General features: G+C 63.6%; 792 protein-coding genes, 16 tRNA genes, 3 pseudogenes and 1 riboswitch (2 of these 812 running past the window's edge). Of the genes and pseudogenes, 522 read left to right on the forward strand and 289 right to left on the reverse strand.

Annotated features, from left to right (window positions below):
- From AAGT95_RS11860 to AAGT95_RS11870, 3 genes are all read right to left on the reverse strand, one after another.
- Positions 1-285, reverse strand: partial view of a putative DNA modification/repair radical SAM protein gene (locus AAGT95_RS11860; protein ID WP_342593898.1) — the 5' end (the start) only. 975 nt of this gene lie to the left of the window's left edge; 285 of the gene's 1,260 nt are visible here — the first part of the coding sequence; its start codon is at positions 283-285; its stop codon lies off the left edge, out of view.
- A gap of 119 nt (positions 286-404) precedes the next feature.
- Entirely contained in the window at positions 405-2,447 is a 2,043-nt protein-coding gene (locus AAGT95_RS11865) for a RecQ family ATP-dependent DNA helicase (RefSeq protein WP_342593899.1), read from the reverse strand.
- Complete coding sequence (locus tag AAGT95_RS11870; protein ID WP_342593900.1) at positions 2,444-4,195, reverse strand: MFS transporter; 1,752 nt, start codon at positions 4,193-4,195, stop codon at positions 2,444-2,446. The genes AAGT95_RS11865 and AAGT95_RS11870 overlap by 4 nt, the downstream gene beginning before the upstream one ends.
- Positions 4,196-4,407: 212 nt before the next feature.
- Here AAGT95_RS11870 and AAGT95_RS11875 point away from each other — a divergent pair, with 212 nt between their 5' ends.
- A complete protein-coding gene (locus AAGT95_RS11875) occupies positions 4,408-5,589 on the forward strand; it encodes an AAA family ATPase (protein ID WP_342593901.1) in 1,182 nt (393 codons plus the stop codon).
- An 86-nt stretch (positions 5,590-5,675) separates the two neighbouring features.
- Here AAGT95_RS11875 and AAGT95_RS11880 read toward each other — a convergent pair whose 3' ends face one another.
- A complete protein-coding gene (locus tag AAGT95_RS11880; protein WP_342593902.1) occupies positions 5,676-6,443 on the reverse strand; it encodes an ATP-binding cassette domain-containing protein in 768 nt (255 codons plus the stop codon).
- 231 nt (positions 6,444-6,674) lie between these two features.
- On the opposite strand from AAGT95_RS11880, the gene AAGT95_RS11885 reads away from it, so the two are divergent.
- Together AAGT95_RS11885 and AAGT95_RS11890 are read left to right on the forward strand one after the other, a co-directional pair.
- Entirely contained in the window at positions 6,675-7,913 is a 1,239-nt protein-coding gene (locus AAGT95_RS11885) for a hypothetical protein (RefSeq protein WP_342593903.1), read from the forward strand.
- Positions 7,910-8,377, forward strand: a complete 468-nt coding sequence (locus AAGT95_RS11890; RefSeq protein ID WP_342593904.1) for a GNAT family N-acetyltransferase — start codon at positions 7,910-7,912, stop codon at positions 8,375-8,377. Before AAGT95_RS11885 ends, AAGT95_RS11890 begins: the two co-directional genes overlap by 4 nt.
- 19 nt (positions 8,378-8,396) lie before the next feature.
- Here AAGT95_RS11890 and AAGT95_RS11895 read toward each other — a convergent pair whose 3' ends face one another.
- From AAGT95_RS11895 to AAGT95_RS11930, 8 genes are all read right to left on the reverse strand, one after another.
- A complete protein-coding gene (locus AAGT95_RS11895; protein ID WP_110603166.1) occupies positions 8,397-8,909 on the reverse strand; it encodes an RNA polymerase sigma factor in 513 nt (170 codons plus the stop codon).
- Positions 8,910-9,037: 128 nt separating this feature from the next.
- Positions 9,038-11,575 (reverse strand): GNAT family N-acetyltransferase, encoded by a 2,538-nt coding sequence (locus AAGT95_RS11900; protein ID WP_342593905.1) that lies wholly within the window; start codon positions 11,573-11,575, stop codon positions 9,038-9,040.
- Between the two features lie 52 nt (positions 11,576-11,627).
- Positions 11,628-12,950, reverse strand: a complete 1,323-nt coding sequence (locus AAGT95_RS11905; protein ID WP_342593906.1) for a lysine N(6)-hydroxylase/L-ornithine N(5)-oxygenase family protein — start codon at positions 12,948-12,950, stop codon at positions 11,628-11,630.
- Positions 12,944-14,512 carry an aspartate aminotransferase family protein gene (locus tag AAGT95_RS11910; RefSeq protein WP_342593907.1) on the reverse strand — a complete coding sequence of 523 codons (1,569 nt, stop codon included), beginning with the start codon at positions 14,510-14,512 and terminating at the stop codon, positions 12,944-12,946. The genes AAGT95_RS11905 and AAGT95_RS11910 overlap by 7 nt, the downstream gene beginning before the upstream one ends.
- Before the next feature lie 266 nt (positions 14,513-14,778).
- Positions 14,779-16,914: a TonB-dependent siderophore receptor gene (locus AAGT95_RS11915; RefSeq protein ID WP_342593908.1), complete on the reverse strand. Its 2,136-nt coding sequence runs from the start codon at positions 16,912-16,914 to the stop codon at positions 14,779-14,781.
- Positions 16,915-17,183: 269 nt separating this feature from the next.
- Positions 17,184-18,080, reverse strand: a complete 897-nt coding sequence (gene lpxO / locus AAGT95_RS11920) for a lipid A hydroxylase LpxO (protein ID WP_342593909.1) — start codon at positions 18,078-18,080, stop codon at positions 17,184-17,186.
- Positions 18,081-18,147: 67 nt separating this feature from the next.
- A complete protein-coding gene (locus tag AAGT95_RS11925) occupies positions 18,148-18,894 on the reverse strand; it encodes a 4'-phosphopantetheinyl transferase family protein (RefSeq protein ID WP_342593910.1) in 747 nt (248 codons plus the stop codon).
- A gap of 3 nt (positions 18,895-18,897) precedes the next feature.
- Positions 18,898-19,506 carry a hypothetical protein gene (locus AAGT95_RS11930; RefSeq protein ID WP_342593911.1) on the reverse strand — a complete coding sequence of 203 codons (609 nt, stop codon included), beginning with the start codon at positions 19,504-19,506 and terminating at the stop codon, positions 18,898-18,900.
- Positions 19,507-19,590: 84 nt separating this feature from the next.
- Here AAGT95_RS11930 and AAGT95_RS11935 point away from each other — a divergent pair.
- A tRNA-Ile gene (locus tag AAGT95_RS11935) sits at positions 19,591-19,667 on the forward strand.
- 529 nt (positions 19,668-20,196) lie between these two features.
- Here AAGT95_RS11935 and AAGT95_RS11940 read toward each other — a convergent pair.
- The 3 genes from AAGT95_RS11940 to AAGT95_RS11950 form a co-directional block, all read right to left on the reverse strand.
- Positions 20,197-20,628 carry a YybH family protein gene (locus AAGT95_RS11940; RefSeq protein WP_110603204.1) on the reverse strand — a complete coding sequence of 144 codons (432 nt, stop codon included), beginning with the start codon at positions 20,626-20,628 and terminating at the stop codon, positions 20,197-20,199.
- Positions 20,629-20,729: 101 nt separating this feature from the next.
- Positions 20,730-21,314 carry an O-methyltransferase gene (locus tag AAGT95_RS11945; RefSeq protein WP_342593912.1) on the reverse strand — a complete coding sequence of 195 codons (585 nt, stop codon included), beginning with the start codon at positions 21,312-21,314 and terminating at the stop codon, positions 20,730-20,732.
- Positions 21,311-22,240, reverse strand: a complete 930-nt coding sequence (locus tag AAGT95_RS11950) for a hypothetical protein (RefSeq protein WP_342593913.1) — start codon at positions 22,238-22,240, stop codon at positions 21,311-21,313. The genes AAGT95_RS11945 and AAGT95_RS11950 overlap by 4 nt, the downstream gene beginning before the upstream one ends.
- Before the next feature lie 103 nt (positions 22,241-22,343).
- On the opposite strand from AAGT95_RS11950, the gene AAGT95_RS11955 reads away from it, so the two are divergent.
- Positions 22,344-23,279: a LysR family transcriptional regulator gene (locus tag AAGT95_RS11955; protein WP_342593914.1), complete on the forward strand. Its 936-nt coding sequence runs from the start codon at positions 22,344-22,346 to the stop codon at positions 23,277-23,279.
- Positions 23,280-23,366: 87 nt separating this feature from the next.
- Here AAGT95_RS11955 and AAGT95_RS11960 read toward each other — a convergent pair whose 3' ends face one another.
- Complete coding sequence (locus AAGT95_RS11960) at positions 23,367-23,912, reverse strand: TetR/AcrR family transcriptional regulator (RefSeq protein ID WP_342593915.1); 546 nt, start codon at positions 23,910-23,912, stop codon at positions 23,367-23,369.
- A 139-nt stretch (positions 23,913-24,051) separates the two neighbouring features.
- Here AAGT95_RS11960 and bdcA point away from each other — a divergent pair, with 139 nt between their 5' ends.
- From bdcA to AAGT95_RS11980, 4 genes are all read left to right on the forward strand, one after another.
- Positions 24,052-24,762 carry an SDR family oxidoreductase gene (bdcA, locus tag AAGT95_RS11965; RefSeq protein WP_342593916.1) on the forward strand — a complete coding sequence of 237 codons (711 nt, stop codon included), beginning with the start codon at positions 24,052-24,054 and terminating at the stop codon, positions 24,760-24,762.
- A 224-nt stretch (positions 24,763-24,986) separates the two neighbouring features.
- Positions 24,987-25,817, forward strand: a complete 831-nt coding sequence (locus tag AAGT95_RS11970) for an oxidoreductase (protein WP_342593917.1) — start codon at positions 24,987-24,989, stop codon at positions 25,815-25,817.
- A gap of 65 nt (positions 25,818-25,882) precedes the next feature.
- Positions 25,883-26,737 (forward strand): NAD(P)-dependent oxidoreductase, encoded by an 855-nt coding sequence (locus AAGT95_RS11975; protein WP_342593918.1) that lies wholly within the window; start codon positions 25,883-25,885, stop codon positions 26,735-26,737.
- A gap of 1,122 nt (positions 26,738-27,859) precedes the next feature.
- Positions 27,860-28,498, forward strand: a complete 639-nt coding sequence (locus tag AAGT95_RS11980) for a hypothetical protein (RefSeq protein ID WP_110603219.1) — start codon at positions 27,860-27,862, stop codon at positions 28,496-28,498.
- A gap of 555 nt (positions 28,499-29,053) precedes the next feature.
- On the opposite strand, the gene AAGT95_RS11985 is transcribed toward AAGT95_RS11980, so the two are convergent.
- Positions 29,054-30,118 (reverse strand): nitronate monooxygenase, encoded by a 1,065-nt coding sequence (locus tag AAGT95_RS11985; RefSeq protein ID WP_342593919.1) that lies wholly within the window; start codon positions 30,116-30,118, stop codon positions 29,054-29,056.
- A gap of 21 nt (positions 30,119-30,139) precedes the next feature.
- Entirely contained in the window at positions 30,140-31,411 is a 1,272-nt protein-coding gene (gene hmpA / locus AAGT95_RS11990; RefSeq protein WP_342593920.1) for an NO-inducible flavohemoprotein, read from the reverse strand.
- Between the two features lie 89 nt (positions 31,412-31,500).
- On the opposite strand from hmpA, the gene AAGT95_RS11995 reads away from it, so the two are divergent.
- Positions 31,501-31,935, forward strand: coding sequence for an Rrf2 family transcriptional regulator (locus tag AAGT95_RS11995; RefSeq protein ID WP_110603225.1), 435 nt, complete (start codon positions 31,501-31,503; stop codon positions 31,933-31,935).
- Positions 31,936-32,036: 101 nt separating this feature from the next.
- Here the strand turns inward: AAGT95_RS11995 and AAGT95_RS12000 are convergent, their stop codons facing one another.
- Together AAGT95_RS12000 and AAGT95_RS12005 are read right to left on the reverse strand one after the other, a co-directional pair.
- Positions 32,037-33,173: an MFS transporter gene (locus AAGT95_RS12000; RefSeq protein WP_342593921.1), complete on the reverse strand. Its 1,137-nt coding sequence runs from the start codon at positions 33,171-33,173 to the stop codon at positions 32,037-32,039.
- Complete coding sequence (locus AAGT95_RS12005; protein ID WP_342593922.1) at positions 33,166-33,918, reverse strand: DeoR/GlpR family DNA-binding transcription regulator; 753 nt, start codon at positions 33,916-33,918, stop codon at positions 33,166-33,168. The genes AAGT95_RS12000 and AAGT95_RS12005 overlap by 8 nt, the downstream gene beginning before the upstream one ends.
- Positions 33,919-34,296: 378 nt before the next feature.
- On the opposite strand from AAGT95_RS12005, the gene AAGT95_RS12010 reads away from it, so the two are divergent.
- Together AAGT95_RS12010 and AAGT95_RS12015 are read left to right on the forward strand one after the other, a co-directional pair.
- Positions 34,297-35,916, forward strand: coding sequence for a methyl-accepting chemotaxis protein (locus tag AAGT95_RS12010; RefSeq protein WP_342593923.1), 1,620 nt, complete (start codon positions 34,297-34,299; stop codon positions 35,914-35,916).
- 121 nt (positions 35,917-36,037) lie between these two features.
- Positions 36,038-37,828 (forward strand): sensor domain-containing diguanylate cyclase, encoded by a 1,791-nt coding sequence (locus AAGT95_RS12015; RefSeq protein ID WP_342593924.1) that lies wholly within the window; start codon positions 36,038-36,040, stop codon positions 37,826-37,828.
- Positions 37,829-38,047: 219 nt separating this feature from the next.
- Here AAGT95_RS12015 and AAGT95_RS12020 read toward each other — a convergent pair whose 3' ends face one another.
- From AAGT95_RS12020 to AAGT95_RS12040, 5 genes and pseudogenes are all read right to left on the reverse strand, one after another.
- A complete protein-coding gene (locus AAGT95_RS12020; protein ID WP_342593925.1) occupies positions 38,048-38,770 on the reverse strand; it encodes a PA1136 family autoinducer-binding transcriptional regulator in 723 nt (240 codons plus the stop codon).
- A complete protein-coding gene (gene hchA / locus AAGT95_RS12025; RefSeq protein WP_342593926.1) occupies positions 38,770-39,618 on the reverse strand; it encodes a glyoxalase III HchA in 849 nt (282 codons plus the stop codon). Before hchA ends, AAGT95_RS12020 begins: the two co-directional genes overlap by 1 nt.
- A gap of 1,163 nt (positions 39,619-40,781) precedes the next feature.
- The gene (locus AAGT95_RS12030) at positions 40,782-41,816 is read right to left on the reverse strand and encodes a hypothetical protein (RefSeq protein ID WP_342593927.1); all 1,035 of its coding nucleotides are present in this window, start codon (positions 41,814-41,816) and stop codon (positions 40,782-40,784) included.
- 585 nt (positions 41,817-42,401) lie between these two features.
- Positions 42,402-42,785: pseudogene (locus tag AAGT95_RS12035) on the reverse strand (DUF6173 family protein).
- 108 nt (positions 42,786-42,893) lie between these two features.
- The gene (locus AAGT95_RS12040; RefSeq protein ID WP_342593928.1) at positions 42,894-43,970 is read right to left on the reverse strand and encodes an RES family NAD+ phosphorylase; all 1,077 of its coding nucleotides are present in this window, start codon (positions 43,968-43,970) and stop codon (positions 42,894-42,896) included.
- Positions 43,971-44,751: 781 nt separating this feature from the next.
- On the opposite strand from AAGT95_RS12040, the gene AAGT95_RS12045 reads away from it, so the two are divergent.
- Together AAGT95_RS12045 and AAGT95_RS12050 are read left to right on the forward strand one after the other, a co-directional pair.
- Entirely contained in the window at positions 44,752-45,387 is a 636-nt protein-coding gene (locus AAGT95_RS12045; RefSeq protein WP_342593929.1) for a LysE family transporter, read from the forward strand.
- Between the two features lie 24 nt (positions 45,388-45,411).
- A complete protein-coding gene (locus tag AAGT95_RS12050) occupies positions 45,412-46,215 on the forward strand; it encodes a glutamate racemase (protein WP_342593930.1) in 804 nt (267 codons plus the stop codon).
- A 92-nt stretch (positions 46,216-46,307) separates the two neighbouring features.
- Here AAGT95_RS12050 and AAGT95_RS12055 read toward each other — a convergent pair.
- Positions 46,308-46,384 (reverse strand) — tRNA-Arg (locus AAGT95_RS12055).
- A 172-nt stretch (positions 46,385-46,556) separates the two neighbouring features.
- On the opposite strand from AAGT95_RS12055, the gene AAGT95_RS12060 reads away from it, so the two are divergent.
- Positions 46,557-47,393, forward strand: a complete 837-nt coding sequence (locus tag AAGT95_RS12060; RefSeq protein ID WP_342593931.1) for a methyltransferase domain-containing protein — start codon at positions 46,557-46,559, stop codon at positions 47,391-47,393.
- Positions 47,393-48,400: a methyltransferase gene (locus tag AAGT95_RS12065; protein ID WP_342593932.1), complete on the forward strand. Its 1,008-nt coding sequence runs from the start codon at positions 47,393-47,395 to the stop codon at positions 48,398-48,400. The genes AAGT95_RS12060 and AAGT95_RS12065 overlap by 1 nt, the downstream gene beginning before the upstream one ends.
- Here AAGT95_RS12065 and AAGT95_RS12070 read toward each other — a convergent pair.
- The 6 genes from AAGT95_RS12070 to AAGT95_RS12095 form a co-directional block, all read right to left on the reverse strand.
- Entirely contained in the window at positions 48,384-49,655 is a 1,272-nt protein-coding gene (locus AAGT95_RS12070; RefSeq protein ID WP_342593933.1) for an EAL and HDOD domain-containing protein, read from the reverse strand. The two genes, AAGT95_RS12065 and AAGT95_RS12070, sit on opposite strands and share 17 nt — an antisense overlap.
- A 95-nt stretch (positions 49,656-49,750) precedes the next feature.
- The gene (gene greB / locus AAGT95_RS12075) at positions 49,751-50,293 is read right to left on the reverse strand and encodes a transcription elongation factor GreB (RefSeq protein ID WP_342593934.1); all 543 of its coding nucleotides are present in this window, start codon (positions 50,291-50,293) and stop codon (positions 49,751-49,753) included.
- A 73-nt stretch (positions 50,294-50,366) separates the two neighbouring features.
- Positions 50,367-51,014 carry a glycosyltransferase gene (locus tag AAGT95_RS12080; protein ID WP_110603251.1) on the reverse strand — a complete coding sequence of 216 codons (648 nt, stop codon included), beginning with the start codon at positions 51,012-51,014 and terminating at the stop codon, positions 50,367-50,369.
- A gap of 46 nt (positions 51,015-51,060) precedes the next feature.
- Positions 51,061-51,666 carry an SAM-dependent methyltransferase gene (locus AAGT95_RS12085; RefSeq protein WP_342593935.1) on the reverse strand — a complete coding sequence of 202 codons (606 nt, stop codon included), beginning with the start codon at positions 51,664-51,666 and terminating at the stop codon, positions 51,061-51,063.
- Positions 51,663-52,454: a PIG-L family deacetylase gene (locus AAGT95_RS12090; protein ID WP_342593936.1), complete on the reverse strand. Its 792-nt coding sequence runs from the start codon at positions 52,452-52,454 to the stop codon at positions 51,663-51,665. Before AAGT95_RS12090 ends, AAGT95_RS12085 begins: the two co-directional genes overlap by 4 nt.
- Entirely contained in the window at positions 52,451-53,575 is a 1,125-nt protein-coding gene (locus tag AAGT95_RS12095; protein ID WP_342593937.1) for an acyl-CoA dehydrogenase family protein, read from the reverse strand. The genes AAGT95_RS12090 and AAGT95_RS12095 overlap by 4 nt, the downstream gene beginning before the upstream one ends.
- Before the next feature lie 174 nt (positions 53,576-53,749).
- Here AAGT95_RS12095 and AAGT95_RS12100 point away from each other — a divergent pair, with 174 nt between their 5' ends.
- Positions 53,750-54,451, forward strand: coding sequence for a hypothetical protein (locus AAGT95_RS12100; protein WP_342593938.1), 702 nt, complete (start codon positions 53,750-53,752; stop codon positions 54,449-54,451).
- A gap of 39 nt (positions 54,452-54,490) precedes the next feature.
- Here AAGT95_RS12100 and AAGT95_RS12105 read toward each other — a convergent pair whose 3' ends face one another.
- From AAGT95_RS12105 to AAGT95_RS12120, 4 genes are all read right to left on the reverse strand, one after another.
- On the reverse strand, positions 54,491-55,678 hold the full coding sequence (locus tag AAGT95_RS12105; RefSeq protein WP_342593939.1) for an HlyD family type I secretion periplasmic adaptor subunit: 1,188 nt from the start codon (positions 55,676-55,678) through the stop codon (positions 54,491-54,493).
- The gene (locus tag AAGT95_RS12110) at positions 55,679-57,838 is read right to left on the reverse strand and encodes a type I secretion system permease/ATPase (RefSeq protein ID WP_342593940.1); all 2,160 of its coding nucleotides are present in this window, start codon (positions 57,836-57,838) and stop codon (positions 55,679-55,681) included.
- The gene (locus AAGT95_RS12115; RefSeq protein WP_342593941.1) at positions 57,835-59,241 is read right to left on the reverse strand and encodes a TolC family protein; all 1,407 of its coding nucleotides are present in this window, start codon (positions 59,239-59,241) and stop codon (positions 57,835-57,837) included. Before AAGT95_RS12115 ends, AAGT95_RS12110 begins: the two co-directional genes overlap by 4 nt.
- A gap of 158 nt (positions 59,242-59,399) precedes the next feature.
- Positions 59,400-76,793, reverse strand: coding sequence for an Ig-like domain-containing protein (locus AAGT95_RS12120; protein ID WP_342593942.1), 17,394 nt, complete (start codon positions 76,791-76,793; stop codon positions 59,400-59,402).
- A 500-nt stretch (positions 76,794-77,293) separates the two neighbouring features.
- On the opposite strand from AAGT95_RS12120, the gene AAGT95_RS12125 reads away from it, so the two are divergent.
- The 6 genes from AAGT95_RS12125 (at position 77,294) to epsC (AAGT95_RS12150) (ending at position 82,898) form a co-directional block, all read left to right on the forward strand.
- Complete coding sequence (locus tag AAGT95_RS12125; protein WP_342593943.1) at positions 77,294-77,920, forward strand: NUDIX domain-containing protein; 627 nt, start codon at positions 77,294-77,296, stop codon at positions 77,918-77,920.
- A gap of 87 nt (positions 77,921-78,007) precedes the next feature.
- Positions 78,008-78,454, forward strand: coding sequence for a DUF1249 domain-containing protein (locus AAGT95_RS12130; RefSeq protein ID WP_110603442.1), 447 nt, complete (start codon positions 78,008-78,010; stop codon positions 78,452-78,454).
- The gene (locus tag AAGT95_RS12135; protein WP_342593944.1) at positions 78,454-79,176 is read left to right on the forward strand and encodes a metallophosphoesterase; all 723 of its coding nucleotides are present in this window, start codon (positions 78,454-78,456) and stop codon (positions 79,174-79,176) included. Before AAGT95_RS12130 ends, AAGT95_RS12135 begins: the two co-directional genes overlap by 1 nt.
- Positions 79,177-79,322: 146 nt before the next feature.
- Positions 79,323-80,246: a sulfate adenylyltransferase subunit CysD gene (cysD, locus tag AAGT95_RS12140; protein WP_280337917.1), complete on the forward strand. Its 924-nt coding sequence runs from the start codon at positions 79,323-79,325 to the stop codon at positions 80,244-80,246.
- A 152-nt stretch (positions 80,247-80,398) separates the two neighbouring features.
- Entirely contained in the window at positions 80,399-81,862 is a 1,464-nt protein-coding gene (gene cysN / locus AAGT95_RS12145) for a sulfate adenylyltransferase subunit CysN (RefSeq protein ID WP_110600568.1), read from the forward strand.
- Between the two features lie 124 nt (positions 81,863-81,986).
- A complete protein-coding gene (gene epsC, locus AAGT95_RS12150) occupies positions 81,987-82,898 on the forward strand; it encodes a serine O-acetyltransferase EpsC (RefSeq protein ID WP_110600570.1) in 912 nt (303 codons plus the stop codon).
- 10 nt (positions 82,899-82,908) lie between these two features.
- Here epsC (AAGT95_RS12150) and cmoB read toward each other — a convergent pair whose 3' ends face one another.
- Both cmoB and cmoA read right to left on the reverse strand, forming a co-directional pair.
- A complete protein-coding gene (gene cmoB / locus AAGT95_RS12155) occupies positions 82,909-83,922 on the reverse strand; it encodes a tRNA 5-methoxyuridine(34)/uridine 5-oxyacetic acid(34) synthase CmoB (protein ID WP_342593945.1) in 1,014 nt (337 codons plus the stop codon).
- Positions 83,915-84,697 carry a carboxy-S-adenosyl-L-methionine synthase CmoA gene (gene cmoA, locus AAGT95_RS12160; RefSeq protein ID WP_110600574.1) on the reverse strand — a complete coding sequence of 261 codons (783 nt, stop codon included), beginning with the start codon at positions 84,695-84,697 and terminating at the stop codon, positions 83,915-83,917. The genes cmoB and cmoA overlap by 8 nt, the downstream gene beginning before the upstream one ends.
- Positions 84,698-84,816: 119 nt before the next feature.
- Here cmoA and pgi point away from each other — a divergent pair, with 119 nt between their 5' ends.
- From pgi to AAGT95_RS12205, 9 genes are all read left to right on the forward strand, one after another.
- Positions 84,817-86,466: a glucose-6-phosphate isomerase gene (gene pgi / locus AAGT95_RS12165; RefSeq protein ID WP_342593946.1), complete on the forward strand. Its 1,650-nt coding sequence runs from the start codon at positions 84,817-84,819 to the stop codon at positions 86,464-86,466.
- A 25-nt stretch (positions 86,467-86,491) separates the two neighbouring features.
- Complete coding sequence (locus tag AAGT95_RS12170) at positions 86,492-87,139, forward strand: YqiA/YcfP family alpha/beta fold hydrolase (protein ID WP_342593947.1); 648 nt, start codon at positions 86,492-86,494, stop codon at positions 87,137-87,139.
- 116 nt (positions 87,140-87,255) lie between these two features.
- Complete coding sequence (parE, locus tag AAGT95_RS12175) at positions 87,256-89,136, forward strand: DNA topoisomerase IV subunit B (protein WP_110710228.1); 1,881 nt, start codon at positions 87,256-87,258, stop codon at positions 89,134-89,136.
- Positions 89,137-89,306: 170 nt separating this feature from the next.
- On the forward strand, positions 89,307-91,559 hold the full coding sequence (gene parC / locus AAGT95_RS12180) for a DNA topoisomerase IV subunit A (RefSeq protein ID WP_342593948.1): 2,253 nt from the start codon (positions 89,307-89,309) through the stop codon (positions 91,557-91,559).
- 113 nt (positions 91,560-91,672) lie between these two features.
- The gene (gene serB / locus AAGT95_RS12185; RefSeq protein ID WP_342593949.1) at positions 91,673-92,893 is read left to right on the forward strand and encodes a phosphoserine phosphatase SerB; all 1,221 of its coding nucleotides are present in this window, start codon (positions 91,673-91,675) and stop codon (positions 92,891-92,893) included.
- Positions 92,894-92,994: 101 nt separating this feature from the next.
- Positions 92,995-94,743, forward strand: a complete 1,749-nt coding sequence (locus tag AAGT95_RS12190; RefSeq protein ID WP_342593950.1) for an HD domain-containing phosphohydrolase — start codon at positions 92,995-92,997, stop codon at positions 94,741-94,743.
- Positions 94,744-94,931: 188 nt separating this feature from the next.
- Positions 94,932-95,984, forward strand: a complete 1,053-nt coding sequence (locus AAGT95_RS12195) for a M4 family metallopeptidase (protein ID WP_240612366.1) — start codon at positions 94,932-94,934, stop codon at positions 95,982-95,984.
- The gene (locus tag AAGT95_RS12200) at positions 95,981-96,334 is read left to right on the forward strand and encodes a protealysin inhibitor emfourin (protein ID WP_342593951.1); all 354 of its coding nucleotides are present in this window, start codon (positions 95,981-95,983) and stop codon (positions 96,332-96,334) included. Before AAGT95_RS12195 ends, AAGT95_RS12200 begins: the two co-directional genes overlap by 4 nt.
- 283 nt (positions 96,335-96,617) lie before the next feature.
- On the forward strand, positions 96,618-97,100 hold the full coding sequence (locus tag AAGT95_RS12205; RefSeq protein WP_342593952.1) for a DUF3465 domain-containing protein: 483 nt from the start codon (positions 96,618-96,620) through the stop codon (positions 97,098-97,100).
- Positions 97,101-97,170: 70 nt separating this feature from the next.
- On the opposite strand, the gene AAGT95_RS12210 is transcribed toward AAGT95_RS12205, so the two are convergent.
- Positions 97,171-97,899, reverse strand: a complete 729-nt coding sequence (locus AAGT95_RS12210; protein WP_342593953.1) for a glycosyltransferase — start codon at positions 97,897-97,899, stop codon at positions 97,171-97,173.
- Between the two features lie 258 nt (positions 97,900-98,157).
- Here AAGT95_RS12210 and AAGT95_RS12215 point away from each other — a divergent pair, with 258 nt between their 5' ends.
- Genes AAGT95_RS12215 through AAGT95_RS12225 form a run of 3 tightly spaced genes read left to right on the forward strand, consistent with a single transcriptional unit; the run spans position 98,158 to position 100,603 of the window.
- Complete coding sequence (locus AAGT95_RS12215) at positions 98,158-98,820, forward strand: response regulator (RefSeq protein WP_110710222.1); 663 nt, start codon at positions 98,158-98,160, stop codon at positions 98,818-98,820.
- On the forward strand, positions 98,817-100,214 hold the full coding sequence (locus tag AAGT95_RS12220; RefSeq protein ID WP_342593954.1) for an ATP-binding protein: 1,398 nt from the start codon (positions 98,817-98,819) through the stop codon (positions 100,212-100,214). The genes AAGT95_RS12215 and AAGT95_RS12220 overlap by 4 nt, the downstream gene beginning before the upstream one ends.
- Before the next feature lie 50 nt (positions 100,215-100,264).
- Positions 100,265-100,603 (forward strand): DUF2834 domain-containing protein, encoded by a 339-nt coding sequence (locus AAGT95_RS12225; RefSeq protein ID WP_342593955.1) that lies wholly within the window; start codon positions 100,265-100,267, stop codon positions 100,601-100,603.
- On the opposite strand, the gene epmB is transcribed toward AAGT95_RS12225, so the two are convergent.
- Positions 100,598-101,623 carry an EF-P beta-lysylation protein EpmB gene (epmB, locus tag AAGT95_RS12230; protein WP_342593956.1) on the reverse strand — a complete coding sequence of 342 codons (1,026 nt, stop codon included), beginning with the start codon at positions 101,621-101,623 and terminating at the stop codon, positions 100,598-100,600. The two genes, AAGT95_RS12225 and epmB, sit on opposite strands and share 6 nt — an antisense overlap.
- Before the next feature lie 89 nt (positions 101,624-101,712).
- On the opposite strand from epmB, the gene efp reads away from it, so the two are divergent.
- From efp to epmA, 3 genes are all read left to right on the forward strand, one after another.
- Positions 101,713-102,279 carry an elongation factor P gene (gene efp, locus AAGT95_RS12235; RefSeq protein ID WP_110674374.1) on the forward strand — a complete coding sequence of 189 codons (567 nt, stop codon included), beginning with the start codon at positions 101,713-101,715 and terminating at the stop codon, positions 102,277-102,279.
- 170 nt (positions 102,280-102,449) lie between these two features.
- The gene (locus tag AAGT95_RS12240; RefSeq protein ID WP_342593957.1) at positions 102,450-103,220 is read left to right on the forward strand and encodes an SDR family oxidoreductase; all 771 of its coding nucleotides are present in this window, start codon (positions 102,450-102,452) and stop codon (positions 103,218-103,220) included.
- A 2-nt stretch (positions 103,221-103,222) separates the two neighbouring features.
- The gene (gene epmA, locus AAGT95_RS12245) at positions 103,223-104,200 is read left to right on the forward strand and encodes an EF-P lysine aminoacylase EpmA (RefSeq protein WP_342593958.1); all 978 of its coding nucleotides are present in this window, start codon (positions 103,223-103,225) and stop codon (positions 104,198-104,200) included.
- 15 nt (positions 104,201-104,215) lie between these two features.
- On the opposite strand, the gene AAGT95_RS12250 is transcribed toward epmA, so the two are convergent.
- Positions 104,216-105,166 carry a LysR family transcriptional regulator gene (locus AAGT95_RS12250; protein WP_162302619.1) on the reverse strand — a complete coding sequence of 317 codons (951 nt, stop codon included), beginning with the start codon at positions 105,164-105,166 and terminating at the stop codon, positions 104,216-104,218.
- A gap of 348 nt (positions 105,167-105,514) precedes the next feature.
- Between AAGT95_RS12250 and AAGT95_RS12255 the strand changes: the two genes are divergently transcribed.
- The 7 genes from AAGT95_RS12255 to AAGT95_RS12285 all read left to right on the forward strand — a co-directional run bounded on the left by AAGT95_RS12255 (position 105,515) and on the right by AAGT95_RS12285 (position 114,753).
- A complete protein-coding gene (locus AAGT95_RS12255; RefSeq protein WP_342593959.1) occupies positions 105,515-107,152 on the forward strand; it encodes an ABC transporter substrate-binding protein in 1,638 nt (545 codons plus the stop codon).
- A 64-nt stretch (positions 107,153-107,216) separates the two neighbouring features.
- The gene (locus AAGT95_RS12260) at positions 107,217-108,164 is read left to right on the forward strand and encodes an ABC transporter permease (RefSeq protein ID WP_342593960.1); all 948 of its coding nucleotides are present in this window, start codon (positions 107,217-107,219) and stop codon (positions 108,162-108,164) included.
- The gene (locus AAGT95_RS12265) at positions 108,161-109,060 is read left to right on the forward strand and encodes an ABC transporter permease (RefSeq protein WP_342593961.1); all 900 of its coding nucleotides are present in this window, start codon (positions 108,161-108,163) and stop codon (positions 109,058-109,060) included. The genes AAGT95_RS12260 and AAGT95_RS12265 overlap by 4 nt, the downstream gene beginning before the upstream one ends.
- Positions 109,057-110,781 (forward strand): ABC transporter ATP-binding protein, encoded by a 1,725-nt coding sequence (locus tag AAGT95_RS12270; RefSeq protein WP_342593962.1) that lies wholly within the window; start codon positions 109,057-109,059, stop codon positions 110,779-110,781. The genes AAGT95_RS12265 and AAGT95_RS12270 overlap by 4 nt, the downstream gene beginning before the upstream one ends.
- Before the next feature lie 64 nt (positions 110,782-110,845).
- Positions 110,846-112,366: a M81 family metallopeptidase gene (locus tag AAGT95_RS12275; protein WP_342593963.1), complete on the forward strand. Its 1,521-nt coding sequence runs from the start codon at positions 110,846-110,848 to the stop codon at positions 112,364-112,366.
- A gap of 57 nt (positions 112,367-112,423) precedes the next feature.
- Entirely contained in the window at positions 112,424-113,620 is a 1,197-nt protein-coding gene (locus tag AAGT95_RS12280; RefSeq protein ID WP_342593964.1) for a M20 aminoacylase family protein, read from the forward strand.
- Positions 113,617-114,753: a M20/M25/M40 family metallo-hydrolase gene (locus AAGT95_RS12285; protein WP_342593965.1), complete on the forward strand. Its 1,137-nt coding sequence runs from the start codon at positions 113,617-113,619 to the stop codon at positions 114,751-114,753. Before AAGT95_RS12280 ends, AAGT95_RS12285 begins: the two co-directional genes overlap by 4 nt.
- Before the next feature lie 25 nt (positions 114,754-114,778).
- Here the strand turns inward: AAGT95_RS12285 and arfB are convergent, their stop codons facing one another.
- The 3 genes from arfB to AAGT95_RS12300 are packed head-to-tail and all read right to left on the reverse strand — an operon-like array spanning position 114,779 to position 116,961.
- Entirely contained in the window at positions 114,779-115,195 is a 417-nt protein-coding gene (arfB, locus tag AAGT95_RS12290) for an alternative ribosome rescue aminoacyl-tRNA hydrolase ArfB (RefSeq protein WP_110600612.1), read from the reverse strand.
- 42 nt (positions 115,196-115,237) lie between these two features.
- A complete protein-coding gene (locus tag AAGT95_RS12295; protein WP_342593966.1) occupies positions 115,238-115,684 on the reverse strand; it encodes a nucleotide triphosphate diphosphatase NUDT15 in 447 nt (148 codons plus the stop codon).
- Entirely contained in the window at positions 115,684-116,961 is a 1,278-nt protein-coding gene (locus AAGT95_RS12300) for an FAD-dependent oxidoreductase (RefSeq protein ID WP_342593967.1), read from the reverse strand. Before AAGT95_RS12300 ends, AAGT95_RS12295 begins: the two co-directional genes overlap by 1 nt.
- 177 nt (positions 116,962-117,138) lie before the next feature.
- On the opposite strand from AAGT95_RS12300, the gene AAGT95_RS12305 reads away from it, so the two are divergent.
- A complete protein-coding gene (locus tag AAGT95_RS12305) occupies positions 117,139-117,741 on the forward strand; it encodes a TetR/AcrR family transcriptional regulator (RefSeq protein ID WP_342593968.1) in 603 nt (200 codons plus the stop codon).
- A gap of 15 nt (positions 117,742-117,756) precedes the next feature.
- On the opposite strand, the gene asd (AAGT95_RS12310) is transcribed toward AAGT95_RS12305, so the two are convergent.
- Both asd (AAGT95_RS12310) and AAGT95_RS12315 read right to left on the reverse strand, forming a co-directional pair.
- Entirely contained in the window at positions 117,757-118,602 is an 846-nt protein-coding gene (gene asd, locus AAGT95_RS12310; RefSeq protein WP_425353334.1) for an archaetidylserine decarboxylase, read from the reverse strand.
- Positions 118,603-118,826: 224 nt separating this feature from the next.
- Complete coding sequence (locus AAGT95_RS12315) at positions 118,827-119,657, reverse strand: sulfurtransferase (protein WP_342593969.1); 831 nt, start codon at positions 119,655-119,657, stop codon at positions 118,827-118,829.
- Between the two features lie 369 nt (positions 119,658-120,026).
- Here AAGT95_RS12315 and AAGT95_RS12320 point away from each other — a divergent pair, with 369 nt between their 5' ends.
- Positions 120,027-121,355 (forward strand): NCS2 family permease, encoded by a 1,329-nt coding sequence (locus AAGT95_RS12320; protein ID WP_342593970.1) that lies wholly within the window; start codon positions 120,027-120,029, stop codon positions 121,353-121,355.
- A gap of 438 nt (positions 121,356-121,793) precedes the next feature.
- On the opposite strand, the gene rsgA is transcribed toward AAGT95_RS12320, so the two are convergent.
- Positions 121,794-122,837 carry a small ribosomal subunit biogenesis GTPase RsgA gene (gene rsgA / locus AAGT95_RS12325; protein WP_342593971.1) on the reverse strand — a complete coding sequence of 348 codons (1,044 nt, stop codon included), beginning with the start codon at positions 122,835-122,837 and terminating at the stop codon, positions 121,794-121,796.
- Positions 122,838-123,005: 168 nt separating this feature from the next.
- On the opposite strand from rsgA, the gene orn reads away from it, so the two are divergent.
- Entirely contained in the window at positions 123,006-123,575 is a 570-nt protein-coding gene (gene orn / locus AAGT95_RS12330; RefSeq protein WP_110600627.1) for an oligoribonuclease, read from the forward strand.
- A 25-nt stretch (positions 123,576-123,600) separates the two neighbouring features.
- Here the strand turns inward: orn and queG are convergent, their stop codons facing one another.
- Positions 123,601-124,692 (reverse strand): tRNA epoxyqueuosine(34) reductase QueG, encoded by a 1,092-nt coding sequence (gene queG, locus AAGT95_RS12335; RefSeq protein ID WP_110600629.1) that lies wholly within the window; start codon positions 124,690-124,692, stop codon positions 123,601-123,603.
- A 167-nt stretch (positions 124,693-124,859) separates the two neighbouring features.
- Here queG and AAGT95_RS12340 point away from each other — a divergent pair, with 167 nt between their 5' ends.
- The 11 genes from AAGT95_RS12340 (at position 124,860) to AAGT95_RS12390 (ending at position 138,412) form a co-directional block, all read left to right on the forward strand.
- Positions 124,860-126,374 carry an NAD(P)H-hydrate dehydratase gene (locus tag AAGT95_RS12340; RefSeq protein ID WP_342593972.1) on the forward strand — a complete coding sequence of 505 codons (1,515 nt, stop codon included), beginning with the start codon at positions 124,860-124,862 and terminating at the stop codon, positions 126,372-126,374.
- The gene (tsaE, locus tag AAGT95_RS12345) at positions 126,358-126,840 is read left to right on the forward strand and encodes a tRNA (adenosine(37)-N6)-threonylcarbamoyltransferase complex ATPase subunit type 1 TsaE (protein ID WP_342593973.1); all 483 of its coding nucleotides are present in this window, start codon (positions 126,358-126,360) and stop codon (positions 126,838-126,840) included. The genes AAGT95_RS12340 and tsaE overlap by 17 nt, the downstream gene beginning before the upstream one ends.
- Positions 126,841-127,109: 269 nt before the next feature.
- On the forward strand, positions 127,110-128,462 hold the full coding sequence (locus AAGT95_RS12350; protein WP_342596531.1) for an N-acetylmuramoyl-L-alanine amidase: 1,353 nt from the start codon (positions 127,110-127,112) through the stop codon (positions 128,460-128,462).
- Positions 128,463-128,499: 37 nt separating this feature from the next.
- The gene (mutL, locus tag AAGT95_RS12355; RefSeq protein WP_342593974.1) at positions 128,500-130,482 is read left to right on the forward strand and encodes a DNA mismatch repair endonuclease MutL; all 1,983 of its coding nucleotides are present in this window, start codon (positions 128,500-128,502) and stop codon (positions 130,480-130,482) included.
- A 4-nt stretch (positions 130,483-130,486) separates the two neighbouring features.
- Complete coding sequence (gene miaA, locus AAGT95_RS12360; protein ID WP_342593975.1) at positions 130,487-131,467, forward strand: tRNA (adenosine(37)-N6)-dimethylallyltransferase MiaA; 981 nt, start codon at positions 130,487-130,489, stop codon at positions 131,465-131,467.
- Between the two features lie 127 nt (positions 131,468-131,594).
- Complete coding sequence (hfq, locus tag AAGT95_RS12365; RefSeq protein WP_110600638.1) at positions 131,595-131,846, forward strand: RNA chaperone Hfq; 252 nt, start codon at positions 131,595-131,597, stop codon at positions 131,844-131,846.
- Between the two features lie 14 nt (positions 131,847-131,860).
- Positions 131,861-133,183, forward strand: coding sequence for a ribosome rescue GTPase HflX (gene hflX, locus AAGT95_RS12370; protein WP_342593976.1), 1,323 nt, complete (start codon positions 131,861-131,863; stop codon positions 133,181-133,183).
- A gap of 193 nt (positions 133,184-133,376) precedes the next feature.
- A complete protein-coding gene (gene hflK, locus AAGT95_RS12375) occupies positions 133,377-134,609 on the forward strand; it encodes an FtsH protease activity modulator HflK (RefSeq protein ID WP_342593977.1) in 1,233 nt (410 codons plus the stop codon).
- On the forward strand, positions 134,609-135,574 hold the full coding sequence (gene hflC, locus AAGT95_RS12380) for a protease modulator HflC (protein ID WP_110600643.1): 966 nt from the start codon (positions 134,609-134,611) through the stop codon (positions 135,572-135,574). Before hflK ends, hflC begins: the two co-directional genes overlap by 1 nt.
- A 275-nt stretch (positions 135,575-135,849) precedes the next feature.
- Positions 135,850-137,031 (forward strand): ATP phosphoribosyltransferase regulatory subunit, encoded by a 1,182-nt coding sequence (locus AAGT95_RS12385; protein WP_110601108.1) that lies wholly within the window; start codon positions 135,850-135,852, stop codon positions 137,029-137,031.
- Between the two features lie 88 nt (positions 137,032-137,119).
- Positions 137,120-138,412, forward strand: a complete 1,293-nt coding sequence (locus AAGT95_RS12390; protein WP_110710196.1) for an adenylosuccinate synthase — start codon at positions 137,120-137,122, stop codon at positions 138,410-138,412.
- A 222-nt stretch (positions 138,413-138,634) separates the two neighbouring features.
- Here the strand turns inward: AAGT95_RS12390 and AAGT95_RS12395 are convergent, their stop codons facing one another.
- The 6 genes from AAGT95_RS12395 to AAGT95_RS12420 all read right to left on the reverse strand — a co-directional run bounded on the left by AAGT95_RS12395 (position 138,635) and on the right by AAGT95_RS12420 (position 148,816).
- Positions 138,635-141,391, reverse strand: a complete 2,757-nt coding sequence (locus AAGT95_RS12395) for a tetratricopeptide repeat protein (protein WP_342593978.1) — start codon at positions 141,389-141,391, stop codon at positions 138,635-138,637.
- Positions 141,392-141,500: 109 nt separating this feature from the next.
- Entirely contained in the window at positions 141,501-142,787 is a 1,287-nt protein-coding gene (locus tag AAGT95_RS12400; protein WP_342593979.1) for an alginate lyase family protein, read from the reverse strand.
- 29 nt (positions 142,788-142,816) lie between these two features.
- Complete coding sequence (locus AAGT95_RS12405; RefSeq protein ID WP_110600648.1) at positions 142,817-143,713, reverse strand: polysaccharide lyase; 897 nt, start codon at positions 143,711-143,713, stop codon at positions 142,817-142,819.
- A 65-nt stretch (positions 143,714-143,778) separates the two neighbouring features.
- Positions 143,779-145,218 (reverse strand): HlyD family efflux transporter periplasmic adaptor subunit, encoded by a 1,440-nt coding sequence (locus AAGT95_RS12410; RefSeq protein ID WP_110600650.1) that lies wholly within the window; start codon positions 145,216-145,218, stop codon positions 143,779-143,781.
- Between the two features lie 28 nt (positions 145,219-145,246).
- On the reverse strand, positions 145,247-147,208 hold the full coding sequence (locus tag AAGT95_RS12415) for a glycosyltransferase (RefSeq protein ID WP_342593980.1): 1,962 nt from the start codon (positions 147,206-147,208) through the stop codon (positions 145,247-145,249).
- A gap of 192 nt (positions 147,209-147,400) precedes the next feature.
- Positions 147,401-148,816, reverse strand: coding sequence for a UDP-glucose/GDP-mannose dehydrogenase family protein (locus tag AAGT95_RS12420; protein ID WP_342593981.1), 1,416 nt, complete (start codon positions 148,814-148,816; stop codon positions 147,401-147,403).
- Positions 148,817-149,520: 704 nt separating this feature from the next.
- Here AAGT95_RS12420 and AAGT95_RS12425 point away from each other — a divergent pair.
- The 7 genes from AAGT95_RS12425 (at position 149,521) to AAGT95_RS12455 (ending at position 156,383) form a co-directional block, all read left to right on the forward strand.
- Positions 149,521-150,000: an SUF system Fe-S cluster assembly regulator gene (locus tag AAGT95_RS12425; RefSeq protein ID WP_110600656.1), complete on the forward strand. Its 480-nt coding sequence runs from the start codon at positions 149,521-149,523 to the stop codon at positions 149,998-150,000.
- Positions 150,001-150,106: 106 nt separating this feature from the next.
- The gene (gene sufB, locus AAGT95_RS12430; protein ID WP_110600658.1) at positions 150,107-151,549 is read left to right on the forward strand and encodes a Fe-S cluster assembly protein SufB; all 1,443 of its coding nucleotides are present in this window, start codon (positions 150,107-150,109) and stop codon (positions 151,547-151,549) included.
- Between the two features lie 72 nt (positions 151,550-151,621).
- Positions 151,622-152,374 carry a Fe-S cluster assembly ATPase SufC gene (sufC, locus tag AAGT95_RS12435; protein ID WP_110600660.1) on the forward strand — a complete coding sequence of 251 codons (753 nt, stop codon included), beginning with the start codon at positions 151,622-151,624 and terminating at the stop codon, positions 152,372-152,374.
- The gene (sufD, locus tag AAGT95_RS12440; protein WP_342593982.1) at positions 152,371-153,708 is read left to right on the forward strand and encodes a Fe-S cluster assembly protein SufD; all 1,338 of its coding nucleotides are present in this window, start codon (positions 152,371-152,373) and stop codon (positions 153,706-153,708) included. The genes sufC and sufD overlap by 4 nt, the downstream gene beginning before the upstream one ends.
- A gap of 1 nt (position 153,709) precedes the next feature.
- Positions 153,710-154,951 carry a cysteine desulfurase gene (locus AAGT95_RS12445; RefSeq protein WP_110710186.1) on the forward strand — a complete coding sequence of 414 codons (1,242 nt, stop codon included), beginning with the start codon at positions 153,710-153,712 and terminating at the stop codon, positions 154,949-154,951.
- Between the two features lie 52 nt (positions 154,952-155,003).
- Positions 155,004-155,567, forward strand: coding sequence for a putative Fe-S cluster assembly protein SufT (gene sufT / locus AAGT95_RS12450; protein WP_342593983.1), 564 nt, complete (start codon positions 155,004-155,006; stop codon positions 155,565-155,567).
- Between the two features lie 123 nt (positions 155,568-155,690).
- The gene (locus tag AAGT95_RS12455) at positions 155,691-156,383 is read left to right on the forward strand and encodes a SanA/YdcF family protein (protein WP_240612369.1); all 693 of its coding nucleotides are present in this window, start codon (positions 155,691-155,693) and stop codon (positions 156,381-156,383) included.
- A gap of 27 nt (positions 156,384-156,410) precedes the next feature.
- On the opposite strand, the gene AAGT95_RS12460 is transcribed toward AAGT95_RS12455, so the two are convergent.
- From AAGT95_RS12460 to AAGT95_RS12475, 4 genes are all read right to left on the reverse strand, one after another.
- On the reverse strand, positions 156,411-156,851 hold the full coding sequence (locus tag AAGT95_RS12460) for a hypothetical protein (protein WP_110600667.1): 441 nt from the start codon (positions 156,849-156,851) through the stop codon (positions 156,411-156,413).
- A 111-nt stretch (positions 156,852-156,962) separates the two neighbouring features.
- Complete coding sequence (rimK, locus tag AAGT95_RS12465; RefSeq protein ID WP_342593984.1) at positions 156,963-157,871, reverse strand: 30S ribosomal protein S6--L-glutamate ligase; 909 nt, start codon at positions 157,869-157,871, stop codon at positions 156,963-156,965.
- A gap of 48 nt (positions 157,872-157,919) precedes the next feature.
- Positions 157,920-158,357 carry an ATP-dependent zinc protease family protein gene (locus AAGT95_RS12470; protein ID WP_342593985.1) on the reverse strand — a complete coding sequence of 146 codons (438 nt, stop codon included), beginning with the start codon at positions 158,355-158,357 and terminating at the stop codon, positions 157,920-157,922.
- A 4-nt stretch (positions 158,358-158,361) separates the two neighbouring features.
- Positions 158,362-159,375 (reverse strand): DUF3549 family protein, encoded by a 1,014-nt coding sequence (locus AAGT95_RS12475; RefSeq protein WP_342593986.1) that lies wholly within the window; start codon positions 159,373-159,375, stop codon positions 158,362-158,364.
- 205 nt (positions 159,376-159,580) lie between these two features.
- On the opposite strand from AAGT95_RS12475, the gene AAGT95_RS12480 reads away from it, so the two are divergent.
- Positions 159,581-159,907, forward strand: a complete 327-nt coding sequence (locus AAGT95_RS12480; RefSeq protein WP_110600673.1) for a YqcC family protein — start codon at positions 159,581-159,583, stop codon at positions 159,905-159,907.
- Between the two features lie 88 nt (positions 159,908-159,995).
- Here the strand turns inward: AAGT95_RS12480 and AAGT95_RS12485 are convergent, their stop codons facing one another.
- The gene (locus AAGT95_RS12485) at positions 159,996-160,550 is read right to left on the reverse strand and encodes an OmpW/AlkL family protein (RefSeq protein WP_110600675.1); all 555 of its coding nucleotides are present in this window, start codon (positions 160,548-160,550) and stop codon (positions 159,996-159,998) included.
- A gap of 253 nt (positions 160,551-160,803) precedes the next feature.
- Here AAGT95_RS12485 and AAGT95_RS12490 point away from each other — a divergent pair, with 253 nt between their 5' ends.
- Complete coding sequence (locus AAGT95_RS12490; RefSeq protein WP_240612370.1) at positions 160,804-161,808, forward strand: glycosyltransferase family 2 protein; 1,005 nt, start codon at positions 160,804-160,806, stop codon at positions 161,806-161,808.
- The gene (locus tag AAGT95_RS12495) at positions 161,805-162,197 is read left to right on the forward strand and encodes a GtrA family protein (RefSeq protein WP_342593987.1); all 393 of its coding nucleotides are present in this window, start codon (positions 161,805-161,807) and stop codon (positions 162,195-162,197) included. The genes AAGT95_RS12490 and AAGT95_RS12495 overlap by 4 nt, the downstream gene beginning before the upstream one ends.
- A gap of 146 nt (positions 162,198-162,343) precedes the next feature.
- Here the strand turns inward: AAGT95_RS12495 and putP are convergent, their stop codons facing one another.
- The 5 genes from putP to AAGT95_RS12520 all read right to left on the reverse strand — a co-directional run bounded on the left by putP (position 162,344) and on the right by AAGT95_RS12520 (position 169,420).
- Entirely contained in the window at positions 162,344-163,834 is a 1,491-nt protein-coding gene (putP, locus tag AAGT95_RS12500; protein ID WP_342593988.1) for a sodium/proline symporter PutP, read from the reverse strand.
- 197 nt (positions 163,835-164,031) lie between these two features.
- Positions 164,032-167,223, reverse strand: coding sequence for a bifunctional proline dehydrogenase/L-glutamate gamma-semialdehyde dehydrogenase PutA (gene putA, locus AAGT95_RS12505; RefSeq protein WP_342593989.1), 3,192 nt, complete (start codon positions 167,221-167,223; stop codon positions 164,032-164,034).
- A 164-nt stretch (positions 167,224-167,387) separates the two neighbouring features.
- Positions 167,388-168,158 (reverse strand): AraC family transcriptional regulator, encoded by a 771-nt coding sequence (locus AAGT95_RS12510; RefSeq protein WP_342593990.1) that lies wholly within the window; start codon positions 168,156-168,158, stop codon positions 167,388-167,390.
- Positions 168,159-168,182: 24 nt separating this feature from the next.
- Positions 168,183-168,554: a hypothetical protein gene (locus tag AAGT95_RS12515; RefSeq protein WP_110600684.1), complete on the reverse strand. Its 372-nt coding sequence runs from the start codon at positions 168,552-168,554 to the stop codon at positions 168,183-168,185.
- Between the two features lie 437 nt (positions 168,555-168,991).
- Positions 168,992-169,420, reverse strand: a complete 429-nt coding sequence (locus AAGT95_RS12520; protein ID WP_110600685.1) for a hypothetical protein — start codon at positions 169,418-169,420, stop codon at positions 168,992-168,994.
- A 568-nt stretch (positions 169,421-169,988) separates the two neighbouring features.
- On the opposite strand from AAGT95_RS12520, the gene AAGT95_RS12525 reads away from it, so the two are divergent.
- Positions 169,989-171,182 (forward strand): MFS transporter, encoded by a 1,194-nt coding sequence (locus AAGT95_RS12525; RefSeq protein ID WP_342593991.1) that lies wholly within the window; start codon positions 169,989-169,991, stop codon positions 171,180-171,182.
- 608 nt (positions 171,183-171,790) lie between these two features.
- Here AAGT95_RS12525 and AAGT95_RS12530 read toward each other — a convergent pair.
- Entirely contained in the window at positions 171,791-172,351 is a 561-nt protein-coding gene (locus tag AAGT95_RS12530; RefSeq protein ID WP_425356020.1) for a helix-turn-helix domain-containing protein, read from the reverse strand.
- Between the two features lie 332 nt (positions 172,352-172,683).
- Here AAGT95_RS12530 and gltX point away from each other — a divergent pair, with 332 nt between their 5' ends.
- The 3 genes from gltX (at position 172,684) to AAGT95_RS12545 (ending at position 174,438) form a co-directional block, all read left to right on the forward strand.
- Entirely contained in the window at positions 172,684-174,162 is a 1,479-nt protein-coding gene (gene gltX, locus AAGT95_RS12535) for a glutamate--tRNA ligase (protein ID WP_342593993.1), read from the forward strand.
- Positions 174,163-174,257: 95 nt separating this feature from the next.
- Positions 174,258-174,333: transfer RNA gene (locus tag AAGT95_RS12540), tRNA-Ala, on the forward strand.
- 29 nt (positions 174,334-174,362) lie between these two features.
- Positions 174,363-174,438: transfer RNA gene (locus AAGT95_RS12545), tRNA-Glu, on the forward strand.
- Positions 174,439-174,821: 383 nt separating this feature from the next.
- Here AAGT95_RS12545 and gltA read toward each other — a convergent pair.
- Positions 174,822-176,108: a citrate synthase gene (gene gltA, locus AAGT95_RS12550; RefSeq protein ID WP_110600691.1), complete on the reverse strand. Its 1,287-nt coding sequence runs from the start codon at positions 176,106-176,108 to the stop codon at positions 174,822-174,824.
- Between the two features lie 497 nt (positions 176,109-176,605).
- On the opposite strand from gltA, the gene sdhC reads away from it, so the two are divergent.
- From sdhC to sucD, 9 genes are all read left to right on the forward strand, one after another.
- Entirely contained in the window at positions 176,606-176,983 is a 378-nt protein-coding gene (sdhC, locus tag AAGT95_RS12555; RefSeq protein ID WP_205909449.1) for a succinate dehydrogenase, cytochrome b556 subunit, read from the forward strand.
- On the forward strand, positions 176,977-177,324 hold the full coding sequence (gene sdhD / locus AAGT95_RS12560; RefSeq protein WP_110600696.1) for a succinate dehydrogenase, hydrophobic membrane anchor protein: 348 nt from the start codon (positions 176,977-176,979) through the stop codon (positions 177,322-177,324). Before sdhC ends, sdhD begins: the two co-directional genes overlap by 7 nt.
- Before the next feature lie 3 nt (positions 177,325-177,327).
- Complete coding sequence (gene sdhA, locus AAGT95_RS12565) at positions 177,328-179,100, forward strand: succinate dehydrogenase flavoprotein subunit (protein ID WP_342593994.1); 1,773 nt, start codon at positions 177,328-177,330, stop codon at positions 179,098-179,100.
- Positions 179,101-179,113: 13 nt separating this feature from the next.
- Positions 179,114-179,824, forward strand: a complete 711-nt coding sequence (locus AAGT95_RS12570; RefSeq protein WP_110600699.1) for a succinate dehydrogenase iron-sulfur subunit — start codon at positions 179,114-179,116, stop codon at positions 179,822-179,824.
- A 257-nt stretch (positions 179,825-180,081) separates the two neighbouring features.
- Positions 180,082-182,913, forward strand: coding sequence for a 2-oxoglutarate dehydrogenase E1 component (locus tag AAGT95_RS12575; protein ID WP_110600701.1), 2,832 nt, complete (start codon positions 180,082-180,084; stop codon positions 182,911-182,913).
- 51 nt (positions 182,914-182,964) lie between these two features.
- Complete coding sequence (gene odhB / locus AAGT95_RS12580; protein ID WP_342593995.1) at positions 182,965-184,542, forward strand: 2-oxoglutarate dehydrogenase complex dihydrolipoyllysine-residue succinyltransferase; 1,578 nt, start codon at positions 182,965-182,967, stop codon at positions 184,540-184,542.
- 102 nt (positions 184,543-184,644) lie between these two features.
- Positions 184,645-186,096 (forward strand): dihydrolipoyl dehydrogenase, encoded by a 1,452-nt coding sequence (lpdA, locus tag AAGT95_RS12585; RefSeq protein WP_110600704.1) that lies wholly within the window; start codon positions 184,645-184,647, stop codon positions 186,094-186,096.
- Between the two features lie 116 nt (positions 186,097-186,212).
- Positions 186,213-187,379: an ADP-forming succinate--CoA ligase subunit beta gene (sucC, locus tag AAGT95_RS12590; RefSeq protein WP_110600705.1), complete on the forward strand. Its 1,167-nt coding sequence runs from the start codon at positions 186,213-186,215 to the stop codon at positions 187,377-187,379.
- Positions 187,379-188,251, forward strand: coding sequence for a succinate--CoA ligase subunit alpha (gene sucD / locus AAGT95_RS12595; RefSeq protein ID WP_110600706.1), 873 nt, complete (start codon positions 187,379-187,381; stop codon positions 188,249-188,251). The genes sucC and sucD overlap by 1 nt, the downstream gene beginning before the upstream one ends.
- Before the next feature lie 149 nt (positions 188,252-188,400).
- Here sucD and siaD read toward each other — a convergent pair whose 3' ends face one another.
- From siaD to AAGT95_RS12635, 8 genes are all read right to left on the reverse strand, one after another.
- The gene (gene siaD, locus AAGT95_RS12600) at positions 188,401-189,189 is read right to left on the reverse strand and encodes a biofilm regulation diguanylate cyclase SiaD (protein WP_342593996.1); all 789 of its coding nucleotides are present in this window, start codon (positions 189,187-189,189) and stop codon (positions 188,401-188,403) included.
- Positions 189,186-189,575, reverse strand: a complete 390-nt coding sequence (siaC, locus tag AAGT95_RS12605) for a biofilm regulation phosphoprotein SiaC (RefSeq protein ID WP_342593997.1) — start codon at positions 189,573-189,575, stop codon at positions 189,186-189,188. Before siaC ends, siaD begins: the two co-directional genes overlap by 4 nt.
- Positions 189,576-189,589: 14 nt before the next feature.
- Positions 189,590-190,123, reverse strand: a complete 534-nt coding sequence (gene siaB, locus AAGT95_RS12610) for a biofilm regulation protein kinase SiaB (protein ID WP_110600710.1) — start codon at positions 190,121-190,123, stop codon at positions 189,590-189,592.
- 58 nt (positions 190,124-190,181) lie between these two features.
- Positions 190,182-192,197: a biofilm regulation protein phosphatase SiaA gene (gene siaA / locus AAGT95_RS12615; protein WP_342593998.1), complete on the reverse strand. Its 2,016-nt coding sequence runs from the start codon at positions 192,195-192,197 to the stop codon at positions 190,182-190,184.
- Between the two features lie 197 nt (positions 192,198-192,394).
- The gene (locus AAGT95_RS12620; protein WP_110600714.1) at positions 192,395-193,402 is read right to left on the reverse strand and encodes a lysylphosphatidylglycerol synthase transmembrane domain-containing protein; all 1,008 of its coding nucleotides are present in this window, start codon (positions 193,400-193,402) and stop codon (positions 192,395-192,397) included.
- Positions 193,399-194,211 (reverse strand): polysaccharide deacetylase family protein, encoded by an 813-nt coding sequence (locus tag AAGT95_RS12625; protein ID WP_342593999.1) that lies wholly within the window; start codon positions 194,209-194,211, stop codon positions 193,399-193,401. The genes AAGT95_RS12620 and AAGT95_RS12625 overlap by 4 nt, the downstream gene beginning before the upstream one ends.
- Positions 194,204-195,337 (reverse strand): glycosyltransferase family 1 protein, encoded by a 1,134-nt coding sequence (locus tag AAGT95_RS12630; RefSeq protein ID WP_342594000.1) that lies wholly within the window; start codon positions 195,335-195,337, stop codon positions 194,204-194,206. Before AAGT95_RS12630 ends, AAGT95_RS12625 begins: the two co-directional genes overlap by 8 nt.
- 156 nt (positions 195,338-195,493) lie before the next feature.
- Positions 195,494-197,434, reverse strand: a complete 1,941-nt coding sequence (locus AAGT95_RS12635; protein WP_342594001.1) for an exoribonuclease II — start codon at positions 197,432-197,434, stop codon at positions 195,494-195,496.
- Between the two features lie 220 nt (positions 197,435-197,654).
- Here AAGT95_RS12635 and AAGT95_RS12640 point away from each other — a divergent pair, with 220 nt between their 5' ends.
- From AAGT95_RS12640 to AAGT95_RS12665, 6 genes are all read left to right on the forward strand, one after another.
- The gene (locus AAGT95_RS12640) at positions 197,655-198,389 is read left to right on the forward strand and encodes a GntR family transcriptional regulator (protein WP_342594002.1); all 735 of its coding nucleotides are present in this window, start codon (positions 197,655-197,657) and stop codon (positions 198,387-198,389) included.
- A gap of 22 nt (positions 198,390-198,411) precedes the next feature.
- Positions 198,412-199,581, forward strand: coding sequence for an N-acetylglucosamine-6-phosphate deacetylase (gene nagA / locus AAGT95_RS12645; protein WP_342594003.1), 1,170 nt, complete (start codon positions 198,412-198,414; stop codon positions 199,579-199,581).
- Entirely contained in the window at positions 199,572-200,591 is a 1,020-nt protein-coding gene (locus AAGT95_RS12650; protein ID WP_342594004.1) for an SIS domain-containing protein, read from the forward strand. Before nagA ends, AAGT95_RS12650 begins: the two co-directional genes overlap by 10 nt.
- A 101-nt stretch (positions 200,592-200,692) precedes the next feature.
- Positions 200,693-203,317 (forward strand): glucose PTS transporter subunit IIA, encoded by a 2,625-nt coding sequence (locus AAGT95_RS12655; RefSeq protein ID WP_342594005.1) that lies wholly within the window; start codon positions 200,693-200,695, stop codon positions 203,315-203,317.
- Between the two features lie 9 nt (positions 203,318-203,326).
- Positions 203,327-205,012 (forward strand): N-acetylglucosamine-specific PTS transporter subunit IIBC, encoded by a 1,686-nt coding sequence (nagE, locus tag AAGT95_RS12660; RefSeq protein ID WP_342594006.1) that lies wholly within the window; start codon positions 203,327-203,329, stop codon positions 205,010-205,012.
- A 185-nt stretch (positions 205,013-205,197) separates the two neighbouring features.
- Positions 205,198-205,998 carry a Cof-type HAD-IIB family hydrolase gene (locus tag AAGT95_RS12665; protein ID WP_342594007.1) on the forward strand — a complete coding sequence of 267 codons (801 nt, stop codon included), beginning with the start codon at positions 205,198-205,200 and terminating at the stop codon, positions 205,996-205,998.
- 17 nt (positions 205,999-206,015) lie between these two features.
- Here AAGT95_RS12665 and AAGT95_RS12670 read toward each other — a convergent pair whose 3' ends face one another.
- The 4 genes from AAGT95_RS12670 to AAGT95_RS12685 form a co-directional block, all read right to left on the reverse strand.
- Entirely contained in the window at positions 206,016-207,056 is a 1,041-nt protein-coding gene (locus AAGT95_RS12670; protein WP_342594008.1) for a TIGR01620 family protein, read from the reverse strand.
- A complete protein-coding gene (locus tag AAGT95_RS12675; RefSeq protein WP_342594009.1) occupies positions 207,053-208,444 on the reverse strand; it encodes a YcjX family protein in 1,392 nt (463 codons plus the stop codon). The genes AAGT95_RS12670 and AAGT95_RS12675 overlap by 4 nt, the downstream gene beginning before the upstream one ends.
- A gap of 159 nt (positions 208,445-208,603) precedes the next feature.
- The gene (locus tag AAGT95_RS12680; protein WP_342594010.1) at positions 208,604-210,199 is read right to left on the reverse strand and encodes a solute:sodium symporter family transporter; all 1,596 of its coding nucleotides are present in this window, start codon (positions 210,197-210,199) and stop codon (positions 208,604-208,606) included.
- A gap of 207 nt (positions 210,200-210,406) precedes the next feature.
- Positions 210,407-211,963, reverse strand: coding sequence for a glucosyltransferase domain-containing protein (locus AAGT95_RS12685; RefSeq protein ID WP_342594011.1), 1,557 nt, complete (start codon positions 211,961-211,963; stop codon positions 210,407-210,409).
- A gap of 298 nt (positions 211,964-212,261) precedes the next feature.
- Between AAGT95_RS12685 and AAGT95_RS12690 the strand changes: the two genes are divergently transcribed.
- The 6 genes from AAGT95_RS12690 (at position 212,262) to AAGT95_RS12715 (ending at position 221,643) form a co-directional block, all read left to right on the forward strand.
- Complete coding sequence (locus tag AAGT95_RS12690; RefSeq protein ID WP_232822338.1) at positions 212,262-213,845, forward strand: glucan biosynthesis protein G; 1,584 nt, start codon at positions 212,262-212,264, stop codon at positions 213,843-213,845.
- A complete protein-coding gene (gene mdoH / locus AAGT95_RS12695; RefSeq protein ID WP_342594012.1) occupies positions 213,838-216,336 on the forward strand; it encodes a glucans biosynthesis glucosyltransferase MdoH in 2,499 nt (832 codons plus the stop codon). Before AAGT95_RS12690 ends, mdoH begins: the two co-directional genes overlap by 8 nt.
- A 158-nt stretch (positions 216,337-216,494) precedes the next feature.
- On the forward strand, positions 216,495-216,737 hold the full coding sequence (locus AAGT95_RS12700) for a GlsB/YeaQ/YmgE family stress response membrane protein (RefSeq protein WP_071233199.1): 243 nt from the start codon (positions 216,495-216,497) through the stop codon (positions 216,735-216,737).
- 164 nt (positions 216,738-216,901) lie between these two features.
- On the forward strand, positions 216,902-218,182 hold the full coding sequence (locus AAGT95_RS12705; RefSeq protein ID WP_342594013.1) for an acyltransferase: 1,281 nt from the start codon (positions 216,902-216,904) through the stop codon (positions 218,180-218,182).
- A 132-nt stretch (positions 218,183-218,314) separates the two neighbouring features.
- Positions 218,315-220,771 (forward strand): YbeU/YbeR family protein, encoded by a 2,457-nt coding sequence (locus tag AAGT95_RS12710; RefSeq protein WP_342594014.1) that lies wholly within the window; start codon positions 218,315-218,317, stop codon positions 220,769-220,771.
- A gap of 323 nt (positions 220,772-221,094) precedes the next feature.
- A complete protein-coding gene (locus AAGT95_RS12715) occupies positions 221,095-221,643 on the forward strand; it encodes a C40 family peptidase (protein WP_342594015.1) in 549 nt (182 codons plus the stop codon).
- A 186-nt stretch (positions 221,644-221,829) separates the two neighbouring features.
- Here AAGT95_RS12715 and slyD read toward each other — a convergent pair whose 3' ends face one another.
- Complete coding sequence (slyD, locus tag AAGT95_RS12720; protein ID WP_110601121.1) at positions 221,830-222,312, reverse strand: peptidylprolyl isomerase; 483 nt, start codon at positions 222,310-222,312, stop codon at positions 221,830-221,832.
- A gap of 199 nt (positions 222,313-222,511) precedes the next feature.
- Here slyD and AAGT95_RS12725 point away from each other — a divergent pair, with 199 nt between their 5' ends.
- Positions 222,512-222,799: a hypothetical protein gene (locus AAGT95_RS12725; protein ID WP_110600748.1), complete on the forward strand. Its 288-nt coding sequence runs from the start codon at positions 222,512-222,514 to the stop codon at positions 222,797-222,799.
- Between the two features lie 86 nt (positions 222,800-222,885).
- Here AAGT95_RS12725 and AAGT95_RS12730 read toward each other — a convergent pair whose 3' ends face one another.
- The 8 genes from AAGT95_RS12730 to AAGT95_RS12765 all read right to left on the reverse strand — a co-directional run bounded on the left by AAGT95_RS12730 (position 222,886) and on the right by AAGT95_RS12765 (position 230,537).
- On the reverse strand, positions 222,886-223,872 hold the full coding sequence (locus tag AAGT95_RS12730) for a lipid A deacylase LpxR family protein (RefSeq protein ID WP_342594016.1): 987 nt from the start codon (positions 223,870-223,872) through the stop codon (positions 222,886-222,888).
- A 152-nt stretch (positions 223,873-224,024) separates the two neighbouring features.
- On the reverse strand, positions 224,025-224,492 hold the full coding sequence (locus AAGT95_RS12735) for a glycine zipper 2TM domain-containing protein (protein WP_110600753.1): 468 nt from the start codon (positions 224,490-224,492) through the stop codon (positions 224,025-224,027).
- A 141-nt stretch (positions 224,493-224,633) separates the two neighbouring features.
- Positions 224,634-225,821: a cupin domain-containing protein gene (locus AAGT95_RS12740; protein ID WP_342594017.1), complete on the reverse strand. Its 1,188-nt coding sequence runs from the start codon at positions 225,819-225,821 to the stop codon at positions 224,634-224,636.
- Positions 225,822-225,855: 34 nt separating this feature from the next.
- Positions 225,856-227,220 (reverse strand): adenylosuccinate lyase, encoded by a 1,365-nt coding sequence (gene purB / locus AAGT95_RS12745; protein WP_342596532.1) that lies wholly within the window; start codon positions 227,218-227,220, stop codon positions 225,856-225,858.
- 80 nt (positions 227,221-227,300) lie between these two features.
- Complete coding sequence (hflD, locus tag AAGT95_RS12750) at positions 227,301-227,945, reverse strand: high frequency lysogenization protein HflD (RefSeq protein WP_342594018.1); 645 nt, start codon at positions 227,943-227,945, stop codon at positions 227,301-227,303.
- The gene (mnmA, locus tag AAGT95_RS12755; protein WP_342594019.1) at positions 227,942-229,141 is read right to left on the reverse strand and encodes a tRNA 2-thiouridine(34) synthase MnmA; all 1,200 of its coding nucleotides are present in this window, start codon (positions 229,139-229,141) and stop codon (positions 227,942-227,944) included. Before mnmA ends, hflD begins: the two co-directional genes overlap by 4 nt.
- Before the next feature lie 208 nt (positions 229,142-229,349).
- Entirely contained in the window at positions 229,350-229,799 is a 450-nt protein-coding gene (locus AAGT95_RS12760; RefSeq protein ID WP_110600760.1) for an NUDIX domain-containing protein, read from the reverse strand.
- Positions 229,800-229,934: 135 nt separating this feature from the next.
- Positions 229,935-230,537, reverse strand: coding sequence for a pseudouridine synthase (locus AAGT95_RS12765; protein ID WP_342594020.1), 603 nt, complete (start codon positions 230,535-230,537; stop codon positions 229,935-229,937).
- Positions 230,538-230,816: 279 nt separating this feature from the next.
- On the opposite strand from AAGT95_RS12765, the gene clpS reads away from it, so the two are divergent.
- Positions 230,817-231,146, forward strand: coding sequence for an ATP-dependent Clp protease adapter ClpS (gene clpS / locus AAGT95_RS12770; protein ID WP_232822337.1), 330 nt, complete (start codon positions 230,817-230,819; stop codon positions 231,144-231,146).
- A 112-nt stretch (positions 231,147-231,258) separates the two neighbouring features.
- Positions 231,259-233,523 carry an ATP-dependent Clp protease ATP-binding subunit ClpA gene (gene clpA, locus AAGT95_RS12775; RefSeq protein WP_110600764.1) on the forward strand — a complete coding sequence of 755 codons (2,265 nt, stop codon included), beginning with the start codon at positions 231,259-231,261 and terminating at the stop codon, positions 233,521-233,523.
- A 162-nt stretch (positions 233,524-233,685) separates the two neighbouring features.
- On the opposite strand, the gene infA is transcribed toward clpA, so the two are convergent.
- The 3 genes from infA to aat all read right to left on the reverse strand — a co-directional run bounded on the left by infA (position 233,686) and on the right by aat (position 235,696).
- Positions 233,686-233,904: a translation initiation factor IF-1 gene (gene infA / locus AAGT95_RS12780; protein WP_013332816.1), complete on the reverse strand. Its 219-nt coding sequence runs from the start codon at positions 233,902-233,904 to the stop codon at positions 233,686-233,688.
- A 347-nt stretch (positions 233,905-234,251) separates the two neighbouring features.
- Positions 234,252-235,007 (reverse strand): arginyltransferase, encoded by a 756-nt coding sequence (locus AAGT95_RS12785; protein WP_110710137.1) that lies wholly within the window; start codon positions 235,005-235,007, stop codon positions 234,252-234,254.
- A complete protein-coding gene (gene aat, locus AAGT95_RS12790) occupies positions 235,004-235,696 on the reverse strand; it encodes a leucyl/phenylalanyl-tRNA--protein transferase (RefSeq protein WP_342594021.1) in 693 nt (230 codons plus the stop codon). The genes AAGT95_RS12785 and aat overlap by 4 nt, the downstream gene beginning before the upstream one ends.
- 142 nt (positions 235,697-235,838) lie before the next feature.
- Here aat and AAGT95_RS12795 point away from each other — a divergent pair, with 142 nt between their 5' ends.
- The 3 genes from AAGT95_RS12795 (at position 235,839) to lolA (ending at position 242,357) form a co-directional block, all read left to right on the forward strand.
- Positions 235,839-237,872, forward strand: a complete 2,034-nt coding sequence (locus AAGT95_RS12795; protein WP_342594022.1) for a methyl-accepting chemotaxis protein — start codon at positions 235,839-235,841, stop codon at positions 237,870-237,872.
- Positions 237,873-238,164: 292 nt separating this feature from the next.
- On the forward strand, positions 238,165-241,593 hold the full coding sequence (locus AAGT95_RS12800) for a DNA translocase FtsK (RefSeq protein ID WP_342596533.1): 3,429 nt from the start codon (positions 238,165-238,167) through the stop codon (positions 241,591-241,593).
- Positions 241,594-241,700: 107 nt separating this feature from the next.
- Positions 241,701-242,357, forward strand: coding sequence for an outer membrane lipoprotein chaperone LolA (lolA, locus tag AAGT95_RS12805; RefSeq protein ID WP_110600771.1), 657 nt, complete (start codon positions 241,701-241,703; stop codon positions 242,355-242,357).
- 78 nt (positions 242,358-242,435) lie between these two features.
- Here the strand turns inward: lolA and AAGT95_RS12810 are convergent, their stop codons facing one another.
- Positions 242,436-243,788 (reverse strand): replication-associated recombination protein A, encoded by a 1,353-nt coding sequence (locus AAGT95_RS12810; protein WP_342594023.1) that lies wholly within the window; start codon positions 243,786-243,788, stop codon positions 242,436-242,438.
- A 382-nt stretch (positions 243,789-244,170) separates the two neighbouring features.
- Here AAGT95_RS12810 and AAGT95_RS12815 point away from each other — a divergent pair, with 382 nt between their 5' ends.
- The 7 genes from AAGT95_RS12815 (at position 244,171) to AAGT95_RS12845 (ending at position 255,211) form a co-directional block, all read left to right on the forward strand.
- A complete protein-coding gene (locus AAGT95_RS12815; protein WP_110601126.1) occupies positions 244,171-244,713 on the forward strand; it encodes a hemerythrin domain-containing protein in 543 nt (180 codons plus the stop codon).
- Positions 244,714-244,820: 107 nt separating this feature from the next.
- On the forward strand, positions 244,821-245,720 hold the full coding sequence (locus AAGT95_RS12820) for a LysR family transcriptional regulator (RefSeq protein ID WP_110600773.1): 900 nt from the start codon (positions 244,821-244,823) through the stop codon (positions 245,718-245,720).
- Positions 245,713-246,531 carry a glutamate racemase gene (gene murI / locus AAGT95_RS12825; protein ID WP_342594024.1) on the forward strand — a complete coding sequence of 273 codons (819 nt, stop codon included), beginning with the start codon at positions 245,713-245,715 and terminating at the stop codon, positions 246,529-246,531. Before AAGT95_RS12820 ends, murI begins: the two co-directional genes overlap by 8 nt.
- A gap of 34 nt (positions 246,532-246,565) precedes the next feature.
- Positions 246,566-247,690: a tRNA (uridine(54)-C5)-methyltransferase TrmA gene (gene trmA / locus AAGT95_RS12830; RefSeq protein WP_342594025.1), complete on the forward strand. Its 1,125-nt coding sequence runs from the start codon at positions 246,566-246,568 to the stop codon at positions 247,688-247,690.
- 205 nt (positions 247,691-247,895) lie between these two features.
- Positions 247,896-252,713: an NAD-glutamate dehydrogenase gene (locus AAGT95_RS12835; protein ID WP_342594026.1), complete on the forward strand. Its 4,818-nt coding sequence runs from the start codon at positions 247,896-247,898 to the stop codon at positions 252,711-252,713.
- A 191-nt stretch (positions 252,714-252,904) separates the two neighbouring features.
- Positions 252,905-254,005, forward strand: coding sequence for a hypothetical protein (locus tag AAGT95_RS12840; protein ID WP_342594027.1), 1,101 nt, complete (start codon positions 252,905-252,907; stop codon positions 254,003-254,005).
- 174 nt (positions 254,006-254,179) lie between these two features.
- Entirely contained in the window at positions 254,180-255,211 is a 1,032-nt protein-coding gene (locus AAGT95_RS12845) for a quinone-dependent dihydroorotate dehydrogenase (protein WP_342594028.1), read from the forward strand.
- 108 nt (positions 255,212-255,319) lie between these two features.
- Here the strand turns inward: AAGT95_RS12845 and rmf are convergent, their stop codons facing one another.
- A complete protein-coding gene (rmf, locus tag AAGT95_RS12850; protein WP_110600781.1) occupies positions 255,320-255,529 on the reverse strand; it encodes a ribosome modulation factor in 210 nt (69 codons plus the stop codon).
- A gap of 253 nt (positions 255,530-255,782) precedes the next feature.
- Here rmf and rlmKL point away from each other — a divergent pair, with 253 nt between their 5' ends.
- The gene (gene rlmKL, locus AAGT95_RS12855) at positions 255,783-257,972 is read left to right on the forward strand and encodes a bifunctional 23S rRNA (guanine(2069)-N(7))-methyltransferase RlmK/23S rRNA (guanine(2445)-N(2))-methyltransferase RlmL (RefSeq protein WP_342594029.1); all 2,190 of its coding nucleotides are present in this window, start codon (positions 255,783-255,785) and stop codon (positions 257,970-257,972) included.
- 16 nt (positions 257,973-257,988) lie between these two features.
- On the opposite strand, the gene AAGT95_RS12860 is transcribed toward rlmKL, so the two are convergent.
- Positions 257,989-258,264 carry a WGR domain-containing protein gene (locus AAGT95_RS12860; protein ID WP_110600785.1) on the reverse strand — a complete coding sequence of 92 codons (276 nt, stop codon included), beginning with the start codon at positions 258,262-258,264 and terminating at the stop codon, positions 257,989-257,991.
- 225 nt (positions 258,265-258,489) lie between these two features.
- On the opposite strand from AAGT95_RS12860, the gene pdxB reads away from it, so the two are divergent.
- Entirely contained in the window at positions 258,490-259,641 is a 1,152-nt protein-coding gene (gene pdxB, locus AAGT95_RS12865) for a 4-phosphoerythronate dehydrogenase PdxB (protein ID WP_110600790.1), read from the forward strand.
- A gap of 58 nt (positions 259,642-259,699) precedes the next feature.
- Here pdxB and AAGT95_RS12870 read toward each other — a convergent pair whose 3' ends face one another.
- The 10 genes from AAGT95_RS12870 to AAGT95_RS12915 form a co-directional block, all read right to left on the reverse strand.
- The gene (locus tag AAGT95_RS12870; RefSeq protein WP_342594030.1) at positions 259,700-260,449 is read right to left on the reverse strand and encodes a siderophore-interacting protein; all 750 of its coding nucleotides are present in this window, start codon (positions 260,447-260,449) and stop codon (positions 259,700-259,702) included.
- 11 nt (positions 260,450-260,460) lie between these two features.
- Positions 260,461-260,883 carry a MarR family winged helix-turn-helix transcriptional regulator gene (locus AAGT95_RS12875; protein ID WP_110600793.1) on the reverse strand — a complete coding sequence of 141 codons (423 nt, stop codon included), beginning with the start codon at positions 260,881-260,883 and terminating at the stop codon, positions 260,461-260,463.
- 138 nt (positions 260,884-261,021) lie between these two features.
- A complete protein-coding gene (locus tag AAGT95_RS12880; RefSeq protein WP_342594031.1) occupies positions 261,022-261,774 on the reverse strand; it encodes an anti-sigma factor in 753 nt (250 codons plus the stop codon).
- A complete protein-coding gene (locus tag AAGT95_RS12885) occupies positions 261,771-262,349 on the reverse strand; it encodes a sigma-70 family RNA polymerase sigma factor (RefSeq protein WP_240612376.1) in 579 nt (192 codons plus the stop codon). Before AAGT95_RS12885 ends, AAGT95_RS12880 begins: the two co-directional genes overlap by 4 nt.
- A 141-nt stretch (positions 262,350-262,490) precedes the next feature.
- Positions 262,491-263,012, reverse strand: a complete 522-nt coding sequence (locus AAGT95_RS12890; protein WP_342594032.1) for a DUF3455 domain-containing protein — start codon at positions 263,010-263,012, stop codon at positions 262,491-262,493.
- Positions 263,013-263,148: 136 nt separating this feature from the next.
- Positions 263,149-264,411, reverse strand: coding sequence for a cytosine permease (gene codB, locus AAGT95_RS12895; protein ID WP_342594033.1), 1,263 nt, complete (start codon positions 264,409-264,411; stop codon positions 263,149-263,151).
- Positions 264,412-264,691: 280 nt separating this feature from the next.
- Positions 264,692-265,594: a protease HtpX gene (htpX, locus tag AAGT95_RS12900; protein WP_110600802.1), complete on the reverse strand. Its 903-nt coding sequence runs from the start codon at positions 265,592-265,594 to the stop codon at positions 264,692-264,694.
- A gap of 205 nt (positions 265,595-265,799) precedes the next feature.
- Positions 265,800-267,026, reverse strand: a complete 1,227-nt coding sequence (locus tag AAGT95_RS12905) for a pyridoxal phosphate-dependent aminotransferase (RefSeq protein ID WP_342594034.1) — start codon at positions 267,024-267,026, stop codon at positions 265,800-265,802.
- A 163-nt stretch (positions 267,027-267,189) separates the two neighbouring features.
- Positions 267,190-268,134, reverse strand: coding sequence for a ribosome biogenesis GTPase YlqF (gene ylqF / locus AAGT95_RS12910; protein ID WP_342594035.1), 945 nt, complete (start codon positions 268,132-268,134; stop codon positions 267,190-267,192).
- A gap of 368 nt (positions 268,135-268,502) precedes the next feature.
- Entirely contained in the window at positions 268,503-268,733 is a 231-nt protein-coding gene (locus AAGT95_RS12915) for a hypothetical protein (protein ID WP_110600807.1), read from the reverse strand.
- Between the two features lie 297 nt (positions 268,734-269,030).
- Here AAGT95_RS12915 and AAGT95_RS12920 point away from each other — a divergent pair, with 297 nt between their 5' ends.
- Positions 269,031-269,432 (forward strand): lysozyme inhibitor LprI family protein, encoded by a 402-nt coding sequence (locus AAGT95_RS12920; protein ID WP_342594036.1) that lies wholly within the window; start codon positions 269,031-269,033, stop codon positions 269,430-269,432.
- Positions 269,433-269,723: 291 nt separating this feature from the next.
- On the opposite strand, the gene msrB is transcribed toward AAGT95_RS12920, so the two are convergent.
- A complete protein-coding gene (gene msrB, locus AAGT95_RS12925) occupies positions 269,724-270,122 on the reverse strand; it encodes a peptide-methionine (R)-S-oxide reductase MsrB (protein WP_110600811.1) in 399 nt (132 codons plus the stop codon).
- Between the two features lie 166 nt (positions 270,123-270,288).
- On the opposite strand from msrB, the gene AAGT95_RS12930 reads away from it, so the two are divergent.
- The 11 genes from AAGT95_RS12930 (at position 270,289) to AAGT95_RS12980 (ending at position 276,342) form a co-directional block, all read left to right on the forward strand.
- Positions 270,289-270,364, forward strand: a tRNA-Glu gene (locus AAGT95_RS12930).
- Between the two features lie 38 nt (positions 270,365-270,402).
- Positions 270,403-270,477 (forward strand) — tRNA-Gly (locus tag AAGT95_RS12935).
- 114 nt (positions 270,478-270,591) lie between these two features.
- Positions 270,592-270,667, forward strand: a tRNA-Glu gene (locus AAGT95_RS12940).
- Between the two features lie 51 nt (positions 270,668-270,718).
- Positions 270,719-270,793 (forward strand) — tRNA-Gly (locus tag AAGT95_RS12945).
- Positions 270,794-270,825: 32 nt separating this feature from the next.
- Entirely contained in the window at positions 270,826-271,374 is a 549-nt protein-coding gene (locus AAGT95_RS12950; RefSeq protein ID WP_342594037.1) for a hypothetical protein, read from the forward strand.
- The gene (locus tag AAGT95_RS12955; RefSeq protein WP_342594038.1) at positions 271,374-272,351 is read left to right on the forward strand and encodes an ABC transporter ATP-binding protein; all 978 of its coding nucleotides are present in this window, start codon (positions 271,374-271,376) and stop codon (positions 272,349-272,351) included. The genes AAGT95_RS12950 and AAGT95_RS12955 overlap by 1 nt, the downstream gene beginning before the upstream one ends.
- Positions 272,348-273,121 (forward strand): ABC transporter permease, encoded by a 774-nt coding sequence (locus AAGT95_RS12960; RefSeq protein WP_110600815.1) that lies wholly within the window; start codon positions 272,348-272,350, stop codon positions 273,119-273,121. The genes AAGT95_RS12955 and AAGT95_RS12960 overlap by 4 nt, the downstream gene beginning before the upstream one ends.
- Positions 273,118-273,957 carry an NADPH-dependent 7-cyano-7-deazaguanine reductase QueF gene (gene queF, locus AAGT95_RS12965; RefSeq protein WP_342594039.1) on the forward strand — a complete coding sequence of 280 codons (840 nt, stop codon included), beginning with the start codon at positions 273,118-273,120 and terminating at the stop codon, positions 273,955-273,957. Before AAGT95_RS12960 ends, queF begins: the two co-directional genes overlap by 4 nt.
- A gap of 64 nt (positions 273,958-274,021) precedes the next feature.
- Positions 274,022-274,582 (forward strand): nitroreductase family protein, encoded by a 561-nt coding sequence (locus tag AAGT95_RS12970; protein WP_110600819.1) that lies wholly within the window; start codon positions 274,022-274,024, stop codon positions 274,580-274,582.
- Positions 274,583-274,720: 138 nt separating this feature from the next.
- Positions 274,721-274,808 (forward strand) — tRNA-Ser (locus tag AAGT95_RS12975).
- A gap of 838 nt (positions 274,809-275,646) precedes the next feature.
- A complete protein-coding gene (locus AAGT95_RS12980; protein WP_110600821.1) occupies positions 275,647-276,342 on the forward strand; it encodes an aspartate/glutamate racemase family protein in 696 nt (231 codons plus the stop codon).
- A 141-nt stretch (positions 276,343-276,483) separates the two neighbouring features.
- Here AAGT95_RS12980 and AAGT95_RS12985 read toward each other — a convergent pair whose 3' ends face one another.
- From AAGT95_RS12985 to AAGT95_RS13020, 8 genes are all read right to left on the reverse strand, one after another.
- Positions 276,484-276,708, reverse strand: coding sequence for a DUF4236 domain-containing protein (locus AAGT95_RS12985; RefSeq protein ID WP_157958410.1), 225 nt, complete (start codon positions 276,706-276,708; stop codon positions 276,484-276,486).
- 22 nt (positions 276,709-276,730) lie between these two features.
- Positions 276,731-277,057, reverse strand: a complete 327-nt coding sequence (locus AAGT95_RS12990) for a hypothetical protein (RefSeq protein ID WP_110600825.1) — start codon at positions 277,055-277,057, stop codon at positions 276,731-276,733.
- Between the two features lie 62 nt (positions 277,058-277,119).
- A complete protein-coding gene (locus tag AAGT95_RS12995; RefSeq protein ID WP_342594040.1) occupies positions 277,120-278,097 on the reverse strand; it encodes a sugar phosphate isomerase/epimerase family protein in 978 nt (325 codons plus the stop codon).
- Positions 278,094-279,530: a flagellar biosynthesis protein FlgA gene (locus tag AAGT95_RS13000; RefSeq protein WP_342594041.1), complete on the reverse strand. Its 1,437-nt coding sequence runs from the start codon at positions 279,528-279,530 to the stop codon at positions 278,094-278,096. The genes AAGT95_RS12995 and AAGT95_RS13000 overlap by 4 nt, the downstream gene beginning before the upstream one ends.
- 15 nt (positions 279,531-279,545) lie before the next feature.
- Positions 279,546-281,099 (reverse strand): tripartite tricarboxylate transporter permease, encoded by a 1,554-nt coding sequence (locus AAGT95_RS13005; RefSeq protein WP_342594042.1) that lies wholly within the window; start codon positions 281,097-281,099, stop codon positions 279,546-279,548.
- Positions 281,100-281,123: 24 nt separating this feature from the next.
- Positions 281,124-281,615 (reverse strand): tripartite tricarboxylate transporter TctB family protein, encoded by a 492-nt coding sequence (locus AAGT95_RS13010; RefSeq protein ID WP_342594043.1) that lies wholly within the window; start codon positions 281,613-281,615, stop codon positions 281,124-281,126.
- Between the two features lie 53 nt (positions 281,616-281,668).
- A complete protein-coding gene (locus tag AAGT95_RS13015) occupies positions 281,669-282,682 on the reverse strand; it encodes a tripartite tricarboxylate transporter substrate binding protein (protein WP_342594044.1) in 1,014 nt (337 codons plus the stop codon).
- Positions 282,683-282,800: 118 nt separating this feature from the next.
- A complete protein-coding gene (locus AAGT95_RS13020) occupies positions 282,801-283,841 on the reverse strand; it encodes a 4-hydroxythreonine-4-phosphate dehydrogenase PdxA (protein WP_342594045.1) in 1,041 nt (346 codons plus the stop codon).
- A gap of 229 nt (positions 283,842-284,070) precedes the next feature.
- Here AAGT95_RS13020 and AAGT95_RS13025 point away from each other — a divergent pair, with 229 nt between their 5' ends.
- From AAGT95_RS13025 to AAGT95_RS13035, 3 genes are all read left to right on the forward strand, one after another.
- Positions 284,071-284,736: a GntR family transcriptional regulator gene (locus AAGT95_RS13025; protein WP_342594046.1), complete on the forward strand. Its 666-nt coding sequence runs from the start codon at positions 284,071-284,073 to the stop codon at positions 284,734-284,736.
- A gap of 381 nt (positions 284,737-285,117) precedes the next feature.
- Positions 285,118-285,282: a hypothetical protein gene (locus tag AAGT95_RS13030; RefSeq protein WP_342594047.1), complete on the forward strand. Its 165-nt coding sequence runs from the start codon at positions 285,118-285,120 to the stop codon at positions 285,280-285,282.
- Positions 285,283-285,357: 75 nt separating this feature from the next.
- Positions 285,358-285,431, forward strand: a tRNA-Gly gene (locus tag AAGT95_RS13035).
- 508 nt (positions 285,432-285,939) lie between these two features.
- Here the strand turns inward: AAGT95_RS13035 and AAGT95_RS13040 are convergent.
- Both AAGT95_RS13040 and AAGT95_RS13045 read right to left on the reverse strand, forming a co-directional pair.
- On the reverse strand, positions 285,940-286,188 hold the full coding sequence (locus AAGT95_RS13040) for a DUF1654 domain-containing protein (protein WP_110600839.1): 249 nt from the start codon (positions 286,186-286,188) through the stop codon (positions 285,940-285,942).
- Between the two features lie 197 nt (positions 286,189-286,385).
- The gene (locus AAGT95_RS13045; protein ID WP_110600841.1) at positions 286,386-287,210 is read right to left on the reverse strand and encodes a manganese catalase family protein; all 825 of its coding nucleotides are present in this window, start codon (positions 287,208-287,210) and stop codon (positions 286,386-286,388) included.
- 276 nt (positions 287,211-287,486) lie between these two features.
- On the opposite strand from AAGT95_RS13045, the gene AAGT95_RS13050 reads away from it, so the two are divergent.
- Positions 287,487-288,257, forward strand: coding sequence for a Crp/Fnr family transcriptional regulator (locus AAGT95_RS13050; protein ID WP_342588723.1), 771 nt, complete (start codon positions 287,487-287,489; stop codon positions 288,255-288,257).
- Between the two features lie 159 nt (positions 288,258-288,416).
- On the opposite strand, the gene AAGT95_RS13055 is transcribed toward AAGT95_RS13050, so the two are convergent.
- Positions 288,417-288,656, reverse strand: a complete 240-nt coding sequence (locus AAGT95_RS13055; protein WP_110600843.1) for a hypothetical protein — start codon at positions 288,654-288,656, stop codon at positions 288,417-288,419.
- Between the two features lie 181 nt (positions 288,657-288,837).
- Here AAGT95_RS13055 and AAGT95_RS13060 point away from each other — a divergent pair, with 181 nt between their 5' ends.
- Positions 288,838-289,053 (forward strand): DUF2945 domain-containing protein, encoded by a 216-nt coding sequence (locus tag AAGT95_RS13060; protein WP_110600845.1) that lies wholly within the window; start codon positions 288,838-288,840, stop codon positions 289,051-289,053.
- Between the two features lie 15 nt (positions 289,054-289,068).
- The gene (locus tag AAGT95_RS13065; RefSeq protein WP_110600847.1) at positions 289,069-289,443 is read left to right on the forward strand and encodes a DUF6482 family protein; all 375 of its coding nucleotides are present in this window, start codon (positions 289,069-289,071) and stop codon (positions 289,441-289,443) included.
- Positions 289,444-290,484: 1,041 nt separating this feature from the next.
- Here AAGT95_RS13065 and AAGT95_RS13070 read toward each other — a convergent pair.
- The 4 genes from AAGT95_RS13070 to AAGT95_RS13085 all read right to left on the reverse strand — a co-directional run bounded on the left by AAGT95_RS13070 (position 290,485) and on the right by AAGT95_RS13085 (position 292,177).
- On the reverse strand, positions 290,485-290,886 hold the full coding sequence (locus AAGT95_RS13070; RefSeq protein ID WP_342594048.1) for a hypothetical protein: 402 nt from the start codon (positions 290,884-290,886) through the stop codon (positions 290,485-290,487).
- A gap of 369 nt (positions 290,887-291,255) precedes the next feature.
- Positions 291,256-291,405, reverse strand: coding sequence for a hypothetical protein (locus tag AAGT95_RS13075; RefSeq protein ID WP_167404622.1), 150 nt, complete (start codon positions 291,403-291,405; stop codon positions 291,256-291,258).
- Positions 291,406-291,482: 77 nt separating this feature from the next.
- Positions 291,483-291,680, reverse strand: a complete 198-nt coding sequence (locus tag AAGT95_RS13080; RefSeq protein WP_110600852.1) for a hypothetical protein — start codon at positions 291,678-291,680, stop codon at positions 291,483-291,485.
- Positions 291,681-291,856: 176 nt separating this feature from the next.
- A complete protein-coding gene (locus AAGT95_RS13085) occupies positions 291,857-292,177 on the reverse strand; it encodes a hypothetical protein (RefSeq protein ID WP_110600854.1) in 321 nt (106 codons plus the stop codon).
- A gap of 218 nt (positions 292,178-292,395) precedes the next feature.
- On the opposite strand from AAGT95_RS13085, the gene AAGT95_RS13090 reads away from it, so the two are divergent.
- Together AAGT95_RS13090 and AAGT95_RS13095 are read left to right on the forward strand one after the other, a co-directional pair.
- Positions 292,396-292,635, forward strand: a complete 240-nt coding sequence (locus AAGT95_RS13090; protein ID WP_342594049.1) for a hypothetical protein — start codon at positions 292,396-292,398, stop codon at positions 292,633-292,635.
- A 173-nt stretch (positions 292,636-292,808) separates the two neighbouring features.
- A complete protein-coding gene (locus AAGT95_RS13095; RefSeq protein WP_110717078.1) occupies positions 292,809-292,967 on the forward strand; it encodes a YqaE/Pmp3 family membrane protein in 159 nt (52 codons plus the stop codon).
- A gap of 52 nt (positions 292,968-293,019) precedes the next feature.
- Here the strand turns inward: AAGT95_RS13095 and AAGT95_RS13100 are convergent, their stop codons facing one another.
- Positions 293,020-293,448: a DUF6314 family protein gene (locus tag AAGT95_RS13100; RefSeq protein ID WP_342594050.1), complete on the reverse strand. Its 429-nt coding sequence runs from the start codon at positions 293,446-293,448 to the stop codon at positions 293,020-293,022.
- A 57-nt stretch (positions 293,449-293,505) separates the two neighbouring features.
- Here AAGT95_RS13100 and AAGT95_RS13105 point away from each other — a divergent pair, with 57 nt between their 5' ends.
- Positions 293,506-294,396 (forward strand): carboxylate/amino acid/amine transporter, encoded by an 891-nt coding sequence (locus AAGT95_RS13105; RefSeq protein ID WP_342594051.1) that lies wholly within the window; start codon positions 293,506-293,508, stop codon positions 294,394-294,396.
- On the opposite strand, the gene AAGT95_RS13110 is transcribed toward AAGT95_RS13105, so the two are convergent.
- The 4 genes from AAGT95_RS13110 to AAGT95_RS13125 are packed head-to-tail and all read right to left on the reverse strand — an operon-like array spanning position 294,332 to position 297,172.
- Entirely contained in the window at positions 294,332-295,369 is a 1,038-nt protein-coding gene (locus AAGT95_RS13110) for a DUF1853 family protein (protein WP_342594052.1), read from the reverse strand. The two genes, AAGT95_RS13105 and AAGT95_RS13110, sit on opposite strands and share 65 nt — an antisense overlap.
- Positions 295,370-295,379: 10 nt before the next feature.
- Complete coding sequence (gene epsC / locus AAGT95_RS13115; protein WP_342594053.1) at positions 295,380-296,180, reverse strand: serine O-acetyltransferase EpsC; 801 nt, start codon at positions 296,178-296,180, stop codon at positions 295,380-295,382.
- A 40-nt stretch (positions 296,181-296,220) separates the two neighbouring features.
- Positions 296,221-296,853, reverse strand: a complete 633-nt coding sequence (locus AAGT95_RS13120) for a cell wall hydrolase (protein WP_342594054.1) — start codon at positions 296,851-296,853, stop codon at positions 296,221-296,223.
- A complete protein-coding gene (locus AAGT95_RS13125; protein ID WP_110600868.1) occupies positions 296,837-297,172 on the reverse strand; it encodes an antibiotic biosynthesis monooxygenase family protein in 336 nt (111 codons plus the stop codon). Before AAGT95_RS13125 ends, AAGT95_RS13120 begins: the two co-directional genes overlap by 17 nt.
- A 206-nt stretch (positions 297,173-297,378) precedes the next feature.
- Between AAGT95_RS13125 and AAGT95_RS13130 the strand changes: the two genes are divergently transcribed.
- Entirely contained in the window at positions 297,379-298,293 is a 915-nt protein-coding gene (locus tag AAGT95_RS13130) for a LysR family transcriptional regulator (RefSeq protein WP_110600869.1), read from the forward strand.
- Positions 298,294-298,342: 49 nt separating this feature from the next.
- On the opposite strand, the gene AAGT95_RS13135 is transcribed toward AAGT95_RS13130, so the two are convergent.
- From AAGT95_RS13135 to AAGT95_RS13170, 8 genes and pseudogenes are all read right to left on the reverse strand, one after another.
- The gene (locus AAGT95_RS13135) at positions 298,343-299,215 is read right to left on the reverse strand and encodes a VOC family protein (protein ID WP_342594055.1); all 873 of its coding nucleotides are present in this window, start codon (positions 299,213-299,215) and stop codon (positions 298,343-298,345) included.
- A gap of 90 nt (positions 299,216-299,305) precedes the next feature.
- Complete coding sequence (locus AAGT95_RS13140) at positions 299,306-300,433, reverse strand: aminotransferase class V-fold PLP-dependent enzyme (protein WP_342594056.1); 1,128 nt, start codon at positions 300,431-300,433, stop codon at positions 299,306-299,308.
- A 93-nt stretch (positions 300,434-300,526) separates the two neighbouring features.
- Complete coding sequence (locus tag AAGT95_RS13145; protein ID WP_342594057.1) at positions 300,527-302,086, reverse strand: aldehyde dehydrogenase family protein; 1,560 nt, start codon at positions 302,084-302,086, stop codon at positions 300,527-300,529.
- Entirely contained in the window at positions 302,083-302,994 is a 912-nt protein-coding gene (locus AAGT95_RS13150; protein WP_342594058.1) for an NAD(P)-dependent oxidoreductase, read from the reverse strand. Before AAGT95_RS13150 ends, AAGT95_RS13145 begins: the two co-directional genes overlap by 4 nt.
- Before the next feature lie 49 nt (positions 302,995-303,043).
- Positions 303,044-304,204, reverse strand: a complete 1,161-nt coding sequence (locus AAGT95_RS13155) for a M20 aminoacylase family protein (protein WP_342594059.1) — start codon at positions 304,202-304,204, stop codon at positions 303,044-303,046.
- A 581-nt stretch (positions 304,205-304,785) separates the two neighbouring features.
- Positions 304,786-305,589 (reverse strand): annotated as a pseudogene (locus tag AAGT95_RS21660) (DUF3100 domain-containing protein); the annotation flags it as partial.
- A gap of 189 nt (positions 305,590-305,778) precedes the next feature.
- Entirely contained in the window at positions 305,779-307,914 is a 2,136-nt protein-coding gene (locus tag AAGT95_RS13165) for a pyrroloquinoline quinone-dependent dehydrogenase (RefSeq protein ID WP_342594061.1), read from the reverse strand.
- A gap of 11 nt (positions 307,915-307,925) precedes the next feature.
- On the reverse strand, positions 307,926-308,291 hold the full coding sequence (locus AAGT95_RS13170) for a hypothetical protein (RefSeq protein WP_342594062.1): 366 nt from the start codon (positions 308,289-308,291) through the stop codon (positions 307,926-307,928).
- Between the two features lie 366 nt (positions 308,292-308,657).
- On the opposite strand from AAGT95_RS13170, the gene AAGT95_RS13175 reads away from it, so the two are divergent.
- The 5 genes from AAGT95_RS13175 to AAGT95_RS13195 all read left to right on the forward strand — a co-directional run bounded on the left by AAGT95_RS13175 (position 308,658) and on the right by AAGT95_RS13195 (position 312,891).
- The gene (locus tag AAGT95_RS13175; protein ID WP_110600883.1) at positions 308,658-309,539 is read left to right on the forward strand and encodes an NAD(+) kinase; all 882 of its coding nucleotides are present in this window, start codon (positions 308,658-308,660) and stop codon (positions 309,537-309,539) included.
- Position 309,540: 1 nt separating this feature from the next.
- Positions 309,541-310,518 (forward strand): metallophosphoesterase, encoded by a 978-nt coding sequence (locus AAGT95_RS13180; RefSeq protein WP_342594063.1) that lies wholly within the window; start codon positions 309,541-309,543, stop codon positions 310,516-310,518.
- Positions 310,519-310,859: 341 nt separating this feature from the next.
- Complete coding sequence (locus AAGT95_RS13185; RefSeq protein WP_110710071.1) at positions 310,860-311,738, forward strand: rhomboid family intramembrane serine protease; 879 nt, start codon at positions 310,860-310,862, stop codon at positions 311,736-311,738.
- Positions 311,738-312,004, forward strand: a complete 267-nt coding sequence (locus AAGT95_RS13190) for a YeaC family protein (protein ID WP_342594064.1) — start codon at positions 311,738-311,740, stop codon at positions 312,002-312,004. The genes AAGT95_RS13185 and AAGT95_RS13190 overlap by 1 nt, the downstream gene beginning before the upstream one ends.
- A complete protein-coding gene (locus AAGT95_RS13195; RefSeq protein ID WP_425356056.1) occupies positions 312,001-312,891 on the forward strand; it encodes a DUF2797 domain-containing protein in 891 nt (296 codons plus the stop codon). The genes AAGT95_RS13190 and AAGT95_RS13195 overlap by 4 nt, the downstream gene beginning before the upstream one ends.
- A gap of 10 nt (positions 312,892-312,901) precedes the next feature.
- Here AAGT95_RS13195 and AAGT95_RS13200 read toward each other — a convergent pair whose 3' ends face one another.
- A complete protein-coding gene (locus tag AAGT95_RS13200) occupies positions 312,902-314,389 on the reverse strand; it encodes a RimK family protein (protein ID WP_342594066.1) in 1,488 nt (495 codons plus the stop codon).
- Between the two features lie 247 nt (positions 314,390-314,636).
- On the opposite strand from AAGT95_RS13200, the gene AAGT95_RS13205 reads away from it, so the two are divergent.
- The 9 genes from AAGT95_RS13205 (at position 314,637) to AAGT95_RS13245 (ending at position 325,115) form a co-directional block, all read left to right on the forward strand.
- Positions 314,637-315,122, forward strand: a complete 486-nt coding sequence (locus tag AAGT95_RS13205) for an N-acetyltransferase (protein ID WP_342594067.1) — start codon at positions 314,637-314,639, stop codon at positions 315,120-315,122.
- Positions 315,123-315,167: 45 nt separating this feature from the next.
- A complete protein-coding gene (locus AAGT95_RS13210) occupies positions 315,168-315,653 on the forward strand; it encodes a YajQ family cyclic di-GMP-binding protein (protein ID WP_342594068.1) in 486 nt (161 codons plus the stop codon).
- A gap of 335 nt (positions 315,654-315,988) precedes the next feature.
- Positions 315,989-318,991 (forward strand): xanthine dehydrogenase family protein molybdopterin-binding subunit, encoded by a 3,003-nt coding sequence (locus tag AAGT95_RS13215; RefSeq protein ID WP_342594069.1) that lies wholly within the window; start codon positions 315,989-315,991, stop codon positions 318,989-318,991.
- Positions 318,988-319,836, forward strand: coding sequence for an FAD binding domain-containing protein (locus tag AAGT95_RS13220; protein ID WP_342594070.1), 849 nt, complete (start codon positions 318,988-318,990; stop codon positions 319,834-319,836). Before AAGT95_RS13215 ends, AAGT95_RS13220 begins: the two co-directional genes overlap by 4 nt.
- Positions 319,817-320,323 carry a (2Fe-2S)-binding protein gene (locus AAGT95_RS13225; protein WP_342594071.1) on the forward strand — a complete coding sequence of 169 codons (507 nt, stop codon included), beginning with the start codon at positions 319,817-319,819 and terminating at the stop codon, positions 320,321-320,323. Before AAGT95_RS13220 ends, AAGT95_RS13225 begins: the two co-directional genes overlap by 20 nt.
- Positions 320,323-321,852, forward strand: a complete 1,530-nt coding sequence (locus AAGT95_RS13230; RefSeq protein WP_342594072.1) for an AMP-binding protein — start codon at positions 320,323-320,325, stop codon at positions 321,850-321,852. Before AAGT95_RS13225 ends, AAGT95_RS13230 begins: the two co-directional genes overlap by 1 nt.
- 75 nt (positions 321,853-321,927) lie before the next feature.
- Positions 321,928-322,731 (forward strand): enoyl-CoA hydratase/isomerase family protein, encoded by an 804-nt coding sequence (locus AAGT95_RS13235; RefSeq protein ID WP_342594073.1) that lies wholly within the window; start codon positions 321,928-321,930, stop codon positions 322,729-322,731.
- 69 nt (positions 322,732-322,800) lie between these two features.
- Entirely contained in the window at positions 322,801-324,084 is a 1,284-nt protein-coding gene (locus AAGT95_RS13240; protein WP_342594074.1) for a benzoate/H(+) symporter BenE family transporter, read from the forward strand.
- 179 nt (positions 324,085-324,263) lie between these two features.
- Positions 324,264-325,115 (forward strand): AraC family transcriptional regulator, encoded by an 852-nt coding sequence (locus AAGT95_RS13245; protein WP_342594075.1) that lies wholly within the window; start codon positions 324,264-324,266, stop codon positions 325,113-325,115.
- Positions 325,116-325,150: 35 nt separating this feature from the next.
- Here the strand turns inward: AAGT95_RS13245 and AAGT95_RS13250 are convergent, their stop codons facing one another.
- Positions 325,151-325,939, reverse strand: coding sequence for a class III extradiol ring-cleavage dioxygenase (locus tag AAGT95_RS13250; protein WP_342594076.1), 789 nt, complete (start codon positions 325,937-325,939; stop codon positions 325,151-325,153).
- Positions 325,940-326,153: 214 nt separating this feature from the next.
- Here AAGT95_RS13250 and AAGT95_RS13255 point away from each other — a divergent pair, with 214 nt between their 5' ends.
- The 3 genes from AAGT95_RS13255 (at position 326,154) to AAGT95_RS13265 (ending at position 330,697) form a co-directional block, all read left to right on the forward strand.
- The gene (locus AAGT95_RS13255) at positions 326,154-326,564 is read left to right on the forward strand and encodes a YbaN family protein (RefSeq protein ID WP_342594077.1); all 411 of its coding nucleotides are present in this window, start codon (positions 326,154-326,156) and stop codon (positions 326,562-326,564) included.
- Positions 326,565-326,757: 193 nt separating this feature from the next.
- Entirely contained in the window at positions 326,758-329,409 is a 2,652-nt protein-coding gene (gene pepN, locus AAGT95_RS13260) for an aminopeptidase N (protein WP_342594078.1), read from the forward strand.
- An 88-nt stretch (positions 329,410-329,497) separates the two neighbouring features.
- On the forward strand, positions 329,498-330,697 hold the full coding sequence (locus AAGT95_RS13265) for an MFS transporter (RefSeq protein ID WP_342594079.1): 1,200 nt from the start codon (positions 329,498-329,500) through the stop codon (positions 330,695-330,697).
- A 135-nt stretch (positions 330,698-330,832) separates the two neighbouring features.
- Here the strand turns inward: AAGT95_RS13265 and aldA are convergent, their stop codons facing one another.
- From aldA to nfo, 3 genes are all read right to left on the reverse strand, one after another.
- Complete coding sequence (gene aldA / locus AAGT95_RS13270; RefSeq protein ID WP_342594080.1) at positions 330,833-332,308, reverse strand: aldehyde dehydrogenase; 1,476 nt, start codon at positions 332,306-332,308, stop codon at positions 330,833-330,835.
- 176 nt (positions 332,309-332,484) lie between these two features.
- Complete coding sequence (locus AAGT95_RS13275) at positions 332,485-332,772, reverse strand: hypothetical protein (RefSeq protein ID WP_110717040.1); 288 nt, start codon at positions 332,770-332,772, stop codon at positions 332,485-332,487.
- 21 nt (positions 332,773-332,793) lie between these two features.
- Positions 332,794-333,642 (reverse strand): deoxyribonuclease IV, encoded by an 849-nt coding sequence (nfo, locus tag AAGT95_RS13280; RefSeq protein WP_342594081.1) that lies wholly within the window; start codon positions 333,640-333,642, stop codon positions 332,794-332,796.
- A gap of 188 nt (positions 333,643-333,830) precedes the next feature.
- Between nfo and AAGT95_RS13285 the strand changes: the two genes are divergently transcribed.
- A complete protein-coding gene (locus AAGT95_RS13285) occupies positions 333,831-335,381 on the forward strand; it encodes a methyl-accepting chemotaxis protein (RefSeq protein WP_342594082.1) in 1,551 nt (516 codons plus the stop codon).
- A 5-nt stretch (positions 335,382-335,386) separates the two neighbouring features.
- Here AAGT95_RS13285 and AAGT95_RS13290 read toward each other — a convergent pair whose 3' ends face one another.
- Positions 335,387-335,995: a hypothetical protein gene (locus tag AAGT95_RS13290; RefSeq protein WP_342594083.1), complete on the reverse strand. Its 609-nt coding sequence runs from the start codon at positions 335,993-335,995 to the stop codon at positions 335,387-335,389.
- A gap of 229 nt (positions 335,996-336,224) precedes the next feature.
- Here AAGT95_RS13290 and AAGT95_RS13295 point away from each other — a divergent pair, with 229 nt between their 5' ends.
- On the forward strand, positions 336,225-336,428 hold the full coding sequence (locus AAGT95_RS13295) for a putative motility protein (protein WP_110600908.1): 204 nt from the start codon (positions 336,225-336,227) through the stop codon (positions 336,426-336,428).
- Between the two features lie 19 nt (positions 336,429-336,447).
- On the opposite strand, the gene AAGT95_RS13300 is transcribed toward AAGT95_RS13295, so the two are convergent.
- Positions 336,448-336,855, reverse strand: coding sequence for a hypothetical protein (locus AAGT95_RS13300; protein ID WP_342594084.1), 408 nt, complete (start codon positions 336,853-336,855; stop codon positions 336,448-336,450).
- Positions 336,856-336,934: 79 nt separating this feature from the next.
- Between AAGT95_RS13300 and AAGT95_RS13305 the strand changes: the two genes are divergently transcribed.
- Positions 336,935-337,261 (forward strand): DUF1127 domain-containing protein, encoded by a 327-nt coding sequence (locus tag AAGT95_RS13305; RefSeq protein ID WP_342594085.1) that lies wholly within the window; start codon positions 336,935-336,937, stop codon positions 337,259-337,261.
- Positions 337,262-337,341: 80 nt separating this feature from the next.
- Here AAGT95_RS13305 and AAGT95_RS13310 read toward each other — a convergent pair whose 3' ends face one another.
- The 4 genes from AAGT95_RS13310 to AAGT95_RS13325 all read right to left on the reverse strand — a co-directional run bounded on the left by AAGT95_RS13310 (position 337,342) and on the right by AAGT95_RS13325 (position 340,796).
- Positions 337,342-338,139 (reverse strand): HpcH/HpaI aldolase/citrate lyase family protein, encoded by a 798-nt coding sequence (locus tag AAGT95_RS13310; RefSeq protein ID WP_342594086.1) that lies wholly within the window; start codon positions 338,137-338,139, stop codon positions 337,342-337,344.
- A 101-nt stretch (positions 338,140-338,240) separates the two neighbouring features.
- Positions 338,241-339,218 carry a tripartite tricarboxylate transporter substrate binding protein gene (locus AAGT95_RS13315; protein ID WP_342594087.1) on the reverse strand — a complete coding sequence of 326 codons (978 nt, stop codon included), beginning with the start codon at positions 339,216-339,218 and terminating at the stop codon, positions 338,241-338,243.
- A 192-nt stretch (positions 339,219-339,410) separates the two neighbouring features.
- Positions 339,411-339,926, reverse strand: a complete 516-nt coding sequence (locus AAGT95_RS13320; RefSeq protein ID WP_342594088.1) for an invasion associated locus B family protein — start codon at positions 339,924-339,926, stop codon at positions 339,411-339,413.
- A gap of 384 nt (positions 339,927-340,310) precedes the next feature.
- Entirely contained in the window at positions 340,311-340,796 is a 486-nt protein-coding gene (locus AAGT95_RS13325) for an Lrp/AsnC family transcriptional regulator (RefSeq protein ID WP_110710053.1), read from the reverse strand.
- Positions 340,797-341,052: 256 nt separating this feature from the next.
- Here AAGT95_RS13325 and AAGT95_RS13330 point away from each other — a divergent pair, with 256 nt between their 5' ends.
- Positions 341,053-342,759: a 2-isopropylmalate synthase gene (locus AAGT95_RS13330; protein ID WP_342594089.1), complete on the forward strand. Its 1,707-nt coding sequence runs from the start codon at positions 341,053-341,055 to the stop codon at positions 342,757-342,759.
- Positions 342,760-342,845: 86 nt separating this feature from the next.
- Here AAGT95_RS13330 and AAGT95_RS13335 read toward each other — a convergent pair whose 3' ends face one another.
- The 3 genes from AAGT95_RS13335 to AAGT95_RS13345 form a co-directional block, all read right to left on the reverse strand.
- A complete protein-coding gene (locus AAGT95_RS13335) occupies positions 342,846-343,394 on the reverse strand; it encodes a FlgO family outer membrane protein (protein WP_342594090.1) in 549 nt (182 codons plus the stop codon).
- A gap of 23 nt (positions 343,395-343,417) precedes the next feature.
- Positions 343,418-344,083 carry a hypothetical protein gene (locus AAGT95_RS13340; protein ID WP_342594091.1) on the reverse strand — a complete coding sequence of 222 codons (666 nt, stop codon included), beginning with the start codon at positions 344,081-344,083 and terminating at the stop codon, positions 343,418-343,420.
- A gap of 318 nt (positions 344,084-344,401) precedes the next feature.
- Positions 344,402-345,250 carry a formate/nitrite transporter family protein gene (locus tag AAGT95_RS13345; RefSeq protein WP_342594092.1) on the reverse strand — a complete coding sequence of 283 codons (849 nt, stop codon included), beginning with the start codon at positions 345,248-345,250 and terminating at the stop codon, positions 344,402-344,404.
- A gap of 152 nt (positions 345,251-345,402) precedes the next feature.
- Between AAGT95_RS13345 and AAGT95_RS13350 the strand changes: the two genes are divergently transcribed.
- The 4 genes from AAGT95_RS13350 to AAGT95_RS13365 all read left to right on the forward strand — a co-directional run bounded on the left by AAGT95_RS13350 (position 345,403) and on the right by AAGT95_RS13365 (position 348,959).
- Positions 345,403-346,077, forward strand: a complete 675-nt coding sequence (locus AAGT95_RS13350) for an MgtC/SapB family protein (RefSeq protein ID WP_342594093.1) — start codon at positions 345,403-345,405, stop codon at positions 346,075-346,077.
- A gap of 69 nt (positions 346,078-346,146) precedes the next feature.
- Positions 346,147-347,334 carry a multidrug effflux MFS transporter gene (locus AAGT95_RS13355; RefSeq protein ID WP_342594094.1) on the forward strand — a complete coding sequence of 396 codons (1,188 nt, stop codon included), beginning with the start codon at positions 346,147-346,149 and terminating at the stop codon, positions 347,332-347,334.
- A 201-nt stretch (positions 347,335-347,535) separates the two neighbouring features.
- Positions 347,536-348,459, forward strand: a complete 924-nt coding sequence (yegS, locus tag AAGT95_RS13360; RefSeq protein ID WP_342594095.1) for a lipid kinase YegS — start codon at positions 347,536-347,538, stop codon at positions 348,457-348,459.
- 59 nt (positions 348,460-348,518) lie between these two features.
- Entirely contained in the window at positions 348,519-348,959 is a 441-nt protein-coding gene (locus tag AAGT95_RS13365; protein WP_342594096.1) for a nucleoside deaminase, read from the forward strand.
- A gap of 124 nt (positions 348,960-349,083) precedes the next feature.
- Here the strand turns inward: AAGT95_RS13365 and AAGT95_RS13370 are convergent, their stop codons facing one another.
- Positions 349,084-349,290 (reverse strand): cold-shock protein, encoded by a 207-nt coding sequence (locus AAGT95_RS13370; protein ID WP_110600936.1) that lies wholly within the window; start codon positions 349,288-349,290, stop codon positions 349,084-349,086.
- 607 nt (positions 349,291-349,897) lie between these two features.
- Here AAGT95_RS13370 and AAGT95_RS13375 point away from each other — a divergent pair.
- Both AAGT95_RS13375 and AAGT95_RS13380 read left to right on the forward strand, forming a co-directional pair.
- Positions 349,898-350,314: an NINE protein gene (locus tag AAGT95_RS13375; protein ID WP_198655816.1), complete on the forward strand. Its 417-nt coding sequence runs from the start codon at positions 349,898-349,900 to the stop codon at positions 350,312-350,314.
- Between the two features lie 60 nt (positions 350,315-350,374).
- The gene (locus AAGT95_RS13380; protein ID WP_342594097.1) at positions 350,375-350,947 is read left to right on the forward strand and encodes an exopolysaccharide biosynthesis protein; all 573 of its coding nucleotides are present in this window, start codon (positions 350,375-350,377) and stop codon (positions 350,945-350,947) included.
- Between the two features lie 105 nt (positions 350,948-351,052).
- On the opposite strand, the gene AAGT95_RS13385 is transcribed toward AAGT95_RS13380, so the two are convergent.
- Positions 351,053-353,029, reverse strand: coding sequence for a transglycosylase SLT domain-containing protein (locus AAGT95_RS13385; RefSeq protein WP_342594098.1), 1,977 nt, complete (start codon positions 353,027-353,029; stop codon positions 351,053-351,055).
- A gap of 278 nt (positions 353,030-353,307) precedes the next feature.
- On the opposite strand from AAGT95_RS13385, the gene AAGT95_RS13390 reads away from it, so the two are divergent.
- The 18 genes from AAGT95_RS13390 (at position 353,308) to AAGT95_RS13475 (ending at position 376,223) form a co-directional block, all read left to right on the forward strand.
- Positions 353,308-353,640 (forward strand): YkvA family protein, encoded by a 333-nt coding sequence (locus tag AAGT95_RS13390; RefSeq protein WP_240612378.1) that lies wholly within the window; start codon positions 353,308-353,310, stop codon positions 353,638-353,640.
- 123 nt (positions 353,641-353,763) lie between these two features.
- The gene (htpG, locus tag AAGT95_RS13395; RefSeq protein WP_342594099.1) at positions 353,764-355,662 is read left to right on the forward strand and encodes a molecular chaperone HtpG; all 1,899 of its coding nucleotides are present in this window, start codon (positions 353,764-353,766) and stop codon (positions 355,660-355,662) included.
- A 388-nt stretch (positions 355,663-356,050) separates the two neighbouring features.
- Positions 356,051-356,722, forward strand: a complete 672-nt coding sequence (locus AAGT95_RS13400) for a glucosaminidase domain-containing protein (RefSeq protein WP_342594100.1) — start codon at positions 356,051-356,053, stop codon at positions 356,720-356,722.
- A 138-nt stretch (positions 356,723-356,860) separates the two neighbouring features.
- Positions 356,861-358,321: a protein adenylyltransferase SelO gene (locus AAGT95_RS13405; protein WP_342594101.1), complete on the forward strand. Its 1,461-nt coding sequence runs from the start codon at positions 356,861-356,863 to the stop codon at positions 358,319-358,321.
- A 383-nt stretch (positions 358,322-358,704) separates the two neighbouring features.
- Positions 358,705-360,276 carry a Re/Si-specific NAD(P)(+) transhydrogenase subunit alpha gene (locus tag AAGT95_RS13410; RefSeq protein ID WP_342594102.1) on the forward strand — a complete coding sequence of 524 codons (1,572 nt, stop codon included), beginning with the start codon at positions 358,705-358,707 and terminating at the stop codon, positions 360,274-360,276.
- 18 nt (positions 360,277-360,294) lie between these two features.
- Positions 360,295-361,737 carry an NAD(P)(+) transhydrogenase (Re/Si-specific) subunit beta gene (locus AAGT95_RS13415; protein ID WP_342594103.1) on the forward strand — a complete coding sequence of 481 codons (1,443 nt, stop codon included), beginning with the start codon at positions 360,295-360,297 and terminating at the stop codon, positions 361,735-361,737.
- A gap of 254 nt (positions 361,738-361,991) precedes the next feature.
- Positions 361,992-363,071 (forward strand): NAD(P)H-dependent glycerol-3-phosphate dehydrogenase, encoded by a 1,080-nt coding sequence (locus AAGT95_RS13420; protein ID WP_240612380.1) that lies wholly within the window; start codon positions 361,992-361,994, stop codon positions 363,069-363,071.
- Positions 363,071-363,541 carry a phosphohistidine phosphatase SixA gene (gene sixA, locus AAGT95_RS13425; RefSeq protein WP_342594104.1) on the forward strand — a complete coding sequence of 157 codons (471 nt, stop codon included), beginning with the start codon at positions 363,071-363,073 and terminating at the stop codon, positions 363,539-363,541. The genes AAGT95_RS13420 and sixA overlap by 1 nt, the downstream gene beginning before the upstream one ends.
- Before the next feature lie 112 nt (positions 363,542-363,653).
- On the forward strand, positions 363,654-364,694 hold the full coding sequence (locus AAGT95_RS13430; protein ID WP_342594105.1) for a LacI family DNA-binding transcriptional regulator: 1,041 nt from the start codon (positions 363,654-363,656) through the stop codon (positions 364,692-364,694).
- A gap of 189 nt (positions 364,695-364,883) precedes the next feature.
- Complete coding sequence (locus tag AAGT95_RS13435) at positions 364,884-366,014, forward strand: L-talarate/galactarate dehydratase (RefSeq protein WP_342594106.1); 1,131 nt, start codon at positions 364,884-364,886, stop codon at positions 366,012-366,014.
- 133 nt (positions 366,015-366,147) lie between these two features.
- Positions 366,148-367,476 (forward strand): enolase C-terminal domain-like protein, encoded by a 1,329-nt coding sequence (locus AAGT95_RS13440; RefSeq protein WP_342594107.1) that lies wholly within the window; start codon positions 366,148-366,150, stop codon positions 367,474-367,476.
- A gap of 208 nt (positions 367,477-367,684) precedes the next feature.
- A complete protein-coding gene (locus AAGT95_RS13445; protein WP_342594108.1) occupies positions 367,685-369,532 on the forward strand; it encodes a GGDEF domain-containing protein in 1,848 nt (615 codons plus the stop codon).
- A 367-nt stretch (positions 369,533-369,899) separates the two neighbouring features.
- Entirely contained in the window at positions 369,900-370,901 is a 1,002-nt protein-coding gene (locus AAGT95_RS13450; protein WP_342594109.1) for a TRAP transporter substrate-binding protein, read from the forward strand.
- A gap of 70 nt (positions 370,902-370,971) precedes the next feature.
- A complete protein-coding gene (locus tag AAGT95_RS13455) occupies positions 370,972-371,493 on the forward strand; it encodes a TRAP transporter small permease (RefSeq protein ID WP_110710033.1) in 522 nt (173 codons plus the stop codon).
- Positions 371,494-371,497: 4 nt separating this feature from the next.
- Entirely contained in the window at positions 371,498-372,778 is a 1,281-nt protein-coding gene (locus AAGT95_RS13460) for a TRAP transporter large permease (protein ID WP_110600967.1), read from the forward strand.
- A 77-nt stretch (positions 372,779-372,855) separates the two neighbouring features.
- A complete protein-coding gene (locus AAGT95_RS13465) occupies positions 372,856-373,665 on the forward strand; it encodes an NAD(P)-dependent oxidoreductase (protein WP_342594110.1) in 810 nt (269 codons plus the stop codon).
- A gap of 75 nt (positions 373,666-373,740) precedes the next feature.
- Positions 373,741-374,520, forward strand: a complete 780-nt coding sequence (locus AAGT95_RS13470) for a FadR/GntR family transcriptional regulator (protein ID WP_342594111.1) — start codon at positions 373,741-373,743, stop codon at positions 374,518-374,520.
- 125 nt (positions 374,521-374,645) lie between these two features.
- Entirely contained in the window at positions 374,646-376,223 is a 1,578-nt protein-coding gene (locus AAGT95_RS13475) for an aldehyde dehydrogenase (NADP(+)) (protein ID WP_342594112.1), read from the forward strand.
- Between the two features lie 91 nt (positions 376,224-376,314).
- On the opposite strand, the gene AAGT95_RS13480 is transcribed toward AAGT95_RS13475, so the two are convergent.
- Positions 376,315-377,262: an AEC family transporter gene (locus tag AAGT95_RS13480; RefSeq protein ID WP_342594113.1), complete on the reverse strand. Its 948-nt coding sequence runs from the start codon at positions 377,260-377,262 to the stop codon at positions 376,315-376,317.
- Positions 377,263-377,490: 228 nt separating this feature from the next.
- Here AAGT95_RS13480 and AAGT95_RS13485 point away from each other — a divergent pair, with 228 nt between their 5' ends.
- The 3 genes from AAGT95_RS13485 to AAGT95_RS13495 are packed head-to-tail and all read left to right on the forward strand — an operon-like array spanning position 377,491 to position 380,248.
- A complete protein-coding gene (locus AAGT95_RS13485; protein ID WP_342594114.1) occupies positions 377,491-378,297 on the forward strand; it encodes an alpha/beta hydrolase in 807 nt (268 codons plus the stop codon).
- Positions 378,294-379,175 carry an alpha/beta hydrolase gene (locus AAGT95_RS13490; protein ID WP_342594115.1) on the forward strand — a complete coding sequence of 294 codons (882 nt, stop codon included), beginning with the start codon at positions 378,294-378,296 and terminating at the stop codon, positions 379,173-379,175. The genes AAGT95_RS13485 and AAGT95_RS13490 overlap by 4 nt, the downstream gene beginning before the upstream one ends.
- Positions 379,172-380,248 carry a patatin-like phospholipase family protein gene (locus AAGT95_RS13495; protein WP_342594116.1) on the forward strand — a complete coding sequence of 359 codons (1,077 nt, stop codon included), beginning with the start codon at positions 379,172-379,174 and terminating at the stop codon, positions 380,246-380,248. The genes AAGT95_RS13490 and AAGT95_RS13495 overlap by 4 nt, the downstream gene beginning before the upstream one ends.
- 119 nt (positions 380,249-380,367) lie before the next feature.
- On the opposite strand, the gene AAGT95_RS13500 is transcribed toward AAGT95_RS13495, so the two are convergent.
- Complete coding sequence (locus AAGT95_RS13500; protein WP_342594117.1) at positions 380,368-380,940, reverse strand: Smr/MutS family protein; 573 nt, start codon at positions 380,938-380,940, stop codon at positions 380,368-380,370.
- Positions 380,941-381,127: 187 nt separating this feature from the next.
- On the opposite strand from AAGT95_RS13500, the gene prmB reads away from it, so the two are divergent.
- Positions 381,128-382,084 (forward strand): 50S ribosomal protein L3 N(5)-glutamine methyltransferase, encoded by a 957-nt coding sequence (prmB, locus tag AAGT95_RS13505; protein ID WP_342594118.1) that lies wholly within the window; start codon positions 381,128-381,130, stop codon positions 382,082-382,084.
- A 33-nt stretch (positions 382,085-382,117) separates the two neighbouring features.
- Positions 382,118-383,209, forward strand: a complete 1,092-nt coding sequence (aroC, locus tag AAGT95_RS13510; protein WP_342594119.1) for a chorismate synthase — start codon at positions 382,118-382,120, stop codon at positions 383,207-383,209.
- Positions 383,210-383,239: 30 nt separating this feature from the next.
- Here the strand turns inward: aroC and AAGT95_RS13515 are convergent, their stop codons facing one another.
- Both AAGT95_RS13515 and AAGT95_RS13520 read right to left on the reverse strand, forming a co-directional pair.
- Positions 383,240-384,628, reverse strand: a complete 1,389-nt coding sequence (locus tag AAGT95_RS13515; RefSeq protein WP_342594120.1) for a hypothetical protein — start codon at positions 384,626-384,628, stop codon at positions 383,240-383,242.
- A 115-nt stretch (positions 384,629-384,743) separates the two neighbouring features.
- Complete coding sequence (locus tag AAGT95_RS13520; RefSeq protein WP_342594121.1) at positions 384,744-385,643, reverse strand: LysR family transcriptional regulator; 900 nt, start codon at positions 385,641-385,643, stop codon at positions 384,744-384,746.
- 195 nt (positions 385,644-385,838) lie between these two features.
- Here AAGT95_RS13520 and leuC point away from each other — a divergent pair, with 195 nt between their 5' ends.
- The 18 genes from leuC to AAGT95_RS13610 all read left to right on the forward strand — a co-directional run bounded on the left by leuC (position 385,839) and on the right by AAGT95_RS13610 (position 406,016).
- Positions 385,839-387,293, forward strand: a complete 1,455-nt coding sequence (gene leuC, locus AAGT95_RS13525) for a 3-isopropylmalate dehydratase large subunit (RefSeq protein WP_342594122.1) — start codon at positions 385,839-385,841, stop codon at positions 387,291-387,293.
- A complete protein-coding gene (gene leuD / locus AAGT95_RS13530) occupies positions 387,290-387,934 on the forward strand; it encodes a 3-isopropylmalate dehydratase small subunit (RefSeq protein WP_342594123.1) in 645 nt (214 codons plus the stop codon). The genes leuC and leuD overlap by 4 nt, the downstream gene beginning before the upstream one ends.
- Positions 387,927-388,712 (forward strand): class I SAM-dependent methyltransferase, encoded by a 786-nt coding sequence (locus AAGT95_RS13535; RefSeq protein ID WP_342594124.1) that lies wholly within the window; start codon positions 387,927-387,929, stop codon positions 388,710-388,712. Before leuD ends, AAGT95_RS13535 begins: the two co-directional genes overlap by 8 nt.
- Positions 388,713-388,721: 9 nt before the next feature.
- On the forward strand, positions 388,722-389,801 hold the full coding sequence (gene leuB, locus AAGT95_RS13540; RefSeq protein WP_342594125.1) for a 3-isopropylmalate dehydrogenase: 1,080 nt from the start codon (positions 388,722-388,724) through the stop codon (positions 389,799-389,801).
- A gap of 163 nt (positions 389,802-389,964) precedes the next feature.
- Positions 389,965-391,080, forward strand: coding sequence for an aspartate-semialdehyde dehydrogenase (gene asd / locus AAGT95_RS13545; RefSeq protein ID WP_342594126.1), 1,116 nt, complete (start codon positions 389,965-389,967; stop codon positions 391,078-391,080).
- 156 nt (positions 391,081-391,236) lie between these two features.
- Positions 391,237-393,639: a hypothetical protein gene (locus AAGT95_RS13550; protein ID WP_342594127.1), complete on the forward strand. Its 2,403-nt coding sequence runs from the start codon at positions 391,237-391,239 to the stop codon at positions 393,637-393,639.
- A 24-nt stretch (positions 393,640-393,663) separates the two neighbouring features.
- Positions 393,664-394,641 (forward strand): tRNA pseudouridine(38-40) synthase TruA, encoded by a 978-nt coding sequence (truA, locus tag AAGT95_RS13555; RefSeq protein WP_342594128.1) that lies wholly within the window; start codon positions 393,664-393,666, stop codon positions 394,639-394,641.
- Positions 394,638-395,327: a phosphoribosylanthranilate isomerase gene (locus AAGT95_RS13560; RefSeq protein ID WP_342594129.1), complete on the forward strand. Its 690-nt coding sequence runs from the start codon at positions 394,638-394,640 to the stop codon at positions 395,325-395,327. Before truA ends, AAGT95_RS13560 begins: the two co-directional genes overlap by 4 nt.
- A 13-nt stretch (positions 395,328-395,340) precedes the next feature.
- Positions 395,341-396,555, forward strand: coding sequence for a tryptophan synthase subunit beta (trpB, locus tag AAGT95_RS13565; protein ID WP_167404621.1), 1,215 nt, complete (start codon positions 395,341-395,343; stop codon positions 396,553-396,555).
- An 11-nt stretch (positions 396,556-396,566) separates the two neighbouring features.
- Complete coding sequence (gene trpA, locus AAGT95_RS13570) at positions 396,567-397,397, forward strand: tryptophan synthase subunit alpha (RefSeq protein ID WP_342594130.1); 831 nt, start codon at positions 396,567-396,569, stop codon at positions 397,395-397,397.
- Between the two features lie 96 nt (positions 397,398-397,493).
- Positions 397,494-398,441 (forward strand): acetyl-CoA carboxylase, carboxyltransferase subunit beta, encoded by a 948-nt coding sequence (accD, locus tag AAGT95_RS13575; protein ID WP_342594131.1) that lies wholly within the window; start codon positions 397,494-397,496, stop codon positions 398,439-398,441.
- Between the two features lie 15 nt (positions 398,442-398,456).
- Positions 398,457-399,740, forward strand: coding sequence for a folylpolyglutamate synthase/dihydrofolate synthase family protein (locus AAGT95_RS13580; RefSeq protein ID WP_342594132.1), 1,284 nt, complete (start codon positions 398,457-398,459; stop codon positions 399,738-399,740).
- Between the two features lie 61 nt (positions 399,741-399,801).
- Complete coding sequence (locus AAGT95_RS13585) at positions 399,802-400,527, forward strand: SPOR domain-containing protein (protein ID WP_342594133.1); 726 nt, start codon at positions 399,802-399,804, stop codon at positions 400,525-400,527.
- The gene (locus AAGT95_RS13590; protein WP_342594134.1) at positions 400,527-401,138 is read left to right on the forward strand and encodes a CvpA family protein; all 612 of its coding nucleotides are present in this window, start codon (positions 400,527-400,529) and stop codon (positions 401,136-401,138) included. The genes AAGT95_RS13585 and AAGT95_RS13590 overlap by 1 nt, the downstream gene beginning before the upstream one ends.
- Before the next feature lie 174 nt (positions 401,139-401,312).
- On the forward strand, positions 401,313-402,824 hold the full coding sequence (gene purF, locus AAGT95_RS13595) for an amidophosphoribosyltransferase (RefSeq protein ID WP_110601013.1): 1,512 nt from the start codon (positions 401,313-401,315) through the stop codon (positions 402,822-402,824).
- Between the two features lie 52 nt (positions 402,825-402,876).
- Positions 402,877-404,079 carry an O-succinylhomoserine sulfhydrylase gene (locus AAGT95_RS13600; protein WP_342594135.1) on the forward strand — a complete coding sequence of 401 codons (1,203 nt, stop codon included), beginning with the start codon at positions 402,877-402,879 and terminating at the stop codon, positions 404,077-404,079.
- Between the two features lie 699 nt (positions 404,080-404,778).
- Positions 404,779-405,333, forward strand: a complete 555-nt coding sequence (locus AAGT95_RS13605; protein WP_110710008.1) for a cytochrome b — start codon at positions 404,779-404,781, stop codon at positions 405,331-405,333.
- Between the two features lie 95 nt (positions 405,334-405,428).
- A complete protein-coding gene (locus AAGT95_RS13610) occupies positions 405,429-406,016 on the forward strand; it encodes a YceI family protein (protein WP_110710007.1) in 588 nt (195 codons plus the stop codon).
- A gap of 123 nt (positions 406,017-406,139) precedes the next feature.
- Here the strand turns inward: AAGT95_RS13610 and AAGT95_RS13615 are convergent, their stop codons facing one another.
- The gene (locus AAGT95_RS13615; protein WP_342594136.1) at positions 406,140-407,282 is read right to left on the reverse strand and encodes an NAD(P)/FAD-dependent oxidoreductase; all 1,143 of its coding nucleotides are present in this window, start codon (positions 407,280-407,282) and stop codon (positions 406,140-406,142) included.
- 137 nt (positions 407,283-407,419) lie between these two features.
- On the opposite strand from AAGT95_RS13615, the gene dkgB reads away from it, so the two are divergent.
- Both dkgB and AAGT95_RS13625 read left to right on the forward strand, forming a co-directional pair.
- On the forward strand, positions 407,420-408,232 hold the full coding sequence (dkgB, locus tag AAGT95_RS13620) for a 2,5-didehydrogluconate reductase DkgB (protein ID WP_342594137.1): 813 nt from the start codon (positions 407,420-407,422) through the stop codon (positions 408,230-408,232).
- Positions 408,233-408,348: 116 nt separating this feature from the next.
- Positions 408,349-408,807, forward strand: coding sequence for a hypothetical protein (locus tag AAGT95_RS13625; RefSeq protein WP_342594138.1), 459 nt, complete (start codon positions 408,349-408,351; stop codon positions 408,805-408,807).
- Between the two features lie 91 nt (positions 408,808-408,898).
- Here the strand turns inward: AAGT95_RS13625 and AAGT95_RS13630 are convergent, their stop codons facing one another.
- The 3 genes from AAGT95_RS13630 to AAGT95_RS13640 all read right to left on the reverse strand — a co-directional run bounded on the left by AAGT95_RS13630 (position 408,899) and on the right by AAGT95_RS13640 (position 411,487).
- Positions 408,899-410,089, reverse strand: coding sequence for an aromatic amino acid transaminase (locus tag AAGT95_RS13630; RefSeq protein ID WP_110601022.1), 1,191 nt, complete (start codon positions 410,087-410,089; stop codon positions 408,899-408,901).
- Positions 410,082-410,429 (reverse strand): 4a-hydroxytetrahydrobiopterin dehydratase, encoded by a 348-nt coding sequence (locus tag AAGT95_RS13635; RefSeq protein ID WP_342594139.1) that lies wholly within the window; start codon positions 410,427-410,429, stop codon positions 410,082-410,084. Before AAGT95_RS13635 ends, AAGT95_RS13630 begins: the two co-directional genes overlap by 8 nt.
- A gap of 71 nt (positions 410,430-410,500) precedes the next feature.
- Positions 410,501-411,487: an aldo/keto reductase gene (locus AAGT95_RS13640; protein ID WP_342594140.1), complete on the reverse strand. Its 987-nt coding sequence runs from the start codon at positions 411,485-411,487 to the stop codon at positions 410,501-410,503.
- Between the two features lie 147 nt (positions 411,488-411,634).
- Between AAGT95_RS13640 and AAGT95_RS13645 the strand changes: the two genes are divergently transcribed.
- Genes AAGT95_RS13645 through AAGT95_RS13655 form a run of 3 tightly spaced genes read left to right on the forward strand, consistent with a single transcriptional unit; the run spans position 411,635 to position 418,941 of the window.
- Positions 411,635-413,083 carry a hypothetical protein gene (locus AAGT95_RS13645; protein ID WP_342594141.1) on the forward strand — a complete coding sequence of 483 codons (1,449 nt, stop codon included), beginning with the start codon at positions 411,635-411,637 and terminating at the stop codon, positions 413,081-413,083.
- 3 nt (positions 413,084-413,086) lie between these two features.
- Complete coding sequence (locus AAGT95_RS13650) at positions 413,087-414,028, forward strand: hypothetical protein (protein WP_342594142.1); 942 nt, start codon at positions 413,087-413,089, stop codon at positions 414,026-414,028.
- The gene (locus AAGT95_RS13655) at positions 414,025-418,941 is read left to right on the forward strand and encodes a hypothetical protein (RefSeq protein ID WP_342594143.1); all 4,917 of its coding nucleotides are present in this window, start codon (positions 414,025-414,027) and stop codon (positions 418,939-418,941) included. The genes AAGT95_RS13650 and AAGT95_RS13655 overlap by 4 nt, the downstream gene beginning before the upstream one ends.
- A 355-nt stretch (positions 418,942-419,296) precedes the next feature.
- On the opposite strand, the gene cfa is transcribed toward AAGT95_RS13655, so the two are convergent.
- Positions 419,297-420,448 (reverse strand): cyclopropane fatty acyl phospholipid synthase, encoded by a 1,152-nt coding sequence (cfa, locus tag AAGT95_RS13660; protein ID WP_342594144.1) that lies wholly within the window; start codon positions 420,446-420,448, stop codon positions 419,297-419,299.
- A gap of 476 nt (positions 420,449-420,924) precedes the next feature.
- Here cfa and AAGT95_RS13665 point away from each other — a divergent pair, with 476 nt between their 5' ends.
- Complete coding sequence (locus AAGT95_RS13665; RefSeq protein ID WP_342594145.1) at positions 420,925-421,224, forward strand: MTH1187 family thiamine-binding protein; 300 nt, start codon at positions 420,925-420,927, stop codon at positions 421,222-421,224.
- Positions 421,225-421,510: 286 nt separating this feature from the next.
- Here AAGT95_RS13665 and AAGT95_RS13670 read toward each other — a convergent pair whose 3' ends face one another.
- On the reverse strand, positions 421,511-421,894 hold the full coding sequence (locus AAGT95_RS13670) for a hypothetical protein (RefSeq protein WP_342594146.1): 384 nt from the start codon (positions 421,892-421,894) through the stop codon (positions 421,511-421,513).
- Between the two features lie 163 nt (positions 421,895-422,057).
- Positions 422,058-422,966, reverse strand: a complete 909-nt coding sequence (locus AAGT95_RS13675; RefSeq protein WP_342594147.1) for a LysR family transcriptional regulator ArgP — start codon at positions 422,964-422,966, stop codon at positions 422,058-422,060.
- Between the two features lie 102 nt (positions 422,967-423,068).
- Here AAGT95_RS13675 and AAGT95_RS13680 point away from each other — a divergent pair, with 102 nt between their 5' ends.
- Entirely contained in the window at positions 423,069-423,683 is a 615-nt protein-coding gene (locus tag AAGT95_RS13680) for a LysE/ArgO family amino acid transporter (protein ID WP_342594148.1), read from the forward strand.
- A 7-nt stretch (positions 423,684-423,690) separates the two neighbouring features.
- On the opposite strand, the gene AAGT95_RS13685 is transcribed toward AAGT95_RS13680, so the two are convergent.
- Together AAGT95_RS13685 and AAGT95_RS13690 are read right to left on the reverse strand one after the other, a co-directional pair.
- Positions 423,691-425,058: a TrkH family potassium uptake protein gene (locus tag AAGT95_RS13685; RefSeq protein ID WP_342594149.1), complete on the reverse strand. Its 1,368-nt coding sequence runs from the start codon at positions 425,056-425,058 to the stop codon at positions 423,691-423,693.
- Between the two features lie 79 nt (positions 425,059-425,137).
- Positions 425,138-425,794 (reverse strand): potassium channel family protein, encoded by a 657-nt coding sequence (locus tag AAGT95_RS13690; protein ID WP_162302622.1) that lies wholly within the window; start codon positions 425,792-425,794, stop codon positions 425,138-425,140.
- Between the two features lie 239 nt (positions 425,795-426,033).
- Between AAGT95_RS13690 and AAGT95_RS13695 the strand changes: the two genes are divergently transcribed.
- Positions 426,034-427,479 (forward strand): sodium-dependent transporter, encoded by a 1,446-nt coding sequence (locus AAGT95_RS13695; RefSeq protein ID WP_342594150.1) that lies wholly within the window; start codon positions 426,034-426,036, stop codon positions 427,477-427,479.
- A 46-nt stretch (positions 427,480-427,525) separates the two neighbouring features.
- Here the strand turns inward: AAGT95_RS13695 and AAGT95_RS13700 are convergent, their stop codons facing one another.
- Positions 427,526-428,344 carry an SIMPL domain-containing protein gene (locus AAGT95_RS13700; protein WP_342594151.1) on the reverse strand — a complete coding sequence of 273 codons (819 nt, stop codon included), beginning with the start codon at positions 428,342-428,344 and terminating at the stop codon, positions 427,526-427,528.
- 123 nt (positions 428,345-428,467) lie between these two features.
- Here AAGT95_RS13700 and AAGT95_RS13705 point away from each other — a divergent pair, with 123 nt between their 5' ends.
- Positions 428,468-429,382: a cobalamin-binding protein gene (locus AAGT95_RS13705; protein WP_342594152.1), complete on the forward strand. Its 915-nt coding sequence runs from the start codon at positions 428,468-428,470 to the stop codon at positions 429,380-429,382.
- Between the two features lie 78 nt (positions 429,383-429,460).
- On the opposite strand, the gene cobO is transcribed toward AAGT95_RS13705, so the two are convergent.
- The 4 genes from cobO to AAGT95_RS13725 form a co-directional block, all read right to left on the reverse strand.
- Positions 429,461-430,060, reverse strand: a complete 600-nt coding sequence (cobO, locus tag AAGT95_RS13710) for a cob(I)yrinic acid a,c-diamide adenosyltransferase (protein WP_342594153.1) — start codon at positions 430,058-430,060, stop codon at positions 429,461-429,463.
- Between the two features lie 47 nt (positions 430,061-430,107).
- The gene (locus tag AAGT95_RS13715; RefSeq protein WP_342594154.1) at positions 430,108-430,416 is read right to left on the reverse strand and encodes a winged helix-turn-helix domain-containing protein; all 309 of its coding nucleotides are present in this window, start codon (positions 430,414-430,416) and stop codon (positions 430,108-430,110) included.
- 88 nt (positions 430,417-430,504) lie between these two features.
- Positions 430,505-431,494, reverse strand: coding sequence for an SDR family NAD(P)-dependent oxidoreductase (locus tag AAGT95_RS13720; protein WP_342594155.1), 990 nt, complete (start codon positions 431,492-431,494; stop codon positions 430,505-430,507).
- A gap of 58 nt (positions 431,495-431,552) precedes the next feature.
- Positions 431,553-433,145: an ArnT family glycosyltransferase gene (locus AAGT95_RS13725; RefSeq protein ID WP_342594156.1), complete on the reverse strand. Its 1,593-nt coding sequence runs from the start codon at positions 433,143-433,145 to the stop codon at positions 431,553-431,555.
- 247 nt (positions 433,146-433,392) lie between these two features.
- Between AAGT95_RS13725 and AAGT95_RS13730 the strand changes: the two genes are divergently transcribed.
- Positions 433,393-434,055 carry a response regulator gene (locus tag AAGT95_RS13730; protein WP_110709984.1) on the forward strand — a complete coding sequence of 221 codons (663 nt, stop codon included), beginning with the start codon at positions 433,393-433,395 and terminating at the stop codon, positions 434,053-434,055.
- Complete coding sequence (locus AAGT95_RS13735; RefSeq protein WP_342594157.1) at positions 434,052-435,452, forward strand: ATP-binding protein; 1,401 nt, start codon at positions 434,052-434,054, stop codon at positions 435,450-435,452. Before AAGT95_RS13730 ends, AAGT95_RS13735 begins: the two co-directional genes overlap by 4 nt.
- Positions 435,453-435,564: 112 nt before the next feature.
- On the opposite strand, the gene AAGT95_RS13740 is transcribed toward AAGT95_RS13735, so the two are convergent.
- The 9 genes from AAGT95_RS13740 to AAGT95_RS13780 all read right to left on the reverse strand — a co-directional run bounded on the left by AAGT95_RS13740 (position 435,565) and on the right by AAGT95_RS13780 (position 445,415).
- Positions 435,565-437,310: a glycosyltransferase family 39 protein gene (locus AAGT95_RS13740; RefSeq protein WP_342594158.1), complete on the reverse strand. Its 1,746-nt coding sequence runs from the start codon at positions 437,308-437,310 to the stop codon at positions 435,565-435,567.
- 14 nt (positions 437,311-437,324) lie between these two features.
- A complete protein-coding gene (locus AAGT95_RS13745; protein ID WP_342594159.1) occupies positions 437,325-437,621 on the reverse strand; it encodes a lipid-A-disaccharide synthase N-terminal domain-containing protein in 297 nt (98 codons plus the stop codon).
- Complete coding sequence (locus tag AAGT95_RS13750) at positions 437,618-438,415, reverse strand: glycosyltransferase family 2 protein (protein ID WP_342594160.1); 798 nt, start codon at positions 438,413-438,415, stop codon at positions 437,618-437,620. The genes AAGT95_RS13745 and AAGT95_RS13750 overlap by 4 nt, the downstream gene beginning before the upstream one ends.
- A gap of 232 nt (positions 438,416-438,647) precedes the next feature.
- Positions 438,648-439,715: a PA0069 family radical SAM protein gene (locus AAGT95_RS13755; protein ID WP_342594161.1), complete on the reverse strand. Its 1,068-nt coding sequence runs from the start codon at positions 439,713-439,715 to the stop codon at positions 438,648-438,650.
- Between the two features lie 166 nt (positions 439,716-439,881).
- Positions 439,882-441,747, reverse strand: a complete 1,866-nt coding sequence (locus AAGT95_RS13760) for a TonB-dependent receptor domain-containing protein (RefSeq protein ID WP_342594162.1) — start codon at positions 441,745-441,747, stop codon at positions 439,882-439,884.
- 172 nt (positions 441,748-441,919) lie between these two features.
- A riboswitch (cobalamin riboswitch) is annotated at positions 441,920-442,183 on the reverse strand.
- Positions 442,184-442,288: 105 nt separating this feature from the next.
- Positions 442,289-443,143 (reverse strand): flagellar motor protein MotB, encoded by an 855-nt coding sequence (locus AAGT95_RS13765; protein WP_342594163.1) that lies wholly within the window; start codon positions 443,141-443,143, stop codon positions 442,289-442,291.
- Positions 443,140-443,958, reverse strand: coding sequence for a motility protein A (locus tag AAGT95_RS13770; RefSeq protein ID WP_110716955.1), 819 nt, complete (start codon positions 443,956-443,958; stop codon positions 443,140-443,142). Before AAGT95_RS13770 ends, AAGT95_RS13765 begins: the two co-directional genes overlap by 4 nt.
- 84 nt (positions 443,959-444,042) lie before the next feature.
- The gene (locus AAGT95_RS13775; RefSeq protein WP_110601074.1) at positions 444,043-444,843 is read right to left on the reverse strand and encodes a glycerophosphodiester phosphodiesterase family protein; all 801 of its coding nucleotides are present in this window, start codon (positions 444,841-444,843) and stop codon (positions 444,043-444,045) included.
- Positions 444,844-445,082: 239 nt separating this feature from the next.
- On the reverse strand, positions 445,083-445,415 hold the full coding sequence (locus AAGT95_RS13780) for a hypothetical protein (protein WP_342594164.1): 333 nt from the start codon (positions 445,413-445,415) through the stop codon (positions 445,083-445,085).
- Between AAGT95_RS13780 and AAGT95_RS13785 the strand changes: the two genes are divergently transcribed.
- From AAGT95_RS13785 to AAGT95_RS13830, 10 genes are all read left to right on the forward strand, one after another.
- The gene (locus AAGT95_RS13785; RefSeq protein WP_342594165.1) at positions 445,405-447,444 is read left to right on the forward strand and encodes a TonB-dependent receptor; all 2,040 of its coding nucleotides are present in this window, start codon (positions 445,405-445,407) and stop codon (positions 447,442-447,444) included. The two genes, AAGT95_RS13780 and AAGT95_RS13785, sit on opposite strands and share 11 nt — an antisense overlap.
- A gap of 78 nt (positions 447,445-447,522) precedes the next feature.
- Positions 447,523-448,410, forward strand: a complete 888-nt coding sequence (locus tag AAGT95_RS13790) for an iron-siderophore ABC transporter substrate-binding protein (RefSeq protein ID WP_342594166.1) — start codon at positions 447,523-447,525, stop codon at positions 448,408-448,410.
- Entirely contained in the window at positions 448,407-449,432 is a 1,026-nt protein-coding gene (locus tag AAGT95_RS13795) for an iron ABC transporter permease (RefSeq protein WP_342594167.1), read from the forward strand. Before AAGT95_RS13790 ends, AAGT95_RS13795 begins: the two co-directional genes overlap by 4 nt.
- Entirely contained in the window at positions 449,425-450,453 is a 1,029-nt protein-coding gene (locus tag AAGT95_RS13800; protein ID WP_342594168.1) for an iron ABC transporter permease, read from the forward strand. Before AAGT95_RS13795 ends, AAGT95_RS13800 begins: the two co-directional genes overlap by 8 nt.
- A 3-nt stretch (positions 450,454-450,456) precedes the next feature.
- Entirely contained in the window at positions 450,457-451,245 is a 789-nt protein-coding gene (locus AAGT95_RS13805) for an ABC transporter ATP-binding protein (RefSeq protein ID WP_342594169.1), read from the forward strand.
- Positions 451,242-452,012: an IucA/IucC family C-terminal-domain containing protein gene (locus AAGT95_RS13810; protein ID WP_342594170.1), complete on the forward strand. Its 771-nt coding sequence runs from the start codon at positions 451,242-451,244 to the stop codon at positions 452,010-452,012. The genes AAGT95_RS13805 and AAGT95_RS13810 overlap by 4 nt, the downstream gene beginning before the upstream one ends.
- A gap of 139 nt (positions 452,013-452,151) precedes the next feature.
- The gene (locus AAGT95_RS13815; RefSeq protein WP_232822326.1) at positions 452,152-452,727 is read left to right on the forward strand and encodes a hypothetical protein; all 576 of its coding nucleotides are present in this window, start codon (positions 452,152-452,154) and stop codon (positions 452,725-452,727) included.
- Between the two features lie 101 nt (positions 452,728-452,828).
- Complete coding sequence (locus AAGT95_RS13820) at positions 452,829-453,806, forward strand: NADPH:quinone reductase (protein WP_342594171.1); 978 nt, start codon at positions 452,829-452,831, stop codon at positions 453,804-453,806.
- A gap of 101 nt (positions 453,807-453,907) precedes the next feature.
- Complete coding sequence (locus AAGT95_RS13825; RefSeq protein WP_342594172.1) at positions 453,908-455,704, forward strand: SLC13 family permease; 1,797 nt, start codon at positions 453,908-453,910, stop codon at positions 455,702-455,704.
- A gap of 66 nt (positions 455,705-455,770) precedes the next feature.
- The gene (locus AAGT95_RS13830; RefSeq protein WP_342594173.1) at positions 455,771-456,346 is read left to right on the forward strand and encodes a septal ring lytic transglycosylase RlpA family protein; all 576 of its coding nucleotides are present in this window, start codon (positions 455,771-455,773) and stop codon (positions 456,344-456,346) included.
- Positions 456,347-456,428: 82 nt separating this feature from the next.
- On the opposite strand, the gene AAGT95_RS13835 is transcribed toward AAGT95_RS13830, so the two are convergent.
- The 7 genes from AAGT95_RS13835 to betI all read right to left on the reverse strand — a co-directional run bounded on the left by AAGT95_RS13835 (position 456,429) and on the right by betI (position 471,122).
- Positions 456,429-458,897, reverse strand: coding sequence for an acyl-CoA dehydrogenase (locus tag AAGT95_RS13835; protein WP_342594174.1), 2,469 nt, complete (start codon positions 458,895-458,897; stop codon positions 456,429-456,431).
- A gap of 255 nt (positions 458,898-459,152) precedes the next feature.
- Positions 459,153-462,257 carry an efflux RND transporter permease subunit gene (locus AAGT95_RS13840; protein WP_342594175.1) on the reverse strand — a complete coding sequence of 1,035 codons (3,105 nt, stop codon included), beginning with the start codon at positions 462,255-462,257 and terminating at the stop codon, positions 459,153-459,155.
- Positions 462,254-465,409 (reverse strand): multidrug efflux RND transporter permease subunit, encoded by a 3,156-nt coding sequence (locus AAGT95_RS13845; RefSeq protein ID WP_342594176.1) that lies wholly within the window; start codon positions 465,407-465,409, stop codon positions 462,254-462,256. The genes AAGT95_RS13840 and AAGT95_RS13845 overlap by 4 nt, the downstream gene beginning before the upstream one ends.
- Positions 465,406-466,662, reverse strand: coding sequence for an efflux RND transporter periplasmic adaptor subunit (locus AAGT95_RS13850; RefSeq protein WP_342594177.1), 1,257 nt, complete (start codon positions 466,660-466,662; stop codon positions 465,406-465,408). The genes AAGT95_RS13845 and AAGT95_RS13850 overlap by 4 nt, the downstream gene beginning before the upstream one ends.
- A gap of 302 nt (positions 466,663-466,964) precedes the next feature.
- Entirely contained in the window at positions 466,965-468,653 is a 1,689-nt protein-coding gene (gene betA / locus AAGT95_RS13855; RefSeq protein WP_342594178.1) for a choline dehydrogenase, read from the reverse strand.
- A 293-nt stretch (positions 468,654-468,946) separates the two neighbouring features.
- A complete protein-coding gene (betB, locus tag AAGT95_RS13860) occupies positions 468,947-470,416 on the reverse strand; it encodes a betaine-aldehyde dehydrogenase (protein WP_342594179.1) in 1,470 nt (489 codons plus the stop codon).
- 100 nt (positions 470,417-470,516) lie between these two features.
- The gene (betI, locus tag AAGT95_RS13865; protein ID WP_425356021.1) at positions 470,517-471,122 is read right to left on the reverse strand and encodes a transcriptional regulator BetI; all 606 of its coding nucleotides are present in this window, start codon (positions 471,120-471,122) and stop codon (positions 470,517-470,519) included.
- Between the two features lie 270 nt (positions 471,123-471,392).
- Between betI and AAGT95_RS13870 the strand changes: the two genes are divergently transcribed.
- From AAGT95_RS13870 to AAGT95_RS13970, 21 genes are all read left to right on the forward strand, one after another.
- Positions 471,393-472,343, forward strand: a complete 951-nt coding sequence (locus AAGT95_RS13870; protein ID WP_110710461.1) for a choline ABC transporter substrate-binding protein — start codon at positions 471,393-471,395, stop codon at positions 472,341-472,343.
- Between the two features lie 141 nt (positions 472,344-472,484).
- Positions 472,485-472,561, forward strand: a tRNA-Met gene (locus AAGT95_RS13875).
- A 215-nt stretch (positions 472,562-472,776) separates the two neighbouring features.
- Positions 472,777-472,852 (forward strand) — tRNA-Asn (locus tag AAGT95_RS13880).
- A gap of 30 nt (positions 472,853-472,882) precedes the next feature.
- Positions 472,883-472,958 (forward strand) — tRNA-Asn (locus AAGT95_RS13885).
- A gap of 34 nt (positions 472,959-472,992) precedes the next feature.
- A tRNA-Asn gene (locus tag AAGT95_RS13890) sits at positions 472,993-473,068 on the forward strand.
- Between the two features lie 80 nt (positions 473,069-473,148).
- On the forward strand, positions 473,149-474,057 hold the full coding sequence (locus AAGT95_RS13895) for a ParA family protein (protein ID WP_087721001.1): 909 nt from the start codon (positions 473,149-473,151) through the stop codon (positions 474,055-474,057).
- A complete protein-coding gene (gene dnaB / locus AAGT95_RS13900) occupies positions 474,053-475,450 on the forward strand; it encodes a replicative DNA helicase (RefSeq protein WP_425356057.1) in 1,398 nt (465 codons plus the stop codon). The genes AAGT95_RS13895 and dnaB overlap by 5 nt, the downstream gene beginning before the upstream one ends.
- Entirely contained in the window at positions 475,447-475,650 is a 204-nt protein-coding gene (locus AAGT95_RS13905; protein WP_071232212.1) for a hypothetical protein, read from the forward strand. The genes dnaB and AAGT95_RS13905 overlap by 4 nt, the downstream gene beginning before the upstream one ends.
- Entirely contained in the window at positions 475,643-475,873 is a 231-nt protein-coding gene (locus AAGT95_RS13910; protein ID WP_071232213.1) for a type II toxin-antitoxin system HicA family toxin, read from the forward strand. The genes AAGT95_RS13905 and AAGT95_RS13910 overlap by 8 nt, the downstream gene beginning before the upstream one ends.
- Positions 475,870-476,559 (forward strand): DUF2786 domain-containing protein, encoded by a 690-nt coding sequence (locus tag AAGT95_RS13915; RefSeq protein ID WP_342594181.1) that lies wholly within the window; start codon positions 475,870-475,872, stop codon positions 476,557-476,559. Before AAGT95_RS13910 ends, AAGT95_RS13915 begins: the two co-directional genes overlap by 4 nt.
- A complete protein-coding gene (locus AAGT95_RS13920; RefSeq protein ID WP_071232215.1) occupies positions 476,552-477,058 on the forward strand; it encodes a hypothetical protein in 507 nt (168 codons plus the stop codon). Before AAGT95_RS13915 ends, AAGT95_RS13920 begins: the two co-directional genes overlap by 8 nt.
- Positions 477,055-479,094, forward strand: coding sequence for a ParB family protein (locus AAGT95_RS13925; RefSeq protein WP_342594182.1), 2,040 nt, complete (start codon positions 477,055-477,057; stop codon positions 479,092-479,094). The genes AAGT95_RS13920 and AAGT95_RS13925 overlap by 4 nt, the downstream gene beginning before the upstream one ends.
- Positions 479,094-479,705: a DUF2857 domain-containing protein gene (locus AAGT95_RS13930; RefSeq protein WP_071232217.1), complete on the forward strand. Its 612-nt coding sequence runs from the start codon at positions 479,094-479,096 to the stop codon at positions 479,703-479,705. The genes AAGT95_RS13925 and AAGT95_RS13930 overlap by 1 nt, the downstream gene beginning before the upstream one ends.
- Positions 479,705-480,949 carry an STY4528 family pathogenicity island replication protein gene (locus AAGT95_RS13935; protein WP_342594183.1) on the forward strand — a complete coding sequence of 415 codons (1,245 nt, stop codon included), beginning with the start codon at positions 479,705-479,707 and terminating at the stop codon, positions 480,947-480,949. Before AAGT95_RS13930 ends, AAGT95_RS13935 begins: the two co-directional genes overlap by 1 nt.
- Positions 480,950-481,047: 98 nt before the next feature.
- A complete protein-coding gene (locus AAGT95_RS13940; RefSeq protein ID WP_071232219.1) occupies positions 481,048-481,815 on the forward strand; it encodes a PFL_4669 family integrating conjugative element protein in 768 nt (255 codons plus the stop codon).
- A 394-nt stretch (positions 481,816-482,209) separates the two neighbouring features.
- A complete protein-coding gene (locus AAGT95_RS13945) occupies positions 482,210-482,656 on the forward strand; it encodes a DUF3158 family protein (RefSeq protein WP_083387383.1) in 447 nt (148 codons plus the stop codon).
- 110 nt (positions 482,657-482,766) lie between these two features.
- Complete coding sequence (locus AAGT95_RS13950) at positions 482,767-483,249, forward strand: single-stranded DNA-binding protein (protein WP_342594184.1); 483 nt, start codon at positions 482,767-482,769, stop codon at positions 483,247-483,249.
- A gap of 55 nt (positions 483,250-483,304) precedes the next feature.
- Positions 483,305-483,877 carry a hypothetical protein gene (locus AAGT95_RS13955; RefSeq protein ID WP_342594185.1) on the forward strand — a complete coding sequence of 191 codons (573 nt, stop codon included), beginning with the start codon at positions 483,305-483,307 and terminating at the stop codon, positions 483,875-483,877.
- Positions 483,878-483,883: 6 nt separating this feature from the next.
- Positions 483,884-484,090, forward strand: a complete 207-nt coding sequence (locus AAGT95_RS13960; protein WP_071232223.1) for a hypothetical protein — start codon at positions 483,884-483,886, stop codon at positions 484,088-484,090.
- Entirely contained in the window at positions 484,077-484,496 is a 420-nt protein-coding gene (locus AAGT95_RS13965; RefSeq protein WP_342594186.1) for a hypothetical protein, read from the forward strand. Before AAGT95_RS13960 ends, AAGT95_RS13965 begins: the two co-directional genes overlap by 14 nt.
- Before the next feature lie 71 nt (positions 484,497-484,567).
- Positions 484,568-486,610 carry a DNA topoisomerase III gene (locus AAGT95_RS13970; protein WP_342594187.1) on the forward strand — a complete coding sequence of 681 codons (2,043 nt, stop codon included), beginning with the start codon at positions 484,568-484,570 and terminating at the stop codon, positions 486,608-486,610.
- A gap of 85 nt (positions 486,611-486,695) precedes the next feature.
- Here AAGT95_RS13970 and AAGT95_RS13975 read toward each other — a convergent pair whose 3' ends face one another.
- Genes AAGT95_RS13975 through AAGT95_RS13985 form a run of 3 tightly spaced genes read right to left on the reverse strand, consistent with a single transcriptional unit; the run spans position 486,696 to position 489,419 of the window.
- Positions 486,696-487,985, reverse strand: a complete 1,290-nt coding sequence (locus tag AAGT95_RS13975) for an ISL3-like element ISPpu12 family transposase (RefSeq protein WP_004574636.1) — start codon at positions 487,983-487,985, stop codon at positions 486,696-486,698.
- Between the two features lie 21 nt (positions 487,986-488,006).
- On the reverse strand, positions 488,007-488,519 hold the full coding sequence (gene lspA / locus AAGT95_RS13980) for a signal peptidase II (RefSeq protein ID WP_004863699.1): 513 nt from the start codon (positions 488,517-488,519) through the stop codon (positions 488,007-488,009).
- A gap of 3 nt (positions 488,520-488,522) precedes the next feature.
- Positions 488,523-489,419, reverse strand: a complete 897-nt coding sequence (locus AAGT95_RS13985) for a cation transporter (protein ID WP_004574643.1) — start codon at positions 489,417-489,419, stop codon at positions 488,523-488,525.
- A 95-nt stretch (positions 489,420-489,514) separates the two neighbouring features.
- On the opposite strand from AAGT95_RS13985, the gene cadR reads away from it, so the two are divergent.
- From cadR to AAGT95_RS14155, 35 genes are all read left to right on the forward strand, one after another.
- Positions 489,515-489,922, forward strand: coding sequence for a Cd(II)/Pb(II)-responsive transcriptional regulator (gene cadR, locus AAGT95_RS13990; RefSeq protein ID WP_004364961.1), 408 nt, complete (start codon positions 489,515-489,517; stop codon positions 489,920-489,922).
- 172 nt (positions 489,923-490,094) lie between these two features.
- The gene (locus AAGT95_RS13995; RefSeq protein ID WP_342594188.1) at positions 490,095-490,466 is read left to right on the forward strand and encodes a histone-like nucleoid-structuring protein, MvaT/MvaU family; all 372 of its coding nucleotides are present in this window, start codon (positions 490,095-490,097) and stop codon (positions 490,464-490,466) included.
- Positions 490,467-491,322: 856 nt separating this feature from the next.
- Positions 491,323-491,859 carry an STY4534 family ICE replication protein gene (locus AAGT95_RS14000; RefSeq protein WP_342594189.1) on the forward strand — a complete coding sequence of 179 codons (537 nt, stop codon included), beginning with the start codon at positions 491,323-491,325 and terminating at the stop codon, positions 491,857-491,859.
- Between the two features lie 122 nt (positions 491,860-491,981).
- Positions 491,982-492,233, forward strand: a complete 252-nt coding sequence (locus AAGT95_RS14005; protein WP_071232228.1) for a hypothetical protein — start codon at positions 491,982-491,984, stop codon at positions 492,231-492,233.
- A gap of 624 nt (positions 492,234-492,857) precedes the next feature.
- Positions 492,858-493,328, forward strand: a complete 471-nt coding sequence (locus AAGT95_RS14010) for a hypothetical protein (protein ID WP_342594190.1) — start codon at positions 492,858-492,860, stop codon at positions 493,326-493,328.
- Positions 493,307-493,621 (forward strand): hypothetical protein, encoded by a 315-nt coding sequence (locus AAGT95_RS14015; protein ID WP_342594191.1) that lies wholly within the window; start codon positions 493,307-493,309, stop codon positions 493,619-493,621. The genes AAGT95_RS14010 and AAGT95_RS14015 overlap by 22 nt, the downstream gene beginning before the upstream one ends.
- A 285-nt stretch (positions 493,622-493,906) precedes the next feature.
- Entirely contained in the window at positions 493,907-494,392 is a 486-nt protein-coding gene (locus AAGT95_RS14020; RefSeq protein ID WP_342594192.1) for a PilL N-terminal domain-containing protein, read from the forward strand.
- On the forward strand, positions 494,382-495,203 hold the full coding sequence (locus AAGT95_RS14025) for a hypothetical protein (RefSeq protein WP_342594193.1): 822 nt from the start codon (positions 494,382-494,384) through the stop codon (positions 495,201-495,203). The genes AAGT95_RS14020 and AAGT95_RS14025 overlap by 11 nt, the downstream gene beginning before the upstream one ends.
- Positions 495,204-495,213: 10 nt before the next feature.
- Positions 495,214-495,930: a TIGR03759 family integrating conjugative element protein gene (locus AAGT95_RS14030; RefSeq protein WP_342594194.1), complete on the forward strand. Its 717-nt coding sequence runs from the start codon at positions 495,214-495,216 to the stop codon at positions 495,928-495,930.
- 30 nt (positions 495,931-495,960) lie between these two features.
- Positions 495,961-496,707: a transglycosylase SLT domain-containing protein gene (locus AAGT95_RS14035; protein WP_342594195.1), complete on the forward strand. Its 747-nt coding sequence runs from the start codon at positions 495,961-495,963 to the stop codon at positions 496,705-496,707.
- Between the two features lie 8 nt (positions 496,708-496,715).
- On the forward strand, positions 496,716-497,288 hold the full coding sequence (locus tag AAGT95_RS14040; RefSeq protein WP_342594196.1) for an integrating conjugative element protein: 573 nt from the start codon (positions 496,716-496,718) through the stop codon (positions 497,286-497,288).
- The gene (traD, locus tag AAGT95_RS14045) at positions 497,285-499,462 is read left to right on the forward strand and encodes a type IV conjugative transfer system coupling protein TraD (protein WP_342594197.1); all 2,178 of its coding nucleotides are present in this window, start codon (positions 497,285-497,287) and stop codon (positions 499,460-499,462) included. Before AAGT95_RS14040 ends, traD begins: the two co-directional genes overlap by 4 nt.
- Positions 499,449-500,153 carry a TIGR03747 family integrating conjugative element membrane protein gene (locus tag AAGT95_RS14050; RefSeq protein WP_342594198.1) on the forward strand — a complete coding sequence of 235 codons (705 nt, stop codon included), beginning with the start codon at positions 499,449-499,451 and terminating at the stop codon, positions 500,151-500,153. The genes traD and AAGT95_RS14050 overlap by 14 nt, the downstream gene beginning before the upstream one ends.
- Before the next feature lie 288 nt (positions 500,154-500,441).
- The gene (locus AAGT95_RS14055; RefSeq protein WP_342594199.1) at positions 500,442-501,824 is read left to right on the forward strand and encodes a glutamate decarboxylase; all 1,383 of its coding nucleotides are present in this window, start codon (positions 500,442-500,444) and stop codon (positions 501,822-501,824) included.
- Complete coding sequence (locus AAGT95_RS14060) at positions 501,817-503,718, forward strand: transporter (RefSeq protein ID WP_342594200.1); 1,902 nt, start codon at positions 501,817-501,819, stop codon at positions 503,716-503,718. Before AAGT95_RS14055 ends, AAGT95_RS14060 begins: the two co-directional genes overlap by 8 nt.
- 260 nt (positions 503,719-503,978) lie before the next feature.
- Positions 503,979-505,007, forward strand: a complete 1,029-nt coding sequence (gene adhP, locus AAGT95_RS14065; RefSeq protein ID WP_342594201.1) for an alcohol dehydrogenase AdhP — start codon at positions 503,979-503,981, stop codon at positions 505,005-505,007.
- Positions 505,008-505,263: 256 nt separating this feature from the next.
- Positions 505,264-505,617, forward strand: a complete 354-nt coding sequence (locus tag AAGT95_RS14070) for an RAQPRD family integrative conjugative element protein (RefSeq protein ID WP_342594202.1) — start codon at positions 505,264-505,266, stop codon at positions 505,615-505,617.
- Between the two features lie 26 nt (positions 505,618-505,643).
- On the forward strand, positions 505,644-505,835 hold the full coding sequence (locus AAGT95_RS14075) for a DUF3262 family protein (RefSeq protein ID WP_168170678.1): 192 nt from the start codon (positions 505,644-505,646) through the stop codon (positions 505,833-505,835).
- A 92-nt stretch (positions 505,836-505,927) separates the two neighbouring features.
- Positions 505,928-506,302, forward strand: coding sequence for a TIGR03745 family integrating conjugative element membrane protein (locus tag AAGT95_RS14080; RefSeq protein ID WP_075563571.1), 375 nt, complete (start codon positions 505,928-505,930; stop codon positions 506,300-506,302).
- Positions 506,303-506,311: 9 nt separating this feature from the next.
- On the forward strand, positions 506,312-506,689 hold the full coding sequence (locus tag AAGT95_RS14085) for a TIGR03750 family conjugal transfer protein (RefSeq protein ID WP_342594203.1): 378 nt from the start codon (positions 506,312-506,314) through the stop codon (positions 506,687-506,689).
- Positions 506,686-507,339 (forward strand): PFL_4703 family integrating conjugative element protein, encoded by a 654-nt coding sequence (locus AAGT95_RS14090; RefSeq protein ID WP_342594204.1) that lies wholly within the window; start codon positions 506,686-506,688, stop codon positions 507,337-507,339. Before AAGT95_RS14085 ends, AAGT95_RS14090 begins: the two co-directional genes overlap by 4 nt.
- Positions 507,336-508,193, forward strand: coding sequence for a TIGR03749 family integrating conjugative element protein (locus tag AAGT95_RS14095; protein ID WP_342594205.1), 858 nt, complete (start codon positions 507,336-507,338; stop codon positions 508,191-508,193). The genes AAGT95_RS14090 and AAGT95_RS14095 overlap by 4 nt, the downstream gene beginning before the upstream one ends.
- Positions 508,190-509,698, forward strand: a complete 1,509-nt coding sequence (locus tag AAGT95_RS14100) for a TIGR03752 family integrating conjugative element protein (protein WP_342594206.1) — start codon at positions 508,190-508,192, stop codon at positions 509,696-509,698. The genes AAGT95_RS14095 and AAGT95_RS14100 overlap by 4 nt, the downstream gene beginning before the upstream one ends.
- Before the next feature lie 10 nt (positions 509,699-509,708).
- Positions 509,709-510,155 (forward strand): TIGR03751 family conjugal transfer lipoprotein, encoded by a 447-nt coding sequence (locus AAGT95_RS14105; protein WP_075563567.1) that lies wholly within the window; start codon positions 509,709-509,711, stop codon positions 510,153-510,155.
- Positions 510,155-513,112 (forward strand): conjugative transfer ATPase, encoded by a 2,958-nt coding sequence (locus AAGT95_RS14110; RefSeq protein WP_342594207.1) that lies wholly within the window; start codon positions 510,155-510,157, stop codon positions 513,110-513,112. Before AAGT95_RS14105 ends, AAGT95_RS14110 begins: the two co-directional genes overlap by 1 nt.
- On the forward strand, positions 513,105-513,659 hold the full coding sequence (locus tag AAGT95_RS14115; RefSeq protein ID WP_342594208.1) for a DUF2726 domain-containing protein: 555 nt from the start codon (positions 513,105-513,107) through the stop codon (positions 513,657-513,659). The genes AAGT95_RS14110 and AAGT95_RS14115 overlap by 8 nt, the downstream gene beginning before the upstream one ends.
- On the forward strand, positions 513,629-514,291 hold the full coding sequence (locus tag AAGT95_RS14120; protein ID WP_342594209.1) for a hypothetical protein: 663 nt from the start codon (positions 513,629-513,631) through the stop codon (positions 514,289-514,291). The genes AAGT95_RS14115 and AAGT95_RS14120 overlap by 31 nt, the downstream gene beginning before the upstream one ends.
- Positions 514,288-515,055, forward strand: coding sequence for a DsbC family protein (locus tag AAGT95_RS14125; protein ID WP_342594210.1), 768 nt, complete (start codon positions 514,288-514,290; stop codon positions 515,053-515,055). Before AAGT95_RS14120 ends, AAGT95_RS14125 begins: the two co-directional genes overlap by 4 nt.
- 50 nt (positions 515,056-515,105) lie before the next feature.
- Positions 515,106-515,516 (forward strand): TIR domain-containing protein, encoded by a 411-nt coding sequence (locus AAGT95_RS21665; protein ID WP_425356022.1) that lies wholly within the window; start codon positions 515,106-515,108, stop codon positions 515,514-515,516.
- Positions 515,468-516,385 carry a DUF4231 domain-containing protein gene (locus AAGT95_RS14130; RefSeq protein ID WP_342594211.1) on the forward strand — a complete coding sequence of 306 codons (918 nt, stop codon included), beginning with the start codon at positions 515,468-515,470 and terminating at the stop codon, positions 516,383-516,385. The genes AAGT95_RS21665 and AAGT95_RS14130 overlap by 49 nt, the downstream gene beginning before the upstream one ends.
- Positions 516,386-516,493: 108 nt before the next feature.
- A complete protein-coding gene (locus AAGT95_RS14135) occupies positions 516,494-516,922 on the forward strand; it encodes a TIGR03757 family integrating conjugative element protein (protein WP_071232249.1) in 429 nt (142 codons plus the stop codon).
- The gene (locus tag AAGT95_RS14140; RefSeq protein WP_425356023.1) at positions 516,919-517,878 is read left to right on the forward strand and encodes a TIGR03756 family integrating conjugative element protein; all 960 of its coding nucleotides are present in this window, start codon (positions 516,919-516,921) and stop codon (positions 517,876-517,878) included. Before AAGT95_RS14135 ends, AAGT95_RS14140 begins: the two co-directional genes overlap by 4 nt.
- A 3-nt stretch (positions 517,879-517,881) precedes the next feature.
- A complete protein-coding gene (locus tag AAGT95_RS14145; protein WP_342594212.1) occupies positions 517,882-519,309 on the forward strand; it encodes a hypothetical protein in 1,428 nt (475 codons plus the stop codon).
- Entirely contained in the window at positions 519,309-519,686 is a 378-nt protein-coding gene (locus tag AAGT95_RS14150; RefSeq protein WP_342594213.1) for a hypothetical protein, read from the forward strand. The genes AAGT95_RS14145 and AAGT95_RS14150 overlap by 1 nt, the downstream gene beginning before the upstream one ends.
- Positions 519,683-521,206 (forward strand): conjugal transfer protein TraG N-terminal domain-containing protein, encoded by a 1,524-nt coding sequence (locus AAGT95_RS14155; protein WP_342594214.1) that lies wholly within the window; start codon positions 519,683-519,685, stop codon positions 521,204-521,206. The genes AAGT95_RS14150 and AAGT95_RS14155 overlap by 4 nt, the downstream gene beginning before the upstream one ends.
- A 26-nt stretch (positions 521,207-521,232) precedes the next feature.
- Here the strand turns inward: AAGT95_RS14155 and AAGT95_RS14160 are convergent, their stop codons facing one another.
- Positions 521,233-521,484, reverse strand: coding sequence for a hypothetical protein (locus tag AAGT95_RS14160; RefSeq protein WP_342594215.1), 252 nt, complete (start codon positions 521,482-521,484; stop codon positions 521,233-521,235).
- Positions 521,485-521,728: 244 nt separating this feature from the next.
- Here AAGT95_RS14160 and AAGT95_RS14165 point away from each other — a divergent pair, with 244 nt between their 5' ends.
- Complete coding sequence (locus AAGT95_RS14165) at positions 521,729-522,130, forward strand: antitoxin Xre-like helix-turn-helix domain-containing protein (protein WP_071232288.1); 402 nt, start codon at positions 521,729-521,731, stop codon at positions 522,128-522,130.
- Positions 522,124-522,816, forward strand: coding sequence for an RES family NAD+ phosphorylase (locus AAGT95_RS14170; protein WP_342594216.1), 693 nt, complete (start codon positions 522,124-522,126; stop codon positions 522,814-522,816). Before AAGT95_RS14165 ends, AAGT95_RS14170 begins: the two co-directional genes overlap by 7 nt.
- A 310-nt stretch (positions 522,817-523,126) precedes the next feature.
- On the opposite strand, the gene AAGT95_RS14175 is transcribed toward AAGT95_RS14170, so the two are convergent.
- From AAGT95_RS14175 to AAGT95_RS14185, 3 genes are all read right to left on the reverse strand, one after another.
- On the reverse strand, positions 523,127-523,711 hold the full coding sequence (locus AAGT95_RS14175; protein WP_342594217.1) for a hypothetical protein: 585 nt from the start codon (positions 523,709-523,711) through the stop codon (positions 523,127-523,129).
- A gap of 103 nt (positions 523,712-523,814) precedes the next feature.
- A complete protein-coding gene (locus AAGT95_RS14180) occupies positions 523,815-524,354 on the reverse strand; it encodes a hypothetical protein (RefSeq protein ID WP_342594218.1) in 540 nt (179 codons plus the stop codon).
- Between the two features lie 270 nt (positions 524,355-524,624).
- On the reverse strand, positions 524,625-527,618 hold the full coding sequence (locus AAGT95_RS14185; RefSeq protein ID WP_342594219.1) for a TrlF family AAA-like ATPase: 2,994 nt from the start codon (positions 527,616-527,618) through the stop codon (positions 524,625-524,627).
- Between the two features lie 614 nt (positions 527,619-528,232).
- Here AAGT95_RS14185 and AAGT95_RS14190 point away from each other — a divergent pair.
- From AAGT95_RS14190 to AAGT95_RS14250, 13 genes are all read left to right on the forward strand, one after another.
- Entirely contained in the window at positions 528,233-528,769 is a 537-nt protein-coding gene (locus AAGT95_RS14190) for a hypothetical protein (RefSeq protein WP_342594220.1), read from the forward strand.
- A gap of 86 nt (positions 528,770-528,855) precedes the next feature.
- Positions 528,856-529,254, forward strand: a complete 399-nt coding sequence (locus AAGT95_RS14195; protein ID WP_342594221.1) for a hypothetical protein — start codon at positions 528,856-528,858, stop codon at positions 529,252-529,254.
- A 112-nt stretch (positions 529,255-529,366) separates the two neighbouring features.
- A complete protein-coding gene (locus tag AAGT95_RS14200; RefSeq protein WP_342594222.1) occupies positions 529,367-530,518 on the forward strand; it encodes a DUF3275 family protein in 1,152 nt (383 codons plus the stop codon).
- Between the two features lie 75 nt (positions 530,519-530,593).
- Positions 530,594-531,190, forward strand: a complete 597-nt coding sequence (locus tag AAGT95_RS14205) for a hypothetical protein (RefSeq protein WP_342594223.1) — start codon at positions 530,594-530,596, stop codon at positions 531,188-531,190.
- Between the two features lie 14 nt (positions 531,191-531,204).
- A complete protein-coding gene (locus AAGT95_RS14210) occupies positions 531,205-532,383 on the forward strand; it encodes a DUF6094 domain-containing protein (RefSeq protein ID WP_425356024.1) in 1,179 nt (392 codons plus the stop codon).
- 90 nt (positions 532,384-532,473) lie between these two features.
- Positions 532,474-534,699 carry an SNF2-related protein gene (locus AAGT95_RS14215; protein WP_425356025.1) on the forward strand — a complete coding sequence of 742 codons (2,226 nt, stop codon included), beginning with the start codon at positions 532,474-532,476 and terminating at the stop codon, positions 534,697-534,699.
- Between the two features lie 238 nt (positions 534,700-534,937).
- A complete protein-coding gene (locus AAGT95_RS14220) occupies positions 534,938-535,852 on the forward strand; it encodes an MBL fold metallo-hydrolase (RefSeq protein ID WP_342594225.1) in 915 nt (304 codons plus the stop codon).
- 58 nt (positions 535,853-535,910) lie between these two features.
- Complete coding sequence (locus tag AAGT95_RS14225; RefSeq protein ID WP_342594226.1) at positions 535,911-537,197, forward strand: FAD/NAD(P)-binding oxidoreductase; 1,287 nt, start codon at positions 535,911-535,913, stop codon at positions 537,195-537,197.
- Between the two features lie 16 nt (positions 537,198-537,213).
- A complete protein-coding gene (locus AAGT95_RS14230; protein ID WP_342594227.1) occupies positions 537,214-539,007 on the forward strand; it encodes a SulP family inorganic anion transporter in 1,794 nt (597 codons plus the stop codon).
- A gap of 41 nt (positions 539,008-539,048) precedes the next feature.
- Positions 539,049-539,489, forward strand: coding sequence for a TIGR01244 family sulfur transferase (locus AAGT95_RS14235; RefSeq protein ID WP_342594228.1), 441 nt, complete (start codon positions 539,049-539,051; stop codon positions 539,487-539,489).
- Positions 539,490-539,588: 99 nt separating this feature from the next.
- Positions 539,589-540,050 (forward strand): YeeE/YedE family protein, encoded by a 462-nt coding sequence (locus AAGT95_RS14240; protein WP_073434298.1) that lies wholly within the window; start codon positions 539,589-539,591, stop codon positions 540,048-540,050.
- A complete protein-coding gene (locus AAGT95_RS14245; RefSeq protein WP_073434299.1) occupies positions 540,047-540,454 on the forward strand; it encodes a DUF6691 family protein in 408 nt (135 codons plus the stop codon). The genes AAGT95_RS14240 and AAGT95_RS14245 overlap by 4 nt, the downstream gene beginning before the upstream one ends.
- Before the next feature lie 733 nt (positions 540,455-541,187).
- Entirely contained in the window at positions 541,188-542,651 is a 1,464-nt protein-coding gene (locus AAGT95_RS14250; RefSeq protein ID WP_342594229.1) for a multicopper oxidase domain-containing protein, read from the forward strand.
- A gap of 45 nt (positions 542,652-542,696) precedes the next feature.
- On the opposite strand, the pseudogene AAGT95_RS14255 reads toward AAGT95_RS14250, so the two are convergent.
- Positions 542,697-543,450, reverse strand: a pseudogene (locus AAGT95_RS14255) (IS5 family transposase).
- On the opposite strand from AAGT95_RS14255, the gene AAGT95_RS14260 reads away from it, so the two are divergent.
- The 19 genes from AAGT95_RS14260 to AAGT95_RS14350 all read left to right on the forward strand — a co-directional run bounded on the left by AAGT95_RS14260 (position 543,450) and on the right by AAGT95_RS14350 (position 560,860).
- Complete coding sequence (locus AAGT95_RS14260) at positions 543,450-543,644, forward strand: DUF6691 family protein (protein WP_342594230.1); 195 nt, start codon at positions 543,450-543,452, stop codon at positions 543,642-543,644. The pseudogene AAGT95_RS14255 and the gene AAGT95_RS14260 sit on opposite strands and share 1 nt — an antisense overlap.
- A gap of 145 nt (positions 543,645-543,789) precedes the next feature.
- Entirely contained in the window at positions 543,790-544,362 is a 573-nt protein-coding gene (locus AAGT95_RS14265; RefSeq protein WP_342594231.1) for a DUF5134 domain-containing protein, read from the forward strand.
- 235 nt (positions 544,363-544,597) lie between these two features.
- Positions 544,598-546,187: a cbb3-type cytochrome c oxidase subunit I gene (locus tag AAGT95_RS14270; protein WP_342594232.1), complete on the forward strand. Its 1,590-nt coding sequence runs from the start codon at positions 544,598-544,600 to the stop codon at positions 546,185-546,187.
- The gene (locus tag AAGT95_RS14275) at positions 546,184-546,804 is read left to right on the forward strand and encodes a cbb3-type cytochrome c oxidase subunit II (RefSeq protein WP_342594233.1); all 621 of its coding nucleotides are present in this window, start codon (positions 546,184-546,186) and stop codon (positions 546,802-546,804) included. The genes AAGT95_RS14270 and AAGT95_RS14275 overlap by 4 nt, the downstream gene beginning before the upstream one ends.
- A complete protein-coding gene (locus AAGT95_RS14280; protein ID WP_342594234.1) occupies positions 546,801-547,502 on the forward strand; it encodes a cytochrome c in 702 nt (233 codons plus the stop codon). Before AAGT95_RS14275 ends, AAGT95_RS14280 begins: the two co-directional genes overlap by 4 nt.
- Positions 547,499-548,308, forward strand: coding sequence for a c-type cytochrome (locus AAGT95_RS14285; protein WP_342594235.1), 810 nt, complete (start codon positions 547,499-547,501; stop codon positions 548,306-548,308). Before AAGT95_RS14280 ends, AAGT95_RS14285 begins: the two co-directional genes overlap by 4 nt.
- On the forward strand, positions 548,301-549,293 hold the full coding sequence (locus AAGT95_RS14290) for a c-type cytochrome (protein ID WP_342594236.1): 993 nt from the start codon (positions 548,301-548,303) through the stop codon (positions 549,291-549,293). Before AAGT95_RS14285 ends, AAGT95_RS14290 begins: the two co-directional genes overlap by 8 nt.
- A 51-nt stretch (positions 549,294-549,344) precedes the next feature.
- Complete coding sequence (locus AAGT95_RS14295) at positions 549,345-551,582, forward strand: cation-translocating P-type ATPase (RefSeq protein WP_342594237.1); 2,238 nt, start codon at positions 549,345-549,347, stop codon at positions 551,580-551,582.
- A 66-nt stretch (positions 551,583-551,648) separates the two neighbouring features.
- Positions 551,649-553,694 carry a heme lyase CcmF/NrfE family subunit gene (locus AAGT95_RS14300; protein WP_425356058.1) on the forward strand — a complete coding sequence of 682 codons (2,046 nt, stop codon included), beginning with the start codon at positions 551,649-551,651 and terminating at the stop codon, positions 553,692-553,694.
- Positions 553,691-554,218, forward strand: coding sequence for a DsbE family thiol:disulfide interchange protein (locus AAGT95_RS14305; protein ID WP_342594239.1), 528 nt, complete (start codon positions 553,691-553,693; stop codon positions 554,216-554,218). The genes AAGT95_RS14300 and AAGT95_RS14305 overlap by 4 nt, the downstream gene beginning before the upstream one ends.
- The gene (locus AAGT95_RS14310; RefSeq protein WP_342594240.1) at positions 554,209-554,697 is read left to right on the forward strand and encodes a cytochrome c-type biogenesis protein; all 489 of its coding nucleotides are present in this window, start codon (positions 554,209-554,211) and stop codon (positions 554,695-554,697) included. The genes AAGT95_RS14305 and AAGT95_RS14310 overlap by 10 nt, the downstream gene beginning before the upstream one ends.
- 53 nt (positions 554,698-554,750) lie before the next feature.
- Positions 554,751-555,332 carry a cytochrome c biogenesis heme-transporting ATPase CcmA gene (gene ccmA / locus AAGT95_RS14315; protein WP_342594241.1) on the forward strand — a complete coding sequence of 194 codons (582 nt, stop codon included), beginning with the start codon at positions 554,751-554,753 and terminating at the stop codon, positions 555,330-555,332.
- On the forward strand, positions 555,319-556,032 hold the full coding sequence (ccmB, locus tag AAGT95_RS14320; RefSeq protein ID WP_425356026.1) for a heme exporter protein CcmB: 714 nt from the start codon (positions 555,319-555,321) through the stop codon (positions 556,030-556,032). The genes ccmA and ccmB overlap by 14 nt, the downstream gene beginning before the upstream one ends.
- Before the next feature lie 44 nt (positions 556,033-556,076).
- Positions 556,077-556,808 carry a heme ABC transporter permease gene (locus tag AAGT95_RS14325; protein WP_342594242.1) on the forward strand — a complete coding sequence of 244 codons (732 nt, stop codon included), beginning with the start codon at positions 556,077-556,079 and terminating at the stop codon, positions 556,806-556,808.
- A 106-nt stretch (positions 556,809-556,914) separates the two neighbouring features.
- Positions 556,915-558,135, forward strand: a complete 1,221-nt coding sequence (gene ccmI / locus AAGT95_RS14330) for a c-type cytochrome biogenesis protein CcmI (RefSeq protein ID WP_342594243.1) — start codon at positions 556,915-556,917, stop codon at positions 558,133-558,135.
- 93 nt (positions 558,136-558,228) lie between these two features.
- On the forward strand, positions 558,229-558,333 hold the full coding sequence (locus tag AAGT95_RS14335) for a hypothetical protein (protein ID WP_342596536.1): 105 nt from the start codon (positions 558,229-558,231) through the stop codon (positions 558,331-558,333).
- Positions 558,330-558,788: a cytochrome c maturation protein CcmE gene (gene ccmE, locus AAGT95_RS14340; RefSeq protein WP_342594244.1), complete on the forward strand. Its 459-nt coding sequence runs from the start codon at positions 558,330-558,332 to the stop codon at positions 558,786-558,788. The genes AAGT95_RS14335 and ccmE overlap by 4 nt, the downstream gene beginning before the upstream one ends.
- Before the next feature lie 75 nt (positions 558,789-558,863).
- Positions 558,864-559,559 (forward strand): response regulator, encoded by a 696-nt coding sequence (locus AAGT95_RS14345; RefSeq protein ID WP_342594245.1) that lies wholly within the window; start codon positions 558,864-558,866, stop codon positions 559,557-559,559.
- Positions 559,556-560,860, forward strand: a complete 1,305-nt coding sequence (locus AAGT95_RS14350) for an ATP-binding protein (RefSeq protein WP_342594246.1) — start codon at positions 559,556-559,558, stop codon at positions 560,858-560,860. The genes AAGT95_RS14345 and AAGT95_RS14350 overlap by 4 nt, the downstream gene beginning before the upstream one ends.
- A gap of 67 nt (positions 560,861-560,927) precedes the next feature.
- On the opposite strand, the gene dsbG is transcribed toward AAGT95_RS14350, so the two are convergent.
- The 3 genes from dsbG to dsbD form a co-directional block, all read right to left on the reverse strand.
- On the reverse strand, positions 560,928-561,710 hold the full coding sequence (gene dsbG / locus AAGT95_RS14355; RefSeq protein WP_342594247.1) for a thiol:disulfide interchange protein DsbG: 783 nt from the start codon (positions 561,708-561,710) through the stop codon (positions 560,928-560,930).
- Positions 561,711-561,785: 75 nt separating this feature from the next.
- On the reverse strand, positions 561,786-562,610 hold the full coding sequence (locus AAGT95_RS14360) for a prolipoprotein diacylglyceryl transferase family protein (RefSeq protein WP_342594248.1): 825 nt from the start codon (positions 562,608-562,610) through the stop codon (positions 561,786-561,788).
- 2 nt (positions 562,611-562,612) lie between these two features.
- A complete protein-coding gene (dsbD, locus tag AAGT95_RS14365; RefSeq protein ID WP_342594249.1) occupies positions 562,613-564,514 on the reverse strand; it encodes a protein-disulfide reductase DsbD in 1,902 nt (633 codons plus the stop codon).
- Positions 564,515-564,855: 341 nt separating this feature from the next.
- Between dsbD and AAGT95_RS14370 the strand changes: the two genes are divergently transcribed.
- Positions 564,856-565,662: an OBAP family protein gene (locus AAGT95_RS14370; protein ID WP_342594250.1), complete on the forward strand. Its 807-nt coding sequence runs from the start codon at positions 564,856-564,858 to the stop codon at positions 565,660-565,662.
- Positions 565,663-565,964: 302 nt separating this feature from the next.
- Positions 565,965-566,501, forward strand: a complete 537-nt coding sequence (locus AAGT95_RS14375; protein WP_342594251.1) for a hypothetical protein — start codon at positions 565,965-565,967, stop codon at positions 566,499-566,501.
- Positions 566,502-566,581: 80 nt separating this feature from the next.
- Here AAGT95_RS14375 and lnt read toward each other — a convergent pair whose 3' ends face one another.
- The gene (gene lnt, locus AAGT95_RS14380; protein WP_342594252.1) at positions 566,582-568,063 is read right to left on the reverse strand and encodes an apolipoprotein N-acyltransferase; all 1,482 of its coding nucleotides are present in this window, start codon (positions 568,061-568,063) and stop codon (positions 566,582-566,584) included.
- A gap of 764 nt (positions 568,064-568,827) precedes the next feature.
- On the opposite strand from lnt, the gene mobH reads away from it, so the two are divergent.
- Positions 568,828-570,567 carry a MobH family relaxase gene (gene mobH / locus AAGT95_RS14385; protein ID WP_342594253.1) on the forward strand — a complete coding sequence of 580 codons (1,740 nt, stop codon included), beginning with the start codon at positions 568,828-568,830 and terminating at the stop codon, positions 570,565-570,567.
- Entirely contained in the window at positions 570,568-571,521 is a 954-nt protein-coding gene (locus tag AAGT95_RS14390) for a site-specific integrase (protein WP_342594254.1), read from the forward strand.
- A gap of 645 nt (positions 571,522-572,166) precedes the next feature.
- On the opposite strand, the gene nikR is transcribed toward AAGT95_RS14390, so the two are convergent.
- Positions 572,167-572,640, reverse strand: a complete 474-nt coding sequence (gene nikR / locus AAGT95_RS14395; RefSeq protein WP_342594255.1) for a nickel-responsive transcriptional regulator NikR — start codon at positions 572,638-572,640, stop codon at positions 572,167-572,169.
- Between the two features lie 207 nt (positions 572,641-572,847).
- Between nikR and nikA the strand changes: the two genes are divergently transcribed.
- From nikA to AAGT95_RS14420, 5 genes are read left to right on the forward strand one after another with little or no spacing between them, the layout of a single operon-like run.
- A complete protein-coding gene (gene nikA, locus AAGT95_RS14400) occupies positions 572,848-574,476 on the forward strand; it encodes a nickel ABC transporter substrate-binding protein (RefSeq protein WP_342594256.1) in 1,629 nt (542 codons plus the stop codon).
- Positions 574,469-575,494, forward strand: coding sequence for a nickel ABC transporter permease subunit NikB (nikB, locus tag AAGT95_RS14405; protein ID WP_342594257.1), 1,026 nt, complete (start codon positions 574,469-574,471; stop codon positions 575,492-575,494). Before nikA ends, nikB begins: the two co-directional genes overlap by 8 nt.
- On the forward strand, positions 575,491-576,375 hold the full coding sequence (nikC, locus tag AAGT95_RS14410; protein ID WP_342594258.1) for a nickel ABC transporter permease subunit NikC: 885 nt from the start codon (positions 575,491-575,493) through the stop codon (positions 576,373-576,375). Before nikB ends, nikC begins: the two co-directional genes overlap by 4 nt.
- On the forward strand, positions 576,372-577,133 hold the full coding sequence (locus AAGT95_RS14415) for an ATP-binding cassette domain-containing protein (RefSeq protein WP_342594259.1): 762 nt from the start codon (positions 576,372-576,374) through the stop codon (positions 577,131-577,133). The genes nikC and AAGT95_RS14415 overlap by 4 nt, the downstream gene beginning before the upstream one ends.
- Positions 577,130-577,861: an ABC transporter ATP-binding protein gene (locus tag AAGT95_RS14420; protein ID WP_342594260.1), complete on the forward strand. Its 732-nt coding sequence runs from the start codon at positions 577,130-577,132 to the stop codon at positions 577,859-577,861. Before AAGT95_RS14415 ends, AAGT95_RS14420 begins: the two co-directional genes overlap by 4 nt.
- Positions 577,862-578,257: 396 nt before the next feature.
- Here the strand turns inward: AAGT95_RS14420 and AAGT95_RS14425 are convergent, their stop codons facing one another.
- The 4 genes from AAGT95_RS14425 to AAGT95_RS14440 form a co-directional block, all read right to left on the reverse strand.
- Positions 578,258-578,941: a DUF1826 domain-containing protein gene (locus AAGT95_RS14425; RefSeq protein WP_342594261.1), complete on the reverse strand. Its 684-nt coding sequence runs from the start codon at positions 578,939-578,941 to the stop codon at positions 578,258-578,260.
- A gap of 34 nt (positions 578,942-578,975) precedes the next feature.
- On the reverse strand, positions 578,976-579,890 hold the full coding sequence (folE2, locus tag AAGT95_RS14430; protein ID WP_342594262.1) for a GTP cyclohydrolase FolE2: 915 nt from the start codon (positions 579,888-579,890) through the stop codon (positions 578,976-578,978).
- 324 nt (positions 579,891-580,214) lie between these two features.
- Positions 580,215-580,640, reverse strand: coding sequence for a DUF4440 domain-containing protein (locus AAGT95_RS14435; protein WP_342594263.1), 426 nt, complete (start codon positions 580,638-580,640; stop codon positions 580,215-580,217).
- Positions 580,641-580,713: 73 nt separating this feature from the next.
- Complete coding sequence (locus AAGT95_RS14440; protein WP_342594264.1) at positions 580,714-580,944, reverse strand: hypothetical protein; 231 nt, start codon at positions 580,942-580,944, stop codon at positions 580,714-580,716.
- A 130-nt stretch (positions 580,945-581,074) separates the two neighbouring features.
- On the opposite strand from AAGT95_RS14440, the gene AAGT95_RS14445 reads away from it, so the two are divergent.
- Positions 581,075-581,350, forward strand: coding sequence for a hypothetical protein (locus AAGT95_RS14445; RefSeq protein ID WP_342594265.1), 276 nt, complete (start codon positions 581,075-581,077; stop codon positions 581,348-581,350).
- Here the strand turns inward: AAGT95_RS14445 and AAGT95_RS14450 are convergent.
- Positions 581,339-582,478 (reverse strand): N-acetylmuramoyl-L-alanine amidase, encoded by a 1,140-nt coding sequence (locus tag AAGT95_RS14450; RefSeq protein WP_342594266.1) that lies wholly within the window; start codon positions 582,476-582,478, stop codon positions 581,339-581,341. The genes AAGT95_RS14445 and AAGT95_RS14450 overlap by 12 nt on opposite strands.
- Before the next feature lie 267 nt (positions 582,479-582,745).
- Here AAGT95_RS14450 and AAGT95_RS14455 point away from each other — a divergent pair, with 267 nt between their 5' ends.
- On the forward strand, positions 582,746-582,898 hold the full coding sequence (locus AAGT95_RS14455; protein ID WP_342594267.1) for a metallothionein: 153 nt from the start codon (positions 582,746-582,748) through the stop codon (positions 582,896-582,898).
- Between the two features lie 569 nt (positions 582,899-583,467).
- Here AAGT95_RS14455 and AAGT95_RS14460 read toward each other — a convergent pair.
- Complete coding sequence (locus AAGT95_RS14460; protein WP_342594268.1) at positions 583,468-584,370, reverse strand: LysR family transcriptional regulator; 903 nt, start codon at positions 584,368-584,370, stop codon at positions 583,468-583,470.
- Between the two features lie 130 nt (positions 584,371-584,500).
- On the opposite strand from AAGT95_RS14460, the gene AAGT95_RS14465 reads away from it, so the two are divergent.
- The 6 genes from AAGT95_RS14465 to AAGT95_RS14490 all read left to right on the forward strand — a co-directional run bounded on the left by AAGT95_RS14465 (position 584,501) and on the right by AAGT95_RS14490 (position 590,466).
- Positions 584,501-585,241, forward strand: coding sequence for an SDR family oxidoreductase (locus AAGT95_RS14465; protein ID WP_342594269.1), 741 nt, complete (start codon positions 584,501-584,503; stop codon positions 585,239-585,241).
- Positions 585,242-585,423: 182 nt separating this feature from the next.
- Positions 585,424-585,642, forward strand: coding sequence for a 4-oxalocrotonate tautomerase family protein (locus AAGT95_RS14470; RefSeq protein ID WP_342594270.1), 219 nt, complete (start codon positions 585,424-585,426; stop codon positions 585,640-585,642).
- A gap of 410 nt (positions 585,643-586,052) precedes the next feature.
- Positions 586,053-586,559 (forward strand): DoxX family protein, encoded by a 507-nt coding sequence (locus tag AAGT95_RS14475; RefSeq protein ID WP_342594271.1) that lies wholly within the window; start codon positions 586,053-586,055, stop codon positions 586,557-586,559.
- 143 nt (positions 586,560-586,702) lie between these two features.
- Positions 586,703-587,278, forward strand: a complete 576-nt coding sequence (locus AAGT95_RS14480) for a (2Fe-2S)-binding protein (RefSeq protein ID WP_342594272.1) — start codon at positions 586,703-586,705, stop codon at positions 587,276-587,278.
- Between the two features lie 3 nt (positions 587,279-587,281).
- On the forward strand, positions 587,282-588,286 hold the full coding sequence (locus tag AAGT95_RS14485; protein ID WP_342594273.1) for a xanthine dehydrogenase family protein subunit M: 1,005 nt from the start codon (positions 587,282-587,284) through the stop codon (positions 588,284-588,286).
- On the forward strand, positions 588,283-590,466 hold the full coding sequence (locus AAGT95_RS14490) for a xanthine dehydrogenase family protein molybdopterin-binding subunit (RefSeq protein ID WP_342594274.1): 2,184 nt from the start codon (positions 588,283-588,285) through the stop codon (positions 590,464-590,466). Before AAGT95_RS14485 ends, AAGT95_RS14490 begins: the two co-directional genes overlap by 4 nt.
- 100 nt (positions 590,467-590,566) lie before the next feature.
- Here the strand turns inward: AAGT95_RS14490 and AAGT95_RS14495 are convergent, their stop codons facing one another.
- From AAGT95_RS14495 to AAGT95_RS14515, 5 genes are all read right to left on the reverse strand, one after another.
- A complete protein-coding gene (locus AAGT95_RS14495; RefSeq protein ID WP_342594275.1) occupies positions 590,567-591,778 on the reverse strand; it encodes a pyridoxal phosphate-dependent aminotransferase in 1,212 nt (403 codons plus the stop codon).
- A gap of 39 nt (positions 591,779-591,817) precedes the next feature.
- Positions 591,818-593,299, reverse strand: coding sequence for a tripartite tricarboxylate transporter permease (locus tag AAGT95_RS14500; RefSeq protein WP_342594276.1), 1,482 nt, complete (start codon positions 593,297-593,299; stop codon positions 591,818-591,820).
- The gene (locus AAGT95_RS14505; RefSeq protein ID WP_342594277.1) at positions 593,292-593,783 is read right to left on the reverse strand and encodes a tripartite tricarboxylate transporter TctB family protein; all 492 of its coding nucleotides are present in this window, start codon (positions 593,781-593,783) and stop codon (positions 593,292-593,294) included. Before AAGT95_RS14505 ends, AAGT95_RS14500 begins: the two co-directional genes overlap by 8 nt.
- Positions 593,784-593,814: 31 nt before the next feature.
- Entirely contained in the window at positions 593,815-594,759 is a 945-nt protein-coding gene (locus AAGT95_RS14510) for a tripartite tricarboxylate transporter substrate binding protein (RefSeq protein WP_342594278.1), read from the reverse strand.
- 91 nt (positions 594,760-594,850) lie between these two features.
- Positions 594,851-595,858, reverse strand: coding sequence for an IclR family transcriptional regulator (locus tag AAGT95_RS14515; protein WP_342594279.1), 1,008 nt, complete (start codon positions 595,856-595,858; stop codon positions 594,851-594,853).
- Positions 595,859-596,204: 346 nt separating this feature from the next.
- Between AAGT95_RS14515 and AAGT95_RS14520 the strand changes: the two genes are divergently transcribed.
- The 9 genes from AAGT95_RS14520 (at position 596,205) to AAGT95_RS14560 (ending at position 606,653) form a co-directional block, all read left to right on the forward strand.
- Positions 596,205-596,543 carry a hypothetical protein gene (locus tag AAGT95_RS14520; protein ID WP_342594280.1) on the forward strand — a complete coding sequence of 113 codons (339 nt, stop codon included), beginning with the start codon at positions 596,205-596,207 and terminating at the stop codon, positions 596,541-596,543.
- Between the two features lie 333 nt (positions 596,544-596,876).
- Positions 596,877-598,316 carry an arylsulfotransferase family protein gene (locus tag AAGT95_RS14525; protein WP_342594281.1) on the forward strand — a complete coding sequence of 480 codons (1,440 nt, stop codon included), beginning with the start codon at positions 596,877-596,879 and terminating at the stop codon, positions 598,314-598,316.
- A 156-nt stretch (positions 598,317-598,472) separates the two neighbouring features.
- Positions 598,473-599,621, forward strand: coding sequence for a biotin synthase BioB (gene bioB, locus AAGT95_RS14530; protein WP_342594282.1), 1,149 nt, complete (start codon positions 598,473-598,475; stop codon positions 599,619-599,621).
- 8 nt (positions 599,622-599,629) lie between these two features.
- Complete coding sequence (gene bioF / locus AAGT95_RS14535) at positions 599,630-600,889, forward strand: 8-amino-7-oxononanoate synthase (protein ID WP_425356027.1); 1,260 nt, start codon at positions 599,630-599,632, stop codon at positions 600,887-600,889.
- Positions 600,886-601,638, forward strand: coding sequence for an alpha/beta fold hydrolase (locus AAGT95_RS14540; RefSeq protein ID WP_342594283.1), 753 nt, complete (start codon positions 600,886-600,888; stop codon positions 601,636-601,638). Before bioF ends, AAGT95_RS14540 begins: the two co-directional genes overlap by 4 nt.
- Entirely contained in the window at positions 601,635-602,477 is an 843-nt protein-coding gene (locus AAGT95_RS14545; RefSeq protein ID WP_342594284.1) for a methyltransferase domain-containing protein, read from the forward strand. The genes AAGT95_RS14540 and AAGT95_RS14545 overlap by 4 nt, the downstream gene beginning before the upstream one ends.
- Before the next feature lie 16 nt (positions 602,478-602,493).
- Complete coding sequence (gene bioD, locus AAGT95_RS14550; RefSeq protein ID WP_342594285.1) at positions 602,494-603,195, forward strand: dethiobiotin synthase; 702 nt, start codon at positions 602,494-602,496, stop codon at positions 603,193-603,195.
- Between the two features lie 62 nt (positions 603,196-603,257).
- Complete coding sequence (locus tag AAGT95_RS14555) at positions 603,258-604,610, forward strand: adenosylmethionine--8-amino-7-oxononanoate transaminase (RefSeq protein WP_342594286.1); 1,353 nt, start codon at positions 603,258-603,260, stop codon at positions 604,608-604,610.
- A 444-nt stretch (positions 604,611-605,054) separates the two neighbouring features.
- Complete coding sequence (locus AAGT95_RS14560; protein ID WP_342594287.1) at positions 605,055-606,653, forward strand: isocitrate lyase; 1,599 nt, start codon at positions 605,055-605,057, stop codon at positions 606,651-606,653.
- A gap of 410 nt (positions 606,654-607,063) precedes the next feature.
- Here the strand turns inward: AAGT95_RS14560 and AAGT95_RS14565 are convergent, their stop codons facing one another.
- Positions 607,064-611,632 (reverse strand): hypothetical protein, encoded by a 4,569-nt coding sequence (locus AAGT95_RS14565; protein ID WP_342594288.1) that lies wholly within the window; start codon positions 611,630-611,632, stop codon positions 607,064-607,066.
- A 593-nt stretch (positions 611,633-612,225) separates the two neighbouring features.
- Here AAGT95_RS14565 and AAGT95_RS14570 point away from each other — a divergent pair.
- The 17 genes from AAGT95_RS14570 (at position 612,226) to AAGT95_RS14650 (ending at position 631,494) form a co-directional block, all read left to right on the forward strand.
- A complete protein-coding gene (locus tag AAGT95_RS14570; RefSeq protein ID WP_342594289.1) occupies positions 612,226-613,437 on the forward strand; it encodes an aminoglycoside phosphotransferase family protein in 1,212 nt (403 codons plus the stop codon).
- 226 nt (positions 613,438-613,663) lie between these two features.
- On the forward strand, positions 613,664-615,427 hold the full coding sequence (locus tag AAGT95_RS14575; RefSeq protein WP_342594290.1) for an SLC13 family permease: 1,764 nt from the start codon (positions 613,664-613,666) through the stop codon (positions 615,425-615,427).
- Between the two features lie 99 nt (positions 615,428-615,526).
- Entirely contained in the window at positions 615,527-616,354 is an 828-nt protein-coding gene (cysQ, locus tag AAGT95_RS14580; protein ID WP_342594291.1) for a 3'(2'),5'-bisphosphate nucleotidase CysQ, read from the forward strand.
- Positions 616,355-616,497: 143 nt separating this feature from the next.
- Positions 616,498-617,406, forward strand: a complete 909-nt coding sequence (gene cysD, locus AAGT95_RS14585; protein ID WP_342596538.1) for a sulfate adenylyltransferase subunit CysD — start codon at positions 616,498-616,500, stop codon at positions 617,404-617,406.
- 148 nt (positions 617,407-617,554) lie between these two features.
- Positions 617,555-617,899, forward strand: a complete 345-nt coding sequence (locus AAGT95_RS14590; protein ID WP_342594292.1) for a four helix bundle protein — start codon at positions 617,555-617,557, stop codon at positions 617,897-617,899.
- A gap of 78 nt (positions 617,900-617,977) precedes the next feature.
- Positions 617,978-619,885, forward strand: coding sequence for a sulfate adenylyltransferase subunit CysN (gene cysN / locus AAGT95_RS14595; RefSeq protein ID WP_342594293.1), 1,908 nt, complete (start codon positions 617,978-617,980; stop codon positions 619,883-619,885).
- Positions 619,886-620,360: 475 nt separating this feature from the next.
- Entirely contained in the window at positions 620,361-620,720 is a 360-nt protein-coding gene (locus AAGT95_RS14600; RefSeq protein WP_162302617.1) for a DVU3141 family protein, read from the forward strand.
- 138 nt (positions 620,721-620,858) lie between these two features.
- Positions 620,859-622,598: a polysaccharide biosynthesis/export family protein gene (locus AAGT95_RS14605; protein WP_342594294.1), complete on the forward strand. Its 1,740-nt coding sequence runs from the start codon at positions 620,859-620,861 to the stop codon at positions 622,596-622,598.
- Between the two features lie 159 nt (positions 622,599-622,757).
- Positions 622,758-623,495: an ABC transporter permease gene (locus tag AAGT95_RS14610; protein WP_342594295.1), complete on the forward strand. Its 738-nt coding sequence runs from the start codon at positions 622,758-622,760 to the stop codon at positions 623,493-623,495.
- 35 nt (positions 623,496-623,530) lie between these two features.
- Positions 623,531-624,460 (forward strand): ABC transporter ATP-binding protein, encoded by a 930-nt coding sequence (locus tag AAGT95_RS14615; protein ID WP_342594296.1) that lies wholly within the window; start codon positions 623,531-623,533, stop codon positions 624,458-624,460.
- A gap of 139 nt (positions 624,461-624,599) precedes the next feature.
- Complete coding sequence (locus tag AAGT95_RS14620) at positions 624,600-625,589, forward strand: chain-length determining protein (RefSeq protein WP_342594297.1); 990 nt, start codon at positions 624,600-624,602, stop codon at positions 625,587-625,589.
- A gap of 15 nt (positions 625,590-625,604) precedes the next feature.
- Positions 625,605-626,909, forward strand: coding sequence for a glycosyltransferase family A protein (locus AAGT95_RS14625; RefSeq protein ID WP_342594298.1), 1,305 nt, complete (start codon positions 625,605-625,607; stop codon positions 626,907-626,909).
- A complete protein-coding gene (locus tag AAGT95_RS14630) occupies positions 626,910-628,121 on the forward strand; it encodes a glycosyltransferase (protein ID WP_342594299.1) in 1,212 nt (403 codons plus the stop codon). It begins immediately after the preceding gene.
- Between the two features lie 5 nt (positions 628,122-628,126).
- Entirely contained in the window at positions 628,127-629,020 is an 894-nt protein-coding gene (locus tag AAGT95_RS14635; RefSeq protein ID WP_342594300.1) for a glycosyltransferase family 2 protein, read from the forward strand.
- Positions 629,017-629,727 carry a hypothetical protein gene (locus AAGT95_RS14640; protein WP_342594301.1) on the forward strand — a complete coding sequence of 237 codons (711 nt, stop codon included), beginning with the start codon at positions 629,017-629,019 and terminating at the stop codon, positions 629,725-629,727. The genes AAGT95_RS14635 and AAGT95_RS14640 overlap by 4 nt, the downstream gene beginning before the upstream one ends.
- 16 nt (positions 629,728-629,743) lie before the next feature.
- Positions 629,744-630,730 (forward strand): hypothetical protein, encoded by a 987-nt coding sequence (locus AAGT95_RS14645; protein ID WP_342594302.1) that lies wholly within the window; start codon positions 629,744-629,746, stop codon positions 630,728-630,730.
- Between the two features lie 26 nt (positions 630,731-630,756).
- Positions 630,757-631,494: a hypothetical protein gene (locus AAGT95_RS14650; RefSeq protein WP_342594303.1), complete on the forward strand. Its 738-nt coding sequence runs from the start codon at positions 630,757-630,759 to the stop codon at positions 631,492-631,494.
- 306 nt (positions 631,495-631,800) lie between these two features.
- Here the strand turns inward: AAGT95_RS14650 and AAGT95_RS21670 are convergent, their stop codons facing one another.
- Positions 631,801-632,067 carry a transposase gene (locus AAGT95_RS21670; protein ID WP_425356028.1) on the reverse strand — a complete coding sequence of 89 codons (267 nt, stop codon included), beginning with the start codon at positions 632,065-632,067 and terminating at the stop codon, positions 631,801-631,803.
- Positions 632,068-632,348: 281 nt separating this feature from the next.
- Here AAGT95_RS21670 and AAGT95_RS14655 point away from each other — a divergent pair, with 281 nt between their 5' ends.
- Together AAGT95_RS14655 and AAGT95_RS14660 are read left to right on the forward strand one after the other, a co-directional pair.
- Complete coding sequence (locus tag AAGT95_RS14655; RefSeq protein ID WP_342594304.1) at positions 632,349-633,515, forward strand: nucleotide sugar dehydrogenase; 1,167 nt, start codon at positions 632,349-632,351, stop codon at positions 633,513-633,515.
- Positions 633,516-633,617: 102 nt separating this feature from the next.
- On the forward strand, positions 633,618-634,370 hold the full coding sequence (locus tag AAGT95_RS14660) for a heparin lyase I family protein (RefSeq protein WP_342594305.1): 753 nt from the start codon (positions 633,618-633,620) through the stop codon (positions 634,368-634,370).
- 81 nt (positions 634,371-634,451) lie between these two features.
- Here AAGT95_RS14660 and AAGT95_RS14665 read toward each other — a convergent pair whose 3' ends face one another.
- The gene (locus tag AAGT95_RS14665) at positions 634,452-635,477 is read right to left on the reverse strand and encodes a hypothetical protein (RefSeq protein ID WP_342594306.1); all 1,026 of its coding nucleotides are present in this window, start codon (positions 635,475-635,477) and stop codon (positions 634,452-634,454) included.
- Positions 635,478-635,924: 447 nt separating this feature from the next.
- On the opposite strand from AAGT95_RS14665, the gene AAGT95_RS14670 reads away from it, so the two are divergent.
- The 3 genes from AAGT95_RS14670 to galE all read left to right on the forward strand — a co-directional run bounded on the left by AAGT95_RS14670 (position 635,925) and on the right by galE (position 639,600).
- Positions 635,925-636,941: a phytanoyl-CoA dioxygenase family protein gene (locus tag AAGT95_RS14670; protein WP_342594307.1), complete on the forward strand. Its 1,017-nt coding sequence runs from the start codon at positions 635,925-635,927 to the stop codon at positions 636,939-636,941.
- 342 nt (positions 636,942-637,283) lie between these two features.
- On the forward strand, positions 637,284-638,435 hold the full coding sequence (locus AAGT95_RS14675) for a glycosyltransferase family 2 protein (protein WP_342594308.1): 1,152 nt from the start codon (positions 637,284-637,286) through the stop codon (positions 638,433-638,435).
- Between the two features lie 184 nt (positions 638,436-638,619).
- Positions 638,620-639,600, forward strand: coding sequence for a UDP-glucose 4-epimerase GalE (galE, locus tag AAGT95_RS14680; protein WP_342594309.1), 981 nt, complete (start codon positions 638,620-638,622; stop codon positions 639,598-639,600).
- An 18-nt stretch (positions 639,601-639,618) separates the two neighbouring features.
- On the opposite strand, the gene AAGT95_RS14685 is transcribed toward galE, so the two are convergent.
- Together AAGT95_RS14685 and AAGT95_RS14690 are read right to left on the reverse strand one after the other, a co-directional pair.
- Positions 639,619-641,142, reverse strand: a complete 1,524-nt coding sequence (locus AAGT95_RS14685; protein ID WP_342594310.1) for an autotransporter outer membrane beta-barrel domain-containing protein — start codon at positions 641,140-641,142, stop codon at positions 639,619-639,621.
- Positions 641,143-641,309: 167 nt separating this feature from the next.
- Positions 641,310-642,326, reverse strand: coding sequence for an L-idonate 5-dehydrogenase (locus AAGT95_RS14690; protein ID WP_342594311.1), 1,017 nt, complete (start codon positions 642,324-642,326; stop codon positions 641,310-641,312).
- A 158-nt stretch (positions 642,327-642,484) separates the two neighbouring features.
- Here AAGT95_RS14690 and AAGT95_RS14695 point away from each other — a divergent pair, with 158 nt between their 5' ends.
- From AAGT95_RS14695 to AAGT95_RS14720, 6 genes are read left to right on the forward strand one after another with little or no spacing between them, the layout of a single operon-like run.
- Positions 642,485-643,537 carry a D-2-hydroxyacid dehydrogenase gene (locus AAGT95_RS14695; RefSeq protein WP_342594312.1) on the forward strand — a complete coding sequence of 351 codons (1,053 nt, stop codon included), beginning with the start codon at positions 642,485-642,487 and terminating at the stop codon, positions 643,535-643,537.
- Complete coding sequence (locus tag AAGT95_RS14700; RefSeq protein ID WP_342594313.1) at positions 643,537-644,328, forward strand: IclR family transcriptional regulator; 792 nt, start codon at positions 643,537-643,539, stop codon at positions 644,326-644,328. The genes AAGT95_RS14695 and AAGT95_RS14700 overlap by 1 nt, the downstream gene beginning before the upstream one ends.
- Before the next feature lie 12 nt (positions 644,329-644,340).
- Positions 644,341-645,303 carry an NAD(P)-dependent oxidoreductase gene (locus AAGT95_RS14705; RefSeq protein ID WP_342594314.1) on the forward strand — a complete coding sequence of 321 codons (963 nt, stop codon included), beginning with the start codon at positions 644,341-644,343 and terminating at the stop codon, positions 645,301-645,303.
- Positions 645,304-645,333: 30 nt separating this feature from the next.
- On the forward strand, positions 645,334-645,903 hold the full coding sequence (locus AAGT95_RS14710) for a TRAP transporter small permease (RefSeq protein ID WP_342594315.1): 570 nt from the start codon (positions 645,334-645,336) through the stop codon (positions 645,901-645,903).
- A complete protein-coding gene (locus AAGT95_RS14715; protein ID WP_342594316.1) occupies positions 645,900-647,180 on the forward strand; it encodes a TRAP transporter large permease subunit in 1,281 nt (426 codons plus the stop codon). Before AAGT95_RS14710 ends, AAGT95_RS14715 begins: the two co-directional genes overlap by 4 nt.
- A gap of 44 nt (positions 647,181-647,224) precedes the next feature.
- Positions 647,225-648,217 (forward strand): DctP family TRAP transporter solute-binding subunit, encoded by a 993-nt coding sequence (locus AAGT95_RS14720; protein WP_110600323.1) that lies wholly within the window; start codon positions 647,225-647,227, stop codon positions 648,215-648,217.
- Positions 648,218-648,319: 102 nt separating this feature from the next.
- Here the strand turns inward: AAGT95_RS14720 and AAGT95_RS14725 are convergent, their stop codons facing one another.
- Genes AAGT95_RS14725 through AAGT95_RS14750 form a run of 6 tightly spaced genes read right to left on the reverse strand, consistent with a single transcriptional unit; the run spans position 648,320 to position 663,018 of the window.
- A complete protein-coding gene (locus AAGT95_RS14725) occupies positions 648,320-649,642 on the reverse strand; it encodes an aminotransferase class I/II-fold pyridoxal phosphate-dependent enzyme (RefSeq protein ID WP_342594317.1) in 1,323 nt (440 codons plus the stop codon).
- Positions 649,639-657,336, reverse strand: coding sequence for an SDR family NAD(P)-dependent oxidoreductase (locus tag AAGT95_RS14730; protein WP_342594318.1), 7,698 nt, complete (start codon positions 657,334-657,336; stop codon positions 649,639-649,641). Before AAGT95_RS14730 ends, AAGT95_RS14725 begins: the two co-directional genes overlap by 4 nt.
- Before the next feature lie 37 nt (positions 657,337-657,373).
- Positions 657,374-658,933, reverse strand: a complete 1,560-nt coding sequence (locus AAGT95_RS14735; protein WP_342594319.1) for an LTA synthase family protein — start codon at positions 658,931-658,933, stop codon at positions 657,374-657,376.
- Positions 658,930-659,712 carry an SDR family NAD(P)-dependent oxidoreductase gene (locus AAGT95_RS14740; RefSeq protein ID WP_342594320.1) on the reverse strand — a complete coding sequence of 261 codons (783 nt, stop codon included), beginning with the start codon at positions 659,710-659,712 and terminating at the stop codon, positions 658,930-658,932. The genes AAGT95_RS14735 and AAGT95_RS14740 overlap by 4 nt, the downstream gene beginning before the upstream one ends.
- Positions 659,709-660,956, reverse strand: coding sequence for a capsular biosynthesis protein (locus tag AAGT95_RS14745; protein ID WP_342594321.1), 1,248 nt, complete (start codon positions 660,954-660,956; stop codon positions 659,709-659,711). The genes AAGT95_RS14740 and AAGT95_RS14745 overlap by 4 nt, the downstream gene beginning before the upstream one ends.
- A gap of 1 nt (position 660,957) precedes the next feature.
- A complete protein-coding gene (locus AAGT95_RS14750) occupies positions 660,958-663,018 on the reverse strand; it encodes a capsular polysaccharide biosynthesis protein (RefSeq protein WP_342594322.1) in 2,061 nt (686 codons plus the stop codon).
- A gap of 702 nt (positions 663,019-663,720) precedes the next feature.
- Between AAGT95_RS14750 and cysD (AAGT95_RS14755) the strand changes: the two genes are divergently transcribed.
- The 19 genes from cysD (AAGT95_RS14755) (at position 663,721) to AAGT95_RS14845 (ending at position 688,891) form a co-directional block, all read left to right on the forward strand.
- Positions 663,721-664,638, forward strand: coding sequence for a sulfate adenylyltransferase subunit CysD (gene cysD, locus AAGT95_RS14755; RefSeq protein WP_342594323.1), 918 nt, complete (start codon positions 663,721-663,723; stop codon positions 664,636-664,638).
- A complete protein-coding gene (cysN, locus tag AAGT95_RS14760; protein WP_342594324.1) occupies positions 664,638-666,533 on the forward strand; it encodes a sulfate adenylyltransferase subunit CysN in 1,896 nt (631 codons plus the stop codon). Before cysD (AAGT95_RS14755) ends, cysN (AAGT95_RS14760) begins: the two co-directional genes overlap by 1 nt.
- Before the next feature lie 110 nt (positions 666,534-666,643).
- Positions 666,644-667,051 (forward strand): DVU3141 family protein, encoded by a 408-nt coding sequence (locus AAGT95_RS14765; RefSeq protein ID WP_110600307.1) that lies wholly within the window; start codon positions 666,644-666,646, stop codon positions 667,049-667,051.
- A 182-nt stretch (positions 667,052-667,233) separates the two neighbouring features.
- Complete coding sequence (locus tag AAGT95_RS14770) at positions 667,234-668,967, forward strand: polysaccharide biosynthesis/export family protein (RefSeq protein ID WP_342594325.1); 1,734 nt, start codon at positions 667,234-667,236, stop codon at positions 668,965-668,967.
- 182 nt (positions 668,968-669,149) lie between these two features.
- Complete coding sequence (locus tag AAGT95_RS14775) at positions 669,150-669,881, forward strand: ABC transporter permease (protein ID WP_232822350.1); 732 nt, start codon at positions 669,150-669,152, stop codon at positions 669,879-669,881.
- A gap of 13 nt (positions 669,882-669,894) precedes the next feature.
- Positions 669,895-670,833, forward strand: a complete 939-nt coding sequence (locus AAGT95_RS14780) for an ABC transporter ATP-binding protein (RefSeq protein ID WP_110600302.1) — start codon at positions 669,895-669,897, stop codon at positions 670,831-670,833.
- The gene (locus tag AAGT95_RS14785; protein ID WP_110710286.1) at positions 670,830-671,945 is read left to right on the forward strand and encodes a chain-length determining protein; all 1,116 of its coding nucleotides are present in this window, start codon (positions 670,830-670,832) and stop codon (positions 671,943-671,945) included. Before AAGT95_RS14780 ends, AAGT95_RS14785 begins: the two co-directional genes overlap by 4 nt.
- Positions 671,946-672,118: 173 nt before the next feature.
- Positions 672,119-673,198, forward strand: coding sequence for a dTDP-glucose 4,6-dehydratase (rfbB, locus tag AAGT95_RS14790; RefSeq protein ID WP_342594326.1), 1,080 nt, complete (start codon positions 672,119-672,121; stop codon positions 673,196-673,198).
- Positions 673,195-674,082: a dTDP-4-dehydrorhamnose reductase gene (gene rfbD / locus AAGT95_RS14795; protein ID WP_342594327.1), complete on the forward strand. Its 888-nt coding sequence runs from the start codon at positions 673,195-673,197 to the stop codon at positions 674,080-674,082. Before rfbB ends, rfbD begins: the two co-directional genes overlap by 4 nt.
- A gap of 114 nt (positions 674,083-674,196) precedes the next feature.
- Entirely contained in the window at positions 674,197-675,126 is a 930-nt protein-coding gene (gene rfbA, locus AAGT95_RS14800) for a glucose-1-phosphate thymidylyltransferase RfbA (protein WP_110600295.1), read from the forward strand.
- Between the two features lie 40 nt (positions 675,127-675,166).
- Positions 675,167-675,712 carry a dTDP-4-dehydrorhamnose 3,5-epimerase gene (rfbC, locus tag AAGT95_RS14805; protein ID WP_342594328.1) on the forward strand — a complete coding sequence of 182 codons (546 nt, stop codon included), beginning with the start codon at positions 675,167-675,169 and terminating at the stop codon, positions 675,710-675,712.
- A gap of 400 nt (positions 675,713-676,112) precedes the next feature.
- The gene (locus AAGT95_RS14810; RefSeq protein WP_342594329.1) at positions 676,113-677,462 is read left to right on the forward strand and encodes a UDP-glucose/GDP-mannose dehydrogenase family protein; all 1,350 of its coding nucleotides are present in this window, start codon (positions 676,113-676,115) and stop codon (positions 677,460-677,462) included.
- 787 nt (positions 677,463-678,249) lie between these two features.
- Positions 678,250-679,140: a hypothetical protein gene (locus AAGT95_RS14815; RefSeq protein ID WP_198655825.1), complete on the forward strand. Its 891-nt coding sequence runs from the start codon at positions 678,250-678,252 to the stop codon at positions 679,138-679,140.
- Between the two features lie 18 nt (positions 679,141-679,158).
- Positions 679,159-681,426, forward strand: coding sequence for a rhamnan synthesis F family protein (locus tag AAGT95_RS14820; protein WP_342594330.1), 2,268 nt, complete (start codon positions 679,159-679,161; stop codon positions 681,424-681,426).
- Positions 681,427-681,596: 170 nt separating this feature from the next.
- Entirely contained in the window at positions 681,597-682,589 is a 993-nt protein-coding gene (locus AAGT95_RS14825) for a hypothetical protein (protein WP_342594331.1), read from the forward strand.
- Between the two features lie 34 nt (positions 682,590-682,623).
- A complete protein-coding gene (locus AAGT95_RS14830; protein WP_342594332.1) occupies positions 682,624-684,468 on the forward strand; it encodes a glycosyltransferase family 2 protein in 1,845 nt (614 codons plus the stop codon).
- 11 nt (positions 684,469-684,479) lie between these two features.
- Entirely contained in the window at positions 684,480-686,795 is a 2,316-nt protein-coding gene (locus tag AAGT95_RS14835; protein ID WP_342594333.1) for a glycosyltransferase family 2 protein, read from the forward strand.
- 43 nt (positions 686,796-686,838) lie between these two features.
- On the forward strand, positions 686,839-687,867 hold the full coding sequence (locus AAGT95_RS14840; RefSeq protein WP_342594334.1) for a glycosyltransferase family protein: 1,029 nt from the start codon (positions 686,839-686,841) through the stop codon (positions 687,865-687,867).
- Positions 687,868-687,940: 73 nt separating this feature from the next.
- Positions 687,941-688,891 (forward strand): glycosyltransferase family 2 protein, encoded by a 951-nt coding sequence (locus tag AAGT95_RS14845; RefSeq protein WP_342594335.1) that lies wholly within the window; start codon positions 687,941-687,943, stop codon positions 688,889-688,891.
- Positions 688,892-689,101: 210 nt separating this feature from the next.
- Here AAGT95_RS14845 and AAGT95_RS14850 read toward each other — a convergent pair whose 3' ends face one another.
- The 3 genes from AAGT95_RS14850 to AAGT95_RS14860 all read right to left on the reverse strand — a co-directional run bounded on the left by AAGT95_RS14850 (position 689,102) and on the right by AAGT95_RS14860 (position 694,657).
- Positions 689,102-690,277: a capsule biosynthesis protein CapA gene (locus AAGT95_RS14850; RefSeq protein ID WP_342594336.1), complete on the reverse strand. Its 1,176-nt coding sequence runs from the start codon at positions 690,275-690,277 to the stop codon at positions 689,102-689,104.
- Positions 690,278-690,596: 319 nt separating this feature from the next.
- The gene (ligB, locus tag AAGT95_RS14855) at positions 690,597-692,366 is read right to left on the reverse strand and encodes an NAD-dependent DNA ligase LigB (protein WP_342594337.1); all 1,770 of its coding nucleotides are present in this window, start codon (positions 692,364-692,366) and stop codon (positions 690,597-690,599) included.
- Positions 692,367-692,575: 209 nt separating this feature from the next.
- Complete coding sequence (locus AAGT95_RS14860; RefSeq protein ID WP_342594338.1) at positions 692,576-694,657, reverse strand: carboxy terminal-processing peptidase; 2,082 nt, start codon at positions 694,655-694,657, stop codon at positions 692,576-692,578.
- A 166-nt stretch (positions 694,658-694,823) separates the two neighbouring features.
- Between AAGT95_RS14860 and AAGT95_RS14865 the strand changes: the two genes are divergently transcribed.
- The 11 genes from AAGT95_RS14865 to AAGT95_RS14915 all read left to right on the forward strand — a co-directional run bounded on the left by AAGT95_RS14865 (position 694,824) and on the right by AAGT95_RS14915 (position 707,249).
- Positions 694,824-696,140 carry a M18 family aminopeptidase gene (locus tag AAGT95_RS14865; RefSeq protein ID WP_342594339.1) on the forward strand — a complete coding sequence of 439 codons (1,317 nt, stop codon included), beginning with the start codon at positions 694,824-694,826 and terminating at the stop codon, positions 696,138-696,140.
- Between the two features lie 104 nt (positions 696,141-696,244).
- Positions 696,245-697,165, forward strand: a complete 921-nt coding sequence (locus AAGT95_RS14870) for a LysR substrate-binding domain-containing protein (RefSeq protein ID WP_110600272.1) — start codon at positions 696,245-696,247, stop codon at positions 697,163-697,165.
- Between the two features lie 97 nt (positions 697,166-697,262).
- On the forward strand, positions 697,263-698,189 hold the full coding sequence (locus AAGT95_RS14875; protein ID WP_110600270.1) for an N-carbamoyl-D-amino-acid hydrolase: 927 nt from the start codon (positions 697,263-697,265) through the stop codon (positions 698,187-698,189).
- A 61-nt stretch (positions 698,190-698,250) separates the two neighbouring features.
- Positions 698,251-699,657, forward strand: a complete 1,407-nt coding sequence (locus tag AAGT95_RS14880) for an amidohydrolase family protein (RefSeq protein ID WP_342594340.1) — start codon at positions 698,251-698,253, stop codon at positions 699,655-699,657.
- 37 nt (positions 699,658-699,694) lie between these two features.
- The gene (locus AAGT95_RS14885; RefSeq protein ID WP_342594341.1) at positions 699,695-701,128 is read left to right on the forward strand and encodes a D-aminoacylase; all 1,434 of its coding nucleotides are present in this window, start codon (positions 699,695-699,697) and stop codon (positions 701,126-701,128) included.
- 138 nt (positions 701,129-701,266) lie between these two features.
- Positions 701,267-702,352, forward strand: coding sequence for a TRAP transporter substrate-binding protein DctP (locus tag AAGT95_RS14890; RefSeq protein ID WP_342594342.1), 1,086 nt, complete (start codon positions 701,267-701,269; stop codon positions 702,350-702,352).
- A 61-nt stretch (positions 702,353-702,413) separates the two neighbouring features.
- Positions 702,414-702,884, forward strand: coding sequence for a TRAP transporter small permease (locus AAGT95_RS14895; protein WP_342594343.1), 471 nt, complete (start codon positions 702,414-702,416; stop codon positions 702,882-702,884).
- A gap of 93 nt (positions 702,885-702,977) precedes the next feature.
- Positions 702,978-704,294 carry a TRAP transporter large permease gene (locus AAGT95_RS14900; protein ID WP_342594344.1) on the forward strand — a complete coding sequence of 439 codons (1,317 nt, stop codon included), beginning with the start codon at positions 702,978-702,980 and terminating at the stop codon, positions 704,292-704,294.
- 73 nt (positions 704,295-704,367) lie between these two features.
- Complete coding sequence (gene dgcN, locus AAGT95_RS14905) at positions 704,368-705,369, forward strand: N-acetyltransferase DgcN (RefSeq protein ID WP_342594345.1); 1,002 nt, start codon at positions 704,368-704,370, stop codon at positions 705,367-705,369.
- Positions 705,363-706,343 carry an N-acetyl-D-Glu racemase DgcA gene (dgcA, locus tag AAGT95_RS14910; RefSeq protein ID WP_342594346.1) on the forward strand — a complete coding sequence of 327 codons (981 nt, stop codon included), beginning with the start codon at positions 705,363-705,365 and terminating at the stop codon, positions 706,341-706,343. The genes dgcN and dgcA overlap by 7 nt, the downstream gene beginning before the upstream one ends.
- A 33-nt stretch (positions 706,344-706,376) precedes the next feature.
- Positions 706,377-707,249, forward strand: coding sequence for a D-amino-acid transaminase (locus tag AAGT95_RS14915; RefSeq protein ID WP_342594347.1), 873 nt, complete (start codon positions 706,377-706,379; stop codon positions 707,247-707,249).
- Positions 707,250-707,347: 98 nt separating this feature from the next.
- Here AAGT95_RS14915 and AAGT95_RS14920 read toward each other — a convergent pair.
- From AAGT95_RS14920 to AAGT95_RS14960, 9 genes are all read right to left on the reverse strand, one after another.
- A tRNA-Met gene (locus AAGT95_RS14920) sits at positions 707,348-707,424 on the reverse strand.
- A gap of 105 nt (positions 707,425-707,529) precedes the next feature.
- Positions 707,530-708,621, reverse strand: a complete 1,092-nt coding sequence (gene ychF / locus AAGT95_RS14925; RefSeq protein WP_342594348.1) for a redox-regulated ATPase YchF — start codon at positions 708,619-708,621, stop codon at positions 707,530-707,532.
- Between the two features lie 157 nt (positions 708,622-708,778).
- Positions 708,779-709,360, reverse strand: a complete 582-nt coding sequence (gene pth, locus AAGT95_RS14930) for an aminoacyl-tRNA hydrolase (protein ID WP_342594349.1) — start codon at positions 709,358-709,360, stop codon at positions 708,779-708,781.
- A gap of 34 nt (positions 709,361-709,394) precedes the next feature.
- The gene (locus AAGT95_RS14935) at positions 709,395-710,042 is read right to left on the reverse strand and encodes a 50S ribosomal protein L25/general stress protein Ctc (protein WP_110600252.1); all 648 of its coding nucleotides are present in this window, start codon (positions 710,040-710,042) and stop codon (positions 709,395-709,397) included.
- A gap of 154 nt (positions 710,043-710,196) precedes the next feature.
- On the reverse strand, positions 710,197-711,138 hold the full coding sequence (locus AAGT95_RS14940) for a ribose-phosphate pyrophosphokinase (protein WP_198655830.1): 942 nt from the start codon (positions 711,136-711,138) through the stop codon (positions 710,197-710,199).
- 258 nt (positions 711,139-711,396) lie between these two features.
- Positions 711,397-711,471: transfer RNA gene (locus AAGT95_RS14945), tRNA-Gln, on the reverse strand.
- Positions 711,472-711,610: 139 nt separating this feature from the next.
- Positions 711,611-712,495 carry a 4-(cytidine 5'-diphospho)-2-C-methyl-D-erythritol kinase gene (gene ispE, locus AAGT95_RS14950; protein ID WP_342594350.1) on the reverse strand — a complete coding sequence of 295 codons (885 nt, stop codon included), beginning with the start codon at positions 712,493-712,495 and terminating at the stop codon, positions 711,611-711,613.
- Entirely contained in the window at positions 712,492-713,190 is a 699-nt protein-coding gene (gene lolB, locus AAGT95_RS14955; RefSeq protein WP_342594351.1) for a lipoprotein insertase outer membrane protein LolB, read from the reverse strand. The genes ispE and lolB overlap by 4 nt, the downstream gene beginning before the upstream one ends.
- Positions 713,191-713,303: 113 nt before the next feature.
- A complete protein-coding gene (locus AAGT95_RS14960; RefSeq protein WP_342594352.1) occupies positions 713,304-715,022 on the reverse strand; it encodes a tetratricopeptide repeat protein in 1,719 nt (572 codons plus the stop codon).
- A 467-nt stretch (positions 715,023-715,489) separates the two neighbouring features.
- Between AAGT95_RS14960 and hemA the strand changes: the two genes are divergently transcribed.
- The 5 genes from hemA (at position 715,490) to AAGT95_RS14985 (ending at position 720,185) form a co-directional block, all read left to right on the forward strand.
- Positions 715,490-716,764, forward strand: coding sequence for a glutamyl-tRNA reductase (hemA, locus tag AAGT95_RS14965; protein WP_342594353.1), 1,275 nt, complete (start codon positions 715,490-715,492; stop codon positions 716,762-716,764).
- Between the two features lie 16 nt (positions 716,765-716,780).
- Positions 716,781-717,866 carry a peptide chain release factor 1 gene (gene prfA / locus AAGT95_RS14970; protein ID WP_342594354.1) on the forward strand — a complete coding sequence of 362 codons (1,086 nt, stop codon included), beginning with the start codon at positions 716,781-716,783 and terminating at the stop codon, positions 717,864-717,866.
- On the forward strand, positions 717,866-718,696 hold the full coding sequence (gene prmC, locus AAGT95_RS14975) for a peptide chain release factor N(5)-glutamine methyltransferase (protein ID WP_342594355.1): 831 nt from the start codon (positions 717,866-717,868) through the stop codon (positions 718,694-718,696). Before prfA ends, prmC begins: the two co-directional genes overlap by 1 nt.
- 190 nt (positions 718,697-718,886) lie before the next feature.
- A complete protein-coding gene (locus tag AAGT95_RS14980; RefSeq protein WP_110600238.1) occupies positions 718,887-719,387 on the forward strand; it encodes an Lrp/AsnC ligand binding domain-containing protein in 501 nt (166 codons plus the stop codon).
- A 51-nt stretch (positions 719,388-719,438) separates the two neighbouring features.
- Complete coding sequence (locus tag AAGT95_RS14985; RefSeq protein WP_342594356.1) at positions 719,439-720,185, forward strand: HesA/MoeB/ThiF family protein; 747 nt, start codon at positions 719,439-719,441, stop codon at positions 720,183-720,185.
- 1,094 nt (positions 720,186-721,279) lie between these two features.
- Here AAGT95_RS14985 and AAGT95_RS14990 read toward each other — a convergent pair.
- Positions 721,280-721,828, reverse strand: coding sequence for a glycine zipper 2TM domain-containing protein (locus AAGT95_RS14990; protein WP_342594357.1), 549 nt, complete (start codon positions 721,826-721,828; stop codon positions 721,280-721,282).
- 390 nt (positions 721,829-722,218) lie between these two features.
- Positions 722,219-723,478, reverse strand: coding sequence for a 6-phosphofructokinase (locus tag AAGT95_RS14995; RefSeq protein ID WP_110600230.1), 1,260 nt, complete (start codon positions 723,476-723,478; stop codon positions 722,219-722,221).
- 421 nt (positions 723,479-723,899) lie between these two features.
- Here AAGT95_RS14995 and mpl point away from each other — a divergent pair, with 421 nt between their 5' ends.
- Together mpl and AAGT95_RS15005 are read left to right on the forward strand one after the other, a co-directional pair.
- The gene (mpl, locus tag AAGT95_RS15000) at positions 723,900-725,273 is read left to right on the forward strand and encodes a UDP-N-acetylmuramate:L-alanyl-gamma-D-glutamyl-meso-diaminopimelate ligase (protein ID WP_342594358.1); all 1,374 of its coding nucleotides are present in this window, start codon (positions 723,900-723,902) and stop codon (positions 725,271-725,273) included.
- Complete coding sequence (locus AAGT95_RS15005; protein ID WP_342594359.1) at positions 725,257-725,895, forward strand: flavin prenyltransferase UbiX; 639 nt, start codon at positions 725,257-725,259, stop codon at positions 725,893-725,895. The genes mpl and AAGT95_RS15005 overlap by 17 nt, the downstream gene beginning before the upstream one ends.
- Positions 725,896-725,911: 16 nt before the next feature.
- Here AAGT95_RS15005 and AAGT95_RS15010 read toward each other — a convergent pair whose 3' ends face one another.
- From AAGT95_RS15010 to AAGT95_RS15020, 3 genes are read right to left on the reverse strand one after another with little or no spacing between them, the layout of a single operon-like run.
- A complete protein-coding gene (locus tag AAGT95_RS15010; RefSeq protein ID WP_342594360.1) occupies positions 725,912-727,318 on the reverse strand; it encodes a bifunctional DedA family/phosphatase PAP2 family protein in 1,407 nt (468 codons plus the stop codon).
- Complete coding sequence (locus tag AAGT95_RS15015; RefSeq protein ID WP_157958396.1) at positions 727,315-728,235, reverse strand: diguanylate cyclase domain-containing protein; 921 nt, start codon at positions 728,233-728,235, stop codon at positions 727,315-727,317. Before AAGT95_RS15015 ends, AAGT95_RS15010 begins: the two co-directional genes overlap by 4 nt.
- Positions 728,226-729,053: a hypothetical protein gene (locus AAGT95_RS15020; RefSeq protein ID WP_342594361.1), complete on the reverse strand. Its 828-nt coding sequence runs from the start codon at positions 729,051-729,053 to the stop codon at positions 728,226-728,228. The genes AAGT95_RS15015 and AAGT95_RS15020 overlap by 10 nt, the downstream gene beginning before the upstream one ends.
- A gap of 209 nt (positions 729,054-729,262) precedes the next feature.
- On the opposite strand from AAGT95_RS15020, the gene AAGT95_RS15025 reads away from it, so the two are divergent.
- From AAGT95_RS15025 to AAGT95_RS15085, 13 genes are all read left to right on the forward strand, one after another.
- On the forward strand, positions 729,263-730,546 hold the full coding sequence (locus tag AAGT95_RS15025; RefSeq protein ID WP_342594362.1) for a glutamate-5-semialdehyde dehydrogenase: 1,284 nt from the start codon (positions 729,263-729,265) through the stop codon (positions 730,544-730,546).
- Complete coding sequence (gene nadD, locus AAGT95_RS15030) at positions 730,533-731,207, forward strand: nicotinate-nucleotide adenylyltransferase (RefSeq protein ID WP_110600216.1); 675 nt, start codon at positions 730,533-730,535, stop codon at positions 731,205-731,207. The genes AAGT95_RS15025 and nadD overlap by 14 nt, the downstream gene beginning before the upstream one ends.
- A gap of 114 nt (positions 731,208-731,321) precedes the next feature.
- A complete protein-coding gene (gene rsfS, locus AAGT95_RS15035; RefSeq protein WP_110600214.1) occupies positions 731,322-731,699 on the forward strand; it encodes a ribosome silencing factor in 378 nt (125 codons plus the stop codon).
- Positions 731,696-732,163, forward strand: a complete 468-nt coding sequence (rlmH, locus tag AAGT95_RS15040) for a 23S rRNA (pseudouridine(1915)-N(3))-methyltransferase RlmH (protein WP_342594363.1) — start codon at positions 731,696-731,698, stop codon at positions 732,161-732,163. The genes rsfS and rlmH overlap by 4 nt, the downstream gene beginning before the upstream one ends.
- Positions 732,164-732,268: 105 nt before the next feature.
- Positions 732,269-734,164, forward strand: coding sequence for a penicillin-binding protein 2 (gene mrdA, locus AAGT95_RS15045; protein WP_110600210.1), 1,896 nt, complete (start codon positions 732,269-732,271; stop codon positions 734,162-734,164).
- Positions 734,154-735,296: a rod shape-determining protein RodA gene (gene rodA / locus AAGT95_RS15050; RefSeq protein ID WP_342594364.1), complete on the forward strand. Its 1,143-nt coding sequence runs from the start codon at positions 734,154-734,156 to the stop codon at positions 735,294-735,296. Before mrdA ends, rodA begins: the two co-directional genes overlap by 11 nt.
- Positions 735,297-735,331: 35 nt before the next feature.
- Entirely contained in the window at positions 735,332-736,363 is a 1,032-nt protein-coding gene (gene mltB / locus AAGT95_RS15055) for a lytic murein transglycosylase B (protein ID WP_342594365.1), read from the forward strand.
- Positions 736,360-737,406: a septal ring lytic transglycosylase RlpA family protein gene (locus tag AAGT95_RS15060; RefSeq protein WP_342594366.1), complete on the forward strand. Its 1,047-nt coding sequence runs from the start codon at positions 736,360-736,362 to the stop codon at positions 737,404-737,406. Before mltB ends, AAGT95_RS15060 begins: the two co-directional genes overlap by 4 nt.
- A gap of 26 nt (positions 737,407-737,432) precedes the next feature.
- Positions 737,433-738,653 carry a D-alanyl-D-alanine carboxypeptidase family protein gene (locus AAGT95_RS15065; RefSeq protein ID WP_110600202.1) on the forward strand — a complete coding sequence of 407 codons (1,221 nt, stop codon included), beginning with the start codon at positions 737,433-737,435 and terminating at the stop codon, positions 738,651-738,653.
- Between the two features lie 135 nt (positions 738,654-738,788).
- Positions 738,789-739,076 (forward strand): HP0495 family protein, encoded by a 288-nt coding sequence (locus AAGT95_RS15070; RefSeq protein WP_110600200.1) that lies wholly within the window; start codon positions 738,789-738,791, stop codon positions 739,074-739,076.
- A gap of 5 nt (positions 739,077-739,081) precedes the next feature.
- Positions 739,082-739,750: a lipoyl(octanoyl) transferase LipB gene (lipB, locus tag AAGT95_RS15075; RefSeq protein ID WP_342594367.1), complete on the forward strand. Its 669-nt coding sequence runs from the start codon at positions 739,082-739,084 to the stop codon at positions 739,748-739,750.
- Between the two features lie 35 nt (positions 739,751-739,785).
- Positions 739,786-740,775, forward strand: a complete 990-nt coding sequence (gene lipA / locus AAGT95_RS15080) for a lipoyl synthase (protein ID WP_342594368.1) — start codon at positions 739,786-739,788, stop codon at positions 740,773-740,775.
- A gap of 298 nt (positions 740,776-741,073) precedes the next feature.
- A complete protein-coding gene (locus AAGT95_RS15085; RefSeq protein ID WP_110600196.1) occupies positions 741,074-741,604 on the forward strand; it encodes a GAF domain-containing protein in 531 nt (176 codons plus the stop codon).
- Positions 741,605-741,610: 6 nt separating this feature from the next.
- Here the strand turns inward: AAGT95_RS15085 and AAGT95_RS15090 are convergent, their stop codons facing one another.
- A complete protein-coding gene (locus AAGT95_RS15090; protein WP_110600194.1) occupies positions 741,611-742,597 on the reverse strand; it encodes a LysR family transcriptional regulator in 987 nt (328 codons plus the stop codon).
- 137 nt (positions 742,598-742,734) lie between these two features.
- Between AAGT95_RS15090 and AAGT95_RS15095 the strand changes: the two genes are divergently transcribed.
- Complete coding sequence (locus AAGT95_RS15095) at positions 742,735-744,150, forward strand: acetyl-CoA carboxylase biotin carboxylase subunit (protein ID WP_110600192.1); 1,416 nt, start codon at positions 742,735-742,737, stop codon at positions 744,148-744,150.
- 55 nt (positions 744,151-744,205) lie between these two features.
- Positions 744,206-746,023, forward strand: coding sequence for a sodium-extruding oxaloacetate decarboxylase subunit alpha (oadA, locus tag AAGT95_RS15100; RefSeq protein ID WP_342594369.1), 1,818 nt, complete (start codon positions 744,206-744,208; stop codon positions 746,021-746,023).
- A 106-nt stretch (positions 746,024-746,129) separates the two neighbouring features.
- Here oadA and pyk read toward each other — a convergent pair whose 3' ends face one another.
- Entirely contained in the window at positions 746,130-747,593 is a 1,464-nt protein-coding gene (gene pyk, locus AAGT95_RS15105; protein ID WP_110600188.1) for a pyruvate kinase, read from the reverse strand.
- 554 nt (positions 747,594-748,147) lie between these two features.
- Here pyk and topA point away from each other — a divergent pair.
- From topA to AAGT95_RS15125, 4 genes are all read left to right on the forward strand, one after another.
- A complete protein-coding gene (gene topA, locus AAGT95_RS15110) occupies positions 748,148-750,769 on the forward strand; it encodes a type I DNA topoisomerase (protein ID WP_342594370.1) in 2,622 nt (873 codons plus the stop codon).
- Positions 750,766-751,224: a DUF6586 family protein gene (locus tag AAGT95_RS15115; RefSeq protein ID WP_110600184.1), complete on the forward strand. Its 459-nt coding sequence runs from the start codon at positions 750,766-750,768 to the stop codon at positions 751,222-751,224. Before topA ends, AAGT95_RS15115 begins: the two co-directional genes overlap by 4 nt.
- 124 nt (positions 751,225-751,348) lie before the next feature.
- Positions 751,349-751,591, forward strand: coding sequence for a hypothetical protein (locus AAGT95_RS15120; protein WP_110600182.1), 243 nt, complete (start codon positions 751,349-751,351; stop codon positions 751,589-751,591).
- Positions 751,592-751,678: 87 nt separating this feature from the next.
- The gene (locus AAGT95_RS15125) at positions 751,679-752,464 is read left to right on the forward strand and encodes an aldolase (protein ID WP_110600180.1); all 786 of its coding nucleotides are present in this window, start codon (positions 751,679-751,681) and stop codon (positions 752,462-752,464) included.
- An 11-nt stretch (positions 752,465-752,475) separates the two neighbouring features.
- Here AAGT95_RS15125 and AAGT95_RS15130 read toward each other — a convergent pair whose 3' ends face one another.
- Positions 752,476-752,637: a hypothetical protein gene (locus tag AAGT95_RS15130; RefSeq protein ID WP_157958395.1), complete on the reverse strand. Its 162-nt coding sequence runs from the start codon at positions 752,635-752,637 to the stop codon at positions 752,476-752,478.
- Positions 752,638-752,770: 133 nt separating this feature from the next.
- Between AAGT95_RS15130 and AAGT95_RS15135 the strand changes: the two genes are divergently transcribed.
- A complete protein-coding gene (locus AAGT95_RS15135) occupies positions 752,771-753,760 on the forward strand; it encodes a cation diffusion facilitator family transporter (protein ID WP_342594371.1) in 990 nt (329 codons plus the stop codon).
- A 25-nt stretch (positions 753,761-753,785) separates the two neighbouring features.
- Here AAGT95_RS15135 and AAGT95_RS15140 read toward each other — a convergent pair whose 3' ends face one another.
- Positions 753,786-755,441, reverse strand: a complete 1,656-nt coding sequence (locus AAGT95_RS15140; RefSeq protein WP_342594372.1) for an FMN-binding glutamate synthase family protein — start codon at positions 755,439-755,441, stop codon at positions 753,786-753,788.
- 223 nt (positions 755,442-755,664) lie between these two features.
- On the opposite strand from AAGT95_RS15140, the gene AAGT95_RS15145 reads away from it, so the two are divergent.
- Positions 755,665-756,798, forward strand: a complete 1,134-nt coding sequence (locus AAGT95_RS15145) for a metallophosphoesterase (RefSeq protein ID WP_342594373.1) — start codon at positions 755,665-755,667, stop codon at positions 756,796-756,798.
- Positions 756,799-756,862: 64 nt separating this feature from the next.
- Positions 756,863-757,054 carry a hypothetical protein gene (locus AAGT95_RS15150; protein ID WP_342594374.1) on the forward strand — a complete coding sequence of 64 codons (192 nt, stop codon included), beginning with the start codon at positions 756,863-756,865 and terminating at the stop codon, positions 757,052-757,054.
- An 18-nt stretch (positions 757,055-757,072) separates the two neighbouring features.
- Here AAGT95_RS15150 and mfd read toward each other — a convergent pair whose 3' ends face one another.
- Positions 757,073-760,522 carry a transcription-repair coupling factor gene (gene mfd / locus AAGT95_RS15155; protein ID WP_342594375.1) on the reverse strand — a complete coding sequence of 1,150 codons (3,450 nt, stop codon included), beginning with the start codon at positions 760,520-760,522 and terminating at the stop codon, positions 757,073-757,075.
- A 313-nt stretch (positions 760,523-760,835) separates the two neighbouring features.
- Between mfd and AAGT95_RS15160 the strand changes: the two genes are divergently transcribed.
- The 10 genes from AAGT95_RS15160 to sthA all read left to right on the forward strand — a co-directional run bounded on the left by AAGT95_RS15160 (position 760,836) and on the right by sthA (position 771,354).
- Positions 760,836-762,287 carry a glyceraldehyde-3-phosphate dehydrogenase gene (locus AAGT95_RS15160; protein ID WP_110600168.1) on the forward strand — a complete coding sequence of 484 codons (1,452 nt, stop codon included), beginning with the start codon at positions 760,836-760,838 and terminating at the stop codon, positions 762,285-762,287.
- A 322-nt stretch (positions 762,288-762,609) separates the two neighbouring features.
- The gene (locus AAGT95_RS15165; RefSeq protein WP_110600166.1) at positions 762,610-763,959 is read left to right on the forward strand and encodes a Na(+)-translocating NADH-quinone reductase subunit A; all 1,350 of its coding nucleotides are present in this window, start codon (positions 762,610-762,612) and stop codon (positions 763,957-763,959) included.
- Positions 763,960-763,961: 2 nt separating this feature from the next.
- The gene (locus AAGT95_RS15170; protein WP_342594376.1) at positions 763,962-765,212 is read left to right on the forward strand and encodes an NADH:ubiquinone reductase (Na(+)-transporting) subunit B; all 1,251 of its coding nucleotides are present in this window, start codon (positions 763,962-763,964) and stop codon (positions 765,210-765,212) included.
- On the forward strand, positions 765,209-765,988 hold the full coding sequence (locus tag AAGT95_RS15175; RefSeq protein ID WP_110600162.1) for a Na(+)-translocating NADH-quinone reductase subunit C: 780 nt from the start codon (positions 765,209-765,211) through the stop codon (positions 765,986-765,988). Before AAGT95_RS15170 ends, AAGT95_RS15175 begins: the two co-directional genes overlap by 4 nt.
- A gap of 2 nt (positions 765,989-765,990) precedes the next feature.
- Positions 765,991-766,671 (forward strand): NADH:ubiquinone reductase (Na(+)-transporting) subunit D, encoded by a 681-nt coding sequence (locus AAGT95_RS15180; RefSeq protein WP_110600160.1) that lies wholly within the window; start codon positions 765,991-765,993, stop codon positions 766,669-766,671.
- Complete coding sequence (gene nqrE / locus AAGT95_RS15185) at positions 766,664-767,284, forward strand: NADH:ubiquinone reductase (Na(+)-transporting) subunit E (protein ID WP_110600158.1); 621 nt, start codon at positions 766,664-766,666, stop codon at positions 767,282-767,284. Before AAGT95_RS15180 ends, nqrE begins: the two co-directional genes overlap by 8 nt.
- 65 nt (positions 767,285-767,349) lie before the next feature.
- Positions 767,350-768,582: an NADH:ubiquinone reductase (Na(+)-transporting) subunit F gene (gene nqrF, locus AAGT95_RS15190; protein WP_110600156.1), complete on the forward strand. Its 1,233-nt coding sequence runs from the start codon at positions 767,350-767,352 to the stop codon at positions 768,580-768,582.
- The gene (locus tag AAGT95_RS15195; RefSeq protein ID WP_342594377.1) at positions 768,579-769,619 is read left to right on the forward strand and encodes an FAD:protein FMN transferase; all 1,041 of its coding nucleotides are present in this window, start codon (positions 768,579-768,581) and stop codon (positions 769,617-769,619) included. Before nqrF ends, AAGT95_RS15195 begins: the two co-directional genes overlap by 4 nt.
- A gap of 11 nt (positions 769,620-769,630) precedes the next feature.
- On the forward strand, positions 769,631-769,888 hold the full coding sequence (gene nqrM, locus AAGT95_RS15200; protein ID WP_110600152.1) for a (Na+)-NQR maturation NqrM: 258 nt from the start codon (positions 769,631-769,633) through the stop codon (positions 769,886-769,888).
- Positions 769,889-769,962: 74 nt separating this feature from the next.
- Positions 769,963-771,354, forward strand: coding sequence for a Si-specific NAD(P)(+) transhydrogenase (gene sthA / locus AAGT95_RS15205; RefSeq protein ID WP_110600150.1), 1,392 nt, complete (start codon positions 769,963-769,965; stop codon positions 771,352-771,354).
- Between the two features lie 61 nt (positions 771,355-771,415).
- Here sthA and AAGT95_RS15210 read toward each other — a convergent pair whose 3' ends face one another.
- The 3 genes from AAGT95_RS15210 to AAGT95_RS15220 all read right to left on the reverse strand — a co-directional run bounded on the left by AAGT95_RS15210 (position 771,416) and on the right by AAGT95_RS15220 (position 774,436).
- Positions 771,416-772,327, reverse strand: a complete 912-nt coding sequence (locus tag AAGT95_RS15210; RefSeq protein WP_342594378.1) for a DNA replication terminus site-binding protein — start codon at positions 772,325-772,327, stop codon at positions 771,416-771,418.
- Positions 772,328-772,474: 147 nt separating this feature from the next.
- Positions 772,475-773,374 carry a carbon-nitrogen hydrolase gene (locus tag AAGT95_RS15215; RefSeq protein WP_342594379.1) on the reverse strand — a complete coding sequence of 300 codons (900 nt, stop codon included), beginning with the start codon at positions 773,372-773,374 and terminating at the stop codon, positions 772,475-772,477.
- Between the two features lie 9 nt (positions 773,375-773,383).
- A complete protein-coding gene (locus AAGT95_RS15220) occupies positions 773,384-774,436 on the reverse strand; it encodes an agmatine deiminase family protein (protein WP_342594380.1) in 1,053 nt (350 codons plus the stop codon).
- Positions 774,437-774,723: 287 nt separating this feature from the next.
- Between AAGT95_RS15220 and AAGT95_RS15225 the strand changes: the two genes are divergently transcribed.
- Together AAGT95_RS15225 and AAGT95_RS15230 are read left to right on the forward strand one after the other, a co-directional pair.
- Complete coding sequence (locus tag AAGT95_RS15225; RefSeq protein ID WP_110600142.1) at positions 774,724-775,965, forward strand: lipoprotein-releasing ABC transporter permease subunit; 1,242 nt, start codon at positions 774,724-774,726, stop codon at positions 775,963-775,965.
- Positions 775,958-776,671, forward strand: a complete 714-nt coding sequence (locus AAGT95_RS15230; protein WP_110600140.1) for an ABC transporter ATP-binding protein — start codon at positions 775,958-775,960, stop codon at positions 776,669-776,671. The genes AAGT95_RS15225 and AAGT95_RS15230 overlap by 8 nt, the downstream gene beginning before the upstream one ends.
- Before the next feature lie 110 nt (positions 776,672-776,781).
- On the opposite strand, the gene AAGT95_RS15235 is transcribed toward AAGT95_RS15230, so the two are convergent.
- Positions 776,782-777,312 carry a DUF2062 domain-containing protein gene (locus AAGT95_RS15235; protein ID WP_110600138.1) on the reverse strand — a complete coding sequence of 177 codons (531 nt, stop codon included), beginning with the start codon at positions 777,310-777,312 and terminating at the stop codon, positions 776,782-776,784.
- 87 nt (positions 777,313-777,399) lie between these two features.
- Between AAGT95_RS15235 and AAGT95_RS15240 the strand changes: the two genes are divergently transcribed.
- From AAGT95_RS15240 to murB, 7 genes are all read left to right on the forward strand, one after another.
- Positions 777,400-779,754, forward strand: a complete 2,355-nt coding sequence (locus AAGT95_RS15240) for a DNA internalization-related competence protein ComEC/Rec2 (RefSeq protein ID WP_342594381.1) — start codon at positions 777,400-777,402, stop codon at positions 779,752-779,754.
- A 123-nt stretch (positions 779,755-779,877) separates the two neighbouring features.
- On the forward strand, positions 779,878-781,617 hold the full coding sequence (msbA, locus tag AAGT95_RS15245) for a lipid A export permease/ATP-binding protein MsbA (RefSeq protein WP_342594382.1): 1,740 nt from the start codon (positions 779,878-779,880) through the stop codon (positions 781,615-781,617).
- A complete protein-coding gene (gene lpxK / locus AAGT95_RS15250) occupies positions 781,614-782,678 on the forward strand; it encodes a tetraacyldisaccharide 4'-kinase (protein WP_342594383.1) in 1,065 nt (354 codons plus the stop codon). Before msbA ends, lpxK begins: the two co-directional genes overlap by 4 nt.
- Before the next feature lie 208 nt (positions 782,679-782,886).
- Positions 782,887-783,087, forward strand: a complete 201-nt coding sequence (locus tag AAGT95_RS15255; protein WP_187775931.1) for a Trm112 family protein — start codon at positions 782,887-782,889, stop codon at positions 783,085-783,087.
- Positions 783,084-783,857 (forward strand): 3-deoxy-manno-octulosonate cytidylyltransferase, encoded by a 774-nt coding sequence (gene kdsB, locus AAGT95_RS15260; protein WP_342594384.1) that lies wholly within the window; start codon positions 783,084-783,086, stop codon positions 783,855-783,857. Before AAGT95_RS15255 ends, kdsB begins: the two co-directional genes overlap by 4 nt.
- On the forward strand, positions 783,854-784,348 hold the full coding sequence (locus AAGT95_RS15265) for a low molecular weight protein-tyrosine-phosphatase (protein WP_342594385.1): 495 nt from the start codon (positions 783,854-783,856) through the stop codon (positions 784,346-784,348). The genes kdsB and AAGT95_RS15265 overlap by 4 nt, the downstream gene beginning before the upstream one ends.
- Positions 784,348-785,382: a UDP-N-acetylmuramate dehydrogenase gene (gene murB, locus AAGT95_RS15270; protein ID WP_342594386.1), complete on the forward strand. Its 1,035-nt coding sequence runs from the start codon at positions 784,348-784,350 to the stop codon at positions 785,380-785,382. Before AAGT95_RS15265 ends, murB begins: the two co-directional genes overlap by 1 nt.
- 382 nt (positions 785,383-785,764) lie before the next feature.
- Here murB and rne read toward each other — a convergent pair whose 3' ends face one another.
- A complete protein-coding gene (gene rne, locus AAGT95_RS15275) occupies positions 785,765-789,178 on the reverse strand; it encodes a ribonuclease E (RefSeq protein ID WP_342594387.1) in 3,414 nt (1,137 codons plus the stop codon).
- 777 nt (positions 789,179-789,955) lie between these two features.
- Here rne and AAGT95_RS15280 point away from each other — a divergent pair.
- Genes AAGT95_RS15280 through sppA form a run of 3 tightly spaced genes read left to right on the forward strand, consistent with a single transcriptional unit; the run spans position 789,956 to position 792,710 of the window.
- Positions 789,956-790,903 carry an RluA family pseudouridine synthase gene (locus AAGT95_RS15280; protein ID WP_110600121.1) on the forward strand — a complete coding sequence of 316 codons (948 nt, stop codon included), beginning with the start codon at positions 789,956-789,958 and terminating at the stop codon, positions 790,901-790,903.
- The gene (locus tag AAGT95_RS15285; RefSeq protein WP_110600119.1) at positions 790,893-791,585 is read left to right on the forward strand and encodes an HAD-IA family hydrolase; all 693 of its coding nucleotides are present in this window, start codon (positions 790,893-790,895) and stop codon (positions 791,583-791,585) included. Before AAGT95_RS15280 ends, AAGT95_RS15285 begins: the two co-directional genes overlap by 11 nt.
- 60 nt (positions 791,586-791,645) lie before the next feature.
- Complete coding sequence (gene sppA / locus AAGT95_RS15290; protein WP_342594388.1) at positions 791,646-792,710, forward strand: signal peptide peptidase SppA; 1,065 nt, start codon at positions 791,646-791,648, stop codon at positions 792,708-792,710.
- On the opposite strand, the gene AAGT95_RS15295 is transcribed toward sppA, so the two are convergent.
- Complete coding sequence (locus AAGT95_RS15295) at positions 792,698-793,306, reverse strand: Maf family protein (RefSeq protein ID WP_342594389.1); 609 nt, start codon at positions 793,304-793,306, stop codon at positions 792,698-792,700. The two genes, sppA and AAGT95_RS15295, sit on opposite strands and share 13 nt — an antisense overlap.
- 144 nt (positions 793,307-793,450) lie before the next feature.
- Here AAGT95_RS15295 and AAGT95_RS15300 point away from each other — a divergent pair, with 144 nt between their 5' ends.
- The 15 genes from AAGT95_RS15300 (at position 793,451) to AAGT95_RS15370 (ending at position 807,081) form a co-directional block, all read left to right on the forward strand.
- Complete coding sequence (locus tag AAGT95_RS15300) at positions 793,451-793,978, forward strand: YceD family protein (protein WP_342594390.1); 528 nt, start codon at positions 793,451-793,453, stop codon at positions 793,976-793,978.
- 30 nt (positions 793,979-794,008) lie between these two features.
- Positions 794,009-794,179 (forward strand): 50S ribosomal protein L32, encoded by a 171-nt coding sequence (gene rpmF / locus AAGT95_RS15305; RefSeq protein WP_087719813.1) that lies wholly within the window; start codon positions 794,009-794,011, stop codon positions 794,177-794,179.
- A 29-nt stretch (positions 794,180-794,208) separates the two neighbouring features.
- On the forward strand, positions 794,209-795,327 hold the full coding sequence (gene plsX / locus AAGT95_RS15310; protein ID WP_342594391.1) for a phosphate acyltransferase PlsX: 1,119 nt from the start codon (positions 794,209-794,211) through the stop codon (positions 795,325-795,327).
- Between the two features lie 5 nt (positions 795,328-795,332).
- On the forward strand, positions 795,333-796,295 hold the full coding sequence (gene fabD / locus AAGT95_RS15315) for an ACP S-malonyltransferase (RefSeq protein WP_342594392.1): 963 nt from the start codon (positions 795,333-795,335) through the stop codon (positions 796,293-796,295).
- 11 nt (positions 796,296-796,306) lie between these two features.
- Positions 796,307-797,047: a 3-oxoacyl-ACP reductase FabG gene (gene fabG, locus AAGT95_RS15320; protein ID WP_342594393.1), complete on the forward strand. Its 741-nt coding sequence runs from the start codon at positions 796,307-796,309 to the stop codon at positions 797,045-797,047.
- Positions 797,048-797,143: 96 nt separating this feature from the next.
- Positions 797,144-797,377: an acyl carrier protein gene (gene acpP / locus AAGT95_RS15325; RefSeq protein WP_110600108.1), complete on the forward strand. Its 234-nt coding sequence runs from the start codon at positions 797,144-797,146 to the stop codon at positions 797,375-797,377.
- A gap of 337 nt (positions 797,378-797,714) precedes the next feature.
- Positions 797,715-798,953 (forward strand): beta-ketoacyl-ACP synthase II, encoded by a 1,239-nt coding sequence (gene fabF / locus AAGT95_RS15330; RefSeq protein WP_110600106.1) that lies wholly within the window; start codon positions 797,715-797,717, stop codon positions 798,951-798,953.
- Between the two features lie 3 nt (positions 798,954-798,956).
- Complete coding sequence (gene pabC / locus AAGT95_RS15335; protein ID WP_342594394.1) at positions 798,957-799,763, forward strand: aminodeoxychorismate lyase; 807 nt, start codon at positions 798,957-798,959, stop codon at positions 799,761-799,763.
- 54 nt (positions 799,764-799,817) lie between these two features.
- Entirely contained in the window at positions 799,818-800,822 is a 1,005-nt protein-coding gene (gene mltG, locus AAGT95_RS15340; protein WP_342594395.1) for an endolytic transglycosylase MltG, read from the forward strand.
- A 34-nt stretch (positions 800,823-800,856) separates the two neighbouring features.
- A complete protein-coding gene (tmk, locus tag AAGT95_RS15345) occupies positions 800,857-801,513 on the forward strand; it encodes a dTMP kinase (protein ID WP_110600100.1) in 657 nt (218 codons plus the stop codon).
- Positions 801,504-802,487, forward strand: a complete 984-nt coding sequence (locus tag AAGT95_RS15350; protein ID WP_342594396.1) for a DNA polymerase III subunit delta' — start codon at positions 801,504-801,506, stop codon at positions 802,485-802,487. Before tmk ends, AAGT95_RS15350 begins: the two co-directional genes overlap by 10 nt.
- A gap of 74 nt (positions 802,488-802,561) precedes the next feature.
- The gene (locus AAGT95_RS15355; RefSeq protein ID WP_342594397.1) at positions 802,562-803,368 is read left to right on the forward strand and encodes a TatD family hydrolase; all 807 of its coding nucleotides are present in this window, start codon (positions 802,562-802,564) and stop codon (positions 803,366-803,368) included.
- A 58-nt stretch (positions 803,369-803,426) separates the two neighbouring features.
- Complete coding sequence (locus AAGT95_RS15360; RefSeq protein ID WP_342594398.1) at positions 803,427-803,960, forward strand: DUF1285 domain-containing protein; 534 nt, start codon at positions 803,427-803,429, stop codon at positions 803,958-803,960.
- Positions 803,957-806,221, forward strand: coding sequence for an ATP-dependent helicase (locus AAGT95_RS15365; protein WP_342594399.1), 2,265 nt, complete (start codon positions 803,957-803,959; stop codon positions 806,219-806,221). Before AAGT95_RS15360 ends, AAGT95_RS15365 begins: the two co-directional genes overlap by 4 nt.
- Positions 806,222-806,265: 44 nt before the next feature.
- Positions 806,266-807,081, forward strand: a complete 816-nt coding sequence (locus AAGT95_RS15370) for a sulfurtransferase (protein ID WP_110710372.1) — start codon at positions 806,266-806,268, stop codon at positions 807,079-807,081.
- Between the two features lie 147 nt (positions 807,082-807,228).
- Here the strand turns inward: AAGT95_RS15370 and AAGT95_RS15375 are convergent, their stop codons facing one another.
- Entirely contained in the window at positions 807,229-808,887 is a 1,659-nt protein-coding gene (locus AAGT95_RS15375; RefSeq protein WP_342594400.1) for an electron transfer flavoprotein-ubiquinone oxidoreductase, read from the reverse strand.
- A gap of 395 nt (positions 808,888-809,282) precedes the next feature.
- On the opposite strand from AAGT95_RS15375, the gene AAGT95_RS15380 reads away from it, so the two are divergent.
- The 8 genes from AAGT95_RS15380 to AAGT95_RS15415 all read left to right on the forward strand — a co-directional run bounded on the left by AAGT95_RS15380 (position 809,283) and on the right by AAGT95_RS15415 (position 816,582).
- Complete coding sequence (locus AAGT95_RS15380; RefSeq protein ID WP_110600090.1) at positions 809,283-810,044, forward strand: electron transfer flavoprotein subunit beta/FixA family protein; 762 nt, start codon at positions 809,283-809,285, stop codon at positions 810,042-810,044.
- Positions 810,045-810,058: 14 nt separating this feature from the next.
- Positions 810,059-810,985 (forward strand): electron transfer flavoprotein subunit alpha/FixB family protein, encoded by a 927-nt coding sequence (locus tag AAGT95_RS15385; protein WP_342594401.1) that lies wholly within the window; start codon positions 810,059-810,061, stop codon positions 810,983-810,985.
- 486 nt (positions 810,986-811,471) lie between these two features.
- A complete protein-coding gene (locus AAGT95_RS15390; protein WP_110600086.1) occupies positions 811,472-812,272 on the forward strand; it encodes a DUF3450 domain-containing protein in 801 nt (266 codons plus the stop codon).
- Positions 812,269-813,687: a MotA/TolQ/ExbB proton channel family protein gene (locus AAGT95_RS15395; protein WP_110600084.1), complete on the forward strand. Its 1,419-nt coding sequence runs from the start codon at positions 812,269-812,271 to the stop codon at positions 813,685-813,687. The genes AAGT95_RS15390 and AAGT95_RS15395 overlap by 4 nt, the downstream gene beginning before the upstream one ends.
- A complete protein-coding gene (locus AAGT95_RS15400) occupies positions 813,671-814,204 on the forward strand; it encodes a MotA/TolQ/ExbB proton channel family protein (RefSeq protein WP_110600083.1) in 534 nt (177 codons plus the stop codon). The genes AAGT95_RS15395 and AAGT95_RS15400 overlap by 17 nt, the downstream gene beginning before the upstream one ends.
- The gene (locus tag AAGT95_RS15405; RefSeq protein ID WP_110600081.1) at positions 814,197-814,604 is read left to right on the forward strand and encodes an ExbD/TolR family protein; all 408 of its coding nucleotides are present in this window, start codon (positions 814,197-814,199) and stop codon (positions 814,602-814,604) included. Before AAGT95_RS15400 ends, AAGT95_RS15405 begins: the two co-directional genes overlap by 8 nt.
- Positions 814,604-815,371, forward strand: coding sequence for a TonB family protein (locus AAGT95_RS15410; protein ID WP_342594402.1), 768 nt, complete (start codon positions 814,604-814,606; stop codon positions 815,369-815,371). The genes AAGT95_RS15405 and AAGT95_RS15410 overlap by 1 nt, the downstream gene beginning before the upstream one ends.
- Positions 815,371-816,582: a hypothetical protein gene (locus AAGT95_RS15415; protein WP_342594403.1), complete on the forward strand. Its 1,212-nt coding sequence runs from the start codon at positions 815,371-815,373 to the stop codon at positions 816,580-816,582. The genes AAGT95_RS15410 and AAGT95_RS15415 overlap by 1 nt, the downstream gene beginning before the upstream one ends.
- Before the next feature lie 113 nt (positions 816,583-816,695).
- Here AAGT95_RS15415 and xthA read toward each other — a convergent pair whose 3' ends face one another.
- Together xthA and AAGT95_RS15425 are read right to left on the reverse strand one after the other, a co-directional pair.
- Positions 816,696-817,514, reverse strand: a complete 819-nt coding sequence (xthA, locus tag AAGT95_RS15420) for an exodeoxyribonuclease III (protein ID WP_342594404.1) — start codon at positions 817,512-817,514, stop codon at positions 816,696-816,698.
- Positions 817,514-817,750 carry a hypothetical protein gene (locus tag AAGT95_RS15425; RefSeq protein ID WP_110600075.1) on the reverse strand — a complete coding sequence of 79 codons (237 nt, stop codon included), beginning with the start codon at positions 817,748-817,750 and terminating at the stop codon, positions 817,514-817,516. The genes xthA and AAGT95_RS15425 overlap by 1 nt, the downstream gene beginning before the upstream one ends.
- A gap of 468 nt (positions 817,751-818,218) precedes the next feature.
- On the opposite strand from AAGT95_RS15425, the gene rhlB reads away from it, so the two are divergent.
- On the forward strand, positions 818,219-819,508 hold the full coding sequence (gene rhlB / locus AAGT95_RS15430) for an ATP-dependent RNA helicase RhlB (protein WP_110600072.1): 1,290 nt from the start codon (positions 818,219-818,221) through the stop codon (positions 819,506-819,508).
- Between the two features lie 123 nt (positions 819,509-819,631).
- The gene (gene dinG / locus AAGT95_RS15435) at positions 819,632-821,785 is read left to right on the forward strand and encodes an ATP-dependent DNA helicase DinG (protein ID WP_342594405.1); all 2,154 of its coding nucleotides are present in this window, start codon (positions 819,632-819,634) and stop codon (positions 821,783-821,785) included.
- Positions 821,786-821,907: 122 nt separating this feature from the next.
- Here dinG and AAGT95_RS15440 read toward each other — a convergent pair whose 3' ends face one another.
- Positions 821,908-822,990, reverse strand: coding sequence for a 3-deoxy-7-phosphoheptulonate synthase (locus AAGT95_RS15440; RefSeq protein ID WP_110600068.1), 1,083 nt, complete (start codon positions 822,988-822,990; stop codon positions 821,908-821,910).
- A 333-nt stretch (positions 822,991-823,323) separates the two neighbouring features.
- Here AAGT95_RS15440 and rpoE point away from each other — a divergent pair, with 333 nt between their 5' ends.
- The 10 genes from rpoE (at position 823,324) to pdxJ (ending at position 833,931) form a co-directional block, all read left to right on the forward strand.
- Positions 823,324-823,929 (forward strand): RNA polymerase sigma factor RpoE, encoded by a 606-nt coding sequence (gene rpoE / locus AAGT95_RS15445; RefSeq protein ID WP_110600066.1) that lies wholly within the window; start codon positions 823,324-823,326, stop codon positions 823,927-823,929.
- A 281-nt stretch (positions 823,930-824,210) separates the two neighbouring features.
- Positions 824,211-824,978 (forward strand): sigma-E factor negative regulatory protein, encoded by a 768-nt coding sequence (locus AAGT95_RS15450; RefSeq protein ID WP_342594406.1) that lies wholly within the window; start codon positions 824,211-824,213, stop codon positions 824,976-824,978.
- Complete coding sequence (locus AAGT95_RS15455) at positions 824,978-826,027, forward strand: MucB/RseB C-terminal domain-containing protein (RefSeq protein WP_110600062.1); 1,050 nt, start codon at positions 824,978-824,980, stop codon at positions 826,025-826,027. Before AAGT95_RS15450 ends, AAGT95_RS15455 begins: the two co-directional genes overlap by 1 nt.
- Positions 826,028-826,260: 233 nt before the next feature.
- A complete protein-coding gene (locus tag AAGT95_RS15460) occupies positions 826,261-827,676 on the forward strand; it encodes a DegQ family serine endoprotease (RefSeq protein ID WP_110600060.1) in 1,416 nt (471 codons plus the stop codon).
- 218 nt (positions 827,677-827,894) lie between these two features.
- Positions 827,895-829,712, forward strand: coding sequence for a translation elongation factor 4 (gene lepA, locus AAGT95_RS15465; protein WP_110600057.1), 1,818 nt, complete (start codon positions 827,895-827,897; stop codon positions 829,710-829,712).
- Positions 829,713-829,724: 12 nt separating this feature from the next.
- The gene (gene lepB, locus AAGT95_RS15470) at positions 829,725-830,513 is read left to right on the forward strand and encodes a signal peptidase I (RefSeq protein WP_110600055.1); all 789 of its coding nucleotides are present in this window, start codon (positions 829,725-829,727) and stop codon (positions 830,511-830,513) included.
- Positions 830,514-830,693: 180 nt separating this feature from the next.
- The gene (gene rnc, locus AAGT95_RS15475) at positions 830,694-831,377 is read left to right on the forward strand and encodes a ribonuclease III (protein WP_281430470.1); all 684 of its coding nucleotides are present in this window, start codon (positions 830,694-830,696) and stop codon (positions 831,375-831,377) included.
- Positions 831,374-832,273: a GTPase Era gene (era, locus tag AAGT95_RS15480; RefSeq protein WP_110600051.1), complete on the forward strand. Its 900-nt coding sequence runs from the start codon at positions 831,374-831,376 to the stop codon at positions 832,271-832,273. Before rnc ends, era begins: the two co-directional genes overlap by 4 nt.
- A 70-nt stretch (positions 832,274-832,343) precedes the next feature.
- Positions 832,344-833,054, forward strand: a complete 711-nt coding sequence (gene recO, locus AAGT95_RS15485; protein ID WP_342594407.1) for a DNA repair protein RecO — start codon at positions 832,344-832,346, stop codon at positions 833,052-833,054.
- Positions 833,055-833,139: 85 nt separating this feature from the next.
- The gene (gene pdxJ, locus AAGT95_RS15490; RefSeq protein ID WP_110600047.1) at positions 833,140-833,931 is read left to right on the forward strand and encodes a pyridoxine 5'-phosphate synthase; all 792 of its coding nucleotides are present in this window, start codon (positions 833,140-833,142) and stop codon (positions 833,929-833,931) included.
- 5 nt (positions 833,932-833,936) lie between these two features.
- On the opposite strand, the gene AAGT95_RS15495 is transcribed toward pdxJ, so the two are convergent.
- Together AAGT95_RS15495 and AAGT95_RS15500 are read right to left on the reverse strand one after the other, a co-directional pair.
- Positions 833,937-836,120: a response regulator gene (locus AAGT95_RS15495; protein WP_342594408.1), complete on the reverse strand. Its 2,184-nt coding sequence runs from the start codon at positions 836,118-836,120 to the stop codon at positions 833,937-833,939.
- Complete coding sequence (locus tag AAGT95_RS15500; RefSeq protein WP_342594409.1) at positions 836,092-836,463, reverse strand: hypothetical protein; 372 nt, start codon at positions 836,461-836,463, stop codon at positions 836,092-836,094. The genes AAGT95_RS15495 and AAGT95_RS15500 overlap by 29 nt, the downstream gene beginning before the upstream one ends.
- A 252-nt stretch (positions 836,464-836,715) precedes the next feature.
- Between AAGT95_RS15500 and cysM the strand changes: the two genes are divergently transcribed.
- The 9 genes from cysM to AAGT95_RS15545 all read left to right on the forward strand — a co-directional run bounded on the left by cysM (position 836,716) and on the right by AAGT95_RS15545 (position 848,792).
- On the forward strand, positions 836,716-837,612 hold the full coding sequence (gene cysM / locus AAGT95_RS15505; RefSeq protein ID WP_110600043.1) for a cysteine synthase CysM: 897 nt from the start codon (positions 836,716-836,718) through the stop codon (positions 837,610-837,612).
- A 2-nt stretch (positions 837,613-837,614) separates the two neighbouring features.
- A complete protein-coding gene (gene rlmD / locus AAGT95_RS15510) occupies positions 837,615-839,054 on the forward strand; it encodes a 23S rRNA (uracil(1939)-C(5))-methyltransferase RlmD (protein ID WP_342594410.1) in 1,440 nt (479 codons plus the stop codon).
- Position 839,055: 1 nt separating this feature from the next.
- The gene (gene relA / locus AAGT95_RS15515; protein WP_110600039.1) at positions 839,056-841,305 is read left to right on the forward strand and encodes a GTP diphosphokinase; all 2,250 of its coding nucleotides are present in this window, start codon (positions 839,056-839,058) and stop codon (positions 841,303-841,305) included.
- Between the two features lie 8 nt (positions 841,306-841,313).
- The gene (gene mazG, locus AAGT95_RS15520) at positions 841,314-842,210 is read left to right on the forward strand and encodes a nucleoside triphosphate pyrophosphohydrolase (RefSeq protein ID WP_110600037.1); all 897 of its coding nucleotides are present in this window, start codon (positions 841,314-841,316) and stop codon (positions 842,208-842,210) included.
- A gap of 148 nt (positions 842,211-842,358) precedes the next feature.
- Positions 842,359-845,022, forward strand: coding sequence for a phosphoenolpyruvate carboxylase (ppc, locus tag AAGT95_RS15525; RefSeq protein ID WP_110600035.1), 2,664 nt, complete (start codon positions 842,359-842,361; stop codon positions 845,020-845,022).
- A gap of 92 nt (positions 845,023-845,114) precedes the next feature.
- On the forward strand, positions 845,115-846,104 hold the full coding sequence (locus AAGT95_RS15530; protein WP_110600033.1) for a DnaJ C-terminal domain-containing protein: 990 nt from the start codon (positions 845,115-845,117) through the stop codon (positions 846,102-846,104).
- Entirely contained in the window at positions 846,101-846,406 is a 306-nt protein-coding gene (locus tag AAGT95_RS15535; protein WP_110600031.1) for a chaperone modulator CbpM, read from the forward strand. Before AAGT95_RS15530 ends, AAGT95_RS15535 begins: the two co-directional genes overlap by 4 nt.
- Positions 846,407-846,608: 202 nt before the next feature.
- On the forward strand, positions 846,609-847,292 hold the full coding sequence (locus tag AAGT95_RS15540; protein ID WP_110600029.1) for a nucleoside/nucleotide kinase family protein: 684 nt from the start codon (positions 846,609-846,611) through the stop codon (positions 847,290-847,292).
- A gap of 69 nt (positions 847,293-847,361) precedes the next feature.
- Positions 847,362-848,792, forward strand: coding sequence for a sugar porter family MFS transporter (locus AAGT95_RS15545; RefSeq protein ID WP_110600027.1), 1,431 nt, complete (start codon positions 847,362-847,364; stop codon positions 848,790-848,792).
- 74 nt (positions 848,793-848,866) lie between these two features.
- Here the strand turns inward: AAGT95_RS15545 and AAGT95_RS15550 are convergent, their stop codons facing one another.
- The 3 genes from AAGT95_RS15550 to AAGT95_RS15560 all read right to left on the reverse strand — a co-directional run bounded on the left by AAGT95_RS15550 (position 848,867) and on the right by AAGT95_RS15560 (position 853,840).
- Positions 848,867-849,790 carry a ketopantoate reductase family protein gene (locus AAGT95_RS15550; protein ID WP_110600025.1) on the reverse strand — a complete coding sequence of 308 codons (924 nt, stop codon included), beginning with the start codon at positions 849,788-849,790 and terminating at the stop codon, positions 848,867-848,869.
- Positions 849,791-849,816: 26 nt separating this feature from the next.
- Positions 849,817-851,829 carry a DNA topoisomerase III gene (locus tag AAGT95_RS15555; RefSeq protein WP_342594411.1) on the reverse strand — a complete coding sequence of 671 codons (2,013 nt, stop codon included), beginning with the start codon at positions 851,827-851,829 and terminating at the stop codon, positions 849,817-849,819.
- Positions 851,830-851,926: 97 nt separating this feature from the next.
- Positions 851,927-853,840, reverse strand: coding sequence for a hypothetical protein (locus AAGT95_RS15560; RefSeq protein WP_110600021.1), 1,914 nt, complete (start codon positions 853,838-853,840; stop codon positions 851,927-851,929).
- A gap of 121 nt (positions 853,841-853,961) precedes the next feature.
- Here AAGT95_RS15560 and AAGT95_RS15565 point away from each other — a divergent pair, with 121 nt between their 5' ends.
- Entirely contained in the window at positions 853,962-855,782 is a 1,821-nt protein-coding gene (locus tag AAGT95_RS15565) for an SEC-C domain-containing protein (RefSeq protein ID WP_110600019.1), read from the forward strand.
- Positions 855,783-855,800: 18 nt separating this feature from the next.
- Here the strand turns inward: AAGT95_RS15565 and AAGT95_RS15570 are convergent, their stop codons facing one another.
- Positions 855,801-857,255: an AmpG family muropeptide MFS transporter gene (locus AAGT95_RS15570; protein WP_110600017.1), complete on the reverse strand. Its 1,455-nt coding sequence runs from the start codon at positions 857,253-857,255 to the stop codon at positions 855,801-855,803.
- Between the two features lie 367 nt (positions 857,256-857,622).
- On the opposite strand from AAGT95_RS15570, the gene rfaH reads away from it, so the two are divergent.
- Both rfaH and AAGT95_RS15580 read left to right on the forward strand, forming a co-directional pair.
- Complete coding sequence (gene rfaH, locus AAGT95_RS15575; protein ID WP_110600015.1) at positions 857,623-858,159, forward strand: transcription/translation regulatory transformer protein RfaH; 537 nt, start codon at positions 857,623-857,625, stop codon at positions 858,157-858,159.
- Positions 858,160-858,338: 179 nt separating this feature from the next.
- Complete coding sequence (locus AAGT95_RS15580; protein ID WP_110600474.1) at positions 858,339-858,854, forward strand: FKBP-type peptidyl-prolyl cis-trans isomerase; 516 nt, start codon at positions 858,339-858,341, stop codon at positions 858,852-858,854.
- Positions 858,855-858,871: 17 nt separating this feature from the next.
- Here the strand turns inward: AAGT95_RS15580 and AAGT95_RS15585 are convergent, their stop codons facing one another.
- Both AAGT95_RS15585 and AAGT95_RS15590 read right to left on the reverse strand, forming a co-directional pair.
- Complete coding sequence (locus tag AAGT95_RS15585; RefSeq protein ID WP_342588717.1) at positions 858,872-859,477, reverse strand: lytic transglycosylase domain-containing protein; 606 nt, start codon at positions 859,475-859,477, stop codon at positions 858,872-858,874.
- Between the two features lie 14 nt (positions 859,478-859,491).
- Positions 859,492-861,201 (reverse strand): proline--tRNA ligase, encoded by a 1,710-nt coding sequence (locus AAGT95_RS15590; protein WP_110600013.1) that lies wholly within the window; start codon positions 861,199-861,201, stop codon positions 859,492-859,494.
- Positions 861,202-861,527: 326 nt separating this feature from the next.
- Here AAGT95_RS15590 and AAGT95_RS15595 point away from each other — a divergent pair, with 326 nt between their 5' ends.
- The 3 genes from AAGT95_RS15595 (at position 861,528) to AAGT95_RS15605 (ending at position 863,849) form a co-directional block, all read left to right on the forward strand.
- A complete protein-coding gene (locus AAGT95_RS15595; protein ID WP_110600011.1) occupies positions 861,528-862,133 on the forward strand; it encodes a Yip1 family protein in 606 nt (201 codons plus the stop codon).
- A gap of 141 nt (positions 862,134-862,274) precedes the next feature.
- Complete coding sequence (locus AAGT95_RS15600) at positions 862,275-862,694, forward strand: hypothetical protein (protein WP_110600009.1); 420 nt, start codon at positions 862,275-862,277, stop codon at positions 862,692-862,694.
- Between the two features lie 87 nt (positions 862,695-862,781).
- Positions 862,782-863,849 (forward strand): zinc-binding metallopeptidase family protein, encoded by a 1,068-nt coding sequence (locus AAGT95_RS15605; RefSeq protein WP_110600006.1) that lies wholly within the window; start codon positions 862,782-862,784, stop codon positions 863,847-863,849.
- Positions 863,850-863,979: 130 nt separating this feature from the next.
- Here the strand turns inward: AAGT95_RS15605 and AAGT95_RS15610 are convergent, their stop codons facing one another.
- Positions 863,980-864,978: an alpha-E domain-containing protein gene (locus tag AAGT95_RS15610; protein WP_110600004.1), complete on the reverse strand. Its 999-nt coding sequence runs from the start codon at positions 864,976-864,978 to the stop codon at positions 863,980-863,982.
- 4 nt (positions 864,979-864,982) lie between these two features.
- The gene (locus AAGT95_RS15615; RefSeq protein ID WP_342594412.1) at positions 864,983-866,437 is read right to left on the reverse strand and encodes a circularly permuted type 2 ATP-grasp protein; all 1,455 of its coding nucleotides are present in this window, start codon (positions 866,435-866,437) and stop codon (positions 864,983-864,985) included.
- 219 nt (positions 866,438-866,656) lie between these two features.
- Here AAGT95_RS15615 and AAGT95_RS15620 point away from each other — a divergent pair, with 219 nt between their 5' ends.
- The 3 genes from AAGT95_RS15620 (at position 866,657) to AAGT95_RS15630 (ending at position 873,667) form a co-directional block, all read left to right on the forward strand.
- Complete coding sequence (locus tag AAGT95_RS15620) at positions 866,657-870,031, forward strand: transglutaminase family protein (RefSeq protein WP_342594413.1); 3,375 nt, start codon at positions 866,657-866,659, stop codon at positions 870,029-870,031.
- A gap of 176 nt (positions 870,032-870,207) precedes the next feature.
- Positions 870,208-872,736, forward strand: a complete 2,529-nt coding sequence (locus AAGT95_RS15625; protein ID WP_342594414.1) for a circularly permuted type 2 ATP-grasp protein — start codon at positions 870,208-870,210, stop codon at positions 872,734-872,736.
- A gap of 28 nt (positions 872,737-872,764) precedes the next feature.
- The gene (locus tag AAGT95_RS15630) at positions 872,765-873,667 is read left to right on the forward strand and encodes a transglutaminase family protein (RefSeq protein WP_110599996.1); all 903 of its coding nucleotides are present in this window, start codon (positions 872,765-872,767) and stop codon (positions 873,665-873,667) included.
- A gap of 2 nt (positions 873,668-873,669) precedes the next feature.
- Here AAGT95_RS15630 and AAGT95_RS15635 read toward each other — a convergent pair whose 3' ends face one another.
- Positions 873,670-874,863: a benzoate/H(+) symporter BenE family transporter gene (locus tag AAGT95_RS15635; RefSeq protein ID WP_342594415.1), complete on the reverse strand. Its 1,194-nt coding sequence runs from the start codon at positions 874,861-874,863 to the stop codon at positions 873,670-873,672.
- Between the two features lie 157 nt (positions 874,864-875,020).
- Between AAGT95_RS15635 and AAGT95_RS15640 the strand changes: the two genes are divergently transcribed.
- Positions 875,021-875,572, forward strand: a complete 552-nt coding sequence (locus AAGT95_RS15640; protein ID WP_110600470.1) for a helix-turn-helix domain-containing protein — start codon at positions 875,021-875,023, stop codon at positions 875,570-875,572.
- Between the two features lies 1 nt (position 875,573).
- Here the strand turns inward: AAGT95_RS15640 and AAGT95_RS15645 are convergent, their stop codons facing one another.
- The 4 genes from AAGT95_RS15645 to AAGT95_RS15660 form a co-directional block, all read right to left on the reverse strand.
- Positions 875,574-876,506, reverse strand: a complete 933-nt coding sequence (locus tag AAGT95_RS15645; protein ID WP_110599992.1) for an N-acetylmuramoyl-L-alanine amidase — start codon at positions 876,504-876,506, stop codon at positions 875,574-875,576.
- Positions 876,503-877,249 (reverse strand): DUF3307 domain-containing protein, encoded by a 747-nt coding sequence (locus tag AAGT95_RS15650; protein WP_110599990.1) that lies wholly within the window; start codon positions 877,247-877,249, stop codon positions 876,503-876,505. The genes AAGT95_RS15645 and AAGT95_RS15650 overlap by 4 nt, the downstream gene beginning before the upstream one ends.
- Positions 877,246-877,878, reverse strand: coding sequence for a hypothetical protein (locus AAGT95_RS15655; RefSeq protein ID WP_110599988.1), 633 nt, complete (start codon positions 877,876-877,878; stop codon positions 877,246-877,248). The genes AAGT95_RS15650 and AAGT95_RS15655 overlap by 4 nt, the downstream gene beginning before the upstream one ends.
- A gap of 171 nt (positions 877,879-878,049) precedes the next feature.
- On the reverse strand, positions 878,050-878,985 hold the full coding sequence (locus AAGT95_RS15660; protein WP_157958394.1) for a GGDEF domain-containing protein: 936 nt from the start codon (positions 878,983-878,985) through the stop codon (positions 878,050-878,052).
- Positions 878,986-879,501: 516 nt separating this feature from the next.
- Here AAGT95_RS15660 and AAGT95_RS15665 point away from each other — a divergent pair.
- Entirely contained in the window at positions 879,502-879,879 is a 378-nt protein-coding gene (locus AAGT95_RS15665) for a histone-like nucleoid-structuring protein, MvaT/MvaU family (protein ID WP_110599986.1), read from the forward strand.
- A gap of 70 nt (positions 879,880-879,949) precedes the next feature.
- Here AAGT95_RS15665 and AAGT95_RS15670 read toward each other — a convergent pair whose 3' ends face one another.
- From AAGT95_RS15670 to flgA, 3 genes are all read right to left on the reverse strand, one after another.
- Positions 879,950-880,402 carry a flagella synthesis protein FlgN gene (locus AAGT95_RS15670; protein ID WP_110599985.1) on the reverse strand — a complete coding sequence of 151 codons (453 nt, stop codon included), beginning with the start codon at positions 880,400-880,402 and terminating at the stop codon, positions 879,950-879,952.
- A gap of 39 nt (positions 880,403-880,441) precedes the next feature.
- The gene (gene flgM, locus AAGT95_RS15675) at positions 880,442-880,717 is read right to left on the reverse strand and encodes a flagellar biosynthesis anti-sigma factor FlgM (RefSeq protein WP_110599983.1); all 276 of its coding nucleotides are present in this window, start codon (positions 880,715-880,717) and stop codon (positions 880,442-880,444) included.
- A 115-nt stretch (positions 880,718-880,832) separates the two neighbouring features.
- Positions 880,833-881,606 carry a flagellar basal body P-ring formation chaperone FlgA gene (flgA, locus tag AAGT95_RS15680; protein WP_110599981.1) on the reverse strand — a complete coding sequence of 258 codons (774 nt, stop codon included), beginning with the start codon at positions 881,604-881,606 and terminating at the stop codon, positions 880,833-880,835.
- 209 nt (positions 881,607-881,815) lie between these two features.
- Here flgA and flgB point away from each other — a divergent pair, with 209 nt between their 5' ends.
- The 11 genes from flgB to flgL all read left to right on the forward strand — a co-directional run bounded on the left by flgB (position 881,816) and on the right by flgL (position 892,432).
- Entirely contained in the window at positions 881,816-882,235 is a 420-nt protein-coding gene (gene flgB / locus AAGT95_RS15685; RefSeq protein ID WP_110599979.1) for a flagellar basal body rod protein FlgB, read from the forward strand.
- Between the two features lie 4 nt (positions 882,236-882,239).
- Positions 882,240-882,650 (forward strand): flagellar basal body rod protein FlgC, encoded by a 411-nt coding sequence (gene flgC, locus AAGT95_RS15690; RefSeq protein ID WP_110599977.1) that lies wholly within the window; start codon positions 882,240-882,242, stop codon positions 882,648-882,650.
- A 29-nt stretch (positions 882,651-882,679) separates the two neighbouring features.
- Positions 882,680-883,381 (forward strand): flagellar hook assembly protein FlgD, encoded by a 702-nt coding sequence (locus AAGT95_RS15695; protein ID WP_110599975.1) that lies wholly within the window; start codon positions 882,680-882,682, stop codon positions 883,379-883,381.
- 64 nt (positions 883,382-883,445) lie between these two features.
- Positions 883,446-884,738, forward strand: coding sequence for a flagellar hook protein FlgE (flgE, locus tag AAGT95_RS15700; protein ID WP_110599973.1), 1,293 nt, complete (start codon positions 883,446-883,448; stop codon positions 884,736-884,738).
- 61 nt (positions 884,739-884,799) lie between these two features.
- A complete protein-coding gene (locus AAGT95_RS15705) occupies positions 884,800-885,567 on the forward strand; it encodes a flagellar basal body rod protein FlgF (protein ID WP_110599971.1) in 768 nt (255 codons plus the stop codon).
- A gap of 61 nt (positions 885,568-885,628) precedes the next feature.
- Positions 885,629-886,411, forward strand: a complete 783-nt coding sequence (flgG, locus tag AAGT95_RS15710) for a flagellar basal-body rod protein FlgG (RefSeq protein ID WP_110599969.1) — start codon at positions 885,629-885,631, stop codon at positions 886,409-886,411.
- Between the two features lie 56 nt (positions 886,412-886,467).
- A complete protein-coding gene (locus AAGT95_RS15715; protein ID WP_110599967.1) occupies positions 886,468-887,124 on the forward strand; it encodes a flagellar basal body L-ring protein FlgH in 657 nt (218 codons plus the stop codon).
- A gap of 74 nt (positions 887,125-887,198) precedes the next feature.
- Entirely contained in the window at positions 887,199-888,269 is a 1,071-nt protein-coding gene (locus tag AAGT95_RS15720; protein WP_280951677.1) for a flagellar basal body P-ring protein FlgI, read from the forward strand.
- Entirely contained in the window at positions 888,269-889,360 is a 1,092-nt protein-coding gene (gene flgJ, locus AAGT95_RS15725) for a flagellar assembly peptidoglycan hydrolase FlgJ (protein WP_110599963.1), read from the forward strand. The genes AAGT95_RS15720 and flgJ overlap by 1 nt, the downstream gene beginning before the upstream one ends.
- 146 nt (positions 889,361-889,506) lie before the next feature.
- Positions 889,507-891,135 carry a flagellar hook-associated protein FlgK gene (gene flgK / locus AAGT95_RS15730; protein WP_110599961.1) on the forward strand — a complete coding sequence of 543 codons (1,629 nt, stop codon included), beginning with the start codon at positions 889,507-889,509 and terminating at the stop codon, positions 891,133-891,135.
- A gap of 85 nt (positions 891,136-891,220) precedes the next feature.
- Positions 891,221-892,432, forward strand: a complete 1,212-nt coding sequence (gene flgL / locus AAGT95_RS15735; protein WP_110599959.1) for a flagellar hook-associated protein FlgL — start codon at positions 891,221-891,223, stop codon at positions 892,430-892,432.
- A gap of 165 nt (positions 892,433-892,597) precedes the next feature.
- Here the strand turns inward: flgL and fliR are convergent, their stop codons facing one another.
- From fliR to fliF, 13 genes are all read right to left on the reverse strand, one after another.
- Positions 892,598-893,389, reverse strand: a complete 792-nt coding sequence (gene fliR, locus AAGT95_RS15740; RefSeq protein ID WP_110599957.1) for a flagellar biosynthetic protein FliR — start codon at positions 893,387-893,389, stop codon at positions 892,598-892,600.
- Positions 893,390-893,405: 16 nt separating this feature from the next.
- Entirely contained in the window at positions 893,406-893,675 is a 270-nt protein-coding gene (fliQ, locus tag AAGT95_RS15745; RefSeq protein ID WP_110599955.1) for a flagellar biosynthesis protein FliQ, read from the reverse strand.
- Between the two features lie 57 nt (positions 893,676-893,732).
- Positions 893,733-894,419, reverse strand: a complete 687-nt coding sequence (gene fliP / locus AAGT95_RS15750; protein WP_110600468.1) for a flagellar type III secretion system pore protein FliP — start codon at positions 894,417-894,419, stop codon at positions 893,733-893,735.
- A gap of 83 nt (positions 894,420-894,502) precedes the next feature.
- The gene (fliO, locus tag AAGT95_RS15755) at positions 894,503-894,931 is read right to left on the reverse strand and encodes a flagellar biosynthetic protein FliO (RefSeq protein ID WP_342594416.1); all 429 of its coding nucleotides are present in this window, start codon (positions 894,929-894,931) and stop codon (positions 894,503-894,505) included.
- Positions 894,928-895,461 carry a flagellar motor switch protein FliN gene (gene fliN, locus AAGT95_RS15760; RefSeq protein WP_110599951.1) on the reverse strand — a complete coding sequence of 178 codons (534 nt, stop codon included), beginning with the start codon at positions 895,459-895,461 and terminating at the stop codon, positions 894,928-894,930. The genes fliO and fliN overlap by 4 nt, the downstream gene beginning before the upstream one ends.
- Positions 895,454-896,461 (reverse strand): flagellar motor switch protein FliM, encoded by a 1,008-nt coding sequence (fliM, locus tag AAGT95_RS15765; RefSeq protein WP_110599949.1) that lies wholly within the window; start codon positions 896,459-896,461, stop codon positions 895,454-895,456. Before fliM ends, fliN begins: the two co-directional genes overlap by 8 nt.
- A gap of 18 nt (positions 896,462-896,479) precedes the next feature.
- The gene (gene fliL / locus AAGT95_RS15770) at positions 896,480-896,917 is read right to left on the reverse strand and encodes a flagellar basal body-associated protein FliL (RefSeq protein WP_240612350.1); all 438 of its coding nucleotides are present in this window, start codon (positions 896,915-896,917) and stop codon (positions 896,480-896,482) included.
- Between the two features lie 249 nt (positions 896,918-897,166).
- Positions 897,167-898,585, reverse strand: coding sequence for a flagellar hook-length control protein FliK (locus AAGT95_RS15775; protein WP_342594417.1), 1,419 nt, complete (start codon positions 898,583-898,585; stop codon positions 897,167-897,169).
- Positions 898,586-898,659: 74 nt separating this feature from the next.
- A complete protein-coding gene (fliJ, locus tag AAGT95_RS15780) occupies positions 898,660-899,115 on the reverse strand; it encodes a flagellar export protein FliJ (RefSeq protein ID WP_342596539.1) in 456 nt (151 codons plus the stop codon).
- 172 nt (positions 899,116-899,287) lie between these two features.
- Positions 899,288-900,727 carry a flagellar protein export ATPase FliI gene (gene fliI, locus AAGT95_RS15785; RefSeq protein WP_342594418.1) on the reverse strand — a complete coding sequence of 480 codons (1,440 nt, stop codon included), beginning with the start codon at positions 900,725-900,727 and terminating at the stop codon, positions 899,288-899,290.
- Positions 900,702-901,490 (reverse strand): flagellar assembly protein FliH, encoded by a 789-nt coding sequence (locus AAGT95_RS15790; RefSeq protein WP_342594419.1) that lies wholly within the window; start codon positions 901,488-901,490, stop codon positions 900,702-900,704. Before AAGT95_RS15790 ends, fliI begins: the two co-directional genes overlap by 26 nt.
- Complete coding sequence (gene fliG, locus AAGT95_RS15795; RefSeq protein ID WP_110599937.1) at positions 901,477-902,475, reverse strand: flagellar motor switch protein FliG; 999 nt, start codon at positions 902,473-902,475, stop codon at positions 901,477-901,479. Before fliG ends, AAGT95_RS15790 begins: the two co-directional genes overlap by 14 nt.
- Positions 902,472-904,316, reverse strand: a complete 1,845-nt coding sequence (gene fliF / locus AAGT95_RS15800) for a flagellar basal-body MS-ring/collar protein FliF (RefSeq protein WP_342594420.1) — start codon at positions 904,314-904,316, stop codon at positions 902,472-902,474. The genes fliG and fliF overlap by 4 nt, the downstream gene beginning before the upstream one ends.
- A gap of 305 nt (positions 904,317-904,621) precedes the next feature.
- Between fliF and fliE the strand changes: the two genes are divergently transcribed.
- Entirely contained in the window at positions 904,622-904,948 is a 327-nt protein-coding gene (fliE, locus tag AAGT95_RS15805) for a flagellar hook-basal body complex protein FliE (protein WP_110599933.1), read from the forward strand.
- Between the two features lie 106 nt (positions 904,949-905,054).
- Here fliE and rarD read toward each other — a convergent pair whose 3' ends face one another.
- Complete coding sequence (rarD, locus tag AAGT95_RS15810; protein WP_342594421.1) at positions 905,055-906,035, reverse strand: EamA family transporter RarD; 981 nt, start codon at positions 906,033-906,035, stop codon at positions 905,055-905,057.
- 103 nt (positions 906,036-906,138) lie between these two features.
- On the opposite strand from rarD, the gene AAGT95_RS15815 reads away from it, so the two are divergent.
- From AAGT95_RS15815 to AAGT95_RS15825, 3 genes are read left to right on the forward strand one after another with little or no spacing between them, the layout of a single operon-like run.
- Positions 906,139-906,960: an amidohydrolase gene (locus AAGT95_RS15815; protein WP_342594422.1), complete on the forward strand. Its 822-nt coding sequence runs from the start codon at positions 906,139-906,141 to the stop codon at positions 906,958-906,960.
- Positions 906,961-906,973: 13 nt separating this feature from the next.
- Positions 906,974-907,921, forward strand: coding sequence for a magnesium/cobalt transporter CorA (gene corA / locus AAGT95_RS15820; protein ID WP_342594423.1), 948 nt, complete (start codon positions 906,974-906,976; stop codon positions 907,919-907,921).
- A 32-nt stretch (positions 907,922-907,953) separates the two neighbouring features.
- Complete coding sequence (locus tag AAGT95_RS15825) at positions 907,954-908,658, forward strand: pseudouridine synthase (RefSeq protein WP_342594424.1); 705 nt, start codon at positions 907,954-907,956, stop codon at positions 908,656-908,658.
- 68 nt (positions 908,659-908,726) lie between these two features.
- Here AAGT95_RS15825 and AAGT95_RS15830 read toward each other — a convergent pair whose 3' ends face one another.
- The 6 genes from AAGT95_RS15830 to gloB all read right to left on the reverse strand — a co-directional run bounded on the left by AAGT95_RS15830 (position 908,727) and on the right by gloB (position 916,451).
- Positions 908,727-910,310: a dipeptide ABC transporter ATP-binding protein gene (locus tag AAGT95_RS15830; protein WP_342594425.1), complete on the reverse strand. Its 1,584-nt coding sequence runs from the start codon at positions 910,308-910,310 to the stop codon at positions 908,727-908,729.
- Positions 910,307-911,410 (reverse strand): ABC transporter permease, encoded by a 1,104-nt coding sequence (locus AAGT95_RS15835; RefSeq protein ID WP_342594426.1) that lies wholly within the window; start codon positions 911,408-911,410, stop codon positions 910,307-910,309. Before AAGT95_RS15835 ends, AAGT95_RS15830 begins: the two co-directional genes overlap by 4 nt.
- Complete coding sequence (locus tag AAGT95_RS15840; RefSeq protein WP_342594427.1) at positions 911,410-912,483, reverse strand: microcin C ABC transporter permease YejB; 1,074 nt, start codon at positions 912,481-912,483, stop codon at positions 911,410-911,412. The genes AAGT95_RS15835 and AAGT95_RS15840 overlap by 1 nt, the downstream gene beginning before the upstream one ends.
- Positions 912,484-912,492: 9 nt before the next feature.
- On the reverse strand, positions 912,493-914,346 hold the full coding sequence (locus tag AAGT95_RS15845; protein WP_342594428.1) for an extracellular solute-binding protein: 1,854 nt from the start codon (positions 914,344-914,346) through the stop codon (positions 912,493-912,495).
- A gap of 92 nt (positions 914,347-914,438) precedes the next feature.
- Positions 914,439-915,605 (reverse strand): transglycosylase SLT domain-containing protein, encoded by a 1,167-nt coding sequence (locus AAGT95_RS15850; protein WP_342594429.1) that lies wholly within the window; start codon positions 915,603-915,605, stop codon positions 914,439-914,441.
- A 78-nt stretch (positions 915,606-915,683) separates the two neighbouring features.
- Positions 915,684-916,451 (reverse strand): hydroxyacylglutathione hydrolase, encoded by a 768-nt coding sequence (gloB, locus tag AAGT95_RS15855; protein WP_342594430.1) that lies wholly within the window; start codon positions 916,449-916,451, stop codon positions 915,684-915,686.
- A 350-nt stretch (positions 916,452-916,801) separates the two neighbouring features.
- Here gloB and AAGT95_RS15860 point away from each other — a divergent pair, with 350 nt between their 5' ends.
- The 4 genes from AAGT95_RS15860 to nudC all read left to right on the forward strand — a co-directional run bounded on the left by AAGT95_RS15860 (position 916,802) and on the right by nudC (position 919,668).
- Entirely contained in the window at positions 916,802-917,539 is a 738-nt protein-coding gene (locus AAGT95_RS15860; RefSeq protein ID WP_342594431.1) for a class I SAM-dependent methyltransferase, read from the forward strand.
- A 100-nt stretch (positions 917,540-917,639) separates the two neighbouring features.
- A complete protein-coding gene (rnhA, locus tag AAGT95_RS15865) occupies positions 917,640-918,095 on the forward strand; it encodes a ribonuclease HI (RefSeq protein WP_342594432.1) in 456 nt (151 codons plus the stop codon).
- A gap of 53 nt (positions 918,096-918,148) precedes the next feature.
- Complete coding sequence (gene dnaQ, locus AAGT95_RS15870; RefSeq protein ID WP_342594433.1) at positions 918,149-918,898, forward strand: DNA polymerase III subunit epsilon; 750 nt, start codon at positions 918,149-918,151, stop codon at positions 918,896-918,898.
- A complete protein-coding gene (nudC, locus tag AAGT95_RS15875) occupies positions 918,898-919,668 on the forward strand; it encodes an NAD(+) diphosphatase (protein WP_110599909.1) in 771 nt (256 codons plus the stop codon). Before dnaQ ends, nudC begins: the two co-directional genes overlap by 1 nt.
- 8 nt (positions 919,669-919,676) lie before the next feature.
- On the opposite strand, the gene AAGT95_RS15880 is transcribed toward nudC, so the two are convergent.
- Complete coding sequence (locus tag AAGT95_RS15880; protein WP_110599907.1) at positions 919,677-919,997, reverse strand: SCP2 sterol-binding domain-containing protein; 321 nt, start codon at positions 919,995-919,997, stop codon at positions 919,677-919,679.
- 128 nt (positions 919,998-920,125) lie between these two features.
- Here AAGT95_RS15880 and sohB point away from each other — a divergent pair, with 128 nt between their 5' ends.
- The gene (gene sohB / locus AAGT95_RS15885; RefSeq protein WP_342594434.1) at positions 920,126-921,166 is read left to right on the forward strand and encodes a protease SohB; all 1,041 of its coding nucleotides are present in this window, start codon (positions 920,126-920,128) and stop codon (positions 921,164-921,166) included.
- 10 nt (positions 921,167-921,176) lie between these two features.
- Here the strand turns inward: sohB and AAGT95_RS15890 are convergent, their stop codons facing one another.
- Positions 921,177-921,479, reverse strand: a complete 303-nt coding sequence (locus AAGT95_RS15890) for an ArsR/SmtB family transcription factor (protein ID WP_110599903.1) — start codon at positions 921,477-921,479, stop codon at positions 921,177-921,179.
- Positions 921,480-921,751: 272 nt separating this feature from the next.
- Here AAGT95_RS15890 and AAGT95_RS15895 point away from each other — a divergent pair, with 272 nt between their 5' ends.
- Both AAGT95_RS15895 and AAGT95_RS15900 read left to right on the forward strand, forming a co-directional pair.
- The gene (locus AAGT95_RS15895; protein WP_342594435.1) at positions 921,752-922,432 is read left to right on the forward strand and encodes a 7-cyano-7-deazaguanine/7-aminomethyl-7-deazaguanine transporter; all 681 of its coding nucleotides are present in this window, start codon (positions 921,752-921,754) and stop codon (positions 922,430-922,432) included.
- A gap of 70 nt (positions 922,433-922,502) precedes the next feature.
- On the forward strand, positions 922,503-922,746 hold the 5' end (the start) of the coding sequence (locus tag AAGT95_RS15900; RefSeq protein WP_342594436.1) for an alpha/beta fold hydrolase. The gene runs 548 nt beyond the window's last position; the window shows 244 of its 792 coding nt (coding positions 1-244); it begins with the start codon at positions 922,503-922,505; the stop codon falls past the right edge of the window.

Raw genomic sequence — 922,746 nt, forward strand, 5'->3', positions numbered from 1 at the left:
CGTCAGGCGGACGACCTCCTCCGGCGTGAATCGCGCTCGCGGCACATTGCTCGAGCGTCGGTTGACGCAGTACTGACAGTCGAACAGGCAGAAGTTGGTCAGCAACACCTTGAGCAGCGAGACACAGCGCCCATCCGGGGTGAAGCTGTGGCAGATCCCCATGCCGTTCGACGAACCGAGCCCCGCCTTGCCGCGCGATGAGCGCTTGGGCGCGCCGCTGCTGGCGCAGGAGGCATCGTACTTGGCGGCATCGGCGAGGATGGAGAGCTTGTCGATCAGTTCCATGCGGCAATCCTGTGACCCATCTCGAATACTGTCTGGATATACAGTATTCGAGATTGTCGAGATCGACAAGGTGGATTGCCGAATCAGAGGCGGGCGTCGACGCTGGAGAGGCTAAGCGCTCAGCCTGGTTGGGCGATCCGTTTCTCGATCCACGCCCTGACATCGGGGTAGGGGCGCTGCTCGTGGACGCCGAAGCCGTTCAACTGCCGCGCCTTGAGTGGCGTGAACACCGGCATCGACAGCCCGCACAGGAAGTGGGCGATGCGCTGCGCGCCGGGCGACGTCCCGAGCTGTTCGCGGTGGCGTTCGATGAATGGCCCGGCCTGGCGGGTGAAGTCGGCATCGGTCAGTGCGGGCAGTGCCGGTGCCCCCGGCAGGCGTGCGACATGGCCGTGGCAGACCGAGCAGTGGCCGCAGCCTTGGGCAGTCTGATCCGGCTGGCCGCAGCCTTGGGTGGCCTGGGGCTGCTCGAACCGGGTGTCGCCGAAGTAGGCGGCGAGTCGCCGGGTCAGGCAGGTCTCCGATTCGAACAGCTCCAGCATGGCCTGGAGGCGGTCGATCTCCGCCTGCTCCCGGGATTGGCTCTCCGCCAGCAGTCGATCGGCGAGCGCGTCGATATCGAGTTCGGGCTGGCGGACCTCGTAGACGTCGGTCATGCGTTTGCCTTCCAGCACCACCCAGCCCTTGTCCTGGAAGTACTCCAGGGCGGCGATGACCCTCGAGCGCGAGGCATCGATTCCCGCGGCGGCACCGGCCTGATGGAGTCGCTCGAAATCCACCGTGCCCCAGGTCCTGGCGACGGCGATGTTGTCGACGAGCAGGCGAACGAAGTCGGCGCGCTCGCCTTCGAAGCGCGCGATCAGGGCGGCGGTGTCGTCGAGATAGCGCAGGCGATACTCGGCCAGGTAGGCGAAGCGGGGCGCGATGACGCCATGCATCTCGAGCCGGACCAGCAGCGTCTTCAACGGCAGCAGCCGGACGTTGCTGTCGCGGGAGAGCGTGTTGAGCAGCACCGGCCACTGGCGCGCCGGCTGCCGGCCGGCGTCGGCGATCTCGCCGAGCACGTGGCGGATACCCTCGCGCTCCGGGGTGTCGCCGTAGACGAAGTTCTCGAGCACCCGCAGGCCGTCCCGACCGGCCAGCATCAGACAGCGCGACGGTTTGCCGTCGCGGCCGGCGCGGCCGATCTCCTGGCTGTAGTTCTCGATCGACTTGGGCAGGTCGTAGTGGATGACGTTGCGGATATCGCCCTTGTCGATTCCCATGCCGAAGGCGATGGTAGCGACGATGCAGGGAATCTCGCCCTCCATGAAGCCCTGCTGGATCCGGTCCCGGGTCTCGCTGTCGAGGCCGGCGTGATAGGCGCGCGCCGTGAAGCCCTGGTTCGCCAGCGCCTTCGCCACCGACTCGGCGGTCTGCTGCAGCGTGACGTAGATGATGGTGGGCGATTGCTGTTGCGGTGCGCGTTGCGGCGCCAGCCATTCGACCAGTGCGGGGAGGCGGCTGTCGGTCTCGACCGGCTGGACCAGCAGCTCCAGGTTGTCGCGATAGAAGCCGGTGGTGACCACATCGTCTTCGGCGATGGCGAACTTGGCGCGCATGTCGTCGATCACCGCGGGGGTGGCGGTGGCGGTCAGCAGTAGCGCCTGGGGGATGCCGAACTCGCGCTGGTAATCCGGCAGCTTCAGATAGTCGGGCCGGAAATTATGGCCCCACTCGGAGATGCAGTGTGCTTCGTCGATGACCAGCAGCGAAATCGCCACCTGACGCAGGAAGTGACGAAAGCGCTCGTTCTTGAGCCGCTCCACCGACACCATCAGGATCTTGAGCTCGCCGCGCCGGGCGCGCTCCATGATCTCGCGGGCGGTGTCGCGATCCTGGGTCGAATCGAGGCTTGCGGCCGCCACGCCATGGCGCTGGAGAAAGGCCAACTGGTCCTGCATCAACGCCAGCAGCGGCGAGACCACCAGGGTGAGATGCGGCAGATGCAGCGCCGGCAACTGATAGCAGAGCGACTTGCCGGCGCCGGTGGCGAAGATCGCCGCGGTGGAGCGACCGGCGATGACGCGCTCGACGACGGCCTCCTGGCCGCCGCGAAACTCCGCGAAGCCGAACACGTCGAACAGGGTTTCGCGGGCGCCCTGGATGTTCGCCTGGATCATGTTCTCTCCTGGGGCCACGGCGCGGTCGCCGCCAGCGATTGGGCGTCGGCCGACTCCTCGGCGGGCGGTTCGGTCTGGTGGGGCGTCAACGACGGCTGGGCGTGTCGCGACGAGCGATAGCTGACGCCGTGGCGCAGGCGCGGCGCCTCCGGACCGCTGTGCAGCGCGGTGACCCGGTCGATGATGGCGCGGTCGGCCAGGGTCAGTCGATCCAGCATGCGCAGGTGCTGCAGCCAGTTGGGCACCAGGAAGACCTCCTGCCACAGGTCGCGATCGACGACATCCCGATAGAGCGACCAGCGCTTGGCGCCGTTGCGCAGCCGTAGCCGGCGCAGCGGACGGACGGCGCGGGCGAATTCCCGCAGATGGTCACCATCGATGCGGTACTCGACGGTCACCATCACCGAGCCCCGTGCCGGGTTGAACTCGAAATCGGGCTGATCGGTGTGGGCCTCCGGTGCCTCGACCAGATCGCCGGCGTCCAGGTTCGGCAGCTTGGAGGGAAGCAGCAGCAGCGCCGAGACGATCAGCAATCCGCCGGCCAGCATCAGCCCCATCTGCACCCCCAGCCCCTCGGCCAGTTGCCCCCATAGCAGCGAACCCAGGGTCAGCCCGGCGTAGAGCGCAGTCTGGTACAGCGCCAGCGCCCGCGCCTTGACCCAGTCCGGGACCAGGATCTGTACCGAGGAGTTGTAGGAGGCCACCGCCGCGATCCAGCAGCTGCCACCGACGATGAGTGCCGGGAACAGCACCCATAACGTGTCGAGCCCGCCCAGCGCCAGCATCACCAGCCCCAGCAACATGGCGGAAAAACTGATCAGCCGGCTGCTGCCAAGACGCTGGCGGGCCCGGTTGACCAGGGTGCTGCCGGCGATGGCGCCGACGCCGAGGCCGCCGAGCATGTAGCCGTAGAGCGAGGCGCTGCCGCTGGGATGCTGATGGGCCAGTAGCGGCAGCAGCGCCCATAGCGCGCTGGCGGAGATGCCGAAGATGAACGAACGCATCATCACCAGCCGGGTGACGCTGGAGTACTGGACGAAATGCAGCGCCGCCTTGACCCCTTCCCACAGCCGCTCCGGCGGCAGCGACTTGGGCAGTACGGCACGCTTCCAGCGCCACAGGGCGGCGATCAGCCCGCAGAAACAGAACACGTTGAGCAGGAATATCCATGACGGTCCCACTGCCGCCAGCAGCAGGCCGCCGATGGCCGGGCCGATGGCGCGGGCGGCATTATAGTTGACGCTGTTGAGCAGCACGGCGCTCGAGACCAGGTTGCGCGGCACCTGCTCGTTGACCGCGGCCTGCCAAGCGGGGGTGGTGATCGCGCCGCCGATCGAGACGCACAGAATCGAGACGATCAGTAAGGTCGGTGACAGCAGATTCAGAAACGCGATCAGGGTAACGAACACGCCGCCCAGGACCTCGATGCCCAGCCCGAACAGCATCACCTTGCGGCGATCGTAGTTGTCGGCGATCACGCCGGTGACGATCGACATCAGTACCAGCGGCAGCGCCGCCGCGACCTGGATCATCGCCACCGCCACCGCGCCGCCGTCGTTCGAGGTCACCACCCAGGCCGCCGCCACCGACTGCGCCCACAAGCCGAGGTTGGCGAACAGGTTGGCGATCCAGATCATCCGGAAGGCGGGGACGCCCAGCGGGGCGAAGGTGCTGACATCCGCCGGGCGTGGCGGCGTCTGCTCGGGTTCGAGGGTCAGGTCGCTCTGGCGGGAAACGGGTTGCAGCATGACAAGCTCGCAGACAGGAGGCGAATCGGAAGGCACGATATGGGTGACTGGGCCCACGCGGCCCGGCGCTGAAGGTTAGCATCCTGTGCATCGTCGCCCGAGTCCAGTGTAGCCTTCGCGCGGATCGATTTGAGGGTGATTTCGCGGGAAGGCCTCGGTATCAGGAGGAGGTGCAGGCCGTTCCCAGGCCGTGTCATGGAGCCATGTCGAGTATGATCAATGCGTTCGCTGTATCTCACTATCGCAGCCTCAAGCACGTTGTCTCGCCGCTTTCCGAGCTCAACGTAGTCACCGGACCCAATGGCAGCGGCAAGTCCAATCTGTACAAGTCGCTGCGGCTTCTGGCCGAGTCCGCCAGCGGCAATCTGGTCGCCTCGCTTGCCCAGGAGGGCGGTCTGGATCACACCTTCTGGGCCGGGCCTGAGACACTGACCCGAGAAATGCGCGAGGGCTCCGCGCCCATTCAGGGCGGTTCTCGGCGACAGCGGCCGCGACTGCGGCTGGGATTCGCGGCGGAGGCGTTCGGCTATGCCATTTCGCTGGGAATGCCATCACCCCAGGGATTCGCGGGCTATCGGGAGCCGTCCATGTTCCAGCTCGACCCCGAAATCAAGCGCGAGTGCATCTGGAGCGGCCACGCCTACCGGCCCAGCAGTTGCCTGGTCGATCGCAAGGGACCGGTGGTCAAGGTTCGCTCGGGGCGGCAGTGGTCGGTATACGACGCCCATCTCGGTAGTCACGAGAGCATCCTGAGCGAGATCAGCGACCCGGTCGCTGTGCCAGAGGTTTACACGGTGCGCCGGGCCATTCGCAGCTGGCGCTTCTACGATCAGTTCAGGACTGACCCGCACGCTCCCGTTCGTACGCCACAGATTGGCACACGAACCGCTGTGCTTGATCACGACGGTCACGACTTGGTGGCCGCCCTACGCACTATCCACGAAATCGGCGACCGACCGGCCCTGCACGCGGCCATCGAGGATGCATTCCCTGGGGCATCGCTCGGATTCGAGGCCGACGCGGGCAATCGATTTCTGTTGCGGTTTCATCAAGAGGGACTGCTGCGCCCGTTGAACCAAGCGGAACTGTCGGACGGTACGCTGCGCTATCTGCTTTTGGTGGCGGCTCTGCTCACGCCCAGGCCTCCCTCCCTGATGGTGCTGAACGAGCCGGAGACCAGCCTGCACCCGGATCTATTGCCCGCCCTGGGGCGGCTGATCGTGCGTGCGTCTCGTGAGACCCAGGTGTGGGTGGTCTCCCATTCTCCGCGCCTGGTCGCGGCGCTGGAGAACGACGCCAGTTGTAACGCCATCGCCCTGGACAAGTCGTTGGGCGAAACCGTGATCATTGGTCAGGGACCGTTAGATGAGCCTTCCTGGCACTGGGCGGAGTGAGTCTTGCGACAACCTGCAGGCGCGGGGGTAAACGACAGTAGTTGGTATCGAGACCGGCCGGTACGGCGGTTGGGCCCGGAAGACGTCTACTGCAGTACCGCGATGGGGCAGGCGTCGGCGGGGTGGTTCATGACCCGCATGGGAATGCCGTAGATGGCTTCCAGGTTGGTATCGTTCATCATGCTGGCGGGCGCGCCTTCGGCAAGCAGCTTGCCGCTGTGCAGCGCGACCAGGTGATCGCAGTAGCGCGCGGCCATGTTGACGTCGTGGAGCACGATGATCACGCCGAGCCCCAGCTCGCGACAGAGCTTGCGCACCAGCGCCAGCACTTCGACCTGATGGGCGATGTCGAGTGCGGCCAGCGGCTCGTCGAGCAGCAGGTAGCGGCTACCCTGGGCCAGCAGCATCGCCAGCCAGACCCGTTGCCGCTCGCCGCCGGAAAGGGTATCGACCAGGCGATCGGCGAACGCTTCGGTGTGGGTCAGGGCGATGGCACGCTCGATCTGCTGATGGTCGTGGCCGTTGAGGCGGCCCAGCAGGCCGTGCCAGGGGTAGCGGCCGAAACCGATCAGTTCGCGGCAGGTGAGGTTCTCCGCGCTGGGCAGATGTTGCGGCAGATAGGCGACGTGGCGTGCGAACTCGCGAGGCTTCCAGTGCGACAGCGGCCGACCATCGAGCCGGATGTTGCCTTGGCTCACCGGCTGTTGTTGCGCGAGCAGCTTCAGCAGCGTCGACTTGCCGGAACCGTTGTGCCCGATCAGGCCATAGACCCGGCCTTCACCGAAGGTGAAATCGATGGGAGAGAGCAGCGTCTTGCCCGCAATCTCGAAGCTCGCCGACTGGACTTCGAACATGGCCGGGGCAACCTCGCGGTGAATGGTGGGTCACGTGACGGAATGCAATCCTAATTCAAATACGAACGGTTATCAAAGGCAGTTGTCGCCGTTTATCGTCTGGCGGCTCCCCCTGGCTGCCGACTAGCCGTCCCCGAGGAGTGTGAATCCACGAAGAGAAGCGTGAATTCATGAAGAGGGGCGTGGACCCATGAAAAGATGCGTGAACCCCCGAATAAGGAGCGTGAGCCCGTGAAACTGTGGCTATCGATCTTGCTGTTTGCGCTCGTCGGCGCGGGCGTGCTGTCCGCCGTCGCCTCCCACGAACCGTTCGAGCCGCGGCTGGTAAAACTGGAAACCCAGCGGGCCCTGCCGTCGCTGGCCAACGGGCTGGCCGGGGAGTCGCCGGAGATCAATGCGCTCTTCCTGAGCTACGCCGACGAGCCGGCACTGTGGACCAGCGCCTGGCTCGCGATCCGGAACCACGGCGATCTGGCGCGATCGGCGCTGCTCGATTACGGGCTCGATCCGGCATTCCAGCGGGTGCTGGTGCGCTACGGGGCGGATGCGGTCCTGCCGGTGGTCTATTACCGCGATCACGATATCGCCACGCTGCGGGCGCAGCACTGGATGGGTACCCGCTACCGCGCGGCGAGCGAACGGTTGGCGCGCTGGTGGGACGATGACGCGCGCGATACCGGCGCGGGCGTCTCTTCCGGCCAGGGCGATAGCGAGAGCCAGGCCGAGGACGCGATCCCAGAGGAGAGCGACAAGGCCGACTCATCGCTGACGCCGGCCCGCCGCGGGCAGGTCGCCATCGCCATTCTCGATGCCAAGGGCCACGATTTTCTGCAGCAGTTCGTGGTCGACTCTGATGGCGAGGTGCAGTGGCTGCAGAGCGAGCGCCTGGTGAGCGACCTCGGTGATCTCTTCACCAGCGGGCTGCGCGACCTGGAGAGCCAGTGGCGACGCGGCGAGGCGATCGGGGTGGCCGATATCGGCTGGGCGGGTGTCGACCTGCTGGTGATGGCCAGCGCGGTCAAGGTGCTGCGGGCCGGACGTGCGGTGCGGGCGGGTGCGGCCGCCGAAGGGCAGGGCGCGCGGGCCGCCGGACGTGGCTTGCTGGCCGGTGGCGGACGCTTCGTCAATCTTTCGCGGGCCACCAAGGTCGCGGCGATCACCGGCACGGCCTACGTGGTCGTGCGGCATCCCAGTCTGGTCAGTGCGCTGGGTGCCAACGTCTCGCGATGGCTGGGCTGGCCGGTATGGCTGGGGCAGTTCCTGCTCTGGGTGGTGGTGCTGTTGCCGCTGCTGATCGTCGTCCGGTTCGTCTATCGCTGGTTGCTGGCGCCGCTGCTGTGGCTACTGGTGCCGTTGCTGAGAGCGACCTCGAGAACGCCGCGATGGCTGATGAAAAGGCAGCGCTCGCCTGGCGATGGCACACTGCAGACTCGACCGGAAAACGATGCGAGAACGGATCCCACGCTATGAAACACGAAGCCTGCGATGACAACGAAGCCTATCGCCTGGTCCTCGAACCGCCCGATATCGAGACCTATATGCGGCTTCGCCGCGAGGCCGGCATGAACCCGCGCAGTGCCGCCGGAGCCGAACGCGGCCTGCCCGGCAGCCTGTTTGCCGTGCAGGTCGTCCATCAGGAGGAAGAGGGGGACGAGACGGTGGGCATGGGGCGCGTCGTCGGCGACGGCGGTTGCTTCTACCAGGTGGTGGATATCGCCGTGCAACCAGCGCACCAGGGGCGTGGCCTGGGCAAGCGGATCATGGCCGAGATCCGCGCCTATATCCTGCGCGAGGCGCCGGAAAACGCCTTCGTCAGCCTGCTGGCAGACGGCGAGGCCCACCGGCTCTACGCCCAGTTCGGTTTCGAGCCAACGCATGCCATCGGCATGGCGTGGTATCCCGACCGAGCCGGCCATCGGTCGGCCGAGGACTGACTGGCCGCTCAGCGGACCGTCAGTGGCGTGGCTCGCCGTCCAGCATCTCCAGCTCGTCCTGACAGCGGGTCGTCGCCTGGGCGATATAGCGTCCCGCCATGCGCTCCGAGACGCCGAGACGCTGGCCGATCTCGCGCTGGGTCAACCCTTCCAGGCGATGCCAGATCAGTGCCTGGCGCAGCCGATCGGGCAGTGCACCCAATGTCCGCGTGAGCTGATGGACACACTGTCGCTGGCAGGCATCTGTCTCCGGGCAGACGCGCGGACAGACCAGTACCGGCTCCAGCGCATCGATGGCGATCAGTTCGGGGTGCTGGCGGCGTCGATGATCGATCAGCAGGTTGCGAGCGATACGGAAGAGGTAGGCGCGCGGATTGTCGAGCACCCGGCGCACCGGCGCGTCGAGCAGACGCAGGTAGGCGTCATGGCAGAGATCGGCGGCCTGGTCCCGAGAACCGAGTTGGCGATCGAGAAAGCCGAGCAGCTCGTGGTGGTGTTGACGGTAGAGGGATTCGAACATTGCTTCGCGCATGAGGGCGGCCCCGCGGGCAGAACGACAAAAGTGTCGCGATCATGGCAAAAATGAGAATCATTAGCAATAAGTCATCACCGGGCGCCTCATGGCCGCCCGGTGGTGACGTGTTTCGCTTAACGGTAGGCTCAGTTCGTCGTCGTCAGCGTCCCGGTCTTTCCCGCCTCCTGATTGTTACTGTCACTCGAGGGCCGGTAGGCGGCGATGGGGTTGGCCAGCGTGCCGGCGAACTGCAGGTTCTTCGACGGATCGGCGAGGTCGATCATCTGGCGGTTGTTGCGCAGCTGCAGACGATTGAGGCACGACAGCGTGAACTCGGGCGCGAACAGGTCGAAGCGCGCGAACTTGTCGGCGAATTGCGGATGACGGCGCTGGTAGTCGATCACGCAAGCCGCCACCAACCGCCAGAAGTCATCCTCCTCGAGCTGGTTCGAGGCCACCAGGATCTCGGCGAGGAAACGGAAGAAGCAGTCGAACAGATCGGTGAAGATCGACAGGATCTTCAGGTGCTCCGGCACCTCCACCGCAATGCGGCGGGCCGCCTCCGGCAGCGACTGGCCGTTGTCGAAGATGCCGGTCTCCTCGCCGATATCCTTGAGGATCGCGCCGACCGGCAGGTGATCCTCGAGCTGCAGGATCAGGTTCTCGCCGTGGGGCATGAACACCAGGTCATGGGCGTAGAAGCAGTGCAGCAGCGGTGTCATGTAGGCCGCCAGATAGCGCTCGATCCAGGCCTGGGCACCGACGCCGGAGGCGTCGATCAGCGCCGGCAGCAGCGCATCGCCATCGGCGTCCCGGTGCAGTAGCGCAGCCATGGTCGTCAGTCGCCGATGGGGCGCGATGCGGGTATAGGGGCTCTCCCGCCACAGGCACGCCAGCATCTTCTGATACGGACTTTGCTTGTCGGTAGCGGCCTCGAAACCGGCGTGGTGATAGCCCAGCGTGGCGACTTCACGCAGTACGCCGAATCCCTGCGCCTGCAGTTCCGGGTCGCTTGCGACCAGATTCTCGACCCAGGCATTGATGGCCGGCGTGCCGCGCATGTAGTGGGGCGACAGCCCGCGCATGAAGCCCATGTTGAGGATCGACAGCGCGAACTTGACGTAGCGGCGCCGGGGCCGCGAGACGTTGAACCAGGTCCGGATCGACTGCTGGGCGCGGTAATCGTCGTCCGCCTCGCCGAGCAGTACCAGGCGCTGCTCGGCCACTTCGCCGGCGAAGGTGATCGCCAGCTTGTGGCGCCATTGCCATGGGTGGACCGGCATCAGCAGGTAGTCATCGGGATCGAGCCCGAGCGCCCGCAGCCGGTCAGCGAAACGCTCGCGGACGTCCGCATCCAGCTCCTCGGCGAACAGGGTCTCGGCATCGAGGCCCTCGATGGCGCTGTACTCCGTGCAGTGGCGCGCGGCGGCCAGCCACAGCGGGCGAATCGCGGCGCCGGCTTCCGGTGCGTAGCGGTGATAGTCCTCGATATCGAAGCCGATCCGGCCGCTGTTGGCGACGAAACAGGGGTGACCTTCGCTCATCGCCGTCTCGAGGGTCTGGAAGTCGGCCAGCGCCAGTTCGCCGGCCGGCGGCACGTCACGGCCTGACTTGTAGGCCATGCCGGCCAGGGTGCTGGCGATCTCCTCCAGATAGGTGGGCAGATTGTCGGGATCGATGCCCAGGCGCGCGCGGCACTCGAGCAGGAACTGCGCCACGTCCAGCGGTTGGGAGGCGCCGTCGCGCGTCTTGGCCAGCGTTCCCTTGTCGATCCACCAGTGATCCAGTGCCATCCGCCGGGCACGGAATCGATAGCGGATATCGTCGCTATCGGTGACGAGGACGTAATCGGCCCAGCCGTTGGCGTCGATCTCGGTTTCCGCGACCGGCTGCAGCAGTCGCTCGTGGGCGAACTCGCTGATCGCCTTGCACAGCAGGTCGCGGTTGGCGCGCCGCCAGCGATCGGGCCGCAGGTGGGCGCTGGCCTCGCCCATGGCAGTGTCGCGGCGCCGCGAGGCGTGCAGCGTCTCGAACCGCTCGCGGGTGCAGAAGCCCAGGCGCGCGGTCTTCTCCGCCAGCCGGATCTCGCCCGCGTAGACGAATCCCGCCCGGCGGTTGAGCGGGTGGATCCTGTCATTGGTGACGTCCGGTTCGACGACGATGCGGCGCGTCCCCGGATCGCTGAACAGGAATGCCACGATGGTATCGATCACGGCCTGACTGAAGCCGTGGATCGGCGCGGCCGCTGGCGCTTTCGGCGCGACCAGGAAGTGCATTCCACGGTCGCCGGGCCGGACGGCGTACTGCTCGCCGACCGGATCCTGGCGGGGATCGTAGCACTCGACCAGAAACGCCGGCTGGCCGTCACGCAGGCCGATGAACGCCTGGGCGCTGTCGCTCTGCTGCATCTCCCGGTAGAAGGCGGCGACCTGATCCCGGCTGTCGCCATTCATGCCCCAGAAGCGGGCGCGCTCGCTGCTGACCCAGTCGTACACGAGCTCGAGATCCTGGCGTAGCGCGAGGGGGCGCAGGGCGAGGGTGCCGATGCCCGGCCAGTCGCGAAAGAAGCGAACGTGGGGCGAATCGAGGCTGCTGGACGACGTGGCGCTCGTCTCGAGATCGGTGGTGATGCCTGTGGCGTCGTTCACCCTGGCGGCGGGCAGCCGGCTCTGCGGTAGATTCATGCGTCTCTCTCCTGACGGCAAGCGGGGATGGCGAATCGGCGCGCGACAGCGGTCATGCCGTGGCTCGCTGGGGCTGGAACACGCGGTCGTCGGGGGCGCCGAAGTCCTGGAAGGTGAAGCCGCGCTCCACGGGATAGACCTCGCGGCCGGCCAGTTCGCGGATGATGCAGGCGTTGCGGTAGCACGCCATGCCTAGATCGGGGGCGACCAGGCCGTGGGTATGCAGCTCGGCGTTCTGGACGAAAATGTCGTCGTCGGTGCTGATGCCGTAGTAACGGCCCACCGCATAGCGACCGGCGCCATCCCGGCGGATCCGGTCCTCGATCGGGGCGAGGAAGGCCGGGGTCTGCGCCGCGTAGCCGGTGGCCAGGATCACGCCCTCCGTCTGGTGTTCGAAGCGGCGATCCTGCTCGGTCTGGGTGAAGGTCAGGTCGAAGCGGCGATGGGCGGCATCGAAGCGGCAGCTCTCGAGCTGGGCGCAGGTCAGCAGGTGGGTGTCCACCTTGCCCTGCAGGCTCTTGGTGTAGAGGCGGTCGTAGATGGTGTTGATGAGATCGAGATTGATGCCCTTGTAGAGCCCCTTCTGCTGGCTCATCAGCGCGTTGCGGGTCGCCTCGGGCAGGGCATGGAAATAGTCGATGTAATCCGGCGAGGTCATCTCGAGCGTCAGCTTGCCGTACTCCAGCGGGAAGAAGCGTGGCGAGCGGGTGACCCAGCTCAGGGTATAGCCATGGGTGTCGATCCCCTCGAGCAGGTCGAGATAGATCTCGGCGGCGCTCTGGCCGCTGCCGACGATGGTGATCGCCGACTTAGCCTGCAGCGCGGCCTTGTGGTCGAGATAGCGGGAGGAGTGCACCACGCGCTCCGCCACCGGCTGGCAGCACGCCGGAATCAGCGGCTCGTTGCCGGTGCCCAGTACCAGCCGGCGGGCGCGGTAGATGCGATTCTCGTTCTTCCGGGTATCGCGGCAACGGATGCGATAGCACTGCTCGGTGTCGTCGTAGGTGATGCTCTGGACATCGCGATGGAAGCGCAGCGACTCGAGCTGCGTGGTGACCCACTGGCAGTACCGGTTGTACTCGCTGCGCAGCAGGAAGAAGTTCTCGCGAATGTAGAAGTTGTAGAGTCGCCCTTGGGATTTCAGATAGTTGAGGAAACTGAAACGGCTGGTCGGGTCGGCCAGCGTGACCAGGTCGGCCATGAAGGGCGTCTGCAGGGTGGCATCCTCGAGCAGCAGCCCGGGGTGCCAGTCGAAGCTCGAACGGCGCTCGAGGAACAGGCCGTCGAGATCGTCGATGGGATCGGTCAGGCAGGCGAGGCCGAGGTTGAACGGCCCCAGGCCGACGGCGATGAAGTCGTAGATGCGGCTCAGCATGATGACTGGCTCCAGACGAGGGATGGACGAGAGGTCGACGCCAGCGATTCGCCGACCCGGGCGATCTCCGCCACCAGCGCCACCAGCTCCTCGAGGCGGGTCATGGGGTTGAGCAGCGTGAACTTGAGATGGAAGCGGCCGTCGACTCGCGTACCGGCGACGACCGCCTCGCCGCGTCGCGACAGCGTCTGGCGGATCTGCTGGTTGAGCGTGTCGAGATCGCTGTCGTCGTCCACGCCGCCGGGACGGTAACGGAAGACCAGCGTGCTCAACGCCGGCGGCAGCAGTACCTCGATGTCGTCTCGCTGGCGCATCGCCCGGTAGGTCTGCCGCGCCAGCTCGATCACTTCGTCGAGATAGTCGCCCAGGCGCTCGGCACCCAGCGTGCGCAGGGTCATCCAGAGCTTCAGGGCATCGAAGCGACGGGTGGTCTGCAGGCTCTTGTTGACCAGGTCCGGGGTGCCTTCCTCGGCCTGGTCGCGGGGGTTGAGGTAGTCGGCGTGATAGGTGATATGGCGCAGCTGGCGGCGGTCGCGAACCAGGCAGGCGCTGCAGCTCACCGGCTGGAAGAAGGTCTTGTGGTAATCGATGCTGACCGAGTCCGCCTGCTCGATCCCGGCGAGCCAGTGACGGTGTCGGCGGGAGAGTAGCAGCCCGCCGCCATAGGCCGCGTCCACATGCAGCCAGATGCCGCGCTGGCGGCAGCGTTCGGCGATGGCGGGGATCGGGTCGATGCTGCCGAAGTCGGTGGTGCCTGCGGTGGCGACGATCGCGAACGGAATCAGCCCCGCCTCGTCGCACTCGTTCAGCGCCGTCTCGAGCGCCCCGATATCCATGCGCTTGTCAGTGTCGCTCGGCACGGTAATCACGGCGTCGTAGCCGAGGCCCAGCAGCGCGGCCGCCTTCTGCACGCTGAAGTGGCTGACCTCGGAAGTGAGGATGCGTAGCTGGCGGTAGTTCGGGGGGAGCCCGTGATGGCGATTGCCGGGGTGTCCGGGCATCGCCTCGCAGGCGCTGTCGCGGGCGATGCTCAAGGCCATCAGGTTGGATTGGGTACCGCCGCTGGTGAACACGCCGTCGGCGTCCTCGCCGAGTCCGACACGCGCCGCCGTCCAGTCGATCAGTTTCTGCTCGATCAGAGTCGCGCCGGCGCTCTGGTCCCAGGTTTCCACCGCCGTGTTGAGCGGCGTGGCGATCGCCTCGGCCAGGATCGATGGCAGCGTGATCGGGCAGTTGAGATGCGCGACGTAGCGCGGGTGGTGGAAGTACACGGCGTGATCGAGATAGAGCCGCTGCAGCTCGTCGAGGCTGGCCTCGAGATCGTCGAGCGGCCGGTCGAGATCGATCGCCTCGAAGGCTGGCTGCAGTTCGCGGGGCTCGATGCCGCTGCAGGGATTCCGGGCACGGGTCAGGGTGTCCCGGACCCGCTCGACGCAGCGCTGCATGCCACTGCGGTAGGCCTCCAGCGCCTGCTCGTTGAACAGGGCCGGCGGTTGGTCCCGGCTATCGGGTCGGGAGCGTCGTAGCACAATGGCGGGAGCAAGCTCCGTGTCGTATCGCATGGCAGATCCTCCTGATTGCCTCACTTCGGCGCCTGGGTCGATGGCCGGAAGCGCCGGGATGACGTTCCTGCGGACAAAGGCGCGGCCTACGCGACGCCGTGGGCGCGCGTTGATGAACCTCGAATACGGTGATGCGTTGATGGCCCGCTGGCGTTGCCGGGCCGGACTGTCGCGTGGCGAGTCGAGACGGGGAGGCGTCCCTGCCTCCCGGTTCGCCAGGCGCCCGCGTGGTCGAATGGTCTAGCTGTGGTCTCCTCCCGGTGGGATCAGAACTGATAGGAAACGGTGGCGGTGACGTTACGCTCCGCGCCGAAGTAGCAGTACTCGAGCGAGTTGCACGACGCCACGTACTCCTTGTCGAGCAGGTTGCCGACGTTGACCCGGGCGCTGACCCCCTGCAGCCCGACCTGACTCAGGTCATAACCCACAGCGGCATCCACCAGGGTGTAGTCGGGAACCGTTTCGGTGTTGGCGCGATCGGCATAGACATCCGCGTAGTAGCGCACGCCCAGGCCGGCATCGAGCCCGTCGAGCGCGCCGCGATCAAAGGCGTAGTGGCCCCACAGGCTGGCCTGGTGGCGCGGCGCATAGATGGCGTAGTTGCCGTCCTCGTCCGGATCGTTGCTCTTGGTGTAGCGAATGTCGGTGTAGCTGTAACCGGCTTGCAGGCGGAAGTTGTCGGTCAGCCAGGTCCTGGCCTGCAGCTCGACGCCCTGGGAGCGGATCTCGCCCACGGAGCGGTAGGGGTCGCTGGGCTGCTCCTTGGTGGCCACGTTCTTCTGATTGATCCGGAACAGCGACAAGGTGTAGAGATCGCGGCTTCCCGGAGGCTGGTACTTGAGCCCGGTCTCCCACTGTTCACCTTCCATGGGTTCCAGCAGATCGCCTTCCGCATCGACGAAACTGGTCGGTGTGAAGGCGGTGTTGTAGCTCAGGTAGGGCGCGAGGCCGTTGTCGAACAGGTAGAGCGCGCCGGCACGACCGCTGAACTGGGTGTCGTCGAGTGTGCTCTCGCTATCGGTGAGATGGTTCTTGTTCTTGATATCGACCCAGTCGTAGCGGCCGCCCAGGGTGATACGCCACTGGTCGATCGCCATCTGATCCTGCAGGTAGATCCCGGTCTGGCTGAGTTCATGGCGCTCTTCCGCGCTCGTGTAGATACCCGGCGCTTCAGGGTCCGCACCGTAGCTGGGGTCGAAGGCATCGAGGCTGGGGAAGGAACCATAGGTCCAGGTGACGTCATTCTTGCGCTTCTGATAATCCACGCCGACCAGCACGGTGTGGTCGATGAAACCGCTCTTGAGCTTCGCCTCCACCTGGTTGTCGACGGTCCAGGCCTGCAGCGACTCGCGTCCGCCGGAGTAGTAGCGGTTCAACTCATTGGAGTCCGGCGACACCCAGCCGAAGCCGTAGACCTGGTTCAGCTCGACGTCCGAGTTCAGGTAGCGCAGCTTCTGCCGCCCGGTGACGTTGTCGCTGAAGCGGTGCTCGAGGTTGTAGCCGAACATGCGCTGGGTGCGCTCGAACTTGTCGTAGTCGGCCTCGCCGTCGAAGAAGTTGTTACTGATATGTCGGCCATTGTGGCGACTGACGGCGCCCTCGTAGGGTACGCCGGAGTGATAGCCGCCTTCCGGATCGTGCTGCAGGTAGGCCATCAGGGTGATGCTGGTGTCGTCGGTGGCGTCCCAGGTGATCGAGGGCGCGATGGCGTAGCGCTCCTCCTCGACATGGTCGAACTGGGTGTCCGACTTGCTGCCGATGCCGACCAGGCGATAGGCGACGCGCCGCTCGTCGTCCAGCGGACCGGAGAAGTCGAACGCGGCGCTGCGCTGGCTGTTGGTGCCAGTGCTGAAGCGGAGCTCGTTGCGACTTTCGAACAGCGGCTTCTTGCTGGTCAGGGCCACGAGACCACCGGGGGACGAGCGCCCGTAGAGCACCGAGGCCGGCCCCTTGACGATCTCGACGTTATCCAGGAACCACGGATCGATCACCATCGAGCTGTAGCTGTTGGCATCGCCCATCACCTTGAGCCCATCGAGATAGGTGTTGCTCAGGCTGCCGTCGGAGAATCCGCGCATGACCAGGTAGTCGTAACGATTGGAGGCGCCGACCTGGTTGGTGTAGACCCCGGGCGTGTACTGCGCCGCTTCGCGCACCGTGCGCACGCCGCGTTCGTCCATCTCGGCGCGGTCGACGTTGGAGACCGTCTGCGGCGTTTCGACGATGGGCGTTTCGGTCTTGGTCGCGGCCGACTGTCCGGTCACCGTGACGGTATCGAGGTTGGCGGTTTCAGCCGACGCCGTGGCGGCCACGGTGTCGTCGCCCGTCTGCTGGGCCCAGACGGGAAACGACAGGCAGGCGCAGGCCAGTGCACTTGCCGGATAGCGCAGAACATGATGCATGAACGACAGGCTCCCCTTGAATGAAAATCGTTCTTATCCATGAATGTTGCCAGTAAGAAGACGTAGGGAGGCCCGGTTTCTGAACCGCAATGACAATTATTTTCAAAAAAAGAGAGGGGCGGTACGGCGAGAACGGCGAATAACAGACGATCTGGGGAAGCGGGAAGCGGGAAGCGGGAAGCGGGAAGCGGGAAGCGGGAAGCGGGAAGCGGGAAGCGGGAAGCGGGAAGCGGGAAGCGGGATGGGCCGGCGTGTGCCGGCCCGGCCGCTCACCAGGCGATGATGGCGATGATCACCAGGGCGAACAGTGCCCACTTGATGGCGTAGTAGAGCGTCTTGTTGCGTTTCTTGAGTGCCTTGCCCTGACGCCGCACCGCGTAGATGTACTTGAAGGCCCGATTCAGCCCGCCGGTGCGATCGCTGTCGTCGTTGGGCGAACTGGCAGCGGCCATCACGGTACGGCCGAAGAAGTGGTTGAGACTGCGGGCCCAGCCATACTTCATCGGACGTTCGATATCGCAGAACAGGATGATGCGGTTTTGCTCGGAGCCGTTCTCGGCACGGTGCAGGTAGGTCTCGTCGAACATCACGGCCTCGCCGTCGCGCCAGCTGTACTTCTCGCCATCCACATCGATGTAGCAGCGATCGTCGTTGGGCGTGATCAGGCCCAGGTGATAGCGCAGGGAGCCGGCATACGGGTCCCGGTGCAGGGTCAGATGACTGCCCGCCGGCAGCTCGGCGAACATCGCGGCCTTGACGTTGGGGATGCCCGCCAACAGCTGCGTGGTCTGCGGGCAGAGCTGTTCGGCAGAGGCGTGGCTCTCGCCGTACCACTTCAGGTAGAAGCGCTTCCAGCCGCGGCGGAAGAAGGAGTTGAAACCGGCATCGTCGTAGCGGGATGAGGCCTTGATGTGGTCCTGCAGCGCCATCGCCTCGTCGCGGATCGTCTCCCAGTTACCGGTCAGGCGCTCGAGCTCCGGGTAGTTCCCCAGATCATGGTAGGGGCGATCCTTGTCGCGCCCGAACAGCGTCATCAGCGCGTTGATCGGCGCCATGAAGGTCGAGTGATCGGAGAGCTGGCGCAAGGGCCTGTGGCGCACGCGCCCGCGGTAGTGCGTGTAGAGCACGCTGGCGACGAAAAGCAGTATCAGTATCCACTTGATCATGGGATCGGTTCCGCTGGCGAGCCGATCGCCACGGGCGATCGTGCTTCAGTGAAATTAGTTTGGTCGCTCACGATTCTCGCGAGATCGCGATCAGCGTCAAGAGATAGTCGCCGATTTTCGCCACCTGCCCGGTCAGCCGAGCACCGGCCCGCCACTCCGGCGACAGTGTCTCGAGCAGCTCGATGGCGACGGTTCCGCCTTCGGCGTCCCAGGCGGTCACCCGGGCATGGGGAAAGTAGAAGCGTCGACGCACCAGCGGGTAGAGCGCCTTGAACAGGCTCTCCTTGAGCGAGAACGCCACGGTGAGGAACTCGCCCTGTTGCGCCCCGGGCAGGCCATCGAACCAGGCACGCTCTGACCCCACCAGGATCTGTGGCGCGAGACGGCGCGCGCGTTCAGCGGTCATCTCGACCTCGGCGTCCAGGCCGATGCCCAGACACGCTGCCCGCTCGGCGACGACCGTTGCCGCCAGCCCCCGACTGTGAGTGATCGAGCCGACGGTACCCACTGGCCAGCGGGGGAGTCGCTCCGCGTCCTGCGTCGGCGTCGTCGGCGAGCCCGTCAGCTCGGCGAGCGCGTGGCGGGCGCTCAGGCGGCCGGCCAGGAATTCGGCCCGACGCTTGGCCGCTGCCGTCGCCAGACGATCCGGCAGCGAAAGGTGCCAGCCATCGAGATCGGCTTCACACAGCAGCCCGGTATCGAAACGTAGGGCACTGAACCTCGCCCAGGGCAATGCTTCACGCCAGGGCCACTCGCTCAGTGGCGAGTGGCACCCCGGCGGCAGTGCAGTGACAGCAGATTCGAATCCGGACATCGCTCAGCGATCGACCAGGACGGCATTCAGCTCGACCGGCACCTCGTCGCCAATCTGCTGGTATCCCATCAGCGAGAGGATCGAACGTACGGTCTGGTTCTTCATCAATTCCCTGCCATCGAGCGATACCGGTTCGGCATTGCGGGCGCGCACGATATCGGTCGCCTCGCGGGTGAAGCGCACCGGCAGCTTTTCCTGGCGCTGCTCGCCGTTGGAATCGGTACGGAGCGTCAGTATCTCGACCGTCGACTGGCCGACGGCCAGCGAGTTGATCCGTTCCGGGGGCAGATGAGTGACGACCGTCACCAGGGTGGTATTGGTGAGCGAGGACATCCACGGCGGCAGATTGCCGAGGCGGTCCAGCACGTCGGTCTGGTTGAGCCGAATGGGCAGCTTCAGCGTGCCATCCGCGCTGATCTGGCCCTCCATGCGGCGCAGGGCGTGATCGTGGGTGATCGACTCGCCCCCGCTGGTGATCTCGGTCACCGTGGCCGTGACGCGGGACTGATTGGGGTCGAGTTGCCACGCCGCCTGGGCCAGGCCGCAGGACAGGGCCAGACCGGCGGCCAGGCCAATACCCATGACGCGACGAATGATCGGTTTCGGTGACATCGTGTCCTCCCTGGACATTCATGGCCTGCAATAGCGGCTGGCCTGTGCCGACCGCTTTGGTTATCATACGGCTCCCGCGTTTCAGGGCCTATAGCTCAGTTGGTTAGAGCAGGGGACTCATAATCCCTTGGTCGTAGGTTCAAGTCCTACTGGGCCCACCATCAAATCAATAGCTTACGTCACTTTTCTACCCGTTCCAGGGTTCCATTTCTCGTCGGTGTCAACCAAGTGTCGACCGGGAATTTTGGGCCCGAATTTCAGACTGTCGGCCAAGTGGTCAGGCGAGAGATGGGCGTAGCGCATGGTCATCTGGATCGTCCGGTGTAACAGGCTCTTTCGAAGGGTCAAAAAAGCTCAGAAATTCGCCACCGTCGATGATGACGTAGTTCGCGCGGGTGCGGCGATGAAAGTGTCGCGACGCAGATGCGTCGAAGCCGGAGGCAGTGGCGCTGACCCTTAGGCCGTTGAGTACCGCTTCAGTTCAATGTGGGCTTGCTCGGCCGCTCAAGGGGGGAGGGCAAAACACTGCTTGGGCGGATTCTGGCGCGATCGAAAAAAGGCCCAGAGGTCGCATGACGTTCTGGGCCAATTCTTTGGCAGATATGTTCACTAGCTGGTCGCACGCTCATCGTGGCAGCTGTTCCGCGCCGTGAATATCTATCTATAGCACGACGACATTGATGGGATTGCTCAGGGGCGGTAGTCGGTCACACCGGCGCCGGTTTTCAGATCGATGGGCACCGACACATGGTCGTGAATCATCAGCCATTGGCCATCGAGCTTGCGCAAACCGATGGTCTCGCGGGTCCACAGGTCGATCTTGTTGCCGGCCACAGAGCCCATGAAACGAGTGAAGCCGGTGGTGAAGGCGACATCGCCGGAACAATGGACCTTCATGTCCTTGAACTCGAATACGGGGTCTTCGTCGAACATCTCGAAGAAGGTGATCCAATTTTGGCGGAAGGACTCCCAGCCCTCGAAGCTGAAGGGCGGCATCACATCGAAGCCGAGATACTCCTCTCCCGGGTAATAGGTAGCCATCGTCCGGTCGAGATCGCGTGACTGGACGGCGTTCTGCCACTCTGCGCGCAGGGCGCGAATCTGTCTTTCATCCTGGGTCATGGGTCGGTTCCTGGGTGGGTTAAGCAAGTGACCATGTTGACGTGTGTCAGTGTCAGGGCATCGTCAGCAGAGGATTGAGACGAATCCCGATGAGATCCGCGTCAAGTCGAGCCGTTGGTCTTGCGTATCAGCGACGTGGCTCCATTTTCGATATGACCATCGATATGCCAGCGTTCGGCGGTCGCGAACTCGGCGTCGAGCAGGCGCTGATTGGCACCGTGTGCAAGACACAGGTTGCCGCAGATGAGCAGTCCATTCGGCTTGAGCCGTTCGTACAGCAGCTCGATGAGTGACAGCGATGGGACGAGCCCATCGAAGAATGCGAGATCGTAGGGGCCGGGCAAATCAGCGAGAACGTCGAAAAAATCGCCGTGGTGCACGCGGACGCGTTCTGCGAGTCCAGCGGCCTCAAGGTTCTCACGAGCTAAAGCCACATGATCGGGATCGCGCTCGATGGTATCCATCTGCGCACGATCTTCTGCACTTGCCAGCAGGCAAGCGGTGTAGCCGATCGCTGTACCAAGCTCGAGAATACGCTCGGGGCGCTCTGCTCGTGCCGCGGCCAGCAGTCCAGCGCCATCCTCGAACACATAGGCATGGCAACCGTGACGCTGACGATGCTCATCGGCTTCAGCCCGCAAGGCTTCGAAGCGGGCAGCATCGGATTCGATATTCGTAGTCTTCATGTCATGTACCGGTTGAGCCAGTCGAGCATCGGCCCCGGGCGGCGCTGGAACTCCAGGTAGCCATCCCAGCGAGCCTGGGTGCCGTGTATCCAGTGCAACGATTTGTCGTCGATCGGAAGCGCGTCGAAGGTGGCCTGGACATCGGCGGGAGTGGTCATCAGGTCGTCGTGCACCTGATAGATGAACGTCGGAGTGTGAACGCTGCGCGCCCAGTCGTTGGGCGACATCTGGTCGAAGGTGCAACTGGCGGCGAGTTGCACCTCGCGTTCGAGCGTGTCGAGGTGATCGATCAGGTTCATCATTTCCAATTCGCGACGCATGACCGAGCCGATCGACAGCGGCTGACAGAGCACCAGGCAGCGCACGTCGTCGAATTCCTGCGGTTCGGTGTGGATCGCGAAGAGCGTCGCGTTGGCGCCGTTGCAGCGCGAAAAAAGCCCCACTGCCACGCCCTCGAGATCTGCTCGCGAGCGCACGTAGCGCAGCGAACCGATGACGTCGCGTGCCTCGAATCGACCGCCGCTGTTGAGGCCGCCGTTGGCTGATCCGCTCAACCCGAAGTTGCGCTCGTCGTAGGTGAGCACGTGATAACCTGCCTCGTGGAGGATGCGGTAGTCGGCCAGATAATCGACCTCGAAGGTGTTACCGCCAGCGGCGCCGAAGGATCGCCACGGCTCCAGGTGGCTGGCCAGGCCGTAGCGGTTGAACGTCAGTGGATGATTGACGATGACGAGTCGCCGAGAGTCTGGGCAGGGGATGTACCATGCTTCGAGCGGCACCCCATCCTGTGACGGAAAGGTCACGTTCTCGAAGGCAAGCCCCTCATCTGTCGGTGTCCTGAGCACGGGCGAGCGCCCGGGCTGACTCCAACCCTTGGCCATGGCCTTCAGGGTCTGAGTGATATCGTCTTCTGGCTGTGGCTGCATGATCTCGATCCTCTGGTGCGTATCGGGGCGATGCCATGTCGTCCGTGATCCTATCTAGCCAGGTGTCTTGCATCCGGGGAATGACGAATTACGATAGGCAGGCATGCAAAAAGTGAATGACCACGCCACAGGCCACCTCAATTTACGCTCGCTGCGTTTTCTGGCGCAGGTGCTGAGTCTGCGCAGTGTGACCCGCGCGGGAGAGGCGATGGGGTTGAGCCAACCCGCCGCGAGTCGGCTGCTGGCGCAGCTACGGCGTGCGTTGGGCGATGACCCGCTGCTGGTGCGCACTCAGGGTGGTGGCTACGTGCGCACCGCGCGCGCTGAGGCCTTGATGCCGCAACTGGCCGAGGCGATCGCCGCTGAGGACCGCTTGTTTCAGCCGCCGAGCTTCGACCCGTGGTGCTCGGAGCGTGTCCTGCGAGTGGCAACGACCGACTACGGCGCGGCAGTCGTGATCAGGGAGTTTGCGCGCGTGGCCGCCTGCGAAGCGCCGGGCGTATCGCTGGATTTGCGCGCCTGGGAGAGTGAGACGTTGACCGAATTGGAGGAGGGCAGGCTCGACTTCGCCCTCTATACCGACGAGGCAGTGCCGCCAGGATTCCATCATGAGAGTCTGTTCACCGAACGCTTCGCCTGCGTCGTGCGGCACGACCATCCGGTTTTGGCGCATCAAGACGCTGACGGCTGCATCGCGCCATCACGACTCGCCGAGTTACCCCGCGTGGTCCTGCTCTATCCCGAAGGTAGTGCCACGGCAATCGACGACCCGTTGGCGTGCCATGGTCGAGCACGAGGACCGGGGGATACTGTGACGCCGTATTTTTTCTCCAGCCCGCTGCTCATCGGTCAGTCCGAACGCGTACTTTGTCTGCCGCGGCGGGCGGCGGAACTCGTCGCGCCGTTGGCGGATCTCGCCGTGATCGATTTCCCGCAGGCGGGGGAGATCCACTACTGCGTGATCTGGCACGAACGGGCAGCAAGGGACCCGGCAATTGCTTGGGCGAGAGTGTGTCTTCGACGAGCGGTGGAGCGTTGAGCGAGATTGATGTTCACCGTTCGATATCCTGCCGAACCTATCGAGCAGCTGGGTATGCCCCCGGCATGAGATAAGGCATACCCACCATCAATCCGTACCTAATTGCGCCTCCAGGCCCGCAACGGCGGTGCGTGCCACATCGAGTAATCGGGACTCATCCATCCCTTCCCGTGCACTGGCTGAAAGCCCGGACATCGTGCTGGCCATGAAGTCGGTCACCGCGGATGCGCGCTCCGGATGGGTACGGGCGACGAATTCGCGAATTCGGTCGCGGCGCTGATTGGCCACCCGGCGTGCATGGATGGCGCTGTCATCCCCGTCAGGGCCTCGCGCGGCCTCGAGTACAAGGCAACCCCTCCGCTGCGGATCTCGCGCATAGGTTCGTGCGGCGCTCTCCAGCAATTCCGCCAGTGCATCCACGGGCGCCCGGTCGGGCAGCAGTATCTCGTCCAGGGCGAGGGCCGCTTGCGCGTAGCGCTCGATGACCTGCTCGAAAAACTCGGACTTGCTACCAAACGCCTTGTAGAAACTGGGCGGTTTCACTCCCAGTGCGTCGGTCAGTGCTGCCAATCCCACCGCCTCGTAGCTACTGGCATGAAATAGCCGCTGGCCCGTATCCAGTGCGGTTTCCATGTCGAAGCCACGGGGTCGGCCTCGGGGCCTCGGCGCTGATTTGGCATTTTCTTTAGTGGTCACTATAAAAATCCTTGCGCAGGCGTCTGGCCTAATTCTATAGTGACCGCTATCCAATTTGCTACCCGAGGTGATCTACATGGATTTCATGGACAAGCGTGTGCTGGTCGTTGGGGGCAGCCGTGGTATTGGCGCCGCCATCGTGGCTCTCTTCGCCGATAGCGGTGCGCGGGTGAGCTTTACCTATTCCGGCTCACGCGAAGCGGCGCAAAACCTGGCGACGAAGACCGGGGCGACAGCGATCCAGACCGATGCGGCCGACCGCGACGCGATGATGGCGACCGTGCGTGAGGCGGGGCCTCTGGACATCATGATATTCAACGCCGGCGTACTGGTAGCGGGTGACCCGCTGACGCTGGATCCGGATGCGGTCGATCACCTGATCGACGTCAATGTGCGCGCGCCGTACCACGCATCAGTGGAGGCTGCACGGGCCATGAAGGAGGGCGGACGCATCATCGTGATCGGGTCGGTCAACGGCGACCGGATGCCGTTTCCGGGACTGGCCGCCTATGCGCTGAGCAAGTCGGCGCTGCAGGGCATGGCTCGCGGGCTGGCCCGGGATCTTGGGCCGCGCGGCATCACCATCAATATCGTGCAGCCGGGGCCAACGGATACCGACATGAATCCCGCCGACGGCGAACTTGCCGAGCAGATGCACAGCGTCATGGCGATCAAGCGTCACGGCACCGCCCAGGACGTGGCCCATCTGACCGCCTACCTGGCCGGGCCGCACGCCAGCGGCATCACCGGTGCCATACACACGATCGATGGCGGCTTCGGCGCCTGAGCCGTGAACGATCGGCGAGAGTCTGCATGACAGCTACGCCAGGAGAGACAGCCGTCACGGTCTATGTCACGTCCGGCGCAGACATTCTCGGCTGCCTGACGAACGCATGAGCTTGGCCGGCCATACCTATCAGTCCGGTCCCATCGCTAGGACCGGACGACCGTAACGCCAGCCGCCATGAACGGACTGCACGGATTTATGCACGAGACATCGAGGAGAGTGCCATGAACAGGACTTGGCTCATCACCGGCTGCTCAAGCGGTCTCGGGAAACATATTGCTGAGGCTGCCGCCGCCCGAGGCGATAACGTGGTCGCCACCGCCCGCAACCCGGACACGCTACGCGATCTCGCCGATCGCTTCCCGGATCATGTGCGGACCGCTCGGCTCGATGTCACCAAGCCGGGCTCGGTGGCTGCCGCCATCGCGCTCTCGGAGCGTGAGTTCGGTGGGTTCGATGTACTGGTCAACAACGCGGGGTATGGCTTCATCGGCGCGGTCGAAGAGGCGGAGCCGGAAGAGTACCGCCCCATGTTCGAGGTGAACGTGTTCGGTTTGATCGAAACGACACGGATGGCGCTGCCGGTCCTGCGTCGGAGAACCGGGGCGCGTGTCGTCAACCTGTCGTCGGGAGCTGGGCTCTCTGGAGGCGCGGGCTCCGGCTACTACAGCGCTACCAAATTCGCGGTGGAGGGGTTTTCGGAAGCGCTGGCCAAGGAAGTCGGACCGCTGGGCGTTCAAGTGATCATCGTCGAGCCAGGTCCGTTTCGTACCGAGTTCCTGGGGCGATCCATCTCGATGGCTGCCAGGGAGATCGATGCCTATGCCGAGACGGCGGGCCGGCGACGTGCCTACCGAGATAGCAATGATGGCAAGCAGGCTGGAGACCCCGAAAAGGCCACGGCGGTGATCCTGCAGGCCGTCGACGCAAGGCATCCGCCACTCCATCTGCCGCTGGGGCCGGTCGCCTACGGGATCGCCGAGCGCAAGTTCGATGCCTTTCGCTCCGACATGGAGGCGTGGCGGGAGATTGCGTTTCATACCGATTTCGACTGAGCGGCATTTTTTCGACATCAATAGAAGGCTGATGGCGAACACCGTCAGTCAATAGGAGTAGAGCAATGGATATTGGCGTTATTGGATTGGGGGCGATGGGACGCGCCATGGCGAGCAACCTCGTTGCGGCCGGGCACACGGTCAAGGCCTGGAACCGTTCCGGTGGCGAGCTCGATGGCGTGACCATGGTGGCTTCGCCACAGGAGGCGTTCCAGAGTGACGCGGTGCTGACCATGCTCCCCGACGATGCGGCGATTCGGGAGGCGCTGCTGGAAGCCGGCGTGCTGGAACATGCCGGAACCGACACGGTACATATCGTGGCCTCGACCATCTCGCTGGCGTTCTCGCACGAGCTGGTTGCCCTGCATGCCAACGCCGGGGTGGATTACGTCGCGGCGCCGGTGCTGGGCAGGCCGGATGTCGCTGCCAAGGGTGAACTCAACATTCTCGCCGGGGGAAGCGTCGCGGCGGTTGATCGGGTGCAACCGGTGTTCGAGGCCATTGGCAAGCAGGTATGGCTCATGGGCGACCGGCCGCCCGCTGCCAACGCGGCCAAGATCGCTTGCAACATGATGATCGCCATGGCGATCGAGGCGATGGCGGAAGCGGTATCGCTGACCGAGGGCAACGGCGTGGAGCGTGAACGCTTCTTCGAGTTGATCCTGGGCACGTTGTTCGGCAGTCGCTCCTATCAGGTCTACTCGGCCAATATCGCGAACGACGACTACGAGCCGGGATTCAAGGCGACGTTGGGCCTCAAGGATCTGCGCCTAGCCAGTGAAGCCGCCGAGGAAACCGGAGGTTCGCTACCGATGCTGGCGGCGGTCTATGAAAGAATGGCCGAAACGGTCGATTCGGGTCTCGGTGAGCGCGACTGGTCGGTGATGGCGGACTACACGATCCGGCGGCCGAAGGGCTAGAGTTAATAAGTAACCCTACCATTGATGAAGCAACCTTCCGAAATGACGTTTGATCCGGGGTTGCTGCCCTTATAGCAGAGTTCGTAGTCCATGGAATCGTCATTGGGCATTGTGGACAGGTAAATACGCGACTGGAGTGGCCGCTTCCCCTGCCGGTTCCGAAGTGGAACGCATCACTGGTGCCAGATAATTGAAGGTTGAGTAGCATGAGCGACTTTTGCCGTTAATGTATCTTGGCTTGATAATAATGTGTGATGCAGGATCCTCGTCGCTTTACTGACCGTGTATCTCGGAATTCGCACCTCTCGGAAAAGTGCTGTTTGCCAGTGATTGTCCGCAGTGGCTGTCCGGCGCGAGAGGGAAGCGGATGGTAAAAATAACCCGGCTATGGGAAAGAGTCAGCGGAGACCGTTTGCCATACCGGGTCGAAGCGGCCGCAGGGATGCTAGCCAGAACAGTAAATTTCGGTGGAGTTACCCTTGCAGTGCTTTTATCGAAAAGCGCTGAGCGTGTAATTTTTTGGAGTCGATCTTTCCTGGCTATTTGTTTCCGATTGTAATGTATTTCCTTGTTTTTAGAAGGATTAATTTAACTTAGGATCTGGGGTCGAAAGAATGTCGAGCGCTGTCTTGTTGGCGGCGAGGTTCCTCTCCTGACCGCAGTGTTATCTGCCAATGAGTGCTTTCGTGGCAGTCGTTGCCCTCCCTACCGGGATTCGATGCATTTCATCTCATCACACGGAAACATTTTGAAACAAAAAGGATGGGGGTTCTTGATGGGGATCAATTTGTCTAATGACTGAAGGGTTCACAGTGTGTAGGGGCAGGGAAGCCTGGTTGTACAGGGATGATGTCGCAGGATGCGCAGGCAGGGACTGCCCTCGGTGGCAGCCATGGATGGCTTCAGGGACGAACAGCACTAGGGGGAGCCGGTTTGCCGGCTCCCCACTTTATTTCATGGAAGATTCTCCCCTTTCATCATCCGGGGCATTGCGGACGCTGGCGCCATGGGGCAGCGTTATCGCTCCGGCGTGATTTCGACCCCGTATCACTCGAGCGCAGGGTCGTTTCTCCGCCGTGGTCGGCAGCGATGCCTTGGAAGGAAGAGGTTGCGAGCATCGGTATGATGGATTGGATTTCCCAGAACAGTTCGGCCATCACGGCATTGACCAGCGTGTGCACGCTCTTCGTCTGGCTATTCTACGCGCAACTGCTGTACCTGAACTTCAGACGCCAACGTCAACCCAAGATCATCATCAATCGCGGGTTCGGCCGCACGCTGCAGGCCCGTTGCGTCATCAGCAACATGAGCCCCGAGCCGATCTTCATCGAGCACATCGTCGCGATCCTCCATTCGGACCGGGAGGCGATCTCCAAGGACCTGATCGATTTCGAGGAATCGCCTGACAAGCAGGGGGAGTCCGGTCGCTTGATCGAAACGACTCGGCAGGGGCCGATGCTCTCGGGTAGCTACAATCACATCGGCACCTTTCATGACATCGTCGGCCGGGTGCTTCGTGCCAACGGGCTCCCCTCCGATGATTTCCAGTCAACCGATGGGCGCACGCTCCAGTCGATAGAGCTGCGGGTCATTGCCGTTTACGGCAGTGAGGACTCTCCCGTGGGAGCCGCCAGAACGTTCTCGCTGACCATGGGAGAGTCCGGCGAGGCGCTGGTGCCGACGCGCCTCGTCACTCGCCGATATGCCTCGCGCCTGAGGCGTCACCGGGTACGTCAATGGATCCGCGAACTGGACGGCTAGACGCTTCTCGCCTCGAGATGCCTCTTTTTTTCAGTAGCGTGCGAGTGGCGTGATTCCGGCCAAGCGCATGATTAATGGGCCATTGTGAATGGCCCGGGTCACCTTGAGAGCGCTCGCTCCAGATATTCGCGTTGGCGTGATCGGGCTTTCTGCACCACAGTGAGCCTTGCGTCAGGGATGATGCGGGGTCCACATACCCAAACATGTCGCCAGGGACGCTAGGCAAGGAAGCCTCGGGAGGCTTGGTGTGGATGCGGCCGGCTGGCGACAGCCGGATTCTCGAGCATCGCATTTTATTTCGCGTTAGATGATCTGGATCAACTTATTCACCGAATAACCCGTCTACTGTGGGGGTCGGTACCAGGGAGGTACCGAATCAACGGAAGGAAACCGCAGGAAGCGGTTCGCACAGGGACGCATGGCAGGATGCCGTGGAGCTGATTGGCAAGGAACAGCAGCGTATCTGAGGCCTGTCACGACAGGGTCTCTTATCCGCTGTGCTGACTGCTCCGACTGGATTACCCATCGATCTTGCCCGCCTATCCGAATCGATGATCAGCCGGCTGAAATCGCCGCTCGCCGCTCTTCTTCCAGCTTTAGAATCAGTTCTCCTGCCGGGAGGCTGTCGCCCCGCGCTTTGCCGATACCGGCCCATTGTGCTCCGAAGCCCGTTTCGCCTCGTTCCTTGGCCGCGACATTCAGCGCCTTGCCGAGATCGTAGGTATTCGGGTAGGCCGGAATATCCTTGCAGTCCGCCTCTTCGGCCCAGGCGGTAAACCGGTTGATCAGGCAGCGGGCCGGACGACCGGAAATCGCACGCGTCATCACGGTGCCCGCGCCGGAGGCCAGGTGAGCCCGGTAAGCGTCGTCGGCCGCACTCTCCGGGCAGCGGATGAACGCCGTTCCCAGTTGCGTCGCTGCCGCTCCCCAGGAGAGGGCGCGCTCGATATCGGCGCCATTCATCAAGCCTCCGGCGGCTATGATCGGCAGGGGGATCTCGTGGACGAGCTGGCGGGTCAGTGCTTGGGTCGATCGCCGCTCGTCCGTGGCATCGGTGTCGAACACGCCGCGATGACCGCCTGCGCCCCAGCCCTGGGCGATGATCGCATCGAGTCCGCGTCCGGCGATCTGCCGGGCCTCGGCAAGGCACGTCGCGGTCGCCATCAGCCGGCAGCCCGCCAGGCGCAGCGCCTCGATCTGGTCGGGTCGGGGAAGGCCGAAATGGAAGCTGACCACGGCAGGGCGGGTTTCGAGCAGGACTTCGAGCATCGCGTCGCTCGCCTGGAAGGGCGCATAGATCTCCCTCAACCGTGCCGGTGGGGTCGCGCCGAACGACTCGAACAGCGGGCGGGCGCGCTCGATCCAGCGCCGCTCGCGGTCGCTGTCAGGGAGCGCCGGCGCGTGGCAGAAGACGTTGACGTTGAACGGCCGAGCGGTCAGCGCACGGGTTTCCTGGATGACCCTGCGCGCGCTCTCCGGCGTCGACGCGCCTACGCCCAGCGCACCTAGCCCCCCGGCATTGGAGACCGCCGCCGCCATGGCCGGTGTCGAGACGCCCGCCATGGGCGCCTGAAAAATCGGTGCTCTCAGGCCAAGATCGGTGATCAATTTGCAGGTCATGGCGCTATCTCCCGGTGGGTGTCAGGCCAGGGTCGGTTCATGGTGCGCCTCCAGCGCTCCCTCATCATCCGCTCGGGCGGCCAGCGGCTGTGCTGGGCCGAAACACTCGTAGCGGCGATCATCGATCGCCACGCCGTGGGTTTCCAGCATTCGGTCGATCCGGCTCATCATCGGTAGCGGCCCGCAGAAATAGTAGGTCGCCTCCCAACCGCCGATCCAGCGTCGTAGATCTGCCGGTTCCAGCTCGCCGCGCTTGACGCTTGGGTCGCCGACGCCGTCCGTTGCTCGAGGCTGGCTGAAGCAGACGTGCAGGCTGAAGCTCGGGTAACGGCCGGCCAGTGTCTCCAGTTCGCGGGTGAAGGGTCGCAGCCCGCCGTGGCGCACGGCCTGGATGAAGATCACCGGCCGCGACGGGGAAGCTTGCAGTGCCGCGTGGGCCATGGAGATCAGCGGTGTGATACCGATTCCTCCGGCGATGAACACCAGTGGCCGGTCGTCGGGCTCCGGCAGCTCGAGCGTGAACGCACCGCACGGTGGGGAGAGCTCCAGTCGGTCCCCCTGGGCCAGGCCGTCGTGGATGCGGTTCGAGACATCGCCGCCCGGCACCTCGCCATCCCCGATCTCACGTTTGACGCTGATCCGATAAGCCGCAGCGCCCGGCGCATTGGAAAGGCTGTAGTTGCGCATGGCAGTGTGGCCATCGGCATCCTGCATGCGAATCGAGACATACTGCCCCGGTAGATGCGCGGGCGGCTCGCTGCCGTCCGCCGGCACCAGATAGAGGGAGACGATGTTGTCGCTCTCACGCTCGCGCTGCACGATCGTGAACGGCGTGAATCCCGCCCAGCCCTGATGCGCGCGCTGTTCGGCGTAGATCGTTCGTTCCCGCTCGATGAAAACTCCCGCCAGTTCGTCGTAGGCGGCGGCCCAGGCGTCGAGCACGTCGGCGGTGGCGGCATCGCCCAGCACCTCCCGGATCGACGCCAGCAAGTGCTCGCCGACGATCGGGTAGTGTTCCGGCTGGATTGTCAGCGAGGCGTGCTTCTGGGCGATCACCTCGATGGCGTCACTCAGCGCCGCCGGATCGTCGATATGCTGGGCGTAGGCGAGAATGGCGCCGGCCAGGGCACGCTGTTGACCGCCAGAGCGCTGATGGGCGGGATTGAAGTGGCGTCGGACGTCGGGTGCGTGCTCGAACAGGCGGGCGTAGAAGTGACGGGTCAGCGTCTCGCCATGTTGTCTCAGCACCGGGATGGTCCGTTTGACAATCTCGATCTGGGCGGTGGTTGGCATGTCGACTCCTTTGGCAGGATTTTAATCGGTATTTTAAATGCCTATTTAAATGCGAGTATCATTTACCAAATTATGACTGTCAAGCGCTGATGAAACTGACGACACATACCGATTACGCCTTGAGACTGCTGATCTACCTGGCGGTGAGAAGCGATGAGATGCCGGCCACGGTGCAGGCGGCTGCGACGCACTACGGCATCTCTGCCCATCATCTGGCCAAGGTGGCCCAGACCCTGGTGCAACTGGGATACGTGGCCAGCCTGCGCGGTCGGGGAGGCGGCCTGCGGCTTCAGCAGCCCGCCGAGGAGATCGGCATCGGCGCGCTGGTGAGGCAAACCGAAAACCTGGAGCTGCTGGAGTGCTTCGGGCCGGAATCGACCTGCCCGATCGAACCGGGCTGCCGCTTGAAGGGCGTGCTAGCCAAGGCCCAGCAGGCTTTTCTGGGCGTGCTCGACGGCTATGTGCTGGCCGATCTGGTCGAGAATCGCCAGGAACTGCGCGTGCTGCTGGGCCATTCGGCCTGAACGGCTCGCGCCCGACCAGGGCGAGCCGCATCGTTCGTCGATTGACATCCTCCCCGGTCGGGGGCGGGCATCGCGGTAACCGCTAGCGGGGCGCGGCCGGATCAGCGCCGGTCGAGCGTCGGCGCGAGAATGACGATAAAGCACGCCAGGATGCCCAGCAGGCAGAAGGCGTAGTGCAGGGTGATGAAGTGGGCGGTAAAACCGATCGCCGGTGGGCCGACCAGCATCGCGCCGTAGCCCAGCGTCGAGACGCTGGCGATTGCCACGCCCGGTGGGGTCTCCGGATCGTTGGCGGCCCGGGTGATCGCCAGCGGCATGATCAGGGCATAGCCCACGCCGAGCAGCACGAAGCCCGCCAGGGCGGTGTAGAGATTGGCAAACAGCACCGCCAGCAGCACGCCGGCCAACGCCGAGGTTCCGGCAAAGCGCGCCGCCTTCGTCGGGCCGAAGGCCGATATCAGGCGATCTCCCATGAGCCGCATGACCACCATGGCCACCGAAAACACGGTGTAGCCGAGCGCCGCCTGCGCTTCGCTGGCCGACGTCACGGCGACCAGAAACAGCGCACTCCAGTCCGCCATGGCGCCTTCGCCGATCGACGCGCACATGGCAATGATACCCACCCATAGCAGGCCGCCCCTGGGCAGCGGAAACAGGCTGCCGCCGGGGGCGCGTGGGCGGGTTTCGGAGTGCCAGCGAAGATAGGCGACCCCGCTCGTGATGGCGTAGAGCGACAAGGCGAAGAGGGTGAAATGGATCACCAGCCCCAGTTCCAGCTTGACCGCCAGGTAGCCGGCGGCGGCACCGAGGCCGGCGCCCAGGCTCCACATCGCATGGAGTGACGACATCACTCGCCTGCCGATATATCGCTCCGCCTCACCGGCCCAACTGTTCATGGCCACGTCCATCGCGCCGTGGGCGCCGCCGAACAGGAACAGCGCGGGTGCCAGCACCCAGAGGCCCGGGGCCAGCGCGATCAGGATCAGCGTCAGCGTGTAGAAGATCGCGATGGCGCGTGTCGTCCGTGCCGCGCCGAAAGCGTCCGACGCCCGGCCGGCGAGCGGGAAGGAGACGATGGCGCCCAGCGCGAGCAGCAACAGCAGCAGCCCCAACTGACCGCCGTCGATCCCGTTGCGCTGCACGACAGTCGGGATCCGCGACGCCCAGGCGCCGAACAGGCCCCCGTTGAGGATGAAAGCGGCGGCAACGGCGAGCCAGATCCGGCGTGCACTAGGCATGAATGATCTCCATCCCATCTTGATTGAAATCCGTGACGGCGCTGGCGTCGGCGTCGGTGATGAGACAGTCCAGATACTCTGGCGCGACCGCGCGATAGCGTGCGCGGCGACCGATCTTCTCGCGGGAGGCCAGGGCGATCGTTCTGGCCGACGCCCGCGTCATCGCGAGCTTGAGCTGCGACTCGTGCAGGTCATCGGCGCTGAGGCCGAAGGCCGGGTCGATTCCGCAGACGCCGAGCACGGCGATATCGACATGGACATCCGTCGTGGCCAGCAGCGCGGCATCGCCGACGTTGATGCCGCCGCTAAGGCTCAATTTTCCTCCCAGCATGAACACCTCGACGCCGTTCTTCTGACAGGCCACGGCAATCCATGGCGACGGGGTCATGACCAATAAGCCCGGCTTGGGCTGCAACCGCTCGGCCACCGCCAGCAGGGTAGTGCCGCCATCCAGCAGCAGCGTGGACGCACCCTCGATTTCGCGCAGCGTGCGGGAGGCGATCGCCGCGATCGCAGGATTCTGGCTCGAGGTTCGATACTGCATCGGCGGTGACGGAGGCGCGGCGGAGACCGCGCCGCCGCGAACCCGTTGCACTTCGCCCCGCTGCTCCAGGGCGATGATGTCGCGGCGGATCGTGTCCAGCGATACCTCGAACTCCACGGCAAGCTCCTGGGCGATCAGTTCATCGCCGTTGGCGAGCCGTGCCAGGAGTTTCTGTTGCCGGGTATGGGGAACATTGAGCATGGCGGCGCTCCTGCAATTTTGTGCTGTAATTTGCGGTAATGTGCATTTTTATGCAACCAGGTCCGGATTTTTCTTGGCTCATCCCGACCCGAGCGAAGAGCTTGGCCCGCACGACCGACACTTCCGGATGCGCTGGCCGTTACGCGATCAACTCTGTTTATGTATCCCGATTGCTAATTATTATTAAGCTTTTGTAACAAGGTGCCGATATGTCAAGCGAGATGGCTGATTCACGGGACGCGCTCCCAGGTCTCCAGCCGCAGTGATGGGTATCGCCCACCGCAGGAAGCGAAGGGCATCATGGAGAGGTGATGGATGTTTTTACTCAATCGAAGTGTCAAATTGCGTCTTGGTGTGAGCCTGGGGCTGTGCGTCTCGATGGCGGTCGTGATCGGACTGTTCGCGCTATGGGCTCTCAGCAGCGGCAATCAAAGAATGCAGGGAACCTACGAAGGTAACGTCGTTACCATGGAGGATCTGAGTCGGGTCGGCAATCTTCTCCTGCGCAACCGGGTGCTGGCACTTCAAGCACAGCGGGATCAGGACGCCGACACCTTGGGCAAGCTCCAACAGACCCTGGCCGAGAACGATGCCGCGATCGATGAAGCCTGGGCCGACTATTTTCCCCAGCGAGTCGATAGCGACGCCGAGAAACAGTTGGCCGTGCAGTTCGAGACCGCGCTGAGTTCACTGCGCGTCGATCTGAAGGCGCAGTATGAGGCGATGATGCAGCAGGACCTCCAGCGTGTTAAGGAGATTTCCAGCACCCGTCTCAACAGCGGATACACCTCGGTCCTGAACATGATCAGTCAACTGGTCGAACTCAATCGCCAGCAGGCCAGTAGCGCCTATGTGAGTTCCACGGGGGATTACAAGTTGACGCGCGCCTTGACGTTTGGCGCTATCGCTCTGGCTATCATCATCGGGGTGGGACTCTCCATCTGGCTGATACGCGGCATCATGATGCCACTGGGCAAGGCGCGCGAACTCGCCGACGCGTTGGCTGAAGGAAAGCTCGGCAACAGCATCGACATCAGCTGCAAGGATGAGTTCGGCGACATGCTCCGCTCCCTCCAGACGATGGAAGAGCGGTTCTCCAGCGTGGTCCTGACCGTGCGAAAAAATGCAGAATCCGTGGATATCGCGGCGAATGAAATCGCCCAAGGCACCGACGACCTGAGTCGTCGCACCCAGGAACAGGCCGCGAGCCTGGAGCAGACCGCCGCGTCCATGGATGAGATCACCTCAACGGTTCGGCAGAACGCCGAGAACGCCCTGGCCGCCGACCGTCTGGTCAATGAGCTCAGTCAACAGGCCAGCTCGGGAGGCGAGGTCGCCCAGAAGGCGGTCGAGGCCATGAGTGGCATCAATGCTTCCAGTCAGGAAATTGCCGGCATCGTCGGGCTGATCGACGAAATCGCCTTCCAGACCAATCTGCTGGCGCTCAATGCCTCGGTGGAAGCCGCCCGGGCGGGCGAACAGGGGCGCGGATTTGCCGTCGTGGCGAGCGAGGTCCGCAACCTCGCCAGCCGAAGCGCTGAAGCCGCCAAGGATATCAAGGGGCTCGTTGGAGAGAGCATCACACAAGTGAACGCCGGCTCTGCTCTGGTCGATCAGGCCGGGAAGGCGCTCGCGGAGATCGTCGAGGGTATCCATCGCGTCACCACCCTGGCTGGAGAGATTGCCGTGGCCAGCCGTGAGCAGTCCCAGGGCATCGATCAGGTGAATACCGCCGTTTCGCAGATGGACAGCGTCACCCAGCAGAATGCCAGTCTGGTGGAGGAGTCCAGCGCGGCGAGCCGGTCGTTGCAGAAGCAAGCGGCCGAGCTGTTGAGAGAAGTCTCTTTTTTCAAGGGGGCCGAAGAGATCGACAGCGCTGCGCCACGGGTGACCAGCGACCGTGCCAATCCGACCGTGAGGCAACAGATGGTGTCGAGTCAGCCCAGGCCGAAGACTTCAGGGCGGGCAAGTGAAAGCGCCGAATGGGAGGCCTTCTGATCGATTCACTCAGCGCCCCGTCGACGGGGCGCTCTGATTTCGTATCGGTTGAATTTGTGCTCGCGACAGCCGATAAGGAAGAAAGATCTGTTCCGATGTGCTCACCATTCGGGAGTAAGGCTTGGGCGTCGATCGAAACCTGACCCGTAGCGAACGCCAGAAGCTCGCGATGCTGGAGGCCCAGCGACTCGCTCAGCTTGGGCCTGACCGCTCGCTGGACAATATCACCCGGCTCGTGACGCAACTCCTCGGCGTGCCGACAAGCCTGGTGACCTTGATCGGTGAGGAGCGCCAGTGGATCAAGGCGAAGCACAATTTTCCAGTGAGCGAGACGCCTGCCAATCTGGCCATCTGCCAGCGCACCATCGAGCGTAATGCGCTGACGGTGATCGAGGACACGACGCTCGACGAAGAGTATCGGAACAACCCTCTCGTTTTTGCCGAACCCCGGATTCGCTTCTATGCAGGGGCGCCGGTGTTTTCCAGTGAGGGGCAGGCCATCGGCTGTGTCTGCGCCATCGACTACCAGCCGCGCTCGCTCAGCGAGCATGAGCGCGGAATACTCGTCACCCTTGCCGAGCTGGCCAAGAGCATCTTCGAGACCAGCAATACCGTTGGGTTCATCGACTCCGTCACGATGTTACCCAATCGGCAGAAACTGATCCGGGATCTGAAAACGCTCAATGATAGAGCGCCCGAACAGGCGGCTCTGCCAGCGACGTTGATATTCGTCGAAACCACCAGGCCGGGCTACTACAACGAGCTGATCCACGGATTTGGCATCGATGCGGTCGAGAGTCAGTCGCGGGATGTCGCCAATCTATTGAGAATCTCATTGCCCTCGAATCAGATTCTCTATGCGGTAACGCTTTCCAGATTCGCCATCCTGGTCACCCAGGCAGATAGACGGGTTGCCTTCACGGCGTTGGAGGCGTTGGCCGTCAGACTGTCGGACGGTGAATACGAGACGAATCTGCCGACCCGATTGAACCTCTGCACTGGCTATTACGACTTCGAACCCCGGGTCACCAGGCCCGTCGATGCGTTTGGCCGGGCGCTGAGCGCGCTGCATGAGGCGTTGAGCAAAAGAAAACCCGTGATGCCCTACTGTATGGAGTTCGACCAGGCGCAGCGCCGCCAGCTCGAACTCACGACAGGCCTGCTGGAGGCGCTTCAGGCATCCGACCAGTTGCATCTGGTCTACCAGCCGAGAGTGAGCCTGCTATCGGGCGAGGTGGTGGGTGTCGAGGCTCTGCTTCGGTGGAATCATCCGCGGTATGGCAATGTGCCGCCCCTGGATTTCATTCCGTTGATCAGTCAGACCACCTTGATCACTCCCCTGACCCAATGGGTTGTCTGCGAGGCGATCTACGCGATCAAGCGATTCGAACTCGAGGGCGTGCCCATGGTCGTCTCGGTCAATGTCACGACCACGAATTTGCTCGAGGAATCCTTTGCGCTTGATATTCTCGACATGCTGGACGAGCAGGGCGTCAGCCCCGAATATCTGGAAGTGGAGTGCCTGGAAATGGAGGAGCTGCTCCAGGACCCCCGCGCGGTCGAAACCATCCAGGTGTTTCGAGATGCCGGGGTCAGGGTGGCGCTGGATGACTTCGGGAGTGGCTACAGCAATCTCAACTATCTCCGGCGAATTCCCGCCGATGTCATCAAGCTGGACAAAAGCCTGGTCAGCGACGTCGCCAGCAACGCCGACAGCAGAGCCATCGTGTTCCGTCTGATCCAGATGCTGCAGCATTTTGGCTTCGAGATCGTGGCGGAGGGGATCGAGGATCAGGCGACTGCCGATCGGCTGCGGGATTTTCGATGTGACGCCGGGCAGGGATACTTTTTCCATCGTCCTCTGAGCCTCGAGGCCGCGCTGGAAGCCACCCGGCAACGCTCGAGCGCTTGATGCCCCCAATGCGACGACGGCGACGACGGCTCATATCGATCATCGCTGGCACCCGGCCGAAACGCTGTCGAGTGAAAGAGGATTGGCGTTCGACGCCGTCCCGCCGCTAGCGGAACATCGCCCGATACCCCGACAAGTGTCGAGTTGGGTCTGGTAGCGTCGTTCATGCGCCGGAATCGCTGACAGCGAGGCAGGGGGCGACAAGCCGATCTTCTCGGTTCAGGCACCGATCTCGCCGCGGCGTATCGCAATGCTGATCGCTTGGGCGGTGGTCGTGACGCCGAGGCGTTGGCGAATTCGTCTCAAGTGATTTTCGACCGTGCGTTCTGACAGGCCGAGTATCGCGGCGATCTCGGTCTGGCGTCGGCCGGCGGCGATCCAGGTCAGGACTTCACGCTCGCGACTGGACAAGCTGCCGGTGGTGCCTTCCATTGGCGACTCCAGCAATTGCCGGGCCCTGAAGAAAGCGGCGTTGGCCACGAGTCCGATGGCCAGCCTTGCCTGAGGTGAAGCGTCTATCCGCTCACCGCCCAGGCTCATCGCGCCCTCTAGCCCCTGCGGGCCGAACACTGGCACCTGGATGCCATGGAGCCCTGGCCCACGGGGTATGCGGATCACGCGATAGCGCTCGCCACCGTCATCGGTCGTCTTGGTCCAGAAGAACGGCTCACGCGCTTCGAAGATATGGCGAGTCACCGGGCAATGGCGCACGTAGGTTTCGGCATCGACGGTTTGGCCGTCACCGAACCAGTCACCTTCGACCCAGTAGATACGCTCGACCAGGCCCTCCTCCGAGGTCGAAGCCGAGAACAGCACGAAGCGGTCATAGCCGAACTGCCGGGCGAAGGTGCGGACTTCTGCCTGGATTGTCGCCAGGGTTTCAGCGCCCTCGATCGCGAGGGCACTGTGGATGCCTGACGCTGCCGACGGGGATGAGACCATCAGCCAGCCAGTTCCTCGAGCATGGCCTGGGCTGCCAGCTTGCCCAAGGCGTTGCCGGCCAGCGGGCTGTCACCGGTGATCAGCTTGCGATCCTGGTGGACGGCACCGGAGATGTCGTCATTGATGATCTCGAAGCCCTGGGCTTTCAACTTCTCGCCAAACTTCCAGGTCAGGTGGCCTGGCATATAGCCGATGTCCGGCGTGGTGGCATCGAGGGCGTCAGGGAACGCGCAGATCTTGTAGCCGCGATAGATACCGCTGTCACCGGCTGCCAGGAAGGCGGCCGGACCGTGACAGAGCGAGATGACGAAGCGATCCTGCTTGGAGGCCCATTCCAAGGTGGCCCGGACATCCCGGCTTTCGGGCAGGCCGATCAGCGCACCATGTCCGCCGGGAATGAAGATCGCCGCATAGCCATCCAACCCATCCGCGACGACATCGGCCAGCTTCAGCGGCTGCTTGAACTGCTCGTGGTAGCTGCCGAAGAAGCGCTTCACCTCCTCGTCCTCGGACGGCATCGCCCAGTACTCGAACTTCACCGGGTTGCCCGAGACCGTGGCCACGTCGAAGGAGAATCCGGCCTTGTCGAGATGGTACATCGGCAGCAGCGTTTCCACCGGGTGGTTGCCGGTCGAGAAGAAGCTGCCGTTGTCGGTCAGCAGGTAGCGCTCGTCTGCCCCGATCATCAGGATCTTCTTGTCGCCCTGATAGGGGGTAGGGTAGTCGGCACCGCCAAGGTCGGACTTCGGCGCGGTGAACTGGCTCAGCGAATAGGGCGAGGGGAAGAACGCATTCTCTTCGGCCGGGTCGCGCTGTGGCTGCTTGTCGGTGGTGTTCTGATCGCTCATCGAAGACTCCTTACGTGTACGGGTATCCCACACAACCTATCTCTCCCAGGACCGCGCAAAAATGCGGGATATCCCCTAACGCGGCGGCACCTGCTCGTGAGTTCGTGGCTCGCGCCGCATGATCAGCGGGGCTGGCTGTCCCCGAAGCTTAGCTTGGTTGCTGCGGTCTTTGGTGGGGACAAGAGCATGCCGGTTTACATGTGACAATCGAGCCAGGGGAGCAGGAGATTGGCCATTGATCCCGCCATGCGTGTACCGCTCTTGAGAGAAGGGGCGCACCGATGGCGATAGAAAGCCGTGATCAACGGGGCTGTGATAGGTCTCTGGGAAATATCGGGGGGAAGGCAGTCTGGTGCCCATCAGGATTCTATAATGAAAGTTAAATATCTGTTTTATCGGCACATTACCTAGGTTCGAAAATTTGGATATACCATACAATATACCTCCCAGCTTCAAAAGCTGGCCGTATGGTTGCGCATCGCTCGACCAAGTAGCCACGATGGCTCCCAGCCGCCAAGTAAGCTGGCCTGAGGTCACGGTGTGCCCCAAACTGATCGCCCACGGGCTTTTTCAATCGTTACCAAGGTATCGACACGTGTCAATTCAAGTGAGGGACGCGAGAGAGACGGACACCGGGGAGATCTTCGCCATTCGCACCGGCGTGGCGGATAATCACCTTCGCTCGAACAGCTCGCCGAAAGGGGCATCACACTGATGGCAATTACCGCCATGCTCGCCCAGTGCCCTTGTCTCTGGGTTGCGGAGATTGATCGAGTACCCGTCGGCTTTTCGATAGTTCGTGACGAGACCGGGTGCGTGTTTGGACTGTTCGTCCGCGCCGACCATGAAGGACTATGTGTGGGCCGGTTACCCCTCGAGATAGCCGAGCGCCATCTATTCGCCAAATTCGATTAGATTTGGCTAAAAACGAGATTGGCAGTCGAGCCTGTGCATTCTACGCGCGTGCCGGTTGGCCTCCCGTCGAGAAACGGGATCGCCGCTAACGAAATTCGTCAAAGTCCGAGCCGTGGCGAGTAACTTTTGAGTGGCGGCATCCGGCCAGAAGCGGATTTTAGGAAAGCTCTCTGTAACACTTTTGTTTAGCGGCACCTCGTCACGGGGTCCGGTTGAGGCCCTAGGCCGGAGCGAACTACAACAACTTGTTAATAACCACCGCTATTAAGAAGTGAAAATATATAAGCTGCAACTATTGAGCTGCTAACCGCAATAACCCAGGATAAAATACTAGGCCATGCTCGCTTGAAGAACCCTGGTTTAACTTGCTTAAGATAAATTTCGGTATTCGGTATAAATTTGTTATGAGAAAATATCAAAAAATTGAGCAACAAAAAAACTGATATTACAAATATAGTCCTTCTTTCCCAGTCTTGCATGTCGGGTATAGCGATCAGCATGGCCATAAATATCGCTCCATTAAGATTAAGGCCATACTTTCTATATGTGGTAACTAAAGAGTTCTGCTTTGGTTTCAGTGTTTGAAATATAGATTCAGATTTGCCAAGAACCCATGATTCGTTGATGCCGGAAACACGTATTTCACTAGCCCCATTCGCCACAAGCTCTACGATAATTACACGATTAATCCCATGCGCCTCCGGCTCTTGGATTACAATCTTGATGTAGTTTAGCCGATCAATTCCATCCAGCTGCTCAAAAAAGTCATCGGCATATTTTGTAAGCTCGCTACCTCTTAGCGAGTAAGTCACGATGACTCTTCCTTTGCTAAAATCCTTTTTTAAGAAATCGATCAACTGAATCAAGTCGTCTTTGAAAAGACGAACCGAACCTAATGGAATGGTTTTGTTGTGGATCTGTTCTGGGTTCCGATTCATTTCTAAAGGATCTGCTGACGTTATATCATGTGGATAGAGTTCAAACGTGCCAGCAGTGCCGATTGTCGACTCCCACTCTCCACGAACGTTGCCTTCTAGCGTCAAATGTCCCCTTACATTCACCTCCCCCAGCTCGACACCTTCAGCGGCCTGGTATGGGGTGCAGTGCAACAAAAGCTCTTCGCCAACCGAGCCGGTGTAATCGTAGACCGAAACACCAAGGATTGAGTCCATTATTCTCAATCTGCCAGACACATTTGTTCCGTCCTGACTCAAATCGAGAAAAATATTTCCTGTGTTAGTCCCGTACAGACGGCCCGCCCACCTATTAGCTAAATATGGCATTTTTTGATGAACTCCTTTCTCTTAACGCAAAACTAAGCGTCGGCCAGTCAGAGACGTCCGGCCGGAAACGAACTGAGCGATTGGTTATTCATTTACGACAACTCCTTCAAGTTCACGGTAGTGCCAAAAGGCGTATAGATTGACATCGATTCTCACACTTCATACTTGCCGACCACGTTACCGTCCACATCTACCTCATCATAGAAGTAGTAATTGGTATTCCTACCCTTGTGCTGCTTTTGTTTAGTGTCTATTTGAACAAGATTGTTCGTGTCTGGAATGCCCATTTTCCCCTTTGTGCTCGTAACTCATGAACAGATCCTTTTTAATTTTTGACGTCTTCGATTCGGCGGGTTAAGAATGTAGCGGAAGTCATTTTAGTTCTTACAGTCGTACCGCAATATGGACAGATTACTGGCTCTCGCTCCTTGTCACCAGGAACACCGCCCCCGACCTTAGAGACGTAGAAGTCCTTCTTGCAGTTTTCGTTTTTACACGTTTCCATCCGTGCCGCCCATATTTTCATAACGCCAAGCTAAGCCGAGGAAGTCCGCGACGCGGCTTGGTGTCAGCTGGAGCGCTGAGTTATGTCTTTTGTGAGTCATATTCTTCCCAACTTGCAAACCCAATTGGGCGTTTAGGGTGACTAAGGTTTTCTCTTTTCAATGCAACGAGAAGGATGCTGATTTGTGACACGTGCTGAATTAATTCCACGGACTCACCATTCTCATTCTTTCCCTGAAAAGAAATAAGGGAGGGGTTCTAGTAACCGATGTCATCAATGTGAAAAGTAACAGATTGACCGAAGCTTACCAAGCGCGCACCCACCTCATGCTCTTCATCTAATGAGCGGTGAAAGTCGTTTATCCATTCAATCAATCGCCTGTAGAATTCATCTGCAAGGTTTTGGTCTTTAGGTGGCATCAAGTGCGCTGGGTTAAATCGGGGCATCAATTCATTAGTGTCCATGGGCTTTTTCTCCTGAGATATAACGCCACCATAAACGGCGTGAGATTGCGGGCATCCGGCGACCCTAGGGAGCAAATTCAATGGTCTTGGTAGGAGTGTTCATGTGCATCAATACTCGACTGGCCCGAAATGACCTTTGTAGCCAACTTGGGTTAATATAAGTCGATTAATACACTCGACACGTGCCACACCTTTTTCCAGCGGGCGTCCAAACAAGGCAAGATTTTGAATTGTGAATGCCTCCGCATACTTGTTTTTTTGTGGGTGAAATCGACGCAAAGAAAGGCCGTAAGCGGTTTCAAAAGGATGGCCGCCTGTACGAACAAGACTGAAGAACGAGGGGTAAATGACACCATCAAGACCACCGCTTCGGGCCGCTATTGCGATAGCACGAGAGATTTCGTATGAATGAGATTTGGCAAGAAACAACATATGTATCGCCATATCCAGGCTTTCAAACTCAGTGCATTCCTCTTCAAGCACATGAGTCAAATCGAGAAGACGCAAATCCTGCTGAGTCCGTATGGTAGCCACATAAAGGTCGTCTTCTGCAGTTGCTCGGCACTCATGGATGCAAACATCGATATCCTGGGAGCCGTACATCACTTGAAGCTCAGTTGAACACAAGCGCCCATTTCCCGAAAATTCAACCGGGGGGCTATCGTACTCCCCAGGATCCGCAGGCCGGATCGGCTCAATACGAAGGCGATAAAACTTAGTGCCTTTAGCAAGTACCCTTGTTGGATATTCTGTTAGCACTCGATCTATAATCTGTGGCCTCGTCGTAGGGTCTTGCAGATCCTTAAGAGGCCCCACTTCACCAACCATCCAAAGCCGGGGACCATAGTGGAAGAACCCGATCTTCGCTGCTTCTTCAATTAGCTTAATGTCGTTCTCGAGCCAATCAGATGGCGAGATATTACTTTTACGATAGTGATGCTCATTGTATTGGATTATGGGCGCTGCACCGTAATCACAGCGGATTGTCGTACCTCTCACGAAAAAACGCCATGCGAGGTCTTCTATGTGTTTTTTTGTGAGCTTGCGACCTTCAGTTTTTCCGCAATTCGGGCATGCATCATGATGTTCGAGGCCATACTTGGCAGCATCAATTCTCAATCCCTCATCCGCAAAGCATTCAGAGCATAGGAGGTTTGCGTTATCCTTGTTAGCTTCGAAAGTCATCTCGATCTCATATATCTAACAGGTATTAAGACTGCATGCTCGTTTATCCACTTGAACTCGCACGCTCACTCAAGAATGTTATTCAGCGTGAACATAGAGCTCCTAAGACACTAAAATATCAATGCGTTAATCATAGTTCGGCCACATAATTCCGATAATCACGCATGCTACATATATCCAATTAACGTTTCTGCTGCCATTGCCTCCATGGCAGCTTGGGGTCGGAACCTGTCAGCCTTCTCAAGCCCTGTTAAGAATACCTTTGGTATCAATCTGACATATTCCGTTTCACTTCTCTATCCAAAGCCCCCCACCTTTCGTCGGGGAGGCTGCAAAATGCATCATTCCGCATCATTTTCCAGGCCCCATAATCGGCTCGCCGCCCCAGTAGTGGTGCGGCTTTGAGCCATCTGCAACACTGCATCACAACCGACCCATTTAGCGCGCAGGCGGGGCGGGGAGTCGACAGCGCGCCGGCGGTGGCGGCGTAAATCGCGCCGAGCCAAGCTTTTGTAGTGGCCACAGCCACTCCACTCGTTACCATGTGGTAACACATTGGCTTACTCTGGCTCTCTCAGGAATGCGCCTTTTGTCTATCTATTGCCTGAGCCAATATCGCTGGTTTGTGGCTATCGCGCCCGAAGTCGAGCCGGGGAAGGGGAGAGCCAGGTGGCGCGATAAGGTCGAGACGAATCAAGGCTCGCTAAGATAAGCTCAAGCTAGTCATCCGGGTTAACGTCCCGCTTTGTTGTTATCACGCCCTATATAAGGACAGGACACGATGGATTTTGCCGTATGGCTGACGTACCTCGGTGTTATCACCGCTCTTATCCTGTTTCCGGGCCCTGTCGCCTTGCTTTGCATGCACCACGGGTTGCGTCACGGCCGGCGACGCGCCTTGGCGACGGTGGTGGGGGGAGCACTGGCATCGCTTGCCTTGATGGCGCTGTCGTCTCTGGGCCTGGGGGCGATTCTCGCGACATCGGAAACCGCCTTCGTCGTGTTGAAAGCGGTAGGTGCGGCCTACCTTGTCTATCTCGGCATCCAGGCGTGGCGTGCGCCCGCCGAGCCAATGGCATCGCCCGAAGCCAATATGGACGTTACGAGCGGCATTCGCTCCAGGCGGCGGCTATTCAGCAAGGGCTTCACCGTAGGGATCAGCAATCCCAAGGATCTGTTGTTCTTCGGCGCGCTCTTTCCCAGCTTCATCGACCTGGGGCAGCCGCAGTGGTCACAGTTCGTGATCCTCGCGCTGACGTGGCTCGCGGTCGATCTGGCGACGATGACCGCCTACGCCTCGGTAGGTTCGACGGTCAGCCGCTGGTTTGGTACGCCACGCCGCGTGCGCCTGTTCAACCGCACCACCGGTGGGCTTTTCATGGCAGCGGGTGGCGCCCTGGCCACTTCACACCGCTAAGCCTTCACGGAGATCAGGAATTTCATGGAATCGACAGCCCTGCACCGGCCCATAGCGGTCTTCGATGCCGGAATCGGCAGCTACGCCATCGTGGCGGAGATACAGCGGCGCTTACCCCGACAGGACGTGATCTACTTCGCGGATCGTGCCAGTTTTCCCTACGGGAGCAAGGCGCCCGACGAGCTGGCCCGGGTCATGGAGCGGACGTTGCGCTTTCTGGAGAGTTTCGATCCCTCGGCCATCGTCATCGCTTCCAACGCGCCATCGATCACCGTACTCGAATCGGTGCGCCCCCTGACGCGCTTGCCGGTCTTCGGTGTATTTCCACCCCTGGAGGCGGCGCTGGCAAGCTCGGTCAATCATGCGGTGGGCATCATGGGCGTCGAGTCGCTGGTCGAAAGCGAGATGCTGGAGAGCTTCGTGGCGTCTCATGACCTCGCTGGTGCCAGTGTCGAGCTGATTAACGCCTCAAGCATGGTGGAGCTGGTCGAAAGCGGGGCGTTTCTGTTCGACCCGCAAGGCACGCAGGCGAGCATCGACGACTTCGTGGATTCCCTCTTTCGGCGGAAGCCCGAGATCGACGTGCTGACACTGTCGAGCACGCACCTGCCATGGCTGAAGGCGTTTTTCGAGCGTGCGCGCCCTCAATGTCGGTTTCTGGACCCCGCCGAGAGTGTGGTGGCGAATCTTGGCTCCGGGACTGTGGGTACGGGGAGGATCAGGACGTTGGTCACGGAAGACGCGCGTTATTCGGTCAGCGATTTCCGGCGCATGCTGGATCGACTGGGCGTCGATCTCACGCTCGAGGTCGTCGAGGCGCCGCGGTGATGGGCTCTCTCATCGGTGACGTCAGATTGCCGGATTCGCTCGCCAGGTAGCTTGCTCGGCCGCAGGGTCGGGCCTGACGGGAGAAATCGATTTGGTGCCCCCATCAGGATTCGAACCTGAGACCTGTCCCTTAGGAGGGGACCGCTCTATCCAGCTGAGCTATGGGGGCGAGATCGGTAGGCAGTGACGGCCGCCGTGGAATGGAAGGTGCGTGCGTCTCTGGCGGCGCATAGTATAAGCGCCGGATTCGCCAAGATAAACCCGCGGTCGCCATTGCGCCGGGACGCTCCGCGTCGGCATTGGTACAATGCCGCCTTCCCGATTCGAGCCATCGCTATATCATGCCTTGTTCTAATGACACCGCCTCGCGCTCGCGGCACGGCAACGATATTCCCGTGGGACAGGACCGGATCTTCGACGGCCTGGCCGACAAGTTCGCCAACAGCCTCTATGCCACGGCGCGGGGCCAGATTCGTCTGGCGGTGCTCGACGACGTGCTGTCCCGCGCCCTGCCGCCGGAGGGTGGGCCGGCACTGGATGTCGGCGGTGGCCTTGGCCAGATGAGCGGCTGGCTGGCCGAGCGGGGCCATCGCGTCACCCTGGCGGAACCCTCGGCGGACATGCTGGCGGGGGCGCGGGCCAGCTTCGGCGGGCTGCCTGTCCAGACGCTGCAGGCGCCGATCCAGGCGTTGCCCGAGCTGGCGCCAGGGCCGTGGCCAGTGATCGTCTGTCATGCCGTGCTGGAGTGGCTGGCGCAGCCGCGCGAGGCGTTCTCCATCCTGAACGCGTTGCTGGCGCCGGGCGGCCGGCTCTCCTTGATGGTGTTCAACCGCGATGCGCTGCGTTTCTCCAACGTGGTCAAGGGCAATCTCGATAAGGCGCTGGAGGATCGATTGTCGGGCACCGGCCGGCGCCAACGCCTGACGCCGATCTCGCCGTTGACGCATGCCGATATCGAGCGCTGGTGTCGGGAGGAGGGGCTAGTGATCGAAAGCGTCGCCGGCATCCGGATTTTCCACGACTACCTGCGCGAGCGCTCACCGAGCGAGGCGCAACTCGAGACGATCATCGAGCTCGAGAAGCGTTACTGCCGGGTCGAGCCGCACTGGCGGCTGGGGCGCTACCTTCACTATCTGATTCGACGTGCCGACGGCACCGACCCCAAGGAGATGTCTTGATGGCGATGCAGTCCCCCGCCTGTCAGTTGCTGGCGCGCCAGGATGCCGATTATCGCGGCTGGCTGTGGGTCGCGCCGCCACGCGACGGCTGGCTGGAGTCAGGTGAAGGGCTGGTCTGGAGCGCGGACCTGGATGTTTGCTCGGCGTGGCAGCGGGCGGGGCGACCGGCCTACGACGCCTTGACGCCGCCACCCACCGAGGTGCCGGGGGCGGTGCTGTTCTGGCCCAAGAGTCACGCGTTGGGGGCATGGTGGTTGACGGCGCTGAATGCGGCGCTGCCAGCCGGCACGCCGCTGCAGATCGTGGGGGAGAACCAGGGAGGCATCAAGCGGGTTCCCAAGGTGCTGGCGGGCCTGGACCAGGCGTGTCGGAAACTGGATACGGCGCGCCGCTGCACGTTGTTCGCCACCCGCACGGCGGAAAACGCCGGCGACACCGAGTCCGTCTGGCGCACCTTGACGGTGGATGGCCTGACCCTGGCGACGCATCCGGGCGTCTTCGGCCATGGCAAGGTGGACGACGGCACCCGGCTGCTGATGGAGGCCTTGACCCGGTCGCCATTGCCGGCCACCGGCAAGTCAGCGATCAGGGCTCTGGACGTGGGGTGTGGCGACGGCATCCTGACGGCCTGGCTGGCCCGCGAGGGGTGCGAGGTCACGGCGGGAGACATCAACGCGTTCGCGGTCGAGGCGACCCGCCGAAGCCTGGCAGCCAACCGGCTGAGCGGCCGCGTCGTCCAGAGCGATGTCTACGACCAGATCGACGCCACCTTCGACGCCATTGTCAGCAACCCGCCGTTCCACCAGGAGCGCGCCATCGACTACGGACCCGCCGAGAGGTTGATCAAGGAGGCGCCGGCGCATCTCGTCGGCGGTGGCAGTCTGACCCTGGTCGCCAACGCCTTCCTGCCGTACCCGGAGTGGCTGCGGGCGGCCTTCGGCGATTTCGAGGTGCTGGCCGACGATCGGCGGTTCCGGGTTTATCGGGCGATCAAAGCCTGGCGCTAGTCTGCAGTTCCTTCATGGATTGCATGGCGCGCTGATTCGCCTCGCCGATGTTCGAGGGCTTGATGCCCAGCGATGTCAGGCGTGCCCAGGGAATCTCGTTCCACTCGCCGCTCTCCAGCCGAGTCGCGGTCTCCAGCAGCGTGCCCACCGGCCCATCGTGATGCAGCAGTGCCTCCGTGATCGAGGCGTGCAGCGGGAGCGATTCGACCAGCTCCTCAAGGGGGCGATTGAAAAAGGCTTCCAGATAGGAGAACAGCCCCGCGATGAAGGCCTTTTCGGCCAGGTCCGGGTTGCCGACCGCCAGTTCACGGCAGAGACAGGCGCGTGACAGTGCCAGTTGCTGCAGCGACTCCGGTTTGTCCTCCATCTCCGACAGCGCCAGCAACGTCGCCAGGCTGCGGATACGGTGGGTGCCGATCAGGGCTACGGCCTGACGCAGCGAGGTGATGTCGACCTGCCGCTGATACTGCGCCGTATTCACCAGCCGCAGCAGTCGCACGCCCAGGGTCGGGTCGCGCTCGATCGCCGTCGAGATTTCGCCCACGCTGACTTTCGGCTTGTTGAGCGTCGCGATGAGCTTGAGGGTGGCGAGGCGGTCGGTGGTGACCGCCGCGCCGTGAACGAGCTGGGGGCGAGCGAGGAAGTAGCCCTGGAACAGGTCGCAGCCGGCCCGCTGGCAGCGTCTGAGATCCTCCTCCGTCTCCAGTTTTTCCGCCAGGATCTTGAGCGTTGGATAGTGCCGGCGTAACTGCTGGACGATGTGATCGAACCCTGCCTCGCTGTAGTGCGGGTATTCGAGTTTGACGATATCCACGAGTGGCAGGCAGGGATGGGTGGCATCGGTCTCGGCATAGTCGTCCAGCGCGAGCGTGAACCCCCGCTGCCGCAGCGCTTCCAACTGGGCGCGGATAGCGTCATCGAACGGGATGTCTTCCAGCAGCTCCACGACCAGTCGGGAAGCGTCGAACGGCAGGTCGTCGCTGAGCGTTTCGGAGGTGAAGTTCACGTACAGCGGTTTGCCCTGGCTGACCGTGTTCAGATCGCCCTGGGTGAAGGCATTCAGCAAGACGGTGCTGGTCGCCCGGTTGCCATCGAATGGCATCGGCATCGGGCCGCCATCGGTGGGGCGGAACAGCAGCTCGAATGCGACGATATCCAGAGAGGCGTCGAAAATCGGCTGCCGCGCGAACAGGACCGCCGGTGCTGGGTGGTCGGAGGCCTCCTGCATGGGCTGTCCTCGGTGGGTATCGTTCATCTCGATTCGTCGACGCCGCTGCTTACGAGTTTGTCTATCGACCGTTACGCCGCTTTCTGAATCTCCGCCGATTCATTCAAAGGTCTTGCAGGCCTTCACTGGCGATCGCCGTCCGTATAGCGAATATCGGTGACGATATAGTGGGTCTCGCCGCCGGGTGCAGCGACCGTGACGTCGTCGTCCAGCGCTTTTCCCAGTAGCGCCCGGGCCAGGGGGGCATCGACGCTGATCCAGTGCTTGCCGGTGTCGGTTTCGTCATGGCCGACCAGGCGCACGCAAAGCGCCTCCCCGTTATCGTCTTCCAGCGTGACATAGGCGCCGAAATAGACCTTTCCCGTATCCGCCGGCAAGCGGTCGACGACCTGCAGCTCGTCCAGGCGCTTGCGGAGATAGCGGATTCGCGCGATGACCCGGTTGAGCTCCTTCTTGTTGTAGGTGTAGTCCGCATTTTCGCTGCGGTCACCCAGCGCGGCGGCTTCACCGACCTTGGTCGATAATTGCGGTCGCTTGACGCGGGAGAGATGATCGTGAATGCCCTGGAGCCGGTCGAAACCCTGTGGCGTGATCAGATTGCTTTTCTTCTCCTGGCGCGGATCCTTCTTGGGATCGCGCCAGCGAGTCATGTTCCGTCCTTGCATCGAGGTGGCGTCTCCAACGGCCTGAGGATGGCGGTAGCCTAACGCGAATGCCACGGCGCCGGCCATTGACGCCCTACTCGAGCGACTCCAGCAACGCCCCCAGCCCGCCCGGCGCCCGGCCTTTCCGGCGGGAACTCGTCTTGACCCGCATCTCCTGCAACCAGTCGACAGTGAATCCCCGTTGTCGGAGCGCCTCCACCAGCGCGACATCCTCGTCGGCGGTCAATGGCGAAAAGCCCCCCACCGCGAGATAGGCAGCGACACTCACACCGAGATTGGCGCCGTGGATATGTCTTCCGGCCGTCACGGATCGACGGTGGGAGAGGTAGCGCCGGCGAAGTTCCGTCGAGAGCGTCGCCCAATCGAGCAGATGGACACTGCCGCACACCACATCGGCGGCACTGGCGATCTGGCGCGCCAGCCAGTCGGCCTCGACGACCGTGTCGGCGTCGGTGAAGGCCAGCCATCTTGCGCCCTGGTCGATCGCCCAGCTCGCCCCGTGATGTCTGGCTCGGCCGACATTGGTAAAGGCGACCTCGAGCCGCGCGACGCCAGCCTGGCGGGCGATCGCCGCTGAGCCATCCCGGCAGGCGTCCAGCACGATCACGATTCGGACGGGTTCGGACTGCAAGGCCGGGTGCGCGGCAGCGACCTGCAGCGAAGCGATACAGGCGCCGAGCGTTTCCTCCTCGTCATGGGCGGGTACCACGATACCGATCAAGGTGCGGGACTCCGCGGCACCGGGTGTCTCCTGGTTGTCGCCAGCGTCATCGCGATTCTCCCGTCGGCACGGCCTCGGATGCCTCTCCGGACCACAGCTCGATTCGAAAGTCCGGCTCGACCAGGCTCGATATCGCGGTCAGCCCCAGTTGCTCGTGCAGACACTCATGCACGGCATCGCCGGAGCGGTAGCCGTCGGCCAGGGGGTGGCGCCAGTGGCAGGCGATGAAATCGCCGGCGGGTGCCAGCGCTCGCTGTAGCGACTGTAGCGTGGCCCCCAATGCTGTCTCGTCCAGGTAGTAACCTATCTCGCTGAAAACGATCAGGTCGAAGGTGGCCAAGGGCAGGGCAGTGGGGAGCTCGCGTCGTTCGAAGCGTACATGGTCGAGATGCCCAAGCCGCTTTCTGGCGCGGGCCACGGCGCTGGCGCTGGCATCCCAGCCGGTGAAGCTGTCGCAGCGCCGGGCCAGCGCCGCGCTCAGCGCGCCTACCGAACAGCCGGGCTCGAAGCCGTGGAGGTAGCGCTCCCGGCGCAGCATGGCGAGGGTCAAGGCGCGCTTGCGGGCTTCGTACCAGCGTGTGTCGCACCCCCACGGGTCGGGAGAGCCGGCATGGAGCCGCTCGAAATGGGCCATCAACGAGGCTTCGCTCATGTCAGCACCACCTCGTGGTCCTGCATGAGACGAGCAAGCGTGGGCGACGACAGAACGGCGGGCCGGCCCGTCGACGGGTCGGGCTCGCACTGGCTGGCATGTTCGGTCATCGCCGCTCGCTTGCGCGCGAGTTGATCGTGATCGACGGTAACGCGCCGGGCCCGGTGCCAGGGGACGCGAATGTCCTCGGGCTTGGCCCAGTGCCACATCCAGATCGGTAGTTCGACCAGCGCCAGCCGGTGGTCGTCGGCGAGCTGAGCGCAGACGCGCCCCGTAGCCTCATGGTCCGGGTGGCCGTCACCTCGCCAGGTGGTGACGAGCACGTCGTCGGGCCGCAGGAGCCGGTGCAGGCGATAGGCCAATTCATGGGCCTCCTCGCCGACCCGGGTGTCGGTGAGATGCAGCCGGATGACGTCCACCCCCTCCAGGCCGAGCCGCGACAACGCCCGCCGGCTCTCCTCCGGGCGTATCCGTCCCAACCGCTCCGGCGGCCAGGCGGAAGAGCCGGGGTGGCTGCCGGTTCCCTCCGTGACCGACACGATCAACAGCTCGCGACCCAGTGCCGACCACTGCTGCAGCAGCGCGCCGCAGCCGAGAATCTCGTCGTCGGGATGAGGGGCAACGACCACGGCGCGGGAGCCGGCGGGCACTAGCGTCCCGGCGTCGACCGCGGGAAGCGCCGAGAGACCTTGCCATTGCCGCCACTCGGCGAGCGGCGTGCCCGCGCCGACGATTCGGCGATCATCGGCGGCCGTGGCCGCTTCGGACTCCGTGGCTTCGTGATTCATGACATCAATCTCCATCCATGGTGAGGGGATTCGTCACTGGGGAGCGGCGCCTTGTCGTCCTGGCGCCGCTGCAGCAAGTCGCGACCTATCGACTCGAGATCCCGCTCCGCGTGGGTCTGGCGCACGAAGACCGGCAGGTCCGCCATCATCCGGGAGAAGGCCGCATCGCGACAGTAGGGGGCGGCGCCCAGTGCACGCCCGGCGTGCTCGATGATCGTGGCGACCATGTCGTCGATCGCGGCCCTGACCGATAGCGCGAGAAACTGGGCGTTCTCTGCCGGGTGAGCATCGATCCAGGCGGCAGCCTCGCGCAGTCTCGCGGCGCCGTTACGCAGGGCGAGATCCACCATGCCGAGATGGGCCAGGCGATGGGGGTCGCCCGGGGTGGCCCCGGCCAGCAGGGTCTCACCGATCCGTTGCGCACCGCCCCACCAGCACGCCGCAACGCCGATACCGCCCTGCCAGAAGCCGGGGCGTCGAAGATAGGCTTCGGGATCGCCGACCAGGGTGGCCTCGACGTTCTCGAACTCGACCTCGACGCTGACAGTCGCGGCCATGCCGACCGCCGCCCAGCCACGCGTCGTCACCTGAACACCGGGCTGGGACAGGTCCACGGCGGCGAGACAGGGGATTTCCTCGAACCAGGCAGTTACCAGCGCATGGGTCACGGCATGCGCCCCGGAACACCACGCCTTGGTCCCGTCGAGAACGACGTCGTCGCCATCGACCAGCGCTCCCGATCGTTCGGAGGCGGGCCTCAGCGTCAGGCGGGCGAAAGGCGGCTCCGCCGCCCAGACGCCCCAGCGTGCCGTGGCGGGATAGCGGCTGGGTTGGGATATCTCGGCGAGAATCGCCAAGGCGTCGGTATGGCCCTCGAACAGCTTGGCCAGGCCGAGATCGAGCGCGGCGATATCCGATAGACGTTGCCATCGGGCAAGCGTTCTTCCCTGCGCGGGGAGATCGATCTGGTCGAGTCGCGATGCCACGAGTTGCCGCAGACGTTGCGCCAGCGATTCGGGGTCGGCGGCGGGATGAGGCCAATCGGCGGCCAGCCGGTGCAGTGACGCGGCAATCTCGGAAGCCGAGAGGCAGGGGGGGAGCGACTCCATGACATCTGTCACGACGATCTACCTCGCCAGGCGGCACGTCGGTGCCTATCACCCCTGAGCGTAGACGTTATTCAGTTTTCGGCAGCCATTTCGAGGTCCAGGCCCAGAGCCTGCGACTAAAACCCTATAGTGGTGAATTCAAACGCTCGTTAGATTGCAACGACGGCTCGTTCAGGAGTGGCACCGATGGCTCTTTCAGGTATTGCGGCAGTGCAACGACAATGGCGGCAGCGTTTTCCCTCTTACCGCTTCTGGCGCCGGCCGGTGCTGCGGATCGGCGTGGTGGTGGGGCTCCTGTTCGCGGCGGCGACCGCCGTGGCGCAGACGCCGGATGCGACCCTGTTCTCCCTCATGCAGCGGTGGGGCAACGTCGAGTACCAGATGCAGGGCGGCGCCCGCATGAAGGCGTTCGCAGACCTGGCCGACGAGGCCGATGCACTGGCCAGGAATCAGCCGGACAACGCCCATGTGCTGACGGCCCAGGGGGTCGTGCTGGCGTCCTACGCCAAGGCGAAGGGCGGCCTGGGGGCGCTGGACCTGGCCAAGCGGGCGCGCACGGCGCTGGAAAAGGCGATCGCCATCGATCCCCAGGGCGAGAACGGCTCGGCCTACGTGACATTGGGTGCGCTCTACCAGCACGCGCCGGGCTGGCCGATCGCGTTCGGCGATTCGGACAAGGCCGGGGAGCTGCTGCGAAAGGCGGTGGATATCCGGCCCGACGGCATCGATACCAACTTCTACTATGCCCAATATCTGGAAGATGAAGGCGAGCATGCCCAGGCCCTCGATTACGCCCAGCGGGCGGTGGCGGGGCAGGCGCGGGCGGATCGCAGCTCCGACGAAGCACTGCGCCAGCAGGCCGAGCGCTGGCTCGCCGAGCATCGGTAAGCCAGTACCGCCAGCGCCGTTGCACGGCGCTGGCAAGCGTCAGTAGAGTTTCGCTTTCAGCAGTGGCTTGAGCAGGTAGTCCAGCACGCTGCGCTCGCCGGTCTGGATATCGACCTGGGCGATCATGCCGGGGATGATCGGCAGCTCCTTGCCATGGTGCGTCAACGAGCCGCCGTCGGTGCGGATGTAGACCTTGTAGTAGGATTCCGTGCCCCGTGGCGTCTCCTCCTCTATGGTATCCGCGCTGATCTGCTCGACCGTGCCTTCGAGATCGCCGTAGATCGTGTAATCGTAGGCGGTGATCTTGACGCTGGCAGGCATGCCGGGCGCCAGGAACGCAACGTCCTGCGGCTTGATCTTGGCCTCGAGCAGCAGCTGGTCCTCCAGCGGAATCACTTCCATGATGGTCTCGCCCGGGGGCACCACGCCGCCCCGGGTGGTGTAGTTGATCGCGTTGACCCGGCCATGCACCGGCGAGTGAAGCTCGGTACGCTGGTACTGATCCTGGCGCTGCACCAGTACCTGCTCCAGCGACGACAGCTCGCCTTTCTTGTCCGTCAGTTCGGTGTAGGCGTCCTGCACGTAGCTGTTCTGGATCTCGGCGCGCTTGCCACGCAGCGAGGCGATGTCCTGCTGCAGCTGCAGCGCCTCCATCTGGCTGACGGCCTTGCGCTCGACCAGCGGCTGGATCAGGTTCAGTCGTCGGCTGGCCATCTGGATCTCGTGGTCCAGCGAGTCGGTGGCCTCGCGCAGCTTTTCCCGGCGGGCGTGGAACAGCTCGCGCTCGGAGCGGGCCAGCGAGCTCTGGGCGTCGACATCCGCCGGGAAGTCGATGCTATCCGCCTCGAGCACCTCGGCCTGCAGCCTGGCGATGGCGGCTTTCAGCGCCTGGACCTGGTTTTCCGTCTCCTGGTAGGCACTGCGGAAGCGCGTGCCGCTGAGCTTGACCAGCAACTGGCCCTTGTCGACGATATCGCCTTCGCGCACCTTGATCTCATCGATGATCCCGCCTTCCAGACTCTGGATCGACTGGATGCGGCTGACCGGAATCACGCGGCCCTGGCCGTGGGTCACCACGGCGATGTGCGCCCAGGCGGACCAGCCGATGAAACTGAGCAGGCAGACGAGGACGGCCCACACCACGGGGCGGGCGAGCGGATGGCGGAGGTTGGCCCGCGGGTCGCCAAGCTGGCGCTGCAGCTCCTGGTCGCTGAGTGTGGTAGCCATCTAGCGTCCCTCCCTCGGGCTTGGGTTGCCGGAAGCGACCCGATTGCCCTGCACGACCTGATCGAGGTTGCCCTGCATCGCCAGCTTGCCCTCGCGCAGGACGATGGCGCGCTCGGTGAGGTCCAGCAGCGGCTTCTTGTGAGTCGAGACGATCAGCGTGCGACCTTCCATCCACCGTTTGAGGAAGGCCACGGCGCGTTTTTCGTTGTTCTGGTCGAAGGCGGCCGTGGGCTCGTCCATCAGTACGATGCGGGGATCCTGCAGCACCAGCCGGGCGAGGCCGATGGCCTGACGCTGCCCGCCGGAGACGCTGCCGCTGGAGGCGATCGGCAACTCCAGCCCTTGGGGATGACTGCGCACGAATCGGCCCAGGCCGACGCCGTCCAGCGCCTGGAAGATCTCCTCGTCCTCGTAGGCCGCGCCATCCAGGGTCAGATTGTCCCGCAGGGTGCCGTAGAACAGCGCGATATCCTGAGGGAGATAGCCGATCGCCTGGCGCCGGTCGGCGGATTCGATCTGGGTGATATTGATGTCGTCGAGCATCACGCGGCCGGCGGTGGGCTCGACGAAACCGGAAAGCAGTCGCAGCAGGGTCGATTTCCCGGCACCGTTGCCGCCCAGCAGCGCGATCCGCGAGCCCGCCTCGATCGTCAGTTCGTCGAGCTGCAGCGCGGCTGGCCCTTCTTCCTGATGGCGGACCACGACCTCTTCCAGGCGATAGTCGCCGTGCAGCCGGGGCTTGCGGACTTTCTGGCCGGTGCCGCTTTCGTTGGGGGCCTGCATCAGTTCGTCCAACCCCTCGACCGCCGCCTTGACGTGCTGCCAGCGGGCGAGCAGGGCGCTGGTCTGGCCCATCGGGGCGATGGCCCGCGAGCCGAGGATGGAGCAGGCGATCAGCGCGCCGATGGTCATGTCGCCGGCGCTGATGCGGTAGACGCCGACGATGACGATGCCGACGTACCCCAGTTGCTGCAACAGGGAGGCCGAATGCGTCAGCATGCTGGTGACGGCTCTCAGCCGGATCGAGGCGTTGGAGAGCTGCGCCGAGAGCGACTCCCACAGCGCCAGGTTTCTGCCCTCGGCCCGCGTCGCCTTGACGGTCTCGAGCTGGTCCAGCGACTCCAGCAGCACGCCGTTCTTGACCGCGCCCTCGCGCAGGTTCTCCCGGGCCAGCCTGGCCAGATAGCGCTGCAGCAGCAGCCCGGGGAGGATCATGCCGGCGATGGCGGCCACCGGCACCCATGCCACCGGGCCGCCGATCCAGGCGATGATCAGCACGAACAGCGCCACGAAGGGCAGGTCGCTGATGGCGCCGGCGGTGGCGGAAGTGAAGAACTCGCGGACCGATTCGAATTCTCGCACCTGGCTGGTGAAGGCACCGGTGGAGGAGGGCTTGGCGTTGAGGCGCAGGCGAACCGCCTGCTCGAAGAGTTTCGACGAGAGTTCGAGATCCAGGCGCTTGCCGATCACCTCCAGCAGGTGTGCCCTTAGCCCCTTGAGCAGGAACTCCAGCAGTACCGCCAGCGCCACGCCGCTGGCCAGCACCCACAGCGTATCGAAGGCGGCGTTGGGAACGACACGGTCGTAGACCTGCATCGCGAACAGGGCAGTGGATATCGCCAGGACATTGGCGGCCAGGGCGGCGACGCCGACTTCGGCATAGGCGGGCCAGCAAGCTCTCAACGGCTCCTTCAACCAGTGCTTGTGGGGCGCCTGGGCGAAGTTGCCGGCGCGGTCGTCGCTGCGGGCGGCCGGCCGCGCGAAGATCGCCGTGCCGCTGTAGAGAGCGTCCAGGGCTTCCGGTGTCATCGTCTCCTCGCCGCCGTCGGCTTCGGGGAGGGCGATGCGGGCTTCCTCGCCGTCCAGCGATTCCAGCAGTGCCGTATCGCCGCTCTTGAGAATCAGCAGCGCCGGCAGCAATCGCGGCGAGATATCCTTCAGCGAGCGTCGGCTCACGCGGGCGCTGACCCCGGCTCGGCGCAGGGCGCGGGAGACTTCCCTCAGCGGCAGCCGTCCCTGCTCCAACGGTAGCCCGTCGCCGAGCTCCGACATGGAAGTGGGGCGGCCCAGGCGGCGGCACAGCAGTACCATGCCCTCCCGCAGCGGGTCGCTGCTCTCGTCGATCGGGTCCGTGAAGCGTTGGGAGGAGGAAAGGCTCATGGGATGTCATCTCCCAGGCGGCCCGTGATCAACGGATTGATCAATCCCAGTTGCGAAGCGGCGCGATACTGGATGCGCTTCTGCTGACTCTCCAGGTCGATCAGCTGGCGGCGAGCCGAGAACGCTTCCTGCCGGATCGTCAGCAGATCGTTGACGTCGCGCAATCCCACGGAGAACTGGTCGTCGTAGAGATCGCCCACGGACCGGGCTTCCTCGACCTGGTCGGTCAGCGCCTGCTGGCGCTGGCGGTAGACTTCGGCATTCTCGATCAAGGTCAGTACGCTGCGGCGGATTTCGCGGCGCTGGCTGTCAACGCGGTAACGGGCGGCCTCGAGTCGTTGCCGGGCGGCGTCCGGACGCTGGAAGTTGGCCAGCCCCTGTAGCGTGTCCATTCGCAGGCGCAGCCCGATCACCGAGTCGTTCTGCAGTTCTCCCCCGATCTGGCGCCGCTCCAGCGAGCCTTCGAGATTGAGCTGCGGTTTGAGTGACGCCTGGGTCTCGTCCAGGTCGGCCTGTGCCTGTTCGGCGGCCGCCACTGCCTGCCGGTAGGCCGGCGCCGCCACGATCCACTCTTCCAGCCTCGCGTCATCCAGGCGGTCGGTGAGGGTCTCCGGATCGGGCGTATCCAGCGCGTCCGGGGAGACCCCGACCAGCACTCGGAACTGCTGACGGGCATCGTTCAGCGACCCGCGTTCCGTGGCCAGATCGCCGCGGGCCTGGGCCAGGTCCAGTGCCACGCGCCCCTGCTCGCTGCTGTCGGTATAGCCGGTGCTGCCGCGATCCCGGGTCAGGCTGCGCAGCGTCTCGAGCTCATCGACATAGCGCTGGGTCACTTCCAGCCGACGCCTGGCGGCCAGGATGTCCAGGTAGGCTTCGGCGATATCGAGCGCGGCCTCCTCCTCGGCTACGCCGAGCGCCCGCCAAGCCTCGCGCTCCGCGGCGCTGGCGCTGGCAACCTGGCTGTCGATGCGGCCCCAGTCGTAGAGCATCTGACGGGCCGAGGCCTCGTAGCCGAACTCGCTGAAGGGGAACTCTTCCGGACCCGCCGAGAGGTCGACGGTGGGGAAGTAGCCCCACTCGGCGATATCCACCTCGGTACCGGCGGCGCTGGCATCGGCGATCGCCGCGCGGACCGTCGGGTTGATTGCCAGCCCCCGACGCACGGCGTCCTCGAGCGACAGCGGCCCGGAGCGCGAGGTGGAGCGAGGCCGACTGTCGGTATCGGTGGGCCTGATCGCCGATGTCGTCGAGGGCGACCAGGGTTCGGTCGGCAGCGTCGCATTGATCCTCGGGACGACCTTGGGCGCCCCATGGCCGGTGGCCTCGTGGTCCACGGCACTCCACCAGTCGGCTTCCTGACCCTTCGCCAGGGTCGGCGCTAGACAGACGACGATTGCCAGCATGCGTATAGACCACCTTTCTGCGTGTTGGGATAAGTCGTCGATGACCGTTTTTCCTTCTGACTGCGATATTCCTCTGCTGGCGACATCACGTCGCCAGCGTTGTTGTCGATGGTGGCCGACGACGCGGCCCACAGGGCACGGCGGCGTCTGGCCATCGCTCAGGTTTCGACCTGGACGGTATCCTGCTCGACCTGGATGGTGGTATCTCCGAAGGTGTACTGGTCATAGGCGGTACCGCCCAGCGTGATGGCGCCGTCGGCTGTCGCCCCTTGGATATTGAGCGTGTCCTGTTCGTCGCCGGTGACCTGCAGCACGTTGTCGTCATCGGTCATGGCGTCGACGACTTCGGCACTCAACGTTGCGGTGCTGGCCTCGTCGCCACTGCCCAGGTCCAGCCGCTCGATATTGGTGATGGGGCCGAGGTCGCCGTTGACCATGTCGAGGTCGATGCCACCGTCGAGTAGCAGGGTGTCGAACCCGTCGCCACCGTCGATCGAGGCGAAGCCGTTACCACTGGTCACGATCAGGTCGTCTCCGGCGCCCGCGTTGAAGGTGTCGGCACCGTTGCCGTCGATCAGCAGGTCGTTACCGGCGCCACCGTTAAGGGTGTCGTCTCCCGCGCCGCCGCGCAGCAGGTCATTGCCATCACCGCCGTTGAGGGTGTCGTTGCCCTCGTAGCCGTAGAGGCGCTGGCTGCCGGCGCCACCATCGAGCGTCTCGTTGGCGCTGGTGCCCTCGACGATGTTGTCGTTGTTGCCCAGCAGCGTGCTCAGGGCGTCCAGGTTGGCCAACTCACCGAGCGAGTCCGTGGCGGTTCGGCCGTCGCTGTCGGTGGCGGTAATGCTGGTCGAATTGAGCAGCGAGAGTTGGAGATCGGCGTTGAGCCCCAGCAAGCCGTCGGTATCGGCGAACGCCACGGTGGCCAGCAGTTCGTTGATCGCCAGATTGTCGATCGTGCCGCCATCCGCGGCGGTGATGGTGACGCTGGCGGAGGGTGCGACCAGACCGAGCAGCCCGGGGTCGTTGTCGAAGGACAGATTCAACCCCAGTTCGTCGGCCATCTGCTGGGAGGCGGTGAACTCGAGAGCGGTCAGGTTGAGGCTGAGCAGCGGCTGGTAGGCCACCGTCACCGACTGCAGGTTGCCATCCGCATCCGCGGCGAAGAGATCCTGGTCACCGAAACTGATCAGGCCCAGCAAGTCCACGCCGGCGATGCCGAGCAGCGAGGAGGAGTTGGCCTGGACGATGGGAGCGACATTATCGGGATCGGGTGTCGGCGGTGTCTGGCCGGTGCTGTCGAACTCGACACTGGTGCCGGCGGTATCGCCATCGCCGTCGGAGATCACTGCGTCGACACCAGTCGAGACGCTGCCCGAGAGGTCGGTATCGGCCGAGGCGTCATCGACGATCAGATTGCCGTTGGCCAGCAGCGTCTCGATGATCGCGAGATCGCTTGCGCCGCTGGCGGTCAAATCGACGCCCTGCAGCGTGATGATCTGATCCGCTGCCGCTTCCTTGGCGGCGGCATCGGTCAATCCCTGGAACGCGCCGGCGCTGCTGACATAGACCAGCGTGGCAGTACCGACCAGCGCGAAGTGCAGGTAGTTGGTCAGGTTGCCGGCATTCCTGCCGACTTTTCCCTCACCTTGGAGCAGGCTGCCAAGATCGAGAATGTCTCCTCCAGAAGAGACGCGGCTGGCGTTGAAATCGGTCACGGTGTCGTTGGCGGGTGCGCCGACGCTGCCCTGATGGCCATCTTCCCAGCGGAAGACATCATTGCCGGTGCCGCCGGTCAGGGTATCGTTGCCGGCTCCCCCGATCAGGATATCGTTGCCACTACCCCCGTTTAGCGTGTCATTGCCGGCACCACCGCGAAGCAGGTCGTTACCCTCGCCGCCGTTGAGCGTATCGTTGCCGCCGTAGCCGTAAAGACGGTCGTTACCGGTGGTGCCGTTCAGGGCATTGGCGTTGGCATTACCCTGGACCAGGTAGGTGGGGACATTGCTTTGCAGCAACCCGAGGCTGAGAAGGTCGCTGTTGGAGGTGCTGGTGGTATTGCCTTGTGCATCCGTTGCGGAGATCGACACCGTCGATCCCAGGCCGATATTAGCCAGGCCGGAACTGAAGTAGACCGATCCCAGAAACTCGTTGAGCGCCTGATTGTCGATGGTGCCGCCGTCGCTGGCGCTCACCGTGATCGAGGCGTCGAAATCCAGTAGCGCGAGATTGTCGACGCTGTAGGTCAGCCCCAACTCGTTGGCCAGTGCCTGGGAGGCCCTGAACCCGGCGCCAACGCTAATGCTGAGGGCCGTCAACGAGACAGTGACCGAGGTGATGTCGTTATTGGCATCGGTGGCGGCGAACGCTTGCTGGTCGCTGAAGTCGGCGAGTCCCAGCGCCTCGACCCCTACCAGCCCCAGCAGACTATCGTCTGCGCCCAGGGCGACCACCGGTGCCGCTTCCGGCTCCGGATCCAGCAGGTTGGCGCCGGACGCGTCGTAGTCGTAGCTGCCGTCCTGCAGATTGACGGTCAAGGTCTCGCCCTTGACGGTCTGGATCGTCAACTCTCCGGAGCCGCTGTCGTAGTCGCCATCCTCGAACGGGACGACCAGCTCGGAACTGCCGGTCGTGGAAACGCTGCCGGTCTCCGGATCGTAGCTGAAGGTGTAGCCGTCGATGGTGAGTTCGGAGACGTAGCCGCCATCGGCACCGTAGCTCTCGACGAAGCTGCCCGTCGCCGTTGTGGAGTCGGTATCGATCTCGAAGAATGCCGGCTGCGCGGCGACGGGGACATCGTCGGTCAGGTTGACGGTTAGTTCGCCGCTGCTCTCGTTACCCAGTTGATCGCTGGCGGTGACATCGAATCCCAGCGCCAGGATGTCGGCGCCAGCCAGCGGATGATCGAGCGCCTGCGACTGGGTGTAGGTGTAGGCTCCGGTCGTGCTGACGGTCAGCGTGGCCACGGTCGTGCCATTCGCCGTCCCGTTCAGGGTGTAGACCCCCTCGCTGAAGCTGCCGCTCCAGTCGACGGTTTCACCTCCGGCGGTGATGCCCGCCGGGCCGCCGACAGTAATGGATTCGACCCCACTGCCGCTGTCGTCGATCGTCATGGTACCGGAGACCGTGACAGTGGCCGCTCCATCCAGGCCTGCTTCGCTGATATTGGCCGCGGCGTCGTCAACGGCTGGCGCGGTCTGATCCAGCGTGACGCTGTCACCGTCGACCGTAGCGGTATTGCCAGCCGTGTCGGTGATCTCCAGCGAGCTGGTGATCTCGCCATCGGCGAGCCCGGAGAGATCGACCGTGAACGTGCCATCGGCAGCGACATCGGCTGTGGCGGTATCGCCATTGACGTCGGTGAAGGTGGCGACCGCCGTGGCGTCGTCATCCAGGCCGCTGACGGTGTAGCTGGCCGTACCGGCTTCGTCGGTGCTGACCAGACCATCGTCATCATTGCTGGTCAGTGTCGCCAGCGGCGCGGCATCGGCGGTGGTATCCAGCGTTGCAGTGTCGGAGACCGTACCATCGTTGCCGGCGGCATCGGTGACCGTGAGAGTCGCGGTCAGTTCTCCGTCTGCCAGACCGGATAGGTCGGCGACGTAGGAGAACGATCCATCGGTGACATCAATGTCGATGCCTTCGACCACCACGGGCTCGCCGCCATTGGCGCTGGTGATGGTCAGCGTACTGATCGATGCACCGTCCTCGACCTGACCGGTGATGGTGACGCCATCGGCATCGGCCGCATTGTAGATGCCGTCATCGTCGACGAAGGTCACGCTGTTGATGCCATCGCCGTCACCTGGCGCGGTGACATCCAGCGTCACGCTATCGCCGGTCACCGTTGCCGTGTTGCCGGCCCCGTCGGTGATCGCCAGCGAACTGGTGATCTCGCCATCGGCCAGGCCGGAGAGGTCGACGGTGTAATCGCCGTTGGCATCGATCGTCGCGGTGACGGTATCGCCGTTGACGTCGGTGAAGGTGGCGACCGCTGTGGCGTCGTCATCCAGTCCGCTGACGGTATAGCTGGTCGTGCCGGCCTCGTCGGCATTGATCAGGCCATCGTCATCATTGCTGGCCAGGCTGGCCAGCGGCGCCGCATCGGCGGTGGTATCCAGCGTCACGCTATCGCCGGTTACCGTTGCCGTGTTGCCGGCCCCGTCGGTGATCGCCAGCGAACTGGTGATCTCGCCATCGGCCAGACCGGAGAGGTCGACAGTATAGTCGCCGTCGGCATCGATCGTCGCGGTGACGGTATCGCCGTTGACGTCGGTGAAGGTCGCCACGGCGGTGGCGTCGTCATCCAGGCCGCTGACCGTGTAGCTGGTCGTGCCGGCCTCGTCGGCATTGATCAGGCCATCGTCATCATTGCTGGCCAGGCTGGCCAGCGGCGCAGCGTCAGCGGTGGTGTCCAGCGTCACGCTATCGCCGGTTACCGTTGCCGTGTTGCCGGCCCCGTCGGTGATCGCCAGCGAACTGGTGATCTCGCCATCGGCCAGGCCGGAGAGGTCGACGGTGTAGTCGCCGTCGGCATCGATCGTTGCGGTGACGGTATCGCCATTAACGTCGGTGAAGGTCGCCACGGCGGTGGCGTCGTCATCCAGGCCGCTAACCGTGTAGCTGGTCGTGCCGGCTTCGTCGGCGTTGATTAGGCCATCGTCATCATTGCTGATCAGTGCCGCGGTCGGCGCGGCGTCGGCGGTGGTATCCAGCGTCACGCTATCGCCGGTTACCGTTGCCGTGTTGCCGGCCCCGTCGGTGATCGCCAGCGAACTGGTGATCTCGCCATCGGCCAGACCGGAGAGGTCGACGGTATAGTCGCCGTCGGCATCGATCGTCGCGGTGACGGTATCGCCGTTGACGTCGGTGAAGGTCGCCACGGCGGTGGCATCGTCATCCAGGCCGCTGACCGTGTAGCTGGTCGTGCCGGCTTCGTCGGCATTGACCAGGCCGTCGTCATCATTGCTGGTCAGTGCCGCGGTCGGCGCGGCGTCGGCGGTGGTATCCAGCGTCACGCTATCGCCGGTCACCGTTGCCGTGTTGCCGGCCCCGTCGGTAATCGCCAGCGAGCTGGTGATCTCCCCATCGGCCAGCCCGGAGAGGTCGACCGTGAACGTGCCATCCGCCGCGACATCGGCGGTGGCGGTATCGCCATTGACGTCGGTGAAGGTGGCGACCGCCGTGGCATCGTCATCCAGGCCGCTGACCGTGTAGCTGGCCGTGCCGGCTTCGTCGGCGTTGACCAGGCCATCGCCATCGTTGCTGGTCAGGGTGGCCAGCGGCGCCACATCGGCGGTGGTGTCGAGAGTGACCGACTCCCCATCGATAGTGGCGGTGTTGCCGGCGTTATCGGAGATCGCCAGCGAACTGGTGATCTCCCCATCGGCCAGCCCGGAGAGGTCGACGGTGTAGTCGCCGTCGGCATCGATCGTCGCGGTGACGGTATTGCCGTTGACGTCGGTGAAGGTCGCCACGGCGGTGGCGTCGGGGTCGAGCCCACTGACGGTGTAGCTGGCCGTGCCGGCCTCGTCGGCATTGATCAGGCCATCGTCATCATTGCTGGTCAGTGCCGCCGTCGGCGCCGCATCGGCGGTGGTATCCAGCGTCACGCTATCGCCGGTCACCGTTGCCGTGTTGCCGGCCCCGTCGGTGATCGCCAGCGAGCTGGTGATCTCGCCATCGGCCAGCCCGGAGAGGTCGACGGTGTAGTCGCCGTCGGCATCGATCGTCGCGGTGACGGTATCGCCGTTGACGTCGGTGAAGGTCGCCACGGCGGTGGCGTCGTCATCTAGGCCGCTGACCGTGTAGCTGGCCGTGCCGGCCTCGTCGGCATTGACCAGGCCGTCCTCATCATTGCTGATCAGAGTGGCCAGCGGCGCGGCATCGGCGGTGGTATCGAGAGTGACCGACTCCCCATCGATAGTGGCGGTGTTGCCGGCCCCGTCGGTAATTGCCAGCGAACTGGTGATCTCGCCATCGGCCAGACCGGAGAGGTCGACGGTGTAGTCGCCGTCGGCATCGATCGTTGCGGTGACGGTATCGCCGTTGACGTCGGTGAAGGTGGCGACCGCTGTAGCGTCGTCATCCAGACCGCTGACCGTGTAGCTGGTCGTGCCGGCTTCGTCGGCATTGACCAGGCCATCGCCATCGTTGCTGGTCAGGGTGGCCAGCGGTGCGGCGTCGGCAGTGGTATCGAGAGTGACCGACTCCCCATCGATAGTAGCGGTGTTGCCGGCCCCGTCGGTGATCGCCAGCGAGCTGGTGATCTCGCCATCGGCCAGACCGGAGAGGTCGACGGTGTAGTCGCCGTTGGCATCGATCGTTGCGGTGACGCTGTCGCCATTGACGTCGGTGAAGGTGGCGACCGCCGTGGCATCGGGATCGATCCCACTGACGGTGTAGCTGGCCATGCCGGCTTCGTCGGCGTTGACCAGGCCATCGCCATCGTTGCTGGTCAGGCTGGCCAGCGGGGCGGCGTCAGCGGTGGTATCGAGAGTGACCGACTCCCCATCGATAGTGGCGGTGTTGCCGGCGTTATCGGTGATCGCTAGCGAGCTGGTGATCTCGCCGTCGGCGAGCCCGGAGAGGTCGACCGTGAACGTGCCATCGGCCGCCACGTCAGCGGTGACCGTGGTGGTGCCGTCGGTGAACGAGGCCACGGCGGTGGCGTCGTCATCCAGTCCGCTGACCGTGTAGCTGGCCGTGCCGGCTTCGTCGGCGTTGACCAGGCCATCGCCATCGTTGCTGGTCAGGGTGGCCAGCGGGGCGGCGTCAGCGGTGGTATCGAGAGTGACCGACTCCCCATCGATAGTGGCGGTGTTGCCAGCCCCGTCGGTGATCGCCAGCGAGCTGGTGATCTCGCCATCGGCCAGACCGGAGAGGTCGACGGTGTAGTCGCCGTCGGCATCGATCGTTGCGGTGACGGTATCGCCGTTGACGTCGGTGAAGGTGGCGACCGCTGTGGCGTCGTCATCCAGGCCGCTGACCGTGTAGCTGGTCGTGCCGGCTTCGTCGGCATTGACCAGGCCATCGCCATCGTTGCTGGTCAGGGTGGCCAGCGGTGCGGCGTCGGCAGTGGTATCGAGAGTGACCGACTCCCCATCGATAGTAGCGGTGTTGCCGGCCCCGTCGGTGATCGCCAGCGAGCTGGTGATCTCGCCATCGGCCAGACCGGAGAGGTCGACGGTGTAGTCGCCGTTGGCATCGATCGTCGCGGTGACGCTATCGCCGTTGATGTCAGTGAAGGTGGCGACCGCTGTGGCGTCGTCATCCAAGCCGCTGACCGTGTAGCTGGCCGTGCCGGCTTCATCGGCGCTGATCAGGCCATCGTCATCGTTGCTGGTCAGGGTGGCCAGCGGCGCCGCATCGGCGGTGGTATCCAGCGTCACACTGTCGCCGGTTACCGTTGCCGTATTGCCGGCCCCGTCGGTGATCGCCAGCGAGCTGGTGATCTCGCCATCGGCCAGGCCGGAGAGGTCGACGGTGTAGTCGCCGTCGGCATCGATCGTTGCGGTGACGGTATCGCCGTTGACGTCGGTGAAGGTGGCGACCGCTGTGGCGTCGTCATCCAGACCGCTGACCGTGTAGCTGGTCGTGCCGGCCTCGTCGGCGTTGACCAGGCCATCGTCATCATTGCTGGTCAGGGTTGCTGTCGGTGCAGCGTCGGCGGTGGTATCCAGCGTCACACTGTCGCCGGTTACCGTTGCCGTGTTGCCAGCGGTATCGGTGATCGCCAGCGAGCTGGTGATCTCGCCATCGGCCAGGCCGGAGAGGTCGACGGTGTAGTCGCCGTCGGCATCGATCGTTGCGGTGACGGTATCGCCGTTGACGTCGGTGAAGGTGGCGACCGCTGTGGCGTCGTCATCCAGACCGCTGACCGTGTAGCTGGTCGTGCCGGCTTCGTCGGCATTGACCAGGCCATCGCCATCGTTGCTGGTCAGGGTGGCCAGCGGCGCCACATCGGCGGTGGTATCGAGAGTGACCGACTCCCCATCGATAGTAACGGTGTTGCCGGCCCCGTCGGTAATTGCCAGCGAGCTGGTGATTTCCCCATCGGCCAGGCCAGAGAGATCGACGCTGATTGTTCCATCCGCTGCGACATTGGCCGTGGCGGTATCGCCGTTGACGTCGGTGAAGGTGGCCACGGCGGTGGCATCGGGGTCGAGGCCACTGACGGTGTAGCTCGTCGTGCCGGCTTCGTCGGCGTTGACCAGGCCATCGCCATCGTTGCTGGTTAGGGTGGCCAGCGGGGCGGCGTCGGCGGTGGTGTCCAGCGTCACGCTATCGCCGGTTACCGTTGCCGTGTTGCCGGCCCCGTCGGTGATCGCCAGCGAGCTGGTGATCTCGCCATCGGCCAGCCCGGAGAGGTCGACCGTGAACGTGCCATCCGCCGTGACATCGGCCGTGACCGTAGTGGTCCCGTCAGTGAATGAGGCCACGGCGGTGGCATCGGGGTCGAGCCCGCTGACGGTGTAGCTGGCCGTGCCGGCTTCGTCGGCATTGACCAGACCATTGCCATCATTACTGGTCAGTGCCGCTGTCGGTGCGGCGTCGGCAGTGGTATCGAGAGTGACCGACTCCCCATCGATAGTGGCGGTGTTGCCGGCCCCGTCGGTAATCGCTAGCGAGCTGGTGATCTCGCCATCGGCCAGGCCGGAGAGGTCGACGGTGTAGTCGCCGTCGGCATCGATCGTCGCGGTGACGCTATCGCCGTTGACATCGGTGAAGGTGGCGACCGCTGTGGCATCGTCATCCAGGCCGCTGACCGTGTAGCTGGTCGTGCCGGCTTCGTCGGCGTTGACTAGGCCATCGTCATCATTGCTGGTCAGTGCCGCTGTCGGCGCCGCATCGGCGGTGGTGTCCAGCGTCACACTGTCGCCGGTTACCGTTGCCGTATTGCCGGCCCCGTCGGTAATCGCCAGCGAGCTGGTGATCTCTCCATCGGCCAGACTGGAAAGATCTACGCTGATCGTTCCATCCTCTGCGACATCGGCGGTTACTGTGGTGATGCCATCGGTGAACGAAGCCACGGCGGTGGCATCCGGGTCGAGCCCACTGACGGTGTAGCTGGCCGTGCCGGCTTCGTCGGCATTGACCAGGCCATCGCCATCGTTGCTGGTCAGGGTGGCCAGCGGGGCGGTGTCAGCGGTGGTATCCAGCGTCACGCTATCGCCGGTCACCGTTGCCGTGTTGCCGGCCCCGTCGGTGATCGCCAGCGAGCTGGTGATCTCGCCATCGGCCAGGCCGGAGAGGTCGACGGTGTAGTCGCCGTCGGCATCGATCGTCGCGGTGACGCTATCGCCGTTGACATCGGTGAAGGTGGCGACCGCTGTAGCATCGTCATCCAGGCCGCTGACCGTGTAGCTGGTCGTGCCGGCCTCGTCGGCATTGACCAGGCCATCGCCATCGTTGCTGGTCAGGGTGGCCAGCGGCGCCGCATCGGCAATGGTGTCGAGGATGGCGGTATCGGTAGCGGTCCCCGCATTACCGTTGTTATCGGTGGTGGCAAGAGTTGCGGTCAGCGTACCGTCTTCGAGACCGGAGAGGTCGACACCGTCGATAGTAAAAGTTCCATTGGTAACCGTAATGGTGGCCCCATCCAGCACCACGTCTTCGCCACCGCCCGAGCTGGTGATAGTGACGGAATCGATCGTAGTACCGTCTTCGATCTGGCCGACCAGGGTCGTGGCTGTGGATTCGTCGGCATCGATAAAGCCGTCGCCGCCTTCGGCGAAAGCGATGGCATTATTGCCGTTACCATCCGTGTCGACGAAGGCGAGTGCGGGGTCGCTCTCGTTACCGGCTGCATCGGTGGCTACCGCATTAATCTCGGAACCATCATCCAGTGCGTCATCGGCGGTGACGCTCCATTCACCATTTTCATCGACGGTCGCGGGCTCCCCGATGATATTGCCCTGGCTGTCGGTAACCGTCACATTGCTGCCGGGATCACCGGTTCCGCTAATGGTGGTGGCATTGCTGAAATTGATCACCGGCGTCGCGGGCGCCAGGGTATCCAGCGTCACGCTATCGCCGGTCACCGTTGCGGTGTTGCCGGCGGTATCGGTGATCGTCAGCGAACTAGTGATCTCGCCGTCGGCCAGGCCAGAGAGGTCGACGCTGATTGTTCCATCCGCTGCGACATTGGCCGTGGCGGTATCGCCATTGATGTCGGTAAAGGTGGCGACCGCCGTGGCATCTTCATCCAGGCCGCTGACCGTGTAGCTGGTCGTGCCGGCTTCGTCGGCATTGACCAGGCCGTCGTCATCATTGCTGATCAGAGTGGCCAGCGGCGCGGCGTCAGCGGTGGTGTCGAGCGTGACCGACTCCCCATCGATAGTGGCGGTGTTGCCAGCCCCGTCGGTGATCGCCAGCGAGCTGGTGATCTCGCCATCGGCCAGACCGGAGAGGTCGACGGTGTAGTCGCCGTCGGCATCGATCGTTGCGGTGACGGTATCGCCGTTGACGTCGGTGAAGGTGGCGACCGCTGTGGCGTCGTCATCCAGGCCGCTGACCGTGTAGCTGGTCGTGCCGGCTTCGTCGGCATTGACCAGGCCATCGCCATCGTTGCTGGTCAGGGTGGCCAGCGGTGCGGCGTCGGCAGTGGTATCGAGAGTGACCGACTCCCCATCGATAGTAGCGGTGTTGCCGGCCCCGTCGGTGATCGCCAGCGAGCTGGTGATCTCGCCATCGGCCAGACCGGAGAGGTCGACGGTGTAGTCGCCGTTGGCATCGATAGTCGCGGTGACGGTATCGCCATTGATGTCGGTAAAGGTCGCCACCGCCGTGGCATCGGGGTCGAGGCCACTGACGGTGTAGCTGGCCGTGCCGGCCTCGTCGGCATTGACCAGACCATCGCCATCGTTGCTGGTCAGAGTGGCCAGCGGCGCCGCATCGGCGGTGGTGTCAAGAGTGATCGACTCTCCATCGATAGTGGCAGTGTTGCCAGCGGTATCGGTGATCGCCAGCGAGCTGGTGATCTCGCCATCGGCCAGACCCGAGAGGTCGACGGTGTAGTCGCCGTCGGCATCGATCGTCGCAGTGACGGTATCGCCGTTGATGTCGGTAAAGGTCGCCACGGCGGTGGCATCGGGGTCGAGGCCGCTGACGGTATAGCTGGCCGTGCCGGCTTCGTCGGCGTTGACCAGGCCATCGCCATCGTTACTGGTCAGGCTGGCCAGAGGTGCGGCGTCGGCGGCGGTATCGAGCGCTGCCTTGTCGGTGACGGTGCCTTCGTTACCGGCGGCATCGGTGACTGTGAGCGTCGCGGTCAGCTCGCCGTCGGGCAGACCAGTCAGGTCGGCGGTATAGCTGAACGTGCCATCGCCATTGAGCGTGATCTCCTCACCGGCAATGGTGAGTGGATCACCACCACCGGCACTGGCGATGGTCAGCGAGTCGATGGTCGCGCCATCTTCGACCGTGCCGGAGAGGGTGGCGCTATCGGCCTCGGCCGCGTTGTAGACGTCATCGCCGAAGATCACGCTGTTGAAAGCGTCATCGCCTTCACCCGGTGCGGTGGTGTCGAGTTCGACCGCGTCGGTCACCGGCTCGGAGGTGTTGCCAGCGGCATCGGTAGCGACAGCGCTGACGCTGTTGTCGCCTTCGTCGAGCGTGACCGTACCCTCGGCCAGCGTCCAGGTGCCGTCGCCGTTGTTGGCGGCGGTGTAGTCACTGCCGTTGACCGTGACGGTCACTGTTGCGTCCGGATCGTCGACGGTGCCGCTGAGTGCGGGGCTGTCATCGTTGATCGGCTCATCGAGCGCATCGATTGCGACCGCTGGTGCGGCGGTGTCGAGAGTGACCGACTCCCCATCGATAGCGGTGGTGTTGCCGGCCTCGTCGGTGATCGCCAGCGAGCTGGTGATCACGCCATCGGCCAGGCCGGAGAGGTCGACGGTGTAGCCGCCGTCGGCGTCGATAGTCGCGGTGACGCTATCGCCGTTGATGTCAGTGAAGGTGGCGACCGCCGTGGCGTCGTCATCCAGGCCACTGACGGTATAGCTGGCCGTGCCGGCTTCGTCGGCGTTGACCAGGCCATCGCCATCGTTACTGGTCAGGCTGGCCAGCGGCGCCGCATCGGCGGTGGTGTCAAGAGTGATCGACTCTCCATCGATAGTGGCAGTGTTGCCAGCGGTATCGGTGATCGCCAGCGAGCTGGTGATCTCGCCATCGGCCAGACCCGAGAGGTCGACGGTGTAGTCGCCGTCGGCATCGATCGTCGCAGTGACGGTATCGCCGTTGATGTCGGTAAAGGTCGCCACGGCGGTGGCATCGGGGTCGAGGCCGCTGACGGTATAGCTGGTCGTGCCGGCTTCATCGGCATTGACCAGACCATCGCCATCGTTGCTGGTCAGTGCCGCTGTCGGTGCGGCGTCGGCGGTGGTATCGAGCGTGGCCGACTCCCCATCGATAGTGGTGGTGTTGCCAGCCCCGTCGGTGATCGCCAGCGAACTGGTGATCTCGCCATCGGCCAGCCCGGAGAGGTCGACCGTGAACGTGCCATCGGCCGCCACGTCGGCGGTGACCGTGGTGGTGCCATCGGTGAAAGAAGCGACGGCGGTGGCATCAGGGTCGAGACCACTAACGGTATAGCTGGACGTGTCGGCCTCGTCGGCATTGATCAGGCCATCGTCATCATTGCTGGCCAGGCTGGCCAGCGGCGCCGCATCGGCGGTGGTGTCGAGCGTGACCGATTCCCCATCGATAGTGGCGGTATTGCCGACCCCGTCGGTGATCGCCAGCGAGCTGGTGATCTCGCCATCGGCCAGGCCAGAGAGGTCGACCGTGAACGTGCCATCGGCCGCCACGTCGGCGGTGACCGTGGTGGTGCCATCGGTGAAAGAAGCGACGGCGGTGGCATCAGGGTCGAGCCCACTGACGGTGTAGCTGGCCGTGCCGGCCTCGTCGGCATTGACCAGACCATCGCCATCGTTGCTGGTCAGTGCCGCTGTCGGTGCAGCGTCGGCGGTGGTGTCGAGCGTGATCGACTCCCCATCGATAGTGGCGGTGTTGCCGGCCTCGTCGGTGATCGTCAGCGAGCTGGTGATCTCGCCATCGGCGAGCTCGGAGAGGTCGACGGTGTAGTCGCCGTCGGCATCGATCGTCGCGGTGACGGTATCGCCGTTGACATCGGTGAAGGTGGCGACCGCCGTGGAATCCGGGTCGAGCCCACTGACGGTGTAGCTGGCCGTGCCGACCTCGTCGGAGTTGACCAGGCCATCGTCATCATTGCTGGTCAGGGTGGCCAGCGGGGTGGCGTCGGCGGTGGTGTCGAGCTCGATCGTCTCGTTGACCGGCTCGGAAGTGTTGCCAGCGGCATCGGTAGCGACGGCGCTGATGCTGTTGTCGCCTTCGTTGAGCGTGACCGTACCCTCGGCCAGCGTCCAGGTGCCGTCGCCGTTATTGGCAGCAGTATAGTCATCGCCGTTGACCGTGACGGTCACGGTTGCATTCGGGTCGCTGACAGCGCCGCTGAGCGCGGGGCTGGGGTCGTTGATCGGCGCATCCAGGTCATCGACGTTGACGACAGGGGCGGTCTGGTCCACGGAAACAGGGCCAAGCGTAACGAGATCGCTAGTATTGCCGGCGGCATCGGTCTGGCGAACCTGCACCACGCCATTTTCGTAATCGCCTTCCGGCAGTTCGAAACTGTTGCCGGTGCCGGTGATCCAGCTATCGCCACCGTCGATGGAGTATTCCCAGGTGGCACCGTCTTCGATCCCACCGACGTTGACGGTGGCGTCACTGGTGATGCCGTCGCCGTCGTTGAGGCCGGTATCGTTGGCGAGTATCGCGGTCGGCGCATCTGGCGCGGTCAGGTCGGGCGCGGTGGCGCTGGTCGGATCGCTCTCGTTGCCTGCGGCATCGGTGGCCGTCGCCGTGACGCCTTCGCCATTGGTCAGGGCGGGGTCGAGTGGCACGCTGTAGCTGCCGTCATCGGGATCGGCAGTGACCGAGCCGATTTCATTGCCGTCGGCATCGGTGACGGTAACGGTCGAGCCGGGTTCGGCGGTACCGGTCACGGAAGCACCGTCCTCGGCGACCGTGACGCTCGGGGCATCCGGCGCAGTCAGATCGGGCGCGGTGGCGCTGGCTGGATCGCTCTCGTTGCCGGCGGCATCGGTGGCCGTCGCCGTGACGCTTTCGCCATTGGTCAGGGCGGGGTCGAGCGGCACGCGGTAGCTGCCGTCATCGGGGTCTGCCGTGATCGAGCCGATTTCATTGCCATCGGCATCGGTGATGGTGACGGTCGAGCCGGGTTCGGCGTTACCGGTGACGGCCGTGCCATCATCGGCCACGGTTGCTGTCGGCTCGTCCGGTGGCGTCGTGTCGACATTGAGCGCGTAGATGTTGCTGGGTTCCGAAACCAATCCTTTGGGGTCGGTGGAGAGCGCGCGGAACGTCGTCGTACCATCCAGCAGCCGGGCATTGATCCTGAAACTCCAGTTGCCGAAGTTATCGGCCTGGGTCTCGCCGAGCATGGTGTTATCCGCCCACACCTGCACCATGTTGGTGGCTTCGGCGGTGCCCTGAAGCGTAGGGTTGGGGTCGTTGGTGGTGCCGCCGTTATCGACGTTTCCTGTTACCGGCTCCGTCGCGTCGATCGAGGTGATGATGACTGGATCGGAGGGTGGCAGGTTATCTTCCAGGTCGGCGTCGACGGTGGCATTTCCCGGTTCGCTGGCATTGCCGGCAGCGTCCCTGGCGACGGCGGTGAAGGTGCTGCCATCTTCCAATGGGGTTTCCGGTGCAAAGGACCAGTTGCCGTTGCGATCCGCTTCGATGGTCGCGATGGTGTCGCCCTGATCATTCGTGAGCGTGACGCTGCTGCCCGGTTCGGCGCTCCCGGTGAGGATCTCTCCATCGGTCGGATTGACCACGGGCGCTGCGGGAGGCTGGGTATCGACGGTCAGCGTGAATGGGTCACTGGCGTCCGACACATTGCCTGCGCTGTCGGTGGCGGTAGCGGTGAAGTCGTAGTCGCCGTCGTCAAGTGCCTCTGGCGTGAACGACCACTCTCCCGCGGCGTTGGCAATGGTCGTGCCGAGTTCGGTCTCGCCGGAATAGATCGTGACGATGCTGCGCGCTTCGGCTTGGCCCGAGAGGGTCGGTGTCGTGTCGTTGGTGCTGTCGCCGCTGTCGAGATCGCCCGTCTGCGGCGCGGTATCGTCATTGCCCATCGTGATGGTAGGCGTGGCGGGGGGCGTAGTGTCGTTCAGGTCGCCGTCGACGGTGAGGGTGCCGGGTTCGCTGACATTGCCCGCGGCGTCGGCCGCGGTGGCGTTGACCTCGGTGCCGTCGGCCAAGGGAGTATCCGGCCGGAACGACCAGTTGCCGTTAGCGTCCGTCGTGGTCTGACCAATGGCGTTACCGTCTCCGTCAGTCAACGTGATCGCGCTGCCGGGTTCGGCGGTGCCGATCAGTATGCCGCCATCGCTGGGATCGAGGGTCGGTGACCCCGGTGCCGAAGTGTCGACTGTCAGCGCATAGCCGTCACTCACGCCGGACACATTGCCGGCGGAGTCCGTGGCGGTGGCGGTGAAAGTGTAATCGCCATCGTCTAGGTCATCGGCGGTGAATGTCCATTCACCTTGCCCGTTGGCCGTGGTGGTCCCGATCGCCTCGCCGTTGGCGTAAAGCGTCAGGGTGCTGCCCGCCTCGGCGCGTCCACTCAGGGTCGGGGTGGTATCGTTGGTACTGGCTTCCCGGTCGACGGATCCGGTCTGGGGGTCGACGTCGTCGTTGACTCCGGCAATCGTCGGTGTGGCCGGGGGCGTGGTGTCGTTCAGGTCGCCGTCGACGATGACGCTACCCGGTTCGCTGACATTACCCGCGGCGTCGGTCGCGGTGGCGTTGACCTCGGTGCCGTCGGCCAAGGGTGCGTCCGGCTGGAACGACCAGTTGCCGTCGTCGCCCGTCGTGGTCTGACCGATGGCGTTACCGTCTCCGTCAGTCAACGTGATCGCGCTGCCGGGCTCGGCGGTGCCGGTCAGCGTGGTGCCATCGGTAGGATCGACTATCGGCGCGTCCGGCGCCAAAGCGTCGATGGTGCCGGTCGCCGGCTCGCTGGTATTGCCGGCAGGGTCCTGGGCGACGACCTCGATGTCCGTACCGTCGGCCAGCGGCTCGTCGGGCGTGAAGGTCCAGTTGCCCTCGTCGTCGGTGGTGGTCTCGCCGATCGGGTTGCCGTCGCCGTCGGTGATGATGATGGTGCTGCCGGGTTCGGCCTCACCGCTGATGGTTTCACCGTTGGAGGGATCGATGGTCGGCGCGTCCGGTGCCGTGGCGTCGATGGTGCCGGTCGCCGGCTCGCTGGTATTGCCGGCGGGATCCTGGGCGACGACCTCTATTTCCGTACCGTCGGCCAGCGGCTGGTCGGGCGTGAAGGTCCAGTTGCCCTCGTCGTCGGTGGTGGTCTCGCCGATCGGGTTGCCGTCGCCGTCGGTGATGATGATGGTGCTGCCGGGTTCGGCCTCACCACCGATGGTTTCACCGTTGGAGGGATCGATGGTCGGCGCGTTCGGTGCCGAGGCGTCGATGGTGCCGGTCGCCGGCTCGCTGGTATTACCGGCGGGATCCTGGGCGACGACCTCGATGTCCGTACCGTCGGCCAGCGGCTGGTCGGGCGTGAAGGTCCAGTTGCCCTCGTCGTCGGTGGTGGTCTCGCCGATCGGATTGCCATCACCGTCGGTGATGATGATGGTGCTGCCGGGCTCGGCCTCACCGCTGATGGTTTCACCGTTGGAGGGATCGATCGTCGGCGCGTCCGGCGCCAAAGCGTCGATGGTGCCGGTCGCCGGCTCGCTGGTATTGCCGGAGGGATCCTGGGCGACGACCTCTATTTCCGTACCGTCGGCCAGCGGCTGGTCGGGCGTGAAGGTCCAGTTGCCCTCGTCGTCGGTGGTGGTCTCGCCGATCGGATTGCCGTCGCCGTCGGTGATGATGATGGTGCTGCCGGGTTCGGCTTCACCGCTGATGGTTTCACCGTTGGAGGGATCGATTGTCGGCGCGTTTGGGGGGATGTCGTCGGTTTCGCCGTTTCCGCCATCGGGAGGGACAGTGCCACCATCGTCATCGCCGCCGCCGCCGCCGCCTGCCGCAATTGCTCCGGCTGCCAGTGCACCACCTCCGATGGCGGCCCAACCCAACGGGGTGATAAAGGCGCCATCGGTACCTTCACCGGCGACAGCTGCGGATTCGAATACGCCGAACTCTCCTTGGGGTAGGTAATCCGCCGCGATGATTCCGTCCCCGGAGGAGGGGGCAAGGTCTGCCCATATCAGTTCCTGGTCGTCACCGGTCAGGTAGAGTTGGCTCGTTGTGGTCGGGTCTGAGCCATAAAAATTTTCGATACGGATGACCTGCCCGTCGGTGGTCCGAACCAGGAGGTCATTGCCGTCACGCTGGAGCTCCTGCACGTCGTCCGGGGAGAGGCTCAGCAACACCTTCCTGGGTTGGTCGAGGGCGATCGTTCCATTGTCTCCAACCGGGGTGGCGGGCGCCGCAGCAACGTCTTCGTTGAGCTGGCTGATTTTCGCTGAAATGGGCATGAGGGCTCTCCCTGCTGAATCACTTGTAAATGCGGAAGCATCAGCTTTTTTAGTCAATATGGACGATTTTTTTGGTTTGTAAGTAGGGATAGGAGAGAAGTTAGTTCATTGCAAAGTGTTAAAAGTGTTGTTTATTGTAATTTTTTGATAATCATTTATTTTGTTTTAAAATCAAGCAGTTGGGATTAATTAGGTTGTTAATGGTCAGGGCTTGCTTGCAAATCCTAAGTATTTTTTATGTTTTTCAGTGAGGTTTAAATAAGCCTTGGTCGCCGTTTGCTCCATGGTTAATTGAGTAAGATATAAATGTTTAGGCGAATGATATTGTGCTCTAACTATCGTTTATTCTTTTCAAAATTTACTTCGGTCATCGTGGGCATCGAAGATGAGCAGGTTTGCCGGAATCTAGAGGGCCTCCTCGCGAGGGGAATCTGTCAACGCCGGTTGGAATCGCTGACGGCTGCCGCAATAATGAGCCTTCAGTTCCAAGGAGCCACCCCATGGGTCACGAGATCGTCCCGCTTAATCGCTTCGGCACCAAGGATGTCGAACGCATAGAGGATCAGCGGCTCTACACGGGTTTTTTCGATCTCGAGAAGCGTCGCTTGCGTCACCGGAAATTCAATGGCGGATGGAGCGAGGTTCTGGATCGAGAGGTTCACGTTCGCCGCGATGCGGTGGGCGTACTACTCTATGACCCGACTCGAGACGAGGTCGTGCTGGTCGAGCAGATTCGTGCCGGGGCCCTGGATGACGAGACGTCGCCGTGGAAGCTGGAACCGGTGGCGGGTCTGGTCGAGCAGGGAGAGTCCCCTGCCGATGTCGCCCGGCGCGAGGCTCGGGAGGAGGCCGGTTGCGACGTCCGCGAGCTGATCGAGCTCCATCGTTATTACCCCAGTCCCGGGGCGTGCACCGAACGGGTCACCCTGTTTTGTGGTTTGATCGACAGCCGGGACATCGGTGGTGTGCATGGCTTGGAAGACGAACACGAGGATATTCTGGTTCATGTCATGTCGTTCCTGGATGCCTGGGATCGACTGATGGCGGGCCAATTGGACAATGCCATGGCGTTGATTGGCTTTCACTGGCTGGCACGCGAGCGTGCCACGTTGAGAGTCATGGCCTAGCGCGAAGGGCAGTGGCGATGAATTCGGGACAGGGAGAGCTGTCCGCGTTCGCGCCCTTCACAGGTCGTCTGGCGCCAGGAGAACTGCATGAGAAAGACTGCTTACGTTACGGATCTCAAGACGCTCCAGGCCGAGTGCAGCAGCAATTATCTGCGGCTCTGCCGTCTGGTCATGGATATGGAGCCCGGTGAAGTCAAGGAAGTACCGCTCTCGGGGGAGCATGCTCGTTTTGGCACGCTGTGGTTCGAAGTGCTCGAACAGGCGCCCTACACCACGGTCGCTCGGGTGTCCCAGACCGGCGTGCTCGACAGTTTCGTCGACTCTCCGCGGATGACGGTGCATCTCTATCACGATGCCGATATGGCGGAAGTGACCGATTTTCAGCGTCAGCGCCATTTCCAGGGGCGCTACCGTTACCCGAATCCCCAGATGCATCAGCCGGACGAGAAGCTGCAGATCAACCGCTTCCTGGGTGAGTGGTTACAGCACGGGCTGGCGCATGGTCACGCCGCTGACGTGCCGGAAACGCCCTGATGCGGCTGGTCCAGATTACCGACTGCCACCTGCTGGCCGATCCTAAGGGAACTTCGCGCAAAGGGTTGCCGCTGCGGCAACTTGAGGCGGTACTCGAGCGCGTCCGGGCTCTGGGGCCCGATGCGCTGTTGGTTACCGGCGACGTGGCCCAGGACGAGACTTCGGCGGCCTATCGTCACGCCTGCCGGGTGTTTTCGTCCCAGGGATGTCCGTGGTTCTGGATCCCTGGCAATCACGATCAGCCGGAGTTGATGGAAGAGTGCCATCCTTTTCACGAGCAACTCGATCTCGGCAAGTGGCAGGTGCTGCTGTTGAACTCGCGGGTCAGCGGCCAACCCGGTGGGGAACTGGGCCAGGAGCAACTGCAGCGTCTCGCGCTGCAGCTCGAGGCCGACGACCGGCCGGCACTGATTGCCCTGCACCATCCGCCGCTGGATATCGGATCGGTATGGATGGATGCGATCGGGCTGAAGGATCGAGATGCCCTGTGGCAGACACTTTCCCCCTACCCTCAGGTCAGGGCCATGATCTGTGGCCACATCCACCAGGCATTCGCGGCCTGGCAGGACGTCGTGGCCGTCTATGGCTGCCCGTCGACCTCGGATCAGTTCCTGCCGAAGAGCCACGAATTCACGATCGATGAGGCCGCGCGCCCCGGCCTTCGTGTGCTCGAGCTTCGTGGCGAGACGCTGTCGACCTGGGTCGAGCGGGTCGAGCTCTGATCGTTTATAACTAAAAACGCTTTTTGGATCATCTTTGATTCTTTGACGTTATTACCGATGTCTCGCTAGGGTTTGCCTCCCAGGAAGCCCCTATTCTTATTCCGTCCTGCCATCTTCGTGTTGATGGCGACCGTGAGACATCGACCATGACAGCTCCTATCGTCAGCGCTCAACGCCAGACCCATCTCAAGCAGCTCGAAGCCGAGTCCATCCATATCATCCGCGAGGTCGCGGCCGAGTTCGGCAACCCGGTGATGCTCTACTCGATCGGCAAGGACTCCTCGGTGATGCTGCACCTGGCGCGCAAGGCGTTCTATCCCGGCCCGCCGCCGTTCCCGCTGATGCACGTCAACACCACCTGGAAGTTCAAGGAGATGATCGAGTTCCGCGACAAGATGGCCGCGGAGGTCGGCATGGAGCTGATCGAGCACATCAACGAGGAGGGGCGGGCCGCCGGCATCAACCCCTTCGACCACGGCAGCGCCAAGTACACCGACATCATGAAGACCCAGTCGCTCAAGATGGCGCTGGACAAGTACGGCTTCGATGCCGCCTTCGGTGGCGCGCGGCGCGACGAGGAAGCCTCCCGCGCCAAGGAGCGGGTCTACTCCTTCCGCGACAAGCACCACCGCTGGGATCCCAAGAACCAGCGCCCGGAGCTCTGGAACCTCTACAACGGCAAGGTCAACAAGGGCGAATCGATCCGCGTCTTCCCGCTCTCCAACTGGACCGAGCTGGATATCTGGCAGTACATCTACCTCGAATCGATCCCCATCGTCCCGCTCTACTACTCCGCGCCGCGCCCGGTGGTGGAGCGCGACGGCATGCTGGTGATGGTCGACGACGACCGGCTGCCGCTGGAACCCGGCGAGGTGCCGGAAGAGAAGTGGGTGCGATTCCGCACGCTCGGCTGCTACCCGCTCACCGGCGCGGTGGAGTCGAAGGCCGCCACGCTGCCGGAGATCATCCAGGAGATGCTGCTGACCCGCACCTCGGAACGCTCCGGCCGCGCCATCGACCGGGACCAGGTGGGCTCGATGGAGAAGAAGAAGCGGGAGGGGTACTTCTGAGCTACGAGCTACGAGCATCGAGCTGGTTATCGAGACTCGTGGCACTCGCCAGAAGCACTAGTCATTGACCATACCCGCCAAACATGAGGAGAGCACGGCCTGCTCGTAGCCCGAAGTTCGTGGCTCGCAGCGCTCGTGTCCAGGAGGAAACCATGTCACATGCTTCACCAAAGATTTCAGAGAACATCGATGCCTATTTGAAGGAGCACGAGCAGAAAGACCTGCTGCGCTTCATCACCTGCGGCAGCGTCGACGACGGCAAGTCGACCCTGATCGGGCGGCTGCTGCACGACTCCAAGATGATCTATGAGGACCAGCTGGCGGCGATCACCCTGGCGTCGAAGACCAGCGGAACGACCGGCGACAAGGTCGATCTGGCACTGCTGGTGGATGGCCTGCAGTCGGAGCGGGAGCAGGGCATCACCATCGACGTCGCCTACCGTTTCTTCTCCACCGACAAGCGCAAGTTCATCATCGCCGACACGCCGGGCCACGAGCAGTACACCCGCAACATGGCCACCGGCGCCTCGACCGCCAGTCTTGCGGTGATTCTGATCGATGCCCGCCACGGCGTGCAGGTGCAGACCCGGCGTCATAGCTTCATTGCCGACCTGCTGGGCATCCAGCATCTGGTGATCGCGGTCAACAAGATGGATCTGGTCGAGTATTCCGAGGCGCGTTTCGACGAGATCGTCGCCGACTATCGCGAGTTCGCCGAAAAGCTGAACGCCACGGACATTCGCTTCGTCCCCATGTCGGCACTCGACGGTGACAATGTCGTCAATCGCAGCGAGAAGATGGACTGGTACCAGGTCGACGGCAGGCCCGGGCCTGCGATGCTCGAGCTGCTGGAGAGCGTCGAGGTCGCCCACGACTCGAATCTCTCCGATCTGCGTCTGCCGGTGCAGTACGTCAACCGCCCGAATCTCGATTTTCGCGGCTACTGCGGCACGCTCGAGGCCGGGATCCTGCGCCCCGGCCAGGCGGTCAAGGTGCTGCCATCGGGCAAGCGCTCCACCGTCGAGCGCATCGTGACCTTCGATGGCGATCTGGAGGAGGCCTATCCCGGCCAGGCGATTACCGTGACGCTGCAGGACGAGATCGACATCTCCCGCGGCGACTGGCTGGTGGCGGCTAACGCCGAGGTGGCACAGTCCAGCGCGCTGACCGCCGATATCGTCTGGATGCATGACACCGCGCTCGAACCGGGTCGTCTCTACGATTTCAAGATCGGTACGCAGGAGATCGCCGGCAAGTTCGCTGCCATCGATTATCAGATCGACGTCAATACGCTTCGCCACCACGCGACCGAAACGCTGCCGCTCAACGCCATCGGCCGCTGCCGGGTCGAGCTGACCGCGAGCGTGCCGCTGGACGACTACCGCAAGAGCCCGGGAACCGGCAGCTTCGTGGTGATCGATCGGCTGACCAATATCACCGTCGGGGCCGGACTGATCCGCGGTGCCGTCGAAGGGGCGGCCGACGAGGTCGCTGGCAGCGTCGACTGGCGGGCGTTCGAGGTTGAATTCAACGCGCTGATCCGCAAGCACTTTCCACACTGGGAGGCGAAGGACATGCGCGCGCTGCTGAAAGATGTCGGACGCGAGGGGCGCTAAGGGCCAGAAACCCATGCCGTATCGCCGCCGACCCGGCCCTCCGGTGGCGTTTGGTCCCGGGGCTGCGGGGTGTATCATGTCGCTCCGGCCCGACGCTTGCGTCCGCGATTGAAAGGAAATCCTCATGCAGCACGTCAACTGGCAGCTCGATGGCATCGTGTCCCAGCTCCGCGCCACGCGCGAGCAGTGGCGCGCCCAGAATGGTCGCGAGAAGGAGAAGGGCTGCCGGGAATTGCCGTCGCGGCATCGCATCCGCGAGACGCTGGAGTTCCTGAGCGGGGCCATCTTCCCCATGCGCCTGGGACCCTCCGACCTGCGCAAGGAGAGCGAGGATTTCTACGTCGGCCATACCCTGGACCGTGCGCTCAACGCGCTGCACGAGGAGGTGCTGCTCGAACTGCGCTACATGGCGCGGCTCGGCGGTGACAAGGCTTCCGAGCATACGGCCACGGCAACGCAGATCATCCAGGGTTTCGCGGATAGCCTGCCGAGCCTGCGTCGTCGCCTCGACGACGATGTCATGGCGGCTTTCTACGGCGATCCGGCGGCGCGCAGCGTCGATGAAGTCCTGCTCTGCTATCCCGGCGTTCATGCGGTGATCTACCATCGCATCGCGCACTACTTCTATCAGGCGGGGGCCGGGCTGGTGGCGCGGATCATCGCCGAGCTGGCCCACTCCGATACCGGTATCGACATTCATCCCGGCGCGCAGATCGGTGAGGGGTTCTTCATCGATCACGGCACCGGCGTGGTGATTGGCGAGACTGCGATCATCGGCAATCGCGTGCGTCTCTACCAGGCGGTCACGCTGGGCGCCAAGCGTTTTCCGGCGGATGAGAAAGGGCATCTGGAGAAGGGCCTGCCGCGCCACCCCATCGTCGAGGATGACGTGGTCATCTATGCCGGTGCGACCATCCTGGGTCGCATCACGGTCGGCAAGGGGTCGGTCATCGGCGGTAACGTCTGGCTGATCTGCAGCGTGCCCCCCAAGAGCAATATCACCCAGGCCAACACCCAGTCGGGGCCCTGTCCCTAGGCAGCGCGACCTAACCCATGGGCTTGCGTGCGATGAGCGTGGCGCGGCGCGGCGCGGGGTGGCCTTCGATCGTCTTCGAGCGGTCGTCCGGGGCCAGAAAATCGGCCAGCGAATGGAAGGTCATCCACTCCGTGGCGCGCTGCTCGTCGAGACTGGTGACGGTCTCGTCGACGCAGCGGATCGCCTCGAAGCCGCAGCGTTGGAGCCAGTGTGCCAGCGCCCGCGACGACGGCAGGAAGTAGACATTGGGCATGCTGGCGTAGCGCTCACCGGGCATGAAAACGGTCTGTTCGTCGCCTTCGACCACCAGGGTCTCCAGCACCAGTTCGCCGCCGGGGGCGAGGGCATCCTTGAGTTGGAGGAGATGCTCCAGCGGCGAGGCGCGGTGATAGAGCACGCCCATCGAGAACACGGTATCGAAGGCGGCGAGCTTTTCCGGCACGTCCTCGATGCCCACCGGCAGGAAATGGGTGCGATAGTCATCCGCGTCGTCGACGAAGTGACGCACCGCCTGGAACTGGTAATAGAAGCGCGGCGAGGGGTCGATCACCAGTACGAAGGCGGCACCGGCGCCGGCCATGCGCCAGGCGTGGTAGCCGTTGCCGCCGCCCACGTCGAGCACCCGGCGGCCGGCAAGCGGAGAGAGGTGCGGAGCCACGCGCTGCCACTTCCAGTCCGAGCGCCACTCGGTGTCGATCTCGACACTGCCGAGCCGGTAGGGGCCCTTGCGCCACGGCATCAGAATACGCAGCAGGTTGTCGCAGCGGCGGCGATCGGCGTCGCTCAGCTCGACGTCCACCGCCACGGTGTCGTCAGTCAGGCCGACATCGCGCATCGCAGGGAGCGCAGGCAGCTTGGCCACCGCCTTCTCCCACGCCGGCAGATCACCGTGGCGCTGGCGGTCGAGCCCGCGGGCGAGCTGCTCGGGCAGGGCGGCCAGCCAGCGAGTCAGACCCTGATCGAGAAAGGCCAGATAGAGACGGCGCTCGGCTTCCGCGAGCGTGCGGGGACTCGGGTCAGGCATTCTGGGTGGCCGCCTTGGTCCCGGTGAGCGCGTCCTTGTCCTTGAAGGCGATGAGAGAGGCGAAGTTGAGATACTGGAACCAGGTCGTCACCCGCGAGAATCCGGCCTGCGTCAGCCGTTCGTGGTGCGTGGCCAGCGTATCCGGCACCAGCACGTTCTCCAGCGCGGTGCGCTTCTGGCTGATCTCCATCTCGCTGTAGCCGTTGGCTCGCTTGAAATCGTGGTAGCGCTCCACCAGCCAGGCGTTCTCCTGTTCGTCCTCCGCAACGATCTTCTCGGAGAGCACCAGGATGCCACCGGGCTCCAGCGCCGCGAACAGCTTGGCAATGACGGCATCGCGATCCGCCGGTGGCAGAAACTGCAGGGTGAAGTTGAGCACGATCATGCCGCTGGCCCGATAGTCCAGCCGGCGGATGTCACCCTCGACGAACTGCATCCGGTGGTCGGGGCTCTCGACGGCGGCGATCTCACGGGCGCGGCCGATCATCGTCGGGGAGAGATCGACGCCGGTCAGTTCGAAGGCATCGGCGGGCAGCCTTCCGGCCAGCGCCAGACCGACCGCCCCCAGCGAGCAACCCAGATCGTAGACGTGAGCGCCGTGACGCAGGTGGCGTTCGGCGATGACGCCGAACATGCCGAGAATCTGGCCATAGCCGGGTATCGAGCGTCGGACCATATCCGGAAAGCAGGCCACGACCCGCTCGTCGAAGGAAAAGCTCGCCACGCGATCGAGGGGTGTCGAAAAGATGGCGTCACGGTAAGATGCGTCAGTCATTGCCGGAAGATATTCTTAATTGGGAGAGCGTGAAGCGAGCGAAGCGACTGTGGCATGCCCGCTGCGGCCATAGTGTACGTTTTGCGTCTCTTCGCTGCACGTGACAAGGAGAGCCATAGATGTCGATTCGCGAAACCCAGGCATGGAAAGCGCTCGAGCAGCAGCTCGAGGGTGGCATGCGGGATATTCATCTGAAGACCCTGTTCCAGCAGTCACCACGTTTCGAAACGTTCTACCTGGAAGCCGCCGGGATCCAGATGGACCTTTCCAAGCAGCGCTGGACGACGGAAGTCCGGGAAGGGTTGCTCTCGTTGGCACGGGATGCCGGCGTGCCTGACGCGATCCAGCGCCTGCTGTCGGGCGAACGGGTCAACCGGACCGAGGACCGACCCGCGCTGCACACGGCGCTGCGTCTGCCACGCGAGGCCCAGCTCGAGGTCGAGGGTGTCGACGTGGTCGGCGAGGTCCATGCCACCCTCGACAAGATGGAGACGCTGGTCAACAAGCTGCTCAACGGGCAGTGGCGTGGTGCCACCGGCAAGCCGATCACCGACGTGGTCAACCTCGGCGTCGGCGGTTCGGACCTGGGGCCGCTGATGGTCACCTCTGCGCTCACCGACTTCGAGCCCGACGACGTGTTCGAGGTATCGACGCACTTCGCCTCCACCATGGACGGCTCCCAGCTGGCGGACTTCCTGAGCTGGCTCAATCCCGAGACGACCCTGTTCATCCTGTCGTCCAAGTCCTTCGGCACCATCGACACGCTTTCCAACGCGTCCACTGCGCTGGACTGGATCTCGACGCGCCTGGGCGGCGACGAAGCGCTGATCAAGCGCTTCCATTTCGTCGGCGTCTCCACCAAGCCCGAGAAGATGACCGAGTGGGGCATCGACCCCGCCAACCAGCTGCTGTTCTGGGACTGGGTCGGTGGTCGCTACTCGCTGTGGAGCGCCATCGGCCTACCGATCGCCATCCGTGTCGGCATGGACAACTTCCGCCAGCTGCTGGCGGGGGCCCATGCCATGGACGAGCATTTCCGCACCGCCGACCTGGCGGAGAACCTGCCGGTACAGCTGGGGCTGATCGGCATCTGGAACGTCAACTTCCTGGATATCCGCTCCCATGCGGTACTGCCCTACGACGGCCGGCTCAAGCACCTGCCGGGCTATTTCCAGCAGTTGGAGATGGAGTCCAACGGCAAGTCGGTGACCAATGGCGACGCCGTGGTCGACTACTCCACCTGCCCGGTGATCTGGGGCGAGATCGGGCCCAACGGCCAGCACGCGTTCTATCAGTTGCTGCACCAGGGGACGCAGCCGGTGGCGTGCGATTTCATCGCGCCGGTCAATCGCTACAACGATGTCGAGGACGAGCGCTTTCGTGACGACTTGATGGCTCAGCATCGGCTGGCATTGGCCAACTGCTTCGCGCAGTCCCGGGTGCTGATGCTGGGCGACGATGCCGTGAAGTCCGAGAGTACGCCGCCCAGCTACATGCGCTACCGTGGCAACCAGCCATCCTCCACGTTGATGTTCGACAGTCTCAATCCGGCCACGCTGGGTGCTCTGATCGCTCTCTATGAGCACAAGGTGTTCGTGCAGGGCGTGATCTGGGACATCGATTCGTTCGACCAGTGGGGCGTCGAGCTGGGCAAGAAGATCGCCACCGAAACCGAGGAGATCATTGCCACGCAGAGCGGTCTGGATAGTCTCGACGACTCCAGTCGTGGCCTGATCGAGGCGATCTGGAGAGGGCAGACGTCGCGGTGACGGCGCGGAAGCTCAGGGGCGGCCGGTGCTAGCCGAGCCGACCCCGGCCGTGCAGCCCGTCAGGGCGCTGCTCTACCTGCACGGCTTCAACAGCAGCAGCGCTTCTCCCAAGGCCCGGCTGGTCAAGGCGGCCTGCGAGGCGTTGGCGCGTCACCATGAGCGTCCTTTCGCCTGCCTGACGCCGGACCTGTCGCACCGCCCGGATCTGGCCCTGGCGCAGGCGGAGTCGGCCCTCGAGGTCCTGGGGCGCGAGAACACGCTGGTGGTCGGCAGTTCCATGGGCGGCTTTCTGGCCACGCTGCTGGCGGAGCGCCATGGCCTGCGCGCCGTGCTGATCAATCCGGCGGTCAGGCCGGCCCGCTTCGTGGCCGATTACCTGGGACAGACGCTGGTCAACGAGGCGTCCGGCGAGCGTTTCACGATCGACAATAGCTATTTCGATCAATTGACCTCACAGCAGTGGGACCGCATCGTGCAGCCGTCGCGCTATCTGCTGCTGCTGGGCAGTAACGACGAGACGCTGGATTGCCGTGACGCGGTACGTGCCTATGCTGGCAGTCGCACGTTGATCCATCCCGGTGGCGATCACGGCTTCGAGGTGCTGCAGGACTATCTGCCGGTACTGTTCGCCCATGGCGGCTGGCAGGTGCCGACCCCGTTCTCGATAGCGTGATCCTGGCCAGCCGACGACGAGTGGCGAAACCGATACTGGATATTTGACCAGTCGTGTATGATCGTCGCGACGCTGACCCTGTGAACATTGATCCAGTCAATACGGCGAGACCCTGCATGACGCAATACAGTGCTAGCTCCATCGAGGTACTCTCCGGCCTCGATCCGGTCCGGAAACGGCCGGGTATGTATACCGACACCTCCCGTCCCAACCACCTGGTGCAGGAAGTCATCGACAACAGCGTCGACGAGGCGCTCGCGGGGCATGCGCGCGAGATCCGCGTCGTGCTGCTGGCGGATGGCGGGATCGAGGTTTCCGACGACGGGCGGGGCATGCCGATCGACGTGCATCCCGAGCACGGCGTGACCGGGGTGGAACTGATCCTGACGCGGCTCCACGCCGGCGGCAAATTCTCCCAGTCGAGCTACCGCTTCTCCGGGGGGCTGCACGGGGTTGGCGTCTCGGTGGTCAATGCGCTGTCGACGCGCCTCGAAGTCGAGGTGTGTCGCGAGGGCAATCGCTACGGCATCGCCTTCGAGAAGGGCGAGAAGGCCGAGGAGCTCTCGGTCATCGGCAGCTGTGCCAAGCGGGCCACGGGTACGGTCGTGCGCTTCTGGCCGGAAGTCGAATACTTCGACAGTCCCAGACTGTCGCTGCCGAAGTTGAAGCACCTGCTGCGCGCCAAGGCCGTGCTCTGTCCGGGTCTCAAGGTGGTGCTCAAGGAGTCCGACGGCGCCGAGAACGTCTGGCAGTACGAAGACGGTCTACGCGACTATCTGGCCCAGGCGGTGGACGGTTTCGAGGTACTGCCGGCGTCGCCGTTCACCGGCCATTTCGAGGACGACGAGCAGGGCGTCGACTGGGCGATCCAGTGGCTGCCGGAGGGCGGCGAGCCGGTGCTGGAGTCCTACGTCAACCTGATCCCCACGCCGCTCGGCGGTACTCACGTCAACGGTTTTCGCAGTGGTCTGCTCGAGGCGGTGCGCGAGTTCTGCGAGTACCGCAGTCTGCTGCCGCGCGGCGTCAAGCTTAGCCCGGAGGATCTGTGGGAGAAGGTGTCGTTCGTCCTCTCGATCAAGATGCTCGACCCGCAGTTCGCCGGTCAGACCAAGGAGCGTCTGTCGTCGCGCACGGTGGCGGGGTTCGTCTCCGGCGTGGTCAAGGATGCCTTCTCGCTGTGGCTCAACCACCATGTCGACCAGGCGGAGCAGCTGGCCGAACTGGTGATCAACGCCGCCCAGCGACGCCAGAAGAGTGCCAAGAAGGTGGCGCGCAAGAAGATCACCTCAGGACCCGCCTTGCCCGGCAAGCTGGCCGACTGCTCCGGTCAGGATCCGGTCTCGAGCGAGCTGTTCCTGGTCGAGGGGGACTCCGCAGGGGGCAGCGCCAAGCAGGCGCGCAACCGGGAGACCCAGGCGATCCTCCCGCTGCGCGGCAAGATCCTCAACACCTGGGAAGTCGAATCCGCCGATATCTACAGCTCGCAGGAAGTTCATGACATCGCCGTGGCGATCGGCCTCGATCCGGGTAGCGACGACCTCTCCAAGCTGCGTTACCACAAGGTCTGCATTCTCGCCGATGCCGACTCCGACGGTCTCCATATCGCCACACTGCTGTGCGCGCTGTTCGTGCGCCACTTCCCGGCGCTGGTCGATGCCGGTCACGTCTTCGTCGCCATGCCGCCGCTCTACCGAATCGATCTGGGCAAGGAGGTCTTCTATGCCCTCGACGAGAGCGAGAAGGCGGCGACGCTCAAGCGTCTGGAGGGCAAGCGGGGCACCCCCAACGTGCAGCGTTTCAAGGGCCTGGGCGAGATGAGTCCGCTACAGCTGCGCGAGACCACCATGGCGGTCGATACCCGGCGGCTGGTCCAACTGACCCGGGAACTCAACGACGGCACGCTGGAGATGATGGACATGCTGCTGGCGCGCAAGCGGGCGGGGGATCGCAAGAGCTGGCTGGAAGATTACGGCAATCTGGCGGAGATCGAAGTCTGAGCATGCCTGCGCGTGGCTCATACGGCGTTGAACGCTGAGCGCCGAATGCTCCCAGTCAACTCCGCTTCGTCGCTCATCTTTCGCCTTGTCTGAGTCACGCTCGGCGATGCCCTCGAGGGATGTCGAGAGGCAACGATCGGGAGATCGAATCGTTGAATAGGAATCGATAAATGACCATGGATATCCAGGTGGCGGAGGGCGACGTCGAGCGCCTCTCGCTCAAGGAGTACACCGAGAAGGCGTATCTCGATTATTCGATGTACGTGATCCTCGACCGGGCGTTGCCGCACATCGGCGACGGCATGAAACCGGTGCAGCGGCGCATCGTCTACGCCATGCGCGAGCTGGCGCTGAATGCCAATGCCAAGTACAAGAAGTCGGCGCGTACCGTCGGCGACGTATTGGGTAAATTCCACCCTCATGGTGACAGCGCCTGCTACGAGGCGATGGTGCTGATGGCGCAGCCGTTCAGCTACCGCTACCCGCTGGTCGACGGCCAGGGCAACTGGGGGAGCCCGGACGATCCCAAGTCCTTCGCCGCCATGCGCTATACCGAAGCGCGGCTGTCGCGCTTTTCCGAGACGCTGCTGACGGAGCTGGGCCAGGGCACCGTCGACTGGACGCCCAATTTCGACGGCACCATGAACGAACCGGCGGTGCTGCCGTCGCGACTTCCCCACGTGCTGCTCAATGGCGGTACCGGCATCGCCGTCGGCATGGCGACCGATATCCCACCCCACAACGTGGTGGAAGTGGTCGAGGCGACCTGCCACCTGCTGCGCCAGCCCCAGGCCAGCGTCGCCGATCTGATGACGCATCTGCCGGCACCGGACTTCCCGACGGATGCCGAGATCATTTCGCCGGCCAGCGATCTACGCAAGCTCTACGAAACCGGTCGCGGCTCGGTCAAGTTGCGTGCCCGTTACGAGCGCGAGGACGGCAATATCGTCATCACCGCGGTACCGTACCAGGTCAGCGGGGCCAAGGTGCTGGAGCAGATCGCCGCCCAGATGCAGGCCAAGAAACTGCCGATGGTGGCGGATCTGCGCGACGAGTCGACCCACGAGACGCCGACCCGGCTGGTGATCGAGCCGCGCTCCAACCGTATCGATGTCGAGGGGCTGATGGCGCACCTGTTCGCCACCACCGATCTCGAGAAGAACATCCGCGTCAATCTCAACGTGATCGCTCTCGACGGCCGGCCGCGGGTGATGCCGCTGAACGAGATGCTCGGCGAATGGCTGATGTTCCGGCGTACTACCGTGCGCCGGCGTCTGGAGCATCGCCTCGGCAAGGTCGAGGATCGCCTGCATATCCTCGAGGGCCTGCTGGTCGCCTACCTCAATATCGACGAAGTGATTCGCATCATTCGCGAGGAGGACGAGCCCAAGCCGGCACTGATGAGCGCCTTCGGCCTCAGCGATCGCCAGGCCGAGGCGATTCTGGAACTGCGCCTGCGTCACCTCGCCAAGCTCGAGGAGATGAAGATCCGTGGCGAGCAGGACGAACTCGAGGCCGAGCGCAAGCGTCTGAAGAAGCTGCTGGGCAGCGAAACGGCAATGACCGACCTGATCGAGAGGGAGCTGCGTGAGGCGGCTGAAACCTACGGCGATGCCCGTCGTTCGCCGCTGGTCGAGCGGGCCGAGGCCAGGGCGCTCTCCGAGGTCGAGCTGGTCGGTGCCGACCCGGTCACCGTGGTGCTCTCCGAGAAAGGCTGGATTCGGGCCGCCCGCGGTCACGATATCGATCCCGCCGGGCTCTCCTACAAGGCGGGCGACAAGTTCCATCTCGCCACCCGCGGCAAGACCAATCAGCCGCTCGTACTGCTCGATGACAGCGGTCGCAGTTACACCCTCTCCGCGCACAACCTGCCTTCGGCGCGGGGGCAGGGGGAGCCGGTGACCGGGCGAATCAATCCGCCGGCCGGATCGTCGATGATCGGGCTGATGCTCGACGTGCCCGACGCACGCTATCTGCTCGCCTCCGATGCCGGCTACGGTTTCGTGGTCAAGCTCGAGGATCTGCTCGGCAAGAACAAGGCGGGCAAGGCGGTGCTGTCGGTGCCCGCCGGCTGCAACGTGATACCGCCGCAGGCGATTCCCGCGGGCGACAACATTCGGGTGGCGGTGGTGTCCAACGAGGGTCGGCTGCTGGTGTTCGACCTTTCCCAGTTGCCGGAGATGGCCAAGGGCAAGGGTAACAAGATGATCTCGATCCCCGGTCAGCGGGCCGCCAATCGCGAGGAGTTCGTGCGCGACCTGGTGCTGCTGCCGGAGGGTGCGGCGCTGATCGTACACGCCGGCCGGCGCAAGCAGACGCTGAAAGCGGGCGATCTCGACTACTATTCCGGCGAGCGTGGCCGTCGAGGCAGCAAGCTGGCGCGTGGCTTCCAGAAAGTGGATCGGCTCGAGGTCGAGTCCTGAGGGGCATCGTTGGGTCTCGTCATCAGCGACGAGCGTCGACAACGCCTCTGCCATGGCTGACGGTCGGTTGAATCTATAAAGAGAGGGCGCCTCGGGCGCCTCGTGGGGAAAAGATGTCACAACGTTTTGTGGTGCGAGCCACCGGCCCGGCGCGACCAGGTCAGACGGCTGCACTGGGTACGGCGCTGGTCAGCGCCAACTGCCGCCTACTGGACTTGAGCCAGCACGTCGCTTTCGGCGAGGTGACACTGGAGGCACTGGTCGAAACCGCCGACGATCTCGGGGCCATGCTGCCGACGGCCGGCGACGTGTTCGGGCTGGACTGCCGGGTCGAGAAGGTATCTGCCGAGAGTGAAGCGCTATGGGCGGACGTGGCCAAGGACGCTCGCTGGGTGCTGACCCTGATGGCCCCCCGGTTGTCCGCCGAGGTCATGGCGGAAGTCGGCGCGTTGACCGCCGAGCACGGCTTGATCATCGAGCGTGTCAAACGGTTGTCCGCCGCGGGCCAGCTCGACATGGACGCCTCGCCGGCCGGCGCCGGCGCTTGCCTGGAGTGGCGGCTCGGCGGCGCGATAGAAGATGCGGTGTCACTGCGCGAAAAGATCCTGGCGTTGAGCGAGCGCTTCGGGGTCGACGTGGCGTTGCAGCGATCGAATGCCTGGCGCCGACATCGTCGGCTGATCTGTTTCGATATGGATTCGACGCTGATCCAGGCCGAGGTCATCGACGAGCTGGCGCGCCGACATGGCGTCTACGAGGAAGTCGCCAGCGTGACCGAGCGCGCCATGCGTGGCGAACTCGACTTCCAGCAGAGCTTCCGTGAACGCATGAGCAAGCTCGAGGGCCTGGATGAGTCGGTGTTGGCGGAGATCGCCGAGTCATTGCCGCTGATGCCGGGGCTGGAGCGATTGATGCGCTATCTCAAGCGTCTGGGTTACCGGACCGCGATCCTCTCCGGTGGGTTCACCTATTTCGCTCGTCACCTGCAGCAGCGCCTCGGTTTCGACGAGATCCACGCCAACGAGCTGGTGATCCGCGACGGCAAGGTGACCGGCGAGGTCGCCGAGCCGATCGTCGATGCCGGGCGCAAGGCGACGATGCTCAGGCAGATCGCCGAGCGCGAGGGGTGGGACCTGGCCCAGACCGTGGCCGTGGGCGATGGCGCCAACGACCTCGAGATGCTGGCGACGGCTGGGCTCGGCGTGGCCTTTCACGCCAAGCCGCTGGTGCGCCGTCAGGCACGGCAGTCGGTCTCTACCCTGGGGCTGGACGGCTTGCTCTACCTGCTCGGCTACTCTGCCGCCGAACTGGAAGAACTATCGCGGGGCGAGTGACGCGCATCGGACGTTAAGTTCAAGGCGCGATGGCCGATAACGATAGCTTACATAGTTTTACATTTATGCTTTTGTGACTGCTTTTCGTTATCGGAGCTTCCATGTCTGACTCTGCCTCGACGGACATCCATCAAGCCAAGGCCAAGTGGGAGTGGCTGGAGCCGCTCTGGCTGCAGGGCGGCGTCAATCTCGCGTTCAACCACGCAGGCAGCGCGTCCTGGCCGGTGCTGCTGGACGATGTCACCGTCGACGAGGCGCTCGTCATCGACGTGTCGGCCGTGCCGGCGCTGGCGGATCCTCTGGAGAAGGGGGATTCATTCCACCTTGTGGGCCATGTCATGGGAGCGCTGGTTCGGACGTCTCCGCTGGCCGTGATGGAGCGGTTGGAGGATACGTCACGCGTCCGGTTTCGTTGCACCTATCCCGACTACCTGAGCACCATCCATCGCCGCGGCACGTTTCGCGCGCCGCTGCGTGCCGAGATGGGCGTCGGTACCCGCCTCACCCTCGCGGAGGATGCGCCCGTCGTGGATGCCGACCTCTGCAACCTGTCGCTCGGCGGGTGCCTGCTATCGATGCGGCTGGCCGATGCGGTGGCGCTGACACCCGACCAGCCCATCTTTTCCCTGGAACTGCATTTTCCCAATCAGCAGCGTCTCGAACTCAAGGGGCACGTCCGACACATCCGCACCAACGATGAATGGACAAGGGCACTGGTCGGCTGCGAGTTCGACGAACTTCCGATCGATAGCGAGCGCATGCTCTGGTTTTGTGTCAAGGAGATCGAGCGTGAAGATGCGAGGCGGGCACAGAGTAGCGAGAAGCCCCTGGAACCCTCGGGGCTGTTCCTGACCCCGAGCGGGCGTCGACTTCCGCAGCCCCCTTCCGGAATCGCCGCGGAGAAGCCTGCGGCTACGGTCGGCAATACGGTCGCGCGACAGTTGCAGCGGGTCGCGGACTATCTCAATGCGCAGAGCCTGCAGCTCCAGAACGGCGGCACGATATCGTCCACGCTGCTGTCGCGTCATGCGGATACGATCATCGCTCTCGGCGGGCCGGGGCGTGAGTCGCTGCTTTATGCCATGGGCTATCTCGATGCGGAGCCCGTGGCCGTGCAACATGCGTTGGTCGTGGCGATCCGGGCCGTCGATCTGGCGCGCCAGCAAGGATTCGACAGCGAAACCTTGAAGGCGGTCGCGGCCAGCGCTCTGGTGCACGACCTGGGCAAGGCGTCGTTGCCGAGCGATCTGCTGGAGAGTCGCGATGGGCTGACCGAGGCGCAGCGGGCACTGCTGCCGGGCCACGTTCATCGGATAAGCGAACGTGTGGCCGATTGCCGCTGGCTGTCGCCAGAGATCGCCGCGCAGGTGATCGGGCAGGTCAACGAGAGGCTCGATGGCAGCGGCTATCCGCTCGGGGTCCATGGTGCCGCCATCGGCGAGCTCGGCCGGATGATCGCGGTGGTGGACGTCATCGATGCCTTGACGCGACCACGTGCCGACCGCGCTGCCTGGTCGCTGGTCGAGGCTTACCGCCATGTGCTGGGCGAGGCGACGGCTTTCGATAACAGATGGGCCCGGCGCTACGTGCGGCTGTTCGGGGTCACGCCGGTGGGATCGCTGGCCCGTTATTCCAGCGGGGCCCTGGCCTGGGTGCAACGTCTGGATGCGCAAGCCCGTCCATCGCAGGTTCACATGGTGCTCAATGCCAACAGTCCGCGGCGCCGGCTGGATCTGGTGCTGGCGCAGCGGGATCTCGACCAGTTGGGGCGTCTGGAAGGCGCTGTTCAGCCCGCAACCTACGGCTTGTCGCTGGCCAATAGCGGCTTGCGCTCGGCCGTTCGCGAGTAGCGCTATCGTCTGCCGCGCTCTCCAGTGGCGCGCCGAGATCGTCGGGGGTGCGACCCTGGCCGGGAGTGGCCAGGGGCTTGGCCATTGGCCGCCGCTCGTTGACAAAAAGGAACATTGGCACAGCGGAGACATGGCGCAGATTGGACCACACTGAAAACCTCGAGCTTCATGGCACAGGAGGTAATCGCATGGTCGAAATGCACGGCTCCAGGGCGCTCGCGGGCTTCATGCCGCCCCACGTTCTCGAACGCATCATGTCTCACGGCAACACGAGGCTTCAGCAATGCGCGCGGATGACGCTGCAGGCCGACGCCCAGTTCCGGCTGCGCAACGCTGCCGCGCCCATGGCGCGCCCGGCGGACAGCGGCCGGCCGGGCCAGGCCGCGCGATATATCTACTCCGCCGGTAACCAGCAGACCCTGCCCGGCAATCTGGTACGGGAGGAGGGGGCACCGGAAAGCGGGGATGTCGCCGTGGACGAGGCGTATCAGTGGTTGGGTGCCACGCATCTGTTCTACTGGCAGGTCTTCGAGCGCGACTCCATCGATGGTGACGGGATGGCGTTGCTGGGCACGGTTCACTATGGCGAGGATTATGACAACGCCTTCTGGAATGGCGCCCAGATGGTGTTCGGCGACGGCGACGGCGAGCTGTTCAACCGCTTCACGGCGGCGCTGGATGTGGTCGCTCACGAGTTGACCCATGGCGTCATCGAGCGCGAGGCCGGTCTCGTCTACGCGGATCAGTCCGGTGCCCTGAATGAATCCCTGGCGGATGTCTTTGGCGTCATGGTCAAGCAGCACCACTTCGAGCAGAACGTCGAGGAGGCGGACTGGCTGATCGGCGAGGGACTCTTGACCGACCGGGTCAATGGTCGGGCGCTGCGCTCGATGGCCAAGCCGGGAACCGCCTATGACGACCCGGTACTGGGCAAGGATCCTCAGCCGGGGCATATGGACGACTTCGTGCGAACGTCATCGGACAATGGTGGGGTACATATCAATTCGGGTATTCCCAACCGGGCATTCTACCTGGCGGCTACCAGCCTGGGCGGGTTTGCCTGGGAGCAGGCGGGGCCGGTCTGGTTCGATGCGCTGACCGATTCACGTCTGCAACGCGATGGCGATTTTGTCCAATTTGCCCGGTTGACGGTCGATTGTGCCGCCAAGCGCTTCGGTAGCGACAGCGCTGCCATGCGGGCCGTCAACCAGGCGTGGGTCGATGTGGGCGTTCTGTCATGACCGGCAACGGATCGAGCGGCAATGACCTTCTCGAACCGACCAGCGTGATCATCGTCACCCGTGAAGGGGGATTCGTCGTGACGCCTGGACTGTCGGCGCCGCGCAAGATCGAGTGCAGGCAACTGAACGAGCATCAACGACGCCGACTCCAGGCGGTGCTCGACGAACTCGATCGGCATTGCGGCGAGTCGGCCTCGGCGGGAGCCGACCGGCGTTCCTTTCGGGTCACGCTGGAGGTGACGGCAGGGTGTCCCCGGCGTGAATGGGAACTGGACGAGAGTGCAGCACCCAGGTCATTGATTGGGCTATGGAAACGCGGCGTCGAGGAGCTGGACGAGAGTGCCGACTAACCGCGGAAGCGAAGGGTATGGGAGTTTTTTTGATTTTTCGAGGAACTCCATCGCGCTACCGCACTCTGATCTAGTAGCCCAGGACGGGCGCACAGCGTAGGCCGGGCCTGAATTGGGTCCGGCTTCTTTTTTGTCTAACGTCGCCCACTTCTTTGGCCTCGGTGTCGATAATACCTATCCTATGGCGAGCCGGCCTGGCTCGTTTTTTTGTGCCTGTCGATCCTGAAACCTCGTTGTCCTGAGCATGGGCGGCGGCAGGTCGGGCAGAGGTGTGGGGGAGCTTATGCGTCAGCGAATTCCGCCGCGGTTATGGCGTTGGGCAGGCGCCTGCCTGCTGGTGGCGCTCCTGACCCTGCTGCTGGCAGCCGGGTTAGGCGGGAAGGGGACGCTTGGGCTCTCGTCGCATTCGCCCGGTGACCAGACATCCGTTACGGCCGAGGCGCGGTTGCAGCACGCCTTCGAGGCGCGAAGAGATGACTTCTGGATCGAGGCCTCGGGGCGGGTCGTGCGGGTGCTGCCGGACGATCTCGACGGGAGTCGCCACCAGCGGATCATCGTCGCGCTCGACACTGGCCAGACCTTGTTGATTGCCCACAATATCGACCTGGCCCCGCGGATCGAATCTCTCGAACCGGGCAGTCATCTAGGTTTTCGGGGCGAATATGTCTGGAATGCCCGGGGCGGCGTCATCCACTGGACCCATCACGATCCCGGTGGCGACAGGTTGGGTGGATGGCTGGAGTATCGGGGCAGGCGCTATCGCTAGGCTCGCCCGCGAGGTGGCGGCGCTCGTTCACTGCCATGACGCCGTCCACGGAGTGGGCTGCTGTCCGATATCAGCGAGCGTAGACCCGCATCCGGCGTTTGGCGGGCCGGTGGCTAGAGTGCCAGCGGCGGGACAGCCACCACATGCCGAGCCAGTCCCGGGCGTGCCCCAACGATCCGGCAGCCAATCGCCAGGGAGAGGCATGGGCCGAGGGCGCCCGGAGGTTGACCCGGTAGCTGCCAGTCTGGCCGCCACGGCGACGAATCAGCAGCGGGAGGAATCGCTGCAGCTTGTCGACGGATGGCAGTGCCACCAGCGCTTCCCGCTTGACCAGGCGCAGACCGCAGCCGTCGCCATCGGCGAGTTCGATGCCGGCGCTTCTGAAGACGCGGAAGAGGGCTCGCTTCCAGCGACAGCGAGGGTCGAGGGGAATCCCCTCGACCAGCGTCAACCCCTGGTGCTCTGCCTCGCAGAGCATGTCGGGGATGTCGTGGGGGTCATCCCGGCCATCGGCGGCCAGCGTCGCGATCCACTCGCCCCGCGCCAGATTGCCGGCTCGCCACGACGCGGCGTCGCTGCCGGTGGGCGTGGAGTGGCGATAGAGCCTGATCCGGTCATCGGTAACGGCCAGGCGTGCCAAGCGGTCGTGGTCGCCCCCGCCCGAGGCGTCGTCGATGATCACGAACTCCAGGGCGGTAGCGTGCCGAAGCGCACTGGATGCCTCCGCGACCACGTGTTCGACGCGGTGAGAAGCGTCGTGGACGATGATGACAAGTGATAGCTTGGGCAGCTCGAGCATGATGAAATCCTGTAGGTTTCCAAAGCGTCGACTTTGCTCGTCGTGTTCGGAACCCGCACTATGGCAGCCTATTCTTAAAATCGGCTTAGTGAATCACCAAGCCCCCATCGGATGCGCTGCTTATTTTCCAACAGGTTCGTGACAGTGGAAGGTCAGGCAGAGGGAAGCGGGAACCAATGGCGTGTTGCCGTGGTATTGATAGAGCCGAATTGACAGAGCCGAGTGTCGCCGCAGGCAGCGGCCGTGAGAGAGAACGCCATGAGGGTAATGCTGGTTGAGGACGATCCGTTGCTTGGGGAGGGGGTCGTCGATGTCCTTCAACGCGAACAAATGGTGCCCGAGTGGCTGACCGAAGGGCGTGGCGTCTGCGAAGCGCTGGAGGGTTCCAACTTCGACGCGCTGATACTGGATCTGGGACTGCCCGACATCGACGGCTTCGAGATCCTCAGGCAGTTGCGGGAGGGGCAGAGCCAGATTCCCGTGCTGGTGCTGACGGCGCGGGACGAGGTGGTCGATCGTATCCGCGGTCTCGACAGCGGCGCGGATGACTATCTCGTCAAGCCTTTCGACAATGGTGAGCTGCTGGCCCGTTTGAGGGCGTTGGTCCGACGCAGCGCGGGACGTGCGTCTCCGGTGGTGACGTGTGGCCGGCTGTCGCTGGATCCGGCTGCTCATGAAATACGCTTCGATCGGGTCGTCGTGGCGCTGGGGCGTCGGGAACATGACCTGCTTGCCCATCTGATGACGCATCCCGGGCAGGTATTTACCCGCGACCAGTTGGTGGAAGTGCTTTACGGCTGGGACGCCGAGGTCGAGAGCAACGTCATCGAGGTCCATGTCCACCATCTGCGGCGCAAGTTCGGGAGCGACGTGGTGGCGACAGTGCGTAACGTCGGCTATCGACTGGGGGCGATGGGTTGATCTCGATTCGCCGCTACCTCAGGCGTGTTCTGCTGTTTTCGGTGACCCTGATCACCGCGATCGCGGCGCTCTGGAGCTATCACGACACGCGGGACCAGATCAACGAACTGTTCGATGCTGAACTGGCGCAGACCACGCGCACCATGGTGGCGCTCTATTTCGAGTATCGCGGTGATCAGGGTCGAACCAGCGATGACCTGATCGCCGATCTACAGATGCAGCCGGTGATGGTCCCCGACAACGCCACCGACGCGCCGACGCCGCTAGGCCATCCGTACGAGAAAAAGTTGGGATTCCAGATCTGGGACGACGACGGCCACGCCCTGTTGGGCATGAGGACGCCGGGCGTGCTGGATACGCTGATCCCCGTGCCGGGTTACGCGCAGACTGCGGGTGATCATCACGACTGGCGCACGTTCACGCTGTATGACGAGGTTCACGGCGTGTGGGCCAGTGCCGCCCAGCGCGACGACGTGCGCGACGAGCTGACCTGGCAGATCGCGCTGCGCAATCTGATGCCGCCGGTGATCGGAGTGCTGTTGATCGCCCTGCTGATCCCTTTCGTCATCGCCCGCGGCTTCTCTCCCCTGTTGCGTATCAGCCGTCAGATCACGGCGCGCCGGCCGAGCTATCTGGAGCCGATCGATGGCAGCGAGGCCCCCGAGGAGATTCGGGGTATGGTCGAGGCGCTGAACGGGCTGTTTGGTCGCCTGGCGGAAACGCTGGAGAAGGAGCGCCGTTTCACCGCCAATGCCGCCCATGAGTTGCGCACCCCGCTGGCCGCGATCAAGGTCCACGCCCAGAACCTTGCCAGCGATACCGCCGAGGAGCGCTCGCAGCGCGGCGCGCGCTCCATCATCAATGGCGTCGACCGCATGACGCGAGTCGTCGAACAGCTGCTGACGCTCTCCCGCCTCGAGAGCGGCGAGGGCATGAACCGGCAGATGGTGGGCCTGAACCGGCTGGGGCGGGAGCTGCAGCGGGACATGCAGCCGCTGGTCGAGCGGCGAGGCATCCACTTCACGCAGGAAATTCCCGATGCACTCCAGATTCGCAGCTACGAGAACGGCCTCTACGTGCTGCTGCGCAATCTGCTCGACAACGCCTTGCGTTACACCCCCGAAGAGGGCGAGGTGAGATTGCGGATGTGGCAGACTGGGGACCGACTGCATATCGAGATCGCCGACAGCGGCCCGGGGATAGCGGTCGCCGAACGTGAGCGTGTCTTCGAGCGATTCGTACGCCTGGCGGGGCAGCAGACCAGTGGATCCGGGCTGGGCCTGTCGATCGTGCAGGAACTGGCCGAGAGGCTCGGCGGGGAGATCCGGCTAGATCAGACGTCGCTGCCGGTCGAGAGTGGGCTGAGTGTTCACGTCACGCTGCCGCTGGCGTGAGGTTGCCGCCGTCTGGTGTTCAATCGTCGACCGTCAACAGGAGTTTGCCGATGCTTCGCTTTCTGATCCCCCTCCTGGCCTTGGTCCTGTTCATGGGTTACACGGTCTTCGCCATCGCCACCAGCGACCAGAGCCTGAGCGCTTTCGCCAGTGAGCTGATGCGCCGGCCGACCACGGCGCTGGTGGTGTTCGACGTCTATCTGGCGCTGCTGATGATCGCCACCTGGATGTTCTTCGATGCCCGGCGCCGGGGGCACGGGCTGGCCTATCTGCTGGTGTTCTACGTCATCACCTTCTGCTTCGGCTCGGCCGGGCCGCTGGCCTATCTCACCCTGCGCGGCTGGCGTGACTGGAGCGCCGCGCCGAGGCGCACGTCCTCGTCCTCATAGCGGGGTCTTGCTCGCCTCGCCGGGGAGCTCGCGCACCAGCCTCGGCATCAGAAAGCCGGGCAGGCGTTGGCGCAGCGATGCCACCAGCGCCCGTGCGCTGTCGTCGTCGACATCGAAGTGGGCCGCGCCGCTGACCGGATCGAGCACGTGCAGGTAGTAGGGCAGCACACCGGCGGCGAACAGCCGTTCCGACAGCTCGGCCAGGGTATCCACCTGATCGTTGACGCCACGCAGCAGTACGCTCTGGTTGAGCAGGGTGACGCCGGCCGCCGCCAGGCGCCGGCAGGCGTCGACCACCGCGGTGTCGATCTCCTGGGCGTGATTGATGTGCAGCACCATCACCTTCTGCAGGCGTGTGCCGCCGAGCCAGTCGAGCAGGGCGGCATCGACCCGGTCGGGAATCACCACCGGCAGACGAGTGTGGATACGCAGGCGCTGGAGGTGGGGGATCGTCTCCAGCCGGGCGACCAGTTCGGCGAGACGTCGGTCCGGTGACGCCAGTGGGTCGCCGCCGGAGAGGATCACCTCGCGGATCGAGGCATCCTCGCGCAGATAGTCGAGGCTGGCGTCCCACTCGCGCATCGAGGGGGCGTGCTCGGCGTAGGGGAAGTGGCGCCGGAAGCAGTAGCGGCAGTTGATCGCACAGGTCGGGCTGGCGATCAGCAGTACCCGCCCGGCGTATTTGTGGATCAGGCCGGGTCGCGGGGTGTGTTCGCGTTCGACCAGCGGGTCGTCGACGAAGCCGCCGACCGCCTCCTGCTCCGCCGCCAGCGGTAATACCTGACGCAGCAGCGGGTCGTCAGGATCGGCGTGGCGGATACGCGCCAGGTAGGCTTCGGGCACCCGCACCGGGAACAGCGCATGGCCCGCGCTGGCGCCGGGCAGCAGCGCCGGGTCGAGGCCGAGGCGCTGGCACAGCACCAGCGGGTCGCGAATCACCTCTTGCAGCTGACGCTGCCACGCAGCAGGCGCGCGCGGTTCGGCTTCACGATGCACGGCGATCGGGGTTCGGGTTATCATGCGGACCACCTGAGTTAGAACGCGCCCTGGCAGCGCTGTTACGGAATTCTCGTCGCGGACGCCCCGCGATCGTTCATTAGTGAGGAAACATGGCGAACTATTCTACCAACGAATTCAAGGGCGGCCTGAAAGTCATGCTGGATGGCGACCCGTGTAACATTCTCGAGAACGAATTCGTCAAACCCGGCAAGGGACAGGCGTTCAACCGCGTCAAGCTGCGCAACCTGATCACCGGTCGGGTCTGGGAGCGGACCTTCAAGTCGGGCGAGTCGCTCGAGGGCGCCGACGTCATGGATCTCGACATGGAGTACCTCTACACCGACGGTGACATGTGGCACTTCATGAAGACCGACGGCTCGTTCGAGCAGTACGCGGTGGACCGCAAGGCGATCGGCGACGTCGAGAAGTGGCTCAAGGAGCAGGCGGTCTACACCGTCACCCTGTGGAACGACAACGCCATCGCCGTCAGCCCGCCCAACTTCCTCGAGCTCGAAGTGGTCGAGACCGATCCGGGCCTCAAGGGTGACACCGCCCAGGGTGGCTCCAAGCCGGCCAAGCTCTCCTCTGGTGCCACGGTGCGAGTGCCGCTGTTCATCAACCAGGGTGAAGTGCTCAAGATCGATACCCGCACCGGCGAGTACGTCTCCCGCGCCTGACGCTGGCGTCGTGCCGGCTTCGAAGTCGCGCGGGTGCAGGTCGGGTCTCAGCCAGGTTGGCCACGCTTCGGCGTGGCCTTTTGCGTTCTCCCGCCGGCCGCGGCCGGCGGGGTCGAATTGCCGGCGTGCTCGCGCCGTCTAGCGCCGCGGCGCCACCGGAGGAGATCGGGATGGGCAGACTGGCAGGGCGAACCGCCCTGATCACCGGCGCGGCCAGCGGTATCGGCCTGGCCACGGCGCGGCGCTTTGCCGCCGAGGGCGCCGACCTGGCGTTGCTCGACCGCGCCCCGTACGCCCTGGCGCAGGCGCGCGAGTGCATCGAGCAGGAGAGCGGCCGCCGGGTGGTGGGCGTCGAGGCCGATGTCGCCGAGGCCGACAGCGTCACCCGCGCTGTGGCCGAGGCCGGGGCGGCGCTGGGGGCGCTGCAGCTGGTGGTCAATGCCGCCGGGGTCAACGTGTTCAGCGATCCGTTGGCGACCGACGAGGCGAGCTGGCGGCGCTGCCTGGCGATCAATCTGGAGGGGGCCTGGCATGTGATCCAGGCGCTGCTCCCGGAGATGCTGGCACGCGGCTATGGCCACGTGGTCAATATCGCCTCGGTGCATGGCCACAAGATCATTCCCGGTGCCTTTCCCTATCCGGTGGCCAAGCATGGCCTGATCGGGCTGACCCGCGCGCTCGGGATCGAATACGCCGCCCGCGGGCTGCGCTTCAACTCGATCTCGCCGGGGCTGATTCGTACCCCATCGGCCCAGAAGTGGCTGGATGGCCTCGACGCGGCCGAGCGTCAGCGCCAGATTGCGCTGCTGCCGTGCCAGCGCATCGGCGAGGCGGAGGAGGTGGCCAACACCGCCCTGTTCCTGGCCAGCGACGAGGCGCGTTTCATCAATGCCACCGATATCCTGATCGACGGTGGCCGCAGCCAGGTCTATCACACGTGACGATGACGCCCAGCCCAGACGACTGGCAGCCCTCGGCAACGCGCGAGACGCTGCGCCAGCGGGCGCGGCTGCTGGCGGCGGTACGCGCTTTCTTCGCTGCCCGCGACGTGCTCGAGGTGGAGACCCCGATTCTCGGACATGCCGGGAGTACCGACCCGCACCTCGACTCGCTGTCGCTGCGCGCGACCACCCCCGCCGGACGCGAGACGCTGTGGCTGCAGACCTCGCCGGAGTTCCATATGAAGCGGCTGCTGGCGGCGGGCAGCGGGCCAATCTTCCAGCTCGCCCGCAGCTTTCGCGATGGCGAAGTAGGGCGGCGTCACAATATCGAGTTCACCATGCTCGAGTGGTATCGCCCCGGCTTCTCGCTGGCGGCGCTGATCGACGAGTGCGAGGCGCTGATCCGCACGCTGATACCGGCGGCCGGCCCGGCACGGCGGCGACGCTATCGCGAGCTGTTTCGCGAGGCGCTGGCGCTCGACCCCTTCACCACGCCCCTGGCCGAGCTGCGGCGGGTGGCGGGCGAACGCGGCGGGCTCGACATGGCCGACAGCGATCGCGATGGCTGTCTCGACCTGCTGATGAGTCTGGCCATCGAGCCGACGCTGGGGCAGGACGGCATCGACGTGGTCGTCGACTATCCAGCCAGCCAGGCGGCGCTGGCGCGCAAGCGGGTCGACGAGGAGGGCACCGAGATCGCGTCTCGCTTCGAGATCTATCTGCAGGGCCTCGAACTCGCCAACGGCTATGACGAGCTGACCGACGCCCAGGAGCAGGCCGCCCGCTTCGAGGATGACAATCGCCAACGCGCGGCGCTTGCCAAGTCGGCTGTCGCCGTCGACCGTCGGCTCGTCGCCGCCCTGGCGCACGGCATGCCCGCGGGCAGCGGGGTGGCGCTGGGGATCGACCGCTTGATCCAGCTGGCGCTGGGCAAGGCGTCGGTTGCCGAGGTCATGGCGTTCCCGACGCCGCGCTGCTGACCGGCCATGGCGCTGCTACCACGCCACCCGCCGTCTTTCACCGAAGGGCCATAGCGTCACGATCTCGCCGAGCAGTTGCTTGGCGGCCGGCGACAGCGGCCGCTGACGGCGCACGATGACATGGGATTCGGCTTCCCGGAACACCGGATGATCGACCTCCAGCGCCACCAGTTGGCCGCGCCGCAGTTCGTGCAGCAGCGCCACACTGCCGATGAAGGTGACGCCGTTGCCGGAGCTGACGTACTGCTTCAGCGTCGCCAGGGAGTTGCTGACCAGGCTGGCATGGAAATGTCGCTTGCTGAGGATTTCCACGGCATCGATCAACTGGCGAATGCCGTAGCCGTGACCCACCAGGCCCAGGGGCCACTCGAGGATGGCGTCCAGCGCGAGCGGCTGGGGCAACCGGGTGAGCGGATGCGCGGGGTGGACGATGGCGCAGAGCGGCTGGCGGACGGCGGCCACCGACTCGACGCCGGGGATCAGCCGAGGCGCATAGGCAACGCCGATATGTGCCTGGCCCTCGTAGACCTGGCGCACCACCTCGTTGACGCTGGCCAGGGTCATCTCGATCGTCAACTGCGGATGGCGGGCGCAGAAGTCGTTCATCACCCCACTCATCAGCCGATCGCTGTACCCCTCGCTGATCGACAGGCTGATATGGCCGCGCTGCAGGCCGTCCAGCTCGGCCAGCTGTCCGAACAGCGTCTGCTCGGCGACATCCCGCTCGCGATAGAAGTCGAGCAGGATGCCGCCGGCCTCGGTGGCCCGAACACCGCGGCCATGGCGCTCGACCAGGGTCAGACCGAGCGCCTGCTCGAGCTGCCGGATCTGCCGGCTGATGACGGAGGGTTCCACATCCAGTCGGTCCGATGCGGTGCGGATCGAGCCGGCCTCGAGCGCCTGCGAGAGGTAGTAGAGCCAGCGGCTGTTCAGATGGGCCGGGAACTTGTCGTTGTCATGCGCCACGGGGAGAGTCCACAGGGTTGGAATCACGAAGCATGCTTCGAGCGTTGCCTTTCAGGCAACACTGACCTGTCGACGAAAGTATTGTCTTCCTCCCGCCGGGATCTACTCTCGGTAGGAGCGACAGGTGCCGGGCGGCCATGAAGGAAGCACTGCGTGAATGCCTGCGCGAGCGAATCGCTGCGTTACGGGGTACTGGGGGGCCAGTCCGATCGACCCGCGCCTGACCCCAGTTCCATGCGTCTTGCGATTCATTCCGCGCGCCGATGGCTTCAGCGCTTCCTGAATCCATCACAACAGCCTCCGTCCCTATCGCCAAAGACCATCATAAGATCGATAACGAGGTCCCTCATGACGACTCCTTTCTCGCGTCGTTTTTCCGCTGTGCGTCGCCGCCTGTTGGGTGGCATGACGATGGTGGCGCTGCTCTCCACGTGCGGTGCGATCTCGTCGCTGGCCGCTGCGCCGGCGGAAGCGAACACGATTCGCGCGGTCATGCACTCCGGTCTGCGCGTGCTCGATCCCATCACCACCACGGCCCATATCACCCGGGATCATGGCTACATGATCTGGGATACGCTGCTGGGCATGGACGACAAGTTCCAGCCACAGCCACAGATGGCCGACTGGGCGGTCTCCGATGACGGCATGACCTACACCTTTACCCTGCGCGACGGGTTGACCTGGCACGACGGCGGCCAGGTGACCGCCAAGGATGTGGTGGCGTCGTTCAAGCGCTGGGCCGCCCGCGATGGTGGTGGCCAGATGTTGATGGATCATGTCGCGAGTGTCGAGGCGACGGATCCCGCAACGGTGACGCTGACGCTGTCGTCGCCGTTCGCTTACGTGCTCGAACTGATGGCGAAGCCCTCGTCGGTGCCGCTGTTCGTGATGCCGGAGCGTATCGCGAGCAAGTCTCCCGACGAGACGCTGACGGTGGAGGATCAGATCGGCTCCGGGCCATTCACGTTCGTTGCCGACGAGTATGACCCCGGCAACCGCGTCGTCTACGAGAAATTCGCGGAGTACGTGCCTCGCGACGAGGCGGCCAGCTGGACTGCCGGCGGCAAGGTCGTCAACGTCGATCGTGTCGAGTGGATCAACATGAGCGACGCCCAGACGGCGCTCAACGCGCTCAATTCGGGGGAGATCGATTTCCTCGAGTCGCCCTCCGTCGATCTGCTGCCGGTGCTCCAGGCCAATCCCGAGCTGACGGTCGAGAAGCTCAACGAGCTGGGCAGCCAGACCATCGGGCGCTTCAATTTTCTCTATCCTCCGTTCGACAACCCCGAGATTCGCCGCGCCGCGCTGACGGCGATGAACCAGACCGACGTGCTGGCATCCCTGATCGGCAATCCCGAGTTCTACACCACCTGTGACTCGATGTACGGCTGCCAGACGCCGCTCGCCACCGACGCCGGTGCGCCGGAGACGCTGGCGAGCGGCGGAGGGACGGAGGCGGCGAAGCAGATGCTGGCAGACGCCGGCTACGATGGCACGCCCGTCGTCATGATGCAGCCCACCGACGCGCCGACGGTCAGCCCGCAGCCGGTGATCGCCGCCCAGCTGTTGCGCCAGGCCGGCTTCACGGTCGATCTGCAGCCGATGGACTGGCAGACACTGGTCACCCGTCGTGCCAGCCAGCAACCTCCTTCGGCCGGCGGCTGGAACATGTTCTTCACCAACTGGTACATCCCGGAAGTGTGGAACCCGCTGGTCAACCCGATGCTCAATGGTCGCGGCAAGGATGGCGGCTGGTTCGGCTGGCCGGACGACCCCGAGCTCGAATCGATGCGCAACCAGTTCGCCCAGGCCGAAAGCGATGCCGACCGCAAGGCGATCGCCGAGCGTATTCAGCGTCACGCCTTCGAACAGGTGACCTATATCCCGCTGGGCGAATACTCGATTCCGGCGGCCTGGAACAAGGCGCTCTCCGGCATTCTGCACTCACCGGTGCCGGTGTTCTGGAACATCACCAAGTCCGAGTAACGGGCGCTGGAGCGCGATCGACATCGCGCTCCGGACCTGCGACGAACTGCAACGGAGTACGTTCATGTTCAGCTACTGTCTGCGTCGAACGCTGGCGGCAGTGCCGGTCATGGTGGTGGTGGCGCTGTTCGTCTTTCTGCTGCTCCGGCTCTCGCCGGGCGACCCCGCGGCGATCATCGCCGGTGACATGGCCACCCCGGCGCAACTGGATCGGATCCGCGAGACCCTGGGGCTGAACCAGCCGATCTATCTGCAATTCTTCCACTGGGCCGGGGAGCTGCTGCGGGGCGATTTCGGCACCTCCCTGATGTCCAACCTGCCGGTGACACAGCTGATGGCCCAGCGCCTGGAACCCACCGTCAGCCTGGCCCTGCTCAGCATCGTGCTTTCGGTGGTGGTGGCGGTGCCGATGGGCGTCATCGCAGCCTGGAAGCACGGCAGCCTGATCGACAACGCGGTGATGTCGGTCTCGGTGCTGGGCTTTTCGGTGCCGGTGTTCGTGATCGGCTACCTCCTGATCAAGATTTTCGCCATCGATCTCGGCTGGCTGCCGGTTCAGGGCTTCAAGCGGATCTCCGAGGCGGGGTTCGGGCCCTTCATCAGACACGCCATTCTGCCGGCACTGATGCTGTCGACGATCTATATCGCGCTGATCGCGCGGATGACCCGGGCCAGCATGCTGGATGTGCTGGGGGAGGATTTCGTGCGGACCGCGCACGCCAAGGGCGCCAGCGAGAGACGGGTGCTGTTCAAGCATGCGTTGCGCAACGCCGGCGTGCCGATTCTCGAAGTGATCGGTACCGGCTTCGCCTTGATGATCACCGGGGTGGTCGTCACCGAGAGCGTGTTCAACATCCCGGGGCTCGGCCGGCTGACGGTGGATGCCATCCTCTCGCGTGACTATCCGGTGATCCAGGGGCTGATTCTGGTGACCAGCGGCGTCTACGTGCTGATCAATCTGGCCATCGATCTCTCCTATGCGCTGCTCGACCCGAGGATACGTTACCAATGAGCCTGTCACCCCCTCACGCCGCCTCCGATGTCGCCGGCGCCCCGGTGCCGCGACGGCTACGCTTCTGGCCGCGCCAGCGCCCCGGTTGGACGGTGATGATCGCCGGCGTCTGCCTGGCCCTGATCGTGATCGTCGCCATCCTGGCGCCATGGCTCGCTCCCCACGATCCGCTCGAGATGTCTCCGGCGAATCGCCTCAAGCCCCCCGGTGCGGAGTACTGGCTGGGCAGCGACGCCTATGGCCGCGATCTGCTGTCGCGTGTGCTCTACGGCGCTCGGGTCTCGCTGATCGTGGGTATCGGTAGTGCGCTGATCAGCGTGGTCATCGGCTTGCCGCTGGGCATCCTCGCCGGTTTCTTCCGCGGGCTGGATTCGCTGATCATGCGCGTCATGGACGGCCTGATGGCGATTCCCAGCGTGCTGCTGGCGATCGCCATCGTCTCGCTTATCAGCGCCAACCTGTGGACCGTGATGGCCGCGATCACCATCCCCGAGATTCCCAGGGTGGTGCGCCTGGTGCGCTCGGTGGTGCTCTCCGCGCGGGAGGAACCCTATGTCGAAGCCGCGGTCTCGCTGGGCAGCAGCCTGACCACGGTGATGTGGCGTCACCTGATGCCCAACACGCTGGCCCCGTTGATCGTGATGAGTACCTACATCTGCGCCTCGGCCATCCTGACCGAGGCCATCCTCTCCTTTCTCGGGGCCGGCATCGGGACCGAGACCCCGACCTGGGGCAACATCATGTCGGAGGGTCGAACCTACTTCCTGATCAAGCCTTCGTTGATCTTCTGGCCGGGCATCATGCTGTCGATCTGCATCCTGTCGATCAACCTGCTCGGCGATGCCGCGCGTGACCGCCTCGATCCCCGGCTGCAGAAACGAGGAGGTGCGCAATGAGCGATGACGCCACTCACGCCGAGCTCGCTTCGGCGCCGGTGCTGGAGATTCGTGGGCTGAAAGTCACGACGCACGCCTCGCCGGCCAAGCCCATCCTCGAGGGCATCGACTTCTCGATCGCGCCGGGCGAGACGCTCTGCCTGGTGGGCGAGTCGGGCTCCGGCAAGTCGGTGACCTCGCTGGCGGTGATGGGGCTGCTGCCCAAGGGAAGCCTCACCGTGACCGGCGGTCGTATCGCGCTGGAGGGGGACGCCCTGCTCGATACCTCCCCAAGGCGACTGCGCGAGCTGCGCGCCAGCCGTATGGCGATGATCTTCCAGGAGCCGATGACCGCCCTCAATCCGTTGATGCGGGTGGGAGAGCAGATCGAGGAGGTGCTGGTCATGCACCGGAAGGGGCTCTCCTCGGCGCAGCGCCGGGAGCGCGTGCTCGAGATGCTCGATCAGGTCCAGCTGCCGGATATCGAGCGGGTCTACGCCAGTTGGCCGCACCAGCTCTCCGGCGGCCAGCGCCAGCGCATCATGATCGCCATGGCGCTGGTCCTGGAGCCCAAGCTGCTGATCGCCGACGAGCCCACGACGGCGCTGGACGTGACCACACAGAAGCAGATTCTCAAACTGATCAAGCAGTTGCAGGAGCGCCACGGCACGTCGGTGCTGTTCATTACCCACGACATGGGGGTGGTGGCGGACATTGCCGATCGGGTGTGCGTCATGCGTCATGGCGCGGTGGTCGAGACCCAGCCGATCGCGGCGCTGCTGCGGCGGCCGCAGACCGACTATACCCGCCAGTTGCTGACGGCGGTGCCGAGCCTGCGGCCTCGGGCGGCGCGGGAGGTGACCGACCGCGAGGTCGTGCTGGAGGCGATCGAGCTCGAAAAGCGCTATGGGCAGACCTCTCGATGGGCCCGGCTCACCGGCAGGGCCTCCGCCCAGACACTGGCGGCGAGCGAGGTCAATTTCGCGCTGACCCGGGGGCGCACCCTGGGCATCGTCGGCGAGAGCGGTTCCGGCAAATCGACCGTGGCGCGCTGCGTGATGCGGATGATCGAGCCGACCGCGGGTGGCGTGCGGGTCATGGGCAAGGATATCGCCAGCCTCGGCAGAGCCGCGCTGAGGCCGCACCGCAAACGGATCCAGATGATCTTCCAGGATCCGTTCCGATCACTGAACCCGCGGCTGACCATCGGTGCCAGCCTGATCGAAGGGCCGGTCAACTATGGCACGCCGCGCGGGGAGGCGCTGGCGCGCGCTGCCGAGCTGCTGGCGCTGGTGGGATTGCCGAAAGACGCGCTGGCGCGCTATCCCCATCAGTTCTCCGGCGGTCAGCGCCAGCGTATCGCCATCGCCCGCGCCTTGGCGATGGAGCCGGACGTGCTGGTCGCCGACGAGGCGGTGTCGGCGCTGGATGTCTCGGTCCAGGCCCAGGTGCTCGCGCTGCTCGACGACATTCAGCGCCGGCTCGGCGTGGCGGTGCTGTTCATCACTCACGATCTGCGCGTCGCTGCCCAGATCTGCGACGAGGTGATGGTGATGCAGCAGGGCGTGGTCGTGGAGTACGGCCCGGCGAGCCGCGTGCTGGGCGCGCCGGAGCACCCCTACACCCGCTCGCTGATGCTGGCCGCACCCGGACGGCACTGGGACTTTTCGCAGTTTCGGCCGCTCGAGCACGTCCTCGAGGAGGCCCCGACCTCCGCGTCGGACGCTGTCGTCCACCCATGAAGGGCCGGGATCACTCGGTCGAACCGCCTCTTTTTCACGCTCTCTCGGACTCAAGGACCGCGTCATGTCACAGCCTCGGATTGCCGTCGGTGGCTTTCTCCACGAAACCAACACCTTTGCCCCCAGCCCGGCGACCTACGAGGATTTCCGGCGGGGGGGCGGAGCCCCGCCGCTGAGCGAGGGCGCTGCACTCTTCGATGCGGTGGCGGCGAGCAACATTGGCCTGTGCGGCTTCCTGGGGGCTCCCGAAGCCCGGGCATGGACCCTGGTACCGACCCTCTGGACCGCGGCGAGCCCATCGGCGCACGTCACCCATGAGGCCTTCGAGCGTATCACCGAGCGCCTCCTGGGCGTTATCCGCGCTGCGGCACCGCTCGACGGGGTCTATCTCGATCTCCACGGCGCCATGGTCACCCAGCAGTTCGATGATGGCGAAGGCGAGTTGCTGCGCCGGGTGCGGGCCCTGGTGGGGGACGCGGTCCCGATCGTCGTCTCGCTGGACTTGCATGGCAACGTGACGCCGACGATGGTCGAGCAGGCCGACATGCTGATCGCTTATCGGACCTATCCCCACGTCGACATGGCGGAGACCGGCGCCCGCTGTGCCACCGCGCTGGCCAGGCTGCTGGCCAGTGACCAGCGACCGGCCAAGGCATTTCGCCAGCTCGACTTTCTGATGCCGATCGCCTGGCAGTGCACGGCGGAAGAGCCGTGCCGCTCGCTCTACGCCGAAGTTGCGGCGATGGAGCGCGACACGCTGCCCGCGGTGTCGTTCTTGACCGGATTCCCGGCGGCGGATTTCGCCGACTGCGGCCCCAGCGTCATCGTCTACGGGGTCGATCAGGTCAGTGCCGATGGCGCCGCCGACGCGTTGAGCGCGCGTATCGCCGCCCAGGAGCCCGCGTTCGTGGGGCGTGTATTCGATCCCGAGGCGGGGGTGCGCGAGGCGATGCGCTTGGCGACAGGCGCTACCAGGCCCGTGGTGATCGCCGATACCCAGGACAACCCGGGCGCCGGTGGCAACTCCGACACCATGGGCATGCTCAAGGCGCTGATCGCTTGCCGGGCAACCCGAGCGGCGCTCGGCAATGTGTTCGATCCGGCGGCGGCGCAGGTTGCCCATGAAGCGGGTGTCGGCGCGGTGGTCCGGGTGGCGCTCGGTGGCCACTCCGGGGTGCCGGGAGACGCTCCGCTGGAGGCGGCATTCACGGTCGAGGCGCTCTCCGACGGTCAGTTCGTGGCCCCGGGCCCCTACTATGGCGGCGGCCGCCTCGACATGGGGCCGTCAGCGTGTCTGCGCATCGACGGCATACGGATCGTGGTGGTCAGCCGCAAGGCCCAGATGGCCGACCTGGCGATGTACCGCTCGGTGGGCATCGAACCGCTCGAGCAGGCCATTCTGGTCAACAAGAGCTCGGTCCATTTCCGCGCCGACTTCGCCCCGATCGCGGAGACCATTCTGGTCTGCGCCGCGCCCGGACCGATGGCCGTCGACCCGGCCGATCTGCCGTGGCGACGCCTGCGCCCCGGCATCCGGACATCACCTCTCGGCAGGCCCTTCGTCCCTGCCGCCGAACCTGCCTGAACCCGACGGTCGCCCAGCTCGACGTTTCCCTTAGGTTTCCCTTGCCCAGGAGTTCCCATGACCACCTTGCCGCGTATCGATGCCTTTACCGATGAACTGATCGCGATCCGCCACGATATCCACGCCCATCCGGAAATCGGCTTCGAGGAGCAGCGCACCGCCGCCATCGTTGCCGCGTATCTGCACGAACTGGGCATCGACGTGCATACCGGCGTGGGCAAGACCGGCGTCGTCGGTCTCATCGATGGCAAGCGGGGTCCGGGGCAGACGCTCGGCCTGCGTGCTGATATGGATGCGCTGCCGATGGACGAGGAGACGGGGCTGGCGTTCGCCTCGAAGCACCCCGGGCGCTTCCACGGCTGCGGTCACGATGGCCATACCACCATGCTGCTGGGCGCGGCGCGCTATCTCGCCGAGACGCGCGATTTCGCCGGCCGGGTGGTGTTGATCTTCCAGCCGGCGGAGGAGGGGCTGGGCGGCGCCCGGACAATGATCGCCGAGGCGCTGTTCGAGCGCTTCCCCTGCGACGAGATCTATGCGTTGCATAACGCCCCGCATCTCGATCATGGCCAGATCCGCGTGATGAGCGGCAAGGCGATGGCCGGTGCCGAGTTCTTCGACATCGTCATCCGCGGCCGGGGAAGCCATGGCGCGCAGCCCAACCACGCCCGCGACCCGATCGTGGTCGCGACGCAACTCTCCCAGGCCATGCAGAGCATCGTCAGCCGCAACACCAATCCCCTGGACGCGGCGGTGGTGTCGATCACCCAGCTGCATTCCGGCTCCGCCTACAACGTGATTCCGCAGTCGGCCACGCTCTCCGGCACCATTCGCACCTTCGACGACGACGTCGCCGCGCTGATCCATCAGCGCATCCGGGCGCTGGCAGCCGGCCTGGCCAGCGCCTACGGCGTCGAGATCGAGGTCGATATCCGCAATATCTTCTCGGTACTGGAGAATCATCCGAGCCAGACCGAGGCCCTGGCGGCCGCGGCCCGGGAGATCGTCGGCGATGCCAACGTCGCCGATCTCGGTCGTCCGGTGATGGGCAGCGAGGATTTCGCCGACATGCTGAAGAGGGTACCGGGCTCCTACTGCTGGGTTGGCCATGCCGGCGATGTCCCGGTGCACAATCCGGCGTTCGTGCTCGACGACGGGATTGTGCCGATCGGGGCCAGCCTGCTGGCGCGGGTCGCCGAACGTCGTCTCAACGAACTGGCGGCGGCGAGCACTGCCCGGGCGGTGAACGCATGAGCCTCGCCGCCACTCTGGAGTTCGATCTCGACGAGATGCTGGCCGGACTGCAGCGCTGGGTCGAGTGCGAGAGTCCGACCTTCGACAGTGCTGCCGTCAATCGCATGATGACGCTGGCCGCGGACGATCTCGTGGCGATGGGGGCGAGCGTCGAACGCGTAGCCGGGCCTGCGGGGCTGGGCGACTGCGTCAAGGCGAGCTTCCCGCACCCCCGTCAGGCCGAAGGTGGCATCCTGATCATGGCGCATCTGGACACCGTCCATCCGGTCGGCACCCTGGCGACGTTGCCGTTTCGGCGTGAGGGGGGACGCTGTTATGGGCCCGGGATCTGCGATATGAAGGGCGGCACCTATGCAGCGCTGTGCGCGGTGGCCGCACTCCGGCAGGCGCGGGTCGATACGGCGCTGCCGATTCATGTGCTGCTGACCTGCGACGAAGAGATCGGCAGCCCCGGCACCCGCGAGCTGATCGAGCGGGAAGCGGCAAGGCATCGCTATATCCTGGTTCCGGAACCGGCGCGCGCGGGCAATGGCGTGGTCACCGGGCGCTATGCGATCGCCCGTTTCGAGCTGCTCGCTCACGGTCGGCCTAGCCACGCCGGCGCGGCGCTGTCGGATGGTCACTCGGCGATTCGCGAGATGGTGGCACGAATTCCCGAGATCGAGTCGATGACCGACGATGACTGCACCTTCAGCGTGGGCGTGGTGCAGGGCGGCCAGTGGGTCAACTGCGTGTCGACGAGCTGTCGGGGCGAGGCGTTGAGCATGGCCAAGCGTCAAGCCGACCTGGATCGCGGTATCGAACGCATGCTGGCGTTCAACCAGCGCAATGCCGACGGGATCGGCTTCGAGGTCGAGCTCGGCGTGGTCCGGCCGGTGTGGGAAGCGGGCGAGGCGACGCTATCGCTCTACGCCCAGGCCAAGGCGATTGCCGACGAGCTGAAGATGCCGCTCCCACACGCCAGCAGCGGTGGCGGCTCCGACGGCAACTTCACCGGCGCCATGGGGCTGGCGACGCTCGACGGACTGGGCGTTCGCGGCGCGGGCGTCCACACCCTGGCCGAACATATCGAGGTCGACAGCCTGGTCGAGCGGTCGAGACTGATGGCCGGGTTGATGGCCGCGCTACGCTGATCGCCAGGGGGTGGGGCCGCTCGGTCTAGTCGTCGATACGCCCGCGCAGGCGTTTCTTCTGGCCGTGTTTCGTCTTCTGATCGACGCGCTTGCGTTTGGCGCTGCGGCTCGGTTTGGTGGCCTGCCGTGGCTTCTCGCCATAGAGCACGGGTTTGATCAGCTGCTTCAGCCGGACGAGGGCCGCCTCCCGGTTGAGTTCCTGGGTGCGATGCTCCTGCGACTTGATTACAACGATACCGTCGCGGGTGATGCGTTTGTCACTCAGGGCCAGCAGCTTCTCCTTGAACCCGGGATGCAGACTGGAGGCGCGGATGTCGAAGCGCAGGTGGATCGCCGAGGAGACCTTGTTGACGTTCTGGCCGCCGGCGCCCTGGGCGCGCACGGCGATGAGCTCGATCTCGTTGTCGGGAATCGAGACGTTGCGGGAGATTTCCAGTGGCATCGGCTGCTCCCTGAGTGTTCGAAAATGAAGGGAATGCCTCGCTCAGTCGACGCGATAGACACGCCAGCCGTCGGGGCAGGGCCTATCCTGCCACAGGCTGAGCATGGCGTCGCTGGCCGCAAACAGCGGCGTGGGGAGCTCATCTTGCGGAAACCATGCCCAGCGGGCGAAGACATCCGGTTCGGCCACTTGCGGTTCGGCGGTTTCGTCGCCGAGTGAAATCAGCGCCGCGCCGGTGATCGCGGTGCGGTCGCTGCCCAGCTGTTGCAGGAAGGCGAATATCTCGACCGGCTGTCGAGTGATGATGCCAGCCTCCTCGTGCAGTTCCCTCAGTGCCGCAGTCTCGAAGGTCTCCCCGGGTTCGACGTGCCCGCCGGGAAGACACCAGGTGGGTGTCTCTCCGGCCTTGATACGGTAGCCGAGCAGCAGGTCGCCGCCGGGGCGGGTGACGATGACGCCGACACCCACGCGGGAAACGGGAGCAGCCATCAGAGCGTTTCCTTCTGCAGTGGCGCTTTCGACAAGGTCGACAGTACTGCGCTGGCCGCATAGTGGCCGCTGATGAAGGCGGCCACGATGCCCCGGAACAGCCCGCAGGCGTCGCCGACCACCCAGGTCGGTTGTCCGGGCAGGCGTAATTGGTCGTCGACGCCGGGGTACCAGCCGACACCCTCGAGGGTCGGGCCGATCAGACGTGTCGCCTCATGTTCGATCCGGGGGAAGCTGTCGACGAGCTGGCGCAGCCCCTGCAGCATCGCACACGCCAGGGTGTCGCCGTAGATCCGCCGCATCCGGGCGGTGGTCTCGGCGTCCCCTTCCAGCCATGCCGACAGGGGGATTTCGAAGTAGGCGTCCCGCTCGGCCATGGCGTTCTGTAATGTCGAGATCGCCTCCCGTGCCATCGACTCGTCGAGAATGCGCGTATTGAAGCCGACGTTGGAGCGCGCCGTGGGTGGGCCGTCCGAGTGTCCCGATACCGTCCACAGGCCTTGCGTTCGGGTCAGCACGGTGGTGCCGTTGCGACAGGCGCAGAACGTGCGCCATTCGATACCGTCTTCGGCCGTCTGCAGCGTCAGCTTGGGGTCGAGATTGGTGAACGCCTGGAAGAAGGCCTGCTCGCTGGGCTGGTCGATACGGAACCCGACTTCCAGGCGGCGGAAGACCTTCTCGATGTCGCCCATGTCCAGTGCGCCGAAACGTCCGGTGGCCCAGATCAATGTCCGGCTGACAAGCGCGCGGGGCGCTGCGTCGGGACCCTCCAGCTGCAGGTGATGGCGCTGCTCGTCGGCGTCGTAGCGGTGGAAGGTCACGCAGGTCCCGGTCAGGATGTCGATATCGACGCCGTTGACCAGGCCGAGAACCATCTCTTCCCGCGCCTGCAGTGGCAGGTAGCGGGAGGGGTAGTCCTTCAGGTTCCAGCGGCCCTCCTCCGGCGTGTAGACGTCGGTTCTGTTCGGGAACGGTGGCGTCTGCATACCGTAGGATTCGAGCAGCTCACAGGTCCAGGCGTAGGCGCGATGCAAGGCCTCGCGTTCCGGCAATTGCCATATCCGCGTTGCGGATGGGAAGAACGAGAACTTGCCGTCCGAGTAGAGTCCGGCACCACCCTGGCCTTGGGTCAGATTCGCTTCGTCGTTTCTGTCGCGCCTCGAGATATCCGGACCCCGATCGACGAGAAGCACCCGATGTCCCCGACCGGAGAGTCTTCGGGCGGCAGCCAGTCCGGCAGGGCCGGCTCCGACGATGATGACGTCATAACTCTCCATGATGAGGCCTCGAGCGGTAATGCGTGTCGAACGACGATGGGATGCCCGCGACAACGGCGGTCGGCGGGACCTGGGTCGCGGCGGGAGTAACAGTTTCTTACTAAAAAATGATACGATACGCTGCGTATCTTATATTATCGTATCTGTCAGGAGCTGTTTTTGACAAGGATGTCTTCCATGCCCGTCGTTTCTCCTGCACGCCCAGGTCGGCCGCGCAGCGCCACGGCTTCTGCCGAGGTGATGCGAACAGCCATGGAACTGGCGCTGGAAGGAGGAATTCACCATGCCACTGTCGAGCGGATAGTCAGCGTCTCGGGCGTGGCCAAGTCGACCATCTATCGTCGTTGGCCAAATGCGGTTGCCATCGTCATGGATGCCTTTCTGGACGCGGTCGGGCCGAGCATCGCCTACGATGACGAACTGCCCGTCGTTGCCAGCTTCCGTCGCAGCGTGCTGGCGCTGGCCGAGATTCTCAACGGCCCTCATGGGCGCTTGCTGCAGCATCTTCTGGGCGCCGCCCAATCCGACCCCGTGTTGAGCCGCGCCTTCGTCGAGCGCTGGATCGGACCGCGCCGCCAGATGGGGCGACAAGCCATTGTCGGCGCCGTCGAGCGAGGCGAGCTCAGGCCGGAGATCGATCCGGACCTGAGCATGGATCTGATCTACGGTGCCGTCTACTACCGGCTGTCGGTCTCCTTTTCGGAGATCGACCAGGATTTCGTCGAAGCCGTCATCGATCGGGCGCTGGGGCCCTACGTACGGGACCGCCCCGACGCATAGCCGGTGCCAGCCGGTTCACGCTGGCCCTGGCAGTGCGCCCATCGTCTGGCCCATGCTGATCGGGCTGCCCTCGGGATCGAAGTCGCCGAACGCCGTCTCTCTCCCCAGGCACATCACCACGGTGGAGCCGAGCTTGAAGCGGCCCATCTCCTGGCCTCTCTCGATCACGATGGGTTCATCGAAACGGGTGGTCTGCACCCGACCGCTCAGCGGTGTGACCTGTCCGGCCCAGGTGGTCTCGATGGCGGCCACGATCATCGCGCCAACCAGCACCATGGCCAGCGGTCCATGCTCGGTGTCGAAGAGACAGACCAGTCGCTCGTTGCGGGCGAACAGTCCCGGCACATGGTTGGCGGTGGCGCTGTTGACCGAGAACAGCCGGCCCGGCACGTAGGTCATCTCGCGCAAGGTCCCGGTCATCGGCATGTGTACGCGGTGATAGTCCTTCGGCGACAGGTAGACCGTGGCGAAGCTGCCCTGACGGAACGGCGCCGCTCGGGCGACATCGCCGCCCAGCAGGGCACAGAGCGAGTAGGTCTGGCCCTTGGCCTGGATCAGGGTGCCATGCTCGATACGCCCGTAACGCGAGAGTACGCCGTCCGCCGGCGAGAGCAGCCCCTCGCCGAGGGGGCGGGCGTCCGGCTTCAGCGCCCGGGTGAAGAAGTCGTTGAAGCAGGCGTAGGCGCTCGGATCCGGCTGCAGGGCCTGGCTCATGTCGACGCCGTAGGTATCGATGAAGCGACGAATGAACAGATCCTTGACCCAGGGGATCCGACTATCGGCGATCCGGCCGATCAGTCGCGAGATCGCGTGGTGGGGGAGCGGGTACTGAATTCGGGCGAAGAGTTCCTGGCGATCCACGATAACGACCCCGGTGAAAGAAGAGGGACTGACGGAAGGCGGACAAGGTAGCGAGACTGCCCGGCCGGTGCAACCGAGCTTCGCTCGGAGCGGTAAGTCATCAGCTTGAAGCTGGAAGAAAGGTCAAAACCCAAAACCAAAACGGTTTCACTTGACAGGTGGAGGTGGTTCTATCTTGGCTTCCAGCTTCCAGCTTCCAGCTTCCAGCTTCCAGCTTCCAGCTCTTATTTCTCCACCGGCGTGTCGTCGCGATTTCCCCACTCCTTCCACGAGCCGGGATAGGCACGCACGTTGTCGTAGCCGAGCGCCTTGGCGGCGAGCCAGGTCAATCCGCTGCGATGGTGGCTCTGGCAGTGGGTGACGATCTCCTTGTCCGGCGTCAGGCCGCGGGCTTCCAGCTCGGTGATCAGTTCGGCGTAGTCGCGCAAGCGCAGATCATTATGCTTGTCCATGACGTCGAGCCAGTCGAAATTGACCGCGCCGGGGATATGGCCAAGTTTCCGGTTGTCGCCCTTGGTGCCGCGATACTCTTCCGCGGAGCGGGCGTCCCAGATCGCGAGCTGCGGATCGTCGAGGCGCTCGATCAGCTCTTCGCGACGAATCTGCAGTGCCGGATTGAGATAGGCGGCTTCATAATCGCTCGGGGTCGGCGTGGCCGGGGTGGTGGAGAGCGGGTAGCCGTCGGCGCGCCAGGCATGAATGCCGCCGTTGAGGTAGGAGTAGCGGCGGTGTCCGATCAGCTCCAGTGTCCACAGCAGGCGCCCGGCCCAGCCGCCGCCTTCATCGTCGTAGGCGACGACGTGGGTTTCCGGCGTTAGCCCGAGTTCCGAGAACAGCGTGCTCAGCGCGGCTTCGGTTGGCACGTCGTTGGGTACCTCGCCGGAGCCCGCCAGCAGACGGCGGGAGTCGAGGAAGATCGCCCCGGGCACGTGGCCGGCTGGGTAACTGTCCGCCTTCAGCGGCACGTCGATGATCAGCAGGTGCGGGTCCTCGAGATGTCGTGACAGCGTGGCCGGATCCAGAATCAGCGGCAGTTGCGGCGTTTCGGAACTCATGGGCTTTCTCCTTGGGATCGATATCACGTCTGAAGCGGATTCGCAGGCGGCACACCGGCGATGATGACATAGCCCGCCGTCGGCCCGGTAGCTGGACGGCCTGCCGGACCGGATAGGCTTTCGTTATACTACGCCGCGCTTGGCGATCGGCGGTGGCGCCTGGGAGTAAAAGTTGACAGGTTGGTCAACTTTTGGCTTTTCATTGCCTTCATTCTTGTATACAAAATGACGATGCGAACGCCCTCGCTGGCGGGGGTGTCGCCCGTCGTCGCGTATCTTGCAGGCCCGGCAACGCTGTACGTGGGGATGCCGAGACGCCGCCGACGACACCGCCAACAACAATGACAGTACCGCCCAGGAGATAGTCGCGTGCTAGAAAAACTGTTTTCCCTCCGTTCACTGGAGACGACGCCAAAAACCGAGGTGTTGGCCGGCGTCGCCACGTTCCTGGCGGCGATGTACATCATCGTGGTCAATCCCTCGATTCTCTCCGCCGCTGGCGTGCCTTTCGCCGGGGCGCTGACCGCCACTGTGCTGATCAGCTTCTTCGGCAGCGTGATGATGGGGCTCTACGCGCGTAATCCGATTCTGGTCGCCCCCGGGATGGGGATCAACGCGCTGTTCACCTACACCATGGTGATGGGGGCCGGTATTCCCTGGCAGACGGCGCTTGGCTGCGTGTTCTGGTCCGGGGTGCTGTTCGGGATCCTGGCGCTGTTCAACGTTCGCCGCTACGTGGTCGATGCGATTCCCGCCACGCTGCGTCACGCCATTGCCTGCGGGATTGGTCTGTTCATTACCGTGATCGGCCTGGTCAACGCCGGCATGCTGGTGTCCAATCCAGCCACGGTGGTCGGGCTGGGCGAAATGACCCCGGCGCTCGTCACGTTTCTGATCGGACTCGGCATCACCGCGGTGCTGGTCGCGCGGCACGTCCAGGGGGCGCTGATCCTGGGCATCGTCGTCACCACGTTGCTGGCGATCCCGATCGGTCGCCTGTGGGGCGATGCCAGCGCGGTATCGCCGGCCGGCACCCCGACGCTGGTCAACTTCCAGGGTATCTTCGCCTGGCCGGACTTCAGCGCCATGGGTCAGGTCGATTTCAGCGGCGCGCTGGCGGTGGCCTACTGGCCGTTCATCTTCGTGATCCTGTTCACCACCTTCTTCGATGCGATGTCGACCTTCATCGGGGTTTGCCAGGCGGGGAACCTGCTCGACGAAGACGGCGAGCCGCGCAACATTCGCCGCTCGATGATGGTCGATGCGGCTTCCGCGCTGATCTCGGCGCCGCTGGGTACCAGCCCGGCCAACGCCTATGTCGAGTCCGCCGCCGGTATCAGCCAGGGCGGGCGTTCGGGCCTCGTCGCCGTAGTCGCCGGGCTGCTGTTCCTGCCGTTCCTGTTCCTGTCGCCCTTGCTGGCGCTGGTGCCGGCGATCGCCACCGCGCCAGCGCTGATCATGGTCGGGGTATTCATGCTCTCGCCGATTCGCACCATCGACTGGCAGCAATACGATGATGCCATCCCGGCGTTCGTGGCGATGATGCTGATTCCGCTGACCTACTCGATCACCCATGGCGTGGTGTTCGGGTTCCTCACGTTCGTCGTGGTCAAGGTCGGCGTGGGCAAGGCGAAGGAAGTGCGCCCGGCGATGTGGGTGCTGTTCCTGCTGTCGATCCTGATGCTGTTCGAGGGGTGATTCAGACGACGGCCTGCGCTCAGGCCGCTCTTAAGCAATCGCCGACTCTCAGGGCGCGGCGTTGCATTGATTTGCTCGAAGTCTCGCACCCTGGACGCCTTCCAGAACGGCGCTGAACGCAGAGCGTCGAGCCGGGTCTCGCGTCATGGATGACGCGAGATTGCATTGGAACTACGACTGCCGAGTCCAATCCAGCCTATGGCTCACCGTGACGAGGGGGCTTGACGTTCGCCCCCTCGTCGCTCCTCCTACTTTTGGCGCACAAGACGACGAAACCCTGAACGACTCTCCGCTTACGTTTGGGTCGGCGCGCAAGGATATCCCTGTCCCGGCGCGCCTCTTGTGGCATCCGTGCCACAAGACCCGGCTCAACGGGAGCCGCTCAGTATCGTCTTGCAAGGCGCCTGGGGCGGCGGCTTCGATAAACCTTGGTGACTCTCAGGACGCGGTGATGTCGTCTCTGATGCGCTGGAAGCTGGCGAAGCGCTCAGGATGGATCTCGCCACGCTCGACGGCCTCCAGCAACGCGCAGCCGGGCTCCTGGCGGTGGCGACAGTCGCGAAAACGGCAGTGGCCGAGAAAGGGGCGGAACTCGATGAAACCGTCGGCCAGCTCGCGCTCGTCGAGGTGCCACAGCCCGAACTCGCGAATGCCGGGCGAGTCGATCAGGTCCCCCTCGCGGGGGCGCCCCGCAATACCGCCCTCGGGTAGCGGGTAGAGCCGGGCGGTGGTGGTGGTGTGCTTGCCCTTGCGGGTGTCCGCCGACAGAGCGCCGATGCGCAGCGTCTCCTCCGGTAGCAGCTTGTCGATCAGCGACGACTTGCCGACCCCGCTCTGACCGACGAAGACGGAGGTGCGGTCCGTCAACTGCGCGTGCAGCGCGTCGAGACCGTTATCACCCCGCGCCGAGGCTTCGATCAGCGGATATCCTAGCTCAAGATAGCGCGCCAGCATGGTGCGTAACGGACCCCCCTCGGCTGGCAGCAGGTCACTCTTGTTGAGGATCAGCGCCGGTGGTATGCCGGTATTCTCGGCAGCCACCAGATAGCGATCGATCAGGTTCGGATGTGGCTCCGGTTCCGTCGCGACCACGATCAGGATCTGGTCGATATTGGCGGCCACCGGACGCAACTGGCCATGAAGGTCCGGGCGCTCCAGCACGCTGGTGCGTTCGCCGCGAGCGACGACGACGCCGCTGCCATCGCTCGCTTCCCGCCAGATCACGGCATCGCCGGTGACCAGTCCCTCCAGATTGGCACGCAGATGGCAGCGGTGCCGACTGATGCTGTCGCCCTCGACGAATTCGACCTCCAGCGAGCGGCCGAAATGGGCGGCGACCCGTCCCGGGCGCTCGGCGCTGTACTCGCCGGCATCGAGGCGCTCGCCGTCGCGCTCGTCCTTCTTCGAGGCGCGCTCGGCACGCTCGGCCTGGATCTTCTCGACCCGCCAGCGCTGCTGGCGGGTCAGTTTGCGGCGGCTCATGGTTGGCGTCGACTCACGGTTGTCTGCAGCTCAGGAGAGGGAAAGCTCACCTCAGGCGTTTGCCCCTTCCTCGTGTCACGGGGGTAGAATGGCGGCATTGTAGCCGTTACCGACCTGCCATGTCCGCTCGCGTCCGTGTGGCCGGGGACACCGACTCTGGAGTTGTTCATGTCTGAACCATCCGCCGCTGGCGCCCGCCGCGATCTGCTGATCTGGATCGATCTGGAAATGACCGGTCTCGACCCGGATCGGGAGCGCATCATTGAAGTGGCGACCCTGATCACCGACGGCGAGCTCAATCTGATCGCCGAAGGCCCGGTACTGGCGGTACACCAGCCGGATGCCCTGCTCGAGGGGATGGACGAATGGAACCAGAAGACGCACGGTGAATCCGGACTGGTTCGGCGGGTACGTGAGAGCACCATCGACACCTCGGAGGCGGAGCGGCGCACGCTGGCGTTCCTGGCCACCTACGTCGTGCCCGGCACCTCTCCGGTCTGCGGCAACAGCGTCCACCAGGACCGGCGCTTCCTTGAGCGCGAGATGCCGACGCTCAACAACTTCTTCCACTATCGCAACCTGGACGTCTCGACGCTGAAGGAGCTGGCCAAGCGCTGGAATCCGGCGGCGGCCAACGGCTTCACCAAGCAGAACACGCATCAGGCCCTGGACGATATTCGCGAGTCGCTGGCGGAACTCAAGCACTACCGCGAGACGTTTCTGAAGCTGCCCGGCTGATCGCCGCCTCAACCGCGCGGCTCGCTCAGCCGCTGGCGATGCGCGCCTCACGCTTGTGCCGCTGCTCCTCCAGTGCCCAGCGCACGTGCTCGCGTACCAGGTCGGAGGGGTAGGCCAGACGAGCTCGCAGGGCGTGCTCGACGCGCTCGCTCCAGGGCGCATTGCCCAGGCCGACGGCCAGGTTGCGCAGCCAGCGCGGATAACCGATGCGCCGGATCGGACTGCCTTCGGTGCGCTTGAGGAATTCGCTCTCGCTCCAGGCGAACAGGTCGATCAGTTCCGCGCGGTCGAGATCGTGGCGCGGGGCGAAATCCGGCTCGGCGCTGACGCGGGTGAAGCGGGTGAAAGGACAGAACAGCTGGCAGTCGTCGCAACCGTAGACGCGGTTGCCCATGGCACGGCGAAATTCGAGCGGAATGCTGCCGTGGAGCTCGATGGTCAGGTAGGAGATGCAGCGCCGCGCATCGATCACCTTGTCGTCGATGATCGCCCCGGTCGGGCAGGCGGTCTGGCAACTGTTGCAGGAGCCGCAGTGCTCGCGCTCGAACGGCGGGTCCACCGGCAGCGGCAGGTCGGTGTAGAGCTCCCCGAGGAAGAACAGCGAGCCGGCCTGGGGATTCAACAGCATGGCGTTCTTGCCGAACCAGCCCAGGCCGGCCTTCTGGGCCAGGGCGCGCTCCATGACCGGGGCGGAGTCGACGAAGGCGCGATAGCCGATCCGGCCGACCTCCTGCTCGATCCTGCGCGCCAGCTGGTCGAGACGTTTGCGGATCAGTTTGTGATAGTCGCGCCCCAGGGCATAGCGTGAAACGTACGCCTTGTGCGGTTGTCCCAGTACCCGGGTGGTCTCGACCTCGGGCGGCAGATAATCCAGGCGCGCGCTGATCACGCGCAGCGTTCCGGGAACCAGCTCCTCGGGCCGTGTTCGCTTGGTCCCGTGCTTGGCCATGTAGTCCATCTCGCCATGGTGTCCGGCCTCCAGCCAGCGCTGCAGATAGCGCTCATGGGTCTGTAGATCGGTATCGGTGATACCGATCGCCTGGAAGCCGAGTTCTCGTCCCCACTGCTTGACGCGTGAGGCGAGATCGTTGAAATCGACGCTGGATGGCTGTGACATAGCGCAGGAGTGCACGCAGAGGTGGGAGTGTCGGGTGCGCTACCCTACACCACCAGCACCAGCCGGTCGAACGTCCGCCGGATGCCGGTCACGGCGTTTGGCGGCGTCGTTCATCGATAGCCACACCAGGATTGTTCGCCATCTTTCGGAACACGACAGGAGCCTCCATGTCCGCCTCCTCTTCTCAGCGCCCGCTCTATCTCGCCGGTCAGGTCCGTGAACTGGATCGCCGCACCATCGAGGCCGAGGGCGAGGGCTTCGCCTTGATGCGGCGCGCCGGCGAATCGGCCTACGAGGCGTTATGTGCCCGGTGGCCGGGTATCCGTCGCCTCTGTGTGCTCTGCGGCGGAGGCAACAATGGGGGCGATGGCTATATGGTCGCCGCGCTGGCTGCCGCCGATGGTGTAGCGGTCGAACTGGTGGCGCTGAAGCCGGTGGCCGAGCTCGAGGGCGATGCGCGGCGAGCCGCCGAGTTGGCGGCGGAAGCGGGCGTCGTGCCGGTGGCGTGGAATGACGAGCTGACGCTGGACGGGGAGCTGATGGTCGACGCGATGCTGGGGACCGGTGCCCAAGGCGCACCGCGCGCGCCTTATGCCGCGGCGATCGCCGAGGTCAATGCCAGCGGCTGCCCGGTGATGGCACTGGATGTACCGTCGGGAGTCGATGTCGATACCGGTCACGTCGAGACGGAAGCGGTGGCGGCGACGCTGACGGTCACCTTCATCGGCGACAAGCTGGGACTGCACACCGGCGCGGCGCTGGACGTGGTCGGCGATGTGATCTGCGCCTCGCTGGGCGTCGATCCCCAGTCACATGGCGATATCACACCGGTCGCCTGGCTGCAGACGCGTGAGGATCTGGCCCGGGCCCTGCCACCGCGGAAGCCCAGCGGCCACAAGGGGAATTACGGCCACGTACTGGTCGTGGCCGGCGCACCGGGAATGGGCGGGGCGGCGCTGATGACCAGCGAGATGGCGGCACGCGTCGGTGCCGGCAAGGTCAGTCTGGCCACCGACGCCGCTCATGTCTCGGCCAGCCTGACCCGGTTCCCCGAGATCATGGCGCGAGGCGTGCGCGGCGCGCCGGATCTGGCCACGATGATCGACTCCGCCGATACGGTGGCCATTGGTCCGGGCATCGGTAGCGGTGCCTGGGGGCAGGCGGCACTTCAGAGCGTGCTCGACGCCGACAAGCCCTGCGTGGTCGACGCCGATGCGCTCAACCTCCTGGCTCGGGAGGAGAGCGGCCGCCGCGACGACTGGGTGCTGACGCCGCATCCCGGGGAGGCAGGACGACTGCTGGGAATGTCAACCGCCGAGGTGGAGCGGGATCGGCAGGCAGCCGTGATCGCCCTGCAACGGCGCTGGGGTGGCACGATCGTGCTCAAGGGCGCGGGTACGCTGGTCTACGACGGCGAGCGGCTCACGCTCTGTCCGTTCGGCAATCCCGGCATGGCCAGCGGCGGGATGGGCGATGCGCTGACCGGCATCATCGCCGGGCTGGCCGGCCAGCTCGGATCGCTCGAGGAGGCTGCACGGATCGGCGTGCTGGTCCATGCCCTGGCGGCGGACGCGGCGGCGCTGGATGCCGGCGAGCGTGGTTTGCTGGCGACTGATCTGGCATCCTATGCGCGAACTTTGGTCAACCCTCAACCTGTCTCGAGTCATGCCGATCACGCTTAACGACGAAGCCGCCCAGGTGGCCTTTGGTGAAACGCTGGGCCGGGCCCTGGCCGGTCGTGGTCAGGTTCATCTGATCGGTGAGCTTGGCGCCGGCAAGACCACGCTGGCGCGGGGCATACTCCGGGCCTATGGCCATGGGGGTGCGGTCAAGAGTCCGACCTATACGCTCGTCGAGCCCTACGAGACCGCGTCGGCCCGAATCTTTCATTTCGACCTCTATCGCCTCGGTGACCCCGAAGAGCTGGAGTTCATGGGCGCTCGCGACATGCTGGGTAGCGACGCACTGTGCCTGATCGAGTGGCCGAGCCGTGGCGCGGGCTGGTTGGCGGCCCCGGATCTGGAGATTCATCTGCAACTGGTCTCCGGTGGTGGCCGGCGGGTGTCGGGAACTGCATACAGTCAACAGGGAAGAGCCGTCTTGGCGGCAATGCCGGCGAGCTTGAGTCACAAGGAAGACGAATGCTGAAAGACGCTCGAGAGATGTCGGCCGCGGTCGTGACCGTCCGTCGCGATGTCCCGTCACGAATCGCCGGTGGGGTCGGGTATGTGCTGCTGCTGATGGCGCTGATCTGCTCGTTGACCACGCCGATGAGATTGGCCGGGTCGGCCGTGAGCCGTTTCCTCGGAAGCCGGATAGATCGTCTCGGGAGATATGGGCGGGCTGCGGTGACCGCGCTGGTGTCTCTCTGCTGCCTGGGCACGGCCGTGCAGGCGCAGGCGGTGGAAGTCCACAACATGCGGCTGTGGTCGGCGCCCGATCACGTCAGGCTGGTATTCGACATGTCGGGGCCGGTCAACGCTAACGTCTTCACGCTCGACGGCCCGGACCGTGTCGTGATCGATCTCGACAGCACCGACCTGGATTTCGATGTCGACAAGCTGGATCTGGACGACAGCGCCATCTCCAAGGTGCGCACCGGTGTGCGCGAGAGCGGTGGGCTGCGGGTCGTGCTCGACGTCAATCGGGCCGTGGTACCCAAGAGTTTCACACTGCCGCCCAACGAGCAGTACAGCGCTCGGCTGGTGGTCGATCTCGACTATCCCGGCGCCAGCGCGGTCAAGGATCCCATCGATCCGATCGAGGCGATGATCCGGGATCAGGAGATCGCCGCGCAGCGGGCGCAGAAGGAGGCCGTGGCCGAGGGCAATCCGGAGCAGGCCGAAGTGGTGGCATCCGCCGTCGAGGCCCAGCCCCATCCCAAGCGTGACATCATCATCGCCGTCGACCCCGGTCATGGCGGCGAGGACCCTGGTGCGATCGGCCCCCACGGCACCCGGGAAAAGGACGTCGTGCTGGATATCGCACGCAAGGTCAAGCAGCGCTTCGACCAGACGCCGGGATTCAAGGCCTTTCTGACCCGAGATGGCGACTACTACATCGGCCTGCGCCAGCGCACCCTGATCGCGCGCCAGCAGAAAGCCGATTTCTTCGTCTCGGTGCACGCCGATGCGGTGCGCAGCAGCCAGCCATCCGGCAGCTCGGTCTATGCGCTTTCTCAAGGAGGGGCGACCTCGGAGACCGCACGGTGGCTGGCGGCAAGCGAGAACCAGTCGGATCTGATCGGCGGTGTCGATGGCAACTTGAGCCTGGACGACAAGGACGAGGTATTGCGCGGCGTGCTGCTCGATCTGACCATGACCGCGACGATGAACGACTCGCTGGCGACCGGCGGGCAGGTGATCGACCAGCTCGGGCGAATCAACAAGCTGCACAAGTCGAGTGTCGAGCAGGCCGGTTTCGTGGTGCTGAAGTCACCCGACATTCCGTCGCTGCTGGTGGAAACCGGGTTCATCTCGAACCCGCGCGAGGAGGCCCAGCTCAAGTCCTCCGCGCACCAGGCCAAGCTGGCCCAGGCGATCTACGACGGGATCGTGGCCCACTTCCGCCAGCATCCGCCGCCCTCGAGTCTGCTGGCGTGGCAGCGGGATCAGGGGCGTGGCGGTGCCAGCAATGAATACCGCGTCCAGCGAGGCGACTCCTTGTCCCAGGTGGCAGCGAGCCACAACATCAGCATGAAGGCGCTGAAGCAGGCCAATGGACTGGACAGCGATATCCTGCGGGTAGGGCAGGTGTTGACCATTCCATGATGAGGGCAATCGAGGCGAAAGCCGCAGGAGACCGTCGATGAGCGAGTCGTCACGCATCCGCATACTCGACCCCCGCCTGGCCAACCAGATCGCCGCGGGGGAGGTCGTCGAGCGTCCGGCGTCGGTGGTCAAGGAGATCGTCGAGAACGCCATCGATGCCGGCAGCCAGCGCATCGAGGTGGAGCTCGAGGCGGGCGGTTCCCGGCTGATCCGGGTGCGCGACGATGGCATCGGCATCGGCGAGGAGGATCTGCCGCTGGCGCTGTCCCGCCACGCGACCAGCAAGATCGCCTCGCTCGAGGATCTCGAGGACGTCTCCAGCCTGGGGTTTCGTGGCGAGGCGCTGGCCTCGATCAGCTCGGTCTCGCGGCTGGAGCTGATTTCCAACGCCGCCGACGACCCCGCCGGCGGCTGGCGGGTGGTCGCCGAGGGGCGCCAGATGGAGCCCCGGGTCACCCCCGCGCCCCACCCGAGGGGTACCTCGGTGCTGGTGCGCGACCTGTTCTTCAACACGCCCGCGCGGCGCAAGTTCCTGCGTACCGAGAAGACCGAGTTCGGCCACGTCGAGGAGGCGTTCCGGCGGCTGGCGTTGTCCCGTTTCGATATTGCCTGGGTGCTGCGGCACAACCAGAAGGTGGTGCATCAGCTGCCCGCCGTGGCGTCGGATCAGGCCGGGCGCGAGCGCCGAATCGGCTCCCTGCTGAGCAGACGTTTCCTCGATGAAGCGCTTCACGTCGACCTGGAAGCCACGGGGCTGCGACTGTGGGGCTGGGTCGGCCAGCCGACCCATTCGCGGGCCCAGGCCGATCAGCAGTATTTCTTCGTCAACGGCCGCATCGTCCGGGACCGGCTGGTCGCCCATGCCATTCGTCAGGCCTATCGCGACGTGATGTTTCACGGCCGACACCCGGTGTTCGTACTCTACCTGGAGCTCGATCCGCGGGTGGTGGACGTCAATGTCCATCCGACCAAGCACGAGGTGCGCTTCCGCGACGGGCGCCTGGTCCACGATTTCCTGTTCTCGAGCCTGCACCGCGCGCTGGCCTCGGTGAAGCCCAATGATGCGGTGGCGGAGAGCGGCGAGGAGGGCGCGCACGAGTCTGCCGCCGACATGACGGTCGCCACGGCCTCGCCACGGCCGGGCAATCCGGCACACCCGTTGGCCGGGGACGACTCCCCGGACTGGCAGCAACAGCGGATGGCGCTGGCCGGGCAGCACTCGCCGGGGGCACAAGTGGGGCAGAGCCGGCCCGGGACGCAGCGCATTCGCGAATTCATGGCCGGTTATCACGCGCTGCATCCGGATCATGAATCGACGCTTCTCACGCCGCGGGAAGCAGGCGCTGGCGCGCCCGGCGGCGAAGCGGCCAGCGTCGCCCAGGACGAGCGCTCGCCGGCAGCGGTGACCACCCTGCCGGCAACGGACGACACCCAGGCACCGCCGCTGGGGTACGCAGTGGCGCAGTTGCATGGCGTCTATATCCTGGCGCAGACCGAGCGCGGCATGGTGATCGTCGACATGCATGCCGCCCATGAACGGATCGTCTACGAGCGCATGAAGCAGCAGATTCACGCGGGCGCGCTCGATGCCCAGCCGCTGCTGGTGCCGGTCTCCATGGCGGTCAGCGCGGGTGAGGCCGAAGTGGCCGAACAGGAGCGCGAAGCGTTCGCCCGGCTGGGGGTCGTGCTCGATGCCGCCGGCCCGGAGACACTGCTGATCCGCCAGGTTCCCGCACTGCTGGCCGACGCGGACATCGAGCCGCTGGTGCGGGACATGCTCGGCGATCTCGAAAAGTTTGGCCGCTCCGACCGTCTCGAGACCCGCATCAACGAGCTGCTCAGTACCATGGCCTGCCACGGCAGCGTGCGCGCCAACCGGCTGCTGACCCTGCCGGAGATGAACGCGCTGCTGCGGGACATGGAGCGAACCGAGCGCAGCGGGCAGTGCAATCACGGTCGACCCACCTGGACCGAGATGTCGATGGCGCAGCTCGACAAGCTGTTTCTTCGGGGGCAGTGACCGCGTGAACGACGCCTCGTCCGCTTTTCCATCGTCGGAGCATTCGCGCCGGGACGACCGACCGCTGGCGATTCTGCTGCTCGGCCCGACCGCCTCGGGCAAGACCGACAGCGCTATCGCGTTGCACGAGCGGCTGGGGGCCGAACTGATCAGCGTCGACTCCGCCATGGTCTACCGGGGCATGGATATCGGGACGGCCAAGCCGTCTCCGGCCGAGCTGGCGCGGGCGCCGCACCGGCTGATCGACATTCGCGATCCGGCGGAGATCTACACCGCCGCTGATTTTCGCCGCGACGCCCTGATCGAGATGGAGAAGATCAGCGCCTGCGGCAAAATGCCGCTGCTGGTGGGCGGGACCATGATGTACGCCAAGCGTCTCGTCGAGGGGGTGGCCGCCATGCCCGCCGCCGACCCGCAACTGCGCGAGCGACTTCGTCGGCGCGGCGAGCGCGAGGGCTTCGAGACGCTCCACGCGGAACTCGCCCAAGTCGATCCCCAGGCCGCCGAGGCGATCCATCCGCGCAACCGGCAACGCCTGATCCGGGCGCTCGAGGTGTTTCGGCTCAGTGGCGTGACGCTCTCCGAGCACTGGCGGCGCCAGCAGCAGGAAAACTTTCCCTGGCGACTGTTGTCCATAGCTCTCGCGCCTGCCGAGCGCAGCGTGCTGCACGAACGCATCGCACGGCGTTTCGATGCCATGCTCGCTGGTGGATTCGTCGCGGAAGTGGCTACATTGAAACAGCGGGGCGATCTCCACGCGGATCTGCCATCGATGCGCAGCGTCGGCTACAGGCAGGCTTGGGAGCATCTCGAAGGTGCCTATGATCGCGACGCGCTGCGTGAGCGTGGCATCGCCGCCACGCGTCAACTGGCCAAGCGTCAGTTGACCTGGTTGCGGCGCTGGCCCGATCTGCACTGGGTCGACAGCTGCGCACCGGACGTCGATGGGAAGATTGCGAAAATCGTGCGTGAGCACGGCAGTTAGCGTAAAATGGCGGGCTTCGTCCAGACCTATACTTGCGGCAAGCGATGCCGCCGGTGTGATGCCGAGTCAGAACGAATCGCCGCCCAACTAAAACAGCACTATTCATAACAGCATTAGGGAGAGCAACATGTCCAAAGGACAGTCCCTTCAGGATCCGTACCTGAACATTCTGCGCAAGGAGCGCATCCCGGTTTCCATTTTTCTGGTCAACGGCATCAAGTTGCAGGGTCAGATCGAGTCCTTCGATCAGTTCGTCATCCTGCTGCGCAACACCGTCAGTCAGATGGTCTACAAGCATGCCATTTCGACGGTCGTGCCGTCCCGTAACGTCCGGTTGCCGCCGCAGGATCCCAACGCAGCACCCGGACTCGATAGCTAATCGAGAGGTTGTGATTGTTTTTCGAACGTCCCGACGCCGGCGAAACGGCGATTCTGGTCCATGTGGACTTTCAGGACGAGCAGGAGCGCGAAGATCCGGGTGAACTCCTGGAACTGGTGCGCTCCGCCGGGGCGGAGTCGGCTACCCTGATTCAGGGCAGTCGGCGCCGCCCCGATCCTCGTTCCTTCATCGGCAGTGGCAAACTCGACGAGGTCAAGACCGCGCTCGAGGCCCATCATGCCGAACTGGTCATTTTCAATCATGCCCTGTCTCCCTCCCAGCAGCGTAACCTCGAGCGTACGCTCCAGTGTCGCGTGCTCGACAGAACGGGCCTGATTCTCGATATCTTCGCGCAGCGCGCGCGAACCCACGAAGGCAAGCTCCAGGTCGAGCTGGCCCAGCTCGAATACATGTCCACGCGCCTGGTGAGAGGGTGGACGCACCTGGAGCGGCAGAAGGGCGGTATCGGTCTGCGCGGGCCCGGCGAGACCCAGCTCGAGACCGACCGTCGCCTGCTGCGTGGCCGGATCAAGTCGATCCACAAGCGCCTCGACAAGGTACGCAAGCAGCGCGATCAGAACCGCCGTGCCAGAGCGCGGGCGGAGGTGCCCAGCGTGTCGCTGGTGGGTTACACCAACGCTGGCAAATCGACCCTGTTCAACTCGATCACCGCCTCCGAGGTGTACGCCGCCGATCAGCTGTTCGCCACGCTCGATCCGACCCTGCGCCGGCTCGACGTGCCGGATGTTGGCGACGTGGTGCTGGCGGACACGGTCGGGTTCATCCGGCACCTGCCGCACAAGCTGGTCGAGGCGTTCCAGGCCACGCTGCAGGAGGCCACGGAGGCGAGCCTGATCGTCCACGTGATCGACGCGGCCGACCCTGATCGCGAGCTCAATGTCGCCCAGGTCGACAGCGTGCTGTCGGAGATCGACGCCGATGAAGTGCCCCGGCTGCTGGTAATGAACAAGATCGACCTGCTGGGAACGTCGCCGCGTATCGAGCGCGACGAGCATGGATTCCCCCAGGTCGTATGGCTTTCCGCCCGCGACGGCGAGGGACTCGAGCTGCTGCGCGAGGCGCTCGGCGAGTGGCTGGCCGAGGATATCCTGGATATCCGCTTGACGCTGACACCCGAGCAGGGTCGACTACGAGCGGCGCTGCATGAATTGCAGGCGGTGCAGAACGAAGCGTTCGATGAACAAGGACATTCGAATCTGGAGATTCGCTTGCCCCGGCGGGAGTTTATGCAGATGATGGCTCGCTTGGGCGAACGCGCCGACGACTATTTACCCACCTCGGAAAAGACACCGGTTGCCGATTGGGAACGGGTTTGAGGTGACAAAAACGACGCAGGGGAGCTTCGTGGTCCGGGAACCGGACCCGAACGATGCAGGGTAACGAGGGTTCGATCTCGGTTCGAACAACCCTTTGCACGCGAGTGCAACGCCACGGCGGCTCACGCTCCCGATGCCATGCGTAATGCTTCGGCCTGACGCAACGCTTTGATCGCATCATTGGAGACTAGGTATGGCTTGGAATGAGCCTGGTGGTGGCAACAACCAGCAGGACCCCTGGGGCGGCGGAGGGGGCCGGCGTCCGAGTGGTAATGGTGGCAACAACGGTGGCGGCAATCAGGGGCCGCCGGACCTCGATGAAGCGCTGAAGAAATTTCAGGACAAGATCAATCGTCTGCTGGGCGGGCGCGGCAAGCGTTCGGGCTCCGGGGGCGGGGATAGCGGCGGTAGCGGTGGCGGCAAGCGCAACCCGTTCGTGCTGCCGATCCTGGTGCTGATCGTTGCGGCCGTGATCTGGGCCGGTTCGGGTTTCCACCTGATCGACCAGTCCGAGCGCGGCGTGGTGTTCCGTCTCGGCAAGTACACCGACACCTTGAATCCCGGCCTGCACTGGAATCCGCCGATCATCGATCGGGTGGACAACGTCAACGTGACCAGCATTCGCTCCGCCACGCAGACGGACTCGATGCTGACCAGCGACGAGAATATCGTTCGCGTCAGCGTGTCGACCCAGTATGTGGTGAGCGATGCGCATGCCTTCCTGGTCAACGTCAACGAGCCGGAAATGACGCTGCAGAACGCGATGGATTCCGCCCTGCGCCAGGAAGTGGGCAACATGCATCTGCAGGAGATTCTCACCACTGGCCGGGATCGGCTGGGGCAGCGCATCTTCGATCGCCTGACCGCCTACATGGACGCCTACGGCACTGGCCTGCGCCTGCAGACGGTCAACGTCGAATCGACGGCGCCACCGGACCAGGTCCAGAATGCCTTCGACGACGTCATCCGCGCCCGCGAGGAGCGTCAACGCTCGATCAACCAGGCCAATGCCTACAGCCAGGCCGTCGTGCTCGAGGCCAAGGGTCAGAAACAGCGGCTGGTCGAGGAGGCCAACGGCTACAAGGCGGCCATCGTGTCGGATGCCACCGGCCAGACCAATCGCTTCAACTCGCTGCTGGGCGAATACCGCCAGGCACCGGACGTGACCCGGCAACGCCTCTATCTGGAAACCATCAGCCAGGTGCTGAGCAATACGCCGAAGGCGCTCGTCGACCTGGGTGACAGCAATGCCGTGACGGTACTGCCGCTCAACCAGATGCAGGCGGGTGGCAATGCCAGTGGCAAAAGCGGTTCATCTTCGATGAGCATGCAGCAGCTCGAACAGATATCACGCCAGGTAGTCGATCACATGAACAGTGGCTCGCAGCAGCCGACGCGTAGTTCCAGCCTGCGGGAGGGTCGCTAATGTTTAATAACCGCGCCCTGATTGGCGTCATCATCCTGGCCTTGCTGGCATGGTTCGCCAGCGCCAGTTTCTACGTCGTCAACGAGACCGAACGCGCCATCAAGCTGCGTTTTGGTGAAGTGATCGAAAACGATATCGGCCCCGGCCTGCATTTCAAGCTGCCGGTGTTCAACACGGTTCGTATCTTCGACGTCCGCGTGCAGACGGTGGACTCCAGTGCGACGCGCTACCTGACTGCCGACTCCAAGGCGGTGATCGTCGACTCCTTCGTGAAATGGAAGATAGCCGACCCGCAGCAGTTCTACGAAGCGACCCGGGGCAATATCCAGGTCGCCGAGAACCTGATCGCGCCGCGAACCGACGAAGCGCTGCGCAACAAGTTCGGTCAGACTGAGATGTCATCCATCATCCAGGAGCGGATCGCGGCAGAGAGCGACAACCAGCAACTGGTGGGAGAGGACAAGGGGGCCGATACCGTCGAGGGTGCCCGGGAAGAGCTCATGGTCGAACCGGTGCAACAGCTCGATCAGGCCATGCGCGACGAGCTTGGCGTCCATATCCTCGACATCCGCGTCAAGCGTATCGAGCTGCCGCCCGAAGTGACCCAGGCCGTCTACGAGCGGATGAACTCGGAGCGCGAGCGCGCCGCGCGGACCTATCGTGCGGAGGGCTCTCAGCAGGCCGAGGCGATCCGTGCCGATGCCGACCGTCAGCGCCAGGAAATTCTGGCGAATGGACGTCAGGAAGCGGAGACCACGCGGGGTGAGGGCGATGCCCAGGCGGCGAAGATCTACGCCAGTGCCTATCAGCAGGCACCGGATTTCTTCTCCTTCTACCGCTCGATGCAGGCCTATCGCGACAGCTTCAGTGGCGAAGGAAAGGATCTGCTGGTGTTGAGCCCCGACAACAGTGACTTCTTCCGCTATCTGAAGAATCCGACCCCTGACGGGACCTCGGCGCCGTGAGTGGCATCAACCGCGAATAGTGCGGAAAACGGACGCCCGCGGGATTTTTCCGCGGGCGTTTCGTGGTAACATCGCCTAGCCGGGTTTCGCCCGGCTTTTTTGTGCGGCCTGTATCGGTGCCATCACTCTCGGCGACGCCGAGCCAGGCGCAGGCGCGAGTCCGGGATGCGCCGCGGGGCCACGCCCCATGGCGCCTCGGCCGCGACTATCACGGGGTGGGCAAGTTCGCCTTGGCACCCGATCACTACCGAATCACCGCTTGGCAGGACAAGCTCATGACGATCGCTGACCGCTGGTTGCTTCCCGACGGCATGGATGAAATATTGCCGCCGCAGGCGACCCGGATGGAGGAGTTGCGTCGGACGCTGCTCGACCTGTACGACCGCTGGGGCTACGACCTCGTCATGCCGCCGCCGGTCGAGTTTCTCGATTCTCTGCTGACGGGCACGGGCACGGATCTGGATCTGCAGACGTTCAAGCTGACCGACCAGTTGACCGGTCGGATGATGGGGGCCAGCGCCGACGTCACGCCGCAGGTGGCGCGGATGGATGCCCATTCGCTGAAGCGTCAGGGTCCGGTTCGACTCTGTTACTGCACGACCGTGCTGCGCGCTCAGGCCGACAAGCACCAGGGCGGGCGGAGTCCGATGCAGGTCGGCGTCGAGCTCTTCGGCCATGCCGGTCTCGACGCCGATTTGGAGGTGCTGAGGCTGGCGCTCTCCAGCCTGGAAGCGGCGGGCGCCAGCGAGATCCATCTGGCCCTGAGCCACATCGCGATCTATCGCGAACTGGTGCGCGGCATCGGCTGGAACGAAGAGGTCGAGCGGGCGTTTTTCGACGCCATCGAGCGCAAGGCGTACGTCGTCATCGACGAGCTGGTCGCCGCGAACGTCGCGGACCCGGGCCTGGCGCGGATGCTCGGCGAGCTGCCCAGGCTACATGGCGGCGCGGAGATTCTCGAGCACGCCAGGCTGGCACTGGCCGATGCGCCGGACGCCGTGCGGGAAGCCCTCGACCAGTTGGTGCGGTTGCATCGTGGCGTGGTGGCGGAGCACCCCGAGGTCTCTTTCTACTTCGATCTGGCCGAGCTTCGTGGCTATCAGTATCACACCGGGATGGTGTTTGCCGCCTACGTGCCGGGTTACGGCCAGGCACTGAGCAAGGGCGGGCGCTACGACGATACCGGGAAGGCCTTCGGTCGAGCTCGCCCAGCTACCGGTTTTTCCATGGATCTCAAACAGTTGGCGACCCTGGCCGAGCGCGAGCCGCCAACCGATGGCATCTGGGCGCCGAACCGCGAGGATGCGGCGCTGAACGACGCCATCAATCGCCTAAGGGCACAGGGAGAGCGCGTGATCCAGGCACTGCCCGACCAGCGGACCGGTCCGGGTGCACACCGATGCAATCGCCATTTGGTGCTCCAGGAGGGAGAGTGGCGTACCGAGCCGCTGGATTGACCGATGACGGCGAGATGCCGACAAGGTGACAGCGAATGGATCGCGACGAACGACGGGATCGCGACGGGTTGATCAAGAGACGAGAGCAATGGGCAAGAACGTAGTCGTATTGGGTACTCAGTGGGGCGATGAGGGCAAGGGCAAGGTCGTCGATCTGCTGACCGAGTCCGCCAGTGCCGTGGTGCGGTTCCAGGGTGGACACAACGCCGGCCACACGCTGGTGATCGATGGTCAGAAGACGGTTCTGCACCTGATTCCCTCCGGCGTGTTGCGCGACGACAAGATCTGCGTGATCGGCAACGGCGTGGTGCTGTCGCCGGAAGCGTTGATCGAGGAGATCAAGGAGCTGGAGGCCAAGGACGTGCCGGTGCGCAAGCGCCTGCGGTTGTCGCCTGCCTGTCCGCTGATCCTGCCGTACCACGTCCGTCTCGACCAGGCGCGCGAGAAGGCCCGCGGGATCGCCAAGATCGGCACCACCGGTCGCGGCATCGGCCCGGCGTACGAGGACAAGGTCGCGCGACGTGGCCTGCGGCTCGGCGACATGCTGCATCGCGAGCGTTTCGCGTCAAAACTGGGCGAGGTGCTCGACTACCACAACTTCGTGCTCACCCGCTATCACGGCGAGCCGGCGGTCGATTTCCAGGAAGTGCTGGATCAGGCGATGGCCTTCGCTGAAGAGCTGCGGCCAATGGTCTGCGACACGGTCTCTCTGGTGCACGACATCCGCAAGTCCGGCGAGAACATTCTGTTCGAGGGGGCCCAGGGCTCGCTGCTGGACATCGATCACGGTACCTATCCGTACGTCACCAGTTCCAACACCACCGCCGGCGGCACCGCGACCGGTTCCGGTGTGGGTCCGCTCTATCTCGACTACGTGCTGGGCATCACCAAGGCCTACACGACCCGAGTGGGGTCCGGTCCTTTCCCCACCGAGCTGTTCGACGAATTCGGTCGGCACCTGGCGGAGAAGGGCCACGAGTTCGGCGCCACCACCGGGCGGGCGCGACGCTGTGGCTGGTTCGACGCCGTGGCGCTGCGGCATGCGGTGCAGATCAACTCGGTATCGGGTATCTGCCTGACCAAGCTCGATGTCCTCGATGGCCTCGAGAACATCCGGGTCTGTGTCGGCTATCGCAGCAAGGATGGCGAGACCATCGACAATCCCGTCGACTCCGAGGGATACGAGGTGATCGAGCCGCTCTATCACGATCTGCCGGGCTGGAACGAGTCGACCATCGGTGCACGCAGCATCGATGATCTGCCGGCGAACGCGCGGGCGTATATCGCCTTTCTCGAGAAGGAGGTGGGGACGCCGATCGATATCATCTCCACCGGCCCCGACCGTAACGAGACGATCGTGTTGCGCAATCCGTTCGACTGATGCCCCGTGCTGGACGATGACCCCGACGACAAGACCCGCTGCCTTGGCAGCGGGTCTCGTCGTTGGTGGGGCGGCGTTGATGCCGACGCCGCGCGTTCACCACGCGTTATCTGCCACAGGCCGGCGCTCACCCAGGTGGCGTTGACAGTCGACTCGTGGGGCCACGGCCCTGCCGTTCGCCGATCAGCGCCTTGTCTGGCCTGTCGATTCCTCGGGCAGCACTCAGGTTGCCTGGCCAGCGGCATCGGCGACATCCGTATCCTCGAGTAGATCCTGCAACGTTCTGATGGCGGTTTCGCTGTCGCTCTCCATCACGCCATCGAGCCAGATCATTGCCTGCTGTTGATCGACGAACGCCACGCCCCGCGCCTGGAGGTAGGCCTGGGCCAGCGACACGCGGGCGGATCGGTGTCCCTGGCGTGCCGCATCGACCAGCAGTCGGGCGCCCTTGTGGGTATCGCGCGGCAACACCTCGCCACTGAGATAGGCGCGACCCAGCGCCGCCTCGGCACCGGCGTGGCCAGTGTCGGCCGCCGCCGTCAGCAGCTGCCTGCCGCGGGCCACGTCCTGGGCGATACCGCCTTGTCCCTCGAGATAAGCCGCACCGAGCGCAGCTTTCGCAGAAACGTTGCCTTTGTCGGAGGCGCGGGAGAGCCACTCGATGGCCTGGGCCGAGTCCTGGCCGACGCCATTGCCCTCCAGATAGGCCTGCCCCAGGACACGCTGGGCATTATCGTCGCCGCGCTGCGCCGCGCGCTCCAGATAGCGCACGCCCTTGGCGGGATCGGCGGCGACACCGGTACCGTTCAGGTAGGCCTCGCCGAGGGTCACGCCGGCGGAGCCGTGGCCGGCGTTGGCGGCCCGGGTCAGTAGCCTGACGCCGCGTTGTGGATCGGCGGTGACGCCGTCGCCGGTCAGCAGCATCCCGCCCAGGTCGGCTTCGGCGCCGACATGGCCAGCGGCAATCGCACGTTCGAAATAGTTGGCGGCGCGCGCCTTGTCGACGGCGACCCCGCGACCGTCGGCATACATTCGGCCGAGCGAGGCGGTGGCGCCGGGATGGCCTTCGTCGGCGGCGCGTGACAACCATTGCCTGGCGCTGGCGTCATCGGCGCGAACGCCTTGACCACCGAGATAGGCGCGACCCAGGTCCGCCATGGCCGGTACCTGGCCCATCCGGGCGGCGCGAATCAGGTCATCGATGTTGCCCTGCTCGCCACTGGCGCGATAGGTGCGCGCCAGCGCCTGCTCAGCGGAAGGGTGGCCGGCGCGGGCGGCACGTTGCAGCCAGCGTTCGGCGCGGTTCAGGTCCGGTGGCACGCCGACCCCGTCACGGTAGGCGCGGCCGAGCACGACCATGGCGTAGGCGTCGCCCTGATCGGCGGCTTGCTCCAGCAGCCTGACGCCCTGGTGATCCCTGCCGGGCAGCTTGCCCTCGAGGATGCCCTGACCGAGCCGGGTCTTGGCGGTGGTGTCGTCGGGGTCCTGCTCGATGGCTCGGTGCAGCCACTGCTGCGCCTTGGCTGGGTCGCGCTGGACTCCCTCACCGTCCAGGTAGGCGATCCCCAGGGTCCGGGCGGCACCGCTCTGATTCTGATCGGCCGCCTCGCTCAATAGCGAGACGCCGCGTTGCGGGTCGGCCGGCGTGCCCTCGCTCTCGAGGCAGGCTTGGCCTAGGCGCGCCGTGGCATAGGGATGCCCCAGTTCGTGGGCACGTTCGAGATATTCGATGCCCTGTCTCGGCTGAGCCTGGAGCCGATCTCCCTCGAGATAGAGATTGCCCAGCAGGGCGAGGGCGTAGGCGTCGTCGTGCTGTGCCGCCCGCTGCAGCAGCGCGACCCCGCGCTGGAGACTTGGCGACAGGACGTCTCCCGCCACGTAGGCCTGGCCCAGCGTGCGGGCGGCATCGAGCTGGCCCTGCCGGGCGGCTTCCGACAGCCACTTTTCGGCCAGGCCCGGATTGGGCTCGATCTGACCTTGGCCCAGATAGGCCTGGCCCAGCCAGTAGGCAGCGTCCACATTGCCGGACTCCGCCGCGCGCCGGAGCATGTCCAGCCCCTGGGCGGGATTCTGCTGCGTGACCAGCAGGTGGCCGGCGGCCGCCAGCGCTTGCGGGTCACCGCTGTCGGCGGCACGGATCAGCCACTGCTGCTGGCGTGCCGGCTGGGGCAGCAGACCGTCTTCGGCGTAAGCGCGCGAAAGCGCCAGCATCGCGCCAACGTCGCCGCTCTCGGCGCGCGGCGTCATTGCCTGGGCGTAGCGTTCGGCGTAGGCCCGTGCCTGGCTCGGGTTGCTATCGAAAGCCCCGCCCGGCGCGTAGTTCTCGGCCAGGGCCTGGAGCGCGCGCGGCTCATTCAGCGCCGCCGCCTGTTCCAACTGGAGGCGCGCTCCGTCGACGTCACGCGCGACGCCTTCTCCGGCCAGCTGCATTTCGGCGATCTCGATGCGCGCACTGGGGTTGCCATCGTGAGCGACCGCCTGTTGAAACAGGTTCCACGCCAGGGCGGGGTCCTTCTTGACCCCGTCGCCGGCGCGGTAGAGCCGGCCCAGTTTCAACGAGGCGTTGTCGAGGCCGCTGAACTCATAGGGAACGGCCTGGCGATAGTAGTGCGCCGCCATCGCCGGATCGCGGGGTACGCCGGTCGCGTCGTCGTAGATTCGAGCCAGCTCGTAGCTGGCCTCGGGATGGGTGACCGCCATCGGCTTGAGCAGTGCGATGGCCTCGAGACTCTGCCCCTTGGCTTCGAGGCTGCGGATGTACTCCACCCGGTTCCAGTCGGTGGAGGGCATCGACTCGACGTAGTGATGGGCGAACAGCTCCTGGTCCTTGGCGGCGATCGGTTGCGTCTGGGCAGGTTGCTGGCTCGCGCAGGCGGTCAGCATCACCACCGATGCCAGGCCCAGCATGAAGCGACTGCCAGCGCGGCGGCGTGTCACTGGCAGGTCTTTGCGGGTGGAAGGGGGCGTCGGTCTGGTCATGTGAATCTCTCCTTCGGGGGCAGGCCCGGCCTCCGTCCCTGGAGCGGGCCAAGATGGGTCAGGGGTTGAGCTCGAGGCTCGAATGCGGGTGTCGGGATTGGCGGCGTGATCACGCGTCGGGCTCGAAGGCGGCAAGTTCCGCCCTGTCGGGTTCCGGTAGCGCCCGAGGCTGGGCCTGCGGAGCCATGAAATAGAAGGTGACGTAGCCGCCGGCACTGCGGTTGTCGATGGGCCGTTTCTGGCTGACGTAGTGGGCGACCCTGTCGTCGTCGTGGTGACTGAGATAGATCTCCATCCAGGCGAGATACTGCTCGTCGTCGAGGAAGCCGTAGTACTGTGCGTGGGTAGCCAGGTCCCCCAGCGCCGCCGGATCGTCGAACGTATCCAGGGCGAACTGGACGGCGTCGTCGATGGTGTGGCCGTGGTATTCGAAGTCGAACAGGTCGTAACCCTGGCGATAGGCGACCTGCATGATGGTGACCAGATAGAGCAGGGCGTAATTCTGGTAGTGGCTGGCGCGGCGGCCGCGAGCCATCTCGTGGGGCAAGGCGCCGCGTGGGGTCAGGTCGTTGAGCGCCGAGTAGACGGCGCTGACGCCGAACTGGAACAGCTCATCGTCTTCCGTCAGCACGCCGATCATGCTGGCGTAGAGCGCGCGACGATAGAAGTGGTTGTTGCAACAGCTCGGGTCCCCGCCACGGATGGAGGCGTGCTTGTGGGCCAGGGTGTTGAGCCAGTGGTCGATACGCTCGATCGCCTCCGGACGCTTGTCCGCGACCGCCGGACGCACGACCGAATAGGCGAGCGCGGCGGCAAACATCATCGATTCGGTCGAGTACCAGCCCTGGGGTTCCAGGCGATCGTAGTAGAACTGGCTCAGCGCGTCGTGAGTCGCCCACTTGTCCAGGAACCGAACCAGGCAGTCGGCGTAGTAGTCGTCACCGGAGGCGACATACGAGCCGGCCAGGTTGGAGACGGTATCCTCGAAATCGAACAGCGGCTCGGAGGCCAGCTCCCACGCCTTGGGCTGCGGATAGTAGCCGGGGATCCGGATGACGCTGTCCAGCGCCGGCTTGGAAAGCTCCTGACGACAGCTCGGACCCTGCTCGAGTTGATCCCGGTTGTACTGCAGCAGGTCGTTGTCGGTGCGCTGCAGCAAGGCCATGCGCGCCTTGACGTCGAAATAGGACGCATCCGGATCGGTGACTGTGTACTCGGACAGATCCAGCTTCTGGCGCTGGGCGAAGCTCATCGTCTCGTCCGCCTCGGCGGGCCGGTCCGTCGGCGTCGGTTCGACCGCCTGTGCCGACAGGGCCGAGCCGAGGGTCGCCAGACCCAGGACGAGAACGAGGCTGTGACGCAGGCCGGGTCGGCCCGCGATTGGCATCCGGTTCATGATAATCGACTCCCTGTCGATAGGATGGATCACCCCTTCGGGGTCATCAGCGTGAAATCGGCGAAATCGACGGTCTGGTCCCGAGGCGTGCGCCAATCGCTGCCATGGCCGCCGAAGAAGGTCGAGAACATCAGCCCGTCGATGTGCACCTCATCCGTGGTGCGATAGACGATGCCCTGCTGTTCCAGTGTCGGCTGGCCGTCGATCCAGACTCGCGCAATGCCGTTCTTCCGCTCGGGATCGTTGAGCACGATCTCCTCCTCGACGGTGACCCACTGTCCCGGCGTGAAGTGCCAGCGGCCCCGGCCCACCGATTCGCCGTAGTCGGAGTCCTTGTTGACGACATACTCGTAGAGTTCGCCCTGTCCCTGCTTGCGCCACATGAACCGCATCGAGAAGCCGTTCTTGCCGGTGACTTCGTCGCCGCCGGTAGGGCCATCGCCGCCGTACAGCCCCGGCAGCTTGCCACCCTTGACGAAATCGAAGCCGGCCGGGAAGCGCACCCGGTAGCGCAGGCAGGCGCGATCGGCCTGACGCAGCGCCGGCACCGGCACCACGAAACCGGCGCCGCCCTCTTCGGCGTCGCTGGGCGACGACGTGCCCGCGGGATAGTTGACACGCAGGGCAGGGCTGCCAAGACCGCTTTCGGTGCTGTCCAGGACCTGCAGGTTCTGCTCGCCCCAGCGACGCTGGCCAGCCAGGTTGTCCTTGATCCAGGCTTTGGGGTCGGCATTGTCATTCATCGCCAGGATCTGCACCGGCGCATAGCGGGATGAGCAGGCGCTGGCCTGCGGCTGGGTGAGCGAGTGATCGCTGTCCGCCTGGGCGGGAAGCGAGGCCAGTGTCAACGCGCCAGCGACCAGAATCGCCGAACCCAGCGGGCGCCGCCGGCGAGGTTGGCTATTGTCGAGCTTGGCTGGAATCATGTTCGTCTCCTTGGCGAGAGTGGCGCTTCGTGAATGGCTAGGTGATGTTCGAGTTCATGACACGATCAGTTCATGGCGCTCTTCATGCCGTCGGCGGCGCGGCCCCACAGTGACTGAACGCCCTGAGCCATGGCGCGGCCGGCCTGGTAGGTCCATTCGGCAGCGGTATCGAGCATCGGGGCATCGGTGAAGCGCACGTCGACCGGCGTGCCTACGGTGCTTGCCGGCAGCGGCGATTCCGGCACCAGCAGCACGCTGGCCACGTTTTGCTGTTGACGCACCCAGTCGGGGAAGCCGGCGCGCGGCTGACGCTCGACGTCGAGGGCGACGCTGCGCACGCGAGCGGGAATCGGCTCCGAGGCGTTGGGCAGGGCGATGTAAGCCTTCTGGTGGTTCTCGATATCGCCGATGTCCTCCATATGCACCAGCGCCTCGACCATCACGTCGTTGTTGCTGGTACTGACCAGCGTCATGACGCGGTCGCCCTCGTTGACATAGGTACCGCCGGCGGCGCTGAGCGCCCAGGCGACCTCGCAGTCGCAGGGGCTGTAGATGGTGTTGGCCGCGACCCGCGCCTTGTAGGCGTCGATACGCGAGCTCTCGTAGTCCCGGGCCGTCTCGAACTGCTCGACCCGGGTCTTGGCAATTTCCGGTGACAGGGTTTCAAAACCCAGCTCGCCGTTGGCGGGATTGGAGGAGGTGGCCACGCTGACCTTGCTGTTGCCGGCGTCATCGAGGCTCTGCTGCAGGTTCTCGATCAAGCGCTTGTTGTAGTCGAACGAAGCCTGAGAGAGCAGCAGGTCGTTCTGCAGCTCGGCGTTGTTGACGTCGATCAGTGGCTGGTCGCGTTCGACCTTGTCACCGGCCTTGAGATCGAGATCCTTCAACTGGCCGGCGCCGGGGGCAAGGATGTCGGTGCGCGGCGCCGTCACCGCAGCGAAGCTCGGCTCGATCAGGAAAACGTTGCGATAGACGGTCGCGGCGACGGCAGCCGTCAGCACGCCGGCGGCGACCAGCAGGGCCAGGTAGCGGAACATCGGCACCCGGCGCTTGGGTCGGGTGGCCGGCGTCGCCACGTTGCTCCGGCGCTTGCGCGGCGTCTGGGCGTCCTGCGGATCGATCAGGCCATCGAGACTGACGTGGCGGCCGCTCATCTGGGCCCGAATCACCCGGCGCAGGATATCCCGTTGACGGGGTTCCATCCGGGTGAACTCGAAGGCGATGAGCTGCGAACGGCCTTCGCCGATTTCTCGCAGCGGACGCGCCGTGGCGGATAGGGCCAGTTCGATGCCGCTGGCGGTCAGCATCAGCGCCACGGGAATCTCGCGCTGGCGCTCGAGCGGCATCGAGGTCTCCGCCGAAAAACCACCCATCGAGAGATCGTGGCCCTTGGCCACATGGCCGTCGCCCAGGCGTACGTCGAAGGGCATCTCGACCCGAACGTGGCGGCGTTCGTCACGGCGCTCGTGGCGTAACTGGTCCGTGTCGTTGTGTTGATCTGACATGATGAAATCTCCTTGTCGAGTCCCTGACCTACTGGCTGTTCCGGGCCAGCAGTTGTGTTTTCTCGTGGGCTTCGCCGAGCACCAGTGACAACTTCGTCAGGCGGACCTCCTGTCCGCCGACCCGGAGTCGGCAGGGGCGCTGTTCGTCACACTGGAATCGGCCCGCCTCGGCGAGCGTGGTGCCGTCGGCAGTGAGCTGGGGGGCGAGATCGCCGGCGACCTGCAGCGTGGTCGGATCATCGGGGTCGCCGTAACCCTGAAGGCTGGCGCCTCGGATCTTGTCCAGCGAGGCGACCTGGTCGTTGAAGCCGGCATCGATCCGGAAGTGACCCGCCGGCAGCTGCACGCTGCCATCCTGCGGGGCATCGGCCAACGTCAGCGCGAGCCAGCGATTGTCGTGGCTGGCGCCGTGGTCGGTGGCCTCCGGCTGGGTGCCGACCATCGCCGCGAGCGAGAGCCGGTCCGCCGGTGCCATGATCCCGCCGAAGACGGCCAGCACGAAGATCAGCGCGCCAAAGTAGAGCGTGTGGATGAGGTGGCCGCCCAAGCGCTGGCGGCGCGCGGCACTCGGGTCTTCCGGCTCACCGGCCGAAATGCCCTGACGCGACCACTTCTGGCGATTGAAGCGAAAGCTGACGTAGGTCTTGAGAATCGCGCCGCTGAGCTGGTTGTAGTAGAGCATCGGCACCCACAGCGCGCTCCAGCGGCCACGCTGCCATGCCAGCACCAGGCTGGTGATGCCGCGGGTCATCAGGATCCAGAGCAGATAGGCGAAGATGAACGACGGGCGTACGAACAGGGTCAGCAGCACGGCGATGCACGGGCCGATCAGAGTGGTCCACATCGAAAGCCGCTGATCGACGAGGCTCCACCAGGTGTAGAAACCCATTCGCCGGGGGCCGAGCGCGATCGCGCGGCCGTTGGTGCGCAGCATGTTGCCGAACCAGCGACGCATCAGGTCTAGCGTCGACTTGAAGAAGCGCCGGCGATCCGGCAGTTCCTCGAAGCCGGTGACAGTGACATCCGGCAGATAGAGCATCTTCCAGCGATGCTTGAGCAGCCAGAACCAGGTCGACTTGTCGTCGCCGGAGAGGAACTTGAAGTTACCGAAACGCCAGTGCTCGACATGGTCGTTCTCGACCAGTTCGATGAACTCGGGCTGGGTGGCCAGGTCGGCGCGGAAGGCGCTGTAGCGGCCCGTCAGTACCAGCAGCCGTTCCGAGACGGAGGTCGAGCTCATGACCAGATGACGCTGGGCGTAGCGCAGGTCGTACCACTCCTTGGTCGCGTCGTTTCCGATCACCACGGCGTTGTTGTTGGTGGTGATCGCGCCCAGATCCTCTTTCGCCAGGAAGAACGACAGCGATCGCGCCAGCGTTCCCGGTTCGATGCGAATGTCGCCGTCCATGCTCACCAGCAGTGAACGGTGGGTCGGCATGCAGCGCGAGATGGCACGTAGCACCTCGGCCATGGCCGAGCGTTTGCCATCGCCCTTCTGGAACATGTAGCGGACACTGATATTGTCCGGCCAGCCGTGTTCGTCCATCACCTGATCGATGATGTCGACATCGCTGCGATCGGCGATCGCGGCGAACAGCGTGGTCGGCACGCCATAGTCGGCGGCATCGCGAATCAGGGCGTCGTAGACGGCGAAAGTGACTCCGGTGTCGATCCGGAAAGACGTGCACAGGATGTAGAGCGCGTCCGGTGTCTCGGTGGCACCGACGGCATCGGCCTGGGCTCGTAGCCGGGGAAACATGCGGCGGTTGTACCAGACCGAACGGATCGCCTGGACGAACCACCATGAGTAACGCCAGACGCCGATCAGGCCCACGGCGAAGATGAAGCTCTTCGAACCGGGATGGAAGACCTCGCCTGGCAGATGCGTTACCAGCAGCAGGACCAGCGTCGCGAGCAGCAGCATGACCGTGAATTCGGTTGCCACCGACGCCCTGCTGGGTCTGGCTCGGGTGTAGTTGATGTCGCTCATCGGATGTCCCTGAAATCTTCTGGGGTCGCTCGATGACGCGACGTTGCGGCGTCATTGAGCGACCCGGTCCCTTGCGCGTGACCACCGAATCTCGAGGGCAGACACGACGTTCCCGCGATCGACGCGGTGGCGCCGATGCAGATCGTGATCGAAAGGGGAGGTCGGCGGCCCTGCCGCCGACGAGGCCGGGGGTTACAGCGTATAGGCGACGCTGGGACCGTCTTGCCCGATCCGGGACAGCGGGGCCGAGGCGCTGTCGCCGCCGGAGAGCGGGATGCGCAGCGAGTCGGCACGACCAACCGCGAAATAGAGCAGGCCCGCGGCGCGCACGCTCTCCGGATTGAACAGGTTGCGCCCGTCGATGATCGCCGGGGTGGTGAGCTGCTCGCGCAGGCGCCGGAAATCGACCGTGCGGAAGGCCTTCCATTCGGTACAGATGACCAGCGCGTCGGCGCCTTCCAGGGTGTCGTCGCGGCGCTTCGCCAGCGCCAGGTCGTCGCGCTCGCCGTAGAGGCGTCGACACTCCTGCATCGCCTCCGGATCATAGGCCCGGACCTTGCCGCCGGCGGCCCAGATGGCTTCCATCAGCTCGCGGCTCGGCGCTTCGCGCATGTCGTCGGTATTGGGCTTGAAGGCGAGGCCCCACACCGCGATGGTCTTGCCCTCCAGATCGCCGTCGAGGGCCTGGGAAAGCTTGGTGAACAGGCTCGCCTTCTGGCGATAGTTGACCGATTCGACGGCGTTGAGCAGTTGAGCTTCGTAACCGACATCGGTGGCAGTTCGCGCCAATGCCTGAACGTCTTTCGGGAAGCAGGAGCCGCCGTAGCCGCAGCCGGGATAGATGAAGCTGTAGCCGATGCGCGGGTCGCTGCCGATGCCGCGACGCACGTTCTCGACGTCGGCGCCGAGCCGTTCGGCCAGATTCGAGATCTCGTTCATGAAGCTGATCTTGGTCGCCAGCATGGCGTTGGCGGCGTACTTGGTCAGCTCGGCGCTGCGGATGTCCATGAACATCAGCTTCTCCTGGCGCCGGTTGTAGGGGGCGTAACATTCACGCATCAGCGGTTCGACGCGGGGCGAGTCGCAACCGATGACGATGCGAGCGCCCTGGGAGAAGTCCTCGACGGCCGAGCCCTCCTTGAGGAACTCCGGGTTGGAGCAGACATCGAACGGGATATCGACGTCACGCTGGTGGAGGCGCTGGGCAATGGCCTCGGAGACGCGATCCGCCGTGCCTACCGGCACCGTGGACTTGTCGATGATCAATTTGTACTCCTGCATGTGTTCGGCAATGGTGTCGGCCACGCTGAGGACGTACTTGAGATCGGCGCTGCCATCCTCGTCCGGCGGGGTTCCCACGGCGATGAACTGCAGGGTGCCGAAGCCGACGGCCTCGGCCGGATCGGCGGTGAACAGCAACCGCTCCTCGGCGACGTTCTGCTTGACCAGGGCTTCCAGGCCCGGTTCGTAAATCGGCACGATGCCGTTCATCAAGCCGTTGATCTTGTTGCTGTCGACGTCCATGCACATGACTTCGTGGCCGGCCTCGGCGAGGCAGGTACCGGTGACGAGTCCGACATATCCCGTTCCAAAAATGGTGATCCGCACGATGGCTCTCCTTGCTGGTTCGTGTCGCGACGCGTTCTTCTTCAACGGCATCAACCTGTCGCTACGGGGTCCGGACTCGAGGGTCGACGACCCTGTCATCACGGTCCTCAAACGGTAGCGCTCGGTTTACAGCCGATGACAAACAGCGTTTCCGAAAAGTCGGGACAACGGTAGGTGCAAGGCTTACTTAGGTCCAATTCAGGAAATTCTGATGTAATCGAGAGTGCGATATTTGTGTCGGTGTATTGCACAGGGCGTAGCCGGTTGCGGACGCCGGGTGTCGCAGCACGGGGACGTGCAGACCGAGCAAAATACCCCTTTTTGTAAAAACATGTTTCAAATAATTGCTTTAAGAACGAAGTGAGTCTTTTTTTTGTTTGTTGTGTCATTTTGTCGTTGCGTGAATTGACGACATGTTTTGGCCTCCGCGCTCGCCCCGCCGACATCACGGGTGGTTGTCACCAATCGACGGTCGGAAGCCGTGATCCTCCAACGGCGAGCCTGCCAAGGCGAGGCCTTTGCAGCAGTTTCCCCAGCCGGCGCCGTGTCCTGTTTTCTGGACGTGCATGGCGCTGGTTTTACAGGGGGGCTATCTCGATGCGTCGCGGCGAGGGGTTCGCCGTCCGTTGTGGGTTCACAGCGTATGTAAAGAGGACTAAAATGGTCCTATATGGCGGCTGTCAGGATCGAGAGGGCATCGAGACGTGCTGAAGCTATCGAAATTGACGGACTACGCGGCGGTGATCATGGCGCAGATCGCGCGGGATCCGGATCAGGCCCACACCGCGTCGGAGTTGGCTGCGCGCGTGAAGCTTCCGCATCCCACGGTGGGGAAGACGCTCAAGATGCTGGCCAAGAGTGGGCTGCTCGAGTCCCGTCGGGGTTCGCACGGCGGCTACGTGTTGTCCCGCTCTCCGGCGGATATCACGGCCAGTGATATCATCGCCGCGATCGAGGGGCCGATCGGCATGACCGAATGCAGCCACGCCGACGGCGAGTGTGGGCTGCTCGACTCCTGCGGCGTCGCCGACAACTGGCAGCGCGTGTCGCAGGCGATCCGCACGCTGCTCGACGGGGTGACACTGGCGCATCTCGCGCAATCCAGTCCACTCAAGCTGCCGGTGCAGCTACCCATTCAAAGCGTGACGTTGCCCACGGCAAGCGGGGCGTTGCGCGAACATTAAGAAGGTGCGGCGATGGCTGGCCCAGCGGTGGCGACATTCGTTGCCTCTGGCCCGGCCCGGGATTGTGCCTTCGTCATAAGACTCTCGGTGGAGAGGAGAGAAGACCATGGCTAGCGAAGAGATGGAGCAGTTGGTCCGTCGCGAATACAAGCAGGGATTCGTGACCGACATCGAAAGCGATACCGTGCCGCCCGGCCTGGATGAAAGCACGATCGCCTTCATATCCCAGAAAAAGGGTGAGCCGCAGTGGATGCTGGAGTGGCGCCTCGAGGCTTATCACCAGTGGCTCAAGATGACGCCTCCCTCCTGGGCACACCTGGAGTACCCGCCGATCGACTATCAGGCGATCTCCTACTTCAGCGCGCCCAAGAAGCCGGAAGATCGCCCGCAGAGCCTGGACGAGGTGGATCCCAAGCTGCTGGAGACCTACGAGAAGCTGGGGATCCCGCTGCATGAACGGGCAGCGCTGGCGGGGGTCGCGGTGGATGCGGTATTCGACTCCGTCTCCGTCACCACGACGTTCAAGGAAAAGCTCCACGAAGCGGGCGTGATCTTCTGCTCCATTTCCGAGGCGATCCGCGAGTACCCGGAACTGGTCCGTCAATATCTGGGTACCGTGGTGCCCCAGGCGGACAACTACTTCGCCGCGCTCAACTCCGCGGTGTTCACCGACGGCTCCTTCGTCTACGTGCCGGAAGGCGTGAAATGCCCGATGGAGCTCTCTACCTACTTCCGTATCAACGCCGCTAATACCGGCCAGTTCGAGCGCACCTTGATCGTCTGCGACAAGCAGGCGCAGGTCTCCTACCTCGAGGGCTGTACCGCGCCGATGCGCGACGAGAACCAGCTGCACGCGGCCGTGGTCGAGCTGGTGGCGCTGGAAGACGCTTACATCAAGTATTCGACGGTCCAGAACTGGTATCCGGGCGACGAGGATGGCAAGGGCGGCATCTACAACTTCGTCACCAAGCGCGGCGACTGCCGCGGCGATCGCTCCCGGATCAGCTGGACCCAGGTCGAGACGGGCTCGGCGATCACCTGGAAATACCCCTCCTGCATGCTGCGCGGCAAGGAGAGCATCGGCGAGTTCTACTCCGTCGCGGTGACCAACGGCCGACAGCAGGCCGACACCGGCACCAAGATGATCCATATCGGTGAGGGCACCCGATCGACCATCGTCGCCAAGGGGATCGCCGCCGGTCGCAGTGATCAGTCCTATCGCGGGCTGGTCAAGATCGGGCCGCGGGCCAAGGGCGCGCGAAACTACACCCAGTGCGATTCGCTGCTGATCGGCGACCAGTGTGGTGCGCACACTTTCCCCTATCAGGAGATCGGCAACAGCACCGCGACCGTCGAGCATGAAGCCACGACCTCCAAGATCGCCGACGATCAGCTGTTCTACTGCCGTGCCCGGGGTATCGACGAGGAAGATGCCGTGAGCATGATCGTCAACGGCTTCTGCAAGGACGTCTTCCAGGAGTTGCCGATGGAGTTTGCGGTCGAGGCCGAGGCACTGCTCAACGTCACGCTGGAAGGCTCGGTGGGCTGATCCGTCGCCATTGCCGAAATCATTTCATCCGGGAGGCTGCGTCGGCGGTCTCTCTCGTTTCAAGGGTTTCACATGCTCGAAGTCAAAGATCTTCACGTCACGGTCGAGGACAAGGCGATCCTCAACGGCCTCAACCTGACCATCAATGCCGGTGAGGTGCACGCCATCATGGGGCCGAACGGCGCCGGCAAGTCGACGCTGTCGGCCGTGATCGCCGGCAAGGACGGTTATGAAGTCACCCAGGGTACGATTCTGTTCGAAGGTCAGGACATCTTCGAAATGGAGATCGAGGAGCGCGCTCGCGCCGGGCTGTTGCTGGGCTTCCAGTACCCGATCGAGATCCCCGGGGTCAAGAACATCTACCTGCTCAAGGCCGCGCTCAACGCGCAGCGCGCCGCCCGGGGCGAGGGCGAGATTCCGGCGCCGGAGTTCATGAAACTGGTGCGCGAGAAGAGCGCCGAGATGAAGATGGACCCGAGCTTCCTGCAGCGTGCGGTCAACGAAGGTTTCTCCGGCGGTGAGAAGAAACGCAACGAAATCCTTCAGATGCTGGTGCTGCAGCCGAAGCTGGCCATGCTCGATGAGATCGATTCCGGTCTCGACATCGATGCCATGAAGGTCGTCGCCAGCGGCGTCAACTCGCTGCGCAGCGCCGATCGCGCCATCCTGCTGGTGACCCACTACCAGCGCCTGCTCAACCACATCGAGCCGGATCGCGTTCATGTCCTGGTCGACGGTCGCATCGTCAAGAGCGGCGACAAGGAACTGGCACTGGAGCTCGAAGCCCGCGGTTACGATTGGGTGCTGGAGGAGTCTGCTGCATGAGTGCACCGGAACGCTTTCTCGAGCGTCTGACCTTGCGTCGCACGGACGACCCGAGTTGGGTCGCGGCGAGGCGCCAGGCTGGCGCGGCGCGATTCGAGGCGATGGGTTTCCCGACCCGGCGTGACGAAGCGTGGAAGTATACGGACGTGCGCCGTATCGCCGAAGGCGACTTCGCGCTGGCGACCGACGCCGGTTTCGATGCGGCTCGCTTCGAGGCACAGCGGCTGGACATCGATGCCTACCGGCTGGTGCTGGTCGACGGTGTGTTCAGCGAGGCGCTCTCCGAGCTCGAGGGCTTGCCCGATGGCGTCCAGGTCGAGCCGCTTTCGCGAGCCCTTTCTGCCAATCATGAAGCGGTGGGTGGCGCCCTGGGGCGTCTGGCGGGCGTCGATTTTTCTCCCTTCACCGCGTTGAACACCGCCTTTGCCGACGAAGGTGTCGTCGTGCGCCTGGCCCCCGGTGCGGTGGTCGACAAGCCGATCTACGTGCTGCTGCTGTCGCGTGCCAACGGGCAGGCGGTGATGAGTCACCCCCGCGTGCTGATCGAGGCGGGAGCTCGCAGTGAAGCGACGGTCATCGAGCACTACTCGGGTGAAGCCGAAGCGGCCAACTTCACCAACGTGGTGACCGAGGTGCTGCTCGATCGCGGTGCCATCGTCGACCATTACAAGCTGCAGGAAGCCGCGCTGACGGATCTTCACGTGGCCAGCATCCACGTCGACCAGAGTCGCGACAGCCGCTTCAACTCCTACAACCTGAATCTCGGCGGCGCGCTGGTGCGCACCGATCTGGTGACCGATCTCAACGGTGAGGGTGCCGAAGCCGCCTACAATGGACTGTTCTTCGTCCAGGGGCGACAGCACGTCGACAATCACACCCTGGTCAATCACAACTCGCCACGGACGTTCTCCAACGAGAACTACAAGGGCGTTCTCGATGATCGTTCCCACGGCGTGTTCAACGGCAAGGTCTTCGTCAAGAAGGATGCGCAGCAGATCGAGGCGTATCAGAACAACGCCAACCTGCTGCTGTCCGACCGCGCCGAGATCGACACCAAGCCGGAACTGGTGATCTACGCCGACGACGTCAAGTGCTCTCACGGCGCCACGACCGGTCAGCTCGACGAGGACGCCGTCTACGCCCTGCGCAGTCGTGGCATCGACGAGCCGATGGCCCGAGCGCTGCTGACCCTGGCCTTCGTGGGCGAGGTGATGGACAAGGTGCGACTCAACGTCATTGCCGAGCGCGTCGAGCGGGCCGTTGCCGGTCGCTTGCCGGAGCGCTTCAATCTGGCGGATCTGGTCGAAACCGCCGAGGCGATCCAGGAGGCCTGACATGACGTCGATCACCGATCTGACGCTGGACCTGGCGGCGGTACGCCGGGACTTCCCGATACTCGAGCGGGAAGTTCACGGCAAGCCCCTGATCTATCTCGATAACGCGGCAACCAGCCAGACGCCGGTGGCCGTCATCGATAGCCTCGGAGACTACTACCGTCGTTACAACGCCAATATCCACCGCGGCCTGCATACCCTGGCCGACGAGGCGACCGCCGCCTTCGAGGGCGTTCGCGCGACGGTGCAGCGGCACCTCAACGCCTTCGAACCGCGCGAGATCGTCTTCACCCGCGGGACCACCGAGGCGATCAATCTGGTGGCCAACAGCTGGGGACGAGCCAATCTGCGTGCCGGCGACGAGGTCGTGGTGTCGCTGATGGAACATCACTCCAATATCGTGCCCTGGCAACTGCTCGAGCGCGAGTTGGGTATCGTGATCAAGGTCATCCCGGTCGATGCGCGCGGCGTGCTCGATCAGCAGGCCTATCGCGAGCTGCTGGGCGAGCGGACCAGGCTGGTCTGCGTCAACCATGTCTCCAACGCGCTGGGCACGATCAATCCCATCGCCGAGATGGCGCGCGACGCCCACGCCCACGGCGCCTTGATTCTGGTCGACGGCGCTCAGGCGGTGCCGCACCAGGCCGTCGACGTGCAGGCTCTGGATGCCGACTTCTACGCCTTCTCCGGCCACAAGGTGTATGGCCCGTTGGGTGCCGGCGCGCTCTATGGCAAGGCCTCCATTCTCGAGGCGATGCCCCCCTGGCAGGGGGGCGGGGAGATGATTTCACGCGTCTCCTTCGAGCGTGGCACCGAGTTCGCCGCCGTTCCCCACCGCTTCGAGGCGGGCACCCCGTCGGTGGCTGACGTGATCGCCATGGGCGCGGCCCTCGACTGGGTCAACGCGCTCGGTATCGAGCGCCTGTCGGCCTGGGAGCAGTGGCTGCTGGATCACGCCACGCAGAAGCTCGAACGGATCGATGGCTTGAAGATCATCGGTACGGCGCCGCAGAAGGCGAGCGTGATCTCGTTCGTCGTCGACGGCGCACATGCGCAGGATATCGGGCTGCTGATCGATCAGTTGGGCGTGGCGATTCGCACCGGGCACCACTGTGCCCAGCCGGTATTGAACCACTTCGGTGTCGAGGCGACCTGCCGTGCCTCGCTGGCGGTCTACAACACCCCGGAAGAGGTCGATGCCTTCGTCGAGGCATTGCAGCGCGTGCTGGGGATGCTGCGTTGAGCCGGTCCAGGCGCCCGGCCGGCTCGGGTCGACAACTCTCTCAGGAGCGACGATGGATCCGTTAAGCCAGGTCTACAAGGGCCAGGAGATGCCGCTGCAGCGTGATGTCGATGCCATCTCGATTCCGTTCGGCAAGGCGGTCACGCTGGTCGAGGACAGCACGGTCGTGGTCATGCAGGCCAAGGGCAGTTCGGTCAGCGTCAGCTACGAAGGTCGCCTCTATCTGATCGAAGGGCATGATCTCGACTCGCTGGGTCTCGACGCCCTCGAGCGTCCCACGCTGGACCCGGGCGCGAGCGAGGAAGAGATGGAGGCTTTCGTCTGGGCGCAACTGCGGACCTGCTTCGACCCGGAGATACCGGTCAATATCGTCGACCTGGGGCTGGTCTACGGCTGTCGCATCGAACGCCTCTTGACCGGCGAGTGCATGGTGACCATCCGCATGACGTTGACCGCGCCGGGGTGCGGGATGGGCGATGTCATTGCCGAAGACGCCCGCCGCAAGATTCTGGGCGCGCCGCAGTTCTCCAAGGTCCACGTGGAAATCGTTTTCGATCCCCCTTGGAGCCGTGAGATGATGAGCGAAGAGGCGCGTCTTGAACTGGGAATGTTCTAGGGACTTTACAGACGGAGCCTGACGAACGTTCCCGGCTTGCACAGCCGGTTTCTGGCAGAGCAACGAACGCGATATGCTGATCGACATTTCAATGCGCCACCGGGTTTCCGGTAGAGGTCCTCGGTGGCCGCTTCCTGTCAATCGACCTTGTTCTTCCCCATGTTCCGGCTGCTGAAGGGCGTGTTCAAGGCGCTGCTGGCCAGCCTGTCGCTGGTGGCTGTCGGTATCGTGGTGATCAACCTCTGGATACTGCAGAAGACCCACGCGCGCATCGAGCACGAGGTGCCGCTGTGTACGGTGCAGCCCGTCGGCCTGGTCTTCGGCACTTCGCAGTGGTTGCGTCAGGGCGGTTCCAATCCCTATTACCAGGCCAGAATGGAAACCTCGGCGGAACTCCTGCGGTTGCATCGTGTCCAGCACCTGCTCCTCTCTGGCGACAACCGTACCCGCTACTACAACGAGCCGATCAGCATGTGGCGCTCCTTGAAGCGTCGCAATGTCGACGATACCCACATGACTCTCGACTATGCCGGTTTCAGTACCTTCGACAGCGTCGTTCGGGCCAAGGAGGTCTTCGGCGCTGACCGCTTGATGCTGATCTCGCAGGATTGGCACCTACCACGCGCGCTGTTCATTGCCGATGCACTGGGCATCGAGGCGACCGGATGCGCCGTGCCCGAAGGTGGCATCAAGGGGGAGTGGCGATTGCGGCTGCGAGAGTGGCTGGCCCGTGCGGCGACGTTCGGGGATCTCTATTTCTGGGGGCGCGAACCTTACTTCCTCGGGCCTCTCGAGCCGATCCGGCTATCGTCATGAGCTCGGCGGGGCGCCGACCGTTCTCTCTCAGCGCTGGCGTTGCTGAAGCTTGTTGATTTCCCGAATCAGCGCCCGGCAATTCTTCCAGCAGCGCTCCAGTGGCGGCTCGAGCGCTTCCGGCAGGGGATGGGTGAAGGCCGTGCCCAGCGCCTGCATCAGAACTCGCTCCTGCTCGAGCAGTTCTCCCAGCAGCACGGCGCTGTCGTTGCCGACGAAGCTCTTGATACGGCTCCAGAGCCAGAGGTAGTCGTCGCGTTCGACGTCGGCATCCCGTGGCAGGATGTCGAGATGCTCCCGCACCAGCTGCTGGAGTTCATGCATGGCAGCCCCACGTTCCTCATAATGGGGTTTCAGGGCATTACGCAGCGCCGGACGCAGGCGATCGAGATTGTCCTGAAAATAGTCGAGACTGTCGGCCAGCGCTTCGAGCACGCTGTCCATCGCCACTTGGCGATTGTCGAGAAACATGTGCGGCCACCTCCTGAGGTGACACAAATTGTGCGGCCGGAAACACTGTTTTGCTACCCCTGGGGGCAGAAAAATTTAGTGTTTCCGGCTATTTGTTCATTTTCTTCTGGCTCAGCCCTTGGGTTTCGGCGGCGCCTTGCGTGGCGTGCTGGCATTTTTCTCCAGATGCTCGATGATCAGGCCTGCGATATCCTTGCCGGTCGCCGTCTCGATACCTTGCAACCCGGGCGAAGAGTTCACCTCCATGATCACCGGGCCGTGGTTGGAGCGCAGCAGGTCGACACCCGCCACGGACAATCCCATGGCCTTGGCCGCTCGAATGGCGGTGGAACGCTCTTCCGGGGTGATGCGGATGACGCTGGCGGTGCCGCCACGGTGCAGATTGGAACGAAATTCGCCATCGGCGGCCTGGCGTTTCATCGATGCCACCACTTTGTCGCCGATGACGAAGCAGCGAATGTCGGCGCCCTTGGCCTCCTTGATGTACTCCTGCACCATGATGTTCGCCTTCATGCCCATGAAGGCCTGGATGACGGATTCCGCTGCCTGATTGGTTTCTGCCAGGACCACGCCGATGCCTTGGGTTCCCTCCAGCAGCTTGATCACCAGCGGCGCCCCCTTGGCCATGGTGATCAGGTCGGGAATGTCGTCGGGCGAGTGGGCGAAGCCGGTCACCGGAAGCCCCAGGCCCTTGCGCGACAGCAGTTGCAGTGAGCGCAGCTTGTCGCGGGACCGGGTGATGGAGACCGAGTCGTTGAGTACGTAGGTGCTCATCATTTCGAACTGGCGCAGTACAGCGCAGCCGTAGAAGGTCACCGATGCCCCGATGCGCGGCACGATCGCGTCGAAGGACTCGAGTTCCGCCCCCTTGTAGTGGATCGAGGGGCGGTGCGAGGCGATATTCATGTAGCAGCGCAGCGTGTCGACGACTCTGACACTGTGGCCACGCTGCTCGGCGGCCTCGATCAGGCGGCGCGTCGAGTATAGGTTGCGATTGCGTGACAAGATGCCGATGTGCATGCGCGAGAGGCTCCGAGCCGTGGTGTGAGGGCGGTGGCGAGAGAAATGTCAGGGTTCACCGTGAAGGAACACGGCGCCCGGGGCAACCAGCAGCCGTCGCATGGCGCGTCTCCCGAGCAGCATGGGATGACGCATGTTGCTGCGATCGGTCAAGGTCAATTCGATGGGGAAATCCAGGCCACCGAGGAGAAGGCGGGTGCGGATGACATAGCGCCACTCCTGCTGCCCGTTGGAACTCCTGACTCTCCGCCGGTCGTGCAGCGGCAGCTGGCACTCATGATGCGCGATGGGTTGCCCGCTCGAGCGGGTGATGAACCGAACCCATGGGTGTCCGCTCTCTTCGTAGGGCTCGATCTGTTCGGCATGTAGCGCCGAGGTGCGGGCCCCGGTGTCCGCCTTGCAGCACAGTGTCATCTGCAGGTCGGGCAGCGTCACCATCTCGCGTCGGCCGATGATCGCCTGGACCTGATAGGGCATTGCTTTCATGAAATCATGCGTTCCGTTGTCTGACGAGCCGGCCCAGGGAGGAGTCCATCGGTGCCTGACGTAGCATCATCAATATGGGCAGCCGCAGGCGAGGGATCAATGCCAAATCACGCACGACGGGACGAAAGTCGACCTCCGGACTCTCGGCCAGGCGCTGCAGAAACCGTTCGAGGCGGGCCTCGTGCTCGAGATGGTGCCAACCACGGGCGGCAATGGCGGCAAGACAGTCGGCGGCCATCAGGGCGTCGTCATCGAGAATGCGGCCTAGCCACTCCCCGACCCTGGCGTCCTCGCTACCCAGCAGGGCTCTCAACAGGGCGCAGAAGGCTTCGATATCCCGTCTCTCGCGAGCGCTGTCGAGCATGCTCCACAGTCTCGGCAGCAACTCGTCCGGGGTGTCACCATGTTCCAGCAGGTAGCAAAGCGCTAGAATCACCTCCCGCGGCATGGCATCGAGGCCTGCCACCAGCGCCCAGATTACCGCCGGGTCCTTGGCGACAACCTGGTCGGCCAATCCCTGGAGACCCAGCATCTGCCAGTCGAGCGACTCATCGCCGAGGAGATAGCGGCGTGTCATGTCAGAGAAAGCAGAGGGAGGCTGGCCGAAATGACGAGACAAGCGGGCGTGCAGCAGCGCTCGCTGGTGTAGCTCCGGTTCGAAGGCCAGCGGATTGTCCTGCATCAGATTGTCTGGCGCCAGATCCTCGTTAGAGGATGCCGCGCGGGCGCTCAGGGTCTGCAGCAGACGGTCGAGGAACGCATCGCGAGGGGCGGGCACCAGTTGGCCCTGCTCATCCAGCGGTAGAGAAAGGAACCAGATGGCCGGGTCCGTTTCGAGTTCGGGCCAGCTCAACGCACAGGCGACCTGGGCACGGCCGTTCCAGGGGAGTGGCCAGGGCGTCTGCTCCCGCTCGAATGCGGCGAAAGCGGCCTGTTCCATAGGGGTGACGCGACGGCCCAGGGTCGATATCACGACCTCCGCGCCGCTGCCCGAGAAGAAATCGCTGAGCGTTTGCATGATAGGGGGTCGCCGTCTCCATCGAGGCGCGCACTGTAACTTGCCGCGCCGGCGCTGGATAGGTCCTGGCCAAAAATTGATCAGTCTGCGCCGAGACATGCATTGCGCCGCATCGGGATAGGTGTCCCAAGTTTATCCACAGGCTCCTTCAGGTTTTTTGTGAGCAACCGGAACAGTTTTTACACCCACCGTTTCAGGAGGAACAATGACCTCGCACGACAGATTGGCTCACGCCTTGCGTGAATTGGAATCGACGCTGATGGACGTCGGTCTGTGGGAGGCATCGCAACCGCAACCGTCGGCGTTCGAGAGCCAGCAGCCATTTTGCGTCGATACCATGTCGATGCCGCAATGGTTGCGCTACGTCTTCATTGCGCGGCTCCAGGCGCTGGTCGATGCCCGTGCCACCTTGCCCGCGACTTGCGCCGTCGCCCCGGCGATGGAGGTCTGGCTCAAGGACGAGCCGGCCTCGACGAGAGATCCGGTAGTGCGTGAGCTTGCCAACGTCGATCTTATCGTCACCCAGGCGTGACCGATCGCGGTCGAGCCCCGCTGGCCGAATCCGAGGCACAAAAAAACCGGGCCCTTGGGCCCGGTTTCCGATAGCGACTGCCGTTCGCTTAGAAGCGAGCGGTGACACCGGCACCGACGGTGACCGGGTCGAGATCGATGTCGCGACCGCCACTGATGTCGGCGCTGACATCGGTGTACTGAGCGAAGGCGTTGAAGCCGAAGTTGTCGGTCACGTTCAGATCGACACCCAGCTGGCCCGCTGCGCCCCAGGAGTCGTCGACGCTACCGACACCGCTCTCGTCAGAGAACGTGGTGTAGTTGACACCGACGCCAGCATACGGCTGGACGCGAGAATCGAGACCACCCAGCGGGTAGTACTGTGCCATCAGATTGATCGGGACCTGCTTGAAGGTACCGCCTTCAGCGTGGACCTTGGTTTCGGTCATGGAGCTCAGCTCGACGCCGATCTTGTCGTGAACCATGTAACCCAGGCCCAGGTAGGCGCCCTTGTCGTTGTCGCCGGTATAGCCGGTATCAACGTCTGTCTTGGCTACGCCCAGGCGGCCGTAGAAATCGCCAGCGCCGTAGGCGAATGCAGCTTGAGTTCCGAATGCGCAAGCGCCGGCGACTACCATTGCGGAAAACAGTTTGGTCTTGGTCATGATAAGTACTCCCTTTCTTTCATCATGAAGCCGTGTTACCGGCCTTCACATTCTATGAGACAACGTCGCTATGATAGGAAACGGTGTTTTTTATGTCCAGTAAAATTTTGAAACAGCGTTTTTTTACACTCCGGTAGCGTTTACGCCTGTCTGTGCGCAGTCGCCTTTCTACCGCTAGGATTAGCCTAGACGCTGACGGATGACGTCGCCAACCCAAGGTTGGCCGACGTCATCGACCGAGGAGAAGAGCGCCGTGGAGAGACACCGAAAGGATTGGATGTTGTCGATCGTGGTACCGGTCATGAACGAGGAGGAGGCGATCGATCGGTTTCTACAGGCGGTGGATCGAGAGCTGGGCGACAGGCTGCCGGCACTGGAGATACTGTTCGTCGACGACGGTTCCACCGACGCAACACTCGAGAGGCTCCGCACGAGTGCGTCCCGGGATCCCAGGGTTCGGGTTCTCTCCTTGACGCGGAACTTCGGCAAGGAAGCTGCCATGACCGCCGGGCTGGATCACGCCCGGGGAGATGCCGTCGTGCCAATGGATGTCGATCTGCAGGATCCCCCGGCGGTGATCCTGGAATTCATTCGGCTGTGGCAGGACGAAGGGTACGACATGATTTACGGCATTCGTGGCTCCCGAGATGAGGATACCCAGGCAAAGCGGGCCTCCGCTGGCCTTTTCTATCGCTTTTTCAACCGTCTGGCCGAAACCCACATCCCCAGCAATGCCGGGGATTTCCGGCTGCTGGATCGCCGTGTGGTGGAAGCCATCAAGCGGTTGCCCGAACGCAACCGGTTCATGAAAGGCTTGTTCAGCTGGCCGGGGTACCGCTCCATCGGTGTCTACTACGATCGGCCGGCGCGGGAGAGCGGGGAGAGCAAGTTCAATTTCTGGAAGCTGTGGAATTTCGCCATCGACGGGTTCGTCAGCTTTTCTACCTGGCCATTGCGTATCTGGATGTATTTCGGCGCCGTCATTGCCGGGCTCGCTTTCCTTTATATTCTCCTCCTCGTCGGGCGCGTGATCGTGGTGGGCAATGATCTGCCCGGCTACGCATCGTTGATGACCGCGATCCTGTTTTTCGGCGGCATGCAGCTGTTGTCCGTCGGTATCCTGGGCGAGTACGTCGGGCGCCTTTTCATCGAGACCAAGCAGCGACCGCTCTATCTGGTCGCCGAGGATAGTCTGATCGACCGGGAGAAGCAGGTCGGTGAGGGCGGTGGGGCCCACCACGGGTCTGACGGCTCGTGAAGCGCCGGCTCAAGCGCGAGGCGAAGACGGCTGCCCGGTTCGGGCTGGTGGGCGGTGTGGCGACGGCTGCGCACCTGACGATTGCGGCCATCCTCAGCGCCCTGTGGCCCGCGCTGTCGGAGTTCCTGGTCAATCTGTGCGGCTTTCTGGTTGCCTTCCAGATATCGCTGATCGGCCACCGACGCTTGACGTTCCGGCGCCGGGGGAAGGCCAGGCGCTTCTTCACCCTGGCCTTGCTGGGGTTCGTTCTCAATAACGGTGTCCTCGCGATGCTGCTGGCTTCGACCCGAGTGTCCGGATTCTGGGCTATCGGCATTGCCACGCTTACCGTGCCAGTGATTACCTACGTCGGCTCACGACTGTGGGCGTTTCGCGAGCATCCCCGCTGACAGTTGGTCGCTCCTGGGCGCAGGCGACGGCGATGCCGGAACCGATTGGCGGTTCGGGTTGCTACCTACGATCGCGATTGTCCGCGTGGTGGCAGGCACGAAAAAGGGCTCCCGCGGGAGCCCTTGATCTTGGCGGTCGAGCACGCTCAGCGCGTGATCTGACGATACTCGCCGGCGTCGCTGGTCATGCGGCTCACCACCACGATGGCGAGGAAGGAGGCGATGAAGCCGGGGATGATTTCGTAGACCCCGGGGCCGCCCAGGAACGAGCTGCTGAAGCCCAGCGCGATCCACACGATCACCGTCAGCGCGCCCACCACCATGCCGGCGATGGCGCCGGCGCCGTTGGTCCGCGACCACATCAGCGACAGCAGGATCAGCGGGCCGAAGGCGGCGCCGAAGCCGGCCCAGGCGTTGCTGACCAGGCCCAGCACTTGGGAGTCGGGATTGGAGGCGATGATCGCTGCCACCAGGCCCACCGCGACCACGCTCAGGCGACCAATGGTGACGGTCTCCTTCTCGCTCGCCTCCTTGCGCAGGAACAGGCGGTAGAAGTCCTCGGTGAGCGACGAGGAGGCCACCAGCAACTGGCTGGAAATGGTGCTCATGATCGCCGCCAGCAGCGCCGCGTAGAGGAAGCCGGTGATCAGCGGATGGAACAGCAGGTTGGAGAGGATGATGAAGATCGTCTCCGGGTCCTGCACTTCGAGGCCGTTGCGGATCGCATAGGCGCGGCCGAAGATACCGACCGAGATCGCGCCGACCAGCGAGATGAACATCCAGGTCATGCCGATGTTACGTGCCGTGGGCACGTCCTTGACCGAGCGGATCGCCATGAAGCGCACGATGATGTGCGGCTGGCCGAAATAGCCCAGGCCCCAGGTGACCGCAGAGAGCCAGCCGATGATGGTCAGCCCGTCGGTCCAGGAGAGCAGCGTGGGGTCCACCTGATTGAGCGTCTGCTGGGCCTGGCTGAATCCGCCGCCGCCCTCGCCGAAGAGCACCACCGCGGGCATGATCACCAGCGCCAGCATCATGATGCAGCCCTGTACGAAGTCGGTCATGCTCACCGCCAGGAAGCCGCCGACCACGGTATAGACCAGCACCACCCCGAGGGTGAGGATCACGCCAGTGGCGTAGTCGCTCAGCCCGCCGATGTCGATGACGCCGGAGAAGGCGCTCTCGAACAGCTTGCCGCCGGCCACCAGGCCCGAGGCGGTGTAGACCGAGAAGAACACCACGATGACGATGGCCGAGACCGTGCGCAGCGACAGCGCGCGGGTCGGGAAGCGGTTGGCCAGAAACGCCGGGATGGTGATGGCATTACCGTAGTGAACGGTCTGCTCGCGCAGCCGTGGCGCGACCAGCAGCCAGTTGAAGAAGGCGCCGACGAACAGGCCGATCCCGATCCAGGCCGAACCCAGGCCGGAGACGAACATCGCCCCGGGCAGGCCCAATAGTAACCAGCCACTCATGTCCGAGGCGCCGGCCGACAGGGCCGCGACCTGAGGACTGAGCGTTCTTCCGCCCAGCATGTAATCCTCGGAAGTGGCGGTGGAGGTGCGCATGGCGTAGAGGCCGATGGCGATCATGAGCACGAAGTAGGCGATGAGGCTTATCCAGACACCGATAGCCATGAGGACGTCTCCTTTCTCTTAGTTATTAGATGTCACCGGCCCGGACAGGATACTGCCGGGCCTGGGGTGTTCACGCGGCCCGGAGCGGCGACGGCTCGCGCCGCGGATGGCTGGCGAGGGGGCTTTGGCCCCCTGTTGATATTGTTTTCGATCATGCAGAACTTCCTTCAGCTTGTTGTCGTTGACGACGAGCGGGATCACTCGTCTCCCATCGCTAGCAGCGACGCATTCCCGCCCAGCGCAGCCGTGTTGATGGTGCGGGTCTTCTCGGTGGCGAAGCGCAACAGGTAGTGCGGCCCTCCGGCTTTCGGACCGGTGCCGGAGAAGCCCTGGCCACCGAACGGCTGCACCCCGACGACGGCGCCGATGATATCGCGATTGACATAGACGTTGCCGACACGGATACGGCTGGCGACATGCTGAGTGAAGCTTTCGTTACGGCTGTGGACGCCGAACGTCAGGCCGTAGCCCTTGGCGTTGATGGCGTCGATGACGTCTTCCAGCTGGTCGGCGTGATAGCGCGCGATGTGCAACAGCGGCCCGAACTGCTCCGCTTGCATCGATTCGATGCCGTCGATGGCGAAGGCCATGGGCGCCACGAAGGTGCCGTTGCCGGTCTGTGCCAGATCGAGCTTGGCTTCGGCGAGCAAGCGGCCCTCGGCCTTCATCTTCTCGATATGGGCGAGCAGTCCTTCGCGAGCCTCCTCGTCGATGACCGGGCCGACGTCGGTGCCGAGATCGCGGGGATCGCCGATCCGCAGCTCTTCCATGGCCCCACGCAGGATCTCGATGACGCGATCGGCAATATCTTCCTGCAGGTAGAGAACGCGAAGGGCGGAACAGCGCTGGCCGGCACTCTGGAACGCCGAGTGGACGACATCCGCGACGACCTGCTCGGGCAGGGCGGTGGAGTCGACGATCATCGCGTTCATGCCGCCGGTCTCGGCGATCAACGTAGGCAGGGCGGCGTTCTCTCTTGCGGCCAGTGCCCGGTTGATGATCTGCGCGGTGTCGGTGGAGCCGGTGAAGACCACGCCCGTAATCCGCGGGTCGCTGCTCAGCACGCTGCCCACGGTGGGGCCGTCGCCCGGCAGCAGCTGGACCACGTCACGCGGCATGCCGGCCTCGAACAGCAGCTCGATCACGCGGTTGGCGACCAGCGAGGTCTGCTCCGCGGGTTTGGCCAGCACGCTGTTGCCGGCCACGGCGGCCGCCACCAGCTGCCCGGTGAAGATCGCCACCGGGAAGTTCCAGGGGCTGATGGCGGCGAACACGCCCTTGCCGCTCATCATCAGCTCGTTGGATTCACCGGTCGGCCCCGGCAGGAGGGTCGGCTCGGCGAACAGTTCGCGGGCGCGGGCGGCATAATAGCGGCAGAAATCCACCGCCTCGCGAATCTCGTCGACGCCATCGGTGAGCAGCTTGCCGCCCTCGCGGGAACAGAGCGTCATCAATTCCGGCAGATGGTTCTCCATCAGGTCGGCGTGACGCTCGAGAATGGCCGCGCGCTCGTCGACCGGCGTCTCGCTCCAGCGGGGGAAGGCTTTCCAGGCAATATCGACGGCCTGTTGGGCCTGCTCGCGTGTCGCCCACTGCACGCTGCCCACCGGCTGACGGCGGTCGTAGGGGCTGGCGACCGGCTGACGCTGGCTGTCGTCGTCGGCGATGTCGATGCCAAGCAGCGGCTTGGCGTGATATTCCCGGTCCATGAACTCCGCCATGCGGTCGATGAGCGGCTGGTATTGACTGTTGATGTTCAAGTTGACGCCTTTGGAGTTCTTGCGTGCCGGACCGTAGATGTCCTTCGGCAACGGAATTTTGGGATTGGCGAAGGTCGGGTAGGGCTTGAGCGTGGCGATCGGATGGACGCATAGCGACTCGACCGCCACCCGTGGGTCGACCAACTGGTGGACGAATGACGAGTTGGCGCCATTTTCCAGCAGCCTGCGGACCAGGTACGGTAGCAGGTCCTTGTGTGCGCCGACGGGTGCGTAGATGCGGCAGTAGGTGCCTTGCGGGGCGCGCTTGAGCGCCGCGTCATAGAGCGCTTCGCCCATGCCATGCAGTCGCTGGAACTCGAAGGCGCGATCGGCGTCGTTGGCCAGCTCGAGAATACTCGTGATGGTGTGAGCGTTGTGCGTCGCGAACTGGGGGAAAATGCGGCCGCGGGTATTGTCGGAGAGCAGGAACCGGGCGCAGGCGAGATACGCCACATCCGTGCAAGCCTTGCGGGTATAGACCGGGTAGCCATCGACGCCGAGCTTCTGCGACTCCTTGATCTCGGTATCCCAATAGGCGCCCTTGACCAGCCGCAGGGGGATCTCGTCGCCCTGCTGATCGGCCAGGCGATTGATATAGTGCAGTACCGGCAGGCAGCGCTTGGCGTAAGCCTGAACCACCAGGCCGAAGTGGCCCCAGCCGCGACAGACATCGCTTTCGAAAACCGCGCGGAAGACCTCCAGCGAGAGTTCGAGACGGTCCACCTCCTCGGCGTCGACGGTCAGCGCCACATGGCGCTCCCGAGCCAGCTCCACCAACTGCTTGACGGTGCCGACCAGTTCCTCGAGCACCTGGCTGCGGCGACCGAACTCGTAGCGCGGATGCAGTGCGGAGAGCTTGATCGAGACAGACGGGGCCGGCGTGCTGGCGTCCAGCTTGAGACTGGTTTCACCGACCTGGCGGATTGCCGAGGCGTAGTCGTCGAAATAGCGCTTGGCGTCCTGACGGGTGCGGGCCGCTTCGCCCAGCATGTCGTAGGAGTAGGTGTAGCCCTTGTTGAACAGCGGCTTGGAGCGCTTCAAGGCTTCATCGATGGTGCGGCCCAGCACGAACTGCTGGCCCATGATCTTCATCGCCTGATACATGGCGCTGCGAATCACCGGCTCGCCCATGCGATTGACCATGCGGTTGATGAAATTGGCCGGCTTGCCCTCTCTTGGCTTGTCCAGCTGGATGACGTTGCCCGTCATCAGCAGACCCCAGGTGGAGGCATTGACGAACCACGACTCGCTCTGTCCCAGGTAGCGCTTCCAGTCGGCGACGCCCAGCTTGTCCTCGATCAAGGCATCAGCGGTGGCTTTGTCGGGAATACGTAAAAGCGCCTCCGCCAGACACATCAGCAGCACGCCTTCCTGGGTATCGAGACTGTACTGCTGGAGCAGTTCGTCGATGGAGTCGACGGCGGTGTCCATGGTGCGGACATCGCGGACCAGTTGCGCCGTCTTGTCGCCGATGCGTGCGAAATCCGCTTCGTCGGCGTCCAGCATGGCGCACAGCTGCTCGAGGTAGGCGTCCTCGTCAACCACATAGTGGTCGCTGATCCTGGCGAACAGCGTCTCCAGCGAAGTCTGCCAGGTAGCGGCATCCAGCATTTGGTCGGCTTTTAGCATTGTTTAACCCCGTGATAATCGGCGTCGGCGGTGATGGCCGCTTGCCGGAAGCGTACGGTGAACTGCGCCAAGGGATAGGCGTGGTGGCTGACTCTATCGTGAAACAGGTGGGCGGTACTTGCCAATTATCCGGGGGTATTTGCGAAAAAGGCCGGCTTGTCGCGCTAACGAGAGGGGCGTCTCAGCTGCATGGGCGGATGGCCATAGCGGCGCCGGAAGGCGTTGCTCAGGGCGCTCTGATTGGCGAACCCTGTGCGTTCCGCGATATTTGCCAGCGGCATGTCGGTCAACGTGGTCAATTCACGGGCCCGATTCAAACGCAGCCGCATCACGAACTGATAGGGAGTGATGCCAGTCTGTTCGCGAAATCGTTCGGCGAAGTGCGCTTCGCTCAGACAGACCAGGCGGGCCAGGTCGGAGACGCTCAGGCGCCGGTCCAGCCGTTCGAGAACGAACTGCTCGAGCCGCTGGACGTCGAGTGCTCGACTGGCTCGCTTGGCCAGCGAGGGGGAGCCGAGCGGCGCGTTCAGGCGGGCGTGCAGTGAACTGAGCAGGGTGGCGACCAGCAGATCCCCGGGTGCGTGACTGGCTTGACCCATCTCGTTGATCAGAAACTGCAGGTAGTGCTGTAGCGATTCATCGAGAGCAAAGTACCCCGGGCGATCGAACAGGGCTCTCGATCGCCGATTCATCCCGGTCAGGGCAGAGGCATCGTCCGGCAAGTCGATGATCAACTGGCGGTTATCCCCGATGCCCTCGTAATAGTGTTCGATATTGGCTGGCACGAGACAGCCCGAGAGTGGCGCGACGACACCTCCCTGACCGGCGATCTCGAATTCCGCGTAACCGGACAGCCCGATCACGAGCTGGTGATAGTCGTGGTGGTGGTGCTGGATGGCGTTGTCCAGCGGTGTCAGCCGGATGGTATCGGTCATGGTGTTCGTCGCGACGTGGCGTGTTCAGGCATGATACTCACTTCCGTGAAGCGCCTGATGGGCCGCCAGGTGGTCGCGCAGTGCCGTCAGCTCTTCCCGACCCTTGCGAGAGAAGAGCGATCCGCCCTGGGCCGCTTGCCACGGGCGACCGTGCGTTTCCATCAAGTGCTGGCTGCGGCGGCGCAGGTTTTCCAGATAGGCATCGTGGCGGATCGGGTAGCCGATCAAGGTGTGCCAGCGTGCTTCACTGGCGCGGTTGTCCAGTACCGCATCGAACAGGTCGAGAAGATCCTGTGGTTGGGTTCGATAGCGGGGAGTGCGCGATAGCATCAGCGCCGCCACGGTGGCCAGACTGATCAGCAGGCAGACGAGGAAGACCACGAAGAATAGTGGCATGCGGAGGCTCCGGGGCGCGGCAGTCGTCGCAGTTTACCATGCTGGCGGCGGCGCCCAAATGTCGTTGACACGGCGCTTGGCAAGGTACACCCGGCAAGATGTCGATCGCGCGGAGGTCGATGATAGCCCGAACTCGAGCAAAGATGGCGCCGTTCGGACGTCACGGGAGCTCATGCCGTACCGGTCGATCTCGGTGGCGTTCGCCCCGGTAATGGAGAGAGACGGTGGACCCGACGCCGACCGCGGGTATCACTGTTACCGGATAAAAAAACGCCGCGCTGAGCGCGGCGATAACGATCATTACAGTAAGCTCGAGAATCCCTGTAGCGACTGCTATTCAGTATCTCTTGATCGTTATGAGTCGTTATCGATGAAAAAGTTCCTCGACGCGAGAGAGGCCGCGCACTCACTCGTGCTGGAGCCGGTATCCGCGCCCGTCAGGGCAATGCTCTGGCGCCGGAAGCGGCAGGCGTGTCTGCCTCCCACTGCCTGACTTGGCCGTTCTCGGCCACCCAGAACACGGCGACGCCCTGGCGTAGGCAGAACTCCTTCATCCCGGCCATCCGGCGGCGAAAATCGGAGGTGTCGGGAAGTGCCAGCGATACCTGGGCCGTCTCGTCCGGCATTTCGCTGTCCTGGATGAGATAGAAGAAGGCTTGGGTGATCTCCATCCAAGGGTCCTGGCCGACATCGAGGCCAAGTTCGCCCCGGCAGTCGACGATCAGGCGCCTCTGTCCAAACACGGACGTGGCTTCGAGATCGATTTCCGGTCGTGTGCCCAGTCGGCTGGCCCCACATCGATAGCCATTGCTGGCAAGCCAGTGGGACATCGCCTGGACGACATGAGTATGAGTTATGGATGCCATCGGTTTTGTCATGAATTTAGTTAATGTTATGAAATGACGCGATTAGCTTCTGATTTGATGTTTCAATGATTAGATTAACATAGTCGTGTTTCTAGATAGATGCATAGTTCGTATAGGGGCCCTCCTATTCTGCATAGCCCGACGTGAGTAGTGATTTTATCTGTACGCGGCGACTTAGCTGCCGTTTTTCAACGACTTCTGGCGTCATGGCCATGGCTTCTTCCCTTGCTCTGGCGCTTTGGAAGAAAAAGAGCGACAGACAGAAGAGTGCCTGATTCGGTGGCCGGAGTTCGCCATGTCGTATAGTTAAGATACTTCTATTTTATTATTAAAGTTATAGTTTGATACGGTCGTTCGACGACTGCTCCCTGACGCGCCATGACGCTGCGGCGAACCCGCGGCTTGAGGGCCCATCCACCCGCCGGCCGGGACCGAAGCGAGCTTGCCGATCCGCTCGCAGGAGCACTGCCGACCATCTGCAAGAATATTGTTAGTCGACGGTTCCCATAGCGTCGGCTAGCGTGAATAATCGCAAGTCAACTCTATTAGACTAAAGTAGGAGGTGGCCGTGGCTAACGCTCACTCGGCCGATACAGCAAGGCCCTCCCGGCGGTATGCGTTGCTGATCGAAATAGCGCTGGCCGTGGGAGGATTCGCCATTGGCGTCGGCGAGTTCACCATCATGGGTCTGATGCCGGACGTGGCCAGGGCTTTGAGCATCTCCGAGCCGCAAGTGGGTAACGTCATCAGCGCCTACGCGCTAGGCGTCGTGGTGGGGGCGCCACTGATCGCCGTCATGGGATCGCACTTCTATCGGCGTCATCTGCTGCTGATGCTGATGGCCTTTTTTGCGCTGGGCAATATCGCCAGCGCCCTGGCGCCGGATTATCACACCTTGATGATCTTTCGCTTCATCTCCGGACTGCCTCACGGCGCCTATTTTGGCGTCGCCTCCCTGGTCGCGGCCTCGCTCGTTCCCCCGCACAAGCGGGCTCAGGCGGTGAGCCGGGTCATGTCCGGACTGACCATCGCCATGCTGATAGGCAACCCACTCGCCACCTGGCTGAGTCAGATGATGAGTTGGCGCCTGGCCTTTGCCATGGTCGGTGGCATTGCTGTCTTGGCGGTCGTTCTGGTGTTCGTCTATCTACCGTTGAACCGACAAGAGAAGCGCAATAGCCCGATGCAGGAGCTCACCGCGCTCAAGCGTTCTCAGGTCTGGTTGACGCTGGGGGTCGGCGCGATCGGCTTCGCCGGTATGTTCTGTGTCTTCGCCTACCTGGCTCCGGTCCTCGTCAACGTGACGCAGGTGTCGCCGTACTGGATTCCCGTGGCCCAGGCGGCATTCGGCGCAGGCGCCATTATCGGTAATATCGTCGGCGGAAAACTCTACGATCGCATGCAGCTCAAGGGGGTGGGCTGGTTGCTGGTCTGGTGCATTGCCATCCTGCTGCTCTTTCCGCTGGCGGCGCAGTCGCTATGGTCGATTCTGCTGATTTGCGTGGCGGTCGGGACCATGGTCTCGCTGTCCCCGGCACTGCAGACACGGCTGATGGATGTGGCGGCGGATGCCCAGACCCTGGCTGCCGCTTCCAATCACGCCGCTTTCAATGTGGCCAACGCGCTGGGGCCGTGGCTCGGCGGCATAGCCATCGGCGCCGGGCTGGGATGGACCGCGACCGGCTACGTCGGGGCGGCGGCGGCGGCAGTGGGGCTGGTCGTGTTCTTCTTCGCCTACCGTCAGCAGCAGCGGTACGGTTGAGTTCGGCGGGGTCGAGTGGAATCGAGGCGTTGGGCAGGGGCCTGACCCGGTTGGGTCAGGCCCATCGAGATCGGTGTGCGAGGGTCAAGCGAGCTCGGTAACCGCGGCTGACGGGGCAGGAACTGAAACATATGCGTCTTCGCTGGGGCAGCGTTCGCACTTGATGCTGACCGCCTTCTGCTCTTCGGCGTCAGTGGTTGTCGTCGGTAGCGGCTGCTCATGGCCACAAGCGCGACAGCACGCCATCAATGAACTTTCGGATTGCTTGACCGTAAACATTTCCATCGGCTTCTCCTTAACCATGGCTCGAGGCGCTTACTCGGCTCTGTGCCCGTAAAGCCCGCAACGCAAAATGGGTTCGACTATAGTCTGACACCAACTGTATAGCCGAGCACGGGAAATGCAAGATCGGGCAGTGCCTTAGAGTCCGGGGCCCGCCGGGCGCAGCGCCGACGCGCACCGAACGTCGAGCGCTGCCGGTGTATCGATCCGTTGGGGAGTTCGCCCGATCGCTTGCGTCGCCGAATCGTTTTCTTCATGCCGGGTGGCTGGCACTTCATTCGTTTGGCCGTCGAGCGGCCGACCATTTTTCGCGACGGGGCCGGCTGTCATTGACGGCTCCAGCGTGCCCTGATGTAGCCGACGATGCGAAACGGCGGATGACGGACGCTCTCCACGGTCACCCCATGAAGCTGCTCTCCGCTGACACGCATTCTGCCGGACGCCAGATGCTCGAGATATTGAATCTGCAGCATCCCCTCCCGCTCGAGCAGATAGAGGCCGTCCTGCTGAAACTTGTCACACGGCAGGACAGCGGCCAGATCCCCCTCGAACAGAAAATCGAACGATTCGTTTTCAGCCGGCGTCACCAGATGACAATCCTGGGTCAGTAGCTGCAGCGTGGACATCGCGTCCGGCTCCGCCTTCTGCTGCTCCCAGGGCGCCGCCAGGTGCGAATGGAGGCTCAGGACGGCCTGGCTCGACATCTGCGAGTCGACCGCCATCGCATTGAGGACATCGTCGTCGAGGAGCTGCTTGATCGAACAGCTCAGTGCCGAGGTGAGCGCCACGAGGCGCTCATGGCCGATCTGCTTGATGGTGCCTGACTCCCAGTAGGAGATCGTGACGTCGGAGACGCCCACCCGTCTTGCCAGTGCAGCCTTGCTCATTCCTGCCTGAAGGCGGAGTTGTTTGATTCGTGGTCCTAACCCGTCCATCCATGAATCTCGCCTGCGTATTGGTGCTGTGAGGATATCCACTCATTACCGAAGTATGTTTCGGGTTGCGAGCTTGTTGTCATATGTTTGTCTAATTTTTCGGTCCAAGCGTTGGCTCGAAGCAGGGAATCGTCAAGGTATCAGTTCATGGCCCCAACGTATCCAGGCCTCCCGATGCCCCCTTCCGCACCTATCCACAACGACTGGGAGGGATAGCCAGCGCTGCAGCCTCCCCTCGGGAAGGCGTACAATTACAGCGCTCGTTCATCAACGGAATGGAATTCATGACGGTACGCACGCGCATCGCGCCTTCACCGACTGGCGACCCCCACGTCGGGACAGCTTACATCGCACTCTTCAATCTCTGCTTCGCTCGCCTGCATGGCGGGCAGTTCATTCTGCGGATCGAAGATACCGATCGCCAGCGCTCCACGGCCGAGTCGGAGAAAATGATTCTCGACTCGTTGCGCTGGCTGGGGCTGGACTGGGACGAAGGCCCGGATATCGGAGGGCCTCACGGCCCTTATCGACAAAGTGAACGGGGTTCCATCTACGCTCAGCACGCCGAACGGCTGCTCGAGGACGGGCACGCCTTCAAGTGCTACCGCACCAGCGAAGAGCTGGATGCGCTGCGGGAAGAGCGAAGGGCGGCGGGACTGCATCTGGCGCTGAAGCCTCACGACCTGGCGCTGGATCCCGACGAACAGCGCAGGCGGGAAGCGGCCGGTTATCCCTATGTCATTCGACTGCAGGTGCCTTCCGAAGGTGTCTGTGTCGTCCAGGACATGCTTCGTGGGCAGATAGAGGTCGATTGGGCGCAAGTCGACGCACAGATTCTCATGAAGTCGGATGGTATGCCGACCTACCATCTGGCCAACGTGGTCGACGACCATCTGATGGGGATCACCCACGTCCTCCGGGGCGAGGAGTGGATCAACTCCGCACCCAAGCATCAATTGCTGTACGAGTATTTCGGCTGGCCAATGCCGGAGCTGTGCCATATGCCCTTGCTGCGCAATCCGGACAAGTCGAAGTTGTCCAAGCGCAAGAATCCGACCTCGATCAACTACTATCGTCGGATGGGGTTCCTGCCGCAGGCGGTCACCAACTATCTCGGGCGGATGGGATGGTCGATGCCGGACGAGCGCGAGAAGTTCAGTCTCGACGAGATGATGGCTCACTTCGACCTTCAGCGGGTCTCGCTGGGTGGCCCGGTTTTCGATCTCGACAAATTGAGCTGGCTCAACGGCGTCTATATCCGCGAGGACCTTGACGATGCGGCGCTCCTGGAAGCGTTGCGCGAGTGGGCGTTCAACGAGGCGTATGTCGGCCAGATCCTGCCCCAGATTCGCCCGCGGATCACCACGCTCTCCGATGCGATGCCGCTGGCGGGCCATTTCTTCGCTGGCCTGCCCGAGATCGACGAGCGGAGCTTCGACGGCGTCGATCTCGAACGTGAGACGCTGGTGACGCTGCTGCAGTTCCTGGTATGGCGGCTCGAGACCCTTGCGAGCTGGGAGAAGGGGGCGCTGCTGGAGCAGGTCAAGCTGCTGGCGGAGCACTTCGAGCTGAAGATGAAGGCTTTCCTGGCGCCCGTGTTCATCGCGGTGACGGGAAGTTCCCACTCGACATCGGTACTCGATGCCATGGCGATTCTGGGCTCGGACGTCACGCGGGCGCGCCTTCGCCATGCGATTGAGGTGCTCGGCGGTGTTTCCAAGAAACAGGCCAAGCGTCTTGAGAAGCAGTATCGCGAGCTGTAACTCGATACCGGCCATGTCAGGGCAGTTCGATTTTTTCTGTGTAAAGCGTTGACTTATCAGTGGGATGGCCGTATATTTCGCCCCGTTCTTGGAACGGGGCCTTAGCTCAGCTGGGAGAGCGCAACACTGGCAGTGTTGAGGTCAGCGGTTCGATCCCGCTAGGCTCCACCACAAGAACCGACCTTCGCGTCGTCTTCAGCGTCCCATTCGTCTAGTGGTCCAGGACACCGCCCTTTCACGGCGGTAACAGGGGTTCGAACCCCCTATGGGACGCCACTTCTTCCTTTTCTGTTTCTCTTACCGATATCCAGCTTCGCGGGTTTCTGCGGCTGTTGATAACTGATCGATATCGATCCCTCCAGGCTTGACATTCTGCCGGCTTTTCCACCGTGTCGATTCGCGCCCCCCTTGACGCCGCTAACTTACTGAAAATAGGCAAATGAAAATTTTACCTATTAAAATCAATGGCTTAGTTGTGGTTAAAAATTAAGCAATCTGTTGGCAGGGCGCTTCTGGAGGCGGTTTGGTGACATTATCGAGGGGTTTTTAACAGGCTTATCCACAGGAAGTGTGGAAATCTTCGCCGTCCGTGGGGCGGACATGAAAAAGCCGCCGGTCATTCCGGCGGCATCGGGGTGTGTTGCTGCTGCGCTGCAGTTCTACTTCGTCGGATAATCCCGCTTGTCATAGCCGGTATAGAGCTGGCGGGGGCGGCTGATCCGGTAGCCGTTGGTGATCATCTCGTTCCAGTGGGAGATCCAGCCAACCGTGCGTGCCATGGCAAAGATCACCGTGAACATGTTGGTGGGAATACCGATGGCCTTGAGGATGATCCCGGAGTAGAAGTCGACGTTGGGATAGAGCTTGCGCTCGATGAAATATTCGTCCTCCAGCGCGATCTGTTCCAGGCGCTTGGCGATCTGCAGTTGTGCGTCGTCGCCGATTCCCAGCTCTCCGAGGACCTCGTCGCAGGTCTCCTTCATCACCTTGGCGCGGGGATCGAAGTTGCGGTAGACCCGATGGCCGAAGCCCATCAGCTTGAACGGGTCGTCCTTGTCCTTGGCCTTGTCGATGAAGCGCTGGATGTTCTCTTCCGAGTCGTCGCCAATCTCGTCCAGCATCGCCAGTACCGCCTCGTTGGCGCCGCCATGCGCCGGACCCCAGAGTGCGGCGATGCCGGCGCTGATGCAGGCGAAGGGGTTGGCGCCGGTGGAGCCGGCCAGGCGCACGGTGGAGGTCGAGGCATTCTGCTCATGGTCGGCGTGCAGCATGAAGATACGATCCATCGCCTTGGCGATGACCGGGTTGACCTCGTAGTGCTCGCACGGATTGCCGAACATCATGTGCAGGAAGTTTTCGGAGTAATTGAGGTCGTTGCGCGGATACATGAACGGCTGGCCGATGTTGTACTTGTGACACATCGCGGCCAGCGTCGGCATCTTGGCGATCAGGCGTATGGCGCTGACGTGACGCTGGTCGGCCTGGGTGATGTCGAGGTTGTCGTGGTAGAAGGCAGCCAGCCCGCCGACGACGCCGCAGAGAACGGCCATGGGGTGTGCGTCGCGGCGAAACCCCTTGTAGAAGTTGACGATCTGCTCGTGAACCATGGTGTGACGACCGATGGTATCCCTGAACTTCTCGTACTCCTTCGAAGAGGGAAGCTCACCGAACATCAGAAGGTAGCAAAGTTCGACGTAGTTGGAGTTCTCGGCCAGTTGCTCGATCGGGTACCCGCGATGGAGCAGTGTACCGGCGGCACCGTCGATATAGGTGATGCCGGACTCGCACGAGGCGGTAGCGACGAAGCCAGGATCGTAGGTGAACAGGCCTTCTGCGGTCAGGCTGCGGACGTCGATGACATCAGGGCCGACGGTGCCGGGGTATACCGGCAATTCGATGGTGTTGTCGACACCATCGACCGATAGTTTCGCTTTTCTGTCAGCCATGTAGGCCTCCTTTATCGTGACATAAGCCTTTGTCTTTACTGCCTGCAGGCGAAAAAAAGAGTTTGCCCACTATAGATTTCCGCAGGGGTTTGTCAATTCGCCTAGGTCGCGTTGACACCGTGGTTGCGGCGTTTGTCCCGGATTGTAGAAGAGGTGGCGGAGTGCCAGGGCAAGGAATGGCACCGGGGATGCTCGGGCCGAGTCGCCATCATACCCATCGATGGGGGCGAGCCGACAGCGGCAAAAGAAATTTCGTTCGACTGTCGACAACCCGCAAGTCGCTGGCGACGGGGGTGGACGGAGATTTTTCCCATGAGCGGCCGGTGTGATGATTTGTCATACCGTTACCCAAACCCTATAATCTGCAACCGCACGATATGGCATCGTCAGCCGGTTGGGGCCGCATCGGAACTGCATCTTGCGACCGTGTCCAGCTTCTAAAAACCACCGCCCTGAACGGGCACGACCCGTTTGGGTTAAGAGAGTGTTTAAGAGCCGTGAATAGCAAACGTCCAGTAAACCTCGACCTGTCCACCATCCATTTTCCACTTCCCGCACTTACCTCTATCGCACATCGCATCACCGGCGTCATCCTTTTCGTCGGGCTGATCTTCGGCTTCTGGGCGCTGGATGCTTCGCTCTCCTCTCCCGAGGGGTTCGAGTCGGTGCGTAATGCGTTGGCGCACAATGTGCTGGTGAAGCTGATTGCCTGGGGCCTGCTGTCGGCACTTGGCTTCCACTTTGTCGCGGGGATCAAGCACCTGCTGATGGATACCGGCTACGGTGTCGATCTCGAGGGTGGCAATCGCAAGGCGCAGATCACTGTCGTGATCAGTGCCGTTCTGGTGGTTCTGGCAGGAGTCTGGGTATGGTAACCAATATCACGAATCTGGGCCGCAGTGGCTTGTCCGACTGGCTGATCCAGCGGGTTTCCGCGGTGGTGCTGGCGCTCTATGCGCTGTTCGTCGTGGCCTACCTGCTGTTTCATCCGAACCTGGATTACGTTACCTGGAGCGGCCTGTTCTCCCAGACCTGGATGCGCATCTTCTCCTTGCTGGCCTTCATATCCATGGCCGCTCACGCCTGGGTAGGTCTGTGGACGGTCTCCACCGACTATCTCAAGCACACCGGTGTTCGCTTCGCCTTCCAGGCCGTCGTGATTCTTGCCATCTTCGTTTTTCTGGTGTGGGGCGTTCAAGTCCTCTGGGGAGCCTGATCCATGTCAACCATGCGTAACCTGACTTTTGACGCCATCATCATCGGCGGTGGCGGTTCCGGCCTGAGGGCGGCGCTCGAGCTGGCCAAATCCGGCAAGAAGACAGCGGTACTTTCCAAAGTTTTCCCGACGCGGTCGCACACCGTTTCCGCGCAGGGTGGCATCACCTGTGCCATCGCTTCCGCCGACCCCAATGACGACTGGCGCTGGCACATGTACGACACCGTCAAGGGCGGCGACTATATCGCCGACCAGGACGCTGCCGAGTACCTCTGCTCGGAGGGGCCGAAGGCGGTATTCGAACTCGAGCATATGGGGCTGCCTTTCTCGCGCTTCGACAATGGACGCATCTACCAGCGCCCATTCGGCGGTCAATCCAAGGACTTCGGCAAGGGCGGCCAGGCCGCACGCACCTGCGCCGCGGCCGACCGTACCGGACACGCGCTGCTGCACACGCTCTACCAGAACAACCTGAAGAACAACACGGTCTTCCTCGACGAGTGGTACGCCATCGATCTGGTCAAGAATGCCAATGGCGACGTGGTCGGCTGCATCGCGCTGTGCATCGAGACCGGCGAGATCGTGCACGTCAAGTCCAAGGCCACTGTGCTGGCCACCGGCGGTGCGGGCCGTATCTACGCCTCCACCACCAACGCCCTGATCAACACCGGCGATGGCATTGGCATGGCGCTGCGCGCCGGGTTCCCGATGCAGGACATGGAGATGTGGCAGTTCCATCCGACCGGCATCTACGGCGCCGGTACGCTGGTGACGGAAGGCTGTCGCGGCGAGGGCGGCTACCTGATCAACAAGGACGGTGAGCGTTTCATGGAACGCTACGCGCCCAACGCCAAGGATCTGGCTGGCCGCGACGTGGTCGCCCGCTCCATGGTCATGGAGGTGCTGGAAGGGCGCGGCTGCGGCGAAAATGGCGACCACGTCATGCTGAAGCTCGATCACCTGGGCGAAGAGGTGCTGATGAAGCGCCTGCCGGGTATCGTCGAGCTCTCCAAGACCTTCGCCCACGTGGATCCGGTCAAGGAGCCGATCCCGGTCACGCCGACCTGTCACTACATGATGGGCGGGATTCCGACCAACGTGCACGGCCAGGCCATCACTCAGGATGGCGATGGCAACGACCAGATCGTCAACGGTCTGTTCGCCTGCGGCGAGGCGGCCTGTGTCTCGGTGCACGGCGCCAACCGCCTGGGCGGCAACTCGCTGCTCGACCTGGTGGTATTCGGTCGCGCCGCCGGGATCTATATCGACAAGGCGCTCAGCGAGGGTATCGAGTACCTCGACGCCTCGGCGTCGGACATCGAGCGTGCTACCAGCCGGCTGGCGCGCTGGAACGAGTCCAGCGGTGGCGAGTCCGTGCCCGAACTCAAGGCCGAGCTGCAGAACACCATGCAGAATGCCTTCGGGGTCTTTCGGCAGGAAGACAACATGCAGGAAGGCGTCAAGAAGCTGGCGGAACTGCGCGAGCGCATTGGAAAGGCCCATCTGGGCGACAAGTCCGATGTCTTCAACACTGCCCGGGTCGAAGCCCTGGAGCTCGATAACCTGCTGGAAGTGGCCGAGGCTACCGCGATCGCGGCGCTCGATCGCAAGGAGAGTCGCGGCGCTCACTCGCGCTACGACTACCCGGATCGCGACGATGTCAACTGGCTCAAGCACTCGCTCTTCCATCCGGGCGACAAGACCGTGACCAAGCGTGATGTCAATTTCACGCCAAAGACGGTCGATACTTTCGAGCCGAAAGTCCGTACCTACTAAGGGGGTTGTCACGATGTCCAATCTGCAGGTTTCCGTTTACCGCTACAACCCTGAAACCGACTCCGCTCCCTATATGCAGGAGTTCCAGATCGATACCCAGGGGCGCGATCTGATGGTTCTCAATATCCTGACCATGATCAAGGATCAGGATAGCTCTCTGGCTTTCCGTCGCAGCTGTCGCGAGGGCGTGTGCGGCTCCGACGGCATGAACATGAACGGCACCAACGGACTGGCCTGCATCACGCCGCTGTCGGACGTGGTCAAGGACAACAAGCTGGTGCTGCGCCCGCTGCCGGGGCTCCCGGTGATGCGCGACCTGGTGGTCGACATGGGACTGTTCTACAAGCAGTACGAGCGCATGCAGCCGTACTTGCAGAACGATACCGCGGCGCCGGCCATCGAGCGGCTGCAGTCGCCGGAGGAGCGTGACAAGCTGGACGGGCTCTACGAGTGCATCCTGTGTGCCTGCTGCTCGACCTCTTGCCCGTCTTTCTGGTGGAACCCGGACAAGTTTGTGGGCCCGGCCGGCCTGCTGCAGGCTTACCGCTTCCTGGCGGACTCGCGTGACAACGCCACCCAGGCGCGGCTGGCCGAGCTGGAAGACCCGTTCAGCCTGTTCCGTTGCCGCGGCATCATGAACTGCGTCGCCGTCTGCCCGAAGGGTCTGAACCCGACTCGGGCGATCGGCAAGATTCGCGAAATGCTGTTGTCCAACGCGACCTGATCGTCAAAGGCGGTATCTACGACTTAAATCGTAGCGCTGGGCTTGTTATCATACCGCCACGCTACCGGCTGCGACCCAATGTCGCAGCCGACTAGAGCTCAAGATGTCAGCCGGTGCCTCGCGCACCGGCTTTTAACGATCATGAAGACGCCTTGAATGGCATGATCGTTGGCCGTCTCGCGACGGTTCCGGAGTGACGCCGAGGCGCAGCTGCGACCGGCGCCGACAACACCCCATCAGTGTAGGGTGAACGAGAGATGCAAGAAGGCATAATGGAGTTGATGTGGCGCACTTCCCACATGAGCGGCGGCAACGCCCACTATGTGGAAGCGCTCTACGAGCAGTACCTGGATGATCCCGCGACCGTTCCCGATGAGTGGCGCCAAGCTTTCGAGCAGTTGCCGCGCCTGGAAGGCTCTCCCTCCCAAGACGTTCCCCTCAGCCCGATACGGGAGCAGTTCTATCAACTGTCGCGCGAACGTCGCACCCCCGCGACCGCCGCCACCGGCAGTAGCGAGAACCGCAAGCAGGTCAAGGTTCTCCAGCTGATCAACGCGTATCGATTCCGGGGCCATCAGCGCGCGAACATCGATCCGCTCGGCTTGCGCAAGCCCGACACGGTCCCCGATCTCGATCTCTCCTTCCACGACCTGACTCAAGCCGACATGAACACCGAGTTCCAGACCGGTTCGTTCTTTCTGGGCAAAGAGGAAGCGTCGCTCAAGGAGATCGTCGAGGCGCTCGAGCAGACCTACTGTCGCTCGATCGGCTGCGAGTTCATGCATATCGTCAACACCGAGGAGAAACGCTGGCTGCAGCAGCGTTTCGAGTCGGTGCGGTCCAAGCCGAAATACAGTCAGAGCGAACGCGAACACCTGCTGGAGCGCCTGACCGCGGCCGAGGGGCTGGAGAGCTATCTCGCTTCCAAGTATCCGGGCACCAAGCGCTTCGGTCTGGAGGGGGGCGAATCCTTCATCCCGATGATGGATGAGGTGATCCAGCGCAGCGGCAATTATGGCGTCAAGGAAGTGGTGATCGGCATGGCCCACCGCGGACGCCTCAACCTGCTCGTCAACATCCTCGGCAAGAGCCCGTCGGAGTTGATCGACGAGTTCGACGGCAAGAAGCAGATCGAACAGGGCTCCGGCGATGTCAAGTATCACCAGGGCTTCAGCTCCAACGTCATGACGCCTGGTGGCGAAGTCCACCTGGCACTGGCGTTCAACCCCTCGCATCTGGAGATCGTCTCCCCGGTCGTGGAAGGTTCCGTGCGCGCACGCCAGGATCGCCGCCAGGACGACGATGGCCAGCAGGTCCTGCCGGTGGTGGTCCACGGTGACGCTGCCTTCGCCGGCCAGGGCGTGGTGATGGAAACCTTCCAGATGTCGCAGACCCGCGGTTACAAGACCGGCGGTACGCTGCACATCGTGATCAACAACCAGGTCGGTTTCACCACCTCGCGGCCCGATGACGCGCGTTCCACCGAGTACTGCACCGACATCGCCAAGATGGTTCAGGCGCCGATTCTGCACGTCAACGGTGATGATCCTGAAGCGGTGCTTCACGCGACCCAGGTCGCCGTGGACTATCGCAAGGAGTTCCAGCGCGACGTCGTGATCGACCTGGTCTGCTACCGTCGGCGTGGCCACAACGAGGCCGACGAGCCGTCCGGCACCCAGCCGCTGATGTACTCCAAGATCAAGTCGCACAAGTCGACGCGGACGCTCTACGTGGAGCAACTGATCAAGGAAGGCGTGCTGAACGAGGAGCAGGCCAAGCAGATGGGCGAGCAGTATCGGGACGATCTGCTGGCCGGGAACCATGTCGCCAACGCACTGGTGAAGCAGCCCAACACCGGCTTGTTCGTCGACTGGACGCCGTATCTGGGACATGAGTGGAGCGGTGACACCGATACCAGTTGCGATCTCGATCAACTGACCCAGTTGGCGCAGAAGATGAGCGAGATCCCCAACGGCATCGACGTTCAGCGCCAGGTTGCTCGGGTCTACGAGGAGCGTCGCAAGATGCTGGCCGGCAACCAGCCGCTCAACTGGGGATTCGCCGAGACGCTGGCCTACGCCACCCTGGTCGACGCCGGGCATCCGGTGCGCCTGACAGGGCAGGATACTGGCCGAGGCACGTTCTCTCATCGTCATGCCGTGGTGCACAACCAGGCCGACGCCTCGACCTATGTCCCGCTGCAGCATATCAAGGACGACCAGCCCGCCTTCGCCATCTACGACTCCTTCCTGTCGGAGGAGGCCGTCCTGGCATTCGAATACGGCTACGCCACCACCGCGCCCAACTCGCTGATCATCTGGGAAGCCCAGTTCGGCGACTTCTTCAACGGCGCTCAGGTGGTGGTCGACCAGTTCATCTCCTCTGGCGAGTCGAAATGGGCCCGTCTTTGCGGTCTGACGCTGCTGCTGCCGCATGGTTATGAAGGGCAGGGGCCGGAGCACTCCTCCGCGCGCCTCGAGCGTTTCCTCCAGCTGTGTGCCGAGCACAACATGCAGGTTTGCGTACCGACCACCCCGGCGCAGATCTTCCATCTGCTGCGTCGCCAGGTGATCCGGCCGCTGCGCAAGCCGCTGATCGTGATGTCGCCCAAGAGCCTGCTGCGCCACAAGGATGCGACCTCGACCATGGAAGAGCTCGCGGAAGGGCGCTTTCAGATGGTCATCCCCGACGTCGGCGAACGGGATCCTCAGCAGGTCAAGCGCGCCGTGCTCTGCTCGGGCAAGGTCTACTACGATCTCGCGACCTACCGGTCCGAAAACGAGCGTGACGACACGGCAATCATTCGTGTCGAGCAGCTCTATCCTTTTCCCAAGGACGAGCTATGGGAAGCGCTCAAGACCTATCCGAATCTGGAACAGGTCGTCTGGTGTCAGGAAGAGCCGCTCAACCAGGGCGCCTGGTATCAGAGTCAGCACCATCTGCGCCTGGTGGCGGGTATGGTGCGCGAGGGATTGGATCACAGCCTCAAGTTCGCGGGTCGTCCGGCTTCTGCCGCGCCAGCCGCGGGCTACATGTCTGTCCATGTGGCCCAGCAGAGCCAACTGGTCGACGACGCTTTCAACGCGTAAGACGCCTTGCCGCTGAGACAGGCGCGAGAGAAAAGAGACTAAGGATACGACATGGCTACTGATATCAAAGCGCCGACTTTTCCCGAATCCGTTGCCGAGGGAACGGTCGCCACTTGGCACAAGAAAGTGGGCGACAGCGTCGAGCGCGATGAACTGATCGTCGAGATCGAGACCGACAAGGTCGTCCTCGAGGTGGTGGCGCCCGAGGCCGGTACGCTCTCCGAGATCAAGATCGAAGAGGGCGACACCTGCGAATCCGAGCAGGTGCTGGGCGTTCTCGGCGCGGCTTCGGAAGGCGGCAAGAGTGAAGAGAAGCCGGCCGCCGATGAGAAGTCGGAAGGCGAGGAGAAGTCGGGTAGCGATAAGCCGGCGGCCAAGCCTGCCGCGTCCGGCAAGAGCTTCGAGGTCAAGGCGCCGAGCTTCCCCGAATCCGTGCAGGAAGGCACCGTCGCCAGTTGGACCAAGAAAGTCGGTGAAGCGGTCAAGCGCGACGAGGTGCTGGCCGAGATCGAGACCGACAAGGTCGTGCTGGAAGTCGTCGCCCCGGCCGACGGCGCGCTCTCCGAGATCAAGGTCGAGGAAGGCGAGGTCGTCGAATCCGAGGCGCTGCTGGCCGTCTTCTCCGAGGGTGCGGGTGGCGAGGGCGACGGCGGGGCTTCCGCTGAATCCGCCGGCGACCGGGACGAGGCTCCCGCTGGCGATGGTGAGGAAGATGCCAAGGTGGATGGCAAGATCCTGGCGCCTGCCGCGCGCAAGCTGGCGGCCGAGAACGATCTCGATGTCAGCAAGATCGAGGGCACCGGCAAGGGCGGTCGGATATTGAAGGAAGACGTGCAGAAGGCGGTCAAGGATGGCTCGGCGAAGAAATCCGCCAAGCCGGCTGCCACCTCCGCACCGAAAGCGGCGGCAGCGCCGGCGGTCGAGGGCGAGCGTCCCGAGCAGCGCGTGCCGATGAGCCGCCTGCGCCAGACCATCGCCAAGCGCCTGGTCCAGGCCCAGCAGACCGCGGCCATGCTGACCACCTACAACGAGGTGGACATGAGCGCGGTGATGGCACTGCGCAGTGAATACAAGGACACCTTCCTCAAGGCGCACGACGTCAAGCTCGGCTTCATGGGCTTCTTCGTCAAGGCGGCGACCGAGGCGCTCAAGCGCTTCCCCGACGTCAACGCCTCCATCGATGGCACCGACATCGTCTACCACGGCTATCAGGACATCGGCGTCGCCGTCTCCACGCCGCGCGGTCTGGTGGTGCCGGTGCTGCGTGACACCGACAGCATGAAGCTGGCCGATGTCGAGAAGGCGATCGGCGACTTCGGCAAGCGCGGTCGCGAGGGCAAGCTCGGCATCGACGACATGCAGGGCGGCACCTTCACCATCACCAATGGCGGCATCTTCGGCTCGCTGATGTCGACGCCGATCCTGAACCCGCCGCAGACCGCGATCCTGGGCATGCACAAGATCCAGGAGCGTCCGATGGCGGTCAACGGCAAGGTCGAGATTCGCCCGATGATGTACCTCGCCGTCTCCTACGACCACCGCATGATCGACGGCAAGGACGCGGTCCAGTTTCTGGTGGCGATCAAGTCGCTGCTGGAAGACCCGGCGCGCCTGCTGCTGGATATCTGATGACCGCAGCCCGGACGCCTCGCGTCCGGGCCTGCGGATACTCGCACCGTCGCACACGAATTCGAAGACTGAACGTCAAACGAAGCGAACAGGAAACTTTTCATGGCCGATAAATTCGATGTGATCGTCATTGGCGCTGGCCCAGGGGGCTACGTCGCCGCGATTCACGCCGCGCAACTGGGCCTCAAGACAGCCTGCGTCGAGAAGTGGGTCAACAAGGAAGGCAAGACGGTTCACGGCGGTACCTGTCTGAACGTGGGCTGCATCCCCTCCAAGGCCTTGCTGGAGACTTCGCACAAGTTCGTCGAGACGCGCGACCATTATGCCGAGATCGGCATCAATGTCGGCGATGTCGCCACCGACGTGAAGAAAATGATGGAGTTCAAGAACAGCGTCATCGCCAAGAACACCGGCGGTATCAGCATGCTGTTCAAGTCCAACGGCGTCACCGCGCTGGAGGGCACCGGCAAGCTGCTCGATGGCAAGAAGGTCGAGGTCACCGGTCACGACGGCAAGACCGAGACCTATGAGGCCGACAACGTCATCATCGCCTCCGGTTCGGTCCCGGTGAATATCCCGCCGGCACCGATGACCGACGACATCATCGTCGATTCCGCCGGTGCGCTGGAGTTCGCCGAGGCGCCCAAGCGGTTGGGCGTGATCGGTGCCGGGGTCATCGGCCTGGAGCTGGGTAGCGTTTGGAGCCGTCTGGGCAGTGAAGTCACCGTGCTCGAGGCGCTGGACACCTTCCTGCCGATGGTCGATCAGGCGATCGCCAAGGATGCCCAGAAACTGTTCAAGAAACAGGGGCTGGACATCAAGATGGGCGCGCGGGTGACCGGCTCCGAGATCAAGGGCAAGGGCGACAAGCGCGAAGTCGTGGTCCAGTACACCGACAGCGAGGGCGAACAGGAACAGACCTTCGACAAGCTGATCGTCTGTGTCGGCCGTAAGCCCTATACCGAAAATCTGCTCGACGACGGCGCCGGTATCAAGCTCGACGAGCGCGGCTTCATCTTCGTCGACGACCAGTGCCGTACCAATGTTTCCGGCGTCTACGCCATCGGCGACGTGGTGCGCGGCCCGATGCTGGCCCACAAGGCCTCGGAAGAGGGCGTCATGGTCGCCGACATCATTGCCGGGCAGAAACCGGAGATGAATTACGACGCCATTCCCAGCGTCATCTACACGGCGCCGGAAGTGGCCTGGGTCGGTATCAACGAGCAGCAGGCCAAGGAGCAGGGCATCGAAGTCAAGACTGGTGCCTTCCCGTTCTCGGCCAGTGGTCGCGCACTCGCGAACAACGCGCCGGAAGGGATGGTCAAGGTCATCGCCGATGCCGAAACCGACCGCGTCCTGGGTATCCACATTCTCGGCCAGCACGCCGGTGAATTGATCGCCCAGGGCGTGATCGCCATGGAGTTCGGTTCCAGTGCCGAAGACCTGGCGCTGACCTGTTTTGCCCATCCGACGCTGTCGGAAGCGGTGCACGAGGCGGCGCTGGCTGTCGATGGGCATGCCATCCACATGGCCAACCGCAAGAAACGCAAGTAAGTCGTTCTCCAGCGTTTCCTGCACTAGGTGCCATTCCCAGGAATGGCACGGGGGCGACGAGCCGGTTGACCGGCTCGTTGCCATTCGAGTCACATGCAACCTAATGGCATGAATCGATGAACCTTCACGAGTATCAGGGCAAACAGCTGTTTGCCGATTATGGTCTTCCCGTTTCCAAGGGCTTCGCCGTCGACACGCCGGATGAAGCCGCGCAGGCCTGCAAGAAAATCGGTGGCGACAAGTGGGTCGTCAAGGCCCAGGTTCACGCGGGCGGCCGCGGCAAGGCCGGCGGCGTCAAGCTGATCAAGAGCCCGGAAGAAGCCAAGGCGTTCGCCGAGCAGTGGCTGGGCAAGAACCTGGTGACCTATCAGACCGACGAGAAGGGTCAGCCTGTCGCCAAGATCCTGGTCGAGAACTGCACCGATATCGCCAGCGAGCTCTATCTGGGCGCGGTGGTCGATCGCGCTACCCGGCGCGTGGTCTTCATGGCCTCCACCGAAGGCGGCGTCGAGATCGAGAAGGTCGCCGAAGAGACGCCCGAGAAGATCCTCAAGGCCGAGATCGACCCTCTGGTCGGCGCGCAGCCGTACCAGGCCCGGGAGCTGGCCTTCCAGCTGGGCCTGAACAAGGATCAGATCAAGCAGTTCACCAAGATCTTCCTGGGCCTCTCCAAGCTGTTCCACGACAAGGATCTGGCGCTTCTCGAGATCAACCCGCTGGTGATCACCGACGAAGGCAATCTTCACTGCCTCGACGCCAAGATCAACCTCGACGCCAATGCCATGTATCGCCACCCGGACCTGCAGGCGATGCGTGACCCGTCGCAGGAAGACGAGCGCGAGGCCCACGCCCAGGAGTGGGAACTCAACTACGTCGCCCTCGACGGTAACATCGGCTGCATGGTCAATGGCGCCGGTCTGGCCATGGGCACCATGGATATCGTCAACCTCAACGGCGGCAGCCCGGCCAACTTCCTCGACGTCGGTGGCGGCGCGACCAAGGAGCGGGTGGCGGAAGCGTTCAAGATCATCCTCTCCGACACCAACGTCAAGGCCGTGCTGGTCAACATCTTCGGCGGTATCGTGCGTTGCGACATGATCGCCGAAGGCATCATCGGTGCCGTCGAGCAGGTCGGCGTCAACGTGCCGGTCGTGGTGCGTCTGGAAGGTAACAACGCCGAGCTGGGTGCCGAGAAACTGGCCTCCAGCGGTCTGAACATCATCGCTGCTACCAGCCTGACTGACGCGGCTCAGCAGGTCGTCAAAGCGGCGGAGGGCAAGTAATGAGTATCCTGATCGACAAGAGCACCAAGGTCATCTGCCAGGGCTTCACCGGTGGCCAGGGGACTTTCCACTCCGAGCAGGCGATCGCCTACGGCACCAACATGGTCGGCGGTGTCACGCCGGGCAAGGGCGGCCAGGAGCATCTGGGCCTGCCGGTGTTCAACACCGTCAAGGAAGCGGTCGAGAAGACCGGCGCCGAGGCGTCCGTCATCTACGTGCCGGCCGCGTTCTGCAAGGACTCGATCCTCGAAGCCGCCAACGCCGGCATCAAGCTGATCGTCTGCATCACCGAGGGCATCCCGACGCTGGACATGCTCGACGTCAAGGTCAAGTGTGACGAGCTAGGCGTGCGCCTGATCGGCCCGAACTGCCCCGGCGTGATCACCCCGGGTGAGACCAAGATCGGCATCATGCCGGGTCACATCCACAAGCCGGGCCGTGTCGGTATCGTGTCGCGTTCCGGCACCCTGACCTACGAAGCGGTCAAGCAGACCACCGATCACGGTTTCGGCCAGTCCACCTGTGTGGGCATCGGCGGCGACCCGATCCCGGGCTCCACCTTCATCGACATCCTCGAGATGTTCGAGAAGGACCCGCAGACCGAAGCGATCGTGATGATCGGCGAGATCGGCGGCACCGCCGAAGAGGAAGCCGCAGCCTACATCAAGGCCAACGTCTCCAAACCGGTGGTCTCCTATATCGCCGGTGTGACCGCACCTCCGGGCAAGCGCATGGGCCATGCCGGTGCGATCATCTCCGGTGGCAAGGGCACCGCAGACGAGAAATTCGCCGCGCTGGAAGATGCGGGCGTCAAGACCGTGCGTTCGCTCGCCGAGATTGGCGACGCGCTGAAGGCCGTGACTGGCTGGTAAGCCACGTCGCCACCCTTCGAGGCGTATCGTCTCGACAACGGCCCGCCAGGGTTACCTGGCGGGCCGTTGTCGTTTTCGGCTGAAATTACTGCTCTGCGAGAGTCTTGTCCAGCGAGCGATGGGCCTGCCCGTGGTGGCACCAGCGCGCGTCAGCCAGCCAGTCGAAAGCTGTTACGGCCTTCCTGCTTGGCGTCCAGCAGGACGCGGTCGGCCCGATTGACCGTATCCAGTGGTGCCTCCACCATCGAGTGCTCGGCCACCCCAATGCTCACGGTGATCGAGACGGGGATGTCGGTCACGGAGAACGTCAGATTGCGCAGATACTCGATGAGCCTGGCGACGATCTGGCCTGCCTGCTCGAGAGAGGTGTTCTGCATCAGCAGCACGAACTCCTCGCCACCCCAGCGGCCACAGAGATCCCCCGCACGCATCTGACCGCGCAGCGAGTCGGCCAGGCTGACCAGGATGCGATCGCCGCCGTCGTGGCCATAGCGATCGTTGATCTGCTTGAAATGATCGATATCCAGCATCGCGACGCAAAACGGTTTGCCGCCCCGCACCGCTTCCACGCCAGCCTGGATCAACTGCTCGTCCATCAGACGCCGGTTGGCCAGGCCGGTCAGCGGATCGTGGGTGGCGGCGGTCTTGAGTGCCTGATTGCGTTCACGCATCAGCTGCTGATAGCGATCCGAGATGCGCGAGAGCTTGCGCTCCTTGTTGAGCTGGCGTTCGTACTGCTGCTTGAGACTGGCCAGGTCCGTCTGGGTGAACTGCTGATAGCCGTCGGCGATGTTCAGCAGCCGTTCCAGACGCTTCTGCTCATCGACATGGAGGCGGTAGAGCTGTCCCAGGGCGGCATGCAGGGGGTGGTCCCGGTGATCCGGCGCTGCCAGCAAGGCTTCGATCTGCTCAAGCAGGGGATGCATCGCGCTGGTCACGACGTCGCCTGCTTCGGTTCGATCGCGAATGGGAAGGTGCAGTCCTCGCGGAACTCCTCGGCCAGTTCGGCAATGCGCTCGTTTTCGGCATGGTAGCGCCAGTCGACGCTGACCGGCCTGCCTTGCCGATGGGCGTCTTCGAGAAGATCGAAGATGTCCATCATGGCCTTGACCGAGCTGGTGTTGAGGTAGACCAGTTGCAGCTCGAGCCGCAGCGGCAACCGGTTCTGTTCGAGGAATGAGCCGATCCAGCGGATGATCTGGTCGAACAGTTCGAACGCGTTCTCCGGGTAGGAGTCGCCCTGCATGGTCAGGCATCCCGTCTCCCAGTCACCACGGACGGTGGGTGTCGACTGGGTGCCTGAAATCTGGATATCGGAATTCATGGCGGTCGTCACGATCAAACGGTGGCAGTCAGGCTGAAGAATGCCTGACCGTTGGGCAGCGGTTGGAGGCGGGCCTGCAGTGGCAAGCTCGACTTGCGTGCCATATCGAGTAGCCCCAGCCCAGCACCGCGGGTCGAGTCGGCATCGCGTGGCTGGCGCAGCTGACGTTTGTAGGCTTGCTTGAGCTCGGCCTTGTCGAGTTCGCCGATCTCTTCGATCACCTTGGCCAGTTCGCGGCCATCGTCCGCTTCCACGAGGTTGCCGGCGGAAACGGTGTAACGACCTGCGTCGTCTCGCCCCACGGCGACGGTGGCCGTCGCGTCGCGCTCTCCATACTGTCGCCGGCGCGAATAATGGCGGATGTTCTGCGTCATCTCGATATAAATCGCGAAGACATCCATCGACGACGAGAGCGCCGCCTGCTCGCTGTCGAGGTAGTTGCGTAGCGCATTGCCGATCTCCTCGATCAGGCTGCGCGAGATCGGGCCGTTGAAGCAGAGCATGACACGCTGCTGCTGATAGCTCTCCCGCATCGCTAATAGGTCCATGGTCTCTCCGGACTTGAGGTCGAGTATAGAGCGAATGGCAGCTCGAGGGCGGACAGGGTCATGTCGGCCTGCTGCCTGGGTCGGGTTGAAACACCAGCAGGGTGATGTCGTCGCGCTGCGGATGAGTACCGCTATACGCCGCCAGCGCTACTGCGAACGCGGCGACCTGGTCCGTCGGCGTCAGCGTGGCGTGGCGCGTCAGCATCTCGGCGAAGCGTTGACGGCCGAAGCCGAAGCCGCGCTCGCCGCCCGCCTGGTCCAGGAAGCCGTCACTGCAGAGCGTGTAACTCGCCCCGGGTTGCAGGGGCAGCTCGAGGTTGGCATAGCGCATCCGACGCTTCTGCATCAGCGCCCGGCGCCCGCCCGGATGACACTCGAGGCGCTCGCCGTCGGCGACGTGCAGCGCCATCTTGGCGCCGGCGAAACGCATCCGGCGCTGGCGTTCGTCGATCCAGACCAGTCCCATGTCGATGTCGGTGGCGAGGTTGGCGGTAAGCGCCTCGCGCTGCAGCAGCTCGCGACACCGCGCGTCGACGTCATCGAGAATGGCGGCCGGGTCCGCGCAGCCGAGCCGCAGCACGGCATGATCGATGCTCGCCTTGACCAGCATGGTCATCAGCGCACCGGGGACGCCATGGCCTGCGCAATCGATGACCCCCAGCAGGTAGCCCTCCGGCGTGGCGTGGAAGATGAAGATGTCACCGCCGACCTGGTCGCGTGGCTGCCAGATGACCCCGTAGCGGCTGCCGAGTCGTGCATCCAGCGTCTCGCCCGGAAGAATGGCGCGCTGTATCAGGCTGGCGTAGGCGAGCGACGATTCGATCTGGCGATGGGCCTGGGCCATTTCCCGGTTGGTCGCCTCCAGCGCCGCGGTGCGTTGGCGAACGGTGGCTTCCAACTGCTGGGTATGACGCTCCACCTGCGCCGCCATGTCGGCGAAGGCGCGTGACAGCTCGCCAATCTCATCGCCCCGCTGAACCGGCAGTCGGGAGTCGTACCTGCCGTCGGCGATCGCCTGCGCCGACTGTTTCAGCCGACGCAGCGGCGCCAGGATCAGGCGCTCGCTGGTATAGATGAAACCGGCCAGCAGCAACACCAGGAGCGCGATGGCGCCGAGACTCAGCGGCCACAGCCAGTGGGTCGCGATCAGTCGAGCGCTCTGCCGATCCAGTGCCGTGACCATCAGCCAGTCGAGCTGGGGAACGTAGCCCACCGAGAGCAGGCGGGGCTGGCCGTCGAGGTGGGCGGTCAACATGTATACGTCGTCGGGGTCGGCGACGGCGCGCTGGATCACCTCACGGAGCTCGGCGCGTTCGTCCTCGCCATCGAGGAGGGCGGCCAACTGCTGTCCTCGAGCGAGGTCACCGTTGTCCGCTTGCGCATTGAAAGCGATCCGTGATGCATCCGGATAGGCCAGTAACGCCCCCTGACGGTTGACGATCATCGGCGTGATGCCGTGGGCCCGGGTACGAATGAACGCATCCAGGAACCCGCTCAGGTCGAGGCCGGTACCGGCGATGCCCAGCGGCCGCCCGTCGTCGCGGATCACCACGTTGATCCACACCTTGGCTTCCTGCAGTTCGCGGTCGATGTTGACGTTGAGCGTATAGGATTGGCCGCTGGCGATGAGGTGCGAGTACCAGCTGTCGTCGGGATCGGTTGCGCTCAGTCGGTAACGGGGCCGGCGATCGGTGGGTTCGTCGTCGCTGCTGAAGTAGTAATCCCCGCTGGCGTCGACCACGGCGAAGTAGGTGTGAGCCGCGAACCCCTGGCGGTAACTCTCGGCCTCGTCGAAGAAGCGCTGGCGCTTGGCAGGGTCTTGTTCGTCGGCCAGCCAGTCACGGGTAACCGGGGATTGGGCAAAGCGCTCGGCGAGTGCCAGCTCGCGGGAAATCGGCGCCAGGATGCGCTGCATCTGCAGCAGGGTGAAGTTCTCGGCATACGCCTGGGAGAACTGCTGGCGCACCGCGTCGACCGCCAGCCAGCCAATCAGCAAGGCGGGTACCAGTGCCACCAGACAAGCCGTCAACAGCGCGAGTGCCGATTTACCGCGTAATCCCCAACGAACGCCCATGGTCATCCTCGATCGACGATCCGCACGGGACCCGTGCGACTGTCCAGTGACGGAGAATCACAGCGATAGGCGGCGTCATGAAGCCTCGAGCATGGCAGCAATCACGCCACGACCAAGCATCGGTTAAAGCGGGTTTACACGCGTTATTGGCGGTTTTGGCGAGGCGCCGCAGGGTCGTGGACCCTGCCGCCCGGGGTTCAGCGCGTCGAGGAGGCGCGCTGCTTGTTCATCATGCGCAGAAATGCTTTGCCTGCCGTGGCAATGAATAACGGAAAGCCGGCCAGCAAATAGAAATAGTAGGTGACGAAACGCCAGATCAGGACGGCGGCGGCCGCGCTCTGTGCGCCGATCAGCGGCGTCAGCAGGGCCGAGGAGGTGAGCTCCGCGCCGCCCGCGCCGCCGGGGAGAAAACTGAGCTGGCCGGCAGCCATGGAAACCATCTGCACCAGGAAAGTCCACGCCCAATCGATGTGCTGGCCGAGCCCCTGGACCACCAGATAGAGAACGCTGTAACGGATCAGCCAATGCGCGCAGCAGAGCAGGAATACGGCGAGCAGTAGCCAGCGCGGCAGCCGCAGCGTCTCCACCAAGGAGTTCCTGAAATGCAACAGGCGGCGGGCAAAGCCGAATCGTGAGCGGCGTTTGACGTTGAGCTTGGCCAGCCAGCGTCCGGTGATATGCATGACCCGCGCGTAGTGGGTCAGTGTCAGCCATAGCAGGGCGAGAGCGGTGACCAGCAAGAGCGTGGGTAGTCCCACCAGCCAGCCGAGCTTCAGGTCGACCGCTTCGATCAGCACGTAGAGCGCGACGCCGATCAGGCCGGAGAGGAAGAACAGCAGGTCGGTCAACTGATCGACCGCGAAGATCGCCGATGCCTGAGCCGGACGGACACCGCGCCGGGCCAGCAGACCGAGCAGGGTCAGCGGACCACCGGTACCTCCCGGCGTGGCGCAGATGGCGAACTCGGTGGCCATGACGATGGAGAACGCTCGGATCTGGGAGAGTTTCCCCGCGCGCCCGGCCAGCAGCAACCTCAGGCGCAAGGCATTGACGTTCCAGCAGATCACGACCATGCCCATCATCAGCAACAACTGCGAGGTAGGAAACCCTCGCAGTTCGGTGACGATACCGCGTCCCCCGACCAGGATGGGTATTGCCAGCGCTGCCACCAGGCCCAGCGCGAGTAGCCACAGGATGCGCTTCATGCCGCGGAGCGATCCTTGTTCGCCGATCCGGCGAGATTGGCTGGGGCGGGATCAGGGGCCTGGTCGAGCCAGGCCTGCTTGGTCAACGGCTGCCTTCCCGTCTCCAGCAGATGCTCCACGAGATGCAGCCAGTAGTCATGGGAGACGCGATGGCGCATATCCACGGGATGCAGCGCCAAACGCAACAGCGGTGCGTGCTGGAAACGGCGGTACTGGAGTGCACTGACCACTCTCGACATGCCGCGGCGCCAGGCGCTCCGGGCGCTCCACACGATGCTGGGCGCCTCCAGCGACGCCAGCGATGGCAAGCGATAGAGGTGTTGCAGATCGCTGGTGTAGGTGAACGGGCGTTGCTGCAGGGCCTTCCGGGTACCTTCGCTCATCAGCCAGGCGGGGGCGACGAAACCGCCATGCGGCCAGCCGCAGGCGTCGAACTGGGCCATGCCCTCGTCGAGCAGGGCGCCGGCGCGATCCTGGTCGAGGGTGTAGAACTCCCCCTCCCAGGTGTAGATCCGGCGCATGTAGAAATCCCGCAACGAACGGGGCGCCGGCGCATCGTCCCGGTGAAAGTAGCCATGCAGCGTCAGTTCGTCCCCTCGCGCCAGGCGGTCATCGAGAACCCGGCGCAGCAGGTCGCTGTCGCGGCACTCGCCCCGGCCATGGAAGTTGGGGACGACGAGCCAGGTCATCGGAATGCGCTGGCCGAGCCGTTCGCCGAGACGATCGATCGCCTCGACGAACGGCTGGTAATCGGGCCAGGTTTCGGGGGCGATGTCGTGGAGCACCAGCGCGAAATGCGAATTATCCATGCTGGGAACCCTGCTGGGCTTCTCCCGCACCTTCGGTGGCGCTGGTCAGCCGTCGATAGTGGGAGAGCAGGCCGTCGATGACGACATCCCAATCGTGGTTGCGCTCCACGTAGCGTCGCGCGCGGCGCCCGGCTTGTGAGGCATCGTGGTTGGCGAACAGCTCCTTGACCGCGCGAGCCATGTCGGCGGGCGAATGGGGTTCGCTCAACAAGCCACAGCCCAGCGGCACGTTTTCGGCCAGGGCTCCCGCCCGGGCGGCGACCACGGGAATGCCGCTCGCCATGGCTTCCAGTGCCACCAGGCCAAAGGTTTCCTGGGTGCCCGCATGGACCAGCGCATCGCTGGAAGCCAGCCAGCTCGCGACCTCTTCGGTCGGGGTGTAACGGTCGATCACGCTGACATTGTCCGGCACCTGGCTGGGCATGCTCGGGCCAACCAGCAGCAGGTGGTAGCCCTTGCCCAGCAGCTGTGCGGTCTTCAGCAAGTCGTGGAGGTTCTTCTCGCGCGAGCCGCGGCCGACGAAGATCAGCAGTTTCGTGGTCTCGTCGAGGTTCAGTCGCTCGCGCAGGGCCACGTTCCGACGGCTCGGGTGGAACGTCTCCAGATCGACGCCCAGCGGCTGGATAGCAACCCGCTCGATGCCGAGTCGGGTCAGCCGCTCGGCCATGACGCGGCTCGGAGCGAGGACCTGATCGAAGCGGCGATAGAGCTGATAGACGTAGCGCTCGATCAGCTTGTCGGTGCCTTTGCCGAGTCGATTGCTGATCAGTCGAGGCAGATCCGAGTGATAGAAGCCGACCACCGGTATGTCCAGCTTGCGGCCGGCGCGAAGCGCCGCCCAGCCAGTGACGTAGGGATCACCGGCCTCGATGATGTCCGGTGACAGGCGCACCAGCTCCCGTTCCCAGCCGCGACGCCGCAGCGGGAAGCGGTAACCTTGGCTGAACGGCAACGGCGGCGACGGTACCTCGTGAATGCCGTTGTGCGTGAAGAGCTGAGAGCCGGGGATCAGCAGGCTACAGGTGACACCAGGCAGCTTGGCGAGGCGCCGATGCTTGGCATCGAGATAAGTACGAACCCCGCCACTGGCGGGGGCATAGAACATCGTAACGTCGGCAATGTGCAACGAGCCGCTCCTCTTGAAGACTTCCCTGTCGATACGGCGCATTCCTGAGAATGGCGATGACTACATTGCAGTATATCGTTTTACTGCCACAGGGCGTTCACACCAAAGTGGTAGCCTGCCGGCGCCGTTTCCGGCGTCGGCAGGCCATTACCGCGTTCACTCGGCGGGCGCGGCCACCAGCGAACGCGTCGCTTCACGGGCTTCGACGAGCTTGACGCGCAGTGAGCCGCCGAGCTGGTAACGCAGCTCGCCGCCGATCCGAATGCGGCCTTCCTTGTCGTCGATGGCCATCTGGTTGCGGTCGCTGTGAATCAGCGGCGCCGGCACGAACGCCGTGGCGCCGTTGGCCGTCAGGCGAACGCGCATGCCACCACGGCGGATGTCGATGATGTCGGCGTCGAAGACTTCACCCTTCTCGATGGTGGCGCCCAGATAGCGCACGTAGAGCCAGTCTTTGACGTCGCGTTCGGCCATTCGGTTCAGTCGGCGGCGTTCGGTCAACTGCTCCGTGAGCTGCTGGGTCGCCTCGGCCGGTGCCGCTTCGGACTTCAGCACTCGCTTGATCAGACGATGGTTGACCATGTCGCCGTACTTGCGGATCGGCGATGTCCAGGTGGCATAGGCGGGCAGGCCCAGGCCGAAGTGGGGCCCCGGCCGGGCCGACATGTTGGTGTAGCCCTGGAAGCGCCGCAGGCGGGCGTCCAGCCACGCATCCTCGCGCGCGTCCAGCGTGCGGCGAAGCTCCTTGTAGCGCGACAGTTCGGCGAGCTGCTCGCGCTCGACGGCGATTTCCTGGGTGGCCAGGAACTCGACGGCCTGGTCGATCTTCTCGGGCTCGAAGGCGTTGTGGACGTTGAAGATACCGTGGCCGATCTCCTTGGCCAGCAGGTCGGCGCAGCAGGCGTTGGCAACGATCATCGCCTCTTCGATCATGCGCTGACCGATGCGACGCTCCTCGATGACGATGCCCAGCACATTGCCGGCGTCGTCGAGGTCGAACGCATAGTCCGGACGATCCTTGAATACCAGCGTGTTGGCTTCCCGCCAGGCCGCGCGGGCGCGGGCGAGGTCGGCCAGCGCCTTGAGCTGCTCGGCGATGGGCTCGGCCGGCGCTGCGGTGTCGGACCGCTCCTCGAGCCAGTCGGAGACGTCGTCGTAGGCCAGGCGAGCCTGGGAGCGAATCGTGGCGGCGAAAAAGCGATATTCGCCCAGCGTGCCGTCGCGACCGACCTGCAGCCGGCAAGCCAGCACCGGGCGATCCACGTCCGGCTTCAGCGAGCACAGGTCGTCGGCCAGCGCTTCCGGCAGCATGGTGATGTTCTGGCCCGGCAGGTAGACCGTGAAGGCGCGGGTGCGGGCCTCCTTGTCCGCCGGGTGGGACTCGCCTACATAGGCGGTGGGGTCGGCGATCGCGACCGTCATTGTCCAGCCGTTGTCGGTCGCTTCCACCCGCAGCGCATCGTCCATGTCGCGCGTTTTCTCACCATCGATGGTGAAGAACGGCTCGGCGGTCAGGTCCTCGCGCACCAGACCCTCGTCCTGCAGCGGCCACTCATCGGCCGCCGGCGGGCACTCCTGCTCGAGCGCATGGCGAGCCAGGGTGACGCGCCACGGCACTGCCGGATCGTCACTCTTGACCACCAATTCGTCGATCTGGGTGAAGAACCCCCGGTCGTCCGGGCGCAGCGGATGGCGAATCAGGCGCGCGACGATCCAGTCGCCGTCGGCGATGTCGGACTCTTCCAGCGAGCGCTTGAGGCGTGCCTTCAGCGACAGATTGATGGAGGGGTGGTCGGGAACCACGGCCAGGCGGCCGTCGCGTTTCTGCACGCGAGCCACGAAGCGATCCAGCGATGCCTCGATCAGCGTCTCGGGGTCGGCCTGTTTCTTGTCGCCATCCTCCTTGATGACCGCTTCGATGCGGTCGCCGTGAACGACCTGCTTCATGGCGGGGGGCGGAATGAAGTAGGAAGTACCGTCTTCGGCTTCGAGAAACCCGAAGCCCTTGTCGGTCGCCTTGATGGTGCCCTGGACACGCGGCGTATTGGCGCGGATGTCCTGCTTCAGCTGGGCCAGAAGAGAGTTGTTCTGCAGCATCGGATCGGATCGGTCGGTGGACGAGAGCGACACTATACGGATTCCGCGTTGGCCACGCCAATCACACGCCGCCGTCCCAGGGATCGTTGGACCTGGCACGTTCGGCCACGAGGGGGTGTGAGACCAAAGTTGCCCCCTATGGGTCTGGCAGATTGGTATTCGACTGGTTATGTTGATGGTATTGAACTGGTATCACTCTATCACCTCGGAACCGATCTTCATGGCACCGACGCTATCGCGGCTCAAGCTGGACGCCGGCCGGTCGACGCCGCTCTATCGCCAACTGGCCCAGCAACTGGTCGAGGCGATCGAAGCGGGGGACTGGGAGACCGGCGAAGCCTTGCCCTCGGAACGGGTCCTGGCGGAGTCGCTCAACATTTCTCGCATCACCGCGCGCAAGGCGCTTGACCGGCTGGTGGCACTGGGCCTGATCCAGCGCACCCATGGCTCCGGGACGTTCATCGCCCCGCGACTCAACCAGTCGCTGACGCGGCTGACCAGCTTTACCGAGCTGCTGGTTCAACGCGGCCACCGGCCCAGTTCGCGGTGGCTGAGCCGCTGCTCCGGGACGCCCACGGTGGAGGAGAGCCTGCGCCTCGGCTTGAACGCCGACCAGCAGGTCTCGCGGCTCCGGCGCCTGCGGCTGGCGGACGACGTGGTGGTCGCGGTCGAGGAGAGCTGCCTGCCGAGCCGGGTCCTGCCGGATCCCGAGAGCGTCACCCATTCGCTCTATCGCCATCTCGACGAGCTGGGGACGCCGATCGTACGCGCTCTGCAGCACGTCTCGGCGATCAACGCCGACGCCGAGCTGGCGCAACTGGCGGAGGTGCCGCCCGCCCAGGCGCTGTTGATGATGACGCGCCTCGGCTATCTGGCCGACGGCCGCCCCGGGGAGCTGACGGTGACCTACTGCCGGACCGATTACTACGACTTCATGGTGGAGTTGACCCAATGAGATCGCACGAGCGGGAGACGACATGCTCTACGGCAACATTCTGACCCCCCGGGGCTGGCGACTGGGCACGCTGACATGGCGCGAGGGCCGGATAGCCGCCATCGACGGCGAGCCGGTCGACCCGGCCACCAACGCGCATCCTCGGTTGCTGCCGGGGTTCGTCGATCTCCACGTGCACGGCGGCGGCGGGGCGGACGCCATGGAGGGGGGCGATGCCGCGGCGGTCATGGCGCGGACCCACGTCCGTTTCGGCACCACCAGTCTGCTGGTGACCACGATGACGGCGCCGCTGCCCGACATTCGTCAGGCGCTGCGGGACATCGCTCGCATCATGTCTCGGCCTCCCTCCCACGCGGCGCGGCTGCTGGGCGTCCATCTCGAGGGACCCTATCTCAATCCCGGCAAGCTGGGTGCGCAGCCGCCATATGCCCACCCCGGCGCGATCGCCGACGTCGCGGCGCTGATGGAACTGGCGCCGATCCGGCTGCTGACGCTGGCGCCTGAGCTGTCGGGCCATGCCACGCTCATCGGTCAACTCCGCGAGCGCGGTGTCCGCGTGCAGATGGGCCATACCCTGGGCAGCTACGAGGAGGGCGTGGCCGGACTCGAGCATGGCGCCCACGGCTTCACCCATCTGTTCAATGCCATGACCGGGCTCCACCACCGCAAGCCAGGCATGGTCGGGGCGGCGCTGGCGCACGCCGACTATGCCGAGATCATCCCCGATCTGCTGCACGTGCATCCCGGCGCCATCCGCACGGCGCTGCGCTGCATTCCCCATCTCTTCGGCGTCACCGATTCCACGGCCGCCGCCGGCATGCCCGACGGCGAGTACCGTCTCGGCGAGCAGCACGTCACCAAGTGCCTGGGCGGTGTTCGCCTGGCCGACGGCACCCTGGCGGGCAGTACGCTGACCATGGACCAGGCGTTGCGCAATCTGGTCCAGATCGGCCTCGAGCTGGACGACGCCTCGCGGCGACTGTCGCAATACCCCGCCGATTTCCTCGGTGAGACCGAAATAGGGCGGATCGATGTCGGCTGTCGGGCCGATGTCGTGGTCATGGATGCCAGCCTGGAGATCGATGCCGTCTATGTCGGGGGCGAACAGGCCCATCGCGGCCCGTCGGCCTCGAACCTGTCGCCGGCACCACAAGCGACCCGCGCGTCGCAGGAGAGAAACCGATGTCGTTGATGCTTCAAGAGGCGCAGAGCGCCCCGAATTGCCTGCGAGCCCAGTGGCAGGCCAATGCCGCCATCCTTGCCGAGCTCGGCAGCGCCCTGCGCGGGGCCGACCTGCACGGGGCGCTGACGGTGGCCCGCGGCAGCTCCGATCACGCGGCTGCCTACTTCGCCTATCTCGGCATGAAGCACCTGGGGCTGCCGATGGCCTCGGTGCCGCCCTCGCTGACCACCGTCGCCGACACGCCGTGGCGGGTTCGCGGGCAACTGGCGGTGGCGATCTCACAGTCCGGTGCCAGCCCCGATCTCATCGCGACGCAGCGGGCCCTGGTCGATGGCGGCGCGCGCAGCGTGGCGCTGGTCAACACGCCGCACTCGCCGCTAGGCGAGACTTCGGAGCACGAGATCGCGCTACACGCCGGCGTCGAGAAGAGCGTCGCCGCCACCAAGAGCTATCTGGCCACGTTGGCCGCCTGTGCGCACCTGATCGGCGCCTGGGCGGAGGACGACGCACTGCTGGCGGCGTTGAAAGCGCTGCCGTCGGCGCTCGAGACCGCGGCGCGGCAGAACTGGCAGCCAGCGCTGGACGCACTGGTTGAAGTCGACAGATTGCTGGTCATCGGTCGGGGCGTGGGCCTTGCCGTGGCCCAGGAGGCTGCGCTCAAGTTCAAGGAGACCTGCGCCATCCAGGCCGAGCCGTTCAGTGCCGCCGAGGTCCGTCACGGGCCGATGGCGCTGATCGGTCCGGGCTATCCGGTGCTGGTGTTCGCGCCACCGGGTCCGGACCAGCCCGGGCTGCTGGAGCTCGCAGAGTGGCTGGAGGGGATCGGCGCCAGGGTGCTGCTGGCTGCCGACGAGAGCGTCGCGGCGCGCCAGTTGACGCTGGTCGACGCCGGTCACGACGACCTCCAGCCGCTATCGGTGATCCAGAGCTTCTATGTGATGGCGGCCGAACTGGCCGTCGCCCGTGGCGGCGACCCGGATCAGCCTCGCCACCTGCAGAAAGTGACGAGAACGCTGTGAGTCGTCGCAGAGGTCCTGTTTTACCGTGAGTCGCCGCCTGCCCGAGTCGCGCTGCGTGACGAGTCGGTCGGGATTGGAACAACAACAAGTCGGGAGTCTTCATGTCATCTACATCTCGGTTTCTCTGCGCCCCGCTGCGCGGGGTAGTGGTCCCGCTCGGCGAGGTGCCGGATCCGGCCTTCGCCGAAGGCGCCCTGGGGCCCGGTGTCGCCATCGATCCGCTGGGAGAGACGCTGCATGCGCCTTGTGACGGAGAGGTCATCCAGTGTGCCCGGACCGCCCATGCGCTCACGCTGCGCGACGATCACGGCCATGAATGGCTGTTGCACATCGGCATCGATACCGTCGACCTGGGCGGGGAAGGATTCGAGCTGCTGGTGGCCACCGGCGAGCGTGTCGCCGCCGGCGATCCGCTGTGCCGGTTCGATGTCGATGGGCTGGCACGGCATGCCAAGGCGCTGGTCACGCCGATCGTGGTGACCAACGCCCCGGACCTCTCCCTGGAGACGCTGGTCGCGCCGGGGACGATCGTCGACAAGGGCGAGACGTTGCTGCAGTGGGAGCCACCGGGCCCGGCTAAGGAGGCCGCCGACCGGGAGGTCTCCACCCAGGCGTCCGCCCGCGGCGAGGCAACGATCGCTGCCGCCCATGGGCTGCACGCCCGGCCAGCGTCGAGACTACGGGCGCTCGCGCAGAAACACGCTGTCGAACTTAAGCTGGCGCGAGCCGAGGAGGCCGGTGAAGATCGATCCGATGCCGACGGTGCGAGCGTCGCCAGTCTGAGCGCGCTGCTCAATCTTGGGCTGGTCCGGGGCGACCGGGTCCGGGTCACGGCGCGGGGTGCCGGGGCCCAGGCCGCGGTCGACGCGGCCATCACGCTGCTGGAGACGCCCGAGCACGAGCCCGGCCGGGCCGATGTCTCCGCCGAACCGGCTACCGCTCCCGCCGTGGCGGCAACGCCGGATACGTTGAACGGCCTGTCGGCGAGCCCGGGCCTCGCCGTCGGCCCGCTGGTCCGCTACCGCGCCGCACTGCCCAGCGTTGCCGACACCGCCGACGACCCCGAACGGGAGCGCAGGGCGCTGGACGCGGCCGTGGCCGAGGTGGATGCCGACCTGGAGCGGTCGAGGCGCGCGGCCGGGTCGCGGGGACAGCAGGCCGAGGCGGATATCTTCGAGGCGCACCGCGCCTGGCTGGACGACCCCGATCTGCGGGCGGCGGCGGAATCGAAGATCGCGGAGGGGGCCAGCGCCGGACGCGCCTGGTACCTGGCCCTCGAGACCGAGATCCAGCGCCTGCGCGGTAGCGGCAACGCGTTGCTGGCCGGGCGGGCCGACGATCTCCACGATCTGCAGCGCCGGGTCATGCAGCGTTTTGCCACCCAGGATGCCGTCGCCACCACCGGGCTCGAAGGCGCGATCCTCGCCGCGCGCGAGATGACTCCCTCGCAGTTCGTCGAGGTGGCGGGTCAGATTGCCGGGCTTTGCCTGGCAGGCGGTGGTTCGACGTCCCACGTCTCGATTCTGGCTCGGGCGCGCGGGCTGCCCTGCCTGGTGGCGATGGGGGATGCCCTGCTGGAGGCCAGTGGCGATCGGGTCTGCCTCGATGCCGATCAAGGGCGGCTGGAGCTGGCGCCCGACGAGCGTCGCTTGGCGGCGGTCGAGGCCGAGCAGGCACGCCAGCGTCAGCGGGCCGAGGCCGATCTGGCCGCCGCCTTCGAGCCGGTGACGATGCGTGATGGTCGCCGTCTTCATGTCGCGGCCAATATCGCCGCTGGCGGGGAGGCGCAAGGTGCCCTGGATGCCGGGGCGGATGGGGTCGGGCTGATGCGCAGCGAGTTCCTGTTCCTGGCGCGGCAGGCCGCGCCGGATCTCGCCGAGCAGCAGGCCGAGTATCGCGCCGCCGTCGGGGCGATGGCGGGAAAACCGGTGGTCGTCCGGCTGCTGGACATCGGGGCCGACAAGCAGTTGCCCTACCTGGCACTTCCGGCGACGCCGAATCCGGCGCTGGGCGAACGCGGTGCGAGGCTGTGGCAAGCGCATCCCGAGATGTTCGATACGCAACTGGATGCGTTGCTGGAAGCGGGTCGCGGGCTGCCGGTCTGCGAGGATGGCCTGACGAGGCTGCGGTTGATGGTGCCGATGATCGCGGATGCCGGGGAGCTGCGCTGGGTGCGCCGGCGGTTGGCGACGAGGGCGGCCGCGCTCGGGATCGAACGGTTGCCTTCGCTCGGCGCCATGGTGGAGGTGCCGACGGCGGCGCTCTGCGCCGGCAGTCTCGCCCGCGAGGCGGAGTTCCTCTCGATCGGTACCAACGACCTGACCCAGTACGCGCTGGCCATGGACCGTGAAGTCGCGTCGCTGGCGGCGCGCAGCGATGTGCTGCATCCGGGCGTGCTGCGCCTGATCGCCCTGTGCCTGGAGGGAGCCGAAGGACGGTGCCCGGTCGCGGTCTGCGGCACCGCGGCAGGCGATCCGCTGGCGGGGGCGCTGCTGGCCGCCATGGGCGTCGACGAGCTCTCCGTCGAACCCGCGCGAGTGGCGGCGGTCAAGGCGACGCTGCGCGGGCTGGATGCCGAGGCGCTGGCGGCACAACTACCGGCGCTGCTGGCGCTGGACGATGCGGCCGCGGTGAGAGAGGCGCTGGCCACGATGCTGGCATCGTCCGCCGAGGCAGCGACCCCGGCATCCGGCGACACCGCCGCCGACACGACAACAAGATCCTGAGGAGTCGTCATGACCACCACCTTCGGTTCCCGGCTCATGGCCGGTCTGCAGAAACTCGGACGCTCGCTGATGCTGCCGATCGCGGTGCTGCCGGTGGCAGGGCTGCTGCTGCGCCTGGGCCAGCCCGATCTGCTCGATATCGGCTTCATTGCCAATGCCGGCAACGCGATCTTCTCCAACCTGGCACTGATCTTCGCCATCGGCGTGGCGGTCGGCTTCGCCGATGACGACAACGGCGCGGCCGGGCTGGCGGGTGTGATCGGCTATCTGGTGCTCAACGCGGTACTGGAGACGCTGAACCCGGACATCAACATGGGCGTGCTGTCGGGCATCATCATCGGCAGCGTGGCCGGTGTGCTCTACAACCGCTACAAGGCGATCAAGTTGCCGGACTATCTGGCCTTCTTCGGCGGACGGCGCTTCATTCCCATCGTCACCGGGCTCTCCGCCGTGGTGCTGGGCGGCCTCTTCGGCCTGATCTGGCCGCCGATCCAGCAGGGTATCGATCAATTGGGGCAGTGGTTGATCGACGCCGGCGACCTGGGCCTGTTCGTCTATGGCGTGCTCAACCGGATCCTGATCGTGACCGGGCTGCATCACGTGCTCAACAGTTTCGTGTGGTTCGTCTTCGGCAGTTACGACGGCGTCACCGGCGATCTCAATCGCTTCTTCGCCGGCGATCCGACCGCGGGCAGTTTCATGGCCGGTTTCTTCCCGGTGATGATGTTCGGCCTGCCCGCCGCCGCGCTGGCGATGTACCACGCCGCGCCCCGTTCCCGCCGGGCTCAGGTCGGCGGCCTGCTGCTGTCTCTGGCCTTGACCGCCTTCCTGACCGGTGTGACCGAGCCGATCGAGTTCTCGTTCATGTTCCTGGCACCGGCGTTGTATGCCATGCACGCCATTCTCACCGGCATCTCGATGGCGGTGATGAACATGCTCGACGTCAAGCTGGGCTTCACCTTCTCCGCCGGGGCGTTCGACTATGCGCTCTCCTATGGTCTCTCTACCAACGGCTGGATGATGATCCCCGTGGGACTGGTCTACTTTGTGCTCTATTACGGCATCTTTCGCTGGGCGATCGTGCGCTTCGACCTGCCGACCCCGGGGCGCGAGCCGGAACCGGCGACCACCAGCGTCAGCCGCGATCCCGGCGAACGGGGGCCCGCCTTCGTGACCGCGCTGGGCGGGGCGGCCAACATGGTCAGCGTCGGGGCCTGTACCACCCGGCTGCGGCTGGTGATGAACGACGATGCCGCGATCGACGAACCGGCACTCAAGGCGCTGGGGGCCCGTGGCATTCTGCACCTGCGCGGTGGCGGCCTGCAGGTGATCCTGGGGCCGATCGCCGACGCCGTGGCCGACGACATCCGGTCGGCGGTGCGCGATCACGGCAAGACGCTGGCGGCGGCGCCGGCCGTCGAGGATGACGCGCTATCCACCGATGCCCGGCTCGACGAGGCGTCGCGCAAGGCGTGGATGGCGGCGCTGGGCGGTGCCGGGAACATTCGCAGCGTCGCTGCGGTGGCCACCACCCGCCTGCGGCTGGAGCTGGGGGATCGCGGGAAAGTGGACGAGTCCGCGCTGGCGGGGCTGGGTGCCGCCGGCATTCAGGACCTGGAGCGTGGTGTCGTTCATCTGGTGCTGGGACGCCAGGCGGGGGCGATAGCCAACGGTATCGACACCAGGTCTTCCTGACGGAACGCCGGTCCAGGCTGGAGTGGAGCACGACACCTCCCACGGGCAGGATGTCGCGCCAGTCGCCGAATCGGCGGCTGGCGCTTCGTGTTCACGCTTTGACACGGTTCGCTCGAAGCTGCTATCAACAGCCTCCTGCAGCCGGCGCTGGCCGAAGCCCGAAGTCGCGTATCCGAGGAGACCTCATGTCCCAGTACCTGATCGCCAGCGATCTCGACAACACCCTGTTGAATGCCGAGCATCGCGTCGATGCCCTGACCCGCGACACGTTGCGTACGTTGTCGGCTCGGGGCCACGTGATCGCGCTGGCCTCCGGTCGGCATTACCACGATATTGCGGCGATCCGGCGCCAACTGGACATCCCCGCCTGGATCATCAGCAGTAACGGTGCCCACGTGCATGACGCCGAGGATGGTGTCGTCAGCGACACGCTGGTGCCCACGGCGCTGGTCAGGGCCCTGGTGGATCTGCCGCGACCGGCGTCGGTCAGGCTCAATCTCTATACTCGCGATCGCTGGTTGATCGACGCCGAAGCGCCCGAGCTGCTACCGCTGCATGCGATGACCGGCTTCACCTACCAGGTCGACGAGATGGACGATCTGGACAACGAGCATGTCGGCAAGGTGCTCTACATCGGCGAGCCGGCGCTGCTGAAGCCACTGGAACTCATCCTGAGGGAGCGTCACGGCGAGGCGCTGCACATCACCTATTCGGCGGCCAACTCCCTCGAGATCATGCAGCGGGGGGTGAACAAGGCGACGGCCCTGAGCCGGGCGCTCAAGGCACTCGATCTCCCGACCGGGAGAGCGCTGGCGTTCGGCGACAATTTCAACGATGTCGAGATGCTGACCCTCGCCGGCCATGCCTATGTGGTTTCCAATGCTCATCCGGCGGTGATCGATCAGCTCCCGCACGCCACCACCATCGGCGCCCATCACGAGTCGGCGGTGGCGCATGCGCTGCGGGAGTTCTTCGCGCTCGAGTGAGGGTGCGACGGCGGGCTTCAGCGCGGCTCCGCGCGATCGTCGAGCCTGCGCAGTTGCTGCCAGACCTCGCGGCGGAGGTCGGCCAGCCTTGGCTGTTCGTCCCCCTCGAACGCGATCGGTCGAATCGTGCGCATGGCACGCAGTCCCAGGCGCGCGGTCAGCAGTCCGGCACCGAGACCCTGCCCGGCGCGGGTGGACAGCTTCGCCGCCAGGTTCATCGACAGCAGATCCATGCCGGCGTCGCTGATCATTTCGCTGGCCCCGGCGAAGGCCATGTTGCGCAGCACTTCCCTGAACAGCCGCAGGCGGCTGGCATAGCCGAGCTGCAGGCCGTAGAGCGCGGCGATGCGGTCGAGCATGGCGATGTTGCGCCAGGCCATCAAGGACATGTCGACCAGTGTCAACGGGCTGACCGCGACCATCACGGCGGTTTCCCCGGACATCCGCGTCACCAGCCGTCGTGCCGCCCGGTCGCGCGGGTGGAGAAGATAGTGGGCGACCAGTTGGCGGGTCTCCTGGGGGGTGTGATGCGACTGATGGGCGTCCAGGAAGGATTGCCACTGGGGGTGATCCCTGGGCAGGCCCATCTGTTCGCGAAGCTCTCCGGCCAGCGTCAGCGGGTCCGAGTGGGTGGTCGAGTTGTCGTCGACCCACTCCTCGTCGAGTTGCCGGCGCAGGCGGGCGTGCCGGCGTAGCTTGCGCAGCCGCCAGAGCTCGCCGAACAGCGCCTTGGCGCCCAGGCCGACGGCGGTCAGACCGATCAGGCTCCAGGCACCGGCAAGCCAGTCGCCGCCGAGCGTGGAGAGGTAGAGCGTGTGGGCGGCCTCTATCGTGCCGAGGCCGAGTGCGCCACCGACGACGATCATCAATCCCCAGCGCCGCTTGCGGGGTGGCGCGATCGCGGCATCGATGGCGGCGGCGTCGGAGGTTTCGTCCTGAGTGTACGGATCGCTCGCCTGGGTGGGCGGATAGTGCCGCGCGCCTTGAACCGAGGCGGGCTCCTCCGGAGCGGGGGCGTCATCGAAGGTGAAGCGCTGTCCGGGCCGAGGGTCGCTCATCGCAGTTTGTCTCCCATCAGCCACTCCAGGGCGGCATCCATCCGGATGTGAGGTAGCGCCTGGGACCGGCAGGGCACCGGTCGAAAGGCGGTGAAGTCGAATCCCTGGCGCTGCCAGAACTCTTTCTCGGGGAGTCTGTCTGGCACGTCGCCGGGGTAGAGCAGCAATGGCTCTCCGTCGAGACCGTGACCGCGCAGCGCCGGCTGTCGCTGGCCGTCGGTCTCTATCTCTCGGGTCTCGGTGGCGCGTATCGAGGCCAGGGAGAACGCCCGCACCGGTACGTCCGCGTAGCGCAGGTCCTTGATCGGTTCGGCCAGCAGCGATTCGAGCAGCGCCACCAGGTTGGCATGCTGATCCGGCGTGACGTGGTCCGCCTTGGTGGCGGCGATCGCCAGGCGGTCGATACGCGGCGAGAACAGCCGGTTGATCAGGCTGCGCTTGCCGTAGTCGAAGCTCCGCATCAGGGTCGCCAGCGCCTCGGAGAGATCCTCGAAGCGCTCCGGGCCGGCGTTGAGCGCGCCAAGCACGTCGACCAGTACGATCTGGCGGTCGAAGCGGCGGAAATGCTCGCGATAGAAGGGCTTGACCACATGCTGCTGATAGAAGCGAAAGCGCTTCTTCAGCGTCTGATACAGGCTGCCGGCAGGTAGCGCTTCGAGTGTCCGGCGATCTGGCTCCCCGACACCGGGTAGCGGAAAGAACTGCAGCACCGGGGCTCCCTGCAGGTCGCCGGGAAGCAGGAAACGGCCCGGTTGCAGGTGGGAAAAGCCGGCTTCTCGTGCGCTTCGCAAGGAGGTCGCGTAGAGATCGGCCAGTTCGGCCAGGCGGGATTCATCCACCTCCTCGTCGGGGCGATGTCGAGCGACCGCCGTTCGCCAGGCTTCGGCATGCCGCTGGCGCTCCGGCCCGGTTCGTTGGAGCTGGCTTTCACTCCAGCTGAGAAAGTCGTGCTCGAGCAGCGGCAGATCCAGCAGCCACTCGCCCGGATAGTCGATCAGGTCCAGGGTCAGCGTCGCCGTGTCGCCAAGCAGGCCGCGTACGCGTCGGGTCTTGTAGCGCAACTGCAGGCGCAGTTCGCTGATGCCGCGCGTCGGTTCGGGCCAGCGTGGCGGCGTCGATTCGAGCGAGGCGATCGCTTCGTCGTAGGGAAAACGAGGGATCCCGAGATCCGGCTGCGAAATCCGCTGCGCGCCGAGCAGGCGCTCCTCCCGGGCGGACTTGAGCAAATCGAGACGCGCATCGATACCGGCATGGCGCAACTGGTTGACCAGCGACGTTAAAAACGCCGTCTTGCCGGCGCGGGAGAGTCCGGTGACGGCCAGTCGCAGTTGGCGGTCCCGGCCGCGATCGAGCAGGTTCCGAAGGTCGTGAGTCAGGTGTCGGGGCATCGCCTCTATTTCCGAAGAAACCAGTCCGCATGGTAAACGATATCGGCGGTGGTCGGTGACCCCCCGGGCAGGGAGGGCGACCGCTGACCAAGGCCGGAAACGACGACGCCTCGCACGAGAGGCGAGGCGTCGGTCGGGTCGGGTTCGCCCCCGGTCGCGTCAACCGGCGAAGGCGAAGTAGATCGCGAAGACCAGAATCAGCAGTACGATCGCTATCGGTACCGCCCCCTTCCAGGGCGTGAGATCGACCGCCTTGGCGTCCTCGTGCACCCACGCCTCGCGGCGTGGCGCGATCTTGCCGATCAGTAGCATGCCGAGCACCAGTACCACGAAGACGCCGGCCACGAAGTGATACTGGTTGGTGATCTCCAGGATACCGTTGAACGGTGGCACGAAGTAGCCGGCCGCAATCAGCACGATGCCGCCGACCAGCCCGAAGATGGCAGCGGACTCCGGCACCCGCTTGGTCAGCAGGCCCACGATCACCACCGCCAGGATCGGGATGAAGTAGATCGCATTCATCGTTTGCAGGTAGTCGAAGAGACTGTCCTGGCCGGCCAGCAGCGGGGCGATCACCATGGCCGCGACGGCCATGACCCAACCGAAGGTCTTGCCGGCGTTGACCACCTGCTGCTCGCTCGCTTCCTTCTTGAATATCCCTTTGTAGATACCCAGGCTGAACAGCGTCGTGGTGCTGTTCAGGGCCGAATTGAACGACGACAGGATCGCACCGACCATGACGGCGGCAAAGAAGCCGGTCAGCCACGGTGGCAGCAGGTGGAAGACCAGATAGCCATAGGCCTGGTCGCCAGCGATGCCCTCATCGGCGTAGAGCTGGTAGGCGATGATGCCGGGCAGCACCAGGTAGAGCGGTCCGAGGAGCTTGAGGAAGCCGGTCAGCAGGACGCCTTTCTGGCCTTCGGAAAGGCTCCTGGCGGCAAAGGTCCGCTGAATGATCTGCTGGTTGGTGGACCAGTAGAACAGATTGATCAGGAACACGCCGGTGAACAGTGTCGGCCAGGGAACCTGCTGGTCCGGGCGACCCAGGGAGTTGAGGCGGTCCGGCTGGGCCTGCTGAATGGCCTGCCAACCGGCGGCGATGCCGTTGCCGTCTCCCGCGGCATTGAGACCGAGATAAACGATCAGGAAGCCGCCGACCAGCAGGCCGATGGCATTGATGGTATCGGAGACGGCGACCGTTCGCAGACCGCCGAACAGGGCGTAGATCGCGCCGATGATGCCGACAACCCACACGGTCAGCCACAGCAGCGTGGTGCTGGACTCGATGCCTGTCAGCACCGGCAGGTCCAGCATCCCCTGCAGACCCACTGCGCCGGAGTAGAGAATGATCGGCAGCAGGATGACGGCATAGGCGACCAGAAAGATGACGTTGCAGATCAGTTGCGTGGTCGGGCCGAAACGTTCCTGCAGCAACTGCGGGGCGGTGGCTATCCCGCTGCGCAGGAAGCGCGGCAGGAAGAACAGCGCCAGCAGCACCAGAGCGACGACGGCAACGACTTCCCAGGCCATGACGCTCAGGCCGTCGGAGAAGGCCGCGCCATTGAGACCGACCATCTGCTCGGTGGAGAGGTTGGTCATCAACAGCGAGCCCGCGATCAGCGGGAAGCTCAGGCTGCGACCGGCGAGAAAGTAGCCCCGCGTATTGCTGAGATCGTCACGGTGAGTGATACGCCACGTGATCAAGGCGACCAATCCCGTAAAGAAGAGGAACGAGATCAGAGTCCATGCATGCATAGAGGTGTCCTGGTTGAATGCATCCCGGTGGCGGCTCACGAAGGAGGCTGCCGCCACGTTACCCCGGCAGTGTTGGGCAACGGGCGGCGAATCGCCATTCTCCATTTGTCTGACATAGCTCGTTAAATGTGTAGGCGTTTGGAGGTTCGACCGGCGCGGCTTGGCGTCGGAGGTCCGTTCATCGTCGCGGCAGGGCGAGCGTCGCGCTCAATCGTCGATGGGGAGTTCGCTGGTCGTCAGGCTGCGGTGGCAGCGAGGCTCGAGAGAGACCACGTAATGGCCTTCGAATCGGTAGAGCGTATACCAGGCTCGCCGGACCAGCGGGGGTAGGCTCTGGCAGCGGGACTCGAAATCGCTCCGCAAGGCCGTGTCGCTGCTGAGCTCGAAGCCCGCGGACAAGCCTCTACGATAGAGCTCCTGGTAGCCCCACCAGTAGCCATTGTCGAGATAGGGCTGGATCAGCTCGCCGATCATCGGGTGCGAGGCGATCGCGTTGCGAGTGGTCCGGGAGTAGGGCAGCGCCCCGTCGATGACCAGTGGCGCGGCCGAGGGCTGCACGGCGAGATCATCGATCAGCGTCATGGAGACGTGATCGGCGAACAGCCCCTGCTGTCTCTGGGCGTTGCCGTAAGCGTAGCTCAAGGTGAGGGGCGTACCGAGCGCGATCACCAGCAGCGGCCAGCCTATCGTGGCGTCGTTGATCAGCCGCCAGCGGGAACGTCCCAGCCAGTGCAGCGTGCAGAAGAGCAGTCCGGCATAGACCGCGCCGAATCCCATCATCACTCTTGGCCGCCAGATAGGGTCGGCCAGAACGGATAGAAAGCCGAGCCCGCCCAGCGGCAGGCTGATCGTGATCAGACACATGACCGCCAGCCCCGCAAGATTGCGATGGCGCCATGCCGTGATCCACAACCCCGTCACGGTCACCACAGCCAGCGTCATCACCAGCCACCATGTCGGGGTGCCCAGAGTCATGGCGGCGTAGTGCCAGAATCGCCATGTCTGTTCGACCAGATGGCCGGGGAGCTGATCGAGGGGAACCAGTTGGCTGTGCTTGACGCTGTAATCGCCGGCGATCAGCCACATCGAGACGGCCTTCGAGATCACCAGCGCCGTCACGCCGATCGCCAGCGCCTCCAGATGACGGGGCCAATCCGGACGACCCCGCAGGGAAACGCTCAAGGCGACATGGAAGGCAAGCATCACGAAATAGACATTGGCAGCCGGCTGGTAGAAGAGCAGCGATGCCAGAATGCCGCCACCACCGGCCAGCCAGCGAAATCTTGCCTGCCAGTCGTGATGCTGACGCGGGTCCAGCGCCCAGGCGATACCGGCGATGGCACAGGCCAGCGATAGCGCCATGGGGAGCGCATCGAAATGGTAGGAGAGGTTTTGTAGGAAAAAAGGCTGTACGACGAGAATCAGCATCGCAAGCCAGGCGTGACCGCTACCGAAGGCCAGCAGGCGCCGCCGCCACAGGAGAATGGCTGCGGCGACTGCGGCCAGGCCCAGCCAGAGCGGCAGCGGCGCGAGGTCCGCGAGGCGAGGGCCACCGTTGAGCACCAGGACGACGAGACTCGAGAGCGGCCGACCGTTGGAAACCCAGCCCATCTCGCCGTGGAAACTGCGCCAGATGTCGTCCCGGTAGAGCCGGTCGGCCTGGAGCAGGGGGTAGCTGAAAATGACGAGATACGCCATCATGCCCAGCCAAAGGCGTGGCCCGGTCGTCGCGGCCCCTTGATCGGAGTTCGAATCCATGGGCATGCAGCGGTCTCATCCGTCGGTGAACCGGGGGCGCTATTCAGTCAGGCAGTCGTGGGCCGATAACGAGGTCTTCCCGTACCCGAAGTGTAGCGTATGCTAGACTGCGGCGGTACGGAGCAAGGAGGCTTCGCTATCTCGTCGTCCTTCATCGTGAGTTGCGCCCGCTGCTGGCATGCCTTGCAGCGTGGCTTTTTCGGCTCGGCATGACTGACCGTTTTTTTATGGTATCGGCATGCACGGCCTAGAACGCCCCGAGCTCGTTGATATCGGCCAAGATAGTTATGACAGGAGTATGAGTGTGAGTGCATCGATCCGGCGGAGTAACCTTGAAAAACGCAAGGCGCTTCTTCCGGTGGTAGCCCTGACCGGGTTGCTACTCAGCGGTATCGCCCAAAATGTATTGGCTTTTGGTTTCGATGACGTCGCGAAGAAAGCCGAGGACCTTTCACAGAAGGGTTACAGCGAACCCGAACAGAATCTGCCGGAGGCGCTGAGCAATCTGGATTATGGCCAGTACGAGCAGATCCAGTACAAACGTGATCGTGATGTCTGGAGTGGTGACGGGGTGCCCTTCACCCTGAGCTTCTTCCATGAGGGCATGCATTACAGCAGCGCCATTCAACTCCACAGCGTCGATGATCAAGGCGTGCACGATTTCGCCTACAATCCCGACGACTTTACCTTCGGCAATCTGGACCTTCCGGACAGTGCCAAGAACGACGACGATCTTGGCATCGCGGGTTTCAAGGTCAACTACGCCCTCAACCAGGTCGATCGCAAAGACGAGACGATGGTGTTCCTCGGCGCGAGCTACTTCCGCGTCGTCGGCAAGAACCAGGTCTATGGGGTCTCCGGTCGGGGGCTCGCGGTCGATACCGGGCTCTCCTCCGGCGAAGAGTTCCCCCGTTTCAAGGAGTTCTGGATCGTCAAGCCGAGCAAGACGAGCCAGTACCTGACGATCTTCGCGCTTCTCGATTCTCCCAGCCTGACCGGGGCCTATCGCTTCGTGCTGCGCCCGGGCGCGGATACCGTCGTCGATGTCAAGTCACGCATCTTCCTGCGTCGTCCGGTGGAAAAATTGGGCGTGGCACCGCTGACCAGCATGTATCTGTTCGGTCCCGAGCAGCCTTCATCGACATTGAACTACCGGCCTGCCATCCACGACTCCAATGGTCTGCTTGTCAGCGACTCCCAGAACGGCTGGACCTGGCGGCCTCTGGCCAATCCGGCGAAGCTGATGATCAACGAACAGGCCACGCCGCGCCTGCGGGGCTACGGCCTGATGCAGCGGGACCACCAGTTCGACAGCTACCAGGATCTGGACAGCCGTTATGACTTGCGCCCGAGCGCCTGGGTCGAGCCGCAGAACGAGTGGGGCGCCGGCAAGATCGAGCTGATCCAGATCCCGACTCCCAACGAGACCAACGACAACATCGTCTCGATGTGGCTGCCGGAGACTGCGCCGCAGCCGGGTACGCCGTTGGATTACGACTACCGCTTCACCGTGACCAAGGACGAGAGCCGCTACGTCGATCCCTCGCTGGCCTGGGTCGAGCAGACTCGCCGTTCCCGTGGCGAAGTGCGTAAGGACAACCTGGTCAGAGAAGCCGACGGTTCACTGGCATTCGTGCTGGATTTCAACGGTCCCTCGCTGTCAGGTCTCGGTGACGACGCCAACATCAGCGTGCAGGCGAGTGTCGGCGACAACGGTGAACTGGTGGATAGCCATGCCGAGCGCAATACGGCCACGGGAGGCTGGCGCGTCTTCGTCAAGATCAAGCGCAGCGACAACAACCAGCCGCTGGACATTCGCGCCTATCTGAACCAGGGCGAGAAGCGGGTTTCCGAAACCTGGTATTACCGGTTGCCCGCCAATGGCTGAAGTGACGCCTTCCAAGACGATGGTGTCAGCCGAGCATTATCTGGAGCGGTTGGCGCTCGAGGCGCAGGATCGGAACGAGCGGCGCAGGCTGCTCGCCAGCGACCTGGACACCCATGACATGGCTTCGCTGCATGCCGCACTGGGCGGTGGCGAGGTCGACGAGGATGATCCGGCCGCCAGTTCGGTGGGCCGGCGTCTGGCTCTGGCCTACGCCGAGCCGCCGCTGGCACCGCCGGAAATCCTGAACACCGACGAGCACGGCATCACCCGGGTGAAGACGGCGCCGCCGCTGCAGCGTACGCCGCTGGCGCCCGAAGGGTGGTCGACCAACCCCTTCGTGCGATTCGGTCAGCGCTTCAAGAGCTGGGCAGGGCGAGGGTTTCGTCGCAAACATCGGGAGAGCAGACCAGCGCCGCGCTGGCAGATGATTGCCAGCGCGCGCCGCTGGGTACTGCTGGTGCTGATCTTTGGTCAGAGCTTCATCGCTGCCAACCAGATGCGCACGGTCTTGCCGGGCCAGGGACAGCAGTGGCTCGAGATCACCATCCTGGCACTGTTTGTGCTCCTGTTTGCCTGGGTCTCCGCGGGCTTCTGGACCGCGCTGATGGGCTTCTTCCAGTTGCTTCGCGGGCGTGACCGCTATGCCATCGACTCCGAAGTCGGTGACGAGCCGATTCCGGCGGACGCGCGTACCGCACTGCTGGTTCCCATCTGCAACGAAGACGTCCCCCGTGTCTTCGCCGGTGTCCGGGCGACCATCGAGTCGTTGCGCCAGAGCGGCAATGGTCAGCACTTCGACGTATTCATCCTGAGCGACACCTTCGATCCCGATATCGCGATTCAGGAAACCCATGCTTGGTTGGCTTTGTGCCGCGATCTCGAGGCGTTCGGCCAGGTCTTCTATCGACGTCGTCAGCGTCGGGTGAAGCGCAAGAGCGGCAACCTCGACGACTTCTGTCGCCGCTGGGGGGCCTGCTACCGCTACATGCTGGTGCTGGATGCCGATAGCGTGATGAGCGGTGCCTGCCTGACCCGCCTGGTTCAGATGATGGAAGCGCATCCGGATGCCGGTATCGTGCAGACCGCGCCGCGGGCTTCCGGGCGAATGAACCTCTACGCCCGCATGCAGCAGTTCGCGACCCGCGTCTACGGCCCTCTGTTCACCGCGGGACTGCATTTCTGGCAGCTCGGTGAGTCGCACTACTGGGGGCATAACGCCATCATTCGCATGGCGCCGTTCATGCGCCACTGCATGTTGGCACCGCTGCCCGGCAAGGGCTCCATGTCCGGGGAAATCCTGTCGCACGACTTCGTCGAAGCAGCCCTGATGCGGCGTGCCGGCTGGGGCGTCTGGATCGCCTACGAGCTGGATGGCAGCTATGAGGAGATGCCGCCGAACCTGCTCGACGAGCTCAACAGGGATCGGCGCTGGTGTCACGGCAACCTGATGAATTTCAGGCTGTTCCTCTCCAAAGGTATTCACCCCGTTCATCGGGCCGTGTTCCTGACGGGGCTGATGTCCTATATCTCCGCACCGCTCTGGTGTCTGTTTCTGGTGCTGTCGACGGCCTTGCTTGCCGTTCACACGCTGAGTACGCCCAATTATTTCCCGGAACCGGGGATGATGTTTCCGGTGTGGCCCCAGTGGAACCCGACGCTGGCCGTGGGCCTGTTCGGTGCTACCGCGACGCTGCTGTTCCTGCCCAAGGTGTTGAGCGTGATCCTGGTGTGGGTCCAGGGGAGTCGTCAGTTCGGTGGGCCGCTCAAGGTACTGTCGAGCATGGTCCTGGAGTCGCTGTTCTCGATGGCATTGGCCCCTGTGCGAATGCTGTTCCACACGCGTTTCGTGCTGACCTCTATCATGGGGTGGGCGATCCAGTGGCGCTCGCCGTCACGGGAGAACAGCGACACGACCTGGGGCGATGCGATTCGCAATCACTGGAGCCAGACGCTCATCGGCGCCGTCTGGGCGGTGGGCGTCTACTTCATGGAACCGACGTTCCTGTGGTGGCTGTCGCCCATCGTGGGGGCCATGATGATCTCGATACCGGTATCCGCGCTCTCCAGTCGCGTCTCTCTCGGCAGCGCCTGCTTCCGGGCGCGACTGTTTCGGATTCCCGAGGAGACGCATCCACCGCGGGTGCTGCGCAGGATGGTGCGCCACCTGGGCAGGATGAACGCGGCCGCGCCCACGCCGAATTTCGTCCAGATAGTGGTGGACCCGGTATCGAACGCACTGGCGACCGCGCTCGGCACCTCGCGACATGGTCATGCCGAGCCGTTGAAGCGGCGGCGCCACGAGCGCGTGAGCCGGGCGCTCAAGCTGGGGCCGGCTTCGATGGACAACCTCGAGCGCCTGGCGTTTCTGGATGATCCGGTGATGCTCTCCCAGCTGCACTGGCGGGTCTGGGGCGATGCCGAGGCACACCATGGCTGGCACGAGCACGGCTTGCCGTCGAGAGCCTCACTGCGGGTGCCGGCGTTCGGTTGACCTGACAGCGACGCCTTCGTCGGGCAGGAGGGTCGACAAAAGTTGACCCTCTTGCCGGTTATTCTTCGAAGATTCGGCGATTGGTGACTATGCTTGAGCAAGGCGGTATCGAGCCGCTTGCCGGTTATTCAATCCGAAGGGAATCAAGGAGTAGGACTATGGGCTTTATCTTGTGGCTGATCATCGGCGGCATTGCTGGCTGGATCGCCGGTAAGGTTATGCGTGGCGGCGGCTTCGGTATCCTCGGCAACATCGTCGTCGGCATCGTCGGCGCCGTGATCGGCGGCTTCCTGTTCAGCCTGCTGGGGTTGTCGTCGAACGGGTTGATCGGATCACTGGTCGTCGCCACCATCGGGGCGATAATCCTGTTGTGGATCGTTGCCAAGGTCAAGAAGGCATAGCACGGATTCATATCTCGATCGGCCATGCTGATCGATTGTCGTGACGGACGGCCGCGCTTCTGCGCGGCCGTGTCGGTTTAGGGCGAGCGCGATGCGCCGCTGACGTGTCTACCCGGTAGAATCAGGTACACTAGCGCCTTTTGACGGCCAGAGATCTGCAACGGATGCTTGATTCATCGACCGCCACGCGCAAAGAACGTTTTATAGGGCTCGAATGGCTGCGTTTCCTGCTCGGCCTCTATATCGTCATTTTCCACACGCTCCATAACTATCCCTCCATACGTGAATGGTCGCATTACGTGACCGATATCGGTTTTTTCTCGACCAGTGCGTTCTTCGTGCTATCCGGCTTTCTGCTGACGCATGTCTACCTCGACTCCTCCGATCAGATGCGCGAGCCACGCAAGAGCTTCTGGCTGAAGCGGTTCTCGAATCTTTATCCCATTCATATCGGATCGCTGATCCTTGCCATGTCGGTCTCGGCGCTGGTCGGCTATCTGGCGATAGCGCCCGGGGATAGCGATATCTCGCTGAGATTCGTGGTCTACGACGTCAACAACGATATCGGTCAGCTGGACTGGAAAAGTCTCAATCACACCATGGGATCGCTGGAAACCGGCATCAACCTGCTGCTCAACCTGACCCTGTTGCACGCCTGGAACCCGCTGTACCTGACTTTCAATCCGCCGTCCTGGTCGATTTCGGCGCTGTTCTTCTTCTATCTGACATTCCCCTGGCTGGCGCCTCGCCTGCGTCGGGTGCGGAACCCCCGTCGCGCCATGCTGCTGGTCAATCTGATCTATCTGATTCCGCCGCTGTACGTGATCCTGACGACAGACTACGGCGTGCCGGAAACCGGCATTCTGCATCGCAATCCGTTGATTCGCCTTCCCGAGTTCGTCGCCGGAATTTTGCTCTGCACTTTCTACGCGCAGCGCAAGGCGCAGGGACGGCTGATGTCTTCCGGTCAGTGCTGGTTGACGCTGATGGCGGTTGCGGCAAGTGTCGTGGCCGCGGTCTATCTGCTGGGGTTGGGACATGCGTGGTACTACGTCCTGCACAATGGCCTGCTGCTGCCTTCCCAGCTGGCACTGATCTATGTGGCGGCGCACTGGGGGGAGCCTCGTGACCCCCGGCTGATGCGGCTGGCCTCCAGATTGGGCGGCGCATCGCTGCCGATGTTCGCGCTGCATGTGCCACTCTACGCGGTTTTTTCGCGTGTCGAGCGCGTGCTCTCCGGTGATCCCGGCCTGTGTCTGACGGATTTCAGAGACTGTCTGGCGGCGGCGGGAGAGTTGCACCTGTGGCTCTATCCGCTGTTCCTGATTCTGACCGTGCTGTTCTGTGTGCTCTTCCAGGAGCAGTTCGTGGTGCGGGTCAGAAAATTCCTGCTACGCCGTCTCTTGGGCAAGGCGCCGCGCACTCACGCCGAGAAGATGAGCTGACGTCCGCTGCTCGGTCGCGCGCCGGCCATCGGCGCGCGACGACCTTTCCGTTATACTATGCCGCCGCAAGCGCACTGCCACGAGCCACTTCGGCAGTGAGCGCAAGCCGTCTCTCGTAGCACGAGGTTTCTCTTGAGCGAACTTCTCGTCCCGTGGTGGGCCCAGCAGCTGACGCTGTGTGGCTGGCCTCTCGTCAGCGATCCCCGACTGGCGCTCGATGCCGTCCAGGCGCACTCGCGCCTGCAGTCACTGGGGGTCGGGGGGCGTGACGAGTTTGCCTGGCGCCTGTGGGAGAGCGGTGGCGACGCTCGGTCACCATCGTTCGCCCGGTTGGCGGCCCTGGAGCTGCTCGCGCTCGGGAGTGCGGCAAATTGGATTCGCTCCCCCTGTACCGACGCCTGGCTTGCCATGCTGGCCCGCGGCATTGTCGCGCAGGCGCCCACGCTCAAGGCCTGGCTGCAGTCGCTCGCCCCCTTGAACGACCCGGCGCTGGATGCCGCCGGGCGCGAGCTTCTGGCTCGCGAGCGTCAGCAGCGTGGCGTCTCATGGTCTGCGCTTCGCCACCGCCTCAAGTCCATCGATTCACCGGCATCCCAGGATGCCGCCGGATTCGATTCTCTCCCGTCCCTGTCTGCCGATCTCTGGCCGGAAGGCCTGTGGCGAGCCAGGGCTGCCATGGCGCCGGTACTGGCCTGGCCGGTCGATATCCCGCTCGAGGAACAGCGCCAGTATCGGACGCTGCTGCGCGAGCAGGACGACGTCGGGGGGCGTGAAGAGCTCATGGCGCTGCTGTTCTGGCTCGCGGGGCAGGGGCATCGCTATGGCTGGGATCTGGACGCCGTGCGGATGTCACGTCAACGCCCCGAGGCGCAGCTCGAGTGGCTCTCGGGATTGAACGATCAGCACGATTATGGTCGCGTGCTGCTGGCGTTCCTGGCCGATGCGGAGCCGCTGGAGTGGGCGGCATGGGACTGGTTCCGACTCATCGATCAGGCGTATCTCGGCCACTGCGCCGGGTGGCTGACGACGCAGGAGGCGGAGCGGTTCGCGAGTCATGGCATCGACCTCCTGCAGCAGCGCTATGCGGACTGGGAGGCAGCGGCTCGGGCGTATCAACGGGGGCGCAGCCTGTTCGAGGGGCGAGACCTGCGGCCCATCTTCGATGAAGAGTGGGGTGGCCTGCTCTCCGCCGACACCAGTCCATGGGCGGTCCCGCTCGCCGATACGCTGGAGGAGGGGTTGCGCGAGTCGTCCCGCGAGTTCGTTCGTCAGTACCGCCAGGATCCCGGCTGCTGGGTATTGAGCGTCGCCTCGATCCGCGACCCGGATCTGATCCACCGTCGATCCCTCGGCGAAGCGTTGGGACCGGAACGGGTCCAGGAGGCGGAGCGCTATCTCGAAGAGGTGCTGGGCCTGCGTCGGGAAGAGGGCACCGCGGGGCTGGCGAGGTTCTGGATGCCGGCGCAGGCGCATCACCTCAACCAGCTGGCCGCCGACTCCCGCCATACCGCCACTCGCCGGTCGCCGCCGGGGGCATCGCGGCGGTTGGCCGTCTGCGCGGATCACGCGGCGACGATCACGATGGCGGAAAAGTACGCATTCTATCTGGTGATGGCGTCGGACAGCGGGCGCTATTCGACCGTCGAGATCGAGGCTCTGGCGCAGTCGCTGTGTGACGTGCTGAGTCGCTTCTACCGCGACGCCGAGAGTCTGCTCTCGGCATGGCAAGCCTGGGAAACCGTCCTGAGCGAGGATGAAACGCCGGAGGAGGTGTCGCTGGCGGACGATATCGCCTGGCATCGGCGCGATCCCGGCTCCCCCTTTCACTGGCTGACCCCGTCGCGGTCGCTGACGTGGCTCGAGCCGGGGGTGCGGCCGACGTTGACGCGGTTCACCGCGATCTCGCTGGCAGGACCGCTCAACGAAGCGCTATGGCAGGCGCCGCAGCCGCTGGCACCCCAAGACAGAGAAGCGCTGGGGGAGTGGGTCGAACATCAGTATGCCCTGCAGGGTGCCGCGGGGCTGGTCGACTTCCTGGATTTCCTGGCCGAGGCGGGAGACCGGCAGGACTATCAGATCAACTATGCTCCCTACACCTTGAATCGTACTCGCCTGGAAGCGGAAATCGCGATTCTCGAATCGGGGGCATGCGCGGAAGAGGACCGCGTCCACCTGATGCGGCTGAAGCACGTGCGGGACAATGCCTGTCACTGCAACGATCAGGACATGACGGCATGGGATATCGCGCAGCTGGTCGATCTGGCGCTGGCCGGTCGGCAGCTCGACTGGCTCTCCGAGGATCGCCTCGCGCACTATCTCGATGCCGCCATGCGCCTGGCGGAGCGCCACTACAGCAACTGGCGGGATTATGCCGAAGGGCTGTACAGCGGCTTCGGATTCTTCATGGACGACACGCCGGAGCGCGAAGCTTTCCTGCAGCGCTTTCGCGAAGCGCTCACTGCCTGGCTGGAGGCGGAGCCTCTACTGGCCGGCGCCTGGGCGAGTCTCGATTTTCCGGGCAGCCCCATGACGCACTGGACATCACTTCATGTCGACATTCTTCCCGGCGAACCCAGTCTTTTACATTAACGCCGTTCATTAACCGAGAACACTCGCCAAAGCGTTTTCAATGACATATGATCTCCGCTGTGCTACGCCCGCTGGAAAGAGGGCGTGGCTTTTTTCTGTCCGATTGATCATGATTTGAGCCCAATACAGGCCGTTCTGGCGGTGACACCTCGTCGAGGTGTGTCACCACCACAGCGACTCCAATTCGCCGGATGATTCGTCATGAGTCGTCGCAAGAGGCGGTGCCCGTAATGGCTCACAGGCGAACGAGGTCGCGCTGAATGCTAAGACGCACAGCCATGGGGTTGGCACTGGCGGTAGTCATATCCGGTTGCTCCGCCCCCGTGAAACAACAACAAGTCAACGCGCAGTATTCACTTCCCCTGGTCAAGATTCGCACCGTTGCGGTCGACATTCCCAAGAGCGTCCCACCGGCACCCCAGAAGATCCGGGACTTCCGGCCGCAGAGCGTCTCCCCGGCGCTGATACGCAAGGCCCTGCTGGATGAACATCAACGGTGGGTCGGAACGCCTTACGTGCTCGGCGGAACGACGCACCGTGGCATCGACTGCTCTGCGCTGATGCAGCACATATTCGGTGAAGCCTTCGCTTTCGAGCTGCCGCGGACGACCGAAGAACAGGTTCTGGAAGGTAACCGGATCGCGGAACAGAATCTCAAGGCAGGGGATCTGGTCTTCTTCCAGCCGCCTGGACCCTACAACCATGTCGGCGTCTACGTGGGCGACGGCTACTTTCTTCACGCCTCCTCGTCGCAAGGGGTGAAGCTGTCTCGCCTCGATAACGTCTACTGGAAGCGATATTACTGGCAAGCGCGCCGTCCGGTCGAACGAACGCAACTGGCTCAGCGGGTCATGCTGGCCAAAGAAGGTTGAATCGGGGCAGGCCGCGCGCTGGGGATCCCCGTCGCGATCTCGCCCCGGTACCCGTTCCACCGGGGGCGCGGCATCGGGTCGGCGCAACACGAGCATGAAAAAAGGGCAGCCTCCTGGCTGCCCTTTTTCGTGGAGGGCGTACCCCCACCGATCGAACTGGCCTCCGGCGGGAGGCCTGTTCGACGATCAGTGCTCGTGACCACCTTCGCCATGGACGTGGCCATGGGACACTTCTTCTTCGGTCGCTTCCCGCACTTCGGCAATCTCGACATCGAAGTTCAGCTTCTCGCCAGCCAGGGGGTGGTTGCCGTCGACCGTCACGGTGTCGCCTTCCACCTTGGTGACGGTGACCATCAGCGGTCCTTCCTGGGTCTGAGCCTGGAACTGCATGCCGGGCTCGACAGCGTCAACGCCCTGAAAGGCGTCCCGCGGAACTTCCTGGACCAGTGCCGGCTGGACTTCGCCGTACCCTTCGCTCGGCGCGACGGCGACCTGAAGCTTGTCACCGCTTCCGTGGCCCTCGAGTTCTTTCTCGAGCCCCGGAATGATGTTGCCCGCACCGTGTAGATAGGTCAGCGGATCGCGACCTTCGGAACTGTCCAGGACCTCTCCTGCATCATTGGTCAATGTATAGTGGAACGCGACCACGGAGTTCTGGGCAATCTGCATCTCGGAACCTTTGCGTTTGTGCATGTCTGTCACATCCTAACGCGCCACGGCCTTCCTGTCAGGTCGCAATGACCGTGAAGTCGGGCCGATCGGGCGCTTATCTCGAACGGCGTCCCTGGTAGTTGCGCCACTTCGAGGGTGTGGTTACCCTGACGTCACGACCAATTACCGTGATTTTGCGGCCGAGGAGAAGTTCGTCATGACCGTGTTCGTCGTTTGGCTCGTTGCCTTCGCCGTTTTTCTCTTTTTACTTCTCAAGGCTTGGGATGGGGCGCTTGGCGCGATGGTCAAACGCCGGTTGCCGACCCAGTTGCAGGGGGAACCCGCCCAGGACCGCTGGGTCATGTCGACCGCGCTGGCGGTGCTCGGCGCGACGTTCATCATCAAGCCGGTATCCATGCTCCTGACCTTGATTCTGCTGGCCATCGGGATCTGGGTGGGGCTGCGCGTCGCCTGCTGGGCGGTGCGCAAAGCCAAGCTGCACTGAATAGGGTCTTGGTCGCCTGGAGCGGCCCATGCAGGTAGACGGGCGATGCCGACGGCATCGCCCGTCGTGATTTCTGGATCCGCGGCCTAGAGCCAGGTGGAGAGGGTGATCGAGCCGAATTGATCGCCATCGTCCTGGGTCTCGAACTCGTGAGTTCGCCACACCGAGCTGTAGGTCAACTGCCAGCGATCCCAGGATACGGCGAGGCCGAGTTGGGCATCCCCCACCCAAGGCCGTCTATCCACGGAGTGGCTGTCCTCGAAGGTGTTGCCGTCGAGCAGCATGTTGTAGGCCATCAGCCGACCCTCGAGGTTGGCGAACAGGTACCAGTTGAAGCCGCTATCCTTCTCGAAGAAAACCCTGCTGCCTTGAGAGGGGGCCACGGCCGGCACGCCGAAGCTCTCGTCCAGCCCCTGCCCGATACGCAACCCCAAGCCGGTCGCACCATAGGTGTAGAGATTGCCGACGGCCAGGCCGACCGACGGCCCGTATTCGGCTTCCAGGGCTCCCAGGTGGCCCTGTTTCCACCAGGCGGTCTGGTAGGCGACATTGACGAAGGGCTCGTTGTGCAGCTGATTGTGCCAGCCCTCGGCTTCGTCGCTGCCGACCAGATGGTGAAAGTTGTTCTGTACCGTATGGCCCCCCGCTCCCGGGCCGACAAGGCCGACGTCGAAATACACGCCACTGGTACGTCGCCATCCGCTCAACTGCTGGTCATCGAACAGGGAGAGTCCGGCGTAGAGGACACCGGCGTAGGGGCGATCGTTCTCGATCAAGCCTCTCTCGTCGATGTCCTCCGGCGTATAGATCTGCTGTCCGAATCGGTAGGAGGCACCATCCAGCGAGGCGGCACTCCAGCCAGGAATCAGCTCCGCGAGGTCGCGGGTCCAGTGGTCCCGTGAAGGTCTGAAGGACCAGTCGGCTTCGATACCGTTGGTGTAGTGACCGTCATCGCCGCTGGCGAAGATATCGTTTTCCGACTTCAGTGTCAGGATGCCATCCGCCCACGCGGTGCTGGAAATGGCCGCCATGGTTATGGCAAGGCCGGTTCTCGACCAGAGTTGTCCCTTCATGTTCCGCCTTATTCCCTTAAAACGAATGATTGAATCTGCGGGACATACAATAGCGTACGTAAAACCTCGAGAACATAGAAAATTAGTATCACGCTAACAGAAAGCGGCGCCCTGGGGCGCCGCTGGCATGGGATCTGGCTGTCGTCCTGCGATCAGTAGGGGGCGACGCTGACGCTGGAGCCACTGGCGACCAGCTTGACACGTTGGCCGACTTGCCAGTTGCGGTCCGCCTTCTGGACGACCACGACGTTCTGGCCGCTGTCCTGGCGAATCTCCAGTTCGTAGCCATCGACGCGGTCGGTGGCCTGCTGGATCTTGCTGCCCGCCACCGTGCCACCGAGGGCGCCGGCCGCGGTCGCGATCGTGCGGCCGGAGCCACCGCCGACCTGGTTGCCCAGCAGACCGCCGATGACCGCGCCGCCCAGGCTGCCCAGCACGCTCTCGCCGTTGCCGCCCTGGATCTGTACCGGACGCACCGACTGGATGGTTCCATAGCTCACGGACTGCGCCGTGCCCGCTTGATCTCCCCGGTAGACGTCACCCGAGTAGGTCGAGGTGTTGGTACAGCCCGCCAGAGCCAGCAGGCCCATGACCAGTGCGGGGGCGATGAGTCGTTTCATGATGATTCTCCTTAACATCCAGGTATGGCTTCGTGCCCAGTACATTAAAACAGTGTTCTAAAACTAGTCCAGTGCTAATGAGTCCTTCGGCACTGTACCCAGCACGGATTGAGTGTAGGAGCCACTGGCAATTCCTGCCTCTCACTCCTGGTGATCCCGGTCGCTGTCGGCGAAGCCCAGACTGCCGCTGTCGACGAGCGTTGCCAGCAGGCGCGCGCCGTCTGGATGGGTGAGCGCACTGGCATCTATGGGCGCGTTCGACGCCAGCAGCCGGGCCAGCTCGAGCGGGCAGTCGACGGCGTCTCCGTCGACGAACAGGGTGGCGTTGGCCTCGTCCAGGCGGTGCCAGGCGAAACGCGAGCCGAGGCTGCGGGCCAGTTCGTCGCCGCCCTCGAGCGCGGCGCGCAGCGTTTCCGGTGCGGTAGGGGAGTCTGCCGGGGCCAACTGATCCAGATACTTGGGCTGCGTCATGGCACGCCCGAACCATTGCGCCATCTGGTCGGGTCGGTCGATGACGTCCAGCAGTAGCCGGCGCACGCGGGCCACGGCCTGCTCGTCCAGTTCGCCCGACGCGAACGGTGGTTGCAGGTCGGGGTCGGCATAGCGTTGGCCGTCGCCGAGCTGTTCACCGATGTAGTCGGCGAAGGAGGTGACGATCTCGTCGGCGGAGGGTGCCCGGAAACCGATCGAGTAGGTCAGGCAATCGTCGGCTTCGCTGATACCGTGATGAGCCACGCCGGGGGGAAGGTAGAGCATGTCGCCGGGCTCCAGTACCCACTCCTGGTCGGCCTGTACGGTGAAGTCTTCGAGGATGCGCAGGTCGATCCCGTGGATCAGCCGGGCATCCGCGCCGGGGCTGCCGCCCAGCTGCCAGCGCCGGCGTCCGCTGGCCTGCAACAGAAAGACGTCGTACTGGTCGACGTGCGCGCCAACGCTGCCGCCTGGCGGCGCATAGCTGACCATGATGTCGTCGAGTCGCCAGCTCGGCAGAAAATCGAAGGACGCCAGCAGTTCGGCGACTTCCGGTACGTAGTGGTCCACCGCCTGTACCAGCAGCGACCAGCCGCTGGCGGGCAGGCGCGCGAAGGTCTCGTCGTCGAACGGGCCGTGGCTGACCTGCCACGCCTTGTCCGGCCCTTTCTCCTCCACCAGCCTGGCTTCGATTCCCTCTTCACAGGCGAGGCCGGCCAGATCGTCCGGTTCCAAGGGCGAGACGAAGTCGGGAAACGCACCGCGAATCAACAGCGGCGATTTCTGCCAGTGCTGACTGAGGAACTGGGCGGGGGTGAGGCCACCGAGCAGCGTACGTGGCTTGTTGGCGGACGTCATGTCGGTCTCCTGGACGAAAACGTGTACGGCGCGCTCAGAGCGCCTTGGCCTGATCGATGGCGTTGCCGATGTAAGTCGCCGGCGACAGGGCCTTGAGTTCGGTCTTCACCTCGTCCGGCAGCGCCAGCGTGTCGATGAAGGCGGCAAAACCGGCCTGGTCGATGCGCTTGCCGCGAGTCAGCTCCTTGAGCTTCTCGTAGGGCTTCTCGATCCCGTAGCGGCGCATGACGGTCTGGATCGGCTCGGCCAGCACCTCCCAGCTCTGGTCGAGATCGTCATCGAGACGCTGGGGGTTGGCTTCCAGCTTGCCGATACCCTTGAGTGCCGCTTCGTACGCGATCAGGCCGTAGGCCAGGCCGACGCCGAGGTTGCGCAGCACGGTGGAGTCGGTCAGGTCACGCTGCCAGCGGGAGATGGGTAGCTTCCGGGCCAGATGATCGAGCAGCGCGTTGGCCAGCCCCAGATTCCCCTCTGAGTTCTCGAAGTCGATCGGATTGACCTTGTGCGGCATGGTGGAGGAGCCGATCTCGCCCGCCACCGTGCGTTGCTTGAAGTAACCGAGAGAGATATAGCCCCACACGTCGCGATCGAAATCGATCAGGATGGTGTTGAAGCGGCTGATGGCATCGAACAGCTCGGCGATGTAGTCGTGGGGTTCGATCTGGGTGGTGTAGGGGTTGAACGTGAGGCCGAGCGACTCGACGAAGGTGCGGGCGTTCTCGGCCCAGTCCACCTCCGGATAGGTCGCCAGGTGCGCGTTGTAGTTGCCGACGGCACCGTTGATCTTGCCCAGCAGTTCGACGGACGCTATCTGCTTGAGCTGGCGCCTCAGGCGATAGGCGACGTTGGCCATCTCCTTGCCCAGCGTGGTGGGGCTGGCGGTCTGGCCGTGCGTCCGTGACAGCATCGGCTGTTCGGCATGCTGGTGGGCCAGATGGGCGATCGCATCGTGGACTGCCTGCATCGTCGGCGTCAGGGCATCGAGGCCGTCCCGCATCATCAAGGCGTAGGACAGGTTGTTGATGTCCTCGCTGGTACAGGCGAAGTGCACGAATTCCGTGATCGCGTGGAGCTCCGGCTGATCGGCGATGGCCTCCTTGATGAAATACTCGACCGCTTTCACATCGTGATTGGTGGTGCGCTCGATGGTCTTGATGCGCTCGGCATCGGCCACCGAGAAATCACTCACCAGGGTGTCCAGAAACGCCTGCGCCTTGGCGGAAAGCGGCGGCACCTCGACGATGCCGGGATGGGCCGCCAGACGTTCCAGCCAGCGGACCTCGACGGTCACGCGCGCCCGGATCAATCCGAACTCGCTGAAATGTTCGCGCAGCGGGGCGGCCTTGGCGGCGTAGCGGCCGTCGACGGGGGAAAGGGCGGTCAGTGCGGAGAGTTCGATCATCGTGGGTTCCCGAGACATCGCGCGAGCCAGCAGCTCGCGATTGAGAGATTCGTGCGGCTCGATTCATGGGCTCGACGTCAGTGAGCGTCGAGCTGCCGCAGGGTGCGCCGGATGGCGCTCCGCTGGAAGATCAGGCGCCAGCGGCGGCCCCCTTGCTGGTGCCAGAGGAGGGCGAAGCGAACGCCGGCGAGCAGGGCCGTGCGGATGCGTTCCGGCATCATTCGACTCTGCAGCAAGCTGGGTTCGCCCTGGACCACGATCCGATAGCGGAAGGTGGAGAGTGTCTCCTGGTAGAGCTCGCCGAGGCTCGCGATCACGTTCTCGTGGGTTTCGCCGAAGTGCTCGGCCTGGCCCTGGACGCGCCCCAGCCGTTGGCCGAGAGTCTCCATCATGGCGCTGTCCTTGCGTAGCTTCTGCATCAGCAGCACCATCGAGAAGCCGTAGCGCATGACAGCCGGCTGCGCGCTCTGGCGTGACATGACTGCCAGCAGCGTGTCGATGCCCAGACGCAGGTTGTTGTGGTGGCCGCCGTAGATCGACTCGAAACTGGGCGGGTCGGTGTCCAGCGTGGCGTGAATCAGGGTGTTCCAGGCGCGCTCGTTGCACTGCCCGGTGCGGGCCAGTTGATCGACGACGGATGCCGCCTGGAAGACGCCGGCCAGGGCCAGTGCCTGTCGGCCGTTGCTATCGAGCGGTGCCGATTGAATAGGCGTCGGGTTCATGCCGAGCGCTGGCTCCCTGTCATGGCGGAGGGGGTGTCGGTGAGTTCGGCGACGGCGGCGCCATCGTCGGTTCCGGTGGCGCGAATGACGGCGCCGCCCAGGCAGACTTCGCCATCGTAGAGCACCAGCGACTGGCCTGGCGTGACCGCACGCTGTGGGGTATCGAACCGGACCTCGAGTTCGCCGTCGGCCAGCAGCGTCACCTCGCAGGGAACGTCGTGCTGGCGATAGCGGGTCTTGGCGCTCAGGCGCGACGCCTCGGGGGGTGTTCCCGCGATCCAGGCTGCCGGCTCGCAGTAGACGACATCGCTGTAGAGCAAGGGGTGTTCGCCCTGAACGACCACGAGGACATTGCGCTCGAGATCCTTGGCGGCCACGAACCACGGATCCTCGCTGTGGTTCCTCAGGCCACCGATGCCCAGGCCGCGTCGCTGGCCCAGGGTGTAGTACATCAGCCCCATGTGTTCGCCGATCGGGTCACCTTCAGGCGTTTCGATCCGCCCGGGCTGGGCGGGTAGATACTGCTTGAGGAAGTCGCTGAAGCGCCGCTCACCGATGAAGCAGATGCCGGTGGAGTCCTTCTTGCTCGCCGTCGCCAGACCGTGGCGCTCCGCCAGGGCCCGCACCTGCGGCTTCTCCAGCTCGCCGACGGGAAACAGCGTCCTCTCGATGGCGGCACCGGGGACCGCGTGCAGGAAATAGCTCTGGTCCTTGTTGCCATCCAGCCCCTTGAGCAACCGAGCCCGACCGTCGTCGTCGAGCCCTCTTCGCACGTAGTGGCCGGTCGCGATCAGGTCGGCGCCGAGCATTTCGGCGTAGTCGAGAAAGACTTTGAACTTGATCTCGCGGTTGCACAGGATATCCGGGTTGGGCGTGCGCCCGGCCTGATACTCGGCAAGGAAGTGTTCGAAGACGTTGTCCCAGTATTCGGCGGCGAAGTTGGCCGTGTGCAGCTTGATCCCGAGGGTCTCGCAGACCGCCTCGGCGTCCGCCAGGTCCGCCATGGCGGTGCAGTACTCGGTGCCGTCGTCCTCGTCCCAGTTCTTCATGAACAGGCCCTCGACGTGGTAGCCCTGCTCCAGCAGCAGCAGCGCGGTCACGGAGGAGTCGACGCCGCCCGACATGCCGACGATGACTTTCCGGGGGCCTTCGCTGGATGAGTGCGCGGTATCGCTGATTGCGCTGGCTGTGGTCATGACGTTTTCCGGGGCAGGTGAGGGCGGGTCGTGAGACCCTGCGCGCCAGTGGCAGTGCCCGGCGAGCGTGCAGGATCCGAATCAACGACCGACTCGGATGAGCGGCCCGCGATTATAGCCGAAAGCGGGGGATCGCATCGAGCCCATCGACAATTTCCCGAGGGCTGGGCGTGTGGTGACAGGCGGCGAGGCCGATTCCGCTTACCGATCAGCGCTCGCGAATGACATCGAGCGGGTAGCGGCGACCGTCGCGCGTGTCGCGCAGCCGCTGCATCACGACCGGGCTCCTCAGCCGGTGGCTGCGGTCGAGATCGTCGATCTCGTCGAAGGTGAGCCAGTGGGTGCCGATGATGCCTTTGTCCAGCGTATTGCCCAGATGGGCCAGTGGCAGGCTGAGGAACGCATGGCTGTGGAAGGTGAGGCCATCCGACGTCTGGTGGACGTAGAGCCCTAGATAGTCGGTGATGGCGACCTGCCAGGCAGACTCTTCGCGAACTTCTCGCTCGGCGGCCGCGATCAGGCGCTCACCCCGTTCCAGGTGGCCCGCGGGTTGGTTGAACAGGCTGAACGGGCCGCCGCGATCCTCCTCCACCATCAGGTAACGACCTGCTCGCTCCACCACCACGGCAACGGTCACGCGAGGCGTCCAACGGTTCATGTCATCATTCTCCCGACTCGATGCTCTGCCCTCGACATCCGGCCGTGGGACTCCAGCCGATCATACCCGGTCTACGCCAATTCGAAAGCCCGCTATCGGATTGGTGGGCCGGACGTCTGCCTGTTTCGCTTCGATTCAGCGCTTGCGGGGGGAGTTCGAGCGCCGGTTCGCGTCGCGCCCAGGCGGGCGCCGGGGGACGTTCACCGTCTCGCTGCGCCAGTGGCCCGACGGCAGGTCGCCGAGCCGCCACGGTCCGATGCCGACACGGATCAGCCGCAGGGTCGGGTGACCCACGTGTGCGGTCATCCTGCGTACCTGGCGGTTGCGCCCTTCGCGCAGTTCTATCTCCAGCCAGGTCGTCGGCACCGAGGGCCGGTAGCGCACGGGAGGATCGCGGGGTGGCGGCTCCGGTGGCGCCAGCCTTCTGACCTTGGCCGGGCGAGTCGGTCCGTCCTTCAGGATGACCCCCTCGCGAAGCGCCTTCAGGGCGCTCTGGTCCGGCTCGCCTTCCACCTGGACCCAGTACTGCTTGGGCAGCTTGTGCCGGGGATCGCTGATACGGTGAATCAGCGCGCCATCTTCGGTCAGCAGCAGCAACCCCTCCGAATCGTAATCGAGACGACCGGCGGGGTAGACACCGGGCACCTCGAGGCAGTCGGCCAGCGTTCGGCGCCCATGAGCATCGGTGAACTGGCAGAGCACGTTGTAGGGCTTGTGCAGCAGATAGATTCGGCTCATGGCGCGTCGCCCATGCTGGTTCTGGCCGGCTCTCGGGGCGCTCCCGGCGCGTCGCGCCATGGCGGGCGGCGGCGATCGAGACTATTTTCAGGGAAGGCTTGCATACCGGCTCCATCGGCCGCATCTTCAAGGAACTTCGGGTCTTCAACGGTATCCAATACCTCATCGAGTCCCGGCTTGCCGTATCTGAGCCGATGCATCCAGGGATTCATCCTTACTATGTCAGAGATCTCAAACAGAGTGTCGCCTTACCTTGCCAGGGAGCCGGCCCGCACGGGTATGACGCGTCCTCCCGACCCTGAACACGACGAGCAGGGTGATGTTGCCGAACAGGTGTCGGATCCGCAACTGGCGCCGCCGCCGATGTACAAGGTCGTGCTGTACAACGATGACTACACCCCGATGGAGTTCGTCGTCGAGGTGCTGCAGCGATTCTTCGCCATGGACAGCGAGAAGGCGGTTCAGATCATGCTGGCCGTCCATACCCAGGGGAAGGCGACCTGCGGCATCTTCACCCGTGACGTGGCGGAGACCAAGTGCCACCTCGTCAATGAATATGCGAAAGAGTGCGAGCATCCTCTCATGTGCGACGTGGATGCCGCGGAATAGATGGCGGACACACATCGTCGACGCTTTTGTCTTCGAAGACTTGCGAAACCGCTGTTTGTGCCCGATTGTGAAAGTGCCGACCGACGCCCTCAGTGGCTAAAAGGGGACTGCCATGTTGAGTAAAGAACTTGAACTCACCCTGAACACGGCCTTCACCGTGGCGCGTTCCAAGCGACACGAGTTCATGACCGTGGAGCACTTGCTGCTGGCGCTTCTCGATAATGCCTCGGCAGCCGACGTGCTGAATGCCTGTGGGGCGAATCTGGAAAAGCTTCGTGCCGATCTGCAGGATTTCATCAATTCCACGACACCGTTGATTCCCGAAGAGCAGGAAGACCGGGAAACGCAGCCTACGCTGGGCTTCCAGCGCGTGCTGCAGCGCGCGGTCTTCCACGTGCAATCCTCCGGCAAGAGTGAGGTGACCGGCGCCAACGTACTGGTGGCGATCTTCTCCGAGCAGGAGAGCCAGGCGGTCTACTTCCTCAAGCAGCAGAGCGTGGCACGGGTGGATGCAGTCAACTACATCGCCCATGGCATCTCCAAGGTCGCTGGCCATGGCCAGGCCCAACAGCCCTCCCAGGAGTCCGAGGACGGCGAGGAGGCCGCCGGGGAAAACGGGCAGAGCCCGCTCTCCAACTACGCCACCAATCTCAACGACCAGGCCCGCCTGGGCAAGATCGATCCGCTGATCGGTCGTGACCACGAGCTCGAGCGGGTGGTGCAGATTCTGGCCCGTCGACGCAAGAACAACCCGCTGCTGGTGGGCGAGGCCGGCGTCGGCAAGACCGCCATCGCCGAAGGCCTGGCCAAGCGAATCGTCGAGGAAGACGTGCCGGACGTGATCGCCGATGCCGTGGTCTACTCGCTGGACATGGGCGCGCTGCTGGCGGGCACGAAGTACCGCGGCGATTTCGAGAAGCGGTTGAAAGGGCTGCTGGCCGAGTTGCGCAAGCAGGACAATTCGATCCTGTTCATCGACGAGATTCACACGGTCATTGGTGCCGGCGCGGCATCGGGCGGGGTCATGGATGCCTCCAACCTGCTCAAGCCGCTGCTCTCCTCCGGCGAGCTGCGCTGCATCGGCTCGACCACGTTCCAGGAGTTCCGTGGCATCTTCGAGAAGGATCGAGCGCTGGCCCGTCGTTTCCAGAAGGTCGATGTGCCGGAGCCGACCGTCGAGGATACCATTCGCATTCTCAAGGGGCTGCGAGGCCGCTTCGAAGAGCATCACCAGTTGAAGTACACCGATGGCGCGCTGGAAAGCGCAGCCCGCCTGGCCGATCGCTATATCAATGATCGTCACCTGCCGGACAAGGCGATCGACGTGATCGACGAGGCCGGCGCGCACCAGCGCCTGCTGCCCCCGGAAGCGCGGATCGCGACCATCGATGTCGATCAGGTCGAAGCGGTGGTGGCTTCCATTGCGCGCATCCCGCCGAAGAGCGTTTCGACTTCGGACCGCAAGCTGCTCTCGAACCTGGAGCGCGACCTGAAGATGCTGGTATTCGGCCAGGACGAAGCGATCACCAGTCTGTCGGCGGCGATCAAGCTCTCTCGTGCCGGTCTCAAGTCGCCGGACAAGCCGGTGGGCAGCTTCCTGTTCGCCGGCCCGACCGGCGTCGGCAAGACCGAGGTCGCTCGGCAGCTGTCGCACCTGATGGGGATCGAGCTGGTCCGCTTCGACATGTCGGAGTACATGGAGCGCCACACGGTATCGCGTCTCATCGGGGCGCCCCCGGGCTACGTCGGTTACGACCAGGGCGGCCTGCTGACCGAGGCGATCACCAAGCAGCCGCACTGCGTGCTGCTGCTAGACGAGATCGAGAAGGCGCATCCGGAAGTCTTCAACCTGCTGTTGCAGGTCATGGACCATGGTCGCTTGACCGACAACAACGGCCGCGAGGCGGACTTCCGGCATGTGATCGTCATCATGACCTCCAATGCCGGCGCCGAGCAGATCTCTCGTCGCTCGATCGGCTTCCAGACCCAGGATCACTCGACCGATGGTATGGAGGTGATTCGCCGGACCTTCACGCCGGAGTTCCGCAATCGCCTGGACGGGATCATCCAGTTCCACGGTCTCGAACCATCCATCGTCCGCAACGTCGTCGACAAGTTCCTGGTCGAGTTGCAGGCTCAGCTCGATGAGAAACGGGTGCAGCTCGATGTCGATGACGACGCCCGCGTCTGGCTGGCCGAAAAGGGGTACGACCCCGAAATGGGGGCGCGGCCGATGGCCAGGGTCATCCAGGAGAAGCTCAAGAAGCCACTGGCCGAGATGATCCTGTTCGGCGACCTGGCCGAGAACGGCGGCATCGTCCACGTGCGGGTCGACAACGACGAGTTGCAGCTAGAGACCGAAGCCGAGCTGGCCTGAACCGGTCGCAACGGCACGATAACGCCTCGCCATGGCAACATGGCGAGGCGTTTTTGGATTCGTATCATCTCTGATTGCCCGCCTGACGGAGATAGAATATCAGGACTGTTCCTGGGGGCGGGAAGCCGTTCGGGGAAGGCGGAGCCGGGACAGGCTCGCGAATTAGCGAGAGCGGTAGACGATACGCCCTTTGGAGAGGTCGTAGGGAGTCAGCTCGACCTTGACCTTGTCGCCGGTCAGGATGCGGATGTAGTTCTTGCGCATCTTGCCGGAGATGTGGGCAGTCACGACGTGGCCATTCTCCAGTTCAACGCGGAACATGGTGTTGGGAAGCGTGTCGACGACGACGCCTTCCATTTCGATATGATCTTCTCGTGCCATATAGGCGATCCCTCTTGAACGTGTTGAGAACGGGGCTTGGTTTGAGGGCCTGACACGGCGCCTCGCGGTTGGCTATCGACGCGGAATGCCGCGAAAGGCATGGGTGCCATTCACGTCATCATCGAACCAGCCCGCCCTTGGGCCTCTGAAGTGCGCGATATTATGGGCTATCTCGCCAGGGAAGGCAAAAATCCGTCGTAAATCGAATGGATCTCGGCTCATGGCCTATCGCCAGGCCTGCGGTGCGGGAGCTTTCGAACCGGTGAATCGTCTCTCCACCGTTTGGCGCTACCGAGGCGGATCGCGGCGCCGAGTTCGGCCTGGCGCGGTACGGTCCATCCCCGTCATCACAGCGCCTTGGCGGGAACCATGCGCTGCCAGCGCCCCCCGTTGAGGTACTCCAGCGGTTGATAGTCCTGCTTGTAGCGCATTTTCTGGCAGGCCCGTATCCAGTAGCCGAGATAGAGATAGGGTAGCCGGCGCTCGCGCGCCAGCTCGATCTGGCTGAGTATGGCGAAGCCGCCGAGCGAGCGTCGCTCGAAGATCGGATCCGGGTCGAAAAACGTATAGATCGCGGAGAGGCCGTGGCCCAGGCAGTCGGTGGCGGCCACTGCCATCAGATGATCGCCCAGCCGGAACTCCAGCAATTTGGCAAAAGGGTGTGCCTGGGTCAGAAACATCCGGTACTGCTCGCGGCTGGGGGGAAACATGTCGCCGTCGGCGTGTCGGGCGCGAATGTAGCGGGCATATAATGAGTAGTGTTGCTCGTCGAATACCGTCGGGCGCCATCGCGTGGTGATATCCCGGTTACGGTTGATCAGTTTGCGCTGGGTCCGGCTGGGGGTGAAATCCTCGACCGGAATTCTGACGGAAGTGCAGGCGCTGCAGGCCTCGCAGTGGGGACGATAGAGATTGCTGCCACTGCGCCGGAAGCCCAGCAGGGTGAGGGCGTCGTAAACCTCGGGCGCGACCGTTTCCTCGGGGTCGAGAAACAGCGTCGTCGCCTCCCGTCCCTTCAGGTAGCTGCAGGGGTGGGGCACCGTCAGGAAGAAACGAAGATCGCGTGCCTGACGCTGCGGGTTGTTCGCATTGTCGCTGCTCACGGTGGCTCCGTTGGCCAGAGATCGGCCGGGTTGGGTAAGTTGACGTTGCCCTCAAGATAGTCGATGAACGTCTCCCGGGCGATGTCTCTGGCGCCCATGCTGGCCAGATGGGGGGTATGCATCTGGCAGTCGATCAAGGCGAAGTCGTGCAGTCGGAGTCGCCGCGCCAGATGGACCAGGGCGACTTTCGAGGCGTCGGGGACGTGGCTGAACATCGACTCCCCGAAGAATATACGGCCGATCGACAGGCCGTAGAGGCCGCCTACCAGCGTTTGCGCCCGCCAGACCTCGACACTGTGCGCGTGTCCCAAGCGGTGTAGCTCGAGATAGGCCTGCCGCATGGCATCGTCGATCCAGGTCCCCTCCGCGTCCGCGCGAGTCTCGGCGCAGGCCGTGATGACGCGCTCGAAGGCGTGATCGAATGTCACCGCGAAGCCACCGTTGCGGAGCCGTTTGGCCAGGCTTCTGCGGACACGTATCTCCTCGGGAAAGAGCACCATGCGTGGATCGGGGGACCACCACAGGATCGGCTGGCCCTCCGCGTACCACGGGAAGATGCCGCGGCGATAAGCGCTCAGAAGCCACTCCGACGTCAACGCACCCCCGGCGGCCAGCAAGCCATCCGGTTCATCCAGGGCGTGGGAGACCGGCGGGAAGGCGACGAGATGAGGTGGTAGCCAGGGCAGCATGCAGGGGACCCGATAGGAAAGCGATCCACAGCATAGCAAACACCGGAGGCGTGATCCTTGGCCTACCTTTGCCGAAAGAGGCATCAAGAATAGTTCAGCCATTGCCGATAGATTCTCGACTCCTCAACCTGTGGAAAGAATCATGGCTGCACTCCGACAACGCCTTCGTCATGCCAGCATCGGCACCAAATTGGCCATCATTGTCGCCCTGTTGCAGGTTGTCGTGCTCATGGGGCTGGCTTTCGCCATGGCTCAGGCGAGCACGTCGCAACTGCGCGAGGCCACGACTCGCGAGTTGAAAACCCAGCAGGACTCGATTTCCGCCATGCTGTCGCTGTTCGATTACAGTCTTCAGCAGCAGGCTGACCGGTTCCTGAGTATCTTCTCGGACCAGTACTCGGGACGGTTCGCACTGAGCCCGGACCAGAAGGTCGAGGTCTCCGGGCGTCAGACACCGACGCTCAGGGATGGACTCGAGGTGCTCAACGACAACACCTGGAAGCTCGATCGCTTCAGCGCGCAGACCGGCACGCCGGCGACGATCTTCGCCCGCGACGGCGACGACTTCGTGCGCATCTCCACCTCTCTCAAGGACCAAGATGGCAAGAGGGCGATGGGAACGCTGCTCAACCGGGAGTCCAAGAGTTACGCCAGGCTGATGGCGAACGAATCCTATATCGGACTCGCCAAGCTTTTCGGCACGCCTTACATCACCAAGTATCAGCCGATACAGGATGGTGACGGCAAGGTGGTCGGGGCGCTGTTCGTGGGGGTCGATATCAGCGCCGAGATGGCCCAGGTCCAGAATCGTATCCGCAAGATGGGGATTGGCAACGGTGGCTACACCATGCTGATCTCCGCCGACGGGGATCAGAAGGGGGAGGTCATCGCGGGTGGACCCTTCGAAGGACAGAATCTGTTGAATTCCGTGGACGCCGACGCCTTCGCGCCACTGTTCGCTCAGGAATCCGGCGAGATCAGTTACGTCTCCGGCAGCGGCGACAATCGCCTGGCGCTCTACTCCCGCTATCCCGAGTGGCAATGGATTATCGCCGGCTCGGTGTCGGTCGACGAGATCGAGGCCGGTGTCATCGCCGCTCGCGATCGCTTCCTGCTGATCGCGCTGGTGCTGGCAGCGGCGTTGAGCCTGACGCTCTACTGGATCGCCAAGCAACTGGTCACGAAGCCGATGAATCGCGCTGTCGGCCTGGCCCAGGCGCTGGCGGAGGGGGATCTGTCGCAGCGCATCGAGACGCGTCGTCGTGACGAGATCGGCCAGTTGGTCGGCGCCATGAACGGCATCGGCGACGGCCTCGAGCGGATCGTGGGGCAGGTGCGTCACGCGGTCGTGGAGACCGAGAACCATACCCAGGAACTGGCCTCGGGGAACGCCGAGCTCTCCTCGCGTACCGAGTCTCAGGCAGCGAGCCTCGAGGAGACCGCCGCCAGCACCGAAGAGATCAACGCGACCGTGCGCCAGAACACGCAGCGGGCGCAGGAGAGCGACGAGCAGACCCGGCAGACCGTGCTGGCCGCGGGCGAGGCCCAGAACACGGTCGAAGCCACGTCTGACGCCATGCAGCGCATCGTCGGGATGGCAAAGCAGATCTCCGAGGTGGTCGGCGTGATCGACGGCATCGCCTTCCAGACCAACCTGCTCGCGCTGAACGCCTCCGTCGAGGCCGCCAGGGCCGGCGAGCATGGCAGAGGCTTTGCCGTGGTCGCGCAGGAGGTTCGTGGTCTGGCCGAGCGCTGTTCGACCTCGGCGCAGGAGATCAAGGCGCTGATCGGGCGGACTGTCGACGAGGTCGACAACGGCAATCTGCGGGCTGCGGAGGCTGGGCAGCGGGTGTCGGAGATCGTGTCGCAGGTGGAGCGTATCAGCACCCTGATTTCGGAAATTCGTCTGGCTTCCGAGGAACAGTCCCACGGGATCGAGCAGATCAACCAGGCCATCGCGCAGATCGACGAGACCACCCAGAGCAATGCGGCGCTGGTTCGTCAGTCCAGTGCTTCGACCCAGCAGTTGAACGAACAGAGCCGACGGCTGGCGGAGACGGTCTCGGTCTTCCGGCTGCGCGACGGTTCGGCCCTCGATCGGCAGGGGGCGGCCCTGGGGTCTCCCGCCGCCAGTCTGACCCGACATGGTTCGACGGAGGAGCCGCTACCGGCTTGATTCGGCGTCGCCGATTCGATCGGCGCTCGACGCAACCCGCGCCCCCTGTGATGTCGGCGCGGGCCCCGGTATGATGGCGGGTTGAAAACACCGGGCCCGTCCTGGGGCCGGTCATTGATCGCCAATGCCGCGAGCGGAATGGAATGCCGCCAGCGGCGTGGCAGTTGACTGCGCTACGCCACGCCATACCGGGCGCGAGGGGGTTGATCATTTGAGTGCCAAGAGTTCGGCCAAGAAGAGCCGTCGTTCATCGACGCAAGCGCAAGCCAGGGAGCAGGCGCGCCACGTGATCATGCGCCTGCAGGGCGTGACTCGCGAGGGCGCCGTGATTCTGCTGCTCGCCATCTGCGTTTTTCTGCTGTTGGCTCTGTTCAGCTACACACCGACGGACCCTGGCTGGTCGCACAGCGGGCCGGACCAGTCGGTCTCGAACTGGATGGGCAAGATCGGCGCCTGGTTGTCCGATGTCCTCTATTCGCTATTCGGCGCCAGCGCGCTCTGGTGGCCAGGCATGTTCGGGCTGGGCGCCTGGCGACTGATGCGTCAGGCTCAGGTCCAGATAGCCTGGGACCCGATGGCGCTGGCCGTCCATACCGGCGGGCTACTGTTGTTGCTGATGAGCACGACCACGCTGGGTGACCTGCACTTCTACAGCGCTGCCAGTGACCTCCCCAATCAGGCGGGGGGCATTCTCGGTCGTGGCATTGCCAATTCCCTGACCGCCCTGGTGGGCGTGCGGGGAACCACCCTGATTGCCATCGCGGCGTTCATGTCGGGTTTCACGCTGTTCACCGGCATGTCGTGGTTGACGGTGATGGACGAGCTCGGCAGTTCGTTGAACCGACTGTTCCACTGGACGAAGTCACGGGCCAGCGAGCGCCGCGAAGCACGCCAGAACCGACGATCCGACAAGGCCGATGCCCGCCGGGACGCGGCCGAGTCGATGGAGCGGGATCGCCCAGACGACCGGGTCGATGCGGCCGTGGCGGACGAGGACGAACCGCCGGCCAGGACATCCTGGTGGGCCAAGTGGCTGCCATGGCACAAGGCGCCCGATCTGGAGCGCTGGGACCACGACGAGTTGGAGCATGCCCGTCAGTCACGCCAGGAGCCCGGCTGGGAAAATGTCGTCGGCGCCGGCGAGGGCCTGGAACATCGCGACTCCTCGATGTGGCGCCACGATGGCCGGACCGACATCCCGTGGGACGTGCCGGCGCGAACGCCCTCCGCCAAGCGCCCCGAGGCTTCCTATACCGCCCGTCAGCAGCGCGACGAAGCGCGCGAGCCGACGTTGGGCCGTCTGCCCGCGACCGACGCCGACGCCTCAGCGCGAACGATGGCGCGTGGCGAACCGGGGCGGCCGGCAGCCTCCGATTCGGTGACGCCGGGCCGGATATCGGCAACCGACGAACCCGCCGCCACGGCCGCCGACTCCTCGGCCGCGACGGCCGCGGCCTCGCAGGCGGGTTCGGCAGCCGACTCGACCGCTTCTCCGGAAAGGATGCCCTTCCGGGCCGACGTCACACGACGGCGTATACCCGATGCCTTCCAGGCCCCGGGAGAGACGGCTTCTTCACCGAGCGGCGCTACCGGCAGTGAAGCGCCGTCGAGCGAGGCTGCGCGTGACGACCTCGACGATCGTCGCCCCGAATCGCCGGTCAACGGGGTCTCGGCCCGCGACGACGATGCGCCGGTCCAGCAGTGGGGAATTCGCGCCGAGCGCCACGATCCGGCAACGGATCGGCATCACGCCACGATATCGCGGGACGATGCGCCCGAAGAGACGGTCGAACGCGCGGGCGAACCGGAACAGCCGGCGCATCGGCGCACCGGTGTCGACTGGAGCCATATCGAGGCGGAGAGCGGCGACATGCCGGCGGACCCGACGCTTTCCTCGTCCCTGGCCGATGAGGAGCCTCGTGTCGAGGGGGCGGCGCGGCAGCGCCAGGAGCCGCGTTTCGATGTCGCCGACGAAGAGCGGCATGACGCGGCCGGCCCGGTCTTGCCGGAGCGCCAGCCGCCGGCCGCGCCAGCGCCGCCCGTCGCTCGCCCCGATCCCGCGACACCGGCCGCGCCGAGTACGATACCGAACGGTGAAGGCCCGCTGGCCACCGCGGATCAGGCCAGAGCGGCTGCCGAGGACCAGCCGACGCTATGGACCGTCGAGCATCTGCAGAGCCAGCGTCCGGTGATGGACGATCTGCCGGAGCCGAGCGGTAATCTGCCGTCGATTCGTCTGACCACGCCCGCCGACCCCGAGCAGCCGAACTACTCGCCGGAACAGCTGGAAGACATGGCCGAACTGCTCGAGATGCGGCTGCGCGAGTATGGCGTCAAGGCGGAAGTGGTGGAGACCTGGCCGGGGCCGGTCATCACCCGGTTCGAAATCCGCCCTGCGGCCGGAGTGAAGGTCTCCAAGATCAGCAACCTGGCCAAGGATCTGGCGCGCTCGCTGATGGTCAAGAGCGTGCGCGTGGTCGAGATCATCCCCGGTAAACCGACCGTCGGGATCGAGATTCCCAATCCGCATCGGGCGATGATTCGGATTCGCCAGGTACTGGACTCGGACGTCTATCAGCATGCCGAGTCGCCGGTGACGCTGGCGCTCGGGCACGACATCGGCGGCAAGCCGGTGGTCGCCAATCTCAACAAGATGCCCCACCTGCTGGTGGCGGGCACCACCGGTTCGGGCAAGTCGGTGGGGATCAACACCATGCTGGTGTCGATGCTGCTCAAGGCGACCCCGGACGAAGTCCGAATGATCATGGTCGATCCCAAGATGCTGGAGCTCTCCGTCTACGACGGTATTCCTCATCTGTTGGCCCCGGTGGTGACCGACATGAAGGAGGCGGCCAACGCACTGCGCTGGTGTGTTGCCGAGATGGAGCGACGCTACAAGCTGATGGCGGCGATGGGGGTGCGCAACATCGCCGGATTCAACGCCAAGCTCGACGAAGCCGAGAGCCATGGGGCCCAGGTTCAGGACCCGCTGTGGGAGCCGCAGCCGTGGGAGATGCACCAGCCGCCGCCGACACTGGCGAAGCTGCCTTACATCGTCGTGGTGATCGACGAGTTCGCCGACATGTTCATGATCGTCGGCAAGAAGGTCGAGGAGTTGATCGCGCGGCTGGCCCAGAAGGCGCGGGCGGCGGGCATTCACCTGATCCTGGCCACCCAGCGGCCGTCGGTCGACGTGGTGACCGGGCTGATCAAGGCCAACATCCCCACCCGCATGGCGTTCCAGGTGTCGTCCAAGATCGATTCGCGCACCATTCTCGACCAGGGCGGTGCCGAGAACCTGCTGGGGCACGGCGACATGCTCTACCTGCCGGCGGGGGCCGGCATGCCGCAGCGCGTCCACGGCGCCTTCGTCGATGACGACGAGGTGCACCGCATCGTCGAGGACTGGAAGCGCCGGGGCGAGCCCGAATACATCGAGGAGATCCTCTCCGGGGGCGTTTCCGCGGACGCTCTGGCCGGGCTCGAGGCCGAGGGTGGCGGCGATGGCGACGATGCCGAGCAGGACGCGCTCTACGACGAGGCGGTGCAGTTCGTCACCGAGACCCGTCGGGCGTCGATCTCCGCCGTGCAGCGCCGCTTCAAGATCGGCTACAACCGCGCGGCGAGACTGGTCGAGGCGATGGAGCAGGCGGGAGTCGTCTCGTCCATGGGCAACAACGGCTCCCGTGAAGTCTTGGCGCCGCCCCCCGTCGGGCACTGATTCGAGCGGCCACGAGGAATTAAACCCCGTGGCCGTTTTGCTGTCCTAGCATTCACCAGATTCATGATCGTCGATCTCGGATCGACGATTCCCGATAAGGAATGTCCATGCGCAAGATGAAGACCTTGGCCTTGGCCGGATCGCTGTTGCTGGCGCCGGTATTGATGACCCAGTCGGCACTGGCGGATCAAGCGTCCGCCGATCGGCTGACCCACCTGCTCGAGCCGCTGAAGACCTACTCCGCGGATTTCGAGCAGCAGATCCTGGATGCCTCGGGCTCCAGCCTGCAGGACACCAGCGGCCACATGTGGCTGTCCCGCCCGGGGCATTTTCGCTGGGAAGTGAACGAGCCCTACCGGCAACTGGTCGTCTCCGACGGCAACGAAGTCTCGCTCTACGACCCCGATCTCGAGCAGGTCACGATCCAGCCGCTGGACGACCGGGTCACCCACACGCCGGCACTGCTGCTCTCCGGGAGTGCTTCCGAACTCGCCGACAACTACGATGTCACGCGACAGCAGCAGGGCGCCAGCGAGACCTTCACACTGGTACCGCAGGCCAACGACACCCTGTTCGAGCAGCTCAAGCTGACTTTCTACGGCGAGCAGCTCGATGCGCTGCAGATGACCGACAGCACCGGCCAGCGCACCGCGATCGATTTCGACAACGCGCAGACCAATGTCGATATCGATCCCGCCCAGTTCCAGTTTCAGGCTCCTGAAGGTGCCGACGTGATTCGCGAGCAGTCTCCCGCCACGCCGTGACGCCAGGCTCGCCGCTCGACTCGCCCCGCCGTGGTCTCCACGCCGGGGCGAGTGCCGTTTGACGGCAGGCGACGTCTCTCAGGAGTCGCCGTCCGCCTGGCGATCCAGCTCCTCGCGCCAGGCCTGCATCTGCTGGAAACGTTTCTCCTGACCGTAGTCGCTGGGCTCGTAGAAGCGAGTCTGCGGCAGGTTCGGCGGCCAGCAGTCGTGGCGGCTGCCGGCCGGGTAGCCGTTGGGCTCGTTGTGGGCGTAGCGATAACCCTCGCCGTAACCCAGCGAAGACATCAACTCGGTAGGGGCATTGCGCAGATAGACCGGCACCTCCAGGTCGGGATGCTCGGCGACGAATGCCTTGGCCTGGCTCCAGGCCTGATCGATGCGGTTGCTCTTGGGGGCGATCGCCAGGTGGATCACCGCATGGGCAATGGCGCGCTGGCCCTCGTAGTCGCCCAGCCGCAGGTAGGCGTCCCAGGCGGCTATCACCAACGGCAGGGCGCGCGGATCGGCGTTGCCGACGTCCTCCGAAGCGATCGCGGCGAGGCGCCGGACGATGTCCAGCGGATCACCGCCGCCGCTGATGAATTGGGCGACATAGAGCAGCGCGGCATCGGGGCGCGACGAGCGAACCGACTTGTGAATGGCCGACAGCACGTCGTAATAGTGCTCCCCCTGTTTGTCGAACGCCGCCGCCTGATGCCCGATCACCTCGATCACGGCGTCGCGATCGAGGATCTCGCCGTGCTCGTCGGTCTTGACGAAGTCACAGGCGGTCTCGAGCAGGCCGAGGGCGCGGCGCGCATCCCCCGATGCCGCCCTCGCCAGAATCGACAGCGTCTCGTCGCTGGCGCGGATATTGCGCCGCCCGAGACCCAGAGTCTCGTTGTCGAGGGCGCGTTTGAGCACCGTGATCAGCTCGCTCTCGTCGAGGGCTTTCAGGACATAGACCCGGGCACGGGAGAGCAGTGCCGAGTTGACCTCGAAGGAGGGGTTTTCGGTGGTGGCGCCGATCAGCGTCAGCAGGCCGGATTCGACGTGGGGGAGCAGGGCATCCTGTTGGCTCTTGTTGAGTCGATGGATCTCGTCCAGGAAGAGAAGGGTGCGGCGATCGCGCATCTGCCCCTCGCGGGCTCGTTCCACCGCCGCCCGAATCTCCTTCACCCCCGCCATCACCGCCGACAGTTGCTCGAGCCGGGCGCCGGAGGCTTCGGCGAGAATCTCCGCCAGCGTGGTCTTGCCCACCCCGGGAGGGCCCCACAGGATCATCGAGCGTACGCTGGCGGTCTCCGCCATGCGTCGAAGCGGCTTGCCCGGACCCACCAGCGCTTGCTGGCCGATGTAGTCATCGAGGGTGCGCGGGCGCAGACGGTAGGCGAGGGGCGCGCTGTCCGGATGCGGGTCGCCTCGGGAGGCGTCGTCGGCAAATAGGTCCATGGGGCTTCCAGGCTGGCTGACGGCAGCGAAACGGTACATTTCGCTACACTGATTCAGACGTTAGGCGTAGAGCGTTTATCGGAAAAACCGCTAGGGTAGGAAATTCTAGCGTGTCGCTGGAGGCAGGCCCAACCGATCATCGACCAAGATGTCATTCGAGGCTCGTTTGCCGGTCTCCGGCCGAGGTAATCTATGGCGTACTTCGTCGGCTCCGATGGCGGCTGTCGGGATGGCGATGCCTTCGATCACTCCAGGCAACACCGGTGGCGGACCGTCGAGACGGGTTCCGGCACCAATGTCGTCGACAGGCACTACACTAGGCTGACTAGGCGACGGACGTCACTCGACACCGCGCTTCACGGACAGGAGACTCACCATGCCCATGCTGACCCAACTGCGTCAGGACCATGCCAACATGGCGCGCCTGCTGCATGTGTTGCAACTCAAGCACAAGACACTGGCCGACGGCGAGCGTCCTGACTTCCGGCTGATTCGGGAAGTCGTGGACTATATCCTCGATTACATGAACGGATTCACGATTCCCCTCGAGCGTCTCTGCAGCGATCAACTGGCGGCTAAGGCGTCCGGCATCCATGACTTGAGCACGCGTCTGGCCGAGGATTATCAGCATCTGCACGAACAGCTGATGCGTCTGTCCCAGGACCTCGACATGATCCTGATGGATGGCGTGATGCCGATGGACAGGTTCGCCGACGACCTCAAGTCCTATCTCGAAGCGCATCGGGCCTATCTGCGCGCCGAGCGGGAGGAGCTGTTCCCGCTGATTCGCGAGCATTTCGACGAGGACGATCTCGCCCGTCTCGCCGACGAGCTGCCTCCCCAGGCGGGCGCCGAGCTGGCGCGGCTGCAGGAAGCGTATCCGGAACTGTATACCGAATTTCGCGAGGCCCCTTCGCCGCTGTAGGCGTGGCGCCTCGCTTCCCTTCGCTACCCGACACCCCGGCGATCGCCACTGCGCGATCGCCGTCGCTTGCGTAGAATGGCCGCCTGGAACGAGAGGACGGGGGCAGGATGGATCGACTGCAAGCGATGCAGGTTTTCCGCGCGGTCATCGACGCCGGAAGTTTTGCCGGCGGCGCACGGCGCCTGGGCGTTTCCAATGCCATGGTCAGCAAGCAGGTTTCCCGGCTCGAGGAGATGCTGGGCGTACGGCTGCTGGTGCGAACCACGCGGCGTCTGCAGTTGACCGCCGAGGGCGAGCGCTACCTGACCACCGTCGTTCGCCTGCTCGACGAACTTCAGGAGCTGGAGGCTGGCATCGGCGAGCAGCGCGGCGAGATTCGTGGCCGGCTGCGGCTATCCGCGCCGGTGGATTTCGGGGCGCGCTCGTTGATGCCTGCGTTGCAGGCCTTCGAGGCGGCGCATCCGGCGGTGTCACTCGACCTGGTGCTCGAGGATCGCCGCGTCGATCCGCTGGCGGAGGATTTCGATCTTGTGGTGCGAATCGGCGAGCTGGAGGATTCCAGCTTGATCGCGCGGCCCTTGATGCAGATTCCGATGCACCTCTACGCGTCGCCAGGCTATCTCCAGCGCCATGGCACGCCCCGTCATCCCCAGGAGCTTCGGGATCACCGCTGTCTGCACTACACCCTGTCGAGACACGGGCTCTACTGGCCGTTCCGGGTCGACGGCGAGATCTACCGTTTCCGGCTGCAACCGGCACTCTCCTGCAACAACGGCAGGGCGCTGATCGAGGCCGCGGTACTCGGCATGGGATTGACCTTGAAACCGGCGTCCCTGGCCGCGCCGGAAGAGCGGGCCGGGCAACTGGTGCGCGTGCTCGAGGCCTTCGAGATGCCGCCGCTCGATATCCATCTCCTGTACGCCGAACGTGATTACATGCCGGCGCGCCTGCGCGCCTTGATCGAGGCCCTGCTCGGCTATTTCGGCGACGGTCAGCCCTATGATTGACGCATTGATCTTCGATTCCGGTGTCGGCGGGCTCTCCGTCAGCGAGGAGATTCGCCGGCGGATGCCGGATTGTTCGCTGGGCTATCTTTGCGACAACGCGGCGCTGCCCTACGGCACCAGGCGTGACGACTGGCTGATCGAGAGGATCGTCGCCGTCTGCGTGAGCGCGTGCGAACTGACGCGCCCCCGCGTGCTGGTGGTGGCGTGCAATACCGCCAGCACACTGGCCCTGGCGGCATTGAGGGCGCGGCTAGCGATACCGGTCATCGGCACCGTTCCGGCCATCAAGCCCGCGGCCGAAGCGTCCCGCAGCCGGACGATCGGCCTGCTCGCCACCGGCGCGACCGTCCATCGGCCATACCTGGACCGGCTGATCGCCGATCATGCATCGGATTGCCGGGTGGTGCGCGTGGCGGCTGATGCCCTGGTGATCCAGGCCGAATCCCATCTCGCGGGCAAGGCGATCGATGCCCGCACGCTCCAGATAGCCGTTGCGCCATTGAGAGCGGCGGCGGAGCTCGATGTCGTGGTGCTGGGGTGCACGCATTTTCCGTTGCTGCGTGGGCTGCTCGAACCGCTGATGCCCGACAGGCTCTGGATCGACTCCGGGGCGGCGATCGCCCGCCGACTGAGTCAGGTGCTGGGCGATACCCGGTCGGTCCCCGCGCCGCCAGGCGAGGCGAGCGAGGCGCCCAGCTGGGCCACGGCGCCCCAGGTCCCGAGTCTGGGGCCGATTCTGAGGCGTTTCGGTTACTCGTCGCCGCTGGCCCTGGAGATCACCCAGCCGGCGGTCGCCACCCCCGTTTCATGAACCATTGCGCCAATTTTGTCCGAGGATTTCTGGTTTGGTGATTTTCGATATCGATCCCTCGCGTTACGACGCTCAGCTCGAAGCCAAGCGCGAGCGCATCGAGCGTCAATTCGCTCGCTTTTCGCCACCGCCGCTGGAGGTGTTCGCCTCGCCGCCGTCCCACTACCGGATGCGCGCCGAGTTCCGTATCTGGCACGAGGGAGACGATCTGTTCTACGCGATGTTCGAGGCCGACCCGGAGGCACCGCTTCAGCGAGGTCGAGTCGCCCAGCGCGTCGTCCGTATCGACCGATTCCCGGTCGCCAGCGAGCGCATCAACGCACTGATGCCACGTCTGCTCGACGCGATTCGTGACGAGCCGCTGATGCGGCGCAAGCTGTTCCAGGTGGAGTTCCTCACGACCTTGAGCGGGGAAGCGCTGGTCACGATGATCTACCACAAGCCGCTGGGAGAGGAGTGGGAGGCACAGGCCCGCGAGCTCCAGGCCCGGCTCGGGGTGTCGCTGATCGGGCGCTCCCGCAAGCAGCTGCTGGTGCTGGATCGCGACCATGTCTGGGAGCGACTCGAGGTGGATGGCCGGGAGCTCCACTATCAACAGGTCGAGAACAGCTTCACCCAGCCCAATGCCGAGATCTGTCGTGCCATGCTGCACTGGGCCCGGGACGTCACCGCCGACAGCCAGGGGGATCTGGTCGAGCTATACTGCGGCAACGGCAATTTCACGGTAGCGCTGGCGCCCAATTTCCGGCGCGTGGTCGCCACCGAGATCTCGCGGACGTCGGTCGCCTCGGCTCAGGCCAACCTCGACGCCAACGGTATCGACAACGTGCATGTGGCGCGGATGTCGGCGGAGGAGTTCGCCCTGGCGCTGAGCGGCGAGAAGCAGGGGCGACGTGTCGCCGCCATGGCGCTCGACGAGTGCGACTTCTCGACCGTGCTGGTGGACCCGCCGAGGGCAGGTCTGGACGCCGACAGCTGCGCGCCGCTGATGCGCTATTCCCGCATTGTCTACATTTCATGCAATCCCGATACGCTGGCCACCAATCTGGAGCAGCTGACCCGTACTCATCGGGTGATTCGGATGGCGCTGTTTGACCAATTCCCGTGGACGGACCACTGTGAGTGCGGGGTGCTGCTCGAGCGCCTGCCGTCGGCATGATTCGAGGGGCGGTGCCGGCCCGGACCGGGCCATCATCGCCGCTTGTCAACCGCCGATGCGGCCAGGCAGCCCCGTCGTTGATGCATAACCGACATGCGTCATGACGAAGCTTCAATTGTGTAGGGCGCCATAGGGCGCTGACGTAAGCTTCCAGCCTATTGAATGCGGCCGCCATGTTGACGGTCGATGCCAGCCGAGGTGATAGATGCAACACGTCGCGATCGAGGGAAAAACGGAATTTCTGGAGCAGTTGCAGGAAAAACTGTCCAAGCGGCTCCCCGAGGACAAGGTCAAGCGGATCACGGCGTTCGCCGAGGATCTCTACGCCACCGCGCCTTTCGAAGAGGCTGCGGACCGGCAGCTCGATGATGTCTATGGCGCGACCCTGGCGGCCTGGCATTTCATGCGCACCTTCGATCCCGATGAAGCCAAGGTGCGCGTCTTCAATCCCAGCTTCGAATCGCACGGCTGGCAGTCGCCCCACACGGTGGTCGCCGTGCTGCATCGCGACATGCCGTTTCTGGTCGACTCGGTGCGCATGGAGCTCAACCGCCGCGGTCTCACGCTGCACGCGATTCACAATGCGGTGCTGGCGGTCGATCGCGATGCGCGCCACCACGCCACGCGAATTACCGGCACCCGGGCCAAGCAGGCCCCGGAGGCGCGCGAGTCGATCATCCTGATCGAGGTGGATCGTCATACCGACAGCGAGACACTGTCCGATCTCGAGCAGGGCTTGCGCGACGTGCTGCTGGACGTGCGGACGGCGGTCGCCGATTTCGATCCGATGTGCGACAAGGTCCGTGAGGTCATCGACGCGCTGGACGCCCACAAGCCGAGCGGTATCACCGCGGCGGATCAGAAGGAGACGGTGGCCTTCCTCAAATGGCTGCTCGACGAGCACTTCACGTTCCTCGGCTATGTCGAGAGCCGCTTCGTCGGCACGGGCAAGAAAGCGCGCAGCGAGCGGATCGATGGCAGCGAGCTCGGCGTGCTCAAGCTGGACCAGCCGCGCTACCGGGAGCCGGTGCGATTCGAGCCGGACGAAGGGACGGCGCTGCTGCACTTCGCCAAGAGCGCCTACCATGCGCGCGTGCATCGTCCGACCTATCCCGACTACATCGCCATCACACGCTACGACGCCAAGGGCAAGGCGGTGGGCGAGTGGCGCTTCTTCGGGCTGTTCACGTCGCTGGTCTACAACGAATCGCCGCGCACCGTACCGATCCTGCGCCGCAAGGTCCAGGCGGTCATCGACGCGGCCGGGGTCAACCCTAAAGGGCACAACGGCAAGCTGCTGCTGCAGGTGCTGGAAGTTCACCCCCGCGACGATCTGTTCCAGAGTTCCACCGAGGAGCTGAGCCGGACCGCGTTCGGCATTCTCAACATCCGTGAGCGCCGGCGGGTGCGTCTTTTCATTCGCGAGGACCGGGCTGGTCAGTTCTACTCCTGCCTGGTGTTCGTGCCGCGGGATATCTTTTCGACGGACCTGCGTCTGCGCATCCAGAAACTGCTGTGCGAGGAGCTCGACGCGACCTTCGCCGACTTCAATCCCTATCTCTCGGAGTCGATCCTGGCGCGCATCCAGTTCACGCTGCGTTTCAACGGCGACAAGCCCGTCGATTTCGACAGTCGTGCGCTGGAGAAGAAGGTCATCAACCTGGCCCGCAACTGGCGCGAGGAGCTGCACGGCGCGTTGATCGAGGCGCTGGGCGAGGAGGCTGGCAACCGTCAGGCCCAGGCCTTCCGCGACGCCTTCCCCAGCAGCTACCGCGACGACTTCTCGGCACGCACCGCCGCCAACGACATCCGTCATCTCGAGGCACTCGATGAGGGTGCCCCGATCGGGGTCAGTCTCTATCACCTGGCGGAGAGCGCCGCCGGCAGCGTCAATCTCAAGCTCTACCATCAGGATACGCCGATCCCGCTCTCCGACATGCTGCCGGTGCTCGAGAATCTGGGGCTGCGCGTCATCAGCGAGCGGCCCTACCGTATCGCCAGCGGCCAGCAGACCTACTGGATTCACGATTTCACCTTCGAGTATCGCGGCGCGGGCGATGTCGACCTGGGCGACATGCGCGACAACTTCATCGACGCCTTCTCCAGGATCTGGGTCGGTGATGCGGAGAACGATACCTACAACCGGTTGATCATCGGTGCCGATCTGGAGTGGCGCCAGGTCGCCGTGCTGCGCGCCTACGCGCGCTACATGAAGCAGCTGCGGATCGGGCTTTCGCAGGCCTACATCGCCAACACGCTGGCGGCCCATGCCGACATCACCCGAGGGCTCTCGCGGCTGTTCACGCTGCGCTTCTCCCCCGAGCTCGAGTCTCGTGAAGCGCAGTGCCAGAGCTGCATCGACGAACTCAACGCCATGCTCGATCAGGTCGCCAGCCTCAACGACGATCTGTTGCTGCGCCGCTACGTCGACCTGATCCTGGCGACCGTGCGTACCAATTTCTTCCAGCCACGCGAAGATGGCAGCGCCAAGGAGTACATCTCGTTCAAGCTGGAGCCGAGCAAGGTGCCCGGCATGCCCAAGCCGCGGCCGATGTTCGAGGTCTTCGTCTATTCGCCGAGGATGGAGGGTGTCCATCTGCGCGGTGGCAAGGTGGCACGGGGCGGCCTGCGCTGGTCGGACCGCAACGAGGATTTCCGCACCGAGATCCTGGGGCTGATGAAGGCGCAGCAGGTCAAGAACTCGGTCATCGTCCCGGTCGGCGCCAAGGGTGGCTTCATCTGCAAGCGCATGCCGGAAAACGCCGATCGCGACGCGATCCAGGCCGAAGGGGTCGAGTGTTACCGGATCCTGATCCGCGGCCTGCTGGACATCACCGACAATCTCGACGGCACCACGGTCGTCCCGCCGCGCACCGTGGTACGCCACGATCCGGACGACCCCTACCTGGTGGTGGCGGCGGACAAGGGCACGGCGACCTTCTCCGACTACGCCAACGCGATCTCGATCGAGTACGACTTCTGGCTGCGTGACGCCTTCGCTTCCGGTGGCGCCCAGGGCTACGACCACAAGGGAATGGCGATCACCGCTCGCGGCGCCTGGGAGTCGGTCAAGCGTCACTTCCGGGAGATGGGCCTGAATACCCAGAAGGAGACTTTCAGCGTACTCGGCATCGGCGACATGGCCGGCGATGTCTTCGGCAACGGCATGCTGCTGTCGGACAAGATCCTGCTGGTGGGCGCTTTCAACCACCGGCACATCTTCGTCGACCCGAATCCCGACGCCGCCAAGTCCTTCGCCGAGCGCAAGCGCCTGTTTGCGCAGCCGCGCTCGAGCTGGTCGGACTACGACGAGAAGCTGATCTCCGAAGGCGGCGGCGTCTTCTCCCGCGATGCCAAGTCGATCGCCATCTCGGCGCCGATGAAGAAGGTCTTCGGCATCAAGACGGACAAGCTGTCGCCCAACGACCTGATCAACGCGATGCTCAAATCCAAGGTCGATCTGATCTGGAACGGCGGCATCGGCACCTACGTCAAGGCCGCCAGCGAGAGCCACGCCGATGTCGGCGACAAGGCCAACGACGGTCTGCGCATCGATGGCCGCGAGCTCAACTGCCGTGTGGTCGGTGAGGGCGGCAACCTGGGGCTGACCCAGCGTGGTCGGATGGAGGCTGCGGAGAAGGGGATTCGCGTCAACACCGACTTCATCGATAACGCCGGCGGCGTCAACTGCTCGGATCACGAGGTCAATATCAAGATTCTGCTGGACGGTATCGTCCAGCGTGGCGACATGACCGAGAAGCAGCGCAACCAGTTGCTGGTCGAGATGACGCAGGAGGTGGGTGAACTGGTCGTGCGGGACAACTATCGCCAGACCCAGGCGCTGTCGCTCTCCGAGCTGCAATCGAAGGAGGGGCTGGGGCCGTACCGCCGGTTCATCAACGAGCTGGAGGCGGCCGGCAGTCTCGACCGGGAGCTCGAGTTCCTGCCGAGCGACGAGCAGTTGATCGAGCGCAGCAACAACGACGGCGGGCTCACGCTGCCGGAGTTGAGCGTGCTGATCTCCTACGCCAAGAGCACGCTCAAGAGCGATCTGATCGCGACGGAGCTGCCCTCCGACTTGCCGTTGCAGCAGCACGTGACGAGAGCGTTCCCCGAGACGCTGGCGGAACGCTATCCGGAGGACCTTTACCAGCACCGCCTCAAGCGCGAGATCGTGGCGACCCAGATCGCCAACGATCTGGTCGACCACATGGGCATCACCTTCGTGCGCCAGTTGCGCGACTCCACCGGCGCATCGCGGGTCGAGATCGCCCAGGCCTATGTCATCGCCCGCGACAGTTTCGGCTTGAACCAGCTGTGGGAGCAGATCGAGGCGCTGGATTATCGTGTCGACAGCCAGACCCAGTACGCCATGATGCTCGACCTGATGCGGCTGTTGCGTCGGGCGACACGCTGGTTCCTGCGTCACCGGGGCTCGCTCGGCGTCAAGGAGTGCGTCGAGCAGTATGCTCCTCAGCTGGCACAGCTGCAGGAAGATATCGGCAACCGTCTCAGTGGCGACGAGCGTGAAGCCTGGAGCCAGCGCCGGGATGCGCTGGTCAAGGCGAAGGTGCCTGAAGGTCTGGCATCGATCGTCGCCGCCGCTTCCAGCCTCTATGCCGGACTGGGGATCATCCAGGCGGCGCGGACCAGTGGCGAGAAGATCCAGCGGGTCGCGGAGACCTACTACACGATCGGCCAACGGCTGGAGCTGCCGCGGATGATGCAGCAGATCAACAGCTTGGAAGTGCGGGACAGCTGGCAGGCTCAGGCGCGGGAAACGTTCCGCGACGACCTCGATCGCCAGCAGTTGGCGCTGACGGTCAAGGTACTGGGCATGTCGGATGCCCCGCGCGAGATCGAACCCCGGGTCGAGCACTGGCAGGAGTTGCACTCGCCACTGTTCGATCGCTGGAATGCCCTGTTGGTAGAGATCGACTCGGGCTCCCAGATCAGCTTTCCGCTGGTCGCCGTGGCCATCCGGGAACTGGTCGACCTTGCCGAGAGCGAAAGCGAGGGCTAAGGTGGCCTGCAGGCCGGGCGGCAGCCATGCCGCCCGGCATCGCTGCACTGCCTCGTCGGGCATCAGGTCGGCGAGGCAGTGCAGCGGCTATTCAGCACGGAGGCGCTCTCCCAGGCCCTTTAAGGTGCCTCGGGGAGCGTCTCTGTTATGCTTCGGCTCCGATTCGGTCGCAGAGTGCAGAGAGAGGCCCCATGAAGTATCGCGCGTTTTCCACCCTTATCTTGGCCGTCGGTGTCGCCACCGCGCTGCCCGCCATGGCGCAGAGCGAAGCGCTCAAGCAGGCACAGGCCGCAGCCGCCAAGGTCGACCTGACCAGCTTCTTCAAGTCCAGCTCCGATGCCCGCAGCCAGAGCTTCTTCTTCGGTGGCGTGCAGCAGCACCCGTTCACCGTCGACAAGGCCGGACGCTACCGCTTCACCAGTTCGACCCTGCCGGGCGAATCCCAGGACTACCGCATCAAGGCCACGCTGATCGACGCCAACGGCAACGTCCTGGCCAAGAGCAGCGGGCTTGGCAACACCGGGGGTCTGGAGATGGAGCAGCGGCTCGAGCCGGGCAACTACACGCTGCAGGTCTCGGGGCAGAAGTTCGGCAGCACCAAGACCGGCGGTAACAGCTTCAACATCCAGGTCGATGCGCTGGACGCCAGTGGCAAGGTGATCACCGCCGACCAGGGCGGGGTCGACAACGGTGGTGGCATCATGTTCGGTGGTCCCGGCAGCAGCGGCCGCACCACCGCCTTCGTCGACGACAAGGACGATGTGGCGACGCTCAGCGCGCCGGGACGTGAAGCGGCCGGTGCGGTTGCCGGTGGCGCGGCCGCGGGCAACGGCGAGGCCGCCCCCAAGGGCCCCGACTTCGGCACTGCCAATACCGGCTCGGCGGCCAAGCCGGCGACGGCCGGGCAGGCCAGCGCGCCGACCGGTGCCTCCGCCCGCGAGCGTCAGCAGGCGCCGCTGCCGAGCAGCTTCGACGAGATCGTCTCCGACATCAAAGTGCTGCAGCAGGGCGAAGTGCTCACCTTCGATGTTGCCCAGGCCGGTACGGTCTCCGTCACCAGCTCGACCTTCCCCGGTCACGAAGGCAGCTTCCGCCTCCAGGCCAAGGTGCTCGACGCCGATGGTCGCACGGTGGCCAGTGACGAGGGCTCGCTGGCCGATGGCAACTTCGATATCAAGACCGAGCTCCAGCCCGGTCGCTATCGGGTCTGGGTCAAGGGCCAGCGGTTCGGCTCGGCGATGAACTCGGTCAACAACTACACCCTGCGCGTACAGCAGCTCGATTCACGGTAACCCACGCCTCTTCGCGGCACGACACCCGGCGCCTCGGCGCCGGGTTCGTCGTTCATGGACAGGGAAACCTCTCCACGGCGTGCGAGTCGTCCGCCGCGAGTTCGTCCCGAGACGCCAAGGTGGGATATACTCCTCCGCCGTCACGGATTCCCTTTGTTACCGACGAGACTTCCCATGTACGCCCTCGTTCGTTCGCTGTTGTTTCGGCTGGAGCCGGAAACCGCACACCGCCTGACGCTGACCGCGCTGGATAGTGTCCATCGTGCCCGTCTGTCCGGCCTGCTGGGCGATACCTACGTCGCTTCCACGGCCGTCGACGTGATGGGGCTGACTTTCCCCAATCGGGTGGGTTTGGCTGCCGGGCTGGACAAAAACGCCGATCATCTCGATGCCCTCGGCGCGCTGGGTTTTGGCTTCGTCGAGGTCGGCACCGTCACGCCCAAGCCTCAGCTGGGGAATCCCAAGCCGCGCCTGTTCCGGCTGACCGGGCCGCAAGCGATCATCAATCGAATGGGATTCAACAACGCCGGGGTCGATCACCTGGTCGCCAATGTCCGCCGCAGTCGCTACAACGGGGTCATCGGCATCAACATCGGCAAGAACCTGACCACGCCGGTCGAGCGGGCGGTGGACGATTACGTGACGTGCCTGCGCAAGGCGCATGAGGCGGCGCACTACATCACGGTGAATATCTCCTCGCCCAACACGCCGGGGCTGCGCAGCCTGCAGTTCGGTGACCACCTCGATACGCTGCTGAGCGCCTTGAAGGCCGAGGTGACCAGGCTCGACGCCGAGCACGGGCGCCGCGTACCGCTGGCGGTCAAGATCGCCCCGGACATGACACTGGACGAGATGGCGCTGGTGGCCAACACCCTGCAGGCCAACGACATCGATGGCGTGATCGCGACCAATACCACCGTGTCGCGCGAGCACGTGACCGGCATGCCCCACGCTCACGAGGCTGGCGGTCTCTCGGGCGCGCCGCTGTTCGCCAGTTCCACGGCAGTGGTCCGGGAGTTGAGACGACTGTTGCCGAGCATCCCGATCATTGGCGCAGGCGGGATCGACAGCGGGGTTCGCGCGAGCGAGAAGTGCCAGGCTGGCGCCGACCTGGTGCAACTTTACACGGGCTTCATCTATCGCGGGCCCGAACTGATCGGTGAGTGCGTGAGAGCGACGCAGCCCGAGGGGCGAGTTCGCCAATGACGCCATGAGCGGCGATAGCCGGGGTAGGGCTCGAAACCGATGGACCCATAAAAAGGCCCACCAGTGGCGGGCCTTGAGATACCGAAATGGCACCAACTTGCGTAACGACTATGTCATGACCGTAGGATTCTTGTGGATACCCGAGACGCCTGTCATACCGGCCCATTGGTCTCCGCGACCCTCACGCCAACCACTCATCCAGTTTTCGCGCAGATTCACATCCTGGCTCGGACATTCGTCGCGTGAGCGACCGACGACCCCCGCCTTGTAGCCGTGGAGAAATGCCCGCTGGTTGCGATCACGTTTCTGTCGTTTCATCGTGTAGTAGCCTCTTGTCAGAACAAGTGCATCTTCTGAGGAAAACTACAGCCAGTCGGGCGGCATCGAGCCAAATCCGACCGACTGCCCGCGAAAACGTCCGGACAGGCAAACCGCATGCGTTGTTTCGTAGCTACGACTGTTAGCTTTAGTCGAAATGAGAAACGATGTCGATAGGCGTTTTGTCATAAAAGCCTCTCTTCACTGCATTCACAGGAATATGACCGCTCCATAACGGTCGGATGACGCCGCCATGAAAGACGATAACTCCCTGTTAAGCCTTCATATCACCTGCCCCTGGGGGATCGAAGCCCTGCTGGCCGAAGAGGTCGTCGAACTGGGCGGCGAGATACAAAAAACTACTGTCGCCGGCCTCCATGCGCTGGCCGATCGAGCGACGGCGTATCGGATCTGTCTCTGGTCGCGATTGGCGAATCGGGTGATCCTGACGCTGGGGCGAGAGACGAATTGCGAAGCGCCGGCGTCGATCGTCGAAGCGGTCAGGGGCCTGCCCTGGGCGCGGGTGCTCAAACCGGGGCAGACGCTGGCGGTGGATTTCCACGGCCAGTCTCCCGCCATCCGGCATACGCGCTTCGGCGCACAGGTGGTCAAGGACGGCGTGGTCGACGCGCTGCGCGCGGCAGGCTGGGAACGCCCGGACATCGCTCCGCGCGACGCGGACGTCAGGCTGTTCGCGCATCTCCACAAGGGGCAACTGCTGGTCGGCATCGACCTGGTGGGAGCGAGCCTGCACCAGCGGGGTTATCGTCGTGACTCGGGCCATGCGCCGCTCAAGGAGAATCTCGCCGCGGCGCTGCTGATGCGAGCCGACTGGCCGGCGCGGGCCCGGCGTGGCGAGCCGCTCGTCGATCCGATGTGCGGTGCCGGTACGCTGCTGATCGAAGCGGCGATGATGGCGGCCGACATGGCGCCACAACTGAATCGGGAACGGTTTGCCTTTGAGATCCTGGCCGACTTCGATGCTGAAGCCTGGCATGTCCTGCAGCGGGAGGCACAGGCTCGCGCCAACGTCGGTCGGCGCCGGGCCCGATCGAGCCTGTTCGGCCTGGATCAGAGCCCACAGGCGATCAGCGCGGCGAGGAGCAACGCCATGCGTGCCGGCATCCCCGCCTTGATCACGCTGGCTGGCGGCTCGGTGAAGGCGCTCGAATGCCCGGCCGAAATCCGGGCGGAGGAGGGCAGGACCGGGCTGGTAATGACCAACCCGCCCTACGGCGAGCGGCTGGGCGAACTGCCCGAGTTGGTCGCGCTCTACAGCGATCTCGGTGAACGGATGCGTCGCCAGTTCCCGGGCTGGCAACTGGCACTGTTCACGGGCAACCCGGACCTGGGGCATCGGCTCGGGCTGCGGGCACACAAGCAGTACGCGTTCAAGAACGGTCCGCTCGACTGCAAGCTGCTGCTGATCGATATCGCCGCCCCGGGGGCTCCGGTCGGGGAGCGTGAACCGGCGCGTTCGGCGCCGCGGGAGAGCGTGCTGAGCGAGGGGGCGCAGATGTTCGCCAACCGTTTGCAGAAGAATCGCAAGCGGCTTAACAAGTGGCTGAAGCAGTCCGGGGAGTCCTGCTATCGACTCTACGATGCCGACATGCCGGAGTATGCGCTGGCTATCGACGTCTACGGGCATCAGGTCCATGTCCAGGAGTACGCGGCACCCAAATCGATCGATCCGGGCAAGGCGCAGCGCCGCCTGATGGATGCATTGAGCGCGATTCCGGTTGCCCTGGACGTTCGGCCCGAGCAGATCCACTACAAGCAGCGCGAGCGTCAGAGCGGCAAGGCGCAGTATCGCAAGCAGGGCGACAGCGGCGACCGGTTCGTGGTCACGGAGGGCAGAGCCAAGCTGTGGGTGAACCTCAAGGACTACCTCGATACCGGCCTGTTTCTGGATCACCGACCGGTACGCCGTCTCCTGGCCGAGAAGGCGGGCGGCAAGCGCTTCCTGAACCTGTTCTGCTACACCGGCACGGCGACGGTGCAGGCCGCGTTGGGTGGCGCCGGCGACAGCGTCAGCGTTGACCTGTCGAACACCTACCTGGAGTGGGCGAAGGACAATTTTCTCTTGAACAAGCTCGATCCCGGCCGGCATCGGGTCGTGCGCGACGACTGCCTGCGCTGGCTGGAGACGGCGGGCGGGGAGTTCGATCTGATCTTCATGGATCCGCCGACCTTCTCCAACTCCAAGCGGATGGAGGGCACGTTGGACATCCAGCGCGACCATGCCCGCCTGATCGAGTTGGCCATGGCGCGCCTGGCCCCGGCGGGAGAGCTGATCTTCTCCAACAATCAGCAGCGTTTCAGCCTGGATGCCTCATTGGCGTCGCGCTATCGGGTCGAGGAGATCACCGCTCAGACCTATGACCCGGACTTCACCCGGCGGGCCAACCTGCATCACTGTTTCCGTATCCGCCACGCGGGCTGACACGTCGGACTGGTGTTCAGTCAAGTAGCGACAGCTGGGCCACGGCCTGCCGTCCTTCGGGGGTATCGTCCTCGGCCTCCAGCACCTTGCGATAACCGCGCGCCGTCTGTATGTGCGAGAGGTCGTCGAGCCACATCATGGCCTGATCGTAGCTGTCGGCGACGGCATGCTTGAGGCCGCCGTACTGGGTACCGATCTGGCCCCAGGCGCGACTGTAGATCCAGTCGCCAAACATGTCCTGGTGCAGATGGACCAGGACGTAGTCATGCTCACTTTCCCAACGGACGATCACGCGGACTCCTGCTGCTTGGTGCTCATCGCTTGTTCATCGCGAATGGCCGGCCTAATATGGCTGCGCCGAGCGTCGCGGCTCAACAATCCCGCGACGCGCCCGACGTCAGGCGCCATTGTAAAGCAAGCCCCGTAGAAATCGACGCCGGTGTCGATGCGCAAGGCGCGAATCGCGATGCTGTCTGGTCCCCCTGACGCCGGGCTCGAACGAAACGAGAGGGTAGTCATGCGCATCCTGGTGGACGAGAACATTCCGCTGGCGGAGGAATTCTTCGGCGAGTTGGGAGAGGTCACGCGCCAGCCTGGCCGCGAGATGACCGCGGCCACTCTTCGTGGCCACGACGTCTTGGTGGTCCGTTCGATCACGCAGGTGGATCAAGCGCTCCTGGAGGGCGCGGACAAGCTGAAGTTCGTTGGCACCTGCACGATCGGCACCGATCACATCGATACCAGCCTGCTGGCCGAGCGCAATATCGGTTTTGCCAGCGCCCCGGGCAGCAACGCCGAATCCGTTGTCGACTACGTGCTCTCGAGTCTGCTGCTGCTGTCCGAGGAGGACGGGTTCTCGCTTTCCGGCAAGACCGTCGGAATCGTCGGTGCCGGCAACGTCGGCGGTCGCCTGGCGGCGCGGCTGGACAATCTGGACGTCGACTGTCTGATCTGCGATCCGCCGCGTGCCGAGGCCGAAGGGCGGGAGGATTTTGTCGATCTGGACACGATGATCGAGCGGGCTGACATCATCTGCCTGCACACGCCGTTGGTGGCCGCCGGCGAGCATGCCACCCATCACCTCATGGATCGTCGACGCATCGACGCTCTCGGGCCGGGCACGGTGCTGGTCAATGCCGGGCGTGGCGACTGCCTCGATGGCGACGCCCTGCGCGAGCGTCTCGAGAGTCAAGGCGATCTGCGCACGGTCCTCGACGTGTGGGAACACGAGCCTGCCGTCGACGAGGCGCTGTTCGAGCTGGTCGATATCGGGACGCCTCACATCGCCGGCTACAGCGTCGACGGCAAGATGCTGGGCACCGAGATGATCTATCAGGCCGTGATGCGACACTTCGGCCTGCCGGCGCGCAAGAAGCTCGGCCAGCTCAAGCCCGATCCCTGGTTGCGCAAGATCGTCCTGCACAGCTGGACGCCGCCGCTGGAGGCGCTGTCGCTCTGCGCCCGGGCCTGCTACGACGTGCGCCGGGACATGCTGGCGTTCGATCGTTACCGTCGGCGACTGGGCATGGCGGCGGGATTCGACGCCTACCGGCGCGAATATCCCCCCCGTCGCGAATTCCAGACGCTGCGGGTCGAACTGAAGAAGAACAAGGGCGGCCTGCGCGACGCCCTGGAGGGCTTCGGCTTCAGCGTCAAGCTCGGCAAGTAGCCGGGCCCGGAGAGCGCCGCCACTCGTGGACTCAGCTCAGGCGGTGCTCCCCGCTTCCTCATCTGTCGCTGTCCTCACGCTTGGCCATCCGGTGGCCATCCTCGCTGGCGCCCAGTTTCCAGTAGCTCGAAATGTACATCGCTCGCTTGTCCACCCCGCGATCGTCGATCAGGTGGCGACGCAGCTTGCGCATGGCGGAAAACTCGCAGGCGACCCAGATTCCCGGTACGCCCGGAAGCCAGTCGAACTCGCGCAGGGCCGCGACGAGACGGTCGCTGTCGCTGCCGGGGTGCGGGTTGATCAGCCAGTTGATCCGCATGCCGCGGGGCAGGTCGAACCACTGGATATCCGCTTCGCTGGTCACTTCGATAATGGCGTACCCACTGGCCTCCGGGGGCAGACGCTCCAGGTTGGCACCGATCGCCGGCAGCGACGTCATGTCGCCGACCAGCAGATACCAGTCGGCTTCTTCCGGCAGGCGTTTCACGGATCCCGGGCCACCGATCAGAATCGTGTCGCCCGGTTGCGCCGCTGCCGCCCAGGTCGCGGCCGGGCCGCCATCCTCGTGCAGTACGACGTCAACGTCGATCTCGTCGGGACGCTGGCGGCGAACGGTGTAGGTGCGCAGCACGGTGCGGGGCTTGCCTTGGTCATCTTCGCCGTCAGGCACCATCAGTTTGACATAGGCGCTCTCCTGATCGTCGGGAAATTCGGTCATCCCTTCTCCACCGAACGTCAGCCGTAGCATGTGGGGCGTGATGAGTTGGCGATTCAGGACGGTGTAATGTCTGGGGGCGGGTTTGGGCATCGGGACTCTCGTTACCTCAGGTTGGCGATCATCAACCGCGACAGGCGCAGAAACGCCTCCAGATCCGTCCGCGTCATCCCGCTCGAGAGCTGCTCGTGGGCCTCGCGTTCGCAGGCATCGATACGTGCCAGCAAATCCCGGCCGTGGCCGGTCAACGACAGCATCTGGCTGCGACGATCATCCGGATGAGGTGCCTTGACGACGATATCCGCATCGAGCAGGTCACGAAGCAGCCGGGTGATCTGGGCCTTGTCGCGCTGGGTACGATGCGCGATGTCCTGCGCGGTGCAGGGCATCTGGCCGCGGATCGCCTTGAGCGTGCGGATGTGCGAAACGGTGAGGTCCAGACCGGCGTCGGTATAGGCCCGGCGCAGCGCCCGCTTGTAGGCATGCATGAGCTGATGCAGGGATTCACCGACCGTCGTCTCGGACATGTCGCGCCTAATTGGTTGATAGTGTCAACCAATTAGGCGCTTGGCGTCGGCGAATGTCAACCATTCGCATTGGCGCTGGGGTGGAAGCTGGCCGCGCCCATCAAGGGCGCGGCCTTCCAGCGGCGGGGAGGTGGCGAATTACAGCTCGACGGCGCGGCCGATGAACTGAATCGGTCCGGTCGGGCGGTCGAGCGGGGACCCGGAATCGTCCTCGAGAGTCAGTTCGAAGAGCTGGTTGTCCTCGAGTGGCGGGAGGTCGTCCAGCGACAGCTGCTTGGTCTCGCCGGGCTCGACCAGGCCCAGCGAGACGGGACCGCTCCAGTCGTCCGCCTTGGTCCAGAACTCCAGCGCCTTGCCGGGCGGCACCTCGAAAGTGCCGATCGGCTTCAGGCTGATCCGTTGCGGTGAGCTTGCCTGCACGATCCAGCCGGCTTGCGTATGTTGAGGCGTCATCAATACGACCAGATAGCGAGAGGAGGGCGTCTGCCCGGGGCCGAGTGCCAGCATGGCGGCGAGGCCGATGGCGACGACAATGCTGGCGAGACTCACGCCTCGCCACAGGGTCAGGTCATGCCACAGTCGATTCAGCAGCCCGCCCGGACGCGTGGCGCGCTCTTCCGCCGACGATCGAGAAGTCTCCCGATCATCGAGCGTGCGGGAGATGCGCTGCCACAGCCGGCTTGACGGCGCGATCGGCTCGACCATTGCCGTATAGGGCTGGAGGCGTCTCTCCCAAGCCCATATCGCCTCCTGCAATTTCGTGTCCTCCTGCAGGCGACGCTCGACATCGAGACGCTGTTCGGCGCTCAGCGTACCAAGCACGTACTCGCCTGCCAGATCGTCGGTCTCCTCCGGGCCGGGCGGAGGCGACGACGCCGAACGATCGCTCATGACAGGCACTCGCGCAGTGCAGCCAGGCTGCGTTTGATCCAGGCCTTGACGGTGCCGAGAGGGCGATCCATGCGTGTGGCGATCTCCGGGTGGCTGAAGCCGTCGACATAGGCGTGAAACAGGCAGTTACGCCGCTCGGGCGCCAGTTGCGCCAGGCAGCGATCCAGATCCCCGTGACCCAGCCAGTCGAAATGATCCTGCATGTCCGTCTCCACTTCGTGAGCGCGCTCGGCGTCGAGCCTGTCGGCAGTTTCGTCGTCCACGGTCACTTCCCGGTGCCGGGTTCTGACATGGTTGAGCGCCAGGTGGCGCGCGACGCTGAAGATCCAGGTCTTGCCTGATCCACGAGTGGCATCGAAGGTGTGCGCCTTGTTCCAGATATTGACGAAGGCGTCGTGAATGATGTCTTCAGCGATACCGCGATCGCCGACGATGCGTACGACCACACCCAGCAGGCGCGACCCTTCCTGTGCATAGAGCTGCTGCAGCGCTTGGCGCTCTCCCCTGGCGCAAGCCTCGAGCAGGGCGCCATGATCGGCTGCCGACGGATTGAACGCTGCTACGTCGTCTGTCACACGAACTTCCTTGAAGCGCACCCCGCTGGGGCTAAGACATCTCATACTACGCAACACGGGCTCGTCATGGCGAGCCCGTGCTGGTCTGCAATGACCCGCCGTCGTGATCAGCGGGCGCTGCCGGTCATCCGCGTTGTCGGATCAGCTGGCTTTCCAGAACAGGTAGTCCGCCTGATACTCGACCACCTCTTCGTCGCCGACGTTGTCCGCGCTGCAGGCCATATCCGGCGCTACGCCACCCTGGGTATTCAGGCGCTGTACGTAGGTGACGCCGGACATGTGGCCATCACCCTCTGCCGGGTTGGCTTCCACCAACTGGAAGGGGATGTTGCCATCGCCGCCGGGGGCCGTGGCGAGCTGGGTACCGGTGATCTTGGAGCCGTCGCTGGATTCCCAGGTCGCCGGCGGGCCGTAGTAGCTGCCGACCTGGTTACCGTCCGCATCGTTGAGCTTGGCATCCGGACCCTTGAACACCCACTCGTGGGCGCCATCCTTCATCTCGCACGCGTAAGTGATCTCGCCGACGCCCACCGTCTCCATGGCAATCTCGTTGCCATCCGGGACCTGCACGTCCGCCGGGACGTCGTTGGCATGCGCCGCGAGGCTGAAACCACCCAGCAGGGCGGCGGTCAGGGTAACGCTGGCTAGTTGTCGAGTTTTCATTGGCGTCTCTCCGAGCGTGAATAGGTCAGGACTTCATGTCCTGCACTGGGGATACACGTGGCTAGGAGAGACGGATGCAGCCGGGCTCGATTTTTTTCGCGAATGGCGCGACATGGGCTCGAGCCTTGCCGAGGAGTTACAGGGCCGGCTTCAGCGAGTGCTGGCCCAGATAGCGACAGCACAGCGGATAGAGCGCCACCGCCAGCGCGATACCGACCAGCGGCGGCGCCCATGGCGAGAACCAGGCGCCCAGGGTTGCCAACGCATAGGCGCCGAGCCCGGGAAGATGAAACGCCGGCAATACGGCCGCGTCGAGTCTGGGGTAGTGGCCACGACGCAGGAAGAGGTAATCGGCGATGATCACTCCCCCCAGTGGTGGGATGCAGGTACCCAGCGCGATCAGGAAGGGCACCAGTAGCGCATCCATCCCGGCCAGCGCCAGCAGCGTGCCGATCGCCGCGCCGCCAAGCGTCACCCAGCCGCGCTGGCGGGTGCGCAGCAGGTTGCAGCCGGCGGCGGCAAAGTTGTAGATGGTGTTGTCCTGCGTGGTCCACAGGTTGAGGAACAGCATGGCCAAGCCGACGGTGGTCAGGCCTTGCAGGATCAGTACCTCGACCACATCCGGCTGCTGGTAGACAAGAGCACCCACGGCGCCGATCAGCACCATCAGGCCATTACCGATGAAGAACGCCAACAGGGTCGCCGTGACCGCCTGGCGTGGTGTACGCGCGAAACGGCTCCAGTTGCTGGCCTGCGTTGCGCCGGATACGAAGGTGCCGAAGATGATGGTGATACCGGCTGCCCAGCCCAGCTCTGAACTGGGAGCGATGGCGGTCAGGCCGCTCCAGCCGCCGCCATCGCGCCAGGCGATGATCATGCTGATGGCGATCAGCAGCGCCATCGCCGGCACCGCCACGTTGGATAGCAGCGCCAGGCCACGGTAGCCGATGAAGGCGGTGAGACAGAAGCCGATACCGAACAGCACCATCAACGGAGCCGCCCAGCCTGGTGCGAGCCCCAATGTCGATACCAGCACGTTGGCGATGGTCGCCACGCCCCAGGCGTACCAGCCGACCTGGGTGACGCCGAGCAGCAGATCGGACAGCGCGCTGCCGCGCTCGCCCAAGGCGAATCGTGACATCAGCGCTGTGCTGAGCCCGGAGTGGGCGGCGATGCCGGCGATTGCCGCGGCATAGATGCCCAGCAGCAGATTGCCCACCACGATCAACGCCAACAGCTCGGTGAACGAGAAGGCGGCGCCGATCTGGCCGCCAGCGAACATGGTTGCGGTGAAGAAGGTGAAACCCAGCAACAGTAGCGCCAGCGATGCGAAGGGTTTGCGTGCGTCGCCAGGCACTTCGCTCAGCGGATAGTCATTGTCGGCTTGGGGCAGGGCCATGGGTCGATCCTCACTAGGGCGGTCGGGACTGACCAAGCAAGCTGTATGCCGCGCCGCGGAAAAGGGTTATCCATCCACGTTCTCCACGAATCGACGGCCTGGCCTGGGCGCCAGGTCTGCACGCCTGTGGTGCAGAACAAGCCGGATCGAGTCGTCGGTTTGCCGAAAGGGGACTACGAGAGGGGACCCGGCTCGGGTGGCTATCCGGATAAGCCAACGCCCCGCACAGGGCGGGGCGTTGGAGGGGGCTGGCAGCATCTCGGGCATCGCCGAACGGATGTCACTCCCGGTAGGCGGATTCCTTCAGCGCCCGGATTCGATCATCCAATGGCGGGTGGCTGGCGAACAGTTTCTCCATGATCTTGCGGGTCTGCCCGGTAGTGATGGCGAAGGCCGTCAACGAATCGGGCATCTGGTCCGGCTGGCTGGTCTCGGATTTCAATCTGGCCAGGGCGTTGATCATGGCGCCACTGCCGGCATATTTGGCGCCGGCGGCATCGGCACGATACTCCCGGAAGCGCGAGAACCAGGCGACGATGATCGACGCCACCAGGCCGAATACGATCTCGGCGACGATAACGACGGCAAAATAACCCATGAAGCCCAGGCCGCCGCCGTTGTCGCGTCCGCGCAGGAAACTGTCGACGACCTGGGCGACCACCCGCGCGAAGAACATCACGAAGGTGTTCAGCACCCCCTGGATCAGTGCCAGCGTGACCATGTCACCGTTGGCGACGTGGCCGATCTCATGCGCCAGCACCGCACGAATTTCCTCGGGGCGCATGCGCTCGAGCAGCCCCTGGGAAACCGCTACCAGAGCGTCGTTCTTGTTCCAGCCGGTGGCGAAGGCGTTGGACTGCTGGGCCGGGAAGATCGCCACTTCCGGCATCTTGATATTGGCCTGCTGCGCCAGTTCACGCACCGTGTCCAGCAGCCACTGCTCGGTGGAATTGGCGGGCTGATCGATCACCTTGGCCTTGGTGCTCATCTTCGCCATCCATTTGGAGATGAACAGCGATACCAGCGATCCGGCCATGCCGAACACGAAGCAGAAGATCAGCAGGCTGTTCATGTTCAGCCCGTTGGCGTTGAGATAGGGCTCGACGCCCAGTAGTCGCAACGTGATGCTGGCGACGAGAATCACCGCCAGGTTGGTTGCCAGGAACAGGATGATTCGCATCATCGGTCTTTACCCTCAGTCGTGGAAAGCGTGGCCGGCGTCATGTCGTGCGCCGGCTTATGATTAGTTCGTTGTTCGTTAATACCTGGTAATCAGGCGGTTATGAACCGTTAGATACGACTTTCGTGAATAGGTTTCAAGAGGGGGCGTGGCCGCGCGTCGAAATGCGCGGCCCTGTCATGTGGCGGTGACTGGCCACCGCCACGGATCACTGGCGATAACGTGAGAGGAAGCGGGCGAAGCGGTCGATGGCGTCGCCGAGCTGATCGGCCCAGGGCAGGGTCACGATGCGCACGTGATCCGGCGTCGGCCAGTTGAAGGCCGTACCCTGAACCAGCAGGATACGCTCCTGCAGCAGCAGGTCGAGCACCATCTGGGCATCGTCATGAATGGGATAGACCTCCGGGTCGAGCCGCGGAAAGGCGTAGAGCGCCCCCATCGGTTTGACACAGGAGACCCCGGGGATCGCGTTGAGCTTTTCATGCACGACGTTGCGCTGAGCCAGAAGTCGCCCGCCGGGCAGGATCAGGTCGTTGATCGACTGGTAGCCACCGAGGCCGGTCTGGATCGCGTGCTGCGCCGGCACGTTGGCGCACAGTCGCATCGAGGCGAGCATGGTGAGGCCCTGGATGAAGTCCTCGGCGTTCTGCTTCCCCAGCCCGCCGGACAGGATCATCCAGCCGGAACGGAAGCCGGCGCAGCGGTAGCTCTTGGAGAGCCCGTTCATGGTCACGACCAGTTGGTCGTCCTCGGCCAGGGCGCCGGTGGAGACATGCTCGACGCCGTCGTAGAGGATCTTGTCGTAGATCTCGTCGGAGAAGACGACGAGGCCGTGCTGGCGGGCGACCGCCAGGATCTCCTTGACCACCGTCGGCGGGTAGACCGCACCGGTCGGGTTGTTGGGGTTGATCAGCACGATCGCGCGCGTCCGCGCCGTGATCTTGTCGCGGATATCGGCGATATCCGGTGACCAGCCGGCGTTCTCGTCGCACAGATAGTGAACCGGATGGCCGCCGGAGAGATTCGCCGCGGCGGTCCACAGCGGATAATCCGGCGCGGGAATCAGCACCTCGTCGCCATCGTTGAGCAGCGCCTGCATCGCCATCACGATCAGCTCGGAAACCCCATTGCCGATGAACACATCCTCGATGCCCACGCCCGGGATTCCTTTGCGCTGGCACTCCTGCATGATCGCCTTGCGCGCCGAATAGAGCCCCTTCGAGTCGCAGTAACCCTGGGCCGTCGGCAGATTGCGCATCACGTCCTGGAGAATCTCCTCGGGGGCTTCGAAACCGAAGGGCGCGGGATTGCCGATATTGAGCTTGAGAATGCGATGGCCTTCGTCCTCGAGGCGCTTGGCATGATCGAGAACGGGCCCACGAATGTCGTAGCAGACATTGTCGAGCTTGTGCGATTTCCGAATGGGGCTGTTCATTGAAGTTCCGTAAGCTGCACAGCCTAAAACGTCAGGCGGGTTGAAGAGGGCGGGAAGTGGCTATTCCCCGGTGGGCTGTGTCACCGATTCCCAGCATAACGCCGCGCTGGCGCGGCGCAAGAGGCAGAAACGGAAGGATTTTCGGTGCATCTGTATGGTGGGGTCAGTGCTCGGCGGCGTCGATATCTTCCTCGACGGGATCGGGAATATCCGCTGGCAGCTCCAGGGTCAACCGGCCGAGCTTGCCGTCGCGCAGTTCATGCAGCAGTACCTCGGCGCCACGGTGGAGGTTGATCACCCCTCCGGCCTTCAGGCCGCCGCGTTTGCGCGCGATCTCGTTCATGATCGCGTGACCGTCGAAGCCCGCCCTGGCCTGGAAGTCGACCAGCCTGGGACCGTCGGCATCGACGCTATCGGTCTCGGTCGGCGCCACGTAGACGGGTAGCTCGCCGAGCCGGTAGCGCTCGCGCAGGGCATCGGGATAGCGCTTGGCCAGTTCGGCGGCACAGACGATGGCGACATCGACGTACTCGATCGCGGTATCGCGGATGGCACCGCTGGCCGCCAGCCGGTAGGCACTGGCCTGATCCTCGATCTTCGGCCACAGCACGCCGGGGGTGTCGATCAGCGAGACGCGTCCGTCGATGCGGATCTTCTGCTGGCGCTTGGTCACGGCCGGCTCGTTACCGGTCTTGGCGATCTTGCGCCCGGCGAGGCCGTTGATCAGCGTCGACTTGCCTACGTTGGGAATGCCCATCACCATCACGCGCACATCGCGGTCGGCGCGTACCTGGCCAGCCAGTTCATGGCACAGCGCCGGGATCTGCTTGAGTTCACGCGCCTGGGTCGTGGTGACGGCAATCGCGCGGCTGTCCGGCTGAGCGTCGAAGTGCGCGATCCACGCCTGGGTGGCCTCGGGGTCGGCCAGGTCGGCACGCGAGAGAATTTTCAGTACGGGTTTATGCTCGGTCAGCTCTGCCAGCATCGGGTTGCCGCTGGAGTAGGGCAGGCGGGCATCGAGCACCTCGATCACCACATCGATCTCCGGCAGCGCCTCGGTGATCTGGCGCCGCGCCTTGTTCATGTGTCCGGGATACCAGCCGAGCATGATCTTCTCCTGCCTGTTCTTCGAATCGTGCCGCGCCCAACGGCAAGCGGGCGGACATTCTAGCAGGATGCTGAGGTGGTGTGCTGGAGGCCCGTATTGGGTGGTCTGCTGCTTCAAGCTGCTGACGCGTGGGGCATCCGTGGGCCAAGGCGCCCCATTGCTTCATCCCGTTCCAGGCCCCTGCAGCCTCGGATCGGCTCTTGGAGTCGATCCACTTCACATAGCTCCCATGAGCATGGCGTAATCCCGGAGCCTCATCTGCTTGGCAACGAAGGCCAGACTGCCATGGGCCGTCAGCGACCAGCAGGCAATGGTGTGGCGAGTCTGGCAGGGCCGGCGGCGTGCGGCATGAACTCTGGCAAGCGCACTCAACTGACGGATCGTCCCCAGTGAGCCGCCTTTTCGACGATGGCATCGATTTCGGCGCGGACGCGGGCCGACGGACGCTCCATCGAGGTATCGCCAAGCGCCTGCAGTGCGGCCACGCGGGGATCTTCGTCCGTCACCACGGCTCGGTAGACACCCGTGGCCTCGAGGCGCCCGAGGATCTCGGCCTGCATCAGCAGGATCGCGTCCAGCTTTTCGTCGGTTGTGGCCATGTGGTCAGCCCTTGCGGAGTGTTGGAACGCCGACTGTAGACCACTGACGGCATGGCCAGCTATTGCACACAAGTCGACCCGCGGAGGGTCACGACGACGTCTCGGGGGAGCACACCACGACAGTTCACATTGCTGACGACTCCAGTCGGACGCGACCAATGGCCAGAATCCACATGACCAGGAGTCCGGCTCGAGCGGGCTGGTGGAGGTACCTGAGACTATGGTTTACGAGTAAGCCGGTGGGCCGTTGGTTACGGTGATCAGGGAATGTCTTTGAACAGCGAAGCGAGGTGACGAATGCGTGGTTTCCTATTGATTTCGGGCTTGGCCCTGGCGGGTCTGTGCGGACTGGCTCAAGCGGCGCAGTCGTGCGACGACGCCGCTACGCAGCAAGAGATGAACGCCTGTGCGGGCGACGAGTACCAAGCCGCGGATAAGGCGCTGAATACCACCTATGCCGATATCATGGGCCGGCTCGATGGAGACGCCAAGGAGCGCCTGAGAGCCGCCCAGCGAGCCTGGATCGGGTTTCGCGACGCCGAATGTGAATTTGTCAGTGCGCCGACGTCCGGGGGCAGCATCAACGGGATGGTGAAGGCAGGCTGCCTTGAAGAGCTGACACGGCAGCGCACGGAGACACTGGAGAGCTATTCGGATTGCGAGGAGGGCGATGTCAGTTGCCCAGTGCCTAGGCAATGAAGGGACGATTCCTGTCGCCACTTCTGATTTCCGTGTCCCGGGGCCAGAGGCGATTCACTTTAGGTATTGGCGAGCTAGCGCCGCAGCCAGCCTCCGCGATATCGAGGGGTGGCGGGACAAGACTGGGGCAAGCCGAGCGCCAAGGTATGTTTTGTTACGCTCAAAGCCTGAAAAGAGGTGTGAGGACAAAGCCCATAACCATGGGCTTTGTCGCTACTTCATGCTGGATGGGCCAACAGGCCCTAGCATTCCAGCAGGGTGCCCGCCCGCTCGAATAGGTCGTTCGGTGTGCTATTCGCCGGCGTGGAAGGTGATCGCTACCGAGTTGATGCAATAACGCTGGCCGGTCGTTTCCGCCGGGCCGTCCGGAAAGACGTGACCCAGGTGAGCGTCGCAACGTCGGCAGGTCACCTCGATCCGGCGCATGCCATGGCTGTCGTCCTGATGCTCTTCGACCGAGGCGGCTGCCAGGGGCCGGTCGAAACTCGGCCAGCCACAATGCGCCTCGAACTTGTGCTCGTTCTCGAACAGCGGCGCACCACAGCAGACGCAGTGGTAGATACCCTGAACCGCCTCGACCTGGTAGTCGCCGGTAAATGGACGCTCGGTGCCCTTCTCGCGGGTAACGTGGTACTGCTCGGGGGTGAGCTTTTCACGCCATTCGGCTTCCGTCTTCTGTACCTTACCCATAGCCAGTTCTCCTTATCGCTTCGACTCGCTCACTGCATTACAGGCCATTTGCCATGCCCTGACCAGTCCCGATTAGGCTATGGCGAAAATCGGTGAAATCAATCGCTTGACACCTCAAAATCGTCTCAGTAACATACGCGCCACTTCGACGGAGCCGAGACATCACGTCCCATTCGTCTAGTGGTCTAGGACACCGCCCTTTCACGGCGGTAACAGGGGTTCGAACCCCCTATGGGACGCCACTTGGTTCAGCGAAGTCGTGTAGGTAGAAGGTTACGGTGCGGGAATAGCTCAGTGGTAGAGCATCGCCTTGCCAAGGCGAGGGTCGGGAGTTCGAATCTCCTTTCCCGCTCCAATTTTGCGGTACTGGAAGCGTAAGAGAGGGTCGTGAGCCGGAGCGCCGGTCCGATCGATCTCCTTTCCCGCTCCAACTTTAGGTAGTATCGGAACAGCTCTGCTGCTCCATTGCGTCCCATTCGTCTAGTGGTCCAGGACACCGCCCTTTCACGGCGGTAACAGGGGTTCGAACCCCCTATGGGACGCCACTTCGATGATCACTCGATCATCTCGTCGGACCCAGGTCTCGACATCATTCAGCGGGAATAGCTCAGTGGTAGAGCATCGCCTTGCCAAGGCGAGGGTCGGGAGTTCGAATCTCCTTTCCCGCTCCAGTTTAGTAGTTGTTGAAGTGTGGTCGAGGGTCGTGAGCCGGAACGCCGGTCCGATCGATCTCCTTTCCCGCTCCAATTTCGTGGTACTTGAAGCGTGGTCGAGGGTCGTGAGCTGGAACGCCAGCCCGGTCGATCTCCTTTACCGCTCCGGTTTAGTAGTTGTTGAAGCGTGGTCGAGGGTCGTGAGCCGGAACGCCGGTCCGCTGGAACGCCAGCCCGACGGAACGCCGCCCGGTCGATCTCCTTTCCCGCTCCCGTTTTATCGTTTCCGAAGCGCATCGATACCTCTCTCTCCGCATCGGCTGATGTGTCGAGATGCTGGCCGTTTGTTGCCATCTTCCTCGGCCTGGCGGTATCGCGCCGGGCGTGTCTTCCCGCTATGCATCGCGTGCCACGATCCCGCTCTCGCCGACGCCGGCTGGCTTCCCGACTACGCTGACACGGTAGCGTCGGTGACGCCGACGATAGTGGTGCACGTGATGGCGATGGAGTTTGTTCGTCTGCTAAAGATTGATTTTCCATCGATCGGCCCCCATATGTGGCGGCACTTCTTCTTCCATGTAATCGACAGGAATCCCTGATGGCAGAACCGGCACTGTCCATCCGCGGGCTGACCAAAGTCTACGGTAATGGATTCGAAGCCCTCAAAGGCATCGACCTCGATGTCGAGCAGGGCGATTTTTTCGCGCTGCTCGGCCCCAACGGCGCGGGCAAGTCCACCACGCTCGGTATCGTCTGTTCGCTGGTCCAGAAAACGGCGGGGCAGGTTAAGATCTTCGGTATCGATATCGACCGCGACTTCGCCAAGGCGAAGTATGCGCTCGGCGTGGTACCGCAGGAGTTCAACTTCAGTCAGTTCGAGAAGGTCGAGGACATCGTCCTCACCCAGGCGGGCTACTACGGCATGCCGATGAAGGAGGCCAAGCCGCGCTGCGAGCGCCTGCTCAAGGACCTCGGCCTTTGGGACAAGCGCAACGGCGCCGCGCGCATGCTCTCCGGCGGCATGAAGCGACGGCTGATGATCGCGCGTGCCCTGATCCACCGCCCGCGCCTGCTGATCCTCGACGAGCCCACCGCCGGGGTCGATATCGAACTGCGTCGCAGCATGTGGGAGTACATGCGCCGGATCAACGCGGAGGAGGGCACCTCGATCATCCTGACCACCCACTATCTCGAGGAAGCCGAGAGTCTGTGCCGCAATATCGCCATCATCAATCGGGGCGAGATCATCAAGAATACCTCGATGCGTGGTCTGCTGACCGAGCTGGACACCGAAACCTTCCTGCTCGATCTGGCCGAGCCGCTGGAGGCCGCCCCGCAGGTGGAGGGCTTCGAGGTCGAGCGGGTCGACTCGCACCAGCTGTCGCTTTCCGTGCGCAAGGGCACCGATCTCAACGATGCCTTCCAGCAATTGACTCGCCAGGGCGTGCGCGTGCTCTCCATGCGTAACCGAGCCAATCGTCTGGAAGAGCTGTTCGTCTCGATGACCTCGCAGCCGGATGCCGGTAGCGGCATCGACAGCGCCACCTCGACACCGGCCAAGGAGACGGCATCTTGAATACCCGGCAACTGCTGATTTCGCTCTGGACCATGGTGGTGAAAGAGGTGCGCCGCTTCGTGCGGATCTGGCCCCAGACCCTGGTGCCGCCCTCCATCACCATGACGATGTACTTCATCATCTTCGGCAATCTGATCGGTTCACGCGTGGGTGAGATGCACGGCATCTCCTACATGTCCTACATCGTGCCCGGTCTGATCATGATGTCGGTGATCACCAACAGCTACTCCAACGTGGCCTCATCGTTCTTCTCCAACAAGTTCCAGCGCAGCGTGGAGGAGATGATGGTCTCGCCGATGCCCAACTGGGTCATTCTGGCCGGCTTCGTCATCGGCGGCGCCGCACGCGGGCTGGGCGTCGGGCTGATCGTGACGGTGGTCTCGCTGTTCTTCACCCATCTCGATCTGCACCATCCGTTCCTGACCCTGATGGTGGTGGTGATGACCGCCTTGCTGTTTTCGATCGGCGGCTTCATCAATGCGCTGCTGGCCAAGAAGTTCGACGATATCTCGATCATTCCGATCTTCGTGCTGACGCCGCTGACCTACCTGGGGGGCGTGTTCTACTCGATCGACCTGCTGCCGGAATTCTGGCAGAAGGTAACCATGATCAACCCGATCCTCTACATGGTTAACGCCTTCCGCTATGGCATTCTCGGCATCTCCGACATTCCGGTGAGCGGGGCGCTGATCGCCATCGCCGCCTTCATCGTCGCCTTCTGGTGCCTGGCGCTGTGGATGCTCAACCGAGGCAAGGGGATTCGTTCATGACCACACCGCGCCCGGATACCCTCGCTGATGCGCCGCTGGGTCGCGAATCCGCTTACCCCGAGCGCTACGACGCCGGCTTGCTGTTCCCCATCGAGCGTGCCGCCAATCGGGCCCCGCTGGGAATCGAGGCGGCGTCACTGCCGTTCGTCGGCGGTGACGAGTGGTGGGCCTTCGAGCTCTCCTGGCTCGACCCGCGCGGCAAGCCGGTGGTCGCGGTGGCGCGTTTCCGGCTGCCGGCGGATTCGCCCTGTCTGATCGAATCCAAATCCTGGAAGCTCTATCTCAACGGCTTCAACCAGACGACGTTCGCCGACCGTGACGCGGTGATCGAACTGCTGCAGCGGGACTTGAGTGCCGCGGCCGGCGCCCCGGTCACGGTCGAGCTGTTCGGTGTCGATGATCCCGCGCTCGCACCGGCGCCGCTGCCGGGTGATGACATCGACGAACTCGATGTCGCTATCGATCGCTACACGCCGGCCCCCGAGCTGCTCGCCTGCGATGAGGGCGATATCGTCGAAGAGACGCTGCACTCGCATCTACTCAAGTCCAACTGCCCGGTCACCGGGCAGCCGGACTGGGGGAGTGTGCTGATCGCCTATCGCGGGCCGCGACTCGATCGAGCCGCGCTGCTGCGCTACATCGTCTCCTATCGACAGCATCAGGATTTTCACGAGCACTGCGTCGAGCATATCTTCGTCGACCTGATGGCACGCTGCCGCCCCGAGCGGCTGCTGGTGATGGCGCGCTACGTGCGCCGCGGTGGGCTCGATATCAACCCCTGGCGGGCCACGCCGGGTTGGACGCCGGAGCTGCCCCCACGCCTGCTGCGGCAGTAGCGCTTTTGACGTAGAGTCGAGCGATCCCTTGCGTATTACCCCCGATCTCTCAGAGGAGTCAGACATGGATGCCATGACGCTACTGCATCAGCGTCGTTCGATGGGCAAGCTGGCCGGTCCGGCGCCCACCGCCGAGCAGCTCGACGCCATCTACCGTGCGGCACTGCGGGCGCCGGATCACAAGGAAATGACCCCGTACCGCTTCATCGAGATCAGCGGTGAAGGGCTCGATCGGCTGGGTGAACTGTTCGCCCGCTCCGATTATCAGGCCAACCCGCATATCGATGACGGCAACCTCGACGCCGCCCGCAAGAAACCCAAGCGGGCGCCGATGATCATCGCGGTGATCGCACGCATCACACCGGACCTGCCCAAGGTGCCACCGGTAGAACAGCTCATCTCCGCGGGTTGCGCCGCGCATGCCATGCTCTACGCGGCTTTCGCGCAAGGGCTGGGGGCCATGTGGCGCACCGGTACCTATGCCCATGACAAGAGCGTGTGGCGCGGTCTCGGACTGGGTGAGCACGAGGAGCTGATCGGCTATCTCTACCTTGGCCAGGTTGGCGGGCGCTATCCTGAGGCGCCATCGCGCGATCCGGAGGCGTATCTGGAGCGATGGCGCTGACACTGGGCTTTCCGTGCTGGAGAGATCGTAAAAGGTCGTCGGAAAAGGAAAAACGGCTTGCGATCACGGGTTTAGCTCGTTACTATGTGCGCCGTTCTGAACGCAGCGGCAACGCCGCTACGGGCGGGGCGACAATGCGGAGGGGTGTCCGAGTGGTCGAAGGAGCACGCCTGGAAAGTGTGTAAGTCGAAAGGCTTCGAGGGTTCGAATCCCTCCCCCTCCGCCACGAATTCTGAATCAGCCGGCTCGAGAAGCCGGCTTTTTCATATCTGGAATTAGGCATTGGTTAGGGGGAGTGGATGAGAACCCTCCGGTTCGCACCGAGGCGCTCGCGGTTCTGGTGTTCGAGCGCCGACAAACGGCCTCGCGAAGCGAGCCGATAATCCCTCCCCCTCCGCCACGAATTGAAAAGAACCGGCTCTCAGTGGCCGGTTTTTTCATGCCTGGAATTAGGCATTGGTTAGGGGGAGTGGATGAGAACCCTCCGGTTCGCACCGAGGCGCTCGCGGTTCTGGTGTTCGAGCGCCGACAAACGGCCTCGCGAAGCGAGCCGATAATCCCTCCCCCTCCGCCACGAATTGAAAAGAACCGGCTCTCAGTGGCCGGTTTTTTCATGCCTGGAATTAGGCATTGGTTAGGGGGAGTGGATGAGAACCCTCCGGTTCGCACCGAGGCGCTCGCGGTTCTGGTGTTCGAGCGCCGACAAACGGCCTCGCGAAGCGAGCCGATAATCCCTCCCCCTCCGCCACGAATTCTGAATCAGCCGGCTCGAGAAGCCGGCTTTTTCATGCCTGGAATTAGGCATTGGTTAGGGGGGAGTGGATGAGAACCCTCCGGTTCGCACCGAGGCGCTCGCGGTTCTGGTGTTCGAGCGCCGACAAACGGCAGCAATCCTTCCTCCGCCACGAATTCTGAATCAACCGTGTCGGCAGCCGGCGTTTTCCTGTGCCGGAATAGGACGCAGGGGGAAGTAAAATCCGAGCATTCTACGGTGTCGTCGAGCCCCGTCACGATCCAAAGACGGTATGATAAAAGTGTCGAGGAGAGGCCAAGCGGGGATCGGGATGAAAACCATCGGTGTACTGGGCGGCATGAGCTGGGAGTCCACCCAGAGTTACTACCGCATGCTCAACGAAGGCGTGCGAGCGCGCCTCGGCGGATATCACTCGGCCAGGATCGCGATGGTGAGCGTCGACTTTGCCGAGATCGAGGCGCTGCAGCAGAGTGGCGATTGGGACGAGGCCGGGGAGAAGTTGGCGTTGGCGGCCCGTCAGGTCGAGACCGCCGGCGCGGAGTGCCTGTTGCTGGCAACCAATACCATGCACAAGGTGGCCGACGCGATCGAGTCGGCGCTAAGCGTCCCCTTTCTCCACATTGCCGATGGCACCGGATCACGATTGCGTGCCGATGGCGTCGAGCAGGTCGGTTTGCTGGGGACGCGCTTCACGATGGAGCAGGAGTTCTATCGAGGCCGGCTGCTCGACGAGCATGGCATCTCCTGCCTGGTACCGTCCCAGGAAGATCGGGACAGCGTTCATCGCATCATCTTCGAGGAGTTGGTCCAGGGTGTCATCACCGAGCCGTCGCGGCAGGCGTATCGGGATATCGTCACCAGGCTCCAGCAGCAGGGTGCGCAGGCCGTGATTCTGGGGTGCACGGAAATCGCCTTGCTACTTCGGCCGCAGGATTGCGACCTGCCGCTCTACGACACGACCGCGCTGCATGTCGACATGGGGCTTGCATTTGCCCTGGGTGAGTAGCCGGTCGCTAGCGCAATCTCCCCCGGATTGACGAGACAATTCAGCCTGATGAAGTGTGCCCGCCGATCGATAATGGCGCCGGGGACTATCCCCTGCGTACTTGCCCGGCCTTCGGGCCGGGGCTTTTTCGATGCCCATCCGCTAACGCCGCTTCTTGTCCGCCTTTCCCGTCCGTGATGTTCTTTTCCATAAAGCCTGCCGGTGGTAAATGCCCGATCCGGGAATGCCCGCATGGCTGTGAACGCCGCGGCGACTGATATTCAGGTTGGCGCCGCGGGGGCCGATCGAGAGCGTCGGGCCCTGGCTGTCGAGCCGGATCCGCAGGCCTGGTGCCAGCCGCAGCATGCGGCGGAAACGAAGTCCCATGGGAGATCTCCTGGAAATCTGTTCATGGTTGACTGCGATCGGCGGCATTCGTTCGGCGGGTCTGCCGCGCTCGCCACAGCGGGCTGCCGGGGACGACCAGCGCCAGCAGGATGCAGGCGGCCGCGGGGGAGAGTACATCGAGAATCGAGTCCGGCGACCAGTGGTGAACCAGTCCATAGAAGTAGCCGACCGCATTGGGTCCTCCACCGGCATATTCGTGCTGGGCGATCTCGCGCCCGAGAAACACCGCGACGATCAGCGAACCGCCTACCCAGCGACCGACCAACGGCCATAGCAGGCATTGAAAGGCGACAGCGATGATGGCGTGTTCGAGATGGCTGGTGTTCATGTCGACCTCGTGGGCAAGCGGTTGGCATCAGCATAGTTGCCCACGAGGTGCATGGTGGCGCGTCAGTCCCTGCGCGGCTGCCTGACCCGACTGGCGCCCGGGGTAACATGGCGACAGGCGGGCAGGACCCGCTCGCGCAGATAGCGCTGGTTGGCGGCGCAGACGCTGAGGCCGTCGCCACCATAGTGCTCCAGGCAGATCACGCCGCGAAAGCCGGCTTCCACGGCGAGCTTCATCGCCTGGCGATAGTTGATCAGGCCGCTCTCCATCGGTGCGGGGAAGGCGACGTAATGGTCTCGCTCGGTGTCCTCGTCGCGCATGTAGTTCTTGGCATGCCAGAAATTCGACCACGGCAGCACCTTGCGCATGGCCTCGAGCCAAGGCTCCACCGGCCGGTGCAGCCGGATCAGGTTGCCGATATCCGGATTCAATCCCACCGAGGCCAGGCCGATCTCCTCGACCATGGCCACCGCCGAGTCGGCACTGCCGAGATAGGTATCCTCGTACATCTCCAGCGACAGCACGATACCGAGTTCGGCAGCGTGCTGGCCGAGTTCGCGGATCCGCGTCACCGCCTTTTGCCACTGTGCCCGATCGTCGGGGTCGTCGCGGTGACCCGCCACGGTCCAGAACCAAAGCTGTCGCTGCTGGGCCTCGGTCAATGGCCGATGCAGGCCGATCGAGACAGTGCCGATGCCGAGCCTGGCGGCGGCCTCCAGCGAGCGATGGCTGTAGGCGAGATGGTCGTCGCCATGGCGTTCGTCGATCACGCTCGAGCGCACCACCGAGATCGAGCCGGGTTTCAGGCGCGCCGACTTGATCACGCTGGCGAGCGCGTCCAGCTGGTCGCGCTGCATGTCGCCGGGGCGAAAGCAGTTGTCGGAGAGATCGACGTGGTCGAAACCGGCTTCGGCGATCTCCTGAAACAGCGGGTGCCACTGTTCGGCGCTGGCCGCCTGCAGTGGCGAGCCATCCGGCAGGCGGTTGGAGAACGGCAGCATGGCGGCGGCGATGGGCCAGTCGGCAAGGTCGTTGGTCATATGGGGGTCTCGATAGTGGCGTGGGTCGATGTCATGGCGTCGGCGAAGAACAGCTCATCCTGGGTCTGGCGCAGCTTCCACAACCATGAGCTTTCGTCGATCGCGACATCGCGCAGACGAATGGGCTCGCCGGCGCGGACCGGGCGCATCAATACCCGGTTGGCGGCGAGATAGTAGGGCAGCGGCGCGTCGTCGCCGAGCGGGCTGGCCGGCACCAGCGCCGACGATACGTGGTCGATGCTGTGGTGGTGGCCGTGAGCGGTGAGCGTAGTGCCTTCGGTCAGGTTGGATCCGGCAACGGCGATCAGGTCGACATGGGGTCGCGGCTGGCCGACGCTGCTGGGAACGCCGCGGCGCACCATCTCCAGCAGGGTAGTGGCGGCTTCCAACCCGAGCAGGTGGCGAGGCAGCGGCAGCATCGCACTGTCGCCGCGCCGGCTGACCAGGTGGCCTTTCTCGGCCAGCATCTGCCAACTGGTGCGATCATGGCCGCGCACGACCACGAACACGCCGCCGGCAAGGCTGAACTCGTCCGGCCGCCGCAGGCAGTGGAACACCTCCAGCGCCGGTGTCCGCGTCAACAGGCCCCCGTCGGCGATCGGCACGAACAGTTCGGCGATCTCGCCGAGACGGGCGATGGGGTAGTGCAGTGAGGGACGGTCCGGCATCACGCCGGTCGCATTGGCGACGATCGCCATCTCGCACAGGTCCGGCACCGCGTGCTGCGGCAATGCGCCGGCCAGACGAGCGCGATCCGCCAGCCACTGACGGTGACCCTCGCTGTCCAGGCCTTCGGGCAGGTCCCAGCGCTCCCCAAAGCCGCGGACGTCGATGCGTTTGCCGTTGCTGGTCAGGGTTTCCGTCGAGGGGTCGAAGACGAAGTCGTATTCGCTCGACTTGCCAGCGGCGAGGATCTCCAGCCCCACCGTCTCGGCCCAACTGACCAGGCCGATCGCCAGCGCCGGCTGGTCGCCATCCACCGGGCTGATCACGCAGCCGCGCTTGCGAGCCATGGCCGCCAGGCCGGGGCCGACCACGCTGTCGACTTCCTTGGTGACCAGGGCCACATGATGGCCGGCTTCCAGCGCGAGCGCGGCATGGCGGGCGCCGGCTTCGGGGTGACCGGTGGCCTCGATGACGACGTCCAGGGGAAGTTCGATCACCGCCTCCAGTCGGTCGCCGACGATCCAGTCGCCTCGGTCCCAGGCACGGCTGGCTTCTGCCGGCGTCCGACAGTGCCGGATTCGGCCCGGTTCGATACCGGCGTCGACCAGCGCCTTGGCCGCAAGCGCCGGGTCCAGGTCGATCACCACGCGCGCCTCCATGGCTTCCAGATGCCGGGAATGGAGGATGAAGCTGCGGCCGAAGCCACCCGAGCCGATCACGCAGCAGCGAATCGGGGCGTCACCATCGAGATAGTGGGAGAGGTGCATCGCTGTTTCCTTGTCTCAGGGGCGGGAGTCGGGCGTCGCCGGCTTCGAGGCCTGCGGTTTCTGACGCTGCAGCCGTCGCCGCCAGCCTCTCAGCCCCAGCATGCGGGAGAACAGCGGCCACACCAGCATCAGTAGCCCGAGTCCCATGATCGTGCTGACCAGCGAGTTGGACCAGAAGATGGTCAACGAGCCGTCGGACATCACCATCGACTGACGGAAGGCTTCCTCGGCGCGATGACCGAGCACCATGGTCAGCACCAGCGGCGCGACCGGGTAGTCGAGCTTCTTGAACAGATAGCCGAGCAGGGCGAAGAACAGCAGCAGCCAGAAGTCGAAGGTGGAGTTGGCGACCTGGTAAACGCCGGTGAAGATGACCGCGACAATGACCGGGCCGATGATGGCGAACGGCACCCGCAGGATCGAGGCGTAGAGCGGCACCGTCGCCAGTACCAGGATGACCGCGACCACGTTGCCCAGATACATGCTGGCGATCAGGCCCCAGACGAAATCCGGACGGGTGATGAACAGCATCGGCCCGGGCGTCAGCCCCCAGATCATCAATCCGCCCATCATCACCGCCGCCGTCGCCGAACCCGGCACCCCGAGTGCCAGCATCGGCAGCAGCGCGGAGGTGCCGGCAGAATGGTCCGCCGCTTCCGGTGAGACGATACCGTTGGGCTCGCCCTTGCCGAAGCGCTCGGGGTGCCGGGAGAAGCGCTTGGCGATGCCGTGGCTCATGAACGAGGCAGCGGTCGGCCCGGCGGGCGTGATGCCCATCCAGATCCCGATCAGGATACTGCGGACCAGCGACGCCCAGTAACGCGGCAGCTCGGCCATGGTGCGCAGGATGTCCCGGACCCGAATGCGGCTCTTGATACCGTTGAAGCTCAGGCCCTCTTCGGTGGTGACCATGAGTTCGGCGATCCCGAACAGCCCCATGACCGCGACCAGGAAGCTGATGCCCTTGACCAGATCAGGAATGCCGAAGGTCAGGCGCAGGCCGCCGGAAACGCTATCCATCCCCACCGTGGCGAAGGCCAGTCCCAGCATCATCGAGACCAGTGTCTTCGAGGGCGCGCTGGAACTCATGCCGATGAAGCTGCAGAACGCCAGGAAGTAGACCGCGAAGTACTCCGGCGAGGAGAACTTCAGGCCGAACTGGGCCACCGAGCTGGCCAGCAGCGTGATCATGACCACGCCGGCGAGCGCACCGAGACCGGCGGACATGAAGGCCAGGGTCAGCGCACGGGTCGCTTCGCCATTGCGTGCCATCGGGTAGCCATCGAAGGTCGTGGCGACCGACGAGGGTTCTCCCGGGATATTGAACAGAATCGAGGTGGTGGAGCCGCCGAACAGCGCCCCCCAGTACATGCAGCTCAGCAGAATGATGGCCGACACCGGATCCATGGTGAAAGTCAGCGGCAGCAGCAACGACACGCCGTTGGGGGCGCCCAGTCCTGGCAGCACGCCGACCAGCATGCCCAGCATCACGCCGATCACCATGATCAGCAGATGATTCCAGGTCAGGATGGTGGCGAAGCCATCCATCAGCAGCGATAGGTTGTTCATGGTGCGATCCCCTGAAACGGGCGCTTAGTAGATGCCGAACGCATGCTCCAGGGGGCCTTTCAATAGCGGCACCTGGAATACGAGTTCGAACAGCAGGTAGAAGCAGACGCTGATGGCCACGCCGCTGACCAGCGATTTCCACCAGGCGTAATGGCCCTGGAGACGCATGGCGAACAGCACGTACAGCGTGGTCCCTACATAGAGCCCCAGCAGTAGCGAGATCACGGCGAAGCCGAGGATCGGCAGCACGAACCGGGCGAGAGACTTGAGCCTGGCGGCATCCAGGAATGTTTCGTCCTTGTGGCGATGCCCGACGATCGTTCGCAGCAGATTGACGACGCTGCCGGCAACGACCAGCACGCCGATCCAGAACGGGAAGTAGCCGGAGTCCGGGCCGCTCGGGGTCCACCCGGTACCGACCTGCCAGGCGCCGTAGCAGATCGCGAGACCGATCCCGCCGGTCAGTAGCGCCGTGGCGATCTCCATGCTGTAACGGGAAATGCCATTGTGGGTCATGCTGATTCCCTCCGAGGCGTGGCGGGCGCCAGTGGCCGCCCGCCGGCATGGGCTCAGGAAGCGTTCCAGCCTTCCTGTTCGAACACCTTCTTGACACTCTTGGCGTTGTCATCGATGTACTGCTGGAGTTCGTCGCCGGTCAGGAAGCGGCTGGTCTGCACGGTTCGGGTGGTGTAGTCCTTCCATTCAGGCGTCTCGCTGACCTTCTTGAGCAGCTCCTGGTAGTAGGTCACCGCCTCCTCGGGGGCGCCCGCCGGCAGCCAGACGGTCCGCGGCATGCGGTATTCGCTGATATCGATACCCTGGGACTGGCAGGTGGGGATATCGCCCCAGCCCTTGCCCTGGTAGACGGGCTCGCCCTTGGGAAGCTGTTCCGGGCTGAACACGCACAGCGGCTTGACCATGCCGGCCTGCCACTGACCGAGGTTCTCGTTGGGATTGTTGACGTTGGCGTCGACATGGCCGCCCGCCAGTTGCACCAGCGCCTGGCTGCCGCCGTTGAAGGGCACGTAGCGGAAATCGGCGCCGGTGGCTTCCTCGATCATGCTGACCAGCGTCTGGTCGGTGTCCTTGGATTGGCTGCCGGCGAACTGCATCTTACCGGGGTTCTGCTTGGCGGCATCGATGAAATCCTTGGCGCTGGCGTAGTCGGCGTCACCGTTCACCCAGATCAGGAATTCGTCCATGGCCATGGCCGCCACCGGTTGCAGGTCGTCGGCGGCGTAGGGCATCTCCCCGACTTCGGGCAGCAGGTACTCGTTGTTGGTGCCGAACGTCAGCTTGTAGGGATCATCCGGGGAAGAGGCCGAATAGACGTAGCCCTCGGCGCCGCTGCCTCCGCCCTTGTTGGAGACGATGATCGATTTGTCCATCAGCTTGTGCTTGCCGATGATCGACTGCACGGTGCGCGCGAAGGTGTCGGTACCGCCGCCGGCACCGGAGGTCACCACGAACTCGACGGGGCGTTCCGGTTGCCAGGCGAGCGCGCTCCCGGAGACGGTGAGTGCGGCAAAGAACAGGGCCAGAGGCTTGAGCTGATGGGCGGAAAGGGGGTTGCGCTTGTACATGGCGTTTCTCCTGTCGGTTCTTGCGTTGTTGCTCTTGTCGGTGACGCTCGTGAGCTGTGTCGAATCGGACCTGCCACTACCTTTCAGCGCCACTGGCGGAAGCCGCGGCGATGAAATTTCAGACGCCCGCCTTGCGTGCCTGGTCAGCCATGCGCGCGGCGAGCAGCAACGCCTGTCGGGAGGCGCCCAGATCGGCGATGCCGCGACCGGCAATGTCATAGGCCGTTCCGTGAGCCGGCGTGCAGACCGGGAACGGGAGACCACCGAGCATCGTCACGCCGCTGTCGAATCCCATCATCTTCATCGCGATCTGCCCCTGGTCGTGGTACATGGTCAGTACCGCGTGGAAGCCCTCTTTCACCGCGCGGAGGAAGACGGTGTCGGCGGGGAAGGGGCCTTCGACCTCCAGCCCCTGTTCGCGGGCGCGCCGGATCGCCGGCTCGATGATGTCGATCTCCTCCATGCCGAAGCTGCCGCCGTCGCCGGCGTGAGGGTTGAGGCCGGCGACGGCGATGCGTGGACGGTCATGCCCGGCCTGCTGCAGGCAGCGATGGGTCAGCGTCAGCTCGTCGATGATCGACTCCGGGCTCAGGGCGGCGGCGACGTCTTTCAGCGGGATGTGGGAGGTGACCCGCGCATTCCAGACCGATTCGAGAATATTGAATTCACGAGCCTTGCCGTCGAAGCCGATGGCATCCGCCACGAAGCGAATCTCGTCGTCATAACCGGGGTTGGCATAGCGCATCGCCTTCTTGTTGAACGGCGTGAAGCAGACCGCGTCGACCCGACCGTCGTGGGCCAGCGCGAGCGCGTGACGGAAGTTGGCCGAAGCGAATTCACCGCCGGCCGGAGTCGCCTCGCCCGGATCGACATCTTCCGGCGCCAGGTTGGCAAGATCGAGAAATGCCGGTGTGCTCGCAAGATCGGCAAGCGGGCTCTGCTCGTCGATCGCGTCTAGCGTCGGCGAGAGACCGGCGGTGCGGGCACCTTCGTCGAATATTCGACGGTCGCCGATGATGACCAGGCGTGCGGCTCGCTTGACGGTCTCGTCTGCGGCCAGCCTGGCTGTCAGCTCTGGGCTGATGCCGGCGGGATCGCCCATGGCCAGGGCGATGATCGGCAACTCGGGCGCGGCTTTGCGCGATGATGAAGGCGTCATGGTATCTCCTGATTCTTCGAGGCGGAGTGCCTGCTTGAGAGGAGATTGCGCTCAAAACCAAAATGTATACATTATACGTTGGTATTGAGGTGAAGGTGTCGGCTAGCGCAGTATGATGGCAGCACGCTTTTCGGCTGAGCCGGGTCGCGCAGGGACGGCTCAGGGCTGAATCGAGACATTGCAGGCGCCTATTTCGACCAACGGTTCCCTACCCATGAAGAGATCAGCCATGTCCGACACGACATCGCCACGTTCCGCGATTGCCAGGCACTCGCTTCACGATGCGATCACCAGCCATCTCCGTGACATGATCATCGAGGGTGAGCTCGAGCCGGGGAAACGGATCTACGAAGGTCCACTTTGCGAACGGCTCGGCGTCTCGCGGACGCCTCTACGAGAGGCGCTTCGCTATCTGGCCAGTGAGGGGTTGGTGGAACTGACGCCACAGCGTGGCGCCTCGGTTCGACGTTTCTCGGCAAAGGACATCCAGGACATGCTGGTATTGATCCGTACGCTCGAGGAGCTGGCAGGGCGCTTGGCCTGTACCGAAGCGAGCGACGAGGAGATTGCGGGGGTGCGCGCGCTGCACAACGAGATGCTGGTTCACTATCGCGAAGGAAACCGGCTCGACTATTACAAGACGAACCAGCGCATTCACTCCGCCATCGTGGCGCTGAGTCACAATGACTCGCTGGTTCAGGTTCATGGTTCACTTCAATCGAAACTCAAGCGAGTTCGATTCATCGGGCACGAGGGCGAGGAGAAGTGGGCGGCAGCCGTTGCCGAGCATGAATCGATGATCGACTCTCTCGAGCGACGGGATGCGCCTGCCTTGGTAACGGCATTGAGTGAGCATCTCGAGCACGCCTGGGAGCGGGTGCGTGACGTCGTCTAGCGGGTGCGCTGAAGCCACGGAATCGTGTCAACAAGCGGGATAGATATACAAGAGCAGTTCTATTTTGTCGGCAATGTCTTACAAAAAAATCAGATCATTGGCTCTATTTCCCTCCCAGGGGAGAAGATAAAATCGAGATTCGTTGTAGATCCTTGGTTCCCCGACTTCGGTCGGGGATTTTTTTGACGCTGATTAATGATGTCCCCGATCCCTTTTCTTACGTTTCGCCACTACCTGTTCAGTCGGTTAGTGTGTTTTATCGTTACAAATCTCTACTAAACAACCCCTTAATAATTAACGCACGTTAATTTTAAAATCCTCTTTATTGGTGCAGTCTCAAGGTTATCCCTTGGAAGACTCGTACCTTCCACGGCGTGACGATTGAGCTTTTCACTGGTGGCCAAGGAAGATATCACGGTATTCACCAAGGACGGCTGCGCCAGGGAATCGGGGGCCACTCCCCCGGGCCGTCAGCTGGCCAGGCGCAAGCTGATCGAGAGCCCGGTCTTCCTCAGGAGGGCCGGGCTCTCTCTTGTCCGCCGTTGATGCACGACCGGGATGGACGGCAGCGAAATACAGGCTTGCAAAGGCCAAGTTCCCGGACTTACGATCTAGCCCGTGGCGGGTGTAGCTCAATGGTAGAGCAGAAGCTTCCCAAGCTTAAGACGAGGGTTCGATTCCCTTCACCCGCTCCATTTCAGTAATCAGACACGTCCGAAAATATCCCTCTATCGCCCTCCAGCCCGCACGGTGACTGGGCTAATCCGTTCGAATACGTCCAGACATCAACGCGGGTAGCCACGATCCTCTTGTATGGCCAGGTCTCAGCCATGCATGGAAGCTGGGGTGAAACGCGATCAGCTCGAGCGGCACCCGCTGGCGGATACCGCACTCGCCAAGCTCGAACCGGAATCTTGAGAGTATCGCGAAAGTCTCGATCTCGATCGCCACTATTTCGTATCGCCGCCTCCGGCCGGAAGCGGTGGGGCTCGGTCCAGTGAGCCGGCCACCGGCCGATCACCTGGATGGGGCTCGGCGGGCCCGTGCTCGGGCGCAAGAGGCGATCGTGTGACGTTCGGACCCGGCGTCGTTCGAGCTAGTCCTGCGCGGGCGGCAGCAAGCTCGCGCGGGCCTCGCCGGTGGCGAGAGAGCTCGAGTAGGGCGGCGCGCCCGGGTCGGCCTGGACGATACCGACAAAGGTGGTCATGACGCCGCTTCCGTTTCCGCCGCGTTCCAGGTGACCAGCGCCTCGGCGGCGCCGACACGATTGACCGAGACGTCTTCCAGTTCCTCGAATTCGTTGAGCATACGCTCCCAGGCGACGGGATCGTCCTCGTCGAAGCGGTAGACAGTGACAGCATACTGCTCACGATCGCGCGCCCGGGCGATCTGTCGCTGGATGCGGCGGGTCAACTGCTGATACGACGCGGCGGCTTTGAACTGTGCGGACATGACAGCGTGCTCCCTGAGATTGCTGGATATATGTACAGTATCAGGCAAGAGTCATCAAGTAGGCAAGTCGCTCGAATTGCTTACAGTCAGGCCCTCTTCAGGAAGATTCTCCAGCGGAAACCGCTAATCCCTGTGGCCAATGGGCTAGGGGACAGAGGATTGAAGGCCCATCGTGGCGATGGGCCGAAGGTAAGAGACTACATCTGTTCGTTTTGGGCGCCAGAGCCTTTGCGCGCTTTGCCGAGAGAGGGCTCCTGGCCCTCCGGCTCCGGCTGCTGACGTGTGGAGTACTCCGCTCGGCCGTCTAGCGACGGACCCGTGTTCCAGCGCCCCTCAGGCGCCTTCTTGTCGGTCAGGGTGTTGAGGTAGTAGTAGGAGTGCTCTGTCGCTTCGTGAGCCTCGGGGGTGGAGTTTGGAATCGGCAAATTCTTCTCGAGTCCGCCCAGCTCTTCGATCACCGCTAGCCACTGCTGTTGATGATAGGTGTCACGGGCGATGAGGAACGAGAGAAAGTCCTTCATGCCCTTGTCGTCGGTCCAATTGTAGAGCCGCGAGGCCAGGACGCGGCCACCGGATTCCGCAGCAACGTTGGCCATCATGTCCGCGGCGATGTTGCCGGTCGCATAGACATGGCTCATGTCGAACGGTACGCCGTTGGCATTGACCGGCATTGCCGACAGCCCGGACGACAGCAGGTGGCGCGGATTGGCGCCGCCGAGTATCGCGTTGATGATGGGGTCCTTGGCCGACTCCTCCTGATAGGAGACTGGGGCACCTTCCAGGTTGAGCGCGACGGCGTGGCCGAGCATCTCGATATGCGAGAGTTCTTCCGTTGCCGTCGACATGAGCAAGTCGCGGATGCGGTCATCGCCGCGTGCTCCCATGGCCTGGAAGAAGTACTGCATCGCAACGCGGATCTCGCCCTCGACCCCGCCGATCGCTTGCTGCAAAAGCATCGCGAACTGGGGATCGGGCGCGTCGACCTTTACGGGGTACTGAAGCTTCGATGAATGCTGGAACATGATGTTCTCCGCAGATGTTGGACCGCGAAATCGCGGCCACGCTGTGAGGCTAAATCAATGCGGAGGAGAGGCTCCCAACATACGTTAAGCTCGAGTGCCATTGGTGCTTTGTCTTCCACGAGGGAGGAGCTACTTCACGTCAACTCCTGTCCTGGGCCCGGCTCGGGCCCAGGACACGGCGAGTGAAGCAGGACGAGAAGGCCGAACCGCGTAGCTGAGAGACTTGCTGCCGGTCACAGCGAAAGGCACAACATCGGCTATTCTCAGGGAGTTATCTTGGCCCAATCCTCTGATGTGAACTTGCTTATGACCCGCTCAATTTCGCCGAACGATTTGCTGATCCGAAGGCTGCAAAGTATTCATCCCGTGTCGAATGAAGAGATCCGAGCGCTTAGAGATTTGCCCTTGGAGATAGCCTCGCTGGAACCGGGTCACGACATCGTGCGCATGGGAGAGCGGCCCACGCAGTGCTGCGTGGTGATCGAGGGCTTTACCTGCATCTACAAACTGACGTCCGACGGCGGGCGTCAGATCATGGCAATCCATGTCCCGGGGGATATCCCCGATATTCAGAGCCTGCACCTTGGGGTGATGGATTTTGGCCTCGCTCCGATCAGTTCCTGCACCGTGGGCTATATCCCCCACGAGAAGATACAGCAAGTGTGCGATACCTACCCTCGGTTGGGGGTCGCCCTGTGGCGCGAGACGTTGATCGACGCGGCCATATACAGAGACTGGATGCTCAACATTGGTCAGCGTGAAGCCTTTGGAAGGGTAGCGCATCTGGTCTGTGAACTGATGATGCGTCTCAAAGCGGTAGGCCTTACGGAAGGGAGCTCCTTCAAGTTTCCAGTCACTCAAGCGAATCTGGCCGATGCCTTTGGCATCAGCTCAGTCCACATGAGTCGAGTCTACGGGATGCTCGCCAAACAGGGACTTCTCCTGGTGACTCGAACTCATATCACCGTGCTCGACTGGGACGAGCTCCAGGAGGCGGGTGACTTCGATCCCACCTACCTTCATCTCGAAAGGAACGCACCAGCGTAAAGGAGAGTGCGATGCGCGGCGGGGAGCACCTCGACGATGTCGATCCTTTTTTCCCGAGACCCGAGGGAAAGGCTGCGACGGTGATGCGATGGGTGGCTGGACGAAAAAAGCCGCTCATGGTGAGCGGCCGAAGGGAACAGTACGAAAGCGAGTGTCGGTTCAAGCTGCGGAGGCTACCGCCCGCGTCCACGCCTGATCGCGGGACAGCTCGATAAGCAGTTCCAGCGACTGACTCAGGGTGTGCATGCGGTGGTTGCGTGAGGCGAAGGCGAATTGGTGATCACAGGTGCCAAGGAACTCGCCACACTCCAGGCATTTGATCTCGTCCCAGTCTCTGGCGGTATCGTTTGAGGCTGCTTCGTGATGCCCGCAGCGTGGGCAGGAAATCTCGTGTTTCATGATGGCCATCCTTGGCTTTCTGCTGGCCGGTCTTCCTGACCGGTCGATGTCTGGGAGATGCTCCTGAACTGGGCCCCGAGGCCCGACCTTCCGTCGGCGATCCGTGCCGACGAAAGCATCATGGCATGACGGGAAAAACTGTACAAGATTTGATGTTGTGTACAGGAAATGGATTTCAGACATGTCGGACTACAAGCAGCGCGAGTGGGTCAAATGGAAGTGGGGCGACAACTGGGCGGAAGGTCAGGTGACCCGGAAGTACCAGGAGAAGGTCACCAGGAAACTGCAGGGCAGCGAGGTGACGAGGAAAGGGACCAAGCAAATGCCGGCGTATCTGATCAAGCAGGAGGACGGTACTAGGGTGTTGAAACTGCATTCCGAAATCGAGAAAGCCTAGCCAAGGATGGGTGCCATGAAATTCTCGAAATTTGTACAACTTGCGCGTGACGGGCAGATCTCGGAGCTCCACATCGAGTCCGTAACGTCACAGTCCTTCCATTTCCGCGCCGTCGCTGAAGGATACGCCGTTGCCCTTCGCGATGAACAGGGAAGGCAGATCAGCGACCGGTCCCTGGGGCACGCGAAGCAGAGGCTTCGCAACGTCAGAGGACTCGAGAAACTGCCGCTCTACCTTGTCCAGCAACGGTCCGGTTCGATCATGGTCGGCAACACGGCCTACAGCACCTCGCACAAGACCCCGCTTACGCTGGATGCATCGCCCTTGAGCGTTGCCATCGGAGTTGTCGGAGAGACGGTTGGGACTGCTGACGCCCAGGCGACCCTGTAATGAAGACAAGCTACCCTGACCAGTTGTAAACGTGGGAGTGAAGCGCCCCAGCCTGGGCGCTTTTTTCGTGCCTGCGATCAGCGCTCGGCGTTGTCCCGTACATACCGGGAGATCTGACCCAGCAGCGCACGGAAACGCTGGAGAGCTACTCGCGGTGCGAGGAGGGCGATGTGAGTTGCCCAGGCAGTAGAAATCTTCCTCGTGGCCGGTTCCGCGTCGGTCCCTGAAGCTATTCACGATGTATGGGAAGGGTGATCTTGAGGTTCTTCACCTCATCCCCTTCTTTCCAAATATTGCAGGGGAAGTCGAAATGATATTCCGCCTCGGCCCTGAGCATATCGATTCGGCGCACGAGGGCATTCCGGTAGAAGAACGTGCTAGCTGGTATGGTACGGCACATAACTTTGTCAGAGTGTGTGATGCGGATAGGGAATGATTCATTCTGAGTGTCTTGCCACTCTACGACGAATGGCTCGAGCCCCGTTTCGACGAGACGTTGAGCTTGCCTCTGATCTAATCGCATCGTCGTGTCTCCTCCTTGAGGCCAACTTAGACTTTTAATGTAAGCTAAACGCTACTGGCTGATAGGGCGCTCGAGCCTTGCCGCTATTGCTATGACATAACAGGCGGCACTAGGTTTAAGTTGAAACTGACTAATAATGGAGCATTCCTATGCCTCAAGATATTTGTGCTCGCTCTGAATGCGACGGCAAGGGCGCTAACCAATTCTCCGAGGGGTAGCGAAGCGGCGCTGACAGCGAGCCTGCACGACCGGCCATGTTGACGGGACCGGAGGCTGAGGGCGTGAGGTCGCGGGTGAGAGAAGACACGGTCACCATCGCCGGAGCTTGGCGGATAGGCACCCTTATGGGGCATTCGTGCAGTGATGGATTATCTGTATGGCTGAGTGTAAGGACGGCGAAAAAAATGCCTTGGGACTTCGAAAAACCGCCGCTGTTCGATTCCTTTCACCCGCTCCAGCCGATCCCGGCTGTCGTTGGCGCCTCTCCCACCCTACTGGGGCCTAGCCTCCTCGATTCCTCAATCTACCAGACGCCGCTTCAGCAGTGCCTTCATGACCTGCGCTGGTGTCTCTCGGGGATATGGCGAATCGTCTCGCGAAAGGCGGTCTTCTGCTCTACCGGCCGGGACCGTCGCGTTGGGTGACGTCGAGGAGAAATCGCTCTCCTTGGAGTGTCGCTCCGTCGGCTCGATCTGAGGCGGAAGTGTACTGGGTGAATGAATATTGTGCTGCCATTCATAACGCGCGTCTTTGAGTCGCTGGCGGTGGTGATGGCGATTCAGCCACCTGGCTTCTTCGATGGCGGCGGGGCGATTGAAATAGACGTTCATGCATGCCCCCTCCTGCTGGAAATCGGCGACGACGAAATGTTCCATCAGGGTATTGGGGTTGACGGTTCTAACGAAATAGCGGTTTGACATGCGCTTGCTCCCACCTTAGCCAATGCTCGACCGTGTCTTCTATCAAGGAGTACGCATTTAGCTTTCACCTGGATGCAGATTGGATATTAGCTTTTCTGTCACACTAATGTGAAGCGAAAGTAACAAAACCAGGGAAGGGGTTGATCTTACAAGCGATTTTAAAGTGCATTATCGTCATCTCAATAACTGGGGGTGAATTTCCAGGAATCGACGCCTTAGTTGGCAAAATTGACGTGGCGTTCCAGCAAGTACCAGACGAGATCCCAACAAGCATCATCGGCACCGGATCGATTCCATGTCGGAACGATGCACTTCCGACACACGGTTCGTCGCAATGGGGCGTCATTTGTCGCTGACTGCCGACTGGCCTCAGCGAGAGTCGGGGCCTGTATCGGGCGCCGTTCCCTTCTTGCGGCGCTGATACTTATCGTAGGCCTGCTTGGCCGTGCGTTTGGCTTTCTCACGGTTTTCCGGTTTTCTCAACCAGTTGGCGATGGCGGCGCCGATCATCTTCTTCATGACATCATCCCGATCGATGGTGGTGCTACATCTCTCGTCAAGGGTTCGCGGGTATTCCTTCCTTCGTCACGACCCCACTAGTCGACGCTACCGATGGGGGCCGTATCGTTGCCGTTGAGGCGCTCGGCTTCCATTTCGGCTTCCTCCGGAAAGGCGTGGCGGGAGATGATCCAGCAAGGCTCCGCACCATCGTCGTAGCGTTGATCGACCACCAGCCACTCTGGCGCCTGGTGTGTTTCATTGATCGTCGAATGACGGACGACGAACGAGTTCAAGGTCGAATGCTCCTCTCGGATTGACGGCTTTCACCGGGTGTCGCGGCACGACCGACCGGTCGTGCTTCGGCCGCAGGTACGATCCGAGTCGGTCTTGCAACTCGGCGTGACTTCACGTTGTCTCGGTGCATGAAAAAAAGAGGGGCCGAGGCCCCTCGGCTATCGCCAGTGGACTATCACTGACTTTCGATGGCATCGCCAGCCGCGTCGCTGTGCCCCTCGGCGTTGATGTCGTCGAGGTCGTCGGATTGCTTGATATCCGTCTTTTCGTCCGTCTCGGCATCGACTGCGTCAAGGGACTGATTGGCAGCGTCGCTGTGACCGCTAGCCTGGTCCGAGGCCTTATCGCCATCCGTCGTGACGCCGCTGCCCGAAGCCATGGGCTGATTGTTCGCCTGCTCGGCTTCTTCCATGGCATCACTTTGTGCAAAGGTGCTGCCAGCGACGCCCATCAGCAACATGGCGGCCACCGCTGAGGTAATCAGATGCTTTCTCATGACAAATTCCTTTTGTGTATGCGATGTTTGTTGCGATATGCAACTCGAAGCACTTTCACTGTAGCCCATAAATGGCATTCGGCTAGAAAATTGACGGCACGAACGTTCATGGAGACCTTGAAGTGACGGCCGGTCGCTGCCATCTAACGAGTATTGCGGAGCGAAGCGCATCCGCGAGTGCAGTTTGACGATCCTGCGATGCAGGAGGGAGACTTTGGATGAATGCTCGAGACTATCTCGCCAAGCAGGGCATCGCGCTGGACAAGGAGCAGGACAGGCCCCAGTCGCTCGAGGAAAAAGCCTGGGCACGGGCGCGCGAGGCCGCCGAACATGGTCCGAGAAGTGGCACGCCGCATGATTGGGAAGACTGGGAAAGGCATCACGAGGAACTTGCCTCGGAGTCTTCCACCATTCAGACCAAGGTGAACAAGGCGCGCTTCACCGACGATGGTCACTGACCAACGACAGCGTTCGCGGTCAAAGGGCGCTATGCTGTGGCGGGGTGAAGCATTATCAGTCGGCGGGATGTCGCCATCCCGTTGTTCAGGCCGGCCGGTTCGACGGTCGCCTGAAACTCCACAATGGATTGTTTGACGCCAATAACGATGTCGTTCTGAGCAAAGGAGGCTACATGGACATCATTCGCATCATCTTCGCCATTCTCTTGCCGCCGGTAGGGGTGTTCCTGCAGGTTGGCCTGGGACTGCAATTCTGGATCAATATCGTGCTGACGCTGCTGGGTTACATCCCGGGCATCATTCATGCCGTCTGGATCATTGCGACGCGCTGATACGGTTTCAGCGATTCCCTTCTTCGGCTTCCCTCGGGAAGCCGTCGTCGTTTCAGCGGACTCGATAACGATAGAGAATACGCTCGTCCTTGCGGGGGCCGACGATTCGCCACTCCAGATCGATACCGTCCGATACCAGTGTGAGCGAGGCGCTATAGGCGTCGGCGGCGCACTGATGGACCTCGGCGCTGACCAGGGTGTCCTCGTCACTAGCAATGAGATCGAAAAGCCAAACGGCAGCGTCGGTGCCACGGCGTTCGTGGGACAGCGAGATCCGCTCGGAATGAAGATCCCAGCGATAGACGTTGCGCATCGGTATGCTGCGATCCTGGCCATCGGGCGTGAAGGTCCCGGACTCGAAAAATCGCACGGTGTCCTGTTGTCGAGCCACGTCGACCGTGCCGCTACCCCAGCCGTCCCAACCTACTGCCGAACCCGCCCCCGATTGCGCCACGAATTCGAAGCGCGACAGGCTGGGCAAAACCGCGCTTAGCCGTATAATGGCTGTCAACTTATCATTTTTCACAGGTTGACCTGCATGTCTTACCTCGTTGGCGTCACGGCGCTCTGGGCCTTCTCTTTCAGTCTGATCGGTGTCTACCTGTCAGGGCAAGTGGATAGCTACTTTGCGGTCATGGTGCGTATCCTGTTGGCGACGCTGATTTTTCTGCCTTTCCTGCGGCCTGCCGCGCTGCGCTGGCCCTCGCGTCTGGGTCTCATGGCCATCGGCAGTCTCCAGCTCGGGGTCATGTATCTCTTCTTCTACCACTCGTTTCTGTTGCTGACCGTGCCGGAAGTGCTGCTGTTCACCATCTTCACGCCGCTCTATATCACCCTGATCGACGACCTGCTGGCGCGGCGCTTCTCGCCGCGCTACCTCGCGGTGGCCGTGCTGGCGGTGATAGGCGCGGCGGTCATTCGATACGATGGAGTCACCGCCAACTACTGGCTCGGCTTTCTGGTCGTGCAGGGCGCGAATCTCTGCTTTGCACTGGGCCAGGTCGGGTATCGGCATCTGGCGCGGCGCTTGCCGACCGAACTGGCGCATCGCCATCTGTTTGGCTGGTTCTATCTGGGGGCTCTGTGCATCGCGTTGCCGGCTTTCTGGGTGCTGGGAGACGCCGCCAAGCTGCCCACCACATCGCTCCAGTGGAGTGTGCTGGGCTGGCTGGGAATCGTCGCCTCCGGGCTGGGCTACTTCCTCTGGAACAAGGGGGCCTGCCGTGTCGATGCCGGCACCCTGGCCATCATGAACAATGCGCTGATCCCGGCTGGACTGATCGTCAACCTGTTGATCTGGAACCGGGACGCCGATCTCGCGCGGCTGGGAGTCGGCGCGCTGATCCTGGCCGGTTCGCTATGGCTCAACGCGCGCTGGGCAAGAGGCCCGGCGGGGGCAGCGGCAGTGCCGGCGGCCACTCGTCCCTGACCACGAAAACCCGGCACTGCTTGCTGCTCGGCAGGACCAGCAGCAGGTGCGCCGACTTGCCCTGGTCGTTGAAATGCCTTGCCAGTGCGCCCTCCAGCGCCGCCAGCGGCGATGGCGCGGAGAGGGGCGGTGCGAGCCAGTGGGGCTTGATCAGCCAATGGCCAGCCGTGCCTTCGGGCAGTTGTCGCAGCAGCGCTGGCCAGACGCTTCGGTGACACCACAGGCCCTGCTCCGCGCTGTCATTGGCAAGGCGGGGTAGCGGCAGGCGTTGACCCCAGGGGTGGTAGAGACACCCGGGCATGATGATCCGCTGTTGCAGTGATCCGGCGGCGCCCAACGCCTGGCGTTGTCGCTCGGCGACGGGGGACAGGCCCTGGGGTAGCTGGTGTGACTGGAGGCGATGGCATTTGATGGCCAGCGAGTCGAAGCTCCCGACGCCGATCCAGCGTGCTCCATCGTGTCGATCCCCCGGGCCTTCCGGTAGACCGAGGAAGAACTTGATCGCCAGCTCGGCGTGGAAGACATCGGCTTTGCGATCGTCGGATGGCGAGTCGATGCCCGGCGTTGGCGCGTAGAGAAGGTCGAGCTCGCCCAGGGTCTGCCCCTTCTCGCGCAGCGCGATGTTGTGCGCCAGTAGGCGAGTGCGGGGGGCCTGCTCAAGGATCCACTGCCAAAGCGTCTCGTGGTAGATGCCCAGTCGCTGCGAGCGCCGCTTCAGTCGCTGTCGTTGAAAGTCGGCATCCAGGGTCTCCTGCTGCGCCAGCCAGGCCCGCCGGCGGTCGCGCCGGTCGAGCCCGAGTTCCGCCAGCGTCGGGCGGCCGAGGCAGCCAAGGGCGGCCATGTCCGGCGCGTGCAGCAACCACGCCATGTCGCGCACCCAGGGCCGGCTGAGTCCCGCCAGATCGTTCGTCAGTGGAGATCCCGGCGTCTGAAAGATGTCGAGGCTGACGGTTGGCTGCGAGGGGGCGAACATCGTGACTCTCTTAGCGCGGTCTGGCGGCGGTGCCGATCACGGTGGTGCCGGCGGCGACGCTGCGGGTGACGATGGCCGCAGCGCCGATCCGGGCATCTTCCCCGATTTCGATATTGCCCAGGATGGTGGCACCGGCCCCCAGGAAGGCGCCACGGCGGACCTTGGGGTGACGGTCGCCGCTCACCTTGCCCGAACTGCCGAGGGTCACCCCGTGGAAGATGGTGACATCGTCCTCGACGACGGCGGTTTCACCGATGACGATCCCGGCGCCATGATCGACGAACAGCCCGGCGCCAAGGGTCGCGGCGGGGTGAATGTCGGCACTGAACTGGACTGCCGTGCGGTACTGGAGATGGCTAGCCAGGTCGGTCAGCCCGTCCAGCCACCACTGATGGGCAATGCGGTGACACTGCACGGCCCGGTAGCCGGGAAAGAACAGCAGCGGCGTGAAGGGTTCGGGAATGGCGGCATCCTCGCGGAGCAGCGCGACCAGATCCCGCTCGGCGGCTCTGGCGATCGCCGGATGTCGGTCGAGAAGCGCCTCGACACGCTTCCGCGCTGCCTCCTCCGGCAACTGCGGCGTGGTCAGGGTCTCGGCAATGACCCGGGCCAGGGCGCTCGCAAAGTCCGGCACCTCCAGCAGGGCATGGCGGTACAGCGCGGACAGCAGCGTGTCCCGGTTCATCGCGCTCTTCGCGGCTTCGAGTAGCGTCTGCCACAGGGCGTCGGTATCGATTGGATTCGAGAAGGGAATCGGTCGGTGTCCGGTATCGGCGGGCCCGGTCTGTTCGGTGTCGAAGCGTGGTTTCATCGGCGTGGATTCGGTCTGCGTCGGGAGGAGTGGGGCCGGATCATCCGGGCTGGCGATAGAAGTTGAACTCTTGGGTTCGAGCCGTCCTGATCAGTGTCGACATCCAGCCGGGAGAGATGCTGCGGTGATGGAAGAACAGGGCGCCATGGGTGATATCGGGGAGCGTCCCGTTGAGCGCGCGACGCGCCACTTCCCTGGCTTCTGCGTACTGTTCGGGCTCGTTGGCTTCGTCGGGACGGCCATCGCACCACCAGGAGAACTGGCAGTGTCCATGCTCCGATCCTTGCTGAACGATGTCACACAGGCTCGAGGGAAACTCGGGGTTGCCCAGCCGGTTCATGATCACGTTGGCGACCGCCTGCATCTCGCGCTGATCGGTGCCCTTGGCCTCCCAGTAGATCGATCGCGCCAGACAGGTGATCGCATCATCGAGCGGCGCCAAACCCTGCGGATCGACAGCCTCGGTTCCCTCCGGCGTCAATCGCACTGCCTCGGGGGCGGGTTCGATCCTGTCCGTCTCGACCACGCGCCGCTCGAGCTGCACGGCCTTCTGCTTCGCGATCTCGGCCCTGGTCGGCGGTGGCGAGGCCGACGAAGGGCCGCTCGACAGCAGGCCGGCCAGGACGAGGCCGATCGCCAGGTGCCGATAGCCCCGCTCAGCCAGCGCTTTCATCGCTGCCGATCGTCTGAATGACGTCGAAGCCCTCGAACTTGGGTGGGCCGAGATAGAGGCCTTCACGCCGACTCTGGCCGGCGTTGGCATGGGCCGCACGGAATGCCTCGGAGTGGGTCCAGGCGTCGAAATCGTCGCGAGAGCGCCAGACGGTGTGGGAGGCGTAGAGCACGTGGTCCTCCTCCGCCGGGCCGCGCAGCATCTGGAATTCGACGAATCCGGGCAGCCCCTGGAGATGGGTCTCGCGCTCCAGCCATAGCGTCTCGAACTCCTCGGTGCGCGCGGGGTTGACGCGAAAGCGATTCATGGCGATGAACATGTGGTGACTCCTGCTGGGAAGAGCGGCGCCGGCGAGGAGATCGATGAAAGCCGTCGCCGCGAGTTTTCAGGCATGACTGGGCAACATTGCCAGCATCCGGTGGCCGAAGTCGAGTCGAAAGCGCCGTTGCCCCGGCGAGAGCGTTGACGTCGTCGCGAGTTGGTGGGCTAATCGTGGCCACGGTTCCCGCTCTCCGGTCGACACTCATGGACATTCCCCATCAGCGCCTGGTCTACTTTCGCGTCACGGTCGAATCCGGATCGCTGCGCAAGGCGGCGGCGCGGCTGGACATCGCACCTTCGGCGGTCAGTCGCCAGATATCGTTGCTGGAGGCGGCTTTCGAAGCGCCGCTGCTCGAACGCACGCCGAGAGGGATTCGCCCCACGCCGGTGGGCGAGATGGCGCTCGACTACTGCCGTCGACGCGGGGACCTGGACGACGAGTTCATCACCCGGCTGGAGGCCTACCAGCGGCTGGAGACCGGCACCATCTCCCTGGTCGTGGGCGAGGGTTTCATCAATGACTTGATCGACGCCCCGCTCAGAGCCTTTGCCGAACGCTACCGGGGCGTGCGCCTGGACATCGAACAGGCGGGTACGGACGAGATCATCGAGTCGGTGGTGGAGGATCGGGCGCATATCGGGCTGATGTTCCACGAACGGGTGCATCCGCAGATTCGCTTCTGGGCCTCCAGCGGCCAGCCGCTGTTGGCGATCTGCCCCGCCGACCACCCGCTTGCCGGGGACCCTGATCCGATCTCGCTGCAACGACTCAGCGGAATCCCGATGGCGCTCTGGAAACCGGGGCACGGCGTGCGCCGGTTGGTGGATCAGGCGTTCGCCGAGGCGGGCCTGCACCCGCAGGTCGCTGTGGAGACCAACTCGATGGCGGTGCTGCGCCGGGCGGTGGTCGCCGGCATGGGGATCACGCTGCTGCCGCGGTTTGCCGTGGCCCACGAGATAGTCGAGGGCAGCGTGGTGGCGTTACCGGTGGCGTCGGCACTTTTCCAGAACTCCCAGGCCCACATGATCACCCGGGTCGGCCGGCGCCAGCCGCAGGCGAGCCTCAAGTTGCTGCGCCACCTGGCGGCCTGGATGCAGGCCTTCCGTGCCCCGTCGTGAGCAACGACGTCACGAGGCCCTCGTCCGGTCGGTATCGGCGGGATACCCGCTAACGCTGCTCGAATCGAAGCAGGGTCCCCATGACACCCGGCGCAATGTCGGCCTGGGTTTCGCTGTGACGATGGTAGTCGACCCCGTGCTCCTCCCAGCAGGCGATCGCCGCTGCCAGGCTCCGACAGGTTAGGGTCAGGGCCACGGCGCGTGGGGGTTCCGCCTCGACCTCGCCGAGGGTGGGAAAGGTCGCCGCCAGCGTCCGGGCATCGAGCAGGTGGCAGTCCCCCTTGTGGGTGTGGATCGTCCATGCCGCGTCGCTGCCCCGGACCGAGCCGGCACCGTGAATGCGACGGAAGTGCTCGATGTCGTAATCCGGCTCATCGCTGACGTACCAGACATCGGCGATCGATGTCGCGGTATTGGCATGCGCCTCATGCGTCGGGTCGACGCGAAACAGCTCCGGGCGTAGCTGCTGGCAGAGGAACTGGGTCAGGAAGGGGCGTTCGGGGTCGTGGAGGATATCCAGTGCCACGCTCACCTCCTCATCGCGGCCGCCGGGCAGGTGGGCCATGCGGCGGAAGATGATCGGGCAAGCGTCGTTGAAGCCACGTGCCGCGACCAGGGCATGGTCGCGCTGGATGCTGTCGCTGTCCAGCGCCACCATGGCGATGCCGTCGCCTACCGTGATCAGTCGCGCTTCGACCAGGCGGCCGAACTGGAAGCCATTGGCATCCTGGTAGTCCAGGCATTCCGGACGACCGATGCCGATCAGTTCGATGAAGTTGTTGCTGAAGAACAGCAGGTGATTGTCCGTGCCCCACGGATGTTGATGCCGTGAATTGACGGTGAAACCGAGATCCCTGGCTGACTGGGCGGCATGATCGAGATTACTGACCGCCAGTAAAGGGTGATCGATGCCGAAGCTCATGAGCCTTCCATCCCGTCGCGTCGTTGTCTGCAGTATCGCCCAATATCGCAAGGCGCGGGAGACAGGGTACGCGATCGGCTTCGCGTTTTCTCATCTCAACGCCGCCATGGCGCGGTCGATGTCCGCCGAGGTGTTGTGCCAGTGAGGCGAGATCCGCAATAGCGTGCCGGTTGCCGGCAGCCGAACGTTCAGCGGCTCGGCGGCCGTACTGCAGGCCTTGGCGACGATTCCGGCGGCATCGAGCCGCTGAACCACCTGGAGCGGCTCGCTATCCGGCAGGTGGATCGTGGCGATGCCCGTCTCGGGATGGGGCAACAGCGGTCGAAATCCCTGCTCCCGGGCGATGTCGTAGACCTGTCCGGCGAGTGCTGCCAGATGGTCGCGCAGCGGCTGCAGCGCGATCTGCTGCAACTCGTTCAGGGCGGCCGTCAAACCCACCTGATTCAGGATCGAGAGGTCGGAAGCATCGAAACGTCGGGCCTGGGGCAGATCGACGAACCGCTGGCTTGTCGGATCCAGCCTCAGCCCCGCCAGCTCTGGCGTCGGGTTGAGGCGCATCATGGCCATTGCCGGCTGGCTGACATAGAGCAGTGCCATGCCACGGGGTCCACGAAGCCACTTTCGCGTCGTGGCAACCAGCACGTCACAGCCGAGTCGGCGGACGTCGATCTCCGTCTGTCCCAGCCCCTGTGCGGCATCGACGATCAGCGGACAGTGCGACGGCCGGGGCAGGGCGCCCAGGGTTTCCACCGCGTAGCGCCGACCCTCGATGCTGGTTACCAGCGGCGTCAATATCGCCGCGACGTCGTCGTCGATCTGCCTGGCGATGGCAGCCATGTCCAACCGGCCATCCGCATCCGTCGCCAGCAGTTCGATGGCGCGCGGCGGCTCCCCGCCGAGCCGTCTGAGCATGACGATGTTGGAAGCCCACTCGCCAGGTGCGACCAGCAGCCGTCTTCCGGCGAGGTCCAGGTTGCCGATGACCTGGGCCATGAGCTGCGAGGTGCTGGCACCGAAGGCGAGCTGGGTCTCCGGTGCACCGATCCACTGGCTCAGCTTGGTTCTGGTCGCCTGGCCATCCCAGAGCGCGCTCTCGAGGCGCTGACGCGGATAGGCCGCCATCTCCGCCTCCAGCCAATCCCGCAGGCGAGCCGCGACCGCCGGGCTCTGCAGGCCGACGGAGGCGTTGTTGAGATAACAGAGATCGGCGGGGTGCACGGGCGATTCCTCGTCGGTTCCAGGCTGATGCCTGCGATGATACCCGAACTCGCGCCTGGGCGAGCGACGTCGCTGCCCGCCCTCGACGGCGCCTCAGGCAGCGCCGCTGCCGTAACCCATGGCGACGCTGGCTTCGGCGCCGGTCTCGACCCAGACGCTCTGCGGGACGGTGTATTCACGCAGGCCGTCGAGACCGCTGGACCGGCCAAAGCCGCTGTCACGGAAGCCGCCGAAGGGCGACATCACGTTGATCGCCTTGTAGCTGTTGATCCAGATCGTGCCGGCACGCAGCTGGCCGGCGACGCGATGCGCGCGGGCCGGGTCCTGCGTCCAGACGGCCCCGGCGAGACCGAAGCGGGTCGCATTGGCGAGCCGAACGGCGTCGGCTTCGTCGTCGAACGGCATGGCGACGACCACCGGACCGAACACCTCCTCGCGGGCAATCTCCATGGAGGCGTCGACATCGGCGATCACCGTCGGTGCCAAGTAGTAACCGTCGGCGCCTGGGGGCAGCCCCTCCGGGCGCTGCCCGCCAGTGACGACACGCGCACCGGCGGCCCTGGCACGCTCGATCATGGCGGTGACGCGTCCGTACTGGCGGGCGTTCTGCAGCGGCCCCATGCGGGTGGCCTCATCGGCAGGGAGGCCCACGGCAATCTGGCTGGCGGCCCGACCGACGCGCTCGACCACGGCATCGAAGATGTCGCGCTGGATCAGCAGGCGCGAACCGGCCACGCAGCTCTGCCCGGCGGCAGCGAAGATCGCTGCCTGGGCGCCGGCCACGGCATCGTCGAGCCTGGCATCGTCGAACACGATGTTGGCGGATTTGCCGCCGAGCTCGAGCACGCTGGGGACCAGGCGGCGGGCGCCGGCCTCGGCGATCAGGCGGCCGCTGTCGGGGGAGCCGACGAACACCAGTTTGCTGATGCCGTCGTGGCCTGTCAGCGCGGCGCCGGTGGTCGGGCCGAGACCGTTGACGATATTGATCAGCCCCCTGGGCAGGCCGCCGCATTCGAGCAGGCGGGCGATCACCACCGATGAGAACGGCGTCAGCTCCGAAGGCTTGAGAACGACGCCGTTGCCCGCGGCGATGGCCGGCGCCAGCTGCCAGGCGCAGGTGAACATCGGTGCGTTCCAGGGGGTGATCTGGCCGACCACGCCGAAGGGGACGTGGCGAACGTAGTTGAGATGGGAGGTAGGCACCGGAATGACCTCGCCGTGCTGCTTGTCGCACCAGCCGGCGTAGTACTCGAACATCTCCCTGACCTTGCCGACCTCGCCCCGGCAGTCCCGAATCGGCTTGCCGGCGACCACGCTCTCGAGCTGAGCGAGGTCCTCCTCGTGGCCCTCCAGCCGACGGACGGCGGCGTTCATGCGCCGGCCGCGTTCACTGGCGGTCAACGCCATCCATTCGAGCTGGGCGCGCGCCGCGGCCTCGACGGCCCGATCGAGCAGCTCGGCGCCGGCATCGCGATAACTGCCCAGGTCGCCTCCGGTCGCCGGGTTCGTCAGCGCGATGCTGTCGCCCTGACCCGCGACCAGATTGCCGTCGATCCAGTTGGAGCAGGGCGTGTCTCCGGGCTCCAGCGACAAGCCGAACTGGGCGAGAAGACGGTGCAAGGCTTGCTGGGCCTGGGTGTCGAGCGCATTCATGCGGAGGTCTCCTCGTCGTTGGTGGAGCGCCGGGTGAAATCGACCCCGGCCTGGGCCAGGATCGGCGAGACGATATGATTGAAATCGTCGCCGTCCGTCGGGCGTTCGGCGTTGGCATGCCAGCCGGCAACGACCTGATGGAGAAGTGCCAGATCGAGCCCGAGATCGTCGGCGGCGTCCCGGGCGAGACGCAGGTCCTTGCGCATCAGGCCGCTGGTGAAGCCGGAGTCGAAACGGCCGGAAAGGATCCACTCGGGAAAATTGACTTCGCTGACGGCGCTGCGCCCCGAGCCGCTGTTGAGGCCGGACAGGCAGGCCGCCGGATCGACGCCGGCCTTGGCCGCGAGGGCCACGGCTTCGGCGGTCGCGATCAGGTTGGTGGCGCAGAGGTAGTTGTTGGCCAGCTTGACCACGTGGCCGCTGCCCGGGCCGCCCACATGGGTTCGTTTGGCGGACATCGCTTCCAGCATCGGCATGACACGCTCCAGCGTCGCCATGTCGCCACCGAGCAGCATGCCGAGCTTGCCGTTTGCCGCGCCCTTGGGGCCGCCGCTGACCGGGGCGTCCAGCCACTCGAGGCCGGCCGCGATGACCTTGGCGGCGAGTTCGCGGCTCACCACCGGGTCGCTGGTGGAGGTGTCGACGATCACGCTGCCCATGGGTGCGCGGTCGAGCAGTCCAGGTGAGGTTTCGATGACTTCCCGGACGTGATCGGAGGTGGGCAGTGACAGCAGATAGACATCGCTGGCGGCTATCGCCTCCGGGCCGACGGTAGCGAGGCCCTGCGCCGCCAGACGCTCGCGGGCGGCCTCGAAACGGTCGCTGCCGCTGACATCGAAGCCGGCGCGCTTGAGCGTCAGCGCCATATTGCCACCCATCTGGCCAAGGCCGATGACGGTGATTTTCATCAGGTTCTCCAGGCTTGCTTGCGGATGAATCGTTTTGCTAGGGCCGTCGTCAGTCGTTCAACAGTTTCTTCACCAACGCCTGCCAGTAGGCGACGCCGAGCGGTGAAATGGCGTCGTTGAAGTCATAGGCCGGGTTGTGTAACGCGGCGCTGTCGCCGTTACCCAGCCAGATATAGGCGCCGGGGCAGCGGTCGAGCATGAAGGCGAAATCCTCCGACCCCATGCTGGGCGCCAGGTCGCGGTGGACCTTGTCGATGCCGGGCAGCGCCTCGAGCACCTCGGCACATCGGGTGGCATGCCGGGGCGTATTGATCGTGGCCGGATAGCGCGCCTGGTAGTCGAAATCGGCCTTGAGGCCGTGGAACTGGGCGGTGGCCGTGACGGCGTCGCGGAAGCGCTGTTCCAGCCGGGCCTTGAGCGCCGCATCGAAGCAGCGCACGGTGCCGCGCAGTTCCACCGTCTCCGGAATGACGTTGTAGGCGTCGCCGGCGTGGAACTGGGTAATGCTCAGCACGGCGGATTGATGCGGTGGGGTCTCGCGGCTGATCAGCCCCTGCAACTGATTGGCCAGCTGGCAGGCGGCGAGCACCACGTCCGTTCCCAGATGGGGCATGGCCGCGTGGCAGCCGCGCCCGGTCAGCTTGAGCGTGAAGACATCGAACGCCGCCATCACCGGGCCATCGTGGACGGCGGCTTCGCCGACGGCGAGTCCCGGCCAGTTGTGCAGGCCGTAGACCGCCTCCATCGGGAAGCGCTCGAACAGCCCCTCTTCGACCATCACCCGGCCGCCGCCTTCGCTCTCTTCCGCGGGCTGGAAGATACAGTGGACCTGGCCGGCGAAGTCCGGATCCTTCGCCAGCGCGCAGGCCGCGCCCAGCAGCATGGTGGTGTGGCCGTCGTGGCCGCAGGCGTGCATGCGCCCCGGTATCGTCGAGCGATGATCGACGTCGTTGAGTTCGTCGATGGGCAGAGCGTCGATATCGGCCCGCAGCCCGATACGCCGGCCTTCTCCCCGGTTGCCGCTGATGGTGACGACGCCGCCGGTGCCTCCGCCAAGCCCGGTGACCGGGTCGAGGCCATGCTCGCGCAGAATGGCGACGATGCGCTCGCTGGTGCGGGTCTCCTCGAAGGCGATCTCCGGATGGCGATGGAAGTCGTGGCGCCACGCGGTCAGCGTCTTCGGGTCGGGATAGGGTGCGATCTGGTTCATGATCTGCTCCAGCAATGGATCGTGATCGATTCGAACGATCGGGTGACGCGCCCGCTACGGGGGCGGGCGCGTCGCCGATGAAAGCGAGGTGCCTACAGCAGTACCTGGGCCACCACGGCCGAGCCGACGTAGGTACCGGTGAACACCAGCAGCGAGATGATGATCAGCTTCCAGCCGGTCTGGCGAAACATGCTGAACTCGCGCCGGCTGAGGGCCAGGCCGGCGTAGGCCAGGACCGGGGTGACGATGGCGAGGAAGTTGACCGCGGCAAGCTGCTCGACGATCCAACCGCTGCCCGGGAAAAACGGCAGCGTCATGACGATGCTGACCAACGACACCCAGGCCACGGCGGGGAGATAGAACGGCGCCGCCCGAGTGATGACCAGGCCGATCAGGGTCATGACGTAGAGGATGGTCATGCCCGGCAGGGCAGCGATCAGCGAGGCACCGTTGATGGTGTTGGCGATCCAGCCGACGATACAGGCCATGGCCAGTACGGCGGCGGTCTTGCCGAGATCCGCCTCGGGGCGCTCTTCGCGGGTGAGCTCCTTCGCCTCGTCGTCGGTCGTGGCGCCGGTCGTGCTGGCGGCGTGGCGGCGACCGCCCAGGCGACGATAGAGCCACTCGGCGACGGGCAGGGCAATGAAGAGCGAGACATAGAGCCCGGTGGCGTAGGTCAACAGGTTGCTGGCACCGGCAAAGGCGAGCAGGTCGTCGGCGAGATCGGGGACGGCACCGGCCAGCGCGCCGGAACATGCCGCGACCATGCTGCCGCTGCCGACGCCGCAGGCCATCGCCAGCGCACGCGGGTCGAACCAGTCCAGCGAGGCGAGATAGCCGGCCATCAGCGCGAACCATAGCGTGCCGAACATGGTGCCGACGACGTAGACCCCCATCACGCCGACGCCCTCCGGGCCCTTGAGGCCGTACTTGTCGGAGATGATTGCGATGTTGGGTTCGCGCGCGATCGAATAGGTCGCGCCGATCGCTTCCCGCCCCATCTTGAGCACCAGCACCGCCACCGGCAGTGCCACCAGCATGGTGCCGAGATTGCCCAGCTCCTGCAGGATCAGGGCGGGGCCCGCGCTGATGAGCTGGTCGATGGCGGGGCCGATGGTCGAACCGAAGCGCGCGATGAACGGCATGATCGAGATCAGGATCAGCGGGGTGGCCGCCTGGCTGACGCTCTCGGGCAGGAATCGCCGGGTTCCGGAGAACAGGTGCGGGTTGAGCAGCACCCCGAGCACGAAGGCGTAGAACAGCGGCAGTAGCAGTAGCGTTCCCGGCCCGAGCGGGATCTTGACGATACCGATCCACTCGCTGAGCAGCGACAGCAGGACGACCAGCAGATGCAGGCGCCAATTGAGCAGTTGAGAAAGGGGCATCGATCGTTACCTCTTTGTTGTTGGTGGAGAGGTCATCCACCGAGTATCCAGAGAGAGTGTGATCGAATGAAAGGCGCGGGGTGTTCTGTTTTTTGGATGGCAGGCAGAAGACCATGGGCTGGAACGTAAACGGGGTAGGCCGAAGCCTACCCCGTGCGGGTGATCACCGAACGGTGTGCGATGCGACGATCACTTCTCCGGCAGGGCGTAGACCACGACCTGGTCGCCCACCTGGTCCTTGAGGATCGTGTTGCCGCCGGCCACGAAGGCGACATACTGCCGGCCCTGATATTCGTAGACCGAGGGATTGGCCACGGCCGGCGCTTGGGCCTGGTCCGACCACAGCTCTTCGCCCGTCTCCAGCGAGAAGGCACGCAGCTTGGCGTCCATCGAGGCGCCGATGAACACGACACCGCCCGCAGTCACCGCGGGGCCACCGATGGTGGGGGAGCCCCACTTCTCGGGCATGAAGAAGCCGTACTGCTGCGATGCCCCGACCGGACGCCGCCACTTCACGTCACCGGTATGCATGTCCAGCGCTACCAGCTCGCCGAAGGGCGGTTCCCAGCACGGCATGCCCAGCCAGTTCGTCGCGACCTCCAGGCGCATGCCGTAGGGGGCGCCCTCCTGCGGCGAGAAGCCGCTCTCGTTGCCGGAACCGCTGTCCGCTTTCTCGTAATCTTCGCGGTTGTACAGCTTGATGGTCTGCACGATATGCGAGGTGTTGACGATCGCGGTCTGGCTCACGGGGTCGAACGCAACCCCGCCCCACTGCACGCCACCTGCGCTGTCCGGATAGGCCAGGGCGCCCTCGCCCTTGGTGGTCGGCGGGGTGTACATGCCCTCGTAGGTCAGGTCGTCCCACAGGCGGGAACACTGGCCGCCGCCCAGGGCATCGGCCAGGCCCCAGACCTTGGGCTTCTCGGACTGGTCCAGCAGCGGCGCCGGCTTGGTCGGGAAAGGCTGGGTCGGGGCATAGACCTCGCCCTCGACGCTGCCGTCGCCCTGCGGTACCGGACGCTCCTCGATCGGCCAGACGTCTTCGCCGGTCAGGCGGTTGACCACGAACAGGAAGCCCTGCTTGGTTGCCTGGATCAGCGCCGGGATCTCCTTGCCATCGACGGTGATATCCATCAGCGTCGGGGCGGCGTTGATGTCGTAGTCCCAGATATCGTGGTGAACCCACTGGCGCGACCACACGACCTCGCCGGTCTCGATATCGACCGCGGTGGTCGAGGTCGCCAGCGGCGCCTCTTCGGTGCGGTTGCCGCCCCAGTAGTTCGGCGACGGCGAGGAGACCGGCAGGTACAGCAGGCCGTTCTCGCGATCCGCGGACATGTGGGTCCAGACATTGGCGGTACCGCTCTTCTTGCGCATCTCCTCGGAGAGCGCCTGGAATGTCCATTCGAGCTCGCCGGTCCGGGCATCTAGCGAAAAGACCGTGCCCGGCGGCGCCTGTTCGTAGGCCCAGTCCATGCCGGCCCAACCCAGCATCAGGTGGTCACCGACCACGGTCGGCGGCTGCAGTACGGAGAGCGGCCATTTGGCGTGGGTATCGTTCCACTGGTTGACGTTGAGCACGCCGTTGTCGGCGAAGCCCTTGCAGAGTTCGCCGGTGTCGGCGTCCAGCGCGAATAGCTGGGCGTCCATGGTGCCCATGTAGACGATCTTCTGGCACGGCTCGCCGGCCACAGGGTTCTCGGCTTCCCAGTAGGAGACACCGCGGTTCTTGAGTACCGGCTGGGTCAGCGCCTTGCGCGAGGATTGGGTATCGAAACTCCACTTCTCCTCGCCAGTGCCCGGGTCGAGCGCGATCAGGCGATAGAAGGGGGTGCCGATATAGATCGTGTCGTTGGCGAAGACCGGGGTCGCCGACCATACGGTTGCCGGCGTATCGCCGGAGCCGTCGGAGACATCGCCGGTGTGATACTCCCAGACCTTCTCGAGATCACCGACGTTATCCGCCGTGATCTGGTCGAGCGGGCTGTACTTCTGGGCATTGAGCTGGCCGTGGAAACTGTCCCAGGTCGGCTGTTCGGGAACGAGCGGGATCGGTGTCCGGTTGGCACTCTGCCGATCGCTCGAGTCCGCGGTGCCGACGTCTTGGGTGCTCTCATCGTCGGTCTGCGCCGAACTGGACGTTGCCGCAGTCTTGGAGGATGCGGGAGATTCGCTTCGCGTCGAGGTCGGATCGGATTCGGCCGGCTGATCCTGGGCGAGCAGCGGCAGCGGGGCGAGCAGCAGCGCCAGTGCCGTGACCGAACCCAACCGGGTGGCGGCGAGTTTCAGGGTCGGTGTGGACGGCTGTGACAGGGGTGTGGACATGACTCGGCTCCTCAGGAATGGGCTGGCGTGGTGGAGGAGGCGGAACTCGCCATCTCCAGCAGCAGGCCGATCAGGCCCACCACCATGGCGGCCGTCAGCCACCACTGGTGCAGCAGCAGCCCGGCGAAGCCGGTGCCGACGAGGTCCAGCAGGATCAGCACGCGCAGTGCCACGCGGCCGCTGCGGTGGGAAAGTGGCGCCAGGACCAGCGTCAGGATGGCCAATGCGATCGTCGAGAGAATGACGACGAGGGCGCCAAGGGATCCATTGACCCCGGTAAGCGGCGTGAAATAGGCATAGAGCGCCACGGCGAGCCCGGCGAGCGAGCCCAGGAGCATGACGATGATGCCCGGCCTGAATGATCCAGATTGCGACATGAAGCTTTTTTCTCCTGATGAGAGCGGTTTTGCGTGCCTGGCGGTTGCCTTTCCAGCTCGATATGGCATCGGACCGGCAAGACCGCGCCAATAGCGCTTGGTGAAGGGGGACGTGCGGGCGTGAACTCCCTGCGCCAGGTCGGCCAAAGTATAGGATATTTTAGACCGTTAGCCCCAGGCGGATTGGCTCGCCCTCCCGCCCCGATTGAGATTTCGGGCGGGGGCGTCAGCCGTGTCTTGCCCGGACGGGTGCGCTTGGCGGGGGGGCGGTTCATGCCTCACGCCGGGAGCGAATCGTCGGGTTTGCCGGGGAGCGAGGCCAGCCAGCATAATGGCGGGCCGTCACGTCGCGTAGAGACACGCTGTATGGAATCGTTCAACACCATCGGCCTGATCGGCCGTTTGGGTAGCGACAAGGTAGTCGAGACGCTCAAGCGTCTGGTGATCTTCCTCGAACGTCGTGGTCTCGACATCGTGATCGAGGATCGCACGGCGGCGTTGCTGCAGGGGCACGGCCACGGCGAAGCCAGGCGCCGCGAACTGGGTACGCTGTGCGACCTGGTGATCGTGGTGGGCGGCGACGGCAGCCTGCTGGGCGCCGCGCGGGCACTATGTCACAGCGGGACGCCGGTACTCGGCATCAACCGTGGCCGGCTGGGGTTTCTGACCGATATCTCGCCGGACGAGGTGGAGCAGAAGGTCGCCGAGGTGCTGGAAGGGCAGTACGACAGCGAGCGACGCTTTCTGCTCGAGGCGGAGCTCTATCGTGGCGAGCGCCTGATCGGCTCCGGCTCCAGTCTCAACGATGTCGTCGTGCATCCCGGCAAGGCAGCCCGAATGATCGAGTTCGAGCTGTTCGTCGACGATCGCTTCGTCTACTCCCAGCGCTCCGATGGCTTGATCATGGCGACCCCGACGGGCTCCACCGCCTACGCGCTGTCGGGGGGCGGGCCTATCGTGCATCCGGGGCTGGAAGCCATCACGCTGGTGCCGATGTTCCCACATACGCTCTCCAGCCGGCCGATCGTGATCGATGCCGCCAGCGAGATTCGCGTGCATATCGGCGACATCAACCAGGCCTATCCCCACGTCAGTTGCGATGGCCAGACCCGCGTCGTCTGCAAGCCCGACGATGTTCTCTACGTCCGCCGTCAGGCCGAGCGGCTGACCTTGATCCACCCGCGTGGGCACAGTTTCTTCGAGGCCTGCCGCTCCAAGCTGGGCTGGAGCAGCAGGCTGGGAGACTGACATGGCACAGGACAACGGCGTCGACGGCTACGACCTGATCGGGGACGTGCACGGTTGCGGATACACCCTGATACGCCTGCTCGAAAAGCTGGGCTATCGGGCAGACGATGGTGTCTTTCGTCATCCACGCCGGCGCGTGATCTTTATGGGGGATCTGATCGATCGCGGCCCCAGCATCCGGCTGGCGGTCGCCGTGGCCAAGGGCATGGTCGATGCCGGCGAGGCCCGTATCGTGATGGGCAATCACGAGGTCAACGCCCTGGCCTACTGTCATCAGGCTCCGAGCGACAGTGAACGTGAGTGGCTACGGGAGCACACCCCGCGTAACAACCGGATCATCGGTCGCACCCTGGAGCAGTTCCACGCCTTTCCGCTGGAGTGGGAGAACTGTCTCGCCTGGTTCATGACTCTGCCGCTGTGCCTCGACCTGGGAGGGTTGCGGGTGGTCCACGCATGCTGGGACGAGCCGCTGATCGCCGCCTTCCTGGCGCGCCGTCCCGATGCCCGTATCGATCGGGACTTCCTGATCGAATCGATCGATCACGGCAGTCTGGCGCAGCGCGTCCTGGATCGGCTGACACGCGGCACCCAACTGCCGTTGCCCCCGGGCGTGGAGATTCGCTCCGGCGATGGCTTCACGCGACGCTCGTTTCGCACCCATTTCTGGTGCCGGAACCCGCGCACCTACGGGGATGTGGTCTTTCAGCCCGACAACCTGCCGCTGGGGCTCGAGGATCGCTCCCTGAGCGCCGGCGAACGGGAGCGGTTGAGCTACTACCCGGAATCGGCACCGCCGCTGTTCGTCGGCCACTACTGGTGCAAGGGGGTTCCGGCGCTGCCGCGGGCGAACATCGCCTGTCTCGATTACAGCGCGGTGAAGTATGGCCGGCTGGTGGCCTATCGCTGGGAAGGGGAGGCGCGGCTCGACGCCAACCGGTTCATCTGGGTCGACGTCGAGAGGGAGGGCGCGCGCAATTGACGTCGCGAGCCTGCTGCGATTCTTGCATTTTTTTACAATGATTTTAGCAATTGATTTATCGAGTTTTTTTGACAGCCCGGTGCCAATCGGGAAAAAAATGGGATTTTTTTTCCTCTGCCGAGGAACTCCGCCCGGCGGATACCCTCAAAGTCAGTGTTCCCTTGAATGATCCCTTGCTCTTATCCGGCGGCCTTCCGCCGGATTTTTCTTTTTCTGGCCTGTAGAATGGCGGCGTCGAACGACCATCGATGTCGTCGAGCTCCGGGCCGTCCGTCCGGCGCTCTCACGTGTCGTCGACTCTCGTCGACACTCTTTCTCGGAAACCGGGTCGGACCTTTCCCATGTACAAGTTACTCGAACTGCCCGGCGATCTGGATACGCGTCCGCTTCGACAAGCGATGTGGGCGAACCATATCGGCCATCGCTTCACCCAGGAGGCCGACCGGCAGGTGTTGTGGCTGGCGAATCCCGAACAGCGGGACGAGGCGGCACGGCTGATCGAGCTGTGGCATCGCGGCGAGCTGGAGACGTCGGCTGCCCAGTCGGCGCCTCGCCGGCGCCCCAGCATCACCGGCCAGGCCTTCGGCCAGGCGCCGCTCGCGGCAGGGCTGATTGCGGTCTGCGTGGCGGTCTTCCTCTGCATGACGTTTGCCGGCGATGCCATCGTTCGTGCTTTCACCATCGTGCCTCTCGAGGTGATAGGGCAGCGGCTGGTGCCCGGCGATCTCGTCTCCGACACCCTGGCCGGGGGCCAGGTATGGCGGCTGTTCACGCCGGCGCTGCTGCACTTCGGCTGGATGCACCTGATCTTCAACATGCTGTGGGTGTGGTACTTCGGCCGCCAGGTAGAGTCGCTCCAAGGCTGGCGCCGACTGGGTGTCATCGTCGTCGTGGCCGCGCTGTTCTCGAATCTGGCCCAGTACTTCACCGGCACCGTGCTGTTCGGGGGAATGTCCGGCGTCGACTATGCGCTGCTCGGCTACGTCTGGCTGATGTCCCGGCGCCGACCCGAAAGCGGCCTGTTCGTGCCTCAGATGCTGATGGTCTTCATGCTGGGCTGGATGGTCTTTACCATGACCGGGCTGGGCGACGCCTTCGGCTTCGGCAACGTCGCCAACGAGGCGCATCTGGGAGGATTGCTGATCGGGTTGATCATGGGCTGGTTCGCCAGCCGCAATGCACCGGGAGGCGCCGGCCACGACGCCTCGGGAGACAGGTAATGAGCGAGATGAATTTCGACCGCATGGTCGCGCAGATGACGCCGGAGATGTACCAGAACTTCAAGCAGGCCATCGAGCGCCGCAAGTGGCCGGACGGCCGCCGGCTGAGCGCCGAACAGACCGAGCTGTGCATGGAGGCCGTGATCAAGTACGAGATGATCCATGACGTTCCCGCGGCGCAGCGCGTCGGCTATCTGGAGCGCAACGAGTGCGCCTCCGGCAGCCACTCCTCCGCCGAGGAAGCCGCGGTCAAATGGATCAACTGATCCCGCTGACAGCCGGTGACGAAAGCCTCCCGGGAGAAGACCGGCAAGATCGGGCCCGCGGCCAGTTGCGCAAGCTCGATATCCGACTGCCGGTGGCGGGGCGCCCGGCGGAGTACACGCTGCGGGCCGGCGACCAGCGCATGGGGCTCAACGCCTGGCTGGGCCGGCGCGTCGAGCTGCGTCACACCGGCGAGATTCACTGTATCGAGTGCGGTCGGGCCACGCGCAAGAGCTTCGGCCAGGGGCACTGCTACCCCTGTTTCTCGTCGCTGGCGCATTGCGATCTCTGCATGATGCGTCCGGAGACCTGTCACTATTTCCAGGGTACCTGCCGCGATCCCGCCTGGGGGGAGCGTCACTGCTTTCGCCCGCATACCGTCTACCTGGCCAACGCCTCCGGACTCAAGGTCGGCATCACGCGTGGTACCAACATGCCGACACGCTGGCTCGACCAGGGGGCGATCCAGGCGCTGCCGATTCTCGACGTGGAGACCCGTCAGCAGTCCGGTTTCGTCGAGACGCTGTTCAAGGCGCAGGTTTCCGATCGCACCAACTGGCGGGCGATGCTCAAGGGCGAGGTCGACCCGCTCGATCTGGTTGCCGAGCGCGATCGGCTGCTGGCGTCGCTGGAGCCCGGGCTGGCAGAACTGCGTCGACGGTTCGGTCACGACGCGATCCAGGCGGTCGATGACGTGGCACCGCTGTCGATCGCCTACCCGGTGCTCGAGTGGCCGCGCAAGATCGTGTCGTTCAATTTCGACAAGACGCCTCGGATCGAGGGCACCCTGATGGGGCTCAAGGGCCAGTACCTGATCCTCGACACCGGCGTCGTCAACCTGCGCAAATTCGCCGGCTACCAGGTGGCCGTGAGCGCCGGGGCGGCCTGAACCGGGAGCGTCAGCGCGGCTTGTGCTCGAGCTGGCGCTCCATGCGGTTCAGGAACACCGTCATCACTCGTTCGTAGAGTTTATCCTTCAGCACCACGTCCTCCACGCCCGCGTCCAGGTTGGGATTGTCGTTGACCTCGATGACCACGACCCGGTCGCCGATCTGCTTGAGGTCGACCCCGTAGAGGCCATTGCCGATCAGCTTGGTCGCCCGCAACGCTGCCTTGACCACCGGTGGCGGCACTTCGGACAGGTCGTGGGTGGTGAAGCCCCCGCTGCGCGTCTTGCCGCTGGAGTGGTCGTAGATCTGCCAGTGGCCGCGGGCCATGTAGTAGCGGCTGGCGAACAGCATCTGGCCGTCGAGCACGCCGATGCGCCAGTCGAAGTCGGTGGGCAGCCACTCCTGGAGCAGCAGCAGGGCGGAGGATTCGAACAGCTTGGGGGCCTCCGCGACCAGCTCCTCCCGCGATCGAATCTTGACCACGCCCTTGGAAAAAGCGCCGTCCGGCACCTTCAACACCAGCGGATACTCCAGGTGGGCCAGCTTCTCGTCGAGCCGCTCCATGTCGCCGCGATAGAGCAGTTGGCCGCGAGGCGCGGGGATCTTGTGGGTGCCCAGCAACTCGTGGAGAAAAATCTTGTTGGTGCAGCGCAGGATCGACTGCGGGTCGTCGATCACCACCAGCCCCTCGTGTTCGGCCTTCTTGGCCATGCGGTAGGTGTGGTGGTCCAGCCGGGTCGTCTCGCGGATGAACAGCGCGTCGAATTCGGCCAGCCGACCGGCATCGCGATGGGTGATCAGGTTGACGTCGATGCCCAGCCGCCGGCCGGCGCGGATGAAACGCTTGATGGCTCCCCGGTTGCTGGGCGGCAACGCCTCCTGCGGGTCGACCAGGATCGCCAGGTCGAAACGGTAGCGACGGCGGGCGCGCGGTGTGCGCCAGACCCGGGTCGAGTGGCGGTTCAGCGCCGTCGCGAACAGATCCTCCTCGCCGGACTGCAGCGCGGTCAGTGCCAGGGGCTTGAGCCGCGCCAGCCGCCAGACGTTCTGGCGTTTCTCGAAACGGGCTTCCAGCAATGGATGGGGCAGGCGCTCGAACAGCCTTCGAGCCAGGCGCTGCAGCTCGGGCTCGCGACACTCACCGAAGAACACGCGCAGGGTGAAGGTGTCGCCCGCCAGCGCACCGCGCTTGTCCAGTTCCATCAACAAGGGGTCGATGGCGGCCAGCTGCATGTCGATCAGGGCCTTGCGCGACAGCTGGTTGAGGGTTTCCACGCTGGGCAGGACGCGCTGGTCGCGGGCCTGGGCCAGCAACGAGACGTAGTAACCGGTTTCCAGGTAGTCGAGGTTGGCGCACAGGTTGATGACATGGGTGGCATCGTCCGCTGCCACCGAGCCCTCCAGTGCCAGGAAGGCGTCGGCGCTGATCAGGTCCTCGGAAGGGTAGTAGGGTTGCCAGTCGGCAAGGCGGTCGACGACGATACGCAGGCGTGACATGAAATCGGTGGCTCCTTTTCCCGCCATCTCCCGATGGGAGGCGGCGGAGATCGATACGGCAGGCGTCGAGGCTGCGGGGGGAACAGCATGCGACGATGGGAAGGCGGCGACAAGTCGTTGTCGGCGTGAAATAATTTCAGCATCGCCGGTACGTTGAAGGTCCCTCCGAGGGCCTGCCGGTGCGGTTTCAGGGCGATGAAGACCTGAAGACACTGAAATTCTAGATGAATCTGATGAGAGCGCACGCATGCTCCGCACGCTTCGTCGCGGCTTACCCGCCGATTGCGACGCCTTGTACCAACTGGAAGAGCGCTGCTTCGACAGTGACCGCTTCAGCCGACGCCAACTGGCGCACCTGTTGACCCGTGCCAATGCCGTCAACCTGCTGGCGGTGTCAGAGGATCAGCGTGTCGTCGGCTACGGCACGTTGCTGTTTCGGCGCAACAGCACTACGGCGAGGCTCTACTCCTTCTGCGTCGATCCGGCCGCACGCGGCACCGGGCTGGGGCGGGAGCTGCTCCAGGCGCTGGAACAGGCCGCACGGGAGCGCGGCAGCCAACGCCTGCTGCTCGAGGTGCGTGCCGACAACCGTGTCGCGATGGGACTCTATCGCCGGATGGGGTTCATCGCCCATCGCTGGCTGGACGACTATTATGCCGATGGCTGTGCCGCCTGGCAGATGGACAAGCGACTCGACGTTTCCGAGACGCCCGACGCAGCGTCAGCCGACTGACCCTCGCCGCAGCCGCGGTGGATTTTTTGACTGAGGACTACTCCCATGCCGTCTTTCGATATCGTCTCCGAATTCGACCGTCATGAAGCGACCAACGCCGTCGACCAGGCGAACCGCGAGATACAGACCCGCTTCGACTTCCGCGGCGTCGATGCCAGCTTCTCGCTGGAGGGCGAGACCGTGTCGCTCGAGGCGGATGCCGAGTTCCAGCTGCAGCAGATGATCGACGTGCTGCGCAACAAGCTGATCGCTCGGGGTATCGACCCGCGCTGCATGGAGATCGAGGATGCCCAGACCTCCGGCGTCAAGGCGCGCCAGCAGGTCAAGCTCAAGCAGGGCCTGGAACAGCCCGATGCCAAGGCGATCGTCAAGCTGCTCAAGGAGTCGAAGCTCAAGGTGCAGCCGGCGATCCAGGGCGACAAGGTCCGGGTGACCGGCAAGAAGCGCGACGACCTGCAACAGGCGATCGCGTTGCTCAAGGGCGAGGAGGGCCCCGACCTGCCGCTGCAGTACGACAACTTCCGGGAGTGAGTTCTTTCTCGCCTTCGCCTGTATTCGCAGGGATCATCGCTTCTCGCTGATTGAGCTCGGCGGAGCCGAACACTACCCCCCCGGGCCTGCTCCCCCACGCAGGCCCTTTTCTCTCATCGCCTATCTCCCAGGCTGCATTCCTTTACGCGACTTCAGAAGATCGAAGCGCTCGTCGGTTTCGAGTGGTAGCCATCGTTAGACCTTGGTCTTGAAATCAGACTCAGCGGTAAACCGCCCGACTCTGCGGCTAAATTCCGTATCGAGCGGCAATGCATCGAAATCTCCCTCGATCATAGACTCCTCGGCACAGCTTCACGCCCATCGAGGAGTCGTCGATGAATTCAGCAACACTGCTTCATCATCAGCAGCCGCACTCCTACGTCGGCGAGCGTCAGCCGCGCGTCGAGGACGAGGCGTTGTTGCGAGGATTGGGGCGCTACGCTGACGATCTCGCCGTCCCGCCGGGAACACTACATGCGGCGATCGTTCGGTCGCCCCATGCGCATGCCAGAATCCGGCGAGTCGTGATAGAGGCTGCCTTGCAGGTACCGGGCGTGCGAGGTGTGCTTACTGGCGAAGACGTCAAGCGCTGGGCAGCGCCATTTCCCGTGGGGGTACGTCAGCCCATGGAGCACTGGTGCCTGGCGGTCGACAAGGTTCGCTACGTCGGTGAACCGGTGGCGGTGATCATCGCCGAGGACCGTTATCTGGCAGAGGATGCGCTGGATGCCGTCGTGGTCGAATACGACATCCTGCCGGCGACCATCGATCCGGAAGCCGCCACGAGCGACGACGCCAGCGTACTGCACGAGGCCGTCGGCAGTAATGTCGTCAATGATCGCTACTTCAATTATGGAGACGCGAGCACGGCCTTCGAACAGGCAGAGCGCACGCTATCGCTCAAGGTGCGCTATCCCCGTAGCGCCTGCACACCGATCGAGTGCTATGTCGTTCTGGGTCAGTACGATCCCGCCGAGGGTGGCTACGACGTCATGGCCAATTTCCAGGGGCCCTACGCGATTCATTCGGTGATGGCGCGTGCTTTGCAGGTGCCGGCCAATCGCTTGCGGTTGCGCACGCCACCGGATTCCGGCGGCAGTTTCGGGATCAAGCAGGGCGTCTTTCCTTATGTCGTGATGATGGGGCTGGCGGCACGCAAGGTTGGGGCGCCAGTGAAGTGGGTCGAGGATCGGCTCGAGCATTTGCAGGGCGCATCGTCGGCCACCAACCGAGTCACCACGATTGAAGCGGCCTTTGCGAGCGACGGGCATGTCTCGGCCTTGCGCTTCGATCAACTCGACGACTGTGGCGCCTATCTACGGGCCCCGGAGCCTGCCACCACCTATCGGATGCACGGCAATCTCACTGGCGCTTACGACATTCGCCACCTCCAGGTTCGCAATCGAATCGTCATGACCAACAAGATGCCGACCGGCCTCAACCGTGGGTTCGGTGGGCCGCAGGTCTACTTCGCGCTGGAGCGACTGATGCAGCGCATTGCCGTGACGCTGGATCTTGACCCGCTCGATGTGATTCGTCGCAATCTGGTGCCCACCGAAGCTTTTCCCTACCACTGTGCCGCCGGAGCGCTACTGGATTCCGGTGATTATCGACGCGGCATCGAACTTGGTGTCGAGCAGGGCGGCCTCGAGGAGTTGCGTCAGCGTCGGGAGTCTGCCCGTCGCGAAGGTCGCCATTACGGGATCGGCTATACCGTGGCCGTTGAGCCGTCGATCTCCAACATGGGTTACATCACCATGGCGCAGACGCCGGAGGAGCGACGCCGTGCAGGGCCCAAGAACGGAGCGGTGAGTACCGCCACCATCAGTGTCGACCCGCTGGGTAGCGTCAGCGTCCACGTCTCTTCCACGCCTCAAGGTCAGGGGCATCGAACCGTCGCGGCCCAGGTCGTCGCCGACGTGTTGGGAGTTCCTTTCGAGAGCATTCGCGTCGATGTAGAGCTCGATACCGGCAAGGATGCCTGGTCGATCGCCTCGGGCAACTATTCCAGTCGTTTTGCCGGTGCGGTGGCTGGCGCCGTTCATAACGCGGCGCTCAAGATTCGAGCGCGTCTGGACGCCATCGCCGCGCAACAGTGGCAGGTGTCGGTCGAGGACATCCGCTTCGGCGACGGGCGAATCTATACCGCTGACGGTGTCCACTCCATGTCATTTCAGCGTCTCGCCGGCGCGACTCACTGGGCGCCGGGAACGCTGCCTGAAAGTGAAACGGGCGGGTTGCGCGAAACCGCCTTCTGGACGCCAGCCGAACTGACGGCGCCCGATGACGACGAGCGTATCAATAGCTCGCTCTGCTACGGATTCATTTTCGATTATTGCGGCGTGGAGCTCGATTCGCTTACCGGGCGCGTGACGATCGACCGCTACGTCACGCTGCATGACGCCGGACGCATGCTCAATCCGCAGCTGGTGGACGGGCAGGTGCGTGGCGCTTTCGCTCAGGCGGTGGGTGCCGCGCTCTACGAGGTCTTCCATTACAACGAGGATGGCAGCTTTGCCTCGGGCACGCTGGCCGATTACCTGATCCCCACCACCGTTGAAGTGCCGGATCCGACCATTCTGCACATGGAAACGCCCTCCCCATTCACGCCGCTGGGGGCGAAAGGCGTCGGTGAAGGCAACAACATGAGTACGCCGGTGTGCATTGCCAACGCGGTAGCAGATGCGCTGGGTGACGCGGTCGAACCGGGGGCCATCGAGCTGCCGTTGACGCCATCGAAAGTCCGCATGCTGATAGGGATCGAGGAACCGCCAAGGCCGGAAGGTGTGGCTGAAGAGAGCGCGCAGGCGTCGGCGGGTGGAGGTTCCAAGCTGAGCGCCAGTGACAGTGTCGAAATTCCCGCGTCGCCGCAGCAGGTTTTCGACAGCATTCTCGATCCCGACACGCTGAAAGCCATGATACCGGGCTGCCATTCTCTGGAGCTGACCGGCGACAACGCTTATCGCGCCGACGTCACCGTCGGTGTCGGCATGATCCGGGCCCGCTTCGATGCCCGCGTCGAATTGACCGACCTCGAGCCACCACACTCGCTGCGTCTTTCCGGGGCCGGCAAGAGCGGGATGGGCAATGCCGCTGGGGCGGCAAAAATTCGATTCAGCGAAATCGAAGGCGGCAAGACCCGCCTGGACTACGACTACGAGGTGACGGTGGGCGGCAAGATCGCTTCGGTGGGCGGACGCATGCTCTCCAGCGCCTCGAAGATGCTCATCGGTCAGATCTTCTCGCGGCTCTCGCAACGGTTGAGTGGCAGCACGAGCAAAGGATCGCTATGGCAACGATTGCGCGCTCTGACCGGCAAGCGCGGAGGTGACCAATGAAACCCGCTGCCTTCGATTACAACCGACCCACGACCCGTCGCGAGGCCATCGAGCAACTGGTCGAACGCGGGGAAGATGCTCGAATCATCGCCGGCGGCCAATCGCTGATGGCCGTACTCAACATGCGCCTGAGTCAGCCCCGGGTGCTGATCGACATCAGCGGCGTCGACGAGCTGCGTTATATCGAGCGACGCGACGGTTATCTTGCAGTAGGTGCTGCCACCACCCAGGCCGAACTGGCGGAGTACGCCGCACTCGCTGACGAAGTGCCGCTGCTGGCACAGATGCTGCCCTGGATCGGCCATTTCCAGACCCGCAATCGCGGCACCGTCTGCGGATCCATCGCGCATGCCGACCCCAGTGCCGAGCTGCCGCTATGCCTCGCCACGCTGGGCGGTGAAGTGGTGCTGGAGACGAAGCGTGGTAAACCGCGTCGCGTGACCGGGGATGGCTTCTTTCAGGGGATCTTGACCACCGCTCGACGTCCCCACGAGTTGATCACCGAAGTGCGCTTTCCGCTCAGCAAGGCAGGGCACCGCTATCGCTTCCAGGAGGTCGCCATGCGCCATGGTGATTTCGCCATCGTCGCCTTGGCCGTCGACATCGGCGAAACCGAATACCACCTCGGCGTGGGCGGTGTCGCCGACCGGCCCGTGGTGCGACGCATTCCCCGCGACGTCGACCTCGACGACGCCCTCAACACGTTGGCCTGGTCTCTCGAGGCGCAGGACGACATTCACGCCTCTGCCACTTACCGCCGTCACCTGGTACGAGAAATGGGACGGCGACTGATGACCGAAGAGATCGTCCAGGAGGAGACCGCCGATGTACGTCCGGCTCGATGAACGCTATCGCGTCACGCTAACGCTCAATGGTCGCGAGCGCAGTGCCTATGCCGAACCGCGCACGCAGCTGTGCGACTTCCTGCGGCACGCGCTCGGCGCTACCGGGACACACGTCGGATGTGAGCATGGCGTATGTGGCGCCTGCACCGTGATGGTCGACGGACGCGCCACACGATCGTGCCTGATGCTCGCCGTACAAGTCGAAGGCCGTCGTGTGGAAACGATCGAGTCGTTGGCAAAAGAGGGCGAAATGGGCGATCTGCAGCGCGCGTTTCGGGAACATCACGCGCTGCAATGCGGATTCTGCACGGCGGGGATACTGATGTCCTGCCACGAATTTCTCGGCCGCGTGACGGCCCCGAGCGAAGCCGAGGTGCGCGACATGCTGTCGGGTCATCTCTGCCGCTGTACCGGTTACACCGGCATCGTCCAGGCCGTGCTGGCAGTGGCCCGGGCCAGACAGAACAACCGACAGGAGATACCCTAATGTTCGACCTTGGCCGCAGTTTTCTCGCAACGGTAGAACGACGTCCGCGGTCGATAGCGATCACGGATGGCGAGTTCCGGCGCAGCTACGCCGAATGGCTCGAGGATATCCAGAGCGTGGCACGCGGGCTGGAAGCATTGGGGCTGGGCCGTGGAGACCATCTGATCGTGGTAATGCAAAACCGTTGGCAGATGGCAACGCTGCACTGGGCCTGTCAGTTTGCCGGCATTATCGTTACCCCGATCAACTGGCGCTCGACGGACCGGGACGTGCGCTACTGTCTGGAAGACGCCGAGGCCCGTGGTGTCGCGTTCGATGCCGCAGGCACCGAGGCAGTTCTGGCCTGCGAGGAAGCCTACGCCATTTCTCGTATCGCGGTGGGCGGCTGCGGCGACGACGCGGCGGTGGCATTCGAGTCGCTGCTCGGCGGGCAGGGCGAGACGCTGTGTCGCGCTCGACCCGAAGATATCTCGCTGATGCTCTATACCTCGGGCACGAGCGGAAGGCCCAAGGGCGTACCGCGAACGCACCAAGCGGAGCGCGCTGCGGCGATGGCGCACGTGGCCCAGAATCTTTATCGCCACGACGAACGCACGCTAGGCGTCATGCCCCTCTATCACACCATGGGGGTACGTTCGCTGCTGTCGATGGCGCTGATCGATGGCGCCTTCGTCTGCGTGCCGCGCTTCGACCCGGAAGCCACATTGGAAGCGATCGAGCGCGATCGGGTGACCAACCTCTATCTCGTTCCCACGCTCTATCACATGCTGATCGAGCATCCGACCTTCCGAGCCGAGCGTGTGGCCAGCGTCGACAAGATCGGTTTCGCCGGGGCGGCGATGAGCGCCGGACTGATGGCCCGCGTCGAAGCTGCCTTTGAGCCGAGTCTGTTCGTCAATCACTACGGCTGCTCCGAGATATACACGTTCACCATCGATCAACGAGCCAACCGCAAGCCGGGCTCCTCCGGTCGCGCCTCGCTCAATCAACGCATCCGGGTGGTGCCGGTCGATGCGGCATCCCCCGACGAAGTCCTGCCGGCGGGACAAGAGGGTGAAATCATCGCCGATCTGGCCGGAGACGAGGCGTTTTCGGGATATTGGCGGCGCCCCGAAGCCGACCAGAAGTCGCTCCGCGATGGGTGGTACTTCACCAGCGACATGGGCTACCTGGACGAGGACGGCGATCTGTTCGTCACCGGCCGTGTCGACGACCTGATCATCACCGGCGGCGAGAACGTCAGCCCCGCCGAGATCGAGAACGTGCTCTCGCTGCATCCGCAGGTCGAGGAAGTGGTGGTCGCCGGGCTGCCCGACGAGCAGTGGGGTCAAATCGTCACGGCGTTCGTCAAGGTGCGTGGCGCGGTGGACGAAAACGCTCTGAGCGAGCACTGCAACGAAGCTGGCCTCACACGCTTCAAACGCCCGCGCCGCTACATCTTCGTCGAAGACATTCCCAAATCCGCCGTTGGCAAGGTCCTGCGTCGCGTGCTTCTCGATGACCGCGCCGACTCCCTGGCCACCGATTGACTGTCGGTTCGCATCCGATTCACGTTCGATCCGATCCACGACCTGCTCACGATTCAACCCAATCAAGGAACTGTCATGACTCAACCCGCGATCAAGGATTTTCTGGCTTCCGAGTTCGACGGCTTCGAGGTGCAAATCGACGCCGATCACGAGCGAGCCGATATGGTTCTCAATCGTCCGCCGCTCAACGTGATCGCCATGTCACAGCGGGAGGTGCTGCGACAGGTATTCGAGGCGCTCGACGCCCACGACGATGTGCGAGTCATTGTGCTGCGTGCCGAAGGAGAGCATTTCTCCAGCGGCGGTGACATCAAGGGGTTTCTGGAGGCTTCGCCGGAACATGTCTCCAAGCTGGCGTGGAACGTGGCGGCACCGGCACGGTGTGAGAAGCCGGTCATCGTCGCCAATCGCGGTTATACCTTCGGCGTCGGCTTCGAACTCTCGCTGGCGTGTGATTTCCGCATCGCCTCCGAAACCACACGCTACGCCCTGCCCGAGCAGAACCTGGGCCAGATTCCGGGATCCGGCGGCTCCGCTCGACTGCAGAAGATCATCGGCATTACCCGCACCAAGCACATGGTCATGCGCGCCAAGCGCATTACCGGGGCGCAGGCTCTGGAATGGGGTATCGCTACCGAATGCGTACCGGATGATCAGCTGGAAGCCGCCACCCGCTCGCTGGTCGAGGAGTTGCGTCGCTTTTCGCCGCTGGCACAGCGCACCGCCAAGAAGTTGATCAACGACAACGAGGACTCGCCGCTGTCGGTTGCCATCGAGATGGAAGGCCACTGCTACAGCCGTCTGCGTAGCTCGAACGACTTCCGCGAAGGGGTCGAAGCCTTTCATGCCAAACGCAAGGCGGTGTTCCGCGGGGAGTAAATTCGGCGACCGCTGAACGCTGACAAGCAACGACACGATAACTAGAAAACGATAACGAGGAGTCACGCCATGTCTCAAAAAGATACCCGGGCTGCGTTACCGGGAGGAGACCGCGTCCATTGGTGGAAAGACCTGCGTTCGGCTCTTTCCTTCAAGTCCATCAGTACCGGAATCGTTGCAGCGCTGTTCGGATGCTCGGGACCCGCGCTGATCGTGATCAGTGCGGCAAACGCGGGGCGTCTGACCAGTGGCCAGACGGTGGCCTGGCTATTCGCGGTCTATTTTCTCGGCGGTCTGATCAGCCTGATCATGGCGCTGCGATATCGACAGCCCATCACCGGGGCCTATTCCATCCCGGGGGCGGCGATCATGAGCGCCGCACTGGTAACGATACCGTTCGCCGAGGCGGTCGGGGCGTTCATATTGAGTGGCCTCATCGTGTTTCTGCTGGGCCTCAGCGGTTGGGTAGGGCGCATCATGCGCTGGCTGCCCATGCCGATCGTCATGGCGATGATCGCCGGGGCGTTGATTCGCTTCGGCGTCGGGGCCGTCGACTCGGTGGGCGCCGCGCCGCTGATTGCCGGAATAGCGCTGGTTGCCTTCTTTCTGACATCACGCTTTTTGAAGTCCGTTCCGCCGGTACTGGTCGCTGCGGTAGTGGGCTTTCTGATGGCCTATTTCACGGGTGCCATCCAGACCGGCGGCGTAGATATCGCGATGGTGGCGCCACAGTTCACCTGGCCGAATTTCTCGTTCGATGCCTTCGTGGCGATATCGATCCCGCTGGCAGCGCTGGTGCTTGGGGCGGAAAACGCCCAGGCGACGGGGGTCTTGCTAGCCGAGGGATATCGGCCGCCGGTCAACGCGATGACGATCATCAGCGGCATCGGCGGCATTGTGGCCGGGCTGCTCGGCGGGCACAACGCCAACATTGCCGGACCGATGACGGCGATCTGCGCCTCCGATCAAGCCGGCGCCGACCGTGAAAAGCGTTATGGCGCGACGCTGGTCAATGGCGTGCTGTTTTGCGCCTTCGGGTTGTTCGCGGGCGGTGCGGTGCCGCTGATCATGGCGCTGCCCAAGACGTTGATTGCCAGTATTGCCGGTGTGGCGATGATCGGTGTGCTGCTGGCGGCTTTTCAGCAAGCCTTCAACAAACAGTCCGGTTATCAAATCGGCGCCTTCGTGGCCCTGGTAGTGGCGATGAGCAAATTGAGTCTGTTGGGAATCAGTTCACCATTCTGGGCGTTGGTCGCTGGCATCGCAGTATCGGCCATATTGCGCGAGGCCCCCGTCGATGGCGTATCGGCAACGCCGGGCGAGAACGCTCCTGTCGACGGCAGCCGGGTCTAGGCGGTGCATCGGTGACAGGCCGGCGCGGTGGTACCTGGCGAAATCGGGATGGCGTGACGTCAGGTAATCATCGCTTCGTGAGCGTTTTCATCTTTGGTCCAATGCCACCGTTGGATCGGCTTCAAAATGATACTGTGGGCCGTTGGCCATCAACATAATCGGGATGACCGAGAGGCACTATGTCGAATGCTTATCGAATCTTTCATGGCGGGTTCGGACGAATCGCCTTGTTGGATATGGACGAGCCGCTTGTGCCTCATGCCCATTGTGAGTGTCACGTCCTCATCAAGGCCACCGGGCAGAACACCTATTTCTCGGTGCGCGGGCGTCGACTACCGCTCACCGATGACACCGCCGTGCTCGTCAACGCCTGGGAACCTCACTATTACGACCACCAGGCCGGCGTATCCGAAAGCGTGATTCTGGCACTGTATATCGAACCACGCTGGCTCGCAGCGCTTCAAACGGATCTCTCCACCAGCGCTCGCCCCGATTTTTTCGCGCAGCCGTGTATCGAACTGACCCCCCGCATGCGTCGTCAGGCGGATATCCTGATCGGCGAGATGCTCGGGTTTGGGCCGATGCCCCGGGAAAAAATGGAGAGCCTGCTGTTCGATCTCTTGATATCGATCGTCGAAAAGCACTCCGATTGGCATCATCTGGCCAGATTGAAGGCGGGTACTGCGGGCGATTTCTACGACGTCCGTATCCGACGAGGCATCGGGCTCATTCTCGAATCCGCGCCGGGCGAGCTGGATCTCGATCTGATTGCTCGACAGTGTGGACTATCACGCGCGCATTTCTTCTCGCTGTTCAAGAAAACGACGGGCATGACCCCCCAAATGCTGGCCAATATGGGGCGAATGAGTTCGGCGTTTCAGTGGCTGGCCGATAACCGCCAAGGCTCTCTGGGCAATCTGGCCCAGGAACTGGGCTTCTCCGAGCAGGGGCATTTCACCCGTTTCTTTCGTCGTCACATCGGTGCGGCGCCGAGTCAGTATCAGCGCGTCATGGATAATTACTCACCCTGAAACGGGTCTTGAAGCGTGGAATCACGAGATGGAGTTCAGGCAGCGACAGCCTCGCTGCCCAGCGCCAGCATGCTCAGATTGCCGAACATGAAGCTCTCGTGAAGTGTCCGCAGCGGCCGCCCCTCCATGGCACCCACGCACATCAGCAGCGGCAGGAAGTGCTCGGGGGTCGGGTGGGCGTGGCGCGCGTTCGGCGCTTCCCGTGGCCAGTTGACCATGGCGCCGAGGTCGCCGCGTGCCGCCACGTCGATGGCCCAGTCGTGAAACTGCCGTGCCCAGGTATCCGGGGCGTCGTGGATGACGTGCCGGGCGCCCAGGTTGTGGGTGGCGGCACCGGAGCCGATCAGCATCACGCCGTTGGTTGCGGCCCATCGGCCCAGTGCTGCCGCTATCCGAAGCTGGGTCGCGGTATCGGCCGCCATGGGCACGCTGACCGGTATCAGCGGCACGTCGGCGCCCGGCCACAGCAGCGAGAGTGGCGACCAGATACCATGATCCAGCGGCCTGGTGGGGTCCAGGCGAGCGTCGATACCTGACACGGCGAGATCCTCGCTCAGTTGCCGTGCCATTGTCGGCGCTCCGGCGGCGGGATATCGCACCCGGTAGAGTGGGGCGGGGAAGCCGTGGAAGTCGTGCCAGGTAGCGGGTTTCTCGGCACTGCCCAGCACCAGCCCCGGCGCTTCGAAGTGCGCCGAGATCACCAGCGCGGCCGGCGGCCTGATCAACCGCGCGCCGAGATCGGCCAGAAAGGCGCGGGCCGGATGGTCGGTCAGGCTGAGATCGGGGGAGCCGTGGGAGAGATAGAGGATCTGGCGCGTCGTCATGGGTTTCGCTTCCGGGAAATGCGTCTGTCCGACAGCCTACGCCGACGGCCGCAGGAGACTAGCCCTCTTCCGGCGAACGGACGGTTTCGCTATCGTCAATATTGGCGTTTTCCATCGACGGAGATTGGAGGGCGGGGAGGAGGCTGGTTTACACTACCGAACCAAGCGTCCTCTTCGGGCGGCGCCTCGATCCATCGCAGTGGGGATGTTCGGCATGCGTAATGCCATCTATGTCACCTTGGCCGCCATCAGCTTCGCGCTGGGCGTGATCGGTCTGTTCCTGCCGGTGATGCCGACCACCTGTTTCATGCTGGCGGCGGTCTGGCTGGCGTCGCGAGGCTCGCCGCGATTTGCCAACTGGATTCGCAACCATCCGCGCTTCGGCCCGCCGATCCAGTCGTGGGAGCGCGAGCGTGCCATCCCCAAGCACGCCAAGATCATGGCGGTGATCATGCTGGGCGTGTCGTGTGCGATCATCGCTTTCACCGTCTCCCTCTGGCCACTCAAGGTGGGCCTGATCCTGGGGCTGGCGGGGCTGGCTCTCTGGATCGTGACGCGGCCCCTGCCGACTCTGCAGTGCCCGGTGCGTGGGGTGTGGTCGGAAGAGGCCCCCGAGCGTCGCTGAGCCCGGGGCCGGTATCCGCGTTCCTCTGCTCCTTCCTTCTTTGCTTTACATCCCGCCCGGCTTCTCCGGGCGCGATCCTGATTCGATATCGTTCCGGTCACGCGGGTAGAATGGTGCTCGATCGTCGGTCGTCGGGTCCGTTTCCAGTTCGGCCCGCCGTCACGACCTGCCCACTTCCACAAGGAGCGTTGCCATGTCTGGGATGCAAGCGACCTATCTCAAGGACTATCTGCCGCCGGCGTACCGCGTCACCCATACCGAGCTCACCTTCGATCTCGCGCCGGCCGCCACCCGGGTCAAGGCGCGCTTGCATATGGAACGCCATCCCGATCGCGAGCCCGGTGACGCTGAAACCAGCCTGCCGCTGGAACTGGCCGGGAGCGAGCTCAAGCTGATCCGTATCGCCGTCGACGGCCAGACGCTGGAGCCGGGGGAGTTCGAGGTCGGCGACGGCAAGCTCACCGTCGCGACCGTGCCGGAGCGCTTCCTGCTCGATACCGAGGTCGAGATCGATCCCGATGCCAATACCGCGCTGGAGGGGCTGTATCGCTCCAACGGCATGTTCTGCACCCAGTGCGAGCCGGAAGGATTCCGCCGGATCACCTACTATCCCGATCGGCCGGACGTGATGGCGACCTTCTCGACCACGGTGATCGGCGATCGCGAGTCGCTGCCGGTGCTGCTCTCCAACGGCAATCCGGTGGAAAAGGGCGAGTTGCCCAACAATCGTCACTTCGTGACCTGGGAGGATCCTCACCCCAAGCCGAGCTATCTGTTCGCGCTGGTCGCCGGCAGCCTGGAGAAGGTCGAGGATCACTACACCACCGCGAGCGGCCGCGAGGTGCTGCTGCAGATCTGGGTCGAGCCGGAGAATCTCGACAAGACCGAGCATGCCATGGCCTCGCTCAAGCGTTCGATGCAGTGGGACGAGGAGACCTATGGTCGCGAGTACGATCTCGACCGCTTCATGATCGTTGCCGTCAACGACTTCAACATGGGCGCGATGGAGAACAAGGGGCTCAACATCTTCAACTCGGCGGCGGTGCTGACTCATCCGCAGACCGCCAACGATGCGACCTTCCAGCGCGTGGAGGGGATCGTCGCCCATGAATACTTCCACAACTGGTCGGGTAACCGGGTCACCTGCCGCGACTGGTTCCAGCTCTCGCTCAAGGAAGGTTTCACCGTCTTCCGTGACCAGACCTTCTCCGCCGACGTCAATTCGGCGCCGGTCAAGCGGATCGAGGACGTCTCGTTCTTCCGCACCGCCCAGTTCGCTGAGGACGCCGGGCCCACCGCCCATCCCGTCCGTCCCGATCATTACATCGAGATATCCAACTTCTACACCCTGACCATCTACGAGAAGGGCGCGGAACTGGTGCGCATGCTGCGCCACCTGCTGGGGTGGGAGGATTTTCGTCGCGGCAGCGATCTCTACTTCGCGCGCTTCGACGGCCAGGCGGTGACGATCGAGGACTTCGTCGCCTGCATGGCGGAAGTGTCCGGGCTCGACCTCGAACAGTTCCTGCGCTGGTACTCGCAGGCAGGCACGCCGGAGGTCGACGCCCATGGCGAGTACGATTACGCCACCGGCGAATACCGCCTGCGCCTGTCGCAGCGTACCCCGGCGACGCCGGGACAGACCGACAAGCTGCCGCTGCACATTCCGGTTCGCATGGGCCTGGTGGGGACCAAGTCCGGCCACGACCTGACCCTGACGCTGGACGGTGAAAAGCTCGGTAAGGATGCCGTCATTCATCTGCGCGAAGCCGAGCAGACCTTCGTCTTCACCGACGTCGAAGAGGCGCCGGTGCCGTCGCTGCTGCGCGGATTCTCGGCGCCGGTGAAGTTGCGCTATCCCTACTCGCGCGAGGAACTGGCGTTCCTGCTGACCCACGACTCCGACGGTTTCAATCGCTGGGATGCCGGTCAGCGCCTGACCATGCTGGCGCTGGACGATCTCATCGCCGCGCACCGCAACGGCGTCGAGAAGGTGATGGACGTGCGCCTGGTCGAGGCGTATCGCAGCCTGCTCAATGAGCCTGGCGACGACAAGGCGGTGCTGGCGGAGATGCTGACGCTGCCGTCGGAGGCATACATTGCCGAACAGCAGCCGGTGGTCGACGTGGATGCCATCCATGCCGCGCGTGAGTTCGTGCGTCAATCGCTGGCCTGGCAGCTGCGCGACGACTTCCTCGCCGTCTACCGTGACAACCAGAGTGACGAGCCCTATGCACCGACGCCGGAGCAGATCGCGAGCCGTCGGCTCAAGAACGTTGCCCTGGCTTACCTGATGAGTATCGAGGACGACGAAGCCATCGGTCTCACCCAGCAGCAGCTGGAGCGGGGCGCCAACATGACCGACGTGCGCGCAGCGTTGACGCTGCTGGCGCACAGCGACCGTACCGATCTGGCCGAGCCGGCACTCAAGGCCTTCGGCGAGAAATGGGCGCACGATCCGCTGGTGATGGATCAGTGGTTCACCATCCAGGTCACCCGCCCCCAGCCCGATGTGCTCGAGCGCGTGCGCTTCTTGATGGGGCATCCGCTGTTCTCGATGAAGAATCCCAACAAGGTGCGCGCGCTGATCGGCGCCTTCGCTCAGAACCGGGTCAACTTCCACCGGCTCGATGGCGAGGGCTACAAGCTGCTGGCGGACGTGGTGATCGAGCTCAACCGCCTCAATCCGGAGATCGCGGCGCGCATCATCACCCCGTTGACCCGCTGGCAGCGCTTCGACGAAGAGCGCCAGGCGCTGATGAAGGCCGAGCTCGAGCGCATTCGTGCCGAGAAGCTCTCGCCCAACGTCTATGAGATGGTCGAGCGCGCACTGGCGGATGCCTGATGACCGCTGTCGCCCGGTCGGGCCGGGTCGCACCTGGCGTGCGGCTCGGTGGCCGTGCCGATAACCGGCCCCGGAGAGTGTTCGACGGATGAGATCGCCCAATCGTCATTTTTTCGTGTCGCTGCTGCTGTCACGGCTGGCGGACCAGATGCTGCTGTTCCTGGTGCCGCTGGTGATCTATCAGTTGACCGGCAGTGTCGCCTGGTCGGGTCTGGCGTTCTTCTTCGAGACCCTGCCACGGTTTCTGGCCTTTCCGCTGTGCGGTCAGCTCTGCGACCGTCACCGCAACGATCGGTTGCTGCGATCCAGCCAGCGCTGGCGCATGGCGACATGCATCGCAGCGATCCTGGGCTATCTGGCGATGCCCCATGTGGCATGGTTGATCGGCCTGTCGGCGCTGGTCGGCGTATTGTCGACCCAGGGCGTGATGGCGCGAGAGATGCTGTTGGTGCAGGCCTTCGGTGCCACCCGCTACGAGCGGCTCGTCTCCCACGCCCAACTGTTCGACCAGGTGGGGACGGTACTTGGCCCGCTGGTGGCGGCGGCGCTGCTGGCGCGGCTCGAGTGGGAAGCGGTGGTGGTGGTGATCGCGCTCGGTTTCGCGCTCGGCGATCTCGCGATCTGGCGCTGGCAGCGCCTGGCCAGGCCCGAGTTGCCGACGCCGCGGCCGAATGCCGCCAAAGGATATCGGGCGCTGCTGATCGCGGGCCGTCAGCTCCGCGTCAGTCCCGCGCTGCCGGCATCGATTGGCTTGGCAATGGCCGTCAACCTGCTGCTGGGAACGCTGCTGGCCACGGCGCCCGCCGTGGTCACCGGCGTTCAGAGCCATGGCGAAATCTACTATGGCGTATTGCAGGCCGGCGGTGCGCTGGCCACGGTGTTGGTGTTGCTGTTCACGGCAAGATCGCTGATACCGGCGGACCGGTTGGGGCTGCTGGCCTATGCGGCGATGGCGCTGGGTGGCCTGATGGCGAGTGTGACCGCGATCTCGTCGCTCTACGCGCTCGGATTTCTGCTGGTGATCGGTTTCGACAAGATGTTCAGTGTCTCGATTCGCAGCCTGCGCCGTCGGGTGATCCCCTCGGAAGACTTCGGCAAGACCACGGGGCTGGTGGTGATGCTCAACAATCTGACCCAGCCGCTGGGCGGGCTGATCGTGAGCACGACGGCGGGGTTTCTGGCGACGGGCTCGATCCTGCTGGCGGTGGCACTCGTCATGGTTATCGCCGGGGTGCTCATCCTGTGGCGCTACCGTGACCATGTGCTGCCTTCGCTGAATCGGCGATAGCCGCCAGGCTTGGTACGAAAAGTCGGCGGGTGCTGGCGGTTTTCGTCGACGCCTGACGACAACGGACCGCCACTGGCGGCCCGTCATGGGGAAAGTCAACAGAACGAAGGCGGTTCGTTCGAATGGGTGTGGGCGTCAGGCGTAGTGCACGTACATCGTCTTGCTCTTAACGTAGGCTTCCAGCCCGTACTTGCCATCTTCGCCGCCGAGACCGCTGTTGCGATACCCCTTGTGGAAGCCCTGGACGGATTCGCCGGCACCGCGGTTGACGTAGATCTCGCCGAAGTCGAGCTCACGGGTCAGCGCCATCAGGTGACGCACGTTCTGGGTGAACACATAGGCGGATAGGCCGTACTCCGAGGCGTTGGCGTACGCCATCGCCTGTTCGAAGTCGTCGACCTTCATGATCGGCGCCACCGGACCGAAGATCTCCTCCTTCATGATATCCATGTCGTTGTTGACGTCGGTCAGTATCGTCGGCGCATAGTAGTTGCCCTTGTCGTAGTCGCCACCGGTCAGCCGCTTGCCGCCGGTCAGCAGCTGCGCGCCCTGGCTCTGGGCGTGCTCGACCATTTCGTGGATCTTGTCGAGCTCCCCGGCGTTGATCTTGGGTCCCATGTCGACGTCCTCGTCGGTCAGCGGGTTGCCCACCTTGAGCGCCTCGACGCGCTGCTTGAAGCGCTCCAGGAAGCGATCGTAGATACCGGACTGGACGTACATGCGTTCGTTGCAGGTGCAGACCTGGCCGCAGTTGTTGTAGCGCGAGGCGATGGCGGCATCGACCGCCGGATCGAGATCGGCATCGTCGAGCACGATGAACGGTGCCTTGCCGCCCAGCTCGAGACGCACGATCTTGAGATGCTCGGCAGCGGCCTTGTTGATTTCGCGGCCGCCGCGCACGCTGCCGGTCATGCTGACCAGCTGGGTGATCGGGCTAGTGATCAGGTGATTGCCGATGTCACGGCCGCGACCGTTGATCAGATTGATGACGCCATCGGGAATGCCGGCCTGACGCGCCAGCTCGACGATCTCCAGCGCGGTCAGCGGCGTCTCTTCCGAGGGCTTGAGCACGATGGTGTTGCCCGCGGCCAGCGCCGGGCCGAGCTTGCGACCGATCAGCGCGGCGGGGAAGTTCCAGGCGGTGATGCCGACCACCACGCCATGCGGCACCTTCTGGATCCAGATCTGCTCGTCGGGGTCGTCCGCCGGGATGATGTCGCCCTCGAGCCGGCGGGTGTTTTCCGCCGCGAAGCGGATCAGGTCGCAGCACATGCCGACGTCCGCATCGGCTTCCGAGAGCGGCTTGCCTTGCTCGGTAGTGATCAGCCGGGCCAGACGGTCCCGGTTGTCCTGGATCAGATCCACCAGCTTGTAGAGATGATCGGCGCGCTCGACGGCAGTCTTGCGTGACCAGGCAGGGAAGGCGTCCTGCGCTGCCTGAAGCGCCTGGTCGGCGAGCTTTTCATCGGCCAGCCGGCCCCGTGCAATGACCTCGCCGGTGGCGGGATTGAGGACATCCAGCAACTCGCCATCACCGGTTAGCCATTGCCCACCAATGAACTGGTTGTAGACGTCGACGCCGTTCTGCTGCGCTTTGAGTGACTGACTCATCCTGATGTCTCCTTGTCTGACGCGACGACAGAAGCTGTCGTCAATCGGTCACCAATCAATGTGGCCTTGCGACCTCAAGGTGGTAGACGAAAGAGGGTATGACAAGGAGGTCACGGGGACCCAGGAGGAATAGGCATGTCTTTCCGCCGATTGTTGCAATCGGGAAGAGACCCGACTCAGCGAATCAGCCAGCTTAGTATCAGCAGCCCCAGCAGCAGCCAGACGATGCCGCCGACGATGCCGCCGCGCACCAGCGAGCGGAGGCCGTTGATCAGCAGCAGCACGCCAATCACCAGGACGGCAATGCTGAAGATCGAGTCGCTGATACCCAGCGAACCGGTCAACCCCTCGACGAAGCCATCGATGGCCTGCCAAAGGCCGCCGAAAATACCGTGCAGCCCGTTGATCACGGCGCGAATCACGTTGCCGATCGCCTCGCCGAGCCAGTTGAAGAATCCATCCATGGTGAGGTCTGTCCTGAAAAGTTAATCGGCGTGCTGCTGATCGCGCAGCCACTGGATCTCGTCTGGCCAGATCGCCGGCTCGACGGTTTCCAGTATCAGCGGTATGTCATCGGTGCGGGGATCGCGCATCAACGCGGTGAATCCCGCCAGACCGATATTGCCCTTGCCGAGGCTGTGATGGCGGTCGACCCGACTGGCGAACTCGCTCTTGGCATCGTTGAGGTGCATGCCGCGAAGATATTGAACGCCGACCACGCGCTCGAACTCGTCGAGCATTGCAATGGCGTCCGCCTCGGTGCGCAGGTCGTAGCCGGCGGCGAAGGCGTGACAGGTATCGATGCAGGCACCCACGCGGGTCTTGTCGTCGACCTGTTCGATGATCTCGGCCAATTGCTCGAACCGGAAACCGAGATTCGAACCCTGGCCGGCAGTATTTTCGATCACCGCGACCACCGAGCGGGTCGCCGCATGGGTCTCGTTGATCGACTCCGCGATCCGCGCCAGGCAGTCGCGCTCGCTGATCTTGTTGAGATGACTGCCAGGATGGAAGTTGAGCAGCGTCAGCCCCAGTTGCTCACAGCGCTGACACTCGTCGAGAAAGGCCGCGCGGGATTTGGCCAGCCCCTCCGGATCGGGATGGCCCAGATTGATCAGGTAGCTGTCGTGGGGGAGTATCTGCGCCGGGCCGAAACCCTGCTCGCGACAGGCGATCTTGAATGCTTCGATCGTACGCTCTTCCAGGGGCTTGGCCTGCCACTGGCGCTGATTCTTGGTGAACAGCGCAAAAGCGTTGGCGCCGATCTCGGTGGCGCGACTCACGGCCTGATCGACACCGCCCGCAGCGCTGACGTGGGCTCCGATGGTTTTCATGAGGTCATCCAATCCTTGGGCTGGCGCTCGCAGTGTAGCAGCCGCGCCATGGCGGTGTCCCGAGGCGGGAGGGGGAGGCAAGGCGGTAGTGAAGAGTCGCTGCGCGATGCCGATAACTGTTCTGATCGGCATGCCCGCTGACACCCGGTGGATTCACCGGCACTGACTACAAGATCGTGAGAGACGCCATGAATTCATCCGCTTCGCCCAGGGACCTGCTGACCGGTGTCTATGTTCGCGCCAATCGTCTGATGGCGCTGCTGCTGGTCGTCCTTGGTATCGCGACACTGGGAATGGCCGCCGTTCATGGTCTGTGGTGGCCCGCCATCGTGGTGGGGTTGCCGGCCAGTATCGTACCCATCGTGATGATCTGGTGCTGGCCGGCCGCGCTGACGACGCGGCTGTGCGTGGCGACGGCGTTCATGGTCCATGCGGGGCTGCAGATCCATCTGCTGCTGGGGATGATCGAGGGGCACTTCGTCATCTTCGTGCTGCTGTCGACCCTGCTGGCGTATCGCGACTGGCGAGTGCTTGCCTGCGGCGCAGGAGTGATAGCGGGTCACCACCTGCTGTTCTGCTACCTGCAACATCAGGGGTGGGACATCTATGTGATGCCGCAATCGCACATGATGGCGTATCTGCCGATGGTCCTGATCCATGCGGCCTACGTGATTGTCCAGACGGTGGTGCTGGGGTTCCTGGCGCGCCAGATGGCACGCGACGCCATCAGCGCCGAGGAACTGAGCCGTCTCAGCCGGCATATCGGGCGCCACGAAGGCATCTTCGATCTCGGATTCGACGACACGACGATGCGCAGCCACGTCGGTAGCGAGTTCAAGCGTACGATGCAGGTCGTGCGCGCGACGCTTGGACGCGTGAAGGCGACGCTCGTCGAGGTTGCGGCGGTATCCACCACGATCAACCACGGCAACGACGAGCTCGCTGATCGCAATCGCCGGCAGGAGGCGGCGCTGGTCCGCACCCAGGGTAAGCTCGAGGCGGTCGGCGGCTCCGTGCAGGAGAACAGCGACCATGCCCGGCGCGCCAGTACGCTGGCCAGCGAAGCCGGCGACGTGGCGGACGAGGGCCAGCGGATGGTAAACGCATTGACGGGGGCCATGCACCAGCTGCGCGAAAGCTCGAACAGGATCACCGAGATCACCGATCTGATCGACAGCATTGCCTTCCAGACCAATATCCTGGCGCTCAATGCCGCCGTGGAGGCGGCGCGTGCAGGGGAGAGCGGACGTGGCTTTGCGGTCGTCGCCGGCGAAGTGCAGGCGCTGGCGAATCGCAGCGCCGAAGCGTCCCGCGATATCAGGGCGCTGATCGGCGAATCTCGGCAGCAAGTCGTGAACGGTACCGCCAGGGCGGAAGACGTCGCGCGTACCATGACCGACATGCTTGGCCGGACGAACGACGTCGCCCGGTTGATCGACGGAATCAGCCAGGCCTGTAGCCGACAGAGCGACGATATCGGCGAGGTCAACGCCGATCTGCGTGGGATCGCCCAGGACACCGAGGAGAACGGAACCCTGGTCGAGAGCGTCTCGCACGCCTCCGAGCGGCTGCGTCAGCAATCCTCTCTGCTGGATGAAGCGGTCTCATCCTTCGACCTGGGGAAGACGATCGGGGCGGAAGCATCGTCGCCATCGAACCGCTCTCTGGCGGGAGCGGGCACCCGGGGGAAACAAGCGCTTCCTCAGGTGACCGGCCGCGCGCCGGCGACAGTGGAGTAACCCGATCAACTGGCAGTGAACGACAGTCCGTCGCTGATCGCGCGCAACCGCTCCATGGCCTCGTCGCTGGAGAACGGCGGCTGGCGAGGTGGATCGTAAACCTTGCCATTGGTTCCCTCCACGATCAGGTCGATGGCGTAGCAGGTGTCGTTGACCACGGCGCGATAGCCTTCGGCGTTCTGGAAGTGGCTCATACCGGCGTCGCCGAGGGTGAAGCCGGTAAACGCCTCTCCCGCCAGGGTGGTCTTCGAGGGCATGGCCTGGGCGTTGGCGGGCAGGCTCAGGCAGTTGGCCACGGCCTTGGCGTCACGGCTTGCGCCCAGGCGCCACAGGGCGGTCGCCACGTCGTCGGATTCGGGGAGTTCCAGCAGGAGCAGGCGATCGCCGGGAGCGTCGCTCGACAGTTGCCAGCCGCCGTTGTCGAAATAGCCAGAGACCTCGCCATCGACGCGTGTCAACGAGGCGTCGTATCGCACCTCGAGCGGGTAACTCGCCGCCCGGAAGGTCTCCTTGGCAGCGTCGGTATCCTGATTCGAATCGTCCCGCTGCTGGCAGGCACTCAAGGTAACGCCGGCACAGAGGGTGAGAGCGAGGGTCAACGAGAGTCTGGGCATCGATATATCCTTCGGACGGTAAACGCATGACCGGGTTGGAATTGCGCGGTCAAGCGTAGCCGATAGCGTGGCGATTTTCTCTCCAGGAGAGCCTGGCTGCGGTTCCTGCTCGCGTCGGATGGCTAAAGTCGGTGGGGCGTCGCGCCGATAGACCGATGGATGGACCGAAAGATCGAGAAACCGAGAGTGCCATGGAAGCGTGGCCTTTCTTCGGATCGAGGAGTTTGTGATGGATACTGCAGTCAATGCCGCCGTCGGTACGGCGCTGGCGCTACAGAACTTCAATCAGGACCAGCAAGCGCAGAATAGTCTGTTGAAGCAGTCGCTGGATGGGCAGGCGTCACACATCGCGCAGTTGATGTCCTCGGTGGCGCCGTCGCCGGAGCTGGCATCCTCCGGCAGTGTGGGAACGCAAATCAACACCTATGCCTGAAGCCTTGGCCCGGCGTGCGCTACCCGGCGCGCCGGGCGTTTCGGGTCTTGCCGAACCATAGCGTTGTCGATCGATCCCGGTTCTCCACGCCACATAACTCCGGCGTGATCGCGGCACTCTCGCTTTTCTGGCCTCGAGTTTTCATCCAAGCGGGCTCGAAGAAGTTCTCCCTATTTCGTTTTTTCCGGTTGACGCCGGTAGAGGCCTCGTTTTTAATCAAATGACCGAAGGGAATAAGATTATTGCTTTCGGTAATTCGATAGCGAATGACGTTATCGAAACGCTTCCATTCATATTCGGAAATCGTGATGAATTCCCATCGCCTGACCTGGTCAACGTCCTTCGATATCGCGCGTCTGCGCGGTATGCGAGCACGTTGTCGGTCGCGCGCCCTGGATTGAATTTCATCATCGGCCGCGACACCCATCGCGGCCGAAAGACGACGAAAGTCCCCGCCTTTTTACTGCGATTCGTGTCCGGCCTCCGCCAGCCTGGAGATCGGGGACATGAAGTTTTCAAGCATTTTCAAAGCATTGTTGCAGCATCTCGCCGCGAACCGTCAATATCGGCACGACTTGAATGCCCTGAGTGGGTTGAACGACCACATGCTCAAGGATATCGGTCTGCGCCGGTTCGAGAACGAGATCGTGTCGGCCTTCCCGACCTTTGACGAGAAAGCGAAGGTGAAGGATCGCGTTCTTGGCGATATCGAGCGTGCCGCAGGGCGCCGGAAGGTGGCGGACGTTACGCGGGCAGCGGAAGCATTGCCGGGCGTCGAGTCCCTTGCGAACAAGACCGTGATATGTCGGTATTGCGGAGAACGAGTGGCTTAGCCAAGCCCCGGTCACAGGATGTGGCCGGGGCTTTTTCGATGATTCGCTTGTCGTTGGCAACCACCATCCAGGGCGGGGGCTCAGTAGCCGAGACTCGACGTCGGCAGAGGAATGTCGGACTTGTAGCGGGAAATCGTCTCGATGGCAGCCTGGTGCAGCAGGCTGATATCGATACCCACGGCGATGAAGTCGAAACCCCATTGCGCATACCGTCTGGCATCCGCCTCGGCGGGCGCCAGGATGCCGGCGGCCTTGCCGGCGGCGTGGGTGGCTTCGAGGGTACGACGGATCATCGCCTGTACGTCGGGATGGTTCGGATTGCCGGCATGGCCGACCCCGGTGGAGAGGTCCACCGGGCCGACGAAAACGGCATCGACGCCCTCGGTTGCCGCTATCGCTTCGGCGTTGTCGACGCCGGTTCGCGACTCCACCTGGACTATCAGGCAGAGTTCCTCATGGGCTCGGGCCAGGTAATTCTCGACGCCGTCCCACCGCGTGGCGCGGGTCAGGCCGCCACCGACGCCCCGGAAACCGTGCGGCGGGTAACGGGTCGCGGCGACCAGTCTGGCGGCCTGCTCGGCCGTGTCGACCATCGGGATCATCAACGTCTGGGCGCCGATGTCGAGCAGCTGTTTGATCAGGGCAGGGTCGTGGTTCACGGTACGCACGACCGGCGCGCTGGGGTAGGGCGCCACGGCCTGCAGCTGCGACAGGATGGACGGGACCGTATTGGGCGCGTGCTCGCCATCGATCAACAGCCAGTCGAATCCGGTAGTGGCGAGGATCTCGGTGGCATAGCCGGTACCGAAGCCGGCCCAGCAGCCATAGCGCGTATTACCGTCGAGCGAGCGTCGGAACGGATTCTGCGGCAGCTCCATGCAGGTAACCTCTTGAGTAGCTGAGACGCGAAATGACGACGAGCCGGTAGCGTCACGACGCCGGCCCGATCGGTTATCGAGTGCAGGGTATCGGGCGCCGTTTAGTGGGTCAGCCCCATCTCGCCCATGATCTTGCCAAATTTCTGGTCATCCTCCGCCATCAGCTGCTCGAAGCCATCGCCATCTCGCCATACCACGCCATAACCCTGCCTGGCCATGAAGCTCTGGTAGGCATCGCTGTCATAGGCTTTCTTCAGCGCATCCTCGAGCGTGGCCACGACATCTTCACTCATCCCCTTGGGGCCGACGATCCCACGCCACGCGCCCAGGGTGAAATCACTGCCGATCTGTTCCTCGAAGGTTGGCACATCGGGAAAGCCTTCCAGTCTTTCCGGCGTCATGACACCGAGGCTCCGAAGTTTGCCGGCATCGATCATCGATCTCGCCTCGGGAAGGGACGAGGCGACCACGTCGAGGCTGCCGGAGGCCAGCTCGGTCATGGCCGGCGCGGAGCCCTGGCTGGGGATCCAGGTGATCTTGCCGGCGGCGATGCCCTGGTCCATCAGGAAGCCGTTGAGCGCCACGTGCCAGATACCACCCAGGCCGGTACCCGATGCGGTATAGGTACCCTCGGGTTTGTCCCTGACCTGGGTCACGAACGCTTCGAGATTGTCGAACGGAGAATCTTCGCCGACCGAGAGGCTGGCGGAGTCGAAGTTGATCTGGGCGATGGGGGTGAAGTCCTGATAGGTGAGGTCGGTCAGCCCTTGCCAATGCATCATCGCGACCTCGACGGTGGCCAGGCCCAGGGTGTAGCCATCCGGCCGGGCGTTGGCGATGGCGGTGTGACCGACCACGCCGCTGCCCCCGGTCCGGTTGACCACGTTGATCGTCTGCCCGAGCTGTTCTTCCAGCGACGAGGCGATGATGCGAGCCGTGGCGTCGGTGCCGCCGCCGGCCGCCCAGGGAACGATCAGGGTAATCGGCTTTTCGGGATACTCCGCCCATGCCAGTGGCGAGGCCAGAACGGCGGCGAACAGCAGCGGAGTGAGATGGCGGGACGCCCTTGATCGGCTCATTGTGACCTCGCTTGACGGGTTCTGTTATCGATAAGATGCACTTTGCATGCAAAGTCTTAACCCGCCGGCAGTATCTCCACAATTGCGCAATCGTCTAATGAGGGGCCGCACGCGACCGGCGCCCGGCAGTACGCCGCCGGGATCGACCCGCCGACGCCGCCCCGGGCATCTCGGGCGCGTGGGCTGGGGACTTTACTGCGGGGCGATGCGCTGGCTGGCGCTGGTGAAGCCCATCAGCGACAGATCCATGTCGAGCCGCTTGCCATCGGGAGCGATGGCGCTGACCGTGGCCTTGTTGCCGCCGCGGAGCTGGGCGAGCAGCTGCGGCGACAGCGCCAGATTGGCACGGCAGCCTTGCTGCAGGCAGACCTGATAGGGCATGCCCACCGGCTCGTTGGCGTCCACCTGCAGCTGGATACCCGGCGCCAGGCGCACGCCCAGCGGCAGCAGGAATACCATGACCGGACCGTCGGCCTGGGCCGGATGACCGACCATGGCACGCATCAGCGGTTCGTTGCTGTCGGGGTTGCTGACCATCTGGCTCATCACGCAGTTCTGGCGCTCACCGCCCTTGGGGCAGCCCACTTCCCAGGATTGGAACTGTTGGGTATCGACCTGCGGTGCGCTCGGCTGCTGAGCCTGCGCCGGCGTCAGGATGGCGGCGGCCAGGGGCAGCAGCGAGGCGAGCAGGGTACGGCGAAAAGACATGGCATTTTCCTGTGTGGTGATCGGTGGCGCGTTGTCGTGCATGAGTATGTGCCGGGCTTTGACTGAAAAGTCGACAAGCCTGGGCAAGCCCGGAACGTGCAGCCAAGGCAAGGAATCGGCGAGAGAACGGACCGGGTTGGCGTACCAGTCTACGCGGTATGAATGAGCATGTGGCTCGCTCCGCTCGTCCTCCGGGCTGCCCTCGAACGTTGTGAACGAGGTTCAGTGAGCCGATTTCTGACGCCGTATGGGCAAGCGTAGTACTTTTCGGGCATGGCCGAATTTTCGCGTGCCGGATGAGATGGCGGTCACGACACTCCAGCACGCCCGATACCGTGGTGGCCAGTCGGAGCACGGGGGCGCCAGTCAGTGCCGGATACGCGGTCAGGGCGCCACCGGCACGCCGCGATTTTCGAACACCGGACGCAGCACGAAGTTGGAGTGGACGCCGGAGACGCCTTCGATCGGCGTGATGTGCTGCAGCAGAAGCTGCTGATAGTCGTCCATGTCCTCGACCCGGATCTTGAGCTGATAGTCGACCTCCTGGCCGGTGATCATCAGGCACTCCTGGACCTGGGGCAGTGCCGCCACCTGGCGCTCGAAGTTGGCGAAGCGCTCCGGGGTGTGGCGATCCATGGAGATGTGCACCAGTGCCATCAGCCGATAGCCCAGCTGCCGCGCGTCGACCAGGGCGCGGTAACCGAGGATCAGGCCGCTCTCCTCCAGCGCGCGCAGGCGGCGCAGGCAGGGTGAGGGCGACAGCCCGATACGCTCGGCCAGTTCCTGGTTGCTGATCCGGCCTTCCTGCTGGATCAGCTCGAGAATGCGCCGGTCGTAGCGATCGAGAGTCAGAGGCTGTGAGGAATTCATTGGCAATATCTGTCTCTTGATTTGTCTAGATTGGCAGATTATGCCATTCAGCGGCGAGAAAGGTCGATCTTCGCAATGTCCTGTCGGCACAAAAGCCTTACACTGTCTCTGCTGCCACAAGCAGCTTCGGGCCGGCCCCCGCATCCGGGGTCCGGCCCCCGTTTCCGCCGCGATTCGCGGTGGCTCAATAGCGGGGCCCGCCCCAACGGCGCGCCCTACAATCCGTCGGCTCTTTTATCTCGTCAGGATGGTTGCCATGTCTGCCTTCGATCATCGCGCCTTTGATCACAGAAAATACCGCCCGGCCCCCCGGGTACCCGCCTTCGACCGTCAGTGGCCGGATCGTGATCTCGATCACGCCCCGATCTGGGTCAGCGAAGACCTGCGCGATGGCAATCAGGCACTACTGGAACCGATGAGCGTCGAGCAGAAGAAGCGCTTCTGGCATCAGATCGTCAAGGTGGGGATCAAGGAGGTGATGGTCGGTTTCCCCTCGGCGAGCCAGCCGGACTACGACTTCGTTCGCTGGTTGATCGAGGATGACCAGATCCCCGATGACGTGACCATTGCCGTGCTGGTGCAGTGTCGCGAGCACCTGATCGAGAAGACTTTCGAGTCGCTGATCGGTGCCAAGCGCGCCATCGTCCACCTCTATAACTCGACCTCGACCGTGCAGCGCGAGCGGGTGTTCGAGATGGATCGCGATGGCATCGTCGATATCGCGGTGCAGGGGGCGACCTGGGTCAAGACCTATGCCGAGCGCTACCCGGACGTGGAGTGGCGGTTCGAGTACACCCCCGAGAGCTTTTCCAGCACCGAGATCGACTTCTCGCTGCGCATCTGCGAAGCGGTCATGGACGTCTGGCAACCGAACCCGGACAACAAGTGCATTCTCAACCTGCCGACCACGGTCGAAGTGGCGGGGCCGCACCATCACGCCGATCAGATCGAGTATTTCTGCCAGCACATCAAGAATCGCGACAGCGTGATCATCTCGGTGCACACCCACAACGATCGCGGCGGGGCGGTCGCCTCCGCGGAGCTGGCACTGCTGGCCGGTGCCGAGCGCGTCGAGGGTACGCTGCTGGGCAACGGCGAGCGTACCGGCAACATGGATATCGTCACTCTGGCGATGAACCTCTACAGCCAGGGGATCGATCCGGAACTCGACCTGTCGCGGCCGGACGAGATCATCGAGGTGGTCAACGAGTGCACCAACATCCCGATTCACCCCCGTCATCCCTGGGTCGGCGAGATGGTCTACACCGCCTTCTCCGGCAGTCATCAGGATGCGATCCGCAAATCGCTCAAGAAACAGAAACCGGATGAGCCGTGGCAGGTGGCCTATCTGCCGATCGACCCCCATGACATCGGTCGCGACTACCAGGCGGTGATCCGGGTCAACAGCCAGTCCGGCAAGGGCGGCATGGCGTTCCTGCTCGAGCGCGACTACGGCATCAGCCTGCCGCGCTGGATGATGCTGGCGCTGGCGCCCTACGTGCAGCAGGAGAGCGAGAAGCGGGCCAGCGAACTCTCCAGCGAAATCATCCGCCAGGTCATGTTCGACCGGTTCACCAGCGAATCACCGTTGTCGCTGGCCGACTATCGTCTCTCCAAGGGGCAGGACGAAGGCATCGAGGTGACCCTTTGGCAGGGCGCCGAGACGCTGCGTCTCTCCGGCAAGGGCAACGGCGCGATGTCCTCCTTCACCGACGCGTGGCAGAAGCACTCCGGTGTCGGTGTCGGCATCATCGACTACGCCGAGCACTCGCTGGGGGGCGACAGCGAGGCCAACGCCATCGCGTTCGTCCAGCTCAATGTCGACGGTCAGCGCGTCTGCGCGGTCGCCGAGGACAGCGACACCGTCAGTGCCTCGCTCAAGGCGATCCTCTCCGGGATCAACCTGGCCGGAGCGCAACGGGAGTCGCAGGCGAGCGACTCGCGTGCGACCACCGTCGACTGAGCGTCACCGACACCCACGCCGCGAGACGAGAAGGGCGCCCACTGGGCGCCCTTCTGCGTTTGCCACTCTGGTGCCATCGGCCTGATTCAGGGGTAGCTTGGGGGTAGCAGCGCGCGCAGATCATTGTTGAGCGGCAGCTCGAAGCTGGTCGCGCCGAGGATGGCGCGATCGGCGATACGCACCACCCGGACATTGACGAACAGCCGGTCCTGGGCCTGGGCGTAGGTGCCCACCAGCACCGCGCTGGCGTCGTAATCCTGACTCAGCCGCTGCACGTTACGCGACAGGATCAGCTCGCCGGTATTCTCCTCGATGTAGAGGCTATTGCGCAGCTTGACCTCGATCACCGGCAGGCCCGACTCGACCAGCCGTGAGACGAACATTTCGCTCAAGGTGCGGCCCAGGGTCGAGGATTGCCCGAGGTGGTCGACGTCGACGAAAGTGGTGGCGACCAGCGGGGCGATGTCATCGAGCCGCCCTCGGCTATTGTCGATCAGCGCCTTGGCCGCCGCATCGACCCGCTCCAGGGTGGTCGGCTGATGTGGACGGCCGTTGGGGTCGAGCATCGAGCAGCCTGCCAGTGCCGCCAGCAGCAGCATGAGCAGCACAAGCCGAGCGCAGGAAGATACGGACATGGCGGAACTCTCTCTGCTGTGGCTTACCATTGCGACGATACCTTGAGCTGGCCGGCAGCCGACGCTCGGCCGTACTGGCCGCTATCGCCGGGATTGATGTAGTAGAGGTTGGAGGAGGAGTAGAGCAGGGTCTGGTACTCGTCGGCCTGGACCGTGATGATCACCTCCTCGTTGCTCTCAGACGTCCAGCTACCGCTGAACAGGTCGACCAGCCCGGCGGCGGGGATCAGCGCCAGCGCGGGCTCGCGCCAGTGGTTGAACGGTATCGTCGCCACCGCGATGCCCGCTGCCAGTGCGGTCAACGCGCCCTGGGGCGGACGGATCGGCTGGCGATCCCGATGCGCCACGACCTGTACGTCGAAGGTGACGGTGGCCGCGCCGAGATCGCTGGTTCTGACCGTGGCGCCCTGTCTCACCAGCTCGCTGGTCAGCAGCGAACGAAAGCCGCGGCTGAAGGCGGTTTCGGTTTCGGGGGGCTTGATATAGAGCGCGCGCCGGTCGAGCCGACGGTCAGCCATGATGGCCCGGGCCTCGTGCTGCGCCAGCACCTCCCAGTGATAGGCGGCCTGCATGCGCTGCTGGGTGGTCGCCGGGTAGGTGGTGGCCAGCGGGGCCTGGGAGGTATTGACGCCGAAGCAGCCGGAGAGTGCGGCCGCGCCACAGACTATGGCCCAGGTCCTGAATGACATGAATGCAATGTTCCCGTTCGCTGTTCGTGACTCGATGTGGGCTCGAGGATTGTAGGGCCCGTCCCCCACGCGCCCCGTCCCTTCGGGCTGCGCGTCAAATATGACCGGGCTTCGATGCGTGGCTGGATAGGGAAACGATCCGTATCGGCGTCTCGCGTCTTGCCTTGACGCCTTTGTCGCGGCAACGCGGCTCGCGGCGTCTCGTGTGAGCAGGCCCTAGACCTGTATCGGCGAGCGGGCGGCAGGACTTGAATCGACCGGCGGCCTTGAAGTGCAAGGCGGGCGCCGGGACGCCCGCGGTATTTCCACGCTCAGGCTTCAGCGATCGCTATCGCTGCGGATCTGGGCGTGGCTGATCAGGGCAAAGATGAAGGTGCCTCCGACCACATTGCCGAGCAAGGTCGGGAAACCGAAATGGAAGAGATATTCCGACCAGCTGGCGTGGCCGGAGAAGACCAGGTACATCACCTCGGTGGAGCCGACGATGATATGGGTGAACTCGCCGATCGCGACGAGGTAGGTCACGATCAGGATGACCCAGATCTTGGCGCTTCCCGCGCTGGGCAGCAGCCAGACCATTGTCGCGATCATCCACCCGGCCACGATGCCCTTGGCGAACATCTGCATCGGCGTGTTCTCGAGAATATGTTCGCCCAGGGTCAGAAACGCCTCGTGGGTCTCCAGCGAGAAGATCGGCAGCGCCAGGATGGCCCAGGCGGAGACGGCGACACCGACCAGGTTGCCGATCAGCACCACGCCCCATAGCCGGAGCAGGCACATGAACCTGCCGAGCCGGGGCTGGCTCATCACGGGAAGCACTGCCGTCACGGTATTTTCGGTGAAGAGCTGCTGGCGGGCCAGGATGACGACCAGGAACCCTACCGTATAGCCCAGCGACTCGACCAGGAAGCCGACGTCGTTTTCCGGCAGGTGCGCGCGCAAAAGGCCCTTCGCCAGCATCGAGAAGCTCATCGACAGGCCCGCGGCGATGGCGGACCAGAGCAGCGCCGATACCGTCCGGCTCAACTCCGTTTCTCCCTCCTCCCTGATGGATTCGTGTACGGCAGCGGCGCGTGAGGGTAGCTCCTCGTTGTTGAGCTGAAGGTCGTGTTCTTCCTCGTCTTTTTGCACACGGCTGGGCGGGGTGAGATTGTGACGTTTGCTCAAGCGTTCATTCCTTCATGGCTGAAAAGTGGCAAGGCGCGGGTACGGCAAATACCGCCGAGTCTTCTGCGGTGGCCGGTCACAGCCGCTATGCTTGAACGATAGTCGTAAACACGACAGGGAGATAGCCAAGTATGTCGCCGGAATCCTGGACAATGTTGCTTCACTTGGGACTGGCCTGGCTGGCGGGAAGCCTGATCGGACTGGAGCGGACCTTTCATGGGCGGCCGGCGGGCTTTCGCACCCATGCGCTGGTCTGCGTGTCGTCGGCCCTGCTGATGATGGTCACGGTCTATCAGTGGCAGTGGCTGGGCACCAACGTTCCGGAAGCGACCGTTCGCACCGATCCCACCCGGATGGCTCAAGGGATCATGACCGGGATCGGGTTCCTGGGCGCCGGGGTGATCTTCAAGGAGGGATTGACGGTCCGGGGGTTGACCACGGCCGCCTCGATCTGGGTCACATCCACGTTGGGCATTCTCTATGGCATCGGCTTTCTGTTTCCGGCCGTGATGGCGACAGTGGTCACCTTGCTGACACTCTCCCTTTTCCGGGTGGTGGAGGGGCGCATGCCCAGTCGGATCTTTGCCCGCTGCATCCTGCGTTTCGACAGTGGTAGCGTGATGTCCGAAACGCAGATCCATGACCTGATGGCGTCTCACCGATTCAGGGTCGAGAGCCTGAGCTACCGGACGCGCGACGATGGCCGGCAGTTCGAGTACCGCCTGATGCTGCGCACGCATGACCGCAAGTACATCCCGCCGCTGGCCGCCGATCTTCGAGAGCATGATCGGCTGCTGGAGTTCCAGCTCTCTCCGACGGGGGATTGATATCGAGAATGGTTGTCATTCCCCCGTCAATCGATAGAGTAGGCGCTCCTGAACGGTGGTGAGGCAGTCATGCAGCAACAAGGACGTCCGGCTTTCTGGATATTGATGGGCGCGGTCATGCTGTCGCCACTGGCGATCGACATCTACCTGCCGGCACTGACCGCGATGGCGGCGGAGTTCGAGCGTTCCTACGCGGCGATGCAGTTGACCATTACTCTGTTCCTGATGAGCGTCGGTGTCGGGCAGCTCATGGTCGGCCCGCTGACCGACCGTTTCGGGCGCCGCCCGGTGCTGCTGGGAGGAGCTGCCATCTACATGGTCGCGGCGTTGATCGGCATGTCGGCCGTGTCGATAGAGATGCTCTACGCTTCCCGCGTGCTCCAGGGATTCGGCGCCTGCGCCTCCGTCACGGTGGCCTTTGCGGCGGTGCGTGACAGCTATCCTCCCGTCGAGGGCGCCAAGCTCTACAGTTATCTCAACGGTTCGCTGACGCTGGTGCCCTCACTGGCGCCGGTACTGGGCGGGGCCCTGACGGTATGGCTGGGGTGGCGGAGCAACTTTGCCTTCATGACCGGGTTCGCGGGACTGCTGTGGCTGGGAGCCTGCTGGCGATTCGGGGAGACACGGCCCCATGACACGCTGATCGAACGGCGTCTCTATCGCTGGTCGCGCTATCGCCCGGTACTGTTCCACCGGCGGTTTCTCTACTATGCCATTCTCGTCAGCACGATGATGGCCGCCATTCTGGTTTATGTGTCCGCAGCGCCGGTGGTGATGATGGACCGGCTGCGGCAGCCGGAGTGGGTCTTCAGCCTCTGGTTCGGTGGCAATGCCCTGGTCAGTACCGTGGCGTTCTTCGTCGTGCCCCGGTTGATGGCGCGCTGGGGGCGCAGGCCGACCGTGCAGCGGGGACTGGCCGTCGTCGTGGGCGGGGGTGCCCTGATCGCCGGCCTGTACTGGGGGTTGCCGGTTTCCGTACTCACCTTCATGGGCCCCGTGGCGCTGCTGTCGGTGGGATTCTCGATGGTGCTGGGGGCTGCGGCGAGCCTGGCGCTGGAACCGTTCCCTCAGCGGGCGGGCACTGCGGCCGCACTGCTGGGGGCCATTCAACTGGGCGGTGGCGCGTCGCTGGCAACCCTGCTGCTGATCACGCCGCTGGCACCGCAGACGTCGTTGGCACTGATATGTTGTGGTGGCGGCTTGGCGTTGTGGATGGTGGGAAGAGGATTGGCGGACGCCACCGCCGTCGGTGAGTGACCCGGTCGGTGGCGGCGCCTGCCTCGCCTTCGGAAGCGTCGGCGTGAAGCGGGATGCCGCTGCGTTGGCGTGAGGTTTAACACGTCGAATATCGGTATGGCGCCAACGCGCTAGAATGAGCGGGTTCGTCGTATCGACAGCGCGAGATTTCACGGCACGGCCGAGATGAATCGACCGGCCCCGGGAAAGGACGAGACAGGTATGGCCAGTCATGGCAAGGAAAGCACATGGTTGATACTCAACGGTAAATCGGCCCAGCAGCCCGAGATCCGCGACGCGGTCGAGGAGCTTCGCCGTCAGGGTCACGATCTTCAGGTTCGGGTCACCTGGGAGGGTGGAGATGGCGTCTGGATGGTGGATGCCGCGGTAGCGGGTGGCGCTGCGAGAATCATCGCCGGCGGTGGCGATGGCTCGATCAACGAGATCGTCGCCGGGCTGATGCGCCAGCCTCCGGAGCGTCGCCCAGCTCTCGGCATCCTGCCGCTGGGCAGCGCCAACGACTTCGCCCACGGCCTGAACCTGCCGATGGGCCCGCGTGATGCCTTGAAGCTGGCCCTGACCGGCAGCGTCCGGCAGGTGGATGTCGGCAAGCTCGATGACGAGGCCTTCATCAATGTGGCGTCCGGGGGGTTCGGTGCCGAGATCACGACTTCCACGCCGGTAGGATTGAAGAGACTGCTGGGCGGCGGCGCCTACTCGCTGATGGGCATGTTGAAAGCGTGGAATTACCAGCCCTTCGAAGGTCACATGCGCTGGCCGGAGGGAGAGGCGCGGGTTCCGCTCTTCATGCTGGCCATCGGTAACGGATGCCAGGCCGGCGGAGGGCAACGCCTGGCACCCTCCGCGAGATTGGACGACGGTCTGCTCGAGCTGCTGTTCGTGCGTCACTTCAACTCGTTGGGTGAGCTGAAGCGTATCATCGACGAGCTCGAGAACCTCCCGCAGGATGGGGAGTTCGTGCGCTATCTTCGCGTGCCATGGGTCGAGTTCGATAGCGACGGCGCTTTCCCTCTCAATCTCGATGGTGAGCCACGCCGGTACGAGCACTTTCGGGCGTCGCTCGATCGCGAGGCCTTGCCGCTGGTGGTTCCCGAAGACTGCCCCTTGTTGCGTCATGCCGGTTGATACCGGCCCGCGACAGGGGCGCGTCACAAACCGATCAACGTGCTAGAGGAGGGCTCGACGTGGATGACTTCATGCAGGCAGCGATCGAACAGGCGAGGCGCAGTCTCGACGAGGGGGGCGTGCCGATCGGGTCCGTCCTGGTCCACCGGGGTGAGATCATCGGGCGAGGGCACAATCAGCGCCAGCAGAGGGGGAGTGCCATTCTCCACGGCGAGATGGATGCCTTGGAGAGTGCCGGTCGCCTCCCGGCTTCTGTCTATCGGGATTCGACGCTCTACACGACCTTGTCGCCATGCTCGATGTGCAGCGGCGCGATCCTGCTTTACGGCATACCCAGGATCGTCGTCGGCGAGAATCGAACCTTCATGGGCGAAGAGGCGTTGCTCAGAGAGCGTGGGGTGGCAGTCGAGGTCCTCGACGATCCGGTGTGCCGGGAGTTGATGTCACGGTTCATCGCCGCCCATCCGGAGGTCTGGCACGAGGACATCGGCGAGCCCTGATGGGCCGGGAGCGGGGCTGGCGAGCTTTCGTCGCGCCCACTAAAAAGCCCACCGTCCGGTGGGCTTTGCTCAAGGCGGTGAAACGCTTGGAATCGATCCCTGCGTCTGGAACCTTTGGCCGGTGTTAGCCAGCGACCTTGATGTTGGCGGCCTGAAGGCCTTTCTTGCCCTGGGTGACGTCGAAGGTAACCTTCTGGCCGTCTTGCAGAGTTTTGAAGCCTTCTGCCTGAATTTCGGAGAAGTGCGCGAACAGATCATCGCCGCCGTCATCGGGAGAGATGAAACCGTAGCCTTTGGTGTCGTTGAACCATTTGACAGTGCCAGTTGCCATTGTCGATATCCTTAACTTGCATAGTGATGTACCCGAGCCTCCCGGGGGATGCCCGAAATGCGTGGTCAGACTAGGGGGGAATGCGCACTAGGAGTTGGACGAGATCGACTAACAACTGACGACATTCTACCTGCAAACCTACGCAACGGATGTTGCATTGGGGGATATACCTGGTCAAGCGTCTGAAGGCTTGACTTTGGTAGCACCGTTTCCCATGCCCCGCTCACAAACCATAGATGGAAAATTTATGCGCGTCTACAGCCTGCCAACGCCTTTTTTCTGGGCTGATCGCGTCACACGGTATGGTTTTATTAACCCTTTTTAAGAAGATTGACAGAAAACGGTAATGCTCGCCCCGATAGGCGCCGTTACAGGCGAGGAGCACTCGGGATTTACCGTCAGCGACAGCAAGTTCGTCTCCCGGGCGTCGCGGTCGCAGCAGATATTGCGGACCGGGTCGGGGCCGGGTCAGCTTCTCGACACGCCGCTATGTATCGTATCGACGACCTTGGGTAAGCTGTCGCCCGCTGCTCGCGGGGTGCGTCAGCGCAGCATGCCGGCGCCGGCCAGCGGTTTTCACACATCAAACGAGTCAGGAGCAACGCGCGTGGCACAACACGGTTTGAGTCTCAACGACACGCACAGCAAGGTCATCGGGTATCTGCTGTGGATCTTCGGTTTCACCGGAGCCCACCGGTTCTACTATGGCAAACCCGTCACCGGCACGATCTGGTTTCTGACGCTGGGGCTGTTCGGGATCGGCTGGCTGATCGACCTGTTCCTGATCCCGAGCATGGACCGCCAGGCGGACCTGCGTTTCCGGGCTGGCCCGACCAGCTACACCCTGGCGTGGATCCTGCTGACGTTCCTGGGGATCTTCGGCATTCATCGGATGTACATGGGAAAGTGGATCACCGGGTTGATCTACCTGTTGACCGGCGGCTTGTTCCTGATCGGCGTTCTCTACGACTTCTGGACGCTCAACGATCAGATATCGTTGAAGCATGCCCGCCGCGGCCTTTGACCGCGTCGGTCGCAGGCCTATCATCAGGATACTGGCCATGACGTTACAGGGAGGTAACGTATGTCGGAGCGAATGAATCTCACCGATACTCTCGAGACGCTCGACCAGCAGGTCGAGGATGAGACGATAACGCTGCAGGATATCGTCGATACCTTCAATGCCCGCGGGTTCGGTCCCGTGGTGTTGCTGCCGGCGCTGATTGCATTGCTGCCCACCGGCGGCGTGCCAGGGGTGCCGAGCCTCTGCGGCATTTTCATTGCGCTGATGGCGATCCAACTGGTCTTCGGGCGCAGGAGCCCGTGGCTACCGAAAGCCCTGGCCGAACGCGGCATCAGCCACGAACGGTGGCATCGCGTCACCCAGCGCGTCAGGCCCTGGACGCGGAGAATCGATCGATTCCTCGCGCCTAGGCTGTCCTGGCTGACCGGGGAAGTGAGCCAGCGCCTGCTGGCGCTGCTGATGGTGGTGCTGGGGCTCGGGATGATGCCACTGGAGTTGCTACCGTTCGCCGCTGCCATCCCCGCACTGGCGATCGTCATCATGGCGCTCGGCCTGACCGCCGGGGATGGCCTGATGATGCTGATCGGCCTCGCCATCACCGTGGCCGGGGGCGTCGGCCTCTGGCTGATCTGATCGGTTCGTGCCACTGGCCCGTTCGACCCGAATCGCCCCGTACGCCCGGAACTGGCACTCCATTTCCGGGCGTACGGGGCGTTGCATCGAGCGATTGGGGGCGAGTCAGTTTCGGGCGATCAGGGTGGGGTCGTAATTTCCCTGGCGCTCGGCCTGGGAGAGCATGGCGACGCCCTGGGTATCGCCCTGTTTGGCCAGGCTCTCGAAGATGACCCGATAGGCCAGCACGGCCTGCACGTAATCCCGGGTCTCCCGGAAAGGGATGCTCTCGACGAAGCGGTCGAATTCACGCGGCGCGCTGGTCAGCCATCGATCCACGCGCTGGGGGCCGGCATTGTAGGCCGCCGTCGCCGCGATCCGATTGCCGCGATAGCGCTCCAGCATCGAATGAATGTAGGTGCTGCCCAGGCGGATGTTGAGCTGAGGCTCGAACAGCTCCGAGGTGCTGGGGGCGCTGATACCGAGATTGCGGGCGACATGGTCGGCGGTGCCCGGCATCAGCTGCATCAGCCCGCGCGCTCCCACCGGGGATGTCGCCTGCGGGTTGAAGGCACTCTCGCGCCTGGCGATACCCATCAGCAGGTAGGGATCGACCTGGTTGAGCTCGCCCCACTTGATGAACGAGTCGCGGTAGGCCGCCGGAAAGCGCCAGGGCAGAGCGTCCCACTGTTTCGCGGCAATGGTGGTCTGTATCGCCATCCCGAACCAGCCCTGACGAATCGCGTAGTCGGCCAGTGCTTCGGCCTGGTCCGGTGTGTCGCGAGCGGCGGCGGTATACCACTCGCTGCGCGCCAGGCCCTCTTCGCCGATGCGCATCAGCGCCTCGGTGCGCTTGACCACCGGCAGCATGCCCGTCAGTTCCTGCTGTAACGTCGAGACTTGGGTATTGGCCATCTGCAACTGGTAGGGCTGCCCCAGGCGATCGGCGGCGGCAAAGCCGAAAAAGCTACGATCCTGGGCGGCCAGTTGATAGGCCTGGCGCGCCTTGGCCTCGTCGCCCATCGCCTCGCTGGCGCGTCCGAGCCAGTACTGCCAATGGGCCTCCGCCCGTACGTCGGGCGGGAGCGCTTCGCTCCAGCGCGCGACATTGGGCCAATTGCCTTCGGTGACCGCATTGCGAATGCGCAGCTCGATCAGATCGGCGTCCGCGAGACGCGGTAGCGTCGTGTCGACCCAGCCCTGGTTGTTGTCGACGTCGCGAACCATGGAGTAGAACGCCAGGTCGTGCTCTATCCGGTGACGCCGCTCGTCGCTGAGCGACACATGGGGCGCGATCTTGCGCCAGGCCTCCAGCGAGGCTTCGGTATCGGCGCGTGTCAGGCCGTGCATGGCGGCGGCGATCAGGGCTCCGCTGGCCTCGCCGTCAGGACCCAGGTCCAGCGGAACCCGGGTCACCCCGGCATAATTGCCGCGGACGCTATCGAAGCTGTCGATGGCGCGCTGCCAACTGTCGTCCAGGCCGCGCTCGAGGTAGGTGACCAGCCCGTCCTGACCGTTCTCCCACGCCAGCATCATGCGCTCCCAGGTGTCCTCGTCGGTCAGCACGCCGCGCTGCTGAAGCGTCGAGAACAGAGTGTCGCAGGCCTCGGGCTGGGAGGCGCCAACGTGCCACAGCTTCTCCCCGCCCGCCGCGGCCTCGGCCGGATCGCGGTCGAGAAGCGCGGTGTAGTAGTAGCACTGACGGATGGTCGCGGAGGGCTCGCCATCGCTGATCGCCAGCAGGTCGTCGAAGCGTCCCAACTGGCCGAACCGGGTCTGGGCGGCGCCGCGCATCCAGTCCGCCAGCGGGGAGTCGCCATGGCGAACGATGAAGTCGTTGACCTCCGCCGCAGACGCAGTGGCGAGCCGGGCACGAAGCCGGTGGTACTCCACGTAACCGGCCAGTACATGGTCCTGTATGGCGGCCTGGTCGATATCGTCCCAGCGCCGGTCGCGGGCGGCATCCAGCGCCTGCTTCATGATCCGGTCGTCATTGGTGCTGACGTCTGGCGACGTCACGACGGCCTGGGCACCGGTGCTCAAGCCCATGGCGCCGGCCAGGCACCAGCTGAACCAACGTCTGCGGATGGGCAATGCGGGCATTGGGTCTCTCTCTTTTTTTCGAAGCGCTCTCGTCGTCGAACGCGGCGGGTCTGATCGTGCGGCCGACGACAGCCTCGCCGGCGCCGGAGGCGGCGCCGCGGCCGGGCCGTCCGCCAGGACCGGGTCGACTCATGGCGACCATCGTCGCCGATGGGGAGCGACTTGGGTAGCCCCGTTTCACAACGCCAACGTTGAATCTTGGTCGAATCGTGACCATCTCTAGGGTCAGGTAACGGCGATCGCGCCTTCTTCCCCCATCCATCACTAGAGGTTCGACCATGAATCCCTGGCGTTTCGTGACCCAGCTCTCCCGCCTCAGACAGCGTGGCGGCGCCTTGGCCCGGATCGGACGCGCCTTTCGCGTCTTCGGACCCATGAGCATGGATGTCCTTCGTGGACGCTACCGCCCCATTCCGTGGGCGGCTTTCGGGTGGATGGCGCTGGCACTGGTCTACCTGGTGTCGCCGCTGGACCTGATCCCCGACTTCCTGATGATCATCGGGCTCATCGATGACGTCTTCATCGTCGGCTGGTTGCTGACGCGGGTCGACCGGGCGATGGGCGACTATCGCCGCTGGAAGGGCATCGACGACGAGGTCGTCGTCGACTGAACGCGCTTCCCGCGCGCATGGCTTGAAATGGGGCTGGCCAGCCCCATATCGCTGAGCACCCAATTTCGTTCGTCTTCATTTTCCGTTTCGTCTTCATCACGAAAAACCGTCAAGAGGCCATCAATGACCACCGCGACTCAAGAAGAAACGCTAGGCTTTCAGACCGAGGTCAAGCAGCTTCTCCATTTGATGATCCACTCCCTGTACTCCAACCGGGAGATTTTCCTGCGTGAGCTGATCTCCAATTCGGCTGACGCCTGCGACAAACTGCGCTACGAGGCGTTGGAGAATGACGGTCTCTACGCCGGCGACGCCGAGTTGCGCGTCGAGATCGAGCATGACGCCGAGGCGGGCACGGTGACCGTGCGCGATACCGGTATCGGCATGAACCGCGACGAGGTGATCAAGAACCTGGGGACGATCGCCAAGAGCGGTACCGCGGATTTCCTCAAGCAGCTCTCCGGCGAAAAGCAGAAAGACGCCAAGTTGATCGGCCAGTTCGGCGTCGGCTTCTACTCCGGTTTCATCGTCGCCGACGAGATGGTGGTGCGCACGCGCCGCGCCGACAGCGATCAGGGGGTCGAGTGGCGCTCGAGGGGCGAGGGCGAGTTCACCATCGCCGACATCGACTACCCCCAGCGCGGTACCGAGATCGTGCTCCATCTGAAGGATGACGCCAAGGAGTTCGCCGACGACTTCCGGCTCAAGAATCTGGTTCGCAAGTACTCGGATCACATCGATGTGCCGGTGCGCATGCCCAAGGTCGAGAAGGCTCGCGACGAAGAGGGCAACGAGATCGAAGGCAGCGAGACCGTCAGTTGGGAAACCGTCAACGAGGCGACCGCGCTGTGGGTGCGACCCAAGGCCGAGATCGGCGACGACGAGTACAAGGCGTTCTACAAGCATATCGCCCACGATTTCAGCGACCCGCTGACCTGGAGCCACAACAAGGTCGAAGGCAAGCTCGAGTACACCAGCCTGCTCTACGTGCCGGAGCGTGCCCCGTTCGATCTCTACCAGCGTGACGGCGTGCGCGGGCTCAAGCTCTACGTCCAGCGCGTCTTCATCATGGACGATGCCGAGGCTTTCCTGCCGCTCTATCTGCGCTTCGTCAAGGGCGTGCTTGATTCCCGCGATCTACCGTTGAACGTCTCCCGCGAGCTGCTGCAGAAATCGCCGCAGGTCGACTCGATGAAGTCGGCGTTGACCAAGCGTGCGCTGGACATGCTCAAGAAGCTGTCGAAGGACAAGGAAGCCTATCAGACCTTCTGGAACACCTTCGGCGACGTGCTGAAGGAAGGTCCGGCGGAGGACTACGCCAACCGCGACAAGATCTCGGGGCTGCTGCGCTTCTCGACCACCCATACCGACAGTGCGACGCAGGACCAGTCGCTGGCGGATTACGTCGAGCGCATGAAGGAGGGCCAGAAGAAGATCTATTACATCGTCGCGGACGGTTTCAACGCGGCCAGCCACAGCCCGCACCTGGAGATCTTCCGCAAGAAGGGGATCGAGGTCCTGCTGCTGCATGATCGCATCGACGAGTGGCTGATGAGCCATCTGACCGAGTTCGACGGCAAGTCGTTCGCCGATGTGGCCAAGGGCGATCTGGAACTCGACGACATGGCCGATGAAGCCGAGAAGCAGGCCCAGGAAGAGACGGCCAAGTCGAAGGAGGAACTGGTCAAGCGAGTCAAGGAGGTGCTGGGCGATAACGTTCAGGAGGTACGGGTCACCCATCGCCTGACCGATTCACCGGCCTGCGTGGTCCTGCCGGAGCACGAGATGGGCTTCCAGATGCGTCGGATGATGGAGGCGGCCGGGCAGCCGTTGCCGGAAGTGAAACCTATCCTCGAGCTCAATCCGGAACACGCCCTCGTGTCACGACTCGAAAGTACCGAGGGGGGCAATTTCGACGATCTGGCCCATATCCTGCTGGATCAGGCGGTCATTGCCGAGGGTGGCCACCTCGACGATCCGGCGGCCTACGTCAAGCGCCTCAACCAGCTGCTAAGTGCCTGATCGATATCAGGCATCGTGCATGCAGCGTGTCATGGCCGGCCCTCGTGGCCGGCCATTCTTTTACTGAAAATGGGCTAATTGCACCTTTTTTCCTCAAGTTTGCAGTCAATGGCTGGTAACCTGCCGACTTCTTTTCAACGGAGGAGCGAGCATGTCGCGTTCCTTTTTATCGTGTTTGTCTGAATTTTCCCCCGTCGACTCCCGTCGGCGCAGTCGTCGGAAGCTATCGCAGCACGCCGCCGCGGCCATCGTGGGACTGGGGATCACGCTCAGCACTGCAACGTTTTCGATAGCGGCTCATGGCGAACCGCTCTCAAAAACTCCTCAGTCGCCCCCTCACACCGTGTCGACGCTCACGTCTCGCGTTCACCCCCCGGCCCTGGATCCGGTGAGTGAGCTTCCGGATCTGGGCGAGATCAAGGCGGGCCCGAAGCGCAAGGCCGCTTTCCTGAGCATGCTGGTCCCCCTGGTGCAGGCCGAGAACGCCCGCATTCAGAGCGACCGCAACTGGCTGTTCGCGGTCAGCACCCGTGTCAATCCGCTGCGCGACGACGAGAAGGCGCGTCTGGCGCGACTGTGCGACGCCTACGGGGTGACCTGCGAGCCGGGCCAGGTGAGCCGGGAGCTGCTTAGCCGGGTCAATACCATTCCGCTGGAGATGGTGGTGATCCAGGCCGTCGAGGAGTCCGGCTGGGGGACCTCGCGCATCGCCCGCGAGAGCAACAATCTGTTCGGTATGCGCTGCTTCTCGGCCGGCTGCGGCATTGCCCAGAACGGCACCTCGCGGCGCTTCCAGGTGTTCGATAGCGTGCGTGACGGCGTCCGAGCCTACCTGCACAACCTGAACACCCACCGTGCCTATGCCCAACTGCGCCAGGAGCGCATGGTGCTCGCCACGAGTGGCCGTTCGATCTCGGCCGAGCGGCTGATCGGCAAGCTGCACAACTACTCGACGTCACCCAACTATCAGCAGCAGCTGCTGTCGCTGTTGCGCACCAACGGTGACCTGATCCGGGATCATGGCATCGACGATCCTTTCGCGGCAGGCAGCCCGGCCTGATTCGTCAGGCCGAGTACTCGACTCGAACCGGACCTCGCGAGCGCTACCGAAGAGAGATCGTCGGGTAGCGCCGGTTCGTGTGTGACCGCTCTTTTGGGCTAGACTACAGCCAATCCCCGCCAACCCGAGGAGGCCGCCATGGCCAGCGCGACATCCCTCGAGTCACTGACCTTCGACAATGTCTGGTCTCGCTTTCCCCAGGACTTCTTCAGCCGGGTGAACCCAACCCCCTGGCGCGACACTCGGCTGCTCGACGTCAGTCCTGCGGGCGCCGCGCGGCTGGGGCTGGAGGTGGACGATATCGATCGGGAGCGGTTGACTGCCCTGATGAGCGGCGAGCGCCTGCTGGATGGCATGGAGCCGCTGGCCCAGAAATACACCGGCCACCAGTTCGGTACCTACAACCCAGCGCTCGGCGACGGCCGCGGGTTGCTGCTGGGCGAGGCGATGACGCCGCAGGGGCCGATCGACCTGCATCTCAAGGGTGCCGGCCAGACACCCTACTCGCGTTTCGGCGATGGCCGCGCGGTACTGCGCTCCTCGATCCGCGAATATCTGGCCGGGGAGGCGATGACCGGGCTCAAGATCCCCACCACTCAGGCGTTGGCCGTCGCCATCAATGGCGAGAAGGTCATGCGCGAGCGTGTCGAACCGGGTGCGACCCTGCTGCGCCTGGCCGAGAGTCACGTCCGATTCGGTCACTTCGAATGGCTCTACCAGCAGCAGCGGGTGGAGGACATCGAGCGGCTGATGCGCCACGTGATCGATCGCCACCGCTCCGACCTGGCCCAGGAGGAGGCGCCGCTCGAGGCGCTGTTCCAGGACGTGGTCACCCGCACCGCCGAACTGGTCGCCCGCTGGCAGGCGTACGGTTTCGTGCATGCGGTGATGAACACCGACAACATGTCGATTCTGGGACTGACGCTGGACTACGGTCCCTATGCGTTCATGGATCGCTTCGAGTCCAATCTGACTCCCAACCATACCGATGCCTCGGGTCGCTACGCCTTCGACCAGCAGCCGGGCGTGGCATTGTGGAACCTGACCGTACTGGGGCAATCACTGACCCCCTTGATCGAAGTGGCGCGGCTGCGTGAAATACTCGACAGCTACGAGCCCACGTTGCAGGCCGCCTACGCCATCCTGATGCGGGGGCGTCTCGGGCTCGAGACCGAGCAGGAGAGCGACGGCGAACTGATCGACGAATGGCTCGACCTGCTCGAGCGCTCGCGGGCCGATTTCCATCGCAGTTTTCGCGCACTGAGTGACCGGGATGTGGTCGGTGGCCTGTCACTGGCCGAGGAGATCGACAGCCCCGCGCTAGGTCCCTGGCTCGAGCGCTACCATCAGCGGCTGGCTTGCGAGCACCGCGGGGAGACCGAGCGTCTGGCGGCGATGCGGCGTGTCAATCCGCTCTATGTCCTGCGCACCCATCTGGCGCAACAGGTGATCGAGGCAGCGGAGGAGGGCGACACTCGTCCACTTGCCACGTTTCGCGAGCTGCTTTCATCGCCGTTCAATCGTCGACCCGGCATGGATATCTGGGCCGAGGCACCGGCGGCGAGCGCGCCACCGGTATGCCTCTCCTGTTCGTCCTGATGACCAGGTGCCGGTGGAATCCACCGGCATTATCGGTGATAAGTCATTCGTTATAAGTTGGATAACGAAAATGTGACGTTCATTTTTTAATATTGAAAACAAGCGGTTGTTGGCGGTTTTAAACATAACGCATTCATTATGCCTGCCATAAAATATTGATCGGGTTGGTTTTTCTCCTAATTGCTTGATTCGCCTCCATTCTTTCCGGAAAACTGTCGTACCTATCCACAACGCTCAACCCGATGATCGGTGCCTTCTCGGCCTGATCCATCGCCGGCGGGCACTGGGCCGCCGCGTCATCGGCGAACCGGTCATCGGGAATCGTTGAGCGATATACGAAAGAAGGAATCTCGACACATGGGTGATCATCGGGAGAACGACGAATGAAAATCGGGGCGCCGAAGGAGCTCGCCAAGGGAGAGGCGCGGGTGGCGCTGACGCCCGAGAGTGCGCAGCAGATACAGAAACTGGGGCACGAGTGCCTGATCGAGAGCGGTGCCGGCGTGCTGGCCGGGTTCAGCGACGAGGCTTATCGCGATGCCGGTGTCAGCGTGGTGGAAGGCGCTGCCGCCCTTTGGCGCGAAGCCGAGGTGGTGATCAAGGTGCGCGAGCCTCTGGCCGAGGAGACCGAGCGGCTAAGGGAAGGGCAGACGCTGATCACGTTCTTCTGGCCGGCGCAGAACGAGGAGAATCTCGAGCGTTGCCGTGCCAAGGGCGCGACAGTGGTCGCCATGGACATGGTGCCGCGGATCTCGCGTGCCCAGAAGATGGACGCGCTCTCCAGCACCGCCAACATTGCCGGCTACCGTGCCGTGATCGAAGCCGGCAATCAGTTCGGGCGCTTCTTCACCGGCCAGGTGACGGCAGCGGGCAAGGTGCCGCCGGCCAAGGTGCTGATCGTCGGCGCCGGCGTCGCCGGTCTGGCGGCGATCGGTACCGCCACCAGCCTGGGCGCGGTGGTGCGCGCCTTCGACGTGCGCCCGGAAGTCGCCGAGCAGATCGAGTCGATGGGCGCCGAGTTCCTGTTCCTCGATTTCGAGGATAGCCAGGATGGCGCGGGCAGCGGCGGGTATGCGGCACCCTCCAGCCCCGAGTTTCGTGACAAGCAGCTGGCACTGTTCCGCGAGCAGGCGCCGGAAGTGGACATCGTCATCACCACCGCGCTGATCCCGGGCCGGCCGGCACCCAAGCTGTGGCTCGAGGATATGGTCGCGCTGATGAAGCCCGGTTCGGTGATCGTCGATCTGGCCGCCGAGAAGGGCGGCAACTGCGATCTGACCGTACCCGACGAGCGCATCGTCACCGACAACGGCGTGATCGTGGTCGGTTACACCGATTTCCCCTCGCGCATGGCGACCCAGGCTTCGCTGCTCTACGCCACCAACATTCGCCACATGCTGACCGATCTGACGCCGGAGAAGGATGGTGTCATCGTCCATGACATGGAGGATGACGTCATTCGTGGGGCCACGGTGACCCATGCCGGTGAAGTCACCTTCCCGCCGCCCCCGCCCAAGGTCAAGGCGATCGCGGCTGCCAAGCCCAAGCCCAAGGTCAAGGAGCCGACACCGGAGGAGAAGAAGGCGGCCGAGCACGCCGCATTCCTGGCCCAGAGCAAGCGCCAGATCGGCATTCTCGTCGCCGGTGGCGTGCTGATGTGGTTGCTGGGGATGGTCGCGCCGGCGTCGTTCATGCAGCACTTCATCGTTTTCGTCCTGGCCTGCTTCGTCGGGTTCCAGGTGATCTGGAACGTCAGTCACTCGCTGCATACGCCGTTGATGGCGGTGACCAATGCGATCTCCGGCATCGTCATCCTGGGTGCGATCATGCAGATCGGCTCCGGCAGTGGGCTGGTGGCGCTACTGGCGGCCGTCTCGGTGCTGATCGCGTCGATCAACATCGTCGGTGGCTTCCTGGTGACCCGTCGCATGCTCGCCATGTTCCAGAAATCCTGACCCGCGGAGAGAAAGGCAATGTTGCAACATGAGTTCGTTTCCGCCGCGGCGATCGCGGCGAGTGTCCTGTTCATCCTCTCCCTGGGCGGGTTGAGCAATCAGGAGAAGGCCAAGCGCGCGGTCTGGTACGGTATCGTCGGGATGGCGATCGCGGTGTTCTTCACCGCCCTGGGGCCGCTGATCGGCGGCTACGGCTGGATGATCCCGATGATGCTGGTCGGCGGTCTGGTCGGCGCCTGGCTGTCACGCAAGGTCGAGATGACCGAAATGCCGCAACTGGTGGCGGCGCTGCACAGCTTCGTCGGGCTGGCGGCGGTGTTCATCGGCTGGAACGCCGAGCTGGAACGAGCCCGGGTCATGGCGATCAAGACCGCCGGTGTCTCCTTCGACGGGCTCTCGGCGTTCGCCGCGACCCTGGCCCACAAGACGCCGGCGGAACTCGCCTTCCTGCAGGGCGAGGTGGTGCTGGGCGTGTTCATCGGTGCGGTGACGTTTACCGGCTCGGTGGTGGCGTTCGGCAAGCTGGCCGGCAGAATCGGCGGCAAGCCGCACAAGCTGCCCGGCGGGCATCTGCTCAACGCCGGCGCGGTAGCGCTGTGCCTGCTGCTGGCCATCGCCTACTTCAACGGCGCCGGCTTCTGGACGCTGTTGCTGTTGGCGGCGCTGGCGTTCTTCATCGGCTGGCATCTGATCATGGGCATCGGCGGCGCCGACATGCCGGTGGTGGTGTCGATGCTCAACAGCTACTCCGGCTGGGCGGCGGCGGCGATCGGTTTCACCCTCTCCAATGATCTGCTGATCGTCACCGGGGCCCTGGTCGGCTCCTCCGGTGCGATTCTCTCCTACATCATGTGCAAGGCGATGAACCGCAACTTCGTCAGCGTGATTCTGGGCGGCTTCGGCGGGGCCCAAGGGCCGGCTGCGGAGATCGAGGGCGAGCAGATCGCCATCGACACGGGGGGCGTGGCGAGCGCGCTCAACGATGCCGACAGCGTGATCATCGTCCCCGGTTACGGCATGGCCGTGGCCCAGGCCCAGAACGCGGTGAGCGATCTGGTGCGCAAGCTGCGGGCGGCGGGCAAGGAGGTGCGTTTCGGTATCCATCCCGTCGCCGGCCGCCTGCCGGGGCACATGAACGTGCTGCTGGCGGAGGCCCGCGTACCCTACGACATCGTGCTGGAGATGGACGAGATCAATGACGATTTCGCCACCACCGACGTGGTGATCGTCATCGGCTCCAACGACATCGTCAATCCGGCGGCGCAGGAAGATCCCGCGAGCCCCATCGCCGGCATGCCGGTGCTGAAGGTTTGGGAGTCGAAGCAGGTGTTCGTGTGCAAGCGAGGCCAGGGCACCGGCTACTCCGGTATCGAGAACCCGCTGTTCTTCAAGGAGAACACGCGCATGCTCTACGGCGATGCCCGCGCCAGCATCGACTCGCTGGTGGGGATGATCGACTAGGTCATGTCGGTAGCGTCGGCAAGCGATGACCGGGAGGCAGGGATTGGTCGAGAGGCGGGCCGGCGTGCCGGTTCACGCGGACAAGGGCAGGTCTCGGGCCGATCCATGACGACACCTGGCCAAGCCCGGCTTAGGTGCCAGGCCTGGTGACCGCGACCTGCCGTCGATATCGCTGATCCGGCAAGAGCAACGCCCCGTTTTCGGGGCGTTTTTTCGTTACACTGTGGGTATCGCTCATCGTCAATGGAACGACCATGTCAGACAAGCACGGGTCAGAACAACGCATGCAGGTCGCGGTACTCGGCGGGGGGAGTTTCGGAACCGCCATCGCCAGCATCGCCGCCGACAATGGCGCCGAGGTTCGTCAATGGCTGCGCGACGAGGCCCTGGTCGATCAGATCAACCGCGAGCACCGAAATGGCCGCTATCTGCCGGACTATCCGATCAATCCGGCAGTGGTGGCCTCCACCGATCTGGCGACCACCGTCGCCGAGGCTGCCGTGGTGTTCATCGCGATCCCCTCCAAGGCGTTCCGCCAGGTGCTTCAGCAGGTGCGCCCGCACCTGAGGCCGGAGCAGATTCTGGTCAGTACCACCAAGGGGATCGAGGCCGACGGCTTCAAGCTGATGAGCCAGGTGATCGAGGAGGAGACCGGCTCGTCGCATATCGGGGCGTTGTCCGGTCCCAACCTGGCCGCGGAGATCGCCCAGAAGCATCTCACGGCCACGGTGATCGCCAGCGACGACCCGGTGACGCGGGCCTATGTCCAGGCGGCGCTGGGCTGCAGTTACTTCCGCGTCTATGCGGGCAACGATCGCTACGGCGCGGAGCTCGGGGGCTCGCTCAAGAACATCTACGCCATCGCCGCGGGCATGGCGGCGGCGCTGGGCATGGGCGAGAATACCCGCAGCATGTTGATGACCCGAGCGCTGGCCGAGATGAGCCGCTTTGCGGTGGCCCTCGGTGCCAATCCGATGACCTTTCTGGGGCTCTCCGGCGTCGGCGACCTGATCGTGACCTGTTCATCCGAGCTGTCGCGCAACTACCGGGTCGGCTATGCCCTGGGCCAGGGACACGATCTCGACTCCGCCATCGAAGTGCTCGGCCAGGTGGCGGAAGGCGTCAACACGGTCAAGCTGGTGTGCGAGAAAGCCCGGCAGGAGGATATCTACATGCCGCTGGCCCAGGGGCTCCACCAGGTCATGTTCGGCGGCATTCCGGCCAAGGACATGGCCAAGGCGCTGATGGAGAGCGAGCAGAGCAGCGACGTCGAGTTCATGCTGTCGCGAGAGGCGGTCTCCCGCGCTCACGATCTCGCGCCGGACAACGATTGATGGGCTGGCTGGCGGTGGTGCGGCATGGCGAGGCGGGGCCCGGGCGTCCTGACCGGGGGCGTCGGTTGACCCCGCGTGGCGAACACGAGGCGCAGGGCGCCGGGCGGTGGTTGGCTGCTCGTCCCGAGCTGGAAGGGGCGATGGTCTGGGCCAGCCCGTACGATCGCGCCCAGCAGACGGCGCAGGCCGTGGTCGAGGCGACGCGTTGCGACCTTGAGACCGTGGACACGATAACGCCGGATGACGATGTCGATGCCCTCGTCGAACGACTGACGGCACTCGAGGTGTCTCGACCCTTGATCATCGTCAGCCATATGCCGCTGGTCGGCGCTCTGGTCGGGCGGCTGGTCGAGGGCTCCCCTGGCGCCGGCATCGCCTTTCCGACCGCCGGCATCGCGCTGCTCGAGGCCGATGTCTGGGCGGCGGGTTGCGCCACCTCGAGGGCCTTCGTCGGGCCACCCTATGCTTGAGGCGCGAGTGGCACACCGGGTTCCCCAGCCTCTCATCGCTGGCGAGATAGCCCCGTTCACTGTCGAAATAGCCCCGCGCTACCCACGGAGTCGATAGGCCGCCGAATGAGTCATGACAGCCATGGACGATAGCAGCACCAGAGGGCGCTCTTCCCGCTCCACCGGCAGCGCACGTCTGACCGACGTGGCGCGGGTGGCGGGCGTGGCGCCGATGACCGTGTCGCGGGCCCTCAATCGGCCGGAGCTGGTCAGCGAAAGCACGCGGCTGCGGGTGCAGCGGGCGGTACTGGAGACCGGCTACGTGCCCAACCGGGTTGCCGGCGCACTGGCGTCGAGCCGCAGCCGGCTGGTGGCGCTGCTGGTGCCAACGGTGGCGCACTCGCTGTTCGCCGAGGTGGTGCAGACGGTGATGGGCGTCCTGGCTCCGCAAGGTTATCAGGTGCTGCTGGGCCTGACCGGCTACACGCCGGAGCAGGAGGAGACGATTCTCGAGACCGTGCTGAGCCGCCGTCCCGACGGGATCGTGCTGACCGGCTGCCGTCATTCGGCGCTGACGCGCCAGCGACTCCTGTCGGCCAAGGTGCCTCTGGTCGAGATCTGGGACATGAGCGACGACCCGGTGGACATGCTGGTCGGGTTTTCCCATGAAGCGGTGGGGCGTGCCGTGGCCGAGCACCTGCTGGCACGCGGCTATCGCCGGTTCGGGCTCATCAGCGCGGACGATTCCCGCGGCAGGCGCCGCGTCGCCGGATTCATCGCCGGGCTCGAGGGCGCGGGCGAGGGCACCTATCAGCTGCGCGAGGTCGGTACACCCTCGAGCATGCCCTGGGGGCGAGGCATGAGCGCCGAGTTGCTCGATAGCCATTCGCTCGATGCGATCGTCTGCAGTTCCGATATCCTTGCCTTGGGTGTGCTGGCGGAAGCGCAGAGCCGCGGGCTGGCGGTGCCGGATCGACTGGCGATCATGGGCTTCGGCGACAGCAGCTATGCGGGTGCCAGCTTCCCGGCGCTGAGCACCGTGCGTATCGACGGCGCCGCCATCGGCCTGCGCGCGGCCGAGCACCTGCTCCAGCGAATGGCCCAGCCGACGTTCGAGCGTGCGGGCCAATCCCAAGATGTCGGCTTCGAGATCATCGATCGCGACACCACCTGACCGCCCCGAATCCGCCAGGGGCACCTGTCATTCTTTGGTCGAAGCCGCTCTCGCGATGCTTTGTCATACAAACTGATTGCGCTAACATTTCCTCGTTCAAGAGCCGAATGCTGTGGTGATAGCGCAACCATTCGCAGCGCCGAAACCCTCGGGAGCCAAGCTTCCCAGTCACGATAACGAGGAATCCGAATGTCTAGCGATGCGATCCGCTGGGTCCGTTTTTCCCATGTGCTGTTGCCACTGGCGACACCCATCAGTGATGCCAAGGTACTGACCGGTCGTCAGAAGCCCATGACCGAGGTCTCGTTTCTATTTGCCGAGATCGAAACCCGCGACGGCCATCAAGGTATCGGCTTCAGCTACTCCAAGCGCGCAGGGGGGGATGGTCAGTTTGCCCACGCCAAGGAGATCGCCCCGGCCATTCTGGACGAGGATCCCAGCGACATCGGCAAGCTCTGGCAGAAACTGGTCTGGGCCGGTGCATCGGTGGGGCGTAGCGGGCTGTCGACGCAGGCGATCGCCGCCATCGATGTCGGGCTGTGGGATCTCAAGGCCAGGCGGGCCGGGCTGCCGCTGGCCAAGCTGCTGGGTGCACATCGCGACTCCGTGCAGTGCTACAACACCTCGGGCGGTTTTCTGCACACGCCGATCGAGGAGGTCAAGGAGAACGCCACGCGCTCGCTCGAGAACGGTATCAAGGGCATCAAGATCAAGGTCGGCCAGCCCGACTCGCGTATCGACCTGCAGCGGGTGGAGGCAGTGCGCAAGCACCTGGGCGATGACATTCCGCTGATGATCGACGCCAACCAGCAGTGGGATCGCGCCACGGCACTGCGCTTCGGTCGGGCCATGGAGCCTTACAATCTGGTCTGGATCGAGGAGCCGCTGGACGCCTACGACGTGGAGGGGCATGCCGCGCTGGCCAGCGCGCTGGACACGCCGATCGCGACGGGAGAGATGCTGGCGAGCGTGGGCGAGCACATGGAGCTGATCAAGCATCGCAGCGCCGACATCATTCAACCGGACGCGCCACGCATCGGTGGGATCACCCAGTTCCTGAAGCTGGCGACGCTGGCGGATGCCGCCGGTCTGCAGCTGGCGCCGCACTTCGCGATGGAGATTCACCTGCATCTGGCGGCCGCCTATCCGGCCGAGCCGTGGGTCGAGCATTTCGACTGGCTCGAGCCGCTGTTCAACGAGAGCCTGGAGACCCGTGACGGTCGCATGCGGGTACCGGACCGGCCGGGGCTCGGCATCACGCTGACCGAGCAGGCACGTCGGTGGACGGTGGCTAGCGCCGAGTTCGGCAAACGCGGCTAGCAAGCCCGGAATCCATAGCTGCGCAGGTGGATCGCTGCGTCGCCCGGTGCCGGGGCGCCGGGCGCCTTGCGCTTCATGTTGCGCGCGGACTGCTGCGGCGTTCGTGCAACGATCGAATATCGAGGAGTGCGATATGAGTTTCCCCAAGATTACCAGGATGACCGTGATGCCGGTCGCCGGCTACGACAGCTTCCTGCTCAACCTGAGCGGCGGCCACGCACCCTGGTTCATTCGCTGCCTGTTGATTCTCGAGGATGACGCCGGCAATCAGGGCGTCGGCGAGATTCCTTCCAGCGAGGGGATCCTCAAGGGGCTCGAGCAGTGCCGCTCCCTGGTCGAGGGAGCTCGCGTCAACGAGGTCAAGCAGACGCTCAATCGTGCGCGGCTGCTGCTGGCCAGTAACGGCCGCGAGGAGCGGGGCCGCCAGACCTTCGACCTGCGCGTCGCCGTTCATGTCCTGACCGCCATCGAATCGGCGTTGTTCGATCTTTACGGTCAGGCGCTCGGTCAGCCGGTCGCCGACCTGCTGGGGCGGTTCGGGCGTCAGCGCGAGGAGGTCGAGGCGCTGGGCTACCTGTTCCTGCTCGGCGATCCGGACAAGACCGATCTGCCATATCCCAAGGCCGGCAGTCCGGCGGATGCCTGGGACGAGGTGCGCTGCAGGGAAGCCCTGACGCCGGACGCGGTGGCCAATCTGGCCAAGGCGGCTTATGAGCGTTATGGCTTCAGGGACTTCAAGCTCAAGGGCGGCGTCCTGCGCGGCGAGGAGGAGGCCGATTGCATCCGAGCGCTGCACGACGCCTTCCCCGAGGCGCGGCTGACCCTCGATCCCAACGGGGCCTGGAAGCTCGACGAGGCGGTCAGGATTCTCGAGCCGATCAAGGCGATTCTGAGCTATGCCGAAGATCCTTGTGGCCAGGAGGAGAGCTGGTCGGGTCGAGAAACCATGGCCGAGTTCAAGAAACGCACCGGCCTACCCACCGCCACCAACATGATCGCCACCGATTTCAAGCAGTTGCAGTACGCGGTGGCACTCAATGCGGTCGACATCCCGCTGGCGGATTGCCACTTCTGGACCATGCAGGGCGCGGTCATGGTCGGCGAGCTGTGCGACGAGTGGGGCATGACCTGGGGCTCTCACTCCAACAATCACTTCGATGTCTCCCTGGCGATGATGACCCACGTGGCAGCAGCCTGCCCCGGCAATATCACGGCCATCGATACCCACTGGATCTGGCAGGATGGGCAGCGCCTGACCGAGCGACCGTTCGAGATCCGGGATGGCAAGTTGAAAGTGCCGAAAACGGGGGGGCTCGGGGTCAAGCTCGATATGGCCCAGGTGGAAAAGGCCCATGCGCTTTACCAGTCGCTCGATGTGCGCAGCCGTAATGACGCCATGGCGATGCAGTACCTGATCGATGGCTGGTCGTTCGATCCCAAGCGCCCGGCGCTGGTGCGTTGAATCGGCCGTATCAGCGCGGGGCGGAGCCAGCGCCGGCCGCGCCGCATCAATGGCCGAGGAGGAGCCAGGAGCGGGCGTTAGGCAGGATGGTGGGCAGGACAAGGGCGTCAAGGGAGTGGACGAGGGTACTGCTAAATTACCTTTAGATACTTATTTTTACACTTGGTTTCATGGCACTATGAGCTTCCCTGAGCGGTAGGAGCTCATCATGCGCGTGATCGGTGCCGTGACCGGCCTGTGCGTATTGCTGATCGGCATATTCGTGGCCTGGAGCTGGGCCACGCGAGAGCCGGAGGGTGAGATACCGAGCGTCGAGCCCAGCGGTTGGGAGTACCGCTGGGGCGATTCGCCGCAGGATAGCGCCGGGCTGCCGGCCTGGCTGAACCCCGCTGCTCCCGGCTGGCAGCCGATCGCTTTTCCCGCCGATCCTCCGGCGCGTGATGGTCACGACAAGGTGTGGTTTCGCCTGCGCCTGCCGGACAATCAATGGCACGATCCGGTGCTGTTCATCTCCAGCATCGATCTGATCGCCCAGGTCTACCTCGGTGACCGGCTGATCTACCAGCACGGCGAGTTCGACGGGGGCGACGGGATCGCCTTTGCCGGCTGGCCCTGGCACATGATCGCGCTGCCCCAGGACTTCGACGGGCAGACCCTCTATCTGCGCATCTTCTCCGACTACACCAACATCGGCCTTTGGGGCCAGGTGCGCCTGATGGAGCGCGGAGAGGCCTATCGTCAGATCATCCGTCGCTCGGCCTGGGACGTGGCGGTGAGTGCGCTGGCCCTGGCGCTCTCGGTGTTCGCCGCGATCTTCGCCGCCGGCGGGGTCGAGCGGCGCAGCTTCGGTGCCATCGCGCTGTTCGCCGGCGCCTCGGGACTGATGCTGCTGGCCGAGGCGCCGGCGCGGCAATTGATCGCCGGCAACCCGCTGGGATGGGATCTGATCAGGGCCTTCAGCTATTACATGCTGCCGGTGGCGACCGGGTTGATCCTGGCCCACTGGCTCCAGGGCCGTCCGCGGCGCTGGATGCAGCGGCTGTGGGCGCTGCATCTCGCCTACGTGGTACTGGTGATGGGGCTGGTCCAGGGGAATGTGATCAATCTGTCGCTGACCTTTCCGATCTTCGACGGGCTGCTGGTGGCAACGCTGCCGGCGATGCTGGCACTGGCGCTATGGCAGTGGCGTGCGCTGGATGGTACCCAGCGTACCGTGGTGCTCTGCTTCGCGCTGTTCGCGCCGTTGCTGCTGGCCGATATGCTGGTGGCCCACGGTTTCATCCCGTGGCAGCCGATACCGCTGAGCTTTGGCTCGCTGGCCTTCTCACTCTCCTGCGTGGCGATCTCGCTGCACCGCTACCACCGGGTCCATCGTGAGCTGGCCCGCTCCCACGAGACGCTGGAGCAGCAGGTGACAACGCGCACCGAGGAGCTGGCACGACTGGTCGAGGAGCTCGAGGGGTTGTCCTATCGCGATGCCCTGACCGGGCTCTACAACCGTCGTCACTTCGACGCCGCCTACGCCCAGGCGGGCCGGCGGGCGGTATCACGCGGCGAGTGTCTGACACTGGCGATTCTCGATCTCGACCACTTCAAGCGTATCAACGATCGCTTCGGGCATGACGCCGGCGACAGCGTGCTGGTGACCCTGGCCGGGCTGCTCAAGGCGCACCAGGAGACCGGCGAGAGCGTCTGCCGCCTGGGCGGCGAGGAGTTCGCGCTGTTTTCCCACGCCTCGCCGGAGGCGCTGGCCGAGCGCCTCGAGCGGCTGCTGGGGCGGCTCCTCGCGACGCCGCTCAAGCGTGGCGAATTGTGCCTGGGCCATGTCACCTTCTCCGCCGGTATCGCCAGCTACCCGATGCACGGTACAAGTCCAGACAGCCTGCTGCGACTGGCCGACGAAGCGCTCTACTGCGCCAAGCGTGGCGGGCGCAGTGCGGTGGCGATCTATTCGGCCTCGGCCGCGCCGTCCCTGCAGGAAGCGGATTCCGGTCGCGATCGGGGCGGTGCGATCGGCGATGCTCAGCCGCCGCGGGCGGAAGCGGGGCAGGGATGACCGGCGAGGCAGTACCTGATCCTCGGCCGGTCGTTCGATCCCAGGCGCCCATCACTGATGCGTTGGTGCAGGGGGCGCGATTCTTGTTCCGAAGAGGATGGAAAGGAGTCATCTCGGAGGTGCCACAGCTCTCTCCTTCGAGAATCGAAATCCGCCTCATCTAAACAGTCAGTTCGAATTCTCGGTTAACGAAAAGAATCATGCAGTTGTCATTGCAAGTAATAATTTAGAGACAAAATTTTGTTTCATGACAATGAATTATCAGACATTCGTCTGCGATCCCAAAGTCTAATATTGCTCTAAGTATGATGTATGGCAGCCTGTGAAACGATAACAAACAGGCGACCCATCGCTACAGGAGCAGATCATGCCGCAATCTCTTTTCTCGAGAATGACCGTGCCGCTGACGGCACTATTGACCGCCGGTGCGCTGATGGGCGTCGCCGCGAGTGCCTCGGCGGAAGATTGGAGAGGTTGGAATGTCCATCCCGATGGGTATCCCAACTCGCTGGCGCTGAAATCCTTTGCCGACGAGGTCTCCGACAAGACGCAAGGTCGGGTCAATCCGCGCGTCTACAACAATGCGGTGCTGGGCGATCAGCCGGACGCGATCGATCAGACGCGCAGCGGGGCGCTGGACTTCGGCAATTTCAACATGGGACCGATGGGCCCGATCGTGCCGGAAACCGACGTGCTGTCGCTGCCATTCCTGTTCGACAGCGTCGACCAGATGTACCGGGTCATGGATGGGGACATCGGCAAGCGCTTCGCCGACGCGTTGGCCGACAAGGATCTGATCGCGCTGTCGTGGTTCGGCTCCGGTGCGCGAAGCTTCTACGATACCGACCATCCGATCGAGGAGCCGGACGACGTCAAGGGGCTGAAACTGCGGGTCATGAACAACGACCTGTACGTGCAGATGGTCGATGCGCTGGGCGGCAACGCCACGCCGATGTCCTACGGTGAGGTCTTCCAGTCTCTCAAGACCGGGGTCATCGACGGTGCCGAGAACAATTTCCCGTCGTTCGAATCCAGCAACCACTATGAAGTCGCCAAGTACTTCTCCGAAACCGATCACCTGATCATTCCGGAGTGCCTGTGCATCGCCAGGACGAGCTGGGACGCACTCTCCGACGAGGACAAGTCGATCGTGCGCACCGCCGCGGAGAACGCCGCCAAGGAGCAGCGAAAACTGTGGGCGGAGCGCGTCGAGAAGAGTCGCGAGATCGTCGAGAAAGCGGGCGTGAAGGTCAACCAGGTCAAGGACAAGAGCGCGTTTCAAGCTCGGATGGAGCCTATCTATCAGGCATTCATCAAGGAGCATCCCGACCTGGAATCGCTGATCGACGATATCCGCAACACCCAGTGACAACCTCAGGGAGGCGAGTCCGGGTCACCGGCGCTCGCCACTCGCTCTCGACATCGACAGGATAACCCACGTGGACAAGGTTCCGGATTCGGCTTCCGCCCCTGGCTCGACATCGGACAGGGTGCTGGATGGTCTGGCACGTCTGTGTCTGATCGTCGCCGGCGTTCTGCTGGTGTTTCTCATCTTCTCGTTCGGCTGGCTGGTGTTCGGGCGCTACGTGCTCAACGACACACCGACCTGGATCGAGCAGTCATCGCTCTTGATCGTCGTCTACATCACCTGTCTCGGCGCCGCGGCCGGGGTGCGCTTCAATTCCCACTTGAGCATCGATTTCCTGCGAGAGGGCGCACCTCGCGTACCTCGCGCGATCATGCACGCCATCGCCGATGGCTTCGTGATCCTGTTCGGCGCCTTCATGGCGTGGCAGGGCGGGCTGATGGTCATGAACAACGCGGGACGGCCGATTCCGATGATCGGCTTGTCGGAGAGCTGGCGAGCCGCGCCGCTCGTCGTGTGTGGTGTGCTGCTGGTGATCTTCACCGGCGCCAATCTCATCAAGCGATGGTTTTCGAACCCGCGGGCGGGGAGCTGAATTCATGGGACTGGCAATACTCTTCGGTGTTTTCCTGCTCGGCCTGATCGTGGGCGCCCCGATCGCTTTCGCCGTGGGACTCGCTTCGATCGTGACCTTTCTCTACGAAGGACTGCCGCTGTTCGTCGGCTTCCAGCGTATCGTGTCGGGGATCTCCGTCTTTTCGCTGCTGGCGATTCCGTTCTTCATCTTCGCCGGCGAGCTGATGCTCCATGGCGGAATCTCGAGCCGGCTGGTGCGTTTTGCCTCGGCGGCCGTCGGGCGCATGCGCGGCGGGCTCGGCATGGTCAACGTCACCTCGTCGATGCTGTTCGGCGGCATTTCCGGGTCGGCGGTCGCGGACACGTCCGCGCTGGGCTCGATCCTGATCCCGGTGATGAAGGAGAAGGGTTATGACACCGACTATGCGGTCAACGTCACCGTCACTTCCTCCATCGCCGGTGTCGTGATACCGCCGAGCCACAACATGATCCTCTATGCGGTGGCCGCCGGCGGGGGCGTCTCGGTGACGCAGCTTTTCGTCGCCGGCATCGTGCCGGGGGTGCTGATGTGTCTGGCCCTGGCGGTGGCGGCCTATCTCGTTGCCGTCAAGCGGGGCTACGGTGGCGAGGCGTTTCCGGGCTGGGCGGCGCTGGTGGTCAGCTTCTTCGCCTCGTTACCGGGCCTGCTGACGGCGGTGATCATCGTCGGCGGTGTGCTCTCCGGCATCCTGACCGTGACCGAGTCGGGGGCGTTCGGCGCCATCTACGCGATCGTGATTACCGGCCTGGTCTACCGGGAGCTGCGCTGGTCGGCCTTCAAGACGGCGGTCTACCAGGCCGTCAAGACCACCGCGCTGGTCATGATCCTGGTCGGCTGTGCCTCGGCATTTTCCTACCTGCTGGCACTCTACAACGTGCCGGAGCTGCTCGCCGAGGCGCTGACCTCCATCTCCAGCAATCCGGTGGTGGTGCTGTTGATGCTCAATCTGCTGCTGCTGGCACTTGGCATGATCATGGACATGGCGCCGTTGATCCTGATCTGCACGCCGATCTTCCTGCCGGTGGCGCAGCAGTTCGGCATGGATCCGATCCAGTTCGGCATCCTGATGATGATGAACCTGGGAATCGGGCTCTGCACGCCCCCGGTCGGCGGCTGCCTGTTCGTCGGCAGCGCCATCGGCGGGATCAAGATCGAGCAGACGGTCAAGACCATCTGGCCGTTCTATCTGGCACTGTTCGTGGTACTGATGCTGGTGACCTATGTCCCCGCCGTGTCGTTGGCGCTGCCGAACTGGCTACAGTGATCCCGTTTCCCACCTCAGGCCCGACCCGATTTGGGCCCTGGCCATCCTGCGAATGATCTGACTCGAGGAGTCGACCGATGTTGAACCGACTGTTGGTCACCGGCACCGCCGGTGGCGTGGGCCAAGCGATCCGCCCTCATCTTTCCCGGTTGGCCCGACAGGTACGCCTGTCCGACATCGCCGATCTGGGCGATGCGGCCGATCACGAGGAACTCGTTTCCTGCGAGCTGTCGGATGCCCAGGCCGTCGCCCGGCTCGTCGACGGCTGCGATGGCGTCGTCCACCTGGGAGGCATCTCGGTGGAGAAGCCTTGGGAAGGTATCCTCCAGGCCAATATCATCGGCGTCTACAATCTCTATGAAGCGGCTCGCCGACAGGGCAGGCCGCGAATCGTGTTCGCCAGCTCGAATCACACCATCGGGTACTACGAACGCGCGACGCACATCGATACCCGGGTTCCCCACCGGCCGGATTCGCTCTACGGCGTTTCCAAGTGCTTCGGCGAGGATCTGGCGAGTCTCTATTTCGATAAATTCGCGATCGAGACCCTGAGTGTCCGTATCGGCTCCTGCTTTCCCCGGCCCCAGGATACCCGGATGCTGGCCACCTGGCTGGGAACCGAGGACTTCGTGGCGCTACTCGAGCGCGCCTTCCAGGCACCACGGCTGGGTCATACGGTGATCTACGGGGTGTCGGACAACGATGAACGCTGGTGGGACAACCGCCACGCGCAGTTCCTCGGTTGGGTGCCGCAAGAGAGCTCGTCGCCGTGGCGTGATGAGGTGGAGGCCCAGGCCCGCCAGGCGCCCCAGGATCCGCAGGACCCGGCGGTCGTCCGCCAAGGGGGCAAATTCGTCACCCTGGGGCATCCCGACGACGAAACATGAGCCCGTGGCCGCCAGATCGAACTGGTATGCTGATGGTCAAGGTCATACAGCGCTGGCGATGTCCGAGTGATTCGGATGTCGGACAAGAAAATCGATAAGGTAGGCAGCACGATGGAGCAGACCAAGGCTTGGGAGATAAAGCGTATCTCGTCTCAGGAGAGTCTTTCGCGCCAGATTGCCCGGCAACTGGAGGCGCTGATCACTCAGGAGCGGATCGCGGTGGGGGACAAGTTGCCGACCGAGAGTCAGCTGTGCGACATGTTCGGCGTCAGCCGGACGGCGGTGCGCGAGGCGATCGCTCACCTCAAGTCGATGGGGCTGGTCGAGACGCGTCGCGGTATCGGTACGCGCGTGCTGCGCTCCGCGCCGGATCACCACTTTCCTGCGCGCCGCATCAGCGCCACCACGGTGGAGGACATCCTGCACGTGCTGGAGATGCGCATCACGCTGGACTCCCAGGCCGCAGCGCTGGCGGCCAAGCGGCATACGCCGGCCGATGTCGCGGCGCTGGAATCGGCCCACGAACGGTTTCTGGCCGCCTGCAAGACCGACAGTCAGGCGCGTCACGAGGATTATGTCTTTCATCGCGCGGTCGTCGAGGCCACTCACAATCCGTTTTTCGTGTCGCTGTACGACCAGCTCCACGAGGGCGCCATCCCTCGCACCAAACTCCTGTCCGTGGAACTCGACCCGGAAGCCGTATCTTACTATCTTGAAAGGGTTGCGCGTGAGCACGCCGAGGTCCTGCAGGCCATCGTCTCGGGCGAGGCCGAAGCCGCGCGCAATGCCATGCATCGTCATCTTCAGCGGGCGTACGACAATTACGCCGCGTATCAGGATCATTCCCAAGCGTGACGCCCACCGGCCCGGACCGGTGTCCGGGCTGGCCAACTGCAGTCCATCCGCGCCTATCGCCCTCGCCAGGAGGGTGGCGGCGTTGCGTTGGCGTCCGCACATTCAAGCGCTATCCAGGAGGTAACGTGAATCTGACTGGCGAATTATTGATCGGGCAGCAAAACGTCAAAGGTAGCCGCGACCCCATCGTGGCGATCAATCCGGCGACCGGAGAGCGGCTGCCGACCGAGTTCCCTGGGGGAACGGCGGAGGATGTCTCGCGAGCCTGCGAGCTGGCCTGGTCGGCCTTCGATACCTACCGTGAATCCTCGCTCGAGACACGCGCCAGCTTCCTCGAGACGATTGCCGACGAGATCGAAGCGATCGGCGATGACCTGATCGAGCGTGCGGTGGCCGAATCCGGCCTGCCGCAGGGGCGTATCCAGGGCGAGCGAGGGCGCACCTGCGGCCAGCTCCGGCTGTTCGCCAAGACCGTACGGGCCGGCGAATGGCTGGACGTGCGGATCGACCCGGCCCTGCCGGATCGGCAGCCGATGCCGAGGGTCGATCTGCGTCAGCGCCACATCGCCCTGGGGCCGGTGGCCGTCTTCGGCGCCAGCAACTTTCCGCTGGCGTTCTCCGTGGCCGGCGGCGACACCGCCTCGGCGCTGGCCGCGGGCTGTCCGGTGGTGGTGAAGGCGCATCCGGCCCATCCAGGCACCTGTGAACTGGTCGGACGCGCGGTGCAAGCGGCCGTGAAGCAGTGCGGGCTGCCGGAAGGGGTCTTCTCGATGCTGCACGATGCCAGCTTCGAGGTCGGCCAGGCTCTGGTCGCCGATCCACGGATCAAGGCCGGCGGCTTCACCGGGTCGCGCAAGGGCGGACTGGCGCTGCTGGATATCGCCCAGCGTCGTCCGGAGCCGATTCCTTTCTACGCCGAGATGAGCAGCATCAATCCGGTTTTCCTGATGCCGGCGGCGCTCAAGGCGCGGGGCAAGGCGCTGGGCGAGGCGTTCGTGGGCTCTCTCAACATGGGAGCCGGGCAGTTCTGCACCAACCCGGGGCTGGTGATCGCGATCGAGGGCCCGGATCTCGATGTCTTCCTCGACGCTGCCGCGCAAGCCGTCGAGGCGAGCGCCGCCCAGACGATGCTGACCCCGGGCATCCACGATGCCTACGAGCATGGCGTCAGTGTCCTGGCCGCGAGTACCAAGGTGAAAGAAGTCGCGCGGGGCCAGCAGGGCGACGGCCCCAACCAGTGCCAGAGCGGGCTGTTCGTGGCCGCTGGGGAAGACGTGATCGCCGACGAATCGCTTCAGGCCGAGATATTCGGGGCCTCCTCGCTGGTCGTCGCGTGCCGTGACGCCGCCGAGGTCAAGCGCGTGGCCGAAGCGCTGGAAGGACAGCTCACGGCGACCCTGCAGATGGACGATGGCGATCTCGAAGCCGCCAGGGCGCTGTTGCCGATCCTGGAGCGCAAGGCCGGTCGCATCATGGCCAACGGCTGGCCGACCGGCGTCGAGGTTTGTCACGCCATGGTCCACGGCGGCCCGTTCCCGGCCACCTCCGATGCGCGTTCCACTTCCGTCGGCACGGCGGCGATCTTCCGCTTCCTGCGGCCGGTCTGCTACCAGGACCTGCCGGATGCGCTGTTGCCGGAAGCCGTTCGCGAGGACAATCCGTTGAAACTGCGCCGGCTGCTGGACGGCGAGCGCGAGGGCTGAAGCCTCGGCCCGGGTGCCGATCCCTGGCACGCCAGTGAAATGGGCCGCTCGAGAGAGCGGCCCGTTTTTTTCGAGGGACGGCGGTGGCCGGCTATATCAGCGCCAGCCACTTCAGCAGGAAGAGTCCCAGGCTCAAGCTGAACATGGAGGCGAAGGTGGTGATGACGATGATGTTGGCCGCCAATTTGTCGTTGGCCTTGAACGCCTTGGCCATGACGAAGCTGGCCGCCGCCCCGGGGCAGCCCAGGTAAAGGAACAGGATCCCCAGGGCGGGCCCCTGGATGCCCATGGCAAGCGCCCCGGCAATCCCGAGCAGTGGAACCCAGACCAGCTTCCACAGGCTGGCGTCGAGAGCGATGCTGCTGCTGCGCTTGAACGCGCTGACCGATAGCGTGCCGCCGATGCAGATCAATCCCAGCGGCAGCGACATGCCGGCGAGATAGCCGCCCGAGGTCATGGCCCAGCCGGGCAGCTCGACGCCCGACAGCGCCACCGGAATGGCGAAGACCACGCTCAGGATCAGGGGGTTTTTGGCCAGGTTCTTGGCCAGGCTGCGGAAGTCGGTGGCGATCTGGTCGCTGTAGAACGACAGAATGAAGACCGAAAAGACGTTGTAGATGACGATGACGGCACCGGCCAGCACGCCACCGACGGAGAGACCGTAGTCGCCGTATTGGCCGGCGGCCAGCGCCAGTCCGACGATACCGTTGTTGGCCCGGAACGCCCCCTGGGTGAAGATGCCGCGCTCTATCCGCGGGTGTCGCCAGACCGCCCAGGCCCAGGCAAGGAAGAAACTGACCACGGTATAGCCGATGAAGTAGCCGATCAGCTCCGGTTGCAGCGCACGGTTCAGGTCGGCCTTGACGATGCTGAGGAACAGCAGCGCCGGCATGGTGACCTTGAACACCAGCATCGACGCCGTGGTGATGAAATGGGCGTCGATCCAGCCGATGCGCTTGAGACCGAGGCCCAGGAAGACCATCAGGAAGACGGGAAGCGTGATCTCCAGCGTATGCGTAAAGGCGGCCAGCAGCCCCATCGTTCACTCTCCGCCGCGTACCAGCCAGAAGCCGACGATCAGCGCGGCGATCAACAGGGCCCAGAATAATCGGTTACGCAGACGCGTATCGCGATGGGATCCTTTGCGAGACACAGTACAATCCTTTTTTGGCAAACGCTTCGAACGCGCGTTCGACAAGCATGTCGACGATAGCGCCAGCAAGATGAAGCGGTGAAAATGTATAGCCGATAGTCTAAGGGAATTTGGATGTCGATGCTGCCTTATCCACTGGTCTTCGCCCACGCCAACGGGTTCACTGGCGCCAGCTATCGGACGTTGCTGTCGCCGTTGGCGGAGCGTTTCGCACTGCATCCGCTGGATCGTCTGGCTCACGACCCCCGCTATCCGGTCGGACGCAACTGGCTGGCGCTTCGCGAAGAGTATCTCGCCGCGATCGAGCCGCTGGCAGCGCCGGTCGTGGCCGTGGGTCACTCCATGGGCGGGGTGCTGTCGATCATGGCCGCGGCCAAGGCGCCACGACGTTTCCGGGCCGTGGTGGCGCTTGACCCCCCGCTGCTGCTGGGACGCGACGCCTGGATGTTGAAGGCCGCCAAGCTGACGGGGTTCGTCGACCGGGTGACGCCAGCGGGCAAGACGCTGAAACGCCGCGAGACCTGGCCCAGTCGCGACGCCATGGCGGCGGCACTGCGTCGCCGCTCGCTGTTCCAGCGCTTCACCGAGACTGCCATGAGCGACTACGTCACCGGGGCGACCACCATCGACGATGATAGCGGCGCCGCCAGATTGCGATATGCGCCCCGAACCGAGGCGGCCGTGTTTCGCCACCTGCCCGACCACCTGGCGTCGGTGCTGCGCAAGCTCGACGTGCCACTGACGGTGATCGCCGGTGAGCAGTCCGATCTGCTGACGCCCGGTCGGCGACGCTCGCTCGAGCGGTTGGGCATTCGACTTCGCTGCGTACCCGGGGGGCATATGTTCCCGTTCGAGCAACCGGAAGCCACCCGCGAGGCGATCGTCAGGGCCATTGGCGAGATGCTGGGAGAGAGCGCGTGAGGCCGGCAGAGACGCTCCTGGGGGAAGGGCGGCTGGCGGCTTTGAGCTGGGGTGACGAGGCCGCGCCGACCTGGGTGGCCCTGCATGGCTGGCTAGACAATGCCGCGTCCTTCGCTCGCCTGGCGCCGGCGCTGGTCAACGAGCTGGGCATCCGCCTGGTGGCGCTGGACTTGCCGGGGCATGGTCATTCGCCGCACCGCGGCGAGCGCGCCGACTATCCGCTGTGGGGCTACGTCCCCGACGTGCTCGAGGCGCTGGATGGGTTGAATCTACGCGCCGCGACGCTGGTCGGCCACTCGATGGGCGCGGGGGTCGCCAGCCTGATCGCCGCGGCGATGCCGGCACGAGTGGAGCGGCTGGCGCTGATCGACGGGCTCGCCTCGACCACCAACGAACCGGCCGAAACGGTGGCGCAGCTGCAGGCGGCGCTGGGCGCGCGCGCTCGGTCGCGCGGCGATACCGGCGGCTATCCCAGCGTGGAAGACGCCGTCGCCGCGCGGGTTCGGGGCGGGGTCACCCCGATCGATGCGGATACCGCGCGGCCCATCGTCGAGCGGAACCTGGCGAGAGCGCAGGATGGGCACTATCGCTGGCGCACCGATCGGCGCCTGACCTGGCCGTCGCTGCTGCGCTGGACGCCGGACCAGATGCTGGAGACGGTCGCCGCGATTCGGGCGCCGGTATTGCTGTTGCAGGCCACGGGCGGGGTGTTGACCCAGCGGCCGCATCTCGGTGATGCCTGCCGGCGGCTCGCCAGGCTCGAGCGACGCATCGTCTCCGGCGGTCATCACCTGCATCTGGAGCGGATCAGAGTGGCGCAGGTGGCGGCCGAGATCGTACGCTGGCATCAATCGACCGCCGGGGAGCGCTTGTCATGAAACCTCGAGTCTCGTTGGTATTGGGCAGTGGTGGTGCGCGGGGCTACGCGCATATCGGCGTGATCGAGGAGCTCGAGGCGCGGGGCTACGAGATCGCCTCGATCTCCGGTTGCTCCATGGGAGCCCTGATCGGTGGCATCTATGCCGCCGGCCAGCTCGATGCCTATCGCGACTGGGTCTGTCAGCTCGACTATTTCGACGTGCTGCGGCTGGTCGACATCACCTGGAGCGCCATGGGCGCGATGCGCGCCGGCAAGGTGATGACCAAGCTGGAATCGCTGGTCGGCGACATCCGCATCGAGGATCTGCCGATGCCGTTCACCGCCGTGGCGACGGACCTGGGGCGGCAGCGCGAAGTGTGGTTCCAGAGCGGGCCGCTGCTGCGGGCGATCCGTGCCTCGATCGCGGTACCGGGGATCATCACCCCGGTCCAGGAGAACGGCCACGTCCTGGTCGACGGCGGGCTGCTGAACCCGCTTCCGATCATCCCCACGGTGTCGGTCGACGCGGATCTGGTGCTGGCGGTCAATGCCACCGCCCAGACGCCGCGGCCGGTGACGCTGGAGGAGTTGCTGCCGGCCGACCAGGCAGCCCAGGAACACGCCCGCGAGATCGAGCGCGAGGCCGAGGGCAAGAGCTTCAGCGGCTGGCTGAAGAACGTGCGCACGCGGGTCCAGGGCATGGTCTCCTCGTTCAGCGACGAGGAGGAGGCGTCCGAGAACGTCAGCTGGTCCAGCCAGACCGAGCGCGCCTGGAGCAAGCTGGACATGATGCTGGCCTCGTTCGATATCACCCAGGCCGCGCTGGCCAAGTACAAGGTCGCCGGTTATCCACCCGATATCCTGATCGACGTGCCCAAGAGCGTCTGCGGGGCCTACGAGTTCCATCGGGCGGAGGCGCTGATCGAGCTGGGGCGCTATCTCACCGCCCAGGCCCTGGATCGCCATGAGCGCCAGCGTGACCGGACCATGGTGGCCGGTGAACCGGTCGATGGCCGCCGCCATCCTTCCAGTAGCGGCGACCCCCAGGGGCGGTTGCCCCTGCCGCTGTCGTCGCCCAAGCGGCACGGTTGAAGACACGGCAGGGCCGCCTGGGTGAGTCGTGCGTCGCGTAAGCTCGCCCTTCCTCAAGCCCGATCCCGAGCCGTGTCTCCGGTTTCGCCGCGCGCTCCCTGGGCGTCCCAGGTGACGGTTCAGCGGCTTGCATCGGCCCGGGTGCGCAGCAGGACATAGAGCGCGCCGGTGCCGCCATCGATCTCGCTGGCGGAGCAGAAAGCGATCACTCGCGACCAGTTCTTGAGCCAGGCGTTGACGTGGCTCTTGATCACCGGGTAGTCCGCGCCGTTGCCGCGATAGCCACGCGCCTTGCCATGGACCACCAGCACGCAGCGGACCCGGTTGGCGACGGCATCGTCGATGAACGATTCGAGTTCGAGGCGCGCCTCGTCGAGGGTGTGGCCGTGGAGGTCGAGTCCGCCCTCCCAGGCGATATGGCCCCGCTTGAGTTTGGCAAAGGTGCGCGTGGGGAGGTCGGGGATCGCGAATTCCAGCCGCTGGTGCGGTGTGACGGCCTCGACGCCACCGTCGGAGAGCTGGGACTGCACCACCGGCGGAGCCTGTTCGGCGGCTTCACGGCGGATATCGGCGTTGATGTCGTTGCGGCGCGGCTTGCCGACGGCGGCGCGATTGACGCTGAGCCGCCTGATGCCGGCCGCTTTCAGCGCGTCGCGGAACGCGTTGTAATCGTCATCGTCGCCTGAAGTCATGACCGTGGAACCTCCGCTTGCCATCGTCGTGCCGGCTGGAATCGTTGCGCGGCGCAAAGGGTAAACGATTCCGGGCTTCGTGGCTTGTCTGTGGGGAGCGGTAGGTGATGAATCAGCCCGGCTGTGAACCCGCCATCCTTGAGGGTACAATCGTCGTCCGTTTTTCAGCCTGATGCGAGTCCCGTCCATGCCCCGTTTGCCGTCGACCCTGACGCTAGCCGACGATGCCATCGTCGCCGATCTGTTCAGCGTGCGGGACTGCCTGCGTTGGGCAACCAGCGAATTTCACGCCCACCGCCTCCACTTCGGCCACGGCACCGACAGCGCCTGGGACGAAGCGGTGGCGCTGGTGCTGGGGGCGCTGCATCTGCCCTGGGACGTCGACCCGGCGGTGCTCGATTCGCGGCTTCTGGGCGTCGAGCGCGAACGCATCGTGGCACTGGTCAGGACTCGGATCGAGACGCGCCAGCCGCTGCCTTACCTGATCGGCGAGGCGTTTTTCGCCGGCTTCCCGTTCGAAGTCGACGAACGGGTGCTGATTCCGCGTTCGCCGACGGCGGAGCTGATCGAGCAGGGGTTCTCGGCCTGGTTCGACGACAGGCCCCCGGCTCGCGTCCTCGATCTCTGTACCGGCTCCGGCTGCATGGGCATCGCCACCGCGCTTCACCTGCCGACCTGCGAGGTGGACCTGGTCGATATCAGTGTCGACGCGCTCGACGTGGCCAAGGCCAATATCGTGCGCCACGACGTCGGCCGGCGCGTGCGTGCCGTGGCTTCCGACCTGTTCGAGGGCGTCGCCGGGCAGCGCTACGACCTGATCGTCAGCAACCCGCCCTATGTCGACAGTCGCGATCTGGCAGCGATGCCGGCGGAGTATCGCCACGAACCCGACCTGGCGCTGGGCGCCGGTCGAGACGGTCTCGACATCGTGCGACGCATCCTGCGCGAGGCGCGGGCCTATCTGAACGACGGCGGTGTGCTGATCGTCGAGGTCGGCAATTCTCAGCACCATCTCGAGGCGGCCTTTCCGACGGTGCCGTTTCTCTGGCTCGAGTTCGAGCGCGGGGGCGAAGGCGTCTTCGCACTCAGTGCCGAGGATCTCGATACCTACGCGGATGTTTTCGCCGCTTCCCAAGCGCGCTGATTGCGAGCTTTTACCCTTTTCTGAGGATCGCGCATGTCCGGCAACACCTTCGGCAAACTGTTCACCGTCACCACTTTCGGTGAGAGTCACGGCCCCGCGCTGGGCGCCATCGTCGATGGCTGTCCGCCGGGACTCGAGATCGGCGAAGCGGACCTTCAGGTCGATCTGGACCGCCGTCGCCCCGGCTCCTCGCGTCATACCACCCAGCGCCGGGAGCCCGACCAGGTGAAGATCCTCTCCGGGGTGTTCGAGGGCAGGACCACCGGCACGCCGATCGGGCTGTTGATCGAGAACACCGACCAGCGCTCCAAGGACTACTCCAAGATCGCGGAGCAATTCCGGCCGGCGCACGCCGACTACACCTACCATCACAAGTACGGCATCCGCGACTATCGGGGTGGCGGGCGCTCCAGCGCTCGCGAGACCGCGATGCGGGTGGCCGCCGGCGCCATCGCCAAGGCCTGGCTGGCGCAACAGGGCATCCGGGTGCGCGGCTACATGAGCCAGCTCGGGCCGATCGAGCTCGACTTCAAGAGCTGGGAGGGGGTGGACGACAACCCGTTCTTCTGTCCCGATCCGGCCAGGCTCCCGGAGCTCGAGGCCTACATGGATCAGCTGCGCCGTGACCAGGATTCGGTCGGCGCGAGAATCACCGTGGTTGCCGAGGGCGTGCCGGTGGGATTGGGCGAGCCGGTCTTCGACCGCCTGGATGCCGACCTGGCCCACGCCCTGATGGGCATCAACGCGGTGAAGGGCATCGAGATCGGCGACGGCTTCGGTGTCGTCGCGCAACGGGGCAGCGAACACCGCGACGAGATGACGCCCGAAGGCTTTCTCTCCAATCACGCCGGTGGCGTGCTCGGTGGGATCTCCAGCGGCCAGCCGATCGTCGCGCATCTGGCGCTGAAGCCGACCTCCAGCATCACCCGGCCGGGGCGTTCCATCGATGTGCACGGCGAGCCGGTGGAGGTGGTCACCAAGGGGCGTCACGACCCCTGCGTGGGGATTCGCGCCACACCGATCGCCGAGGCGATGATGGCGCTGACGCTGATCGATCACCTGCTGCGCCACCGGGGGCAGAACGGCGATGTGCGGGTAGCCACCCCGCGTCTGGGCCAGCGCTAGACTCGGCGAAGGCCTCGACCCTGGCGGCGATCACTCGTCGCCAGGGGGCTCGCCACGGCCTGCCTTGCGATCCTCGGCTGCGCCAACGCCATTCTCGTAGTCCCCATTTCCACCATTTCCGTTGTCACTTTCCTTGTCCGTGCCGCGTATCTCTGCGCCGCCCTGGTTCGCGCCGCCTTGGCGCTCCTCCTGTGCCTGCTGCTGGCGCTCCTTGACCTTGCGCTGGCGAAGCTGCTGGCGATAGCCGTAGGTGGCGCTGCGGATCGTTTCGTCGCTCTCGAGGCTCGACCCCAGGGCGCCGGCGACGGTGGCCACCGAGGCGGCGAGCCAGGCCAGGGCTGGGAAGTTGAGCCAGTTGATCGACTGACCAACCGTCGTCTCCAGTAGATCGGCAGGGACGAACAGAATCACCGCGGCCAGAAACAGTGCGAACAGGATGACGTAATAGCAGGCGACGCCCGCCGTCAGCGTCAGCACCGTGGTCAGGTTGTAGAATCCCGTCAGGCGGTTCGATCCGCTGTATCGCCTGGGTTCCCACAGGCCGTGATCGAGTATCAGCCAGGTCACCATCGCTGCCATGGCCGCGATCATCAGAATCACGAAGCGGTAGAACTCGTAGGCGGCGCTGAGTTTCCACAGCGAGGGAAAGATCAGGCCGTAGGCGCCGGTGGCGAAGGCCACCGCGACGATGCGGCGGAAGGCGGGCAGGATGGTCCAGGGGCGATTGGCCCGCACCATGCCGCCGAGCAGTTTGGCGTACCCCCGCCACTTGGCGGCGCTGACGAAGCGCACATCGACATGCTTCTCGTGCTCATCGGAAGGCGTGATCCTCTGGATTGGGACCAGTCGCTCGGAGAGCCGCCAACCCATCAGCTCGCGTGAATTGCGATTGCGAATCCCGCTCCGTTCACGGGCCTCTCGCCCCTGCTCGAGATGCTGCTGCTGACGCTCACGCTCTTCCCCATCGCTGCCGTGATGCATCTCGTTGACCAGGTGCAGGATCGCTTCCCGCAGCCGCCGCCTGAGCGGCGAGATACCCAAGGCGGGCTGCGAGATGATCGCCACGCCCAGGTTCTCGCTGGCTTCCGCCAGCGTCAGGCGGTCATCGCGGAAGAGCGGCAGGTCGGTAATGCAGACCACATAGTGCCAGCCGTGGTCACGCTTGATCCGCTCTGCCTGATCGATGACGTTGTCCGTCGAATCCTCGGCCCCGATCAGTGCGTCGGTGACGCACTCCACCCGCCACTGATGACGATCATCGGTGTGGCGCCCGAGCAGTTCGGACAGCTCGTCGGCGATCAGGCCGGCGACCCGCTCCGGCAGCTCCGGTGCCGGGACCAGCCCCAGGCGCAATGGGCCCTCGGAATGCGCTTCCCGTGCCGTCGACTCCCGCGATCCGTCCCCATGGTCCTGCGCCATGCGCGACAACTCCTTTCTTTCTGGATTGGCGCCTCTCGAACGAGGGCGCCTCGAATGACTTCGTTTCGAACCCGAACCGGTCGAGCGTGGCCTTGCCACAGGTCCTGCAACGGGGCTAAGCGTAGCCGCTTCGGGAGGCTTCGGCCGCCCTGACTTTCTCGAGTTCGGCGATCATCGCGCGACCGGCATTGGAGAGCGTGCGTTCGCGATGAACCAGGTAGCCGAGGCGACGCACGATCGGCGGGTGATCCACCGGTAGCACCGCGATGTCGTCGTCGATCAGGCTTTCCGGCAGCACGCTCCAGCCCAGGCCGATGCTCGCCATCATCTTGAGCGTTTCGAGATAGTTGGTGGACAGCGCCACGTCGATGGAGAGTGCCGCCTGGGTGAAGGAGTTGATCACGATATCGCGGGTGAAGGTGAGCGGGCCGGGCAGGACCGCGGGGTAGTCGACGAGATCGGCCAGCGAGAGCGAGTCCCTCGCGGTCAGCGGGTGGTCGGGCGCGGCGAGGAATCGCAGCTGATCGATCCACACCGGCACCGACTCCACCTGCGGGTAGGGCTGGGGTGAGAGCGTCACTACGGCCAGTTCGATCTCACCGGCGATCACGCCATGGTAGGCCTGCTCGGAGTCGAGGAAGCGCAGATCCAGATCGACATCGGGATAGCGCTGGGTGAAGGCCTTGAGCACCGCCGGTAGCCGGTGAAGGCCGACATGGTGGCTGGTCGCCAGCGTCAGGCTGCCCTCGACGCTGCCGCTCAGGTTGCTCAAGGTGCGGCGGCTGTCCTCGACCAGCTGCAGGATCTGACGAGCGCGTGGCAGTAGCAGACGGCCGGCTTCGGTCAGGCTGACCCGACGATTGATGCGATCGAACAGTTTGGCGCCGGTCTGATACTCCAGTGCGGCGATGCGTTTGCTGATCGCCGGCTGGGTAAGGTGCAACTGCTCGCCGGCCAGCGAGAACGAGGCCGTGTCGGCGACCGCGATGAAGGCCTGCAGGCTCTGCGTGTCCATGGCGCGGGTTCCTGATGATGGTTTCTTGAATTCTGTTATGGAATGCAAAGCATAATCAAGATGAATTGATTTTATGCATGCTCTGGCCGTATCTTGACGCTTCAATCAGTTGCAGCGCCGAAGCGAAGCGCTGCGATTCGCAGGCATCACGTCACCCAAGCTGCGACAGACAGCGTGACGGAGGAGATAACCCCAATGGCAAGCCAGACGCTCTACGACAAGTTGTGGGCCCAGCACCTGGTGACGCAGCGCGATGACGGTTCCGCGCTGATCTACATCGATCGTCACCTGCTGCACGAAGTCACCTCGCCCCAGGCATTCGAAGGGCTGCGGCTGGCCGGTCGCAAGCCGTGGCGCCGCGACGCCAATCTGGCGACTCCCGATCACAACGTGCCGACCACGCTCAAGGAGCGTAGCGCCGGCAATGCCGGGATACTCGACGATGTCTCGCGGATTCAGGTCGAAACCCTGGATGCCAACTGCGAGAGCTTCGACATCGAGGAGTTTCGCATCAACGACGAGCGCCAGGGCATCGTCCACGTGGTCGGGCCCGAGCAGGGCGCCACGCTGCCGGGCATGACCGTGGTCTGTGGCGACTCCCACACCGCGACCCACGGCGCCTTCGCCGCGCTCTCCCACGGTATCGGCACCTCCGAGGTGGAGCATGTGCTGGCGACCCAGTGCCTGATCGCGCAGAAGATGAAGAACATGCAGGTGCGGGTCGAGGGCAGGCTGGGGCTCGGCGTCACCGCCAAGGATATCGTGCTGGCGATCATCGGCCGTATCGGTACCGCCGGTGGCACCGGCTACGCCATCGAGTTCGCCGGCAGCGCGATTCGCGATCTCTCCATGGAAGGTCGCATGACGATCTGCAACATGGCGATCGAAGCCGGTGCCCGCGTTGGCCTGGTGGCGGTGGACGACCACACCATCGAGTACCTGAAAGGTCGGCCCTATGCGCCCAGCGCCGAGCAGTGGCCGGCGGCGGTCGAGGCCTGGCGCGATCTGGTCTCGGACGATGGCGCGCATTTCGACAAGATCGTCGAGCTCGACGCTGCCGAGATCGAGCCGCAGGTGACCTGGGGGACCAGCCCGGAAATGGTCGTCAACGTCTCCGCCGAGGTGCCCGACCCGGCCGCCGCCGCCGACGAGACCGTCACCCAGGGCATGACCCGCGCGCTGGAGTACATGGGTCTCAGCGCCGGGCAGAAGATCACCGATATCCGGCTCGACAAGGTGTTCATCGGCTCCTGCACCAACTCGCGGATCGAGGATCTGCGCGAGGCCGCCAAGGTGGCGAAAGGGCGCAAGGTCGCCGAGAACATCCAGTTGGCCATGGTGGTGCCGGGCTCCGGTCTGGTGAAGCGCCTGGCCGAGGCCGAGGGGCTCGACAAGATCTTCATCGAGGCCGGCTTCGAGTGGCGCGAGCCGGGCTGCTCCATGTGTCTGGCGATGAATGCCGACAAGCTGGGCGCCGGCGAGCGCTGCGCCTCGACCTCCAACCGCAACTTCGAGGGGCGCCAGGGGTACGGAGGCCGGACCCATCTGGTCAGCCCGGCAATGGCGGCGGCCGCTGCCATCGAAGGCCATTTCGTCGACGTCCGCGAATACGACTATGACCGGGGCAATGCACGGGAGATGAGCGCATGAAGAAGTTCGAACGCCTGCAGGGTCTGGTCGCGCCGCTCGATCGGGCCAACGTCGATACCGACCTGATCATTCCCAAGCAGTTCCTGAAGTCGATCAAGCGCACCGGCTTCGGCCCCAACCTGTTCGACGAGCTGCGCTATCTCGACGAAGGCTATCCCGGCCAGGATGCGTCGAGCCGGCCGCTCAATCCGGACTTCGTGCTCAACCAGTCGCGCTATCGCGATGCGCAGGTGTTGCTGGCCCGGCGCAATTTCGGTTGCGGCAGTTCGCGAGAGCACGCGCCCTGGGCGCTGGACGATTTCGGTTTCCGGGCGGTGATCGCGCCGAGCTTCGCCGATATCTTCTATAACAACTCGTTCAAGAACGGCATCCTGCTGATCACCCTGGACGAGGAGACGGTCGACAGGCTGTTCCTGGAGACCGAAGCGACCGAAGGCTACCGTCTGGATATCGATCTCGAAAGACAGACGGTGACCACGCCGGATGGCGAGGCGATCCCGTTCGAGGTCGATGCCTTTCGCAAGCACTGCCTGCTCGAGGGGCTCGACGATATCGGCCTGACCCTCGAGCAGTCCGGCGCGATCCACGATTTCGAGCGTGGTCACCGCGCCGCGCGTCCGTGGCTGTTTCGTGATGCCTGAGGCCCCCGGCAGCGCCGATCATGGCGCCGTCGTCGAGCGCCAGTTCGGCGCCCGGGCGGCGGCCTATTTGAGCAGCAGCGTGCATGCCCAGGGCCAGGAGTTCGTCCAGCTTCGCACGCGGGTCGGCGAGATCGATGCCCCCCGGGTGCTGGATCTGGGCTGCGGCGCCGGCCATGTCAGTTTCCAACTGGCCGATCTGGCGTCCGAGGTTGTCGCCTACGACCTCTCGCCGCGGATGCTCGCGGTGGTCGGCGAGGCGGCCGGAGAGCGTGGCTTCGGCAATATCCGCACGGTCCAGGGGGTCGCCGAGTCGCTGCCGTTCGCCGCCGACAGTTTCGACGTGGTGTGCAGCCGCTTCTCCGCCCACCACTGGCGCGACGTGGGGCTGGCGCTGCGGGAAGCGAGGCGGGTCCTGAAACCGGGTGGCCTGGCGGCGTTCATCGACGTCGCCGCCTCCGAGCAGCCGCTGTTCGACAGCTTCCTGCAGACGGTCGAGATGCTGCGCGATACCAGCCATGTGCGGGATTACGCGCCCAGCGAATGGGCGAAGATGGTGGGTGAGGCGGGGCTGGCGGTGACTGCCAGTTCGCGCCAGCGCCTGCGGCTGGATTTCGAGACCTGGATCGCGCGCATGCGCACGCCTGACGTCATGCGCGAGGCGATCCGCCACCTGCAGAGTCAGGTCGGCCAGGAAGTGCGAGACGCCTTCGAGATCGGCGAGGATGGCTCCTTCACGACCGACATGCTGGTGTTGTGGGCGACCAAGGAACACGTTTGAGGACAATGCATGAGCAAGAAGATTCTGGTTCTTCCCGGTGACGGCATCGGCCCGGAAATCACCGCCGAGGCGGTCAAGATTCTGAATGCCTGCCGCGAAGCCGGGCTGGATGCCGAGCTGGAAGAGGCGCTGGTCGGCGGTGCCGGCTACGACGCCGAAGGGCACCCGCTGCCCGAGTCGACGCTGGCCAAGGCCAAGGCGGCGGACGCGATCCTGCTCGGCGCCGTGGGCGGGCCGAAGTGGGACACGCTTGAGGATTTGAGCAAGCGTCCCGAGAAGGGGCTGCTGGGGCTGCGCAAGCATCTCAACCTGTTCGGCAACCTGCGCCCGGCGCTGCTCTATCCGCAGCTGGCCGAGGCGTCGACGCTGAAGCCGGAAGTGGTCTCCGGGCTCGACATCATGATCGTGCGCGAGCTGACCGGGGGTATCTACTTCGGCCAGCCGCGGGGCATCGAGGAGCGTGACGGCGAGCGGGTCGGGTTCAACACCTACGTCTACTCCGAGTCGGAGATCGAGCGGATCGGTCGGGTCGCTTTCGAGATGGCGCAGAAGCGGGGCAAGAAACTCTGCTCGGTGGACAAGGCCAACGTGCTCGAGGTCACCATCCTGTGGCGCGAGGTGATGAACCGGTTGGCACCCGAATATCCGGACGTCGAGCTGTCGCACATGTACGTCGACAACGCCGCCATGCAGCTGGTGCGCGCGCCCAAGCAGTTCGACGTGGTGGTCACCGGCAACATGTTCGGCGACATTCTCTCCGACGCCGCGGCGATGCTGACCGGCTCCATCGGCATGCTGCCGTCGGCGTCGCTCAACGAGCATCAGCAGGGCATGTACGAGCCGTGCCACGGCAGCGCACCGGACATCGCCGGTCAGGGCCTGGCCAACCCGCTGGCGACGATCCTGTCGGTGGCGATGATGCTGCGCTATTCGCTGGGGGAGCCGGCCCTGGCCGAGCGCATCGAGCGGGCGGTCGGCAGCGTTCTCGATCAGGGCCTGCGAACCGCCGATATCGCCTATCCGGGCACGCGTCAGGTTTCCACCAGCGAGATGGGGGATGCGGTACTGGCGGCTTTCGCCGACGCCTGAGCGCGGATAGCGGGCGCCGATGCGCTATAATGCGCCTTCAAGATCGACATGAGACGACGACTCGAATGAGTCGTCGTGTCGCATTCATGATCATGAAAAGTGTCCGGTGGCCCGCGTGGCCACTTAGACGCCACTTTTCCAACAGCTTCGGGGTAACCAATCTATGTTGAAAGTCGGATTCGTCGGCTGGCGCGGTATGGTCGGTTCCGTGCTGATGCAGCGCATGCTGGATGACAACGATTTCGCCGGTCTCGAGCCGGTCTTCTTCTCCACCTCCCAGGCCGGCCAGGCCGGGCCCGATATCGGCATCGACGTGCCAGCGTTGAAGGACGCCAACGACATCGAGTCGCTCAAGGCGATGGACGTGATCGTCACCTGTCAGGGCGGCGACTACACCGGCGCGGTCTATCAGCCGCTGCGCCAGGCCGGCTGGAAAGGCTACTGGATCGACGCCGCCAGCACCCTGCGCATGGCGGAGGAGTCGTCCATCGTGCTCGATCCGGTCAACCGTCACGTGATCGACGCCCAGCTCGCCAAGGGCGCCAGAACCTTCGTCGGCGGCAACTGTACCGTCAGCCTGATGCTGATGGGCCTGGGCGGGCTGTTCGAAGCCGGCATGGTCGAGTGGATGACCTCCATGACCTATCAGGCGGCCTCGGGTTCCGGCGCCAAGCACATGCGTGAGCTGCTGTCGCAGATGGGCGCGCTGCAGTCGGCGGTGGCCCGTGATCTCGCCACGCCCTCCAGCGCCATCCTCGACATCGACCGCGATGTCACTGCCGCCATGCGCGGGGGCGATTTCCCGATCGACAACTTCGGCGCGCCGCTCGCCGGCAGCCTGCTGCCGTGGATCGACAAGGCGATGGAGAACGGTCAGAGCAAGGAGGAGTGGAAGGGGGGCGTCGAAACCAACAAGATTCTCGCCACCGGCAACAATCCGATTCCCATCGACGGTCTCTGCGTGCGGATCGGCGCGATGCGCTCCCACAGTCAGGCGTTCACCATCAAGCTCAAGCAGGACGTGCCGATCGACGAGATCGAGGATCGCCTGGCCAAGCACAACGACTGGGTCAAGGTCGTTCCCAACGAGAAGGAGGCCACGCTGGCGCAACTGACGCCGGCGGCTGTCAGCGGCACGCTCACCGTTCCGGTGGGACGACTGCGCAAGCTGGCCATGGGGGGCGAGTACCTGACCGCGTTCAGCGTCGGCGACCAGCTGCTGTGGGGCGCAGCCGAACCACTCAAGCGCATGCTGAAGATTCTGCGCGAGCAAGCCTGAAGGCAGTCCGCGTTCGCGGTATCGCTGCGAGGTCGAGCCCCGTCAACGTTCGTTGGCGGGGCTTTTGTTATCCAATTGTTAACGGGAAGGTAAAGTTTAGTGAGCCTGTGCCGATGAGTGACTCGAGATTCACTCCAATGCGTTGGCGAGGACACCATGCGGCAATGGCTCACAATCATGGCCGGCGGACTCTGTCTGGCACTGGCTTCGGCGGCCCATGCACTCGGCGTTGGCGATCCGCAGCAGGTCTCGCCGCTCAATCGTCCGCTGCATGTGGTACTGCCCCTGAGCGATGCGAAAGGGCTGGATGCATCGCGAATCTCGGTCGCCGTGGCCGACGCCGCGGCCTATCGCCAGGCGGGGCTGACCCGGACTGCCCTGGTCGACACCGTGTCGACCAGGGTCGTGCGTCAGGGCGGAGGATTGACGCTGGTGCTCGAGAGCCCGAATCGGGTGCGGGAGCCTTACCTCGACCTGTTGCTGGTGGTGACCTGGCCTGAGGGGCAGTGGCAGCGGGACGTGTCGTTACTGTTCGATCCCGTCGACTATGCCAGTTCGAAGCCGCTGCTGGACGGCGATGTCCTGGCGGGGGCACGGCCAGCGTCGACATCGCCCGCACCGGCACCACCGCCGGTGCGGGCAGGGACAGCTGCGCCCGGGGTCTGGCCTGCCCATCTGCCTGTGCAGCCGGGTGACTCGCTGTCGGGCCTGGCGTCCTCGCTACTGCCTCGCGCCGGGATCAGTCGCCAGGCGTTGATGGTGAGTCTCTTTCAGGCCAATCCCGCGGCATTCATCGATGGCGATATCGGCCGCCTGCGGGCCGGAGCCGATCTGCAGGTCCCAGCGATCGACGCCGTGACCGGGCTGTCCCGTGAAGACGCCGTGGCTCGGTTGCGGGCGTTGGCGGGACCGGCCAGTGAGAGCCGCCCGGTCGTCGATGCCCCGGGAGTGCGGCCCGCGTCCGATCGAGCTGGCAGCGCACCGACCTCGCGGCTCGCCTCGCTGGAGCAGCGTCTGGCCGAGTTGACCGCCGAATCCGAACGGCAACGGACCACCATCGATGCCTTGAGCGCCGAGCGCGACGAACTGCTGGAGACCCTCGCGGCGGCGCCCGCGGTGGGCGCTCTGCCGACAGCGACGGCGCACGATGACGATCCCGAACGCTCCCCCCCGGGCCAGACTCCCGCCGGCAAGAGCGATGTCGCGGGCGATCCGGCGGCAGCGGTCGCACCGGTGGCCGCGGGCAGGAGCGTCTCCAGCGCCGAGGCAGCGACCTCGGCGGTGCCTGCCCCGAGCGCCGCTCGCGCGTCGACGCCGATGACGTCGGCGGGAGGATCGCTGCTGGATCACCTGGACTGGGTCGGTGGCGGGTTGGTGGTCGTGCTGCTGGCGCTGTGGGGCGTTCAGCGGCGGCGTCGGGCCAGGGGCGAGGCGGCGCCGGTCGCCGACGATCCCTCCCCGAAAGGGGCGACGGAAGCCGGTGCAAACAGCGCCGCGAGGACCTCCCCGCTTCGGCGCGCGGCGGGCGACGACCTGGATCTCGACTCCGCCTCGATCAGCCAGGCGGACATCTACATGGCCTACGGTCGCTACGCCGAGGCGCGTGATTGGCTACGTCAGCGTCTCGCGGAGCGGGAGGACGCCCAGCTTCGGCTGGGCCTGCTGAGAGCGCTGGGGGAGCTCCGAGATATGGACGCGCTGGAGATGGCGCTTTCCGGTTTTGGCGAGGATGCCACGCCACAGCAGCGACGGGCAGGCCAGACCCTGGTCGACGAATACCGTGTCCGCCACGTCGAGGAGAGCTGGCAGGAGGCGACAGGCGACGGCAGCACGAGTGGTGGTGAAGCAGGCTGGCAGGCTAACGTGGACGACGTCGATGCGCTGTTCGAGTCCCAGGTCCAGCACGCTGCCCCCGAGATCCCGGCCTCGGGGGGGATCGACGACATTGCGGCTTCCACGGCGACCTCGTCCCGAAGCAGAGACGCGCGTTTCGATCTCGATGCCGCTCCCCGTCGGTCCCCGCAGGGGGATGCCGACATCGAGGGGGTGGGGGCGCGGCGCGACGCCGTGGCAGCGCTGTTCGAGGATGACCTGAGCGCGGCTGTGGACGCTTCGGAGGGACTGCCGCTCGTCGCCCGCATCGAGTACGAAGCGCCGACACTGGAACTGGCGACGGGAGCACCCGAAGACGCTCCGCCATCCTCGTCCGCGGCCAGGCCTGCCGTCGACTTCTCGGCACTCTCGCTGGAGCCCATGGAACGGTCGCTGGGGCCCACGGAGCATTCGCTGGAGTCCACGGAGCATCCCCCGGAGGTCATGGCAGGGCCGGAGCGCGGTGGCAGGCTCGAGCCGACGGAGGCGGAGTCGTTCGACGACGGCGAAATCGGCATCTGGATCGATGACACCGAGAGTGTGGCGCCAAGGCACGCCCATGGTGCTGGCATCGCCTCGAGGACCTCGGGCGAGGAGGCGGCTAGCCGTCGACGCGAAGTTCCCGCCGATCGGGACGTCGAGGAGGTGGAATTCCGGTCGTCGCATCGGGATAATGGGCGCCCCTAACGACTTTCGGCTGCACAGGTTTCGATGGCGTTTTTCTCCCGGCAGGACGACAACCAGCCGCTGACGGGCCGTCTGGCCCTTGGCGTCGAGTACGACGGCACGCACTACTGCGGCTGGCAACGCTTGCGCCAGGCTCCATCGGTGCAGGGTGCGCTCGAGACGGCGTTGAGCAAGATCGCCGCCGCGCCGGTGCGCGTGCTCTGCAGCGGGCGCACCGACAGTGGCGTCCACGCCACGCGCCAGATCGTTCACTTCGATGCCCCGGTCGCGCGCACCCAGAAGGCGTGGCTGTTCGGCGCCAACGCGCAGTTGCCACGGGATATCGCGGTGCGCTGGCTCAAGCCGGTCGCCGACGACTTCCATGCCCGCTTCTCGGCGCTGGCCCGCCGCTATCGCTACCTCATTCTCAATCAGCCGACGCGCCCGGTCATGGAACGGAACAATGTGACATGGTGCCGGGAGCCGCTGGATGCCGAGCGCATGCATCGCGCCGCTCAAGCCCTGGTGGGCGAGCATGACTTCTCCAGCTACCGGGCCGCCGGCTGCCAGTCCAAGGTGCCGGTGCGCCACCTCCATTTCATCGAGGTGCGCCGCCTGGGGCCGCTGGTCATGATCGATGTGCAGGCCAACGCCTTCCTGCATCACATGATCCGCAACATCGCCGGCGTGCTGGTGGCGGTCGGGCGGGGAGACGAGGACGAGACCTATCCTGCCAGGCTGCTGGCGCTGCGGGATCGCAAGCTGGGTAACGTCACCGCTCCCGCCTGCGGGCTGCACTTCGTCGACGTGCGCTTCGACGAACGCTTCGCGTTGCCCGAGGAGCCGGTCGGGCCGAACCTGATGGCGTTTCTCGGTGACTGGACCGGCGAGCGGGACATGATCCCGGATACACCGCTGATGCGCCGGCGTCGGGTATGGCCGAAGTGGATCGACGATCAGGGCCGGGTGGTCGACCAGCATCCCCAGGCCACGACGGAAGCCGGAGAGGAGGTCTCGCCATGAGTACGGAGATCGATCCGGTCAGAATCAAGATCTGCGGTCTGACCCGAACCGAGGACATTCGGGTCGCCATCGCTTGCGGGGCCGATGCCCTGGGTTTCGTGATGTGGGCGGGCAGCCCTCGCGCCATCGATGCCGACAGACTCGCGACGCTGAGTGCCACGGTGTCGCCGTTCGTGACCCGGGTGGGCCTGTTCGTCGACCCGGGCGTTGCCGATGTCGAGGCGTGTCTACCCTATCTCGACCTGCTACAGTTCCATGGCGACGAGCCTGCAGATTTCTGCGCTCGGTTCGGCAAGCCCTGGATCAAGGCGATCCGAATGCGCGACGAGATCGATCTCGGGGCGGCGGCCGAGACCTACTCGGGAGCCGGCGCGCTGCTTCTCGATGCGTTTCGCCCGGGTGTCCCCGGCGGCACGGGAGAGACCTTCGACTGGCAGCGCATCCCCGACTCGCTGGCCAAACCCGTGATCCTCGCCGGTGGCCTGACCCCCGACAATGTCGCCGCCGCCGTCATGCAGGTGCGACCCTATGCGGTCGATGTCTCCGGCGGCGTCGAGTCGGGCAAGGGCATCAAGGATCCGCTGCGGATCCGGGCTTTCTGCGCGCAGGTGCAGGCGACGACCGCCGCACTGTCCGCGGGGGCGTCCGCTGCGCCGTTCACCACCAAATCATCCACCGCCAACTGATGAGGGTCCCTTCGTGAGCCGATTCCACGACCTGACGCAACTGCCGGACGCTCGCGGCCACTTCGGTCCATACGGCGGCCGTTTCGTATCCGAGACCCTGAGCTTCGCGCTGGAGGAGCTCGAGACCATCTATGCCGGTCTCAAGGACGATCCCGAGTTCCAGGCGGAGTTCGACCGTGACCTGACACACTATGTCGGTCGGCCATCCCCGCTCTACCACGCCGAACGCTGGTCGCGGGAGATCGGCGGAGCGCAGATCTGGCTCAAGCGCGAGGATCTGAACCATACCGGCGCGCACAAGGTGAACAACACCATCGGTCAGGCGCTGCTGGCCAAGAAGTCCGGCAAACCCCGGGTGATCGCGGAGACCGGTGCCGGGCAGCATGGCGTCGCCACCGCGACGGTTGCCGCGCGCCTGGGCCTGAAGTGCGAGATCTACATGGGCGCCGAGGATGTCGAGCGCCAGAAGCTCAACGTCTATCGCATGCATCTGCTGGGCGCCACGGTGGTGCCGGTGGAGTCCGGCTCGCGGACGCTCAAGGATGCGATGAACGAAGCGCTGCGCGACTGGGTCACCAATGTCGACGACACCTTCTACATCATCGGCACCGTGGCCGGTCCGCATCCTTATCCGATGCTGGTCCGCGACTTCAGCGCCATCGTCGGGCGCGAGGCGCGTCGTCAGTCGCTCGAGCAGATCGGGCGGCTGCCCGATGCGCTGGTGGCGTGCGTGGGCGGCGGTTCCAACGCCATGGGCCTGTTCTACCCGTTCGTCGAGGACGACGACGTCATCATGTACGGCGTCGAAGCCGGTGGTGAAGGCGTAGCCACCGGTCGCCACGCCGCGCCGCTGACGGCCAACGCGCCGCGGGGCGTGCTCCACGGTAACCGGACCTACCTGATGTCCGACGAGGGCGGGCAGGTCGCCGACACCCAGTCGATCTCCGCCGGCCTGGATTATCCCGGTGTCGGTCCCGAGCATGCGCTGTGGAAGGATGTCGGCCGGGTGCGCTACGTGGCGGCGGACGACGACGAGGTGCTGGCGGCGTTTCGCGAACTGACGCTCGTCGAGGGCATCATGCCCGCGCTCGAATCCGCTCACGCGCTGGCCCACGCCAAGAAGCTGGCGGGGGAGATGTCGCCGGACCAGCATATCGTCGTCAACCTCTCCGGGCGCGGTGACAAGGACATCCACACCGTCGCCAAGCTCGACGGCATCGAATTTTGACTGGGGTCGACATGAATCGAACCGCATCCAACCGTATCGACCGGCGCTTCGCGGCGCTCAAGGCCCAGGGCCGGACCGCGCTGATCCCCTACATCACCGCCGGTGATCCGGCACCGGCGCACACGGTCGATTTCATGCATGCCTGCGTGGAAGCGGGCGCCGACATCCTTGAGCTCGGGGTGCCGTTCTCCGATCCGATGGCGGACGGGCCGGTGATCCAGAAGGCGTGCGAGCGGGCGCTGGTGCACGGTACCCGGCTACACCACGTGCTGGAAATGGTGGCCGAATTTCGCCAGCGGGACAGCGAAACGCCGGTGGTGCTGATGGGGTATCTCAACCCCATCGAGCGGATGGGATATGACGTCTTCACGCGCCAGGCGGAAGCGTCCGGTGTCGACGGGGTTCTGGTGGTCGATATGCCGCCGGAGGAAGCCGGCGACAATGCCGCGCTGTTCGCGGCCCACGGCCTGCAGTCGATCTTCCTGCTCGCACCGACGACCTCCGAGGCGCGAGCCAGGGAGATCTGCCGCCACGGCGAGGGCTATCTCTATTACGTTTCGCTCAAGGGCGTGACCGGTGCGGCAACGCTCGACGCCGATGCCGTCGGCGAGCAGCTGAGCAAGCTCCGGCGCGTGACCGAGCTGCCGCTGTGCGTCGGCTTCGGCATCCGGGACGGCGAGACGGCGGCGGCGATCGGCCGGGTGGCCGACGGCGTCATCGTCGGCAGCGCCCTGGTCGGCCGTATCGCCGAGCGTGCCGACGACCCGGCCTCCATCCCCGCGGCGCTGAAGTCGATCCTCGGCGAGATGCGGGAAGCGCTCGACCGTGACGTGGCCGGCTGAGGCCGGGGCGACGATTTGGTATCATCCAGCGTTTTCGTTTCTCGCATGGCTGTTTTCACCACTTTCTGTTTTGGCAAATAGGGAAGCTTTCCTGACATGAGCTGGCTAGACAAGATCGTTCCGTCGATGAGCCGCACCCAGCGCAATGACCGCCGCGCTAGCGTGCCGGACGGCCTGTGGCGCAAGTGCCCGAACTGTGAATCGGTGCTCTACCTTCCCGAGCTGGAGAAGCACCAGAACGTCTGCCCCAAGTGCCAGCATCATCTGCGGCTGACCGCGCGCAAGCGGCTCAACTGGTTCCTCGACGCGGAAGGGCGCGAGGAGATCGCCGGCGATCTTCAACCGAGCGACCGGCTCAAGTTCCGCGACTCCAAGAAGTACAAGGATCGGCTGGCGTCGGCCCAGAAGTCGACCGACGAGAACGATGCGCTGATCGCCATGCGCGGGACGCTCGATGGCCTGCCGGTGGTGGCGGTGGCGTTCGAATTCTCGTTCATGGGCGGCTCCATGGGGGCGATCGTCGGCGAGAAGTTCGTGCGTGCGGCGACGCTGGCCCTCGAAGAGCGGATCCCGCTGGTCTGCTTCGCCGCCTCCGGTGGCGCGCGCATGCAGGAAGCCCTGTTCTCGCTGATGCAGATGGCCAAGACGTCGGCCGCGCTCGAGAAGCTCAAGCTGGCCGGCGTGCCCTATATTTCGGTGCTCACCGACCCCGTCTTCGGCGGTGTGTCGGCGTCGCTGGCGATGCTGGGTGACCTCAACGTGGCCGAACCCAATGCCCTGATCGGCTTCGCCGGCCCGCGCGTCATCGAGCAGACGGTACGCGAGACCCTGCCGGAAGGCTTCCAGCGCAGCGAGTTCCTGCTCGAGCACGGCACCGTCGACATGATCGTGTCGCGACCGGAGCTTCGCGAGCGACTGGGCAGCGTGCTGCGCAAGCTGACGCATCAGCCGGTCGTCGGCGTGGCGGCGGACGAGACGTCCGAAGCGGTCGAGGATTTCTCTCCCCTACCGGAAGAGCCGGACGCTCCCCGGGCCTCGCGTTAAGGAACCTGTCGAGCCATGAGTGCCACCCTCGACGACTGGCTGGCGCGTCTCGAGCGCCAGCATCCGGTCGCCATCGACATGGGACTGGAGCGGGTGGCCGTCGTGGCCGAGCGGCTCGGCCTGACGCAGGGCCCGATCGCGCACCGTGTGGTGACCGTTGCCGGTACCAATGGCAAGGGTTCCACGGTGGCGATGCTGGAGCGGCTGGCTCGAGCCCACGGTTTGACGACGGCCAGTTATACCTCGCCTCACCTCCTGCGCTACAACGAGCGGCTCTGCTTCGACGGTCGTGCGGCCGGGGACGAACTCCTGGTTGCCGGGTTCGAGCGCGTCGAGGCCGCACGCCTGGCCGGCGATCCCGTCAGCCTGACCTATTTTGAAGCGGGAACCCTGGCGGCGCTGGTGACGATCGCCGACGTCCGCCCCGAGCTGGCCATTCTCGAGGTGGGCCTGGGTGGTCGCCTGGACGCGGTCAACGTGGTCGACAGCGATGTCGCGATCATCACCACCATCGCCCAGGATCATGCGGATTTTCTCGGCACCGATCTCGAGGGCATCGGCTTCGAGAAAGCCGGCATCCTCAGGCAGGGGCGACCCGCGGTGCTGGGGAGTCGTGAACTGCCGGTGAGCGTGTCTCGGCGGATCCAGGCGCTGGCCGTCGCCGATTATTGGCTGGGCCGCGATTTCGATCACGCCGAAGCGGGCGATGGCGGCTGGTCCTGGCAGGGCCGGTCGGAGGCGGGTGATCGCTATCGTCTCGATAGCTTGCCCGACCCGGGGTTGCCGCTGGACAATGCCGCCGTCGCGGTCGAGGCCCTGAGCCTGTGCGGCGTGCCGCCACGAGAGGCCGAATCTCGCCTGGCGATGTCGAACGTGGCGCTGGCGGGCCGGCTGCAGTGGCTGGGTAACTGGTGCTTCGACGTGGCGCACAACCCGCATGCGGCCCGTTACGTAGGCTCGCGGCTGGCCCGGCGCCCGCGACCGGCACGCCGTATCGGACTGCTCGGCGTGCTCAGGGACAAGGACGCCGCGGCGCTGATCGAGGCGCTGGCACCGGTCATCGACGTGTGGCTGCCGGTGGGCTTGCCGGGTGAACGCGGCCGCTCCGGTGAGGAGCTTGCCACGGTCGTTGCCTCGCAGGGCGGAGAGACGTTGGCGGCGGCATCGTCGCCGGCGGCGGCTGTCGCCTGGCTCACGCCTCGTCTTGCGCCCGATGAAGAAGTGTTAGTATGCGGTTCGTTTCTGACCGTGGCCGGCGCGCTCGAGGCGCTCCAGACCCGGCTGAATGACGACGCGTAGTGAATTCGATCACAGGATGATCGAGCGGCTGTCGAAGCATGTCTAAGGAGGTCCAGGTCCTATGAAGTATGGATGGCGTGAACGTATCAGCGGCGCGGTCATTCTCGTCGCGCTGGGGGCCATTTTTCTGCCGATGCTGTTCGACGATCCCGAACCGCGCCAGCAGGAACCAGGGCCGGTCATGGTGATAGAGCAGCCGATCGACGGAGGCGAGACACGTCAGCGTATCATCGAGTCGCCGCAGCCGCCGGCGTCGGTCGCTGCCCAGAATGGTGCCAGCGGTGGCGGTACCGCCGTCCCCGAGCCGGATACCCGCGATCAACTGGGGACAGGCAGTGACGACTCGTTCGGCCAGAACGGCGCTGGCGGTGGATCATCCACCACCGGCAGTGATGATCCGATTGCCGATATCGCCCAGTCCGAGCCGCCGCAGTCGGCTTCCCGCCAGCCGGAACCAGAGCCGGAGCCGGAGCCGGAACCGACCAGGCCCGCTGCCAGCCAGCCCTCCTCGCCGCAGCAGGCGTCGACGCCCGAACGCACCTCCGCGAGCAGCGATGGCGGCTGGGTGGTTCAGGTCGGCAGCTTCGGGCAGTCCGACAACGCCACACGACTGGCGGCCAAGCTCAAGGAGCAGGGCTTCGCGGCTTACTCCCAGCCCCGGGACAACAATCTGACCACGGTCTACGTGGGGCCGTTCTCGTCGTCGGACGCCGGTGAAAAAGCTCGCGCCGAGCTCAAGCAGGCCGCCAATATCCAGGGGCTGCTGATCCGCAAGCCGGGTAGCTGATGACATTGACCTGGCTCGACTATGCCTTCCTGCTGGTATTGACGATATCGATGCTGGCAGGTTTCATGCGTGGCCTGGTAAGGGAGGCGCTGGGACTCGGCGCCTGGATCGTGGCGTTGCTGGCGGCGCGGATATTCGCCAAACCGATCGCCGATCTGCTGGCACCGTACATCTCCCACCCCGACGCACGGCTGGTACTCGGTTTCGTGCTGATCATCTTCGTGGTGGTGATGATCTGCGGCTTCGTCATCCGGCTGCTCAACGCGGCGGTGGAGTGGGTCGGCATGGGCTTCTTCAATCGCCTGGCCGGAGCGGTCTTCGGTCTGGCCCGGGGAGCCGCGATCCTGGTGATCGTCACGGTCGTCATCGGGCTGACACCGCTGGCGCAGTTGCAGGCATGGCAGCAGGCGCAGTTGAGGCCGTCGTTCGAATCCCTGCGCGAGTGGGCACTGGTTCAGCTGCAGAGCTGGGACGTCGATACGACGGCTGCGGAGGATGCCATGCGGCAACTGCCGATGACATTACCGCAAAGCGACAATTCTTCATCCAGTCAGAACGGGCGGGGTGTGACGATTCCGATCCCCGGTCCGACCGAAAAACCAGCGCCCTGAAGGAAGCGATGAACGAATAGGCGAGCGGGATGAAGTGCCGGATATCCGCAGCGCAGGTCCCCGACGCATGGGGCCCGGGCGATGATTCCGGGAATCGCGTCACGGCGCGATTCATCCACGCTGGCATTCGTGCACTGTCTCCCGAATGGGTGCGACCAAGCGAGGTAAGTCGGCATGTGCGGTATCGTAGGCCTCATGGCCAATGAAGCGGTCAATCAGTTGATCTATGACGCATTGACGGTTTTGCAGCACCGCGGACAGGACGCCGCCGGCATGATGACCTGGGATGAAGGTCGCTTTCTGCTGCGCAAGAACAACGGGCTGGTTCGCGATGTCTTTCATACGCGCCACATGAAGCGTCTGCAGGGCCACCTGGGGATCGGTCATGTGCGCTATCCGACCGCGGGTTCGGCGAGCGAGGCCGAGTCTCAGCCGTTCTACGTCAATTCGCCCTACGGCATCACCTTGGCCCACAACGGCAACCTGACCAACTCCGATCAGCTCAAGCAGGAGCTGTTCTCCTCCGACCTGCGTCATATCAATACCAGCTCCGATTCCGAGGTGCTGCTCAACGTGTTCGCCCATGAGTTGGGCAAGCAGGGGCTCTACCTGACGCCGGAAGACATCTTCGACGCGCTGCGTCGCGTCCATCGCCGCTGCAGTGGCGGTTACGCGGCAGTCGCGATCATCAACGGCTTCGGCCTGGTGGCGTTCCGCGACCCCCATGGCATCCGGCCGGTGGTCTACGGCACGCGCCAGACCGCCGAGGGCCAGGAGGTGATGATCGCCTCCGAGTCGGTGGCGCTCGATGTCGCCGGCTTCGAACTGGTGCGCGACCTGGCACCGGGCGAAGCGATCTTCGTCGACATGGACAAGAATATCCATACGCAACAGTGCGCCGACAAGCCGCGGCTGACACCCTGCATCTTCGAGCACGTCTACCTGGCGCGCCCCGACTCGATGCTCGACGGTGCCTACGTCTACGGCACCCGGATGCAGATGGGCCGCAAGCTGGGCGATCGTATCCAGCGCGAGTGGCCGGATCACGATATCGACGTGGTGATCCCGATTCCGGATACCTCCCGGACCACGGCGCTGGAACTGGCCCAGCACATCGGAGTGACCTTCCGTGAAGGTTTCATGAAGAACCGCTACATCGGGCGGACCTTCATCATGCCGGGCCAGACCCAGCGCAAGAAATCGGTTCGCCAGAAGCTCAACGCCATCGCCAGCGAGTTCGAGGGCAAGAACGTGCTGCTGGTGGACGACTCCATCGTGCGCGGCACGACCTGCAAGCAGATCATCCAGATGGCGCGGGACGCCGGCGCCAACAAGGTCTACTTCGCTTCCGCCGCACCGGCGGTGCGCTATCCCAACGTCTACGGCATCGACATGCCGGTGGCCACCGAGCTGGTCGCCCACGGTCGCACCGATGCCGAGGTCAGCGAACTGATCGGCGCCGACAAGCTGATCTACCAGGACCTGGAGGACCTCAAGGCCGCCTGTCGCGAGGTCAATCCGGCACTGGACGATTTCGACTGCTCCGTCTTCGACGGCAGTTACGTGACCGGCGATGTCGACGAGGCCTATTTCGCCGCGCTGGAGGCTTCGCGCAACGATGCCGCCAAGCAGCGCGAGAGCCTCAACGCCGTGGTCGACCTGCACAACGATATCGAAGACGATTGAACCTTCCGACCCGATGATCCGCTCATCGGGTCCTGCTTTCAGGAGCTGCAGGATGAGTTTTGACGACCATCTCACGCCGGGGTTGGAGACACTGGGGCTGGAGACGCTGGCGATCCGCGCGGGGCACGAGCGTACCCACGAGCAGGAGCACGGCGAGCCGATCTTCCCGACCTCGAGCTTCGTCTACGGCAGCGCGGCGGAGGCGGCGCGCAAGTTCAAGGGCGAGGAGCCGGGCAACGTCTACTCTCGCTTCACCAATCCCACGGTGCGCACCTTCGAACGGCGGCTGGCGGCGCTCGAGGGTGGCGAGCGCTGCGTCGCCACCAGCTCCGGCATGGCCGCGATCCTCTCCACCGTGCTGGCGCTGCTGGAAGCGGGCGACGAGGTCATCGTCTCGCGCTCGGTGTTCGGCTCGACCATTGCTTTGTTCGACAAGTATCTCGCCAAATTCGGCGTGGTGCCGCGCTATGTCGAACTCAACGATCTGGCGCAGTGGGAAGCGGCGATCACGCCCCGGACCAAGCTGCTCTTCGCGGAGACGCCGTCGAATCCGCTCAACGAGCTGGTCGACATCGCGGCGTTGGCCGAGCTGGCCCACCGGCACGGCGCCTGGCTTGCGATCGACAACTGCTTCCTCACCCCGGCGCTGCAGCGGCCGCTGGATCTGGGCGCGGACCTGGTCATTCACTCGGCGACCAAGTATCTCGACGGTCAGGGCCGGGCGATCGGCGGGGCGGTCGTGGGGCGTGACCAGGAGCTCGAGCAACTCTACGGCGTCGTCCGTACCTGCGGCCCGTGCATGAGTCCGTTCAACGCCTGGATCTTCCTCAAGGGGCTGGAGACGCTGAGCCTGCGGATGGAGGCCCATAGCCGCAACGCGCTGGCGTTCGCCGAGTGGCTGGAGTCGCAGCCCGCCATCGAGCGTGTCCACTACAGCGGACTCGAGAGTCACCCGCAGCATTCACTGGCCAGGCAGCAGCAGCGGGGATTCGGCGCGGTGATGGGGCTCGAGGTGAAGGGTGGCCAGGAGGCGGCATGGACGGTGATCGACAACACCCGGTTGATGTCGATCACCGGCAACCTGGGGGACGTCAAGACCACCATCACCCACCCCGGCACCACCACCCACGGCCGTCTCAGCGACGAGCAGCGCGCTTCCGCCGGCATCCGTGACGGTCTGATTCGCATCGCTGTCGGGCTGGAGACGCTCGACGATCTCAAGGCCGATCTCGAACGAGGCCTGAAATTGCTCTAGCCGGCGGACCTATCGCGTTACGATAGTGGACGCTAATCAGGGGGCGCGACGACAGCGTATTCCTGAAGGAGATGAGGCTCCGGCGGTTGCCCCGGAGCCTCGTCGGTTTTGACGGTCGGGTTTCGGTTGGCCACGGCTATCTATTGCGCCTTCATGGGACCATACTGGCGTTGTACGTCGGCTTGGCTGGCTGAAAAATCATCACGCGCTCGCAGCCGCCGGGTTGACCAACTGGGTCGTATGCGGACGAGGAAAATGTGATGAGCAAAGGACGAGACAGCAAGAAAGACGCCAAGAAGAAGCCCCTCCTGACGGCCAAGGAGAAGAGGGCGGCAAAGGCCTCCAAGAAGTCCGACAGCAGCCTGTTCAGTCACTGAAAGCGAAGCAGCCATCGATGCTTCGATGGCTGTGACGATACCTCTCCATCCCACCGTTACCGGCATGCCAGGCGCTGATGGCCAGGCTGCCACGCGTTCGGGTATCAGCGCGCTCCTCCTCGCTCCTCTCCATCAACGTGAATGACTCCGATGCCTCACCGGGAGGCCCTGCTGGACGTCGACTGGCGCCGCGGTGAGCGGGGAGTCCGGCTCACGTCTCCGCCTTATTGTTTCCCGCTCGTCACCAATCGTTTTACGGATCCCGCTCTAGCGTCCTGATCGTCAGGCAGTATGCTGAATCGGAACGAAGGGGAGATACGCCGTGTGGGGTAATACGCGATCGGGTTGGGGCTGGGTCAGCATCGCCATTCACTGGGCGAGCGCGCTGGCGATTTTCGGTCTGTTCGCCCTGGGCTGGTGGATGACCGGCCTGGGTTACTACGATCACTGGTATCACCTGGCGCCGTGGTGGCACAAGTCGATAGGCATCCTGATACTGCTGGTGAGTGTCCTGAGGGTGATCTGGAGAGTGCTGCAGCCGACGCCGGTCGCCCATGGCACGCGGCTGGAACGACGCGCGGCGCACATCGGCCATGGCCTGATCTATGCGCTGATGTTCGTCGTGATGATCTCCGGTTACCTGATTTCCACGGCGGAAGGCGATGGCATCAGCGTGTTCGGCTGGTTCACCATGCCGGCGCTGGTGTCGGGTCTGCCGAATCAGGCCGTGCTGGCGGGCGACGTGCATTGGTACGCGGCTTGGGCGCTGGTCGTTCTGGCCGTCGGCCACGGTCTGGCGGCATGCAAGCATCACTGGCTGGATCGCCAGGATACGCTGGTTCGGATGCTGACGCCCCGCGCGGCCAGGCAGCGCTGATCACGCTTTCCCGGCCAGGACGACCGGCATCCGAGCCGGTCGCCCTGGCCGAATCGCTCGACAATACGAGCTCAAACGCTTCGAGGAGCAAGAGGATGTTGAAGAAGACCGCACTCGCCACGCTGATCGCCGCCGCGTCGGCCATGCCACTGGCCCAGGCCCAGGCAGCCGACTACAAGATCGACACCGAGGGCCAGCACGCCTTCATCCAGTTCAAGATCAGCCACCTCGGCTACTCGTACATTCTGGGCAACTTCAAGTCGTTCGACGGCGGTTTCAGCTACGATCCCGAGTCACCGGACGACTCCAGCGTCAACGTCACCGTTGACGTCGACAGCCTGGAAACCAATCACGCCGAGCGTAACAAGCACATCCTGAGCGGTGACTTCCTCGACGCGGGCGAGTTCCCTCAGGCCACGTTCCAGTCCACCAGCTTCGACGTCGACGATGATGGCGAGGAAGCCGAAATGACCGGTGACCTCACCCTTCATGGCGTGACCAAGCCGGTCACCTTCGAGGTCGATCACATTGGCGGAGGTGACGATCCGTGGGGCGGCTATCGACAGGGTTTCGAGGCTTCCACGACACTGGACCTGGCCGATTTCGATATCGACATGAGCCAGTTCCCGGAGCCGATGCACAGCGTCGAACTCTATATCGTGCTCGAGGGTATTCGTCAGTAAGCCGTTTCGGGCAGGGAGGGTGTCAGCCGACGACCTCCCCGTACGGTATCCCGGCCATGTGCCGGGATCTTGCGTCATGGGGTATCGGTACGGGAGGCGTCGCCTGGCCTGCCGCGGCAGAGATCAGCGCTCGCCCAGGTAGTGCGCCACCTCGCGGCGGTCGCGACGGTGCTTCCAGCGCCGGACCCAGCGACCGCGGCACCAGAGCGGGCCGCGCCAGGCGATGTCACGAAGATCGCCCAGGTTGAGCGCCTTCCAGTGCTCGTTGTGGCCATGGTGCAGGGCCCGGGATTCCCCGCCGGCAGCCTCCTCCAGCGAGGCCAGCAGCAGCGCGTTGCGCTCGCGCGTGGTCAGCGGCGCGCTGCGACCGGCGGGCTTCTCCCTGGCGAGAAACAGATTCGGGTCCTGCCGGCTACGCAGTTTCGCGTCGACATCGATGGCGTCGTTCTCGTCCCGGGTCAGACCGAACATATCGAGCGTGGGCGAGGGTTTCAGGTGATCGGTCACGACGAGTAGATCGGCGTCCACGCCGCTGCCATCGTCCAGGATCAACTGACCCCGGTGGTAGCGGCTTGCCTTCGCGACCAGCTCCAGTTGCAACCCGCGACGATGCAGGCGCTGCGTCAGCCAGCGATTGGCGCGGTGGCAGGCGCCGGGAAGCAGCTTGCGGTCGTTGGCGATCAGCGTCACCGGCAGTCGCCGTCCATAGCGTTCGCCCAGTGCCAGCAGATTGGCGGCAAGCTCGACGCCATTCGGCCCGCCGCCGAGGAGTGCGACTCGTGGCAGTCTGGCCGCGGCGCCGGCGAGCTGGCTTTCCAGCCGTTGGCGCAACTGCCAGAGATCGTCGGCGGAAGCCGTGAAAACGCCCTGCGCGGTATAGAAACCGGGGATGGCGTGCTCATCCACCACCGGTGGCAGGTCGAGCGATAACCAGTCGTAATCGAGCTCGCGCCCGTCGGTGAGCGTGAGTCGGCGCTGGTATCGATCGACCTGGACCACCTCGGCGCCAACATGCACACCGCCGTGAACGGCGATGCGGTCGGCAGGAAGACGAACGTCGTCGCGCTGCCATTCGCCGCCCAGCATGCCGCCGAGCCAGTCCGAGAATGCGAAGTCCTGCCGGGTGACCAGCGTCACTCGGGCACCGTGTCGTATGAGCCGCTCGGCATGAGCAGCGACGTGGAGATGGGCGTCGCCGTTGCCGACGAGTATCAGATGCCGGCCCTCGGGCGGAGGGTCGGTGGCGCGCGGCTGGGTATTTGGCATGCCTCGATCCGGGCGGAAAATCAGCGTTCAGTCTAGCATGGGCTGGTAGCGGGGCTTGAAGATCTCTTTGTCGCCTACAGTCTCCTTCTAGCAACGCTTCGATCTCATCTGACCTTTCCGATCAAGGAGAAAGCATCGTGACACGTCATCTACTGCCGCAACCCGGTCTGGGAACGTATCGCCTCAAGGAGCAGGCGGTGATCGATTCGGTGACCTCCGCGCTCGAACTCGGCTATCGCCATCTCGACAGCGCTCAGATGTACGAGAACGAGGCGGCGGTGGGCAAGGCGATCCGCCAGAGCGGCGTCGCGCGCGACGAGCTGTTCGTGACCACCAAGATCTGGTGGGACAAGCTGGAGCCGGAGGCGCTGACCCGGGCCGTCGAGCAGAGTCTCGAGAACTTCGGTCTGGAGCAGCTCGATCTGATCCTGATCCACTGGCCTTCGCCCGGTGACGAGGTGCCGATGGCGGATTATATCGCCGCCCTGGACGCGGCCCGGGCTCGCGGCCAGACCAGGCACATCGGCGTTTCCAACTTCACCGTCGCCCAGATCGACCAGGCGCTCGGCTTGCCGGGGGGCGAGAACATCGTCACCAACCAGATCGAGGTGCACCCGTTCCTCGCCAACCGCAAGCTGGTCGAGCACTGTCAGGCCAAAGGGCTCGATGTCACGGCCTACATGCCGCTGGCGGTGGGCAAGGTGATGAAGGATCCCGTGCTCGAACGGATCGCCAACGCCCACGATGCCTCTCCGGCGCAGGTTGCCCTGGCCTGGATCGCGGCACGCGACATCATCGTGATTCCGTCCTCGACCAACCCGGCCAATCAGAAATCCAATCTCAAGGCGATGAAGCTTCGGCTCAGCGATGACGATATCGCCCAGATCGACGATCTCGACCGGGGCGACCGGCAGGCCAATCCATCGTTCGCGCCGCAATGGGACGAGTGAAACCGGGCGGCGAGTGCGAGTGGCGTCCGGCCAGTTGCCGTGAGACGAAGCTTTGCCGCCATCGAATCTTTATCGCGCTCGCGGGTCAAAGCGTTACCGTTTCAAGAGGACAAGCGATGCGTACATGGATGATGGCGAAGCGAGGGCGTTCCGGCCTGCGCCCTGGCCTGGGTCTGGGCGTGGGGATTGTGGCAGCCATGCTGGCGTTACCGGTCTGGGCCCAGGATGGTACGACGGCGCAGGATTCGGCGCCGAATGCCGCGGCAAGCGATGAAGCGCCGCAGGCGCCGGCCAATGCCTCCCAGGTCGACCACGAGTCGATCGAGAAATCCGGCGGTGTCGGGCGGGACAACGCCGGTTTCACCGATGGCGGCGCCCAGACTCCGGTCGACCAGCGCCCCAACGCCTTGAGCTTCGATCAACTGGATGTGGATGGTGATGGTGTGATCGACGAGGACGAGGCGGTCAGCGCCAAGCAGCAGGCCCTGTTCCAGCAGCTCAACGATCCGCAAGCCGGCGGCGTGACACGGCAGCGCTTCGAGCAGTCAATGGGCGCCGATACGTTACCCGAGTGACATCGTCACGTCGTGGCGTGATAGCTCCGCGCAAAGAAAAATCCCGGCCTGAGCCGGGATTTTTTTTCGAGCCGGATGGGCGATGCCGGGTTCAGTCGACCACGGCAGCGATCGCCTTGGCCACGTAGGGCAGGTTCTCGCTGGTGAAACCGGCGACGTTGGCGCGGCCGGAGCCGACCATGTAGATGCTGAACTCGTCGCGCAGCCGCTTGACCTGCTCGGTGGAGAGCCCGGTATAGGAAAACATGCCGCGTTGCTCGGCCACGTGGGCAAAGCGCTGGTCGAGGCCATAGGGCTTGAGCGAATCGACCAGGTCGCGACGCAGGGTATTGATGCGGTCGCACATCTCGGTCAGTTCGCTTTTCCAGAGCTGGGTCAACTCTTCGGACTCGAGAATGTCGACCACGATCGCGGCGCCATGGGAGGGCGGCGTCGAGTAGTTCTCGCGCGCGACGATCGCCATCTGGGAACGTACGTTCTCCATCTGCTCGGCGGTCTTGGCGATCACGATCAGGCAGCCGGTACGCTCGCGGTAGAGGCCGAAGTTCTTCGAGCAGGAGCTGGTGATCAGCATCTCCTCGAGATTCTCGGCCAGCAGGCGGACGCCGAAGGCATCGATCTCCAGGCCGTCACCGAAACCCTGGTAGGCGAAGTCGACCAGCGGCAGCAGCCCGCGCTCCTGGACGACGTCCAGGACCTGGCGCCACTGGGCCTGGTTGAGGTCGAAACCGGACGGGTTGTGGCAGCAGGCATGGAGCAGCACCACGTCACCCTGGGGGATCTGCTTGAGGGCAGCCAGCATGCCGTCGAAGTCGAGACGGTTGTTCTCGTCGACATAGGGGTAGCGCTGGATCGGGATCTCGGCGCCCTCGAAGATGCCGATGTGGTTGGGCCAGGTCGGATTGGATAGCCACACGCTCTTGCCCGGCAACTGGGTGCGGATGAAATCCGCCGCCAGGCGCAGGGCGCCGGTGCCGCCGGGTGACTGGGTGGCGCTGGCCCGGTTGGCGGCCAGGACCGGCGAATCCGGACCCAGCACCAGTGGCAGGACCGCCTTGCCGTAGCGCGGATCGCCATGGGAGCCGATGTAGCTCTTGGTCGTCTCGCTCTCCAGCAGGCGAGCCTCGGCCTGTTTCACGGCGCGCATGATCGGCGTGTTGCCGTTGGGATCCCGGTAGACGCCGACGCCGAGATCGACCTTCTGCGGATTGGCATCCTGATTGTACGCTTCGATCAGCCCGAGGATGGCATCTCCCGGGACGCGCTCGATCTTCTCAAACATTAGCGTGCACTACCTCGTCGGTTCTGGCGGCCATGATGAAATCGTTGCGATGCAGGCCGCGGATCTTGTGGGTCCACCAGGTCACGGTGACCTGGCCCCATTCGGTGGTGATCGCCGGGTGATGGCCTTGCGACTCGGCGAGTTCGCCCACGCGGTTGGTGAAATCCAGGGCCTGCGCGAAATTGCGGAACGTGAAGCTTCGCTGCAACTGCATGATGCCATCGCGTTCCACGATCTGCCACTTAGGCAGGGCCGGAAGCAGGTGGTCGATCTGCTCCGGCGTCAGCGGCGCTGCGTTCCGGTGACAGGCGCTGCAGTGCTGTTCGGCGAGGGTCGGCATGGCTCGCTCTCCCGGCATGAATGACGAGCGCCATGCGGCTTTGGCATGGCGCGGAACGCCGCCGCCGGACGTCAGGCGAACCCGACGACCTCATGCGGCACGTAGGGTGCTTCCAGTTTCTCGACCTCCTCCGCCGTCAGGGTGATCTCCAGCGCACCCAGGGCCTGATCCAGATGATGCGGCTTGCTGGCGCCGACGATGGGGGCGGTGATCCCGGGTTTCTGCAGCAGCCAGGCCAGCGCGATCTGGGCGGGCGAGACGTTGCGCGACCCGGCGACTCCTTGCAGCGCCTCGATGACCGGGGCGTCACGTTCGAGCCCCAGCTTCCAGTTACGCATCTGCTCGTCGCTCCTGGCGCGGGTGGTGCTGCCTTCGCTGCCCACCGGCTTGCTGCCGGCGAGAATGCCGCGGGCCAGCGGGCTCCAGGGAATCACGCCCACACCCTGATCCAGGCACTGGGGGATCATCTCGCGCTCCTCCTCGCGGTAGATCAGGTTGACCATCGGCTGCATGGTGGCGAACCGGGTCCAGCCGTTGCGTTCGGCGACGTGCTGGGCCTTGGCGAACTGCCAGGCGTGCATGCTGGAGGCGCCGATATAGCGCGCCTTGCCTGCCTTGACCACTTCGTGGAGCGCTTCCATGGTCTCCTCGATGGGCGTGTCGTAATCCCAGCGGTGGGTCTGGTAGAGATCGACGTAATCCATCCCCAGGCGTTCGAGCGAGGCGTCGATGGCGTGGTGAATGTGCTTGCGCGACAAGCCGCGCTCATTGGGCGACTTGTTGCCGGTGGGGTTGTAGACCTTGGTCGCCACGACCACCTCCTCGCGCCGGGCGAAATCGTTGAGCGCCTTGCCGACGACGCGCTCCGACTCGCCGTCGGAGTACATGTCGGCGGTATCGAAGAAGTTGATGCCGGCAGCCAGTGCCTGCTGGATGAAAGGGCGGCTGTCGGCATCGTCCAGTACCCAGTCGCGCCACTGCGGCGTGCCGTAGGTCATGGTACCGAGACAGAGGGGGGAGACCTTGAGGCCGGTGCGGCCGAGACGACGGTATTCCATGCGAGAACTCCCGGTGAAGCGTGGGTGAAGGGGGACTTCTCACCATAGCAGTCAATGGCGACTTCGTTACGCGGATCGCCATGACCCGACAGGCCATCCTTGGCATAATGCTGCGCTTTCTCTCGTTGTTCCCCGTCTGGAGTCGACATGACCGCCTGGAACAAGCTGCTGGTCGCGACGACGCGGCTGCTGGATCTACACGACAGCGCCCACGAACCGGGCTCGCCCTTCGTCCAGGTCTCCCAGGAGCAGCGTCGCGGCCTTCGCGATGGCTACTGGCTCGACCTGGGCTGCCTGCTGCTGGACTACCTGCTCGAGGTGGATTTCGCCACCAACAGCGCCTTCGTCACCCAGCGTCGCTGCCTGGCCCACCTGCGGGGGGATTATCCCGAGCTGCCCGCGGACGACCTGAGCTTCGTCATCAACCTGCTGGCGACCCCCAGCGAGATCCACTATCGGGAGTGGCAGCCGGATGCTGCCGACAGCGGGATCGATGAAGGCGAAACCTCGCCGGGAACGCGCAGCGGCCGCAGCACCAAGCGCACGGCGTTGATCGAGAAGCAGGGCCAGACCGGCCAGGTGCGCTTGACCCCCAGCGGTCGCCAGGCAGTCACCCTGGCCAGCCAGGTCGAGGACCTGCTCTATTCGGAGTACGACGCCGCCAAGGTGATCGCCGCGCTCTCGCGTGGGGACTACGCCCGCGTGCCCGACATCACCCAGCAGATCCTGATGGCGATTCGCGCGCTGACCCAGGAGCTGCGGCGGGTTCGCGAGAATCCGACTCACGAGGGCAAGCTGGCCGCGCTGCTGGACAACGAGCGTCACTACCACAATGCGTTGAGCACCATCCAGAGCACGCTGCTCAGCGCGCGTTCGCAGCTCTCGACGCCGACCCTGACCGCCCATTTCGAGGCCTGGGCCGAGCGCCAGGAGGAGGAGTGGGACCTGCGCATGCTCTCCGCCACCATCGGCCGTGTGTTGAACGCCATCGAGAATCTCTCCCGGCGACTCTCCGAGCTGCTGTCGGATATCGCCGAGGGGCGGATCCAGTCGATGGGCGTGATCGACTTCGCCGGGCTGGCGCACCAGTTGCTGCTCTCGCCGCCCCCCGAACGTCTGCAGAATGCGGTGGTCGCGCGGATGATGCCGCTCGGCACGCAAGTGGCGATGCCACGGGTGGAGACGCTGCTGCCGCTGGTGGAAACCCGTCGCGCCGAGCGCAGCGGGGCGGCGCTGGTCTTCGACGAGGCCAGTGACAGGCCCAGCGCCGATCCGCTGCTGGCGCGCTATCTCAAGGCGCGTGGCCCGGCCCTGCGCCGGCGTCTGCGCCAGTCGCCGCTGTCGCTGCCGGACGCCCTCAGCGAGGGCTGGCACCACTTCGAGGCGGGGTCGGACTCGGCGCACGCCGAAACCCTGGACTGCCTGCCGCAGCTGCTCAATACCTTCGTCGATACCCAACTGCTCGACGACCAGCTGAGTGTCGGTATCGACGACACCCCATTCGCGATCGCGCTGCCCGACGGACGCCGCATCGAGGGCGCGGTGACGCCCTCGCTGCGCCTGCGACCGGCGCCAACGAAAGAACAGGAAGTCTGACTGATGAACATGATGGAAATGGGCGAAGTCGTTGCCTATCTGTTGCGCTACCGAACCGCGGAACGGGTCCCCAGCGGTGGCCGCAAGCGCCGCGCCGCGCGCGAGGGCCAGCTCTCCGAGCGCGACGTCTGTGCGCTGATCGACGATGCCCAGGAGAACGAACGCGAAGCGCTGCGGGACTTTCTTGCCGGCCAGGGGCTGCGGCTCAAGGCGTTCGAGTCCGGCGACTATCCGGGCATCGCGCCGGGATCGCGTTTCTTCGCGCTGCTGCCGGATCCCGAGCTCGAGCAGCCGCCGCTCTACACCCGTGAAGCGGTGTTCGAGGCGCTCAAGCTGCGCCAGGAGAGCCGGGCCGAGCTGGCATTGTGGTACCTGCAGCTGTGGCTGTTGCTGCACACCCTGATCTACACCCGGCTGAACCGCGCGCTCTCCGACGTCAGCCGCTATCAGGAGGCCACGTTCGTCACCCGCGAGCTGGTCGAACTGGTGCGCGATCAACTGGAGACGCTGCGCGGTCTGGGCGATCGGGCACCGGAGAACAGCCGGGTACTGCTCGACGAGCGCGGCGAGGACATCCCGCGCCGGGTCAAGGCGTTCATCGATCTGCTGGTGCGTGCCGGCCATCTCGAGGCGGTCCGCGAAGCCGCCGACGAGGATGTCTGGCAGCAGACTCTGCTGGGGGCGCTGGAGGCCGAGCAGATCGGGGTCAACCACCTGACCCACCTGATCGAACTGACCTCCTCCGAGCCCTCGGACCGGCCCTTCGAGGGTGCCGGGCGGGAGCTCGCCGCCGAGGCGCCGGAGCGGGATACGGACGTCGGCTCTCGAGATGCCGACGCCAACGGCGCCGAAGAGTCCGAGACACGCGCCGCCGACATGTTCGACCAGCCGTCGGAAGAGGCGAATGGCTCGACGACCGAGAACGCCGAGGAGAATCGCCGGTGAGTGTCATCAACCGTATCGAGATCGCCAACCTGCTCAACAAGCACGGTGACATCGCTTCGCCCTGGGAAGCCAAGATGCGCCACCTGCTGCTGGACCTGCGCGGACAGTCGAGCGCGATCAGCATGGAGAACGGCTTCGGCAAGACCACCATGGCCGAGGCCCTGATCGGCATGCTCTCCCGCGATCGCCAGCTCCTGACCCGGACCCGGCGCAAGTGCTCGCCGTCGAAGGTCAACGGCGAGGGCCGAAGCTGGACGCACCTGCGCGTCGAGTTTCGCGCCCAGGACAGCGCCAGCCAGCAGGACGACATGCTGGCCGTGGCCGGCGAGGAAGTCGCCGGCGAGACCTTCGTGTTCGGCATGTACGGCTACAGCGACGGCAGCGGGCTGGTGTTCTATCACTATCCTGGCAGGCTGGCCGACGTGCCGGTGCATCACATCACCCGCGATGGCAAGCTGGCGCTCTACGCCAATGCTGACTTCCAGAGCACGATGCGCGCGCAGGGAGTGACCCGGGCCCACAACCGCGAGGAGTGGCTGGAAGCGGTGGGAGCGCATATCTCGCGCCGTGAACTGGCGCAGATGGCGGCGTTCCAGAAGGAGGGCGGTGCCGACAAGAGCCAGATCTTCAACGCGATCAAGCCGCGGGCCGGCGAGAAGGCCGACCAGGCGTTCTTCTACGAAGTGCTGGCGCCGCAGATCCTGTCCGGGGCGACTCGCGGCGAGACCGACGAGGAAGAGGAGCTGATCGAGGATGTGATCCTCAACTCCGGCACCCGGATCACCGAACTGCGCCATCGGCTGGCGGAAGCCGAGAGCGACCAGCAGCGCGCCGGCGACAAGGTCGCGCGGCTGGCCACCCTGAACGAAGAGGGCGAGGGTCTGCTCGAGGCCCGTCGCCAGTTGACCGAGCTCGATGCCTCGCTGCTCGAGGCCGAGCGACTGCTGGGCGGGCAGGCGCTGGCGCCGCTGCCGGGCCTGCCGGGAGGCAGCGGCAGCGTCGAGCAGGCAGCGCCCGCCAAGGAGGCGGCCGACAACGCGGCTGGCTTTGCCTGGGTGGCCGGCGATACCGAACGGCCGCGGGTCTCCACCTGGCTGCTGGCCAAGCTGTCGCGTCAGGCCGAGCGCAACGTGCGGCTGGCGCTCTCCGAGCGCGGCGCGCGAGTCGACACGCATCGTCGTCTGATCCACCTGCCGCAGGCGGCCTGGACCACGGCCCGCGACATCGGCCATGTTTCGTTCGACCAGGCGCGGGCCTGGCTGGCGGACAGCCACGCCTTCAATGACGACGCCTCGCGCTATCGTGCCCTCGGCCTGCTCGACGACGCCGCCGAGGCGTTCGAGTCGATGGATGGCAACCGTTTCCGCGAAGAGGTGATCGCCGACCGCGAATATCGCCGTTCGCTCCGCCTCGATGCCGAGCAGCTCGACGAGGAGATGGAGCGGCTGGAGCAGGAGCGCGAGCAGTTGGAATCGCGCCAGCGCGACTTCATCGACAATCAGAGCGTCTACACCCAGGCGCTGGCCGAGGGGCTCTTCACCGAGGCCGAACTGGAAACGCCGGAAGCCACCCGCGAGAGCGCGCAGGCGAGGCTGGCCGAGGCGCGCAAGGCGCATGCCGACCACCTGGGGCGGATCGGCGAGTTGAAGCAGCCGGCGCAGTGGTACGAAGCGTTCCTTGCCGAACACCCCGATACCTCACCCGACGAACTGCTGGCGACTAAGGAAGCGCAGCAGGAGCAGCTGGAAGCGCAGCTTGACGATTGGGACGCGCAGGCAAACTCACTGGATAACCAGCGCGAGACGGTTCGCGAAGCGCTGCAGGTGCGACGCGAGCAGCGCCAGCGCCTGGAAGGGGAGCTGGCGCCGCTGGCCTCCGGCCGGCAGGCCTGGCAGACCTTCGCCGAACGCTGGCCCGAGCATTCGGCGGTGGGGTTCTGGAGCGAGCGCAAGAGTACGTTGGCAGCACACGAGCAGGCGCTGGCCGAGAGCCGGCGGGCCCAGAGCGATGCCCAGGCGCGCCTCGAACGGCTGGCGCCGCTCAGGGACGCCGCCGAGCGTTATCGTCACTGGCATGGCGAGGCCTCGCCGGTACATCTGCGGGACACCCTCTATCGCCAGTCACGGGAAGCGCAGGATCGGCTGTATCGACTCGACCAGCAGGTCCAGCAACTCGGGGTCCTGCAGCAGGCGCTGCACGACTTCCGGGAACTCAGCGAACAGGCGCCGTCGGCCTGGCTCAAGGATGCCAAGGCGCGCTATCCCCGCCTGCTGCGAGAGCAGGAGACGCTGGCTGCCGCCATCGACGCGCGCGAGCAGTATCTCGAAAGCTTGAGCGGCGACCCCCTGGCCCGGCTCGCTTCCGAGGCCGAAGCCCGGGCGTGTCTCGACGCCCAGGAGATCGCCTTTCGCCCCCTCCACGAGGTGCTGGCCGGCATCGAGGCGGAAGACGGCCGGCGCCGCGACTGGCTGGCCCAGGCTGCCGGCCAGCTGTTCGCCCCGGTGGTCGAAGGTGAGGACAACGCCCGCGAAGCGTCGCAGTGTCTGGTCGATGCCGGCTGCGGCGTTCCGGTGCTTGAGGCCGGTCGCCTGCAGGCAACGCTGGCACGTGGCGAGTTGCCGCTGGGGGCGGTACAAGGTGTGGAAACGCTGGCGGTCAAGGCCGCGCTCGATCCCGCTTATCTGACCGCGCTGCGGGAGGAAACCCAGCAGCGTCTCGCGGTCGACCGTGAACGCCGGCTGGCGTTGGAAGCCGAGGTCCAGCGACTCGACCCCCACGGCGAGCGTTTTCATCTGGCGCTTCAGGCCGACGAAGCGGTCAGCCAGGATGTCGAAGTGCAACTGGCGGCGCTGGAGGAGCAGCGCGAGCGGGCGGAGAGCGAACGGCAGGCGCTCGAGCCGCGCTTGAGCGAGGCGGCGATGAAATCGATCGACGACTTCCAGCGCTTTCTCGAGGAGGGCGGCGAGCCCGCGCTGGAAGCGGCCGTCGAGGAGAGCGAGACCGCCGCGGCTCGTATCGAGACGCTGAGTCCGCAGCGCGAGCAGGCCGCCAGGGAGCTGGAGACCCACGGTGAGCTCTGGCTGGCGGCGGAGCGGTTCGCCGCGGCCGGCGGTGTCGAGCGGCTGGAGGAGATCGATGCCAGCCTGGCGGCGCTGACCGAAACCCTGACCGAGCACGAGGAACGGTTCGCCGAAATCGCGCTGCAGAGTGAAGAGTTGAACGCCCGTCGCGACGAGTGTCGCGAGCAGTTGCGTCATCTGTTCGCCGACGGAGAGCGTGAACGTCTGCGCCGCCTGGCAGCGTTCGTCGCCGAGGAGGGACCGGGCTTCATGCGCGATGCCGAGGCGCGGGAAACGGCGCTGGCGGCCGCCCTGGCCCAGGCCAGCCGACGAGCCGACTTCGATTTCGCGCGGATCCGGGCATTCCTGGATGTCCGCGACGACCAGGGGGGCAATCGCACCCTGGAGCGCGACATCGGCCGCCTCAAGCAGTCGCTCAAGGAAGCGCGGGAGCGGCGCAAGGCCAATGGCCGCGAGCAGGGCGTGGTGGAAACCCGCGTGGCCCGTCACCAGCAGGCGCTGATGGTGGTGGATCAGTTGGCGGTGGCGTGGCTGGAGGTGTTGCGTCAACTGCCCGAGGGCTGGCTGGAACGTGCCGCTGCGGACGCCACGGCCCGCTGGCCGGCGGTGGGTGTCGATGCGCCACGGCTCGACGCGGCCATGGACGAGTGGTGCCAGTGGCTGGCATCGGCACTGGATGATCCGGGCGAGGAGACGGATGCCGCCGCGCTCGACCTCGAGGCCTTGGAGACCTGTCAGCAGACCCTGCTGGAAGGGTTGGGCGGGCTCAATCTCGGTGAGCGTGCTCGCAATCGGGAGCGGCAGGCCCGCGATGTGACGGCCCGGGAGAAGGCGCTGGCCTTGTCGCTGGAGTCGGCCAGTGCCAGCCGACTGTTCAACGAAACCGAACGCGCGCGACTGGATACGCTGGAGGGCGTCAGCCACGCGGCGCTGGAGGCGCTGCGCGGCCTGCACCGCCAGTTGGGGGGGCAACTGGATGAGCATCGCCAGCGCGTGGCCCGGTTGCACGCGTCCCGGGAGCAGATCGAGGACACTTTGGTCGAGCGCCTGAGCTCGATCATCATCGACGCGGCCGGCAATCTGGAGATTCTCAAGCGTGTCGCGAAACGCTCCAGCGGTGGCGGCGCCTACTTCGAGGTCAAGGCCGACCTGATCGCCGACGAGTCGGTGCGGGAGCTGATCCAGCAGTTGCTGGCGGACATCGACGCCCATCTCGCGGTACAGCGGCGGCGCCTCGAGCAGGTCGGCGATGGCGCGCAGGCCAAGGGTGGCCGCGACGACGAACTGACCCGCCAGATCCGCCGGCGCATCTACCGCGGGCTGTTCTGCGACGTCACCATCCGCCTCAAGCACGATGCGATCCGTCCCCACGGCCGACTGTTCTCGCTCAACGAGGACATGTCGGAAGGCCAGCGCGAGGCGGTCTCGCTGATGTGGCTGGTGAAGCTCTCCGAATTCGCCATCGAGCGCGAGCTGCGCGAACTGCCCGGCAGTCACAAGCGGCGGGCCCGTGCCAGCCGCGAGAGCGTCATCCTGCTCGATGGCCTGTTCTCCAAGCTCTCCCACCGCCGCCTGATCCAGGATTCGCTGGAGTCGTTGCGCAACACCCGCGGGCGTTTCCAGATGATCGGCCTGATCCACAACCCCAACTACGAGAACGATCCGAGCATCTTCCCCACCTACCTGGTCGGCAGCGTGATCGGCGGCCAGCAGGGGCAGGGCGGTCACGTCATCGTGCGCGAGGGACAGGCAGTGGCTCCCGAGGAGACCGGTCGGGGCAGCGGCGAAGCCAGCCTGTTCGGTATCCACGTGACCCCGGCTCCGGTGGAGTGATCAAGGCGTTCCACGGCAACGGCTATTGGTGTCGATAAAGCCAACAAGCTTGAATTCGTTGCCCAACGACGCCTTCCAGCGCGGCGCAGAGCGATGATCGTCACTCCGGGTCTGGCGTCATGGCTGACGCCAGGGGCGCGTTGGGCGGGGATGCCCTTTCGCGCCGGCCCGGGCGCGGACGATTGGGGTTCAGGGTTTCGCCGGCCGTGGCGTCGAAAAAGGGGAGCGCGGGGGCCTGCCCTCGCGATAACGGGCAAGAGGATGGCAATGGCTCGGTCAGTGGTGAGCTGATCCAGCTGAAACATGTCGCCTTGGAAAAAGGATGCCGCCCGAAGGCGGCAGCCCGTAGCCCTTATCAGCGCGGCGAGTCGTAACGTCCGCCGCGACCGTTGGAGTAGACCACCTGCCATAGCTGGAGATCCCGCGCCCGGAAGGCGCCGGCGCAGGAGCCGAGATAGTAGAGGAACATCCGCTTGACCCGCTCCCCGTAGTTGTCGGCGATCTCGTGCCAGTGGGCGAGCAGGTTCTCCTGCCACGCCATCAGAGTGGTGTCGTAGTCGGCACCGAAGTTCTGCCAGTCCTCCATCACCAACTTGCCTTCGCTGGCGTCGGCGACCTGCTGGATCGAGGGCAGGATGCCGTTGGGGAAGATGTACTTGTTGATCCAGGGGTCGACGCTGACGTCGTTGGTGTTGGAGCCGATCGTGTGCAGCACGAACAGGCCACCGGGCTTCAACAGCCGTTTGACGGTATCGAAGTAGGTGGCGTAATTGCGCTGACCGACATGCTCGAACATGCCGATCGACACGATACGGTCGAATTCGCCGCTCAGCTCGCGATAGTCCTCGAGTAGTATCTCCACCGGCAGCCCGGCGCAGCGCTCACGGCCCAGCTTTGCCTGCTCCTCGGAGATGGTGATACCGGTGACTTCGACCCCGTACTGGCGGGCGGCATGCTCGGCGAAGCTGGCCCAGCCGCAGCCGATGTCGAGCACCCGCATGCCGGGTTCGAGATCGAGCTTGCGGCAGGCGAGGTCGAGCTTGGCGACCTGGGCCTCGTGCAGCGTGCTAGCCTCCTTCCAGTAGCCGCAGGAGTAGCAGAGCGTCTCGTCCAGCATGCGGGTGAAGAGATCGTTGCCGAAGTCGTAGTGCTCCTTGCCGACGATATAGGCCCTTGCCTTGCTCTGCAGGTTCATCAGGCTCGACTGCAGTTTGTAGACGACGCGCTCGGCGGTGGTATGCGCGATGCTGCCGAGGCCGTGGCGCAGCAGGCGATGAATCATCTCGTCGATACGATCGCACTCCCACCAGCCATCCATGTAGGCCTCGCCGAAGCCGATGGAACCCTGGCGGATGACTCTCGAGAAGAGATCGGGGTGGTGGACCCGGATATCCCAGGGTTGATTGCCGTTGAGGGTGACACCGGAGCCCTCGAGCATTTTCTCGAGGGTCTGGCGGGCGCGGGTATTGGGCAACGCGACGGGGGCGATAGGCGTATTACTGGTCATATTGTTTCCTAGCAAGGGGCGCAGTGCGTCCCCCGGCCGCCTGAAAACATCGTTTCGTTCGAACGACGAAAAATAACCATTTGACTTGCGGATTCGACCGCGCCGACGGGTTTTCTCGGTCATTTTCCACTCGCTTGAAACGGCCCGAAGGATCAAGCTATGGCGGCGGGGAGCGTATTACGCCACGGTCCCTGTTCCCTACTGGCCATGCGATATCCGAAACCGCGGTGTTCCGCGGCGATCGGACACAGCCCGGCCAAGCTTGTATTAGCCATATTTAAATTGCGTGCTAACGTCTTTGCCGTCAATAAGCCTAGCGCTATTGGCACGATAGTCCAGACCGGATTGCGCTTTTACAGAGGATCCGTTGCATCGATACACTGGATCGACCCCGGGTCGAATCCGCTCACCGGCGGGGCCGGGATGCGAACGGCTCAGTACCGCGCAACGGAAAAATCGATCAGAGGAGCGAAATCATGCACGTCATCGTCGATCTATGCGTCGTGCCGCTGGGGGTCGGGGTATCGGTGTCGACCCAGGTGGCGGAGTGCCAGCGAATCATCGAGGCGTCCGGTCTCCATCACCGGATGCACGCCTATGGCACCAACATCGAGGGGCCATGGGACGAGGTGATGGCAGTGGTCAAGGCATGCCACGAAGGGGTTCATGCGATGGGAGCGCCGCGTATCACCACGACGTTGAAGATGGGGACGCGGACGGATCGCGAGCAACGCATGGACGACAAGGTCGAGAGTGTCGAGGCGCTGCGCCGCTGACGCTGTCTTCCACCCATGCCGCCTGCAGGGCGCCGATGCTCGCCTCTATCGGATCGAGAACCGGCTCGCTGGGCGACCTGCGGGATGGCCAAGGGGCGAGCGAGGCGGGTCATGGCCATTGATACCGCGTGGCCGGTGCGCCAGCCCGATCCGTCTGCGCCGACTCCTGGCTACGCGGTCCAGCATCACCCGCGATGGTCGATTGTTCGGATGGCCCCTGAGCCGGATCGACCGGTGGTCCAGGCGTGGAAGATAGCCGCCGGCCATGATGGCCGGCGAGAGGGGGTCAGCCGCAGCGGATGGTCCAGGTTACCTTGTAGCCATCGCCTTCCTGGGTGGCGGCCTGGAGTTCGGTATCCTCGTCTACCGTCGCACCCTCGAGTTGCTGATTGGTGCTGGCGGCCTTGCTCGACTCCTCGCCGGGCCCCATCGTCTGCTGTTTCACGATCACGAACTTGTCGTAGTCCTGCGCCTCGCACTGTTCCAGGGCGCGCTCCTTGGCGTTGCTCATCGCCTCGTCCTGATCGTCGCCCAGTCCGGTCACGACATAGCGAGTCGCCTCCTTCTCGACCGAGCTGCTGTCGCTGGCGCAACCCGCGAGCGTGCCCAGCGTCAACAGGCCGGCCAGTGCCATCCAGATCGGTGTCGTTGCCATTGTCGTCTTGCTCATGTCACTGCTCCTTGTGTCACGGTGTTCCATCGGCCCGCCATGATGCCCGACGGCGCCGGATGATCACTTCAGTTTAGAATCTGGGCCGCCATTCGCAAGTCCGTGAATGACGTAAGTCTTTCTATGGCCGGGAAAATGTCGCCTTCATGCGACGCGTTGCCGATCAGGCCGAGGCGGTCGGCGTCGCTTCCGGTGCTCTCAGCCACGTATCGCCGGCAGACAGCAGGTGCGCGGTCAGGGCATCGAGCAGCTCGCCGCCGTGACGCCAGAAGTGCCAGTAGAGCGGCACATCCAACGGGCGCTGCGGGTCGAGATCGACCAGATCACCACTCGATAGCCCATCGCTGCCCTGGCACTCGGGAATCATGGCGTAGCCGATTCCGGCGATCGCCATGTGCAACACGCCTTCCGACGATGGGCAGAGGTGGTGCGGGAACGGATCCTTGAACCCGTGCAGGTCGAGATAGCGCTGATGCAGACGATCCTCCGGTCCGTAGAGAATCGCTGGCGCCCGCTCCAGCGCCTGCTGGGAGATGCCTTCCGCGAAATGACGCTCGGCGAATCCGGGGCTGGCCATGACGCGGTAGCGCATGGCGCCGAGGGCGCGCGACCGTGCACCCTGGACCGGTCGCGCGGTAGCACAGATGCAGCCGGCCACCTCGCCATCGCGCATGCGGCGCAGCGCCACCTCCTGATCGTCCACCACCAGGTCCAGCAGCACGCCACGACGATGGCAGAAATCGCCGAGGGTCGGCGCCCACCAGGTTGCGAGACTGTCGGCGTTGATCGCCAGCCTGAGCCGTTGCGTTCCCTCGCCCAGCGCCGGGATCCGGTCTAGCAGATCATGCTCCAGCAGCCGTACCTGCTGGGCGTGATTGAGGAGTCGCTGGCCCAGCGGGGTCGGCAGCAGGCGCGGCGTGCGCACGACCACCGGCTGGCCCAGACGCGCTTCCAGCAGCTTGATGCGTTGGGAGACTGCCGACTGGGTCAGATTGAGCTGTTGGGCGCCACGATCGAAGCCGCCTTGATCGACGATGGCGGAGAGCGCTTCGAGGAGTTTGTAATCCAGCATCAAGTTTTCTAATGCCTCATTAGCTGATTCATTTTTATTAATAGTCGATGTCGCCGCATGATGCGAATCCCGTACCTCCACGCCGTCATACGAGACACCGCCATGCTCACGTCCATCATCCAGGGGTTGCTGATCGGCTTCACGCTGATCGTGGCCATCGGGGCGCAGAATGCGTTCGTTCTGAGGCAGGGGCTACGTCGCGAACACGGCTGGCTGGTGGCCGGGATCTGCGCCTGTTGCGACCTGGCGCTGGTAGCCGCCGGGGTGGCGGGCCTCGCACCGCTGATCACCTCGAGCGCTACCGCGCTGCAATTGGCGCGGTGGGGTGGCGTCGGCTGGCTCGTGTGGCAGGCGGCGATAGCGTGCCGTCGTGCAGTGCGCCCCCGGCGCCTGGAGGTGGCAGCGACCGCGAACGGCCTCTCCGCGATGGCAGCAAGGCCGGTGATCCTGGCCACCCTGGCGGTCACGCTGCTCAATCCCCATGTCTACCTGGACACGGTGGTGATGCTGGGCATCATCGGTGGCCAGCAGCCGAGTCCGGCCGGGTTCGTGGCCGGAGCCTCGCTGGCGTCGCTGGTCTGGTTCTTCGGCCTGGTCGGCATGGCCCACTGGCTGTCGCCAAGACTGCAGGATCCGCGGTGGTGGCAGGGCATCGATATCGCCGTCGGTGCGATCATGCTGCTGGTCGCCTGGCAGCTCGCGACTCGCACGCTGTGAACAGGGGCTAGCCAATCTGAATTTCGCCCCTGGCGTAGCGCACGCCCCTTGCCTGCCGCGTCGCCAGGAAATAGCCCACGGAGAGCGGACCCACACGGCCCAGCAGCATGGTCAGCCCCAGCAGGAACTGTCCCGGCAGCGAGAGATCGCTGGTGATGCCCCGGGAGAGTCCCACGGTGCCGAAGGCGGATACGGTCTCGAACGCCAGGTCGAGAAACGACTGCTCGCCGTCGGTGATGGTGAGCCCGAACAGCGTCAGCACTACCAGCAGCACCCCGGCCAGCGCCACCGTGATCGCCTTGATCACCGTCTCCTGGGGGATCGAACGGCCGAAGGCCGTCGGGTGCTCGGTATTGCGGTAGAACGCGCGGGCCGTCAGCAGCAGTACCACGAAGGTGGTGATCTTGATGCCGCTGGCGGTGGAACTGGAGCCGGCGCCGATGAACATCAGCACCATCACCAACAGTGTCGAGGCGTCGGTCAACGCGCCGATCTCCAGAGTGTTGAAGCCGGCCGTACGCGGGGTGACGGCCTGGAACCAGGCTGCCTGCAGCTTGGCGAAGCCATCTTCCAGACCGCCCAGGGTGCCCGGGTTGGACCACTCCAGGCCGAGCAGGATCGCGGTGGCGATCACGTTGAGCCAGAACGTGGCCAGCAGCACGACCTTGGTCTGCATCGCCAGGCGCGACCAACGGCGATGACGATAGAGATCGCTGACGACCACGAAACCCAAGCCGCCGACGATGAACATCAACGTCACCGTGGCATTGACGAGCGGGTTGCCGACCTCCTGGATCAGGCTGTCGGAAAAGGTCGAGAAGCCGGCGTTGTTGAACGCCGAGACGGCGTGGAAGAGGCTGTGCCACAGACCCATCGCCAGCCCCTGCTCCGGCACCCAGTGGCAGGCCAGCAGCAGCGTGCCGATGGCCTCGGTGATGAAGGCGAAGGCGATCACCAGCTTGACCAGGTCGCGGATGTCGCTGAAGGCGATCTCCCCTAGCGCCTCGCGGACGAGGTTCTGCTGGCTCAGCGGTAGTCGCGTGCCCAGCAGCAGCACCGTCAGCGCGGCAAAGGTCATGAAGCCCAGGCCGCCGACCTGGATCAGGACCAGAACCACCAGTTGGCCGATGAATGTCAGGTCCTTGCCCACGTCGATCACGCTGAGACCGGTGACGGTGACCGCGGAAGTCGCCGTGAACAGGGCCTCGTGCCAGGCCAGGGGACGCGTCGCACTGCCGGGAAGCCACAGCAGCAAGGCGCCGGCGGCGCACAGCAGGGCGAAGCCGAGCAGTAGTATTTCCGGCGGCGAGAGCCTGATCACACCGCCGTGCGGGGCGCGGCGGAAGGGCTGCTTGAGTCGTTGCCAACGTCTCACGTGCGAGCTCCAGCATCCCCATTGGGGCAATTGGCGAGCGCCTCGAGACCGTCTCGGTCGGCGGATGAAGACGACCCGCTCATATCTGCTTGCCGATTTCGCGCAGCGCTTGCAGGTCGCCCATCAGGATCAGGCTGTCGCCGGAGCGAAGTGGCGTGTCGTCATCCGGATTGCGAATCACCTCTTCGCCTCGCTTGATCGCGACCAGGAACAGCGCCTCGGGGTCGATCGACAGGTTGGCAACGCTGGCGCAGTTCTCTACCAGGCGGTCGGTGGTCTCGATCTCGACGATGAACTGGCGCTCGCCCAGCCGGATGAAATCGACCATGGCGTGATAGTTGAGGCTCTCCGCAACCCGCACGCCGACGTCGTATTCCGGGTAGACGACCCGATCGGCGCCCAGCCGCTTGAGCAACTTGTAGTGGGCATCGGAGTGCGCCTTGGCCCAGATCTCCTTGGCGCCCAGCTCCTTGACGTGGAGCGTGCAGGTGACGCTGGCCTCCACATTGTCGTCGACATCGATCACCACGACATCGTAGGCGTCCAGGGAGAGCTCGCCGAGCGCCTTCTCGTCGGTGAGGTCGGCGATCACCGCATGATCGAGCGTGTCCGACAGCGCGTCGACCCGCGTCTCGTCGGCGTCGACCCCGAGCACCTGGTTCTGATGACGTTTCAGTTCGCGTGCAACGGTGCTGCCGAAGTAGCCCAACCCCAGAATGGCGAAGTGCCGGGACATCGGTATCTCCTTGTCGATCGATGCCGGTAATGCCGACCGGCGAGTGGGCGGGATCATCGCTGTGGGCCAAGCTTTGCACAAGCCCCGGCATCCTAACAATCACGACCCGGTCGCGCATGTCCTGCGCCGACGCTACAATCCTCCGCCGCATCGTCCGCCATCGGGCGACGCCTTGCGCCGTACCCGGCTTCGATACGGGCTGGCCCATTCAGGCCGTCCACTGGAACGAAAGAGGAAGCATGACCGCAATCGCACGACCCAAGAACCTGTGGCTGGGGCGCTGGGGCTTCGTCCTGGCGGCGACTGGCTCGTCCGTGGGCCTGGGCAATATCTGGAAATTCCCGTACATGACCGGCGAATACGGTGGCGGCGCCTTCGTCATGGTCTACCTGGTCTGCATCGCGGCCATCGGCGTGCCGGTGATGATGACCGAGATCGCGCTGGGGCGCAGAGGCCGGGGCAGCCCGGTGGATGCGATCCGGCGGGTGGTGCGGGAGTCCGGGCGCAGCGGGCTGTGGTCGGGACTTGGCTGGATGGCGATGCTGTGCGGTTTCATGATCCTGTCGTTCTACGTCGTGGTTGCCGGCTGGGCCGTCTCCTACCTGTGGAAGTCGCTCAGCGGCGGCCTGACGGCCGACAGCGTCGAGGGCATGGCGGCCATCTTCGGTGCCAACAACGCCAACCCGTGGAATCTCGGCTTCTGGAGTACGCTCGTCACCGTGGCGACGATGGCGATCGTCGGGCTGGGGGTCCAGGCGGGCATCGAGCGCAGCGTGCGCTGGATGATGCCTGGGCTGGTGGTCATGCTGGTGGTGATGATCGTGTACGCGGTGTTCTCCGGCAGCTTCGGTGCCGGCGTGCAGTTCCTGTTCGCCTTCGACCCCGGCAAGCTCACCGGGCAGGCCATTCTGGCGGCAATGGGGCACGCCTTCTTCACCCTGTCGCTGGCCTCCGGCGCGATTCTCACCTACGGCGCCTACCTGCCGGCGGATCAGTCCATCGGCCGCACCACGCTGGTGGTCGCTCTCTGCGACACGCTGGTGGCACTGATGGCTGGGTTGGCGATCTTTCCCGTGATCTTCGCCAACGGCATGGACCCGGCTTCCGGTCCCGGTCTCATCTTCATGAGCCTGCCGCTGGCATTCCAGCAGATGCCGCTGGGCGGGGTGATCGAGACGATCTTCTTTTTGATGCTGACCGTGGCCGCGCTGACCTCCGCCATCTCGATGATCGAAGCCACGGTCGCGTGGCTGAACGAAAGTCATGGTCTGTCGCGGGTCAGGGCGGCCTGGGGCGTCGGCATCCTGCTGTGGGTCGTGAGCACGCTGGCGATGCTGTCATTCAATGTCGGGGCGGACTGGAAGCTGGCGGGACGCCACTTCTTCGACTGGCTGGATTTCCTGACCTCGCGCTTCCTGATGCCGCTGGGCGGCCTGGGGACGGCGCTGCTGGCCGGCTTCGTGCTACGTCGAGAGAGCCTCGAGGAGGAGTTGGGGCTGCCATCGGCCCTCTACGCCCTGTGGCGGTTCACCGTCCGCTACGTCTGCCCGGTGGCGATCGTGATGGTGTTCCTGGATGCCCTGGGGGTGCTGAACTCAGGTTTCGACTGGCGTTGGCTGGCAATGGTGCTGGTGCTGGCGGTCCTGGCGGAGGTCGCCCTCGCTCGCCTGACGCGTCGGGCGTGAGCCTGGTGTCACGCCATGGGCGGGCCTTGCGGCCCGCCCGGCATCGTCAGTCGTCGATTTCCCAGGTCACGCTGACGCCGGCGTCGATACTGATCTCGCCGCTGCGATATTCGGCCGAGCTGGCGCTGTCGGCCTCGGCGGCGCGCATCATCATCTGCGGTTGATAGCGGGGCGCCGTGGTCTCCTCGATATTGACGACGTCGCCCAGGTCGACATTCAGGGTGTCGGCCATCATCTCGGCCTTCTGGCGCGCGCGCTCCAGCGCCTGCTTGAGGGCACGGTCGTCGGCCGCGTTGCTGTCCTGCAGGCCGTAGCTGACACCGTCGAGGGAGTCGACGCCAGCGGTGGTCATGGCATCGAGCACCCGTGGCAGCCGGTCGAGGTCGTTCAGCGTCAACGACACCGACCGCTCGATCCGGGTGCGCACCTTCGACGGCGAGTCGCCGTCGCCCCGGCTGCCGGTCTGGACGATGTCCGGGCGCACGCTGAGGGAGCCGGCACGGATCTGCTGGCTGTCGATGCCGGCACTCTCCAGGGTGCGGATCAACTCGCCGGTGCGGCTCTCCAGCCGATCACGCGCGGTCTTGATGGCGTCACTGTCGCCCGAGGACTCTTCTCCCTGAACCTGGGCCGGCGTCAGCTCCCACAACCGCGCATTCAGCGTTGCCTGATCCGGCGCGACATCGATCGTGGCGTTGGCCTGGACATGGAGCTGGTGTGGCGTCTTGTCGGCGAGCGCCGGTGTGGCCAATGCCACGGTCGCCACCATCCCGGCGAGCCCCAGGCCCAGGTGACGGGCCAGGCGACTGCGGCGGGGTGAGGCGTGAGAGTGGGCCGAACGATTGAACAGAGCGTCTCGAGACATGGAACTTCCTCTATCGAAAAACGGATGTCGTGCAAGATGTGGGCGCTGCATAGACGCCTCCGGCGTCATTCGGTTCCCATGCTATGCTCGCCGACACCTTCAGCCCAACTCGCAGAACCGATGATGCGCTCTCTTTCCCCATTGTGGCATGCCGCGATGTCGTGCTTCCGGTGGTGGCCGGCGCTCGCTGTCATCGGCGCGCTGTTGTTGCCGCCGCACGCGCTGGCGGCGAGCGATGCCATCAGCGTCGTGGACGACAGCGGACGTATCGTCGCGCTGGCCCGACCCGCCCAGCGGATCGTGGCGCTGGCGCCGCATCTGGTGGAGATGAGTTACGCCGTGGGTGCCGGCGGCCAACTGGTCGGCGTCATCGAGGGCAGCGACTATCCATCGGCGGCGAGAGAGATCGACCGGGTCGGCAGCTACCGTGGCATTCCCCTCGAAGCGATCGTCGCCAAGCAGCCGGATCTGGTGCTGGCCTGGGGCAGTGGCACCCCGGCATCGCTGGTCGAGCAACTGGACCGGCTGGGCATCCCCGTCTACCGCAGCGAACCGCGGCGCCTCGAACAGATCGCCGGCGATCTGCGCGATATCGGCCGACTGACGGGGAAAGACGCTGCCGGGGAACAGGCCGCCTCGCGGTTCGAGGATGGGCTGAGACGCAGTTCACAGATGCTGTCGCCGGCACCGCGGGTCTTCTACCAGTTGGGGCAGTCGCCATTGACCACGCTTGCCGGCGGACAGATCGTGACTCAGGTCATTCGTCACTGCGGCGGCGTGCCGCTGTTCGAGGAGACCTCGGTGCTGGTGCCGCAGATTGGCTGGGAATCGCTGCTCGAAGCGCAGCCGGAGATCATCCTGGCAGCCGGTGTCGACGACCGCTGGCAAGCGTTCTGGGCCGGCCGTGACGAGCTGCCGGCGGTGCGCAACGACGCGCTGTACACCCTGGACCCGGATACGATCAGCCGCCCCGGGCCGCGCATGATCCAGGCGGTGCGAGAGGTGTGCCGGGCCTTGGGCCGGGACCGCAGCCGATAGTCTCGACGAGCCTTGGAACGACGCCAGCGCGGCAGGCAGGACAAGGCAAGACGGCCATGCCAACGCAGATCGCTTTTCCTAGTAGTCGATGCCGCGGCGCGCCTGCACTCCCGCATCGAAGGCGTGCTTGGTGTCGTGCATGTCGGTGACCGTGTCCGCCATCTCGACCAGCTCGCGATGGGCGTTGCGCCCGGTGACGATGACGCTCTGCTCCGGTGGGCGATTGGCGATGGCGCGCTTGACCGTGTCGATGTCGAGATAGCCGAACTTGAGCATGTAGGTGATCTCGTCGAGTACCACCAGATAGACCTCGGGATCGGCGAGCAGCCGCTCGGCTTCGCGCCAGACCTCGAGGCAGGCGGCGGTATCGCTGTCGCGGTTCTGGGTATCCCAGGTGAAACCCGTCGCCATGACGTGGACCTCGAGATGGGGATCCTCGATCAGCCGCTCGCGCTCGCCGCACTCCCAGAGTCCCTTGATGAACTGGATCACGCCGACACGGTAACCGTAGCCCAGCGCCCGGGTCACCGTGCCCCACGCCGCCGTGGTCTTGCCCTTGCCGTTGCCGGTGAAGACCAGCAGCAGGCCGCGCTGCTCGGTAGCGGCGGCGACCTTCTCGTCGACATGGGATTTGAGCTTCTGCATGGCTTGCTGATGACGCTGCTGACGATCGCTCATGGGCGACTCCGGTGGCTGATGGTCGGGAGGTATGGGCCGTGGCGAACTCAGGGCCTGGGCAGCGGATAGCCCAGGGCATTGGCGATCTGCTCGACATGGTCGCTCACCCAAGTCGAGGAAATGGGGCCCCAGTCATGGATTACGTAGCGGCCGATCTGGTGGCGTTCGCCGCGGGACTGCTCGAACTCGCAGCGGATGTCGAGTTCCGCGAGCGCCGCCAGGGTGTCCTGAGCCGTGCGGCGCGGCATGCCACTGAGCTCGACGATGGTCGGAACGCTGGCGGCGAGGCCGGCATCGATCAGGTGGGCGACGTAGAGGCGGCGATAGAAACTGGTTCGGGTCTTGCTCAACGGCATGCTTGGACTCGTCGTTCGGGGAGTTGTGCCAGATGCTACGCCAACGCTCCCCGTTCGACGACCACCGAACTTGCGGTGGTGACGGCGATCAAGCGGCCATGGCGTCCAGCATCAGCTCGCGGTAGTCGAGCAGCCAGGTGACGAACTGGTCGATTCCTTCCTCGAGGGAGACTCGAGGGGTGTAGTCGATGACCGATCGCAGCTTGCGGGTATCCGCCCAGGTTCGCTCGACGTCACCCGGCTGCATCTGTTTGAAATGTCTAATGGCGTCGATCCCCAGGCGCTTTTCCAGCGTGTCGATGAACTCGAGCAGGGCGACCGGCTTGCCGCGGCCCAGGTTGTAGATTTGGTGGGGCGCGGACCGGTCGACATCGGGGCGCGGTGCATGAGGCAGCAGCCGCACGATGCACTCGACCACGTCGTCGATATAGGTAAAGTCCCTCGCCATGCGACCGTGATTGAAGATCTCGATAGGCTCTCCCCGCAGCAGGCTCGAGGCGAACAGGCAAGGTGCCATGTCTGGACGTCCCCACGGGCCGTAGACCGTGAAGAATCGCATTCCGGTGGCGGGCAGCCGGTGCAGGTCGGCGTAGCTGTAGGCCATCATCTCGTTGGCGCGCTTGGTCGCGGCGTAGATCGACGCGGGCTGGTCCACCGGGTCGGTCTCCCGGAAGGGCAGCGTCTTCTGGCGCCCGTAGACCGAGCTGGAGGAGGCGTAGAGCAGATGTTCGATGTCGTGTCGCTTGCACACGTCGAGCAGGTTGAGAAATCCCGTCAGATTGCTGCGACCGTACTCGTGGGGATGCTCCACGGAGTGGCGTACCCCGGCCTGCGCCGCGAGATTGACGACATGGGTGAAGCGTTCGCGCGCGAACAGCGTCTCCAGCGAGTCGAGATCCGCGATATCCATGCGATGGAAGGGAATGCCCGTCAATCGTTCCCTGCGCGCCTGCTTGAGCGACACGGCGTAGTAGTCGTTGAGATTGTCCAGCGCGACGACGCTGTGGCCCTCGCGAGCGAGGCGGTCGGCGAGGTGAAAGCCGATGAATCCGGCCGCGCCGGTGACGAGAATTTTCATGCTGGTTCCTGTATTGAAAGAATCTTCACCGCTCGGGCCGGTGAGCCGCGACCGGATTCTACCAGTCGCAAGTGGGTCGGGGACTAGATGACAGCGCGGTGACAGGCACGATGTCCAGCTTTCCGCCACGATAGTCGAATACGTGGGCTGCGCCGTCCTGGGCGATCAGCGGGCCCAGGTCGCGCTCTCGACCCACGATCCAGCCGGTTGGAGACCGTTGCCCGAACCGGCAGAGATCCGCGGGATTGCCGGAGAGCGTGATCAGTGGCCTTTCCAGGCGTCCGGCAAACTGGAAGGTGGCCTGATAGTTGTCGCCATTGAAGGCGACGGGGACACCGCTGGCTTCGAGCCTGGCCAACAGCCTGCTCGGCGCGTCGATGTCGTAGTGGCTCCAGAGCGGGGCCAATACCAGTTGAGCCGTGATCAGCGTGGCGACAGCCGTGCCCAGCGCGAGGCCGCGGGTTGCCTGGGCGCTGCTTCGCCAGCGTTGCCGCCATACGATGGCGGCGAAGGCGAGCAGCACCAGTGCGCCGAAAGGCGAAACCATCGCGCCGACGACCTCGGCGCGGCCGAACCCCGCCAGGCCGAGCGCCGCCACGCCCAGCAGCATAATCGCCGCTGCCACAGCCCGGAGGCGAAATGGCTTGTCCAGGGCGACCTGACCCAGGCGGTCCATGACCAGCAGCGCCAGGGCGGGGAGCAGCGGCATCAGATAGTGGATCTGCTTGCCGCTGATCAGCGAGAAGATCAGTAACGGTGCGATCAGCCAGATCCAGGCCAGTCGCTGATGGCGCTGCCGTGGGAGGCGTGGCCACCCGGCGGGCCACAGCGACCATGGGAAGGTCAGCAATGGCAGCCACGGCAGGTACCACCACGCCGGGCGCGCATGGGCCATGGCGTGCTGCAGGCGGTCGACACTCTGACCCCAGAGCAAATCCTTGGCGTAAGCGGCACCGCCCAGCCAGGCGGCGGACAGCGCCCAGGCCAATAGCATCGAGACCCCGAGCACCAAGGCGAGGGCCAGGCGCCGCCGGCCGGGCCCGCCCAGCGGCGAGGCGCGCCAGAGCGGCATCGACAGCAGGATCGGCGCCAGCGTCACGAAGGCCGCCGGCCCCTTGGCCAGCAGCGCCAGGCCCAGCCACAGTCCACTGATGATGGCCTTGCGTGAGGTGAACTGACCCGCTATCAATGGCGAGATGGCGCCCAGCAGGCAGGCACTCAGCAGTACGTCGAACATCAAGGCGCCAGCGTAGAGATTCCACATCAGCATGGCGCCAAGCACCATCGGCGCCAGACGCGCCTGACTACCGGCGTAACCCAGTCGCCGTGCGATTCGATAGAGATGGATCATCGCGATCAGCGAGGCCAGCGGCGAGATCGACTTGGGCCACCAGTCATTGACGCCGAACAGCGTCCAGCCCGACTGGATCAGCCAGAACAGCAGCGGAGGCTTGTCGGCGTAGGCTTCGCCATTCATGAGCGGCAGCCAGAACGAGTGGTTGTGCCACATCTCCCAGGCCACCGAGACGTAACGCGTCTCGTCGATCGGCATCAGTGGCCTGGCCAGCGCGCAGGCCAGCGACATCGCCCACAGCACGAGGATGACGAGGGCGTCTCGATGCCTGGCCTGTAACCGTAGCGTGTACGACAAGGGCGAAAATTTCTGGATGCTGATCACGCGATGACGTCCCGAGGTGGCTTCGAGAGGCCACTGTGGCGCCGCTGGCTTAACGAAACATTATCCGGCAGGCAAAGACGGTCGGCATCCGGCTGGGTAGCCCACCCACGGGAATATCGAGGCGGGATGTGATAAGAAATCGTTAAGCCAGGTGTGCCTCAATGGACGGGAAGAGTGAGATCCTTCGGATCTCCGCGGGTAAACCAAGACGGAAACCGCAATGCGCGTATTGTTGGTGGAAGATGATCCATTGCTGGGTGACGGCATCCGCACTGCCCTGATCCGAGAGGGTTACGTCGTCGATTGGCTGCTGAAAGGTCGCGACGCACTGGAAGCGGTGCGCGTCGAACCGTTCTCGCTGGTCATTCTCGACCTGGGGCTGCCGGATATCGATGGGTTGATGGTATTGAAGGAGATGCGTCGGCAGCATTCGATCCCGGTCCTGATCCTGACCGCGCGCGATGCCGTCGAGCAGCGCATCCAGGGGCTGGATGCGGGGGCCGACGACTACGTCCTCAAGCCGTTCGATCTGCAGGAGCTGCTGGCGCGGATGCGGGTCGTGACCCGTCGCGCCGAGGGGCGTTCGACCCAACTGCTCTCGATTGGACAGTTGACGATCGATGAGTCGCAGCATGTGGTCAGTTGGCGAGGCGACACGATCACCCTCGGGCGTCGTGAGTTCGCGCTGCTGCTGGAACTGGCCCGGAACAGCGACAAGGTGATGTCCCGGCCCAAGCTGGAGAGCCTGCTCTATGGCTGGGGCGAGGAGGTCGGCTCCAACGCGCTCGAAGTCCATGTCCATCACTTGCGGCGCAAGCTCGACAAGCACCTGATCACCACCGTCAGAGGGATCGGTTATCGCCTGGATAGCCGCGTGGCATGACATCGATTCGCCGCTATCTCAATTTCACCCTCGCGGGTGTGCTGCTTCTGGTCATGGCCCTGGCCGTGACCGCCGCCTACCTGATCACCCGTCATGAGATGGAAGAGATCTTCGACGCCCAGTTGAGCCTGCAGGCGCGCGTGGTGTCGGGGCTCGTCGATACCGACACCACGCCGCAAGCCTATGCCGCCATCGCGGAGCAGCTCTCTCAGCCAGGCCATTTCGCCCACTGGTATGGCCAGGCCGAGGCGGAGCTCTCTCCGGATACCGACCCGAAGCTCTACGATCACGAGGAGCGGATGCTGTCAGTGGGCTTCTGGGACGACGAGCTTCACCCCATCCTGCTGGGTTCCCGCTGGGGCGAAAATGACGAGGGATTCCCGCCCCCGCGAAAGACCGGACATCGCTGGGTCAGCTACGAGGGTCACCGGTGGCGAGTCTTCAGCATGCCGGTGGATGGTGGTCGCTGGATCAGCGTCGGTTTGAGAGAGTCTTTTCAGGACGAGCTCTCCAACAAGGTCGCGCTGGGCAATTTCGTGCCGTTACTGCTGGCATTGCCTGTTCTGATCTGGCTGATCGCGCGGCTGATCCGACGTGGTCTGGGGCCCATCGATCTTCTGTCGCGCCAGGTCAGATCACGGGACGAAAAAGACCTCAGCCCGATCCGGGTGGCGGTACCGAGGGAGTTGCAGACCCTGCGTGGCGCGCTCAACGACTTCATCGATCGACTCGGGCAGACGCTGGAGCGCGAACGCCGCTTCACCGCCGACGCCGCCCACGAGCTGCGCACGCCACTGGCCGCGATGAAGATTCATCTGGACAACGCCCGCTTCGGTGAGCCCAGTGCGCTGGACAAGGCCTACAACGGCATCGAGCGGTTGCAGCGGGTGGTCGAACAGCTGCTGCTGCTGGCCCGGCTCGATATCGACCAGCCGCGACCGGCTCCCGAACCGGTCGCGTTACCGGCGCTGGTCATGGATCTGGCTGCCGATCTATGGCCGCTGGCCGAGTCGCAGCAGCAGGCGCTGGAGATCGTCGAGGGCAAGCCCGTCACCGTGAAGGGCAATGCCACCGAGCTGGGGATCCTGATCCGCAACCTGATGGACAACGCGCTGCGTTACACCCCGCCGGGCGGACGGGTCGTCGTGGCGATGGGAATGGACGGCCAGCGGCCATGGCTGAGCATCGAAGACTCCGGGCCGGGCATTCCCGAATCGATGCTGGAGGCCGTGACTCAACGCTTCCAGCGGGCCTCCGACCAGCGCATCAGCGGCAGCGGTCTGGGGCTGTCGATCGCCGTCGAGATCGCCGAGCGCCAGCGGTTGAGCCTGTCTCTCGCCAACCGCGACGACGGCGGACTGAGGGTGCGGCTCGACTGGCTGGACACCGTGGCCTGAGTCCCCGCTTCGAGCCACGGGTCTGGCCCCGGTTTCAGGGCGCCAGATTCAACGTCACGAAAGGTGCCCGGAACCCCAGCGGAGCCCTCCCTGGGGCGAGAACCCGCTGTCGTCAGACCCTGGGCGCGCTGCCGGTGTGATCCGGCAGCGTGGTGGGCGCCACGAACAAGGGTGCTGCGTTGGCGTCGCCCTGGCACCGATCGACCGCGGTTGCCGGGATGAGCCACCAGTCGTCGCCGTTCTGAATGCCCAGGTCATGAATCTGGTCCGGGTCGATGCAGTCGTAATCCTCGGCCTGGCGCTGCATCGCGAACATCCAGCGGCTTCGATCCTGCTGCAGCCAGGCGAACGCCCGCCGGAACTGGGCGCTGGCGGGGGTGCGGTCGCCGAACTGGATGCTGGGCTGGCGGGACTGGAGCAGGAATTCCTCGTCGAAGTCCGGCATGGCCAGCCAGGCGTCGGCGCCAGTGATCGACCGCACCTGCGCCATCATGTCACGCGGCGAGCGCGCATGATCCTGCAGCGCATAGCCCCAGGTCGACCAGCTCACCCAGAACACCACCAGCCAACTGGCCAGTGCCCAGAGACCGCGGCGAGGCCGCAGGATGACTAGCAGCCCCACGGCGATGGCGCCGATCACGATCCACCAGGCCCACGGGGAGACGGCGTGACGCTCGGCGACCTTGGTCAGCGCGGGCAGACCGGCAGCGCCGAGAATGCCCGCGGCCAGCAGCAGCCCGCCCAGCAGTGCCAGCAGGCCGAAACCCAGCCACTGCAGGCGCTTTCGAGTGACGAGCCCCGGCAGCAGCGGGGCCAGCGCCAATACCAGCAACGGCAAGGTCGGCAGCATGTAGACGCCGCGCTTGCCGGGCGAGAGGGAAAAGAAGGTCACGATCAGTATCACCGAACTGAGCGGCAGCAGGATTCGCGGGTCGGAGCGGCGCAGCCGACGCCACCAGGCGGGGAGTGCCCACGGAAAGGCCAGGACCAGTGGCATCCATGCCCAGGGCAGCACGCTGACCAGGTAGTAATACCAGGGTTCGAGGTGGGTCCAGGAGTCGGCATACCGCTGGCCGGTCTGCTTGAACAGGATGTTGTCTCGGTAGGCTGCCAGCGAGGGATCGTCTCCCCAGGTCGCCATCACGACCATCGGCACGGCCCAGGCCGCGATGCAGGCCACCATCACGGCCACCCCCTGGAGGGCAGCCCTGAGCGTGATGGGGGCGATTCGTCCCCGAGCGCGCCTGGAGTAGGCCAGCCATAGCCAGGCCGGAAGCAGCGTCAGAGGCAGGATGCCGACACCTTTGGTGATGATGCCCAGCCCCATCGCTGCCCAGCCCACCAGCCACCAGCGCCGGGCAGGTCCCAGCAGGGCGTGGCGGAGCAAGCCATAGGTGGCGAGCGTGGTACAGAAGGTCAGCATCATGTCGATCTGCGCGGTCTTGGCCTGCAGCACGAACTGGAACGCGCTCAGCAGCGCCAGCCCCGACATCAGCGCGATGCGGCGGCCGTACAGGCGGCGACACAGATCGACCGTCAGCAACAGGGTGCCGATACCCGCGAGCGTAGTGGGGATCAAGAATCCCCAGCGCACCGAACCGGTCAGCCAGATACTCAGCGCCGACGCCCACATGAACACCGGCGGCTTGTCAGGATAGAGTTCGCCACCGCGGTGGGGAAACCAGAACTGGCCGGTGCGCAACATCTCCAGCGCGTTGAGGGCAAAACGCGGTTCGTCGGCCGGCCAGGGGTCCCGCAGGCCGATACCGATGCCCAGCAGCACGGTGGTGAACAGCAGCAACAGCAGCCAGGCGCGCCGATAGTGGGCCTGTGAGGGATCGGACAGGAAGCGCCGCATGAGCGAGATCTCGTTCAGGAATTCGAGGAGGTTTCCGGGACGCTAGCCTGGTGCTTCTCCCGCCGGATCAGCATCAGATTGCGAACGTAGATGACCAGACCGGCACCCTGACCGGCGATGAATACCGGGTCGCGACGGTAGATCGCGTAGGCCAGCAGGGTGGCACCCCCACCAATGCTGAAGAACCAGAAGGCGACGGGAATGATGCTGCGCCTGGCGCGCTCGCTGGCGAGCCACTGAATGATGAAACGGGCCGAAAACAGGGTCTGGCCGATAAAGCCGATGATCACCCATATCCACTCTTGGCTCATGATGTCGCCTCCGCGCCGTCGGGGCGCCGGTGATCGGCCGTGTCACCCGGTGCCGTCATCGCGCCCGTCAGCTCGAGGCATGCCGCGGGCAGCCGGCTACGGCGGCGCAACCACATGACGCCGACCATATCCACCAGCCCGACCCACAGGCGATTGTTGAGCCCGTAGTGTGACGTCCCGGTCCCCCGCGGGCGGTGGTTGACCGGAACGGAGACGCACTGGCCGCCCTGGGCGCGGATCAGCGCCGGCAGGAAGCGGTGCATGTGGTCAAAGTAGGGGAGTGCCATGAAGGCTTCGCGGTGCACCACCTTCAATCCGCAACCGGTATCCGGCGTGGCGTCGTTCAGCAGCGCCGAGCGCACGCGATTGGCCACCCTGGAGGAGAGCCGTTTGATCCAGTCGTCACGGCGATTGGTGCGGTGTCCCGCGACCAGTGCGACATCTCCGCGCCGGGCGCGTTCGAACAGCCTGGGGAGATCGGCCGGATCGTTCTGGCCGTCGCCATCGAGCGTGCCGAGCCAGAGACCCCGCGCGACCCTGGCCGCCTGCCAGACCGAGGTGCTCTGTCCCGCACTCCGGGCGTGACGCATCGGGCGCAGGCGGGGATCCCGCGCGGCCCGTCGTTCCAGCAGATCCCAGGTGTCGTCGGTCGAGGCGTCGTCGACCACGATGACTTCGTGGTCGATATCCGCCAGTGCCCGCTCGATCTCATCGAGCAGGCCTGGCAGATTGCCGGCCTCGTCCTTGGCCGGGATCAGGATCGAGAGCAGGGGAGAGCGAAGGGATGAATGCATGGATGGCAATTTCCTGGCGAGGTGACCGATGGCCTGGGCAATGGATGAAACCCGCCTCTCCGAATGTATGGCCCAGGCGGTTCGGTCTGGCTCGGTTGATCGTGTCGCGGAGCGCGCGAGCGGCGTGCCGCCATGGTCGCGGGCCAGACTTAAAGGAAGCTTAAGCGACAATCGCGACAACGACATTCCTACCATGGAATGTCGTCGGCAGGTGTTGGCCGGTTCCCGAGAATCAGCCGAACAGGTCCTGCTGGGCATGAGGCGCGCGGAAGTGGGTGGTCTCGAGCCCCATGTCCGCCCGTTGACCCATTCCCAACCGCTTGGCCGCGCGGCGGAAGCGCTGGGCGATCATGTCCACGAACAGGCCCTCGCCACGCATGCGATGGCCGAAGCGACTGTCGTTGGCGTGGCCGCCGCGGGACTGGCGGACCAGGCTCATCACCTTGCCCGCACGCTCCGGGTAGTGCTGTTCCAGCCAGGCCTCGAACAGCGGCGACACCTCGCGCGGCAGGCGCAGTAGCGTCCAACTGGCGGTTCGGGCGCCGGCGTCAGCGGCCCGGGCCAGAAGGGTCTCGATCTCGCTATCGTTGATGGCAGGAATGACCGGCGCCACCAGCACGCCGACCGGTATTCCCGCCTGGTGCAGCTCCCGGATGACCTTGATGCGCGCCGCCGGAGAGGCGGTACGCGGCTCCAGGGTGCGCTTCAACTCGTTGTCGAGCGAGGTGAGACTGACGAAGACCCTGACCAGACGCTGGCGCGCCATCTCGGCCAGAAGCTCACGGTCGCGCAGAACGAGCGCGCTCTTGGTCACCAGCGTGACCGGGTGGCGACACGTCAGCAGGAGTTCCAGCAGCGAGCGCGTCGTCCCATGTTGGGCCTCGATCGGCTGGTAGCAGTCGGTGTTGCCGGAGAGATTGATGGGGCGGCAGACGTAACCGGGCTTGCACAGTTCCTCGCGCAGCCGGTCCACCATGCCGGTCTTGGCGATCAGCCGGGTCTCGAAATCGATGCCGGGAGAGAGATCCCAATAGGCGTGGCTGGGCCGGGCGTAGCAATAGATACAGCCGTGCTCGCAGCCGCGATAGGGGTTGAGCGAGCGATCGAACCCCAGATCCGGCGATTGATTCCAGGAGAGCGCCGTGTGGGGTGCCTCGAACTGGACCTGGGTAGCGATTCGCGGCGGCAGCTCCTCCTGCCACCAGCCGTCGTCTTCACGGGTGCTGTGGGTCGGCTGGAAACGGTTGTCGGGGTTGTAGGTCGCGCCGCGGCCTTTCATGGGCCTGGAGGGAGACGTCATGCCAGCGACTCCTGTGGATGCTGTTTATATATACAGTATCACCGGGAGCGAAAAGGGAGAAGCTGTTCAAAGAGGGAAGAGGGAAGAGGGAAGAGGGAAGAGGGAAGCGGGAAGCGGGAAGCGGGAAGCGGCGCCGGGAGCCGGCGCCGCCGCATGCGGAAGGCAGTCAGAAGCTGAGCTTCACGCCACCTTCGAGATAGCGGTCCTGGGTGTTGTAGCCATCCACCAGCTGATAATCCTTGTCGAAGGCGTTTTCCAGCTTGGCCGACAGTTCGACGGTCGGCGTGACCTGCCAGGCGGTACGCAGGTCAACCACGCCGTAGCCGGCCGTGGTGGTATCGCCGTAGGGGAAGGAGAACTGGGTGTCGCGGCGATCGCCCGCGGCGCGCAGGGTGGCGCCGACGGACCAGGCAGCGAGGCTATAGTCGGCATCGACCCGGCCGAACGTCCTGGCGCGGCGCTTGAGTCGGTCGCCGGTATCGCGATCCTCCGGATCCTGGTGAGTCAGGCTGGCGCGCAGGGCGAAACCGTCGCGCTGCCAGCCGCCGCTCAACTCGACGCCCCGGATGCGCGCTTCATCGACGTTGTAGGGAATATAGGTCGTCGGGTCGTAGCTGATCAGGTCGTCGATCCGGCTTTCGAACACGGACACCCGAGCGTCCCAGGGGCCGCGGTCCAGGGCCCAGAAGGCCTCCAGTGTCTTCGAGGTCTCGGCGTCGAGATCGGGGTTGGTGCCGTAGGGTCCGTAGAGGTCGATCAGATTGGGCGCCTTGAAGGCGGTGCCGTAGCTGACGCCGATTCGTTGGAACCGGGTCAGGTGATAGGCATAGCCGAGATTACCGGTCGTCTCGTCGCCGAACCGCGAATCATCGTCGTAGCGCAGTGAGCCCGACACCTCGTGGGGACCATGTTGACGCTGGACCATGGCGTAGAGGCCGTAGTTCTCGCGGCTATCCTTTTGATATCGCGAACCATAGGCGTAATCGTCGTAATCGAGACGCTCCTCGCGATAGTCGACCCCGAGCACGTCGACGCCATTTTGCCGCGTGAAGCGGTGCTGCAATCCCAGCTCGTTGCGGTGTGACTCGGTGCGGCTGTTGCGCTCGCCGGCATAGCGCTCCTCCCGCTGCTCGTCGAAATGACCGGCGGTGAGAATCATGTCCCAGTCGGTATCGAGCGCAACGTCGAGCTGACCGCCGAAGGTCTGCAGGTAACCCTTGGTCCGGCAGTCCTGGGACGCGCCCAGGGCGCTGGCGGGGTAACAGTCGTCATAATCGGTGTCGAAATTCTGGCGCAGGGCATTGAAGCTGAAGTCGACCCGATCGCTGAAACGGTGAGAGAGGCCCAATTGACCACCGCTGCGTTCGAAGCCATCCCGCTCGCCGCTGGTGTCGGCCTCGGTGGCGTTGAAGCCGTCGCCGTCGCGGCGAAACAGGGTGGCGTTAAGGCGGGTGTCGTCGTCTCCCGTGGAGACGAACAGATTCTGCTTGTTGGTGCTGTTCTCCCCGACTCTCAGGTTCAGCGCGCCTCGAGTGCCATCGCCGCCGCGCCGGGTGAATATCTGGATCACGCCGCCGATGGCATCGGCGCCATAGGCCGCCGCTCGTGGGCCGCGGACGATTTCGATGCGGTCGATCGCTTCCGGCGGCAGGAACTCAAGGCTGGCGCCGCCACTCGTCGCCGAGTTGATCCGAACGCCATCGACCAGCACGACGCTATGATCGGATTCGCTGCCGCGCATGAACAGGCTGGTGAGACTGCCCGGCGCGCCGGTCTGGGCGATCTCGATGCCGGCGCGGCCCTGCAGCAGTTCGACCACGCTGTCGGCCTGGCTGCGCTCGATCTCGGCGCGATCGATGATGGTGGTGCTGGCCAGCACGTCGGCCTGCGATTGCGGCAGGCGATTGGCGGTGACCTGGACGTCGTCGAGCTGCTGCTGTCGGGCCGAGACCTGCTGGGCATGGGCCGGCAGCGTGGCCATGGCTACCGTGAGCGCGAGGCTCGAGGTAACCGCGCTTTTCTTGTAACGCATGTGATGTGATCCCCAACTGCGTGGCGCCATCGACTACCGCCGCTGCTGGGGCGAGGCCGATGGTGCTGAATCCTGACGAGAACGCAATGGGAGGACGGACGTGACGAAGCCCGCCCCGGGCGTCAGTGCACTCGGGCAGGTGGGGTCGTCACTGGATGAGCCCTCCGCATCAACCAGTGAAGAGAAACGCGCCGGTCTCCGGACTCTCGCGGGGTGACCCTCGGGTCACCCGATACACACGCCTTCCCATGACCCCGGACGTTCCCTTGACACGAACGCTTTCGAATCGATATCCGGTGGATCACAGTGGCTGGATGGCTCGATGGCGCATCCCGGTGGTATCCAGGGAAATGCAACATTCCCAACGCGATTACCGTTGCGGGGGCAGTGCGGGGTTCTCACCCGCTTCCCGTGCACACGTCTCTCGACGGGGCGGATTGTCGCAGCTTCCTTCCCACAAGTGAATTCAGGATCGGCAGGGATGGCCGATGGCATTCCTGCGCGGGGCGGCGCTCGCGGCGCCGCGACCCGGGGCGAGTCGTCACGGCGTCGGCGAGTTCGATTCCTGAAGCACCAGCTCCACGCGGCGATTGCTGGCGCGACCGGTGGGGGTGTGGTTGCTGGCCAGGGGGTGGGTCGAGGCGTAGCCGATCGCCCGTAGCCGGTCGCCGTCGATACCGGCCAACCGCAGTACGCGCACCACCGCCGAGGCTCGCGCCGCCGAGAGCTCCCAGTTGGAGGGGAAGCGCGGGGTCGAGATCGGGACGCTGTCGGTATGGCCTTCGACCGAGATGGTGCCGTTGAAAGCCTGCAGTGTCGGAATCAGCCGTTCGACCAGTTGTCGGCCGCTGTCGCTGAGCCCCACGGCGCTGCTGTCGAAGAGCAGGTGATCCTGGATCCGCAGGTTGAATCCGTGGGGAATGGCGGTGACCTCGACGCCGTCGATCTGCGGCAGTGCAGGCACGGGTGCGACGTCGGGCAGGTCGAACAGCGGCACGCTGAACACCATCGGCGCCTCGGCCACCCTTTCTTCTGGGACCGCGACCGGGCCGGGCGAGTAGAAGCCGACATCACTTGCCAGCGGTGCCGGGGCGAGCTGTCGCGGCGGGCGATAGAACTCGCCGACTGTCGCGGCGGGGAGAGGCACCGGGGGGCGAACCGCCGGCACGTGCAGCGGCAGGGCAGTGACCGCGGGCGTCTCGAGGTCGCGATCGACCAGTTGGCCGCCGTAGAGCGCCAGCATCAGCACGAAGAAGGTGATCAGCAGCATGAGCATGTCGAGATAGCTCATCAGCCAGGAGTCGCTCTCGCTGCTGCGGCCGGCGTCGTCGAAGGGGCCGTCGTCGAACAGCAGGTCGGAGAAGGGGCCGCCGGGGGAGATCGCGGCCAGGCTCATGCGGATTCGGCCGCGGCGTCGGCGGGCTGTGGGCGTCGCGCGTCGCGCATCTCGTCGCGATGTTCGGCACGGTAGGTGTTCAGCGCCTCCTCGATGAACGCCGGCAGACGACGCTTGCTGACCATCATGATCCCCTCGAGAAGCAGCGCCATGGCCATCAGCCGGGCCTCGGTGCGGCGTTCGAGCTTGACCGCGATCGGCTTGAACAACAGGTTGGCCAGCAGAATGCCGTAGAAGGTCGACATCAGTGCCACCGCCAGACGCGGGCCGATCACCGCCAGGTCGCCGGCCTGGATCACCTCGAGCATGTTGATCAGTCCGACCAGCGTGCCCAGCATCCCGAATGCCGGCGCATAGACCGCCATGGTGCGCAGGATCTGCGCCTCGGTGCGCTCCTTGGCCTTCACCCGCACCATGCGCCAGCGCAGCATTTCACGGATCTCCTCCTCCCGGGTGTTGGCGATCACCATCTGTATGCCGGTCCGCAGGAAGGGGTTGGTGGTGCTCTCCAGTGCACCTTCGATGGCGCGGATATTGCCACGGCTCCAGTGGCGCGACATTTCGATCAACTGCTCGAGGTCGCTCTCCAGCTCGCTGGCCTGGGGCTCACGTCGGAACACGACGGCGATCTGGCGGCACAGCCGCTGCATCTCCCGAAGCGGGTAGCTGATGAAGCTGGCCGCCAGCGTGCCGGTGAGCACGATCGCGAGCCCCGGCAGGTTGAAGAAACTGCTCGGGGCCTGAGCGGTGAATAGCACGACGGTCGCCAGCAGCAGTGCGCTGGCGATGATGCCGATGAGCGTGGATGGGTTCATGAACGGCTCGCGACCTGGAAAACGGGCATGGTGCCCATCTTATGCCCGGGAAGGCGCCGTCAAAGGTTCTAATTGGCGGGTGTATCAGGCGCTTTTTGTCTCCGACGCGCGGGCGGCGGCCTCTCCCGCGTGGACGACGAAACGCGTGGGATCATCGCTGATCACGCCATCGACGCCCCAGTCCCAGAGCTTTTCGAAGGTGACCGGGTCGTTGGCGGTGTAGCAGAACAGCTTGATCTCCTCGTCGGCGATCTCCTGGGCCCGCTTGATCTTCAGCTTGCGCCAGTCCAGGTGCAGGCTGTAGGCGGAGAGCCGCTCGGTCTCCAGCCACCAGCGCTTGGGAGCCTTGTCGTCGAGCACGCCGAGGCGCAGCCGGTCGGGATCGGACTCCAGTGCCCGTGCCGCCGTGAGGGCGTGACGATCGAACGAGGAGACGATCAGTTTCTCCGCCGGCAGCGCTTCCAGCGTCGGCGGCAGGGCGGCCTGCACGAGCTCGATGGCGTTGCGGCCGCGACAGACCTTGAGTTCCAGATTGAGACCCAGGCCGAGTCGCGTGATCAATGCCAGCATCGCTTCCAGGGTCGCCATGGCCTCGCCCCGATACTGCGCGCCGAACCAGCTGCCGGCATCCAGCTTGGCGGCGCTCTCGGCATCCAGCTTCACCAGCTTGCCGCGGCCATCGGAACAGCGCTTGATCCCCGCGTCGTGCCAGATCACGGGGGTGCCGTCGCCAAGCAGCTGGACGTCCAGCTCGACCCACTCGCAACCGGCGTCGTACGCCGCCTGCACGGCCGCCAGGGTATTTTCGGGGGCGCGTGCGGACAGGCCGCGATGCGCGATGTAACGGGGGGCGTCGCTGGCTGGCGCGGTCACACTCTGAGTCATTGCGTCGGGGTCTCCGGCGACTACCGTCTGCGGCACTCGCCAACAATCCATGTTCCAGTGATAGAGAGTTCCCCTGTCGCGGCGCTGGCGCACCGAGGCGCTGCGGATCACACCGGGGAAATGCAGGCGCGGCCATGGGGCGCCGTGCCAAGGGTTGACCTTCGGCTACGCGGGGGCCGTCGTCAAGCTGAACCGTCGGATGAGCACCGCAAACGTTCAAGCGTAGCGGTGCCGGGGCGTCAGGCGGGAAAAATAGCGCACCAAGATGACGATTGCGTGATCCCGCCATCGATTTTCATATGAGAATGTTTATCGTTAGTTGTTGCGTTTGCATATTGTTTGCAATAATGCGCCGCCAGTCTCTCCCGGCCAGTCGGCGCGGGGCGAGGCGAGGCGAGGTTGAAAAATAACGACGAGAAAATCGGCGAGAGGCGGATCATGCGGATGAACGGCGAGAGGGTATTACTGGGAACGTTGCTGATATCGGCGGGGTGGGGCGCGGCGGCGCAAGTCTTGGCGGCCGATGCCGCCTCCACCACGGCGGACGTCTCGAACGAAACGATGGTCATCACGGCGACGCGCTCCGGTGCCGAGCGACAGAGCTCGACGCAGGTGATTCGCGTGATCACGCGCGAGGAGCTCGAGCAGCAGCAGCGGATTACCTCTGACTCGTCGGAGATGCTCAGCAACCTGCTGCCGGACTATTCGCCCCCGCGCCAGAAGATGAGCGGCAGTGGCGAGACGCTGCGCGGGCGGGCGCCGCTGGTCATGATCGATGGCATCCCACAGTCCAACCCGTTGCGCCCCACCGGACGCGAGCTGCACACCATCGACTTCTCGATGATCGACCATATCGAGGTCATCAAGGGGGCGAACGCCACCAATGGCCTGGGTGCGGCCGGTGGCGTCATCAACCTGATCACCAAGCGTCCCGAGCCGGGCGCGTTCAATCAGCACTTCGAGGCCGAGGTGACTACGCCGACGTCGGAGCTGAACGGGGATACCACCAGCTATCGCACCAATTACGGCGTCAGTGGCAACAAGGACAACCTCGACTACCTCTTCTCGCTGAGCTATGAGGACCAGGGGCTCTACGTGGATGGGGACGGCGATCCCATCGGCGTCGACAATACCCAGGGCGATCTGATGGATTCCGACGCCTACGACGTGTTCGGCAAGGTCGCCTACTGGTTCGACGATGACCGGCGGCTGCAGTTGAGCGTCAATCACTATCGCCTCGAGGGGCAGAACCACTACGTCAGCGTCGCGGGCGATCGTGAAGCAGGGGTGCCCACCACTTCGGAGCGTGGTGACCCCGAGGGCCACAGCCAGTACAACAGGGTCTGGACCACGGGCGTCACCTGGGACGACTACGATCTGGCGGGAATGCACCTGAACGTGCTGGGCTTCTACCAGGATTACGAGTCGCTGTTCGGTGCCACCGATTCGGGGTCGTTCCAGGATCCTGCCATCGCGCCGGTGGGCACGCTCTACGACCAGACGATGGCGGAGACGCAGAAATACGGGCTCAAGACGTCGCTGACCAAGGATGGCCCCTGGGACGACCGCATCAAGCTCACGCTCGGTCTGGATCTCATGCGTGACGACACCGAGCAGTATCTGTGGGGCACGGGTCGCACCTATGTGCCCAAGGTGAAATACACCGATCTGTCGCCATTCATGCAGGTGGATTTCAGCCCCATCGAGTCGCTGACGCTCTCGGCCGGTGCGCGCTACGAGTATGCCAAGCTCGATATCGACGGCTACCGAACCGTTGCCGCGAACAACGGTGTCGAGGTCGAGGGCGGTTCGCCCGACTTCGAGGAGACGCTCTACAACGCCGGTGTGGTATGGCGCCCGATTCAGCACTGGAGCCTGTTCGCCAACTATTCCGAAGGCTTCGTGATCCCCGACGTGGGCCGCGTGCTGCGTGGCATCAGCACGCCCGGGCAGTCGGTCGACAATTTCTCGAACCTGCGGCCCATCGTGACCGACAACGTGGAGACCGGCGTGCGCTACGACGACGGGCGACTGAACGCCGAGTTGAGCTACTACGTCTCCTCTTCCGACTTCGGGTCGCGTATCGCGACGCAGGGCGACGCCTTCGTCATGCAGCGCGAAGAGACGAAGATCGACGGCATCGAGGCTTCGGTGGGCTACCAGTTCAACGAGGCGCACTCCGGCAAGTTGGCGTACTCCCACATGCGGGGCCGCTATGACAGCGACAACAATGGCACGCTGGATGCCAAGCTGGATGGCCTGAATGTCTCTCCCGATCGTCTCGTCGCCAGCTGGTCTGCGCAATGGTCGCCGCTGTGGACGACCTTCGTGCAGGTCAACCACGCCTTCGACAAGGATTTCGACGACAGCGACAACGGCTGGGATCGCGACTTCGATGGCTACACCCTGGTCGATGCTGCCGTCGGTTACCAGTTGCCGGTGGGCGAACTGAACGTCGGCATCGCCAACCTGTTCGACAAGCAGTACATCACCTACTACTCCCAGAGCGCGCTCGATAGCCCCAATGCCGACTACATGAACGATCGCTATTTCGCGGGGCGCGGACGGACGCTGTCCGTGGGCTACAGTGTCGACTTCTAATCAATGGCGCGGCAAGCGACCTGGTCCTGGGGATCGGTGGCAGGCAAGGGCCCGATGACGCGGCGCGAGTTATTGGTCATGGCACTGGCCCTGGGGGTGGCGCCCGGTGTGGCATTCGCCGCAGGCGGCAAGCGCGACGCGTCCGCGCCACGCATCGTGACGCTATTTCAGGGCGCTACGGATACGGCGGTCGCGCTGGGGGTGACACCGGTCGGGGTCGTTGAATCTTGGCTCGACAAGCCGATCTATCCTTACCTGCGCTCGGCGCTGTCGGGGGCCACCCTGGTTGGCCTCGAGACCCAGCCGAGTCTCGAGGACATCGCGCTGCTCGGGCCCGACCTGATCGTGGCGTCGCGCTTTCGTCACCAGCGCATCGAACCGCTGCTCTCCCAATTGGCGCCGGTGGTGATGTTCGATGAAATCTACCGCTATCGGGAGACGCTGACGGTGATGGGGGAGGCACTGTCCAGGCAGGCGAACGCGGCGGCGTTGTCGGCCCGACTCACGCGGCGGCTGTCGCGGTTGCGTCGGCGCCTGCGCGAGCATTTCGGGGCGCGCTGGCCGGTGACGGTGTCCCTGCTCGACATCCGTGCCAATGAGGTGCGCAGCTATCTCGCCGAGAGCTTCGGCGGATCGGTTCTGGCCGCATTGGGTTTTCGCTGGAACGATGTGCAGCGTGATCTTTCCGGCGTCTCGCTCAAGCTGAGCGGCGTCGAGGGCCTGCCGGCGCTGGACGCCGACGTGTTCTTCGTCATGCGTCACGGTCGCGGTGCCGCCGTGGCGGACCACTACCGACGATTGAGGGCCCACCTGCTATGGCAGCGGATGGCCGCGCCGAGTCAGGGCGAAGTCTGGGAAATCGATGCCATCGACTGGAGCCTTTCCGGAGGCATCCTGGGGGTTTTCGCGATGCTCGATGACATCGACGCCTGGTTGACGGACGCTGAGCGGCGGGGGCGGACATGAGTGGCGATGCCGGTCTGGAATCGACGCCCGCACGTTCCTGGGTCACGCCGGGTCTACTCGTACTGTCGCTCGTGCTGGTGATGTCGGTCAGCCTGATGGCCGGGCCGCAGTGGTTTGGCTTCGGCAAGCTCTGGCACGCGCTCTGGTCGCCGTCGCCGACCAATGTCGATGATCTGCTGATTCGTACCACACGGCTGCCGCGGACGCTGCTGGCCGCGGTGGTCGGGGCCAGCCTCGGGGTGGCGGGTGGCATCATGCAGACGTTGACACGCAACCCCCTGGCCGCACCCGGCCTGCTGGGGGTCAACGCCGGCGCGCTGTTCGCCGTCGTCGCCCTTGCCACGATGGGAGGTGGCTTGCCGGCAGCGGTGGCTAACCTGGGAGCGTTTGTCGGTGCGGCGCTGGCGGTCGCGCTGGTATGGAGCCTTGCCATGCGCCGAGGTCCAACCGCCGGGCCGCTGCGGCTGCTGCTGGCCGGCGCGGCATTGACAGCGCTGTTCCATGCCTTCAGTCAGGCGCTTCTGGTGGTCGATCAGCAGGGCCTGGATTCGGTTCTATTCTGGCTTGCCGGCTCGGTCGCCGGCCGGCCGCTCACGGACACCTGGCCGATGCTGATACTGGCGCTGGTGGCGCTACTGGCTTGCGTGCCCTGGCTAAGCCAATGGAACGTGCTGGCGGCCGGGGAGGCCGTCGCCGTGGGCGCCGGGGTGTCCGTGAGGCGTCTGCAGTTGGCATCGATCACGCTGATCGTGCTGCTGGCGGGGGCTTCGGTCAGCATGGCGGGCAATATTGCCTTCGTCGGTCTGATCGTGCCTCACATCGCGCGGCGTCTGGCGACGCCGGATCATCGCCATTGGCTTCCGCTGGCCGCATTGATCGGCGCCGTCCTGCTGCTGTGTGCCGATATCGCCGCGCGGACGTTGATCCCGCCCGGTGAGGTACCGCTGGGTGTGATGACCGCGTTGGTCGGTGCCCCGTTTTTCATGCTGCTGGTAAGACGGCAGGGCGTTCGCCATGGCTGAGATCCAGGCGCTGAGGCTGGGCCGATTCTCGCGAGCTATCGTATGGCGTCCATGGTGGCGCGTGGTGATGGCCTGGGGAGTGGTGGGTGTGGCGCTGGCGGGCTGCCTGTCGCTGGGCAAGATACCGTTGACGCCGCCTGAGTTGCTGGCCGCGCTGTCGGCGCCGCTCAGCGACACGGGACTGATCGTCTGGCAACTGCGTTTGCCGCGGACCCTGCTGGCGGCGCTGGTGGGCGGGGCGCTGGCGCTTTCCGGCTGGCTGTTGCAGCAGGTCATGCGCAACCCTTTGGCATCGCCGGATACCCTGGGCGTGACCAGCGGTGCCAGCGCCGCCGCCGTGGCTTATTTCTCGCTATTGGCCGCCGACCTGGGCCATGCCTGGCTTCCGTTGGCGGCGGCCGGGGGCGCCTTGATGGCGGTCGGCATCGTGTACTGGCTGGCCTGGCAGCAGGGTGTGACGCCGTTACGGCTGGTGCTGATGGGAATCGGGCTCTCCGCACTGCTGACCGCGGCCACCACGTTTCTGCTGGTCTCCAGTCCGTTTTCGACCACGCTGTCGGCCTACGTGTGGCTGACCGGGAGCGTATACGGCGGCAACTGGTCCGAGGTCGAGCGCCTCTCGATCGGTCTCGCCCTGGCGCTCGTCGCGATGGCACCGCTGGTACGGTACGCGTTGCTGGCGGCGGTCGACGACGCCCTGGCGGTCGGCATCGGGGTACGCGTGCAGCGGATGCGGGGTGCGCTCACGCTGCTGGCGGCGGTACTTGCCGGCCTGGCCGTGGCCTGGGGCGGGGCGATCGCGTTCGTGGGTCTCATTGCCCCGCACCTTGCCAGACGTCTGGTGCCCGTGCCGGGCGCGGCGCAGATCGTGATGGCGATCGCCGCTGGCGCGATCGTGGTCATGCTGGCGGACCTGGTGGGGCGGACGCTATTTCTGCCGCTGGATCTGCCGGCGGGGATTTTCGTGGCGGCCATTGGCGCGCCATTCTTTCTGATGTTGCTGATCCGACAGGTGCGTTGATCCATGGCGATGCTCTCCGCGAACGATCTCACGCTGGGCTACCAGCGTCAGGCCATTCTGCGTCATCTCTCGCTGGAACTGCCTGAGAGCAAGATATCGGTGCTGGTGGGCAGCAATGGCTGCGGCAAGAGCACGTTGCTGAAAGCTCTGGCCCGACTGTTGACGCCTTGGCAGGGCGGTGTCGCGCTGGATGGCAAGAATATTCATCGCCAGCCCACCCGGATCGTGGCACGGACGCTATCGCTGCTGCCGCAGCACCCGGTGGCCCCGGAAGGGATCACGGTCCGCCAACTGGTGAGTCTGGGACGCCATCCGCACCAGAGCTGGCGCGCCCAATGGTCCGAAGAGGATGAGCGGCAGGTGGAGCGAGCGCTGTCACGCACCGACCTGCTTGGGGATGCCAACCGCAGTGTGGAGACGCTCTCCGGGGGGCAGCGCCAGCGTGCCTGGATCGCCATGGCGGTGGCCCAGGATACGCCCCTGATGCTGCTCGACGAGCCGACCTCCTTTCTCGACCTCGCCCATCAGATGGAGGTACTGGAGTTGCTCGCCAGCCTCAACCGCGAGTCGGGCAAGACGATCGTCATGGTGCTGCACGATCTCAACCTGGCTTGCCGCTACGCCGATCATATCGTCGCCCTGCGCGACGGCGCGATCCTGGCTCAGGGGACGCCTCGGGAGGTCATCACGCGGGAGCGGGTCAAGGCGATCTTCCAGCTCGATTGCCAAGTGATCGACGATCCCTATTTCCATACGCCGCTGTGCATTCCGTTCGCCAGGCAGAAGGCATGAACGACGCGCCCCGTACCCACGGTTTCGACCCCGCGCACTGGCGCTATCTGTCGGATACGCTGCGCTTGAAGCCGGCCGAACGGGCGGACACGCGCTCGATGAACGTCGCCGATTTCCTCGATGCCAGGCGCTGTCGCGAACTGCTCGACCACCTGGGCCCGACGATCGGCTCCCCCGAACGGCGCACGACGGCATCGTTGCTGTCGAAACGCCTGGGCTTCCTGCTTACCGGTGCGCCGCTGTACGCCCTGTCGATCTGCGATCGTGGGCTCGATCTCTCCGCCGCCAATTGCGTCATCGAGTATGCGCACGACCAGGGCGTGTGGACGTCGTCGTTACCGCTGTGGACGCTGGAGAGCGAGGCGCTGGCGGCCTCGCGACGCCACAGTGCCCGCCGGGAGATCCTGCACACGCTGTTTGCGCAGACGATCGCCCCGCTATGGCGCACGCTTCGCGAAGCGGGGGGCGTGCCGGAGCGTATCCTGTGGGAGAACCTGGCGGTCAGGATCTATTCGCTCTACGAACGCCGCCTGAGCGACGTCGGGAATGCCAGGGCGAGAGAGCGCCGCGAGGCGGATTACGATTTTCTGCTCACCGCCGAGCCGTCGCTTTTCGGACTCGATTTCAATCCCCTGGCGCGATTCTTCCACGCCCATACCGCTATGAGCGATGGCGACGAGGTTCGCTTCCGCCGGACCTGCTGTCTCTATTTCAAGGCCACCTGTCCACGGGAATACTGTCGGGCCTGCCCGCTGATCAAGCCGTGAAAGCCTGGATGAACGCCGATGCGGATCTCGGCTGGCGTCGCGGCGGGCCCGCTGGGGGAGAGTATGCTAGGCTGCGCGGCTTACTACACCGGCCCGGAGCCGCCGGCGGCGCGCCACAAGGCAACCAGTCAGGAGAAGCATGATGAAGGTCGTTCACGTCAAGAATCCCGAGACCCGCGAGGCCTGTCTCGCCAAACTCTGTGCCAGCGTCTACGGCCAGGAGGCGGGTCTGGCACCGCTGGTGATCTTCGCCGGTACCCAGAGCGTGCTGTTCGAGCAGGAGGCGGCGCGACTGTTTGCGTTGACCGAGGATGACGGCAGCGTGCTGTGTCTGGCCCTGATCTCGTCCGATGTGGACGGCGGGACCATGGAGGTGGACATGCTGTCGACGCCGGAGGGCAAGGGCGACACCCGACACAGCCGCCATCTGGTCAAGACCCTGGCGGAGAAGGCCCCGTTACGCGTGACGGCCGCCGACGAGGCGGGCGAGGCGTTCTTCCGACGCTGCGGCATCGAGCGCTGGATCGACGGCGAGGGGGGCCTGCGTATCGGTCTGGGCCCGCTCCATCCGGCGCCGGTGAACGGTGTGCTGCCCAGCGTGGTGCGCTTCAATGGCGACGGTATCGTACGCACCTTCAAGCAGGAACCCGAGACCTTCGAGGCCTACAAGTCACGCTTCGTCGCGGCCCTGGAGCGCTATTCCAACATCGCCTGACATCGATCGACCCTGACGTGGCCTCGCCCGTCGACTTGACCCGCTCCGGGAATGGCGCTTGGATGACAGACCGAGAGTCACCAGCCCAACAAGGAAACGTCATGGCCAAGCGCATTCAGTTCGCCCGCACCGGCGGCCCCGAAGTCCTCGAGACCGTCGAGGTCGAGCCGGCCGAACCCAAGGCGGGAGAAGTCAGGGTCCAGAACCACGCCATCGGTCTCAACTTCATCGATATCTATTTCCGCACCGGGCTCTATCCGGCGCCGGCCATGCCGTCCGGACTGGGAACAGAAGGTGCCGGGGTGGTCGACGCCGTCGGCGAGGGCGTGACCCACCTCGAGAAGGGCGATCGCGTCGCCTATGCCCAGGGCCCCCTTGGCGCCTATTCGCAGTACCACGTGCTGCCGGCGGACAAGGTCGTCCAACTGCCGGAGGACATTCCCTTCGAGACCGCCGCGGCCGCCATGCTCAAGGGGCTGACCACCCAGTATCTGCTGCGCCAGACGTTCCCGCTGGAAGGGGGGGAGACCATCCTCTTCCACGCTGCCGCGGGCGGCGTCGGTTCGATCGCCTGCCAGTGGGCGAAGGCGCTGGGCGTCAAGGTGATCGGCACGGTCGGCTCCGCCGAGAAGGCCGAGCTGGCGAAGAAGAACGGCGCCTGGGCGACGATCAACTATCGCGAGGAGAACGTGGTCGAACGCGTTCGCGAGCTGACCGGCGGTGCGATGGTGCCGGTGGTGTACGACTCCGTCGGCAAGGACACCTGGACGACCTCGCTCGACTGCCTGGCGCCCCGGGGGCTGATGGTCAGCTTCGGCAATGCGTCCGGCGCCGTCGACGGCGTCAACGTGGGCATTCTCAACCAGAAAGGCTCGCTCTATCTGACCCGCCCCAGCCTCAACGGCTACGCCGACACGCGCGAGCGCTTCGAGGAGATGTGTCTCGACCTGTTCGACATGCTCGAAAGCGGCAAGGTCAAGGTCGACATCGCCCAGCGCTTCACGCTGGACGAGGCCGGCAAGGCGCAGGAGGCGCTGGCATCCCGCCGGACCACGGGATCGACGATTCTGATTCCGTAAAGCCCGCGCGCTTTGTCGTATGATATCGAAGCCGACGCCGCGATCACGCGGCGTCGGCTTTTTCGGTCCGGGTGGCCTTCGTTCGCACAAGGAGTGTGTCGATGCAGGATGCATATTGGGTCTTCCTCGTACTGGCGTTGACGCTGGCGGCCTTCGTCTGGGGGCGGTTCCGCTACGATCTGGTGGCGATGGCCGCGCTGCTGGCCTGCGTGCTGCTGGGGGTCGTTCCCGCCGACGAGGCGTTCTCGGGCTTCGGCCATCCGGCGATCATCACGGTGGCGGCGGTACTCGTGCTCAGTCGCGGTTTCGAGCACTCCGGCGTCGTCGACTGGATCGCGGAGAAGACCCTCAAAGCGGGGAGCCAGCCGATCTGGCAGCTGGCGGTGCTGACCACCACGGTCATCCTGCTCTCCGCCGTCATGAACAACGTCGGTGCGCTGGCGCTGCTGCTACCGGTGGCGGTTCGCGTCGCCCGCGAACACGGCACCTCGCCGTCGCTGCTGCTGATGCCGCTGGCCTTCGGGTCGCTGCTGGGCGGCCTGATCACGCTGATCGGTACGCCGCCCAACATCATCATCAGCGCCTTCCGTGCCAGCCAGGGGGAGGGCGCCTTCCGAATGTTCGACTTCGCCCCCGTTGGCGGTGGCGTCGCGCTGGCCGGCCTGGCGTTCATGGTGCTGCTGGGCTGGCGCCTGACGCCGCGGCGGCAAGGGCAGGCCTCCGCCGACGAGCTGTTCGAGACCTCGGCCTACCTGAGCGAACTGACGGTCGGGGAGGAGTCCAAGGCGGCAGGCTGGACGCTGCGCCAGCTGCGCGAGGTCTGCGACGAGCCGGTACCGGTCCTTGGCGTCGTCCGGGACGGCGAACAGCTTTCCGGCAGCCGTTTCTTCGGCACCCTGCGGGCCGGCGACATCGTCTTGCTCGAGGCGGACCCCGACGATCTCAAGCAGCTGGAGGACAAGGCGGGGCTGACCATCGGTGCCCAGGATCGGGACGCCGACGGATCCGACGCCACCGAAGCGCCCAAGCTGAATACGGAAGACCTGCAACTGGTCGAGGCCGTGGTGCGCACCGATTCGATGATGACGCGGCGAACGGTGTCGCAACTGCGACTGCTCGATCAGCATGGGCTTCACCTGGTCGCGGTCTCGAGGGATGGGACACGGCTGAAGCAACGGCTGCGGGAGGTGCGCTTCCAGCCAGGAGACGTATTGCTGCTGCAGGGTGACGAGAACGGGCTCAGCGAGAGCCTGGCGGCGCTGGGTTGCCTGCCGCTGGCCAGCCGCAAGCTGTCGTTGGGGCGCCCGCGTCAACTGCTGCTGTCGGTCGCGATCTTCGCGGTCGCGATCGGGGCGATGATGTTCGACCTGCTGCCGGCGGCGATCGCGCTGGCGCTGGCGGCGCTGGTCACGCTGGCGCTGGGCGTGCTGCCGCTGCGTGAAGGCTACGACGCCATCGAGGGGCCGGTGATCGTGCTACTGGCAGCGATGTTGCCGGTGGGAACGGCGCTTGAAACCAGCGGGGGGGCCCAGATGGTCGCGGATGGAATGATGGCGCTGGGCAGCGGATGGCCGCCGGTGGTCACGCTGGTGGCGCTATTTTCGATCACGCTACTGCTCTCCAACGTGATCAACAACGCCGCCGCGGCACTGCTGATGGCGCCGATCGCCGCCAGTCTCGCCAGTGGCCTCGGGGTCTCCCTCGACCCGTTCCTGATGGCGGTGGCGGTCAGTGCGTCGTGCGCCTTCCTGACCCCGATCGGTCACCAGTCGAATACGCTGGTCATGGGCCCTGGCGGTTACCACTTCCGAGACTACTGGAAGCTCGGGCTGCCGCTGTCACTGGTCGTCATGGTAACGGCAATTCCCTTGATTTTGCTCATTTGGCCGCTATCGTGAGCCGATCTTCGATTATGATTGTCGAATTCCGCAATACGCCATGTTCAGATGACGTCAGGTATCCGAATGATGACGACCGATTCCGCCGACGCGGTGACTGGGTCGCCCAACCGACCCCGGTCCCGAAAGAGGCTTCTCGCCGCCGCGCTGATGTCGATCCTGCTGGCGGGCTGTGCAACGAACCCGCATCCGCCGGGGTGGGACTCCCCCTCATCCGGGCAGCCCGCGTCGGCAGCGACCAGCGCCAAGGCGAGCGCGAAATCCGGTGCCAAGTCGAAGAAGGCGATGGGCAACGACCCCGGCGCGGTCTCTGGTGACGAGCAGGCTCGCTCGGCGCAACCGACGGGGAAAAAGCGGCTGGGCGAGGCGACGTTCTATGCCTCCTACTTCGAAGGGCGGCTGACGGCCAGTGGCGAGCCCTACGACAGCCAGGCGATGACGGCGGCCCACAAGACGTTGCCCTTCGGCACCCGGGTGAAAGTGACCGCGCTGGACTCCGGCGAGAGCACGGTGGTGCGTATCAACGATCGCGGCCCCTTCGTCGATGGCCGCATCATCGATCTCTCGCGAAAGGCCGCCGAGCAGCTCGGCATGATCCAGGACGGTGCCGCCGACGTGCAGCTGCAGATCCTGGAGCAGTAATCGCCAGGGTGGCGATCAGACGAAGAAGCCCCCGTCCTGGGACGGGGGCTTCTTCGTGTTGCCTGTCACGCCGACCGCGCTGCTAGGCGGTGGCCTCGTCCTCGATTCCTGAAGTTTCTCTCGTCTCCCGACGCGTGACGAAGGCATCGAAGGCAAAATCGTCCACCGTCAGCATCTCCAGGACTTCCGCCTCGTGAGCGCGCATGAAGGCGGCATCCTCGTCGTTGAGCAGCCCGGTTTCGTGGGCGGCATCGATCCACTGCTCGGGATGCAGCGCGACCTCGGGCAGCGCTTTCTTGACCCGTGCCTTGTTGAGCGTGCGATAGATCGTCTCGGCCCGTTCGGCGTTGGCCAGCAGGGCGTTGTAGCGCGCCAGCGCATTCTCCTTCTGACCTTCCTCCCAGCTGTCCCAGGTATTGCTCGTCAGCTTGTGGCGCAGCGCACTGTCGGTGGAGATCGCCCTGGCGATCTCGCGCGTCAGCGTATCCTGGGGCTTGTGCCAGCGGCGCCCCAGCGGCTGGGTGATGAACGACAGCGTGTTGCCCAGGGCGCGATTGGGTAGATTGTCGAACAGGTCGACCAGCGCCTGCTCGGCACGATTCAGCAACAGCCGGCAGCTGTAGTGGAACAGTGCCGCCTCGTTGTCGACGCGGTCGGTTTCGTGCCACTGCTTGAGCACCATCGACAGCAGGTAGAGATTGGAGAGCACGTCGCCGAGACGCGCCGAGATCATCTCGCGCTGCTTGAGCTTGGAGCCGAGACTGGCCATGGCGGCGTCGGCACACAGGCTGAAGGCGGAAGAGAGTCGCGCGGCATCCTGGGCATAGGGCGCCGCAATGGCATCGAACGGAACGTTCGGCTTGCCGAGACCCAGGGCCTGGGTGAAGGCGCGGGCGCCGTTGCCGAAGATCAGCCCGATGTGGCGGAAGAACAGCCGATCGAAGGCCTCGAAATCGTTGGCATCCTTGGCCGCCAGCTCCTCGAGGACGTAGGGATGGCAGCGGATCGCGCCCTGACCGAAGATCATCAGGTTGCGGGTCATGATGTTGGCGCCCTCGACGGTGATCGAGACCGGGTTGGCACTGTAGCCGATACCGAGATAGTTGCGCGGGCCCAGCGTCACCGTGCGGCCGCCGTGGACATCCATGGCGTCGGCCAGCACGTCGCGCTGGAACTCGGTCAACTGGCTCTTGAGAATCGCCGACGGCACCGCCGGCTTGACGCCGTGATCGATGGTATTGGCAGTCTGCATCACTGCGGCCTGGGAGATGTAGGCCTTGGCGGCGATACGCGCCAGTGGCTCCTGCACGCCCTCCATGTCCGCCACGGCGATGTTGAACTGGCGGCGAATGCGGGTGAAGCCGCCGCTCCAGCCCACCGCATAGCGCCCGATCCCCGCGGCGCCGGAGGGCAGGGTGATGCAGCGGCCCACCGAGAGGCACTCCACCAGCATGCGCCAGCCTTGGCCGGCCATGTCGAGCCCGCCGATCAGGTAATCGAGGGGGATGAACACCTCCTTGCCACGAATCGGCCCGTTCATGAACGGACTGCCGATCGGATGGTGGCGGCGGCCGATCTCCATGCCCTCGGTGTCACGCGGGATCAGTGCACAGCTGATGCCGATGTCGCTCTCGCCGCGCTCCAGCAGGTTGTCCGGGTCGAACATGCGGAAGGCCAGGCCGACCACGGTGGCGATCGGCGCCAGGGTGATCCAGCGTTTCTCGAAGGTCAGCTTCAGCCCCAGGACCTCCTTGCCGTCGTGCATGCCGCGGCAGACGATACCGACATCCGGGATCGAGGTGGCGTCACTGCCGGCCCGGGGACCGGTCAGGGCGAAGCAGGGGATGTCGCGGCCGTCGGCGAGGCGCGGCAGGTAGTGATCCTTCTGCGCCTCGGTACCGTATTTCAGCAGCAGCTCGCCCGGGCCCAGCGAGTTGGGCACGCCGACGGTGCTCATCAGGGTTTCGTTGAAGGCGAGCTTCTGCAGCACGGCGGACTGCGCCTTGGCAGAGAATCCCAGGCCGCCGTAGGCCTTCGGGATGATCATGCCGAAGAAGCGCTCCTTCTTCAGGTACTCCCACAGCGCCTCGGGCATGTCGGCGCGCTCGCGGGCGATCTCCCAGGCGTTGCACATGCCGGCGGCGACGGAGCACTGGTGGTCGACGAAAGCCTGCTCCTCCTCGCTCAGCCCGGCATTGTCGAAGTCGAGCAGGCGCTGCCAGTCGGGCCGGCCGCTGAACAGCTCGCCGTCCCAGGCAACGGTACCGGCATCGAGGGCGACCCGCTCGGTCTCGGAGACCCGCGGGGCGATCTTCTTGAACAGCGCGAACAGGCGCGGCGACAGCCACAGCCGACGAATCGGCTTGAGGCCGCAGGCGGCGACGCCGATCGCTGCGATCAGCAGCAGCGTACCGATGACGCCGGCGCCCAGCGCCAGCCCGACGACACCCAGCACGGCGAGTACGGCCAGTGCCGCGAGTGCGCCGGCCTCGCGACGCATGACGACCAGACAGCCAATGACGGCCAGGACGATGAGCAGCAGTGTGATCATGACGAACTCCGAGAGGGGAAAACGAAGAATTCAGACGAGCGTTTGAATTTGGTTTTCAGACTAGCGGATCGCACGGCGGCTGACTAGGCCGGCGTGCTTATCCTTTGGGCTAGAGCCACGAGCCACGAGCCACGAGCTACGAGCTACGAGCCACGAGCCACGAGCCATGAGCTACGAGCCACGAGCTACGAGCTACGAGCTACGAGAAGGGCTTGCGGGCCGGAGCCCCGTCAATGGCGCCCCGAAGCCCGAGGCTCACGCCTCGCTGGCACGCTCCGAGCCGATCTGGCTTGGCCGCAGTCGGCGATGAAGCCTGTCGAGGTAAAGATAGACCACCGGGGTGGTGTAGAGCGTCAGGATCTGGCTGACGATCAGTCCGCCGATGATGGTGATCCCCAGTGGCGCGCGCAGGCCGGCATTCTCGTCGGTGCCGAGCAGCAGCGGCAGGGCGCCGAGCAGCGCGGCGAGGGTGGTCATCATGATCGGCCGGAAGCGGACCAGCGCGGCGTGGCGAATCGCCTCCTGGGGCGTCATGCCCTGGTCGCGTTCGCAGACGACGGCGAAGTCCACCAGCATGATCGCGTTCTTCTTGACCACGCCGATCAGCAGGATGATGCCGATCAGCGCGATCAGGGTGAACGGCGTGTCCAGCGCCATCAGCGCCAGCAGCGCGCCGACCCCGGCCGACGGCAGCGTCGACAGGATCGTCAGCGGGTGGATATAGCTCTCGTAGAGAATGCCCAGTACCAGATAGACCGTCACCAGAGCGGCGAGGATCAGCCACGGCATCGCTTCGATACCACTCTGGAAGGTGCCGGCGCTGCCCTCGAAGTCGACCTGGAGGGCCGTGGGCGGGTGCAGCGCATCGACGGCCTGGCGAATGCGCGCGGTCGCTTCTCCCAGCGACACGCCCTCCTCCAGGTTGAACGAGACCGTCGAGGCGGCAAACTGCCCCTGGTGGTTGACCGTCACCGGGGTGGTGCTGCGCTCGACATGGCTGAACGCCGAGATCGGGATCATCTCGCCATCGCTGGCGCTGACATGGAGGTCGCCGATGGCATCGGGAGCCTGGCGGTAGGGGGCTTCCACCTCCATCACCACGTAGCGCTGCTCGTCGGCGTCGTAGAGGCTCACCACCTTGCGCTGGGCGAAGGCGTTGCCCAGGGCCGTGTCGATGGTGCTCATGTCCACGCCGAGACGCGAGGCGGTGTCCCGATCCACGACCAGTCTGGCGGCCAGGCCGTCGCCGCGGTTGTCGCTGTCGACCCCGGTGATGCCGTCGACCTGCTGCATCGCCTGCTGGATCTTCCTGGACCAGTCGCCCAGCAGCTCGAGGTCGTCGCTCTTGAGCGTGATCTCGTATTGGGAAGCGCTGCTGGAGCGTCCGCCGATGCGGATATCCTGCAGCGGGAACATGAAGGTGCTGACCCCGGTCAGCCCCTGCAGACTGGCCATCAGGCGATTGCCGATCGCCTGGGTCGAAGCCTGGCGATCGGACTTGAGGGTGATGAACAGCGTCGCCGAGGAGCCGCCGCGGCCCGGGCCGCCGCTACCCATGAACCCCAGCACGCTGGCGACGGCAGGATCGGCCTGCAGCCGCTCGCGTACCTGGCCGAGCTTGTCCGAGACGGCGTCGAACGACAGCGCCTGGTCGCCGCGCATGGTGCCGAGCAGGCGTCCGGTGTCCTGATCCGGGATGAATCCCTTGTCGACGGCGGTGTAGAGATAACCGTTGAGCACGATCACGGCGACCAGTGACAGCAGTGTCAGACGGCGGTGCTTGAAAGCGATGTCCAGGGTCCTGGCGTAGCCACGCACGAAGGCGTGACCGATGGCGGTCAGGAAGCGCTCCCAGCGGGGCTGCCGCTGGCGTTCCGGATGCGGCTTCAGCCAGCGGGCGCACAGCATCGGTGTCAGCGTCAGTGACACCAGCAGCGACACCCCGATGGCCAGCGACAGTGTCACCGCGAACTCGTGGAACATCCGTCCGATGAAGCCGCCCAGCAGCAGCAGCGGGATGAACACCGCCACCAGCGACACGCTCATCGCGGTGACCGTGAAGCCGACCTCCCTGGCGCCGAGCAGCGCAGCCTCGAACGGCTTGACGCCCCGCTCGATATGCCGAGCGATGTTCTCCACCACCACGATGGCGTCGTCGACCAGGAAGCCGATCGAGACGATCAGCGCCATCAGCGACAGGGTATCCAGCGAGAAGTCGAACGCCCACATCATCGCGAAGGTGCCGATCAGCGACACCGGAATCGCGACACTGGGGATGATGGTGGCGCGGGCATTGCGCAGGAACAGAAATACCACCAGTACCACCAGCACGACGGCCAGCAGCAACGTCAGTTGCGTCTCGTGCAGCGATGCCTGGATGCCGGGTGCCCGGTCGAGCTGCACGCTGAGGTTGACGTTCTGCGGCAGCAGGCTGCGCACCTCGTCGAGGCGCTCCCTGACACCAGCGATGGTATCGATGATATTGGCGCCGCTGGCACTGCTGATCACCAGCAGCACGGCAGGGAGATCGTTCTGGAAGCCGACGTTGTAGCGATCTTCCACCCCGTCGACGATCCTGGCGACGTCGCCGAGGCGCATCAGCGAGCCGTCGTCGCCCTTGGCGATCACGATCTGGCTGTAGTCGCTCGCCTTCAGCAACTGGGAGTCGGTCTGGACCTCCCAGCGGTGCTCGACGGTCTGCACGAACCCGGTGGGCGACTGGGTCGTCGCCGCGCGCAGGGCACCGGCCACGGCGTCCAGCGCGATACCGGCGTGATTGAGCTTGCGCGGATCGATCGACACCCTGACCGCCGGGGAGGAGCTGCCGCCGACGTTGACGTCGCCGACGCCGGGCACCTGGGCGATGGGCGGCGCGATCTTGCTGTCGGCGAGGCGATAGAGCTCGCTGGTGGGGAGGGTGTCGGAGGTCAATGACAGGATCATCACCGGCGCCGAGGCCGGATTGAGCTTGCGGTAGTGCGGCCGGCTGGTCATGGCGCTGGGGAGCAGCGGCTGGGCATCGTTGATCGCGGCCTGGACCTCCTGGGCGGCCACGTTGATGTCCTTGTCGAGATCGAACTGGATGATCACGCTGGTGGAGCCGTCGGAACTCGACGAGGTCATCTGGGTGATCCCGGGAATGCGCCCCAGCGAGCGCTCCAGCGGCGTCGCCACCGTCGATGCCATGGTTTCCGGATTGGCGCCGCTCAGGCTCGCCGAGACCAGGATGGTCGGGAACGACACGTTGGGCAGCGGTGCCACCGGCAGCCGCTCGTAGGCGAGCGAGCCCAGCAGCACGATGGCCAGCGCCAGCAGGAGGGTGGCGACGGGCCGGCGGACGAAGGGCGCCGACAGGCTCACGGCGATACTCCGTCACGACGCGCTTCATCACGACCCGGCGCATCGCGCTCGTCGTCATGGTGCCGGGTCCGGCCGAAGCGTCCCGCGAGACGGTCGAAGAACAGGTAGATCACCGGCGTGGTGAACAGCGTCAGCAACTGGCTGAACAGCAGCCCGCCGACCATGGTGACACCCAGTGGCTGGCGCAGCTCGGCGCCGTAGCCGCTGGCGAACATCAGCGGCATGGCGCCGAGCAGCGCGGCGAAGGTGGTCATCATGATCGGCCGGAAGCGCAGCAGCGCCGCGGTATGGATCGCCTGCGCCGCCGACATGCCGCGCTCGCGCTGCGCCTCCAGCGCGAAGTCGATCATCATGATGGCGTTCTTCTTGACGATGCCGATCAGCAGGATGATACCGATGACCGCCACCAGACCGAGCGAGTAACCGCCGATCTGCAGCGCCAGCAAGGCGCCGATGGCGGCGGAGGGCAGCGTCGACAGGATCGTCAGCGGGTGGATGTAGCTCTCGTAGAGCACCCCCAGCACGATATACATGGTGACGATGGCGGCCAGGATCAGCCACAGGGTGTCGCCGGTGGAGTCGGTGTAGGCCAGTGCCGAGCCGCGATAGGTGAGCGTGGTCTGGTCGCTGAGCGTGTCCGCCGCCGCCTGGTCGACGGCCGCGAAGGCCTCCGACAGCGAGTGGCCGTCGGCGACGGCGAACGACATCAGCGCCGAGGGGAACTGGTTCTGGCGCTGCAGCGAGAGCGGGGTGGTGCGTTCGGTCAGGGTCACCAGGGTCGACAGCGGCACCAGCTCGCCGTCGTCGTTGGCCACGTAGAGACGCGACAGCGCCTGCGGGCCTTCGCCGTCGGTAGCGCTGGCGGCCAGCACCACCCGATACTGGCTGGCCTGGGTGAAGATGGTCGAGATCAGGCGCTGGCCGAAGGCGTCGTAGAGCGCGTCGTCGATATCGGCGACGCTGATCCCGAGCCGGCCGGCGCGGCCGCGGTCGATGGTCACCTCGAGCTTGCGTCCTTCGTTCTGGACGTCGCTGCTGACGCTGGCGATGGCGGGGGAGCGTCCGAGGGCCGCGAGCAGCCTGGCGGCGTCGTCGTTCAACGCCGCGCGGTCGCCCTGGGTCAGGGCGAACTGATAGGGGTAGCGACTGATCGTATCTTCCAGTGTCAGGTCCTGCACCGGCTGCAGTGACAGGGTCAGCCCGGGGATGTCGCGGCTTTGGTCGCGCAGCCGCGCCAGGATGCTGTCCAGGTCGCCGCGTTCGTCCAGCGGCCTGAGATTGATCGAGAGGCGGCCGCTATTGAGCGTGGTGTTGGTACCGTCGATGCCGACGCTGGACGAGACGCTCTCGACGGCGGGGTCCTCGAGCAGGCGGTCGACCAGTCGCTGCTGGCGAGCCGACATCGCCTCGAAAGATGTCGACTGGGTCGCCGTGGTGATACCGCGGATGACGCCGGTGTCCTGCACCGGGAACAGCCCCTTGGGCGTGGCGATGAACAGCAGGGCGGTGACGCCCAGGGTGGCGACCGCCACCAGCAGCGTCAGCGTCTGGTGACCGAGCACCCAGTTCAGCGCGTGTTCGTAGCCGCGGGTGAGACGACCGAACAAGCCTTGCCGGCTGCGCACCATGGCCTCGTCGTCCATCTCGTCGCCGCTGCGGCCGGCGGTCTCCGGACGCGGCTTCAGCCAGCGTGCGCAGAGCATCGGCGTCAGCGTCAGCGAGACGAAGGCGGAGATCAGGATCGAGATCGCCAGGGTCAGCGCGAATTCGCGGAACAGGACGCCGACCACGCCACTCATGAACACCAGCGGTATCAGCACGGCGAGCAGCGAGACCGTCAGCGAGAGGATGGTGAAGGCGATCTGGCGCGAGCCCTTGAGCGCGGCGGCGAGCGGTCTCTCGCCCTTCTCCACGTAGCGGGTGATGTTCTCCAGCACCACGATGGCGTCGTCGATGACGAAGCCGGTGGCGATGGTCAGCGCCATCAGGGTCAGGTTGTTGAGGCTGAATCCCGCCAAGTACATGGCGCCGAAGGTGCCCACCAGCGACAGCGGCACCGCCAGGCTGGGAATCAGTGTGGCCGGGATGTTGCGCAGAAACAGGAAGGTCACCATCACCACCAGCCCGATGGCGAGCATCAGTTCGAACTGCACGTCCTCCACCGCGGCGCGGATGGTAGTGGTGCGATCGGTGAGGATCCTGACGTCGACATTGGCCGGCAGCGTTTTCTCGAGCGCCGGCAGGCTCCGCTTGATGCTGTCCGCTACGCCGACCACGTTGGCGCCGGGCTGGCGCAGCACATCGATCAGGATCGCGCCCTCGCGATCGGCCCAGGCCGAGAGGTAGGCGTTCTCGGAACCGTCCTCGACCCTGGCCACGTCCGACAGCCGCAGCACCGAACCTTCGTCGTTCTTGAGGATCAGGTCGCGGTAACCGTCCGCCGACAGCAGTTGATCGTTGGCATCGATGCTGTAGGCGCGATAGGGCCCGTAGAGCGTGCCCTTGGCCCGGTTGACGTTGGCGGCATCGACGGCGCTGCGCACGGCGGCGAGGTCGAGTCCGTAGGCGGCGAGCTGGCGCGAGTCGACGGTGATGCGCACGGCGGGCTGGTGGCCGCCGGCCAGCTTGACCTGGCCTACGCCGGTGATCTGGGCGATCTTCTGCGCCATGCGCGTATCGACCAGATCGTAGACCTTCGTCAGCGGCAAGGTGTCCGAGCTGACCGCCAGGGTCATGATCGGGGTGTCCGCCGGGTTCACCTTGCTGTAGCTGGGCGGGCGGGGCAGGTCGTCGGGCAGCAGTGTCTCGGCCTGGCTCAGCGCCGCCTGGACCTCCTGCTCGGCGACGCCCAGGTCGGAGTCGAGCGAGAAACGCAGCGTGATCAGCGAGGCGCCGCCGGTGCTGGTCGAGCTCATGTCCTCCAGTCCCGAAATCTCGCCCAGCTCGTCCTCCAGCGGGGAAGTGACGTGGGAGAGCATCACGTCGGGCCCGGCGCCGGGATAGAGCGTGGTGACCTGGATGGTGGGGAAGTCCACCTCCGGCAGCGACGAGATCGTCAGCAACCGGTAGGCCAGGGCGCCGGCGATCAGGATCGCCAGCATCACCAGCGAGGTGGCGACCGGGCGCAGGATGAACAGGCGAGACGGATTCATGAGGCGCGGCCGTCACCACCGTCGTCGGCCCCGCCGTCTGCGCCGGCGGCGTCCATCACCTCGTCGCTCGATTCGCCCGGCAGGGCATCGCTGACCACGCGAACCTTGGCGCCTTCGCGCAGGCTGTCGACGCCGTCCACCACGACCCGCTCTCCGGCTTCGACACCGGACGACAGCGCGCTCTGGGAGTTCTGGGTGGCGGCCAGGGTCACGTCGCGTCGGGTCACGGTGTCGTCATCCTTCACCACGTAGACGTAGTTGCCCTCCTGGCCGGTCTGCACCGCCGGTTCGGGGACGATCACCTGGTCGCGGAGGATCTGCGACACCAGGCTGACGTCGACGTAGGCGTTGGGATAGAGCCCGCCGGTCGGGTTGTCGAGGATGGCGCGCAGGCGGATCGTGCCGGTAGCGCTGTTGACGTTGCTGTCGATGCTGCTCAACTGGCCCGAGTGGGTCTCGCCATCGGTATCGGTCACGTTCACCGCCGGGTGGTCGCCGGCGACCAGGCGGCCACGGACGACATCGACATAGCGACTGGGCAGCGAGAAGATCACCGAGATCGGATCCAACTGGGTGATGGTGACGATCGGCTCGTCGTCGCCAAGCTGGACGATATTGCCGGGGTCCACGTTGCGAATCCCCACCACGCCGGCGATCGGTGCGGTGATGTCGGTATAGTCGAGCTGGACCTGGGCGCTCTTGACGCTGGCCTGGTCGCTGGCGACCGTGCCTTGGTACTGGCGCACGAGCTGGCGCTGCTGCTCCAGCTCCTGGCGCGAGACATAGTTGGTCTCGATCAGCTTCTCGTAGCGGGCCAGATCTTCTTTTGCCGAGGCCAGTTGGGCCTGATCCTGGGCCAGTTGCCCCTTGGCCTGGTCCAGTTGCGCCTGGTAGTCCCGCGGATCTATCTGGGCGATCCGCTGACCTTTCTGGACCGTTTGACCCTCCTCGAAGTCGACCGAAATCAGCTCGCCCTCCACCCGTGGCCGCACGGCGACGCTCGAGAGCGGTCGCACCGTCCCCAGCGCCGTCAGCTCGATCGGCAGGTCCCCGCGGCTGGCGGCCACGGCGGAGATGGCCGTGGCGGGCATGCCGCCGGCGCCGGGTTGCCCGGGGGATCCGTCGTTACCCTCGGGGGCGTCGTTCCTGCCGACAAAGTAGTAGGCGACGCTGGCCGCGACGAGGATCAGCAGCAACCACCATAGCCAGCGTGGCGGCCGGCGGGGGCGAGACGACGTGGAGGAGGATGACATGACGAAAGACGTTCCTTGTACGGACTTTGTGACGTGCGCGTTACACGGCTCGAACGAGCTTGGAATCGGACTAGCCTAAAGCCGAACCCAGTGTAACGGAACACTGTTCGCACAATGCGCAATTAGCGCGCAAATAAATTAGCGGCGCCAGGCCGATGATGGCACCGATGAACAGGGTCGACGAAAAAAGCCCGGCGTCGGGGCCGGGCCAGAGGAAGAGGCAGGGTAGGCAGCCAGCGTCGCTCGACACTGGCCTTGGATCGTCGAACGCCAACCGCCGACCGGGAAGCGCTCGAGCGACATCACACGCTTCTGGCGGGCGCCTGGCGAGCCGGCGCGCCATCGGCGACATAGTAGGGTGCCTCCGAGGCCGGCAGCGGCTCGCGCCCGCGTACGCGATCGGCGAGCTTCTCCGCGATCATGATGGTGGTGGCGTTGAGATTGCCGGTCACGATCTGCGGCATGATCGAGGCATCGATCACGCGCAGCCCCTCGATGCCGTGAACGCGACCCTCGCCATCGACCACGGCTTCGTCGTCGCTGCCCATGCGGCAGGTGCCGCAGGGGTGGTAGGCCGTTTCGGCATGCTGGCGGACGAAGGCGTCCAGCTCCTCGTCCGACTGCACATCCGGTCCCGGCGAAATCTCCCGGCCACGGTAGGCATCCATCGCCGGCTGCGCGATGATCTCGCGGGTCAGGCGGATCGCGGCGCGAAACTCCTCCCAGTCGCGCTCGGTGGCCATGTAGTTGAACAGGATACTGGGCGCGCTGCGCGGATTCCGGTCGCGCAGCTGCACCCGCCCACGGCTCTCGGAGCGCATCGAGCCGACGTGTGCCTGGAACCCGTGGGCCTGGACCGCGCTCTTGCCGTTGTAGCTGATCGCGATCGGCAGGAAGTGATACTGCAGGTTGGGCCACGCCTCGCTGTCGTCGCTGCGGATGAACCCGCCGGCCTCGAACTGGTTGCTGGCGCCGATGCCCCTGCCCAGGAACATCCACTCCGCGCCGATCTTGGGCTGGTTGTACCACTTGAGTGCCGGATAGAGCGAGACCGGTTGCTTGCACTCGTACTGAATGTACATCTCCAGGTGGTCCTGCAGGTTCTCGCCGACGCCCTTGAGCGGATGGACCACGGGAACGCCGAGCTTTTCCAGCAGCTCCGGGTTGCCGACGCCGGAGCGCTGCAGGATCTGCGGCGAGGCGATCGCGCCACCGCACAGCAGCACCTCGCGACGGGCCAGGGCCTGGCGCGGCTGACTCTTGTGCAGGTAGTTGACGCCGACGGCCCGCTGATCCTCGAACAGGATCCGGTCCGTGGTCGCATGGGTGACGATGGTCAGGTTCTCGCGCTGCTTGGCGATGTCCAGATAGCCGCGCGCGGTGGAAGAGCGGCGGCCGTTGGGCGTCGTCGAACGGTCCATCGGGCCGAAGCCCTCCTGCTGGTAGCCGTTGAGATCCTCGGTGCGCGGGTAGCCCGCCTCGACACCCGCCTCGATGAACGCCTGGTAGAGCGGGTTGTTGTCGGGTTTCGGCGTCGCCACGCTCAGCGGTCCGTCGCCGCCGTGATAGTCGTTGGGGCCGATATCGCGGCTTTCCGCCTTGCGGTAATAGGGCAGGCAGTCGCGGTAGCGCCAATCCTCCAGGCCCGGCTGCTTGGCCCAGTTGTCCAGGTCCAGGGCGTTGCCGCGGATGTAGCACATCCCGTTGATCAGCGACGAGCCGCCGAGCCCCTTGCCGCGGCCGCACTCCATGCGACGGTTGTCCATGTGCGGTTCCGGATCGGTCTCGAACGCCCAGTTGTAGCGTTTGCCCTGGAGCGGGTAGGCCAGTGCCGCTGGCATCTGGGTGCGGAAGTCGGCGCGATAGTCCGGACCGCCGGCTTCCAGCAGCAGCACGCTGATGGCCGGATCCTCGGTCAGGCGGGTGGCGAGCACGTTGCCCGCCGAACCCGCGCCGATGATGATGTAGTCGAATTCCTGAGCCTGTTGCATACACACGCTCCTCTGAGAAGAAAATGGGCTACGAGCTAAGAGCTAAGAGCTAAGAGCTAAGAGCTAAGAGCTAAGAGCTAAGAGCTAAGAGCTAAGAGCTAAGAGCTAAGAGCTAAGAGCTAAGAGCTACGAGCTACGAGCTACGAGCTACGAGCTACGAGCTACGAGCTACGAGCTACGAGCGAAAAGGTTGCGAAGCTCGGAAATCGACTGACGATTGCCGTTGCGGCCCGCTCGGCTTTCCGTTCTTGGCCTTCGGCTCGCAGCTCAAGGCCCGTCGCTCGTCGCGGATATCAGAACACCGAGGCGAACGGCCCCATCTCGATCTGGACCGATTTGGTCTGGGTGTAGTGCGCCAGGGTCTCGACGCCGTTCTCGCGACCGATGCCCGACTGCTTGTAGCCCCCGACCGGCATCTCCGCGGGGGAGTCGCCCCAGGTGTTGATCCAGCAGATGCCGGCCTCGATCCGGTGGATGACGCGGTGGGCGCGGTTGAGGCTTTCGGTGAACAGGCCCGCGGCCAGGCCGTACTCGGTGTCGTTGGCGCGGCGGATCACCTCCTCCTCGTCATCGAAGGCGAGGATCGACATGATCGGGCCGAAGATCTCTTCCTTGACGATACGCATGTCGTCTTCGCAATCGGTATAGGCGGTGGGCGCGACCCAGGCGCCCTTGGCGAACTCGCCCTCGGTCAGGCGGTCGCCACCCACCAGCAGACGTGCGCCATCCTGCTTGGCGATCTCCAGGTAGCTCGCCACCTTCTCGAGATGCTCGAAGCTGACCAGCGGGCCGAAATTGGTCTCCGGGTTCAGCGGATCGCCGGCCTTGATGCGGTTGACCCGCTCGACGATCTTGGCCTCGAACGCCTCCTTCACCGAGCGGTGGACGAATACGCGGGTGCCGTTGGTGCAGACCTGGCCGCTGGAGTAGAAGTTGGCCATCATCGCGCCGTCGGCGGCGCGGTCGAGGTCGGCATCGTCGAACACGATCAGCGGCGACTTGCCGCCCAGTTCCATGGTGACGTCCTTGAGCGTGGAACCGGCCGCGGCGGACATTACCTTCTTGCCGGTACCCACCTCGCCGGTGAAGGTGATCTTGGCAAGGCCGGGGTGCTCGGTGAGCATGGCGCCGACGCTACCGTCGCCCTGGACGACGTTGAACACGCCGTCCGGCAGGCCGGCTTCGGTGAAGATCTCGGCCAGTTTCAGCGCGGTCAGCGGCGTGACTTCGCTCGGCTTGAACACCACCGCATTACCCGCGGCCAGGGCCGGGGCGGCTTTCCAGCAGGCGATCTGGATCGGGTAGTTCCAGGCGCCGATGGCGCCGATCACGCCCAGCGGCTCGCGGCGGGTATAGACGAAGGAGTCTTCGCGCAGCGGGATCTGGGTGCCTTCGATGCTCGGCGCCAGGCCGGCGAAATACTCCAGGGCGTCGGCGCCGGTCACCACGTCGACGCTGGCCGTCTCGCTGATCGGCTTGCCGGTGTTGAGGGTTTCCAGCTCGGCCAGTTCATCGTTGCGTTCGCGCAGCAGGGCGACTGCCTTGTGCAAGATGCGTGCACGCTCCATGCCGGTCATCGCCGCCCACTGGCGCTGGGCGCGCTGGGCGCTCTCGATCGCCTTGTCGACGTCGGCCGCGGTGGCCTGCTGGACGCTGGCGATGACCTCGCCAGTGGCCGGATTGACGGCGTCGAAGGTCTGGTTGCCGCTGGCCGGCGTGTGGCGGCCGTCGATATAGAGTGTCTGCGTCTCGAGTCGTGCCATGATGACTCTCCTTCGAATGGCGAATGAAATAGCGTGGCCGCTGTTTCGGCGGCCTGAATCCGATCTCTGGATCGATTGCGCCGGCTCGGCGCGGGTGCCTTCAAGCGTAGTCGTTGGCGCGGGTTCGGCTGTGGCTGGCGGTCTCGAGCTGCACTCGAACGTAGTCGTAGGCCAGTTGACGGGCGCGATCCACGTTCAGGCCCTCCTGGGCCAGGGCACCCCGCAGCCACAGTCCGTCGATCAGGGCGGCCAGTCCGCGCGCGGCGTCCCGGGCTTCCCGTTTCGGCAGCACGCGCCGGAACTGGCAGCTCAGGTTGGAGTAGAGCCGGCGGTCGTTGACCCGCTGCAACCGCTGCAATGGCGGGTGGTGCATGCTGCTGGCCCAGAACGCCAGCCAGGTCTTCATCACCGAGCGGCTGGTCTGGCTGCGATCGAAGTTGCCGTCGATGATGGCACGTAGATGCGCCTCCGGTGGGGCATCGCCCAGCGCCGCACGCCGTTCCAGCACGGCGTTGCCCAGATCGCTCAGGACGTGGCGCATGGTGGCTTCGAGCAGCCCGTCCTTGCCGGCGAAGTAGTGGCTGATGATGCCGGTGGAGACGCCCGCCCGCTTGGCGATCCTGGCGATCGTGGCATCGGCCAGTCCCGCCTCGTCGATCGCCTCCAGCGTCGCCTGGATCAGTTGGCGGCGGCGAATGGGTTGCATACCGACTTTCGGCACGGGCTTTACTCCTGCAGCGGGACTGACGTGATCGAACCTTACGGATAACCCGTTTCAGATCGGGTTTCCAGTGATCGCCGGGGAACCCGACTATTATCGAACCGACGACGTCGTTTGCCGACCATTATGGAAATTTTTTATTGAACGGTCAATCAATAAAAACTAGAGTATTGTGTCATCGAATGGAAAATATGACATTCGATAATCAGTGCTTATTGACGAAAATCTACAATACGTTCAGGGAGTTCAAGCACCATGAGATATCAGCCGATTCTGTGGACCCTGGCCGGTGCCGGCCTGGCTGCGGCGCCGCTGGCCCAGGCGCAGGAGCAGGAGCCCGAGAGCTGTCAGACCGTCCGCTTCGCCGAGGTGGGCTGGACCGACATCCAGGCGACGACCGCCTTGACCAGCGTCGTGCTCGAAGGGCTTGGCTATGAAGCCACTTCGGACACCGTCTCCGTGCCGGTGGCCTACGCGGGCCTGAAAGGGGGCGACTTCGACGTGTTCCTGGGCAACTGGATGCCGTCGATGAAGTCGATCAGCGACCCCTACATCGAGAAAGGGCAGGTCGATCGTCCGCGTGCCAACCTGGAGGGTGCCAAGTACACCCTGGCGGTGCCGGAGTACGTCATCGACGCCGGCGTCACCTCGGTTGCCGACCTGGACGAACATGCAGACCAGTTCGGCCACAAGCTGTTCGGCATCGAAGCGGGCAACGACGGCAACATGATCATCCAGCAGATGATCGACGACGACGCCTTTGGCCTGGGCGACTGGCAACTGGTCGACTCCAGCGAGGCCGGCATGCTTGCCGAGGTCCGGGCGCGTACCCAGAGCAAGGAGTGGATGGTGTTCCTGGGCTGGGCGCCGCACCCGATGAACACCAACTTCGATATCGGCTATCTCTCCGGCGCGGACGACTACTTCGGTCCGGACTACGGTGGCGCTACCGTCTATACCAATACCCGCGCCGGCTACGTCGACGAGTGCGGCAATGTCGGGCAGCTGCTTCAGAACCTGAGCTTCACGCTCGACATGGAAAACGAGGTCATGGGCAGCATCATGGACGACGGCGAGGACGAGAAGGACGCAGCCCGCGCCTGGCTCAAGGCGCATCCCGAGACGCTGGACAGCTGGCTCGAGGGCGTCGAGACGGTCGATGGCGAACCGGGCCTGCCGGCGGTCAAGGAAGCGCTGGGCATCTGATCCACCGCCGGGGGCGGACAGGGGAAAACGAGCCGAAAATGGCGCCGATTCTCACTGCAGGCTTGTCCTTCGACGAGCCTGCAGGTATAGTCCGCCCCCGTTGTCACTCGGCAACGTTTGCCGTCTCCCGGCAGCAGCGTCGGCTACGTAGCTCAGCTGGTTAGAGCACATCACTCATAATGATGGGGTCCCCTGTTCGAATCAGGGCGTAGCCACCAACGCTTCTCCTCTCTAGCCATTATCTATCCTCGGATATTCCTTCGCTCGCCCGGACGTGCTGCGCACGGTCACCAGGCCTGCCAAGTGGGGGAGAGGGGACGCGCAGCGTATTGATTGTGCTCGGTTATTCCTTTTCGACAATTCGAGAAATCCTGGCTTCCGGCCTTGACGCAAAAGACTCAGCGCGTATACTACGCCGCGTGCTGAAGGATGGTCCCCGATAGCTCAGTTGGTAGAGCAAATGACTGTTAATCATTGGGTCACAGGTTCGAGTCCTGTTCGGGGAGCCAACATCCATATCAGCCAGCGGTGAACGACGATCCCCGATAGCTCAGTTGGTAGAGCAAATGACTGTTAATCATTGGGTCACAGGTTCGAGTCCTGTTCGGGGAGCCATCGCTATCATCGTGACGAGAGATCGCTGTATCGATCCCTGATAGCTCAGTTGGTAGAGCAAGCGACTGTTAATCGCTGGGTCGCAGGTTCGAGTCCTGCTCAGGGAGCCAGCTGAACGCTTAGAAAAGACATCCTGCTATGTAATGCCGCCTCTGCACTCATTCCAATCACTGACGGATGAGGTGTAGTCATGCGCGTTTCAGCAACGGTTTGCTCCAAGGGCGGCGTCGGGAAAACCACCACGACGGCCAATCTGGGCGGTCTCCTGGCAGACGCCGGTCTACGGGTCCTGCTCATAGACCTGGACTCCCAGCCAACCCTCTCTTCCTACTATGAGCTGTCCCAGCCTGCCCCTGGTGGGGTGTACGAGCTGCTCGCGACAGAGCTGGTCGACCTCGACCAGATTATCTCGCACACCGCTATTCCCAATCTCGACATCATTGTCTCGAACGACTATCGGAATCAGTTGCAGCAGTTGTTGCTCAACGCCCCGAATGGTCGTTTCCGCCTGATCGATCTGCTCGATCGCTTTGCTGATCGCTATGACGCCATCCTGATCGATACCCAGGGCGCGCGCTCAGTGATTCTCGAGATGGCCGTCATGGCTGCCGATCGGCTGATCTCTCCCATCGTTCCCGAACTGCTAACCGCCCGCGAATTCGTGCGTGGCACTCAGGGCATGCTCAACGAGCTGCGCGAGCTGGCGCGCTATACCCGTTTCGAGGTGCCGCCGGTCTCCATCCTGCTCAACAAGATGACCGACCAACTGCGCGACGCCCGCGATATCGCCGACAGCATTCGCACCATGTATGCCGAGGTCGAAGATCACGGCATCAGCGTTCTCGAGACCCCGCTGGTCAATCTCTCCGCCTATCGTTCGGCTGCGCTGCAGGGCTTGCCCGTCCATCGGGTCGAGCCGCGCAAGCCATACAGTCGCAAGGCACCGGCCTGTGCCGACCAACTCAAGGCCGTGGCCATCGATCTCTATCCCGAGTGGGCCGATGCCATCCGCGCAGTAGGCGCAGTAGGCGCAGTAGGCGCGGTCACGCCTAACGGCAAATTGGGCATGGGTAAATCGGGGGTCGGTCATGTCCATTGAGGCCGCATCCCCGGCAGACGCAGAGGCCATGGGGCTTCTGCCACCGCATAGCATCGAGGCCGAGCAGTCCACGCTGGGCGCGTTGATGCTCGACAACACAAAGTGGGATGACATCTGCGAAATCGTCGATGCCGGCGCGTTTTATCACTACCCGCATCGGCTGATCTTCAAGGCGATGGAAGCGCTATCCCATGACGAAAAGCCGCTGGATGTGGTGACGCTCTCCGAGGTGTTGGAGCGCGATGATAATCTCGAGACCTGCGGCGGCTTGTCCTACCTGGCCGAGCTGGCCCGTAACACGCCGTCGGCAACCAATGTGGTCGCCTATGCCGGCATCGTTCGCGAGCATCAGCGTCGCCGGCAGCTGGTCAACATGGGGCGTGATCTCAGTCAGCGGGCGCTGGATGGACAGCAGCTCAGTCAGGCGTTGGTCGAAGCCACCGAGCGTCAACTGTTTGAGCTGGCCGAAAATCGGCAGGGCAAGGAAACCGGCATACGTCCAGCGTTGACCGCAGCGATCGATACTATTGATCGTGCCTTCAACGCCAAGGATGGCATTACCGGCACACCCACCGGTTACCAGGACCTCGACGCGCTCACCTGTGGCTGGCAGGCCTCGGACCTGATCGTCATCGCCGGTCGCCCATCGATGGGCAAGACCACGCTGGGGATGAACCTCGTCGAGAATGCGCTGGTTGCCACGGCGGGTCGCACCGAATTGGCCACCGCACCGATCTTCGTCTTCTCGCTCGAGATGCCCGAGGAGCAGCTGATGCTGCGTCTGATGGCGAGCATGGGGCGGCTGGACCTGAGCAAACTCCGCTCTGGCCAGTTGGACGACGGGGGCTGGGAGAAGCTGACCTCCGCCACGAATCGCATACTGGGCTTCGAGGAGCGTCTGTTCGTGGACGACTCCAGCGGGCTCTCGGCAACTTCGCTCAAGTCCCGCGCCCGTCGGCTGATGCGCCGCCATGGCAAGCCGGCCCTTATCCTCATCGACTACCTGCAACTGCTCGAGGAGCCGGGCTGCGAGAACCGCAATAACGAGATTTCGGCGATCTCGCGCATCCTCAAGGCCACCGCCAAGGATCTCAACTGCCCGGTGGTGGCGCTCTCGCAGCTCAACCGCACGCTGGAAAATCGCCCCAACAAGCGGCCCTGCATGGCCGATTTGCGCGACTCGGGCGCGATCGAGCAGGACGCCGACGTCATCGGCTTCGTCTACCGCGACGAGGTCTACAACACCGATAACCCCGACAACAAGGGGCTGGCCGAGCTGATCATTGGCAAGCAGCGCAACGGTCCCACCGGCACGGTGCATCTGACGTTCGTGGGCTCGAGCACCCGGTTCGAATCACTGGCGTGGAAACAGTTACAGGAGACGCGGCCATGAACTGTACAGCTCACGATCTCCAGGATCTTGAAACTCGCCTCGCTGAAAAGCGCGAAGAACTCGCACGGCTTAATCGCGAGTGTCGTGTGCTTCGAGATGAGCGGGAGCAACTGATCCTGTCGCTGGAGGGGCAATTGGATCTGTTTCGTCAGCAGCTTGATCACACCGATCAAGTCATCGGGGAGGTGACCCATGCCTGATGCACTGCCAATCCGCTGCTCGACGCGCGCCCTGAAGCGCGTGGTGCGTTACGCCGTGACTCATGGCTGGAACGTCGAGCGTACCCGAGGTGGCCACGTTCGTTTCATTAAGCCGGGCTGCCCGCCCGTATTCACCGGTTTTTCACCCAGCGACGCGCGTGCCGAGAAGAACGTGCTGGCACGGCTGCGCAGGGTGCAGCGACAAGAGGGGGATGAGGCATGATTCCCGATCGCATCCTTCGCAAGATCGAGCGCTGTCTGGCGCTGTCGCACTCTGCCAACGAGCACGAGGCCGGAACGGCCCTGCGTCAGGCGCAGCATCTGATGGACGAGTACGGCGTCAGCGAGATCGATGTCGCGGCATCGACCATCGACCGCGTGGCCGTCAAGTCCCCGGCCGGGCGCAAGCCGCCGCGCTGGCTCGATCATCTGGCCAGCCTGGTCAATGCCGCCTTCGGTACCGCCACGGTCTACGAACCGCGTCCTACGTTCGAGAGCTGGCAGGGGTACTTCGCCTTCCTCGGTGAGGCGAGCCAGGTACGCATCGCGGCTTATGCCTTCGAGGTGCTGCAGCGTCAGCTGATCAGCGATCGCAAGGCATTCCTGAACGGCATGCACAAGCGCGCGAAGCGCGTCACCAAGATCCGTCGGGCAGACGCCTATGCGCTGGCATGGGTCGCCGGGGCATATGAGCACATCGTCCCGGTGCAGAAGACGGAGGCGTCGGTCGCGGCGATCGAGCACTTCCAGCAGCGCTTCTATCCCCAGCTCGAAGCGATGGAGGCCATCGATCGCGGTCAACGCCGTGACGATCAGCGGGCAATGGCCCGGGGGTACGCCGCTGGCCGTAATGCGCGTCTGCATGGCGGCGTCGATCGCGACCAACACAAGGAGCTGTCCCATGGCTGAGATCATCACGTTTCCGACACGCGCCGCGACCGACCGGGGTATGGAGCGCTATCTGCAGGGCCGGGAATGTCTGGCCCTGGGACTGCTCGATCCCTTTGCCGGCTGGGTCGAGACACTGGAGTCCTGGTTCGCCGCGCATCCCCAGGCGCACAACAAGCGCAACGATGCGCTGCGCTCGCTGCTCATCGATACCTGGCTGGTCTTCCATATGGCCTGCGACAAGGCCAGTCGGCTCGAGATGGAGCCCCACCACAGCCTGCGCTGGGCACAGCTCCAGTATTTCGACCTCAGCGATTTCGAGCTGCTGGTGATCGTCAACGACAATCTTCTCGATCTGCGTCGTGGCCTGCAGGCGCTGTGCCAGCAGCATCCGCCGCAGACGCGCAGCGACCTGAGCCTACACGGGTTGACCCAGAGCATCGGTCGTCTCAACCAGCAGTTGAACCATTTTTTCGATTCTGATGGCTGCGCCTCGCGGCAGCCGGAGTGGACCTCATGAGTAAACCATCCGTTACCCCCGACCAGATCACGGCCAAGCTGAACCAGCCGGGGCCGACGCTCAGGAGCCAGCCCACCGATCGGCTGCCGGCACCAACCCGCGAACAGGCGATGTCGCTCACGCTGGATCAGCTGCGTCCCTACGACCGCAACCCCAGAACCCATCACAATCCGAAGTTTGATGAGATCAAGGAGTCGATCAAGGCGGTCGGGCTCAAGCAGAAGTTGACCGTCACGCAGCGTCCCGGCGATGACCGCTACATGATCTCCGACGGTGGCAACACCCGCTTGACCATTCTCAATGAGCTGTACCAGGAGACGGGCGATCAGTCCTTCTATCACCAGGACTGTCATTTCATTCCGTGGCAGGGGGAGATCAACGTGCTCGCCGGCCACCTGGCCGAGAACGACAACCGAGGGCAACTGAGCTGGATCGAACGCGCGCGCGGGATCTTCGAAGCCAAGCGCATGATCGAGGAAGACGCTGGCGAGACCATCTCCCAGCGTGAGCTGACCAAGCGGCTACGCGTCCTGGGTTACACCATCAACCACAGCCATATCTCGAAAATGCTTTACACCATCGAGCATTTTCTGCCGACCCTGCCGCTGACGCTGGATGCTGGTATGGGCAAGGGACAGATCGAGAAGCTGATCTCCTATCGCCAGTTCTGCGACGAGTGCTGGATCCGATGTGCCGACTACTGGATCGAGCACGCCGATGACCTGGGCGAGGGTGAGCGCTGGGCCAACAACGTCGTCGAAGGCGATTTCGCGCTGGCCTGGCATGAGGAGATGGCCCAGCTCGATCACGAGGGGCAGACCGAGTTTCGCTGGAACATCGTCGAGGATCGCTTGAAGGGCATGCTCAACGAGCACACGGGCCTGCACTTCAACCCCATCGACATGGCCTGGAAGAACTGGTTCACCGTGCGCAAGTATGCCCGGGCGGCAACGGACGAGGAGCGCGCGGATATCTGGACCACCGTCGATAGTGAACTGGAACGACTGCGTCATCCCCAGGAGCGCCACCTCTATCCACCAAAACCGGACACCTCCCCGGATGGCTCGTCATCCGGCAAGGCGTCGGGCGCCTCCTCGCTGCCATCGACCGCCAAAACCTCTCAAGGCCGTGGCGAGCCCACCGGCGGCGACGGTGAACTCGACCCCAATGATCTGACATTCGGCGATGGCCAGAGCGACCTCGATCCCACGCCGGAACCGTCGCCGACGCGCGGTGTGCCGGATACGGGCGGGGTGGGCGAGTCGGTCGCCATGAAACAGATGCGCGCCCAGCTCGAGCAGCTCGAGCAGCGCAACGCCGAACTCGAGGCTCAGACTCAGCGAACACCGGTGGCCCCACAGGGCGGCAGCTTCGATGACGACTGGAACGACAACACTGGCGGGCTGCTGGACACCGATGGTCTGTTGCAGGAGCACACACCTCAGCCGACGCGCTCTGCCGAGGAGCAGGCGACCATCGCAGCCGATCTGACCCTCTCTCCCCACCACGAGACGGAAGGCCATCGCCAGTTGCGTCACTGGCAGGCGAAGGAGCACGGCGAGGAGGCCATCGACTTCGAGGCAGCGGCCCTCAAGAGTGTGCCGCTCCAGGACGGTGGCCGTGTCGCCCCGATCACGGATCTCTGGCATGTGCCGACCTGGCGTCGCAACGCCCAGGATCTGCGCATGCAGGTCGGAGAAGTGGTCCAGGTGCTGGCCAGCTGGGCGGGAATCGAGGCCAGCGGATCCAGCGAAGTCATTCGCCTCAACGCTCGCGACGGTATCGGTTACGAACTCAGTCCGCTCGAGGGCGCTCCCAGCCGCCGCGCTCAGCTCGTCTGGCAACTGCTGGCCGGTCTCGAGGGCAACATTGATCCGGTGATGCCGAGCGATATCTCGCTGCTGGGTGAACTGGTGGGCAGTCATGGTGACGACGCCGAGGTGCGTCTGCCCGACGGTCTCTTCGTTCGTGTGTTCTGGCTGACCCGGCTGATCCGGGTGCTGCGTGACGTGCTCAATGCAGAGGGGGATTCGTGATGGCAACACCGCAACTCAACCATGCGCTGTTCAACCAGGCGCTAATCCTGATCCGTGAGGGCGACATGCGACGAGCTCGCGCGCTGGGCTTCCGCGACGACGAGCTGCAGAGCCTCAGTCGTCTGCGGGCCAGCGAGATCGAGTCCCTGATCCACGAGTTTCCGGGCGTGGCCCGGTTCGAGCTGGATCACGACACCTTCAAGGCGGCGCTGCGCCGAGTCGATCGCGACCAGGATCGCGACGGGCTGGTCGATCACTGCATTCGACACGGGGCCAGCGTGCACATGCTGTCCACCTTCTTCGGTCTGACCCCGAACGACTGCTCGGCGCGTCGCACGCTGCTGGGCGTGCCGAGCCGGCAGGGACGCTTGCCCATGCCGGAAGAGAAGGTAGAGCACGAGGCGTACCACCGCTGGCAGACCATCTCTGATGACCCGGCTGGCCCCGGTGCCGTGGAAGACATTCGCGGCATGCTGGTGTTGGCCGAAGAGGTCGCGCTGCCCTTGGCGGTGATCTGGACCCTGATCAAGCAGTGGACCCAGCCGGAGCAGGCGCGACAGCAAAGCCTGCCTGCCGAGGATGAGGGCGTGGTGCGTGAAGGGGTGGCGTGATGAAACATTTTGACGCGCTCATCGGGCGCGCCGCGTCATCCATGACTCAACGCCGAGGCGATGCCGCCTCGGCGTCAAACAGTCAGGAAGATGCGCTCGACGGCCTGCTGTTCATGGGGAACCCCCATGAAACCGTTCCCCGAGCCCTGCTGCTCGACCAACGCCTGGGCGCGGTCGACGTGCTCGGCTGGCAGATGATCCGGCTGCTCTCGAACGCCGATCGCACCACTGCATTTCCCACCTATGACGAACTGGAGCCGCTGCTGCGTTCCGGTGCGAACCGCAAGGCGTCACGCAAGACCGTGGCGCGTGTCATCGCGATCCTCAGGCTGACCCGGTGGATGACCCTGGGCATGAAAGCTCGCAACACCGGTAACGGGCGCATGATCGGCAACGTCTACGTGCTGCACGACGAGCCGTTGGCACCTGCCGAGTCGCTGTCGCTGGATGCCGAGTACATCGAGTACGTCATCCGTTGCACCCGTCATCACAACCGCGATGTGGCCGAGGTGGCGCAACTCGTCCGCGACGAGCTGGCCGAGGGCGGAGTGCTCGAGCTGCCGACCCGACTCGATGTCATCGACCAGCGTGCCGAGCGGCAGAGGCGTGCAGAGTTTCCAGCGGAAACTCAGTCAGCCGGCGCCCAGTTTCCGGCAGAAACTCAGCCAGATTCGCCCGGTTTCCGGCGGAAACTCGGGCAGTTTCCCGAACCCGAAGATCCCAGTTTCCAGCGGAAACTCATGCGTGAATCAGGCACTTACGACACAGTTTCCGATGCGGCTCGCCCTACAGTACGTAGTTATACAAACAGTGTTTGTAAAACCACCGCGCGCGAGCCGGGCGACACCTCGCTGGTCTGGAGCTGGCCGCTCGAACTGACTGCCGACGAGCGGGAATCGGTCACGTTCCTGCTGACGGGGTTGTCGACCGAGATGCAGCAGGCGGTGATCGACGAAGCCGCCGGGCGGGTCGATGCCGGCAAGGTCAAGAACACCCTGGGCTTCCTGCACACCCTGGCCAAGCGTGCCGCCTCGGACAATTTCCAGCTGACGAACTTCGGGCGCGGCGTCGCCAACAAGCGGCGTGACCAGGCCGAAACGAGTGATGAACAGAACCGGGTCGTCACCGCGCCGGTGGTGGCGATGTCGCCGCCAAAACCGGCCGAGCCGGAACCGCAGCCGATTTCGGCTGCAACCGAGCAGGCGCGAGGGGAGATGTTCAAGCGCCTCGGACTTCGGCGCTAGAAACCCTTGAGATCGCGTTTAACATTTTCGGTAGGGCAATGCTCAACGACCCCTGATGCTGGCATCCCATCCAGTGCATCGACGACTCAGGAGTGATTATGGCCAGCACTGAGCCACGTGTAGGGCAGCTACGCAGCAAGATCGAGATGACCCTGCACACCTATCCGGCAGTGCTTGCCTGGCACGGGCGCGGAGTCGAGAGCGGAAAACCCCAGGTGGTTGGCCTCAAGCAGTTCCTGTCGCTGGCCGGTCGTGTTCACCAGGCAGCAGGCCGGGACGACCCCTATGCCGATAGCTGGCTGCTCATGCTCGAGGAGAAGGTCGACGAGACCCGACAGGCGCTGCAGCAACTGGAAACTCGAGTCAGCAGTGTGCTGAAGCAGATCCCGGAAGGGCTGGATGTCAGCCGCAACGTCAGCCAGCAACCGTTCGTGACGCCCGTGTTCACCGGTGGGCAGATGGGCTGGCAGGCCGTCATGTTGCTGATGCAGTACGACAGCATCGTGCGCGATGTCTTGCTGGCTCATCACATTGGATTGCTGGGCAACAAGCAACGCGGCGCAATGATCCGTGATCAGGGCGGTCATGCCTTGCGTTCGCTCTGTTACGCCCCCGTCAAGTTCCCCGGGTTCAGCGGGGCAACGCGGGATGACTTCGCGGCTAATAACGCCAAGGCGCGAAACGCCCTCGAGAAATACGGAGAGCTGCCGCAGGACATCCTGGAGGGGACGCGCCGCAGCGAGTTTGCGCCGACGATCCGGCGTGAGGAAGCTTCACCGTCCGGCAGCGATCAGGGACACAGACTCGAAGGCGCGGACCTGGACGACGACCAGTTGCTACCCCAGCCCGGAGCCTCCGAGGACTAATGCTGCAGGTGAAGCCACTGGCATCACTTCCCGCAGGATCGGTGGCTGATTCCGGGGAATCACTTCAACGAGACCAGGGTGTTTCCCCCGGAAACACTCCAACGAGACCAGGCCAGGGTGTTTCCCCCGGAAACACTCCAACGAGACCAGGCCAGGGTGTTTCCCCCGGAAACACTCCAACGAGACCAGGCCAGGGTGTTTCCCCCGGAAACACTCCAACGAGACCAGGCCGGGGTGTTTCCCCCGGAAACACTCCAACGAGACCAGGCCGGGGTGTTTCCCCCGGAAACACTCCAACGAGACCAGGCCAGGGTGTTTCCCCGGAAACACTCCCCGCAGGATCGGTGGGGCTACCAAGTATCTGCAACGAGAATAGGACAGGACCGTAAGCGCGATGACTGCACTGGAACAGCGTCAGGACTTTGCACTGAATCAGTACGCAAAGGGCCTTTTAAAACCCTTTAAGGGTAAAGGGGAGATTCTTCGATTTCGGGACGAGCTGGAAGAGGAGTGTCGTCGGATGTGGCAAGAGGCAGCGGACTTCGCCAACCGCTACAACCGCACGGTGGTCCAGGCAGGTCTCTGGCTCAAACCGCATAACAACAGCGGGGGGCGTGTACGCGCAGTGCAGTGGCGCGACAAGGCCCAGACCCAGATGGGGCGACGTCTGCTTGAGGCCGTGCTCCAGTACGGTGATGTTTCGGTGGGGATGAAGCGTCAGTTGATCGAGATCGAGACCGAGCGCGCGATCTTCAATGCCAAAGTCGCGGCGGCGACTCGACAGGTCGATCGCCTCAATCGCCTGCTGAAAGACCTCGACGAGATCGAGGCCATGGTCTGACACCTGCAACGTTCCGGAATAGTTCGCCACCGGCCTTAACGTTTCCCGCTGACGCCCTTTGCCGCTCCCGGCCACTGTAGTCGGGCATACATTCGATTCAGGAGATTCATATGAGCACGCATTTCATGGGCGAGGGGAACATCGGTTCAGATCCGGAAGTGAAGATGTTCTCCTCTAACGGCAATCAGCCACCGCGTGGCGTCATGCGCCTGAATGTCCGCTTCGATAATCCGGTACCGACCGATACCGGCAATGTCGATAAAGGCGGGTTCTGGGCAAACGTCGAGATCTGGCATCGCGATGTCGAGCAGTGGGCACAGCTTTACCAGAAGGGCATGCGGGTCATGGTGTCGGGCCGCATGGTGCTGGACGAGTGGCAGGACAATGAGGGCAACAGCCGGTCGCAGTTCAAGGTGCAGGCCGTTCGCATCGGCATTCTTCCGTTCCGCGTCGCCCAGGTCGTGCTTGAGCCAGCGCAGGGACAGCAGACACCTCGTCAGCCGCCTTCGCAACAGGGGGCGTATTCCAAGTCCGCTGGACCAGACGGCGAATGGGACAATCCGGTGAGCACAGATTCGGACAGTCTGGGGTGAGCGGATCTACAGGCATCAGAGGCGAATCAATATGAGACAAACCGGGAGTGGTGGGATGAAACACTGGGTAGTGGCAGTGGGGGTGGTGGCTTTGGCCGGATGCGCGGCGCAGGATCACTATTACTCGAACGGTGTCTGTGTCACCTGTTTCGACAATCCGGTCACGGGTGAACCGCTGAACTACGACCCCAGCGAGACGCCGCAGAAGGTGGCGACCAATGCCGAGAGGCAAACGGTCGACGCCAAGAGTCTGGGCAGTCAGAGCGGTTCCGCCGATATCGATTCCCGCGTCGATGTCGATACCGCTTATGCCCGGATCAAGTCGGCGATGGGATTCCGCTCCCCCAATGACTTCGAGAGCCCGGAAAGCACGACGGCCAAAATGCAGATGGGGGATGTCGCCTGGAAGCACGACCGCACGCCGGGGGCCTATTATAATCTCGGTGATTACGGACGCCAGACCCTTGGCGGGACGCGATACTCGATCCTGCAGCGGGTTCAGATCGAGAAGAGCGGCGCGGGCTCGCGCATCCACTACAGCTGGGCTCCGGCCGACAAGCGAACCCTGTATGACGGTGATGCCATGGAGTCCGCGCTGACACAGCGCCTCAACGCCGCGCTAGACTGACCACTCATGCCCAACTTCTTCACCATCAAGGATGGTTGGAGTCTGGACGAACAGCTGGGCAACATGCTGCGGGAACTCGACGACGCGCAGGAGACCGGCCGGGTCGTCGAGTTTCGTGTTCGTCTCAAGGCATTGATGCGCGAATGTGATATCGGCACCGAGACGGTCGTCGACTGGATCGACCTGGGGATACTCAAGGATGAAAGAGACTGAGGCAGCGGTCTATCAGCGGTTCTTCATTCGCCCGCTCCCGGGACGTCGCCCGCTGATCGAGTCGGAGATTCAGGCCATCATCGATCACGCGGTCGATTGCCGTTTCGCCCCCGACGGCATGTTGCTAAAACCGACCATTCTCAAGCCCGGTCAGGGACATTACCTGATCCCGGTGCGCTGGCTCAGCGGTGAGATCATCACTATCGACGATGCTTCCACGGCCCAGTGGTTCTGGCTCGATGCTGACATCCCGTTCAATGGCCTGTTGGCTCGGCGCTTGGCTCTGGCGCTAAGACGACACCCGGAGGTCGCCTGTGTGGCCGAAGACAATACGCGCGGCGCTGCCCATGGCAATGCGGAAGCCTGGATCATCGACGACGCGCATTACCTGCTCCAGCTCGATTAACATTCCCCGCTGAATCCCCTGATCCAGCCCGTCACGCTGAGGCCATACCCATTTTTGTGAGGCCCGGTGTCATGTCCCGCTTGTTTCTCTGCGAAAAACCCTCTCAGGCGCGCGATATTGGCGCGGTCCTGGGGGCGACCCGTAAAGCCAATGGTTGTCTGCAGGGCGACGGCATCGTTGTAACTTGGGCCTTCGGTCATCTCCTCGAGCAGGCACCCCCCGAAGCCTACGATCCCGAGCTGAAGCGCTGGTCACTGGAGTCGCTGCCGATCCGTCCGGCGCAGTGGAAGAACACGGTGCGCAAGGACGCCGGTAAGCAGTTCAAGGTGATTCAGGGACTGTTGAAACAGTGCAGCGAAGTGGTGGTGGCCACCGATGCCGATCGGGAAGGCGAGACCATCGGTCGCGAAATCCTTGACGCCTGCCGCTATCAGGGTCGTGTCTCTCGGCTCTGGCTGTCCGCACTCGACCAGGCATCGATTCGCAAGGCGCTGGCCAATATCCGGCCGGGAGAGTCGACGTATCCGTTGTACCAGGCGGGACTGGGCCGTTCCCGCGCGGACTGGCTGGTTGGAATGAATCTGACCCGCGCCTTTTCGGTGCTGGCTCAGCAGCAAGGCCACCAGGGCGTCCTGTCGGTGGGCCGGGTGCAAACACCGACTCTGGCCTTGGTGGTCAGGCGCGACCAGGAGATCGCGAACTTCGTGCCCAAACCGTTCTGGGAAGTGGTGGCAAACCTGCAGGCGCAGGGCGGTTTGTTCCAGGCAAAGTGGCTGCCGGCCAACGCCGACTGGCTCGACGAGGAGGGGCGATGCGTCAATCCGGAGGCGGCACGAGCGGTCGCATCCCGATGCCAGGGGGTGGCGGCGATCGTTGCAGCCATCGAGACGGCACGCAAAAAAGAATCGGCGCCGCTGGTGATGGATCTCGGCACGCTGCAGCAGGAGTGTTCGAAGCGATACGGCTTCGGTGCCCAGCAGGTGCTCGACATCGCTCAGTCCCTCTACGAGACCCATAAGGCCACGAGCTACCCGCGTACCGATTGCCGCTATCTGCCGATATCGATGCTGTCCGAGGTCGGGGCCGTCGTGACGGCGCTCCTGCATTCGGATGAGAAGCTCTCCCCGGTTATCGATCAACTGGACCAGACGCTCAAGAGTCGCGTCTGGAACGACAGCAAGATCACGGCTCACCACGGCATCATTCCCACCACGGCGCCTTGCCGTATCGATCGGATGAGCGATGAGGAGTTCCGGGTTTACGATCTCATCCGTCGGCACTATCTGGCGCAGTTCCTGCCGGGCTACGAGTTCGACCAGACCGATGCCAGGCTGAATCTCGCCGGCGAGACCTTCGTCGCCTCGGGGCGACAGGTGCAGGTCGATGGCTGGAAGGTGCTCTTTCCCCGAGGGAAGGGCAAAGGGCAGGACGGTGATGACGAGGAGCAGGAGGCTTCCAGTGCGCAGGCGCTCCCGCCTCTCCGTCAGGGGGAGAGCTGTTCGGTTCGGGATCTGCTGGTGAAGGATCGTCAGAGCCAACCGCCGAAACCCTTTGCCGAGGGGACATTGATTTCGGCGATGAAGAACGCGGCCCGTTTCGTCACTGATGAGCGGCTACGAGCGCGACTGCGAGAGAGTGCCGGCATCGGTACCGAAGCGACACGCGCCGGCATCATCGAGACGCTGCTCAAGCGTGGTTTCATCCGGAAGAAGGGGCGCACGATCGTCTCGACCCCGGTGGGCCAGGGGCTCATCGCGGCGTTGCCGCCTCAGATTAGCAACCCGGGGATGACGGCACTATGGGAGCAGGCGTTGGATCAGGTCGCCGAGGGAGCGATGACGCTGGATGATTTCATGGAGCGACAAAGCGTGCTGCTCAATAAGCTCATCGAGATCGCGCTTCAGCGTCCCCAACTGAATCTCCCTGAAGCACCGAGCGAAACCTGTCCCAAGTGCCAGGCGAAGATGCGCAAGCGCAAGAGTAGCAATGGTCCCTTCTGGTCTTGCTCCCGTTATCCGGATTGCACTGGGACTAGGGCCATCTCCAAACCAATCGCGAAAAGGACTTCTCGAAGTTCGAATAAAACGGGCGAAAGCCGTAAACCGAAACCTTGAAGCAATTTTCTGGACCTTTTAAGAAATGGGTATCCGTATTAAGTGGTTGATGGGGCACCTTCACCCCATCAATCTGATACCACCCTCAGATGGTTGATAGATCGACTCCGTAGTTGAGTTCCTCTGCGAAGTCCGGCAGTCCGTAACCGATGGTTTTCTTGTAGAAAGGAGAGACCTTCGCAGTCGGTGCCTTCTTCTTGTGCTTCGTGGTGTAGAGCATTCGTGCCCGCATCACCTCGAAGGAGTAACCGCGCCCTTCACGGTTCTTGTCCTTGGCCAGTCGGTTGATGGACTCCGTGTAAGCGTTGGTGACGGGCATGTCCGTCTCGAAGTAGGTCATGGTCTCTTCGCGCCAGTTTCCCACTGCCCTGACCAGATCGCTCCAGACTTCCTTTTGGCCCTTCGGGATGGTGGCTATCCACTCGTCCAGGGCGGCTTCTGCCTGGAGCCGTGTGGTGGCGTCCCAGATGCCGTAGAAGCGCTCCTTGTGCTCGTAGGCGGCCAGCAGTTGCGGGAACGCGCCTGTCCAGGTCTCCATGATGAGGCGCTCCCGGTCTGAGACTTCGTGAGCGCGTTTCAGCAGGATTTTCCGGTCTCCCTTGAGAGTCCGGCTCTGGGACGGTTTCAGCTCCTTTCTGAGGCCCTTGCGCACTCTCTCTAGGGCATCGTTGGCCATGCGCACCACATGGAACTTATCGACCACGATACGGGCCTGGGGCAGCACAGCCTTGACCGCTGCCCGGTAGGGGTTCCACATGTCCATGCTGACGATCTCGACCTTCTGCCGGTCTTTCAGCTTCATCAGGTAGTTGGTCACCACGTCCTGGCGGCGGGTGGCCAGCAGGTCGAGCAGGGTTCGCTCCTCAATGTTGGTCAGAATGCAGCGGTAGCGCTTGTTCAGGTATAGCTCGTCAATGCCCAGGATGCGGGGCGTCTCGAAGCGGTGCCAGCGCCCCAGGAACTCGGCGCGGGCGTTGAAGATGTCGCGCACCGTCTTCTCGTCCAGGCCGGTCTGTGCCGCCACAAAGGTGTAGGGGTGGTTGAAGGATTCCTTCTCCACGTACTCATGCAGCCGCAGTGTCATACGGAATCCGTCCACCATCTCCGGTAGCTGGGGCCTGAATGTTGTCTTGCAGGCCCGGCAGGTGTATCGGCGGCGGACCACCCAGAGAGTGACCCGCTTGCCGTGGATGGGCAGATCACGATAGGGAACGTCACGCTTGCCGAACCGTACGAACTCACCCTGCACGCCGCATTCCTCGCAGGCGATGGGATCGGGCACGTCCACCTGGAAGTGCATTTCGTCGTCGGTTGATTTGCAGCCCAGTACTTGGTATTGCGGCAGGTGAAGGATGTTGTCGGGAAGTTCGGTCATGGTGTTGTATAGGCGTAGGTGTCAGTCAGATCCATCCGGCTCGGCATTGGTGTTTGCTTTTTTACCCAACAAGCTGCTGGAAACGAAAAGTAAGGCACCGAGGACAATTGCAATATCAGCCAGGTTGAAGGCCGGCCAATGCCAGTCTCGCCAATAGAAATCAAAGGAATCCACAACATAGCCGCGAAAGACCCGGTCAATCAGGTTGCCCATGGCGCCACCGAGGATAAGACTGTAAGCGATGGCTTCTCCTTTATGACGATTTTCAAGGATCAGCTTGATCAGAAAAATCGAGACCACTACCGCGATTCCGATAAAAAAGTAGCGCTGCCAGCCTCCACCATTCGCAAAAAGACTGAATGCGGCACCGGTGTTCCATAGGTGCACCCAGTTAAAGAACGGGGTCACCGAAACATACTCGCCATAGGCCATTGATTGCTGCACCAGCCACTTTACAGCCTGATCAGACGCTGCCAGCAGGCCCGATATGGACAATAGGGCATACGGCGAGAGCTTTTTGCCAATAATGAGCATTATTTAACCCTTCAACGCCAAAATGCGTCTGGCACCGTTAAGTACAATGCCCCCCGCGATGGTGCCGATAATCAGATCCGGATAATTGGAACCGGTCCACGCGACCAGGGCGCCGGCGGTGATGACCCCCAGGTTGATCACCACGTCGTTGGCCGAGAATATCCAGCTTGCCTTCATGTGCGCCCCGCCTTCCCGATGTTTGGATATGAGCAGCAGACAACTGGTATTGGCAATCAATGCGACGAATGCGATAGCCATCATCACCAGCGATTCAGGCTCACTACCGAATACAAAGCGTCTCACCACCTCTACGAGCACGCCCACAGCCAAGATCAGTTGCAGTACACCAGCAAGATGCGCGGCACGTACCTGCATTTTCACGCTATGTCCAACCGCATAAAGGGCAAGCCCGTACACCGCCGCATCGGCAAAATTGTCCAGGGATTCTCCAATCAGGCCGGTGGACTGGGCGATCAGACCGGCAGTCATTTCCACCACGAACAGAAGTGCATTGATGCCGAGCAACCAGCGCAGGGTCCCGGATTCTTGCTTAGCAGAAGCTGCCGAAAACTCGGCGGCCTTGATGGTCTCCGGATTTGCAGCGACGGTTTCCTGAAGCGAGGCGCCTAGCCCCAAGGTCTTCAGTTTCGAGGTGACGGGCTCGACCTCGCCGTCATGCACGACCTTCAGCCGGCGGTTCGACAAGTCGAAGGACAGCGCCCGAATCTCCTCAAAGCCGTTCAGGGCTAGGCGAATCATTCGTTCTTCTGATGGACAGTCCATCTTCGGCACGGCATAAACACTGACCCATCTCCCTGGCGCCTCGGAGGAGGCCTGTATATCGGTATCCGCTGCGGACGTTGCATCACCGCCACAGGCGCCACCACAGGATTTGCTCATGATACGACTCCACTTGAACAATGTTGTGGTACCATTTAAAACTATAAAGCTACTATAAGGTCAATAGAGTAAAGAATCCGTTGGGGAGGAGGCTGATGCGCATTGGTCAGTTGGCGCAGTTGGTAGGGGTCGAAACACAGACGATCCGCTTCTATGAACAGCAGGGCTTGTTGCCGCCGCCTGATCGGCAGGACAACGGTTACCGTGTCTATACCGAGAAGCATGGTGAGGGGCTGGCCTTCATCCGTCGCTGCAGAATCCTGGGCCTGTCACTGGCTGAGATTCACGAACTACAGAGCTATCAGGACGACCCTCATCAGCCTTGTACCGCCGTCAACGCCTTGCTCGATGATCACATCTCTCATGTGCGGTCGCAGATAACCGCTCTGCAAGCGCTTGAGAAACAACTCGTTTCACTGAGAGCGAGTTGCAACGATGACCGGGAAGTTGAGGCGTGTGGGGTTCTTGCTGGAATTAGCGAAGGAAACATGCACCAGCAGTAGGTGAAGCATCAACCAGATAATCCGATGAGATGCCGGTCTGTCTCACTCTCATGCAAAGGTAAGATCAACCATTTAATCCGCTTACCCTAAGAAATTTCATCTTGCAGATAAAATCTGCCTTTGCCGTTATGATGTTTTGCTGGCCATAGCTTGAAAAGCGAGGATTTAACCTGTGTCATTGCTAAGTGAATACGCAAAGAAAGAGCAACTCCTGAAGCAGCTCTCCGAAGAGCTCAAGGCATTGGAGAGTGACCAGCGCCTACAAAGCGAGATCGAATTTAAAACCAAGCTTGAAACTCTGATGAATGAGTACGGCAAGAAAGCCAAGGATGTTCTCGAGCTGCTTTCGCCCAGCGATTCGAGCAACGCTTCGAATGTCTCGACCGCGAGTCGTCGGCGGAAAAGAAAACTCAAAATCTACAAAAACCCTAAAACCGGTGAGGTCATCGAAACCCGGGGTGGGAACCACAAGGTGCTTAAGTCTTGGAAAGACGAGCACGGTGCCGGTACCGTCGAAGGGTGGGTCGTGCGGGAAGAAGACTAATACCTGTGATCGTAGCTGTGCTGACGAACAGTATGCTGGCTTGATGAAGTGAGGGGACTAGCTGATAATGGTCATGCACCCCGTTGCCAACTGACGGTCATCAGTTGGTCCCTTTGGACTCTCCTTGGGTCCGAACCCAAAGCGCTATCACCTGGCGAAAGAGCGCACCCCCTCGCAGGCTCCGCTTGCACTACATTGGCGTGTATTCGGGTTCCAGGTTCCCTATGTTTCAGGTCGACCGGTCGTCGACCACTTCTTCAAGTCCATCTCGACCGGCCAGCCAGGCATCTCGTCAAAGGTGTCTTGCTGGCCGGTTGGACCTGTTTTTACCGTGGCGGCGCCCACCGCCTGACCCCTGGGCTCCCTTTGTGCGGGGATCCGCGCACAACCGTATCGGTCCAACGCCGTGATTCGGGACCGGATGCAGCGGCAATCGTCACCATGACTACGAGGGGCATGGCCGATGGCCGGCATAATGGCTGATTCATACTTGCTACCCGAACCGGTATCGGTAGCCCACTGGACGCGCAGTGCTGGTCCTCAATCCCAAGGCGAGGCGGCGAGTGTTCGCTGCCCCGGCTTGCGATTGACGATCGAGGTTTGGGGTTGACGCCGTGAAGAAGTGGCGCAATCCTGTCGATGTAAGCCGCTGGTCACTGACGGTCATCAGTGACGCCTTTTGCCTTCGGGCAATTCCCGAAGCCGTTAACGCATCCTGAGAGACGGCGCTCACCTGAGCCGGATGCCACTTCCGAATACTCGGCCTCGCGCCGAACCACCCATCCGGGGGAACACTTTCCCCGGTGGGGATGGTGTATCTCCTGGATTCCTGTGCCTCAATCCAAGGAGTAACACCATGTCCAACTCGACCGATAATCAGTTCTTCGATCTCCATATCACTGGCGTTGGCTACGTCAATCGGATCCGCAAGATCACGCCCAAGCGTGGCGATGCCTTCTGGGCTTGCGATATATCCGCGTTGAATGGTCCTTCCAATGATGTCGAGTATCGCCGTTTCGACTGCCGCGTCAGTGGTGTCGAAGCGGAGAAACTGGTCAAGAAGTTCGCCGCAACCGTGGCCGATCGCAAGGAGAAAGGGGCCAACGAGCCCAAGATCCTGATCGGTTTCAAACTCGGCGATCTCTATCCCGATCTGTTCACGCGGACCAAGGGCGATCGCGCTGGTGAAACAGCCGTGAGCCTCAAGGCGCGTCTATTGTTCGTCAATTGGGCCAAGGTGGATGGCGACAAGGTTTATGAAGCGCCACGGCGTGAAGAAACCGCGTCGACCCACACCAGTGGCCAGGCTGACGAAACAGCGTCGCAGGGAACCGATGCGCCTGCCCAACCCGTTGTCAGCGGATCGGTCGGTGCCGCCGAAGCGGTCATCTGATTCCACCACCTCACTATCCGGGAAAGCGTCAGCTTCCCGGGGGTGTGGTTCAACCCACCCGCTCGCAGGGAGATCTCTCCCTGGTGGGCGACATCTCCCTTGCAGCATTGACTGGAGATGTCATGTCCTATTTTTCTCGACTTCGCATCGCTCGCGCGATTTTCGACGCGGCCGATCGCATCAGCAGCAGCGTGACCGCTGCGTGTGTCGTTGCCGTGCTTCTGGGGCCAGCGCTCAAGGCGCAGCCTGATGGCTATTTCAGTGCCTTTTGGGCAGGCGCGGTCTTTCTCCTCCTGACCCTGATCGCTGGCATTGCCAAAGGCATGCTAGACTCACTCATAACCAAGGCCGAAGCCGATGGAGGTGATGCCTAATGGATTCTGCGACTCTGCTGCTTGGCACGATTTTCGTCGTTCTGACCGTTTCGATGACGATTGCCGGCGGTTATGCCTACTCCGTACATCGCAAGTTGGAAGCGCGACGAAAACGCTGATTCAGACAGATCTTTACACGTCATGACAGCCTCCTCCGGGAGGCTGTTTTCGTTTCGGCAGAATAGACCTGTCGAAACGCTTCCAGACAGCGCCGTCGCCAGACGGACTTAACGTTTCTTCTCCCACCCGGGGTCATTTCCCAGTGGGATGGCTCCATTCTTTCGAGGAGCCATCCACATGCAACCCTACTGCCTGCAACCTGGGTCAACCGGTGATTCACACAGTGTCTACGAGGGCACTTCTGTCTGGCCAGCGTGCCCGATCGGGTATCTGCGCCCGGCATACGACATAGAACGTGAACATGGTCACGGTCCCTGGATCGTATTCGACACGCTGGGCCGGCCCTTTTCCGGTAACTCACCCGAGAAGGCGCTTGACGCCTTCGCCACTCGTCCGATGACACGGGTCACGCTGATCTGAGTCTCTTCTGAATCCACTCACCCATTCGGGGCCACGCCCCGAGGGGGTGGCTCCTGTCCAATCGATACACGAAGGAGCAATCTCATGAGCGATACTCTGACCCATCAGCTGGCCCAGGAAGAAGTCGATGTCATTCTGGCCGCGCTTAGGCTGTTACAGCGAACGTCCAGTTGGGACATACCGGATGAGATTCAGGATATCGGGGGCGAGAGTCTGGATGTGGTCAACATCGACAGGCTATGCGAGATGCTCAATCTGGACGGTGTCGTTGATCATCAGGATGATCGCGACGTTCTGATCCGGCGCTTTCGCGCCGAGTTGTCGAGATCGGACTGGGATTCGGATACAGCGGCCAACCTGGCAACGACATTGGCCGATGCGGGTTGGCCGATATTCCTGCCTCAGGACGAGGGCTGGACGCTGGATGTTGTGAATGGTGCCTACACTGTCCTGGCGTGTGTTGAAGGACCCTTTCGATCCGATGCCAAGGCAGTAGCCTTTATTGGGCGACGCTTCGCCAGCGGCACGGACAGGTGCTGGATACCATTGGTATGACGGCTTGTGGGCATGGTATGCCGTTGATGCGAATCCTTGGCTACGGCGCCAACGCTGTCGACGTAGTGGTCTGTAGCGAGCTTCGCCCAGATGACTGTCTCGAGATCGGCTATCGCCTGCATCCTTTTGAGTCGGCCAGCTGGTCGATCTTCCGTCGCGACACCGATAACGGTGAAGCAAGATGGATCGCCGATAAGCCTGACCAGCAGGGAGCATTGCGATATTGTGCTGAGAGATTAAGCGTGACATTTAACGATGAGATCGTGAAGTCGTTTTCCACTTACTTTCAGTGATTCACTCCAAACGCCCTACGGGGCGTTTTTTGGGGTCTGCAAAAGCGGTACGAGTGCAATTAACATTTTCCGTCGCGAGTACCCTCAGCCTTCGGCACGGTGAACCCGATCACGATCATTCAGGTTCCCCGCGCGAGGCCAAACCCGATGTATTCCTTCCAGCAAACCCGTGTCGTCCCCTTAGCATTCTTGATTGCGCTGCTCGCCGGTTGCGCGCATCAGCAACCATCCCCGCAGCCAAGCGAGAGTGAGCGTCTGGCGGCCGACTATCCCGACGCCGAGAATATGGCCCTCTCGCAAAGCGAGGGGGCGCATCATTCCCGCGTCGTGGCCACCGGTCTGGATCAGCCCGCCTACGATGTCGAACCCGATGTCTACCGCGATCGCGATGTGTCACGAGTCGAGGTGATGCGAGGCGGGCGCTACGCCTTGGTTACGGCCAACGCCACGTTGCAGCAGCGCAACCTCCTCGAGCAGACCGTCAATGTCTCGATCCCTGCCTCTATGAGTCCGTCGGTCGAGGATGGCTTGCGCTACACCCTGCAGCAAACCGGTTACAGCCTCTGTGCGCCACAGGGCGAACCGCAGCAGCTGCTCTACAGCCGACCATTGCCGGCGGCGCACTTTCGCCTGGGGCCGATGCCGCTTCGCGAGGCCTTGCAGGTTCTCGCTGGTAGTGCGTTCGAAGTTCAGGCCGACCCCATCGCGCGAACCATTTGCTACCAGGTGCGCGATCAGAGACTGATCGAGGAGACCGGTCATGACGGATGATCGCCAGCGGCCCGTCGATCCCGGTGAGTCAGAGCCGGATCCCGATGACTCACAGCGTCAGGGGAGAAGCGACGATGAGCCCGATTACATCCCCTACGTAGAGAGCCGCCGGCGTTGGAGCCCGCTGCGATTGACGCTTCTGGGGCTCGGCGTCCTCGCTGTCCTGGGGGTGATCTATTTCGTTCTATTTGCCGGCTCCGAGCCGAAGGGGCCAACGCTGGAATCTCGATTGCAGTCCCAGCAGCAGGTCATCGATCAGCTGCGCGTGCGCATCGAGGAGCTGCAGAGCGGGCAGGACGAGCGTCGCAGTCAGGCCGAGGGTAACAGCAACCGCCTTGGCGAAATCGCCTCACGCCTCGACGATCTCGAGGCGCGTCGCCAGACATCTCCGCTGCAGGCGCTGCCCGAGCATGTTCAGGCGCTTTCCGATCGGGTCGATGAGCTGTCCAGCTCCGTGGACGTGCGATTCAGTGCCACGCAGGAGAAGGAGCAGTCGCTCGAGGCGTCAATCGAGGAGGTGCGCAAGCTCCGCGCGAGTCAAAAGACTGCCGCCCAGCAAAGTCAGCCCAGCCGTCAACGCCAGACCCGTCGCGCGCCCGAGCCGCCGTCACCGCCATTTTCGGTGTCGGGCGTCGAGTTGCGCGGTGGGCGCAGCTATCTCGCGGTGGCGTCTGGCAACGCGGGTCGCTTGAGCGATCTGCGTCTTGTTGGCGAGGGGCAGAACATCGGGTCTTGGCATCTGTCATCGATCGATGGCCATTCGGCAGCGTTCACCATCGACGGCCAGACCGTGGTCGTTCCGGTTCCTTGAGGAGAGTCCCATGACGATGATACGTGACCGACGCCTGGGCATCGCGCTCCTGCTGTTCGCTGCCTTGCCGGTCTGGGCACAAGAGGGGCAGGAGAGCGAGTCGACACGCATCGACCAGACCCAGGTTGAGCAGAGCAGCCAGCGGGCTGCCGAAGCCTGGGGCCTGAACCAGCAGGAGTATCAACGCTACGAGTCGATCATGGAGGGGCCGCGTGGCACCTGGTCCCCCAATCTGGATCCACTGACCGCGCTGGGCCTGGAAGCGCGTAGCCAGGCCGAGCGCCAGAAGTACGCCGAGAAGCTCGTCGAGACCGAGCGTGCCCGCGTCGAAGCGGAACTCGCATTCCAGCGCGCCTACGACGCCGCCTGGCAGCGGCTCTATCCCAACGACATGCCGGTCAACTCGTTCACCACGAAAGGGGGCGAGGACGCGACCCAATCGGTATTCGGCAGCAATCCGTCGGCATCCAGCCAGCGCCTGAATGTGGTAGTGGCCATCGAGGGGTGCAACCAGTGCGAGGCAACCGTGCAGCGCCTGCTGAACAGCGGGGCGGCCATGGACATCTGGGTTGTGGATTCCAACGGCGACGATGATCACATTCGCAGCTGGGCGGCCGAGGTGGGAATCCCGCCGACGAAGGTTCGCTCTGGAGCGATCACTCTCAACCATGGCGGATCGCTGAACGTCGATAGCAGTGAGCTGCCGCGTGTCGCGCCGAGGGGCTGAGTGATGATCTCGCGCGCGTTGAAAGCTGCAATGACTGGGCTGGTGACGGCGATAGTTGCCGGCTTGGCTTACGCCGAGCAACCCGACATCCCATCAGCCTATGTGGTCGCCGCCCAGGATCGTGGTGTACCGCCGACGGTGCTCTACGCGGTGGCCAGCGCGGAGTCGGGGGTCAGTCTCGATGCGGGGCATCGCCCCTGGCCCTGGACGTTGAACGTCGCTGGAGAATCGATGCGCTTCGGCGATCGAACCTCCGCATGCCGGGCGTTGACTGACGCGCTCAAGACAACGCAGATCGTCGACGTGGGGATCGCGCAGCTGAACGTGCGCTGGCAGCCGCAGTTATTCGGCGCTGGTCAGCGCTTCTCGGATCCCTGCGAGGGGCTCGATCCCTACGCCAATCTGGATGAGGCGGCGGCGCTGATTCGTCGCCACTTCGATGACGCTGGCGATTGGTTGATCGCAGCCGGGCGCTATCACCGTCCGGCAGGTGGTCGCCCTGCCGAGCGTTACCGAGCCGTGGTCAGTCAGGAGCTGGCTCGGCTCGGTACATCCCCCACTCTTGAGATGGGCCCGCCGGCGCGGATGGCAGCACGCCAGACATCCGCTTCGAAGCGACCACATCGACCTGCGCTAGCGTCAGTGGAGAGTGGCAGCCCTTCCGCGGCGGATGAGGCGCTGACCTGGGTGACCCCTGGCCCACGCTCTCCTGATACCGACGTCACCTGGGTAACGCCTGAACAGCGGCCCTGGATGGCCGATGTCGCAACTCGATAGGAGATCCGATGAAACGATCACGTTGCCTCAGCCTGATATTGGTAGGTTCGATGGCGCTGCTGTCGGCATCTGCACTTGCTCAGACTCCCATCGAGCGCCCACCGGGGCTGCCTCAGCTGACGGTGGTCGCCGATCACGGCGGCGAGCTGGCTCGACCTTACTACGTGGCCATCAAAGGTGCGGGCGTTGATGAGGAGGAAGGCTACTCGCCGCAGCTGGGTGGCGAGGCGCGTCCTGCCCGGCCCTTTGGAGAACAGGACATGCTGCCGCTCGAGAGCGAGCAGTTGACGCCCGGCACCGTCACGCCGCGTCAGCTGGATCTGCCCGGTGGGTTCACGCCTGTCTTTTTGGTCGGTGATGACGACCTATCCCGACAATGGCTGGCCCAGCGCGGCGACAGCTTGCGAGAGATGAATGCTGTGGGGCTGGTCGTGCAGGCAGCCGATGAGTCGTCCCTGCAAGCACTTCGCAACGCAGCCCAGGGGCTCGAACTTCGTCCCGTCTCAGGCGACGGACTGGCCGAACGACTAGGCCTTCGACACTACCCCGCGTTGATCAGTCAGCGGGGTATTGAGCAATGAGTAGCAACCATCCTCTCGAATCCCTCCTGCGACCCGCAGTCGAGCTATACACCGTCTGGATCTGCGCCGGCTGCGTTGTTCTGTGTATTTGGGCACCCTGGGCGCTGGCACTTTCGCCCAGTGTTGGCATCACCACGGCAGCGGGCTTTGCGGCGTTCGGCGCCTGGCGCTTTCGTCAGGCATGGGTCGTGCTGCGCTATCGCCGCAACATGCGTCGCCTGCCGCGCTTCGCGCTGCCGGCGCGCAAAGTGCCATTGAGCCGGCGGAGCTTGTGGTTGGGCAAGGGCTTCAGATGGGATGCCCAGCACACCCAGCGCCTGCACGAAGCCGCTCAGCCGGCTGCCAAGGGCTATGTCCAGCCGAGTCCGTGGTATCAGCGCGCCCGTCGTCTTGAGCAGTCGATGGAGGGTGGGGCGGTTGGCCGACATATCGCCGCGCTGTTGCGCTGGGATTCGATGCTTAATCCGGTGAGGCCGCTACCGCCGGTAGGCGGGCGTCCGGCGCTGCATGCCGTCGAGTGGCGAGAGCACGACGTCTGGATGCCGCTGGGTGAGCGGGTGGGTCACACACTGGTCGAGGGAACGACTCGCGTGGGCAAGACACGTCTGGCCGAGATCCTGATCACCCAGGACATCCGGCGTGGCGACATCACGATCTGCTTCGACCCCAAGGGGGATGCGGATCTGATGATGCGCATGTACGCCGAGGCCCAGAAGGCTGGACGGGGTGACGAGTTTTACATCTTCCATCTGGGCTGGCCGGACGTCTCGTGCCGCTACAACGCCGTGGGGCACTTTTCGCGGCTCTCCGAGGTATCGACCCGCGTCACCGGCCAGCTCTCCGGCGAGGGCAACTCCGCCGCGTTTCGCCAGTTCGCCTGGCGTTTCGTCAACATCGTCGCCCGCGCCCGTCACGCCCTGGGTGAGCGGCCAAGCTACGGCCAGATCCTGGCTGATGTGGTGAACATCGATGCGCTGTTGATGCAGTACGTCCAGCAGATGCTGGAGCAGCAGCTTCCAGGGTCGAACCAACAGATCACCGACATCGAGGGGAAGACCAACGACAAGAACACGCCTCGTAACCTGCAGGGGCGCCACAAGCGTGTGGTTGCGATCGTTCAGTACCTGCAGCAGCCCGACGTCATCGAATCGCTGAGCGACCCCGTGCTCGATGGCTTGCTCTCTGCAGTGCGCTATGACAAGACCTACTTCGACAAGATCGTGGCGTCACTTCTACCGCTGCTCGAGAAGCTGACCAGCGGCAAGATCGCCGAGCTGCTCTCGCCGGACTACGACGACATCGAGGATGAGCGCCCGATCATCGATTGGCAGCAGATCATTCGCAAGAAGGGGGTGGTCTATGTCGGCCTTGATGCGCTGAGCGATTTTGAAGTCGCTCAGGCGGTGGGTAATTCGATGTTCGCCGACATCGTGTCGGTCGCCGGTCACATCTACAAATTCGGGTCCGAAGATGGGCTTCCCGGAGAGGGTGGGAGCCAGAAGCTGCCGATCAACCTGCACTGCGATGAGTTCAACGAGCTGATGGGCGACGAGTTCATCCCGCTGATCAACAAGGGCGGTGGTGCCGGCATCCAGGTGACGGCCTACACCCAGACACTCTCGGACATCGAGGCGCGGGTCGGCTCCACGGCTAAGGCCGGCCAGGTGGTGGGCAACTTCAACAACCTGATCATGCTGAGGGTGCGCGAGGAGCGCACCGCGCGGTTGCTGACCGACCAGCTGGCCAAGGTGAACGTCTCGACCCGGCTGATGGTGTCGATGGCCAGCGACAACGCCGACGTGAACAGCGATCAGGACTTCAGCTCTTCGGCAGGCGACCGCGTCGGCACTGAGTCCGTGGAGATGCTGACCCCCAACGACGTGATCAATCTGCCCAAGGGGCAGGCCTTTGCGCTGCTCGAGGGCGGCCAGCTCTGGAAGATCCGCATGCCGTTACCGTTGCCGGACAAGACCGAGGACGTGCCGAAGGACGTGGCCGACATCGCGAGTCGCATGCGGGCGAAATACGCCACGGGCGATCAGTGGTGGACGGGCATCATGCCGCCGCCGATCCATATGGACTTCAGCAATCCGCCGAGTCTGCATGAGCCGGTCGAGCGTGATGCCACCGTGGTGAATGGCGGAGCCGGGGATGTGGGTCATGGCGAGGGATGAGGCACCGGCTCAGCGCGCCGAGAAGAAGCGCAGCGGGCTGGTTGGTACGCTGCTCAAGCTGCCGTTCACGCTGATATGGATCGTGTTGATCTCGATCATCTGCAGCGTGCTGATCGAGTGGGTCGGTATCTATTTCGACTGGTTCAGTCAGCCAGGCTCCGACCACGCACACCAGACCATGCTCGCCGAGATGGGCTATCTGGATAGCCAGTTCTCCCAGTCGCTGCTGGTGTCGTCCCCGGTCGAGTTCGCCACGATGATCGTAGACACCTGCTATGAATGGTTATTCGTGAAATCCGGCATCGCAGACTGGGTTGAGCAGGGAGCCGATGCCGTGGGTTGGGCGGGGACGCTGAAAACTTACCTGCAGGCGGCCATGTTCGTGACTCTGATGACCCTCACGCGCTGCGTCATTCTGATTCTGACATCGCCGTTGTTCATCATGGCCGCGTTGGTGGGCTTCATCGATGGGCTGGTGAGTCGCGATCTGCGCCGCTTCGGGGCAGGGCGCGAGTCGGCGTTCATCTATCACCATGCCAAGCGCATGGTGACACCAATCTTCTTGACCGGCTGGCTGATCTACCTGTCATTGCCGTTCTCGATCCATCCGAATCTGCTTCTGCTGCCGTGCGCGCTGCTGTTCGGGTTAATGATCGCGATCACCATATCGAGCTTCAAGAAATATCTTTAAGTAACTAATTATAATTAATCTATATTCTCCCACTAATTAGTTAACAAATGATAAGATTTAGTTTGGCCGCATGCATATGGCGAGGAAGGATACTTTCTTGTTGACTTGGCTAAGAATCCTTAGCGCGACGTGGTAAGCGCAACCGCAAAGTATTATTTGGATTCTCTTGGCCCGAGACGGATTCCTGTCTAGCCAAAGAAGTTTAAGGTTGGACGCGATTGAAGAGCTTGGTGGGAATTCCGGTGCGCGGCATTTTAGAAACCTTTCACATGCTGCAAGGATAATAGTATGCCGATCCATCATATTGACGCCGGTGACCAATCAAGCATTCGCGATATTTATACCACTGATGCCTCAGAGGCCAGCCTCCCCAAGTTCCGTCTACCACAGGGTAGAACGGAGCCTCATGCTGCTTATTCTCTCGTTCGGGATGAGCTTTTGCTCGATGGTAATGCACGTCAGAATCTCGCCACGTTTTGCACTACGTGGGTCGAGGATGAAGTCAAACAGCTGATGTCGGATGCCGTCGATAAAAACATGATCGACAAGGACGAATATCCCCAGACGGCGGAGATTGAGAATCGGTGTGTCCATATTCTGGCCGATCTATGGCACGCGCAGAAATCCTGGGAAACGGTAGGTTGTTCGACGACAGGATCCAGCGAAGCGGCGATGCTTGGTGGACTCGCATTCAAATGGAAATGGCGTCAGCGGCGCGAAGCTGAAGGGAAGGATGCGAGTAAGCCCAATATCGTGACCGGTCCCGTTCAAATCTGCTGGAAGAAGTTCGCGCGGTATTTCGACGTCGAGATTAGAGAAGTTCCGCTTGAAGGAGATGCGCTGGGATTACAACCTGCGGACCTTCGAAAGTACTGCGATGAGAATACGATAGGAGTTGTCGCGACGCTTGGCGTGACGTTTACAGGTATCTACGAACCCGTGGAGGCATTGGCGCGAGAGCTCGACGCCATCGAACGCGACCTGGGGCTAGATATCCCTATCCACGTCGATGCTGCATCCGGCGGTTTTATCGCGCCGTTCATTCAGCGTGACCTAGTATGGGATTTCCAGATCCAACGGGTGCGCTCCATCAATGCATCGGGCCACAAGTATGGGCTTGCCCCATTAGGTGTGGGCTGGATCATCTGGGCATCAAAAGAAGATCTACCCGAAGACTTGATCTTCTACGTTGACTATCTTGGCGGCAATATGCCGACTTTTGCGCTCAATTTCTCTCGTCCTGGTGGAGAGATCATCGCGCAGTACTACAACTTCCTGCGTCTGGGGCGTGATGGTTACACGGCTATTCAGCAAGCCTGCTCCGATACGGCGCAGTGGTTGGGTAATGCATTAGCCAAGCTTGGACCGTTCGAAATGGTTTACGACGGCCATGGTGGACTGCCAGCGGTAGCTTATAAGCTGACCGATTCAGATCATGGTTTCACCCTCTATGATTTGTCGGAGCGGCTTCGGATGCGAGGTTGGCAAATTGCCTCTTATCCTCTGCCCTCGAACCGCCAGGAAACCGTCGTTCAGCGTATCTTGATTCGACATGGCGTGAGTCGTGATCTGGCACGTTTGCTTCTCGACGACATGAAACGTGCGATCAAGCACCTATCGGAAAACCCTGTGCCTAACTCGACTGCTAAACCGGGGTTCCATCATGGCTGAGATACATCGTTGCGTTCGATCGGCGTCAGGCATCTTCATTCGCTTCTTCGGCTTGGCGGTCCTTTTTTTTACTGGGCCTGCCGTTGCCCAGGATGATAGTGCGTCCTCCGCAGGAGGACGCGTCATTGGCCAAATCTTCGATAGCGTAGAACCCGTAGCAGAAACCGGAGTACACGGTTTTTTTGAATTGCTCGGAAATCAGCCAATTGCATTTATTCTTCTCGCTTTGGCGCTTGGTAATTTAATTGGTAAGTTTGATTTTAAGGGCGTCTCCCTTGGCTCAACGGCTGGTTCATTGCTGGTCGGTGTCATCATTTCGATGGTGGCGGAGGCGGTTTACGGGATCACTTATTCCATCCCGGGAATATTATCCTCCTTCATGCTCTTGCTATTCATGTATGCATTAGGCTTAAAGGTAGGGCCACAGTTCTTTTCTGGTCTTCGAAAGGGGGGGCTGGCCTTTATTGGAGTTGGCGTCATCGTTTGGGCGTTGAATTGGGTCATTTGCTATTTTGGTGCGTCTTGGGTGGGATTGGCCCCTGGGTACGCAACAGGTTTGATTTCAGGCAGCTATACCATTACAGCCATTCTTGGTGTCGGTCAGAGCGCTCTGTCTAGCGGCGCTTACACCCCTCCTGCAGGGATGACGGTTGAGGAGGTTGGAGCCAATATGGCTGCGGCTTATGCCATCAGCTACGTATTATCGAGTGTCGGGATTATCCTGTTGATTCGATATCTACCTCGGATTTTTGGTCGCGATGCCAAGGCGGATGCCAAGCTGGCCGAGACTGAATACAGTGGCGGTGCAACACATCCCGTGCCGGGAGCGCCTGGCGCGCTAATAATGGGATTTTCACCTTACGATCTGCGCGCCTTTTACGTGACGCACGAACAGCTCATCGGCCTGAGTCTTGCTCAGTTGGCTAAAGACTACCCTCAGGTACCGATATTACGTGTCGTGCGAGACCATAAAGTTCTCGATTTGTCCGATGATCTCGTGCTTGCGATGAACGACATTGTAACGGTGCGTGGGAACGTGCACGACCTGATACTTGAAGAGGGAGAGTTGATAGGACCGGAATCCGATGAGGCTCTTGCTCGGAATGTTCCTCTGGAAGTGGCTGACGTCCATATCGGATCTCATGCTGTCTCCGGGAAGACGCTTCAAGAGCTGGCAAGTCATGGAACCGGAGGCGTGGAAGTACAGGCGCTTTTCAGAGCCGGGAATGAACTTCCGCTTGGGCCGTCTAGCGTTTTGTCATTCGGTGACGTGGTACGCCTGACCGGGCCTGACGTGGCGATTAAGGCTGCCGCAAAGAAACTGGGCGGACGTGCGATTCTATCGACGATGAAGTCCGAGGTGCTCTATCTTGCACTTGCCATGCTGGTGGGCTATCTGGTTGGCATTGTTAGTGTCACGATTTCAGGTATTCCCTTCTCCCTAGGCACTTCAGCAGGATGCATTCTAGCTGGCGTGGGCGTCAGCTACTTCCGGAGCCGTAATCCTGAATTCGGTGGACCGGTTCATGAAGGTGCTCGGAGTTTTCTTCAGGACTTTGGGTTGAATGCATTTGTCGTGGTGTTGTCTGCGAATGTCGGACCAAAGGTCATTACGGCTTTAGGGGGCGACACCATAGTATGGCTCGCCTGCATAGGCATATTGGGGGCACTCATTCCGCCGCTAGTGGCATTCTGGGTTGGATTCAAATTTTTCGGACTTAACTCCATCATTGCCGACGGCGCCGCCACTGGCGGACGAAACAGTACACCGGGGCTGAATGCGATCATCGAGGAGTCGGGGAGCTCGGTGGCTGCCGTGCCTTATCCTGTCAGTTACGCCCTGACAACAGTATTGGCACTGATTGGGGGCTATTTTTCGATGATTTTGTCGTAACTTATCAAAGGCGCCGGAAGGCAACCCGGTAGTTGACAAACTATACCGGTATCGATGATAGGCGCATCACTAGCATTGAGTTATGAGGGCTAATGGCAGAGTGTTAGTGCCACTATCGCGGGCCGTTTATCTACTGCTCGGCCTGCGATAACCTGGATCTTGTCTGCATTGGAGATCAGAACTTAATTGAAAGCTTCGAAATTATGAATGCCGGTTTCGTAGCCCATTGCGTCGGCCATCCGCCGGCAGAGAGGTAAGATATGTCTGAGTTCATGAAAGCGGCAGTTGTCCACGAGTTTGGTCAGCCTCTGGTAATCGAAGAAGTGCCGGTACCGCAACCGGGGCCGGGCGAGGTGCTGGTCAAGATCAAGGCCAGTGGTATCTGTCACACCGATCTGCACGCCGCTCACGGAGACTGGCCGGTCAAGCCGACGCCTCCTTTCATTCCTGGCCATGAGGGCGCTGGCGTAATCGTTGCCTTGGGCGAAGGCGTCAAGCATCTCGAGGAGGGCGACTCTGTCGGTATCGCCTGGCTGCACGACGCTTGCGGACACTGCGAATTCTGTCTCACCGGGTGGGAGACGTTGTGCGAGAGCCAGAACATGAGTGGCTATACCGTCAACGGCAGCTTCGCCGAGTACGCCATCGGTAACGCCGACTATGTCGCCCGTTTGCCGGATGGTGTCGACTATGCAGCCATCGCGCCGATCCTGTGTGCTGGCATCACCACTTACAAGGGCCTCAAGGAAACCGATACCAAGCCGGGAGAGTGGGTCGCGATTTCTGGTATCGGCGGGTTAGGACATATTGCGGTGCAGTATGCCAAGGCGATGGGTCTGCACGTGGTGGCGCTGGACGTCTCCCCAGAGAAGCTCGACCTGGCTAAACAGCTCGGGGCCGATGTCGCGGTCAACGCCCAGGATGAGGATGCCATCAACCAGGTGATCGCCGCGACCCAGGGCGGCGCACACGGGGTGCTGGTCACCGCGGTCTCGGTACCGGCTTTCAATCAGGCGCTCAACTACGTCCGCCGTAAGGGCACTATCAGCCTCAACGGTTTGCCGCCGGGAGAATTCCAAACGCCAATCTTCGACGTGGTGCTCAAACGCATCACCTTGCGTGGCTCTATTGTTGGGACGCGCAACGACATGGCCGAGGCTCTGCGATTCGCCGCTGAAGGCAAGGTCAAGGCACATATTCATAAGACTCGACTTGAAGACATAAACCAAGTCTTCAGCGATCTGGAAAAAGGGGGGGTAGACGGCCGGATGGTGATGGTTATGGAGTAACGTTTGAAACTGACCTATCTCTTTTGCCCCAAGCGCTCCTGTTAGGGCCGATAATCACCATCGCGACATCGAGCTTCAAAAAGTACCTCTGGGCCGCCTCCCTGTGGCTCGACTCCCGGTCCCTTTTTAGCGGGGCCGGGTTCTTCAAAACCCGCCAAGAATACCCCGCTGTTTGTCTTAACGTTTTCGGCTGATCCCTGAGTGAGTTGACTCGACCATGAACCCATGTCGTCACCACTCACGACGGGACTCAACCATGACGGTGCGCCAACGATTTTCCTTTCCCACGCTGTTCACGAGCCTCCTGTTCGCCAGCAGCTACAGCTTCGTTTGCCCCGCGCAAGCGGGCGACATCGACGAGATCCAGCGCCGGGATCTGGCACTGATCCAGACCCAAATCGAGCAGATCAAGGTCGTGGTCGACCGCATCGACGCCAGGCAGCAGAACGCGAATCCCGAATCCACGCGGATCTACTTCGACATCCCACGTCTACGCAGTGACCTGCAGTCCATCACCGGTGGTATCGATGATTACCTCGCGCCCGATCGTCTATTGCCTCGGCAGCTCAGGCCGCTCGACGGCGACTACCTCGATGATCGGGGGCAGTAGTGGAGGCGTTCGAGGCGGGAGCTGGCTTGGGCGGGCAAGAGCTTTCCTGGCTTATCGCTGGCGTGGGCTGCAGCGCCGCGATGTTGCTCGTTATCTGGATTTTGATGTCGGCGTATCGGGGGTGGGTCCGGGGCCGTGTCGACGGCGACATCTTGTCCGCCGTGGCCCTCAAATCGCTGGTTCTGGTGCTGCTGTTTTTCTGGTTGTTCCTGTCCTGACAGGAGCGACTCGAAGATCCCCCAAGGGGGATAGGAAGAGCCCATGTGGGTAGGTCGTAACGGGCAATCAATCATCTCAAGAGGAAGCCATCATGTCACTGCAATCACTGTTTCAACGTCTCTGCGGTGGATTCAACCGCAACTGCCAGAAACTCGCCGTGTTGGCCAGCACGGCGGTGCCGGGTCTCGCACTGGCCGATCTCCCTGCGCTCGAGGAGCCGACGCAGGGCAGTGGCGGGATTCGCTCCACCGCCCAGGGCTATATGTACGACGGCTTCGTTCTCGGAGGTCTACTGTTGTGCACCGCCGCTTTCATCTGGGTCGGCATCGGCTGTTTGGCGTCGTTCAACGAAGGGCGACAGCGCGGTGAGTGGACCAAATTCGGCGTGACCGCCTTCATCGGCGTCGTGCTGATCCTGGTCATCATCTGGCTGAGCACTGAAGCCGCACCGATCCTGGCTCAGTGAGGGTGTGTCATGGCAAGCATCGATTTCCTGCCGAAACGCATCAACGACGCCCCGGTGGTTTTTCGGGGCATGACGCTTCGGGAAGTCTGCATCATGGCGGTGATGGGCTTCGTCGGCGGCATGCTTCCGGGCATCGTCCTGGCGTTCGTGTTCGGGATGCCTGCCATGGCGCCTACCGTTGCCGTGGCGGTCATGGCGCTGGCTTTGGTCGTTGGTGGCACCGTCATGCGTCGGCTACGACGTGGCCGTCCTCCCTCGCTGCTCTATCGCCAGATCATGTATCGATTCGCCGCCCACGGTATCAACCTCGGCGGCGAAACACTCATCACTCGCTCGAGCCCCTATCGCGTAGGACGTGAGTCCCGGAGTCAAGGAGAACTGCGATGAGTCGTTTGCGTAACGCCTTGGGTGCCCGCGACGCCCATATCACCACGCTGCGCGGCATTATTGTTGTTCTGGTGTTGCTCTGCGCCGGTCTGGGCCTCGGTTGGTATAGCGCACCCAAGGATTTGACTATCTCGATCCCGCCGGATCTGCGCACGGGATCGACCCAGAAGTGGTGGGAGAAGCCACCCTCCGCTGTCTATGCCTTCACCACTTACGTCTGGCAGCAGATCAACCGCTGGCCGTCCAACGGTGAGGCGGATTACAAGCGCAACCTCTACGCCTATTCACCGTTCTTGACGCCCTCCTGCCAAACCGAACTCGAAGAAGACTATCGCTATCGCAATCAGCGCAACGAACTGGATCAGCGAGAGCGAAGCGTATTCGAAATTCCCGGTCGGGGATTCAGCAACGACCAGTCGGGGCCTGGCTCAGTGGAGGTCGTGTCTCGGGATCAGTGGATCGTGAACCTGGATCTCGCCGTCAAGGAAACCTACGCCGGAACACCCGTTCGCGACGTCTACATGCGCTTTCCGATCAGGGTCGTACGTGCCGAAGGCGACCCGCAGAACAACAAGTGGGGCATGCAGATCGATTGCCTGGCCCGCCCAGCCCAGCGTCTGGAAATCCCACAGCAGGAGGGTGAGTCATGAATCGCCTCAAGGCGTCGTTATTGGGAGGCGGTCTGTGCGTCTCACTGTTGAGTGTGGCGCTCCAGGCCCATGCCGTGGAGATCCTGCACTGGGATCGCAAGCCGCTGGACGTCGACCTGCCGGTCGGCACCGAGCGGGTCATCGTGCTCGATCGCAACGTGCGCGTGGGCCTCCCGCGTGACATCGCCGATCCCGACACGCTGCGTGTCCAGAGCGCGGGTGGGGCAATCTACCTCAAGGCTAACCAGGCGTTCGACACCCAGCGCGTGAGACTTCAGGACGTCGAGACCAATGAAGTCGTGCTGTTCGACCTGACTGCCAAGGAGGATGGCGCGAGCGACGAGGATATCCAGGTGGTGTTCCCGGAAGACAACCCTGGTGATTCGACGGCCAGCGCGTCGGCTCAAAGCGACGACGAGGGCGGCGATCACGATCGAGCCGGAGCTTCCGCCGGTGGGACGCCAGTACCGGTGGTGTTGACCCGCTTTGCCGCCCAATCGCTCTACGCACCCAGCCGGACGATCGAGCCGGTGAAGGGCCTCAACCGGGTCGCGATGCAACTGCCGGACAGCATGCCGTCCCTGCTGCCATCGCTACCGGTCACGGCGACACCGGTGGCCGCGTGGAAGCTCGATGGCTGGACTGTCACGGCAGTAAAGCTCTCGAACCGGGACCCCTCCCGGGCTTTCGAGCTGGATCCGCGTTGGCTCCAGGGCGATCTTTACAGCGCCACGTTCATGCACCCATCGCTGGGTCGTCGAGGCAGCGTGGAAGACACCACCACCGTCTTCATCGTGACCAACGGATTGTCCCTGGCAAAGGCGCTGCCCCTGTCGCAGGGAGGTGATTCATGAAACTGCAGGGCAATACGCTTCTCAAGTTCGGGGTGCCCGTGCTGTTCGTCGGGATGAGTCTGATCGTCATCAAGAGCTGCAGCAGTGGCAGCGAAGACGCGGGACAAACCCAGCAGCAGGCCGCACAGGACGATACCCGCACCCTGTCTCAGGACGAAATGGATGCACTGGGTATCAGCGGTGATTCCTCCCAGGACACCGTAGCCACCCTGGTGGGCAAGATGAATGCCTGGGAGCGTCAGCGACAACGTGACCAGGAACGAATGGAGGGCTTGGTCGAGGAGAACAACCGTCTCGCCGAGCGTGCTTCCAACGTCGACCGATCGGTGAACGAGGCGATTCAGCAGGAGCGTGAGCGCCAACAACGGGCGCGCGAGCAGAGCGAACAGTCATTGCTTTCCCGCTTCGAGAATCGCTTGGACCGTCTGGTGCCGGCAGACGAGGACACCAGCGGCAATGATGGCCAGTCTGGCAACGACGATATGCCGATCGGCCTGGGGCTCGAGGGCGGCGGTGGTCCATCGGGGAGCGACTCGGGCGGTGGCAATCTCGCCTGGGTCGAGCCGATGGATCGTCGTCAGGAGGAGGGGCGCTCGAGTCGTAGCGGTCGTGATGATGGCCCAGCGTTCCCCACCTCGTTCAAGGCCGCCGCTGAAACGGCGGGAGACATGGCTTCCCGGGCATCGAGTGCAGCCGAATCGCGAGTGACCGGCGAGCCGGATGTTTCGACAGTGGAGCCGGTCTATACGATCCCGGAGAACTCGACGCTCATGGGCTCACTCGCCATGACGGCACTTTTGGGCCGGGTGCCAGTCGATGGCACGGTCAACGATCCCTATCCGTTCAAGGTGATGATCGGCAAGGACAACCTGACGGCCAACGGCATCGAGCTGCCGGAAGTGAAGGCCGCCGTTGCCAGCGGCACGGCGACCGGCGACTGGACGCTTTCCTGCGTGCGCGGAAACATCACCAGTCTGACCTTCGTTTTCGAGGACGGCACGATCCGGACCGTGCCGTCGCCGGATGACGTCAACCAGAACGGTGGTGACGGTAACGGCGGCAGCAACCAGAACCAGTCCATTGGTGGCGGCAATTCCATCGGCTGGATCAGCGACCAGGCAGGTCTGCCCTGTATCAGTGGCATGCGGCGCAGTAACGCGCAGCAGTATCTCGGCACCCAGGGCCTGCTCACGGCCGCCGGCGCTGGCGCGGCGACGATGCTCTCCGATGATGATTCAACCTCGATCACCTCATTCGGCAGCGATGGTTCGATCTCGCAGGCCATGAGCGGCAATCAGGCCGTGGGTCAGATCCTGAGTCAGGGGGTCAACGATATGAGCGAATGGGTCAATAAGCTTTACGGCGAGGCCTTCGCGGCGGTTTACGTACCGCCGGGTCAAAACGTGGCCATCCACATCAACAAGCAGCTGCCGATCGATTACGAGACCGAAGGGAGGGAGGTGCGCTATGACACGTCAACCGCAACCACAGTCGGGCTCGACTGAGTATCGCGCGATGTCGCGTACTGCGATCGCTACCCTGGCCCTGATCGGTCTCGGTCTGCTCTCAGGCTGTGCGACCTCCAAGGATGAGTTGATGCCGACCAATGGCGTGACGATGCAAGAGCTGTGGGAGCAAGGATCCAGCGAACAGAGTGGTTCGGCATCCACTGACAGTACCGGCCAGCAGGCGATCGAGGCGGCCCGGGGATCGCTGCGCCGTCCGATCACGGCGGGCGATATGGTGGATGAGCGCACGCGCTACACCCGAGAGGCGGCCAACGAGATCCATAGCCAGTTCTCGCGTCTGCCCAATCCGGATCTCGTGATCTACATCTATCCGCACCTGGCCGGCGATCAGAGCGTGCCGGTACCGGGCTATTCGACGGTCTTTCCGCTGTATCAGAAGCCGCAGTATGCGATGCCGGGAGAGGGCGCGCGGCCGCCGGGGAGAACGCGCTGATGTCAGCATTCGACGCCTTCATGAATCGGCTGTTTGCTTCCAAGGGGAAGCAGGTCAACCCGGCAGAAGAGCAGGAAGCGGCCCCAGAGGGGCGTCAGGAAACCCTTAACGAACGGGCGCTCCTGACGGATGAAACCGGTCGGCCTATGCCGTTGCCGCGCGGCAAGATGCCCAGCCTTGGCGACATTCGTCGTCAATACGAGCGCGCGCCGTCGTTCGCCAGCCGACTACCCTGGTCGGAGTATCTGTCCGAATCGGGGTGTTTCCTGCTCGAGGACGGGGTGTCGCTGGGAATCGTCGCCGAGGTCACGCCAGCGCCTTCGGAAGGGCGCTCACTCGAGGCGCTGGAAGCGGTGCGCGATCAGATCGAAGCGGCACTGCAGGACAGTCTGCCGGAGCTGGATGCCAATCAGTGGGTGGTGCAGCTCTACACCAAGGACGACACCGATCCTCGAGAAGACCTGCAGCGCATCCGTGGCTCAATCCCGGAGGATCTTAGGGATACCCAGTACACGAAGGCATGGCTTGCGAGCATGGAGTCGCATTTCAAAGCCATCTCTCGTCCTGACGGCCTGTTCGAGGATGACATCATCACCCAGACCGCCTGGCGGGGTCAGACCCGGCGCACGCGGCTGGTGCTGTATCGCTGGGCCAGCCGGAAGAACAAGGCAAAACTCGGTGAGCAGCGATCGCGACTCTCGCCGGAGGCACTGCTCAACCACGTCTACGGCAAGCTGGAGTCGAAGCTGGCCAGCGCCGGACTGCCGGTGCGACGCTATGACGGTCGTGATTTCCACCGGTGGATGATGCCGCGCTTCAACCCGCGCCCGGCTTTCTCCCCGGACGACCCCCAACGTTTCTACGACGTGTTCGACTATCCGGGTGACGATCCCGACGTCCAGCTCTGGTCCTACGACCTAGCCGAGGGAATGCTGGCAAGCTCCCCTCGGGCGGATGCGGAATCCGGGCTCTGGTATTTCGACGGTGAGCCGCAGCGCGTCATCCCGGTCGAGGAGTTGCGCAAGGTGCCCAAGGTCGGCCACCTGACCGCCGAGATTTCGCGCGGCCAGACCTCGATCCGAAACGCCACGTTCGACGTACTGCCGCTGGGCGTCGAGGCGTGCATGACGATCGTGGCCATCCCCCAGGAGCCGCTCGAGGGTCATATCGATCAGCTGGCCAAGAAGGCGGTCGGCGATAGCGTACTGGCGGTGAACGTGCGTGATGACTGTGAGCAGGCGCGTAAGTATCTTGGCAAGGATCACAAGATGTACCAGTCAGCGCTGGCGTTCTTCGTCAGCGGCCGCGACGAGGCCGATCTGGATCGGCGCGTCATGGATTTGACCACCCAGCTCAGCACCGCCGACCTCAAACCCGTCGAGCCCGAAAACGAGGTCGCCGCGCTCAATACCTATCTGCGCTGGCTGCCGATGAACTTCGACCCCGAGATCGACCGCAACAACCGCTGGTACACCCGATTCAACTTCGTCCAGCACCTGGCCAACCTGGCGCCGCTCTACGGGCGTGCCAGGGGCACTGGGCATCCCGGCATCAGCTTCTTCAATCGCGGGGGTGAGTCACTGACGTTCGATCCGCTCGACAAGCTCGACCGCAAACAGAACGCTCACATGTTCGTGTTCGGCCCGACCGGCGCCGGCAAGTCGGCAACCCTCAACTCGATGCTGGGGCAGGTGGTGGCGATGCGCCGGCCACGTCTGTTCATCATCGAGAAGGGCAACAGCTTCGGCCTGCTGGCCGACTATTTCGAGCGGATGGGGCTGTCGGTCAACAAGGTCAAGCTCGCCCCGGGGGCGAATGCCAAGCTCCCACCCTTCGCCGACGCTCATCGCCTGCTCGATCCCGAAATGCGCGAGCGCCGTGTGGTGCTCGATCGCCAGGACTATGGGGAGTCTCCGGACGACCCAGCCGCAACGCCAGATGATCTGCTCGAGGCGATCGGCACGGACGAGTCCGACGAGGAGGACGTCGAGCGCGACCTGCTGGGCGAGATGGAGATGATGGCGCGCCTGATGATCACCGGCGGTGATCCCAAGGAGGAAGCCGACTATCGGCGCGCCGATAATCGGATGGTGCGCGATGCCGTGATGATCGCCGCTGAGAAGTCTTTCGAGGAGGGGCGTCAGTGCCTCTCCGAGGACGTTCGCCAGGCGTTCTACACGCTTTCTCGGGACGAAAATCTACCCGAGGGTCGCCGCAACCGCGCCTACATGATGGGCGAGGGGATCGGCATGTTCTGTGATGGATTCGACGGACAGGTCTTCAACCAGCCGGGGGAAGCCTGGCCGGAGTGTGACGTCACCATCATCGATCTGGCGCACTACGCCAACCCCGGTTACGAGGCACAACTGGCCCTGTCGGTGATGTCGATCACCAACATGATCACCACCATGGCGGAACGCGATCAGTACAGCGGCCGTCCCATCATCCAGGTCATCGACGAGTGCCACCTGTTGACGGCGAACCCCCTTCTCGCGCCGTTTCTGGTCGGCGTGGCCAAGATGGGGCGCAAGCTCAACCACTGGCTCTGGCTGGCGACTCAGAACGTCAAGGACTTTCCCGACGTCTCGGCCAAGATGCTCAACATGATGGAGTGGTGGTTGCTGCTCAACATGCCACCCAACGAGATCGCTGAGGTCAGCCGATTCAAGACCTTGACCGACGATCAACGTTTGCTGGTCGAGTCGGCGACCAAGGCATCGGGCAAGTACACCGAAGGCGTGGTGCTGGGCGGCCGACTTCAGTCGTTGTTCCGTGTCGTGCCGCCCAGTCTCTATCTATCGCTGGCCGGCACCGAGCCGGAGGAAAAAGCGGAGCGGGCCGCGATCATGCGCGAGCACGGCTGCACCGAACTCGATGCGGCCATCAAGGTTGCCGAGAAATTGGATCGGCTTCGTGGGCTGGAGATGGCGGCTTCGGGAGCGTCGACGCATGGCTGAGATGTTGGTTCTCATCACGGCGGCGCTGGTGATCGTCGTTTTCACGCTGTGGCAGCTCAAGCGGCTGGTATCCGGCGGACGTCGTTATCCCTACATCCCCCAGGAGCGGCTCAACACCCCCACCGAGCAGGCGTTCTATGCCGCCATCCAGCGGGCCATGGGTTCGACGTTGCTGATCGCCTGTAAGGTCCGCATCGCCGACGTACTCCAGGTGCGCTTTCGCAAGCGTCACCGTCGCGATCAGCGGTGGTGGCGCTACTTCCGCCTGATCAGCTCGAAGCATATCGATCTCGTGCTGTGCGAGCCACGCGGCGGGCGGATTCTCGCCGCGATCGAACTCGATGATCGCAGTCATCGCCGTCGTGATCGCAAGCGACGTGATCGTTTCGTTGACGACGCCTTTGCGTCGGCGGGCGTACCGCTGTTGCGCTTCCCGGCCAGCGGTCGCTATGACGCGCGGGAGATCCAGGAGCGTCTATCGCCTTACCTCACGACCTCGAAAGAAGGATCGGATACATGCCCCAACGCCAGATCGACAACGCGATGAGCACGATGAGCCTCGACGCGAGAGCGCGCACGCTGCACCTGCTCCCGGTCCTGCAGGTCGATCCCTTCGATGGGGTCGCGCTCGAGGACATCACCTTGTCGGTATCGGTGAGCTGGCTCGATGCCCCCGTCGTCCCCACCTCGGGCTGGACTCTCCGTCAGCCGTATCCCAACCGGCTCTACTTCGTGGGGGGATCCGATGACTGTCACCTGGGACACTTCATCACGCTGCCGGACGGGCAGCAGGCCGGTGAAGTCACCTTCCACTGGGCCGTGGACGTTTCGGCGCTTCCTCCCGGGCATTTCCAGGTCACACATCGACTCGATCTGGCGTTCGACGAGGGGGAGGGCCGCACCTGGTCGATGGATGTCGCCAACTGGTGGGCGCAGAGCGAATTCGCCACTGAGGGACACGCCACGCCCGAGATCGGGCGCAATCGGTTCTCTCGTCTCAAGCGGCAGGGGTTTTCGCCGAGCCGGCGCGCCCACGTCAGCGAAGCATTGCGGGATGGCTGTCGCTACCTAGATATCCACGAGTCACTCGAACTGCCGGCGATCACCCTGGGGGATTGCTGGACCATCGATACCTACGGCGGAGACACCGTCCATGAATGCCTGGAGGCGCTGCGATGAAAGCTCCCAACCTGCTTTGCGCTGTCGGTCTGACACTAATGATGCCCGTATCGGCGCAAGCCACCGGTATTTCGGTGCCTGATGTACCGGACTCGACCCCTCCCGCTGCGCTGCAAGAACTGACAATCAACGGCCAGCCCGTGACGACGGACTCCGTCCGGCGGGTCGATCTGGAGGGGCCGATCTACGAGGTTCGGTTGCGAAACGGTGACACTTTCTACAGCGACGCTCAGGGACGCCATATGGTCGTGGGGAGTCTTTACGACAACGGTCCCGACGGACTCATCAACGTCACCGAGCAGCACGACCGTCAGGATCGGCTGGACCAGTTGATTGCTATTCCGGAGGGGGGCACGGTGGATTATCCCGCCCAGGGCGAGGAGATCGGACGCATCACCGTCTTCACCGATACGACCTGTCCCTACTGCCAGAGGCTGCATCAGGACATCGATCAGCTGACACAAGCCGGTGTCGCCGTGCGCTATGTGCCATTCCCGCGCGCCGGCAGCCACTCTCCAGCGGCCAATCAGTTGGCTCAGGTGCTTTGTTCCCAGTCAACCACCGATGCCATGACTCGTGCGTTTCATGGCGAAGCTCTTGCGTCCAGACCGTCGAAGAGTTGCCGGTCAGCCGTTGATGACGGTTTTTCGCTGGGACAGCAGTTCGGGGTGCAAGGGACACCCTCCATCGTGCTCCCCAATGGCGGGATGGGCGAGGGCTACATCCCGTATCGCAAACTTGTGCGCTTGGTGCGGGGTTTGTAGCTTGGTGATGGTTGAGCTATGGTCGAATCTGATGAGATAGCGGAGGGAATATGCCAGCATTACATAATTACCGATTGTTCATCAGTCATGCTTGGAGCTATAGCGAGCGATATGAGCGCGCAGTCCAGTTTTTGAATCGCGCAAATAATTTTAAGTGGACTAATTATTCTGTTCCAGAAGCCAAGGCATTCGAAAGCATGTTTGACTATCAGCTGGAGGAAGAGCTAAGGCAACAAATTCGGCCTGTGCAATGTGTTGTAGTTGTCTCCGGAATGTATGTTAATCATAGTCGGTGGTTGAAGTTTGAAATGGATTTTGCCAAGAACCTAGGTAAGCCTGTGCTGGGCATTCGCCGGTGGGGCGCTCAGAGAACACCAGAGAGCGTAATGGAGTGTGCAGACGAGATGGTGAATTGGAATTCTCAGTCCATAATCGATGCAATAAGGCGGCTGGTCCCTTGATGCCTTTTGATTTTCCCGCGATTTATAAGCTGGCAGGCGATTTGGCTGCCAGCTCGCAGTCCCGTTACTTTAGGCTGCTTAAAGCTGAATATGGATTACTCATCACGGCTTCGGTTCTCTCACTTGGCTTTTCAACTTCTAAAGTTTATTTCCTCTTTTCAGTACTAGTTTTTTTTCTTTCACTTGCTTGCATGTTATTTAGAATGTGGGACAAGCCAGAGCAAGATTGGTATAAAGGGCGTGCTTTGGCTGAGTCAGTGAAGACGTCTTGTTGGCGATACTGTATGCGTGCCGAGCCGTTTTTTCACTCTAGTGATATTTCGATCCCTAGGGAGGGTTTTAGAGAACATCTACTGGGGATTTTTAGGTCGAATAGAAATATTGGTCACAAATTTTCTCCCAGTATAGGCGTAGATCACGCTGCGACCGGAAGCATGGATTCAGTCCGGCTTTCTGATCTGCATGCGCGGAAAAATTACTATCTTAAGCTGCGCATAGAGGATCAAGAAGAATGGTATTTAAGAAAGGCAAAGCATAACCGTCGCGCTAGCTTCGCTTGGGGCGTGATTGGAGCATCTGTATATGCCTTGGCAATAATTTTAAGTATGTTTAAGCTGGCTTTTTACGAGAATTTCTTTTACCCCATGCCGGTGCTTGTCGCTTTGGCTACCAGTATAGTGGGGTGGGCACAGATAAAGAAGTTCAATGAGTTGGCTTCCTCATATACTTTGACCGCTTACGAGATTGGTCTCATAAAGAATAAAATCAATGAAGTTGAGTCGGAAGAAAGCTTTTCAGATTTCGTGAACGAGTCTGAGCAGGCTTTTTCCAGAGAGCATACTCAGTGGGTGGCCCGCCAGTTCTCCTGAACTGGAGCTGCGCCACAAATGTTCTCAGTAATGACTTAACATTCTCTACTGCCCCATAGCCTCCCACGCGGTACACCTGTGCACTGATACCGCCGTGGGAGTCCATCCATGTTCCTCTCTCCTCAGCTGCGGCCACTGGCCGTGCTGTCATCGCTCTGCCTGCTGGCCTGGGGGCAGACTGCTGTTGCCGGCGTCGAAGTGTTCACGATTGCGGGAGAGCCGGTCGTCAATGTGCCGTCATCCGCTGCCGTGGTCGAGCTGGATGCGCCGGCGCGTCTCGACGCTCGGCTGTCACAGGATCTTCCCGCTGACCCGTCACGTGCCAAGCAGATGCTGCAATCGCGCATGAACGACCCTGAGTGGCAGCGGACGCTGCAGGACTATGGCCAGCTCTATCAGGGTGTGGCTCGTGCTTGGATGCTGGGCATCGAGAGAGTACCGGCCGTGGTGGTCGACAGCCAGTACGTGGTCTATGGCGAGCCGGACATCTCACGCGCGCTCGAGGAGATCAAACAGGCGAGGGGAGAGCAACCATGAAGCGTTCTCTCACGACATTGCCTGTGCCTGTTGCCGTTGCCTTCGCGCTGATTGTCGGGCTGGCCAGCATGACAAGCGCTCCCCGAGCCCAGGCGATCACGACGCCCGAGATCCTCCAGTCGTCGATGAGCACCCAGTGCCTCGACTACCAGGTCATCGGCATGTGCGCCTGGCTCTACTGCTCGGCCTGGGGTTGCACGGTACGAACCTCGATCCGGGTGAAGCACTACATTCCCGAACTTGTCGTCAGCGCCTACGAGAACACCGGTGATAACCCCTGGACCGAGATCGCGATGCTGTCGCCCCCGACGGGTGACGCCCTGGGCGGTGGATCCGCGCGCGAGTCCGTCGCGCAGCAGCATTCGAACACGCGTTTCAAGAACGTCGACGCGATCGGCCATCCCTCGGAGCTTTTCTATCGGTTCGCCAGCGGCTTCGGCTGGTTCTGTGAGAGCAACTCGCAACCGCTGATGCCGTACTTCATCTCGACCCTCGATGCGCTGGCCTGGCGCTCTGGCGTGCCGGAGATGGCCTACCCCGAAGCGCTGACACCGGGCATGCGAGAGATGGGCAGCGTGGGCGATCTGTGGAGCCCTATCTATCCGCGCAGTGGCTTCGTCTCCCAGACCCACGACTACAAGGTTGCGGCGACGGCGGCACAGCGTGCTGCCGACGTCGTGACGCGCAGCGGACAGCCTCACGTCTATCAGCCCCTCATCGCCCGTAACTCGCCGAGTAGCGGCATCTGGGGGCCGGGTCCGGTCCTGGAAGGCGATGCCGAGACCCACCAGTGGCAGGAGCTGGCACCCAACATACGCATGTCCTGCTCGACCTTTCCCGACGGTGGCGAGAACGATCAGCTCCAGGAACCGGGCGACTACGCCTGGGCGCTGTGGCGGCCCTATCGCTGTTGCAAGAAACGCGGCCAGGAATTGCTGTACTTCACCGGAGAGTAAGCCATGAAACGAAACCTAATTCCGCTGACCCTCTCGGTAGCTCTCGCGACACCGCTGCTGGCCCAGGCGCAGTCCGCGGACAGCCTCTATTACGACATCGGTGGTGCCGCTCCGTTTGGTGCCTCAGCAGGGCTGGGACATGGCCCCAGAGCGCAGGGACTCGGTGTCAGTTGGGACGTCAATGCCACCTGCGGCAACTTTGACGTGGGATCGACGGTGAGTAATCAGCTCAACGGCGTCACCAACGGCTTCCAGAACATGATGGGCAGCGTGGTCTCCAACGCGACTGGCGCGGTGGCCAGCCTGCCCGCGATGATCATCCAGCGCTCCAATCCGGCGCTATACGATCTGCTGACCAACGGTGTCATGCAGGGCCGGCTCGACTTCGACAAGTCGAAGCTCTCCTGCCAGCGCATGTCCGAGCAGTTGGCCGATGCCACGATCGGTGGCCAGATGCAGCAAGCGGCGATGGCAGAGAATTGGCAGGACATTGCGGCCGGCAACACAGATGCCGTCTCCGCTCAGGAGCAAGCCGAAGCCCAGGCCGGCAACGCTGGCCGGACCTGGGTCGGCGGGCAGAAGCGTGGCGGCAGTGGTCAGCAGCCGATGAGGGTGGTCGAGGACACGGCCAAGGCCGGGTACAACCTGCTGTACGGTCGCACCGATCCTACGAGCGACGAGTCGATGTCCGGTGGGGGCGATGGCTGGGGATCGGTGGCAACCTCGAGCGGGGATTGGGTCGGCGGGGGTGGCATCGCCGGCGGCAGTGGCGGTTCAGGCGGTAGCGGCAACGACTGCCAGGGCGGCATGTGTACCGTTTGGGGGTCGCCCTCCGCCGCCGCCGAGTGGACCAGGAAGATCGTCGGCGATACCGAGCTGCGCTCCTGCGACGGCTGCGAGAAATCCGAAACCATTGCCGGTACCGGGCTGATCCGCGAACTCGAGGACGAGCAGAGCGATATTCACGAGACGCTGGTCGGCATGCTCAATGGTGGCGAGATCACCCAGTCGAAGCTCAACGACGTCTCCGCTGGCAATGGCCTGGCTGTCTCGCGCGGCGTGATCGAGGCCATGCGTAGCGATCCCCAGGGGGCGCTGCTCACCCAGCGCCTGGCCAGCGAGATGGCACTAGCTCGTACCCTGACCAAGGCCATGTGGGCGCGACGCGCGCTGATTGCGGGATCCAGCGATCCCGGGATCGAAGGCAATCCCGAGGGCATGACCGCGCTGGACCGCAAGGTCGATGCCTTCAACCGCGATATCGAACTGCTGCAGAGCGAGATGGAGATCCGCAAATCGCTGTCGAGCAACGCGGCCATGCAGGCACTTCGTCGCGCGGCCAATCGATCCATAGGATCCAGCCCGGACGAGACCACGCTTCCCGCACCGGTGCTCGACGAGCGCGGCCGACCGCTACAGGGAGGTGAGTGATGCGCCCGAGAAGACTGATCGATCCTCGTCGGTGGCCATCCCCCGTGGCTTTCGTGGTCGCCCTGATCGGCGTATTCCTGCTCAGCGGCGTGGTCGTGTCGCTGGCCATTCAGCTGATGGGCAGTCGTGAAGCTTTCGCCGCAGCCAAGCAGGCCGCGCTGCCATGGCTGTTCCTGTGGCGCTGGGCATGCTACGCGGCGCTCATCCTGGCCTGGCTGAAACTTTGGAGGCCGCGTGTCTTGGCTCGTCTCGGTGAGGATCGGGACGGAGGGGAGGCGGCGCGTGAGCGTCTCAAGCGTCTCGAGAGCCTGACGCTGGTCGTAATCGTCGGTATCGAGCTGTTCAACGTGCTCGACTGGCTGGGAGATAGATCATGAGCGCGGAGCTGAACGTCAGCGACTACTTAGAAATGGTCATGCTGATGATCGGCTGGGTCGTGAACAACGCCCTGTGGTCATCGCTGATGCAGACCGGCCTGGCGCTGGTTCCGTTCGTTGCCCTGATCTCATCAGAGTGGTTCAAGGTGCGTCAGGAAGGGGAGGACGAGGGTAACAAGGGCGTGCTGTTGATCGCGCGGATCGAGACCCGGCTCTACGCCATGGTCATCTGTTATGTCTTCACTTGCGTGCCGATGATGACCCTGTCGTTCAACCCGGTGAACGCCGTTGAGCGGACCAACGGAAGTGGCCAGTCCTGCAGTGTCGCTGTCATTGGTCAAGGGCAGTGGGGGAGCAATACCCTCAATTCGATTGACGGCCAGTCCGCCGAGATCCCTCTCTGGTGGGCGCTCGTGCATGCCGTCTCGAAGGGTGTGACCAACGTTGCTGTCTCGAGCATTCCCTGCAGCCCGGATCTACAGGCCATTACCTCCGAGATCGATGCGCAGGAGATCACCGATCCCGGACTCAAGCGGGAGCTGGGAGAGTTCCAGCAACAGTGCTACGGCGCGGCGCGAAATTTGCTGTTCCAGCAAGGTGGTTCGATCGAGGCGCTCGAGGCCCAGGACGTTGATTGGCTTGGCAGCGAGTTCTTCCTCGATACTCACGGCTACTACGACTCGTTCTATGCTGGCCGGCCGATCGCGGGTTTCCCCTACGATGCCAATCGCGACCAGGCACGTCCTGGCACTGGCCCAGGGCGCCCCGGGTATCCCAGCTGCCGGCAGTGGTGGGAAAACGGCGGGAGTGGTCTTTACGCCCGTCTGCATGATCAGGTTGATCCGGGTATCTGGGATGGCGTCCGATCGATCTTTTCGTCCACGGATGCCGAGGGGGAGGTCATTCGTCGCCTGATCAGTAATCGTGCAGGTTCCGCCAATGGTAATCAGGACATCGCTGTCACCGGTTATGGGAATCTGGATGGCACGAGCATCGAGGACGGGCTATCCATGGTCGCCGGTGGTGTGGGCGGCGCTATGGGGGCAGTGCTGGGCAAGGCCGGCATGGACATGCTCAAGCGCGCACTGCCGATGGTGCAGTACATTCTGATCATGGCCGTGGTGGTCTGTCTGCCTTTCGTGATGACGATCTCGGGCTACTCGTTCAAAGTGGCTGGCACAGCGAGTTTCGGGCTGTTCGCGCTTTGGTTCCTGACCTTCTGGTGGGAGCTGGCACGCTGGATCAACGCGAACCTGATCAATCTGCTCTACAGCTCGGATGCCGCCAAGATGTCGTTCGTCGCAGCAGCGCAGAACGGCTATGACAAGCTGGTGCTGATCTTCGTCGAGTGGGCGACGTTCTTGATCTTGCCGGGTATTTGGGTGGCAACGCTTGCGTGGGCGGGAATGAAAATCGGTAGTACATTCAGCCAGAGCTTGGGAGATGGAGCGAAAGGTTCAAAAGGTGCTGGAGATAAAGGTTCTGAGATGGCTTCGAAGGTAGCGACCAAGGGCCAATGATGTAACTGGCACCTAGTAGTGCCGGCTTAATTCCATTCGGGGTCTTCTGCTCGCGGTGTGCCGCCGGGATCTTCTGATGTCCAACCCTGGGGTTGTGACACGAGCGGCTCGTCATCCTGTGCGTTGAAAGAAGTATTAGCTGCAGCTCCTACAAGCGCGGCCGCCGCGCCTGACGCTCCTGCAATACCAACTTTCCCAGCGATCTTACCGAGATCCCATGCGAGTTTAGCGGTAGCCTTGCGGCCGTTGGTGGTAGTGACGAGTTCTGTGAGCTTCATGGGCCATCTCCCATGCATTGTTGCGAAGCGTGATTTCAGACTACCCCGGGTAGTTCTGAACGGCAAGGCATCATCGGGCCCAGTCGATGGTGCAGTGGCAGGCAGCCGATCCGTTCCCAAGCTCGTCGTGAATCAACCAGATCTGAGGAGAAATATGGCTCAGACGTCCACTTAGACAGCCTTAGCATCTTGATCCGCGGACACGCTATGGATATATTTGTGTCTGTAGATCAGGAGGACGACCATGACAGCCGTAGAAAAGCTTGCCAACGACAAAGCACGCAACACTGCGGGGCTACGCGCTGCGGTGAAAATCTTGGAGAAGTGGGGCGCCACTCAGGATCAGGGGGCCGAGGTCCTGCGTATCTCCCGCAGCACCTACAACCGCGCCAAACGTGCTGACCAAGGCTGGCAGGTGCACATCGACCCCGACCAGTTGACGAGGGTCAGTCTGGTGCTGAATATCCATGCTGCGCTGAGGACGTTGTTCGAGAACCCAGCCAACGTCTATGGCTTTGTGAACATGCCCAATCACAATCCTGGTTTCAACGGCCTCACCCCCTTGGAGTCGATGACTCGCGCCGGTCTTCCGGGGCTGTACGAGACCTTCAAGCGTATCGACGGCCTGCGGGGCGCCCAGTGGTAAGCCTTGAAGAGATACCCCGACTGCCTGCAGAGACTCGCCGAGCGCATCGACTGGTCAACTCCAAGTTTCCACCGATCAGCCTGTTCGATGACGTGGCCGGCGAGAAAGAGTTCGACGCGCTGCATCAGCTCCAGGCGCTTACCAACCCTCGGCTGCAGGCTGAGACAGGCGATCTCGGACTCATCGACCGAGAAGACATTCCTTTCGGTATAGCGGGCTGCTCCTACGCGGTTGCCCCGTTCACCCACCTCAATACCAGCGGTTCGCGATTCAGCGACGGGAGCTTCGGAGTGCTGTACCTGGCTGACTGCCTGGATACGGCCATTGCCGAGGTTCGCCATCACCAGGAGGTCTACTGGCACAACGTGCCTGATCTAGACTTTGACCGCTTCGTATTTCGTGAACTGGTTTGCGAGTTCTCTGAGGCTGAACTTCTAGACCTCTGTCAATTACCGTTGGATGATCCCATTTTTGCCCCGAACGATTACACCACCAGTCGTGCGCTTGGCGCCGCAGCCAGCGCGCAGAAGATCCCTGGCATCAGGTACCCCTCCGTTAGGCAAGAGGGCGCACGGTGCTGGGGCCTCATGACCCCGCGCTATGTTCGCTCGATCGTGCAGTCCTCCCATCTTGAGATGATCTGGAACCAGGGAGTCACAGCGGTCAATATCGTGAGTCAGCCCTGAGGCAGTACCTCCCTAGGAAAGGATAAATGGCTCCAAGCAAAGGGATGGAAGGGAAGGGTGACTAAGGGGAAGGGGGTTATCCAGTTGTTTGGACAGGGCAACCCCAAAGGGCCGGGCGAGGGAAAGGGTCAAAGAGCGGCTCCATGGGTAGTCGCTACTGAGTGTCTTCCAGTTCAGAGACTCACCTTCAGCGTCAGGTTTCGGCCAGTAGCGGAAGTTAAGCTAGAGTAGATATAACGCTTTTGTTTAGCGGCGCCCCGACAGGGGCGTACGGTGGAGGCCGCAGGCCGGAACAAACTACAACAACTTGTTAGGCCTGTGGAGGGGCTCCGAGAAAGCTGCCCTTGATTTCGTAGTTCCCTGCAAATCCGTGTGGGCCTCTCCAATAAACCGATAAAAGCTTGGTTAAACGACGACCATAGGCGGCCATCAACCATTCATATTTGTCCCAAAGCCCCTCATCGAGGGTGGATGGCTTAGCGCTGGTCTCTTTGCTTAACGCACACGGATACCTAGCCCAGGATTCATTGCCATCCTCAAATGCTTTCAGAGTGGCCCGACCCTTTATCTTGTATGGGATGTTAGTAGATTTTTCTGCGAGGTCAGTAAGTTTGTGGGACTTCAGAAATTTTGAAAGCTTGCCGTTAGAAATCCAACCCGGATTCTCGTATACCAGAAATGCCTTAATCGCATTTTCTAGGGCAAAGGATGCTAGGAGGAACGTTGATCTGTTCGTATTGTCCCAACTTGCCTTGGTTCCAGACCTATGATCATGATGTGTGAGGTGCCCTTGACCAAAGCTTTTCCTCAATTCGGAAGCCTGCCCGTGCAGATCGTCAGCAACCAAGAACCAGCTGTGTGGGCATGCTAATTCTACGAATTCCTCATTGGTCATCATGTTCCCTGATGTTTGATTGACTGCCTAACGCCGCCAGCATGCGCGGCTTTGTAGTGGAGGCGAAACCGTAACGAAAAGGCCGTCGCCGTGCTTGGTATTGTCATAGCAATAGCCGCTCGATAATTTTGTTTGCAACTTGCTTTCCGTAATCGTGCAAACACAGGGGGCCTGTATAATTCACGTTCTTAGGAAATTGCACCCGCAGCAATTTGTGCGCAACCGCTGCGGAGTTCATGGCGAGATCGAACGATGGGACGTAGTTGCAACCAAAGCTATTAACATTAAAGTGTGCGATAACCTCGTCTCTAAAATGTTTCATTTCTTTCCAGTATGCGGTGAATTCAACATCCGTTACCCGCAGCTCTTGAAATAACTGTTTGCGGAAATCATCTTGGACCATGGCCGCAGACTTCCAGTGAGTGCCTTCTGCATTTGACCCAAAAACTTTGCACCATGAGAGCGCCGTATCCCCTAGGAGCGCATTGCAGATACTTTTGAAAGGGAAAAGGTACCCAGCGTCTTTATCGAGACTGTCCAGGTGCTCCCAGATCGCATAGAACGAATAGTATGATCTCGAAAATGTAGCGAGGAACATCATGCTAAGTTCGACTTGCTCTATACGTTCTTCGATGTCACGCATCAAGATTCCTATAATAGGTGTTAGGTAGTTCGCGCGTTTTTCCACTTTAATGAGTGCGCGCGGTCAAGATTTTTATACCGTACCGTCAACGTGCTGATTTTAAATAATATTTGCGACTGCCATATAACACCAATAAACTTGCTTGCTGCCTTTGTCGCCATGACCGCTTTGGGTCGGATTCGGCCACAAGCGTAAACACTCTGCAAACTGAATAAAAAGAATGTCAGCGCCTTAGCGGACATCTGAGAAACATCCTTGGCAAAGTGTCTGCTAAATCTGATACTTTAGCCGTCGCTGAACGAAGGCGGGTTTCGTCCCCTCGAGAACTTTCACTACGTTAGCGTTGGTTCGTGTTTCCTCGATAGCACCGCATTCGAAAGAAAATTTATAGTTTTTATGCTTTTCGAGCTTCACATAGATGATCTGCTCGGCGTCAGCCCCAATAGCCAAATTAGGATTATGTGTCACTAGAATGACTTGGCGGTTCTTCTTTGCGCCGCGGATGCATTTTGCAAGGACAGAGAAGATGCTGTCGTTATCCAAATTGTCTTCTGCTTGATCGATAATCAGAGGCGTATTTTCCAAGTCCAAATACAGATAGAAAACAAGGAGAAGAAGTCCTTTCTCTCCTGGGGAAAGCTGAGGTAGGTTTTTACCACCAAGTCGAAGCTCATACATCGTCTCGATGTGGTCGAGTGAAAATAGGAAGTCACAGAATTCCACTCTGGTCTTGTTTTGCTTGATCTGTCTGGCGAAGTCGTAGTCTTCGACTTCCTGAAGGACCTTCTCGCAAAAGCTATAGACGGACTCGAAGTCCCCCCAATTCACTTCTGAAGCGAAGTCTCGCAGTGCCTTTTCACCATCTCCCTGGAACGGGCCGCGAACAGACTTACTGATAAACTCAAAAAACCGGCCGGAAAAGCTGTTAGCAAGAACAAAGGATGCTTCGATGCTCACGTTGAAATTGTCGTCTTTGAAAGTACTCAGCTTGTCTTCGACGCTTTTTTTAAGCTCTGTGTAGAAGGAAAGTACCAGTTCTTTCGCCTCAAAGATGCCCTTTGAAATGGCCTTTCGATTTTCCTCGAGCGCGGCAATTTCGGATTCGATATTTTGCTCTATATACGCGATCTGGTTTTTCGTATGACGGATCGTTTTGGGTGCGGGATGTTCCTTATCCCCAAGAAGAGTCGCCTTTTGTTTCTGGAGTTCCGCCAATTTATGGAGATAAGATTGATGTCGCTTCCCTGGAGCACTCAGTTGCTCTCTCAGGGAGGATATCTTCTGTTTCAGCCCCTCCTTCACTGCGTCAACGTTAGGAATGCTGCTGTAGTCAATCGCTTCACCAACCTCTTGCCCTTCGGGAAATTGAAGCATGCTGTCCACCAAGAGCGTAGCAATTTCACCTTCGATTTGGGTGTTGAGCTGAATGAGCGACGAAGCATCGAAAGTTAACGTGATTATTTCATCTATATTGAGACCAAGTTCCTTACAGAGGACGGTAACGCTCTCTTCTTCACTTTTGACATAATCCTTAAGGTCAGCGAGCTTCCTGGTCAGCCGCTTGAGCTTTTCAGAGCGTTCTTTCGCATTCGCAAGTTGCCCTGTCAGTTCCTTTCTTCGCTCTTCAAGGTCAACAAGCAACGCACTAAGTTTTTCAATCTTCTTGCTGATATCTCTTTGTTCAGGACTTTCTTCCGAAGGCTTGTGTACCTCAGTGGGTGCCGATGCTTCGAGTGCTTTGAACTCAGCGTTGAGCTTTTCAAGCTCGCTTTGTAGCTTTTCCTTGAATTCCGGCTGACTTCTGCTCTTTAACTCGTCAAGCTTATGATTTAGTTCATTAAGGCTTTGCTTTAGGTTACTAATTTTTTCGCGGCTTTCTTGGGTTTTGAGCTCTTCGAGTTCTTTGAAACTGCTCCGATTTAGACGGTCAGTTTCTTCAACATGTGAAAACACTACGTTTTCGATCTCAGTTTGAAACTGACGAACTTCCTGGATCTCGTTGGTAAGGGTTTCGAAGTAATTTTGGGGAAGGTACTTGACCTTTTCAGGCTCGGTGAGTCGAACACCTTTGCTCAGGTTCTTTGAAACTTTGGTGCTATCACCCCAGGTGAGGGTGGCTTCGAAGTTTTCGGCAAATCCTTTCTGCCTAAACTTCACGTTGCTTCGAGAGTTTGCAAGGAACGAAAAGCTCTCCTCTGTCCTAGATTCTCCGAGCAGCCCTATAATATCAGCTAGAGCGCTTTTTCCACTCCCTTTGTTCCCAATGATCGCTGTGAGCTCGGGATTAAGCGGAACATCGACCTTCTTGAACCAAATGCCATTCTCGTTTCCATAAGTCGACACTTTCTGAATGTTCAGGTGGTCAATGAACTTTGTGGCCTCTGAATTCCTACGTTGAAGAACTGGGGGTTCCTCTCCGATGTAGACTCGAGTTTCCGGCTCAAACAGCGTCTGCTTGAGACCTTCAAAGCTTGGATTTGCTTTTATCCAAGTTGGCTCATAGCCGGTAACATCACCACTGAGCCGCTCCAGGTCATCAAAGCTATGAGCATCGCTGGCATCAAAAACAGGTTTCTTCTTCGCCTCACCTTCCTTGTATCGCTCCGTATCGAGGAAATATTTGGTGCTATCGCTTCCTCCAAAGAAGCCATGCACTGACTTATCAATTTCTTCGGCAATGCTGATTTTTCGCGGTGAACCCGTATCCTGCGACTTCATTCCGTCATTCTTGGCTGGAAAAATCAGAAGATAAGGCTTTGCGTCACCAAAGGTCTTTCTCAGCGCGTCATTAATACTTTTCAGGCTCACTGTTGCCTGATCGTAGTTTCCCTTGTAAACCAAATCGGCGCAGGAAATCTCAACACCGTTCGTATCAGTAAGATGAGTTTTTAGATTCTGAAGAAAGGCTTTGATTTTCTCCTGGGGGCAAACTTCTGAGTTGTTGTCAAAGACAATATGTATATCCGGGCTATTTCCTTCCTTTCCGATCGCATCAGAGAGCCGGAGTTCAATGTTGGGGAAGAACACCTTTTCACCGTCGGGGAAACGGTCACGGTACTTCTCGACCGCGACGAAGTAATTGTCACAGGAAAAATAGTCAGTCAGGCCGAAGACCTGAACTCTCGAAGCTTCAAGGGTATCCAAATAGACTTCCCAGTTATCCCCGGCAGTGGTTTTGTAGTCATTTGACAACTTGGTGTCAGGTGTATGCAAATGAAGATCCCAACGTCGCCAAAGCGACCCACGCTTCGAAACTACCGTCATATCCTACCAACCTTAAAAATTGTTGTTCGACTGCCTGGTGCTCGTCCTATCCGACCGGACGGAGGATGGAACATGCTGTTATTAATTACTCGGATCAAAATGTCGAGCGATGCGATAGCGGCAGGTAACGAAAGCTCCTACGGAACTTGACCCGACTCGGTTTAGGTCCGCTTTGGGTCGAAAGCGGCCTCAGCTGATGCAGATTGTCAGCCCATCCCCTCTGATGGCGAACCAGCCCGATATTCTTTGCCGAATGTTAATAATGTAAATTAATGTTTTATCAAGTGCCAGTCACTTAGACCATCGATGCAGCCAAAGGGCGTGCTTGATATCCAGCGAGGGCAGGGCGGAGCTAGCTGGATTACTGGCTCTTGCAGCCTTGGATCCGGTCCAGCTATCCTCGAGATGCAAGCCGCTGGTCACTGACGGTCATCAGTGACGCCTTTTGCCTTCGGGCAATTCCCAAAGCCGTTAACGCATCCCGAAAGACGGCGCTCACCTGAGCTGGATGCACTTCCGAATACTCGGCCTCGCGCCGAACCACCCATACGGGGAATCACTTTCCCCGGATGGGGATGGTGTATCTCCCGGACCCGATCCACTGGAGCTGCACCATGAATCCTTTCCAAGGCTCTCGAGCCCTGCTGTTCTCCGTTCTGATTCCGCTCATGCTGCCACAGGTCATTCCTGATCCGCTCCGTTGGATCTGGCTGACGCTGGTCGCCTTGGTGGTGCTAAAGCGCCTTGGCCTCATCAGCTTTGGCTTCGGCAGCGGTGCGGCCGGCAATGAGAATGAGGCGTTAGGTTCCGTCAAGACGGGATCGACCTCTCATCGCCGTGGCGCGACACACGAGGGAGAGATCGTTGCCCATGGCAGCGCGCCCTATCAGTTCGACGAGGCCAACCGCCTCAGCTACTACATCACGCTGCGGCCCGAGCGTGGTGACGACAAGACCGTGTGGGGGATCGATCTCAAGCGCGTGGCGCGAGAGACCCCGCTGGCTATTGGCGATGCCGTGGCGCTCGAGTTTCTCGGGCGTGAAGCGGTCGTCGTCAAGGAGCCGGTTCGCAATGACCAGGGCAAGGTCGTGGATCACCGTCAGGTGAACACGCACCGCCATACCTGGAAGGCACACGTTCTGCCGGCATAAACCAAGCGGTATCCACCCCATGGGGAAGTTTCCTTCCCCCTGGGGCGAGGCGCTTCCCCTTTTTTTGTTCCCGAGGAGAAGTACCCATGAATCGCAACACGCACAACGCCAACGTCCGTATCGATCTCACCGCCAAGGCGCAACGTTTGGGGCTTTGCCCCGATCGTCGCGATGTAATGGTGCAGATGGAGCAGCCCCTCATCAACGAGGTGGTCACTCTCTTCGAGACGGCTGGCACATCGCATTCAGCGCTTGAGGATCTGCACTGGATCGAACGCCTCGATGCGTTTCTGGTGCAGGCTCGTGACGAGCTGATAAAAGCGCCTGCAGGGAGTCGATCGCTTGATCTCGACATAGCGGCACCGCATCGAACCGGGGGCTTATTGCTACCGCTGTTCGTCGGTGTCCATGTCGAGCTGGAGCATCAGCTTGGCAAGCAGGCGCTGGTGTTCTCGCTGTCCGGACGTGATCGTCTGGCTGCCTGAACACACGCTGTTCCACTTCCATAAGCCCGTTTCGACGGGCTTTTTCCTATTCCACCCCGACCGGGATTCGCTCCCGGTGGGGCATCTCGGTCGTCATCATGAGGTTTCGACGATGGCCGACATCTACCAGGCAATCACCGATCGGATTCTGGACAGTCTCGAGCAAGGGCATCTGCCCGGTATCGGACAGCCCTGGGATCCGTCCCGCCGAACGCCACTCATACCCTGTAACGCCGTCTCCGGTCGCCAGTACAGCGGCATCAACGTGCCTCTGCTCTGGGGCGAGGCCGAGGCTCGCGGGTTTTCCCAGGACCGCTGGCTCACCTTTCGCCAGGCGAAAGAGGCCGGGGGTACGGTACGCAAGGGTGCGAAGAGCACGCTCGCGTGCTTCTACAAGCCTTTGAAGCGCGAGATCGTCGATGACGCCGGTGAGCCGGTGCTCGACGACGAGGGCAACCCCAAGGAGCAGCACTTCGCGATTTTGAGGGGCTTCAATCTGTTCAACGTGGATCAGTGTGACGGTCTGCCCGATGAGGTCACGAATCCGCCGGCGACGTCGATCGAGGGATTCGACAGCGTGGATGCGCTGGACGACTTCATCGACGGCTGTGGCATCAAGGTCACGCACTCGCTGGATCGCGAGATTGCAGGGTATTACCCCCGGCAGGACAGGGTGTTGATGCCCGCGAAGGAGCGATTCCACGACGGGGATAGCTACTACAGCGTGGCACTGCATGAACTGACCCATGCCACCGGGCACGAATCACGCCTGGCACGCATTGGGGTCACCGATCCCGAGCCGTTCGGTTCCGAACGCTACGCGCTCGAGGAGCTGGTCGCGCAGCTGGGCTCTGCCTTTCTGTGCGGGCACTTCGGTATTCGCAACGAGGCCTTCGACGCCGCCTACATCGCCAGCTGGATCAGCGTGCTGCAGGGAGACAAGAAAGCCATCTTTCGCGCCACGGGCGCGGCACGTCTGGCAGCGGAGTTCCTGAAGCAGACGCATCAGGAAAACCGCACGCCGGCATCGACGGATCAACCGCAAGAGGAGAGCGCCAAGGCCACATCGAAGCGCCGACCGCAGGCGGACGATCAGGACATCGAGCTGTTCGGGCACCAATGGCCGCTGGGCGATAGCGTCAAGCTGGATCCCACGGTCGATCGGGGTACTTTCCGTGCCCAGGTCACTCGCCTGAAGCAGATGGGCTACGCATTCGATGCCACGTCACAAACCTGGACCTATTCAGCTGCCGCAGCGGCTTGAATCTGACACTCAACCCCCGGGGGCGATGACTGCCCCTGGGGGCAGCTCGTCCCCATCCTTGTCGATGGAGGCAGCATGTCACCTGCAACCCCGCTCTGGCGTCTCGAGGAGGCGCCGGAGCTTTTTCTGGATAGCTATGTCGCCGATGGCGACCGCGCGGTCTTCCTGTCCCTGTGGGGGCGGGATACTGCCATTCACGAACTGATGGCCAAGCTGACCCTGCCGATCGCCGAAGGTGGCTGGACGGAGATCACGCTCCAGCGAGATGGCCAGTCGGTCGCTCTACAGCTGGACCGTGAGCGCATGGCCAAACGTACGACGCGGACCTATCGGCAGACGCGGTTCGGCAGCCTGCTGAACCTCTGGCTGTTCGATCAGCGCTGTCAGGATCCGGATCGCGCCAATCGTCAGTGCTACGCGATCTTCAACGAGCGCGACTCGCGACAGGACAAGAGCGCGATGCTCTGGTCACGTCTGCGAGATCTCGCCGCGTTTCCGCTGCTCGATCACTGGCGACCCACGGTCGTTCAGCTGCTCCTCGAGCAAGGCGCGATACGCCTGCTCGATCAGAAGTCAGAGCGCCTATCTGGCGTCTGGATCGATCTCTCGCTGGCCAGCGTCCAGGACGCTATCGGTCAGCTCATTCAATCCGGCGATCTCGCCACGCAATGAACCCGGAGGCCATCATGGCACTGATGTTTCCACGCCTGGCGCGCAACTTCGCCAAGAACGGCTACTACCCGACCGACGAGGACACGATCGATCGTATCCTCCAGGCACTGGGCACCTCGCATGACCAGCGGATGCGCATTCTGGATCCGTGCGCCGGCGAAGGCCACGCGATTCTGGAAAGCGCACACCGGCTGGGCCGAGAACGAACCGATGCTTACGGCATCGAGTACGATCTCGAGCGGGCGCGCCACATGCAGCGCCTGGTCGATGTCGGCATCCAGTCGGACCTGATGGATACCGTCATCTCGCCGCGCTCGTTCGGCATGATGTTCTTCAACCCACCCTACGGCGATCTCGTCAGCGAGACCGGCGGCAGCAAGGGATATGCTGGCAAGGGCCGGCAACGGCTGGAAAAACTGTTCTACCAGCGCTGTGTTCACCTGCTGCAGTACGGCGGGATCATGGTGATGATCGTGCCGCACTACGTCTTCGACGATGAGCTGTCGAGCTGGGTCAGCCAACACTTCGATCGTGTTACTGCGTTCAAGGCCGCGGTTGATACCTTCAAGCAGGTTGTCGTCTTTGGCGTTCGCACGAAGCGCAATGCACTACTGGCAAACGATAGGGCCAAAACGATCAGGCAGATGTTGCAGCAAATCGGGCTGGGAGAGTTCAAGCCCGAGCCGCTGTCTTCGATCTGGTGTGATGGTCTCTATGATGTGCCGCCGGCGATCGGCAGCGCGCCACACTGCTACCGCATGTCGCTGGAACCCGAGCAGCTGGAGCAGGAGATCGATCAGCTGGGCGGGCTATGGCCCGATTTCAACCTCGCGTTCTGGACCGATGGGGTTACACAACGACGTCCGCTGCGCCGGCTTTCGAGCTGGCACCTCGCGCTGTCGCTGGCAGCGGGAGGCATATCGGGCATCGTGACCTCGCGGTCGGGACGTCAACTGGTCGTGAAGGGCGACACCTTCAAGGAGAAGTCCTCGAAGGTCGAGTTCAGTGAGGACGCCGATGGCAACATCAGCGAGCGTCGGATTCTGACCGATCGTTTCGTGCCGGCCATCATGGCCTGGGACGTGACGCCGGACTCTCCCGACAAGGGGCGACTGTTCAAGATCACCTCGACGCCGGCGCAGGATGCTCCGGCACAATCTGAATCTACCGACTCGGACGCCGAGACGGCATAACCAACCAAGCTCGCCCCAGGGCGAGCCAACCCCTACGGGCAGAATACCGCCCGTAGGGGCGTGTTCTGTCCGTTTTCTTTGGAGATGGACATGAACATGCAATGCACAGCACCGGATAACGTCATCGCGCTCAACGATTTCATCGACGAGTTCGGCGACGGTCTTCTGGATACGCTTAACCACACCCACCCTCCGGTCTACGACGGCCGAGGGAACCTGGCGCGACAGGCGGTGATGAACGCGCTGGCACGCCAGCCGTTTCCGGCACAGGCGGATGTCGTTCACGCGATCTGCGCGCTGCTGCTGGATCAGAACGAGCGTGCCGGCGTGATTAACGCCGAGATGGGGACCGGCAAGACGATGATGGCGATCGCCGTCGCCGCCGTGATGGCGACCGAAGGCTATCGTCGATCGTTGATCGTGTCTCCGCCGCACCTGGTCTACAAGTGGCGGCGCGAGATCCTCGAGACGGTGCCCGAGGCTCGGGTCTGGGTACTTAATGGGCCGGACACGCTGGCGAAGTTGCTCAAGCTGAGGGAGCAACTGGGACAGCCAGACGGTAGCCGGCCGGAGTTCTTCGTGCTGGGGCGCGTGCGGATGCGAATGGGGTTTCACTGGATCCCGGTGGCCACCCCGAAGCGTACCATTGCCGGTCGCCTCGCCGCGTGTCCGGACTGCGGCCGCATGATCCTCGACAACGACAATGAGCCGATTCGGTTCGAATTGTTTCAGCAGACCGAGCGTCAGCAAGCATGCACCGGATGCGGTGGCCAGCTCTGGACACTCATACGACAGCGGCAGCCCGGAGGGGATGCCCGCCGTCGTTCGGTGCTCAAGGCGCTGCAGCGCATTCCGACGATCGGCAAGGTGACATCGGAGAAACTGATCGACCAGTTCGGCGAGGGGTTTCTCTCGTCGATGCTGGCCGACAACGTGCACGAGTTCATCAACCTGATGGACGAGAACGGCGACCTGGTGTTCAACGATCGACAGGCGACGAGAATGGAGCGGGCGATGGCGAATATCGAGTTCGGTTTCGGTGAGGGCGGTTTCCAGCCGAGCGAATTCGTGAAGCGCTACCTGCCCGATCAGTTCTTCGACCTGCTGATCGTCGACGAGGGGCATGAGTACAAGAACGCAGGATCGGCCCAAGGCCAGGCTATGGGCGTACTGGCAGCAAAGGCACGCAAGACGCTTTTGCTGACCGGCACGCTGATGGGCGGCTACGCGGACGATCTGTTCTACCTGCTCTTCCGGATCCTGACGCCGGTGATGATCGAAGACGGCTACCGTCCCCAGAGCAATTCTTTGGGAGCGGCGTCCATGGCCTTCATGCGCGAGCACGGTGTTCTCAAAGACATCTACTCGGAGCGCGAGGGCGCTGGACACAAGACGGCGAAGGGGCGGAAAACCTCGGTGCGCACGGTGAAGGCACCAGGTTTCGGTCCCAAGGGCATACTGCGCTACGTGTTGCCCTTCACGGTCTTTCTCAAGCTCAAGGACATCGGTGGCGATGTACTGCCACCGTATGACGAGGAGTTCGTGGAAGTCCCGATGTCGTCCGGCCAGGCCAGCGCCTATGAGAGGCTCTCTGGAGAGCTGACACAGGCGTTGAAAGAGGCGCTGGCACGCAAGGACACCACACTGCTGGGCGTGGTGCTCAACGTGTTGCTGGCGTGGCCTGACTGCTGTTTTCGGCCGGAGACGGTCAAGCACCCGCGCTCGCGGGAGCTGATCAACTTCACTAAGTCGATCTTCGACGAGACGTCGACGATGCCGAAGGAGGACGAGCTGGTCGAGCTATGTCGGTCGGAGAAAGCCCAGGGCCGCAAGGTGCTGGTCTATTCCACCTACACCGGCAAGCGCGACACAACGAGTCGCCTGAAGCGGGTGCTCGAGCAGGCGGGGCTGAAGGTGGCCGTGCTGCGCTCGAGCGTCGACACCAGTCGGCGGGAAGATTGGATCGCGGATCAGGTCGAGAAAGGGATCGATGTACTGATCACCAACCCGGAGCTGGTGAAAACCGGCCTGGATCTTCTCGACTTCCCGACGATCGCGTTCATGCAGACCGGCTGGAACGTATACACGCTGCAGCAAGCGGCTCGGCGCTCGTGGCGTATCGGTCAGCACCGGGCGGTGCGTGTGGTGTTCTTCGGCTACGCCGAGACCTCACAGATCGCCTGTCTGCGACTGATGGCCAGCAAGATCGCCGTGGCGCAGAGCACGTCCGGGGACATCCCCGAGTCCGGGCTCGATGCGCTCAACAGCGATGGTGAGTCGGTCGAGATGGAGCTGGCCCGTCAGCTGGTCGCTTGATGCTTCATGCACATCAAATCCAACCCCTCTCCGGAGGGGTTTTCTGTTTGAACGGCGTATAGGAATAAGGCAGATATTCAGTTTTCGTCTGGTGTTGCATCTACCTCTTCCTAGCAAATGAAGCTTATGCGCTAAAAGCATAGAAATATCTTCGTGGTTATTAGGTATATTCAAAAACGATCTAACGTTAGAATTATTTCTAAGCTAACCTGGGGGCATGTTCTTTCAAGGAGCTCTTATGAACACCTACGCTCTATCACGAGGCAATGAGGATACTGGTCTCCCCGATGTCGCCGGTTTTTTCGATCCTCGCACCTTCAGTATTCAGTACGTCGTCAGCGATCCCGCCACGAGCCGCTGCGCGATCATCGATCCAGTGCTCGATTACGATGAGAAGTCCGGCGCCACGGCGACATTCCAGGCCGATGAGCTCTTGGCTTACATCGAGCGCGAAGGGCTCGGGGTCGAGTGGATTCTGGATACCCATCCCCACGCGGATCACTTTTCCGCCGCGCGCTATCTGCATGACAGGACCGGCGCGCCCACCGCCATCGGCCGGCCGGTGACGCAGGTGCAGGCATTGTGGAAGGAGATCTACCACTGGCCGGACCTGAAGGACGACGGCAGCCAGTGGGATCGTCTGTTCGACGAAGGGGACACCTTCACACTGGGCGAGATCGAGTGCCGCGTGATGCACTCGCCGGGCCATACGCTGGCCTCGATCACCTACGTGATCGGCGATGCCGCCTTCGTTCACGACACCCTGTTTCAGCCCGACTTCGGTACCGCCCGTGCCGACTTCCCCGGCGGTAGTGCGCACCAGCTGTGGTACTCGATCCAGGCGATCCTCGCGCTGCCCGACGAAACTCGCCTGTTCACCGGTCACGACTACATGCCCGACGGCCGCGAACCGCAGTGGGAAAGCACGGTGCGCGAGCAGCGCGAAACCAACAAGCATCGCCTGGGCGACAGCAGCGAGGCCGAGTATGTCGAGCTGCGCAACCGTCGCGACAGCGAACTGCCGATGCCGAAGCTGATCCTGCACGCGCTGCAGGTCAACATTCTCGGCGGCCGTCTCCCCGAACCGGAAAATAACGGCAAGCGCTATCTGAAATTGCCGCTCGACGCCCTGGAAGGTGCGGCGTGGGAGTGAGAAGGCGTTGTCGCCGAGCGCTATTGCGCCGCGCCGAATCGACCAAAGGGAGCCAGTCATGAACGAATCGACAGACATGAACGAATCGACAGTCACGAATCAGTCGACAGCCGCGACCGACAAGCGCCATGACATCGTTATCATCGGCGGTGGGGCGGGAGGCATCGCGGTCGCCGCGAGTCTTCACAAACGCCGTGCGGATCTCGATATCGCCATCGTCGAGCCCGCACAGGATCACTTCTACCAGCCCGGCTGGACGCTGGTCGGCGGTGGCGTGTTCACCCCGGAGCAGACCCGGCGTTCGATGCACTCGGTGATGCCGAGCTTCGTGGCCTGGTACCAGACCGCCGCGGAACGGCTACTGCCGGATACTCGCCAGGTCATGCTGAGCAACGGGTCGATGCTTGGCTACCGGGCGCTGGTGGTCTCGCCGGGTCTCGAGATCGACTGGCAGGCGATCGACGGCTTGGAGGAAACGCTGGGCAAGAATGGCGTGACCTCGAACTACCGTTTCGATCTGGCGCCCTATACCTGGTCATTGGTTCAGTCCATGAAACGAGGCAAGGCGCTTTTCACGCAGCCGCCGATGCCGATCAAGTGCGCTGGCGCGCCACAGAAGGCGATGTATCTCTCCTGTTACGAGTGGGAGAAACAAGGTCTCCTGAAGGATATCGACGTTCATTTTTACAATGCCGGCGGTGTGATGTTCGGCGTCTCGGACTTCGTGCCAGCGCTGGATGAGTACGTGCAGCGCTACGGCATCCACAAGCAGTTCCAGCAGAACCTAATCGCTGTGGACGGCCCGGCCCAGAAGGCGCGTTTTCGCGTCACGAGTGAGGATAGCAGCGAAGAGATCGAGACCGATTTCGACATGCTTCACGTCGTGCCGCCTCAGCGCGCCCCACGGCTGGTGCGCGAATCGCCGCTGGCCAACGAGGGTGGCTGGCTCGACCTCGACGCCGAAACACTCCAGCACAACCGCTTCAGCGATGTCTTCGGTCTGGGCGATGCTAGCGGTACCGGCAACGCCAAGACGGCTGCGGCCGTGCGCAAGCAGGCACCGGTGGTGGCGGGCAATCTGCTGGCCGTGCTCGATGGCAATTCGATGCCTTCCGGCTATGCAGGGTATGGCGCCTGCCCGCTGACGGTCGAACGGGGGCGCGTGGTGATGGCGGAATTTGGTTACGGCGGCCAGTTGCAGCCGACGTTCCCGTCATGGATCAACCAGGCTACACGGCCGACCCGGCTCGGCTGGAACATCAAGGCGCAGCAGCTCCCCTTCATCTACTGGAATCTGATGCTCAAGGGGCATGAATGGCTAGCCAAGCCGCAGGCGCGCACTTGATCGAGGTCGACAGATCATGAATCAGCCGCAAAAAGCCGGATTGGCACGCTGGCTCCCGATCCTGGATTGGGGGCGGCGTTACAACGGCGGGTTGCTGAGCGAGGATCTGCTGGCGGCCATCATCGTGGCGCTGATGCTGATCCCGCAGGCGCTGGCCTACGCCATGCTCGCGGGACTCCCGCCGGTGGTGGGGCTGTACGCGAGCCTGGTGCCGCTGGTCGTCTATACCCTGCTGGGAAGTAGCGCGACCCTCTCCGTCGGCCCGATGGCGGTGGTGTCTCTGATGACGGCATCAGCGCTTTCGCAGGTTGCCGAGTCGGGATCGCCGAATTACATCGCCGCAGCCCTGGTGCTGGCACTGCTCTCCGGGGCCATTCTGCTGATCATGGGTCTCTGTCGGCTGGGCTTTCTGGTCAACTTTCTGAGCCACCCGGTGATGACCGGCTTCGTCAGCGCCTCGGGCGTGCTGATCGCGGCGAGCCAGCTCAAACAGCTGCTCGGTATCGATCTCTCCGGTTCGACGCTACCGGCGCTGTTATCCCGGCTACCCACGGCGTTGAACGGTGTCAGCCTGCCGACCGTGATCATCGGGCTGGGGTCACTGCTGCTGCTGTGGCTGATACGACGATGGGGCAAGTCCGCGCTGGAACGCTGTCACGTACCGGCCCGTGTGGCTGGCGTGCTGGTCAAGCTGGCACCCATCGCCACCATCGTATTGGCGGCGCTGGTCGCCGGCGCGGCGGGATGGCTGGGCCGCGACGTGGCCGTCATCGGCGAGATCCCCGCCGGTCTGCCACCGCTGACCATGCCCGACTGGAAGCCGGAGCTGTGGCGATCGCTGATCGGTTCGGCGGTGCTGATCAGCATCGTCGGCTACGTGGAGTCGGTCTCGGTGGCGCAGGCGTTGGCGGTGCGCCGCGGTGAGCGCGTCGATCCTGACCAGGAACTGATCGGGCTCGGCGGAGCCAATCTGGCGGCGGCTTTCACTGGCGGCATGCCGATCACCGGCGGCTTCTCCCGCTCCGTGGTCAATTTCGATGCCGGGGCGCGCACCCCGGCCTCCAGCGCGTTAACCGCCGTTGGCATTGCACTGGCCATGCTGTTTCTGTCGCCCTGGCTGCGGGAACTGCCGATGGCGACGCTGGCGGCGACCATCGTCATCGCTACCGTCTCGCTGATCGATCTGGCGGCGTTCAGGCGCGTCTGGCGCTATGCCCGCGGAGAGGGCATCGCCATGTCGGCGACCGCGTTGGCGACGCTGATGCTGGGCGTTGACGTGGGCATTCTGGTCGGCGTCGCCATGTCGCTGGCACTGCATCTCTATGGCACCAGCCGGCCTCACAGTGCGGAAGTCGGCCGCATTCCCGGCACCGAGCATTTTCGCAACGTCCGCCGTCACGCCGTGGAGACCGACGCCGGGGTTGCCATTCTGCGCGTCGACGAGAGCCTCTACTTCGCCAACGTCCGCCACCTGGAAGACCTGGTCACGGCAGTGGTCTCTCGCGATCCGCCGCCACGGGATCTGGTGCTGGCCTGTCAGGCGATCAACGTCATCGACGCCACGGCGCTGGAAAGTCTCGAGGCGCTCAATCGGCGTCTTCGAGACCGGCAGATCGGGCTGCATCTCGCCGAAGTGAAAGGCCCGGTGATGGATCGGCTGAGTCGCACTGAACTGCTCGAAACGCTCAATGGCCGCGTTTTCCTGAGCACCTTCGATGCCTGGTGCGAGCTGCACGGCCGTGGCTCTGCGCCGCTGAGCCATCCCTGTATCGAATCACCGACGCCCGGTCAATCTGTCACAGCCGGTTGATGACATCAACGTCATCACCAAACGAGCAAGACGAGGGAATCATGGAAATCAAGTCACTTGATGAGCGATTGAGCGTCACCGCGCAGCCCCAACTCGAAGAGCTGGAGCAACTGGCAGTTCAGGGGTTTTGCACGATCCTCTCCAATCGTCCACGGGGCGAGAGTGAGGATCAGCCAGATCCTGATGCCCTGAAAAGCAAGGCAGAATCATTGGGCATGGTCTGGCATCAGGTCCCGGTCAAGCCGGGTGAATATTCGCAGGGTGATATCGATGAGTTCGGCCGTATCCTGAGTGAAGCGCCTGGGCCGATTCTTGGATTTTGCCGTTCGGGCAAGCGCGTTACTCACCTTTGGGCTTTGTCGCAGGCAGGGCATCGCCCCGTTCCTGAACTCATCGAGGCGGCACAATCCGCCGGTTATGATCTTGAGCCCTTGCGTGAACGTCTCGAGCAGCAGGCAAGCCAGGCGAACTCAGGGCACTAAGCACGCCGACCGACAAGCCCCCGGTGCCAGACAGGGCTGTGCAGCATTTTTCGAAACGCCACATTTTCTTGAAACGCGAATAGTTTCATGGAGCTACATTTGGATATAGAGGCAAGTCTTTCAGGGTCGGTGGGCGGTATTCTTATCGGCCTGTCTGCCATCTGGCTGATGGGGTCACTGGGACGTATTTCCGGCATCAGTGGCATTCTCTCGGGGCTCCTGCTGGAGCGACCCCGGGGCGATTCAGGCTGGCGGCTGGCTTTCCTGCTGGGCCTGGTTAGCGGCCCTATGGTGCTCATGCTGCTGGGTGGGGAGCTCGGTAATGTTGCCGGTGCCCCTAATGAGGTCATCGGCGCGCCGGCGGGCGGTGTCGGGTTAATGGTGATCGCGGGTCTTCTGGTCGGCGTAGGCACTGGTATCGGCAGTGGCTGTACCAGTGGTCATGGTGTGTGTGGCCTGGCGCGGCTTTCGCCCCGGTCGATGGTCGCGACGCTCGTCTTCGTGCTGGTCGCCATGCTGACCGTGTTCGTGTCGCGTCACTGGCTGGGAGGCGCATCATGAAAGCACTGGCAGGCTATCTGGCAGGGTTGCTGTTTGGGCTCGGACTGGCGATCAGCGGCATGACCGATCCGGCACGGGTCATCGACTTCCTCGACGTGGCCGGCGACTGGGATCCGACGCTAATGTTCGTTCTGGGTGGCGCCGTGGTCACCACCTTCATCGGTTACCGGCTGGTTTGGCGACGCCAAGCGCCGCTGTTCGAATCCCGGTTTCAATTGCCCACTCGTCATGACTTCGATGCCCGTCTGCTGGGCGGTGCGGCGCTTTTCGGTGTCGGCTGGGGCCTCTCCGGCTATTGCCCGGGGCCGGCGGTCGCCTCGTTTGTCGGGCTGAGCGCTCCCCTCATGGCGATGCTGGTTGCGATGGTAGTCGGCTGGTGGCTGGCCCGAGTCGTCTCGCGCTGAGAAAGGGGAAAGACTTACGGACCTCAGCAATAGCTCAACATAAGTCGATCACCCCACCCACCCAAATAGGGAGCATAACATGCACTCTACTTCGCGACTTATGACTGCTGCCTTGGTTGCCATGCTGGGAAGTTCCTTGGTGGATGCAAGTGCACTGGCAGCGGAGCTGTCCTTCAAGACGCCCGTGATCGATGGCGTGGGCCAGATTCGCTCCCAACCTGCACAGGACCTGAGTTATCAGCCAAGGATTAAAAGGCGGTCTTCAACCTGACTCAAGCTGCCAGCGAGCCGGATCAGATCAGCGAAGTGCTACAATACGTCGCAAGAGCCTTGGGTCTTTACGCCGAGGTCAATGTACCTCTGGAGCGACTGGGCTTGCCATTCGTGCTGCAGGGCGGCTTATAGATTGGTTTCAAGTTTTAAGAGCGGGGGATTAATGCTGACTTTGGCGGGGTGGGCTACGCCACCATGGTGCTGCTGATGAAGGCCACTCCGCTGGCCATGGGCGTCGTTCTACCGGAACTTATTGATACCTATTCACCAGGCTTTTGTCGGCAATGACTCGTTATCGACTCGCCACGCCAGGTGAGGTGACGAAAGATGGGCTGGATAATAATTCCTACTCCGGTGTCGATGTTTCTTTTCTTTGGCGCGAGATTGAGTTGCAAGTGATAGCTGTATTGGCTCGACACATGCCCCTGTTTTCTCGCGTTATTTCCAGGAGCGACAGTTTATGAAGTTGACGCGCCGGTCTTTTCTGACTGCGACAGCTCTAGCAGGAGGCGTTGCGTTGGCTGGCCCATTCGCATGGCGGCTGGCAAACGCCGCCGAGCCCAGGGAATTGAAGATTCCCGAGCTAATCGATGCCCGCCATCACGGCCAATCGGTTTCGCTGAGGGTGCAACCCGGAAAGACATCGTTTTTTCCTGGGCGAGAAAGCGAAACGCTTGGCTATAACGGGAGCTATCTTGGCCCCACGCTGCGTGTCCACCGTGGCGATGACGTGGAAGTCGCTGTTACCAACGCACTTAGCGAAGATACCACCGTTCATTGGCACGGCCTGTTGATTCCCGGCGAGCTTGATGGGGGCCCTCACCAGACGATACCCACCGGGGCCACCTGGCAACCCGTGCTCCCCATCCGCCAGCCAGCGGCAACGCTCTGGTATCACTCGCATGCCCATGGTCGTACGGCGGAGCAGGTCTATGCCGGGCTGGCCGGCCTCATGATCGTCACCGATGACGAGGAAAAGGCCCTGGAGTTGCCTTCGGAGTATGGTGTCGATGATATCCCCTTGATAATGCAGGACCGCCAATTCGAGAACGGCTCCCTCGTGCTTCCGCAGGGCATGAGGACGAGGATGCACGGACGCCGAGGCGATACCTTGATGGTAAACGGAACGATCAATCCGTTTGCTCGGGTTCCCGCCCGGCTGGTTCGTCTTCGGCTGGTCAATGGCGCCAATGCCAGGTTCTTCGATTTGGCATTCACGGATGGCCGGCCCTTTCACTGGATGGCTTCCGAAGGCGGCTTGCTTGAGAGGCCGGTCGAGTTGCGCTCGCTACGCCTGGCGCCCGGCGAGCGCGCCGAAATCCTCGTTGACTTCTCTGATGGCCGGCCCGTTACCCTGGCAACCGGGCCGGACAGTAATGTCCCCAGGATGCGCATGATGGAGCGTACAGCCGACTTGACCGGGGGTGAAAGAGATGCCGTCGTCAGATTCGAGCCTCAGGGCGCTGAAACCTCTGTTGTCAAGGTGCCCGAGCAGCTGTTGACCCATGAGCGCCTCGATCCATCGACGGCCATACGGCGACGCCGTTTCGAAATGACCATGGGCATGGGCATGGGTAGCATGATGGGCAGCGGATCGGGAGGATTCGGCATCAATGGGCGCTCGTTCGACATAGGGCGGGTCGATGAACGCGTCGGCCTCGGAGACACCGAAATCTGGGAAGTCTCCGGCGCGATGATGGCCCATCCGTTCCACATTCATGGTGTGCACTTTACCGTTCTGAGCCGAAACGGCTCGCCCCCGGATATTAGAGACCAAGGGCTGAGGGACACGATCGTGGTCCAGGAGCCCGTCGAATTGCTCGTGCAGTTCCTGCAGCCGGCGGAAAACGCTCCCTTCATGTACCACTGCCATATCCTCGAACACGAGGATAACGGGATGATGGGCCAGTTCTCTGTCAGTTGAACCAATTGGCTCAGGCTGCCGATACTGGGCGGCCTAGAGTACCTTTCAGAACCTGCCTTGAAGTTTGTTCAAACAGACCAGGGAGCAGCCCAGCAACGTAAAGGCATAATGGATATCGACTCGCCGTTCATAGCGCGTGTTGAGTCGCCTCATCCGGCCCAGTCAGGCAAAGGTTCGTTCGACAACCCAGCGATAGCATCCGAGTCGCTGACTATTCTCGATCCTCGACGAGCAATACGGGGCTGAATGCCACGCCGCCGACAGGCTCGGCGGCAACGGCGATGATCGTACGCCTTGTCCGCATGGAGTTTGTCGGGGCGACGGCGGTCGCCCCGGTCGCCCCGACGACATTGGTGGAACGCTATCGAGCAGCGCCGTTAATGGCACACTATCGTGCATGTTGACTCCCGAGAGCAGTACAGCCAATGGGACTCCCTGGTGATCGGTCAGGAGGTGCCGCTTGGTGCCCGGTCTTCCTCGGTCTGTCGGGTTGAGGCCGATCGCTGAGCCCCTTTTTTGCCGGTAAGGAGGCACTGTCCATACAGGCTCGCTCCCAATCCAGTTAATCCGCGTGCTGCCAGTGTTCCAGCAACGTCTGATGCAAGCGTTCCCAGACGCCCGCTTCCTGCCAGTCGCGCAGGCGCCGCCAACAGGTCACGCCGGAACCGTAGCCCATCTCTTGAGGCAGCATCTCCCAAGGGATACCCGAGCGCAGGACGAACAGGATGCCTGTCAGGGCTGCCCGATTGGAAACGGGCGGTCGGCCGCCAAGCGCCGCTGTTCGAATCCCGGTTTCAATTGCCCACTCGGCATGACTTCGATGCCCGGCTGCTGGGCGGTGCGGCGCTTTTCGGTATCGGCTGGGGGCTCTCCGGCTATTGCCCGGGGCCTGCGGTCGTCTCGCTTCCGGGGCTGAGCTGGCCGCTGGTAGCGTTTCTTGTGGCGCTGGTGCTGGGCTGGTGGATCCCTAGGCAAGTGGCTCCGAGCCATTGATCGAGTTAGCGCGGCGTTCATCTTCACTTAATGTTGGCGTGCCACCGTCCTTTTTCGCTCCGTGTGACGGCAAATTAAAATCTGATTGGGCAACCTCTTCGAAGAGGCCATTCGAGGTCGCACAGGGCTTTTCTGGAGTGATGGAATGAGCATGCACGCCCCGTATGGACTGTTGCTTAATGTAATATTGATCATCCTGTTCATAGCGCCGGCGCTGTACTGCCTATACGCAATGGCAGGTGAAAGAGGCCTCGTTGATCGCTGTTGCCACGCATGTCATTTCTTGATGTGTGCCGGAATGCTGGTGATGTTGACCCCATGGAGGATGAGCGCTCTCTGGTGGCAGATGTTCGTTTTTGGGTTGGCAAGCCTCTGGTTTCTGGGTCTGGCAGTGATGGAATGGGGCGATGGCAGCAAACACAGCGGGGTGACTCCGCGCTGGCCTCATCTCATGCTCCAGAGCCTGATGATGCTGGGGATGGTGTGGATGCTGTCGGTCATGCTTCGCCACTCCGGTTCGACTTTCATGACTTCGATGACGCTGTTTCTCGGGCATCGTATGCAGTGGGTGTGGGTAGCCGTTTTCGTTCTGATGGGCCTTGTGTGGTTGAAAAAAGCCGTCGGCTCAGCTGCTTATCGCAAAGCTTGGATTGGTGCCACGAGTCAGATTTCGATGAGTTTCGGCATGGCACTAATGGTTGGATTCATGCACGTGTGACAGGCGGTAGGTGTTTCCGTCTACGGCAATAGCCCAGGATTACATTCAAGAATCATTGATGAATCGCTTTTCGCCACCGAACGCTTTCAAGCGTCTACGACGAGTGGCTAATATCAATTAGATTTTTGGTTATTACCATATATCAAAATAAAATATACCTGAGCTGAGACAACAAAAGCAGCCGGGGCTCGGGAGGGGATCACCGCATGGCAAGGGAATACGTGGGTAAAATGACATGAATATTACGATAGGAACGCTGCTCGCGTTTAGCTTCGTCGCTTCCATGAGCGCGATGCTGGCACTCATCTGGGCGATATCCTCTAAGCAGCTGCATGTGACACAGGAAGACGCCAAGGTCATATTCGAGGAGGGGAAAGAACCCTCATTCGATGATTCGACCTCCTCTCGATCGTCTTCCTCCGCTCTAGAAGCTCCGGCTCTGGAGAGGCGTTATCGTTTTCTGCTTCTTTTCATGTTCGGCTCGGCAGCTTTCTGGCTTGTTTTTGGTTCGTTCTTTGGCCTGATTGCGTCGTTGAAGCTGCATCTTCCCGAGTTTCTGGTCAGTCAGGACGTGCTGACTTTTGGCCGTATGCGGACCATGCATCTCAATAGCGTCGCTTACGGCTTCCTTTCGCTTAGTGGTGTCGGCGTGGCCTACTGGGTCGTCCCCGCCATTTTCAAGACGGAAGCTCGACTGGTGAAACTGGCCCTGGTTGGCGCCATCCTATGGAACGTGAGTCTTTTCCTGGGCGTCGGTGCGATCGCGCATGGCTGGACCGACGGGCTGGAATGGCTGGAAATTCCCTGGCAGATCGATATCGGCCTTGCCATTGCTGGTGCGCTTCTGGCGATTCCACTAGTCGTGACGGTCAGGCACCGCCATGTCCACCATATCTATGTGTCCGGCTGGTACTACCTTGCCGGCCTGATGTGGTTTCCCGTGCTTTTTCTGCTGGCCAACGTGCCCGGTATCCACCACGGGGCTCAGCAAGCGACGACCAACTGGTGGTTCGCCCATAACGTTCTCGGTTTGTGGTTGACGCCTCTCGGGTTGGGAGCCGCCTACTATTTCTTGCCCAAGATCATCGGCAAGCCGATCTATTCCTATCGCCTCTCACTGATCGGATTTTGGGCGCTGGCACTGTTCTATAGCCAGGTGGGAATGCATCACCTCATCGGTGGGCCGGTACCGACCTGGGTGGTTTCCCTTTCTGTCGTGCAGTCGGTGATGATGATCGTTCCTGTGATTGCGGTGGCGATCAATCAGCATGTATTGAGCTTGGGTAATCCCTGGGCACTCAAGGAAAGCCTGCCGTTTCGCTTCATCGCTGTCGGCGCGATCATGTATACGCTGGCTTCCGTGCAGGGTTCCATGGAAGCGATTCGTGCCATCAATACCATCACCCATTTTACCCACTATACGGTCGGGCATGCCCACATGGGGGCGTACGCCTTCGTTGCCTGGGTACTGTTCGGGGCCATGTACTACATCCTGCCCCGGGTCGTCGGTCAGGAGTGGCCCTCACGTGGCGGTATTGCACTCCATTTCTGGCTCGTTTTCATCGGCTTCGTGATCTACTTCGTGGCGCTGACGATCGGTGGCTGGCTGCAAGGTCTGGCCATGCTCGATCCGGCACGGAGTTTTCTGGAAAGCATGGAATTGATGAAGCCCTACCTGACTGCGCGCTCGATCGGTGGCGGACTCATGACCTTCGGCCATCTCGTCTTCGTTTACAACTTCATCCAGTTGTGGCGGCGGTCTCGTAGCTATCTGAATTCGCCGAGCGTAGCGAATGCGACAACGGTCGGGAGGGCTGAATCATGAACCGCGCTTTACCGTTAATCGTCGTGGCGCTCATGATTCTCGGGTTCGCCACTCTGCTTCTGGTCGGTGTGCCCGCCGCGCAAATCTGGGGCATCGAGGCACCCGCAGGTTTGAAGCCCTATACCGCTTCGGAGCAACGGGGTCGGGATATCTACGTCAGCGAAGGTTGTGTGTACTGTCATACCCAACAGCCACGCTCTCCATCACAAGGCCCGGATGGCCTGCGTGGGTGGGGGCGACCGTCGACGGCTGCAGACTACGTTTATGATGCGCCGCATCAGCTTGGAACGATGCGAACCGGGCCGGATCTTTTCAATGTTGGTGCTCGTCTGCCTTCACAAGGGTGGCAGTTGACCCACTTATTCGATCCACGCGCGATCACGCCACAGAGCATCATGCCCTCGTATCCCTATCTGTTCGAGTTTAAGGACCGTGCAGAAGCGGGTGATGTCGTCGTGCCGGTGCCGGCCGACTTTCGTCCGGACGGCAAGACCGTGGTTGCAAAGCGCGAGGCTCTGGATCTGGTCAGCTATCTGTTGAGCCTGGACCACACCTATCCGGTGAGCCACCCCGAGCTGCGCGACAACGGATTCGATCATGAGGAGGGCGGATCATGACCAGTCGCAAGCCGCGCATACGAACGATCTCCGGTACGGTCAGGAAAGGGTATGAGCCGTCCGAAAATTTCAATCCGATTCCCTGGCCACTGTTCGCCGTGGCCATGGCGCTGATCGCTTGGGGGGCGTATACCCTTTTCACGGCATCAGGATATGCCGACAAGACACCAACCGAAGTCGTGTCCTCGTCCGGCAACGCCGAGAATTCACTAGCGGACAATCAGGAAGAGCCGGATCATTCCCGCGGAGAAGCCCTCTTCGTGACCAACTGCTCAACCTGTCATCAGATCAATGGAGTGGGCATGCGCGATGCGATCCCTCCGCTGGCCGGTTCGCCTTTCGTGGCGGCGGATCCTGCGGTAATGGCCAGCATCATGATTCGGGGCATCGAGGGTCCCATCGAGGTAAAAGGCAACACCTTCAATGGAAAAATGCCGACGTTCGGCTCGACCCTCAACGACGATGAGATCGCCGGGATCGTCAATTACGTCCGCAGCCGCTGGGACGACGATAGCGGCGAGCAGGACGTTCGGCAGCTGTCTGCTCAGGAAGTCGCAAGCCTGAAGTCGCGCTACGGCCCCTCCTTTGAGCCCTGGAGCGGGGGTAAGGCGCTGCGGGTCGAATTCCCGATCATGGCGTCGCAAGGCGTTACCGCGGATGAAGGTAGAGCGACGAGCTCGAAGGAGGCCGCGAAATGAAGTCAGGACGTGTTTTTCCACTTCTGCTGTCGGCGCTTCTGATCACTGTCGGGGGCGGTTACTGGCTTTTGAGTTCGGCCGGTACGAGTAGTGCCGACACTCGAACAACACTACCGGACCCTAAGATCGCGCAACGCTATGCGGAAAAGCCCAACCCTTTGGGGGATGAAGGTGTAGCCGATCTGGTGGGCTCCGGATCGAATGACGAATGGGCATGCTCGTCCTGTCATGGTGAAGGCGGTGAAGGAAGCCTCAATGTACCCCGTCTCGCAGGATTGCCTGCCGGCTATCTCATCAAGCAGCTCAATGATTATCAGTCAGGCGCGCGCTACAACGACAACATGCAGTTCGTGGTCAAGGGGTTGAGCTCGGATGAGTTGATCGCGCTGGGCCACTACTACGCCGGTCTCGAGACACCGCCCAGCGCCAAGCCAGCGTTCAATGGCGACCTCGACAGGGGGCGCCAGCTTGCACTGGAAGGCGATTGGAGTATCGATGCGCCCGCCTGTTTCTCGTGCCACGGATCGTCAGGCTGGGGTGTCGGAGAGATATTTCCGGGGCTTGCCGGACAACATCCGGTCTACACCTTCACCCAGCTCAATGACTGGCACAACGGTGATCGTTCGAACTCCCCCATTGGATTAATGAAGTCCGTTGCCGGTCAACTTTCCCGGCAGGACATGCAGTCCGTGTCCGATTACCTGGCTGGCCTGGTGCCTCCACAGCCAAGGACCGAGGGAAACGCGGCAAACCCGGTAGATGGCTCGGCCGATCAGGCCCATCAGTCAGGAGACAACGATGAGTAAGCTGGGACTACAGGCCTCGTTGGGTAAGCGTATCCTGTTGGGGGCGATCGTCGCGCTGGTACTGCTGATCGTCGGGTTTCTTTTCGCTACGCAGGGAGGGTGGAATCATTTTCTGCGCAGTGAGCCACCGCTCGATAGAGGAGAGCAGAACGCTCAGAATGCCTCTCAGGAACGCCAGTCTTTCTCCAATGACATGGCGTCATGGAGGACGGATCCTGGCAAACCTCCGATGGGTGTGCCGGTCGACCGAGACGGCTATTTTCAACCTTCGCTCGATCGGGAGATTCCGGACGGTGAATTTGGCGAAGCCGTTCGCCGGGGGCGAGAGATATTCACGAATACGGGAACCAATGCGGCTGATTTCGTAGGCAACGATCTCGCCTGTACCAATTGTCATCTCGATGCCGGGCGCCGACCCAATGCGGCCCCCATGTGGGCGGCGGCAGTGAAGTATCCGGCTTACCGGTCCAAGAATGAAATGATCAATACGATGGAGGATCGCGTCCATGGCTGCTTCACCTACTCCATGAATGCGCAGGATTCTCCCAGTGGTGGCCCGCCGCCTCGTGGCAGCCAGATATACAAGGATCTGGAAAGCTACTTCTTTTGGCTCGCGCAGGGTGCGCCGATCGACACGCACCTGCCTGGTGCGGGTTATCCGGAGCTGGAGAAAACCGAACTGGGCACGGATAAGGAGCGGGGCGAAGCGGTATTTGCCGCCAACTGTGCCGCCTGTCACGGTGATGAGGGTCAGGGGACTAAGGACCTGAATGGGCGAACAATCTTCCCGCCGTTATGGGGCGAGCGCTCTTTCAACTGGGGAGCTGGCATGCACAGAACCAGTACGGCGGCCGGCTTCATCAAGGCCAACATGCCCTTGGGCAAGCCATACAGTCTCACCGATCAGGAAGCGTGGGATGTGGCGGCCTATATCACCAGCAAGGATCGTCCAATAGATCCGCGCGACGTTGATAAGTCGCAGTGAAAAACAACGTTTATCGTAGCTCGGCATCGCCAGACGGCGAGGTGACGACCGATGGCTGACCTCGGTGACTTTCAGGCTCAGGGGCGGGCGCGTCTCTCGATCGAGGGGTTGTGGTGTCCGAGTTGTGCCGCCGCGGTAGAGCGCAAGATACGTAGCATGCCGGGGGTGATCGAGGTGGGGGTCAGTTTTGCCACCACCTCCGCGACCCTGAAATGGGACCCGGCTCAGTTGAATCTGCTCGACTTGGCTGCCCGGGTGAAAAAGCTCGGTTATCGGCTGGTGCCCCCGGTAAACAGTCGCGAAACGTTGTCGCGCATTGACGAACAGATCCAGCGCTTGTCGATTCGGTTGGCGGTGGCGGTCTTCTTCAGTGTCTGGATCATGGCGTTCTCGCTCGTGCTCTACGTCAATGATGGCATTGGAGAGACGACAACCGGCCTCGTGATCGCATGCGTAATCGGTGCCCTGTCGCTTCCCGTCATAACTTTCTGCGCGGCACCGATCCTCGTGGCGGGCTGGCGCACCCTGCGCATGGGTATACCGGGCATGGATACCCTCGTCTCACTGGGGGCGCTATCCGCTTTCGGCATCTCGGCATGGCAACTCGTCGAGGGTCGTTCGGACGTCTACTTCGACACCGCGGTCATGCTGATCACTTTGCTGACGCTGGGCCGCTTCATCGAGACTCGAACGCTGCGCCAGTCATCCGAGACGCTAGATGCCTTGCAGAGCACCATCCCCGAGTCGGCGAATCGGCTCGATGCTGATGGCAGCGTCGAATCGGTGGCGGCAAGTTCGGTGGCTAGAGGAGAGATCATCCGGGTCGCTGCCGGTGAGCGAATTCCTCTGGACGGTGTTCTGGTCGACGGCAGCAGTCACGTCGACCGTGCCGTGCTCACTGGGGAGTCGTATCCCTTGCCGGTCAAACAGGGGGACCGGGTTGAGGCCGGGTGTGTCAATCTTCTCAGCCCCGTCAGCGTGCGTGTAGAGGCCACTGTTGGCGAGCGTCAGATCGATCAGATCGGATTGAGAATCGCTGAGGCCGCTGGCGCCAAGAGCGAAACGCAACGGCTGGCTGATCGCTTCGCCGGATGGCTAGTGCCCGCCGCGTTGCTGGCGGCGATGCTGACATTTGTCTTCGTGCTGGTGGCCGACCATTCGCTTCGGGAGGCGGTGCTGCGAGCGCTATCGGTTCTGGTCGTCGCTTGTCCCTGTGCCATGGCGATGGCGATTCCTGTCGTCTACGTCGCATCGGCACGGCAGGCCGCGCGCCATCACGTGCTGTTTCGTACCCCCCGCGCCTTCGAGCATCTGGCGCGAGCGCGCTATCTGTTCTTCGATAAAACTGGCACGTTGACTGAAGGGAAACTGTCGCTGACCGATGTCCAGATTCGATCGCCGGATGCCGGACTCGACCGCCATTTCGTTCTGCAACTGGTCGCTGCGATGGAGCAGGATATCGCTCATCCCGTGGCGCTGGCACTGGTCGCAGCGGGAAAGCAGAGTTCCGGCCGGGAGCTCGATGTTTCCTGTCTGAACGTGGAACGGGCCGAGCGCGGCGTGATTTCTCAGCGTAGTGAATGGGGACGAATCGTGGTGGGCAGCGCCGCTTTCCTGATGCAGCAGGGTATCGACTGTGAAGTTTTGGATAGCGCTACTCCCGAGACGGCGCTGACGCTCCAGGTCGAGCTAGCGATCGAGGGCCGCTGGGTGGCTTCTTTAACGCTGGAAGACCGCCTTCACGAGGACGCCAGGGAAGCCATCGCCTGGCTTCAGGCGCAGGGAATTCGTTGCGCCATCGTTTCCGGTGATCGCCTTGGCGCGGTGCAGCGTGTCGGCGCATTGCTTGGCCTTCAGAAAGAGGATCTTCATGCGGAATGCACGCCGCAGGGCAAGGCCGAGATCGTCAAGGCGGCGGGAGAGGGCACGGTCTTCGTGGGGGATGGCATCAATGACGGTCCGGCACTGGCTACCGCAGAGACGGGGATTGCCGTGGCTTCGGCCGTCAGTGCGGCGATGGCATCGGCCAGCGTCGTCGTGCGGGAAGGGGGTGTATCACGCGTTGCAGCTGCAGTCGCATTTGCGCAGCGTGCCAGGGCTAGGATGCTGCAGAATATCGTCTTCTCCATGGGGTACAACGCTCTGGCCTTGAGTCTGGCCATCATCGGTGCGGTGCCTCCTCTCGCTGCAGCAGTGGCCATGGTACTGAGTTCCGTGACCGTTATTTTCAATTCGACCCGTCCCATGCATTTTGACGCCGGTCCGATCGCGTGCGATAGCACGAACTAGTCCCATGCCGTCAGGTCGCGGCACGTGACCCAATTCCTTGAGTAAAGAGCTGGTCCCATGACAACGATGATTCCCGAACTGGGCTACTATGCCCTGATCATGGCCTTGGCCATGGCGCTGGTTCAGGCGACTGTGCCGTTGGCGGGATCGGCATGGCGGCGCCCTCTATGGATTGCATTCGCTCAGCCCATGGCCTGGGGCCAGTTCGCGTTTCTCGTTATCGCTTTTCTCTCCCTGACGGCGAGTTTCTTGCTGGACGATTTCAGCGTCGCCTATGTCGCCCACAACTCCAATTCGCTGTTGCCGTGGTACTACAAATTCAGTGCAGTCTGGGGAAGTCATGAAGGCTCTGTACTGCTCTGGGTGCTGATATTGAGTGGCTGGAGTTTTGCCGTCAGCGTGTTTTCCCGACATCTACCGCGTGACATGCTCGCTCGGGTGCTGGCCGTGATGGGGTGGATCAGCAGCGGTTTCCTGCTATTCATCCTGCTGACTTCCAATCCGTTCGCGCGGCTGTTGCCCAACGTGCCCGGCGATGGCAGCGATCTCAATCCGCTGCTTCAGGATTTTGGCCTGATCGTTCATCCGCCGATGCTCTACATGGGGTACGTGGGCTTCTCGGTGGTTTTCGCCTTCGCGCTTGCGGCACTGATTGGTGGTCGTCTGGATGCGGTTTGGACGCGTTGGGTCCGGCCCTGGACCAACATTGCCTGGGCCTTTCTGACCATGGGCATCGCGCTTGGTAGTTGGTGGGCGTACTACGAGCTGGGCTGGGGCGGCTGGTGGTTCTGGGATCCGGTCGAGAATGCTTCGCTGCTGCCGTGGCTCGCCGGCACGGCGCTGATCCACTCGCTGGCGGTGACCGAAAAACGCGGCACGTTCAAGAACTGGACCGTACTTCTGGCCATTTTCACGTTTTCGCTGTCGCTGTTGGGCACCTTTCTGGTTCGCTCAGGCGTGCTCACCTCGGTTCACGCCTTCGCCAACGACCCGGCGCGGGGAACCTTTATCCTAATCCTACTCGGGGTCACCGTTGGCGTATCGCTGACGATCTTCGCCCTGCGGGCGCCGCGAGTACACTCGGCCTCGGGTTTCGGCTGGCTATCGCGGGATGCTCTCTTGCTGGTCAACAACATCGTGCTGGTTATTATGACCGTCACCGTACTGCTCGGTACGCTCTATCCGCTGCTGTTGGATGCCATGGATCTGGGCAAGATCAGTGTTGGACCGCCTTATTTCAATGCCTTGTTCGTTCCCTTGACGGCGTTGCTCTGCGTGTTCATGGGCCTGGGGCCGCTGGCCCGATGGAAGCGCATGCCGGCTCGCGAGCTCTTCCGGCGGCTCGCTCTATCGGCGTTGATCGCCATAGTGATCGCGGCGGTCGTGCCTTCGCTCTATGGCGGCGAGTGGAATCTCGGGGTCTCGATCGGGTTGCTGCTCGCCCTGTGGCTGGTGCTGTCGCTGATACGCGATCTGCTGCATAGAACCCGACCACGTCGCGGCGACAGTAGGAGCCGCAGCGCGCCGAACGGAGCCGAACGCGCTGCAGCAGTGAAGAAGTTGGCGCCAGCTTACCGGGGAATGGTGCTGGGCCATCTGGGGTTGGCAGTCACGATCGTCGGCGTCGTGATGGTGTCGAACTATAGCGCAGAACAGAACGTGCGCCTCGGGCCCGGAAAGCACGTCGAGGTCGGCGGCTATCGTTTCACGATGACGGATTTCAACGAACGACGTGGCCCGAATTACGTTGCCGACACCGCCACCATCGAAGTCACGCCGCCTGGACGTAACACTTTCTTCCTCTACCCGGAGAAGCGCTTCTACCTGGCCAGCGGCATGCCGATGACCGATGTTGCCTTGCGTCCTGGGTTTTTCAGCGACCTCTACGTGGCCTTGGGCGAAGAAGTCGGTAACGGCGACTGGTCATTGCGCATTCAGCTAAAGCCGTTCGTGCGCTGGATATGGCTCGGTGGCTTGATCATGGCTTCGGGAGGCCTCATCGCCGTACTGGATCGCCGCTACCGTCGGCGAGCTTCGTCGCGCACCCCGACGGCCTCCGGCATCGGCGAGGATGCATCACTTAACGGACTACAGGGGGAGGGGGCACCATGAAACGTCGTCTTCTACTCCTCATTCCGCTGCTGGTGTTCGCGGTGCTGGTAGTCTTCCTCTATCAGGGACTGTTCAAGGATCCGGCTGGACGGGAGTCGGCGATGATCGCGAAGCCATTCCCGACCTTTGCGCTCTCCACCCTAGACGATCCTGACCGCCGTCTCGATCTGTCGTTGCTGCGGGGCGAGGTCATGCTGGTCAATGTCTGGGGCGAGTGGTGTCCGGTGTGCAAGCAGGAAATGCCTCAGCTCCACGAACTGGCTAACCGAGGCGTGCGGCTCGTTGGCGTCGACTATAAGGACACCCGTCGACAGGGACGCGCCTTTCTCGATACCTATGGAGATCCCTTCGAGGTGTCGCTGTTCGATGCTGAGGGCAGTCTCGGCTTTGACCTGGGCGTCTACGGTGCACCTGAAAGTTTTATAGTCGATGCCGATGGCATCATTCGCTACCACCACACGGGATACATCACTCCCGAGGATGTCGAACGGGTCATTCTCCCGGAGATAGGACGATGGCAATGATGCGGTGGCTACTGGTCTTCGCCTTGCTACTGACCGGCTCGGCACAGGCGGCAATCGAGATCCAGTCCTTCGAAGATCCGACGCTGACCGAACGTTACGAAGGGCTCAGCAAACAGCTGCGCTGCCCCATGTGTCAGAACGAATCGATAGCCGCTTCCAGCTCGCCGATCTCGGCCGACATGCGTGAACGCGTCGCTGCGATGTTGCGAGAGGGGGCTACGGATGCCGAAGTAGAAGCTGCCATGGTCGATCGATTTGGCGACTACGTCCGCTACGATCCCCGTTTCGAGGAGCGTACCTGGATCCTGTGGGGGCTGCCGCTCGCTCTCATTGTTGTCGGTGGCGGCGTCGTTGCCGGCTTCGTCGTCCGTCGCCGGCGCCTCGATGCAGACAACTTGAGTCATGACGAGCGCGGCCGTCTAGATGAACTGATAGCGCGCCACGATACGGAAGACGCAGGACGGAGAGACGATACGTGAAAGTAGCGCTACGTGGCCGTCGACTCAGCTGCGAGCGTGACGAGCGCGCGCTGTTGGAGGATCTCGATCTAGTCGTGGAGGACGGCGAGATTCTGCGCATCGAGGGGCCGAATGGGAGCGGCAAGACATCGCTTCTCAAGATATTGACCGGACAGCTATCCCCGACATCGGGGCAGCTCGAGTGGCATGGTCGTTCGCTGACAAAGGCGCTCCGCGATTACCTGGAGACATTGTTGTTCATCGGCCATGCACCCGGCGTCACCGCTTCGCTGACGGCGAAGGAGAACCTGGGTTGGTCTGCTGCCTTGGCAGACATACGCGTAGATGACGACGCTGTCGAACACGCGCTTGCCAACGTGGGGCTTTACGGGTTCGAAGACGTGACGGCCGGCCAACTTTCGGCGGGTCAGCAACGCAGAATCGCGTTGGCGCGTCTCGAGTTGATCCCGCGTCCGTTGTGGATTCTCGACGAGCCTTTCACCGCGCTCGATCGGGCGGGCGTCGGCTGGCTGCAGGAGCGGATATTGGCACACCGTGCCGCGGGAGGTGCGATCGTGCTGACGACTCATCACGAATTCGCGTTGGATGAGCGGGTTCGGACCGTGCAGTTAGGAGTGGTGCATGGCTGTGCGTGAACCGGATCAGACGCTGACGCCACAGGGCATGATGTCGGCCTGCGCGGTGCAGTTTAAGCGTGAACTGTCCATCGCTAGACGCCGGGGTAGCGAATGGATCAATCCGCTGCTCTTTCAGAGTCTCGTGATTGTGCTGTTTCCGCTGGGCATTTCGCCGCGACCGGACTTGTTGGCCACCATCGCCCCTGGGTTGCTGTGGGTGACGGCGCTGTTGGCCATGCTCTTGTCGCTGGATGCGCTGTTTCGCGGTGACTTCGCCGATGGCAGTCTCGAGCAGATGCTCCTTTCATCGCAGCCGTTGGCAGCACTCTGTCTGGCCAAGACGTTTGCCCACTGGTTGTTGACGGGTTTGCCTCTGGCACTGCTGGCTCCGGTTCTGGGGCTACTGCTTTCGCTCCCAGTCACTGGTATTGCCACTCTCGTGACGGCTCTGCTGCTCGGGTCGGTCACATTTAGCCTATTGGGTGCGATCGGGGCGGCATTGACGGTCAGTTTACCCAGAGGAGGCGTGCTGCTGTCTTTGTTGATTCTACCGTTTTACATACCGGTGCTGATCTTTGGTGCTGGTGCGGTGACTGCAGCGATATCGGGCGGTTCTGTCGCCGCGCCACTGGCTTTGCTTGGTGCGATGCTGGCGCTGGCGCTTGCCAGCGCGCCTTTTGCCATCGCCAGTGCCTTGCGGATCAGTGTCAACGGCTGACGCCTGCAGGCGTGATGAATGTCTCGAGGGGTACGAAGATCGGAATGTGGAAATTCATACACAAGCTAGGCTCGCCGAAGTGGTGTTATCAACTCTGCGGCCGGCTACAGCCTTGGTTCTGGATCGCCGCTACGACGCTGCTGGTGGTGGGAGCGGTATGGTCGCTGGCTTTCTCGCCACCGGACTATCAGATGGGCGACAGCTACCGGATCATCTACGTGCACGTGCCGGCGGCCATTCTGGCGCAGAGCGTCTTCGTCGCCATGACGCTCGCCTCCGTGGTGTTTCTGGTGTGGAAGATCAAGCTCGCTGATATGGCGGCGAGTGTCATGGCGCCATTCGGCGCGGCGATGACGTTTCTGGGGCTGTTCAGCGGCGCTCTGTGGGGAATCCCCACCTGGGGCACCTGGTGGACCTGGGATGCGCGACTCACCTCCATGCTGATTCAGCTGTTCATCTATATCGGGATCATTGCCTTGCGTGGCGCCTTTGCCAACACCGGGCAAGGTGCCAAGGCCGTGGCCGTATTGACTTTGGTGGGTGTCGTCAACATCCCGATTATCAAGTACTCGGTTTACTGGTGGAACACGCTTCATCAGCCGGCGACGTTCACGTTGACCGAGCGACCGGCAATGCCGGCGAGCATGTGGGTGCCACTGCTGATTATGGTGCTCGGTTTCTATTGCTTTTTCATCGCGTTGACACTGTATCGACTACGCAGCGAGATCCTGAAACGCGAGTCGCGCACTCGATGGGTGCAGGAGTTCATGATGTGAGCAACGTTACGGGAACGGTGGTAACTGTGTGGCGTGTAATTTTTCCGGCGATACGTTCCGCCGATAGCGATACGCCTAACGGGGCGGCCAGCGGTGAGGAGGGACGATGATCGCGCTTTGGATCGGAATAGGACTGCTATCGTTGCTGGCCATTGTGCTACTCGTCTGGCCGCTCCGTCGTGCCTCGGGATTGCGCGATGCACAGCTAGGTTTCGAGGCGGGAGATCGTTATAACGCCGAGAACGTAGCGATCTACCGTCAGCGACTGCGAGTCATGGAGGAAGTGCTGGCGGCCGGCGAGATCGGCCGCGAACGTTTCGAAGAAGATCGCTTGGAACTCGAGCGTCGGCTACTGGAAGATGCCGGCAATCATCGGGGGCGGTCTCTCCAAGCTCACACGCTCGGCCGGTGGTTGGTACCCGTGGTGTTGCTCTGCGTGGTGATCGGCGGATTGGCACTCTACGATCACTTTGGCGCACGACGTGATCTGGCGCTCTTTGAGGTAGTGCAATCGTTGCACGATGCGCCGCTCGAACGTCAACAGAACGGACTGGAGTCCGAGGCGGAGCGCCAGCCCGGTAACCCGAAAGTATGGGCTGAGCTATTCCCGCTTTATCGGGATAGCGGCCAGTACGACAAGGCGGCGGACGTGGTCGAGACGCTAATCCGTCTCCAGGGCCGACAGCCCTGGCTGTTGGCGCAACTGACACAGGCCGAGTTCTTCGCCGCACATCGCACACTGACGGATCGCGTCCAGGCGCTAGTGGACGAAACGCTGGCCCTTGATCCGCGGCAGCCGGTCGTCAACGATATTCTGGGAATCGAGGCTTTCGACCATGCGCGTTACGGCGAAGCGATCGACTTCTGGCGCAAGGCGCTCGCTGGCTACGACGATCCCGAAGCGACACAGGCGTTGCAGCGAGTCATCGATATCGCTCAGCAACGTATGACGGACAACGACGGTTCAATGACTCAGGTTGGTCTGCGTGTCGATTTGACGCTCGATCCACGATTGGCCAACCGGCTTCCGGGCGATGCCAGCGTCTTCCTGGTGGCACGTGACAGTCATGAGGATGGCCCGCCCCTGGCAGTCACTCGCACCACGTTGAACGCGCTGCCTCGACTGCTGACGCTGAGCGATGCCAATGCCATGACAAATACGACGAAACTCTCTCAGGCCGAACGGGTGGACTTGATCGTCCGTGTGTCTGCCAGTGGGCAGGCTAAGCCTCAGGCAGGCGATCTTTACGGCCGTTTGAATGATGTCGCCGTTAGCTCCTCTGACAAGCTGTCATTGGTTATCGACCACGTCGTGCCTGCCCCATGAATACAATTCGGAGACTTAGACATGGCCTTTGACTCGCTCCATGGTTTTCTCTCCATGCGAGGCTATGCGGCCTACGTGTGGCCCGCCTGGAGTATGGCATTTCTCCTGTTATTAGGCCTGGCCACGGCTGCTCGTGGCGAACGGCGTCGATTGATAGCTCAAATCAGGCGCCGGCGGCGGCAGGCGGGTGAAAAATGATAATGCGGCGCAAGCGTCGACTGATCCTTGTGATCGGACTGGTGGCGTTGGTTGCCATCGCAGCGGGGCTAACGCTTTATGCCTTACGCGCCAATATCAATCTTTTCTTCACTCCTTCCCAAGTCGCGACTGGCGAGGCGCCTCATGGAAGGACGATTCGCATCGGTGGCGTGGTGAAGGAAGACAGTATGGCTCGCGAGAGCGATTCGCTCATGGTTTCCTTCGTTGTGACTGACTTCGCCGAGGACGTTAGAGTCCGCTATGACGATATTCTTCCGGATCTCTTTCGAGAAGGGCAGGGAGTGGTCGTGATCGGCACGCTAGACCACGATGGTCGCTTCATGGCGCAGCAGGTGCTTGCCAAGCACGACGAGAATTACATGCCGCCCGAGGCTGCCGAGGCACTAAAGGCAACAGGGAATCTCACTGGCGTTAGCAAAGCCTCCTCTGGGTAGCGGCTGGATCTCATTTTCTTTTAATGGGAGCGACCCATATTATCGTCGGGCTTTTTCTAGGCAGGATTCAATGACATGCGGATTCTACTCGTCGAGGACGATGCCCCGGTGGCGGCAGGCATCGAAGCGGGGCTGGCGCTGAGCGACTTCGTCGTCGATATCGTGACCACACTGGACGGTGCACGCGGGGCGTTGTCCGCAATCGACTACGATGCCGCGGTGCTCGATCGCCGTTTGCCCGATGGCGATGGTCTGACGCTGCTGCAACAGTGGCGGCGTGCGGGTATTGCCATGCCGGTACTGATGCTGACGGCGAGAGACGCCGTTGCCAGTCGTGTCGAAGGGCTTCAGGGCGGGGCCGACGATTATCTGGTCAAACCGTTCGACCTTGATGAGTTGACGGCAAGGCTGCAGGCGCTGTTGCGCCGCAGCGCCGGGCAGGTCGACCGCTCCCTTCGCCACGGGCGCCTGGCGCTGGACCCCGTCGCTCGCAGCGTGACGTTGGATGGCGCACCGGTGGTGTTGGTGCGTCGCGAGCTGATGCTGCTGGAGGCGCTGATGCGCGCGCGTGGGCGGATCCTGAGCGCCGACCAGTTGAAGGATCGCCTTTACGGCATCGATGACGAGATCGAGAGCAACGCCCTCAACGTGCATATCTACCAGTTGCGTCGCAAGCTGGGACGCGAAGTGATCGAGACGGTCCGGGGCGTCGGCTACCGTCTCGGTGCGCTTCCCGCCGACGAGCGACTGCATGGCGATACGCCCTCATGAGCCTGCGGCTGCGTCTCGTCGCTACGCTTGGGATCACGCTGATGCTGCTGTGGGGGCTGACGGCGGCGTGGTCGATGCGCGATCTCTCGACCCAGCTCGAGCGTTCGCTGGATCAGCGTCTGGCACAGTCGGCGCGAATGGTGGCCGGCCTGCTCGATCGCGTGCCGGCGGCGGCCTGGGATGGAGAAGTGGGCGAGACGTCGACCATTCCTGCGCTCGAGGGTGTCGCCTGCCGTGTGTCGTCGCTGCGCGGGCAGGTGGTGGCGGGTACGCACCCTGAAATGAACGATGTTCTCGCAGTCGATGACGAAGGCTTCAGCTACCGCGATCACAACGGCCAGCGCTGGCGCGTCTATACCCTGGTCGACGACGACAAGCGCATCACCGTGGCGGATCGCCTGCGGGAGCGGGAGTCGTTGCTGGGTCAGGTACGCCGTGCGGCGTTCTATCCCTTTTTGTTCGCTTCGATCGGCAGCCTGATCGCCCTGTGGTGGGGCGTGACCCGGGGGCTGTCGCCGCTTTCGAGGCTGCAGCGGCGCTTGATGTCACGCGATCACGATGATCTCTCGGCACTGCCGATCCGCGGCTTGCCGGGGGAAATTCGTCCGCTGATCGATGGGTTCAATACCCTGCTGGCACGCACCCGGCGCATGCTGGAGTTGGAGCAGCGCTTTACCGATGATGCCGCGCATGAGCTGCGCACGCCGCTGACCGCGATTCGTACCCATCTGCAGATCGCGCGACGCGTCGACGGCGATCCCCACCAACAGGCGATGCAGCAGGCGGAGGCGGGGGTGGGGCGGCTGACGAAGACGCTCGACCAGTTGCTGCTGCTGGCACGCATGGAGAGCGAGGAGGTCGCGCGGGGGTGTGTCGATCCCACGCGGCTGGGGGAGGCCCTGGAGGCTGCGATGGTGGAGACCGGCAGTCGCGATCGCTGTCACTGGCACGCCTCGGTCGACCGGCTTCACGTCGCGCTATCCGGGGAGTTGCTGGTGATTGCGCTGCGCAATCTGCTCGAGAATGCCATGCGGCACGGTTTGCCTGACACCCCGATCGAGATTGAAGCGCAGCGGATGAACGGCTTGGCCGTGATCGACATCGCCAACCAGGGCGAGACCATCCCGCCCGAGCAGATCGCCCGCCTGACGGAGCGCTTTCATCGCGGCAATCATCCCCAGGGCAGCGGCCTGGGGTTATCCATCGTCGAGGCGATCGCCACCCGGGCCGGCGGCAGCCTGCGGCTCACCTCCGGCGATGGGATCGGGCTGCGAGTCACCCTCTCGCTGCCCCTGGCCTGATTCGCCAGAGGCATATGAGCAAGGATGGGTGAGCAGGAGGTGGATAAGCAGGGGTGGGCAGGAAAGCTCAGGGCGAGTCGCTACCCATGATTGCCCGCAGCTTGTCCGGGGTGGGCGCGCCCATGACCTTGTGCACCTCGCCATCGTCGTCCTGATAGAAAATCACCGGTGTGGCATAGAGCTGGGCGTCGCGCATCACTTGCGTATTGTCGGCGACCCACTGCTCGCTCTGATCGGTTCCCTCGCTGTCCGGCATGGCGCCGGTGCGATAGTGTTCGGCGATCGCGGCGCTGGGATCGTCTGCAGCTAGAATAGCGGCGGCTTTCTCGGGGCTGTCCGCTTTCAGAATGCCCACCATCAGATGACGAATCTGGACATCACCGTTTTCGACCCAAGGCTGAGCGTCCTGCCAGAACTTGCGGCAGTAGGGGCAGTTGGGATCGCTGAAGGTGTAGACCACTCGCGATGCATCGGTATCGCCCTCGCGAACCCAATGGTGGTCCGCCATTGCCTTCCATAGCTCGGCATTCTTGGGCCCATCGACGAGCTGTTCCAGCGGCTCGGCGGAGACGTCCCGGCCCTGGGCGTCGATCAGCGTGCCGACGACGGCATGCTCGCCATCCGGCGTCAGATAGGCGGCCACACTCTGTCCTCGAATGCTGGCGCCGTAGCCCCTGAGTCCGCCGGGGGCCTCGAATTCACCGTGAATGGTGAGGCCCTGCTGCTCGAGTGTCTGAATCGGCGCCGGCCAGTCGTCGGCGGCGGCGGGGAGGCTCGCCGCCAGGGCAATACCGGCGGCCAATGGCAGCGTGAGCCGTAGTGGCATCATTCGGGGGGCGTGATTTTGCATCGGTGTCGTCTCCGGTTGGTAATGTCTAGCGGGGAGGTCGAGTTAAGCGCTCGGGTTGAAAGCGCGTCTGGACCGTCATGGGGTGAAGCGCTCGAGACTGCGATCGAGCGTGGCACGGGAAAGCTCACCGAAGTGGGTATCGACGAGCTGACCGTCGGCGTCGTAGTAGAGCGTGGTCGGCATGGCCATGGCCCCCACTTCGCGACCGAAGGTCATGTCCGGATCGCGATAGAGATGATCGAGCGAGAGGGACTCCCGTTGTAGAAACGTCTCGATGGCGTCGACGCTCTCGCCCTGGTTGACGAATACGAACGACACGTCGTCCCGTGCCTGCTGGGCCTGTTCCAGCATCGGCATCTCGCGACGACAGGGCGGACACCAGCTTGCCCAGAGATTGACCACCATGGGCCGGTCGGCTTCCTGCAGCACGGTGGGCAGGGCCACCGGCGAGCCATCGATATCTGCCAGCGGGATCGAGGGCAGGCTCGCTCCGCGGGGCGCCATCAGCGCCAGGGCGCCAGCGGTCATCGACCAGGCCAGGGCACCCGAGAGAACCGCTGCACCCAACGGGCGGCGCATGGCCGGCTGCCGCCAGAAACGCCAGGCCAGATAGGCGAAAGCGATCGCCAGCCCGGCCAGCGGCTCGAACCCGCGATCCCGGATGTCTAGCCAGGACCAGAAGGTGTCGTAGCTCTGCCAGTAGCGGGCCACGAACACGATGCGTGCGCCGATGACGCCGATCAGCAACGCATTGAACAGAACATCGCCGACGCTGACCTGTCGACGACGGCCTATCCAGGCACCCACGATCAGGGCGACGACCATGGCCAGGGCCAGCAGAAGCTGACCCAGACTCACGCCCAGCGGTCCCAGGGCGATACTGCGATCGAGCGGATTCATGGTCAGCCCTCCGTGGACTCGTTGGCGCGCTGTCTGGCCTGCGTATAGCGGTCGAGAAAGGCTTCGGCATCCAGTTCACCGATGATGCGGGCGCCGCGTTGCTCCCGACCGTCAGGGCCGAACCACATCAGGGTCGGCGGACCGACGATGCCGAAGTGCTGCATGATCGCCTGATCCTCGTTGTCGTAATCCGTGACGTCGATACTCAGTCGCTGCACGTCCTGGAGCGCCTCCTTGACGGTCGGGTCGCTGAACACTTCCCGTTCGATGACTTCGCAGGAGACACACCAGTCGGCGGTGAATTCGACCAGTGTCATCTGGCCGCTGTTGGCGGTTGCCTGGACGCGGCGTTCGAGCGTGGCCAGATCCTTCACGTCGTCGAACGCGACAGGCCCGGACTCGCTGGCGTCTTTGGAGGCCGTTGCCACACCGCTCGGGACGTAGACCGACAGCGGCCGCCACGGATCCTTGGCACCACCGGCGGCACCGATCAGGATCAACGCGCTCCACAGACCGATGATGGCGGCACTGGCTGTCGCAACCTGGGGCAGGACACCTCCTGGCCTATTGCCATTTGGGTCGTTACCACGTGCCAGGGCGACGAGAGAGATCGCTACCCCCAGGCCCAGCGCGCCCCACAGGCCAAGAACGATGGCATCCGAGAGGATTCGGGCGACGAACCAGATCGCCATGCCCAGCAGCACGAAGCCGAACAGCGCCTTGACGCGGGTCATCCAGGCGCCAGGCCTGGGCAGCAACTGGCTGCCGAGCGTGCCGATCAGTACCAGCGGGGCGCCCATGCCGAGACCCAGCGCAAGCAGCGCCGCGCCGCCCAACCACGGATTGCCGGTTTCGGCGATGAAGAGCAGGGCGCCGGCGAGTGGGGCGGTCATGCAGGGGCCGACCAGCAGGGCGGAGAGCACCCCCATGATGGCGACGCCCTTGAATCGGCCGCCGCGTTGTCTCGACAATCCCGCATCCAGGCGTTGACGCAGCGCCCGCGGCAGTTCGAGCTCGAAGGCACCGAACATGGCGAGCGCCAGCACCACGAACAGCACCGAGAAAATGCCGATGAACCAGACGTTCTGGAACAGCATCTGCAGATTGGCGCCAGCCATGGCCGCGGCCACACCCAATATCGCGTAGGTTGCAGCCATGGGGAGAACGTAGGCGAGCGAGAGCACGAAGCCGGCGGCGCGCGGATTCTCCCCGCTGCGACGTTGGCCGACGATCAGGCTGGAGAGAATGGGGATCATCGGCAGCACGCAGGGCGTGAAGGTCAACAGCAGCCCCATGCCGAAGAACGCTGCCAGCGTCCAGGCCCAGTTTCCACCGGCGAGCTGCGCCGCCAGCTGCTGATCTTCCGCCATCGCCGCGTCTGTCCGGGGCTGAGGCTGAGTGGTGGAGCCTGGCGCGACAGAGGCTGGTGTCGCGGATGACGCATTCGGCGCGTTGGCCGCGGCATCCGTTCCCAGCGCATTCGCGTCGTTGGTGCCGCTCGCCGAGGCATTGGCGACGGACTTCAGATCGAAGGTCCGTTGCTGGGGCGGGTAGCAGAGGCCAGCGTCGGCGCAACCCTGCCAACGCAGGGTGAGGGTATCGGCATCCCCGGGCTGCGTGGTCATGCTCAACGCATGACGGTAGATCTCGGAACGGCCGAAGTACTCGTCCTCGATGGTCTCTCCTTCGGGGATATCGAGCGACAGTTCGCGCTCATCGGTCTGAGCAGAGAAGCTGTGGCGATAGAGGTAGTAACCGGGCTCGATCTGCCAGTCGATTTCCACCTCGTCGCCATCTTGTATCAGCGTCGGTTCGAAGGCCTGATCCGGCGGCAGGAAGTCGCTCTGTTGCTCGAACGGATCCTGCGCCGCGGCCAGCGTGGCGACCCCGAGCAATGCCAGCATAATGATCCACCGGACTCGCCTCGACTGCATCAACTTCCCCTTCGCTCCTGCCCGCATCGGCTGCGCTCCTGATTCGATAGCGACAGATTGGCCCATGGAGATGAGCTGAAAATGAATAATGACTGTCGATTTTGGACAAGGGCTGTGGCCTGTATTCAACACCGTGATCGCTGGCTTCACTGGTAAGCACTGGCGGGCAGACTCGTTTGGACTCAAATTGGAAGTATTAGTTATGTGTATGTCCTTTTGATATGGGTTAAAGGTCTGGTCGAATAACGAGAATAGTATTGGCTAAGGTTTTTGAGTTAAACCGTGGGTTAATTTGAGAAAAAGGAAATGATATGGGCTATATATATTTTATCCGAGCAGCATTGCCTTATCGTCGCGCCTCATTTTTATGCTTTTCCGTTGCTTTAAGTGGTTGCACCGGTATGGGGCTTACCGGGCCTTCTGCTGACGTGCCTGGACAGCCGGAAAGTGCTAAGACAAATGTCCTGGAAGCGGGAGCTAGTGCTTTACAAACCGACGCTCCGACGGATCAGCTCAATATTTATCTTGTAGGCTTTCACCCAATGAAGGATGAGCCAAGCCATCAATTCGAAGCTCATCATTTCTGCCAGCAAGTAAATGAAGACTTTATGCAATGTGCTCTTTATGATGGAAATACAGCAGATGCTCACCTCAATGGAGTGGAGTACATCATATCTGAACGTATTTTTGAGGGCCTTCCTGAAGAAGAAAAAAAATATTGGCATCCCCACAACGGTGAAATACTATCTGGCCAGTTGGTAGCTCCCAATTTACCAGAAACGGCCGACCACGAACTGATGCAAAGCAAGATGAATAGCTATGGTAAGACCTGGCACACTTGGGCCACCTCACACAGCGCTGAAAAAGATGATAGTTTGCCATTGGGTAAGCCTGAGCTAGCTTGGTCCTTTAATCGTACTGGTGAGCCGCAGCCAGGTTTGGTGAAGGATCGCGATCAACGCATGGGAATTGATACAGAAGAGAGGAGGAAGTCCAGGCAAGATTTAGTTCCTCTGGCTAACCCCCAGTCTGGTGTCGGTGTGCTGAAAGGCAAGTTTCCTCGTATGACGCAGCCCATCCCAGGTGTTGAGGCCAAGTCTACAAATAAAAAACGGTAATATCGTTGTTTAATATCTACTATTAATTAAGGGGGCTTCGAGATGGTCCGGGAGTGCTTCAACTCGTTGGAAGGTACTCCTGGCTCTCCTTTTTCAGCTGGTTAGGCAACGTTTCAGCTTCATAGCCAGCGGCTGGTCAGGCATCAGTCATGTTCTGATATGATCGTCGGTATTGTCGGCGCCATTGCTTTCAGGAGCCGGCATACACGACAATGTATTTTTGGCAGCTCTGTTGGATGTGATTATACACATCTCGGCTTTAACGATGCCGCACTAGACCAGAGTGTTTTTTAGGAGAAGAAATGTCCTACCCACCGTCATTTCAATGGCTCAATTCCCTGGGGCTGGTTCGAGGCAAACCCGGCAATGCCGATCTGGCGATCCCCGGCTCGCCGCTGCCCGTGGGGCAGGAGGTCGATCAGTGGCTTCCCGCGCCTGGGGGGGCCTGTCATGGGCTGTTTCAGATTTCCAGTGCGGCCGATGCGCCGGGTCGAGTGCATGGCGGCGTCATGCGGCTGGTAAGAACGCTCAATCTGATGGCTCAGGCCGAGGTGGCGTGTCGCGCCGTGGTTATCGTGGCTGGGCCGGCGACGCCATGCGTGTTGAAATCCGCAGCTTATCGCGAGCGGATTGCCGAGCCATCACTCGAGGAAAATCCGAACTTGCCCTGGTGGAGTGTCCTGCGCCAGGAAGGAGTCCCTGTGTTGGTCTGCCTCCAGGCGCTAGCCGCTCAGAGGCTTTCGCTTGAGGACGTTGATACCGGCATCGAGTCCGTTCAGTCAGGCTTGAGCGCAGCGTTGGCACTGGGAAGACATGGGTTCGTTCCGCTTAACCTATAAGAATGGATATATTTCGACATCGGAGTTTGAACGGGACATATCCGAGATAGACGAGGCGCCCAGTGGAATTCGTTGCGTTATCAGTAATATGTCCGCCGGCGAAGAATCCTTTCTCTGATTCCTGGTAGCACCAACAGAGCGGCAAGCAGCCAGGTTGGCCAGCTACCAACGCGGCTGAACGGTGTCAGCCCGGTCATGGGTGTGACTTCGCCGATGACGCTTGTTGCTTCAAACTGTGGGCCGCGCTGTCGCAGATTACCTTGATCGTCGATGATCGCGGTAACACCGTTATTAGTCGCACGTACCACATAACGACCGTTCTCGAGCGCCCGGAGCCTCGCCATCTGCAGGTGCTGCAGAGGTCCGATCGAGCGGCCAAACCAGGTGTCGTTGGAGACCGTAAGCAACACTTTGGCGTTTCGGGCGCGCTCGGCGACCAAATCGGGATAGACGATCTCGTAGCAGATAGCGTTCCCGATAGCGACGTCGTGGGTAAAAATCGGCGGCTGCGATTCAGCCCCGGCGCTGAAGTCCGACATCGGAAGATCGAAAAAATCTATCACGTCGCGCAGCCTGGAATCCAGGGGAAGAAACTCACCGAAGGGAACTAGGTGGGACTTGCGATACTCGCCCTGCACCGCCCCGGTGCCGATGATGGCATTGTAGTAATGCTCGTCGCGGTCACCTTGAACGATACCGGTGAGAAGCGCTGTACCAGGAGGAAGTGAAGCCTGCAGGCGTTCAAGATAGGGGCGAGCCTGATTCGCAAACATTGGCAATGCCGTCTCAGGCCAGACAATGACATCGGCGTTTATGGGTAGTTCGTGGGTCATCCGAGCATAAACCTCCAGTGCGTTACGCTGGCCCTCTGAGCTCCACTTATCGAGTTGAGGCAAGTTGCCCTGAATTAGCGCGAACCGCAATGGATCGGCGGCCTTGTGGGTCCACTGGGCTGGCATTGCCAGTGTAGCGAGCCAGAGCATAGCGATGGGCACTACAGCCCACCAGCGTCGCCGAAAAAACTCGACTAGCAATGTCCCCGTCAAAGCGACGATTAGTGACAGCAAATAAACTCCACCAATAGGCGCCCATGTCGCTATGGGCGAATCTACTTGAGCACTACCCAACAGTAGCCATGGAAAACCGGTGAATGCCCAGCTACGAAAAGCTTCGGCCAGCACCCAGGTCCCAGCAAAACTCAGGAATGCCAGCCGAGATGAAGTGAAGTGACGATAGAGCCCGAAGAAAATGGCGGGAAACAGAGCCAGTACGGCGACGAATAGTCCAGTCAGAACAATTGCCAGAGGAACACCGGTATATCCGTAGTCGTGAATCGAGACGTAGACCCAACTGGTGCCTGTACCGAATAGAGCGATCCCGAAGAGCCAGCCGTGCAGCGTTGCCTGTACCGTGCTCAGCTGATGATGACCCAGGTACATCAGTGCTACGGCAAGCGGTCCTAACCACCAGAAGTGGAAGGGTGCAAAGCTCAGCGTTGATAAGCAGCCGGCCAAAAGCGCGGCTAGATAGGTTGACCAAGGCTTATAGTTACACGCTGACATGCACTCTCCTCCGAGACGGGGCTGTATCAAGGGTACCGTGAATCTTCTCGAGGCCTCGAGGTGGTGATACTTGCCTGGACTTCTTATTAGCCAGGTGCTAGTTGTCTACCACCTCTTTACACACCGGTTGGAACACCTGAATTGCTTTGAAGAAAGCCGGCCTGTTGTATAGCCAAATCCTGTGCCAGAGGTGTGGTGACCCGCGGTACCAGCATCTCCAGCATCTCGATGCCCCTAATCTTGCTTGGATATATCTGATCTTTGACCTTATCGTTCCGTGCGCGCCCAAGTGCGACGTACGGAGATTGGTCTATGGAGATGAGCTGAAAATTAATACAAGAGATCTGAGATACATTCCGTGGTTCGCCCTCTCTCCTCACCGCTAGCGTCTTGGAATACGAGTCGACGTTTTTCGAGCGGCTTCCCGTTCGATTTAACGGCCGTATATCGGTTAATGATACCTACGGGGCGCTTTTGTCTAGGCGTGTCAGTAGACGGCGATATGTCTGTAGCGTTCTATTTCCTTGAGCTGAACAAGACAGGATTAAGTCTCGTATGCGTCAGAATGAAATCCAGTCGAGTTAACATTCTCTATGCCAAAAAACGTTGATTTCTGTCACAGCTGTGTGTTTTAGCCATAGTGCCAGGTATCAGTAATGCTACGACGCCTATTCCCGCGATCCCGTCAGAATACCAGTCCGTCGGAAGGCTTCACGCAGCCCCAGCCTGGTAAGGAGCTACTCGATACTCCGCGTCGCCAGCAGATGATCAAGATGCTGTGGGACACAACGTCTTTGACCCAGAGCGTCTTTGACGAGTATCTCCTTGCACCGATCTGCCGCTATGCCGAGTTGGTACAACTGCTCCCTGCATCGGAATCACATCACCATGCCTATCCAGGGGGCATGCTGGATCATGCCCTAGAGACGGCCTGCTACGGACTGCGTCTACGTCAGCGTCATCTCCTGCCTCCAGACGCAAAGCCCGAAGACCAAAGTTCAGCAGGGGAGCTTTGGAGTGCCGCCGTAATCCACGGAGCGCTCATGCACGACGTAGCCAAGACGCTGGTCGACGTTGAAATTCATCTCGAGGATGGGCGGGAGTGGAGGCTGTGGAATGGCCCCATTCCTGCACCTTACCGCGTCATGTACCGAGCGGGGCGGGAGTACCACCTTCACGCGGCGGTCAATCCATTGTTGTGCGAGCGAGTCCTTGGGACGAGGGTGCTCGACTGGTTGATGACTCAGCCCAAGCTGTTTGCGCTGTTCATGTACACCATCGCAGGGCACACCGAGCGAGGCGGAATCGTTGCGGAGCTGATTTACCATGCGGACCGTGCGAGTGTCGCAAAGGCTCTGGGAGGCGATCCGGTTCAGGCCCTTTCAGCCCCGGTGGAGTCCATCCAACGAAAGCTGGCCGAGGGCCTGCGGTACCTGGTCAAGGAACATTTCAAGCTCAATCAGAAGGGCGGTGTAGCATGGCTGACAGAAGAAGCACTTTGGTTAGTATCACCGCGTGCCGTCAATGAGCTGAAAGCTCACCTTTATGCGCAGGGCATCAAGAGTATTCCGGCTGACCTGAACCGGCTCTATGGCGAACTGCAGGCGCATGGATTGATCGAGGAGGTCAGCGCAGGAAAGTCCGTCTGGAAATGTGACGTGTTAGAGGGAGATTGGATGCAGTCCTTCAACATGATCAAGGTGCCACCAACGCTGATATGGGGAGTAGAGGGAAAGCCAGCTCCATTTAGCGGTAAGTTAATGATTCAAGAGGAAGGGGCATCTGAGGACGACAAACCCCAGCCTCCCTCTAGGATTAGACAGAAAGCGGTACAAGAGAGCAATCAACCAACCACCATCGCCCCTATTAGCGCAACCGATCCAAGTTATCCGAAGCAAGAGAAGCAGGTGCTGTCTCAGATCGGAGCACCCAGTCGTGTGGATGGCGGCGTGATCGAAGACGATATCATCTCTCTATTCTCCGAAGTCAACCAATCACATCAGTCCGTCCCGAAGAATAAAGATACTGACGGATACAAAGAATCACTCAATGATGAGGTGTCGATACCATCTAATGGTTATTGTGCTAGTGCTGTGTCTGTTGTTCAGCACGCTAATGATAATTCGAATCTCGGTGAAAAATTTTGGCAGTGGTTGAAGACTGGAGTAGCGACGCACTCCATTGTCATTAATGACACAAAAGCACCTGTGCACGTCGTTGAAAGAACCTACTTTCTCGTTAGCCCGGGCATATTCAAGCGTTTTAGCGCGGAGATCTTAGGCGATGAGGATCAGTGGAAGACGGTACAGAAGCGCTTCCAGAAACTCGGTCTACACATCAGAACACGGGGGCAGAATATACATAACGTCTCCGTGGAAGGGCCGAATAAGAGCCGGGTGCTGAAAGGCTACTTGATCAAGGAACCTCGATCGGTGAGTCAAGAAATACCTCCAGATAACTGGGTGTTGACTCTACATAAGAATCAAGATGATAAGGAAAGTTAGATGAATGATGTGTCATTTATGGAGCTGCTGAGCCGGTATTGCGCCGACACGCATTTGAAACCTAAATCCGTCGATAGTTATGCTGCGGCCGTTAGGGCGGCTCGCAGATACTTTGGTAAAGAAACCTATCCAAGTATGTTGTCGCGTGAAAGAGTATGTGATTGGCGTAGGGCTATATTACGTTCTAAAGATAATCCAAAAGGAATCGTCGAGGTTAGCTGGAATAATTATGCGAGACATCTCGCTGCATTGTACAATTTTGGGATTAAATACCAGCTAATCATGGTCGAAGAGAATCCGTTCAATAGAGTACGCGTCCGTGAGCCTCGCAAGCCAAAAAAAACTATTCAGCCCCTCACATTTAGGTATGTTCGTGAAGTAATGGATGTATGCCGTAGATTTGAGGAGGCGCAAGATGATCCATCGAAGTTGTATCCAGCTTGGTTCTGGGAAACGGTCATAGAAACCTTCTACTACACAGGTATTAGGCTAAACCAGCTGCTTCATGTCAAAGCTAAAGATGTTGACTTGAAGAGAATGATAATTGTTACTTCCGCTGAAGGGTCGAAAACCTACTCTGAATCTATTGTTCCGATTGCCGATGGCCTATATCCCTACGTGGCAAAACTCATGCTTGCAGCCCACCGAGAAGGGTTTAGACGGGAAGATCAATTATTTAACGTGAACCGTTTTTCGCGAAGGCATCGGCGCTCAGAAATGGATATAAATCAAGTGGAGCATTTTTTTAAGCGATTATCGGGATTTTGTGGTGATAAGGTTACCCCGCATAGATTCCGGCACACGCTCGGAACCGAGCTAATGGAGAACCCCGATCGCAACATACGTGTAACTCAAATGATCTTGGATCACTCGAGTATACGGACGACTATGGAATATGTTCACCCCAGTGTTGATTCCATGAGGAAGGCACTGAATCAGCGTCGGCGCCCCTAAACTAGACACGAGCGGCCACTGCATGGCCGCTCGTTTTCACGATCGCCAGCTTGACAAAGAAAGGGCAGGCATCCAAGATCAGAGATGCCAATGTAGTGCAGGTGCGGTAAATATCCAGCCAGTACTTCATATCAGGCGAGTCTTTTCAAGTTGCTGATAACTCGGGGATTTTCCGGTCCAAATAGTCCAACTGACTGTTAATCATTGGGTCACAGGTTCGAGTCCTGTTCGGGGAGCCAGTGCGATGATCGTTCCAGAATTATCCCCCCTGTCGTTCTCTGACTCCTTCGTGCTTTCGATGTCGCCCTGATTGACCGCAGGTCAGTGGCTTGGATGTCGCGTTGCGCTGAGTTTGGCGCCTTCTGGCGTGACTTTTTGGCATGGCCCGAACGTTCGGGGTCACGCTTTATCGTGTTCCGCTTGCACCTCAGCTTCGCCGTGGAAAGGTTCGTTCCCGCTCTCCAGCAAAAGTCCTATCTCTGATCTCGTTGGCGATCCCCTCGTAACCCGGGAAGAGAGAGTGGGCTCTTTGGCCCCAATCTTTGGGCTGAGACTCGTCAGCCTTCCAACAGGGAGCCAGCCCCGGTTCTGATCATGCTGGAGGCCACCTCGGCCACCGTCGCCTGTCTTGCCCTGAGAGCCCTATCACTTGTCTCTCACTCTCCAGTGCGTGTGGGGTTCCAGTTGATCGCCATGCCGGTGTTCCTCGACATCGGCATCGATCGGCACCATGAACAGGCGGCCGTGGCGCACGCCGCGCTCGCTGATGATGCGCTCGCCCAGGGCGTGCACGCTCTGGCTCTCGCCCTTCAGCACCGCTACCGACATCGAGTGCTCGTGATCGAGCAGCACCTCCAGCGTGGAATGGACCAGCGAGTGGTGGCGGTGCAGCAGCCTCGAGAGGTGCTGGGCGAGATCGCGCGTGGTGTGATCGAAGACCCAACTGAGTGTCGCCAGGCATGTCGTCGTCTCCTGCGGTGCATGCTGGCGCGAGTCCAGTAGCCCGGTCCTCAGCAGATCGCGCAGCGCCTCCGAGCGTCCCTGATAGCCGTGACTTGCCACCCGGGCATCGATGGCGTCGAGCAGCTCCTCGTCCAGGGTGATGGTGATGCGTTTCATGATGTATGGCTCCTGTCGTCATCTGGCTGGGTCAATCGCGAGTCGAGAGTCGGTGGCACCGTATAGCGTGGAAGCGGTCCGATGGCTTCGAGCGCCACGCTTCGAGCTCCCCCTCCGCGGGTGCCAGTATGATGAATCTCGATAGACATCATACTAAGCCGCCGATAGGCTCTCATCTCCTGACGGGGACGACGAGCACTCGACATCATGACAACCCATTCGATATCTGCCCGCGGCCGGCGGGGGCGACGTGCCCTGTGCGTGGCGTCGCTGCTGATAACCGCCGGGATTTCCGGCGCCGCGATGGCGACATCGGCCAACGATGATCCCGTGCTGACCGTGGCCTGGCCCTATGACGTCGGCCCCCTCGATACGCAGGGCTATGGCGCCAACCAGATGATGGCCCAGGCGATGGTCTACGAGCCGCTGGTGCGCTTTCACGACGGTCGCCTCGAGCCGTGGCTCGCCATGCAGTGGTCGGTCTCCGACGATGGCCGCAGCTACCGGTTCACCTTGCGTGACGACGTCACCTTCTCCGATGGCGCACCGTTCGACGCCGCGGCGGTGAAAGCCAATCTCGACGCCGTGATGGCGTGTCGGGACCACCACGCCTGGCTGGCGCTGGCGAACAAGCTGGAGTCGGTATCGATCGTCTCGCGAGATGAGGTCGAACTGCACCTGAAGACGGCCTACTACCCGACGCTGATGGAGCTCTCGCTGATCCGCCCGCTGCGGTTCGCCTCCCCCAACAGCCTGCAGAGCGATCTGCCAGTGGAGCAGGGCGGCTGCCGGCTCTCCCGCCCGGTAGGCACCGGACCGTGGGTCTTCAGCGGCCGCGAGCCGGGGCGAGTCGATCATTTTAAGCGCAACCCCAACTACTGGGGTGACTTGCCTGCCTACGCCGGCGTCGACGTACGCCTGATCAACGATCCCAACACCCGTGCCGTGGCGCTGGAGACCGGCCAGGTCGATCTCGTCCAGGGCGCACGCGGGCTGATTTCGGAAGACAGTTTCCAGCGTTTCGCGCGGGATCCACGCTTCGAGGCCAAGAATTCACCGCCGCTGGCAACGCGCACCTTCGTCTTGAATTCCCACCACGGGCCGACCCGTTTCCTTGCGGTGCGTCAGGCGATCGAACACGTCGTCGACAAGCGGGCCATCGTGGCGTCGCTGCTGTTCGACGCCGAGCCGGTGGCGCAGGCGCTGTTCTCACGCCAGGTACCCTACGCCGATATCGATCTGGCGCCCTACGAGTTCGATGTCGATGAAGCGAGGTCTCTGCTGGATCAAGCGGGTTGGACACCGGGTGAGGATGGCATTCGTACCCACCAGGGCGAGCCATTGACGCTAGATCTCTACTTCGTCGGCGACGATCCGCTGCAGAAGGCCATGTCGCAGGTCGTGCAGGCCAATCTGAAGCAGGTCGGGATGCAGGTTCGTCTCCACGGGGAGGAGGAGACCGCGCTGATGAGCCGGCAGAAGAGTGGCGACTTCTCGATCATCTACAGCGATACCTGGGGCGCGCCCTACGAGCCGCACGCCTATCTTAGCTCGATGCGGGTGGCGGCCCACGCCGACTATCAGGCGCAGTTGGGTCTGCCCAACAAGGCCGAGATCGATCGCGAGATCGGCGAACTGCTGACCGAGCAGGACGAGGCCGCTCGCCAGGCGGGCTACACCCGGCTGTTGCGCGAGCTGCACGAGTCGGCGATCTACGTGCCCATCTCCTTCGTCACCGCCCGCTCGGTCAGCCGCCGGGACGCGGTGGAGGACGTTAAATTCGGCCACACCATGGAGGACATCCCGTTCTCGACCATGAGGCCGGCCAGTGAGTGAGTCGAACGCCAGCCGCCGATTCGAGTCGCTGTGGCAGATCGCGCTGCGTCGTCTGGCGCTGATGCCGCTGCTGCTGCTGGCGGTCTCGCTGGTCATTTTCCTGCTGTTGCACCTGGGCCGCGGTGATCCGGCCCTCGACTACCTGCGGCTTTCCGGGATCTCCCCGACCGATCAGGCGGTCGCGGCAGCGCGCCATCAGTTGGGGCTCGACCTGCCGCTGTGGCAGCAGTACGCGCACTGGCTGTGGCAGGCGCTGCAGCTCGATTTCGGTACCTCGTTCATCAGCGGCCGCCCGGTGCTGACGGTAATGCTCGAGCACCTGCCGGCGACGCTGGCGCTGGTCGCCGTGGCGCTGGTCGTGACGGTGGTGGCGAGTCTGGCGCTGGGGTTGTGGGCTGGCCTGAATCCCGGCAGGTGGCCGGATCAGCTGGTACGCCTGGTGGCATTCCTCGGCGTGTCGATGCCCAACTTCTGGATCGGTTTCCTGCTCGTGCTGGTCTTCTCGATCTGGCTCGACTGGCTGCCGCCCATGGGGTACGGCGGACCCTTGCACTTCGTGATGCCGGCGCTGGCCATTTCGGTGATGACGATCTCCATCAATGCGCGGATGCTGCGCATGTCGATGGTGGAGACCGCGAATCAGCGTCACGTCCACTACGCCCGGCTGCGCGGTCTCTCGCGGCGGCGCGTGGTGTTCGCGCACCAGCTTCCCGGCGCGCTGCTGCCGCTGTTGACCGCCTCCGGCATGGCCATCGGCGAGTTGATCGGTGGCGCCTTCGTCATCGAGAACATCTTCGCCTGGCCCGGCGTCGGCCGGCTGGCGGTGGATGCCATCCAGAACCGAGACTTTCCGGTGCTGCAGTGCTTCACCCTGTTGATGACGCTGGTCTACGTGCTGGCCAACCTGGGCGTCGATCTGGTCCATGCCTGGCTGGACCCGCGGGTGCGCCGACGCCGACCGCAGTCTGGCGAGACGATGGGACGCTACGGTCCCTCGGCCGGGGAGGAGCGACCATGACCGAATGGGCTTCGTCGCCGGCCATGCCCGCGACCCGTCGGCGGCTGTGGCCGCAGCTCCGGCTGACGCCGCGCTGGGGGGTGCCCGTCGGTGGCCTGCTGGTGGGTCTGTTGATCGCGGTGACCCTGGTCGCGCCGTGGATCGTGCCGTTCGACCCCGACCAGGTCGACGTGGCGAACCGGCTCGCGCCGATGACCGCTCAGCACTGGCTCGGTACCGACGAACTCGGCCGGGACGTGCTCTCGCGGCTGCTGATCGGTGCCCGCGTGTCGCTGGGGACCGTGGCCGCGATTCTCGCCCTGGTGTTTGCCATCGGGGTGACGCTGGGCAGTCTCGCCGGGCTCGCCGGCGGCCGGATCGATCAGCTGGTGATGCGCACGGCGGATCTGTTCCTGACCTTCCCGACCTTCGTCATGGCCATGTGCCTGATTGGCGTATTGGGTACCGGCATGACCAGCATGATTCTCGCCATCGCGCTGACGCACTGGGCCTGGTACGCCCGCGTGGTGCGGATTCTGGTGATCTCCCAACGCTCGCGGGATTACGTGCTCGCCGCGACCCTGTGCGGGGCGTCGCGCTGGGCCACGTTTCGTCGCCACATGCTGCCGGGCATCAGCGTGCAGGTGCTGATTCTGCTGACGCTGGATCTCGGCCACATGATGCTGCACGTGGCGGCGCTGTCGTTCCTCGGCCTCGGAGTCGCGCCGCCGACGCCCGAGTGGGGCGTGATGATCAGCGACGCGCGCGACCTGATCTGGGCACGACCGGCGCTGGTGATCTGGCCCGGGCTCGCCATTTTCCTGAGCGTGGCGGCGTTCAATCTGCTCAGCGACGGGCTGCGTGATCGGCTCGACCCCGCCCTCAAGGAGGCTCACGGATGACCACGCTCACGCTGGACGCCCTCAGTGTCCATCAGGGCGCACGCTGCCTGCTGGACCAGGTATCGTTGACGCTGACGACCGGGCGCGTTCATGCCCTGGTCGGGCCGAGCGGCGCCGGCAAGTCGATGACCGCGGCCGTGCTCTCCGGGTTGCCCCTGGCGACGGGGCTCGCGCGGCGCGGGGGCGAGGTGCATGGGGCGAACGGCACGCCGCGGCTGGCCCACGTGGTACAGAATCCGCGCACTGCCTTCAACCCGCTGATGACCATGCGCCGTCACGGCCTGGAGACGCTGGCTGCGCGCGGCATCCGGGGATGCGAGGCGGAGGCCTCGCTGCTGGCAGCGCTGGCGGAAGTCGGGCTGGAAACTGTCGTTGCGCCCCGTTATGCGTTCGAACTCTCCGGCGGCATGTTGCAGCGCATGATGCTGGCCCTGGCACTGCTGCAGGGTGCGGACTTCCTGATCGCCGACGAGCCGACGTCGGATCTCGACGCGCCCGCCCAGCAGCGCGTTCTCGCACTCATCGAGCGGCTGGTGAAACGTCACGACCTCGGCGTGTTGCTGATCACCCATGACCTGGGCATCGTCTCTCGCTATGCCGACACCGTTCAGGTGATCGACGCCGGGCGAATCGTGGAGTCCACCACGCCAGCGGCGCTGTTTCAGGCCCCCGACAGCGCCGCCGCCCGGGCGCTGCTGGCCGCCCACCGCGCATTGAGCGACGTCTATCGGGCCCGCGCTGGAGTGGACGAGGGATGATCGCGCTCGAGGAGATGACCCAGGTCTATGCCGGCCAGCGGGTACTCGGTCCGGTCAATCTCGTCCTGGAGGCGGGGGAGCGGGTAGCGCTGGTCGGCGCCAGCGGCGAAGGCAAGAGTACGCTCGCCAGGCTGCTATTGGGGCTGGAGAGGCCCGCGAGCGGTCGCCTGATGTTCGACGGCAGCGTGCTGGATCGGCGTGCTCGTCCGGTCATGCGGACGTTCCGGCGCCAGGTACAGGGCGTGTTCCAGGATGCGCCCGGCGCGGTCAATCCACGCCATCGCGTGGAGCGGATCATCAGCGAGCCACTCGAACACCTGACCTCGCTCGACCGGTCCGCGCGTCAGGCGCGGGTCATGGCGATGCTGGCCGCGGTGCAACTGCCGACCGAACTGGCCTCCCGGCTGCCACATCAGCTTTCCGGCGGGCAGCTGCAGCGGGTCTGCCTGGCCAGGGCGCTGGCGATCGAGCCGGCGCTCCTCGTCTGCGACGAAGTCACCTCCGGACTGGATACGATCCTGCAGGTGGCGCTGGGCGATTGGCTCCTGGCGCACTGCCGGCAACAGCGCATGGGGCTCGTGTTCGTCACCCACGACCTGCGCCTGGCCCGGCGATTGTGCGACCGGCTGGTGGTGATCGAACGCGGCGTCATCCTCGACGACGTGCGCGCCCACCAGTCGTGCACGCATCCCGCCGCCATGGCGCTGGAGGCTGCCGTTCTCACTTGAGGGATTGACGGCGTCACTGGCGCCTACCGTATCAGTCCCGACTTCCCGGTGAGGATCGGCATCGACGACCTGTTCGACAACATCGACAGCGAGCACCTGAACCTCGCCGGCGGTGCCGCTGAGGGGGGGGCGTTACCCAGGCGTTCGCTCACGTCCGCGGCGGTGGCCGTCATGGCCGCACTGGTGCGGGTTTCGCCGGTATTCGTCGGGCCTACCGCACTCCAGTCGGCTGGTTGCAGTGATTGCATCGCGGCCACGACTGGCTGCATCTGCTGGCCGCCGGCTTCTGGTTCGGAGCGCTCCATCCGGTGGTGGGACTGCTGCGGGGCTTGCCGGCATTTCCGGGGAGGGCTCCGCAGACGACGCGGATCGGGAGCCGGTCTCGCGCCGTCCGGTTCAGCCGGGATCGATCGCGAGTATCAGCCGTTGGCCGGGCGGGGAGCGGTGAATCAGTCCGCGTCCGGCGTTGCCGATCCAGCCCGAGCCTTTCATCAGCGCCAGGTCGCCACACGACAGACGCTGGATCCGCTCAGGGTCGCGAACGATGTCCGGTTTGTCCGGGTGGGCGGCGCCGAGGCCGCGGCGATCGGCGGCGTCATCCGGCAGCCACTCGGTCCCGGCGCCGGCGTAGGTCGTGATGAAGCGCACGCCGAGGTTGTCGACGTGGAATCGTGGACACATGGCGCTATCGAGCTTACGCAGTCGCACGCCGATCTGAGGCGCGTCGAACAGGTAGGCGATCGCTTCGGCCATCAGGCAGACGTCGGCGACCAGCGCCTCCTCCTGCGTCGCTTTCAGTTGACGCGCGAGATCGGCGCGCATGGCGTCGTCGGCCGGGCCACGCCAGGACCATTCGAGCGAACGCGACTCCCGCATCAAGCCATCGAGGCTGGCCGCGATCTCGTCGGAGATCGGTCGCCGCATGACACTCAATGTTATGCCGTCATCGAAGATGCGCGGCAGATGGTCAATGGTATCGCCGATGACCCAGTGCACCGTATCGGTGTCGCCACCGAGCGGGGCGGGGGCGTTCCCGGCGGATGGGGATACCTGCGGGGCTGACAGTGACGTCGCGGACATGAGGCTCTCCTGACGAGGCGCGGGTCGGATCGACTCAGCGCGTGGCGAAGTTGTGCTCGATCCGGGCAACCGCATCGTGGGCGTGCAGGCTCTCGGCATGCGTGATATCGACGCGGTAGCCGTCGACCCCGGGTTGGTCCTCGCAGCGCTCGCCAAGGCGCCGCGCGGCGTCTTCGCAGAACATGAGGTTGGCACCGTTGCGCTCGGCGAACGCCTGCTCGTCGATCCGCTTGACCAGCGTCTGCACCGGCGTCTGCAGCGCCTGCTCGAAGTCGTCGATGCGGGAAGCGAAATCCAGTGTTGCCGCCTCGGCGAGCTTGAGGGCAATGCGGGCCCGGCTGCGCTGACTATGCGGTGTGGGGAAGCTGCCATCCTGCTCGATCCAGCGGGCTAGCGTCTCGGGGTCGCCCGCGGCGTCCGGATGCTCGTCCGTCCAGGCGCGCCAGTCCCGTGCCATGGCGTGGCGTGCGAGGGCGGCCGAGCAGGGGCAGGTGGAGGAATAGTCGAGCGACAGCGTCAGCACGGTGCGCAGATCACCGCGCATGCCGCCGAGCGCGAGTGTTACCGGGTAGTGTCGCCAGCCACTGGCGTCGCTCAAGAGCGCCGGTCGACGCAGCGGCAGATCGAAATGCAGGGAGAGCTCGAGGCGTTCGCTGATCCCTGCCTGGCTGTCGAGCAGCGCAGCGCCCAGATCGCGGAAGTTATCGACACTCAGTGGCGTTTCGTCGAGCCGGTCGAGTAGGCGGTAGAGTCGCGACATGTGAATGCCCCGATGCCCGGCTGCCAGATCCACGCCGACATCGACGGTGACGGGGAGCCGGGTGCCATCCGCCAGCAGCAGGCGAGAAGCGATACCGCCCATGCCGACCTGTTGCAGCGCGCGGGGCTGATGGCTACCCGCCATGCCGATCTGGCCGGCGACATCGGGAAGTGGGCGAAGTGAAGTCATGGTCAATCGGTGTCTAATGAAATGTTATTTCATAACATACTACTCGTGAGTGTTTTCGGCAATCCGGAGCGTCTCGAGACGGGTCCCGATGGGGGAAGCCTCCCATTCCACGCATCGGAGGTGCTTGGTGATGCCGGAGATGACCGGCATGCACATGCTGCCGGGAGTGATCGACCTCCGGGTCCTTTGCCGCGAGCCCGGCCGGCATCGACGGACGGGCCGATGTCTAGCCAGGCCCTTCGCTTCAGGGGCGGTGCCAGGCAGCCGGCTTCACGGGCTGGCAGAGCAGGTCGCTTGAACGACGCCCATCTTCCCCGAGAGCGGTCAGGCGAGCTGAGAAGAGTGGTGGCCGGTGATTTTCCATTCGCCCTGGATCTCTTCGAAGGTGAACAGGAAACGGGCCGGGATGGTGACGGTCTCTCCCTCCAGACGATAGCTGAAGACGTAGTGTCCCCCGACCACGACCGTGCCCAGCTTGCGGCTGACGCGGCTTGAATAGTCGCCGAGTTCGCAGGTCAGCGCCTCGTTGGCGAGGAAGCTGTCGAAGTAGCGCTGGCGTTCGTGGCGGGTGTCGCACACGTCATTGGCCACCGTGGGTACCAGAATCGCATCTTCGGCGTAGAGCGAAAGTAGGGTCTCCTTCTCGCCCCGGCTGACGGCGATCGCCCAGCGCTCGAGCGTGCGCGAGGCGGCATCGAGGCAGAACTCGGTGTCGCGTTCGGTCAGGGCCGGGGAGGTGGGATGAGGCATCGCAGTAGGGTTCCTTGTCTCGTGGCAGAGCTATCAACGTCGATCTGGCGACAGCGCCGACAAGACGATGGTGCTAGGTCGACGGCGACGCCAGTGAGCGCGCCGCCCGCTGGAACCAGCTGACGACCTGTCGGTGGTGGCGTCGACCGTAGAACGCGATCAGGCGCTGGGTCGCGTAGTCGCGCGGGTCGTCCAGTGCCTGCAGCCGCTGCGCCACGTATTCCCGGGTCAGCGAAATCTGGCACTCGACGGTGATGCAGTGGTGCCACTCCTCGAAGGTGGTCGGAATCGGTGGGGTCGGCATGGCAATCTCTGCTCAAAAACATAATGTTATATCGTAACGTTTCTGGTGTGAAGCTCAGGCTATTCCGATCGACTTGCCAGCGGACCAAGGCGTTGTTGCGCGGGGAAGCGCTGCTCGGGCCAGGTCGGGCTTGCCGACGAAACAGCGCGTTGCCATCGCTCGCGGCCTGGCGATGGATCCCGAGGGGATCTTCTTCGACGAAACCATCTCGGCGTCGAGTCCGGAGCGGCGTGACGAACTGCTCTGTGTCATGCGCAAGCTCGCCGACAACGGCATGACCAGGCTGGTCGTCACCCACGAGATTCCCTTCGCGCGGGAGGCAGCCGACCGCGTGATCTTCTGTCGGGAGGCTAGTCTCCCTTGCTCGACCAGTGAGCCTGTGTCCAGTGCTGGTTCATCCGGGTAGCGGGTTCTTTTCGACAAAGCCGGCAACGCTCTGATGCAGGGCCTCGGCGAGCGCCTGCTGATGGGCGTTGCGTAGCAGGCGCTGGCAGTCACCGCGGTTGGACATGAAGCCGGTCTCTACCAGCATTGAGGGAATGTCCGGTGACTTCAGCACCGCGAACGCCGCCTTGTTGATGCGGTCGTTGTGCAGATGCGTCACGTCGCCGAGGTTGGTCAGCGTCGTCCTGGCGAGTTTTTCGCTGGCGACATCGGTACCGCGCATCGACAGGTCGATCAGTACCGATTGCACGTCGGGGTCGTCCGAGTAGATGTCGCTGTCCCGCGTCGAGGCGTAGCGATCGGCACTGTTCTGACTTTCGGCGAGCCAGCGCGCCATTGCCGAGCTGGCCCCATGCTGGGAGAGGATATAGACGGAAGCCCCGGAGGCGCTGGTCGACGGGGCGGCATCGGCATGAATCGACATGAACAGGTCGGCGTGATGGTTGCGCGCCATCAGCACGCGTTCGTGCAGCGGGATGAAGATATCGCTGTCGCGGGTCAGCGACGGCTCGAAGCGCGGATCCTGGTCGAGGCGCTCCTTGAGATAGTCCGCCACGCCCATCGCCACATACTTCTCGTATTGATCGTCATGGCTGATGCAGCCGGGATCCTTGCCGCCATGTCCGGCGTCGATCTCGATGATGGCCTTGCGCGGTGCATCGTGTGATTTTGCCTCGGCGGTGACGGCGGCCATCAGCGGGTCGGGGTCGTTGATGCTGACGATCAACTGCGAGCGATGGGCGTCGAGCCGACGAACATGCGTTTGCGGTTGTTTGAGACTCTTCAGGTCGAGCACGATGCGTATGCCGCCGTCGCGCTGTCCCGTGCGCACATCCTTGACGATACCGGCATGCTGGTGGGGTGCTTGTGTCGGTGCGATGCGAGTGACGTGGGGTAGATCGATGACGATGCGGGGCGGATGGTCCAGGGTAAAGACGTGGTGATCGTCGTTTCCCTCCAGTTCGATGACAAAGCTGGCGCGTTCTTCATCCTCGGTCAGCGTGAATGGGGTGAGCGGGTTCGCAAGTGCACGGGTACTGGGGAGTAAGCAGGTGGCCAGCAGGGTGGTGATGAAACGTCTTCTGTCCATGGTGACTGTCCGTGACGGGTAAAGAAAGATGACTCAGAAACCAAGTGATACAATATAACATTGGTGAAATGCCCTGAAACCGTCGTTGCTGCCAGGCACTGTCTGAAAAGTCGACGAGAGATAGCCGAGCAGGGCCAGCGCCCGGACGATGTTCAATGTCGCCTGGGCGAGCGCACCCATTTTCGGGCAATGACTGGCGTGATTCTGTGATGACATAACGCGGCACGACTAGACTAGATTGAGTGGAGTCAACAGAGGAGGACTCCGATGTCTCAATCAACCTGCGCTTGTTCCAAATGTGATTGCAAGGTCACCGATCAGTCCATCGAGTCACAAGGCAAGCTCTACTGCTCCCAGTCTTGCGCCAGCGGCCACGCCGACGGCAGCAAGGACTGTGGCCACGACTGCAAGTGTGGCTGATACCTGATAGCGAAAACGGCGGCGTCTAGCCGCCGTTTTTTATTGGCCCGGCCTTCAGGTCTCGATAGCTTCCTCCCCCCGACACCCCCCAAGACAGCAGCGCTACGCTGAATGTCCGATCTGGCGCTCGGTTGACCGGCAGGTTGCCTGGTCGATCGGCCTCAACAAAACCCACGAGGCGATGGCAGGGTGATTGTCAGTGCGGTTGCACGCGGGGTTTCCCGGTCATCGAGTCGATTCCAGCGGGTCACCGCCGGTGCTCTTGAGCAGCGGCGCCATCCAACCATCGAATCCCGAGCCGTTGAGCACGACCAGCCTGGCCTGTGGGAGCTGCCGTCAGGCTCAAATGACTCGTCTACGAACGGTACGGTGACAGTCAGAACAGAGGCCAGGTGTTGTCCACCAAGACGACGAGTGCCGGCAGCCGAGGCGACAATCGGCGAAAGCGCGGGATTCAAGCTGTGTCGACGAGTCTCCTGGGCCGACCTTGGCTGGCCACAAAACCACGCCGGGAAATGGCGATGTCGTAGCCGACAAGGCCGACGGTCAGACGCGAGGAGAGTGGGCGTTCAACCGAACTGATGCTCGGCATAGATCGACGTCAGCCAATCCAGAAAGACCTTTACCCGGGGAGAGAGCTGGCGACGCTGCGGGTAGACCGCGTAGAGAGGCAAGCTGGGTTTGGGCCAGTCGGGGAGGATCTCCACGAGCTCGCCTGTCGCGAGCTCGGGGGCAACGTGAAAGCGGGGCAGCTGAATCATGCCGCAACCCTGCCGGGCACATTCGATGTAGTTGGCAGCGTCGTTGACTGTGATCCAGCCGCCGGCCTCGAACATCTGCGGGCGGCCATTGATGACAACCTCCAGCGTGCTGTCGATGGCGCCATCGCCTGAGAAGAAGCGAACGACCCGGTGTGATCGTAGCGCTTCAGGGTGGCTGGGGTGGCCGGCACTGGCCAGATAGGCCGGGCTGGCGCAAATGACCTGGGTCATTTCGGCCAATTTACGGGCAATCAGGCTCGAGTCCTCCGGAATACCGGCGCGTATCGCGCAATCGACCCCTTCTCCGATCAAGTCGACCCGGCGGTCCCCGCTGGTCAGGACCAGGTTCAGCTTGGGTTGCTGCTCATGAAACGCCTGGATGCGGGGCAGTACGATCAGTTGGGCGTGGGCACCGTGCATCTCGACCCGAAGCACGCCGGAGGGCGTGGTAGAGACCGGCCGCAGGATCGCCTCGGCGTCCTCCAGCTCCGCCAGTAGATGAACGCAGCGTTCATGGAACGCCTCGCCTTCCGGGGTCGGGCGGACCTGGCGCGTGGTGCGCTCCAGCAGACGAACGCCGAGGCGGCTCTCCAATTGTTGGATGGCGAGCGTGGCAGTGGCTCGGGGGATGTCGAGCGCATTGGCGGCCTTGGTGAAACTACCGCTCTCGACGATGCGCACGAAGAGCGTCATGGCATCGAATTTGTCCATCGTGATTGTTGTCCTTGAGTGAATAGTGTTCTCAATTTAGCGGATTTATTGATCTAAGACGAACATCAATACTCTCCCTCGTTCGTATCCCATGGCAGAAGGCCATAGTCACTCGACCAGGAGAAGAGTCATGACGGATGTCACTCGAAAGATCGCCCTCGTCACCGGTGCCTCTCGCGGTATCGGTCGCTCGATCGCCTTCCAGCTCGCTGATGACGGTTTCACCGTGGTCGTCAACTACGCCGGTAACGTGTCATTGGCGGCCCAGGTTGTCGCCGACATCGAAGACAAGGGCGGCCAGGCGATGGCGGTCCAGGCCGATATCGCCGATCCGCAATCCGTTGCCCGGCTGTTCGATCGAACGCTGGAGACGTACGGGCGCCTGGATGTGGTGGTCAACAGTGCCGGCATCATGGATCTGGCACCGATTTCGACTGCCAACGTCGAGCTGTTCGACCGTACCCTGGCGACCAATCTGCGCGGCAGCTGGCTGGTCATGGCGAAAGCCGCCGAGGTGCTGCAGGAAGGGGGGCGCATCATCGCGCTCTCCTCATCGGTGCTGGCGAAATCGTTCCCCGGCTACGGGGCCTACATCGCCAGCAAGGCGGGGGTCGAGGGATTGGTGAAAGTGCTCGCCAATGAACTGCGCGGACGCAACGTCACCGTCAACGCGGTGGCGCCCGGACCCGTGGCAACCGATCTGTTCCTCGAGGGCAAGAGCGACGAGCAGATCCAGTCGATTGCCGCCATGGCGCCGCTGGAACGACTCGCCCAGCCGGAGGAGATCGCCGGCGTGGTGGGGTTCCTGGCAGGGCCGAACGGCGGCTGGGTCAATGCCCAGGTGCTGCGCGCCAATGGCGGCTTCGCCTGATCGACAGGGAGAGTTAGATGATGAGTCAAGTCATCCTGGTGACCGGTGCGTCCAGCGGCTCTGACCAGTTGCTGAAACCGAAGCGTTTCCAGAAGGGATGAGCCGTCTTTTGCGTGCGATCCAATACCTTACCCCTGATGAATCGAGTTCCACTCTCAAAGGTCATTGAACAGGAAAAAATCATGCCATTTGCCAACTATAAGTTCCCGGAGGGCATTGTCGATCACGCCCGCAAGGAAGACATCATTCACCGCACCACCGAGATGTTCGTCGAGTATTTCGGAGAGGAGGTTCGACCTTACACCATGGTGTTGGTGGAGGAGGTCGCCGATGGCGGCTGGGGCCGGGCGGATGAGACGCTGACGCTGGAAAAGATGGGCTTACCGTCCAGGAGTGCCTGATCGTCGGTGATGGCGACACTTGCCGGACCGATGTCGAATGACGGCGTCGGCCCGGCACAGGCGCGGCAATGGCCCCGTTTGCGGGGGTCTCTCTCGAGGCAGATCGATGCGCTGGTCGCCTCCATGGGAACGATCCGGCGACAAGCGGGGCGGGTGAGGTCCGTGAGCTCGAGTCTCCATTGGTACCGCATCATGGGCATGAAGCCGTCGAGCGGGATGGAGTCAAGGCGCTGATCATGGCTGGTGGTTTTATCATTCAAGACGTCGTCTTTTTAGCCAATCAAGTGATCGTCGTTCAATCGAAATCCTGTTGTTATTGATTTCTGAATACTGAAGTCAGCCTGGACGTCATAGTCTCGATTTGGCGTCGATGCCATGATCCCATTGAATTCAAAATCAAGGACACTCGAATGTCTGACAATTCCTACTTCAGAGGCCGGTCCGGGGCGAAAATGTCACTATCCGCGGTAACGGCATTCCTGCTGGAGCGCAGATCGAGCAATTTTCTGTCGGCGACTGGCTACGCCACTCTCCGCATCGTTTTCGGGCTCGTTTTGCTGACCCATGGCTACCCTAAATTACTGGGTCTACCCCATGGCGAAAATCCGGATCCTTTTTCCAGCGCGACCCATTTGATCGAGACATCGCTCGGTCTGCCGGCCGCGCCTCTCTTTGCCTTTGCGGCAGCGATATTGGAGACCTTCGGTGCGCTGGCCATTGCGGTGGGTCTCTATACTCGCCTCATCGCCCTGGCGATAGTCGTCGAGATGGTCTTCATCTGTTATATCCATGCCCCCACCTTCGTATGGATCGATGGGGGGTACGAATATCCTCTGATTCTTGGCGTGGTGGCGCTTTGTTTCGCCGCGGGTGGTCCGGGGGCTTTCTCTCTTCAACGCGTTCTGAGACGCAGCTAGGTCATGGTCAGTCAAGCCGGATAGCAGAATCGAAACCACAAGAGGAGGCCGCGGTAATGGACCATGAATCGAACCCGCCGGACCGGGAAGCACCTGGCCAATCGTCGGGCGTGACACGACGTACCGTCATGAAGGTGGGGGCCATGTCAGCCACCATGGCGCCACTGGGTGTCATGGTCCCTTGGAAAGTCGACGCGCAGCAGCGCGACGCGGCAGGACAACCCGCCCAGGGGCTGGCGGCCGGCAACGTCATCGAGATTTCACCACGAATCAACGGCACCCGCCGGACGTTGCGGGTGGATGCGCGCACCTCGCTGCTCGATCTGCTGCGCGAGAGGCTGGACCTGGTCGGGGCCAAGAAAGGCTGCGACCACGGTCAGTGCGGCGCCTGCACGGTGCACGTCGACGGGCGGCGGGTCGCTGCCTGCCTGACCCTCGCGGCGAAGACCGACGGTGCGGAAGTGCTGACCATCGAGGGCATCTCCGATGGGCAGACGCTTCATCCCATGCAACAGGCCTTCATCGATCATGATGCGCTGCAGTGCGGCTACTGCACGCCGGGGCAGATCATGGCCGCCATCGCCTGTATCGAGGAAGGTCACGCCGCCGATACCGCCACCATTCGCGAATACATGAGCGGCAACATCTGCCGCTGCGGTGCCTACAACGGCATCGTCGCCGCGGTCGAGCAGGTCGCCAGACCCCTGCGGGAGGGCTGATACATGCGTGCGTTCAGTTACAGCCGCCCCCGGAGTCCGGAAGCCGCCGTGGCCGCCTTTACCGATGCCGGAGAGGGCGCGCGATACATTGCGGGAGGAACGACGCTCTTCGACCTGATGAAGCTCAATGTCGAGCGACCCGCCCATCTCGTCGACGTCTCCGAACTCGACGGAAGCGATCTGATCGAGACCTCCGGCGACGTGCTGCGGTTCGGCGCGGGCGCGCGGATGGCCGATATCGCCGACGACGAGACGATCAAAAGCGAGTACCCGCTGCTGGCGGAGAGCCTGTGGCGGGCCGCCTCGCAGCAATTGCGCAACATGGCCAGCGTTGGCGGCAACCTGCTGCAGCGCACCCGCTGCCCCTACTTCCGCAACGGCGCGGGCGGCGTCTATCCCTGCAACAAGCGCGAGCCGGGAGCGGGATGCGCCGCCATCGACGGACTGGATCGCGGCCAGGCGGTCCTGGGGGCCAGCGACGCCTGCACCGCGGTATCGCCGGGAGACTGGCCGGTCGCGTTGACGGCCCTCGATGCCGACATCGTCGTGCTCGGGGCGCAAGGCAACCGCACCATTCCGATCGCGGACCTCTACCTGTTGCCCCAGGATACGCCGGATCGCGAATTCTCGCTGGCGCCCGGCGAACTGATCATCGAGATCCGCGTGCCCAAGACGGCCGCCGGCCGCGCCTCGACCTATCACAAGGTGCGCGACCGGGAATCCTACGCCTTCGCGCTTGCCTCCGCCGCCGTCGCCCTGCGGATTGAGGGCGGCCAGGTCCAGCAGGCCCACATCGCCCTGGGTGGCATCGCCACCAAACCCTGGCGGTCGAAAGCGGCGGAAGCGGCGCTGCAGGGAAAAGCACCGACCCGGGAGAACGCAATGGCCGCGGGACGCGCCGCGATGGCCGACGCCAAGGCCGGCCGACACAATGGCTTCAAGATCGATCTCGCGGCCAACACGATCGCCGATGCCATCACGATCGCTGCGGAAAGGAGCACGTCATGACCCTGTCCCCCAACCCGGATCGCCCACGCGTCGACGCGCGTCAGAAAGTGCTCGGCGAGGCGCTGTTCGCGGCCGACCAGCGGGTCGAGAACCTGCTCCACGCCATGACGGTTCCGGCCTCCATCGCCAAGGGTCGGATCCGCGCTATCGACTCTTCCGCCGCGCTGAAGGTGGCTGGCGTCGTCAGGGTCATGACCTTCGAAGATTTCGCGGACATCCAGACCACGCCGGCGTCGCGGGGCGCCTATGGGCAGCCCGGGAAAGGCTATCAACCCATGACCGGCCCCGACATCGTCCACCGCGGCGAGCCGGTCGCGCTGGTGCTGGCCGAGTCCCTGGAAGCGGCCATCGAGGGGGCGGAAGCGGTATCGGTCGAGTATGACGAGGCGGCGGAGTTCGCCGCGCTGATGGAGCAGGACGGCGCCGAGGAGGCGCCCGAAGTCTTCACCCGCCTTCGCCATGGCGACGCGGAAGGGGCCTTCGCAGGCGCCACCCACAAGATCGACGTGACGTACCGGCATCCCCAAGAGCATCACAACCCGATCGAATTGATCTCGACGACGGCACGCTTCTCGGAGGGCAAGCTGCGTATCTTCGAGGGCACCCAGTGGAGTTCCGCCCTCGCCGGAGGGTTGGCGGGCATGATCGGCCGCGAGCCGCAATCGGTCCGCGCCTCCAGCCCCTATGTCGGCGGCGGTTTCGGGCAGAAGAACGGGATACAGGAGCAGAGTGCGCTGGTCGCCCACGCCGCCACGATCATGGGGCGCCCGGTCAAGCTGGTGATGCCACGCGGCCAACTCTTTCACACGGCGTCGTATCGGCCGCGCAGCCTGCATCACGTGCGCCTCGCGGCCGATGCCGACGGCAAGCTGGCGGCCGGCCTCTACCGCACCGAGCAGCAGAACAGCCGCTATGACGGCTACAACCCGCTGTTCGGCGAAACCCCGCCACGCATGTACGGCTACCCGAACTGGCTGGGCGAGGATCGCATGATTCGCGTCGATACCCAGACGCCGGGGCACCAGCGCGCCCCCCACGAACATCCCTCCAGCTACGCCACCGAATGCGCCCTGGACGAACTGGCCCACCAACTGGACATGGACCCCGTCGAGCTGCGGCTGGCCAACGACACCGACAAGGACCCCATTACCGGCAAGCCATACTCGTCGCGGCATCTGGCGGCGTGTCTGAAACGCGGCGCCAGAATGATCGACTGGGACCGCCGGCGACGGGCGCCGGGAACCCTGCGGGCCGAGAACGGCGACATGGTCGGGCTCGGCGTGGCCTGCGGCAGCTACAAGGCGGCGATGAGCCCGGCGATCACGACGCTGCGGCTCCAGGCGAACGGCGCCTGTCGCATTTCGCTGTCGGGTCACGAGATGGGACAGGGGCTACGCAGCGTCATCGCGGCGGAACTGATCGATGTGCTGGGCGTCGATCCCGCCAAGCTCGACATCAGGGTCGGCGATACCGGCTTTGCCCCGCAAATGCTCACCGCCGGCTCCTGGGGCACGGCCAGCGTGGCGCCCGCCGCCCGGGCAGCCGCGCTCGAGCTGCGTGCCAATCTCGCCGAGCTGATCGGCCGGGACGATTTCGAAGGTCCGGCTCACCTGCAACTGGCGAAGACACGACGGCCCATGCTGAAGGTCGAGATCGACACCATTCCGTTGGGCGAGAGCCCGCAGGCGATCGACGATCTGCGCCAGGGTCGGCCGGTCACGACGGGCCCCGAGTACACCGACTTCCTGGCCTTCAGCTGGATTGCCCATTTCGCCGAGGTGCATGTCGAGCCCTCGACGGGGCGGGTCCGAGTGCGAAGGTTCGCCAGCGTCATCGATTGCGGTCGCGTGATGAACCGACGGACGACGGAAAGCCAGGTCAGGGGTGGCGTCGTCTGGGCTGTCGGTGCCGCGTTGCGCGAGATCGGTGAAACCGACCCCCGCTACGGCCGGGTCCTCAACAACGATCTCGCGGAGTACCTGGTGCCCGTCAACGCCGATATCGACTGGATCGATGTCGACGTCATCGGCGAACCCGACACCCAGTTGAACATATCGGGCGTCAAGGGGGCGGGGGAGGTAGCGATGGTCGGTGCGAGCGCAGCGATCGCCAACGCCATCTTCAATGCCACCGGCAGGCGTATCCGCCACCTCCCGATCAGGATCGAGGATCTGCTCTAGGGCCTGTCGAGACTCCGGTCGCAGCCGCGACCGGGTGTCATGAGATGGCAGGGCGAGGCGCAGCGAATGGCGTTCCGCGGCTCACGGGGCTTTTCTTGCGTCAGGCGGTCGCCGTGCCGAGTAGCGTCCCGAGATTGGCAATGGCCTGACGGAGTTTGTCCGGGGAGGTCGCGAAGGAGAAGCGGATATGACCCGGCGTGCCGAAGGCGCTGCCTGGCACGCAGGCGACATGGCCCCTCTCCAGCAGGATCGATGCCAGCGCGATGTCCGTGTCGGCACATAGGCCATCTTCCAGCTCTCGGCCCAGGAAGGCGCTGACATCCGGGAAGACGTAGAACGCGCCGTCGGGTTGGGGGATCGGGGCACCGAATATCCGCGTTAGCCCCTCGCCGATCAAACTGCGCCGTGCGCGGTACTCGGCTCGCGCTACCCCGATGAACTCTTGCGGCCCGACCAGGGCCTGAGTGGCCGCGGCCTGGCTGATGGAGCAGGGGTTCGCGGTAGTCTGAGACTGGATCTTGGAGACGACCCGCGCCAGCTCTGGCGGTGCGGCCAGGTAGCCTATCCGCCAACCGGTCATCGCATAGGCCTTGGCCACACCATTGACGATGACGGTCCGTTCGAACAGTTCGGGGCAGGCCTGTGCGAACGAGACAAAGGGGGTTTCGAGATAATAGATATGTTCGTAGATCTCGTCCGACAGGATCAGCACCCGTGGGTATCGCGCGAGCACGACGCCGAGGGCCTGGTACTCCGCCTGGCTGTAGACCGCCCCCGAGGGATTGGCGGGCGAGTTGAGTATCACCCAGCGAGTGGCGGGCGTGATCGCGGCCTCCAGGGCCGCCGGGGTCAGTTTGTAATCCGATTCGGCGCCGCAACGCACGGCCCGCGGAACGCCGCCGGCCAGCGTGGCGGCGTCGGAGTAGGAGACCCAATGTGGCGCCCCGAAGAGCACCTCGTCCCCCGGATCCAGCGTTGCCAGGAGCGCGTTGTAGATCGACTGCTTGGCGCCGTTGGCGCAGGAGATGTTCTCCCGCGCATATGTCAGCCCGTTGTCGCGCTTGAATTTCTCGACCACGGCGTCCTTCAGCTCGGCCGAGCCGTCCGGTGCGGTGTAACGCGTGGCGCCGTTGCGCATGGCTCGCTCGGCCGCGTCGAGAATATGGGCCGGCGTGTCGAAGTCCGGCTCGCCGAGCGAGAGGTTGATCACCGGTGCCCCGGCCGCCTTTAGCTCGGTCGCCTTGGCGGCGATGGTCAGGGCGGCGGCCGGCTTGATCCGGTCCAGCAGTTTGGATTGGTATGACACGGTCATGGCATCAGCGTCCAGGGAGGAGAGGGCGAAGGCGCGACATCAGCGGGCCCGGCGGGACCTGAAGAACCGCAGCGCGGGCGGGAGCAACAGAAAGACCACCGTCAGCGTGAAGAGCGTGAGCGCTATCGGACTGTTCAGGAACCCGAGGAAATCGCCCTTGGTCAGGATCATGCCCTGGCGCAGGCTCTGCTCGATCATGTCTCCCAGGACGAAGCCGATCACCACCGGTGCGAGCGGGAAGCCGAGAAGACGCATCACGAAGCCAGCAAGGCCGGCCACCAGCAGCAGCCCGAGGTCGAAAGGGTTGAAATTGACCGAGTAGGTGCCGATGGCGATCAGCACTACCACGGCCGCCAGCAGCAGTGGCTCGGGCACCCGAATGATGCGCGAGAACAGCGGGCAGATCAGGGCGCCCAAGGCGAACATGGCGATATTGATGGCGAACAGGCCGGTGAAGATAAAGGTGGTCAGATCGGGATTCTCGGTGAAGAGTCGCGGTCCCGGGGTGACGCCCTGCAGGGTCAGCGCCCCCAGCATGACGGCGGTAATGGGATCTCCCGGGATGCCGAGCGATAGCGTCGGCACCAGCGCACCCGAGGTGACCGCGTTGTTCGAGGTCTCCGAGGCCAGGATGCCGTCCGGTTCCCCCTTGCCGAAGTTCTCCCGGTTCGGAGAGACTCGGCGCGCCTCGGCGTAGCTGATCATCGAGGCGGCGGTGGCGCCCACGCCGGGTAGCGTACCGACCCCGGTGCCGATCACGGCAGAGCGCAGGATGATCTTCCAGCGGGACAACAGATCCTGCAGGGCAGGAAGCCGGAATCCGATGCTCGCGTTGGTGCTGGCCGCGTCGAGTCTGTTGGAGATTCGCCAGAACACCTCCGACAAGGCGAAGAGCCCGACCAGGAGCGGGATCAGCCCCACGCCGGCGGAAAGCTCGAAGGAGGAGAAGTTCATGCGGACGCTGCCGGTCAGCGGGTCCTGGCCGATAGTGGCCACCAGCAGCCCCATCAGGCAGGCGATCAGGCCCTTGAGTCGCGCTTCACCGGAGACCGCGACGACGCAGGTCAAGGAAAAGATGCCGAGCGCGAAGTATTCGATGGGGCCGAACTCGAGGCCGAAGCGTGCCAACAGGGGGGCGGCCACCACCAGGATCACCGCCGAGAGCAGACCGCCCAGGGTGGAGCCCACGGTGGCCCAGCCCATGGCTTGCGGACCCTGGCCGCGCATCATCATCGGATAGCCGTCGAGGATGGTCGCCGCCGATTGCGGGGTCCCCGGGGTATTGATCGCGATGGCGGAGAGCGAGCCGCCGTAAACCGAGCCGCAATAGAGCGAGAGCAGGAGAATGATGCTGGATTGCGGCGCCAGCACGAAGGTCAGCGGCAACGCCAGGGTTATCGCCAGGACCGAACCGAGGCCCGGCATGGCGCCGATGATGATTCCCGCGCCAGTGCCGGCGATGATCAGGAAGATGACAAACGGGTCGCTCAAACTGGCCACGGCATTGAAGACGCTATCCATTCACACCTCCGAACAGCATGTTGAATATCGTGTCCATTCCCATGCCGGGCGGGCGAATGCTGAACCCATCGGCGAAGGCATACCAGACCAGCGACACGAACACGAGCGCGAACACCACCACTACCCGGTAAGCGCGGTAACCCATGCCGATGCAGAACAGAACCACCAGCAGACATCCCGAAAGCAGGAACCCCAGGGGCTCGAACGTCAGTAGAAACAGCGCCACGATGCCGACGCCCAGCACCAGCTGGCCGGGATGGGAGGGGAGCTGAATGCGCTTTTTCCCCTCGGATCGCAGGAGGCCCTTACCGATCAACAGGAGGGATGCCAGGCCCATCAGGACCAGCAGCAGTCTGGGTTGCCAGAAAGGGTTGTTGGCGAGACCCTGTCCGGCGCTGGGCTGGTCCATGGTCTGTGTCCAGAACAGGATGGTGAGGCCGAGAAACAGCGCCCCACCAACGAGGTCGGATAAGCTTTTTGACATCTAATCCTCCTTTGCATCCGAGGAGCCGTCGTTACTCTGACTGGATGTTGGCGATGATTTTCGCCGTGGCTGCGCTTTGCGTGCTGACCTCGTCGGCAAAGTCGGCTCCGTCCAGGTAGCCCGCCGTGGCACCCAGTCGTGACAGGACCTTGAGATAACGCTCCTGCGATGTCGCCTTGGCACAGGCTTTGCCCAGCTTGTCGGCGGCTTCCTCGGGAATGTTCTTCGGTGCGACCAAGCCACCCCACCAGGAAAAGGTCGTCTCGTAGCCCTGCTCGACACTGGTCTGGGTGTCCGGAAGCTGATCGGACCGCTCGTCCGACATCACCGCAATGGTGCGTAGATCGTTCTGGAGTGCGATCGGGATGACGGCCATCATCAGATCGATGTGCCCACCCATGATGGCGGCGGCGCCCGCGGCGTCGCCATTCATCGGCACGTGGCGGATATCGATGCCTGTCTCGGCGAGGAATGTCTCCATGGCAAGGTGTGGTAGCGACCCTGGGCCGGGAGAACCGTAGGTCAACTCTCCGGGGTGCTGGCGCGCGTAGGCGACGAGATCATCCAGGTTGTCGAAGGGGGAGTCGGGTTTTGTCACCAGCACCTGCGGAGAGTCGAAGGTCTTGCAGATATAGGTAAAGTCCGCGGTCGTGTAGGGCGTCTCCCGCATATGTGGCTGGCTGATCAGTGGCGCCGCGGCGACATAGCCAAGGGTGTAACCATCCGGGCGTGCTCGAGCGACGTTGGCGGTGCCGATTGTCGCCGCCCCGCCACCTATATTCTTGACCGGAAACGGAACGCCCAGGATCTCTTCCATCTCCCGCGAGAACGCGCGGCCCAACAGATCGGTACTGCCGCCGGCGTTGAACGGCACCACCAGGGATACCGGCCGGGAGGGAAAATCGGCGGCAGTGGCCAGGCTTGGGATCGTTCCGGCGAGCGCAATGGCGGCTACGAACTTGAATAACATTTTCATTTGCCTTCTCTAGAGTGGTCAGTCATGCCTCTGGTGGCATTCGGGTGCTCCGACGCCTCTTCGGATTCCGCCGGTCTCGCTTTCGATGGGCTCAAGAGTCTGTGGTCAGTCCGGCAGGGGGCGGGGAACCCGTGATGGGTGAGGCTCCGGCACGAAAGATATCTTCCGTCAGCTCTGCCATTCGCGGGCCAATGATGCGGGCTCGCTCGTAGGTCAGGCGAAAAACCGGCGCCATGACACTCAGGACACCGGTGACGCGCCCGGTCGGTCCGACGATGGGAACTGCCGTTGCGGCGGCATTCGCGATTCGCTCGTTGTGACAGTAGGCATAGCCCTGATCGCGGAAGGCATTGGCGTCGTCGATCAGTGTCTGCAGGCTGACCAGCGGCTCGTGGGTGCCGAGGGCACCAAGGCGATGGACGATCCGCGAGACCTCCGACGCATCATGTCCCGACAGCCAGGCGCGACCGGCGGCGCCGCGCAGGACCGAATGGCTGCTGCCGATGGGCAGCGAGTAACTGAGCGGCTCCTTGCACGGAATCACCTCGGTCACGACCTGGAAACCGTCGGACTCCCGGAAGAAGGTAATCGTCTCGCCGGTATCGTCCGATAGCCGCTGCATGATCGGTCGTAGAGCCGTTAACGTCGGCGACCCCCGCAACAGCTGCTGGGCATAGCCCAGGATTGCCGGAGAGATGCGCCAGTGATTGGACCCGGTCGCATCGATGAGACGAAACCGGCGCAGCTCCTCGAGAGCAGAGCCGACTTGCGGTAGCGAAAGAGGGGAGTCCTGGTGCAGCGCCTCTGAGCTGATGCCCTCGACGGGATTGCCGGCCGAGATCTTGCGCAACAGCTCCAACGTATCGCCCACCGATGCGGAACCTGCCTGATTGACCGTGGCCTCGTATCGCTTGCCGCCCTGAACCAGTTGCACGAAACCTGCAACCTCCAGCGTCTTCAGTATCCGGAAGGCGGCAGTGCGAGGCAGTTCAGCCTTGTGGGCGACCTCGGTCATGGAGATCGGCTCGCCCGCTTCGGAGACGATTCGCAGGACACGTAGCGCCTTCAAGGCCGTTTGGAGAACGTTTTTCGTATTCATGTATTTCTTATATTGAAAAATTCCGATATGAGATATAGGCCATTAGTTCAAGCCACCCGTTCACGCCGTTAACGGCGGGCTTCGACAGCGCCGAAAAGGCACCGGTTACACGATGAAAAAGCCGACATGACATCCACCGGGCGGTTCTCATGCGCGAATTTCAGGGCGGTGGCGGGCAATGATCGACCGCTGTATATCGACTTTCGTCGAAAGACGTCAGAGGTCAGGAAGCGGCGATTTTTCGTTTATTGCTTATAGAGAAAAATTTGGATATAAGAAATATATCGCTTGGAAATGCCGGTCGGTCTTTCCAATGACTCGGGAAAGATGACAAGGAGGAATCCCCATGATTATTCGTTGGTGGCGTGCCGTCGCCGGTACGGACGAGGTATTGCAGCAATATGCCGACCATCTCGAACGCACGACTTTTCGGGAAATGGCCGAGCTTCCGGGGCACCTCGGTGCAACGCTCTCGACGAAAGTCGAAGGTGAGAATAACGAACTGGTCGTCGCCAGTTTCTGGAAAGATCTCGAATCGGCTGGCCATTTCGAAGGGGCATCTTTCGATGATGCCGTGGTGAAACCGAGCACTCAGAAACTGCTCGCCTCGTTTGATCTAAAGGTCGAGTATTTCGAAACCGTCGTCGCCACGGGGATTCTCGCGGAGAAAGATCCACGTCCTTGATGTTGCTGCGTGACGAAATATGGCGGCTGCGACGATTGATCGGCGCTAAGAAACCCTCGTTCCGACTGCGATAGGGCCGGTATTTCTCGAGCGCTTGCCCATGACGAATGATCGACGCCCAACGGCGTCGGTCGTTGTATCTCGAGGCTGTTTACCTGTCGACGATGATCCCGACGTGGATGAAAACGTTACGTAAAAGACGTCGACGGACAACGTTAAGACAACACACCCCGCTGAACCTCCTCATCACCATCCGGCTCTAACGCTCGTCCGAAATCGACGAGCGACGGTCCAACCGCGCTTCACCTGGAAGCCATACAGGATGGTGGAATCATGGATTCGCCCAAGACGCCCGAAAAGCGCCCGGTCCGGCAGGATGCCGACAAGTTCACCGATAAACTCTTCAAGACCCTCTCGATCATCGCGGCCCTGGTGCTGGTGTTCGTGATCGGGGCTTTTTCCGTGGTCACCGAGATATTTCCCGGGCCGCAGATTCAGCACGCCTACCAGGCGGGGCAGGCGCTCTACCATCAGGCGACCGACTACAACGACGTCTACAAGGGCGATATCTGGCGCCCCCAGCGCACCGATGCCAAGGGCGTCACCCAGTATGATCCGGGTCTCGCCCGCAATGGCCTGACGCTCTACACCGTGGGCACCGAGCCGGCTGCCTATCTCGTCGACATGCACGGCAAGGTGATCCACGAGTGGCGCAAGCCCTACAGCGAGGTGTGGGCCGACGGGAAGGGCGTTGCCAATCCGCGCCCGGACGAGTTCATTCACTTCCGCAATGCGCAAGTGCTGCCCAACGGTGATCTGATCGCGCTCTACGAAGGCAATGGCGACACGCCCTACGGCTACGGGCTGGTCAAGCTGGACAAGGACTCCAACGTGATCTGGCGCTACGCCGGCCGAGCGCATCACCAGTTCGCCGTCGCGCCGGACGGCAAGATCTATGCGCTGATCCACGGCATCTTCGACGACGAGATCGAAGGGCTGGACTACCTCGAGCCGCCGCGTCTCGAGGACTCGCTGGTGGTGCTGTCGCCGGAGGGCAAGGAGCTGCAGCGTACCCGCCTGCTGCCGGCGCTCCAGCACTCGCCGTTCAGCGAATTGCTGAACAACGTGCCGGGAGTCATGGTGGGAGATCCCATTCACGCCAATGCGGTGGATTACCTCACCGAAACCAAGGCCCGCAACTTCCCCTTCGGCAATCCGGGCGACCTGCTGCTGTCGTTCCGCGAGACCAGCTCCATCGCGGTGTTCGACCCGCGCTCGCAGAAGATCACCTGGGCGACGCGCGGCCCATGGATTCGCCAGCACGATCCCGACGTATTGCCCAACGGCGATATCGTGATGTTCGACAACCGCGGGCACTACCACACCCCCGAGGGCGAATCGCGGGTCGTGGAGTTCGACCCTCGCACCCTGCAGGTCGTCTGGCAGTATGCCGGCACGCCGGAGCGTCCGCTGGAGAGCGAGATCCGCGGCGACCAGCATCGACTCGACAACGGCAATACCCTGATCAGCGAATCCGATGGCGGTCGCCTGGTGGAAGTGACCCGGGACGGCCGGATTGCGTGGGAGTACGTCGTGCCGACGAGGGGAGGTCCGAACGACGACATGATTCCGATCATCGGCTGGTCGCAGCGGCTCGATCCCGCAAGCTTCGACAGCGACTTCGCCCGGTCGCTGGATCTCGGCGATAACGGCGGCACCGAGGCGCTGCCTCCCCGGGACGATGAAGACGGGGACGGTGCGCCGGCTACCTGAGATGGCGAGCCGGCGCTCGTCGCCCTTATCTCGAGACGCCATGCCGATGCCGGCATGGCGTTTTTGCGTTCAGTCAACCCGGTTTGTGTTTGAAGTTGACCAAGGGTCGTGCCACCATTCCGTCAACTCATTAAGTTACCAAGGTTGACTGGGTCCATGGCAACGCCTCTCTCGCAAACGAAAAACAGCACGCTGTCGGCTCGAACGGAAAACCGCGCACCGTCGGCAGCGGAGGGCAGGTCGCTCTCCGCGACGGAAACCACGCCGCTGCGCCATGACTGGCAGCGGGCGGAGATCCAGGCGCTGCTGGAGCGCCCGTTCAACGATCTGCTGTTCCAGGCGCAGAGCGTGCACCGCCAGCACTTCGACCCCAATGCCGTCCAGGTCTCCACGCTGCTGTCGATCAAGACCGGCGCCTGCCCGGAGGATTGCAAGTACTGTCCCCAGTCCGGGCACTACAACACCGGGCTCGAACGCGAGAAGCTACTGCAGGTCGAGGCCGTGCTCGAGGAAGCGCGCAAGGCCAAGGCGATCGGCGCCAGCCGCTTCTGCATGGGGGCGGCGTGGAAGCATCCCAGCGCCAAGGACATGCCCTACGTGCTGGAGATGGTGCGTGGCGTGCGCGCCATGGGGCTCGAGACCTGCATGACGCTGGGCATGTTGAACCGCGACCAGGCCGAGCAGCTCGGTGAGGCCGGGCTCGACTACTACAACCACAACCTCGACACCTCGCCGGAGTACTACGGCGAAATCATCACCACCCGCACCTACGCCGACCGCCTGGAGACCCTGGACCACGTCCGCCAGTCCGGCATGAAGATCTGTAGCGGCGGTATTCTCGGCATGGGCGAGAGCGTCGGCGACCGGGCGGGGCTGTTGCAGCAGCTGGCCAACCTGCCCGAGCACCCCGAAAGCGTGCCAATCAACATGCTGATCCGGATTCAGGGCACGCCGCTCGAGCACGTCGAGGATCTCGATCCCATCGATTTCATTCGAACCATCGCCGTCGCGCGTATTCTGATGCCGCGTTCTCACGTGCGACTGGCCGCCGGGCGCGAACTGATGAGCGACGAGACCCAGGCGCTGGCGTTCCTCGCCGGCGCCAACTCCATCTTCTACGGCGAGCGGCTGCTCACCGCGGACAACCCTCAGGCTAGCCACGACCAGCGACTCTTCGATCGCCTGGGGCTGCATCCCGAGCGCCGCGAGGAGGTCGACGACAGTGTCCACGAGGCCGCCCTGCGGGAGCGGGTGACCCGAGCCCGGCTCGACGCCATGGTCACCGACGCCACGGCCCGGGCATGAGCGAGGTCGTGGAGACAACGCGCGAAGCGCGGGACGATTCGCTGGATAGTGTGCTGACGGCGCGGCTGGCGCGCCAGCGGCAAAACCAGCGTTATCGCCAGCGGGCGACGACGAGCGGCATCGGACCACGTTTTCAACGCCAGGGACGCGAGATGCTGGCCTTCTGCAGCAACGACTACCTCGGGCTGGCGGGGGATCCACGTCTGGCCGAGGCGCTGGCGAAAGGGGCCCGGCGCTTCGGCACCGGCGGCGGCGCGTCGCACCTGGTCTGCGGCCATGGCGAGGCCCATGAACGGCTGGAACGGCGCCTGGCCCGGTTGACCGGTTATCCGCGGGCGCTGCTCTTCTCCAGCGGCTATCAGGCCAACCTCGGCGTCATCTCCACGCTGCTGGGGCGCGGGGACGTGGCACTCCACGACCGCCTCAACCACGCGTCGCTGCTGGACGCGACACGGCTGGCCGGCGCCCGGCTGGAGCGCTTCGCCCACCGCAGCGCCGACGATTGCGCTGAACGGCTGGCGTCGCTGGCCGGCCAGCGGCGCGCCCTGGTCGTCAGCGATGGCGTGTTCAGCATGGACGGTGACGTCGCCGACCTGGACCCACTGGTGGCGCAGTGCGAGCGCCAGCGGGCGTGGTTGATGATCGACGACGCCCACGGGCTGGGCGTGCTGGGCGAAGAGGGCGGCGGGACGCGCCAGGCGCAGGGGATCGCGCCGGAACGGATCGCGGCCACCGTCGGTACGCTGGGCAAGGCGCTCGGCACCCAAGGGGCGTTCGTCGCCGGCAGCGAGGCGCTGATCGAGGCGCTGATCCAGTTCTCCCGCCCCTACATCTACACCACCAGTCTCTCGCCGGCGCTGGCGTGGGCAACGCTGACCAGCCTGGATATCGTCCGCGACGAGCCGGAACGCCGTGCTCATCTCTCCTCTCTGGTCCGACGCTTCCGTCATGAAGTCTCCAGCCTGAGCGAATTCGATCTACACCTGATGCCGTCGGAGACGCCGATCCAGCCCTTGGTGGTCGGGCCGAGCTGGCGCCGGGCGCCGGGCGAGCGTGGTGGCAACGAGGCCGCGGCGCTGGCACTGACGGCAGCGCTGCAGGAGGCCGGGCTCTGGTGCAGCGCGATCCGTCCCCCCACGGTGCCGGAGGGTACCTCGCGGTTGCGCTTCACGCTTTCGGCGGTCCATACGCATGACGATCTCGACCGGCTGCTGAGCGGGCTGTTCGAGGCCGCTCGCCGGCTATCCCGCACAGGCCGGTCGGTATGAGCGCGCAGACCCTCTTGCTCCTGCCCGGCTGGGCGCTCGGTTCGGCACCGCTGGCGCCGTTGGCCGATGCCCTGCGTCGGCGGCTGCCCCCGAGCTATCGGGTCGAGTGCATCGAGTATCCCGGCTTGACCAGTCACCGGCCCGAGAGCTGGGTGGCGGCGCTCGACCATGCGCTGCCACAGGACGCCTGGCTGGCGGGCTGGTCCCTGGGCGGGATGCTGGCCACCGCGCTGGCACAGTGGCGCGGTCGTCGGGCGCGGGGTCTGATTGCGCTGGCCGCCAACGCCAGCTTCGTTACCCGATCAGGCTGGCCGCAGGCGATGACCGGGGAAGCGCTGGAAGATTTCCGGCACGGCCTGCGGGCATCACCCACCCGGACCTTCAGGCGATTCGCCCGGTTGAGCGCTCAGGGCGGCCGGGACACTCGTCGGCTGGGGCGAGAGTTGCTGGCGGCGCTGGAGACAACGCCACTCGATCAGGCCCTGGCCGGATTGGGGGTGTTGTCCTCCCTCGATCTGCGTGAGGTCCCGCCGACGCTGAAGATCCCGCAGCTACATCTGTTCGGGGAAGACGATGCCCTGGTGCCGGCGGCCGCGCGCCACGCCATTGCCGCGCGCCTGCCCCGGGGTGGACGCACGGCATCGATCGCGGATGCCGGCCACGCCTTTCCGCTGGAATACGCCGAGGAGACCGCGGAGCGGATGGCAACCTTCATCCTCGCCGCCGACGCCGACGAGGCCGGCCCATGACCGCGACGACGTCTTCACGCCGCCTGGCTGCCGCCGGGGAGAGCCGCCGGCAGCGGATCGCCGACGCCTTCTCCCGGGCCGCGCCCGGTTATGACGGCGCCGCCCAGTTGCAGCAGGCCGTCGCCGACGACCTGCTGGCGCGGCTGCCGCAACCGGACTCCTGCCGCGCGCTGGTCGATATCGGCTGCGGTACCGGCTATCTGGTGTCGCGCCTGGCCGAGCGCCACGGTGGGCTTGCCATCGGGCTGGACATCGCCCCCGGCATGCTGGATCAGGCCCGTCGACGCCATGCCGGGCGTTCGATCCACTGGGTGACCGGCTGTGCGGAGTCGATGCCGCTGGCCGATGGCAGCGCCGATCTGATGGTGTCGAGCCTGGCGGTGCAGTGGTGCGATTCGCTCGAGGCGTTTCTGGGCGAGGCCGCTCGGGTGGTGGCGCCCGGTGGCTGGCTCGGCTTCACCACCTTGTGCGAGGGCACGCTGGAGGAGCTGCAATGGGCGTGGCAGCAGGTCGATGGCGAGACCCACGTCAATGAGTTCCTGGCGGAAGCCAGGCTGGTCGAGACGCTGCGGGCTCCCGGCTGGCAATCGGCCGAAGTGACCATGACCACGCGCCGAACCCACCACGCCACGCCGGCGGAGACGATGCGTGCGCTGAAGCGGATCGGCGCCAACACGATGACGGCGTCCGCGGCGTCCGCGGCGTCCGCGGGGGCCGCTGGTGGCCTGTTCGGCCGCCGCCGCTTCGACCGGCTGGCCCAGGCGCTGGAGCGCTGGCGGGAGCCGGCCGGGATTCCCACCCGCTACCGCGTCGCCACCGTGCTGATGCAACGCCGTTAGCCCCCAGGATCGAGATATGCACGCCTACTTCGTCACCGGCACCGATACCGACGCCGGCAAGACCGTGATCACCACGGGATTGATGGCCGCCGCCAGGCGCCGGGGGTTGACCGTCGCGGGCGGCAAGCCGGTCGCCTCCGGCTGCGAGCGCGCCCCGCAAGGGTGGCGCAACGCCGATGCGCTGGCCATTCAGGCCCAGTGCCACCCGGCGCTACCGTACGAGGCGGTCAACCCCTTCGCCTTCGAGCCCGCCATCGCGCCCCATATCGCCGCCCACGAAGCCGGCGTCGCGCTCGACATCCCACGGCTGGCCGCGCCGATGCGAACGCTGCTGGAACGCGGCGCCGATCTCACCCTGATCGAAGGAGCGGGTGGCTGGCGCGTCCCGCTCAACGAGCGCGAGTCGATCCCGGAACTGGCGGTGGCGCTGCAAATCCCCGTGGTGCTGGTGGTGGGCGTGCGCCTGGGTGCGATCAACCATGCCCGCCTGACGCTGGAAGCGATCCGGCGCGACGGGGTGCGCGTCGCCGGCTGGGTCGCCAACACGCTCGAACCCGATACCCCGCGCCTGGAGGAGAACCTCGAGGCGCTGACGCACTGGCTCGGCGGGCAGGGCGGCGTCCCCTGCCTGGGCGTAGTGCCGTGGCTCGCTTCCCCGGATGCCGAGACCGCCGCCGACTTTCTCGACCTCGAGCCGCTGCTGAACGACCCCGCCTGAACGTCCTCGGCTAAGTGGCAACGGCGAACCCCGGCAGGACTTCACACCGCAAGAGACGACACATGAACCGCAATAGCGACTGGATGCAGCGGGACCTGGCCAGCCTCTGGCACCCCTGCACGCAGATGAAGGACCACGAGACGCTACCCGTCGTGCCGATCCGGCGCGGCAAGGGGGTATGGCTGGAGGATTTCGAGGGCAAGCGCTATCTCGATATCGTCAGCTCCTGGTGGGTCAACGTGTTCGGACATGCCAACGACCGGATCAACGACCGGATCAAGCGGCAGCTCGACGAGCTCGAGCACGTGATCCTCTCCGGCTTCACCCATCAGCCGGTGATCGAGCTCTCGGAGAGACTCGGCCGACTGGCGCCCGCCGGACTCGGCCACTGCTTCTACGCCGACAACGGCTCTTCCGCCGTCGAGATCGCGCTCAAGATGAGCTACCACTACTGGCGCAATGTCGGGCGGCCGGAGAAGCGGCGTTTTCTGACCATCACCAACGGCTACCACGGCGAGACGCTGGGTGCGCTCTCGGTGGGAGACGTGGCGCTCTACACCGAAACCTACGCATCGCTGCTGCTGGATGTGATCAAGGTGCCGGCGCCGGACGGCTTCGGCCTGCCGCGAGACCAGTGGGTCGACCAGGCGCGGGACGCCTTCGCGCACATGGAAGCGGCACTGGCGCGCCACGCCCACGAGCTGGCGGCGGTCATCGTCGAACCGCTGATTCAGTGCGCCGGCGGCATGCGCATGTACCCGCCGGAATATCTCGCCTGGCTGCGCGAGGCCTGCGACCGCCACGGCGTGCAGTTGATCTTCGACGAGATCGCCGTCGGCTTCGGCCGCACCGGGACACTGTTCGCCAGCGAGCAGGCCGGCGTTCGCCCCGACTTCCTGTGTCTCTCCAAGGCGCTCACCGGCGGCTACCTGCCGCTGTCGGTGGTGATGACCACCGATGAGGTCTACGCCGCCTTCTACGACGACTACTCGACGCTCAAGGCATTCCTGCACTCCCACAGCTATACCGGCAACCCGCTGGCCTGCGCCGCCGCGCTGGCGACGCTGGATATCTTCGAGCAGGACGATGTGATCGCCACCAACCGGGGCAAGGCCGAGGCGATGGGGCGGCTGGCCGAACCGCTGCGTGACCATCCCCACGTCGGCGACGTTCGCCAGACCGGCATGGTGGTGGCGATCGAGATGGTCGCGGACAAGGCCAGCCTCACGCCTTACGACTTCCGCGAGCGTCGCGGCCTGCGCGTCTACGAGCACGCGCTCTCGCGCGGCGTGATGCTGCGACCTCTGGGCAACGTCATCTACTGGATGCCGCCCTACACGATCTCGCCGGAGGAGCTGGCCCTGGTGGCGGAGGTCACCCACGAAGGGCTGGAACTGGCTACCGCGGATAAATAATTTGAAACCCGGCTAGCTACCTGTCGACGAAAGTCGCAGGTCCGTTGGCCGGCACCACGGCGTCCGGCAGCCACCCCGTGGCCGGGGCCACGGCGTCGCGGCGCCTCCAAGGTGATGAAACCGCAGAGGTTTTGGAAGCCGTTTGAAATCTGGCAGGACGTCAGCGGTTTTCCGGCGAATGATTTCCCTGCGCTGGAGTGACTCGCATCATACGTCATACATGACTACAGGATTCATCCATAAGCGCCATTTTTGGTAGAAGCCTTACCCTGATGGCGGCTAAGTACGGATTGTTGGCATGGCATCGTTTCTCACATAGTGAGTTCGCCGATGGGGCTTTTTCTTTCCAATGTCAGAATTAAAACGGCCGTTTTTGGTCGTTGAAAATGACAGGAGAAGAAACCGGCTCCAGGAGAGTATTCCCATTCCTGTGTGGAGAGTGTCATGTCCATCTATCAGAGCGATATCGATTCACTCGAGCGATTGCGTCTGGAACAGAACGGCCGCTGGAACAACATCGATCCCGAAAACGTGGCACGGATGCGGGCCCAGAACCGCTTCCGTACCGGTCTCGACATCGCCCGCTACACCGCCGCCGTGATGCGCCGCGACATGGCGGCCTACGACCGAGACCCTTCCCGCTACACCCAATCGCTGGGATGCTGGCACGGCTTCGTCGGTCAGCAGAAGATGATCGCCATCAAGAAACACCACGGTACGACGCAGGGCCGGTATCTCTACCTGTCCGGCTGGATGATCGCCGCCATGCGTTCGGAATTCGGCCCGCTTCCCGACCAGTCGATGCATGAGAAGACGGCCGTTCCGGCCTTGATCGAAGAGCTCTACACCTTTCTTCGCCAGGCGGACGCCAGGGAACTGACGCTGCTTTTCCGGGAACTGGACAGCGCCAGGAAGCAGGGCAACGAGGTGATGGCGCGAGGCATCGTGGAGAGGATCGATAACTTCGAGACCCATGTCGTGCCGATCATTGCCGACATCGATGCCGGCTTCGGCAACGAGGAGGCGACCTATCTGCTGGCGAAGAAGATGATCGAAGCCGGTGCCTGCTGCATCCAGCTCGAAAACCAGGTGTCGGATGCCAAGCAGTGTGGACACCAGGATGGCAAGGTCACCGTCCCCCACGAGGACTTCGTCGCCAAGATCAACGCGGTTCGCCATGCGTTCCTGGAGCTCGGGGTGGAGGAGGGCGTGATCGTCGCCCGGACCGACTCGCTGGGCGCCGGCCTGACCCAGAAGCTGCCGGTCAGCAAGGAGCCGGGGGATCTCGCCCACCAGTACAACAGCTTCCTCTGCACCGTGCCGATCTGCTCGGCAGACGATGTCAACGAGGGCGATACGGTGATCAAGCTCGACGGCGACCTGCGCAAGCCACTGCGTCTCGCCAACGGACTCTACCGGTTCCGTTCCGATACCGGCGAGGATCGCGTCGTGCTGGACTGCATCAACGCCCTGCAGAACGGCGCCGACCTGCTGTGGATCGAGACCGAAAAGCCCCATGTCGGCCAGATCGCCGGCATGGTCGACCGCATCCGCCAGGTCGTGCCGAATGCCAAGCTGGTCTATAACAATTCGCCGTCATTCAACTGGACGCTCAACTTCCGTCAGCAAGTCTTCGACGACTGGGAACGGGAAGGGCGGTCGCTCTCCGGCATCGAACGCGGCCAACTGATGAGCGCGGCCTACGACGACTCCGAGCTGGCACAGGAGGCGGATCGCCGGATCCAGGCGTTCCAGCGCGATGCGGCCCGTGAAGCCGGCGTCTTCCACCACCTGATCACCTTGCCGACCTACCACACGGCGGCGCTCTCCACCGACGAGCTGGCCGAGGGTTACTTCGGCGAGGCCGGGATGTTGGCCTACGTCGCTGGCGTCCAGCGCCGGGAGATCCGTCGAGGCCTGGCCTCGGTCAAGCATCAGGACATGGCCGGTTCCAACCTCGGCGACGACCACAAGGAGTACTTCTCCGGTGCCGCCGCACTCAAGGCCGGTGGCGGGCTCAACACCATGAACCAGTTCGGCTGAGCCTCGTCTTTACATCCAACCTGCAACGACGGCGGGCCATGTCTCGAATCGAGACATGGCCCGCTTTTTATCGCCCGCAGCCCGCTACTCGTGGCTCATAGTCCGCAGCTCGCAGCCCGTAGCTCATGGCCCGAAGTTCCCAGCTCCCAGCTCCCAGCTCCCAGCTCCCAGCTCATGGCTCGAAGCTCGTAGCTCATGGCCCGAAGTTCGTAGCCCGCAGCTCATGGCCCGAAGTTCGTAGCTCGTAGCTCGTAGCTCGCAGCCCGTAGCTCATGGCTCGAAGTTCGTAGCTCGTAGCTCGCAGCCCGTAGCTCATGGCCCGAAGTTCGCAGCTCGTAGCTCGCAGCCCGCAGCCCATGGCCCGAAGTTCGTAGCCCGCAGCTCGCAGCTCGTAGCCCGCAGCTCGCGGCCTACAGCTTATACGACGCCGGGTTGTCCCAGATGCTGTCCTCCTCGGCGAAGGCCGGGTTGTCGTCGGTGATCGCGCGCTCGCCGATCAACTGCATCCAGGAGTCGATGTCGGCGCTGCTGATCTTGTCGTCCGAGCCATCCTGCTTGTGCAGCGTGTCCAGCAGGGCGAAGAAGTCCTCGTTGTCGAGCAGGAACTGTGCGGCGTCCTGCTCCTTCTTGGAGTGGCCGTTTTCCGGATCGGCGATCTTCTCGAGATCCGACCTGCTGACGATATCGTCGCCGCCGGTCCAGTCGTTACCGCCATCGCCCTCGTCCCAGTTGAACAGAATGGTGTCGATGGCCTCCTTGTGCTCCTGGTAGAACGCCTGGCCGTGGATGTTGAGCTGCATCTGGTCCTGGTCGAAGTCGAAGAAGAAGTCATCGACATTGCCGTTCTCCCGGATTTCCTGGGTGAACTTCTCGTACTGCTCCGGCTGCGCCTCCCACGCCGCCATGTCCTCGGGGAACCACTCCTTGAACAGCGGGTCGGGCTCCTTGTCGTCGTCACCGGCGTGCATCATCTCCTTGAAGCCGTAGCTGGAGTTGATCAGGTAGTTGAACTTCTCGCCCCAGTCATCCTCCGTCACGCCATCTTCGGCGAACTGCTCGAACTGTTCGCGGATCTTGCCCTCGGTCTCGGCGCCTTTCTTCTGCGCCATCACGGCATTGAGGATCAGGCTGGCAAAGCCGACGCCCAGGCCGATCAGGTTGCCGATGGGGCCGGCCGCGCGCAGGCCGGCGCCCAGCCCGGAGAGCACCCGGGACGCGGTCTGCAGCGACGCCCCGATTTCGGCGGCGCCACCGATGGTGAAGAACGAGCCGGAGACCACGCCGGTCGAGCTGGCGGCGAACTCCATCGGGGTGCCACCGTTCTTGATCAGCTGGTTCAGCCCGACGCCCGCGACGACGGTATCGAGAATACCGCCGGCGAAGTCGGTCATGTAGGCCAGGCCCTTGAGCGCCGGGCCGATGAGCGCCTTCTTCTTGCTGCCGACATCGCCATTGCCACTGGTGCCATCGCTGCCTCCAGGGCTGTCGGGCGACGTACCACCGGTGGCGCGATCACCGTTGGTGACCACCTCGGCTTCGCTATCCAGCGCCTGGTTGAAGGGCTGCATGGCGGATTTCGACGATTCGCCGTTGGCGGGGTCGAAACGCTGGTGCAGGTCGTCGCTGAGGTTGTCGAGGTCGTCCAGCGCGTCGCCGGCGCCGCTGGGCAGGGTGCCGCCATCCGTCGGGCGGACATCGTCCAGACGGCTGGCGATATCGTCCAGCCGCTCGAGCTGCTGAGCGCGATCGGCATCGGAGAGCGTGGGGTCGGACTCGATCGACGAGCGAATCGCTCGGTGCTTCTCCATGATCTCGTCGAACAGTGCCGGCGCCTGTTCCGGCATCTTGCCCTTGCCCTTGCCGTCGGCATCCAGCAGCTCGCGGTACTCCGCCACCGCCCGGTCGAAGTCATCGATCTGGGCGAAGCGCTGCTCCGACGGCGTCGCCGAAGAAGCGAAAGGCTGGATCTCCTCGAACAGCTCGTCGACCAGGCCCCTGAGCTCCTCCGCATTCTGGGGCGCCAGACCCTCCTTCTTCATCTCGACCTTGTCGAGCCGGTCTTCGATCGTGTCCAGGCGCTGCTGGATCTCCTTCTTCTCGTCGTCGCTGAGCGAGTCGGACGCCTTGACGAGGCGGTCGACTTCGTCGAGCTGGCCCTGGATATCGTCGACCAGGCCCTGGGCCTTCTGCTCGAAGTCGGGGGCATCCTTCTGATCGAGAAGGGTATCGAAGGATTCGAGCTTGCCGCGGATGTCATCCAGCTTGCCCCGCGCCTGCTCGCCCGGGTTGAGGGAGGGCGCCTTGTCGCCATTGAAGGTGTCGGGGAAGCGCTCGCGCAGGACGTCGCCCATCTCCTTGTCGAGACCGAGCGCCTGGGTGATATCGGTGGTGCCGAACAGCTTGGTCAGCCGGCTGCCTTCGTCGAGTTTCGGGCCCACCGCATCGGTGATGCCCTTGAGCGCGAAGGGCGTGGTGCCGATGAATACCAGCATGCCGCGCGCGACGGTCATCCGCTCCTGCCAGGTGTCGCCGAAGTCGTCGCCCGAGCGGCGGTAGATGGCGTTGGCCAGCGCCGCGGTGCCGCCGATCGCGAACATCGTGTTCGAGTTCATCAGGCTGCGGAACTGGGATTTCAGCGAGCCCTGCACGTTGGCGCGCTGGCTGTCGCTGAGTTCGACGATGGGCGGCTGACCGTCACGGCTGGTGGTCATGTTGCGGAACTGCTCGTTCACCTTCTGCATGACGTCGCGCATGAGCGACGAATCCTTCAGCGCCGTCTCGACGTTGCTCCCGCTCAATGCCGCCGTCTTGATCACCTCCTTGAGGCCGGCGGCGATCGCCATGATCTTGGTGAACTGCAGCTTCTCGTCCGCCGACAGGTTGGGCGGTACCGAGCCCTTGGGATCGGTCTTGTCGGCGGAGAGCGCATCCTTCACCGCGTTCCAGACGCCATCGGTGGTCTGGATGCCGAAGGTGCTGTAGGTAATACCGGTAAGGACGGTCGGCACCATGTCGGCGGCGACCTGCTCCGCGGCCTCTTCACTCTCCGGCGATATCTCTCCGCCGTCCTGGGAAGCATCGTATTCGGCGTCGATGTCGGCGAGTTCCTCCTCGAGACCTCTGGCGGTGCTGGCCGCCGTGATGCTGCCTCTCGCCTCGGCCGCGCGCTCGGGGTCGAGCGCCTGCAGCGTGTTCAGGTCATTGTTCAGGCGGGTGGCGGCCTCGTCGCCGAAGCCCTTGTCGCGCAGGTCCTCGATGGCATCGAGATAGTCCGCGCCCTTGTCGCCGGTCAACGAGTCGTAGATCTTGTCGGCGAGCCCGTCGCGATCCTTGATCTTGCTCTGGGCCTCCGCCATCGCCTCGTCGGTGAACTTGGCGATCTCTTCGTCCCCGAGCAGCTTGGCGAGTTCCTCACCGAGCTTCTCCTCATGGATCAGGCCACGCAGGTCGGCCGGGTCCATGCCCTGGGTATCGCTGGCGTAGTAGGTCCAGTCGCCGCCGTGATTGACCGTCATGTAGGGCAGGTACTGGAAGCTGCCATCGTCCAGTTGAGACTTGAGCTCGAGCAGCCGGGCATATTTCTTGAAGTTCTCGTTGTCCGAGTTTTCCGCCTTCTCCTCCAGCTTCTCCATGTAGAGTTCGGTGACCGTCTTCGCCTCGCCATCGTCATTCTCGACGGTGGTCTCCTGACCCATCAGGTTGGTCTCTTCCGAGCTGGGCAGGTCGTGATCGGCGAATACATCGTCGATGACATCCTCGCTGGAGGTCTGCTGGAAGCTGGAGGCGGCCTCGAAATGCTCCGGCGTCACCCCCTTGGAGACGACGAACTTCTCGCCGTCGACCTCGACCAGCTTGAGTCCTTCGATGACGTCGCCGTGCTCGTCGGTGGCACTCTTGACGCTGTCGCCCTTGCCCAGCACGGGGATATCCTCGTCGGCGGAGCGCAGCTGGTAGCCGTCGTCCTCGAGTTCATGGATCCGGTCCCAGGTCTTCTGGGCCTCGGAGACGGTCTCGAACAGGGCTGGCGTCAGGGCCTTGGAGACCACCACGTCGCGGCCGTCGTGGGTGGTGAAGCGAATGACGTCGTCCCGGGCATCGGTCTGCCAACGGAAGCGCTTGAAGTCGTTGAAGTCGGGCGCCTCGGTATCGGCGCCGGCGACGATGGCGCCGTCTTCGACCGCACCCTCGATGGCATCCTGATGCTCGGCATTCCCGCCCAGGGTCGCGTACTGCTCGCTCAGGTAGTCGTAGAGCGCCGGATTGTCGCTGCGGGCGACGACGAACTTCTCGCCGTCGTGTTCGTAGCGAATCACCTCCGGCCCCACTTCGCCGGGCGCGCCGACTTCGGTGTTGTAGTAGGGCGGTGGGGTGGCGTCGCCGCGGAGACGCTCGTAGCCATCCGCCTCGCTCTTGTTGATGCCGATCAGACTCTCGTAATCCTTCTTGATCGCAGCGAAGAGCTCTGGGTTGGCGCGCTCGGCGACCACGACCCGGGCACCGTTCTGCATCTCGTAGCGGATGATGCCGTTGGCGACTTCGTCGGGCGGGCCGATGAAGCGGTAGTCGCTCAGCTTGCCGGGAGGCTCGGCATCCGGCGGCAACACGCCGTAGCCATCCTCTCCGCTCTCGTTGAGACCATTGATCTGGTTGAAATCCTGCTTGATCGTCTCGAACAGCGCCGGCGTGGCGTGCCGGTCGACCTCGACGCTCTTGCCGCCCTTGGTCTCGTAGCGGATGAGGTCATCGCCGATGGTCACGATCTGGTTGTAGTCGTTCAGATTCCTGGGCGCCTGGGTGTCGCCGTCGGCGCGCTTCGCCGATTGAGGTTCGTCATCACGGGTGGAGGTGGATTTTCGGCTCAGGTTCAGGCTCTTCGACAGCGTCGACTGCCACTGCCCGGTCGAGCGCCTGTCGACACTGGCATCGCCGGTATCCGGTATCTGATGCGAAGCACTGTCTTGGGTGATTTCCTGAGCCATGAAGAGTTCTCCCCGTTGTTTTATTGAGTGCTATCTGAAAAATCGACGAGCGCTAGCCAGACAAGGCGAAAACCGGCAACCAATCGCCAGGATTGGCGATCCGGACAACGCCGTCGTAGTACATGCGGGTGGCAAGGATGTCCGAGCCAAAACCTGACCGGCCACGCCATCGGTTGTCTGAGCCGTAGAACCGGCGCGAGCATCTTTCAGACACTGTTTGAATACTCGTTCAATATCCACTCGGTATCAGCGTCGATTCGATAAAAGACGTGTCACCCTGTCGTAGAGTCGTCAGTCGTTGTCACGACCACGTAACACGAGTGATCGGCAAAGGGGCGTTAGCGTCGACAACACTCCAGGAAACGAAGAGTGTCGAAGTCACCCACGTTGATCGGTTCGGCTCTCTCCTTTCTCCTTTCTCCTTTCTCCTTTCTTCATGCTCCATGGCCGAGCAGCGCCTGTAAGACGGCTAACGCAAAAAAATGTTGGCTTGTGTTATGGGAGCGTTCCACGTCGGTTGTAAGACGTTACGCAACCCGATCCCGGACATTGGTATAACAGCGGGGAGCAATAACAACGGGGCGAGGCGCGTCATGCCGGGGTTCGTGGATGAAGTGAGTCAGCAGTTTGTCCGGGGCTGGCATGTCGATGATGACCGCCGGGCCGGGCCCCGCGCGGTTCTGGTCTCGATCAACGGCGAGGCCCGCTATTGCGCGCTGTGCCAGGAGCCGAGACCCGATGTGGTGGAGGCGGGCATCACCACCCGGAGCGACGTCGGTTTTCTCGCGCCGATACCGCTGCAACCCGGGGATCTGGTTCGGGTCAGCGCGCTCGACAGCGGGCGACTGCTCAACGATGGCCTGGCCGTAGTGATGGCGGATGACGCCGCCGATGGATTCATCGACGTCGAAAGCGGTATGAGCCACCCCGTCCTGGGGCCCTGGATCGCGCCGCTGCGGCCCCATCTCGACGTTCGGGCGTTCCGCCCGCTGCCGGGCCAGACCGGGCAGTTCTCCGCGCTGGAGGTGCGAACGGCGGATGCCCGCTATATCGTCCACTGCCAGCTACCGCGCGCCTACGCTCTCGGGCTGGAGCGGCTCTACCGCCAGGTGCTAGCGCCCGGCGGTATCGCGGCGCCGTCGCTGAAGGCGGTCATCGATCATGGGGAAACCGCCAGCCTGGTGGTGGAGCGCATCGAAGGGCAGCCGCTGGTCGCCTACCGCGAGGGCAGGGAGACCGCCTTCCGCGACACGCTGGATTCGCTCGAGTGGCTCGCGCAGATCGGACGTCCCGATGGCTGGTCCGACCGTGATCTCGGCCGGCGGGGGCGTCGTGCGCTGAACCGGATGATCACGGACGTCTGTCTCGCCGCACTGAAACGACGCCGGTGGCAGGAGCTCGAGCGGCTGCTGAAGATGGCGCTGGTTGTCTATCGACTGCCGCGGGTCTTCTCCCACGGTGACCTTCACCCTCAGAACGTGCTGATTCAGGAGTCCACCGGAGCCCCGATCTTCATCGACTGGGATCACGCCGGGATGCTGCCGGTGGGCTGCGATCTCGCCCGCCTGCTGCTGAGCGTGCCGCCCAGGCTTGCCGAAGCGTGGATCGAGGAGGCGCAGGGTCGCGAAGGGGCTCCCAGGCGGGACGCGCTGCGTTTGGGATGGTTGGTCATGACCTATTTCGCGCTGTCGCGGCGCCACCCCGATTTCCACGCCACGGAAGAGAGCAGGTATCTGCACCAGCGGTACGCCGAGTCACGGTGCCGAAAACGCCCGGGATTCGGCGCCATTTCCCAGAGGCAGTGAGCCGATCTTGGCGCCTCGCTGATCCTCGATTCGCGGTTTCTCATGCCGCCCATTCGTTAACCGTGTCATTACCTTTCCTGAGAAGGCCGGGCTGGTGCCCGCCTTGGTGAGTGGCATAGAATGCGTCGGCTACGGAATTTGCGGTGCAGGGACTAATCGTATTCCGTTAACTTGCTAATTTTTAAACTTTAAATCAGTGCGGGCCGGGCGTTTGGCAGGGGAAGATATGGGTATCGATGCCTGGTTGAGCATTGCGACAGTGTTGGCGGTTCTGGCCACGCTCGTTTTTACGCGGATTGCGCCGGACGCCATTCTGGTCGGGGCGATGGCGTTTCTGATTTTTACCAAGGTGCTCACGCCCCAGGAGGCGCTGGCCGGCTTCGCCAATACCGGAGTGATGACCATCGCGGCGCTTTACGTGGTGGCGGCGGCGCTGAAGGAGACCGGCGCGATCAAGTGGATCGCCGCGCAACTGCTGGGACAGCCGACCACGCTGCGTCGGGCACAGTGGCGGGTGATGCTGCCGGCCTCGGTCCTCAGCGCCTTCATGAACAACACCACGGTGGTGGCGATGTTCATACCCGCCATTCAGGATTGGTCCAATCGCTTACGGCTGCCGCCTTCCAAGCTGTTGCTGCCGCTCAGCTACATCTCCATCCTTGGTGGTACCTGTACCTTGATCGGCACCAGTACCAACCTGGTGGTCGATGGCCTGCTACAGAGCCAACTGGGCGTCTCCCTCGGCATGTTCGAGCTGACCTGGATCGGCCTGCCGATCCTGCTCGTCGGCGGTGGCTTCATCCTGACCTTCGCGACATGGCTGCTGCCGCAGCGGGATGGCACCAATGCCCAACTGGACCAGATCCGGGAGTACAGCGTGGAGGTCACCGTCGAGACCGGCGGCCCGCTGGTGGGCAAGTCGATCGCCGATGCCGGGCTGCGCAACCTCCAGTTCGGCTATCTGGCGGATATCGAGCGCGACGACCACCTGATGACGGCAGTTCCGCCCGAGACCAAGCTGCTGGGCGGCGACACGCTGGTCTTCATCGGCGCGCCGGAGTGCGCCAGGGAGCTTCGCGAGATTCGAGGGCTGAGCCCCGCCAACGGCAACGTCCAGAAGCTCGATGTCGCCCACCACAGGCGCTGCCTGGTCGAGGCGGTGGTGAGCCCGGACTTTACCGGCATCGGGCAGACGGTCCGGGAGTCCCGGTTTCGCTCGCGGTTCCAGGCCGTGATCCTGTCGATCTCCCGCCATGGTCGACGCCTGAACGGCAAGGTCGGCGACATCGAGCTCCAGGTCGGCGACACCCTGCTGCTGGAGACCGGGCAGGAGTTCGTCGAGCAGTATCGTTACCGCAAGGATTTCCTGCTGGTCAGCCAGCTCAACGACTCCACGCCGCCCAATTTCCAGAAAGCGCCGCTCTCGCTGGGCATCCTGGGGGTGATGGTCGTGCTCAGCGCTACCAACCTGATCTCGATCCTGGAAGCCGCCTTCCTCGCTGCCGGGGCATTGCTGATGACCGGCTGCCTCACCATGGGCAAGGCACGGCGCTATATCGATCTTTCCGTTCTGATCGTGATCGCGGCCTCGTTCTCCCTTGGCGCGGCGATGACCCAATCCGGCGCGGCGCGGACCATCGCCGAGCTGGTCGTCGGGCATATCGACTCACCCTGGCTGGCGCTGGCGTTCATCTACCTGATGACGGTGCTGTTCACCGAGATGATCACCAACAACGCCGCCGCGGTGCTGATGTTTCCCATCGCGCTGGCGGTCTCTCAGCAGCTGGGGGTGGATTTCATGCCGTTCGTGATTGCCATCACCATTGCCGCCTCGGCCAGCTTCATGACCGCCCTGGGCTACCAGACCAACCTGATGGTGATGGGACCGGGGGGATACCGGATGCACGACTATCTCAAACTGGGGGTGCCATTGAGCTTGATCGTTGGCGCTGTCACTATTCTGCTCATACCGATGATTTGGCCTTTCTAGAGCTATCGATCACGGATCATGTTGGAAGATGCTCCGATGGCAGGTAGCGTCCGATCCAAACTCGGACCGGAAGTCCGCAACGACAGACAAAGGAATGGAATGAAAATCGATGAAGTCATCAGGCGTGAACTGCTCTCTGGTGTCGTCGCCGCCGGTGAACGGGTGCTGGAGATCTACGCCCAGGATTTCAGCGTCGAAACCAAGGCCGACGACAGCCCGCTGACCCAGGCGGACATGGCCGCCCACCGGGCGCTGACCGCGCTACTGCAGCGCGTGACACCGGAGATACCGCTGCTCTCCGAGGAGAGCGATGCGATCCCGTTCGAAACCCGCCGGCAGTGGTCGAGCTACTGGCTCATCGATCCGCTGGACGGCACCAAGGAGTTCATCAAGAAAAACGGCGAGTTCACGCTCAACGTGGCACTGGTCGAGAACGGTGTGCCGCGCTTCGGCATCGTCCATGCGCCGGTGCTCGGCATGACCTGGTGGGGAGATGCGGATAGCGGCGCGTTCAAGATCACCCCTGACGGCGAACGGCCGATTCGCGTGCGTGACCTGCCGGCGGCGGACGACCAACCCTGGCTGATCGTCGGCAGCCGCTCCCACGGCGCCGAATCGTTCGAAGCCTTCTGCGCCCGGCTGCCGGCCCACGAACGGGTCTCCATGGGGAGCTCGCTCAAGCTCTGTCTGGTTGCCGAAGGCGCAGCCGATCTCTATCCGCGTCTGGCGCCGACCTGCGAATGGGACACCGCTGCCGCCCAGGCCGTTGTCACCGCCGCCGGCGGCCAGGTGCTCGACGCCGAAACCCTCGAACCCCTGCGCTGCAACCAGCAGGAAAGCACGCTCAACCCCTTCTTCATCGTCTGTGGGCAGAGCGACTCCCGTTGGCGCGATGCGCTGAGTTCGGCGCTTAGTGCCGGAAGCTAGAAGTTGGAGGTTGGAAGAAGTCTCCAGTACCCGTTTTTGACCGGGCTTTTCTTCCAGCTTCCAGCCGCGAAGCGGCGCTCTTCGGGCTTTCAGCTTCCCGTTGCGTAACTAACCCCCGATTCAATGGACCACTCGATATGGAAATGACCCCCGAACGCCAGACCCATCTCAAGCAGCTCGAAGCCGAGTCCATCCATATCATCCGCGAGGTCGCGGCCGAGTTCGGCAACCCGGTGATGCTCTACTCGATCGGCAAGGACTCCTCGGTGATGCTGCACCTGGCGCGCAAGGCGTTCTATCCCGGCCCGCCGCCGTTCCCGCTGATGCACGTCAACACCACCTGGAAGTTCAAGGAGATGATCGAGTTCCGCGACAAGATGGCTGCGGAGGTCGGCATGGAGCTGATCGAGCACATCAACGAGGAGGGGCGCGCCGCCGGCATCAACCCCTTCGACCACGGCAGCGCCAAGTACACCGACATCATGAAGACCCAGTCGCTCAAGATGGCGCTGGACAAGTACGGCTTCGATGCCGCCTTCGGTGGCGCGCGGCGCGACGAGGAAGCCTCCCGCGCCAAGGAGCGGGTCTACTCCTTCCGCGACAAGCACCACCGCTGGGACCCCAAGAACCAGCGCCCGGAGCTCTGGAACCTCTACAACGGCAAGGTCAACAAGGGCGAATCGATCCGCGTCTTCCCGCTCTCCAACTGGACCGAGCTGGATATCTGGCAGTACATCTACCTCGAATCGATCCCCATCGTCCCGCTCTACTACTCCGCGCCGCGCCCGGTGGTGGAGCGCGACGGCATGCTGGTGATGGTCGACGACGACCGGCTGCCGCTGGAACCCGGCGAGGTGCCGGAAGAGAAGTGGGTGCGATTCCGCACGCTCGGCTGCTACCCGCTCACCGGCGCGGTGGAGTCGAAGGCCGCCACGCTGCCGGAGATCATCCAGGAGATGCTGCTGACCCGCACCTCGGAACGCTCCGGCCGCGCCATCGACCGGGACCAGGTGGGCTCGATGGAGAAGAAGAAGCGGGAGGGGTATTTCTAATTCGCCTCAGGCGAATTAGGAAGCTGGAAGCCGGGAGAGAACCAGCTGTAAGCCATAAGCTTTAAGCTGTAAGAAAAATCAAGAGCCAAAACCTTTTGATTCTGCAGGTAAAAGCGCTTTTCGTTAGCTTACGGCTGGGAGCGGAATCATGAATTTTGAGAGATTGCAGGTTTGGAAACGCTCGGCACGCTTGTCAGCTGAGCTCTATAAGACCTTTTCATCCTTGCGTGATTTTGGCTTTCGAGACCAGGTCACACGTTCAGGACTTTCCATTCCTAGCAACATTGCCGAGGGCATGAGCCGGTATACCAGCAAGGACAAACGCCACTTCCTGGTCGTTGCCAGAGGCTCTTGTGCCGAGTTGCGTACTCAGGTCTATATCGGCATGGAAATCGGCTATATCGAACATCAGCAAGGCCAGCGATGGTTACAGGAAACCCGAGAGATATCTTCGATGCTCAATGGGTTGATAGTCACTCTGGATAACGAATGAATCTAGAGCTGGAAGCGGCGGGCTGTGGGGGAACTTACAGCTTACAGCTTACAGCTTACAGCTAGCGGGGTTTGCCCAATGTCACACACATCGAATCTGATCGCCGATAACATCAGCGAGTACCTGAAGGAACACGAGCAGAAAGACCTGCTGCGCTTCATCACCTGCGGCAGCGTCGACGATGGCAAGTCGACCCTGATCGGGCGGCTGCTGCACGACTCCAAGATGATCTACGAAGACCAGCTGGCGGCGATCACCCAGGCGTCGAAGACCAGCGGGACGACCGGCGACAAGGTCGATCTGGCACTGCTGGTGGATGGCCTGCAGTCGGAGCGGGAGCAGGGCATCACCATCGATGTCGCCTACCGTTTCTTCTCTACCGACAAGCGCAAGTTCATCATCGCCGATACCCCGGGCCACGAGCAGTACACCCGCAACATGGCCACCGGGGCCTCCACCGCGAGCCTGGCGATCATCCTGATCGATGCGCGTTATGGCATACAGACCCAGACCCGGCGCCACAGCTATATCTGTTCGCTGCTGGGCATCCGCCATCTGATCGTCGCCATCAACAAGATGGACCTGGTCGACTACTCCCAGACGCGCTACGACGAGATCGTCGCCGACTATCAGCGGTTCTCGACCAATCTCAACGATGCCAACCTGCACTTCGTGCCCATCTCGGCGCTGGAGGGCGACAACGTTGTCAACCCCAGCGAGAACATGAGCTGGTATGCGAAGAGCGGCGGCGAAGCGCTGCTGCCGCTGCTGGAGCGTGTCGACGTCAAGCACGACAGCAACCTCGAGGATCTGCGCTTCCCGGTGCAGTACGTCAACCGGCCCAACCTCAACTTCCGTGGCTACTGCGGCACGCTGGCCGCCGGCATTCTCCGCCCGGGCGATGTCATTCGCGTGCTCGGCTCCGGCAAGAGTTCCAGCGTGGAGAGCCTGATCACCTACGATGGCGAACTGGAAGCCGCTTATCCCGGCCAGGCGATCACCGTCACCCTGAAAGACGAGATCGATATCTCCCGTGGCGACATGCTGGTGACAGCGGATAGCAAGCTGGAGCCGACTACGGCGTTCACGGCGGACATCGTCTGGATGCACGATACGCCGCTGGAAGTCGGGCGCGAGTACGAGCTCAAGGCGGGCACCAGCGTCGTCAGCGGTCGCGTGGCACGGATCATCCACCAGACCGACGTCAATACGCTGGAACGGCATCAGGCCGAGAATCTTCCGCTCAACGGTATTGCGCGCTGCCAGATCGAGGTCAAGCAGCCGCTGGCGCTGGACCCCTACGTGCGCTCGCCGCACTCCGGCAACTTCATCATCATCGACCGCATGACCAACGTGACGGTCGGTGCCGGCATGGTGGTCGACACGCTAAGCGCCAGCAACATCGTCTGGCACGACATGGCGGTGACCAAGCAGCGCCGGGCCGAGCGCAACCACCAGAAGCCGTGCATCATCTGGTTCACCGGGCTCTCCGGCGCGGGGAAATCGACTTCCGCCAACGCGCTCGAGCGCCAACTGTTCGGCATGGGCTACAGCACCTATCTGCTGGATGGCGACAATGTTCGCCATGGGCTGTGCGGCGACCTGGGCTTCAGTGACGATCACCGTCAGGAGAACATTCGCCGCGTGGGCGAGGTGGCCAAGCTGATGGTCGATGCCGGCATGATCTCTCTGGTCTCGTTCATCTCGCCGTTCCAGCGCGACCGTGACCTGGTACGCGATATGGTCGACAGCGACGAGTTCATCGAAGTCTTCGTCAATACCTCGTTGGATGTGTGCGAGGGGCGTGATCCCAAGGGGCTCTATCGAAAAGCGCGAGCCGGCGAGATCGACGACTTCACTGGTATCAGCTCTCCCTACGAAGCGCCAGAGAACCCGGACATCGTCATCGATGCGGGCGAGCTCTCCATCGAAGAAGTGGCGAAAACGCTGATCAGCAATCTCAAGCGGCTGAACGTCATCGGCTAGTGCCGCGTCTCGAGCGTCATCTTGCATTCGGTAATAGGCCCCTCCGACACGTTGGGAGCGGGCCTTACCCGTTGATGTGCAAGCCTTTTGCCATGGATGGCTGAAGGAACTCATGTTTAAATAGTTACGTAACGTAACGTCCGCAATACCTCCACGCCTAGAGATGCACCGTTTTCGTTGTAGGCAAGCCCTTGCTGGCACCATACAATCGTGGGGTTATTAGGCTATGGATTCGGCCTGACTTCAGTTCGCTTCACGAGCGCATCAGGGATGGTGCTGCAGGTAAGTTTCCTGAGACCACACTGAGCGCCGGCGTGTCTTGCGACAGCAGGCCAATCCACCGGAAGCGACCGCCGAGGGGGGCGGCTGCTTTACCGGTTTTCAGTGTTTTCGTCCATCAGGTTAAACAGACAACATGCCAAACGTTTTCAACGGGGTTTCCGCCGGCTGCAGCCGCTTCGGAAGGTGGTTAGCGGTGGGGGCTCTGGCCGTGACCTTCGCGGGCTGCGCATCGCAGGGCCATTACGGTGGCAACAATGTCGGCACCATGCAGGGCGCCGCAGCCCTGGGCCCCGAAATCTCCAGTTTTCTCGACAACGCCACGCCAGGCAGTATCTCCGCCTTTCCCAAGAGCCCGTGGGGCTCCAATGTCTCCGTTATCGTCCAGGAGCGCTACTTCGCGGCCAGCGGCCGACTCTGCGCGCATCTGGACGTTGCCAGGCAGGGCGCGCCCCAGACTGCCCAGCGCGCGCAAGTGGCGTGTCTCGTGAAGGACAACGGCTGGTACGCCCAGCGTCTGGTCACGCAGGTGTTGGCAGGCTCCAGCACTCGGTAACAAAAATCCCCTGCTTTGGTGCCTGCCTCCGCGTGTATCGTTTTTCGATCAGTCAGGTTGTTTGTCGGACCGCCTGATCGTGCATCGAACCGTTTGAAAGCAGGCCTCGAGCCGTGTGAACACAACAGGAAGTCTTGCATGAAACATGCAGCATCGTTTTTCCGGGCCGGGTGCCTGGTGGCGGTAGCGTGCCTGAACGTCGGTCTGGCGCACGCGCAATCCTTCGGGTCCGGCAGTATCGTGCCGCAGGATCAGCAGGCCCAGTCGATGACCTCCCAGGCCCCCGGGGCCAACGGTCAGCAGCAACCAGTCGACGATCAACCCCGCGCCAACTGGAGTAGCTCCAACTACGGCCCCGTCGATCCGAGCCAGCAGGAGAAGGTCGATCCGAACACGCTACCTCCGTTCGGCGCCAACCTGTTTACCGGCGGATTCCGGGGTGTGATGGCGGATGGCCTGAACCCCGGTTACACCATCAAGCCGGGTGACCAGATCAACCTGCGCGTCTGGGGCGGCACCGAGATGCAGAGCGTGCTGACGGTGGACTCCCAGGGCAACATCTTCCTGCCGGGGATCGGGCCGCTCAACGTCCAGGGCACCTCCAACAGCGAACTCAACTCCCGCGTCACCGCGGCGATCAAGTCGGTCTACCCGGAAAACGTCGAGGTCTATACCAACCTGCAGGGCGTTCAGCCGGTAGGGGTGTTCGTGACCGGCTATGTCAAGAATCCCGGCCGATACTCCGGTACGCCCAGCGATTCGATGCTCTACTTTCTCGACCAGGCCGGTGGTATCGACCAGGCTTTGGGCAGCTATCGCCAGATCGCGATCAAGCGCGGTGGCCGTACCGTCGACACCATCGATCTCTACGACTTCCTGATCAACGGCAACATGCCGCAGACCCAGTTTCGCGATGGCGACACCATCGTGGTCGAAGCGCGCGGCCCGGCCGTGGCGGTGGTGGGCGACGTCGAACGGCCGTTCCGCTACGAGCTGGCAGGGGAGGCCCTGACTGGTGGCGACGTGATCAACCTGGCGCGCCTGCGTTCAGGTGTGACCCACGTGTTGCTGCGCGGTGACCGCCCGGATGGCCCCCTGGCGCGCTACCTGACGCTCAACGAGTTCCGCACCGCCAACGTACGGCGTGGTGACGAGGTCGTTTTCAGCGCCGACCAGCGCAGCGAGAGCATCGTGGTGCAGGTCGAAGGGAGCTATTACGGCCCTTCACGCTACGTGCTGCCGCGTGACGCCCACCTGGGCGAATTCCTCAACGCGATCAGCGTGCCCAAGAGCATGACCAGCTATCGGGATGTCTCTATCCGCCGCGAGAGTGTCGCCGAGCAACAGACGGAATCTCTCAACGAGAGCCTGGACCGGCTGGAGCAGACCTATCTTGGTTATCCGGCGCGGACTACCGGCGAAGGCGAGATCCAGGTTCGCCAGGCTGAGCTGATCGAACGCTTCGTGCAGAAGGCACGCCAGACCAAACCCACCGGTCGGTTGGTCGTTGCCCGTGGCGACAGCATCGCCGATATCCGTCTGCAGGATGGCGACGTGGTCACCATCCCGGAAAGCTCGGATTCCGTGCTGCTGAGTGGCGAAGTGACGATTCCCCAAGCCATGGTCTATACGCCGGGCATGAGTGCTGAGGACTACATCCGCCAGGCCGGCGGCTTTACGCCGCGCGCGGATGACGACCAGGTGCTAGTGGTGCATCGCAACGGTGCGGTCATTCGTGCCGGCGATACCGACGTTCGCGCCGGTGACGAGATTATGGTGCTGCCGGCTGCGCCGACCAGCAACATCGAGCTCGCGACCAGCATCACGCAGATCCTCTATCAAGTGGCCGTGGCGACCAAGGTTGCACTGGATCTTTAAACGCCTCCATGGAGCCGCATGAGTCGAAGGCGACTCATGCGGTTTTGCGATTTTCCCGAGCGCACTGCGCTATCAGCGGTAACGCTTATGTCTCAATCAAAGTCTCTACTGACTGATCTCCGTGAATCCTGGGGTGTCACCTGGAATGTGTGGCATGCCATGTTTATGCGCGAGATGACCGCAAGGACCATGGCGGATCGTATGTCTTGGTTCTGGATGATATTCGAGCCAATGGCCGTTGTCGGTATCATGGTAGCAATACGGGGGCTAATTTCAGGCGGTCGTCATGTCGCCGGCGCCGATTTTATTCCTTGGGTTCTTGTTGGAATGATGGGTTTTACTCTTTTCAGAGAAAACTTGATGCGGCTATTGGGCGCAGTTGATGCTAATTCAGGACTATTTACTTATAGACAAGTAAAACCCGTGGATACTGTTATAGTACGGGGGTTTTTAGAGTTTGTACTGAAGTCTTTCGTGTTCATGCTTTTTATTGGGCTGGGAGGTTTGATGAAATTTGATCTAATGCCCTCTTATCCATTAGAAGCATTTTTTGATTGGCTTTCATTATGGGTGTTGGGGTTAGGAGCTGGAGTGCTGTTTTCGGCAGCAGCGTCATTGGTGTCTGAAATTGGCAATGTCGTTAAGTTGCTAAGTTTGCCATTGTTGATACTGTCCGGGGTTTTGTTTCCTTTGAATTATATCCCACATCAATATCAACAATACGTCCTTTTCAACCCGATAGTACATGGGCTTGAAAGCTTGAGGCTAAACTTTTTTGCCGGCTACCATAGCCTTGACGGTATTAGTTTAATATATTTATGGTTTTGGGCGTTGACCATGATGACATTGGGTTTGATGCTTCACCTTCGCTTCCAAGATCGACTCAAAGCTCGATAAACCGGATGAGCGCTTAGCGCCTGTTAGTGTTGTCTATGATCGAAATTAGTAACCTATATAAGCGATATCATAACCATCACGGTAGTGATTGGGTGTTGAAAGATATTAATTTGTCAATACCCAGAAATGTTAGCGTCGGGCTTGTTGGACGTAACGGAGCTGGTAAATCGACGTTGCTCCGGTTAATCGGAGGAATGGATTCGCCTGATAAAGGAAGTATCCGCCGACTCTGCAAGGTTTCCTGGCCCATAGGCCTTGGTGGCGGATTCCAAGGTTCGATGACAGGGCGCCAGAATGTCAAGTTTGTGGCTCGCATACATAATCATGGCAAAGATGCATTTAAAATAATAAAGCAAGTCGAGGAGTTCGCTGAAATTGGCGAAGCATTTGACGAACCCGTAAAAACCTATTCGTCGGGCATGCGCGCACGCCTGCAGTTTGGTTTGTCACTGGCATTTGATTTTGACGTGTATCTTTCCGATGAAGCAACAGCGGTCGGCGATAGAGCATTTAAGGCCAAAGCTAAGAAAGCTTTTGCAGATAGAGTTTCCAAGGCCAGCTTGATCATGGTTTCTCATGGTGAGGGCATTCTAAAAGAAATGTGCCAAGCAGGTATTTTCTTGGACAAAGGAGAGGCCGTTTGGTACGACGATATCAAAGACGCGATAAAAGCTTACCACGAAGCATACAACATCAAGTCAGACAAACCCAAAACGGCAAAAAAAACCACTATTAAAACGTCTGAAAAAAAATCATTAGAGTTGTATAAAAGCGAAGCAAAACTTCTTCGTGACAGGATAAAAAAACTGGAAAATTCTAATATTGGCACGGGAAATGAGTTAAGCACAGAAAAGCCGGAACTTAAAAAGTTAAAAGCTGAGTTGGCTGTCCATCAGGATTTTATCTCAAAGCTTGAGAAGCTGGAAAACGAGGATAGTATCTCTAAGCAAAATGCATCCATCTAGCCGGTAAGATATTCGCTTAAAATCTTTGTTTGGAATACCTATGATAAACTTCATCAAAAGATATCCTCACTGGGTTATCTGCTTTACACTAATTTTCGTAGTCGCCTTTTATTGGTCATTTTGGGCTAGTGATCGATACGTGTCTCATGCAAATGTCGTGTTAGAGAGCCCTCAAATATCCACACCCGAGATAAACTTCAGTGCGCTACTTTCTGGAAGCGGATCCGCAAATACAGCAGATATGCTACTGCTCCGTGATTATCTGCTTTCAATGGATATGCTTCAGCTCTTGGTAGAAGAAGCTGATTTTCGAAAACATTATTCACAACATGGAGATTTTTTTAGCCGCCTTGGTAATCAGGATGTTCCTCTAGAGGAACTCCATGATTATTATTTAAAACGCGTATCTGCTGAGCTGGATGACTACGCAGGTGTGCTAAGGATTAATGTAGAGGCATTTACGCCTGAAGAAGCGCGGAAGATTTCACAATTACTACTTAGTATGGGTGAACGCCATATGAATGAGATGGGGCGGCGTTTAGCAGAAGAACAGGTCAGATTTTTAGAGACTCAAGTTGATGCTCTTAAAAAAGATTTTAACAACACAAGACAAGCGTTGCTGGATTATCAGAATGAAAATGGGTTAGTTTCGCCTACAAATACGGTGGAGAATATTAACACAGTTGTAGCAACTCTGGAAGGTCAATTAGCGGTAGCGAGAGCACGAAAGACGGCTCTTTCTAGCTATCAAAGCTCCCGTTCAACAGAAATGATGCGCGTCAATAGTGAGATAAATGCTCTTAATCAGCAGATTGAAAAAGAGCGTAATCGTGTTGCAAGGCAGGCCGGCAATGCGCTGAACTCTATTTCGTCTGAGTACCAGACGCTCCAACTTCAGGCGCAGTTTGCCCAAGATAGCTACTCTGGAGCGCTTTCAGCTCTGCAGAATACTCGTATCGAAGCTGCTCGGAAACTGAAACAAGTATCTATTTTACAATCACCTACTTTGCCGCAATATCCTGAAAAGCCTCAGCGGCTATACAATATAGCTGTGTTTTCTGTTATCGCACTATTTGTTACTCTGATATTTAATATGCTTGTTTTAATTATACGCGATCATCGTGATTGAGGTGTTTTGATGGTTATGAATGGGTTTAATAAAAGGCCCACCGAATATGATGAGGCTATTGAGGCGGAGCTTTACTATACGGCAAAAAGCATGTCGAAAAAGGGTTCGTCACTTTTTAATAGAATTAAGCATGACATTATGTTGTATGGGCGGCGCGCTACGTGCCGCTTAGATAGATTGGGTTATCAATATCTATCAAAAGATAGTAAGGTGAACATAATATATCTTGTGGCGGAAAGCTTCCCTGAACAGGCGTTAGATATTCTTTCAAGGTATGAAAAGACAATAGGTAAAAGCCGCTCTAGGATCGCAAAAATCGCAATTGAAAATCATACAGGTAAAAAATGTGCATTTAACCTTGAGGAAGTATGTAAGAAAAACAACACAATAGAAGATCGCGCTAGTTTGAGTTTGGTCAAAGAGAATCAGGTTGATGTCAATGATTTTGACGAAAAATTTTTAAATTTGGTTAAAATAACTAATCTGGAAATAAAGAAACAAGCTAGCGAATATAAAATGGAGGGGCTAGAAGATTTGCTTGTGTCAATAATAGTGCCCGCAAGAAATGTCGGAAAATATATTGATAGATGCTTGCAGTCTCTTTTAAATCAAGTCCACAAGAACATCGAAATAATAGTTGTTGACGATTTTAGCGAAGATGACACCCTAAAAAAAATAAAAAGTTACGCAGATCGCAGGATTCGCGTAATTACTCATGATTGTCAATCTGGTCCATACATAGCAAGAAATAATGCTTTGTCCGTCGCCAAAGGCACATTTTTTACATTTCTAGATGGTGATGACTACGCTCATCCAGAAAGAATCAGGTTGCATCTTTTAAAGCACTGCTCTGGAGATGAAAAGCTAATCTGTACGATGTCGCAATGGTTTAGAATTAATGAGGGTGGACACGTTTCCGACAGGAAAGTTTGGCCTTTAGTTCGGCTGAATATAGGTTCAATGTTTGCGTTGCGTGAAGAAGTGATTTCAAAAATTGGTTTTTTTCACGAGATTATGCATGGCGCAGATAATGAGTATTTCCATAGAATAAAAACGGCTTTTGGAAAGGAGTCGATAGATAAAATAAGGCTGCCTCTGACATATGCTACGCGTAGAAATGACTCTCTAACCGCATCTCGCGAGTTTGGTTATTCTGGAAGGTTTGATAACCCTGATAGACGCATTTACTGGGAGTCTTGGTACTCATGGCATCGGCGACATCGTGATACGCCTGATATGCTGAAGTACGAAAAAGGAATGAACGTACCGTTTTATATCCCAAATGGTATGAAAGTGAACAAACAGAGCGGTATTGCTTAAATGGCGGAGATCGCAGTTATTATAAGGCTCCTAAATAATCGGAGCGGTGGTGCTGAAAGGCTATATTGTGAGTTGGCCAATAAGTTGGCACAGCATGGACATCAAGTTTCTTGCCTTATATACGAGTCCAATTATAAACAAGCCTTTTATCGCATGGATTCAAAAGTACATGTCGTAAACTTATTTGTTCCATTTAAAAATAGATCGCTTTTAACTAAGCTTTCACAAAAGCTTGTTCCTGCTAGCTATAAAAAAAAGAATTTTTTGTTTTCGCCTTTAGATTTTATAGGGGCTGAGTTGGATTTTATTCTACAACTAAAACGTTTCTTTAAAGGGAGAAAGCCCGATATAGCTATCTCGTTCTTACCTTCCGCCAACACTCCAGTACTAGTAGCGACCAGAGGTACTGACGTCCGGACTATTTGTACCAATCATAATGTGCCGCAACAAGACTATGGCAACCCGGAGCGTTGGAGTCAAAACCCATTAGATCGATACCTTAGAAGGGTGTTAATAAAGAAAGCCGATATTATACACGTGCTTTTCGACGAATTTGGAAATTGGTTCGGAGACTCTGTTAAGCACAAAGTTAGAACGATAGAGAATTATGTTCCAGACGACTTTTTCTTAAAAGATGAAGTAAAGCAGAAATCTAACTTAATTGTAGGTATTGGGCGGCTCGCTCCGGTAAAAAATTATGGGGTATTGATTCATGCTTGGGCAAAAATACATAAGAAGCATCCTAGTTGGAGCGTAGAAATATATGGTACAGGTCCACTTCGTAAGCAACTTGAATCTGAAATAAAGGAATTAGGATTGAGTAAATCCTTTATTTTAAAGGGGCATGTAGAAGATGTGAAAAGCGTTTACGATGAAGCTAAAATATTTTGCCATCCAGCAAAATATGAAGGTTTTGGTCTCTCTGTAGCTGAAAGCCTTGCACGGGGAGTGCCTGTTGTTGCGTTTCAAGATTGTGATGGTGTCAACCAGTATGTAAAAGATGGATTCAATGGCTTGATGCTCTCTAGGCAAAGTGGTGAAGAAGAGGTTGAAAACCTAGCTGAAGGCCTTTCTACCTTGATTGAAGATGACGAGATGAGAGAGACTCTAGCAAATAAGGCTTCAGATTCAGTTAAAGAATTCAGTGAGACCTTATACTACCAAAAATGGGAACGGCTAATTGCCGAACTTGATCAACTTCAAAAGGTGTAGGTACAGTGAGTTTGCTAGATATATTAATCCCACACTACGAGGATGTGGAAGGCTTAAGTCTGTCGCTCGCCAGTATTGAGTCTCAAACTTGGCGTGGTAACCCGAGGATTGTCATATGCGATGATGGATCTTCTCATCAGACCTTAGACATGCTTGAAACCATTATTGGCAATCATCAGAATATTGTTCTGATCAAAAATGAAAACAATATTGGTAGAGCGAGAACTCGTAATGTTTTACTTGATGCTATCGAGTCGTCCTACACTGCTTGGCTCGATGCTGGCGATGAATGGTATCCGCAAAAAATAAAGATGCAATTTGATTCCCTATATCGGGCTATATATAGGCAAAACGGGAGTCCTGTCTGGAGCACTTGTAACTACGATTGGCAATGGAACTTTGGGCGTAAGAGAAAAAGGCAACAAGAAATCAATGATGATCAAATGAAAAATCTTTTGGTAGGACAGAAATTAAGATCTTATCTTTGGACGATTCTCGCCGAAAGCCACACGTTTAAAGATGTGGGATATTTTGACGAAAAACTTCCTAGGCTTCAGGATTTAGACTATTTCATTCGATTTGTTTCTAATGGTGGGCTTCTAATAAAGCCTCGGACTGAGCTTCCTTTATGTGTTTACCACAAATCTGATATAGGAAGAGATGCTAAAGAAATACATGGCTGTTATAATTACATATATAGAAAACACTCTCATGTTTATGGCACCTTCAGTAGTAAATTTAGGAAAAATAGAAAATATGATATTGAGATACACTCCGCTAGGTTTGCTCAGAATAACAACGATCCAGCAACAACATGTAGGATGTTAGTTAAGGCGGCATGTGTGAATCCAAGTAGATTTATTTATTCCGTTGTTAAAAACAAAGGAGTAAAGTTGTGAGTATTAACGTGGTTTTTTATGACCAATATACCGTTGGAAGTGAGTGCAGTTCAGGCTATTCTATTGCCAATTTTTTAAGCAACGAAACTGGGATATCGTATCAGCATGCTGATTTAAAGTGGCTTCATCCTAGGAATAAGAATTACGATCATGATTTTTTAATGCATTCATTCTTAAATGAGGAAAATAAACAGAAGGCACTTGCAAAGTTTGTTGTAGAACAATATGTCGACGGAGAAGCTGTTTTTTTTTGGGTTCCAAGATTTCTGACGTTCTCTTTAGAACAACAAAAGGCTTTAATAGAGAGTTTAAAATCAAGCTTTGTGAATATTCGCCTTGTTGAACTCTCATTGGGGTATATGGTAAATAAGTTGTACGGCGTTAAAGTTGACGCTAGTCTTGGACATATAGCTGATGAGTCTTTTGTAGTTTCAAATAGTTCGGATATCTATAGAATAATGAACGTTAATTTCACTAGAAACTTACTGGTATCCCGCTACCGAGCATTTTGTGACAAAAAAGCTGTTAACGCAGCCGATGAAACGATAGAGAAAAAAATACTAGCGTCAAACGTCATGTTGGATATTGAAAAGAATAGTGATGCTATCAACGCAGAAGTGGATTCATTAACTAAAGCTTTTTATTATTCATTCCTGAGTAATAGTGTTGGATTAAAAGATAGTAATTTTTTAAACTCATTCAAATGACTTTTGAGAACATATAATGTCCTTTTTACTGCATGTTGGTACGCATAAAACAGGTACTACTTCCATACAAAAATTTTTCAGGAAAAACCAAGAGCTGATAGAAAATAAGGGGCTGGTCTACCCCAATTTCAACATTATAAATAAAAGCAAGCGATATGCGCATCATGAGATCGCCCATGCTTTGGCGGGCAAGAGTAAAAACTTGGTATATTCGGACGCTAGGCGTTTTGTTGAGAGATGCAAAGAAAAGTACGGCGAAAGCGCAAATGTACTTATTAGTGCAGAACCTTTTTATCGACACTATATCAGTAAATCGAGTAGTCAAAATATATGGAAAGGGAAAGAGCTCTATATAAAAAGGGTCAAAGAGCTTTTTGGAAACGACACCGAGCTTATTTTTGTTTTTAGACGACAGGACTTATTCGCGGCCTCACTATTTCAAGAAAACGTGAAAGTAAATAGATATTCAAAAAAGTTTTCAAGCTTCTTGAAAGAATATTCCTCATATTTCGATTATTATAAAAATGTTGCTCTTTGGCAACGCTATTTCGAAAAGATTCATGTTTTTGATTTTGATGATCTTGCGTCGCAGGGGCCTTTAGAATTAAACTTCGCTAGAAAGCTCGGGTACGATTTAGATTCTGAAGAAGTTGTGAGTCCAGCCAAAGAAAACGAATCATTTCATCCGGATTTAGTTGAATTCAAAAGAATCCTGAATGGTACTCCTTTATGTTTGGAAACGTTGGATCGGATAAAAGGAGATATGCTTCTTTATAATAGCGAGTTTGCAGAAAGTCATGGGAAGTCCAAGTCTTATTGGATAGAAGATGCCCAGCGCAAACTTTTTCTAAATTCATACAAAGATTCAAACCGTAAGTTATCCGAAAAATATCTGTACGGAGATACTAGAAACCTGATTGATAAACCATTAAGTGACTCTATTCCGGTATACTCGGGGCTTAATGAGTCTATATTTACCGATCTAATTAAAAAATTTTTATAGCTATTGAAAGTTTTGGTTGGCATGTGATGAATCTTGACAAAATATTTGACGTCTTTACTGATAGTGAGATTGGGCAGTCTTGTGAAGGACTTGATTTTACTCCCGATAATTATTCTGAAGTTTTTTGTCCGGAGACCCCGGGAGTGAGAATATTTGCAAAGAATAAGGAAAAGCTTCCTAAAATTACAGTTAATAATTTATATGCTCGCAGTGAAAGCGTAATTTTTGTTGGAAGAGGTTACGATAGTAGTTTGTCGATTCATTTTAATGGGGGAGGGAGCATTGCTGTTCTTGGGGACAACTCTAAATGGCATCAATTTCGCGGAAAGGTCACCTTAAACCAAGACGCTGTATTTCTAGTGGGGCGGGGAGTTTCCTCTTGGAATTTGAAGGCAAATATATCCTCCCCAGGAGTATTGATTGGAGATGATGTCATGTTTGGGCACGATGTTAATATACGTACCCACTCCGGACATTGTTTTCTAGATGTAGAAACAAATGAAATTACAACGGCCTTTTCAAGACTACTTATCGAACCTCATGTTTGGGTTGGTGAGCATGTTAAAATATTCAAAACTTCTTTTATAGGATCTTGCAGTGTCCTAGGGTATGGTTCTCTTATTGTATCAGATATTCCAAGGTTTTCTTGGGCGAGGGGCAGCCCAGCGATATACGGTTCTCTCAACTCTAAACTATGGTCTCGTAGCCCCAAGAAACGTGATTTAGATAAGGCTAGACACTTTCACAGAAAATTCTTGGATTGAGTTATTTTGATTAAATAAAGGTTTTTGAGTTTCGATTTTTCGATTGAGTCTATCGACGAAAATAATGCAACTTGACGATTTATAGAGCAGGCTCGAATTCACATGATGGCACAAACTGTCGTGTAGTTACCGCGGATAGAGCGAGCAACAAAAATCCATCAAGGCGTGGGTTAAGTGCCGTGATCATGGACCTTCAAAGGTAAACCATTTCAGGTGAAACAGCTCGCCGTCATGCCCCTTTTTGGCTGACAGGGTGGCACTGCCCATGCAGGCTCGTGACCAATCGAGGCGGTCGGCGCCATGCAGTTATTGCAAGAGAACCTGATGCAGTTGCTCCCATACACCGTCTTGCTGCCCGTCCCGCAATCGACGCCAGCAGGCCACGCCCGAACCGCATCCCATTTCCCGCGGCAGCATGCGCCTAGGGATCCCCGAGCGCGGGACGAAGATAATGCCAGTCAGGGCGGCGCGGTTGGATATCGGAGGCCTGGCGCCGCGAGAATCCACTTTGGGCTCCGGCAACAGGGGCTCAACGACGGCCCATAACTCGTAGGAAACAATCTTCGAAATCATGCCCCCAAGCTATAAATGAGGGAGCTTGTTTTCAAGGTTTTGAAACGTGCTCTAAGTTATGTAGCTCACGAAGCACGCCCAGCGTTAGCCATGTGTGGGGCAAAGACTAGGATATTGTTTTTTTGGATATGTGTTTACATGTTTATAACTAAACGGATGGTTTGGGGGGCGGACTTTTCCTAAGAACACTTGCATTGCTCAAAGCATTAGCCTGGCTTTTTGTCGGTTTTAAGCTATGATCGGTTTTATTTTTTAATCACGATGTTTAGGAGAATCTAATTTTGAAAATAGCTGTTGCAGGTACGGGGTATGTTGGGTTGTCTAATGCTATGTTATTGGCACAAAATCATCAGGTTGTTGCTGTAGATATAGTTTCTGAAAAAGTAGAGATGTTGAATCAAGGTAAATCTCCGATAGAAGATACGGAAATCTCAGCGTTTATTGCGCGTTCAGACTTGCTTTTTCATGCAACGTTGGTCGCTGAAGAGGCCTATGAAAACGCGGAGTATGTGGTTATTGCCACACCTACTGACTATGACCCTGTGACAAATTCTTTTAACACAAGAAGCGTTGAGTCAGTAATAGAACAGGTCACTTCGATCAATCCTGACGCTGTCATGATCATTAAATCAACAGTGCCTGTTGGTTATACTTTACAAGCTTCTAAGATGTTTAATACTCAAAATTTAATTTTTTCTCCAGAATTCCTTAGAGAGGGGAAAGCTTTATACGACAATCTTTATCCGTCAAGAATAGTCGTTGGTGAGCGATCTGAAAGAGCTAGCGTATTCGCGGAGTTATTAAGGCAAGGGGCTATCAAAAAAGATGTGGAGATTCTTTTAACAAATAGCACCGAAGCGGAGGCTATTAAGCTTTTTGCTAATACCTACCTTGCTATGCGAGTGGCATACTTTAATGAGCTGGACACCTATTCTGAAATGCATAATCTAGACTCTAAGCAGATTATTGAGGGTGTTGGCTTAGATCCAAGAATTGGGAGGCATTATAATAACCCAAGTTTTGGTTATGGTGGTTATTGTTTGCCAAAAGACACCAAACAACTTTTGGCGAATTACAAGGATGTCCCAAACAATTTAATTGGGGCTATTGTTGAAGCAAATAGGACTAGGAAAGATTTTATTTCTGATTCAGTGATAAGTCGAAAGCCAAAGGTGGTTGGTATTTACCGGCTGGTCATGAAGGCAGGTTCTGATAACTTTCGCGCGAGCGCTATCCAAGGGATTATGAAGCGTATTAAAGCAAAAGGCATTGAGGTCATTGTTTATGAACCAGTACTCAATGATGCTCTTTTTTATAATTCCGAAGTGATTACAGATTTAGATAGCTTTAAAGCGCGCAGCGATATTATACTAACCAACCGGATGACAGATGAGCTGTTGGACTCGTGTGGTAAGGTTTATACACGAGATTTGTTCGGCGGAGATTAATTTTTTATTATCAACGATTTTTATAGGGTGGGTTATTGATTAGGGTTTCTGAGCCATTGATTATATGTTTTATTTTTGATTAGCTTTCTAGAGGCCGTGCATATGTTGCTACGATTCGTGCTGGCAACGATCTTAGTATTTTTGCCATTGACATTTTCTAATGGAGCCGATCAGTATTTCATCCAGAGAGCTGATTCGTGTAATTCAGATATGGGTTCTGGAGGCAATCTTAAAGGCACTGCAATTCCTTTTCAAGGTAAGTGTGAGGGAGCGGGACTGAGCCCGAAACTGATCAAAAATCAAGGCATTTTATTTAGAGTGTCAACAAAAGGTTCCAGTGATCGCGATCGGTCTGAGTTGGCGGCTACTTCTAAACCGTTTTATTTGGACAGACCTTATTATGTAGGTTTCGAAATAAAAGTGCCGCGTGATAGCGATGTCTCTGATGATTTCTTTTATCTTCTTCAATTTTGGCAAGGAGGAAATAAAAACCCTCCTATCGCAGGATTGAGAATGAAAAGAGGGCAGTCTCATGTTGCTTCAATAATGGTTCGCGGGCCAAATAACCCACGAGGTAATACAATTTCTACCATAAATCTTCAGCCAAGAAAGTGGCATCATATTGTGCTTGGGATACAGGTCAACTCAGATGGCACTGGCTGGATGGAAGTATGGAAAGGCCATAAGATTTCTAGTAAATGGCAAGGAAGAATAGGGTTTTCTACAGAGCCGGGCGTGAACGATTGGTATCGGTTGAAGTTTGGAATTTATAAGAAATCTGAGCCAGGTCGTCAATTTTCTACCATATATAAGAACATAAAAATAGGCGACAGCTTTCGCTCCGTTAGTTTTTAAATGCTTCTATGAATCGTATATTTATTTTGAAGTTGAGAGTGGTTTTTATGTGGCATTTCGCATTGACTAGAATATATTGCATTACAGGTAACCTTTTTCTAAGCATCGCTTGACAATCGGTGAAGATAAGCAATTGTAAAAGCTTTCCCTATCTTCATTACTAATGTGAATTTTCTTTCCAAGGTTGATGTTTGGCTCTATATTCAGGTCGAATGTATTGAGTTCTTGGTAGTATTGCTTAAAGTTGGTGTGTTTCAAGTCTTTCCTTGCATAATTTAATTCTTTTATAGCTTCCTCGATTATTTTTTCCCTTTCTTCCAGGGATATTGTTATTAGTTTTTCGGAATTCTGGTGTTGATGTATTAATTTATTTTGTAACTCAAGAAGAGCACGATGCAGTTTCCTGTTTTCTGAAGATAGCCTGGAATAGTTTATTATCGATTGCAGTGACTTTATAAAGAACATCGATTTTAAAGTTATGGATTCATTTTGTTTTTGGGGTTCAAGGTAAGTTTTAATTGGTTTTTTTGTTATTTTTTCTAGGACTTCGATTGCAAAGCTTTTGTTGCTGTTTTTCTCCATGTAGATAGGAATCAATCTTTTTTCACCCACAAGATGAGCCCATTTTTTCAAGTCACTAATGAACGGACAAGCTACTTTCTGTTTTATATCTCCTTTTTGTTTTAGCAGCTGGTTATTCATGGAGTCGATATAAAGATCAGGTCGTCGATAAGCGTAGATTATTTTTATGTTCTTGTTAGGAAATAAGTTTATGAATTGCTTCATCAAGGTGATGTTTGCTGATGTAAGCAATTCCGTACTGATTATTACTGAGTCAGGTTTTTTCTCAAAAATTTCTTCTTCTATTAGTTTTTTGAATTGCTGATGTTTGAGGTGATGCCCGTTCTCAGCCGCTCTAGATGCGTGAAACAATGTGTGATGCGCCATTGAATATTCGTCGAGAGAGCCTAAGTTTTTTCTAAGGCCTGTATTTAAATATAAAAGTCCGTTTTCACTTAGGAGATTATTTTTATTTTTATTCATTAGTAACTGAAAACTTGTTGTGGCGGTTTTGAATGCACCTGCATGTATGTATATATCAGGCATTTAGAGTTCCTATGTGGTTTATGCTTACTATACCGTGTCATTGCGTGCAAAGCTACTCATGCGGGCTTTTGACTGGTTTCTGATTACTATAACTGTGTTTTATTTTGAAATTCGGTGTTGGGTTTTGGTTTCTTGTTTTGTATAATTTTTGATAGAGTTGCATGGCGAAGTGTGCTGCAATATGAGTCATATTTTACCTTTACGCCGGAAAAGGGGTAGAGCGAATGCCGAATACAGAGAATGATAACGTGTAATTAATGGCATGACTCTTCTAAATTGGCTAGTTTCTAGAGGTGTTCCTGTTGCTAGCCTGCCTAAGTCCGGCTCAGGTTAGATTGCGCTATAATCAAGCATGTCTTAGCGCAATCATCGTGAATGGCTGTGTAGTATGAGTAAGATAAGTCAAATTATCTTTTGAGTCCGGCTTCCGCTATTGGAGATATTTCAATGAAATCATGGACTCGATATCCCATCTGGTTTGGTGAGCTGTTCACCGGGGCCAAGTCGTTCAAGGCCAACCCGCTGCTGGGCAGCGAGCGGCTGAATCGCTACGGCCTGCATGCCGCTCGGGTCTGGTCGGCGTACTGGATGTCTCGGCTGCGCATGGCAATGCTGGCGCCGGGAGTGCCCAAGCTGGACCGGCAGCAGTTCCAGCGTTTCGGCTACGTGCTCAAGGAGAATTATCTCTCCGATCAGCAGTTCCAGGCGTTGATCCAGGAGATCGGTGCCTACGAAGGCGAGATTCGGGAGTGCTGCCAGGGCGATACCAATACCCACCGGATTCTGCTGGCGCCGGAAGTCGTCGAGCAATTACCGACGGTCAAGGCGGTGCTGGGAGATTCGGCGTTGAAGCGGCTGTTCCGCTACTGCGCCGGACATGCCCGCTTGCCGATCTGTCATATCGAGAACGTGCACAACGGTAGCCGGGATAGCGTGACCGAGCGCGACCCCCAGAAAAACCTGCACGTCGATACCTTCCAGCCCACCATGAAGTTCTGGCTCTACCTGGAGGACGTGACCGACGAGAATGGCCCGTTCGTGTTCGTGCCGGGCTCCAATCGACCGCATCGTGAGCGGCTGAAGTGGGAGTATGAGATGAGCCTGCGTGCGAAAGAGCACGCGGATCGCTACACGGCGCGGGGCTCGTTCCGGGTCAGCCAGGAAGAGGCCGAAAGGTTGGGCGAGGGCGGTCCACGGCCATTTCGGGTCAAGGCCAATACGCTGCTCATCGCCAATACCTTCGGCGTCCATGCCCGGGGCAACGCCGAGCCGGGTAGTTCACGCCTGGCGCTGTGGGGCATGAGCCGGACCAACCCCTTCCTGCCGTTGCCGGGGCTGGGATTCGACTACTTCAATCGGCTTCAGTACCGGGTGCTTCAACGCATGCGTCGGCAGGAAGATGCGAAAGCCGCGTCCAAGGGTGGGCAGTCGTCCTGGCATGTGATCGATCAGCGGCGATTGTAGTCCTCGATTCGCCACCTAGTGCAGGAATTCGGAAAGCAACCTTCGGGTTGCTTTCTGCGTTTCTGGGCGCGGGATTTCTCTGAGCTCCAGCGCCGTTGCGTGGCATCGCCGCTCATTAAAATTAGGCCGTTAGCAGCCTGATCGTATGTCAAAAAATGAGTGTTAGATAAACCATCTTGCCGTGACGGTGAGGACTACCGATGCTGGTGGGCGCTGTCTGTCGCAGGCCGAAAGATATCCGTGTCCTGCCGGACTGCCGTGGCTCTCGCGCATACGACCGCGAAGCCTAAATCGCAAGCGCCAACGATAACAAGGGGCGATAGCGCTCCAAGGGAAGAGTTCATGAAGCCTACGTTCAAGCTTTGCGCTGTCGCCAAGGATGAGGGGCCTTACCTGGCGGAATGGGTTTTCCACCATCTTCATTTCGGCTTCGACGCGATTCACGTTTATATCAATCGCACCTCTGACGCTTCGGCCGCCGTGCTGGAGCGAATCCGTGGCACCTACCCGCAGGTCAGCTACGAATTCATCGACTGGGTCGATCTCTGCGACCCGGGTGTCGGCGCCAAGCTGCAGACCATCGCCTATGCCAAGGAGCTGGATCGCTCACGCCAGGAAGGGGTCGGCTGGCTGCTGTTCCTGGATGTCGATGAGTTCTGGGTGCCCAACGATTTCGCCACTCCCGTCGATCGTTTCGTGGCCGCCATCAGCGGCGATGGCCAGCCTCAGCCTATCTGTCATCTATGGCACTGCGAACTGGGCCAGCGCGCCCCGTTCACGCCGCTACAGCGTGGCGCGGGCTACGAGCTCTCCTCCCATTTGAAGACCCTGTTCCCCCTCGACGGCATCGATATCAGGCACGTGCGAGTCCACCACCCCATCTTCGGGGCTCAGGTGACGCCGCTGGATGCCGATGGCGCGCCCATGACCTTCGACGAGCAGCAGTCGGAGCTGGCAGCCCAGAGTGTGATGAAGCCGAAAAGCGCTTATATCATCCACCGGATGTATCGCTCCGAGGCGGAGTACCTGTCGCTGTCGTTGAGAGGCCGCCCCTCCCAGAGAAGCCTGCTGAAAATGAATCGGCCCGGCTATCGCTCTCATCGCAACGTGACCGTGCATCGTCGCTTCTTCTGGCCCGAGGATGAGTTCCGGGCCTATGACCGGGATCGAGAACGCTTTCTGTCGGAGCTCGATATCGAAACCCTCATCGCAGCCGACAAGCTGGCCATTCTGGAGCGGGCCGAACGGGCGACGGTATTGATCAAGGAGAAGCTCGATACCCCGGAGCGGGACAGGGCGGTGGCGTTCCTGAAGGGGACTCGGCATGAAGTGGTCGTGGTCCCGGAGGAGGATAGCGCGGCGAGCGGGCCCTCGCCTGCGAGCGTGGCACCCCGGGATCATGCAGTGCCCGGTCGCGAGGCCCCGAGATCGCGATCCTGGCTGTCGATTCTGGCTGGGTGGTTCGGGCTGTCGCGGCAACATCGAATGCCCTGAGTCACGTCGGCTCGGTGGCGGGTCGCACACCCTTTTGCCGACAGGCGGGGTGGCTGAGTCGGTTTTTGTCGCCGACATTGAGGGGATCGAGCCATGGTGCGGTAAGATGACGCTTTTGCGTCGCGTCGATGACAATGGCGGCTCTGGCCTCCACCTGGGCGCGCGTTCCGTGGTGAGATTCGTGATGAAAAAGCTACTCGTGACGGGCGGTTGTGGTTACATCGGTTCGCATATGGTCGCCAGCCTGCAGCGTGCCGGGCACGATGTCGTGGTGCTGGACGATCTTTCCAGCGGCTGGCGGGAGAGCAGTGGCGGGGCGACGACCTGCATCGGCGATGTCGGCGACCGGGCGCTGCTGGATGAGCTGTTTCGCCAGCACGCCTTCGACGGCGTGCTCCATTTCGCCTCGCTGATCGAGGTCGGCGAGTCGGTCGACAATCCGGCGATCTACTATCGCACCAATGTCGCCAAGACCTTGACCCTGCTCGAGGCGATGATCGAGCACGGTGTCGGAGTATTGGTGTTTTCGTCGACGGCGGCGGTCTTCGGCGAGCCATGCCGGCCGCTGATCGACGAGTCCCATCCCACCCAGCCGCTCAACCCCTATGGCGCCAGCAAGTTGATGATCGAACGTGTGCTGGCGGATTTCGAGCTGGCGCACGGCCTGCGCTCGGTATCGCTGCGCTACTTCAACGCGGCGGGCGCGAGCCCTGATGGCACGATCGGCGAGCGCCACGACCCCGAGACCCACCTGGTGCCGTTGGCGCTGCAGACGGCGATGGGCGTGCGGCCGGCGCTGAAGGTGTTTGGCCGCGACTACCCGACCGGCGATGGCACCTGTATCCGCGACTATGTTCATGTCTGCGACCTCGCCGACGCCCACTTGCTGGCGCTGGAGTACCTGTTCGAGGGCCAGCCGACGGCGCGATTCAACCTGGGGAGCGGCAGCGGGTTCAGCGTCCAGGAAGTTCTCGATAGTGTCGAGCGGGTGACCGGCCGCCGCGTGCCGTTCACCGATGCGCCGCGCCGGGCGGGCGACCCGGCAAGACTGGTGGCCGATGCCGGCGCGGCGAAGGCGACATTGGGATGGCGCCCCCGCTACGCGGATCTCGATACGATCGTCCAGCACGCCTGGGCCTGGGAGCAGAAACGCGCCTTGCTGTGAGCGTCACGCCCCCACGGCTCAAAGCCGATAGGCCAGGGTCGCCTGGATCTTGCGGTACTCGGTGTCGCTGTCGCCGACCACGGTCAGCCCCGAGATGTCGAAGTCCAGGTTGTGGCCCAACGAATGAGAGGCGCCGACGCGCAGTTCATTGCGGTTCTTGTCGTCGCCCTCGATCAGGTTGACCTGGCTGTCCACCGCGGCGGTGATGTTGTGGTAGCGGATCGCGCTGGCGTAAAGCTGGCCGGCAGGCAGCTCGTAGCTGAACTTCAGGCCGCCGAAGACCTCGCCCAGCTCGATACCGTAGTTGCTTTCGGTGCCCAGGTAGGCGCCGCGCAGCTTGTCGTTGAGATAGGCGCCGCCGGCGGTGATGCCGAGATGCGCCCGCTGCCATGGCGGCAGGAAGTAGGTCGTCGAACCCCGCGCGCCCCAGCGCTCGCCATCCAGCTCGAGATCCCCCGCCAGATAGCGGTTGCGACTGCTGCCATCGAGATCCTGATAAAGCCCTATCGCATCCAGCGTCAGGCTGCCCCAGTCGCGGCTGTCGAATGAGACGGCGGCGTAGGGCGCGATGACGTTCCCGCCCAGATCCACCTTGGCAGCGTTGCCGTGGGTGGTGATATCGATCTCGCTGTGCCCAGCCGCCAGGCCGATCAAGCCCCTGCCATAGGCGTGGCGGAAACGCTTGTCGACGCCGACGAAAGCGGCCTTGCCGTGGCCATCGTAGCCGGTGGTGTCGGCATGGCCGGCCAGGTCGCTGGCTTCGGATGCGACCCATAGACTGACGCCGTTGGCTTCCGCGCCGTGGCCATCGACGGCAACGCGACTCGGGTTCGCGAATCCGGGCTGCATCGCGGCATCGATCTGGCTGGCGATCAGGCCGAAATTCTGCGCCATGGCCTGTTTCTGGGCGCCGCGCAGGGCCATGTCGGTATCGAGCATGCCCACTTGGGAAGCGATCTTGAGCAGTGCCGAACTGGACAGGCTGTTGAAGGAGGCGCCGTCCACCAGCACGTTGCCTTTCGCGTCGGTCAGCGTGATCGGGGTGGAGCCCTTGAAGTTGGAAAGCGTGGTCCCTTCCGGCAGTGTCAGCGTGATCGGCTGGCCGTTGAGCGTGGCATCGAAGGTGTTGCCGTCGTCGGCGTCATCCAGCGCGCCTTGCCAGCTCAGGGTGACTGGCCGGGTCTCGACCACGCTGGAGATGGAGAAGGTGGTTGGCTCGCCGCTGTCGTCGTAGGCGTCCTCGAGACTGGTCGACGCCGTCGAGAAGTTCACCGGGTTACCGTCGACGACGAAGGTGGCGTCGTCGGTGCCGACCAGCTTCGAGAGCGGAGTGGTGCCGTCCGGCGAGGTCACGGTGACTTCCCGGCCGTCGCTCAATGTCAGCGTCGCTTGGGTATTGGAGGCCGCTGCGCCCCCGGTCTCGATGTCCGGCAGGGCCTGTCCTATCTGGATCAGGTCGGCGAAATCGAAGCCATCGGCCTGGGCGGTTTGGCAGATCAGGCCGATGGCGCTACCCAGCAGCCATCCTTTGGCATTGTTCATGGTTTTCCTTGTCGTCCGCGGGCGTTAGCGATTCTAGTGTCACGAGATTTCAGCTTAAGGAACGAGGCGCCAAAGACAAGTTTTTGCTGATATAGGATGAGCAACTGGTAAGGGGTTATAGGCAACCATCTGGTTGCCTTTCTCTTTTTATAAGCTCGAAAGAGGCATTAATCCTGCGGCCAGAGCCGGATCAGGACCTTGCCCGAGGCCTGGGCGTCCTTGGCGATGGTGAAAGCCTCGACGGCGTCGTCGGCTTGCATCTCGTGGGTGATGACCTGGTCGAAACGCGCGTCGCTGGCGAGCAGGGCGATGGCGTCGTCGACCTCGTCGTTGAACCGGAAGCAGCCCCGCAGCTGAATCTCCTTCGAGATCAGCAGCGCCAGCTCCAGCGGTTGCGGGCCGGCGCCCATCATCCCGATCTGCGCGATCACCCCGGCGCGGCGTACCGCCCGGATGGCGGTGTCGATCGAGGCCGGCGCGCCGGAGCACTCCAGCGCCACATCGAAAGACTCAGGCTCCGGCGTCTGCTCGCCGGCCCGCAGCGTGTGATGCACTCCCAGCGCTCGCGCCCGCTCCAGCGGCCCCTCATGGAGGTCGGTCGCGGTCACCTCGCGTGCCCCCTTGGCCAGCGCCGCGGCCGCGACCAGCAGCCCGATCGGCCCGGCGCCGCAGACCAGCACGCGCTTGCCCTCGACCCCACCGGCCACGTTGATGCCGTGCAGGGCCACCGCCAGCGGTTCGGCCAGCGCGGCACGCCTGAGCGGCAGGCCCGCCGGCAGTAGCCGGATCATCTCCCGTTTCATCACCAGGTATTCGCTCATGCCGCCCTGGGTGTGCGGGGTGGTGGAGGCGGAACCCAGGTAGCCGCCGTTCGGCCACAGGTGCGGTTGCCCCTCGAGCCCCGGCCGGCACTCGCCGAAGGTGGCGGGATGGAAGGTGACCGGCGTACCCGGCGCCAGCTCCCCCGAGGGATCGAGATCGACGGTGCCCGACAGTTCATGGCCGGGGATCAGCGGTTCGCGCACCACGAACGCCCCGTTGGCGCCTTCATGGTAGTAGTGCAGGTCCGAACCGCAGATCCCGCCCCAGGCGATGCGCACGCGCACCTCATCTTGGCGTGGCTGGGGCGTTTCCCACTCCTGACTGCGCAGGTCCTGCTTCCCATGGATGACCAGGGCTTTCATGACGCTACCTCCATCGATGCTTCAGACCAATGTACCAGTTGCCCGGCGTCTACTCGCGACCAAAGACGTGCTTACGATCCCAGAATACCACTGTACATTCTGCTGAACGACGTTCAGCTCATTGGACGATAGTGGGGCTCTGGAGAGGCGGACGGTTCATGAACGAGGGCAAGCTGCGGGTAGCGGTCGCGACACCGCTGAGCGAGGAACTGTGCGAATGGATCGAGGCCCGCGAGCCTCGCCTCGCGCTCATGCGGGATCAGTCGCTACTGCCGCCCATGCGCCATCCGGCGGACTTTGGCGGCGATCCTGCTTTCCGGCGTACCCCGGAGCAGGAAGCCCGCTTCGACGCGCTGCTCGCGGATGCCGAGGTGCTCTACGGCATACCCGATGTCGATCCAGCCCGGTTGGCCCGTGCCGTCGAGGCCAACCCGGCGCTGCGCTGGGTGCACGTCATGGCGGCTGGCGGTGGCGGTCAGGTGAAGGCAGCGAATCTGTCCACCGAGCAGTTGGCGCGGGTCTGCTTTACCACGTCCGCCGGGGTCCACGGCGGGCCGCTGGCGGAGTACGCCGTGTTCGGGGTGCTGGCCGGCGCCAAGCAACTGCCGCGGATTCTTGACCAGCAGCGCGCCCACCACTGGAGCGGACGCTGGATGATGGGGCAGGTCAGTGAACAGCGCGTGCTGCTGCTGGGGCTGGGCGGTATCGGTCGCGAGGTGGCACGCAAGCTGTCGCTGCTCGGCGCGCACGTGATGGGCGTCTCGCGCCACCAGCGCCCAGTAGAGCATGTCGACGAGATCATCTCCCCCGACCGGCTGCATGAGGCGGCGGCCCGTGCCGATGCGGTGGTGAGTTCGCTGCCCGGCACGGCCGCCACCCTGGGCATGGTGGACGATGCCTTGCTGGCGGCGATGAAGCCCGGCGTGACCCTCGTCAACGTCGGACGCGGCACGGTGATCGACGAACCGGCGCTGATCCGCGCGCTGGAGCGCGGCCAGGTGGGGCTGGCGGTGCTCGACGTCACCGCCGTGGAGCCGCTGGCGTCCGATTCACCGCTGTGGGATCTGCCCAATGTCCTGCTGACGCCGCATACCGCGGCGCTGAGCGAGGCGGAGGACCGCCTCATCGCCGAGCTGTTCGTCGACAACGCGCGTCGCTATCTCGATGGTGAGCCGCTGGTCAACCGTGTCGATACCGTGGAGTTCTACTGATGGCGGGCGAGGGCGAGCGAACGCCGGCGGTGAGCCGGGCGATTCGGGTGCTGGCGCTGCTGGAGAAGTCCGGCGGCAACCCGCAGGGCGTCAGCGAGATGGCGCGCCAGCTCTCGGTCGCCCGTTCGTCGCTGTTCAATATCTGCCTGACGCTGGAAGCCGACGGGCTGATCGCCCGTAGCGGCAATGGCTACCGGTTGGGGCGGCGGCTGGTGGAGCTGGGCGGCGCCTATCTGCGCACCGACGACCCGGTCCAGGCGTTCTACCAGGCCTGCAACGAGACCCCGCTGCTGCATGACGAGATCTGCCAGTTGGCGGTGCTCGACGGGACCGAGGTGCTTTACCTTGCCGCCCACGCCGGGCGCATGCCGCTGCGCATGACCGCCAGTATCGGCAGTCGCTTTCCCGCCTCGATCACGGCGGTGGGCAACGCACTGCTGGCGAGGCTCGACGACGACGAGCTTCGCCGCCGCTTTCACGATCCCGCCACGCGTCCCGGCTGGACCGACCGCTCGGTGACCGATCTCGACGCCCTGGTGGAGAAGATCCGCGCGGTGCGCGGCCGTGGCTACGGTCGCGACGTGGGCGAGGTCTTCCCGGGGGTGCGCGGGCTGGCGGTGACGATCGCGCCCCAGTACAGCGGCGAACAGGCCTACGCCCTGGGGACGTCGCTGATGCAGGAGCGCTGCGACGACGACATCGAGATGCGAGCGGTGGAAGCGCTCCAGGCGATGGCGGAGCGTATTGCCAATCCCATGAACCTTGCCGCCGATGGCGGCGGTCGCGACTAGGAGAACGATGCCATGGCGACGTTCGAGGAGAGTTCCGGATCCGATGCCGATCCAGGCGCCGGCAGCCGGTGCCGGGTGGGCATGATCGGGCTTGGCAGCATGGGCATGCCGATGGCCCGCAACCTGCTGGCAGCGGGCGTTGCCGCCCAGGTCAGCGTTCACGGTCGCTCGCGGGAGCGGACCCGGCCAGCCCTGGATGCCGGCGCCGAATGGTGCGACAGCCCTCGGGAGCTGGCGGCTGCCAGCGACGTGATCATCACCGTGCTGCCCGATCTGCCGCAGCTACGGGCGTTGCTCGAAGGCGAGAAGGGCCTGCTGGCGGGGCTCTCCGGGCCGCTGCTGCTGGTGATCTGCTCGACCTCCTCGCCGGCTGGCGTCCGCGAGCTGGCCGCCGAACTCGAGTCGCGCACCGATGGCCGGGTCCGGCTGCTCGATGCGCCGCTCTCCGGCGGTGCCGATGGTGCCGAGGCGGGCACGCTCTCGGTCATGGTCGGGGGCGACGAAGCGGCCTTCGCGGTGGCCCGGCCACTACTGGCGACTTTCGGCACGCCGACGCTGTTGGGTCCGCTGGGGGCCGGGGAAGTGGCCAAGGCGTGCAACCAGATGGTGGTCGCTTCGACCATGGTGGCGCTGGCGGAGGCCACGGTGATCGCCGAGCGCGCCGGGCTCGATCTGGCCAAGCTGCTCGACTGCCTCGGGGGCGGCTATGCCGGTGGACGCTTTCTGGCGTCGCGACGCCAGCGCCTGATCGACAAGGATTACACCCCATCCGGCCTGGCTCGTTACATGATCAAGGATCTCGGCTTCGCGACCGACGAGGCGGCGCGGGGTGGGGTGGTGGCGCCTCAATTGACCACCCTGGCGGCGATCTACGAGGATCTGGGCCGGCGCGGCTTCGGCGACGAGGATATTACGGTGACACAGCGCTATATCGCCGAGCTCGATCGTCTGCCCGATGGCGGGCAGGCGCGATGACAGGCTGACCCGAGAGGGCGGGAGGCAACCATGACGGCGGTTCGGACTTTCTGGCGTGGAATCGAGTGGGCCATCGCCGCGCTGATGGCGGCAATGATGATCCTGGTGTTCGTCAACGTGGTGCTGCGCTACGGGTTCGCTTCCGGGCTGCGCCCCGGCATCGAGCTGTCGCGGCTGGGGTTCGTCTGGATCGTCATGCTGGGGGCGTCGCTCTGCCTGAAGGAGGGCGAGCACCTGGCGGTTGGCGAGCTGTTCGATCGCCTGCCGCGCCCCGTACGCCTGGTCCTTGGCCGGCTGCTGTGGCTGGTGATTCTGATCGCCTCGCTCATGCTGCTGATCGGTTGCTGGCGCCAGACGCTGGCCAACTGGCACAACATCTCGCCGCTCACCGGCCTGCCCACGGGGCTCTTTTATCTCGCTGGCGTCGTCTCCGGCGCGCTGATGAGCGTGACCGCGACGCTCGGGCTGCTGCGCCCGGGGTACTCGGAGGCGCCCGGCGTCGGGGCTAACGGTGCGATAGCGCCGGGTATCGAGGACGCGCCAAGCGCGATGTCGAGCGAAGCGTCGCCGCGCAGCCGTGACCAGGAGACCAGGCCATGACCCTTGCGCTGTTTCTGGCGGTGCTGATCGGCGCCATCCTGCTGCGCCTGCCGGTGGCCTTCGCCCTGTTGGCGGCGGCAGGGGCGCTGATGCTGCAGATGGGCATGTTCAGCGCCGACATCGTCTCCCAGTCGCTGGTCAATGGCGTCGACAATTTTGCCCTCTTGGCCATTCCATTCTTCATGGTGGCCGGCGAAGTGATGGCCGTGGGTGGTCTTTCGGATCGTATCGTGCGCCTGGCGATGGCGCTGGTGGGGCACTGGCGCGGCGGACTGGGCTACGTGGCCATCATTACCTCGCTGCTGCTGGCCGGGCTTTCCGGTTCGGCAGTGGCGGACGCAGCGGCGCTGGTCAGCATCCTCTATCCGATGATGCGCAAGAGCGGCTATCCTGCCTCCCGCTCGGTGGGGCTGCTCGCCGCCGGCGGCATCATCGCGCCGGTGATTCCGCCCTCGTTGCCGCTGATCATCCTGGGGGTGGCGGGCAACCTGTCCATCGCCAAGCTGTTCATCGGCGGGATCGTGCCGGGTCTCTTCATGGGCCTGGCGCTGATGATCACCTGGCGCTTCATGATGCGTAAATCGGACCTCGAGCCGCAGCCGAAGGCCTCCCGCAGTGAGCGGTTGAAGGCGCTGCGCGATAGTGTCTGGGCGCTGCTGCTGCCGGTGATCATCATCGTCGGGATTCGTTTCGGAGTCTTCACGCCCACCGAGGCGGCCGTGGTGGCGGCGGTCTACGCCATTGCCGTCTCCGCCGTGGTCTATCGCGAGCTGGACGCGCGCAAGCTGCTGGCGGTGCTGATTCGTGCCGGGCGCTCGACCGCCCTGGTGATGTTCCTGGTCGGCGCGGCGATGGTCGCTTCCTGGGTGATCACCATCGCCCAGTTGCCGCAGCAGCTCGCCGGCCTGCTGGGGCCGCTGGCGGACGATCCGAAGCTGCTGATGGCGGCGATCATGGTAGTGGTGCTGCTGGTGGGCATGGTGATGGATCTGGCGCCCGCCATCCTGATCCTGGTGCCGCTGTTCATGCCGCTAGTGAAGGCGGCGGGCATCGATCCGATCTACTTCGGCCTGATGTTCGTCATCAACTGCTGCATCGGGTTGATCACGCCGCCGGTGGGCACGGTACTCAACGTGGTGTGCGGCGTGGGTAACACGACCATGACCAACGCCGTGCGCGGCGTCTATCCCTTCGTTCTGGTCTATATCGGTCTGCTGGCGCTGTTCGTGCTGGTGCCTCAGATCATCACGGTGCCGATGCATTGGCTGATCGGCTAGCGCCTGAAGGCATGAGAGCGCAAAACAAGGCAAGGAGAGGTGTCATGAACAAGATCATCAAGGCAACCACCGCCACGCTGTTCGGGCTGGCGCTCGTGTCGAGTTCCGCCATGGCCGCGACGACGCTGCGTTTCGCGCATCCGGCGCCGCAGAGCGATCTGCAGCAGACCCTGGCGGAGAAGTTCAAGGAGGAGGTGGAGAGCGCCAGCAATGGCGAGCTGAAGGTGCAGATTTTCCCCAACGGCCAGTTGGGCAACGACTCGCAGATGATCGACGGCACGCGCTCGGGCATCATCGACATCACGCTGTCGGGGCTCAACAACTTCACCGGGCTGGTGCCCGAGGCTGCCGCCTTCACGTTGCCATTCATGTTCTCCGACCACCAGGCCGCCTTCAACGCCCTCGATGGCGAACCGGGGGATCGTGTCATGAGCGAACTCGAGAGCGCCGGCCTCAAGGGCCTGGCGTTTCCCGAGAACGGTTTCCGGGAGATGACCAACAACCGGGGGCCGATCCGCGAGCCCGGCGATCTGCAAGGGCTGCGCATGCGGGTCAACAACTCCATCGTGCTCAACAACATGTTCGAGCTGCTCGGCGCCAACCCGCAGCAGATTCAGGTCAATGAACTCTACACCGCCATGGAGACCGGGGTGGTCGACGCCCAGGATCACCCGCTGGGTATCGTGGTGTCGTTCAACTTCGACGAGGTGCAGAAGTATCTGTCGATGACCAATCACGCCTATGCGGCGCTGCTGCTGGCGATGAACAAGAATCGCTTCGACAGCCTGACGCCGGAGCAGCAGCAGATCGTGCAGAAGGCCGCCGACGACGCCACCGCGATGCAGCGGCAGATGAACATCGATCAGGCCGAGCAGATGATCTCGCAACTCGAGGCCGATGGCATGGAGGTCAATCGCGACGTCGACACCGAGGCGTTCCAGAAAGCGGTACAGCCAGTCTGGCAGGGCTTCATCGATGAATACGGCGAGGATCTGATCGACAGCATTCAAACGGCCGCGGGACAACAGCAGGACTGAGCGGTAGCGCGGGTCCGGATAGCTGCCAGCACGCAAACGGCCTTGTCACCCGTGAGGTGGCAAGGCCGTGTCTTGTCGCCTTGAAGAAGGGGTGGGCGTACGCTAGCTGGCCCGCGCCTTCCACTCCGTTTCCAGTACCTCGAGGGTCTGGTCGATCTGTTCGCGGGTATGGTCGCAGTTGAGGAAGAACCGTAGCCTCGCGCTCTTCTCGGGCACCGCCGGGTGCAGGATCGGCTGCACGTTGATGTCGTGCTGGAGCAGGGCATCGGACAGGCCGGCGGCGAGCACGGAGCTGCCGACGATGATCGGTACGACGGCGACGCCGATGCTCTCGCCGATGTCGAAGCCCTTGAGCCTGGCCTGCTCGAGGAAGTAGCGCGAGATGTCGTGCAGGCGTTTCAGCCGTTCGGGTTCGTCCTTCATCACCTGGAGCGCGGCGAGGGATGGCCCGGCGACCTGCGCCGGCATCCCCACGCTGTAGAGGAAACCCGGCGCGAAGTAGCGCAGCATCTCCACCAGCTCCCGGCAGCCGGCGATGTAGCCACCGCAGCCGGAGAGGGTCTTGGAGAGCGTGCCCATCCAGATGTCGACATCGGTGGACGCCACGTCGCAATACTCCCGCAGCCCCAGCCCCCGATCGCCCATCACCGCGAAGGAGTGGGCCTCGTCCACCATCAGCCAGGCCTGGTGGCGCTGCTTGATCTCGACGAAGCGCTTCAGGTCCGGGGCATCGCCATCCATGCTGTAGAGCCCTTCGATCACCACGATCACACGCTCGAACTGGCGACGATGACGTGCCAGCAGGGTCTCGAGCGCCACCGGATCGTTGTGTGAGAAGCTCATCCGCCGCGCGCCGGAAAGCTGCGCGCCGACCACGGTGCTGTTGTGGATGTACTCGTCGTGGAGGAGGAGATCCTTGGGTCCGAGCAGGTAGCCCAGCGTCGAGACGTTGGTGGCGTGGCCGCTGACGAAGGCCACGGCGGCCTCGACTTCGTAGGTCTCGGCGATCGCCCGCTCCAGTTCATGGTGGATCGGGCGCTCGCCGGAGACCGGACGGCTGGCGGAGACCGAGCTGCCGTAGCGCTCCAGGGCGTCGATACCGGCCTGGATCACCCGGGGGTGGTGCGCCAGCCCCAGGTAGTTGTAGCTGGCGAAATTGATGCACTCCCGCCCGCCGATCACCGTGGTCGCGCCGGCGGTGCTCTCGTGGACCTTGAAGAACGGGTCGGGGATGCCCAGCCGCTTGCCGCCCTCGCGCATCATCTTGAGCTGCTGGTAGCCCGGGTGACGGTCGAAGCGGGTAAAGCGCTCGTCGACGCTGGTGGCGGCGGGCCTGGGGGCGGTGTCCCCCTCCGGGCGCTGCTGGCGGCGCTGGCGCGCTTCCTGCAGCAGGCGCTGCTTGAGGGCGTCGCGGGGCTGGCTCATGATCGGCCCCCGTCGCCTTCATCCCGGGATCCGCCACCGTTCTGCAACACATCGACGCCGTGCTGGGCGGCAAGGCCGCTGAGCGCGTCTTCGTCGCTGTCGGTCTCGGTATCGTCACCACGCAGCTTGAGCATCAGGTAGTCGCAGAGCTTGGCCAGCGTGCCGGCCTCGCTGAGCACCATCACCGGTACCTGGATGCCCAGGCGAGCTTCCAGGGCGGTGACGAGCTCGACACCCATCAGCGAGTCGAACCCCATGTCGTAGACGGATTTGTGGATATCGATCTTCTCCTCGTCGATCAGCAGGATCTTGGCGAGCTCCTTGCTGAGGACTTCGATCAGGGTCGTATGGAGCGCTTCCGGTGACAGGCTGGCCAGCAGCTGCTGCAGGTCATCGTCGCCTTCCTGGCCGCCGTCGTCCTCGGCAGTACGAGCGATTTCCCGATAGCGCGGTGCTTCCGCCGTTGGCAGGAAACGGGCCAGCGCTCGCCAGTCGAGCTCCAGCACGCCGAGGGAGGCCACGTCGGCCACCAGCATGCGCTCGAGCACCGCCAGCGCGTCGCGGGAGGTCAATGCCTGGCCGCCGAGGCGCTCCTGCAGGCTGTCGCGGGTCTGGGTGTTGCGCGCCAGGAAGCCGACATCCTCGATCGCGCCCCAGCGCACCACCGTCGCCGGTCGCCCGTTGGCGCGGCGGTTGGCGGTGAAGGCCTCCAGCCAGTGGTTGGCGGCCACGTAGCTGGCCTGCCCGGGATTGCCGAACAGGGTGGTGGCCGAGGAGTAGACGACGAAGAAGTCGAGCGGGTCGTTCGCGGTCAGCGAGTCCAGGTGCCGGGCGCCCTCGAGCTTCGGCGCCATCGCCTGGCGGATACGCGATTCGTCGAGGTTACGGATCAGGCCGTCGTCGATGACCGTGGCGGCATGGACGATGCCGCGGGTCGGGCCGAGCTCCTGCCGCGCTTCGTCCAGCACTTTCTCGAGCGCCGCACTGTCGGTCACGTCACAGGCGCGGGCGGCGACCGTGACGCCGAGCGCTTCCAGCCGCTCGATGCCGGCCTTGGCCTCCTCGGTGACCGCACCGCGACGGCTCAGCAGCAGCAACTGGCGCGCGCCCTTGGCGGCCAGCCATTCGGCGGTGGCGAGGCCGAAGCCGCCGAGCCCGCCGGTCACCACGTAGCTGCCCGTTGCGTCCAGGGTCAACGGAACGTCCCTGGCGGGCGCGGGCGCCATGGTCGGCGGTCGTTCGTAGGTGACGACGACCTTACCGATCTGGCGGGCCTGCTGCATGTAGCGGAAAGCCTCGACCACGCGATCGCTGCCGAACGCGATGTAGGGCAGCGGCGCGAGCGTGCCGTCGGCAAACAGGGTCATCATCTCGCTGAACAGCTCGCCGGTGAGGTCGGGCAGTTCGCTCATGAGCTGGTCGGAGTCGACCCCGAAGTAGCTCAGGTTGTTGCGGAACGGGCGCAGGCCGACCTTGGTGTTCTCGTAGAAGTCGCGCTTGCCGAGTTCGATGAAGCGGCCGAACGGCTTGAGTACCCGCAGGTTCTGGTTGATCGCCTCGCCGGCTAGCGAGTTGAGGACCACGTCGACACCGTCGATGCCGAGGCGCTGTCCGTTGCTGCCATCCGCCGAGGCCTGACGTTCGGCCGCGTTGTCATGAAGGATCTCCTCGGCGAAGGTCAGACTGCGCGAGTCGTAGATGCGGTCGACGCCCATCAGGCGCAGGAAGTCCTGCTTCTCCGGCGAGCCGACGGTGGCGTAGATCTCCGCGCCCAGCCAGCGACCGACCTGGATCGCGGCCAGGCCGACGCCGCCGGCGGCGCCGTGGATCAGCAGCCGCTCGCCGGGCTGCACGCGGGCCAGGTGCTTGAGCGAGTAGTAGACGGTGAAGAAAGTGGTCGGGATCGTTGCCGCGGCGGCGTAGCCGATCTCGGCGGGGATCGGCGCCACCGCGTTGACGTCGGCGATCAGCCGGTCGCTGAAGCTCGCCGGGCCGAAGCCGACCACGGCATCGCCCGGACGCAGCGACCCGTTCGGATCGCCGACGCTGACGACTTCACCGGCAAACTCCAGGCCCAGGGTCGGTCCGGCGAAGCCGTTCTCGATCGCCTCGTCGGAGAGCAGGCCGAGCGCATACATGACGTCGCGGAAGTTGAGGCCGGTGGCCTTGACCGCGATCTCGACCTGGCCGGGCTGCGGCGCGGGAAGGTCGTGGGGCTGCCAGCGCAGATGACGCAGTTGCCCCGGCAGCTCGAAGCCCAGGCTGACGGCGCGGTCGTGCTCGGGCTGCGTCTCGCTGGTGCCGGTACCCGGTGCCGGCGCCAGGCCGAGACGGGGAACCCAGCGCTGGCCGTCGGCATCGAGCACGATCTCGGTTTCCGCATCCGGCACGCTCAGTTCGAACAGCAGCGCATCCAGCAGCTCGCTCGACAGCGAGTCGCGGCTCGACAGCGGCAGGTCCAGCAGCCGGACCTGGCGGCTACCGGCCTCGTTCTGCAGCGACCGGCCGAAGCCCCAAAGCGCTGCGTCTTCGGGCAGCCTGGACCGATGCGCTGCGTCCTCGGGCAGCCTGGACTGCCCGGACGTGTCAGATCGCGAGGCCGGGTCGGTAGCGGCCCCGGGCAGTGAGAGCGAATTGACTGCGGCCCCGGACAGTGAGAGCGAATTGACTGTGGCCCCGGGCAGTGAGAGCGAATTGGCTGTGGCCCCGGACAGCGTAGAAAAGTGCGCGCCCACGCCGAGCGTGAGCCACCACAGGGCGGCGTCGCATTCCGCCGACTCCAGCGTCTGAAGCCATTGGGCGGCCAGCACGCAGCGATCCTCGGCCGAGCTGGCCAGGCCGCGCAGGTCGACGATCTGGGTCGGTGTAAAGGACTCCAGCGCCAGCGGCAGCAGTTCCCGGGGCGCCAGCTCGCTGCCGGCCAGGTGATGGACGGCCTGGCCCAGGGTCTGGAAGCGGCTGACGAGCTTCGCGGCCAGCCACTGGGCGTTGTCGTCGCTGATCACCAGCCACTGGGCCTCATCGTCAGCCGAGTCGTCGCGGGCGCTGCCGGACTCCGCCGCTGCGGTGGTGGCGGGCAGCGGGGCCTGGGCGGTCAGCAACTGCAGGCCGCCCTGGTCGTTCTCCAGCGTGTGGCGCTCGAGCTGACGGTAGCCCAGTGTCTCCAGGCGTTGGCGGGTCGTCTCGAGATCGGCGGGGCGTGACTCGGTCGCCACCGCCAGTGACAGGAACGACTGCCAATCGGTGTCACCCAGCGCCAGCAGCGCGATCTGGGCGTCGTCCGCCAGTTGTCCCGGCAACCACTGCAGCAGCGCATCGATCTCGTCCTGGGTACCGTCCAGCGTGACCAGCGCGACATTGGCACCGATCGCGGGGATAGCGGCGTCAACCGTCAGCAGCTCGACCCGGGGGTCGTGTTCCGCCAGCGATTCCGCTTCATTCAGGGCGCTGTCGCGCAGGGCGACGAAGCGATACTCAGCGCGGTCGCCGCTCAATCCGCCCATCAGTCGCTCGCCGAGCTGCGGGCGCAGCGCCGAGGCTTCGAGCATCACCAGCCGCTGGTGGGGCGGCAGCAGCTCGAGCGACATGGCGTACTGGGCCAGCCAGGTATCTGCCAGGGCGTGCCAGCCGCGCTCGCCGACGGCGGTCTGCACCAGCCGCGTCAGGCGGGGGGCATCCAGACCCAGCGAGGCGACGTCGAGACGCGCTTCGAGCCAGTCCGTCAGGTGCAGGCCGAAGCGACCGATGCTGTGGGTCAGCGCGGCGTAGTCCGGATAGTCCCGGATCAGCAGGTTCCAGACCGTCGCCGCGTCGATCTCCGGCGCTTCCTGTAGCTGCCAGCCAGCCGGTGTCTCGGTCACGATGCCGATGGCAAGCGCCAGTTCGACCAGCGCCTGGCGGCGCTGGCGGACGTCGTTCGCGCCGGCGTCGAAGTGACCCGCCAGCAGCTGCCCGTCGCCGTCGGCGTGGCCGCGCAGTGCCTCGTCGAGAAACGCCGAGACCAGGGTTTCCAGCAGCGGCTCCACCTCGTCACCGTAGCGGCTGTCGGTGACGCTGCGATAGTTGTCGACCAGTTGCGCCAGGGCCAGCTCGGCGGTGGTCTCGTCCAGCGGCAGCATGGCTGCTTCGCGGGGTGCCGGCACCAGGCGGTGGTCGAGATAGCTGAGTCGATGCTGCACCGCGTGGCGCAGGCGGGCGGCCTTGAAGCGAGCGCCTTCGACCACGGCCACGGCGTTGCCGTTGGCATCGAACAGGGCCACGTCGGCGCAAAGTGAATGCGGTGCGCGGCTGGTAAGGCGTACTTCCATCCAGGCCGGTGGCGCGGCATCGACCTGTAGCTGCAGCCGTTCGAGGCGCACCGGCACGAAGGCCAGTCCGCCCGCCTTGGCGAGCTCGTCGGCCAACAGCGGAATGAACAGCTGGAAGGCGCTGTCGAGGATGCCCGGGGCCAGCAGGCAGTCGCGCTGGTCCTCGGCAATGGCGGCGGGCAGGTCGATGCGACCCAGCGCCCGGTCGTCTTCGATCCAGACTTCGCTGATCGCCTGGAAGCCCGGCCCGTACTCGAGCCCGACATGAGCGGCCATCGCCAGATGCTGCTCGCGAGTGAAGTCCGCCGCCCGGTCGGGCAGCGGCGAGCCACGCCGCGTCAGCAGCAGACCGCGGGTCTGCGCGGTGATCCGGGCGCGGGCGTTGAGCGTCCAGGCATCCTCGCTGGCCGGCTCGCGACTCTTCATGGTCAAGGTGCCGTCGGCATCCTGGATCTCCAGCTGCAGCTTCTTGCCGTGGGTGGCGTCGAGCAGTAGCGGACCGAGAATTTCCAGCGCCTCGATATCGAGCACCGGCGATGCCTTGGCCGCCGCTGCGGCGGCCAGCGCCAGTTCGGCAAAGCCCGCCCCCGGAAAGACGGTGGCGTCGCCGACGCGGTGATCGGCCAGCCAGGGCAGGCGGCGGGTATCGAGCTGGCTCTCCCACGCCATCCCCTGGCGGGCCAGGCGATAGCCCAGCAGCGGGTGTTCGTAGTGGCGTCCCATCAGGCCCTGGGAGTCGCCGGTGGTCTTGACCCAGTACCGTTCGCGCTGCCATGGATAACGCGGCAGGTCGACGAAGCGGCCGGTCACCGGGAACCACGCCTCGGCCGAGACGGCACCGCTGACCAGCAACGCGGCGAGGCTGGCTTCCATGGCGGTGGCGTCGTCGTGGTCGCGGCTCAACGTGGGGATGACGCTGCCGGTGACCGACTGTGCGGAGAGGGCGTCGCTCAGGTAGCGGCGCAGGATCGGCTGGGCGCCGATCTCGACGAAGGCGCGCGCGCCCGCTTCGATCAAGGCATCCACCGCCGGCGCGAACTGCACCGGCTCGCGGATGTTGAGCCACCAGTACTCGGCGCCCAGTTCACGGCCGTCCAGCGACTTGCCGGCCACGGTCGAGATGAACGGTATCCGGGCGGCGGAAGGCTTCAGGTGCGAGAGGGCGTCGATGACCTCGTCGCGGATCGGGTCCATGGCCGGGCTGTGGAAGGCGTAGTCCAGGGCCAGGCGCTTGGCGAAGATCCGCTCGGCGGAAAGCGCCGCTTCCAGGCGTTCCAGCGCCGCAGCCGGGCCGGCCAGGGTGACGCCCTTGGGACCGTTGACACCGGCGATGACGATCTCCGCGTGAGCCGGGTCCTCCAGCCAGCGCTGCATGGCTTCGGCGCCGAGGCCGACGGCGGTCATTTCGCCGCTGCCACGGGTGCGGCCCTGACCGGCACTGCGGTAGTAGATGACGCTGACGGCGTCGGCCAGGCTGAGCGCGCCGCAGGCCCAGGCCGCGGCGACTTCACCCACGCTGTGGCCGGTGACGGCGGCGGGGCGCACGCCCTCGGATTCGAGCAGCCGGGTCACGCCGACCTGCAGCGCGAACAGCGCGGGCTGGGCGATCTCGGTGAGGGCCAGGCGATCGATCCCCTCCGCCGCTGCCTGCTGGTTGGTGCCATCGAGTTCGGCCCGCAGCGAGAAGTCGGCGTGCTTCGCGAACAGGGCGTCGACCTCGTCGACGGCGGCGGCGAAGACCGGGGACTCCTGCAGCAGGGTACGACCCATCGCCGTCCACTGGCAGCCGTTGCCGTCGTAGACGAACACCGGCCCGTAGCCGGTATCGACGCGCTCGCCGAGGACGGCGCCGGGCACGCTTTCGGCGGCGGCCAGGGCGTCCAGGCGGGTGATCGCGTCGGCGGCGCTGTCGCTCAGCAGCACCGCGGCGTGATGATGCCGCTCACGGCGGAAGACCAGGCTGTAGGCGGCGTCATAGAGCGAGACGTCGCCAGCCGTGAGGTTGTCGCTGAGGCGTGCGGCGAACTCGCGCAGCGCTTCCGGGCTACGCGCGCTCAGGCAGAGCGGCAGTCGCCGCGTGGGCGTCTCGACGCTTTCTGCCGGAGGCGTTTCCAGCGGCGACTGCAGGATGACGTGGGCGTTGGCGCCGCCGAACCCGAAGGAGTTGATACCGATGGTGAGTTGACCCTCGGCCTTCAGCTTGCGCGGCTGGTCGACGATGTCGAGGTTCCAGCCCTTCAGGTCGATGCGCGGATTGACCTTGCGAATGCCGATGGTGGCAGGCACCTCGCGCTCGCGCAGCGCATAGAGCGCCTTGGCCAGCCCGGCGATGCCGGAAGCGGTTTCCAGGTGGCCGAGGTTGCTCTTGACCGAGCCGATCGGCAGCGGCGTCTGGCGCAACTGGCCGATCGCCGCGCCGATGGCACGGGTCTCCAGCGGGTCCCCGACGGCGGTACCGGTGCCGTGGGCCTCGAGGTAGTCGAGGTCGTCCGGGGTGAGGCCGGCCCGATCCAGGGTCTGGGTCATCAATGCGACCTGGGCATCGGGGTTGGGCACCGTCAGGCCCTTCTTGAAACCGTCGGTGTTGACGCCACTGCCGGCGACGACGGCCAGGATGCGGTCGCCATCCTCGACCGCCTTGTCGTAATCCTTGAGCAGGAAGACCCCGCCACCCTCGGAGCGCACGTAACCGTCGCCGGATTCGTCGAACACTTGGCAGCGTCCGGTGGGCGAGAGCATGCTCGCCTTGGAGAAGATGATGAAGCCGAACGGGTGCAGGTGGAGGCTGATGCCGCCGGCCAGCGCGATATCGGTCTCGCCGCTGCGGATCGACTGGCACGCCTGGTGGAAGGCGACCAGCGAGGAGGAGCAGGCGGTATCCATCGACATGCTCGGGCCATGCAGGTCGAACACGTAGGAGATGCGGTTCGAGGCGATGCTCGAGGTATTGCCGGTCGCCGTCGAGGTGTCGATTGCCGACATGTCGTCGGCCATGCGGTAGGAGTAGTCGAGGCTGGCGATGCCGAGGAACACGCCACACTGGCTGCCGCGCAGTGTCTGCGGCGGGATGCCGGCGTCTTCCATGGCTTCCCAGGTCATCTCCAGCAGGAGCCGCTGCTGCGGGTCCATCTGGGCAGCTTCCCGCGGCGAGATGCCGAAGAAGGCGGCGTCGAAGCCGGAGATGTCGCCGAGACTGCCGGCGGCGAAGGTGTAGCTGGTGCCGGGGTGCTGCTTGTCCGGGTGGCGATAGGCTTCCAGGCCCCAACGGTCGTCTGCGACCGTGGTGACGAGGTCTTCGCCAGTCTTGAGCGCTTGCCAGAAACGTTGTGATGTCGGTGCGCTCGGGAACCGGTGAGCCGCGCCGATGATGGCAACGCGTTTGGTCATTGGGACTCCTTGCTTCGTAGCACGGGCTACGCCTTTCTCAATTCGCACCGCGCTTTCCAGCGTGGTCGATAATCCTGTCGTAGATTGTTGTTCCCAGCTTATCGGCTGGGAGCGTCATCCGCACGTTATCCCCCGAACGGGGCGCGGTCCGCCAGATGAAATAGTTCGTGAAACCATCCGGCTCGCCGTGCCGTGCGTAGACTTTCGGCATGATCGGCACGTGATCTCCGTAGAAACCCAGAATCCCGGGTCGTCCGCCCTGGTCGAGAGAGTCCCTGAGTCGCTCCAGCATACTATCGGTGTTGCGTAGATGCCTCAGATAAACCGTCAGCTCTTCGCAACCGTCGGTAACGCCGCCCTCGACCCAGCGTTCGGCGACGGCGGGATCCGCGGTCTCCAGGTGGAGCGGGCCGTGATTCTCCATGCTGATCACGAAAATGAACAGCGGTTTCTCATCGGCCTCCGCCAGCCGCGTTCGCACCCGTTCCGCCAGTGCCAGATCGCCGGTGTACTGGCCGTCGCGCTCGGCGATGTCGAAGTCGGCGATATCCACGAAGGTATCGAAGCCCAGGTTGGGATAGACCCGGTCACGCAGATAGAAGCTGGCGGGGTAGGGGTGGATGCAGACCGTCCGGTAGCCCAGCCGCCTGAGCGCGCCGGCCAGGTTGTTGACCGGCAGCTTCGATAGCTGGTGGTAGGGATTGAAGCGATGGACACCCAGCCGGGACGGCGTGAATCCCGTCAGTACCGCGCACTCGGTGCGTACGGTGTTGGCGCCCCAGGCGGGCACGTCGAAACGGCCGGCCTGCACCGCCTCGGCCATTAGCGCGTCGTAGCTGCCGAGCAGCTCGCGGCGAATGGCCGGGTGCCAGTCGCGGGGGTCGAAGAACGATTCGCTCTGGACCAGCACCACGTTCGGCAGCGTGGCGGGATCGAGCTCTCCCGGGTCGAGATCGGCCGGCAGGGCGAAGGCGCCATCGTTCTCCTGGCGATCGATGGGCAGCCGGGTCAGGCGGCCATAGGCCCATAGATAGGGGTAGAGGCCGAGCCGGACCAGGTCGTCGTTGGGCTCCAGCGTGCAGGCGGGTAGCCGGGGCAACTGCCAGACCAGCGTGGCCGTGGCTGCGGCGACCAGTACCAGCGTGCCCAGCAGCGACCACGGGGCGTCGGCATGGCCGTAGAGCGAAGGCTCCAGCCAGAAGCCGATGGCGATGGCGATGGCGCCGGCCAGGCTGGCCGCGATGGTCAGGCCGATGCCGAAGAAGGGGATGTAGAGCCGGGGGTGGCGAACCGCATCGACGAAGTATTCGAAGTCCTGACACAGGAAAGGCTCGCGTAGGGAGGTCGACTTGGTGTTGTTGACCTGGATGATCACCATCTGCAGCGAGGCGGCGATCACCAGCGCGAACCAGGGGCGCTGTACCACCAGCAGCCAGAACGCGAAATGGAGCGTGGCAGTGGCCAGGTGGACGGCCACTGCCGCCGGTGCCCGTTGCCACAATAGCTGCGGACGCGGTTTGAGCAGCAGTTCGAACAGGCTGGTGACGACCAGCGACGCCACCACGGCCCAGAACCCGTTCCAGAATCCATGATTCATCGCTTGGCTCCGTCGTCCGGGTCGATGTGGTAGCCGAACCACTTGACCAGGTGTTGCGAGATCGCGGCCGGCAGCACGGCCAGCCACCAGCAGCCGAAGTCGAGCGGAAACGGGAAGCTGATTCGGGCGCGATCCTTCTCGATGCCCCGGGAGATGACCCGGGCGGCACGCTCGGGTTGCCACAAGAACGGCTTGGGACCGGGCATCTCGTGACACATCTTCGAGCTGACATAGCCCGGCATGACGACGGTGACGCCGACGCCGTGAGGTGCCAACCAGCCGCGAAGCGCCTCCCCGTAGGCTTTCACCCCGGCCTTGCTGGCACTATAGCTGGGTGTGACCGGCAGGCCGTGATAGGCGGCGAGCGAACTCATCAGTACCAGCTGGCCGCGGCCGGCCGCACGCATGCGCTTGCCGAGGAAGTTGCCCATCGCCATCGGTACGCGCAGGTTGATCTCCAGCAGGCGACTGGCGTCTTCCCACTGCTCGCCGCTACCGTCTTCGCCGATGTTGATGTTGATGCCGGCGTTGATGATGACGATCTCCGGCGGCGCGGGATCGCACAGCGACGCCAGCCACGCGAACAGCGCCTCGTCGTCGCCCAGGTCGACGCTACTGCATTCGACCTCGGCCCCGGTGCGGCGACAGTCGGCGGCCAGCGACTCGAGCACCTCGTGCTGGCGGCCATGCAGCACCAGCCGGTTGCCGGGCCTGGCATAGCCGGTGGCGAGCGCCTGGCCGATGGCGCCGGTGGCACCGGTAATGACGATTCGGGTCATGATGCGATCTCATCCATGAGTTGTTGCAGCGGAGAGCGTTCTCGCTGCAGCGCGTGCAGGGCGTTCTCCGAGGCTAGCTCGATCCCTGGGCGGCAGTAAAACCCGCCATTGATCTGGACCGTCTGGGCGACGGTTCGTCGATAGGCCCGAAAGAGCTCCGCTTCCGGGGCGGGCGTATTGTGCCAGAAATCGTCCAGCGTGCCCTGATGCGTCAACCCCGCCATGTCGTAGATCGGCGAGGCCAGGGTGTGGGTCGGACAGCCGAAGCCCAACGAGACGTTGCCGGCAGTGCTGTTGACCGTGACCAGGCCGCTGGCGTGCTTGAGCAGTGCCTCGAGGCTTCCTCCCTCGAGATAGACCAGGCGGTCGGCCAGGTCGTACTCGTGGGACAGCACCTTGATCAGCCGCGCGTACTGGGCGAGGCCCATGTCGAGCGGATGGTTCTTGATCACCAGCAGGGCATCTCGCGGTGCATGGTAGGCAAAGGAGGCGGCGACCTTCCCGATCACCTCCTGCATGTTCTTGTAGTCCGAGTGGTAGCGGATCTGGGCATCGCTCTTCAACTGCAGCGGCAGCAGATAGAACGGGCGCCCGGAGGCCATTAGCGCGTTGACTCGCTGCTCGTCCCGGCGCTTCAGGTAGGGCATGCGGACCTTGCGCAGCAGGAAGCCGGCGTACTCCACCGGGGCGGTCACCAGGGCGTGGTTACGGTAGTGGGGATGCAGGAACGGGTTGGCGACGCCGGCCAGGTGGTAGAGCACATCGTGGCGTGCCCGCATGTGGAACTGGTTGGGGAAGGACTGGGGGCGGCCGGCGCTGGGCAAGCGCTTGCCGGCCTCGCGATACCAGTCGGGGTCCCGGGGCAACAGGGAGTGCGCATTCACGCCCTCGCGCTCCAGCGTCACCCAGTAGGGCCGAAAGTAGCCCTCCTCGAACACGTGGTTGCGAATGCCTCGGCGCCTGGCGGCGAGGATGGCGCGACGGTGAACGGGGCGGCGGTCGCCGAAGACGACCTGATCGGTGATCTCGTGGCGGTCCCAGATACCGGAGAGGTATTCGGGAATGTCCTTGGCCTGCCCGCGATAGGCGTAGGTGTTCTTCTGACCCCAGTAGACGCTGTCGCCGACGGTGAAGTTGACCTTGACCACCGAGTGCCCGGCGTCCTGCAATCGCGCGCCGAGCCGGTCGAAAAAAGGTGAGCAGACACCCTGTAACAGAAGAAAGTGTTTGCGTGTCGTGCTCAAGTCATTGCCTTTTGGAAAACAGATTGCGGTATAGCCGGTAGAAGCGGACTCGAAGGGGCAATCCCGAGCGTTGGTCACGCTGCTGCTGCATCAGTTCGACGGCGGTATCGGCATTGCAGAACTCGCCGGTATCCGGGTCGACATAGGTCGGATACAGCAGCAGCGCGCCGGCAATCAGGGCGTCGAGCGTTAGCCGACGCTGACGCCGCGGGGAGGATAACCGATCGTGGGTCAGTCCCCAACCGGCATAGAAAGGCAGGCCGTAGGTATGCACCTCCACGCCGCGCATCAGACCTTCGAAGCCGGTCAACGAGCACATGGTGTGAATCTCGTCGGCCAGCTCGATCAGGTCGATGATGTCGCAGTCGACCAGTTCGAGGTCGTAGAGCGTCCGCGCCGTCTTGTCGAGCAGACCGACCCGGGCCCCCGAGACCACGTCCGGGTGTGGCTTGTAGATGACGAAGGCATCGGGACGGTTCTGCCTGACCGCCTCGAGTAGCGCCTGGTTGGTCTTGATCTCGGGGGAGCCATGGGCAATGGAGGCGTCGCTCTCGACCTGGCCGGGTACCAGCACCACCGGGCGCGCGCCGATCGCCTCCGTCGGCAGTGAAGGGCGCTTCTTGCCCTGGACGTTGTACTTCGAGAGCTTGAGCTCGATGAGGCGCCGGCGCAGGCGGTCGGCGCGCGCCAGCAGTTCCGGTTCGAAGTCCGTCTCGACGAGCAGTCGCTCCAGATCGCTCTCGTGATGGGCATCGTAGTAGAGCCCCCGGGAGTCGAACGCCAGCGACAGGGGCCGGATCAGGTCGACCCCCAGCCCGACCGAGCGGACGAAACCGTCCTCCATCCGCCACAGGTCGAGGCCGTGCTGGCGACAGCGGGCCTTGAGCTCGTCGGTGGCCTTCTGCCCCCACACCACGAGGCTGTCACGGCCCTCCAGCTCATGCGGCTGCGGGAGGTCGCTCTGGAGGAAGCGCACGCTGGAGGACGGACCCAGGAAGTCGGTGATGAAGGCGCGCTTCCAGCTCGAGAAGCCCACGGCCACCCAGCGCCCGGCCAGGCGGTCCCGCTGACGTTTCTGGTCGGCGATCAGGTCGATGGTGGCTTCGAGTGTCGATGTCTTCCCGGTGTAGGGATTGGCGTAGCGGCAGTAGCGCAGGTAGGCCGCGGCGAACAGTTCCAGCAGCGTGCGTGGGCGCTGGCGACGTTCGCACTGCAGCGCGTCCCGGGTCAGCCCCCAGCCGGCATAGAACGGCATGCCGAAGCAGTGGACCGGCTTTTCCGCCATCAGTGCCTCGAATCCCAGTTGGCTGGTGACCACGTAGACCGCGTCGACGGCGTCGATCAACGACCACGGGTTGATATCGTCGCCGATCAGCCGGCAGCGCGGATGTGACGAGGCCTTGGTCAGGTAGCCCTGCTTGCGTCCGGCGATGACGTCCGGGTGGGTCTTGATCAGGATCTCGGCATCGGGGTGGTCGGAAATCGCGCTCTCCAGCATACGCTGGAACGAGCTGGCGTCGGCCATGCCATGGGTGATCGAGGCGTCATCGCGGGTCTGGTCGATGACCAGGACGCGAGGGCGGTCGGTGGGCGCGAGCGGGCGGTCCGGGGCGTGGTTGTACTTCGATAGGCGCAATCCCCGCAGGCGCTGCATGGCCCGGTCCGCGCGCGCCAGCTCATCCGAGCCGAAGGTGGCCTCGGCGAGAAGTGTCTCCAGGTCCGATGGCCGGGTCGCATCGTAGTAGATGCCGCTGTAGTCCACGACCAGGCTGTGGGGCTGGGAGTAGTTGACCCCCAGCCCCAACGAGCGCAGGAACCCATCCTCGATCGCGATGTAGGGCAGTCCCCGGCGCGTGGCCAGGCGACGCGCCTGTTTCGACGTCGGCTTCAAACCCCAGCCAAGAATGGCGTCGACGGGCTGACGGCTACCGGGCTTGAGGCGGATCTGGCGAGAATACTCCGGCAGCAGGCAGCGGATGATGTTCCAGCGGGCCAGGCCCTTGGAAAGATAACCGGCTACGCGATGGGAGGACGGTCGCAGGACTGTCGAATCGTTAGGCATGGGTCACAGAGAGCGGGTGCGGTCCGTCGAAGAAATGTCATGTCACTGCCCTGGGCGCTGGTCCGACACCACCGGCCCGAGTCCGGGGCGTGCAAGGCAGTCCGAGGCGCAGTGTAACGCATCCCGCGAGTCGGGGGCGCTTTTCGGCTGTATCGAATTGCTAAGCGCCGGGATTTTGCGTAAGCGAAGATCGACGTGGAAATATGGCAAATGTAAACGAACTTTTCTGCGGGAAAAGTCGATGGTTGAGGTATTAATAAAATCACACTTTCGGTTCTGTGCCCGAGGTATTTACTTCAGAAGTTTCCGAATCGAAAGATGAGTGGGATGATGCATTTCGCGTTCAAGAAAGTAAAAAGCTCTCGTCGAGTCGAGGCGGCGGTGGCGCCATCAGCGACTGAACTTGACTTCGGAATACCATTTTTTTCTTTAAAAAACAGTCGATTGACTTAAGTATTAGTCGTTCGTGTTTTTGTGTGAATCTCTGATTTGTAACTTTATTTAGCATCCTTTCTAAACCCCGGTTTTGTCCTTTACAGGATTTTACCTGCCACCTTTTAAAGGTTTGACTTCGACCCCGTAACTGATCGAAAAAGAGTCTCGAAAACAATAAATGGAAGCGACGTTGCACAGGTCTCCAGTTGATCTCCGCCATTGGAAACCTTTTGTTTCGTTACTCTCGATCGGGTGCACGGGAACGTTATGCGAGAACTGACAGTCACGGCTCACACTCACCTCAGGCAACTCGAGGCGGAGTCGATTCAGATCATCCGGGAGGTGGCGGCGGAGTTTCGCAATCCGGTGATGCTCTATTCGGTTGGCAAGGACTCGTCAGTGATGCTGCATCTGGCGCGCAAGGCGTTCTATCCCGGAACGCCGCCATTTCCCTTGTTGCACGTCAATACCACCTGGAAGTTCCGCGAGATGATCGAATTTCGCGATCGTACCGCGGCGCAGGTCGGTATGGAGCTGATCGAGTACGTCAACGAAGAGGGGCGAGCGGCGGGCATCAATCCCTTCGATCACGGTAGCGCCACCTACACCGAGATCATGAAGACCCAGGCGCTCAAGCAGGCGCTCGACAAGCACAGCTTCGACGCCGCGTTCGGGGGCGCACGCCGGGATGAAGAGAGTTCCCGCGCCAGGGAGCACGTCTACTCGTTTCGTGACCGGCATCACCGCTGGGACCCCAAGCGGCAGCGCCCCGAACTGTGGCGTCTCTATAACGGCAAGGTCAATCCGGGCGAGTCGATTCGCGTCTTCCCGCTCTCCAACTGGACCGAGCTGGATATCTGGCAGTACATCCATCTCGAGTCGATCCCCATCGTGCCGCTCTACTACGCGGCCCCGCGACCGACCGTGTTCCGTTCCGGCCAGTTGCTGGTGGTGGACGACGAGCGGCTGCCGCTGGCGGCGGGAGAAGTGCCTCAGGAGCGCTGGATCCGCTTCCGGACGCTGGGATGCTTTCCGTTGACCGGCGCCATCGAGTCACGCGCTACCACCTTGCCCGCGATCATCCAGGAGATGCTGCTGACTCGCACCAGCGAGCGGCTCGGCCGCGCCATCGATCGCGATGGCGTCGGCTCGATGGAGAAGAAGAAACACGAGGGGTACTTCTGATGCCTCTCCAGATGATGCGCATCGCCGACGACATCGAGCGCTACCTCAAGCTGAATGCGAGCAAGGGGCTGCTGCGATTTCTGATCTGCGGTGGGGCCGACGACGGCAAGTCGACGCTGATAAGCCGGTTGCTGCACGACTCCCTGGCGATCCAGGAGGAGCAACTGGCGGCGTTGGTGCGCGGGCCGGGGACAGGCGGCAGCCGCAGTGGCCAGGTCGATCTGGCGCTGCTGGTCGATGGCCAGCAGTCGGAACGCGAGCAGGGCACGGCCGTCGATGTCGCCTATCGGTTCTTCTACACCGACAAGCGCAAGTTCATCGTCGCCGACGCGCCGGGGCACGAGCAGTACACCCGCAACATGGCCACCGGCGCCTCCACGGCGGATCTGGCGATCATCCTGATCGATGCGCGTTACGGCGTGCAGTTGCAGGCCCGGCGGCACAGTTTCATCTGCGATCTGCTCGGGATCCGTCACTTCGTGATCGCGATCAACAAGATGGACCTGGTCGGTTACTCCGAAGCGCGATTCCAGGAGATCGTCGCGGACTACCGTGATTTCGCCGACAAGCTGAATGTCAACGACGTGCGCTTCTTGCCCATTTCGGCATTGACCGGTGCCAACGTCGTCAATCCCGGTAGCGAGATGCGCTGGTACGAAGGCGCCCCGTTGCTGGCCCAGCTCGAGCAGGTCGAGATCCTGTCGGCGCCGAGCCTGCATGAACTGCGCTTTCCGGTTCAGTACGTCAATCGGCCCAATCTCAATTTCCGTGGATATAGCGGCATGCTGGCCGCCGGCGCGGTCGAAGTGGGCAGCGAGATCCGGGTGGAGCCCTCCGGCAGGCGCTCGACGATCGAGCGCATCGTCACCAACGACGGTGACCTCAGCGTTGCCTATCCCGGCCAGTCGATAACGCTCACGCTTCGCGACGAACTCGATATTTCCCGTGGCGACATGCTGGTGGCGGCGAACAGCGATATCGAACCCAGTTCGGTGTTCACCGCCGACGTGGTGTGGATGCACGAGACCCCGCTGGTACCGGGACAGGATTACGAGTTCAAGGCCGGTACCCGAACCGTTTCCGGCCGCGTGACGCGAATCGTCTATCAGATCGACGTCAATACCCTGTCGCGCAGCGCCTCCGACAGGGTGCCTCTCAACGGCATCGCCCGATGCCAGATCGAAGTGACGCAGCCGCTGGTGCTGGACAGCTACCAGCGCTCCCCGGAGACGGGCAGTTTCATCTTCATCGACAGGCTGAGCAACCTGACCGTGGGGGCCGGCATGGTCGTCGACGCCCTGAACATCGGCCACGTGGTCTGGCACGACATGGCCGTCGACAAGCGGAGACGCGCCGAACGCAACCGCCAGAAGCCCAGCATCATCTGGTTCACGGGGCTGTCCGGCGCCGGCAAGTCCACCGTGGCGGATGCCCTGGAGAGACAGCTCTTCGGCATGGGCTACAACACCTACGTGCTGGATGGGGACAACGTTCGCCACGGACTGTGCCGCGATCTCGGCTTCAGCGACCGCGACCGTCAGGAAAACATTCGCCGGGTCGGCGAAGTGGCGAAGCTGATGGTCGATTTGGGCGTGATCACCCTGGTCTCGTTCATCTCGCCGTTCCGTGAGGATCGTCGCATCGTCCGCGCCATGGTCGAGGCCGACGAGTTCATCGAGGTCTTCGTCAACACACCGCTTGCGGTCTGTGAAAGACGCGATCCCAAGGGCCTCTACCGCAAGGCCCGTAGCGGCGAGATCGGTCAGTTTACCGGCATCACTTCTCCTTACGAGGCTCCGGAATCACCGGAAGTCGAGATCGACACGTCGATCCATGACCTCGAGGAGACGGTGGGCCAGCTCATCGCCGCCCTGCGGCGTCACCGGATCATCTGACAACAGTTCGCATCGATTCGTCGAACGACGCCCGCGTTGGCGGGCAGGCGGCGAAAGGCAGCAAGGCTCCCGGCGATAACGCGCGGGAAACGGAGGGAAGGGTGGGCACGATGAAAAACGAAATCAGAAAACGCAGAAGGGCCGATGGTGCGTCCCGATGGCTGGCGCTGGCGCTGGTAGTTGCCGCCATGTCGGGGTGCGCAACCTCATCCCAGCAACGCTTCGGCGATGGGGCGGTGATGCCCATGAACGACGCCACGCCAGTCAATGGCCCGTTGGCAACGTTTCTCGATAGCGCGGCCACGGGCAGCGTGGCGAATCTGGCGACCACGCCCTGGGGGCCGAACGTCTCCATTCATGCCCGTGAGCGCTACTTCTCGGCCAGCGGCCGGCGGTGTATTCGCCTCGACGTGACCCGCAACGTGGCGCCGGCCGGTGTTCCGGTGGCCCAGGTGAGCTGCCTGGTACCGGGGAAAGGCTGGTACGCCCAGCGCCTGGTGACGGAAATCATTCGCTAGATGGTGTTCGGGAAACTTCCGATAGCCATCTCGGCGGCGCCGTCGAAACCCGTCGTTCCTCATGCCGGAACGACCTGATCGCCACCGAATCGACAAGTGCCCTCAAGGCATTTCGCCGGTGCTCTCATGAGCGAACGCCGGCACTCGATGGCCTGAAAAACACGTGAGGGAAGGGAACCATCATGAAGCGGTTATCAGTGACTTTCCGGGCCATGTGCCTGGTGGCGGTAGCGTGCCTCAACGCTAACTTTGCCCACGGCCAGGACATCGGGCTGAGCAGCGGTGGCCTGCTGGGCAGTGACCAGCCGGCACAGGCGATGACCTCGCAGTCCGATGAGACGAATTCGATCGAGACATCGCCGCGGGCGGATTGGGACAGCGGCACCTACGGGCCGGTCGACCCCCGGGCCCAGGCCATGGTCGACCCCGACACGTTGCCACCGTTCGGCGAGAACCTGTTCTCCGGCGGCTTCCGGGGCATGATGGCCGACGGTCTCAACCCGGACTACCTGATCAAGCCGGGTGACCAGATCACGATCCGGGTCTGGGGCGGGGTCGAGATCGACCGGGTACTGGCGGTGGACGCCCAGGGCAATATCTTCCTGCCGCGGATCGGTCCGCTGCAGGTCCAGGGGATCTCCAACGCCCAGCTCAACGCCCGGGTACGCGGCGCGATCCAGTCCGTCTATCCCGAGAACGTCAGCGTCTACACCAATCTCCAGGGCGTGCAGCCGGTGGGCGTCTTCGTCACCGGTTACGTCATGAATCCCGGGCGCTACTCCGGGACGCCGAACGACTCGGTGCTCTACTTCCTCGATCAGGCGGGTGGCATCGATCAGGCGCTGGGGAGTTATCGCCAGGTCGTGATCAAGCGCGGCAACCAGGTCATCAATGTCGTCGATCTCTACAACTTCCTGATCAACGGCGATATCGCACGGCCGCAGTTCCGGGATGGCGACACCATCGTGGTCGAGGAGCGCGGACCCGCCATCAGCGTCGTCGGCGACGTCCAGAAGAACTACCGCTACGAGCTGGTCGGCGAGGCGCTGACCGGACAGGACGTGATCAACCTGGCCCGCCTCAAGTCGGGCGTGTCCCATGTGCTGTTGCGCGGCAGCCGCCCGTCGGGGCCGATCTCGCGCTATCTGCCGCTGGCGGAGTTTCGTGGCGCCGAGGTCCGCCGTGGCGATGAGGTGCTGTTCAGCGCCGACCAGCGCGACGAGACCATCGTGGTCCAGGTCGAGGGCAGCTATTACGGCCCATCGCGCTATGCGCTGCCGCGGGATGCCCGGCTGGGCGAGTTCCTGAACGCGATCAGCGTGCCCCAGGAGATGACCAGCTATCAGGACGTCTCCATTCGCCGGATCAGCGTGGCCGAGCAGCAGGCGTCGTCGTTGAAGGACAGCCTGCGCCGGCTCGAGACGACCTACCTCGGCTATCCCGCTCGCACCGCCAAGGAGGGCGAGATCCAGGTTCGCCAGGCGGAGTTGATCGAACGGTTCGTGAAGAAAGCCTCGCAGGTCAAGCCCACCGGCCGGCTGGTCGTCGCCAGGGACGGCAACGTCGCCGATATCCGGCTGCAGGACGGCGATATCGTGACGATCCCCGAGAACACCGACTCCATCCTGCTGAGCGGCGAAATCATCATTCCCCAGGCGATGGTCTACACGCCGGGCATGAGCGCGCTGGACTACATCCGTCAGGCCGGCGGCTTCACGCCCAGGGCCGACGAGGACCAGGTGCTGGTGGTGCATCGCAACGGGGCGGTGATCCAGGCGGGGCAGACGCGCATGCGCGCCGGCGACGAGATCATCGTGCTGCCTGCCGCACCCACCAGCAACATCGAACTGGCTTCCGCGATCACCCAGATTCTGTTCCAGGTCGCCGTGGCGACTCGCGTGGCACTCGACCTGTGAACGTATCCGATCGTCGGCTCATTGACCTGATCCACTCGTCGCGCGCGCATTCTCGAGGGTAATCCGCCATGGCTATGGAAGTTTCACGATCGGATTCATCGCAACCGAACTTCGCAGCACCGTCCGGAGGAGGAGCCCGCTCCTCGTGGAGAGTGGCCAGGAGCGTCTGGTTTGCCCTGTTCATGCGCGAGACGATCTCGCGCACCATGGCCGACCGCATGGGCTGGTTCTGGATGATCTTCGAACCCCTGGCGATCATCGGCGTGATGGTCTCCGTGCGGGGGCTGTTCATGTCCGGCCGCCACATCGCCGGCGCCGACTATGTCGCCTGGATGGTGGTCGGGCTGATGGGCTTCATGCTGTTCCGCGAGAACATGATGCGCTCGATCGGTGCGATCGAGGCCAATCGTGGCCTGTTCGCTTACCGCCAGGTCAAGCCGGTCGATCCGGTTCTGGTGCGCTGTTTTCTCGAAGGCATGCTCAAGTCGCTGATCTTCATCCTGTTCATCACCATCGGCAGCCTGCTCAAGTTCGAGCTGATGCCGGACTATCCGTTCGGCGCGATGATGGACTGGCTGTCGCTGTGGGCGCTGGGTTGGGGCATGGGGCTGACGCTGTCGGTGCTTGGCGATCTGGTGCCCGAGATCGGCAAGGTGACGCGCATCCTCAACCTGCCGCTGCTGTTGCTCTCCGGCGTTATCTTCCCGGTCCTCTACGTGCCGCATCAGTACCGGGAATACCTGCTGATGAACCCGATCGTGCATGGCCTGGAGAGCATGCGGATGAACTTCTTCAGCGGCTACCACACGATCGATGGCATCGACATGACCTACCTGTGGTTCTGGGCGCTGGCGCTGATATCGCTGGGGCTGATCCTGCACACGCGTTTTCGCGACCAACTGAAAGCGCATTAGGAGGAGGGCCCCCATGATCGAGATTCGCAATCTCTACAAGCGCTATCACAACCATCATGACAGCCCCTGGGTGCTCAAGGACATCAACCTGACGATCCCCAGCGGGGTCAGCGTCGGCCTGCTGGGCCGCAATGGCGCCGGGAAGTCCACCTTGCTGAGGCTGATCGGTGGCATGGACTCCCCCGACCGCGGCGATATCGTCCGCAACAGCCGGGTCTCCTGGCCGATCGGCCTGGCGGGAGGCTTCCAGGGCTCGATGACCGGTCGTCAGAACGTCAAGTTCGTGGCCCGGATCCATGGCGCCGAGGAGGAGATCGAGCGCGTGGTTCGAGAGGTCGAGGCCTTCGCCGAGATCGGCAACGCCTTCGACGAGCCGGTCAAGACCTACTCGTCGGGGATGCGTTCGCGGCTGGCGTTCGGGCTTTCGCTGGCGTTCGACTTCGACGTCTACCTGTCGGACGAGGCGACCGCCGTCGGCGATCGCGCGTTCAAGGCCAAGGCCAAGGAAGCGTTCAAGGCGCGTGTCGGCAAGGCCAGCCTGATCATGGTCTCCCATGGTGAGGGTGTCCTGCGGGAGTTCTGCGAGGCCGGCATCGTGCTGGAGAAGGGCCGGGCGCAGTGGTTCGACGATATCGAGGAGGCCATCGGCGTCTATCACCAGGCAACCGACGGCAAGAAGGTCGAGCCGCCCAAGGTGCCGACCTCGCTCTCCGAGGCGAAGCAGCAGTTGATGCAGGCGAATCTCGAGTTCGAACAGGCTCGCCTCGACTACCAGATAGCCAGTGATGACCCCGCCCGGAACGATCCCGACGACGCGCTGCGCTGGCGCGTTGAGGAGTCCCGCGAGCGGATGCACGAGGCGCGCCGTTACGTTCAGCAGTTCCAGTCGCAGGCGAAAGCCAAGCCTCGCAAACGAACGACAAAGACTACGAAAAAGACAGGTCGGCCATGAACAACTCATCGTCTCTCAACAAGAAGTCACGCTTGCGCAAGTCGCTCCACTGGATCGTGTGCCTGATCGCGATCGTGGTGGTGTCGCTCTACTGGGCGCTGTGGGCCAGTGACCGCTATGTCTCCCACGCCAACGTGGTGCTCGAGAGCCCGCAGCTCGCGGCGCCGACCCTGAGCGTCAGCTCACTGCTCAGCGGCGGCGCCACCAGCAATCTCGCGGACATGCTGCTGCTGCGCGACTACATGCGCTCCGTGGACATGCTGAAGCTGCTCATCGAGGAGGCGGATTTCCGCAACCACTACGCCAACTCCGGTGCCGATTTCTTCAGCGCCCTGGGCGACGAGAACGCACCGCTGGAGGAGCTGCACGACTACTACCTCTCCCGGGTATCGGTGGAGCTGGACGACTATGCCGGCGTGCTGCGGGTCGATGTCGAGGCCTTTACTCCCGAAGAAGCCAACAAGATCAATCGGCTGCTGCTGGAGGAGGGGGAGCGGCACATGAACCTGATGGGCCAGCGCCTGGCGGAGGAGCAGGTGCGCTTCCTCGAACAGCAGGTCGCGTTGCTGGAAGACAAGTTCCAGCAGACGCGGGATGCGCTGCTCGACTACCAGAACGCCAACGGGTTGGTCTCGCCGACGGGTACGGTGGAGAGCCTCAGTTCGGTGGTGTCGAGCCTGGAGGGTCAACTCGCCATCGCCAAGGCGCGCAAGAGTGCGCTGGCCAGCTACCAGAGCGTTCGCTCGCCGGAGATCGTGCGCATCAACAGCGAGATCAAGGCGCTGACCGATCAGATCGCGCAGGAGCAGGCTCGCCTGGCCAGGCAGTCCGGCAACGCGCTCAACAGCATCTCCTCGGAGTACCAGACCCTGATGCTGCGGGCGCAGTTCGCCCAGGACAGCTATTCCGGGGCGCTGGGGGCGCTCGAGAACACCCGGATCGAGGCGGCGCGCAAGCTGAAGCAGGTCTCCGTTCTCCAGACGCCGACAATGCCGGAATACCCCGAACAGCCCGAGCGGCTCTACAACTCGGTGGTATTCGCGGTCATCGCGCTGTTCATCACCCTGATCCTCAACATGCTGATCCTGATCGTGAAGGATCACCGCGACTGACCGGACCGGCATGGTCGGGGCCGGCTGTCGCCGCGACCCGGACCATGCCGTCCGAAGCAAACAACGACCAACCATGGATCGCACGATCGATCCACCCAGCGCTGTCTGAACCCTGCTCGGCGAGACACGAGGGTATTCAGGCAGGGCGTAACAGGCTCGACGGGGGAATCACCATGAGCAAGACATTTCTGGTAACAGGTGGCGCCGGATTCATCGGCTCGGCGGTGGTGCGAGAACTGATAGAGCACACGCCGCATCGCGTCATCAACGTCGACAAGCTGACCTATGCCGGCAATCCGGAGTCGCTGGCACGGGTGGACAGCGACGAACGCTACGAGTTTCGCCTCGCCGACATCTGTGACGGCGCGGCCATGGCCAGGATCTTCAACGAATACCAGCCGGACGTGATCATGCATCTGGCGGCGGAGAGCCACGTGGATCGCTCCATCGACGGACCGGCCGACTTCATCGAGACCAATATCGTGGGGACGTACGTGCTGCTGGAGGCGGCCCGCGGCTACTTCAAAGGGCTGCAGGAGAGCGACCCGGCCAAGGCCGCGGCTTTCCGCTTTCACCACATCTCCACCGACGAGGTGTATGGCGATCTTCATGGCGTGGACGATCTGTTCATGGAAACCACGCCCTACGCGCCGAGCTCGCCCTATTCGGCCAGCAAGGCCAGTTCCGATCACCTGGTCCGCGCCTGGCACCGGACCTTCGGCCTGCCGACCGTGGTCACCAACTGCTCCAACAACTACGGCCCGTTCCACTTTCCGGAGAAGCTGATCCCGCTGACGATTCTCAACGCGCTGGCGGGACAGCCGCTGCCGGTCTACGGCGACGGCAAGCAGATTCGGGACTGGCTGTTCGTCGAGGATCACGCGCGAGCGCTGGTTCAGGTTGCCAGCGAAGGGGCGATCGGCGAGACCTACAATATCGGTGGCCACAACGAGAAGCAGAATCTCCAGGTCGTCGAGACGATCTGTGAGCTGCTCGAGGAGCTTGCGCCGAACAAGCCCGAGGGCGTCGTCCGCTATCGCGATCTGATCACCTTCGTGGTCGACCGGCCGGGCCATGACCAGCGCTACGCCATCGACGCTTCCAAGATCCAGCGAGAACTGGGCTGGACCCCCCGCGAGACCTTCGATAGCGGCATGCGAAAGACCGTGCAGTGGTTCCTCGAGAACGACACCTGGTGGCGCCGGGTCCAGAACGGCAGCTATCAGGGCGAGCGACTGGGAGTGACCGCATGAGTACGCTGATTCTCGGCGGAAACGGCCAGGTCGGGTTCGAGTTGCAGCGCGCGTTGTCGCCGCTTGGCGAGTGCGCCGCCCCGGCACGTCCTTCCCTCGACCTGCTGGATGCCGATGCGGTCGCCCGCCTGCTCGACCAGACCCGGCCCAAGCTGATCGCCAACGCGGCAGCGTGGACTGCGGTGGACGCTGCGGAGACGGCGCGCGGGGAAGCCTTCCGGCTCAATGCCGAACTGCCGGCTCAACTGGCCGATTACTGCGCCACGCACTCGGCAAGGCTCGTTCACTACTCCTCGGACTACGTCTATCCCGGTGGCGGCGACGCCGCCTGGCAGGAGTCCAGCGAGACGGGCCCGCTCTCGGCCTACGGCGAGAGCAAGCTTGCCGGTGACGACGCGGTACTGGCCAGCGGGGCGGACGCCTTGATCTTCCGAACCAGCTGGGTCTACAGCGCACGCGGCAACAATTTCATGAAGACCATGCTGCGCCTGGCCAAGGAGCGCGACGCCCTGAGTGTCGTCGGCGACCAGATCGGCGCGCCGACGCCAGCCCGGCTGATTGCCGACGTGACCCTGCTGGCCGTGAGGCAGCAGAGCGAAGGGCGCCTGGACCCCGGTATCTATCACCTCGCGCCGCGTGGCGAGACCAGCTGGCACGGTTTCGCCCAGGCGATATTCCGGCATGCGGCCGCGCTCGGACAGCCCCTGCGGCTGGGACCGGAGGAAGTGGCGTCGATTCCCACCGCGAGCTACCCCACGCCCGCCCGTCGTCCGCTCAATTCACGACTGTCGCTGGAGAAAATCGAGCATGCGCTCGGCGTCACGCTGCCGGATTGGGAATCCCAGTTACGGCTGACGCTGGCGGAGTGGCTCGAGGCTGCATAGCAGGCTGCAAGGCGCGAAGGCGTCCTCCCGTAGAAGCGAGTCCCGAGAGAGGCCGCTTTTATACCGTTATCTTGAATGTCTGACTCGATCTTGGGATCGAAAAGGAGTTTCACCATGGCACGTAAAGGCATCATTCTGGCCGGCGGTTCCGGCACCCGGCTGCATCCGATCACCCAGGGCATCTCCAAGCAACTGCTGCCGGTGTACGACAAGCCGATGATCTACTACCCGATCTCGGTGCTGATGCTGGCCGGGATTCGCGAGATCCTGATCATCTCGACGCCGTCCGATCTGCCGCAGTATCAGTATCTGCTGGGCGATGGCGCGCAGTTCGGCCTGCGCTTCGAGTATGCCGAGCAGCCGTCACCGGATGGACTGGCCCAGGCGTTTTTGATCGGCGAGTCGTTCATCGGTGACGATTCGGTCTGCCTGGTGCTGGGAGACAACGTCTTCCACGGGCAACACTTCTCCGAGCAGCTGATGCGAGCGTCGGACGTCCAGAAGGGCGCAACGGTGTTCGGCTACCTGGTCAAGGATCCGGAACGGTTCGGCGTGGTGGAATTCGACGCCTCCGGCAAGGCGCTGTCGATCGAGGAGAAGCCGATCAAGCCCAAGTCGCCCTATGCGGTTACCGGGCTCTACTTCTACGACAACGACGTGGTGGAGATCGCCCACCAGGTCAAGCCCTCCGAACGCGGCGAGCTGGAGATCACCAGTATCAACAACGCGTATCTGGAACGCGGCGACCTGCACGTGGAGCGTCTGGGACGCGGTTTCGCATGGCTGGATACCGGCACCCACGACAGCCTGCTGGAAGCCGGCCAGTACGTGCAGACGATCGAGCATCGCCAGGGACTCAAGGTCGCCTGCCTGGAGGAGATCGCCTGGAACCAGGGCTGGATCGACGACGCGACGCTGGCCGAACGCGGCAGCGCATTGAAAAAGACCGGCTATGGCCAGTATCTGCTGAAGCGACTCGAGGACGCCCAGCGTGGCGTGGCCGTCGGCGAGGCTGCCGTGGCCGGCCTCCGCGGCAACCGCTGACTCCCCGAAGACAACCATCGCAGCCCGAGAGACGGACGACATGAACTACGAAAAGCTCGCCATTCCCGATGTCGTGTTGATGACGCCGAAGGTCTTCGGCGACGAGCGGGGATTCTTCCTCGAGACCTTCCGGCACAGCGAATTCGTCGAACAGTGCGGCGACTACCGGTTCGTGCAGGACAACCACAGCAAGTCCGGCCAGGGCATCCTGCGCGGCCTCCACTACCAGTTGCAGCAGCCCCAGGGAAAGCTCGTCCGTGTCACGCGGGGCGAGGTGTACGACGTGGCGGTCGATCTGCGCCGCAGCTCGCCCACCTTCGGCCGCTGGGTCGGTGCGCTGCTGAGCGAGGAGAATCGGCGGATGCTATGGGTTCCGCCGGGGTTCGCCCACGGCTTCTACGTCACCAGCGAGGTGGCCGAGTTCCAGTACAAGTGCACGGATTATTACGCGCCGGGCGACGAGTACAGCCTGCACTGGAACGATCCGCAACTGGCCATCGAATGGCCGCTGGTGAATGGAAGGCCGGTGACATCGGAGAAGGATGAAGCGGGTAGTGCGCTGGCCGACGCGGCCGTCTTCGCCTAGGCCACGTCTGAAAGTACTGGGCCTGTCCAGTCGGTGTTAAGAAATTGGCTCACTGAACCTCGTTCAGACCGTCCGCCGGGCGGTTCGAAGCGCGAGCGGAGAGCCACAGGCTCATTGACGCCCGGTGAAGTGGTGCGCCAGTCCGGTCCGGTTTGACTCACCGCACCCTTGTCGGTCGCACTTCATGCGGCGGCGCTGCCCAGATCGTCGATCCTGACGATTTGTCGCCAATTTCTGCCTTGGCCACGCACCCCGGGCTGGCCTTCGCCGGTCGGCTTCTCAGGCAACGCCTGGCGCCTCTCAACCCGGCGGGTTGCTGGTTGGGGGGGGGCCGAGGCCATTTGGACACAACCGAGCTGCCCGTGGGGGGCGGCTTCGATCATTCTTGGGGATTGCCCGTATGAAAATCACCGTTTTTGGCACCGGCTACGTTGGTCTGGTAACCGGCGCCTGTCTGGCGGATGTGGGCCACGACGTGGTCTGTGTCGATATCGATCAGAGCCGAATCGAACGCCTGGTCCAGGGGGAGATCCCCATCTACGAACCGGGCCTGGAGTCGATGGTCCTTCGCAATGTCGAGGGGCAGCGCCTGCAATTCACCACGGACGCTTGCATGGCGGTCGAGCACGGGGTGCTGCAGTTCATCGCCGTCGGCACCCCGCCCGACGAGGATGGTAGTGCCGATCTCCAGTACGTGCTGGCGGTGGCCTCCACCATTGGTCAGTACATGAACGGCTACAAGGTCGTCATCGACAAGTCGACGGTGCCGGTCGGCACGGCCGACAAGGTTCGCGATCGTATCGCCGGCATTCTCCAGGAACGCGCCGTCGAGCTGGCGTTCGATGTCTGCTCCAACCCCGAGTTTCTCAAGGAGGGATCGGCGCTCGAGGACTTCACGCGCGGCGCGCGGATCGTCGTCGGTACCGACTCCGACCGCGTGAGCGACCTGATGCGGGAGTGCTATGCCCCCTACAACCGCAACCGCGAGAAGCTGATGCTGATGAGCGTCCGCGCGGCCGAGCTGACCAAGTACGCGGCCAACGCGATGCTGGCGACCAAGATCAGCTTCATGAATGAGATGGCCAACCTGGCGGAACGTCTCGGAGCGGATATCGAGGATGTCCGGCGAGGTATCGGCTCCGACCCGCGTATCGGCTACCACTTCATCTACCCGGGCTGCGGCTACGGCGGCTCCTGTTTCCCGAAGGACGTCCAGGCGCTGGCGCGAACCGCCAGCAAGGTCGGCTACGAGGCCGAGTTGCTCAAGGCGGTCGAGGCGGTCAACAAGCGCCAGAAGTCGACGTTGTTCGAGAAGCTCTCCCACGCCCTTGGCGGCGAGCTGCAAGGCAAGACGATCGCGGTGTGGGGGTTGGCGTTCAAGCCCGAGACCGATGACATGCGCGATGCCCCGAGCCGGGAGCTGATGGAGACCTTGTGGGCCCACGGTGCGACGGTACAGGCCTACGACCCCGAAGCGATGAAGGAGTGCCGGCGTCTCTACGGTGAGCGGGACGACCTGGTGCTGGTGGCTGACCGGGTCCAGGCGGTCAAGCGGGCCGACGCGTTGGTGATCTGCACCGAGTGGAAGGAGTTCCGCACGCTGGATGGCGATTGGATTCGGGGCCAGTTGGCCCAGCCGGTAGTCATCGATGGTCGCAATTTGTTCGACCCGGAGACGATGTCGGCGGCCGGGATCGACTATTACGCCGTGGGGCGTGGCAAGAACAGTCAATCCCCGGTCACTGCCTGACACCGATCCCCACCGCATTCGACGGGCCAATGACGCTTGGAGATCGCTGGGCAAGGAAGCCCTCGAGCGATGGCACCAGGTGGATGGCCCCGCTCCCGGCATGGCATGAAAATACTCAATATCGATATTCATCAAGGCTAATACCCGATGTGATTAAGCTTTTCATGTTTTCACCGAGGCGGTGGAATCATGGGACGCAGGGTGGTGAATATCGATGAGTAAAATCATCTTCACCGGAAGCTGAGTCGAGATTACCCTGACTAAAGTCTTAACGGTGATTGTCGAAGCAATAGCGAGCGACAGCGTCACGATAATAAAACGATATTGTCATTTATCGGTTGTTTCGTCGTCATATGGCGACAGTGATGTCATTTAAATAACGGTTTTATAACGACGGCTTTATTTTAATAGGACGCCGTCTGTAAGTGCGGATTCTTGCCCGATGATCATAAAGAAGTTGCCCGTTTAACCGGTGTGGGACTGGCAAAAGATATGGTCGATCAGATTGTCAATCGATGGACGACATATCGAGACGTATCGATGCCATCAACTCCGGCGTTGCCGGATGATCGCGAAGAAGACGATAAATGTCACTCATCGTGACAAATCAAATGTGAGATGAGGCACCATCATGCAAGCCAAGAGCCGAGCATTATATGAATTCGGGGCGACCTTCCTCGGTCCCGCGCTGCACGTCTACGCCGAGTCCATAGAAGCCGAGGCCGATGGCCATCTGCCGGTTTGCCTGGCGCGAGAGGGGTGGTGCTTTCATCGTCTGCTGACCCGGTTGCAGCAGGAATCCTCGATAGAGCTGGCCAACGATCCTATCTATCTTCGGGTTTCCAGGACGTTGCTATTCCGCGCCATGCTGGGATCGGAAACGATCACCCCGATGGCGCTGGGCAACGATTTCTCGGGCAGTGTGCTGGATCTGATGCGCAAGCGGTTCGGTCTCCAGCTACACGAAATATTCGCGGCGTTGCCATTCGAACTGCTTCGGTTCAACTGCGAGCTTCCCAAGGACAAGGATCTGGTCTTCCAGTGGCTTTCCCCTCATCTAGAAGCGTTGAAAAAGGTGGTTTCTCCGACCCGAAAGGCGCTGATCGCCTATCTGCGGAGATCCGGATTGACGGACCCGGAAAAGCGGCCCTTGATGCTGGATCTGGGATATTCGGGGACCATCCAGAAAATTCTGACCCACATTCTCGAGCGAGACACCACCGGCCTCTATTTCATTGCCACCAAGCCGGGCGATGCGGAAGTCAGCCGACATCATGCGCTGTTGAAAGGCGTTTTCCATGAGGGCGTGGGGTGGCGAAACGGCTGCACCATGCTCGATCGCTCGCTGTTATTCGAGTGTCTGCTGACGGCACCGCATGGCCAGATGGTCGATATCCGTCAGAAAAGCAATGGGGAGTTCGAGTATTTCTACGGTAGGCAGGCTGCGACACAGCGTCATTTTCAGGACCTCAAGACGGTGTTCGATGGGGCGATCGATCACGTCGTGATGTGTCGGCGCCATGGTGTGAATTACACGAAGTTGGACGTTCAGACACTTTACGAAGTTTTCGCGACCCGACCCAACTGTATTCCGCACGACGTCTGGCACCTGTTCAGTGTCGACGATGATATTACCGGCAATGGCATCGTCAATCCGATGCAAATGTTCGCAATATAAATGAGAGGCGGGGGACACATGAAACCGACGGGCAAGATGATATCGCTGCTACCTTGGCTATTTCAGACCCAGTTCGCGAGTCAGGCGCGCAAGCGGCGTCTGGCGGCGGAAGAAGTGGTGGGGATGGACGATAATATCGTCGTACCCGAGGTCGGCGTCGAGGATCAGCCGCGCAAGGAACCGGTTCTCGACGACAAGAACCTGGTGACCGTGACGGAGACCTTCGTCGTCACCGAAGGCGACGCGGTCAACGACGATCTCCCCCCCGTCGACGAAGAGGCCCCGACGACAGCGGCGGATTCCGACTCCCCGGTCGATATCGACCCGAGTGCGGAGTCGGAATCCGCCGAGCCCGAGGTCGCCGATCTCCCGCTGGGCAATACCGCCAACAAGGGCGGCGGTCATGCCGCAATGATGAGTCAGGCGTTCATGGACGGGCTGAATACGGGCCTGTTCGATCCCAAGTGGTATCAGGCCACCTACGGCCTGCGCTTCGCGACCCAGCGGGAGGCGTTCGACGACTACGTCCGCAAGTCGCGCTTTGCGCCGGTGAACCCGTCGCCGAAATTCGACAGCGAAACCTACCACCGGATGTACATCGACGTCTTCCATGCTCAGCAGAGCCCGCTGCAACACTACCTGTTGCACGGGAGGGGCGAGGGGCGGCAGCACGTGCCCGCGACGGTGCGGTGGTATCCCAGAGAGATCGTCGCGCCCCGCAAGACGCTGACGCCGGCCGCCGGCAAACTGAAGGTCGCGCTCTGCCTGCATGTCTTCTACGTCGACTTCCTGGACCGCTTCGCCAAGGCCATCGAGCGGTTCCCGGTGACCGTGGACGTCTACCTGACGCTGGCGGATGCCAGTTTCGAGACGCGGGCCCGGCAACTCTTCGGCGAGCATGCGCGGGTGAACAAGCTGGAGACGCGAATCGTCCCCAACCGCGGCCGGAACTTCGGCCCGGTGCTGGTGGAGTATGGCCAGGCCCTGCAGGAGTACGACCTCTTCTGCCATCTGCATTCGAAGAAGTCGCTCTACTCCGGCAAGGAGCAGACGCAGTGGGCGGAGTATCTGATCGAGTACCTGCTGCGCGACGTCTCCGTGGTGACCCGGCTGCTGAATGCGTTCGCCGCCGACGATTCGCTGGGGCTCTACTACCCGACCACATTCTGGATGATGCCTTCGTGGGTCAATCACCAGACCATGAACAAGGGCTTCATGCGCGAGTGGCAGGAGAAGCTCGGCCTCGGGCATATCCCCGAGTTCCTGAGCTATCCCGCCGGCGGCATGTTCTGGTCGCGCCCGCAGGCAATGCAGGGCGTTCTGGATCAGGCCTGGACCTACGAGGACTTCCCCGAGGAGCCGTTGCCCAACGACAACTCGATGCTGCATGCCCTCGAGCGCGTACTGGGGCCGTTGGCCGAGCACCACGGCTTTCGCCAGCTGTTCTTCTATCCGCCCACCGGCCAGTTCACCACCGACAATGGCTATATCACCGCGAGTTACCACGGCCGCCTGGAACAGCATATCGCCAGCATCCAGGCGCACGCCTGCATCAGCTTCGATGTCTTCGACACCCTCGTGCGTCGCGAGTACACGGTGCCGGACTACGCCAAGCTCAAGCTCGGCAAGGTGCTGGCCGAGCAGGGCTTCGTCCCGTCGGCGCAGGCCTTCGTCAAGCTGCGTAACGAGGCGGAGTCGACGCTTCGCCAGCGCGCCAACTTCAAGGGCGACGTCCGTATCGAGGCGGTCTACGACGAGCTGGCCGATCAACTGGACGTCTCTCCGGAGGTCGCCCAGGAGTGGATGGAGCTCGAGTACGAACTCGACCTGGAGATGATCCAGCCCAAGGACGAGATGGTCGAGCTGTTCAATCATCTCGCCGCGCAGGGGCACATCCTGTGGGTGATCTCCGACAGCTATTACAACCGCGAGCAGGTCGGGCTGATGCTGCGCAAGGCCGGCGTCGCGGCGGCTTACCGCCTGATGGTCTCCAGCGAGGAGCAGGCGCGCAAGGACAACGGTTCGATGTGGGTCAAGGTGAAACAGGACCTGCTCAACGAGGGCATCGATCGTCACCTGCATATCGGCGACAACGTGGTGGCGGACGCGCAGATGCCGGGCGACCTCGGGCTGACGACCTTCCATATCCTGCACCCCATGGACAAGTGGGCTGCGCTGGGATTCCCGGCGGTGCTGCACGGCGCGGATGGGCTGGACGAGGTGGAAATACTCAAGTGGGGGCGGCTGATCAACGAGGTGGGAAGAAACCCGTTCATCGGGGAGTGACGAGGCCCTCCGCCACATCGTGGCGATCCGGGGCGCTTGCGACCTCGATCGACACGACGCTGTCGACATCCGCCAGGTTCGGAAGTCGAGCCAGCTTACCGGCGCCGAGGCGATCCGCTACCGATCGCCAGCGCCATTCCAGCGATGTGCTTAGGGGTCGAGGGGGATGCGTGACGACCGATTTACAGCGCGCGAATACCCGCGCCACGGCGAACATCTGTTTTACCGCCCTGACGATGGTGCGTGGCGAGAGCGATATCGTCTGGTCTTCCTTGTTGCATCACGCGCGGCTGGGATTTCAGCGTCTTGTCGTCATCAGCTATCTGGAGCATGACTTCCTGCGTCAGTGCACCGACAGGCTCAGGACCGACTTCCCCGCGCTGGAAGTCGATCTCGTCGAGTTGGAGAGTCGCGGACATTTCGGCAGGCGCAAGGCGTTTTACGTCAATCGAGCGCTGTCGATGTTCATCGACCCCAAGCTGGACAATTACGTCTACTGCTTCGATGCCGACGAATTTCTGTCGCTGGGTGCCTATGGCTCGATCGGCGAATTCTATGCCGCATTCAGTGCCGGGTTGCAGCGAAGCGACGGGGCGGCAGGCGTGGGGGAGTGCTTCCAGCTGCCCTGGTTGAACCTGATTCCCAAACGCCGCCACTACCAGGAGCGGGACCTGAGCGGCCAGTTTCTCGAGGGCGATTACCTTTGCGTCGATACCCGGCACAACAGCCGGCACAAGGTGCTGTTCCGCAAGCGTCCCGGTACCCGGGTTCACATGGCTTACCACCAGGCCTTCGTGGGCGAGAAGGACGTGCCGGTGATGCCGGACCCCGAAACGCTGGCGTTCGTCGAGAAGAGTGGGGCCTGTGTCTATCACGTGCCGCTGCGGAGCCCGGGCCAGTTTCGCCATCGCCTGGAAGGGCCGCTGCGGCGCGTCATGACACAGTCCGAACAGGGAGCGTCCGCGGCTCACGCGGCGCTGTCCAGCGATGTCGCCGATGAGCTGTTCTCGGCCTGTACCGCCAGCCAGCCACGATTCAACAGTCTTGCCGAAGCCGCTGATGTCTTCGGTGAAGCCATTACCGATAGAAAGATTCGGGCCATCACTCGGTTCATTTACCGCCACCGAGTGGACGTCGGCCCGGTTCTGGGCTCCGCGAAATAGTCGCGGCGCTCGAGTTGCCTGGGAATTTACGCCGATGATTTCACGCACTGCCAATCGACCCCGTTACCGGTACGCCATCGTCGCCATCGTCAAGAACGAGCGACCGTATCTTGCCGAGTGGATCGCTTATCACCGCCTGATCGGTTTCGAGCATTTCTATATTGCCGACCACGGCAGTACCGACGACTCCGATCTGCTGCTGGCGAAGTGGCAACGTCAGGGAGTGGTGACCGCACGTCGCTGGGAGCAAGAGGAGCGAGCGCAGGTGCTGTGGTATCAGCATGTGCTCGAGCAGCATGGCCATGAAGCCACCTACCTGGCGTTCCTGGACGTCGACGAGTTCCTGGTCCATCCCCATTGCGATCGTCCGTTGGATTGGCTGGAGCCGACCCTGGCGCCCGAGGACGTCGGTGGCGTCGCGATCAACTGGCGGATATTCGGGTCGTCCGGCATGCGCTTTCGGCAGCCCGGCGGCGTGCTGGAGCGGTTCACCATGGCCAGCGAAAGCGAGCGGGTCGTCAATTGCCACGTCAAGTCGATCGTCAAGCCGTCGCGGGTGCTGTCGATGACCGCCCATACCGCGGAGCTGAAACCGGGCAGCCGTTATCTGGGCGCCGACGGACAGGCGGTAACCTTCCTGGACGGCAAGACGAAGTCCGGGCGCACCGAGCGGGTCATCGATACCCCGATGCGGGTCTACCACTACAACATCAAATCCCAGGAGGAGTTCGTCGATACCAAGATGACGCGGGGGCGGGCCAACATGGGGCCGATGCACTCCCGGGACCTGGAGTACTTCCACAAGCATGACATGAACGAGGTGAGGTTGGGTTTCTCGCCGGAGCTGTTGAGCCGGGTCGACGATGCCTGTCGCGAGCTGGCACCGGAGCTGGCCGCGCCCCCCCGGAAACCGTGTTTCTTCGTGCATATTCCCAAGACGGCGGGGACCAGCTTCCGACTCGGGGCCAAGGCCCATCTCGGCGAAGCGCAGGTCTGGCACGACTACGGCGAGACCCAGCGCGAGACGGCGCCGATGGTGGTGCGCTGGGCTTACGAACGTCGCGATTTGTGGCGACTCTGGCAGATCGTCTCCGCCCAGGACGTGAAACTGCTTGGCGGCCACGTCAAGTTGGAGAAGTACGCCCATCTGGCCGGCATGCGGCACTGTTTCTCGTTCGTGCGGGACCCCTTGCAGCGGCTGGCGTCGGAGTACCACCACTTCGTCCGTCATCACGGCTATCAGGATTCGTTCTCGGCGTTCTATCGACGCCACGACATGATCAATCGCCAGAGCCGGTTTCTCGAGGCGACTCGCCTCGAGGCGCTGGGGTTCATCGGGTTGACCGAACGCTACGCGGAGTCGCTGGCGATCCTCAACGACCTGTACGGCTGGCAGATACCGGGCATGGCCGAGAATCTGGGCCACGCCAGCGTCGATCACGTCTACGAGATCGATCCCGCCGACGAGCGCGCGCTGCGGACCTTGAACGCCGAGGATTTCCAGCTCTATCGCGACTGCGAGCGCCTGTTCGAGTCCCGCCTGGCGCTTTTCCGTCAGGGCCAGCCGTTCGTGCACGGTGCGATCCAGCAGTGCGTTGCCGACAAGGTGGTGGGGTGGGCCTGGTGGGCCACGGACGATAGTCCGGTCGAGATCGAGGTCTGGGTCAACGACCGCAAGGTGGGGCGAACGCTGGCCAATGCGCTGCGGCCCGGCATGCTGCGCTGGGGCGCGCCACGTGGCGCCTACGTCGGTTTCCATCTACCGATCGAAGCCGTGCACGGCGATATCGTCGACTGCCGCGTGACGCTGACCCAGCAGTCGCTGGGGCGGCATCGCGTGCATCGCACCGCCGCGCTTCAGCCCGTGCTGGAATCGTGAGGGATATCGTGATGCAGACCTCCTCGTCCCCCGTACCGGAAGTGCGATCCTGGATGATCTGGCGCGGCGTGAAGCGCTCCACCCGGTTCGTCTGTCGCCCCCGATTGAAGCCGCTCCACCAGCTGGAGCGGCTGACGCCGGACGGGGCCGACGAGAGCTCCTCCTTTGGCTGGCGGTCGATGGGCAACGACCCGCAGTTCGCCTGGCGACGCCGGATGCCCCTGCCAGGCTGGAACATGCTGGAGGTCGCGATTCGTCACGACCAGCCGAGCGGCTCGGTGCGGATGTACGTCGACACGGGACAGGGCTTCAACGAGGCGGAAAGTTTCTATCTCGCCTTGAAGCCGGGGCGCATCGCCAAGCGGCTCTGCTACATCGGTCCGGGCATTCGGGGAATTCGTTTCGATCCGCTGGAGACGGAGGGGTGTTTCTCCATCGACCACCTGCGACTGGTGTGGCTGACCCCCTGGTTTGCCTGCGACCGTCTTGCCCAGCGGCTGGCCAATCTGCATGGCCAGTGGCTCGAGACGCCCAAGGCCAATGTCCTGTCCCGGCTCAAGGAGCTCGCCAGGGAGCAGAACACGCCCTGGCGCGCGATGGCACTCAGGCAGTACGAGGAGACCTTCGTTCGCCTCTGCCCCCGCAAGAGCTACTCCGAGTGGTTGGCGCAGCAGCCGGTGGCCTCGCAGGCGTGGCTCTCGAGCCGGCTGGCGGCGTTCGCCTATCGCCCCACGATCTCGATCCTGCTGCCAACCTACGATCCGACACCGGAAGCTCTCGACCGCTGTATCGAATCGGTGCTGGCACAGCGCTATACCCAATGGCAGCTGTGCATCGCCGACGATGCCTCCACCGATCGCCGTATCGTCGAGCGGCTGCGGCGCTACGCCGAGCAGGATTCCCGTATCGAGGTGACGTTCCGTCCGGTCAATGGGCATATCTGCGCGGCGAGCAACAGTGCGCTGTCCCTGGCGCGGGGTGAGTATGTGGCGCTGCTGGACCATGACGATCAGCTGGTACCCGATGCGCTCTTCCGTGTCGTCGATGCGTTGCAGCAGCGGCCCCGCGCGGAGCTGCTGTACAGCGACGAAGACAAGATCGATGACCACGGGGAGCGGTTCGACCCGCACTTCAAGCCAGCCTGGAATCCCGACCTGCTGCTCGGGCAGAACTACCTGTCGCACCTCGGGGTGTATCGAACGGAGAGAGTGAAGGCGGTCGGGGGCTTCCGCGAGGGTTACGAGGGGAGCCAGGATCACGATCTGGCCCTGCGCTTCACGGCCGGACTCGATTCGGATCGTATCGTCAGAATCCCGCACGTGCTCTACCACTGGCACGCCGGGCAGGGGTCGACGGCATCGGCCGCCGCGACCAAACGCTATACCGGCGAGGCTGGTCTCCACGCGGTTCAGGACCACCTGTCCCGACATGTCCGGGGGGCGACTGCCGAACCCGGCCGTTTTCCCAATACCTATCGCGTGCGCTGGCCGCTTCCCGATCCGGCACCGCTGGTGAGCCTGCTCATCCCGACCCGGGATCGGGTGGAGATACTGCGGCCCTGCGTCGAAGCGCTGCTAGAGCGGACACGGTATCCCCGGCTCGAGGTGCTGATTCTCGACAACGGCTCGACCTGCCCGGAAACCCTGAACTTTCTGGGCGAGCTCGCCGAGCATCCCCGGGTTCGGGTGCTGCATTGGCCGCACCCCTTCAACTATTCGGCCATCAACAACTTCGGCGCCCGCCATGCGCGTGGGGAGCTGCTGGGGCTGATCAACAACGATGTCGAGCCGATCAACGAAGACTGGCTGGAGGAGATGGTCAGCCAGGCCTGCCGCGAGGAGATCGGCTGTGTCGGTGCCAAGCTCTACTATCCCAACGGCACGGTCCAGCACGCCGGCGTCGTGCTGGGTGTCGGCGGTGTCGCGGGGCATGCCCACAAGTTCTTCTCGCGCCACGAGCCCGGCTATTTCAGTCGACTCCATCTTGCCCAGAACTTTTCCGCCGTCACCGCAGCGTGCCTGGTGGTGCGCAAGTCGCTGTTCGAGGCCGTCGGCGGCCTGGACGAGGCCAACCTGGCGGTCGCGTTCAATGACGTGGATTTCTGCCTCAAGGTCGGCGAGGCGGGGTATCGCAATCTGTTTACACCGTTCGCCGAACTCTACCACCACGAATCGGTTTCCCGCGGGGCCGACGACACCCAGGCCAAACGGCTACGGGCGTCCCGGGAAGCGGAGTACATGCGTCGTCGCTGGCGCCACCGCCTGTTCGACGACCCGGCCTACCACCCCAACCTGACACTGACTTACGAAGACTTCTCGCTGCGATGAGTGCGCGAGGGGAACGCCAATCCAGCCTACGAGGGGACTGATCATGAGCTATCCGCGCTGGGTGGTTTTGAGTGATGGAACCTGCCCGACTGAAGATATCTACTTCCTGAAATCGGTGGCGCCGTGGCTGCAATCACGTGGCATCGAGGTCAAGCGCATCGACACCAGCTACTGGCGGTTGCCGGTCATGTGCATGCCCTGGCTGGTAGGCGAGTTGCGTAACGCTCACATTCTCGTCTGCCGCTCGCTCAACGCCGCCTGGATCTCGTGGCTGGAGGACAACCGTCATCGGCTGGCGACCATCCGCTATCTGATCGATGACGATATCTCGGCCGCTGCCCTCGACCCGCAGCTGCCCGAGACCTACCGGCGGCGTATGGCCCATGTCTCCTCGCACCTGCAGCCGCGTCTGCTGGCGATCGCCGACGAGGTGATCGCGTGCTGCGAGCCTTTGGCGAGACACTTCAGTCGCCGCCACGATTCCGTCTCGCTGCTGGCGCCTTCGCTGATCTCGCCGATGCCGACCCACGATCATTTTTCCATGCTGGCGCCACGGGTCGGATTTCACGGCTCCCGGGCGCATCTGGCCGATCTCGAGAACATCACGCCAGCGCTGGTCGACATTCACGAGCGCAACGCGGCGTTGACCTTCGAGATCATGCTGGGGGGGTACTCTCCGGTCTCGCTGCGCGGGCTGCAGCGCGTTCGCACGCCGAAGCCGCTGGGGTGGCGGGCATTCCAGCGCTATCGCGACCGCCAGCGCATGCACATCAGCCTCACGCCGATGCGTGACACCCCGTTCAACGCCGGCAAGACGTACATCAAGTTTCTGGACAACGCCGCCATGGGCAGCGTGGGGCTCTACAGCGCGCGCTCGCCGTACCGGGAAATCGTCTCCGACGGCGAGGACGGGCTGCTGGTGGAGGACACTCCCGAGGCCTGGCGCTCGGCGATGCAGCAGTTGATCGATGATCCGGCAACTGCCCGACTGATGGCACAAAACGCCGCTCGCAAGGCGCTCGATATCGGCAACCCGGAAAAGGCCTGGGCCTTCTGGTGGGTAAGGCGCTGAGCGGCAACCGTATTCCCAGTTCGTGTCGTCGTCATGGCGGCAAGCATTCTCAACAATGACAGGAAATCCCACCATGAAACTCGAGTTCACCGCTATCACAATGGTCAGGGGAGAGGAGGACGTCGTCTTCGCTTCGTTCCTGCACCACCTGCGACTGGGATTCGACCGGCTCGTCGTGCTGAGTCATATCGAGCACGACTTCCTTCGGGAGTGCGTTGCCGAATTGCGGGATCGCTATCCGGAGAAGGAGATCGCATTCGTCGAGATCGAGGACGAGCAGGGCTTTTCGAAGCGCAAGGCCGATTACATCAATGGGGCACTGGAGCTCTACCTGAAGAAGGATTGCTACAATGTCGTCTACGGCTTCGATGCCGATGAGTTCCTGACCTTCAAGAAGGGGCTCACGATCAAGGATTTCTACGCCGCCTTCGCCCAACGCTTCCCGGGGGAGGAGAACCTCAAGCGTTTCTACTTCCGGTTGCCCTGGATCAACGTGATCTGCAAGGAAAGCATCGAGTACCAGCAGGACCTCGAGGGCCAGCTACTGGAAGCGGAGTACTGGTCGCTGGGCGAGCAGGCCTCCGACACCAAGGCGCTGTTCATCTACCGCCAGTCCCACCGGCTGCACATGGGCTACCACTGGCTCATGGCCAAGCAGGATGGCGCCGTCCTGGAACCCGAGGCGGAGATCATGGATTTTGCCCGGGAGTGGGAAGCGTGCATCTACCATCTGCCGTTACGCAGCGTCGAGCAGTTCTTCGCCCGGATCGGCAATTACGTCTCCAGCGCCGCCAAGCAGGAAAAGCACAACCGCCTGAGTCAGTTCTTCATCGACAACCCGCACATCAACCGTCAGCACTTCTTCGAGATGTGCATCGCGCCGGAGCCGAGCTACCCCAGCTACGAGGCGCTCAAGCAGGAGATGGGGCCGGCGATCGAGGAGATGGTGTTGATGGCGTTCACCAAGCTGATGGTGAAACCCCGGATCGACATAGGCCGGGCACTGTCGCCGGCGAGCCACTGAGGACGCGGATCGAGACGAGAGACGCGGGAGTACAAGCAGTGAATGCTAGCGGCCGGGTGGCGATCACCTGGCCGCTTGCCGTATGGCATCACGGCTTGGCTCAAGAAGGCGTGTGACGCCGACGTGGGCTACGTCCTACGTCCGGGCGATCGCCTGGCGGTGCGTCCTACGGGAGCCTGGGGTTGGGCCGGAAGGCATGGACACGAGGGGTCAGGAGGCGACCGGCAGGCGAGAGTCCCAGAGCAGGCGTTCGATGGGCGAGACGTTGGCCGTCAAGTGCGAGACGGCGTTGACGACGGCGAGATCGATGCCTGGCTGGCTGTAGAAGTCGCCGTTGATCTGGGTGGCATGAATGACCGTGCGGGCAAAGCTCCGGAATAGCCGGCGATCCGGGCCGATCGGATGGCACCAGAAATCGTCCAGCGAGCTGGGAGCGGTGAGACCGGGCATGCGGTAGATGGCGTTGCCCAGCGCCAGGGTCGGGCATTCGCCCTCCAACGACATCAAGCCCTCGTTGCCATTGATCGTGACCAGGCCCGAGGCGTGCTCGATCAGGGCTGGCAGATCCCCCGGAGGCATCAGCACCAACCGCTCGCCAAGGCCGGTCTTCGCCGCCAGGTCCCGCAGGTGCCGCGTATAGGCTGCGTCGACGTGGCACGCGGGGTCGACGATGGCCAGGCGGGTGTGGCCCGGGGCGAACCGGGAAAAGGATTCGACCACCTGGGTCAAGGCCGCCCGCCGGTCGGTGTAGGGTGAATGGAGCCGGATTCGGGGATCGGCAGCGGGCTGGGTGGGGAACAGGTAGTAGGGCTTCCCGCTGGAGATCAGCGCGTGCTGCAGGCGGTCGGCGCGACGTCGCTGCAGAGCGACGAGTCCTGCGATCGCCGAGCGGTAGCGGATTCCCGCCGGGAACCCGGCCTGACCGTGGCCATGTCGAAACAGAAGCGGCGTGGCGAGATCCGCCATGCGGTAGCCCAGTTCCCGGACGGCGGCCGTGGCGAAGGCCGCTTCGAACGGCCTCGGGGGCAGCTGGCGGGGAAGGGTCGGGCCGATCATGTGATACCACTCGGGATCTCGGGGCAGCAGCGAGTGGCCATCGATGCCTTCACGCTCCAGGGTGATCCAGTGGGGCTGGAAGTAGCCCGGTGCCAGGATGTGACTGCGGATGCCGCGCCGGCGTGCGGCGCGGACGACTTCCCGGTGGGCCGTTCGACTGTCGTCGAAGGCAACCTGGTCGGTAATGCCGTGGCGCTGCCAGAGATCGGTGACGAATGCCGCCAGCATTGGCCAAGGATCCCGAAAGGTCTCGACGTGAGAACCTTGCCAGGCTGCCTGGTCGCCGAGCGTGAAATTGACCTTGACGACCTTGTGCCCGTCGTCGGTCAACCGCTCTCCGAGCTGGCTGAAGAACGGGGAGCGGGGGCCTTGCAGGAATAGAAAAGCTCGCCTTGCGGGGAACATCGGCTCGATCCCTCTCTGCAGGTAGGCATCGTCGGCGAGGAGCGCCGCGACGCAAGCGGGCCACCGGTGGTCTTTCCCGGGAGGCGTGATCGACTGAGGCCATCGCCAGGCTTGGTCAGCCGACGGGGCCGGCGAGGCGGAGGATGGCACTCCAGTCGCGCTACCGGGCATGGGTAGGCTCGAGCTGACTGTAACGCGGCACGGCCGGCCTGCCATGACGCGTTTTGGTGAATCTGACGGTGGTTTAAATCGTCTTGGGGGAATGAGGCTCGTCAGTCTCGCTGCCCTGGGGCGGCGAGGCATCCAGCGAGGGCAGGGTGGTGAGCAGTTCGTCGATGGTGGCGTTGTGGAAGAAGCGGGCCAGCTGCTCGCCTCGGGCCGGGCCGATGCCGGGGAATGCCTGCCAGGCGGTGGCGGAACGCGCGCGCAGGACCGGCAGTGGTGCCGCGAGCGCGGCCTGACGCGCGGCCTTGGGCACCGGCGGCATGCCCAGGGCCACCAGCCAGCGCCACCGGCCCCTGGCTTCCGCGGCGTGGAAGGCCTCGATCCACTGCCGGGCCCTTGCCTCTCCGACCCCGGGCAGCGACTGCAGTCGAGCGATATCCAGCGACCGCCAGGAAAGCAGGCCGTCGATCAGTCCGGCGTCCACCAGGGTGTTCCAGGTGGCGGGTCCGACACCGGCCATGTCCAATCCCTGCTTGCCGCCGAGCCAGGCCAGGCGCGCGAGGAACTGTTCGCGGCAGCCCACCGATGGCGCGAGACAGGAGAGGGCGTCGTAGCGTGCCTCGTCCGGCAGCGTCAAGTCGGCGCGAGGCGTGGCGGGAATGACGACTCGCTCGATCCGGGGAATGGTGGCGCCGGCGAGGGCGACCTCCACCTCGTCGCCGGGACGAACGTCCAGCGCTTCCCAGTGGGACAGCGATCCCAGGCTTACCGAGCCGATCTCGCGGTCGTCGAGCAGCACCGGCTCCAGCCGGGCGACCGGCGTCAGGCGCCCGGTACGGCCCACCGAGACGTCGATCGCCTCGACCACGGCGAGCGTCCTCGCCGCCGGGTATTTCCAGGCGATGGACCAACGGGGCGGCTCCGCCCGCCAGGCAGGGCCGGGCGGTCGCTCGGGGCGCTTGATGACGACGCCATCGGAAGCGAAGGGCAGCGCGGCGTGGTACCAGTGGTCACGCCAGTGCGCCACCTGCGAGAGCCGGCTGACCGGTCGGGTATAGCTGGCCGTGTCGGGAAAGCCGAGCTGCGCCAGCCGCTGGAGGCGCTCTCCACCGGCTCGGGGGCCATCCGGCCAGGCCCAGGCAAAGAAGCCGATCTCCCGGGCCTCCGACGCGGTCAACTCGCGCCGGTTCAGTAGCCCCGCGACACGGGAACGCGCCGAAGCGCCGCCATCCCGAGCTTGCACGTGATCGGTCAGACGCAGGTAGAGTTCGCCCTGCAGCGTCACCGGGTCCTCGGTCGCCAGCGCCGCCGGGATGCTTTCGATTCGCCGGACCGCAGCGGTCCAGTCCTGTCCCTTGTCTCCATCGCCCCGGCTGATGGCGCGCTGGAGGCGGCCCTTTCGATAGACCAGGGTCACGGCGACGCCGTCGATCTTGGGCTGGATCCAGAGGGGGCGATTCGGTTGTCGGGAGAGCCACTCGCCGACGGACCGGCGGTCGGGGAGCTTGTCGAGCCCGGTCTGGGCGAAAGGATGCTCGAGTTCGTCCCGAGCCGAGTCGGGCGTGGACTGGGACGGTGCCGGGGCATCCGGTTCCAGGCAGCGACGCCATCGTCGCCAGCGGCGCTTGGCCTCGTCGTAGACACCGTCATCGACCAGGCGCTCGCCACGCTGGTAGTAGGCCTCGTCCCACGCCTGAAGTTGGCGGGTCAGTGCGCCGTAGCTCTGCTGCCGTGATGCCGGGTCCGTGCCTGGCGGGCACGCTGCGCCGGCGTCGGCCCCCTGGGAATGGGAGGCTCCGGCCACGCACAGCCAGGCCAGGATCACGCACCGGATTGCTCTCGCCTTCATATCGTCGCTCCCGGGTCTTTGAATCCTTCAACGACCATGCGGCGACTTTCTTGACCCGCGAGAGGGGAGGAACAACCGTCGGGGCGAGACTCGACGAAACAGCCCCGCGACACGAACCGACTTCAGCGAGTGGGTTCCTGTCGCGGGGCTGCGTCGTACGGGGCACAAGGTTGGGCGTGCCGGCCCCGGATCGGGCCGGCAACTGGCATTCAACTCTTGGCGTTCAGCTTCACGTAGTCCAGCAGGATCTGGGACGTTTCCTGCAGTTCGGCGCGGTCGATGGGCTTGGCGTCGTCCGAATCGGGAATCCCCTCTTCACCGCTGCCCTCTTCCTCGCTGTCCTTGGCGTCGGCGCCGTCCTGCTCCGAGCCATCGCTCTGGCCCCTGGCATCGGTCCAGTCGTCGAGCGGCTCCAGGCCCAGCGAGCGCCGCCGCTGGTTCTCCAGCGCCAGTTGCTCGGTTTCCTGAGCATCCATTTCGCGCTGGCGCTGCTCCTTGTTGAGGCTGATGCTGGTCTGCTGCTCGCGTAGTCGCTTGCTCAGCTGGGCCTGCTTTTCCAGATAGACGAAATCGGGGTCATTGGCGATACGCTGCTCGTGACGGTCCTGCAGTGCCTCGAGATAGCGCCACGGCTCGCCGTAGAGACGGTATTGCACCGGTCGCACCCGATCCCAGGGCAGGGCGTTGTCGAGGGCGCTTTCGCCGATCTGATCCGGATCGATCAGGCTCGGGTAGATGATGTCCGGTTCGACGCCGCGGTGCTGGGTGCTCTCGCCCGAGATGCGATAGAACTTGGCCCGGGTCAGCTTGAGCTGACCATGACTGAGGTCGGTGAGCGTCTGCACCGTGCCCTTGCCAAAGGTCCGGCTGCCGATCACCAGGCCACGACCGTAATCCTGGATCGCGCCGGCGAAGATCTCGGAGGCCGAGGCGGAGAGTCGGTTGACCAGCACGGCGAGGGGGCCGTCATAGGCGACGCCGGCATCGGTATCGCCATAGAGGTTGATTCGCCCACGGGCGTCGCGTACCTGGACGGTCGGGCCGCGATCGATGAACAGCCCGATCATCGAGTTGGCCTCCTGCAGGGCGCCACCGCCGTCGTTGCGCAGGTCGAGAACGATGCCTTCGACCTGTTGGGCCTTGAGCTTGTCGATCTCCTTGGCCACGTCGCGGGTGGTGCTCCGGTAGTCGGACTCGCCGGCCTGCCAGGCATCGAAGTCGACGTAGAAGGCCGGCACGGTGATGATCCCGATCTTGTGGGTCTTGCCGTCGCGCTGGATCTCCTCGACCCGGCTGTGCGCGGCTTGATCCTCGAGCTTGACCGTGTCCCGGGTGATCCTGACGGTGTGGGTCCGGGTCACGTCGACGGCCTTGGCGGGAATGATCTCCAGCCTTACCGTCGAGCCTTTCGGCCCGCGAATCAGGTCGACCACTTCATCGAGGCGCATGCCGACGACGTTGACCATGTCGCCGTCCTCGTTCTGACCCACCGCGACGATACGATCCGCCGGCTGCAGGACGCCGGCCTTGTCCGCCGGGCCGCCGGGGACCAGGCTCGACACCTTGACGTACTCGCCATCGCTCTGCAGCAGCGCGCCGATCCCCTCGAGCGACAGCCGCATCTGGATATCGAAGGACTCGCTCTGCTGGGGCGAGAAGTATTCGGTGTGCGGATCCACCGTGCCGGTCACCGCCGACATCAGCAGCACCAGCACGTCCTCGGCATTGGTCTGGCGTACCCGGTTGAGCTGGTTGGCATAGCGATCGTGGAGTGTCTTCTGGATCTCTTGCGGCGTCTGGTCGCTCAGCGACAGCGTCAGCGCCGCATTCTCCAGCCGCTTGCTCCAGAGATCGTCCAGCGCGCTTTCACTGCCTGCCCAGGGATAGTCCTTGCGATCCAGCGCCAGCCGCTCGTCGCTGGTGTAGTCGTAGTCGATGCCACGGTCGACCTTGTCCACCAGCCACTGGAGTCGTGCTTCCACACGATCCTGATAGCGTGAATAGAATGCATAGACGCGATCCAGGTCGCCCGACTTGACGGCGTCATCCAGGGATGTGTCCAGGTCGTTGAAATTATCGACATCCCGCTGCAGGAAGTAGGCGCGCTGGTCGTCCAGCACGTCGAGCAGACGCTGGAAGGCGCGTTTCGACCACTCGTCGTCGAGGTCGACGCCCGAGTAGGAGCCGTACTGCAGAGACTCGGCGACTTCGCTCGCCGCCTGGCGCTGATCGTCGGTTGGGGTGGGACCGGCCAGCGCCGTGACGCTCCATGCCAGCAGTAGCAAACACATGGCCGCGTGCCGAGCGGCGACAGTCAGGGTCATCAATGAAGCACTCCCGGTTTCCTGTACACTCTCTATTCCCTAGAAGACCACCGGATCCATGAATCTTTTTCAGGTCCGGGATCTATTGTAGCAGTCAGTCCGCATGACTACAGACCGACATCCGAGGAAACCCATGTCAGACCACGCCGCCGACAAGGCTCTCGAAGACCGCTTGATCGATTTTCTCCAGCGTTCTCCCTCACCCTGGCACGCCACCGCGAATCTCGTGACCAGGCTGGAGGCGGCAGGATATCGGCCGCTCAAGGAAACTGACAGCTGGAAATTGTCAGCCGGCGAAAAATATTACGTGACGCGCAACGATAGTGCCTTGATCGCGTTTCAGCTACCGGCGTCGTCTCTCGAGACCCTGCGTATGGTGGGTGCCCACACCGATAGTCCGGCCTTGCGCCTGAAACCGCAACCGGCGATCGTCAACAAGGGGTGGTTGCAACTGGGTGTCCAGGTCTACGGCGGCGCGTTGCTGGCGCCCTGGTTCGACCGTGACCTGGGGCTTGCCGGGCGGGTGCATGTTCGTCGTGCCGACGGGAAGCTCCAGGCGGTGCTGCTCAACGTGAGAGAGCCGATCGCGATCATACCCAGCCTGGCGATTCACATGGATCGCGAGGCCAACAACGGCCGGCCCCTCAATGCGCAGACGCAGATGGCACCGCTGCTGATGCAGGGCGGCGACGCGCCCGACCTCGATCGCCTGCTGAAACAGTGGATCGAGCGCGAACACGGCCTCGAGGTGGCGGACATCGTCGATTTCGAGCTGGGGTTCTATGACGTTCAGCCTCCCTCACGGGTCGGCGTCGGCGGCGAGATGCTTGCCAGCGCGAGACTGGACAACCTGCTCTCCTGCTTCATCGGCGTCGAGGCGCTGTTGGCTTCCGATGGCCGACAGGGCGCGCTATTTGTCGCCAACGACCATGAAGAGGTCGGCAGTGCCAGCGCCTGCGGAGCCCAGGGACCCTTCCTGGCCGACGTGCTGCGCCGACTCAACGCGGCGCTGGGCGAGGCGGGCGACGAGGGCTTCGTCAGGCTGATCCAGCGTTCGCTGATGATCTCCTGCGACAACGCCCATGCCGTGCATCCCAACTTCGCCGACAAGCACGATGCCAACCACGGCCCGGCGCTCAACGCCGGCCCGGTGATCAAGGTCAACGCCAGCCAGCGCTACGCGACCAACAGCACGACGGCAGCGCTGTTCCATGACATGTGCCGGGAAGCGGACGTACCCGTGCAGCAGTTCGTGACCCGTGCCGACATGGGGTGCGGCAGCACCATCGGCCCGATCACCGCCACCGAGCTGGGTGTGCCGACCATCGACGTGGGGGTGCCGCAGTTCGGCATGCATTCGATCCGCGAGACGGCCGGTACCCGCGACCCGGCGTATCTGATCCGGGCGCTGACGGTATTCTTCAATCGCGATTCGCTCTCGATCGGGTGATATCCGGATAGGGCGGCTCATGTCAGCGTGGCGCGCTTCAGGGGAGCGTGGTCGAGGTGACCGTCGGCACGAGGCCGCGCCTGACCATCGGGAGGAGGGAGAGCATGGCGCTGAATCTGCGGCAGATCGAGGTTTTCCGGGCAATCATGACCACCGGCAGCATCAGTGGCGCGTCACGCGTCCTGATGATTTCCCAGCCGGCCGTGAGCCGGATGCTCTCCCACACCGAGCAGCGCATCGGCTTTCCGCTGTTCGAGCGTATCAAGGGGCGGCTCTACCCGTCGCCGGAAGCGCGTCGGCTGTTCCGCGACGTGGAGAACGTCTACCGAGACGTCCAGCGGGTCAACAATACGCTGCATGACCTGACCCAGCGGCGCCACGGGGTGGTGCGTATCGCCGCCAGTTCGAGTCTCGGTCATCAGATCGTGCCTTGGGCGATCACCAGCTTCCGGGAAGAGCATGATGTCCGGGTCAGTCTGGACTGCCAGCGGCATACCCAGCTGCGCGACCAATTGCTCGACCGTCAGGCCGATCTGGGCATCTCGCTGTTTCCGGTGAATCATCCCAACCTGGAGGCCAACCCGCTGCACCGCGCAGGCATGGTCTGTGTCTGTCCGATCGACCATCCGCTGGCGGCGCGCGACACGGTCTCGCTGCCCGAACTCCGCCAATACGACCTGATCGGTTACGGCGCGGAAACCCCTTTCGGCCAGCATATCCGTGCCGCTTTCGAGGCGGCCGGCGAGCCATGGCGGCCGGCCACCGAGGTCGACTCTCCGCACTACGCCTGCGCCATGGCGGACGCCGGTGCCGGTATCGCCCTGATCGATGAGTTTACCTGGCACGGCTGGCGCAGCCGGCACCTGACGGCCGTTCCCCTGCCGGTCGAGCAGCGCCTGGTGGTGAGTCTGGCCTATCCGCGGACCGAACCGCTGTCGCAACTGGCTCGTCTCTTCATCACCCACCTCGAAGCGGCGTTCGTCCGTTTCAGCGCCGCTGTCGAAGGCCCGGCTTCCCGGACTTAATCAAAAGTTATGGGCTGGCGATGAATCGGTATACGACATCATCGCCCGGAATCCAGACACTGAGCCGACCAACAAGACATCAGCAGGTGGATCGGCAATGCGTGAATGGGTAATCGGCGCGGCTCAGATGGGAGCCATTCAGAAGCGCGACACGCGTGAAGCGGTAGTGGCGAGAATGATCGCGCTGCTGGATCGGGCCGCGGCCAGCGGGTGCGATCTGGTGGTCTTTCCGGAACTGGCCCTCACGACATTCTTCCCGCGCTGGTACATGGAGGATCAGGCCGAGGTCGATACCTGGTTCGAGCGCGAGATGCCGAACGCCGCCACGCAGCCGCTGTTCGACCGCGCTCGAGAGCACCGCATCGCCATCTCGTTCGGCTATGCCGAGCTGACGCCGGAAGGGCGCCATTTCAATACTTCCATCGTGACCGACCGTGAGGGCGAGATCGTCGGCAAGTATCGCAAGGTACACCTGCCGGGGCATGTCGAGTACGACACCGGGCGGGATTTCCAGCATCTCGAGAAGCGCTATTTCGAACCCGGCGACCTGGGCTTCGACACCTTCGACAACGAAGGCACGCTGATGGGCATGTGCATCTGCAACGATCGCCGCTGGCCGGAAACCTGGCGCGTCATGGGATTGCAGGGGGTCGAGCTGGTGATGCTGGGCTACAACACGCCGTCGGTGAACTCCCAGAACCGGGGCGAGGGGCTGGAGCAGCGCCTCTATCACTCCGAGCTCTCCGTCACGGCGGGGGCCTATCAGAACGCGACCTGGGCGGTGGCCGTGGCCAAGGCGGGGGTCGAGGATGGGTTTCCGCTTATGGGTGGCTCGATCATCGTCGACCCCGACGGATTCGTCGTCGCCCGGGCGCAGACCGAGGAAGACGAGCTGATCACGGCGACCTGCGACATGGAACGCTGCCAGTTCGGCAAGACAACCATCTTCGATTTCGCGCGTCATCGTCGCATCGAACACTATGGGCGCATTACCTCGCAGACGGGTGTCGAGCGCCAGCAATAGTCGCCGCGGAGAAGGTCGCTATGTCGAGCATGACAGTCACGCTGATCGCCGAGGTGTGGAGATGACGACAGGTTATGACACCCTGCTGCGCAACGGCACCGTCGTCGACCCCGCCAACGGGGTGCACGAGATCCGGGACATTGCCCTGCGCGATGGAAAGATCGTCGAGGTGGCGCCGACCATCGCCGGCGGGGCAAGACGCGAGCACGATCTGACGGGATTGCTGGTCATGCCGGGTATCGTCGACATGCACGTGCATCTCTCGCCCTTTCTGGGGGGAGGCTGCGGCCATCGCATGCTGGCACTGGCGGGCGTGACCACGGCGCTGGATATGGCCGGGCCCATCGAGGGTGTCGTCGATCTGGCGGCGCGTCACGGTTGCGGGCTGAGCATCGCCTGCGTCAACTATCTGCGTCCGGGACATACCATCGCCTCCGCCGACCCCGGCCGGGGCGATATCGATGAGGCTCTGAATCACGCCCTGCGCCAGGGCGCAATCGGGCTGAAGCTGTTGGGTGGGCACTATCCGTTGACCGCCGACGCGACGGCGCAGGCCATCGCAGCGGCTGCGGGGCAGGGGGCTTACGCGGCCTTTCATGCCGGCACGCAGTCGGCCGGCTCCAATATCGAGGGCATGCGGGAGGCGTGCGAACTGAGCGCCGGACATCCGCTTCACCTGGCGCATATCAACAGTTACTGCCGCGGCCAGATCCATGATGCCGTCGCCGAGGGCGAAGAGGCGTTGCGGCTGCTGGCGGCCCATCCGCATATCCGTTCGGAATCCTATCTCGCGCCGTTCAATGGTGTCAGCGGCGAGTGTATCGACGGCGTGCCCGGCAGCCGGCTGGCCGCCTTCGGACTCGAACGTGGTGGATATCCGGCCACCACCGAGGGGATGGCCGAGGCGATTCTGGCCGGCTGGGCGCTGGTCAATCTGGAGCGCGACGGCGTCATCGAACTGGTGGGCGGGTCAGCGGGGCTGGCCGCCTGGCGAGCCTGCGGGTCGCTCATCGGTATCAGTTTTCGGGCCAACCCTCCCGAGCCGCGCCTGCGGCTGGTGACGGCCACGCGGCCCGATGGCCGCTTCGCGGTGGATGCCCTCGCCACCGACGGCGGTGGCATCCCGCGCAACGACATCGTGGCACGCGGCCTCGCGCTGGTGCATCTCGATGCCTTGAGCCTGGATGGCTTCGTGCGCAAGGCGAGTCTACATCCGGCACGAATCCTCGGACTGCGCGACAAGGGGCATCTGGGGGTGGGTGCCGATGCGGATATCAGCGTGCTCGATCTCGAACGCCGTCGTCCGGTGTTGACCTATGCCCACGGGCAACGACTGCTCGACGGCGAGGAGGTGGTCGGCCGCGGCGGCCGCCTGATCACGACGCCCATGGGCGAGGCGGCGGTGCGTGCCGCCGGCCTGGACGCGTTGATCGTTCAGCCGGGAACGATGCTGCAAACCCCTCAATGACAAGACGCTGGCCGTATCTCGCCATCAGGAGAGCAACATGACATTCGATGTGATCATTCGTCGTGCCCAGGTCGTCGACGGAACGGGACGCGAGCCCTTCGTTGCCGATGTCGGCGTCAAGGGCGAGCGAATCGCGGCGATCGGCGACCTGGATGCGACCCAGGCCGCACGGGTGGTCGAGGCGGCGGGACGGTATCTCTCCCCGGGCTTCATCGACGTGCATACTCACGACGATAGTTGCGCGATTCGCCAACCGGAGATGCGCCCCAAGATCAGCCAGGGCATCACCACCGTCATCGTCGGCAACTGCGGTATCAGTGCCTCGCCGGTCAAGATCGACGGTGAGGTCCCGGACCCGATGAACCTGCTGGGCGAGGCCGACGACTTCTTCGACACCTTCGGGGACTTCGCCTCGGCCGTGGACGCCGCCATGCCCGCCGTCAACGTGGCGGCGCTGATTGGTCATACCACGCTGCGGGCGGGCGTGATGGATCGTTTCGATCGGCCTGCCAGCGAGGTCGAGATCGAGGCCATGCGCGAGACGCTGCGCGCGGCACTGCGGGCGGGGGCGATCGGCCTGAGCACGGGGCTCGCCTATACCAACGCGCGTCAGGCACCGATGCGAGAGGTCAAGGCGCTGGTCGAGGTCGTCGGCGAAGCGGACGGGATCTACACCACCCACATGCGCAACGAGCGTGAAGCCCTGTTCGAGGCGATGGACGAGGCCTTCGAGACGGCCCGGCATGGGCAGGTACCGCTGGTGATCTCCCACCTGAAGTGCGCCGACATCGACAACTGGGGCAAGAGCGAACATGCGATCGAGAAGCTCGAGCAGGCTGCGCAACGCCAGCCCTGCCATTGCGACTGCTATCCGTACGCTGCCTGTTCCACCACGCTCGATCTGTGGCGGGTGTCGGACCAGTTCGACATCCTGGTCACCTGGTCGAAGCCACACCCCGAACAGGGCCGACGGCTGCTGTCCGCCATCGCCGAGGAGTGGGGCGTGGATCTGACCGAGGCGGCACGCCGACTGATGCCGGCCGGGGCGATCTACCACAACATGGACGAGCGCGACGTGCGTCGCGTGCTGGCGCATCCGTTGACCATGATCGGCTCCGATGGCCTGCCGAGCGATCCCAACCCGCACCCGCGACTCTGGGGCAGTTTTCCCCGGGTGATCGGCCACTACTGTCGCGACGAGGGGCTCTTCTCGCTGCCCGAAGCGATCCGCAAGATGACGTCGATGTCGGCGGCCCGTTTCGGCCTGACCGATCGCGGCGAGATTCGCGAGGGGGCATTCGCCGACCTGACCCTGTTCGATTTCGACACCATTCGCGATGGCGCCAGTTTCGTCGAGCCGACCACGCCGGCGGTGGGGATCGATTGGGTCATGGTCAACGGCAACGAGACCTGGGTCGATGGCGACGTGCGCCGGCGTGCCGGTCGGCTTCTCCGGCGCGAGGGACCGTGACGCCGACAACCCGTTAACACCGGGTTATGGGCTGTCGACGAAAAAGCATGAGACAGCTGCGTGTCGGATCGCTGACACTTTTTTTGGCGGGCTTGGCGACGAGCTCGACGACAATGACAACGAAAACGAGGTTACCCCATGTCTTTGACTCATCCTGAATCCCGCCGCTGGCGCCATCTGATATCCGCCGCCGCCGTCAGCCTGGCCGTGAGTGCGACCGTCGCCATGGCACCCGCTCCCGCTGCCGCGGAAACGCTGACCTACGCCACCAATACCGCTCCGAACGGCCTGCGTGGCGCCGCCGAGAAAGGCTTTCTCGATGCGCTCAACGAGGTCTCCGGCGGCGAAATAGAAGTGGTGCCTTATTGGGGCGCGTCGGTCATGCAGGGCGACGAGATTCTTGGTGGCGTCAGCAACGGTGTCGCCGACATGGGCTACATCAACATCAATTACTACCCCAACCGGTTGTTGCTGAACGGGGCTTTCCAGCTCTTCCCCGAAGGGCCAGAAGATTACGCCGACATCATGTCGGTCTATCACGACGTCTATGACCAGGTGCCCCAGTTGCGAGAGGAGTTCTCCCAGCAGGGACAGCACATCATCTACATCTACCCCTATCTGCCCTATGCCGGAGTCTTTCGCGAGCCGGTGACGTCGTTCGACGATTTTCGCGGCAAGCGTGTCCGGGCTTCCAGCCAGTGGATGCTCAACCTGCTGGGGGATCTGGGAGCGACGCCGGTGTCGGTGCCGTGGAGCGACACCTACCAGTCGCTGCAGTCGGGCGCCATCGATGGCGTCTTCACCAATTACGACAGCCTCAACCGGACCGGCATGGACGAGGTCGCGCCGAACATCCTCACCTCGCGCCGACTGTGGCTCGCGGTTCCCATGATCCTGACCATCAACCAGCGCAAGTGGGACGCCATGTCCCCGCAGATGCAGGGCTGGTTCGAACAGGCCGCGGCGCAGGCGGAGAAGACCTTTGGCGAATACTACGACAACGAGTTCGATCGCATCGTCAAGGCGCAGCAGGACGCCGGCTATACGGTGACGGCCGCGTCGGACGAGGATATCGAGAAGTTCGTGTCATTGCCGGCGGTAAAATCCAACCGCGAGACCTGGATTCAGAGTGCCGAGAAGGCCGGCGCCGAAAAGCCCGCGCAGATCATCGAGCGAATGAAGACGATCATCGACGCCGGCTCGGGTGGCGTGGCCCATGACTGAGCGGGCGCAGCATGAGCCGCGAGCGGGGACGGAGGCTCGACGGTCGCGGAGGCCGCGTCTGTTGACCCTGCTCAATCGCGGCCTGGCCGAACTGTGTGGCTGGCTGTTGATCGTGGTGGTGCTGTTCATGGTCGTCGATCTGGTGGCGCGGGGATTCTCCCGCCCCCTCTACGGCGTCTCCGAGCTGGCCATGTTCACCATGATCGCGATCGTCTATCTCGGGCTCTCCCACGCCGAGGAGCAGGACGCCCACATCCGCGTCGAATGGTTGCCGGAACGGCTGCAGGGTGTGGCCGGACGCTCTCTCAACGGCTTCGTCACCCTGGTTTCGCTGGTCACGATCGTGATCGTCGGCTGGGCGGTATGGCATAACGCCATCGGTGCGTTCGACAGCCGCCAGGCGATTGCCGGGCCGCGTCCGATCCTCGTCTACCCGATCAAGTTCGTGATGTTCGCCGCGCTCGCCCTGTATGGCCTGCAACTCTGCCGCAGCTTGTCGCGCCAGTTCAGGCGGGCAGCGCACGACGAGTGAGCGATAGCCGGGTCTTGCCGGGCGGGGCGCGACGATTCGGCCGACAGCGCCGGCCGGTCTCTCGACAGTCTTATTCTGAACACGGATATGATCATGGATTTCACGCTGATAGGTATCGGCGGCATTGCGATGCTGCTGCTGCTGTTGGTCATGGGTGTGCCGCTGGCCATCAATTTCCTGCTGGTCGGCTTCATCGGTATCGCCACGCTGCTGACGCCGTCCAGCGCATCATCACTGCTGGGCGACACCATGTATACGGCCATCGCCTCACCGACCTTTACCGTCTTGCCGCTATTCGTGCTGATGGGGGCGCTGGCGGCGGCCAGTGGTTTTGCCGAGCAGGCCTACAAGGGGATCCACCGGCTGGCGGCGAGGGTGCCGGGGTCGCTGGCGGTGGCCACGGCGTTCGGTAGCGCGGCCTTTTCCACGGTCTGCGGCTCTTCGCTGGCCACGGCCAGCGTATTCGGTCGTATCGCCTATCCCGAGATGCGACGCTACGGCTACGACAAGCGCTTCGCGCTGGGCAGTATCGCCTGCTCCGGATCGTTGGCGGCGATGATCCCGCCCAGCGGCATGTTCATCCTGTTCTCGATCTTCACCGGCGTGTCGGTCGGCCAGCTGTTCATGGCGGGCATTCTCCCGGGCATTCTGACCGCGGTCGTCTATACGCTCTCGATCGTGTGGCGCGCCAAACGCCATCCGCAGCTGGCGCCGATCGATGCCGAGGAGCGCGAGGTGACGGTGCGTGACCGAGTACGTGGCGTGCGGGACCTGTGGCAGATACTCGCGCTCGGCGGTGTGGTCATCGGCGGCATGTACAGCGGCCTGTTCACGGCGACCGAAGCGGGTGCCATCGGCGCGCTCGGGGCGCTGCTGCTGGGCCTGGCCGGCGGCCCGTTGCGCTCGATGCCGAGACTGCGCGGGGCGCTGCGCGAATCGGCGGGCATCACCACGACGCTGTTCTTCATCATCATCGCGGCGCTGTTCTTCAGTCGCTTCCTGGGCCTGACACGCATCCCGTTCGAGATATCCAGTTTCATGGTCTCCTGGGACGTGCCCTCGTGGATGGTGCTGGGCCTGATCCTGCTCATCTGGTTTCTGATGGGGATGGTGGTGGTGCCGGCCGCCGCCTTCGCGCTGACGCTGCCGATCGTGTTTCCCATCGTTGTGGAGCTGGGCTATCACCCGGTATGGTTCTGCGTTATCGCGATGAAAATGTGCGAGATCGCCGGCGTGACCCCGCCCGTGGGACTCAACGCCTTCGCGCTGGCGGGCGCGGCCGGCAAGGGCGTCAAGATCAACGAGGTGTTTGCCGGGGTCTGGCCATTCGTGCTGTGTGACCTGATCGTGCTGGCACTGCTGTTGGCATTTCCCGCCATTTCCCTGTTCTTGCCGGAAACCATGATGTAATGGCGTCGTCATGATCGCGGTGCCACCACTCGAGACGCTGCACCAACCGAGACATTGGATAGAGATAACCCTCATGCTCAAGACCCCTTATCTGCTTTTTCTGGGCGATGTGCCCGACCCGTTGTCCGCCAAGGTGGCGCAGGGCATCCGTGACTGGCGTCCGGAATATGCGTTGGGTCAGTATCGGTTGCCGGGCTGCCAGGCGGACATGAAACTTCCCGACCTGACGATCGAAGAAGCGGTGGCGCAGGGCGCCCAGACGCTGGTGATCGGTGCGGCCAATCGTGGCGGGGTGATCTCCCGCAGCTGGATCGCGGTGCTCGAGGAGGCGCTGGCCGCCGGGATGGACATCGCTTCCGGTCTGCACAATCTGCTGCGTGACGAGCCGGTGCTGGTCGAGGCCGCGCGCGAGCATGGCGGGCGCCTCGTCGACGTGCGCGTGCCCCAGGTCCAGTACCCGATCGGCGACGGCAAGCCGCGTCGGGGCAAGCGTTGCCTGGCGGTGGGAACGGACTGCTCCATCGGCAAGATGTACACGGCGCTGGCGCTGGATATCGCGTTGCGCGAACGCGGCCTGAAGTCGAGCTTCCGTGCCACCGGCCAGACCGGGATCCTGATCACCGGCGAGGGCGTGCCGCTGGATGCCGTCGTCGCCGACTTCATGGCCGGTTCGATCGAGTGGCTGACGCCGGACAACGACGAAGACCACTGGGACATCATCGAAGGGCAGGGCAGTCTGTTTCATCCCTCCTACTCCGGCGTGACGCTGGCGCTGATCCACGGCGGCCAGCCCGATGCGCTGATCCTGTGTCACGAGCCGACCCGCACGCACATGCGCGGCCTGCCCCATTACTCGCTGCCGACGCTCGAACAGCTGCGCGATACCGCGCTGCCGCTGGCCCAGGTGGTGAACCCCGCCTGCCAGGTCGTCGGCGTGTCGGTCAACACCGCCGCCATGCCCGCCGACGAGGCGGATCGCTATCTCGAGGCGCTCGAGTCGCGGCTGGGGCTGCCGTGCGTCGACCCCTATCGCCAGGGCGCCGAGCGACTGGCGGAGGCGGTGGCGGCATGTTGAGGCTGAGCGTCGAGGAGCAGGTCTTCCCCCTCGCCGAGGTGTTCACCATCTCCCGCGGCTCGCGCACCGACGCGCGGGTCGTGGTGGCGACCCTGAGCGACGGCGTTCATGCCGGGCGCGGCGAGTGCGTGCCCTATGCGCACTATGGCGAGTCGGTGGCGAGCGTCATCGCGCAGATCGAATCGCTGCAGGACGAGCTGGCCCACGGGCTGGATCGTGAGGCGCTGCAGGCCCGGCTGCCGGCCGGGGCGGCACGTAACGCGGTGGATTGCGCGTTCTGGGATCTCGAGGCCAAGCGCAGCGGAACGCCGGTCTGGCAACTCGCCGGGCTGTCGGCGCCGGTGGCCGAGATCACGGCTTTCACGCTCTCGCTCGATAGCCCGGCGGTGATGCGCGACAAGGCCCGGCGCCATGCCGCACGCCCCCTATTGAAGCTGAAGCTGGGCGGGGAGGGCGATATCGAGCGGCTGCGGGCGGTGCGCGAGGGAGCGCCGGATTCGCGGATCATCGTCGACGCCAACGAGGGCTGGGATCGCGAGGCCTATCAACGTCTGGCGCCGGCCCTGCTCGAGCTGGGAATCGAGATGGTTGAGCAGCCGCTGCCGGCCGCGGATGACGCGGCACTGGCGGAGATCGAGCGGCCGTTGCCGGTGTGTGCCGACGAGGCCTGTCACGACCGCAGCTCCCTGGCGGCGCTGGCGGGGCGCTACGACATGATCAATATCAAGCTCGACAAGACCGGTGGTTTGACCGAAGCTCTGGCGCTCAAGCGCGAGGCGCAGGCCCTGGGATTCGAGGTGATGGTGGGGTGCATGGTGGGGTCGTCGCTGTCGATGGCACCGGCACTGCTGGTGGCCCAGGGGGCGGCCGTGGTCGATCTCGACGGGCCGCTGCTGCTGGCCCGGGATCGCGAGCCTGGCATGCGTTTCGACGCCGCGGGCATCCACCCGGCTTCGCCGCGCCTGTGGGGCTGAAGGGCCGCGTCGCGCGAGGATCGAGACGAGAGAATGGATGAGATGACACAGCGCACGGTGTACGTGAATGGCGACTACGTCGCTGAGCGGGACGCCACGGTATCGATCTTCGACCGGGGGTTCCTGCTCGCCGATGGCGTCTACGAGGTCTCTTCGGTGCTGGGCGGCAAGCTGGTCGACTTCCCCGGCCACATGGGGCGCCTGAAGCGCTCCGCCGCCGCGCTCGAGATAGCGCTTCCGTGGGACGAGGAGACGCTGCTGGCGATCCACCGCGAGCTGATTCGGCGCAATGCGCTGGACGAGGGGATGGTCTACCTCCAGTTGACCCGAGGCAGCGCCGGCGACCGGGATTTTCACTACCCCGACGCCGATACCCAGCCCACGCTGGTGCTGTTCACCCAGGCCAAGTCGCTGGTCGACGCCCGCAGTGGCCGGGAGGGTATCCGCGTCGCCACGCAGCCGGACTGGCGCTGGGCACGGCGTGATATCAAGACGGTGCAACTGCTCTATCCCGCCATGGCCAAGATGGCGGCGAAGGCGGCCGGGGCCGATGATGCCTGGTTGGTCGAGGACGGCATGGTGACCGAAGGGGCTTCCAACAATGTGTGGATGCTGACGCACGACGCCACCCTGGTGACCCGCGAGCTCTCATCCGCCATTTTGCCGGGCATTACCCGGGCCGCCGTCATGACGCTCGCCGAGACGCTGGCACTGCAGCTCGAAGAGCGGGCGTTCAGCGTCGAGGAGGCACAGCAGGCCAGGGAGTGCTTCGTGACGTCGGCCTCCTCGTTCGTGACACCGGTCATCGCGATCGATGGGGTCCCGGTCGGCGATGGTCGCCCCGGCGAGGTGGCCCGGCGCCTGCGAGCGGCGTATATCGAGGAGAGTCGCCGCCGCGCCCTCTAAGCCACCGTCGGCCGGCTCGAGCGAGTCGGCCGACGCCGGACCAGCCGGAAACGACAAGGCCCGCCGATCGCGAGAACGGCGGGCCTTGTCGTGATATCTGGTGGCTACGCCCTGATTCGAACAGGGGACCCCATCATTATGAGTGATGTGCTCTAACCAGCTGAGCTACGTAGCCTCAAGGGGCAAATCGAGTCGCCCGACAACGGTTGCGAATACTACCATAACCCGATGAAACGTCAACGCTTTTCGAAATCCACATTCAGTTCGGGGGCGACCCCGGCTAGACGTTGAAGCGGAAGTGCATGACGTCGCCGTCCTGGACCACGTAGGCCTTGCCTTCCAGGCGCCACTTGCCGGCTTCCTTGGCGCCGTTCTCGCCGCCCAGCGCGACGAAATCGTCGTAGCTGACCACTTCGGCGCGAATGAAGCCCTTCTCGAAGTCGGTGTGGATCACGCCCGCCGCCTGGGGTGCGGTGGCGCCGATCTTGACCGTCCACGCCCGAACTTCCTTCACGCCCGCGGTGAAGTAGGTCTGCAGGCCCAGCAGGCCATAGCCGGCGCGAATGACGCGATCGAGTCCGGGCTCTTCCATGCCCATCTCGTCGAGGAACATGGCGCGCTCCTCGTCCTCGAGCTCGGCAATCTCCGCTTCCAGCTTGTTGCAGACCGGCACCACGACGGCGTTCTCGCTGGCGGCGATACGGCGCACCGTATCGAGATGGGGGTTGTTCTCGAAGCCGTCTTCGTTGACGTTGGCGATGTACATGGTCGGCTTGAGCGTCAGGAAACCGAAGCTGCGCAGCTGGCGCTGTTCATCCTCGTCCAGGCCGAAGCTGCGCAGCGGTTGACCCTCGGCGAGATGGGGCTGGATGCGGTCGAGGATCGCCTTGGTGGCGATCGCCTCCTTGTCGCCGCCCTTGACCACCCGGGTCAGACGCTGGATCGAACGCTCCACCGCGTCGAGATCGGCCAGCGCGAGCTCGAGGTTGATGGTCTCGATATCGGCGGTGGGGTCGACCTGGTTGGCGACGTGGATGACGTTGTCGTCATCGAAGCAGCGCACCACGTGGGCGATGGCGTCGGTCTCGCGGATATTGGCCAGGAACTGGTTGCCCAGGCCCTCGCCCTTGGAGGCGCCCTCGACCAGGCCGGCGATATCGACGAACTCCATGGTGGTCGGCACCACTTTTTCCGGCTTGACGATCTCGGCCAGCTTGTCGAGCCGCGGGTCGGGCATCGGCACGATACCGGTGTTGGGTTCGATGGTGCAGAAGGGGAAGTTCTCGGCGTCGATGCCGGAGCGCGTCAAGGCGTTGAAGAGCGTCGACTTGCCGACGTTGGGTAGGCCGACGATGCCGCAATTGAAACCCATAGGATGTATCCGAGTTGATGTGCAGGAAAAGCTGAAAGAGAGGCTCGCTATTCTACGGGACACCGCAGCAGAAGGAATAGGAAAGAACGGCGCTGCGCACCCGGAAGCAACGCGCCCGAATGCCGAGGCAGTCCTGTTTCGTTCGCTTTCCCGTTGCTCAGCTCTTGAAGCTGTGCAGGCGATTCATCGCCTTGGCCCATTGGCCGTCGAGGGCGTCGGGGAGGGTGTGCACGGTTTCGAGAAGCGCATCGTCGATGGCCTGGCGCTCCGCCTTGCCGGGACGCCCGAGCACGTAGTTGGTGACCAGCTTGGCGCTGCCGGGATGGCCGATGCCGATGCGGAGGCGGTGAAAACCGTTGGTATTGCCCAGCGCGCTGACGATGTCGCGCAGACCGTTGTGCCCGCCGTGTCCGCCACCCGTCTTGTAACGAGCGCAGCCGGGAGCGATATCGAGCTCGTCATGGGCGACGAGAAGCTCGTCCGGGGCGATCTTGAAGAACTGGCACAGCGCGGCCACGGAGGCGCCGCTGCGATTCATGAAAGTGGTGGGGTTGAGCAGGTGCAGGTCGTGCCCGCTCAGACGGATCTTGGCATACAGACCCAGAAACTTGCGCTCGGGACGCAGCGTCTGCACAGCGTCCCTCGCGAGTTGCTCGACCAGCCAGGCGCCGGCATTGTGGCGAGTGTCTTCGTATTCCGGCCCCGGGTTACCGAGACCAATGATCGCTTTCACTACCATGCCGACTGCCTGTTATCCGGTCTTTGACGCAAGATTATGCGTCGCCTTTCGGCTCGCCATCTTCGTCGACGCCTTCACCGGCGACTTCGTCGTCGCGCGACACGGTCGGGTGCGTCACGCTGACGACGCCGGCATCGTGCTCTTCGCCATGGGTCAGCTCGACCAGGGTCACACCTTCCGGCAGCTTGAGGTCGGAGAGGTGGATGGTCTCGCCGAGGCCCAGGTTGGCGACGTCGACTTCGAGGTACTCCGGCAGCTTGGACGGCAGGCAGCTGATCTGGACGTCGTTGTTGAGCACGTGGATCACGCCACCTTCGTCCTTGACGCCCTTGCAGCTCTCTTCGTTGAGGAAGTGCAGCGGGACGTTCAGGGTCAGCTCGTGGGTCGCATCGACGCGCATGAAGTCGGCATGAGTGATCAACGCCTTGTACGGGTGACGCTGAAGATCACGGATGACGACCTGCTCGCTCTTGCCGTCGACCTTGATATCGATGACCGAGGAGAAGAACGCCTCGTCTTCGATCGCCTTGTAGAAGGCCGGCTTGTCGATGGTGATCGGCTGCGGGGCGGCTTCGCCACCGTAGATGATGGCGGCGACCTGTTCGTTCTTGCGGCGCAGGCGGCGGCTCGCACCTTTCCCCAGCTCCTTACGAACATTGGCGGTCAGGGTGTAATGGGACATTGATTGTCACCTCTAGTGGTCAAGTAAAGGAATCGGCATCGCCCGCGACCAGACGATGCCGTTCCAGCAGGGACCACCGCCATCATGGCAGTGGCCCACGTATCCACGCGTGCCTCGCTGTTCGTTCCCGCCCCGTTTCCGGTGTCGGGAGGGATCAGTGAAACATCGCGCTGACGGATTCTTCGTTACTGACACGCCGGATGGCTTCGGCAATCAGGCCGGCGACCGTCAATTGACGGATCTTGCCGCTGCGACGTGCAGGTTCGGAGAGCGGTATGGTATCGGCAACGACGAGTTCGTCAAGCACCGAGCCACTAATATTGTCCACCGCGGGTCCGGAAAGGATCGGATGCGTGGCGTACGCGACCACCCGACGGGCGCCGTGAGCCTTCAGCGCCTCGGCGGCCTTGCACAGGGTGCCGGCGGTATCGACCATGTCGTCGACCACCACGCAGGTGCGGTCCTGGATGTCGCCGATGATGTGCATCACCTGGGCCTGGTTGGCCTGCGGGCGGCGCTTGTCGATGATCGCCAGGTCGACGTTGAGCTGCTTGGCGATGGCGCGAGCGCGCACCACGCCGCCCACGTCGGGGGAGACCACTACCAGATCGTCGTAGTTCTGGCGCTCGATGTCGTCGAGCAGGATCGGCGAGCCGTAGACGTTGTCCACCGGCACGTCGAAGAAACCCTGGATCTGGTCGGCGTGGAGGTCCATGGTCATGACCCGGTCGACGCCGGCCTTGACCATCATGTCCGCCACGACCTTGGCCGAGATCGGCACGCGAGCGGAGCGTACGCGGCGATCCTGGCGGGCGTAGCCGAAGTAGGGCACCACCGCGGTGATCCGCGTTGCCGAGGCGCGGCGCAGCGCATCGACCATCAGGATCAGTTCCATCAGGTTGTCGTTGGTCGGCGCGCAGGTCGACTGGAGAATAAAGACGTCTTTACCGCGCACGTTTTCGTTGATCTCGACAGCGATTTCGCCATCGCTGAACTGGCCGACCGTGGCATGGCCGAGCCGGTTATCGAGACTCTCGGCTACCTTGGAGGCGAGTCCGACATTGGCGTTACCGGTAAAAACCATCAATTTAGACACGCGCGGCCACCTTTGGGAGCTGTTGAAGGTCAGTAGGGGACATTCGGTTCAAGCCAGGACGGGGGACAAGACTGCCGGTAGCGTACGAGACGAGAGGTTGCCGAAACACCATGCCAGCCCGCTTGCGATGCGGGGCGGCATCGAAGTCGCGCGTCGAGACGGCAGGGAAAAGAACCGCAACGTCGGTGGGGAAATCGTGTGGGCTGAGCGGCCATCGCGTCCCGGTTTCCGTTTGCAGGCTTGTCGAAATTCAGGAAGTGGCTGGGGTACCAGGATTCGAACCTGGGAATGCTGGTACCAGAAACCAGTGCCTTACCACTTGGCGATACCCCAGCAATCATCGGTCGCGCTCATTATGCGCAAAAGCGCAAACCGTTGGCTAGGTTTGAGGGCAAAACCAGTCGTGAAGTCGTCATTCGTCTGAAAAGACTGGTGAAAACCGCGTAGGTCACCGGTTTCCAGAACGAAGACGTCACGCTTGGGCCTGACCCAAACCTTCGGCAAGATCCAACGCCTGGTGCAGCGGCGACAGATTGCAACCGCGGGCCTTGAAGGCTTGCCATTCATCCGGGACCTGCTGCAGTACCTGATCGGCCTGCGTTTCGCCGTCCAGCGGACAGAAGACGCAGGCGCCGGTCCCCGTCAGCATCGCGTTGCCGTACTGGCCAAGCCAGTCCAGCGCGCGATCGACCTCGGGATGAAGCGCTCGCACGATGCTCTCGCAGTCGTTGCGCCACACCGCTTCGGGGCCAGCCCCGTCGAGTGCGCGACGCATACTAATGACCGTGCTATCGCGTGTCAAACCGGGGTGGCCGAAAATCGCCGCCGTGGAAATTTCCACGCCAGGATGGAGGATGACGAACCAGGCGGGCTCGAGATCCACGGCACTCAAGCGCTCGCCAACGCCCTCCGCCCAGGCGGTGCGGCCCCGTACGAACACCGGAACATCGGCGCCCAGCTCCAGCCCCAGCGTCGCCAGCCGCTCGAGCCCGAGCCCGAGACCCCAGAGGCGGTCGAGCGCCAGTAGCGTGGTGGCGGCGTTGGAGCTGCCGCCTCCCAGTCCGCCACCCATCGGTAGGCGCTTCTCCAGGGTGATGGCCGCGCCCAGCCGACAGCCGGTCTCGCGCTGAAGCCGGCGGGCGGCGCGAACGATCAGGTTGTCCGCTTCGGCGACGCCGGCGAGTGCCGGCGACAAGACGATATCGGTTCCCCGGGGCTGCGTCTCGAACCGCAGCGTGTCGCCGCGATCCAGGATCTGGAACAGCGTCTGCAGCGAGTGATAGCCATCCTCGCGACGCCCGGTGATCCGCAGCAGCCGATTGAGCTTGGCCGGCGCGGGCAGCGTCAGCGATCTCATGACGACCCGTCCGCCGCCGGTTCGGGCGCTTGGTCGCTGCCGCTCCCCGGTTGCCACTGGTTGACCACCAGCGTGGCGCGGATGTCATCGTAGGTCATGATCAGTCGGCTCGGCAGCCACAGCGAGTCGGCATAGGTCCAGTCCCGGTAGTGAATGGTCCAGCCATCCTGGCTCAGGGTCCGGGGGAAACCGAGTTCATCATCGCTCTGCTGATGGGGCCGGCCTGGCGCGGGGAGTCCTCGCACCCAGTAGTCCAGCGCCGATATCGGCAGCGACCAACCCAGCTGTTGCTGCATCAGCGCTTCCGGCGACGACGCCTCGAAACGACCATCACCGGTGGTCAGGGTGACGGCGCCCCGGCGGCCTTCGAGGACGCTGCGTCCGGCACCGAAGGGGCCGCTGATCAGCATGCGGTAGTGATCGGGTGCCTGGGACCAGTCCAGGTTGGCACTGCGGCTCTCTTCGGCGGTACGTAGCCCGACCTTGCCGACCACCTTCCAGGTATCCAGCGCTGCCAGGTCCTGCTGTTGCCGCTGCCAGTCGTCAGGCTGCCGCGGCACGTCCGGGGCCGGGGCCTGTCCGGCGCAGCCGGCCAGCCAGGCCAGCAGAAGCAGCGCCCCCAGTGGCTGCCACCAGCGTCGAGACGGGAGCGACAGGTGGCGTGGCTGAACATTGGCGAAAAGGCTTGGAGACATGGCAGATTCCTGTCGGGTGCGGATGATTCCGGCGTGCATATTCGGGGCGCATACGATAGCAGGGGCGCCAGGTGGTCACGAACTGCGAGTTCGTCCACCTTGCCCCCGGGGGACTATGGCTGCGGGGCCAACTGCGGATAGCGGGTCAACAGGTCGTCGATATCCGGATGGACTTCGCTGTCGGCGAGCGCGGACTTCACCAGGGCACGGGCCTCTTGCTGATGGTCGAGCACGACCAGCACTTCGGCGAGATGCGCGGCGACCTCCTGATCGGGTTGGCCGGCGTAGGCGCGGCGCAGATAGCCCAGCGCCTTGCGGGTCTCCCCGCGCTTGAAATATACCCACCCCAGGCTGTCGAGGATCGCCGGGCTCTGCGGCTCGAGGGCGTGAGCCCTTTCGATGAGTTCCTGCGCCTCGTCGTAGTTCTCGGTGGTCGTCGCCAGGGTATAGCCCAGGGCGTTGAGCGCGGCGGCGTTGTCCGGGTACCTGGCGATGAGTTGACGCATCTGGCTCATCATCGTCTCGACGTTGCCGCGTTCGAACTCGCGCATGGCGCGAGTGTAGAGGAGGTCGGCGTCGTCCGGGGCCTGCTCGAGGCTGCTGGCAAGCAGGGCATCTGCCGCCGCTGTCCGATCGACATTGTCGAGAGCCTGCAGGCCGATCTGGGTCAGCGCGACGCGTTGGCCGGGGTGGCGCAGAATCTCGATGCGCAGGAACTGCTGGGCCTCGTCGGCGCGACCTTTGGCGGTGAGCATACGGGTGGCCAGCGCACGCGAATCGAGGAAACCCGGGCCCACGGGTACCTGGCGGTAGTAAAGAAGGGCGTTTTCGATCTCGCCCTGGGTCTCGGCAATGCTGCCCAGCACCAGATAGGTGGCCGGCGGCGTGTCGTCGCGGTCGAGCAGCGGCAGCAGCAATCGACGAGCGGGTTCGATCGCTCCCGCGTCGAGATAGAGCTGAGCGAGGCCGATACGCAGCGACGGGGTTGCGTTGTGTCGTGCCAACAGTTGATCGATCTGACCTTCGGCGGCGGCGATGTCGCCATTGGCGATCTGGGCCTGGGCCAACGCCAGCAGGAACCGGTCGTCATCGGGTGAGAGCTCCTGGCCACGCCTTGCGGTAGCGGCGGCCTGGGCGTAGTCGCCGGCTTCGAGGGCGATCTGGGATCGGGCCAGCCAGAGCTCGGGTAGCTCGGCGTGTTGCCGTGTCAGACGTTTCAGGCGCTGCTGGGCCTCGTCCACCCGGCCGTCGGCGGCCTCCAGCCGGGCCGTTGCCATCTGGGCATCGGCATTGTCCGGGAAGGTGGCGGTGAAGTCGCGCAACTGGGCAATCAGCGGCGGCAGTTCCGCTTGGGACTCCACCATCAGGTCGGCCAGATCGAGCAGTTGGGCATCTTCTCCTGCCCGGGCGAGTTCCAGTCTATGCTGCAGGGCCGCCGGCCAGTTGCCGCGGTCTATCGCGATCCCCGACAGCAGCTTTTCCGGGGCCGTATCCTCGGGTGCCAGTTGCTGCCAGCGCTCCGCCGTGGCATTCAGCAGCGCCGTGTCGTCGGTATAGCGCGCGGCCAGGGTGGCACGCTCGGCCAGGGGGGCGGAGCGGTAGCGCTCGGCCGCCGCCAGGTACCCAACCGCAGCACGATGAAAGTCGCCGCGTTGGCCAGCCATCTCGGAGAGCAGTACCTGGGAGAGACCTTCGGCATCGAAGCCGCTGGAGACGGGCGGTGCCGTGGCTAACGGGTCATCGACAGGCGGCGACCCGGAACCGCCCGGCAGGCTCTCGCAGCCAGCCAACAGGACCGCGCAGATAGCGGCGGATAACAGACTTTTAGGCATGCGGCCCTCGAGATCGATCAATGGGTCCAGCATAGCGGCTGGCGGGCCGGGGTCAATCGCGGAGACGGCCGCCGCGGGCTTGATTCATTGCCTGCTAAGCGTCTTCCGGTTGTGCTAAAATGGCGCCGCTTCGCTCGACGGGTGACACATAGGCCTGTCCCCTGGGGCTGCGCGTCGAGTCCGCCCAGGCTTCGTTGGGTGACGGGATAAGGAAACGATCCTTATCGGCGTCCCGCGCCTTGCCTGACCGCACTTGACGCAGCAACGCGGCTCGCGGCCTATAGTGTGAACGGGCCCCAGTTGGGGCCCGCCGTCGGCTGGCATGTCTCGGCGTCTTGGCCACTGGCCGGTCGCGAACATTGGTGGGGCGTCTGACGACCTGACATCCGTCGCGTTCCATCCCGGCACGCCGCATGATGCTCGAAGGCGCGAGAGCCGGGTCCACGCAAGAAAGTGACCGTGATTTCATGACGCTGCTAGCACTGGGTATCAATCATAGGACGGCCGCGGTCGACATGCGCGAGCGTGTCGCCTTCTCGCCGGCACAGCTCGAGTCCGCGCTGGCGCAGCTGCGGGCCCTGCCCGACGTGCGTGAGGCGGCGGTGCTCTCCACCTGCAACCGGACCGAGTTGTACTGCATCACCGTGGCCGAAGGTGAGCGTCAACTGCTGGAGTGGCTGGGGGCATTCCACGGCATGCCGGCCGAGGAGTTGCTGAACTGCGCCTATCACTATCACGAGGGCGAGGCCGCGAAACATCTGATGCGGGTGGCGGCCGGGCTGGACTCGATGGTCCTGGGCGAGCCGCAGATTCTCGGCCAGCTCAAGGATGCCTATCAGATCGCGCGTCAGCATGCGGGACTCGGCAGCGAGCTGGAGCGCCTCTTCCAGCATACCTTCTCCATTGCCAAGCAGGTCCGAAGCGAGACCTCGATCGGCGAAAACCCGGTTTCGGTCGCCTACGCGGCGGTCAGCCTGGCCAGCCGGATCTTCGACGATTTCAGTTGCGCCCGCGCCCTGCTGATCGGCGCCGGGGAGACGGTCGAGCTGGTCGCGCGCCATCTTCGCGAGGCGGGCATCATGGGGCTGACCGTCGCCAATCGCACCCTGGCGCGAGCCCAGGCGCTGGCCGACGACTGCGGTGGACGGGCGATCGAGCTCAGTGCCATCCCGCAGGCGCTGGAGCAGGCGGACATCGTGATCGCTTCCACGGCCAGCGAACTGCCGATCCTCGGCAAGGGCATGGTCGAGCGCGCGCTCAAGGTGCGCCGTCACCGGCCTATCTTCATGGTCGACATCGCGGTGCCGCGGGACATCGAGCCTGAGGTGGGCGATCTCGACGATGTCTTCCTTTATAGCGTCGACGATCTGCAGCAGGTGATTGCCGAAAATCGCCGTCATCGCGAGGTCGCCGCGCGTCAGGCCGAGGCACTGATCGACAGTGGCGTCGAGCACTGGCTGCACCAGCGCCGGGTTCGCGGCGCCGGGGACCTGATTCGCCGTTATCGTCAGCACGGCGAGGTGCTGAGGCGCGACTCCGAAGCGGAAGCGCTGGCGCAACTGGCGCGCGGCGAGGATCCCGAGACGGTGATCAAGCGGCTCTCTCACCAGTTGGCCAACAAATTGATGCATGGCCCGACGCTGCGCCTGCGCGAAGCCTCGGGCCAGTCACGTCACGATATCATCCAGGCGGCCGATAACCTGCTCATCGAGGGGCCCGCCAAGACACAGGACTCGGTATGACAATACAGGAGTGGGCATGAAAGCGTCTTTGCGTGAACGACTCGACGCCTTCCAGGACCGCTTCGAGGAGCTGTCCGCGCTGCTTTCCGAGCCCGAGGTGATCGCCGATCAACCGCGTTTCCGGGACTACTCTCGCGAGTACGCCGAACTCGAGCCGCTGGTCGGGGCCTGGCTCGCCTATCGCCGCACCGAAGGCGACATCGAGGCGGCCGATCAGATGCGCCAGGACAGCGATCCGGAGATGCGCGAGATGGCCGAGGAGGAGTGGCGCTCGTCCCGAGCGGAACTCGAGGAGCTGGAGGAGGAGGTCAAGCGCCTGCTGGTGCCCAAGGACCCGGATGACGACAGCAACGTCTTCCTGGAAGTTCGCGCGGGCACCGGTGGCGACGAAGCCGCGCTGTTTGCCGGCGATCTGTTCCGGATGTATTCCCGTTACGCCGAGCGCCGGAGCTGGAAGGTCGAGGTGGTCAGTGCCAGCCATGGCGAGCAGGGCGGCTACAAGGAGATCATCGCGCGGGTCAAGGGCGATAACGTCTACGCGTCGTTGAAGTTCGAGTCCGGTGCGCACCGGGTACAGCGCGTCCCGGCCACGGAATCCCAGGGGCGTATCCACACCTCCGCTTGTACCGTCGCGGTCATGCCCGAGGCGAGCGAGGTCGGTGATGTCGATATCAACACCAACGATCTCCGCGTCGATACGTTCCGCTCCAGCGGCGCCGGCGGCCAGCACGTCAACACCACGGACTCCGCCATCCGCATTACCCATCTGCCGACCGGGCTGGTGGTCGAGTGTCAGGAGGAGCGCAGCCAGCACAAGAACCGGGCCAAGGCGATGTCGCTACTGGCGGCGCGACTCAAGCAGGCCGCGGTGGACTCGCAGCGCCAGCAGCAGGCCGATACCCGACGCTCGTTGGTGGGGTCGGGCGACCGCAGCGAGCGAATCCGAACCTACAACTTTCCCCAGGGGCGGCTCACCGACCACCGGATCAACCTGACGATCTACAAGCTGGGTGAGGTCGTTGCCGGCGACCTCGACGAAGTGATCAGACCGCTGGTCAACGAGTACCAGGCCGATCAACTGGCGGCCCTGCAGGGCGAGTGATGACGATCGACGAGGCCCTGCGCGAGGCGGCGGCGCGACTGGTGGCATCACCCACGGCGCGGCTCGACGCCGAGGTGCTGCTGGCCCATGTCTGCGCCGCCAACCGGACCTGGCTCTATACCTGGGGCGATCGTGAGCTGACGGCGGCGCAGCGGGAGCGCTTCCAGGCGCTGACCGCCCGCCGGGTCGAGGGCGTGCCGGTGGCTTATCTGGTCGGATCGCGGGAGTTCTGGGGACTGAGTCTCGAGACGTCGCCGGCGACGCTGATTCCCCGTCCGGATACCGAGTGTCTCGTCGAGGTGGCGCTCGAGGCGGCATCGACGCCCGCCGGCGAGCTGCTCGATCTGGGCACCGGCACCGGTGCCATCGCGCTCGCCTTTGCCAGTGAACGGCGTGAGTGGCAGGTGACCGGCGTCGATCTCTCGGCCGATGCGGTGACGCTGGCGCGACGCAATGGCCAACGGCTGGCGATAGCCAACGCCCGCTTTCTCCAGAGCGACTGGTTTTCCGCGCTGTCCGGGCATCGCTTCGACCTGATTCTCTCCAACCCCCCTTATATCGCGGAAGACGATCCGCATCTGCTGCTCGATGACGTCCGTTTCGAGCCACGCTCGGCACTGGTGGCGGAGGGGGCGGGGATGTCGGATCTGGCCTGGCTGGTCGAGCGTGCGCCGGACTACTTGCGCCCGGCGGGGTGGCTATGGGTCGAGCACGGTCATCGCCAGGCGGGGCCGGTGCGACAGGCGCTGCGGGATCGCGGTTTCCGCGGCGTCGCGTCGCGGCGCGACCTGGCAGGCCACGAGCGGGTGAGCGGTGGCCAGTGGGGCTGACTCGAAATGCCGGCATTGGTCGTCAGCGTTGAACGAAGGTGACCGGGCTCGCTGGAGGTTTGTAACGCCTCTGTGATAGTAATAACGCCCCCGTGAGCGGCAACGAGACCGCGACTCGTGACGTGGCGCTTCGCTGCCGACCGCGTATTTCAGGGAACCCTTCATCCATCGGCTTGGAACAATTACACCAATGAAAGCCAAATCTCGAGCTCTCGATCGGATCGATCTCAACATACTGCGTTGCCTGCAGGACAATGCCCGGATTTCCTACGTGGATCTGGCGTCGCAGGTGGGCCTGTCGACCACACCCTGCCTGGAGCGGGTCAAGCGTCTCGAGCGTTCCGGTATCATCCGGGGTTACAAGGCCATTCTCGACCCTCGGGCCCTGCATGCCAACCTGCTGGTATTCGTCGAGATCAGCCTCAACACGCAGTCGCCATCGGTGTTCGACGAGTTTCGCAAGGCAGTCGCCAAGCTGCCGCAGATCCAGGAGTGCCATCTGGTCTCCGGACAGTTCGACTACATTCTCAAATGCCGTATTCCCGAAATGTCTGCCTATCGACAACTGCTGGGCGACGTGGTGTTGACGTTGCCCGGCGTCAAGGAGTCCAAGAGCTACGTGGTCATGGAAGAGGTCAAGGAGGAGTTGGCGTTGCCGATTCCCGACTGCCTGCCGGAAGACGACCGATGATGCGTGGCTAGGGCTGGCCGATAACGGTAGCTTTCGTGCCCAGGAAAGTTCATGAACGACGAAGCACTACTACGCTACAGCCGTCACATCATGCTCGACGAGATCGACATCGTGGGGCAGGAGCGTTTGCTGGCCTCCCGGGTGTTGATTATCGGGGCCGGTGGGTTGGGATCTCCCGCGGCCCTCTACCTGGCGGGGGCCGGTGTGGGTCGTCTGGGCATCGCCGATGACGACATTGTCGAGCTGTCCAATTTGCAGCGTCAGGTTGCCCACACGGAAGGGCGCCTGGGGCAGTCCAAGGCGTGCTCGGCGGCGGAAGCGGCGCGGGGCCTGAACTCGGCATGTGACGTACGAGCTCTGGAGGCACGTCTCGTCGGCGAGGCGTTGACGGCGGAAGTCGCCCAGGCCGATATCGTGCTGGACTGCACCGACCGGTTCTCCAGTCGCTTCGACATCAATCGGGCCTGCGTCGAGAGCGGGACGCCGCTGGTGAGCGGCGCGGCCATTCGCTTTTCCGGCCAGTTGGCTGTCTTTGATCCTCGGCAGCGCCAATCGCCGTGCTACGCCTGCCTCTACGGTGAGCAAGGCGACGATGAGGCGCTCACCTGTGCCGAGAGCGGGGTGATTTCACCACTGGTCGGCTTGATCGGCAGCTTTCAGGCGCTGGAGGCGATGAAATTGATCACGGGTGCGGGGCGGCCTCATCAGGGGCTGTCCACATTCAACGCGCTGGAAGGCGAGTGGCGTCATTTCGCGCTGCCCAGAGATCCCGCCTGTCCGGTGTGCGGCAACCGCTAGACATACCTGGCGTTGCGAGGGGGCGGCGATGACTCACGGCGACCTGCCGGCGATAGGCCGCGGCGCGATGAGCCGGCCTTTGTGAGCAACGCGAATCTTGATGAGCGTGCCGCACATTCTACCGGGCGCGGTTAGGGTCGGGACGCCTGCATGGCAACACTAAAGTCGACGAAAAATCCGTCTTCTCTCTCTCATGATATCCTGATAACCTAATATCCATAGTAGTTGGCCGGGGGTGGTGCCTACCATATGTTGATTTCCGGCGTGCAAAAACCAGTCTCATGATTTCGTGAATCGAGGCAGGCGCACCTGGTGCGCTTGCCCGGAGGTTCATGGTCGCGATACCGCGATCTTTGGCCCTGCCGGCTCCATCTTAGCGATCGAGCCGGCGGGGCATTTTTTTGTCCATTGGTGCGATAAAAACGTCCGCCGATCATTTCCCGCTTCCCCGCTTCCCCGCTTCCCCGCTTCCCCGCTTCCCCGCTTCCCCGCTTCCCCGCTTTACGACCTTCGCTCCAGGTCGATCTCAAGATTTTGATATCTATGCCGATATTCAGATTCAGTGCGGCTTTTTCCAGTCAGTCGACACTGATTTGGTCATTAGGAAATAGCACTTTTTAAGCACTTTTATTGATCTAGGTTAAATAATTCAAAACGTAATATGGGCAAACTAATTTTAATTAATTTACGGTCGAACACTGCTCAGCCGCATTGAGGTTGCCGGGCTGTATCATAGGCGGATATTCGGTAAGGCCATGAAATTGACGAAGAGGGATCTTCAGCCCGTCCAGCAACGGACAAAAAATGCGCCGCGCGAGGGTACCCTGTCCTACCACGCTCAGATTTCCGGGATACCGTTGGGAACATTGAAAACTCGGGTCAAGAAGCTCGTTGACAGGGGCGTCGAGAGAGAGCGGGCCATCGAGATTGCGTTAAGTCAGCCCATCGGGCCCCAGGGGCGACCGAGAAAGCCCACGCACCGCTAGGTCCATTGCTCTCCTGCTGATTGCGCAGGGCACGGTTAAATGGCGAAAGCCCCTGAGATGTCTTCAGGGGCTTCAGGGAGAAAGCGAGAGACAGTGATGATCGGCTCGTCACGAGGATCGAGCGTCATCATTCCATTGCGGATTGCCGTCACGCATCAGGACCCGGTCTCCGTCGGGCTTCTCGTCCAGCTTGGCTTCATGCACCTCGCCATCGTAGCGATACCGGACGTCGTAGCCCACGGTCTCCTCCTTGCTGTCATTGACCGTACTGCAGCGCTGTTCGGTGGTCTGGTAGGTGTCGCCCTGCTGCATCTGCTGCTGGACCTGGTTTCCTGCCACGCCGCCACCGACGGCGCCCGCCGCGGTCATGATCTTCTTGCCACTACCGCCACCGAACTGATTGCCCACGACGCCGCCGACGATGGCGCCGATCGCGGTGCCTGCGATGCGGTTTTCGTCTTTCGCCGGGCGCTGATGGGTCACCGTGACGTTCTTGCACACTTCGCGTGGTGTATCGGTGGTCTGCACGATCGGTTCGACGCTGACGATCTCAGCGTACCGGGGCCCGCTTTCCGAGGATTGATAGGAGCCGACGGCGATCCCTCCGGCAATACCCAGTGCGGCAATGACGCCACCAATGATGATCGGTTTGTTCATGACCTTGCTCCTCTCTGTGCTCTCCGCAGTGCCGAACTGTGATGCGTTCGATGCGGCAGTCTTCGCAACTCTTGTGATGTCCCTATCGTTTGCCGATTGGCATGATCTTCGGAGAGCGCCACTCCATGACCGCTTCCGTAGATCGGATGATTATAGTCTCGAAACATTCGAAGGGCGCCGGATCGTAGGGTTTTTGAACACTGTTTTCATTTTGGCGATGGGGTGTCGCCAAATGGGGACAATCCCGGGGTGGCGAGCGTCGGGTCAAGCGGCTGGAGGCGCGAGGCGATTCTTTCCGCGACGAGGGTCGAAGAGGGCGGGACAAGAGGCAGGGAGGAAAGGGTGGGATCCGTCGGCGCCGGTGCCGGCGCCGATCTGGACCGATGAGGTTTACAGTTCGAACTGGGCCAATTTGCGGTCGACTCTGGCCTTCTTGAGTTTGGCAACCTTGGGCAGGCCGTTCTCGAACGGGGGGAAGTCCTCGCCCAGGATCAGCGGCGCGAGATAGCGCCGGCCAGCTTCGCTGATATAGAGGCCATCCTCGCTGATGTAGTCCCGCGGCATGAACTTCTCGTGATTGGCGATCTCCGACAGCGGGGCCGGTTCGATCTTCCATTCGTAGGGGGTATCGGAGACGCGCTTGATGGCGGGCATCATCGAGTTCTGGCCTGCCAGCGCGAGTTCGACGGCGGCTTCGCCCACGGCGTACGCCTGATCGACATCGGTCTTGGAGGCGATGTGGCGGGCCGCCCGCTGCAGGTAATCGGCCACTGCCCAGTGGTACTTGTAGCCGAGATCTTCCTTGACCATCGATGCCAGGGTGGGGGCGACTCCGCCGAGCTGCTTGTGGCCGAAGGCGTCGGTGCTGCCCGAGTCGGTAAGGAAGGTCCCGTCGGCATACTGGGCACCTTCGGACACCACGAGCACGCAAAATCCGTGAGACTTGACCGCTTCGTCGATGCGCGCCATGACCTTCTCCCGGTCGAACGCGATTTCCGGAAAGATGATCAGGTGCGGCGCTTGCTGCGGGGACTCTCCGGAGAGGGCGCCGGCGGCAGCGATCCAGCCGGCATGTCGTCCCATCACCTCGAGGATGAAGACCTTGGTGGACGTCGAGCACATCGACTCGATGTCCAGTGCCGCTTCGCGCGTCGAGGTGGCGACGTACTTGGCGACACTGCCGAAGCCGGGGGAGTTGTCGGTGATGGGGAGATCATTGTCGACGGTCTTGGGAACGTGGATGGCCGTCAACGGGTAGCCCATCGTCTCCGAGAGCTGGGAGACCTTGAGGCAGGTATCGGCGCTGTCGCCCCCGCCGTTGTAGAAGAAGTAGCGGATGTCGTGGGCCTTGAACACCTCGATCAGGCGCTCGTACTCGGTGCGGTGCGTCTCGATGGACTTGAGCTTGTAACGACAGGAGCCGAACGCGCCGCCGGGCGTGTGGCGCAGTGCCGAGATCGCTTCTTCGCTCTCCTGATTGGTATCGATCAGGTCTTCCAGAAGCGCGCCGATGATGCCGTTATGCCCCGCGTAGAGATGGCCGATGCGATCCGAGTGACGACGGCAGGCTTCGATCACCCCGCAGGCGCTGGCGTTGATGACGGCAGTGACGCCACCGGACTGGGCGTAGAACGCGTTGTGCTTGGCCATATCGGCTCTCATCTCCTGAGGTTCGGTTGTGCTGGTCTCACGTCGTCGGCCCGGTGTGCTCGGTCGCATCCCCGTGCGGACTTCGATGACGGTCTCGCGCTGACAATGATCGACCTCGAATCATCACGAGAGGATGAAACTGGCGGGCCAATCGAATGACACCTCCCTGTCGAGGGCCGGGGCACGAAAGCGGGCCCAGCATAGCCGAAAGGCGAATGCCTGTTAATACGAGGCGGGATTGAGGGTCGCGATCAATTTTCTGCAACTGAGGGATGAGAGGAAGACCAGTTTGGGGGGATCGACCGAGTGGACTCGCCGGCTGGACCGGGCTGGCGGTGACGGCGGCGTCACCGGGCCGCGGCCAGTGGTTCGGCCCGGGAGGCCATGCTAGGCTCGCCGGTTAATGTGAGGGAGAGTTCGAATGCACATTCATGTAGTAGGGGTTTGCGGGACTTTCATGGGGAGTCTGGCACGCCTGGCCAAGATGCTGGGGCATCGGGTAACGGGGTCGGACGCCAACGTCTACCCGCCGATGAGCCTCCAGCTTCGGGAAATGGGCGTCGAACTGACGGAAGGCTATGATGCCGAGAACCTGCAGCCGGTACCTGACCTCGTCATCGTCGGTAACGCGCTCTCCCGGGGCAATCCGGAGATCGAGGCGCTGTTGAACGCCAAGCTGCCCTATGTCTCCGGGCCGCAGTGGCTGGCGGAGCAAGTCCTGCCGGGGCGTCGGGTCCTGGCAGTGGCCGGGACGCATGGCAAGACGACGACTGCCAGCCTGCTGGCCTGGATATTGGAATGCGCCGGCCTCGAGCCTGGCTTTCTGATCGGAGGCGTACTTCGCAACTTCGGCCTCTCCGCCCGTCTCGGCAGGGCCGATGCACCGTTCATCGTCGAAGCGGACGAGTACGACACGGCCTTTTTCGACAAGCGCTCGAAATTCGTTCACTACCGGCCGGATATCGCCATTCTCAACAATCTCGAGTTCGACCATGCCGATATCTTCCCCGACCTGGCAGCCATCGAGCGACAGTTCCACCACTTCGTGCGCACGGTGCCGGGCAACGGCTCGCTACTAGTCGCCGATGACGAACCCGCCCTGGAGCGAGTATTGAGCCAGGGGTGCTGGACACCGGTTCAACGCTTCGGCCGACTGCCCGGGAGCGAGTGGCGACTGCTGCCGGATCCGGACGACAGCCGTGTCTTCACCGTGGTTGCGGGAGGCGAGAGTCATGTCGTCCGCTGGGGAATGAGTGGCCGGCACAACGCCGCCAATGCCGTGGCCGCCCTGGCCGCAGCCAGCTGCCTGGGCGTTACCCTGGCCGATGGCTGTCGAGCGCTGGCGACATTCGCCGCGCCCCGCCGACGTCAGGAGATTCGCGGCGAGGCGGGCGGAATCCAGGTTCTCGATGACTTCGCCCACCATCCCTCGGCCATCGCGTTGACGCTCGAGGGGCTGGACCAGGACCGGCATGGGGGCCGATTGCTGGCGGTGATCGAGCCCCGTTCCAACACCATGCGCCTGGGGGGCATGAAAGCACTTCTGGCCGATAGCGTATCGCGGGCCGACAGCGTCTGGTGGTATCAGCCCCCGGGGCTCGACTGGTCGCTGGCGGACGTGGTGGCCGGGCAGGGCGCCAGTCGCGTCGAGAGCGATCTCGAGGCGCTCGTCGCTGACGTCGTCGAACAGGCGGTCGCCGGTGATCGGATCGTGGTCATGTCGAACGGTGGATTCGGTGGCATCCACGACAAGTTGTTGCAGGCATTGGAGGTGCGCCATGGCCGTTCGCGATGAGACGGTTTCCGTGAAGCGATATCGGGCACCGATCGCTGTCGCGATCACCGGTGCGTCCGGCGTCCAGTATGGGCTACGCCTGATCGAGTGCCTCATCGCCGCCGAGCATGAGGTCTACGTGATGGTCTCCAAGGCCGCTCATCGTGTGATCGCCGTCGAGACCGAGATCGAACTGCCGGCCCAGCCGGACCGGCTGGCACGGGACCTGACCGCGAGATTCGGTGCCGGGGAGGGCCAGGTCCGCTGCTTCGGTCGCGAGGACTGGATGGCGCCGGTGGCCTCCGGTTCCGGAGACTGGCAGGCACTGGTCGTCTGCCCTTGTTCGACTGGCACCCTGTCCGCGGTGGCCTGTGGCGCCAGCAACAATCTGATCGAACGTGCCGCCGATGTGGCGTTGAAGGAGCGGCGAAAGCTGATCCTGGTTCCCAGAGAAACGCCACTATCGGCCGTCCACCTCGACAACATGCTGAAGCTGACCCACATGGGTGGCGTGATACTGCCGGCGGCTCCCGGTTTCTATCATCGCCCGGCCAGCGTCCAGGCGATGATCGATTTCGTCGTGGCACGCATTCTCAATCAGTTGGGTGTGCCCCAGACGCTGATGCCGCGCTGGGGCGATTGAGCAAGCACGGAAGGCGTCAGACGGGGGCGAAGAGGACGACGCGGAGAATCTCCAGTGTCAGCGAGGCCGCACAGAGCCAGGGCCAGGGAGGCATGTCGCGGTCGGGCCGCTGAAAATGCTGATAGCTGATGCGCGTCAAGGCACAGATGATCAGCCCCAGCAGGGCGCCGCCGATCAAGTCGCTGGCCCAGTGAACGCCAATCACCAGCCGGGACAGGGCCATGGGGACGCATGCGACGATACCCAGCCAATAGGCATACCCGCGATAGCGCTGCGGCATCACCTGGGCCGCGAAAGCGGCCGTCAGTCCCACCACGACCACGATCGTCGAGGTGTGGGCGCTGGGGTAGGACATCGATCCTGTCAGGTAATCCGGTGTGTCCGGGCGGGCTCGCCCCGCCAGGGATTTGAACACCGTGTTGACGATGGCGACGAGAATCAGGGCGCCGGCGATATGCAGCAGCGCGGCGAAGCGCCTTGCCAGCAGTAGCCACAAGAGCCAGGGCGCCATCAGGACCCCGATGCCCAATGCGTCGCCCACCTTGGCCAGGACCTCGCTGGTTCCGATGAGCCAGTTGCGCTGCAGCAGGCCGGCCAGTGCATGAATCTGCTGGTCCATCGGCAGCGGGCCATTGTGCATCAGGACCCAGGTGGTCCAGACGATCAAGGCGATCAGGCTGGTCGCGAGTAGCGACAACGAGGCCAGCGGGAACTCATTGGCTGGAGACGGCGAGCACAGCGCACGCCAGCCTCTGGAGAGTCGCGGACTGCGCGCCATACGCTTTTCCAGCCAGCCGTGCAGACGACCCTCCCCGCTGAGCTGATAGCGAATCCACGAGAACAGCAGCGCCAGCACCAGCAGCGAGACGGACAGCGTCAGCAGCCACCGTTCGGCACCGGGAGGCAGTTGCATCAACTCCTCCCACGAGCGGCCGAGCAGGTAGCCGGGTAGCAGGTAGACCGGCGCCCATGCTATCGCGGAGACCAGGTTGACGAGGGTGAAACGTCTCGTCGGCATCGCCAGCATGCCGGCGACCATGGGAATGAACGGGCGGACCGGCCCGAGAAAGCGGCCAACGACGACGGACAGGATACCGTAGCGCTGAAAGAACTCGTGGCCTCGTGCCAGCCACTGGGGATGGCGTGACAGCGGCCACCAGTACGGTATGCGGTCGCGCTGCGTGCGGCCCAGCCAGAAGCTCAGGTTGTCGCCGGCGAATGCGCCCAGGATGCCGACGATCAGCACCGACCACAGCGGAACGTCGTCATGGCCGGCGATCGAGGCGGCCGCACCCAGCAGCACCACGCCAGGGACGATGATACCGACGACCGCCAGTGATTCGATCAAGGCCACCGCGAAGATGATGACCAGCAGCAGTTCCGGTGGGGGAGCGAGAGAGTATAGCCAGTGAGTAAAGTTCAAGCGTGCGGTTCCAGCAGTTTGTTGGCGGCGGTTTCCAGGCGTTGTGAAAAGCGTTCGGTGCTCTCCTGAGCACGCAGCGTGCAGACGCGGCTGAAACTTTCCAGGGATCCGATCTCAGGATGCGCGACCGACGTCACGGCATCCGAGAGCCGCTTGGCGGCTGCCACGGCCCCCGCTTCGCCGGCGTTGGGTAATATGAGCCAGAAGACGTTGGCATGATGTTCGCCAAGTAGATCGCTCTGGCGGCTGTTGTCGGAGATCACTTCGCTGAAACTCGCCGACAGTATCTCGCGCATGTGGCCACCGAACTGGTCGCCGGCCTGATCCAATTGCGGAATGTAGAGCACCAGTACGCTCAGCGGTCGATTGAGCGCGGACGCCCTGGCCACCTCCATGTCGAGACTTCTGGAGATGAACTCTCCGATGGGCTGCGTATCGTCTCGCCATGGCCTCAGCGTGAACCGCAGGGCGCGCGTGCCGCCCGGCAGCAGAGTCAGGGCCGCTGCCGCGAGAGAGAACCACCAGCCGAACATCAGGTTGACGGCCGTCATGTGCGCGTCGCCGAGCAGCAACAGCCATAGTGGTACCAGTAGCATCGTCAACAGCAGGGCCGGCAAGGGGGACAGCAGCAGATAGCCGAGCGTGATCGACAGGCCCAGCCACAACATGGGGTTATGGCTACCCGGGGCTTCCAGGGCGCACAGAATCAAGCCGCCGACCAGCAGGATGTGGTCGGCGATGGCCGGACGCAGGCGGCCCAGGTATTGCAGCGGCACTGAGATCAGCAGTGCGATGGCCATCAAGGTGGGCGGTAGTATCAGATCGTAGTGACGCATCAGATGTTCCCACACGGCAAGACCCAGCAGTAACGCCAGCGTGAGAAGATGGGCGATCAACTTGTATCGGCTCAATGCCAAGGCTGCACCTCCGGAACCGCAGCGGACCGTTTGCCATGGTAGCTCGCGAAGCGATCCCCGATCTCCGTCAAGGGCGTCGACCACACCTCTTTGTGCGGGGCGATCGCATATCGCAACTGCTGACGTCGCTGGCGGGCCGATTCCGGGTCCGGGGCCACCAGGATGACGGCGATGCCGTAGTCGTTGAGCCGGTAGGCGCGTTCATAGAGCGCCAGTGTGTCCTGAAGGCGGCGGGAGAGGGTCGCCATGTCGGCCGCCGTCGAGCGAGCACAACCGAAAACCACCACTTCCGCCTGCAACGCTTCGCGCTCGGCCCGCTTCAGTTCCCGCTGGATGTCGCCATCCAACTGGGCCGCCGGGAGCAGCCAGCTCGATGTCGCGTGCGCCGATATCGCCGCGGGGCTCGTCTGCCGCTCCAGGCACAGCAGCCAGGCGACGGCCAGCGACAGGCCGGCAACGATGGCGGTGGGTAGCGGCAGAGTCCAGCCGATGTAGACGAGGCTCAAGCCATAGATCAGCCCGCTGAATGCGAGGCCGGGCCTGCCCGGCATCCTCAGCAGACACAGCGGCAGTATCCAAAGCCAGATGTAGCTGCTGGCCTGGAGGGTGGCAAGCATGGCGATGCTCGACACCACGATGGCGGCGGGAACCCAACGAGAGAAACGCGAGGGACCAATCATCAGCACCGCAAACGCGATGCCGCTGCCCCAGGCCGCCACTCTTGTGGCGTCTTCCGCCAGCCAGCCCGTGAGCAGCGCGAGCAGCAACAGAAGCGACAGTAGGATTCGTGAGCCGAGGCTTTTGTACTTGCTTTGCATGGTGGCTTATATTGGACCGATTGCGAATGGCTTGCTCGATTCGTCCCTCACTATCGCACGTGCCGAGAACAGCCGTATAGCGTCAATCGCGATCAAGGACAAAGCCTTATCGCCCGTTCGATGCCAAGCTTCGCGGCCGGTCGAGACGCTCTCGATGCGATGTCGAGCGTCATTCGTTGCGGGCTACCACTGACAAGAGATAGTACACCATGCAGCAGACTGCGACCCCTCGGGTCGAGGATATCGCCCAATATATGCAGGAACTGGGGCGGCAGGCACGCGTTGCGAGTGCCGCATTGAGGCGTGTCGACAGCGGTCGGAAAAACGCCGCGCTCGAGGCCATTGCGGCGCGCCTGGATGGCGCCAGGCCGGCGTTGGCGGCGGCCAACCGGGATGACTTGGCCCGTGGTCGCGAGAACGGTTTGAGCGATGCGCTGCTCGATCGTCTGGCACTGACCCCCGACCGGATCGACGCCATGATCCTCGGTGTCCGTCAGGTCGCGGCGCTTGCCGACCCGGTAGGCCAGATAGATGGCCTGAGCTATCGGCCGAGCGGAATCCAAGTCGGGCAGATGCGAGTCCCGCTGGGCGTGGTCGGCATCATCTACGAGTCCCGTCCCAATGTGACCGTAGAGGCGGCGAGCCTGTGCCTGAAGTCGGGGAATGCCTGCATTCTCCGCGGCGGCTCCGAAGCGGCGTCCAGCAATGCGACCATCGCCGAGTGCATAGGCCACGGCCTGGCGGATGCCGGCTTGCCCGCCGCCACCGTGCAGATCGTCGCGACGACGGATCGCGCGGCAGTGGGTGAGCTGATCACCATGCCCCAGTTCGTGGACGTCATCGTGCCGCGTGGCGGCAAGTCGTTGATCGCTCGTGTTGCCGGCGAGGCGACGGTGCCGGTCATCAAGCACCTCGATGGCGTCTGCCACGTCTATATCGATGCCAGCGCCGACCTGGACAAGGCGGTGGCGATCGCGGACAACGCCAAGACCCAGCGCTACTCTCCCTGCAACACCATGGAGACGCTGCTCGTCCACGCCGATATCGCGGGCCAGGTGCTGCCGCGGGTGGCGGCCATCTATCGCGACAAGAACGTGGAAATGCGTGGTTGCCCACGTACCCGGGAGTGGGTCGACGATGCCTTGGCAGCAACCCCCGAGGACTGGGCGACGGAGTATCTGGCACCGATCGTCTCCATCCGGGTGGTGGACGATTTCGATCAGGCCGTCGATCACATCAACACCCATGGATCCCAGCATACCGATGCCATCGTGACCGAGAACCTGACGCTTGCGAGGCGGTTCCTCGGCGAGGTGGACTCGAGTTCGGTGATCGTCAACGCCTCGACGCGCTTCGCCGACGGCTTCGAATACGGGCTGGGAGCGGAGATCGGCATCTCCACCAACAAGCTTCATGCCCGAGGTCCTGTCGGCCTCGAAGGCCTGACCACGCGAAAATACGTCGTCTTCGGTGACGGCCATGTGCGGAGCTGACGTGCCGAGCCCCTCGATTCCGCGAATCGCGATGCTGGGCGGGACGTTCGACCCGGTTCACATTGGGCATCTACGTAGTGCCGTCGAACTGGGAGAGGCACTGGCGCTGGACGCGGTACACATGATTCCGGCTCATGTCCCCCCGCATCGCAAGGCGCCGGGGATTTCCGCCGAGCACCGCCTGGCGATGCTGAAAGCCGGTATCGGCGATACGCCGGGACTGGTGGCCGACGATCGGGAAGTGCGGCGTCCGGGTCACTCCTATTCCATCGATACGCTGGTGTCGCTGCGCGAGGAGTGGGGCGAGCAGGCGCGGCTGGTCATGGCGGTGGGTCACGATGCGTTTCTGGGGCTTCCGGAGTGGCACCAGCGGGATCGGTTGTTGTCTCTGGCGCACATCGTGGTGATCGACCGGCCCGACCACGAAGCTCCGCTGGAACCGGCATTGGCGTCGCTGATCGAGGGGCGGGAGGTCTCGACGGTGGAGTCGATGATGGCCGCTCCCGGCGGGCACCTGCTGCGGCTGCGGCTGCCGAGCCGCATGGCCATCGCCGCCACCGAGGTACGCTGGCGTCTGCAGCAGGGGCTCAGCGTGCGCTATCTGATTCCCGAGGCGGTGGAGCGCTATATCGCCAGCCATGCCCTCTATCGCCATTCGTGAGCGATATCGAGAGGTGGGGACTGGCGTTAATGGCCTATCCGCGTAAAATGCGCGACTCCCGGATCCCGGGGGTCGCGATTCCTTTCTCCGGAAGGGGTTATATGACGAGGAGCTATGCAGACAGATACGCTTAAATCATTGGTGGTGGACGCGCTCGAGGAGCTGAAGGCGCGCGATGTCGTCGAGCTGGACGTGGCCGAATTGACCAGCGTCACCGATGTCATGGTCGTCGCCAGCGGCACGTCCTCGCGGCACGTCTCCGCGCTGGCGGACAACGTGATCGAGAAAGCCAAGGAGGCCGGCCTTCGCCCGTTGGGCGTGGAGGGACAGCAGAGCGGAGAGTGGGTGCTGGTGGACCTGGGTGATGTGATCGCCCATGTGATGATGCCCGAGACCCGCCAGCTCTACGATCTCGAGCGTCTCTGGGCCGACCTGCCTGCCGACTCCCGGCGAGCCACCGGTGATTCGGACCGGCAAGAGCTCCGGGGATGAAAATCCGGCTGCTGGCGGTCGGCTCGCGCATGCCGGCCTGGGTCGAGGCCGGCGTCGATGAGTACCGCAAGCGAATGCCGCGGGAGATGCCGTTCGAGATCGTCGAGATTCCGGCCGGTTCCCGTGGCAAGAACGCCGACGTGGCGCGGGCGATCCAGACCGAAGGCGATCGGATGCTGGAAAAGCTGAAAGATCAGGAACGTATCGTGGCGCTCGAGGTCAAAGGAGCGGCCTGGACCACAGAGCAGCTTTCCCGACAGCTGGATGCCTGGCGCCTGGAAGGGCAGGACATCGCCCTGGTGGTCGGCGGCCCGGATGGTCTCGATCCAAGGGTCGTGACCCGCGCTCGACACTCCTGGTCGCTGTCCGCACTGACGTTACCGCATCCGCTGGTGCGGGTCGTGCTGGCAGAGCAGCTCTATCGCGCCTGGACATTGCTCACAGGGCACCCGTACCACCGTTGAGTCAGAGAGTCAGTCGCTTGTTTCCATTCGATACCGCCGACAGCGACGCCGTTGGACGCCTTGCCCGCGCCGGGGCTTACCTTGCCCTGAGCCGCCATTCTCGTCATGCGTAAGCGCCGCGCGAACGTCAAGAATCACGAGCAGGAAGTTCGTGTCTTCCGCAACCGCTCGCTGGTCGCCGCGCTGGTCATCGTGCTGATGGCCGGGGCACTGGTTTCCCGCCTGTTCTACCTGCAGGTCATCGAGCACGACGTCTTCATCACCCGCTCCGACAACAACCGCATGCGGGTCGAGCCGCTGCCTCCCCGACGCGGTCTGATCTACGACCGGAACGGTAAGTTGCTGGCGGAAAACCGGCCAACCTACAACCTCACCATCGTGCGCGAACGTGTCGATGATCTCGATACCACGCTGCAGCGGCTGATCGATATTCTCGATCTGCCCGAGGACGAGGTGGCAACCTTTCGCGAACGCTCCCGGCAGCGTCAGCGACCTTACCAGCCGGCGCTCCTGATGAGTGATCTCACCGAGGACCAGATCGCGCGCCTGGCGGTGAACCGATACCTGCTCACCGGCGTCGAGGTCGAGGCCCAGCTGATGCGCTACTATCCCGATCCCATCGTGATGTCGCATGTGCTGGGCTATGTCGGGAGAATCAACGAGGAGGAGCTGGCCGAACTGGACTCGGGAAATTACGCCGGCACCCACTTCATCGGCAAGACCGGCGTCGAGTACACCTACGAGGATCAGCTCCACGGCAAGGCGGGTCTTCGCAAGGTCGAGACCAACGCCAGGGGAAGAGTTCTGCGGGAGCTGGATCGGGATCCGCCGGTGCCCGGGAAGGACATTACGCTGACCATCGACAGCCGTCTTCAGCACATGGCGTACGACCTGCTGGATGGTCGACGTGGCGCGATCGTTGCGATTCAGCCCAAGACCGGCGACATCCTGGCGATGGTTTCCGCGCCGGGTTTCGATATCAACAAGTTCGTGACCGGCATCTCCTACGATGACTACCGGGCGCTGCAGCAGAATCTCGATCTGCCCCTGTATAACCGGGCGGTTCGGGGCCAGTATCCCCCCGGCTCCACGGTCAAGCCTTTCGAGGCCCTGGCGGCGTTGCAGGACGGAGTGGTCAAGCCCAATGACGTCATTTACGACCCGGGCTATTTCCAGTTGCCCAACGATACGCGGCGCTATCATAACTGGCTGCGCTGGGGCCATGGGCGTGTCGATCTCGAGCGGGCGCTGGAGGTCTCCAACAACACCTACTTCTACACCATGGCTTACCGGCTGGGCATCGATCGGCTCTCCGCGTTCATGCATCAGTTCGGCTTCGGCGAGATAACATCGCTGGATGTGCAGGGCGCATCACCAGGGCTGATGCCATCCCGCGAATGGAAACGCGAGAAATACAACCAGGTCTGGTATCCCGGCGAGACGCTCTCCGCGGGCATCGGCCAGGGGTATTTCATGGCCACGCCGCTTCAACTGGCCGCGGCCACTGCGACGCTGGCCAACCATGGCCATTGGGTTCGGCCGCATCTGGCCAAGGAGATCGGCGACCAGGCCATCCAGCCGCCTTTCGCCGGCACCAAGCCGGACGTCCAGGTCGACCAGGCCCGCTGGTGGCAGGACGTCTACAAGGGCATGGAGGCGGTGCTCCAGGGGTCCGAGGGCACGGCTCGCAAGGCGGGAGCGGGCCTGAAGTACCAGATGGCGGCCAAGACCGGCACCGCTCAGGTATTCTCGTTGGGGCAGAATCAGAAGTACGACGCCGATGAATTGACGGAGCGACTCCGCGATCACGCGCTGTTCATCGGCTTTGCGCCGGTGGAGGACCCGCAGATCGCGATCGCCGTCATCGTCGAGAACGCCGGTGGCGGTGTCTCCGGCCTGGGCCGTGAATTGACCGACGCCTGGCTGTTGCCGGATGGAAAGTTGAAGGACTGGCCCGACACCACGGTCAACGAAGAAGTCGAGAGTATCGATGGCGATTGATTTCCAGCGCGTGGCACCGCGAACGCAACGCGCCCGAGTCGGGCGCAAGCGCTCGATATGGTTGCGCATTCATCTCGATCCTTGGCTGCTGTCGATTCTGATACTGCTGATCTCCTTTGGTCTGGTAGTGCTCTACAGCGCCAGCGGCATGTCGCTTTCGACGACGATGGCCCAGGCTTCGCGCATGGGAGTCGCGCTGCTCGGGGCGATCGCCATCGCCCAGTTCTCGCCCGTCACGCTGTTTCGGTGGACGCCGGTCGCCTATGGCGCGGGGCTGCTGATGCTCGTCGCCGTCGAGATCATGGGGGATATCGGCATGGGGGCCCAGCGCTGGCTGGAGGTCGGCCCCCTGCGCTTCCAGCCCTCGGAATTGATGAAGATCGCCATGCCGATGATGCTCGCCGCCTACCTCCATCGGCGACCTCTGCCGCCGACGTGGCGCGATCTTCTGGTCTGCGGGGTGATCGTCGGTGTCCCGGTGCTGCTGATCGCGCGCCAGCCCGATCTGGGGACCTCGTTGCTGGTCACCTGCGCCGCCGTGTTCGTGATCCTGCTGGCGGGGCTTTCCTGGAAGTTCATCCTGACGCTGGTGGTCATGGCCGGGGGCGCGATGCCGCTGCTATGGATCAACATGCATGACTATCAGCGGCAGCGGGTGTTGACCTTTCTCAACCCGGAGAGCGATCCACTGGGCGCCGGCTGGAACATCATCCAGTCCAAGACGGCGATCGGCAGCGGGGGGCTGGAAGGCAAAGGCTGGGGGCTGGGGACGCAGTCTCAGCTCGAGTTTCTGCCCGAACGCCATACCGATTTCATCGTCGCCGTCCTCGGGGAGGAGTTCGGGCTGATCGGCATGTGCACCATCCTGGTCCTCTACCTTCTGCTGGTCTCGCGAGGCCTGGTGATGGCCAACAATGCTCAGGATACCTATGGACGCTTGCTGGCCGGCAGCATCGTGCTGACGTTTTTCATCTATGTGTTCGTCAATATCGGCATGGTCAGCGGCATCCTGCCGGTGGTCGGGGTGCCGCTGCCGCTGGTCAGCTACGGCGGGACCTCCAGCGTGACCTTGATGGCCGGGTTCGGTATTCTCATGTCGATTCATACGCACCGGCGGCTGTTGACACACTGACGCTGGGCAAGCCGCAATCAGGGAGCAAGTCACGCATGCCGCTGCGTTGGAGACGAGAATTTCGATTCAGCCTCACTCTACTGCTGGCGGGGCTGCTGAGCATGGCGAATGCAGTCGCGCAGGGCGACGAGAACTTCGATCCCGCTACCCACCCCGAAGTGAAGGCGATGCTCGATTCGCTGGCTCGCCAGGGGATGCCGCAGGATGAGCTCGATGCCGCCATGCGGGCGGCGAAGTACCGGCCCCAGGTGCTGGAGGCGATGAGCCATGCGGCCGAGCGCCGGCTGCGCTGGGACGAGTATCGCGATATCTTCATTCAGCCCGAGCGGATAAGGCAGGGGGTCGCTTTTCTCGAGGCCAACCGGGAAGCTCTGGAACGTGCCGAACGGCGCTACGGCGTACCGCCGGAAGTCGTCGTGGCGATTCTCGGCGTCGAGACCCAGTACGGCCGGCACAAGGGAACCCACCGTGTGCTCGATTCGCTGTCGACGCTGGCGTTTCACCATCCCGCGAGGGGTGAATTCTTCCGTGGCGAGCTCGAGGCCTTTCTCGAAATCACGCTGGGCCAGGGGGTCGACCCCGGCACGCTCTACGGCTCCTACGCCGGCGCCATGGGATATCCCCAGTTCATTCCAACGAGCTACCAGGCCTATGCAGTCGATTTCGACGGCGATGGTCTGAAGGATCTGTGGAACAATCCGGTCGACGCCATCGGCAGTATCGCCAATTACTTCAGCGAGCATGGCTGGCAGCGCCACCGGGCCGTGCTGGTCGAGGCCAGTGGCCCCGAGGCGATGCCGCCGGAGGTGAGGTTCAACCGTACCGAGCCGCCGGATACTACGGTCGAGGCGCTTGCGCGCGCGGGTATCCAGCCGACGGCGGGCAATCTGCAGCCGCTGGACAAGGTCGTGCCGCTGGCGCTGGATTTCGCCGACGGCCACGTTCGCTATGTCATGGGGCTCGACAATTTCTACGTCATCACGCGTTACAACCACAGTCATCTCTACGCCATGGCGGTGGCGACACTGGCCCAGCGCATTCAGACGGCCATGGATGAGGGGATATGAGGGGGCGTAGCCTGGCTCGGCGCGGATTGCCGGCGATCCTGCTGGTATCGATACTGGCGGGGTGCGCCGGCGGTGGCGGCTCCCCGCAGGGCGGCGGCCGCTACGCGATGGACCAGGACGCCTATCCCGACTCTCCCGAGGATGTCGCCAACGTGCCGGACGCGGTGCCCAGGGTCGAGCCCAGATCCAGAAGCGGCAACCGCTCGACGTATAGCGTCTGGGGGAAGACCTATCATGTGCTCGACGACCCGACCGGCTACTCGGCGGAAGGTCGCGCTTCGTGGTACGGGGTCAAGTTCCAGGGCTACGACACCGCCAATGGCGAAACCTACGACATGTACAAGATGTCGGCGGCGCATCGCTCGCTTCCGCTGCCGACCTACGCCCGCGTCACCAATCTCGACAACGGTCGCAAGGTCATCGTGCGCGTCAACGATCGTGGCCCGTTTCACAGCGATCGCCTGATCGACCTCTCCTACGCGGCCGCAGCCCGGCTGGGCATCCTGAAGGGCGGAACGGGGCGGGTGAAGGTGGAGGCGATCGACCCCGTGGCCTGGGCACGCACTCATGGTCGATCCAGCTCGACGGAGGGCGGTGCCGAGGTGGCGTCGCGGTCGGGATCGCCCCGGCCTGCGTCGGGGGCTCCGGTATCGAGGCCGGCCGCCCCGAAGTCGGGCGTCGGCACGGCGACGGATTACGAGGCGGCGATCGACCCCCTGCTCGCGGCGGCCGACGACGGTGGACCCGCGAGCGTGGCCTCTGCGCGGCCCGGCCGAGCCACATCCGCCGCCGCCGGTGCTGCGAGTTCGTCCGCCGGGCAGCGCTACGTTCAAGTTGCCGCGCTGGGCTCGCTGGCCGGGGCAGAGGCGCTGAAAAGCCGCCTCCAGGGCTTGCTGTCGCGGCCGGTTCGCATTGACAATGCGTCACCTCTCTATCGTGTCCAGGTCGGCCCCATCGAAGACCTGGCGTCGCTCGACTCCATCAGAGCTACCTTGCGAGACGCCGGCTACGGCCAGGTGTTTCTGGTGGCGCCCACTCAGTAACCTCTTTCAGTGAGAACCCGATTGTCATGAAAGCGTTGTTCACTTCGTCTGTTTCACGTCTGGTCATCTCGGCGTCATTGTGTCTGGGACTGCTTTCATCGCCGGTCAGCGCCCAGCAGCCGACCCCCGATAGTCAGATGTCCGCGACCAATCCCGAGCCCGGTCAGTTGATTCCATCGCCGCCGGATCTGGCAGCCTCTTCGTGGGTGCTGATGGATGCTTCCACGGGCCAGTTGCTGGTGAATCACAACGGCGATCAGCGGCTGCCGCCAGCCAGTCTGACCAAGATGATGACGGCATACATCGTCGAGCAGGAGATCGACGGTGGCAGTATCTCCGACAGCGACATGGTCAGCGTGAGCGAGAACGCCTGGCGCACGGGCGGTTCGCGCATGTTCATCCAGGAGGGGACTCAGGTCAGCGTGGAGAACCTGCTGCGCGGCGTGGTCGTGCAGTCCGGCAACGACGCCAGCGTGGCGCTGTCGGAGTACGTCGCCGGAAGCGAGTCGGCCTTCGCCGACCTGATGAACCAGCAGGCCCAGCGCATGGGCATGAAGAACAGCCACTTCATGAACCCCACGGGGCTGCCGCACGAAGAGCACTATTCGTCCGCCCACGATCTGGCGATTCTCGCGCGCCATATCATCAAGGACTTTCCCGACCACTATCAGGTCTATTCCGAGAAATACTTCACCTATAACGATATTCGCCAGCCCAACCGTAACCGCCTGCTATGGCGTGATCCGGACGTCGACGGTCTGAAGACGGGACACACGGAAGCCGCCGGCTTCTGTCTGGTCGCTTCCGCCAAGAAGCAGGACACGCGCCTGATCGCCGTGGTCATGGGTACCAATTCCGATGAGGCGCGGGCGGCGGAAACCCAGCGTTTGCTCAACTACGGTTTCCGTTTCTTCCAGACCCGCAAGCTCTACGATGCCGGTTCCGTGCTCAACGAGGCGCGGGTCTGGGGCGGCGACAGCGACACCGTGCGCCTCGGCGTCAAGGATGCGGTCAGCATGACCGTGCCCCGGGGGAGTGCCGACAACCTGACCGCACGCCTCAATCTGCCGGAGACGCTGCATGCGCCGATCCAGGCCGGGCAGCAGGTCGGCACGCTGGAGATCAAGTCCGGTGACGAGGTGTTGGGCCAGGAGCCGCTGGTCGCGCTGGAAGGCGTCGAAGAGGGCAGCATCTTCAAGCGCGTCTGGGACTCCATCGTGCTGTTCGTGACCGGGCTGTTCAACTGAGTCCTGCCGAGGCGCCGCTCCGGTGCCTCACCCAGCGCACCGGGAGATTTCCCCCGGTGCGCTGGGTCGGCTTCGGTTGGTGAGTCGGGTAATGTTGAGTAGAATGCTCGGAAATGTCTTCCATGCCCAGATGCCATGACCCAGACTCCCAGCGATGTTGATCTTCCCCGGCCCAAGGTCGAGTTTCCCTGCGATTACCCGATACGGGTGGTTGGCGACGCCTCCGATGACTTCGTGGCGGTCGTCAGCAACGTGATCGAGCGTCATGCGCCGGGATTCGATACGGCGTCGATCAAACTGTCGGACAGCCGCAATGGCCGATTCCAGTCACTCCGCGTGGTCATTCATGCCACCGGAGAGGAGCAGTTGAACGCGCTGTTCCAGGATCTGAAAGCGACCGGTCGGGTTCACATGGTGCTATGACGCCGATGTCCGCGCTGTCACTCTACCGCCTCGGGCGTCAACCCTACCTGCCGGTCTGGCAGGCGATGTCGCGCTTTACCGATGGCCGCGATAGCCAGGAGCCGGATCAGCTGTGGCTGGTCGAACACGAACCCGTGTTCACGCAGGGGCGGGCGGGCAAGCCGGAACATCTGCTGATGCCTGGCGATATCCCGGTGGTGGCCAGTGATCGAGGCGGGCAGGTGACCTATCATGGGCCGGGCCAGATCGTGCTGTATCCGCTGCTGGACGTCCGTCGCCGGGGACTGGGCGTGCGCGAGCTGGTGACGTTGCTCGAGGGCGCTGTCGTCGATCTGCTGGCCTGGCACGGCATCTCGGCGCGGGCGCGCCCGGACGCCCCGGGGGTCTATGTCGGCGACGACAAGATTGCCTCGCTGGGTCTGCGGATTCGGCGGGGGTGCAGCTTTCATGGGGTCGCCCTCAATGTCGATATGGATCTTTCTCCATTTTCTCGCATCAATCCGTGCGGCTATTCGGACCTGAGGATGACTCAACTGCGTGATCATCTACCCGGGCCGATCTCGTTTGACCGTGAAGCCACCAGGTTGGCCGACTGCCTCGCGCAGCGGCTGGCGGTGGAGCTCGAAGTGAAACCACGGTGGCCACAAGCTTTTGAACCGATAGCGACCGTGTAGCTATCGGCGTTCCAAGACCTATCAGGAAGGGACCTATGACCGAGACGACAGTGATACAAACGCCCGCGGCCAAGAAACCTGCTCGCGCCGAGCGGGGTGTCAAACTGCGTGGTGCCGACAAGGTGTCGCGGATTCCCGTCAAGGTCATCCCGACCGAAACGCTGCCGAAGAAGCCGGATTGGCTGAGGGTCAGGATGCCGGTGTCCCCGCAGGTGACGCATATCAAGCAGACGCTGCGAAAGCATGGACTGCACACCGTCTGCGAGGAGGCATCCTGTCCCAATCTGGGCGAGTGCTTCAGTGGCGGTACGGCGACGTTCATGATCATGGGTGACATCTGCACCCGGCGCTGCCCGTTCTGCGATGTCGCGCACGGCCGACCCAACGCGCTCAACGAGAAGGAGCCGCGCGAGCTGGCCGAAGCCATTGCCGAAATGCGGCTCAACTATGTCGTCGTGACCTCGGTGGACCGGGACGATCTTCGCGATGGTGGCGCGCAGCACTTCGCCAACTGCATTCGCGAGATCCGGCATGACAGCCCGGAGATCGAGATCGAAGTTCTGGTACCCGATTTTCGCGGTCGGATGCAGGTGGCGCTAGACATTCTGGAAGGCGAGGCGCCCGACGTTTTCAACCACAACCTGGAGACGGTGCCGTCGCTTTACCGCAAGGTGCGGCCCGGGGCCGACTACCAGTGGTCGCTGGATCTGTTGAAGGGTTACAAGGCGCGCCGCCCGGAGGTCATGACCAAGTCGGGGCTGATGCTCGGGGTGGGCGAGACCGACGAACAGGTCATCGAGGTCATGCGTGACCTGCGTGCCCACGATGTCGACATGTTGACCCTCGGGCAGTACATGCAGCCATCCCGCAACCATCTGCCCGTCGATCGCTGGGTCCATCCCACGACGTTCGACTGGTTTGCCGAGCAGGGCAGAAGCATGGGATTCACCCATGTCGCCTCCGGACCGCTGGTGCGCTCCTCGTACCACGCCGACAAGCAGGCCCATGGGGTCGAAGTGAAGTAACGCCCCGTCTGAAGCGAATATCGGCCGGGCCCGCCGTCTCCATCGGTGGGCCCGTGCCGTGTCTGGCGCATGATTCCCGCAGCGCCCTGGGGTTGGGCGGCGATGGTTTTTCGGGTGTCGACGCATCCGGCGTCGCGGTAGAGGCGTACTGCAGTAGTGATTCGTTCCGCGCGCCAAGATTGCCCATCAGTCATCTCGGCTCGATGAGGGGCGGCCGTGTCGTGGCCATCTCATCGAACGCGACTACGATGATATCCATACAATCCCCGACGATGTGTCCGTACTGAAGAGTCAAACTATGATCGCACCTAGCATGCCCGGGCGGGAGAAGGAGCGCTTGAGCGCCCTGCAGGACCTGCAACTGCTCGATTCCAACGCGGATGAAGGCTTCGACCGGTTGACGGAGCTGGCAACGCAGATTTTCGACGTGCCGATGTCCTTGATCACGCTGATCGATGAAGACCGGCAGTGGTTCAAGTCACGCCAGGGGTTGAGTGTTTGCGAGACGCCGAGACGGATCTCCTTCTGCGGCCATGTCGTGGCCGACGGCCAGCCGATGGTGATCAACAACGCGCTGCGAGATCCCAGGTTTTCGGACAACCCGCTGGTGACGGGGGCGCCCTTCATACGCTTCTATGCGGGCTATCCGCTGTTCGTGGCGCCGGACATCTGTGTCGGTACCCTCTGTCTGATCGACACGCTCCCGCGCACCTTCGAAGAGACCAGCATGCAGCGCATGAAGTTGCTCGCCGCCCAGGCCGAGGAGCTGATCCATCTGCACGTGCTGCGTGTTCGCGCCAATCTGCGCGAGGTGCAGGTTCAGGCCTGATCGATGCTAGCCATCGTCGGCGGGGAGGCAGAGTAGGGTCGGCGTCTCGATCGGCGTCATGGGGGCCCGGAAATGGGCGTTCAGCTCCGGCAGCAGTTCGCGTACGAAGCGCAGGAAGAGCTCGGTCACCGGTGTCGGGTAGCGATCCTTGGGGTAGACCGTGCACCATGAGCGCCGCAGCGGGAAGCCCGGTATCGTCGGGCTTGCCAGCAGGCCCGACGCGAGCTCCAGTTGCACCGCCAGTCTCGGTAGCACGGCGACTCCAAGATGCGCCATGATCCCCTGCTTGATGGCCTCGTTGGTGCCGAGTTCGATGGTGTGGGGGAGTGAGATGCGCTCCCGCGCCGCGAAATCCTCGAAGGCCGTGCGGGCTCCCGACCCCGGCTCCCTCATCAGCAGGTAGTACCTCGCGAAATCCTCGAGGGTGGCTCTCTTGGCGGTCACCAGTGGATGGCCCGGCCACACCACGGGGATCAATTCGTTGTCCAGAATGGGCATGAAGACCAGATTGGGATCGTCCGGCACCATGCCCATGATCACGAGGTCATCCCGCCTTTCCGCCAGCCGCTCGAGCGCCTGTCCCCGGTTGCAGACGCGCAACCGAATCTGAACCTCCGGGTAGCGGGCGCGAAAGCGGGCCAGAATGTGCGGGACCACGTATTGCGCGGTCGAGACGGCGGCCAGATTGAGCTCGCCGCGAATGGTGCCGGCCAGTTCGGACAGCTCCATCTGAAGACTGGAGACCTGGCCGAAGATCGACTGCACCGAAGCGGCCAGCGCGTCGGCGGCCGGCAGGATGTGAAGCGTCTTGCCGGCATACTTGAACAGCGGCTGGGCCAGGGCCTGCTCGAGCTGCCGGATCTGGGCGCTGACGGCGGGCTGCGTCAAGCCCAGTTGCTCCGCTGCGCGTGAGTAGGACTGTTGCCGATGGACGGCCTGAAAGACCTGGAGCTGACGAAATGTCAGGCGATTGAGCAGGTTGGGTCTCGACATTCGTTACGCTCTCGCGGTCAGGTATAAGGTAGAGCTTATAGGTTGGCAAAAAAATATCAATTTTTCTATTGGGTCCCGGGTGGCTAGCGTAGGGGAAACGGTAACCCACGTTCATCCGCCTACCGGGAGAGCTTACGGTGTTCAAGAAGCTGCTGATTGCCAACCGTGGCGAAATCGCCGTGCGTATTGTACGGGCCTGTGCCGAGATGGGCATCCGTTCGGTCGCGATCTATACCGAGCCTGACCGTTTCTCGCTCCACGTCAAAGGGGCCGACGAGGCGCATTTCGTCGGGGAGGAGCCGCTGGCGGGTTATCTGGACCCGAGGCGTGTCGTCAATCTGGCTCGGGAGACCGGCTGCGACGCCATCCATCCCGGCTACGGATTTCTGTCCGAGAGTGCCGAGTTCGCCAGGATCTGCAGCGAGGCCGGTATCGCTTTCGTCGGCCCGAGTGCCGAGGTCATCGCCAAGATGGGCGACAAGACGGCGGCGCGGGCGGCGATGCGGGAAGCCGGTGTCCCCATCACCCCGGGATCCGAGGGCAATCTCGCCAACCGCGAGGAAGCGCTGACGGTGGCGGAGGAGATCGGGTATCCGGTCATGCTCAAGGCGACGTCCGGTGGCGGCGGGCGGGGCATTCGCCGCTGCGACACGCCCGACCAACTGGCCCAGGCCTGGGATCGGGTGATCTCCGAGGCGACCAAGGCGTTCGGCAGCGCCGAGGTGTTCATGGAGAAGTGCGTCGTCGATCCGCTGCACATCGAAGTCCAGGTGCTGGCAGACGGCCATGGCGGCGTCATCCATCTGTTCGAGCGCGACTGCTCGATCCAGCGCCGCAACCAGAAGCTGATCGAGATCGCCCCCAGCCCCCAGTTGACACCGGAGCAACGCAGCTACGTCGGCAAGATGGCGGTCCGTGCCGCCAGTGCGGTGAACTACGAGAACGCCGGTACCGTGGAGTTCCTGGTCAAGGACAACGAAGTCTACTTCATGGAGATGAATACCCGGGTCCAGGTCGAGCACACCATCACCGAGGCGATCACCGGGGTCGACATCGTTCGCGAGCAGTTGCGCATCGCCGCGGGTGAGAAGCTGGCCTACCGCCAGGAGGACATTCGCCACCAGGGCTACGCGATCCAGTTCCGTATCAACGCCGAGGACCCCAAGAACGACTTCCTGCCCAGCTTCGGCCGGATCACGCGCTACTACGCCCCCGGCGGCCCCGGTGTCCGCACCGATACCGCGATCTATACCGGTTACACCATCCCGCCGTACTTCGACTCGATGTGCCTCAAGCTGATCGTCTGGGGAATGACCTGGGAGGAGACGCTCAACCGGGGCATCAGGGCGCTGAACGACATGCGCCTTCAAGGGGTGAAGACCACCGCGCCTTACTATCAGGAAATCCTTCGCCACCCCGCATTCCGCGCTGCCCAGTTCGATACCGGGTTCGTTCCCGCGCATCCGGAGCTGCTCAACTATTCCGTCAAGCGCAATCCGGAGGAGATCGCGCTGGCGATATCGGCTGCCATCGCGGCTCATGCCGGGCTCTGAGCGGGACCCACTTGGAATACGACGAATCGATCGGGACCAGAATCAGGAGACAAGAATGAACCAAGCCGAGCCGTCATCCGTCAAGATCAGCGATGTCGTTCTGCGGGACGGGCATCAATCGCTGCTTGCCACGCGCATGCGCACCGAGGACATGCTGCCGATCTGCGCCAAGCTCGACGCGATCGGGTTCCACTCCCTGGAGGTGTGGGGCGGTGCTACCTTCGATGCCTGCGTGCGATTCCTCAAGGAGGACCCGTGGGAACGCCTGCAGTCGCTCCGCGAGGCGCTGCCCGACACCCCGCTGCAGATGCTGCTGCGAGGCCAGAACCTGCTCGGCTATCGTCACTATGCGGACGACGTCGTCGAGCGCTTCGTGGCGCGTTCGGCCGACAACGGGATCGACATCTTCCGGGTCTTCGATGCGTTGAACGATCTGCGCAATCTCGAGACCGCCATGAAGGCGGTCAAGGCCAGCGGCAAGCATGCCCAGGGGACGATCTGCTACACCGTCAGCCCGGTTCATACCCGCGAGATGTACGTCGAGCAGGCCAAGCGACTCGTCGACATGGGGGCCGACTCCATCGCGATCAAGGACATGGCGGGTCTGCTGACGCCCTATGCGACCGGTGAGCTGGTCGAGGCGCTGGTCGAGGCGGTAGAGGTTCCGATCCATCTCCACGCCCACGCCACGTCCGGGCTCGCGTCCCTGAGCCAGATGAAGGCGGTCGAGGCGGGGTGTCGACATATCGATACCTGCATCTCCGCCTTTGCCGGAGGCACCAGCCATCCGTCGACCGAGGCGATGGTGGCGGCGTTCCAGGACACGCCCTATGACACCGGCCTGGACCTGGTGGCGTTGAAGGAGATCGGCGACTACTTCCGCGAGGTCCGCAAGAAATACGCGGCTTTCGAGAGCGAGTACACCCGCGAGGACGTCAGCGTGCAGATCTGGCAGGTCCCGGGCGGGATGATGTCGAATCTGGCCAATCAGATGAAGGAGCAGAACGCCCTGGGTCGGATCCAGGACGTATTCGACGAGATCCCCAAGGTCCGTGCCGATCTGGGTTATCCGCCGCTGGTGACGCCGACCTCGCAGATCGTCGGTACCCAGGCGGCCATGAACGTGCTGACCGGCGAGCGTTACAAGTCGATCACCAACGAAGTGAAGCGGTACCTGCTGGGCGGCTACGGTCAGCCGCCCACGGAAGTGAATGCGGAGGTTCGTCGCAAGGCGATCGGCAACGAGTCGGTCGACGATGGTCGGCCCGCGGACCATATCAAGCCCGAAATGGCGCGGCTCGAGCAGGAGATCGGCGATCTCGCCAACAGCGAGGAGGACGTGCTGACCTTCGCCATGTTCCCCGATCTCGGTCGGGAGTACCTGCAGGGGCGGCGCGACGGCACCCTGGTGGCCGAACCGATTCCGGCGGCCGAGGCTTCTGGCGGCGGTCGGCCGGTATCCGAGGGCGTGCCGACCGAGTTCGTGATCGACGTCCATGGCGAGTCCTACGAGGTGCAGATCACCGGCGTCGGCAGCGGCAGTGGCCGCAAGCGTCGGGTCTATCTGACGCTGGACGGCATGCCTGAAGAGGTCGTGTTCGAGGCCAAGGACGAGTTCGTCCAGGAAGGCAAGAGCGGTGGACGGGCCAAGGCCAGCTCCCCGGGGCACGTCACCACCTCGATGCCGGGGAATATCGTCGACGTGCTGGTTGCCGAGGGGGACAGCGTCAAGGAGGGGCAGGCCGTGCTGATTACCGAGGCGATGAAGATGGAGACCGAGGTCCAGGCGAGAATCGGCGGCACGGTCAAGGCCGTTCACGTGGCCAAGGGGGATCGGGTGACGCCCGGCGAGGTCCTGGTCGAGATCGAGTAGCGGGCCGGAGGCGCTGCGGCGTCATTGACCGTACGATGAAAAACGCGGAGCCCAGGCTCCGCGTTTTGGCTTACATGAATCGGCAGCGCGCCGGCTGACGTGCGGCCTACTCCTCGACCTGGATGATCTTCATGGTGTTGGTGCCGCCATGAGCGTTCATGTGGTCGCCCCGAGTCAGAATGACGTGATCGCCCTTGTCGGCAAGCCCGCGATCCACCAGCTCCTTGATCGCGCCGGCGTTGATCTCGGTCAACGGGAAGCGCGAGCTGTCGAAGACCAGCGACACCACACCCCGGTACAGGGCCATGCGACGCTGGACCATGGGCGTCTCGGCCAGCGCCACGATCGGCAGTCCGGAACGGATGCGCGAAGCGATCAGCGGCGTGTAGCCGGAGGCGGTCAAGCAGGCGATCGCCACCACGCCGGAGAGGTGGTTGGCGGCGTACATGGCGGACAGTGCCAGGGTTTCGTCGATGCGGGTGAAACCCTCGTGGATGCGGTGCTGGGACTGCTGTGCGGCGCGTTCCCGCTCGGCCCCCAGGCAGAGCCGGTTCATGGCGCGAATGGTTTCCACCGGATAGTCGCCGGCGGCGGTCTCGGCGGAGAGCATCACCGCGTCGGTGCCGTCGAGCACCGCGTTGGCGACGTCGAACACTTCGGCGCGGGTCGGCAGCGGCGACTCGATCATCGACTCCATCATCTGGGTGGCGGTGATCACCACCTTGTTGAGGGTCCGGGCGCGCGCGATGATCCGTTTCTGGACCCCGATCAGCTGGGCGTCGCCAATCTCGACGCCAAGATCGCCGCGGGCAACCATGACGGCCTCCGAGGCGCGGATGATGTCGTCCAGGGTTTCCGGATCGGCGACCGCCTCGGCGCGTTCGATTTTCGCGACCAGGCCGATCTCCTGGCCGGCCTCGCCGAGCAGCTCGCGGGCGTACTGCATGTCGGCGCCGCTGCGCGGGAACGAGACCGCGAGATAATCGACACCGATGTCGATCGCGGTCTTGAGGTCTTCCTTGTCCTTGTCGGTCAGGGCCGCGGCGGACAGGCCGCCACCCTGCTTGTTGATGCCCTTGTTGTTGGTCAGCTTGCCGCCAACGATGACCTTGGTGTGGATCCGGGGGCCGTCGATGCGATCGACCTCGAGTACCAGTCGGCCGTCATCGAGCAGCAGCTTGTCGCCCGCTTCGACGTCGTCCGCCAGCTCCTCGTAGTCGCAGCCGACGCGTTCGCTGTCGCCGGCGTTGCGGTCCAGCGAGACGTCGAGGATGAAGGACTGTCCCTTCTCCAGTTTCACGCCGCCCTCGGCGGCAAAACGGGCGATCCGGATCTTGGGGCCCTGCAGGTCGCCGAGTGCCGCCACGGCGCGGCCGTGACGCTCCGCCGCCTCGCGCACGGCCTTGAGACGGCGCCGGTGATCCTCGGGATTGCCGTGGGAGAAGTTCAAGCGAACGACGTCGACCCCGGCTTCGATGATCGCATCCAATACTCCCTCGCGATCCGTGGCGGGTCCCAGGGTGGCGACGATCTTGGTGCGACGAATCGGGCCGTGAAACGCGTGCAGCATGGAAATTCTCCTGGCAACTGGGTGAAATCGTCTCGCCGCGCTGGTAAACCGGGAATCGAAACGCGGCGATGTCATGTGGTTATTTTACAACAAGCGGGCCATCCTGTCCGGAACCCATCGATGCGCTATTTCATCATAGACAGGTCCATCGTCGACAGGGCCACACCATCGACGAACGTCGTGCCGTCGCGAGAGGGCGCGGGTTCCGGCGACAGCCGCTGGCATCGCATCACGGCCGTGCGACAGGGTGATGACGACCTCTGCCCGAGTCTGCCGTGCCGAAGAGGGCAGGAGAGCAGAGAGAGGTCTGGAGAACGCATGGACAATCCTCATCCGCCGCTTGGAATTCATCCCGTCAGCCCCATGATGAGAGGCCATTGACATGGTGCTGGCGTTGCTGCCCAAAGTCGAGCTACGGCTGGCGCCTCGAGAAAGGCTAGGGTAGGGTAGGCGGATTTTCCGGCCGGCCCTGGTAGCCAGGCGGCCGTCGAGCACGTCATCGGTTGCCGCACGATATCAAATCGCCGCACGATATATAAAGAAGCAGGAGCGCTATGGGCAAGTCACTGGTTATCGTCGAGTCACCGGCCAAGGCCAAGACCATCAACAAGTATCTCGGCAACGATTTCGTGGTGAAATCCAGTGTCGGGCATATTCGTGATCTGCCGACCAGTGGTTCCTCCAAGCAGGCCAGCGATCCGAAGGAGCGCGCCAAGCAGGCGGCGATCACGCGCAAGATGTCGCCGGACGAGAAGGCGAGCTACAAGAAGCAGAAGCAGTGGGACCAGTTGATCCGCCGTATGGGTATCGATCCCGAACATGGCTGGCGGGCCAACTACGAGATCCTGCCGGGCAAGGAAAAGGTGGTCGATGAGCTCAAGAAGCTCGCCGACAAGAGCGACACCATCTATCTCGCGACCGATCTGGACCGCGAGGGGGAAGCGATCGCCTGGCACCTGAAGGAGACCATTGGTGGCGACGACTCCCGCTACAAGCGGGTGGTCTTCAACGAGATCACCAAGAACGCCATCCAGGAGGCCTTCAAGCAGCCCGGTACCCTCAATATCGCTCGGGTCGAGGCCCAGCAGAGCCGGCGCTTTCTGGATCGCGTGGTCGGCTTCATGATCTCCCCGCTGCTCTGGAGCAAGGTCGCTCGAGGACTGTCGGCGGGTCGCGTCCAGTCGGTGGCGGTGCGTCTGATCGTCGATCGGGAGCGCGACATCCGGGCGTTCGTGCCGGAAGAGTTCTGGGACGTGCACGCGGATACCGTGACCGCCGATGGCGAGCCCGTACGGTTCGAGGTCGTGCGTCAGAACGGTGAGGCGTTCCGGCCGACTTCCGAGCAGGAGACCCTGGAGCGCATCGCCCCGCTGCGTCAGGAGAGCCTGGAAGTCACCAGTCGGGAAACGCGGCCGACCAGTTCCAAGCCCAGCGCGCCGTTCATCACCTCGACGCTGCAGCAGGCCGCGAGTGGCCGTCTCGGATTCTCGGTCAAGAAGACCATGACCCTGGCCCAGCGGCTCTACGAGGGCGGCTACATCACCTACATGCGTACCGACTCGACCAACCTGTCCCAGGATGCGGTCGCCGGCGTGCGCGACTACATCCAGTCGTCGTTCGGCGAGCGTTACCTGCCGGATGCGCCGAATCGCTACTCGAGCAAGCAGAATGCCCAGGAGGCCCACGAGGCGATTCGTCCCTCCAATGTCAGCCAGCGGGCCGACGACCTGCCCGTCGAGCGCGATGCCCAGCGGCTCTACGAGCTGATCTGGCGCCAGTTCGTGGCCTGTCAGATGGTGCCGGCGGAGTATCTCGCCACCACCCTCACGATCGAGACCTCGGGCTTCGAGCTCAAGGCCCGTGGCCGCGTGCTCAAGTTCGACGGCTATACCCGGGTGATGAAGCCGATCGCCAAGAAGGACGAGCAGACCCAGTTGCCGGACATCGGCGAGGGCGCGAGCCTTGCGGTCGACCGGATCGACCCGCAGCAGCACTTCACCAAGCCCCCCGCCCGCTATACCGAGGCCAGCCTGGTCAAGGAGCTCGAGAAGCGCGGGATCGGACGCCCTTCGACCTACGCCGCGATCATCTCGACCATACAGGACAGGGGCTACGCCAAGCTCGACAACCGGCGCTTCTACGCCGAGAAGCTGGGGGAGATCGTGACCGATCGCCTGGTGGAGTCGTTCAATGACCTGCTGGACTACGGATTCACGGCGCGGATGGAGGATCGTCTCGACGAGGTCGCCGAGGGGCACGAGCAGTGGCAGCGGCTTCTCGACGCTTTCTATGCCGATTTCAAGCGCAAGCTGGAGCGGGCCGAGGGCGAGGAGGGCATGCGGCCCAACGAGCCGGTCGAGACCGATATCGCCTGCCCGACCTGCGGCCGGCCGATGCAGATTCGGATCGCGTCGACCGGCGTGTTCCTGGGTTGTTCCGGCTACAACCTGCCGCCGAAGGAGCGCTGCAAGACCACCATCGACCTGATCCCGGGAGAGGAGGCGGTGCCGGCGGAGGCGGACGAGGCCGCCGAGACGGAGGCCCTGCGTGCCAAGCGGCGCAATCCGAACACCGGTACGGCGATGGACAGCTATCTCATCGACGAGGGGCGCAAGCTCTATATCAGCAACGACGATGACGGCTACTACGAGATCGAACAGGGTCGCTTCCGGATCAAGGGTTACGACGGCCCGGTGATCGAGTGCGACAAGTGCGGTTCCGAGATGCAGCTCAAGAGCGGGCGTTTCGGCAAATACTTCGCCTGCACCAACGAGGCTTGCGGCAATACTCGCAAGCTGTTGAGAAGCGGCGAGGTCGCGCCCCCCAAGATGGACCCGATCCCGATGCCGGAACTGGTCTGCCAGAAGGTCGACGACCACTACGTGCTGCGTGACGGCGCCAGCGGCCTGTTCCTTGCAGCCAGCCAGTTTCCCAAGAATCGGGAGACACGCCCGCCGCTGGTCAAGGAGCTCAAGGCGCATGCCGATGCCCTGCCGGAGAAGTATCACTTCCTGCTCGAGGCCCCGAGCGAGGATCCGGATGGCCGGCCCGCGCAGATCCGCTTCTCGCGCAAGACCAAGAGCCAGTTCGTGATGACCGACGAGGACGGCAAGGCAACCGGCTGGCGAGCGGTCTACGAGGATGGGCGCTGGCAGGTGGAGGACAAGCGCAAATGACGTCGCCGGCCCGTACCAACCAGCTGCTCTATCAGGCCGAGCTGCTGCTGGCGATCGAGCCGGGCGACGACGAACAGGCGATGGCGCGTCGCATGGCGCTGGAGGAGGCCGCGCTGGGTCAGCTGGAGCTGGCGCTGAATGCGCTGCTGCGCGAGGTCACCGAACATACCGACCTGGCTCATGATGACTGGCGCGCCTGGCTGGGGGCGACCTCGGTCAGCGTCGCCGAACTGGAGCGTCTGCGGGCGCTGGCCGGCGACTCCGAGAGCTGGCTGTCGCTGTTGCTGTCACGGCTGGCGGCGCTCCACGGCGACGACGGCGCAGCCCGTCGCGATACTCGCGTCGGTTTGATCGCCAGTGGCGGCGAACCCGCGCTGGGGGATGCCCTGCGCTGGTGCGTGGTCGAATTCAAGGCGCTGCTGCCGGACCTGCGCGAAGGCAGCCGCGAATGGTGACTGGCGCCGGTTGGCCATGTTAGGCTGGAACGAGACATCAACGACCGGGGCCCAGGCTCTGGTCGTTTTTTATTGGTCTCATCTTTGACTTGTGTCGTCACCGCCACGACAAGAGAGGTTAGCCGTGTCCGATACCGCGATTCTGGAAATCGTCGAACTCGCCGATGGCGAGGTGGTGCTGCGTCCAGCGGAGGCGACGGGCGAGCCGCTGGTCTCGATCCGTTTTTCCGAGGAAGCGGTCGAACTGCTGCGCCGCAGCCGCTTCGATGTGGCGCGCGAAATGCTGGACCATGCGATCACCCGCACCCATCTCTGGGAAGGCGATGAAGAAGACGCCGCCGAGGAAGCTCCCGCCACCGTGCACTAGTGTCACTCCCCGGGGTTCCTCGATCCTCGCGCGATCGATCTCGATTTTTCTGCCGCTTCCCGGCAAACCACCACAGGAGTCCAGGCAATGGCTCAGCAGTTAACGGCTGCCGCTTCGGTCGGCGGCGTGACCGAGGCGCTCGACAGCGAGGCGATTCGGGAAGCGCGGAGAGATCTCGCGGCCTGTTTCCGGATGGCGGCGGCGCTGGGAATGGGGGAGGGCATCTGCAATCACTTCTCGGCGCTGGTGCCCGGGCGGGACGATCTGTTTCTGGTCAATCCCTATGGCTGGGCTTTCGAGGAGATTACCGCCTCGAGTCTGCTCATCTGCGACTTCCACGGCCGGGTCCTGGCCGGTGATGGCGTGCCCGAGGCGACCGCGTTCTACATCCACGCCCGGCTGCATCGACACAAGCCCGGCGCTCGGGCCGCTTTTCACACGCACATGCCCAACGCCACCGCGCTGACCATGATCGCGGGCGAACCGCTGTTGTGGGCGGGGCAGACCGCACTGAAGTTCTACGGCCGAACCTGTGTCGACGAGTGCTACAACGGCCTGGCACTGGACGATACGGAAGGGGATCGGATCGCGGCCGCCATGGGGGACGCCGATGTGGCCTTTCTGCGTCATCACGGCGTGATCGTGACCGGGCCGACGATTGCCGAGGCCTGGGACGATCTCTACTTCCTGGAGCGCGCTGCACAGGTGCAGCTCAAGGCGATGGCATCCGGCAGGGAAGTGCTGCCGGTGCCGCCGGAGATCGCCGCCCGGACCGCCGCCCAGATGCGTGAAGAGGATCCGGAGAGCGCCAGGCTGCATCTGTTGAGCGTACGCCGGCGGCTCGCGCGTTCGGCGCCCGATTACGCCGAGTGACCCGCCCGATACTACTGAGTCAGCCCCGCGATCAGCGCCGTGACGATGGCGGTCGCCACGGAGACCAGCGCGGTCACCAGCAGGCTGCGGCGTCGGGTGGCGCTGAAGAGGAAGAAGGTGAGGAACGCGACGGTCATCGCGATCATGGAGATTACCCAAGCGTAGTTGGCCATCGAGCTGGCGGCTCCTGAGTCGAGAGTGTGGCGTTTCGTTGACGGCGCATTATACAGATCGTGAAGGCCGCTGCGTCGTCCGGGGGCGTGGTGACCCAATGATATCCAGAGCGTCTTCGGGGGAGGGGGTGCAATGGCGACAGGCCAGCCAGTCACCGAGAGCGGTGCACTTCGCCTTTCCATGGCCGTGGCCGCGTTCATCGGGATCATGGCGCTGGTCATCTCCGCGCTGTCCGGCTCCCAGGCGATTCTGCTCGATGGCCTGTTCAACGCGATCTACGCCGTGGTCGGCCTTTTCACGCTACGGGTAGGGCGTATGGCCCTCTCCCCCGACGACGATACCTATCCGTTCGGTTACGGCTACTTCGAGTCGATGGTCAACGCCTGCAAGGGCCTGCTCATGCTGGGCGTCTCGGCACTGGCCCTGTTCAATGCCGTCACGGCGTTGCTGACCGGCGGCAACGCGATCGCGGCCGGCATCTCGATCGTCTACGCGGGCGTGGCCACCGCATCCTGCGTGGCGACGGCATTCGCGCTGAAACGCATCAGCCGGCATGTCAGCAGCCCCTTGCTCGAGGCCGATATCGAAAACTGGCGGGTCAATGCGCTGATCTCGGCTGCGGTGCTGCTGGCGTTCTGCCTGATTCCCTTGGCCCAGGCCCTCGGCTGGTATGCCATCGTGCCCTATGTCGACTCGTGGCTGGTGATCGCCGTCGTGCTGCTCTGCCTGGGGGTTCCCATCCGCGTTGCCAGGCGTGCGATCCTGGAGCTGCTGAACCGTTCACCGCAGCCTGCCATCGCCGAACCTGTCCGGGCTGCGCTGACGTCGACACTGGCACCGCTTCCCACCGAGGCCATCTACATCCGGATGGTCCGGCCGGGCCGGCTGCTGTACGTCACCGTGCATGTCGTGCTCGAACCAGGGCACCCACTCTCGATCGCCGAGGCGGATCGGTGGCGGGCGGCGCTCGATACTTGCGTGCGCCGGATATCGACACCGGTGCTGGTCGAGGCGCTGTTCACCGGCGACCGGCGCTGGGCCGCTCCCAGCGCGGGGGGCGATCCTGTGGAAGCGGCAGCGACAGGGCCTGAAGGCGGTGCCGAACGGGACGACGGCCGGTAGCCTGCCGTCCGTCGGATGCGAGGGTTCAACGCAGTTTGGTCAGCCGCAGCTCGGCGATCTGGGCGGGGGGCAGGAAGGAGTCCGAGCGCGCTTCCTCCCAGTAGTTCTGGAAGACGACGTGCCGGCTGTTACCGTCTAGCAGCTCGTCCGGCTTCAGGAAGGTGAACAGCTTGTCGTAAGACTGGATCTCGTCGGCGGAGACGCGCCGGATGATGTGCTCCGGCCCCAGTTCCGCGGGGTGCTGCAGCCCGGCCGCGGCCAGCATCTCGGCCAGGCCCTTGAGCGTGTTGCGGTGGAAGTTGTAGACCCGCTCGGATTTGTCGGCGACGTCCAGGTGGCGGCTGCGTTTCGGGTCCTGGGTCGCCACGCCGCTGGGGCACTTGTCGGAGTGGCAGTTGAGCGCCTGGATACAGCCCAGCGAGAACATGAAGCCGCGCGCCGCGTTGCACCAGTCGGCACCCAGCGCCAGGGTCCGGGCGATATCGAATCCCGAGGTGATCTTGCCGGCGGCACCGATCTTTATCTCCTCGCGCAGTCCGGCGCCGACCAGGCTGTTGTGGACCAGCATCAGGGCTTCGGTCAGCGGTACGCCGAGACGGTTGATGAACTCCAGCGGCGCGGCACCGGTGCCGCCCTCGCCGCCGTCGACGACGATGAAGTCGGGGCGCTGACCGGTCTCCCGCATCGCCTTGACCATCGCGAACCACTCCCAGGGGTGGCCGATGGCGAGCTTGAAACCGACCGGTTTGCCACCGGAGAGTTCGCGCAGCCGGGCGATGAACGCCATCAGCTCCAGCGGCGTCGAGAAGGCGCTGTGGCCGGCCGGCGAGACCACGTCCTCGCCCACGGGCACCTCGCGAGCCTCGGCGATCTCGGCGGTGACCTTGGCCGCCGGCAGGATGCCGCCGTGGCCCGGCTTGGCGCCCTGGGACAGCTTGATCTCGATCATCTTGACCTGCTCGTCGCGCGCGTTGGCGGCAAACCGCTCTTCGTTGAAGCTACCGTCGTCGTGGCGGCAACCGAAGTAGCCGGAACCGATCTCCCAGACCAGATCCCCGCCGTGAATCCGATGGTAGCGGGAGATGGAGCCCTCGCCGGTATCATGATAGAACCCGCCCTTGCGGGCACCGGCGTTGAGCGCCTCGATGGCATTGCCGGAGAGGGAGCCGAAACTCATCGCCGAGACGTTGAACACACTGGCGGCATAGGGCTGGCTGCAGAGGCTGCCGCCGACCTGGACCCGGAAGTCACTGTCCTCGATGTGGGTCGGCCGAAGCGAGTGGTTGATCCATTCGTGTCCTGGCGCATACATGTCGATCAGGGAGCCGAAAGGCTTCTTGTCGCTTTCGTTCTTGGCCCGCTGATAGACCACGGCGCGCTGTTCGCGGGAGAACGGGCGCTCATCGAGATCGGACTGGATGAAGTACTGGCGGATCTCGGGGCCGATCGACTCGAGGATATAGCGGCAGTGGGCCAGGATCGGATAGTTGCGGCTGATGGTGCGACGCTTCTGGCGAGTATCGTGAAACCCGAGCCATGACAGCCCGCCGAAGATCGCAACGCCCCACCACCAGTGGGAGGATGAGGTGAGGCCGAGCAGGGAAACGGCCAGCAGGCATAGGCTGGCAATGAAAGCGGCGTTGCGTAGTGGCAGACGCGAGAGGCCAGTGGCTTGGCTCATGCGGACATCGGCTCCGGGCAGGTGAAGTAACGGCGACACCGGGCGTCGCCGCGGTCAAGAATAGCGCAACGCCCGGCGTTGCGGCCAACGCCGCTCGACGCTATTTTGAGACACCGTTCCGGACGCTTCGCGACCCTGATTCGATGGCCGCTGCGGTACCCCATCGACCTTTCGAATTCCGATACGTCGGACCTTTTCGCACTCAATGCAAGGAATGCCGCACTTGCGACATCATCGATCGTTCCTGCGTCTGCGACTGATCCTGCTGATCCTCCACGGTTACGTCGGCTGGCGTCTGCTGCCGGGGCTGTCGGCGGGCACCTGGGGCAGCATCATCGTGGCCGGCTACCTGCTCTGCAGCGCGCTGGCGATCCCCCAGGTGATCCGGGTGACCTGGCTCAACGGGCGTTGGCTGGCATGGCCTGTCGCCTTGATGACCGGCATCTTCTCGTTCCTGCTCCAGCTCACGCTGGCCCGCGACGTACTGCTGGCGGGATGGTGGCTCGTCGCCGTGCCGTCGAGCAGCGCGATCTTCCTCACTGCCTGGGGCGTGCTGGCGGCGACCCTGCTGCTGTCGGCTTACGCCGTCTGGCAGGCGCGGCGGGTACCGCGGGTGGTCGAGGTGTCCGTTGCCGTGGCAGGGCTTCCCGCGGCGCTCGAGGGGTTCGCCATCCTGCAGTTGAGCGACCTTCACGTCGGCCCGACGATCAAGCGAGGCCACCTCCGGCGCATCGTCGAGCGCTGCAACGCCCTGGCGCCGGATATGGTCGCGATCACTGGGGATCTGACCGATGGCCGTGTCGCCGAGCTGGAGGAGGAGGTCGCGCCGCTGGCCGATCTGAGCTCCCGGCACGGCACCTTCTGCGTTACCGGTAATCACGAATATTACAGTGAAGCCGAAGCGTGGGTGGCGGCGCTTCGCCACCTGGGCCTGCGAGTGCTGGTCAATGAATTCGAATGTCTCGAACATGACGGCAGCGTGCTGGCGGTGGCCGGCATCACCGATCTGACGGGGGGCTACTACGTCGCGGCGCATCGTAGCGATCCTGTGGCCGCCGCGAACGGGATTCCGGAGGGGGCCACCAGGCTGCTGCTCGCCCACCAGCCGAACTCCGCGCCCGAGGCGGCGGAGGTCGGATTCGATCTTCAGCTCTCCGGGCACACCCACGGCGGCCAGATGTGGCCCTGGAGCTTGCTGGCGCGCCGGGCCAACCGGTTCCTGGCCGGACTGGGGAAGCAGGGGCGGATGTGGGTCTACACCAGCCGGGGTACCGGCTACTGGGGGCCGCCGATGCGGTTTGGCGCGCCGTCGGAGATCACCCGAATCCGATTGACCCGCGGGCCGGAAGCGGGCTGAACCGCCTCGTCTTCCGGTGACGGGCGGCGAGGCTGAACCGACCACAACGACAAGGGGCGGGGTCGTGTTCGATTCGACGGAGCGCTGGACTCTCGGTGTCGTCGTCGCGGTCTGCTTTCCGTTGCTGATCGGCTACGCGGCGTATTGCTATCGGCCGACGAGGACCCATGCGGACGATAACCTGACCGGCCGCTCCAGCGCGCTGTTCCCGATGGTCCCGAGCATCGTCGGCACGGCGATCGGCGGGTCCGTCTGAGCGCCGGCCCCCGCCGATTCAAGCCGCCTTAGCCCTGCGGTTGAACGTCTCCAGCAGCTGGCCGATACGCTGAAAGCGATCCTCCTCCTTCTCCATGTCACCGTAGAAGCGCAGGGTATCGGCACCGTCGAGCTTGTACTCGGCGGGGTGGCGCTGGATCAGCTCGACCAGCGTCATCGGGTCGACCCGTGGGTCCGGACCGAAGATCACGCGTCCGCGCTCGGCTCCCGCTTCCAGCTTGGCGATCCCGAGCCGCTCCGCCCGCTGACGCAGCCCGGTCTGCCGGAACAGGGTCTTGAGCGGCGCCGGCAGTAGCCCGAAGCGGTCGATCATCTCCACCTGGAGTTCCTTGAGTGCCGCTTCGTCGGGCGCGCTGCTGATCCGCTTGTACATGATCAGGCGCTGCTGAATGTCCGGCAGGTAGTCCTCGGGAATCAGTGCCGGCAGGTTGAGGCTGATTTCGGTGCCGTCATCCAGCGGCGCTTCGATGTTGGGCGTCTTGCCGGCGCGGATGGCCTTGACCGCGCGGTCCAGCATCTGCATGTAGAGGCTGTAGCCGACGGTTTCCATCTGACCGCTCTGCTCGTCGCCGAGCAGCTCGCCGGCGCCACGGATCTCCATGTCGTGGCTGGCGAGAGTGAAGCCGGCCCCGAGGTCGTCGCTCTGGGTGATGGCCTCGAGCCGCTTGATCGCGTCCTTGGTCATCGCCTTTGGCGGCGGCGTCAGCAGGTAGGCGTAGGCCTGATGGTGGCTTCGACCGACGCGGCCGCGCAACTGGTGCAGCTGGGCCAGCCCGAACTTGTCGGCCCGCTCGATGATGATGGTGTTGGCGCTGGGCACGTCGATGCCGGTCTCGATGATGGTCGAGCAGACCAGCACGTTGAAGCGCTTGTGGTAGAAGTCCGACATGACCCGCTCCAGCGCCCGCTCCGGGAGTTGACCGTGGGCCACCCCGACCCGTGCCTCGGGTACCAGTTCACGGATCTTCTCGGCGCTGGATTCGATCGTCTTGACTTCGTTGTGGAGGAAGTAGACCTGGCCGCCGCGCAGCACTTCCCGGAGGATCGCTTCCTTGACCACCGGCTCGTTGCGCTGCTGCACGAAGGTCTTGACCGAGAGGCGTCGCGCCGGTGGCGTGGCGATGATCGACAGGTCCCGTATCCCGTTCATGGCCATGTTGAGCGTGCGCGGGATGGGCGTGGCGGTGAGGGTGAGGATGTCCACTTCGGCGCGCATCTGCTTGAGGCGCTCCTTCTGCGCGACCCCGAAACGGTGCTCCTCGTCGATGATCATCAGCCCCAGGTTGGAGAACTTGACCGACCGGGAGAGCAGCTTGTGGGTACCGATGACGATGTCGGCACGCCCCTCGCCGATGCGCTCCAGGGCATCGCTTTCCCCCTTGCCGCCGGTGAAGCGCGAGAGCATCTCGATCTGTACCGCGGTGTCGGCGAAGCGATCGCGGAAGTTGTCGTAGTGCTGCTGGGCGAGCAGGGTGGTCGGTACCAGCACCACCACCTGGCGACCCGAATTGACGGCCAGGAAGGCGGCGCGCATGGCGACTTCGGTCTTGCCGAAGCCGACGTCGCCGCAGACGACGCGATCCATCGGGCGCGGGGCGGTCATGTCCCCGATCACGGCCTCGATGGCGGCGTGCTGGTCGGGCGTCTCCTCGAACGGGAAGCTGGCCGCGAACCGCAGGTACTCGTCGCCGGGCGCGTCGCTGGCGAACCCCTCCCTGGCCTCTCGCCGGGCGTAGATGTCGAGCAGCTCGGCGGCGGTGTCGCGAACTTTCTCGGCCGCCTTGCGCTTGGCCTTGTCCCAGCTGTCCGAGCCCAGCTTGTGCAGCGGGGCGAGCTCGTCGCTGGCGCCGGCGTAGCGGGAGATCAACTGCAGGTTGTCGACCGGCACGTAGAGCTTGGCGCCGCCGGCGTACTCCAGGGCCAGGAATTCCGCCGCCTGGCCACCCGCGGTGAGCATCTCCAGCCCCTGGTAGCGGCCCACGCCATGGTGCTGATGGACCACCGGCGATCCCGGGCGCAATTCGGAGAGGTGGCGAACGGCCAGCTCGTTGTCGTCGGTGGCCTTGGCGCGGCGCCGGGTCTGACGCACGACTTCACCGTAGAGCTCGGTCTCGGTGATGATCGCGATGGCGGGATCGCCCAGCCACAACCCTTCGCCCAGTGTGCCTTCGGTGATCGCCAGGGGCTGGCCGGTATCGAGGAAATCTTGCCAGTTCTCGATATGCGGAATGTCGCGGTGCAACGGGGCCAGGGCTTCGTCCAGCGCCTCGCGTCGGCCGCGGGACTCGGCGACGAACAGGACGCGCAGATCGCGATGCGAGTCGAGGAACGCTTCCAGCGTTGCCAGCGGGCGCTGGGCCCGGGCGTTGATCGCGACCGCCGGCGGGGATTGCGTCGCGCTGGGGGCGACATGAGGCGATTCCGGGTCGGTCACGAACTCCAGTCGCGGGTGCTGCTTGATCGCCGCGAACACTTCGGCGGCGGGCACGAAGGCTTTTGCCGGCGGCAGCAGCGGGCGGGTGGGATCGACGCCGAGGTTGTCAAAGCGACCCTCGATCGAGCGCCAGTGGTGCTCGGCGGCATCGAAGACGTCGGGCAGCAGCGCGACCCGGGTCTGGTCCGCGAGATGCTCGAAGAGGGTGGCCGTCTCCTCGAAGAACAGTGGCAGGTACTGTTCGAGTCCCGGCGAGGGAATGCCCTTGATCGCATCGACGTAGAGCGGGCACTGGCGCGGGTCGACATCGAACAGCGTCTCGAAGCCCTCGCGGAAACAGGCGATGGCCGAGCGCGAAAGCGAGTATTCGTGCGCCGGCAGCAGATCGATACGCTCGATCCTGTCCTGAGTGCGCTGGGTGTCGGGATCGAAGCGGCGAAGGGTGTCGATTTCATCGTCGAACAGATCGATGCGCAGCGGTGCGTCGACGCCCATCGGGAACAGATCGATCAGCGAGCCGCGCATGGCGTATTCGCCGGGCTCGTAGACCGTCTCCACCGCCCGGTAGCCGGCCCGGGAGAGGCGCTCGCGGAAGCTTTCCCGGTCGAGCCGCTCTCCGGTCGCCAGCGTCAGCACGCGGCCTGCCACGTAGTCGCGCGGCGGCAGCCGCTGCATCAGGGTATTGACCGAGACCAGCACGATCCCTTGCGTGCCCTCCTGGAGCTCGCGCAGCGTGCGCAGTCGTGCGGAGACGATGTCCTGGTGCGGCGAGAAGCTGTCGTAGGGCAGCGTTTCCCAGTCGGGGAACGGCATGACCGGGACCGAGGCATAGAAGCGCAGGTCGCTCTCGAGACGCTGCGCGCTGGCGGTGTCGGGGGTGACGACCAGCAGCGGTGCATCATCGGCGATCCGCGCCAGGGCCAGCGCGGCCGCGCTTCCCTGGGGCAGTTGGCAATAGGTGGTTTCGCGCTTGCCGGTCGGCAGCGGCGGGGCGAGCGGTGTGAAGTGCGACATGGGCCTTTCGAGCGACGAATTTGCGTTGAGGGATGATAGCAGGCCGTGGCGCGGCCGGGGGCGCCGAGTCGTATTTCTTGTCTTTGGTGGGGGAGCTGCCGGCTACGACCTTTGTAGTGAAACTACAACAGTTGCGACCACGCAATGATTGCGGCCCGTTTCGTAGGGTGAAGATAATAATGGGGTTTTTGAGTCGACTCGATATCGTCCAGCGCGACTGGACCCTTGCCCGAGCGACACCCCCACCATCCGATGGAACGACCGGCTCGACGAGCCCGTTCGACCGCCAATTCGACCAGAGAGAGACAAGCTTGTGAGTCAGGATCAGCTCGATACCGTCTTCCAGCAGTGGCAGGACAACGAAGCTCGCGCCGAGGAGATGATTCCCCTGCTGGGCAAGCTCTATCGCCAGTACAACGTGATTCCGTCGCTGTTCGGCCGCTCGCTGATCAATCGCTCTGTCACGCGAATTCTCAAGAACCACCGCTACGTCCGCAAGGTCGAGGGCACCGAACTGTCGATCGCCGATACGCTGCCGATGGTGCGGGCGATGACCGAGCTCGAGCTGGGGCCCGCGCACATCGATATCGGCCGCCTTGGCGTGGCGTTCAAGAACGCGGGCGAGACCGACGTCGTGGCGTTTCTCAAGCGTGAACTGGCCGACATCGTCGGCTGTCACGACAGCAGCGGCATGGGTGGCGAGCCCCAGGACGTGGTGCTCTACGGTTTCGGGCGGATCGGGCGCATTCTCGCCCGGATCATGATCGAGAAGGCGGGGGGCGGCAATCTGCTGCGCCTGCGCGCCATCGTCGTGCGCGGCAGCGGCGACGATCTCGAGAAACGGGCCAGCCTGCTGCGTCGCGACTCCGTGCACGGCCCCTTCTCCGGGTCGATCGACGTCGACTACGACAATCATGCGCTGATCGCCAACGGCCATTACATCCGTATCATCTACGCCGACTCTCCGGCCGAGATCGACTACACCGCCTACGGCATCGACAACGCCATCGTGGTCGACAACACCGGCAAGTGGCGTGACCGTGAGGGACTGGCCCAGCATCTGGAATCCCGGGGCGTCTCCAAGGTTCTGCTGACGGCGCCGGGCAAGGGCGATCTCAAGAACATCGTCCATGGCATCAATCACCAGACCATCGGCGACGACGATCGCATCGTTTCGGCGGCTTCCTGCACCACCAACGCCATCGTTCCAGTGTTGAAGGCGATCGACGACGAGTTCGGCATCGTCCACGGCCATGTCGAGACCGTTCACTCCTACACCAACGACCAGAACCTGATCGACAACTACCACAAGGGGGACCGCCGGGGTCGTAGTGCACCGCTCAACATGGTGCTGACGGAAACCGGTGCGGCCAAGGCGGTGGCCAAGGCGCTGCCGGCGCTGTCGGGCAAGCTGACCGGCAACGCGATCCGGGTGCCGACGCCCAATGTCTCGATGGCGATCCTGAACCTCTCCCTCGGCAAGGCGACCGACCGCGAGGCGCTCAACGAGTATCTGCGCCAGATGGCGCTGCACTCGCCGATGCACAAGCAGATCGATTACGTCGACTCGCCGGAAGTGGTGTCATCGGACTTCGTCGGCAATCGTCACGCCGGCGTGCTGGATGCCAAGGCCACCATCGCCAACGATCGACAGGCGGTGCTCTACGTCTGGTACGACAATGAATTCGGTTACAGCTGTCAGGTGGTGAGAATTCTTCAGTACATGTCGCGCGTCTGTCACCGTTACCTGCCTGCCACGCCCTGAGTCGTTGATTCGACTTTGGTCTAAGATATTGGCTTTCGCTGTCCAAAGTCCCGGTCCTGCCGGGACTTTTTCGTGGTGCGACGGCCGGGTCGGCACCCCGGCGAGTAGTCTTCCGAGGCCCGCATCATTATACTGGTGCCCGTTTTTTAGGTGCGGTCCCTAGGCAACGGTCCGCGGAAGCCACTTTCATTTCTGGTAAGCAAAGCATCGAATTCCGTGACGTCATCTTTCCCGCCTGCGACGCTGCCGGTGGATAATCAAGCTGCCTGACGTCAGTCGGCTCTTTCCTTACGAATATCAGATTCGACAACTGGGCGAGACTATGATCGAAGTCAAACGAGGCCTGGATCTCCCCGTCGCGGGGGCGCCGGAGCAGCGTCTCGACGAGGGGCGCGCCGTGCGTCACGTCGCGCTGCTCGGGTCCGACTATGTCGGCATGAAGCCGACCATGGAGGTCCGTGAAGGCGACCGCGTCAAGCGGGGCCAGGTGTTGTTCACCGACAAGAAGGTGCCGGGGGTGCGCTATACCGCGCCCGGCGCCGGCGAAGTGGTTGCCATCAATCGGGGTGAGAAGCGTCGCCTGTTGTCGGTCGTCATCAAGCTTGATGAAGAAGAACAGAGCGAAACGTTCACGGCGTATGGGGTGGACGGGTTGGCGTCGCTCTCACGCCAGCAGGTGGTTGATCAACTGGTCGCGTCCGGCCTGTGGACGGCGTTGCGCACGCGGCCGTTCTCCCGGGTCCCGGCGCTCGATGCGGTGCCGGCGGACATTTTCGTGACGGCCATCGACACCCATCCGCTGGCGGCAGATCCCAGGGTGATCATCGATGCCGACAGCGATGCCTTCCGTCAGGGGCTGGAGGTGATCCGGCATCTGACCCCCGGAAAGCTGTTCGTGTGTCGCCGTGGCGACAGCCCCTTGCCGGGAGATGACCTCGACGGCGTCGATGCCCAGGGCTTCGACGGCCTACATCCCGCCGGTCTGGTGGGGACGCATATTCATTACCTTTCGCCGGTGGGACTGCAGCGCCAGGTGTGGCATCTCGACTACCAGGACGTGATCGCCATCGGCAAGCTGTTCGTCGAGGGCCATCTCGACCCGACCCGCGTCGTCGCCATCGGCGGCCCGCGGGCCAAGAACCCCCGCCTGGTCCGGACGCGGCTGGGCGCGAGCAGCAGTGAGCTGCTCGAGGGCGAGATCGAGCAGCCGGAGGGGACGCGGGTCATCTCGGGATCGATCTTCGGTGGCACGCAGTGCGAGGGGAGCCGCCAGTTCCTGGGGCGCTTCCATCGTCAGTTCTCGCTGCTGGAAGAGGGCAACAAGCGCGCCTTCATGGGTTGGCTGTCGCCCGGTCGCAATCGCCATTCGGTGATGGGGATCTACGTCTCCCAGTTCCTGGGACTGCCCAACTACGCGCCCAATACCTCGACCAACGGCTCCGAGCGCGCCATGGTGCCGATCGGCGCATACGAGAAAGTGATGCCGTTGGACATCATGCCGACCCAGTTGCTGCGCTCGCTGATCGTCGGCGACATCGAATCGGCGATGCAGCTCGGCTGCCTGGAACTGGACGAGGAAGACCTCTCGCTGTGCACCTACGTGTGCCCCGGCAAGTACGAGTATGGTCCCATCCTGCGCGACAACCTGACCATGATCGAGAAAGAGGCCTGACGATGGGGATTCGCAACACGCTCGACAAGCTGGAGCCTCATTTCGAGAAGGGCGGCAAGTACGAGAAGTTCTACGCCCTCTACGAGGCGGTCGACACCATTTTCTACTCGCCGCCCAGCGTCACCAAGAGCATGACGCACGTGCGCGACGGGATCGACCTGAAACGCATCATGATCACGGTCTGGGCCTGTACTTTCCCGGCCATGTTCTTTGGCATGTACAACGCCGGCTATCAGGCCAACCTGGCCATTGCCGATGGTTTCAGCGCGATCGGTGGCTGGCGCGAGACGCTGACCATGGCGCTGGCGGGTAGCCACGATCCGGCGAGTATCTGGGCCAACTTCGTCCTTGGCGCCACCTACTTCCTCCCCATCTACCTGGTGACGTTCGTGGTGGGCGGTTTCTGGGAAGTGCTGTTCGCGGTCAAGCGTGGCCACGAGGTCAACGAAGGCTTCTTCGTCACCTCCGTGCTGTTCGCGCTGACGCTGCCGGCGACCATCCCGCTGTGGCAGGTGGCACTCGGCATCACCTTCGGCGTGGTGATCGGCAAGGAGATCTTCGGCGGTACCGGCAAGAACTTCCTCAACCCGGCCCTGACCGGACGTGCCTTTCTCTACTTCGCCTATCCGGCCCAGATCTCCGGTGACAGCGTCTGGGTGCCGGCCGACGGCTATACCGGTGCCACGGCGCTCTCCAATGCGTCGCTCAACGGCATGGAAGGCCTGCATCAGCAGTACAGCTGGTGGGATGCCTTCTTCGGCTTCATCCAGGGGTCGGTGGGAGAGACCTCGACCCTGGCGATTCTGATCGGTGCGGCGGTGCTGCTGCTGACGCGTATCGCCTCCTGGCGCATCATGGCCGGTGTCATGCTCGGCATGATCCTGACCTCCACGCTGTTCAACTTCGTCGGCTCCGACACCAATCCGATGTTCGCGATGCCGTGGTACTGGCATCTGGTGCTGGGCGGGTTCGCCTTCGGCATGGTGTTCATGGCCACCGATCCGGTGTCGGCGTCCATGACCGATCGCGGCAAGCTGATCTTCGGTGCGCTGATCGGGGTGATGACGGTGCTGATCCGCGTGGTCAACCCGGCATTCCCCGAGGGCATCATGCTGGCGATCCTGTTCGCCAACCTGTTCGCGCCCCTCATCGACCACTATTTCGTGCAGGCTAACATCCGGCGACGCCAGAAGCGGCTCGCGAGCCTGGCGCCGGCGCCCACGCCCACGCCCACCGAGAAGGAGGCTGTCTGATGGCGAGCAACAACTCGATCAAGAAGACGCTGATCGTCGCATTCTCACTTTGCGTCGTCTGCTCGGTGGTCGTCTCTTCCGCAGCCGTGGTTCTCAAGCCGAAGCAGGTTCAGAACCAGGAGCTGGATCGCAAGAGCAACATCCTCCAGGTGACCCAGCTCTACAAGCCGGGCGACGATGTCGAGGAGAAGTACGCCGAGCTGATCACCCCGCGGGTGGTCGATCTCAAGACCGGCGAATATTCCGACGACCTGGATCCGGACAGCTACGACCAGTTCGATGCCGCCAGGGACCCGGCCACCTCTCGCACGCTGTCGGGTGAGGACGATATCGCCGGCATCGGGCGTCAGGAGAACTACTCCACGGTCTATCTGGTCGGCGATCCCGACGATCCGGAGCAGATCGTCATGCCGATCCGGGGCCAGGGACTGTGGGGCCTGATGGAAGGTTTCTTGTCCGTGCGTGGCGACGGCAATACCATCGTGGGTCTATCCTACTACGACCAGTCGGAGACGCCGGGCCTCGGTGGCGAGGTCGACAACCCGCGCTGGAAGGCCAAGTGGGACGGCAAGAAGATCTACGAGGGCGATGATTTCCAGGATCCTCAGATTCAACTCGTGAAAGGCGGTGCCAGCGGCGAATACGAAGTCGATGCGCTGTCGGGGGCCTCGCTCACCAGTCGGGGCGTCACCAACATGTTGCGGTTCTGGCTGAGTGACGAGGGCTACGCCCCGTACCTGGCCCGATTCCACGACGATTCCCAAGGAGGTGCGTGAAGATGGCTACCGACTCCGTGAAAGACGTCGTCCTGTCGCCGGTGTTCAAGAACAACCCGATTGCCTTGCAGGTACTCGGGATCTGTTCGGCGCTGGCGGTGACCAACTCCATGAGCGTCTCGCTGGTCATGGGTCTGGCGGTGATTGTCGTCACGGCCTTCTCCAGCATGTTCGTATCGTTGATCCGCAATCACATCCCATCGTCGATCCGCATCATCGTGCAGATGACGATCATCGCGTCGCTGGTGATCGTGGTCGACCAGGTGCTGCGCGCCTATGCCTACGACATGTCCAAGCAGCTGTCGGTGTTCGTCGGCCTGATCATCACCAACTGCATCGTCATGGGGCGTGCCGAAGCCTATGCCATGCAGAACGGGCCGGTGATGAGCTTCCTCGACGGCGTCGGCAACGGCCTGGGATATGCGGTGATCCTGCTGATCGTCGGTTTCGTGCGTGAACTGCTGGGCTCCGGCAGCGTGTTCGGCCTGACGATCCTGCCGACCGTCCAGAGCGGCGGCTGGTACGTCCCGAACGGCCTGATGCTGCTGCCGCCGTCCGCGTTCTTCGTCATCGGGCTGATGATCTGGGTACTGCGCTGGTTCAACCCGGAGCAGATCGAGAAGACCGAATATCGCATCGTTGCCAACAGCAAGGCCAAGATCAAGGAGACCGCCAATGTTTGAGCACTATCTCAGCCTGTTCGTGAAGGCGGTCTTCGTCGAGAACATGGCGCTGGCCTTCTTCCTCGGCATGTGTACCTTCCTGGCCGTGTCCAAGAAGATCTCCTCGGCCATCGGCCTGGGCATCGCCGTGATCGTGGTCCTGACGATCACCGTGCCGGTCAACAATCTGATCCTGAACTACCTGCTCAAGGCGGGCGCGCTGAGCTGGACCGGCCTGGAAGGGGCCGAGAACATCGACCTCAGCTTCCTGGGACTGTTGAGCTACATCGGCGTCATCGCCGCCATCGTCCAGATTCTGGAGATGTTCCTCGACAAGTTCGTGCCGGCACTCTACAACGCCCTGGGTGTGTTCCTGCCGCTGATCACGGTCAACTGCGCCATTATGGGGGCGTCGCTGTTCATGGTGCAGCGCGACTATACCTTTGGCGAGTCGGTGATCTACGGCGCCGGGGCCGGCGCCGGCTGGGCCCTGGCCATCATGGCGCTGGCGGGTATCCGCGAGAAGCTCAAGTACAGCGATGTACCGGGCAGCCTGCAGGGTCTCGGCATCACCTTCATCACGGCCGGGTTGATGTCGCTGGGCTTCATGTCCTTCTCCGGCATTCAGCTCTGACACCAACATGACCGGGTGGCGTCGTGACAGCGGCGCCGCCGCAAACAGGAATATAGGAATCCGACATGGTTGATACATCCATCATCGTGCTCGGCGTCGTCATGTTCACCGTGATCGTGCTGGGTTTGGTGGCCATCATTCTGGCGGCGCGCAGCCGGTTGGTGAGCAGCGGCGACGTGGCGATCGAGATCAATGGCGACCCTGACAACACCGTGACCACCCAGGCCGGTGGGAAGCTGCTGCAGACGCTCGCCGCCAACGGTATCTTTCTCTCATCGGCGTGTGGCGGCGGCGGCTCCTGCGCCCAGTGCAAGTGCCAGGTGAGTGACGGCGGCGGCTCGATCCTGCCGACCGAAGAGTCTCACTTCACGCTGCGCGAGAAGAAGGAGGGCTGGCGCCTCTCCTGCCAGGTGCCGGTCAAGCAGGACATGAAGATCCGCGTCCCCGACGAGGTGTTCGGGGTCAAGAAGTGGGAATGCGAGGTGACGCAGAACCCCAACGTCGCGACCTTCATCAAGGAGCTCAACCTCAAGTTGCCGGAAGGCGAGGAAGTCGCCTTCCGGGCCGGCGGCTACGTGCAGCTAGTGGCGCCGCCCTACGACATCAAGTTCTCGGACTTCGATATCGAGGAGGAGTACCGCGGGGACTGGGAGAAATTCGGCCTGTTCGACATCTCGCACAAGAGCGACGAGGAGGTGATCCGCGCCTACTCGATGGCGAACTACCCGGAAGAGAAGGGGCTTCTCAAGTTCAACATCCGTATCGCGACGCCGCCGCCCAAGTCGAACCATCCGCCGGGCCTGATGTCGACCTACGTCTTCGCGATGAAGCCGGGCGACAAGGTGACCGTGATGGGGCCGTTCGGCGAATTCTTCGCCAAGGATACCGACGCCGAGATGGTGTTCATCGGCGGCGGCGCGGGCATGGCGCCGATGCGCAGCCATATCTTCGACCAGCTCAAGCGGCTGAAGTCGTCGCGCAAGATGTCGTTCTGGTACGGTGCGCGCTCCTGGCGGGAGACCTTCTACAACGAAGAGTACGACCAGCTGGCCGAAGAGTTCGACAACTTCGAGTGGCACCTGGCGCTCTCCGACCCCCAGCCGGAAGACAACTGGGAAGGGCCCACCGGGTTCATTCACAACGTGCTCTACGAGAACTACCTCAAGGATCACCCGGCACCGGAGGATTGCGAGTACTACATGTGCGGGCCGCCGATGATGAATGCCTCGGTGATCAAGATGCTGACCGATCTCGGCGTCGAGCCGGAGAACATCATGCTGGATGACTTCGGCGGATGATCGGATCGCAACGGCGCCGAGCGACAGGGCCGATCCTTCTGGGGTTGGCCCTGTTGCTATTCGCACTGCTGGCCGGGTGCGAGCGTGACCCCCAGTCCTACCGGCTGGAGGGGCCGATCTTCGGTACCGGGTTCCATATCACCTTCTACGGCGACTACGACGACGACCAGCTCGCCGACATCGAGCGCTCGGTCAAGGCGGCACTGGACCGGGTCGATCACCTGATGTCGACCTACAAGCCGGACTCCGAGCTCTCCAGGTTCAATCAGGCGCCGGTCGGGGAGCCGTTCCAGCTCTCGCCGCAGACCGCGGAAGTGGTCCGCGAGGCCATTCGGATCGGTGACATCTCCGACGGCGCCTTCGATGTCACGGTCGGCGCGGCGGTGAACCTGTGGGGATTCGGGCCGGACAAGCATCCGGATCGCGTACCCGGCGACGACGCCATTGCCAAGGCGCTGCAAGAGGTCGATTACCAGGCGCTGAAGCTCGATGGCAATACCCTGACCAAGACCAAGCCGGTCTATGTCGATCTGTCGGGCATTGCCAAGGGGTATGGCGTTGACGCCGTGGCGCGGGCCCTGGATGCCCTGGGCGTGCAGCGCTACCTGGTCGAGGTGGGTGGCGAGATCCGCACGCGGGGCAGCAAGCCCGGCGACGAGCCGTGGCGGATCGCGGTGGAAAAACCGATCTCGAACGAGCGCAGCGTGCAGCGTATCATAGAGCTGGATGATTCGGCCGTGGCGACATCGGGCGACTACCGTAACTATTTCGAAAGCGACGGCAAGCGATACTCGCACACCATCGATCCGCGCACCGGCCGGCCCATACAGCATCACCTGGTCTCGGTGACGGTGATCACGTCCGACTGCATGACGGCCGATGCGCTGGCCACGGCGGTGGAGGTCATGGGGCCGGACGCGGGCTATGCCATGGCCGAGCGGGAAAACCTGGCGGTCTATCTCGTTGTAAAAACCCCGGATGGCTTTGAAACTCGGGCCTCGACCGCGTTTCAGCGCTACCTGAAAGACTCGGATTAGGAGGATCAGTCATGACGATCTGGATTCTGGCCTTTGCCATCATGCTGCTGCTGGTCGGTGGCATGGCGATCGGCGTCATCCTCGGGCGCAAGCCCCTTGCCGGCTCCTGCGGCGGTCTCAACACGCTGGGCCTGAAGAACGGGTGCGAAATCTGTGGCGGCAACGATGAGGTCTGCGAGGAGGAGAGTCGCAAGAACCTGGCCGGAGCGCGTCGGCGCAGCGACGAGAATCGCGGCGCGGACCTGGGTTACAACGCCGTCAAGCGTTGAGTGACATGCGGGGCAACGGCGTCGCCACGAGCCAATCGAATCGGAAGCCATCGGGTAAGGAGTAGGCGAAGCACATGGCAGTTCACAATTACGACCTCGTGGTCATCGGCTCGGGGCCCGCGGGAGAGAGCGCGGCAATCAACGCGGCGAAGCATGGCAAGCGTGTCGCCATCGTCGAGCGGCAGTCCTCGGTCGGTGGCAACTGCACGCACTGGGGGACCATCCCCTCCAAGGCGCTGCGGCACCAGGTCAAGCAGATCATGCAGTTCAACACCAACCGCATGTTTCGCGATATTGGTGAGCCCCGCTGGTTCTCGTTTCCGAAGGTTCTGGAACGCTCCCGGGTGACGATCGATCAGCAGGTCGAACTCCGCACCAAGTTCTACTCCCGCAACCGTATCGATCTGTTCTTCGGCGTGGCCCGTTTCCGCGACGAACACACCGTCGTGGTTCGCGACAATCACGAAGGCGCGGAAGAGCTCAGTGCGCCGCAGTTCGTGATCGCCACCGGGTCGCGCCCTTACCGGCCGGCGGACGTCAACTTCCGTCACCCGCGGATCTACTGTTCGGACACCATTCTCGGCCTGTCGCATACGCCGCGCACCCTGATCATCTACGGTGCCGGTGTGATCGGGTCCGAGTACGCCTCCATCTTCTCCGGCCTGGGCGTCAAGGTCGACCTGATCGACACTCGTGAGCGGCTGTTGTCGTTCCTCGACGACGAGATCAGCGACGCGCTCTCCTATGAGCTGCGCAACTACGGCGTGCTGATTCGGCACAACGAAGAGTATCGCAGTGTCGAGGGGGATGAGGCCGGTGTGGTGGTCAATCTGGAGTCCGGAAAGCGTCTGCGCGCCGATGCCTTCCTGTGGGCCAACGGCCGCACCGGCAATACCGACGAGCTGGGGCTGGAGAACATCGGGCTGGAAGCCAACGGTCGCGGCCAGTTGCAGGTGGACGACCACTATCGCACGGCGATCCCGCACATCTATGCGGTGGGGGACGTGATCGGCTGGCCGAGCCTGGCGAGTGCGGCCTACGACCAGGGCCGCAGTGCCAGCGACGAGTTCCTCGGCGAGGATTTTCGTTTCGTCGACGATATCCCCACCGGCATCTACACGATTCCCGAGATCAGTTCGGTGGGCAAGACCGAGCGGGAACTGACCGAAGCCAAGGTGCCCTACGAAGTAGCTCAAGCCTTCTTCAAGGATACCGCCCGCGCGCAGATCACCGGCGATACCGCCGGCATGCTCAAGATTCTGTTCCACCGCGAGACGCTGGAGATTCTGGGGATCCACTGTTTTGGCGACCAGGCCTCGGAGATCGTCCATATCGGCCAGGCGATCATGCAGCAGAAGGGCGAGGCGAACACGTTGCGCTATTTCATCAATACCACCTTCAACTACCCCACCATGGCCGAGGCCTATCGCATCGCGGCCCAGAACGGCCTGAACCGGCTGTTCTGAATCCGGCCAGCCAGCGCGCCCGACTGGTCGGGCGCGCCCGGGCTGACTCAGGCGAGTCGAGTCACGGCTTCTCTGTCGTTTGCTGACGTTCGATAGCGATCTGCAGCGCCGGGTTGCGATAGCGATAGACCCGCAGGCTCTTCAGAAACACATCGTCTTCCAGGCGCTGATCGGATCGACGGGCGCGGGTTCGCGTCTTCGGTGGATGTGCCGGCGGATCATTGAGATGCGGTAGCTTCAGCGCGGGATCCGGGATGAACAGGGGCAGCGGCAGGTTCATGGCCCGACGCATGCGCCCATCCTCCAAAGCCTCGCGGAAGAACAGATTGGCTCGCATCACCGGCGCCTGCTGCTGGATCTGTGCCAGGGGTTCGTCGCTGGGGATGTCGGCGAGCTTGCGCAGTTGAATTTGAATGTGCGGCGCCGCGAGATCCATCTGCTTCAATCGGGCTTCTGCATCGGCAACGCTGAGGCGCTTGATCGAGCGGCCGCTGGTGTACCAGGCAAGCCTGATGCGCGAGAGCGGCGCGTCGGCGACCGGCAACTGGCGCCAGCACTGCTTGAGATGCAGGCGGGCCAGCCCCTGGCCTCGCAGGTGGTCGTGCAGCACCGGATGTCGGAAGGGCAGGACGGCCTTGATCTCGGGGATCAGTCTCGGCGCGGAGTGACGGATGCGTTTCAGTGTCGCGGCAAATCGTGCCTTGGCGTAGTTGACCGCTTCGACCGCTTCCATGATCGCCGGTCCGGCGACGATCACACCGATGTAGTTGCGCGTTTCACGACCATCCTGCCCATCCTGATACCAGAAATCGGTCAAGGCGCGGCGGAGCCAGCTGGCGTCGACGGCCGAATCGCCCAGTGCCCAGGCGGGTGTCGGGTCGTCGGCGTAGGCCGTTGCCAGATGCTCGACCGCATCGATCAGGTGGTCGAAGTCGGATTCGAGCTCGGCCAGCAGGCGATACTGCAGTTCCATTGACGGGTCCCGAGAGGTGGCTTTCGGTTTATACCGTTATCTTAGCTGCTGTTGCAAGTGGCGGAAAGCGGTGGGGCGGTGCCCACACCGGAACTTGGCCGACAGCGCTGCCGCCGTGTCCGGCGGCAGCGACACGACGAGAGCGGGTCAGCGGTCGCGGTAGCGGCGGGTCAGGTCGGCGTAGGCGTCGACGCGGCGGTCGCGCAGGTAGGGCCAGATCCGGCGAACGTCCTCGCTGCGTGACAGATCGACATCGACCAGCAGGTTCTCGCTCGCTTCGCCGGCATGGGCCAGCAATTCGCCCTGAGGACCACAGACGAAACTGCCACCCCAGAAGTCGATGCCTTCGCCAACCTGCGATAGATCGGCTTCATGGCCGACGCGGTTGGCGACGAGGACCGGCAGGCCGTTGGCGACGCCATGAGAGCGCTGGATCAAGGTCCACGCCTCTTTCTGGCGCTGCTTCTCCGCGGCGTCGTCCGAGGGCGTCCAACCGATCGCCGTGGGGTAGAGCAGCAGGTCGGCGCCCGCCAGGGCCATGAGACGGGCGGCTTCCGGATACCACTGATCCCAGCAAACCAGTACGCCGAGGCGGCCGACGGAGGTGTCGATCGGCTCGAACCCCTGGCTCGCGTCCTCGTCGCCCGGGGTGAAGTAGAATTTCTCGTAGAAGCCGGGATCGTCGGGAATGTGCATCTTGCGGTAGTGTCCGACGCGGCCTCGGGCGCGATCCAGCACGATCGCCGTGTTGTGATAGAGGCCGGCGGCGCGGCGCTCGAAGATCGAGCCGACGATGACGATGTCCAGCTCTCTAGCCAGCTCGGTCAATCTCTGCCCGGTCGGTCCGTCCAGCGGCTCGGCGAGATCGAAGAGCGCGGTGTCCTCGGACTGGCAGAAATAGTGGGTCGCGTGCAGCTCCTGCAGCAGGATCAGTTCGGCGCCCTGGGCGGCGAGTTCGCGGATGCCGGCTTCGCTCGCATCGAGGCTGCGCTGTTTTTCCGGCCAGGCCTGCTGCTGCACCAGACCGATCTTGAGTGTCTTGGACATTGTCTCTCCTTAACCTGGGAAGAGTGCGGGGTTCAGCGAACCTCGCGGCAGCTGCATGGTTAGACAGTGGAGACTGCCATGCTGGCGAATGACGGCACGGCAGTCGATCGGTATCACGTCGCGACCGGGGAAGGCCTCGTCGAGCACCTTGAGCGCGCGGTAATCGGCAGCGTCACCGTAGGTCGGCACCAGCACCGCGCCGTTGATGATCAGGAAGTTGGCATAAGTCGCCGGCAGGCGATGCCCGTCTTCCGGGTCGAAACATGGCTTGGGCCACGGCAGCGGCAGCAGACGATAGGGCGAGCCATCTTCGCGCCGCAGGGCCTTGAGTTCCTCTTCCATGGCCATCAGCGCTTCATGGTGCACATCGTCGGGGTCATCGCAGCGTACGTAGGCGATCGTTGCGGGATCGCAGAAACGCGCCAGCGTATCGACATGGCTGTCGGTATCGTCGCCCTCGAGATGGCCGTGCTCGAGCCACAGCACGCGAGAAACGCCGAGCTGTTCCGCAAGCTGGTTTTCGATCGCGTCGCGATCCAGGCCCGGATTGCGATTGGGGTTGAGCAGGCAGGCGCGAGTCGTCAGCAGGGTGCCTTCGCCATCGGTATCGATGGCGCCGCCCTCGAGGATCAGCGCTTGCGATACCACGGCGGCCGCGAACAGCTGTTGGTCGGCCAGTGTCCGGGTCAGCGCATCGTCGCGTTCGGCCGCAAACTTGCCGCCCCAGCCGGTGAAGACGTAGTCGAGCAGCTCGAGAGTGCCGTCGCGTTCGATGGCGATCGGGCCGTGATCTCGTGCCCAGGTATCGTCGCTGGGCGCCACTGCGAGATGGTAACGGGCGGCATCGACCCCTAGCGCCGCGAATCGGGCGTCCAGACGGGCCCGCTGGCGATCGTCGTGGACGACGATCAGCACCGGCTGGTAGCGCGTGATCGCGACCACCATCGCTTCCAGCGTCGCCTCGATGTGCTCGAGCAGCGGCGCCCAGTCGCTGGTCGGCGTCGGCCAGGTCAGTTGGATCGCATCTTGCGGGTGCCATTCGGGGAACAGACGCAGGGTCATGGTGTCTCCATTGCGCATAAGGGCCAGTGTGCGTCAGAGCCGATGTCGAGGACGCGGCATTGTAGAGCCTGAGCGTGACGCTGCAAGAGGTCGACCGACACCTGCCGAGGGGCATTCGATCGATAATATCGCCGCCGTTCCACGGTATCCGCCGCCCAATCGCCGACGGAGTGACAGTCTAGCGTGGGGGATGTGGCTGGCAAGCGACAAATCGCGTGGCAGACGAGCGTTTGCCGCAACCGTCAAAACCCGTAACATGAGCCGCTGCTGACAAGGAACCCTACCTGATGCTTGACCGCTTACCCTTTCTGGTGGGCCTGAGATATGTTCGGGCCAAACGACGTAACCACTTCATCTCCTTCATTTCACTCACCTCCATGCTCGGGCTGGCGCTCGGGGTCGCGGTTCTGATCCTGGTGCTCTCGGTCATGAACGGCTTCGATCATGAGCTCCGCACTCGGGTGTTGGGCATGGTGCCGCATACCCGCATCGAGCAGCAGGGCGGCATGCAGGACTGGAAGGCATTGGCCGAGAAGGTCGATCAGCACAAGGATGTGATCGCCTCCGCGCCCTACGTGCAGCAGCAGGGCATGTTCTCGGCCAGCGGTCGCACCCAGGGGGCGATGGTCACCGGGGTACAGCCGGAATATGAGCGCAAGGTCTCGATCATCGGCCAGCACATGCAGGCCGGTTCGCTGGACGATCTGTCGCCCGGCAGCTGGCACGTGGTGCTCGGCTCGCTGTTGGCGCGCAATCTCGGCGTCGGCGTGGGAGACCGGGTCACCCTGCTGGTGCCCGAGGCGTCGATCACGCCAGGTGGTGTCTTCCCGCGGCTCAAGCGCTTCACGGTCAGCGGCATCTTCAAGGTGGGAGCCGACCTGGACGCCAATCTGGCCTATGCCAATATCGAGGACATGCAGACACTGGCTCGACTTGGCGACAAGGTCGATGGGCTGCGTCTCGAGCTTGACGATCTTTTCAAGGCGGGTCCGGTGACGCGGGACATCGTCTCGAATCTGGGCGCCGGCTATCGCGGCCTCGACTGGACCTACACCCACGGCAACCTGTTCCAGGCGATCCAGATGGAAAAGCACATGATCGGCCTGCTGCTGATGGTGATCGTCGCGGTGGCGGCGTTCAACATCGTCTCGACACTGGTCATGGTGGTTACCGACAAGCACGCGGACATCGCGATTCTGCGCACCATCGGCGCCAAGCCGAAATCGATCATGGGCATCTTTGTGGTGCAGGGCCTGGCGATCGGGATCATCGGTATCGTGATCGGCGTCATCGCGGGCGTCATTCTGGCGTTGACGGTGTCCGATATCATCGCCTGGTTCCAGGCGGCCACCGGTATTCAGTTCCTCGATCCCAATGTCTATTTCATCAGCTATCTGCCATCGCGGCTCGAAATGAGCGATCTCGTCGTGATCGTCTCCAGCGCCTTCGGCCTGACCTTCCTGTCGACGCTCTACCCGGCCTGGCGAGCGGCGCGAATTCAGCCAGCGGAGGTGCTGCGCTATGAGTGAACTCGACTCTCGATCATCCGCCAGCGGAGACAACATCATGCTCGACTGCCGCCAGCTCACGCGGGTCTACAGCGAGGGGCCGCAGGATATCACCGTTCTGGACCACCTGGACCTGCAGGTGCGAGCCGGCGAGCGGGTGGCTGTCGTCGGCAGCTCGGGCTCCGGCAAGACCACGCTGCTCAATCTCCTTGGCGGCCTGGATCGGCCGAGCGGCGGCGAGGTCATCATCGGTGGCCAGTCGTTGGCGGGGCTAGGTGAGGCGGCGTTGGGCAGTTTCCGCAATCGCTATATCGGCTTCGTCTACCAGTTCCACCACCTGCTGGCGGAGTTCACCGCGGCGGAAAATGTCGCGCTGCCGCTGATCATTCGCGGCCAGACGCGCAAGGTCGCGGTCGACAAGGCGCAGAAGCTGCTGGATCGGGTCGGGATGGCGCCGCGAGGCGCGCACAAGCCGGGCGAGCTGTCGGGCGGTGAACGCCAGCGCGTGGCCATTGCCCGGGCGCTGGTCACCGATCCCAGCCTGGTGCTGATGGACGAGCCCACCGGCAATCTGGATCAGGATACGGCGGGCAATATCCTCGCCATGATGGACGAACTGGCGGCGACCACCGATTGCGCGTTCGTGGTGGTCACCCATGACATGTCGCTGGCGGCGCATCAGGATCGTACGATGCGCCTGGACCGAGGCCAATTGAGCGCCGTCTGACATCATCAGCTAAAGCCGAAGCCGCCCTGGACGATCAATAGTCCAGGGCGGTTTTTTTTGCGTCCGCGCACTCGCCGGGCACGGTATCGATGGCGTCGCCTCGGCGCCGCTCACTGCCGCTGCCGGCGCTGTCGCCGTCTGGCACGTTTGCGCCAGCTACGGTAGATCTGGAACCGCCAGATCAATCGCACCAGAACGTTGCCGGCGGTGGCCAGCACCAGTCCGACGATGACCGAGCCGACCGCCAGCGGCAGGATGATGTGAGCCATCTGCTCGGCGATCCACATGGTGGTGATGTGATCCGGGACCTGACGCGCGGGATAGTTCATGACCCAAGCGCCGACCCGATAGTTGAAGTAGAACACCACCGGCATGGTCAGGGGGTTGGTCAGCCAGACCAGACTGACGGAAAGCGGCAGGTTGGCGCGCAGGCAGTAGGCACCGAATGCCGCCAGCAGCATCTGGCCGGGAATGGGCAGCATCGCCGCGAACAGGCCGACCATGCAGGCGTTGGCGACACTACGGCGAGAGAGTACCCACATCGCCGGATCGCCCAGCATGTGGTGCATGAATCGCAGCGAACGAGTGCGCTGCAGCCTCTCCTGGCTGGGGATGTAGCGTTGTAACCATCGACGAGACATGAGGCCGCTCGCTGGACGAAGAAGGCCCATTATCCATACAACCCCAAGGGCCCGCCATGTTAACTCCTCCATCGAGAAGGCTTGGCCTTGCCGGGCATTGAAGCGAAAAGACGGACCTGGGCATGGGTCCGTCGTGCCGGCTGGGCCATGCCGTTGGCGCTGGCCGCGCTCGTCGGCCAGCGCATCGGCGGCGCGGAAGCCTCACTCTGGGGCGTGCCGTGGGCCATGGCCGGTGTCGGCCTGGTACTGGCGCTCTGGAGACGGTCGCTGTGGGCGGGCCTGGCGACGCTGGCATTCCTGGTCTGTGCCCATGATGTCGGTCAGCAGCGCCACGGCGTGCTGCCTCCGTCCTTGGCGGGGCACGAGTTCGTGCTGACCGGTCGCATCCTGTCCCTGGACGCCGATCAGCGCCGTTCCCGCTTCCTCTTCGATATCGATGGCTGTCGTCCCACCGAGCCGGATGACGCCTGTCCCGCGGCCACGCGGGTCAGATTGTCCTGGTACGGCGCCCCCGAGCTGCAGCCCGGGGAGCGCTGGTCGTTCAATACCCGCCTGCGCGAGCCGCTGGGGTTCGCCAACCCGGATACCTTCGATTACGGCGCCTGGCTCTGGCGGGAGGGGATTCAGGCGCTCGGTTACGTTCGCGACGAGTCGCCACGACGCCTCGCCGGGGCCGCTTTCTCCCTGCGTCGGCTGGCGCTCGGCCAGCTGGAGGAGATGGCGCTGTCACCCAGAGGCAAGCGCTGGCTGGCGGCATTGACGCTCGGCGCGGGAGAGCGGCTCGACGATGACGATTGGCGGCTGCTCAACGCCACGGGAACGACCCATCTGATGGTGATCTCGGGTCTGCACGTCGGCCTTGTCGCGACGCTTGTGTTATGGCTTCTCCGGCGTCTGTCGCGCTGGTTTCAGCCACTCTCCTGGCGGATGACGGTCTGGCCGTGGATCGGGGCTGGGGCAGCGGCGTTCGCCTATGCCGGGCTGGCCGGCTTCGAGCCTCCCGCCACCCGGGCCGCGATCATGACCGCGGTCGGGCTCTGGGCAGCCAGCGGACGTCACGCCCCCGGCTGGTGGCAAGCCTGGTGGCTGGCCCTGGGGCTGACTGTGATCAGTGACCCGCTCGCGCCCTGGCGGCCGGGTCTATGGCTCTCTTTTCTGGCCGTTGCCGTGTTGATCGTGGCGTGGTCGGGACGCCCCCGTCCCACCGGCTGGAGAGGGTGGGGAATCGCGTTGCTGCGCAGCCAGTGGCTGCTGGCGCCGTTCATGGCGGCAGCGGTGCTCCTCGCCTTCGGGCGCCTGTCGCCGGTGGCGCCGCTGGTCAATCTGTTCGCCGTGCCGCTGGTCGGTAGCGTGATGGTGCCGCTCGGGTTCGTGGGCTGGCTTTTCAGCGGCTGGCCGGCAGTGGCGAGCGGGATCTGGTGGCCCTTCGACCAACTGGCGACGGCGCTGGCCGCCGTTCTCGCCGGCGCCGCCGACAGCTGGCCGTTGTGGAGCCCCGCGCCCTGGTGGCGCTGGCCGATCGCCTCGGCCTTGACGCTGTGGGGGCTGCTATGGCTGCTGCCCGGTGTGGAGCGGTCGACGCGGGCGTGGGCTTGCCCCTCGCTGCTGATACTCGTCGCGCTGCTGCGGGCGCCTGGCCTGGAACGGAACCAACTGGTCGTCACCGTCTACGACGTCGGCCAGGGGCAACTGGTCGAGCTGGAGACGCGGGAGCGGCGCGTGCTAATCGATACCGGCCCCCGTTTCGGCTCGGGGTTCATGCCGGCCTCCCTGCTGTGGCCGCCGGGCCAGCGATTCGACGATGTCGTCGTCACCCACAGCGATACCGATCACTCGGGAGGGGTCGCCGCGCTGCGCCGGGAGCATCGGGTGGAGCGCTGGTGGGCGCCTCGCGGCAACGAGCTGGGGTTGCCGTCGCGTCCCTGCGAGGCCGGTGGCGGCTGGCAGGAAGGGGAGGCTTCGTGGCGTTTTCTCTCGCCGCCGGCCGGCGATGTCGCCGCCAACGCCAACGACCGCTCCTGTGTCCTCCTGGTGACGCTGGGCACGCGCCGGGTGCTGATCACCGGCGACGCCGGGGCGGGTCGGGAGCGTGAGTTCGTCGACGCGCTCGAGCGTGGGCCGCTGGGGCGCCGCCGCCTGGATGTGCTGGTGGCAGGCCATCATGGCAGCGCCACCAGCTCGTCACCGACTCTGGTCGCGGCGACGCGCCCGCGCGAGGTGGTCTTCAGCAGCGGACGCGGCAATCCGTTCGGCCACCCGGCGCCGGCGGTCGTGCAGCGCTTCGTCGATGCCGGGAGCCGGGTCTGGAACACGGCTTATGATGGTGCGGTACGTGTCGTGTTGACGCCATCCGAGCTCGAGGTCTCCACCCAGCGCCATCCGGGATGGTCTAGGCGCTCGGCTGTCGACGCGGGGGATGTTGGGGTAGAATCCAGCCCCTGATGGGCGCCCGGGGGCGCACAACGGCGGAGCGGGGCTTCGTCGACGCTCGTCCCCCCGGTGTCCTGGCTGAACGGTGTGCGCAGCGCCGCAGGCCAGACCTTTTTCCAGTCGAACGGAGTTACCGTGTCGCAAGCTTCCAGTTTGGCACTCTATCGACGCCTTCTAGAATACGTCCGCGTAGAGTGGCGTTCGTTCGCCTTGGCGGTGGTCGGCTATGCCATCTACGCCGCCTCGAGCACGGCTCTGGCGGAAATGATGAAACGGCTGATCGACGGGATACAGCATCCCGACGCCGCGTTTCGCTACTTCCTGCCGCTATTCGTGATCGGCATGTTTGCCGCCCGGGGGGTCGGAACCTTTCTCGGCACCTACTTCATGAGCAACGTGGCGCGCAACGTGGTGCATCGGCTGCGCTGCAACGTCTTCAACCACATGCTGCACCTGCCGGGCCGCTTCTTCGACATGCACTCCAGTGGCCATCTCATCTCCCGGGTCACCTATCACGTCGAGCAGGTGACGGGCGCTGCCACCAATGCGATCACGATCATTCTGCGGGAGGGCCTGTTCGTGATCGGCCTGATCGGCTATCTGTTCTGGACCAACTGGATGCTGACGCTGATCTTCATGTGCGTGACGCCGTTGATCGGACTGGTGGTGCGCTACACCAGCAAGCGATTCCGCAAGATCTCCCGGCGTATCCAGAACTCGATGGGGGACGTGACCCACGTCGCCTCCGAGGCGCTGACCGGTTATCGGGTCGTGCGCACCCACGGCGCGGAGGAGTATGAAAAGCGCCGCTTCGAGGCCGCCAGCAACTACAACCGCGAGCAGAGCATCAAGGAAGCGATGACCAAGGCGACCAGTACGCCGGTCATCCAGCTGCTGGTGGCGCTGGCACTGGCTGGGCTGGTGTGGCTGGCGATGGCGCCGGAGTTGATGAACGCCATGACGCCGGGCGAATTCGTCGCCTTCATCACGGCAGCCTCGCTGATGGCCAAGCCGATCCGCTCGCTGACCGACGTCAACAGCATCATCCAGAAGGGCCTGTCGGCGTCCCAGGAGCTGTTCGGCCTGTTGAGCCGCCCGACGGAACACGACGAGGGCAGCCGGATGCCGCCGCGACTGAAGGGCGACGTCCGCTTCGAAGGGGTGCGATTCGCCTATGACGAAGACCAGCCGGAGGTGCTCAAGGGCATCGATCTCGACGTGCCCGCTGGCCAGATGGTCGCCATCGTCGGACGCTCCGGGAGCGGCAAGTCGACGCTGATGTCGCTGCTGCCGAGATTCTATCGGCCCACCGACGGTCGCATCCTGATCGACGACGTCGATATCCAGGAGTATCGGCTGTCGCCGCTGCGCCAGCAGATCGCCCTGGTCTCCCAGCAGGTGACGCTGTTCAACACCACGATCGCCGACAACATCGCCTACGGCGTGCCCGATGCCGGTCGCGAGCAGATCGAGGCGGCGGCCAAGGCGGCCTACGCCCACGAGTTCATCGAACAGTTGCCGAAAGGCTACGACACCCTGGTCGGGGACAATGGCGTCATGCTCTCCGGTGGCCAGCGCCAGCGCCTGGCAATCGCCCGGGCCATCTTCAAGGACGCCCCGGTTTTGATACTCGACGAGGCGACGTCGGCGCTGGATACCGAGTCCGAACGCTATATCCAGCGTGCGCTGGAGGTGGTCTGCCAGGGTCGAACGACATTCGTCATCGCCCACCGGCTGTCGACCATCGAGCGCGCCGATCGAATCGCCGTCATGGATCAGGGCTGCCTGATCGAGAGCGGGACTCACGCCGAACTGCTGGAGAAGGGCGGTGCCTACGCCTCGCTATATCAGCTCCAGTTTCAGGAGGAGGCGTGACCCCGCTCGAGCGCGCCTGGTATCGCGGTTCGGCCTGGCTCGTCCTGCTGGCGCCGCTGGAGTGGCTCTATCGCGCCATCGTCGCGCGCCGGCGAGAGGCCTATCGGACGGGGCGTCGGACGGTATGGCAGCCGCCGGTGCCGGTGGTCGTGGTGGGCAATCTCTCGGTGGGTGGGACCGGCAAGTCGCCGCTGGTCGCTTGGCTGGTGCGCTGGCTGGGCGACAACGGCTGGCGGCCGGGGATCGTCTCCAGGGGGTACGGCGGCAAGGCCGAACGCTACCCGCTGGCGGTGACCGCAGAGACGCCGGTGGCGCAGAGCGGCGACGAGCCGCTGATGCTCGCTCGACAGACCGGGGTCCCGCTGGTCGTAGACCCCGATCGTCCCCGAGCGGCGCGCTGGCTCATCGAGCATGCCCAGTGCGACATCGTGGTCGCCGACGACGGTCTCCAGCATTACGCCCTGGGGCGCACGCTGGAACTGGTCGTCATGGATGTCCGGCGCGGCCTTGGCAACCGGCGCTGCCTGCCGCGTGGGCCGCTCCGGGAGCCTCTCGAGCGCTTGCGCGACGTCGATGCGCTGATCGGCAACGGCGGGGAGGTTCCGCTAGCCGACGATGAAGAGGGCGCAGCGCCCCGTTTTTCGCTGACGCTCTCTCCCGTGGCATGGCGACATCTGGCGAGCGGCGAGCGCCATCCCGTCGAGCATCCGCCATTCGGTCCGGGCGAATCGGTGGCGGCACTGGCCGGTATCGGCCATCCGCAGCGATTTTTCGACACGCTGGAAGCCCTGGGGATCGCCCATGAGAAGCACGCTTTCGGCGACCATCATCGATTCTCGGCGGCGGACCTGCCCAGGGAGGCCGCGGTGGTGATCATGACGGCCAAGGATGCCGTGAAGTGCACGGACTTCGTCGATGACCGCTGCTGGGCGCTGGATGTGGAGGCGAGACCGGAACCGGCTTTCGTCGCCTGGTGGGCCGAGCGGGTCGAGGGTTGGAAGCGTGACCAGGGGTTGCACCCAACGTCGGTGAGCGAAGGCCCGGCCGGGGCGAGTCGCTAAGGCGAACATTGGCGAAGTACGGATCGGACCGGCGCGGCAGGCGGTTGTCAACGCCGTCTTGCCGAGCGCAGGCCGTTGTCTTGCGAGGCCCAGATTCGATTCGCGCCTCGCTGGCGTATCAGCGGCGATGGCGCGATCATGGTGACATGTCTCGGCGCTGGTTTGGCGAACACGCCGACGTATTCGGAATCTCCGATAAGGAATGATCATGGATAAGGAATTGATGACGATGTTGATCTGTCCGGTCAGCCATAGCGAGCTGACCTTCGATCGCGAACGTCAGGAGCTCAAGAGCTCGGTCAGCGGGCTGGCCTATCCGGTCCGAGACGGGATCCCGGTGATGCTGGAGAGCGAGGCGCGTGTCATGTCGACCGAGGAAAAGCTCGGCAAGGCGGCCCCGACGTCATGAGCGATTTTGTTGTCGTGATTCCGGCCCGCTTCGGCTCCAGCCGCCTCCCGGGCAAGCCCCTGATGGATATCGACGGGCTGCCCATGGTCCAGCACGTCTGGTTGCGGGCCAGGGAGAGCAGCGCGTCGCGGATCGTGATTGCCACCGATGATGCGCGTATCGAACAGGCGGCCCGGGGGTTCGGTGCCGAGGTCGTCATGACGCGAGACGATCACCACTCCGGCACCGACCGTCTGGCCGAGGTCAGCGCCAAGCTGGCGTTGCCGGACGAGACTATCGTGGTCAACGTCCAGGGCGATGAGCCGCTGCTGCCGGCCTCGGCGATCGATCTCGTCGCGACGCGTCTCGCGTCCGACGCGCGGGCGTCGGTATCGACGCTGGCCGAGCCGATTCACGATGTCGATACGCTGTTCAATCCCAACGTGGTCAAGGTCGTGACCGACTTGAGCGGGCGGGCGCTCTATTTCTCCAGGGCGCCGATCCCCTGGGATCGCAATGCCTGGAAGACCCAGCCGCCGACACGGCTCGAGACGGATTCCTGGCTGCGTCACGTCGGCCTCTACGCCTATCGTGCCGGATTTCTGGGCGATTACGTCAACTGGCAGCCGGCGCCGTTGGAGCAGCTGGAGCAGCTCGAACAGTTGCGGGCGCTCCAGCACGGTCATCTCATTCAGGTGGCGACCGTCTCTTCGTCCCTGCCTGGCGGCGTCGACACCCTGGAGGACCTGGAGCGGGTGCGTCAGCATTTTTCTCAGCGGGAGAGAGCATGAGCGAGTCGCGTCCCGTATGGCGGGTCCTGTTCGTCTGCATGGGCAACATCTGTCGCTCGCCGACGGCGGAGGGCATGCTCAGAAAGCGGCTTCAGGACGAGGGCCTCGACGCTAGCGTCGAGATCGACTCCTGCGGCACCGGGGCCTGGCATGTCGGCCAGGCCCCGGATCCTCGCGCCGTCCAGGCGGCGTCGGAGCGCGGCGTCGACCTGAGTGGCTTGCGTGGGCGCCAGTTGGCGCAGGAGGACTTCGCGCAGTTCGACGAGATTCTGGTGATGGATACCGACAATCTCGATCAGGTGCTGGCGCGGCGGCCGGAAGGTAGTCGCGCACAAGTCTCCCGCCTGCTCCACTACGCCAACCAGCCGGACACGGATGTGCCGGACCCGTATTTCGGCGGCGAGGCGGGGTTTCTCCGGGTGCTGGATCAACTCGAGCTCGCCGTCGAGGGGCTGACGGCGTCGCTTCGCCAGCGTGTGGACGGCGCCTGATGCCGGATTCGATCCCCGAGCTGCAGGCCGATCACGATCTAGGTCACGCCAACACCCTGGCGCTACCGAGCCGGGCCGAGCGTTTCTGGCTCGCCCGCCGCGAGTGCGACGTCGTGCGAGGCGTGGAACTGGCCAATCGCCACGACTGGGACCTCACGGTGCTCGGTGGAGGGAGCAATGTGTTGCTGCCGCCGGTGGTGGGGGGGCTCACGTTGCGGGCGGAGCTCGATGACGTGTCGTTCATGGCGGGTGAAGGCGGCGCCGTGCATGTCGAGGTAGGCGCTGGCGTCAATTGGCATGCGCTGGTCCAACGCTGCGTGGCGCGCGAACTGTGGGGGATCGAGAACCTCGCCTTGATACCGGGACTGGCCGGCGCGGCACCGATACAGAATATTGGTGCCTATGGTGTCGAGATTGGCGACGTGCTCGATTGGGTCGAACTGGTCGATCGAAGAGACGGTCAGCGTCGCCAATTGCGCCGGGAGGCGTGTGAGCTGGGCTATCGTGACAGCGTGTTCAAGCGCGAACTGGCTAACCAGGTCGTGATCACCCGGTTGGGGCTGACGCTCTCCACACGGCCGTCGCCCAAGCTGGGGTACGGCGCCCTCGGTGATCGCGTTGCCGACCCATCGAGCGCGCAGGCGATCTTCGAGGCGATCTGCGCCATTCGTCGGGAGAAACTGCCCGACCCGCTCGTCACGCCCAACGCCGGCAGTTTCTTCAAGAATCCACTGGTCTCGCGGTCTCTGGCCGATCGGTTGCTGTCGGCGGCGCCTTCGATGCCGCATTACCCGCAGCCGGATGGCCGGGTCAAGCTGGCTGCCGGCTGGCTGATCGACCAGTGCGGGCTGCGGGGCTTTCGCGAAGGGGCGTTCGGCATCCACGATCGCCAGGCCCTGGTGCTGGTCCATTTCGGTGGAGGCTCGCTGGAAGAGCTGCTCTCGTTCTCCGAGAGAATCGTCGGCGCCGTGCGGGCGGCGTTCGGGGTGGTGCTCGAACGCGAGCCTCGCGGCATCCAGACCGCGGCCCTCTGAGCGGGCAGGGGCGCGCCACCGAGTGCTGGGCTCCCTCGAAAACTGCTTGCGCTCGACAGTACGGTGTTAAAAATCGGCTGGAACGCCAGCCAGAACTCGACGCCCCCGAGCTAGGCGCCCCCGAGCTAGGCGTCCCCGAGCTAGGCGCCCCCGAGCTAGGCGTCCCCGTCAAAATACGCATTTCCACCCCGTAAACCGGTGCGCCAGCCCGGTCCGTCTTGGCCGATTTTGCCTTGGCTCCGCGCTCCGGTCTGGCCTTCGCTCGCCGACTGTCGGACAGACTCTAGGCCGGCTTGGGTATTGGAATGGATCGGGGCGCGGACCCCGGGCATTAAAAAAGCCCAGACATCGCTGTCTGGGCTTTTTCGTGGCTGGGGGCGACTCAGTTGTCGCCCTGGCCGGTCTCGCGACGCCGCTTTTCACGCGGATCGTTATGCGCCCGCCGGCGACGTGGTCGTCGGGGTTCGCTCTCGTCACCAGACTGGCTTTCCGCGGCCTTGAGCGGACGCTCATTGGCCGGGGTTGCACTGGCCTCGGCTTGACGCGCCTGATCCTGGGTCGGAGCCGCTGTCCCGGTGTCCTCCTCCGTTGAGGCGGGCGTTGCCGACGCTTCGGATACCGGCGCTACCGGTGTGGTGTCACGCGGTGCGTTTTCCTCGGGCGCGACGTCGTCGGCCTTGGTCACGTCCTGGACAGGCTGATCTGCCTTCTCATCCGCGATCGGTCCGGCGGGAGCTGCCGACGCCGGGCTCTCCTCGGTCGATGCCGTCGACTGGGCGATCGCCTCGTGAGCCGGTGAGGTCTCGACACGCTCCGCTTGTGACGTCTCTTCGCCAGGCGCCGATTGGCTGGCGGCATCATCGCTTGCCGAAGAGGTCGCCGACGGTGTGGCGGTGTCGGTCGTACTGGCCTCGGCAGACGCCGGGGTCGCCGGCACTTCGACAGACCGCTCGGAAGACTCGGCCGTGGCGTCGGCAGCGACGTCGTTATCGTCCGCCCGCTGGCTGGTTTCTGAAACGGTCTCCGTCGGCGTGGCCTTCTGGTCCGCTTCGGTCGCTGCCTCGGATTGCGCCTTGACTACCTGATCCTCGTCCGGGACGGATGTCTCAGGGGCGCTGTCCGTCGAGACCGACTCGGAGGATGTCGGCTTGGTCCGCTCCGACTTCCGCGGGTTAGCCGCCTTTCCAGACGCGGCTGCCTCGGCGGTCTTGGTCCTGGATCGGGGCTCTTTCGGCTCGCTCGTGGTCGCGGTCGGTTCGGCCTGTTCGGCGCGCGTGCGTTCGCTTTCCTCGCTCTTGGCCTCGGCCACCGGGGCGTGGCGCTCGGAAGAGGCCGTCTGATCCTGGAGCGATTCGGCTTCGACCGACTCGGCTGGCTTGGCGTCGTCACCGGTATCGGCCGCCGCTGCCGCCTGCAGCTTCTGTTGCTCCTCGGCGGCTGCCGGGTTCAGGGCGTGCTTGCGCGAGCGGTTGCGCGGATTGTTGCGTGTCCGCTTCGGCTTGCTCTCGCCAGTCTCCTTGGGAGCGCTGGGCGCGGGCGAGGCGTCGCGGTTGTCGGTGCGCGGGGTTTTGACGTTGCCTGAAGGGCTGGTGGTATCGGCCTTTGCGGTGTCGCCCTTTGCCTCGTTGCCGATCTTGTCCGTCTTGCCGCGACCGTCCTGCCGGTTGTCCTGACGCGGCTGACGACCCTGGCTCTGGCGATTGTCATTACGGCTGTCGCTGCCGCCCTGACGATCATCCTGGCCGCGACGGCGACGGTTGTTGCCCTGGCGATTGCCATCGCCACCACGGGCGTTGTTGTCGCCTCGCGCGTTGCCGTCGTTGCTGCGGGAGGCGCTGTCGCTGCGCTTTCCGCTGTTATCGCGATCGCTGCGCTGGTCGCTCTTCTGGCCCGTCGGCCGGGAAGGGCGGGAGTTGGCCGAGCCGTTGTCTGCATTGCTGCTGCGGGAAGCGCCCGCCGAGCGGTTGCCACCCTGGCTGCCCTGATCACGCTGGCCGGAGGCATCGCTGGAGCCCGCTGCTTCCTCGTCGGCACGGCGGCGGCCGAACAGGCCCCTGAAGAGCTGCATCAGGCCGCCGTTGGCCGCCTGGGCCTGCGGAGTCGGCGTCGCTGTTGGCGTGGCCGTGCTCTCGGCGGCGGGTTGGGGGGCGACCTTCTTCTCGGGTTCCTGATGCAGCGAGTCCGGAGCCGGGGCCGTGTGCTGGACCGTCTGCACGGCGGCCTGGGTGCGCTGGATCGGCTTGGAGAGCGTCGTTTCCGGCTCCTTGAGCAGGTCGCTGTCGACGGAGAGCTCGAAGCTGGACTTGGTCTCGTCGCCATCTTCGGAGACATGGTCGTCACGCAGGCGCTGGACGTCGTAGTGGGGCGTGTCCATCTCCGGATTCGGCAGCAGCAGAACCTTGACGCTCTGGCGACGCTCGACGTCGGAGAGAACGTTACGCTTCTCGTTGAGCAGGTAGGTCGCCACCGGCACCGGCAGAATGGCGCGAATCTGGGCGCTGCGCTCTTTCATCGCCTCTTCTTCGATCAGGCGAAGGATCGACAGTGCCATGGAGCGGACGTCGCGAATGGTGCCCTGGCCATCGCAGCGGGGGCAGACGACGCCGCTGGTCTCGCCCAGCGAAGGGCGAAGCCGCTGGCGCGACATCTCCATCAGTCCGAAGCGCGAGATACGGCCGATCTGGACGCGGGCGCGGTCGAGCTTGAGGGCGTCGCGAACCCGATTCTCGACCTCGCGCTGGTTGCGTGCCGGCGACATGTCGATGAAGTCGATGACCACGAGGCCGCCAATATCGCGAAGTCGCAACTGGCGGGCGATCTCGTCGGAGGCTTCCAGATTGGTCTGGAGCGCGGTCTCCTCGATGTCGGCGCCACGGGTGGCGCGTGCCGAGTTGATATCGATCGAGACCAGCGCCTCGGTATGGTCGATGACGACCGAACCACCCGAGGGGAGCTTGACCTCACGCTGATAGGCGGTCTCGATCTGGGACTCGATCTGGAAGCGCGAGAACAGCGGCACGTCGTCGGTGTAGAGCTTGATCTTCTGCTGGTAGGACGGCATCACCTGACGGATGAAGCTCAGCGCCTCCTCGTGCACGTCCGCGCTATCGATCAGCACCTCGCCGATGTCCTGGCGCAGGTAGTCGCGCATGGCGCGGATGATTACGTTCGACTCGCGGTAGATCAGGAACGGGGCAGGGCGCTTGACCGCTTCGGTGGTGATCGCATCCCACACCTGAACCAGGTAGTCGAGATCCCACTGCAGCTCCTCGGGGGAGCGGCCGATACCCGCCGTGCGCACGATCACGCCCATCTTGTCCGGCAGGGTCAATTGACCCATGGCCTCCTTGAGCTGGCTGCGCTCCTCGCCCTCGATCCGGCGAGAGATACCGCCGGCGCGAGGGTTGTTGGGCATCAGGACCAGAAAGCGTCCCGCCAGGCTGATGAAGGTCGTCAGTGCCGCGCCCTTGTTGCCGCGCTCTTCCTTGTCGACCTGGACGATGACTTCCTGACCCTCTTTCAGGACCTCCTTGATATTGGGTCGGCCCGAGGGGTCCTTGGAGAAGTACTCGCGGGAAATTTCCTTGAGCGGCAGAAAGCCGTGGCGATCGGCGCCGAAGTCGACGAAGGCCGCTTCGAGGCTGGGTTCCAGGCGGGTGATCTTGCCCCGGTAGATGTTGGCTTTCTTCTGTTCCCGGGCACCGGATTCGATGTCCAGGTCGTAAAGGCGTTGTCCATCCACGAGTGCGACGCGCAGCTCTTCCGGCTGTGTCGCATTGATGAGCATTCTTTTCATACGGTCTCGCTAATTGAGCGTGCCGGTGGAAGGCGTGCTGCAATCGGCGACGACGAACCGCAAGCGGTCGTGCTGTGCTCGCGCACATTGGTGAAGCGACCCGGCAGGGCAAGCAGGCGCAGAGGGTGTGCCAGAACGAGCTCAGCGTGCAATACGCTGAAGACCCGCGTCAGGAACTCGAGGGGAATGTCCGAAAAACGCAGGTCGAACGGCGCGATGCGGCCATCGGTGCGAATTCGGGTCGACGCTCGTCGAGCCCAGTGGCGTGCTTGCTCATTACCATTACATCTTTGCTTTCATTACCTGCTTGCTAGGGGCGCTACACGAACATGGGTTGAGTACGAAACGGTGGCAGGACATGTCACGGTGCGTTTTTCGTTGACGCATCCGGTCCTGCAGACTGCCGTCTATATCACTTGGCATTGTTCGGTTCGGCGACGCCTTCCACTGGTACCTGTGGATTTCCCGCGAGCATGGCGAGCTGAGGTCAGTCGCACGGTCGAGTCGGGGCCTGGCGTTCCAAACGTGTTTTGATCACTCCAGCAGCCGTGAGCGGTTGGCTTCGTTAACTCTCTGGAGGATCGAGACATTTTTTCACTTCGGCCAGCCTATGCAGTCGCTGACGCCTGGATGGGGGATAAACCCACCGAGTGAGTTCGCAATATAACAGTAATGCCGAGGTAGCGGCAATTGAGCTCGCGCTACCGGCTGCGTGCGTTAGAATGGCGGCCGGCGGCGCGCTGGTGTCGCCGCGCAGTGCCGTCGAGGGAGTCGAGCATGGCCGAAGGCCAGGAAGTGCAGTTTATCGAGGTCAGCGAGTCCCAGCAGGGACAGCGGATCGACAATTTCTTGCGGACGCGCCTGAAGGGCGCGCCGAAGTCGTTGATCTACCGCATCGTTCGTAAGGGCGAGGTGCGTGTCAACAAGAAGCGTATCAAGGCGGATTACCGCGTTCAGACCGGCGACGTGGTTCGCGTGCCGCCGCTGAGGCTGGCGCCGGAGAGTGCGGTGAAAGAAGCCAGCGAGGGCCTGCGTAACCTGCTGGCCGGTAGCGTCGTCATCGAAGGCCCGGACTGGCTGGTTATCAACAAGCCGTCGGGGCTGGCCGTGCACGGCGGCAGTGGCGTCAAGATCGGCTTGATCGAGGCGCTGCGCCAGGTGCGCGAGGACCTGGATTTCCTCGAGCTCGTTCACCGTCTCGATCGCGACACTTCGGGTTGCCTGCTGCTGGCCAAGAATCGGGAATCGTTGCTGTCGCTCAATACCGCGCTGCGCGAGCGCCGGATGGAGAAGGGTTACCTGGCGCTGGTGCAGGGGCGCTGGCCGGCGCGGCGCGACTACGTCAGCGCCCGGCTGGAGCGTTACGACGCCGGCAACGGCGAGCGTCGGGTGCGGGTGGACGACAATGGCAAGGTGTCGCGGACCCGCTTCGCGGTGCGTGAAACGTTCCCGAAGGTGACGTTGATCGAGGCGGAACCGGTCACTGGGCGCACCCATCAGATCCGCGTCCATGCCGCGCATGCCGGACACGCGCTGCTGGGGGACGACAAGTACGGTAGCGCCGAGGGTGCGCGCCTCGCGCGATCCCTGCGTCTGGATCGTCTGTTCCTGCACGCCTTGACCCTGACCTTCCCCGATCCCAAGACCGGGCGGCCGGTGCAGGCGAGAGCGCCGCTGGAGCCGGGGCTGGAGAAGGTGCTGGAGCGTGCCCGTCATGGCGGTTGAGGCGCTCGCCGGCGAGCGTGTGTCGCGGCGTTGCCGCTACTCGCTGGTGATCTTCGACTGGGACGGCACGCTGATGGATTCGGCGGCGCGTATCGTGGCTTGCATGCAGGCCGCCGCGCGCGAGTTGCAGTGGCCGGTGCCGAGCGATGCCGATGTGCGCAATATCATCGGGCTCGGCTTGCCGGAAGCCGTCGCCATGCTCTTTCCGGGGGTGACGGCCCTCGATCAGGATCGATTGCGGGAAGCCTACGGCCATCAGTTCCGGGTCGCCGATCGGATACCGACCCCGTTCTTCCCCGGCGTGGTGGAGGGCATCGGCTGCCTGCGCCGCGATGCCCGGTGTCGGCTGGCGGTCGCCACCGGCAAGAGTCGTCGCGGGCTGGACCGTGTCTTCGGTCACGAAGCCTGCGGCGACTGGTTCGCGGCGAGTCGTACCGCCGATCTCACGCGTTCGAAACCGCACCCCCAGATGCTCGAGGAGCTGCTGGCCGAGTGCGATGTGCCCATCGCCGAGGCCGTCATGATCGGCGACACCGAATATGACCTGGAGATGGCCAGGGCCATCGGCATGGATCGCATCGCGGTGACCTATGGCGTGCACGAGCGTCAGCGTCTGCAGCGCAGCGACCCCAGGTTCGTCGCCGATGACTTTCCGTCGGTCGTCGAGTGGTTGCTGGACTGACGTCGTCGTCTGCCGACCTTTTAGATGCGCTGGGTGCGGGAATTCAGCAAGGAGACGAGAATGAGCGACGATCGACGGGATGACTGGACGCAGGGGCCGGAGTTGAGCCGCTCGGAGGCCGAGCGGCGCAAGGCGGCGGGCGCGCCTCGCGATGGCGAACCGGCCAGCGCCGATACGGTGCGGCTGGCTGAAGTGCAGATGATGGATCGGTGGGTCGGCGGCGTGCTCGCCGAGCAGCGACGGTCGCGGCGCTGGAAGATCTTCTTCCGGCTGCTGTTCGCGCTGATCGTGATCGCGGGACTGTGTCTGAGTGCCTATGCCATGTTTCTGGCCCAGGGCGACGGCGGGTCCTCCAGTCGCCGGCATCTTGGCGTCGTCGAGGTCAGCGGACCCATCGACGCCAATGGCCAGGCCGACGCCGAGCGCATCATCAAGGGGCTGCAGCGGGCGTGGAGGGATCCCAATGCCGACGCCGTGGTGCTGCATGTCAACAGTCCCGGCGGGAGTCCGGTCCAGTCGCAGCGCGTCTATGACGAAATTCGCTATCTCCAGGCCCAGGGCGACAAGCCGATTCTGGCCGTCATCGAGGACATTGGTGCCAGCGGCGCCTACTACATGGCCTCGGCGGCGGATCGTATCTACGCCTCGCCGGCCAGCCTGGTCGGCTCGATCGGCGTCATCAGCTCGGGGTTCGGCCTCGAGCGCGCGATCGACAAGATCGGTGTCGAGCGTCGTGTCTTCACGGCAGGGGAGAACAAGGCCTTCATGGATCCGTTCTCGCAGATATCACCGGGGCAGCGCGAGTTCTGGCAGTCGGTGCTGGATACCACGCACCGGCAGTTCATCGAGGCCGTCAAGGCCGGGCGTGGTGACCGCCTGAGCGACGATCCGGAGCTGTTTTCCGGCTTGGTCTGGACCGGCGAGCAGGCCAAGTCGCTGGGGCTGGTCGATGATCTCGCCAACCTCGAGCAACTGTCGCGGGCGCGTCTTGGGGAGGTGAGCCTCAAGGATTACACCCCGTCCCTCGATCCCTGGTCGCTGGTCTCCAACAAGCTCACCAGCGCGGCGGCCCACTGGCTGGGTCTGGATAGTGCGGCGTCGCCAGTGCGCTATCAGCTACCCTGAGGGAGTTGTCGGTCGGCGCCGAGTGGGTTGACGCCGGCCTCTCGCAGCAGTTCGCATAGCCTGATGAGGGGAAGGCCGATCAGGGTGTTGGGATCGTTACCTTCGAAGCGTTCGAATAGCGCGATGCCAAGCCCTTCCATCCGGAAGCTCCCCGAGCTGTCGTAGGGCTGGTCGCGGGAGACGTAGTCCTCTATTTCCGCGTCGCTCAGGGCCCGAAACCAGACGTGGTAGGTGTCGTGAACGACCCGGTGGCGCCCGCTGCGCGTATCGATCAGGGCAAGGCCGGTCATGAAGCTGACCTTGTGCCCCGAGAAGCGGCGGAGATTGGCGCAGGCCGTGTCGAAGTCGCCGGGCTTTCCCAGTATGTCGCCGTCGAACAGCGCCAACTGGTCGGAGCCGATGATCAGGTGGCCGGGGTAGTCGGCGGAAACCGCCTGGGCCTTGGAGAGCGCCAGCCGATGGGCCAGGCTCTCGGCGTCTTCCCCTGGTCGCCGGGTTTCATCGATGTCGGGCGAGGACCAGACGTAAGGGAGTCCCAGCCGGTCCAGCAGTTGGCGGCGATAACGGGAGCTGGAAGCGAGTACCAGGCGAGACATCGGGCTGCTCCTTGATAATCGGGTAGGCGGCACCGCGGCAGCGGCAGGGTGGTTGGCCCCTGCGGGGGTGCCTTGTCGGGCGACAGGATAGCGCGTTCCGACTGCTTTGACAGGGCCTTGGCAAATCCCTATTATGTCGCGCCTATGTTGACCAGACGACTTCCCCCGACCGTCGAGCCTTATCGGGCAGCGGCTAACCAAGAAACGATCGAGGGGCTTGTCGACCTCGAGAAACTGGCGCGCCTCAAGATCGAGATCGGGCCGCAGCAAGGCGATGCCGTCGTCAAGCTGCAGTTCGATATCGATACGCAGCGTCGCCATCTGATCGATGGGGAGCTGGAAGCGGATCTCATGATTCCGTGTCGGCGTTGCCTGCAGCCCATGGCGGTATCGGTCGCCAGTCACTTCAAGTTGGCAGTCGTCAGCGACGATGCGCTGGCGGCGACGGTGCCCAGCGACTACGAACCGGTGCTGGTCGATAATGAACAGCTGGACCTGCTGGAGGCGATCGAGGACGAGCTGATCCTCAGCCTGCCCCAGGTGGTCTATCACGACGAGGCAGATTGTGCCGTCTCCCGTGAGCAATTGAGCAGCGGTGAAGCCTCGATAGAGGAGGCCGCCCGCCCTGACAACCCCTTCGACGTGCTGAAGTCGTTGAAGGGAAAACTCTGAACCCGAAGACATTGACGTTGGAGTCATATCATGGCCGTTCAACAAAACCGTAAGACCCGTTCCAAGCGCGGCATGCGTCGCGCACACGATGCACTGACCTCCCCGGCCCTGTCCCAGGATCAGGAAACCGGTACCACGCATCGCCGTCACCACGTGGCCCCCGATGGCTACTATCGTGGTCGCAAGGTCGTCGACGTTTAAACAGACGTCGGACGCTTGGTAGAAGAGCAGTGCGCATCGCCATCGATGCCATGGGCGGGGACTTCGGTCCCCGCGCGACTATTGGTGGCCTGCTGCTGGCGCTGAAACGTCATCCGGAACTCGAGCCCACGGTATTCGGTCCGAAGGTTGAGCTTCGTGCGCTGGTCGAGGAGCTGACCGGCGACGCGACGGAGGCGCCGCTTGCCGAGCGCCTGGAATGGGTGGATGCACCGCGAGTCGTGCTTCAGTCCACACCGCCGATGGAGGCTCTCGACGATCCCTCTTCGACCAGCATGTTCGGCATGCTGGCGGCGGTGCGGGATGGCGAGGCCGATGCCGGCATCACTTGTGGCAACACGGGCGCGCTGGTGGCGTTGGCGAGGCGGGAGCTGGGAAGTGTTCCCGGTATCTCGCGGCCGGCAATCAGTACCGCGGTCCCGACCCGCAAGGGCGGGCGGTGTTATTTGCTCGATCTGGGGGCCAGCGTCGATGTCCATGCCCGACATCTCGTTGACTTCGCCCGCATGGGAGCCTTGATGGCGCGGGTCGTCGATGGCGTGGCGCTACCCAGGGTGGCGTTGTTGAATGTCGGTATCGAGGCGAGCAAGGGCGTGGCCCGCGTGCGCGAGGCCGACGCGCTTCTGAAAGCCCGCGGCGGCGGCGACTTCGACTACGTCGGGTATATCGAGGGCGATGCGATCTTTTCCGGTTCGGTCGACGTCGTGGTCTGCGATGGGTTCGTGGGCAACGCCGTGCTCAAGGCGAGCGAGGGCGTGGCCCAGATGCTGCTGAAGCGGCTGCAGGAAACCTTCGAATCCCACTGGTCGACACGCTTGGTGACTCTGCTGGCGCGACCCGCGCTGATGCGGTTCAAGGCGCAGTTGGACCCGGTGCGGCACAACGGTGCCAGTCTGCTCGGGCTCAACCGTATCGTGGTGAAGAGTCATGGCAATGCCAGTGCCCAGGCCTTCGCCTTCGCCATCGACCGGGCTGTACGTGAAGTCGAGGTCGGATTGCCGGACCATCTTCGCGCGGCATGGTCTCACGACTCGGCGACGCCTGTTATCTCGTCGATCGTCACCGACGATCGAGAGGATAGCGGGTCTTGCGACACGACGAGATCCGACGGTCCACCATTTCAAGGGTGAGCGCGATGACGCAATCACTGGCTTTGGTCTTTCCCGGGCAGGGCTCGCAGCAGGTCGGCATGCTGCGTGAACTGGCCGAACGTTACAGCGTAGTTCGCACGACATTCGACGAGGCATCGGAAGCGCTTGGCTACGACCTCTGGCATGTCGTCCAGGAAGGCCCCGAAGAGAAACTCAACGCGACGGCTTGTACCCAGCCCGCGCTGCTGGCGTCGAGCGTGGCGATCTGGCGTGTGTGGCAGGAGCTGGAGGGGCCGCGGCCCTGCATGATGGCCGGCCACAGCCTGGGCGAGTACAGTGCCATGGTCTGTTCCGGTGCCCTCGGTTTCGCGGAGGGGATCCGGCTGGTGCGCCTGCGTGGCGAGGCGATGCAGCAGGCGGTGCCCGCGGGCGAAGGTGCAATGGCCGCGATTCTGGGGCTGGAAGACGCGGCGGTCGAGACGGCCTGCCGCGAAGCCGCCCAGTCGGAGGTGGTCGCTGCCGTCAACTACAATTCTCCGGGCCAGGTCGTCATTGCGGGCCACCGCGGCGCCGTCGACCGGGCCATCGCGCTGTGTCAGGAAGCTGGGGCAAAGCGCGCGCTGCCGCTGCCCGTGTCGGTGCCCTCCCACTGCGCATTGATGCAGCCCGCCGCCGAGAAGGTCGAGCAGGCGATGGGGGCGATGGAGTTCAAGCTGCCGCGTTATGCTGTCTATCAGAACGTCGATGCTCGGGTGCCCGCGACGACGGAGGCGCTTCGCCATCGGCTGGTCGAACAGCTCTATCGTCCGGTGCGCTGGACAGCTTGCGTGAACGCCATGTTCGACGATGGTGCTGCCGTGTTCATCGAGTGTGGCCCGGGCAAGGTCTTGACTGGCTTGAGCAAGCGTATCCAGCGACAGGCTAAGGGGCTGGCGGTCAATGATCCCGATACGCTGACGGCTGCGCTCGAGCTGGCGCGTGAAACGCTGGACGTACAAGAGCCTTAAGGATGAATGACATGACCGAACGTAGAGTTGCGCTGGTCACCGGCGCGAGTCGTGGGATTGGGCGCGCCGTCGCGCATGAGCTGGGTCGGCAGGGGCGCATCGTGATTGCCACCGCCACCAGCGAAGCCGGCGCCACCAGGATCGACGACGATCTCAAGGCTCAGGGCATCGAAGGCCTGGGGCTGGCGCTGGACGTCACCGACCAGGCCAGTGTCGATGCGCTTTTCAAGCGCATCACCGAGACCTTCGAGGCGCCGACCATCCTGGTCAACAACGCCGGTATCACGCGTGACAATCTGTTGATGCGAATGAAGGAGGACGAGTGGGATGCGGTCCTCGATACCAATCTCAAGTCGGTCTATCGTGTCTCCAAGGCCAGTCTCCGGGGGATGACGCGGGCGCGCTTCGGTCGCATCATCAACGTCAGTTCCGTCGTGGCGATGATGGGCAACCTGGGGCAGGCCAACTATGCTGCGGCCAAGGCCGGCATGGAAGGCTTTACCCGGGCATTGGCGAGAGAGGTTGCCTCGCGTGCGATTACGGTCAACGCCGTGGCACCGGGTTTCATCGATACTGACATGACCCAATCTTTGCCGGAAGCTCAGCGGGATGCGCTTCTGGGGCAGATTCCGCTGGCCCGTCTGGGGCAGCCGGAGGAAATCGCCGCCGCTATCGGGTTTCTCGCAAGCGATGCAGCCGGTTATATTACCGGCGAAACGCTGCAGGTTAATGGCGGCATGAACATGCGGTAATCCTCCCGCGACGCGGGTTGCGTCGTCTGGGGGCGGTCTATAAACTACCCGCAGCTTTTTAGCTGGCGGATTCGTACCACTAGGAGTAACGACATAATGAGCACCATCGAAGAGCGCGTGAAGAAGGTTGTTGCCGAACGCCTGAACGTCAAGGAAGAGGATATCCAGAACACCTCATCCTTCACCGAAGACCTCGGCGCGGATTCGCTGGATACCGTCGAACTGGTGATGGCGCTCGAAGAGGAATTCGACACCGAAATTCCCGACGAAGAAGCTGAAAAGATCACGACCGTTCAGGAAGCGATCGACTACATCGTCGCTCATCAGTAAGCCCGGTATTCTCCGTTGATACGGAGAATGCCACCGGGCAGGACGTGCCGATGTTCAGAAAGCCGCTCTCCACGAGAGCGGCTTTCTGCGTTTTGAAAGCCTTTTCTCGAGAGGGCGGGACAAGCGCTTGCGCCACGGCGCCCGGGCACGGCGAGCGAGGTGGCGTGGACATGGAGGTGACTGGTGGGGCAAAGTCACCGTTCGCGACGCCCATCTCCAGGGTTGTTCAGGTATAATTCGCGCCAGTCGGGCCCAGGCGAAGTCCTCGGTCTCGTGAGGCGATGATGGCTTCACGGATCGTGCCTTCAGGGCCATCAGGAAGTTCGGAGGAGATTCGATGCCGCGCAGAAGAGTGGTGGTGACCGGGATGGGGCTGGTAACGCCAGTCGGTAACACGGTCGAGGAGAGCTGGAAGAGCCTCCTGTCAGGGAAGAGTGGCATCGCGCCGATCGAGCATTTCGATACGACCGGCTTCAACACCCGGTTCGGTGGTGCGGTAAAGGACTTCGATATCGGCGAGTATCTCAATCCCAAAGAGGCTCGCAAGATGGATCTGTTCATCCAGTATGGGGTTGCGGCGGCGACACAGGCGATGCGCAACTCCGGTATCGAATGCACCGAGGAAAACGCACACCGCATCGGTGTCGCCATCGGTTCGGGCATCGGCGGCCTGCCCATGATCGAGCGCAACCACGACTCGCTTCACAAGGGTGGACCGCGTCGCATATCGCCGTTCTTCGTTCCGGGGTCGATCATCAACATGATCTCCGGCAGCCTGGCGATCCAGCACGGCTTCAAGGGTCCCAACATCGCGATCACCACTGCCTGCACGACCGGTACGCACAATATCGGCTACAGCGCGCGAACCATCGCGTACGGTGATGCCGACGTGATGTTTTGCGGCGGCGCCGAGATGGCGACCACGCCCCTGGGCCTGGGCGGATTTTCCGCGGCGAGAGCGCTGTCCACCCGCAATGACGACCCACAGGCGGCCAGCCGGCCCTGGGATCGCGACCGCGATGGCTTCGTGCTCTCGGACGGTGCCGGCGTCATGGTGCTGGAGGAGTACGAACACGCCAAGCGCCGGGGGGCCACCATCTATGCGGAACTGACCGGTTTCGGGATGAGCGACGATGCGTTCCACATGACGTCGCCTCCCGAAGATGGCAGCGGTGCGGCGGCCTCGATGGCCAACGCCATCCGGGATGCCGGGATCGATCCCGCCGACATCCATTACATCAACGCTCACGGCACCTCCACATCGGCCGGTGACGTGGCGGAAAGTCGAGCGGTGGAGCGGGTGATGGGCGACGCCGCGCGTCAGGTCGCGGTCAGTTCGACCAAGTCCATGGTGGGCCATCTGCTGGGCGCGGCCGGGGCGGTCGAGGCGATTTTCTGCGTGCTGGCCATTCGCGATCAGGTCGCGCCGCCGACGATCAACCTCGACAATCCCGACGAGGGTTGCACGCTCGATTACGTGCCCAACAACGCTCGGGAAATGCCGATCCGGACGACGCTGTCGAATTCGTTCGGATTCGGTGGCACCAACGGGTCCCTGATCTTCACCCAGGTCTAGCGCATGCGCGATACAGCGCTTCCGATGGACGATCGCGGTCTCGCCTACGGTGACGGCGTGTTCGAGACCATCCTGGTTCGCGATGGTCGCCCGCAGCTGTGGAAGCAGCACATGGCGCGCCTGCAGGCGGGGATCGAGCGGCTGGCGCTTCCCCGGCCGGACCTCGCAGCTTTCGAGGCCCTGCCGGCGCAGTGCGGGCCTGGCCTCAAGGTGCTGAAGCTGATCGTCACCCGGGGCAGCGGTGGACGAGGATATCGTCCGCCGGCGCTGGCCGAGCCGCGGTGGCGGTGGACGGTCTCCGCCTTCCAGCCCATTGCCGAACGCTGGTTCGAAGGCGTGAACGTTCGTTGCTGCGAGCTTCGGCTGGGTCGGCAACCCCGCCTGGCCGGGATCAAGCATCTGGCACGACTCGAGAACGTCCTTGCCCGGCAGGAGTGGCAGGACGACGCCATTGCCGAGGGAGTGCTGCTCGATTCGGAAGAGTGTCTGGTGGAGGCGACGGCGATGAATCTGGTCTGGCGTCGAGAGGGGCGCCTCGAAACACCGTTGCTCGATCATTGCGGCGTCGACGGGACGCTCCTGAATGCGCTGGAAGCCGTCGTCGACATCGATCGGGTCCGCGTCGGGCTCGATACCTTGCTGGCCGCGGATGCCGCCTGGCTGATCAATAGCGTCCAGGGCGCGTGGCCCATACGGCGGCTGGATGACAGCGCCGGCAACTGTCTCAGGCAGTGGCCGCTCGCGACGAGCGATGCTTTCCGACAGGCGGCCCATGAACAGTTGGGGTATCCGCTGAACCGCAGCGACTGACCCCCGTATCATGCCCGGGAGCCGATGCACGGCTTCCGGCGATTAAGGATAGACATGCGTCTCCTCAAAATTCTGATCGGGATACTGCTGCTTGCCACGATCGTGGTCTTCGGCGGATTCCACTATTGGCAAAAACAGCTCGACGGGCCGATAGCGCTCGATGAGCAGACGATCTACGAAGTGCCGCGGGGGGCCGCGTTCACCCGCGTCATCGACGATCTCGAGAAGCGCGGCGTCATCGACGCGGCCTGGCCCTATCGGCTGCTGGCCCGCGTTGCACCCGAGGCGACCCAAGGCCTGCGTGCGGGGGAGTTCGAGCTCGATCCGGGCATGAGTGGCCGTCAACTGATCGCGCACCTTTCCAGCGATCAGGTCGTCACCTATCGGCTTACCATTCCCGAGGGGTGGACATTTCGGCAGATGCGCGCCCAGTTGGACAAGGCCGCCAAGCTCGACCATCGAACGGCGGCGATGAGCGACGAGGAAGTCATGGCCGCGCTGGGACACGAGGACACCTTCCCCGAGGGGCAGTTCTTTCCCGATACCTACCGCTATCACAAGGGCGTGACGGACCTCGAGATCCTGCGCCGCGCCTTCGACCGGATGCAGCAGACGCTGGCGAGCGTCTGGGACGAGCGCGACGACGACCTGCCGATCGATACGCCGTATCAGGCGTTGATCCTGGCATCGCTGATCGAGCGGGAGACCGGGGTGCCGGCGGAACGTGGCGAGATCGCGGGCGTCTTCGTCCGTCGCTTGCAAAAAGGCATGCGTCTGCAGACCGACCCGACCGTGATCTACGGCATGGGCGACAGCTATGTCGGCAATATCACTCGGGCCGATCTCCAGCGGCAGACTGCCTACAATACCTATGTCATCGAAGGGCTGCCGCCGACGCCGATCGCGATGCCCGGACTCGGGTCGCTCGAGGCCGCCGTCCATCCCGCCGCGGGCGACACGCTCTATTTCGTGGCCAAGGGGGATGGGTCGCATCAGTTCTCGCGGACGCTGCAGGAGCACAACGCTGCCGTCCGCCGCTACATCCTGAATCGCGATTGAGTTCGCGGTCCACTTATCGACGAGACGACACCGCATGAACGCAGGTGATACCGAACAGCGGCGCGGCCGATTCATCACGCTGGAAGGTGGCGAAGGAGTGGGCAAGACGACCAATGTCACCTTCGTCTGCGATTGGCTGGCGGCGAAGGGCATCGAAGTCGTGCGCACCCGTGAGCCTGGCGGCACCCCGGGCGCCGAGGCGATCCGGGACCTCCTGCTGGATCCCACGCGGGAAGAGGCCTGGAGCGACGACGCCGAATTGCTGCTGGTCTTCGCCGCCAGGGCCCAGCACCTCGCCCGGCGTATCCGGCCTGCGTTGGCCCGGGGCGCGTGGGTCGTCTGCGATCGGTTCACCGATGCCACCTTCGCCTATCAGGGCGGGGGGCGCGGGCTGGATCGCCAGCGCATTCGAACCCTGGAAACCCTGGTCCAGGACGGGTTGCAGCCCGATCTCACGCTGCTCCTGGACATGCCTGTCGGCGTCGCGGCGCAGCGGGTCGTCAGCCGCGGCGCCCAGCTCGACCGGTTCGAGCGCGAGCGGGAAGCGTTCTTCGAGTCTGTCAGGTCGGCCTATCTCGAACGGGCTCGTGACAGCGAGCGGTTCGCCATCATCGATGCGAGTCCCGCGCTGGATGCGGTCCAGAGCGAAATCGAACGCTGCCTCGACCGGCGGGTGTCGGCATGGTTATGAGCCCGCTGCCGTGGCAGACCGACCGATGGCGGCAACTGGTCGAACTGCAGGATGGCGGTCGTCTGCCTCATGCCTTGCTGCTCTCCGGACCCAGCGGCATCGGCAAGCAGCCGCTGGCCGAGGCGCTGATCGCGCGGACGCTGTGCCGTAACCCCGGCGAGCTGGCCTGTGGCGAGTGCCATAGCTGTCGCATGCTGGCGGCCGGTTACCACCCCGACCTGCTGACGGTGATGCCAGCCGAGAAATCCCGCCAGATCCGCGTGGACGCGATCCGCCAGGTCAACGGTTTCGTCGCCCAGACTGCCCAGCAGGGCGGCTACCGGGTCATCCGCATCGAGCCGGGCGAGGCGATGAACGTTGCTGCCTCGAACGCCTTGCTGAAGAGCCTCGAGGAGCCGGGCGATCGGACGCTGTTCATCCTGGTATCCGATACACCGTCGCGGCTGCTGGCGACCATTCGCTCCCGTTGCCAGCACTGGAGCCTTGCCGTGCCCCCGCTTGAGGTGGCCGAACCCTGGCTGCGCGAACGCCTGGGCAATGGCGACGAGGCGCGTTTCTGGTTGAGCGTGGCCGGGGGGCTGCCGCTGCTGGCCGAGGAGCTGGCCGGCGCGGAGGCGCGACAGTTGCGCCAGGATCTACGCGAACTGTTCGATGCGCTGGTGCGCGGCGGCGAGCCGGTGGGGGAAGCGGCCAGGCTCGATGCGCAGTCGCTCGACCGCATACTATGGTATGGCATCGCCTGGCTGGAGGATCTGATCCGGCTCGGCCTGTCGGGAGACCCCAGCAGGGTGCGCAACGGCGATCTGCTGCCGCTGTATCGCCAGGCGGTCAAGAACGCCCGTGTGCGCGACTGGTTCCGGCTGCTGGATTATGCCCGCGAGCAGCGTCGACTGCTGGCGGCGGGTGGCAACCCGAATCCGCAGCTGGTGCTCGAGGCCTGGCTGGTTCGCTGGTCGGCGCTGCTGCGATCCTGAGCGCGTCGACGTTGCCGATGGTGGCCTCGACGCGGAGCGTTCGTGTCTATCTACTCTCTACCCTGGAAATCTTCATGTTCGTCGACTCTCACTGTCATCTCGATCGCCTCGATCTGACGCCCTACGGCGGCGATCTCGACGCGGCCCTGGAAGCCGCCAGGGACCGGGGTGTCCGGCGTTTCCTGGCGATCTCGACGTCGCTGGAAGGGGCGCCCAACCTGGCCGGGATTGCGCGGCGCCATGACGATGTCGACATCAGCGTCGGCCTGCATCCGCTCCACGAGGTGGCCCAAGAGCCCGACAGCGAGGCGATCCAGGCCTGTGCCGACCGCTACGGGGCGGTGGCCATCGGCGAAACGGGCCTCGATTTTCACTACGACAGCGTACCGCGAGAGACCCAGCGCCAGCGCTTCGTCGCCCATCTCCGCGCGGCCCGGGAGCTCGAGCTGCCGGTGGTGATCCATACCCGTGAGGCGCGTGACGAGACGCTGGCCCTGATCCGCGAGCATGTCGATCCGAAGGTGGGCGGGGTGCTTCACTGCTTTACCGAGGACCTGGAGATGGCCCGGGAGGCCTTGAGGCTGGGTTTCTATATTTCACTGTCGGGTATCGTCACGTTCGCCAGCGCCGAGGCGTTGCGCGGCGTGGCTCGACAGGTGCCGCTGGATCGTCTGCTGATCGAGACGGATAGTCCGTTCCTCGCGCCGGTCCCCCATCGCGGCCACCCCAACGAGCCACGGTGGGTGGTCGAGGTTGCCGAGTGCATTGCCCACGAACGAGGTATCACCGTCGACGAGGTAGCGATGCAGACCCGAGCCAACTTCTATCGGCTGTTCCCCGGCTGCGCCCCGGAAGGGAAGGCCGACAACCCGTTCGTGTGAGCGCGTTCACCGGCGACAATGCAGGCAACGGCGCCGGCGCGCCGTCGAGGAGGGCACGATGAAACTCGACACGCTGTTCCAGCAGTTCGACCCGCAGTCGATCCCCCCGTTGGCGCAGTGGGATCCGCCTTTTTGCGGCGACATGGACCTGACCATCTCGGCCAGTGGCGATTGGATCCACGAGGGTTCGCCGATACGGCGGCCCGCGCTGGTCGAGCTATTGAGCCGGGTGCTCCGTCGGGAAGCCGATGGCGACTACTATCTGGTCACCCCCGCGGAGAAACTCCGTATCGTCGTCGAGGATCTGCCGCTGCTGATCACCGACGCCGATCGGGTCGATGCCGATTGGGTCGCGGTCACCGCCGGTGGCGACCGGGTGCCGCTGGATGCGACCCATCGTCTGACGCTGCTCAGCGGCCCGGGGGGCGATCTCCTGCCGGCACTGCCCGTTCGCCACGGTCTGCGGGCGCGGCTGCACCGCAACCTGTTCTACCGCTGGGTCGAACTGGCCGAGCGGCGTGACGACGAGATGGGGTTGTGGAGTGGCGGCGTATGGCATGTGCTGGGCCGGTTCGACGACGGGGCGCCATGAACGATCGGGATCCCTCGATGCTGTCGGATCAGGCGCCCGCCGATGGGTTGACCGCCGAACAGCGCGCCGTGGTCGGCCATCGTCACGGCCACGCGCGAGTTGCGGCGGTAGCCGGCGCCGGCAAGACCACCACCCTGGTGAAGCGGGTACTGCACCTGCTCGCCAACGGCGAGAATCCGCGGCGCATTCTGGTGCTGATGTTCAATCGCGCGGCGAGGGACGACTTCCGCGCCAAGCTGACCCGGGAGGCGCCGCCGAACGTGGCGCTGCCGGAGGTACGAACCTTCCACTCGATCGGTCATCGCCTGACCCAGAGCCTGACGCGCTGGGGATACCTGCCGCCGCGCCAGTTGCTGCAGGCCGACTGGCAGCGGGAACGGCTGCTGCGGCAGGCGGTGATGCAGAGCCTGGCATCGGCCGATGGCGAGACTCGCGAGGCGGCCCTGGACGCGGATCGGCTGGAGGCGTTCGGCCAGTTCTGCGATCTGGTCAAGGCGGAGGTCGTCACGCCGGCCGAACTGTTCGAGAAGCTCGACTATGCCGCCGGCGAGCGGCACTTCATCGATGCCTTCGAGGTGGTGGAGTCGCTGCTCGAAGCCGCCGGGCAGATGACCTACGCGGACCTCCTCCATCGTCCGTTGCGGTGTCTCGAAGAGCACACGGACGCGCGCCGACGGGTCGAAGGTTTTCTGGGGCATGTGATCGTCGACGAATATCAGGACATCAATGAGGCCCAGCTACGGCTGCTCAAGATCCTCGCCGGCCAACAGGCCCAGGTCATGGCGGTGGGCGATGCCAATCAGTGCATCTACGAGTGGCGCGGTGCGCGGCCCGACGCGATGCTGTCACGCTTCGACGGGTTGTTCGGCCATGCCAGCGAGTACCCGCTCTCCTACACTTTCCGACACGGCCATGCTCTGGCCCTGGCCGCCAATCACGCGATCCGTCACAACCGTCAGCGCTGGGACCAGCTCTGTCTGGCGGCCCCCGGCAACCCCCTGACCGAGGTCCAGACCGGCGTCGGTGCCAGCGCGCTGCTGGAGACACTGCGGCGCTGGTACGCGGCGGGTCGACACAGCGACGAAGCCTGCGTGCTGGTGCGCAGCTGGTCGTTGTCGGTCTCGGTACAATTGCAACTGCTGCGGGCCGGCGTGCCATTTCGGCTGGCGCAGGAGGAGCGCTTCGTGTTCCGGTTGCCTCTGGTTCAGGCCTTGGCGGGCTATCTTCAGCTAGCCCGCCAGCCGCAGCGGCTGCAGGATCCCGCCCATCTGGCGCTGCTGTTCTCGCAGCCGACGACCTTCGTGGCCCAGGAGCGCGTACGCCGGCTGGTCGACGAACTCGTCCGCACCCAGCAGTGGCCGGCTCGCGAATCTTCGGTTCTGGCGGGCCTCAAACCCGGTCAGCGCCGGCACCTCAAGAAGCGGTGGCAACTGCTGTGCGAGCTTCCCAAGCTGGCATCGTGGCCGCCGGCCAAGCTGCTCGAGCACGTGGTCGACGCCATCGATGCCGAAAAAATTCTGCGTCGTTCGGCGGCGCGTCGCGAGAAGGGCGATGACGACGTGCGTCTGCTCGACGTGCTGATCGAGCAGGCGGGGGAGCTGGCCAGCGATCCCGAGGCGTTCATCGAACTGCTGCGCAATCCGGTCGAGAATCGCCCGGACGGCGTGTTGATCAGCACGGTGCACGGCGCCAAAGGACTGGAGTGGCCGCTGGTTGCGGTGTGGGGGCTCAACGAGGAGGATTTCCCCCATTTCAGCCGCGACAACCCGCTCTCGCCGGAGCGGCTGGAGGAGGAGCGACGGCTCTACTACGTGGCCATCACCCGAGCCAGGGAGCGTCTGCTGCTGGTTCAGGATGGCGGTGATCATCGACCGAGCCGGTTCCTCGACGAGACCGCGGTAGAGGACTGCGGTCGAATCGACCGGGCGATCCGCAGCGGCAGCGAGGCCGGCGTCGCGGTTCGCGAGCCGGAAATGATCGGTACCTATCTGGCGCGCATCGGCCAGGCGAGCGCGGATCTGGAACACCTGGGACGGTCGCTCACGCTGCACGCCCGCCAGCCGGTGCCATCAGCGCCGGCTGCCGAGGTCAGCGTGGCGCCGTGGCAGGTCGGGGATCGGGTGCGACATGCCAGCTTCGGTGATGGCGAGGTGCTGTTGGTCGAGGGCAATGCCGCCAATCCGGTGATCGACGTGCGCTTCGCCTCGGCCGGTCGCCGCCGCCTGATCGCCGCACGCGCGCCGCTGACGAAACGCTCGTGATGGGCCAGACTGTCTTTCGATCGACGACGCTTGGGGAGGAAGTGATGAACGCATCCGTGCTGGTGACGGTGGAAGAGTTGCAGCGCACTCTTGGCGGCGATCAACCGCCGCTGATATTCGATTGTCGCGCGTCCCGGGGCGACGAATCGCTGCCTGCCCGTCGCTATCTTCCCGACAGCCTCGTACTGGATCTCGAACGAGATCTTTCGGCACCGCCGGGCGAGGGTGGCCGCCATCCGCTGCCCTCACACGACGCGTTCACCACCACCCTTCAAGCCATGGGCGTCACTCCCGAACGATCCATCGTGGTTTACGACGACAACGGGGGGCAACTCGCGGCAGCACGGGCGTGGTGGATGATCGCTCGCTGGGCGGGCCATCCCGCCGTTCGTGTCCTTGACGGGGGCATGACCGCATGGACGCTGGCAGCGGGCGAACTCGTGGAGACCGCCGCCGAACCGGGCGGGCGGAGCCAGTGGTGCCCAGCGTTCGATGACCAGGCGCTGATCCCGGTGGGCGCGCTTTTGGAACGAGGCGGGCAACTGGTGGATGCCAGAGCCTTGTCCCGCTTTCGTGGGGTCGAAGAACCGCTCGATCCCGTCGCGGGCCATATTCCGGGGGCGACATGTCGGCCCTGCAGCGACAACCTCGATGGAAACGGTCACTTCAAATCGCCACAGCGGCTGGCGGAGGAGCTGCCCCGGGCCGAAGCGCTGACGGCCTACTGCGGCTCCGGTGTGACCGCCTGCCACAACATCCTGGCCTACGCCGTTGCGGGATTGCCGCTGCCGCGGCTCTACGTGGGTTCCTGGAGCGAGTGGATTCGCGACCCTGCCAGGCCGGTCGCGACCGGCGACTAGGTCCGGCTTCGCCCAGCGCCGTGTCCCGGCCGTGGGCTCGAGGCGGAAACCAAAAACCGCCCCAGGCATTGGCTTGGGGCGGTCTGCTTTATGCTGCCTTCGAGCTTAGAGCTTAGAGCTTAGAGCTTAGAGCTTAGAGCTTCGAGCTTACATGTTGGGGTAGTTGGGGCCGCCCCCGCCCTCAGGCGCCACCCAGGTGATGTTCTGGGACGGATCCTTGATATCGCAGGTCTTGCAGTGGATGCAGTTCTGGAAATTGATCCGGAACCGGGGCTCGCCCGCCTCCTCGACCACCTCGTAGACGCCCACCGGGCAGTAGCGCTGAGCGGGTTCGGCGTATTCCGGCAGGTTTTTCTCGATCGGGATATCGGGGTCGCTCAGCCTGAGGTGGCAGGGCTGATTCTCGTCGTGGTTGGTGTTCGACAGGAACACCGACGAGGGCTTGTCGAACGACAGCTTGCCGTCCGGTTTGGGGTAGTCGATCGGCGACGACTCCGCCGCGGTCTGCAGGCGGTGGTCCGGGGTGGTGTCGTGCTGCGTGGGCAGTTTGCCGCCCAGCAGCTGATCGACGAAGTTGAAAGCGCCGCCGCCCACGGTGCCGAACTTGTGAATGGCCGGGCCGAAGCTGCGGCTGGCTTCGAGCTCCCGCCAGGCCCAGCTCGACTCCCAGGCCGAGCTGAAATCGGTGAGCTCCTTGCCACCCTCGTCGCCGGCGGCAAACACGGTTTCCGCCGCGACCAGCCCCGACTTCATCGCGGTATGGATACCCTTGATCTTGGCGAAGTTGAGCGTGCCGGCATTGCAGCCCAGCAGCAGGGCGCCGGGCATGGTCATCCTGGGCAGACAGTTGGCGCCACCCTTGGTGATGGCGCGGGCGCCGTAGGCCACGCGCTTCCCGCCGGTCAGATGACGCGCCAGCAGGGGATGATGCTTCATGCGCTGGAATTCGTCGAAGGGCGAGAGATACGGGTTGCGGTAGGCCAGGTCGACGATCAGTCCCACCATCACCTGCTGGTCGTCGCCGTGGTAGAGAAACCAGCCGCCGTGACTGTCGCCGCCGTGGTCCTTGTCATCCAGAGGCCAGCCGGATCCGTGCAGCACCAGGCCCGGCTCGTGCTGCTCGGCGGGCACGTCCCACAGCTCTTTGAAGCCGATGGCGTAGTGCTGGGGGTCGCGATCGGCATCGAGACCGAAGCGCTCGATCAACTGCTTGCCGATATGGCCACGGGCCCCCTCGCAGAACAGCGTGTACTTGGCGCGAAGTTCCATGCCTGGCATGTAATTGGCCGTTTCGCTGCCGTCGGCGGCGACTCCCATGTCGCCTGTGATGATGCCGCGAACGATGCCCTCCTCGTCGACGATCGGCTGCTGCGCGGCGAAGCCGGGGAAGATCTCGACGCCCAGTCCTTCGGCCTGCTCGGCCAGCCAGCGGCAGAGGTTGCCGGCACTGATGACATAGTTCTTCGTGGCGGGTCCGTCGCCGCCGTGACCGGTGTTGTGCATCGACTTCGGCACCAGGGCGTTGGGCAACTTCTGCGCCTTGCCGGCGTCCTTCAGCAGGTAGAGTTCATCGCGCAGCACCGGCGTGTTCAGTGGCGCGCCGCGCTCAGCCCAGTCGGGAAAGAGTTCGGCCAGGGCCCGCGGCTCGAACACCGCGCCGGAGAGAATGTGTGCACCCACCTCCGACCCCTTTTCGACCACGCAGACCGACAGTTCTCGTCCGGCGTCACTCGCCTGCTGCATCAGGCGACACGCCGCCGACAACCCGCTGGGGCCTGCCCCGACGATGACTACATCGAAATCCATGGATTCACGTTCCAAACCCGATCTCCTCGCTTGCTGGCAGGGCGCTGTCGCGCTGCCCACCCGGTCCGTTCGTCGACGGCGATGGGCCGTCGTTTGTTATGGCCTTACGTTAGCCAGAGGGTTGTCGTTATGCCAACCGGCGCTGGCCTTATGCGAAGGTGCTGCTTCGGCACGGTGCCGTCGATGCGCTATCATCGCATTTTTCGCCCATTGCTGTCCCCGTGGTGCACCACCCTGGGGCGCGAAGGGCGTCGAGTTGACCCCGGCCGGCGTCGGCGTGATTCTGTCTCCGCCGACGTTCTGTTATCCGGCATCGAGCCACGATCAGGGCCGCCAATCGTCGATGTCGGCCGACGCCTGCCGGGTCGGTCTGTCAATAGCCAGCGAGGACACCCATGAAAGTACTCGTCGCGGTCAAACGCGTCATCGATTACAACGTCAAGATCCGGGTCAAGCCGGATCACTCCGATGTCGATCTGACCAACGTCAAGATGGCCATGAACCCGTTCTGCGAGATCGCGGTGGAAGAGGCCGTTCGACTCAAGGAGAAGGGCATCGCCACCGAAATCGTCGCCGTCACGGTCGGTCCCAAGGCCGCGCAGGAGCAACTGCGCACAGCGTTGGCGCTGGGTGCGGATCGCGCTATCCATGTCGAAACCGAAGAGCGCGTCGAGTCACTGACGGTCGCCAAACTGCTCAAGGGCGTCGTCGACGAGGAGCAGCCGGGCCTGGTCATCCTCGGCAAGCAGGCGATCGACACCGACAACAATCAGACCGGTCAGATGCTGGCGGCGTTGGCCAATATGGGGCAGGGCACCTTCGCCTCCGAAGTCGCTTTCGGCGACGGGGTCGAGGAGGGTGAGATTCGCGTCACCCGCGAGATCGACGGTGGCCTGCAGACCGTCGCGCTCAAGCTGCCGGCCGTGGTCACCACCGACCTGCGCCTGAACGAGCCGCGCTACGCCAAGCTGCCGGACATCATGAAAGCCAAGAAGAAGCCGCTCGACACCCGGACGCCGGAAGCGCTTGGCGTGACCGTCGCCAGCGGGCTGTCGCTGCTGAAGGTCGAGACACCGGCCGAGCGCAAGGGCGGTATCAAGGTGGGCTCCGTGGATGAGCTGATCGACAAACTCAAGAACGAAGCCAAAGTGCTTTGATAGGAGCGGATGAGATGAGCATTCTGGTTCTCGCCGAACACCACGACGGTCAGCTCGCTGCCGGTACCGCCCACGTCGTGGGCGCGGCCCGGGCGATCGGCGGCGATATCGATATTCTGGTCGCGGGTGACGGTGTCGCCGGCGTTGCCGAGGCGGCCGCCAGGCTCGATGGCGTCTCGCGCGTTCGCGTGGCCGACGCCCCGGTCTACGCCCACCAGCTGGCCGAGCCGATGGCGGACCTGCTGGTCAAGCTCGCCGACGACTATAGCCACGTGCTGGCCGCCGCCTCCACCGAAGGCAAGAACGTGCTGCCGCGCGTCGCCGCGCTCAAGGACGTCTCCCAGATCTCCGAGATTCTGAGCGTCGAAGGCGCCGACACCTTCAAGCGGCCGATCTATGCCGGCAACGCCATCGCCACGGTGCAGTCCAGCGATGCGTTCAAGGTGATCACGGTGCGCACCACGGCGTTCGATCCAGTGGCCGAGGGCGGTGGCGCCACCATCGAAGCCCTGGATATCGTGGTCTCCAGCGAGCTGTCGCGCTTCATCGGCGAGGAGCTGGCCCAGAACGAACGTCCGGAGCTGGGCGGGGCGCGTGTCGTCATTTCCGGCGGTCGCGGGATGGGCAACGGCGACAACTTCAAGCTCCTCGACGGTATCGCCGACAAGCTGGGTGCAGCGATCGGGGCCTCGCGTGCCGCCGTCGATGCCGGCTTCGTGCCCAACGACATGCAGGTCGGGCAGACCGGCAAGATCGTCGCCCCCGACCTCTATATCGCCGTGGGGATCAGCGGAGCGATCCAGCACCTGGCCGGGATGAAGGACTCCAAGGTGATCGTGGCCATCAACAAGGATGACGAGGCGCCGATCTTCCAGGTGGCGGACTATGGCCTGGTGGGCGACCTGTTCGAGATCCTGCCCGAGCTGGAACAGAAGCTGTAGGAGATCGGGATCTTCCAGGTCGCGCTCTCGAGGGTCTGCGGCCTCGTCGGTGATCGGTTCGAGCTCCTGCCCGAGCGGGAACAGAAGCTGTAGGAGATCGGGATCTTCCAGGTCGCGCTCTCGAGGGTTTGCGGCCTCGCCGGTGATCGGTTCGAGCTCCTGCCCGAGCGGGGACAGAAGCCACGGTCCCGTCGTCGCGGAACCGCGGTGGCGAAAAAGCCGATGCCCGGTGGCATCGGCTTTTTCGTGTCCGGGGGTCGGGCGCCGTATTCAGGAAGCCTCGCCTCGGCGTCACCGCCAGGCGTCGGTGAGAGGGCGGCGGCGTGGATGCGTATTGATAATTGTTCTTGTTTGTATTAGCGTATCGCGTCGAATTCAATCTCGTCATTCCGCCGACCCGGCGGCGCTCTTCACCGCCTCGTCGTTACGGCTTATCCGCAAGGAGATAGCGTGGTGCTCCATTTCCCGCGAACAAGAGGTGGGTATGTGTTGGTCCTCTGCCTCGCCGCCATCAGTGTGAGTGCGTCCAGCACGACACTTGCCCAGGACTCGCTGAGTCAGGCCAGCATCCAGGCGCAGCAGACCCAGGCCGAGCTCCAGCAGCGCATCGACGACGCCGACGACGCCACCCGCGAGGCGCTGCAGCGCTTGCGCCAGGCCGATCAGCAGGCCGATCGACTGGAGAGCTACAACGCCGAACTGGCGCCGATCGTCGATAATCAGGCCAAGCGTATCGATGCCGAAAAGCAGGCGCTCGCGCAGATCTCCGTGACCCGCGAGGCGCTGCCGGGCGAGATGCGCCAGATGGTCGGGCAACTGCGGGCGATGATCGAGGCGGACATGCCGTTCCTGCGTGACGAGCGACTGGCCCGCGTCGATGACCTGGAGCAGATGCTGTCCCGCGATGACGCCTCCCAGGCCGACAAGCTGCAGCGTATCTTTTCCGCCTGGCGTGCCGAGCTGGCCTACGGGCGGGAGATGGATCAATGGAGCGGACCGCTCGAGGGCGCGCAATCCGAGGCCGCCGGCCAGGCCAGCCAGATGGCGAGGGAGGTCGATTATTTGCGCGTTGGCCGCACCGGCTGGTACTACGTCACCCCGGATGACCGCGCCGGCGGAGTCTGGAGCGTTGCCAACGGTAACTGGGAAGCGCTGAACGGCGATCAGATCAATGAGGTCCGCCGCGGCATCCGAATCGCTCAGGATCAGAGCGCGCCTGCACTGCTCCGACTGCCGGCCTCGCTGGTGGTCGGCGCGGGGCGATCAGCAACGGAGGGCCAGTCATGAGGCGTCATTCATGGTGGTTGGTGCTGCCCCTCGCGGCGATCACGCTGCTGCCCGGTACCGTCAGCGCCCAGTCTGGCGCCGCGGCAGGCGATGCGACGAGTGATACCGCGTCCTCGATGCAGCAGGTGCTCGACAGGTTCCGCTCCGACAGCCAAGCCGCCGAACAGCGTGATAGCCAGCGGCTGGAGACCCTGCTGGACGATCGCCAGGCGTTACAGCAAGCGGTCACCGATGCCGAGCAACGCCTGCAGCAAGCGCAGGCCCGGCGGGATGAGCTGGAGGCGCGTCAATCGGACCAGCAGCAGCAACTGGCCGACCTGGGTCAGCAGCGCGCCCAGGACGCCGGGGATATCGGCGATATCTCCGGTATCGTCAAGCAGCAGGCCAGCGAGCTTCGGGATGCCCTCGCCGAGAGCTGGCTGACCGTCGGTGGCGATGCGACGCTGCCGCCGCGTCTCGACGATCGCGGCCTCGTCGATCTGCAGACTCTCGAACGCGTACGTCGGGATCTGGCGGGGCTGGTCGCGGAGAGCGGGCGCGGGGTGCGGTTCCAGGCGCCCGTCGCGGGTCAGGATGGCGACGTGAGCCAGCGGGAAGTGGTGCGGCTGGGCGATACCGTCGCCTTCAGCGATGGCGATCTGCTGCAGCGCGTGGGCGACGATGGCCGCCTCTCCGTGTTCGCGGCGACGCCGGGCGACGCTCGTCAGGCGTTGAAGGCGTTCCAGCAGGGCGACGGCAACCAGATCGTGATCGACCCCACCGACGGTGACGTGCTCGAGGCGCTGTCTCAGCAGCCAACGCTATGGCAGCGCTTTCAGCAGGGTGGCTACGTCGGCTACGTGATCGTGGCGCTGGGGCTCGTCGGGCTACTGGTGGCGCTGGTCCAGTACGCCTATCTGCTTCGGGTCAGTGCGAGAATGCGTCGCCAGATGCAGTCTCCGGACACCTTGCGTGACGACAATCCGTTGGGACGGGTCCTCGCGCGTTTCGCCGCGCTGGGTCGCGATCATGCGCCGGAAGCGCTGGAAGCTCGTCTCGATGAAGCCATGCTGGCGGAACAGCCCCGTCTGGAGCGGGGGCAGCCGATCGTCAAGCTGATCGCCGCGGTGGCGCCGCTGCTGGGACTGCTGGGTACGGTTACCGGGATGATCGTGACTTTCCAGTCGATCACGGTGTTCGGTACCGGCGACCCCCAACTGATGGCGGGTGGCATCAGCCAGGCACTGGTGACGACGGTGCTGGGCCTGATCACGGCGGTGCCGTTGCTGTTCGTCAATACGGCATTGAGCAGCCGGAGCCGGCGTCTGATCGGCTTGCTGGAAGGTCGCGCCAGCGCCGTGCTCGCCGAGCATCTCGAAGCCGAAACCGCTGCCGTTGCCCACGCCGAGGAGCGTCGTCATGGTGCTCACGCTTGAGCCGATCCGCTGGCTGATCGGCGCCGGCGGTGAGGTGCTGGTGGTGATCATGCTGGTAGCCATGGCGCTGTTCGCGATGTCGCTGGAACGGCTGTTCTACTGGCAGTTCACCCACCGCCGGGCCCGGCGGGTGTTGATCGACGCCTGGATTCGGCGTCGCGATCACTCGAGCTGGAGTGCGCTGACACTGCGCGAGGTGTGGACGCGCGAATTAATCGCCCGGCTGCGTCTGCCGCTGCCGTGGCTCAAGCTGCTCATTGCGGTCTGCCCCTTGCTCGGATTGCTGGGGACGGTGACCGGGATGATCCAGGTCTTCGACAGTCTGGCACTCACCGAGAGCAATCAGGCGCGGGCGATGGCCGATGGCGTTGCCCAGGCCACGTTGCCGACGCTGTGCGGAATGGCGGTCGCCGTGGTCGGCCTGCTGTTCGTCACCCGGCTGGAACAGATCATTCGACGCGAGGACCAGCGGCTGCACGACCGCATGGCCCGCGCCGTGGAGGACTCTCATGCGTAGGCGCCGCTTGCGGGAAGCGACTGATGACTCGACCGGCATCGACCTGACGCCGATGCTGGATGTCGTCTTCATCATGCTGATCTTCTTCATCGTCACCACCAGCTTCATCAAGGAGAGTGGCGTCGAGATCCAGCGCCCCGAGTCCAGCGAGGCGACGGCTAGGCAGGACACCCAGGTGCTGGTCGCGATCACCGGTGAAGGCGCGGTGTGGGTCGATGGCGAAGCCGTGGATGCCCATCGCGTCGGCGCACGCGTGGCGCAGCTGGTCTCCGGTGACGGCAGCGTCGTGGTCCAGGCCGATAAGAACTCGACCACCGGCCTGCTGATCCAGGTGATGGATCGGATTCACCAGGCCGGGGTCGACAACGTTGCCGTGGCTGCCAACCGGGGCGCCGGCTGATGCGTAGATTGGCCGGTCTGGCGGGTGGCGCGCTGCTGGCGCTGCTGCTGTTCTACCTACTGGCGCTGCTGGTGGCACCGCCGGCGCCGGATCGCACCCAGATCGTCACGCCCACGGCGATCTCCATGGTCGACGCGCCGCAGCCGGACCCGTCGCAGCCGACGCCGACATCCCCCGCGTTGCCGCCGCCCAGCGCGCCACCGCCGCCGCCCGCGGCAGCACCGCCACCGGCAGCCGAAGCGCCCAGCCCGGTGGAGATTCCCGAGCCGCAGACACCGCCGATGCAGACGCCGGACGTCACCCTGGACGAGACACTGCCCGAGCTGAGCGAAGCCCGGCCCGAACCGGAACCTCGCCCCGAGCCGGAGCCCCGGCCGACGCAGGAAACAGTGGCTGAAGCCACGCCGCAGCCGGAAGCCTCGCCCGAGCCGGCGGATGCGCCAGCGCAGCCCAATCCGGCACCCCAGCAGCCGCCCCGGGGTACGCAGGCATCGCCACGTGACGTCGGTCAGCTGCAGCCGACCAGTCGAGTCAATCCGACTTACCCGATGCGGGCGCGTCGTCGCGGCATGGAAGGCTACGTCGAGGTCAGCTTCATCATTCAACCGGATGGGCGTGTCGACACCGGCAGCTTGCGGGTGATCGATGCCGACCCCGCCAATGTCTTCGATCGTGCGGTGGAAGAGGCGGTATCGCAGTGGCGGTTCCCGCCGGCCGACGACGTGCGGCGCGCCACCCAGCGTATCCAGTTCCAGTTGGAGGGCTGATGATGAGTTCGACGAGGGTTCGCCGTCTGGGCAGGCGCTGCCTGGCGCTGGTGGCAGCGGGCCTGGTCGGCTTCGGCAGCGCTTCGCCGGCGCAGGCGGAGGGGCCGGCGCTGCGCCCGGACATGATTCGAACGCTGCAATCGATGCAGTCGCAGCTCGAGGCCGGCGACGATGCGACGGTGGCCTCGCGGGCCGCGGCATCCGCCTCGCGTCTCCAAGGTGGCAACGCCGCCGACCGCTGGGCACGGGCGCTGTTCCTGCAACTGGCTGCCACGGCCAATGCCAGTCGCCACGAGGATGCCACGGCGGCGGATCAGTTTGCCGAGGCGCAGCGTATCGACGGTGTCCCCGCCGCTCGCCGGCTCGCCTGGTTGCAGCAGGAAGCACGTCTCCGGCTCCGCGCCGGCCAGACGCGGGAGGGCGCCGACCTGCTGACCGCCTGGATCGAGCGCAGCGGCGGCGACGATGCGTCGCGCTGGCTGCTGGTCCAGGCGCGGGCGTCGCTCGACGACTGGACAGCGGCCAGCCAGTCGCTCGATCGCCTGCGGGAATCCGGCAGCGAAGGCTGGAGCTCGTCGCAGCGTCAGTTGGCGAGCACGGTCTATCAACAGAGTGGGCGTTTCGACGACGCCCTGGCGCTGCTGGGCAGTGACCAAGATTCGCCGGACGTTTGGCGCCGCGCCGCGGGCCTGGCCCAGCAAGCCGGCGATAACGGCCGGGCCGCGGCGATCTGGGAGAGCGGCTGGCGCCGTGGCGTGCTGGTCTCGAAAGACGATCTGCGGCAACTGGCCAAATTGCATATCGCCGGCGGTACGCCGGCCCGTGCCGCCGAGCATCTGGCACACTGGATGGACGACGGTCGGCTCGAAGCCAGTGCCGACAACCTCAAGCTCCTGGCGCAGGCGTGGACGGCGGCACGCAGTCACGACGAGGCGCTGGCGGCCTGGCGCGCGCTGGCAGAGCGGACCGGGCGCGGGCAGGATTGGCAACAGCTGGCGGAGGTCGCTTACGGCTGGGGCGAATGGCAGACGACGCTGGATGCGCTCTCCAGCCTGCGCCAGGCGGGTGGCGAGGTGTCGGGACGCGACTGGCTGCTGCAGGGTATCGCGGCTGCCCAGCTCGATCGACGTGACATGGCGCGGGAGGCCTTTCGCCAGGCCAAGGCCGCCGGCGTGACCCAGGCCCAGCAGTGGCTGGACTCACTGGGCTGACGAGCGGCGGTTTTCCACCGCTTTTCGACTCGGCCACCGACGGCTTCTATCGACGACGCCCCGCAAGCCGGAGCTTCGTCGTTGCTGGCACTGCCAATCAGATCGACATCCCCTCAGTCGAGATCGAACTCGCTCCATACCGGTGCGTGATCGGAAGGTCGTTCCATGCCGCGCAGGTCATAATCGATCCCGGACCGCCGAGTCGCACTCGCCAGGGGCTCGGTCACCAGGATGTAGTCGATCCGCAGCCCGCGCTTGGGCTCACGGTCGAAACCCTTGGAGCGGTAGTCGAACCAGCTGAAGAAATCGGTGTTGTCGGGATGGCAGCGCCGGTAGCTGTCCTCCAGCCCCCACGCCTTCAGGCGTGCAAGCCACTCACGCTCTTCCGGCTGGAAACTGGTCTTGCCCTCGCGTAGCCAGCGCTTGCGGTTCTCTTCGCCGATGCCGATGTCGATGTCCGCCGGGGAGATGTTGAAATCCCCCATGATCGCCACCCGCTCGTCGGGTCGATGGCGTTGCTTGAGCAGGGCGTTGAGACCGGCGTAGAACGCCCGCTTGTTGGGATACTTGGTGGGGTGGGCGATATTCTCGCCCTGAGGAAAGTAGCCGTTCCACACCGTGATGGGCTGACCGTCGTTCATGGTCAACGTCACGCCGATCAGCCGACGCTGCGCGTCCTCGCCGTCGTCCGGCAGCCCGTAGTGGACGGCCGCCGGTGCGGACCGGGTCAGCATGGCGACCCCATAATGTCCCTTCTGGCCGTGAAAATGGACGTGATAGCCCATCGCCTCCACGGCTTGCCTGGGAAACTCGCTGTCCTGGACCTTGGTCTCCTGCAGCCCAATCACGTCCGGCGCGTGCGTCGCGATCAGCGCCTCGAGCTGGTGGAGCCGCGCCCGGATGCCGTTGATGTTGAAAGAAACCAGGCGCATCAGTCGGAATCCTTGTCGTCGCTGGCGGGCTTGTGCAGGGGGAGTGGCGGGGCGCTCTGGCGCTGGCGCTTGCGCTCGGCCTGCAGCTTGCGCTGCTGAGTCTTCTTGTCGACGTAGCGGCGCGACGGCGCGACTTCGTCGGGATTGTCATGGCGCCAGCGGCGGTAATCCTTGCGCTTGCCGGTGCGGATCGTCACCTTGTCGGCCAGCGACCGGGTCTTTTTTCTGCGAGTCATGCGCGCGACCTATGAGCTTCTTGACGGGTAATCGAGAGCGATTGAATGGCGGGTAGTTTAACAGCCAGCGCAGCGCCTGCCATCGAATACCCGAACCAGACCTGCACACCCGGTGTGCCAGGGCCGGCAATCTCGATCGACAGGGTCCCGCGACGTTGATCGACTGGGCTCGCGACGTTGATCGACTGGGCTCGCGACGTTGATCGACTGGGCTCGCGACGTTGATCGACTGGGCTCGCGACGTCGATCGACTGGGCTCGCGACGTTGGCGGGCGAGACTGGTACAATACTGTCGGCTCGCGCCGGGTGGTCTCTGCGCGAGATCGTCACTCGTCGCGTCGAGGATTCGCCCTGGAGGCGTGAACACCGCTCCCGCCGCGCCGATCACGGTGCTACCGGCCTCCGGTACGGACAGCGCCGGCTCTCGCGAGTCAAACCGTCAATCGATTTCGGACATTCGTCATAACTATGAGTGAGTCTGACAACACCCAGGCCCCGGCACAGAACCGCAGACCCAAGCGGCGTCGGCGCAAGCCACGTAAATCGCAGTCGCGGAACACTTCGGGCTGGTCGCTGAAGCAGTTTCAGGTCGAGCCCGTTGCCGGACGCTGGCGATTCCACGATTTCGACCTGCCGAACCCGCTGATGCGAGCGATCCAGGCCGAAGGCTTCGAGTACTGCACGCCGATTCAGGCCGAAGCGCTGATGCACACGCTGCTCGGTGGCGACGTCGTCGGCAAGGCGCAGACCGGCACCGGCAAGACCGCCGCATTCCTGATCTCGATGCTGGCCTACTTCCTGGAAGAGGAAGCGCCGGATGGCCAGAAGCCGGGGACCCCGCGTGCGCTGATCGTCGCGCCGACCCGTGAGCTGGCGCTGCAGATCGAGAAGGACGCCAAGGCGCTGTCCCGTTTCACGTCACTGCATGTGGCGAGTGTCGTCGGTGGCATGGACTACCAGAAGCAGCGCGACCAGTTGAGCAAGAATCTGGATATTCTGGTGGCCACCCCGGGGCGCCTGCTCGATTTCCAGCAGAAGCGGGACATCGATCTCTCCCAGGTCGAGGTGCTGGTCCTGGACGAGGCCGATCGCATGCTGTCGATGGGCTTCATTCCGGACGTCAAGCGCATCATCCGCTACACGCCCAAGCGCGAGGAGCGCCAGACCTTCCTGTTCTCGGCGACCTTCACCCCGGATATCCTCAATCTCTCGGAGCAGTGGACGCAGAATCCCGCTCACGTCGAGATCGAAGTGACCCACGACAACGCCGCCAACATCGACCAGCGCGTCTATCTGGTCAGCGACAACGAGAAGCGCAAACTGCTGTTCAACCTGGTCCGTCAGGAAGCGATGGAGCGGGTGATCGTGTTCGGCAACCGTCGCGACCTGGTGCGCGAGCTGGATCAACTGCTGCGCGACCAGGGCATCAACGCTGCCATGCTCTCCGGTGACGTGCCCCAGAACCAGCGCATCAGGACGCTCGAGCGCTTTCGCGAAGGCGAAGTCACCGTGCTGGTGGCCACCGATGTCGCTGGACGCGGAATCCACATCGAGGATGTCAGTCACGTGATCAACTTCACGCTGCCGGAAGATCCCGAGGATTACGTCCACCGTATCGGTCGGACCGGCCGTGCCGGCGCCAAGGGCGTGTCGATCAGCTTCGTCGGCGAGGAAGATGCCTTCTCGCTGCCCGAGATCGAAAACTATATCAACGGCAAGCTCCCCTGCGAGCATCCGCCCGAGTCCATGATGTCGTGAGCCGATGGCGCCGTCGACCGGCGCCGTGGTTCAATCGATGTTATTGGACGACGTGGTCGTCTCGTGGCAATCGCCCACCGCCGGTGGGCGATCTCACTTCCGATAGTCCGCCCCGGAAAGCGCATGCTCGACGAATCCCTCAAGCAGGAAATCCAGGAGGCTTACCGGCGTGTGCTCGAAGGGCTGGAGCTCACGCCGCGTTACGGCCAGCGCCTGATGATCGCGGAGATCGCGCGCACGCTGGCGTCGATCGAGCGGGACGAGCAGGGGCACCGGACCTCCAACGAACACGTCTGCGTGCTGGAGGCGGGCACCGGGACCGGCAAGACGCTCGCCTATCTATTGGCGGCGCTGCCGGTGGCCAAGGCCCGTGGCAAGCGGCTGGTGATCGCCACTGCCACGGTGGCGCTGCAGGAGCAGGTGCTCAATCAGGACCTGCCGATGCTCAAGACGCACAGCGGCCTCGACTTCGAGTACGCGCTGGCCAAGGGGCGCGGCCGCTACCTGTGCGTGGCCAAGCTCGATCAGGCGCTGGAGGGCGCCGAGCCCAACCCGACGCTGTCACTGTTCGAGCAGACCATCGCGACGGATGCGGGCGGGGATTTTCCGCAGTTGATCCAGGAGATGGCCGATACCTACGCTTCCGGCAACTGGGAAGGGGATCGCGACAGCTGGCCGGTCGCCATCGACGACCGGGACTGGCGCCGGCTGACCGTGGATCACCGCCAGTGCACCAACCGCCGCTGCGGGCATTTCGGCGTCTGCGCCTATTTTCGTTCGCGCCGGCATCTCGAACAGGCCGACATCATCGTCGCCAACCATGACCTGGTGCTGGCGGATCTCGCGCTGGGCGGAGGGATGGTGCTGCCGGCGCCCAAGGATTGCATCTACGTCTTCGACGAAGGGCATCATCTGCCGGACAAGGCGCTGGACCATTTCTACCATCGCTTCGGGGTCAATGGCGCGCTGCGCTGGCTGCGCACACTGAAGAAGTCGCTGACCGAACTGAACACTGCGCTGGGCGCGCAGCCCACGCTGGCGCGACTGCTGGCGACTTTCCCCGAGCGAATCGCGGCGCTGGAGCCGCGGCTGGGTGACGTCTATGCCATGGGGCATCGGATCGCGGGTCTGGACGCCGGTGCCGGCGACGAGACGCAGCACTTCCGGTTTCCCAACGGCAAGGCGCCGGCGCCGCTGGCCGATCTCGCCCAGCAACTGGTGATTCCCTTCGCCGAGCTGTCGCGGGATCTCGAGACGATGAGCGATATCCTGCGCGAGAGTCTCGACCCGGATAAATCCACCGGGCTTGCGCGCGAACAGGCGGAGCCCTGGCTGCCGCTGACGGCGCTGCTCCATGGTCGCGCCCTGGAAGCGCACTCGCTGTGGTCCGCCATGGCCAAGCCGGATCCGGCAGGGCAGGCGCCGCAGGCGCGCTGGCTGACGTTCCAGCAATTCGCCGGGGAGCCGGAGCTCACCTTTTCGGCCAGCCCGGTGTCGGCGGCGGAAACACTGGCTCGTTACCTCTGGGGGAGCTGCTATGGCGCGGTGGTGACTTCGGCCACGCTGACGGCGCTCAACCGCTTCGAACGACTTCAGGAGCGGGCGGGGCTGGCCAACCGATACCGCTATCAGCGCCTGCCGAGTCCGTTCGACTACTCGCGGGCGATTCTCAGCGTGCCGTGGGAAGCCGTCGAGCCGGGGGACGCCATGGCCCATGACCGCTCGATCGTCCAGTTCATCGAGGGCTTGAGTGACGATGAGGCGGTGCTGGTACTGTTCTCGTCGCGCAAGCAGTTGCGCAGTGTCGCCGATGCGCTGGAGGAGCCGTGGGCCTCGCGCCTGCTCTCTCAGGATCGATTGCCGAAAAGAGAGCTGCTGGAACGTCATCGCGTTGCCGTCGACGCTGGCAAGGGGAGTCTGATCTTCGGTCTCGCGAGCTTCGCCGAGGGGATCGACCTCCCGGGGCGCTATCTGACCCACGTGGTGATCACCCGGCTGCCTTTCTCGGTGCCGGACGACCCGGTCGGTGCCACGCTGGCCGAGTGGATCGAGAGCCAGGGCGGCAACCCGTTCATGCGGATCTCGGTGCCGGATGCGTCGATCAAGCTGGTCCAGGCGTGCGGGCGGCTGATTCGCAAGGAGAACGACAGCGGCCGCATCTCGCTGCTGGATCGGCGTGTGCTGACGCGTCGCTACGGCAAGGCGCTGCTGGATGCGCTACCACCGTTTCGCCGTCAGATCGACGGGGTGGAAGCGGGCGAGCCGACAAGAAACTGATCGCTGGCCGCGAGGCCTCTGTCGGTGTGAAAATCTGTCGTCGCGAAAACGCCCGATGCTGATTGCAGCATCGGGCGTTTTCGCTCTATCGATCCTGCGGACGATCGATTACCGACAATGGATCAGTCGTCGGACTGCTGGCGGTCGCGCAGCGGCGCCGCGAGCTGCTCCGCCATCTGCGTCAGCGTCCGTTCCGTGGTTGGCCAGTCGATGCAGGCGTCGGTGATCGACACGCCATACTGGAGCTGACTGCGGTCCTCGGGCATCTTCTGGCTGCCCCAGCCGATGTTCGACTCGATCATCAACCCGATGATCGAGCGGTTGCCGTCGAGAATCTGGTGGGTCACGTTCTCCATCACCAACGGCTGCAGCGCCGGATCCTTGTTGGAGTTGGCGTGGGAGCAGTCGACCATCAGGTTGGCCTTCAGGCCCGCCTTGTGCAGTTCCTGCTCGGCGAGGGTGACGCTGACGCTGTCGTAGTTGGGCTTGCCGTTGCCACCGCGCAGCACCACATGTCCGTAGGCGTTGCCCCGGGTGCGAATCACCGCGACCTGGCCGGCCTGGTCGATACCCAGGAAATTGTGCGGGCTCGCCACCGACTGCAGGGCGTTGACGGCGACGTCGAGGCTGCCGTCGGTGCCGTTCTTGAAGCCGACGGGGCCGGATAGACCGGAGGCCATCTCGCGATGAGTCTGGGATTCGGTGGTGCGGGCGCCCACCGCGGACCAGCTGATGCAGTCCTGCAGATATTGCGGCGAGATCGGGTCCAGCGCCTCCGTGGCCAGCGGCAGTCCGATCTCGGCCAGGTCCACCAGCAGCCGGCGAGCGATATGCAGGCCTTCCTCGATCTCGAACGAGTCGTTGAGGTGCGGATCGTTGATCAGGCCTTTCCACCCCACCGTGGTACGGGGCTTCTCGAAGTAGACGCGCATGACGATGTAAAGGCTGTCGCTGACGGTATCGGCCAGTTTGCGTAGGCGCCGGGCATAGTCGCGGGCCGCGTCCGGGTCGTGGATCGAGCAGGGGCCGATGACGACGAGCAGGCGAGGATCTTCACGATCGAGAATGCGCTGGATGGTCTGGCGACCTTCGATGACGGTGCGTTCGGCGGATTCCGAAAGTGGGATGTTCTGCTTCAACGCTTCCGGAGTAATCAGGAGATCCTGGGAGAGAACGTTGAGATTGTTGACCTGCTGTTCCGACATGCTGGGACCCGTTGGCTCTGGTAGTGACTGCGCGTGAAGCGCGTACTATGGAGGTTCAAGGGTGCAAAAATCAACTTTGCGCACCCGGCTGCCGCCGTCTCCCGGGAATCGGGCGGAAAACGGGTGGCTTGATGGAAGGGGCCAAAACGGCAACACTGGGCCGGCTTCGCGTGCTAATCCTTCGTTTCTGTTATAAGTTGCACGCCTGTCACTGAATCGCGAGCCCCAGGGGCTCCAGGTTGGATCATGAGCGTATTGTCTCCCAGTCACCATAGTCGTCATCGTTGTTCTGCTCTGCCGCGTCCCGTCCCCAGCCGTTCGGGGAGGCGCTGAATGGGTGTTCGAGAGACCGATCAGCAACTCGTCGAGCGCGCGCAGAAGGGAGATACTCGGGCCTTCGATCTTTTGGTCAAGAAATACCAGCACAAGATTCTCGGGCTGATAAGCCGCTACGTCCAGGACCACTCCGAGGTGCAGGATGTGGCGCAGGAAGCTTTCATCAAGGCGTATCGCGCGTTGGGCAGTTTTCGCGCCGAGAGCGCCTTCTATACCTGGATGTATCGAATCGCCATCAATACGGCGAAGAACTATCTGGTCTCCCGGGGGCGGCGGCCGCCGGGCAGCGATCTGGACATCAGTGATGCCGAGATCGTCGACCAGAGCGGGCGGCTGTCGGATATCGAGTCACCGGAAGCCGCCATCGCCCGCGACCAGCTCGAATCAGCCGTGTTCGCGGCCATCGAGCAGTTGCCCGACGACCTGCGCACCGCGATCACGTTGCGCGAGTTCGATGGCCTCTCCTATGAAGATATCGCCACGATCATGGAGTGTCCCGTGGGCACCGTCCGCTCGAGAATCTTCCGGGCGCGGGAGGCGGTCGACAAGCATATCGAACCCTTGCTGGAACATGGCGCCAAGAACGCTGTCAATGGGTCCTGATTCCCGTTGGCGCAAGCGTGCGAACCGGTCCGGTCGGCGATGGGATGGCGAAAGATGAATCGAAAATGAACTGTTGCCGGTTTCTGTCGTCATAGGGGTGCAGGCGATAGCCAAGGTGTCGTCGACCGGTGACACGGCAGGCGATCAACACCGGTGGCGAAAGAGCGAGACTGGCGCATTACGGCCCGAGCCGGCTGCAATGACAGGTCTTCAGGCGCTGCCCTGGGTGTCGCCGTCATTCAACACGTGGCAAGCCGCAAGGCGAGTGTGAGGGTGTGACTATGAAGCAGGTACACGAATCGTTCTCCGCATTGATGGACGACGAAGCCGACGAGTTCGATCTGAGACGAGTACTCAAGACATTGGGCACCTCGTCGCAGGAGTCCGATACCTGGCGTCGCTACCATCTGGCGCGCAGCATGATGCGCCGTGAGCGAGATGCGATCGTCGATATCGATATCTCCGGCGACGTGATGGCGGCGCTGGCGGACGAGCCGGTGCCGGTCCAGGAGCCTGCCGTTCAGACCGGCAAACGTCACAGTTTCTCGATGATGGGCGGCGCCGCCGTGGCGGCGGCGGTATCGCTGATGGTGATCACCGGCGTTCAGGTGTTCAACGGCCGGTTCGCGGGCGACACCCCCACGGCTTCCGATGTCGCGGCGAGCGGCGGGAACGCCTCGCGGGGCGGCGACTTGGAAGCGTCGCTGGCAGTCGACGCCGCGTCCGGTGGTCAGGGCGGTGCGATGCAGGCTTCCATGCAGGCGCCGGTATCCAGTGGCTTGCCCTACTCGCTGGGTGGCAGTGGACTGGGAAGCGGTAACGGTGTGATGACCGTCGGCGAGCAGGTCATGCAGCCGATGTTCCTGTCGCCCAATGCCCGTCAGTCGCCCAATGTCGATCTCGAGCAGGCGCAGACGCTGCAATCCTATCTCGAGCGCCATTCGGTCGGTGCCGCCTACAGCACGGGTGACAACTGGATGCCGCTACTTCGCACGCCTGGCTCGCTGTCCGCGCAAGGGGGCGGAGCTGGAGCCACGGAAGTGCGTTGATGGTTAGGTGCTACCTAGGGGCCGCGGCGATCTGTCTGGGCACGCTGCCGGGCGTTGCGCTGGCGCAGGGTGAAGCTCCATCAGCCGCGGAGAGTTTCGATTGTCGCCAGCTGGCCTCGGAAAGCGACGATCCCGCGCCGAAGGCACTGTTCCAGCGGAGTCTCTGGGCGAGTCACTGCTACAACTTCCAGGCGCGAGCGGTGCGCATCGGCTACGACGGCGTACGCACACTGAGTCTGATCCATCGGGTGGAGGACGGCGTCGAGACCGAGATCGCCAGATTTCTCGACGGTCCGCCCGTCGCGGTCAGGAAGCAGGGCAGCGTCGGCCAGGGTTCGAGCCAGACCGCGCTGGATTTCACTGCGGGGGTCGCACCCGGCGCCTTGACCGCGCAAGTCGCGGCGCACTACCAACTCCAGCCGATGGAGCTGGAGCGTATTGCGGGTCGTTCGGCCTGGCGTCTCGATATCGAGCCGCAGGACGCCTTTCGCTACGGCTTCCGACTGTGGCTTGACAGCGAGACATCGCTGCCGCTGAAGCGCGAGATGATTGGCGTCGACGGCCAGATTCTCGAGACCTTCCAGATCACCGAGCTGCAGACCCCCTCGCTCTACCCCCACACGCTGCGCCTCGGCCCTGGCCAATCGCCTGGCGATTCGCCCTGGCAGGCGCAATGGTTGCCGGACGGTTTCACGCCACAGCCGATCCCCCCCGACAGTCCACGCCAGAACGCGCGAGCAGATCACCGGATGTACAGCGATGGCTTGACCAGCATCAGTCTGTTCGTCGAACCCCTTGCGGGGGACCGGCGCCCGCTACTGGCGGGCATCCATCGTCTGGGCATTTCCTACGCCGCGGTTCGCCACGTTATCCATCAGGGCAGACCAATGCAGATACTGGTGCTGGGCGAGGCGCCCGCGGAAGTGCTCGCGCGTATCGCTTCGAGCGTGACGTGGGGGGAGGGTGACGACCGCGGCGAGAGTGTGCCAGGCGCTGCATCGGGAGCGCATGAAAACGGTAGCGTCGAACTCCCCGCTTCCGGCTCGTGAGCCGGCGACCGCCACGGTCGATACCGGGACGGTGGCGGCTGTCGCCGCAAAGAAACTTTACATCCCGTTGAACTCTTGCCGCCTTTTATTATCAATGAGAGTGTCGCCGTTTCCTGACTCCAGGTGTGGCGTGGATTCGATGCGCGAGGTTCTTGCATGACGTTTACCCCTTGGGTATCGGTCTGTTCAACGTGTGACTCTCCGAGTCTTTTTCCAGTGTTTAGGAGTGTTTAATGGAACGCATGACAAGATGGTTCGCTCCGTGGCTATTGATGGTCGTCACTCTGTGCGCTTTTCAGGCCGCTCAGGCGCGCGAGCTGCCGGATTTCACCGAATTGGTCAAGCAGGCTGCTCCCGGCGTGGTCAACATCTCCACGACCAGCAGCGTCAGCGCGCCTGCCGGGCCCTATGGCCAGCAGGATGTTCCCGAGATTTTCCGCCGTTTCTTCGGCGACCAGATGCCGCCGATGCCCGGGATGCCTCAGGGCGAGGAGGAGCGCAAGTCGTTGGGCTCCGGGTTCGTCATTCGCAAGGATGGCTACATCCTGACCAATGCCCATGTGGTCAAGGATGCCGACGAGATCACGGTACGGCTCAACGATCGCCGCGAGCTGCCGGCCAAGCTGGTAGGCTCGGATCCGCGCACCGATGTGGCGCTCCTGAAAGTCGATGCCAATGACCTGCCGACGCTCAAGATCGGCAACTCGGATGATCTCGAAGCCGGCGAGTGGGTGGCCGCCATCGGTTCGCCATTCGGCTTCGACCACTCGGTAACGGCCGGTATCGTCAGCGCCATCAACAGGACGCTGCCGAGCGAGACCTATGTGCCGTTCATCCAGACCGACGTCGCCATCAACCCGGGTAACTCCGGCGGCCCGCTGTTCAATCTCGACGGCGAAGTGGTGGGTATCAATTCGCAGATCTACACCCGGAGCGGCGGCTTCATGGGGCTCTCTTTCGCGGTCCCGATCAGCGTCGCCATGAACGTGGCCGATCAGTTGCGTACCGAAGGTCACGTCAGCCGGGGCTGGCTGGGTGTCGTGATTCAGCCCGTCTCCAAGGATCTCGCGGAGTCGTTCGGCCTCGATGGTACCAGCGGTGCGCTGGTGTCAGATGTCACCGACGACAGTCCGGCGCAGAAGGCGGGTCTCAAGGCGGGTGACGTCATCCTCAGTGCCGATGGCGCCGATATCGACGACTCCACGACCCTGCCGCGTCTGATTGGCCAGGTGGCCCCGGGTGACGAAGTGAAGCTCCAGATCATGCGCGATGGTGACAAGCGCGAAGTGGACGTCACCGTCGGCGATTGGCCGGAAGAGATGAATGCCGATGGGGCGCCGTCCTCGCAGTCTTCCGACGATCAGACCAAGCTCGGAATCGCGATCAGCGATCTCAGCGATCAGGAAAAGCAGCAGCTGGATATCGACAAGGGAGCGCTCGTTCGCCGTGTCGATCCGCGGGGCGCGGCTGCAGCAGCCGGGATCCAGCCGGGCGACGTGATCGTCGGCTTCGACCAGAAGCCGGTCGAGAGTGCCGATCAACTGATCGATGCGGTCAAGAAGGCGGACGATAATCGTGCCATTCCGGTACGTATCGTGCGCGATGGCAATTCGCTGTTCGTGGCGCTGCGGCTGAAGGCCAAAGGCTGACCGGCATCGGTCGGCAGCCCATGGCTGTCCGCTACACGGCCCCGCTTCGGCGGGGCCGTGTGCTTTGGGCTTGTTGCTGTCCTTGCCTCGGTCATGTCGGTACAATGCGCCACATTCGTCATCGACCGCACGCTGGAAGAGAACGACACCATCGGCGTTTTCTCGGCAACAGTGCCACCGTGTGGACTGCGCGCGTACAAATTACCGGTAAGGCTTAAATGGCAGACGCTGCAAGCAACGAGCAACTGAAGTTCATCCGCAACTTCTCGATCATCGCCCACATCGATCACGGCAAGTCCACGCTCGCCGACCGCATCATCCAGTTCTGCGGCGGGTTGACGGAGCGTGAGTTGAAGGAGCAGGTGCTCGACTCGATGGATCTCGAGCGCGAGCGCGGCATTACCATCAAGGCGCAGTCGGTCACGCTCGACTATCACGCCCAGGACGGTAATACCTACCAGCTCAACTTCATCGACACGCCGGGCCATGTCGACTTTTCCTACGAGGTGTCGCGTTCGCTCTACGCCTGTGAAGGGGCGCTGCTGGTGGTCGATGCCGCCCAGGGCGTCGAGGCCCAATCGGTCGCCAACTGCTACACCGCCATCGAGCAGAATCTCGAAGTGCTCCCGGTGCTCAACAAGATGGACCTGCCCCAGGCCGACCCGGATAAAGTCGCCCACGAGATCGAGGAGATCATCGGCCTCGAGGCGCATGACGCCGTGCGCGTCTCGGCCAAGAGCGGCCTCAACATCGATCTGTTGCTCGAGCGCCTGGTTCGGGACATTCCGCCACCCAAGGGGGATCGCGAGGGGCATCTGCAGGCACTGATCATCGACTCCTGGTTCGACAACTATCAGGGCGTCGTGTCGCTGGTGCGTCTGTTCGACGGCACGCTGAAGAAGGGCGACAAGATCCAGATGAAGTCGACCGGCCGGGACTGGGAGGTGACCGATATCGGTTACTTCACCCCCAAGCAGAACTCCACCGGCATTCTGCGGGCAGGAGAGGTGGGGTTCGTCATCGCCGGGATCAAGGACATCCAGGGCGCCCCGGTCGGCGATACCATTACCCACACCAAGACCAAGGACGTGCCACGCCTGCCCGGTTTCCAGAAAGTGAAGCCGCAGGTCTACGCCGGCATGTTCCCTGTCAGCTCCGACGACTACGAGGACTTTCGTGACGCGCTCGAGAAGCTGGCCCTCAACGATGCCTCTCTCGACTACGTCCCGGAGAACTCCGATGCGCTCGGGTTCGGGTTCCGCGTCGGCTTCCTGGGCACGCTGCACATGGAGATCGTCCAGGAGCGCCTGGAGCGCGAATACGACATCGACCTGCTGACCACGGCGCCCACGGTCAATTACGAAATCCTGATGGACAACGGCGACCTGGTGACTATCTCCAACCCGTCGAAACTGCCGGACATGGCCAACGTGTCGGAGATGCGTGAGCCGATCGTGCGCGCCACCATTCTGGTCCCGCAGGAGTACGTGGGCAACGTCATCTCGGAATGCGTCAACCGCCGTGGGGTCCAGCTCGACATGCAGGTGCTCGGCAGCCAGATGCAGCTCGTCTACGAACTGCCGATGGCTGAGGTCGTCATGGACTTCTTCGATCGACTCAAGTCGATCTCCAAGGGCTACGCCTCGCTCGATTACAGCTTCGAGCGATTCGACGCGGCCAAACTGGTGCGCCTGGATATTCTCATCAATGGGGAGCGCGTCGATGCGCTGGCGGTGATCATCCACCGCGATCACGCCCATTCTCGCGGCCGCATTCTGGTCGACAAGATGAAGGAGCTGATTCCCCGCCAGATGTTCGACGTGGCGGTTCAGGCGACGATCGGCGGCAGCGTCGTCGCGCGATCCACGGTCAAGGCGCTGCGCAAGAACGTGACCGCCAAATGCTATGGCGGTGATACCACGCGCAAGAAGAAACTGCTGGAGAAGCAGAAAGCCGGCAAGAAACGCATGAAGCAGGTGGGTCGGGTCGAAATCCCCCAGGATGCGTTCCTCGCCGTTCTCAAAGTGAACGAGTAGGAAAAACATTTCATGGATTTTTCGTTGTTACTGGTGTTGGCTGTCGCCATCACGGGGCTCGTCTGGCTGTTGGACAGCCTGTTTTGGCGTCGTTCCCGTCGCCAGCGCCAACAGGCGGCCGCCGAAGCGCAGGGTAATGAGAAGTCGGCAGGCTACAAGGACCCCTGGCCGGTCGACTACGCCCGCTCCTTCTTCCCGGTGCTGCTGATCGTCCTGGTAGTGCGTAGCTTCGTCATCGAGCCCTTCCAGATTCCTTCCGGTTCCATGCGCCCGACCCTGGAAATCGGTGATTTCATCCTGGTCAACAAGTTCGCCTACGGTCTGCGCCTGCCGGTCGTCAATACCGAAATCGCGGATGTCGGAGAGCCCCAGCGCGGTGATGTCATGGTGTTCCGGTTCCCCGAGGATCCCTCGGTCAACTTCATCAAGCGGGTCATCGGCCTGCCCGGCGATCGTATCCGTTACGAGAACAAGCAGCTCTACATCAACGGCAAGCCGGTGCCCAAGTCGTTGACCGACTCCGATCCCGCCGAGGCGCCTGGGGAGGAGCTGTTCGAAGAGCATCTCGGCGATGTCGACCACCGTATCTTCAACAACCCGCAGAGCCCCGGCCCGCAGATGCGGGAGGTCGTGGTGCCCGACCATGAATATTTCATGATGGGCGACAACCGCGATCACTCCAATGACAGCCGCTACTGGGGTTTCGTGCCGGAGAAGAATATCGTCGGCAAGGCGTTTGCGGTCTGGATGCACTGGGATGGCGGATTGCCTAGCTTCAGTACGGTACGCCAGATAAACTGATTCTTATATAACTTGCCATCGATCTCGGGCCGGGCCGCTTGAAGCCCGGCTTTGGGCTTGCTGGTCGGCGGCAGGATCCGCACGGCGGGCGACGGGGCGTTCCCGCGCCCGCCTTGCTGCGGATACAGCGGCTCTTCGTTTCAAAGACAACGACTCAATGGGAATGACGTGAGTGATCCTCTGCAAGGCTTCAGTCGTCGTATCGGCCACGATTTCCGTGATCCGACGCTGCTGGAACTGGCGCTGACGCATCGTAGCGTGGGTGGCGCCAACAATGAGCGTCTCGAGTTTCTGGGCGACTCGATCGTCAATTTCGTGATCGGCGAGGCGCTGTTCAAGCGCTTTCCGGCGGCGCGTGAAGGTCAACTGTCCCGCCTGCGAGCCGGGCTGGTCAAAGGCCAGACCCTCGCCGTGGTGGCGCGTGAGTTCGAGCTGGGGGAGTGCCTGCGGCTGGGATCGGGAGAGATGAAGAGCGGCGGCCATCGGCGTGACTCCATCCTGGCCGACGCGCTGGAAGGGGTGATCGGTGCGATCTATCTCGATGCCGGCATGGACGTGGCCCGTAGCCGGGTGCTGGCCTGGTTCGGGACCCGGCTGGAAGCGATCGATCTGCACAACACCCAGAAAGATCCCAAGACCCGGCTTCAGGAGTTCCTGCAGTCTCGCCAACAGGCGCTGCCCCGATACGAGGTGATTTCGGTGGAGGGCGAGGCGCATGCCCAGACGTTCAGCGTCGAATGCCATGTCTCCATGCTCGCCGAGTCGCCGACGCTGGGTGAGGGCTCCAGCCGGCGAATCGCCGAACAGCAGGCCGCCGAGCTTGCGTTGTCCAGACTCGAACCATCAAAGGGCAAGCGCCAATGACACAGAGCTGTGGTTTCGTCGCCATCGTCGGGCGGCCCAACGTGGGTAAATCGACGCTGATGAACCGCATCCTGGGGCAGAAGATCTCCATCACCTCCCGGCGTCCGCAAACCACGCGCCATCAGGTCATGGGCATCAAGACGATAGATGAGGCGCAGTTCATCTACGTCGACACTCCCGGTATCCATCTGCAGACCCGCGACCGCAACAAGGCGATCAACCGGTTCATGAATCAGGCCGCCACCCAGGCCCTGCGCGACGTCGATTGCGTGGTCTTCCTGGTCGATCGTACCCGCTGGACGGACGAGGACCAGGTCGTCCTGGACAAGCTCACCCACGTGGAAGCGCCGGTGATCCTGGCGGTCAACAAGGTCGATTGGCTCGAGGACAAGACGACGTTGCTGCCGTGGCTGGAGTCGCTTTCCGCCAGGCGCGAGTTTGCCGCCATCCTGCCGATCTCGGCCAAGCACGGTACCAACGTGCCGGAACTCGAGGGCGAGGTCGCCAAGCGTCTGCCGGAAGGCGTGCACTACTTTCCGGATGACCAGATCACCGACAAGAGTCAGCGGTTTCTTGCCGCCGAACTGGTTCGCGAAAAGGTCATGCGCCAACTGGGGGACGAATTGCCCTATCAGATGACCGTCGAGATCGAGGAGTTCCGTGATGAGGGCAAGGTCATCCACATCAGCGCGTTGATGCTGGTCGAACGCCAGGGTCAGAAGAAGATTCTGATCGGCGACAAGGGGGAGCGGATCAAGAAGATCGGCATCGAGGCGCGCCAGGAGATGGAGCGGGCTTTCGACAGCAAGGTCATGCTCAACCTGTGGGTCAAGGTCAAGCGCGGCTGGTCGGACGATGACCGGGCGCTCAAGAGCCTTGGCTACAATCTCGACTGACCCGCCGATCTCTCGATCGACGAACTGACTCGAGCAGGGATTTGCGCGCTCCTCTCAAGAGGCCTTGGCAATGACGCCCCAGCCGGCTTATCTGCTGCACAAGCGGCCCTATCGGGAAACCAGCGCCCTGGTGGATGTCATTACCCTGGAGCACGGTCACGTTCGCGCCGTCGCCCAGGGGGTGCAGCGGGCGGGGAGCAAGTCCCGCGCCAAGCTGCAGCCGTTCGCGCCGCTGCATCTGACCTGGGTCGGCGACGGCGATCTCAAGCGTCTGCGGATGATGGAGACCACCCAGAGCGCCGTATTGCTGGCTGGTGAAGGCTTGCTCTGCGGACTCTACGCCAATGAGCTGCTGACGCGGGCGCTGCCGGTCGGGCTGCCGACGAGTGATCTCTTCGCCATCTACGCCTGGACGATCGAACGGCTTACCCGGCCGGCCGAACGTGCCACCAGCCTCAGGCGGCTCGAGATCACGCTGCTCGAGACACTGGACGCCGAACCGGTCTTCCTCGAGACGGACGACAGCCCGCTCGATCCTTCCACGCGTTATACCTATGTCGCCGAAAGTCGCCGTTTCACTCCCATTGGCGTGCAACAGCCCGGTTGGGACGGCCGCAGTCTCAAACTGCTGGCCTGCGGCGACTGGGAGGCGCCCGGGCTGGCTGGCCTCAGCAAGGCGCTGACCCGGGCGGCGCTGGCGCCGCTGATTGGCCATCAGCCATTGCGTTCCCGCGAGCTGATGCAGCGACTCAGTCAGCGCCGTCGTCAGGGGCGTGCCTGACCCCCGGGTATCGCCGGGACGCGGGTAGCGTCCTCGACCTGGGTTGCCCCTATCCTTTCTTTACCGCTTCAAGGAGTTCCAGTTCATGATCGCTACTCGTATTCAACTGGGGGTCAACATCGACCATGTCGCGACGTTACGCCAGGCACGCGGCACCCGCTATCCCGACCCGGTCCAGGCGGCGCTGCTGGCCGAGGAGGCCGGTGCCGACGGGATCACCTTGCATCTGCGCGAGGATCGACGCCATATCCAGGAGCGGGATGTCGAACTGATCTCGGCAGTTCTCAACACGCGCATGAACCTGGAGATGGCCGTCACCGAAGAGATGGTCGCGCTCGCCGAGCGGTTGAAGCCGGCGGATGTCTGCCTGGTGCCGGAGAAGCGGGAAGAGCTGACGACCGAGGGTGGGCTGGATGTGGTGGCCAGTCGTGATACGGTCGCCAGCGCCTGCGAGCGGCTGCGGGCGGCGGGCTGCCAGGTGTCGCTGTTCGTCGATCCCGAGCCTGCGCAGATTCAGGCGTCGTTCGAGGTGGGGGCGCCCGTGGTCGAGTTGCACACCGGTGCCTACGCGGAGGCGACAGGCGATGCGCGTCGTCTCGAGTACGCGCGGCTGACGGCGGCGGCGGAGTTCGCGAGTGAACTGGGTTTGGTGGTGAACGCCGGGCATGGGCTTCACTATCACAATGTCGAAGCCGTCGCGGCGATTCCTGGCATTCACGAGCTCAATATCGGCCACGCGATCATCGCCCGCGCTCTGTTCGTCGGGCTCAAGGAGGCCGTGGGGGAGATGAAGCGACTGATGGTAGCGGGCCAGGAGTCGGGACTGATAGCCCAGATCGAGTCTTTTGACCACGACCACGACCACGACCACGAATAGCGCTGTCAGTTGATGTCGGTCATCGCCTGGTCCTCGGCCCACAGGATCAGGCGATCGCAGGCCGCTATCAATTCACGAAACGCCTCTTCGCATTCGTCGATGGCGCCATGACCACAGCGCCGCTCCAGCTCGTCGCAAGCCGCCGCGAGTTGCGGAACGCCGCAGTAGCGACAGCCGCCTCCGAGCTGGTGGACTCGCTCCCGCAGCAGGGCGACATCACGCCGTTGCCAGGCGGCGTGCAGTTCCTGGCGGTGCCTTGGCAGCTCCGCGATCAGCAGGGTCATCAGTTCGACGACCAGCGCCTCGCGACCGCCGCTGCGCTCACGGGCCTGTGCCTTGTCGACGACCGGCAGGTCGCCGGCATGAGCCAGGGAGCTCGGGGCCGGCAAGCCGACTTCTTCCCCCGTCTGTCCCGGCTCGACGGTAACGGGTGTGATTCTCGCCGTGTCCGATTGCGGCTCAGTGTTCGGCGATTCGGCGAGGGGCAGATATTTCGCCAGTACCTCCCTTAGCAGGCGTTCGTCCAGCGGCTTGGTCAGCACCTCGGCGACCTCGTCGTCCGCTACCACGTCGTGACCATGGGCGTCTCGGCCGGCTGTCATGGCGATGACGGGCGTGCGGGCCCAGTCCGCGCTCAAGCGCCGCAGGCGTTGCGTGGCCTCGAAGCCGCTGGCGTCCGGCAGGTGCAGATCCATCAGCACCAGGTCGATCGAGGTTTCCGAGGCGATGGCGACGGCCTCCGCTGCGGTGCCGGCCACTACCACGTTGGCGCCAATGATCGGCAGCACCGCGTCGAGGTAGTGCTGCGAGATCTCGTCGTCGTCGACGACCAGCACGCGAGGGCGGGATGGCATGGCTTGCTGACGACTTTCCGCGAGCATCTTGGCCAGGGTGCGGCCCAGCATGTAGCGGGAGATCGGCAGTCTGAGCACGACGCTTCCCTTCGGGAGTCGCCAGTCCAGGGCCTGGGTCGGCGCCAGATTGGCGATCACCAGGCAGGGTCGGGAAATGGCGTCGAAGCGTTGTTGCCAGAGATCCCGGGTGGCGGCAGCGAGTGCGCTGTCGTCGATGCCGACGATGAGCAACTGACTCGTCTCATCCGCCGACGACAAGGCGTCCGCCGTGGCGATGGCGCTCGGCAGTGCGTGCCAGCGTCTCAGGGCGTAGTCCAGCAGATGGGCCAGGCGCGCGTGGGGCTGCCAAATACCGATCATGGCGCCGCCGAGATCGAACTCTGCCGGTCGAACGTAGGGCTCGCAGGCCTCGAACCCGAGTCGGGAAACGATCGTCTGGCTCCCGCCCCGGCGCTCACCCAGCGCCAGAGAGCCGTCCAGCTCCCCCGCCAGACGATGGCAGATGGCGAGACCCACGCCATCCTCGGCGTCGGCGGAGCGAGTCTCGCCTCGCGCGATCAGCCGGCGCAGCCGCTCACGGTGGGCGGGGGTGGCGTTGCCGCCATCGCTTACGCTCAGTCGTAGTCTCACGGCGCTGCCTTCCCGGCTCTCGAGCACGATGCGCGTGACGACGTCGCCCTCGCCGCCATACTTGATCGCGTTGTTTACCAGGTTGGTCAGCAGTTGACGCACGGCGACGTCGGCACCGACGAGCCGGGGCGGAACATCGTCATAGACGATGGCGAGCAGGGTAATTCGCCTGGCCTGCGCCAGCGGTGTCTGGAGGCAGAGGACTTCCCACAGCACCTCGGCGATATCGAACACGTTGTTCGTCCGACAGCGGCGGGGATCTCCCAGTACATGGTCGACGGTGTCCAGGAGACCATTGGAGGCCAGGTGAATATGGCGCAGCCATTCGCGCTGCTGCGCATCGAGAGGACTGTTCTCCAGCAGACGACAAAAGCCGAGCAGACCGGAGAGTGGGGCGCGCAGCTCATGACTCATGTAGGTCAGGTCGCTCTCCTCGCGGGCCTTCGGGAGAGGCTCGACATTGTCGGCTAACGTCGCCTGGTCGGATTCCGGGATGCTTCGGGCGTGCCTCGCTGCGCGTGACGAGCGCCGCCAGGCCAGTGCCGCGGGTATCAGTAGCAGCAGCGACAGCATCGGCATCAGGGCGGGGAGGGGGCTTTGCGAATACTTGCTGGCTCTGGAAGGGTCGAGGGTCAGGTCCAGCCAGTAACTGCGTGCCGATGGCAGCGCCAGGAAGTCACCCAGCGGTTGTATCCATCGCTGCATGCCATTCTCGTGCCAGGAGATCGGGGTCGCCGGAAGCGTCGCCAGCGGCGCGGGGGGGGGCGGAGCCGGTGAAGTCTCGCGAGGCGCCGCTGTCATCCCGCAGGGTGGCGTTGACGATCGCCGGATCATCGGTCAGGCGATCCAGCAGTTGGTGGACCCGCGCGATGTCTTCATTCTGCGCGGCTTCGGCCAGCGACGGCGTGAACACACGATTGATGCTTTGCAGGCGCCGAGAGAGCATCTGGTCGTTGGCCCGATGCCAGTCCCACGCGTGCCACCCGGTGATGCCGAGCAGCAGCGCCGACAGCAGCAGCGAGAGAGTGATCAGCCAGCGTGAAGCCATGGGTTTTCCGAAGCCTTTGCGTTCCCAATCGATTCTATCGGCGAATACGGTCAAAACCGTAGCGTCTGCCGTAACCTCAGTCGATCACAGTGTAAAAAATGGCTTCGACATCGTGTCATAGCATTGCCGAAGCCGCGATGACCGGATGGGGAGTGCTGTCATGTCCCCCGCCGGCTTCGATATACTGTGGTCACTCTCTATCATCGGTTTGCGAACCGAAAACGTTCAGGCTCTGGCTCTAGGACATTCACTATGGCATTCCCCACGCTTGCGCAGACCGTCGGCAATACGCCGCTGGTCCGACTCGCGCGTATCTCCGCCGGACGCGACAACACGATTCTGGCCAAGCTGGAAGGCAACAACCCCGCTGGCTCGGTCAAGGATCGCCCGGCGCTGTCCATGCTTCGCGAAGCGGAGGCCCGCGGCGACATCTCTCCGGGTGACACGCTGATCGAGGCGACCTCCGGCAATACCGGCATTGCACTGGCCATGGCGGCGGCGGTGATGGGTTACCAAATGGTCCTGATCATGCCGGACAACGCCTCGAGCGAGCGCAAGCAGGCCATGGCGGCCTACGGTGCCAGGCTGATCGGCGTCAGCAAGGAGGCGGGCATGGAGGGCGCCCGGGACCTGGCAGACGAGATGATCGCCCGGGGAGAAGGCAAGCCGCTCAACCAGTTCGCCAACCCCGACAACCCTCTGGCGCACTACCGCACCACCGGTCCTGAATTGTGGGAGCAGACCGCCGGCCGCATCACGCATTTCGTCAGTGCCATGGGCACCACCGGTACCATCATGGGCACCTCGCGTTATCTGAAGGAGCGCAATCCCTCGATCCAGATCGTCGGCCTGCAGCCGGCCGATGGCGCCAGCATTGCCGGCATTCGACGCTGGCCGGAAGCCTACCTCCCCGACATCTTCGAACCTCAGCGGGTCGACAGCGTACTCGATATCGGCCAGCAGGAGGCCGAGGAACATATGCGCCGGCTGGCGCGGGAAGAGGGCATTCTTGCTGGTGTCTCCTCCGGCGGTGCCCTGGCGGGCGCATTGCGGGTCGCCGAGCGAGTCGACAACGCCGTCATCGTGTTCATCGTGTGTGACCGCGGCGACCGTTATCTGTCCACCGGCCTCTACGCGCCGGAAGCCTGACCATGGCGATGCTGGGAAAGAGGCGAACGCCGGCCGTGCGCCGGGAACGTCAGGTATCGCCACCCGCTCCCGCGGTGGCTGCGGAAGCGGGCACGCTGGTGATCGAGCGGCTGGCCCACGACGGGCGTGGCGTCGCACGCGACGGGGAAGGCAAGACGGTATTCGTCGATGCCGCGCTGCCGGGAGAGCGGGTCGAGGTGGCGATACACCGTCAGCGCAAGCGCTATGACGAGGCGCATGTCCGCGAGCGACTCAGCGATGCCGCGACGCGCGTCGAACCGCCCTGCATCCATGCGACACGCTGCGGCGGGTGCGATCTCCAGCACTTGAGCGTTGCCGGGCAGCGCGAGCACAAGCGCGAGGTGCTGATCGATCTGCTCGGACGCCAGGGAATCGATGCCCCGGAAGACGTGGCGATATTGCAGGGCGACGATGCCGGCTACCGGCGCCGGGCCAGGCTCGGGGTCAAATGCGACGCCCAGGGCCGAGTCCATCTCGGCTTTCGCGCGCGGGGCAGCGAGCAACTGGTCGACATCGACAGCTGCCACGTGCTGGCGCCTGCCCTGACGAGACTGCTGCCGCGACTGCGGGCCCAGCTCGAGACGCTCGAGGCGCCGCGTCACGTCGGCCATCTCGAGCTGCTGCTGACCGATGCCGAGGTCGTCACCGTGGTCGTCCGTCAACTGCGCCATGTGCCGGAGGACGAACAGCGCTGGCGTGCGTTCGCGGAGCGCGAGGCGTTGGCCTGTGCCGTTCGCCGCGGGCGGAAGGCGACCGAGCTGGTCTGGCTGAGCGACCAGCCGCGACTGGTCACGACCGTGTCCGGGTCTCGCCGGCCGATATCGCTGGCGCTGGCGCCGGGGGACTTCCTGCAGGTCAATGCCCACATCAACCAGTGGCTGATCGACACCCTTCGGGACTGGCTGGCGTCGGCGCACGACGACTCTCTGCTCGACCTGTTCGCCGGCATCGGCAACTTCTCGCTGGCCCTGGCCGAGGACGCTGTCAGGATCACCGCTGTCGAAGGTAGTAATGCGATGGTCGAACGCCTGCGGGACAATGCCAGACTGAACGGTCTCGATGTCGATGCCTTGCAGGCCGATCTCAGTGATCCCGGCGAGACGGTGGATACCTTGATCGCCGAGCACGACACGGTGCTGCTGGATCCACCACGCGAGGGTGCCAGCGCGATCTGCCGACGATTGGCGGAGAGCGGCGTGACGCGGGTTGCTTACGTCTCCTGCGACCCAGCGTCGCTGGCGCGGGACGCGGCTCTCTTGCTGGCCGGCGGTTTCGTGCTGTCGCGCCTGGCGATGGCCGATATGTTCCCCCACACGGCACATCTGGAATCACTCGCGTTGTTCGAACGGCCAGCCCGTTGCGGGCGGCCAAGGCGTCGAGACGAAGATCACGACACTCCAGCTTCGGGAGGCAGGCACTAGCATGGTGAAGGTGCGAGAGAGCGAACCGCTGGTCGATGATGGCAGTGTCGATCTGGATCTGTGGGTGAAGCGGCTGCAGCAAGAGGTCGAACTGCGAGATCCCGGGCGTATCCTTCAGGCCTGCCAACTGGCTCTGCGGGCCAGCGAGCGGGACGTCCAGGGTAACGAGGCGCTGGCCGATCAGACGCTGTTGACCGGCCTGGAAATGGCCGACATCCTCAGCCAGCTCAAGCTGGACCAGCAGACGCTGGAGGCCGCGATTCTCTATCGCGGCGTCCGCCGTGGTCTGCTGAGCCTGGAGAGCGTTGCCAAGCAGATGGGGGAGGAGGTCGCCAAGCTGATCGAGGGCGTGCTCAGCATGGCCGCGATCAGTCAGCTGCAGGCCCCCAAGCACGGGCTGTCACAGCACAACCAGCAGGACAACCTGCGCAAGATGCTGGTGACCATGGTCGACGACGTTCGCGTCGCGCTGATCAAGATCGCCGAGCGCACCTGCATGTTGCGGCAGGTCAAGGATGCCTCGCGGGAGAAGCGCCTGCGCGTCGCGCGCGAGGTCTTCGATATCTATGCGCCGCTGGCACATCGGCTCGGCATCGGTCAGGTCAAGTGGGAACTCGAGGACCTGGCCTTTCGCTACCTGCACGAAACCGAATACAAGTCGATCGCCAAGCAGCTGGCGGAGAAGCGCCTCGATCGCGACCGCTATATCCACGAGGTGGTGGAAACCCTCGAGACGCTGCTCGAACGCCAGGGAATCCTGCGCTACCAGGTCGATGGCCGGGCAAAGCACATCTATTCGATCTGGCGCAAGATGCAGCGCAAGCGCATCGACTTTTCCCAGGTCTACGATGTCCGTGCGGTGCGTATCCTGGTGCCCGAGATCGCCGACTGCTACACCACGCTCGGCGTGGTCCATTCACGCTGGCACCACGTCCCCAACGAATTCGACGACTACATCGCCAACCCCAAGAAGAACGGCTATCAGTCGCTGCATACGGCCGTCATCGGCCCCGAGAACAAGGTGCTCGAGATCCAGGTGCGCACCTTCGCCATGCACGAGGAGGCGGAACTCGGCGTCTGCGCGCACTGGCGTTACAAGGGGATGGATACCGACGCCAAGAGCCGGGGGTACGAGGAGAAGATCGCCTGGCTTCGCCAGGTCCTCGAGTGGCAGGAGGAAGTGGGCGACGTGGGCGATTTCCGGGAGGGGCTGGCGAGCGACGTGGCGCCGGACCGGATCTACGTGTTCACTCCGGATGGCCATGTCATCGACATGCCGCAGGTCGCGACGCCGATCGACTTCGCCTATCGCGTGCATACCGAGATCGGTCACCGTTGCCGCGGTGCCAAGGTCGACGGCCGCATCGTACCGCTGACCTATCTGCTCAAGACCGGCCAGCAGGTCGAGATCCTGACCGCGACCAAGAGCGCACCGAGCCGGGACTGGATCAACCCCAATCTCGGCTATGTCCGCACGTCGCGCGCCCGGTCCAAGATCCAGGCCTGGTTCAAGTTGCAGGCGCGGGAGCAGAATCTCGACGAGGGCAAGGCGATCTTCGACCGCGAGTTTCGTCGCCTCGACATCGACGGGGTCGATCTCGAGCGGCTGGCGGGGGCGGTCAACTACACCTCGGTGGAGGACATGTACGCCGCCATCGGCGCCGGCGACCTGCGTATCGGCCAGGTGCTGCATCAGGCCCAGCAGCTGTTCGGCGAGAGCGACGATCAGGAGCAGCTCGATCGCCTGCTGACCAAGCCCCGTCGGCATCAGGGCAAGGAACCCAGTGATGGCATCACCGTGCTGGGCGTCGGCAATCTCAAGACGGCCATGGCCAATTGCTGCCACCCGGTGCCCGGCGACCAGATCATCGGCTACATTACCCAGGGTCGAGGGGTCACCGTCCATCGTCAGGACTGCCCCAACGTACTCCAGCTCCGCAGCGAAGAGCCCAGGCGCATCGTCGATGTCGAGTGGGGGCAGAAAGAGCGCGCCCAGTATCCGGTGGATATCGAGATCGAGGCGTGGGATCGCTCCGGACTGCTGCGCGATGTGACTCACGTGCTCTCCAGCGATCGGGTCAACGTGACCTCCGTCAACACCGTGACTGATAAGCTCGACAACATCGCGCGGATGCGGATCACGCTGGAGATCGAGGGTCTGGAAGCGCTCGAGCGCATCTTCTCGCGTATCCAGCAGCTGCCCAACGTGATCGACGTCAAACGGCTGCGGCAAGGCCACGGCCAGGCATAGGAGCCGGTATGCAGGACAGCAACGCCCCGACACCGCCGAACGATGACCGCCATTCGCTCGATGACCTGCTGACGTTGATGGCGGTATTGAGGGATCCGCGTCACGGTTGTCCCTGGGATCTCAAGCAGGCGTGGGACACCATCGTCCCCCATACGCTGGAAGAGGCCTACGAAGTCGCCGACGCCATCGAGCGTCGAGCGTTCGACGAACTTCCCGGTGAATTGGGCGACCTGCTTTTTCAGGTGGTCTACTACAGCCAGTTCGCCAAAGAAGAAGGGCGGTTCGATTTCGACGATATCGTGCATACCCTGACGGCGAAGATGCTGCGACGTCACCCCCATGTCTTCCCGGACGGCACGCTGAGTTCCCGTCGCCAAGCGGGCGACGGCACGACCCCGCGGGTGACCGAGAGCCGGGTCAAGGCGCGCTGGGAAGCGCTCAAGGCCGAGGAGCGCGAGGCGCGCGTTGCTGCCACCTCGCAACCGCTCTCGGCACTGGACGATATCCCCACGGCGCTGCCCGCGCTGAGCCGCGCCGCCAAACTGAGCAAGCGAGCTGCCGGCGAAGGCTTCGACTGGCCGGACGAGCGTGGCGTCATCGACAAGATCCGGGAGGAGCTGGCGGAGGTCGAGTCGGCGCTGGCCGACGACGACCGGGCGCACGCCCGGGAAGAGGTCGGCGATCTGCTGTTCGCCGTCGTCAATCTGGCCCGGCGCCTCGGGTGCGATCCGGAGCAGCAACTGCGCCGCACCAATGCCAAGTTCGAGCGGCGTTTCCGCCATGTCGAGGGCGCGCTGGCACGGGATGGCACCGCCCCCGGTGATGCCACGCTGGAGGAGATGGAGCGCCACTGGCAGGCGGCGAAACAGGAAGAGGCCACCGCGGGCGTTTCGTCCATGTCGTAAATTTACGACCAATGTCGCTTCCGTACCGGTCGATTCTTTCCCCCAGATCGTTATGCTGACGCATTGAGCGATCTATCTTCGTCGTCGGACCGCCGGCAATCCGCAGGACAGTCGGCGTGCCGGTTCGGCCATTTCCGGGAGGGAAACCATGCGTTCAGAACAGGAAACGTCGCTGCACGAATCGTTGCGGGACAATGTCCGGCTGCTGGGGGATAGCCTGGGCAGGACCATTGCCAAGGATCTGGGCAACGAGTTCGTGGATCGGATCGAACGGATTCGCGCCTTGGCCAAGAAGGGGCGGCAGAGCGCCGAGGAGGCGGACCGTCGCGAGCTGATCGACTACCTCCGGGCGCTGCCCGAGGGCGAATTGCTGCCGGTGACCCGCGCCTTCAACCAGTTTCTCAACTTCTCCAATATCGCCGAGCAGCACTACCGGGCACGCTTTCGACGTGTCGAGGATTACAAGCCCGGGACCCAGCCCGATCTGGGCGAACTGCTGCAGCGCGCGACGTCAGCCGGCCAATCCCCTCGTCAACTGGTGGATGCGATTGCCGGCATGCGCATCGATCTGGTGCTGACCGCCCATCCCACCGAAGTCATTCGACGCACGCTGATCCAGAAATACGACGCCATCGACGACTGCCTGCAGATCATCGAGGACAGTGGCGACCAGCCGGAAGTGCAGCAGCGCGCGCAGGGTCGACTCGAGGAGCTGATCGCCCAGTCCTGGCACACCGACGAGATCCGCCATGAGCGTCCCACTCCCGTCGACGAGGCAAAGTGGGGATTCGCGGTCATCGAGAATTCGCTGTGGGAGGCGGTGCCGACCTTCCATCGCGACCTGGATGCGCTGCTGATGGAGAAGGCCGGCGAGCGATTGCCGCTGGAGGCGTCTCCGATCCGTTTCGCTTCCTGGATGGGGGGCGATCGCGACGGCAATCCCAACGTCACCGCCAGCGTGACCGAGGAGGTGCTGCTGCTGGGGCGCTGGATGGCGGCCGATCTCTATCTTCGCGATCTCGAGCAGCTCAAGGCCGAGCTGTCGATGTGGAAGGCGAACGATGCGCTCCATGCCGAGGTCGGCGACGATCCGGAGCCTTATCGGACGCTGCTGAAGCGACTGTCGACCCGGCTGGAGGCGACCCGGGCGTGGGCGCGAGCGCGACTCGATGGGGACGTCCCCGCCGAAGCGGCGATCATCGAGACGCGGGATCAGCTGTTCGCGCCGCTGCTGGCCTGCCACCGCTCGCTGTGCGATGTGGGCCTGGAGACCATCGCCAACGGCGTGCTGCTAGATACGTTGCGACGGGTGGCGGTATTCGGCGTCAACCTGGCCAAGCTCGACGTGCGCCAGGATGGCGCCCGCCACGCCCAGGTATTCGAGGAGCTGACCCAATATCTCGACCTCGGCAACTATCGGGAGTGGGACGAAGAGCGCCGTCAGGCGTTCCTGCTCGAGGAGCTGACCTCTCCGCGGCCGCTGATCCCGCCGCGCTGGGCGTGCTCCGCCGAAACGCGGGAGGTGCTCGACACCTTCGCGGTCATCGGGCGCGAGCATCGTCAGGCGCTCGGGACCTACATCATCTCGATGGCGCAGCAGCCCTCCGATGTGCTGGCGGTGGCGCTGCTGATGAAGGAAGCCGGCAACGGTGTGCGCCTGCCCATCGCGCCGCTGTTCGAGACCCTGGACGATCTGGACCGGGCCGGTGACGTGATCGAACGTCTGCTGGCACTGCCGGGCTATCGAGAGGTCGCCGGCGATTACCAGGAAGTGATGATCGGCTACTCGGATTCGGCCAAGGATGCCGGTCAACTGGCGGCGGCCTGGGCCCAGTACCGGGCGCAGGAGCGACTGGTCGAGGTGTGTCGCGACGGCGGCGTCGAGTTGACGCTGTTCCATGGCCGCGGCGGCACCGTCGGGCGTGGGGGCGGTCCCGCCCACGCGGCGATTTTGTCGCAGCCGCCGGGGTCGGTGAACGGCAGCCTGCGGGTGACCGAGCAGGGCGAAATGATCCGTTTCAAGTTCGGTCAGCCCGATATCGCGCTGCGCTCGATGGAGATCTATGTCTGCGCGGTGCTGGAGGCGACACTGTTGCCGCCGCCCGCGCCTCGGCCAGTGTGGCGCGAGGAGATGGATCGTCTGGCCGCCATTGCCCACGGTGCCTACGTGGGCGTGGTGCGGGAGGACCCGGATTTCGTGCCCTATTTCCGCGCGGTGACGCCGGAGGGCGCACTGGGTCGTCTGCCGCTGGGGTCGCGTCCTGCCAAGCGGCGCCAGGAAGGCGGTATCGAAACGCTGCGGGCGATCCCGTGGATCTTCGCCTGGACCCAGACCCGGCTGATGCTTCCGGCCTGGCTCGGCAGCGGCGAGGCATTCGCGAAGCGGCTCGAGGAGCAGGGCGGGCTCGACCGGCTGCGCGAGATGCGCGAGCAGTGGCCGTTCTTCGGCACCTATCTGGACATGCTGGAGATGCTGCTGGCCAAGTCGGATCCGCTCATCGCCGCCTACTACGAGAAGCGTCTGGTCGATGACCCCGCCCTGACCCGGTTGGGTGAGTCGCTGCGCCAGCGACTGGTCGATCTCGAGGCCGTACTGCTGCGGATACTCGATCAGGGTGAGCTGCTCGAGAATACCCCGCTGATTCGTCAGGCGATCGAGGTGCGCAATCCGTATATCGATCCGCTCCATGGTCTGCAGGCCGAGCTGCTGCAGCGCAACCGTGATGCTCGGGGCGAGATCACCCCGGAGCTTTCCCGGGCGTTGATGGTGACCATGGCGGGTATCGCGGCCGGCTTGCGTAATACTGGCTAGAGGCCTGAAAGGCGGCGAATCCTGCTATAACGGTAGTGACCGGTCGGCAGGGACCTGCGGCCGATCATCGATCTGTTTCCCGGGAGTGCGGCATGGAGTTCAAGGATTACTATGCGGTACTGGGCGTGGAGCGGGATGCCGCCCAGGACGAGATCAAGCGCGCCTATCGCAGACTGGCGCGAAAGTATCACCCCGACGTCAGTCAGGAAGCCGATGCCGATGCCCGCTTCAAGGAGCTCGGGGAGGCTTACGAGGTGCTGAAGGATCCCGAGAAACGCCTCGCCTACGATCGGGTCGGCCAGGGCCAGCGGGCCGGCGAGGACTTTAGCCCGCCACCGGACTGGGATGCCGGGTTCGAGTTTCGGGGAGGCGGTTATACCCAGGAGGGCTACTCCCAGGAGCAGCACGCCGCCTTCAGCGATTTCTTCGAATCGCTGTTCGGCCAACGTCGAGGGCCGGGCCCGGGGTTCACGGGTTCGAGCGGCGACCCCGGCGGCAGGCGATATCGTGCTCGCGGGGAGGATCATCACGCCAAGGTGTCGATCGCGCTCGAGGATGCCTATCGCGGTGCCGTGCGCACTCTCACCCTGCAGAGCGGCGAGCTCGATGAGCAGGGACGAGTCCGACCGCGTCAGCGGACCTTGAAAGTCCGGATTCCGAAGGGCGTGAAACAGGGCCAGCGAATTCGCCTGGCCGGCCAGGGGGAGCCTGGCATGGGCGGCGGTCCGGCGGGGGATCTCTATCTGGAGATCGAGTTCGAGTCGCACCGGCGCTACCAGGTGGAGGGGCGCGACGTCACCCTGATCCTGCCCGTGGCGCCCTGGGAAGCGGCACTGGGCGCGACGATCGCGGTGCCGCTACCCGAGGGCTCGGTGGAGCTGAAAGTCCCGGCGGATTCCCAGGACGGGCGGCGCCTGCGGCTCAAGGGGCGGGGCATTCCCGGCGAGCCACCGGGCGACTGCTACGTGGCCTTGAAGATCGTACTGCCGCCCGCGACGAGTGACGATGTGAAGGCGGCCTATCGCCGGTTGGAAGCGGTGGCGAACTTCAACCCCAGGGCGGCGGCGGAGGAGACACCATGACCATCCACGATCTCACCCAGGTCCCGGTCGACAACCTCGACGAGACGCCGGTTCTGACGCTGGGCGAACTGTGCCGGACCTGTACGGTACATGCCGAATGGGTCATCGAGCTGGTCGACGAGGGCGTCATCGTTCCCCACGGTCGCCGACGCGAACAGTGGCGTTTCTACGGTGCGAGCCTGCATCGCGTCAGGGTCGTCCAGCGTCTGCAGCGCGATCTGGGGGTCAATCTCGCCGGCGCGGCACTGGCGCTGGAGCTGATGGACGAGGTCGCGCGATTGCGTCGGCTAGCCGGCGAGTGATCCTTCGACTGGATTCCTCGACTCGAGGCCATGACGGCACCTCGCGACACTCGCCGGGATGAATCCGGTGAGTGTCGTTTCGTCGTCCGACGCCTGATGTCGGTAAGTTTACGACTTGGGTCGTGTCGCCGATAGACGACTCTCATCATCAAAATGAGCGTGCTACGCTTGTCGTCACTCCCGGCTGTCCAGCGATTCCCCAATGCGTATCACCACCACCGAGACGCGGACGCTATCGATCGATATCGACCCGCTCGTTCTCGAGGCCGCCCGTCGCTTAATCGATTCATCCCAACGCCGAATTCTCGGCCTCGTGGGAGCGCCCGGCTCGGGCAAGAGCACGCTCTCCGACGCGCTTTTCGCCGCGCTCGGCGATCAGACCCAGATCGTCCCCATGGACGGTTTCCATCTCTCCAATCGACAGCTGGCGATACTGGACCGGGCCGGGCGGAAGGGCGCGCCGGACACGTTCGACGCGTTCGGCTATCGCGACCTGCTCAAGCGCCTTCGCGCCAGCTTCGGCGAAGAGACAATCTACGCGCCGGGCTTCTACCGGGAGATCGAGGAGCCGATCGCCGCCAGTATCGCGGTGGCGTCACCCACCTCGCTGATCATTACCGAGGGCAACTATCTGCTGCTCGAGGAAGAGCCGTGGCCGCAGGTGCGGGAGATGCTGGACGAAGTGTGGTTCCTCGATGTCGACCGTGAGCTGCGCGAGTCCCGCCTGATCGCCCGCCACCGCCAGTTCGGGCGCACCGAGCGGCAGGCGCTGGAGTGGGTTCGCGCGACCGATGCGCCCAATGCCGCGCGCATCGAGGCCGTGGCCGGCAACGCCGACCGCCAGCTGCGGTGGAGCGGCAGCCGGATTCGATTCAAGGACGTGTAGCAATACCTGTCGTCATCACTCGAGCTGGGCGACTCAACCTCCAGGACGCCCGATTTCAAGGAGAGAAGCATGAATGCAATCGCTGCCGCCGGTCGCGGCCCGAAGCGCAAGGGGCTGGTCGTGATGGTGTCGGTCGTGGCCGCACTCGGTGGCCTGCTGTTCGGCTATGACACCGGCATCATCGGTGTGGCGCTGCTCGGGCTGTCCAAGCAGTTCGCGCTGGACGATACGCTCAAGCAGCTCGTCACCGGCGCGATCATCCTCGGTGCCATCGTTGGCTGCGTGGGTACCGGACGGCTCTCCGATCGGCTGGGGCGCCGCTGGACGATCGTACTGGTCGGCGCGGTGTTCATCGCCGGCTCGATCCTGTCGGCGGCCTCGACCAGTGTCGGCATGCTGATCGCGGCGCGATTCATCCTCGGGCTCTCCGCCGGCAGCGCGACGCAGATCATCCCGGTCTATATCGCCGAGGTGACGCCGCCGGAGCACCGCGGCAAGCTGGTGGTCATGTTCCAGTTCATGGTGGTGTTCGGCATTCTCGTCGCCTATCTGGTGGGCTACGGCCTGGGCGAGCAGTGGCGCTGGATGTTCGGCCTGGGCACCGTCCCGGCGGTGATTCTGATGCTGGGCATGCTGGTACTGCCGGAGAGTCCGCGCTGGTTGGTGAGCAAGGGGCGTGAATCCGAGGCGCTGGGTATCCTCGAGCGGGTGCGTGCCAGCCGCGAGGGGGCGCAGTCGGAGATGGCCGAGATCAAGGAGGTGTCGGCGCGCCCCGAGGGCTCCTGGCGCGATCTGTTCCAGCCGTGGATTCGTCCGGCGCTGGTGGCCGGGGTGGGGATCGCGATGTTCTCCCAGATCACCGGCAACAACGCCCTGATCTACTACGCGCCGACCATCCTGAGCCAGGCCGGTTTCGGCGACAGCGCCTCGGTGCTGGCGGCGATCGGCGGCGCGGTGCTGATCAATCTGGCGACCATCCTGGGCATTTTCCTGGTCGATCGGATCGGGCGGAAACGCTTTCTGTTGTGGATGGTCCCCGGATCGGCGGTGGCGCTAGTGATCATGGGGATACTGTTCGTGGGCGGTGCGCCCGAGGATGCTTTCAGCCAGTACGCCCTGGTGGCCTGCCTGGCAATCTACATGGCGCTCAACTGCAGTTTCGGCGTCTGCCTGTGGCTGATCAACGCCGAGGTCTATCCGCTGTTCGTCCGCGGCAAGGGGGCCAGCATGGGGGCGTTGAGCCACTGGGTCTTCAACCTGCTGGTGACACTGACGACGCTGTCGCTGATCAGCGCGCTCGGCACTTCCGGCACCTTCTGGCTCTATGCGGTGATCACCACGATCGCGCTCGTCTTCATCGTCCGCTACGTGCCCGAGACGATGGGGCGTTCGCTGGAGGAGATCGAGAGCGATCTCAAGGCGGGCGTCTTCTTTCCGGCGGACAAGTCCCGGGGCGATTCGAAGCGGTCATCGGTCGAGGCGACGAGCGCCGTCGAGTGACAGCGCCGCGCCACGCTCGGATAGCCAACGGGGCCGGTCGCGATGACCGGCCCCGTCGCTTACGCCACTACGGTCTATCCAGATGCCGCGCGCCAGAGCGCCTGGAGTTCGGGGGTGTCGAGGCGATGGCGAAGGCTTGCCTCGACCAGCGGCCCGAGGATCGCGTCGTGCTCCGTGGGGCGATTGGCGAGCACATCCTGGAGCATCGATGAGTGATTGGAGGCCGTGGCTTGAATCACGCCATCGATTAGGGCCTGCCAGCCCTGCGGCGGTGGCGGTACTTCCTCGGCCTGCATGATACGTTCGATCTCGGCCACCAGCGCCGTGACGCGTGGTCGAAACGCCGGCCGGGCCAGGGCGCCGTTGGGAACGCGGTGATACGCGGTCAGCGGGTTGATCACCGCATTGACCGCGAGCTTGTGCCACAAGCGTCGCCGAATGTCTCGGCAGGGTATTGCGGCAATGCCCGCCTGGCCAAGCCGGTGGGCGACGCTGGTCGCCAGCGCGAAGTGACGGTCGGCGAGATCGCCGATCCAGGTCGTCCCCGTGGCGGCATGCACCACGTCCGGCGAATGAGGGCCGGGAGGCGGGCGATAGGCGGCTTCGGTGGTCGAGGCGCAGAGGACCGGCCCAGTCCAGCGCTCGCTGATAGCGGGTTGTGCCCTAAATCCGTTCTGCAGCAGTAGCAGCGGGGTGGCCGATGCGAGCCGCGGTGCCAGGGCATTCAGCGCGGCCATCGCATCGTGGGACTTGGTCGCCAGTACCACCAGCGTCGGGGCGGCGGTGCCGGTTCGATCGGCCGCCCAAGCTGTCGTTGGTTGGCGTGCCACCGCGATCCTCAGCGCTTCGCCGTCGGGTCCGCGCAGATGGATGCGAGGCTCGGCCGCCTGCCTGCCGAGCAGGACGACGGGGAATCGTCGGGCCAGTGATGCCGCGAAAAGCTGGCCCAGGGCACCGGCGCCGACGATCAACCAGCTCCCGTCGGCAGTCGACGGCATCGCGCGGGTCTCTCGTGATCGCGACGTCATGCGTCGGGCTTCCGGGCACGCCGAGCCCGGGTCGGCTTGCCTTTGGGGGTGGTGTTGGACGAACCGGATGTCGATCGACCGCTGCTCGATGAGGCGTTGCCCCGGGAGCGGCGCGCTCCCGTTCTACGCCCCGAGGCAGCCCGCTTGCCACGCTTGGGTGGCGGTGCGACCGGCGCCGTGCTCCGGGCCGAGGCCGCAAGCGCCTGGTTGAGGCGCCCGGCGTCCGCCTGGGCCAGCAGCGCCTGGAGGTCCTCGATCAGGGCGGTCAGAAACGGGGCTGGCGCGTCCTGGCTTTCGGCGATCGCCGAGAGCCGTTGCTCCCACAGGGCGGTGCGCTCGGGACGCGTCGCGGCCGGCGGCAGCGAGTCGATCAGCGCATGGCCGGTGCGCGTGGCCCTGATCGCTTTTCCATCGCGGATCAGATAGCCCCGCGTCAGCAGCGTTTCGATGATGCCGGCACGGGTCGCCTCGGTGCCGAGGCCATCGGAGTCGCGCAGCGTGCGCTTGACGGCGGGATCCTCGACGTAGCGCGCGATGTTCATCATCGCCTTGATCAGGCTGGCATCGGTAAAGGGTTCCGGCGGCCGGGTCTCGCGAGCCTCGCAGCCGGCCTCGGTCACGCTGGCCGTTTCGCCTCTGGTCAGCGGCGGCAGGGCCGGCACGTCGTCCCGCGTCGTGAACAGCGGCTTCCACCCCGGCTCCAGAATCTCCCGCCCCTGGGCCTGGAAGCGCTCGCCTAGGAGGTCGAAGACGGCCCGGGTCTCGTAGGTCTCCAAGGCCGGGTAGAACTGGGCCAGCACGTTTCGGGCGATCAACCGGAACAGGTTGGCCTCGTCGCGGCTCAGCTTGTTCAGGTCGGCCGGGCGACCCGTGGGTGCCAGCGCGTGGTGGGCACCGACCTTGGCGTCGTCCCATGCCTTGGAACGCAGGCCGAAGTTCGCCCGCTCGGCCCACTCTCGCAACTGGCCATCGAGGCGGCAGGCGTCGGTCAGGGTTCTGGCAGCCTCCCGGTGATGCGCGGCGGGCAGGTAACGGCAGTCGGAGCGCGGGTAGGTGATCAGATGGTGGCGCTCGTAGAGTGTCTGGCAGACGTCGAGGACCCGCTTCGCCGACAGGCCGTGGCGGCGCGCAGCATCGATCTGCAGGGACGACAGTGAATAGGGCAGCGGGGCAGCCTGACGCTTGCGCTTCTGGTCGAGCTCGGCGAGATGACCCTGAGTACCCGCGAGGCGCTGCGCCAGCGCCTCGGCCGGACCTGGCTCGAGCAGGCGCCCCTGGTCGTCCAGCGGATGGTGTTCGCCGGGTTGCCACCAGGCCCTCAGCGCGCCACCCGCGACCTTCAGGTCGGCCCACAGCAGATAGAACGGCTTGGGCTCGAAGGCGGCGATATCGCGATCACGGCGTACCACCAGCCCCAGCACGGGCGTCTGGACCCGACCCACCGACAGCAGTCCGTCGAACCCGGCCTGGCGCCCGATCAGCGTCCAGGCCCGGGTCAGATTGATGCCGTAGAGCCAGTCGGCGCGGGAGCGGGCCTCGGCGGCGGCGTAGAGCGGCTGGTAGCGCTGGTTGTCCTCGAGGCTGGCGAGCTCCCTGGCCACCGCGGGTCGGTTGAGGTCCTGCACCAGCAGGCGCTGTGTCGGCCGGCTCCAGCCCAGGTGATTGAGGACTTCCTGAACCAGTAGTTGCCCCTCGCGGTCAGGGTCGCCGGCATGCACCACGCTGTCGGCCCCTTTGACCAGCTTGCGCAGGACGGCCAGCTGGCTTCGTGCCTGACTGCGGGGCACCAGCTGCCAGCGCTCGGGAACGATCGGCAGGTCGTCGAGTCGCCACTGCTTGTACCTGGGGTCGTAGCGCTCGGGCGCGGCCTGCTCCAGCAGATGGCCGAGACACCAGCTCACCACGGTATCACCAGCTTCGAGATAACCCTCGCGACGCGTCGCCTTTACCGGCAGGGCATCCGCGATGGCGCGGGCGAGACTCGGTTTTTCGGCGATGATCAAACGCATGTCGCGCTCCGATGATACTTGGGGTCAAGGCTGGATTCTGCCGTGACTTGGCGTTGCGGGAAACGCCCCGGCTCGAGAGATTGCGGTCGGTGGCGGCTTACTTCTCGAGGTGGCGGCGCGCGCGCACCAGGGCGCGATACCAGTGACGGTGGGGCGTTCCCACCGCCGGCGGCGCCATACTCAGATAGCTGACATTGGGCGTCTCGCCGCGCTCCAGGTTGACGTTGGTCAGCATCTGCAGCGTGCTCTCCCGGGCACCGTACTGGCGCTGCAGGAACGCCATCGCCTCCGGTTCCAGAGCGACCCGGTAATGTTTGACCAGCGCCAGCGCCAGCGATTCTGCCGTGCGCGACAGGTCGGTCTCGATCTCGCGAACCATGGCCGATCCCATCGCCGCTTTCGCCGCCACCGAGAGATTGGGCTCGAGCTGGCCGAAGTCCGCCGCGTTGGTGCTGTTGATGGCACGCTGCACGGCCGGGCGCGATAGATGCACGTGAGGCTCCAGGGCCAGGAATATCTCGACCGCGACGCGCTTGGCACTTTCGACGCCCACGCTGAGCTGGGTGTCTCGCTCGGCTTGCCGCAGCCGCTCCCGCAGGGTGCCGATGTTGGCCTTCTCGAGATAGCGGCCGAGCTGTTTGCAGACGACGGCCTTGGCTTCGTCGTCGAGGGCGATCGCGCTCTCGCGGATGCGCAGGCCTCGACGGCCCGGGCCGAGTCGCAGACGGGTCGAGTTGTCGGAGAGCTCGGCGCTGACCGTGTCCCAGCGCTGGGCCATTCGCAGCCGATGGGCGTGACTGCGGCCCACCTCGTTGTAGGCACTGGAGACGCTCTTGTAGAGCTTGATCGCGTTGGTCAGCACTTCTGCCTGATGGCGCAGGGTCTGGCGATCGTCGCTGCGCCCGGTATGAATGGCGTGGGCCAGCGACTGGATTCTCTCGCTCAGTTCGTCGATGGCGGCCACGCTGTGGGTCAGCAGCGCGTCGGCACGCTGCCCGGCGACACTCTCGGCGAGCGGGGTCACCGAATGCTCGACGAGGTAGGTGTTCAGGGCCTTCAGGCGGGAGAGGCCGGTGGCCTGGGCGATACGGTGCCGGGCCCGCGCCTCCTCGAGGCCGTCGAACGCCCGCGCCAGCTTCCAGCGACCCCGGTATTCGAACGACAGCACCGGTATCTTACGACCGCTGATCAGCTCGAATGCCAGGATCACCATCTCCTCGACGTCCTGCAGTGTCATCAGCAGGTCGTTGTCGTTCTCGATCGCGGCCATGACGCGCTCGATGAAGTGCTCGTCCCGGGGGACGCCGTAGCGTGGGTCCGGCGCGTGGCCTTCGAAGCGCTCCCTGAGCAGCGTGATCGCCGCCGGTGCCAGGTCGTAGAGTTCGGTGAAGCGGGGTTCGATCTCGTCACGGTAGATCTCGACCAGATCGCTGACGCGGGCATGGAGCCCGACCCGACGGTAGACGTCGATCTGGCCGATCAGGCGTGCGCTTTCGCGGTCGTCCAGCAGCTCGAGCGCCGCCAGTTCGACGCCCTCGGGCGAAAGGTCCTGCTTGCGCAGCAGCATGGCGGCGGCCTCGCGGCGTCGCGCATCGCCTTCCAGGCTTTCGACGATCAGGTTGCGCGTCGCCAGCAGCAGCTCCGGCAGCGTCTTGATGACGCGCTCGATGCGGTTCGAGGTTCGCTCCAGCCGTCGTCCGCCGGTGAGGTGATGCAGCAGGTTGGCGATGATCCCCGCCGCGCCGGTGATGACCGTGAACGAGATGAAGAAGATGTAGTTTTCCAGCGTCGGCGCCTTGCCGTACCCCAGCAGGTAGCCACCCCAGGCACCCAGCAGTGTGACGGGCCCGGCGGTCCACAGGATCTGGAGCAGACTGACGGTCCACGGCACTTTCTCCACCGCCGCGGTGATCCGCCGGATTTCATTGCGGCCTTCACGTTCCAGTCGAACCTGAGGCGCATCGCTGTCCGTCGACTGCGGAGGACGACGAAACGGGTTCGGCAAGAGCACGGGCGCTCCTCTTTGGCAGCGACGACGGGGGTTGGCGGCGGCTAAATTATCACCCCGTGGCGGCACTCGCCAGCGCTCTTGCCCGGCGTGCTAGGATGGAGCCAGAAAATGGAGGAATGCCATGCTGACAGCTTGGGTCGAACAACTGCTGGGCTTTGCCAGCGGTGCCCTCGAGGCGATTCGCGCCAATGAACACTACCCGACGATGATGGCATGGGCCCGCAGTGAGGGGGTCGAACACTGCGGCGGCAGCCTCGACCTGGCTCAGGCGCTTGCCCCCTTGATCTGGAACCAGACGCCGCTCAAGCGGCGCGACTTCGATACCGAACCGCTGGCCGAGCCCCAGCGCGACGAGCCGTGCTGGTGCGATTCGGGCCGGCTCTACCGCGACTGTTGCGCCCGCGTCGAGATGCCCAGCGTGATACCTGGGCATCTCATGTGGATGCTGTCGCTTCGCGAGTGGCGGGGCGAGACGCTGAAGGCGGCCCTGGACAGCCGCAAGGCGCCGGCCCAGGCCCTGCTGGAGGCTGGCATCGTGTCGGCGGAGAGCGGCAACAACGGCCGGGCACAGCAGATCCTGGAGTCGCTGTTCGCCGGCAACCGGGACTGGGAGGCGCTGAAGGAGCAGATCGAGCCGGCGTTCGAGATCCTGGTCGACCTCTATCAGGAGCGTGGCTTTCATCGCAAGCGGGGTGCCCTGCTGGAGCGGGTGATGGCGGAGGGCCCCGACTTCCTGCGCGGCGCGGCGCTGGAGCGGCTCTGCCTGATGCACCTGGATAGCGGGGATCTCGCCAGCGCCCGGGAGGCGTTCCAGAGTGCACAACGAACCCTGCCGGACTCGCCGTCCCTGGCCTATATCGAAGCCATGGTGCTGCTGCACGAGGGGAATGTCGGCAAGGCGCGGCAGCGGGCGGCCTTCTGGTGGCGGCGGCTGTCGCGCCAGCATCACCTGGACCCGGATCAGCTCGAATTCATTGCCGAACTGGCCGACGATCCTCAGGCGGCGCTGGCGGAGCAGGTGATTCATTCCGAAGAGGCGTTATCCGGTCCACTGACGGCACTGCAGGCGTTGCTGCACACCCAGCAGCGGCCGCCACGCCTCGCCTTGAGCCATGCCGATGACGGTGCGCTGCTGTACGAGCCCAGCGCCCGCGAGGAGTCGCTCTACCGGGGCTGGGCCGAGGCCTGCGAGGTCGAGATCGACGAGGATGCAGCGCTCGGATTTCTGGGCGATCCCTGGGTGACCGCACCCCAGTGGCTGCAGGCGCTGTGCTCGAATCCGGAATGGCTCGACGCGCCCCGCGTGATGCAGGCGCTGACGCTGGCGCTGGCCAGTCGCTTCGGTAGCCTGCCGTGGATGGTCGACACCTTCTTCACGCCGCTGGCCGAGCGTTACGGTTTCTGGCTGAGCCAGCTCGAGGACGCCGGTGGAACCTTCTCCTGGCACGACGCGGACAATGCCACGCTGCTGCGGACCGGCCTGGCGCTGGTCATCGGCATGGAGCGAGGCGCCGGCCAGGAGGCGCGCCGACTCGCCCAGCGGCTGCTGGCACTGGACGAGGAGGACAGCCTGGGCCTGCGCGAGCTGGTGATCGACCAACTGCTGCGCGAGGGGCGTGACGAGCAGGCGCTGGCGGTGAGCGAGCAGGGGCCGGAAGGCGCCGAGATGCTGGGGGTGCAGATGGGCAGGGTGCTGGCGCTCTATCGCCTGACCCGGCACGACGATGCGCTTGCCGTGCTGCGGGATGTCTACGCTTCCAATCCCTATATCCTCACCATCCTGTGCGAGGACAGGCCTCGCCCTGCGCGGCTCGGCGAGGACATGCCGGAGCCGGGGACGCGGGCGGAGGCTTGGCAGTATCGCCAACTGATGCGCGACCAGTGGGTGGCATCCGATGGTGCGCTGGAGTGGCTCTCGCGGCAAAGAACCTCCCTCGGCTGACGGCTTTCGGCGGGCCGCTCAGCGGCCCGGCTGCTCGCCTTGGCGCCCGTCGGTACCCATCGGCGGGCGCGCCTCTCTCTCCTGAAACGCCGGTGCCGGATCCCCAGCCGTCCTGCCGTTCTCGATCTCTTCGCCATCGAGTGTCGGCAGGCGGCGACTGAGCCACCAGGCGAGGGCCACGGCCGGCAGACCCAGCAGGCAGACGATGCCGAAGAAGCTGGCGTAGCCGAGGTCGGCCACCACCAGGCCGGAGAAACCACCGATGAACTTGCCGGGCAGGGTCATCAACGACGAGAACAGCGCGTACTGGGTTGCGGTATAGGTGCGCGAGGTCAGGCTCGACAGGAAGGCGATGAAGACCGTGCTGGCGAGTCCATTGGCCAGGTTGTCGCCGGTAATGGCGACGACCAGCAGCGGCAGGCTGTTGCCGCCGGTGGCGAGCAAGGCGAACAGCAGATTGGTCAGCGCCACGGCGAGCGCCCCCACGATCAGCATCCGACCAAGTCCATAGCGGACCACCAGCAGGCCGCCCAGTATCCCACCGCCGATGGTCATCAGCACGCCGAAGACCTTGGTGACACTGGCGATGTCGCTCTTGGTGAAGCCCAGGCTCAGGTAGAGCGGATTGGCCATCGCCGCCATCGAGATGTCGCTGATCCGGTAGATGCCGATGAAGAGCAGAAGCCACAGCGCCAGCCGGCCGTAGCGCTGGAAAAAGTCGCTGATCGGGCAGACCACCGCGGCGATCAGCCAGACACCGGCCTGACGTTGCCAACCGGGCCGCTGGCGACGCTGGTGCAGGAAACGCTTCACCCGCGGATGGAACAGCACCACCGAGAGACTCTGCGGACGAGGCGGCTCCGGCCGAACCAGCACGGTTATCATGCCCACCGCCACCAGCGCGGCCATGCTCAGGTAGGCCACCGCCCAGGAAGCGGCATCGGCGATATAGAGCGCACCCGCGCCGGCCATCACGATACCGATGCGATAGCCGATGATGTAGGTCGATGCCATGGCCGCCTGGATGGCCGCCTCGCCGGACTCGATACGATAGGCATCGATGACGATATCCTGGGTCGCGGCGCCGAAGGCGGTGACCAGGGCGAATGCCGCCACCAGTGGCAGGTGACCGACGGGGTCCAACCCGGAGAGGCCGAGCAGGCCACCGCCGATCAGGCACTGGCCCAGCAGCATCCAGCTGCGGCGCTGGCCCAGCCAGCGCCCGATCAGCGGCAGCCTGACGCGGTCGACGATCGGCGCCCAGAACAACTTGATCGAGTAGAGCAGTCCCACCCAACTGAAAAAGCCGATGGCGGCCACTTCGACGCCGCTGTCCTCGAGCCAGGCGGTGAGCGTCGAGAACACCAGCAGGTAGGGTAGACCGGCGGAAAACCCCAGAAACAGCAAGGTCACGACCGGGGCCCGCAGATAGACGCGCAAGGATGTCAGCCAGTCACGTGGCTCGTGTTGCATGCAACCTCCAAAGGAAACGCTGCCCAAATGTCTGCGCAGGTGAATCGCCGCGTTGCGCGATGCTGGAGCGCCAGCCCGGTCGCATCCTCACCTATAACCCCTAGGCTACGGTGGCTACGCTCCGTGCGCCTTGCGACGGAATGCCGCCCGCTTCATCCTGCTCGCCGATTTGTTCAGTGTTTCCAAGAAACCGGGTCGACCCGCCGCGGGCGGACGAGTCGGATCGAAAATGGTACGCTAGATGGCTTGTCGCGTCTGGTCCGAATGGCGCGCTGGCTATCCCGCGACAGCAGGTGATATTGCCCCGACAGCGGGCCAGACGACAGGGATTGTCTCTTTAGTGGCTGTGATCAGGAAGGATAGTGCGATGACCGGTGAGCCGACGCAGGACGGCGAGTCGCTACCCCGCTGGTACGTGATCCAATGCAAGGGTGGCGAATCGTTTCGTGCCAGCGAACATCTCGACAACCAGGGCTACGAGGTGTTCCACCCGGTGCTCGAGGTCCAGAAGCGCCGCCGTGGCAAGCTGGCCTGGGTGGCCGAGCCGCTGTTCCCGCACTACTTGTTCATTCGTCTCGATCGAATGGCCAGCAACTGGCGGCCGATCCGTTCCACCCGCGGTGTGCTGCGGCTGGTCAGTTTCGGTAACGAACCGGTATTCGTCCAGGATGCACTGGTCGAGACGCTCCGTGACCGCATCAGCGCCGACAGCCGTCGTGACCGCGCCAATGTCTACTATCGCCAGGGCGATATCGTCGAGATCACCGACGGGCCTTTTCGCGCGCTTCAGGCCGTTTTCGAAGCGCAGAAGGGCGAGGAGCGGGCCATCGTGCTGCTCAACCTGTTGCAGCAGACCCAGCGTCTCGAGGTACCCGTGAAGGCGTTGCGCAAGCACTCCTCCTGAGCATGCTCCTAGGCATCGACGAGCGGCAGCAGGACGAAGCGCAAGAGCGGCGAAAACGGATCGTGCTTGCCCTCCCGCCAATGGGCAACGCCGTGCGGGTGAGCGCGCAGATATTTCTCGGGTCCGGCGCCGGCCGTCGATCCATCGTCACAAATTCCACCTCCAACTCCGGAGTCATCATGAGTCAGCTCGCCATCGACACGTCCCATGTTGCGACCCTGCACTACGTCCTCGCGGACGAGCGAGGTCGCACCCTGGACGATTCTAGGGCGCGTCAACAACCACTCGAATATCTTCACGGCCACGGCAATCTGTTCCCGGCCCTGGAGAGCGCGCTGGCCGCAAGGCGTTCCGGCGAGCGGCTGAGCGTCACGCTGGCGCCCGACGAAACCTATGGCGAGCGCGACGAAGCGCTGGTCGGCGTGAGCTCGCGCTCGGCTTTCCCGCAGGATCAACAGTTAAAGGCCGGCCAGCGGTTCCAGGCTCAGGGGCCGGACGGGCCGCGCACTGTCACGGTGGTTGCGACCGACGATGCTCGGGTCACCGTTGACGCCAACCATCCGCTGGCGGGGGAGACGCTGACCTACGACATCGAGATCCTGGCAGTGCGCGAGGCAACGCGGGCCGAGCTGGCCAAGGGCCATCCGCTCCCGCCGGGGACGTCACACACGGCGGTCGAAGATCGTAAACGCTAGCGGAACCGGAGGTGAGGTCAGTGATCGACCCACCATCGGGTGAACCAGGCCTGCATCACCTGCTCCGGGTAGATCGTGCGGCCCAGGCTGCCGTTGTAGCGAGCCAGGGCACGGGTCCAGTCTCCCTGCTCGCGCTGGAGATAGTGCGCGAGAATGGTGCAGCCGTAGCGAAGGTTGGTATCGATGTCGTGGAGGTCATCCTGCTGACGGCCGATCTCCGCTTTCCAGAACGGCATCACCTGCATCAAGCCCAGCGCCCCGGCCGACGAAACTGCCGCGGGCTGGAAGCGGCTCTCCACGTCGATCAGCGCCAGGACCAGCTCGGGCGGCAGACCGGCACGCCGGGCTTCGGTATGGATACGTTCGAGCAGTGCCAGCCGCCGAGGCCGAGAGGGGTAAGCCTTGGGCTGTCGTCTGGCCAGCCGCGACTGCATGTCCAGTAGCCATACCTGGGCGTCGAAGAGATCCTCGAACCCGTCCGGCGCCGCCATGACCCGTGACAGGGCATCGAGCAGCGCCCGGGAAGGCGGCTCGTCGACTCCGCTCGCGGCCTGCTCCCCGGCGTGCGCGCTGGCGGCGACGAGCCAGGTCGTCGCCGCCAGCACGAGAAGCGACCGTGTCACGAGCTGGCGCCTGCTCAGGCGAACCTGGCGTCGAGGAAGTGGCGGAGGTCGTCCAGCGCCACCATGGTGACATCGCTGTCGCGACGCCCCTTGTACTCCAGCTCGCCCTTGTCGAGTCCGCGATCGCCGACCACCAGGCGGTGCGGGATGCCCATCAACTCCTGATCGGCGAACTTTACCCCGGGGCGCAGGTCGCGATCATCCAGCAGCACGTCGATGCCGGCAGCGGTCAGTTCCTGATAGAGCCTGTCGGCGGTGTCGCGAACCCGGTCCGACTTGTGGGCGTTCATCGGCACGATCGCCAGCTGGAAGGGCGCGATGGCGTCGGGCCAGATGATGCCGCCGGCGTCGTGATTCTGTTCGATGGCCGCCGCCACCACGCGGGTGATGCCAATGCCGTAGCAGCCCATCCACACGGTCGCCGGTTGACCGCTGTCATCGAGAACGGTGGCGTTCATGGCCCGCGAGTACTTCTGACCGAGCTGGAACACGTGGCCGACCTCGATGCCCCGGGTGATCGACAGCGTGCCCTTGCCATCCGGCGATGGGTCGCCTTCGACCACATTGCGCAGATCGGCGACGTCCGGCAGCGGCAGGTCCCGCTCCCAATTGATTCCGAACAGGTGGTGATCGTCGACGTTGGCACCCGCACCGAAATCGCTCATCAGGGCGACGCTGTGGTCGACGATCAGCCGCAGCGGTAAATCGACCGGCCCCAGGGAGCCGGGGCCTGCGCCGACGGCGGCCCGAATCTCCTCCTCGCTGGCCATGGTCAGCGGCGCCGCGACGAGGTCGAGATTCTCGGCCTTGATCTCATTGAGCTGATGATCGCCACGTACCATCAGCGCGATCAAGCCGCCATCGGCGGCGTGCACGATCAACGTCTTTACGGTCTTCTCTATCGGAAGATCGAAGCCTTCGACCAGTGCCGCGATCGTGCGAACGCCGGGCGTGGGCACCTGGCGCATGCTCTCCTGCGGGGCAGCGCGCTCGGCGCCCGCAGGCGGCAGCGCTTCGGCCTTTTCGATATTGGCGGCGTAGTCCGAGCCGGTGGAAAAGACCACGGCATCCTCGCCGGAGTCGGCCAGCACGTGGAATTCGTGCGAGCCGGTACCGCCGATGGAGCCGTTGTCGGCCAGCACCGGACGGAAATCGAGGCCCAGGCGGGTGAAGATCCGGACATAGGCGTCGTACATGCGCTGATAGGAAGCCTTGAGCCCGGCTTCGTCGGTATCGAACGAGTAGGCATCCTTCATGATGAACTCGCGGGAGCGCATGACGCCGAAGCGCGGGCGGATCTCGTCGCGAAACTTGGTCTGGATCTGGTAGAAGTTGGTCGGCAGCTGCTTGTAGCTGCCGATCTCGCGCCGCACCAGATCGGTGATCACCTCTTCATGGGTCGGGCCCACGCAGTAGTCGCGCTGATGGCGATCCTTGAGGCGCAGCAGCTCGGGGCCATATTCGTCCCAGCGGCCGGACTCCTGCCATAGCTCCGCGGGCTGTACCGCCGGCATCAGCACCTCCTGCGCACCGGCCCGATCCATCTCCTCGCGAACGATGCGCTCGACCTTGCGCAACGTCCTCACACCGACTGGCAGCCAGGTGTAGAGCCCTGCCGTCAGGCGCCGGATCATGCCGGCTCGCAACATCAGTTGGTGGCTGACGATCTCCGCGTCCGCCGGTGTTTCCTTGAGGGTCGAGATCTGTAGTTGGCTGGCACGCATGGGGTGTTCTTTCCTGTATTCATCAGCGTCAAGCGGAACGCGGCATATGCTCGATATGGCGAGATCTGCAGTCAATCATCGGGCGGCCAGTATAGAGAGGGGAGCCGCAGGCAGGAAAGGGCACTCGGCAAAAACCTCCCCGCCGGAGCCGCACTCCTGTCGCACCGTCTCGCTGACCTGCATTTCGTTGAAGATTCGGCTGTTCAGCCTGACGATCTTTCCTATAGTGAGAGACAGGGTCGCATCCGGCATCGTCGGAGAGGCGAGCGGAACAGGACACCATTGAAAATCCGTCGTTGGCGGCCCGCGTCGGAAGGAGGTGTTTCATGATTCATCACGTCTGGGGGCTGCTCACGCATCCCAATCGCGAATGGCAACAGATTCGTGGCGAGAACGAGACCGTGTCGCACTTCTATGGATCCCACGTGCTGCTGATGGCCGCGATCCCGGTGGTCTGCGCCTTCATCGGCACGACCATGGTGGGTTGGCACTTCGGCACCACAGAGACCGGGATGGCGAAGACGGTGAGCGTGTCGCCATCGACGGCGGTGCTGCTGGCCATCATCTTCTACGCGCTGATCCTCGGGGCCGTGTGGCTGATGGGGAACGTCATCCACTGGCTGGCGCGTCGCTACCCCGAGCGCCCGGATCTGAACCATTGCGTCGTGTTCGCGGGCTACATGGCGACCCCCATGTTCCTGAGCGGCGTGGTGGCCCTCTATCCGCTGGTATGGCTGTGCCTGCTGGCTGGCATCGCCGGGCTCTGTTATACGGTCTACCTCGTCTACGCGGGACTGCCGTCGTTCCTGGGTATCGATCAGCACGAGGGGATGCGGGCCTCGAGCGCTGCACTCGCCATCGGCGTACTGGTACTGGAGGCATTGCTGGCCATCACCGTACTGCTGTGGGGCTACGGCGCGTCGCTGGTCTGAGCCGGCGGCCGCTACTCTTCAGGCGCCCGGCCGGAGCTCGGGCGCCACTTTCGATGGTGTTCGGTCAGTTACGATGGCTGGACGGGCAGTGGGTGATGGATTAGGTTACCTTGCGTCACCAACTGTCACTGGAATCCTTCGATGCTTTCACTGTTGCGACGTCTCGTGGTGGGCGCGGTCATGTCCGGGCTCGTCCTCTCGCTTGCCGGTTGTGGCACGCTCTTTTATCCCGAGCGCAAGGGGCAGCTCCAGGGTCGCATCGATCCTGGCGTGGCGATTGCCGACGGGTTGGGGCTGCTGCTGTTCATCATCCCTGGCGTGATCGCCTACGCGGTGGACTTTTCCAACAACACGATCTATCTGCCGGGTTCCGGCGATGCCTCGGTCGACAGCGTCCATTACGACGGCGACCTGGACGGCGCCTCGCTCGCCGCGCTGATCGAGACCCGTACCGGGCGCGATATCGAAGCCGGGGAAGCCCCGGTGGTCGAACGCGTCGAAACCCTGGATCAGGCCCTCTCCAGAATCGAATTCGATCGTCGCGACGCAATGGACTCCTGAGTCTGCCGCATTTTGCTAATCTTCTGGTCTGGTGTGTGGAATCATTCCGCCGCCAGCCTCGCTGCGCCACTGATACGGAGATTGGTCATGCGTACTTTCGAATGCCATCACTGCAACCCGCCGAGCCGGCTCTTCTTCGATAACACCCGGTGCGTCGTCTGCGACGCCGAAGTCGGCTGGTGCCCGTCGTGCCAGGCCATCGCGGCGATGATCCCGGACAGCGAAGTCGGCTACCGCTGTGCCAACCCCGGATGTGGCCAGGCCCTGGTCAAGTGCTTCAACTTCGCCAGCGAGGGCGTCTGCAACCGGATGCAGACTGCGGAGGACCATGCGACGTACGGTGGGCTGTGCGACTGCTGTCGACACAACGCGGTGATTCCCGATCTTTCGGTCGAGGGCCACCGGGCACGCTGGGCGGCATTGGAAGCTGCCAAGCGGCGGCTCTTCTACACCCTGGACCTGATCGGCCTGCCGCATCCCGCTCCCCAGGATGGATCGCCATTGCCGCTCAGTTTCGCGTTCATGGCCGATGCCATGCCGGATGCCGGCCTCTGGCGATCGACCGGCAGTGGCGAGAAGGTCTATACCGGCCATGCTCAGGGGTTGATCACGATCAATCTGAAGGAGACCGACGACGCGGAGCGGGAGCGCCTGCGCGTCGACATGAACGAGTCCCACCGGACGCTGATCGGCCACTTCCGTCACGAGATCGGCCACTACTACTGGGATCTGCTGATCAAGGGGCAGGACGAGGAGGGGAGCCGGGCCGTCTTCGGAGATCACGACTCCCCGACCTATGCCGAGGCGCTGGAGCGCTACTACGAGCAGGGCCCTGCGCCGGACTGGCAGGCATCCCATGTGTCGGCCTACGCGACCATGCACGCCTGGGAGGATTTCGCCGAGACCTTCGCCGCCTATCAGGATATCGTCGCCGTGCTCGATACGGCCGCCAGCCTTGGCATGCGCCGGGCCGAGCACGACGGTGGTATCGATGAGATGATCCTGGCCTACCAGCAGATCGGCCTGGCCTTGAACGAGCTCAATCGCGAGATGGGGCTGCTGGACATCGTGCCGCTGATCATCACGCCACCGATTCGTGACAAGCTCCACTACGTTCATCAAGTGGTGGTGCGAGGCGCGGCGGCGGCTACCTGAGAAGCGGACAGGGCCGCAACCGACAGACCCGACGAGCCGAGGCGCATCGGGTCAGGTCGTGGCCCGGGCTGGCGATTCTCTTGATGGCAGCCCCTCCGACATCATCCCCCGACGCCCATGAGGATCTCCGTCAATCGTCATCGTCGTGGTCCAGTGTCGTCTGCTCCTGGCTTTGCGACGACTTGACCGGCCGTTCGCTCACCGCGAAGTAGGCGCCGGCGATCGCTTCGTGAAGGTTGTTGAAACCAATCTGGAACTCGTCGATCAACTGGTGCAACTGATCCGGTGCGCGCGCCAGCGACTGGACGTCCGCTTCGGCGACCTCGGCGCGGACCAGGGCGGCCACCGCCAACGGGCGATCGTGGTTGGGCAGCGACTGCAGCTCCCAACTGACCTCATCGAGACTGCGCAGCACGGACCGGGGCAGAGCGCGGTTCTGCAGCAAGAAGCGCAGCACGTCCGGACCTCTCACCCGCAATCTCACATTCTGGCGGTACATCTGATAGGCCGTCAGCGACTTGAGCACGCTCATCCACTGCAGGTGTTCAAACGGGATCAGCTCCTCCGGGTTGCGGGGGAGCAGGTTGCCGGAGCGCACATCGATGATCCGCGTGGTCATGTCGGCGCGCTCGAGATGACGCCCCAACGAGAGGAAGGTGCGGGCTTCGGTATGGCTCAAGGTGCCCTCGATCAAGCCGGTCAGCGTCTGGCATGCCCGGGTCACGCTTTTCAGAAACCCATCGCGCTGGCGCGGTTTCATGCCGCTCTGCGTCTGCTCGCTGATCTCGAGGTAGCAGTGATTGATCTCCTCCCAGATCTCCCGCGGCACCACGTCGCGGGTGGTGCGCAGGTTTTCCCGGGCGTTGGCCAGCGATGACAGGATCGAGCTGTCGTGCTCGCGCGACAGGCAGAGAAAATCCACCACATTGCGCTCGTTGCGCTCATCGAACAGCGTGTCGAAGACTTCGCCGCTACCGGTGATGTCGATCAGCGTCGACCAGCTCAGCGCCGCCTTGCCGGGCATGTCGAGAAGCAGGTTGCTGTTGACGCTGATCAGTCGGGCCGTGTCCTCGGCGCGCTCGACGTAGCGCGCCAGCCAGTAAAGATTTTCGGCAACTCGTGACAGCATGTTCTTACTCCCCCTCGGTTTCGACGATCCAGGTGTCCTTGCTGCCACCACCCTGGGAAGAGTTGACGACCAGCGAGTCCTTGACCAGGGCCACCCGCGTCAGTCCGCCCATGGTGACGTGCGTTTCGGGGCCGGAGAGAATGAAGGGTCGCAGATCGACGTGGCGGGGTTCCGGAGCACCGTCGAACAGCGTTGGTGCGGTGGATAGGGCAAGGGTGGGCTGCGCCATGTAGTTGCGCGGATCGGCCTCGATCCTCCTGGCGAACTCCCGGCGCTCCTGTTCGGTTGCCCGTGGACCGATCAGCATGCCGTAGCCGCCCGATTCGTTGGCGGGCTTGACCACCAGCTCGTCGAGATGATCGAGCACGTAGCGGCGATCCTCCTCGAGCATGCAGAGATAGCTGGGGACGTTGGGGATGGTCGGTTCCTGGTCGAGATAGTACTTGATCAGTTTGGGCACGAAGGCGTAGACCACCTTGTCGTCGGCGACACCGGCGCCGGGAGCGTTGGCCAGCGCCACCTTCCCGGATCGCCAAGCCCGCATCAGTCCCGGCGTGCCGAGCAGGGAGTCCGGGTGGAAAGCCTCCGGATCCAGAAAAAGATCGTCGACGCGCCGATAGATCACGTCGACACGCTTGAGCCCATCGACGGTGTGCATGTGGACGATATCGTCATCGTCTACGATCAGGTCGGATCCCTGGACGAGCTCGACCCCCATCTGCTGAGCGAGATAGGCGTGTTCATAATAGGCCGAGTTGTAGATGCCGGGGGTCAGTACCACGATCTGTGGCTCATCGCTGGGACGCGGCGACATGCTGGCCAGCATGTCGTAGAGCTGGGCGGGATAATCGTCGACCGGCAGAATGCGGCCGGTCTCGAACAGCTCGGGCAATACCCGCTTGGTGACGTTGCGATTCTCCAGCATGTAGGAGACGCCGGAGGGTACCCGCAGGTTGTCCTCGAGGACGTAGAGGGTCCCGTCGCTGTCACGAACCAGATCGGAACCGCAGATATGGGCCCAGACGCCATGGGGCGGGTCGATGCCCATGCACTGGGGACGAAAGTTGACCGACTGGGCCAGGACCTCCCCGGGCAGCACCCCATCCTTGACGACCTGCTGGTCATGGTAGAGGTCGTCGATGAACAGGTTCAGCGCGTCGACGCGCTGCTTTAGCCCGGCCTCGACGATTCGCCACTCCTTGGCCGGGATGATGCGAGGCACGATGTCGAAGGGCCAAGCCCGGTCGATGGTGCTGCCCTCGGAGTAGACGGTAAAGGTGATACCCATGGTACGGATGGCCACTTCCGCGGCGATCTTGCGTTCGTTGAGTTCCTTGGAGGTGAAGCTGGCGAGGATGTCGCAGAGTGGCTTGGCCGCTTCCCGGGGAATGCCGTTGGTTCTTAGAAGCTCGTCGTAGAAGTGCTGGTTCGAATAATGCGTCCAATCCACATTGGCCATGGGAAGACTCCTGTCGGCGGGGTCGAGGACGCAGTTGTTGAGTGTTATCGCGTCGCCCATTGTGGCAAAACCGTGTATATAAAGAGACGGCATGCACGATCAAGCATAGTGAGAGGCCTATGTCGCTGTCACGCTAAATGCCTACCCTGTTAGCCTGAATTTGCTCAATCTTGTGTCACGAAGTCCACGACGAGACCCTCACTCGACCAAGAGATCGCCATGACCTTACGTGTTGCGTTGTCTCACCGTACCTCTTACGTGTTCGATCGCCCGGTCGGCCTCTCCGCGCATCTGATTCGACTGCGGCCGGCGCCGCACTGCCGCACGCCGATCGAGGCCTATTCACTGAACATCTCGGCCAAGCCTCACTTCCTCAACTGGCAGCAGGACCCTTTCGGCAACTTCATCGCCCGCGTGGTGTTCCCCGAGCCACTGACGCGTCTCGACGTATCGGTCGAGGTGATCGCGCCGATGACGGTGATCAACCCGTTCGACTTTTTCGTCGAGGGCTATGCCGAACGCTACCCGTTCGATTATCCGGAGGCGCTGCGCAAGGAGCTGGCGCCCTATCTGGAAGTTCGCGAGCGCGGACCGCGGCTGGCGAAGTGGTTGGCCGGGGCGCCCAAGGGTGACTTCGCCATCGCCGATTTTCTGGTGCAGCTCAACCAGCGCCTGCAGCAGGACATCCAATACCTGGTGAGAATGGAGCCAGGTGTCCAGAGCGCGGAAGAGACCCTGGAGAAAGCCCGCGGGTCCTGCCGGGACTCCGCCTGGCTGCTGGTCCAGATCGCACGTCACCTTGGCCTGGCGGCGCGCTTCGTGTCCGGTTACCTCATCCAACTGACGGCGGACGTCAAGTCGATCGATGGTCCTTCCGGCACCGAAACCGACTTCACCGATCTGCACGCGTGGACCGAGATCTTCGTGCCCGGCGCCGGCTGGATCGGGCTCGACCCGACCTCCGGACTGCTGGCAGGCGAGGGCCACATTCCGCTGGCCGCGACACCGGAACCCACCAGCGCCTCGCCCATCGTCGGCTATTCCGACGAGTGCGAGGTAACGTTCGATTTCGCCATGAGCATCGAGCGGATTCACGAGGATCCCCGCGTCACCCGGCCCTACAGCGATGAACAGTGGCGATCGATCGACCGGCTCGGAGCGCAGGTGGATCAACGGCTGGCGGCCGGCGACGTACGGCTGACCATGGGGGGCGAGCCGACGTTCGTGTCCGTCGACGACATGGAGGCCGACGAGTGGAACACCGCGGCTCAGGGGGAGACCAAGCGTAAGCTCTCCGGCCAGTTGCTCAAGCGTCTGCGTCGGGCGTTCGCGCCCGGGGGCCTACTGCACTATCGCCAGGGCAAGTGGTATCCGGGCGAGCCGTTGCCGCGCTGGGCGCTGGCCTGCTACTGGCGCGAGGACGGGGTGCCGGTATGGCGTGACGATCGTTGGCTGGCGGATGAAACCGCCGACCCCGGTTACGCCACCGCGGATGCGTTACGCTTCGGCGAGGCCCTTGCGGCGCATCTGGGGGTCGACGCTGGCCATCTGCTGCCGGGCTACGAGGATGCCATCTACTATCTGTGGCGCGAGCAGACGCTGGCGGTGGATGTGGATCCCCGCGAGCATGATCTCGACGACGACGAAGAGCGCCGCCGGCTGGCCCGGCTATTGGAAAGGGGGCTCGGCACCGTCACGGGGTATGCGCTACCGCTGCGCTATTCCCCGCGGCTGGGTGGCTGGCAGAGCGGTGAGTGGCCGCTGCGACGCGATCACCTCTACCTGATTCCGGGCGATTCACCGATGGGGCTGCGGTTGCCGCTGTCGTCACTACCCCAGTCGGCGTTCCGAGGTGTCGATCAGCCACGGTCGCTGTGGGCGCCGCCAGCGGCCATGGCCGACCCGCACGTCGGCGTGACGCGCCGTTACCACGCGGTGAGGCGTGCCGTGGCGAGGCCGGAGGCGGGAACCGACGCGCCGCTGGATAGCGCCGAAAGTCTGCCTTACAACGCGTTGAGCGGTGACCGCCACGCTGGCGGGGATAACGATGCCGCTGCGATCAACGACCAGCCCGATGTCATCGGTACCAGCCTGTGCCTGGAAACGCGCGACGGTCAGCTCTACATCTTCGTGCCGCCGGTGACAGAGGTCGAACACTACCTGGCGTTGATCGCGGCGATCGAGCACACGGCCGCTGAGCTCGAGATGCCGGTGTTCGTCGAGGGCTATCCGCCGCCCGCCGATGCGCGCCTCAAGCAATTCATGATCACCCCGGATCCTGGGGTGATCGAGGTCAATATCATGCCGGCGCCGAGCTGGGCGGCACTGGTCGCCCAGACCGAGATCCTCTACGAGGAGGCCAGGCAGACGCGTCTGGGAGCCGAGAAGTTCATGCTCGACGGCCGCCACACCGGCACCGGTGGCGGGAATCACGTCACCCTGGGCGGAGCGACGCCGGCGGATTCGCCGTTCCTGCGTCGGCCGGCGCTGCTGGGTAGCCTGATCAGCTATTGGCAGCGACATCCGGTGCTCTCCTACCTCTTTTCGGGATTGTTCGTCGGCCCGACCAGTCAGGCCCCGCGGGTAGACGAGGCACGGCACGAGTCGCTTCACGAGCTCGAGATCGCGCTGGGCCAGTTGAGTCGGGAGGAGGCCGCGCAGCCCTGGCTGGTGGATCGGCTCTTCCGCCATCTGCTGACCGACCTCACCGGCAATACCCATCGTGCCGAATTCTGCATCGACAAGCTCTACTCGCCGGACAGCGACACCGGCAGGTTGGGGCTGCTCGAGTTACGCGGGTTCGAGATGCCGCCGCACCCTCGCCTGAGCCTGATGCAGGGCCTGCTGATCCGTGCGCTGGTCGCGCGCTTCTGGGACCGCCCGGCATACGGCAACCTGGTCCGGTGGGGAACGGCGCTGCACGATCGCTGGATGTTGCCGCACTATCTCTGGCGCGACCTGGAGGAGATACTGGTCGAACTCGGCAACGATGGAATGGCCTTCGAACCGGAGTGGTTCGCCCCGTTCCTGGAATTTCGTTGCCCGATCCTCGGGCGCGTGCAGTATCAGGGCGTCGAACTGGAGTTGCGTCAGGCGATCGAGCCGTGGCACGTGCTTGGCGAGGAGGCCGCCGGTGGTGGCACCTCGCGCTACGTGGACTCCTCGGTGGAGCGGCTGCAGGTGAAGGTAGCCGGGATGAGCGGTGATCGCTACGCGGTGACCTGCAATGGCCATCGCGTGCCGTTGCGGGCCACGGAGCGCAATGGCGAGGCCGTGGCCGGGGTACGCTACCGCGCCTGGCAGCCGCCATCGGCGCTCCACCCGCTGATCCCGGTTCACGCGCCGCTGGTGTTCGACATCGTCGACACCTGGAACCGGCGCTCGATCGGCGGCTGCCGCTATCATGTCTCGCATCCGGCTGGGCGCAACTTCGAGACCTTCCCGGTCAATGCCAATGAGGCCGAGGCGCGTCGCCTGGCGCGGTTTCAGCCTCACGGCCATCGACAGGGCACCCACGACGTGCCGGACGCATCGATCAGTGACGATTACCCGTATACCCTGGATCTACGCGAGCGGACGACAGGGATTGGCTAGGTTCGGTTCCGGTGCGCCGTTCGTTGGGGCACACGTTTTTCGGTCTAGCGCTGGCAGCCCAGCGCTTTACAGTCGAGAGAGGGGGCGGCGATCTGGCCGGTCCCACGACACCGGCAGGAGCTCGGTGATGAACGGCCGCTGGGAAGGAGTCCCGGCGCACACTTAGATAAAAGACGATGGTAGTAACCGAGACGCTTCGCCCTTCCTGGCTGGAGACCTACACCTCCGGCGATGTTCACGATGCGCTGGTCGCTTCCGATGGCTCGGTGCGTCGGCGCTGGCTGCCGCTGCTCCACCAGTTGGAACGACTGGGGCGTGAGTCGCTGGTTCAGCGAGCGGAGGAAGTGCAGCACCTGTTGCACGAGAATGGCGTGACTTACAACCTGCCCAATGATGAAACGGGCAGTCGCCGGCAGTGGTGGTTGGATCCGCTGCCTCTGGTGATCTCTCCACGGGAATGGAAACGCCTCGAGCAGGGCCTGCGTCAACGCAGCCGGCTGCTGGCCGCCCTGCTCAAGGACATGTACGGCCCCCGTCGGATGCTGGCGGAGGGCATCCTGCCGGCCGATGCCCTGTATGCCAACCCCGCCTTTCTGCTGCCATGCGATCAACTTTTCAGCGACGATGACTCGGGATTGCTGTTGCACGGCGTGGACCTGACCCGGAACGCCGATGGTCAGTGGCAGGTGCTGGCCGACCGTGTCCAGTCCCCCTCGGGGATGGGGTTCGCCCTCGAAAATCGTATCGCCATGGCCCGCGCGCTGCCGGACCTCTACCGCAACGCACCGCTGAAGCGACTGGCCGGGTTTCTCGCCACGCAACACCACTCGCTGTCGTCGCTGTCACGATTCAATCTCGATCATCCCACCATTGCGCTACTGGCGCCGGGGCCTGGCCACGACAGCTATTTCGAACACGCCTATCTGGCCAACTATCTCAATCTGGCACTGGTGGAGGGCGGGGATCTGGTGGTGCGGGATTCACGGCTCTGGATGCGCACGCTGGGTGGCCTCCAGCCCGTCGACGTGCTGCTGCGCCATATCGGCGACGGCTGGGTCGATCCGCTGGAACTGCGTGGTGACTCGCTGATCGGCGTGCCGGGCCTGCTGGAGGCGATACGGGCAGGCGGCGTCGGGGTCGCCAACCCGCCGGGGGTGGGGGCGCTGGAGCACCCCCTGATCGCCGCCTACCTGCCGTCACTGTGCGAGCGCCTGCTCGGCGAGACGTTGCAGATCGGCAGCCCCGAACGCCACTGGTGCGGGCAACCGGAAGGGCTCGCCTGGGCGATGGCGGGCTTCGAGACGCTGGACTTCCAGCGCCTCGATGGAGATCGGAATCGGGTCTCTCCCGCCGAACTCAGCGAAGAGGCGGCCGGACGGCTGCGCCAGTCGATCGTCGCTCAGCCGGACCGGTACGTGGCCCAGCAGCCGCTGGTCGCCGCCACCGCGCCGTTTTTCAGTCGCGACTGCGGCCGCCTGACGCCTTCGACATTCAATGTTCGCTGCTTCAGCCAGGCGGTCTTCGACGCGGACCACCGCTTCACCGACTACGAGGTGATGCCCGGAGGCGTGGCCTGGCAGGGCTCGCCGGAAACCGCCATGCGATCCAGCCAGTGCGTCAAGGACGTCTGGGTCACCGCCTACGAGCCGCAGCCTCATGTCAGCCGGTTGCGACGTTCGCGACAGCCTCTGGTGGTGACGCGTGACGGTGCCGACCTTCCCAGTCGCGTTGCCGATAGCCTGTTCTGGGTGGGGCGTTATGGCGAGCGTCTCGATGTCCGTTCCCGGCTGCTGCGCGAGGCGCTCTACCGCCTGTTCGAGCAGGACCAGGAAGGGCTCGCGGATGAAACGCTGGCCGATATCCTGCACCTGATGGAGCCGGAGGCACTCTCGCCCGACGAGATGACGGAGGAGCGCTTCTCCGCGTATCGCGAGCGTCTGCTGGCGCTGTTCCAGCAGGATCGGGACGGCAGCCTGCCGACGCTCGTCTCGCGCATGGCCAACAACTGCCGCGCGGTACGCGATCATCTCGGCGACGATGCCTGGCGGGTCTTCAATCAACTGCGGCAGGAGTCGGGCCGCCTACCCCTGGCAGGCATCGACCAGGGGCGTCGATCGGTGGAGACGGTGATCACCCAACTCGCCGCCTTCTTCGGGCTGTGCAACGAGACCATGCCTCACCATTTCGGCTGGCGTTTCATGGATATCGGGCGTTTCCTCGAGCGCTCTCTGGCGACCTTGACCCTGTTGCGGCTGGCGTTGATCGATTCGGCTCATGCCGGCGAGTCGCTGTGGGACGTGGTCCTGGCCACGACCGATAATGCGACAGCCTACCGGCGACGGTATCGGAGCGAGCTTCATCCCGCGGCCATTCTCGACCTGCTGCTGTTCGACGAGGCCAATCCGCGCTCGGTGGGCTACATGTTCAAGCGGCTGGAGCGCCAGATCGGACGCCTGCCGCAGCCCAGCAATACTCCTTACCGAAGTGAAGAGGCCCGCCTGCTGATCCAGGCGCGGTCGGCGCTGCACCTGGCCGATCTGGAACGGCTCTCGAGACTGGATGACGACGACGATGCCAGGCAGGCCCTGGCGGTACTGCTGGATGCGCTGGCCGAGCCGCTCGGCAGCCTTTCGCTCGCCATCGAGCACAGCCATTTCAGCCACGTCGAAACGCCCCGTCAGCTGGTCCCCATGCAGGCGCCATAGGTCGTCTCTACCGTCACAGGATTTCGTCATGCGTTACCGTGTCCGCCACTCGACCCGTTACGATTACGCCGCGCCGGTATCGCTGTGTCACAACGAGGCACGCGTGGTGCCTCGAGCGCTCTCCTGGCAGCGGGTCGATGACACCGCGCTCGATATCGTGCCGCGGCCCGCGGTCAGCCACCAGCGGGTCGACTTCTTCGGCAATCGGGTGAACTTCTTCAGCGTCCAGGAGATTCATATGGCGCTGTCGGTCACGGCCACCACCTGCCTGGAGACACTGGGGCGGCCGCTGCCGCCGGCAGAGGTCGACGGTGACTGGCAATCCGCGGCGCGTCATGCCAGCCGTACGCCGGAACTGCGGCAATTCCAGCTCGATTCTCCATTCGTGTCCCGGGAGACGGCGCTGCGCGCATTCGCCGCGCCCAGCTTTCCAGCGGGGCGGTCGCTGAGAGACGGTGTCGACGATCTCAATCGCAGGATTTTCGAGAGTTTCACCTACGATCCCGAATTCTCGTCTCTGGCGACTCCGGTATTGACGGTGCTGGAAGCGCGACGTGGCGTCTGCCAGGACTTCGCCCACCTGATGATCGGATGCCTGCGCTCTCTGGGACTGTCGGCACGCTACGTCAGCGGTTACCTCGAGACGCTGCCGCCGCCCGGACAACCGCGCCTGGTCGGCGCCGATGCCTCGCATGCCTGGGTGGCGGTGCACATCCCGAACTGGGGGTGGCTAGAGTACGATCCCACCAACGGCAGTGTGCCGGGCGAGCGCCACCTCGTGCTGGGGTGGGGACGGGACTACGGGGATGTGCCACCGCTCAAAGGGGTCATGAACGGTGGCGGTGCCCACGAACTCGAGGTGGCGGTGGATGTCGAGCCGATCGAAGGCCCCGGGGATGACTTTCGGCAAGGGGCCTTGAGCGGTATCTGAGATCAGTTCGGATGCCGCGAGGAGGCGGTGATCAGCACCAGCATGCCGGCCACGAGCCCCCAGAACGCTGCACCCACGCCGAACAGCGTGACGCCGGAACCGGTGACCAGGAAGGTCACCAGGGCGGCCTCACGCTGGTGGGCCTCCAGTAGCGCGCGATGAAGACTGCTGCCGATGGTCGGTAGAAGCGCGAGTCCGGCTATCGCCAGTACAAGCCCCTGGGGCAAGGCGTCGAAGAGCGTCCCGATCGAGCCGCCGAAGAGACCTGCCAGCAGGTAGAATCCGCCTGCCCATATGGCCGCGGGATAACGTTTGTCGGCCTCCGGGTGGACGTCGGGTCCCATGCAGATGGCCGCCGTGATGGCCGCCAGGCAGATGCTGAACGCGCCGAACGGCGCCAGTAGAAGCGTTGTCAGCCCGGTCCAGATCATCAATGGCGATACCGGGGTATCGTAGCCGGCTGCCCGCAGCGTTGCCACGCCGGGGGCGTTCTGAGAGGCCATCGTCACCACGAAGAGTGGAATGCCCACGCCGATCAGGCTGGACAGCGAGAAGGTCGGCCAGATGGGTTGCGGTAGCGTCAGGATCAGGTGGGTCTCCGCCGCGTCGATCTTGCCCAGCAGGGCGGCGACGCCGAGCGCCACCGCCAGCACCAGCAGGATGGCGTACCGTCGCAGCCAGCGCCGGGCGACGAGATAGGTCAGAAACATCGACAGCACCAGGATGAAGTCGGTCTCCATCGATGCAAAGGCGTCGAGACCGAAGCGCAGTAGCACACCCGCCAGCATGGCGGCGGCGATGGACTGGGGGATGATCTGCATCAGTCTGGCAAACCAGCCGGTGACGCCGCACACGACGACCAGTGCGGCGCTGAACAGGAAGATGCCGATGGCCTCGCTCAGTGGCAGGCCCGGCAGGCTGGTGGCCAGCAGGGCCGCGCCCGGCGTCGACCAGGCCGTCAGAATCGGTTGTCGAAAGTGCAGGGAGAGGCCGATCGAGGTGAGGCCCATGGCGAGACCGAGCGCGCTCAGCCAGCCACCGATCTGCGCCGGCGACGCGCCTGCCGCCGCCGCTGCCTGGAAGATGATCACCGCGGAGCTGGTGTAGCCGACCAGCACGGCGACGAACCCCGCCGTGATGTGCGAGGCGGTGAATGGAGGCGGAGTGGGTCGGCGCTCGGCCGGAAGACGTGCCATGTCGATGCTCGAAATCGATATTGAGTGTGCGTTATAACGCACATTGCGGATTTCGACAATCTCCGCTGTCGCGCACGATACTGGCGGAGTGTCGCAACGAAATCGGTCCGGAGCGGGTCTGTACCTGGCGCCGGGAGTGTCAGCATTGGGAGGGATGATGAGTCCAGATCTTGCGGCTATCGGGCAGCGCCTGAAACGGTTCCGCGCTGAGCGCGGCCTGAGCCTCGATCGGGTCGCCGGGCTTTGCGGTGTCAGCAAGGCGATGCTGGGCCAGATCGAGCGGGGCGAGTCGACCCCGACCGTCGCGACGCTGTGGAAGATCGCCAGCGGCCTGCAGGCGCCACTGTCGCGTTTCCTGGTCGGTGAGAGCGGTGTGGTGCATCGACCGACGTCACCTCCCAGGCACCGTGATGCCTCCGGCATGATCGTCACGCCGCTGTTCGCGTTCGATCCGGTGCTGGGGTTCGAGATGTTCGCGATCGAGCTGCCTCAGGGCTGTCTGAGCGAGTCATCGCCGCATGCGCCGGGGGTGATCGAGCACGTGGTCATGCTGGAAGGCGAGATGGAGCTTTTCGTCGAGGGGGCATGGCAAACGCTGGTAGCAGGGGAAGTGCTGCGCTTCGCGGCCGACCAGCCGCATGGCTATCGCAACCGGGGGCCGGCGCCAGCGAAGGTTCACGATCTGATTCACTATCCTTTCAGCGCGTGATTCACTGTATTCCAGCGCTGCCGACAGTCTCTTGCCTCGGCTCGAGACAGCCCCTCGGCACGGCCAGATCGGGTCCCACCAGCGTCTGTGGCCGATAGCGAGCCAGCAGCGCCCAGAGAAGGGCGGCGGTCTCGTCGTCCGGCTGGCCGGCGTAGTTGGCGGGTCGAAAATGCATCTGGAACGCTCTGGTGACGTCACGGGTCTGCTCATCGAGGATGCCCGTCGTCGCCAGTCGATAGCCGTAGGCGCTCAGCGCGTGTTGGTATTGCGCCATGGTTGGCGAGCAGTGCGCGAAACGACGTCGATAGGTATCGGTATCTTCAGCGTCGGGCCAGGCTCCCACGCCGGCTTCGTGAAGCCTTTTCCACGGAAAGCGCGGCCCCGGGTCGATCTTGCGCGAGGGCGCGATGTCCGAATGGCCCAGAATCGAGGTCGGAGGAAGGTCATAACGCTGGATGATATCTCTCGCCAACGCGATGACGGCCTCGATCTGCGGATCCGGATAGGGCTGCCACTGTCTACCCGAAGCCGTTTCGCGGGGCCCACGGTTCACGATCTCGACACCGATGGAGGTGTCGTTGAGCTGAGTGCGGTCCTCCCAGGCGCTGAGACCGGCGTGCCAGGCCCGGTCCTTTTCGTCGACCAGCTGCCACACTCGGGGGGCGTCGCCTTCGGCCTTCGGCTGCCGAGCCACCAGGTAGTGCGAGCTGACATGGGGGCCAAGCAGCGTGCGAAGGGCTCGGGGCGCTTCGGAATCGGTATAGTGCAGGACCAGGTAGCGGACGCGGTGATTGTAGGCCTGCGACTGGTAGGTGTGGTCCGCCACGTAACCCGGCCGGGTCTCCATGATCGATGAACCGGCGCAGCCGGCCAACGCCGCCACCGCTAGCAGGGCGACGAGTTGGTGCAGTGACCGCGTGAAAGGGGGCTTCATAGCACACTCAGCAGATAACGTGTCAGTAGGCCTAGCGTGAGGGTGATCGAGAAGCTCAACATCGTGCCCAGCAGCACGTATTCGGTGAGTTTTCGGTCGCGATCTTCGTAGAGGTCGCCGAAACGCAGCACCGACTTGGCGGTCAGGAGAAAGCCGATCGCGGCCATCTGGTTGCTCAGTACGAATGTCAGGATGAGAAAACGCTCCAGCATGCCGATTCGGGCGCCCGCGTCGGCCAGGGTACCGCGGGTGTCGACGCCTTGGCTCCAGCGACGCATGATCAGCGCGATCAGGACCGAAGCCGGGCGCAGGACCAGCAGATATGCCAGGGCGGTCAGCAGCGTTCGGGGTTGCCATAACAGGCTCAGATCGATGGCGAGGGGCAGGGCGCTGCCATCGATCAGCCACCACCAGACGGCGATCAGAACCAGGAGGTGGAGAAGTTGGTCGACGACGAAAAAACTGACGCGCTGGGCCGGCATGTAGCTTTTCAGCGTGTCGATCATCCAGTGAGTCAAACCCACGACGCCCGTGCCGATCAAGGCTTCACGCAAGGGAATGCCAAACGCGATCAGGATGGCCAGGCACAGCAGCATGTGGATGCCGACATGCCAGTAGAGCGAGCGCGCGCGGAAATGGTATTGCTGCTTCTGGCGCGCCCAGGCGTCACTCTGCAGGATGAAATCGGCGACGGTGTGCGACAGCAGCAGCGCCAAGAGCAGCGACAGGCCGGTTTCGCTCATTTCATGGCCTCCAGGCGTTCTCGGGTGAACTCGAGAAAGGCGTGAATCAGCGACCAGCGCGCCGCGCTCAGGCGGCGATTGATGGTCGGTTGCGAGCGCTCCAAGCGTTTGGCCAGTTCACTTTGGGAGTGATCGGAGGTAAGGCTCAGGCGAACCACTTCCGCGGCGTTGTGGCTCCAGTGGCTGATGATGTCATCGGCGAACTGAATCAGCAGATTCAGATCCGGTTGGGGAGACGGGAGGAACAGGCCCAGGCGTTGATGGCCTTGGCCCAACGCGTCCAGACCTTGACCGGAGCGCACGAAGGCCTCCCCATCCGCATTGATGAAGTCTTCCGGCGCGGGCACTTCACCCTCGCCGATCCCGATGGCGATTCGTGCGTCCCAGCTCTGGCGTCGAGAGGGAGAGTGCTCGAGCAGGCTGGCACGCATGAGGACAGCCGCGACGATAGTGTCCTCGATCCCCGGAACGGCCAGCTGGAAGGCGTCGCCACGGAACCGCGTGCCCACGGCACCCAGCGTCTGGCCGAGACGCTGGATGCCGGTATCGATCGTGCCGCGCAACTTGCGTTTGTCGGCAATATCGCGGGAGGCAACGATGTCTCCACTGAGCACGCCGATCAATGTCATGAGACTCCTTATCGATATCCAGGTGAAACAGCTGGATTATAGATTAAAAAAGCTATTTTTGCGATTATGCATAAAAAAAGCTATTAAGGCAGGACGCTGAAGATATCGATAAGATGAAGGTAAACGACTACTGGATATTCATCCAGTGCATGCTTGTAAATTTTGTTATCCCTATGATGTCCGGGTGGCCGAATCAACGGCAGTGGTATGCGCTGCCGGCGTGTTGTCGGCACCGATCAGTCTCACCGCCACCCGATTCCGCCCGTGTTCCTTGCAGTCGTAGAGTGCCTGATCCGCGTGGTTGATCATTTCGTCGATATCGATCAACAGGCCGTTGGGGCTCGTTACCACGCCAACGCTGACGGTGACGACGGGGGCAACGGGAGAGTACTCATGCGGCAGCCCCAGCGCCTGGATCATGCCTCGCATCGCGTCTGCCAGGGCCCGGGCTTCCTCATGGCCAGTATTGATCAGCAGTACCAGGAACTCTTCACCGCCGAGACGCACCACGACATCGGTCTCTCGCCGAAAAGTATCCCTCAACACCCCGGCGATATCCACGAGACAGCTGTCGCCTGCCGGATGGCCATAGTTGTCGTTGAAGGCCTTGAAATGATCCACGTCGATCATCATCGCCGATACCGTACAGCTCAGCCGGCGACTCAGCGGGACCAGGATATCCAGGCGCTTTTCCAGCATCCGGCGATTGCCGAGTCCCGTCAGCGGATCGTTGAGGGTCTGCTCCAGTAGCGCGGCGTGGTGGCTTCTGGACTCTTCGATCAATCGCTGGAGTTGCCGTGCCAGCAGACCGACGGCATCGGCACGGCTGGAGAGATCGAAGGGCATTTCACGAGGCGTGGTACTGAAGTCATGTTCGAGGCGGACGTGATCGGTCATGCGCCTGACTGGCACCAGTAGTTGGCGGTTTATCAGCCACAGCGTGGCCGCCAGCCCCGCGAACCCGACAGGCAGACCGGCCAGTATGACCGTCACCAAGGTACCGCCCGCGGTCGTCACGAGCCAGGCCGCCGTCAGTGTGGCCAGCGAGCTGCCTATCCAGATCCCGGCGAGGACCCCCAGTGTCCGGGCCGATAAATAGTTTTTCATTTTCGGCATGTCTTGAACCGATGTCCTGGTTGCCGAAGACCGCAGTCCGTCGTCGGATGAGTGGAACGTGTGCCCCCTCGTGCCGAGGCGGGGATACGCGTGGCCTCCAGTTCAATATCGACGTTCCGTAGGCGAACTGTAGCGCTATCGTCGGAACCATAAGTAATTAGATGTCATTGATTTAGCGTGCGCTGATCCAGGTTTTGCAGGCTGGTAATCTTAAAGGCCGCCTGTTCGAATAAAGTCTTAACAATCAAATCGGCATCGGAATATCCCTGGCGCTGCTTTTTTTGCCGAGATGAACATTGCGCTCAGTTCGGCGGTGGGGTTTTCCTTGTGGCAAGTGTCGGGCGGTCATCGCTTGGAGTCAGTTCGCGGATAAGAAGTGAAAGGAAGGGTGAGTTAATAAATAGCGGTAATTGGTATGCTTTAAAAAAATCATCCCGACAAGCCTTGCAACTCTGTAAATATCGGCAATAATGTCTTCGCTTAAACCAATCCGCAACGGAACGACGAATGTCTCTACTCAGCGATTATGTCAAGAAAGAACAGCTCCTGAAGCAGCTTGAAGAAGAGCTGAAGCGCATGGAGGGTGATCAGCGCCTGAAATCCGAACTCGAGTTCAAGGAGAAGCTCGAGGCACTGATGGCGGAATACGGCAAGACGACGCGGGACGTCATGGAACTGTTGAGTCCGGCCGAGGGCTCCCAGGCTTCGGCAGCGCCGGCGAGCTCCACTGGAGGACGCCGCAAGCGCAAGCTGAAAATCTACAAGAACCCCAAGACTGGTGAAGTCGTCGAGACGCGTGGCGGCAATCACAAGACCTTGAAGGCCTGGAAAGACGAGCACGGCGGCGATACCGTCGAATCTTGGGTCGTCAGAACGGAAGACTGAGCATTTACTACTGTTACTTCGCTTGGTCTAAAGAGCCCTCTGCCATCGTTTTGGCGGAGGGTTCTGCTTTTCAGGCCTTGGAACTGATCCCGCCGAAGCCGCCATGTCGGGATTGGCCGCTTGGCCCGTAGACGCTGCCACCAATGGCACGATTCAGGAAATCGATGGCCTGTTGGTTATGCTCCAGCCGCTGGGAGATAATGTGGCCGTTGAGACGGTTGGTTTGGCGAACCTGTTCCGCCAACCGGCGAATACGCTGCCAGGTCTCGTCCATGCCGGTGGCATTGGCGAACTGGGCCGCGCCTTGGCTGCCGACGCCAAATCCCTGCGACCGTTGCTGCTCCCTGCGTAGACCTTCGAGTCGATCAAGCTCGCTCAGTTGCTTTTGCTTCGATGCCGCCAGCGTGCTGAGACGCTCTCCATCGGCGTTACCCGAGCCCAGGCAAGTGGCCTCGGCATCCAGGGTTTCGGCGAACGCTTGCAGCAGGGCCTGTTGTTCGCGGAGCAATTCGGCTGGCGTCATGAAAGATTCCTGAATCCGGACCTGAAGTCAGTCAGATGATTAACGCTCACCCAGCATGTCGCGGACGCTCTGGATCAGGCCGTCGGCGATCTTGCCGGTATCGAGTTCGAGCCGGCCCTCGGAGATGGCCTGGCGAATGTCGTTGACGCGAGCAGTGTCGATGTCGCCGCTATCGTCAGCGGTCGGTATCTGGCTCAACGTCGTGGTCGAACCGGCCGCCGTCTTGGCGTTTCCCAGCGATTCAACACTCTTGCGCTGCTCGGCGGCTTCGTTCTGCGTGGGGCGAGTCAGCGGCTGTGTCTGGTCGATTTTCAAAGTCGTTACCTCATGGCTGGATGCACGATGACGGGGTTTCCTACGTTATCGGCAGCGCCCGCGGAAGCTGAAAGCAATTAAGGAAGAGTTTTGTTAAGAAATTTATCCGGGTAGGCTAGAAGTCCACCCGCAGTCGATCCTGCCCTGTCACTCTCCCTTGGAGAATCTGGTTGTTCTCCGTCTTGAGCCGAATCGTACTCCCCAGCCCACCGTTGTCCAGCGCCTCGACGTTGCGACTGACACGAAAGCCCTGGCCGACGGCGGTGAGTACCACCGTGTCGCCACGTTTTACCATCCAGGGCTTGCGCACCATGCTCTCGGTCAGGGTGGTGCCCGGCGGTATACGCCGGGTGGCGACCATGCCGTCCACCTGGGCGGGGTCGTCCAGATAGCCACGGCGGAGCCGGGAAATGTCCGTCTGCTGCCAGTCCAGCGCCCTCGCATCGATCCTTTGCCCCGGCTCGATTGGCTGGCTGGCCACCAGGTGACGGACGACCGCGGAAACCGTTGCCTGCACATAGCGGGTGCGGCTGCTGTCGCTGCCACAGTGCACGCCCACGGTCACCCGGCCTTGGGGAACCCCAGGTCGAGGCAGGAAAGGTTGGGGTGTCGGACAATCCCCGAGATCGGCTGCACGATCCTGAACCGCTATCTCGACCTGATCCCCGAGTGAAGCGGTCTGCTGCTGGAGAAAGCGCGTGACGCTCGCGCTGATCGCATCGTCCGGCGGAACCTCGGTATCCGCCTGCGATATCGAAGGTATCGGTAACAGCGACAGCGCGAACAGCAGCGCCATCAGCGTCATGGCTCCGGTCCAGGCGATCCGGCGCAGACCGGGGCGGCACTTCGACATGGCGCGCTGAAACGTGTCGGGCGGATCTGCTCGCATGTCATGGACCTCGGTGGCTGGCAGGCTCGCGGTGTACCGCGTCGATCGACGGAATTCCCCATAGTGGAAGCGATTTTAAACGGGCCCGCCGCCAGGCATTGATAAAAATGGCGCGCAATTACGGGTCTGTTTACACATTTGCCACGAACATCCCGCCGCTATTCTCCACTCTGTCAATTTTCCAGCGAACGCCATTCGAGGTGCACGGCATGTTCGACAAGTTGGATAACGCGGTGCGCTTCCAGCAGGAGGCCATCAATCTGCGTGCGGAGCGCCAGCAGGTTCTGGCCAATAACATCGCCAATGCCGATACGCCCAACTTCAAGGCCCGGGATTTCGATTTTCGCGCCGAGTTGAACCGGGTGATGGAGCAGGGCCGCAGCGAGGCTTCCGGTGGGCTGTCACTGGCGCGGACCTCGGCCCGGCACATTCCCGGGCAGGCCGGAGGCGGGGCGGGCGTCCGGGATCTGCTCTATCGGGTGCCGGATCAGCCCAGTCTCGATGGCAACACGGTCGACATGGATCGGGAGCGCTCGGCCTTTGCCGACAATTCGCTGCGCTATCAGGCGGATGTCACTTTCGTCAGCCGCAAGATCCAAGGGCTGAAGAAAGCCATGCAATCGGAGTAACACGATGTCGATGTTCAGCGTATTCGAAATTTCCGGCTCGGCGCTGTCCGCCAATTCACAGCGGATGAACGTGACGGCCAGCAATCTGGCCAACGCGGACAGTGTCGCCGGTCCTGACGGGCAGCCTTATCACGCCAGGCAGGTGATGTTCCAGGCGATGAGCCAGCAGGGCGGCAGTGCAGGCGGTGTTCGCGTCAACGGCGTGATCGAGGACAACACCACGCCGATGCGCATGGAGTATCGACCGGGGCACCCGTTGGCGAACGACGAGGGCTACGTGACGATGCCCAATGTCGACCCGGTCAACGAGATGGTGGACATGATCGCCGCCTCACGCTCCTACCAAGCCAACGTCGAGGTCATGAACACCGCCAAGACGCTGATGACGAAAACACTCACCATCGGCGAAGGCTGATCGGTGTCGGTCCATAGCGAGGAGAGGTCATGTCCAGTCCGGTGATCGGCAACAGTACCCTGGCCAACATCAATGGTGCGGCCGCCAAGAGCTCTACCACGGGAGTCGACTCCGGCAGCGAGCTCAACGAGCGTTTCATGACGCTGCTGGTGACACAGTTGAAGAACCAGGACCCGACCAGTCCGATGGAAAACTCGGACATGACGGCGCAACTGGCTCAGATCAACACCGTCAGCGGTATCGAGAAGCTCAACGACAGTCTGTCCGCGATTACCGACCAGATCGACGCGGGCCAGGCGTTACAGGCCACGGCCTTGATCGGTCAGGGCGTGATGGTGCCGGGCAACAGGATCCTGGTGGGAACTTCCGAGGATGCCAACGGTGTGGTCACCACGCCTATCGGCGTGGAGCTGGATAGTGCCGTCGAGGATCTGCAGATCGATATTCGCGGTGCCAGCGGCGAGATCATCGACAGCTTCTCCACCGGGCCCTTGTCCGCGGGCGTCCACAGCTTTACCTGGGATGGCAAGTTGGCCGATGGCTCCAACGCTGCCGTCAACAGCACCTACACGGCTTCCCTGACCGGCACCGTAGGGGATGAAACCTACGCGCCGGCTGCGCTGAACTACGCCCTGGTCAACGGGGTGATTCAGGGGGCGAACGGCGCCCAGCTCGACTTGGGATACGCTCAGGATCCCGTGGCGCTCTCGGAAGTACGTCAGATTCTCTGAGCGAGATTCAGTAACGACATCAACCGTTCTAGCGGACGCAACCGATAAACGTAGGGGATCAGTCATGGGCTTTTCGCAGGCATTGAGTGGCGTCAACGCCGCTTCCCAGCAGTTGGATGTGATCGGCAACAATATTTCAAACTCCCAGACCAAGGGGTTCAAGAGCGGATCGGTCCAGTTCTCGGACGTATTCGCCAATAGCGCCGTGGGCCTGGGTACCCGGGTCTCCGGCGTGCTCCAGGACTTCAGCACCGGCAGCCTCGAGTCCACCGGACGCAACCTGGACATCGCCATCAGCGGCGACGGCTTCCTGCGCTTCCAGCAGGAGGGCGAGGTCGGCTACTCGCGCAACGGCCAGTTGACGCTGACCGCCGACGGATTTCTGGAAAACGCCCAGGGCGCCCGGCTGATGGGCTACGGCCTGGCGGATGCCACCAACGTCAACTCCGGCGTTGTCGTCGGCGGCCAGCCGCAGGTGCTCAACGTGCCGGCGGCGGACATGCCGGCCAGTGCTACCGGTGCCACCGGCACGGGGATCAACATTCAGCTCAACCTGGATGCCTCCACCGTGGCCGACGACTCCTCGACCGCCGTGCTCTACGACAGTCTTGCGGCCAAGACGGCGGGGGACACTACCCAGCAGACGAACGTCGCCTACAACTACTCCACCAGCTTCACGGTCTACGACTCGCAGGGCGCGCAGCACAACGCCACGCTGTACTTCCAGAAGACCGACGACAATGCCTGGAGCGCCCGCACGGCGCTGGACGGCGTGCTCACCGATCAGACGCTCACCGCGACCTTCGATAGCGCCGGCAAGCTGGCCACCATCGACGGTGAAGACGCCACCGCCAATCCGGTTAACTGGCCGAACCTGGCGTTCACCGACAACGAGCTGGGCGACGGCGTCGATCCGATCAGTGCGACCTTCAACATGGCGGGCAGCACCCAGTTCTCCAACGACTCCACGGTCAAGAGCCTGGCGCAGGACGGTTATGCCTCCGGCGCCCTGGTGGGCGTCAGCTTCGCCGATGACGGCTCCGTCGTCGGCAGCTACTCGAACGAGAAAACCATCGATCTCGGACAGATCGCGCTGGCCACCTTCCGCAACCCCGAGGGGCTGTCGCCCTCCGGCGGCAACCTGTTCGCGGCGACCGCCACTTCCGGCAACGAGCTGCTGGGCATCGCCGGGACGGGCACGCTGGGATCGATCGAGGCCGAGACGCTGGAAGCTTCCAACGTCGACCTGACCCAGGAACTGGTCAACCTGATCATTGCGCAACGCAACTATCAGGCCAATACCAACTCGATCCGTACGCAGTCCGAAGTCATGGATCAGATCGCCCAGCTGCGCTGACAACGGCACGCTGCCGGTCAAGTCTTGACCGGCAGCCACCTCGCTTCCAAAGGGTTTCAGCATGGACCGGATTCTCTATACCGCCGGGGGTGGCGCAAGCCAGACCATGGCTCAGCAGTCGGTGGTCAACAACAACCTGGCCAACGTCAGTACTCCCGGGTTTCGTGGCGAGCTGATGGCTTTTCGCGCGGTGCCGGTGGAGGGCGACGCGCGCCTGCCGACGCGCATCGCTTCGATGATGACCACGCCCGGCGCCGATTTCACGCCGGGCACCATCAGTACCACCGGGCGCAGCCTCGACGTCGCGCTGCAGGGCGACGACACCTGGCTGGCGTTGCAGTCGCCGGACGGCGGGGAGGCCTACACGCGGCGCGGTGATCTCCAGGTCGACGCCACCGGCCTGCTGACGTCGCTCGGCAACCCGGTTCTCTCCGACAACGGCCAGGCGATCGTGGTACCGCTCGGGGGCGACGTGACGATCGCCGCGGACGGTTCGATCAGCGTGCTGGAGCCGGGCCAGAATCCCGACGCCGTGGCGCCGCTGGCGCGTCTGAAGATGGTGGTTCCGGGCAACGACAATCTGGTGCGCGGGGAGGATGGCCTGTTCCGCAGAGTGCCGGCGGAAGGCGAGGACGTCGCGGCCCCGTTGCCGGCCGATGACACCCGGCGACTGGTTCCCGGCGCGCTCGAGGGCAGCAACGTCACTCCGACCGACGCGATGATCTCGATGATCGACAGCGCCCGGCGCTACGACATGCATATGAAAGTGATCGAAAGCGCGGATGAGAACGAGCAGCGCGCCAACAGTCTGCTTTCACTGACCAGCTGATGCCAATTTCGACCAGCGGTGCCAGCCACAGCGCGAGCGCACCGATAGTGAGGTTCCTGTCATGATCAAATCTCTATGGACGGCCAAGACCGGTCTGGAGTCGCAACAGGTCAAACTGGATGTGATCTCCAACAACCTGGCCAACGTCTCGACCAACGGCTTCAAGCGATCCCGCGCGGTGTTCGAGGATCTGCTCTACCAGAACGTGCGTCAGCCCGGCGCTCAGTCGTCGGTCGTCGACAACTTGCCTTCCGGCATGCAGGTGGGTACCGGTGTTCGCCCCGTGGCGACCGAACGACTGCATACGCAGGGCGGCTTGCAGAATACCGAGAACTCCCGCGATCTGGCGATCAACGGCAAGGGGTTCTTTGCCGTACAGATGCCGGACGGCACCACCGGCTACACTCGCGACGGCAGTTTTCAGGTCAACGAGAACGGCCAACTGGTCACCGCCAGTGGCTATCCCGTCGATCCGCCGATCGTGATCCCACAGAACGCGCTCTCGATCACCGTCAGTCAGGACGGTGCCGTATCCGTCACCCAGCCGGGGACGTCCCAGAGCAATGCGGTGGGGCAGATCATGCTCTCAACCTTCATCAATCCGACAGGACTTCAGAGCATCGGCCAGAACCTGTACCTGGAGACCGATGCCTCGGGTCCGCGTACCGATCTCAACCCGGGGCTGGATGGTGCCGGCAAGCTCTACCAGGGCTATGTCGAGACCTCCAACGTCAATGTGGTCGAGGAGATGGTCAGCATGATCGAGACGCAGCGTGCCTACGAGATCAACAGCAAGGCCGTCGAAACGTCCGATCAGATGCTCCAGCGTCTGACGCAGCTATAAATCGGGGAAGTCGCGTGTTGCTGACCGCAGAACTAGCCACGACGTGGCGCAGAGTGATGATGCTGATCGGCCTTGGGCTGACGATGGTCGTGACGGGCTGTGCGCAGATTCCCAGGCACTCCGTGGTCGAGAATTCCGCACCGGTGGAAATCCCCTCGACGCCGCCGGCCCAGGCCAACGGCTCCATCTATCAGGCGCGCTTCGGTTTTCAGCCGCTGTTCGAGGATCGGCGTCCGCGCCAGGTCGGCGACATCATCACCATCGTGCTCGACGAGCAGGTCAGCGCCAGCAAGAACTCCGCCGCAAACGCCACTCGCAACGGCTCCACCACCTTTACACCGGGGGTGGTTCCCAACCCGATCGACTTCCTCGAGAGATACGGTACGGATCTGGCGGGCGAGAACGTGTTCAACGGTTCCGGGGGGGCGAACGCCAACAACACCTTCACCGGGACGATCACCGTGACCGTCTACGACCTGCTGGCCAACGGCAACCTCAAGGTACGGGGGGAGAAACAGATCGCGATAAACCAGGGCACCGAATACATCCGGTTCTCCGGCGTGGTCAATCCCCGGGCGATTACCGGCGCCAATACCGTGCAGTCGACCCAGGTCGCCGATGCCCGCATCGAGTACATCGGTGACGGCTACATCAACGAAGCGCAGAACATGGGTTGGCTGCAGCGCTTCTTCCTCAACGTCTCGCCTTTCTGATGCCTATGATCCGCCTGTTCCGTTCGATCCGGTCGTGCCGCCCGTCGCTGGTACAAACATTGGCGTTGGTGACGATGCTGCTGTTCAGCCTCGGTGCGCAGGCCCAACGCATCCAGGATCTCGCCAACTTCTCGGGCGTGCGTGACAACCCGCTGGTCGGCTATGGACTGGTGGTCGGCCTCGACGGCACGGGAGACCAGACCACCCAGGCGCCGTTCACCGGCCAGAGCATCACCAACCTGTTGTCGCAGCTGGGGGTGACGATCCCGGCCGGCACCAATATGCAGCTGCGCAATGTGGCCGCGGTCATGGTGACCGCGAAGTTGCCACCGTTCTCGCGCCAGGGGCAAGAGATCGACGTCACCGTCTCTTCCGTCGGCAACGCCGACAGCCTGCGGGGCGGCACGCTGTTGATGACGCCGCTCAAGGGCGCGGACGGTCGTGTCTACGCCCTGGCCCAGGGCAACGTCTATGTGGGGGGCGCCGGCGCCCAGGCGGCCGGCAGCAGTGTGTCGGTCAACCACCTGGCGGCGGGCCGAATTCCCGGGGGCGGGCTGGTCGAGCAGGAGGTGCCGGTGCGGCTGGGCGACGCCAGCGGCACCCTGGACCTGTTCCTCAAGCAATCCGATTTCGAGAACGCTCGCCGGATGGTGGCGGCCATCAATCAGGAGTTCGGCGCGCCGGTGGCGGCCGCGCTCGATGGGCGGACGGTGCAGCTCAAGCTGCCGGCCAACAGCAACGATCGGGTCACCTTCCTGGCCCGGGTACAGGGGGTCGACGTCACCACCGAACGCGGCCCGGCCAAGGTGATCGTCAATGCCCGCACCGGCTCCGTGGTGCTGTCGGATACCGTCACGTTGAACCGCGCGGCGGTCGCCCACGGCAACCTGTCGATCGTCATCGACTCCAACCCCCAGGTCAGTCAGCCCAACGCGCTGGCCGGCGGCGATACGGTGGTGGTGCCGAATGCCGATATCAGCGTGCAGCAGGAGGGCGGTGCACTGCAGGTGGTCCAGACCAGCGCCGACCTGATGGATGTCGTCAACGCACTGAATGCCCTGGGGGCCTCGCCACAGGATCTGATGTCGATCCTGCAGGCGCTGAAGTCCGCAGGCTCGCTCAACGCTGAACTGGATATCATCTGATGGCACTGGGTAACGATCTCTCCGGCCAGTTCGCGCTCGACGTCCAGAGCGTCCAGCGGCTCAAGTACAGCGCTGCGAACTCGCCGCAGGACAGCCTCAAGGAAGCGTCGCGCCAGTTCGAGGCCGTCTTTCTGCAGATGATGCTCAAGAGCATGCGCGATGCCAGTCCCAAGTCCGGGCTGCTGCAGAGCCATCAGATGGACATGATGCGCTCGATGCAGGATCAGCAGTGGGCCCAGCAGTTGGCGGGAAAGGGACTGGGACTGGCCGATCAGCTCGTGCAGCAACTCGAGGGCAGCGGCCTACCCGGGACAGCGGCGCTGCCGGCCGCCAGCGAGCGGGAGGACGCCTCGACCTTGATTGCCGGGATCCCCCGCGGCACGCCGCGGCTGCTGCATGGTGGCCTGCGCACCCCCGGATTCGCGCCGGACGTCTCCCGACATGGTCTGGCGATGCCCGGGCCGTCCGCCAGCGGTGCGACCGCCGGCGAGTCGGCCGGCGCAGGGACGACAGGGCTGTCGGGCGCCGATTTCGGCGACCGACCGGCCCACGTTCGCGCTTTCCTCGAGCAGTTGGCTGGGCCGGCCCAACGTGCCGAGCACTCCTCTGGGGTGCCCGCCGAACTGATCCTTGCCCAGGCCGCGCTCGAGACCGGTTGGGGGCAGCGCGAGATCCCCACGGCAGGAGGGGGGAACAGTCACAACCTGTTCGGCATCAAGGCTGGCCAGTCCTGGCAGGGCACCACCACGGAAATCACCACCACCGAATACGTGAATGGCCGGCCGATCAAGATGGCCGACCGGTTCCGCGTCTACGACTCCTATACGGAGGCGTTCGCCGACTACGCCAGGTTGATCGGGGACAATCCCCGCTACCAAGGGGTGGTAGCGGCTTCGTCGCCCGATGAGGCTGCCCGGGCGTTGCAGCAGGGCGGCTACGCCACGGATCCGCGATATGCCGCCAAGCTCCAGGCGATCATGGCGCAGTTGGGCGGCTTGGACGCCATTCCTGACCGCGGGCTGCTGGCGGCCGCCACCAGCGACGACGACAACCCCTTCGGTCCGGATACGCTACCTTCCGCGATTTTCTAGGGCCTGGCCGCATGGCGGTGGGCAGTAACAAAACATTGCGAAATCACCCCGGCCGGGATTCAAGAAGTGGCGGATACAGCCGATAGAAATCATAACTTTGCATGGATCCGCGCCGGACTCTGGATGGCGTTTCACGGGATAGCGATATGAGCCTGTTTTCGATTGGTCTCAGTGGGTTGAGCGCGGCACAGAACGCGCTGTCCACCACCAGCAACAACATCAGCAACGTCTATACCGATGGCTACAGTCGACAGCTGACGCTACTGGGCCAGAATGCCAGTGGCGGCGGCGCCGGATCCGGCGTCAGCGTCGACGGTATCCAGCGCCAGTACAACAGCTATATCAGCTCGCAGCTCAATCAGGTCAACAGCCGGCAGTCGGCGCTGGAGACCTACCAGAGTCAGGTCAATCAGATCAACGATCTGCTGGCGGACAGCGACTCGGGCCTGACGACGCTGATGCAGGGTTTCTTCTCCAGCGTGGAGGATCTGACCGGTTCGCCAGCGGACGCAGCGGCGCGGGAAGGTGTGCTGGGTACGTCTCGCAGCATGACGGCGCAGTTCCGTGCCTATGACGGCTATCTCAGCGACATGCGCGAGGGCATCAACGGTCAGATCGGCGACGTGGTCACCCAGGTCAACAATCTCAGCGACCAGATCGCCGATCTCAACAAGCAGGTGACGCTGGCGCGGGCTCGCAGCGGTGAAGAGCCCAACGCCCTGCTCGATCAACGCGACAAGCTGGTCAGCGATCTCGGCGATCTGGTCGACGTCAATGTCCAGGTACAGGACGGCTCCACCTATCAGGTATCGCTCTCCAACGGCATGCCGCTGGTCGCGGGCAACAAGTCGTTCGACCTGGTGGCGATGAAGGGCAATGAAGATCCCTCGTCCATCACGCTCGGTTATGAAGATGGCGGCGGGACGCGCTCCGCGCTCAAGGAGTCCGTGGTCAAGGGAGGCGAGCTGGGCGGGCTGCTCAGTTTCCGCAGCGAGACCCTCGATAGCACGCAGAACCAGCTCGGCCAGTTGGCGGTGACGCTGGCCCGCAGCTTCAACGCCCAGCATGAAGCCGGGGTGGATCTGAACGGCGATGCCGGCGAGGCGTTCTTCGCCATCGGCAGTCCGACCGTCGTCAGCAGCGCGGTCAACAACGGGAGCGGTTCGCTGGCCGCCGAGTACGGTGATGTCAGCGAGTTGACGGCGGACGACTACCGGCTCACCTATCAGGCGGACGGCAGCTATTCGGTCGAGAACCTCGGCAGCGGCGAGACCCGTTCGGTATCGCCGGCCGGGGATGGCACGCTATCCGTCGGTGGCGTGACCCTGACGCCGAGTGGCACGCCCGCCGAAGGCGATGTCTTCATGCTCCAGCCGACGCGCAACGCCGCGGGTGTATTCGAAGTCGCGGTTACCGATACCGACAAGATCGCCGCCGCGGATGCCGACAGTGGCGGTAGCGGCGATAACCGCAACGCCCTGGCTCTGCTTGACCTGCAGAATCAGAGGCTGGTCGGCGGCAGCAAGACATTCAGCGGAGGCTACGCCTCGCTGGTCAGCGATGTCGGTAATCGGGCTGCGATCACCCAGGCCAACCTCACCACGCAGACGGGGTTGAGCGACCAGCTCTTCGCCTATCAGCAGGCCGACTCGGGCGTGAACCTGGATGAAGAGTACGCCAACCTGCTGAAGTACCAGCAGTACTACTCGGCGAATGCCAAGATCATCGAGGCGGGCTCGAGCATTCTGGACACGATCCTGGGCCTGCGAGCCTGAGCCAGGGATCGCCAAGAGTCGATTTCGCGTCGTTATTGAATAGCCATTGAGTGCGCCGTGTGGAGGCGCCTTCGAGGAGAGAGCCGTGCGTGTCAGCACCGTGATGATGTTCGAGCGCAGTGTCAGCTCGATGAACCGCCAGCAGAGCGCCTTCATGCAGGTGGGCGAACAGATCGCCTCCGGCAAGCGCGTGGTGCGTCCCTCCGACGATCCCCAGGCCGCCTCGCGCGCGGTGGGCGTGTCGCAGTCGCTGGCGTCCAACGCCCAGCAGAGCGACAGCCGGATCACCGCACGCAACTCGTTGAGCCAGGAGGAGAGCGTTCTCAACAGTGTCTCCGACTCGCTGACCCGTGCCAAGGAGCTCATGGTCCAGGCCGGCAACGGCACCTTGAGCGATGCGGATCGCCAGTCGATGGCGACCGAAATGCGCGGTGTCTACGAAGCGCTTCTCGGCCAGGCCAACTCGACCGATGGTAACGGCAGCTATCTGTTCGGTGGCTATCAGGACGGCGCCGAGCCTTTCGTCAAGGATGCTACCGGCGCGGTCCAGTACGCCGGCGCCGATCAGGTTCGCCAGCAGAAGGTGGACTCCTCGCGTCTGATGGAAGTGGGCAATACCGGCCGTGACGTGTTCCAGACCGTGGCGGGAGGGGCCGGCTACATCGCCCGGGCCGACGCGGACAACGCCGGCACGCTGACGTTCACCGGTCCACAGGTCGCCGATACCACCGCGCCGGGATACGGTGACGATTACGCGATCTCGTTCAGTGCCAATGGCGATGGCACTTTCGACTACACGATCAGCGGACCGGATGGCGACACCACCGGCAACTACGACGGCACCAGCGCTACCCTGGAGTTCGGCGGGGTGCGTCTCACCCTGGAGGGCACGCCGGCCGATGGCGATGGGCTGGACGTCGGCACCGCCAAGAACATGAATCCGGACGTATTCACCACGCTGGAGAACATGCTCTCGGCGCTGGAGAAGCCGCTCGACTCGGATGTCGACAAGGCCGCCTTTGCCAATACGCTGTCGACTTCCAGCCGGGAGATGGACAACGCGCTGGATAACGTGCTGACCGTGCGGGCTTCCGTCGGCGCGCGCCTCAACGAGCTGGACACGCTCGATACCGTGGGTAGCGATCGCAAGATCGCCTACACCCAGACCCAGAGCGATTTGATCGATCTCGACTACACCACCGCGATCTCCGATTACGTGCTGCGCCAGGTGGGGCTGCAGGCGGCGCAGAAAGCCTTCGTCGATCTCCAGGGGACGTCGTTGTTCGAGATGATGTGAGCGTACTGGCGCTTCGGCGGCCAGCCGGGATAGCGGTCTGAGGCGGGCGCGGCAGGACGATAGCAGGAAGGAGGGCGCATCCAGAGGGTGCGCCCTTGTCGTTGGTGCCCTCCGACGGTGGCATCGTGCCTGCGGGAGCGGGACTTTCGGGCCGACCCCGCCGTCTCAGGGCGTACCGCTCATCTGCTCGATCATGCCTTGCATGAAACGCAGCTGCTGGGTGAAGAGGTCATGCCAGAACCCGCCAAGATCCGGCATGAGGGCGGTGATCATTACCAGGCCGGCGGTCAGCGTCATCGGGAAACCCACAGAAAAGATCGACAGCTGGGGGGAAGCCCGGTTGAGGATGCCCAGCGACAGGTTGATCAGCAGCAGGGCAGTGACGATGGGGATGGCCATCAGCAGGCCCGAGGAGAAGATGGTGCCTCCCCAGCGGGCCAGGGTCTCGGCAAAGCTGGCATCGATCGAAGTCGCGCCGATGGGCAGCACCTCGAAGGTCCAGGCCAGGATCTCGATGGTGATCAGGTGTCCGTTCATCGCCAAAAACATCAACAGCGTCAGCAGTTCCAGCATTCGCGACAGCACCATGGTGTTGGTGCCGGCATCCGGCTGATAGAACGTCGCGAATCCCAGCCCCATCTGCATGCTGATGAATTCGCCGGCGGTCTGCACCACGGCGATCATGATCCGCAGCACCAGCCCCATGGCAATGCCAATCAGGATCTGCTGCAGCAGGATGCCGAAGCTTTCCAGCGAGAACAGCGGGATCGCCGGCATCGCTGGCAGCGACGGCGCGATAGCGACGGCGATGGCGGCGCCGAACAGGGCCTTCACCGGTGTGGGTACGCTGGGCAGGCTCCAAAGCGGAGAGGCCATGAAGAACGCGAGGATGCGAACAGTGGGCCAGAAGAACAGCTGCAGCCAGCCCAGCCATTGGTCGGAGGTGATGTCGATCATCGCCGGCGACAGCGTCTCAACTGACCATCTGGGGAATGTTCTGCAGCAGCTCCCGGGTGAAGTTGACCAGCAGCTGGATGATCCAGGCGCCGGAGACGATCAGCATGGCGAAGACGCCGAGGATCTTGGGGATGAAGGAGAGGGTCATCTCGTTGATCTGCGTCGCGGCCTGAAACAGACTCACCAGCAGGCCGATCAGCAGCGCAGTCAGCAGCAGTGGCGCTGCCATCATCAGGGTCACCTTCATGCCCTGATAGGCGAGGCTCATTACCATCTCGGGAGACATTGCTCACCTCCGTATGGTCCCGCGACATGCCATCACGACGCGATTCATGTCAGGAACTCAGGAAAAATAGAAGCTTTGGGTCAACGAACCGATCAGGAGCTGCCAGCCGTCGACCAGCACGAACAGCATCAACTTGAACGGCAGCGAGATCGTGGCCGGCGGCACCATCATCATCCCCAGCGCCATCAGCACGCTGGCCACGACGAGATCGATGATCAGGAACGGAATGAAGATCGTGAAGCCGATCTGGAATGCCGTCTTCAGTTCGCTGGTGACGTACGCCGGCACCAGGATCCGCATCGGGACGTCCTCCGGGCCCTGCATTGCGCCGATGTCGGCGATGCGGGCGAACATCGCCAGATCGGCCTCGCGGGTCTGTGCGAACATGAATTCCCGGAAAGGCTGGCTACCCCGATCGAGTGCCTCCTCCAGTGAAATCTGTTCGGCCGAGAAGGGCTGCCAGGCCTCGTCGTAGACCCGGTCGAGCACCGGCGACATGACGAAGAAGGTGAGAAACAGCGCCAGTCCCAGCAGAACCTGGGTCGGTGGTGCCGACGGCGTGCTCATGGCCGTACGCAGAAGCCCGAGGACGATGATGATTCGGGTGAAGCAGGTCATCATCAGCAGCATCGCCGGCAGGAAGGCGAGCGACGACAGGAACAGCAGGGTCTGCAGGCTCAGCGACCAGCGCTGGCCGCCGTCGGGCATCGGCTCACTGATGATGCCGGGCAGGGCCTGCGCCATCGCCCACTGGCTTGCGGTCAACGCCAGCACCGCCACCAGACCGGCGGCGACATGGCGTGGGGTGAGTCGGAGCGTCATCGCCACTAGCTGCCGTCCCGTCCGTTGTGCCGGCCACGGACCACGCCCCGGGCGTTCTGCTTCAGCGCCTGGGCGAAGCGGCTGGCGAAGGAGCCGCCAGGTGCTGATCCCGGCGGCTCGACCTCGGGCGTCGTCGGTGGCTCGAGGGTGTCCAGCCTGGTCACCTGTCCGCCACCGACACCCAGTACCAGCCAACGATCCGCGACGGCGACGATCACCACGCGCTCGCGCTGCCCCACCGGCGTACTGGCCACCACGCGGAGATGTTGCGTACCTGCCCGCCGATTGGGGCCGAGGCGCTTGAGCAGCCAGGCGCAGGCCAGGATGATCGCGACGACCACCAGCAGGGAGACCGCGGTCTTGCCCATCATCAGCAGACCGATGCTGTCACTGCCGCCGGCCTGGGTAGCCTGCTGTAGGGTAGCTTCGTTCATCGGTTCAATTTCTGGACGCGCTCGGAGGGCGTGATGATCTCGGTGATTCGAATCCCGTACTTGTCATCCACGACCACCACTTCGCCCTGGGCGATGAGGTAGCCGTTGATCAGGATGTCCATGGGTTCGCCGGCGAGACCGTCCAGCTCCACGACCGAGCCCTGGGCAAGCTCCAGCAGCTGCTTGATGGTGATACGGGTTCTGCCCAGCTCCACCGAGAGCTTGACCGGGATATCCATCACCACGCCCAGGTCGCGGGGCTGGCGGGTGTCGCTTCCGCCCTGGTCGAAGGACTGGAAGATCCCGGCATCCACCGAGCTCGCCGCCGCGGGCGTCGCTTTCGCCTTGGCGTCGACATCGGGTGCCTGGGCAGGCTCTGTGTCTTCGGCCTGCGCTTCCGTCTCTTCGGTCTCGGGTTCCACGCCCTGTTCCGCCATCGCCGCGGCCCACAGATCCTCGGCTTCCTGCTGGCTGTCGCCGGCCGTATCGGAGGCTCCCTTCTGGGATCCCGGTTTTTGATCGTCACTCATTGTCGAAGTCCTTCATGGCGGAGTACGTACCATGGTCGATGAGATGTTTCACCCGCAGTGCGCGCTGGCCTTGTCGGTTACCGTACTCGCAGGTCATGACCGGCACACCGTCGACGCGCACGTCGATGGCCTTGGGAATGTCGATGGGAAGAACGTCCCCGACCTCCAGCGACAGCACGTCGCCAATGGTCGAGGGGATCTTGACGAAGTCGGCGATCAGCTCGACCTGGGTCTGCTTGATCTCGCCGGCCATGCGCGATTCCCACTGGGTATCGTCGCTGTCGAGCGTACCGATCGGACTGGAGAGAATGTCCCGGATCGGTTCGATCATGGAAAACGGTATGCAGATGTTGAAGTCGCTGGCCAGATTGCCGACTTCGAGATGGAACGTGCTGTTGACGACGATCTCGTTCGGCGAATTGGTGATGTTGGCGAAACGTACCTGCATCTCCGAGCGCATGTAGTCGATCTCCAGGGGGTAGATCGATTTCCAGGCGTCGCTGTAGCCCTCCAGCGCCAACGACATCAGGCGCTGGATGATCCGCTGCTCGGTGGCGGTGAATTCGCGGCCGTCCGACTTGGTCAGGAATCGCCCGTCGCCGCCGAACAGATTGTCCACCACCATGAAGACCAGTCCCGGCGGGAACACCAGCAGCGCCGTTCCCTTCAGCGGCTTGAGGCTGATCAGGTTGAGATTGGTCGGCACCGGCAGGTTGCGCGCGAATTCGCTGTAGCTCTGGTAGCGCACGCCGGAGACGGTGATGTCGGCACTGCGCCGGATCAGGTTGAACAGCGCGACCCGAAACAGACGCGCGAAACGTTCGTTGATGATGTCCAGCGCCTGCAGGCGCTCGCGAACGACCCGATGCTGGTTTGCCGGATCGAAGGGGCGGGTGCGACGCTCGCCTTTCGGCTCGTCGGCGGGCTTGTCGTCATCGCCGCTGACGCCGTTGAGGAGGGCATCGATCTCTTCCTGCGATAACAGGTCGTCTTGGGACATGGTTGGCCTGGCGTCCGCTTACTGCACGATGAAGTCGGAGAACAGCACGTCACTGATGGCTAACGTGGGCTGTGGCGTGGTGATCGGGTCGTCGAACAGACCGAGAATCTGCTGCTTCAACTTGACCTTGCCCTCGGGCTTGATCAGCTCTTCCGCGCTCTTGCCGGACAGCAGCATCAGCAGACGGCTGCGAACTTCCGGCATGTGCTGGGTCAGAAATTCACGGGTCTGATCGTCGTTGACGCGCAGCGACAGGCCCACGTAGAGCAGCCGGTCGCCGTAGTCGCTCTGCAGGTTGACCGTGAATGGCTGGATGGTCACGAATATCGGCACGGGGGGCTCGGTCGGCTGTTCCTCGACGACATCGGTCGCCTCGCTACCACCACGGGCATCGAGGAAGAAGTACACGGCGATCGAACTCGCGATCGCCAGCAGGACGATCAGGAGCCCTACCACGAGTAGGGATCGACTTTTACGGGGTGCGGCCATTGCTTCTGCCATTACGGGTGATCTCTGGAAGTTGCAGCGGATTATGCGGTGGCGGGCGGCCTGGCGATCGCCGGAAAAGACGCCTTCCGGTCGGTCAACTTCCCCTTTCGTGTCACGCTGCTACCGAGAAGGGACGCTGCGGTCGCCGGCTCGCCGCACGACCTGGTGTCACGGCTGGCACGAGCCAGCCGTCATCCGTGTTATCGGCAGCGCCGGTCAGGCGTAAAGGTTGATGTTGCCATTGCCGGTCAGCGCGATGCTCCTCGCCGTGACGTCATCGACCGGCTCGATGCCCGTCGCCGTCAACAGGGAGCCGGCAGCTCCGCCACCGTGACGCGGACGGTCATCGCCGGAGGAGTGCCCCTGCTGGAAGTGGCCCTGATCGCTCACCATCGCTTCGCCCAGCGCAATACCGCTATCGGCCAACGCCTGACGCAGTTGGGGGATCGCCGCCTCGACGGCGGCGCGAACCGGGGCGTGCGCCGACAGGATCTGGAGCTGTGCCTGCTGATCCTGAACCGTCAGCGAGACGCTCAGCGGTCCCAGTTCCTGGGGATGGAGGCGAAGCGACATCTGCTGGTCGCCGCGCTGGTGCATCTGCACTACCTGCTGGCCGAAGGAGGCCGGCCACTGGGGGGACTGTACCGGGGCATTGATGAAACCGGGTGTCGAGGAGCCCGCCGATGCAGGGCTCGCCGCACCGGTCGGCGACGTGGTGGCGGTCGCCGACGAGCCGATATCGGAGCGGGGCGTCGGAACGGAACCGACGTCCGACGCATTTCGCTCGGGCAGGCTGATCGATGCGACATCGCCGATCTGGCTCGCCGCGGTCACGGCTGCGCTGTCCGAAGCGCCGGGGAGGGCGGGCGTTTGACCGTTCATGGCGGTCATGCCGGAGTTGGCCCCGGACGTAGTGCCATCGCTGCGTCGACTATCGATGGCTGACAGCAGTCCACCGAAGCCCGGCTGGCTGACGGTCGCCTTGGCGCGATCCGAGGTTCCGGCCCGACCGACGTCGGCGGTCGGTGCCTCGAGCGTGGCGGCCTCGTCACCATCGGCCGGCGGTGCGGTGACGGTGGCCTTGAAAAGCTGCTGCGCCAGTTCCCGTTGCCCGGCGTTCGGCAAGGCTGGGCCAGTGCTTGCGCCAGTGCCGCTGGCGGCATTCGGTGGTTGCGACGCCATGGCGAGCGGCAAACCGGCCACCATGGCGGCGAGAGAGTCCGCATCAATCGAGCTCGACTCCCCGTCGACCGCTCGGCTGCCCGACGGATCGTCGGCGGCGGGCGAGAGGCTGGCCAGGATGGCCCGAAGGCTGGAGATGTCTTCCTCGTCGAGCGCCTGCGGCGCGGGAACGGTAGGCGCGACCGACGACCCGGTGCCGGCCTCGGCGCTATCGGTGGCAGGCGGTTGCGCCGCCACGGCGTTCGCTGCCTCACCGCTGGTCCGCCCATCGGCGTCCGAATTCGGCGTCTTGGCGGCGGTCGTACCGTTCTGTGCGGCCGGTCGCGCTGTTTTTTCGGCCGTCGCCCGCTGCAGGGAGTCGGCGAAAGGGGCGCTCTCGCTGGAGGCCTTGCCTTTGGCACTCGCGCTACGATCCGGGGGCAAGGTCACGGCGGTGATTGCAGAAAGTTCCATGGGCGGGGGCCGTCGGTTTCGTGGTCGGGTGACGCTTCGGATCAGGCCTCGATTCGGTGCGCCGAATCTCTACTTCAGCTTTGCTGCGAGTGTCGGGCGTCTTGCTGACGACGTCGCAGCTGCGCAGCCATCTCGTCGCTGTGACGCTGCTCCTGGCGAGCCTGGTGATAGGCGGCATCGCGCTCGCCCCTGGCATGCAGCGTCTCGTAGGCGTTGAGCTTGCGGCGCTCGCCTTGCCAATGCTGCCTGCCGCTGTCGACCCGGGTCTGATGCTCGCCGAGCCGTCGCTGCTGCTGTTCGATCGCCTTGTCGAGAGAGCCGATGAACTGCTGATAGTCGCGCCACTGGCTGGAGGAGACGCCCTGCGTCAGGCTGTCGTGCAGCTTGCGCTGGTACTCTTCCCGATAGCGCTGGAGTTGACCCAACTGGGTCTGGGCTTCCTGCTGCTGACGCTGTAACTGACCGAGACTCTCCACGGCCTTGTCACTGCTACGTTGTGCCAGGTCTCGAAGCATCTCCATGGCTTGCATGTTGGCCAAAGCGTTACCTCCTATCCATCCGTCCGTCATCATGGCGACGGGAGAATTCAACGACTCCCATTGTGACGGCGCCGGTGCCACCCCAAAGGTTCGATAAGCGTCAAAAAAAGCCACTATTCCCGTTCGAGATCAGGGGATAGGGGCAATGCGCCGGGGTGACGGCTCAGTCGTCGATCGGGATGAGCCGGTCGAGTTCGGTGCGGGTATGGTCGATCCCCGCCGTCTCGTTCATTCGCTGCTGCAGGAACGTCTCCAGCCGCGGATAGAGGGCGACGGCGCGGTCGAGTTGAGGATCCTGGCCGCTGACGTAGGCGCCGACGTTGATCAGGTCGCGGTTGCGCTGGTAGCGGGAGATCATCTGCTTGAATCCCTGGGCCTGGCGGAGACGCCTGGTGTCGACCACCGCGGGCATGGCGCGGCTGATCGAGGCCTCGATATCGATCGCGGGATAGTGGCCGCTCTCCGCCAACTGCCGTGACAGGACGATATGGCCGTCGAGGATGGCGCGGGCGGAATCGGCGATCGGATCCTGCTGGTCGTCGCCTTCCGTCAAGACGGTATAGAACGCGGTGATCGAGCCGCCGCCGCGCTTGCCGTTGCCGGCTCGTTCGACCAGCGCGGGCAGCTTGGCGAATACCGACGGGGGATAGCCCTTGGTGGCCGGGGGTTCGCCGATCGCCAGGGCGATCTCCCGAGCGGCCATGGCGTATCGGGTCAGCGAGTCCATGATCAGTAGCACGTTGCGGCCCTGGTCGCGGAAATCCTCCGCCAGGCGCGTGGCATAGGCGGCGCCCTGCATGCGTTGTAGCGGCGAGGTGTCGGCGGGGGCCGCCACCACCACGGCACGGGCCAGACCCTCCTCGCCGAGGATGTTCTCGATGAAATCCTGGACTTCGCGCCCACGCTCGCCGATCAGGCCGACGACGATGACGTCGGCGTCGGTGTAGCGGGCCATCATGCCCAGCAGCACACTCTTGCCCACCCCGGAGCCCGCGAACAGACCCATGCGCTGGCCGCGACCCACGGTCAGCAGGCCGTTGATGGCACGAATCCCGACGTCGATGGTGGTATCGATGGGGGCTCGGGCCAGGGGATTGATGGGAGGCGTCTCGAGGGGGGCGTGTGGTAGCTGTTCGAGGGGGCCGTGGTCGTCGAGAGGGCGGCCATTGCCGTCGACGACGCGCCCGAGCAGCCCTTCGCCGAGCGGAAAGCGTCTCGCGCTGGCAACGTCGAGGCGATTGCCGCTGAGTGCCAGTACGCGGGCGCCGGGGAGCAAGCCGCTGGTGTCGGCCAGTGGCATCAGAAACAGCTTGTCCCCGGAAAAACCGACGACTTCGGCTTCGGCGAACCGTTCGCCATCGCCGTTGCCCGTGCCGGCAGAGAGTTCTATCAGGCAGGCGCTGCCCAGGGGAAGACGGATGCCGACGGCCTCCAGCACCAGTCCCGTGGCGCGGGTGACCCGCCCCTCGTGACGGTAGTGGGAGAGCGATTCGACCCGCTGGGTGACTTTGTCCAGCGCCAGGCGCCAGCGTTGATGGTGCGAGGCGACCTCCGGTGCCTCCGACGACTGGCCGATGTCACTCACCGGGCGCTTCTCCGTCATCGGAATTTCCCTTCGCCAGCGGCGTTGACTCCACGGGGGCCGAACCGGTCCGCGAGCGTCGGCGCTGATCGAGAATGGCCTTCCACTGCGTGCTCAGGCTCGCATCCAGACCGCCACCGGCGCTGGTGGCACGACAGCCGCCACGCTCCAGCGTCGGATCGGCGTGGCATTCCCAGCCGCTCGCCTCGAGTGTGTCGCTCATCGTCGACTTCACCAGTTCGAGATCCTGCGGGTTCAGCCAGAGCCGAGGCTTGCCGTTCAGCGTGGTGTCGGCATCGAGCAGTTCCCGCACCACGCTGAGGATGTGTTCGGGCTTGGCAGCCAGCGATTCGCCGGCCAGCTGGCGACCGGCGATCAGCGCCAGCTCGACCAGTTGATCCGCGATCTCGGCGTCGAGCGATGCCAGCGCCAGCCGAAAGTTGTCGGCCAGCCCGACGAGCGGTGCCAGGGTCATGTCCAGCCGCTTGTTGAACTCCAGCTCGGCAGCGGCGTTACCCTCCTTGACGCCCTCGCTGTAGCCAGCCTGATAGCCTTGCTCGTGTCCCTCGCGGTAGCCCTGCTCGAGCCCCTCGAGTCGGGCTTTTTCGGCGATGCTCTGGCGCGCCTTGGCCTCGGCATCCTGACGCTGGCGGCGTCGGCGGGCGTCGGCATGCGTGGTGGACGGCTCGGAAGCGGACGGATAGCCCAGCTCCTCCATCTGCCACCGGTGCCATTCGCCACGATCGCCGGACGTGGAACGGTCGCCGTGATCAGACGTAGCCATCGTCGCCACCGCTCAGGGCGATTTCGCCGGAGTCCGCCAGTCGCCGCACGACGCCGAGGATCGCTTTCTGTTCGTTCTCCACCTGGGACAGGCGCACCGGCCCACGATTCTCCATGTCTTCGCGCATCAGCTGTGCCGCACGCTGGGACATGTTGCGGGTGAACTTGTCGATCAACGCTTCCTCCGCGCCTCGCAGCGCGATGACCAGCGAGTTGGTCTCGATCTCGCGTAGCACCAGCTGGATGCCACGGTCGTCGATATCCAGCAGGTTCTCGAACAGGAACATCTCGTCGATGATGCGTTGCGCCAGATCTTCGCTGTGGGCGCGAACCACGTTGATGACCTGCTCTTCCTGGGCGGAATTCATCAGGTTGAGAATTTCGGCCGCGGTTCTCACGCCGCCCATCTTGCTGCGCTTGAGGTTGGTGCCGTCCAGCATCGAGCTGAGCACTTCGGTGAGCTCCTGCAGAGCCGCCGGCTGCACGCCGCTGAACGTGGCGATGCGCAGCATGACGTCATCGCGCTGTTTCTCGTCGAACAGCTCGAGGATGTCGGCGGCCTGGCCGCGCTCCAGGTGCACCAGGATGGTGGCGATGATCTGCGGGTGCTCGTCGCGAATCATCTCCGCGACCATCGACGCTTCCATCAGGTTCAGGGAGTCGATGCCCGATGCCGTGTTGCTGGTCTCGAGAATGTCCTCGATCAGACTGCTGGCGCGCTCGCTGCCCAGGGCCTTGGTCAGCACCGCACGGATATGGTCGTTGGAGTGCAGGTTGATGGCGGTGAACTGCTCGGTCTCGGCGTGGAATTCCCGTAGAACGAGCGCCATCTCCTCGTGGGAGACCTGCCCCAACTTGGCCATCTCCTGGCTGATGTCCTGCACCTCGCGGCTCGAGAGGTACTTGAATACCTCGGCAGCGCTGTCCTCGTCCAAGGAGAGCAGTAGGATGGCGCCACGTCGGGCGCCGGTCATTGCCGTCGTCATGATTTGTCCATCCAGCTTCTGACGACCATGGCGACCAGGCGCGGGTCTTCCTGGGCGATTTCACGGACGTCCTTGAGATCCTGCTCGTAACTCGAAGCGCCGCGCCGATTGCGATCTCGTCCACGCGATGCACCACCGGCGCGGCCAGCGTTGTCGACGCCGGCGCCAGCGCCGACACTCTGGTAGCTTGCCGCCGCGGCCGCCGCATCAGTGGCGGACATGGGCGAGGTCGCTTGGGCCGGAACCGGTTCGCGGGTCTGGCGACGCACCAGCGGCTTGACCAGCTTGAACCACAGGAACAGGGCGACCAGCGCCACGACGAGATACTTCAGCACGCTCTTGGCGAGGCTCCAGATCTCCGGCGTCTGCCACCACGGCGGCGTCTCGAACTCCGGTGCATTGGCCTGGAAGGGGCTGTTGACGACCGCGAGGTCGTCGCCGCGTGCCTCCGAGAAGCCCATCGCCTGACGCACGAGGCCACGGATCTGCTCCATCTCCGTGTCGCTCAGGGCGACGCGGGTCGGGTTGCCGGCATCATCGACGCCGTCGCGATAGTTGACCACGACGGCAACCGAGAGGCGGTCGATATCGCCACTGTGCTGCTTGACGTGCTCGACGGTACGATCCACTTCGTAGTTGATCGTGCTGTCACGATGCACCTGGCCGGTATCGGTATTGCTCGCGGTCTGGGTGTCCGTGCCCTGGGTGTCCGTCGCCTGACCGTCGGCCTGGTTGCCGTTGCCATTGTCGTTGGCGGCATTCTGGTCCTGGGCCGGCGCCTGGGTCGCCGGCGCGTTGATCGGCGAGGCGGCGGTACCCGGCGGCTGGTTGCTCAAGGCGCCGGGGACGCCCATGGCGAGATCGCCATTGCTCTGGAACGAAGCGCTGCTCTGCTGGCTGCGAACCGCTGCTTCGTTCGGTGCCTGATTGGGACCGTAGCGTTCCGCGGTCTGCTCCCGCTGGGAAAAGTCGACCTGGGCCGTGACCTGTGCCCGGACATTGCGCGCGCCGACGATAGGGGCGAGGATCGCCTCGATGCGGTCGGCATACTGGTTCTCGAGGTTGCTGACGTAGTCGAGCTGGCTGCCGTCGAGCTGACTGGCGTTGCTGGCAGGGCGACTCAGCAGGTCGCCGTTCTGATCGATCACGGTGACGTCGTCCACGGCCAGCTGGGGCACGCTGCTGGAAACCATGTGAACGATGGCGTTGACCTGGCCCTCACCCAGGACGCGGCCCGGCTGGAGATCGAGCACGACGGAGGCGGTGGCAGGCTGGCTCTCGCGGACGAATACCGACGGCTTGGCCATGGCGAGATGGACGCGAGCCCGGGCGACGCTGCCCAGCGTACCGATGGTGCGGGCCAGTTCTCCTTCCAGCGCCCGCTGATAGTTGACCTGCTCGGCGAACTGGCTGATGCCGAAGGCCTGGTCGTCCATCAGCTCGAAGCCGACGCCGCTGGCTTCCGGCAGACCCTGCTCCGCCAGCTTGAGACGAATGGGCCTGACCTGGTCGGCGGGCACCAGCAGTGCCTGACCGCCTTCGCTGAACCGGTAGGGGACGCCCATGGCATCGAGCTGATTGATGATGCGACCGCCGTCGGCATCGGTCAGGGTGGAATAGAGGACGCGGTACTCCGGCGCGCGAGCCCAGAGCAGCAGCGCGATCACGATGGCGACGGCAGCGGCGCCGGCCACGATAAGCGGTATGCGCGGGTTCCCCTGCAGCTTGCTCAACCAGTCGCGTCCGCCGGCAGTCGTCTCCGACGCGGTCTGTCGGGTCGATTGGCGTGCGGACGAACTACCTGGGTTCGAAGTGTCGTTGGGCGACGTGGCCGTGCTCATGTCGTGCTCCGATCATGGCACGTGGTGCAACTCGACAACATGGCAGTAGTCTGCTCCCTGCAACGCGTCTGCTCATCCGTACCTCGACACGCTCGGGGTGCTGCTCCGATGTGGCTCTGGCCGGGGCGTTAGTTTGATGGCAGCCATTATGTGTCGGTCTGTTAACGCTGAAGGTGGGAAAAGCCGGTGTTTTCACACGCATTTACCGCGATGGTCGTGGTCACGCTGTTGATAGGCTGCCAGCGTCGATTACCACGACGGCTCCCGGCATCATGGCCGTGAGCATCGTCATACAGGAACCCCTCATGAGTGCTCCAGCCATTCAAGCAGCGCTTCAGCAGATGCAGGCGCTATCGACCCAGGCAAGCGGTCAGGCCGCGGCATCGCAGCCATCGCTGAACGAGACAGGCGGCAGTTTTGCCGGCGAGTTGCAGGCATCGCTTGGACGAATCAATCAGATGCAGCAGACCGCCAACCAGCAGGCCATGTCATTCCAGGCCGGCGACCCGAATGTGGCGCTGAACGACGTGATGATCGACATGCAGAAGGCGAGTGTCTCCTTCGACATGGGGGTTCAGGTGCGTAACCGTCTGGTAACCGCCTACAAGGAGATCATGGGGCTGCAGGTGTAACACCCGGCGACGCTTCCCCACGACCTCCCGATTTGCGCCCGGGCGCCGTCAGCTCGGACGGGCGTCCCAGCCAGGTTGCTCGGCAGCGGAAGTCGATCCGATGCACTCATTTCGCCACGCCATCGCGGCCACGGGCGAGGGTCCTGCGGTGGCCGCGCCACGCCTCCATCGAGTAGAGCCCGAGGCCGACCCAGATCAATGCAAAGGTCAGCAGCTGAGGCCAGACGAGAGGCTCGCCGAAGACCCACAGTGCCAGCAGAAACTGCAGCGTGGGGTTGAGATACATCAGGAAGCCGATGGTGGATAGGGTCAGGCGCTTGGTGGCACCGGCGAAGGCGAGCAGCGGCAGGGTGGTTACCACGCCGCTGACGATCATCAGCGCGGTGATATCGAAGCTGACACCGAAGTGAGACTGCCCGTGCCATGTCAGCCAGGCGAGGGACGCCAAGCTCAGCGGCAGCAGCAGGCTGGTCTCCACCAGGAGGCCGGAGAGCGCATCCAGCGGCACGCGCTTGCGCAGCAGACCGTAGCTGCCGAACGTCATGGCCAGCACCAGACTGATCCAGGGCAGGGTCCCCAGCAGGAGAAGCTGCAGCATCACTGCCGCCAGCGCCAGTCCCATTGCCACCTTCTGCCAGCGGCCGAGCCGTTCGCGCAGGACCAGCATGCCCAGGGCAACGTTGACCAGTGGGGTCATGAAATAGCCCAGACTCGCCTGCAGCACACGATGCGTTTCCACCGCATAGATGTAGAGCCCCCAGTTCAGCGCGATGAGCAGCGCGCATCCCAGAATCCATCCCAGTCCGCGGATCGCCTCCCGGCGCCCCGGAAAACTGCTGCGGATGGCGGGCCAGCGCCCCATCAGCGTGACCACGGCGATCAGGAAGATGCAGGACCAGAGAATTCTCTGGATCAGCACTTCGAAGGCCGGTACCCCGTCGAACAGCGAAAAGAAGAGCGGGAAGCATCCCCAGAGGGCGTAGGCGGTAATGCCGTAACCGACACCGCGGCGGGTCTCGTTGCGTGGCGTATCGATCGACGGTTCTACGCTGCCTGACAGGGTCTTGTCTGAGGGGGATGCCGACATGTCGCTGCTCGTCGCTCTCGGGTTTGGAGGCCGGGTAATCTATCATGACAGCCATTCGCGTTGACGAATTGATCGATCCCGACATGCGGCAGGAGGAAAAGCCATGAACGAGCTACGAGTCAGCCTCGTCCAGAGCGAGCTCGAATGGGAAAACCCGGAGGCCAATCGGCGGCTGATGGATCACCGCATGGGCACGCTGGACGGAAGCCGGACGGATCTGATCGTGCTGCCGGAGATGTTTGCCACCGGTTTTACCATGAATGCCGAAGGGATGGCGGAGCCGGCCGAGGCGAGCCCCACGCTGGACTGGTTGCGGCGCCAGGCGCGCGAGCGTGATTGCGTGATCGCCGGCAGTCTGGCGATCGCCGATGGTGGCGCCCGATACAACCGGCTCTACTGGGTGACGCCGGACGGCGGTGTCGAGCACTACGACAAACGCCATCTGTTCCGAATGGGTGACGAGCCGTTGCACTACGCGATGGGGCAGACCCGCAAGGTCGTCGAGCTGAAGGGATTTCGGCTGCTGCTGTCGGTCTGTTACGACCTGCGGTTCCCGGTCTGGCTGCGCCAACGACCGAGTGCGCCCGAGCCCTTCGAGTACGATGCGCTATTGTGTGTCGCCAACTGGCCGGCGCCGCGTAGACGGCCCTGGCGGACGCTGCTGCAGGCCAGGGCGATCGAGAATCTCGGTTACGTCATTGGCGTCAACCGTGTGGGGCGGGATGGCAACGGGCTGGCGTACGCCGGGGACTCGATGGTCGTGGACTTCAAGGGCGAGCCGATGATCGATCACCCGACCGACACGCCGTTCGTCGAGACGGTGAGCTTGTCAGCAGCGGCGCTGTCATCGTTTCGCGATACCTTCCCCGCCTGGAGAGACGCAGATGCCTTCGCGTTGATCGACCTCGACGATCACCTGCAATGAGTAAGGATGAGCAATGATCCGAACCTTTCGCCTCGACCAGGCCGATTTTCAGGAGCTCAGCGACGGCGCCGTCGCCGAACGCCTGCTGGAGGCCAACTGGATCGATGCCTACGACCTCGGTGACGAGGATCGCGAGGCGCTGAAGCCGTTCCTCGCCGAGGAGCTGCCGGCCAATACCGATATCGAGGAGATCGAGTCCTCGGCGCGCTTCTTCACCGATACCGACGGCCTGCACGTGCACTCGCTGTTTCTATCCCGCAACGAGGGCAAGCACCAGACCAATACCGTGGTCTTCATCCTCCAGTCGCAGCGGCTGCTGTCGCTGCGCGAGGACGACCTGGCCGACTTTCGCCTGTTCCGGCTGCGCGCACGGCGCGGTCAGACCGAGGCCCATTCGCCGCAGTCGCTGATCGTCACGCTGTTCGAGCAGAAGGTCGAGAACCTCGCCGACAGCATCGAGGACATGCACCGCGACCTCGAGCAGGTCAGCCATATGGTGCTGGAGATCGAGGATGCGGACCTGGAAGAGGCGATCGATCGGCTGGCCAAGGTCGAGGACAGCGTGGGCAAGATCCGCCTGTGCCTGATGGACACCCAGCGCTCGCTCTACTTTCTCATTCGCCACCTGCGCTATCACGCCGAGCTGCAGGAGCAGGCCAAGGAGGCGCTGCAGGACGTTGAGGTGCTGATGTCGCACAGCACTTTCCTGTCCGACAAGGTCAACTTCCTGATGGATACCACTCAGGGGTTCATCAATATCGAGCAGAACCAGATCATCAAGATCTTCTCGATTGCCTCGGTGGTGTTTCTGCCGCCGACCATGATCGCCAGTATCTACGGGATGAACTTCGAGGTGATGCCGGAGCTCAGCTGGAGCTTCGGCTATCCGATGGCGATCGGCCTGATGGCGCTGTCGGGAATCTCGCCCTATCTCTACTTCAAATATCGCGGCTGGTTGTAGGCCCGCCGCCCACCTAGGAGTGTCTAGAACCCATGCGGTTGGACCGATTTCTCAGTGAAGCCACCGAGCTGACGCGCAGCCAGGCCAAGCGTGCCCTGCGTCAGTCGGAAGTCAGCGTCGATGGCGAGACCGTGCGCGATGCCTCGCGCCAGGTCTCCGATACCCAGGACATTCGCTGGCAGGGATCAGCGCTGGCGCGGATCGGCTGGCGCTATCTGATGATGCACAAGCCGGTCGGAGTGGAGTGCTCGCTGCGCCCGGCTCACTACCCCTCGGTGATGAGCTTGATCGAGATCGAGCAGATCGAGCGCCTGCATCCGGTAGGGCGGCTGGATGTCGACACCTCGGGACTGCTGCTGATCAGCGATGACGGCAAGTGGACCCATCGCGTGACCTCGCCCAATCACGCTTGCGAGAAGCGTTACAGAGCGACACTGGGAGAAACCCTGTCCGCCGCCGACGCGGCACACGTGGCGAAGCAGTTCGCGGAGGGCATCATGTTGAACGGCGACGAGAAACCGACGAAACCGGCGACTTTCGAGGCCGTTGGCGAGTCCGAGGTGATCGTCGGCGTGACCGAGGGGCGCTATCACCAGATTCGCCGGATGTTGACGGCGGTCGGCTATACGGTGGTGACCTTGCATCGTGAATCCATCGGTCCCTTGGCCCTCGATCCGGAGCTGGCGCCGGGGGAGTGTCGCCATCTGCGTCCGGAAGAAGTCGCAGCCTTCGAATGATCGCGTCAACGGCTGACAACTTTATACCGTTATCTTGTTTTCCAGCCAAAACAAACGGTCGAGCGTTATCAGGTCAATGACGAGGCTTCGATAAGGGCTCGCGTGTAGGCGGTTCGGGGCGAGTGCAGCAGTGTTTCGCAGTCGCCCTGTTCCATGACCTTGCCATCCTTGAGCACCAGAATCCGGTGAGCCATCGCGCGTACCACGGCGAGATCATGGCTGATGAACAGGTAGGTGAGGTCATGTTTCGCCTGGACGTCACGCAACAGCTCGATCAACTGCTTCTGTACCGTGCGATCCAGCGCCGAAGTCGGCTCATCGAGGATCAGCAGTCTGGGTTTCAGGATCAGCGCGCGGGCAATGGCGATACGCTGGCGTTGACCGCCGGAGAACTCGTGGGGATAACGGTGACCGCAATCCGCCGGCAGATCGACGTCGTGAAGGGCTTCGGCGACACGTTCAGTCACCTCCGGCGGCGTCAGCTCGGGGTGATGAAAGCGTAGTCCTTCGCTGATGATGTCGGCAACCGACAGACGGGGCGAGAGTGAGCCGTAGGGATCCTGGAACACGATCTGGAGCGCTCGCCGCTGGCGTCGAAGCGCTTCACCGCCCAACTGGTCCAGACGCTGGTCGGCGAAGTGGATCTCACCGCTGGAGGGCAGCAGTCGAATGAGTGCCGAGGCCAGGGTCGACTTGCCCGATCCGGACTCGCCGACCACGCCGAGAGTCTCACCGCGGCGGAGTTCCAGTGACAGCGGTTCGACGGCGACGAAAGCCGGCGGGCTGGGGCGCAGCAACGGCTTGGGCCGCTTGAATGTCACGCTGAAGTTGCTGGCGCTCAGCAGCAGCTCGCTCTGCGGTGGCAGCGGCCTGGGGCGGCCGGACGGTACGGCGTCGATCAACTGGCGCGTATAGGCGGCCTGCGGTGTCTCGAAGAGGGTTCGAGCTGGGCCGGTCTCCACCTGCTTGCCCTGCTGCATGACGACCACCCGGTCGGCGTGGCGCCGGACCAGATTGAGATCGTGGCTGATCAACAGCAGGCCCATGCCGAGCCGCTGGCGGAGCTGGTCCAGCAACGCCAGAACCTGCCGCTGCACCGTGACGTCCAGTGCCGTGGTGGGTTCGTCGGCGATCAGCAGCTGTGGCTCGTTGGCGATCGCCATGGCGATCATGACCCGTTGACGCTGGCCTCCGGAGAGCTGGTGAGGCCAGGCTGCCATGAGCTCGTCGACTCTGGGAAGCTCGACCTGCGTCAGCAGCTCCCGGGCACGCCGCGTCGCGGCGTTGCCACGCAAACCCTGATGCAGGCGCAGCGTCTCCCGCAGCTGCTTGCCGATGGTGTGCAGCGGATTGAGCGAGGTCATCGGCTCCTGAAAGACGAAACCGATGCCGCCGCCGCGAAGCTCGTTCCATTCCCGCCGACTCAACCGGCCCAGGTCGCGGCCGGCGAAGGTGCGCGTCCCCGTCACCCGACTGCCAGGCGGAAGCAACCCCAGCGCGCCGAGGGCGCTGACCGACTTGCCGGAGCCGGACTCGCCCACGATGGCCACGGTCTCGCCTTGTTCCACCTGCAGGTCAAGCTCGGACACCGCTTGCGTCTCGCCGAAGTGGACCGAAAACCGACGCAGTTCGAACAGGGGCGTTTGACTCATGGCTGGCTGTCCTGTGCCTGGGTCGTTGCCGCTAGCGGAGGTCGTGCTGCGGTCGTCGACGTCATGATATGGCGCGGGTCGAAGGCGTCGCGAAGGCCTTCGCCGATGAACACCAGCAGCGACAGCATCACACTGAGAGAGAGAAAGGCGGTGATGCCGAGCCACGGCGCCTGCAGGTTGTTCTTGCCTTGGGCCACCAGCTCGCCCAGCGATGGCGAGCCCGGCGGCAAACCGAAACCGAGAAAGTCCAGTGCGGTCAGGGTGGTGATGGCGCCGGTGAACAGGAACGGGATGAAGGTGAGGGTGGCGACCATGGCGTTGGGCAGCACGTGGCGCCGCATGATCAACCGGGAGGGCAGGCCCATGGCTCGGGCCGCCTTGACGTACTCGAGGTTCCTGGCACGCAGGAATTCGGCACGCACGATGTCCACCAGGCCCAGCCAGGAGAACAGCAGCATGATGCCCAGCAGCCACCAGATGTTGGGTTCGACCAGGCTGGCCAGGATGATCAGCAGGAACAGCACGGGCAGTCCCGACCAGATCTCGATCAGGCGCTGGCCGAACAGATCGATCTTGCCGCCGTAGTAGCCCTGCGCGCCGCCGATGAAGACGCCGAGCAGAATCGAACCCGCGGTCAGGGCCAGGGCGAATGTCACCGACAGGCGGAAGCCGTAGAGCACCCGCGCGAACACGTCGCGACCCTGATCGTCGGTTCCCAGCCAGTGGCGTGCCCCCGGCGGGGAGGGGACCGGGCCTTGAATATCGCGATCGAGGGTCTGGTAGGAGAAGGGGACCGGGGGCCAGAGCATCCAGCCGTGGCGCTCGATCTGCTCGCGCACGAAAGGGTCCCGGTAATCGGCCGTGGTGGGGAGAAACCCGCCAAACTCGGTTTCCGGGTAATCCACCAGCATGGGGACGTACCACTCGCCCTGATACTGCATCACGATCGGCTTGTCATTGGCGATCAGTTCCGCGGCGAGACTGAACGCGAACAGTAACCCGAAGAGCCACAGCGACCAGTATGCGCGCCCGTGGCGCCGGAAGACCTGGAGCCGGCGCCGGGTGATCGGCGAGAGCCGTTGACGTCGATTCGGTGTCATCACGACTCCCGGGTCGCAAAGTCGATTCGTGGGTCGACCCAGACATAGGTCAGGTCTGAGACCAGCTTCAGCAGCAGGCCGATGAGGGTATAGAGATAGAGCGTGCCGAAGATCAGCGGGTAATCACGCTGCATGACGGCCTCGAAACCGAGCAGCCCCAGACCGTTGAGCGAGAAGATCACCTCGATCAGCAGCGAGCCGGTGAAGAAGATGCCGATCAGTGCCGCCGGCATGCCGGCGATGATGATCAGCATGGCATTGCGAAAGACATGGCCGTAGAGCACGCGCCGGTCGGAGGCGCCCTTGGCGCGCGCGGTCAACACGTACTGCTTGTGGATCTCGTCCAGAAAGCTGTTCTTGGTCAGCATCGTCAGCGTGGCGAAGCTGCCGATCGCCGAGGCAGCCACGGGCAACGTGATGTGCCAGAAGTAGTCCTGGATCTTGCCCAGCAGGGAGAGCTCGTCGAAATCGACCGAGGTCAGCCCGCGCAGGGGGAACCAGTTGAGGTAGCTGCCCCCAGCGAATACCACGATCAACAGGATGGCGAACAGGAAGCCGGGAATGGCGTAGCCGACGATCACCACCCCCGAGGACCAGATATCGAAGGCGCTGCCGTGGCGCAGCGCCTTGCGAATGCCCAGCGGGATCGAGATCAGGTAGACGAGCAGGGTGGTCCAGAGACCCAGCGAGATCGATACCGGCAGTCGATCCAGAATCAGGGTGGTGACCGACTGGCCCCGAAACAGGCTATCACCGAGATCGAAAGTGGCGTAGTCCCGCAGCATGAGGGCGAAGCGCTCCCAGGCGGGTTTGTCGAACCCGAACTCCTCGGTCAGCGTCTGGCGCAACTGGTCGTTGACGCCCTGGAGGCGCCGGGAGTCGTTGCCGCCGACGCTGTCCCCGCCACCGCCCTCGAGGCCGGTGCTCGCGGTGCTGCTCAAGCCCTCGAAGCGCGCCATCATCTGATCGATGGGGCCGCCCGGCGCCGCCTGGACGATGATGAAGTTGAGCAGCAGGATTCCCAATAGCGTCGGGATCATCAACAGCAGGCGGCGAACGACATAGCTGGCCATGATCGGCAGTCACTCCTGTCCGCGCTGACGGGCGGCGATGGCGCCGGCCCGTTCGGGGTCGACCCACCAGACCGAGAAATCCGGCGTATAGCGCGGGAAAGGTCGGGGATACGCGAATTTATTCCATATCGCGACGCGAGTACCGTCGAAGTTCCATTGCGGCACGACGTAGAACCCCCATCGCAGCACGCGATCCAGCGCTCGCGAGGCAGTATCCAGTTTTTCGCGACTGTCCGCACGAATCAGGTCATCGACCAGGGCGTCGACGACCGGGTCTCGCACGCCGGCCAGGTTTCGGCTCTGGGGAACATCGGCGTATTCGCTGGTCCAGAAATCCCGCTGCTCATTACCCGGATTGGCCGACTGCGGAAAGCTGCCGACGATCATGTCGAACTGGAAGCGTCTCAGGCGGTCGAGGTATTGATTGACGTCGACCACCCGGATCTTGCTGCGGATACCGAGCCGTTCCAGATTGCGGACGAAGGGCTGGGTGATACGTTCCCACTGGCTATCGTAGAGCAGGAACTCCAGGGTGAAAGGTCGACCGGTCTCGAGGTTCACCAGGGTGCCGTCGCGCACGTCATAGCCGGCTTGACGCAACAGCCCCAACGCTTCCCGCAGGCGCGGACGGAGCGCTTCCGGTTGCGCTATGGGCAGTGGCTGATCGAACACCGCGGCGGGCAGTTGGTCTCGATAGGGATCGAGCAACGCCAGTTCCTCGTCTCCGGGCAGCCCTCTGGCTGCCATCTCCGAGTTCTGGAAGTAGCTCTCGGTGCGTTGATAGGCGCCGTAGAACAGATGTTGATTGACCCAGTCGAAATCGAACGCCAGGCCCAGTGCGCGGCGGACCCGCGGGTCGCTGAGCTGTGCTCTTCGGGTGTTGATCACGTAGCCCTGCATGCCGGCGGGCTGCCCATCCGGCACGATCACGCGCTGAATCGCGCCATCCTCGACCGCCGGCGTGTCATAGGCCGTCGCCCAGTTCTTGGCGCTGCTTTCGATACGCATGTCCAGTGCCCCGGCCATGAAGGCTTCCAGGGCGACCGACTGATCACGAAAATAGTCGTAGACGAGGCGGTCGATATTGTAGCGGCCCCGGTTCAGCGGCAGGTCGCGGCCCCAGTAGTCGTCGACCCGGCGGTAGACGATGCGACGGCCGGGGTCGACTGTGGCAATCTCGTAGGGACCGGAGCCCAGGAGCTTGTCGAGCGTGGGCCGCGTAAAATCGCGATCCTGCCAGTAGTGCTTTGGCAATACCGGCAGTTGACCCAGGATCAGCGGCAGCTCTCGCGACTGATTGTTCGAGAACTCGAATCGCACCGTCCGTTCGCTCACCGCCGAGACCGACTCCACGCTGGCGTAGTAGGCGCGATAGAAGGGCGAGCCCTTGTCGCGCAGCAGCTGGAAGCTGAACACCACGTCCTCGGCGGTGACAGGATGGCCATCGTGGAAATGCGCTTCGGGTCGTAGATCGATCTCCATCCAGTGGCGATCCGGGTCGAGCCGTATCCCTCCAGCCAGCAGTCCATACATGGTGAATGGCTCGTCGGCGCTGGACTCCATCAGCGTGTCGTAGATCTGATTGAGCCCAGCCGCTGGCGTGCCCTGGATGATGAAGGGATTGGTCGAGTCGAAACTGCCGTTGGCCGCGCGGCGCAAGGTGCCGCCTCTTGGCGCCTCGGGGTTGGCGTAGGGCAGATGCTGGAAGCCAGCGGGCAGTGCCGGATCATCGTAGAGCGCGATGGCGTGCACGGTCGGTACATCGCGATGCACTTGCTCGGGGGCGTCAAGCTGGCCGTCGGCGGCTACCGCCAGCGGCGCGGCCAGCGTGATGGCCATCAGCAGCCATCGAAATCCAGCCATTGTCGACATCCTCCTGTCGGTGCGGCGGTCTGCACGGGTACCTGGCGTTCAGCACGTTGCATTGATAACGGCCACAGCGCTCGCGCCGGGGGCTAGCGTCGGGCGCCGCTATTCTGAGCCAGCGCCATGGACGGCACGGTCAATGCCTGGCCGATGCGAATGGTGCTGCCGTCGAGGCCGTTTTCCCGCTGGATCTCGCCGACACTGACCCCGAAGTGCTTGGCAATGGCGGAGAGCGTATCGCCGCGGCGAACCACATAGCGGTTCAGCACCGTGCGCTCCGAGTCAGGTAGCGTGGCGAGATTGGCCAGGAACCGCTGCTTGGCCGCCGCCGGCACCAGGATACTGGCATCGTCGCGTGGTCGTGTCGACGCCCGTTTGAACCCCGGGTTCAGCGCTCGCAGGGTCTGCGGGTCCACCCCCGCGAGATCGGCTGCCATCGAGAGTGTCAGAGGCCCTCGGGTATCGACCTGGGCGAACTGGGCCTTGTCCGGGATCGTCGGGAGGACCACGCCGTACTGCTCGGGTTCGGCAATGACTTCGGAGAGTGCCAGCAGACGCGGAATGTAATCCATGGTCTCGGCGGGCAGTCGCAGGTGCCAGTAGTCGATCGGGTCTCCGCGATTGGCGGCCGCCTCTCTGGCGGCGTTGACCGTGCCCGCGCCGGCGTTGTACGCGGCCAGTGCCAGCAGGATATCGCCGTCGTACCAGCGATCGGCCTGCTGCTGGATGTAGTTCATCGCCGCATCGGTGGCGGCGACGACGTCGTGGCGCCCGTCGTACCAGGCGGTGCGCGACAGGCCCATCGCATCGCCGGTCGCCGGCATGAACTGCCATAGTCCGGCGGCCCCACCGGGGTTGGTGGCTGTCGGGTCGTAGCCGCTTTCGATGAACGGCAATAACGCGATTTCGCTGGGAAGCCGATGGGATTCCAGCTGCTGCGTCACCCAGCGCAGCCAGGGCTTGGCCTGCGCCGCGACCTTTTCGACGTGGCGCGGATGAGCACGATACCAGTCGAGCCATGCGGCGACCCGGGGGTTGGCATTCTCGTGAGACAGCCGAAAGCCGTTGCGTAGTCGGGTCCAGGCATCGGGTGCGCGACGACTCTGCAAGGCGAGAGCGGACCAGAACGAGTGCCGGGAGGCACTGTTGGCGGTGGCCGAAGCTTCCTTGGCTACCGCGGTGAAGGGTAGCGTCGACAACAGCAACCCCCCCGTGAGACCGACGACAATCCGACAGCGTCGGGTTCGAAAATTCATGTGTTCAAAATCCTTGATGACACCGGCGGCCAATCGGCGCGGCCGCCGGTGGGTGCCCCCCGTCTTCGACGGTGGCGATCAGAAGCGGTCCTTCCAGGCTCGCAGCGTGGCAAACGCGGCAACGTCGTCATCGACCGGCCCCTGCTGGCTGAGCGTTTCGCGAAGGCCTGGGTTGCCGATGCGCAGGAAAGGATTGATCTGGCGCTCCCGGCCCATGGTGGTCGGCAGGGTCGGACGATCGAGATCGCGGGCCTTCTCGCACTCGCGCCGATAGCGGTCCCGGACCGCATTGTCGGGCTCGGCGGCGGCGGCAAAGGCAAGGTTGGCCAGCGTGTACTCGTGGGCGGCGAACACCAGGGTGTCCTCGGGCAGGGCGTCGAGCTTGGCGAGCGATTCCTGCATTTGCAGAGGGGTGCCCTCGAACAGTCGCCCACAGCCGCCGGAGAAGAGGGTGTCACCGGCGAACAGTAATCCTGGTGTGCCGGGGGCGTGGAAGGCGATATGATCCAGGGTATGGCCGGGAACGGCATAGACCTCGAAGCGTCGACCCAGGACACGACATTCATCGCCCTCGCCGACGCGGTGGTGAATACCGGGGATGGCGTCGTTGGCGGGACCGTAGACCTGTGGTGCATAGCGCTCGATCAGCGCTCGCAATCCGCCTGTGTGATCCTTGTGATGATGGGTGACGAGGATGGTGTCGAGGGTCAGGTTCTCCTGCTCCAACCAGGCGATGACGGGATCGGCATCACCGGGATCGACAACGGCGACACGATCCTGGGTATCTTGACGCAGCACCCATATATAGTTGTCCTGGAACGCGGGAATCGGCATCACGGTCAACATGTGGCATGCTTCTCCGGCAGGTTGGTCTCGAGATTCGGATGTCGGGGTTCGAACGTCGTTGTGACCCCCACGTCGGCCGCAGGTTCACCGAGACGATCATCGTCTGGGCGCGAACGTGACGTGGAGAGCCGCTTCGAACCATCGTCAAAAAGCGCTAACCTTGGGGAGTAAAGTCGGCCGTGTCAATCTCGTCGCCCGTTCAGAGCTTGCAGTCCGCCGTTCGGGAGGGCCGCCGGTTCTGGGAATCGGCATCAGGTCTCTCGCTTTGGCGAGCCGAGCGCGCCTGCCTTGGTCCGCACTGTGAACAGCACCGGGGCATCGTGAGTCTGCAGTTGGGGATGGCGCCCTTGATGAGCGATATGTGCCCCATTCGACACGCTCTGGATTGGGCACCTTCTCCCGATCTCGTCCGCACCCGGAACAGCTTGATATGCCTGCCCGACAGCCTGCCATTGGCCGACGACAGCGTCGATCTGACGCTGTTGCATCATCTGCTGGAGGCGGTGGACCGGCCACATCACGTGCTGCAGGAAGCGGCTCGCGTCACCCGCGCCGACGGCCGCTTGCTGGTGTTCGGCTGGCATCCGTTCGGGCCCGCCGCGGCTCGCCGTGGCAAACGTCCCGCGCCGTGGCAGCGTCAGTGGCGGACACCGGGACGGCTGCGGGACTGGCTGGCGTTTGTCGACTTCGAGATCGAGCGGGTAGACTACTGCGGCTTTCGACTGCCCGGTCGGGCGATGGGAAGCGATCGGCTGGAAACGCTCGGTCGTCGCTACAATGTGCCGTTGGCGGCTGCCTACCTGCTGGTGGCACGTCGGCGCAACATACCCGTTCAGCCCATCAAGCTGCGTGAGCCGGTGCTCCAGGGTCGCCGGTCGGGCGCGTGGCTCGGGCTGGCGAAGGAGACCGGACCCAGTCGGTCGCGCGATCGCGAGGTGTCGAATTCGACCCCGGTCAGTGCCCGGCGCCGGGCGCCCTCGCCACTGCCGCCGGGCAACGACCAAGAGGGTCTGGAAACCGCAGTGAAGCAAGAGCGACCCGAACCGCGTGGCGCCTTGCGCAACGGATCTTTCCGCACGATCGCCTGAGCGGGATACAGCCCCGCTCACCTCGACACCGATAGATAACCAAGATCGCCTGACACTGAGAGAGTACGTCTTGTCCGCCCCGACCTCTGAATCCCCTACGATGCCTGCCGTGACGATCTACACCGACGGTGGGTGCCGCGGCAACCCGGGCCCCGGTGGCTGGGGGGCCTTGCTGGTCTCCGGCCGACACGAGAAGCCGATAAAGGGCGGCGAGGCCGAGACCACCAATAACCGCATGGAGCTGATGGCCGCCATTCAGGCGCTGCGGGCGCTGGACCGGCCGTGCCAGGTCTCCCTCTGGACCGATTCCCAATATGTCCGCAAGGGCATCACCGAATGGATCCACGGCTGGCAGAAGCGAGGCTGGGTGACCGCGGCGAAACAGCCGGTGAAGAACGCGGAGCTCTGGCGGGAGCTGCTTGCCGAGACCCGCCGTCACCGTATCGAGTGGCACTGGGTCAAGGGCCACAGCGGACATCGGGGCAATGAAGCGGCCGACCGGCTGGTCAACGAGGCGATCGATGAAGTGGTCGCCGGGCGCGGCACGGCCAGATAGCGATTTACCGTCCGCAATGACAGGAATACCGCCAGACTACAGCGAGGACAACCATGCGCCAGATCGTCATGGATACGGAAACCACCGGTATCGATCCGCGTGAAGGCCATCGCATCATCGAGATCGGTGGTATCGAACTGATCAACCGCCGGTTCACGGGGCGGACCTATCACCAGTACGTCAATCCCGAGCGGGACATCGAGGCGGAAGCCATCGGGATTCACGGCATCACCAACGAGCGGGTCGCCAACGAGCCGGTGTTCGCGCAGATCGCCGACGAACTCTGGGAGTTCATGCGGGGTGCGCAGTTGGTCATCCACAACGCGCCCTTCGATGTCGGGTTCTTCGATCATGAATTCAGACTGCTGAAGGCAGCGCGCGGCGAACCCGTTCTGGGGCCGGTGGCGGAGCACTGCAGCGTGCTGGATACGTTGAAGATGGCGCGCGAGATGCACCCGGGACAGCGCAACAGCCTCGATGCGCTATGCAAGCGTTACGACATCGACAACGGTCAACGCGTGCTTCACGGCGCACTGCTGGACTCCGAGATCCTCGCCGACGTCTATCTCGCCATGACCGGGGGGCAGACCGCACTGTCGCTGGCAGGCAACGACGAGGGGGGCGATCGCGAGGCGGGCAGCGCCAGCGGGCTGCGGCGTATCGACCGCGACGGCTTGACCCTGGCGGTCACCCGACCCAGCGAAGCCGAGTGGCAGGCTCACCAACAGCGTCTCGAGCAGATTCGTCAGGCGGCCGGCGAGTGCCGCTGGGATGCGCTGACGGCAGCGGAGACCCAGCACTGATGCTAAGGCGGGAAATACCCCCGATGGACGTCGTCGGCGGCTGGTTGCTGCGAATGAACGCCACTGGGGTGGCGCCGGCCGAATCGGGCAGCATGCTCGGTTATTGCCGGCGGTGGCCGGACCAGGCGCTGCGGCTGGGATACTGGGAGGGCGAGCCGGTCGCTGTCGTGGTCGAGGCGGACGGCGACGACTGGCCGGGCTTCCGTGACTGGCTGGCCCAGGTGAGCGTCGCGCAGAGCGAGTTGTTGGCGACCGCACTGCAGGTCACTCGCTGGGAACGCGACCATCGTTTCTGCGGACGGTGCGGCAATGCCACCCGACGCCTGACCCATGAGTTCGCGATGCAGTGCGACCACTGTGGCTTGCGCGGTTATCCGCGGATATCGCCCTGCATCATCACGCTGGTGACCCATGGCACGGATATGCTGTTGGCGCGAAGCCCTCGCTTTCCGCCCCAGCGGTATTCGACCCTGGCGGGTTTCATCGAACCCGGAGAAGCCGTGGAGGCCGCCGTTCGCCGCGAGGTCATGGAGGAGGTGGGCGTGAACGTCGGCCGGGTCAGCTTTTTCAAGAGCCAGTCCTGGCCATTCCCACACTCTTTGATGATGGGCTTCTTCGCCGAAGCGGCCAGCCGGGATATTCGTATCGATGGACAGGAGATCGTGGATGCGGCCTGGTTCAGCCCGACGACGTTGCCGCAACTGCCGCCGGCGTACTCGATTTCCCGTCAATTGATCGAGACCCACCGGGGCGCGGTTGCGGTGCGTTGACCCGCGGCTCAGCGACTGGACTTGGCGAAGAGCTTGGGCAGGCGGCTCGCGAGTCCAATGTCGCCCTTGACCTTGACCTTGCCCGTGAGCAACGCCTGCATCGAGTTGAGCTCCTTCCTGACCAGTGCCATCAGCGTTGCCGTGTCGCTGGTGATGGTGACGCCGGGAGTCGGATGGCGGCCGGGCTGGATGTCGAGCGAACCGTCTTCGATGGTCATGTGGTAATCGTCGACATCGTCGAGATCGAACTGATAGATGGCCGAAACGCCCTCGGCCGCCTCGGCGTCGAATCGGGCCCTGAGTTTGGCGATCAATGGATCGTCGTTCATGATGACATCTCCCGTGGCAGAAGCGCTAAGCAGATCATTGCCGGTATCGGCACGCAAGCGCCGGAGCAGCTTAATCGCCTGTGGCGAGTTGCTCAAACCGAAGAAGTTTCCGAACCAAGGAGTGTGACGTGATCGAATGGCTGGCCGAATACGGCCTCTTTCTGGCGAAGACGGTAACGCTGGTCGTCGCCATCGGGATCATTCTGGCGCTGATGGCTCAGGGGCGGCGTCGAGGTCGGGGCGACAATGAAGCCAAGTTGACGGTCACGGAGCTCGATGAGCGGTTTCAGCGCCGATCTCGACAATTGCGCCTGGCCGCCGAGCCCAAAGCGCGTCGCCGACAGCTGGCCAAGCGGCTGCGTAAAGCTGCCAAGCAGGCAGACAAGCAGGGGACCTCGCAGGACCCGGAGCGTGTGTGGGTCCTCGATTTCGATGGCGACCTCAAGGCCTCGGGCACACCGGCGCTGGCCGAGCTGGTATCCCTGCTGCTGGAGGAGCTTCGCGATGGAGACGAGATCGTGTTGCGCCTGCAGTCCGGCGGCGGGCTGGTGCACAGCTACGGGTTGGCCGCGGCGCAGCTGGATCGCCTGCGTGATGCGGGCGCACGGCTGACGGTGTGCGTCGACAAGGTTGCCGCCAGCGGCGGTTACATGATGGCCTGCTGCGCCAACCATCTCATCGCGGCACCTTTTGCCGTGATCGGTTCGATCGGCGTCGTGGCGCAGATACCCAACGTTCACCGGCTGCTGAAACGGCACGACGTGGATGTCGAGCTCCTGACGGCGGGGCGCTACAAGCGGACCCTGACCGTGCTGGGCGAAAACAGCGAGGAAGGCCGGACCAAGTTCATCGAGGACCTCGAGTCCACCCACGACCTGTTCAAGCGTTACGTGGCCGCCCGTCGCCCCGCGCTGGATATCGAGCGAGTCGCGACCGGGGAGATCTGGTATGGGAGTGAAGCCCTGGAAGCGGGACTGGTCGATGCGGTGGGCACCAGCGATGCCTATCTATTGGGGCGGCAGGCAGATCGAGCGCGAATACTGAAAGTGTCGCTGGCATCTCGCCCCGGCCTGCTGGGAAGGCTGGGCAAGGGGGTGGAAGGCGGTATGGAAAATTGCATCGATCGCGTGCTGCAGCGGGTCGATGACCTGCGCTGGGAACGTCGCTAGCTATCGCCAGCTACGCGATATCCAGTTCACCGAGTGTCCGAATCAGACGCTCGGCCACATTGCCGCGCAGCGAGTAATAGATCACCTGAGAGCTGCGGCGCGTCGTCACCAGGCGTTCCTGGCGTAGCACGGCAAGATGCTGGGAGAGCGCCGACTGGCTGAGCGTCATCTCCTGATTGATCTGTGTAACGGAGCGCTCTCCCTGCATCAGAAGACAGAGTATGCGTAGCCGGCTCTCGTTGGCGACGGCCTTTAGCGTGGCGGTCGCTGGGCCAATCTGGTGGTCTCCCAGTGGGGCAGCCATTGTCGTCATAGTCAAAATTCCCAAGCACGCTGGGCGGATCGCCGCCGCTGAACCTCATGTTCAGGGTTTCTGATATTAGCCTAATGTAACTTAAAGTTACAATGATTTTTGATGTGTCTCTTGATAGCAGGGCTGGTGCTCGTGCGCCGGGATCCCTATAATTCGCGCCCGCTTCTGATCGTCTGAATCGCTCCTTTATCACCCAGAGGGTTCCCTAACCCCTCGGCCTGGCGCCGGTAGATCGCCTTCCGCAGCGCCACGGCAGACGAAAAAGGTTTCTCATGCTTGCACTCGACAACCGTCAACTTCGATTCGCCTTGCTCTGCCTGGTGAGCTTCCACGTGCTGGTGATCACAGCCAGCAACTATCTGGTTCAACTCCCTTTCACCCTGTGGGGCTTGCATACCACCTGGGGCGCTTTCAGCTTTCCGTTCATCTTCCTGGCAACCGATCTGACGGTGCGGCTGTTCGGCAAGCCAGCGGCAAGAAGAATCGTCGCCGGGGTCATGGTGCCTGCGCTGCTGGTCTCCTACGCGGTATCCGTGCTGTTCCAGCAGGGGCGCTTCCAGGGCTTCGAAGCACTGATGGCATGGAATCTCTTCGTCGGACGCATCGCGCTGGCGAGCTTCATGGCCTACGTCCTGGGTCAGCTGCTCGATATCCATGTTTTCGATCGGCTGCGCAGGCTTCGCGCCTGGTGGGTCGCGCCGACCTTGTCCACGATCGCCGGCAACCTGGCGGACACCTTCGCCTTCTTCGCCATCGCCTTCTGGCAGGGCCCGGACCCCTTCATGCGTCAGCACTGGGTGGAAATCGCCTGGTTCGATTATGCGGTGAAACTATCGATCAGCCTGATCTTCTTCCTGCCACTCTACGGCGCACTGCTGGCCTATCTTGGCCGTCGCCTGCTGACGCGGGGCGATCAGGTCAATCTGCCGGGCATGTCGCGCGGGCGGGGATAACCGGCTGTCTTTGTTATTCTAGGGAGGGAAGCGGTGGCCGTTCCGGCTGCCGAATCGGATCTCGGGAGGGATGACGTTGCAACTTCACTGTATCGATACCGGCGCACCGGGCGGAGAGAGCCCGGCGTTACCGCTGGTCGTGCTGCATGGCCTGTTCGGTAGCGCGGACAACTGGCGCTCCCATATCAAGCAGTGGCAGGACGATCGTCGCGTGGTTGCGGTTGACCTGCGCAATCATGGACGCTCGCCCCACGTCGAGGGAATGCGGTATGCGGCGATGTCGGCCGACGTCATCGCGCTGCTGGACGATCTCG

The sequence above is a fragment of the Salinicola lusitanus genome, from assembly GCF_038648475.1.
Lineage (GTDB): Bacteria > Pseudomonadota > Gammaproteobacteria > Pseudomonadales > Halomonadaceae > Salinicola > Salinicola lusitanus.

What these genes read in the sequence shown, in the direction of transcription:
- AAGT95_RS11865 (WP_342593899.1), bottom strand. Translation starts at nt 2,447, where the DNA reads ATGATCCAGGCGAACATCCAGGGCGCCCGCGAAACCCTGTTCGACGTG.
- AAGT95_RS11870 (WP_342593900.1), bottom strand. Translation starts at nt 4,195, where the DNA reads ATGCTGCAACCCGTTTCCCGCCAGAGCGACCTGACCCTCGAACCCGAG.
- AAGT95_RS11875 (WP_342593901.1), top strand. Translation starts at nt 4,408, where the DNA reads ATGATCAATGCGTTCGCTGTATCTCACTATCGCAGCCTCAAGCACGTT.
- AAGT95_RS11880 (WP_342593902.1), bottom strand. Translation starts at nt 6,443, where the DNA reads ATGTTCGAAGTCCAGTCGGCGAGCTTCGAGATTGCGGGCAAGACGCTG.
- AAGT95_RS11890 (WP_342593904.1), top strand. Translation starts at nt 7,910, where the DNA reads ATGAAACACGAAGCCTGCGATGACAACGAAGCCTATCGCCTGGTCCTC.
- AAGT95_RS11895 (WP_110603166.1), bottom strand. Translation starts at nt 8,909, where the DNA reads ATGCGCGAAGCAATGTTCGAATCCCTCTACCGTCAACACCACCACGAG.
- AAGT95_RS11900 (WP_342593905.1), bottom strand. Translation starts at nt 11,575, where the DNA reads ATGAATCTACCGCAGAGCCGGCTGCCCGCCGCCAGGGTGAACGACGCC.
- AAGT95_RS11905 (WP_342593906.1), bottom strand. Translation starts at nt 12,950, where the DNA reads ATGCTGAGCCGCATCTACGACTTCATCGCCGTCGGCCTGGGGCCGTTC.
- AAGT95_RS11910 (WP_342593907.1), bottom strand. Translation starts at nt 14,512, where the DNA reads ATGCGATACGACACGGAGCTTGCTCCCGCCATTGTGCTACGACGCTCC.
- AAGT95_RS11915 (WP_342593908.1), bottom strand. Translation starts at nt 16,914, where the DNA reads ATGCATCATGTTCTGCGCTATCCGGCAAGTGCACTGGCCTGCGCCTGC.
- lpxO (WP_342593909.1), bottom strand. Translation starts at nt 18,080, where the DNA reads ATGATCAAGTGGATACTGATACTGCTTTTCGTCGCCAGCGTGCTCTAC.
- AAGT95_RS11925 (WP_342593910.1), bottom strand. Translation starts at nt 18,894, where the DNA reads ATGTCCGGATTCGAATCTGCTGTCACTGCACTGCCGCCGGGGTGCCAC.
- AAGT95_RS11930 (WP_342593911.1), bottom strand. Translation starts at nt 19,506, where the DNA reads ATGTCACCGAAACCGATCATTCGTCGCGTCATGGGTATTGGCCTGGCC.
- AAGT95_RS11940 (WP_110603204.1), bottom strand. Translation starts at nt 20,628, where the DNA reads ATGACCCAGGATGAAAGACAGATTCGCGCCCTGCGCGCAGAGTGGCAG.
- AAGT95_RS11945 (WP_342593912.1), bottom strand. Translation starts at nt 21,314, where the DNA reads ATGAAGACTACGAATATCGAATCCGATGCTGCCCGCTTCGAAGCCTTG.
- AAGT95_RS11950 (WP_342593913.1), bottom strand. Translation starts at nt 22,240, where the DNA reads ATGCAGCCACAGCCAGAAGACGATATCACTCAGACCCTGAAGGCCATG.
- AAGT95_RS11955 (WP_342593914.1), top strand. Translation starts at nt 22,344, where the DNA reads ATGCAAAAAGTGAATGACCACGCCACAGGCCACCTCAATTTACGCTCG.
- AAGT95_RS11960 (WP_342593915.1), bottom strand. Translation starts at nt 23,912, where the DNA reads ATGGAAACCGCACTGGATACGGGCCAGCGGCTATTTCATGCCAGTAGC.
- bdcA (WP_342593916.1), top strand. Translation starts at nt 24,052, where the DNA reads ATGGATTTCATGGACAAGCGTGTGCTGGTCGTTGGGGGCAGCCGTGGT.
- AAGT95_RS11970 (WP_342593917.1), top strand. Translation starts at nt 24,987, where the DNA reads ATGAACAGGACTTGGCTCATCACCGGCTGCTCAAGCGGTCTCGGGAAA.
- AAGT95_RS11975 (WP_342593918.1), top strand. Translation starts at nt 25,883, where the DNA reads ATGGATATTGGCGTTATTGGATTGGGGGCGATGGGACGCGCCATGGCG.
- AAGT95_RS11980 (WP_110603219.1), top strand. Translation starts at nt 27,860, where the DNA reads ATGATGGATTGGATTTCCCAGAACAGTTCGGCCATCACGGCATTGACC.
- AAGT95_RS11985 (WP_342593919.1), bottom strand. Translation starts at nt 30,118, where the DNA reads ATGACCTGCAAATTGATCACCGATCTTGGCCTGAGAGCACCGATTTTT.
- hmpA (WP_342593920.1), bottom strand. Translation starts at nt 31,411, where the DNA reads ATGCCAACCACCGCCCAGATCGAGATTGTCAAACGGACCATCCCGGTG.
- AAGT95_RS11995 (WP_110603225.1), top strand. Translation starts at nt 31,501, where the DNA reads ATGAAACTGACGACACATACCGATTACGCCTTGAGACTGCTGATCTAC.
- AAGT95_RS12000 (WP_342593921.1), bottom strand. Translation starts at nt 33,173, where the DNA reads ATGCCTAGTGCACGCCGGATCTGGCTCGCCGTTGCCGCCGCTTTCATC.
- AAGT95_RS12005 (WP_342593922.1), bottom strand. Translation starts at nt 33,918, where the DNA reads ATGCTCAATGTTCCCCATACCCGGCAACAGAAACTCCTGGCACGGCTC.
- AAGT95_RS12010 (WP_342593923.1), top strand. Translation starts at nt 34,297, where the DNA reads ATGGCGGTCGTGATCGGACTGTTCGCGCTATGGGCTCTCAGCAGCGGC.
- AAGT95_RS12020 (WP_342593925.1), bottom strand. Translation starts at nt 38,770, where the DNA reads ATGGTCTCATCCCCGTCGGCAGCGTCAGGCATCCACAGTGCCCTCGCG.
- hchA (WP_342593926.1), bottom strand. Translation starts at nt 39,618, where the DNA reads ATGAGCGATCAGAACACCACCGACAAGCAGCCACAGCGCGACCCGGCC.
- AAGT95_RS12030 (WP_342593927.1), bottom strand. Translation starts at nt 41,816, where the DNA reads ATGCCATATTTAGCTAATAGGTGGGCGGGCCGTCTGTACGGGACTAAC.
- AAGT95_RS12040 (WP_342593928.1), bottom strand. Translation starts at nt 43,970, where the DNA reads ATGACTTTCGAAGCTAACAAGGATAACGCAAACCTCCTATGCTCTGAA.
- AAGT95_RS12045 (WP_342593929.1), top strand. Translation starts at nt 44,752, where the DNA reads ATGGATTTTGCCGTATGGCTGACGTACCTCGGTGTTATCACCGCTCTT.
- AAGT95_RS12050 (WP_342593930.1), top strand. Translation starts at nt 45,412, where the DNA reads ATGGAATCGACAGCCCTGCACCGGCCCATAGCGGTCTTCGATGCCGGA.
- AAGT95_RS12060 (WP_342593931.1), top strand. Translation starts at nt 46,557, where the DNA reads ATGCCTTGTTCTAATGACACCGCCTCGCGCTCGCGGCACGGCAACGAT.
- AAGT95_RS12065 (WP_342593932.1), top strand. Translation starts at nt 47,393, where the DNA reads ATGGCGATGCAGTCCCCCGCCTGTCAGTTGCTGGCGCGCCAGGATGCC.
- AAGT95_RS12070 (WP_342593933.1), bottom strand. Translation starts at nt 49,655, where the DNA reads ATGAACGATACCCACCGAGGACAGCCCATGCAGGAGGCCTCCGACCAC.
- greB (WP_342593934.1), bottom strand. Translation starts at nt 50,293, where the DNA reads ATGCAAGGACGGAACATGACTCGCTGGCGCGATCCCAAGAAGGATCCG.
- AAGT95_RS12085 (WP_342593935.1), bottom strand. Translation starts at nt 51,666, where the DNA reads ATGAGCGAAGCCTCGTTGATGGCCCATTTCGAGCGGCTCCATGCCGGC.
- AAGT95_RS12090 (WP_342593936.1), bottom strand. Translation starts at nt 52,454, where the DNA reads ATGAATCACGAAGCCACGGAGTCCGAAGCGGCCACGGCCGCCGATGAT.
- AAGT95_RS12100 (WP_342593938.1), top strand. Translation starts at nt 53,750, where the DNA reads ATGGCTCTTTCAGGTATTGCGGCAGTGCAACGACAATGGCGGCAGCGT.
- AAGT95_RS12105 (WP_342593939.1), bottom strand. Translation starts at nt 55,678, where the DNA reads ATGGCTACCACACTCAGCGACCAGGAGCTGCAGCGCCAGCTTGGCGAC.
- AAGT95_RS12110 (WP_342593940.1), bottom strand. Translation starts at nt 57,838, where the DNA reads ATGAGCCTTTCCTCCTCCCAACGCTTCACGGACCCGATCGACGAGAGC.
- AAGT95_RS12115 (WP_342593941.1), bottom strand. Translation starts at nt 59,241, where the DNA reads ATGCTGGCAATCGTCGTCTGTCTAGCGCCGACCCTGGCGAAGGGTCAG.
- AAGT95_RS12120 (WP_342593942.1), bottom strand. Translation starts at nt 76,793, where the DNA reads ATGCCCATTTCAGCGAAAATCAGCCAGCTCAACGAAGACGTTGCTGCG.
- AAGT95_RS12125 (WP_342593943.1), top strand. Translation starts at nt 77,294, where the DNA reads ATGGGTCACGAGATCGTCCCGCTTAATCGCTTCGGCACCAAGGATGTC.
- AAGT95_RS12130 (WP_110603442.1), top strand. Translation starts at nt 78,008, where the DNA reads ATGAGAAAGACTGCTTACGTTACGGATCTCAAGACGCTCCAGGCCGAG.
- AAGT95_RS12135 (WP_342593944.1), top strand. Translation starts at nt 78,454, where the DNA reads ATGCGGCTGGTCCAGATTACCGACTGCCACCTGCTGGCCGATCCTAAG.
- cysD (WP_280337917.1), top strand. Translation starts at nt 79,323, where the DNA reads ATGACAGCTCCTATCGTCAGCGCTCAACGCCAGACCCATCTCAAGCAG.
- cysN (WP_110600568.1), top strand. Translation starts at nt 80,399, where the DNA reads ATGTCACATGCTTCACCAAAGATTTCAGAGAACATCGATGCCTATTTG.
- epsC (WP_110600570.1), top strand. Translation starts at nt 81,987, where the DNA reads ATGCAGCACGTCAACTGGCAGCTCGATGGCATCGTGTCCCAGCTCCGC.
- cmoB (WP_342593945.1), bottom strand. Translation starts at nt 83,922, where the DNA reads ATGCCTGACCCGAGTCCCCGCACGCTCGCGGAAGCCGAGCGCCGTCTC.
- cmoA (WP_110600574.1), bottom strand. Translation starts at nt 84,697, where the DNA reads ATGACTGACGCATCTTACCGTGACGCCATCTTTTCGACACCCCTCGAT.
- pgi (WP_342593946.1), top strand. Translation starts at nt 84,817, where the DNA reads ATGTCGATTCGCGAAACCCAGGCATGGAAAGCGCTCGAGCAGCAGCTC.
- parE (WP_110710228.1), top strand. Translation starts at nt 87,256, where the DNA reads ATGACGCAATACAGTGCTAGCTCCATCGAGGTACTCTCCGGCCTCGAT.
- parC (WP_342593948.1), top strand. Translation starts at nt 89,307, where the DNA reads ATGACCATGGATATCCAGGTGGCGGAGGGCGACGTCGAGCGCCTCTCG.
- serB (WP_342593949.1), top strand. Translation starts at nt 91,673, where the DNA reads ATGTCACAACGTTTTGTGGTGCGAGCCACCGGCCCGGCGCGACCAGGT.
- AAGT95_RS12190 (WP_342593950.1), top strand. Translation starts at nt 92,995, where the DNA reads ATGTCTGACTCTGCCTCGACGGACATCCATCAAGCCAAGGCCAAGTGG.
- AAGT95_RS12195 (WP_240612366.1), top strand. Translation starts at nt 94,932, where the DNA reads ATGGTCGAAATGCACGGCTCCAGGGCGCTCGCGGGCTTCATGCCGCCC.
- AAGT95_RS12200 (WP_342593951.1), top strand. Translation starts at nt 95,981, where the DNA reads ATGACCGGCAACGGATCGAGCGGCAATGACCTTCTCGAACCGACCAGC.
- AAGT95_RS12205 (WP_342593952.1), top strand. Translation starts at nt 96,618, where the DNA reads ATGCGTCAGCGAATTCCGCCGCGGTTATGGCGTTGGGCAGGCGCCTGC.
- AAGT95_RS12210 (WP_342593953.1), bottom strand. Translation starts at nt 97,899, where the DNA reads ATGCTCGAGCTGCCCAAGCTATCACTTGTCATCATCGTCCACGACGCT.
- AAGT95_RS12215 (WP_110710222.1), top strand. Translation starts at nt 98,158, where the DNA reads ATGAGGGTAATGCTGGTTGAGGACGATCCGTTGCTTGGGGAGGGGGTC.
- AAGT95_RS12225 (WP_342593955.1), top strand. Translation starts at nt 100,265, where the DNA reads ATGCTTCGCTTTCTGATCCCCCTCCTGGCCTTGGTCCTGTTCATGGGT.
- epmB (WP_342593956.1), bottom strand. Translation starts at nt 101,623, where the DNA reads ATGATAACCCGAACCCCGATCGCCGTGCATCGTGAAGCCGAACCGCGC.
- efp (WP_110674374.1), top strand. Translation starts at nt 101,713, where the DNA reads ATGGCGAACTATTCTACCAACGAATTCAAGGGCGGCCTGAAAGTCATG.
- AAGT95_RS12240 (WP_342593957.1), top strand. Translation starts at nt 102,450, where the DNA reads ATGGGCAGACTGGCAGGGCGAACCGCCCTGATCACCGGCGCGGCCAGC.
- epmA (WP_342593958.1), top strand. Translation starts at nt 103,223, where the DNA reads ATGACGCCCAGCCCAGACGACTGGCAGCCCTCGGCAACGCGCGAGACG.
- AAGT95_RS12255 (WP_342593959.1), top strand. Translation starts at nt 105,515, where the DNA reads ATGACGACTCCTTTCTCGCGTCGTTTTTCCGCTGTGCGTCGCCGCCTG.
- AAGT95_RS12260 (WP_342593960.1), top strand. Translation starts at nt 107,217, where the DNA reads ATGTTCAGCTACTGTCTGCGTCGAACGCTGGCGGCAGTGCCGGTCATG.
- AAGT95_RS12265 (WP_342593961.1), top strand. Translation starts at nt 108,161, where the DNA reads ATGAGCCTGTCACCCCCTCACGCCGCCTCCGATGTCGCCGGCGCCCCG.
- AAGT95_RS12270 (WP_342593962.1), top strand. Translation starts at nt 109,057, where the DNA reads ATGAGCGATGACGCCACTCACGCCGAGCTCGCTTCGGCGCCGGTGCTG.
- AAGT95_RS12275 (WP_342593963.1), top strand. Translation starts at nt 110,846, where the DNA reads ATGTCACAGCCTCGGATTGCCGTCGGTGGCTTTCTCCACGAAACCAAC.
- AAGT95_RS12280 (WP_342593964.1), top strand. Translation starts at nt 112,424, where the DNA reads ATGACCACCTTGCCGCGTATCGATGCCTTTACCGATGAACTGATCGCG.
- AAGT95_RS12285 (WP_342593965.1), top strand. Translation starts at nt 113,617, where the DNA reads ATGAGCCTCGCCGCCACTCTGGAGTTCGATCTCGACGAGATGCTGGCC.
- arfB (WP_110600612.1), bottom strand. Translation starts at nt 115,195, where the DNA reads ATGCCACTGGAAATCTCCCGCAACGTCTCGATTCCCGACAACGAGATC.
- AAGT95_RS12295 (WP_342593966.1), bottom strand. Translation starts at nt 115,684, where the DNA reads ATGGCTGCTCCCGTTTCCCGCGTGGGTGTCGGCGTCATCGTCACCCGC.
- AAGT95_RS12300 (WP_342593967.1), bottom strand. Translation starts at nt 116,961, where the DNA reads ATGGAGAGTTATGACGTCATCATCGTCGGAGCCGGCCCTGCCGGACTG.
- AAGT95_RS12305 (WP_342593968.1), top strand. Translation starts at nt 117,139, where the DNA reads ATGCCCGTCGTTTCTCCTGCACGCCCAGGTCGGCCGCGCAGCGCCACG.
- AAGT95_RS12315 (WP_342593969.1), bottom strand. Translation starts at nt 119,657, where the DNA reads ATGAGTTCCGAAACGCCGCAACTGCCGCTGATTCTGGATCCGGCCACG.
- rsgA (WP_342593971.1), bottom strand. Translation starts at nt 122,837, where the DNA reads ATGAGCCGCCGCAAACTGACCCGCCAGCAGCGCTGGCGGGTCGAGAAG.
- orn (WP_110600627.1), top strand. Translation starts at nt 123,006, where the DNA reads ATGTCTGAACCATCCGCCGCTGGCGCCCGCCGCGATCTGCTGATCTGG.
- queG (WP_110600629.1), bottom strand. Translation starts at nt 124,692, where the DNA reads ATGTCACAGCCATCCAGCGTCGATTTCAACGATCTCGCCTCACGCGTC.
- AAGT95_RS12340 (WP_342593972.1), top strand. Translation starts at nt 124,860, where the DNA reads ATGTCCGCCTCCTCTTCTCAGCGCCCGCTCTATCTCGCCGGTCAGGTC.
- tsaE (WP_342593973.1), top strand. Translation starts at nt 126,358, where the DNA reads ATGCCGATCACGCTTAACGACGAAGCCGCCCAGGTGGCCTTTGGTGAA.
- AAGT95_RS12350 (WP_342596531.1), top strand. Translation starts at nt 127,110, where the DNA reads ATGCGGCTGTGGTCGGCGCCCGATCACGTCAGGCTGGTATTCGACATG.
- mutL (WP_342593974.1), top strand. Translation starts at nt 128,500, where the DNA reads ATGAGCGAGTCGTCACGCATCCGCATACTCGACCCCCGCCTGGCCAAC.
- hfq (WP_110600638.1), top strand. Translation starts at nt 131,595, where the DNA reads ATGTCCAAAGGACAGTCCCTTCAGGATCCGTACCTGAACATTCTGCGC.
- hflK (WP_342593977.1), top strand. Translation starts at nt 133,377, where the DNA reads ATGGCTTGGAATGAGCCTGGTGGTGGCAACAACCAGCAGGACCCCTGG.
- hflC (WP_110600643.1), top strand. Translation starts at nt 134,609, where the DNA reads ATGTTTAATAACCGCGCCCTGATTGGCGTCATCATCCTGGCCTTGCTG.
- AAGT95_RS12385 (WP_110601108.1), top strand. Translation starts at nt 135,850, where the DNA reads ATGACGATCGCTGACCGCTGGTTGCTTCCCGACGGCATGGATGAAATA.
- AAGT95_RS12390 (WP_110710196.1), top strand. Translation starts at nt 137,120, where the DNA reads ATGGGCAAGAACGTAGTCGTATTGGGTACTCAGTGGGGCGATGAGGGC.
- AAGT95_RS12395 (WP_342593978.1), bottom strand. Translation starts at nt 141,391, where the DNA reads ATGACCAGACCGACGCCCCCTTCCACCCGCAAAGACCTGCCAGTGACA.
- AAGT95_RS12400 (WP_342593979.1), bottom strand. Translation starts at nt 142,787, where the DNA reads ATGAACCGGATGCCAATCGCGGGCCGACCCGGCCTGCGTCACAGCCTC.
- AAGT95_RS12405 (WP_110600648.1), bottom strand. Translation starts at nt 143,713, where the DNA reads ATGATTCCAGCCAAGCTCGACAATAGCCAACCTCGCCGGCGGCGCCCG.
- AAGT95_RS12410 (WP_110600650.1), bottom strand. Translation starts at nt 145,218, where the DNA reads ATGTCAGATCAACACAACGACACGGACCAGTTACGCCACGAGCGCCGT.
- AAGT95_RS12415 (WP_342593980.1), bottom strand. Translation starts at nt 147,208, where the DNA reads ATGAGCGACATCAACTACACCCGAGCCAGACCCAGCAGGGCGTCGGTG.
- sufB (WP_110600658.1), top strand. Translation starts at nt 150,107, where the DNA reads ATGGCTAGCGAAGAGATGGAGCAGTTGGTCCGTCGCGAATACAAGCAG.
- sufC (WP_110600660.1), top strand. Translation starts at nt 151,622, where the DNA reads ATGCTCGAAGTCAAAGATCTTCACGTCACGGTCGAGGACAAGGCGATC.
- sufD (WP_342593982.1), top strand. Translation starts at nt 152,371, where the DNA reads ATGAGTGCACCGGAACGCTTTCTCGAGCGTCTGACCTTGCGTCGCACG.
- AAGT95_RS12445 (WP_110710186.1), top strand. Translation starts at nt 153,710, where the DNA reads ATGACGTCGATCACCGATCTGACGCTGGACCTGGCGGCGGTACGCCGG.
- sufT (WP_342593983.1), top strand. Translation starts at nt 155,004, where the DNA reads ATGGATCCGTTAAGCCAGGTCTACAAGGGCCAGGAGATGCCGCTGCAG.
- AAGT95_RS12460 (WP_110600667.1), bottom strand. Translation starts at nt 156,851, where the DNA reads ATGTTTCTCGACAATCGCCAAGTGGCGATGGACAGCGTGCTCGAAGCG.
- rimK (WP_342593984.1), bottom strand. Translation starts at nt 157,871, where the DNA reads ATGCACATCGGCATCTTGTCACGCAATCGCAACCTATACTCGACGCGC.
- AAGT95_RS12470 (WP_342593985.1), bottom strand. Translation starts at nt 158,357, where the DNA reads ATGAAAGCAATGCCCTATCAGGTCCAGGCGATCATCGGCCGACGCGAG.
- AAGT95_RS12475 (WP_342593986.1), bottom strand. Translation starts at nt 159,375, where the DNA reads ATGCAAACGCTCAGCGATTTCTTCTCGGGCAGCGGCGCGGAGGTCGTG.
- AAGT95_RS12480 (WP_110600673.1), top strand. Translation starts at nt 159,581, where the DNA reads ATGACCTCGCACGACAGATTGGCTCACGCCTTGCGTGAATTGGAATCG.
- AAGT95_RS12485 (WP_110600675.1), bottom strand. Translation starts at nt 160,550, where the DNA reads ATGACCAAGACCAAACTGTTTTCCGCAATGGTAGTCGCCGGCGCTTGC.
- putP (WP_342593988.1), bottom strand. Translation starts at nt 163,834, where the DNA reads ATGGCTATCGGTGTCTGGATAAGCCTCATCGCCTACTTCGTGCTCATG.
- putA (WP_342593989.1), bottom strand. Translation starts at nt 167,223, where the DNA reads ATGCTAAAAGCCGACCAAATGCTGGATGCCGCTACCTGGCAGACTTCG.
- AAGT95_RS12510 (WP_342593990.1), bottom strand. Translation starts at nt 168,158, where the DNA reads ATGACCGATACCATCCGGCTGACACCGCTGGACAACGCCATCCAGCAC.
- AAGT95_RS12515 (WP_110600684.1), bottom strand. Translation starts at nt 168,554, where the DNA reads ATGCCACTATTCTTCGTGGTCTTCCTCGTCTGCCTGCTGATCAGTCTG.
- AAGT95_RS12520 (WP_110600685.1), bottom strand. Translation starts at nt 169,420, where the DNA reads ATGGCATCCATAACTCATACTCATGTCGTCCAGGCGATGTCCCACTGG.
- AAGT95_RS12530 (WP_425356020.1), bottom strand. Translation starts at nt 172,351, where the DNA reads ATGAGCAAGGCTGCACTGGCAAGACGGGTGGGCGTCTCCGACGTCACG.
- gltX (WP_342593993.1), top strand. Translation starts at nt 172,684, where the DNA reads ATGACGGTACGCACGCGCATCGCGCCTTCACCGACTGGCGACCCCCAC.
- gltA (WP_110600691.1), bottom strand. Translation starts at nt 176,108, where the DNA reads ATGGCTGACAGAAAAGCGAAACTATCGGTCGATGGTGTCGACAACACC.
- sdhD (WP_110600696.1), top strand. Translation starts at nt 176,977, where the DNA reads ATGGTAACCAATATCACGAATCTGGGCCGCAGTGGCTTGTCCGACTGG.
- sdhA (WP_342593994.1), top strand. Translation starts at nt 177,328, where the DNA reads ATGTCAACCATGCGTAACCTGACTTTTGACGCCATCATCATCGGCGGT.
- AAGT95_RS12570 (WP_110600699.1), top strand. Translation starts at nt 179,114, where the DNA reads ATGTCCAATCTGCAGGTTTCCGTTTACCGCTACAACCCTGAAACCGAC.
- AAGT95_RS12575 (WP_110600701.1), top strand. Translation starts at nt 180,082, where the DNA reads ATGCAAGAAGGCATAATGGAGTTGATGTGGCGCACTTCCCACATGAGC.
- odhB (WP_342593995.1), top strand. Translation starts at nt 182,965, where the DNA reads ATGGCTACTGATATCAAAGCGCCGACTTTTCCCGAATCCGTTGCCGAG.
- lpdA (WP_110600704.1), top strand. Translation starts at nt 184,645, where the DNA reads ATGGCCGATAAATTCGATGTGATCGTCATTGGCGCTGGCCCAGGGGGC.
- sucC (WP_110600705.1), top strand. Translation starts at nt 186,213, where the DNA reads ATGAACCTTCACGAGTATCAGGGCAAACAGCTGTTTGCCGATTATGGT.
- sucD (WP_110600706.1), top strand. Translation starts at nt 187,379, where the DNA reads ATGAGTATCCTGATCGACAAGAGCACCAAGGTCATCTGCCAGGGCTTC.
- siaC (WP_342593997.1), bottom strand. Translation starts at nt 189,575, where the DNA reads ATGAATTCCGATATCCAGATTTCAGGCACCCAGTCGACACCCACCGTC.
- siaB (WP_110600710.1), bottom strand. Translation starts at nt 190,123, where the DNA reads ATGGACCTATTAGCGATGCGGGAGAGCTATCAGCAGCAGCGTGTCATG.
- siaA (WP_342593998.1), bottom strand. Translation starts at nt 192,197, where the DNA reads ATGGGCGTTCGTTGGGGATTACGCGGTAAATCGGCACTCGCGCTGTTG.
- AAGT95_RS12620 (WP_110600714.1), bottom strand. Translation starts at nt 193,402, where the DNA reads ATGAAGCGCATCCTGTGGCTACTCGCGCTGGGCCTGGTGGCAGCGCTG.
- AAGT95_RS12625 (WP_342593999.1), bottom strand. Translation starts at nt 194,211, where the DNA reads ATGGATAATTCGCATTTCGCGCTGGTGCTCCACGACATCGCCCCCGAA.
- AAGT95_RS12635 (WP_342594001.1), bottom strand. Translation starts at nt 197,434, where the DNA reads ATGCTGCAGAACAACTCTCTTCTGGCCCAGCTGAAGCAGGACATCCGC.
- AAGT95_RS12640 (WP_342594002.1), top strand. Translation starts at nt 197,655, where the DNA reads ATGGCACCGACGCTATCGCGGCTCAAGCTGGACGCCGGCCGGTCGACG.
- nagA (WP_342594003.1), top strand. Translation starts at nt 198,412, where the DNA reads ATGCTCTACGGCAACATTCTGACCCCCCGGGGCTGGCGACTGGGCACG.
- AAGT95_RS12650 (WP_342594004.1), top strand. Translation starts at nt 199,572, where the DNA reads ATGTCGTTGATGCTTCAAGAGGCGCAGAGCGCCCCGAATTGCCTGCGA.
- AAGT95_RS12655 (WP_342594005.1), top strand. Translation starts at nt 200,693, where the DNA reads ATGTCATCTACATCTCGGTTTCTCTGCGCCCCGCTGCGCGGGGTAGTG.
- nagE (WP_342594006.1), top strand. Translation starts at nt 203,327, where the DNA reads ATGACCACCACCTTCGGTTCCCGGCTCATGGCCGGTCTGCAGAAACTC.
- AAGT95_RS12665 (WP_342594007.1), top strand. Translation starts at nt 205,198, where the DNA reads ATGTCCCAGTACCTGATCGCCAGCGATCTCGACAACACCCTGTTGAAT.
- AAGT95_RS12670 (WP_342594008.1), bottom strand. Translation starts at nt 207,056, where the DNA reads ATGAGCGACCCTCGGCCCGGACAGCGCTTCACCTTCGATGACGCCCCC.
- AAGT95_RS12675 (WP_342594009.1), bottom strand. Translation starts at nt 208,444, where the DNA reads ATGCCCCGACACCTGACTCACGACCTTCGGAACCTGCTCGATCGCGGC.
- AAGT95_RS12680 (WP_342594010.1), bottom strand. Translation starts at nt 210,199, where the DNA reads ATGCATGCATGGACTCTGATCTCGTTCCTCTTCTTTACGGGATTGGTC.
- AAGT95_RS12685 (WP_342594011.1), bottom strand. Translation starts at nt 211,963, where the DNA reads ATGCCCATGGATTCGAACTCCGATCAAGGGGCCGCGACGACCGGGCCA.
- mdoH (WP_342594012.1), top strand. Translation starts at nt 213,838, where the DNA reads ATGGCTGAAGTGACGCCTTCCAAGACGATGGTGTCAGCCGAGCATTAT.
- AAGT95_RS12700 (WP_071233199.1), top strand. Translation starts at nt 216,495, where the DNA reads ATGGGCTTTATCTTGTGGCTGATCATCGGCGGCATTGCTGGCTGGATC.
- AAGT95_RS12705 (WP_342594013.1), top strand. Translation starts at nt 216,902, where the DNA reads ATGCTTGATTCATCGACCGCCACGCGCAAAGAACGTTTTATAGGGCTC.
- slyD (WP_110601121.1), bottom strand. Translation starts at nt 222,312, where the DNA reads ATGCAGATTGCCCAGAACTCCGTGGTCGCGTTCCACTATACATTGACC.
- AAGT95_RS12725 (WP_110600748.1), top strand. Translation starts at nt 222,512, where the DNA reads ATGACCGTGTTCGTCGTTTGGCTCGTTGCCTTCGCCGTTTTTCTCTTT.
- AAGT95_RS12730 (WP_342594016.1), bottom strand. Translation starts at nt 223,872, where the DNA reads ATGAAGGGACAACTCTGGTCGAGAACCGGCCTTGCCATAACCATGGCG.
- AAGT95_RS12735 (WP_110600753.1), bottom strand. Translation starts at nt 224,492, where the DNA reads ATGAAACGACTCATCGCCCCCGCACTGGTCATGGGCCTGCTGGCTCTG.
- AAGT95_RS12740 (WP_342594017.1), bottom strand. Translation starts at nt 225,821, where the DNA reads ATGACGTCCGCCAACAAGCCACGTACGCTGCTCGGTGGCCTCACCCCC.
- hflD (WP_342594018.1), bottom strand. Translation starts at nt 227,945, where the DNA reads ATGAACCCGACGCCTATTCAATCGGCACCGCTCGATAGCAACGGCCGA.
- mnmA (WP_342594019.1), bottom strand. Translation starts at nt 229,141, where the DNA reads ATGACCACAGCCAGCGCAATCAGCGATACCGCGCACTCATCCAGCGAA.
- AAGT95_RS12760 (WP_110600760.1), bottom strand. Translation starts at nt 229,799, where the DNA reads ATGAACCGTTGGACGCCTCGCGTGACCGTTGCCGTGGTGGTGGAGCGA.
- AAGT95_RS12765 (WP_342594020.1), bottom strand. Translation starts at nt 230,537, where the DNA reads ATGAGCCGAATCTATCTGCTGCACAAGCCCTACAACGTGCTCTGCCAG.
- clpS (WP_232822337.1), top strand. Translation starts at nt 230,817, where the DNA reads ATGACGCGTCCTCCCGACCCTGAACACGACGAGCAGGGTGATGTTGCC.
- clpA (WP_110600764.1), top strand. Translation starts at nt 231,259, where the DNA reads ATGTTGAGTAAAGAACTTGAACTCACCCTGAACACGGCCTTCACCGTG.
- infA (WP_013332816.1), bottom strand. Translation starts at nt 233,904, where the DNA reads ATGGCACGAGAAGATCATATCGAAATGGAAGGCGTCGTCGTCGACACG.
- aat (WP_342594021.1), bottom strand. Translation starts at nt 235,696, where the DNA reads ATGCTGCCCTGGCTACCACCTCATCTCGTCGCCTTCCCGCCGGTCTCC.
- AAGT95_RS12795 (WP_342594022.1), top strand. Translation starts at nt 235,839, where the DNA reads ATGGCTGCACTCCGACAACGCCTTCGTCATGCCAGCATCGGCACCAAA.
- AAGT95_RS12800 (WP_342596533.1), top strand. Translation starts at nt 238,165, where the DNA reads ATGCGCCTGCAGGGCGTGACTCGCGAGGGCGCCGTGATTCTGCTGCTC.
- lolA (WP_110600771.1), top strand. Translation starts at nt 241,701, where the DNA reads ATGCGCAAGATGAAGACCTTGGCCTTGGCCGGATCGCTGTTGCTGGCG.
- AAGT95_RS12810 (WP_342594023.1), bottom strand. Translation starts at nt 243,788, where the DNA reads ATGGACCTATTTGCCGACGACGCCTCCCGAGGCGACCCGCATCCGGAC.
- AAGT95_RS12815 (WP_110601126.1), top strand. Translation starts at nt 244,171, where the DNA reads ATGCTGACCCAACTGCGTCAGGACCATGCCAACATGGCGCGCCTGCTG.
- AAGT95_RS12820 (WP_110600773.1), top strand. Translation starts at nt 244,821, where the DNA reads ATGGATCGACTGCAAGCGATGCAGGTTTTCCGCGCGGTCATCGACGCC.
- murI (WP_342594024.1), top strand. Translation starts at nt 245,713, where the DNA reads ATGATTGACGCATTGATCTTCGATTCCGGTGTCGGCGGGCTCTCCGTC.
- AAGT95_RS12835 (WP_342594026.1), top strand. Translation starts at nt 247,896, where the DNA reads ATGCAACACGTCGCGATCGAGGGAAAAACGGAATTTCTGGAGCAGTTG.
- AAGT95_RS12840 (WP_342594027.1), top strand. Translation starts at nt 252,905, where the DNA reads ATGAAGTATCGCGCGTTTTCCACCCTTATCTTGGCCGTCGGTGTCGCC.
- AAGT95_RS12845 (WP_342594028.1), top strand. Translation starts at nt 254,180, where the DNA reads ATGTACGCCCTCGTTCGTTCGCTGTTGTTTCGGCTGGAGCCGGAAACC.
- rmf (WP_110600781.1), bottom strand. Translation starts at nt 255,529, where the DNA reads ATGAAACGACAGAAACGTGATCGCAACCAGCGGGCATTTCTCCACGGC.
- rlmKL (WP_342594029.1), top strand. Translation starts at nt 255,783, where the DNA reads ATGAAAGACGATAACTCCCTGTTAAGCCTTCATATCACCTGCCCCTGG.
- pdxB (WP_110600790.1), top strand. Translation starts at nt 258,490, where the DNA reads ATGCGCATCCTGGTGGACGAGAACATTCCGCTGGCGGAGGAATTCTTC.
- AAGT95_RS12870 (WP_342594030.1), bottom strand. Translation starts at nt 260,449, where the DNA reads ATGCCCAAACCCGCCCCCAGACATTACACCGTCCTGAATCGCCAACTC.
- AAGT95_RS12875 (WP_110600793.1), bottom strand. Translation starts at nt 260,883, where the DNA reads ATGTCCGAGACGACGGTCGGTGAATCCCTGCATCAGCTCATGCATGCC.
- AAGT95_RS12880 (WP_342594031.1), bottom strand. Translation starts at nt 261,774, where the DNA reads ATGAGCGATCGTTCGGCGTCGTCGCCTCCGCCCGGCCCGGAGGAGACC.
- AAGT95_RS12890 (WP_342594032.1), bottom strand. Translation starts at nt 263,012, where the DNA reads ATGAAAACTCGACAACTAGCCAGCGTTACCCTGACCGCCGCCCTGCTG.
- codB (WP_342594033.1), bottom strand. Translation starts at nt 264,411, where the DNA reads ATGGCCCTGCCCCAAGCCGACAATGACTATCCGCTGAGCGAAGTGCCT.
- htpX (WP_110600802.1), bottom strand. Translation starts at nt 265,594, where the DNA reads ATGATGCGAATCATCCTGTTCCTGGCAACCAACCTGGCGGTGATTCTC.
- AAGT95_RS12905 (WP_342594034.1), bottom strand. Translation starts at nt 267,026, where the DNA reads ATGAACAGCCCCATTCGGAAATCGCACAAGCTCGACAATGTCTGCTAC.
- ylqF (WP_342594035.1), bottom strand. Translation starts at nt 268,134, where the DNA reads ATGCTCGGCTGGTATCCCGGACACATGAACAAGGCGCGGCGCCAGATC.
- AAGT95_RS12915 (WP_110600807.1), bottom strand. Translation starts at nt 268,733, where the DNA reads ATGGCCACAACCGACGAAAAGCTGGACGCGATCCTGCTGATGCAGGCC.
- AAGT95_RS12920 (WP_342594036.1), top strand. Translation starts at nt 269,031, where the DNA reads ATGCGTGGTTTCCTATTGATTTCGGGCTTGGCCCTGGCGGGTCTGTGC.
- msrB (WP_110600811.1), bottom strand. Translation starts at nt 270,122, where the DNA reads ATGGGTAAGGTACAGAAGACGGAAGCCGAATGGCGTGAAAAGCTCACC.
- AAGT95_RS12955 (WP_342594038.1), top strand. Translation starts at nt 271,374, where the DNA reads ATGGCAGAACCGGCACTGTCCATCCGCGGGCTGACCAAAGTCTACGGT.
- queF (WP_342594039.1), top strand. Translation starts at nt 273,118, where the DNA reads ATGACCACACCGCGCCCGGATACCCTCGCTGATGCGCCGCTGGGTCGC.
- AAGT95_RS12970 (WP_110600819.1), top strand. Translation starts at nt 274,022, where the DNA reads ATGGATGCCATGACGCTACTGCATCAGCGTCGTTCGATGGGCAAGCTG.
- AAGT95_RS12980 (WP_110600821.1), top strand. Translation starts at nt 275,647, where the DNA reads ATGAAAACCATCGGTGTACTGGGCGGCATGAGCTGGGAGTCCACCCAG.
- AAGT95_RS12985 (WP_157958410.1), bottom strand. Translation starts at nt 276,708, where the DNA reads ATGGGACTTCGTTTCCGCCGCATGCTGCGGCTGGCACCAGGCCTGCGG.
- AAGT95_RS12990 (WP_110600825.1), bottom strand. Translation starts at nt 277,057, where the DNA reads ATGAACACCAGCCATCTCGAACACGCCATCATCGCTGTCGCCTTTCAA.
- AAGT95_RS12995 (WP_342594040.1), bottom strand. Translation starts at nt 278,097, where the DNA reads ATGACCAACGACCTTGCCGACTGGCCCATCGCCGCCGCCATGCTGCCG.
- AAGT95_RS13000 (WP_342594041.1), bottom strand. Translation starts at nt 279,530, where the DNA reads ATGCACCTCTCCCACTATCTCGATGGTGACGCCCCGATTCGCTGCTGC.
- AAGT95_RS13005 (WP_342594042.1), bottom strand. Translation starts at nt 281,099, where the DNA reads ATGAACAACCTATCGCTGCTGATGGATGGCTTCGCCACCATCCTGACC.
- AAGT95_RS13010 (WP_342594043.1), bottom strand. Translation starts at nt 281,615, where the DNA reads ATGACCCACAATGGCATTTCCCGTTACAGCATGGAGATCGCCACGGCG.
- AAGT95_RS13015 (WP_342594044.1), bottom strand. Translation starts at nt 282,682, where the DNA reads ATGTACAAGCGCAACCCCCTTTCCGCCCATCAGCTCAAGCCTCTGGCC.
- AAGT95_RS13020 (WP_342594045.1), bottom strand. Translation starts at nt 283,841, where the DNA reads ATGACGCCTTCATCATCGCGCAAAGCCGCGCCCGAGTTGCCGATCATC.
- AAGT95_RS13025 (WP_342594046.1), top strand. Translation starts at nt 284,071, where the DNA reads ATGTCCGACACGACATCGCCACGTTCCGCGATTGCCAGGCACTCGCTT.
- AAGT95_RS13040 (WP_110600839.1), bottom strand. Translation starts at nt 286,188, where the DNA reads ATGTCCGCACAGTTCAAAGCCGCCGCGTCGTATCAGCAGTTGACCCGC.
- AAGT95_RS13045 (WP_110600841.1), bottom strand. Translation starts at nt 287,210, where the DNA reads ATGTTCCAGCATTCATCGAAGCTTCAGTACCCCGTAAAGGTCGACGCG.
- AAGT95_RS13055 (WP_110600843.1), bottom strand. Translation starts at nt 288,656, where the DNA reads ATGAAACACGAGATTTCCTGCCCACGCTGCGGGCATCACGAAGCAGCC.
- AAGT95_RS13060 (WP_110600845.1), top strand. Translation starts at nt 288,838, where the DNA reads ATGTCGGACTACAAGCAGCGCGAGTGGGTCAAATGGAAGTGGGGCGAC.
- AAGT95_RS13065 (WP_110600847.1), top strand. Translation starts at nt 289,069, where the DNA reads ATGAAATTCTCGAAATTTGTACAACTTGCGCGTGACGGGCAGATCTCG.
- AAGT95_RS13070 (WP_342594048.1), bottom strand. Translation starts at nt 290,886, where the DNA reads ATGTCAAACCGCTATTTCGTTAGAACCGTCAACCCCAATACCCTGATG.
- AAGT95_RS13075 (WP_167404622.1), bottom strand. Translation starts at nt 291,405, where the DNA reads ATGAAGAAGATGATCGGCGCCGCCATCGCCAACTGGTTGAGAAAACCG.
- AAGT95_RS13085 (WP_110600854.1), bottom strand. Translation starts at nt 292,177, where the DNA reads ATGAGAAAGCATCTGATTACCTCAGCGGTGGCCGCCATGTTGCTGATG.
- AAGT95_RS13090 (WP_342594049.1), top strand. Translation starts at nt 292,396, where the DNA reads ATGAATGCTCGAGACTATCTCGCCAAGCAGGGCATCGCGCTGGACAAG.
- AAGT95_RS13095 (WP_110717078.1), top strand. Translation starts at nt 292,809, where the DNA reads ATGGACATCATTCGCATCATCTTCGCCATTCTCTTGCCGCCGGTAGGG.
- AAGT95_RS13105 (WP_342594051.1), top strand. Translation starts at nt 293,506, where the DNA reads ATGTCTTACCTCGTTGGCGTCACGGCGCTCTGGGCCTTCTCTTTCAGT.
- AAGT95_RS13110 (WP_342594052.1), bottom strand. Translation starts at nt 295,369, where the DNA reads ATGTTCGCCCCCTCGCAGCCAACCGTCAGCCTCGACATCTTTCAGACG.
- epsC (WP_342594053.1), bottom strand. Translation starts at nt 296,180, where the DNA reads ATGAAACCACGCTTCGACACCGAACAGACCGGGCCCGCCGATACCGGA.
- AAGT95_RS13120 (WP_342594054.1), bottom strand. Translation starts at nt 296,853, where the DNA reads ATGAAAGCGCTGGCTGAGCGGGGCTATCGGCACCTGGCGATCGGCCTC.
- AAGT95_RS13125 (WP_110600868.1), bottom strand. Translation starts at nt 297,172, where the DNA reads ATGTTCATCGCCATGAATCGCTTTCGCGTCAACCCCGCGCGCACCGAG.
- AAGT95_RS13130 (WP_110600869.1), top strand. Translation starts at nt 297,379, where the DNA reads ATGGACATTCCCCATCAGCGCCTGGTCTACTTTCGCGTCACGGTCGAA.
- AAGT95_RS13135 (WP_342594055.1), bottom strand. Translation starts at nt 299,215, where the DNA reads ATGAGCTTCGGCATCGATCACCCTTTACTGGCGGTCAGTAATCTCGAT.
- AAGT95_RS13145 (WP_342594057.1), bottom strand. Translation starts at nt 302,086, where the DNA reads ATGAATGCGCTCGACACCCAGGCCCAGCAAGCCTTGCACCGTCTTCTC.
- AAGT95_RS13150 (WP_342594058.1), bottom strand. Translation starts at nt 302,994, where the DNA reads ATGAAAATCACCGTCATCGGCCTTGGCCAGATGGGTGGCAATATGGCG.
- AAGT95_RS13155 (WP_342594059.1), bottom strand. Translation starts at nt 304,204, where the DNA reads ATGAACCAGATCGCACCCTATCCCGACCCGAAGACGCTGACCGCGTGG.
- AAGT95_RS13165 (WP_342594061.1), bottom strand. Translation starts at nt 307,914, where the DNA reads ATGTCCACACCCCTGTCACAGCCGTCCACACCGACCCTGAAACTCGCC.
- AAGT95_RS13170 (WP_342594062.1), bottom strand. Translation starts at nt 308,291, where the DNA reads ATGTCGCAATCTGGATCATTCAGGCCGGGCATCATCGTCATGCTCCTG.
- AAGT95_RS13175 (WP_110600883.1), top strand. Translation starts at nt 308,658, where the DNA reads ATGGAATCGTTCAACACCATCGGCCTGATCGGCCGTTTGGGTAGCGAC.
- AAGT95_RS13180 (WP_342594063.1), top strand. Translation starts at nt 309,541, where the DNA reads ATGGCACAGGACAACGGCGTCGACGGCTACGACCTGATCGGGGACGTG.
- AAGT95_RS13185 (WP_110710071.1), top strand. Translation starts at nt 310,860, where the DNA reads ATGTACAAGTTACTCGAACTGCCCGGCGATCTGGATACGCGTCCGCTT.
- AAGT95_RS13190 (WP_342594064.1), top strand. Translation starts at nt 311,738, where the DNA reads ATGAGCGAGATGAATTTCGACCGCATGGTCGCGCAGATGACGCCGGAG.
- AAGT95_RS13200 (WP_342594066.1), bottom strand. Translation starts at nt 314,389, where the DNA reads ATGTCACGCCTGCGTATCGTCGTCGACCGCCTTGCCGACTGGCAACCC.
- AAGT95_RS13205 (WP_342594067.1), top strand. Translation starts at nt 314,637, where the DNA reads ATGCTCCGCACGCTTCGTCGCGGCTTACCCGCCGATTGCGACGCCTTG.
- AAGT95_RS13210 (WP_342594068.1), top strand. Translation starts at nt 315,168, where the DNA reads ATGCCGTCTTTCGATATCGTCTCCGAATTCGACCGTCATGAAGCGACC.
- AAGT95_RS13215 (WP_342594069.1), top strand. Translation starts at nt 315,989, where the DNA reads ATGAATTCAGCAACACTGCTTCATCATCAGCAGCCGCACTCCTACGTC.
- AAGT95_RS13220 (WP_342594070.1), top strand. Translation starts at nt 318,988, where the DNA reads ATGAAACCCGCTGCCTTCGATTACAACCGACCCACGACCCGTCGCGAG.
- AAGT95_RS13225 (WP_342594071.1), top strand. Translation starts at nt 319,817, where the DNA reads ATGTACGTCCGGCTCGATGAACGCTATCGCGTCACGCTAACGCTCAAT.
- AAGT95_RS13230 (WP_342594072.1), top strand. Translation starts at nt 320,323, where the DNA reads ATGTTCGACCTTGGCCGCAGTTTTCTCGCAACGGTAGAACGACGTCCG.
- AAGT95_RS13235 (WP_342594073.1), top strand. Translation starts at nt 321,928, where the DNA reads ATGACTCAACCCGCGATCAAGGATTTTCTGGCTTCCGAGTTCGACGGC.
- AAGT95_RS13240 (WP_342594074.1), top strand. Translation starts at nt 322,801, where the DNA reads ATGTCTCAAAAAGATACCCGGGCTGCGTTACCGGGAGGAGACCGCGTC.
- AAGT95_RS13245 (WP_342594075.1), top strand. Translation starts at nt 324,264, where the DNA reads ATGTCGAATGCTTATCGAATCTTTCATGGCGGGTTCGGACGAATCGCC.
- AAGT95_RS13250 (WP_342594076.1), bottom strand. Translation starts at nt 325,939, where the DNA reads ATGACGACGCGCCAGATCCTCTATCTCTCCCACGGCTCCCCCGATCTC.
- AAGT95_RS13255 (WP_342594077.1), top strand. Translation starts at nt 326,154, where the DNA reads ATGCGTAATGCCATCTATGTCACCTTGGCCGCCATCAGCTTCGCGCTG.
- pepN (WP_342594078.1), top strand. Translation starts at nt 326,758, where the DNA reads ATGTCTGGGATGCAAGCGACCTATCTCAAGGACTATCTGCCGCCGGCG.
- AAGT95_RS13265 (WP_342594079.1), top strand. Translation starts at nt 329,498, where the DNA reads ATGAGATCGCCCAATCGTCATTTTTTCGTGTCGCTGCTGCTGTCACGG.
- aldA (WP_342594080.1), bottom strand. Translation starts at nt 332,308, where the DNA reads ATGAGTCAGTCACTCAAAGCGCAGCAGAACGGCGTCGACGTCTACAAC.
- AAGT95_RS13275 (WP_110717040.1), bottom strand. Translation starts at nt 332,772, where the DNA reads ATGGATGGATTCTTCAACTGGCTCGGCGAGGCGATCGGCAACGTGATT.
- nfo (WP_342594081.1), bottom strand. Translation starts at nt 333,642, where the DNA reads ATGAAAACCATCGGAGCCCACGTCAGCGCTGCGGGCGGTGTCGATCAG.
- AAGT95_RS13285 (WP_342594082.1), top strand. Translation starts at nt 333,831, where the DNA reads ATGAATTCATCCGCTTCGCCCAGGGACCTGCTGACCGGTGTCTATGTT.
- AAGT95_RS13290 (WP_342594083.1), bottom strand. Translation starts at nt 335,995, where the DNA reads ATGCCCAGACTCTCGTTGACCCTCGCTCTCACCCTCTGTGCCGGCGTT.
- AAGT95_RS13295 (WP_110600908.1), top strand. Translation starts at nt 336,225, where the DNA reads ATGGATACTGCAGTCAATGCCGCCGTCGGTACGGCGCTGGCGCTACAG.
- AAGT95_RS13300 (WP_342594084.1), bottom strand. Translation starts at nt 336,855, where the DNA reads ATGGGTGTCGCGGCCGATGATGAAATTCAATCCAGGGCGCGCGACCGA.
- AAGT95_RS13305 (WP_342594085.1), top strand. Translation starts at nt 336,935, where the DNA reads ATGAAGTTTTCAAGCATTTTCAAAGCATTGTTGCAGCATCTCGCCGCG.
- AAGT95_RS13310 (WP_342594086.1), bottom strand. Translation starts at nt 338,139, where the DNA reads ATGGAGCTGCCGCAGAATCCGTTCCGACGCTCGCTCGACGGTAATACG.
- AAGT95_RS13315 (WP_342594087.1), bottom strand. Translation starts at nt 339,218, where the DNA reads ATGAGCCGATCAAGGGCGTCCCGCCATCTCACTCCGCTGCTGTTCGCC.
- AAGT95_RS13320 (WP_342594088.1), bottom strand. Translation starts at nt 339,926, where the DNA reads ATGTCTTTTCGCCGTACCCTGCTCGCCTCGCTGCTGCCCCTGGCCGCC.
- AAGT95_RS13325 (WP_110710053.1), bottom strand. Translation starts at nt 340,796, where the DNA reads ATGAATTCCTCACAGCCTCTGACTCTCGATCGCTACGACCGGCGCATT.
- AAGT95_RS13330 (WP_342594089.1), top strand. Translation starts at nt 341,053, where the DNA reads ATGTCTGCCTTCGATCATCGCGCCTTTGATCACAGAAAATACCGCCCG.
- AAGT95_RS13335 (WP_342594090.1), bottom strand. Translation starts at nt 343,394, where the DNA reads ATGTCCGTATCTTCCTGCGCTCGGCTTGTGCTGCTCATGCTGCTGCTG.
- AAGT95_RS13340 (WP_342594091.1), bottom strand. Translation starts at nt 344,083, where the DNA reads ATGTCATTCAGGACCTGGGCCATAGTCTGTGGCGCGGCCGCACTCTCC.
- AAGT95_RS13350 (WP_342594093.1), top strand. Translation starts at nt 345,403, where the DNA reads ATGTTGCTTCACTTGGGACTGGCCTGGCTGGCGGGAAGCCTGATCGGA.
- AAGT95_RS13355 (WP_342594094.1), top strand. Translation starts at nt 346,147, where the DNA reads ATGCAGCAACAAGGACGTCCGGCTTTCTGGATATTGATGGGCGCGGTC.
- yegS (WP_342594095.1), top strand. Translation starts at nt 347,536, where the DNA reads ATGGCCAGTCATGGCAAGGAAAGCACATGGTTGATACTCAACGGTAAA.
- AAGT95_RS13370 (WP_110600936.1), bottom strand. Translation starts at nt 349,290, where the DNA reads ATGGCAACTGGCACTGTCAAATGGTTCAACGACACCAAAGGCTACGGT.
- AAGT95_RS13380 (WP_342594097.1), top strand. Translation starts at nt 350,375, where the DNA reads ATGTCGGAGCGAATGAATCTCACCGATACTCTCGAGACGCTCGACCAG.
- AAGT95_RS13385 (WP_342594098.1), bottom strand. Translation starts at nt 353,029, where the DNA reads ATGCCCGCATTGCCCATCCGCAGACGTTGGTTCAGCTGGTGCCTGGCC.
- AAGT95_RS13390 (WP_240612378.1), top strand. Translation starts at nt 353,308, where the DNA reads ATGAATCCCTGGCGTTTCGTGACCCAGCTCTCCCGCCTCAGACAGCGT.
- htpG (WP_342594099.1), top strand. Translation starts at nt 353,764, where the DNA reads ATGACCACCGCGACTCAAGAAGAAACGCTAGGCTTTCAGACCGAGGTC.
- AAGT95_RS13405 (WP_342594101.1), top strand. Translation starts at nt 356,861, where the DNA reads ATGGCCAGCGCGACATCCCTCGAGTCACTGACCTTCGACAATGTCTGG.
- AAGT95_RS13410 (WP_342594102.1), top strand. Translation starts at nt 358,705, where the DNA reads ATGAAAATCGGGGCGCCGAAGGAGCTCGCCAAGGGAGAGGCGCGGGTG.
- AAGT95_RS13415 (WP_342594103.1), top strand. Translation starts at nt 360,295, where the DNA reads ATGTTGCAACATGAGTTCGTTTCCGCCGCGGCGATCGCGGCGAGTGTC.
- AAGT95_RS13420 (WP_240612380.1), top strand. Translation starts at nt 361,992, where the DNA reads ATGTCAGACAAGCACGGGTCAGAACAACGCATGCAGGTCGCGGTACTC.
- sixA (WP_342594104.1), top strand. Translation starts at nt 363,071, where the DNA reads ATGGGCTGGCTGGCGGTGGTGCGGCATGGCGAGGCGGGGCCCGGGCGT.
- AAGT95_RS13430 (WP_342594105.1), top strand. Translation starts at nt 363,654, where the DNA reads ATGACAGCCATGGACGATAGCAGCACCAGAGGGCGCTCTTCCCGCTCC.
- AAGT95_RS13435 (WP_342594106.1), top strand. Translation starts at nt 364,884, where the DNA reads ATGTCTAGCGATGCGATCCGCTGGGTCCGTTTTTCCCATGTGCTGTTG.
- AAGT95_RS13440 (WP_342594107.1), top strand. Translation starts at nt 366,148, where the DNA reads ATGAGTTTCCCCAAGATTACCAGGATGACCGTGATGCCGGTCGCCGGC.
- AAGT95_RS13445 (WP_342594108.1), top strand. Translation starts at nt 367,685, where the DNA reads ATGCGCGTGATCGGTGCCGTGACCGGCCTGTGCGTATTGCTGATCGGC.
- AAGT95_RS13450 (WP_342594109.1), top strand. Translation starts at nt 369,900, where the DNA reads ATGCCGCAATCTCTTTTCTCGAGAATGACCGTGCCGCTGACGGCACTA.
- AAGT95_RS13460 (WP_110600967.1), top strand. Translation starts at nt 371,498, where the DNA reads ATGGGACTGGCAATACTCTTCGGTGTTTTCCTGCTCGGCCTGATCGTG.
- AAGT95_RS13465 (WP_342594110.1), top strand. Translation starts at nt 372,856, where the DNA reads ATGTTGAACCGACTGTTGGTCACCGGCACCGCCGGTGGCGTGGGCCAA.
- AAGT95_RS13470 (WP_342594111.1), top strand. Translation starts at nt 373,741, where the DNA reads ATGTCGGACAAGAAAATCGATAAGGTAGGCAGCACGATGGAGCAGACC.
- AAGT95_RS13480 (WP_342594113.1), bottom strand. Translation starts at nt 377,262, where the DNA reads ATGGGGCTGCTGGCCGCCTTTACGCATACGCTGGAGATCACGCTTCCC.
- AAGT95_RS13485 (WP_342594114.1), top strand. Translation starts at nt 377,491, where the DNA reads ATGTCGATGCTGCCTTATCCACTGGTCTTCGCCCACGCCAACGGGTTC.
- AAGT95_RS13495 (WP_342594116.1), top strand. Translation starts at nt 379,172, where the DNA reads ATGAAACCTCGAGTCTCGTTGGTATTGGGCAGTGGTGGTGCGCGGGGC.
- AAGT95_RS13500 (WP_342594117.1), bottom strand. Translation starts at nt 380,940, where the DNA reads ATGACTTCAGGCGACGATGACGATTACAACGCGTTCCGCGACGCGCTG.
- prmB (WP_342594118.1), top strand. Translation starts at nt 381,128, where the DNA reads ATGCCCCGTTTGCCGTCGACCCTGACGCTAGCCGACGATGCCATCGTC.
- aroC (WP_342594119.1), top strand. Translation starts at nt 382,118, where the DNA reads ATGTCCGGCAACACCTTCGGCAAACTGTTCACCGTCACCACTTTCGGT.
- AAGT95_RS13515 (WP_342594120.1), bottom strand. Translation starts at nt 384,628, where the DNA reads ATGGCGCAGGACCATGGGGACGGATCGCGGGAGTCGACGGCACGGGAA.
- AAGT95_RS13520 (WP_342594121.1), bottom strand. Translation starts at nt 385,643, where the DNA reads ATGGACACGCAGAGCCTGCAGGCCTTCATCGCGGTCGCCGACACGGCC.
- leuC (WP_342594122.1), top strand. Translation starts at nt 385,839, where the DNA reads ATGGCAAGCCAGACGCTCTACGACAAGTTGTGGGCCCAGCACCTGGTG.
- leuD (WP_342594123.1), top strand. Translation starts at nt 387,290, where the DNA reads ATGAAGAAGTTCGAACGCCTGCAGGGTCTGGTCGCGCCGCTCGATCGG.
- AAGT95_RS13535 (WP_342594124.1), top strand. Translation starts at nt 387,927, where the DNA reads ATGCCTGAGGCCCCCGGCAGCGCCGATCATGGCGCCGTCGTCGAGCGC.
- leuB (WP_342594125.1), top strand. Translation starts at nt 388,722, where the DNA reads ATGAGCAAGAAGATTCTGGTTCTTCCCGGTGACGGCATCGGCCCGGAA.
- asd (WP_342594126.1), top strand. Translation starts at nt 389,965, where the DNA reads ATGTTGAAAGTCGGATTCGTCGGCTGGCGCGGTATGGTCGGTTCCGTG.
- AAGT95_RS13550 (WP_342594127.1), top strand. Translation starts at nt 391,237, where the DNA reads ATGCGGCAATGGCTCACAATCATGGCCGGCGGACTCTGTCTGGCACTG.
- truA (WP_342594128.1), top strand. Translation starts at nt 393,664, where the DNA reads ATGGCGTTTTTCTCCCGGCAGGACGACAACCAGCCGCTGACGGGCCGT.
- AAGT95_RS13560 (WP_342594129.1), top strand. Translation starts at nt 394,638, where the DNA reads ATGAGTACGGAGATCGATCCGGTCAGAATCAAGATCTGCGGTCTGACC.
- trpA (WP_342594130.1), top strand. Translation starts at nt 396,567, where the DNA reads ATGAATCGAACCGCATCCAACCGTATCGACCGGCGCTTCGCGGCGCTC.
- accD (WP_342594131.1), top strand. Translation starts at nt 397,494, where the DNA reads ATGAGCTGGCTAGACAAGATCGTTCCGTCGATGAGCCGCACCCAGCGC.
- AAGT95_RS13580 (WP_342594132.1), top strand. Translation starts at nt 398,457, where the DNA reads ATGAGTGCCACCCTCGACGACTGGCTGGCGCGTCTCGAGCGCCAGCAT.
- AAGT95_RS13585 (WP_342594133.1), top strand. Translation starts at nt 399,802, where the DNA reads ATGAAGTATGGATGGCGTGAACGTATCAGCGGCGCGGTCATTCTCGTC.
- AAGT95_RS13590 (WP_342594134.1), top strand. Translation starts at nt 400,527, where the DNA reads ATGACATTGACCTGGCTCGACTATGCCTTCCTGCTGGTATTGACGATA.
- purF (WP_110601013.1), top strand. Translation starts at nt 401,313, where the DNA reads ATGTGCGGTATCGTAGGCCTCATGGCCAATGAAGCGGTCAATCAGTTG.
- AAGT95_RS13600 (WP_342594135.1), top strand. Translation starts at nt 402,877, where the DNA reads ATGAGTTTTGACGACCATCTCACGCCGGGGTTGGAGACACTGGGGCTG.
- AAGT95_RS13610 (WP_110710007.1), top strand. Translation starts at nt 405,429, where the DNA reads ATGTTGAAGAAGACCGCACTCGCCACGCTGATCGCCGCCGCGTCGGCC.
- AAGT95_RS13615 (WP_342594136.1), bottom strand. Translation starts at nt 407,282, where the DNA reads ATGCCAAATACCCAGCCGCGCGCCACCGACCCTCCGCCCGAGGGCCGG.
- AAGT95_RS13625 (WP_342594138.1), top strand. Translation starts at nt 408,349, where the DNA reads ATGCGTACATGGATGATGGCGAAGCGAGGGCGTTCCGGCCTGCGCCCT.
- AAGT95_RS13630 (WP_110601022.1), bottom strand. Translation starts at nt 410,089, where the DNA reads ATGTTTGAGAAGATCGAGCGCGTCCCGGGAGATGCCATCCTCGGGCTG.
- AAGT95_RS13635 (WP_342594139.1), bottom strand. Translation starts at nt 410,429, where the DNA reads ATGCCGACCCTCGCCGAACAGCACTGCAGCGCCTGTCACCGGAACGCA.
- AAGT95_RS13640 (WP_342594140.1), bottom strand. Translation starts at nt 411,487, where the DNA reads ATGGAATACCGTCGTCTCGGCCGCACCGGCCTCAAGGTCTCCCCCCTC.
- AAGT95_RS13645 (WP_342594141.1), top strand. Translation starts at nt 411,635, where the DNA reads ATGACCGCCTGGAACAAGCTGCTGGTCGCGACGACGCGGCTGCTGGAT.
- AAGT95_RS13650 (WP_342594142.1), top strand. Translation starts at nt 413,087, where the DNA reads ATGAACATGATGGAAATGGGCGAAGTCGTTGCCTATCTGTTGCGCTAC.
- cfa (WP_342594144.1), bottom strand. Translation starts at nt 420,448, where the DNA reads ATGACCAGTAATACGCCTATCGCCCCCGTCGCGTTGCCCAATACCCGC.
- AAGT95_RS13665 (WP_342594145.1), top strand. Translation starts at nt 420,925, where the DNA reads ATGCACGTCATCGTCGATCTATGCGTCGTGCCGCTGGGGGTCGGGGTA.
- AAGT95_RS13670 (WP_342594146.1), bottom strand. Translation starts at nt 421,894, where the DNA reads ATGAGCAAGACGACAATGGCAACGACACCGATCTGGATGGCACTGGCC.
- AAGT95_RS13675 (WP_342594147.1), bottom strand. Translation starts at nt 422,966, where the DNA reads ATGCTGGATTACAAACTCCTCGAAGCGCTCTCCGCCATCGTCGATCAA.
- AAGT95_RS13680 (WP_342594148.1), top strand. Translation starts at nt 423,069, where the DNA reads ATGCTCACGTCCATCATCCAGGGGTTGCTGATCGGCTTCACGCTGATC.
- AAGT95_RS13690 (WP_162302622.1), bottom strand. Translation starts at nt 425,794, where the DNA reads ATGTCCCGGCACTTCGCCATTCTGGGGTTGGGCTACTTCGGCAGCACC.
- AAGT95_RS13695 (WP_342594150.1), top strand. Translation starts at nt 426,034, where the DNA reads ATGACCGCAATCGCACGACCCAAGAACCTGTGGCTGGGGCGCTGGGGC.
- AAGT95_RS13700 (WP_342594151.1), bottom strand. Translation starts at nt 428,344, where the DNA reads ATGTCTCGAGACGCTCTGTTCAATCGTTCGGCCCACTCTCACGCCTCA.
- AAGT95_RS13705 (WP_342594152.1), top strand. Translation starts at nt 428,468, where the DNA reads ATGCGCTCTCTTTCCCCATTGTGGCATGCCGCGATGTCGTGCTTCCGG.
- cobO (WP_342594153.1), bottom strand. Translation starts at nt 430,060, where the DNA reads ATGAGCGATCGTCAGCAGCGTCATCAGCAAGCCATGCAGAAGCTCAAA.
- AAGT95_RS13715 (WP_342594154.1), bottom strand. Translation starts at nt 430,416, where the DNA reads ATGCCGTTGAGCAAGACCCGAACCAGTTTCTATCGCCGCCTCTACGTC.
- AAGT95_RS13720 (WP_342594155.1), bottom strand. Translation starts at nt 431,494, where the DNA reads ATGAAAATTCTCGTCACCGGCGCGGCCGGATTCATCGGCTTTCACCTC.
- AAGT95_RS13730 (WP_110709984.1), top strand. Translation starts at nt 433,393, where the DNA reads ATGCGCGTATTGTTGGTGGAAGATGATCCATTGCTGGGTGACGGCATC.
- AAGT95_RS13735 (WP_342594157.1), top strand. Translation starts at nt 434,052, where the DNA reads ATGACATCGATTCGCCGCTATCTCAATTTCACCCTCGCGGGTGTGCTG.
- AAGT95_RS13740 (WP_342594158.1), bottom strand. Translation starts at nt 437,310, where the DNA reads ATGCGGCGCTTCCTGTCCGATCCCTCACAGGCCCACTATCGGCGCGCC.
- AAGT95_RS13745 (WP_342594159.1), bottom strand. Translation starts at nt 437,621, where the DNA reads ATGAGCCAAGAGTGGATATGGGTGATCATCGGCTTTATCGGCCAGACC.
- AAGT95_RS13750 (WP_342594160.1), bottom strand. Translation starts at nt 438,415, where the DNA reads ATGCATTCATCCCTTCGCTCTCCCCTGCTCTCGATCCTGATCCCGGCC.
- AAGT95_RS13755 (WP_342594161.1), bottom strand. Translation starts at nt 439,715, where the DNA reads ATGACGTCTCCCTCCAGGCCCATGAAAGGCCGCGGCGCGACCTACAAC.
- AAGT95_RS13760 (WP_342594162.1), bottom strand. Translation starts at nt 441,747, where the DNA reads ATGCGTTACAAGAAAAGCGCGGTTACCTCGAGCCTCGCGCTCACGGTA.
- AAGT95_RS13765 (WP_342594163.1), bottom strand. Translation starts at nt 443,143, where the DNA reads ATGAGCCTGGCCGCGATCTCCCCCGGCGGCCCCTTCTCCGACCTGCTG.
- AAGT95_RS13770 (WP_110716955.1), bottom strand. Translation starts at nt 443,958, where the DNA reads ATGAACCCATCCACGCTCATCGGCATCATCGCCAGCGCACTGCTGCTG.
- AAGT95_RS13775 (WP_110601074.1), bottom strand. Translation starts at nt 444,843, where the DNA reads ATGACTCAGAGTGTGACCGCGCCAGCCAGCGACGCCCCCCGTTACATC.
- AAGT95_RS13785 (WP_342594165.1), top strand. Translation starts at nt 445,405, where the DNA reads ATGGTCATCACGGCGACGCGCTCCGGTGCCGAGCGACAGAGCTCGACG.
- AAGT95_RS13790 (WP_342594166.1), top strand. Translation starts at nt 447,523, where the DNA reads ATGGCACTGGCCCTGGGGGTGGCGCCCGGTGTGGCATTCGCCGCAGGC.
- AAGT95_RS13795 (WP_342594167.1), top strand. Translation starts at nt 448,407, where the DNA reads ATGAGTGGCGATGCCGGTCTGGAATCGACGCCCGCACGTTCCTGGGTC.
- AAGT95_RS13800 (WP_342594168.1), top strand. Translation starts at nt 449,425, where the DNA reads ATGGCTGAGATCCAGGCGCTGAGGCTGGGCCGATTCTCGCGAGCTATC.
- AAGT95_RS13805 (WP_342594169.1), top strand. Translation starts at nt 450,457, where the DNA reads ATGGCGATGCTCTCCGCGAACGATCTCACGCTGGGCTACCAGCGTCAG.
- AAGT95_RS13810 (WP_342594170.1), top strand. Translation starts at nt 451,242, where the DNA reads ATGAACGACGCGCCCCGTACCCACGGTTTCGACCCCGCGCACTGGCGC.
- AAGT95_RS13815 (WP_232822326.1), top strand. Translation starts at nt 452,152, where the DNA reads ATGATGAAGGTCGTTCACGTCAAGAATCCCGAGACCCGCGAGGCCTGT.
- AAGT95_RS13820 (WP_342594171.1), top strand. Translation starts at nt 452,829, where the DNA reads ATGGCCAAGCGCATTCAGTTCGCCCGCACCGGCGGCCCCGAAGTCCTC.
- AAGT95_RS13825 (WP_342594172.1), top strand. Translation starts at nt 453,908, where the DNA reads ATGCAGGATGCATATTGGGTCTTCCTCGTACTGGCGTTGACGCTGGCG.
- AAGT95_RS13830 (WP_342594173.1), top strand. Translation starts at nt 455,771, where the DNA reads ATGATGACGACCGATTCCGCCGACGCGGTGACTGGGTCGCCCAACCGA.
- AAGT95_RS13835 (WP_342594174.1), bottom strand. Translation starts at nt 458,897, where the DNA reads ATGATCACACTGCTGCTCATCGTCCTGGCCGTCATTGGCTGTCTGGTC.
- AAGT95_RS13845 (WP_342594176.1), bottom strand. Translation starts at nt 465,409, where the DNA reads ATGAATCCGTCTCGCCTGTTCATCCTGCGCCCGGTCGCCACCTCGCTG.
- AAGT95_RS13850 (WP_342594177.1), bottom strand. Translation starts at nt 466,662, where the DNA reads ATGTCATCCTCCTCCACGTCGTCTCGCCCCCGCCGGCCGCCACGCTGG.
- betA (WP_342594178.1), bottom strand. Translation starts at nt 468,653, where the DNA reads ATGCAACAGGCTCAGGAATTCGACTACATCATCATCGGCGCGGGTTCG.
- betB (WP_342594179.1), bottom strand. Translation starts at nt 470,416, where the DNA reads ATGGCACGACTCGAGACGCAGACACTCTATATCGACGGCCGCCACACG.
- betI (WP_425356021.1), bottom strand. Translation starts at nt 471,122, where the DNA reads ATGCAACCCATTCGCCGCCGCCAACTGATCCAGGCGACGCTGGAGGCG.
- AAGT95_RS13870 (WP_110710461.1), top strand. Translation starts at nt 471,393, where the DNA reads ATGAGATATCAGCCGATTCTGTGGACCCTGGCCGGTGCCGGCCTGGCT.
- AAGT95_RS13895 (WP_087721001.1), top strand. Translation starts at nt 473,149, where the DNA reads ATGCGCGTTTCAGCAACGGTTTGCTCCAAGGGCGGCGTCGGGAAAACC.
- AAGT95_RS13905 (WP_071232212.1), top strand. Translation starts at nt 475,447, where the DNA reads ATGAACTGTACAGCTCACGATCTCCAGGATCTTGAAACTCGCCTCGCT.
- AAGT95_RS13910 (WP_071232213.1), top strand. Translation starts at nt 475,643, where the DNA reads ATGCCTGATGCACTGCCAATCCGCTGCTCGACGCGCGCCCTGAAGCGC.
- AAGT95_RS13915 (WP_342594181.1), top strand. Translation starts at nt 475,870, where the DNA reads ATGATTCCCGATCGCATCCTTCGCAAGATCGAGCGCTGTCTGGCGCTG.
- AAGT95_RS13920 (WP_071232215.1), top strand. Translation starts at nt 476,552, where the DNA reads ATGGCTGAGATCATCACGTTTCCGACACGCGCCGCGACCGACCGGGGT.
- AAGT95_RS13925 (WP_342594182.1), top strand. Translation starts at nt 477,055, where the DNA reads ATGAGTAAACCATCCGTTACCCCCGACCAGATCACGGCCAAGCTGAAC.
- AAGT95_RS13930 (WP_071232217.1), top strand. Translation starts at nt 479,094, where the DNA reads ATGGCAACACCGCAACTCAACCATGCGCTGTTCAACCAGGCGCTAATC.
- AAGT95_RS13935 (WP_342594183.1), top strand. Translation starts at nt 479,705, where the DNA reads ATGAAACATTTTGACGCGCTCATCGGGCGCGCCGCGTCATCCATGACT.
- AAGT95_RS13940 (WP_071232219.1), top strand. Translation starts at nt 481,048, where the DNA reads ATGGCCAGCACTGAGCCACGTGTAGGGCAGCTACGCAGCAAGATCGAG.
- AAGT95_RS13945 (WP_083387383.1), top strand. Translation starts at nt 482,210, where the DNA reads ATGACTGCACTGGAACAGCGTCAGGACTTTGCACTGAATCAGTACGCA.
- AAGT95_RS13950 (WP_342594184.1), top strand. Translation starts at nt 482,767, where the DNA reads ATGAGCACGCATTTCATGGGCGAGGGGAACATCGGTTCAGATCCGGAA.
- AAGT95_RS13955 (WP_342594185.1), top strand. Translation starts at nt 483,305, where the DNA reads ATGAAACACTGGGTAGTGGCAGTGGGGGTGGTGGCTTTGGCCGGATGC.
- AAGT95_RS13960 (WP_071232223.1), top strand. Translation starts at nt 483,884, where the DNA reads ATGCCCAACTTCTTCACCATCAAGGATGGTTGGAGTCTGGACGAACAG.
- AAGT95_RS13965 (WP_342594186.1), top strand. Translation starts at nt 484,077, where the DNA reads ATGAAAGAGACTGAGGCAGCGGTCTATCAGCGGTTCTTCATTCGCCCG.
- AAGT95_RS13970 (WP_342594187.1), top strand. Translation starts at nt 484,568, where the DNA reads ATGTCCCGCTTGTTTCTCTGCGAAAAACCCTCTCAGGCGCGCGATATT.
- AAGT95_RS13975 (WP_004574636.1), bottom strand. Translation starts at nt 487,985, where the DNA reads ATGACCGAACTTCCCGACAACATCCTTCACCTGCCGCAATACCAAGTA.
- lspA (WP_004863699.1), bottom strand. Translation starts at nt 488,519, where the DNA reads ATGCTCATTATTGGCAAAAAGCTCTCGCCGTATGCCCTATTGTCCATA.
- AAGT95_RS13985 (WP_004574643.1), bottom strand. Translation starts at nt 489,419, where the DNA reads ATGAGCAAATCCTGTGGTGGCGCCTGTGGCGGTGATGCAACGTCCGCA.
- cadR (WP_004364961.1), top strand. Translation starts at nt 489,515, where the DNA reads ATGCGCATTGGTCAGTTGGCGCAGTTGGTAGGGGTCGAAACACAGACG.
- AAGT95_RS14000 (WP_342594189.1), top strand. Translation starts at nt 491,323, where the DNA reads ATGTCCAACTCGACCGATAATCAGTTCTTCGATCTCCATATCACTGGC.
- AAGT95_RS14005 (WP_071232228.1), top strand. Translation starts at nt 491,982, where the DNA reads ATGTCCTATTTTTCTCGACTTCGCATCGCTCGCGCGATTTTCGACGCG.
- AAGT95_RS14010 (WP_342594190.1), top strand. Translation starts at nt 492,858, where the DNA reads ATGAGCGATACTCTGACCCATCAGCTGGCCCAGGAAGAAGTCGATGTC.
- AAGT95_RS14020 (WP_342594192.1), top strand. Translation starts at nt 493,907, where the DNA reads ATGGCCCTCTCGCAAAGCGAGGGGGCGCATCATTCCCGCGTCGTGGCC.
- AAGT95_RS14025 (WP_342594193.1), top strand. Translation starts at nt 494,382, where the DNA reads ATGACGGATGATCGCCAGCGGCCCGTCGATCCCGGTGAGTCAGAGCCG.
- AAGT95_RS14030 (WP_342594194.1), top strand. Translation starts at nt 495,214, where the DNA reads ATGACGATGATACGTGACCGACGCCTGGGCATCGCGCTCCTGCTGTTC.
- AAGT95_RS14035 (WP_342594195.1), top strand. Translation starts at nt 495,961, where the DNA reads ATGACTGGGCTGGTGACGGCGATAGTTGCCGGCTTGGCTTACGCCGAG.
- AAGT95_RS14040 (WP_342594196.1), top strand. Translation starts at nt 496,716, where the DNA reads ATGAAACGATCACGTTGCCTCAGCCTGATATTGGTAGGTTCGATGGCG.
- traD (WP_342594197.1), top strand. Translation starts at nt 497,285, where the DNA reads ATGAGTAGCAACCATCCTCTCGAATCCCTCCTGCGACCCGCAGTCGAG.
- AAGT95_RS14050 (WP_342594198.1), top strand. Translation starts at nt 499,449, where the DNA reads ATGGCGAGGGATGAGGCACCGGCTCAGCGCGCCGAGAAGAAGCGCAGC.
- AAGT95_RS14055 (WP_342594199.1), top strand. Translation starts at nt 500,442, where the DNA reads ATGCCGATCCATCATATTGACGCCGGTGACCAATCAAGCATTCGCGAT.
- AAGT95_RS14060 (WP_342594200.1), top strand. Translation starts at nt 501,817, where the DNA reads ATGGCTGAGATACATCGTTGCGTTCGATCGGCGTCAGGCATCTTCATT.
- adhP (WP_342594201.1), top strand. Translation starts at nt 503,979, where the DNA reads ATGTCTGAGTTCATGAAAGCGGCAGTTGTCCACGAGTTTGGTCAGCCT.
- AAGT95_RS14070 (WP_342594202.1), top strand. Translation starts at nt 505,264, where the DNA reads ATGACGGTGCGCCAACGATTTTCCTTTCCCACGCTGTTCACGAGCCTC.
- AAGT95_RS14080 (WP_075563571.1), top strand. Translation starts at nt 505,928, where the DNA reads ATGTCACTGCAATCACTGTTTCAACGTCTCTGCGGTGGATTCAACCGC.
- AAGT95_RS14085 (WP_342594203.1), top strand. Translation starts at nt 506,312, where the DNA reads ATGGCAAGCATCGATTTCCTGCCGAAACGCATCAACGACGCCCCGGTG.
- AAGT95_RS14090 (WP_342594204.1), top strand. Translation starts at nt 506,686, where the DNA reads ATGAGTCGTTTGCGTAACGCCTTGGGTGCCCGCGACGCCCATATCACC.
- AAGT95_RS14095 (WP_342594205.1), top strand. Translation starts at nt 507,336, where the DNA reads ATGAATCGCCTCAAGGCGTCGTTATTGGGAGGCGGTCTGTGCGTCTCA.
- AAGT95_RS14100 (WP_342594206.1), top strand. Translation starts at nt 508,190, where the DNA reads ATGAAACTGCAGGGCAATACGCTTCTCAAGTTCGGGGTGCCCGTGCTG.
- AAGT95_RS14105 (WP_075563567.1), top strand. Translation starts at nt 509,709, where the DNA reads ATGTCGCGTACTGCGATCGCTACCCTGGCCCTGATCGGTCTCGGTCTG.
- AAGT95_RS14110 (WP_342594207.1), top strand. Translation starts at nt 510,155, where the DNA reads ATGTCAGCATTCGACGCCTTCATGAATCGGCTGTTTGCTTCCAAGGGG.
- AAGT95_RS14115 (WP_342594208.1), top strand. Translation starts at nt 513,105, where the DNA reads ATGGCTGAGATGTTGGTTCTCATCACGGCGGCGCTGGTGATCGTCGTT.
- AAGT95_RS14120 (WP_342594209.1), top strand. Translation starts at nt 513,629, where the DNA reads ATGCCCCAACGCCAGATCGACAACGCGATGAGCACGATGAGCCTCGAC.
- AAGT95_RS14125 (WP_342594210.1), top strand. Translation starts at nt 514,288, where the DNA reads ATGAAAGCTCCCAACCTGCTTTGCGCTGTCGGTCTGACACTAATGATG.
- AAGT95_RS21665 (WP_425356022.1), top strand. Translation starts at nt 515,106, where the DNA reads ATGCCAGCATTACATAATTACCGATTGTTCATCAGTCATGCTTGGAGC.
- AAGT95_RS14135 (WP_071232249.1), top strand. Translation starts at nt 516,494, where the DNA reads ATGTTCCTCTCTCCTCAGCTGCGGCCACTGGCCGTGCTGTCATCGCTC.
- AAGT95_RS14140 (WP_425356023.1), top strand. Translation starts at nt 516,919, where the DNA reads ATGAAGCGTTCTCTCACGACATTGCCTGTGCCTGTTGCCGTTGCCTTC.
- AAGT95_RS14145 (WP_342594212.1), top strand. Translation starts at nt 517,882, where the DNA reads ATGAAACGAAACCTAATTCCGCTGACCCTCTCGGTAGCTCTCGCGACA.
- AAGT95_RS14150 (WP_342594213.1), top strand. Translation starts at nt 519,309, where the DNA reads ATGCGCCCGAGAAGACTGATCGATCCTCGTCGGTGGCCATCCCCCGTG.
- AAGT95_RS14155 (WP_342594214.1), top strand. Translation starts at nt 519,683, where the DNA reads ATGAGCGCGGAGCTGAACGTCAGCGACTACTTAGAAATGGTCATGCTG.
- AAGT95_RS14160 (WP_342594215.1), bottom strand. Translation starts at nt 521,484, where the DNA reads ATGAAGCTCACAGAACTCGTCACTACCACCAACGGCCGCAAGGCTACC.
- AAGT95_RS14165 (WP_071232288.1), top strand. Translation starts at nt 521,729, where the DNA reads ATGACAGCCGTAGAAAAGCTTGCCAACGACAAAGCACGCAACACTGCG.
- AAGT95_RS14175 (WP_342594217.1), bottom strand. Translation starts at nt 523,711, where the DNA reads ATGACCAATGAGGAATTCGTAGAATTAGCATGCCCACACAGCTGGTTC.
- AAGT95_RS14180 (WP_342594218.1), bottom strand. Translation starts at nt 524,354, where the DNA reads ATGCGTGACATCGAAGAACGTATAGAGCAAGTCGAACTTAGCATGATG.
- AAGT95_RS14185 (WP_342594219.1), bottom strand. Translation starts at nt 527,618, where the DNA reads ATGACGGTAGTTTCGAAGCGTGGGTCGCTTTGGCGACGTTGGGATCTT.
- AAGT95_RS14190 (WP_342594220.1), top strand. Translation starts at nt 528,233, where the DNA reads ATGAATCCTTTCCAAGGCTCTCGAGCCCTGCTGTTCTCCGTTCTGATT.
- AAGT95_RS14195 (WP_342594221.1), top strand. Translation starts at nt 528,856, where the DNA reads ATGAATCGCAACACGCACAACGCCAACGTCCGTATCGATCTCACCGCC.
- AAGT95_RS14200 (WP_342594222.1), top strand. Translation starts at nt 529,367, where the DNA reads ATGGCCGACATCTACCAGGCAATCACCGATCGGATTCTGGACAGTCTC.
- AAGT95_RS14205 (WP_342594223.1), top strand. Translation starts at nt 530,594, where the DNA reads ATGTCACCTGCAACCCCGCTCTGGCGTCTCGAGGAGGCGCCGGAGCTT.
- AAGT95_RS14210 (WP_425356024.1), top strand. Translation starts at nt 531,205, where the DNA reads ATGGCACTGATGTTTCCACGCCTGGCGCGCAACTTCGCCAAGAACGGC.
- AAGT95_RS14215 (WP_425356025.1), top strand. Translation starts at nt 532,474, where the DNA reads ATGAACATGCAATGCACAGCACCGGATAACGTCATCGCGCTCAACGAT.
- AAGT95_RS14220 (WP_342594225.1), top strand. Translation starts at nt 534,938, where the DNA reads ATGAACACCTACGCTCTATCACGAGGCAATGAGGATACTGGTCTCCCC.
- AAGT95_RS14225 (WP_342594226.1), top strand. Translation starts at nt 535,911, where the DNA reads ATGAACGAATCGACAGACATGAACGAATCGACAGTCACGAATCAGTCG.
- AAGT95_RS14230 (WP_342594227.1), top strand. Translation starts at nt 537,214, where the DNA reads ATGAATCAGCCGCAAAAAGCCGGATTGGCACGCTGGCTCCCGATCCTG.
- AAGT95_RS14235 (WP_342594228.1), top strand. Translation starts at nt 539,049, where the DNA reads ATGGAAATCAAGTCACTTGATGAGCGATTGAGCGTCACCGCGCAGCCC.
- AAGT95_RS14245 (WP_073434299.1), top strand. Translation starts at nt 540,047, where the DNA reads ATGAAAGCACTGGCAGGCTATCTGGCAGGGTTGCTGTTTGGGCTCGGA.
- AAGT95_RS14250 (WP_342594229.1), top strand. Translation starts at nt 541,188, where the DNA reads ATGAAGTTGACGCGCCGGTCTTTTCTGACTGCGACAGCTCTAGCAGGA.
- AAGT95_RS14265 (WP_342594231.1), top strand. Translation starts at nt 543,790, where the DNA reads ATGAGCATGCACGCCCCGTATGGACTGTTGCTTAATGTAATATTGATC.
- AAGT95_RS14270 (WP_342594232.1), top strand. Translation starts at nt 544,598, where the DNA reads ATGAATATTACGATAGGAACGCTGCTCGCGTTTAGCTTCGTCGCTTCC.
- AAGT95_RS14275 (WP_342594233.1), top strand. Translation starts at nt 546,184, where the DNA reads ATGAACCGCGCTTTACCGTTAATCGTCGTGGCGCTCATGATTCTCGGG.
- AAGT95_RS14280 (WP_342594234.1), top strand. Translation starts at nt 546,801, where the DNA reads ATGACCAGTCGCAAGCCGCGCATACGAACGATCTCCGGTACGGTCAGG.
- AAGT95_RS14285 (WP_342594235.1), top strand. Translation starts at nt 547,499, where the DNA reads ATGAAGTCAGGACGTGTTTTTCCACTTCTGCTGTCGGCGCTTCTGATC.
- AAGT95_RS14290 (WP_342594236.1), top strand. Translation starts at nt 548,301, where the DNA reads ATGAGTAAGCTGGGACTACAGGCCTCGTTGGGTAAGCGTATCCTGTTG.
- AAGT95_RS14295 (WP_342594237.1), top strand. Translation starts at nt 549,345, where the DNA reads ATGGCTGACCTCGGTGACTTTCAGGCTCAGGGGCGGGCGCGTCTCTCG.
- AAGT95_RS14300 (WP_425356058.1), top strand. Translation starts at nt 551,649, where the DNA reads ATGATTCCCGAACTGGGCTACTATGCCCTGATCATGGCCTTGGCCATG.
- AAGT95_RS14305 (WP_342594239.1), top strand. Translation starts at nt 553,691, where the DNA reads ATGAAACGTCGTCTTCTACTCCTCATTCCGCTGCTGGTGTTCGCGGTG.
- AAGT95_RS14310 (WP_342594240.1), top strand. Translation starts at nt 554,209, where the DNA reads ATGGCAATGATGCGGTGGCTACTGGTCTTCGCCTTGCTACTGACCGGC.
- ccmB (WP_425356026.1), top strand. Translation starts at nt 555,319, where the DNA reads ATGGCTGTGCGTGAACCGGATCAGACGCTGACGCCACAGGGCATGATG.
- AAGT95_RS14325 (WP_342594242.1), top strand. Translation starts at nt 556,077, where the DNA reads ATGTGGAAATTCATACACAAGCTAGGCTCGCCGAAGTGGTGTTATCAA.
- ccmI (WP_342594243.1), top strand. Translation starts at nt 556,915, where the DNA reads ATGATCGCGCTTTGGATCGGAATAGGACTGCTATCGTTGCTGGCCATT.
- AAGT95_RS14335 (WP_342596536.1), top strand. Translation starts at nt 558,229, where the DNA reads ATGGCATTTCTCCTGTTATTAGGCCTGGCCACGGCTGCTCGTGGCGAA.
- ccmE (WP_342594244.1), top strand. Translation starts at nt 558,330, where the DNA reads ATGATAATGCGGCGCAAGCGTCGACTGATCCTTGTGATCGGACTGGTG.
- AAGT95_RS14345 (WP_342594245.1), top strand. Translation starts at nt 558,864, where the DNA reads ATGCGGATTCTACTCGTCGAGGACGATGCCCCGGTGGCGGCAGGCATC.
- AAGT95_RS14350 (WP_342594246.1), top strand. Translation starts at nt 559,556, where the DNA reads ATGAGCCTGCGGCTGCGTCTCGTCGCTACGCTTGGGATCACGCTGATG.
- dsbG (WP_342594247.1), bottom strand. Translation starts at nt 561,710, where the DNA reads ATGCAAAATCACGCCCCCCGAATGATGCCACTACGGCTCACGCTGCCA.
- AAGT95_RS14360 (WP_342594248.1), bottom strand. Translation starts at nt 562,610, where the DNA reads ATGAATCCGCTCGATCGCAGTATCGCCCTGGGACCGCTGGGCGTGAGT.
- dsbD (WP_342594249.1), bottom strand. Translation starts at nt 564,514, where the DNA reads ATGCTGGCATTGCTCGGGGTCGCCACGCTGGCCGCGGCGCAGGATCCG.
- AAGT95_RS14370 (WP_342594250.1), top strand. Translation starts at nt 564,856, where the DNA reads ATGGGCTATATATATTTTATCCGAGCAGCATTGCCTTATCGTCGCGCC.
- AAGT95_RS14375 (WP_342594251.1), top strand. Translation starts at nt 565,965, where the DNA reads ATGTCCTACCCACCGTCATTTCAATGGCTCAATTCCCTGGGGCTGGTT.
- lnt (WP_342594252.1), bottom strand. Translation starts at nt 568,063, where the DNA reads ATGTCAGCGTGTAACTATAAGCCTTGGTCAACCTATCTAGCCGCGCTT.
- mobH (WP_342594253.1), top strand. Translation starts at nt 568,828, where the DNA reads ATGATCAAGATGCTGTGGGACACAACGTCTTTGACCCAGAGCGTCTTT.
- AAGT95_RS14390 (WP_342594254.1), top strand. Translation starts at nt 570,568, where the DNA reads ATGAATGATGTGTCATTTATGGAGCTGCTGAGCCGGTATTGCGCCGAC.
- nikR (WP_342594255.1), bottom strand. Translation starts at nt 572,640, where the DNA reads ATGAAACGCATCACCATCACCCTGGACGAGGAGCTGCTCGACGCCATC.
- nikA (WP_342594256.1), top strand. Translation starts at nt 572,848, where the DNA reads ATGACAACCCATTCGATATCTGCCCGCGGCCGGCGGGGGCGACGTGCC.
- nikC (WP_342594258.1), top strand. Translation starts at nt 575,491, where the DNA reads ATGACCGAATGGGCTTCGTCGCCGGCCATGCCCGCGACCCGTCGGCGG.
- AAGT95_RS14415 (WP_342594259.1), top strand. Translation starts at nt 576,372, where the DNA reads ATGACCACGCTCACGCTGGACGCCCTCAGTGTCCATCAGGGCGCACGC.
- AAGT95_RS14420 (WP_342594260.1), top strand. Translation starts at nt 577,130, where the DNA reads ATGATCGCGCTCGAGGAGATGACCCAGGTCTATGCCGGCCAGCGGGTA.
- AAGT95_RS14425 (WP_342594261.1), bottom strand. Translation starts at nt 578,941, where the DNA reads ATGTCCGCGACGTCACTGTCAGCCCCGCAGGTATCCCCATCCGCCGGG.
- folE2 (WP_342594262.1), bottom strand. Translation starts at nt 579,890, where the DNA reads ATGACTTCACTTCGCCCACTTCCCGATGTCGCCGGCCAGATCGGCATG.
- AAGT95_RS14435 (WP_342594263.1), bottom strand. Translation starts at nt 580,640, where the DNA reads ATGCCTCATCCCACCTCCCCGGCCCTGACCGAACGCGACACCGAGTTC.
- AAGT95_RS14440 (WP_342594264.1), bottom strand. Translation starts at nt 580,944, where the DNA reads ATGCCGACCCCACCGATTCCGACCACCTTCGAGGAGTGGCACCACTGC.
- AAGT95_RS14450 (WP_342594266.1), bottom strand. Translation starts at nt 582,478, where the DNA reads ATGGACAGAAGACGTTTCATCACCACCCTGCTGGCCACCTGCTTACTC.
- AAGT95_RS14455 (WP_342594267.1), top strand. Translation starts at nt 582,746, where the DNA reads ATGTCTCAATCAACCTGCGCTTGTTCCAAATGTGATTGCAAGGTCACC.
- AAGT95_RS14460 (WP_342594268.1), bottom strand. Translation starts at nt 584,370, where the DNA reads ATGGACAAATTCGATGCCATGACGCTCTTCGTGCGCATCGTCGAGAGC.
- AAGT95_RS14465 (WP_342594269.1), top strand. Translation starts at nt 584,501, where the DNA reads ATGACGGATGTCACTCGAAAGATCGCCCTCGTCACCGGTGCCTCTCGC.
- AAGT95_RS14470 (WP_342594270.1), top strand. Translation starts at nt 585,424, where the DNA reads ATGCCATTTGCCAACTATAAGTTCCCGGAGGGCATTGTCGATCACGCC.
- AAGT95_RS14475 (WP_342594271.1), top strand. Translation starts at nt 586,053, where the DNA reads ATGTCTGACAATTCCTACTTCAGAGGCCGGTCCGGGGCGAAAATGTCA.
- AAGT95_RS14480 (WP_342594272.1), top strand. Translation starts at nt 586,703, where the DNA reads ATGTCAGCCACCATGGCGCCACTGGGTGTCATGGTCCCTTGGAAAGTC.
- AAGT95_RS14485 (WP_342594273.1), top strand. Translation starts at nt 587,282, where the DNA reads ATGCGTGCGTTCAGTTACAGCCGCCCCCGGAGTCCGGAAGCCGCCGTG.
- AAGT95_RS14490 (WP_342594274.1), top strand. Translation starts at nt 588,283, where the DNA reads ATGACCCTGTCCCCCAACCCGGATCGCCCACGCGTCGACGCGCGTCAG.
- AAGT95_RS14495 (WP_342594275.1), bottom strand. Translation starts at nt 591,778, where the DNA reads ATGACCGTGTCATACCAATCCAAACTGCTGGACCGGATCAAGCCGGCC.
- AAGT95_RS14500 (WP_342594276.1), bottom strand. Translation starts at nt 593,299, where the DNA reads ATGGATAGCGTCTTCAATGCCGTGGCCAGTTTGAGCGACCCGTTTGTC.
- AAGT95_RS14505 (WP_342594277.1), bottom strand. Translation starts at nt 593,783, where the DNA reads ATGTCAAAAAGCTTATCCGACCTCGTTGGTGGGGCGCTGTTTCTCGGC.
- AAGT95_RS14510 (WP_342594278.1), bottom strand. Translation starts at nt 594,759, where the DNA reads ATGAAAATGTTATTCAAGTTCGTAGCCGCCATTGCGCTCGCCGGAACG.
- AAGT95_RS14515 (WP_342594279.1), bottom strand. Translation starts at nt 595,858, where the DNA reads ATGAATACGAAAAACGTTCTCCAAACGGCCTTGAAGGCGCTACGTGTC.
- AAGT95_RS14520 (WP_342594280.1), top strand. Translation starts at nt 596,205, where the DNA reads ATGATTATTCGTTGGTGGCGTGCCGTCGCCGGTACGGACGAGGTATTG.
- AAGT95_RS14525 (WP_342594281.1), top strand. Translation starts at nt 596,877, where the DNA reads ATGGATTCGCCCAAGACGCCCGAAAAGCGCCCGGTCCGGCAGGATGCC.
- bioB (WP_342594282.1), top strand. Translation starts at nt 598,473, where the DNA reads ATGGCAACGCCTCTCTCGCAAACGAAAAACAGCACGCTGTCGGCTCGA.
- AAGT95_RS14540 (WP_342594283.1), top strand. Translation starts at nt 600,886, where the DNA reads ATGAGCGCGCAGACCCTCTTGCTCCTGCCCGGCTGGGCGCTCGGTTCG.
- AAGT95_RS14545 (WP_342594284.1), top strand. Translation starts at nt 601,635, where the DNA reads ATGACCGCGACGACGTCTTCACGCCGCCTGGCTGCCGCCGGGGAGAGC.
- bioD (WP_342594285.1), top strand. Translation starts at nt 602,494, where the DNA reads ATGCACGCCTACTTCGTCACCGGCACCGATACCGACGCCGGCAAGACC.
- AAGT95_RS14555 (WP_342594286.1), top strand. Translation starts at nt 603,258, where the DNA reads ATGAACCGCAATAGCGACTGGATGCAGCGGGACCTGGCCAGCCTCTGG.
- AAGT95_RS14560 (WP_342594287.1), top strand. Translation starts at nt 605,055, where the DNA reads ATGTCCATCTATCAGAGCGATATCGATTCACTCGAGCGATTGCGTCTG.
- AAGT95_RS14565 (WP_342594288.1), bottom strand. Translation starts at nt 611,632, where the DNA reads ATGGCTCAGGAAATCACCCAAGACAGTGCTTCGCATCAGATACCGGAT.
- AAGT95_RS14570 (WP_342594289.1), top strand. Translation starts at nt 612,226, where the DNA reads ATGCCGGGGTTCGTGGATGAAGTGAGTCAGCAGTTTGTCCGGGGCTGG.
- AAGT95_RS14575 (WP_342594290.1), top strand. Translation starts at nt 613,664, where the DNA reads ATGGGTATCGATGCCTGGTTGAGCATTGCGACAGTGTTGGCGGTTCTG.
- cysQ (WP_342594291.1), top strand. Translation starts at nt 615,527, where the DNA reads ATGAAAATCGATGAAGTCATCAGGCGTGAACTGCTCTCTGGTGTCGTC.
- cysD (WP_342596538.1), top strand. Translation starts at nt 616,498, where the DNA reads ATGACCCCCGAACGCCAGACCCATCTCAAGCAGCTCGAAGCCGAGTCC.
- AAGT95_RS14590 (WP_342594292.1), top strand. Translation starts at nt 617,555, where the DNA reads ATGAATTTTGAGAGATTGCAGGTTTGGAAACGCTCGGCACGCTTGTCA.
- cysN (WP_342594293.1), top strand. Translation starts at nt 617,978, where the DNA reads ATGTCACACACATCGAATCTGATCGCCGATAACATCAGCGAGTACCTG.
- AAGT95_RS14605 (WP_342594294.1), top strand. Translation starts at nt 620,859, where the DNA reads ATGAAACATGCAGCATCGTTTTTCCGGGCCGGGTGCCTGGTGGCGGTA.
- AAGT95_RS14610 (WP_342594295.1), top strand. Translation starts at nt 622,758, where the DNA reads ATGTTTATGCGCGAGATGACCGCAAGGACCATGGCGGATCGTATGTCT.
- AAGT95_RS14615 (WP_342594296.1), top strand. Translation starts at nt 623,531, where the DNA reads ATGATCGAAATTAGTAACCTATATAAGCGATATCATAACCATCACGGT.
- AAGT95_RS14625 (WP_342594298.1), top strand. Translation starts at nt 625,605, where the DNA reads ATGAATGGGTTTAATAAAAGGCCCACCGAATATGATGAGGCTATTGAG.
- AAGT95_RS14630 (WP_342594299.1), top strand. Translation starts at nt 626,910, where the DNA reads ATGGCGGAGATCGCAGTTATTATAAGGCTCCTAAATAATCGGAGCGGT.
- AAGT95_RS14645 (WP_342594302.1), top strand. Translation starts at nt 629,744, where the DNA reads ATGTCCTTTTTACTGCATGTTGGTACGCATAAAACAGGTACTACTTCC.
- AAGT95_RS14650 (WP_342594303.1), top strand. Translation starts at nt 630,757, where the DNA reads ATGAATCTTGACAAAATATTTGACGTCTTTACTGATAGTGAGATTGGG.
- AAGT95_RS21670 (WP_425356028.1), bottom strand. Translation starts at nt 632,067, where the DNA reads ATGATTTCGAAGATTGTTTCCTACGAGTTATGGGCCGTCGTTGAGCCC.
- AAGT95_RS14660 (WP_342594305.1), top strand. Translation starts at nt 633,618, where the DNA reads ATGTTGCTACGATTCGTGCTGGCAACGATCTTAGTATTTTTGCCATTG.
- AAGT95_RS14665 (WP_342594306.1), bottom strand. Translation starts at nt 635,477, where the DNA reads ATGCCTGATATATACATACATGCAGGTGCATTCAAAACCGCCACAACA.
- AAGT95_RS14670 (WP_342594307.1), top strand. Translation starts at nt 635,925, where the DNA reads ATGAAATCATGGACTCGATATCCCATCTGGTTTGGTGAGCTGTTCACC.
- AAGT95_RS14675 (WP_342594308.1), top strand. Translation starts at nt 637,284, where the DNA reads ATGAAGCCTACGTTCAAGCTTTGCGCTGTCGCCAAGGATGAGGGGCCT.
- galE (WP_342594309.1), top strand. Translation starts at nt 638,620, where the DNA reads ATGAAAAAGCTACTCGTGACGGGCGGTTGTGGTTACATCGGTTCGCAT.
- AAGT95_RS14685 (WP_342594310.1), bottom strand. Translation starts at nt 641,142, where the DNA reads ATGAACAATGCCAAAGGATGGCTGCTGGGTAGCGCCATCGGCCTGATC.
- AAGT95_RS14690 (WP_342594311.1), bottom strand. Translation starts at nt 642,326, where the DNA reads ATGAAAGCCCTGGTCATCCATGGGAAGCAGGACCTGCGCAGTCAGGAG.
- AAGT95_RS14695 (WP_342594312.1), top strand. Translation starts at nt 642,485, where the DNA reads ATGAACGAGGGCAAGCTGCGGGTAGCGGTCGCGACACCGCTGAGCGAG.
- AAGT95_RS14700 (WP_342594313.1), top strand. Translation starts at nt 643,537, where the DNA reads ATGGCGGGCGAGGGCGAGCGAACGCCGGCGGTGAGCCGGGCGATTCGG.
- AAGT95_RS14705 (WP_342594314.1), top strand. Translation starts at nt 644,341, where the DNA reads ATGGCGACGTTCGAGGAGAGTTCCGGATCCGATGCCGATCCAGGCGCC.
- AAGT95_RS14710 (WP_342594315.1), top strand. Translation starts at nt 645,334, where the DNA reads ATGACGGCGGTTCGGACTTTCTGGCGTGGAATCGAGTGGGCCATCGCC.
- AAGT95_RS14715 (WP_342594316.1), top strand. Translation starts at nt 645,900, where the DNA reads ATGACCCTTGCGCTGTTTCTGGCGGTGCTGATCGGCGCCATCCTGCTG.
- AAGT95_RS14720 (WP_110600323.1), top strand. Translation starts at nt 647,225, where the DNA reads ATGAACAAGATCATCAAGGCAACCACCGCCACGCTGTTCGGGCTGGCG.
- AAGT95_RS14725 (WP_342594317.1), bottom strand. Translation starts at nt 649,642, where the DNA reads ATGAGCCAGCCCCGCGACGCCCTCAAGCAGCGCCTGCTGCAGGAAGCG.
- AAGT95_RS14730 (WP_342594318.1), bottom strand. Translation starts at nt 657,336, where the DNA reads ATGACCAAACGCGTTGCCATCATCGGCGCGGCTCACCGGTTCCCGAGC.
- AAGT95_RS14735 (WP_342594319.1), bottom strand. Translation starts at nt 658,933, where the DNA reads ATGAATCATGGATTCTGGAACGGGTTCTGGGCCGTGGTGGCGTCGCTG.
- AAGT95_RS14740 (WP_342594320.1), bottom strand. Translation starts at nt 659,712, where the DNA reads ATGACCCGAATCGTCATTACCGGTGCCACCGGCGCCATCGGCCAGGCG.
- AAGT95_RS14750 (WP_342594322.1), bottom strand. Translation starts at nt 663,018, where the DNA reads ATGCCTAACGATTCGACAGTCCTGCGACCGTCCTCCCATCGCGTAGCC.
- cysD (WP_342594323.1), top strand. Translation starts at nt 663,721, where the DNA reads ATGCGAGAACTGACAGTCACGGCTCACACTCACCTCAGGCAACTCGAG.
- cysN (WP_342594324.1), top strand. Translation starts at nt 664,638, where the DNA reads ATGCCTCTCCAGATGATGCGCATCGCCGACGACATCGAGCGCTACCTC.
- AAGT95_RS14765 (WP_110600307.1), top strand. Translation starts at nt 666,644, where the DNA reads ATGAAAAACGAAATCAGAAAACGCAGAAGGGCCGATGGTGCGTCCCGA.
- AAGT95_RS14770 (WP_342594325.1), top strand. Translation starts at nt 667,234, where the DNA reads ATGAAGCGGTTATCAGTGACTTTCCGGGCCATGTGCCTGGTGGCGGTA.
- AAGT95_RS14775 (WP_232822350.1), top strand. Translation starts at nt 669,150, where the DNA reads ATGCGCGAGACGATCTCGCGCACCATGGCCGACCGCATGGGCTGGTTC.
- AAGT95_RS14780 (WP_110600302.1), top strand. Translation starts at nt 669,895, where the DNA reads ATGATCGAGATTCGCAATCTCTACAAGCGCTATCACAACCATCATGAC.
- AAGT95_RS14785 (WP_110710286.1), top strand. Translation starts at nt 670,830, where the DNA reads ATGAACAACTCATCGTCTCTCAACAAGAAGTCACGCTTGCGCAAGTCG.
- rfbB (WP_342594326.1), top strand. Translation starts at nt 672,119, where the DNA reads ATGAGCAAGACATTTCTGGTAACAGGTGGCGCCGGATTCATCGGCTCG.
- rfbD (WP_342594327.1), top strand. Translation starts at nt 673,195, where the DNA reads ATGAGTACGCTGATTCTCGGCGGAAACGGCCAGGTCGGGTTCGAGTTG.
- rfbA (WP_110600295.1), top strand. Translation starts at nt 674,197, where the DNA reads ATGGCACGTAAAGGCATCATTCTGGCCGGCGGTTCCGGCACCCGGCTG.
- rfbC (WP_342594328.1), top strand. Translation starts at nt 675,167, where the DNA reads ATGAACTACGAAAAGCTCGCCATTCCCGATGTCGTGTTGATGACGCCG.
- AAGT95_RS14810 (WP_342594329.1), top strand. Translation starts at nt 676,113, where the DNA reads ATGAAAATCACCGTTTTTGGCACCGGCTACGTTGGTCTGGTAACCGGC.
- AAGT95_RS14820 (WP_342594330.1), top strand. Translation starts at nt 679,159, where the DNA reads ATGAAACCGACGGGCAAGATGATATCGCTGCTACCTTGGCTATTTCAG.
- AAGT95_RS14830 (WP_342594332.1), top strand. Translation starts at nt 682,624, where the DNA reads ATGATTTCACGCACTGCCAATCGACCCCGTTACCGGTACGCCATCGTC.
- AAGT95_RS14835 (WP_342594333.1), top strand. Translation starts at nt 684,480, where the DNA reads ATGCAGACCTCCTCGTCCCCCGTACCGGAAGTGCGATCCTGGATGATC.
- AAGT95_RS14840 (WP_342594334.1), top strand. Translation starts at nt 686,839, where the DNA reads ATGAGCTATCCGCGCTGGGTGGTTTTGAGTGATGGAACCTGCCCGACT.
- AAGT95_RS14845 (WP_342594335.1), top strand. Translation starts at nt 687,941, where the DNA reads ATGAAACTCGAGTTCACCGCTATCACAATGGTCAGGGGAGAGGAGGAC.
- ligB (WP_342594337.1), bottom strand. Translation starts at nt 692,366, where the DNA reads ATGAAGGCGAGAGCAATCCGGTGCGTGATCCTGGCCTGGCTGTGCGTG.
- AAGT95_RS14860 (WP_342594338.1), bottom strand. Translation starts at nt 694,657, where the DNA reads ATGTGTTTGCTACTGCTGGCATGGAGCGTCACGGCGCTGGCCGGTCCC.
- AAGT95_RS14865 (WP_342594339.1), top strand. Translation starts at nt 694,824, where the DNA reads ATGTCAGACCACGCCGCCGACAAGGCTCTCGAAGACCGCTTGATCGAT.
- AAGT95_RS14870 (WP_110600272.1), top strand. Translation starts at nt 696,245, where the DNA reads ATGGCGCTGAATCTGCGGCAGATCGAGGTTTTCCGGGCAATCATGACC.
- AAGT95_RS14875 (WP_110600270.1), top strand. Translation starts at nt 697,263, where the DNA reads ATGCGTGAATGGGTAATCGGCGCGGCTCAGATGGGAGCCATTCAGAAG.
- AAGT95_RS14880 (WP_342594340.1), top strand. Translation starts at nt 698,251, where the DNA reads ATGACGACAGGTTATGACACCCTGCTGCGCAACGGCACCGTCGTCGAC.
- AAGT95_RS14885 (WP_342594341.1), top strand. Translation starts at nt 699,695, where the DNA reads ATGACATTCGATGTGATCATTCGTCGTGCCCAGGTCGTCGACGGAACG.
- AAGT95_RS14890 (WP_342594342.1), top strand. Translation starts at nt 701,267, where the DNA reads ATGTCTTTGACTCATCCTGAATCCCGCCGCTGGCGCCATCTGATATCC.
- AAGT95_RS14900 (WP_342594344.1), top strand. Translation starts at nt 702,978, where the DNA reads ATGGATTTCACGCTGATAGGTATCGGCGGCATTGCGATGCTGCTGCTG.
- dgcN (WP_342594345.1), top strand. Translation starts at nt 704,368, where the DNA reads ATGCTCAAGACCCCTTATCTGCTTTTTCTGGGCGATGTGCCCGACCCG.
- dgcA (WP_342594346.1), top strand. Translation starts at nt 705,363, where the DNA reads ATGTTGAGGCTGAGCGTCGAGGAGCAGGTCTTCCCCCTCGCCGAGGTG.
- AAGT95_RS14915 (WP_342594347.1), top strand. Translation starts at nt 706,377, where the DNA reads ATGGATGAGATGACACAGCGCACGGTGTACGTGAATGGCGACTACGTC.
- ychF (WP_342594348.1), bottom strand. Translation starts at nt 708,621, where the DNA reads ATGGGTTTCAATTGCGGCATCGTCGGCCTACCCAACGTCGGCAAGTCG.
- pth (WP_342594349.1), bottom strand. Translation starts at nt 709,360, where the DNA reads ATGGTAGTGAAAGCGATCATTGGTCTCGGTAACCCGGGGCCGGAATAC.
- AAGT95_RS14935 (WP_110600252.1), bottom strand. Translation starts at nt 710,042, where the DNA reads ATGTCCCATTACACCCTGACCGCCAATGTTCGTAAGGAGCTGGGGAAA.
- ispE (WP_342594350.1), bottom strand. Translation starts at nt 712,495, where the DNA reads ATGAGATCGCTGACGCTGCCCGCGCCGGCCAAGCTCAATCGGCTGCTG.
- lolB (WP_342594351.1), bottom strand. Translation starts at nt 713,190, where the DNA reads ATGTCTCCAAGCCTTTTCGCCAATGTTCAGCCACGCCACCTGTCGCTC.
- AAGT95_RS14960 (WP_342594352.1), bottom strand. Translation starts at nt 715,022, where the DNA reads ATGCCTAAAAGTCTGTTATCCGCCGCTATCTGCGCGGTCCTGTTGGCT.
- hemA (WP_342594353.1), top strand. Translation starts at nt 715,490, where the DNA reads ATGACGCTGCTAGCACTGGGTATCAATCATAGGACGGCCGCGGTCGAC.
- prfA (WP_342594354.1), top strand. Translation starts at nt 716,781, where the DNA reads ATGAAAGCGTCTTTGCGTGAACGACTCGACGCCTTCCAGGACCGCTTC.
- prmC (WP_342594355.1), top strand. Translation starts at nt 717,866, where the DNA reads ATGACGATCGACGAGGCCCTGCGCGAGGCGGCGGCGCGACTGGTGGCA.
- AAGT95_RS14980 (WP_110600238.1), top strand. Translation starts at nt 718,887, where the DNA reads ATGAAAGCCAAATCTCGAGCTCTCGATCGGATCGATCTCAACATACTG.
- AAGT95_RS14985 (WP_342594356.1), top strand. Translation starts at nt 719,439, where the DNA reads ATGAACGACGAAGCACTACTACGCTACAGCCGTCACATCATGCTCGAC.
- AAGT95_RS14990 (WP_342594357.1), bottom strand. Translation starts at nt 721,828, where the DNA reads ATGAACAAACCGATCATCATTGGTGGCGTCATTGCCGCACTGGGTATT.
- AAGT95_RS14995 (WP_110600230.1), bottom strand. Translation starts at nt 723,478, where the DNA reads ATGGCCAAGCACAACGCGTTCTACGCCCAGTCCGGTGGCGTCACTGCC.
- mpl (WP_342594358.1), top strand. Translation starts at nt 723,900, where the DNA reads ATGCACATTCATGTAGTAGGGGTTTGCGGGACTTTCATGGGGAGTCTG.
- AAGT95_RS15005 (WP_342594359.1), top strand. Translation starts at nt 725,257, where the DNA reads ATGGCCGTTCGCGATGAGACGGTTTCCGTGAAGCGATATCGGGCACCG.
- AAGT95_RS15020 (WP_342594361.1), bottom strand. Translation starts at nt 729,053, where the DNA reads ATGCAAAGCAAGTACAAAAGCCTCGGCTCACGAATCCTACTGTCGCTT.
- AAGT95_RS15025 (WP_342594362.1), top strand. Translation starts at nt 729,263, where the DNA reads ATGCAGCAGACTGCGACCCCTCGGGTCGAGGATATCGCCCAATATATG.
- nadD (WP_110600216.1), top strand. Translation starts at nt 730,533, where the DNA reads ATGTGCGGAGCTGACGTGCCGAGCCCCTCGATTCCGCGAATCGCGATG.
- rsfS (WP_110600214.1), top strand. Translation starts at nt 731,322, where the DNA reads ATGCAGACAGATACGCTTAAATCATTGGTGGTGGACGCGCTCGAGGAG.
- rlmH (WP_342594363.1), top strand. Translation starts at nt 731,696, where the DNA reads ATGAAAATCCGGCTGCTGGCGGTCGGCTCGCGCATGCCGGCCTGGGTC.
- mrdA (WP_110600210.1), top strand. Translation starts at nt 732,269, where the DNA reads ATGCGTAAGCGCCGCGCGAACGTCAAGAATCACGAGCAGGAAGTTCGT.
- rodA (WP_342594364.1), top strand. Translation starts at nt 734,154, where the DNA reads ATGGCGATTGATTTCCAGCGCGTGGCACCGCGAACGCAACGCGCCCGA.
- mltB (WP_342594365.1), top strand. Translation starts at nt 735,332, where the DNA reads ATGCCGCTGCGTTGGAGACGAGAATTTCGATTCAGCCTCACTCTACTG.
- AAGT95_RS15060 (WP_342594366.1), top strand. Translation starts at nt 736,360, where the DNA reads ATGAGGGGGCGTAGCCTGGCTCGGCGCGGATTGCCGGCGATCCTGCTG.
- AAGT95_RS15065 (WP_110600202.1), top strand. Translation starts at nt 737,433, where the DNA reads ATGAAAGCGTTGTTCACTTCGTCTGTTTCACGTCTGGTCATCTCGGCG.
- AAGT95_RS15070 (WP_110600200.1), top strand. Translation starts at nt 738,789, where the DNA reads ATGACCCAGACTCCCAGCGATGTTGATCTTCCCCGGCCCAAGGTCGAG.
- lipB (WP_342594367.1), top strand. Translation starts at nt 739,082, where the DNA reads ATGTCCGCGCTGTCACTCTACCGCCTCGGGCGTCAACCCTACCTGCCG.
- lipA (WP_342594368.1), top strand. Translation starts at nt 739,786, where the DNA reads ATGACCGAGACGACAGTGATACAAACGCCCGCGGCCAAGAAACCTGCT.
- AAGT95_RS15085 (WP_110600196.1), top strand. Translation starts at nt 741,074, where the DNA reads ATGATCGCACCTAGCATGCCCGGGCGGGAGAAGGAGCGCTTGAGCGCC.
- AAGT95_RS15090 (WP_110600194.1), bottom strand. Translation starts at nt 742,597, where the DNA reads ATGTCGAGACCCAACCTGCTCAATCGCCTGACATTTCGTCAGCTCCAG.
- oadA (WP_342594369.1), top strand. Translation starts at nt 744,206, where the DNA reads ATGAACCAAGCCGAGCCGTCATCCGTCAAGATCAGCGATGTCGTTCTG.
- pyk (WP_110600188.1), bottom strand. Translation starts at nt 747,593, where the DNA reads ATGCTGCACGCGTTTCACGGCCCGATTCGTCGCACCAAGATCGTCGCC.
- topA (WP_342594370.1), top strand. Translation starts at nt 748,148, where the DNA reads ATGGGCAAGTCACTGGTTATCGTCGAGTCACCGGCCAAGGCCAAGACC.
- AAGT95_RS15115 (WP_110600184.1), top strand. Translation starts at nt 750,766, where the DNA reads ATGACGTCGCCGGCCCGTACCAACCAGCTGCTCTATCAGGCCGAGCTG.
- AAGT95_RS15125 (WP_110600180.1), top strand. Translation starts at nt 751,679, where the DNA reads ATGGCTCAGCAGTTAACGGCTGCCGCTTCGGTCGGCGGCGTGACCGAG.
- AAGT95_RS15130 (WP_157958395.1), bottom strand. Translation starts at nt 752,637, where the DNA reads ATGGCCAACTACGCTTGGGTAATCTCCATGATCGCGATGACCGTCGCG.
- AAGT95_RS15135 (WP_342594371.1), top strand. Translation starts at nt 752,771, where the DNA reads ATGGCGACAGGCCAGCCAGTCACCGAGAGCGGTGCACTTCGCCTTTCC.
- AAGT95_RS15140 (WP_342594372.1), bottom strand. Translation starts at nt 755,441, where the DNA reads ATGAGCCAAGCCACTGGCCTCTCGCGTCTGCCACTACGCAACGCCGCT.
- mfd (WP_342594375.1), bottom strand. Translation starts at nt 760,522, where the DNA reads ATGTCGCACTTCACACCGCTCGCCCCGCCGCTGCCGACCGGCAAGCGC.
- AAGT95_RS15165 (WP_110600166.1), top strand. Translation starts at nt 762,610, where the DNA reads ATGATCGAAGTCAAACGAGGCCTGGATCTCCCCGTCGCGGGGGCGCCG.
- AAGT95_RS15170 (WP_342594376.1), top strand. Translation starts at nt 763,962, where the DNA reads ATGGGGATTCGCAACACGCTCGACAAGCTGGAGCCTCATTTCGAGAAG.
- AAGT95_RS15180 (WP_110600160.1), top strand. Translation starts at nt 765,991, where the DNA reads ATGGCTACCGACTCCGTGAAAGACGTCGTCCTGTCGCCGGTGTTCAAG.
- nqrE (WP_110600158.1), top strand. Translation starts at nt 766,664, where the DNA reads ATGTTTGAGCACTATCTCAGCCTGTTCGTGAAGGCGGTCTTCGTCGAG.
- nqrF (WP_110600156.1), top strand. Translation starts at nt 767,350, where the DNA reads ATGGTTGATACATCCATCATCGTGCTCGGCGTCGTCATGTTCACCGTG.
- AAGT95_RS15195 (WP_342594377.1), top strand. Translation starts at nt 768,579, where the DNA reads ATGATCGGATCGCAACGGCGCCGAGCGACAGGGCCGATCCTTCTGGGG.
- nqrM (WP_110600152.1), top strand. Translation starts at nt 769,631, where the DNA reads ATGACGATCTGGATTCTGGCCTTTGCCATCATGCTGCTGCTGGTCGGT.
- sthA (WP_110600150.1), top strand. Translation starts at nt 769,963, where the DNA reads ATGGCAGTTCACAATTACGACCTCGTGGTCATCGGCTCGGGGCCCGCG.
- AAGT95_RS15210 (WP_342594378.1), bottom strand. Translation starts at nt 772,327, where the DNA reads ATGGAACTGCAGTATCGCCTGCTGGCCGAGCTCGAATCCGACTTCGAC.
- AAGT95_RS15215 (WP_342594379.1), bottom strand. Translation starts at nt 773,374, where the DNA reads ATGTCCAAGACACTCAAGATCGGTCTGGTGCAGCAGCAGGCCTGGCCG.
- AAGT95_RS15220 (WP_342594380.1), bottom strand. Translation starts at nt 774,436, where the DNA reads ATGACCCTGCGTCTGTTCCCCGAATGGCACCCGCAAGATGCGATCCAA.
- AAGT95_RS15225 (WP_110600142.1), top strand. Translation starts at nt 774,724, where the DNA reads ATGCTTGACCGCTTACCCTTTCTGGTGGGCCTGAGATATGTTCGGGCC.
- AAGT95_RS15230 (WP_110600140.1), top strand. Translation starts at nt 775,958, where the DNA reads ATGAGTGAACTCGACTCTCGATCATCCGCCAGCGGAGACAACATCATG.
- AAGT95_RS15235 (WP_110600138.1), bottom strand. Translation starts at nt 777,312, where the DNA reads ATGTCTCGTCGATGGTTACAACGCTACATCCCCAGCCAGGAGAGGCTG.
- AAGT95_RS15255 (WP_187775931.1), top strand. Translation starts at nt 782,887, where the DNA reads ATGGATAAGGAATTGATGACGATGTTGATCTGTCCGGTCAGCCATAGC.
- kdsB (WP_342594384.1), top strand. Translation starts at nt 783,084, where the DNA reads ATGAGCGATTTTGTTGTCGTGATTCCGGCCCGCTTCGGCTCCAGCCGC.
- AAGT95_RS15265 (WP_342594385.1), top strand. Translation starts at nt 783,854, where the DNA reads ATGAGCGAGTCGCGTCCCGTATGGCGGGTCCTGTTCGTCTGCATGGGC.
- murB (WP_342594386.1), top strand. Translation starts at nt 784,348, where the DNA reads ATGCCGGATTCGATCCCCGAGCTGCAGGCCGATCACGATCTAGGTCAC.
- rne (WP_342594387.1), bottom strand. Translation starts at nt 789,178, where the DNA reads ATGAAAAGAATGCTCATCAATGCGACACAGCCGGAAGAGCTGCGCGTC.
- AAGT95_RS15280 (WP_110600121.1), top strand. Translation starts at nt 789,956, where the DNA reads ATGGCCGAAGGCCAGGAAGTGCAGTTTATCGAGGTCAGCGAGTCCCAG.
- AAGT95_RS15285 (WP_110600119.1), top strand. Translation starts at nt 790,893, where the DNA reads ATGGCGGTTGAGGCGCTCGCCGGCGAGCGTGTGTCGCGGCGTTGCCGC.
- sppA (WP_342594388.1), top strand. Translation starts at nt 791,646, where the DNA reads ATGAGCGACGATCGACGGGATGACTGGACGCAGGGGCCGGAGTTGAGC.
- AAGT95_RS15295 (WP_342594389.1), bottom strand. Translation starts at nt 793,306, where the DNA reads ATGTCTCGCCTGGTACTCGCTTCCAGCTCCCGTTATCGCCGCCAACTG.
- AAGT95_RS15300 (WP_342594390.1), top strand. Translation starts at nt 793,451, where the DNA reads ATGTTGACCAGACGACTTCCCCCGACCGTCGAGCCTTATCGGGCAGCG.
- rpmF (WP_087719813.1), top strand. Translation starts at nt 794,009, where the DNA reads ATGGCCGTTCAACAAAACCGTAAGACCCGTTCCAAGCGCGGCATGCGT.
- fabD (WP_342594392.1), top strand. Translation starts at nt 795,333, where the DNA reads ATGACGCAATCACTGGCTTTGGTCTTTCCCGGGCAGGGCTCGCAGCAG.
- fabG (WP_342594393.1), top strand. Translation starts at nt 796,307, where the DNA reads ATGACCGAACGTAGAGTTGCGCTGGTCACCGGCGCGAGTCGTGGGATT.
- acpP (WP_110600108.1), top strand. Translation starts at nt 797,144, where the DNA reads ATGAGCACCATCGAAGAGCGCGTGAAGAAGGTTGTTGCCGAACGCCTG.
- fabF (WP_110600106.1), top strand. Translation starts at nt 797,715, where the DNA reads ATGCCGCGCAGAAGAGTGGTGGTGACCGGGATGGGGCTGGTAACGCCA.
- pabC (WP_342594394.1), top strand. Translation starts at nt 798,957, where the DNA reads ATGCGCGATACAGCGCTTCCGATGGACGATCGCGGTCTCGCCTACGGT.
- mltG (WP_342594395.1), top strand. Translation starts at nt 799,818, where the DNA reads ATGCGTCTCCTCAAAATTCTGATCGGGATACTGCTGCTTGCCACGATC.
- tmk (WP_110600100.1), top strand. Translation starts at nt 800,857, where the DNA reads ATGAACGCAGGTGATACCGAACAGCGGCGCGGCCGATTCATCACGCTG.
- AAGT95_RS15350 (WP_342594396.1), top strand. Translation starts at nt 801,504, where the DNA reads ATGGTTATGAGCCCGCTGCCGTGGCAGACCGACCGATGGCGGCAACTG.
- AAGT95_RS15355 (WP_342594397.1), top strand. Translation starts at nt 802,562, where the DNA reads ATGTTCGTCGACTCTCACTGTCATCTCGATCGCCTCGATCTGACGCCC.
- AAGT95_RS15360 (WP_342594398.1), top strand. Translation starts at nt 803,427, where the DNA reads ATGAAACTCGACACGCTGTTCCAGCAGTTCGACCCGCAGTCGATCCCC.
- AAGT95_RS15365 (WP_342594399.1), top strand. Translation starts at nt 803,957, where the DNA reads ATGAACGATCGGGATCCCTCGATGCTGTCGGATCAGGCGCCCGCCGAT.
- AAGT95_RS15370 (WP_110710372.1), top strand. Translation starts at nt 806,266, where the DNA reads ATGAACGCATCCGTGCTGGTGACGGTGGAAGAGTTGCAGCGCACTCTT.
- AAGT95_RS15375 (WP_342594400.1), bottom strand. Translation starts at nt 808,887, where the DNA reads ATGGATTTCGATGTAGTCATCGTCGGGGCAGGCCCCAGCGGGTTGTCG.
- AAGT95_RS15380 (WP_110600090.1), top strand. Translation starts at nt 809,283, where the DNA reads ATGAAAGTACTCGTCGCGGTCAAACGCGTCATCGATTACAACGTCAAG.
- AAGT95_RS15385 (WP_342594401.1), top strand. Translation starts at nt 810,059, where the DNA reads ATGAGCATTCTGGTTCTCGCCGAACACCACGACGGTCAGCTCGCTGCC.
- AAGT95_RS15395 (WP_110600084.1), top strand. Translation starts at nt 812,269, where the DNA reads ATGAGGCGTCATTCATGGTGGTTGGTGCTGCCCCTCGCGGCGATCACG.
- AAGT95_RS15400 (WP_110600083.1), top strand. Translation starts at nt 813,671, where the DNA reads ATGGTGCTCACGCTTGAGCCGATCCGCTGGCTGATCGGCGCCGGCGGT.
- AAGT95_RS15405 (WP_110600081.1), top strand. Translation starts at nt 814,197, where the DNA reads ATGCGTAGGCGCCGCTTGCGGGAAGCGACTGATGACTCGACCGGCATC.
- AAGT95_RS15410 (WP_342594402.1), top strand. Translation starts at nt 814,604, where the DNA reads ATGCGTAGATTGGCCGGTCTGGCGGGTGGCGCGCTGCTGGCGCTGCTG.
- AAGT95_RS15415 (WP_342594403.1), top strand. Translation starts at nt 815,371, where the DNA reads ATGATGAGTTCGACGAGGGTTCGCCGTCTGGGCAGGCGCTGCCTGGCG.
- xthA (WP_342594404.1), bottom strand. Translation starts at nt 817,514, where the DNA reads ATGCGCCTGGTTTCTTTCAACATCAACGGCATCCGGGCGCGGCTCCAC.
- AAGT95_RS15425 (WP_110600075.1), bottom strand. Translation starts at nt 817,750, where the DNA reads ATGACTCGCAGAAAAAAGACCCGGTCGCTGGCCGACAAGGTGACGATC.
- rhlB (WP_110600072.1), top strand. Translation starts at nt 818,219, where the DNA reads ATGAGTGAGTCTGACAACACCCAGGCCCCGGCACAGAACCGCAGACCC.
- dinG (WP_342594405.1), top strand. Translation starts at nt 819,632, where the DNA reads ATGCTCGACGAATCCCTCAAGCAGGAAATCCAGGAGGCTTACCGGCGT.
- AAGT95_RS15440 (WP_110600068.1), bottom strand. Translation starts at nt 822,990, where the DNA reads ATGTCGGAACAGCAGGTCAACAATCTCAACGTTCTCTCCCAGGATCTC.
- rpoE (WP_110600066.1), top strand. Translation starts at nt 823,324, where the DNA reads ATGGGTGTTCGAGAGACCGATCAGCAACTCGTCGAGCGCGCGCAGAAG.
- AAGT95_RS15450 (WP_342594406.1), top strand. Translation starts at nt 824,211, where the DNA reads ATGAAGCAGGTACACGAATCGTTCTCCGCATTGATGGACGACGAAGCC.
- AAGT95_RS15455 (WP_110600062.1), top strand. Translation starts at nt 824,978, where the DNA reads ATGGTTAGGTGCTACCTAGGGGCCGCGGCGATCTGTCTGGGCACGCTG.
- AAGT95_RS15460 (WP_110600060.1), top strand. Translation starts at nt 826,261, where the DNA reads ATGGAACGCATGACAAGATGGTTCGCTCCGTGGCTATTGATGGTCGTC.
- lepA (WP_110600057.1), top strand. Translation starts at nt 827,895, where the DNA reads ATGGCAGACGCTGCAAGCAACGAGCAACTGAAGTTCATCCGCAACTTC.
- lepB (WP_110600055.1), top strand. Translation starts at nt 829,725, where the DNA reads ATGGATTTTTCGTTGTTACTGGTGTTGGCTGTCGCCATCACGGGGCTC.
- era (WP_110600051.1), top strand. Translation starts at nt 831,374, where the DNA reads ATGACACAGAGCTGTGGTTTCGTCGCCATCGTCGGGCGGCCCAACGTG.
- recO (WP_342594407.1), top strand. Translation starts at nt 832,344, where the DNA reads ATGACGCCCCAGCCGGCTTATCTGCTGCACAAGCGGCCCTATCGGGAA.
- pdxJ (WP_110600047.1), top strand. Translation starts at nt 833,140, where the DNA reads ATGATCGCTACTCGTATTCAACTGGGGGTCAACATCGACCATGTCGCG.
- AAGT95_RS15495 (WP_342594408.1), bottom strand. Translation starts at nt 836,120, where the DNA reads ATGCAGCGATGGATACAACCGCTGGGTGACTTCCTGGCGCTGCCATCG.
- AAGT95_RS15500 (WP_342594409.1), bottom strand. Translation starts at nt 836,463, where the DNA reads ATGGCTTCACGCTGGCTGATCACTCTCTCGCTGCTGCTGTCGGCGCTG.
- cysM (WP_110600043.1), top strand. Translation starts at nt 836,716, where the DNA reads ATGGCATTCCCCACGCTTGCGCAGACCGTCGGCAATACGCCGCTGGTC.
- rlmD (WP_342594410.1), top strand. Translation starts at nt 837,615, where the DNA reads ATGGCGATGCTGGGAAAGAGGCGAACGCCGGCCGTGCGCCGGGAACGT.
- relA (WP_110600039.1), top strand. Translation starts at nt 839,056, where the DNA reads ATGGTGAAGGTGCGAGAGAGCGAACCGCTGGTCGATGATGGCAGTGTC.
- mazG (WP_110600037.1), top strand. Translation starts at nt 841,314, where the DNA reads ATGCAGGACAGCAACGCCCCGACACCGCCGAACGATGACCGCCATTCG.
- ppc (WP_110600035.1), top strand. Translation starts at nt 842,359, where the DNA reads ATGCGTTCAGAACAGGAAACGTCGCTGCACGAATCGTTGCGGGACAAT.
- AAGT95_RS15530 (WP_110600033.1), top strand. Translation starts at nt 845,115, where the DNA reads ATGGAGTTCAAGGATTACTATGCGGTACTGGGCGTGGAGCGGGATGCC.
- AAGT95_RS15535 (WP_110600031.1), top strand. Translation starts at nt 846,101, where the DNA reads ATGACCATCCACGATCTCACCCAGGTCCCGGTCGACAACCTCGACGAG.
- AAGT95_RS15540 (WP_110600029.1), top strand. Translation starts at nt 846,609, where the DNA reads ATGCGTATCACCACCACCGAGACGCGGACGCTATCGATCGATATCGAC.
- AAGT95_RS15545 (WP_110600027.1), top strand. Translation starts at nt 847,362, where the DNA reads ATGAATGCAATCGCTGCCGCCGGTCGCGGCCCGAAGCGCAAGGGGCTG.
- AAGT95_RS15550 (WP_110600025.1), bottom strand. Translation starts at nt 849,790, where the DNA reads ATGCCGTCGACTGCCGACGGGAGCTGGTTGATCGTCGGCGCCGGTGCC.
- AAGT95_RS15555 (WP_342594411.1), bottom strand. Translation starts at nt 851,829, where the DNA reads ATGCGTTTGATCATCGCCGAAAAACCGAGTCTCGCCCGCGCCATCGCG.
- AAGT95_RS15565 (WP_110600019.1), top strand. Translation starts at nt 853,962, where the DNA reads ATGCTGACAGCTTGGGTCGAACAACTGCTGGGCTTTGCCAGCGGTGCC.
- AAGT95_RS15570 (WP_110600017.1), bottom strand. Translation starts at nt 857,255, where the DNA reads ATGCAACACGAGCCACGTGACTGGCTGACATCCTTGCGCGTCTATCTG.
- rfaH (WP_110600015.1), top strand. Translation starts at nt 857,623, where the DNA reads ATGACCGGTGAGCCGACGCAGGACGGCGAGTCGCTACCCCGCTGGTAC.
- AAGT95_RS15580 (WP_110600474.1), top strand. Translation starts at nt 858,339, where the DNA reads ATGAGTCAGCTCGCCATCGACACGTCCCATGTTGCGACCCTGCACTAC.
- AAGT95_RS15590 (WP_110600013.1), bottom strand. Translation starts at nt 861,201, where the DNA reads ATGCGTGCCAGCCAACTACAGATCTCGACCCTCAAGGAAACACCGGCG.
- AAGT95_RS15595 (WP_110600011.1), top strand. Translation starts at nt 861,528, where the DNA reads ATGATTCATCACGTCTGGGGGCTGCTCACGCATCCCAATCGCGAATGG.
- AAGT95_RS15600 (WP_110600009.1), top strand. Translation starts at nt 862,275, where the DNA reads ATGCTTTCACTGTTGCGACGTCTCGTGGTGGGCGCGGTCATGTCCGGG.
- AAGT95_RS15605 (WP_110600006.1), top strand. Translation starts at nt 862,782, where the DNA reads ATGCGTACTTTCGAATGCCATCACTGCAACCCGCCGAGCCGGCTCTTC.
- AAGT95_RS15610 (WP_110600004.1), bottom strand. Translation starts at nt 864,978, where the DNA reads ATGCTGTCACGAGTTGCCGAAAATCTTTACTGGCTGGCGCGCTACGTC.
- AAGT95_RS15615 (WP_342594412.1), bottom strand. Translation starts at nt 866,437, where the DNA reads ATGGCCAATGTGGATTGGACGCATTATTCGAACCAGCACTTCTACGAC.
- AAGT95_RS15620 (WP_342594413.1), top strand. Translation starts at nt 866,657, where the DNA reads ATGACCTTACGTGTTGCGTTGTCTCACCGTACCTCTTACGTGTTCGAT.
- AAGT95_RS15625 (WP_342594414.1), top strand. Translation starts at nt 870,208, where the DNA reads ATGGTAGTAACCGAGACGCTTCGCCCTTCCTGGCTGGAGACCTACACC.
- AAGT95_RS15630 (WP_110599996.1), top strand. Translation starts at nt 872,765, where the DNA reads ATGCGTTACCGTGTCCGCCACTCGACCCGTTACGATTACGCCGCGCCG.
- AAGT95_RS15635 (WP_342594415.1), bottom strand. Translation starts at nt 874,863, where the DNA reads ATGGCACGTCTTCCGGCCGAGCGCCGACCCACTCCGCCTCCATTCACC.
- AAGT95_RS15640 (WP_110600470.1), top strand. Translation starts at nt 875,021, where the DNA reads ATGAGTCCAGATCTTGCGGCTATCGGGCAGCGCCTGAAACGGTTCCGC.
- AAGT95_RS15645 (WP_110599992.1), bottom strand. Translation starts at nt 876,506, where the DNA reads ATGAAGCCCCCTTTCACGCGGTCACTGCACCAACTCGTCGCCCTGCTA.
- AAGT95_RS15650 (WP_110599990.1), bottom strand. Translation starts at nt 877,249, where the DNA reads ATGAGCGAAACCGGCCTGTCGCTGCTCTTGGCGCTGCTGCTGTCGCAC.
- AAGT95_RS15655 (WP_110599988.1), bottom strand. Translation starts at nt 877,878, where the DNA reads ATGACATTGATCGGCGTGCTCAGTGGAGACATCGTTGCCTCCCGCGAT.
- AAGT95_RS15660 (WP_157958394.1), bottom strand. Translation starts at nt 878,985, where the DNA reads ATGAAAAACTATTTATCGGCCCGGACACTGGGGGTCCTCGCCGGGATC.
- AAGT95_RS15665 (WP_110599986.1), top strand. Translation starts at nt 879,502, where the DNA reads ATGTCTCTACTCAGCGATTATGTCAAGAAAGAACAGCTCCTGAAGCAG.
- AAGT95_RS15670 (WP_110599985.1), bottom strand. Translation starts at nt 880,402, where the DNA reads ATGACGCCAGCCGAATTGCTCCGCGAACAACAGGCCCTGCTGCAAGCG.
- flgA (WP_110599981.1), bottom strand. Translation starts at nt 881,606, where the DNA reads ATGCGAGCAGATCCGCCCGACACGTTTCAGCGCGCCATGTCGAAGTGC.
- flgB (WP_110599979.1), top strand. Translation starts at nt 881,816, where the DNA reads ATGTTCGACAAGTTGGATAACGCGGTGCGCTTCCAGCAGGAGGCCATC.
- flgC (WP_110599977.1), top strand. Translation starts at nt 882,240, where the DNA reads ATGTCGATGTTCAGCGTATTCGAAATTTCCGGCTCGGCGCTGTCCGCC.
- AAGT95_RS15695 (WP_110599975.1), top strand. Translation starts at nt 882,680, where the DNA reads ATGTCCAGTCCGGTGATCGGCAACAGTACCCTGGCCAACATCAATGGT.
- flgE (WP_110599973.1), top strand. Translation starts at nt 883,446, where the DNA reads ATGGGCTTTTCGCAGGCATTGAGTGGCGTCAACGCCGCTTCCCAGCAG.
- AAGT95_RS15705 (WP_110599971.1), top strand. Translation starts at nt 884,800, where the DNA reads ATGGACCGGATTCTCTATACCGCCGGGGGTGGCGCAAGCCAGACCATG.
- flgG (WP_110599969.1), top strand. Translation starts at nt 885,629, where the DNA reads ATGATCAAATCTCTATGGACGGCCAAGACCGGTCTGGAGTCGCAACAG.
- AAGT95_RS15715 (WP_110599967.1), top strand. Translation starts at nt 886,468, where the DNA reads ATGATGCTGATCGGCCTTGGGCTGACGATGGTCGTGACGGGCTGTGCG.
- AAGT95_RS15720 (WP_280951677.1), top strand. Translation starts at nt 887,199, where the DNA reads ATGCTGCTGTTCAGCCTCGGTGCGCAGGCCCAACGCATCCAGGATCTC.
- flgJ (WP_110599963.1), top strand. Translation starts at nt 888,269, where the DNA reads ATGGCACTGGGTAACGATCTCTCCGGCCAGTTCGCGCTCGACGTCCAG.
- flgK (WP_110599961.1), top strand. Translation starts at nt 889,507, where the DNA reads ATGAGCCTGTTTTCGATTGGTCTCAGTGGGTTGAGCGCGGCACAGAAC.
- fliR (WP_110599957.1), bottom strand. Translation starts at nt 893,389, where the DNA reads ATGATCGACATCACCTCCGACCAATGGCTGGGCTGGCTGCAGCTGTTC.
- fliQ (WP_110599955.1), bottom strand. Translation starts at nt 893,675, where the DNA reads ATGTCTCCCGAGATGGTAATGAGCCTCGCCTATCAGGGCATGAAGGTG.
- fliP (WP_110600468.1), bottom strand. Translation starts at nt 894,419, where the DNA reads ATGGCGCAGGCCCTGCCCGGCATCATCAGTGAGCCGATGCCCGACGGC.
- fliO (WP_342594416.1), bottom strand. Translation starts at nt 894,931, where the DNA reads ATGAACGAAGCTACCCTACAGCAGGCTACCCAGGCCGGCGGCAGTGAC.
- fliN (WP_110599951.1), bottom strand. Translation starts at nt 895,461, where the DNA reads ATGAGTGACGATCAAAAACCGGGATCCCAGAAGGGAGCCTCCGATACG.
- fliM (WP_110599949.1), bottom strand. Translation starts at nt 896,461, where the DNA reads ATGTCCCAAGACGACCTGTTATCGCAGGAAGAGATCGATGCCCTCCTC.
- AAGT95_RS15775 (WP_342594417.1), bottom strand. Translation starts at nt 898,585, where the DNA reads ATGGAACTTTCTGCAATCACCGCCGTGACCTTGCCCCCGGATCGTAGC.
- fliJ (WP_342596539.1), bottom strand. Translation starts at nt 899,115, where the DNA reads ATGCAAGCCATGGAGATGCTTCGAGACCTGGCACAACGTAGCAGTGAC.
- fliI (WP_342594418.1), bottom strand. Translation starts at nt 900,727, where the DNA reads ATGACGGAGAAGCGCCCGGTGAGTGACATCGGCCAGTCGTCGGAGGCA.
- AAGT95_RS15790 (WP_342594419.1), bottom strand. Translation starts at nt 901,490, where the DNA reads ATGGCTACGTCTGATCACGGCGACCGTTCCACGTCCGGCGATCGTGGC.
- fliG (WP_110599937.1), bottom strand. Translation starts at nt 902,475, where the DNA reads ATGACGACGGCAATGACCGGCGCCCGACGTGGCGCCATCCTACTGCTC.
- fliF (WP_342594420.1), bottom strand. Translation starts at nt 904,316, where the DNA reads ATGAGCACGGCCACGTCGCCCAACGACACTTCGAACCCAGGTAGTTCG.
- fliE (WP_110599933.1), top strand. Translation starts at nt 904,622, where the DNA reads ATGAGTGCTCCAGCCATTCAAGCAGCGCTTCAGCAGATGCAGGCGCTA.
- rarD (WP_342594421.1), bottom strand. Translation starts at nt 906,035, where the DNA reads ATGTCGGCATCCCCCTCAGACAAGACCCTGTCAGGCAGCGTAGAACCG.
- AAGT95_RS15815 (WP_342594422.1), top strand. Translation starts at nt 906,139, where the DNA reads ATGAACGAGCTACGAGTCAGCCTCGTCCAGAGCGAGCTCGAATGGGAA.
- corA (WP_342594423.1), top strand. Translation starts at nt 906,974, where the DNA reads ATGATCCGAACCTTTCGCCTCGACCAGGCCGATTTTCAGGAGCTCAGC.
- AAGT95_RS15825 (WP_342594424.1), top strand. Translation starts at nt 907,954, where the DNA reads ATGCGGTTGGACCGATTTCTCAGTGAAGCCACCGAGCTGACGCGCAGC.
- AAGT95_RS15830 (WP_342594425.1), bottom strand. Translation starts at nt 910,310, where the DNA reads ATGAGTCAAACGCCCCTGTTCGAACTGCGTCGGTTTTCGGTCCACTTC.
- AAGT95_RS15835 (WP_342594426.1), bottom strand. Translation starts at nt 911,410, where the DNA reads ATGACACCGAATCGACGTCAACGGCTCTCGCCGATCACCCGGCGCCGG.
- AAGT95_RS15840 (WP_342594427.1), bottom strand. Translation starts at nt 912,483, where the DNA reads ATGGCCAGCTATGTCGTTCGCCGCCTGCTGTTGATGATCCCGACGCTA.
- AAGT95_RS15845 (WP_342594428.1), bottom strand. Translation starts at nt 914,346, where the DNA reads ATGGCTGGATTTCGATGGCTGCTGATGGCCATCACGCTGGCCGCGCCG.
- AAGT95_RS15850 (WP_342594429.1), bottom strand. Translation starts at nt 915,605, where the DNA reads ATGAATTTTCGAACCCGACGCTGTCGGATTGTCGTCGGTCTCACGGGG.
- gloB (WP_342594430.1), bottom strand. Translation starts at nt 916,451, where the DNA reads ATGTTGACCGTGATGCCGATTCCCGCGTTCCAGGACAACTATATATGG.
- AAGT95_RS15860 (WP_342594431.1), top strand. Translation starts at nt 916,802, where the DNA reads ATGAGCGATATGTGCCCCATTCGACACGCTCTGGATTGGGCACCTTCT.
- rnhA (WP_342594432.1), top strand. Translation starts at nt 917,640, where the DNA reads ATGCCTGCCGTGACGATCTACACCGACGGTGGGTGCCGCGGCAACCCG.
- dnaQ (WP_342594433.1), top strand. Translation starts at nt 918,149, where the DNA reads ATGCGCCAGATCGTCATGGATACGGAAACCACCGGTATCGATCCGCGT.
- nudC (WP_110599909.1), top strand. Translation starts at nt 918,898, where the DNA reads ATGCTAAGGCGGGAAATACCCCCGATGGACGTCGTCGGCGGCTGGTTG.
- AAGT95_RS15880 (WP_110599907.1), bottom strand. Translation starts at nt 919,997, where the DNA reads ATGAACGACGATCCATTGATCGCCAAACTCAGGGCCCGATTCGACGCC.
- AAGT95_RS15890 (WP_110599903.1), bottom strand. Translation starts at nt 921,479, where the DNA reads ATGACGACAATGGCTGCCCCACTGGGAGACCACCAGATTGGCCCAGCG.
- AAGT95_RS15895 (WP_342594435.1), top strand. Translation starts at nt 921,752, where the DNA reads ATGCTTGCACTCGACAACCGTCAACTTCGATTCGCCTTGCTCTGCCTG.